A 914,142-nucleotide genomic window follows, 5' to 3' on the forward strand; every position below is an offset into this window, starting at 1 on the left:
TCGGGCCTTCGTAGAAGCAGTCCACCGGACAGACTTCTACGCAGTCGGTGTACTTGCACTTGATGCAGTTGTCGGTGACGACGAAGGTCATTTCTAATTTTCTCCTCAGGCGGCGGCAGCGTTGCCCCTTCACGGTTGGGGTCGCCAGGTTCGGGAGCGATGTCTGCCAGCCAGGCTATTAGCCAGCAGCATCCCAAACCGCGCGAGATTCTAACAGCTTGAAGCCGTTTGCGTTATATCCGGTTCGTCGGTGCTTAGATCCGGTTCTTTAGTGCATAGAGCATTTCGAGTGCACGACGCGGTGTCACGTCATCCAGATCCAGTTTCGCCAACTCATCCAGCACCGGATGCGGGAGGCTGGCAAACATGTCGCTCTGCTGCGGTGTCGCCGGTTTGCCCTTGGCGGCCGGTTTCGGCGCCTCATGCGGCAGCGCGGTATCTTCCAGGCGGCTCAGGTGCTCACGAGCGCGCACGATCACCTCGCTCGGCACGCCGGCCAGCTGTGCGACCGCAAGGCCATAACTCTGGCTCGCCGGCCCCGGCAACACATGGTGCAGGAACACGATGCGTTCGTTGTGCTCGGTAGCGTTGAGGTGCACGTTGGCCACCAGCGGTTCGGCTTCCGGCAAAACGGTCAGTTCGAAATAGTGCGTCGCAAACAGAGTATAGGCGCGCAGCTGCGCCAGACGCTCCGCCGCTGCCCACGCCAGGGACAGACCGTCGAAGGTGCTGGTGCCGCGACCGACTTCGTCCATCAACACCAGGCTGCGCTCGGTGGCATTGTGCAGGATGTTCGCGGTTTCGCTCATTTCCACCATGAAGGTCGAACGCCCGCCAGCGAGGTCGTCGCTGGAACCGATCCGGGTGAAAATCCGGTCCACCAGCGACAGTTCGCAACTGGCCGCCGGCACGAAGCTGCCGATGTGGGCCAGCAGCACGATCAGTGCAGTCTGGCGCATATAGGTGGATTTACCGCCCATGTTCGGGCCGGTGATCACCAGCATGCGGGTGTTGTCGTCCAGGCTCAGGTCGTTGGCCACGAACGGCGTGGTCAGCACTTGCTCGACCACCGGGTGACGACCCTGGGAAATGCGCATGCACGGTTCGCTGACGAAGGTCGGGCAATTCAGGTCGAGATTCAGCGCACGTTCGGCGAGGTTGCTCAGTACGTCCAGTTCGGCCAGCGCGCCAGCGGTGTCCTGCAACGGCGGCAACTGGCTGATCAGATCTTCCAGCAGTGCTTCGTAGAGCATCTTCTCGCGAGCCAGGGCGCGGCTCTTGGCCGACAACGCCTTGTCTTCGAACTCTTTCAGTTCTGGCGTGATGAAGCGCTCGGCACCCTTGAGGGTCTGGCGGCGGATGTAGTCTGCCGGCGCCGACTCGGCCTGCTTGCTCGGCAACTCGATGAAGTAGCCGTGAATGCGGTTGTAGCCGACTTTCAGGTTGGCGAGGCCGGTGCGGGCCTTTTCCCGGGCTTCCAGATCGATCAGGAACTGGCCTGCGTTCTCGCTCAGCGATTGCAGCTCGTCGAGTTCGCTGTCGTAACCGGTTTTCAGCACGCCGCCGTCACGGATGACCGCCGGCGGGTTGTCGATGATGGCCTTTTCCAGCAGCGCCGCCAGTTCCGGGTAGGTGCTGGTGGTGGTCGCCAGGCGTTGCAGGTGCGGTGCTTCCAGATCGGTCATCGCCATTTGCAGTTCAGGCAGCGCACCGAGTGCATCGCGCAGGCGGGCAAGGTCGCGAGGACGGGCATTGCGCAGGCCGATCCGCGCCAGGATCCGCTCGATGTCGCCGATTTCCTTGAGCTGCGGTTGCAGCTTTTCAAAGCGATAGCGGTCGAGCAGGCAGGTGATCGAGGTCTGGCGAGCCAGCAGCACGGTCAGATCCCGCAGCGGACGGTTGAGCCAGCGGGTCAGCAAACGGCTGCCCATGGCGGTCTGGCAACGGTCGACCACCGATTGCAGGGTGTTGTCGCGACCGCCGGCCAGGTTGGTATCGAGTTCGAGGTTGCGGCGGCTGGCGCCGTCCAGCACCACGGTGTCGTCCAGCCGCTCATGGCGCAGGCTGCGCAGATGGGGCAGGGCGGTGCGCTGGGTTTCCTTGGCATACGCCAGCAGGCAACCGGCGGCGCCGATCGCCAGGGTCAGGGTTTCGCAGCCAAAGCCTTTCAGGTCCTGGGTGGAGAATTGCTGACAGAGACTTTTCAGCGCCGAGTCGCGTTCGAAATCCCACGGTGCACGACGACGTACCCCACGGCGTTTTTCCGCCGGCAGATCTTTTGGCCAGTCATCCGGGATCAGCAACTCGACCGGGTTGACCCGCTCAAGCTCCGCCAGCAGGTTCTCCCAGCCCTTGATTTCAAGCACGGTGAAGTTGCCGCTGGTGATGTCCAGCACCGCCAGACCGAACAGGCGCTCGTCGCCCAGCACCGCCGCGATCAGGTTGTCGCGACGCTCATCCAGCAACGCCTCGTCGCTGACCGTACCCGGGGTGATGATCCGCACCACCTGACGTTCCACCGGGCCTTTACTGGTGGCCGGGTCTCCGACCTGCTCGCAGATCACCACCGACTCGCCTAGCTTGACCAGTTTCGCCAGGTAACCTTCCGCCGCGTGATACGGAATCCCGCACATCGGAATCGCCTGACCCGCCGACTGCCCGCGCGCGGTCAGGGTGATGTCCAGCAACTTGGCCGCCTTCTTCGCGTCTTCGTAGAAGATCTCGTAGAAGTCGCCCATGCGGTAGAACATCAGCTGGTCCGGGTGCTGATTCTTCAGGCGCCAGTACTGCTGCATCATCGGGGTGTGGGAGGACAGGTCGGAGACGGCTTTATTCATCGGATTGTCAGGCAACTCGTTCAAAGGTGTGGGGCAAAAGCGCGGCAGTGGCCGGGCATTTCCGCGATGGGCGCAAGGTTACCATGGGCGGTCTGTGGTACGCAGGCATCGCGGCTGGGTGACAGCTATCCGGCTTGAAAAGGTCGACTATGCACGATTTATGCAAATCAGCATTTGTCTTCACGAAAAACTTCAAGCACTATGCGCGTTATGCAAAAACGCAACGTATCTACCGTCTTAAGAGCACTGCTCGACCAGCACGGGATCTCCCCCACGGAGCTCCACCGTCGCACCGGCGTGCCTCAATCCACGCTCTCGCGGATTCTCAGCGGGAAGATCGTCGATCCTTCGGATAAGCACATCTCGAAGATCGCCGAGTACTTTGCCGTGAGCACCGATCAGTTGCGCGGGCGCGCGGATGTTGCGCCCGCCGCCAACGTCGGACGCGACGAGTTGCATTCCGAACTCAAGGACATAAGCCTGTGGGACGACGACACGCCAGTCGATGATGACGAGGTGTCGGTGCCCTTTCTTCGCGAGGTTGAATTGGCTGCTGGATCAGGAAGATTCGTCATCGAAGAGAGCGAACGCTCCAGCCTGCGCTTCGGCAAGCGCAGCCTGCGCCATAACGGTGTGCAGTTCGATCAGGCCAAATGCGTGACGGTACGTGGCAACAGCATGTTGCCGGTACTGCGCGACGGCGCCACGGTCGGCGTTAATGCCGGCAAGTGCGGGATCGGCGACATCATTGATGGCGACCTTTATGCGATCAACCACAACGGTCAATTACGGGTGAAGCAGCTCTATCGTCTGCCTACCGGTATCCGTCTGCGCAGCTTCAATCGCGATGAGCATCCGGACGAGGACTACAGCTTCCAGGATATGCAGGAAGAGCAGATCGTCATCCTCGGGCATGTCTTCTGGTGGGGCATGTACGCCCGATAACGATCCCTCTCTCAGACAAAACCCGCCTCGGCGGGTTTTTTTTCGCCCGAAGAAAACCGGCCAACCCTTGAATGGCGGGGCTTTCATGCGTCCGCGCATTTCTTGTGCATAAATAAATGCATTTACGCATTGACTGTATATGCATCAATGCATATTCTTGCCACCAAGCCGCTCGACAAAGCGGCTGGCAACAACAGCTCTTTAGTTCCACAAGAACAGGCAGCGATGAACCGGCCTCAACGGTTCAGAGGGTTGGCAACTGACCCGGGTGTGCAGCGTAAAGCACCAGAAGCAGTTATCCGGCGGGCAGGGACCGCGGTCGGAAAAACAATTTGAATGGACTCGTACCGCGCCAGTAGCGCCGAAAAGTCAGCTTCCTTCAGAAACACAGGATTGAAGGAAGGCAAAGGAGTGCATTACTGAAAAGCCCGGCGAGTTGCCGGGCTTTTTGGAATGCCTGCCAGATGTCATCGCGAACCTCCTCTGAAAAATAGCAGGCCGAGGAGGTTGGAAAAAACAGCCGGACTATCCGGCAAACAGTCTGTTCAGTCGTCTCGCACTGACAGACATCCACAAACCGGGTTCGCTTCAGAACTGCTTATAAGGAAATTGGAATGAATCGATATGCACTGACACTGACTGCGATGGGTTACACCGTCGTTCTCCAGGTTCTGGACACTGAAGGTGAAGCGCCAGCCGGCCCGGCTGCCGAACCGAGCGCGGGATGGCGGAACATCACCGGTAACGATGCTGTGCAACCGGGGATGAAGATGCAGTGGGGGCCTGCCGGTGAAGAGTATCTCGAGACAACGGCCGCAGAGCAGGAGCAATTCACCAACGGTCGCATGCAACTGCGCTTTGACGAAGCCGCACGCTGGCTGGATTTCAACCCACTGCAATACAAGCTGGATCTGGGAGTTGCCACCCCGGCAGAGGAAGCGGCACTGGTTGCCTACAAGCAGTATTTCATTGCGTTGAGTGAAGTGAAAAACAACGCAGTGTTTCCGCAGATCATTTGGCCGGTTGCTCCTTTCTGATTCGCAGCACCGATCAAATCCCGTTTCCGTGAATGCATTGCTGAAAAGCCCGGCGAGTTGCCGGGCTTTTTGGAATGCCTTCTGGGCAGGAACAGAAATGCCGGGAGACCGGCAATCAAAAGGGATGATGACCATGAAGAAGTACGTGCGTGTTGTGGATGGCAAGGTCGACAACATTTTCGAAACCAACAATCCGATCACCGACGATTTTCCGGCAAGCCAGGTCTGGGTGGATGTCACCGCATTGCCCAAGATCGACTACTCCTGGAACGCGGTAAATACCGATGGAGTCTGGACCTTTACCGACAGCGATATGTGGGGGCAGCCATCGCAGTTGTCCATGCAACTGCGCGCCGAACGATCCCGCCGGTTTGATCGCGTCAACGCCACTCTGGTTGCGACCGCGCTGGAGCAGAAGGTTGAACTGGGCCTGGCGACGCCTGCCGATATCGCGGGGTTGCAGGCCTATAAGCAGTTTTTCGTTGATATGAGCAACGTTAACAAGCAGCCAGGTTATCCGCTGGCAATCACTTGGCCTGAAGTTCCATAAACACCGTTTGATCGTTCGCAAGTGACCGCAGTGCATGACTGAATAGCCCGGCGGATTGCCGGGCTTTTTTTGGAATGCCTGCCAGGTTTCATCACCGCATGCATCTGGATCAACAACAAACCAAGGAGTTAAACCATGAATCTCTATGCACTGGTTGAATACGGCAAAGTCACCCAGCTGAGAGAAAGTGAGGTCATCCCGGACGCACCGGCTTCGCCGACGTCCTTCTGGGTTGATGTCACCGGTAACAGCGAAATTCGTGTGGGTTGGTCGGCGACCTTTAATGAGGTCTGGACATTTACCCCGCCGTCCGACGAAGAACTGCGTAACGAAGCCGAGCAACAGAAATGGCAATTGCTGAATTTTGCCGCCAACTGGCTTCTGCTGAATTCCCTGCAGTTCAAAGTTGACCTCGGCGTCGCTTCGGCCGCGGACGAGGCTCAGCTGCTGGCGCACAAGCAGTATTCGATTGCCGTCAGCGACATCGATAAGCAGCCGGGTTATCCGGCAAATATTGTCTGGCCAGTAGCTCCTTACTGACAGCCTGCGATATCAACTGACCGGATGCGACTGTCCCAGGCGCTCAGCCAGTTAAGTCATCGGGAGCGCATTACTGAAAAGCCCGGGCCCGTCGCCGGGCTTTTTGGAATGCCTGCCTAAAGAGAAAACGATTGAATCCAACACACACCACTCATCCATCACACCAGGAGGCGTGACATGACAAACGAGCAACAAGCGTTGGCGGACATGCCGATCTGGCTGGTCATTCTGCTCGCCCTGGTGGGCGGCGTATCCGGCGAAATGTGGCGCGCTGACAAGGAGGGCGCCCGCGGCTGGGCGTTGATCCGACGTCTCGCGTTGCGTTCCGGGGCCTGCGTTATCTGCGGGGTGTCGGCGATCATGCTGCTGTATGCCGCCGGTATGTCCATCTGGGCCGCGTGCGCGATCGGTTGCTTGACGGCAATGGCCGGCGCCGACGTGGCCATCGGTCTGTATGAACGCTGGGCCGCCAAGCGCATTGGCGTCTGCGAAATCCCGCCCCGCGACTCCCAGTAACCCTTCACTTTCCTGCCTCGTTGCACCTTGTGCGGCGGGACTTCGCGTGGACATCAGAAAAGGAGGTCAAGCATGCCCACACCGATCCAGCAGCCTTCGCAGCTGTTCACGGCGATGGCGACAGCCTTGCGCAACAGCTCCGAGCTGAACGTGCAGGTCGGCAATCACGATGACTTCACGGCTCCCGGCGACAAGGCCTGGGTGTTGATCGACATCGAGCGAAATGCACCGGGGGAGCGCGCCGCCAATGGGCGCATTGCCCATGTGCTGACGCTGTCGCTGCAAGTCATTCCGGCGCGGTCTGCCACGGCGTTTGCGGCGTGCGATTTGATCGCCGCACTGAAGAACCTGGTCACCGACAACCGCTGGGGCCTGCCCGGCGATCAATGCGATCTGCCGATGAATATCGATGGAATGCCGTCATTGCTCATCCGCGCCGATCAGCCGAACAAAGCCTGGACGCTGTCGTTCAACCAGACCCTCTACCTGGGCCCGACCTTGCTGGACGACCCGCTCGGCACACCGAAATTCGCCCGCACCTGGGAAGTCAGCGACATCGACGACCCCGACCAATACACCTCGCTGGAGGCCTGACCGATGTTCGACGCGTTACTGCGAATGCAGCTGGGCCCGATCATTGAACGCCTGGCGGAAATGGAAGCGGAGATCGAAGACCTGCACCGGCGTGCCGAAAGTTATTGCCGTATCGGCATCTGTCAGGAAGTCGATGCCGCCAGTAACACCTGCAAAGTCAGCCACGGTGGATTGCTGACACCCGCCATCAAGTTCTTCAACCCCAGCGCCGGCGCGCAGAGTGAGTCGCGGATCCCGACGGTGGGCGAACAGTGTCTGCTGTTCAACTACGGCAGCGGCGAAAGCGGCGCACAGAGCGTGGCGCTGTTCGGCCTGAACAGTGACCGTTTTCCGCCGACCTCGACGGTCCCGACGTTGACTCGTCGCGTCCATCAGGACGGCAGCGAAAGCGGCTACGACGACGCGACGCACACCCTGCATTGGCAAAACGGTCCGGCCGTCTTCAACGGTTCTCGCGAGTCGCTTGAGCTGAGCATAGGTCCGGCACGGCTGGCGATGACCCCGCAAGCGATCAACCTGCAACTGGGCGCGGTCGGCCTGACCATCGACGCCTCGGGCGTGCATTTCAGCGGCCCGTTGGTGGATCACCAGGGCCGCGTCATCAGCCCCTGAATCAAGAGCTTCCCATGATCGGAATCGATAGAGACAGCGGGGCCACGGTCGACGACTGGCTGCAATTCGTGCAGCGCGCGACCCGGGCCCTGACCACGCCGCTGGGCACCCGGCAAAAACGGCCCTTATACGGTTCGATGATCCCCACGCTGCTGGGGCAAAACCTGGGCGACGACATCCTGTTGCTCGCCCAGAGCCACGCAGCCCAGGCGTTTTACAACCCGCAGAACGGCATAGGCGATTTCCAGCCCGGCGTGATCGTCGCCACCCGGCAGGGCGCGGGATTGCTGTTGCGGTTTGCCGGCACCTGGAAAAACCGCCAACAGACTTTCGAGGTTGTGACATGAGCATGTTGATCCCCGGCCAGAACCAGTTGGCCGAACCCTCCTTGATCAAGGTCGATGCCTTCGAGGATCTGCTCGCCGAGTTCAAGACCTTCGTCATCGAGTACGTCGGCGCACGCTCGCCGCAAAGCGCGGAAAAACTCAAGACCAGTCTGGAAAACGAAAGCGAACTGCTGACCCTCGCGCTTGAGGCTTTTTGCGTCCGCCTGCAAACCCACGAACGCAAATACAACGCCCGGATCAAGCAGATGCTGGCGTGGTGGGCCACCGGCAGCAACCTTGATGCACGGCTGGCGGACATGGGCCTGGAGCGACAGTTGCTCGATCCGGGCGACCCGGCGGCATTCCCGCCGGTACCGGCGATTTACGAGAGCGACGATGACGCCCGGCTGCGCTATTACCTGGCGCCCCATGCGCCGGCGGCAGGTTCGCGGATGCAGTATCGCCGTGAGGTGTTCACCCTCGGTGAACGGCCGGCGGTGAAAGTCGAATCCACCGATGCCGGTGTGGTGAACGTCACTTACACCTTCGATCCGGACGGCCTCGCCGCGCAGGTCAAGGATGGCAATGGTCGCCGCACCGCGCCCGGCGAAGTGCAAGTCACCGTGCTTGCCCGCGAGGGCGACGGTACACCGTCCCCGACGCTGCTCGAAGGTGTACGCCAACACTTTGCCCGGCCCGATGTTTGTCCGGAGACAGACAAGGTCACAGTCAAAGGCGCCGAGATTCAGCGCTACAAAATCCGCGTCGTGGCGAAGATCAATTCCGGCCCGGATTCGGGCCTGACCAAGGTCGCCGCGCAGCAACACTTGCAGGCCTACGCCGACAGCTGCCATCGCCTGGAAGGCCGGGTCGATCCGAGCTGGATCGACTACACGCTGCACAGCGCCGGCGCCGTGCAATTGCAGATTCTTGAACCTCTGGATTCCGTTGTGTGCTCGGCGTTTCAAGCGCCGTACTGCACGGCGGTCGAAGTCGAGGTGCAGACGCTATGACCGATCAGACACCGCGTCCGACCCTGCTGCCGGCCAACAGCTCGGCGCTGGAACGGGCACTCGACATCGGCTTCGGCGCATTGCTTGATCGCGTCGCGCCGCCGTTTCCCGAGCTGATGAACCCGGCCTCGACACCCGTCACGTTCCTGCCGTATCTCGCAGCGGATCGTGGTGTTGCCGAATGGAGCACCGACGCACCGGAAGCGGAAAAGCGCCTGACCGTCGAACTGGCCTGGCCCACCGCGCGCCAGGCCGGCACTCGCAGGGCGCTGGAGAACGCCGCCAAGGGTTTACAGCTCAGGCCGGAAATCCGCGCCTGGTACGAACAGACCCCGCCCGGCGAGCCTTACAGTTTTTCCGTGCGAGCCTTCAGCGAACAACCCTACAGCGAAGAAATCGACGCCCGTCTCGACCGGCGCCTGGCTGATGCCAAGAGCGAGCGGGACGTGCTGTCGGTGTCGGTCGGCCTCAGCGCCTTCGGCAATCACGTCATCGGCGCCGCGACTTTCTGCGGTGAGCTGACCACGGTTTATCCGGTGTTCCTAGAAGGGCTCGAGACATCTGGCGAGGCCTTCATGGCGGCTGCGCTGTACACCGTCGAAACATCCACTATTTATCCTCAGGGGGCCTGAATGGCTGACTATTACACCCTGCTCACCAACGCAGGGATTGCCTACGAAACCGCCTGCAAGGCAGCGGGCGTACCGATCAAGCTGACGCAGATTTCCGTCGGCGACGGCGGCGGCGCGGTCTACAACCCGGCCGCGACGGCTACCGCGCTCAAACGCGAAGTCTGGCGCGGACCGCTCAACGCGCTGTTCCAGGACGAGAAAAATCCGAGCTGGCTGCTCGCCGAAGTCACCATCCCGCCGGACGTCGGTGGCTGGTACGTGCGTGAAGCCGGCCTGTGGACCGACACCGGGATTCTCTACGCGATCGTCAAATACCCGGAGTCGTTCAAGCCGGTGCTGGCCACCTCCGGCTCGGGCAAAGAGTTCTACATCCGCTCGATTTTCGAGACCAGCAATGCCTCGCTGGTGACGCTGCTGATCGACGACACGGTGGTCAAGGCCACTCGCGCCTGGGTCATGAGCTACCTCGCCGAAGAACTCGGCAAACTCGACGGCAAACAATCGGTACGTGTCGCCGCCACCGCCAACGTGGTGTTGAACGGTGCGCAGCAGATCGATGGCGTGGCAGTGATTGCCGGTGACCGCGTGTTGCTGCCGAATCAGACCCTGGCCAAGGACAACGGCCTATGGATCGTCGCCAACGGTAACTGGATTCGGGCGAATGATGCCAACGTCAGCGCCAAGGTCACGCCAGGCCTGACGGTGATGGTGGAAGAGGGCACGCTCAACGGCGATTCGCTGTGGCACCTGACCACCAACGCGCCGATCACGCTCGGCACTACCGCGCTGACATTCAAGATGCTGGCAGGGCGCACCGGGATTGCTGCCGGGACTTACAAGAGTCTGAGCGTCGACGAATATGGCCGTGCGACGGCCGGGTCGAATCCCGACACGTTGTCCGGGTTTGGCATCAAGGATTCGTACACCAAGGCTGAAGTCGAGGCGCTGATTGCCAAGGCATCGGCGTTGCCGGTGGGGTCGATTGTTGCGTTCCCGGTTGACTCGCCACCGCCGGGTTTCCTGGAGCTGGACAACAGCGTCAAGAGCAGCGCGACTTACCCGGACTTGAGCGCCTATCTGGGCGGCAAGTTCAACAAGGGGGATGAGGGTGTCGGGAACTTCCGCTTGCCGGAAGCGCGTGGGGAGTTCTTGCGAGGTTGGGATCATGGGCGGGGTGTGGATGCCGGGCGTGCATCTGGCAGTTCTCAGTCAGACAGTCTCAAGGCTCACTACCATTTCCTTCCGACAGGCTCGGGTGGCGGGCAGGCCACTGATCCGAATGGAGAGATTCCAACTGTTGTATTGAAGGATACAACCACGGATTGGGTATTGCGTACGGAAGGTGACAACCCTGACCTGACCATCGGTCGTGTAAGAACCTACAATTTCGGTGCCGCTACAGAAACCCGCCCCCGCAACATCGCCGTCATGTGGTGCATCAAAGCCTGGAACGCGCCGGTCAATCAGGGAAACATCGACGTAGCGGCACTGGTCAAGGAAGTCTCACGCCTCGGCTCGGCCGTTCCGGTCGGTGCTGTCATGGCGTTCCCGACGGGTATCGTTCCGCCGGGCTTTCTGGAGCTGGATGGCAGTGTGCAGAGCATTGCAACCTATCCGGATCTAGCGGCGTACCTGAGTACAAAATTCAACAAGGGCGATGAGGGCACCGGCAATTTCCGGTTGCCGGAGTCTCGCGGTGAGTTCCTGCGGGGCTGGGATCATGGTCGCGGGACTGATGTCGGTCGAGGGATCGGTAGCTGGCAGGCGGATGACAACAAGGCTCACGCCCACACCTACACCCGGATTCCCGTTTTCGGCAATACCGGTGGCGCCAACGCTGCGGGTATCGTTGCCGACAATGGAACGCAGACAGGCAGTTCCAACTTCGCCAGCTACATGAACACGTCGGGGGCAGTGAGGCGCGACCACGCAACCTCGCCGTCATGTGGTGCATCAAAGCCTGGAACGCGCCGATCAATCAGGGAAACATCGACGTCGCCGCACTGGCCAATGAAGTCGCGCAGCTCAAATCCTCGGTTCCGGTCGGTGCTGTTCTGTCGTTTCCAACGGGTGTCGTTCCTGCCGGTTATCTGGAACTGGATGGCAGCGTGCAGAGCATTGCGACCTATCCGGATCTGGCGGCGTATCTCGGCACAAAGTTCAACAAGGGCGATGAGGGCGCGGGCAACTTCCGCTTGCCGGAGTCTCGCGGTGAGTTTCTGCGCGGCTGGGATCACGGACGTGGAATAGACGCCGGGCGAACTGTCGGCAGCTACCAGGCCGGTACGAAGATCCAGGGTGACAATGCCGAGGCGCCCGCCGTTCAGGGCATTGGCAACTCCGAAGCGATCGATGCCGATCCGGCGCCTGGTTTCAAAGGTGACATCTACTACACGTCCACCGGTGTCACTGCACTCAATACCGGCTCGTACTGGAAAACCGTGCGCCCACGCAACCTAGCCGTCATGTGGTGCATCAAAGCCTGGAACGCACCGGTCAATCAGGGAAGCATTGACGTCGCAGCGCTGGCTCCTCTGGCCCAGCAAGCGACCGAAATCAAGCAAGGAACGGCGAAGGTTGCAACCCAGGAGTTGACCGACACCGGGGCCGACGACACGACAATCGTGACGCCGAAAAAACTTCGTTGGGGATTCCAGATCCTCAAGGCCATCAACGGTTACATCGTTTTCCCGTCCTGGCTCGGTGGATTGATCATTCAGTGGGGCAGGGTCTCCGGAAATGGCGGTACGGACATCGCCACTGCCTTCCCGATCGCTTTTCCAAATGGCATGTACAGCCTGAACGCGACGTTGAACTACACACCAGGGTCGGCAGTGAACGGGTATGTGGATGTCGGTGTGTCAAGTCTCACCTCGTTTTATGGAAAACATACCTTTCCCGGGGTCACGGTCTTTCATTGGGTCGCGGTGGGCAGTTAAGGAGAGATCATGAAATACGCACTGTTTGACGAGAATTCGAACTTGCAAACCTGCCTGATTGAAGGGGTTCACCCGATCCCCGCTTCGGCAGTCAAAGTCGATGACAAGTTGTTTATCAGGTTGACCCAGGAAGCCGACGGCATCTGGCGTCGAGTAGGCGATGAAATTGTCAAAACGCCTTTCCCGCAAGTGACTCCTGATTATGCGCAACGGGTCGCCGACGAGCGCTATGAGCGGGAGGACGCGGTCGTTTCTGTGGAAGGTCTAACTGTTGCAACCTCCCGTGACAGCGCGGGGATGATCTATGGCGCTGGCATCTCGGCGATCCTCGATCCTGATTACCGCTGCAACTTCAAAACGCTCGAGGGTTTCATCGAGATCGGCGCGCAGCAGATTCTCGCGATTGCCAAAGCTGTCAGGGCGCACGTGCAGGCTTGTTTCGACCGCGAACTGGAATTGCTCCAGGCAATCGAGGACGGCACGTACTCCGATGAAATGCTCAAGGAAGGCTGGCCCGATTCCATGCCAGTTTCACCGACCACCGAGCCTCAATAAAACGCCCCGCACCCCGGGGCGTTTTATTGTCCGCCCAACACATTCAACACCCGCCAAGCCCCTCCCTTTGAGGGGCTTTCCCGTTTATGGAGAAACGAAAAATGGCAACCCGCCAAACCTACACCGTGCTCGTTCCATTCCCCACCGGCGGTGGGCACTGGTCGAGCGTCGGCCAGGAACTCGATCTGCTCGACGTCGAGGCCAGTGCGCTGCACAGCGCCGGTCGACTGGAGCTGAAAACACCTACCACCAAGGCCGTGAAGGCCGCTGCCAAGAAGGCTGACTGACTATGGCTGAGGTTCTGAACTTCGAGCACAACGGCATTACCGTCAATGCCACCGAATCCCCCGAGGCCATGGGTGGCCTGGGCGACAACGTCATCGGTCTGGTCGGCACCGCGCCGAAGGCCGATCCGCTGATTCCGCGCAACGCACCGTTTCGCATCAACAGCTTTACCACCCACGCGCTGCTCGATCCGACCGGTTCCGAAGAGGGCACCCTGTACCACGCCGTTTACCAGATCCTCAAAGTGGTCAAGGTGCCGGTGTACGTGGTGATCGTCGAAGCGGGCGCAACCCCGACCGACACCGTCAACGCAGTGATCGGCGGCGTCGAGCCAGTGACCGGCCGCAAGCTCGGTCTGGCGGCACTGGGCAGCGTCCCGGAAGACCTGACCATCATCGGCGCGCCGGGCTTCACCGGCACCAAGGCGGTGGCCAGCGAGTTCGCCTCGTTCGGCAAGCGCATCAAGGCCCGTGTGGTGCTGGACGGCAAGGACGTCTCGGTCGCCGATCAGGTGCTGTACAGCCAGGAACTGGGCGGCGCTGACCTCGGTTTCGACCGTTGCCTGGTGGTGCACAACATGCCGGCCGTGTACTCGAAAGCCGCTAAGAAAAACGTGTTCCTCGCGCCATCCAGTCTGGCGATTGCCGCGCTGGCCAAGGTCAAGCAATGGGAAAGCCCGGGCAACCAGGTGACCTATGCCGAAGACGTGTCGCGGGTCGTTGAGTACAACATCCTCGACACCTCCACCGAAGGCGATCTGCTCAACCGCTACGGCGTCAGCTACTACGCCCGCACCATCCTTGGCGGCTTCTCGCTGCTGGGCAACCGCTCGATCACCGGCAAGTTCATCAGCTACGTCGGTCTGGAAGACGCCATCAGCCGCAAGCTGGTGAAGGCCGGCCAGAAAGCCATGGCGAAGAACCTGACCAAGTCGTTCATGGATCAGGAAGTCAAACGTATCAACGACTGGCTGCAAACCCTGGTCGCCGACGAAACCATTCCCGGCGGCAGCGTGTATCTGCACCCGGAACTCAACAGCGTCGAGAAGTACAAGAACGGCACCTGGTACGTGGTCATCGACTACGGCCGCTACGCGCCGAACGAACACATGGTTTATCAACTCAACGCCCGCGATGAAATCATCGAGCAGTTCCTGGAGGACGTTCTCTAATGTTTACCAACCGCGTAAGACAGGCCATCGCGGCCACCCTGCAAGGCCTGCCGTTGTCGGCGACCGTTGAGGAATTCACTCCGCCGAAGATCGAATTCGATGTGGAAGAGATGCGTGGCGGCCGTTTCATCGTCGAAGAAATGGCCAAGGGCGGCAAAGCGCTCAATGCCAAGTTGACCCTGCAAGGCATGGGCACCGAAGTCATGCTCGCACTGGGTGTGAAGCTGGGCGACGACATCCTGCTGAACGTGCGTGAAGGCGGTCAGGATCAGGATGGCAACACCTGGTTCACCTACCACACCGTCGGCGGCAAGCTGAAATCCCTGGAGGAAACCGCGGTGAAGATGGGTGAAAAACCCAAGACCAACCTGGAGCTCTCCTGCCGCACCTACAACCGCCTTGAAAACGGCGTGCCGGTGATCGACATCGACGTGCGCACCCAGAAGTTCGTGCTCAACGGCGTCGACATCCTCGGTGATGCCCGTCGTGCGGTGCTGATGCCGTAAGCCTCGGCCAAAGGCAATCACAAACCCTGTGGGAGCGGGCAGACCCCGCTCCCACAAGGGACTGCAACACCCCTCAAGAATCACCAAGGAATTCATACATGTCGTGGATGCCACCCAAGCATGACCTGTTGTCGCCGATTACCGGCGACGACGGCTCGCAGATCGAATCGATCCAGCTCAAGCCGCTGTTCTACGCCGCCCAGAAAGAGGCGCTGGAACGCGCAGGCGACGATGAAGACGACCAGTTCTTCGAACTGGCGCTGCTGGCCACCGGCTTGTCGGTCAAGGAACTCGATCAGCTCAAGCGTCCGGACTACGTGACCATCGCGCAGTACGTGCACGAAGTCTCGACCCGTCCGGCGTCGTTCTTTCTCGACCAGGTCGAAGACGCGGAACAGTCCGATGATCCCGATCAGGTGCAACTGCTGTTGCCGCTCGCCGTCACCGGCCGCACCGTGACTTCGCTGAGCCTGGAAATGCCGGCGCTGCGGGCCACCAAAGTGATGAAGAAACTGAAAACGGCCAAGGAACGCGCCGAGTTCATCACCGCCCATTGCACCGGCCTGATGATCCCCGATCTGGCCCTGTTGAGCGTGCCGGACTGGACGCAATTGCAGGTGCGCATCGACGATTTTTTAAACCAGCCGGCGGCCTTCTTTCAGAACGCGACATCGAAGTAATCCTCGATATCGTGCCGCTCATTTACCCGGTAAGTGAGGCGGAAATTCTGGAGTGGGACGCCGAAAAGGCGTTGCGCCGCTACGACATAGCGATCACTCGCCTTGGCGTGAAAAAGGAGTAGAGCGGCATGGCAGATACCAAGTATGCGCCGATGCTCGCCGGCGAGAATGGAAGCATGGCGTTGGGCAACGTCAGCCTGACGGGTGGATCGATAGCACCCGAAAGCCTCGGCACACCGCTGGTGGATTTGAGCCTGGCACTGGCCATGGCCAGTGCCGATATCCGTTTGCTGACCCAGGAACAGGTCAAGCTTCGAGAAGTGCTGGCCGCCCAACAGTCGTTATTCAAGGCTGGCACTGCAGCACCTGCGACGAGCGAGCCGAAGTCCAAACTCAAGGCAGAGGTAGAGCAACGTTCACCGCTCAAGTTCATGCAGGCCTCAATGGCCAACCAAATGGCACTGCTTGAACTCAATCAGATCGTGAAGCTGGACAAGGATCAACTTCGGGCGCTGTCACAAGACACCCAGAAGATGACCAGTGACAAGCAGGTCGCTCCGAGCGGGGCGACTGCTGTGGATCTGCTGAAGGTTCAACTGGCAGCGGCCAGGTCCGGTGTTGGCGAAGGTCTTGAAGGCAAGGCGAAAGCCGACGCTCTGACCGGATTTGCTCGCGACGCCGCCATCAACGCCTCGGCATTCGGTGTTGATGTAAAAACGGCTAGCGAAATGATGCTGGCGTGGCAGTCGGCGATGAAACTTGATCGCACGCAAAGCCAGCGGTTGGCCGATGCGACCAACTTTCTGGGACACAGCGGGCTGGATGCCAAAGCCGCCGACATCGGCTCTGTCGTGCAGAGCTCAGGCGAGAAAGCAATCGCCACAGGGCTCAAGCCGGAAGAGGTCGCCGCATTGGCGGCCGCGTTTCTCAACAGTGGCGTGGACAAGGCCAATGCCGGCGCCGCGTTGAATTCGTTCACATCGGTACTGACCAAGGGTGAGGCTGCGACACAAGAGCAGCGCGCTGCCTGGGCACAGTTGGGCGTTGAAGGCCTGACACCAGAGACCGTGGCCAGCGGAATGCGCACGGACGCCCCGGCGACTATCAATCAGTTATTGGAAGCGCTCAAGGGCAAATCAGACGAGAAAGAGCGGGCGTCACTGACGAAGGCTCTCTTCGGTAACGATGATGCGATCGTTAAATTGCTGAACAAGCCTGAGGACGTGCAGAAGGCGTTTTCTCTGGTTCCTGGCCAGGACCCGAAGTCGGAATCGAAACCAGGGTACGTCGGTTCTGTGGCCAAAACGGCCACGGAGCTGGGTGAGACTTCACAAGGGCGATGGAATGCGCTCGACGGGACTGTGACCCGATTGACCACGGCTCTGGGTGGCTCACTGACCAATCTGTTTGATGGTGTGGTGGTCGGTCTGGACGTTGTAGCCGGTGGAATAAGCAGCTTTGCCGAAGAGCAACCAAAGGCCACGGCAGCCCTGCTCGCACTGGTTGGGGTGATCGCTGTTTCCCGGGGGGCGCAAATCAAGGTTGCGATGGCTTCGGCCATGCGTAATGCAGCAACGAAGCTTCTGGTGACGGCGGGGGCGGGTCCCATCATCGATGTGGTGGATCGTGCAGCCGGCGTTGGACCCGACGGCAAACCTGTTGCTGCTGGATCTACTGATAACGCCTCTGCCAATTCGCCTGAGCAAAAGACGAAAAAGTCGAAGAAGGGAGGGAAGGCAAAGTCCGGTGCGAAGGCGGATGTGAAGTTGGCTGCGAATGTGGATGCGTCGCCTCAGACATGGGGCAGTCGCTTTAAAGACGCGAACAGCGCAGCCAAAGGATTTACCAAGTCCAATGCGCTTTTGACGCTGGTCACCGCGGCTCCCGACGTGCTCAAAGGCATACAGGATGGCGACAACAAAGCGGTCGGCGGAGCAATCGGCTCGGCGGGCGGAAGCCTGGCGGGCGGCTATGCCGGCGCCGTGGCGGGCGCGATGATCGGCAGCTTCGTTCCCATTATCGGCACCGCGATCGGTGGCTTGGTGGGCGGCATCATCGGCAGCACCGCGGGCAGCGTAGGTGGTTCGTGGCTAGGCGAAAAACTTGCCCCCGAATCAGAAAAGGACAAGCTCGCTCCGCCAGCTGAAATCGCCAAGGACCTGTCCGCGGCGCAAATGCAAACACCAACGCCGACTCCGCTATTCACCTACGCCCCTTCAGTTCATGTCAGCGGCAGCGAACTGGTTAGTTCCGAGAAAGTCGGCACGATGCTTTCGCAGGTACTGGAGTCGCACTTCAATTCTCAATTTGTCCCGGGTGTGGCTACCAATGCCCTCGCCACTCGCCGTGATGCAGCCCTGACCGATGGAGTCGCCTGATGAAACAACAAATGGCATTGGGCAGTTTCATCTTCGGCCTGTCCCGGGATTTTGCGTACAGCACGCTGTCGCGAAAATCCGAGGGTGGCTGGACCGAGTTGCAGATCCTCAACAGCAAACCCAGATCCCATCAGACAGGACAGAAGCCTGAAACCCTGACCATCTCCGGCACCTCGATGTACGCCGTGGGGATGGAGCGGCTCGATGAGCTGCGTGCGCTGCAAGCGCTGCGTGCACCGTTGCCGTTGATTGACGGCATCGGTCGCAACTGGGGTTTGTGGCGGATCAACAGCATCGACGAAAACCAGAGCGAGGTCATCGATGACGGCACCGCGATGGTGATCAAGTGGGTCATCGGATTGGCGGAGTTCAACAATGCGTAAGGTACGAAGCGTGGCCGGTGATTCGGTGAATCTTTTGCTGTACCGCGAAACCGGTCGCAGCGATGACAGCGCCGAGGAAGCCCTCTGGACACTCAACCCGACCCTGGCCGAGCACGGCCCGATCCTGCCGGCAGGTGTCTGGGTGACGCTGCCGGAGCTCGACAGCAGACCGGCCGCAATCAAACCGGTTCTGGCCTGGGATTAAGGAGGCTGCATGGCACAGGGATTTACGCCGGCGATCGAAATCTACGGCGCCCACAAGGACCTGCTGAACCAGCGCCTGATCAGTTGGGAACACATCGATGCCGCCGGCATGGAGTCCGATCAACTGACGCTGGTGCTCGACCTGGAAGGCCTTGAAGGCTTGCCGAGCCTGGGCGGAACCATCGGCCTGCAGGTGGGGTATCTGGAGACCGGGCTGGTCGAAAAGGGCCAGTTCAAGATCACTCGACTGACACCGACGCTGTTCCCGCTGCGTCTGACGCTGGTAGCGACCGCCGCGCCTTTCAGCGGCAAGGACGAAACCGGATTCAAGGAACGGCGCACGGCCAGTCATGGCCCCACGACGCTTGGCGGGCTGTTTCGCAAACTGGTTGAGCCGCACGGTTTCTCGCCACGGGTGGATCCCGAACTGGCGCTGATCAGGATTGCTCATGTCGACCAGTCGAACGAAACCGACATGGGCTTCATCACGCGCCTGGCGAAAAAGTACGACGCGGTGGCCAAGCCGTTCAACGACCTCTACGTACTGGCGAAACCGGCGCAGCTCAAAAACCTGTCGGGCCAGGTGATACCCAACGTCATGCTGTCGGTGACCCACAACAATCGGCCGGGCGATCACGCCTTCATCAGCGCCACGCTGGAAGAGACCGCCCGCACCCAGAATCAGGGTTGCAAAGTCTGCTGTTGGGACGCCAATGCCGGCAAACAAGTGGAAGTGAAAACCGGCTCGGCGCCCTACAAGGTCATTCGTCAGAAACAGGCCAGTGTGGAAGAAGCCAAGGCCATCGGCGAAGCCGAAGTGCGCAAGATGCTGCGCGAGAAATACACGCTGAAAGTCACCTGCCCGGGTGATCCGCTACTGGTTGCCGAAGGCCTGCTGGTGCTCGATGACACCTGGCCCGACTTCATGCGCGGTCGCTGGTCGATCGAGAAGGTCACTGCCAGCGGCAAACCCGAAGAAAGCTATCGCTGCCTGATCGAAGCCACCGGCCGGGATCCCGAGGCAAAAACCAAGGACTGATCCCCCGGTCTCACCGCCACACGCATCACTGTGGCCACTCACACATCCTGGAACGCTCCCCATGAAGATCTCCCCGATCCTCACGCAGCTGCGTGCGCAATGCCCAAGCCTTGCCGGCCATATCGCGACAGGTGTCGACCTGGCGCTGCTGCAAGGCGACCCGAATCTGCCGATGCCCTCGGCCCATGTTTTACCGCTGGCCGACGTGGCCAGCGTCAGCACTGCACAGAACTCCCCCAGCCAACAGATCCGCGACCGCTTCGAAATCATCCTGGCACTGAATGCCACGGACGCCACAAAAGCGCTGGATCTGTTGCACGACCTGCGCGCCGAACTGTGGCGCGCGCTGGTGGGTTTCAAACCCGCGAACGACTACAGCGCCATCGTTTATGACGGCGGCGAAACGGTCTCGATCAACAGCAGCCGCGCGTTCTACCGGCTGCGCTTTTTTGCCGAGTTCCAGCTCGGCCGCAATCTGCCAAGTCAGCCTGCGGAGAGTTGGCACGAACGTGAACTGGACGGTTTGTCGTCCTTTACCGGGGCCACCGTGCGGGTCGATGCGATCGACCCGGCCGACCCCAACCTGAAACGCCCGGGCCCTGACGGGCGCGTGGAAATGACTTTCTCTGGAGACGTAACCCCATGAGCAACCGCATCACCGTAGTGCCGGCCGCCGGCCGTGCTGTGCCGGACCCGGAAGCAGGCGATCTGCTGCCACTGGAAGGCCGTGAAGTGCTGGACAGCGCCTGGTGGCGCCGGCGTCTGGCCGACGGCGATATCACCCTCAAAACCGCAACAGCTAAACAAAAGGGAGCCAAATAATGGCGATCGGATTCAGCAACATCCCTGCGGACATTCGTGTACCGCTGTTCTATGCCGAAATGGACAACTCGGCCGCCAATAGCGCGTCCTCGTCCATGCGCCGCCTGATCGTGGCGCAGGTCAACGACAACATCGCTCCGACTGAAGTCGGCAAACTGGTGCTGGTCTCCAGCGTGGCGCTGGCCAAGAGCATTGGCGGCCAGGGTTCGATGCTCGCTTCGATGTACGAGACCTTCCGCAAGGCCGACCCGATCGGTGAGATCTGGTGCCTGCCGCTGCACAACGCCACCGGCGCCATCGCCAAAGGCGTGCTGACTCTGACCGGCACCGCGACTCAGGCGGGCGTGCTCAACCTGTATGTCGGCGGCGTCCGCGTCCAGGCCACCGTGGTCAACGGTGCCACCGCTGCCCAGGCGGCTACCGCCCTGGCACAGAAAATCAACGCCACCGCCGATCTGCCGGTGAGCGCAGCCGCCGCCGAAGGCGTCGTCACTCTGAACGCCAAATGGACCGGCGAGAGCGGCAACGACATCAGCCTGCAATTCAATCGCCTGGGCAAGAGCAACGGCGAAGAAACCCCGGCTGGCCTGACCACCGCCATCACCGTCATGACCGGCGGCGTCGGTGTGCCTGACCAGGTTGAAGCGGTTGCGGCATTGGGCGACGAGCCATTCGAATTCATCGCGCTGCCATGGTCCGACCTGGCCACCCTCAACACCTGGCAAGCGGTGATGGACGACAGCACCGGTCGCTGGTCGTGGGCCAAGCAACTGTTCGGTCACGTCTACAGCGCCAAGCGCGGCACCGTCGGCACTCTGGTGGCAGCCGGTCAGGCTCGCAACGACCAGCACATGACCATTCAGGCGCTGGAACCGGGCGTTCCGCAACCGGTGTGGGTACAAGCTGCCGCACTGGCTGCGCGCACTTCGGTGTTCATCTCCGCCGACGCCAGCCGTCCGACCCAGAGCGGCAGCCTGCCAGGCGTCGATCCGGCTCCGGCGAGCGAGCGTTTCACCCTGACCGAGCGTCAGTCGCTGCTCAACTACGGCATCGCCACCGCGTACTACGAAGGCGGCTACGTGCGCATCCAGCGCTCGATCACCACCTACCAGAAGAACGCTTACGGCCAGGCCGACAACTCGTACCTGGACAGCGAAACCATGCACCAGTCGGCGTTCATCGTGCGTCGCCTGCAAAGCGTGATCACCAGCAAATACGGTCGCCACAAACTGGCCTCCGACGGCACCCGTTTCGGCGCCGGCCAGCCGATTGTCACCCCGGCGACCATTCGCGGCGAGCTGATCGCCCAGTACGCCAAGCTCGAACTCGAAGGCCACGTGGAAAACGCCGAGCTGTTCGCCGAGCACCTGATCGTCGAGCGCGACGTGCAGGACCCGAGCCGCGTGAACGTGCTGTTCCCGCCGGATTACATCAACGGTCTGCGCGTGTTCGCACTGCTCAACCAGTTCCGTCTGCAGTACGACGACGTCGCCTGATCGGCTCGTTTGACACTGTGATTTCAGCCCACCTTGCGTGGGCTTTTTATTTGAAGGGAGTAACACCATGGGTCAACTGATTGCAGGCACCTGCTACGTCAAGGTCGACGGTGCACAACTGACTATCAATGGCGGCTGCGAAGCCCCGCTGATGGCCGTCAAACGCGAAACCGTCGTGCCGGGTTTCTACAAGGAAACCGACATCGCGCCATCGTTCAAGGTGACCGCGCTGCACACCGCCGACTTCCCGCTGAAGAAGCTGATCGAAGGCACCGACATCACCGTCACCTGCGAATTCAGCAACGGCAAAGTCTACGTACTGGCCGGTGCCTACCTGGTCGAAGAACCCGTCTCCAAAGGCGATGACGCCACCATCGAACTGAAATTCGAAGGCATCAAGGGGACCTGGCAATGAGCGGCGCCGTGAAGCTTCAGGTTGCGATCGAAGCTCACGGCGAGCCCCTGACCGAACTCGTCCTGCGCCGTCCGACGGTGCAGGAGGTGCGAGCGATCAAGGCGCTGCCGTACAAGATCGACAAGAGCGAAGAGGTCAGCCTCGACATGGACGTGGCGGCCAAATACATCGCCGTGTGCGCCGGCATTCCGCCGTCGTCGGTCAACCAGCTGGATCTGGCTGACCTCAACGCGCTGAGCTGGGCCGTTGCGAGTTTTTTCATGAGTGCGGCGTCGGAGCCATCACCGACCTGATTTCGGTCGCCTATGACCTGGCCTGGTTCTGGAAGGTTGACCCCGAACAGATGATGGCCAGGCCACTGGATGTGCTTCGCGAATCGCTGGAGCACGCGCAACGGATCAATGCGATGCAGCAGGTGCAGTGATGGCAGAAGAAACCAAAGCTAAAGCGTCGGTGCTGCTTACCGGCATCGACGAACTGTCACCCAAACTCGGCGCCCTGCGAGTGAAGGTCGATGACTTCAAGAAAAACCTCGAACAGACCGGCCTCGGCAAACTCGACATCAGCGGTCTGTTCAAGGGCGGCAGCGTGATTACGCCGTTCGTGGACGGCATCAAATCGGCTGCGGCGTTTCAGGGCAAGCTTGCCGAGGTCAGCGAGGCGGCGAAAACCGTCGACCTGCCGGAAACACCGAAAGCCGCCGCGCAGAACATGAATGTGTTCAGCGCATCCATGGAGAAGGTGTCCGCTGCGGTGGACGCCGCACTGGTGCCGGCGGTGGGCGCATTGGTGGTCGGGCTGGAGCCGATGCTGACCCAGGTCGGCAGCCTGCTGGCCGACAACCCGAAACTGGTCGAAGGGCTGGCGGCGGGGGCCATTGCGTTTTCCGCCATGCAGACCGCCGTCACCGGTATGACTCAGGTGATGGACGTCATGAGCATGGTGCTCAAGACCAACCCGATCATGCTGATCGCCATGGGCATTGCCGTGGCGGCCGGTTTGATCGTGGCCAACTGGACACCGATTTCCGCGTTCTTCACCGGATTGTGGGAGGGCGTGAAAAACGCCGGGGCCAGTGCAATGGCGACGTTGCGCTCGGTGCTCGACTGGCGGCCGCTGGAGGCACTGGCGGCGTTGTGGGAACCGGTCACGGGGTTCTTCTCCGGAATCTGGGACAAAGTTAAGGCAGTGACTGCGCCGGTGATCGACTTCTTCAAGTCGGTTTTCTCGTGGTCGCCCGCAGGCCTGATCCTGGAAAACTGGGGGCCGTTGACCGGTCTGTTTTCGGCGATCTGGGAACTGCTAAAGGCCTTGAGTGTGCCGGTGATGGCGTTCCTCAGAAACCTGTTCGATTTCTCGCCGATGCAGATGATCAACAGTGCATGGGGCGGGGTAGTCCGGTTCTTCGAACCGATGTTCAGCGGCCTGCGAAAAGCCGCGCAAACGGCCAAAGAATTCCTGGTGTCGTTGTTCGACTTCTCGCCGATGCAGATGATCAACAGTGCGTGGGGCGGTGTTGTCGGGTTCTTCGAACCGATGTTCAGCGGCCTGCAAAAAGCCGCGCAACCGGCTAAAGATTTTCTGGTGTCGTTGTTCGACTTCTCTCCCATGCAGATGATCGCCAGCGCCTGGGGCGGTGTTGTTGCGTACTTCCAGCCGGTGTGGACGACGCTGCAATCGGCCGTGCAAAGCACCCGGGATACGTTGCGGGCACTGTTCGATTTTTTCCCGATGGAAATGATCACCAGCGCCTGGGGTGGTGTCGTCGGATTCTTCGAACCGATCTGGACGGCACTGCAAACGTCAGTGCAACAGGTCAAAGGCTTTTTCACCGGTCTGTTCGAGTGGTCGCCGCTGGAGCAGATTGCGCAGTACTGGCAGCCGATCGGTGAGGTTTTCTCGGCGCTGTGGGGTGTTGTGCTGGCGCTGTCCGCGCCGGTCGTGGATTTTTTGCACGGCCTGTTCGAATGGAAACCCCTGGATCAGATCATCGAGAGCTGGGGGCCGATTGTCGGGTGGTTCGGCGAGTTGTGGCAAAAGCTGCAAACCGTCATCGCGCCGATCAAGGAGTTGTTCGACGGTGGCTTCGCCGGGCTGATCGCCAAGGTCACCGGCAAGGTCGAAACCCTGACCGAAGCGCAACGCCAGACCAATGCCGAAGGCAAGGGAGAACTGGCGCCGGCATTTTTCGGTGCCAGTGCGAAACCCGAGGGCGGCAGTGCGTTGCAGGGCGGTTCTTTGCCGCAATCCTCCAGCGCCCTGATCCAGCAAAGCGCCGCCAACAATCGCACACAACTCGAAGGCGGCCTGACGGTCCGCTTCGAAAATGCGCCGGCGGGGCTGCGCACCGATCAACCGCAAACCAATCAACCGGGGCTGGCGCTCAGTTCGCGCATCGGCTATCGCTCGCTCTCCATGGGAGGTTCCAATGAACTGGCGTGACCGTTTGTTGCCGGCATCCTTTCGCGGTGTCGGTTTCTGGATCGACCAGGCGAAAACCCCGGTCGGTCGCAAGGGGCAGTTACACGAATACCCGCAACGCGACCTGCCGTTTTTCGAGGACCTCGGCCAGCAGGCCAAGACCCACGATCTGACGGCGTTCATCATCGGTGCCGATTGCCTGGAGCAGCGCGACAAGCTGCTCCAGGCCCTGGAGCAGGGCAGCGGCGAACTGGTGCATCCGTGGCTGGGGCGCTTGCAGGTCAAGGTCGGCGAATGCGACATGACCCATACCCGCCAGGACGGCGGGATGGTGACCTTCAGTCTGAAGTTCTACCCGGACCGACCGCTGCCGTTTCCGACGGCGACGGTCAGCACGCAGAAAGTCCTGCTGATCAAGGCCGAAGGTCTGCTCGGTTCGGCGGTGGCGCGCTTCGAACAGGCGATGACCCTGATCAAGGCGGCGCGGATCGGCATCGCCAATCTGCGCAACAGCCTCACCGGCGTGTACGACGTGATCAAGGAGCAGCTCAAGCCGCTGATCGCCCAGTACAAGCAGATCACCGAGCTGGTCAGGGCCGTGAAGGAGCTGCCCAAGGAAGTGGCGGCGGAGTTCAAGGGGTTGCTCGGCGATATCAAGGAGCTGAAGGCATTCGCGAAGGAGGGCTACCGTGGCGTGATTGCCGACGTGTCCCAACAGATCGAAGCCATCCGCAAGGCCGATGCGCCGAAAATCACCACCGGCAAGGACACCAATGCCGCCGCGCAAGCGATGGCCAATCTGGTGCAGGACACCCTGATCGTCAAAGCGGCGCAATGGGTGGCCTCAATGCCGGTGGCGTCGACACCGGTGAAGCTCAACTCGACGCCTTCGCTGGATCAGCAGTCGAAGCAGCCGGTCACGCGCCAGGAAGTCCCGGTCACCGATGATCTGCAAGCGCTGCAAAAAGAGTTGAACGAAGCGCTGCAAAAGGCCCAGGACAAGGCCGACCCCGCGCACTATCAAGCCATCGCCGATGTGAAGGAGGCGCTGATCGCGCACCTCAAGGCCGTGGCTTCGTCCGGTGTGCGACTGGTCAGCAAAACTTTCCAGGAAACCTTTCCGGCAGTGGTCGTGGCCTACAAGCAGTTTGGCGACGCCACCCGGGTGACCGAGGTTATTCAGCGCAACGGTCTGTCTCATCCGAGCTTTCCACCCAACGAAGTCAAAGTTTCCAGGGAGTGAGCCATGAGCGAGATGGACAACCGCGTCACGCTGACCGTCAACAACATGGAGTACGGCGGCTGGAAAAGCGTGCAGATCACCGCGGACCTGGAGCGCCAGTTCCGCACCTTCAAGCTCGACATCACCTGGCAATGGCCGGGGCAGACCGTGGATCAGCGGATCAAGGCCGGCGACCCGTGCGAAGTACGGATCGGCAAGGATCTGGTGCTCACCGGTTATGTGTTCAAGGCCCCGATCAGCTATGACGGGCGGCAGATCAGCCTGAGCATCGAAGGCAGTTCCAAGACCCAGGATCTGGTCGATTGTGCGGCGCGAAACATCCCCGGCCAATGGCAGGAGCAGCCGCTGTTGAACATCGTCCAGGCCCTGGCCGGGGAATACACGCAGTTTGTGGTCAACGAGATTCCCGAGACCGCACGCCTGAGCAAACACACCATCGTTCCGGGTGAAACGGTGTTTCAGTCGATCGACCGTCTGCTCTCGCTGTACCGGGTGTTTTCCACCGATGACGCCGAGGGTCGGCTGGTGCTCGCCAAACCGGGCAGCGGCGGCCGCGCCAGCGATGCGCTGGAGCTGGGCAAGAACATTCTGTCGGCCAATGCGCCGATGGATCACAGCCAGGTGTTCTCCGAATACCGGGTGATCGGCCAGCAAAAGGGCAACGACAAGAAGAGCGGGGTAGCGGTCAGCGAGGTTGAATCCAGCGCGACCGACCTGAGCTTCAAGCGTCGTCGCACGACGATCATCAACGAAGGCTCGCAACTGACGTTCGAACTGGCCCAGCAACGGGCCCAGTGGGAAAGCGCCACGCGCATGGGCCGGGCGCTGACCACCACTTATCAGGTACAGGGCTGGCGCCAGTCCAACGGCGATCTGTGGCGGCACAACACGCTGGTGAAGGTCAAGGATCCGGTACTCGGTTTCGATGGCGACATGCTGATTTCCAAAGTGACGTATTCGCTGTCGGCGCAAGGCTCGGTGACCACGCTGCAAGTGGCACCGCCGCATACCTTCGACGCCAATCCGACCCCACCGAAAAAAGCCTGAGCCGGCACCTCCCTCCAAGGAAACCCTATGAGCCTACTGACACGCCTGCTGGCGCGCGGCACTGTCGTGCTCGCCAATTCGGCATCCAAGCTGCAATCGCTGCAAATGCGCCTCACCGCCGGTGAAGTGAACGACGACATGGAGCACTTCGAACCCTACGGTTTCACCAGCCATCCGCTGGCCGGTGCCGAAGGCGTCGTCACGTTTCTCGGCGGCGACCGTTCTCACGCCATCGCTCTGGTGGTCGCCGACCGCCGTTACCGCCTGCAATCGCTGGCGGCTGGCGAGGTGGCGATCTACACCGACGAGGGCGACAAAATTCACTTCAAGCGCGGGCGGATCATCGACATCGAAACCGCCACGCTCAACATTCGCGCCAGCACCGCCGTGAACTTCGAGACGCCGGTGATCAACCAGACCGGCAAGATCGTTTCCAAAGGCGATCAAGTGGCCGGTGGCATCAGCCAGATCAAGCACGTGCACGTTGGCGTGCAGGCGGGCAGTGGCCAGACCGGCGCGCCGGCGGGAGGTCAGTGATGCTTTTCAGTCAGAACCTCCACGCCGCGCTGACCCGTGCGGTGCTGATCAGCCTGTTCACCTGGCGCCGCGCCGCCGACGACGATGCCCTCGACGACGAGGAGCGTTTCGGCTGGTGGGGCGACACCTTTCCCACCGTGGCCGACGATCGTATCGGCTCGCGGCTGTGGCTGCTGCGCCGGGTCAAGCTGACCCGCCAGACCCAGATGGACGCCGAGTTCTATGCCCGCGAAGCCTTGCAATGGCTGATCGACGACGGCCATTGCAGTGCCATCGACATCATCAGCGAACGCCTCGACGCCCAGCGCCTGAACCTGCGCACGGTCCTGACCCTGGCCGACGGCGAACGCCTGGACATCAACCCCGATAACAGTTGGCAGGTGATCTATGCCGTTTGAAACCCCTTCGCTGCCGGTGCTGATCAAGCGCACCCAAAGCGACCTGGCCGGCGATTCGCTGCGCCAGTCCGATGCGCAAGTCCTGGCCCGCACACTCGGCGGCGCCGCTTATGGCCTGTATGGCTACCTCGACTGGATCGCCGAGCAGATCCTGCCCGACACCGCCGACGAGTCGACCCTGGAACGCATCGCCGCGCTGCGCCTGAACCAGCCGCGCAAACCGGCGCAGGTCGCCACCGGCAACGTCAGCTTCAACGCGACGGCGGGCGCGGTGCTGGACGCCGATACGTTGCTGCAGGCGAGTGATGGCCGCACGTTCAAAGTCACTGCCGCGCGCACCACCGTCAATGGCGTCAACAGCACCAGCATCGCCGCGCTGGATGCCGGCAGTCTGGGTAACGCCGAGGCCGGGCTGGCGTTGACGCCGGTGCAGCCGATCGCCGGTGTGGTCAGCAACAGTTTTGTGGTGCTGGCGCCCGGACTGAACGGTGGCGTGGCACGTGAAAGCCTGGAGTCGTTGCGCTCGCGGGTGATCCGTTCCTATCGCGTGATCCCCCACGGCGGTTCCGCCAGCGACTATGAAACCTGGGCGCTGGAAGTGCCGGGCGTGACCCGCGCGTGGTGCCGTGGCGGCTTCCTCGGACCGGGCACCGTCGGCGTGTACATCATGCGCGACGACGATCCGCAACCGGTGCCGAATGCCGATCAACTGGCCGAAGTGCAGGCCTACATCGAACCGCTGCGCCCGGTGACCGCCGAAGTCCATGTACGTCCGCCGGTGCAGAAGCCGGTGACCTATCAGGTGAAGCTGACCCCCGACACCACCGCCGTGCGCGCCGCCGTCGAAACCCAGTTGCGCGATCTGCACAACCGTGAAGCCGACCTGGGCGAGGATCTGTTGATCAGCCATATCCGCGAAGCGATCAGCAGCGCGGCGGGTGAAACCGATCATGTCCTTTCCTCCCCCGTGGCCAACGTGGCCGCCGGTGACAGCGAACTGCTCACCTTCGGGGGTTGCGTATGGCTGCCATAAGAACCGCCGCGCAATACCAGGCGCAATTGCGCGCCTTGCTGCCGAGCGGTCCGGCATGGGATCCGGAGCGCGTGCCGGAGCTTGAGGAAGTGCTGGAAGGCGTCGCCGTCGAGCTCGCCCGCCTCGACGCTCGCGCCGCCGACCTGCTCAACGAGATGGACCCGGCTGGCGTCAGCGAACTGGTGCCGGACTGGGAACAGGTGATGAACCTGCCCGACCCGTGCCTCGGCGCCACACCGCTGTTCGACGACCGTCGCCTCGCTGTGCGCCGCCGCTTGCTGGCGGTCGGCAGCCAGGCCGTCGGCTACTACCTGGAAATCGCCAAAAGCCAGGGTTATCCCAACGCCACCATCACCGAACTCGAAGCCCCGCGCATGGGGCGTTCGCGTTTCGGCGCAGCGCATTGGGGCACTTGGGAAGCGCAGTTCATGTGGACGCTCAACACCGGCGGCCGGCTGTTGCTCGGTCGGCGTTATGGCGCGAGCTACTGGGGCGAGCGCTTCGGCGTGAATCCGGGCTCGGCGCTGGAATGCCTGATCCATCGGGCGGCGCCGGCGCATACCAGGGTGCACATCAACTATGACTAGGGAATAACGCAATGGATTATCCGAAGAGTGTGCCCAGCGCCGGTCTGGTGAATGGGAAATTTGTCGATGAGAACCCGATCAACGGGACACCAGGGTCATTGATTCCTGCTGCGTGGGGTAACGGCGTTACGGAAGAAATCGTCAATGTGATCAAGGCGGCTGCCATCGTGCCCGACGAACAGGATCACAGTCAGCTTCAGCAAGCGATCGCGAAAAGTATCAGCGATAAATTGCCTGTTCAGGCCGCAGAAACCAATGCAGGTGTGATGAAGGTCGCCACGCAGGATCAGGTCGCCGCCGGTGTGGATGACTCGGTGGCTGTTACCCCGAAAAAACTGAAGCTGGGTTTCAGTCTGGTCAATGGCACGTGGGGTGGTTACTTCGCGTTTCCGTTCTGGATGGGCGGCCTGGTCATTCAGTGGGGCTACGTCAACAGCGCAGCGACTGATGTCACCACCACTCTGCCGGTCAGCTTCAACTCTGCCTTTTATGGTCTGACGGTCTCTAACGGATACACCCCGACTTCCGGCTCCATTGGTTATCTCGCGGCGTCACCCAAAGGTCTTTCAGCCATTACGTCCAGAGGCTCCAGCGCTTTTCTGGGTGCCCAATTCATCGCCATCGGCAGATAGGTCTCGCTATGAAAATTTACTGGAGTCCTTCGACTCAAGGCTTTTTCGATTCTCGGGTCAACACGGCCATTCCCAAGGACGCCGTGGAAATATCGCCCGCGCATCGCGACGAGCTGATGGACGGCTGCAGGCGCAATCAAGTGATCGTCTGTCGGGCGAACGGCTTTCCGATTCTGGCCGATGCAGCTCCCATGACGCCGGAAGACTTAGCCAATGCCGAGCGCCATTGGCGCGATGCGCAATTGGTCAAAACAGACCCATTGATCACACGCCATCGCGACGAGTTGGAGACGATGGAAAAGACCACGCTGTCGGCTGAGAACTACACAACGTTGCAGCAGTACCGGCGCGATTTGCGCGATTGGCCTTCTTCCACGCAATTCCCTGCCATTGCCAATCGGCCCGACTGGTCGGTGATCGGCGACACAACGGTGAAGAAAACCCGAGCCAGAAAGACGGTCCGGCAATGATGCGCACGGCGTAAGAGAACAGGAGTCAAGAGAATGGATTATCCAAAGAGCGTCCCCAGCGTCGGCCTGGTCGATGGCCGGTTCGTCGATGAAAATCCTGTGGCGGGAACGCCGGGTTCATTGATTCCGGCGGTGTGGGGCAACAGCGTTACACAAGAAATACTCAACGTGATCAGCGGCGCCGGGCTGACAGCCGCCGAGGCCGATACCGGTCAGCTGCTCAAAGCCATTCAATCGATTGTCGGCAATGCCAGCCCGATGCGCTCGGTAGTAACGCGGCTGACTGCATCCAAGGCACTGACCGACCCGGAGCTGGGCCTGGTGCTGATCGATGGCGGATCCAGTGCCGTGACGGTGACGTTGCCACCGGCAAACGCGGCGCTGGGTGTGCGCGATGTGATTGTTCGTCGCATGGATAACAGCGGCAACCGCCTGATCGTTCAGGCGTCGGGTTCCGACCGTATTCGTTTCCACACTCACCTGTCACCCAGCGGCTATCCGTTTCTGGTGTTGATGGGCGGCGGCGACTGGTGGCATTTGCGCAGTGATGCTTCGGGTAGCTGGTGGCCGGTCGGTCGGTTTGACAACACTCCGCTTGGCCGGCCGTTTTTCGAGACCACCACCTTGCTCAGTCCCGGTGGTTACGGTGCGCTCAATGGTACGGTCATGAAACGTGCCGAGTGGCCCTGGCTGTGGGACCACGCCCAGCTTTCGGGAATGTTGGGCACTGAAGCGGCGCGTGCGGGCAACGAAGGTAAATGGACGTCGGGTGACGGCGCGTCAACCTTCCGTGGCCCTGAAGGGCGAGGCGAGTTTCTGCGGGTTCTGGACGAGGGCAGGGGCGTGGACACCGGCCGTGCCATGGGGGCCTTTCAGGCCGGATCGATTCACTCGTATGCCATGGGCTCCAATGGTGCCGGTGCGGTGGGCGCGTGGTGGTCGGACAGCCTGACCGGCTTCGGTGCCGAGTCTCGTGAAGAGCCGCAATACGTGTCCGGACTGGTCAACGGCGGCCCTGTCTTCCCTGCCAATACAACCTACCAACGAGATGCTGCCAACACTTTGCTGCTGGCGTTCAAGTCCCGCCCTCGCAACATTGCCTATCCCGGCCGTATCAAGCTCATCTGAGGTGCCTATGTTCAATTATCTGTTTGACGGCGCGGGCGTTTTGTCCGGGCCTGTCGAGTTTTTCGTGACCCCAGGCATCGGTATTCAACTGCCCGGCAACGCGGTGGAGTTGTCGTTCGAATTACCCGCGCCTGAAGCCGGTCGTACCTGGGCCCTGATCAACGGTGTACCGCGAGAAGTGATTGACCGGCGCGGTCCGGTTTTTCGCAAGGACGGCGGCGGGCAGCAGATCTGGAGTGAGTTGGGGGAGCTGCCCGAAACCTTGACAACGCAGCCCTGGCCCGGGGAATTCCATGTGTGGCGCGACAACGCATGGCAACTGGATGAGCAAGCCCGTTTGCACAGCGTCAGCCAACAGGTTCTGGAAAAGCGCGACACGCTGCTTCGCGACGCCGTCCTGCGCATTGCTCCGCTGCAATACGCCGAAGACATCGGCGACGCCAGCCACGAAGAGCAACTGCAATTGCTTGAATGGAAGCTCTACAGCGTCGAGCTGAACCGTATAGAAAAGCAGGCCGGTTTCCCCGGCGAAGTCACTTGGCCGGCAGTCCCCGGCGCAGGCGTAACCAACTGATTGCAGCACAGGGAACCGTGCAATGGATTATCCAAACAGTATTCCCGGCGTCGGCCTGGTCAATGGCGGTTTTGTCGATGAAAACCCGGTTGCCGGCACGCCCGGATCGTTGATCCCCGCCGCCTGGGGCAACAGTGTCACGCAAGAAATTCTCAACGCCATCAAGGCCGCCGGACTGACGCCGGACGAGAGCAAAACCAATCAGTTGGCAACGGCCATTGGCGCCCTTGTCGACTTCACCAAACTGAAGAACAACCCGACCACGCTGGCGGGCTACGGCATCACCGATGCAGTGGGAAGGTTGCTGGCGGTCCGGCAGATCGAGACGGTCGGCATCACGGTTTACCGCCCCAACCCCAATGCGAAAAGGATTCGTGTCCGGCTGGTCGGCGCGGGAGGTTCAGGGGGGGGATGTGCACCTGTCGAGGTGAGCACTCTGCGAATTGGCGGAGGCGGTGGCGCCGGTGCCTATGCGGAAGGTCTGTACGAAGTGACAACGGACATGCTCGCCGGCGTGCCGGTCACGCTGGGCGCCGGTGGCGCCTCCCGCACGGTGGCTGGCTTGGCGGGGGGCGGCGCTTCGTTCGGTTCTTTGATGAGTGCTGCCGGTGGCGCTGGCGGATCGGTTCTGGCTGTCGCCGTGGGACCCACGGCGAACGGCTTCGTCCAGGGCGGCCCCGGTGGTCAGGTGGTCACGGGCGGCAATCTGACCAACGCCCGCGGCATGAGCGGTGGGTTCGCGATGTTCAACAACAATTGGGGCGTGCTTTCCGGCACCGGGGGGGCCAGCCCGTTTGATGGCGGTGCGTCGTCCACCGGTGTCAACGGCAATGGCTATGCGGGGGTTCGAGGTTCCGGAGGTGGAGGTACCTGCTCCAACAACACGTCTGTGTCGTTTCTGAGCGGTGCCGGCGGCAACGCTTTCTGTGAAATCTGGGAGTACGCCTAATGGTCATGTATGCACGTATTGAAAACGGTGTTGCGATCGAAGTGATCGACACCGGTGACTACGCGATCGACCAACTCTTCGCGCCTGCTTTTGTCGCTGCGATGGTGCAGGTGCCCGAAGGTGTGAGCGTCGAAATCGGCGTGCCGATGCCCGAGGCGGCTCGCGCTATCGAGCCTTCGCGCGAACCGCAAAGTCCTGTCATCGCTCAACCCCCAATGGTCGAGGACAAGGAGCCTCTGGCGGCAGAGCGAATCTGGCGCCAGTCCGCAATCGCAGCCACTGAATGGCAGGTCACCCGCCATCGCGACGAGCAGGAACTGGGACGCGGAACAACGCTCAAGGCCCAGCACTATCTGGAGCTGCTTGAGTACCGCCAGGCGTTGCGCGACTGGCCTGGTGCCGGCGCATTTCCGTCATCCGTTTCACGGCCATCAGCGCCGCAGTGGTTGGTCGGCCAGATTGGCTGAGGCCCTCACGCAATCCATGTATTCAGATAAGGAGATAAATCTTGGACTACCCCAATAGTGTTCCCAGCGCAGGTCTGGTGAGCGGCAAGTTTGTCGATGAAGACCCGGTCACCGGCAAGCCGGGATCCTTGATCCCGGCCAGCTGGGGCAACGGCATCACTCAGGAGCTGCTGACGGTCATCCAGGCCGCTGGCCTCACGCCGTCCGAGACTCGAACCGATCAAGTATTGACGGCATTGCGCAGCAACAAGCTGTTTGCGACCCCACCGCAGTTCGACAACAGTCAGACGGTCGCCACTACCGCATTCGTGACCCGTAGCGGACTGCAGTATTCGGGGTTTGCTTCGTATGCAGCAGGTGTTGCGCTAACCGCGGCCAACGTCGGTGGAGTCGCCAGCTTTTCCAGTGCGACAGCGATTTCCACGACGTTGCCGGCCACGAGCAACATTGCCCACGGCAGCACCCTTCAGGTGATCAATGCCGGCACCGGCGTTTTGACCATCGCAACGGTCGGCAGCGATGTTATCAAGGCCTCCAATGGCGCTGGCGGGCCGATCGTCCTCGGGCTTGGCGATTGCGCCGAGTTCATCAAGCTCGACAACCAATGGCGGTTGATTGGCGGAACAATGAGTAACCGGTACTCGTCGCTGTTGAGCGGATCCAGCGGCAATAGCGGTTATCAGCGGCATGCGACCGGCAACATCGATCAGTGGGGCATGGCTGTTTCGGATGCAAACGGCGAAATCAGAGTTGTCTTCCCTATTTCCTTCCCCAACGCGTTCAGCTCGATCGTGGCGATTCATTCGGGGGGAGATGGTGCCATGGTCATTCTCACGGGCACTCCGGCTCCGAGCAAACAGGGATGCACTCTGAAAATCCGCAGTTACACCGGTGATGTCTCGCCTAACTGGACTGTCCTCTATCACGCAAAGGGCTATTGAATGAATCCGTTCAACGTTCTGTTCAGCGCCAGCACCCGGGGCGTTTATGTACCGGGTATCAATTCGTCGGACATTCCCGATGACGTCATCGAAATTCCCCAGGCGTACTGGGAATCGCTGCTGCAACAACTGACGGTGTCTGCAAAAGTGATCGGCGTGCGTGCGGACAACGGTTATCCGGTATTGGTCGATCCACCGCCTCCCTCTGCCGAAGTAGCGGCTGACGTAGAACGCCGCTGGCGCACGGCGCAATTGGCCGCGACCGACGGCCTGGTGGCCCGTGACCGCGATGAGCTGGAGGACGGCGGCGGCACCACCCTGACTACCGAGCAATACGCCGAACTGCAAACGTTCCGGCGGGCGTTGCGGGACTGGCCGCAGGCGTCGTTTTTCCCGTTCAGCGAGCATCGCCCGGTAGCGCCGCGCTGGTTGGCCTCGGCACTCTAATGGATCAAGGAAACTGAAATGGATTACCCGAAAAGCGTTCCCGGCATCGGGCTGGTGAACGGCAAGTTCGTCAATGAAGACGTTGTCGGTGGTTTGCCGGGGTCGCTGATTCCTGCGACCTGGGGCAACGGTGTCACCGATGAGCTGTTGAATGTCGTCAAGTCTGCGGGCCTTGAACCGAGCGAAAGCGATGCGACGCAGTTGTTGCAGGCGCTCAGGAAAATAAGCCAGGCCGGTGAGGACAAGCATGCAGCGGATATCGGCGCTGCCAATCTCTACATGGCCAACTACGTGCCCGCCATCACGACGTTGAAGGACGGTCTGGCGCTGCGTTTCACCGCAGGTAATGCCAATACAGGGGCGAGCACATTTGCGCCGAATGGTCTTCTGCCCAAACCGCTTTTGAGTCTGGCACAGAGTGCGTTGCGACCTGCCGAAATTGTCGGTGGCAGCGTGTGCTCGGTGGTGTTCAGCGCAGCACTGGACAGTTGGTTGCTGGTGTATGCCAGCGGTGGCAATGCCACCACTGGCCGATTGTTGGGTGTGCGCACCTTTACCGCGTCTGGCGTCTACGTGCCCAGCGTCGGGATGAAAAATGTGTGGGTCAAGGTCATCGGTGGCGGTGGCGGCAGTGCAGGGATTCCGGCGACCGGTTCCAATCAGATTTCCATGGCGGGTGGTGGTGCTTCGGGTGGTTACGCTGAAGCGTGGCTTGCATCCGCAGCGATTGGCAGCAGTCAGACGGTCACGGTAGGTAGCGGCGGAGCCGGTGGAGCTGTCGCGGAGGGAGGCGGGGGTGGCGGAACCAGCTCCTTCGGTTCGTTGGTTTCTGCTACCGGTGGCGGTGGATCGCCAGGGTTCTCGGCGTTGTCTCTGCCCTCGTTCGGCTTGAATACGGGCGGCTATCCAAGTCTCGCGCCTTCGGGCGGCAATATAGTCAATATGGCGGGAGCCGCAGGCAGTCCGGGCATTTGCGTCAATTTATCGGTGCTTGCAGGGCATGGTGGCAATTCACCATTGGGCAGTGGAGGGTATGGCAGCAGCGCGGCCTCTGCTCTGGCAGCACCGGGCTCCGGATACGGTTCCGGAGGGGGTGGTATCGCTAACGCGAACAACCAGGCAGCCCGCCCCGGTGGTGCTGGCGCGCGAGGCGTCGTGATCATTTACGAGTACGCCTGATGAAAACCTACGCACGCGTTGTTGAAAACACGGTGGTCGAGTTGTTTTCGACCGATGGAAACATGGTCGAGATGTTTCACCCGGATCTGCTCTGGGTCGACATCTCCGACGTAGCGCCCGCGCCACAAATCGACTGGTCGGCAAACTTCGGCACCCTTGGCTGGGTGTTTTCGTCGCCGGAAGAAAGTGCCCCGGAAGGAACCCTGAAAACCCTGGCAAAGAAATGGCTGACCGGTCTTGGCCGTCAGTCGTGATTCAATCGGGACATCCAGGGAGGACCGAGCATTATGCAAATTACTGAAGACAACCTACTCAACATCATGCCCAACGCCCGCCGCCAAGCGGGCGTTTTTGTTTCTGCACTCAACGATGCCATGGCTCGCCATCGCATCGACACACCTAAACGCGTGGCTGCGTTTCTCGCCCAGATCGGACACGAGTCGGGGCAATTGCAGTACGTGCGTGAACTGGGCAACAACCAATACCTGAGCAAGTACGACACCGGTACGCTGGCCTTGCGATTGGGCAACACGCCCGAGGCCGATGGCGACGGGCAGAAGTATCGCGGGCGCGGGCTGATCCAGATTACCGGCCGCGCCAACTATCGCCAGTGCAGCCTCGGGCTGTTCGGTGACGAGCGCTTGCTGGCGCTGCCGGAACTGCTGGAACAACCGCAATGGGCGGCCGAGTCCGCCGCATGGTTCTGGGCGCAGAACGGCCTGAACGCGCTGGCGGATCAGGATCAGTTCAACAGCATTACCCGGCGGATCAACGGCGGGTTGAACGGCTTGCAGGATCGCCTGGAACTTTGGGGGCGGGCGAGGGCGTTGCTATGCCTGCCTTCGGTCTGAGCGTCTGGCGGCTGATCGGCCTGATGCTGCTGGCCGCAGGTTCGGCAGCGCTGGCGTGGCAGTTTCAGGACTGGCGCTACGGCCGCCAACTGGCCGAACAGGCGCGGTTGCACGCCGAAACCCTTAATCAACTGACTCTGACGGCCGCCACCGCGCAACAGGCCGAACAGGACAAGCGTCTGGCCCTGGAGCAACGGCTCGCGGTCAGCGAACAAACCCATTACCGAGCACTGAACGATGCCCAACGTGATCAGGATCGCCTGCGCGATCGTCTTGCCACTGCTGATCTGCGCCTGTCAGTCCTCATCGACGCAGGCGACACTGCCCAAGGTTGCGGTGTGCCAGCCACCTCCAGCGCCGGCGGCGTGGATCATGCAGCCGTACGCGCCCGACTTGACCCGGCGCATGCTCGACGAATTGTCGCCATCACCGGCGAAGGCGACCGTGGACTGATCGCCTTGCAGGCTTGTCAGGCCTATATCAGAGCGCTGGCGCCTGCACATTTTGAATAAGCTTGTGTATTGAAAGCGCAACCGGCTCGTGTACGGTGGTACCCATTCCATCCGATCCGGAGCGCGCCGTGAAAGAAATCACCCAACTGGCGGCCGAACTTGGCCGACGTCTGCAATTGCTCAATGCCCACGTCACTACGGCCGAGTCCTGTACCGGTGGTGGGATTGCCGAAGCCATCACCCGCATTCCTGGGAGTTCGGCGTGGTTCGAAGCGGGTTACGTGACCTACTCCAATCGCCAGAAAACCCAGCAACTGAATGTACCGACGGAGCTGTTCGGCACCGTGGGTGCGGTCAGTCGCGAAGTGGTCGAGGCCATGGTGCGCGGCGCCCAGGAGAAAAGCCTGGCGCGGTTTGCCGTGGCGGTCAGTGGCGTGGCCGGGCCGGACGGTGGTTCGCCGAACAAACCGGTGGGCACCGTATGGCTGGCGTGGGGCGTGGGCGACCAGATTTCCAGTGAGGTCCAGCACTTCGCCGGTAACCGCGACGACGTCCGCCGACAAACGGTGAAGGCCGCGCTAGAGGGCTTGCTGCGACTAGCGGCACGAGAAATCGAAAATCAGGGGTAGGCGATCCGTGAACGCTGTGGAATAATACTGGCTACTTATACAGGTGTTGGCCGTCAGGCCTTATTGATTACGTGAGGACTTTAATGGACGACAACAAGAAGAAAGCCTTGGCTGCGGCCCTGGGTCAGATCGAACGTCAATTCGGCAAGGGTGCCGTAATGCGTATGGGCGATCAGGACCGTCAGGCGATCCCGGCCATTTCCACCGGCTCTCTGGGTCTGGACATCGCACTCGGCATCGGCGGCCTGCCAAAAGGCCGTATCGTTGAAATCTACGGTCCTGAATCTTCCGGTAAAACCACACTGACGCTGTCCGTGATCGCCCAGGCTCAAAAAGCCGGTGCGACCTGCGCCTTCGTCGACGCCGAACACGCCCTCGACCCTGAGTACGCCGGCAAACTGGGCGTCAACGTCGACGACCTGCTGGTTTCCCAGCCGGACACCGGCGAACAGGCCCTGGAAATCACCGACATGCTGGTGCGCTCCAACGCCGTTGACGTGATCATCGTCGACTCCGTGGCCGCTCTGGTGCCAAAGGCTGAAATCGAAGGCGAAATGGGTGACATGCACGTGGGCCTGCAAGCCCGTCTGATGTCCCAGGCGCTGCGTAAAATCACCGGTAACATCAAGAACGCCAACTGCCTGGTGATCTTCATCAACCAGATCCGCATGAAGATCGGCGTGATGTTCGGCAGCCCGGAAACCACCACCGGTGGTAACGCGCTGAAGTTCTACGCCTCGGTTCGTCTCGACATCCGCCGTACCGGCGCGGTGAAGGAAGGCGACGAAGTGGTCGGCAGCGAAACCCGCGTCAAGGTTGTGAAGAACAAGGTCGCTTCGCCGTTCCGTCAGGCCGAGTTCCAGATTCTTTACGGCAAGGGCATCTACCTGAACGGCGAGATGATCGACCTGGGCGTACTGCACGGTTTCGTCGAGAAGTCCGGCGCCTGGTATGCCTACGAAGGCACCAAGATCGGTCAGGGCAAGGCCAACTCGGCCAAGTTCCTGGCGGACAACCCGGAAGTCGCGGCCAAGCTCGAGAAGCAACTGCGTGACAAACTGCTGTCGCCAGCCGTGATCGCCGACTCCAAGGCTTCTGCGGTCAAAGAGACCGAAGACGACCTGGCTGACGCTGACATCTGATTGCACCGATGACAACCGCCGTACTCGATACCCTCGTCGCGGTGCGGCGAACCGCCATGGACCTGCTCGCACGCCGCGAGCATGGTCGAGTCGAGCTGACGCGCAAACTGCGTCAGCGTGGCGCTCCCCCCGAGATGATCGAAACAGCCCTCGACCGTTTGACGGAAGAAGGGCTGCTTTCCGAAGCCCGTTATCTTGAAAGCTTTGTTTCCTATCGCGCCCGTTCCGGTTACGGCCCACTGCGGATTCGCGAAGAACTGAGCCAGCGCGGGTTGCAACGCGCCGATATCGAACTCGCCTTGCGCGAGAGCGGTATCAACTGGCAGGAGCAGCTAACGGACACGTGGCGACGGAAGTTTTCCGGACAGCTTCCCGGCGATGCCAAGGAACGCGCCAGACAAGGTCGATTCCTGGCGTACCGGGGATTTTCGATGGAGATGATCAACCGCTTGTTCAGCGGCAGAGGGATGGACGATTAAATCGCTCCAGCTTCAGCTCAGCTTCATCTGAAAAATAAAAACGGCCCGCTATTTCGATAGCGGGCCGTTTTTTTTTGCCTTCACGTTACCTTCGACGGTTCGCGGGTGCGTTGCGCGGTTTGGGGTTTTGACTGGGCCCAGTTTTCCGGCAGGTTGATGTAGTCCACCAGCTCCCGCAGACGCCCGTGATCCCGGGCATTGAAGGCGAATGCCAGGCGCGTGAGATGACTGAATTGAGCCTCGTCGTGTTCTTCGCCGGCGTAGGCGTGTTGATGGAACTGGTCGCTCAGGCACAGATCGGCAAAGGCTTCCTGCATATGGTCCAGGGCCTGGTCGCTCAATTTGTGGTTCATGCGAATGACAAACTGGCGCTTGAGCCAGCGGCTGGAGTGGAAGTTGCCGTAGAACTGGTTGATCTGCTCCACCGCCTCTTCAACGTTGTAGACCAGGCGCATCAGCTTCAGGTCGGTTGGCAGGATGTAGCGGTTTTCCTCCAGTTGCTGGCGGATGAAGTCCAGCGCGCCTTGCCAGAACGTCCCGCCCGGTGCGTCCAGCAGAACCACCGGCACCAGAGGGCTTTTGCCGGTCTGGATCAATGTCAGCACTTCGAGTGCTTCGTCCAGCGTGCCAAACCCGCCAGGGCACAGCACCAGCGCATCGGCTTCCTTGACGAAGAACAGCTTGCGGGTGAAGAAGAAATGGAACGGCAGCAGGTTGTTGGTGCCGTCCACGGTGGGATTGGCATGTTGTTCGAAGGGCAGGGTGATGTTGAAGCCCAGGCTGTGATCGCGACCGGCCCCTTCATGAGCCGCGGCCATGATTCCGCCGCCGGCACCGGTGATGACCATCATGTTCGAGCGGGCCAGCGATGCCCCGAGCTCCCGAGCCATGGCGTAAAGGGGATGTTCGACCGGGGTGCGAGCCGAACCGAACACTGTGACCTTGCGTCGCCCCTTGAACTGTTCAAGCGTGCGAAACGCCTGCTCCAGTTCGCGCAGGGCTTGCAGGGTGATCTTGGCGTTCCAGCGGTTGTGGTCTTCCTGGGCCATGCGCAGCACGGTCAGGATCATGTCGCGGTAGATGGGGGAATTCGGGCTGTTGGGTGATACCAGGTTGAGTTGTTCTTCGACCTTGCTGATGAGGTCGTGGCCGCTTTCCTGAAAATGACGGCTGAGCAGGTCATTCGGTTGGTAAGGCATGCAACTTCTCCTTCTGCACAGAGCTTTCGGCCCTGACGTGCGGCGTCAGTGCCGCGCTGCAAGAAAACAAACGTCCGACAGCTCCTTTCCTGCCGTTAATAAAATGAACGGGAATACGTTGAATCTAGACCCTCAAAGCATTTTTCGCTCATTGAGCATTGAGCCGCAAAGTCTTTCCTGGCAACTGCTTATTGCTGCTTTGCGAAGTGTTTTCACCGCTCGTCCGATGCCACGTCGAGGGCTGAATGCTCTGATTTACTAAGTTAAAGGCGCCGTACGACAACTTTGCGTCAACGACCGTACGCAAGGTGCACGCTATTCAAGGATTTGCGGGTGGCAAGGAGGCAGGACACATGACCAGAGTGATTCTGGAGATCGATACGCAGCTGTATCGGTTGTTGAAAGCATCGGCCGAGACCAACCATGTGAGTCTCGAAGAGGAGTGCTGCCGACGCCTGGCGGGAGGGGATCGCCGCTCGCGGTACTTGCAGGCCTTGCTGGCCGAATTGCGCGCCGAGGATGAACAGCGGCGCGCCACGTCTCGATGATTACTTCTTCTTCGCTGGAGCCGCTTTCGGGCAATCCGATTCCTGGTAGCTGGCGGAGCCGATCGCCTTGTTGCTTTTCACTTCGGTGAAGTCGTAACGCATGATCGCACCCTTGGCCATCAGCTTGCGGTACGACGGGTTGTTGCAGACCGAGGCGCCCAGCTGGAAATACACGGCTTTGGGATCGGCGCGCATTTTGTCGGCGTGGCTCTTTTGCACGCTCAGGTGATTGACCAGCGTGGTGCCTTCGACGGTGTAGCCCTGATCAAGAATGTCTTCGTTGATCGCCCGTGGCGTGCCGACGCTGCTTTGTGCGGCGACATTGCGCAGCTCTCGGTTCAGATTCTGCTCACTCAGGGATGCAGCCTGAGCGCTGAAGGACGAAGCCAGCAGAATGGCAGCGGTGGGAACGATAAGGCGCAGCATGAAACTCTCCTGGTTCAGTGACTGGTGGTTCGACCAGCCACGTGACTGTGCGTTCAGTGGCGGCGAATTATAGGGGAGCCGGTCGGGAGGGTACAGGCTTGTGCCCGTCGCTCTGTTAAACTGCCGGCCTTTATTGCCCTGCCGAGTGTCGTTCGTGTCGAGTTTTCCTGTCTGCCGGTGCCGCCTGCGATGAATCATGCCCCCAACGCCGTGGCCCGCCTGCGCGACCAGCGCGAGGACGAAGGCATCAAGCCGATCCAGGCCCGTGGTTTTCGCTCTCCGCGTTGCCGCGATTGCCGGGTGATCATCAGCCATTGCCTGTGCGCCTGGCGGCCAACCGTCGATACACGCTCGGGTGTTTGCCTGATCATGACCGGCAAGGAAGTGTTCAAACCCAGCAATACCGGCTGGCTGATCGCCGACATCGTGCGCGACAACCATGCCTTCATCTGGTCGCGGACAGAGCCCGACGAACAACTGCTGGCGCTGCTGAACGACCCGCAATGGCAGCCGTATCTGGTGTTCCCCGGTGAGTACGTCGAACCTTCGCGGGTGACCAACACCGTGGATCTCGATAGCAGCAAGCGTCCGCTGTTCATCCTGCTGGACGCGACCTGGACCGAAGCCCGGAAGATTTTCCGCAAGAGCCCGTATTTCGACCGTTTGCCGATCCTCAGCCTGTTGCCTGACAAGCTGTCGCGCTATCGCCTGCGGCGCTCGACCCGCAGCGAGCACCTATGCACTGCCGAAGTGGCGGCGCTGTGCCTGGAACTGGCCGGCGATTCGGACGCGGCGTCGGCGCTGGATGCCTATTTCGATGTGTTCAGCCAGCATTACCTGGGGGCCAAGCAGCAACTGGAGGTCAACGTGTCGACGCCCGCCCACGCTGAATTGCTGCCCTATATCCGAAACGCGGCGCCAGTACCGGCCTGATCCTGGCCCATACTGCTAAAGCAGTGGCCGTGCGGCTTGACCACCTAGGCTTCGCTGGTCATGCTTGGCGCCGATTGGGGTGCGGCCAAGGTTTGAAACGCCGTTTTTGTTCGTGATTGGCGTTGAACGTGCCCCTGTGGATGCCGCTGCCGGGCGGTATCTGGATTTGCTTTGGTGAGGCCCGAATGCGCGGGCCCGCCATCAAAAACAGGATCATTTGAAAAATGGCCACATACGACATCCTGATTGCCGATGATCACCCTCTTTTTCGTAGCGCACTGCATCAAGCGGTGACGATGGGCCTTGGCCCGGACGTACGCATGGTGGAGGTGGCGAGCATCGCCGAGCTGGAATCCCGCCTGACCGAAAAGGCTGACTGGGATCTGGTGCTGCTGGACCTGAACATGCCGGGCGCTTTCGGGTTTTCCGGGCTGGTGATGCTGCGCGGTCAGTACCCGCAGATTCCGGTGGTGATGGTTTCGGCCCAGGAAGAAGCCTCGGTGATGGTCAAGTCCCGGGAATTCGGCGCCAGTGGCTTCATTCCCAAGTCCAGCGACCTGAGCGTGATTCAGGAAGCGGTGCGCAAAGTGCTGGATGGCGACGTGTTCTGGCCGCCCCAGGCGTTCGAAGCGGTCAGCGTTTCGGATGAAGCCAAAGCCGCCAGCGATGGCCTCGCCAGCCTGACGCCGCAGCAGTTCCGGGTGTTGACCATGGTCTGCGAAGGCTTGCTGAACAAGCAGATCGCCTACGAGCTGAGCGTGTCCGAAGCGACCATCAAGGCCCACGTCACGGCGATTTTTCGCAAGTTGAACGTGCGGACCCGGACCCAGGCAGCTTTACTGCTGCAACAACTTGAGTCAATTCCGAGCCAGTAAGCACTGGCGTCTTCACGCTTTTTTGACTTTCGTTGATCTAGCTTCCCCACTTCCTTTCGGTCGGTTATCTACTTTATGTCACCTTTCAAGGGCCAGACGGGCCTGAAACGCATCCTCAACGCTTCCGGTTACTCGCTGGACGGCTTGCGCGCCGCCTTCACCGGCGAAGCCGCATTCCGCCAATTGGTGCTGCTTAACGTGGTACTGATTCCGCTGACGTTTTTCCTGAATGTCAGCCGGGTCGAGCAGGCGTTGCTGATCGCCGTGTGCCTGCTGGCTTTGATCGTCGAGCTGTTGAATTCGGCGGTGGAGGCGGCCATCGACCGCATCTCGCTGGAGTTGCACCCGCTGTCCAAGAACGCCAAGGACATGGGCAGTGCCGCGCAATTCGTGGCACTGAGCATGATCGCCCTGGTGTGGGCGGTGATTCTGCTTTAAGCGATGCTCGGCAGAACGATCTCGTCGCTGCGCTGCACCCCGGCGGTGAAGGCGCGGCACAGGTCGAGGAATTCGCGCATGGCGGAGGTCTGGTACTTCTGCTTGTGCCAGATGAAGTAGAACTGTCGGGCCAGATCCAGATCCGGCGTCTCCACCGGCACCAGGCTGCCGCGCCGGAAGGCGTCACGCAGCGCCAGACGTGAAATACAGCCAATCCCCAGACCTGATTCCACCGCGCGTTTGATCGCTTCGGTGTGTTCCAGCTCCAGCCGGATGTTCAGCGCACTGCGGTGATGCCGCATCGCCTGATCGAAGGTCAGGCGCGTCCCCGAACCCTGTTCCCGCAAAATCCACGCTTCGTGCGTCAACTCTTCCATGGTCGCGCTGCCGCGCTTGGCCAACGGATGCTGTGGGGCGCAGAACACCACCAGTTCATCCTCGACCCAGCTCTGCACTTCGATGTCCGGGTGGCTGCAATCGCCTTCGATTAGACCCAGATCAATTTCGTAATGAGCCACTTGTTGCACGATATTGGCAGTGTTCTGCACGTGCAGCTTCACCTGGCTTTCGGGGTGGCGCTGCATGAAACCGCCGATCAGCAGAGTCGCCAGGTAATTGCCAATGGTCAGGGTCGCGCCCACTGACAGCGAGCCGAAACCGGATTTGCCGTTGAGCAGGTCTTCGATTTCCTTGGCCTGATCGAGCATGGCCACCGCTTGCGGCAACAACTGTTTGCCGAGGGCGTTGAGGCTCAGGCGTTTACCGGCGCGGTCGAACAGCTGGCAGCTGGACTGGCGCTCCAGTTCGGTGATGGAAGTGCTGGCGGCAGATTGCGACAGGTTGAGCAGACCCGCAGCACGGGACACGCTTTCCTGCTGGGCGACAGCGACGAAGACTTGCAGTTGACGAAGAGTAAATCGCATATCGATATAACCGATAACCCTTATCTTAATAATCCAGTTAACAGATATTGTCGGCGCTATTAGAATGCGATGCAATTGCGCACCGTCGGCATTCTTCAACACGAGCCGGGCAGGCGCAGATCAATCTCCAGGAGTCCCACGTACATGAGCAACATGAACCACGAGCGTGTCCTCAGTGTTCATCACTGGAACGACACTCTGTTCAGCTTCAAGTGCACCCGCGATCCGGGCCTGCGCTTCGAGAACGGTCAGTTCGTGATGATCGGCCTGCAACAGCCAAACGGCCGCCCGCTTATGCGCGCTTACTCGATCGCCAGCCCGAACTGGGAAGAGCATCTCGAGTTCTTCAGCATCAAGGTGCAGGACGGTCCGCTGACCTCCCAGCTGCAGCACCTGAAGGAAGGCGACGAGATCATCATCTCGAAAAAACCGACCGGCACCCTGGTGCTGGACGACCTGAACCCGGGCAAGCACCTGTACCTGCTGAGCACCGGCACCGGTCTGGCGCCGTTCATGAGCGTGATCCAGGACCCGGAAACCTACGAGCGCTTCGAAAAAGTGATCCTGGTTCACGGTGTTCGCTACGTCAACGAAGTCGCCTACCGCGAATTCATCACCGAGCACCTGCCGCAGAACGAGTTCTTCGGCGAAGCGCTGCGTGACAAGCTGATCTACTACCCGACCGTGACTCGCGAGCCGTTCGAGAATCAGGGCCGTCTGACCGACCTGATGCGCAGCGGGAAGCTGTTCAGCGACATCGGCCTGCCACCGATCAACCCGCAGGACGACCGCGCGATGATCTGCGGCAGCCCGAGCATGCTCGACGAGACCAGCGAAGTGCTCGACAGCTTCGGCCTGAAGATCTCGGCGCGTATGCGCGAGCCGGGTGACTACCTGATCGAGCGCGCATTCGTCGAGAAATAATCCTGACGATGCCGACAGAAAAGCCCGCGTTGCCTGAGAAGGCAGCGCGGGCTTTTTCGTTTTTGGAATTCAGTCAGCGGCGGGGATGACTTCCAGGACGCGGATCTGCTCAGGCACAGGGTAATGCCAGCGCACGTCCAGATCCCAGAACTGCGCGCCGTATTCGCGCTCTGGCGCGGGCGTCTGATACGCCGGACGCGGATCCTGGGCCAGGCACTGCTCGATCAATTCGACCAGCGGCTCGGCAAGGCGCTGAGCGTGGGTGTGCGCCTGTTGCAGCGCCGTGTCCGTCCATTGCACGTCGATCAGGTGCGGCGCGGCACTGGCGATGCTGTTGGAGGCGTCAGCAATGATGTCGGCGTACGGCACGTAGGGTTTGATGTCGAGAATCGGCGTGCCATCCAGCAAGTCGATGCCGGAGATGAACAGGCGATTGGCTACGACCTTGTCCAGCTTCACCACCGACTGGCCGATGCCGTTCGGCCGGTGCGTGGCGCGGGTGGCGAACACGCCCATGGACTTGTTGCCACCGAGGCGCGGAGGGCGGACCTTGAGGCGCGGCTTTTCTTCCAGCGCCTGATGGAACAGGAACAGCAGCCAGACATGGCTGACCTGCTCCAGCCCCTGCACCGCGTCACCCTGATCGAACGGTGCCACCAGTTCCAGCACGCCACGGGCGGCGGGGGCCAGTTGCGGCTGGCGCGGGATGGCGAACTTCTCCTTGAAGCAGGAGCGGACGAAGCCGATGGGGGAGACGCTGTAAGTCATGGTGTGCATTCGAAGCGGAGCAGGGCGGGCATGATAACCCGGCAGGCTTCAAGTCTGGTGCTGACAGATCGGGCCTCTTCGCGAGCAGGCTCGCTCCCACAGGGGAACGCATTCCAAATGTGGGAGCGAGCCTGCTCGCGAATGCCGCGCCGCTGATCTACAGACTGAAGCCGCCATCCAGCGGAATGATATTCCCGGTCATGTACGCCCCGGCAGTACTCGCCAGGCTGATCGCCAGTGCCGCCATCTCCTCCTCACGGCCCCAGCGTTTCATCGGGATCAGCGCGGTGTCTTCGGCCAGCGCCTGCTGGTCACTGCCGATGTGCTGGGTCATCTTGCTCGGGAAGCGCCCCGGCGCGATGACGTTGACGTTGATGTGCTGACTCACCAGTTCCCGGGCGAGAATTCGTGACAGCTGATGCAGGGCCGCCTTGCTCGGCCCGTAGGCGTAGGCCTGTTCGCCGAAGGAAGAAATCCCCGCCACCGAACCGATGTTGATGATCCGCGCCGGATTGGCCGCCGACCCGGATTGGCGCAGCAACGGCAGAAACTGCTGGATGCAACTGAACACCGAGGTCACGTTGAGCTGCATGACTTTCTCCCAGCCCTTGACCGGGTAGCTCTCCAGCGGCGCGCCCCAGGTGGTGCCGGCGTTATTCACCAGAATGTCCAGATGAGTGATCTGCTCGCCCAGTCGCGCTGCCAGCTCCTTCACGCCTTCTTCCGTCGCCAGATTCGCCGCCACGCCATGACACGTGCCCAGGGCACTTAGCTCTTCAGCGGTTTGATGACAGGCTTCAGCGTCACGGGAGCAGACGTACACGCGGGCGCCGGCTTCGACAAAGGCCTTGGCGATCATTTTGCCGATACCACGGGTGCCGCCGGTCACCAGGGCGGTGCGGCCTTGCAGGGAGAAATACGGGTGCATGGCGAATCCTGAGGGCTAGGGTTCAGTACACCCTAGTCGCCGGCCGCGAAAAGCGGAGCCACTATTTTTTGAGGGAATGGAGGGCTATGCATGAAAACGGCGACCGAAGTCGCCGTGATCGAATGGGTCAACCGCGAACGCGCAGGGTCAGGCCCTTGAGAAAATTGCGCAGCAACTGATCGCCGCACGGGCGGTAGTTGGTGTGGCCGACCTTGCGGAACAACGCGCTCAGCTCAGGCTTGGATACCGGGAACTCGGCGGCCTTGAGGATCGCGTGCATGTCGTCTTCTTTCAGCTCGAAGGCCACGCGCAGCTTTTTCAGGATGATGTTGTTGGTCACCGGCAGTTCGATCGGCAGCGGCGGACGGCTTTCGTCCTTGCCGCGCTTGAAGATCACCAGACCGTCGAGGAAGTGCGCGATGACTTCGTCCGGGCAGCGCACGAAACCTTCTTCGTCTTCTTCTTTCTTGTCGAGGTACGTCACGACATCGGCAAGCGTGACGTCCAGGCCGCCGAGTTTGATGATCTCGACCACTTTCTTGTCGCTGATATCGAGCATGTAGCGCACGCTGCGCAGAACGTCGTTGTGAACCATGTGTGCAATCCTGATTGTTCGCTGTGGGCACCGAGCGGGACGCGATGCCGGAATGTAGGGTGGCTTGCGAGCCTTAGAATTTCTCTTTACCGGACAGGTAGCGCCACTGGCCGATCGGCACCTTGCCGATGGACACGCCGCCGATGCGGATGCGGCGAATGCCGATCACCTTCAGGCCGACCGCTTCGCAGAACTGGGCGATGATCCCAGGCTGCGGGTTCTTCATGGCGAAGCGCAGGCGGTTTTCGTTCTGCCAACTGGCCTTGACCGGCGGCAGCTCCTTGCCCTTGTGGGTGAGGCCGTGCTGCAGGCGGTTGAGGCCGTGGGCAACCATGTCGCCTTCGACTTCGACCACGTATTCCTGCTCGATCTTGGCCGCGTCGGCGGTGAGCTTGCGCAGTACCTTCCAGTCCTGGGTGAACACCAGCAGGCCGCTGGCCTTGGGTTGCAGGTCGGCGCTGGCGGTCAGGCGCAAGAAATGCCCGCGCAGCGGACGCTTGCCGTAGCGGTGTTCTTCACTGAGGGTTTCGGCGTTCAGCGACTGCATGGCGCTGTCGACATCCATGCCGGCCGGCACGTTGAGCAGGATGGTCACCGGCTCCGGCGCGGTGGCCTTGGCGTCCTTGTCGAGTTCGACCTTTTGGTCGCCGACCTTGAACTGCGGCTCGTCGATGACTTCGCCGTCCACGGTGACCCAGCCGCCCTCGATGAACAGCTCGGCCTCCCGGCGGGAGCAACCGACCAGCTCGATGAGGCGTTTGGAGAGGCGAATCGGGTCAGTCATGACAGGGGCCGTAACGAAAAAGGGGTGGGCATTGTACCTGCCTGGGGCCGGTTAAGCCCGATTGCATTTGCGCCGTGTGGCTTTTAGCCGCGTACCGCGCGCTGCTCCGGTTGTTTCAGACGCATGTGCAACAACGGATACGGCTGGCCCATGCCATCGACTTCCGAGCGGCCGATCACCTCGAACCCTTGCTTGAAGTAAAACCCCAGGGCCTGCGGGTTCTGTTCGTTGACGTCCAGTTCGTCGGCGTTCAGGTGTTCCATCGCGTACTTCAGCAGTTTCTTGCCAAGGCCCTGGCCGCGATGGGCCGGGTCGATGAACAGCATTTCGATCTTGCCCGCCGCGACCCCGGCGAACCCGGTGATGCGCTGATGGCTGTCCCGTGTGCAGATCAGCATCACCGCGTCGAGGTAGCGGGTCAGCACCAGATTCTTCAGCAGCTCGATGTAGGATTCCGGCAGGAAATCATGAGTCGCGCGGACCGAGGCCTCCCAGACCCGGGTCAGTTCCTGATAATCGCTGAGTTTCGGCGTGTGGATGACCGAGTGGTGACGCATGCCCGATAGCCTCTTTGTCATGGATGAGGGAGTCCTTCCCACCCCAAACTCTAGCCGTAAAAAAGCCCCGCATCTCGTAAAAGAGAGCGGGGCTTTCTGTATTTTTCGCGCTTAGATCTGTTCGGCCCAGAGGTCGTATTCGTCGGCGTCGGTCACCTTGCACCAGACCTTGTCGCCCGGCTTGAGGTTGCTGCCGTTGTCGATGAACACGTTGCCGTCGATTTCCGGGGCATCGAAGAAGCAACGGCCGACCGCGCCTTGCTCGTCGACTTCGTCGACCAACACTTCGATTTCACGGCCGATGCGCATTTGCAGGCGCGCCGAGCTGATGGCCTGCTGGTGCGCCATGAAACGCTCCCAGCGATCCTGCTTGACGTCGTCCGGAACGATGTCGAGGTTCAGGTCATTGGCCGGTGCGCCTTCGACCGGCGAGTACTGGAAGCAGCCGACGCGGTCGAGCTGGGCTTCGGTCAGCCAGTCCAGCAGGTACTGGAAGTCTTCTTCGGTTTCGCCGGGGAAGCCGACGATGAAGGTCGAACGGATGATCAGGTCCGGGCAGATTTCGCGCCAGTTCTTGATCCGCGCCAGGGTCTTGTCTTCGAACGCCGGACGTTTCATCGACTTCAGGACTTTCGGGCTGGCGTGCTGGAATGGGATGTCCAGGTACGGCAGGATCTTGCCGGCGGCCATCAGCGGGATCAGTTCGTCGACGTGCGGGTACGGGTAAACGTAGTGCAGACGGACCCAGACGCCGAGGGTGCTCAGCGCTTCGCACAGTTCGGTCATGCGGGTTTTCACCGGCGCGCCGTTCCAGAAACCGGTGCGGTATTTGACGTCAACGCCGTAGGCGCTGGTGTCCTGGGAAATCACCAGCAGTTCCTTCACGCCGGATTTGACCAGACGCTGGGCTTCGTCGAGCACGTCGCCCACCGGACGGCTGACCAGTTTGCCGCGCATCGACGGGATGATGCAGAAGCTGCAGCTGTGGTTGCAGCCTTCGGAAATCTTCAGGTACGCGTAGTGACGCGGGGTCAGCTTGATGCCTTGCGGCGGCACCAGGTCGATCAGCGGGTTGTGATCCTGCTTCGGCGGCACGACTTCGTGCACCGCGTTGACCACTTGTTCGTACTGCTGCGGACCGGTGACGGCCAGCACGCTCGGGTGCACGTCACGGATGTTGCCTTCTTCCACGCCCATGCAGCCGGTCACGATGACCTTGCCGTTTTCCTTGATCGCTTCACCGATGACTTCCAGCGATTCGGCCTTCGCCGAGTCGATGAAGCCGCAGGTGTTGACCACGACCACGTCGGCGTCCTGATAGGTGGACACCACGTCATAGCCTTCCATGCGCAGCTGGGTCAGGATGCGCTCGGAGTCGACCAGTGCTTTCGGGCAACCCAGAGAAACGAAGCCAACCTTTGGATTGGCCGGCGCAGGAGTGGTGGACATGTCTAACCTCGGTGTTTTGTGACGCCGCTTGCCTGATGGCAGAAGCCGACGGACGGGCGCTTGAAGTGCGCCTCTGATCAAAAAGTGCGCAATTCTAGCGACGAGCAGCGCACTTGACCAGCTTTATGCAGGGAAATACGACGAGTGCTGCGCTATGCTTCGCGCCGTTGCGCTTTACTGAATTTTTACAGTCAAGAAAACGTCTGTTACAGGGCGTAAAAACGCGCATGCTGCACACAAAGCATAGTGCTTCATATAAGAAGCCGGTCTGGGAATCAGGAGTGTTGGATGGGTCAGGCAAGTAGTCACGCGGCGGGCGCCGAAGGTTCGGCCACCAAGCCGCTGAGCATGCTGGTCGCGGCGGTCGGGGTAGTTTACGGCGACATCGGCACGAGCCCGTTGTACACCCTCAAAGAAGTGTTTTCCGGCGCTTACGGTGTGCCCGTCAATCACGACGGAGTGCTCGGCATTCTGTCGCTGATTTTCTGGTCGCTGATCTGGGTCGTTTCAATCAAGTACATGATGTTCGTGCTGCGCGCCGACAACCAGGGCGAAGGCGGGATCATGGCGCTTACCGCGCTGGCCCGTCGGGCAGCGGCGGGGCGCAAGCGGTTGCGCACGCTTTTGGTGGTCTGCGGGCTGATCGGCGCGGCGCTGTTCTATGGCGACAGCATGATCACCCCGGCGATTTCCGTGCTCTCGGCCATTGAAGGTCTGGGCCTGGCCTTCGACGGCATCGACCACTGGGTGGTGCCGCTGTCGCTGGTGGTGCTGGTGGCGCTGTTTCTGATCCAGAAGCACGGCACGGCGCGGATCGGCATTCTGTTCGGGCCGATCATGGTCACCTGGTTCCTGGTCCTCGGCGCCCTCGGCGTCTACGGCATCAGCCACACCCCGGAAGTGCTGCACGCGATGAATCCTGTGTGGGCAGTGCGGTTCTTTACCGTTCATCCAGGCATGGGCGTGGCGATCCTCGGCGCCGTGGTGCTGGCACTGACCGGTGCCGAAGCGCTGTACGCCGACATGGGCCACTTCGGCCGCAAGCCGATTGCCCGTGCGTGGTTCCTGTTGGTGCTGCCGGCGCTGGTGCTCAACTACTTCGGTCAGGGCGCCTTGCTGCTGGACAACCCGGAAGCGGCGCGCAACCCGTTCTACCTGCTGGCCCCGAGCTGGGCGCTGATTCCGCTGGTCGGTCTGTCGACCCTGGCCACGGTGATCGCCTCCCAGGCGGTGATTTCCGGCGCGTTCTCCCTGACCCGTCAGGCGATCCAGCTCGGTTACATCCCGCGCATGTACATCCAGCACACCTCGAGCGACGAGCAGGGCCAGATCTACATCGGTGCCGTGAATTGGTCGCTGATGGTCGGCGTGGTCTTGCTGGTGATCGGCTTCGAATCTTCCGGCGCGCTGGCCTCGGCCTACGGCGTGGCCGTGACTGGCACGATGTTGATGACCACGATCCTGGTGTCGGCAGTGATGCTGCTGCTGTGGAAATGGCCACCGATTCTGGCGGTGCCGGTGCTGCTCGGCTTCCTGTTGGTGGACGGCCTGTACTTCGCCGCCAACGTGCCGAAGATCGTGCAGGGCGGTGCCTTCCCGGTGATCGCCGGTATCGCGCTGTTCGTGCTGATGACCACCTGGAAACGTGGCAAGCAACTGCTGGTCGAGCGCCTCGACGAAGGCGCATTGCCGCTGCCGATCTTCATCAGCAGCATCCGCGTCCAGCCACCGCACCGCGTGCAGGGCACCGCCGTGTTCCTCACCGCCCGTTCCGACGCGGTGCCGCACGCGCTGTTGCACAACCTGCTGCACAACCAGGTTCTGCATGAGCAAGTGGTGTTGCTGACCGTCGTCTACGAAGACATCCCGCGCGTCCCGCCATCCCGACGTTTCGAAGTCGAAGCCCACGGCGAAGGCTTCTTCCGGGTGATCCTGCACTTCGGGTTTACCGACGAGCCGGACGTGCCGCAGGCACTGAAGCTGTGCCATCTGGATGATCTGGACTTCAGCCCGATGCGCACCACCTACTTCCTCAGCCGCGAAACGGTCATCGCCTCGAAACTCGAAGGCATGGCCCGTTGGCGTGAAGCGCTGTTTGCGTTCATGTTGAAGAATGCCAACGGGAACCTGCGGTTCTTCAATCTCCCACTGAACCGGGTGATTGAGTTGGGGACGCAGGTGGAGATGTAGGTCCCGCCACAACTGAAAAGCCCCCGTCAGCTTCACGGCTGGCGGGGGCTTTTTCGTTGCTGTGTATCCCGTCGAAAAACAGCGTAATAGGGCGGCAAAGTGCTCAAGCACGAGATTAGGAGTTTGCCTACAAGGTATGCGGACGTCATCTGATATTGCGACACCGGTCAGCGAAACTAAGGTGACGAGCAATTTCAGGGACGGCGGATTTTGTACGGGCGCTACAGCAAGTGAGGCCGAACAAAGGGCTTGACGATCAGATATTTTGAATGAGACAAGTGTCCACGTTTTATGGAATGTGGACACTTGGAGTTTTACGCTTCATGAAGAGTCAAGATATTTTGCTTTTATTCAAGATGGCCAGCCTTCACGCTCAGGAGGAAAACCTCCTTGGTGTAATGGAGTCAGAGTCGAATTCGAACAGGGTTGAGGAGTTGTTGAAGCCTTATGTGGTCAGCCAAATGACCGCAGGTGGGCGGGTGGGGCAGCCATTGGTCACCTACTCCACTGACGGTGAAGATACTGTTTTCCGGCGACAGGATTTCGATTCGGCCTTGAACGATGAGGCAGGATGGGAGGGGTGGTCGGAGCCTGTGGCTGTTCCGCCCCTGACAAGCTGGAGTGAGGGTTACTCGTTGCGTGCGTTGTCTGCTGCTCTCGGGCTAAGCAAAAGCGAGGTTTCAAATTCCATCGCCAGGTGTCGTGAGTCCGGCCTGCTCACCAATGACTATGAGACAGGGCTGGCGAAGGTTAATCGGCGGCAGCTACTGAGCATCACCGAGCACGCTCTGAAATACTTCTTTCCTGTAAAGCCCGGTGCAATGGTTCGCGGTATCCCGACGGGTTTCGCAGCACCGGCACTGTCCAAAAGCATCAAAAGTGCTGGTGGACTGATTCCGGTCTGGCCTGATGCATTTGGAACGGAGCGTGGTCAGGCAATAGAGCCGCTCTACAAGACAGTGCCGGAAGCGGTGAAGAAGGACAGGATTCTTTATCACTATCTTGCGCTTGCTGATGCGATCCGCCTTGGAGGCCCGCGAGAGTGCGGTGTCGCAGTCAACATTCTAAAAGCAGGAATGGGACTGAAATAACATGTCATCAAACGCTGATCACAACTACGAGCTAATAGAGTTTGTCGCCGAAGGCTTGGGAGAGGCGTTTCTCGCTGAGGTTGCCTTTGTCGGAGGTTGCACCACAGCCATGCTGGTAACGGATGCTGTTGTGCTGGACGACATTCGTTTCACCGATGACGTTGACCTGGTGATCGAGCTGGCAGGTATTAGCGCCTGGCAGCAGCTTACCGAACGGTTGGCAGCCAGGAATTTCAAGATTACCGGCGAGGATGAAGTCAACTGTCGTTTCCGCTTCAACGATATCGTCGTTGACGTGATGCCTTCTGATCCCGAAGTTCTCGGATACGCCAACCGCTGGTTTGTAGAGGGGTTGGCACGGGCTGATAAATTTACGTTGCCCAGCGGTACCGTCATCCAGATATTCAAACCGACCTATTTTCTCGCGACAAAACTGGAAGCCTTCAGCGGTCGGGGCGGTGGCGATCCATACCATAAAGATGTCGAAGACATCATTATCTTGATTGATGGACGTCCAGAGCTTTTAGAAGAGGTTCGCCAAGCGGAGTCCGAGCTCAAGGAGTTCATCACGACTGGAGTTCGAGCACTCAGGCGGCTCGGTGGCATCGACTATGTGATTGAAAGCTCGGGCTCGGTACAGGCCAATCCAGGAAGAGGGCAAATCATTCATGGGCGCATGAAAGAACTGGGCAGCGCATGAAATACCACGCCAGATCGGTAACGGGGCGAGCCAGGCAAACCAATCATGACTTTGCTGGAGCGCTCTGTGATGGAGAGAGCGGCGTATTTGTTATCACAGACGGTACTTCGAGGGTTGGCAGTGGCCAGTTGGCTGAATCCTTTGTGGAAGGTGTTTTAGCGATCTGGTCAAAACATTTTGATCAGGGCCTCGATATCACTGAGTACGGAGCGGTTGAACAGGTACTGGTTTCTATGCTGGCCGACCTCCATCCCGTCTTGTTTGCAAGCCAGACAGGCGCCGCTTGTTATGTGGTGGGTGTCGCTGCTCATGGCAAACTCACGCTTGCGTATGAGGGTGATTGTTCATGCGGTGTTGTGACCTCGGCAGGCGCGATCGAATGGATGACGTCGCCGCACTGTAAAGCCAATTGGAGACGTGACCGTTCCCACTTCGAGCTGGCGCAAGATCCCGCTCGGCACCGGGTGACTCGATGCTTGAAGGTGAGTCGCGCGCCGAACCCTGATTTTGTGTTTTATCCATTGGCTTTAAGTGAGCGACTGGTGTTTGCAACCGATGGCTTTTGGGCGGAGCTAACCGAGTCGCAGCAAAGCAGCTTGTTAGCAGAGCCAGATGGCAGCTGTATCGAAGTTGAAGATGACATCACATGGATAGATGTTCAGTTTTAGTCTTGGCATCGATATAAGGTTTGACTGGCAGGAAGTGTTTCAAGTTTGCGTAAAAAAGCCCCCACAACCCTAAGGTTGCGGGGGCTTTTCGTTGGTGCGCTTCAGATCACTCTTCCGCCACCTGCGCCGTGTTCTGACGCTTCTCGATCAAATCCACCAAACGCTTGGCCAGCGCCGGGTAGTTCTCGTCGAAGTGATGGCCGCCAGGCAGTTTCACCGCTTCGCCCACCGCTGTCTTGTCGGTGCAGCCGCTTTCGTCGGTTTCTTCTTCACCATAGATGCACACGACCTTGGCCGGGGGCAGCTTGGCCATTTCCGGGCCGGTGGCGGCTTCTTTGCCGGCGTTGCCGAGCCAGCCTTCGACTTCGATTTCGAAGCTGCCGGTGCGGGCGAAGGCCAGCAGGATGATTGCGTCGACGCGTTGCTGCTCGGTTTCCGGCAGGCGGTTGTAGATGGCCGGGAGGACGTCGGCGCCGAACGAGTAGCCGGTCAGGATGAAGCGCTTGGTGCCCCATTTCTGGCGGTAGTGCTGCATCAGTTCGGTCAGGTCGAGGGCGCTCTGTTCCGGGCTCTTGTGCTGCCAGTAGTAGCGCAGGGTGTCGATGCCGACGACCGGGTAGCCGATCTTGGCCATTTCACCGGCCACGTCGCGGTCCAGATCGCGCCAGCCGCCGTCACCGGACAGGAACAGGGTGACGGTGTCCTTGGCCTGGCCGGCCGGGACTTCCACGACCGGAATCTGCAGGCCGCCGTTGGCCTTGTCGCCGCCGACGAGGATCTTGCGCAGTTCGTTGTTCAGCACTTGCGGCAGGTTGATGTCGTAGTCGCTGATGCTGGTTTCGGCGTTCGGTTGATCGCGCACGAAACCCGCGCTGGTGTCGTCCGGGTTGTCGTTCCACGCCACCAGCCAGTGGCCGTGGGCGGCGGCTTTTGGCAACAGGTGAGTGCAGCCGGGTTTTTCCAGGGCCAGGTCGACGGAGACGGCCTGGGCCTTGTCGTCTTTCTGCTCGGACAACCAGCGCCATGCCAGGACGGCGCCGGGGCCGATACCGCTGACCAGCGTCGCCGGGCCGTTCAGTTCGCGCAGGCCGGCTTGCAGGGCGCGGCTTTGCAGCAGGCAGTCCTTGGGCAGGATCACTTGAACGATCTGCGCCGAAGCGCTGCGGCTCAGGGTGCTCAGTTGCTTGTCGCTGAGTTTCTGGTCGTCGTTGACCGCCACCAGCACCTGCGCCTTGGGCTTGGTGCCGGGGATGACCCGGGTCATGGCGGCGCCATCGGCCGGGGTGAGCTGTTCGAGGGTCGGTTCCGGTGCCGGGCGTTTGAGGTACCAGAAACCGCCACCGGCAATCGCGGCCAGCACCAGCAGTGCGACCAGGATGTACTTCAGGGAGCGTTGAATCATCAGCGTTTCACCAATCCAGTCAAGCCGCCCGCGATCAGGGCAGCAGTGTCGGCCAGCGCCACCAGCGGATCGAGTCCGGCGGGCACGGCCATATAACGGGGTTCCCAGTCAGGCTGGAACTTGTCTTTGAAGCGGCGCAAGCCTTGGAAGTTGTACAGCTGCTCACCACGGCGGAAAACCATCGAGCCCAGACGCTGGGTCAGCGGTGCACCGCGCCGGGGTTGCAACCCCGACAGCGGCACCATGCCCAGGCTGAAGCGCGCGTATCCGTGACTCTTATAGTGTTGAATCAGACCGACCATCATGAATTCCATGGTCAGCTTGGGGGCGTCCGGGTGCGCGCGCATCAGGTCGAGACTGGCCAGGTCATGGCTGTAGGTCTCGAGCAGGTTGGCGAACGCCACCGGGCGGCCTTCGAAGCGAATCACCGCGATGCGGAAATGCTTCAGGTAATCATCGCTGAAACGGCCGAGGGAGAAGCCTTTCTCGCGCACGTTCTTGCCGGTCAGCCAGGCATCGGAAATCACCTTGAGCTCATCCATCGGCGCCTGGCCCGGCTCATGGATCTCCAGCGACAGGCCGTCACGGGTGCCACGGTTCCAGGTGTAGCGCAGGTCCTTCATCTCCTTGCCCTTGGCTTCCAGGTCAAAGCGATGCAGATCGACCCGGGCTTCCTCGCCGAGCTTGATCGCGGTCAGGCCGATGTCCATGTAGTACGGCAGGTTCTCGGCGCGCACTTGATAGAACACAGGCCGGGCGTGATGGATGTCGCACAGGTCGCGGAACTGCCAGATCATCTCGGCCCGTTGCTGGCCGGGGCCGATCGGGTCGTACAGGGCCACCAGACTGCGGCCACGGCGGGCGTACATCAGGAAGGCTTCGTCGTTGGGATGAAACAGCAGCGCCTTGTCGCCGGTCAGGGCCAGGCCGCCGTCCGGTTGCGAGGAGGCCATCAGAATCTTCGAGGCGCGTTCCAGTTCATCGGGTGTCGGCAGATGGATCACCGGGCGAGCGGTGCGCAGCAGCCAGGTCAGGGCGATCACCAGCAGCAACACGGCGGCACCGAGCAGCGAGCGCAGGCCGCGCGGGGCGTCGGCGTCGAGGGTGAACTGCCACCACAGTTGATGGCTGTACGGAACGTCCTGATAAGCGAACAGCAGCAGCCAGGTCGAAGCACCGAGTACGCACAGGCTGGCGACCAGATACAGCGGCGAGAACGGCAGTTCGGTCAGACGGCTCGGGCGGTAGAACGAGCGACGGAATACCCCCAGCAGCGCGGCGGTGAGGGTCATCAGGGTCGCTTCTTCCCAGTCGAAACCCTTGAGCAGCGAGAGCAGGGCGCCCACCAGCAACAGAATGGTGGTCAGCATCCACGCCGCCGACAACCGGCGACGCAGGCCCTGGGCGAGCATCAGGCACAGCACGCCGATCAGGCTGGCGCCAAAGTGCGAAGCGTCGACCAGACGGTGAGGAATCAGAAAGCCGATGTGCTCCAGGCGGGTGTCGATCTCTGGCGTCGCGCCGGAAAACAGCAGCACCACGCCGGACAGGAACACCAGCACTGCGAGAATCGGTGCCGCCAGACCGGACGCCGCACGCATGGTCTGCGATTGAAACAGGCGTTGGCCTTCGTTGATCAGCAACAGCACGCAGGCCACCAGCAACGGCAGCACCACATAGATCAGGCGATACAGGAGCAGGGCGGCAGCCAGTGGAGCGGCACCGAGTTTGTCGGCGAACGCCGCGAGCAGAATCGCTTCGAAGACACCCACACCACCCGGAACGTGACTGAGTACACCGGCCGCCAGCGCCAGCAGATAAACCAGCAGGAAGGCACCGAAGGGCGGCGCTTCCGGCAGCAGCAGATAAAGGACGGTTGCAGCGGCGGCGACGTCGAGGGCGGTGATGACCAGTTGCAGGAACGTCAGGCGGCGACCCGGCAGGCGCAGGGTGCGACGACCGGCTCGGACCAGCAGGTTGTCCGGATAAGGTTGTTCCGGCAGGCGACGGCGATAGATGCCGATGGCCAGAATCGCGCCGAGCAGCAGCACTACGCCGGCAATCGTCCCCAATAAAGTCTCGGACAGCCCCAGTGCCTGTGAGGCGGCGGGCAGGTTGCTCAGGGTCGCAAGTGCAGCCAGCGGCGGCAGGGCGCAGCCCAGTGACAGGCTGGCGAACAGGGTCATGTGCGCGACTTCGGAAGCGCCCAGGCCATGCCGTGCATATAAACGGTAACGCACCGAGCCACCGGACAGCATCGACAGGCCAATGGCATTGCCGATGGCAAACGCGGTGAAACCGCCGAGAGCCAGGGTTTTCGGTGCCAGCGTCACGCGGGCATACCGACTGGCCGACCATTCGTAGCCGAGCAGAATGATGAAGCCGACGACTGTCGCACCGAGGGCGCCGAGCAGGGCCGGTTTCGGCACGTCGAGAATCGAGTCGTGCAGGGCGTCGAGATCGAGTTCGCTGAGCAGATGGCGACAGGCAATCAGCGCGATGGCGAACAGCAGCAACGTGACCGCCAGACCGATCGGTTGCCGGTATTTGCTGATCCGATCCAGCAGGCGCAGACGCTCAGGCTTGATCGGTGGGGTCGCTGTGACGGTGTCTTGTGAATCAGACGAGTTGGCGCGCATCAATCACCTCTTGGATTGTGCGCGACAGGATGGAGGTATCCAGCCAAGTAACCAATCCCTGTAGAAAAAAATAATCACAAAATACTACGCCTCTCACCGGGGATCGGCGAGGGCAGCTCCTGGATTGCAGACGCCTTGCCTGCGACTTCAAGCATAGTCGCAACTTGGCGGGTCTGAAGATCCTGAACGGTTCACTGCACAGTGACAGATCATTGTTGCGAAAGGACTTTTTCCACAGATACAAAAAAGGCCACTCTTTCGAGTAGCCTTTTTTGATGTTTGGTTGCGGGAGCCGGATTTGAACCGACGACCTTCGGGTTATGAGCCCGACGAGCTACCAGACTGCTCCATCCCGCGTCTGTGTGGCGGCATTCTACAGGCGAACGGCGGGGTGTCAACCGATAATCCCGAGAAGGGTCAAATAAGTGTGCAATCGCGGCAAACGGTCGCAGGTGGCTGCTTAAGTTTCGGAATTGAAACGGATTCCTGTTTGCAGAACGCCGTGCATCGTCGTGAAAAACAGACACGCACAAAAAAGGCCAATCTTTCGATTGGCCTTTTCTGATGTTTGGTTGCGGGAGCCGGATTTGAACCGACGACCTTCGGGTTATGAGCCCGACGAGCTACCAGACTGCTCCATCCCGCGTCTGTGTGGCGGCATTCTACAGAGGAACGCCGGGGTGTCAACCTTCAATTTGGATAAAACCTCTTCAGCTTCAATCGGTTAGCGCTGACGGACGGTCTTTTCAGAGGCTGCAGGTCAGGCACAGCAAGGGTTTCAGCTCTATTGGAGGTTGGTTTTCGATTGAGAAAATAAATTCAAAGGTCGTTTCCTACAAACTGAAAAGAACATTCATACCACTGGTGCTATATACAGGTGTCAGTGAGATACTGCCGGTCCGGCTCGCCATGTTTCCTTTTCTGTCATGACTCAGCGAAAAATCATCCACGTCGACTGTGACTGTTTCTACGCCGCCATCGAGATGCGGGATGACCCGAGCCTCGCCGGCAAGCCGTTGGCGGTCGGTGGCTCGGCGGACAGGCGCGGGGTGATCGCCACCTGCAACTATGAGGCGCGTGCATACGGGGTTCGCTCGGCGATGTCCTCTGGACACGCCTTGAAGCTGTGCCCGGACCTGACCATCGTCAAGCCGAGAATGGACGCCTATCGCGAGGCGTCGAAAGAAATTCACACGATCTTCAGCGATTACACCGACCTCATCGAGCCGCTTTCGCTGGACGAGGCGTACCTCGACGTCTCGGACAGCGCGCATTTCGGCGGTAGCGCCACGCGGATCGCCCAGGACATTCGCCGCCGGGTGTCCAATCAGTTGCACATCACCGTCTCCGCCGGCGTGGCGCCGAACAAGTTTCTGGCCAAGATCGCCAGCGACTGGAAAAAGCCCAACGGCTTGTTCGTGATCACCCCGGATCAGGTCGAAGACTTCGTCAGTGGCTTGCCGGTGAGCAAGTTGCACGGGGTGGGCAAGGTCACGGCCGACAAGTTGAGCAAGCTGGGTATCAGTGACTGTCTGCAATTGCGCGACTGGGACAAGCTGGCGCTGGTGCGGGAATTTGGCAGTTTCGGCGAGCGCTTGTGGAGTCTGGCCCGTGGGATCGATGAGCGGTTGGTACATAACGACAGCCGCCGTCAGTCGATCAGTGTCGAAAACACCTACGACGTCGATCTGCCGGATCTGCGCAGTTGTCTCGATAAGCTCCCCGAGCTGCTGGAAACCCTGAAAACCCGCATGGCGCGGATCGACAGCAGCTACCGGCCGGGCAAGCCATTCGTCAAAGTGAAGTTTCACGATTTCACCCAGACCACACTGGAGCAGGCCGGGGCAGGGCGGGATCTGGGCAGTTACCAGTTGATGCTGACGCAGGCGTTCAACCGCGGTGGCAAACCGGTGCGGCTATTGGGAGTGGGCGTGCGGCTGGAGGATTTACGCGGCGGGTTCGAACAAATGGAGTTGTTCGAGCGATAGACGGACAAAAAAATGCCCGAACCAGGTTCGGGCATTTTTTCAGGGGGGTTCAGTTCGGCCCCGGATCCGCCACCAGACGCCCCGCATCCCGGGTCAGGGACTTGAGGAATTCGGCCTGCAACTCAGGATCGTTGCGGGTCAGTTCGATCAGGCTTTGTTCCAGTTCACTGGCTTCTTCTTCCAGACCCAGTTCCGACAGACGCTTCACCCGGTGTACCCACTGGCTCACTTCGTCGTCTTCCAGATCGTCGTAGATCAGCCCGTGAGCCTCCAGCAGCTTGCCGCGCAGGTGAGTGCTGATCGCCAGAGACGAATCGGAATGCACGTCATCCTTGCTGTCTTCGACGCTGATCTGCAGTTTGCCTACATGATTGAGGTCGTTTTCGGCGAACGGGCTGTCCAGCAGGTTCAGACGCAGCACGCCGTTGCGATCGGTGGTCATGTCGAAGGTCTGCTTGCCGGCCTTGACCTGAACCGGGCGCTCGCTCCACGGCAGGCTCGAATACTCCGTGCGCTTGTCGCGCTGGACTTCGTCGATGCCGGCCAGATTCTGTTGCGCGCGACCGTTCGATTGCACGTTCATGAACGGGTTGAGCCCGGCGAAACCGTAGCTGAGCCAGTCCCGTGTCACGCTGTCGGGCAGATTGCCGAGGGCAAACACGTTGACCACGTTCGCACCGACGCCGCCGACCACCGCCACCGCGCCCAGCGGAATCTCGTAGATCTCCCGCCATGGCTGGTAAGGCGTGTAACGGTCGTAATGGCGCGTGACCTCGAATTCTGTGACTTCGAAGGTCTTCTGTTCGTTGATCTTCACGCGCCGTTGCGGCAGCTCAAGCACCTTGGGCTCGCCGACATCGATCTGCAGGCTGTGATCGAGCAGTTTGCGCTCGACACGTTCCTCGTGCTCGCTGCGTTGTGACATGTGATTGGCACAGCCGCTGACCAGCAGGGTGCCGCACAGGGCGGCACCACCGAGGCCTAAGGTGTTTCGCTTGAACATGACGTCTCTATCTGGTTTCAGCGGCGGATACGGGCCTGAAGGAAGGACAGCACGTCGGCAACCGGCAGCGCTTGCGCCTGGCCTTCGGTACGGCTCTTGTATTCCAGGTTGCCTTCGGCGAGGCCGCGGTCGCTGACCACGATCCGGTGCGGAATGCCGATCAGCTCCATGTCCGCGAACTTGATGCCCGGGCTGGTTTTCTTGTCGCGGTCGTCCAGCAGCACTTCGAAGCCGGCCGCGGTCAGTTCCGCGTACAGCTTGTCGGTGGCTTCGCGCACCAGCTCGGTTTCATAGCGCAGCGGCACCAGAGCGATCTGGAACGGCGCCAGAGTGTCGCTCCAGATGATGCCGTTCTCGTCGTTGTTCTGCTCGATGGCGGCAGCCACCACGCGGGAAACACCGATACCGTAGCAACCCATTTCCAGGGTTACCGGCTTGCCGTTCTCGCCCAGCACTTCGCACTTCATCGCCTTGCTGTACTTGTTGCCCAGCTGGAAGATGTGCCCGACTTCGATGCCGCGCTTGATTTCCAGGGTGCCCTTGCCGTCAGGGCTCGGGTCGCCGGCCACGACGTTGCGCAGGTCGGCCACGGTCGGAACCGGCAGATCACGCTCCCAGTTCACGCCGAAGTAGTGCTTGTCGTCGATGTTGGCACCGATGCCGAAGTCGCTCATCAGCTCGACCGAGCGGTCGATGATGATCGGCAGCGGCAGGTTCAGCGGGCCGAGGGAGCCGGCACCGGCGCCGATGGCGTCACGCAGTTCGGCATCGGAGGCCATGACCAGCGGGCTGGCAACGCCTGGCTGGTTGGCAGCCTTGATTTCGTTCAGCTCGTGGTCGCCACGGATGATCAGCGCGATCAGCTTGCCTTCTTCTTCGGCGTGCACGATCAGGGTCTTGATGGTCTTTTCAATCGGCAGATTGAATTTCTCCACCAGGGCCGCGATGGTCTTGGTGTCTGGTGTGTCGACCAGACGCAGCTCTTCGCTTGGCGCGGCGCGCGAGGTTTCACGCGGCACGGCTTCGGCTTTTTCGATGTTCGCCGCGTAATCGGAACCGTTGCTGAAGACGATATCGTCTTCGCCGGACTCGGCCAGCACGTGGAACTCGTGGGAGCCAGCGCCACCGATCGAACCGTTGTCGGCTTCCACCGGACGGAACTTCAGGCCCAGGCGGGTGAAGATGTTGCAGTACGCTTCGTGCATGCGGTCGTAGGTGATCTGCAGCGACGCCTGATCCGCATGGAAGGAGTACGAGTCCTTCATGATGAATTCGCGACCGCGCATCAGGCCGAAGCGTGGACGGATTTCGTCACGGAATTTGGTCTGGATCTGGTACAGGTTGATCGGCAGCTGTTTGTAGCTGCTCAACTCGTTGCGCATCAGATCGGTGATCACTTCTTCGTGGGTCGGGCCCGCGCAGAAATCACGACCGTGGCGGTCTTTGATGCGCAGCAGCTCAGGGCCGTATTCTTCCCAGCGCCCCGATTCCTGCCACAGCTCGGCCGGTTGGGTGCTCGGCATCAACACTTCCAGAGAGCCGGCGGCGTTCATTTCTTCGCGAACGATGGCTTCCACCTTGCGCATCACTCGCAAGCCCATCGGCAGCCAGGTGTACAGGCCCGAGGCGAGTTTGCGGATCATGCCGGCGCGCAGCATCAGCTGATGGCTGATCACGACCGCGTCGGAAGGCGTTTCTTTCTGTGTGGCGAGCAAAAATTGACTGGTGCGCATGGTTGGCCGTTGTCGGTTGCTATGACTGGAAATGACGGAGCAGTGTAACGGCGAGATCCGCCGACGTACAGAAGTGCAACCCCGGCGCGAACCCTCTCGCCGGGTGCGAGATGTCTTACGATTCTTCCGCGACGGAGGTCGGTGCAGGTTCCGGCGTCGGTGTCGGGCCTTCGCGGCGGCTTTCCTGGAACCAGTGCAGGGCGATCAGCACCAGGGTCGGAACACCGAGCAGCGCGGTGATCAGGAAGAAGTTGTGATAGCCGAATTTCTCCACCATGACCCCGGAGTAGCCGCCGATCAGGCGTGGCAGCAGGAGCATGATCGAGCTGAGCAGGGCGTACTGTGTCGCGGAGAACTTCAGGTTGGTCAGGCTCGACAGGTAGGCGACGAACGCCGACGTGGCCAGGCCCGAGCTGAAGTTGTCGAGGGAGATCGTCACCACCAGCATCTGCAGGTTCGGACCCATGTCGGCCAGCATCAGGAACAGCAGGTTGGTGGCCGCCGACGCAGCGCCGCCGATGAGCAGGATCGGCAGGATGCCGAAACGCACGATCAGCAGGCCGCCCATGCCGGCGCCGACGAGGGTCATGATCAGGCCGAAGATCTTGCTGACGCTGGCAATCTGGTCCTTGGTGAAGCCCTGGTCGATGTAGAACACGTTGGCCATCACGCCCATCACCGTGTCGGACATCCGATAGGTGGCGATCAGACCGAGCAACAGCAGCGCCTGCCAGCGGTAGCGCAGGATGAAGTCGTTGACCGGCGTCAGCACTGGCGCCAGACCGCGACGCCCCATGGCCGAGAGGCACAGGCAAGTCAGCGTGGTGTAGAGAATCGCACGCAGGAACGCCCGGTCTTCCAGCAGCAGGTCCAGCGGGCTCATGTCGCCGAACAGCACGCTGGCGAAATCGGTGTTGTAGAGTTGGGTGAACATCGCAGGCACAGACACCAGCAAAATGATCAGCACGAACACCGACATCAACTGATGCATGAAGGTGTAGCGCCCGGCCTGCAACTGGGTGCGCAGCGGCACGGGCGGCTCGCGCATCAGCAGGGTGGTGAGCAGGGCAGGGACCATCAGAGCGCCGAACAGCACGTAGGTGCCGGTCCAGGCGGAGTGCTGGTAGTTGAAGCCGGTGGAGCCGAAGCCCTCGGCGAAGAACAGTGCACCGGCCGTCGCGAGCAGCGCAGCAACCCGATAACCGGACATGTAACTGGCGGCCAGTGCGGCCTGGCGGTTGTCTTCGGCGATTTCCAGTCGATAGGCGTCGACGGCGATATCCTGGGTGGCAGAGGCGAATGCAACGACCACCGCGATAGCGATCAGCCAGGACAGGTGTTTCTGCGGGTCGCAAAAGCCCATGCCGATCAGACCGAGGATCACCAGCGTCTGTGAAAGTACCAGCCACGAACGGCGGCGCCCCAGCTTGCCCAACAACGGCAGGCGCCATTGGTCGAGCAGGGGCGACCAGACCCATTTGAAGGCATAAGCCAGACCGATCAGGCTGGCGTAGCCGATCGTCTCGCGGGCCACACCGGCTTCACGCAGCCAGACCGAAAGTGTCGAGAACACCAGCATGTACGGCAGGCCGGCGGCGAAACCCAGCAACAACAGCACGAGCGTCGAAGGACTGGCATAGGCGGCGAGCGCGGCGCGCCAGGTTTTACGGGGCATGGGCTGAAGTCTGCCTCAAGATTGCGAAAACAAAGCGCGCACTCTAACCGCTGTGCTCTACCGGACGCCAGCCATGGCGCCGAATATCCACACGATTGTTCAGGACGGTGATGCCTTCCATGCGCAATCGTGCCCGCTGTTCGTCCCCGGACGGGCTGCCCGCCGGCAGGCTGATCCGACCGCCGGCGCCGAGTACGCGGTGCCACGGCAGCTTGGTGTCGCCGGGCAATTGGCTCAGGGTCCGGCCGACCCAGCGGGCGGCGCGCCCCAACCCCGCCAGTTCGGCCAACTGACCATAGCTGACGACCTTGCCCTCAGGCACTTGGGCGAGGGTGGAATAGAGTGCCGTGCGTCGGATTTGCGGATCGTTTTCGCAGGCATGCATCGGGTCTGTCACGTGCGCGGTTCCTGAGCTTGATCGCGTTATGTCCTTAAGCGTAATCGGTGGAGGGGCAATTGAGAAATGAACTCAACAGAAATAGCCGGGTCACTCCTTGTCAGGGAATTATTCCTACGGATAATGCCGACCCTTTTTCGCAAACCAGAGTCCCCGATTCGCTTATGTTGTCCAGAACCCTGCTGTGCCTTGCTGTCTTCAGTGCGTCCACACCCTTGCTTGCCGATACCGTCTGGTTGAAGAACGGTGACAAGCTGAGCGGCAAAATCACGCTGTTCGACGGTGGCAAGTTGCTGGTCCAGACCCAGTACGCGGGTGCCGTGACCATCGACTGGAAGCAGGTCAAGACCCTGGAGAGCGATCAGGAGTTGCTGGTCAAGCAGGACGCCTACAACGGCGAGAAGGCCAAGTCGCTGAGCGCCGCCGAAGACGGCAAGGTCACTCTGGCCAACGGCGAAGCGCCGAAAACCGTGGAGCTGGCGAGCATTCAGCAGATTCTCAAGCCCAAACCGGTGGTCGAGGACCTGGTGTGGAAGGGCAATGTCGACCTGGCGTTGGATTATCAGCGTGCGGAAAAGGACACCGACGACTACGACATCGGCTTCAAGACGTCCGCCCGCCATGGTCGCTGGCGGCACACCGCCGAGGGCGAGTACAACCGCGAAGTGCAGGACGACGTGACCACCACCGACAACTGGCGCGCCGAGTACGCACTCGACCGCTTCCTGACGGACAAGTGGTTCTGGCAGGGCCGCCTGAACTACAAGCGCGATCACATCGAAGAGCTGGCGCGCCAGCGCGTGGTCGGTACCGGTCCGGGTTACCAGTTCTGGGATGACGAGCTGGGGGCATTCTCCCTGGGCTCGCTGCTCAACCGCACCGACTACCAGTATCGCGATGGCAGCAAGGACAACTTCTATTCAGTCGCCATGAAGTGGGACTACAACCGCTACCTGATCGGCAAGAAGGTAGAGTTCTTCACCAATGGCGAAGTCGGCAAGCCGCTGTCCGGTGTGGCCGATTATGCGCTGGATGCGGAAATGGGCCTGCGCTACAAGGTCACCGACTGGGCATCCCTCAACCTCAAGGCTGAGCGCGACATCATCAGCGGCACCGAGGATGCGGACTTGAGCAAGACCCGCTACACCGCCGGCTTCGGCGTCGCCTGGTAAGCAACAAAAAAGATCGCAGCCTTCGCAGGCTGCGATCTTTTTTTGTGCCCGGAAAAACAGACGCCCACAAAAAAGCCCCGCTTTTGAGGGCGGGGCCTTTTACTAAAGAAGCTACAAGTTAGATAACTTGTACTTCTTCAGCTTGCATGCCTTTCTGACCGCGGGTAGCGATGAAAGAAACCTGTTGGCCTTCTTTCAGGCTTTTGAAGCCGTCGGATTGGATAGCTTTGAAGTGAACGAACAGGTCGTCACCGGATTGTGGAGTGATGAAGCCGAAGCCTTTTTCATCGTTGAACCACTTAACGGTACCGGTTTGGCGATTAGACATGGTGTAACTCCTTGAACAAAGATAACTGCGACTCAGGAAGAACCCTGGCCGAGACTGAGTGCAAAGAGCAGGAAAAATTCTTGTAGATGGTTGGATCGAAATTCAACATATCGTGTAGAGATTCTCAGTGACACAAGCAGCACAGTGGCGCCACCTTAACCCTTTTTCCGGAACGTGCCAATGCTTCTTGCGAAGGTTTCTCTGTTTTAGGGATCGGCGGTGTGACGGTTCGTCGCCAGGCCGCGTAATTCCTGCACGTTCGGCGAGATTTGCAGCCCGGACTTTGAACCCGGCGGCGCGCCCGGTAAGATGCCGGACAGATTTTTTCCACCTCGCTATTCAGGACACCCGCCATGAGCATCAAATCGGACAAGTGGATTCGCCGCATGGCGCAGGAACACGGCATGATCGAGCCGTTCGTCGAGCGTCAGGTACGTGGCAGCGACGACAGCCGTGTGATCTCCTACGGTGTGTCGAGCTATGGCTACGATGTGCGTTGCACCAATCATTTCAAGGTGTTCACCAACATCAATTCGGCCATCGTCGATCCGAAGAACTTCGACGCCGGCAGCTTCGTCGACGTCCACAGCGACGTCTGCATCATTCCGCCGAACTCCTTCGCCCTGGCCACGACCGTTGAATACTTCCGTATTCCACGCAATGTCCTGACCATCTGCCTGGGCAAGAGCACCTACGCTCGCTGCGGCATCATCGTCAACGTCACCCCGCTCGAGCCCGAGTGGGAAGGCCAGGTGACCCTGGAGTTCTCGAACACCACCAACCTGCCGGCGAAGATCTACGCCAACGAAGGCGTGGCGCAGATGCTGTTCCTCGAATCCGACGAGGAATGCGAAGTCTCCTACAAGGATCGTGCGGGCAAGTACCAGGGCCAGCGTGGCGTGACCCTGCCTCGCACCTGATCCGTCCATCCGGCAGTTACCGGGAATTCTTCGGCGGGTAGACACTCTATGGGGTGTACTGCCCGTTTCGCGAACAGCGGGACGGGCCTTCGCCGAGGAGTGCTCCATGAAGATCGATCCGCAAATCACTGCCGAACTGGCAAGGCTCGAGCCCAATCAGATTGGCGTATTGGCCTGGTCCTTGTTGGCACACCCGCCCATCGCCATGGCTGGCGGAATTCCTCACCAGCCCGATCCCGATACCCCCAACGAAGAACCGACCGAGCCCGGCGAGCCTACGTTGCCGGACAAACCGCCACCTGCGCCCGTCGCTTGATTGAATGCATGGCCCGTCGGCGGAATCCTGAACAGGGCTTCAGCCGACGGGCCATATTTCGTTGTCGCCGATGACAAAGATCCGACAGCTGTCTTCCTTCTCCACCGGATAACCGCCGGTGAAGGCCCCGAACGCCGGCAGCAGGCTGATGCGTTCTCCCAGTCTGAAACACGCCAGACGCAAACGCTGACGTCCCTTGCCGTTCAACCGATAGACCGGGTGGACGTGGCCAGCAAGCACGTGGCGTTCAGCGTGCGGATCGGGTTCGTGCTGCAACGCGAAGGGCCCCAGCAGCATCGGCTCCGGCACCACCCGAATGTTCAGCGACTGCGGCGGATCACCGGCACGTTTATCGTGATTACCGCGAATCAGCGTGATCGGCAGATCGGCATAGCGTGAGCGCCACTCAGCCAAAACACTCAAAGTGCCCGGGGCATGCGAACCCGGCCCGTGCAGAAAGTCCCCAAGAAAGATCAGTTGCCGACACGGCAGTTTCGCCAGCAACTGCTCGATCACGGCGATGTTGCTCGCTGTCGTGCCCTGCGGCACCGGCTGCCCCAGGCGCCGATAAGCGGCAGCCTTGCCGAAATGCACATCGGCAATCAGCAGCGCCTGTTGCGCCGGCCAGTACAGCGCCTTTTCCGGCAGCAACCAGAGGTCTTCGCCTGCCAGACGCACGGGGTAGGGCGTGTTCATCAGGATTGGCCCTTGTCAGCGGTTTTCTCCAGATCGCCGACCATTCGGCGGATCCGGTCGGCGAGTTTTTCCGAGCTCATGCTTTCGCGCATGCGTTCCACCAGCAATGGAAACCCGAGCGGTGTAGGACGTTTGATCAGGTGCAGGTTCAGTTTCATCCGGTTGATTCGCTCCAGTGTCTGTTCCAGTCGACGAATATCCAGTTCTTCTCGTAGTACTTCTTCCCCGGCCTGCGCCAGTAGCAGGTTGTCGGCGTCGTATTGTTTGAACACTTCGAAGAACAGCCCGCTGGAGGCCTGCACCTGACGGGTGCTTTTCGGCGCGCCGGGGTAACCGGCAAACACCAGTCCGGCAATCCGCGCGATTTCCCGAAAGCGCCGCAGCGCCAGCTCCCCCGCGTTGAGGCTGGCCAGCACATCCCTCAATAAATCCTCGGGGCTGAGCAGGGCATCATCCAGTTGCACAGACCAGTCAACGGGCGTAGCGCTGAGCAATTCCAGTCCGTAATCGTTGACCGCAATCGAGAAAGTCACAGGCAGGCGCTGGCTGACCCGCCACGCCAGCAGGCTGGCCAGCCCCAGATGCACCTGACGTCCGGCAAACGGGTAGAGGAAAAGGTGCCAGCCTTCGCGGGATTTCAGCACTTCGGCCAGCAGATTGTTGACGGTCGGCAGGCCCGACCAGCGCATCTGCGTTTCCAGCAATGGTCGCAACGCCTGTATTTCCGGGCCGACAAATTCGCCGTGTGCCACCGCGCTGAATCGGGTGACCACCGCTTCGGCCAATTCATTGGAGAGCGGCATGCGTCCACCATTCCAGCGCGGCACGGCGGCTTTTTTCGCCGTGCTGCGTTTGACGTAGGCGGTCATGTTTTCCACCCGCACCAGTTCCAGCAAGCGCCCGGCGAACAGGAAGCCATCGCCGGGCTTGAGGCGGGCGATAAAGCCTTCTTCAACGCTGCCCAGTTGTTTGCCGCCCCCGCCCTTGCTCCAGAACTTCAAATGGATCGCGGCATCGCTGACGATGGTGCCGATGCTCATGCGATGGCGGCGCGCCAGGCGGGCATCGGGGACGCGCCAGATCCCGTGCTCATCCGGCTCGACCCGGCGGTAATCCGGGTACGCCGTCAGCGACATCCCGCCGTGACGTACGAAAGCCAGCGCCCAGGCCCAGTCCGCGAGCGTCAGGTCACGATAGGCCCAGGCACCACGGACTTCTTCGTACAGCTCATCGGGAACAAAGCCACCGCCCAGGGCCATGCTGACCAGATGCTGCACCAGCACATCCAGCGGTTTGTGCGGTGACAGTCGAGGTTCGATCCGCCGCTGCGCCACGGCATCGCGAGCGGCCGCGGCTTCGATCAGTTCCAGGCTGTGTGTCGGCACCAGGGTGACCCGCGACGTTCTGCCGGGCGCATGGCCCGAGCGTCCGGCACGCTGCATCAGGCGCGCCACGCCTTTGGCCGAACCGATTTGCAGCACCCGCTCAACCGGCAGGAAATCCACCCCCAGATCCAGACTTGAAGTGCAGACCACGGCTTTGAGTTGACCATTCTTCAGCGCTTGCTCGACCCAGTCGCGAGTGTCGCGGGACAGCGAACTGTGGTGTAGCGCGATCAACCCGGCCCAGTCCGGCCGCGCTTCCAGCAACGCCTGATACCAGATTTCCGATTGCGCCCGGGTGTTGGTGAACACCAGGCTGCTGGCGCAGACGTCCAGTTCGGCAACGACCTGCGGCAACATTTTCAGACCGATGTGCCCGGCCCAAGGAAAGCGTTCTATCGCCGGCGGGAGCAGGGTGTCGACCTTGAGCGACTTTTCGCTTTGTCCCTGAATACTGATGCCGCCACCTTGTGGGATCAGCACCTGTTCGGCGTGGGACTGATTGCCCAGCGTCGCGGAAACGCCCCAGACGATCAGCCCCGGATGCCAGCGGCGCAACCGGGCGAGGGCCAGTTGCAATTGCACGCCACGTTTGTTGCCGAGCAATTCGTGCCATTCATCCACCACGACCATGCGCAATGTCGACAGCGCCGTTTGCGCGTCCGCGCGGGCGAGCATCAGGGTCAGGCTCTCCGGGGTGGTAATCAGCGTGGTCGGCAGGCGTCGGTTCTGGCGGGCTCGCTCGCTGCTGCCGGTGTCGCCGGTGCGCAGGCCGACGCTCCAGGGAATCTGCAGATCGTCCAGCGGCGTTTGCAGGGCGCGCGCAGTGTCGGCGGCCAGCGCCCGCATCGGCGTGATCCACAAGACGGTCAGCGGTTCGGCGGGTGGTGGGCGTTTGCGAGTGGTTGCAGCAACAGGCCCGGAGCGGGCAAAGCGATTGAGCGCGGCAAACCACACCGCGTAGGTTTTACCGGCGCCGGTGCTGGCGTGCAGCAGGCCGGATTCGCCACGTTTGACCGCCGCCCACACCTGCTTCTGAAAGGCGAACGGCTTCCAGTCGCGGGCGCTGAACCAGTGTTTGGCGAAGTCGGTGGAAGTGCCCATGCCGGCGACGTGTGCTCTGAAGGTGTTCCTTCAGTGACCGCGCCGGCCGGGCAATAGTTTTACTTGAGATTGCCGCTGAGGAATTGCTTCAGGCGTTCGCTTTTCGGATTGCCCAGCACTTCTTCGGGCGCGCCTTCTTCTTCCACCAGCCCCTGATGCAGGAACAGCACCTGGCTCGAGACCTTGCGCGCAAAGCTCATTTCATGGGTGACCATGATCATGGTCCGGCCTTCTTCGGCCAGGCCCTGAATCACCTTGAGCACTTCGCCGACCAGCTCCGGGTCCAGCGCCGAAGTCGGTTCATCGAACAGCATGACTTCCGGCTCCATCGCCAATGCCCGGGCAATCGCCACCCGTTGCTGCTGACCACCGGAGAGAAACGCCGGGTACTGATCCGCCACTCGTGCCGGCAGACCGACCTTTTCCAGATAACGCCGGGCGCGGTCGTCGGCTTCCTGTTTGCTGCAACCCAGCACCCGGCGCGGGGCCATGGTGATGTTTTCCAGCACGGTCATGTGGCTCCACAGGTTGAAGTGCTGGAACACCATCGCCAGCCGGGTGCGCAGGCGTTGCAGTTCATCGGCGTCGGCGACGTGCATGCCGTGGCGGTCGGTGACCATGCGGATCGCCTGGCCATCGAGGCTCATTGCGCCGTCGTTGGGTTGTTCGAGAAAGTTGATGCAGCGCAAGAAGGTGCTTTTGCCCGAGCCGCTGGCGCCGATCAGGCTGATCACGTCGCCGGTCTTGGCCTTGAGCGAGACGCCTTTGAGCACCTGATGGTCGCCATAGCTTTTGTGCAGGCCTTCAACGGTCAATTTGTACATGGGACAGGCATCCTCAAGGCGAAAGTAGATAGCCGCTGCGATAGGCTTCGGCGCCCGCGACGTGGGCGATCACCATACCGGCGGTGGCCATGCGCCGCAGCGAGCGGGCATAGAGCAGACCGGAAGCGGTGCAATGGACTGGTGTGACCCGGTCGCTGATCGGGTCGATGATTTCGGCGATTTTCTGCCCGGCTTCCAGCCACTGTCCGGGTGTGGCGCTGTAGACCAGCAGGCCGCCGACGGGAGTGGCTACCGGTTCCACGCCGGCCAGCGGTGTGGCGGGATGTGGCAGCGCCGGCAAGGCTTTGGGCTCACCGACGATAGCGCCGAAATGGATCAGGTAATCGATCAGCGCCTGGCAATCGCGACTGGCCAGCGGATGGGTGACATCTCCCTGGCCACGCAATTCGACGGTGACCGAGAAACTGCCCAGCGGAATCTCGAAGTGTTCGCCGAAGCGCTCCTTCAATTGCCACCACAGCAGGGTGAAGCACTCGTCGAACGACTGGCCGCCGGAGTCGGTGGCCAACAGGCTCGCCTGGGATTCGATATAGCGCGCCAGCGGCTCGACCTGCGGCCAGGCCTCGGGCGTGGTGTAGAGGTGAACCACGGATTCGAAATCGCAATGCAGGTCGAGCACCATGTCCGCATCGCAGGCCAGTCGTTGCAGGGTCAGGCGCTGGGATTGCAGTTGGGTCGTGGCGGTGTGGCGGGCGAGGGCGTTGCGCAGGCTGGACCGGATCAGTTCGAGGTTGCGCTGCGGGTCATCGTTTAGTTGCGCTTCGATTTCGTTGCCGATTTCTTCGCTGAGGTCGACGAACCAGCGGTTGAAGTTCTGTCCGCTCTCCAGCTCGTAGCGGCCCAGCGGCACGTCCATCAGCACCTGTTCGAGGCCGACCGGGTTGGCCACCGGCACCAGCACGATTTCGCTGCGCAGGCGCCCGGCGGCTTCCAGCTCCGCCAGACGCTGCTTGAGGTGCCAGGCCACGAGCATGCCGGGCAGTTCGTCGGCATGCAGCGAGGACTGGATGTAAATCTTGCCCTGGGCCTTGTCCGGGCCGAAGTGAAAACTGTGGATCTGTCGTGCGGTCCCCGGCAGCGGGGCCAGCAGGTCATGTATCTGGTGGCGCATCTCAAAAGGGTCCTAGTGGGTCGGGCCGAGGAAGGCCAGCCATCGGCGTTCGGCAAGGCGGAACAGGCCGACCAGCGCAAAGGTGATGGTCAGGTAGATCAGCGCGGCGATGCCGAACGACTGGAAGGTCAGGAAGGTCGCCGAGTTGGCGTCCCGCGCGACTTTCAGGATGTCGGGGATGGTCGCGGTGAAAGCCACGGTGGTCGAGTGCAGCATCAGGATCACTTCGTTGCTGTAGTACGGCAACGAACGGCGCAGCGCCGACGGCATGATCACGTAGGCATACAGCTTCCAGCCGGTCAGGCCGTAGGCCTTGGCCGCTTCGACTTCGCCGTGGTTCATGCTGCGGATGGCCCCGGCGAAAATTTCCGTGGTGTAGGCGCAGGTGTTGAGGGCGAAGGCCAGGATCGTGCAGTTCATCGCATCGCGAAAGAAACTGTCGAGCACCGGTTGCGCGCGCACGGCGGCCAGGCTGTAGATCCCGGTGTAGCAGATCAGCAACTGGATATAGAGCGGCGTGCCACGGAACAGGTAGGTGTAGAACTGCACCGGCCAGCGAATGTAGAAGTGCGGCGACACCCGGGCGATCGACAGCGGTATCGACACGAGGAAACCGAAGAAGATCGAGGCGCTGAGCAGCCACATCGTCATCGCCAGCCCGGTGATGTTCTGGCCGTCGGTATAAAGGAAGGCTTTCCAGTATTCCTGCAGGAGTTCGATCATCGTACGGCCTCCCGGGCACCGGCGGCGTAGCGGCGTTCGAGCCAGCGCAGGATGATGTTCGAGGCACTGGTGATCAGCAGGTAGATCAACGCGGCGAGAACCAGGAAGTAGAACAGTTGATAGGTGCTCTTGCCGGCGTCCTGCGCGGCCTTGACCAGATCGGCCAGGCCGATGATCGAAACCAGCGCGGTGGCCTTGAGCATCACCATCCAGTTGTTGCCGATGCCCGGCAGGGCGAAGCGCATCATTTGCGGGAACACCACGAAACGAAAGCGCTGGCCGCGCTTGAGGCCATAGGCGGTGGCGGCTTCGACCTGACCGCGCGGTACGGCGAGAATCGCCCCGCGAAAGGTTTCAGTGAAGTACGCGCCATAAATGAAGCCCAGGGTCAGGACCCCGGCGCTGAACGGGTCAATCTCGATGTATTCCCATTCCAGGTAATCGGTGAGCGTCGTCAGCCAGGTTTGCAGGCTGTAGAAGATCAGCAGCATCAGCACCAGGTCCGGCACCCCGCGAATCAGCGTGGTGTAGAGCTGGGCGGGCAGGCGCAGCAGTTTGACTTTTGACAGCTTGGCACTGGCGCCGAGCAGGCCGAGCAACACGGCCACCAGCAGCGACAACGCCGACAATTTGATGGTCATCCAGGTGCCTTCCAACAGCAAAGGGCCGAAACCCTTGAGGCTGAAGGCGGAGAGCCCCAGATTTTGTAAGAGGTTTTCGAACATAAATCAGCAACCTGACTGAATGAAAAAGGCGCCCATCGAGGATGGGCGCCGGGGCATTATTTGCCGCTGTACAGATTCAGATCGCCAAAGTGTTTCTTTTGAATCTCGGCGTATTTGCCATCATCGTGTAACGCTTTGATACCTTTATCCAAAAGCGCTTTCAGCTCGGTGTTACCTTTCTTAATACCGACAGCGGTCTTGGCTGGCAGCAAGTGGTTGTCGACCGGCTCGCTGACCGCATAGTCGGCGCCCTGTGGCGACTTCAGAAAGCCCAGTTCAGCCTGCAACATGTCCTGAATGCCCGCATCGAGACGGCCGGAAGTCAGGTCGGAATACACCTGATCCTGATTCTGATAGGCCTGGGTTTTCACACCGGCCTTGTCCAGCACGGCTTTGGCGTAGGCTTCCTGGATGGTGCCTTGCTCGTAGCCGACGGTTTTGCCTTTCAGGGAAGCGACGTCGTCGGTGATGCCCGAACCTTTTTTCGACACGTAGGCCGTCGGGCCGGAGAACAGCTCGCTGGAGAAGTCGATGACTTTTTCGCGGGCCTCGGTAACGGTCATCGACGAGATCACACCGTCGAATTTATTGGCCTTGAGGCCCGGAATCATACCGTCGAAGTCACTTTCGACCCATTTGCACTTGACCTTCAGCTCGGCGCAGATCGCGTTGCCCAGATCGATGTCGAAGCCAACCAGGCTGCCGTCTGCCGCTTTCGACTCGAACGGTGCGTAGGAAGGGTCAACGCCAAACCGCAGTTCTTTGTATTCCTTGGCCAGCGCGGAACCGGCGGCCATGCACAACGCCAGTGCAGAAAGGGTCAGCAATGCTTTTTTCATTATTCAATCCCTAAGAACCAATATGAGCGCTTGTGGCGCGGAATGATTGTTACTGGAGCGCTTACGACTTATAGAAAGTAGCAATTTCCGAACCAGAGTTCCGAACAAGTGTTTTAAAAGGTGTAGGAAGTGCATGCCGGGGCCGGTCAGTGCACGAAAACGGGCGCGCCGGAAAAGCTGCACCAGGTTGGTTCGTGGGAACGATCGGGGTGAGGGGGGAGTATCGGGGGAAAGGGTCAGACCAACAGGTCTTGCAAGGTCGCCAGGCTGTCGGCCTCGTCCACGGTCTTGTCCTGGCGCCAGCGCAGCATGCGCGGGAAGCGCACGGCGATGCCGCTCTTGTGCCGGCGGGAGAGGGCGATGCCTTCGAAGCCCAGTTCGAACACCAGACTCGGTTTCACGCTGCTGACCGGGCCGAACTTTTCGACGGTGGTCTTGCGCACGATGCTGTCGACTTCGCGCATTTCCGCGTCGGTCAGCCCGGAATAGGCCTTGGCGAACGGCACCAGCGCCCGCGCACTGGAGCCGGGCGGGCCGTCCCACACCGCAAAGGTGTAATCGCTGTAGAGACTGGCGCGGCGACCATGCCCGCGCTGGGCGTAGATCAGCACCGCGTCGACGCTGAACGGGTCGACCTTCCATTTCCACCACACGCCCATGTCCTTGGTGCGGCCAACGCCGTACATCGCGTCGCGAGCCTTGAGCATCATGCCTTCAACCCCCAGGCGTCTGGAGGCCTCGCGCTGGCGGGCGAGGTCGAACCAGTCGTCCCCTGTCAGGATCGGCGAAGGCAACAGCACCGGGTTGTTGCAGCGGGCGATGACTTGTTCCAGTTGTTCACGACGCTTGGCTTGGGGCTGGTTGCGCCAGTCTTCGCCCTGCCATTCGAGCAGGTCGTAGGCGAGTACCACCACCGGCGCGTCTTCAAGGATTTTCCGGTCCAGCGACTTGCGGCCGATCCGCTGCTGCAACAGCGCGAAGGGTTGCACCGCCGGGGCTTCTGTCGACTGCGGATCGAAGGCGTCTTCGGTAACAGGGCGCTGGTTCTTCCAGACCACGATCTCGCCATCGATCACCGTGCCGTCGGGCAAACCGTGCACCAGCGTGTCGAGTTCGGGAAATCGCTCGGTGACCAGTTCTTCGCCCCGGGACCAGATCCACAGCTTCCCGTCGCGCTTGACCACTTGCGCGCGGATGCCATCCCACTTCCATTCCACCTGCCAGTTACTGGCCGGCCCGAGCAGTGCGTCGAAGGTCTCCACCGGTTGCGCCAGGGCGTGGGCGAGAAAGAACGGGTAGGGCTGGCCGCCGCGCTGGGCGTGTTCGTCGCTGGATTCAGGGGCGATCAGTTTCAGGTAACTGGCGGCGTTCGGCCGGTTGGACAGGTCGGTGTAACCCACCAGCCGTTGCGCCACGCGTTTGCTGTCCAGCCCGGCCATGGAGGCCAGGGCGCGGGTCACCAGCAGTTTGGACACGCCGACCCGGAAGCTGCCGGTGATCAATTTGATGCACAGCATCAGGCTCGGCCGATCCAGTTGCGCCCACAGCGCGGGCAACTGGTGAGCGAGGTATTCAGGGGTTTCACCGCGCAGGGGCAGCAGTTTGTCTTCGATCCACTCGGCGAGCCCGGCCTCGGAGGTGTGCGGGTGTTCCGGCAGCACCAGCGAGATGGTTTCCGCCAGATCGCCGACTGCTTGATAGCTCTCCTCGAACAGCCATGGCGAAAGCCCGGACATCTCGACCGCGAGTTCTCGCAGGATCCGCACCGGCACCAGTTGCCGAGGCCGCCCGCCGGACAAAAAGTACACCGCCCACGCGGCATCCTGCGGTTGCGCCTGGGCGAAGTAGGTTTGCATGGCCGCCAGTTTGGCGTTGCTGGAGGTGGTGGCGTCGAGTTCGGCGTACAACCCGGCGAAGTCTTTCATGGTTGCACCTCGGCAACGGCGGGCGTGGCGGTGGACAGCTCTTCTTCATCGTCACCGTATTCGGTGTTGAAACCTTGTGCGTCCAGCCCTTTTTCGCGCAGATGACGCACCAGCACGCCAATCGAGCCGTGGGTGACCATGACCCGCTCGGCGCCGGTCTGTTCGATGGCCCACAACAGGCCGGGCCAGTCGGCGTGATCCGAAAGCACGAAACCGCGATCGACCCCGCGCCGCCGGCGGGTGCCGCGCAGGCGCATCCAGCCGCTGGCGAAGCTGTCGCTGTAATCGCCGAAACGGCGCATCCAGCTGCTGCCGCCGGCCGAGGGCGGGGCGATGACCAGCGCCTGGCGCATCATCGGGTCGTTCTTTTTCACATCGCCGGCGTAGAGGGTTGGCGGCAGGTAGACGCCGGCCTCGCGGTACACGCGGTTCAGTGGCTCGACCGCTCCGTGGCTGAGGATCGGCCCGAGGGTTTCGTCGATGCCGTGGAGAATCCGCTGGGCCTTGCCGAACGAATAGCAGAACAGCACGCTGGCCTTGCCGGCCTCGATGTTGGCCTGCCACCACTGATTGATCTCGGCGAACACCTGCGCCTGCGGCTGCCAGCGGTAGATCGGCAGGCCGAAGGTCGATTCGGTGATGAAGGTGTGGCAGCGCACCGGTTCGAACGGCGCGCAGGTGCCGTCGGGTTCGATCTTGTAGCCGCCGGACGCGACCCAGACTTCGCCGCCATATTCCAGCCGCACCTGAGCCGAGCCAAGCACATGGCCGGCGGGATGAAAACTTAAGGTGACGCCGTGGTGGGTCAGGCGCTGGCCGTAGTCGAGGGTTTGCAGGTTGATGTCCGCGCCCAGACGCGCGCGCAGAATCCCTTCGCCGGCGCTGGCAGCCAGGTAATGCTGGTTGCCGCCACGGGCATGATCGCCATGGGCATGGGTGATCACCGAGCGCTCGACGGGCCGCCACGGGTCAATGTAGAAATCCCCGGCGGGGCAGTAGAGGCCTTCGGGGCGGGCGATAACAAGGTCCATGGCGTTACCGGAATGGAGGGACTTGTTAGCTATGAGGTTGGCGCGAAGTCAGAAGTTCTATTGATTTTCTGAACTGTCGCACGATCGTTCCCACGCTCTGCGTGGGAATGCCTCAAGGGACGCTCTGCGTCCAGTGACGCGGAGCGTCACGGGCTGCATTCCCACGCGGACGGTTCGACGCCTCGACGTGGGAACGATCATGGGGGGTTATTTGCCGGGGGTAAGCGTCAACCGCGTCTTGCCATACACCCGGTCAAAGTTCTGCGGCTGCATCGGCAAGCCGATGTACTGGCCCTTGAGCCACGGATCGATGCCGTTCAGGTAGTTCGGGCTCACCGGATTCCCGGATTGCCCCGTCCCGTTCTGCCCCATCAACGGTTCGCTCTGACCGAAATCGACGATGAATCGCATCGACGGCGCACGCGTGGTGTTGAAATCCTGGCCCCAGGCAAACGCTGCGGTGTTCAAGGTGGTGTGGTCGCCGCCCGCCGCGATCGGGCCGCGAACGGTCTGGCCGTTGGCATTCTTCCACTCGTAGCGGTGCAGTTTGCCCCACTGCCAGGCCCGGCGGTCGCCGCTCAATTGGCTGTCGCCGGCGCTGATCGCTGCCGCCAGACTACGGGCGAGGATCGTCGGTTTGTCTTCTTTTTGCGGGGTGCGGGCGTCGTCCCAGAACGGGCTGTCTTCGCGGCCCAGCAAGTGATCGGCCTGGGCAGCGTAGGACAGATCGCCATTGGCGATAAACGCTTTCCACGCCGGGCTGCCTTGCGGGCCGAGCTCGTCGAGGAAGATCTGCTTCATGCTTTCCTGCAGGAACAGCTCGTAGATCGCCGCATCGGCGGAAGTCGGGCTGAGCTTGCCGTCGAAGGCCATCAGACGGGTGTAGGCCTCGCGGGCCTTGCTGCGCTCGGCTTCCGGCAGTGCGTCGATCGCCTGTTTCAGCGGCTGCGCCATGCCCGGTGCCTCGAACATTTTCTTCAGTTTGGCGGCGAAGGTGGTGGTCTGGTCGTACTGCATGGCGATCACGCTGCGACCGTCGTGTTTACTGCTGCCGGCCAGTTCGGCCAGGCGCTCGCCACGCTCCGGCGCCGCCCAGGAATTGGACAGTTGCATGCCGTAGCCGTGAGGGATGACCCGCTGGTTGGCGGTGCCGAGCCAGCCTTGGGCCGGGTCCTGATCGTACGGGTGCAGCATCGGGTCGGCGTAACCGTCCCAGTCATAGCGACCTTCCCAGCCCGGCGACGGCAGCAGACCTTCACCTTCACGGCGATTCGGGAACCGCCCGGTAACTTGCCAGCCAATGTTGCTGGCGTCGGCAAACACCAGATTCAGCGCGATGGCGCGGATTTCCCGGCTGGCGTCGGAGGCGCGCTCAACGTTCTGCGCGCGGCTCAGATCGAAAAACGCATCGAGGGATTTGTCGTCGGTGAAGCTCGGCGTCTGCAAGGCCAGGCCAAAACCCGCGCCCTGAGCGGCAGCCTGGGTGCTGTTGAGCAGCGCGCCATGGCGGGTTTCGTACACCGCTTCGCGAATCGGCCGTTGGCCTTTGACGAAGTAGGTTTCGTTGCGCACCGCAACCGGTTGCCACTTGCCGTTGACCTCGTAGGACAACGTGCTGCCCTGACGACGGATTTTTTCCAGGAACAGGTCCTGGTTATCGCCGAGCACGCTGGTCAGGCTCCACGCCACCTTGCCGTTGAAACCGCCGAGCACCATCGGCAGACCGGCCACGGTCACGCCGGCGGCCTGGTATTTCGGAGCGCGGATCTGCACGAAACTCCACAGCGACGGCGCAGCCAGCGGGCCATGGCTGTCGCTGGCCAGCAGGCTCTTGCCGCTGCGGCTGCGTTGCGGGGCGATGGCCCAGTTGTTCGATGACTGAGTGCCCAGCAGGTTGATGGCGGCCAGTTGTTCGCTGGCGTTGCTCAGCTCCGTCAGCCCCGGAATCTGCCCGTTGAGCTTGATGCCTTGCAGCTTGTCGGCTTCGGCCAGCGGCAGGTTTTCGTCGGGAGCGGACGGGGTCAGCCACGCCAGTTTGTCGTTGGTCACGGTCTGCGCCAGCACCAGCGAAGCGATTTCTTCCGGCAGGTTGGCCGACTGGCTGAAGTTCAGCAGGCAGAAGATCAGCGCCGAATCTTCCGGTTTCCAGTATTCAGGCTTGTAGCCGCTGGAGGCCAGATCACCCGGCAACTTGTCGGCATAGCGGAACAGGTAGGCGTTGACACCCCGCGCATAGACTTCGAAGAAGCGCTTGAGCCGTGGCGACGAAGCCTTGTACAGCTCGCCTGCGCTTTTCTTCAGGTTGACGGCGCGCATGTAGCGGTCGGCGTCGAGCATCGATGCGCCGGACATTTCCGCCAGACGCCCCTGGGCCAACAGGCGCAGGGTGACCATCTGATTGATCCGGTCGCTGGCGTGCACGTAACCGAGTGCGAACAGCGCGTCGTGGAAGCTGTTGCTTTCGATCAGCGGCATGCCCATGGCATTGCGGCGTACCGAAACGTTCTGCGCCAGGCCCTTGAGCGGCTGCACACCGGAGGTCGGCGGGAGGGTGTCCTGGGCGTTCCAGGTCTGACAACCGGTCAGGCTCAGAACACCGGCCACTGCTGCGGCAACGCCGAACCGGGGAAGAAAATGTGAAAGGGCTGGCGAGGCCATGGCAAAGCTCCTGCGGGGGTGTAGAGGCTGGGGGCGCAATAAAGCCGCTACGTTAGTGAGCAGGAGGGGGCCGCGCAAGCGGGGCGAGCGGTTATTTCTTCCCGTTGATCGTTCCCGCGCACGGGAACGATCAGGCCGGGTGACTCAAGCCTTCGGCGGATTGATCTTCTGCACCAGCGCGTAGGCCTTCACGGTCGCCGGGCGATCCTTGATGTGGTTGAACCAGCGCTGCACGTTCGGGAAGTCTGCCAGGTCCTGGCTCTGCCACTTGTGCGAGACGATCCACGGGTAGATCGCCATGTCGGCGATGCTGTATTCGCTGCCGGCGACGAACTCGTTGTTGGCCAGTTGCTTGTCCAGCACCCCGTACAGGCGCGCGGTTTCATCGATGTAGCGCTTGATCGCGTAGGGGATTTTTTCCGGCGCGAACTGGCTGAAATGATGGTTCTGCCCGGCCATCGGCCCCAGCCCGCCCATTTGCCAGAACAGCCATTGCAGCGCCACCTGGCGGCCACGCAGATCCTTGGGCAGGAACTTGCCGGTCTTTTCCGCGAGGTACAGCAGGATCGCCCCGGACTCGAACAGCGACAACGGTTCGCCGCCGTCAGCCGGTTCATGATCGACGATCGCCGGGATGCGGTTGTTCGGTGCGATTTTCAGAAAGTGCGGCTGGAACTGCTCGCCCTGGCTGATATTGATCGGGTGCACGTCGTAGCGCAGGCCCGCTTCTTCGAGGAACAGGGAAATCTTGTGGCCGTTGGGCGTGGTCCAGTAATACAGGTCGATCATGGAAAGCTCCAAATCAGGAAAATGGCTTACATGCGGACAGCAAACGCCGGCTTCAGGTTGTCCTGTGTGCGTTCGATAGCTTGCTTAGTCACAGGAGGTGATGCTCAAGTACGGGAAATTCAATGACCCCGCGTGAGAAAAATCGCCATGGAACTCAAGGCCAGCGCTGCACTGATCATCATCGACCAGCAAAAAGGCATTCTGGAACCGCGTCTGGGGCGGCGGAACAATCCGTCGGCCGAAGAGCGGATTCTCGATTTGCTGAGTTTCTGGCGACGCAGCGGGCGGCCGGTGATCCACGTGCAGCACCTGTCGCGCTCGCCGGATTCGGTGTTCTGGCCCGAGCAGTCAGGCGTGGATTTTCAGGAAAGGTTTTTGCCGCAGGACGGCGAGTGGCTGATCCAGAAACAGGTACCGGATGCGTTTTGTGCGACAGGCCTTGAGGCGAAGTTGCGTGAGGCGGGGATCGGGCAATTGGTCATCGTCGGCGTGGCGACGAACAACTCGGTGGAGTCCACGGCGCGCACGGCAGGCAATCTGGGGTTTGACGCGTGGGTAGCGGAGGATGCGTGCTTTACCTTCGACAAGGCCGACTATTTCGGCACGTTGCGTTCGGCGCAAGAGGTGCATGCGATGTCGCTGGGGAACTTGCACGGGGAGTATGCGACGGTGGTCGGAACCGAGCACATTCTGGCGGCAGGCTGAAAAGCTTCCAGTGAATGGGCAGGCCCCTTCGCGAGCAAGCCCGCTCCCACATTTGCCTGCATTCCGTCAGAAGGAATACGGTCGAATGTGGGAGCGGGCTTGCTCGCGAAGGCGGTATCTCAGGCGAAGAAGATAATTGCCTGAAACATCAAGCGCCGTGGCACTTCTTGAATTTCTTGCCGTTGCCGCATGGGCAAGGGTCGTTGCGGCCAACGTCTTTCAGGGCGTTGCGCACCGGTTCCTGGTGAGCGTGGCCGCAGTTCGGGCCGTGGACATGGCCATGGTCGTGATCATGGTGGTGATGGTCATGATCGTGGTTGCAGTCTGGGCCATGGACATGAGGTTGCTGGGTCATCGGGGTCACTCCGTAATCAAATCGGCGGGGATTATCACGCCATTGCGCGCCAGGTGCACGTAGTGAGCGATGAATAAACCGGTTTCCATCTCGCCTTCCAATCGGTAGGGAATCTGCTGGTGCGGGTTTTTCAGCATTTTCACCACCTCTTTCACCTTCGGCCACAGGTTGGTACGGATCGGCACGTTGTAAAACGCGCTGCTTTTGGGGTTCACCGTGATCCATTGTTCGTGCTCGCCCTCGGCCAGCAACATGTCGGCCAGGTGTATGCGGTATTCCAGGCCGCGCACCGTCAGGTCGCTGTCGTTGGGGTTGTCGATGCGAAAGTGCAGGATGAATTTCTGTTCCAGCAACTTGGCGCGCACCACTTCGACTTTCACCAGGTGAACGGCGGGGTCGCGGGCGTCGTCGGTAAACCATGACGCGCAGCCGCCGAGCCCCAGAAACACGAGCAGTGAGAAGACCTGGAATGTGCGCCAATGACCGAGCATGGTTTAACTCCCTTTGCTGCCCAGTCTAGCTTCAGCTGCCGAAATACCCCGCACAGCATTTCTTGAACTTCTGGCCGCTGGCGCACGGGCAGGCGTCGTTGCGGCCCAGCTTCAGTTGCACGGTCGGGTCGATGAAGTACCAGCGCCCGTTGTTCTGCACGAACGAGGAGCGCTCGCGGTGGCTGTGCTCGCCCTGACCGTCATGCCAGCGCGCGGTGAACGTGACGAACGCGTGTTCCGGCTGGCCGCCGAGCACTTCCGAACTTTCCACGTCCAGACCGAGCCAGGTGCTCTGGGCGCTCCAGTCGCTGATCGATTGGCGATCCAGCCCCGCTTGCTGGGCGGGCAGGGTGGTGGCCACCAGATAATCGATAAGACCCAGCACATAGGCGCTGTAGCGCGAGCGCATCAGGGCTTCGGCGCACGGGGCCGGGTGGCCGGCGTGATAGTGACCGCAGCAGGCATCCAGCAGGTTGCCGCTGCCGCAAGGGCAAATGGCTGTACTCATTGCATTACCACCAGTATTTCCCGAAGTTTTCCGGATTGGCCCAGAACCGCGAGTTGAGCCAGTCGGGGACTTGTTTGTAGTCAAGCAGATCGTAGGTGAACAGGGTCAGCACCTGCTCGTCACGGGCGAAGCGTTCGCTGGCTTGCAGGGCCAGGGAATAAAAATCGGTTTCCTGCCAGCCACTGGCCGGCAGATCCGCCAGCACGGCGATGCGGCTGGCGTTGAGGTTGCGGATCCCGCCCAACAGATTCAGGCCGTCGCGCTTGGGCAAATGTTCCAGGCAATCGACCACCAGCGCCAGGTCGAAACGGCGGGCCGCCAGTTCCGCCGGCAATGCACCGGGCGCGGCGTGCGCGACGCAGGTGTCCGGGTGCGCTTCCTTAAAGGCAGCCAGCGCCGGGAATTCGCTGGCGCCGATCAGCAGCAGACGTGCCGGGGCATAGCGGTCGAGCAGGGCGGCCAATGCCTGCTGCGGCGTGCGGGAAGAAATGGCGACGTTCATCGAAGCTCCTCAATCAGAGCGCCAAGACTAGCCTGCCCGGACGCCAAGGCCTAGATCTCTGTCTCGCGGGTTTGCGGCAAATTCGTCGAAGTCCCGTGAACAGGCGCACAAACAGCAATGGCCTATTGCTGGCGGAGATTAAAACTCCGGTCTTTACTCCCTGAATCGGTTCTAAGCCGATCCCTCAGGAGAAAACTAGATGAGCATAGTTCGGACAGCATTACCCTTGGTTCTGCTAACCAGTGTGTTGACTGGTTGCGCAGGTTTGCAGAAAACCGACTGGCCGACCTGTGCGGCAGTCGGTGGTGTCGTCGGTGCGGGTCTCGGTGCGACCGAAAGCTCCGCATGGGCGGGGTATGGCGCGTTACTCGTCGGCGGTACGGCAGCAGCCTATTGCTGGGTTCACGGTGATGGCGATGAAGACGGCGATGGTGTGCCGGACAGTCGCGACAAGTGCCCGGGCACGCCTAAAGGCGTACAGGTCGATGCTGACGGCTGCCCTCCACCAGCCCCTGCGCCAGTGGTCGAAGAAGCTGTAGTGGTCAAGGAAGAAACCATTGTCATCCGCGATGTTCACTTCCAGTTCGACAAGGCCACGCTGACCCCGGCCGACAAACTGGTCCTGGATAAAGTCGCCACGCGCCTGAAACAGGAAACCAGCACGGCACAACTGACCGTGACCGGCCACACCGACAGCGTCGGCAGCGATGCCTACAACCAGAAACTGTCGGATCGCCGCGCGCACTCGGTGGTCAAGTACCTGGTCGAAAGCGGTGTACCGCAAAGCAGCTTCGTGTCGGTGACCGGTGCCGGTGAAAGCCAGCCGGTGGCAGACAACAAAACTGCGGACGGACGTGCGCTGAACCGTCGTACCGAAATCAAAATCAACCGCTAGCCCCCTCGCATCCGCGGCTTGTGCAGTCGCGGATGCGGGTCTTTACTCCTGTGTAACCGGTATGGGCCGGTGACACAGGAGCTTTAACGATGAGTGTTCTTACAAGGTCCGTCTTGCCGGTTCTGCTGCTGGGCAGCCTGTTGACCGGTTGCGCCACCCACAGCGATGGCACCGCTCCCCTCAATCAACGTACCTGGCCGATCTGCAGCCTTATTGGCGGACTGGTCGGCGGCGGTCTCGGCGCGCTCGAAAGTGGCGGCTGGGCCGGCGGTGGCGCTGCGCTGGGGATCCTCACCGGCGGATTGATCTGCTATGCCCAGGATGGCGATGAAGACGACGACGGCGTGTTCGATCGCCGCGACCGTTGCCCCGATACCCCGGCCAATACCCCGGTCGACCACCGTGGCTGTCCGCTGCCGCAATACCCGGTCACCGAGAAACCGGCCGAACCGGCCCCGCAAACCGAAGTCATCACCCTCAACGATGCCGGCAACGTGCTGTTCGACTTCGACAAGTCCGATCTGAAACCGGCCGCGAAAAGCCAGCTGGACACGCTGATGGACAAACTGCGCAATGCCGATGTGGTGAGCATCAAGGTCATAGGCCACACCGACAGCAAGGGTTCGGATGCCTACAACCAGGCACTTTCGGAACGTCGCGCCAGCAGCGTGGCGGAGTATTTGCTGAGCCAGGGCCTGGCGCCAAACAAACTCACCAGTGAAGGGCGCGGCGAAAGCGAACCGGTCGCCGATAACAACACGGACGAGGGGCGTGCGCAGAACCGTCGGGTGGAACTGCACATCAATCGTTAGGATGAGTCTGTAGTCCGCAGGCTAGAGCTGTCGGTCGATGAACGTCGTCGAACCGGCAGCCATCCGGCGGCGGTCCGGTTTTTTTCATTTTCCCCTCTGGCTTATCCCCTGCAGAAGCCGTTACTGTGCGCCCAAAGAATAATTCGCAACACGGGGGAGCGTATGAAGGTGTTCTGTGGGCTGGGGCGATTGTTGACCCTGCTGTTCTGCTGCGTGGTGCTGGCCAATCAGCTGGTGCCGTTTGTTCATCCGCTGCACCTGCTGGTCAATCTGGCGGGCGGTCTGCTGCTGGCGATCCACGTACTCGAAGTGCTGCTGTGCAACCGCAGTCTCAAGGGGCGTCCGCACCCTTGGCGTGATCGTGGCCGTATCCTGTTGTTCGGCGTATTCCACCTGCAAACCATCCCGGCCCCGGCCGCTCCGGAGGCTTCCCATGCGTAAACTCTGCCTGCTCGCTGCATTCATCAGTCCCCTGGCCTGCGCCCAGGTGGTCAGCGTCGAAACCAACTCGCTGATGCGTCTGCCGAACACCGCCAGCACTCTGCAACTGGAGAAACTGGTGGTCGCCGATTACGGCACTTTGCTGATTCCTTCGAACGTGACCGAACTGAGTGTCGGCGAATTGCAACTGGGCCATGAAGCGCGCATTGCCATCGTGCCGAGCGAACAGGCGCTGGAGATGAAAGTCATCCGCGCTCAACTTGCCGAAGGCAGCCAGATTACCGCCCGTGGCGCACCGGGCACGTACGAAAAAGCCGCCCGCGCCGGGCGCAATCTGAATCTGCAATTCAAGGCGTTGAATGCGCCGAAACTGGTGGTCGATGCCCGTGGCGGCACCGGTGCGCCGGGTTTTGTCGGGCTTGATGGCGCCAACGGTCAGGAGCCGGGTTGCACCTGGGGCCAGGCGGGACACGGTTTTGATGGCAGCAACGGCAGCGACGGTCAGCCGGGTGCACCGGGCGCACTGGTGCGTCTTGAAGTGCCGCGCGAGTTTCCGGCCGAGCTGATCAAGGTCGAAGTCGCCGGCGGTGCCGGTGGCCCGGCCGGTCCTGGCGGCAAGCCGGGGGCGGGTGGCAAGTCCAAGGGCTGCCTGGTCTATCGCGCCGATGGCGGCAAGAGCGGCAAGCCGGGGGCCGACGGGCAGCCGGGGCCTGCGGGTGCGGCGGGGTCTGTCACTGTACAGCGCTTGTAACCGATTGCTCTCACCTTCGTTGATCGTTCCCACGCTCCGCGTGGGAATGCCTCAAGGGACGCTCTGCGTCCAGTGACGCGGAGCGTCACGGGCTGCATTCCCACGCAGAGCGTGGGAACGATCAGGCAAAACGCGCTCGTCAGAACGAGGGGCGCGCAGCAGCCACCGCCACCAGCACCATCCCGACCAGCAGATTGAACCCCACCACCTTGCGAATCCGCCCCAGCACTGCCGCACCCGCCGGCCAGTCCTTCGCCTGCACCGCCGTGCGCAGTTCCGGCAGCATCAACGCCTGAATCCGGATGAACAGCGCGGTCATCACCACATACAGCCCCATCATCACCTGCACATAACGCGGCGCGTTGTCGAAGGCGATGTGTTGCAGGTGCAGCATGCCCACCCCGGTGACCGGCAGCAGAATCACCGCCCCCCACACCCAACGAAAAAAACCTTGAAACACTTCCACCCAGAGCGTCAGGCGCCCGGGGCCGTCCAGTGCCTTCATCGCCGCAGGGCGCAGCACCATCCAGGCGAAAAACATACCGCCGACCCACACCAGCGCGGCCAGTACATGGATGGGGTAAACGAGGCTAAAAGGTGTCATTGGGGTACTCCGTTCTGCGCAGGATCGATTCGCGGGGTATGATAGCCGCCGAACCGAACCACTGAAAATTTATCCAGCGTTTTTTGCGCCCGACACTCAATGATCAGCACTGAACTCAAAACCACGATCCAGGGCGCCTACTCGCGTTTTCTAGAGGCCAAGAGCCTCAAGCCGCGTTACGGCCAACGCCTGATGATCGCTGAAGTCGCCAAGGTCCTCGGGGATATCGACACCGACGACGAAGGCCGGCGCAGTGGCGACCCCGCGATTGTCGCGGTGGAAGCCGGCACCGGTACCGGCAAGACCGTGGCCTACAGCCTGGCGGCGATCCCGACGGCCAAACTGGCCGGCAAACGCTTGGTGATCGCCACCGCCACCGTCGCCCTGCAAGAGCAGATCGTCTACAAGGATTTGCCCGACCTGATGCGCAACAGCGGGCTGAATTTCAGCTTCGCCCTGGCCAAGGGCCGTGGCCGCTACATGTGCCTGTCCAAGCTCGACATGCTGTTGCAGGAAGGCCACGCACAGACCGCCACCGCGCAGCTGTTCGAAGAAGAAGGTTTCAAGATCGAGGTCGATGAGGCCAGCCAGAAGCTGTTCACCAGCATGATCGAGAAGCTTGCCGGCAATAAATGGGACGGCGACCGCGACAGCTGGCCCAACGCGCTGGAAGACGCCGACTGGGCGCGCCTGACCACCGATCACAGCCAGTGCACCAACCGTCATTGCCCGAACTTCGGCCAGTGCGCCTTCTACAAGGCCCGCGAAGGCATGGGCAAGGTCGACGTGATTGTCACCAACCACGACATGGTGCTGGCCGATCTGGCGCTGGGCGGCGGGGCAGTCTTGCCCGATCCGCGCGACACCATCTATGTGTTCGACGAAGGTCATCACCTGCCGGACAAGGCCATCGGCCACTTCGCCCATTACACGCGCCTGCGTTCCACCGCCGACTGGCTGGAAACCACCGCCAAGAACCTCACCAAACTGCTGGCCCAGCACCCGTTGCCGGGCGATCTCGGCAAGCTGATCGAGCAGGTGCCGGAGCTGGCGCGGGAGATCAAGACCCAGCAGCAATTCATGTTCACAGCCTGTGAACAGATAGCCGATTTCAAGCCCGGCGAAGACGTCGAGGGCCGCGAGCGCCCGCGTCATCGCTTCATCGGTGGGGTGATTCCCGAACACATGCGCGAGATGGGCATCGAGCTGAAAAAAGGCTTCTCCCGTCTCAATGATCTGTTTACCCGTCTGACCGACCTGCTAAAGGAAGGCATGGACGGCGAGGTCAACATCGGCATCGCCAGCAATCAGGCCGAAGAGTGGTATCCGCTGTTCGGCAGCCTGTTGTCCCGTGCTTCCGGCAACTGGGAGCTGTGGACCGCGTTCACCGCCGAAGACCCGGAAGACAACCCGCCGATGGCCCGCTGGCTGACGCTGGCCGAAAGCGGTTCGCTGTTCGACATCGAGGTCAACGCCAGCCCGATCCTCGCCGCCGAAACCCTGCGTCGCAGCCTGTGGAACGTGGCCTACGGCTGTCTGGTCACCTCCGCGACCTTGACCGCCCTCGGCACGTTCGACCGCTTCCGCATGCGCGCCGGCCTGCCGAAAAAAGCCGTCACCGCCGTGGTGCCGAGCCCGTTCCATCATGCCGACGCCGGTGTGTTGCGGGTGCCGGACCTGAAAGCCGACCCGCGCGATGCCGCCGCCCACACCGCCGCGATCATCCGCGATCTGCCGGAGCTGGTCGAAGGCTCGCGCGGCAGTCTGGTGCTGTTCTCTTCGCGCAAACAGATGCAGGACGTGTTCGACGGCCTCGACCGCGACTGGCGCAAGCAAGTGTTCATTCAAGGCAACCTGTCGAAACAGGAAACCCTGAACAAGCACAAGGCGCGGGTCGATGGCGGCGATTCCAGCGTGCTGTTCGGCCTCGCCAGTTTTGCTGAAGGCGTGGACTTGCCCGGCGCCTATTGCGAGCATGTGGTGATCGCCAAGATCCCGTTCTCGGTGCCGGACGATCCGGTCGAAGCCGCACTGTCGGAATGGATCGAAGCCCGGGGCGGCAATCCGTTCATGGAGATCTCGGTGCCCGACGCCTCGCTGAAGCTGGTTCAGGCCTGCGGCCGACTGCTGCGTACCGAAGAAGACCGCGGCACCATCACCTTGCTGGATCGGCGGCTGGTCACCCAGCGCTACGGCAAGGCGATCCTCAATGCGTTGCCTCCTTTCCGTCGTGAAATATCCTGAGACATCGGTGGGCAGTTTTGCCCGCCGCGCTGTCTATCTCTCTGCTATCGCTTTTCCATTGGCCCTTGCGGGTCGTTAGGGAGAAATCCGTTCTCATGATTCGTCGTTCGTTGCTTGCCATTTTTGCCCTGGTTTTCGCTGGCCCCTTGCTGGCGGCACCTGCCGGCCAGCAGACCCTGTTCAACTTTGTCCGCCCCGCCGACGTGGTGAAGGTCGCGACCGAAAACGCCGACCTGCCGCAAGCCAACGCCGAGCAGACCCCCGAAGGCGAAGTGCTGCGCCGGGTGACGTTCAACCCGACGGCCCGCCCGACCTTGCGTCTGTCACCGCAGACCGGTGCCTGGGACTGGTCGCAGTCCGGCATGATGAGCCTGCGTATCCAGAGCGCGATGAACTGGGCGGTGACCGTCTACGTACAAATCCAGAGCAACGACGGCAAGACCCTGGTCAGCCGCGTCGATCTGCCGGCCGGCCCGGCGCAGACCTTGCTCGTGCCATTGACCGCAACCTCGCCACTGAGCCAGGGCATGAAAGCCGGGCCGGTGATGCCGATGACGATCGATGGGCAGCGCATCCTGCTGGCGAGCAGCAGCGGTGAGCTGGATCGCAGCCAGGTGGTGTCGGTCAGCCTGTCGATGGATCAGCCGAAAGCCGCGCAAAGTCTGTTGCTCGAGCGCTTTGGCGTGCAGGACGAGGGCGAGGTGATCAAATCCGCCTACGGCAATCTGGTGGATGCCTACGGCCAGTCGACTCGCGGCAAGTGGCCGGAAAAAGTCGCCAATGACGAACAACTGAAATCCGCCGCCGCCAAAGAACAGCAACAACTGAACACCTGGCTGGCCGAGCGCGAAAAGTCCTCGCTGGACAAGTTCGGTGGCTGGAGCAAAGGCCCGGCGTTCAAGGCCAGCGGTTTCTTCCGCACCGAAAAACGTGACGGCCGCTGGTATCTGGTGACGCCCGAGGGCCATCCGTTTTATTCCCTTGGTGTGAACACCGTCAGCCCGGAGGTCAACCAGACCTACGTGGCCGGCCGCGAGTACATGTTCGAATTCCTGCCAAAACCGGGAGAGCCGCTGGCCAGCCATTTCGGCGAAGGCGACAACCGTGGCGGCAACGGTGTCGATCAGGGTCGTGGCTACAACTTCGGTCGCTGGTACGACTTCTACGGCGCCAACCTTCAGCGTCTGTATGGCGAGCCATGCATTCCGGACAGCGGCAACAAGGCCGGAGTGGCCGAAGCCGCCAAGGCTGGCGCCGCAGAAGAAGCCGCGACCAACGCCAGTGCACCGGTAGCCGCCTCCGAACAGCCGAAAGCCGGGGTCGCCGAGTCGGCAGCCACCAGCGGGCAAAGCGTTGCGAAGCCGTGCACGAACACGGTCGACGAGCAAAAGTGGGCCAGCCACACCCTTGATCGTCTGCAAGCCTGGGGCTTCAACACGGTCGGTAACTGGAGCGCGCCTGCCCTCGGTGACGCCGAGCGCATGCCGTACACCTTGCCGCTGTCGATCGTCGGCGATTACACCAGCATCAGCACCGGCACCGACTGGTGGGGCGGCATGCCTGACCCGTTCGATCCGCGCTTCGCCATGGCCACCGAACGCGCCGTGGCGATTGCCGCCCGTGATCATCGCGATGATCCGTGGCTGATCGGCTACTTCGCCGACAACGAGCTGGCTTGGGCCGGCCCCGGTGATGATCCGAAATCCCGTTACGCGCTGGCCTACGGCACCTTGAAAATGACCACCGACGTTCCGGCCAAACGCGCATTCCTCAAGCAGTTGCGCGACAAGTACCGCAATCAGGCGGGGCTGTCGAAGGCCTGGGGCATTGATCTGCCGGCGTGGGAATTGATGGAAGACCCGGGTTTCGAGGCGCCGCTGCCGAATCCGGAGCATCCGGAAATCGAGGCCGACTTCAAATACTTCCAGAAGGTGTTCGCCGACACCTACTTCAAGACCATTTCCGACTCGCTGAAATGGCACGCGCCGAACCAGTTGCTGCTTGGTGGCCGTTTCGCCACCAGCACCCCGGAAGCCGTGGCGTCCTGCGCCCAGTATTGCGACGTGCTGAGCTTCAACATGTACACCCTGCAACCGCAGGACGGTTATGACTTCGCCGCGCTGCGCAACCTCGACAAACCGGTGCTGATCACCGAATTCAACTTCGGCTCCACCGACCGTGGCCCGTTCTGGGGCGGCGTGACTCCGTTGAGCAAGGAAGAAGACCGCGGCCCGGCCTACGCCAACTTCCTCAAACAGGCGCTTAGCGAGCCGTCGATTGTCGGCGTGCACTGGTTCCAGTATCTGGATCAACCGGTGACCGGGCGTCTGCTCGATGGCGAAAACGGCCACTTTGGTCTGGTTGGCGTCACCGATCTGCCGTTCCAGGGTTTTGTCGAAGCCGTGCGCAAGAGCAACCTGGCGACCGTCGATCAGTTGAACAAAGAGGCGCAGAAAGCGGCTGCCGCTGCGGACAAGACCGGCCACGAAGCCGAAGGCGGCCGCAAGGCAGACGCCGGCAAAGGCCCGGGGCAGGGGGCCGGCCACACCGGCGGGCATTCGGGCAACGGTCACTGATCGTTACGAAACCTGAAGACCGCCCGGCCCGCAGCGGTTCCCAAAACCCTCACGGGCTGGAACAATGCGGGCCACTTTGTAGAGCGTTTTCGCGGGGGAGTTGCGGGTGCAGATTCAGGGACATTACGAGCTTCAATTCGAAGCGGTGCGCGAAGCTTTCGCCGCACTGTTCGACGATCCCCAGGAACGCGGCGCCGCGTTGTGCATCCGGGTCGGCGGGGAAACCGTCCTCGACCTCTGGTCCGGCACCGCCGACAAGGACGGCGCCGAGGCCTGGCACAGCGACACCATCGCCAATCTGTTCTCCTGCACCAAGACCTTCACCGCCGTCACCGCGCTGCAACTGGTTGCCGAAGGCAAGTTGCAGCTCGATGCGCCGGTCGCCCGTTACTGGCCGGAATTCGCCGCCGCCGGCAAGGAATCCGTCACCCTGCGCCAACTGCTTTGCCATCAGGCCGGTCTGCCGGCCCTGCGCGAATTGCTGGCGCCGGAAGCGCTGTATGACTGGCAAACCATGGTCGACGCTCTCGCCGCCGAAGCACCGTGGTGGACGCCGGGCACCGGTCATGGCTATGCCGCGATCACCTACGGCTGGCTGATTGGCGAATTGCTGCGGCGTGCCGACGGTCGCGGGCCGGGCGAATCGATTGTGGCGCGGGTCGCCAAACCGCTGGGGCTGGATTTCCATGTCGGTCTGGCCGACGAAGAGTTTCATCGCGTGGCGCACATTGCGCGGGGCAAGGGCAACACCGGCGACGCCGCTGCCCAGCGCCTGCTGCAAGTGACCATGCGCGAGCCGACGGCCATGACCACCCGGGCCTTCACCAATCCGCCGTCGGTGCTCACCAGCACCAACAAACCGGAATGGCGCCGCATGCAGCAACCGGCGGCCAACGGCCACGGCAATGCGCGCAGTCTGGCCGGGTTCTACGCCGGTCTGCTCGACGGCAGCCTGCTGGAAAGCGAAATGCTCGAAGAACTGACCCGCGAACACAGCCTCGGCGAGGACAAGACCTTGCTGACCCGCACCCGTTTCGGTCTCGGTTGCATGCTCGATCAACCCGACGTGCCAAACGCCACTTACGGCCTCGGCCCGCGTGCATTCGGCCATCCGGGTGCGGGCGGTTCCATCGGTTTTGCTGATCCGGAGCACGATGTGGCCTTCGGATTTGTGACAAATACCCTGGGGCCGTACGTCTTGATGGATCCGCGCGCGCAGAAGCTGGCGCGGGTACTAGCCACTTGTCTGTAAAGCATCGCACGAGGCTCCAGGGCCGGAACCTCATGGCGAATTTCGTTTCAAAGCGTCTGTTTATCCGGGCGAAAGTCCTCTGATTGTTCACTACTTCTTTTTGTGGGTTTCCAATGTCGTCCAAACAAACTCTCGCCCTGGCCCTGTGTTTCGCAATCACCGGTTGTGCACAGACTCCGAAGAACGACGCCGATGGCGGCAGCTGGTGGCCGTTCGGTTCTTCCGACAAAGTCGCAGCCAAGGAGCCGGCTCCGGCGCCTGCCCCGTTGAAACCGGCCGCCACCGCGCCGGTTGCCAAGGCCGAGAGCAGCAGTCCGTGGTACTGGCCGTTTGGCTCCGACGACTCGGCGGCCAAGGCTGAGGTGAAGGCTGAAGCCAAACCCGAAGCCAAGCCGGTCGAAGTCGCCAAGGCTGAGGCCGACAAGGGTGGCAAATGGTGGTGGCCGTTTGGCGGCAAGGAGCAGGACACGGCCAAAGTCGTGCCGATGCCCGATCCAAAAGTGACTCAAGCCTGGCTGGATGACTACGAGCCGCGCCTGCGCACCGCGATCAAGGACAGCAACCTGCAACTCGAGCGCCGTGAAAACGTGCTGGTCGTGACCGCGCCGGTGGAAGGCTCGTTCAACCCGGACCGCCCGGCGATGCTGCTGCCAGTGACCCTCGGCCCGTTCACCCGCGTGGCGAAAATCCTCGAAGCCGACCCGAAAACCGCCGTGCTGGTGCTCGGTCACAGTGACACCACCGGCGCCGCTCCGGCCAACGTCAAGTTGAGCCAGGAACGCGCCCAAGCCGTGGCGGCGATCTTCCGCCTCAGCGGTCTGCAGCGTGATCGTCTGATGCTGCGCGGCATGGGTTCCGAAGCCCCGCGTGCTGCCAACGACAGCGTTGAAGGCCGTGCCCTGAACCGTCGTGTCGAACTGCTGGTGACGCCGCAAAACACCATGGTCGCACTGCTGAGCAAATACAACATGCCAGCACCGAAGCCAGTGACCATGGTCGCTGCTCAGGACGTCAAGCCTGCCGCCAAACCGGTGACCCCGGCACCGGCTGCGAAGAAAGCCGCTGTACCGGCCACCAAAAAGGCTCCGGCCAAGAAAGCTGCTGCCAAGGCTCCAGCGAAGAAGGCCCCGGCCAAGGCTCCGGCGAAAAAGACCGCGCCCGCCAAAGCTGCCGCAACCGACAAGAAAGTCGCTGCGACCGATACCACTAAAAAGTGATCCGCTAACGAAAAGGAATGCGCCGTGACCCAGTCTCTGGCAGATATGCGTCGTGATTACACCCGGGACGGCCTGACCGAGGCGCAAGCCCCGGCTGAGCCCTTTGCGTTGTTTCACCAGTGGTTTGCCGAAGCGGTGAAAACCGAACAGGCGCCGGTGGAAGCCAACGCGATGACCCTGGCCACGGTGGATGCGGACGGCCGTCCGCATTGCCGCATTCTGCTGCTCAAGGGGCTGGACGAGCAGGGCTTCACCTTCTTCACCAACTACGAAAGCGCCAAGGGCCAGCATCTGGCGGCGAACCCGTTCGCTGCCATGACGTTCTTCTGGCCGACCCTGGAGCGCCAGGTACGGATCGAAGGGCGGGTGGTGAAGGTCACGCCTGAAGAGTCCGACGCTTACTATCAGGTGCGACCGCTGGGCAGCCGTCTCGGCGCTTGGGCCTCCCCGCAGAGCCGGGTGATCAACGGCCGGGGTGAACTGGAAGACTTGCTCAAGGCCACCGAGCAACGTTTCACCAACACCCAGCCCGATTGCCCGGAACACTGGGGTGGCTACCGCTTGCTCCCCGAGCGCATCGAGTTCTGGCAGGGCCGCGCCAGCCGTCTGCACGATCGCCTCAACTACCGTGTGCAGGGCGCCGACTGGATTCTTGAACGTCTGGCACCGTAAACAGTCTACCGAGCGGGATAGCCTGCCGCAGCGGCCTCAAGCCACTTCGGCAGGTCCCGGCGCTTGATCTTCTGCGCCTGAGCCTGCTTCAGCCGTTCGAGCATGAAGGCGCGTTTGCCTTCATCCTTGCCGGCCAGTGACAGGGCCAGGTCGCGATCCATCCAGCGTTTGATCCGCACATACAGCCACCAGTGGAAGTACAGACCGGCGGCGGTGGTGACGACAATGATGAAGTAATCCATGGAAATCCTTGGGTCGGCGGCGCAGGAAACGGATTTTGGCGCTACTGTTGGGTGAGTTCGCGGGCGCCTGTACCGGGCCTGAATGAAAGCAACTTTATCCGGGCGACGCCGTGACAGGCGTCAAGCTGCGGAGTTTAATGAATACCTGTCCTTTGGAGTTGATGCTATGCGTAAGTCTGTTCTGCTGGTTGCTTCCTTTTCCACGATGGCGATGTTGCTGACCGGCTGCCAGTCGAGCCTGACCGGTGACTCCTACTCCCGTGACGAAGCGCGTCGCGTGCAGACGATTCGCATGGGCACCATCGAATCCCTGCGTCCGGTGAAAATCGAAGGCACCAAGACCCCGATCGGCGGCCTCGCCGGTGCAGCGGTGGGCGGTGTCGGCGGCAGCGCCATCGGCGGCGGCAAAGGCAGCATCGTTGCAGCCGTTATCGGTGCCGTGGCCGGCGGCCTGATCGGTTCGGCCACTGAAGAAGGCCTGACCCGCACTCAAGGCGTTGAAATCACCGTGCGCGAAGACGACGGCAGCATGCGTGCCTATGTGCAGCAAGTGCAGGAGAATGAAGTATTCCGCGTGGGTGAGCGGGTACGGATTTCGACTGTTGGCGGCACCAGCCGCGTTTCGCACTAATCGCGAACAAGCGGTAAAAGAAAACCCCGATCAGGTGACTGGTCGGGGTTTTTGTTTGGTGTTCACCAGTGATCGCGATAGACGAATGCGATTGGGTAGGACGTATCTTTAAAGGCGTGGGTGATTGTTCGACGTGAATAAAGGCCGACATTAAGAGAAGTCGTAGGCTTGTGATCTAGATCAGTTTATCGAGCAGGAACTCTTTAAACCAAGGTGGCTGTACGTCAGATTTGATTTCAATCAGCTCCCCGTCTGTGATCTCTGCAACCTGTGTCAGTCCTTCGCTACCTTCGTCGGAGTTATCAAAGATATAGGCTCTGTTCGAGGTGAGGATTGCATCCGATAGGAGCGCCAGAGACCTCCAATAACGCTTTCGTATCTTTTCAGGAGGAACGTTGTGCCCACCCTGTGATACGCGATAGGCAACCCTGGCGACATTGATTTCCGGGTCGGCTGTTGCAACGTAATAGACGTAAACCCTGTACCCGGATCTCTGGGCTTCGTAGAGCAAATCGACTTTATCTGATGAGGACATGACGGTTTCGAACGTAAAACTGATTTTCTCTTTGATCAGAGAGCGCCGTATGAAGTCGGAAAGAGCGGAGGCTACATAGGAGTCGATCTGAGTATCCGAGAAGCTGAGCCTGTCACCTTCAATCGTAATCGAATCCATTTTTGCCAATGACTCTGGAGCTTTTTTCAGCAGGGCGTGGTTGCGGAAAAAATCGAAAATGTCATTTTTGTGAGATTCGATGCGATAGGTGGTGAAATCAAAATAACCAGTGTCTTTGATTGCACGCTCTATATCATCCGGGTTTATGTAATTTCCCAATAGATGCGCAGGAACCAGCCGATTAAAGGTGCTTTTTCCTGAGCCATTTGGTCCGGCGAATATACGTACCCTCGGTGTGCTCAAGAAACGACCTGTTTAGGCAGTTTGCTGATTTGCAGGCGAGTCCCGCTTTTCAGGTTTCCATAGGTGCCGATCGAGCGCAGTGCAACCGAAGATTTTTCTGTAACTTCAAACAATTGACCATCTTTGGCGACAAGCACAGCAGCCCCATTGGCAAGCGCCATTTTGTAGGCGTTGTTGAACGCTTTCAGGGCAATGTCCGGAATATAAGACTCCTGCACGGCAATCTGACTGTCCGTCATTGGGCGCTTTTCTGCTTTGCGTGACATGGAAGGCTCCGAAAAAACATTCTGAGGTGACGCTGCTGTCAACAGGAGATATAGCACACTTGAAAGGCTCAGGTTAAGCGCTGCGAGCAGCGCCAACGGGAGACTATCAATGCTTTGCAGGGTTCTGGAGCCCAATCATGTGTGTGAATCTTTCATTGAGTCTTGGGCCTTCCAGTGAGAGGCGCGTAATGAGCGTGTTAACTTCCTTGTGTGGATCCTTTTCTGCTCGCCGCCAATGTCACTGCATAACCGATCAATGCCGCAAACACTGAACCTGTGAGAATGCCCATCCGGTCCATCCCGGCGTATTCACTGGCGCCCGGCACGAAGGCGAGGGAGCCGACAAACAGGCTCATGGTGAAACCGATCCCGCAGAGGATCGCCACGCCCAGCACCTGGCCCCAATTGGCGCCTTGGGGCAGGGCGGCGATGCCGGTCTTGACGGCGAGCCAGGTCAGGCCGAACACGCCGATGGTCTTGCCCAGCAGCAGGCCGACGGCGATGCCCATCGGGACGTGGTGGGTGAAGCTTTCGGCGGTCACGCCGGTCAACGACAGGCCGGCGTTGGCGAAGGCGAACAGCGGCAGAATGCCGTAGGCGACCCACGGGTGCAGCGCGTGTTCGAGGGTCAGCAGCGGCGAAGGCTCGGCATTCCTGGTGCGCAGCGGGATACAGAATGCCAGGGTCACGCCGGCCAGCGTCGCGTGGACGCCGCTCTTGAGTACGCAGACCCAGAGGATCAGACCAATGATCATGTACGGCCCGAGCTTGACCACGCCGAGTCGGTTCATCGCCACCAGCGCCGCGATGCACGCCGCCGCCAGGCCCAGCGACAGGGTCGACAGCTCGCCGGAGTAGAAGATTGCAATGATCACGATGGCCCCGAGGTCATCGATGATCGCCAGGGTCATCAGGAACAGCTTCAGCGACACCGGCACTCGCTTGCCGAGCAAGGCCAGCACGCCGAGGGCGAAGGCGATGTCGGTGGCGGTCGGAATCGCCCAGCCGTCGAGGGCGGCCGGATTGTCGCGGTTGAGGAACCAGTAGATCAGCGCCGGCACCAGCATGCCGCCGATGGCCGCCGCGCCGGGCAGGACGATCTGCGACGGTTTCGACAGCTGACCGTCGAGGACTTCGCGCTTCACTTCCAGGCCGATCAGCAGGAAAAACAGCGCCATCAGGCCGTCGTTGATCCACAGCAGCAGGGGCTTGGCGATCTTCAACGCGCCGATCTGCGCCACCACCGGGGTGTCGAGCAGGCCGCTGTACAACCACGACAACGGCGAGTTGTTGATGATTAGAGCCAGGATGGCCGCGGCGATCAGTAACAGACCGCTGGCAGCTTCCAACTGAAAGAAACGCGTGAAAGTGCTACGCAGAGGCAAGGTCGCTCTCCATCGATAAAGTCAAAAGGTGGCACACCCTAACCCGTACCGTTAGTTGTTAAAACAAAAGTTATATTCTTTTTTGTTATATGTGGTTACAGGGCGCCAGGCCGACATGCAGCAGAGCCTAGCAGTTGCCCAAGGGATTGAAGCTCAGCTGTATCTGTCGGTGCCGTGGGATTTTTCCTAAGCTTGGGGGCTGAGCCTGTGAAGGCACTTCTGCCCGATTCAACGAGAACGACAGCCATGAGCGACAACCGACAGTGGGCCCGCGAAGCCATCCGGATCATCGAAGCGGACTTCCAGCGCAGCGCCGACACCCACCTGATCCCCTTGCCGCTGCCGGGGTTCCCAGGCATCGAGTTGTACTTCAAGGACGAGTCCAGTCACCCGACCGGCAGCCTCAAGCATCGGCTGGCCCGCTCGCTGTTTCTCTACGCCTTGTGTAACGGCTGGCTCAAGCCCGGCGCGCCGGTGATCGAGGCGTCCAGCGGATCGACGGCGATTTCCGAGGCGTACTTCGCGCGGATGCTCGGGCTGCCGTTCATTGCGGTGATGCCGGCGACCACCTCCAAGGAAAAAATTGCGCAGATCGCGTTCTACGGTGGCCAGAGTCACCTGGTAGCCGATCCGACCCAGATCTACGCCGAATCCGAACGCCTGGCCCGCGAGCACGACGGTCACTTCATCGACCAGTTCACCTACGCCGAGCGGGCCACCGACTGGCGGGCGAACAACAACATCGCCGAGTCGATCTTCCAGCAGATGCGTTACGAGCAGCACCCGTGCCCGGCCTGGCTGATTTCCAGTCCCGGCACCGGCGGCACCACCGCGACCCTCGGTCGCTACGTGCGTTATCGCCAGCACTGCACCCGCGTGCTGTGCGCCGATGCCGAGCGTTCGGTGTTCTTCGACTTTTACCAGACCGGCGACGCGAGTTTGCGTCTGGACCACGGTTCACGCGTCGAAGGCATCGGCCGGCCGCGGGTAGAAGCGTCGTTCCTGCCGAAGGTAATCGATGCGATGGTCAAGGTGCCGGATGCTTTGTCGCTGGCGGCCATGCATTACCTGGCGCAGCGTCTGGGCCGCCATGTGGGCGGTTCGAGTGGGACCAACCTGATCGGCGCGCTGATGGCGGCCCAGCAGATGAAAGCGGCGGGGGAGTCGGGCTCGATCGTGGCGATCCTGTGCGATGGCGGCGAGCGCTACGCGGACACGTATTACGATCAGGCGTGGCTCAAGGCGCAGGGCTATGAGCTGGATGGATTGATAGCGGCCGTAGCGGCGAGTGCCGAGCAGGGTAAGGCGCTGCCGACCTCGGTTCTGCGCGCCAATATTTGATACACCCGGAACCTAATGTGGGAGCGGGCTTGCTCGCGAATGCTTTGGATCAGTCAACATAATTGTTGAATGTAACACCGCATTCGCGAGCAAGCCCGCTCCCACAATTTTGCGGTGTCAGGCCTCTAGACCGAGAATGTCACGCGCCACGGCTTCTGCGATGCGAATACCATCGACACCCGCCGACAGAATCCCGCCCGCATAACCCGCGCCTTCACCGGCCGGGAACAGGCCTTTGACGTTCATGCTCTGCAGCGTCTCGTTACGCGTGATGCGCAGCGGCGAAGAGGTGCGGGTCTCGATGCCGGTCAGCACCGCATCGTGCAGCGAATAACCGCGAATCTGCTTCTCGAACGCCGGCAGTGCTTCGCGGATCGCTTCGATGGCGAAGTCCGGCAAGGCCAGGGCCAGATCGCCCGGTGCCACGCCCGGTTTGTACGACGGCTCGACTTCGCCCAGTTCGGTCGAAGGAATGTCGTTGATGAAGTCGCCGACCAGTTGCGCCGGCGCCTTGTAGTCGCTGCCGCCGAGGATGAAGGCGTGGGACTCCAGACGTTCCTGCAACTCGATCCCCGCCAGCGGGCCGCCCGGATAATCGACTTCCGGGGTGATGCCGACGACGATGCCGGAGTTGGCGTTGCGCTCGTTACGCGAGTACTGGCTCATGCCGTTGGTGACCACGCGGTTCGGCTCGGAGGTCGCCGCCACCACGGTGCCGCCCGGGCACATGCAGAAGCTGTAGACCGAACGGCCGTTCTTGGCGTGGTGCACCAGTTTGTAGTCGGCGGCTCCCAACTTGGGGTGGCCGGCGTACTTGCCCAGACGCGCACGGTCGATCAGCGATTGCGGGTGCTCGATCCGGAAGCCCACCGAGAACGGCTTGGCTTCCATGAACACGCCACGGCTGTGGAGCATGCGGAAGGTGTCGCGGGCACTGTGGCCGAGGGCCAGGACCACGTGTTTGGAATGCAGGGTTTCGCCGCTGGCCAGCTCGACGCCGACCAGTTGACCGTCTTCGATCAGCACGTCGGTGACGCGCTCCTGGAAGCGTACTTCACCGCCCAGTGCACGGATCTCTTCACGCATGGTCTCGACCATGCCGGTCAGACGGAACGTACCGATGTGCGGTTTGCTGACGTAGAGGATTTCTTCCGGCGCGCCGGCCTTCACGAATTCGTGCAGCACCTTGCGGCCGAGGAATTTCGGGTCCTTGATCTGGCTGTACAGCTTGCCGTCGGAGAACGTGCCCGCGCCGCCTTCGCCGAACTGCACGTTGGACTCGGGATTGAGCACGCTTTTGCGCCACAGGCCCCAGGTGTCCTTGGTGCGCTGGCGCACTTCGGTGCCGCGCTCAAGGATGATCGGCTTGAAGCCCATCTGCGCCAGCAACAGGCCGGCGAAGATCCCGCACGGGCCGAAACCGACCACGATCGGGCGCTGGCTCAGGTCGCTGGGCGCCTGACCGACGAATTTGTAGCTGACATCCGGCGCGACGTTGACGTTACGGTCGTCGGCGAACTTGCCCAGCACTTTGGCCTCGTCGCGCACTTCGAGGTCGATGGTGTAGATGAAGCACAGTTCGGAGGACTTTTTGCGCGCATCGTAGCTGCGCTTGAACAAGGTGAAATCGAGCAGGTCATCGCTGGCAATGCCCAGGCGTTGCACGATGGCAGCGCGCAGGTCTTCGTCGGGATGGTCGATCGGCAGCTTGAGTTCAGTGATTCGTAACATGACAGGATCCGGTTCGCGGGGCGCACAACTGCGCCAGGGCGTTTGAAGGCGGCGATTATAAGCCGCAACGGCCGGATCCCGTGAGGGTAAAACGATCAGTCGTTACGCGAACCGCCGAAATACCCGCAACCACGCTGCACCTTGCCGTCGATACGCAACTCGGCGCTCATGTGCTGCACGCTGCCAGTGCTGCTGTCGATGCAGCGCTGCGGCGCCACCCACAGCTCGATGCGCTGGTTGTTGGCTTCGCTGCTGAGGTTGAAACGGCCGTCGCCCAGTTGCTCTTCGACATAGGGCACGGCGAGCGGTGGCTGGCCTTCGCGGTCGATGACCAGGCCCTTGCCGCTGACTTTTACATTCCATTCCGGGCCATGGCCGGCGGCGCGCAGGATCAGCTGTTTGAAGTTGGGATCGTCGCAGGCGGTGCCGGAGCGTTCGACGCGATAAAGCTGGGTCAGGTCGAGGCGGTCGCCGGCGATCTTCCCGCGCACGTCGGCGAACAGCTTGCCCTGCTGATCGGCCAGGGTGGCGGCCTCTTGCAGGACGCTGGTGCCGCCGATGTCGTTGACCACGTATTGACGCTGCTCGCCGCAGGCCTGGAACACCAGTTTGCCGTCGGCAGCGGTCAGTTGCCCCTGCATCCGCGTCTGGCCGACGTGGGAGGCGCTTTCCCGCGCGCCATCGAACAACTGGCACGCGGCAAACAACGGGAGCAGGGCAACAACGATCAGGGAACGGGCAACACGCATCTTTGGCTCTCCAGACAAGTGTCGCCACGTTACGCAGGCTGACCGTTCATCACAAGGGTTTAGCCCACGTGAAATGTCTGACCTGTCTGCAAGCCTTCGACACTTTTGGCGTAGGCCAATGCCACATCCGCCGCAGGAACCGGCTTGTAGCCACGGAAGTACGGGGCGTAGCTGCCCATGGCTTCGACCAGCACGGTCGGGCTGATCGAGTTCACGCGCAGGCCGCGTGGCAGCTCGATGGCGGCGGCTCGAACGAAGCTGTCGAGCGCGCCGTTGACCAGTGCAGCCGAGGCGCCGCTGCGGATCGGATCGTGGCTGAGCACCCCGGTGGTGAAGGTGAACGATGCGCCGTCGTTGGCGAATTCACGGCCGATCAGCAGCAGATTGACCTGGCCCATCAACTTGTCTTTCAGGCCGAGGGCGAAGCTGTCTTCGGTCATTTCACCCAGCGGGGCGAAGGTCACGTTGCCAGCGGCGCAGACCAGTGCGTCGAACTTGCCGGTCTGTTCGAACAGCTTGCGGATCGATGCGCTGTCGCTGATATCCACCTGGAAATCGCCGCTGCTGCGACCGATACGAATGACTTCATGACGCTGCGACAGCTCTTTGTCCACGGCCGAACCGATGGTACCGCCCGCGCCGATCAACAGAATTTTCATCGTGATTGCCTCAAGTGATTGAACGAGGTTTCAGTCTAGAGTGGTTTTTTCTGCGGATAAGCGCACTAATGGGCAACCTTTGGTTTTCAAATGGAAACAATCCATGAGCGAGATGGATGATCTGGCAGCGTTCGCGGTCTTGATCGAAGCCGGCAGTTTTACCCTGGCGGCGCAACAATTGGGCTGCAGCAAGGGGCAGTTGTCCAAGCGCATCAGCCAGCTGGAGGCACGGTTTTCCATGGTGTTGCTGCAACGCACGACGCGTCGGTTGAGCCTGACGGCGGCCGGTGCGGCGTTGTTGCCACAGGCTCAGGCGCTTGTAGTCCAGGTTGAAAGAGCGCGTCAGGCATTGGCGCGATTGAAGGACGACATGGCCGGCCCGGTGCGTATGACGGTTCCGGTGTCGCTGGGGGAAACTTTCTTCGACGGCCTGCTGCTGGACTTTTCGCAGAAATACCCCGAGGTGCAGATCGAACTGGAGCTGAACAACAGCTACCGCGACCTGTCCCGCGACGGCTTCGATCTGGCGATCCGCACCGAGGTCGCCAATGACGAGCGACTGGTGGCCAAGCCCCTGCTGGCCTGGCAGGAAATGACCTGTGCCAGTCCTGAATATCTGGAGCGCTTTGGCGAACCGCTGACGCCGCAAGCATTGGCCGAACACCGTTGCCTGCTCAACAGTCACTACAGCGGTCGCGAGGAATGGCTTTATCACCAGCAGCACGAGCTGCTGCGGGTGCGGGTGTCGGGACCGTTCGCCAGCAATCATTACAACCTGCTGAAGAAAGCCGCATTGGCCGGCGCCGGGATCGCTCGCCTGCCGTCCTATCTATTGCAGGCGGAATTGGCTGACGGCCGATTGCGCTGGCTCCTTCGGGATTTTCAGACCCGGCGCATGCCGATGTACCTGGTGCATCCGTATCAGGGCGGTCTACCGAAACGTACCCAGGTGCTGGCGGACTACCTGATTGGCTGGTTCAAACTCAGTGGCGAGGCGCTGGACCGGTTGTAGTGCCGGGCGATCAGGTGATCGATCGACACTTTGCCCGGCCCGGTCGCCATCAGGTACAGCAGCACCGCCATCCAGGTGCCGTGGGTCGGGTAGGCATCCGGATACACGAACAGCTGAATGGTCAGGGTCATGCCCAGCAAGGCCAGCGCCGAAAAACGCGTAGCGAAGCCAATCAGAATCAGGATCGGGAAGAAGTGCTCGGCAAACGCCGCCAGATGCGCGGCGATTTCCGGCGACAGCAGCGGCACGTGGTACTCGCTCTTGAACAGCGGAATCGTCGAGTCCGCCAGACGCGGCCAGCCGAGCTCGAAGGTGCCATCGATCAGGTCGACGGCCAGCCCTTCGACCTTGATCTGCCCGGATTTCCAGAACACTGCGGCGATGGAAAATCGCGCGATGAAGGCGATCAGGCTGTGAGGGATTTTTTCCAGCAGCGCGATGGCGCGGGCAACGAGGCTGTTCATGACGACACCTTTGGGTGCAAATGAGTAATGACTTGGCGACTGATCAGCAGGGCGAGGGTCTGGCTGAGGTCGAAGGTCCCAGCGGATTCCAGCGCCTGCGTGAGTGACTGGCCGGCCTTGAGCTGGCGAATGAACTGGCTGGCGCCGCGATCCACGGTGAACACCTCGACTTCCAGTCCATTGCGCAGGATCAACGCGTGTTGGGCGTTATGCAGATCGATCCCGGCCAGCGTCGCGTCGTGCTGATGCGCGGCCCAGATGTCCACTACGGCGAAGCTTGAATCGAGCAGATGCAGCGAAGGGTGCAGGCCGATGCGCAGTTCGTTGAGCGCATCGGCATCTGCGAATACAGCAGCAATCCGCTCCTGACTCACAGGCAACGCATCGGCAGCGTGATAGGCCAGCGTGCGCAAGCGTTCCAGGCTCGCGACATCGGCCAGATAGGGAACGCTCGCAGCAGGTTCGAAGCCGCTGATGAAGTCCGCCAGCCCGCTGCCGTAGTCGCTCATCAACGGACTGTGTGGCGGATGGCTGTGCACGAAAATGCCGGCCATGGCTCGGAAGAATTCGTCCCCCACCAACTGCATGACCACGGGATAACTGTCGGCCAATGCATTGATCAGCGAACCCTGCACGTTGTTGCGGTACACCGCGAAACGGCTGGCCGGGTCGGCACCGTTTGCACTGCACAAACCGTCGGGGCAGGGCAGGTCGGTATCGAGCAACGCTGCGCTGAACGCGGCTTGAGTGCTCACGGCCGACCTCCCGCGCACAGCAACAGCTCATCGGCCTGCTGCGCTTCCGTCAACAGCACGTTGAAGGCCGGCACCTGATTGTCCCGTTCGATCAGCGTCGCCACCGGGCCGACGCGTTCCAGCGCTTGCCGGTACAACGACCAGACCGCTTGATCGATCGGCGCGCCGTGATCGTCGATCAGCAAGCGATCACCGAGGCTGTCGGAGTCTTCGGCAAACCCGGCCAGATGAATCTCGCCCACCGCGTGCAGCGGCAGTGCGTCGAGATAAGCCAGGGGATCGCGCTGATGGTTGATGCACGAGACGTAGACATTGTTCACGTCCAGCAACAGACCGCAGCCAGTGCGCCGGATGACTTCACGGATGAAATCGGCTTCGTCGATGGTCGAGCGCTGGAACGCCAGGTAGGTTGCCGGGTTTTCCAGCAACATCGGACGCTTGAGGGTGTTTTGCACCTGATCGATGTGGTCGCAGACGCGGTTCAGCGTCGGCGTGTCGTACGCCAGGGGCAGCAAGTCATTGAGAAACACCGGGCCGTGGCTCGACCAGGCCAGGTGTTCGGAAAAGGAGTGCGGTTGATAGCGCTCGATCAGCGCCGCCAGGCGTTTGAGGTGCTGGACATCCAGCGGGCCTTCGGCACCGATGGACAGCCCGACGCCATGCAGCGACAGCGGATACGCCTCGCGAATCAATCCCAGAAAATGATGAAACGGGCCGCCGGCCACCATGTAGTTTTCGGCGTGGACTTCGAAGAAACCGATGTCCGGACGTGAATCGAGCACTTCGCTGAAGTGCTCGCTCTTGAGCCCCAGCCCGGCACGGGACGGGAGCCCGGAGAGGGCTGCCCGAGTGCGGCGCAAGGCATGGTCGCAGGATGTGATCATGATCGACACTCGGGCGGCTCCCGGATCAGGACTTGGCTTTGAACGCTTCGAGCTGACCGAAACCGGTCGGCGAGGTTTTGCTTTCGGTGGTGGCGCAGGTGCCTTTTGGAACCAGTTTCCAGGCGTTGGCCTGATGATCCATTTTCGCGGTGCCGGCACAGGTGGTGCCCGCGCCTGCGGCGCAATCGTTCTTGCCTTTCATGGCCACGCCGAAGCATTTTTCCATGTTGTCGTCAGCGGCGTGGGCGGTGGAGACGGCAGCGATGCTCAGAGCAGAACCGAGGGCCAGAACCAGGGCGGTGGCGGACAGGGTGCGGGTAGTAGCAGTCATGATGTTTCTCCGGTTTGAACTTGGGTTTGAACAAGCGATTGCGCTTGCTTGCCCCACTAGAGAAACGACTCGGCGATGCGTTACAGCGATCAATAAAGTTTTTTTGCCGGGCACAAAAAAACGGCCCAGAGGCCGTTTTTTGTTTGAAGCGATCCATCAACCGCCGAGGTATGCCTCGCGCACTTTCGGGTCGGTCAGCAGCGCTTCGCCGGTGCCTTGCATCACCACCCGGCCGTTCTCAAGAACGTACGCACGGTCAGCGATTTTCAGCGCCTGGTTGGCGTTCTGCTCGACCAGGAACACCGTCACACCGTCCTTGCGCAGCTGTTCGATGATGTCGAAGATCTGCTGGATGATGATCGGTGCCAGGCCCAGCGACGGTTCGTCGAGCAACAGCAGTTTCGGCTTGCTCATCAGCGCGCGGCCGATGGCGAGCATTTGCTGTTCGCCGCCGGACATGGTGCCGCCGCGCTGGTTGAAGCGTTCTTTCAGGCGTGGGAAAAGTCCGAGAACCTTGTCCATCTGTTCCTGATAGTCGCCCTTGTCGGTGAAGAATCCGCCCATGGACAGGTTTTCTTCGACGGTCAGACGGGCAAACACCCGACGACCTTCCGGCACTACGGCGATGCTCTTGCGCATGATCTGCGACGAGTCCTGGCCGACCAGTTCCTCACCCATGTAGCGGATGCTGCCGCTGTGGGCCTGCGGCGAACCGCACAGCGTCATCAGCAGCGTGGACTTGCCGGCACCGTTGGCGCCGATCAGAGTCACGATCTCGCCCTGGCGGACTTCGACGTTGACGCTGTGCAGGGCCTGGATCTTGCCGTAGAAGGTGGAAACGTTTTCGAACTGCAGCATTTACGCTTCCCCCAGGTAGGCTTTGATCACTTCAGGATTGTCGCGGATCTGTTCCGGCGTGCCGTCGGCCAGAGGCGTGCCCTGGTTGATCACGACGATGTGGTCGGAAATGCTCATGACCAGTTTCATGTCGTGTTCGATCAGCAGCACGGTCACGTTGTGCTCTTCACGCAGCACGCTGATCAGCGCCTTGAGGTCTTCGGTTTCCTTCGGGTTCAGGCCGGCGGCCGGTTCGTCGAGCATGAGGATCCGCGGACGGGTCATCATGCAGCGGGCGATTTCCAGGCGACGTTGCTGACCGTAGGCCAGGGTGCCGGCGGGGCGGTTGGCGAACTCTTTCAGGTTGACCTTTTCCAGCCAGTACTCGGCGAACTCCATGGCCTCGCGCTCGCTCTTGCGAAACGCCGGGGTCTTGAACAGGCCGGACAGGAAGTTGGTGTTCAGGTGACGGTGCTGGGCGATCAACAGGTTCTCGACCGCCGTCATGTCCTTGAACAACCGCACGTTCTGGAAGGTGCGCACCACGCCTTTGAGGGCGATCTTGTGGCCCGGCAGGCCGTGAATCGGCTCGCCGTCCAGCAGGATGCTGCCGCCCGATGGCTGGTAAAAACCGGTCAGGCAGTTGAACACGGTGGTCTTGCCGGCGCCGTTCGGCCCGATCAGTGCCACCACCTGTTTTTCCTTCACGGTCAGGGCCACGCCGTTGACCGCCAGCAGGCCGCCGAAGCGCATGCTCAGATTTTCGACTTTCAGGATCTCGCGGCTCATTTGCGCAGCTCCATGTGAGGACGTTGCATGGGCAGCAGACCTTGAGGTCGCCAGATCATCATCAGCACCATCAGGGCGCCGAACATCAACATGCGGTACTCACTGAACTCACGCATCATTTCCGGCAGCAGGATCATCACCACGGCCGCGAGAATCACGCCCAGCTGCGAGCCCATGCCACCCAGCACCACGATGGCGAGGATGATCGCCGACTCGATGAAGGTGAACGACTCCGGCGTCACCAGACCCTGACGGGCGGCGAAGAAGCTGCCGGCGAAACCGGCAAATGCCGCGCCGAGGGTGAACGCTGAGAGCTTGATCACGGTCGGGTTGAGGCCCAGCGCACGGCAGGCGATTTCGTCTTCACGCAGCGCTTCCCACGCACGGCCGATCGGCATGCGCAGCAGGCGGTTGATCACGAACAGCGCCGCCAGCGCCAGCAACAGGGCAACCAGGTAGAGGAAGATCACCTTGTTGATCGAGTTGTACTGCAGGCCGAAATATTCGTGGAAGGTTTGCATCCCTTCTGCGGCTTTACGTTCGAAGGTCAGGCCGAAGAACGTCGGTTTCTCGATGTTGCTGATGCCGTTCGGGCCGCCGGTGATGTCGGTCAGGTTACGCAGGAACAGGCGGATGATTTCCCCGAAGCCCAGGGTCACGATCGCCAGGTAGTCGCCGCGCAGACGCAACACCGGGAAGCCGAGCAGGAAGCCGAACGTCGCCGCCATCAGGCCGGCAATCGGCAGGCAGATCCAGAAGCTCAGGCCGTAGTAGTGCGACAGCAGCGCGTAGCTGTAGGCGCCGACGGCGTAGAAGCCGACGTAACCCAGGTCGAGCAGACCGGCCAGACCGACCACGATGTTCAGACCGAGGCCGAGCATCACGTAGATCAGGATCAGCGTCGCGATGTCCACCGCGCCACGGGAGCCGAAGAACGGCCACACCAGCGCACCGATGATCAGCGCGATGATGAAGTAGCGTTGGGTGGTCGGCAGGGTCAGGAAGTTGCTGGCCTTGGCCGGAATCAGCGGCATGCCTGGCGACGAACGCCACGCCTTGCTGATCTGCTGGTTGAACAGCACCCGCAGGAACATCAGCACCGAGCAGATGGCGATGGTCGCCAGAATGGCCGGGCTGGTGTTGTGCACTTCCAGGTTGACACCCACGATGGTCAGTTTCAGACCCAGTACCGGATAGGCCACGGCCCAGACCAGCAAGGCACTGAACAGCGCCTGTTTAAGATTCCTAGTCATACTTTCTCAACCTCCGGACGGCCCAGAATGCCGGTCGGACGGAACAACAGCACCAGAACCAACAAGCCGAAAGCCACGACGTCCTTGTACTGGTCGCCGAAGATATCGGCGCCAAAGGCTTCCGCCACCCCGAGCACCAGCCCGCCGAGCATGGCGCCGGGGATGCTGCCGATCCCGCCCAGTACAGCGGCGGTGAAGGCCTTGAGGCCGACGAGGAAACCGGCGTTCGGGTTGATCACGCCGTATTGCATGCTCAGCAGCACGGCCGCGACGGCCGCCAGCGCAGCACCGATGACGAAGGTCAGGGCGATGATGTTGTTGGTGTTGATGCCCAGCAGGTTGGCCATCTTGATGTCTTCGGCGCAGGCGCGGCAGGCGCGGCCCAGGCGAGAGCGGGAGATGAACAGCGTGAGGCCGAGCATGGCGATCAGGGTCACCACGAACACCACGATTTGCATGTAGGAAATCAGCACTTCATGTGCGCCACCTGGGCCGAAGGCGAAGTTGCCCGGAATCAGGTTGGGGATTGCTTTGTCCTTGGAGTCTTGCGCCAGCAGAACCGTGTTCTGCAGGAAGATCGACATACCGATCGCGGAAATCAGCGGGATCAGACGGTTGCTGCCGCGCAACGGGCGGTAGGCAATGCGTTCGATGCTGTAACCGTAGGAGCTGGTGACGACGATGCTGGCGATGAACGCCACGGTCATCAACAGCGGGACGCTTTCGAGTCCCATCATGGTCAGCCCGGCGATGGCGATGAACGCCACGTAGGAACCGATCATGTACACCTCGCCGTGGGCGAAGTTGATCATTCCAATGATGCCGTAGACCATCGTGTAGCCGATGGCGATCAGGGCATACATGCTGCCAACGTTCAAGCCGTTAACCAGCTGTTGGAAGAAGTGATAGATGTCAGGCATTACAGCGCTCCTAAAAACCTGATACGCATTTCACTGGTGGAGTCATTTTCCCGCCCGGTCCCGTGGATCTTTATCCACTTCGAATCCGGGTTTTGCCAGCGAACCGCTGATGACGGTTTTGAGATTTTCAGGTGGGGAGACTGGCGGATCACGCCAGCGCGGCCCAATACATTCGTAAAACAAAGCCCACGGCACGCCGTGGGCTTTATTGGCAGTCAGTCAGGCAGGGCCTTACTGAGGCGACACTTCGGTTTTAGGTTTGCCGTTGTGCCACTCGTAAACCACGAATTTGAAGTCCTTCAGGTCGCCCTTGGCGTCGTAGCTCAGGTCGCCGGTCGGGGTCTTGAAGGTGCCGGCGTGGATGGCTTCAGCCACCTTGGCAGGGTCTTCGGACTTGGCTGCGGTGATACCTTGGGCAATCAGTTCAACCGCCGAGTAGGCCGGGAACACGAACGGACCGCTCGGGTCTTCTTTCTTGGCCTTGAATGCATCGGCCAGGGCCACGTTGGCCGGATCCTGGTCGAAGGATTTCGGCAGGGTCACCAGCAGGCCTTCGGACGCGTCCTTGGCGATCTGGGTGATCGAGTCGTTACCCACGCCTTCCGGACCCATGAACTTGGCTTTCAGGCCTTTTTCCTGGGCTTGACGCAGGATCAGACCCAGCTCCGGGTGGTAGCCGCCGTAGTAGACGAAGTCGACGTTGGCTTGCTTGAGCTTGGCGATGATCGCGGAGAAGTCCTTGTCGCCGGCGTTGATGCCTTCGAACACGGCAACCTTGGTGCCTTTCTTCTCGAGGGTGGATTTGACGGCGGTGGCGATGCCTTCACCGTACTGCTGCTTGTCGTGCAGCACGCCGACGATTTTCGGCTTCACGTGATCGGCGATGTAGTTACCGGCGGCAGGGCCCTGGGCGCTGTCCAGACCGATGGTGCGGAAGACCATTTTGTAACCACGGTTGGTGATGTCCGGGCTGGTGGCAGCCGGGGTGATCATGATCACACCTTCGTCTTCGTAGATGTCCGAAGCAGGCTGGGTGGAGCTGGAGCACAGGTGACCGACCACGAACTTGACGCCGTCGTTGACGACCTTGTTCGCAACCGCTACCGCTTGTTTAGGATCGCAAGCGTCATCGTATTCAACGGCTTCAAGCTTCTTGCCGTCGACGCCGCCTTTGGCGTTGATCTGCTCGATGGCCATTTTCGCGCCACTGAACTGCATGTCGCCGTACTGGGCTACTGGACCGGTTTTAGGGCCGGCGATACCGATCTTGATGGTGTCAGCTGCGAACGAATGGCTGGCAACCCCGGCCAGAACCATAGCGGCAAACAGTTTGGAAATCTGCTTAGTAGCCTTAGTCATAGTGCTCCACTCTTACTGTTGTATTTTTTTAGAGTCCTGACGCCGTAGCAGCAGAACCGGGACAGATATCTAGGCGATACCCTCCGGAAAAGCCCCCGGCAACTGTACCGGTACAGTGTAGAGCGCCGGTTGTTGGCCTGGGAAGCTGGCGCCAGGGGGCAAAACCTGAGGGTGTCGCTTAAATGAAAGAAAAAGACAGAATTGCGGCGGGACGTTCAGAGGGCTTATACCCCAATCATCAGCATTCCTTGGCGTTCCTGCTCTTTTCGTTCGGTACGGCCTTTTGCAACCGGGTTTTTCTGCCGGACCACCGACGTTATCATTCGCGCCGATTTCTTTTCCGGACAGTCCCATGAATCAAGAACCTAGCACCCTCTATGCCAAGCTGCTTGGTGAAACCGCATCTATTACCTGGAAAGAGCTGGAGCGCTTCTACGCCCAGGGTGCCCTATTGTGGGTCGACGCCGGCCTGGATTTGATCGCGGTCGCCGAGGCCGTGGCGTCGGATCAGGGCGAGAAAGTCGCTGCCTGGCTGGCCGAAGAGAAGGTCGCCAAGCTGTCTGAAACGCGGGCGCTGGATATTTTTGAGCGTGATCCAGAGATGTGGGCGGTGGTGGTCCGGCCGTGGATCCTGGTCCAGGAAAGGGCAGCAGCCTGACGGGTTGCACCTTGTTGGTGCGAGTGCCGGCCGGCAAAAAGTGTGTAGCGGAGTAGCGTGATGGCCGATTGCCGTAGAGAAATGCCACAAGCGTGGGTGGCATAACGGTGACGTAAACGTAACGGGCACAGTTTAGTAAGCAGCCTAACGGCTGCTTAATTGTTTCGGGATGTTGGGAAGGCTGAATAAACCGGGAATTTGAGCGCCTTATCGCGAGCAGGCTCGCTCCCACAGGAAATGCATTCCATTGTGGGAGCGAGCCTGCTCGCGATGGGGGCGCCTCGGTCTGGTGTCAGACCGAGTAAGACTTGCCAGTATGGTTATTCAGCGAGATGACCTTGGTCTTGCCGATCCGGTGACGGTAGATCTCGCGCAGGTACTTGATCGACTTCTTCACGCAATCGCGCGACAGGCGAATGTCGTTGATCGAGACAAACTTATCTTTGTCGTTGATCAGCTCGCGGTACTTCTTCTCGTACATCGGCTTGATCGCGTACCAGTTGGTATCGAGGATCTTCGCCGGGTTCTCGAATTCGTTGAGCAGGTCGTCGATGCGGTCTTCGTCGAATTCTTCGTTGATGATGAAGTCGAGGATCGAGTTGTCCAGGGTCTCGTCGAAACGGTACGGGGTCTTGGCGAAGCAACGCTTGATGAACGCCACGATCAGCGTCAGGAAGTCGTCCGACAGGCACGGGCTCTTGGCGATCAGGGTGGTCAGCGACAGGTTGGCCGAGGCGCCGATCACCAGCGCATAGCGCTTGAGCGTGGTGTTGGGGAACAGGCTGTTGAGGTGGGTCTTCAACCGGTTCAGGTCCATGTACGACAGCTTGTAGTCTTTTGGCAGCGAAACGATCGAGACCACCGACGAGCAGTTCTTGAAGAAGTGCAGGTCATGCAGCGCGGCCGCGTCGTAGCCGGAGTTCTTGTACTGCTCCAGCGACGCGCGATAGCGCTTGGACTCGATCGGCAGCAGGCTGATGCCTTCGATGGCCTGGGTCACCTTGTTGAAGTGCGGCAGGTCGATCGAACGGAAGAACAGGTCGTCGATGTTCAGGCGCTGCGGCTCTTTGTCGAACACCTTGAACTTGTCGCTGCTCGGCGGCGGGGTTTCCGGCACCACGGATTCGGCGTAGGCAATCGCCACCGGGCCGGCCAGACTCATGAACAGGTCGTTGGCGTCCAGGCGAATGGTCTCGCCGATGTCGATGCCGGCGCGACGGAAATAGTTCTGGTCGTAGTCGGTCGTGACCGCCTGGGCCGTCAGAATGTTGAAGATCTGCTGCGAGATGTACTGGTTGGCGTGCTTTTCCATCGCATTGACATCAATGTTCTGGATGTTGCCGTCATCGCTCTCTTCGGCGTAACGCATGATGTCGTTGGAGATCAGCATCATCGCGTTCCATGGGCGGATACGGCCCATGACGCTGGCTTCGCTGCTGTCTTCGTTGGCGAAGTTGTACGAGAAATCCCATTCTTCCGAGAGGTATTTGCACAGCAGGCGACCGGCGTTGATGTGCAGCGCCTCGGACATTTCGCTGCGGTGGTCGGAAATGTTCGGCAGCACGCAGATGCCGCTGGTGAAGATCGGTTCGAACACGAACGAATGACCGCTCTTGCCGTCATGTTCGTCCATCGGCTTGGTGTCGAACGTCTTGTTCATGTACGAGTGCTGCTGGGCCAGACCGAATTCCGAAGCCATGCCCGAACCGGTACCGCCGCCGGCACTGAAGATCGAGAAATACAGCCGCGACTGGTTGGCCTTGATGCCGCAGCTGTCGATCAGGTACGAGTGGATCATTTTCCAGTCAGGGCTGGAGAAACGCTGGGTGTCCTTGTTGAGGATGATCTTCGCCAGGTACTGGCCGAGGATCGGCGCGTTACCGGCGCCACCGGCGTGGACTTCGGACAAGTCCATGATCTTCATCTTGCTGTAGTCGCGCAGGAAACCGCTTTTTTCGCCCTTGCGCGAGAAACGGATGCGTCCGGCGATGTCCTTGTCGAGGTCGCCGAGCATCACCAGCGGTTCCACCAGGAACACCGGTTTGCTGCCCTTGTTCGGTCCGATCCGCAGGTTGGTCTTGATCCACTGGGCCGGGCTGTAGCCCTTGTCGGCCAGGCGACGATCGCTCGATGGACGATCCTCGTTGTTGAATTCGTTGAGGTAGAACTTGCGCGCGTTGTACACCAATTCCGCCACGTCGAGGGCGATGTTGGAGCCACAGCGACCGAGGCCGATCAGGCACACCGACGGGAATTCCTGGTCGTTGTGCTGTTCGTTGTCGCCTTCCAGGTGCGGCGGGCGCGGGAACACCAGGTCACGCAGGCCATCGAGGTTGTCGAGGATGCGGTCGGTATTGGTTTCGGTGAAGTACAGGTATTGCTGGGTGCCCAGCGGGCGCGAGGGTGGCAATGGCTTCATCGGGGCAGGGCTGTTCGCCGCAGGGCTCAGAGTCAGATCGGATACCGCAGTGGCCGGATTGTTTTTAGAAGTCATTGTGCGCCATATACCTGGACTGGTTGGATCAACGACCGCTGTCGTCGAGCCTCACGGAATGGGAATCTCGCGTCTTTTTTCTGCGCGTGTTTTGCCCGTGCGTCAGGGACTTTGCCTGAGTGTCGCGCGGGGGAATCCTTTCCTGATCGATGATGAATCGGCCATTATTCGGCGATCTTTAATCAAAAGGAGGCTAAATGATGTCAACGCGACCTTCGTTGGGGTTTGCCGGAATCGGCCTGATGGGCCTGCCGATGTGCCGCCGCTTGCTGGCCGCCGGTTATCCGCTGACCGTGTGGAACCGCAACCCGGCCAAGTGCGCGCCGCTGGTCGAGGCCGGCGCCCGGCAGGTGGCGAGCCCCGCTGAACTCTGTGGACAGGCTGATGTGGTGATGCTGTGCCTGGCGGACACGGCGGTGGTGCGCGAGGTGGTGTTCGGCCCGGCCGGCGTGGCCGAAGGGGCGAAACCCGGTCAGTTGCTGGTGGATTTTTCCAGCCTCGAACCGACGGCTACCCGTGAGATGGCAGCCGAACTGGCCGGCAAGACAGGCATGGCCTGGCTGGATTCGCCGGTGTCCGGCGGGGTGGTCGGGGCCGAGGCCGGCAGCCTGGCGATCATGGTCGGCGGTGATGCAGCGGATCTTGATCGCGTGCGACCGGTATTGCTCGAACTCGGGCAGCGCGTCACACACATGGGCGGCGTCGGCGCCGGTCAGGTGACCAAGGCCTGCAATCAGATGATCGTCGCCTGCAATGCCTTGGTGATCGCCGAAGTGGTGGCGCTGGCCGAGCAGGCCGGGGTCGATGCCAGCCTGATCGCCGAGGCCTTGGCCGGTGGTTTCGCTGATTCCAAACCGTTGCAGATCCTCGCTCCGCAAATGGCCGAAAGCCGTTTCGAGCCGGTGAAGTGGCACGTGCGCACGCTGCTCAAGGATCTGGATACCGCGGTGAAGTTTTCCCGGGAAACCGGCTCGGCCACGCCGATCAGCGGATTGGCCGCACAACTGATGCGCCTGCATGGGGCACAAGGCTTTTTGCAGAAGGATCCAGCGACACTGGTGCAAATGTACCGCGCGCCAGACTCAGCGGATTGACCGTGTGCGCGTGTTTGCGCTGGTTGATTTCCTCCAGCACCGGGCGCAGTTCCGCCAGTGGCACCGGGCGGCTGAGCAGGTAACCCTGAATGAAGTCGCAGCCCGAGCGCTCCAGGAATTCGTATTGCTCCAGGCTTTCAACGCCTTCGGTAACCACCTGCAAGTGCAGGGTGTGCGCCATGACGATGATCGCCTGGACGATCTCCATGTCGGCGGTGGCCTTGGGAATATCGAGGATGAACGAGCGGTCGACTTTCAGGGTGTTGAGCGGCAGGCGCTTGAGATAGGCCAGCGACGAATAACCGGTGCCGAAGTCGTCGATCGACAGTGACACGCCGAGGGCGCGGATCTGTCGCAACAACACCAGGGTGTTGGCGATGTTGCCCATCAAGGCGTTTTCGGTGACTTCCAGTTCCAGCCGTTCCGGGGCGACCCCGGCGCTGCGCAGGGCATGCTCGATTTCATTGGCCAGTTCTTCCCGGGCCAGATTCAGCGGTGAGCAGTTCCAGGCAATCTTCAGTTCTTCACAGCCATGGCGCGACAGCTCGCCGAGGTCTTCACAGGCTTTGCGCAGGACCCAGTTGTCGAGTTCGGCAATCAGGCCGTTGTTTTCGGCGATGGCAATGAACCGGTCCGGGGTGAGCAGGCCGTGCACCGGGTGCTGCCAGCGGATCAGCGCTTCGAGCTTGGTGACCTTGCCGGTCTTGAGTTCGAAGATCGGCTGGTAATACAGCAGCAGACCGTTCTCCTGACGCAGGGCGTGGCGCAGTTCTTCCTCCAGTTGCAGTTCGAGGCTGGCGCGGTTCTTCAGGTTGGAATCGAAGAAGTGCACGCCGTTGCGTCCTGCACCCTTGGATTGGTACAGCGCCAGATCCGCGTGCTTGAGCAGTTCATCGCAAGTGGAGCCGTCCTCGGGAAACAGGCTGATGCCGATGCTGGTGGTCATCACCATGCGCCGTCCGGCCAGTTCGATCGGCTCCTTCATCTTGACCATGATGCGCTGGGCCAGGTTGCGCGCTTCTTCGCGGTCGCGCAGGCCGATGAGGATGCAGAACTCGTCGCCGCCGAACCGCGCGACCACGTCTTCATGGCTGCGCACCGAGCCTTTGATGTGCTGGGCGATGACCTTGAGCAGTTCGTCACCGGCGTCATGGCCGAGGCTGTCGTTGATGCGTTTGAAGTGGTCGATGTCGAGAAACATCACCGCCAGCATGCCGCCTTCGCTGGATTTCTGGCTGAGTTTTTCAGCGAAGATCTGATTGAAGCCGCGCCGGTTGATCAGGTTGGTCAGGGCGTCGTAGTTGGCCACGTGCTGCAGCGACATGCGCGCCTGATCGAGCTGGCTTAGCAGGGCGTTGACCCGACGCAGATCGTGCTCCTTGTTCTGCAGCTTCTTGTCGGCCAATGCGGCGCTGATGGCGCTGCCGAGAATCAGCAGCGTGATCAGCGCGACGGTGAGGCCCAACTGCAAGTGACCGGTTTGCGACGCCAATGTCGGCAATTGCCCCTCGGGCAGCACCAGTTGCAGCGCCGCCATGCCGGTGAAATGCATGCTGAGGATGCCGGCGCCGAGAATCAGCGCGGCCAGGTATTTGAGCAGCTGGATGTGCAGGCCGCTGCCTTCGCGCAAGTAACCGGCCACCCACAGCGCGGCGAAGCTGGCGCCGATGGCGATAACAATCGATGACACGAACAGGATGGGCTCGTAGTAAGCCGTGGCGGCGGATTCGATGGCGGCCATGCCGACGTAGTGCATGCCGGCGATGCCCAGGCCGATGACGATGGCGGTCTTGAGGTATTGCAGCAGACTCGGCTGCGGATGGCTGAGGGTGTGCATGGCCAGCCAGGACGCCAGTAACGCGATCACCAGGGAAAACAGGGTCACGGGCAGGTCGTACTGGATGTCGATCGGCGCCTGGAACGCCAGCATGCTGATGAAGTGCATGGCCCAGATACCGCCGGCCAGGCAGGTTGCGCCGATCCAGCGCCACAGTCGTTGCGAGCCGGGTTCTTCAGCGTGGACGACCCGTTCGGCCATGTCGAGGGTAGCGAAACTCGCGGCGCAGGCGACCAGATAAGCCACCAGCACCAACAGGGGATTGTGAGTGCAATTGAGGATGACCTGCCCGCTCTCCGGCTGCTCGGCAACAAACTGCAACCCAAGCCACTCCATAGCATGCCCCGTCTCTGAGTACGTCCTTACTGCGTCATCAACGCAGGCGAATGTTTGCAGTATAGAGGCGGTTTTTGGCGTGCAAGCGGTAGTGGCACATTGGCGCTAATGATTTTGGCATGAGCGTCATAGCGTTTGGCGCTAAGCGTTGAAACGCCTGAACTCAGGCGACTTCGTTCCAGTGCGGTTGCAGCGGCGGCAGGCCGAAACGTGCCCGCGCCTTGTCGCAGTCGGTGTTCTGTTCGCCGTTTTCCCACGACGCCTCGAACTCGCGGCAGGGGCTGGAACGCTTGTCGTAGATCGTGCAAGCCACCGACTTTCCGACTTCGCCCTCCAACGCAGTGCAGCGCGGCGCCTTGCGGTCGGTGCCGATCATCGCGACACGGCTGGGCGTGATCTGGGTGACCAGTTCATCGGGTACGGTCCCGCCGGAGGATGCGCATTCACCCCAGAAAAAAGAAACACGAAAATGGGAACAGCAGGCACCGCAATTCAGACACGGACTGACTTCGGACATGGGCGGGGGTATCAAAGGGATTGATCGGCAGGATCCGGACGGATCCGGCGGCCATTCTAGGCTTTGCCACGGCGTTGGGAAGGGGGGCGAGAAAGTATTTTTTCATTGCCGGATTTTTCCGCAAAACCCCGGTTTTAGGGGGATTCGAAGCATTTCAAGGGCTTACGTTTCGTTACACGGCCATGGCCCGTCATCAGGCTGACGAATGATCACAGACAGCCCCGACGAGCGTGACTAGATTGCAGGTTCCGGGCTCGGATGCGTTGGCAGTGAAGCCCTAATAACAATAAAGAGACGGACCCATGCAGAACTCGACCCAAGCGGCGAATGCCTGGCGCATTCTGTTCCTGCTGTTCCTCGCCAACCTGTTCAACTTCTTCGACCGCACCATTCCGGCGATCATCATCGAACCGATCCGCATGGAATGGCACCTCAGCGACTTTCAGTTGGGGATCGTCGGCACGGCGTTCACCCTGGTCTACGCGATTGCCGGCTTACCACTGGGGCGCATGGCCGACACTGGTTCGCGCAGCAAACTGATGGGCTGGGGCCTGGCGACCTGGAGCGCGCTGACGGCGGTCAACGGTCTGGTCGGCAGTTTCTGGAGTTTCCTGCTGGTGCGCATGGGCATCGGCATCGGTGAAGCCAGTTACGCGCCCGCCGCCAACTCGCTGATCGGCGACCTGTTCCCCGCTCACCGCCGGGCCCGGGCCATGGGCATTTTCATGCTCGGCCTGCCGCTGGGGCTGCTGCTGGCCTTCTTCACCATCGGCTGGATGGTCAAGGCGTTCGACAGCTGGCGCGCGCCGTTCTTCATCGCCGCCGTGCCGGGGCTGGTGCTGGCGGTGTTCATGTTCTTCATCAAGGAACCCAAGCGCGGCGCGGCGGAAACCGTGCAGGTGTCCCAGGAGAAAGTCGACAGGCCGATTCGCCGCGTCCTCGCCGTGCCGACCTTCCTGTGGCTGGTGATGGCCGGGCTGTGCTTCAACTTTGCGACCTATGCCTGCAACTCGTTCCTGGTGCCGATGCTGCAGCGTTATTTCCTGATGCCGTTGCAGGAAGCGGCGGTGGCGACCGGGGTGATCGTCGGTGTGACCGGGCTGATCGGTCTGACCCTCGGTGGCTGGATCGCCGACAAGATTCACCAGCGGGTGGCCAACGGGCGACTGCTGTTTGCCGCGTTCAGCCTGATCATCTCGACCCTGTGCACGGCGTGGGCGCTGCATGCCGGGCGCATCGAGATCGGGGTGTTTGTCGCAGTGTTCAGCGTTGGCTGGCTGTTCGCCTACAACTTCTACACCTGCGTGTACACGGCGATTCAGGACGTGGTCGAGCCGCGCCTGCGGGCCACGGCGATGGCGCTGTTCTTTGCCGGTTTGTATTTGCTCGGCGGCGGTCTGGGGCCGGTGGTAGTTGGTGGTTTGTCGGATCACTTCGCCAAGTCGGCGATGGTCTCGGCGGGCGCCGAGCAGATGACCGAAGCGTTCAAGGCCGTCGGGCTGCATGATGCGATGTACCTGATTCCGGTGGCGCTGTTCCTGACCATGGTGTTCCTGTTCCTCGCCTCGCGCTGTTTTGTGCGGGATGCGAAGCGGATGAAGGAAGGGCTGGTTGCGGTGGTTGAGCCAGAGGGCGCAGCGGTGACTGCGTAATCGCCTTCGCGAGCAAGCCCGCTCCCACATTCGACCGCATTTCCTCCTGAAGGAACCGGCTCAACTGTGGGAGCGGGCTTGCTCGCGAAGAGGCAATCAGCCGCGCAGCATTAATATCAGGCAAACAAAAAGGCCCGCATCGCTGCGGGCCTTTTCGTTTTTGGCGATGGAGCAGGGCGGTTTAGCCCGCCACCAGCACCCGGATCGCTTCCAGTCGCAGCGCGGCCTTGTCGAGCATCGCCAGACCCTGTTCACGCTGCTTGCGCAGGGCGTCCAGTTCGCTGTCGCGCACGGTCGGGTTGACCGCCTGCAACGCGGTCAGGCGTGCCAGTTCTTCGTCGGTGTCGGCTGCCAGACGGCGGCGGGCCTCGGCCACGCGCTCGGCGTGACGCGGGGTGATCTTGTCTTCACCGGCGTTGATCCGTGGCGTCAGCTGATCGCGCTGGGCCTGGATGAACTTGTTGGCGCTGGCGCGCGGCACGCTTTCCAGTTGATCGTTGAGGGTTTCGAACGCCACGCGCGACGACAGGTCGTTGCCGTTGGCATCGAGCAGGCAGCGCAGGGCGGCCGGCGGCAAGTAACGGCCCAGTTGCAGCGAGCGCGGGGCAACCACTTCGCTGACGTAGAGCAGTTCCAGTAAAACAGTGCCTGGCTTGAGCGCCTTGTTCTTGATCAGCGCGACGGCGGTGTTGCCCATCGAACCGGACAGCACCAGATCCATGCCGCCCTGCACCATCGGGTGTTCCCAAGTGATGAACTGCATGTCTTCGCGCGACAGCGCCTGGTTGCGGTCGTAGGTGATGGTCACGCCTTCGTCGTCGCCCAGCGGGAAGCTGGCGTCGAGCATCTTCTCGCTCGGCTTGAGGATCAGGGCGTTTTCCGAATGGTCTTCGCTGTCGATGCCGAACGCGTCGAACAGGGTTTCCATGTAGATCGGCAGGGCGAACTGATCGTCCTGTTCGAGGATGTCCTCGACCAGTGCTTCACCTTCGCCGGCGCCGCCGGAGTTGAGTTCCAGCAGACGGTCGCGACCGGTGTGCAGCTCGGCTTCCAGACGCTCGCGCTCGGTGCGCGCCTCGTCGATCAGCGCTTGCCACTCGCCGTCGTCGGCTTCTTCGAGCAGCGGCAGCAGGCGCGGGCCGAACTGATGCTGCAAGGCGTTGCCGGTCGGGCAGGTATTGAGGAACGCGTTCAGGGCTTCGTGATACCACTGGAACAGGCGCTCTTGCGGGCTGGTTTCCAGGTACGGCACGTGCAGTTCGATGATGTGCTTCTGGCCGATCCGGTCGAGACGACCGATCCGTTGTTCCAGCAGGTCCGGGTGCGACGGCAGATCGAACAGCACCAGGTGGTGGGCGAACTGGAAGTTGCGACCTTCACTGCCGATTTCCGAGCAGATCAGCACCTGCGCGCCGAACTCTTCGTCGGCGAAGTAGGCGGCGGCGCGGTCACGCTCGAGGATGTTCATGCCTTCGTGGAACACCGTGGCCGGGATGCCGGAGCGCACTCGCAGAGCGTCTTCCAGGTCCATCGCGGTTTCGGCATGGGCGCAGATCACCAGCACTTTGGTGCGCTTGAGCATTTTCAGCTGGTCGATCAGCCACTCGACGCGCGGGTCGAATTTCCACCAGCGTTCTTCTTCGCTGGCGTCCGGCTGGGCCTGGAAGCTGACTTCCGGGTACAGCTCGGCGTGTTCGCCCAGCGGCAGTTCGAGGTATTCGTCCGGGCACGGCAGCGGGTACGGGTGCAGTTTGCGCTCCGGGAAACCCTGCACGGCGGCGCGGGTGTTACGGAACAGCACGCGGCCGGTGCCGTGGCGGTCGAGCAGTTCACGCACGAGGCGGGCGCTGGCTTCGGTGTCGCCATCGTTGACGGCGGTGAGCAGGGCTTCACCTTCGTTGCCGAGGAAACCGTGGATGGTCTTGTGCGCGGCCGGCGACAGGCGACCCTTGTCCAGCAGCTCCTGAACGGCTTCGGCCACCGGGCGATAGTTTTCGCTCTCGGCGCGGAAGGCGGCCAGGTCATGGAAACGGTTCGGATCGAGCAGGCGCAGACGGGCGAAGTGGCTGTCCTGGCCGAGTTGTTCCGGGGTGGCAGTGAGCAGCAATACGCCGGGAATGACTTCGGCCAGTTGCTCAACCAGCGAGTATTCCGGGCTGACTTTCTCTTCGTGCCACACCAGGTGGTGGGCTTCGTCGACCACCATCAGGTCCCAGCCGGCAGCGAACAGGGCGTCTTGCGCCTTTTCGTCGTCGACCAGCCACTCCAGCGCCACCAGGGCCAGCTGAGTGTCTTCGAACGGGTTGGTGGCATCGCTTTCGATGAAGCGTTCTTCGTCGAACAGCGCGACCTGCAGGTTGAAACGGCGGCGCATTTCCACCAGCCACTGGTGCTGGAGGTTTTCCGGTACGAGGATCAGCACGCGGTTGGCGCGGCCCGACAGCAACTGGCGATGGATCACCAGGCCGGCTTCGATGGTCTTGCCCAGACCTACTTCGTCCGCCAGCAATACGCGCGGCGCGATGCGGTCGGCGACTTCACGGGCAATGTGCAACTGGTGGGCGATCGGTTGTGCGCGCACGCCACCCAGGCCCCAGAGCGAAGACTGCAACTGGCGGCTGGTGTGTTCCAGGGTGTGATAACGCAGGGAGAACCAGGCCAGCGGGTCGATCTGGCCGGCGAACAGACGGTCGCTGGCCAGACGGAACTGAATGAAGTTCGACAGCTGGGTTTCCGGCAGGGTGACCGCTTCGTTCTGCGCGTTGAGGCCGTGATAGACCATCAGGCCGTCGACGTCGTCGACTTGCTGGACAGTCATCTTCCAGCCTTCGAAGTGCGTGATCGAATCGCCGGGCGAGAACCGCACGCGGGTGAGGGGCGCATTCCGTAGCGCGTACTGGCGAGTCTCGCCAGTGGCCGGGTAAAGCACGGTCAACAAGCGGCCGTCCTGTGCCAGAACGGTGCCTAAACCAAGCTCTGCTTCGCTGTCACTGATCCAGCGTTGCCCCGGTTGATACTGCTGCGCCATGCTGCCTGACTCCCACCTTGAAAAAGCGGGCTATCTTAACGGAATGAGGGCCCGAGGCCAAAGGATAAGGAGCCTCGGCCCGGCTTTTAACCGCAATCGGCCAATTGCAGGGAAGATTAGGTCATGCATCGGTTTTACGGGATGTTGCGGCACCCTTGAGTGCCAAACCGGTCACAAGTTTGCGACCGATGGCTCAAGGCACCCCTGGCGCCGCCGATAACCTGCTGACAGGAGACCCTTCATATGCTGCCACCGATGCTCCCCCTGAGCGCCGTGCCGATCACCTCCCAGCAGGATCCGATCCGCCAGCGACCGGACATTCCCCCTGTGGTGCCGGTGCAGGAAAGCTCCAACGAAAGCACCATCGACCTGCAAAAGCGCGATCCGGAAGAGGACGGCTATCTGCTGCGCGAAGAGCAGCGCCGCCAGCAGGAACGCGATCGCCGTCGCCGCGAAGCCGACGACGACCCCGAAGCGCACCTCGCCGTGCCGGGCACCGAACTGAATGCCGACAACACCGTGCCGGTGGCTCCGTTGATGGAAGATCAGCCGCGTCAGGGGCTTTGGGTCGATATCGAAATCTGAGGCCGGGCGGCCAGCTCCGTCAGGTTTTCCAGCAGCACGTCGATCTCCTCTTGCGTGTTCAAATAGCTCACCGCCACCCGCGCAATATTCGTCAGCCCGCGCGCCTGCATGTCCAGCGGCGTGTAGGCCACGCCATTGGCGCCGATGTTGATTCCTCGTTCGGCCAACGTCTGCTTCAGCGCCACACTGTCCCAGCCTTCAAGCGTGAAGGCGATCAGCCCGGATTGTTGATTGGTCGCTCCGAGATCCCGTAGCGTGAGGCCAGGAATCGCCTTCAGGCGTTGGCGCAATCCGTTGCTCAGTTGTTCGATGCGCCGGCGGACGGGGATCGCGCCGAGGCGGTTGTACTCTTCCAGCGCATTGGCCAGCCCGGCCAGTAACGCCAGCGACACTTCACTGGTTTCAAAGCGTCGCGCGTCGTCGCGCAGGGTGAATCTTTTGCCGTCCCACGGCGCCGACAATACATCGCGTTGCACGGGGAGCAGCCGTTGCAGGAATTGCGGCCGAATGTACATCAGCGCCGTGCCGCGCGGCCCGCGCAGGAATTTGCGCCCGGCACCCTTGAGCACGTCGCACTGCAAGTCTTGAACATCGCAAGGCAACTGGCCCAGCGCCTGACCGGCGTCGATGAAATAAGGGATGCCGTGGCGCCGCGCCACACTGCCGATCTGCGCGGCGGGGTTGATCAGGCCGCCGTTGGCCGGCAGCCAGGTCAGGGCGATCAGGCGTACCTGGCTGTCGATCATCTGCGCCAAGGCTTGCGGGTCGACCGCGCCATGGGCGTCACAAGGAATCACTTCGAGCCGCGCGCCGGCCTTCACCGCTTCGGCGATGCACGCCAGATTGCCGGCCCATTCATGGCGCCCCACCAGAATCCGCTCGCCGGGCTGCCACGGCCCCAGCGCGTTGAACGCCTGGCTCCAGGCCGCCGAGCCGCTGCTGGCGAAGGCTATGTCCTCGGGCTGGGCGTTGAACAAGGTGGCGGCCGCGATGCGCGCGCGTTCCTGTACCCGGTTGTTCGCCACTTCCATCGGCCCGCCGAGCGCTTCGCGTTGCAACTGTTCGATCACCGCGTCGAGGGTCGCCTGACTCGGCAACGAGGCGCCGGCGTGGTTGAAGTGGACCACCTGAGCGCAGCCGGGCGTGGCGGCGCGCAGGCGCGAGAGGTCGTCGATGTTCACGGTTTGAGCTCGAAGATCGCGTCGATTTCCACCGCGACGCCGGCCGGCAGGCTCGCCACACCGACCGCGGTGCGCACGTGCCGGCCCTTGTCGCCGAGGGCGTTGACCAGCAGGTTCGAGGCGCCGTTGGCGACGACGCCCTGAGCCTTGAAGTCCGGTGTGGCGGCCACGAAAACCCCGAGGCGCAGGATGCGCACCAGTTTCGACAGGTCATCGCCCAGCGCATGGCTCAACTGGGCGAGCAGGCCCAAGGCAGCCAGTTCAGCGGCGTTGGCCCCTTCTTCGTCGGAGATCGCTTCGCCCAATCGCCCGATGAACGCAGGTTTTCCGTCGAGTAATGGAATCTGCCCGGAGATGAACAGCTGATTCTGGCTGACCACATGGTTGACGTAATTGGCGATCGGCTGGCTCGGTTCGGGCAGGCGCAAGCCGAGTTGTTGAACGCGTTGGCTGAGGGAATCGGTCATGGGAAGTCCTCCTGAGTGAGGGCTTCAGCATGTTGATGCGAGCGAAGGGCGACAAACGGATAGATTTAATCCGACGCATCCAAAAAACTCATGCGTTCGCGGTTTCCTCCAGCCACTCGCAGAAACTTTGCGCAGCCGGAGTTTGTGGGCGTTGCGGGGTGACCAGCCAATAACCGATCTCGCCGAGCATTGGCGGCGTGTCGAAGGCCGGCACCAGCGCGCCTTCCTTGATCCGCCGTTCGATCATTCGCTGGCGACCCATGGCAATGCTCTGACCGGCGACGGCTGCTTCGACGACGATGTTGTAGTCGTGGAGCATGACGCTGGGCACATGAGCCAGATCGATGCCGCTGTGTTGCTGCCAGTCGATCCATTCGAACGGCTGGTGCGACTTGGCCATCAGCAAGGGGCCGTTGTTCACGCCTTTGGCCTTGAAGGCCGGGCTGCAGACTGGCGTCAGGGTTTCGCCCATGAACCGGCGGGCCTGGACTTTCGGCCAGCCGCCCTTGCCGTAGCGGATCGCCAGATCCACCTCGCCGGCGTCGACATCGGCCAGTTGCACGGCGGGCAGCAGCTCGACATGGATGTTCGGGTATTTCGCGTTGAAATCCGCCAGACGCGGCGCCAGCCATAAAGTGGCGAAAGAGGCGAGCAGACCGATGCGCAGGGTGGTGGGGCGCTCGCCGCGCAGGTCGTGGGTGGCGGCGGCGATCGCGGCGAGGGCCGGCTCGATCTGCCGGTAGTATTGTTCGCCGGCGGGTGTCAGATCGATCGCCCGGGTGCGGCGCACGAACAGTCGCTGATCGAGGAATTCTTCGAGTTTGTGCACCTGATGGCTGATCGCGCTTTGGGTCACCGACAGCTCATCGGCAGCCTTGATGAAACTCAAATGGCGGGCCACGGCCTCAAAGGCGCGCAAGGCCATCAGCGGTGGCAGATCCTGATGCAGGGGCACGGCGCAGATCCTTCGGGTTCAGGGCGAGGCGCCGATTGTGCGGGCAAATCCGGTGGGCGGTACATGAATTGTTGTAGCGCGTTTAGGTCAGTGGCTGGTCAGCGCCTGCGTCAGGCCGCATTATTGGCGCAGTCCTGTCGGTGATCCGGCAGTTGTGATTCAGTCCAAGTGATGCACCGAACGCCATGAGCCAAGACGACAAGCTGATCGACCTCAACACCGAACGCGCCAAGCGGGTTCATGACCTCAACGAGAAGCGCCTGAATGAAGTACGCCAGGCTTTCGAGCAGGCCATGCCTTTGGGTAAACCGAAGAAAAAGCCGAAAAACAAACCGAAAAAGCGTTGATCTCCCCTGCATCCGTTGATGCAGGTCAGTTATTTCCCTTCCTTTCCTCCCCATGGTGACCGGCATTGATCCCGGTCAATTCCTGCGCCTGCCTGATTGGTTAACTTAGCTCCATCGCAGCAGAGCAGGGGCCAGGAGGCCAGTCATGTTTTTCGATAACGTGGTGTTTGCCGGGGTCCTGACTGTGGGGCTGATGGTTCTGTTTTTTGCAGGGTTTGGATTTTTTATCTGGAAGGATGCGAATAAGCGCAAGAAGCCTTGATTCTTCCGGGTTTGATGAGCACGCAAGGCATTTTGGGCAACTTCGGTTGCCCTTTTTTTTGTGTATTGGCGGCCTTTGGGCCGACCATGCTTTGGGTGTTTTTTGTGAATATCCGTTTTTGTGGGTGTTGCCGCTTATGGTTCCGCCCTTACGGCGGGTCACTTTGGCAAACGCCCCAAAGTAACCAAAGGGCTTGGCCCCTGCGTTCGGCGCCTCGCTTAGGCTCGGCGTTCCTTCGTTCCGGGATTCATCCGGGGGCATCGCCTACGGTTTGCTTCGCTGCACCTCCTCTCGATGTGTTTGGCTCCGCCAAACGGCGCTACGCGCCCACCCCCGGATAAATCCCTCCACTCAGCCTTCCGATGGGGCCGGCACGTCAAGAGCGGTACTCGAGCTAACGCTCATCGTGGTGAGTGGTGGGAAGCGGAAGCTAACAGCTTGATCGTTCCCACGCTCTGCGTGGGAATGCAGCCCGGGACGCTCCGCGTCCCATTTCTGAAGGCAACAAAAAAGGCGTGATCCTTTCGAATCACGCCTTTTTCATTTCAGCGGTCTATCAGCTACCCAGCGCTTTCGATGCCAGCCAGAACAGGCCGGCCGACAGGGCCACGGTGGCTGGCAGGGTCAGGACCCAGGCCAGCAGGATGGTTTTCACCGTGCCGCCTTGCAGGCCGCTTTTGTTGGCGACCATGGTGCCGGCAACGCCCGAGGAGAGGACGTGGGTGGTGGACACCGGCAGGCTGAAGATGTTGGCCATGCCGATCAGGCTGGCGGTGGTGATCTGGGCCGACATGCCTTGCGAGTAGGTCATGCCTTGTTTGCCGATCTTCTCACCGATGGTCAGTACCACGCGTTTCCAGCCAACCATGGTGCCCAGGCCCAGGGCCAGTGCGACCGCCAGAATTACCCAGAACGGGGCGTATTCGGTGGTGGTGGTCAGGTCTTTGCGCAGTTTGTCCAGGTCAGCCTTTTCACGCGGTGCCAGGCCTGGCAGTTTGCTGACTTTCTTCGCGGTGTCGTCCAGGCAGAGCAGGTAGCGACGCACTTCGATGCGGCTTTCCGAGGACAGCGAGTGGTAGTCCGCTACACCTTTGAGGGTGTCGAGGAGGGCGGCGATGGTCGGTTCGGTCTGTTGCGGGTTGCAACGGAATTTCTCCGGCAGGTCGCCTTCCACGCTTTTGCCCAGGGCCAGGAATTCGCCCAGGGTGTCGGCGTTGCGCTTGTAGAACTGGCTCAGATGCAGGGTCGCATCGCGAGTACGTTCGATCTGGTAGGTGGTGCTGTTCAGGTCGAGTACAAACTGCGCAGGCACGATACCGATCAGTACCAGCATGATCAGGCCGATACCTTTCTGGCCGTCGTTGGAGCCGTGCACGAAGCTCACGGCCATGGCCGAGATCACCAGGACCAGGCGGTTCCAGAACGGTGGGTGCTTCTTGTCGTCGATCTTGCGGCGCTGTTCCGGCGTCTTGTGCATCTTCGACAGCGGGCGCCACCACTTCAGGCCGATCAGCACCAGCGCGGCGATCAGGAATCCGGCCATCGGCGAGAACACCAGCGAGGCGCCGATATCGATCGCTTTCTGCCAGTTGACGCCGTCAGCCAGTGGAATTTCGTTGATCAGGGCGTTGGCCAGGCCGACACCGAGGATCGAACCGATCAGCGTGTGCGAGCTGGAGGCCGGGATACCGAAGTACCAGGTGCCCAGGTTCCAGGCGATCGCGGCGGCGAGCAGCGAGAACACCATTGCCAGACCATGGCCGGTGTTTACGTTGATCAACAGTTCTACCGGCAGCAGGTGCACGATGGCATACGCCACGCCAACGCCGCCCAGCAATACGCCGAGGAAGTTGAACACGCCCGAGAAGAACACCGCCAGGTGAGGCGGCATCGCTTTGGTGTAGATAACAGTGGCTACCGCGTTAGCGGTGTCATGAAATCCATTGATGAACTCGAAGGCGAGGACAAATGTCAGGGCGAGCAGGAGGCTCACAAGCACCCAGGCATCCAGTCCGCTGAATAAATCGATCATGAAGGTTTTCTGACCCGGTCATAAGGGGGCGCGATTATGCCAGAAAAGACTGGAAATCGATCCCCTACCTGCTCATCGGTAAGCGTCTTCGCCAAATTAATTTGTATCAAGGTGCATTACCCAAGCTTTTTACAGGGTTTTGCAAGGTGTTGATTCAATTGAGAAAAATGCGATGCGCCGGCGGATTGGCCGGTTGTCGGGAGGGGGCTGAAACTTGTATGAAATATCTGAGAAACGCGTCTGACATGCTCCAGACCTGTGCAATACAGGGGAGTTGGCCGCTGCCCGCGGGTAGCGGGCGCGCAAGGCATCGTCAGTCCACCGTGCTTGTAGCCCGGTGAGTACGCTTACCCTCGAAAGTCTCAAAGGAAGGCATCAAGGCTCTTCGGCTTTGAGTTCCTCTTCCATTTTTTTCAGTTCTTGCTGGAAGACCTGATCCTGAACGGTAGGGCGTTTACGCCAGGCTTTGCGTTCTGGTTCGGGCTGGGCGGCGTAGGTGGTGACTTCCCCGCCGTAAACTTCCTTGTAACGTTGTTCCTGGCGCTCAAGTTCCGCGCGCAGTTCGTCTTTCGTCACAGTGCTACCTGTATGAGTTGAGATAAATGTCTGGTGAACGCACTGCAACGAATCATTTAACCGGTTCACCAACAAGCGCTCGCCCGGACAGGCAGCGGTGTTGTCGGGAAGACGGTCAGGACTTCCATGTTGCAGGCGGCTACGGCACCAGATTAAAACTGACGCAGCATCAGTTTCCTGTTTCAGCGAGCGCGCTGGCGGTGCATGAGTAATGAGCATCAGGCGCTGGCCGGGGCCGGCGGCGATGGACATCGCGCCAGCGGGTGGCACCGTCGGCAAATAAAAGCGCGGTGTCACTGAGGTGCATTATAGCGGCCGAATCGGGATTGACTATCTTTGCCAAGTTAAAAACGGTTCCGGATGTGTGATTGTTTTGTGACGTGCAACTTTCATCAATAGTTGCATCGTTGTTGCGCAGTGTTTGGTTTCTGGCGCCATTTAGTCGAACAACTAAGGCGCTTAAACCGCACCGGCGTTCCAAGTTCAAATCCGGCCTGCACAGCCCGGCCGAGGAGGCGAGGGCGATTGCGATTATCGGTCGACGGTTCGATAATCGCCCGGTGTTGGCGGTCTGTCGCTTGTGTATCCGCCGGCGAGCCGCTTGTATAGCCGTTGATCCGAACAAGAAAAAAAGGACCTGACATGAACGATCAAATGCGCAATTCCTTCACCTCGGTAGCGCCGCCGATCGTCGCTTCGCCGGCCAAGCGTATCCAGGCCCTGACCGGTGATCCGGATTTCATGACCTCCCTGGCCCGTGGCCTGGCGGTGGTGCAGGCGTTTCAGGAGCGCAAGCGCCACCTGACCATCGCCCAGATCAGCCATCGCACGGAAATTCCCCGCGCCGCCGTGCGCCGTTGCCTGCACACACTGATCAAGCTCGGCTACGCCACCACCGACGGGCGCACTTATTCGCTTCTGCCCAAAGTGCTGACCCTCGGTCACGCCTATCTGTCTTCGACGCCGCTGGCGGTCTCGGCCCAGCCGTACCTCGACCGCATGAGCGAGCAACTGCACGAGGCCTGCAACATGGCCACGCTGGAGGGCGACGACATTCTTTACATCGCCCGATCGGCCACCACTCAGCGTCTGATTTCGGTGGACCTCTCGGTGGGCGGGCGTTTGCCGGCGTACTGCACGTCCATGGGGCGGATCCTGCTGGCAGCGCTGGACGACACGTCGCTGCGCGAATATCTCGACCACGCCGAACTGGTCGCCAAGACCAGCCGCACCATCCACACCCCCGACGCCTTGCTCGAATGTTTGCAGGAAGTGCGGCAGCAGGGCTGGTGCATCGTCGATCAGGAACTGGAACAAGGGCTGCGTTCGATTGCCGTGCCGGTCTATGATGCTTCCGGCCAGGTGGTGGCCGCGCTCAACGTCAGCACCCACGCCGGTCGCGTCAGCCGCACCGAGCTTGAGCAGCGCTTTCTGCCCGGCCTGTTGAGCGCCAGCCGCGACCTCAGTGCGCAGTTGTTTGCCTGATGAAGCTGTTCGATAAACGCACAGAGTTGCGTTTATCGAATTGACGCTAAAACCCCCGGATCATTAATGTCGCGGCAGCGTCATCCGGCGCGAATGTGAATGAGCCCGCCGGATTGTCGACTCCCATAATAATGACAAGAGGCAACTTCCCATGCGCACGTTCCCCGACTGTCGCCGCTCCCGTTCCTGTTGCCGGTATTAGCGCAACGCCTGATTCCTTCCTTATATAGTTGTGACCGTGCCGCTCTCTGGCCGGCCGCCGTTCGACTGCGTTTTCTTGCGTGGAATAAAAATAATGAACCAGCCTCAGTCCGCTGTAGGTCACTGCCTCGACGTGCAGTCCTTCATCAATGCCCAACCGATCTCGCGCTATCAATGGCGAGTGGTGATCCTGTGTTTCCTGATTGTGTTCCTCGATGGCCTCGACACCGCGGCCATGGGTTTTATCGCGCCGGCCCTGTCCCAGGACTGGGGCATCGACCGCGCCAGCCTTGGCCCGGTGATGAGTGCCGCGCTGATCGGCATGGTCTTCGGCGCGCTGGGCTCCGGGCCGTTGGCTGACCGCTTCGGGCGAAAAGTCGTACTGGTCGGCGCGGTTTTTCTGTTCGGTGCTTTCAGCCTGGCTTCGGCCTACGCCACCAACGTCGATCAACTGCTGGTGCTGCGTTTTCTCACCGGCCTGGGGCTGGGCGCCGGCATGCCGAATGCCACCACGCTGCTGTCGGAATACACCCCGGAGCGCAAGAAATCGCTTCTGGTGACCAGCATGTTCTGCGGCTTCAACCTCGGCATGGCCGGCGGTGGATTCATCTCGGCCAAGCTGATCCCTGCATTCGGCTGGCACAGTCTGCTGTTGATCGGCGGGATCCTGCCGCTGATCCTCACCGTGGTGTTGCTGCTCTGGCTGCCGGAATCGGCGCGTTATCTGGTGGTGCGCAATCGCGGCACCGACAAAGTGCGCGAGACTCTCGCGCCCATTGACCCTGCCACCGTCGCTCAGGCCGCGAGTTTCAGCGTGCCGGAACAGAAAACCGTCAAAGCGCGCAATGTGTTCGCGGTGATTTTCTCGGGCACCTACAGCGTCGGCACGTTGCTGCTGTGGCTGACCTACTTCATGGGCCTGGTGATCGTTTACCTGCTGACCAGCTGGCTGCCGACCCTGATGCGTGACAGCGGCGCGAGCATGGAGCAGGCGGCGTTTATCGGCGCGCTGTTCCAGTTCGGCGGGGTGTTGAGCGCGGTCGGCGTAGGCTGGGCGATGGACCGCTTCAATCCGCACAAGGTGATCGGCATTTTCTACCTGCTGGCCGGAGTGTTTGCCTACGCGGTGGGGCAGAGCCTGGGCAACATCACGCTGCTGGCGACGCTGGTGCTGGTGGCGGGCATGTGCGTCAACGGCGCGCAATCGGCGATGCCGTCGCTGGCAGCGCGGTTTTATCCGACGCAGGGCCGGGCGACCGGTGTCTCGTGGATGCTCGGGATCGGCCGGTTCGGCGCGATTCTCGGGGCGTGGATGGGCGCGACCCTGTTGGGCCTGGGGTGGAATTTCGAACAGGTGCTGACAGCGCTGGTGATCCCGGCCGGGCTGGCCACGGCAGCGGTGGTGATCAAGGGCCTGGTCAGTCACGCGGACGCGACCTGATATCCACGTCCATCACTCCCGCACGCGGTGCGGGAGTGATCATTAGGCAGATAACAATCTGTTCGATAAACGAACACTCAGTCGATTATCGGATTGTTTGGCGAAAATCAGCGGCTTAATCTTCAGTGACTCCGGCGCAGAACCTCGCGCCTTTTTATCACTGGCGATTCATTACAAAAACAGGAGCCCGCTCCATGGCTGAGATCCTTTCGCTGCACGACGCGGTGAAGCAATTCGTCAACGACGGTGACACCGTCGCGCTCGAAGGCTTCACTCACCTGATCCCTACGGCGGCGGGTCATGAAATCATTCGTCAGGGCAAGAAAGATCTGACCCTGGTGCGGATGACGCCTGACCTGATCTACGACCAACTGATCGGCGCCGGCTGTGCACGCAAGCTGATCTTCTCCTGGGGCGGCAACCCTGGCGTGGGTTCGCTGCACCGTCTGCGCGACGCGGTCGAGAAGCAATGGCCGCATGCGCTGGAAATCGAAGAACACAGTCACGCCGACCTGGCCAATGCCTACGTCGCCGGCGCCTCCGGCCTGCCATTCGCGGTACTGCGGGCCTACGCCGGTTCCGACCTGCCGAAGGTCAACCCGCTGATCAAATCCGTAACGTGCCCGTTCACCGGTGAAGTGCTGGCGGCGGTGCCGTCGGTGCGTCCGGACGTGACCGTGATCCACGCCCAGAAGGCCGACCGTCAGGGCAACGTGCTGCTGTGGGGCATCCTCGGTGTGCAGAAAGAAGCCGCACTGGCCGCCAAGCGTTGCATCGTCACCGTCGAAGAAATCGTCGACAACCTCAACGCCCCGATGAACGCCTGCGTGCTGCCGACCTGGGCCTTGAGCGCTGTCTGCCACGTACCCGGTGGCGCGCATCCGTCCTACGCCCACGGTTACACCGAGCGTGACAATCGCTTCTATCAGGCGTGGGATCCGATCGCCCGCGACCGTGAGACGTTTACCGCGTGGATCAATGAATACATCCATGGCTGCGCTGACTTCAGCGAGTTCCAGGCCAAGTTGGCCGCTGCTTCGGAGGCCAAGTAATGACTTACACCACCAATGAAATGATGACCGTCGCCGCTGCCCGTCGCCTGAAGAACGGCTCGGTGTGCTTCGTCGGCATCGGCCTGCCGTCGAAAGCCGCCAACCTGGCGCGCCTGACCTCGTCGCCGGACGTGGTGCTGATCTACGAGTCGGGCCCGATCGGCGCGAAACCCAGCGTATTGCCACTGTCTATCGGTGATGGCGAACTGGCGGAAACCGCTGACACCGTCGTGCCGACCGGTGAGATTTTTCGCTACTGGCTGCAGGGCGGACGCATCGACGTCGGTTTCCTCGGCGCAGCCCAGGTCGACCGTTTCGGCAACATCAACACCACCGTGGTCGGCGACTATCACCAGCCGAAAGTGCGTCTGCCGGGTGCCGGTGGCGCGCCGGAGATCGCCGGCTCCGCTAAAAGCGTGCTGATCATCCTTAAACAGTCGGCACGTTCGTTTGTCGACAAGCTCGATTTCATTACTTCGGTCGGACATGGCGAGGGCGGCGATTCGCGCAAACGTCTGGGCCTGCCGGGCGCCGGGCCGGTCGGGATCATCACCGACCTGTGCATCATGGAGCCGGAAGAGGGCACCCATGAATTTGTGGTCACCGCACTGCACCCGGGCGTGACCCGCGAGCAAGTGGTCGCCGCCACAGGTTGGGCGATCCGTTTTGCCGACAGCGTGGCCACGACTGCCGAGCCGACCGAAGTCGAGCTGACCGCGCTGCGCGATCTCGAAGCCCGTACCGCAGCGGCCCACGGCCAGGCACCGGGAGAAGCATGATGCGCGACGTTTATATCTGCGATGCGATCCGTACCCCGATCGGTCGTTTCGGTGGCGGTCTGGCGGCAGTTCGCGCCGACGACCTGGCCGCTGTGCCGATCAAGGCCTTGATGGAGCGCAACCCATCGGTGGACTGGAGCTCTATCGACGAAGTATTCCTCGGCTGCGCCAACCAGGCCGGCGAAGACAATCGCAATGTCGCGCGCATGGCGCTGTTACTGGCCGGTCTGCCGGAGAGCGTTCCGGGTGTCACCCTCAATCGCCTTTGCGCGTCGGGTATGGACGCCATCGGCACGGCGTTCCGCGCCATCGCCAGCGGCGAAATGGAGCTGGCGATTGCCGGCGGTGTCGAGTCGATGTCCCGCGCGCCGTTCGTGATGGGCAAGGCTGATGCGGCGTTTTCGCGCAACATGAAGCTGGAAGACACCACCATCGGCTGGCGTTTCATCAACCCGTTGATGAAGGCCCAGTACGGCGTCGACGCGATGCCGCAGACCGCCGACAACGTCGCCGACGATTACGAAATTTCCCGCGAGGATCAGGACGCTTTCGCCCTGCGCAGTCAGCAACGTACTGCCGCTGCTCAGGCTGCCGGCTACTTCGCCGAGGAAATCGTCGAAGTGCGGATCGCCCACAAGAAGGGTGAAACCGTGGTCAGCCAGGACGAACACCCACGCGCCGACACCACGCTTGAAGCCCTGACCAAACTGAAACCGGTCAACGGCCCGGACAAGACCGTCACCGCCGGCAACGCTTCGGGTGTCAACGACGGTGCCGCCGCGCTGATTCTGGCCTCGGCCGAAGCGGTGAAAAAACACGGTCTGACCGCCCGCGCCAAAGTGCTCGGGATGGCCAGTGCCGGGGTTGCGCCACGGGTGATGGGCATCGGCCCGGTGCCGGCGGTGCGCAAACTCACTGAACGCCTCGGCGTGGCGGTCAGCGATTTCGATGTGATCGAACTCAACGAAGCGTTTGCCAGCCAGGGTCTGGCGGTGCTGCGTGAGCTGGGGCTGGCGGACGACGCGGCCCAGGTCAACCCGAACGGCGGCGCGATTGCCCTCGGTCACCCGTTGGGCATGAGCGGCGCACGTCTGGTGCTGACCGCCCTGCATCAGCTGGAAAAGACCGGTGGCAAGAAAGGTCTGGCGACCATGTGCGTCGGTGTCGGCCAGGGTCTGGCCCTGGCCATCGAACGCGTCTGACGCAAGCCGTGACGAAAAAGAACAGAGGAAAGCGAAATGACTGACAAGCCTGGTTACCGCCGCCCGCAGGAAGGCACCCAGCCGCCGTACCTGCATCCGACCTATCAATCCACCAATCTGCGCTCGCCGTCCAAGCCGTTGGTGTTTCTGCCGCATTCGCTGTCGGAAATCACCGGCCCGACCATCGGCGCCGAGCGAGTGGCCGATACCGACAACGATCTGACCGCCCAGCATCAGGGTGAACCGCTCGGCGAGCGGATCATCATTCACGGGCGTGTGCTCGACGAAGACGGTCTGCCGGTGCCGGGGATTCTGGTGGAGATCTGGCAGGCCAACGCCGCCGGTCGCTACAACCATGCCCGTGACCTGCACGACGCACCGCTGGATCCGAACTTCACCGGCACCGGCCGCACCGTGACCGACGCCGACGGCTGGTATCAGTTCCAGACCATCAAGCCCGGCGCCTATCCGTGGGGCAACCACCACAACGCCTGGCGCCCGGCGCACGTGCATTTCTCGCTGTTCGGGCCGAGCATCCTGACGCGCCTGGTCACGCAAATGTATTTCCCGGGCGACCCGCTGCTGGCCTACGACCCGATCTACAACTGCGTGCCGGACACCTCGGCCAAGGAACGCCTGATCGCCGCTTTCGATCTGGAAAAAACCATTCCGTCCTACGCCCTCGCTTATCGCTGGGACATCGTGCTGCGCGGCCGCGAAGCCACGCCGATGGAGAAATGAGATGACCCTGACTGCGACCACGTCCCACACCGTCGGGCCGTATTACCACATCGGCCTGACCTGGCTGAACCGTGAAAACCTCGCCAACGAACTGACCCTCGGCCAGCGCGTGGCGATCACCGGGCAAGTGGTGGACGGCAACGGCGATGTCGTCAACGACGCCATGCTCGAAGTCTGGCAGGCCAACGCCGCCGGCAAATACGATCACCCGGAAGACGAGCAGGCCAAACCGCTTGATCCGAATTTCGAAGGTTTCGGTCGGGTGCCGGTGGACGCCGAAGGGCGCTTCCGTTTCACCACCATCAAGCCGGGCACGGTCGAAGGCCTGAAAGGCTCGACCCAGGCGCCGCACCTGGTGGTGCTGGTGTTCGCGCGCGGTCTGGTGAAGCACTTGCTGACGCGGATCTACTTCGAAGGCGATCCGGCGAACGTCAACGATCCGCTGCTCGAATGCGTACCGGCCGAACGCCGCGATACGTTGCTGGCGAAGCCGGATGCGGCGGGGGTTTATCAGTGGAATGTGATTCTGCAGGGCACTGATGCGGAAACCGTGTTCTTCGATTATTGAAAGAACACCGATCGTTCCCGCGCAGAGTAGTGATCGTTCCCACGCTCCGCGTGGGAATGCCGCCATGGACGCTCTGCGTCCACTGTGACGCGGAGCGTCACGGTATGCATTCCCACGCAGAGCGTGGGAACGATCTGAGGTCCGTGTTGCTGATCCAATGTGGAACGGGGCTGTTGCAAAGTGTGTCTAGACTCTCACTGTCCCTATCGAGTGAAAAACAATGACAACCCTCACCTCCCATTACACCGGTGAAGAGCGCAGCAAGCGCATCTTCGCCATTGTCGGCGCGTCGTCCGGCAACCTCGTCGAATGGTTCGACTTCTACGTCTACGCCTTCTGCGCGATCTATTTCGCCCCGGCGTTCTTCCCCTCCGACAACCCCACGGTGCAGCTGGTCAACACGGCAGGCGTTTTCGCCGCCGGGTTCCTGATGCGACCGATCGGCGGCTGGATTTTCGGCCGGGTGGCGGACAAGCACGGGCGCAAGAACTCGATGCTGATCTCGATCCTGATGATGTGCTTCGGCTCGTTGCTGATCGCCTGTCTGCCGACCTACAAGGACATCGGCGTCTGGGCGCCGCTGCTGCTGTTGTTCGCGCGTCTGTTGCAAGGCCTGTCGGTGGGCGGTGAGTACGGCACCACCGCGACCTACATGAGCGAAGTCGCGCTCAAGGGCCAGCGCGGGTTCTTCGCCTCGTTCCAGTACGTGACCCTGATCGGCGGGCAACTGCTGGCGGTGCTGCTGGTGGTGATCCTGCAACAGTTCCTCACCGAAGAAGAGTTGCGTGCCTACGGCTGGCGGATTCCGTTCGTGGTCGGTGCGGCCGCCGCGCTGATTTCGCTGTTCCTGCGCCGTTCGCTGAAAGAAACCACCAGCAAGGAAATGCGCGAGAACAAGGACGCCGGCAGCATCCGCGCACTGTTCCGCGACCACAAGGCTGCGTTCATCACCGTGCTCGGCTACACCGCCGGCGGCTCGCTGATTTTCTACACCTTCACCACGTATATGCAGAAGTACCTGGTGAACACCGCCGGCATGCACGCCAAGACCGCCAGCTACATCATGACCGGCGCGCTGTTCCTGTACATGTGCATGCAGCCGCTGTTCGGCATGCTCGCCGACAAGATCGGCCGGCGTAACTCGATGCTCTGGTTTGGCGGCCTCGGCACGCTGTTCACGGTGCCGATCCTGCTCAGCCTGAAAAGTGTCGGCAGCCCGTTCCTGGCCTTTGTGCTGATCACCTTGGCGCTGGCGATCGTCAGTTTCTACACCTCGATCAGCGGTCTGGTGAAAGCCGAGATGTTCCCGCCGGAAGTCCGCGCCCTCGGGGTCGGTCTGGCCTATGCGGTGGCCAACGCGATCTTCGGCGGTTCGGCAGAATACGTCGCGCTGAGCCTCAAGGCCGGCGGGATGGAAAACGCGTTCTACTGGTATGTCACAATCATGATGGCCGTGGCGTTCCTGTTCAGCCTGCGCCTGCCCAAAGAAGCGAAGTATTTGCACCACGACCTTTAAACCGAAGCGCGCGGGCCACACCGGCCCGCGCCGGCAAGGACTGTTTATGACTCAGCGACCGGGCAATCAATTGTTCGATGCCTACTTTACTGCCCGCGATATGCGCGACGTGTTCTGCGATCAGGGCCGGGTGCAGGCGATGCTCGACTTCGAAGCGGCGCTGGCCCGGGCCGAAGCGCGAGTCGGGTTGATTCCGGCGAATGCTGTTGCGTCGATCGAAAACGCCTGCCGCGCCGGGCTGTTTGATTTCGCAGCGCTGGGCGAGGCGATTGCCACGGCCGGCAATTCGGCGATTCCGCTGGTCAAGGCCTTGGGCAAGCAGATTGCCGCGACCGATGCCGAAGCCGAGCGCTACGTGCATCTGGGCGCTACCAGCCAGGACGTGATGGATTCCGGGCTGGTGCTGCAATTGCGTCAGGCGCTTGATCTGATTGAAGGGGAGCTGGCGCAACTGGCCGACGCCCTCGCCATTCAGGCGCAGCGCCACGCCGCGACGCCGCTGGCCGGGCGTACCTGGCTGCAACACGCGACGCCGGTGACGCTCGGCATGAAGATCGCCGGTTGGCTCGGTGCCGTGACTCGCAGCCGTCAACGCCTACGCGAGCTCAAGCCGCGACTGCTGGTGCTGCAATTCGGCGGCGCGTCCGGCACCCTTGCGGCGCTCGGCGAACAGGCATTGCCGATCGCCCATGCACTGGCCGAAGAACTGCAACTGACCCTGCCGGAACAACCATGGCACACCCAGCGTGATCGCATCGTCGAGTTTGGTGCTGTGCTCGGGCTGATCGCCGGCAGCCTCGGCAAATTCGGCCGCGACATCAGTCTGTTGATGCAGACCGAAGCGGCGGAAGTGTTCGAGCCATCGGCGCCGGGCAAGGGCGGTTCCTCGACCATGCCGCACAAGCGCAATCCGGTGGGCGCGGCGGTGTTGATCGGCGCGGCGACCCGCGTGCCGGGGCTGGTCTCGACGCTGTTCAGCGCCATGCCCCAGGAACATGAACGCAGCCTCGGTTTGTGGCACGCCGAATGGGAAACCCTGCCGGAGATCTGCTGCCTGGTGTCGGGCGCGCTGCAACAGGCGCGGCTGCTGGCCGACGGTCTGGAGGTCGATGCCGCGCGCATGGCCCGCAACCTGGAACTGACTCAAGGTCTGGTGCTGGCCGAAGCAGTGAGCATCGTGCTCGCACAACGGGTCGGCCGCGACACCGCGCATCATCTGCTCGAACAATGCTGCAAGCGAGCGGTGGCCGAACAGCGCCACCTGCGTGCGGTCCTCGGTGACGAACCGCAGGTGACCGCCGAACTGAGCGCAACCGAACTGGATCATCTGCTCGATCCCGCCCATTACCTCGGTCAGGCGCAGGTCTGGGTCGAGCGTGCGGTGGCCGAACACAACGCATTGTCTGACTGAAAGGAGAGGGCTGTGGCTTTCGTTCAACTCGCCGATGGCGAACTGCATTACACATTGGAAGGCCCGGTCGATGCGCCGGTGCTGGTGCTGTCGAACTCGCTGGGCACCGACCTGCACATGTGGGACGTGCAGATGCCGGCCTTCACCGAACATTTTCGCGTGCTGCGCTTTGATACGCGCGGGCACGGCCAGTCGCTGGTGACGCCGGGCCCTTACAGCATCGAGCAACTGGGCCGCGACGTGCTGGCGCTGCTGGATGCGCTGCATATCGAGCGCGCGCATTTCTGCGGTCTGTCGATGGGCGGGTTGATCGGCCAGTGGCTGGGGATCAACGCCGGCCAGCGGTTGAACAAACTGATCGTCTGCAACACGGCGGCGAAAATCGGCGATCCGTCGGTGTGGAATCCGCGCATCGAAACCGTGCTGCGCGACGGCCCGGCGGCGATGGTCGCGTTGCGTGATGCATCGATTGCCCGCTGGTTTACTCCGGATTTTTCCGCCGCCAATCCGGCAGCGGCCAAGCAGATCACCGACATGCTGGCCGCGACCAATCCTGAAGGTTACGCCGCCAACTGCGGGGCGGTGCGCGATGCGGATTTCCGTGAGCAGTTGTCGTCGATCAAGGCGCCGCTGCTGGTGATCGCCGGTACCGAAGATGCGGTGACGCCACCGTCCGGCGGGCATTTCATTCAGGAGCATGTGCGCGGCGCCGAGTACGCCGAGTTCTATGCGGCGCACCTTTCCAACGTTCAGGCCGGCGACGCGTTCAGCGACCGCGTGCTGACCTTTTTGCTGGCCGATTGAGGGGATTTCCGTGGACGAGAAACAACGTTACGACGACGGCATGCAAGTGCGCCGCGCGGTGCTCGGCGACGCTCACGTCGATCGCAGCCTGACCACGCTGACCGAGTTCAATTCGGAATTCCAGGAGATGATCACCCGTCACGCCTGGGGCGACATCTGGACCCGCCCGGGCCTGCCACGCCACACCCGCAGCCTGATCACTATCGCCATGCTGATCGGCATGAACCGCGAGGGTGAGCTCAAGTTGCACCTGCGGGCGGCGGCCAACAATGGCGTGAGCCGCGGCGAGATCAAGGAAGTGATCATGCAGAGCGCGATCTACTGCGGGATTCCGGCGGCGAATGCGACGTTTCATCTGGCCGAATCGGTGTGGGATGAGCTGGGTGTCGAATCCCGGGATTGACGGCGACTGAGCGGACGCCATCGCTAGCAGGCTAGCTCCCACAGTGAAATGCGGTCCATTGTGGGAGCTAGCCTGCTAGCGATGGCGGTATTTGCCGCGCCGATTCAAACCTTGGCGACAATGAAAATCCGCTTGAACGCAAACAACGTATGGCCGTTTTTTTCCTGCGGATAATGCGCGTGCACCCGCATCAGGTAGTGGTAAATGAAGCGCGCCTGTTGCTCTGACGTCAGTCCCTGCATCACCGGCCGCAGCGCCGACACCTTCACCCAGTCATAAACCGGCGACTTGCCGTCGACCACCTGCAATTGCTCTGTTTCCCAGATATCCAGCGACCGGGTCAGCGGCGCGAGCAATCGGTAGTAATCCTCCAGCGACAACAACGGGCGCGCGGCCATGCGCTGGCGCAACTGCGCAGTGCCGATGGGGCGACCGCAGGGTCCGGCATCGTCGAGGGTGTCGAGCATCAGCCGGTACCACAGCGCATCGCGCCAGTCCGGCATGTGTGCGGCCAGGCAGCCACCGGGGTTGAGGTGGCGAAGCAATCCCGGCAATAGCGTTCGATGGTCATCGATGAAATGCAGCACGGCCGCGGCGAACAACAGGTCGGCTGGCTTGCGGGGTTTCCAGTGCCGCAGTTCGGCGTGTTGCCAGCGCGCCTTGATCGGCAGACAACGGGCGACCTGAAGCATGTCTTTCGAACTGTCGATGCCTTTGAGAAGCGCCCGGGGCCAGCGATTGGCCAGAACCTTCGTGGCAATCCCGGTGCCGCAACCGAGGTCATAAATGCGTTGAGGATTGTCCAGCTCGACGCGGCCGAGCAGTTCATCGACCGGTTGTTGCCTGAGACGGGAAAACTGCTCGTACGCCCTGGCATCCCAGTCTTTGTCGACGGGAGCGGGGTTGAGTCGGGTGATCATGAGGTCGTCCTCCGGTGATCAGCAGGGTCTTCCGATGACAACCTGGCCAAGTCCTGGGGACCGACATCCACAGATAACGGAAGCGAAGAGGGTGGAGCACCTGAGTCCTTCAGGTGGATCCACTCTACGCGTCGGCTGGCGCCGTGCCATTAATCCTGACGGATGGTGCAGCGCCCTAGAGCAGGCTGATCGGATAGCTGACGATCAGGCGGTTTTCGTCGAACTCGTTGTTGCTGAAGTCACGACGCATGGTCGAGTTGCGCCACCTGACGTTCAGATCCTTGAGCGCACCGCTTTGCACGGTGTAGCCCAGTTCCGATTCGCGGCCCCATTCCTTGCCGTCGGTGATGGTCCCGGTGTGCACGTTGTCGCCGCTGATGTAGCGGTTCATCAGGGTCAGGCCGGGCACGCCGAGGGCGGCGAAGTTGTAGTCGTGGCGCAGTTGCCAGGAACGTTCCTGCGCGTTGTCGTAGCTTGAGTTGTAGCTGTCGTTGGCGAGCGTTCCGCCGCTGGTGCCGTTGACCCGCATCCAGGCGCTGTCGCCGGTGAGTTTTTGCAGGCCGACGTAGAAGGTGTTGCCGCCGTATCGCGCGGAGAACATGCCCGACCAGGTCTTGTTATCGAGGTCGCCGGCGCGGGCACTGCCGTCGTCCTTGCCGTAGAAGAAACCGAGGTTGGCGCCCAGGGTCCAGTCACCGATTGGCTGGCTGTGGATCAGGTTGACGTATTGCTGGCTGTAGATGTCCTTGAGTTCGGCGTTCCACAGACCGATCTGGGTGCGCTTGTCGTTGAACACGTATTCGCCGCCCTGGAAGTTGAAGCGATCGGAGGTGAACGCGGCTTTGCCGGTCATCGACATGTCGCTCATGCTGCTGTCGTCACGGGGGCTGTTGGCGCGGAACTGGCCGCCGTAGAGGGTCAGGCCGTCGATTTCCTTCGAGGTGATCTGGCCGCCGCGAAAGGTCTGCGGCAGCGAGCGGCCGTCGTCCGAACGCAGGATCGGCAGCACCGGCATCCATTCGCCGACCTTCACTTCGGTCTGCGACAGCCTGGCCTTGAACGCCACGTTGGTGCGGCCGAAGGTGTCCGCCGGGCGCCCGTCATGATCCAGCGGCAATGCCTGGGTGCCGCCGGTGCCTTTGCCGCCATCGAGCTTCACCGAGTACAACCCCAGCACATCCATGCCGAACCCGACGGTGCCCTGGGTGAAACCGGACTTGGCGTCGAGGATGAAGTTCTGCGTCCACTCTTCAGCCTTGCCCTGAGCCTTGGTCGGGTTGGTGAAGTTGCGGTTGATGTAGAAGTTGCGCAGGTTCAGGTTGACCTTGGCCCCTTCGATGAAACCGGCTTCTTCAGCCGCAGCGGGCAGCGCGACGCCGGCCAGGGCGAGGGCGATCAGGCCGGGAAGTGCGTAGGGCGCAGGGGACGTTGTCATGGGCTGGGGTCTCTCTTGTTTTTTTGGGCGAACGGGGGCGCTGCGGCCGTTTCTGAGGCGCAGGAATTCAATGGAATCAGGGGGCGAAGCGGCGGCGATCAGCCGGATGGAGCAGGGCGCGGGAGCATGGTGTCGAACCTGTTGTTATTGGTTTTGTGGCTCGAATGGTGCGGGGCGCGGGCGAGGCGATTCAATCGGCGAAAGTGGAATTCGGGCGATTATCGAACGCAAGATTGGCAGGCAACAAAAAGCCCGCCAAATCGGCGGGCTTCTTGTGTTCAGCGGATGATCAGAACAACTTCATCTTCGGCGCTTCTTCCTTGAGCGGTTCGTTCTGCGCGGTCTGCGCATTCCAGCCACCGCCGAGGGCCTTGTACAGGTTGACCGCACTGGTCAGCTGCGCGAGGCGGTCGGTGATCAGCGATTGTTGCGCGCTGAACAGCTGACGCTGGGCATCGAGGAAGGTCAGGTTGCTGTCGACACCGATGCGATAGCGACGCTCGGCCAGGCGGTAGTAATCCTGGTTGGCCTGAACGAAGTCACGCTGGGCTTGCAATTGCTCGGTGTAGGTCTGGCGTGCGGCCAAGCCGTCGGCGACTTCCTGGAAGGCCGTTTGAATGGACTTCTCGTAGTTCGCCACGCCAATGTCCTTCTGGATCTTGGCGTAGTCGAGGCTGGCGCGCAGGCTGCCGGCGTTGAAGATCGGCAGGTTGATCTGCGGCTGGAACAGCCACGTGCCCGAACCGCCCTTGAACAGGCCGGACAGGTCCGGGCTCAGGCTGCCCGCGTTGGCGGTCAGGCTGATGCTCGGGAAGAACGCTGCACGGGCCGCGCCGATGTTGGCGTTGGCCGCCTTCAGGTTGTACTCGGCCTGAAGGATGTCCGGACGACGTTGCAGCAGATCCGACGGCAAGCCGGCCGGCACGTCGGCCAGCAGGTCATCCGACAGCGGTTTGGCCGCTTGCAGGTTGGCCGGCACGCCGGTGCCGAGCAGCAGGGTCAGGCTGTTTTCGTCTTGGGCGACTTGGCGGGTGTAACGCGCCAGTTGTGCCCGGGCGTTTTCAACCGAGGTGCGCGACTGCGCCAGGTCCAGTGCCGAAGCCACACCGACTTCGTTGCTGCGGCTGGTCAGCTTGTAGCTTTCCTCGAAGGCGCCGAGGGTGTCCTGAGTCAGCTTCAGCAGTTCCTTGTCGGCCTGCCAGGTCAGGTAGGCGTTGGCCACGCTGGCCACCAGGCTGATCTGGGTGCTGCGGCGCGCTTCTTCGGTGGCGAAGTATTGTTGCAGCGCTTGTTCGCTCAGGCTGCGAACCCGACCGAACAGGTCGAGTTCGTAGGCGCTGATGCCGACGGTAGCGGAGTAGGAACTGCTGATGGCCGCTTCACCGGTCTGCGACGCACGGGCCGGAACCCGCTGACGGCTGCCGCTGGCATTGGCCGACACGGCCGGGAACAGGTCGGCGCGCTGGATGCGGTATTGAGCCGCATAGGCGTCGATGTTCAGCGCCGCGACACGCAGGTCGCGGTTGTTTTCCAGGGCGACCTGGATCAGCTGCTGCAGGGCAGGGTCATGGAAAAACTGCTTCCAGCCCTGTTCGGCAGCGGCCTGCGCCGGTGCCTGGGCCGGCGAGTACGCCGGGCCCTGCGGGAATTGCGCGGCCACCGGTGCTTCAGGCTGCTGATAATCCGGTATCAGCGAGCAACCGCTCAGCACGAAGGCGGCAACTGCGATGGAGAGTAGCGACTTGCTCATTGGCCAGCCTCTTTAGGAGTTTCTATGGTGTCATCCTTGCCGGCGTTTTTGCGCTGACCCATGGACGACACAGTGACGAAGAACAGTGGAACCCAGAAAATCGCCAGGATCGTTGCGGTGAGCATACCGCCAATCACGCCGGTACCGATCGCGTGTTGACTGCCCGAGCCTGCGCCGGTGGAGATAGCCAACGGTACAACACCGAGGACGAAGGCCAGCGACGTCATGATGATCGGTCGCAGACGCATGCGGCAGGCTTCGATGGCCGCATCGCGCAGACTGCGTCCCTGCTCGTGCAATTCCTTGGCGAACTCGACGATCAGAATGGCGTTTTTAGCCGCAAGACCAATGGTCGTCAACAGACCCACCTGGAAGTACACGTCGTTCGACAGACCGCGCAGGCTGGTGGCCATCAGCGCACCGATGATCCCCAGCGGTACCACGAGCATGACCGCGATCGGAATCGACCAGCTTTCATACAGCGCCGCCAGACACAGGAACACCATCAGCAGCGACAGGGCGTACAGCGCCGGAGCCTGCGAGCCGGACAGTCGTTCTTCGTACGACAGACCGGTCCACGAGATACCCACGCCGGCCGGCAGTTTCTTGGCAATCGCCTCGACTTCGGCCATCGCTTCACCGGTGGAGTAGCCCGGAGCCGGGGCACCGAGGATCTCGACCGCTTCAACGCCGTTGTAACGCGCCAGCTTCGGCGAACCGTAGATCCACTCGCCCTTGGCGAACGCGGAGAACGGAACCATGGTGCCGCTGGCGTTGCGCACGTACCACTTCTTCAGATCTTCCGGGCTCATGCGCGAGTCTGGCCGGCCCTGCACGTACACCTTCTTCACCCGACCACGGTCGATGAAGTCGTTGACGTAGCTACTGCCCAATGCAATCGACAGGGTGTTGTTGATGTCGGAGATGGTGATGCCCAGGGCACTGGCCTTCTCGTCATCGATTTCCAGCTGGAATTGCGGTTCGTCGTTCAGACCGTTCGGACGGACCTGCGTGAGCACCTTGCTCTGCGCGGCCATGCCGAGGAACTGGTTGCGTGCAGCCATCAACTTCTCGTGACCGATACCGGCGCGGTCCTGCAGGAACACGTCGAAACCGGTGGCGTTACCCAGCTCCAGTACGGCCGGCGGGGCGAAGGCGAACACCATCGCATCGCGGAAGCTGAAGAAGTGCTGCTGGGCGCGGGCGGCGAGTTTGAACACGCTGTTGTCGGCGTTACGTTCGTCCCACGGCTTGAGCATGATGAACGCCATACCCGAGCTCTGGCCACGGCCGGCGAAGTTGAAGCCGGTCACGGTGAACACCGAGGCTACTGCGTCGCCTTCACCGCCGTCCTTGGTCGGACGCAGCAAAAATTCACGCATTTCATCCACCACCACCTGAGTGCGCTGGGCACTGGAGCCGGCTGGCGTCTGCACCTGGGCGAACAGAACGCCCTGGTCTTCTTCCGGCAGGAACGCGGTCGGAATGCGGGTGAACAGCCAGATCATGCCGACCACGATCAGCAGGTAGGCCAGCAGGTACGGCGCCTTGCGCGACAGCATGTTGCCGACACCGCGCTCGTAGCTGTTGACGCCACGATCGAAGTTGCGGTTGAACCAGCCGAAGAAACCTTTTTTCGGTGCGCCGTGCTCACCGTGCGGAATTGCCTTGAGCATGGTGGCGCACAGCGCCGGGGTGAAGATCAGCGCGACCAGTACCGACAACGCCATGGCCGACACGATGGTGATCGAGAACTGCTTGTAGATCACACCGGTGGAGCCGCTGAAGAACGCCATTGGCAGCAATACCGCCGACAGAACGAGGGCGATACCAACCAGGGCGCCCTGGATCTGGCCCATGGATTTCTTGGTCGCTTCCTTCGGTGACAAGCCTTCTTCGCTCATCACCCGCTCGACGTTTTCCACCACGACGATGGCGTCGTCCACCAGCAAGCCGATGGCCAGTACCATACCGAACATGGTCAGGGTGTTGATGCTGAAACCGGCCGCCGCGAGGATGCCGAACGTACCGAGCAATACCACCGGCACGGTCATCGTGGTGATGACGGTGGCGCGGAAGTTCTGCAGGAACAGGAACATCACCAGGAACACCAGCGCAATCGCTTCGACCAGGGTGTGAACCACGCCTTTGATCGACTCGGTCACCACCGGCGTGGTGTCGTACGGGAACACCACTTCCATGCCTTGCGGGAAGAACGGCTTGAGGTCGTCAATCGTCTTGCGCAGTGCCTTGGCGGTGTCGAGAGCGTTGGCACCGTTGGCCAGTTTCACCGCCAGACCGGAAGCCGGGCTGCCGTTGAACTGGGCGCTGATCGCATAGTTCTCGCCACCCAGGCCGACGTCGGCGACATCTTTCAGGCGAACCTGCGAGCCGTCCTTGTTGACCTTGAGCAGAATCTCTTTGAACTGCTCGGCGGTCTGCAGACGGGTCTTGCCGATGATCGTGGCGTTCAGTTGCTGGCCCTGCACGGCAGGCAAGCCGCCGAGCTGACCGGACGACACCTGGACGTTCTGCGCCGCAATCGCGGTTTTCACGTCGACCGGGGTCAGGTTGAAGTTGTTCAACTTGGCCGGGTCGAGCCAGATACGCATCGCGTACTGGGCACCGAAGACCTGGAAGTCACCGACACCGGCGGTCCGCGAGATCGGGTCCTGCATGTTCGACACGATGTAGTTGGACAGGTCGTCCTTGGTCATGCTGCCGTCACGCGACACCACACCGATCACCAGCAGGAAGTTCTTCACTGCCTTGGTCACGCGGATACCCTGTTGCTGCACTTCCTGCGGCAGCAGCGGGGTGGCCAGGTTCAGCTTGTTCTGGACCTGGACCTGCGCGGTGTCGGAGTTGGTGCCTTGCTCGAAGGTCGCGGTGATGGTCATGCTGCCGTCGGAGTTACTTTCCGAGGACACATAACGCAGGTTGTCGATACCGTTGAGCTGCTGCTCGATCACTTGCACCACGGTGTCCTGAACCGTCTGTGCCGAAGCACCCGGGTAGGTCACGGAGATGGCAATGGCCGGTGGCGCAATGCTCGGGTACTGGTTGATCGGCAGTTTCAGGATCGAAAGTGCCCCGACCAGCATGATCACCAGGGCAATTACCCAGGCGAAAATCGGACGGTCGATGAAAAATTTTGACATGGATTACTCCCCTTTGCCGCCGGCGGCTTTGTCAGCTGCCTGAGCGGGGGCCGGGTTCTTGTTGCCGACGTTGGTGGCTTCGGTCGCTTTGACCTCAACACCCGGTTTGACGAATTGCAGCCCTTCGGTGATCAGACGATCACCGGCCTTCAGGCCGTCTTCGATCAGCCACTGGCTGCCGACGGTGCGGCTGGCCTTGAGCTGACGCAGTTCGACCTTGTTGTCCGGGCCGACGACCAGCGCGGTCGGGGTGCCTTTGAGGTCGCGGGTCACGCCTTGTTGCGGCGCGAGGATCGCGGCGCTGTTCACACCGGCCTGCAACTGCGCGTGGACGAACATGCCCGGCAGCAGGGTGTGATCCGGGTTCGGGAACACGGCGCGCAGGGTCACGGAACCGGTGGTCTGATCGACCGACACTTCGGAGAATTCCAGCTTACCGTCGAGCTTGTACTGGCTGCCGTCTTCCAGGGTCAGCTTGACCGCAGCGGCGTTGTCGCCGGCCTTCTGCAGACGACCGCTTTCCAGTTCGCGGCGCAGTTCCAGCAACTCGACCGAGGACTGGGTGACGTCGACGTAGATCGGGTCCAGTTGCTGGATCACGGCCATCGCATCGGTCTGGCCGCTGCTGACCAGCGCGCCTTCGGTTACCGAAGAACGGCCGATACGACCGGAGATCGGTGCGTAGACCTTGGTGTAGCGCACGTTGATCTGTGCGGTCTGCAACGACGCTTCCGATTGCAGGCGGTTGGCCACGGCGGTGTCGTATTCCTGACGGCTGACGGCCTGCTCGTCGACCAGTTGCTTGTAGCGGTCGGAGATCGACTTGGTCGAACGCAGGTTGGCTTCGGCGCTTTTCAGGGTCGCTTCATAGACCGACGGATCGATCTGATACAGCTGCTGGCCGGCTTTGACATCGCCGCCTTCCTTGAACAGACGCTTGAGAATGATGCCGTTGACCTGCGGACGAACTTCGGCGATGCGGAACGCACTGGTGCGGCCCGGCAATTCGGAAGTCAGGGTAAAGGCTTGTGGTTGCAGGGTGACGACGCCGACCTGAGGAGGTGGTGCGGCGGGAGCCGCCTCTTCCTTTTTACATCCGCTGAGCAGCGATGCCAGGGCGACGGCAGTGACCAGAGCGGTAACAGCTGGCTTGAATTGCATGAAGATCCTCGGGTCAGGCGCGCAAAAAGCGCACAAGAAGTGTGGAAGGGTAAAAAAGGGTTACCGGGTGGATAAGTAGCTTGCTAAGGAATATACTTACGTTCATGGTTGTTTGTAAACACCTTGGCGTCGTATCCACCCTGTTACAAAAGTCGTCGCAAGGTCTGAAATTGTAGGCCGGGGAGCCGATCCGCGAGAGATCAACCCTTTTTTATTCAGCGGATATTCAGCCATCCCTGAAACATCCTGTTTGAGGTTTTACTGCCATGGTTCGTCGTACCAAAGAGGAAGCTCAGGAAACGCGCAGCCAGATTCTCGAAGCGGCCGAGAAGGCCTTCTATGAGCGGGGCGTGGCCCGCACGACGCTGTCGGACATCGCCACCCTGGCCGGGGTGACGCGCGGTGCCATCTACTGGCACTTCAGCAACAAGGCCGATCTGTTGCAAGCCATGCTCGATACCCTGCATGAGCCGCTGGACGAACTGGCCAAAGCCAGCGAGAGCGAGGACGAACCCGATCCGCTGGGCTGCATGCGCAAATTGCTGATTCATTTGTTTCATCAAGTTGCGCTGGACCCGAAGACCCGGCGTATCAACGAAATTCTGTTTCATAAGTGCGAGTTCACCGATGAAATGTGCGATCTGCGCCAACAGCGCCGGACCGCCAGCCTCGATTGCAATGTGCGGATCGCGCTGACATTGAGTAATGCGGTCAATCGTGGGCAGTTGCCGGCAGACCTCGACACTGCCCGGGCAGCCATCAGCATTCACGCCTATATCGACGGCCTCCTTTATGGATGGCTATTGGCGCCGGACAGCTTCGAACTGTACGCCGAGGCCGAGCGCTGGGTCGATACCGGGCTGGACATGCTGCGCCTGAGCCCCAGCCTGCGCAAATGAAACAAAATTCGTTATTGGATCAGTTTGTGTCAATGACGGAGGAGGGTGAAGATCCCTGTTCACTCGCCCCGCTGCAATGGGATGCTTTTATATACCTCTGCGGCACGGGTTGATATGTAGCGAGCTACGTATTTTGTAGGGATTTTGTGTCGAGCCTGTGAACGAATGTGAGCGGCTCGCCCACCCGGCGATCAATAAAAAGCCCCCGACTCTCGCGAGTCGGGGGCTTTTGTGTTTCTGCGGTGCGGCTTACAGCGTCGGGTAGTCGAGGTAGCCGACCGCGCCTTTGCCGTAGAAGGTTTCCGGGTGCGGTTCGTTCAGCGGCGCATCGGCCTTCAGTCGAGCCGGCAGGTCCGGGTTGGCAATGAACGGGATGCCGAATGCCACCGCGTCAGCCTTGCCCTCGGCCAGCCAGGCGTTGGCGCTGTCCTTGGTGAAGCGTTCGTTGGCGATGTACGCGCCGCCGAAGGCTTCTTTCAGTTGTGGGCCGAGGCTGTCGGCGCCTTCTTTCTCGCGGGAGCAGATGAAGGCGATGCCACGCTTGCCCAGTTCGCGAGCCACGTAGGTGAAGGTTTCGGCCAGGTTGTCGTCGCCCATGTCATGGGAGTCGGCGCGCGGTGCCAGGTGTACGCCGACACGGCCGGCGCCCCAGACTTCGATCGCGGCGTCGGTCACTTCCAGCAGCAGACGGGCACGGTTTTCCAGGGAGCCGCCGTAGATGTCGGTGCGCTGGTTGGTGCTGCTTTGCAGGAACTGGTCGAGCAGGTAACCGTTGGCGCCGTGGATTTCCACGCCGTCGAAACCGGCAGCCTTGGCGTTTTCCGCGCCGACGCGGTAAGCGTCGACGATGTCGGCGATCTCAGCGGTTTCCAGTGCGCGCGGGGTTGGATAGTCGGCCAGCGGGCGAACCAGGCTGACGTGGCCTTTAGGCTGGATGGCGCTCGGTGCAACCGGCGCTTCACCGTTCAGGTACGACGGGTGGGAGACCCGGCCGACGTGCCACAGTTGCAGGACGATCTTGCCGCCGGCCGCGTGAACGGCCTTGGTCACGTTGGTCCAGCCGCGCACTTGATCATTGGACCAGATGCCCGGGGTGTCCGGGTAGCCGACGCCCATCGGGGTCACCGAGGTGGCTTCGCTGAGGATCAGGCCGGCCGAGGCGCGTTGTACGTAGTACTCGGCCATCAGTGCGTTCGGTACGCGGCCTTCGTCGGCGCGGCAGCGGGTCAGCGGCGCCATGATGATGCGGTTGGACAGCTCGAGGTCGCCCAGTTTGATCGGATCGAAAATTGTTGCCATGAGATACAACCCTCGTGAGGTAAGTGAGTGAATCAGTTAGCGGTGGCCAGTTCGGGATTGCCGTTCTGGCGGAATGTGATCAGGGTCACCAGCAGGGCCAGGACCGCGAGTGCTGCGGCAGCAAGAGGCACGCTGGTCAGGCCGTAGCCGTGGGCGATGACGCTGCCGCCGACCCAGGCGCCGAGGGCGTTGCCGACGTTGAAGGCGCCGATGTTCAGGGTCGACACCAGGTTCGGTGCGGCCTGGCCGTAGGTCACGACGTTCACTTGCAGGGCCGGTACGGCGGCGAAACACGCGGTGGCCCAGAGGAACAGGGTGATTTCGGTCGGGATCAGCGCGATGCTGGTCCAGGTCAGGACGGTGGAGGTCACGGCCATGGCGATGAATACGCCGATCAGCGTTGCGGCCAGGCCTTTGTCGGCCAGTTTGCCGCCGATGATGTTGCCGACGGTCAGGCCCAGGCCGATGAGCATCAGGGTCCAGGTCACGCCACGGGGCGAGACACCGGTGACATCGCCCAGCAACGGCGCGACGTAAGTGAACAGAGTGAATACTGAAGCGGCGAACAGCGCGGTCATGCTCAGCGACAGCCAGATGCCGGCGCCCTTGAGCGCGGCCAGTTCGGCGCGCATGTCGAGTTTTTCTTCGTCACGCTTGGCCGGCAGGAAGCGGATCAGGCCGATCAGCGCGATCACCGTCACTGCCCAGAAGGTCGAGCGCCAGCCGGCTTCCTGACCGAGGGCGGTGCCCAGCGGTACACCCAGCACGTTGGCCAGGGTCAGGCCGGTGAACATCAGGGCCACGGCCGAGGCGCGTTTGTTCGGTGCCACCAGGTTGGCCGCGACCACCGAACCGATGCCGAAGAACGCACCGTGGCAGAGGGCTGTAACGACCCGGGCGAACATCAGCACCTCGTAATCAGTGGCGATGGCGCAGAGCAGGTTGCCGATAATGAAGATGCCCATCAGCGTTACCAGTGCAGCCTTGCGCGGCAGTTTTGCAGTGGCCATTGCCATGAACGGTGCACCAATCGCCACGCCCAGGGCGTAGCCGGTCACCAGCCAGCCGGCGCCTGGGATCGACACACCGAGGTCAGCCGCGACATTGGGCAGCAGGCCCATGATGACGAACTCGGTGGTGCCGATGGCGAAGGCGCTCAAGGCGAGTATGAGTAGCGAGAGGGGCATCGTTGGTTCCTTTTGGCTGGCTGACGTTAAGGGTCAGAGCTCTTTGCTGAGGGTGCTGAGGAACGCCTGGATCACGTCCTCATTGCGTTTGAAAAAGTGCCACTGGCCGGCTTTCTGGCTGCTGATCAGTCCTGCCCGTTGCAGGGTGGCCAGGTGGGCGGAGACGGTCGACTGCGACAGGCCGCAGCGTTGATCGATCTGCCCGGCGCAGATGCCGTACTCGTGGTTGTGGATCTGTTCCGGAAACTGGGCTTTCGGGTCTTTCAGCCAGTTGAGGATGTCTCGCCGTACTGGGTGTGCCAGGGCTTTTATTATTTCGTCGAGGTCAATGTTCATGGCTGGGTGCTCGTGATGTGTGTAGCGCTATATCGCGATGAGGCGAACTTTATATCGGTGATTCGCGATACACCAATATGAATTTGATCTGATGACCGCATAAATCGGTATATCGGGTTATAACGATATGTGAGGTGTAAACAAACGCGGGCGCGGTGCTAAGCTGCGCCCATGAACTATCTCGCACATTTACACCTCGGTGGCCAGCGCCCCGGTCAACTGCTCGGCAGTCTGTATGGCGATTTCGTCAAAGGGCGGCTGCAAGGGCAGTTCGACCCGGAGATCGAAGCGGCGATTGCCCTGCATCGACAGATCGACGTGTTCACTGATCGCCATCCATTGGTGGACGCTTCACTGGCGCGGTTTTCCACGACTCGCCGCCGTTACGCGGGCATCGTTCTCGACGTGTTTTTCGACCATTGTCTGGCGCGGGACTGGACGCAATACGCCGACCGGCCGCTCGGCCAATTCACCACCGACGTTTACCGCGTGCTGACCAGCGAGCGGCAATTGCCCGAGCGCCTGGCGAAGATCGCCCCGCACATGGTCGCCAATGACTGGTTGGGTTCGTATCAGGAATTCGAAGTGCTGGAGCAGGTGTTGCGCGGGATCTCCCGGCGCCTGACCCGACCTGAAGAACTGGCGGGGGCGATGGAGGAATTGCGCCGGTTGTACGAACCGTTGAGCGAGGACTTTCGTTTGTTCTACCCACAGCTGCAGGACTTTGCCGGCCGGCAGCTGTAGATAGATGTCGCCGATCAGGCCGCGATCAGATCGCGGGCGTGTTGCGCTTCGACCGGTTTGAGCACATCGCCGAACAAGGCTTTCTGCACCGCTTGCTGCGCCTCGTACGCCAGTGCCGCGCGCTCCCGGCCCTGGCAGACAATCGGCTTGAGCAGATGGATCTCGACATCGCCGCAGTCGTTGCTGAACAGGCGCATCAGGTGCGACAGCAGATCATCGTCACCAATGAACGGCGCCAGCGAATCGATCTTGCCATCGCGCAGATAACGGATCGCCACTGGTTGCAGCTTCACCTCGGAATCAATCGCCGCCGACAGCAGGCGACCGTGAAAGGTACGCAGCGAACGACCATCGGTGGTGGTGCCTTCCGGGAACATCAGCAGCGGATGATCGGTTTGCAGGTGACGGGTCATCTGCTTGCGGATCAGCTGGCTGTCGCCCGAACCGCGACGGATGAACAGGCTGCCGGCCTTCGCCGCCAACCAACCGGCCACCGGCCAGGTGCGCACTTCGGCCTTGGACAGAAACGACAGCGGCGTGAGCATGCCGAGCAGCGGAATGTCGGTCCACGACACATGGTTGCTGACCCACAGCATCGGCTGCTTCGGCAGCTCACCATGCACGGTCACGCGAAAGGGCAGGGCATTGCTCAAACGCGCCATGAAAAACCGCGACCAGCGCTGCCGACGCTCCATCGAATGGGCCAGACCCAGACGCTCGAAAACCCCGAAGACACTGGCCATGCTCAGGCCCAGCGTCACCACCAGCAGCACTCGCGCGATCCGCGCGTACACCCGCAGCCGGCTCATTACACAGCCGCCTTGAAGTGCTTGGCGTAGCGCGGGCAGAGTTCGTCGCGTTTGAGCAGGATGAACACGTCGGCGACCTGGAAGTCTTCGTCCCAGCACGGCTCGCCGCAGATCTTCGCGCCCAGGCGCATGTAGGCCTTGAGCAGCGGTGGCATTTCGGCGATCACGTTCGACGGAATGTCGAGGCTTGGCAGCGGATTCTTCGGTTCGGCGCGCAGGTGTTCGGTGCACAGATAGCGTTCGCGCAGGCGCTGCATGATCGCGTGGGCCTGCACGCCGCCGTCCTGCATCGGGATGCTTGCGCAGCCCATCAGATAGCTGTAGCCGCCCTGATTGAGGACTTCGGCCAGTTCGCCCCAGAGCACGGCGATGGTGCCGCCGTTGCGGTAGGCTGGATCGACGCAGGTGCGACCGATTTCCAGGATCGGGCCTTGCAGACCGGCGAGGCCGTGCAGGCTGAATTCTTCTTCGCTGTAGAACTTGCCCAGGCTGCTGGCGGCGGTGTGATCGAGCAAACGGGTGGTCGCCACCAGGCGGCCGGTGTTCAGGTCACGCACGCCGATGTGGCTGCAGTGAACATCATAGTCATCCATGTCCAGACCCAGCTCCGCGCCGTTCAGCTTGGCGTTGAACTCGCCGCTGAACACGTTGAAGCGCAAGGCCTGGGCTTGCTGCAAGGCCTCGGCGCCGATCAGGCGTTCGGCTTGCAGGCGGCGTTCATTGCCGGTGTCGCTGATGCGGGCGATCTGAGTCATGTGAATCTCCGTACGGGCCTTGAACCCGTCATGGGTTGCAGCCGATCGACTTTCTTTATGCAGCCGTGTTGTGCAAAGTCAGGCTATGTAGCCCCGGTGTCATCGCCATGAATGTTTGGTGATGCTTATATGACAGCCCACGAGGAGCCTCTGATGACCTGGTCGACCCTGCTTGAATGCCGCGAACGCCTGCCTGCTGTTGCCGACCTGGCGGAGGGTTTCGCCACGTTGCTGCATCAACTGGGCAGCGTGACGCCGTTCGAACTGGCGGTGGCGGGAGGGCGGCGGATGGCGACGCCGGGGCTGGCGTTTCTGGTGGGTTATCAGGCGGCGCTGCGCATGCTTTGGCCGAGCGCGCCGCCAAGCCTCGGCGCGTTGTGTGCAACCGAGCAGCGCAGCCTGCGCCCGGCAGACATGCAGACCCGGCTCACGGATCTGCGTCTCACTGGACAAAAGGATTTCGTCACCGCCGGCGATGCGGCGGACTGGCTGCTGATCGCCGCGCGCAGTGAACAACCGGGCGAATCGCCGCGCCTGAGTCTGGCGGTGGTGTACCCCGGCGAACCCGGCGTGCGGGTGGAAAAACTGCCGGCGCTGCCGTTGATGCCGGACATCAGCCATGGTCGGCTGCATCTCGACGATGCGTTGTGCGAGTTGCTCGCGGGGGATGGCTGGGATGCCTACGTCAAACCGTTCCGCACCCTTGAGGACGTTTATGTGCTCAGCGCGATGACCGCGTGGTTATACGGCGTCGGTCAGGACAGCGGCTGGCCGCAGCCGCTGCAATTGCGTTTGCTGGCGCTGTTGGCCGGATGTGCGGAAGTTAGTCGCCAGCCACCGAACAATCCGGCGGGGCATGTGTTGCTCGGCGGATTGTTTGCGCAGTTCGACGGGCTCAAAGCGGAAGTCGATCAGGCACTGCGCGACGGCAATCCTGAGTGGGCGGCGATGTGGCAGCGCGATCAATCGGTCATGCAACTGGCGGCTGGCGCGCGGGCCAAACGACTGGCCAAGGCGTTGGCGGCAAGTCAAAACACATCTGTCATGAACGCCGGCTAGTCTTGTCAGGTTCATCCCCAGAGCCCTCACCATGTTCAAAGGCCTGTCCCTGTTTCTGCTGCTGATCAGCTTCACGGTTCAGGCCGAGCAATGGCCGGGCGAGCAGTGGCCGACCGGCCCGAAAGTCACCGGTCCCGCCGTCGAGGCTTTGGAGGCCTACGCCTTCCCGACCCGCGATGACAACAGCCGCCAAGGCATCCGCACCGACGCCTTGCTGGTGATCCGCGACGGCCAGCTCATCTACGAACGCTACGCCGCCGCGACCACCGCCGACACCCCGCACCTGACCTGGTCGATCAGCAAAAGCCTGATGGCCACGGTGCTCGGCGTGGCGTACGGCGAAGGCCTGTTCAAGCTCGATGATCCGGCCGCGAAGTTTTATCCGGCGCTGGAAAAACACCCGGCCATTACCCTCAAGGATCTGCTGCACTGGGCCTCGGGCATCGACTGGCAGGAAGACTACGAATACGCCCCGCTGAAATCCTCGGTGGTGGCGATGCTCTACACCCGTGGCCACCGCGACATGGCCGCCTTCACCGCCGATCACGACAGCTACGCGCCAGCGGGGCAGGCGTTCCGTTATTCCAGCGGCGACAGCAATCTGTTGGCAGCGGCACTGAAAACCATCGTCGGCCCGCAGCGTTATCCGGACTATCCGTGGACAGCGCTTTTCGATCCCTTGGGCATCCGCCATGCCACCTGGGAAACCGATGCGACGGGCACCTTCGTCGCCTCTTCCTACGCCTATATGACAGCTCGGGATCTGGCGCGAATCGGTCTGCTGATGGAACGGGACGGACGCTGGAACGACCGGCAGTTGTTGCCCAAGGATTGGGTCGCCTTCAACCGCCAACCCTTCGCCGGCTACAAGGCCCATCAGGACGAAGCCGTGCCCGGCGGCCAGTGGTGGCTCAATCGCCCGGCAGACGGCGCGCCTTCTCCGTGGCCCGACGCACCGCCCGACACCTTCGCCGCCCTCGGCCACTGGGGCCAGGCGCTGTACGTGATCCCGAGCGAAAAACTGGTGATCGTGCGCTACGCCGATGACCGCGACGGCAGCTATCGCCACAACGAATTGCTCAAGCGCGTGCTCGGGGCGGTGCGGCCATGAAACTGTTCAAACGCATCCTGCTGGTGCTGTTGATCGTGCTGCTGGGCTGGGGCTGGCACGAGCGCGAAAACCTGTGGGCCTTTCCGGGCATCATCAGCGCCTACACCGCCAAGGAATATTGTTCGTGCCGCTACGTCATGAACAACGACGCCGAGTATTGCCGGGGCTACGTCAAGCAGTGGCTGCCCAGCGAACTGACCGATGACCGCACGCAAAAAATCGTCACCGCCAGCGGCCTGGGACGCAGCAACAGCGCCCAATGGTTAGGCGAACGCCAGGGCTGTCGCCTGCAACCCTGATCCGGTTCCACCCTGTGGAACCACATTCGATTGTCCTCTCGCGTGTCTCGCGGTTATCTGGCGGTGAGCACGACCTGCCGTTCACGTGTCGTGAAACAACACCGAACAACAAGACCGGGAACACCCGCGCGAGGAGAACCGTCATGCCCCGACATCAGCACATTCTGGCCTGGCTCAACGATGTGGCCAGTGACCTGCACGCCACCCGCCAGGACATTCACGCCCACCCTGAACTCGGTTTCGAGGAAAGCCGCACTTCGGCGCTGGTCGCCAGGTCGCTCGAAGACTGGGGCTATGAAGTCCACACCGGCGTCGGCAAGACTGGCGTGGTCGGCGTGCTGCGCAACGGCAGCAGCACACGCAAACTCGGGCTGCGGGCCGACATGGATGCGCTGCCGATCATCGAGAACACCGGCGTCGCCTACAGCAGCCGTCATCAAGGCTGCATGCACGCCTGCGGGCATGACGGGCACACCGCGATGCTGCTCGGCGCGGCACGTTATCTGGCGGCGACCCGTCAGTTCGACGGCACCCTGACGCTGATTTTCCAGCCCGCCGAAGAAGGCCAGGGCGGGGCCGAAGCGATGCTCGCCGACGGCCTGCTCGAACGCTTCCCGTGCGATGCGCTGTTCGGCATGCACAACATGCCGGGTCTGCCGGCGGGGCATCTGGGCTTTCGCGAAGGGCCGATGATGGCTTCGCAGGATCTGCTCACGGTGACCATTGAAGGCGTCGGCGGCCATGGCTCGATGCCGCATCTGGCGGTGGATCCGCTGGTCGCCGCAGCCAGTGTGGTGATGGCTTTGCAAACCGTGGTCGCGCGCAATATCGACGCGCAGCAGGCGGCGGTGGTAACGGTCGGCGCGTTGCAAGCCGGCGAGGCGGCGAACGTGATTCCGCAACAGGCGATCCTGCGGCTGAGCCTGCGTGCACTGAACGCTGAGGTCCGCGTTCAAACACTGGACCGCGTACGTTCGATCATCGAGGCCCAGGCCGAAAGCTTCGGCTGCACCTCGACCATCGAACACCGCCCGGCCTACCCGGTGCTGGTCAACCACGCCGCTGAAACCGAGTTCGCCCGTCAGGTCGGCGTCGAACTGGTCGGCACCGACGCCGTCGATGGCAACACACCCAAGCTGATGGGCAGCGAAGACTTCGCCTGGATGCTCCAGCGCTGCCCCGGCGCCTACCTGTTCATCGGCAACGGCGTGGCGCGGCCGATGGTGCATAACCCGGCGTACGACTTCAACGATGACATCTTGCTGACCGGCGCGGCGTATTGGGGCGCGCTCACCGAGAGCTGGCTCAAGCCGGTCTGATTTCTTCACTTTTTGCTGCCGCTGGAACGCAGGTGCGCACGCGCCTGCGTGGTCAACCAACAGCTTCTGGAGAATCCCCATGCAGACTTCGAACGCAGGCGTTTCGCGCACCCGGCAAGTGGTTGCCGCCGTCATCGGCAACGCCCTGGAATGGTACGACTTCATCGTTTACGGCTTTCTGGCGAGCATCATCGCCCGGCAATTTTTCCCGTCCGACGACGACTACGCCTCGCTGCTGATGGCGCTGGCGACTTTCGGTGTCGGCTTTTTCATGCGCCCGGTGGGCGGCATCCTGCTCGGCATCTACTCCGACCGCAAAGGGCGCAAAGCCGCGATGCAGATGATCATCCGCCTGATGACCGTGTCCATCGCCCTGATCGCGTTCGCGCCGAACTACGCTGCCATCGGCATGGGCGCGCCGTTGCTGATTGTGGTGGCGCGGATGCTTCAGGGTTTCGCCACGGGCGGTGAATACGCCAGCGCCACGGCGTTTCTGGTGGAGAGCGCGCCGGCCCATCGCAAGGGGTTGTACGGTTCGTGGCAACTGGTCGGGCAATGCCTGGCGGTGTTCAGCGGCGCGGCAATGGTGGCGCTGGTCACGCATCTGTTTTCCCCCGAAGCGCTGGACAGCTGGGGCTGGCGGATTCCGTTCGTGCTCGGCCTGTTGATCGGTCCGGTAGGCTTGTGGATTCGCAAGCACATGGAAGAACCGGAAGAATTTCTCGAAGCGCGCAAGAAAGCCAAAGGCGCCGCGCCGGGCCTGTGGCAGGTGCTTCGCGAACATCGCCGCAGCCTGCTGGTGTCGATGGGCCTGGCATGCGGCGCGACGGTGTCGTTCTACGTGGTGCTGGTGAACATGCCGACCTTCGCCCACAAGAACCTCGGCCTGCCGCTGGATCAGGTGTTGCTGGTGCAGATGCTCGCGGTGGGGCTGATGACCGTGGTGATTCCGTTCTCCGGCGCACTGTCGGATCGCCTCGGTCGGCGGCCGGTGCTGATGGCGTTCACCCTGGCGTTTTTCGTCATGGTCTATCCGCTTTATGTGTGGGTCGCGGCGGCGCCGTCGATCGAGCGTTTGCTGGTGATGCAACTGCTGCTGTGCACGGCAATCGGCGGGTTCTTCGGCCCGGCCCCGACCGCATTGGCTGAGCAGTTCCCGATTGAAGTGCGCTCCACCGGCGTGTCGGTGGCCTATAACGTGGCGGTGACGGTGTTCGGTGGTTTCGCGCCGCTGATCGTCACCTGGCTGAGTAAAGTCCTGAACACCCCGGTGGCGCCGTCGTTCTATGTCTTGTTCGCTTGCCTGCTGACCCTGCTCGGTACTTACTGTTTGCAGGAGGCACCACGCGCGAAGAAATCCGTTGCGCTCAACCTGGGAGTGAAACCGTGAGTCCGTTAGCCATTGATCCGATTGTCGCCCTCGACGCCGATGCGCTGTCCCGGGCGATCCATGCCCGCAAGGTGTCGTGCCGCGAGGTGATGTTGGCGTACATGACGCACATCGACCGCTTCAATCCGGCGGTCAACGCGCTGGTCTCGCTGCGCCCGCAGGACGTGCTGCTGAGCGAGGCCGATGAATGCGACCGGCAACTGGATCGCGGCGAATCCCGAGGCTGGATGCATGGTATGCCCCAGGCGATCAAGGACCTGGCGGCCACCGCCGGGCTGCGCACGACCCTCGGCTCGCCGCTGTTCGCCGAGCAAGTGCCGCAGCACGATGCGATCAGCGTGGCGCGGGTGCGCGACTGCGGCGCGATCATCATCGGCAAAAGCAACGTCCCGGAATTCGGCCTCGGCTCGCAGACCTACAACAGCGTGTTCGGCACCACCACCAACGCCTACGATCCGGGCCTGATCGCCGGCGGCAGCAGCGGCGGGGCGGCGGTAGCGCTGGCCCTGCGTCTGCTGCCGGTGGCCGATGGCAGCGACATGATGGGCTCGCTGCGCAACCCGGCGGCGTTCAACAACGTGTTCGGTTTTCGCCCGTCCCAGGGCCGCGTGCCCCATGGCCCGATGCCGGAAGTGTTCGTTCAGCAACTGGCCACCGAAGGGCCGATGGGGCGCACGGTCACCGACGTCGCGCGATTGCTCTCGACCCAGGCCGGCTACGATCCGCGCGTGCCGCTGTCGCTGGCCGATGAACCTCGCGACTTCGGACTGGATCTGCAACAGGACTGCAGCGGTCTGCGCCTCGGCTGGCTCGGCGATTACAACGGCTATCTGCCGATGGACGACGGCGTGTTGAGCCTGTGCGAATCGGCGCTGGCGGATTTCAGTGCGCTGGGTTGTCAGGTCGAGGCCTGTCAGCCGGAGTTTTCCATGGAGCGCCTGTGGCAGACCTGGCTCACCCACCGGCATTTTCTGGTACAGGGCAGCCTCGGCGCGGCCTATGCCGATCCGCAAAAACGGGCGCTGCTCAAGCCCGAAGCACAATGGGAAATCGAGGGCGGTCTGCGTCTGACCGCTGCCGAGGTCTATCAGGCGTCGGTGGCGCGCAGCGAGTGGTATCGCGCGTTGAGCGAGTTGTTCGAGCGTTACGATTTCCTGCTGTTGCCCACCGCCCAAGTGTTCCCTTTTGATGCACAGCAACCGTGGCCGCGAGTCGTCGGCGGGCAAACCATGGACACCTATCACCGCTGGATGGAAGTGGTGATCGGCCCGACCCTGGCGGGGCTGCCGAGCATCAGCGTGCCGGTGGGTTTCAACCCGGTCGGGCTGCCGATGGGCCTGCAAATCATCGGCCCGGCCCAGGCGGATCGGGCGGTGCTGCAACTGGCCTATGCTCATGAGCAACTGACGCGCTGGGTCGAACGGCGACCGCCGGCGTGCCTGCAATCGGCCTGAGCGGCCCGCATCTTGCTGCACGAAGTGATCTTTCATCCGTATCCATGGAGGTCGAACACATGGGCAGCAAGGCAGACACCGGCAGCGTGCGCTCGGTCGAACGGGCGCTGGCCATCGTCGAGTTGCTCGGCGAGCATCAGGCGTTGGGGCTGGAGGAATTGCACTACCTGACGACTCTGCCCAAGGCCACGGTGTCGCGGATGCTCGCGACCTTGCAGGAGCAGGGCTGGGTCTATCGCGGCCTTAGCGACCGCCGCTACCGGTTGTGCGCCAAGCGGCTGTTTGGTGATCGCCAGCAACGCTTCAAGCGCCATCTGGTGGAAAGCGCCGCGCCGATGTTGCTGGAACTCAGCGAGCGCACCGGGCTGGTGGCGGATTTGTCGTGCTTCGACGGCGAACGGGTCGAAGTGATGGAAAGCGCGATCCCGCAGGTGTTGCGCAAGCGCTATCCAACTAACTGCCAGATCGTCGGCCATCACGCGAGCCTGTTCCATTCGGCGATGGGCCGCGCGTGCCTCGGCGAACTCGACAGCCTGGACGTGAAACGTCTGGCCGAACGCGAACAGTTGGCGGATGACGGTGTATTGCAAGCCACCGAGCAAGCCTTGCATCAGGGCTTCGGCCAGCGCACCGAAGGTTACTGGGAATACCCCGTGCGCCTGCCGTTCCTGATTCGCGCGGTGGCGTTGCCGATACGTGCCCAAGGGCGGTTGGTCGGCAGCATGGCGCTGCACTGGCCGATGGATCAGGCGCCGGTGGAGCGGGTGCTGAGCCTGCACCTCAACAGCCTCGCGTCGACCATCGGCGAGGTGCAGCAGGCGTTGGCCTGAGCGTTTGCAGAGACTGACAGTTTGCAATAACGCCACGGCCAGTTAAGGTTCGTGCAGGTTTATCGGCCCCACGAGTCTTCAATGTTCAACCGTTCTCTGTGCAACGCCTTCGCCGGCCTGCTGCTGGGCGCCGCTGCGCTGCCGGCCCAGGCCAACTGGTATCTGGACGGCGAGTCGTCGCGGCTGTCGTTCGTCAGCACGAAAAACGCCAACGTGTCCGAAGTGCAGCGCTTTCTGGTGCTGCACGGCAAGGTCGATCCCGATGGCCGCGCCGTGGTCGAAGTCGAGCTGGACTCGATCAACAGCGGCATCCCGCTGCGTGACGAGCGCATGCGCAAGGAACTGTTCCAGATCGAGCAGTTCCCCGAAGCGACCATCACCACCCAGATTGACCTGCGCCCGATCAACGATCTGGCCCCCGGCGCGCAGCTTGAATTGCGCCTGCCGCTGACCGTCAACCTGCACGGCAAGCAACACGAATATCCCGCCGAACTGCTCGCCACGCGCCTCGATGACCGACGCTTTCAAGTAGTGACCCTGGAGCCGCTGGTGATCAGCGCCGAGGATTTCGATCTGCTGCCGGGCCTGGAAAGCCTGCGCAACATGGCCGGCCTGTCGGCCATCAGTCTGTCGGTGCCGGTGGGTGCGGTGCTGATCTTCACGGCGCGCTGACATGCGCGGCGCGGTGTTTCCGTGGCGTGATGGCAACCGCTTCGAGCTGTTGATCGACGGCCCGCAATTCTTCCCGCGCATGCTCGACGAGATTGCCCGTGCCCGCGAGCAGATCGAACTGGAGCTGTATCTGGTGGAAGCCGGCGCCTGTGCCGAAACCATCGTGCAGGCGCTGGTGCTGGCGGCGGAGCGGGGCGTGCGGGTGCGTTGCCTGTTCGACGATTACGGCAGCCTCGCCTTCACCCTCACGTTGCGCCGGCGGCTGACCGGTGCCGGGGTCGAGCTGCGTTTTTACAACCGGCTGAACTGGCGGCGCTGGGTCGGCAATTTTTATCGCGATCATCGCAAGCTGTTGTTGGTCGACCAGCGTCTGGCGGTGGTCGGCGGCACCGGGGTCACCGATGAATTCTGGACGCCGGGTCACGACACCAGCGAATGGCACGAGGTCATGGTGGAAATCACCGGCCCGCTGGTGCTCGACTGGCAGTTGCTGTTCGACCGCCAATGGATTGCCAACCGCCATCGCCGGGCCTGGAGGCCCAACGCGCATTTCGGCCTTCCGCGACTGCCCCGCGTGCCGGACACGGGCGAGGGCATGGGCCGCGTGGCCTACGCCGATGCCCGTCAGCATCGGGACATTCTGCAATCGTTGTTCCGCGCGCTGAACAGCGGTCAAAAACGCATCTGGCTGGCGACGCCGTACTTTCTGCCGACCTGGAAAATCCGCCGCTCCCTACGCAAGGCCGCCGCCCGTGGCCTCGACGTGCGCCTGCTGCTGACCGGGCCGCGCACCGATCATCCGTCGGTGCGCTATGCGGGGCATCGCTACTACCCGCGCCTGCTCAAGGCCGGAGTAAAAATATACGAATACCAGCCGTGTTTCCTGCACCTGAAAATGGTGCTGGTGGACGATTGGGTGAGCATCGGTTCATGTAATTTCGATCATTGGAATCTGCGCTTCAATCTTGAGGCGAATCTGGAAGCGCTGGATCCGTCATTGACGGCAGCGGTGGCGGCGAGTTTCGAGAAGGACTTCGGCCTGAGTCAGCAGGTGAGTCTGGAAGAATGGCAGCGCCGGCCGTTGTGGCGGCGGGTGAAGCAGCGGATCTGGGGCTGGGTGGATCGGGTGGTGGTCAACTTGCTGGATAGACGCGGCTAGTCGCTGTCCCTGATTGATCGTTCCCACGTCGAGGCGTCGAACCGTCCGCGTGGGAATGCAGCCCGGGACGCTCCGCGTCCCAAAGCGGACGCAGAGCGTCCATTGAGGCATTCCCACGCAGAGCGTGGGAACGATCGGGGCGCCGGATTAAAGCAACTCAAAGCTCTGCTGCGTCACGTCCTGGGAATCCAGGCCGATCTGCACGTTGAACTTGCCAGGCTCGGCCGCGTATTTGAGCTGGGCGTTGTAGAACTTCAGGTCATCTTCGGTGATGGTGAAGTGCACAACCTTCTGCTCGCCAGCCTTGAGCATGATCTTCTGGAAGTTCTTCAGTTCCTTGACCGGACGGATCATCGAACCGGTGACGTCCTGGATATACAGCTGCACCACGGTTTCGCCGTCACGCTTTCCGGTGTTCTTGACCATGACACTGGCGTCGAGCTTGCCGGTGGCGTTCAGGGTGGTCGAGGACAGCGCCATGTCGCTCAGGCTGAAGTTGGTATAGCTCAGGCCGTAACCGAACGGGAACAGCGGGCCTGTCGTGTCATCGAAATACTGCGAGGTGTAGTTGCCCGGTTTGCCCGGCGTGAACGGCCGGCCAATGCTCAGGTGGTTGTAGTAGGTCGGGATCTGGCCCACGGAGCGCGGGAAAGTCACCGGCAGTTTGCCCGACGGGTTGTAGTCGCCGAACAGCACGTCGGCGATGGCGTTGCCGCCCTCGGTGCCGCTGAACCAGGTTTCCAGAATCGCGTCGGCCTGTTCTTTTTCTTCGAGGATGGTCAGCGGACGGCCGTTCATCAGCACCAGCACCAACGGCTTGCCGGTGGCTTTCAGGGCACGGATAAGCTCGCGCTGATTTTCCGGGATGTTCAGGTCGGTGCGGCTCGACGATTCGTGGGACATGCCACGGGATTCACCCACGGCTGCAACCACAATGTCGGCATCCTTGGCGGCTTTCACCGCTTCGTCGATCAACACGTTGGCCGGACGCGGGTCATCGACCACTTCCGGGGCGTCGAAGTTGAGGAAGTTCAGGTAGTCGAGGACTTTCTTGTCGCTGGTGATGTTGGCACCACGGGCGTAGATCAGGTTCGCCTTGTCGCCGATCACATTGCTCATGCCGTCGAACAGGGTCACCGATTGCGCCGGACGACCGGCGGCAGCCCAGCTGCCCATCATGTCGATCGGGGCCTTGGCCAACGGGCCGACCAGCGCGACTTTGGCGGTTTTCTTCAGCGGCAGGGTTTCGTTCTGGTTCTTCAGCAGCACCAGGCTGCGACGCGCCACTTCGCGGGCGTCGGCGCGGTGCAGGCGGCTGTCGGCGTAGGTGTCGGCCGGATCGTCTTCAGCCTTGCCGATGCGCAGGTACGGGTCTTTGAACAGGCCCATGTCGTACTTGGCCGCGAGGACTTCACGCACCGCGTTGTCGATGTCTTTCTGTTCGATCTCGCCGGACTTGAGCAGCCCCGGCAGCTCTTTGCCGTACAGGGTGTCGTTCATGCTCATGTCGATGCCGGCCTTGATCGCCAACTTCGCCGCTTCACGACCGTCGCGGGCCACGCCGTGCTTGATCAGTTCGAAGATTGCGCCGTGGTCGCTGACTGCCAGGCCCTTGAAGCCCCAGTCCTTGCGCAGCAGGTCGTTCATCAGCCAGGTGTTGGCGGTGGCCGGGATGCCGTTGATCGAGTTCAACGCCACCATCACGCCGCCGGCGCCAGCGTCGATGGCCGCGCGGTACGGTGGCAGGTAGTCCTGGTACATCTTCACCGGGCTCATGTCGACGGTGTTGTAGTCGCGACCGCCTTCGACAGCGCCGTACAGGGCGAAATGCTTGACGCTGGCCATGATGCTGTCGGCCGCGCTTGGGGTCTCGCCCTGATAGGCCTTGACCATGACTTTGGCGATGCGCGAGGTCAGGTAGGTGTCTTCACCGAAACCTTCTGAGCTGCGGCCCCAGCGCGGGTCGCGGGAGATGTCGACCATCGGCGCGAAGGTGATGTCGAGGCTGTCGGCGGCAGCTTCTTTAGCAGCGACGCGACCGGACTGGCCGATGGCGTCCATGTCCCAGCTCGAGGCCAGGGCCAGCGGAATCGGGAAAATCGTACGGTGACCGTGGATCACGTCGTACGCGAAAAACATCGGGATCTTCAGGCGGCTGCGCATCGCAGCGTCCTGCATCGGACGGTTTTCCGGGCGGGTGATCGAGTTGAACGTGCCGCCGATGTTGCCGGCGGCGATCTCTTTGCGGATCAGCTCGCGGGGCATTTCCGGGCCGATGCTGATCAGGCGCAACTGGCCGATCTTCTCGTCGAGGGTCATTTGTTTCATCAGGTTACTGATGAACGCATCCTTGTTTTCCAGGGGTACCGGGGTCGTGGCGGCCAGTACTTGATGACTGGCCAGGCTGACGAACAGGCCCAGCAAACACAGCTTCTTCATGAATAGTTTTCTCAAGGGCGCAAACGGCAATGCAATGCCGGCCAGCCAAAATTTAGGGAGCGACTATTGTTGTTCGGGTGTTGACGCAAAAAACGACGCCGAATAAACGCTGCCGGATCGAGCAGCGTGATCGCGCAGGGCCTCTTTTTAGCCCATCGGCCCGCCGCAATCCAGTGGCGCGGGCGATTATGCCCCAAGAGCCGACCGAGAAGGTTTCGCGCTCGAATTTTCATGAAATGTGCAAGGGAGCACCCGTCCGATGAATGTCAGTCCTGTCTACCGCTCGCGTTTGCAGGTCGCCACCTTGCTGGTGCTGGCCACGTTGTTGACCGCTTGCGGCATCAACAACATCCCGACCCTCGACGAACAGGCCAAGGCTGCCTGGGGCCAGGTGCAGAACCAGTACCAGCGGCGCGCCGACCTTATCCCCAATCTGGTGGAAACCGTGAAGGGTTACGCCAAGCACGAGGAAGAAACCCTGACCGCCGTGATCGAGGCCCGGGCAAAGGCGACGTCGATCCAGGTCGATGCCAGCACCCTCGACAACCCGGAAAAGCTCAAGCAGTTCCAGCAGGCCCAGGATCAGCTGACCGGTGCCTTGAGCCGGTTGATGGTGGTGTCCGAACGCTATCCGGACCTGAAGGCCAACCAGAACTTCCTCGCCCTGCAATCGCAACTTGAGGGCACTGAGAACCGCATCGCCGTGGCCCGACGGGATTTCATTCTGGCGGTGCAGAAATACAACACCGAAATCCGCACCTTTCCCGGTCGCCTGTGGCACAGCGTGATGTACAGCGACCTGCCGATCCGCGAGACCTTCGAAGCCACCAGCCCCGGCGCGGACAAGGCCCCGGAAGTGAAGTTCTGACCCGGGGATGCCCATGCGTGTGTTGAAGATGGGCCTGGTGCTGATGCTGTGGCTGTTCGCCGTCAGCGCCCGGGCCGAGTTGACCTTTCCGGCGCTGACCGGGCGGGTGGTGGACGACGCGCAGATGATCGAGCCGTCGGTGCGCGCGCAACTGAGCCAGCAGTTGCAGGCCCACGAACAGGCTACCGGCGAGCAACTGGTGGTCGTGACCTTGCCAAACCTGCAAGGCGCCACCATCGAGGACTACGGCGTCGAACTCGGCCGGCACTGGGGCATCGGTCAGAAGGACAAGAATAACGGTGCCCTGTTGATCGTCGCCCGGGACGAGCGCAAATTGCGCATCGAAGTCGGTTACGGGCTGGAGGATCGCCTGACCGATGCCCAGAGTTCGGTGATCATTCATCAGGTGATCACGCCGTCGTTCAAGACTGGCAATTTCAGCAAGGGCATCAGTGATGGCGTGGCGGCGATGCTGGTGGTGCTGGGCGGCAATCCGCTGGACGAACCGTCCACGGTGTATGAATCGGCCGGCGATCCTGCGGACGATTTCGTCTCGCGGCACCCGGCGTTGTTCGTATTTCTGGTGATGTTGTTCATCCTGACTGTTTTTGTCTGCCAGATGCTCGGTATCCTTCCCGCCGGCCGGGGCGGCTCCGGAGGAGGGGGCGGCTTTGGCGGTGGTGGATTTGGCGGCGGCGGTGGAGGCGGGGGCTTCAGCGGCGGCGGTGGCAGTTTCGGCGGGGGCGGGTCCTCCGGCGGCTGGTGATAACAATAATGAGCAGGCACTTCACGACATGGCATTACTGACTGAACACGAACAACGCAAGGTCGCCGAGGCCATCGCCCGGGTCGAGCGCGACACCGACGCCGAACTGGTGACGGTGCTCGCGGCCCGCGCCGACGACTACGCGTACATCCCGCTGCTGTGGGCCAGCCTGCTGGCGCTGGTGGTGCCGGGGATCGTGCATTACCTGACCGGCTGGCTGACGATGCACAGCTTGTTGCTGGTGCAGTGGGTCAGTTTTGTCGTGCTGTGCCTGGTGTTTCGTCTGCCCAAAGTCACCACTCATCTGATCCCGCGTCATGTCCGCCACTGGCGTGCTTCGAACCTGGCGCGGCGGCAGTTTCTCGAACAGAACCTGCACCACACGGTGGGCAGCACCGGCATGCTGATTTTTGTCTGCGAGGCGGAGCGGTATGTGGAGATTCTGGTGGATGAGGGGATTTCCAAGAAGCTGGATAACAAGAGCTGGGATTCGATTGTTGCGGCGTTTACCGAGCAGGTAAGGCAGGGGCAGACGTTGCAGGGCTTTGTTACCTGCATTGAAGCGTGCGGGGAATTGCTCAAGGTGCATGTGCCGGTTACGCAGGTGAGGAATGAGTTGCCGAATCGGTTGGTGGTGTTGGGATAAGCCGTTCGGGAAATTAGCCGTGCCCTCGAACGCCATCCCCCCTAAACTAGCGCCCATTCCCGATTTGCCCGTCCGAGGCCGTTTTTTCCCATGTCCGTTACCGCTCCCTCCGCATCTGCCAAACCGGCGCCCGATCACCACGCCCGGTTCATCGAGCTGCTGCAAACCAGCCTCGAACAGAACGGCTTCATCAAATTGGTGCTGGCAAAGTACGTCGGCGAAGAAGCGGATCTGCAGCGGATCATCATCAAGCCGGTGACGGTCAAGGCGCAGCCGTGCCTGTCCTTCGTTTATCGCTACAAGACCCGCGATATCACCAAGAACCTGCCGCTGGACGAAGCGGTGACGACGATTGCCGGGCTGCTGCCGTCGGCGTTCAAAAATGCGCATTTGCTGGCGCTGACTGACGAAGCCCAGCTCGAATACAGCAAAAAGGGCAAGAGCTCGCTGTTCATGAGCAAACCTCAGCAATTGCGCGAAGTGCCGTCCGCCGAGCACAACCGCGAGAAAAACCGTTTCCTCGATCTGAACCGCCCGTTCCTCAAGGATCTGGGCGTGACCAACGCCCAGCACGAGCTGATCCCGGCGATGTCGCGCAAGTGGAAGCAGATCAACAAGTTCATCGAAGTGTTCAGCCACGCGCTGACCTCGTCGCCGCTGGCCATGGACAAACCGGTGCGGGTGGCGGATTTCGGTTCGGGCAAGGGTTACCTGACGTTCGCCATCCATGACTATTTGCGCAACACCCTGAAGGCCGAGGGCGAAGTCACCGGCGTCGAGCTGCGTGAAGAGATGGTCAACCTGTGCAACACCGCCGCCGCGAAGCTGGAACACCCGGGGCTGGTGTTCAAATGCGGCGATGTGCGCAGCGTGGCGCCGAGCGAGCTGGACGTGATGATCGCCCTGCACGCCTGCGACATCGCCACCGACTATGCGATCCACACCGGCATCCGCTCCGGCGCCTCGATCATCATGTGCTCGCCGTGCTGCCACAAACAGATCCGCTTGCAGATCCAGAGCCCGGCGCTGCTCAAGCCGATGCTGCAATACGGTCTGCACCTGGGCCAGCAGGCCGAAATGGTCACCGACAGCTTGCGTGCGCTGTTCCTTGAAGCCTGCGGTTACGAGACCAAGGTGTTCGAGTTCATCTCGCTGGACCACACCAACAAGAACAAGATGATCCTCGCCGTGAAGCGCGCCGAGCCGGTGGACCCGACTCAGCTGCTGGTGAAAATCCAGGAATTGAAAGCGTTCTACCAGATCAGCGAGCACTGCCTCGAAACCCTGCTGCTCGCTGACGGCCTGCTGAAGCTCAAGGCTTGAGCTGAACCCCCGCCGGTAACGTGCCCGGTTGAGCCGGGCGCACCGCGGTCTTGCGACCGAGCATCACCGTCGCGATCACCCCACAGGCGAACAGCCAGGTGATCGGCTCCACGTGTTCCCCAAAGAACAGCGCGGAAAACGCGATGGTGAAGAAGATCTGCAACAACTGGATCTGACTGACCCGGGCAATGCCCCCCATGGCCAGCCCGGCGTACCAGGCGAAGAAGCCCAGAAACTGCGAAAACAGCGCGACATAGCCGAAGGCCCACCAGGTTTTTGCCGATACCGCGCCCTCATGCTGCAACGCCAGGTACAGCACCGGGCCGATCAGCAGCGGCGTCGACAGCACCAGCGCCCAGCAGATCACCTGCCAGCCGCCCATCTCCCGGGCCAGACGCCCGCCCTCGGCGTAACCCAGACCGCCCACCGCAATCGCACCCAGCATCAACAGATCCCCGGCCTGAATGCTGCCAGCACCGGTGTACAACGCATAACCCAGCACCAGCGCACTGCCCAACGCGGCGCAGGCCCAAAAGGCTTTCGACGGACGTTCATGGGACAGCCACGCGGCATAAAGCGCCACGCACAGCGGCTGCAAACCGTTGACCAGCGCGCCGTGGGACGCCGGCAACGTCTGCATGGCCCACGCCGACAGCACCGGGAAACCGAGAATCACCCCGGCGATCACCAGGCTCAGGCCTTTGACTTGCTTCCAGGTCGGCCACTTTTCCCGTCGCCACAACAACAGCGCCGCTGCCGGAATCGCCGCGAACAACGCGCGGCCCAGGCCATTGAGCAGCGGGTGCAGTTCCTGCACCACGATGCGGGTGAAGGGCAGGGTAAGGCTGAAAATCACCACGCCGAGCAGGCCGAGGGCCATGCCGGTGTTTTCGCGCGAAGACATGAGGGCAACCAGATTCGAGGGTGGCAAGGAGGTGTCTTCATCTAGCCACAAACCACGGCAATCGGGCTGTTACAGCTGAGCGCAGAGTTATCCATACAGTTTGCGAACGTCATCGCGGTCCTTGAACTACTTTGAATACTCCTGTGCATTCACCAGAGGAGTCCTGTCCATGGCCGCGAAAAAGATTCTGATGCTGGTCGGCGATTACGTCGAAGACTACGAAGTGATGGTGCCGTTCCAGGCCCTGCAAATGGTCGGTCACACCGTGCACGCCGTGTGCCCGGACAAGGCTGCCGGCAAGACCGTGCGCACCGCGATCCATGACTTTGAAGGCGACCAGACCTACAGCGAGAAACCCGGTCACCAGTTCGCCCTGAACTTCGATTTCGCCAAGGTTGATGCCAAGGATTACGATGCACTGCTGGTGCCCGGCGGCCGTGCGCCGGAATACCTGCGGCTGAACGAAAAAGTCCTCGAACTGGTGCGTGCTTTCGACAAGGCCGGCAAGCCGATTGCCGCTGTCTGTCACGGCGCGCAACTGCTGGCGGCAGCGGGGATTCTTGAAGGTCGCGAGTGCAGTGCGTATCCGGCCTGTGCCCCGGAAGTGCGGCTGGCCGGCGGCACCTACATCGACATCCCGGTCACGGACGGCCATGTCCAGGGCAACCTGGCCACCGCGCCCGCCTGGCCGGCGCACCCGAAGTGGCTAGCGGGTTTCCTCGGGTTGCTTGGAACCAAAATCACCCTGTGACACATCGATAAGGAGAAACACCATGTCCGGATGGTATGAGTTGAGCAAAAGCAGCAACGGCCAATTCAAGTTCGTACTGAAAGCGGCGAATGCCGAAACCATTCTGACCAGTGAGCTGTACACCAGCCGCACGGCCGCCGAAAACGGCATTGCCTCGGTGCAGACCAACAGCCCGCTGGATGACCGCTACGAGAAAAAATCGACGAAGGACGGCCACCCCTACTTCAACCTCAAGGCAGCCAATCACCAGATCATCGGCAGCAGCGAATCCTATTCATCGGACGCGGCGTGTGCCAAAGGCATTGCTGCCGTGAAGACCAACGGGCCGACGAAGGTGATCAAGGACAAGACCTTGCCGGTTCTTTGAATCCAGCACAAAAACCTGTGGGAGCGAGCTTGCTCCGGGCGGCGATCCGACGATGACGGTTCATCAGTCGACATCGTTGTCGGATCTAATGGCCTCATCGCGAGCAAGCTCGCTCCCACAAGGGTTGGTGTGTACCTTGAGATCAGCTCAGGCTTTTGAGAATGGCCTGCAACTGATCACGCCCGGCCTCGCTCAGCGGGAACACCGGCAAACGCGGATCACCGACTTCCAGATCGGTCAGTCGCAGACCGGCCTTGATCGTCGCCGGCAACCCGCCTTTGAGGATGAAATCCAGCAGCGGCAACTGGCGGTAGAACAACTCCCGCGCCTTGCCGAGATCCCCCGCCAGTGTGGCTTCATACAAATCCAGGTTGAGCTGCGGAATCAGGTTTGGCGCTGCCGTGCACCAGCCCTTGGCCCCGGCCGCGAACGCTTCCAGCGCCAGCGGGTTGCAGCCGTTGTAGTACGGCACCCGGCCTTCGCCGAGCAGTTGCAGCTTGTGCATGCGCTGGATGTCGCCGGTGCTCTCCTTGACCATGGTCACGTTTTCCACGCCGTTGACGATGCGCAGGATCAGCTCCACCGACATGTCGGTGCCGCTGGTGGCCGGGTTGTTGTAGAGCATGATCGGCACGCCGATGCTGTCGCCGATGGCACGGTAGTGGGCGAGGATTTCCGCTTCGGTCAGCTTCCAGTAGGAGGCCGGCAGCACCATCACTACGTCGGCGCCATGGGCTTCGGCGAAACGGGCGCGGCGTATGGCTTTGGCGGTGGTCAGGTCGGACACGCTGACCACGGTCGGCACGCGTTTGGCCACGTGCTTGATGCTGAACTCGGCGACCTGATCCCACTCCGCATCGCTCAGATAAGCGCCTTCGCCGGTGCTGCCCAGTGGCGCGATGGCGTGGACGCCGCCGGCGATCAGACGGTCGATGGAGCGGCCGAGGGCCGGCAGGTCAGCGCCTTCGCCGTTGGCGCCGAACGGGGTGATGGTGTAGCCGATGATGCCGTGAATGTTGGACATGAGAGTGCTCCGCAAGGATGAGGTGTTCAGTTCAGGCAATCGGCGTGCTGACGCAGGTTCTGCCGGGCGTAGTAGTTGAAGGCCGCGGCGTGACGCTTGGGTTTCGAGACCCAGTCATGCGCCTCGCGACCCAGCTCGGGGATGATCGGTTTGATCGTCCCGGCAGCCATCGCCAGCAACTGCAGTTTGGCGGCACGCTCGATCAGTTGCGCGATGACACAGGCTTCCTCGATGGTCGTGCCGGTCGATAGCTGCCCGTGGTGGGAAAGCAGGATCGCCCGTTTGTCGCCCAACGCCCCGGCAATCAGCTCGCCTTCTTCGTTGCCCACCGGCACACCCGGCCAGCCTTCAAGGAACGCGCAATCGTCGTACAGCGGGCACAGGTCCATGTGGGAAATCTGCAGCGGCACTTCCAGCATCGACAGCGCGGCAATGTGCGTCGGGTGGGTGTGGATGATGCAGTTCACGTCCGGCCGGGCGCGGTACACCCAACTGTGGAAACGGTTGGCCGGGTTGGCCATGCCGTGGCCTTCGAGCACTTCCAGGTCTTCGTTGACCAGCAGCAGATTGCTCGCGGTGATTTCGTCGAAACCCAGCCCCAGTTGCTGAGTGTAGTAAGTGCCCGGCTGCGGGCCACGGGCGGTGATCTGCCCGGCGAGGCCCGAATCGTGGCCGTTCTCGAAGAGGATCCGGCAGGTCAGGGCCAGCTTTTGCCGGTCTGTCCACGTATTATCCGCCAGGCTTTTTTGCATCTGGGTCAGCGCTTGCTTGACCAGTTCGTCTTTGGGTAGTGCTAATGTCTTCGCCATATCCGTGTCCTGTGGTGGTTGCCATGGATGACACTTAAGAGGCTATATGACACTTTGTGTCATTGGCAAGGACAAATCGTCTTTCCTTTGCTGGATTAATCGCTTCGCATGTCTATCCGTTTGAAATTATTAAGAAAAAAACTTGGTGTAACCCTTGAGGCGCTGGCCGAGAAATCCGGCATGACCAAGAGTTACCTGTCGAAGGTCGAGCGCGGGTTGAACACGCCGTCGATTGCCGCCGCGCTGAAACTGGCCAAGGCGCTGAACGTGAAAGTCGAGGAGCTGTTCTCCGAAGACAACGTCAGCCTCGACAGCTACAGCCTGGTGCGCAGCCACGAACGCCAGTCGCTGGCGGCCAACGACCACAGCCCCGGCTACGCGGTGCTGGCTCATCAGGTCAGCGAACGCAGCTTGCTGCCGTTCATCATTTATCCGCCGAGCGAATTCACCGACAAAACCTTCAAGGAGCATTTGGGCGAGGAATTCCTGTTCGTCCACGAAGGCCAGGTCGAAGTGGACTTCGTGAACGAACGGGTGCTGCTGGAGCGGGGCGATGCGCTGCACTTCAATGCGCAGAAACCCCATCGCATCCGCTCAGTGGGCGAGGTGCAGGCGCAGTTGCTGGTGGTGGTGCACAGCAGCGAGGAGTGATCAGACCTCGACCGGCACCGACAGCTTCGAATTCCCTAGCGCATGGCTCTTGGAATCAAAGAACCGCAACTCGACACCCGTGCCTTCGAACACCTTCGCGTAATGGCGCTTCTGATGCTGGATGAACGCCGCGCTGCGCGGGTAGATCGAGATCGCCACGGTCTTCGGTTTCGCCAGACGCAGGGCGCGCACGAGGTGGCTGTCCTGTTCGCCGAGGGCGTGGCCGAAGATGCACAGGTTGTCGCCGTGACCGAGTAACTGGTCGTAGCAGAACGACAGGTAATCGGAGCTGCGGATGGTCTTGAGCTTGTCGGCGCTCGGCCCTTCGTTGACGAACAGCGGAACGTCGTCGAGTGTCTTGATCGTGTTGTTGATCGCGAAACTGCCGAGCAGCGTGCCCTCGGTGGCGGTCAGCTTGCGGGCGGTGCCGTCCTGATTGCGCACCAGGTGCAGGCCGCCGTGCAGGTACAGCAGACGCGGTTTTTCAGTGCTGCTTTCGCACAGATCGAAACTGGCGTCGGGGCCATTGAACAGGTCGTCGATTGCCTCGCCCTGATGTTGCAGCGCCCAGTAATTGAGCAGGTCGTAATTGGTGGTGAACACCGTGCGATAACGCGCCAGTTCACTGTTCAGGGTCGCCAAAGTCGAGGCTTTGATCAGCCGCCACGGGATGTGAACTGCGTGGACGGTGTTGATCAGCGCTTCCTTGATCGCGTAGTAGCGATTGCGCGGCGCGGCCGAGCTGACGGCCAGCGCCTTGTTGACCCGGCTGGTGGTTTTCAGCGCGCCGAGCACCTGCTCGAAGCTGCGCGTCTGCATGGCGTCGAACACGCTCAGTTCCGACGGGCTCAACGGTTTTTCTTCCACCGTGCGGGCGTTTTCGAACAGCGAGTCGTAGCCGAAATCGTCCCACACCGCGCGACTGGCGCCGTTGCCCAGCAGCAGACCGCTGAAGTCGGTGGCGGCGCGCAATGCGTTCCAGTCTTCGAGTGTGGCGTCGACATCCAGAAAATCGGTCATTGCAGGGCACGTCTCAAAACAAAGGGCAGATGGGCGGCGACTTTATCACGAGCGGGCATTGAGCCAGATCAACATCCGCCGTGACCGATCGGTCGATCCTGTGTGTATCCGCCGGATCGCACGAGTCGATTCGGCCCCAGTCAGGAGACGCGCCATGAGCAGCACCTTTTTCATTCCCGCCGTAAACATCATGGGCAGCGGCTGCCTCGACGACGCCATGAACGCGATCCGCAACTACGGTTTTCGCAAGGCGCTGATCGTCACCGACACCGGTCTGGCCAAGGCCGGCGTGGCGACGATGATTGCCGAGAAACTGGCGATGCAGGACATCGATTCAGTGATTTACGACGGCGCCAAACCCAACCCGAGCATCGCCAACGTCGAGGCAGGGCTGGCGCTGCTCAAGGACAGTCGCTGCGATTTTGTGGTGTCCCTTGGCGGCGGCTCGCCCCACGACTGCGCCAAGGGCATCGCGTTGTGCGCCACCAACGGCGGGCAGATCCGCGACTACGAAGGCGTCGATCAATCGGCCAAGCCACAACTGCCGCTGATCGCCATCAACACCACCGCCGGCACGGCCAGCGAGATGACCCGGTTCTGCATCATTACCGACGAAACCCGCCACGTGAAAATGGCCATCGTCGACCGCAACGTCACGCCGCTGCTGTCAGTCAACGACCCGGCGCTGATGGTCGCCATGCCGAAAGGCCTGACTGCCGCCACCGGCATGGACGCACTGACCCACGCGATCGAAGCCTACGTTTCCACCGCCGCCAACCAGATTACCGACGCCTGCGCGCTGAAGGCCATGACCCTGATCAGCAACAACCTGCGCCTGGCCGTTCGCGACGGCAGCGACCTGGCCGCGCGGGAAAACATGGCGTACGCGCAGTTCCTCGCGGGCATGGCGTTCAACAATGCGTCCCTCGGTTATGTGCACGCGATGGCGCACCAGTTGGGCGGTTTCTACGATCTGCCTCACGGCGTGTGCAATGCGGTGTTGTTGCCGCATGTGCAGACGTTCAACGCGCTGGTCTGCGCCGACCGCCTCACTGATGTGGCCCACGCCATGGGCGCCGACATTCGTGGCTTCAGTCCGGAGGAGGGCGCAAAAGCCGCGATTGATGCGATCCGTTGTTTGGCCAGGGACGTCGAGATTCCCGGCGGCCTGCGTGATCTGGGCGCCAAGTGCACCGACATCCCGGTACTCGCCGCCAACGCCCTGAAAGACGCCTGCGGCTTCACCAATCCGCGGGCGGCGGATCAGCGGCAGATCGAGGAGATTTTCCGCAGCGCCTTTTGAGTCCGGATCGCACAACGGCATTGCCTGATCTGCCCTCATCGCGAGCAGGCTCGCTCCCACATTGGAATGCGATTTCCTGTGGGAGCGAGCCTGCTCGCGATGACGGAACTACAGTCACTGACGATTTACGAGTGATCGCTTCATCCCGCCGGTGCCAGGGACTTGGCGGCGGTATCACCAAACTGAATCAGCACCACCCCCGCCATCAACAACACCGCGCCGAACAGGCGCGGCAATGTCAGATGCCTCTCTACCAGCCCGAACAGGCCGAAATGATCCAGCACGATTGACGTGAGCATTTGCCCGGCCAGGGCCAGCGCCAGAAATCCCGAAGCCCCCAGCTTCGGCAGCAATACCACCGCCAATGCGACGAAGCAGACCCCGAACGCGCCGCCGGTCCACATCCACAACGGCAGCTTGCTGGCGAGGGCCAGCGACGGCAATGGCAGGCGCAGGGCGACAATCACCGGCAACAGCACCAGCACGCTCACCACCAGCGAGGTCAGCGTCGCCCACAGCGGATGCCCCAACCCCCGCGCCAGATTGATGTTGATCGCACTCTGAAACGGCACCACCGCCCCGGCGAATACCGCCAACAGCAGCAATCCGACCCACTGCATCGTTCCCATGATCGTTCTCCGGCAAAGGTTTTGCTGGACTCTAGGGTATTCGTCGCGCAGATTTAAATTCTGTTTTGGTATCCGGAACATGCATCGAATGAATGATCTGCGCCGCATCGACCTCAACCTGCTGGTGATCCTCGACGCCTTGCTCGGCGAGCAACACGTGACCCGCGCCGCCGAGCGCCTGCACCTGAGCCAACCGGCAGTCAGCCATGCGTTGGCGCGTCTGCGCGACTTGCTCGGTGATCCGTTGCTGGTGCGTGCAGGTTCGGGGCTGGTGCCCACCGCGCGGGCGCTGGAATTGGCGGCGCCGCTGGCGGAAACTCTGGCTCAGGTGCAATCGCTGCTGGCGCCGAACACCTTCGACCCGGCCAGCGCCCGTCGGACCTTTCGCCTCGCGATGTCGGACTACGGCGCGGCGATCATCCTGCCCGGGCTGATTCGCACGTTGCGCGCGGAAGCACCGGGCATCGACCTGCAAATCAGCCACGCCAGCCGCGAAGGCATGGTCGAAGGCCTGCTCAACGGCGACATTGACCTCGCCGCCGGGGTACTCCCCGAATTGCCCGGCGAACTGCGCAGCACGCCGCTGTTCGAGGAGCGCTACGTCTGCCTCCTGGATCGCCAGAGCCTTCCCGCCGGAGGTGTTCTCGACCTGCCAACCTATCTCTCCCGTCCCCATGTCTTGTTGGAAATGCGCGGCAGCGGCACTCCGGAAATCGAACGCACCCTGACCGCCCTGCGCGAACGCCGCCGCGTCGCCATCAGCCTGCCGCACTGGAGCGTCGCGTCACGCTTCATCAGCGGTACGGATCTGATCTTGACCGTGGCTTCGCGGGCGTTGAATGAGGTGGATGACGAATCGCTGATCGTCGTGCCGCCACCGTTTGAAATTGCGCCGTTCACATTTGTGTCGGCGTGGCACAAACGGCGGGGTGGGGATCAGGCGTTGAACTGGTTGAATCGGCGGATTGAGCAGGGGATAGTGCGCGGCTGAAAAACATCAAGGGGGCGGGGCGTGACAGTGAAGTCTGGGGTCGTTGGTTGGGTGGCGCTGTGTGGGGCGTTGATGGCGGGGCAGGTGCTGGCTGATTGTGTGCCTGCGCCGGTGACCGGTGATCTGGATTTCTCCGTGTGCAAGGAGTGGCCCGCTTATCCGGGGTTGAACATCAGCGCGAATGCGAAATTTGAGCGCAGCTCCGTGCCGGGAGGCGCCGACACGAGCGGCACCTATGATTTCAATTTATCCGTCTTGAAAAGCGACCAAACGAAACCAGTTGCCACTTATCACCAAGCCTCCGCTTTCTTCTCGGGTGGGGTGGCATTGCGAGAGCTCTCACTCGATACCGCGCGTTACAAGCTCACCCCTGAGGTACGGGCGTTTGGCGTTCGCGTGCAATTCACCAATGCCTCTCGCCTCAACCCGCTTGAAGAAACGCACCTCTCTCTTTATGTAAGGCAAGGCGATAAGTTACGTCCTGTACTCAGTCAATTAGTGGTTTATGAGTACGGCGGTGAATGGGACGGTGATTGCGCCGGCGAGCGATATGAGACGACCAGAACGGTAGAAATCGCCAAGACCAGCTCCCATGGTTATGCCGATCTGATCATCAAAACCAAGACGACGGGGACAACCAATGTCGTCGAAGGCAATACTTGTGAAGACAAAATCAGTGTCAGCAGTCCTGAACTGACAACCCTTCACTACGATGGAAAATCCTACGTCTTGCCTAAAGGTTTCAAAGCCATCGAGTGATACAGAGCCAACACGACTTATTTCAAGGAAGAACAATGTTTACACCAACCCGACTTTTCATCGCCCTCGGCTTTCTCGCCATCACCGCTCCAGCCCAGGCCCAGGTTTCCTGCGTCACCAAGGATTACAACGACCAGTCAATGGCACGCTGCAAGGCATGGCCGGCGTTCAAGGATCAGGCGATTGCCCTCAAATCCACCTACGTGCCGGATGCTGGTAGTGACGATGCCGGTGTGTTTGATCTGGATCTGGCGATCATCGATACCAGCAACTGGAAGACGCTGGCGACGTATGCGAAACCCGGTGCCTACAACTCCGATGCCATTCGTTTCACTGATCTGCTGGTCGATACCGCTCGCTATCGGCTGGCCTCGGATGTTCGTGCGTTCGGGCTGCGGTCAAAGTTCTCGCACAATTCAAGTGCCATTCCCTACGAAAAAACCGACCTGACACTCTACGTGCGTGAGGGTAATAAACTGCGCCCGGTACTTGATGGCCTGGTGGTCTACAAGAATAACGGTGAGTGGCTGGAAAACTGTGTGGGTGAAGGTCAGCAAATCCGCCGAACCGTAGAAATAGGCCCGGCCAGCCACAACGGCTATTCCGACCTGATCGTCACCTCAAGCGGCACGGCGATGAAAACCGTCAAGGCCGGCAAGGAATGCGTTTCTCAGGATTCCCCGCTGAAGAAAACCCAAATCACCCTGACCTACGACGGCAAGCAATACATTCTCCCCGAAGACCTCAGAGGTTACTGACCCGATGCTCACCGGCCTCAACCACCTGACCCTCGCCGTCACCGACCTGGACCGCAGCCTCGGGTTCTACCGCGACGTGCTGAAGCTGCGAGTCGAGGCCACGTGGGACGCCGGTGCCTATCTGTCGCTCCCGGGCCTGTGGTTGTGCCTGTCGCTCGATGCGCAACGCCATCCCGAGCCCGCCGCCGACTACACCCACTACGCCTTCAGCCTTGGTGCGGCGGATTTCCCGCTTTTCGTGCAACAGCTTCGCGCCGCCAACGTGCAGGAGTGGCGCGACAACCGCAGCGAAGGCGCGTCGTTCTACTTCCTCGACCCGGACGGGCACAAACTCGAAGCTCACGTCGGCGATCTCGCCTCGCGACTGGCCGCGTGTCGGCAAAAGCCCTATGCGGGGATGCGTTTTTTCAACGAGTCGTGAATATTCACAAACCGCTGGGATAGACTGGCGGCCACGTTTTCCGGGACTTGCAGGTTTTCCATGACTCCATCGTTGCTAATGGCCGTGCTGGCCTCGGGTTTCATCTACGGCATCACGCCGGGGCCGGGTGTGCTGGCGGTGTTCGGCATCGGCGCCGCACGTGGGCGGCGGGCCGGGGCGGGGTTTCTGTGCGGGCATCTGCTGGGCGATGTGATCTGGTGCAGCACCGCGCTGATCGCGATTGTCGGCGCCCGGGAAATCGGCAGCACCGCGTTCGATGTACTCGGCGTACTCAGCGGCCTGTACCTGTTTTGGCTCGGCTGGCGTGCGGTGCGGGCCAAACGCAGCAACGGCGATCAGCCGCAGGGCGCGGCGCGTCAGCCGTTCTGGCACGGCATCCTGTTCGGGCTGACCAACCCCAAGGCTTACCCGGTGGCAGTGGCAACGTTCACTGCGTTGCTGTCGAGCCGCGCCGAACTGCTCAACTGGTCGATGCTGCCGATGCTGATCGCCTTGAGTTTCCTCGGCGGATTACTCGCCTACGCTATCCTCATTGGCATCGTCGGAGCGCGGCAGGTGCGTACCCTGTACCAGCGCCATGAACTGGCGATCACCCGGTTGTGCGGGATCATGTTCATCGGTTTTGCCATCAACGCGCTGGTGCATGCGCTGCCGGGGTTGATGCCGAACAAGGCTTGAAAACAGTCGCTGGGATGCGAGGTCGAGGTCACGGATGGTTGAACAGTGCTGCATTGCCCGGACACCTACGCTGAACCATGGAAAGCCGAAATTCCGCGCCGCTGGCGAGTTACATCGATCTGTTGCTGGACGCCGTTTGCGCGGTCGACAAGCAAGGTCGTTTCGTTTTTGTCAGCGCGGCCTGCGAGCGGATTCTCGGCTACACGCCTGACGAACTGATCGGCCAGTCGATGATCGACTACGTCTACCCGTCGGATCGTGAGCGCACCCTGGCTGCTGCCAGCGACATCATGGGCGGCGAGCCAAAGCACAACTTCGAAAACCGCTACGTGCGCAAGGACGGCAGCGTCGTGCACATCCTGTGGTCGGCGCGCTGGTCGGAGGTCGATCAACTGCGCATCGCCGTGGCCCGTGACATCACCGAACGCAAACTCGCCGAATCCCGGCAGGCGGCGCTGTACGCGATCTCCGAAGCGGCCCATGCGGCGGAGGATCTGCTGGCGCTGTTCAAGCGCATCCACCTGATCATCGGTGAGTGGCTGCCGGCGCTGAATTTCTCGGTGGCGCTGTACGACGAACACTGCGCGCAGCTGAATTTTCCCTATCACGTCGACGATGATGAGTTGCAACCGGAACAACCCGGCACCGTCACCGGACGCCTGTGCGCCGAGGTGATCCGCAGCGGTCAGCCAATCCTCCTGACCCCGGATTGTCCCCACGCGCCGCCGGAGTTCGCCGCGCTGGTGGTCGGCCAGCAATCGCCGTGCTGGCTCGGCGTGCCGCTGAGCTCGAAAGACTGCACCATCGGCGCGCTGATCGTCAAAAGCCTGCCCGGCGGCGAGCGATACACCGAACGCGACAAGGAACTGCTGCAATACGTCTGCGCCCAGGTCGCCACCGCCATCGAACGCCAGCAACTGCACGCCCGCCTGCGACGCATGGCGCAATACGACCAACTGACCCAGTTGCCCAACCGCGAACTGCTGCGCGACCGGCTCAAGGCTGCGCTGAGCCATGCACGTGATCAGTCCGGGCACATGGCGCTGCTGTACGTCGATCTGGATCGCTTCAAGCAGGTCAACGACACCTTTGGTCATGGGGTCGGCGACATGCTGTTGCAGACGGTGGCCAACCGGCTCAAAGGCTGCGTACGCGAAACCGACACGGTGGCGCGGATCGGTGGCGACGAATTTGTGGTGCTGCTGCACAGCGTCCACGCCGCCGACGATGCCGACAGCGTGGCGGAAAAAATCCGGCAGGTACTGGTGCAACCCATGCGCCTGGACGGGCACAACCTGCACATCGAACCGAGCATCGGCGTGGCCCGTTATCCCGAGCATGGTGACGAGGAACAGCAACTGTTCCGTCACGCCGACCAGGCCATGTACACCGCCAAACGCCAGAATCATCGGCGGCTGGACAGCTGATTCGCGGTTCACCGTTCGTCGCGGCGACGGCAACTTTTCTAAACCTTTGGCGGTCAGGAAATTCTCAATCTAGGCGGGCACCTGCTCGCTTACGATCAATGCCAAGAGGTAGAGAATCATGCCTAACTCAAGAAACTCGAACTCGGGAAACTTCGCCAACGATCGAACGAAGGCGTCTGAAGCCGGTCGCAAAGGTGGGAAAACCACCACAACGACTGTCGACAAAGAGCCAAAAACCGACATGGGCCGCAAGCCTGCTCAGAAATCGAAGTAGTCGGCGAAGGTTGTTTTGATTGAGAGGCGGGGGCGCAAGCTCCCGCTTGAATCTGCAAAGAAGGAGGGCGCGACCATGAGCCGGATGGCCACCCGAGTACGCCACATCAGTTTTGTCAGCCTGCTGGGGTTGTTCGCCAGCAGCGCGTTTGCCCAGTCGCCCGCCGACTTCATCAATGAGGCCTCGGCCAAAGGCATGGCCGACATCGAGGCCAGTCGTCTGGCGCACAGCAAGGCCGAGTCCAAAGAGGTCAAGGATTACACCATCCTCGTCATCAACGACCGCACCACCGCCAACCAGCATCTGGCGAAGATCGCCAAGAAACTGGACCTCCCGGTGGCGCCCCGCGAAGAAGTCGCCGACAAGGCCAAGGCGTTGATGCCGGAAGTCAAAGAAGGCGCGAGCTTCGATCAGGCCTACGCCGCCAGTCAGGTCAAAGCCACGGAAGAAGCCATCGAACAGATCCAGCAGGAAGCTCAGACCACCGACGTGCCGGAGATCAAGGCGTTTGCCGACGAGACCCTGCCGAAGTTGCAGAGTCATCTGGAAATGGCTCGGGCACTTCAGGCCAGCCGCTAAATCCGAGGCAAAGAAAACGGCGCTTTTTTAGCGCCGTTTTTTTTGCCTGTCAGCATTCATTCAGATCCTGCTTCGGCTTACTTTTGTCCCCCAGACCTTCCAGGTCAAACACCTCGTTCTCGCCCATCGCCCGGTAATGCCGGCGCAGCGCTTCCAGCTGCTTGAGATCCAGCGACTCCAGCCCGAGCATCGCGTTCTGCGCCTCCTTGTTCACCCGCAGCAGTTCATCGAGTTTCAAATGCAGGATGTCAGTGTCGCGGTTCTGGGTGTTCTGGATCAGGAACACCATCAGGAACGTGATGATCGTGGTCGAGGTGTTGATGATCAGTTGCCAGGTGTCGTTGTAATCGAAAATCGGCCCGCTCAACCCCCAGAGCCCGATCAGAATCAAAGCCCCCATGAACGTCTTGGGGCTGCCGGCCCAGAGCGCCAGTTTCTGCGAGATCTTTGCGAATTTCATGGCCGTGTTCCTTGTTGGGGGGAGCTTGAAATTCAGACATCGGGGGTGGGCGGAAAATTCTACTTACAGTTTTCTGAGTCCCTGTGGGCACGGCCGAAAACAGCGCTCCCTGCGATATCGGACCTACGTAGGGGAAGGCAGATAAACACGATCGCTGTATCGTGACGGCAGCCGCTTTTCCACGTTTCGCCAGAACGTCCACGACAGGAGAACGCAATGACCTGGTCCGCCAAGCAATACGTCACTTTCGAAGATGAACGCACCCGCCCGGCCCGCGACTTGCTGGCCGCGATTCCCACGGTCGAGGCGCGTTCTGTGGTCGATATCGGATGTGGCCCCGGCAACTCGACCGAGTTGTTGGTGGAGCGTTTTCCCGGGGCGAAAGTGCAGGGGCTCGACAGTTCGCCGGACATGATCGATGCCGCGCGCAAGCGTCTGCCGCAGTTGCAGTTCGAGGTGGCGGACATCGATAAATGGGCCGATGAAGGGCCGTTCGATGTGATCTTCGCCAACGCGGTTTTGCAGTGGGTGCCGGATCACGCGACGTTGCTGCCGGCGTTGGCGGGCAAGTTGGCGCAGGGCGGTAGCCTGGCGATTCAGATGCCGGACAACCTCAACGAGCCGTCCCATCGGTTGATGCGTGAAGTGGCTGCCAACGGGCCTTGGGCTAGCAAACTGGCGGGCGCGGCGGGGCAGCGGACCGAGATGGCGGATGCCAGTGCCTATTTTTCGATGCTGCGGCCGCATTGCGCGCGGGTCGATGTGTGGCGCACGACGTATCACCATCAGTTGGCGGGCGGCGCCTCGGGTGTTGTCGAGTGGTTCAAGGGCAGTGGTTTGATTCCGTTCCTCAGTCCGTTGACGGAAGCGGAGCGGGCGGAGTATCTGGCGCACTATCTGGCGGAGGTCGCGAAGGCTTATCCGGCGCTGGCGGATGGTTCGGTGCTGTTGCCGTTTCCACGGTTGTTCATTGTCGCCACACGTTGAAATGAAAAAGGGCCGATTTGATCGGCCCGTTCTTTTGGAGTCAGCGTTGTACCGCGACCAGCATCATCATCGGTCGCTCGCGCTCTTCGGCGAGGGCCGGTTGCGCGGCCACTTCGGCATCGCTCGGGCCCCATTCATTGACGTGTTGAATCGTGAAACCTGCGTCGATCAACGCGTTGAGCAGCGTGCCGACCGTACGATGTTGCTTGATCACGCCGTCGGCCAGCCAGTTGGTCACCCGCTCGCCTTCCATCTGATAACTGTCCAGCGGCCAGCGCTTGTTGCCCTCGCTGTCGATCAGCCAGCCCGGATTGCGCGGCGCAATGAAGATCGGGTGCTCGATGGAAAACACAAAATGCGCACCCGGTTTAAGCGCTGCATGCAGCTTGGCAAACAGCCCCGAGAGATCCTTGATGTAGTGCAGCGCCAGTGAGCTGTAGGCCAGATCGTAAGTGCACGCGGGCAAATCGAGGTGTTCCAGGTCGGCACGTTCGTAGCGGATGTTCGCAGCCGAGGTGGTTTCCTTCGCCCGTTCGAGCATTTTCTCCGAGACATCCAGCCCCAGCACTTCGGCAGCGCCCTGTTCGCTGGCCCAGCGGCAGAACCAGCCGTAGCCGCAGCCCAGATCCACTACCTGCAAACCGTGCAGGGAGGGCAACAAGGCTTTCAGCGCCGGCCATTCCGGCGCGGCATCGAGGCCGCCGATGGAGCGGTTCATCTGGCTGTAGCCCTGGAAAAACTCGGGATCGTCGTAGATGTTCTGGGTCATGGGTTTGCTGCTCTTTTGAATTTGATTTAGGTGGCTCGGAGGCCACGGTTTTGAATCCCTCGAAAGATGATGGCGCGTATTCGTCGATGGCCGCGCAGGGGGAGGGTAGTGGGCGATGGGGAAATGCTAGCGGGTCGTGGCGAGTGTGAGAACCGGGCGAGTGTTGGGGATCTGTAAACGCGGTTTTTCGATTCGGGATGTTTAAAGCGTTGGCCATGTTTACTGAACCTTCCCACAAGGTTTTCAGGTTGTCCGTTGGAAGTGCGGACTCTAGCCTGTGAGGGTCGCTGATGAATCGGCGATCGGGATTGGAACCCCGAGGAGAGTTGGAACGCACAATCATTATTCATGACGTATGCTGCGCACCTTGAATGTGTGCACTCTGTTATGGCGGCTGTGCGCGGGAGACCTTCGGGTCTGCCGGGTTGTCTCTCCCCGGGTTCCAACCTGCGTACAGCTGCCTCCTTTCGCGTGGAACCGAATGGGTCAGCTCCAACCTGTTTTTGGAGAGATGAAATCATGTTCAAGCCAACACCGAATCCACCTGAAGTCGAAACCGACCCAACATCCCCGTACACCTCAGTCGACTCCAGAAAACTCAACGACGCCGCCAACCGCGCCCTCGATCACTACCTCTGCCCCGGCGCCCATGTCATGGGCACGAACAACCAGCCCGACCCGATGTACTTCGCCAACCCGGCCTACGACACCGAATCCCTGTTGGCCAACGCCAGCGAGTCACTGGGCTCGGCATCCGAGATGCTCAACAACTTCGCCGCCAACCTCGACCCCACCCACCGCAGAACCGCGATAGGCATTGCGCAGTTGGTGATGCTGGGGGAGTTGGCGGTGAATCAGGCGCTGGATCATGTTGAGGTGAAGGACTGAATTGCAGCTGTTCTGGCAGGCATAAAAAACCGGTCACGCGACCGGTTTTTAGTTTCATTTCAACCTGGCTGCAAAGCGTCGAGTGTTGTCGAAGTCCGTATCGGGCGAGTATTCGAGTCAGTATTTCAGACGCAATTTTCGTGTGGGTGACAGAGTTCAGCCCAATAAATAGCAAAATATAGTGAAATATAAGGGTGTATAGGGATATCTGCTATACATCGATATATTCGTGTAGAGATAAGCATTTGTGAGGCTTTCATGGATCCATACCGTAATCCATTCGCTCCAGGCGCAGGCAGCAGACCGCCTGAGTTGGCAGGACGCGACGCAATCCTTGAGGCAGCCAGGATTTCATGTGGGCGAGCCATCAACGGACGAAGCACCCGATCCATCATGCTTCTTGGATTGAGAGGTACAGGTAAAACGGTACTGCTGAACGAGATTGGAAAAATTGCGAGGGAAGAGGGGCTCCTCGTTTCAAAGGTAGAGGCTCCGGAGCGTGAAAGTCTTGCACGCCTTCTCTTTCCTGAAATGCGGAAAGTCATGCGCTCACTTTCTGCTGTAGAAGCTGCCAAGCAAATTGCGACCCGTGGACTGAATGGTTTGCGCGGTTTCGCCTCTATTTTCAAGATCGACATCGCAGGCGTGGAGATTGGTGTCGAACCGGAGCCAGGATTCGCTGACAGCGGGGATCTTCAATACGATCTTCCAGACCTTTTTGCCGTGATAGGTCAAGCTGCGCAAGCAGCAGGCAAAGGCTGGATTCTTCTGATTGATGAAGTTCAGTACCTTTCCGAAGCAGATTTATCTGCGCTTATTGTGTCGATCCATCACATGTCTCAAGAAGGGCTGCCGGTACTTCTTGTCGGTGCGGGTCTTCCCCAGGTTGCTCGTTTGGCAGGCGAAGCAAAATCCTATGCAGAGCGGCTTTTTCTATACCCTGCGGTTGATGCGCTTGACCAAGTATCTGCAATTCAAGCAGTGCAGAAGCCAATCGCGGATGAAGAGGCTTCGATCGAACTCGCAGCACTTGGCAATATTGTTGATCGGACGAGAGGGTATCCTTTCTTCCTTCAGGAGTGGGCATCCACTGCTTGGAACAACGCTGAAGGGCCTGAAATCACAGTCGAAGATGTGGACCATTCATACGCGGAGACGCTGGCTTCTCTTGATGCGGGCTTTTTCAGGGTGCGTATTGATCGACTGACAAAGTCGGAAGTGCAGTTCGTGAAGACGATGTCAGAGCTCGGGGATGGCCCCTATGCAATGGCCGATATTGCGAAAGCGATGGGGCGTACACAGTCATCGCTAGGTCCGACTCGTGCCAACATAATCTCTAAAGGAATGATCTACAGCACAGATCACGGCTACTTGAATTTCACCGTCCCACTTTTTGCGGAATATATGCGTCGACAAGGATGAACCGGTCTCAGACGCGAGACTTAGACCAGAATGCGCGACTGATCCCGCGTGAAAGTGGAAACCGCTGGCTGCTTCTAACTCCAACAGTTTGGGGCTTATCTCGGTTTAGTCGGGATAACTCACAATTAAATGGAGTTAGCTGTAGTTGAGGTTACGCGTGCACCATTGTTGAGTGTGTTCTGATTCATTCGGCTTGCTCCAGATCCCAGACACAAAAAACCGGTCATCAAGACCGGTTGGATGCAGGGGGATACTACTGCGGCACCGCGAACACTGCACTGGCACGGGCAACCATTCGATCACCGACATGCAACCCGACAGTGGCAAACGCCAGCTGCCGTCCTTTTTTGGAGTGCTCAACGCGTACCTCGAGCCACTCATTGATCTGCACCGCGCTGAGATAGTCCAGGGTCATACTCGCCGTGATCAATGGCAGGGGAGGGTCGCTGGAGAATGCCATGGCGTAACCCATGCCGACATCCGCCAAAGTCGCCAATACACCGCCATGCAACGTGCCCCGTCCATTGGCATGTCGTGAGTCTGTCCGCAGACCGATTTCAAGTTGCAAGCCACTGCCTCTGGTATAGATCGGGCCAAGCAAGTCGAGCAACGGACTGCTGCGGGTCAGTGGAGTGAAGCCCTCGGGAATAGCAGTGTCGTTCATGGTCGATCCCTGTGCCGGTTGGTTACCAGCCTCTTTGGCCTGGATACGGAGCGTTGCTTATGAGGGTTTAATCCTGACTTCGCCGTCGGAGAAGGATCATACGTATGGGGAATTTGCGGCGATAAGCTGATCAGGGGCAGTGTTGTTTCGACGGTAACGATCTTTGGACTTGCCAAGGAAAACTCAAATCCCAGACACAAAAAAACCGGCCACCAAGGCCAGTTTTTTCTGTTTGCGCATCCCCCGTCAAACCGGCCCTGGCCTCGGCCGCGCAGCAACGTGCCGAACAAGATAAACGCCTCGCGCTCGAGCAGCGCCTGGCATCCAGCGAACAAACCCACTACTGAGCCTTGAGCGATGATCCAACGTGATCAAGGTCGCCTGCGCGACCGCCTTGCCACTGCTGATCTGCGCCTGTCAGTCCTACTCGATGCCACAGCTTCCACCGGCAACTGTGCAGTGCCAGCCACCACCTCCACCAGCGGCGTGGTTCATGGAGGCGTACGAGCCCAACTTGACCCTGCGCATGCTCAAAGAGTTATCGCCATCACCAACGACGGTGACAGGGGACTGATAGCGTTGGCTTCGTGCCAGGATTACGCCAAACATTTATCGGCAATCAAATAAAAAACAGCGGGGCTAAATGTGTCATTCAGCTCCGCTGTTTTAGACGACAGGTTATCGTTTCCACGTTAGGTCCTGTCGGGTCTATCTCATATTTAACCTTTGCGTTCCTTGCTTGATGATTACGCGTTCGCTGACTTCTGAACGGCGACTGCTGTGCTCACCGATACGCTCTCAAACAGTTTCGCATAACCATTTTGGCGGCAGTCGTAATGGAACATGGTCCGCAAGAGCCAGATCTTTCGCCATAGATCATTATCTGGTTGATGCTCAATTACGTTCAGCCCAAGGCTCACCGCTTCACGGATGTCGATTACTGAGCCATGAGAGTGGTAGTGATCGCGGGTAGCCAATTTTCCAATAGTTTCTTCGATTTCGGCAGGAGTTCGCTCGCTCATCATCCCAGTAGAGAGCATGTCTCTGGCGAGCTTTCTGGTTTGATTGCGAGCCGCCGCTGCAAAAGCAACATCTAGAGGGCCGAACGCGGTTGGCTGATTGAGTACAAACTCAACAGGAACGCCGTTGATTGACGGGTCTATTGGGCCAAGTTCTGACTCCACCCCCATGAGAATGGCGCTTCCGCAGAGAGCAAAGACTGTTCCGTTACTTTTTGCTCGACGTGGAACAATCACTCGTAGATCCGGAGCCGCATGGCGCAACAGGGCGCAGATCTTCTCTGCAGCGTCAGTCATGCCACCATTGGTCTCTAAAAGGAGATCTACAGGTTGTCCAGCGCAAGCGGTGAGAAGCTCAGAAAAAAATACGTCGTCACCAGTGTCAATCTGCGCCCCTGACGTTTCGCACTCAGTAAAATAGACGATCAGAGCGCGGCCAGTCTCCTCTTGAATGTCCTTCAAGAGGAGTTGGCGAAGGTATCTGTCTTTGTGAGTCACCCAGAAAAGAGGCGACTGGGGGGGCAAATCTTTACTGCGAGGAAAAGATTCCGGCACGATCACGACGTCCTTGTTCTTGAGCTGGGCTTTGGTCAGCGAAGAAAACACTTTTCCCATCATTCAGACGCTGGCTAGCCTCGGTCAAAGCACGGTAGGGATCGTGCGACTCTTGGAACACCACCTCATCCTTCACAAGGACTTGGTCGTTACGTCCACGCAGACTGGGCTGGTTGCCGGATGGCAACACTCGCGACGCTTGTAGGAATAGAGAATATGTCATAGCAGCTCCTGGGCTGAAAAGCTCACTCCGTGAGTGGTGGGTGGTCGATCCACCAAACCTGTACTTATCCACAGCTTGTTAACAAGCTTGCTCACAACAGTGGCTCGCGATTATCGTCACGTCAAGTTTGATGTCAATTCATTTGTTACGTAGATGATGGCACAGGCCGTGAATCCGTCACTGGCATCCATCGCTATTCGACGGATGGTAAGGAAGCAAGTTCGAAAAAGCCGCATTGAAAAAACGCCTCTCCCTCGCATCAAAAGAGCGTCCAGTTCCCGTGCGTCAACACGTGAGCCGAACGTTGCTCCTGCAGATACCCCTGCAAGTCCTGCCAAGGCTCCCGCTTCTGTGCAGAAAGCAGTTTGAGCCTAACACCTGTATATCCATGCAGTAAAGGTTTTGCTTTTATGTCTTTGCCCATCATCCCTTGGATGGGCGGCAAACGCCGCCTGGCTGACCCCCCTCCTTCTGCTTTTTCCGCCACACGAATGCTATGTTGAAGTCTTTGCTGGCGGTGCCGCGCTGTACTTCATGAAGCCCCAGCCATCGCCGGTCGAAGTCCTCAACGACATCAACGGAGACCTGGTCACGCTTTAACGCGTCGTGCAGAACCACCTCGAAGAATTCGTGCGCCAGTTCAAATGGGCGCTCAGCTCGCGGCAGGTGTTCGAATGGCAGAAAATGACCCGTCCCGAAACCCTCACCGACTTTCAGCGTGCCGCCCGATTCTTCTATCTGCAGCATCATGCCTTCGCCGGCAAGGTCTCCGGTCAGACGTTCGGCACGGCGACGACTGCCCCGGCCATCAACCTGCTGCGGATCGAGGAAAACCTCTCGGCCGCATGGCAGCGCCTGTCCGGCACCTACGTCGAAAACCTCCCTTGGCTTGAATGCGCTGAACGGTACGACCGTGCCCACACCTTCCACTACATGGATCCGCCTTACTGGCAGACCGCTGGTTATGGCGTCGACTTCCCGTTCGAAAACTACGAGCGGATGGCCGACTTCATGAGCCGCTGCAAGGGCAAGGTGATGGTCAGCATCAACGACCATCCGGATATCCGCCGCGTGTTTGCAGGCTTCCATTTCGAGACTCTGGACATCCGCTACACCGCTACTAATCAGCGCCAGGGGAAGGCCGACGTCAGTGGCGAGCTGGTGATCATGAACTGGGAGCCGGCAATGCTGGGCGGCCTGTTCTAGCCCCAGAGCTGCCCGCCTGCATACAAAGTAAGAATAAGAGTAATAAGGTTGACGGTTTTGATGTACGCAACAATCAGCAGTGCATTTATCATTTTAAATACTCGCAGAGGTACGCGCCGTTATTGTGGCGGTGCTTGAGGAATGAGGTTCTCTGTAACTGTTGCTAACAGTAAGGCTAGATAAATAACTGCGTCAATATGTGATGGTGCTGCTTTCCAAAAAAAAGCTCAAACCTCATGTGTCGAGCGAGTGCTGATAGTGTTGTGTTTGTCTGTGGTCCTTGTATATCAAGGCTTTCCGGCTTTTTGGCTCGGTAGTAAAGGGGGCAGGCTAGTGTGAGTTTTTATCAAATCCTATTATTGGAATTGAGTTTGGAAAAGCTATCATAAAATTGGTAGCTAAATCCGATATTAGGAATTGAGATTGAAATAACTATCGTGAATTCGGTAGTTAAATCCGATGTTTGGAGTTGCGATTGAAATAGCTATCGCGAATTCGGTAATTAAATCCGATGTTAGGAATTGAGATTGAAATAGCTATCGTGAATTCGGTAGTTAAATCCGATGTTGGGAATTGAGATTGGAAAGCTATCGTGAATTCGGTAGTTAAATCCGACGTTGGCAATTGAGGTTGGAAAACCAACGTGAAATCGGTAGCTAAATTCGACGTTGGAAACTGAGGTCGGGAAGCTAACGTGGACGCCGTAGTCAAATTCGACGTTGGTAATTGTGCCTGAAAAGCTATCGTGAAAGAGCAAGCTAAATTCAGCGTTGGGAACCGGCGCTCCACATCGGAATTCGAAATCTAGGAAGGGTATCGGGTGTTGGATCGCTATCAGAAAACGTTTGAACGTGCGGCTGTCCGTCCAATAATCAGCCCGCCTGTCCGATATCTCCTGCAAGAATTGACCTCAAGGCTTTCAGAAAGTTAACTGTATATTCGTACAGTATTATGGGGCCGTGCGTCATGAATTACTCAATTCTCGGTCCCATCAGTGAGGGCGGCTCGAAGGTGCCGCTGTGTCTCTTCCGCGTTCCGGCAGGCTTTCCCTCGCCGGCAGCAGATCACATCGAAGCGCAGATCTCGTTGGATGAAGTACTGAACATCCGTGCGCCTAACGGCTACCTGGTATTGCTCGCTGGTGAAAGCATGCAGGGCGCCGGGATCTATGAGGGAGACCTTGCCATCGTCGGTAGATCAATCGAGCCCGCCCACGGCCGCATCGTTATTGCCTTGTTAAACAATGAACCCGTCTGCAAGCGCCTGTGCCTTTGCGGTAGAGAAGTCATCCTGAAGTCGGAGAACCCCAAGTATCCGCCACGCTATGTCCTTGAAGGTGACGAGCTAGCGATCTGGGGTGTGATCACCAGCAGCGTGCGCAGCCATGTCTAGGGCGCTGCCGGTATTCGGCCTGATCGATTGCAACAGCTTTTACGGTAGCTGCGAACGTTTATTCAGACCAGACCTCGCCAAGGTGCCCATCGTGGTGCTGTCGAACAACGACGGCTGCGTCATCGCCCGCAGCTACGACGCCAAGCCCTACGTGAAAATGGGTGAGCCGTATTTCCAGATCAAACACAAACTCAAGCAGCACGGCATCGTGCCGTTCTCCTCGAATTACGCGCTGTACGGCGACATGAGCGAGCGCGTCATGACACTGATCGAGTCGATGGTGCCGGCCGTTGAGGTCTACAGCATCGACGAAGCTTTCGTCGACCTCACCGGCATCAACGACGTGGACGGCCTCGGCTGCAAGATTCGCAGCCAAGTGCTGCGCTGCACGGGCATCCCCGTCGGCGTCGGCATCGCGCACACCAAGACCCTGGCCAAGCTGGCCAACCACACTGCCAAACGCCTGCAGGCGCAAACCGGTGGCGTCGTGAACATCTGCGACCCGGTCAAGCGCGACTGGGTGCTACGCAACACGGACGTGGCCGAGGTCTGGGGAGTGGGGCGGCGCATGAAGCTGCACCTTGATGGAATGGGCATCAAGACTGCGATGGTTCTCGCCAAGGCAGACGCCTGGACGCTACGAAAAAACTTCAGCGTGGTGATCGAGAAAACCGCCCGTGAATTGGCTGGCACCTCATGCTTGGAACTGGACGAGCCGGATGCGCCCAGGCAGGAGATCTGCTGCAGCCGGATGTTCGGCAAGCGCCTCACGGAAATGGCGCCGATCAAGGAAGCCGTCGCCACTTACGTGATGCGCGCCTCGGAAAAGCTGCGTGCCCAGAATTCGCTTTGCAAGAAGATCCGCGTCAGCATTCGCACCGGCATGTTTAATCCGGACGAGGCCAAGTACGCAAGCGGCGTCCTGATCGAGCTGTCATATCCAACCGATGATGTGCGTTTGCTGACTAAGGCCGCCGTCAACGCTGTCGAGCGCGTATTTCGGCCGGGATTCAAATACAGCAAGGCAGAGGTGATGCTCGTCAATCTTTGTCAGCCTGGCGAGTTCACCGAGGATCTATTTGTCACCACGCAATCGGCCGAGGCGACGAGGCTGATGACGGTGCTTGATAAGATCAACGAGAGGTGGGGCAGGGGAACGCTGCGGTCTGCGGGTGTGCCAGTCAACCCCGATTGGGCTATGCGGCGTGAAATGATGAGTCTTAGCTATACCTCTAGGCTCGATCAGGTATGGAGAGTGTAATGTGTATGACGCAACTTATTTAGAATGCCTTGGTGGAAATGGAAACGGGGCCTCATCGCCAGGCATAATGAAATATTTTTCGTCAGGCAGCGCAAAAGGGGGGTGTTTATCCCAATCGACAATTTGAGTTCGATTGCCATCCGGATGGCGTCGTAGGTGCAGAACCCACTGGGACGTGCAATCCCCATGCCCGTTGGTTTCATCGTAATCTGGCATGCCTAAATGGTAATGCCAAAGATCCCAGTGGCGGGCGAACTGCACTTTTTTCAGCCAAAAAGGATCGTCTTTGGGAACGTCCCAAGATGGTTTCAAGCGCCCTTTAAGGTTTTCAAGGCCGTTGACCTGTACATGGTCAATGAAGTGATCAATGTACACGGCATCATTAGCAGCAACGTTCAGATAGATTCGTGCAAAGTGAATGCTTAAGTCTACAACGTGTCCAGCTTGGCTAGTTGTGCTCGAATCCATTCTTTCCGCTCTGCGTGGCTCTGTCCGCGTGGAAGGGTAATACTGCCGCTTTCTATGGCCGAGGTCATACGAGCCAAGTCGAAATTGAACTGAACGGGTTCATTGCGGCGTGTTGTGCTTTCGTGTCTTTGCATTTTGGATGGCCCTGCTGTAGGTCCATGGAGCATCATTTTATTTAGTATTTCATAAGCAAACGTAGCATCGATTTGATGCTTTTTCCGCCATTTGCTTCGATTCTGAGCCGAATATTTCTCGCATCTCGGGATACAGACTACCCAATCCAGTTCCGGCTTGGCTACTGTTTGATCAAAAAAACTGTAACGTCCTTCAATCCAAGAAACGCTAACCAGACACCTTAACGGACACCTCGAAGTAGCTAGGTAAGCTGGAAGCGTTGAAAATAGTGGAGCGGGTGAAGGGAATCGAACCCTCGTTATCAGCTTGGGAAGCTGGAGTAATGCCATTATACGACACCCGCTCAGAGCGGCTGACTTTGTACCAGACTCGGCCACGGATTTGAAGTTTTCTTTGCACGCGAACTACGGAAAGTCCTGAAACAGAGCCGAAATCGGTCAATCGCGGGCAAGCGCTGCGGGCTGGAGGACGGCTGAATCTCAGCCTCGCAGGCTTGCTCGCGACGACACTGTTTCAAATGGCCAATGCATGGTGATCCTGGACGAGCTGGTAACGCGTTCGGCTGGCCTGTTGCGCCGGTTTCAGGAAACCGAGCAGGGCGTTCTGGCTGTCCCGGCAGGCCGACTTGTGTTCCATGTCGAGGAAGTGCCCGGTGGCCTGCAGGGTGGTGAAGGTGCTCTGCGCGACGTGGTTGCCGAACAGTCGGGCGTCTTCGGCGGCGGTGTATTCGTCCCATTCGCCGTTCATGAACAGCACCGGTACGTTGATTTTCTTCGCCGCGTTCAAATAGCACTGACGGTCGCTGTGCAACACGTCATTGATGTGAAAGTGCATCTGCCCGTATTCGTGCTCGGCCAAGCTGCTGACGTGGCGATAGTTGAAGCGCTTGAACAGCGACGGCAGGTGTTTGCCGATGGTGTTGTTGACGAGGTGGCCGACCCGGTCGCCGTCACGTTGGCCGAGGCATTCGACGCCGCGTTCGAGGTAATCAAGCATGTGCGCGTTGATCACCGGGGAGAACGAGCTGATCACGGCTTTTTCGATGCGCCGAGGCTGATGCGCGAGGGCGACCATGGTCGCGGCGCCACCCCAGGAGAACGACAGCACGTGTTCGGCCGCGAAGTGATCGATCAGCTCCAGCAGGATCAGACCTTCGACTTCTTTCGTCAGATGTTTCTCGTGGCGGTTGTGGACTTTCGACTTGCCCGCGTAGGGCTGGTCGTAGCAGACCACGTTGAATTGCGGGTGCAGATTTTTCACGGTTTGTGCAAACGACGCAGTCGTGGCCATCGAGCCGTTGACCAGGATGATGGTCTTTTCTGCGGCGTCTGCGCGATAGATCTCCGTGTAAACCCGATACTGACCCTGTATATCCAGCACAGCGATTTCTGGCCTCATGTCATAAGACTCCTGGCAAGCAAGCGGGTATGCGCGCAAATAGAGATTGCACGAGCTTTGTGACAGGTAGGCATACGCCTGGAATTTTGGAGCCCATGTCGATCCGGAACGGCAGGTCGACGGGTATTGTTATTGGCGGGCAATCTGCCGGCTGAGGCGCAGCCCTTGAGGGCTGTCTACCGGCAAAAAGTTTCTTAGAAGTTATGTGTGACTCATCGGTCACAATTTGGCCGACGTCCTGATTCAAGCAGGGGGATCCGGATCGCGCAAGTGCCGTTGGTAAATTGTTGGACAACTTCTGCTGAGCGGTCGGCTGCTTAGAACAAATGAATCTCTTCGGTGCGCAAAGCGCGGTACTCGCCCGGTTTTAGCGCGTGATCCAGCGGCAGCGGGCCCATTGATTCGCGGTGCAGGCGCAGCACTTTGTTGTTGAAGTGGCCGAACATGCGCTTCACCTGATGGTAGCGACCCTCGACGATGCTCAGCCGCGCCGTTCGTGGGCCGAGCACTTCCAGCTGCGCCGGTTGGGTGGTCAGGTCTTCGAAGGCGAAGTAGATCCCCTCGGCGAACTTGATCGCATATTCCGGGCCGATTTCCTGTTCGGTCTCGACGTAATAGACCTTCGGCAGTTTGGTTTGCGGCTGGGTCAGGCGCCGCGACCAGGTGCCATCGTTGGTGATCAGCATCAGCCCGGTGGTGTTGAAGTCGAGGCGTCCGGCGATGTGCAGGTCGTCCTTGTCCGGCTCGTGGATCAGGTCGAGCACGGTCGGATGCTCGGGATCGCGGGTGGCGCTGACGCAGCCTTGCGGTTTGTACAGCATGAAATAGCGCGCCGGTTTGCCGCTTTGCAGCACTTCGTCGTCGACTTCGACGCGGTTGAATTCCAGGACTTCACTGTGAGGGTCGCTGACGACTTTTCCGTCAATGCGCACGCGCTTTTCCACCAGCAACAGGCGAACCTGTTTGCGGTTGTAGCGGGGCAGGTTACTGAGGAAACGGTCGACACGCATGATCAGGAATCGGCAGGTAGCGGGGCGCGCATCTTACGGGATCTACGGCTTGGCCGCTTGCAGTTGCGCCTCGACCTGAGCGCAACGCGGGCACAGGCAGGACTTGTCGCGCAGTTCCGCCGGCAGGGCTTCGAGTACTGCCGGATCAATGGAAACGCCGTAGCACCAGCAGGCACGGTCGGCGGTGCGCGGGTCGGCCAGGGTGCAGTCGTTGCGGGCGCCGCAGGCCGGGCAGAGGTCAGGTTTGTTCATGAGTGTCAGGCATAGGTCGAGTGAGGCATTTCCACGCAGGTGCGGTTACGGCCGGTCTGTTTGGCCCGGTACATCGCATGATCGGCCCGGGACAGCAGGCTGTGCAAGGTGTCATCCCGTTGCAGGGTGGTGGCGCCGATGCTGACCGTCAGATTCAAGGTGTGACCGTTGTAGGCATATTCATGCTGTTCGACGTGCTGGCGGATCTTCTCGGCAATCTTCTGACCGGTCTCGCCGTCGGTGTCCTTCAGCAGCACGATAAATTCCTCACCGCCCCAACGGCAGACGATGTCGGAATGACGCAGGCAACTTTGCAGGTCCCGGGCGAACCCGATCAGCACCTGATCGCCGGCCATGTGTCCGTAGGTGTCGTTCAAGACCTTGAAGTGATCGAGATCCAGCAGCAGCGCGGTCAGCGGTTTCGGCTCGCGGTGAGCTTCGTGCAGCGCCTGCACGGCGAGCAGGTCGAAGCCACGGCGGTTGGGCAGTTCGGTGAGGCTGTCGAGGGTGGCCTGGGCGTGGATCTTTTCCTGATAACGGCGGATCAAGCGGTTGACCAGCGCCAGCACGATCAGCGTTACCAGCAGGCAGATCATCAGATTGAGGTACAGCGACTGGCGGATTTCGCTGAGTGCGCCGTCTTCGCGTTTATCGACGAACAGGTACCAGTTCAACTCCGGAATAAACCGCACGTTGAGGAAGTGTCCCTGACCGTGGGCGGAATATTCGTAGCTGCCGCTGTGGGGTTTGGGCAACTGGCTGACCAGGCTTTTCATGCTCTCGAGGTCGTTCAGGCTTTTCCCGACTGGCGCCCCCTCCGGCCCGCCCTCGGCGCCCGTCAAGACCAGTCGGCCGAAGGTGTCGACGAAGTAAACGCTGCGTTGATAGCGCTGCTGGTACTTGTCGATCAGCTTAATCACCGCGTCCACCGTCAGCCCTACGCCGGCGGCGCCGATGAAGCGATCGTTGTAGTCATAGACCTTGTAGTTGATGAAGAAGGTCATGTTGTCTTTGTTGGCCAGATCCGGGTCGACGTTGATCTCGTACGGATCCTTCATGTCGCGCACGCGGAAGTACCAGGCGTCGCGTGGCTCGTCGATCTTCACCTGCTTGAGCACGCCCTTGGCGTGGTAGTAGGTGTGGGTGCTGTTGGAAATGAAGAACGCGGTGTAGGCGCCGTAGTGGGTCATGACCTCGTCGAGGTAGCGGGTCATCTGGTCGCTGTCTTTCTCGCCGTTCACCACCCAGTCGCGCATGAAGGTGTCGCGGGACATCATCGATGAAATCAGGATCGGTCTGACGAGGTCTTTCTGGATTTCCGAGTACACCGTGTCGGAAGTCAGCGGCAGTTCGGTGTTGACGATGTTGTCGCGGATCGACGCCCGCGAGGCGTAGTAGCTGAGCAGCGAGGTGGCGAGAAAACCTGCGCCGAGGAGGGCGACCAGAGTCAATACCAGCGAACGTTGGGAGTAAAACGCAGATCTGAGCGGCATTGGCAGTTCCGTCGACGGTGGCCCGATGGCAGCATTCTAGTGAGATGGCCGGGAAAAAACTGCGGGATTTGTGCCTGAAATGACGGGTAATCAGACGCCGCTCTCTCTCACCGACCCTCTCCAGCAGAGAAGGTCGGCGATTTGCCAGGTTTTCGGGTCAGTCGCGGCTGGCGAGGTAGGCGCGCCAGCCACCCAGATGGCTGATGTCGAGCGCACCTTCCAGGCCGTACGGTTCACAGATGAATCCGCTCTCCCAGCGGCCGTCCGCCAGTTGTACCTTGCCCAGCCCGAGGGGTGCCGGGATGCCGGTCAGGAACGAACCGAGCTCGCGGCTTGGCAACTCCCAGACCTCCACCTCGATTGCCACGCCGCCTTCCGCCACGCGCAGCATGCCCGGACGCAGTGGTGGGCCGCCGGCCAGCGCGTAGAGTTTGTAGTCCTTAGAGCTGTGGGTGGCTTCGATCAGGCGGGCGCCGCGTTGCTGCAACTGCCAGTTCAGGGCCAGTCCATCAAGGTGCGCGCCGCAGACCACCAGCCGCGCCCGGTCATTGCGCGCCGGACTCGCCGGTGTCGGCAGCACCAAATTATGCTGGCGCTGCAAGGCGTCCGCCAGGCCCAGCAGATACTGGTCGGTGAACGCCCGGCCAAACAGCGTCACGCCCCACGGCAAACCATTGTCCATGACCGCACTGGGCACGGCGACGGCCGCATAATCCAGCAGGTTCATGAAATTGGTGTAGTAACCCAGTTCGGCGTTGCGCAGCACCGGCTCGGCGTCCAGTTCGGCCAGGGTCACCGGGCGGCCGATGGTGGGCGTGAGCACACAGTCGAGTCCGTCGAGTGCCTGATCGCAAACGGCTTTGAGCGCTTGCAGTCGATACTGCGCACGGAACGCTTGCACGCCCGTCACCGCCGGGGCCTTGGCCAGCACCGCGCGGATCACCGGCAGCACTGCTTCGGGACGCTGTTCCATCAGTTCGCCGGCGATACTGTAACGCTCGGCGACCCACGGCCCTTCGTACAACAACCGCGCAGCTTCGAGGAACGGTGACAGATCCAGTTCGACCGCTTCGCCGCCCAGAGCCTTCAGACGGTCGATGGCGTCGCCGAACAGCAGCGGGCCTTCGGGGCAACCGAAAAACTCAAGATCCTGCGCCCGCGGTACGCCAAACCGGAAGGGTTTGGGAGCACCGAATGCCGAGCCGTCATTCCACGCCGGATTGCTGCGGCTGTATTCATCCCGAGGGTCGAAGCGGGCGGTCAGTGCCAGCAACTGGCTGGCCTCGCGTGCGGTCGCGGTGAAGGTCGTGACGCAGTCCAGCGTGCGGCAGGCCGGCACCACGCCCGCCGTAGAGATCAGGCCTTTGGTGGCTTTGAGTCCCAGCAGATTGTTCAGCGCTGCCGGCACCCGTCCCGAGCCAGCAGTGTCGGTGCCCAGGGCAAAACTGGCGACGCCGAGCGCCACTGCCAGCGAAGAGCCGGCGCTGGAACCACCGGAGGGATATTCCGGCAACACGCTGTTCGGGCAGGCGCCATACGGCGAGCGGCTGCCATTGAGGCCGGTGGCGAACTGGTCGAGGTTGGTCTTGCCCAGCGGAATCGCGCCCAGCGCCAGCAACTGTTCGACAATGGTTGCCGAACGTTCGGGAAGGTAGGCGAATGCGGGGCACGCGGCCGTGGTCGGGACACCGGCGAGGTCGATGTTGTCCTTGATCGCGAACGGCACGCCATACAGCGGCAAACTCTCTGGATCACCGCCGTCGAGGCTGGCGAGGTACGGCTCCAGCTCCTCGACGCTGAGCAGATGAATAAACAGGTGATAGTCGGGATTGAGCGCAGCGGCTTTTTCCCGCAAAGCCAACAGCAATTTGCGCGGTGTGGTCTGGCCGTCGCGGTAGGCCTGGCGCAGGGCATCGAGTTGCAGATTCATGAGGTCATCCTTTGCAAAAATGGGTTCAGTCGAGTTCCAGCACCACGACCCGTTGACCGGCGCGCACCGCCGAACCGGGTTGCACGCGAATCTCCCGGACCACGCCGGGCAGCGGCGCGAGCACGGGGATCTCCATCTTCATCGACTCCAGAATCACCAGCGCATCACCGGCCGCGACGCGACTCCCGACCTCGACCTGGACCTGCCACAGATTGCCGGCAATGTGGCTGTCGACACTCTGCTGACCGCTGGCCAGCGGTGTTTCTTCCTGGCTTTGCGGCACGGCTTCTTCGCTGTCGAAGTGCGCCTGGCCGCTGGCGATCCAGCGTTCGCGCTCGGCGTTGAACGCGGCTTGCTGCTGTAGACGAAAGGCGTGAATGCTCTCGGCTCCGCGGTTGAGAAACCCTTGATAGTCGCCGAGGTTGAGCTGGCTCTGTTCGATGTTCAGGTCGAAACGCCCGAGTGGAAAATCCCGGCGGATGCGCAGCAATTCGTCAGCGCTGACCGGGTAGAAGCGGATCTGGTCGAAGAAGCGCAGCAGCCACGGTTTACCTTCGAACGCGGCCACTTCGCGATAGCGGTTCCACATCTGCAAGGTACGCCCGACGAACTGATAACCGCCCGGGCCTTCCATGCCGTAGACGCACATGTAGGCGCCGCCGATGCCCACCGAGTTCTCGGCGGTCCAGGTGCGCGCCGGGTTGTACTTGGTGGTCACCAGCCGATGGCGCGGGTCGAGCGGCGTGGCGACCGGTGCACCGAGGTAGACGTCGCCGAGGCCCATCACCAGATAGCTCGCATCGAACACCGTGCGTTGCACCTCGTCGAGGTTGGGCAGGTCATTGATGCGGCGGATGAACTCCAGATTGCTCGGGCACCACGGCGCGTCCTTGCGCACGGTGGTCATGTATTTCTCGATCGCCAACTGGCAGGCCGGGTCGTCCCACGACAGGGGCAAGTGGACGATGCGCGACGGCACTTGCAGGTCCTGGGCGGCGCACACCGCATCCCATTCACCGGCGACGATGCCGAGCAGATCGGCCAGCGGCAATTGTTCGGGCTGGTAGTGGATCTGCAAAGAACGAATGCCCGGTGTCAGGTCGATCACGCCGTGCAGGTTTTTGCCTTCCAGCGCCTGCATCAGGGCATGGGCGCGAAAGCGCAGGACCAGATCCAGCTCCGGGGCGCCGATTTCCAGCAGCAGATGGGTATCGCCGGACAGTCGGGCGACCAGTCGCGTGTCCCCCTGACTCAAATCCAGCACCACGGGCGAAACCAATGCCTGTAATGAAGTGGGTGCGATGTCTGGTCGGGCCCCATCGCTGGCAAGCCTGCTCCCACAGGTATCCCATTTGAGGGCGAGATCGCGTGCGGTCTTGAGATCGACCGGCACGAACTGCACTTTGTCCCCGGCCTTGAGCTGACCCAGTTGCCAGAGATCCGCCTCAATCACCGTCACCGGGCAGACAAACCCGCCAAGACTCGGGCCATCCGGGCCGAGGATCACCGGCATGTCGCCGGTGAAGTCCACCGCACCGATGGCGTAGGGGTTGTCGTGGATGTTCGACGGATGCAGCCCGGCCTCGCCGCCGTCGGCGCGCACCCACTCTGGTTTCGGCCCGATCAGGCGCACCCCGGTGCGGCTGGAGTTGAAATGCACTTCCCATTGCGTGGCGAAAAAGGTGCCGATGTAGTTTTCAGTGAAATATTCAGGCGCGCCATGAGGGCCGTAGATGACGCGGATCCGGCGCACGGCAGGTAATTCGCTGACGTGATGGGCGGCTAATGTCTGCCCGGCGCTGCGCTCATTCAGGGCAGCCAGATGCAGCACGTCACCGGCGCGCAAGGCCCGCCCGCCATGACCACCGAACTGACCGAGCGTGAAGGTGCTTTTGCTGCCCAGATAATCCGGCACTTGCACGCCGCCACGCAGGCACAGGTAGCTGCGGGCCCCGGCGCCCGGCAGATTGCCCAGGTGCAATTGACTGCCCGCCGGGATCAGCAGGGCGGTGTTCATCGCCTGCGGCTGGCCGTCGAGCGTCAGGGCAATCGGTGCGCCGGTCACGGCCACCACCGCATCGCAATTGAAGCGCAGCAACGGCCCGCTCATGGTGATTTCCAGCGCCGCCAGGCCTTCATCGTTGCCCAGTAAACGATTGCCCAGACGCAACGCGCGGCTGTCCATCGGCCCCGAGGGTGGCACGCCCACCGCCCAGTAGCCGAGGCGACCGGGGTAATCCTGGACGCTGGTCTGAGTGCCGGCGCTCAGCACTTCAAACGTGTTGGCCCGGTACACCAGGCCTTCCAGGCAACGGGTCCAGGGCTGGCCGCTGGCGAACGGCGTATCGAGCAGAATCTGCCGCAGGTAGTCGCGGTTGGTTTCCACGCCGTACAGCAGGCTGTCGCCGAGGGCCTGGTGCAGATCGGCACGCGCCTGTTCGCGGGTCGGCGCCCAGCAGATGAGCTTGGCGATCATCGGATCGAAGTAGGGCGGGATCTCGCAACCGGCCTCGACCCAGGTGTCGATGCGCAGATGCCGGCCATCGGCGACGGGGAAATCGACCGCTGTCAGCAAGCCGGGGCTGGGCTGGAAATCGTGGCCCGGATCCTCGGCATACAGCCGCGCCTGAATCGCATGCCCCTGCGGTTGCAGGCCTGCGAACAACTCGGCCAGCGGCGGCAAGTCACCGGCCGCCAACTCGATCATCCAGCGCACCAGATCGACGCCCCACACCTGTTCGGTAACGCCGTGTTCGACCTGCAACCGGGTGTTCACTTCGAGAAAATAGAAGCGCTGCGCATCGCTGTCGAAAACGAATTCGACGGTGCCGGCGCTGCGGTAATTCACCGCTTTGGCCAGTTTGATCGCCGCTGCGCACAGCTCATCCGCCATGCCTTCGGGCAGGTTCGGTGCCGGGGTTTCTTCGAGGACTTTCTGATTGCGCCGCTGCACCGAGCAGTCGCGCACACCGAGAGCGATCACCGCGCCGTGGCCGTCGCCGAACACCTGGACTTCCAGATGCCGCGCACGCTGGATGTACTTCTCGATGAACACCCCGGCGTCGCTGAAGTTGTTCTGCCCGAGGCGCTTCACCGCCTCGAACGACTCGCTCAGTTCGCTGGCGTTACGGCACACGCGCATGCCGATGCCACCGCCACCGGCGGTGCTTTTGAGCATCACCGGATAACCGACGTGCGCGCCGGCAATCAGCGCGGCGTCGAGGCTGTCGAGCAGTTCGGTACCTTCGAGCATCGGCACGCCGTGCTGTTTGGCCAGGGCCCGTGCGGTGTGCTTGAGACCGAACACCCGCAGTTGCTCCGGTGTCGGGCCGATGAAGGCAATGCAATGGTTTGCGCAGGCTTCGGCGAACGCGGCGTTTTCCGAGAGGAAGCCGTAGCCGGGGTGGATCGCGGTGGCGCCAGTGGCTTTGGCGATGGCGAGAATCTTGTCCACCGCCAGATAGGTGCTGGCCGCTGCGCCGTCGCCGAGGCTGTGGGCTTGCTCGGCTTGCAGGATGTGCAGACTGGCGGCATCGGCTTCGGAGTACACCGCGACGCCTTCGACGTGCAGTTCACGCAAGGTGCGCAGAATGCGGCAGGCAATCGCGCCACGGTTGGCAATCAGGACTTTTTCGAACATGGAGAAACCCCCGGAGCCCGCGCAGGGTGCGGGCTCGACTGGGAGGCGGGCCGTCCCGCCGTTTTTGTTCAGGCGCCAGGGTCGTCCCCGACGGCGAAATCACTTCACTTTTTCAGGCACTGGCCTGAGCGCGCCTGGCACAGGGCAAACAACCAGCGGCGCAGACGGACGAATTTCAGTTCCATACCAGTAGCTCCGCAGGTGTCGGGTTGTAGGCGTTGCACGGGTTGTTCAGTTGCGGGCAGTTGGAAATCAGCACGATCACGTCCATCTCCGCGCGCAGGTCGACGTATTTGCCGGGGGCGGAAATCCCGTCTTCGAAGGTCAGGCCACCCTCGGCAGTCACCGGCACGTTCATGAAGAAATTGATGTTCGGCCCGATGTCACCTTTGCCCAGGCGTCCGTCGTGGGCGCAGGCGCGCAGGTAGTTGTCGCGGCAGCTGTGCATGTAGCGTTTTTCCAGGGCGTAGCGCACGGTGTTGCTCTCTTGCGCGCAGGCACCGCCAAGGGTGTCGTGGCGGCCGCAGGTGTCGGCAATCAGGGTCAGCATCGGTTTGCCGAGGTTGGAATACAAAACGCTGCCGGTGCTCAGGTAGACGTTGTGTTGTCGGCGCAATGTGCGTTGCACGTCGTAGCGCTCACGGGGATTGGCGGCGCTGTAGAACAAGGTGTCGACCGCCTGATTGCCTTCCAGATCGAGGATGCGCAGGGTCTGGCCGGCCTTGACCTCCATCAGCCAGGGTTCGCCGGCGGGAATGGTGGCGCGGTACACCGCAGCGTCGGGTTGTTTTTGCGAAGTGGCGATAGCAACTGACATGGCGACGATCCTCAGGCGAACAAACGGTCGGTGTTGATAAAGCCGCGCTCGTTCTCCGGGCGCGAGGTACGGCAGTGCTCGGCGACGCTCGGGTCGGCGTTCATCCAGCTCAGCTTCAGCGGTTTGGGGGCGTACTGCGGCGACGGATCCAACGGGTGTTGCAGGGCGGTCAATACAACCAGGGTGTCCATCGGTGCATACAGTTCGATGTAGTCACCGGCCTGCGAATGGCCCTCGACGAAGTGCAAACGCCCGCTGTCATCGACGTTGACCCGGCTGAACAGGTTGAGGGTCATCAGCAGGTCGGACAGGCCCAGCCCCCACTTGCCGAGTTCCACCAGCAGGTTGTCGGTGCCGTTGCGAAAGAAGCCGTTGCGCAGTTCCTGATAGCGGCCCTGACCGTATTTTTCCGTGACTTCCTCGGCGCACAGCACACCGCCGAGGCTGTCGCTCCAGCCGCAGGTATCCGCCGTGATTGCCGCCAGCACGCGGCCCATGTCCGAGTACAGGCAATGGCCGACGGTCAGCTTGGCGGTGTGTTGGCATTTGAGGCTGTCGGGCAGGTTCAGGCGCTCGGTTTTTTCGTTGGCGTTGAGCAAAGTCAAGCTGACGTTGGCCCCACCGCGCAGGTCGGTCAGACGCAGCAGTTGCCCGCGCTTCAAGACGAAGGAGCGGTGGCCGCCGCCGGGCAGGGTTTCTTCGGCAAAGGGTGGAAAAATTCGGGTTGAATCAGTCATGGGAAATTCCTCTCAAGCGGTTCGAAGGGCACTCGCCAGTTGCACCGGCAGGGCGTCGACGGCGGCGCGTTCGGCGCGGCGGTCGCTGTTCAAAGGGATGTCGTAGGTGATGCGTGCGCCATAGGCACCGGGGGCGTGCGGGTCGAGGCGGACCTTGTCGAACACCAGCAGACGGGTGCCGAGGCTGAAACCTTCGGACAGGTCGTGGGTGACCATGAATACCGTCAGTTGCGTCTCGCGCCACAGCTCCAGCAGCAGGGCGTGCATGTCCTTGCGAATGCCCGGATCGAGCGCACCGAACGGTTCGTCGAGCAGCAGCACGCGCGGTTTCATGATCAACGCCTGGGCGATCGCCAGCCGTTGTTGCATGCCGCCGGACAGTTGCGCCGGGTACTTGTCCAGCGCATGGCCGAGGCCGACTTTGTGCAGTAGCGCCGAGGCCTGCTCGCGGGCGTCCTGTTTGGCACTGCCGAACAGACGCCCGAGCAGTGGCGCACGCGGCAGTTCGAGGCCGAGGGCGACGTTGTCCAGCACGCACAGGTGCGGGAACACCGAGTAGCGCTGGAACACCACGCCACGGCTCGCATCCGGCTCGCGCGCCAGTGGCTGACCATCGAGCAGAATCTCGCCGCGACTGGCGGTTTCCTGACCGAGCAGCAGGCGCAGGAAGGTCGACTTGCCACAACCCGAAGCACCGACGAGCGTGCAGAATTCGCCCTCGTTGACGTTGAGGTTCAAGCCTTCGAGCACTACTTGGTCGGCGTATTGCTGCCAGACGTTTTTCACTGTGATGAAGCTCATTTGGCCGCCCCCTCATACCAGGGAAATGCGCGCCGGGTCAGGCGCTTGAGGCCCCAATCCATCAGCCAGGCAAGCAGGGTGATCCACACCACGTACGGCAGGATCACATCCATCGCCAGGTAACGGCGCACGAGGAAAATCCGGTAGCCCAGACCGTCGGTGGAAGCGATGGCTTCGGCGGCGATCAGGAACAGCCACGTCGAGCCGAGCATCAGCCGCAGTGAAATCAGCAGGCGCGGCAACAGTTGTGGCAGAACCACGCGCAGCATCAGGGTCCAGGTCGAAGCGCCGAGGGTCTGCGCCTTGATCAGCAGTTCGACCGGAATGTCCCGCGCGCGCTGTTCCAGATCTCGGGCGAGTGCCGGGGTGATACCGATCACGATCAGCATCACTTTCGACAGCTCGCCGAGGCCGAAGACGATGAACAGGATCGGCAGTATCGCCAGCGGCGGCACCATCGATAACACCGTCAGCATCGGCGACAACGGTGCGCCGAACAGCGGCAGGGTGCCGGCCGCCATGCCCAGGCACAACCCGGCCAGCGCCGCGATGCCGAGGCCGATGGCCAGGCGTCCGAGGCTCGACGCGGTGTCCTGCCAGAGCAGGTATTCGCCGGTGCGACTGTCGGCTTTGAATGCCAGGCGTTTGACCGCATCGCTCATCTGCACCGCGCTGGGCAGCAGTTTGTCGTTGGGGTTTTCCGCCAGGCGCTCCGCCGAGCCCATGAAGTAGGCGAACAGCACAAGGGCGAAGGGCAGGATCACCAGCAGCAGGCGACTCGGTCGATCCGGGTGACGATTGATCAGGCGCATGGCCAAATCCTCCGAGGCTTACAGCTTGGCGTCGGCGGCCAGCTGCACGTAAGTCGGATCGAAACGCAGCTTGAGATTGCCTGTGTCGCCGCTGGTCACGCCGTTGGCGAAGGTCATGCCGACGGCGCTGGTGTCCTTGGCGCCTTCGCCGAGCAAACCGTGCTGGAACGAGAACTCGGCAACTTTGCGCATGGTTTCCGGCAGTTGCTTGCTGGTGGCGAACGCCAGGGCTTCTTTCGGCGTGGCGAACAGTTTGGTGGTGTCCAGTTGCGCCTGGAATCCGGCCAGATCGGTGCCCGAAGCTTTGGCCATGTGCTCAAGTGCGGCTTTGCCGGCGGCGTTTCTGGCGTTCATCAAGTCGACCACTTCGAACCACGCGCCGGTCAGCGCCTTGCCCAGCGCCGGGTTGTCTTTGAGGGTGGCGCTGTTGACCACCATCATGTCCATGATTTCGCCGGGGATCTGGCTGGAGTTGAAGACTTCGGTCACGCCGGGTTTGGCCTTGATGTCCGAGAGCATCGGGTTCCAGGTGGTGACGGCGTTGACCTGCTCGGTGTTGAAGGCGGCGGAAATGTCGGCGTCGGAGGTGTTGACCACTTTCAGGTCTTTTTCGGTCAGGTCGACCGAGTCCAGCGCGCGGGCCAGCAGGTAATGCGAGACCGACAGTTCGACCAGGTTGACGTCCATGCCCTTCAGGTCGGCAACTTTTTTGCCTTCGCCCTTGAGGACGATGCCGTCGTTGCCGTTGGAGAAATCGCTGACGATCAGCGCGGTGCTGTCCACGCCACCGGCGGCCGGGATGGTCAGCGCATCCATGTTGGTCATGGTGCAGCCATCGAACTGACCGGCGGTGTATTGATTGATCGATTCGACGTAGTCGTTGAGCTGGACCACGTCGATCTTGATCCCGTATTTCTTCGCCCATTTATCGACGATGCCCTGGCTGCCGGCGTATTCCCATGGCATCCAGCCGGCGTAGATCGTCCAGCACACGCTGAAATGGTCTTTCTGGGCAGCCTGGGTCTGGCTGCTGAGGAGGGCGGCGAAGGCGGCGGCGAGCAGGGCGGGGAAACGTAGTCGTGACATGGCGGATTCTCCAGTTGATCGTGGGCGGACAGGAAGGCAACGCGGCACCGCGAACGGTGGCTTGTCTCCCGGGCTTTTGTCCCGCCGTGTAACCTCAACTGGAGGTCGCCAACTCTCGGACCAGCCACTCGCAGATGCGAGCCGGAACCCTAGTCAGCCATTGCAAATTGTGGTGCCGCGAACCTGTGATGACTCCTGCACGGGTTTAATAAAGCGAGAGGCGTGCCAAGTCGCGACGAGCCGTCTGCCACGTGGCTTGTGGGTGGAGGGGCTGAGTTGGCGGGTGCGCGCCACGCTTTGTGTTGGTGCGCGCTTGCACCGTGATGCAGCGCGATGGCCGCTGATCCGATGCGCGTTCGGCGTGGGCACTCGGTAGCGGTTCGTCAGTCAAAACTGATGTCAGCCGGTCTGTGCCGACTGCTGTCACAGGTCTTTCAGGAGGCCGCCATGCTGCTCAAGAAAATGCTGCGTCGAGCACTGTTCGCTGCGGTGTTCGGTCTGGGGCTGTCCGGTTGTTACTACTACGCCGGCGGCTACGATGTTTACTCCACGCCCTATTACTATCCCGGCTACTACTCGCCTTATTACTACGGTGGTTATTACGGTCCGCGCTACTACGGCGGCGCCCGCTATTACTACGGCGGCTATGGCTATCGCGGTGGCTACGGACGGGTTTATCACGGCGGCGGATACCACGGTGGGCACCACTAATCAGCGGCTGAATGACGGCATTTCTGCATGAACAAGGTTTCATAAATCACTTGTTTCAAGTTGTTGCAGAAGCGCACCGGATGCCGAAATCGCTGTCAGATATTTCGTCAGTCGCCGAATGAAAGACTGACGCCTGCCAGCGTCGCTGGTGTGGCTACCCGCGGTCCAGGAGGCCGCCATGTATCGCCGAATTCTTCTGTTTACCGTGATGCTTTTTTCCCTTGGCGGATGCGTCCCTTATTCCTACGGAGATGGCTACTACAGCTCAGAGGTCTACACATCGCAGGCACCTTCGTACTACAACAGCGGTGGCACTTATTACAGCGGCGGCAGCACGTATTATTCGGCGCCGCGCTACTACCAGCCAGCGCCACGTTATTACCAACCGGCTCCACGCTATTACTCGGCGCCTCGTTACTACCAACCGGCCCCGCGTTACTACGAGAACCGTCGCTGGCACGGTCATGATCGCGGACGCTGGGACGACCACCGTCGCGGTGGCTGGGATGACCGCCGGGGTCGTGGCAACTACGACCGTCACAGCGGGCGCGGCGATTACAACCGACACGGCAACCGCTGGTAACCCCCCCGCAAAAAAGCGGCGCATTGAGCGCCGCTTTTTTTGTGCCTGTTTTTTTGTGTTGGTGTGGATTGCACCATCTCCTAGGAGGTTCTCGGAACCCTCCTACAGTTTTATTTCTGACCATTTGTTAGCGTTTGTATGCACATGTTGACGTTGAAAAACTTCAATTTCATGGAGGTGTATAAGCGCGGGTTATTGCTCAGATGTGAATCTTCTTATCATTCATCAGAATTTTCCCGGTCAGTTTCGTCATGTGGCGTTGGAAGCATTGCACAGGCGTCTGGGCGTCATTGCAATTGGACGCGATACAGCGCCAGGTATTGCAGGGGTAAAATTATTTCGTTATCGACCCTCAAGGAAGATGATTAATGGCGTTCATAACTATTTGTACAGATATGAAGAGGCTGTTGCGGACGGGCAACAAGTTCAACGAATATTGAAGAGACTCAGCCAGGCAGGCTTTCGGCCTGATGTAGTTCTCGCTCATCCTGGGTGGGGTGAATCGCTATTCGTCAAAGATGTGTATCCCGACGTGCCTCTGGTTCATTTCTGTGAGTACTATTACCGAGCGCGTGAGGCGGACTCTGGTTTCGATCCTGAGTTTCCCTGTGCGATGGATACGTCCTCAAGGCTTAGAATCTTGAATTCGATGCATCTCCTGAATATTGAGCAGTGCGATGCCGGGATTGCACCTACACAATGGCAGCGCGGTCTTTTTCCGAAAATATATCAGTCTAAAATTCGCGTCATTCATGAAGGCATTGTTCAATTTGCCGAATCAGAAAAGGTCGAGTTTGTAACGCTGCCGAGTGGGCGCGTGTTAAGAGCAGGTCAGCCTATCGTGACTTATGTCGCCAGAAACCTCGAGCCGTACCGAGGCTTTCATAGTTTTATGAGATCCATTCCCTATATTCAGGAAAAGTGCCCGAGTGCGCAGGTCATTGTAGTGGGTGGGGATGATGTCAGTTATGGGCGGATGCCCATTGGATACCCGAACTGGCGAAGCAAGATGGTCGCGGAGGTGGATGTTGATATTTCCAATGTTCACTTTGTTGGGAGGTTGCCTTATCAAACATACAGGTCTGTTCTGAGTCTTTCAAAGGCTCACGTGTATTTGACATATCCGTTTGTACTGTCATGGTCTTTATTGGAAGCAATGGCATCTGGCTGTGTTGTCGTAGGTTCAAATACCGCTCCCGTGCAGGAAGTTATCGAAGATGGGATCAGCGGGATACTTGTTGATTTTTTTGACGCTGAAGAAATCGCCACGGCAGTGTGCAGGGTTTTAACGTCTTTCGCTGGTTTTGGATCTATAAAGGATGCGGCGAGGTTGAAGGCAAGCGAATTCGATGTGGTTAAAGGAGTAAGCGGTTACTTTGAAGTGTTTAAGGAGTTGATGAGGTGAGTTGTTTCGAGTGATGTGATTGGTCATTTTAAAATGGAGATTTGAAATGCTTAAGATGTCTCGCAAGGAGGTTTTTCGCCAGTGCAGAAGGGGAGTTAAATATGGCGTGTTATTAGCGATCTGTTATTGGGTCGTTGATTTCTGTATTCGATGGGAGGAGGCCGCAGTAGCGCGGGAGATTTATCAGAAGAAACAAGGGGCGTGCAGCAGGAAGCTGGCGGGTATGGAGCAGGTCCCGATACTTGGCGGCAGCCTGCTGGACCGGACAAAGATTCCCGGGTTCCATTTTGGATCGACATTAAGGAGCGACGGGTCCTGTATTGCCGATCTTCTTTCAGGATCATTCTGGTGGACGGGAGAAGAACTGTTTCCTGTGTATGAAACTCTTGGGGTAGAACCACCCACCAGCTGGACGCATTTCCGGGTTTCCGCCAGGCTTTACACCAGAAGGGATACCACGGAACCGCACAATATGGGCGGGCGGCATGTGGATTGGCCGGATGAGCTGGTTGTAAAGCTGAAGAACTATCCAGGCCTGGAACTTTGGCTTACCGCGCCTCCACCCAGTATCAAAAATGAATTCTCTGTTCGAACTTTTGTTATGCACGACTGGCGCCGGCGTGATGGAACACCACGGAGGATAAATTGTGATGGTTTGAATTCGCCAGAATCTAAAGCTTCTGCAAGAGGTTTGAGTAAAGCATATCTTTTGAAAATGAATAAGGAGCAGCTGGAGAATTTGGAGTTTGGTAGTTTGCGTACGTATTGCACGGTCGGGTTGCACCATTTCGACTTTGCAGGTGGGGATGCTCGTATACATTTGGGTACCGAGGGTTTGCGGGGTGCTCCAGAAGCGCTTAAGGCTGTCAGTGACTATCTTTCACATTCAATTATTACAGGGAAGTAGATATGAGCTACATATTCAGTGATTTGGAAAAGTCGGAAATTTTGCAGGCTGCAAATGTTTGTGAGGGAATGGAATTCAATGTCGAGGAGGAAGAGTATTTTGCGATGGCAGTGGAGGGGCGAAGCTGTGCTGTACTTTACCGCACATTGTCAAATATCCTGGATGAGAAAATTTTAGACGGTTCTGCGTTCGACGAGAACGTAAAGGGCATTTTAAAAGATGCCAAACTCTGGCTCGATGTAGCAATTGATGCAAATGGCGGGGTGGGCGCTTACTCTGCGTTGATCCGAGCCTACACTATGCGGCAGGGGGAGTTGAGGCTAAATAAAAAATTTAGCGATTTCAAGATGCAAAAGTCATCTAATCAGGTGGCTGTCAATTTCATGAATACGCTGATAAAAGGCTCCGTTGAACATGATTTGGCGCCATGGACTGTGCCCTCCATAAGCCAAATTGCAGAAATCGATGCGAGCGCGATTGGTGAAGTACTATTTCGTGATGATATGGGCAACGTTGATACAGCGACCAGTCATAATGCCGGATGGTCTGGAACAATCGGCTTCAGCCTGTTGGGTGGAGAAAAACCATATGAAACTTGGAGGTTGATCTCCGCCGGTGACCCGGATTCCCATATAAAAGGGAATCATGGCCTTGCCAAGTTCAACAGGCTCGATGATCTAAAGAATATTCTGTTTGCCGTGGATTCATACGGTATAGCCTTGCAGGCAGTGATCAAAAACTTCGGGTCGAATATGGTCGAAAGCCTGTTCTCAGTCCTGCCCGAACAGATAAATATCGCCCTTGCCAGTGGCAGCATCAATCCACTGATTCAGCACGTGGTGAACGGTACGCCCATCTCACCCATTGTCAGCCTGATATTGCGATATAACCTGAATGATTTCTTTGACATGCTCAGGCGAACCTACGACGGGAACTCGGCTGCCACGCCTACCACCGACGAAACCTTCGCCTCCAACGCCTACACATTTTTCTCCGCACTTTCTCCGTCTCAATCGCAAAGCATCGTTACCAGAACCATTGGCGAGTATGGCAGTGCCAAGGACTGGGCAACGTTGGCCAGTCAGGCAACGCCAATCGGCGCCGCGTTACGCAATTCCCTCAAGCAGCTAAGTGAAATCGTGATTGAGCGGGCCGACGGTTTTTCCGGACGCGGCCTGGAGCTTTACGACCCCGAAACGGGCGAGGGCTTCATCACTGAACAGTGGCTTGCCGATCGCTCTGAAATGCTGGCCCGGCTGATTTCCCGAACCAATGGATCGTTCGGTCGAAATACTGTCCAGACCTTTTCCTATTCGGATCTGGCTTCTGGCAAACAGGCCCCGATGAATACAGGTGTCTTGAACCCTCTGGTCATGTTTGGTGATGACGGCGGTCGATCATTTGGTGGCGGAACGAATACCGATCATCTTTACGGCGGTGGCGGCAACGATTCCATCAGCGGACTGTCCGGTAATGACTTTATCCAAGGGGCTCGCGGCAATGACTCTTTAACAGGAGGCGATGGCAATGATGCGTTGTACGGTATGGCCGGTGATGATGTGTTGGTGGGTGGCAAGGGCAACGACTCTCTGACTGGCGGGCCGGGTAACGATCGGTATGAGTTCTCCAGCGGAGATGGAATAGACGAAATTTTTGATGCGGACGTTGAGGGCGCGTTGCTGATAAATGGACTTCCGATCCCACCTCTCGAACGCAGTGCTCCGCTCAGCAATATCTGGCTTACGGAGGATCGAGCCATCAGCTTGACGCTCATTGAAGATCAGGCTGAAAACACGCTGAACATTCAATACGGACTGAGTGATCTCATCGTCGTAAAGAACTTCAAGCCGGGGATGCTCGGCATTGATCTTCCTGATTACCAGGACCAGGTGTTCCCCGCTCCCGATCTGGTCCTTCAAGGCGACTGGAAAATTAAAGATAACGACCCCAATGTTCGCGGAGATCAGCCTTCTTACGATGAGTTGGGCAACGCCTTGCTTTTGCCCAATGTTAAACAGAGGAACAAAGCCGACCTGCTTTACGGATCACCGAAAGATGACCTCATCGTTGGTCTTGGCGGGTCTGATCGACTGTTCGGCAAGGACGGCAATGACCGTTTATTCGGTGACAAGCAGTCGACGCTGGAAAATGCCTTTACCGATGCAACAAAGGGAAAGGCCAGCCGTGGCGACTGGCTGGATGGTGGGCAGGGTGATGACCTGCTTGTCGGCACTGCCTCGCGAGACGTGCTGCTCGGCGGCAACGGTCGAGACACGCTGATTGGGGGAGCAGGTGATGACAATTTGTCCGGTGATCAAACAACCGGTGCACATGAGCAAAATTGGACAGTCAAGCGCATCGACGTTCCACTCAGTGATGGCGTCATCAGCATGCGTAGCGTCTTTGACAAATTTTCATTGAATAGTCCCACCGAGGGCGGTGACGACATCCTCTATGGGCAGGGTGGCCGGGATTTTATCAATGGCGGCAGGGGAGGTGACCTGCTCGATGGCGGAAGTGACGACGACACACTGTACGGCGAAGAGGGTAATGACACGCTGGCTGGCGGGAGTGGCGATGACACATTATCGGGAGACAACCTGGATTGGGGTGGCGGTCTCGACAGTCGCCATCATGGCAACGATTTGTTGGCGGGTGGCAGTGGCGATGACTCCCTTGCCGGAAACGGTGGTAGCGACGTGTTGTACGGCGGCAGCGGCAATGATGTTCTGAAAGGTGATGACGAGGTGCTGCGAGGCGTTTCGGGTGATGCCGCAGACTTTTTCGGAAGTGATTTTCTGGATGGCGGTGAGGGAAATGACACCCTTTGGGGCGGCGGTGCCGGTGATTCGCTTTTCGGTGGCGGTGGGAATGACGAATTGGTCGGTGATTACCATGAACACCCGATTCGTTATCACGGTGATGATTATCTCGATGGCGGTGTGGGTGACGACACACTCCGTGGGTTGGGTGGCTCCGACACACTGATAGGCGGATCAGGCGCCGACGCTCTGGATGGCGATGAGCCGAACTTGAAAGCGGGCGGAACCAACGATGACCACATTCAAGGTAATTCAGGAAACGATACGCTCTGGGGAGGTTTGGGCGCCGATACGCTTTTGGGCGGTGCCGATGATGACTTTTTGGTGGGGGACTACGAGCAAACATCCGAAGCAGAACATGGCGCCGATTATCTTGACGGCGGCTCAGGCAACGACACTTTGCTGGGCAGTGGTGGAAACGACACGCTGGTTGGCGGGGAGGGAGTCGATTATTTACGCGGCGGCCCTGGCGATAACGTGTTTGAGGGTGGCGCCGGCAACGATTATCTGGAAGGGATGCAGGGCAACGATGTTTTCTACTTCGGAGTGGGCGATGGACTGGATGTTGTTACCGATACAGGTGGCAACAATGTCGTAAGTTTTGGTGATGGATTTTCTGCGGAGAACTTGCAGGCCGAGATCGTCAATATTGATGTGGGCACGGCGTTGCGGCTGTCGAATGGTATTGGTGACGCGCTTCTGATTCGTCACCATGAAAAGTGGGCAGGTTCGACGTTCAGGTTCAACGATGGCGTGATCCTGAATTTCCAGGATGTAATCAAATTAACGGTGCAACCGGTAGATGTAACGGGTCCGTCTGCGACATTTGCTGCGGTACCCGATCCCGAAAAAAAGCAGGACATTGAGAGTGAGAGCGAAGCAGTCGTCCAGACACTGCCCGATGACTTAGCCGCTTCTACTGAGAGGGAAGGCAGTGAAACGGGTCGTCACACCCGGTGGGATAGCCTTTTTCTTTCGGAACTGAACACAGAGCGCTCAGCGGCCCGGCAGGCATCAGGATTTGCACTGAACGATCAGGGTGTTTGGGTTAGAAGTCATATTGCTACCGACAAAAGTGGCTATGCCATCAGCGCCGAACTGATCCATGAGGACGTTGAAGCCGGAGTCTTTTCCAAAACACCGGAGTGGATGGGGGCGATTGCCGCTGACGCTGTGGTGACTGAAAGGCAGTCAAATTCTGCAACGAAAACCACGTTCAAGTTTGTAAAAACTGAAGCAGCGCAATTACCGAAACAAAAGCCGAAGTACTATCCGTCTGGCTCCAGTTATTCGGGGTTTTCGTTCAATTTGGGCGATGCTGTAGTTGAAGATATAGACCAAACGGGCGCCATTCAGGGGTGGTACGTGTACCCCGCTGGCAGTTTTGAAAATCATGAAACTGTTCGTAAAGCGTTTCGCTGGAGCTCTACTACCCAAACGATCAAACATAAAGTTGTTCATGGTAATGACGCTGGCGGCAGGGTAAATCTCGAAGTGGGAAATCTCTTTCATGGCGGTGCGGGAGATGACTTGGTGGTTACCTATGCTGATTTAGTGCTTGAGTACGGCGGAGTGAACGACAGGATCCCGGGTGCATTTTTATCGGCTGGCGCAGGCAACGACACGCTGCTCGGCTCTGCGGGAGCCGATTATTTGATCAGTGGGCCGGGAGAAGATTGGCTTTACGGCGAAAACGGTCCCGACACTTACATAGTTGAAGCGCATGATGGCGCAACCACCATTATTGTCGACGTGCTTAACCCTGTTTTTTTGCGCCCCGAGGTTGGAGCCTCTGGGTGGCATGAAGAGTTTGCGGGGCTTGATGTTGATACAGTCGTTCTTCCGGAAGAGGCGAAACCAGATAAGTTGAAGCTAACCTGGGGCGCTGTGTTGGTTGAGACGGTAAATATTGAACTCTCACCGGCCCCACTGCGTGGCGCTCATCGTCAACCGCCTCGAGCCCAGATGCTGTACACCACACTCGATATCGAATGGGGCGGAACTCAAAAAGTACGAATCGTTTTGCCCAATCCGAATGACATCGGCGGTTCCGGAATTGAACGAGTGAGGTTTTCTGACGGATCGAGCATAAGTTTTAAAGACCTCGTTAGCCGATTAGGCAATGTCCCCGATATTTATCATCACGGCGTCACTGTTCAGGACGCTACTCAGGTTAAGTCCTTTCGAGAGAACCGTTTTCTACCGCTCGTGGGCGGTCGCGGTAATGACACCCTCAGCGGCACTGGTGAAATAAGAGGGATGCAAGGAGATGATCTGCTCGGCGGTGGCTCAGGCGATGACGTGCTTTACGGTGGGCCGGGCAATGACACCTTGTCCGGTGGCGGGGGCAATGATGTTTATAAATATGATGGGCTTGGGCGAGACCTGGTAATCAATGCCGGCGGCGGAACTGACGGTATAGATTTTTCGGAGGTCGGACTGTCGATTGGTCAACTCAAGTTCCACCGTGAACGGAATGATCTCGTCATCGTAGTGAGTTATGGCATGTCTCCAAAGGTTCGTGTCTCCGAACACTTTTCAGGAGGCGATGCCGCTATCAGCTTCATCAGCGTTCAAGGAGAAGAGGGCGCTGTTAAAAATTACACGGCGAACCAGCTCGCTGAGCTTTTGCACCCTCTACCTCCCTTACGGGATGTAGAGGATATCTTGCCGAGAAATGATGAAGAGGCGTTGCGGGCAATGAAGGAAATAATCGAGTTTTACGAGTTGAATGTTTGATCGCAGATAGTTTCGCAACTGGCTCAAACTTCCCGCGACAGAGCTCAAGAGAGTGCCATCGCGGGCAATGATCAGTTTTAGTATTGCGACAGATCCGCCAACGGATGCCGCCCCTCCCAGACCTTGTGAAAGTGCGCCTCGACCACCGCGTCCGGCACCCGGGCGATGTCCGGCCAGTGCCAGTGCGGTTTGTGATCCTTGTCGATCAGTCGCGCCCGGACCCCTTCGCTGAACTCCGGATGTCGGCAGCAATTGAGGCTCAGGGTGTATTCCATCTGAAAGACTTCGGCCAGCGACAAGTGGCGGGCACGAATGATCTGTTCCCAGACCAGATGCGCGGTCAGTGGCGAGCCTTCACTCATGGTTTTCGCCGCGCGGGCAATCAACAGGTCGCTGCTGTCCCGATGCAGGCTGATGGCTTTCCAGGCGCAGGTCACGTCGCTGACATCCAGCCATTCGTCGATTTGCTGCCGACGCGGCAGCCATTGCGCCTCAGGCATTTGCGCCACGGCTTCCTGCTGCAGCGCCTTGAGCAGGCTGTTGAGCTGCATGGCGGTCTGTTCCTGCCAGTTCAACTGCAACAAGCCGTCGATCAGTTCCTGCTGCTGTTCGTCGAGCAGGAAGCGGTCGGCCAGGTCCAGATCGATCGCATCGCGACCGTTCATGTGTGCGCCGGTCAGGCCGAGGAACAAACCGAGCTTGCCCGGCAGTCGTGACAGAAACCAACTGGCACCGACGTCCGGGTACAGGCCGATGCTGATTTCCGGCATCGCCAGTCGACTGCTCGGCGTGACGATCCGGATGCTCGCGCCTTGCAGAAGGCCCATGCCGCCGCCGAGCACATAGCCATGGCCCCAGCAGATCAACGGTTTCGGGTAGGTGTGCAAGCTGTAGTCCAGACGGTATTCAGCGTTGAAAAACTGTGCGGCCAGCGGCGGCACTTCGCCGGGATGGGCGCGACAGGCTTCCACCAGGCTGCGCACTTCGCCGCCAGCGCAGAAGGCCTTGGCGCCGTTACCGCGCAGCAGCACGCAGACGATTTGCGGATCCTTGGCCCAGGCGTTCAGTTTGTCGCTCAGGGCGTGGATCATCGGCAGGGACAGCGCATTGAGCGACTTTTCGGCATCCAGCGTGGCCACGCCGATGCGCGCGCCGTCGGTGCCGGTGAGTTCTTCGAAGTGCAGATTCATCGTGACCTCGATCGGGAATTTGAACGATCAGTATGATCGCTGTGTGGGAAAGTGCCGGATCTGCGTCAGATCAATTGACAAGCGTGGTCGGCTTTCCTAGGGTTCGCCCCATTGTTTTTGCCGGGTATGACCATGACTGCTGACGACCGTATCAAACTCGAACCGAGCTGGAAGGAGGCACTGCGTGCCGAATTCGACCAGCCTTACATGGCAGAGTTGCGCACTTTTCTGCAGCAGGAGCGGGCAGCCGGCAAGGAAATCTATCCGCCGGGCCCGATGATCTTCAACGCGTTGAATTCGACGCCGCTGGACAAGGTGAAAGTGGTCATCCTCGGCCAGGACCCGTACCACGGCCCGGGCCAGGCCCACGGCTTGTGCTTCTCGGTGCAACCGGGCGTGCCGGCGCCGCCGTCGCTGGTCAACATCTATAAAGAGCTGAAGCGCGACCTGAACATCGACATCCCCAACCACGGCTATCTGCAGAGCTGGGCGGATCAGGGCGTGCTGATGCTCAACACCACCATGACCGTCGAACGCGCCAACGCCAATGCACACAAGGACAAGGGATGGCAGTTCTTCACGGATCGAATCATCGAAGTGGTCAGCCAGCAGCAACCGCATCTGGTGTTCATGCTCTGGGGCGCTCATGCGCAGAGCAAGCAGAAGCTGATCGACGCCACCAAACATCTGGTGCTGACGTCGGTGCATCCGTCACCGCTGTCGGCCTATCGCGGCTTTCTCGGTTGCGGGCATTTCAGCCGCACCAACAAATTCCTCGAGCAGAACGGCGAAGCGCCGATCGAGTGGCGCCTGCCGTCGGTGGTCTGAAACTCAGGGCTGGCAGCTAATCTCGTTCCCATGCTTTGCGTGGGAACGCCTCAATGGACGCTCTGCGTCCGCTTTGGGACGCGGAGCGTCCCAGGCTGCATTCCCACGCAGAGCGTGGGAACGATCAGTAACCGGATCAGGCTTCGGAATTACGGTTCCAGTATTTGAACAACGGTTCCGCCAGAAACAGCACGAACAACAGCCGCATCACCTGCATCGCCGTCACCAGCGGCACCGACAGTTGCAGGGTTTCTGCGGTCAGGCTCATCTCGGCGATCCCGCCGGGCATCATGCCCAAGGTCAGCGAACGCAGATCCAGGTGGGTCAGTGCACTCAGCCCCAACGCCGCCAGTGTCGCGATCAACATGGTCAGCGCCGTGCCGATCAGCGTGCGGCCCATGAACGACGGTGCGCGGCGGAAGAACTGCCGGTTGAAGTGACAACCCAGCCCGCTGCCGATCAGCCACTGGCCGATCTGACTGCCACCGTTGGGCAAACTGATGTGCAGATCCCAGCCGATGCTCACTGCCGCGCTGACCAGCAGCGGGCCGAACAGCCAAGGGTTGGGTTGACGCAGACGTTGCCAGAGCCAGGCGAGCAGGCCACCCGCCGGAAAAAGAATCGCCAGCCAGCGCCAGTCGACGCTGCCAGCGTGTGAAATCGGAGTGCCGTCACCCAGCAGATATTTGAACGCCGCCGGAACACACAACACCACCACCAACACCCGCAGACTCTGCCCGGCCGCGACATGGCTGAGCATCGCGCCGTTGCGGGCGCCGAGGTTGACCATCTCGCCGGAGCCGCCAGGCATGCTGGAGAAAAACGCCGTGGCGCGATCTTCGCCGGTGCGGCGCATCAGCCACACGCCGACCACCGCCGACAGGCTGGTGACCAGCGCGCCGAAGAAGATCAGGCCGAAGTGGCTGAGCACCTGCTCCATCACCAGTGGGGTGAAGTGCAGGCCGATGCCGATACCGACGATCCATTGGCCGCACTTGCGGCCGCCAGGGATTTCAGCCAATTGCCATGGGGTCAGGCAGCGCACCAGGATGATCGCCAGCAACGAGCCGACCATCCACGGCAGCGGCCAGCCGATCTGGCTGGCGATGTAACCGCCAAGCAGACCGACCAGCGGGGTTCCCCACCACTGTTTCAACGAGGAGCGATCAAACATCGGCAATCGCGTTCCGGGCAGCGGAGCGACGGCGCCAGATGCGCAGCAGCGGGAACGCCAGCATCAGCGCGGTCAGCACCCAGACACCGAAGGTGATCGGGCTCGACCAGAGGATGTCCAGCGCACCGTTGGAAATCGACAGCGCCCGGCGCAGGTTCTGCTCCATCAGGCCGCCGAGGATGAAGCCCAGCAGGACTGGCGACAGCGGGAAATCCAGTTTGCGCAGGATGTAGCCGAAGATGCCGATGCCGACCATCAGGAACAGGTCGAACGTGGTCGCGTGCACGGCGTAGACGCCGATCCCGGTAATGATCGCGATCACCGGCACCAATGCCCAGTTCGGCACGGCGAGGATGCGGGTGAAGATGCGGATCATCGGGATGTTCAGGATCACCAGCATGATGTTGGCGATGAACAGCGAGGCGATCAGGCCCCAGACGATGTCCGGCTGTTGCTGGAACAGCAGCGGGCCGGGGGTGATGTTGTACAGCGACAGGGCGCCGATCATCACCGCCGTGGTGCCCGAACCCGGAACACCGAGAGTCAGCATCGGCACCAGCGCGCCGCAAGCGGAGGCGCCGATGGCGGTTTCTGGCGCAGCGAGGCCGCGGGCGTCGCCTTGACCAAACTTGCCGCTGGCACCGGCGATGCGCTTCTCGGTCATGTAGGCCACGGCGCTGGCGAGGGTCGCACCGGCACCCGGCAACACGCCCATGATGAAGCCGAGCAGGCCGCAACGGATGTTCACCACGAACACCGACGCCGCTTCCTTGAAGTTGAACATCATCCGCCCAGTGGCTTTCACCGCTTCCTGGCCACGATGGGTTTTCTCCAGCAGCAGAAGGATTTCGCTGATCGAGAACAGGCCCAGCACCAGCACCACGAACTGAATGCCGTCAGTCAGATGAATGTTGTCGCCGGTGAAGCGGTAGACACCGCTGTTGGCGTCGATGCCGACGCTGGACAGGAACAGACCGATCAACGCCGCGATGAAGGTTTTCAACGGTCGGTCACCGGCCATGCCGCCCAGGCAGACAATCGCGAACACCATCAATACGAAGTATTCCGCCGGCCCGAAGGCTATCGCCCATTTCGCCAGCAGCGGCGCGAACAGCACCATGCCACAGGTGGCGATGAAGGCGCCGATGAACGAGCTCCACGCCGACAACGATAGCGCCACGCCAGCCAGGCCTTTGCGGGCCATCGGGTAACCGTCGAGGGTGGTCATCACGGTGGAGGCTTCGCCCGGAATGTTCAGCAGGATCGAGCTGATCCGGCCGCCGTATTCGCAACCCAGATAAACCGCCGCCAGCAGGATCAGTGCCGACTCCGGCGGCAGGCCGAGGGCGAATGCAATCGGGATCAGCAACGCCACGCCATTGATCGGGCCCAGGCCCGGCAACAACCCGACCACGGTGCCGATCAGCGTGCCGGTCAGGGCTGTGACCAGGTTGTACGGACTCAGCGCGACGCCGAAGCCCTGACCCAAATAACCGAGAGTATCCATATCAGTTCTCCAGAACGTCGAGCAGGCCGAGGGGCAGCGGTACGTCCATCACGCGGTCGAACAGCACGTACAAACCGATCGCCATCAGCGTCGTGACAATGACGCTGGGCACCCAGCGCCCGCCATACAGGCGCGCCATCGGGATGCCGATCAGAATGCTGCTGAGGATGAAGCCCAGCGGTTCGAACAAGCCGGCGAACACCAGCAGCAGGGCGACGCAGATCGAGATCTTGGTCAGGGTTTCGCGATCCAGCGGCGGCTCGTCCTCACTGTGTTTGATGGGCGCCGGACGAAACACCATGTACAGCAGCGCCAGGCCCATCAGGCCCAGCATCAGCAGGGGAATGCCCGAGGGCCGACCGGTTCGTAGGAAAAAGCCGCCTGATACGGCCAGGCCATCAGTGCCAGGCTGGCGCAGACCAGCAACAGCACCGAGGCAAAAATGCGTTGAATAAGCATGGGGAGCTCCTGGGCCACGACCCTGCGAGGCAGGGCCGTGAGCACTAGACAGAGACGATCACTGAATCAGGCCGAACTCTTTGGCCAGCACCTTGTAGTCCGCCACTTGTTTCTTGACGTAGGTGTCCAGCTCGGGACCGGTCATGGCGAACGGGAAGAGTTCACGCTGATCGCGCAGCTTGGCGAAGTCTTCCGAGGCCAGCAGTTTGTCGAAGGAGTCTTTCCACCAGGCGTAGTCTTCGTCGCTGACTTTTGGCCCGAGGTAGAAACCGCGTACCACTGGCCAGACGATGTCGTAGCCCTGTTCGCGGGCGGTCGGGATGTCCTTCATTTCCGGCTCGTCCAGGCGTTTCTCGGCAAACACGGCCAGCAGGCGCATGTCACCGCTCTGGATATGCGGCATGGAGTCGGAGATGTCGGTACTGCCGACCTGGATGTGGCCGCCGAGCAGCGCGGTGGCGATCTCGCCGCCACCTTCGAGGGCGACGTAACGCAGGTCGCGCGGGTTGATCCCGGCGGCTTTGGCGATCAGTGCGGTCTGCATCCAGTCCTGGCTGCCGACGGTGCCGCCGGAACCGATCACCACAGCGCTCGGATCTTTCTTCAGCGCCTGCACGAGATCGTCGAGCGTTTTGTAGGGCGAATCGCTTTTCACGGCGATGGCGCCATAGCTGGTGCCGACCGCTGCCAGCCAGCGCACGTTGGTTTCATCGAACCGACCGAACTTGCCCTGGGCCAGGTTCAGCAACGAACCGCTGGACCACGCCACCAGAGTGCCCGCATCGGCGGGACGCTGCGCCACAACGGCGTTGTACGCCACCGCGCCGACGCCGCCAGGCATATAGGTCACGCGCATCGGTTTGGTCAGCAGTTTTTCGTTGACCAGCGCGCTTTGCGCCAGTTTGCAGGTCAGGTCGAAACCGCCGCCGGGGGAGGCGGGGGCGATGCATTCCGGACGTTTCGGTTCGGCCATCAGTTGGCCGGCGAACAGCACGCAACCGGCGGCGAGGGCGAAACGGCGCAGGGATCGGTTCATGAGTGTCTCCACGGGAGTTGTTGTTTTTGGGGATGTTTCAGGTGCGGCAGTTTCGCGCGCGCAGGCTAACAGGCTCAGACCCGGACGGGTTGAACGCCGTGCAGCCGACGATCGCGCTGACAAGCGAAAACGGGGAAATTCGAGAGGAAGAATGAAACGGGTCAACCTGAAGCTGTGTGGACAGCATGGTGCAGTACCTCGTTATTGTTCTTATTGGCGAAAACGCATCGAGGCGTTTTTCGAGAGCTACGTTTTGAAGCTACGGTGTAAGGACAGACAAAACGGCGAAGGTCGGCAGTCGGGACCCTCGGTGAAGCGACTCTAACGGCCCAACCTTTCGCTAACCTTTCAGTATTCTTTCGCGTGTTTTCGGGCTTCACAGTGGCGGTTGCGGCTGTAAACTCCGCCGCAAAGAATGGCGTCGGCCATCCCTGAATGAGGTAGAGATCCATGCGTGTCCTGCTCGTCGAAGACCATTTGCCGCTGGCCGAAAGCGTCGCCCAGGCGCTCAAGAGCACCGGTCTGACCGTGGACGTCTTGCACGATGGCGTGGCTGCCGATCTGGCCCTGGGCAGCGAGGAATACGCGGTGGCGATCCTCGATGTCGGCCTGCCGCGCATGGACGGTTTCGAAGTGCTGGCGCGCCTGCGGGCCCGGGGCAAGAACCTTCCGGTGCTGATGCTGACCGCTCGCAGCGACGTCAAGGATCGGGTCCATGGGCTCAATCTTGGGGCCGACGATTATCTGGCCAAACCGTTCGAACTCACCGAACTCGAAGCGCGGGTCAAAGCCCTGTTGCGCCGTAGCGTGCTCGGCGGCGAACGCCAGCAGCGTTGCGGTGTGCTGGCCTATGACCTCGACACCCGACGCTTCACACTCGGCGATGAATTGCTGACGCTGACCTCTCGCGAACAGGCAGTGCTCGAAGCGCTGATTGCCCGTCCGGGTCGGGTGATGAGCAAGGAGCAACTGGCTGCGCAGGTGTTCGGCCTAGACGAAGAGGCCAGCCCCGACGCCATCGAAATCTACGTGCATCGCCTGCGCAAGAAACTCGACGGCCATTCAGTGGCCATCGTGACCTTCCGAGGCCTGGGCTATCTGCTGGAAAGCCGCGATGCATAAGCCCAGCAGCCTGCGCTGGCGGTTGCTGTGGAACCTCGCGCTGCTGCTGGTGGTGTTGATGCTCGCCAGCGGATTGAGCGCGTACTGGAACGGTCGCGAAGCTGCCGACACCGCCTACGACCGCACGCTGCTGGCCTCGGCGCGGACCATTGCTGCCGGTCTGTCGCAGCGTGATGGCAGTCTCAGTGCCGACGTGCCGTATGTGGCGCTCGATACCTTTGCCTACGACAGTGCGGGTCGCATCTATTACCAGGTCAACGACATCAACCAGAAGTTGATTTCCGGCTATGAAAATCTGCCCGGCCCACCACCGGGCACCCCGAGAACCGACAGCTATCCCGCCCTGGCGCGCTTTTACGATGCGAAATATCAGGGGCAGAACGTGCGTGTGGTGAGTCTGCTAAAAGCGGTCAGCGAGCCGAACATGAACGGCATGGCGGAAATCCGTGTTGCCGAAACCGACGAGGCGCGCGTCAGCATGGCCCGCAGTCTGGCGGCCGATACCTTGCTGCGACTGGGCATGCTGGCAATTGGCGCGTTGTTGCTGGTGTGGTTTGCGGTGAGTGCGGCGCTGCGGCCGATCGAGCGTTTGCGCACGGCAGTGGAAGAGCGTCAGCCCGATGACCTGCGGCCGTTGCCGCTGGTGGAAGTGCAACACGAGTTGTGGCCGCTGGTGCGGGCGCTCAATCACTTTACCGAACGCCTGCGCGGGCAATTCGAGCGGCAGGCGCAATTCATCGCCGATGCGGCCCATGAACTGCGTACGCCACTGGCGGCGCTCAAGGCGCGACTTGAACTGGGCTTGCGCTCGAACGAACCGCAGACCTGGCGCGACACCTTGGAATCCTCGGCGCAAAGCACGGATCGCCTGACCCATCTGGCCAACCAGTTGCTGTCGCTTGCCCGGGTGGAAAACGGCGCCCGGGCGATCGCCGAGGGCGGTGCGCAGTTGCTCGATCTGAGTCAGTTGGCCCGGAAGCTGGGGATGGCCATGGCGCCGCTGGCCCACGCGCGTGGAGTCGCGCTGGCGCTGGAAGCGGACGAACCGGTGTGGCTGCGCGGCGAGCCGACGTTGCTCAACGAGTTGCTGAGCAATCTGGTGGACAACGCGCTGGCGCACACGCCGCCGGGCGGCAACGTGATTCTGCGGGTCACGGCGCCGGCGGTGCTGGAGGTTGAAGATGATGGGCCGGGCATTCCGCTGGAAGAGCGGGATCGGGTGTTCGAGCGCTTTTACCGGCGCAACCAGCAGGTGGCCGGTTCCGGGCTGGGGCTGGCGATTGTCGGGGAAATCTGCCGCGCGCATCTGGCGCAGATCAGTCTGCACGATGGCGAGCAGGCGGGTTTGAAGGTGCGGGTGAGTTTTGTCGCCGGTTGATCAGTAGAACATCGACCGGGATTCTTCCAGATCGGCGCACAGCGCCTTGTTTTCCGGATCGATGCCGAGCTTGCGGAATGCCGGCACGCTGAACGGATCGATGCGAGCCATCGGGTGATCGGTGTCCTTGTGGCAATACAGGCTGGCCACTTGCACGATGTCGACGTAATCGATCTGCTGCGATTCGCGCTTGAGATCCTGATACAGCCCCGGCAACTCCACCAATCGCTCGGGAAATTCCCAGACCCGCAGCAGCTTGTCGCCGAGCAACGGGTGAATGTGGTCGATCACGTGGTTGAGGCTCACCGGATCGGACAGCAATTCGTAGTGGTCTTCGGCGTAGGTCAGGATCGGCAATACGCCGATTTGATGAACCAGCCCACCGAGCGCGGCCTGATCGGGCTTGAGCTGGGTATAGCGGCGGCACAGGGCGTAGCTGACGCCGGCGATCTCCAGACTCTTGCGCCAGACTTCGCGCATCTTCTGTTCGACCACGTCGGAGCGGGCGTGGAAGATCTGCTCCATCACCAGACCGATCGCCAGGTTGCTGCTGTAATTGACGCCGAGCCGGGTGATGGCGGTGTGCAGGTCGGTGACTTCCTGAGTGGCGCGCAGCAGCGGGCTGTTGACCACTTTGATCAGGCGCGCCGACAGCGCCGTGTCGCGGCCGATCACTTTGCTCAGGTCGCTGACGCTGATATCCGGGTCTTCAGCGGCCTTGCGAATCTGCAGGGCCACTTCCGGTAACGTTGGCAGAACCAGGTCATCGTTATCGATGGCCTCAACCAAATCCTGTTGGACCTTATCCGCCAGCTCACTCATGTCGTTTCTCTAGGGTGTTGCAACAAATGCTGCGATCAACGCTGGATTTCGCGGTCGCGATCCAGTTCGTAAGGCAGGTCGAGCAAGTGCAGCGCCGGACCTTCGGCCGTGCCCAGATGCAAATCGCCTGCGTCGGCAGCTTCGGCCTGCAACACCGCCAGCAGTTCAATATTCTTTTCGGTACGGGCGGCCAGCACCACTTCGCCGATGGAGCTGCCGTGGCTCGGGGCGAACAGCGGGGTTCCCGGCTCCGGCAATTCACTGGCGTCCAGTTGCACGCGGTACAGGCGACGCTTGAGTTTGCCCAGGTACTGCATGCGCGCGACGATTTCCTGGCCGGTGTAGCAGCCTTTCTTGAAGCTCACACCGCCGACAGCTTGCAGGTTGAGCATCTGCGGGATGAACAGCTCGCGGGTGCTCGGCATGACCTGGCCGATACCGGCGCGGATCTGTCCCAGCAGCCATTGATTGAGTTCGCCTTCGGTCAATTGCGCGGACAGCTTGCCTTTGACTGTGTCGGCCTGATCGGCGGGCACCCAAAGTTCGGCACGGTTAGGGGAGACGCGAATCGCGATCAGCCCTTCGTGGCGAGCCACGCTGTCGGTGTCTGCCGGCAGTTCCAGACCCAGGTTGCTCAGGGCAGCATCGCCATGATCCAGACCGAAGCGCACCCAGGAGGCGCTTTCGTCGGTCAGTTTCGATTTGGAGAACACTGCGTACTTCTTCAGATCCGCCAGTTGCGGCTCCAGCAGCTCGCCGGCCATCGCCAGCAGCACGCCGTCGCCATCAAGCACGATGCGGAAACTCGACTGCATCCGGCCTTTCTGCGTGCAACGGGCACCAAGGCTGGCCTGGGTTTCACTCAGGTAATTGATGTTGCAGGTCAGCTGGCCTTGCAGGAATTTGCCGGCATCCGCGCCGCGAACCGCGAGAACGCCTTCATGAGAGAGGGTGCAGAAAAAAGCAGAATCGGCCATGGGTCATCGCAGGGTAAATAGACTGGGGCACATCATAAGGGGGTGGTGTTGAAATGGGTAGTTGATAAAGGATCGGTGGTGCCCGACCAAAGCCGACTGTTCGACCCGCTTCGGGCCTGTATACTTGCGGCCTATTTGAGGAGGGCTCCATGGTCGAACAAGTTGAACTGAATCGCCTCTTTTGGCACAGCCGTCGCGGCATGCTGGAACTCGACGTGTTGCTGGTGCCGTTCGTGAAAGAGGTCTACGCCAATCTGAACGAGGTGGATCGCGCGCTGTATGTCCGCCTGCTCGAGTGCGAGGATCAGGACATGTTCGGCTGGTTCATGGAGCGCAGCGAATCGGAAGATCCCGAGCTGCAACGCATGGTTCGCATGATTCTGGATCGTGTCCAGCCCAAGTAACACGTTCGAATGCCGCTGGCATGCCTCACGGCAGTTGCTGGCGGCGTATCTTCTGGCCCAGGCATTCGCGCTGGGTTCTTTGTTTCTGTTATCGATTCCATTCTGGGCCGGGTTGCTCGGGGCATTCGCGTGTCTCGCCCATGCTGCCTGGGTGTTGCCGCGGCAGATCCTGCTGAGTCATCCCGAGGCATTTTGCGGATTGCGTCGGGACGCCGATGGCTGGCAGCTGTGGAACAAGGCCGATGGTTGGCAAGCGGTGCAATTGCGCCCGGACAGCCTGGCGCTGCCACTGATCGTGGTGCTGCGCTTTCGATTGTGCGGTGAACGGCGGGTCAGGTCGTTCTGTATGCCCCGAGACTCGCAGGCGGCGGATCTGCACCGACGCCTGCGGGTACGCCTCAAGTTCAGCCGACGTAGGTGGGCGGCACCAGAATAGTGTCGAGCGCTTCGGGCAGCAGGTCCGGGTAGTCGAGGGTGTAATGCAGGCCTCGGCTCTCCTTGCGCTCCATGGCCGAGCGGATCATCAGTTCCGCTACCTGCGCCAGGTTGCGCAACTCGATCAGGTCACGGCTGACTTTATAGTTGCTGTAGAACTCGTCGATTTCATCCAGCAGCAAGCGCACGCGATGTTGTGCCCGTTGCAGGCGCTTGTTGGTGCGCACGATGCCCACGTAGTCCCACATGAACCGCCGCAATTCGTCCCAGTTGTGGGCGATGATCACGTCTTCATCGGAATCGGTCACCTGGCTGGCGTCCCAGGCGGGCAGGGCGCGCGGGATGGCGACGTCGGGCAGTTGCTCGAGAATGTCCGCCGCTGCCGAACGGGCGTAGACGAAGCATTCGAGCAGCGAGTTGCTGGCCATGCGGTTGGCGCCGTGCAGGCCGGTGAAGCTGGTTTCGCCGATGGCGTACAGGCCGGGCACGTCGGTGCGGCCCTGTTGATCGACCATCACGCCGCCGCAGGTGTAATGCGCCGCCGGCACGACCGGGATCGATTGTTTGGTGATGTCGATACCGAAGCCGAGGCAGCGCTCGTAGACGGTCGGGAAGTGCGATTTGATGAAGGCTTCGGGTTTGTGGCTGATGTCGAGGTAGACGCAATCGACACCCAGGCGCTTCATTTCATGGTCGATGGCGCGGGCGACGATGTCTCGCGGAGCCAGTTCGGCTCGCGGATCGAAACGCTGCATGAAGCGTTCGCCGTTCGGCAGCTTCAAATGGGCGCCTTCACCACGCAGGGCTTCGGTTACCAGAAAGCTCTTGGCTTGCGGGTGATAAAGGCAGGTGGGGTGGAACTGGTTGAACTCCAGGTTCGCCACCCGGCAGCCCGAACGCCAGGCCATGGCGATGCCATCGCCGCAGGCACCGTCGGGGTTGCTTGTATATAGATAGACTTTCGCGGCGCCGCCGGACGCCAGGATCACGAAGCGTGCGCCGAAGGTATCGACTTCCCCGGTTTTGCGGTTGAGCACATAGGCGCCGAGGCAACGTTCGCCTTCCAGCCCCAACCGGCGCTCGGTGATCAGATCGACCGCTACCCGCTGTTCGAGCAATTCGATGTTCGGGCGTTCTTTGGCCTGGGCCAGCAGGGTCGTGAAGATCGCGGCGCCAGTGGCATCGGCTGCGTGGATGATCCGTCGATGGCTGTGGCCGCCTTCGCGGGTGAGGTGGAATTCGAAACCGCCATCTTCTGTGCCGGACTGTTCGTCACGAGTGAACGGCACGCCCTGGTCGATCAGCCACTGGATCGCTTCCTTGCTGTGCTCGACGGTGAAACGCACGGCGTCTTCATGGCACAGGCCGCCGCCGGCATTGAGGGTGTCATCGACATGGGACTCGACGGTGTCGGTATCATCCAGCACGGCCGCGACGCCACCTTGTGCCCAATAGGTCGAGCCGTTGGCGAGGTCGCCTTTGCTCAGTACGGCGATGCGCAAGTGACCGGGCAGGGTCAGCGCGAGACTCAAACCGGCAGCGCCGCTGCCAATCACCAGAACATCGTGTTGAAACTGTTGGCTCATTTCAGGATTCCGCTCAAAGCGACCCGGGTCGGGGTTGGCGCAGGACAGGCGGATGGGCGAGTCGAGACAGCCACACAGCCCACTAGTATATAGAGGGGTGGGGCGGCACAATAGCCGGGCCGATATGGCATTGTGAAACTACCGTGACGGAAAAATACCGACGCTTTGTCGGATGTTTTTTTCAGCGGTTTTGGGAAAAAGCGACTGTATCGCAGATGAAACACGCTTTTTCCGCTCACGGTTGCACAATGTCGGCGCGGCACGTCTATAAATATTTGGAACTTTTGCCAGAGGCCCAAGATCAATAGACAGTTGCCCGAAACAAGGGACAGTGTCGGCTTCAATGCGGAACCTGCGGTTGGGTTCTTGCCGGCGAGCCGATGACAAGATTATTCGCGCAGCCGGTTCATCCCGCGCTGCGTTTTTCGTGCGTGCCAAATCAGAGCCCGCAGGAAACTTGCTTGGAGGGGGAGAACTTTTGCGAAAAGCCCGAGTCTATGTTTGCAAGTCCGGTCGTTTGGTCATGCAAGCCTCCTCCGAGTTTATCGAGGAGTGTTCATGCTAACCCAGGAAGAGGATCAGCAGCTGGTCGAACGCGTTCAGCGTGGCGACAAGCGAGCTTTCGATCTGCTGGTGCTGAAGTATCAGCACAAAATTCTCGGGTTGATCGTGCGTTTTGTGCACGACACCCATGAAGCCCAGGACGTCGCACAAGAAGCCTTTATCAAGGCGTATCGAGCGCTTGGAAATTTCCGCGGCGACAGTGCGTTTTATACGTGGCTGTACCGCATCGCCATTAACACGGCGAAGAACTATCTGGTTTCACGCGGCCGTCGGCCGCCGGATAGCGATGTAAGTTCCGAGGATGCAGAGTTCTATGACGGCGATCACGGCCTGAAAGATCTCGAGTCACCTGAACGTGCATTGCTGCGGGATGAGATCGAAGGCACCGTCCATCGAACCATTCAGCAACTGCCAGAGGATTTGCGCACGGCGTTAACTTTGCGCGAATTCGATGGTCTGAGTTACGAGGACATCGCGAGCGTCATGCAATGTCCGGTTGGTACCGTGCGCTCCCGGATTTTCCGCGCCCGGGAGGCCATCGATAAAGCCCTGCAGCCGTTGTTGCAGGAAAACTAAAGACAGCGGCGACAGCCAAGAGAGGAACGCCATGAGTCGTGAAGCCCTGCAGGAATCGCTGTCCGCAGTGATGGATAACGAAGCGGACGAACTGGAATTGCGTCGAGTGCTCAATGCACTGGACGACGTTGAAACCCGTGAAACCTGGGCTCGTTACCAGATCGCTCGGGCAGCCATGCACAAGGATCTGTTGCTTCCACGTCTGGATCTCGCTGCGGCGGTTTCAGCTGCGCTGGAAGACGAAGCGACCCCTGCCAAAGTGACACGCGGCCCATGGCGCAGCCTCGGTCGTCTGGCTGTAGCCGCTTCGGTGACCGTTGCTGTACTGGCAGGTGTTCGTCTGTACAACCAGGACGAAATCGCCGGCGTCGAACTCGCTCAGCAATCCAATCAGCCAGTGCTGGCTACCCCTCAGGTCAAAGGCCCGGCGGTATTGGCAGGCTATAATGAGAGTTCGGAAGCTACTGGCCCAATGGCCAATGGCGTACTGCAAGGTCAGCCAGGCTGGCACGATCAGCGTCTGCCAGGTTACCTGCGTCAACATGCTCAACAGGCTGCCTTGAAAGGCACCGAGAGCGCGCTGCCATATGCACGTGCAGCAAGCCTGGAAAACCGTTAAGGGGGATCATGCGCGCCATACCTCTACTTTCGCTTCTGCTCAGCGGCTGGTTCATTGTCCCAGCCCACGCCGACGAGGCTCAGGACTGGTTGACCCGCCTGGGCCAGGCCGAGCAGCAGCAAAGCTTTCACGGCACATTCGTTTACGAGCGTAACGGTAGCTTTTCTACCCACAGCATCTGGCATCGCGTCCAGAATGGCCAGGTCCGAGAGCGTTTGCTTCAGCTCGACGGTTCGGCTCAGGAAGTCGTGCGCATTGATGGACATACTCAATGCGTCAGCGGCACCCTGATTGCGGGTCTGGGGGATTCTCCCAATTCCGCCGCTCGCCCTCTCGATCCCCAAAAGCTGAAGAACTGGTATGAGCTTGCCGTCATTGGCAAGTCGCGCGTGGCCGGGCGTGAAGCGGTGATCGTATCGCTGACGCCGCGTGATCAGCACCGCTACGGTTTCGAACTGCATCTGGACAAGGAAACGGGCCTGCCGCTCAAGTCGCTGCTGCTGAACGACAAGGGGCAGTTGCTTGAGAGATTCCAGTTCACGCGGCTGGATACCTCTGAAGTTCCATCCGATAAAGACCTGCAAGCCAACTCCGATTGCAAGACAGTCACCCTCGACAGCGACAAGGCGTCTGCGGTCAAGACCGCACAGGTCTGGCGTTCCGACTGGCTGCCTCCTGGCTTCGAGCTCACCAGCAGCTCCTCGCACAAGGATCCGGAAACCAAGACCCAGGTCAACAGCCTGATGTATGGCGATGGTCTTGCCCGTTTCTCTGTCTTCCTGGAACCGCTGAACGGCGCAACCGTCACCGATACCCGGACTCAACTGGGCCCGACCGTTGCCGTATCCCGCCGTCTGACAACGCCTCAAGGCGAAATGATGGTGACGGTGGTTGGCGAGATTCCAATCGGGACCGCCGAACGGATTGCCCTGTCGATGCGCAATGATGGCGCTGCAACCAGCAAGCAGTGAGCTGATTCCAGCTATCTCCACTTCGTCGTCGAGACGTGAAATGTTTGCTGAGCATTTTCATTTGCAAAACACCCGAAAATTTTTTATAGGTCAGAGCCTCTCGGCTCTGGCCTTGTTTGTTGTTCCCGGAACAAAAATGCCGGCCTGTGGTTTCCGGTGTTCCTTGCTCCATATCGCTTAACCCTGCTCGTCGTAACGGGAGCTGTATGTCGATACCAAGCTTGAAGTCTTATCTCTCCATTTTCGCCACTGTGCTGGTGCTCGGTCAGGCTGTCCCTGCAGTCCAGGCGGCTGATGCAGCCAGTCCGGCCAACTTGCCGGATTTCACCCAGTTGGTCGAACAGGCCTCGCCTGCGGTGGTGAACATCAGTACCACGCAAAAGCTGCCGGATCGCAAAGTGAACCAGCAGATGCCTGACCTGGAAGGCTTGCCGCCGATGTTGCGCGAGTTCTTCGAACGCGGCATGCCGCCGCAACAGCGTTCTCCGCGTGGTGATCGCCAGCGTGAAGCGCAGTCGTTGGGTTCGGGCTTCATCATTTCGCCGGATGGCTACATCCTGACCAACAACCACGTGATCGCCGATGCCGATGAAATTCTCGTTCGTCTGGCTGATCGCAGTGAAATGAAAGCCAAGCTGATTGGCACCGACCCACGCTCCGACGTGGCGCTGCTGAAAATCGAAGGCAAGGATCTGCCAGTGCTGAAGCTCGGCAAATCCCAAGACCTGAAAGCCGGTCAGTGGGTCGTCGCAATCGGTTCGCCATTCGGCTTTGACCACACCGTGACCCAAGGCATCGTCAGTGCCGTCGGCCGCAGCCTGCCGAACGAAAACTACGTTCCATTCATCCAGACCGACGTGCCGATCAACCCGGGTAACTCCGGTGGCCCGCTGTTCAACCTGAACGGTGAAGTGGTCGGGATCAACTCGCAGATCTACACCCGTTCCGGTGGCTTCATGGGTGTGTCGTTCGCCATTCCGATCGACGTGGCGATGGACGTTTCCAACCAGCTGAAAAGCGGCGGTAAAGTCAGCCGTGGCTGGTTGGGCGTCGTCATCCAGGAAGTGAACAAGGATCTGGCCGAGTCGTTTGGTCTGGACAAACCGGCCGGTGCGCTGGTTGCGCAGATTCAGGATGACGGCCCGGCTGCCAAGGGCGGCCTGCAAGTGGGTGACGTGATCCTGAGCATGAACGGTCAACCGATCGTCATGTCCGCTGACCTGCCACATCTGGTGGGTGCTTTGAAGGCTGGCGCCAAAGCCAATCTCGAAGTGATTCGCGACGGCAAGCGCAAGAATGTCGAGCTGACTGTCGGTGCCATTCCGGACGAAGACAAGGAACTGGATGCCCTGCCGAAATCCGGTGCCGAGACCAACAGCAATCGTCTGGGTGTTTCGGTTGCCGAGCTGAGCGCCGAGCAGAAGAAAACCTACGACCTGAAGGGCGGTGTGGTGATCAAGGAAGTGCAGGACGGTCCTGCGGCCCTGATCGGTCTGCAACCGGGCGACATCATCACCCACCTGAACAACCAGGCCATTGGTTCTTCCAAGGAGTTTGCCGAGATCGCCAAGGCGCTGCCGAAGAACCGTTCGGTGTCGATGCGCGTTCTGCGTCAGGGCCGTGCCAGCTTCATCACCTTCAAACTGGCTGAATGATCCAGTTGTCTAAGAAGTAAAAAGAAACCGCCTCGAAAGAGGCGGTTTTTTTGTGTCCGGAATTTGTCTCGGCGCGGGCTAACCCATCATGTCCTTGACCATGCGCTCTTGCTCCATCAGCTCGCGTTGGCGAGCGTCGATACGAGAGGATAACGGGAAGTTGCTGCCAGCCTTGCGTTTGGCGAAGTCCAGTTGCTGGATCGCCTGGCGGTAATCGCCGACCAGCGCGAAATATTCGGCACGGGCTTGATGCAGGCCGATGATGTTGCCGGACAGTCCGCGAGTTTCTGCGACCTGATACCACACGTCCGGATCGTCCGGACGCGATTTCAACAAGCCTTCCAGCGCCTTCTCTGCATCGGCGGTGCGGTTCTGTTTCAGCAACAGATCGACGCGCACCTGATTCAGCGGGTAATTGCCAGGGTACTGACTGAGCATCCGGTCAACCCGGGACTGGGCATCGGCCAGCTTATTGTTGGTGATGTCCAGATCGACCTGCGCCAGGTTGTAAATGATCTCGTTCGGCGATTTGGCCAGCAGTTGCGTGAGATTCTCCCGTGCTTCATTCAACTGACCGCCCTTGATCTGAGCGATCGCCAGACCGTAACGGGCCACGTCGTTTTTCGGGTTCTCATCCAGTTGCGCGCGGAAACGCTTGGCGCCAAGGCCCGGCGTTTCTTCATAGGTCAACTGCACCCGCGCGCGGATCAGTTGATAGCGCTTGCTGTCTTCAATGCCACCGGGTTTAGCCTGTTCAGCGCGGTTACGGGTGTCGGCGATACGCGATTCGGTGACCGGGTGAGTCAGCAGGAATTCCGGCGGCTTGGCGTCGAAACGATACTGGCGCATCAAACGCTCGAACATGGTCGGCATCGAGCGCGGATCGTAGCCTGCCTTCTCCAGGTTGAGGATGCCGATGCGATCGGCCTCCTGCTCGTTCTGACGCGAGAAGCGCCGTTGCTCCTGGATGGCCGCCGCTTGGGTGCCGGCAATCGCCGCGATGCCAGCGTCGCCCGCGCCGGCAGCGGCGATCACGATGCCGGCCAGCAGCGCCGCCATCATCGGCACCTGCATCCGCTGCGAGGCCTCGACGCCACGGGCGAAGTGGCGTTGGGACAAGTGAGCCAGTTCGTGAGCCAGTACCGAGGCATATTCGCCCTCGGTCTGCGCATTGAGGAACAAGCCGCCGTTGACCCCGACAATCCCGCCCGGTGCCGCGAAGGCGTTGAGTTGCGGGCTGTTGATCAGGATGAATTCAAGACGTCGGTCATTGACCTGGCTGGTTTCCACCAGCTTGTAGACGCTGGACTCGACGTAATCCTTGAGCTGTGGATCGTTGAGCTGCGAAACCTGGCTGCGCAGCAATGCCAGCCAGGCGCGACCCAATTGATATTCCTGTTGTGGCGAGACGATGGCAGAGCTGGCGTCACCGAGTGACGGCAGGTCGTCGGCGAAGCCCGGTGAGGCGAGCAGGCAAGCGAGCGTCAGCAGGGTAGGGCGCAGAAATGTCATGCACAAAGCCTTAGTCGACAAAGACCTTACTGTAGCCGGACACCGGGCCTGCGACCAGATATTCTAGGCAGCCTGACCACCTGATCCGGAGTGACGCATGACCGACGCTGTAGCCCACGACTGTGAACTGGACGCCAGTGGCCTGAATTGTCCGTTGCCGTTGCTCAAGGCCAAAATGGAGCTGAACAAGCTGCCCAGTGGCGCGGTACTCAAGGTGATTGCCACGGATGCCGGCTCGCAACGCGACTTTCGCACCTTTGCCAAATTGGCCGGTCATACGCTGCTGCGTGAAGAAGACGAGGCGGGTGTCTACCGTTACTGGCTGAAAAAAGCCTGAAACCGACCGCGTAAATGACCTAAGGAAAATTGATGTTCAAAGTGTTGCGCGACTGGATTCAGCGCTACTTCTCCGATGAGGAAGCGGTGGTGCTGGCGGTTTTGCTGTTTCTCGCCTTCACCGCGGTGCTGACGCTGGGTGGAATGCTCGCGCCGGTGTTGGCCGGGATGGTGCTGGCGTACCTGATGCAGGGGCTGGTGGTCACGCTCGAACGCTTGCGCGTGCCTGGTGGGGCGGCGGTCGGTCTGGTGTTTGCGGTGTTCATGGGCGTGCTGATGGTGTTCATCGTCGTGGTGCTGCCTTTGCTCTGGCATCAGTTGATCACCCTGTTCAACGAATTGCCGGGGATGCTCGCCAAGTGGCAATCGCTGCTGTTGTTGCTGCCCGAGCGCTATCCGCACCTGGTCTCCGACGAGCAGGTGCTGCAAGCGATCGAAGCAGCGCGGGGCGAGATCGGCAAGTTCGGCCAGTGGGCGCTGACGTTCTCGTTGTCGAGCCTGCCGCTGCTGGTGAACATCATGATCTACCTGGTGCTGGTGCCGATCCTGGTGTTCTTCTTCCTCAAGGATCGGGCAATGATCGGCGAGTGGGTGCGCGGCTATTTGCCGCGTGAGCGGGCGCTGATCACCCGGGTCGCCGAAGAAATGAACCGGCAGATCGCCAACTACATTCGCGGCAAGGTCATCGAGATCGTGATCTGTGGTGGCGTGACTTACATCGCATTCGTCGCGCTGGGACTGAACTACGCGGCGCTGCTGGCCCTGTTGGTCGGCGTGTCGGTGGTGGTGCCGTATGTCGGAGCGGTGGTGGTGACCGTGCCGGTATTGCTGATTGCGCTGTTCCAGTGGGGCTGGAGCGATCAGTTCATCTATCTGATGGCGGTCTACGGAATCATTCAGACTTTGGACGGCAACGTGCTGGTGCCGTTGCTGTTTTCCGAAGCGGTCAATCTGCACCCGGTGGCAATCATCTGCGCGGTGCTGCTGTTCGGCGGGTTGTGGGGATTCTGGGGAGTGTTCTTCGCGATTCCGCTGGCGACGCTGTTCAAGGCTGTGCTCGATGCGTGGCCACGCAAGGAGCCGGTGGTGGCGCCGCTGCTCTAGAAACCGGATTATTTGTTGGCTCTTATGGCCCCTTCGCGAGCAAGCCCGCTCCCACATTAGACCTCGGTCAACTGTGGGAGCGGGCTTGCTCGCGAAGGCGTCAGTGAGATCGACGCAGAAATATCAGGCCTTGTTCAGCGCCTGAGCCGCAACCAACACGGCATCGACATGTCCTGGCACTTTCACACCGCGCCATTCCTGACGCAGTACGCCGTTCTTGTCGATCAGGAACGTGCTGCGATCAACGCCCAGGTATTCCTTGCCGTAGAGCTTCTTCAGCTTGATCACGTCGAACAGCTGGCAGACGGCTTCGTCCTTGTCGCTGATCAGCTCGAACGGAAACTCCTGCTTGCACTTGAAGTTCTCGTGGGACTTCAGGCTGTCGCGAGAGATGCCGAAGATTTCCGTGTTGGCAGCCTTGAATGCCGCGTATTGATCGCGAAAGCCCTGGCCTTCGGTCGTGCAGCCCGGGGTGCTGTCCTTCGGATAGAAGTAGATCACCACTTGCCTGCCCTTGAGGGCCGACAGGCTGACAGTCTGCCCGCTGGTGGCAGGCGCTTCGAAATCCGTAACCGGTTGGTCGATGACAACGGCCATGAAAGCTTCCTTACATTGGGTTCTGTGGGCGCCAGGGTTCGATCAGTGCATCCAGGTTCATGGCGTCGGCGAAATCCAGGAACTGGTCGCGCAGCCAGCTGATCTGGGTGCCGGCGGGCAGGGTCACGGTGAACGTGGCGTTGAGCATGGTGCCGCCGGTCTGCGGTGCCTGATACGTATCGCACGTCAGGTTTTCCAGCTCGACATTGTGATCCATGAAGAACTGGCATAGCTCGTTGATGATGTCCGGGCGGTACGCCGAAGACACGTAAGCCACGTACGGCAGGGCTTGCGGACGGTTTTCCAGGGCGGCGCTGCGCACCACGTTGACGGTGAACGCATGACGCTTGGCCAGCACCGGCAGGCTGCCTTCAAGGCGAGCCAGGGCGTCCCAGCTGCCGGAGACTTCGAGCACCAGCGCGCTGCACTCGCCGTGGCGGGTCAGGCGCGAGGTGACGACCGCACAGCGGTTTTCATGGCTGGCGCGGCACAGGACGTTGGTCAGCTCCATGGGATTGGCGCCGAGGGCACTGATGACAAGGAATTGTTCGCGAACTGTGGGGGTGGACATGCAGCATTCCTAAAGCGATGAGCGGTCGGTAGGGAGAGGGCGTTGATTGCCGGGGCAATGACTGTCCGGAAGGCCCGATTCGTGTGGCGCTACGGCTCCATGAACAAGGAAGCGTACGGCAACGACACTGGAACGGGGCCCGGGAGGCCGAAACGGGAGACTGGAACCCGGCGTACAAGCTGATCAGTACCGATCAAAGTCTGAAGGGTAGCGAAAAGCGGCGCCAAGGGGAATGGCGGCACAGTACTTCGCTTGTGCAAGCATCTTGGCGCCAGTACCATTACCGCTCTCTTTTTCCGGCAGGAGCGGTTTCATGATTGCGGGCAGTATGGTGGCACTGGTCACACCCATGGATGCACAAGGGCGTCTTGACTGGGACAGCCTCAGCAAACTCGTGGACTTCCATCTCAAGAACGGCACCCATGCCATTGTCGCGGTCGGCACCACCGGCGAGTCGGCAACCCTTGATGTAGAAGAACACATCGCCGTCATCAAAGCCGTGGTCAAACAGGTTGCCGGTCGCATTCCGGTGATCGCCGGTACCGGCGCCAACTCGACCCGCGAAGCTGTCGAGCTGACCCGCAATGCCAAAGAAGCCGGCGCCGATGCCTGCCTGCTGGTAGTCCCTTACTACAACAAGCCGACCCAGGAAGGCCTGTACCAGCACTTCAAGCACATCGCCGAAGCGGTCGACATCCCACAGATTCTCTATAACGTTCCTGGCCGCACTTCCTGCGACATGCAGGCCGAGACCGTGATCCGCCTGTCCACCGTGCCGAACATCATCGGCATCAAGGAAGCGACCGGCGACCTGAAGCGCGCCAAGGCGATCATCGACGGCGTGAGCAAGGACTTCATCGTGCTGTCCGGCGATGATCCGACCGCAGTCGAGCTGATCCTGCTGGGCGGCAAGGGCAACATCTCTGTTACCGCCAACGTCGCGCCACGCGAAATGGCCGACCTGTGCGAGGCTGCGCTCAAGGGCGACGCCGAGACCGCACGGGCCATCAACGAAAAACTGATGCCGCTGCACAAGGACCTGTTCATCGAAGCCAACCCGATTCCGGTGAAGTGGGCTTTGGTCGAAATGGGCCTGATGCACCAAGGCATCCGCCTGCCGCTGACCTGGCTGAGCGCTCCTTGTCATGAAACGCTGCGCTCGGCCCTGCGCCAGTGCAACGTCCTGGTTTAATTGAGGAAGTACAACGCATGAAGCGAATGGCCGGACTTTCCGCACTTGCCTTGATTATCTCCAGCACCAGTGGCTGCGGATGGATCTGGGGCCCGGAAGGTTATTTCCGTGACCGTGGTAGCGATTACCTGGAAGCGCAACAGACTGCACCGATGCAACTGCCACCGGACGTCAGCACCTCCAAGCGCCTGGATCCGCTGCTGCCGATCCCGCGCAACGTGGCCGACGACACCGCCAAGGGTGAATACATCGTTCCGCGTCCTCAACCGCTGTCGACCGTTGCCGACGCCAGCGACTACTCGCTGCAGAAGAGCGGTGATTCGCGTTGGGTCATGGCCCAGCACCCACCGGCCGAAGTCTGGCCAGTGGCGGTGCAGTACTTCCAAGACAACGGTTTCCGTCTGGATGAACAGCGCCCGCAAACCGGCGAATTCACCACCACCTGGCAGCATTCCGACGAACTGTCCGCCGCCATGGCCAAGCGCCTGAGCGCCGCCGGCGTCAGCACCGACAGCGAAACCCGCGTGCGGGTACGCATCGAGCCGGGCGTGCAGCGCAACACCAGTGAAGTCTACGTGGTCAGCGCCGAGCGTCCTGCCGGCAGCACCGCCGACGTGGCCTTCACCAACCGTTCGGTCAACACCGGCCTTGACGCTGCGCTGGTCGACGACATGCTCGCGAGCATGAGCCGTACCTCCGAGAAGGGTGGTTCGGTGTCGATGCTGGCTTCGCGTGATTTCGACACCCCGAGCCGTGTCAGCCTGAGCGAAGACGGCAGCGGCAACCCGGTACTGAACGTCGGTACGGACCTGGATCGTGCCTGGTCGAGCGTCGGTCGTGCGCTGGAGCAGGGCGAATGGCGCGTTGAAGACATCAACCGCAGCCTGGGTCTCTACTACATCAACTTGTCCGAAAAGGCCGAGAAGAAAGACGAGAAGCCTGGTTTCTTCAGCAGCCTGTTCGGCAGCGCGCCGACCAAGGAAGAAGTTGAAGCCCTTGCCGAGCGTTATCAGGTTCGCCTGAGCAAGGTCGGCGAGAACGTTCAGGTGACCGTCGAGAAAAACATCAACACCGTTGCGCCGGCCGATGTGGCCCGCAAAGTGTTGAGCGTGATTCAGGACAACCTGGGCTGATCCAATGCGTTTTGCCGTTCTCGGCAGCGGTAGCCAAGGGAACGGCACGCTGATCGCCAGTGCTGATACGTATGTGCTGGTGGATTGTGGTTTTTCCCTGCGGGAAACCGAAAAACGCCTGTTGCGCCTGGGTGTGAACCCGGCGCAACTGAGCGCGATACTCGTAACCCACGAACATGCCGACCACGTGCATGGCGTGGGTTTGCTGTCTCGGCGCTACAATCTGCCTGTCTACCTCAGTCGCGGCACACTGCGCGGGATGCGCAAACCGATTGAACCTGCCGGTTTCGTGACCGGTGGCGAGCAACTGCAGATCGGTGCTCTGAACATCGGGGTCATTGCCGTGGCCCATGATGCGCAGGAACCGACCCAGTACGTATTCAGTGACGGTGAGCGGCGCTTCGGCCTGCTGACTGACCTGGGCTCTTACTGCGAGCGGGTGCTGGACGGCTATCGGGACCTCGATGCGTTGATGATCGAGTCCAACCATTGTCGCGACATGCTGGCCCGTGGTCATTACCCGTACTTTCTCAAGCAGCGGGTGGGCGGCGAGCTGGGACATTTGAACAACCATCAGGCGGCATTCCTGGTGGCCGAGTTGGGCTGGCAAGGCCTGCAACACCTGGTCCTGGCCCATCTGAGCAGCAAGAACAACCTGCCGCAGCTGGCCCGGCAATGTTTTGTCGACACCCTCGGGTGCGACCCGGGCTGGCTGCAACTGGCCGATCAAGATTCAGGGCTCGACTGGCGCCACATCGCCTAGCCCATCTACTTAGCAAGCGGAGCCCATCATGGAAAAACGTGAAGAACTCTACCGCGGCAAAGCCAAATCGGTTTACAAGACCGACGACGCTGACCGCTTGATCCTGCTGTTTCGCAACGACACTTCGGCGTTCGACGGCAAGCGCATCGAGCAGCTCGACCGCAAAGGCATGGTGAACAACAAGTTCAACGCCTTCATCATGCAGAAACTCGAAGCGGCCGGCATTCCGACCCAGTTCGACAAACTGCTGGCCGACAACGAAGTGCTGGTGAAAAAACTCGACATGATCCCGGTCGAGTGCGTCGTGCGTAACTACGCCGCCGGCAGCCTGGTCAAGCGTCTGGGCGTCGAGGAGGGCATGAAGCTCAACCCGTACACCTTCGAACTGTTCCTGAAGGACGACGCCAAGGGCGACCCGTTCATCAACGAATCCCACGTCGTTGCCTTCGGTTGGGGCACCGCCGAGCAACTGGCGCGCATGAAAGAACTGTCGCTGAAGGTCAACGAAGTCCTGAGCAAACTGTTCGACGACGCCGGCCTGCTGCTGGTGGACTTCAAGCTTGAATTCGGCGTGTTCAGCGACGGCTCCATCGTCCTGGGCGACGAGTTCAGCCCGGACGGCTGCCGTCTGTGGGACAAGGACACCAAGAAGAAGATGGACAAGGACCGCTTCCGCCAGGGCCTCGGTGACGTCATCGAAGCCTACGAAGAAGTCGCCAACCGTCTGGGCGTACCGCTTTAATCGACGCAAGCATCTGATAGCACGGAGAAATTTTCGAAAGAGGGTTTGCTTTCGGTAAAAGTGTTGTTATGATGCGCGCCGTTGGAGAGATGCCAGAGTGGCCGAATGGGACGGATTCGAAATCCGTTGTACCTTCACCGGTACCTAGGGTTCGAATCCCTATCTCTCCGCCATTATTGAACAAGACGAAGCCCCTGAAATGGTTGAACATTTCAGGGGCTTTTTCGTTTCTTAGATTTGTCCTAATACAATCAGCGCTAGCGTTCAATAGATTTGCTGACGTAATACGCGATTACCTTACAATCATTCAAAGGATCTGATGATGCGGCTTACTGTATTTGCTATCGCCCCGGTGTTGATATTTTTTGCTGCTACTGTCAGTCAGGCGTCTTCACCCGGAGAGGGAAGCGCAGGTGTGATTCGCTCAGCCGAAGCCCTAACGTATAGACAGCTTCTAGCTCAAGGAGCCGAGTCGATGAGGTATCCGGAGAGCTGCTGCTCGCTCCTTTACAGTCCAGGTACTCCCAAAAGCGAATACCACTTTGAATTGAGTGCTGCGTACTTCGTTCGCGTAGAAGTTGATGCTAAGAAGTTCGCCCCCATCCTGTTTCGTATGTCCTGCCAGAATCGAGGTTTTTTCAACCCGACGACGGAGTGTTCCTCCGACGAGCTGAAAAATAAAGTCGAGGGTGCGCTCAAGGTGAATTACTCACCGTCGCTATATGGTAAGTACAGGGCGAAATGGGTGGCGAAGCAGAATGGACAGATGCTACCAGAGACTACCAAATGGATTGGTCAGGATATCTACAGCTTCAAGCGCGAGAACGGAATAGATACGATAGTGATCGGACCGATAAAAGGGCTTCCGACGTCAATCGGGCTTATGGGATTTGATGAGTTCGTTGTAACCCCGCTTGGCAGAGATCAGTAAGGTAGATAAGGATTCTGATTATGGCGACCGCGAGTCAGCAGACCCCTCCTCCAGAAGCGGTCAGAACATTTCAGATTAAAACCATCCGGCATGTCTTAGGAAAGCTTGAATGGGAGATTGAGCAGCTTCAAAATTCCCAATTCTCGCGAGATGCGAGAGCTGTCGATATCTCCAGCTACTTGGCCATCAATGCAGCAGTTACTGCTTTTCACGCGTGTGAATGGATATGGCATCTCGGCACCCAGAAGCAACGGGATACATTGATGCAAGCGGCACCAGCGACCTCAAAAGCTAAGGGAAAAGCTCGGTTTCAAGTAGGCCTGAAACAAAAGTGCCCTGAGTTTGGGGTTTGCAGGGAAATAGCAAATTCGTTCAAACACCTTACTGATGATGACTTCACTGATAAGACTGTGATGACGGATGTTCCATTGTTCGAGATGTCGATACCTGCTACGGCAGGGACGGCGAGGGCAGGCGATCCTCTTGTTCAATATGGAAAAATTTTGATGGTGCGCTGCCACGGTGTGATTACGCCCGTAGCGCATGTGCTAACTAAAGCGCATGCATTTCTTGAGGAGTTTTTAGCTAAGCCCTAAATCAACATTGCATAGTGCAAGTACAGAGAAGCCCCTGTAGCTGAGAAGCTACGGGGCTTTTTCGTTTCCAATCCGGCGGATTTCGATCCCCCAACTACTTCTGCCCCAAATCCACCACTTCCCAACTATCATCCGGATCAAACCGCTTCATCGCCTTCGCCACTTTCTCCCCATCCGGCCCGAGATCCTTCTGAAACACCTGGCCCTCATGGCTGATCATGAAGCTCATCACCCCGGTGTCGTCATATTTTGCTGGCCACGCGATCAAGGCGAACCCGCGACTCATTTTGTCTCCAATCAGATAGCTGTAAGCGCCGCCCGGTGCTGACGGGCCTTGGGCGTCGAGGATGCGGAAGTGGTAGCCGTGCCAGTCTTCGTCGTTGATGGCCTGGCCGAAGGCGGGGCCGAGGGGGCTGATCTGGTTGGTGTCGTCTTCTGGCCAATAGAGCCCGTCGTGTTTCCCGGGGGAGCTGAAGATTTTCTGTGCGTATTCGAGGGCGCCGTCGCCGTCGCGGTCTTCCGAGGCGTAGTCCATTTGGGCGTCGTGGTAGGCCAGCGCCGATTGCACTGCCGCCAGTTCGTTGCGACCGATGCGGCGGGCGCGAATTTCGACCTGGGCGGCTTTCATGTCGAAGCGCCAACCGGTTTTGTCTTTGATGAGCGGGATGGGCAGCGTCCAATGATCGGGTCCTACGGAGAGCACGGCCTTGCTGTCGCCGGTCTTTTCCAGGGTGTGCTGTTCGCGGTATTGCTGCAGGAAGGCATCGACATCGCTGCGTTGCACGCCTTCACGGGGAATGAAGCTGTGCCATTCCTCGCCCAGCAGTTCGGTCAGGCGTTTTTGGTCGGCGTGTTGCGTACCGAGGGCTTCGACGAAGGCATCAGCGGCTTTTTCCGGGGTTGGAAATACTTGCTGGGCCGAGGCGAAGCTCGACAATGCGAGGCCGGCCGTGAGGGCTAGACAGCCTTTGACAAGAGAATGAATGTTCATCGACGGCCACCTCCTCTCTGACGCATGCCCCCGCCGGATGGCCGGCTGATCTGATGTCCGGCGGCGCGTGAGGTGTTGGGACGTTGCGCGGAAATCTGGCTGGCCCGGCCGCGATCAGCCTGGACGCGGGTCTGTGACGGAGAGCGCGCGCCGGCGAAGGCGTTGTTGCGCGCGCTGCCCGCTGCGGGTCGGGCTTGGGACGCACGGTTGTCACGTTGATTGGCGCCCGGCTGGCGCGCCTCCCGCGTGTTGGCTTGAGCGCGGTCGGCGGCTCTGGGTCTGTCCGCGCCGCCTTGCATGCGATTGCCGACATTGGCGGATTGCGCTTCGCGGACTTGATTGCGAGCTTCCCGATTGCTGGTGGCGGGGCGTTCGAAACCGGCCCTGTCCATCGAACTGCGCGCCCGCTCCCGGGCCTGCGCCCGCTGCGCGTTGTCTCCGCGATAGGCGTCACGCTGAGCCGCACCGTCCAGCTGCCGGCCATACTGCGCGCGGCTGCGGTTGTCACGATAGGGCACGCCATCGCGATGCACGGTGTTGTGCTGCCACTTGTTCTGGTTGTTGGTGATGCGGTTATTGCCGTTGATATTGTTGTAACGGTTCACATCGATGTCGATGTCGTTATTGCCCCAGTCGCAGTCGCCCCACAACGACGCAACGACCGCCACGCCCGTACCGAAAGCCAATCCTGCCACCAGTGCCTGACCCGGGTAGTAAGCGGGTGGCGGCGGGTAATACACCGGCGGCGAGGCCGGATAAGGCCAGGTGCCGTAGGTGGTCGTCGGGTTATAGGTCGGGACGTAGACCACCTGCGGATCGGCGGGCTGAATGATGATGGTCGTGTTGTCGGCCGCCTTGGTTGTCCCGGCAGAGATGGGCGGCGTTACGTTCTGCACTGTCACATTCTGATATTGATTGCTCTGCAGATTGCCCGCCGCCTGGGCCTGACGCCGCAAGCGCTGAACGCCCGCCATGAGTTCGTCAGGCTGGGCCAGAAAGGCATCCCCCAGACGTTGCATCCAGACCGGGTCCTGCCCCAGAGTCGCCAAGACCTGCGGAAACGCCACCAACGCCTGCACGCTCGGATCCCACGTCTGGCTGGCTACCTGCTTGACCGCGTCATCGCCCTTGGCGTCCGGATGAGCCTTGGACCAGGTCACGGCTTCGGCGACTTCTCCCGGATAGGTGGTGGCCATCAGTACTTGAGCAAGCAGTGGGTCGGGATACAGGGCAATCGACGCGAGCATCTGATCGAGCTGTTCCGTGGTAAACACGGCATCTTTGGTCGCAGCGCTGGCAGCTGCCGGGGCCGCAGGCGCATCGGCGGCCTGCAACAAGAGCGGTGCAGCGCTCAAGGCGAGCAGGAGCGACGCGGCACGCAAGAGCGAACTGTGCATGACCTTTTCCCCACATCCAAATGGCAGGTTTGCAACACGCGAGGCATCCACGGCCAACATCGGACGCTGCGCCGTGAAGGAGGATGGTTGGCGATTGGCGTTCCGTCAAAAACTGCACAGGCTTTTTCGAAATAAGCACGTTGTCTGTGACTTACTGCACGTTTCCTTGCGTTTTGCGATAAATGACTAAACTTTCCGGTTCCAGGTCATGCATTGCCAACGAGCCTGGCTGTCGTTCCAACCCGAGAGGTCTGGTCATGGCAAAGGGAAAGAAGAAAGACTCGCCCCGAGAAAAAACTGACGAACATACAAAACTGTCGAACAAGGACTACCTTGCCGAGTTGCGCCGCCTGCATATCGAACTGGTGAAAATGCAGGAATGGGTGAAGGCTGAAGGCATCAAGATTTGCATCATCTTCGAAGGCCGTGACGGTGCGGGCAAGGGTGGCACCATCAAGGCGCTGACCGAGCGGGTCAGCCCGCGAGTCTTTCGCGTCATCGCGTTGCCGGCCCCGACCGATCGCGAGAAGAGCCAGATGTACATGCAGCGCTATCTGCCCCATTTGCCGGCGGCCGGCGAAGTGGTGATCTTCGATCGCAGTTGGTACAACCGGGCCGGCGTCGAGCGGGTGATGGGTTTTTGCACGGACAAACAGGTCGACAAGTTTCTCAAGACCGTGCCGCTTGTGGAGCGCGCAGTCGTCGGTTCGGGAGTGATCCTGCTCAAGTACTGGCTGAATGTCAGCCAGGAAGAACAGACCCGGCGCCTGGAGGCGCGCATTGTCGACGGGCGCAAGATCTGGAAACTGTCGCCGATGGATCTCAAGTCCTACAGTCGCTGGTATGACTACTCCCGGGCACGGGACGACATGATCGAAGCGACCGACACCGATTACGCACCGTGGCTTGTGGCCAACTCGAACGACAAGCGTCGGGCGCGGCTCAATATCATCTCTGACCTGCTCAGTCGCATCCCCTATAAAGAGGTGCCGCGAGAGAAGGTGACATTGCCCAAGCGGCAGAAACCTGGGGGTACAAGGAGTCGGATTATCCGTTCCGGCATATACCTGAGAGATTCTGAGGGGGTACTAGCTCACGCCATTTCCGCTGGCAGTTAAAAGCCTCGTCGTTGAAAAACTACGAGGCTTTTACGTAAATCGGTGCAGGTATCTGGAAAGTTGTTTTAGGCAAAAGAGATAGGGTGGGGGCGAAATCTCGTTTGGTATCGTTTTGGAGCGACGTCAGGCCAGGCTAGCGCATGTCAACTTCACTGAACTTCAGTGTGAGGGATTCATCATTCGAATCATTGAAGACGAGCTTGATAGCAGGTGTTTTGTTCAGCTTGCTATTGCTCTGCTGGAAAATCAGCGTGACCCGAGTAGGGACATTGCGGATTAACTGAAATCTCAGCCAGTAGCGATCTTCCACCTGACCAACCCGAATCGATTCAAACTTTAGTGGGCCTCCTGATTCGTCGAACAGGCGCGTGCTGTCATCAAAGCGGAAGCTGCGGTCCACATTCAAGTTCGTCAAATCGAAGGTGCATGTGGGCAATCTGCCGATATTTTCGCAACCAACAAGCTCAAAACGAACATTGTCCAAAACTTCCATGCGCTTGCCGAGCAGGTTGCTACCTTCGTTCTCTACGATTTTTGCCTGTAGTTTTGCAAACTCGAATGAGGGTTTTGCGTACTCGGTTCCCAAGATGAAGAACCCAAATGACACGCCGGAAATTATGACGAACTGCAAGCAGCCTCTCAGCAGCGGTGTGTAGTTGCGAATTTGCCATCCAATGGAAACTGCACCCAAGAACATGAAGGTGCTGACAAGCAATACCACGTTCTTCCAGCTGATGAAGCTGAACCCGAATACGCTTGGATCTGGCACTACGTAGGTAATCAGTGCCCACATGGCACCTAACAAAACACCGAGCCCGGCCATGCCTCGCGTGATCAGAGATGTGAGCTTCTGGGTACGAGAGAGAGGAACCGGTAAATCCTGATGGGAGAGCAAAGTTACGAACTCCTTGTTTCGTAGCCTGATCATGTGTCCGTGATGGTGAATGTCGGGCCGATTGGAGAAGAATCCCTCGTATCAGGGAATCATGGATTGTGGCAGCTTGCCATTATCCATCTGCAGTGATCCGGGTAAAGCCTGATTCCGCTTGAATTGATCGTAACCGGGATCAACTGATTGCTTTGCGGACGGGCATTTCAATTGAATGCTGCCTATGGGCATAGGCAGCATTTTTACCTCAGATCTCCTTGACCGGGGTCTCTCCCTGTACACCCTTGATCAGCTCGATCACATGCAGACAATCCGCCTTGTTCACATACGATTCGCCGCTGGCGACCGTCTCGTGATTCCCCGCCCTTAATCTCCAGCGCCATTGGCCCTTGCCGGTGCTCGGGGTGCCTTTGGATTGCCTGTAAATCTCGAAATACATTCAGTTCGCTCCATGCGATTTATGTGCGACAACCTGTGTGACGCCTCGACGCAAGCCTAGCGGAGCGCGGATTTTTGGCTATCGGGGATTTGTTTCCAATCGTTCGTGGATGTTTCTGAAAGGCGCGGGCCAGAGCGCAGGAATCGGCCTTTGGATTGGCCGGAACGCCGTCGTTTCACCCTTGCATGACATTTCGGGCTGCTGCTTAATACGGTGCGGCTCATGGCGTCGAACAGCGTTCGGCGACCGACAATCACTATAAAAAAAAGAGCAGTCCATTGACCCATCCGAATGGAACGCAGCACGCGGGCCCGGTGAAGTTGTCGCTGGTGGTTCCCGTGTTCAACGAAGAGGACAGCCTCGACGGTTTTCTCCTGCGCATTCGTCAGGTGTTCGAGGGTGATTCCCGGATCAGCCTCGAACTGGTGTTCGTCAACGACGGCAGTTCCGATACGACGCTGGAACGTCTCCTGAACTGCCAGCAGAGCGACTCACGCATCCGCATCGTTGATCTGAGCCGCAATTTCGGCAAGGAAGCGGCGCTGTCCGCGGGTTTGCAGATCGCCACCGGGCAGATCGTGGTGCCGATCGACGTTGATCTGCAGGACCCGCCCGAGGTCATTCTGCAAATGATCGAGCGCTGGCGCGAAGGTTTTGAAGTGGTGCTTGGCCACCGCATCAGCCGGCGCAGCGACTCCTGGGCCAAGCAGACTTCCGCCAGCTGGTTCTATCGATTGCACAACAGAATTGCCGAACAGTCATTGCCGGAAAACGTCGGCGATTTCCGGCTGATGGATCGCTGCGTGGTCGACGCGCTGCTGACGCTGCCCGAATCCCGACGCTTCATGAAAGGCCTGTTCGCCTGGGTCGGATTTCGCACCACGCAAGTCGAATACGAGCGCCCGGAGCGGGCAGCGGGGCAGACTAAATTCAATGGCTGGCGACTGTGGAATTTTGCGCTGGAAGGCATCACCAGTTTCAGCACCGAGCCGCTGCGGATCTGGACATATCTGGGGGCGATGGTGTCGCTGGTGTCGTTTGCCTTTGCCATGTTCATCGTGGTGCGCACGTTGCTGTACGGTGTCGATCTGCCGGGTTATGCGTCGCTGATGGTGGCCGTGACATTCCTCGGTGGCCTGCAACTGATCGGCATTGGCGTACTCGGTGAATACCTGGGGCGCACTTACATTGAAGCCAAGCGCCGACCGGTCTTTCTGGTACGCCGCGTTTACGATCCCAAGGACTGACCGATGGACCTCAAGGAAACCGACATCCTCGGCGAAAGCATCGGCGAGCATTGGTATTACTGCTCCAAAGCGGCCGCCACCCGGCGCTTGTTGGGTGAAGCGCCGATCAAGCGAATTCTCGATGTCGGTGCCGGTTCAGGTTTCTTTTCCCACCATTTATTGACCCACACGGCGGCGCGCGAAGCGTGGTGCGTGGACATCAGTTACCCGGCCGACTCCAGCGCCACCACCGCCGGAAAACCGGTGCATTACCGTCGTTCCATCGACAGCGTGGACGCGGATCTGGTGTTGCTGATGGATGTGCTGGAACACGTTGATGACGACCTCGGCCTGCTCAAGTCGTACGTCGACAAAGTGCCGTCCGGCAGCCGTTTTTTGATGACCGTGCCGGCGTTCCAGTTCATGTGGAGCGGGCACGATGATTTCCTCGAACACAAACGTCGCTACACCCTGGGGCAATTCGAGGCTCTGGCGGGTAACGCCGGATTGGCGGTAGAGCGGGGCGCCTATTACTTCGGAGCGGTTTTCCCGATTGCGCTGGCATCGCGCCTGATACCCGGCGGCACTCGGGGTTCGGCACCGCGTTCGCAGCTGAAAAAACATCATCCGCTGGTCAATACGCTGCTGAAAACCCTGTGCAGTCTCGAGCTGCCGTTGATGGGCATGAATCGCCTCGCCGGTTTGAGCGTGTTCGTGCTGGCGCGCAAACCGTGACGTCCGCCGAAAAGTCCGCATTGATCCAGCGCGGTCTGCGTTTCGCCGTGACCGGTCTGTTCGTCACCGCGCTGCATGCGCTGGGGGCGGTGCTGTTCATCAACTTCGTCAGCCACCAGCCGCCCCTGGCCAACGGCGTGGCCTTTATCGTCGCGACGGTGGTGTCTTACGTGATCAACACCACCTGGAGTTTTTCAGCCCGACTGCACGGGAAAACCCTGCTGCGTTTCATGCTGGTTTCGGTGGGCGGTTTTCTGTTGGCGATGTTCGTGGCCTGGGCGGCACAGATGGCCGGGCTGCACTATCTCGCCGGAATCGTTGCCGTGGCGCTGACGATTCCGGCATTCACTTTCGTACTGCACAACTTCTGGACATATCGATGACGGATTCACGGGAGCACCCGGCACTTTCCCTGCTGCCATTGTTCTTGGGTGTTCTGGTGTTTTTTCTGGTGGTCGGACCGCAAGCGCTGAACCCGCAGAACATCGCCTGGCTGGAACAGGGCGATCCGGCCACGCATTATCTGGGCTGGGCGTTTTTCCGGCATGGGCCCTGGACATTCCCGCTCGGGCTCAATCCGTCCTACGGCCTGGAACTGGGCAGCGCGATCATTTTTTCCGACTCCAATCCACTGCTCGCGCTGTTGTTCAAGCCGTTCAGTGGCTGGTTGCCGGAGACCTTCCAGTATTTCGGTTTGTGGCTGCTGGCCTGTTGTGTCTTGCAAGCCTGGTTTGGCTGGAGACTGCTGGGGCTGATGACGCCCCATCCCGTGATTCGCCTTCTGGGTGCAGGGTTGCTGGCGTTTTCGCCGGTGATGTTTTTTCGCCTTGTGGGGCACCTTTCCCTGGCGGGCCATTTCCTGATTCTGGCGGCGCTGTACCTGGCGTTGCTGCCGGATCTGCAACGTCGTCGCCTGGCGTGGGGCACGTTGCTGGCGGTGACGGCCTGGGTGCACGCCTACCTGCTGGCCATGGTTGCGCTGATCTGGCTGGCGGACCTGCTGGGCAAGACATTGAGTCGGTCATTGACCCAGGGTCAGGGACTGATCGAGGGCGGCGTTCTTTTCGCGCTGGTGAGCGTGTGTTGCTGGCAGGCCGGTTACTTCAGCATTGCCGATGGCGCGGCATCCGGTGGTTTCGGTTTGTACCGGATGAATCTGCTGTCGCCCGCCGATCCGGCAGGCTGGTCCCGTCTCCTTCCCGGTCTGCCGAAAGAAGAGGGGGATTACGAAGGTTTCAACTACTTTGGCCTGGGTGTTCTGTTGCTGGTGCCGCCGGCTTTTTTTGCCGGGCTGCGAAACCGGCGACTCTTGAAGGATGAATTGCGAGCTCGTCCATGGCTGCTGGTGGCCATGCTCGGTTTATGGCTGTTCGCGCTGTCGAACCGAATAGGCATAGGCACGTTGACGTTCGAGTATCCGCTACCCGACCGAATCATCGCCTTGGCCAGTATTTTTCGCGCCTCGGGTCGGATGTTCTGGCCGGTGTTGTATGCCTGCGTCCTGACCATGATTTTTCTGGTGGTACGCGGTTACCGGCCACGCATCGCCATCGGTCTGCTGGCCGCCGCATTGTTGATCCAGGTGGCCGACACCCGAGATGGCTGGATGGCCACCAGACAGGGAAAAATGCTGGCGCCTTCATCGGTCTGGAGCAGTCCGATGACGGATCCCTTCTGGGCCAGTGCTGCTGCCCGTTATGTCAATGTGCGCAGCCTGATGCCGCAGAATCAGAGCGATCGCTGGCAGATGATCGCCGGTTTCGCAGCGACCCACGGGATGAAAACCGATGCGGTGTATCTGGGACGCATGAGCACTTCGGCGCTGGCGCAAGCACAGCAGAAAGCACGCGCGATGCTCGAGTCGGGGCAGTACGACGCGGACTCTTTGTACCTTCTTGATGACGATGCTCTGGTCGATGCCGCACGGAGCATCAACAGTGAAACCGATCTGCTGACGCGCGTGGACGGGGTGGCGGTGCTGGCGCCGGGCTGGAAACGCTGCGGCGAATGCCTGCAGGTGCCTGATGAAGGGCAACAGATTTTGCTCGCGCCCCTCACTCGCCCAGGGCAAACGCTGACCTTCATTTATCGCAATCGACAACTGGCCAGCGGCTGGTCGAAGCCGGAAAGCTGGGGGACGTGGACAGAAGGGCGACAGGCGAAAATCCAATTGCGGGTGCAGCCGCCGGTGCGTTCGATCGTGATCGACGCGCTGGCTTTCATCTCGCCCGGGCACCCCGGCCAGCGGGTGATCGTCAGCCTGAATGGCCAACAGGTACTGGATACCCGCTTGACGCAGTTTCAAGGCAATCGCCTGGAAATCCCGATCAGCGCCGCGCTCAACCAGCGCCTCGGGAACGATGACCGGCTCGATATCGAATTGCAGCTGCCGGATGCCGTCAGCCCTCGGCAGCTAGGTATCAACGACGATTCGCGGATCATGGGCCTGGGGCTGAAGACGCTGACGGTGCAATGACGCACCGTTTCGATGGACGCCGCCCCCACGGCCTTTCTACACTGCCGCAATCTGGGGATCGGGGGGCAATGGATGAACCGCAATGAACTTCGCAAGGCCGACATCAACCTGATGGTGGTGTTCGAGACCTTGATGCTCGAACGCAACGTGACGCGAGCCGCCGAGAAGCTGTTTCTCGGCCAGCCGACCATCAGCTCGGCGCTCAACCGTTTGCGCACCATGCTTAACGATCCGTTGTTCATCCGCGTCGGCCATCGCATGGAGCCGACCGCCCGCGCCGAAGACATTTATCGCCATCTGAAACCCGCGCTCGACTCGCTGTCGGTGGCGCTCAGCCTGACCCGCGATTTCGATCCCGCCGTCAGCACCATGACCTTTCGCATCGGCCTGTCGGATGACGTCGAATTCGGCCTGCTGCCGCCGCTGTTGCGCGCCCTGCGCCAGGAAGCGCCGAGCGTGGTGTTCGTGGTGCAACACGTCGATTACTGGCGGATTCCCGATCTGCTGGCAGCCGGCGACATCACCGTCGGCATCAGCCAGACCCGCGGCCTGCCGGCCAATGCCAAGCGCAAATTGTTGCGACACATTCAGCCGAGCATCCTGCGCGCCGACAAGTCCGACACGCCGCTGACCCTCGATGAATATTGCGCACGCCCGCACGTGCTGGTTTCCCACACCGCCAATGTCAGTGGCTACGCCGATGAGTGGCTGGCGGACATCGGTCGCACCCGTCAGGTGGTGCTGTCGGTGCCGCAATACAGTTCGTTGCCGGCGCTGCTGGCCGGCACCGACCTGATCGCCAGCCTGCCGGATTACACCGCCGACGCCATGGCCGCTTCCGGGTTCTTGTTCAAGGAGCCGTTTCCGTTCAAGACCCCGACCCTCGACCTGTCGATGGTCTGGCTCAGCCACGTCGACAGTGACCCGGCCGAGCGCTGGTTGCGTTCGCGGCTGGAGCAGTTCATGAGTGAGCGGCCGGTGATGTCGTCGTTGGCGTGAGTCAGGTGTTGCTGTGTTATATGTACGACCTTTCCGCCGAACCACTGGAGCTCCGAGATGCCACACCTGCACCTGGAATACACCGCCAACCTGCCGCAACTGAACGCCGACGTGGCGTTGATCCGGCTCAACAACACGCTGGTTGGTTCCGGTCAGTTCGCGGCGGAGTTCGATATCAAGAGCCGTGCGCTCAAGGTTGACACCTTCAAGGTCGGCACCGCCATGAACGAGCGCGCCTTTGTCGCGGTGAGGCTGGCGCTGCTCAGCGGGCGTTCTCCGGAGATCAAGAAGCAGCTCTCGCAGAGTCTGTTGGCGGTGTTGCAGGATCTGTGCGAATGGCCGGCCGGGGTCGAGGTGCAGTTGAGTGTGGAACTGCTCGACATCGACCGCGAGTCCTACAACAAGACCGCCATCGGCGTGTAAGACTCAGGCCGCCTCAAGCTCCGCGCAGGTCTTGATGACCTGCTCGCGCAGCCAGAGGTTGGCGCTATCCTGATCGAGGTTGTGGCTCCACTGCATGTCGAGGGTGAACCCCGGCAGGCCGTTCGGCGCCTCGCAGTGGTTGAACACGGCGTCGTTGGTCAGCAAACGCTGGATCCGCCGGGGCAGGGTCAGGATGAAATCGGTGCCGGTGATCATCTTCAACGCCGCGCTGTAGCTGTTGGAACGGGCGACGATCTGGCGTTTCTGCGCCTGCCGCGCTAGCCAGCCATCGACCATGTTGGTGGTCGACGTCCACGGTGTCGGGAACACATGCCGGCGTTCGGTGAAAGCTTGCAGACTCAGGCGCGGCTCCAGCGGCGTGGCGCGTTTGTCGAAGACGCAGACCAGGTCATCTTCCAGCAACATCCGTGATTTCAGGTCGGCGTGGCTGCGATGGAAGTGCGGGCCGAAGCAGATCACCAGATCGAGGCTGCCGTCGCGCAATTCTTCGACCGGCACGTCGGTTTCGAACTTGTGCATGTTGACCATCACCGGCAAGTCATCGAAGTCAAAGCGCTTCAACATCCGTGGCAGGATCAGTTGCTCGAAGTATTCCGGGGCGCAGATGTTGAAGGTCACCGGTTGCGCCACCGGATCGAAAGTCGGGGCGCCGGCGTGGCAGAGGTTGATGCTTTCGAGGATTTTCTGCACATGACCGTACATGCTGCTGGCCTTGTAGGTCGGGCGCATGCCGGTGCGGGTGTTGACGAACAAATCGTCTTCGAAGCTGGTGCGCAGTTTTTTCAGGCAGTAACTGACGGTGGACTGGCTGACGAACAGCGCCTCCGACACGTCGGTGACGCTGCTTTGCTCATACACGGCGACAAACACCATGAGATCCTGCATGTCGAGCTTTCTAAGCAAGTTACTGTTCAGCATCCGTTCTGTCTCGCTGTGCTCCTTGCGCCGAATCCGCGCAAACGTGTGCGCATGATCGTAACGGAACGATGGTGCCAGGAGAAAGCCCTGTAGGACTTTTCACGGTCAGTTGTGGGACAGAAAGTTTTAGTAACACGACGTACACAATCAAACCCGGAAAAGGTGGCCAGAAGCCTTTATCCAGACGGGTCGGCCTGCCATTCGCCCGATCAACCCATGTGCCGGGCGTAATATCGTGGGTTGAAGCGCAGCACCATCAGCAGCATGAGCGCCATCACTGCCGTCAGTGACCACCAGGCCCACTCGAAGCTGCCCAGTTGATCGCGAACTGCGCCGGCCATCAGGGGCGATAGTCCGGCAATCAGGTAGCCGATGCCTTGTACGAAGGCTGTGAGCCCGCCGGCACGTTGCGGTTCGTCGAGATGATCGAGGGATACGATCAGGCTCATCGGGAACAGTCCGCCAATGCCTAGTCCGAGCAGGCAGGGCCACAGCAGGCTCAGGTGCTGAGGGCTGAGGATCAGACCCAGAAATCCGGCGATGATCAGGCCGAGCAGGGTGCCGAGCACCAGGCGTCGGTCACGGCTGCGATTGGCGATGGCGGGCACTACCAGCCCGGAAATCACCTCCATGGCGGTCAGAAAACCCAGCATCAGGCCGGCGTTTTGTTCGCTCCAGCCCTTTTCCACGTAGTACGGCGCCAGCCAGGCGAGCACGCAGGTGTAGGACGCAGTGCCGAGACCGAAGAAGATCGCGAGCAGCCAGGCGCGGGAATTCGTGAAGAAGGATTCTTTTCTGATAACAGATCGGGTGACGTCCGGTGACGTAGTTCGGGTTGCCCACCACACAGGAATGGCGAGCAATGCCAAAACTGCCCAGACGGCCAGTCCCGCCCGCCAGTTGCCGGTCTGCATCAGCACCCACGGAGCGAACGAAGCGGCCAGCGCCGCGCCGCCCATGATCGAAGTGACGTAAAGGCCCATGCACAGCGCCACGTTGTCGGGAAACCGCGATTTGATCAGCGCGGGCATCAAGGCCTGGATCAGTGCAATGCCGATCCCGGCCAGCACGGCGCTGGCGATCAATCCGCCCGCCGAATCGAGAAACAGCCGCGACAGCGTCGCCCCGCCAATGATCAACAACGACAGCAGCACCGTGCGCTGTTCACCGAGGCGCTGGCTGACCGCCATGCCGAAAAACATCGCCAGCCCCATCGCCATCACCGGCAGCAGGGTCAGCAACGCTGCGAGACTGAAACTGAGCGCCATATCGCCGCGAATGGCCGAGAGCAAGGGCCCGACCGCCGCCATCGACGGGCGCAGGTTGAGGGCGACCAGGATGATGCCGAGCATCAGCCAGACAGCGGGGCGGGCAGTGGCGCGAACGTTTTCCATCTTCAGACCTTTGAACCAGAGGCGGTCGATTAGGCGGGCAGGCGAGCGGGGCGGCAAATCAGAAAGTCGGGAGCGGTATCGAGAAACTCGATACGGCACCTCGTCGCCCGCGACTGAACCACAGCTGAACCATTCTCAAATACTCCGAAAGTTTCATGGTTATTTCATGGGCCAACTAATCGTTGGCTTCTTTTTCACAAAAAATTGATGGTTGCCTGCTTAAAGTTTGTATTGTCTGAGTCAATGAAATTTTCACAATTGACGACGGCACTTCTTTCAAGGAAATAGCCCCTCGCCATGTTCAAGTTAAAAGCCGTGCGCCCGGAATGGGTGACGTTGTTTGCCAGCGCCTTTCTTTTGATCGGATTCAATTTCGTTCTCTGGCAACACCTGTTCGATATCACCGCTGCGGACGGCAAGGGCATTGCCATGCGCATTGCGTTCGGGGTGATGATCTTCGCGGCGTATAACATTGTGCTGACGTTGCTGGCGTTTCGACCCGTGTTGAAACCCGTGTTGACGTTGTTGTTTATGGTCAGCGCCGGCGTGGCTTATTTCATGAGCCAATACGGTGTAATGATCGATGCCGGCATGTTTAGAAACTTTGCCGAAACCAATGCCACTGAAGTGCGCGATCTGCTGTCTTTGAAGTTGCTGGCTTATATCGTTTTTCTGGGTGTCTTGCCGTCCTGGTTGTTGTGGAAAGTTCCAGTCAACTATCGTCGCTGGCATCGCGAGTTATTAAGTAAAGTTGTGGTAAGTGTCGCGTCGGTCGCGGTCATTGGCGGCGTCGCGCTGGCCAATTATCAAGGGCTGTCGTCGCTGTTTCGCAATCACCACGAAATTCGCCTGATGCTGGTGCCGAGCAACTACATCGGCGCCTCGGCCGGTTATCTGCGTGAGCAGGTGGCTTCAGCGCAGCAACCGTTCGTCACGATCGGCGAAGACGCCCAGCGCAATGCCGCCGTGCAGAACCATCCGCGCAAATCCCTGACGGTGCTGGTGGTGGGGGAAAGTGCCCGGGCGGAAAACTTCGGCATCCTCGGCTATGACCGCGACACCACGCCGAAACTGGACAAGGAAGCCGGCCTGATCGCCTTCACCGATGTGCATTCCTGTGGCACGGAAACCGCCGTGTCGGTGCCGTGCATGTTCTCCAACATGGGCCGCAAGGATTACGACGCCAGCAAGGCGAAGAATGAGGAAGGGCTGCTGGACGTGCTCAAGCGTGCCGGGATCGATGTGATCTGGCGCGACAACCAGTCCGGCTGCAAGGGCACCTGCGATCGCGTCACCTTGCAGGACGTCAGCAATCTGAAAGACCCGGCACTGTGCGCCAACAGCGAATGCCGCGACGAAATCCTGTTGCAAGGCCTGCAAAGCTTCATCGATCACCTGGACAAGGACACCGTGCTGGTCCTGCACCAGATGGGCAGCCACGGCCCGGAATACTTCAAGCGCTATCCCAAGGAATACGAGCGCTTCACCCCGGTGTGTGAAAGCAACGCGCTGAACAATTGCAGCCGTGAAAGCATCGTCAACGGCTACGACAACACGCTGGTGTACACCGACCATGTGCTGTCGAGCCTGATCGATGTGCTGCGCAGCAATCAGGACAAGGTCGATACCGCCATGCTGTACCTGTCCGATCACGGCGAATCCCTGGGCGAGTACAACCTGTTCCTCCACGGCACGCCGTACATGCTGGCGCCGGAGCAGCAGAAACACGTGGCGATGCTGGCGTGGTTCTCCGACAGCTATCAGAAGTCCTACTCGGTCGACACCCATTGCCTGCAAATGAGCCGCGACAAACCGCTGAGCCAAGACAACCTGTTCCACTCGATGCTCGGCCTGCTGGAAGTGCAGAGCAAGGTCTACCAGCCGGATCTGGACATGTTTGCCGGCTGCCGGGGGGCGGTGATCGACGGGGTGCTGGCCAAGGACTGAGCCGGCAGACTCACTCTGTAAGACTATTCTTTCCCTCAGGCAGGAGATTTCATCAAGCTCTTGCCCTGTAAAGGCGCGGAAAGCGCCGGTGGCGATATATACTGCGCGCCATTCTTGAAGGGAGAGCCGTGTGGCCATCGATATTCACTGGATTCGCGACAACGATAGCCTCGCGCAGTTTTGCGCCGAGTGGCAGCAGCTGCCGTTCGTTGCCCTCGACACCGAATTCATGCGGGTCGACACCTTCTACCCGATTGCCGGCCTGTTGCAGGTCGGCGACGGCAAACGCGCCTACCTGATCGACCCGCTGACCATCAACGCCTGGCAACCCTTGGCCGCGTTGCTGGAAAACCCGGCGGTGCTCAAAGTCCTGCACGCCTGCAGCGAAGACCTCGAAGTCCTGCTGCGCCTGACCGGCAGCCTGCCGGCGCCGCTGTTCGACACCCAACTGGCCGCTGCCTACCTGAACCTCGGGTTCTCGATGGGCTATTCGCGTTTGGTGCAGGAAGTGCTCGGCATCGAATTGCCGAAGGGCGAAACCCGTTCCGACTGGTTGCAGCGTCCGTTGTCCGACACGCAAATCAGCTATGCCGCCGAAGACGCCGTGCATCTGGCGGAGGTTTTCGTACAACTGCGTCCGAAACTGTCTGACGACAAATTCGCCTGGGTACTGGAGGATGGCGCCGAACTGGTCGCCAACCTGCGCCGCGAGACCGATCCGTACGAGGTGTATCGCGAGGCCAAACTGGCGTGGAAACTGTCCCGCGCCCAACTGGCCGTGCTGCGTGAGCTGTGCGCCTGGCGTGAACGCGAGGCCCGCGCCCGCGACCTGCCGCGCAACCGCATCGTGCGTGAGCACTCGCTGTGGCCGCTGGCCCGGACCCAACCGGACAACCTGAGCGCGCTGGGCAAGATCGAAGACATGCACCCGCGTACCGTGCGTCAGGACGGCGAGTTTCTGCTTGATCTGATCAAGCGCTCTGGCAGTGTGGGGCCTGATCAATGGCCGCCAGCCGTGCCGGAGCCGTTGCCGATCGAAGCCGCTGCGCTGATCAAACAGCTGCGGGCGCTCGGTCAGGCCGAAGCTGAACGTCTGGGCATCGCGCCGGAACTGATGCTGCGCAAGAAAACCCTCGAAGCGCTGGTCAAAAGCGGCTTCCCCGAGGGCCCTTACCAATTGCCTGATTCGCTGCGTGGCTGGCGCCGCGAATTGATGGGCCAGAAGCTGCTCGACAGCCTGGCCACCGCCGGAGAACAGCCTTGAAACGTATTTGTTCCATTTATCAAAGTTCGAAGAAAAGCGGCATGTACCTTTACGTGCTCAAGAGCGATGCGCTGGAGCGCGTGCCGGAAGGTCTGATGGCGGCGTTCGGCAAGGCCAAGCATTCCTTCGATCTGGTGCTGACCCCCGAGCGCAAGCTGGCCAGCGAAGACATCGCCGTGGTCCTGGAAAACCTCGAAAAGCAGGGCTATCACCTGCAAATGCCACCGGCCGAGGAAGAGTACATCGAGCACTTGCCCGAAGAGTTGCTGCGACGCAACGACCCGGTCTGATCCGCGAGGCCCTGTCCTGGGCCTCTTGTAACCCCTGGAACGGTTTTTACGGCGACGGCTGCCACGAAGTGGACGGCCGCCTGCACGGTTTGCGAAAGGTTTGAAGATGCGCGTTCTGATTGCTGAACACGACCACGCGATATACGCCCGACTGCTGCGTCAGGCGGCTCCGGAGCTTGAAGTGCTGACCAGCGGCGACTCCGCCGAACTGGCGCGCCAGGCCGTCGATTGCCCGGTGTGGCTGGGCCAGCCGGATCTGCTGGCGACCCTGTTGCGTCAGGGCCATCAGCCACAATGGCTGCAATCGACCTGGGCCGGGATCACGCCGCTACTGGCCGACGGCCTGCGCCGGGATTACCGCCTGACTCGGGCGGTCGGCATTTTCGGCCAAGTCATGGCCGAGTACGTGCTGACTTACATGCTCGGCCACGAGCGTGAAGTGCTGGCGCGGCTGGTCAGCCAGGTCGAGCGCAAGTGGGACAACCGCACCGGTCAGAGTCTGGTCGGGCGCAAGGTGCTGATCGTCGGCACCGGTGACATTGGCCAAAGCGTGGCGCAGTTCCTGCTGCCGTTCGGTGTCGAGTTGTACGGCATCGCCAGCAGCGCCCGCGAGCAAGCGCCGTTTGTCGAAGTCGGTTCGATGGCGGATCTGCCACGGCTGGTGGGCGAGGTGGATTATGTGGTCAATCTGCTGCCCAACACCGAGCACACCCACGATATCTACGACGCTGCGCTGTTCAAGCAATTCAAGCCGACCGGTTTGTTCATCAACGCCGGACGCGGTGTGGCGGTGGTCGATGCTGATCTGGTCGAAGCGTTGAAGGAAGGCCATCTGGCGGGCGCGGTGATCGACGTTTGCCGTCAGGAACCGCTGCCGCAACGGCATCCGTTCTGGACCGCATGGGGCTTGCTGCTGACCGGGCACAGCTCGGCGCCGACCTCGCCGCCGATGATGGTGCAGTTGTTTCTGGATAACTTGCGGGCGTATCAGGCGGGTGAAGCGTTGCGCGGGGAAGTGGATTTCGCACGCGGTTACTGACTATAGAGATCGTTCCCACGCTCTGCGTGGGAATGCCTCAAGGGACGCTCCGCGTCGAGTGACGCAGAGCGTCACGGGCTGCATTCCCACGCGGAGCGTGGGAACGATCAAGCGGGGCTTAGAGGGTGAAATCGCCTTCAGCCGCCAGTTCGCTCAGCGGACGACGCGGGCTCGGCGTTTCCCGTGCTTGCAGGTAATCCGCCAGGGTTGCCTTGTCACCCAGCTTGCCCACCGCCACGGCGGCGTGCAGCGCATAACCCTCCGGAATGTTCAGCTCCTTGCGGGTCAGCTCCTGATCGAAGCCGGCCATGCCGTGGGTGTGCCAGCCGCTCAGGCTTGCTTGCAGTGCCAGATGACCCCACGCGGAACCGGTGTCGAAGGTGTGCCACAGTGCCGGCGTTTCCTCGGTCGCACCCGGTGCGGTGAAGGTGGTTTTCGAAATCACGATCACCAGTGCCGAAGCGTGTTGTGCCCAGCTGCGGTTGAATTCATTGAGCAGGCCCAGATAACGCTCCCAGTTCGGGGTGTCGCGACGGGCGTAGAGAAAACGCCACGGCTGCGAGTTGTACGCCGACGGCGCCCAGCGCGCGGCTTCGAAAAAGCTCAGCAGGGTTTCTTCGGAAATCGCTTCGCCGGTGAAGGCGCGGGGCGACCAGCGATCGGTGAACTGCGGGTGAATGGCGTATTCGGCAACGCGAGGGTTGGCACTCATCGAGAGATTCCTTGCTACGTTTGAGGACAGGTTGGAAGCGAAACCCGGCGGGATCAGTTGGGCTGAACGATGGGGTCGTGGCGCAAGCCTGCAGTTCACCGGATGCAACGCGGTCGAGCGTTAATGGCATCCGGCAAAGGCCTGGTGAGACCGGCAAAGCTACTTGGCCGCGCAAAAACTGACAAGCCCCGCACAACCGGTAGTCGCCAGCGCTTGGATCACGGGGCCTTGGGCACTAGACTGGCGGCCTTTTCACCACCTGATGTTGATGCTTGAGCCATGGCCGCCAAAGTCGAACCGTTCTGGATACGCAAAACCCTCGATCAACTCGATCACGAGGAGTGGGAATCGCTGTGCGACGGATGCGGTCTGTGCTGCCTGCAAAAGCTCGAGGATGAAGAAGACAACAGCGTCTATTACACGCGTATCGCCTGCAAACTGCTGGACCTGAAAACCTGCCAGTGCAGCGATTACCCGAACCGCATGAAGTTTGTCCCGGACTGCATCCAGCTCACCCCGGGCCAGGCCGAAGAGTTCAAATGGCTGCCGCCGACCTGCGGTTATCGGCTGGTCAGCGAAGGCAAGGATCTGCCGCTGTGGCATCACCTGGTCTGCGGTGATCGCGACGCGGTGCACCACGAACGGATTTCCCAGTCCGGGCGCATGCTCGCCGAAGGCAGCGTGCCGGAAGACGACTGGGAAGATCACCTGATTTTCCGCGCAGGTTAACGATTGACCAAGGAGCAGGTATGGCGACGGGATTGCGCCGGGCGCTGATCGTCACGTTGCTGGCGCTGAGTGCGCCGGTGTGGGCGGCAAAGAAAGTAGATCTGGATTATCAGGTACGCCTGCTGCCGCAGAGCGATCAGGCCGAAGTGCGCCTGACCCTCGCCAAGGGCGAAGCGGTGCGCAGTCTGGATTTCGATCTGGGCGATGGCAGCCATTACAGCGACTTCAAGGCCGACGGCCAATGGCAACTGACGCCGGGCCAACACGCACGCGGCGTATGGCGCCCGACGGCGGACAAGGCCAGCCTGACCTACCGCGTACGCATCAGCCACGGCCGCAAGAACGGCAGCTTCGACACGCGCATGACCCCGACCTGGGCGCTGATGCGCGGTGAAGAACTGGTACCGCCGGCCAGGCTCGATCAGCAGGACGGCATCGAGCTGGTCGCGCGCCTGCACTTCGAATTGCCCGACGGCTGGAAAAGCGTCGAAACCGCCTGGCCGCGCATCGGCAAGAACAAATTCCGCATCGACAATCCGTCACGCCTGTTCGACCGCCCGACCGGCTGGATGCTCGCCGGCCACCTTGGCAGCCGCCGCACCCGACTGGGGGAAACCGAAGTCACCGTGGCCTCGCCACAAGGGCAGGGTATGCGCCGGATGGATGTGCTGACGCTGCTGACGTTTGTATGGCCGCAGGTGCAGGCGGTGTTTCCGCGCCATCCGAGCAAGCTGTTGATTGTCGGTGCCAACGACCCGATGTGGCGCGGCAGCCTGGCGGCACGGGAGTCGATCTACCTCAACACGCGCTTGCCGCTGGTCAGCGAAAGCGGCAGCAGCGCACTGGTGCGCGAGTTGGCGCAGGTGTTCGGACGGATCAACGACGAGCAGCGCAGCGACTGGATCAGCGAGGGGTTTGCCGAGTATTACGCGATCGAACTGGTGCGCCGTGCCGGGGGGATGAGCGACGAGCGTTATCAGGCGTTACAGGCGAAACTGGCCAAGGACAGCCAGAAGGTCACGACCCTGCGCGGCGAGCAGATCAGCCCGGCGCAGCTATCGAAAGCGGTGCTGTTGTTACAGGAGCTGGACGGCGAGATTCGCCTGAAGACCCGCAACAAGCGCTCGCTGGATGACGTGCTGCGCGGGGCGATGCATCTGGGGACGGTGGACACCAAAGAGTTCGTGCAACTCGCCGAAAGCATTCTCGGCGAGTCGTCCAAAATCCTTGATACCGGGTTGCTTCGGTAGCGGTCAAACCCCGGCTTTCGGCGATTTCACCGAGTCATTGCCGGTCACGGTGGCGGTTTTGGTTGCCGCTTCGGCATTGGCCTTGAGCTTGCTCAGCTCCTCACCGGCGCGCTCGATCTTCGCCCGGACGTTGTTCATGTCCTGACGGCTTTTCTCCAGCAGGCTTTTCACCGAGCTGTGGCCGGTGATGCCGCGGGCCATGGCCACGCCGCCAATCGCCACCTGAATCAACCCGAATACGCCGCCACGGCGCAGGCCCTTGCCGACCATGATCACGCCGCCGGCCAGCGAGCCGATGCGCTCCCAGCCTTCGACGTTCTGCTCGGAACGGCTCTGGAACGGGGTGGATTCGATACGCTCGACGCGTTTGAGCTCGGTCATGATCTTTCTCCAGGCAATGAGTAATCGATAAACAAGCTGACTGCGCAGGCGGTCACCTCGTTCCATCGGATGTGCGGCGTTTCAGCGGAATTTCGGCCCGGAGCGGGTGTTCAGGCCTTTGGCCATGCGGTCGTAGAGCACGACGTTGACCGTGGCGGCGAGGTTCATGCAGCCAGTGGTCGGGATGTACACGACGTCTTCGCACCAGTCGCGGATCTCTTGATCCAGCGAGCCGTCTTCGGGGCCGAAGATGTACAGGGCGCGATCCGGGTGGGTGTATTCCGGCAGCGGGCGGGCGCCGTCTACCAGTTCCACGGCGACCGGGACGCAGTTGAGCGGCAGGATCTTTTTCAGGTCGTCGATGCCGATCAGCGGGATGTCGTAGTGCACGCGCTTGGTGTCGGTGACGAAATCGGCGGCGCGCTCATAGCGCTTGCCGGTGTAGAACACGGTCGACACGCCGTAGCAGCCTGCGGCGCGCATCACCGAACCGACGTTTTCCGGTGATTTGGGGTTATACAAACCAATGCAGCTGTACCGTTTGTCTGCCACGAGCGGGGTGCCTTCGGGAAAAAGAGGGCGATTATACGGGGATTGGGGGAGGGCGGGCAGATTCAGGATCTGCGGTGCTGATCGTTCCCACGCTCTGCGTGGGAACGATCAGAGTTGGGGGATCAGTCTTCTTTTTTCATGAGGCCGGCCAGGGCAGCAAACGGGTTGTGCGTGGCCTTGGCGATTTTCGGCGTACTCAGCGAGCCTTCGCCGAAATACTGCTGGTCGGTGTAGCGCGAGTGCTCGTTGTCGTGGCAGTACAGGCACAGCAGTTCCCAGTTGGAACCGTCCTGCGGGTTGTTGTCGTGGTTGTGGTCGCGGTGGTGCACGGTCAGTTCGCTCAGGCGCTTGCCGGAAAACTCACGGGCGCAGCGGCCGCACACGTGCGGGTACATCTTCAGGGCCTTGTCGCGGTAGCCCATTTCCTTGTCGCGCTGGTTGTCGGCGAGGATGCGATCCAGCTTCGAAGTGTTGGTCGGGGTGGACGAACTCATGGGTTCACCTTTGTAAAAAGACTAATGACGGTTATGAGGCAAGTTTAGCTCAGCCCTTGAGCTTCTCGGCAATCCAGATCGTGTGGCGCGTGCCCTTGTTGCCGTGGGCGAAGACCTGAACTTCCTCGGCCTTGAAACCGGCCTTCTTCAATTTGTCGGAAAACTGCCGGTCGGCGCTGGCCGACCACACCGCCAGCACGCCTTTGGGGCGCATCGCCTTGGCGCACGCGGCCAGGCCTGCGGCGGAATACAGCCAGCTGTTGGCCTTCTGGGTCAGGCCTTCGGGGCCATTGTCGACGTCGAGCATGATCGCGTCGAAACCGTTCGGCTCGCTTTGCAGCACCTTGGCCACGTCTTCCTGACGGATCACCGTGCGCGGATCGAGCAGCGGGCGCCCGGACTTTTCACCGAGCGGGCCGCGATTCCACTCGACCACACCGGGCACCAGCTCGGCGACCACCACTTCGGCGCTCTTGCCCAGATGCTTGAGTGCGGAGGCGAGGGTGAAGCCCATGCCCAGACCGCCGATCAGCACCCGCGAGTTCGGCCGGCCGGCGACCTTGCGGCACGGGATCTCAGCCAGCGCGTCTTCGGAGCCGTGCATGCGGGTGTTCATCAATTGGCCGCCGTCGCCGCCCTGGATCTTGATGACGAAGTCCTCGCCATACTCGAACAGGCACAGGGCGCCACCGTTGTCAGGGATCGGCGTGGTGTCGAGCAGAACGAAACGTTTCATGGAAATCTCTACAGGGGGGGAAGGCAAGCCGGCGCGTTGGGAGTAGCCTGAAGGCAGACTTCAGGCCAACGGAGCCCTTGATGAAGCGCACCATTCTAACGGTCATTACCCTGGCCGCGCTCTCGATAACTGCCGTACAGGCGCAACAGACGATTCCCGTCAGCCCGACACCGCAGCCGGGTTCGCCCGGTACGGCGACGCCAACCCCGTATCCGCAGATCAGCCCGGTGCCGATTCCCAAGGCAGGTCCCGGCAGTGGCGGCCCGCCGCTGGTGCCGATCGAAATGCCCAGCCCGCCGACCAAGGATCAGCCATTGCCGGGCCTCGAACAGAACGACAGCAAACCCAAATCCCCGGGAGGCTAGATCTGCTGGGCGGCGAGTTGACCGTCAGCCATGCGCAGGCGTTTGGACAGGGAAACGGCGAGGGCGCGGATGATCTTGGCGGCGATCTTCGGTGCGTCGTTGAGCATTTTTTCCAGCGAATCCTTGCCGAGGTTGAGCAACTGACAGTTGCTCGCCGCCACGCAAGTCGCCGAGCGGCGCTCGCCGTCGAGCACGGCCATTTCACCGAATGCCCGGCCGCTGCGCAGGGTGGCCATGGTCACGACCTGGCCGTCGCCACCGGTTTTCTGCACGGCCACCTGGCCGGTGTGGATGATGCACATGAAACTACCGGCATCGCCTTCGCGAAAGATCGCTTCGCCTTCAGCCACGGTGCTGATGCTGAAGTAGCCCGAAGCGGCGGCAAAATCCGCCAGTTGCAATTGATCGAACAGGCCGCAGTCCATCAGCCAGTCGCGGATTTCGTTGTTCAGTAGAGTGGGTTCTGACATGTCGTGCGGTCTTTTTGTTGTGTCGGGTGGCAGGCTCGCCACCGGGGGCCGATCTGCTTATCGGCTCCCGGTGCCCGGAATTAAGACCTGACTGACCGGCGGAGTTCCTCAGGCAACGCCCAGAACCTTGAAAACAAATGCATATTCGAGCGCTACGTCACGTAATCCCTGATAACGCCCGCTCATGCCGCCGTGGCCGGCGCCCAGTTCGGTCTTGAGCAGCAATGGATTGTCATCGGTCTTGGTCGCGCGCAACTTCGCCACCCACTTGGCCGCTTCCCAATACTGCACGCGGCTGTCGTTGTAGCCGGCGATCACCAGTGTTGCGGGATAGGCCTGCGCGGTGACGTTTTCGTACGGCGCGTAGGCCTTGATCCGCTCGTAAACCTCCGGCTCTTCCGGATTGCCCCACTCGTCGTACTCAGTGACGGTCAGCGGCAGATCCGGGTCGAGCATGGTGTTGAGCACATCGACGAACGGCACTTCGGCAATCGCCACGCCGAACAGATCCGGACGCTGGTTGAGCACTGCGCCAATCAGCAGTCCACCGGCGCTGCCACCGCTGATCGCCAGTTGTGGCGCGGTGGTAATGCCGTTGAGGATCAGGAATTCGGCGCAGGCAATGAAGTCGCTGAAGGTGTTGTGCTTGTGTTCCTGCTTGCCGGCGCGATACCAGGCTTCGCCCAGCTCGCCGCCGCCCCGCACGTGGGCGATGGCGAACGCCATGCCGCGATCCAGCAGGCTCAGGCGGGCGTGGGAGAACCACGGGTCGAGGCTCGAACCGTAGGCGCCGTAACCGTACAGGTACAGCGGCACCGCTTTGCCGACCATTTCCCGTTTCATCACCAGACTGATCGGCACCTGGGTGCCGTCCGGCGCAGTCGCCCACAGGCGCTGGCTGACGTAGGCGTCGGCGTCGAACGGGCCGAGCACCGGGGTTTCCTTGAGGACGGTCTGTTCGCCGGTGGCGAGGATCAGTTGCCGAACCTGAGCCGGACGATTCAGCGCTTCATAGCGCAGGCGAATGCGGTCGCTTTCGAATTCAAGGCTGTTTTGCACATAGAGGCTGTAGGCCGCGTCCGGTAATTGCACGCGATAAGGCGCCAGACCGTGTGGGCGAACTTCGATGATCGGCAGCCCGCCTTCGCGCAGGCTCAGGGTCAGGGCTTCGGCGTTGAGGGTCACGCCATCGAGCATCACCGAATCGCTGTGCGGAATCAGGTTCTGCCAGTCGGCTTCGCTGGGTGCGATGCCGGTGTCCGGCGCCTGGTACAGGGCGAAGTTGATGCCGTCGCGGTTGGTGCGGATGAACCAGGTCCATTCGCCATCGAGCTTGCCGTGATCGACGTCGTATTCGTGATCCTCGACCCGTGGCGCCAGGCAAGTGAACGGCTGCTGCGGCTGATTGGCGTCCAGCGCCCAGACTTCACTGGTGGTCTTGCTGCCCAGGGACAACAGCAATTGCTGCTCGGAGCTGGCGCGGTAGCAATGCAGGAAGAAACGCCCGTCCGGCTCGTGGAAGACCTCTTCGGCGGCGGTGCCGTCCAGACGATAGCGGAACAGTTTGTGCGGACGATGGGTGTCGTCGAGCACGCCGAAGAACAGCGTGAGGCTGTCATTGGCCCAGGTCATGCTGCCGTCGCAGTCCTGGAATTCCAGTTCGCTGACGCGTTCGCTGGATAATTCCTTCACGAACAGCGTGTAAATCTCGTCGCCCGAGGCATCGACGCTGTAGGCCAGACGCTGGTGATCGGGGCTAATACTGAAGGCACCGAGGGAGAAAAAGCCGCCGTTGGCCAGTGCGTTCGGATCAAGCAGCAATTGTTCGCGGCTTTCATCGAGGGTCAGGCTGTCGTCGGCCGGGCGCGGGCAGCGGTAGTGACGGGCGTATTCGTCACCCGCTGTGGTGCGGGTGTAATACAGGTACGGGCCCCATGGCGAGGGGAGGGACAGATCGGTTTCGAGGATCCGGCCCTTGATCTCTTCGAACAGGGTTTCGCGCAGCTCTGCCTGATCGGCGGTCTGCGCCTGCTGATAGTCGTTTTCAGCCTTGAGGTAGTCGAGCACCGCGTCGGTGTCGCGTTCCTGCAGCCAGGCGTACGGGTCGTGACCGGCGGCCTTGTGGGCAATCGGGGCGCTGATGACGTTGGCGGATACGGGCATGGAAAGCTCTCGAAAATGTAACGGAATAGGGTTTCGCAACCTGTGGGAGCGAGCTTGCTCGCGAAAGCGCAGGCTCAATCAATAATAGTGTTGAATCTGACGGCCTCTTCGCGAGCAAGCTCGCTCCCACAATGTCCGGGGCTGACCGACTGGCATTGGGACAAGCCTGACGTGCGAAAAGTCGTTACTATAAGCGCCTCTTTGCCTGCCTTGCCATGGACACCATGACCGAGAACGACTATCTGATCGCCTGGGGCCTTTACGCCTTTGCCGCCGTGGGCTGCCTGCTGGTGTGGATGCGCATGACCCGCTGGATGTGGCGCTGGCTGCGCGAGCCGCTGCGTGTATTGATGGCGGTGTTGCTGTTCAGCCCGACCATCATTGACCCGGTGAAGGAAAAATTCGCCCCGGCCATCGCCATTACCGCGCTGGATCTGGCGTTCAAGGTCGGCAACAACGCCTGGCGCGCGATTTCCGAATTGCTCATGTACGCCATGATCGCGTTCGGCCTGTACTTGATTTTCGTGCTGATCCGCCTGCCGATCGAGCGCGCCTCCAAGGCCCGCCGAGAGCAGGCTGAAGCCGCCCGCGCAGCGGCCCGGGCCGATGACGAGCGGGACGCCGATCAACCATTCGGCGGCGCGGGCGATGACCGCTACGGTCGCCCGCCGGTGCCGAGCAATCCGCAGCGCATGCGGGTCGAGCCGCGTCTGTAATCACGAGAGTCCGCACATGTGTGAATTACTGGGCATGAGTGCCAACGTGCCGACCGACATCGTGTTCAGCTTCACCGGGCTGATGCAGCGCGGTGGTCGCACCGGCCCGCACCGCGACGGCTGGGGCATTGCCTTCTACGAAGGTCGTGGGCTGCGCCTGTTCCAGGACCCGGCGGCCAGCAGCGAGTCGGAAGTGGCCAATCTGGTGCAGCGCTATCCGATCAAAAGTGAAGTGGTCATCGGTCATATCCGTCAGGCCAACGTCGGCAAGGTCTGCCTGTCCAACACCCACCCGTTCGTCCGCGAACTGTGGGGGCGCAACTGGTGCTTCGCGCACAATGGCCAGCTCGCCGACTTCTCGCCGATCAAGAGTTTCTACCGCCCGGTCGGCGATACCGACAGCGAAGCGGCGTTCTGCGATTTGCTCAACCGCGTACGTGCAGCGTTTCCGGAACCGGTCGATATAGAAGTGCTGCTGCCGGATCTGGTCGCGGCCTGCGCCGAATATCGCAGCAAAGGCGTGTTCAACTGCCTGCTCAGCGACGGCGACTGGCTGTTCTGCTATTGCTCGACCAAACTGGCGCAGATCACCCGACGCGCACCGTTTGGTCCGGCACGGCTCAAGGACGTCGATGTGATTGTCGACTTCCAGGCCGAAACCACGCCCAACGACGTGGTGACGGTGATTGCCACCGAACCTTTGACTGAAAACGAAACCTGGACCCGCTACGAACCGGGCCAATGGAGCCTGTGGCGACGCGGCGAATGCGTAAGCCAGGGCACGACCGAATAAGGATTGCACCCCCATGTTGCTCAGTTATCTACGGCTGGTGTTGTTTGCGGCGGGCCTGTTGATCGGTGTCCAGGTGCCGGGCTTCATCAACGATTACGCCAAGCGGGTCGAAGCGCACCTGATTGAGGCGCAGACCGGTCTGCGCGGCTTCCAGGGCACCGCCGAGCAGTTTTTCAAGGGTGACATCCAGGCACTGGTCGCCCATTACCGTGCCAGCGAAGACCCGGTGTTTCGCAGCGATGCCGACAGCCTGAGCACCTTGCTCAACCGTCAGCTGGCGCTGGACAAGCAATTCCAGGCGATGCAGGGCCCTTGGTACATCCGCTTCCTGCAAGTGGTGCTGGCCGCCGACCCGGACATCCGCAAGGAAACCTGGAATGGCTACAGCTACCAGATCCTGCTGACGCCGGAAGCGATGATCTGGGGGATGAGCGGCGCGCTGCTGTTGTCGTTCGGTCTTGAATGCCTGTTCCGTCTGATCGACTGGGTGGTGCTGGGCGGCAAGCGCCTGCGCCAGAGCCGGCCGATCGAAGACCGGGATGTGCGCGGGCTCTGAGCCTCAACGGATACTCCGCGCTGGGCTTGCGAGGGACGCGGAGCGTCCCGGGCTGCATTCCCACGCAGAGCGTGGGAACGATCAAGGGGCGAGCACGACGTAGTTCTCGCCCACCTTGCGCGCATACCCCTCCAGCACCTGCTGACACAGCGTCACGATCTCCTCGACCCATTCCACACCGACCCGCCACGACACCACCACCTGCAGATTCGGCGGGCGCTGTTCGATGTCGAGCAGGGTCAGTTCGCCCCGCGCCAGCTCCTCGGCCACCAACACTGGCGGCAACGCGCCAATGCCGAACCCGTCGCGCAACAGCCGGGTGATCGCCGACACCGAATTCACACAGTTCAACCGTGGCGCCAGCACGCCCTGGGCCTGCATCAGCGCCAGTATGTCCTGGTGCGGCCGGGAGTTTTTCGAGTAGGTGATGATCCGTTCCTGCGCCAGGTCGGCGAGGCTTTGGTAGTCGCGGTTGTAGATCGAATTGCTGGCGACGATCCAGCCGATGGGGTGGCTGGCCAGCTCCAGGCTGCGCACGCTTTCCTGGCGCACCAGATCGGTTTGCAGGATCAGATCGAGAAAGCCTTTTTGCAGCTGATCGCAGAGGTTCAGCGAGGTATCCGCCACCAGCTCGATTTCTACCCGTGGGTACAGATCGGTCATCTGTGCCACCAACGGGCTGAGCCAGGTGTGGATCACCGTGTCCATCACCCCGATCCGTACCCGGCCGACCTTGCTCGAACGGGTCTCGATCGACTGCTTCAGCGCCTGCATCGTGTCGAGCATCTGCTCGGCATAGTCCAGCACTTTCAAACCTTCGGGCGTCAGGCTGACGCCGCGTGAATCACGCAGAAACAGCTTCACCCCGAGCTCGCCTTCGAGCACCGCGATCCGGCTGGAGATCGAGGCCTGGGTGGTGAACAGCTTGTCGGCGGTCAGGCGAAAACTTTTCAGCCGGGCGACCCAGACGAAGGTTTCGAGAAACTTCAGGTTCATGGCAACAAATTTTTCTTATGTCTTGGGCGGGTTTTTATTCGTTGGACGCGACCGGGTGACGCACCCAAGAATCGACGCATCCGGTTCCCACGATAGGCGTCGTCGGAGCTTCGAACAAGACCAATAAAAGCCTGCGGAGACATGCCATGAGTGCGCCCGACACCCTCGACCTCCCCAAGACTGCGGCCCGTCCCGGCCCGTTCGACTGGTATCGCAACATCAATCAGCAAGAACGCCGGACCTTCTGGAGCTGCAAGATCGGCTACGGTCTGGACGGCATGGACACCCAGATGCTCAGCTTCGTGGTGCCGACCCTGATCGCGATGTGGGGCATCACCACCGGCGAAGCCGGCCTGATTCACACCAGCACCTTGATCGCCTCGGCCATCGGCGGTTGGGTGGCGGGGATTCTCTCCGACCGCATCGGTCGCGTGCGCACCCTGCAATTGACGGTGCTGTGGTTCGCCTTCTTCACTTTCCTTTGCGGCTTCGCCCAAAACTACGAACAACTGCTGATCGCCCGAACCCTGATGGGCTTCGGTTTCGGCGGTGAATGGACCGCCGGCGCCGTGCTGATCGGTGAAGTGATCCGGGCCAAGGACCGCGGTAAAGCGGTGGGCATGGTGCAATCCGGCTGGGCCTTGGGTTGGGGCCTGACGGCGATTCTCTATGCGCTGCTGTTCTCGGTATTGCCACCGGAAGACGCCTGGCGCGCACTGTTCATCCTTGGCATCGTGCCGGCGGTATTCGTGATTTTCGTCCGCCGTCTGGTGAAAGATCCGGAGATCTACCGCGAAGCCAAAGCCAAGCAAACTCCGGACAGTCAGTCGAAGTTCTACGAGATCTTCGCCCCCGGCATGCTCTTCACCACGATTCGCGCCTCGCTGCTGACCACCGGCGCCCTCGGCGGTTACTACGCGATCACCTCCTGGCTGCCGACTTTTCTGAAGAACGAACGCGGCTTGAGCGTACTCGGCACCGGCGGTTATCTGGCGATGGTGATTGTCGGTTCCTACGTCGGTTATGTGATCAGCGCCTATTTGACCGACCTGTTGGGCCGCAAGAAGAACTTCATCCTGTTCGCAGTCGGCTCGTTCACCATCGTTCTGCTCTACACCCAATTGCCGGTCAGCAACGGCGTGATGCTGTGGCTGGGCTTCCCGCTGGGCTTTTTCGCTTCGGGGATTTTCAGTGGCATGGGCGCGTTTCTCACCGAGCTGTTTCCAACCCGGATTCGCGGCTCGGGGCAGGGCTTCTGCTACAACATCGGCCGGGCGCTGGCGGCATTGTTCCCGCTGCTGATCGGGCTGCTCAGCCAGAAAGTGCCACTGAGCGTAGGCATCGGTGCCTTTGCGGCGGTGTCCTACGGCGTAGTGATCCTCGCGGCGTTGAGCCTGCCGGAAACCCGTGGCAAGCAACTGGACGCGCAGTAACTGATAACCTGCGACAACGCCCTACGATAAAAAAAGACAAAAGCTACAGGAGTGTTCACCGTGAGCCGCCTGCTATTGAACTGTGACATCGGCGAGAGCTTCGGCAGCTGGACCATGGGTCTGGACGCGGAAGTCATGCCCTTCATCGATTGCGCCAACATTGCCTGCGGTTTTCACGCCGGCGACCCGGGCATCATGCGCAAGACCGTCAGCCTGGCCCTGAGCCACGGCGTGCAGATCGGCGCGCATCCGGCCTATCAGGATCTGGTCGGGTTCGGCCGTCGCTCCATGGCTTACACCGCCCAGGAACTGCAAGACATCCTGCATTACCAGATCGGCGCCCTCGACGGCATTTGCCGTGCCCAGGGTGGCAAAGTCAGTTACGTCAAACCCCACGGCGCGATGTACAACGACATGATGGCCAACCCGGCGCAGTTGCGGGCGGTGATTCAGGCTGTCGCGGCTTACGACCGCAGTTTGCCGCTGATGCTGATGGCCACCCGCGATAACACGGCAGCCCAGCAACTCGGTGACGAATACGGCGTGACCCTGTGGTTCGAAGCCTTCGCCGATCGCGCCTACGACAGCGCCGGCCGACTGGTTTCGCGACAACTCCCCGGCGCGGTGCACCACGATTCCGAAACCATCATCGGGCAAGCGCTGACCATCGCCCGTGGCGACAACCTCACCGCCAGCGACGGCAGCGCGCTGCATCTGCAAGCCAATACGCTGTGCGTGCACGGTGACAACGCCAGTTCAGTGGCGGCCGTGCAGCGCATTCGTCAGGCCCTGAACGAGCAGAGCGCGCCATGAATCCGCGGGTGGAAGTGGTGGCGCTGGATTGCCTGATGCTGCGCCTGTTCGATGAAATCGCCGAAGCCAACATGCCGTGGATGCTCGCCGCCAGCGAGCGGCTGCGCGCGGTGTTCGGCGCACATCTGATCGATCTGGTGCCGTCGTACACCACGTTGATGGTGCATTACGACCTGACCGCGTTGAACCCGAATCAGGCTCGGGAATTGATCGCCGAAGCCTTGATCGACCTGTCGCCGAATGCGCGCACCGGCGGCCAGTGTCATGTGCTACCGGTGTGGTACGACCTTAGCGTCGGACCGGAATTGAGCCTGCTGTCGCAACGCAGCGGTTTGTCGGTGGAAGAAGTGATCCGCCGTCACAGCGCCCGTGAATATCAGGTGTTCGCGCTCGGATTCGCACCGGGGTTTGCCTTCATGGGCTTGGTGGAAGAAGTCCTGGCAGCACCGCGTCTGAATACGCCACGCAAGAAAGTCGCCGCCGGCAGCGTCGGCATCGCCGAGCGGCAGACAGCGGCGTATCCGGTGGTGTCTCCCGGTGGCTGGAACCTGATCGGCCGCACGCCGGCAAAACTTTTCGACCGTGAACGCGATGGCTACAGCCTCATGCAGCCCGGCGATACCGTGCGTTTCGAAGCGGTGAGCCATGCCGAATTCATCCGTCTCGGCGGTGACGACACGCCTCTGGAGGCCCTGGCATGAGCCGACTGACGATTGAAGCAAGCACGCCGCTGTGCCTGTTGCAGGATGCCGGGCGGTTTGGGGTGCGCCATCTGGGCGTGACCCAGGGCGGCGCGGCGGACTGGCGGTCGATGGCCTGGGCCAACTGGCTGCTGGGCAATGGCCTGGACTTGCCGGTGATCGAAATCACCCTCGGCGGGTTCACAGTGGTGGCTGAAGAAGATTGCTTGCTGGCATTGGCTGGCGCCGATCTTGGCGCGCAGCTCGACGGTGAAGTGCTGGCACCGTGGCGCAGTTTCAAACTGCGCAAAGGACAGACCTTGAAGTTCACCCAGCCGTTGCTCGGGGCTCGGGCCTATCTGGCAGCGCCCGGCGGTTTCAGTGCGCCGAAAGTGCTGGGCAGCAGTGCCACGGTGGTACGCGAGGAGCTCGGTGGCCTCGATGGTTTTGGCTTGCCATTGGCCAAGGGCGCTTCGCTGAGTTATCAGGGCGAAACCTTATTGGTGCGTGAGGTCCCGGCGGAGCATCGACCGGACCTGCGCCTCGACGCGCCGCTCGATCTGGTGTTGGGCGCGCAGATCGGTCAGTTCAGCGGGCAGAGCCTGTTCGATGCATTCAACAGTGCCTGGACGCTGGACAGTCGTGCCGATCGCATGGGTATTCGCCTGCTGGGCACGGCGTTGCAGTATCAGGGCAAACCGATGATCTCCGAAGGCATTCCGCTGGGCGCGGTGCAGGTGCCACCGGACGGACAGCCAATCGTGTTGCTCAATGATCGGCAGACGATTGGCGGTTATCCGCGATTGGGAGCGTTGACGCCGTTGGCGCTGGCCCGGTTGGCACAGTGTCTGCCGGGAGCGAAGGTCAGATTGCGCCCGGTGGTGCAAGAAGTTGCATACCGGGAGCATGTCGAATATCTGAAGCGCTTTTGATTGTTTCCCCCGCCGCTGGCGGGGGAGCCATTGCGGATTACTTGGACAGAAACCGCATCCCTTCTTCCAGCCCGCGCAGGGTCAACGGATACATCTGATCCTCGATCAAGTCCCGCACGATGTTGGTCGACGAGGTGTAGCCCCACGTATCTTTCGGGTACGGATTGATCCAGATGAGCTTCTTGTACTTCTCCATGAAGCGCTGCATCCACACGTAACCCGGCTCTTCATTCCAGTGCTCGACGCTGCCGCCAGCCTGGGTGATTTCATAGGGCGCCATCGCCGCGTCACCGATGAAGATCACTTTGTAGTCGGCGCCGTACTTGTGCAGCAGGTCCTGGGTCGACGTGCGCTCGGAGGTGCGGCGCATGTTGTTCTTCCACACGGATTCATAAATGAAGTTGTGGAAGTAGAAGTACTCCAGATGCTTGAACTCGGTCTTGCAGGCCGAGAACAGTTCCTCGCAGATCTTCACGTGGGCGTCCATCGAGCCGCCGATGTCGAACAGCAGCAACAGCTTCACCGTGTTGCGCCGTTCCGGGCGCATCTGGATGTTCAGCAGGCCGGCGTCCTTGGCGGTGTGGTCGATGGTGCCATCGATATCCAGTTCTTCCGCCGCGCCCTGACGAGCGAATTTGCGCAGGCGGCGCAGGGCGACCTTGATGTTGCGGGTGCCCAGCTCCACGGAGTCGTCGAGGTTCTTGTACTCGCGCTGATCCCAGACTTTCACCGCTTTACCCTGGCGCTTGCCGGCATCGCCGACCCGGATGCCTTCCGGGTTGAAACCGCCGGAACCGAACGGGCTGGTGCCGCCGGTACCGATCCATTTGTTGCCGCCGGCGTGGCGTTCCTTCTGTTCTTCCAGGCGTTTCTTGAACTCTTCGATCAGCTTGTCCAGGCCGCCGAGGGACTGGATCTGCGCGCGTTCCTCGTCGCTCAGCGAGCGTTCGAACTCCTTGCGCAGCCAGTCTTCGGGAATCAGCGCCTGCAAGTGATCGTCGAGCTTTTCCAGGCCATTGAAGTAGGCGCCGAACGCACGGTCGAACTTGTCGAAATGCCGTTCGTCCTTCACCAGAATCGCGCGCGACAAGTAGTAGAACTCGTCCATGTCGGCGAAGGTCACGCGCTGTTTCAGCGCGTTGATCAGGTCGAGCAGCTCGCGCACCGATACCGGCACCTTGGCTGCACGCATTTCATTGAACAGGTTGAGCAACATGGCGTCAGCCTCTTAGCGGGTGCCACGACGGCTCATGAACGCCAGGCGCTCAAGCAGTTGCACGTCCTGTTCGTTCTTCACCAGCGCACCGGCCAGCGGCGGGATGGCTTTGGTCGGATCGCGTTCGCGCAGCACCGCTTCGCCGATGTTGTCGGCCATCAGCAATTTCAGCCAGTCCACCAGCTCGGAGGTCGAAGGCTTCTTCTTCAGGCCCGGCACCTTTCGCACGTCGAAGAACACGTCCAGCGCTTCGCTGACCAGATCCTTTTTGATGTCCGGGTAGTGAACGTCGACGATTTTCTGCAGGGTGGTGCGGTCGGGGAAGGCGATGTAGTGGAAGAAGCAGCGGCGCAGGAAAGCGTCCGGCAGCTCTTTCTCGTTGTTGGAGGTAATGATGATGATCGGACGCTTCTTGGCCTTGATGGTCTCGTCGATCTCGTAAACGTAGAACTCCATCTTGTCGAGTTCTTGCAGCAGGTCGTTGGGGAACTCGATGTCGGCCTTGTCGATTTCGTCGATCAGCAGAATGACGCGTTCTTCAGACTCGAACGCTTCCCAGAGCTTGCCCTTCTTCAGGTAGTTGCGCACGTCGTGGACTTTTTCATTGCCCAGTTGCGAGTCGCGCAGACGGCTGACCGCATCGTACTCGTACAGGCCCTGATGGGCCTTGGTGGTGGACTTGATGTGCCAGGTGATCAGCTTGGCGCCGAACGATTCGGCCAGTTGCTCGGCGAGCATGGTCTTGCCGGTGCCCGGTTCGCCCTTGACCAGCAGCGGCCGCTCCAGGGTGATGGCGGCGTTGACCGCCAGCTTCAGGTCATCGGTGGCGACGTAGGCCTGGGTGCCTTCGAACTTCATCTGCTAATCCTCGAACGGTAACGCCGACCTGAACGGGCAGGGCGGGGGCGAAATAATCGGATGCCCGACTATAACGCGCGGCCCGGTCGACTGTGAACGCAGACGGCTTATTCAGTCTCTGAATGGGGCGTCACATGTTGACTCAGTTTCGGCCGAGAGCGAGTTGAGCAAGTGCGCTAACCCGCATCCGGCTTCGGCCGTTCATACCGGGCATTGAAGGCCTGGATGAATCCGTTACGCAAGATCTGCAAAAACGCTTCGAACGCGCTGATATCTTGCTGGTGCACGTTGCCGCTGAGTTCGACCTTGGTCGCGAACTGGTTCTTGCCCTGGTTTTTCAGCACGGTTTCAGTGCCGCCGACCAGCGCTTCCCAGATCGAGCGGAAGATGCCCTTGTTCTTGTTCTCGACATCCTGCTGCCAGTTGAATACGTCGACGTCGCGCAGCAGCGGTTTGATGTAGCCCTTGAGTTGGCCCTTGTTCGCTGCGGCTTCGATGACCACGTCGCCGTGGCCGGCGTTGAAGTCGAATTTGCCGTAGGCCGAGGCGAAGTCGTTCATGCGTTTGAGTTCGATATCCCGGGCCCGCAGGCGAAATTCGAAGTCTTCGAAGTTGCTCAGCGGGTCGAAGGTGGCTGTGGTTTCGAGCGGCGCATGGCCCAGCAGCAGGGCTTTGCCTTCGAAGCGGGCGTCGCGTTTGCCTTTGGTGTCGACCACGTTGGTCAGGTTGAAGATGCTGGCGTCGACATTCGTCGCATTCATGTTCACCGGTGGTTTTGAGTTGAAGTTGCGAAAGCTGATGCGGCCATCGTTGATCTGAACTTCGTCGAGGGTGATCGGCAGCAGTTTGCCCAACTGCGCGCGCCAGTCGGTGCCCTGACCGGTCTGGGAGTTCTGCTTGTTGGCCCCACCATCGACGAAGTTCACCTGCGGTTTGAAGAACTTCACCTGCGCCACCACCGCATGGTCGTACCACAACGAGTGCCAGCTGACGGACAGGTCGATCAGCGGCGCATCGACGAACGGTACCGGGACCTTGCCGTCGACCTTGACGATTTTCAGGCCGTTGATCTTGTAGGCCCCGCGCCAGAGCGCCAGGTCGACGTCGGTGATCTGGCCGCGGTAGTCGCCCATGTTGGCCAGTTTGTCATTCAGATAGTCACGCACGAGGTAGGGCAGGGCGATGTGCAGGGCGACCAGCAACACCACAACAGTGGCGAGAATCCACAACGGCCAGCGGTAGCGACGCTTCATGGCAGCAAATCCCGAACGGTGTAAAGCGGTTGACTGCTGCCCGCCGCAGACGTTCGGCCCGACTGGACTGAGAAGGGCAACAGGCTTACCTTGGAGAGCTGAATTCAACGCTGCACAAGGACCCAGCCATGAGCCGTATTTTTGCTGACAACGCCCACTCCATCGGCAACACGCCGCTGGTGCAGATCAACCGCATCGCGCCCCGTGGCGTGACCATTCTGGCCAAGATCGAAGGTCGCAACCCGGGCTACTCGGTCAAGTGCCGGATTGGCGCCAACATGATCTGGGACGCCGAAAGCAGCGGCAAACTCAAGCCGGGCATGACCATCGTCGAGCCGACCTCGGGCAACACCGGCATCGGCCTGGCCTTTGTCGCTGCCGCTCGCGGTTACAAACTGCTGCTGACCATGCCGGCCTCGATGAGCATCGAGCGGCGCAAGGTGCTCAAGGCGCTGGGTGCCGAGCTGGTGCTGACCGAGCCTGCCAAGGGCATGAAAGGCGCGATCGAAAAGGCCGCGGAGATCGTCGCCAGCGATGCGGGCAAATATTTCATGCCGGCCCAGTTCGATAACCCGGCCAACCCGGCCATCCACGAAAAAACCACCGGCCCGGAAATCTGGAACGACACCGATGGCGCCATTGATGTGCTGGTCGCAGGCGTCGGCACCGGCGGAACCATTACCGGCGTGTCGCGGTATATCAAGAATACGGCGGGCAAACCGATTCTGTCGGTGGCAGTGGAACCGGTGTCCTCGCCGGTGATTACCCAGGCGCTGGCGGGCGAAGAGATCAAGCCGAGTCCGCACAAGATTCAGGGCATCGGCGCCGGTTTTGTGCCGAAGAACCTTGATCTGTCGATGGTTGACCGGGTCGAGCTGGTGACGGATGACGAGTCCAAGGCCATGGCCCTGCGCCTGATGCAGGAAGAGGGGATCCTGTGCGGGATTTCCTGTGGTGCGGCCATGTCGGTAGCGGTGCGCCTGGCGGAAACTCCGGAAATGCAGGGCAAGACCATCGTCGTGGTGTTGCCGGATTCCGGTGAGCGTTACCTGTCGAGCATGCTCTTCAGCGATCTGTTCACCGATCAGGAGAACCAGCAGTAAGTGGCGTGTTGATTCAGGTCAGCCAAGGTTCAGGATCGTTATGTTAAGAAGTGCTTTGTTGCGCAATCTTTAACACTGAATCCTGAACCGGGCGGGTTTTTCCCGGAGCCGGTAGTGTTTATCATGGCCGGCCGCCATGTCGGGTAAATGACATTGCGCAGTGTTGTCTTTTTTCAAGGAGTTGTTGATGACCTTTCCGTTTGCCGCCAAGGCGTTGGTGTTGTTGCTGTTTCTGGGCAGCACGCTCTATGTGCATTTGCGCGGCAAGGCGCGTTTGCCGGTGCTGCGTCAGTTCGTCAACCATTCGGCGCTGTTCGCTCCGTATAACGCCTTGATGTACCTGTTCTCTGGCGTGCCGTCCAAGCCGTATCTGGATCGCAGCAAGTTTCCGGAACTGGATGTGCTGCGCGATAACTGGGAAACCATTCGCGACGAGGCGATGCACCTGTTCGACGAGGGTTATATTCGCGCCGCCGAGAAGAACAACGACGCCGGTTTCGGCTCGTTCTTCAAGAAAGGCTGGAAGCGTTTCTACCTCAAGTGGTACGACAAACCGCTGCCTTCGGCAGAAACCCTGTGCCCGAAAACCGTGGCGCTGGTCAGTGCCATCCCCAACGTCAAAGGCGCGATGTTCGCGTTGTTGCCGGGCGGCAGCCATTTGAACCCGCACCGCGATCCGTTCGCCGGTTCCCTGCGTTATCACCTCGGTCTGTCGACGCCGAACTCCGACGATTGCCGAATCTTCGTCGACGGTCAGGTCTACGCCTGGCGCGACGGTGAAGACGTGATGTTCGACGAAACCTACGTGCACTGGGTCAAGAACGAAACCGACAAGACCCGCGTCATCTTGTTCTGCGACATCGAGCGTCCGCTGAGCAATCGCCTGATGACTCGCATCAACCGCTTCATCAGCGCCTGGCTGGGCCGTGCCACGGCACCGCAGAACCTCGACGACGAGCGCGTCGGCGGGATCAACCAGGCTTACGCGTGGAGCAAGAACTTCAGCGACAAGTTCAGCGGTGGGGTCAAGCAGTGGAAACGCCGCAATCCAAAGGCCTATCGCGTAATGCGGCCGGTGCTGGCGGTGGTGGTGCTGACGTTGCTGGGGTATTGGCTGTTTGGTTGAGGCTGGATTTCGAAGTAAAAAAAAACCGCTCGTTTGAGCGGTTTTTTGTTTTCAGAATCAGGGACGGCCAGCCAGTAAGCTTGGTTCATCGATAGCGGTGCCGGTTGCAATGATCTGTAAGAGCCGTCGTTGACTGGCTGTCAGAACCGTTGGATCAGATTCACCCCTTATTGCATGCGCTTTTTTCTTTCTGGGGGATTTTTTTATTTCTTTGCGCATATTCCCACCTTGGTTGATCAATATTTGAGCGTTTTTCACAATACTAGGCTCCCTACTGTTTTGACAAGGCGACCCTCGTTATCCAAACCGAAGCCGAGTTGTTCGTAAATTGGTATTGCTCCCTGGAATGGTTCTTGAGCCTCGATCAAGCTACTGCCAATGATGCGGGCGTATTGCTCAATTGCCAGAACGGATAGCGGTGCAACACGGTTCTTCAATGGATGTGTTTCTCTTGGCCGCCCCTCCAGTCGTACGATTCGGATGCGTTGTCGACTTTTATTCGGGTTGGCAAAGCAAAGTCCGCACAGTTCAGATTCAAACCAGATTGCGATATCGAGTGCGAGAGGTTCGCGCGCTTTCCATCCAATGACTTCTTCCCATGAAAAATGCGGGCTCTCCCAACACTCAAAAGCACTCAGTGCCAACGAGTCGATGGGTTCGAAACGTACTTTCGAAAGGTCAAGCGTTGTGGGGCCAGCCATCTCCAGGTCAATCTGGAGTTGAGTCGTGGCAAGGCGGGCAAGCTTCCTGGCTTGCGATTTGTACAACTGATACCGCAGATGATTCCGTTCCCTTGGCATGTGATCTCGCGCATTCCATATCCCCATCAATGGTCGTTGCAATTGCAAACGAGCCTATGCGCCTGCCTCCTGCCTGTCGCTACTGGCCCTTTGTCCAAGTCATTGCAATCCATGTCGCGGGCTGGTTATAGTCGGCGCTCGTGAGTCGTATGACTCACCTTTCAACCCTTCAAAAAAGATCAGCCCAGATGCCTGCATCCCTTATCAACGCGGTAGTCGATTCAGCGGTCAACGCTGGCGTCGTGCCGTGCGGGAATCAGCAGCCTGTGCAGATCAGTCATTACCCTCCACCTGTCAGTAGCACGCCGGTGTGCGCAGTCGTATCACCGCCGGGCGTTGGTGTTTCGGGCTGATCGGCGTTTTCTGCTGACCCCTTTGCCCGCCTGAAAAAACCTACTGAATTTCAGCTTCGGCTGAGTTGGCTATTTGCCTGACTACAGGTGGTATTCATGTTTGTCCTTTCGAAAAAGTCCGCGCTCGCGGCGGCGTCCACGAGCCTGTTCGTTCTGCTGTGGAGCAGCGGGGCGATCTTCTCCAAGTGGGGGCTGGCCCACGCTTCGCCCTTTGCCTTTCTGCTGATCCGTTTTGTGATTGCCTTGTGCGGGCTGGTGCTGCTGGTGCCGTTGCTCAAGTTGAAACTGCCCAAGGGCGGCAGGCCGATGCTGTATGCGATGGCCACTGGCGTGGTGCTGTTGGGGGCCTATCAGATTTTTTATCTACTGGCGCTGGACCTGAAGGTCACGCCCGGCGTGATGGCGACCATCATGGGCGTGCAGCCGATCCTCACGGTGGTGATCATGGAGCGGCAGCGCTCGGCGAGCCGGATGTTTGGTCTGGCGCTGGGATTGGCCGGGTTGATCATGGTGGTTTACCAAGGCATCGGTCTGGCCGGGATGTCGCTGGCGGGGATGCTGTTCGGTCTGCTGGCGTTGGCGAGCATGACCTTCGGCTCGATCATGCAGAAGCGCATCACCGACAATCCCCTCGGCACGCTGCCGGTGCAGTACTTGGCCGGCCTGTTGCTGTGCGGGATTTTCGTGCCGTTCCAGCCGTTTCACTTCGAGCACAGCGCCGGTTTCATCGTGCCGGTGTTGTGGATGGGGCTGGTGGTTTCCGTGCTGGCGACGTTGCTGCTGTATCGACTGATCGCCCGGGGCAATCTGGTGAATGTCACCAGTCTGTTCTATCTGGTGCCGGCCGTGACGGCGGTGATGGACTACCTGATCTTCGGCAATCGCCTGGCGGCGTTGAGCGTGCTGGGGATGCTGTTGATCATCGTCGGTCTGGTGTTCGTGTTCCGTAAATCGGCGTAACCGCCGCGCATGAAAAAAGGCCCGGGAGGAAACTCCCGGGCCTTTGTGCATCTGCCTTTCAGCGGGTGGCGATTTCTGCCGGCTTCACCACTGCGGGTTTCAGCACCAGCCACAGCGCAATCGCGATCAACACCCCGCCATACACGTGCGCCATCGACAGCGGCTCATCGAGAAGCAGCGCCCCCCACAACACGCCGAACGGCGGAATCATGAAGGTCACGGTCATCGACTTCACCGGCCCGATGGAGCTCAGCAGGCGGAAGTAAATGATGTAAGCGAACGCGGTGCAGCCCAGACCCAGGCCCAGCAGCGACAGCCAGACATTCCAGCCACCCCAGCTCACCGGCGGCTGAGTGATGACGCTGTAACCGAACAACGGCAACAGAAACAGGGTCGCACCGAGCATGCTGCCCAGCGCCGACAGACGACTGTCGAGCCCACCGGCCTGATCCAGCCAGCGTCGTGCAAGAAACCCGGCGAAGCCATAGCAAGTGGTTGCGAGCAGGCAGGCAACGGCGCCCATCAGCAGGTGCAGATCGAACGCGACCGGGCCGGCGCGGGTCAGCACGCCCACCCCGAGCAGACCAAGGAACACCCCGGCGAGTTTGGCCAGCGTCAGTTTTTCACTGAAGAACAATCCGCCGATCAACACGCCCATCAACGGCGTGGTGGCGTTGAAGATTGCCGAATAACCGGCCGGCAGCACTTGGGCGGCGACTGAATACAAGGTGGCCGGAACGCCGGAGTTGATCACGCCGAGCATCATCACGGTCTTGAGCTTGCCTTTGAAATCCCAGCTGATGCGCATCAGTCCGAGGATCACCAGCAGGCCGACGGCGGCAATCGAAACGCGGAAGAATCCGGTCGGAACCGTACCGATCGCGGGAGCGATGATGCGCATGAACAGGAAGCTCGCGCCCCAGATGGCGGCCAGCGACAACATGCGGAAAATATCGACAGGGCTCACGGGCCACTCCTTCCTTGATCGGGACGAGAGTGTTGCCGAGGGCCCCGGCGATGGCAACCGCTAATCGGGCGTTTAATTTTCTGATCAGATCACGAAGCGCGTCACCAGTCCGTTCAGGTCGACGGCCAGGCGCGACAGTTCCTGACTGGCGGCAGACGTCTGGGTTGCACCGGCAGCGGTCTGGGTCGACAGATCGCGGATGGTCACCAGGTTTTCATCGACTTCCCGGGCCACCAGCGCCTGTTGCTCGGCGGCGCTGGCGATCACCAGGTTGCGCTGGTTGATCTGCGAAATCGACGCGGTGATTTTCTCCAGTGCTTGGCCGGCACTGTTGGCCCGGCGCAGGGTATGGCTGGCCTGCTCGGCGCTGTTTTGCAAGGCGCCGACGGTGGCACTGGTGCCTTGCTGAATGCTGCTGATCATCAGCTCGATTTCTTCGGTGGAGTTCTGCGTGCGCTGGGCCAGCGAGCGGACCTCGTCGGCAACCACTGCAAACCCACGCCCGGCCTCACCGGCGCGCGCGGCTTCAATCGCAGCGTTCAGGGCGAGCAGGTTGGTCTGCCCGGCGATGCCGCGAATCACTTCCAGCACCTTGCTGATGTCCTGGGCCTGGGTCGCAAGGCCCTCGGCCTGTTCGGATGCGCCCAGCACTGCACTGACCAGTTCCTGAATCGAACTGATGGTCTCGCTGACCTGCACATGTCCGTGCTTGCTGTCCTCGTTCGAGGCTTCGGAGGCTTCGGCGCTGGACACCGCATTGGCGGCCACTTCATCGACTGCCGTGCTCATCTCGGTAACCGCCGTGGCAGCCTGTTCGATCTGGTCGTTCTGCTGTTGCAGGCCGCGGGTACTTTGTTCCATCACCGAGCTCATTTCCTCGGCAGCGGAGGCCAGTTGCTGGGCCGATTCGCTGATGCCGCGAATGGTCGAGCGCAGATTGCCCTGCATCTCGGCCAGCGCCGTGAGCAACTGCGCCGCTTCGTCCTTGCCGTCGCTGTCGATGCGACCGCTGAGGTCTCCCGAAGCGATCCGCCGCGCCACATTCAGCGCCTGATTGATCGGCGCGGTGATGCTGCGGGTCAGCAACCAGGCCAGCAGCAACGTGGCAATCAGGGCGATGACGATGATCGTGGCGACGATCCACAGCGCCTGCTGGTACATCGCCGCCGCGGACTTGGCCGCGACATCCGCGCCTTGCTGATTGAGGCTGATCATTTGCTCCAGGGTCTTGTCGAGCACCGTGCCCTGGGGCGCCAATTCACTGCCCAGGCGGGCGTAGGCTTGTTCGTTTTGTCCGGCATCAAGCTGTTTGATGATCTGGTCGAGGATGCTCAGGTACTTGGCGGTGTCGGCACTCAGGCCTTCCAGCATTGCCCGTTCCTGATCGTTGGCAATCAGGGCCTTGTGATCGTCGAGGCGCTTGAGCAATTCCTGGCGTTGCGCGGTGAGAAGGCCTTTGCTGCGCTCGCGAACGGCAGCCTGAGTACTGGTGATCAGACGCAGGGATTCGAGACGAATGCTGGCGATGTTCGCCGCTGCGTCATGGATACTTTCGATGCTGGGCATCCACGATTCCTCGATCACCGCCGCGCTCTCGCGCAGGGTTTTCATCTGGCCCAGACCGAACAGGCCGACCACCACCAGCAGACTGGCCAGAACGGCAAAACACAAACTGGCGCGCAAACCGATGCGCAGATTCCGGATAGACATCAATGTGCTCCTTGGGCGTTTGGGGAGAGATCGTCCTCGTGAGCCGAGGATCTTGTTGTGAGGCGGGTGATGGCGGGCTGTATATCAAAGTGCCACTATCTTGGTAAGACCGGTCGCTGACGGGAATGGACAGGCATGAACAACTCGGGCAAAAGCGCAGGCTAGAGATGTCGCCGCTGAATTGGATCCGAAACCCACAGAAAACGCGGGCTGGCGCCCAGCGGTGGGGAGAACCGAGGTGGAAGTTTATTGACCGAACGGTCGATTAAAAAAACTTTGATAAAAACTGTGTCGCTGTACAAGCCGCAAGAGGATTTGGCAGAAATTGCGCTTCTCCTGCGCCCGCTTCCGTGGCTAAGCTCAGGCCTTCGAGCACAGATTCTCCAATTCCCGCAGAGGTCTCATCTATGCCGCAGCAATGGCCAGCCACCGACATCGCCCGCCTGATCCTCGATGGCTTTGACGATTACCGCGAGCATTTCCGGCGGATCACCGACGGCGCCCGGGAGCGCTTCGAGCAGGCCCGCTGGCAGGACACGCAAACCGCGTCGGCGGCGCGGATCAACCTCTACGAAGAAAAGGTCGGTGAAACCGTCGCCCGCCTGCGCGAGTATTTCGAGCCGGACACCTTGATGGACGTCACCTGTTGGCCGCTGGTGAAAAGCGCCTACATCAGCATCATCGACCTGCGCTTTGACGATGAGCTGTCCGAAACCTGGTACAACTCGATTTTCTGCGGCCTGTTCAGCCACGACCTGATCAGCGACGGCTGCATGTTCATCCACACCACCCGCCCGAGCCTGCGTCGGGCCCGCGCCGCGCAAACCCGCACCTATAAACCGCAAGGGCAGATCTCGGCCATGCTCGCGAGTATCTTTGCCGATTACCGGTTCAACGAGGCCTACGCCGATCTGCCCGGTGACTTGCATCGCCTGGAAGCACAGCTGCGCGAGAACCTGCCGGACTGGGTGTGCAAGGACCCGGAGCTGAGCGTCGAGCTGTTCTCCTCGGTGCTGTACCGCAACAAGGGCGCGTACCTGGTCGGGCGCATCTACACCAACGACGATCAATGGCCGCTGGTGATTCCACTGCTGCACCGCGAAGGGCGGGGGATTCAGATCGATGCGCTGATCACCGACGAAGCCGATGTGTCGATCATCTTCTCGTTCACCCGTTCGTATTTCATGGTGGATGTGCCGGTGCCGGCGGAATTCATCGGCTTTCTCAAACGCATTTTGCCGGGCAAGCACATCGCCGAGCTGTACACCTCGATCGGTTTCTACAAGCACGGCAAGTCCGAGTTCTACCGCGCCCTGATCAATCATCTGGCCAACACCGACGACCAGTTCATCATGGCGCCGGGCGTGCGCGGCATGGTCATGAGCGTGTTCACGCTGCCGGGTTTCAACACCGTGTTCAAGATCATCAAGGACCGATTCTCCCCGTCGAAAAACGTCGACCGCGCCACGGTGATCGAGAAGTATCGATTGGTGAAAAGCGTCGACCGCGTCGGACGCATGGCCGATACCCAGGAATTCGCCGACTTCCGTTTTCCGTTGAGCAAGTTCGAGCCGGCGTGCCTGGCGGAACTGCTGGAAGTTGCGCCGTCCACGGTGTCGCTGGAAGGCGAAACCGTGCTGATCCGCCACTGCTGGACCGAACGCCGGATGACGCCGCTCAACCTTTACCTGGACAACGCCAATGAGGCCCAGGTGCGTGAAGCGCTGGAGGATTACGGGCTGGCGATCAAGCAACTGGCGGCGGCCAACATTTTCCCCGGCGACATGCTGCTGAAGAACTTCGGCGTCACCCGCCATGGCCGGGTGGTGTTCTACGATTACGACGAGATCTGCTTCCTCACTGAAGCGAATTTCCGCCACATCCCGGCACCGCGCACGCCGGAGGACGAAATGGCCTCCGAACCGTGGTATTCGATCGGGCCGCTGGACGTGTTCCCCGAGGAATTTCCGCCGTTTCTGTTTGCCGATTCGGCGCAGCGCAAACTGTTCGATCAGCTGCATGGCGAGTTGTACAACGCTGATTACTGGAAGGGATTGCAAGAGGCGATTCGGGCGGGGAAAGTCATCGACGTCTTTCCGTATCGGCGAAAGGGCCTCGATAACGAGTGACTTTCTGGAATTGCTGCGCAATTCATCGCGAGCAGGCTCGCTCCCACATTTGATCGCGCTGTGCAGCGGTTTTATGGCCGCTGGAGATTCAGGGTGGGAGCGAGCCTGCTCGCGATCGGCCGCGCAGCGGTCGTAAAATCTGCGACAATCGCGTCCTTGCGCCACTAGACGACCGAATTGCGTACCCGATGACCGACGAATCGCCCTCCATCGACAAACTGCTGAAAAACCTCGATCACGCCATGCTCGCTGACCGCCACCGGCTGCGGCGGCAGTTGCTTGAGCTGCGCAAGAAACCCGACGAGGCCAAGCTGGCCCAGTGGGTGGCGCGCATGCAGGCGTCCTGCGATCAGGTGCTGGCGCGCAAGGCCAGCCTGCCGGTGATCCGTTACGACGACAGCCTGCCGATTGCGGCCAAGCGTGACGAAATCAAAAAGGCCCTGGAAAAGCACCAGGTGCTGATCATCGCCGGCGAAACCGGCTCGGGTAAAACCACTCAGTTGCCGAAAATCTGCCTGGAGATCGGTCGCGGCCAGCATGGTCTGATTGGCCACACCCAGCCTCGTCGGATCGCAGCGCGCAGCGTGGCCAGTCGGGTTGCCGAAGAACTCGGCACGCCGCTGGGCGCGCTGGTCGGTTATCAGGTGCGGTTCGAGGATCAGAGCGATTCGAACACCCTGATCAAACTGATGACCGACGGTATCCTGCTGGCGGAAACCCAGAACGACCGCTACCTCGAACGCTACGACACGATCATCGTCGACGAAGCCCACGAACGCAGCCTCAACATCGACTTCCTGCTCGGTTACCTGAAAACCCTGCTGCCGCGTCGTCCGGACCTGAAAGTCATCATCACTTCGGCGACCATCGATCTGGAGCGTTTCTCCAAACACTTTGACGATGCGCCGATTGTCGAAGTGTCCGGGCGTACCTTTCCGGTGGAAACCTGGTATCGCCCGCTGACGCTTGAGCAGGACGAAGAGGGCAACCGCGTCGAGGACGACCTGACCGTCGATCAGGCGATCCTCGCCACCCTCGATGAAATCGCCGCGTACGAGCGTAGCGAACGCCGCAGCCCCGGCGATGTGCTGGTGTTCCTGCCGGGCGAGCGCGAGATCCGCGACGCCGCCGACATGCTGCGCAAGGCCCAGCTCAAACACACCGAGATCCTGCCGTTGTACGCGCGCCTTTCGCCGGCCGAGCAGCAGCGGATTTTCCAGTCGCATCCGGGCCGTCGTGTGGTGCTGGCGACCAACGTCGCCGAAACCTCGCTGACCGTGCCGGGCATCCGTTACGTGATCGACAGCGGCACTGCGCGCATCAGCCGCTACAGCTACCGCGCCAAGGTCCAGCGGTTGCCGATCGAAGCGATTTCCCAGGCCAGCGCCAACCAGCGTAAAGGTCGCTGCGGCCGGGTCGAGCCGGGTATCTGCGTGCGCTTGTACAGCGAAGAGGATTTCCTCGGTCGCCCGGAATTCACCGATCCGGAAATCCTGCGCACCAACCTTGCGGCGGTAATCCTGCAGATGCTCCATCTGCGCCTCGGCGAGATCACCGATTTCCCGTTCATCGAGCCGCCGGACGGCAAGGCGATCAGCGACGGTTTCAACCTGCTGCAAGAACTCTCGGCGGTGGATCGCAACAGTCAGCTGACCCCGCTCGGCCGCCAGCTGGCGCGCCTGCCGGTGGACCCGCGCATGGGCCGCATGCTGCTGGAAGCGGCCAAACTCGGCAGCCTTCAGGAAGTGCTGATCGTCGCCAGCGCCATGTCGATTCAGGACCCGCGCGAGCGTCCGCCGGAGCGTCAGCAAGCCGCTGACCAGGCGCACGCACAATGGAAGGACGCTGACTCCGACTTCGCCGGGCTGGTCAATCTGTGGCGCGGTTTTGAAGAGCAGCGCCAGGCGCTGACGGCGAGCCCGCTGCGCAACTGGTGCCGCAAGAATTTCCTCAACTATCTGCGTCTGCGCGAGTGGCGTGATTCCCACCGTCAGTTGAGCCTGATCTGCCGCGACTTGCAGCTGAGCCTTAACAAAGAACCGGCGGATTATCCGAAGCTGCACAAAGCGGTGCTGGTCGGCCTGCTCAGCCAGATCGGCCAGAAAACCGAGGACGGCGATTACCTTGGCGCCCGTCAGCGGCGGTTCTGGATTCATCCATCGTCGGGCATCGGCAAGAAGCGCCCGCAGTGGGTGATGACCGCCGAACTGGTGGAAACCACCAAGCTCTACGCGCGGATGGTGGCCAAGATCGACGCCGACTGGATCGAACCGCTGGCCGGGCACCTGATCAAGAAGAACCACTTCGAACCGCACTGGGAGAAGAAGCGCGGCCAGGTCGTCGCGTTCGAACAGATCACCCTGTTCGGCCTGATCGTGGTCGGTCGTCGACCGGTGCACTACGGCCCGGTGGATCCGGTGGTTTCGCGCGAGCTGTTTATCCGCGAAGGCCTGGTGCGTGGCGAGATTCAGTCCCGGGCCAAGTGCCTGACCGCCAACAAGCAATTGCTCGAACAGCTCGACGAACTGGAGGCCAAGGCCCGTCGCCGGGACATTCTGGCCGACGAGGAAACGCTCTACGCGTTCTACGATGCGCGACTGCCGGCGGAGATCCACCAGACCGCGACGTTCGACAGCTGGTACCGCGTCAACAGCCAGAAAGATCCGCAATTGCTGATCATGCGCGAGGAAGACGTACTGGCTCGCGAGGCCAGTGAAGTCACCGCCCAGCATTACCCGGACACGCTGCACATCGGCGATCTGGAACTGGCGCTGAGTTATCACTTCGAACCGAATCACCCGCGCGACGGCGTGACCCTGCGTGTGCCGGCGCCGCTGTTGCCGATGCTGCCGCCGGAGCGCCTGGAGTGGCTGGTGCCGGGGCTGATCGAGGCCAAGTGCATTGCGCTGGTGCGCAACCTGCCCAAGGCCCTGCGCAAGAACTTCGTGCCGGTGCCGGACTTCATCAAGGCCGCGCTGCAGCGCATGACCTTTGCCGAAGGTTCGTTGCCGCAAGCGCTGGGCCGGGAACTGCTGCGCATGACCGGAGCGCGGGTCAGCGATGAGGCGTGGGCGGAAGCGGCGCAGCAGGTTGAAAGTCACCTGCGGATGAACCTGGAAATCGTCGACGGTCAGGGTAAGTTCCTCGGCGAAGGACGGGATCTGGCCGAGCTGACCGCACGTTTCGCCGAAGCCAGCCAGGCTGCTTTGGCCGTGCCGCAGAGCGCGAAAAGCCAGCAGCCGGTGGAGGCCAAGGTCTTCGCGCCGGTGGCGGAAAAGACGCAGCAGAAGATCGCCGGGCTGTCGATGACGGTCTATCCGGCGCTGGTGGAGGAGGGCGGCACGGTCAAGGAAGGGCGCTTCTCGACACCGGCCGAAGCCGAGTTTCAGCATCGCCGCGCCTTGCAACGTTTGTTGATGCAGCAACTGGCCGAGCCGGCGAAGTTCCTGCGCGGCAAGTTGCCGGGCGTGACCGAACTGGGCCTGCTGTATCGCGAACTGGGTCGGGTCGATGCACTGGTCGAAGACATTCTGCTGGCCAGCCTCGACAGCTGCATTCTCGAGGGCGAAGACCCGTTGCCGCGTGACGGCGCAGGGCTGGCGGCACTGGCCGAGCGCAAGCGTGGCAGCTGGACCGAGCACGCCGAGCGAGTGGCGCGTCTGACTCTTGAGATCCTCAAGCTCTGGCACGGCCTGCAAAAACGCTTCAAGGGCAAGATCGACCTGGCTCAGGCGGTGGCGCTCAACGACATCAAGCAGCAGCTCAGTCATCTGGTGTATCCGGGCTTCGTCCGGGAAACGCCGATGCTCTGGCTCAAGGAGTTGCCGCGCTACCTGAAAGCGGTCGAGCAGCGTTTCGAGAAACTGGGCGCGCAGGTGCAGAAGGATCGGGTGTGGAGCGGCGAACTCGCCGGGCTCTGGACGCAATACCAGACCCGCGCCGCCAAACATGCGCAGGAAGGCAAACGCGACCCGCAGCTCGAGCTGTATCGCTGGTGGCTGGAGGAGTATCGGGTTTCGCTGTTCGCCCAGCAGTTGGGGACGAAAGTGCCGATCTCCGACAAGCGCCTGAACAAGCAGTGGAGCCAGGTAGAACAGTGACGCTGATCGTTCCCACACTCCGCGTGGGAATGCCTCCGGGGGCGCTCCGCGTCCAGTGACGCAGAGCGTCACGGGCTGCATTCCCACGCAGGAGCGTGGGAACGATCATTGCGCGTCGATCTTGAGAAAGACGCCAAATGGCCACGGTTATGGCAAACTTCGCCACCATAAATGCCGTTTTCGCGTCCCAGAGCCTTTGCCGGGCCGCGCAACGGAATAAAGCGATGCCAGGTTTTTGCGTCCCTTATACGGGAATGGACCCTTTGCGTGTTGGCACGTCGGTGCCAGCACTTTCTGCCTGAACAGATTAGAGAAACGACCATGCATAACGTCGTCATCAGCGGCACCGGCCTGTACACCCCGGCCAACAGCATCTCCAACGAAGAGCTGGTGCAGTCTTTCAATACCTACGTCGCCCAGTTCAATGCGGACAACGCCGAAGCCATCGCCAGCGGCGAAGTGCAGGCCCTGACCGAGTCCAGCGCCGCGTTCATCGAAAAAGCCTCCGGCATCAAGAGCCGCTTTGTCATGGACAAGGACGGCATCCTCGATCCGCAACGCATGGCACCACGTCTGCCAGAGCGTTCCAACGACGAATGGTCGGTGCTCTGCCAGATGGCCATCGGTGCTGCCGAACAAGCCCTGCAGCGTGCCGGCAAGACTGCCGCTGACATCGACGGCGTGATCGTCGCCTGCTCCAACCTGCAGCGCGCCTATCCGGCCATCGCCATCGAAGTCCAGGAAGCACTGGGCATCCAGGGTTTCGGTTTCGACATGAACGTTGCCTGCTCGTCGGCGACCTTCGGCATCCAGCAAGCGGCCAACACCGTGCAACTGGGCCAGGCCCGGGCGATCCTGATGGTCAACCCGGAAGTCTGCACCGGTCACTTGAACTTCCGTGACCGTGACAGCCACTTCATTTTCGGTGATGCGGCTACTGCGGTGATCATCGAGCGTGCCGATACGGCGACGTCGAAGCACCAGTTCGACGTGGTCAGCACCAAACTGCTGACCAAGTTCTCCAACAACATCCGCAACAACTTCGGCTTCCTCAACCGCGCAGCGGAAGAGGGCATCGGCGCCCGCGACAAACTGTTCGTGCAGGAAGGCCGCAAGGTGTTCAAGGATGTCTGCCCAATGGTCGCCGAGCTGATCGGCGAACATCTGGAAGAGAACAAGCTCAACGTCGGCGACGTGAAGCGCTTCTGGCTGCACCAGGCCAACCTGAGCATGAACCACCTGATCGTGCGCAAGCTGCTGGGCCGCGAAGCCACCGAAGAAGAAGCCCCGGTGATTCTCGACACCTACGCCAACACCAGCTCCGCAGGTTCGGTGATCGCGTTCCACAAATATCAGGACGATCTGGCGGCCGGTTCGCTGGCGGTGTTGAGTTCGTTCGGTGCCGGTTACTCGATTGGTAGCGTGATTCTGCGTAAACGCTAAGTGCGAGTTCATTTCCTCTTAATCGCGCTGACGTTTCCTACATCCGAATCGGCGCGAACGCTGTAATTTTCGAAACTGGCGGCAGGAGAGATCCTGCCGCTATCATTTTCGGAGTCAGGAAAAGGGGATTGATGGATGGCGGTTGACGACACACAACTGCTCGAGCGGTTGTTGGCAGGCGAACAGAAAGCCTTCAAGGAACTGGTCAGCACCTATCAAAGCCCCATGCGCGCGGTGGCCTACGCGATTGTCGGCCAGCGCCATGTCGAAGAAGTGGTGCAGGACGCCTGGCTGTCGGTGGTGCGCAATATCGACCGTTTTGAGGGGCGCTCCAGCCTCAAGACCTGGCTGCTGACCATCACCGCCAACTCGGCCAAGAGCCGCTATAAACTCAATCGTCGCGAAGTGTTGCTGGATGATCTGCCGTCACCGCACGGCACCATCGACGACGATCGTTTTTCTCCCGGCGACGGCCACTGGCTGGTCGCACCCTTCGCCTGGCACCAGGACACGCCCGAAGCGTTGCTGACAGAAGGCGAGCTGCGTGAATGCCTCGAACACACGTTGTTGAGCCTGTCGGAACTGCAAAGCAGCGTTCTGTTGCTGCGCGAGCGCCAGGGTCTGGAGCTGGAGGAGATCTGTAATCTTCTGGAGATCTCGCTCTCCAATGTCCGCGTGCTGCTGCATCGGGCACGTTTGAAGGTCTTCGCGACCGTGGAGCATTTTGAGGAGACGGGAGAATGTTGACCTGCAAGGAGCAAGTGGCGCGATCCAGCGATTATCTCGATGGCCAGTTGAGTTTTCGCGAGAAACTGATGGTGCGTCATCACCTGATGTTCTGCCGCAATTGCCGGCGTTTCATTCGCCAGATGCGTTTGATGCAGGCGACGTTGCGGGCGATGCCGCAAAAGCCTGAAGAGGGCGTGGACGCGTTGGCCGAGCAGTTGGCACAGCTGCGGCGCAATGATCGATCCTGAAAACACAGACTGGCGCGGCCGCAGCGAACGGATGATGGGGATCGCTGCGGTCGCGCCAGTCTGTTGAAGCCTCTTCAAACGATGGAACCGGATGTACAACCCATCGTTTGAAGTCTGTTGCCGGGTTGCTTAGAACTTCGCTTCCGCGTCCAGCTGCAGGGTGTTGGTGTCTGCATCACGCTGGGTACGGCTGGAGAAGTCGGCCTTGGTCAGGAAGTAAGTCGCACCGATGGCGAAGTTCTTGTCGATGTCGTAACCGACCTTGAACTTGTGGCCACGGGAACCGGTGGTGCCGTTGGCGAAGTCCGAATCGGTGAAGGCGCCGACCACCGCGTTGCGCTGCACGTCACGATAGTTGTAGTCGAGGTTCAGGCCGAAGACTTTCGACTTGGCACCCACCAGCCAGGCGGTGTCCTGATCGGTCACTGCATCGTTGTTCTTCACGTACTGACCGTAGAACGACAGCGGCATTGGCAGGCCGCCGATGTCGACCTGGCTGAAGCCTTCGTACAGACGGAATTCGTTGTCTGCCGAGTTGCCGTTGACGGCCAGGGCGCACGGCGTGGAGGTGCCGGTGCAACGGCTGTCTTCGTCGTTCTGGTAGGCGTAGACGCTGCCGCCCAGGGTCAGTTTCAGGTTGTCGGTGATGGTGAAGCGGCTGCCCAGCTGGCCGGCGGTCAGGCGCAGGTCGTGACGGAATTGCACGCCGTCGCCGTCGACGTTGTCCTTGAGGTTGTAGTTACCCAGGCTGCCGAACAGTTCGACGCTGCTGCCCAGTGGATACTTGTAGGTAACGGCCAGACCTTCCGGGTTGATGTCGCTGTCCCAGATCACGTCGCCCATGCTCACCCACGGTTGCAGCATCTTGCCGCCGATGATGTGCAGGTTCTTGATCTGATCCGGGTGGTAGTCGATGTAGCCCAGGTCGAGCCAGATCTGCTTCTTGTCGAAGTAGTTGTCCTGATCCTGGTTGGTCGAACGGGCGTCATCGCCGCCGCCGGTGGCGATACGGATGCCGGTGTCGACTTGCGGGTTGATCTCGGTGTACGCACCCAGACGGGCACGGATGCGCTGGCGATCCTTGTCGCGGCCGCCGTTGTTCGGCTCGCCATCGATCTTGATGGTTTCCTGACGGATACGCACGTCACCCTTGAACTGGGTCTTGGCGGCCCAGGCCAGTTTCTGGTCGAAACTGCTGAGCTCGTTGGTTTTCTTCGCGGTCGCCGCGATTTGCTCGTTGGTCTCTTGCTGCGCCTGCTGCGCGATTTGCTGGGCCTTCTGATCCTTGGCCAGTTCAGTTTGCAGTTCAACGTACTGCGCCTGGGAAATCGAACCGTTAGCCTTGAGCATGTCGAGCAGTTTGGCGTCGACTGCGGCACTGGCCGGAACACTCATGGCCAGCAACAGGCCACCGCACAGGGCCGCCGCAGTTTTCGTGGAAGCAAGACGCATAGCAATCTCCGAAGATGAAGGGGATGGCTGAACCATCCTGGGCACAACCGACGGTTTGACGGTCGGAAAACAGTGTCCGGGGTAGAACCCGGCGCTCTAAAAACAGGCGCCAGTATCGCGATGGTTTATGACAGAGCAGTGGCACGATGATGGCAGGTTGATGACGATACAAAACTGCCGTGAACTATTGATCTAGAGCGCTGTCGCGCAATCGGGCGTGGGCAACGCACGGCCGATCAGCGATACTCGCCGGGCGTTCACGCCCGAAAGTGGAGAGGAAAATGCCGCTGCAACGTCTGCATAAACTGTCGGAAATTCCAGCGTCCGACTGGGATGTTCTGGTCCCGCAAAACCAGCCGTTTCTGCGCCACGCCTTCCTGGCTTCGCTGGAGGACAGCGGCAGCGTCGGCCCGCACACCGGCTGGCAAGCGGAGCATTTGCTGCACGTCGAAGCGGGGCGAGTGATTGCGGCGCTGCCCGGTTATCGCAAGTGGCATTCCTACGGTGAATACGTGTTCGATCACGGCTGGGCCGATGCCTGCGCCCGGGCCGGAATCGATTACTACCCCAAGTTTCTGAGCGCGGTGCCGTTCAGCCCGGTCAGCGGCCCTCGGTTGCTGGCAGCGAATGTCGAAGACGGATTCGAACTGCTCAAGAGCCTGCCGGGGTATCTGGAAATCGAACAGCTCTCCAGCGCCCACATCAACTTCACCGACGCGTTCACCGATGCCGCCATGGCCGAGCAGCCGGGTTGGCTGCAACGCATCGGCTGTCAGTACCACTGGCAGAATCGCGGCTACCGCGACTTTCAGGATTTCCTCGACGTGCTTGCCTCGCGCAAGCGCAAACAGATGCGCAAGGAGCGCGAGCAAGTGGCGGGGCAGGGCTTCGAGTTCGAATGGCTGGAAGGCCGGGAGCTGGACGAGGCCCAGTGGGATTTCGTCTACGCCTGTTACGCCAACACCTACGCGGTACGCCGGCAGGCACCGTACCTGACCCGGGAATTCTTCAGTCTGCTGGCCGAGCGCATGCCGGAATCGATCCGCGTGGTCCTGGCCCGGCAGGGCTCACGGCCGGTGGCGATGGCGTTCAGTCTGGTGGGCGGCGACAGTTTTTACGGGCGCTACTGGGGATGCCTGGCCGAGTTCGACCGGCTGCACTTCGAGACCTGTTTCTATCAGGGCATGGACTATGCGATTGCCAATGGATTTCAGCGTTTCGATGCCGGTGCCCAAGGCGAGCACAAGCTGATTCGCGGCTTCGAACCGGTGATCACCCATTCCTGGCATTACCTGCGTCATCCCGGTTTGAAAGCCGCGGTCAAAGACTTCCTGCACCAGGAACGCGCCGGTGTACTGGCCTATGCCGAAGAGGCAAGAGCAGCCTTGCCCTACCGCCAGGCCTAGATTCCAATGTGGGAGCGAGCTTGCTCGCGAAAGGTTGGTATCAGTCAATATTTGCTGCATTGACACACCGCTTTTCGCGAGCAAGCTCGCTCCCACAGGATGTTAGGTGTCTTCCTTGCCCAGCCAGCGATAGAGCACGCCGCCGACCACCGCACCGAGCAGCGGCGCGACCCAGAACATCCACAACTGGGCGATGGCCCAGCCGCCGACCATCAGCGCCGGGCCGGTGCTGCGGGCCGGGTTGACCGAGGTGTTGGTGACCGGGATCGAGATCAGGTGGATCAGCGTCAGGGCCAGGCCGATGGCGATCGGTGCCAGTCCTGCCGGGGCGCGCTTGTCGGTGGAGCCGAGGATGATCACCACGAACATGGCGGTCATCACCAGTTCGGTGACGAAGCCGGATGCCATCGAGTATTTGCCCGGCGAGTGCTCGCCGTAACCGTTGGAGGCCAGGCCGGCAGCGATGTCGAAACCTTCCTTGCCGCTGGCGATGTGGTAGAGCAGTGCCGCTGCCAGAATCCCGCCGATCACCTGGGCGATGACGTAGGCAGGCAGTTCTTTGGCCGGGAACCGACCGCCGACGACCAGACCGACCGACACGGCCGGGTTGAGGTGACAGCCGCTGATGTGGCCGATGGCAAACGCCATGGTCAGCACCGTCAGACCAAACGCCAGGGCGACCCCCAGCACGCCGATACCCAAAGGTGAAGACGCGGCGATGACCGCACTGCCGCAACCGCCCAACACCAACCAGAACGTACCCAGCAACTCAGTAACTGAACGTTTGAACAGAGACATGAGAGAGTCCTTGATAGACGTGCTATCGAGACTGCATCGAGTGGTGCGTCCCTGCAGACTTACGACAGGTTCCGTTCCGGAGCCTTGGCTCAGTACAGCAGGGATTTTGTGGATTTCCAGCAGGCGATAAAAAACCGCCAGAGCCCGTGGTTGAAGGGCTCTGGCGGTTTTTGTGCTTTACGCAGGATCAGTCGATGCCGACAAACCCTCCGGTCTGGTGCGCCCACAGCCGCGCATACAATCCGCCATGGGCCAGCAGTTCGGCATGGTTGCCGCTTTCAGCAATCTTGCCGTTTTCCAGCACCACCAGCCGGTCCATGCGGGCAATGGTCGAGAGGCGGTGAGCGATGGCGATCACGGTCTTGCCCTGCATCAGGGTTTCCAGGCTTTCCTGAATCGCCGCTTCGACTTCCGAGTCCAGCGCCGAGGTCGCTTCGTCCATGATCAGGATCGGTGCGTCCTTGAGGAGCACCCGCGCAATCGCGATCCGCTGACGCTGACCACCGGATAGCTTCACCCCGCGTTCGCCGACATGCGCGTCGAATCCGGTGCGCCCCTCGGCGTCCGACAGCAGCGGAATGAACTCATCGGCGCGGGCCTTGCGCACCGCTTCCCAGAGCTCGGCGTCAGTGGCGTCGGGCTTGCCGTACAGCAAGTTGTCGCGGATCGAACGGTGCAGCAGCGAGGTGTCCTGAGTGATCATGCCGATCCGCGCGCGCAGGCTTTCCTGGCCGACTTCGGCGATGTTCTGGCCGTCGATCAGGATCCGCCCGCCCTCGACGTCGTACAGGCGCAGCAGCAGGTTGACCAGGGTCGATTTGCCGGCGCCGGACGGGCCGATCAGACCGATTTTCTCGCCCGGTTTGATGGTCAGGTTGAGGTCGCCGATGATGCCTTTCTTCTTGCCGTAGTGAAAATCCACGTGCTCGAAACGCACTTCGCCACGGGCCACGGCCAGCGGTTTGGCCTGTTCGTGATCGGTGACGCTGACCGGTTGCGAGATGGTCTGCAGACCGTCCTGGACCATGCCGATGTTTTCGAAGATGCCGGTGACCACCCACATGATCCAGCCGGACATGTTGACGATGCGGATCACCAGGCCGGTGGCCAAGGCAATCGCGCCGACACTGATCAGCGATTGCGTCCATAGCCACAGGGCCAGCGCCGTGGTGCCGACGATCAGCAGGCCGTTCATGGTGGTGATGGCCACGTCCATGCTGGTGACCACGCGGCCGGCCAGCTGGGCTTTTTCGGTCTGTTCCTGGATCGCTTCGCGGGCGTAGTGCTGTTCGAAGTTGGTGTGGGCGAACAGCTTCAGGGTGGCGATGTTGGTGTAGCCATCGACGATCCGGCCCATCAGCTTCGAGCGCGCGTCGGAGGCCTCCACCGAGCGATCCTTGACCCGAGGCACGAAGTAATAGAGCGCGCCGACGTAGGCCGCGATCCACGTCAGCAGCGGGATCATCAGGCGCCAGTCGGCCTCGGCGAACAGCACCAGCGAACTGATCGCGTAGATCAGCACATGCCACAACGCATCCACCGCTTGCACCGCGGAATCGCGCAGCGAGTTGCCGGTCTGCATGATGCGCTGGGCAATGCGTCCGGCGAAGTCGTTCTGGAAGAAATTCAGGCTCTGCTTGAGCACGTAACTGTGGTTCTGCCAGCGAATCATGCTGGTCATGCTCGGGCTCAGGGTCTGGTGCACCAGCATGTCGTGCAGGGCCAGGAACAGGGGGCGCAGCAGCAATGCCACCACCGCCATCCACGCCAGTTCGACGCCATGCACTTTGAAGAAGTCTGCGTTCGGCGTGCCCTGGGCGAGGTCGATGATGCGGCTCAGGTAACTGAACAGCGCCACTTCGATCAGTGCACCGAACAGGCCGACGATCAACAGGGCGGCGAAACTCGGCCAGACCTGCTTCAGGTAATAGGTATAGAAGGGCAGAACGCGGTCCGGCGGGGATGCCGTCGGGGCATCGCGGAATATGTCGATCAGTTGTTCGAAACGGCGATAGAGCATCAGATAACCGCCCGGAGCACGGGCTCTCCTTTTATCAGTGTGAGCGGCGTGACGTCAGTCAGCACCGCTCGATATGCCCTGTAAAGCTTAGTCGATGCGCTTGGCCGACTTGATGATCACAGGGTCGACCGGCACGTTTTGCATGCCCTGTTTGGTGGTGGTCTGGGAGTTGACGATGATGTCGACCACGTCCATGCCCTTGACCACTTTGGCGAACACCGCGTAACCGGCGTCACGGCCCGGGTCGAGGAAGGCGTTGTCGGCGACGTTGATAAAGAACTGGCTGGTGGCCGAATCCGGGTTGGAAGTACGAGCCATCGACAGGGTGCCACGAACGTTATGCAGACCGTTGCTGGCTTCGTTCTTGATCGGCGCCTTGGTTTCTTTCTGTTGCATCTGCTGGGTGAAGCCGCCGCCCTGGGCCATGAAGCCCGGGATCACGCGGTGGAAAATGGTGTTGGTGTAGAAACCGCTGTCGACGTACTCGAGGAAGTTCTTGGTACTGATCGGCGCCTTGACCGGGTCCAGTTCGATTTCGATCTGGCCGTTGGTGGTGTCCAGCAGCACGTGCGGCGCTTTTGCCGGCGTGGCAGCCATCAGGTTGGCAGCGAACAGCACGGTGCCGGCGGCGAGGGCGAGTTTTTTCAGCATGGGTCAGTGATCCTGAGGGTGATTATCGGCTGTGGCGAGGAACTCCAGCAGCGTTTGATTGAAGCGTTCGGGCTGATCGAGCGGGGTGGCGTGGCGCGAATCGGCGATCACCACCAGCCGCGCATCGGGCAGCAGTCTGACATAGGTTTCTTTCAGCGAAACCGGGGTGTAGTCCCGGTCGGCGCTGACGACGAGGGTTGGACAGGTGACCCGGGAAAGTCGTTCCTGAACCCCCCAGCCAACAATCGCATCGAAGCTGGCGAGATAAGCACGTTTGTCGTTTTTTGCCCAGCGCTCCGCCATTTTCTGACGCAAATCGGCCTGCTCCGGTTTGGGGAACAGCTTGGCGCCAAGGGCTTTGCCGATGGTGGCAAGGCTGAGCAGGCGCATCAGGCTCCAGCGCTTGAACCACTGCCAGTAATCGTCGCGGCTGCGCACTTTGACCTCGGGTGCGCTGTTGACGATGGTCAGGCTCTTGAGCATCTGCGGCTGATCGACGGCGAACTGGAAGCCGATCATGCCGCCCATGGACAGCCCGGCGTAGTGCACCGGGCCGAGCTTCAAATGCTCGATCAGGGCAACGATGTCGGCGCTGAACCCGGCGATGCTGTAGCGCTCGCGGGGCTTGTCGGAGCGGCCGTGACCGCGCACATCCGGGACGATCACCCGGTAATGCGCGGCCAGCGCGGGAATCTGCATTTCCCAGTCCAGGGTGCTGGAGCCCAGACCGTGAACCAGCAGCAACGGATCGCCGTGGCCATATTCCTCGTAGTGCAGGTTGCAACCTTCATGCTCGAAATACGCCATCGGTGAACTCCGTGTCAGGCTTGTTCGGGGGCGGCGAACGGTGCGTCCAGCGGCAGAGTGTCGAAGGTGCGCAGCAGTTCGACGAGGATCTGCGAAGCCGGGCCCAGGGGTTTGTCCTTGTTCGAGTACAGATAGAAGCTCGGATTGCGGCTGCCGCCCTGATCCAACGGTAGCAGCTTGAGCAGGCCTTCTTTCAATTCCCGTTCGATCATGTGCCGTGGCAGCCAGGCGAAGCCCAGGCCGCTGGAGACAAAGTTGGCGGCGGTGGCGAGGCTGCCGACAGTCCAGCGCTGTTCGGCGCCGAGCCAGCCGACGTCCCGGGGTTGCTGGCGGCCGGAGTCGCGGATCACCACTTGCATCTGGGTTTCCAGATCCTGGAAATTCAGCTCGCGGTTCAACCGGTGCAGCGCGTGTTCGGGGTGGGCGACGGCGACGAATTCCACGTCGCTCAATTCCGCGCCGAGGTAACCGGGAATGCTCAGGCCGGTGATGGCCAGGTCGGCCACGCCTTCGAGCAGCACTTCTTCGACGCCCGACAGCACTTCCTCACGCAGACGCACGCGGCAGCCACGGCTTTGCGGCATGAACGCGGTCAGGGCGCGGACGAGGCGGGCGCTGGGGTAGGCGGCGTCGACCACCAGCCGCACTTCGGCTTCCCAACCCTGCTCCATGTGATGGGCGAGGTCTTCCAGCTGGCTGGCCTGTTTCACCAGTTGTCGCGAGCGGCGCAGCAACACGCCGCCGGCTTCGGTCAGCACAGCCTTGCGGCCGTCGATGCGCAACAGCGGCACGCCGAGCTGATCCTGCATGCGGGCGACGGTGTAGCTCACCGACGATTGCGAGCGATGCAGGGCCTCGGCGGCCTGGGCGAATCCGCCGTGGTCGACCACGGCCTGCAACGTTCGCCATTGATCAAGGGTCACGCGGGGCGCTTTCATCAATAGCTCCTCTTGTCCTAAGCTGGCGATCCCTCATGGAGACTGCCGAATGAAAAAATTCTGTTGTGTGTTGCTGGCGCTGCTTCCGCTGACTGCGTTTGCGTACCCGATCGATGTGGAAAAGGACCTCAACGGCCTGAAGATCGACTACAACGCGTTCGACACCGATAACGACATCGGCTCCATCCAGGTCAACAACTACGGCGACGTCGACGCGACCTGCAAGGTGGTGTTCACCAACGGCCCGGAAGCGCCGCGCACCCGCAACATCGAAGTGGCCGCGGGCAAGCATAAGAACGCCACGGCCAAGTTCACCCGGACCATCATCAAGCTGCGCATCAAGCTGAGCTGCACCCCGAAATAGCGTCACGGCCCTGTGGGGGTGGGCTCCCACAGGGTATGGCTTGCATCTAAACGAATTTTTCGATGCTTTGCAGCAATTATTTGCGCTTTCTCATCGATACGACTCTGTTTAACCTTCACTCCATCGACTTACAACATTCTCGGATGGAGGCTACACAACATGTCCCGCGTTCTGATCATCGAAAGCAGCGCCCGCCAGCAAGACTCGGTTTCCCGTCAACTGACCCAGACCTTTATCAGTCAGTGGAAAGCGGCGCATCCGGCCGATCAGATCACCGTACGTGACCTCGCCGTGAACCCGGTGCCGCACCTGGACATCAACCTGCTGGGCGGCTGGATGAAATCCGCCGAGCAGCGCAACGACAGCGAGCAGTCCTCGCTGGACCGTTCCAACGAATTGACCGATGAGTTGCTGGCGGCCGACGTGCTGGTGATGGCTGCGCCGATGTACAACTTCGCGATCCCGAGCACCCTGAAAGCCTGGCTCGACCACGTACTGCGTGCCGGCGTGACCTTCAAGTACACCGAAACCGGCCCGCAAGGCCTGCTCAGCGGCAAGCGTGCCTACGTGCTGACCGCTCGCGGCGGGATCTACGCCGGCGGCCCGGCGGATCATCAGGAACCGTACCTGCGTCAGGTGATGGGTTTCATCGGTATCCACGACGTGACCTTCATCCACGCCGAAGGCATGAACCTGGGCGGCGACTTCCAGGAGAAAGGCCTCAACCAGGCCAACGCCAAACTGTCCCAGGTCGCTTGATATGTTAATCGCCAGATAATCGCCGATTGTTCTAGTGACCTGGCGCAACCCCTTCAAGGCTCTACGCGCATCGAACCTCCCTTTGCACTTGTTGCTCCTGAGTGCTGTAGCCCGATTGAACGCTTTAGCGAGATCGGGCTTTTTTTTGCCTGCGATTTTTGCAACGCAGCACCTCCCCTGTGGGAGCGGGCTTGCTCGCGAAAGCGATGTTTCAATCAAGATTGATATCGCCTGACACACCGCCTTCGCGAGCAAGCCCGCTCCCACATGGATCTGTGTTGTTGGAGGGTTCGCGATCAGAAGCAAAAAACGCTATCGTCGCCGCCATTCGAAATCGAGGCGAGCATGGGCTATCTACTTTTTGTCACGCTGATCCAGGCGTTTTCCTTCAGTCTGATCGGCGAATACCTGGCCGGTCATGTCGACAGCTACTTCGCGGTGCTGGTGCGGGTGGTGCTGGCCGGGCTGGTGTTTATCCCGCTGACCCGCTGGCGTTCGGTGGAACCGGCGTTCATGCGCGGCATGCTGCTGATCGGCGCGTTGCAGTTCGGCGTGACCTACGTCTGCCTGTATTTGAGCTTCCGCGTGCTGACGGTGCCGGAAGTGCTGCTGTTCACCATCCTCACGCCGCTGCATGTGACGCTGATCGAAGACGCGCTCAACCGACGCTTCAATCCGTGGGCGCTGATCGCCGCACTGGTGGCGGTCGCAGGCGCGGCGGTGATCCGCTACGACCGGATCAACCCGGACTTCTTCATGGGCTTTTTGCTGCTGCAACTGGCCAACTTCACCTACGCCGCCGGGCAGGTTCTGTACAAACACCTAGTGGCGAAACACCCGAGCGATCTGCCGCACTACCGGCGTTTCGGTTTCTTCTACCTCGGCGCATTGGCGGTGGCGTTGCCGGCGTTCCTGCTGTTCGGCAAATCCAACTTCCTGCCCGAAGCACCGCTGCAATGGGGCGTGCTGGTGTTCCTCGGTTTGGTCTCGACCGCACTCGGTTTGTACTGGTGGAACAAGGGCGCGTGCCTGGTCAACGGCGGCACCCTGGCGGTGATGAACAACCTGCACGTGCCGGTGGGCTTGCTGCTGAACCTGCTGATCTGGAATCAGCATGAAGAGCTCGGGCGGTTGTTCCTCGGTGGCAGCGTGATCCTGGCGGCGGTGTGGATCAGCCGGTTGGGGATTCGCAGGCCGGCGCCAGTTGCCCCACCAGAAACTCGATAAACGCCCGGGTCTTCTGCGGCACCCGCCGCGCTGACGAATACACCGCGTTGATGGTGATTGCCGGGGCTTGCCATTCGCACAGCACCGGCACCAGTCGCCCGGCGGCCAACGCTTCTTCGACGATGAAGTCCGGCAGCAGCGCAATGCCCATGCCGGCCTCGGCCGCTTGCGCCAGCAGGTCGCCGTTGTTGGCGTGCAACGGCCCGGTGACGTTGACGCGCTGGGTCTCCTTGCCGTTGCACAGTTGCAGGCTGACCCCGCTCTGCAGATAGCCGTAGTTCAAGCATTGATGTGAGCGCAGATCCTGCGGGGTTTGCGGTGTGCCCGCGCGTTCGAGGTAAGCAGGGGAGGCGACCATGATTCTTGGCGCCGGCGCCAGTTGCCGGGCGATCATGGTCGAGTCGGGCAGGCTGGCGATGCGGATCGTCACGTCGAACCCGCCGCGCACCGGATCGACCTGCTGGTCGCTGAGCACCAGTTGCAGCTCGATGTTCGGGTGCTGCTCGTGGAACAGCGGGATCAGCTTGCCCAAGCGCCGCAGGCCGAACGACATCGGTGCGTTGACCCGCAACACTCCGCGCAATTCGCCCACCCCGTCCCGCGCTCGCTGCTCGGCCTCGTCCAGTGCCGCAATCACTTCCCGCGCCGCTTCGAAATACTCGGCACCGGCCTCGGTCAGGTGCAGGCTGCGGGTGGTGCGTTGCAGCAGCTGTACGCCGATGGCTTCTTCCAGCGCCTGAATCTGTTTGCTGACTTTCGAGCGGGGCACGTCCATCGCCCGGGCAGCAGCTGCGAAGCCGTTTTCGCCGACCGTCACCACGAAGGCGCGCATGCATTCGATGCGATCCATGATTGTCCCTTTTTTAGAATCAATGATTCTCGATTTTAGGGAATTGTCCCTTTATCGGCTAGCCCCTAAAGTGACATCCAAGCCGAGACAACAACGCCGCAGACGGCACGCCACTCGACTCACCCATTACCCAATCGAAACTCTGAAACGACATCAAAAGGAACGCGCCATGTCTATCCGTGAACTGCTGAACCCAACCAACTCCGCCCTGATCCTGATCGACCACCAGCCGCAAATGGCTTTCGGCGTGCAGTCGATCGACCGTCAGACCCTGAAGAACAACACCGTCGGCCTGGCCAAGGCTGCCAAGATCTTCAACGTACCGACCATCTACACCTCGGTCGAAACCGAAAGCTTCAGCGGCTACATCTGGCCGGAGCTGCTGGCGGTGCACCCGGAGCAGAAGCCGATCGAGCGCACCTCGATGAACTCCTGGAAGACAAGGCGCTGGTTGACGCCGTGAAGGCCACCGGCCGCAAGAAACTGATCATCGCCGCGCTCTGGACCGAGGTCTGCCTGACCTTCCCGGCGCTGGAAGCCCTGGCTGAAGGCTACGAGGTGTACATCGTTACCGACGCGTCCGGCGGCACTACCAAGGAAGCCCACGACATGTCGGTGCAGCGGATGATTCAGGCCGGCGCAGTGCCGGTGACCTGGCAGCAAGTGCTGCTCGAATACCAGCGTGACTGGGCGCACAAAAACACGTATCAGGCGGTAATGGACCTAGTGCTGGAACACAGCGGCGCGTATGGCATGGGCGTCGATTACGCCTACACCATGGTGCACAAGGCACCGCAGCGGCAGGCCTGATAAATCGGCCGGACAAAAAAAGACGCAACCGGGGTTGCGTCTTTTTTTTGCGTTTGAAGAAAGCGTTACATCAGATGTTTTTCGGCTGCCGGAATATGGCTCGCGCCAAGGACTGCCGGCAATATCCCGGAGCGCAAATCCCCACCACTCGGCTGCTGATACAGGCTCAGGCCAAACTCCGGCAGTACCGCCAGCAGGTAATCGAAAATATCCCCCTGGATCCGCTCGTAATCGGCCCACACCGTGGTCGTGGTAAAGCAGTAGATTTCCAGCGGAATGCCTTGGGCGGTGGTCTGCATCTGGCGGACCATGCAGGTCATGTTCGGCTGGATCTCCGGGTGACTCTTCAAGTAAGCCAAGGCATAAGCGCGGAACGTACCGATGTTGGTCATGCGCCGGCGGTTGGCCGACATCGCCGCGACATTGCCTTGCGCCTCGTTCCAGGCCTTGAGCTCGGCTTTCTTGCGGCCCATGTAGGCGGTCAGCAGGTGCACCTGGGAGAGTTTTTCTTCTTCATCGTCGCGGATGAACCGCACACCGCTGGCGTCGATGAACAGGCTGCGCTTGATCCGTCGCCCGCCGGATTGCTGCATACCGCGCCAGTTTCTGAACGACTCGGACATCAGGCGCCAGGTCGGGATCGAGACGATGGTCTTGTCGAAGTTCTGCACCTTGACCGTGTGCAGGGTGATGTCGACCACGTCGCCATCGGCGCCGACTTGTGGCATTTCGATCCAGTCGCCGACCCGCAGCATGTCGTTGCTGGTCAGTTGCACGCTGGCGACGAACGACAGCAGGGTGTCCTTGTAGACCAACAGGATCACCGCCGACATCGCACCCAGACCGGACAGCAGCAACAGCGGCGAACGGTCGATCAGGGTGGCGACGATGATGATCGCGCCGAACACGTACAGAACCATTTTCGCCAGCTGCACATAACCCTTGATCGAGCGGGTGCGGGCGTGTTCGGTGCGGGCGTAGATGTCCAGAAGCGCATTGAGCAGGGCGCTGACCGACAGCAGCAGGAACAGAATGGTGAATGCCAGTGCGACGTTGCCGAGGAACACCGTGGCGGTCTTGCTCAGCTCCGGCACCAGATGCAGGCCGAACTGGATCACCAGCGAAGGCGTCATCTGCGCCAGACGCTGAAACACCTTGTTATGGCGAAAGTCGTTGATCCAGTGCAGCGCGGGCTGGCGACCGAGCATGCGGCTGGCATGCAGGATCAGGTAGCGTGCCACTCGTCCGAGGACCAGCGCGATCACCAGCAGCAGCACCAAAGCCAGGCCGGCGTGCAGGAGCGGGTGCTGTTCGAGGGCACCCCAGAGGTCTTGGGCGTTGAGCCAGAGCTGTTTGAAATCCATAAGAGAGACGATTCTTCTGTAAGACGCGACGGGCGATTAGAGCATTTAAGACGCTGTGTATTACCGTTGAAGACAAATCGAGCAACAAAAAAGCCACTGATTACGGCGTATTTCATAAAGAAACTCGGCCTGAGCGCTCGAAACCGGTAACCTATGCAGCTGATTTTTTGCATATCTTCGAGGTAGCACCCGTGTTTTCCCAATTCGCCCTGCACGAACGCCTGCTCAAAGCCGTGGCCGAGCTGAAATTTGTCGAGCCAACGCCTGTGCAAGCCGCGGCCATTCCGCTGGCGCTTCAGGGGCGTGACCTGCGGGTGACGGCGCAAACCGGTAGCGGCAAGACCGCCGCTTTCGTCCTGCCGATCCTCAACCGCCTGATCGGCCCGGCCAAGATCCGCGTCAGCATCAAGACCCTGATCCTGCTGCCGACCCGCGAGCTGGCCCAGCAGACCCTGAAGGAAGTCGAGCGCTTTTCGCAGTTCACTTTCATCAAGTCTGGCCTTATCACCGGCGGTGAAGACTTCAAGGTCCAGGCCGCCATGTTGCGCAAGGTGCCGGACATCCTGATCGGTACTCCGGGCCGGATGATCGAGCAACTGAACGCCGGCAACCTCGATTTGAAAGAAGTCGAAGTGCTGGTGCTCGACGAAGCCGACCGCATGCTCGACATGGGTTTTGCCGAAGACGTGCAGCGTCTGGTCGACGAATGCCCGAACCGTCAGCAGACCATGCTGTTCTCCGCCACCACCGGCGGTTCCGGCCTGCGCGAGATGATCGCCAAGGTGCTGAACAACCCTGAGCACTTGCAGCTCAACGCGGTCAGCCAGCTGAACGACACCACCCGTCAGCAGATCATCACCGCCGACCACAACCAGCACAAAGAACAGATCGTGAACTGGCTGCTGGCCAACGAGACCTACCAGAAGGCCATCGTCTTCACCAACACCCGGGCCATGGCCGACCGCATCTACGGTCGCCTCGTTGCCCAGGAATACAAGGCGTTCGTGCTGCACGGCGAAAAAGACCAGAAGGATCGCAAACTGGCGATCGACCGTCTGAAGCAGGGCGGCGTGAAGATCCTGGTGGCCACCGATGTGGCGGCCCGTGGTCTGGACGTTGACGGCCTGGATCTGGTGATCAACTTCGACATGCCACGCAGCGGCGACGAATACGTACACCGCATCGGTCGTACCGGCCGTGCCGGCAACGACGGTCTGGCGATCTCGCTGATCTGCCACGGCGACTGGAACCTGATGTCGAGCATCGAGCGTTATCTGAAGCAGAGCTTCGAGCGCCGCACCATCAAGGAAGTCAAAGGCACCTACGGCGGACCGAAAAAGGTCAAGGCCTCGGGCAAAGCCGTCGGCGTGAAGAAGAAAAAGACCGACGCCAAGGGCGACAAGAAGAAAACCGCCGCCAAGACCCCGACCAAGCGCAAGAGCGCCAACCGTCCGAAGCCGGACGCTCTGGTGAGCAGCGATGGCATGGCCCCGCTGAAACGCCGCAAGCCGGCAGCACCAGCGGCTGAATAAGTCGTTTCAGGCAGGCAAAGAAAAACCCGGACATGGTCCGGGTTTTTTTATCGCCAGGGTTTATCAACTGCCCAGCAGGCCAGTGGTGTCGGCATCAAAGCGCCGCTTGGCCTGATCGGCTGCCGGTTTGAGCTGTGCGAGCAGGGCGGCCTCGCTGTACAGCCCGGTCAGCGCCAGTTCTTTTGGGGTTGGCTCGATCGGGATCAGTACGTCTTCGCCGGCCGCATGCAGCCAGATCGCTACAAGGTGCAGCGCCGACACAAACAGCATCCGCAGCTCAACGGTTTTACCCTTCAGTTGCGGCGATTGCTCCGCCAGCCTCAGCGCATCGACCGTGGCGGCCGCCAGATTGCCATGGTTCAACGAGGCGAACTCGACGTGACCGCGTACTTCGGCCAATTGCGCATCGGCAATCGACACCCCGCCTGAGAACACCAGGTAATGCCAATCGCCCACTCGGGCGTTTTTCAGGCCTTTGCCCTGGCTCAGGTCGTCCAGACTGAGCGAGTAGCCACGATAGGCTTCGCTGAGGCTGATCCCGGCGGGCGCAGCACTGGCGAACTGGCGATTGACGCCAAAACCCTGGGTTTGCAACGCGGCCTGCAGGGCCGGACGCAAAGTCTGTACGCCGTTGGAAGGCGCCTTTGGATAAGTCAGTTGCATGATGTCGCCCCCTGGTTTTTCGCCGTGAAGTAAGTGTGGGTCCAGTTGCCGCCGCCGTTGTAGGAACCGGGGAAGGAACTCAGCGCGCGGGTCGAATAGCCGTAAATCGAGTCCGCAACCAGCACGTAATTGCCGTTGGTGCCGTAGATCGCCAGAAAGTGCGCACCGCCGCCGTACCAGGCGCAACGCAGGCCGATCGGGCGGCCCATGTTGATCTGGTTCTGGATGGCCGACATCTGCAGCGAGCCCGAATTCATGCCGTTGAAACTGCGGGTGATCTTCAGCGCAACGTCCAGATAGCCGTACACGTTGCACGGCCCCGGTTGATTGCAGCAGTTGCGATCCAGCGCGGCGCTGGCAACGGCGCATTGGGTCCAGGACCCGGTGCCGTAATAATTGCCGACCGAGGCGGAAGCGGCGGCCCAGCACCAGTTGGTCTGGGTCTGTTGCTGCATCGTGAAGTTCAGGCTGGCAGCAGCCAGGGCGCGCTGTTGAACAGCTGCCTCGACCTCGACCAGTTGCGGGTCGAGCAGATGTCCGATCAGACATTCGGGCAGGGTGTTGCCGGTGAATGCCGTTGTTTCAGTGGTTAACATTTTTCAATCCTCCATGAATGAAAACAAACGTTCCGCGTTTGCGGGATAACGGTATTACCGAGCGATCGGTGTTCAAGGGTTGCCATCTCCGATGGCCGGTTCCGATCAGGCTCGGGGTAACCCTAGGTGTGAATATGCATTTGTGCAAATAACAAAATGCACTAATGCAAATTTCCGGATAAAAGGAAGCAGGCTTTGGTATCGATCCAGCCTGATCGATGCCAAAGCCTGCCGTTGTCTGAGCGGGTGCTATCCCTCGGTTTTTTTCTCCGCCGACCCCAGCTCTTTCAAGCGCTGATCGATCAACTGACATTTGTCCGGCAGATCGGCGGAGGCAGTGCCCAGGTCCATTTTCTGCAACTCGGCGTTGATCTCTTTGGCCTTGGTCGGGTTTTGCTCGGTGAGCTTCGCGACTTCCTTGGCCAGTTGCTCACGTTTGGCGGTGGCTTCCTCCGGCGTACAGGCCCAAACGGGCAGGGCGCAGGCGAGCGTGGCGGCGAGGGTGAGCTTGAGCAGGGTTTTCATGGGGGCAGGCCTCAGTTCCGGTTAAGGCGGGTTAACCGGTTGAGGGTTCTGGCTAGCGAAAAGTTCACTGCGACTGGCGTTAGGGGGATGCCTTGTTCAAAAGTCGACCTCGGCAATTGAAATGCCTATGCATCGGTTGAATACATCGACAAGAGGATCGTCATCACCGTGGTAGGAGTGAATACATGCCTTGATCCATTCCACTTGATCGACCATCCCCCAGTCGATGAGATAGCCGGCGTTGAAAATGATGTATTCGAACAGGATGCGCTGGGTTCGGCCATTTCCCTCCCTGAACGGATGAGCCACATTTAGGGTGCCATACGAAGCGGCGACTGCTGAAACCAGCTGTTGACGGGAAAACCCTTCAAACCACCCAGCGTCCGCCATTTTCGAAAGTTCTCTAGCGACTTCACGCTCAATGTATTCCGGGCTGCAAAATCGCGTACTGCCTTTACTGATCGCCAGTGTCCGGATTTCGCCGGCCCATGGATAGATCGCTTCAAACAAGGTGCGGTGCACCCGTTTTAAAGTTGCAAGACTGTAGGGAGGAGGAATGAATTCCAAACGCGCAGAGGCGACTTCGTTGATGTAGCGTTCTGCCTCATCCAGGTCTTCGGCATTGCGCAAGTCGAGCAAATTGACAAGAACGTCAGTGCCCGGATAACAATCCGGGGCTTGGTCAGAACCGTATTTATCGTTGCTCAAGCTTTCAAGAGCTGGACCGCTCTCAAGGCAGCGGCCCTGGTGGGAAGTTTGATATCGCCATCAGTCGGAGATGGAACAAAGCCTTCCAGGCGCAGGCTGGCCGCGAAATTGGCTCTGCGTTGCTTCGCGAACCAGGCTTTCTTGGTTTGCAGACTCAGCTTTTCCATATCGGCCTCTTGATGCGGGAATGTGCCAATTATAGTCGAACGAAGCCGTGACGGCTCGTTCGACCTAGCATCGCACATCCTGCGGCACCATTGAACCCGTTCACGCTGACGGGCTACCCATCATGGCAGCAACTGGATTTTGCGGCGCCTTCGTAGCGGTCATGGTGCCGCACCCATTCCATGATCTCATCCTCGTTCCGGCCCTTGGGCGTGAGGTCGAGGTAGTTGTAGGCGCCGACCAGCAGGTCGAGGCCGCGAGCATAGGTTGAGTAGGTGTGGAAAATGTCGCCGTTGTCGGCGCGATAAAACACGCTGAGCCCGGGCATTTCTTCCTCGCCGCTGTCGGTCTTTTCGTAGTTGTACGTAGCCTTGCCTGCTTCGACATCCTCTGCACGGGCGCACACGCCGAAGTCGTAGTTGAAATCGCAGCCGTCCGACGATACCCAGTCGAATGTCCAGCCCATCCGCCGCTTGAACGCCTGGAATTCGGCGAACGGTGCGTGGGACACCGCCACCAGCGCAATGTCGTGATGGGCCAGATGCTGGTTAGCACCATCAATGTGATCGCTGAGGAATGAACAGCCCGGGCAGCCCTCTTCCCAGCCCTTGGCGAACATGAAGTGGTAAACGACGAGTTGGCTGTGTTTGCCGAAAAGATCGGCAAGTTTCAACTCGCCGTTCGGCCCCATGAAGCGGTAATCCTTGTCGACCTTCACCCAGGGCAGGGCGCGGCGTTTGGCGCTGAGGCGGTCGCGTTCCTTGGTGAAGGCCTTTTCATCGGCCAGATGCTGCTTACGGGCGGTGAGCCATTCTTCGCGCGACACCACCGGATGATTCTCAACGTTCATGATGATTTCTCCTGCGGGGGTTGAAACCGTCTGTCTCAGACTAGTCGTTCAACCACCCGGGAAATCGACAGACCGCCGGTCGGTCGGGGCGCCGAATAATCCTGAACGGTAGCGCAGCGCTCCGGTCACAACCTGTGAACGCGCCAAAAAATCACGCGCACCGGAGGTTGAATCAGGATGACGACTTATAACTGGGATTTGATTGAACGCCTGCTGCATGAAGTGCAGAACGGCGCGGGCCACAGCTTTGCGCCACGGTCTTTCGCCGAAGACTATGCGGCGGAAAAAGCGGCGGCGGGCCAGCCGATCGAGAATCTGGATCACCTGAAAACGCTTGCCTGCGACTATGAGCAACTGCTGCTGTTGCGCGGTTACATCCAGCCCCGTGGCGAAGACGAGGGCAGCACCGGCAACAACTTCAGCCTGACCCCGCGCGGATCCAGCCTGTTGAGCCTGATCGACAGCAGCATTCCCGGCAATGATCATCCGCGCGAAGTGCTGGATGATCAGGAAGACGCGCTGGATGAGCTGACGTTCGATGAGGTGGCCTCCAAGGCGCAGATCGCCTGAGGCTTTGCACAAAATGTGGGAGCGAACGTGCTCGCTCCCACATGGGTTTTGCAGTGATCTCAGCTTTTTTGTGCGGCCTTCAGGCACTTCAAATCATTGAAGTCCTTGCGCACTCCCTCGATCTTTTTCAACAGGCGCTGGCGCTGCTGCGGCGTACTGTCGGCCATCAGATCGACGAACAGCGAACGGGCCTGCGCCTCGGTATTGGCGTAGGCCTTTTGGTAATCCGCTGTCCATAACCGATCGCGATTGACCAGAAGCGTCTCGATCCGTTGTGGGAATTCAGGACTGTTGCGTTGCGCCACCGCCGCGCTGAATTGCTTCTGCCAGTGGGCGCGGTTGGCGATCCACTGGGTGTTCTGATCGCCCAGGGCGGTCGACCAGGCCATCACCCGCTGTTCCTGCTTGGCGCTCAACGGGCCGAGCCAGTCGTTGAGACGCTTGTCCATGCGCGCGCCACGTTCGGCAATCTGCTGCGACAGCGGTGGCTTAAGGTATTCCTGCTGGCGCTTTTGCAGGTCTTTGGCAAAGGCGTCGTTCATTTCGGCGACCTGTTTGTCGTCCAGCCCTTGCAGCAACTCAATCGCGGACGGAGTGATTTCCCGCGCGGTTTCGGCGATCGCCTGCTTGGCTTCTTCGGTGCGGGCCTGGAGCGCGGCGTCGGTGACCTGATTGGTCTCGACCATGGTTTGCAGGCGATCCAGCCAGTCGAGATAACCCGGCAGTTGCGTGGTGCAGTGCCAGCTCAGGTGTTCCCTGAGGCGTTCGTTGAACCAGCCTTTCTGCTCGCCGTTCATGTCCAGGTAGTCGCTGAGCGTCCACGGAATGATCACGTCGAGATTGCGATAGGCCAAGCCGACACGGCTGCAGGCGCCGAGGGCGAGGGTCAGGATCAGTAGAACGGCGAGGCGTTTGAACCAGCTAGACATGGGCGAGTCCTTGCGAAAGCCAGCCTTGAGGGTCTGATGCTCATGTGAACGCAGGATGGCCCCGGCAGTTCAGCCAATCAATAGAACGCGCGTTCGGCCTTGAGCGTGACCAGCCCGTCGCACTGACTGTTATGCCCGGAATAGGCCGAGCAATCGCTGCCGCTGAGGCTTGAATTGCTGTAGATCAGGTCGAGGTCGATGCCCATGAACGGCCGGGAAAATTTCACCGACCAATCGGTAAAACTGCTGACATAACCCCCGTCCACCGAGACCGGCGTGTTGAGCTGATGGGTGGTGTATTTCATGCTGATCCCGATGCCGAACGGCTGATTGCCGCCCAGGTCGGCAAACAGGGTGTTGTTCTGTTTATCCGGATCGTTGCTCAGGGCGATGCCGATCCGGCTGCCGAGCAGGGTCAGGCCACCAAACAGTTCCTGGCTGTCGAGGGTGTCGACCTTGGGATAGCTGTAATGGATCATCCCGACTTCGTAGCCGAGGGTTTGATCGAAAGGTTGTTTAAAGCCGACGTAGGAATCGATTTCGAGATTCTTCCCCGGCGTGAGGCCCATGCTCGGTGCGTACTGACCGACATAGAGGCCGCTGTCGTGACTCAGGTCCAGCCCGCCGTGGAACGAGCCGACCGCCGAAGGTTTGACCAGCCCCTGGGCCATGCTGCGGCTGGGCGTGGTGCCGAGCTTGAGGTCGAAGTCGCCGAGTTCACGCTGAAAAATCTGCGCGTGCGCCGCCGGGCTCGCCAGCAGGCCTACAAGCAATAAACAGGAAGATTTGAGCATGCGTCACTCCTTGAGCAGCGAGCGCAGGTGCGACAAACCTGCTGAAACGCTTGATCCAGACGCGTGCAAGGATACCGGCGAATGATCGGCATTGAGGGCCGTTCGTCGATTTCTGCTGTTTTGAATGTTTGATTAAACGTAAGAGAGGTCTTGCGAGGGATCCGGTCCAGACGCTTCGAAGCTCAAAGCGCCTTTGGACAGGTGTGCTGCGGGGGTGTTACTTCTTGCCCAGGCTGATCTGCTTGGACGGGCCGAACGTCTGGCCGCTGACGCCCTTGGCAATTTGCTGGATCTCGCCGCCGGACTTGAGGAATGCCGCGATTTGATCGTTGATCGATTCGCTGGTTTCAACGGCTGGAGCTGGCTTTGCTTTGCTGGTGGATGCTTTTACACGCATGGCGGCCATTAACCTGTAGAAAAGTAACTCGGCCAGGCATCGTACAGGAATAACTTGACAATTGCTTGGTAAATATCCCCCGGAATAACCCAGCGCGCTGGTGGATTATTCTCGATTAATTATTCGAAATATCCCGCTAACCTGCTGTTTTAAATAACAACATTTATTGGATTTGAGGCTGCCAGCCGGCGTCGGGATCAGACGAAAGCCGTCACGCTGGCCTGACGAGTGGCGCGCGTGCGGCGCGAAATCCAGGAAAATCAAGGCCTCCCGCAGATTTTCGGTCAGCCGTCCGATCTGGCGACCGACGAATCCGGCAAAACCGGGTAGAATGCCGCCCACGCAATGAGGGTATTGGAAATGGCTTTAGTCGGGCGTTACAACAGTTTGCAAGTGGTTAAACACACTAACTTCGGTTTATATCTGGACGGCGGTGCCGACGGCGAAATTCTTTTGCCCAACCGTTATATCCCTAAAGATATTCCCAGCGAAGATGAAGACTGGCTCAATGTTTTCATTTATCTGGACAGTGACGACAAACTTATTGCCACCACTGAAAAACCAAAAGTTCAGGTCGGTGAATTTGCCAGTTTGAAAGTTGTTGAAGTCAACAGCATCGGCGTGTTCCTCGACTGGGGCCTGCCGAAGGATCTGCTGCTGCCTTACTCCGAAGAAAAGCGCCAGATGACCGCCGGCGAGTACTGCGTGGTGCACGTCTACCTCGACAAGCACACCCGCCGCATCACCGCGACCGCGCGCCTGGATCGTTATCTGGACAAGACCCCGGCCAACTACAGCGTGGGCCAGGAAGTTGATCTGCTGGTGGCCGAATCCACCGACATGGGTTTCAAGGCCGTCATCAACAACAAGCACTGGGGTCTGATTCACAAGAATGAAATCTTCAAGTTCATGCGTTCCGGCATGCGCGAGAAAGGCTTCATCAAGGAAGTGCGCGCCGACGGCAAGATCAGCCTGAGCCTGCAACCGGTGGGGCAGGAAGCGGCCAGCAGCCTGAACTCGAAGATCCTCGCCAAGTTGCGCGAAAACGATGGCACTCTGGCGGTCAGCGACAAGAGCGATCCGGCACTGATCAGCAGCCTGTTCGGTGTCAGCAAGGGCAACTTCAAGAAGGCCATCGGTTCGTTGTACAAGGAAGGCAAGATCGTCATTCACGCCGATCGCATTGAACTAACCTGAGCCTGACGTGGCCCATGTTGCATGGGCTCACTCGAGGTCGGGCAGATGAAAAAAGCACTGATTGCCTACGTCGCTACGCTGCTGACGTTTCTTCTGCTCGACGGGCTCTGGCTCGGCGTGCTGATGGCGCCGACCTATCGCGAACTGCTCGGTTCGCTGATGCTCGAAAAACCGTTGCTGGTGCCAGCAGCGGTTTTTTATTGCCTGTACGTTTTCGGCTGCGTGGTGTTTGTGGTGCTGCCGTCGCTGACCTGGCAACGCGCCGCCCGCATGGGCGCACTGCTCGGGCTGGTCGCTTATGGCACTTATGACCTGACCAATTGGGCGACATTGCGTGGCTGGTCGGCGCAGGTGTCGCTGATGGATTGGGCCTGGGGGACATTTGCCACGGCGCTGGCCTGTACGGTCGGGTTTTGGGCCGCTCGCCGAAGCTGACGGCAGGCATGACGCAACAGGGCAATTGCATGTCTTTGCCGGGCGGCAATTTCTGTCCGACTGGTTGATAATCCCTGCCATCCTTTTTCGCCCCGGACAAAGAGCCGGGGCTTTGTTTGACCATTGGAAAAACTGCCATGTTGTGTGTGTTAGAGGTGTCGAGGTGAGCGTCAGTCGGCGCAGTGCCGACGGGTTTGCCCTGCAAGTGATGATCGGCCTGTGCCTGATCTGGGGCGTGCAGCAGGTGATGATCAAGTGGGCGGCGACCGACATTGCGCCGGTTATGCAGGCGGCGGGGCGGTCGGGGATTTCCGCGTTGCTGGTAGGACTGCTGATCTGCTGGAAGGGCGGCTGGGATCAGGTCGGCAACACTTGGCGCGGCGGCTTGCTGGCCGGTGCCTTGTTCGGGCTCGAGTTCCTGTTCATCTCCGAAGGCTTGCAGTTGACCACGGCGGCGCACATGTCGGTGTTCCTCTACACCGCGCCGATCTTCACCGCGCTGGGCGTGCATTTTCTGTTGCCGAGCGAGCGTCTGCGGCCGGTGCAATGGCTGGGGATTTTCCTCGCGTTCGTCGGGATTGCCGTGGCGTTTGCCGGCGGCGTGTCGTGGGACAACCTCGACCGCCGGATGTTGATGGGCGATGCCCTCGGCGTGCTGGCCGGTGCCAGTTGGGGCGCGACCACCGTGGTGGTGCGCGCCTCGCGTCTGTCGGAAGCGCCGGTGACCCTGACCCTGTTCTATCAGCTGATCGTCGGTTTCATCGGCCTGTTGCTGATCGCGCTGCTCAGCGGCCAGATCACCCACGTCAGTCTGACCGTCGTGGCCGTGGGCAGCGTGTTGTTCCAGGGGCTGGTGGTGTCGTTCTTCAGTTACCTGACCTGGTTCTGGCTGCTGCGTCGTTATCTGGCGGCCAACCTCGCGGTGTTTTCCTTCATGACGCCGTTGTTCGGCGTCACGTTCGGCGTGGTGCTGCTCGGCGAAGAACTGAGCCTGAACTTCATCATCGGCGCGGTGCTGGTGTTGCTCGGCATCACTTTCGTCAGCGCGGAACAGTGGGTGCGTCGGCGCCTGCGCAAAGCCCTCGGCCAGCCGTAACCGATTTGCACGCCAGACCGCCGGCAATCAGCAGGCCGCTGCCGGCGATCACCAGCGCCGGTTGCAGGCCGCCGCTGAAGTGGCTGCTGACCGCCGCCAGCAACGGCCCGCTGAGCTGACCGACGGCGAAGCATGCGGTGAGCAGGCCGGCGTTGCGCTGGGTGGCGTGGGGCGCCAGTTCCCGGGAGCGTTGCATCACCAATTGCATGCAGGCCAGGAACGGCGTGCCGCACAGGATCACGCCCAATGCCAGGCCGAGGCCGCTGCCCAACAGGCAAGCGAACACCCCGGCAGCCTGCAACCATAGCGTCGCCATCAACCAGTGCCGGGTGGTTTCCGGATCGTGCCGTCGCAAACTCACCAGCAACACGCCAATCGCTGCGCCGAGGCCGAAGCACGGCCAGAACAGATCGGCCTGCCATTGCCCGTGAAACTGCGCGTTGGCCATCTGCGACAGGAACGTGGCCGGGATGATGTAGCCCACGCCATACAAGGCATACACCACCGCCAAACGCCCAATGCCACGATTCGATGAACTTGCCGCAGTCGGTGCGGCCGGCACACCGACGCCCGGTTGCGGCAGGATCCGCACGATTCCCAGCAACATCACCAGCGCCACGGCGGCGTAAATCAGCCACAGGGTGGCGGAAGTCTGCTGCGCCAGATGTGAGAACAGCGCCAACAGCCCAGTCAGAAAAATCCCCAGCCCCGGCCCGGCAAACACCAGCGCTCCCAGACGTGGACGACCCGCCGCCGCAGCCAGCGGCTGACTCAGCGCAGTAATCATCACCAGCACCCAGGCACTCGCCACACCGGTGCCGAAACGCAGCAACAGGTGCGACCAGAACCCGTTGGCCCAGAACGACGCCAGCGTCAGCAACACACACAACCACAGACCGCCATGCAGGCGCCGCTGCACCTGATTGGGCCGACGGGAAAACATCGCATCCACCGCGCCGAGCAGGTAACCGAGGTAGTTGGCTGCCGCAATCAGACCGGCGGCCGTCAGGTCGATCTGCCCTTCGCTGAGCAGGTGCGGCAGTTGCGGGGTGAGGGCGAAACGCCCGATGCCCATGGCCATCATCAGGGCAATGAAACAGGCGGATAAGCGAATCAGCGGCGACATGGTCTGGATTCCGTTGGAGGTTCAGTGACCGTCAGGCTAGGACTGATTGACTTTCTTTAAAATTGAATAATAGTGAGTAACTTGTTCAGTTCAGGAGAAAGGTTGTGGAGTTCAGCCAATTGCGGATCTTCCAGGCCGTGGCGGAGGAGGGCTCGATTACCCGCGCCGCCGAACGTTTGCACCGCGTGCCGTCGAACCTGTCGACCCGGCTCAAACAGCTGGAGGAGCAACTGGGTGTCGAACTGTTCGTCCGTGAGCGTCAGCGTTTGCAGTTGTCGCCTGCGGGAAAAGTCCTGCTGGACTACACCGGCAAACTGTTCGCCCTGCGCGATCAGGCCAGTGCAGCGGTGATGGGCGGGCAACCGGCGGGGGATTTCGTGCTCGGTACGCTGTACAGCACGGCGGCGATCCATTTGCCGGCGCTGCTGGCGCGCTATCACAAGCAATATCCAGCGGTGAATCTTCAGGTGCAGTCCGGGCCCAGCGGTGAATTGCTCGAAGGCCTGCTCACCGGTCGCCTCGACGCCGCGCTGGTGGACGGCCCGCCGCAACTGGCCGGGATCGATGGTGTGCCGCTGTGCAACGAACGGCTGGTGCTGATCAGCGAGGCCGATCACCCGCCGATACGCAGCGCCAGGGATGTCGAAGGGCGGGCGGTATTCACCTTTCGCCATGGCTGCGCCTATCGCGCGCGGCTGGAAGCGTGGTTCGCGCATTATCAGGCGGCGATGGGTCGGGCGATGGAGATCGAGTCCTATCAGGGCATGCTCGCCTGCGTGATTGCCGGCAGCGGCGTGGCGCTGATGTCGGAGTCGATGCTCGCCAGCCTGCCGGGGCGCGAAAGCGTGGCGGTGCACCCGCTGGCCGAGCCTTTTGCCAGTGCGACAACATGGCTCATGTGGCGCCGGGGCATGGTCGGCGCCAACCTCAATGCGTGGATCGAACAGCAGCAGGCGCTCTATCCCGTGGCTGGCGAAGACGTGCGGGAAACGGCTTGAACGAACGGTCAGGGATTTGGATCAATTCAGTAACAGATCATTGCGGATTTGGCCGAGCATTGCGTAGGACTTCGGACTATTATCAGTGCGAAGCGGCCTCAGAATTCCGGACGCTCAGCACCACCCTGAAGGGGGCATGACGATGAAAGAGAAAATTCAAAACTGGCTGCACGATTTGGGTGTTGCCCTCGGCTTGATCGAACCGCCTCTGCAACCGGTCCCGATTCGCACCGATGACGAACAGCGTCGGCGTCAGCCACGTCGGCGGTAATGCCCCGCTTTGAAGGATCAAAGGATTTAAACGACAAAAGATCGCACCCGGCCGTCACTCCATTGGAGTGGCGGCCGGGTGCGATCTTTTGTTTTCAGTGACGCCCGATTTCCATCAGAAACCGGCTCAGGTCATTCGCGGTTTTCGCGGTCTTGAGCATCCGGTCCTCTTCGGCGGTGAAGGCCGTCAGTCCGAATTCATCTTCCAGATGGAAGATCAGATCCTCGATATCCGCTTTTTCCAGCCCCAGTTGCGCGAGGCTGGTGTTGTCGTCGAATTCACGATTTTCCAGCAGGCGCAGGATGAACCGGTGCACGGCAGCACGCACGGCAGCTCTTCTCATGGCAGATCTTTGTGTTGTTAGTCTGACTGAAGTACAGCAGGCCTCAGGCGTGCCGGCGCAACCATTCGTCAATCATCCCGCGCAGATGCTCTCCGGAAAAACTGCCGAAGTGCCCGCCATGCACCGTGCGGATCTTCAACCCCTGCAAACGGCGCAGGCTGGCGGCGTAATCATCGAGGTTGGAATGGTAGGCGTCTTCGATCAACGGCCCGTCGTAAATGATGTCGCCGCTGAACAGTGTCTCCGTGGCCGCTTCGTAGAGGCTGATCCCGCCCGGTGAATGCCCCGGCGTGTGCAGCACCTGCAACGTGCGATTGCCCAGGTCCAGCACATCGCCATCCTCGACAAACCCGGTGGCCGGCGCCGCCTTGACCCGGTATTCGGCGTAGCACAACGGGCAATCCGGGTGCGCTTCGAACATGTCGTCGCCGACGAAGGCCCGGCTCAGATCGTTCTCGCCATCCGGCGCTGCCAGAATGTCCGCCTCGGCGGGATGGACCAGCCGTTCGGCAAATTCGTGATGCCCGGCGATGTGGTCGAAATGGCAATGACTGGCCACCGCCACCAGCGGCCGTTCGGTCAGCCACGGCAGTTGCTCGCGCAGACTCACCAGCCCGGAACCGCTGTCGAGCAGCAGATCCTTGTCCCGCCCCTGAACGTGCCACAGGTTGCAGCGGTAGAACGGGCGGATGAACGGCTCGTGAATCAGCCGAATGCCGTCGCTCAGGGTTTGCACTTCGAACCACTGATCGCGAGAAACAATCTTCATAAGCACTTTCCTTGAGACGAAAAAAACGGGTGTGGCAACCGACGCCACACCCGCCGAAGAAAGCATCAAGTCGTTGTGTTCAGCTTAGATCGCGCTGGCCACCACGTTTGGGCGACGGGAAATCAGGCTGACCACCACAAAGCTCACCAGACCCACAGCCAGGCTGTAGTAGATCGGCGTGTTGGCATCCAGACCATCCTTGAACATGAACAGCAGGGCGGTGGCGAAACCCAGGCCCATGCTGGCGATGGCGCCGGCAGTGGTCGCGCGTTTCCAGAAGATCGCACCGATCAGCGGGATCAGCATGCCGCCCACCAACAGGTTGTAAGCGAGGGTCAGGGCGCTGATCACGTCGTTGACCACCAGCGCGATGCCCAGCACCACGATGCCGGTCAGCAGGGTGAACAGACGGTTCACACCCAGGCTCGACTGTTTGCCGCCACGCAGTTTCGGCAGGAGGTCTTCGGTCAGGGTGGTGGCGGCGGCGAGCAGGCCGGCGCTGGCGGTGGACATCATCGCGGCCAAGGCAGCGGCGATCACCAGACCACGGATACCGTCCGGCAGCGACAGTTTGACGATCGCGGCGAAGGCATTGTTGACGTTGTCCAGATCCGGGATCAGTACGTGCGCCGCCATGCCGATCAGGGCGCAGGCCAGGCCGTAGAGGATGCAGTAGATGCCCGCGAAGCTACCGGCGTACTGAGCGACTTTTTCGTTCTTGACGGTGAACACCCGTTGCCAGATGTCCTGACCGATCAGGATGCCGAAGAAGTAGATCATGAAGTAGGTGATGATCGTGTCCCAGCCGATGGTGGTGAAGCTGAAGGCGGTGGCCGGCAGTTTCAGCACCAGCTCGTCCCAGCCGCCAACGCGGTACAGGCAGATTGGCAACAGGATGAACATCAGGCCGACGGTCTTGATGATGAACTGGACGATGTCGGTCAGGGTCAGCGACCACATGCCGCCGATGGCCGAGTACACCACGACCACGCCACCGCCGAGCAGTACCGAGATCCAGAACGGCAGGCCGAACAGCACTTGCAGCACGGTGCCGATGGCGAGGATCGAGGTCACGCCGATCATCAGTGCGTAGGCCAGCATGATCGCCGCGCTCGCCGAGCGGGCCATCGGGTTGTAGCGTTTTTCCAGGACCTGGGTAACGGTGTAGATCTTCAGTTTCAGCAGCGGCTTGGCCAGGAACAGGTTCAGCGCGACGATGCCGCAACCCAGTGCCGCGCACAGCCAGAAACCGGAAATGCCGTGCACGTAGCCGAGGCGGACGGTGCCGACGGTGGACGCGCCACCGAGAACGGTCGCGGCCATGGTGCCCATGTACAGGCTCGGGCCGAGGTTACGCCCGGCGACCAGGAAGTCCTCGTTGGTCTTGGCCTTGCGCATGCCAAAGTAGCCGAGCAAGAGCATGCCGGCGGCGTAGATGAGGACGACGAATAAATCCAAAGCCATGATGGCGTGTCTCCGATTGTCTTTTTTATGGTGAAACAAAATTGGTTCTATGAGGCTGCCCTTGTGGGAGCGGGCTTGCTCGCGAAGGCGTCGGCACATTCAAAAGTGATGTGACTGACAGATCGCATTCGCGGGCAAGCCCGCTCCCACAGGGTTAATCAGGCGGCCTGACGCAGCGCCGCTTCAGCCGGCGCATGCGCGCCTTTGCTCCGGGGATCCTTCGGGCCGTAGACCAGCGCCGGTTCCGGGAACAGGCTCAGCAGCATCAGGTACATCACCGAGGCCAGACCGAGGGTCACCAGCAGGCTGATGTCGATGCCGCCGGCCAACTCACCGAGTGGACCAACGAACTGCCCCGGCAGGTTGACGAAGCACAGGCCGACCGCTGCGCTCGGGATCCACGCGCCCAGGCCGCGCCAGTTCCAGCCGTGGCTGAACCAGTAGCGTCCGCCTTGTTCGCCGCGAGTGAACACTTGCAGGTCGTCCGGGCAGTAGAAGCCGCGACGCACCACCAGGCCGATGATCATGATCACCATCCACGGAGTGGTGCAGGTGATGATCAGCACGGCGAAGGTCGACACGCTCTGTACCAGGTTCGCCGCGAAGCGCCCGATGAAGATGAAGGCAATCGACAGCACGCCGATCAGCAGCGTCGCCTTCACTCGCGACAGCAGGCGAGGGAACACGCTCGACATGTCCAGCCCGGTGCCATACAGCGAGGTGGTGCCGGTGGACATGCCGCCAATCACTGCAATCAGGCACACCGGCAGGAAGAACCAGCTCGGCGACACCGCCAGCAGACCGCCGACGTAGTTGTTGGCTGCGATGTAGTCCGGTGCCTGGATCGCCACGATGGTCGCGGTGGTCAGGCCGAACAGGAACGGGATGAAGGTGGCGATCTGCGAGAGCACCACCGCCGCCATGATCCGCTGACGCGAGGTTTCACGCGGGATATAGCGGGCCCAGTCGCCGAGGAACGCGCCGAAGGAAATAGGGTTGCTCATGGCCACCAGCGCGGCGCCGATGAACGCGGCCCAGAAGCCCGGCTGGCCGAGGCTGACAGTACCGGCGTAGTGCGAATCGAAAGGACCGGCGAAAGCGAAGATGCCCAGCAGGAACAGCAGGCTTGCGCTCCACACCGCGACCTTGTTCACCCACAGCAGGAAGCGGAAGCCGTAGATGCACACGGTCAGCACCAGAATTGCGAACAGACCGTAGGCCAGGCCCAGGGTCAGGTCGGTTTCCGGCAGGCCGATCAGGCGTTTCGCACCACCGATCAACGCATCTCCCGAACTCCACACCGAGAGCGAGAAGAAGGCGATGGCGGTCAGCAGCGACAGGAACGAACCGACGATCCGCCCGTGCACGCCGAAGTGTGCACCGGACGACACGGCATTGTTGGTGCCGTTGAGCGGGCCGAACAGGCCCATCGGTGCAAGGATCAGCGAGCCAAGCAGCACGCCCGAGACAATCGCCCAGACGCCCGCCTGAAAGGACAGGCCGAACAGCACCGGGAAACTGCCGAGTACGGCGGTGGCAAAGGTGTTCGCGCCGCCAAAGATCATGCGGAACAAATCCACGGGACCGGCGGTGCGTTCGTTGTCCGGGATCTGTTCGACCCCGTGGGTTTCAATCTGCGTAAGGCTTTGGTCTTTGTTGTTGTTATTCATGATCTGCTCCGATCATAAAGGCGCGCTCATCGTGCGTGAGCGTCACCTGTCTTGGCTAAGGGGATGGCAGCCCTTCCGGCATTGCGGACAAATGTTCGTGGCAGGCCAGCCAATGGCCTTGTTGTTCTAGGCTCGACGCTTGTTTTCTGAAAACAATCGTCTCGCGCTCCTGGCTGAAGTGTTGCTCCCCTTGCATGCGCAGCTCGGTGGCCACGTCATGGATGAAAATCGCCACGTCACCCTGCAGGCTGACGAAGGCGTTGCTCGAGGTGCAGGACAGCACCTCGAAGCCATCCTCGGCGCGCCAGCTGTCCCACAACGCCTGATAGGCATCGCGCGACAGCAGGGGCTGTTCGAGGGTGTAGAACACGAAGCTCGCGTCGCTGCTGAATGCACCGAAGTAGGCTTCGCGATCGTTGCGGGCGAAGGCGGACACCAGATCGGCGGCCGCTTTCAGAACCTCATCACGTTCGTTCATGACCCGACCCTCAGCGGTGGACCACGCCTGGCAGTACGCAGAGCATTTCGTACAGCAGATTGGCGGCCAGCAGCGAGGTGTTGCCGGTGGTGTCATAAGCGGGCGAGACTTCTACCAGATCGCAGCCGATCAGGTCGAGGCCCTGGCAGCCGCGAACGATTTCAATCGCCTGAATGGTCGTCAGACCACCGATTTCCGGGGTGCCGGTGCCTGGCGCCCAGGCCGGGTCGATGCCGTCGATGTCAAAACTCAGGTACACCGGGCCGCCACCGACTTTCTCGCGCACTTCGGCCATCAGCGGTGCCAGCGACTTGTGCCAGCACTCTTCGGCCTGCACCACGCGGAAGCCCTGATCGCGGCTCCAGTTGAAGTCGTCAGCGGTGTAACCCTGCGCACGCAGGCCAATCTGCACCACGCGGTCGCAGTCCAGGAGACCTTCTTCGACGGCGCGACGGAAGGTCGTACCGTGGGCGATCTTCTCGCCGAACATGTGATCGTTGACGTCAGCGTGGGCATCGATGTGCACCAGACCGACCTTGCCGTGCTTTTTGTGGATCGCACGCAGGATCGGCAGGGTGATGGTGTGGTCGCCACCCAGGGTCATCGGGATCACGTTGTGCTCGAGGATGTTGTCGTAGGCTTCTTCGATGATGCGCACGGCGTCGAGCAGGTTGAAGGTGTTGATCGCCACGTCACCGATGTCGGCAACCGACAGCGAGTCGAACGGCGCAGCGCCGGTGGCCATGTTGTACGGGCGGATCATTACCGATTCGGTGCGGATGTCGCGCGGCCCGAAGCGGGTGCCGGGGCGCAGCGAAGTACCGATGTCCAGTGGCACGCCAACGAAGGCAGCGTCCAGGCCGGCAGCGGTCGGTACATGGGGGAGTCGGAGCATGGTGGCGATGCCGCCGAAGCGCGGCATTTCGTTGCCGCCCAGTGGTTGGTGAAGAATCTTGTCCACGGGTAGGGCCTCATCGTCTTTGTTTTATTTATGTCGGCGCACCGTATTCGCAAGGTCACGGGCACCGCTGTGGGCCGATTCTGCGAAATGTAGTGCGGCGGAAGAATCGCTACGGGCAAATACTTAGTTCAGAAATTTCTAAACTAATGAGAGGGAGATGGATAGACTTCTCGCTGATCGTTCCCACGTCGAGGCGTCGAACCGTCCGCGTGGGAATGCATCCCGTGACGCTCCGCGTCACAGCCGTGAAGCGGACGCAGAGCGTCCAAGGCGGCATTCCCACGCAGAGCGTGGGAACGATCTATGGGGAACGATCCTTGGAGTAGACATGGCCAACGCTTTACCCGACCTGAAACTTTTGCGCATCTTCGTCAGCGTCGTGCGCCATCAGGGGTTTGCCAACGCGCAGCAGGAACTCAACCTGTCGACCTCGGCGATCAGCACCTACATGAGCCAGCTCGAAGCCGCGCTGGGTCTGGTGCTGTGCCATCGCGGGCGCGGTGGTTTCAGCCTGACCAGCAAGGGCGAGCTGTTCCATCAGGAAACCCTGCGCCTGCTGGCCGAGCTCGAAGGCTTCGAGCAATACGCCGCAGCACTCAAGGGTGAACTGCGTGGCACGCTCAACCTTGGGGTGATCGACTCCACAGTCAGCGACAAGGCCCTGCCGTTCGCCGAAGCCATCGGCGCCTACAGCCAGGAACATCCGGCGGTGCATTTGCATTTGTCGGTGATGAGCCCGTATGAACTGCAACTCGGCGTGCAGGACAACCGACTCGATCTGGCCATTGGCGCGTTCTCCACGCGCATGAGCGGTCTGGTGTACATGCCGCTGTACCGCGAGCAGCACTGGCTGTATTGCAGCAGCCGTCACCCGTTGTTCAACGAACGGCGGATTCCCGAGCAGGTCATCACCCAGCAACGCATGGTCGGACGCGGTTACTGGAGCCAGGCCGAACTGGCGCGTCACGGTTTCAAGCACAGCGCTGCGACCGTGGAAAGTATGGAAGCGCAGCTGATTCTGGTGCTGTCCGGCGCCTACATCGGTTACCTGCCGGAGCACTACGCCCAGGCCTGGGCCGACAAGGGCGATTTGCGGGTGCTGCTGCCGGCGACCTTCGGTTATCAGGCGCCGTTTTCCATGATCATGCGCCGTGGCCGCAGCCGCGAGCCGCTGATCCAGACTTTCCGCGACCTGCTCAAAGCGCAGCTCAATCAGGCATAAGACAATGTCCAGACCCCAATGCCCGCGCTGCCTGCGCCCACAAACCCACTGCCTTTGCCCGCTGATCCCCAGCCTCGACAGCCGCACCCGGGTGTTGCTGTTGCAGCACCCGAGCGAGGTCAATCATGCGCTCAACACGGCACGGCTGGCGGCGCTCGGTTTGAACAATGCCGAGCTGATCGTCGGTGAAGTGTTCGAGGATCTGCCCGCGCTGCTGAACCGACCGGGGTATCGGGCGCGTTTGCTGTTTCCGGCGGAGGATGCGCAGCCGATGCAGGCTTACGCCGCATCGGATGAGCCGCTGTTGCTGGTGGTGCCGGATGGCACGTGGCGCAAGGCGCGCAAGATGCTGCACCTCAATCCGCTGCTGGCGGCGTTGCCACGAGTGACTTTGGCCGAGGGTGGGGTTTCCCGGTATCGGCTGCGCAAGGCACCGGGGCCGGGGGCGTTGTCGACGATCGAGGCGATTGTTCAGGCGTTGCAGACGCTGGAAGCGCCGGTCTCTTTCGAGCCGTTGCTCAAGCCGTTCGAGGCGTTGATTGAAGGGCAGATTGCGGCGATGGGGGAAGAGACTTTCCAGAAGAATCACGGAGGCTGATCGGACTGATACTGATCGCCTGATCGTTCCCACGCTCCGCGTGGGAATGCCGCCCGGGACGCTCCGCGTCCCTTCGCGACGGTGACGCAGAGCGTCACTGGATGCATTCCCACGCAGAGCGTGGGAACGATCAACGTGAGAGCGATCAATCACTAGCGCTCGCGCATCGCCTCGGTCCGGGCCTTCAGCACCGGTTTGAGCAGGTAATCCAGCACGCTTTTCTCCCCGGTAATGATGTCCACCGTCGCCACCATCCCCGGAATGATCAGCAACGGTTTCACATCCCCGCCCAAATGGTTTTTGTCGGTTCGCACCTGGATCAGGTAGAAGCTGTTGCCCTTGTCGTCGGTGATGGTGTCGGCGCCGATCAGCTCAAGCTTGGCGCTGAGTCCGCCGTAGATCGTGTAGTCGTAGGCGCTGAACTTGACCATGGCTTTCTGACCCGGATGCAGGAACGCCACGTCCTGCGGCCGGACCTTGGCTTCGATCAACAGGTTGTCTTCCAGCGGCACGATTTCCACCATGTCGCTGCCCGGCTGCACCACGCCGCCGATGGTGTTGACCTTCATCTGCTTGATCACCCCGCGCACCGGCGAAGTCACAGTGGTGCGGCTGACGCGGTCGTCGATGGCGATGCTCGACGCGGTGATTTTCGACAGGTCGGTGCGTTTCTCGTTCAGCTCTTTGGCCGCTTCGGAGCGGAAGGTCTGTTCCGATTCGTCGATCTTGCTCTTGATCTCGTTGATCGCCGATTCGGCCCGGGGAATGGCGAGCGTCGTGGCATTCAACGAGCCACGAATTTCCACTGCGCTACGGCGTAGACGGAGGATCTCCACAGGCGATACCGCGCCGGTTTTCACCAGCGGTTCCGACATGTTCATTTCCTGTTGCAGCAGCGCCAGGCTCGAACTGTATTGCCCCTGTTTCGACCGAAACTCCGCCAGCTCCTGTGCCTTCTGCCGCAGCTGTTCGCTGAGGGTGCGTTGCTCGCTGGCCAGTCGCCGTTGCCGCTGCTCGTACAGCGAGCGCTCGTCCTCGGCGACTTGCGGGGCCTTGGCGATCACCTCGTCCGAGAGCTTGAACGGCCGGCCTTCGGCTTCGGCGGACAAGCGTTCGACCTGCGCGGTCAGCGCATAACGATCAGCCTCGCTCTCACCCTTGTTCGACAGAAACCGCGTGTCATCCAGACGCAGCAAGGTGTCGCCCTTGCTGACCATTTGCCCTTCACGCACGAAGATCTCGGTGACGATCCCGCCTTCGAGGTTCTGGATCACCTGAACCTTGCTCGACGGAATCGCCTTGCCTTCGCCCATGGTCACTTCCTGAAGCACGGCGAACTTGGCCCAGACCAGCGCGCTGATCAGCAGCGCCGCCGCCAGCCACACGGTGATGCGCGACCAGCGCGGCGAATCCTGCAACGAGGCGCCGGCGGTTTCCGGCATGAATTCGGCTTCGGCGCTTTTACCGAAACTGTCGAAGTAGCCGCGCGGTTTTGAAGAGGAGGAAGCAGACATGGGGCAACTCCTAGACCGCTGCCGAGCCGACCCGGCCCTTGCGCAGTGCATCGATGACCGCTTCTTTCGGACCGTCGGCGACGATCCGGCCGTTGTCCAGTACCAGCAACCTGTCCACCAGGCTCAGCATCGAGGTGCGGTGGGTGACCAGCAGCAAGGTTTTGCCCTGCACCCAGCCGTGCAGCTTCTGGCGCAGGACGTCTTCGCTGCTGTTGTCCATGGCGCTGGTGGGTTCGTCGAGCAGCATGATCGGCGGGTCGAGCAACAGCGCCCGTGCCAGCAACACGGCTTGGCGCTGGCCACCGGAGAGCAGTTGCCCGCGCTCGCCCACCGGCCGGTCGAAGCCTTGCGGGTGCTGGCGGGCGAGCTCGGTGACGCCGGTCAGTTCGGCCACTTCAAGCATCCGTGAATCGCTGATATAGCGGGCGCCGAGGGTCAGGTTGTCACGCAGGCTGCCGGCCAGCAGCGGCAGGTCATGGGCGACGTAACCGATCTGCTGGCGCAGGTCGGCGACATCCAGTTGCCGCAGGTCGAGGCCGTCGAGCAGCAACTGGCCTTCTTCCGGTTCGTAGAAGCCCATCACCAGTCGCGCCAACGTACTTTTGCCCGAGCCGCTGCGGCCGATGATGCCGATCCGCTCGCCGGGTTTGACGCTGAAACTGACGTTGCTCAGGGCCGGCGCATTCTGGCCGTTGTAATGGAAAGTCACGGCGTTGGCGTCCAGCGCGCCTTGCAGTTGCGTGCGTTCCAGTGGCCGTTGTTTACCGTCGCGCTCCTGAGGCAGGGACATCAGCGCGTCGGTGCTTTTCATGGTCAGTTGCGCTTGCTGGTAGCGGGTAATCAACCCGGCGATCTGGCCCAGTGGCGCGAGCACGCGGCTGCCGAGCATGTAACTGGCCACCAGCGCGCCGACACTTAGGTTGCCGGCGATGATGCTGTAGACCCCGGCCACAATCGTCGCCATCCCCGAAAACTGCTGGATGAACAGCGTGCCGTTGGTGGCCAGCGCCGAGAGATTACGGGCGTGGCTGTCGAGGCGGGTGAGGGCGCCATGGGTGCTTTCCCATTTGTGCTGGCGCTCGCTTTCGGCGCTGCACGCCTTGAGGGTTTCCAGGCCGCCGAGGGTTTCGATCAGCAACGCCTGGCGCTCGGCGCCGAGGCTCAGGCTTTTCTGCACGGTGTCGCGCAGGCGGGCCTGAATGATCATCGCGAACACGATCGTGATCGGAAACGCCAGCAGCGGAATCACCACCAGCCAGCCACCGAGCAGGCCGATCACCACCAGCATCAACACCACGAAAGGCAGGTCGATCAGGCTGGTCAGGGTCACGGCGGTGAGAAATTCCCGCAGGCCCTGAAAGTCGTGAATGCTCTGGGCGAATCCGCCGATGGTCGCCGGCCGGGCCTTCATCGACATGCCGGTGATGCGCTCGAATAAAGTCGCGGAAAGGATCACATCGGTTTTCTTGCCGGCGGTGTCCAGTAAGTGCGCGCGCACCACTCGCAGCACCAGTTCGAAACCGGTGCCGATCAACAATCCGATCGACAGCACCCACAGCGTCGACGTGGCCTGATTGGGCACCACGCGGTCGTAGGTCTGCATGACAAACAGCGGCACCATCAGGCCCAGCAGGTTGATCAGGAAACTGGCGAGGATCGCGTCGCTGTACAGCCATTTCGACAGCTTCAGGGTGTCGCGAAACCACGCTTGCACCCGTGGCACCAACGGTGAACGCAGGTCTTCCAGTTCATGCCGTGGCCGGGCGAACAGGGCCTGGCCGCTGTAGTGTTCGGTGAGCTCTTCACGGCTGACCCATTGCTCGCCGCCGTCGGCTTCACTGGGCAGGATCAGCGCCTTGCCGTCTTCGGCAAACCGCCGCAGCACCGCCGTGCGCCCGTTGCCCAACAGCAACAGCACCGGCAGGTTCAGCGGTGAAATGTCTTTGAGTTCCCGGCGCAGCAAGCGCGCCTGCAACCCGGCCCGGGCTGCGGCGCGGGGCAGCAGGTCCAGGCTCAGGCGTTGTTTGTCCAGGGGCAGCCCGGCGCTCAGGCTGGCGCGACTGACCGTCGCGCCATGCAGTTTGCAGAGGATCAACAGACCGTCGAGCAACGGGTCATCGAAACTCAGCCGCGGATCGATCCCGGTGTTACCGGGTTGCATGCTGGTCATATTGATCGCTCCCCTGGCACTACTTCAGTTGATCGTTCCCACGTCGAGGCGTCGAACCGTCCGCGTGGGAATGCCTCTAGGGACGCTCAGCGTCCAGTGACGCGGAGCGTCACGGGCTGCATTCCCACGCAGAGCGTGGGAACGATCAGATCACAGCTTTCGACAGCTCCGGCAGCGTGGTTATTTCAGCTCTGGCAAGCGTGCTTCGTTCTTCACCTCGGTCGCGGCAATCGCATCGGCCGGCAGCACGACCCGCTGTTTGTTTAACAACTGGCCCATGTTCGCCAGCACGCGGTACATCGAATATTCCTCGGTGTAGCGGATTTCGGTGTAGCGACGGTTGGCGTTGTACAGCTCGTTCTCACTGTCGAGCAGGTCGAGCAGGGTGCGCTGGCCGAGGCCGAACTGGTCCTGATACGCGGCGCGCACACGCTTGGTGGTTTCGGCGTATTCGCGGGCGGTCGGGGTCTGTTTCTTGGCGTTGACCATGGCGTTCCAGGCCAGGTGAATGTTCTCGTTGAGCTGGCGCAGGGCGTTGTTGCGGATGTCCATCGCCTGGTTGATCTGGTGCGCGTCGGAGGCCAGTCGTGCCTTGTCGCTGCCGCCACGGAACAGGTTGTAGTTCATCACCACACCGACCCGCCATTCGTTGTCGTGGCCCTCGTCGCCCTGCACGTTGTTGTTGGCGCCGACTGCCGCCTCCGCATCGAAGCGTGGGTAGAACGGCGACTTGGCGACTTCGTACTGGCTCTCGGCCGATTGCACGTCAGCCTGGGCGGATTTCAGGTACGGGTTGTTCTCGACCATGCTCTGCTGGGCTTCGGGCAGGGTGGCGGGCAACTCGCCACGGGTCGATGCGGGGGTTTCCAGTTCATCCGGCATACGCCCGACCACGCTGTAGAAGTTCGACTCGGCGTCGGCCAGATCGACTTCGGCGGTGTCGAGGTTGTTCTGTGCCAGCGCCTTACGGGCGACCGACTGATCGGAGTCGGCGGTGCTGCCCACGCCGCGCTCGGTGCGCAGGCCGATCTGATCGTTGACGCGCAAGTGTGCCTGCAGGTTGTTCCTGGCCAGGGTCACCAGTTCACGGCGCTTGAGCACTTCGAGGTAGACCTCGATGGTGCGCAGGGCCAGGTCCTGGGCGGTGCCTTGCGCGTAATAGGCGCGCGAGTTGGAAACGCCCTTGGTGCGCTCGACTTCGTTGGCAGTGTTGAAACCGTCGAACAGCATCTGCCGCAGACGCAACTCGGACTGGGTGTAATTGAGGATTTCGGTGTGGTGATTACCGAAGGCCCGGGTGTTGGTGTTGTCGGTGTAACCGCGCCCGTAAGCAGCGTTCAGATCCACCGACGGATAGAAGCCGCCCTTGGCGACTTTCACCTGTTCATCAGCTGACAGGCGCGCGTCCACGCGCGAGGCAAGTTCCGGGTGGGTGGCGATGGTGCTCTGGATCGCTTCGGTGAGGTTCATGGCCTGGGCTTGGGAAGTGCAAGCCATGGCCAGCAAAACCGCGCTGCAGAGGGGGGTTAGTACGCGCATGGGTGCATCTCCCTGAGTCCTGATGGTGTTCCGCTGTCGCCAATTTATTGACGATATTTTTAGTAGAAAGCGTTTCATGCCTGTAACAACAGAGCTAAGAACATCCTGAAGCGTAGCTAAGAAAAAATTTTCATATGGGTTATGCCAAAAAAAACTTATGCGGTTCGCCAAATCCAGCACATTGTTCCACTCGAAAGCCTTTGTTTTATGAGCTTTAGGGAGCACAGAAAGGCTTGAGGAAAGTTCCACTCACTTTGCGACATACGGCGAAGTACTGCTAAAGGGGAGGGACGCGTAGCGGCTGATGAGCGACATTTTTTTGTCACTCGGGTGATTCACCACCGTTACGTAGCGTTAGTGGGCCTGCTGCATCGAACAGAGATTCCAAGTGCTTGATGGCGCTGGAGTTTCTGGATTTGCGCAACCTGCGAAACGAACTGTCGAGGTGCGAGCGTCGCCCCGACAACCCGCTTGAGCCATGGGCTGCTTCGCGAACCAGCGCCGACGGTGGTCGGCAGCGGAGGAATGCACATGGCAACGCTCATCGGGATCGTCACTAAAGTCATTGGTCAGGTTTTCGCTCAATCGGCAGACGGCATTCGCCGCCCATTGGTCGAAGGCGATCGGCTGTTTGCAGGGGATCAATTGATCACCGGGGCGGAGGGCGCGGTTGCCGTCCATCTGCAAAATGGCCAGGAGCTGACCCTCGGTCGGGACAGCAGCCTGACCATGACCGGCCAGTTGCTCGCCGATCAGGCCGCCCACGTCAATGCTCCGGAAGCGGTGACCCCGAGCGAGTCGCAACTGACCGACGTCGAACAGATCCAGAAAGCCATTGCCGCCGGCGATGACCCGACCAAAACCGCCGAAGCGACAGCGGCCGGCCCCGGAGCAACCGGTGGCGCGCCAGGTGGCCTGGGCGGCGGCCACAGTTTTGTATTGCTGACCGAAGTGGCGGGCCGGGTCGATCCGGTCATCGGTTTCCCCACCGCCGGTTTCAATGGCATTCCCGAGTTTCCCGAAGAACGCCACAACGCGGTGATCGACAACGGTGACGACACCGCGCCGATCGCTCCACCACCACCGCCAGTCAACAATCCGGTCACACTCACCGGGCTGTCTGTTGCCGGTGGCGAATTGAATCTCAACGAAGCCAATCTGCCCGACGGTTCCGCCGCCAACCCTGGCGCGCTGACCCAGACCGGCAGCTTCACGGTGTCGGCGCCGGACGGCCTGAGCAGCCTGAGCATCGGCGGCATCAACGTGATCGTCGGTGGCGTGCCGATCGGTTTCCCGCAATCGATCACCACACAACTGGGCAACACCCTGACCATCACCGGCTACAACCCGGCCACCGGCACGGTCAGCTACAGCTACACCCTCAACGGCAACGAAACCCACGCGGCGGGCGACGGTGCCAATAACCTCAGCGAACAATTCACCGTGATCGCCGGCGACAGCAATGGCGACACCGCCACCGGCACGCTGGACGTCAACATCACCGACGACGTGCCCAAGGCTGTCGATGACACAAATCCGAACACCGTCTCGGAAACCCTGCTGACCCTGACCGGCAACGTGCTGCCGAACGACACCCAGGGCGCCGACCGGATCCCCGTCGGCCCCAACAGTGGCCCGGTGGTCGGTGGCACCTTCACCGGCACTTACGGCACCCTGGTGCTGAATGCCAACGGCACTTACACCTACACGCTGAACACCAGCGATGCCGACTTCAAAGCCTTGCACGGTGGTGGCAGCGGCACCGAGACCTTCACCTACACCCTGCGCGATGCCGACGGCGACACCAGCACCGCGAACCTCGTTTTGCAGATCCACAACAACGACGACCCGGTGGTCATCAACGGGTTGAACGTCGAGGGCGGTGAACTCACCGTCTACGAGAAAAACCTCGGCGACGGCAGCGCCCCGGATTCGGGAGCCCTGACCCAGAGCGGCACCTTCACCATCACTGCTCTTGATGGCGTCACTACGCTGACCATCGGCGGCATCGCCGTGGTCACCAACGGTGTGGCCGCAGGCTTCCCGCAATCGGTGACCACGCCACTGGGCAGCACGCTGACCATCACCGGCTTCAACGCGGCGACCGGCGTCGTCAGCTACAGCTACACCCTGGTCGACAACGAAGCGCATCCAACCGCCAACGGCGCCAACGTGCTCAACGAGCAGTTCGCCGTGACCGTGGTCGATGACAACGGCACCACCGCCAACGCGACGCTGGACGTGAACATCGTCGACGACCTGCCAAAAGGCGTGGACGACAGCAACACGGGCACCGCTTCGGAGTCCAACCTCACCTTGGGCGGCAACGTCCTGACCAACGACGTGCAAGGCGCCGACCGCGTACCGACCGGGCCGAATGCCGGCCCAATCACCGCAGGCACCTTCACCGGGACTTACGGCACCTTGGTATTGAACGCCAACGGCACATACACCTACACCCTCAACACCAACGATGCAGACTTCAAAAACCTGCACGGCGGCGGCAACGGCACCGAGACCTTCACCTACACCATCACCGATGCCGACGGCGACACCAGCACCGCGAACCTCGTCCTGCAGATCCACAACAACGACGATCCGGTGATCATCAACGGCCTCGACGTGAATGGTGGTGAACTCACCGTCTACGAGAAAAACCTCGGTGACGGCAGCAGCCCTGATGCTCCAGCCCTGACCCAAAGCGGCACCTTCACCATCACAGCTCTCGATGGTGTCACCACCCTGACCATCGGCGGCATTGCCGTGGTCACCAATGGTGTTGCCGCAGGCTTCCCGCAATCCACCGTCACACCACTGGGCAGCACGCTGACGATTACCGGCTTCAACGCGGCAACCGGCGTCGTCAGCTACAGCTACACCCTGGTCGACAACGAAGCGCATCCAACCGCCAACGGCGCCAACGTGCTCAACGAGCAGTTCGCCGTGACCGTGGTCGATGACAACGGCACCACCGCCAACGCGACGCTGGACGTGAACATCGTCGACGACCTGCCAAAAGGCGTGGACGACAGCAACACGGGCACCGCTTCGGAGTCCAACCTCACCTTGGGCGGCAACGTCCTGACCAACGACGTGCAAGGCGCCGACCGCGTACCGACCGGCCCGAATGCCGGCCCAATCACCGCAGGCACCTTCACCGGGACTTACGGCACCTTGGTATTGAACGCCAACGGCACATACACCTACACCCTCAACACCAACGATGCAGACTTCAAAAACCTGCACGGCGGCGGCAACGGCACTGAAACCTTCACCTACACCATCACCGATGCCGACGGCGATACCAGCACCGCCAACCTGGTGCTGAACATCCACAACAACGACGATCAGGTCTACCTCAACGGCCTCGACGTCAACGGCGGTGAACTCACCGTCTACGAGAAAAACCTCAGCGACGGCACCAGCCCCAACACCCCGGCGCTGACCCAAAGCGGCACCTTCACCGTCACCGCCCTCGACGGTCTGCAAACCCTGACCGTGGGCGGCATTGCCGTGATCACCAATGGCGTCGCGGCCGGCTTCCCGCAATCGGCGGTCACCCCGCTGGGCAGCACGCTGACCATCACCGGATACGACCCGGCCACCGGCGTGGTCAGCTACAGCTACACCCTGGTGGATAACGAAACCCATCCGACCGCCAACGGCGCCAACAGCATCACCGAGAACTTCAACGTGGTGGCGACCGATACCGATGGCAGCACCGCCACCGGACAGATCAACGTCAACATCATCGATGACCTGCCGACCGCCAAACCCGACGCGACGTCGGTGCAGGAGGGCGGCACCGTCAGCGGCAACGTGCTGGACAACGACATCGGCGGCGCTGACGGCCCGGCAGCCAGTGGCGCGGTCGTGGGCGTGCGCGCCGGTTCCGACACCTCGACCTCGGCCATCGGCGGCCTCAACAGCAACATCAACGGCACCTACGGCTACCTGACCCTCGACGCCAACGGCAACGCGGTCTATCACAGCAACCCGAATACCGTGAGCGGCCCGGGTGCGGTGGACGTGTTCGTGTACACCGTGCGTGATTCCGACGGTGATGAAAGCACCACCACCATCACCATCGACGTTTCCAACAGCAAGCTGTGCGCGGTCAGCGACACCGACGTCACCGTGTACGAAAAAGCCCTCGACCTGACCAAGGACGGGCAAGACCTGGCCCCTGGCACGGTCACCGGCAGCGATCCGACCAGCACCGGGGAAACCGCGTCCGGCACGCTGGTCGGCTCGGTCACCGGCGCGGTCGGTGCGATCAGCTACGCGCTGGTCGGCAGCGCCACCGGCAACTACGGGCAGATCGTGCTCAACCCCAACGGCACGTACACCTACACCCTGACCTCACCGGCCAGCACCACCCCGCACGCCGATGACGGCGCCAACACCCTGACCGAAACCTTCACCTACCAGGCCACCGATTCGCTGGGCAACGTCGTCACCAGCACCATCGTGGTCAGCATCGTCGATGACGTGCCGAAGGCGATCAACGACAGCAACGCCAGCACCGCGTCGGAAACCCAGTTGACCCTCAACGGCAACGTGCTGACCAACGACGTGCAAGGCGCCGACGTGGTGGCGACCGGCCCGAATGCCGGCCCGATCACCCCCGGCACCTTCACCGGGACTTACGGGACTTTGGTGCTGAACGCCAACGGCACGTACACCTACACGCTGAACACCAACGATGCAGACTTCAAAAACCTGCACGGCGGTGGCAACGGCACCGAGACCTTCACCTACACCCTGACCGATGCCGACGGCGATACCAGCACTGCGAATCTGGTGCTGAACATTCACAACAACGACGATCCGGTGGTCCTCAACGGCCTCGACGTGAATGGCGGCGAGCTGACCGTCTATGAGAAAAACCTCAGCGACGGCACCAGCCCCAACACCCCGGCATTGACCCAGAGCGGCACTTTCACCGTCACCGCGCTCGACGGTCTGCAAACCCTGACCGTGGGCGGCATCGCCGTGATGACCAACGGCGTGGCCGCCGGCTTCCCGCAATCGACCGTCACCCCGCTGGGCAGCACGCTGACCATCACCGGTTACAACCCGACTACCGGCGTGGTGAGTTACAGCTACACCCTGGTCGATAACGAAACCCACCCGAACGCCAACGGCGCCAACAGCATCACCGAGAACTTCAACGTGGTGGCGACGGACACCGACGGCAGCACGGCGACCGGGCAGATCAACGTCAACATCATCGATGACCTGCCGACCGCCAAACCCGACACCGGCTCGGTGGCGGAGGGCGGCACGGTCAACATCAGCGTGCTGGGCAACGATGTCAGCGGCGCAGATGGCGCGGCGATCGTGGTCGGCGTGCGCGCCGGCAGTAACACTGCGACCTCGGCCATCGGTGGCCTCGGCAACAACATCAACGGCAGCTACGGTTACCTGACCCTTGATGCGGCCGGCAACGCGGTCTATCACAGCAACCCGAACTCGGTGAGCCCGCCGGGCGCCACCGACACTTTCACCTACACCATCCGCGACAGTGACGGCGACGAAAGCACCACCACCATCACCGTCAATGTCGCCGACAGCAAACTCGTGGCTTCGACCGATCAGGACGTGACCGTCTACGAAAAAGCCCTCGACCTGACCAAGGACGGGCAAGACCTGGCCCCCGGCACGGTCACCGGCAGCGACCCGGGCAACACCGGCGAAACCTCGACCGGCACATTGGTCGGTTCGGTCAGCGGTGGCAGCGGGGCGATCACCTACACCCTGGTCGGCAGCGCCACCGGGACTTACGGGCAGATCCAGCTCAACGCCGACGGCACCTACACCTACACCCTGACCTCGGCGCCGAAAACCACGCCGAACGCCAACGACGGGCCGAACACCCTGAGCGAAAGTTTCACCTACAAAGCCACCGATGCGCTGGGCAACAGCACCACCAGCACCATCGTGGTCAACATCGTCGACGACGTGCCCAAAGCGGTGACCTCGGATCGTTCGGTGGCGGCGGTGGAGATCGACTCCAACATCCTCATCGTCCTCGACATCTCCGGCAGCATGGCCGACGCCTCCGGCGTGCCGGGCCTGTCGCGGCTGGAACTGGCCAAGCAGGCAATCAGCGCCTTGCTCGACAAGTACGACGATCTGGGTGATGTGAAAGTGCAACTCGTCACCTTCAGCAGCAACGCCACTGACCGCACTTCGGTGTGGGTCGATGTCGCCACGGCCAAGACGATACTGGCCGGCCTCAGCGCGGGCGGCGGCACCAACTACGACGCGGCCGTGGCGACCATGTACAACGCGTTCAACACCTCGGGCAAACTCACCGGGGCGCAGAACGTCGGCTACTTCTTCTCCGACGGCAAACCCAACGAGGGTGACATCGGCACCGCCGACGAAGCGACGCTCAAGGCGTTCCTCGATGCCAACAACATCAAGAACTACGCGATCGGCCTGGGTAGCGGCGTGAGCAACGCCAACCTCGATCCGCTGGCGTACGACGGCATCACCCACACCAACACCAACGCGGTGGTGGTCACTGATCTCAACCAGCTCAACTCGGTGCTGTCCGGCACGGTGCAGGGCGCGCCGGTCACCGGTTCGTTGATCGGCGAGGGCGGCACGTTCGGCGCCGATGGCGGGTTCATCAAATCCATTGTGGTCGACGGCACCACCTACACCTATGACCCGAAAGCCAACGGTGGCCAGGGTTCACTGGTCGCCAGCGGCGGCGCCAACCACGGCACGTTCAACACGGTGAACAACACCCTGAGCATCGCCACCAACAACAGCGGCACCCTGGTGGTCAACCTCGATACCGGCGACTACAGCTACACCTCGCAGAAAACCACCGCCGTGGTGATCACCGAGAACATCGGCTTCACCCTCAGCGACAACGACGGCGACCTTGCCAGCTCGACGCTGACCGTGAAAGTGATCCCCAACGCGCCTCCGGTAGCGGCGGACGATCACATCATCACCAACGTGCTGTCGGGCAACATCGTGGTGCCGGGTGAACTGTTGCTGGCCAACGATACCGACCCGAACGGCGATACGCTCAACGCCACGCCAACCTCGTTCAACACCGGCTGGATCTCCAAATCGGCAGACTTCACCGGCACCGGCGCGATCAGCTTCACCGGCACCAACGCCAACACCGCCGCCAACCAGAACCTGGCCAACGTGCGTAATTCGTTCAGCGCCAACGCCGCGACCATGACCGCCGTGCTGGTGGTCAGCGGCTACCTCGGCGCGGTGACCAACACCAACGCCAACGATGAAGACCGCATCACCGTCAACCTGCGCCAGGGCGAAACCCTCAACCTGGACCACAACCTGGCGGCCGGTCATATCACCATGGAGTACTCGATCAACGGTGGCGCCTACATCGCACTCGCCGACGGCCAGACCCTGACCGCGACGTCCGACGGCGTCTACCAGATCCACATCACCAACATCACCAACACCACGGGCAGCAACGCCAACGCGGCGGAAAACTACCAGCTGACCATGACCCTCAACTACGCCGGGGCCCACGACATCACCCCGGACTACCACGGCACCTACACCGCCAACGACAACCACGGCGGCAGCGACACGGCGAACGTGACCATCAGCTATCAAGACGGCCACACCCTCACTGGCACCTCGGGCGATGACGTACTGGTGGCCGGCACCGGCGACAACATCATCAACGCCGGCGACGGCAACGACGTGCTCACCGCAGGCTCCGGCAACAACGAACTGCACGGCGGCGCCGGCAACGACTTGCTCTACAGCGGCCCGGGCAATGACCTGCTCGACGGCGGAACCGGCATCGACACCGCCAGCTATGCCCACGCGACTGCCGGGGTGACGGTCAACCTCGGCCTGCTCGGTGCGCAAAACACCATTGGCGCCGGGACAGACACCCTGACCGGTATCGAAAACCTCGTCGGCTCGAACTTCAACGACACCCTCACCGGCGACAACAATAACAACGTGATCAACGGCGGCCTGGGCAACGACATCCTCAACGGCGGCGGGGGCGATGACCTGCTGATCGGCGGGATGGGCAACAACACCCTCACCGGCGGACCGGGCGCCGACACCTTCCAGTGGCTCAAGGGCAACAGCGGCCACGACCTCGTCACCGACTTCACCCCCGGCACCGACAAGCTCGACCTGTCGCAACTGCTGCAAGGTGAAAACGGCACGTCGGCGTCACTGGATGACTACCTGCACTTCACCGTCACCGGCAGCGGCGCCTCGGTCATGACCAGCATCGACGTCAGCGCCATGGCCGGCGCCACGCCGAACCAGACCATCGACCTGGCCGGCGTCAACCTGGCGAGCCACTACGGTGTAACGCCGGGGGCGGGTGGGTTGATCGCCAGCGGGCATGACACGGCGACGATCATCAACGGCATGTTGAATGATCATTCGTTGAAGGTGGACACGGTTTGATCTGAACGCTGAAACGACAAAACCCGCCGTCCCGATCAAACGGGACGGCGGGTTTTGTTTTGCGCGTCGATCGCCCCCACCTCGAAACACTTGATCGTTCCCACGCTCCGCGTGGGAATGCCTCAATGGACGCTCTGCGTCCGCTCTTTGGGACGCAGAGCGTCCCGGGCTGCATTCCCACGCAGAGCGTGGGAACGATCAGACGGCGGGTTTTTCTTTGCTCAGGCTACAGCAGGCGCATCAGCCTTCAACTCCAGATTATCCAGCACCCGATTCACCGCCAGCTCACCCAGCATGATCAACTGCGCAATCCCTAACAACACATGCCGGTGCGAGCCATCCACCAGCCCGGCGAAGTCATTGGCCATGGTCTTGGCCGAAGTCAGGGTTTCGCACGCATCGGCCAGCAGTTCTTCGCTGTCGATACCGGGCGCGATGAGGTAGCGGGTGTTGGGTTTGAGCAGCGGTTTTCGGGGGAGGAGGGGATTGAGGTAATGATCGAGCGCGCGCTCGGCGGCTTCGTGGAATTTCTTGGAGTCGAGGGTTTCGTAGGGGGAAGTCGAATCGACTTCGGGCGGGTTTGGCGTTGGTTTGATCATGGTGAAGCTCCTTGAGAAATGGAGCCGTCATCCATCGCTGCTAAACGAAGGGGGTGGCGGCTGAACGCGGGTTAGCAGACCAGGCTCAAGGATCCCGGCGCACCGAAGTGCCCCACGTCAGCCGCCATGACAAAACATTGGCGACACCAACGTGCCTTGAAGTTAACCGGGCTGCTAAACCCGATCGCTGCTTTTCAGCGACCGCCAAACAATAGAACCCGCCCCCAAGGCGCACAAGCCGGCGGATTCTGGCGGATGCGTAGGCAAAGGCGCAAGGTTGCGTGGTCTGACAGATATAACTTTCAACACTATTCAACAAGGATTTGCGAAGGCGCGAAAAGGATAAACCCGCGCTCCCGGTTGATCAGGAAGGCGGGCTTTTCGAACTCGGTGAGTGCTCTAATCAAGATCTTACGGAAAGCGTGTGCCGGATCGATGTAGAGAACGGGAGGTGTGCAATCTTCTGAATCTCTCCCTCGATGAACTCCTGAATATCAATTTGAGGGAACTCTTCAAACATCTCCATGATTGCATGTGCAGTGTCCAGATGCGGGCGAATGGCCTCCTGCCGCATTGCACGCAGTGCTCCATTTTGGGCATCCAGGTTGAAAATGCGCAACGTCTCAAGAGCTCTGCGCCGTGCACGGTCATTCAGATCGGCGCGTGGAATAATGGTGCCATCTTTGACGAAGATTAAAAAATCATCGGGATCGTCTACGTCAGGTTTGATCAGGAGATTGTGATCATACGGGCCGCAGTCATCTTTGAATTTGCCGCAGGCATCTTCCCGATTGCATGAGCCAAACAAGTTGGTCCAGTCGAAAGTGCCCTGTGGGTAACGATCTCTCTGCCGAAAGTGCTCGATGTGAGCACGTTTGAGGTTGCTGATATCTGCGTCGCAGTAGGCGCAACGGGTGTCTTGCATAGCTCGAAGGTGCTCCCATACTTGGTCGCGTTCGGGCTGTGTTGGAGATTGAAGAGTCCATCTATGCACGCCATGTCTGTAGCGGGTAAGACATGGCGGGCTGTCACCTCGAACAAGCTTTCGCATTGGCCGATTCCTTTGTCCTTACTGTTTCGTCAGTTGCTTGCGCTTGAAGGCTTCAAGACGGATCAGTCGATCGCAATCCAGCATATATGGGTGCTGGGTTGTGAAGTGCTTTTCCAGATACGTTCGTAGCTCCAATCCTTCTGCTGTTTCATGCAGATTTTGTTGGATCAAACCCTTGTACAAACTCAGGTTTCGTGCAGGCTCATTGTTGGGTGTCGGGTCGATATCCATGACATGCGCCAGTACCTGGGAGCTAGCTACTCCTTGAGTCTGTTGATCTACATTACTCACAGTGATGCGCCTGATTCCTTCGTCGGATACGGTCTGTAACACTCGGATGCAATGTGCAGGGACTGAGGTGAGGACCTGAGGACTGTGAGTAGTGACGATGAACTGAATTTTGGGGAATGCGTTAAGCAAATCAGGTATTACGGTTTGTTGCCACGCGGGATGAAGGTGCATATCGACTTCGTCGATCAGAACCACGCCCCTTGATTGGTATGATGCGGCGCTTCCAAGGTGGGGGTTCAGCTTTACGCAGCGATAGGCGATATCGGCTGCCAAGGCAACAATGTTGCGGATACCGTCGCTGAGCTGGCTGACTTTCAGCACGCCATGTATTGGGTGTTCCAGCACCAAATCTGCGAATTCACTACTGTAGGCCAGATTTCTCCATCCAGTTTGTGATTCAAGCATCGAGTTAACTGCGTATTGGACTGCTTTAAACCGGATTCAAAAAATCGTCTTTAACATCGAAAGTAGCTTTTCCACGTTCAAGACTGCGAATTTGTTCTTCGCGATAGCTGCGAAAAATTCGTGTGTACCATTTGCTGAACTGTTTGTAATTGGACGCAGGGTCAAGACTGTCCCGATATCCATAGGTTCTGGAAAACTCTGCGTTATCGACGGGATCAGAAGTGGGGGTGTTATCCCTCCACAGGCGACTCGTACCGTAATACGCCAGAACGGGCAGATTGATCGTTTCGCTGACATCCATCAAGACGTTGTGAAAGATCCAGCCTTGTAGAATGCGAGCTCTGTTTTCAAGAGCTCGCGCGCCCGGATCGCTGCGGGTTTTCGTCCCCTTACGGATGCTGATTCGACTGCGCGACCACGAAGTTTCGGTGTCCTGGAAATGAGCATGAGCTGTCAATCGAGCTGGAAGAGAGGGCTCCATTTGATGTGTCTTGACCGGACGTAAAAAAACATCGTCGGGCTGAATGCCGGTCAGGGGAGCGTTACCCAAGTCAAAACCGCGCACAAAGGGCCACAGCGCCACCTTGAGAGCATCAAGCAAACTAGTCTTGCCTTGACCGTTACGCGCAACCAGTAAGGTGAGCTGCGGGTCCAGTTCGAGCGTCAGTGCAGGAAAGCAGCGGTAATTTTCCAGCTCGAGCCTGATCAGTTTCAAAGACTTTCCTCCATGTAGACCGATGCCAGGCTACGGCAGTCGCTGTATTTGCGGGAACCAATTTGGCGCAAATTCTACTGTGAATGAAAACAGGTGAATACCTGTTCGCCATCCCGTAATGCTTCAAGATTTATTCAGGGTCTTCTGCCGCAAGATATAAACCGTCACCAGCACCGCACTGGTCAACATGAACCCCCGCGCCCACACCAGCGGCACCAGGTAGCACGAGAACAGAATGCTCACCCACATCAGCCCGATCGCGTAGACCTTGCCTTTGAGCGGAATGCCGTTGCCGTCGAGGTAGTCGCGGATCCATGGCCCGAGCCGGGGATGCTCGACCAGCCATTGATAGAAACGCGGAGAGCTGCGGGCAAAGCACGCGGCTGCCAGCAGAAGGAAGGGGGTGGTGGGGAGAACAGGCAGGAATATCCCGATCACCCCCAATGCCACGCTCAGCCAGCCGATGGCCAGCAGGATGTAGCGCAACATCAGGGGGCGGTTGCCTATGGGGTTGTCCATAGGCCGGATCTTAGTGGTGACGTGGCTTGAGGATCGCCGGTTTTTCGTCGGGCGCCTGGCACAGCAGGTACAGCGCGGTCAGGGCTTCCGGGATCTGGACGATCATGTCGTCCATCAGGTTGGCGTCCTTGGCGATGTCTTCGAACTCGGGCTGTTCGTCGAACAGGCCCGAACCGACCATGATCGGCAGGAGCATTTCGCTGACTTCTTCTTCGGCGGTTTCGAACCAGGCCGCTTCGCGCAGGAACACGCCTTCCATGAAGCCGATGCACCAGCCGCGCAGTTCGGAATCGTCCGGGTCGTCGCCCAGGTCCAGTTCGCATGGCAGCTCGAATTCTTCATCGGAGGCCAGTTGGCGGGCGATGTGGGCTTTCAGGCCGATCAGCGTGGCTTCGATCTCTTCGCGCTGGGCTTCGCTGCTGTAATGCGGCTCTTCGGCGAACAGGGCGTCGATCCACTCACGATCCGGGACCACGTCGGCGCAGATCGACAGCGCAGTCAGGTAACCGTGAGCGGCCACGTAGTCCAGCGCCTCTTCATGCAGCTCGTCGGCGTCGAGGAAGACTTGCAGGCGGGTTAGTTGCTCGGCGAAGGACATTAAAGGGCTACCTTGGGGGAATAAACAATGCGGGAATTCTAGGCCTTCTTGAGCCCTCAAGCCAGCCGCACGGCAGATTTGCCCGCACAAGCATCTTATCGGCGGTGCCCTTTGCCGGGGAGGGCTCGGGTATACTGCCGCGCTTTGCGATCCCTGCCGGTGTCGCAGCTGATTGTGTACGGCGCGGTGCAATGCGCGCTTACGTTTTGTTTAAAGCAGCCTCGGCTGTCTTGAACCAGCCTGTGCAGGGATGTTTCGGTGGATTTTTGGAGTTTTTATGCTCGAACAGGCTCAACGCGTCCTCAAGGACATCTTCGGCTACGACAGTTTCCGTGGCCGTCAGGGTGCAATCATTGAGCGCGTGGCCAGTGGCGGTGATGCCCTTGTCCTGATGCCGACCGGCGGCGGCAAGTCCCTGTGCTTCCAGGTGCCGGCGCTGCTGCGCGATGGCCTGGCGGTGGTGGTTTCGCCGCTGATCGCTTTGATGGACGATCAGGTCGCCACCCTCGAAGAGCTGGGCGTGGCCGCCGCCGCGTTGAACTCCACACTGAGCGCCGAACAGCAGCGCGACCTCGCCAACCGGATCAAGCGCGGCGAAGTGAAAATGCTGTATCTGGCGCCGGAGCGTCTGGTGCAGCCGCGCATGCTGTCGTTCCTGCAAGGCTTGAACATCGCGCTGTTCGCCATCGACGAAGCGCACTGCGTATCGCAATGGGGCCATGACTTCCGCCCGGAATACCTGCAACTGGGGCAGTTGGCGGAAATGTTCCCCGACGTTCCGCGCATCGCCCTGACCGCCACCGCCGACAAACGCACCCGCGAAGAGATCGTCACCCGCCTGCATTTGCAGAACGCCGAGCGCTTCCTCTCAAGCTTCGACCGGCCGAACATCTTCTACCGCATCGTGCCCAAGGAGCAGCCGCGCAAGCAGTTGCTGGCGTTCCTCGCCGAGCGGCGCAGCGATGCCGGCATCGTCTACTGCCTGTCGCGCAAGAAGGTGGAGGAGGTGGCCGCGTTTCTCACCGAGCAGGGCTTCCCGGCGCTGCCGTATCACGCCGGTCTGCCCAACGATCTGCGCGCCTATCACCAGAAACGCTTCCTCAACGAGGAAGGCCTGATCATGGTCGCCACCGTGGCGTTCGGCATGGGCATCGACAAACCCAACGTGCGCTTCGTCGCTCACCTCGACCTGCCGAAATCCCTTGAGGCGTATTACCAGGAAACCGGACGCGGCGGCCGTGACGGTCTGCCGGCGGACGCGTGGATGGCCTACGGTCTGCAAGACGTGGTGATGCTCAAGCAGATGCTGCAGAACTCCGAGGGCGACGAGCGCCACAAGCGTCTGGAGCAGCACAAGCTCGACGCCATGCTCTCGCTCTGCGAAGAAACCCGCTGCCGCCGTCAGGCGCTGCTGGCGTACTTCGACGAAGACATGCCCGAGCCGTGCGGCCACTGCGACAACTGCACCGACGGTGTACAGACCTGGGATGCCACCGAGCCTGCGCGTCAGGCGCTGTCGGCGATCTACCGCACCGGCCAGCGTTATGGCGTCGGCCATCTGGTGGACGTGCTGCTGGGCAAGGACAACGAAAAGGTCCGCAGCTTCGGCCATCAGCACCTGTCGGTGTACGGCGTCGGCAAGGCGTTGAGCGAGAGCGAATGGCGCTCGCTGTTCCGTCAGCTGGTTGCCCGCGGTCTGGCCGATGTCGATCACGAAGGTTATGGCGGGCTGCGCCTGAGCGACACCTGCCGTCCGCTGCTCAAGGGGGAAGTGAGCCTGGAGCTGCGCCGCGACCTCAAGCCGCAAGTCAGCGCCAAGAGCGGCAGCAAGAGCCCGGCCAGCCAACTCGTGCGCGGCGAAGAGCGCGAACAGTGGGAAGCGTTGCGTGCCCTGCGGCGCAAACTGGCGGAAGAACATGGCGTGCCGCCGTATGTCATCTTCCCCGACTCGACCCTGCTGGAAATGCTCCGCAGCCAGCCGACCTCGCTGGCGGATATGGCACGGGTCAGCGGCGTCGGCGCGCGCAAGCTGGAGCGTTACGGCGAGGCCTTCCTCGAAGTGCTCGGCGGCGAGGCCGAGGCGCCGAAAGTGGTGGCCGACGTGCGCCACGAACTGATCACCCTGGCCCGCGCCGGCATGACGCCGTTGCAGATCTCCGGTCAGTTGCAGTGCTCGGAAAAGAACGTCTACACCATGCTCGCCGAAGCCATCGGCAAGCAGCAGCTGTCGCTCGAGCAAGCGCTGGATTTGCCGGAAGACCTGATGGGGGAAGTCCAGGATGCGTTCCTCGACGGCGAAGGCGAGTTGCCGTCGGTCGCCGAAGTGGCCGAGCTGTTTGCCGGTCGCGTACCGGAGGGCGTGCTTTACTGCGTGCGGGCTGCGCTGCAATCCGAGTTTGAAATGTAAGAGGGCGTTTGTGCCAACCGTTATACGGTTGTAACGATTCAGTACAGGACGCCTCTTGCCTATAGCCAAATGTCATGCTTAGCTGACTAATAATTAGTTTTTCTCTATTTGTTCAGTCTAATCATGAGTGTTTTATGCCGTTAACCGATCAACACCGTTTTGGCATGCAATTGGCCCAGATGTCGCGTGGCTGGCGTGCCGAACTGGATCGCCGGCTGGCCGGTCTGGGCTTGTCCCAGGCACGCTGGCTGGTGCTGCTGCATCTGGCGCGCTTCGAAGAGGCGCCGACCCAGCGGGAGCTGGCGCAAAGCGTCGGCGTCGAAGGGCCGACCCTGGCCCGTCTGCTCGACAGCCTGGAAAGCCAGGGCCTGGTGCAACGCCAGTCCGTGATGGAAGACCGCCGGGCGAAAAAAATCGTGCTGTGCGCACCGGCCCTGCCGCTGATCGAACAGATCGAAACCATCGCCACGCAACTGCGCAAGGAATTGTTCGAAGGCGTCGACGAGGCGGATCTGAAGGTCTGCATGCGGGTTCACGGGCACATTCTGGCCAATCTGGAAAAGTCTTGAGGCACAACCGCGTGCCGTTTTTTTGAGAGATCGCGCTGGGCAGACTATAAGAACTACTGGGCAATATCGTGTTCGTACCGGATGTGCGAACGCATAGAAGTCGGTTTTGCTTATTTAAGGGATGCTCATGCTCGGAAGTCGGCACGTGGTACTGCGTTGCGCCAACTCGCTGTTGGTGGCCGGTGTTCTCACCTGGTCCACCGCGTCATTGGCGCTGGGGCTCGGTGACATCACCGTGCATTCAGCCCTCAATCAGCCGCTCAAGGCTGACATCGCTCTGGTGGATGTCGGGGGCGTCGGCGAAAGCGAACTGGCGGTTCGTCTGGCCTCGGCGGACGAGTTTGGCCGCGCCGGCATCGAGCGCGTGTTCTTTCTCAATGACCTCAAGTTCACTCCGATCCTGCGTGGCAATCGCAACATGATTCGGGTGACGTCCAGCAAACCGGTCAACGAACCCTTTCTGAATTTCCTCGTGCAGCTCGATCAGCCCAATGGCCACCTGCTGCGCGAATACACCGTGCTGATCGATCCGCCGGGTACTCCGGGGATTGTCCCGACTACCGATGAGCCAACTGCGCGTGCGCAATCGTCGGAATTCCCGACCCCCGAGGCGCCGTCCGCAACCACGCCGGCCAAACCTGCTGCGCCGGTGCAGCCGCCGGCTCCGGTCGCCGACGCCCAGGCCGAGCAACTGGCGGCGAGCCTTGTGCAGAACCAGCAACTGCAAAAAACCATCGATGAATTGAACGTGAAGCTTCAGGCCCAGGAAGTGCTGATCGCTGACGGCAAGAAACAGCTCGGTGATTTGCAGGCCCGGCTGATTGAAGTGCAACAGGCGCCGCCGGCACCGGTAGCGCCCGTGGCACCTGCGCCTGCGCCGGTCATTGCCCCGGTCGAGTCTCAGGAGGATTCACTCAACTGGCCGCTGCTTGGCGGACTGCTGCTGGTACTGGGATTGTTGGTGGCAGGGCTGTATGTGCGCCGGCAACGCCAGCAGGCGCAAGGGTCTGAGTCGCCGACACCGTTCCTGCCGGTACGAAACGAACCCCTGGTCGACGACGCCGAACCGATGCAGCCGAGTGCCGTTCACAGTGCGGTCGAACATCGCGAGGAACACGCCAACGGCGATGTGCTGGAAGCGGTCGGTATTTATCTGGCCTACGGACGCTTGGGCGAGGCCGCCGGTTTGTTGCGTGATGCGTTGCAGCGGGAACCGGAGCGCATCGACCTCGGCGTGCAATTGCTTGAAGTGCTGGGGCGGCAGGGCGACACCCCGGCCTATGACGAGCAGGAAAATCGTCTGCGCCAGCTCGGGGTCGAGGATCAGCGCTTGCAGGAGATTCGCGCCCGCTACCCGAAACTGGTCAGCGCCGCGCCTTTGGTGGCGGCGGCCCCGGTGATTGCCGCGCTGCCGATCGAACCCCCTGTGGAGCCGGAACCCGAAGACAATTTCGAACTGAATCTGGATCAACTCTCGATGGCCTCCAGTTGGGATCTTGAGGAAACTCGCCCGGCCACCACAGCACCTGAACAGCCGCCATCAACGCTGGGTTCCGATCTGCAGGTACTGCCACAGGATTTCGAATTGCCGGAAACCCTGGCCGACGACGCCGAAACCGCCGAGCTGGAATGGATCGTCGAACCGGAAACGCAGCCGCTGGATGAGGACTTCCTCAACGAGTTTGGCGATCCCGGCACGTCGCTCTCGCTCGAACCACTGGAGCTACAAGCCCCGGAACCCGAACCCTCAGACACCGCCAACGCCGGCAAACTCGAACAGGCCCAGACCTGCATCGACCACGGCGATATCGACAGCGCCATTGCCTTGCTCAACGAACTGCTCAAGGAAGCCGACGAACCCCTCAGGCAAACGGCGCGCACGCTGTTGGCGGGGATTCGTTGACTGCCGTCAGAAGGTCTGCCCGAGGTTCAGGTACACCGCCTGTTCATCCGCATCGTTCAGGCCATAGCTGAAATTCAACGGCCCCAGCGGCGTATCGAAGCCGATGAACACGCTGGCCGCGTTGATGTAGCCGCTGTCGAACTCATTGTCGTTGTTCCAGGCCCGGCCGCGTTCCAGCGAGGCGCCGGCGTACAGCGGGAAGTCCAGCGGCAGGTAAGAGCGCGGCGTGAGGCGGCGGTAATACACCGCGCGCATCAGACTGACGTTCTGCCCGGAGATCGCGTCCTCGCGGAAACCGGACAATTGCCGGGCGCCGCCGAGCAGGAAACTGGAGGTCACCACGTTGGCATCGTCCAGCGTGCGGCCGTAACGGCCACCCAGAATCAGCGTATCCGGGCCACTGCTCATGGCCTTGTCCAGTTTGAATTCCCACTGCCGGTAGCGCGTGTCGGAACCCAGGCTCGGCTCGAACTGCACCAGCGTCAGGCCAATGTCTTCGCCTTCGTGGGGGTAGTAGACGTTGTCCAGCGAGTCGAAGGAATACTTCAGCGCATAGAACCCTTCGTTGAAGTTTTCGCTCGGCAGATCCTGATCGCCGATCCGCACATCCGCCTTGCCCCAGGCTTCGCCGACGCCGAAACGGACTTCGCCGCTGTTGCCGATCTGCCGGCCAAAGTTGAGGCCGAAGCCATAGCGCTCGACGCGATACTGGGCGATCGGATCGTTGTCCAGAACCGAGTCGACGTTCTGTGCGGCAAACGACGCATAAGGTGCGACGAAGTAGCGAGAGCCCACGTCCAGCGGCTGATAGAACTCGCTGTACAACTCTTGTTTATCGCCGATCTGCGCCCGGGTCAGCCATTCCGCGCCGAGCCGGTTGATGCCGTTCATGCGGTAACTGGCGCCGAGGTTGAAGGCGCTGTCGCCGCGCATGTCGTCCGACAGGTTGAGGCCGACCCGTAGGTAATCCGTTCCGGTGCGTTTGCCGCGCGCGCTGATCACCAGCGTGTGATCCGCGCCTTTGTGCACCACGCGGTATTGCACCTGCTCGAAGTAATCGAGGCCGTACAGGGTGCCCATGTCGGTTTGCAGACGGCCCAGATCCAGCGGCTCGCCGATGTGCTGGCGGATGTAGTAGCGGATCACGTCATCGCCGACTTTCGAGTCGTTCTCGACCTTGATCGCGGTGATGATCGGCGTTCGCTGGCCCGGTGCGCGGGCGGCGTTGAGCTCGGCGTCCTGCGACTGCACGGGTTTGAGGCGCGCGAGGCGCACGTTCAGGGCCTGGGTCGCGCGGTAGCCGGCGTCGATCATCTCCTGGCCGCGACCGAAATCGGTGGCGCCGAAACTCGCCAGTGGCGGCTGGATCAGCACGTCATCGGGATGCAGGGTCGCCAGTTGTTCTTCGGAGTTGCGCCGGGTCATCAGGGTGATCGACTGGTTCAGCACATCGACCACGGTCACCAGTTGCTTGCGATTGCGCAGCGGGGTACCGATGTCGACCACGATGGCCACGTCGACACCCATTTCACGGGCCACATCGAGGGGAATGTTGTCGGTCATGCCGCCATCCACCAGCAATCGGCCGTCGAGTTCGACCGGGGCGAACACCGCCGGGATCGACATGCTGGCGCGGATCACCTGGGGCAGGTGGCCCTTGCGGAACACCACTTTTTCGCCGTTGGCAATGTCGGTGGTGACGGCGCGGAACGGGATCGGCAGCTTGTCGAAATCCCGGGTGTCGCTGGTATGGGCCAGCAGGCTTTCCAGCAGCAGCGCGAGGTTCTGGCCCTGAATCACGCCCAATGGCAGGCCGAGGCTGCCGTCATCGCGAAAGCTCAGTTTCTGTTTCACCAGAAAGTCGCGGTCGTCCTGCTTGCGCCGGAACGGTACGTCTTCACGGGGCGGGGCGTCGGACAGCGCCTGCTGCCAGTCGATGGTCAGGGCGAGCTTTTCCAGCTCGTCGATCTTGTAGCCCGAGGCGTACAGCCCGCCGACCACCGCGCCCATGCTGGTGCCGGCAATCGCATCGATCTTGATGCCTTGTTCTTCCAGGGCCTTGAGCACACCGATGTGCGCCAGGCCACGGGCCGCGCCGCCGGACAGCACCAGGCCGACTTTCGGGCGTGTTGCCTCACTGGCATGGACGCTGACACCAGCGAACAGGGGTAGGAAACCAAGCAACAGGCAGATCAGAAGACGACGCATCGTGAGTCTCGGGGCGAGCGATAAAGCCGGCTATTATAGCGGCGCCCTCTGGCTCAGGAGTTTCAGCGATCATGACCGTCACAAAACCGGAAATCGTCATCACCTATTGCACGCAATGCCAGTGGCTGTTGCGCGCCGCGTGGCTGGCGCAAGAGCTGCTCAGCACCTTCGGCGACGACCTCGGCAAAGTGTCACTGGTGCCGGGCACCGGCGGGATATTCCACATCACCTGCAACGACGTGCAGATCTGGGAACGCAAGGCCGACGGCGGTTTCCCCGAAGCTAAGGTGCTCAAGCAGCGGGTGCGTGACCAGATCGACCCGGACCGCGACCTCGGCCACAACGACCGTACTCAGTGAGAGGCGGCTTCGGCCGCGACGGTCTTCTTGTCGTTGCTGCCTGACATCCGGCTCGACACCACGATGGCGACGATGATCAGCGCACCGCCGATCAGCATGCGCAGGGTCGGATCTTCATCGAACAGCAGCCAGGCCACGGTAATCCCGTACACCGGCTCCATGGCGAACACCACCGCGGCGGTACGCGCCTTGATGACCGCGAGGCTGGCGACGAACAGGCTGTGGGCGACGCCGGTGCAGAACACCCCGAGCAGACCGATCCACAACCAGTCGATGGCCCGCACTTCGCTCAGTTGCGGTGCGGCCACCGGCAGCAGACACAGCGCCACCACCACGTTCTGGCACAGCGCCGCCTGCACCGCCGGGATGCGCCCGGAGCTGGCGCGGTTGGTCAGGGACAACAGGGAAAACAGCAGGCCGGACAGGATCGCCCAGAGCAGGCCGGTGGTCGCGCCGCTGGCCAGATCGAACGCCGGGGTCACCAGCACCAGTCCGACACTGACCAGCACCACCAGCACGATTTCGTTGATGCGGATGCGTTCGCGGAAGATCAGTCCTTCGAGGATCACCGTGAAGGCCGGGAAACTGGCGAAACCCAGGGTCGCAATGGCGACGCCCGCAACCTTGACCGCAATGAAGAAGCTCACCCAGTGCCCGGCCAGCAGCACACCGCTCAGGGCCAGTCGCCGCCAGTCGACGGCTTGCAGTTTCTGCCAGCCACCCTGTTGGGCGAAACGGGCGAAAAACGCCAGGGCCAGCACGGCAAACGCGGCGCGCCCGAACACGATGACGGCGGGCGTTGCGGCCGCGAGTTTGCCGAAGACGCCGGTCAGGCCGAACATCAGTGCGCCGATATGCAGGGCGCCGAGGGCGGTACGGGGAGTCATTGCAGTCCTTTTTCCAAACACGATTACAGGCACACATTGAAGCGTGTAACGGCCGAAAAGTCTGTCGGCAGGCTATCGACTTTTGTCGTCAGCCTCGCGTCGCAATTGTGTAGGAGAGGTGCCGAACTCACGCAGGACGGCGGCCGAAAACGCGCTTTGCGAGTTGTAGCCAACACGGCTGGCCACTTCACCGACGGGCAGCATGGTGTTGCGCAACAGCGCCACGGCTTTGTGCAGACGGCGACTGCGAATGTAGTCCATCGGTGTCTGCCCGCATTCGGCGACGAACCGCGCATGCAGCCGGGCGCTGGACAATCCGGCGACACGCGCCAGATCCGCCACTTGCAGCGGATAGGCCGCGTACTGCTCGATGTGCGCGTCGAGTGCCGCGTAGGGCAGGCGGCGCGCGACGATCTCGGCGGGTGGCACGTGGTTCAGGCTCGCCAGCAACAACACCGCGCCTTGTTGCGCAATCAGCGGGTCGTCCACCGGACTGTTCGCCAGCCAGTTGACCAATTGACCTTGCCCGGCATCCAGCGACAACCGCGCGGCGTTGTCCAGCAGACGACGGCTGGCATCGGCGTGGTCGCCCAGCGAGCGCGCCAGCCATTGCTCGTCCGGCACATCCAGCACCAGACAGCGGCTGCCCTTGGGACTGCCACACGCATGATGCGCGCCGGCGGGGATCACCACGAAGCTCTGCTGCAATACCTGACTGCCACGCCCTTCGACTTCGAAATCCAGCGCGCCAGACAGGCCGAACACCAGTTGCGCGTGATCGTGGCTGTGGACGATCAGGTCGTGGCTGTAATGGCGCAGGGTCAGGATCGGTTGCATGGCGGTCTCCGGGCGAGCCGCCAGTCTACACCGGCGCAGGGGCGACGCGTTTGTCACACGACTGACGCATACCTGTCATGGTCGATTAACCGGGCGCGCGCAGAGTGGCGAAAACATCGCAGAGGGTTGCCCATGACCAGCGCCGAGCTCGCCAGACCCAGCCGTAAACAACGGGTTCGCACCCTGTGGATCTCCGACGTGCACCTGGGCACGCGGGATTGCCAGGCCGAGCATCTGTCGCAATTTCTCAAGGGCTATCACGCCGACAAGATCTACCTGGTCGGTGACATCATCGACGGCTGGAAACTGCGTGGCGGCATGTACTGGCCCCAGGCGCACACCAACGTGATCCGCCGTTTGCTGACCATGAGCAAGCGCGGCACCGAGGTGATTTACGTCACCGGCAACCATGACGAATTCCTGCGCCGCTATTCAAAGCTGATTCTGGGCAATATCCAGTTGGTCGACGAAGCGGTGCACGTCACCGCCGATGGCCGGCATCTGCTGGTGATTCACGGCGACCAGTTCGACGTGATCACCCGCTATCACCGCTGGCTCGCGTTCCTCGGCGATTCGGCCTATGAATTCACCCTGACCCTCAACCGCTGGCTCAATCACTGGCGGGCGAAATACGGTTACGGCTACTGGTCGTTGTCGGCCTATCTCAAGCACAAGGTGAAGACCGCGGTCAGCTTCATCAGCGACTTCGAAGAAGCCATCGCCCACGAATGCGTGAAGCGCGAGTTGCACGGCGTGGTCTGCGGACACATTCACCACGCCGAGATCCGCAAGGTCGGCGAGGTGGATTACCTCAACTGTGGCGATTGGGTGGAGTCATGCACGGCGCTGATCGAGCACTGGGACGGCACGATCGAGCTGTATCGCCTGGCGGATGCGCAGGCGCGGGAAGCGGAATTGAAAGCGGCGAAGGTTGCCGAGCTGGCTTAGGATCTCTGGTGGTTTCGATGGCCTCTTCGCGGGCAAGCCCGCTCCCACAGTGACCGCGTCGCTCATAGATTCTGTGTACGGCGCGAAACCTGTGGGAGCGGGCTTGCCCGCGAAGAGGCCGGTGCAGACAACATCAGGCCGGGCTGTGCTCTTCCATCGCCGCCTTGTAGATCGAGTTTTTCGGCTGGGCGAACAGCCTTTCCATCATCGGCTCGAAGAAGCTCAGCGGCAGGGTGTCGTACTCGGGATCGAACGCTGCCGCGTCATATTTGGCGCAGAACTCCGCGGTCGCCAGAAACTGCGGATGGTCGCTGAATTGCTCGCGCAGGTGCCGATCCATGCCCAGGTGATGGAAGAAGTAGTAGCCCTGGAAGATCCCGTGCTTCTCCACCATCCACAGGTTTTCGGCACTGACGAATGGCTTGAGGATGGCGGCAGCGATGTCCGGGTGATTGTACGAACCGAGGGTGTCGCCGATGTCATGGAGCAGGGCGCAGACCACGTATTCCTCGTCGCGGCCGTCGCGAAAGGCGCGGGTGGCGGTTTGCAGCGAGTGGGTCAGGCGATCCACCGGGAAACCGCCGAAATCGCCTTCGAGCAGTTTCAGGTGGGCCATGATCCGGCCCGGCAACTGACGGGCGTAGGCGCTGAAATCCGCCGCAATGATCGCCCAGTCGTCCTGTGTGCCGTCCTTCATGTGGGTGAAACGGGCAGTGGCATTCATCGGCAGTCCTCTTGGTCGGAATTTCTAGAACGGCACGCGGCCCAGGATCATGTCGCGGTACATGACGAAGTCGCCGAGCAGGCTGTAGAACGGATGCTGGAAGGTGGCCGGGCGGTTTTTCTCGAAAAAGAAATGGCCGACCCAGGCAAAGCTGTAGCCCGCCAGCGGCAGCGCAAGTAAAAGCAGCCAGGCGCCCTTGGCGATGGTCAGGGCGAGAATGAAGATCACCAGCGTCGTGCCGATGAAATGCAGGCGACGGCAGGTGCTGTTGCTGTGCTCGCTGAGGTAATACGGATAGAACTCGGCGAAGCTGTTGAAATGCTTGATGGTTTCCACGACTGCGATCTCTGTGGTTATTGTTCTGATTGCAAGTTGTTCGGCGGGTAGCTTATTTGAGTCTAGAGTGATCAATGGCGTCGGCCAGTGACAATCGGCGCCACTTTACTATCCTTGGGAAATCGGCCGTAGTATGCGGCTCACCATGTCATCCAAGAAAAAACGCCATGAGCGAACGAACGACTTCTGCAAGCTGGGCGATGGGGATTGTCAAAGCACTGGAAATGGACGGCCTGGATTGCCGGGTTTTGTTCAGACAGCTGGGGCTCGACTACGCGGCGCTGGAGGATCCGGACGCACGCTTCCCACAGGATTCCATGACCCGACTCTGGCAACGGGCGGTCGAGCTGTCCGGTAATCCGGCGATCGGCCTGAACATGGGCAAGGTGGTGCGGCCGGCTTCGTTCCATGTTGCGGGCTATGCGCTGATGTCCAGCAATACGCTGGCGGAAGGTTTTCAGCGACTGGTGCGTTATCAGCGGATCATCGCCGAAAGTGCCGACCTGAGTTTTCGCCTGCTCGATGAAGGTTATGCGCTGATCCTGACGGTGCATGGCGATCATCTGCCGCCGACCCGGCAAAGTGCCGAAGCTTCGCTGGCCTGCGCGCTGGCGCTGTGCGGCTGGCTGACCGGGCGCACGCTGCATCCGCGCAAAGTGCTGGTGCAGGGCGATGAGCCGGATGATCTCGAACCCTACAAACAAGCCTTCCATGCACCGCTGGTGTTCAACGCGCCGTACGACGCGCTGATCTTCGAACGCGCCGACATGGAAGCGCCGCTGCCCACCGCCAACGAGGCGATGGCGTTGCTGCACGACCGGTTTGCCGGGGAGTATCTGGCGCGGTTTTCCGAAAGCCGCGTGACGCACAAGGCGCGTCAGGTGTTGTGCCGCTTGCTGCCGCAAGGCGAACCCAAGCGCGATGCGGTGGCGCAGACCCTGCATCTGTCGCAGCGCACCTTGCAACGACGCTTGCAAGAGGAGGGCACCAGTTTTCAGCAGTTGCTCGACGACACTCGCCGCGAACTCGCCGAGCAATACCTGGCGCAGCCGAGCATGACCCTGCTGGAGATTGCCTATCTGCTGGGGTTTGCCGACCCGAGCAATTTCTTCCGCGCCTTCCGCCGCTGGTTCGACACCACGCCCGGCGATTACCGGGCGCGGTTGCTGGAAGCGCCGAACGCGATCAGTGACGCCAGAACGCCGGAATACACAGTACAAACACCGTAATGATCTCCAGTCGGCCGAGCAGCATGCCGAACGACAGAATCCACTTGGCCGCATCCGGCAGGCTGGCGAAGTTGCCGGCCGGGCCGATAGTCTCGCCCAGGCCTGGGCCGACGCCGGACACGGTGCTGGCGGCGCCGGTCAACGCCGTCATCCAGTCCACGCCCAACAGCGACAGCAGCAGGGCGATCACGCAGATGGTGATGGCGAAGAAGAACGAAAAGGTCAGAATCGAACGGACGATCTCTTCGTCGAGGCGGTGACCGTTGTACTTCTGCTTGATCACCGCACGCGGGTGAATCAGCTGGTTAAGGTTGGCCTTGAGCAAAATGTAGGCGACCTGGAAACGGAAGATCTTGATCCCGCCCGCCGTCGACCCGGAACAGCCACCGACGAAGCCCAGATAGAAGAACAGCATCAGCGAGAAGTTGCCCCACAGGCTGTAGTCCCCCAACGCAAACCCCGTGGTAGTGACCACCGACGTCACGTTCAGCGCGACATGGCGCAGCGCGTCCAGCCAATGCAGGTTGGTAGTCCACCAGTACCAGGTGCCGAGCACCAGCCAGGTCGCCAGCAACATGCCGAGCAAACCCTGCACCTGTTGATCCTTGATCAGCGCCCGGCGGTTGCCGCGCAGTGTCGCTACATACAGGGTGAACGGCAGGCTGCCGAGAATCATCACCACCACCGCCACCCAGTGCACCGCCGGTTGCGTCCACTTGGCCAGGGACTGGTCGGAGGTCGAGAACCCGCCGGTGGAAATCGCCGACATCGCGTGGTTGATCGCATCGAACGGGCTCATCCCGGCCCACCAGAACGCGAGGCTGCCGAGAATCGTGATGCCGACGTACGCCGCCACGATCAGCCGCGCCACCATGTGCGAGCGGGGCATGACCTTTTCCGAGCGGTCCGAGGATTCGGTCTGGAACAGGCGCATGCCGCCGATGCGCAGCAGCGGCAGGATCGCCACCGCCATGCCGATGAAGCCGATGCCGCCGATCCAGTGCAGCAGCGAGCGCCACATCAGGATGCCGGGGGACATGTCGTCCAGATGGTTGAGCACGGTCGACCCGGTGGCCGTGATGCCGGACATGCTTTCGAAGAACGAGTCGGTGTAGCTGATGTGCTGAGTCAGCAAAAACGGCAGCGCGGCAAAGATGCACACCACCAGCCAGCTGCTGACGGTCAGCAGGTACATGTCCCGGGGGCGTAGGTGAATGTGTTCCGGGCGACCGGGAATCACCAGCGCGAGGCCGGCGACGAAGGTGATCATGCTCGCCCAGAGGAACGACGGCAGATCGCCGGTGCGCTCGAAAATCACCAGGGTGGCCATGGGCACGACCATGGCGATGGCCAGGGTGATCAGGAAGATGCCGATGATGAAACCAATGATCCGTAAGGTCGGCAACGCCATGAAGTCCGCTCGGGCTGATGTGGGAAGGGCGCCATTCTACCTGCGGTGCAAGGCATGTAAACCGACGCGTCTGGATCACTTGCAGCTAGAATAGCCGGACATTTTTTTCAGGAGGTGGCCGATGCAGGCTCTCGACGCTTTGCTCAACCGTGTTTCCGTTCCACGACTGATCGATCCGGCCCCCACCGCCGAACAGCGCGAAGTGCTGTTTGCCGCCGCGACCCGCGCACCGGATCACGGCCATTTGCAGCCGTATCGCTTCCTGACCGTCGAAGGCGCGGCGCGTGAGCAGATGGGCGAGTTGCTGGCCGAAGCTGCAAAAATGCAGGAAGGCGAAGTCACCGAAGCGATGATCGACAAGGCCCGCAACGGCCCGCTGCGGGCGCCGCTGGTGGTCGTGGTCATCGCCAAATTGCAGGATCACGTCAAATACCCTAAGGCCGAGCAACTGCTGGCGGCGGGCTGTGCGGCGCACGGGATTCTATTGGCGGCTTACGCGCAGGGAATTGGCGCGGTGTGGCGTACGGGTGATCTGGCGTATTCGAAACATGTCGCCAAGGGTTTGGGCCTGACGGATGACGAAGAGGTGATTGCGTTCCTCTACCTCGGCACGCCGCAGAAAGAACCGCGGGTGGCCGAGAAGGTTGATCTGGCGGAGTTTGTCAGTGCCTGGTCGGGTAAAGCCTGACTCCATCAGGGCTGAACAACAGCCCCAGGCTCCAGCGGTAACTCAAGACTGGCCACAAACCCGCCCTGCGGGTGATTGGCCAGCACCAGCGTCCCGCCATGCCGCTCCGCCGCCCGCCGGGCTATCGCCAGCCCCAGGCCATGGCCCGCAGCGGTCTGCCCCGGCGCTCGATAAAACGGTTCGCCCAACTGGCTCAGATGCTCGGCCTGCACCCCCGGCCCATGGTCACGCACGCTGACCACGATCCGCTCACCCTGACGTGACGCCTGCATTTCAATCGACTGCCCCACCGGGTTGAAGCGTTGGGCATTGCGCAGCAGGTTGTCCACGGCGCGTTCGATCATGGTCGGCCAGCCTGTCAGATTGAGCGCCGGCTCGGCCTCCAGACGCACGGTCTGCTCCGGCGAACCGAGTTGCGCGTCCTTTTGCAGGGTGGCGAGCAAGGCATTCAGATCCACGTCTTCGGCGCTGGCGTTGTCGGCATCGACCCTCGCCAACACCAGAATTTCACTGATCAGCGCTTCCAGCCGATCGCACTCGCGAGTCAGGCGCGGCCAGAGCTTTTCCCGTTCTTCCGGACTTGCACGCTCGGCCAGTGCCAGCGCGATGCGCAGTCGGGCCAGCGGTGAACGCAACTCGTGGGACACGTCGCGCAGCAACTGGCGCTGACTGCCGATCAGACTTTGCAGGCGCGCGCCCATGCGGTTGAAGTCGTTGGCCAGCACACCGAACTCATCGCGGCGGTTGGCCAGTTGCGCGAGGCTGTTCTGTTGATAGGTGGTCTGGCCGAGGTCATGCACTGCGCCGCGCAGGCGACTGAGCGGGCGAGTGATGGAAAACGTCACCAGCAGGCTGAACAGGGTCAGCACTACCAACGCAATGCCCAGCGCACTCAACGGCCAGAGCAGGCTTTCGCGGTGCCAGGCGTCGAGTTCCGGGTGCGGGATGCGGTAGATGAAGAGGTAGGTGTCGCCGCTTTTGTCGCTGGTGAATTCGTCGGTCAGGCGACGCCAGGGCAGGCGTCGGTCATCGTTGTTCTGCCGCGCCTCGAAGGCGGCCGCGCGACGGGGGAAGGTGCCGCGTACCACCGGGTCGCCGCTTTCGTTCAGCACTTGCACGTCGATGTGGTATTGGCGCTTGCGCTGTTCGAGGATGTCCTGGGCGGCATCTTCGCCCTGGGCTTCGTAGGTCTGCGTCCACTCCGCGGCCAGGGTGTTGAGGCCCGGATGGCGGCTGAGGATCCACGCGTCCTGGTTGAGCATGTGCCCCAGCAGAATGGAAAGCCCTGCAACCAGAGCGATGGCCAGCCAGAAGCTGGCGAGGATACGCCAGAACAATGAACGCACAGAAAATCCTCAAACAAGCGCAAACCTGTGGGAGCGAGCCTGCTCGCGATAGCGGTGTATCAGACAAGACTGAGCTGTCTGACACTACGCTATCGCGAGCAGGCTCGCTCCCACATTGGGCTGGGTGAAAAAAGACCCGACGGCGTGAACCGTCGGGTCCGAACATTATTGCGCCTTTTGCGGCTGTTGCGCTTTCCAGGCTTTGAACTCGGCCCATTCGGCGCGACGCTCGGCCTGTTTCTTCTGGATCTCGTCGAATTTCTTCTGTTGATCCGGTTTCAACACGGCGCGGACATCGGATTCGGCTTTCTTGTGATTGGCCGCCATCTCGTCCTTCATGGCTTTCTGGTCGGCTGGCGAGAGTTTCTCCAGGTATTTGTCGACCGTCTGCTTACGCTCGTGCATCTGCTCGCCCATGATCTTGCGGATCTGCTCGCGCTGTTCGCGGGACAGGTCCAGCTGGCTGTACGGGCCTTTGCCGTGCATGCCGTGCATCTGACCGCCATGGCGCGGGCCGTCCAGCGGGCCACCCATCGGGCCGCCATCCTGTGGCATGGCCATGGCGACGGTCGGCAGGGCAGCGGCAAACATCAGAGCGATAAGAGTCTTGCGCATGGTGAATCTCCTTTGTCTCGTTCCCGGTACGTTCCGGATGAGTACAGATTACGGAGATCAAGGTCAGCGGCGGTCAGCGCTGTGTAAAGCTTGGGTAAACACGTTTTCGCGCCGACCTGACAAAACTTACAGACGATCAGAGGCTGTAGTAGTAGCCACGGCTGCGCAGGGCGACGATGCGCGGGCGCCCGTCGGGGTGCGGGCCGATCTTTTTGCGCAGGTTGCTGACGTGCATGTCCAGGCTGCGGTCGTACAGCGTCAGCTTGCGGCCGAGGGCGATCTGCGCCAGTTCCTGTTTGTCCAGCGGCTCGCCCGGTTGCTTGAGCAGGGCTTCGAGCAGGCGGCTTTCGGAGACGGTGAGGGTGAATTCCTTTTCGTCGATGCTGACCACGCCGCGCACCGGGCTGAAGCTCAGGTCGCCCAGCTCCAGCTGGGTCGACACGGCGGCCGGATGACTGCGGCGCAGCACGGCGCGCAGGCGGGCGGTCAGTTCGCGCGGATCGCAGGGTTTGGCCAGGTAATCGTCGGCGCCCAGTTCCAGGCCGAGGATCCGGTCCAGCGGTTCGCCCCGGGCCGAGAGCATCAGCACCGGCAGGTCGGCATGATCGCTGCGCAGTTGCTTGAGCAGTTCCAGACCGCTGCCGTCGGGCAGCATCACGTCCAGCACCACGGCCGCCGGCGCGGTTTCGGCCAGCGCCTTGCGGGCGCTCTGACCATCGTGGCAGGCCCGGACCTGAAAGCCTTCCTGGCTCAGCCAGCTACTCAGGAGTTCGCACAACTCCTGGTCATCATCAATCAGTAACAGCTCGCTCATGACTCACTCAATTTAGCCATTGCCGACGTTTTCGGCTTGCTCCACTGGCAAAGATACCGCAGAGCAGCGCCAATAGCGCTACCCCGGCCCCGGTGACGAACCATTGCTGCTGTTCGGTCAGCAGGCGCGGCAGCGGGCTGGCCTGGGCTTCCTTGAGTTGCAGCTTCAGACGCTGGTTCTCCTGGCGCAACCGGGCGAGCTGGGCGCTTTCGCGGGTGTTGTCGGCACTTTGCAGTTGTTTGCTCAGTTCTTCCCGTTGCTGCTCACTGGCCTTCAGGCGCTGCTGTAACTCGGTGATCTGACTGCCGGCGCTCAACGACAGCGGTGTGGAGCTGCCGCCTTCATTGCTTTCTTCACCATGGGCGGGCGCCACGATCGACAACGTGACCAACATCAGACACAACGGACCCTTGCGCATCGCGACTCCTGTTTCCAAATGGATATTGGGCAGGTTGTCGGCCGGCAAACGAGAATAATGAGCGATTGAGAACGCGATGAACCGACAAGGTTCATCGCGTAGGGGTATTGGCGGGGAGGTTACGGCAGGACTTGCTTGAACGGCTTGACGATCACGTTGGCGTAGACGCCGGCGGCGATGTACGGGTCGGCATCGGCCCAGGCTTGCGCCGCGCTCAGGGAGTCGAATTCGGCAACGATCAGGCTGCCGCTGAAACCTGCTGCGCCAGGGTCATTGCTATCGACCGCCGGGTGCGGGCCGGCCAGTACGATGCGGCCTTCGCCCTTGAGCACTTGCAGGCGTTCAAGGTGTGCCGGGCGCGCAGCGAGGCGGGCTTCCAGGGAATTGGCGACGTCGGTGGCAATGATGGCGTAGAGCATGTCAGTCCTCGGTTTTTGGCGTTGTGGTATCGGCGTCGTGCAGGTGACGGGACAGGTAGATGCCCTGAGCGACCAGGAACAGCACGGTCAAGCCCAGGCTGCCGAACACCTTGAAGTCCACCCAGTAGTCCTGGAAGGTGAAGGCGACGAACAGGTTGGCGGCCCCGCAGAACAGGAAGAAACCGATCCAGGCGATGTTCAGTCGGGTCCAGACCGGATCCGGCAGGGCCAGCGCGTGACCCATGATGCGTTTGATCAGCAGGCGGTCACCGATGAAATGGCTGCCGATGAAGGCCAGGGCGAACAGCCAGTTGACCACCGGGGCTTTCCATTTCAGGAAGGTTTCGCTGTGAAAGGCCAGGGTCAGGCTGCCGAACACGAGGCAGGCGACCAGCGTCAGCCACTGGCTCTTCTCCAGATTGCGCTGCTTGATGAAGATCGCGCCGTACACCACCAGGGAGCTGATGATCAGCACGGCGGTTGCACTGTAAATGCCGCCGACCGTCAGTTCATGGCCGGCAACGTCGACGGTGCGTGGATCGAGTTTGTAGACGATGAAGAACAGCAGAAGCGGGATGAAATCGATGAATTGTTTCACAGTGAGAGCCAGAAGCTGGATGTGGCGGCATAATAACAAACATATGGGCGCGCGATAGCGCCAGCTGATTTGAGGTTACACATCCCCGTGAATGTTGATTTGCACTGCCACAGCACGGCCTCCGATGGCGCCCTGGCGCCTGCGGCACTGGTTGCGCGTGCGTTCGAGAACGGCGTGCGAGTCCTGGCCCTGACCGATCACGACACTCTCGAAGGCCTCGCCGAAGCGCGCACGGCCGCCGAGGCGCTGGGCATGCAACTGGTCAACGGCGTCGAGTTGTCCTGCACCTGGGGCGGGGCGACCATTCACGTGCTCGGCTACGGTTTCGACGTCAACGCCGCGCCGTTGGTCGAGGCGATTGCGCAGTTGCACGACGGCCGCTGGCTGCGGTCTGAGGAAATAAGTCGCAAGCTCGCCCTCAAGGGCATGCCGAATGCGCTCGACGGCGCGCGGCAGATCCAGCAGGAACTGGGCGACAGCGGCAACGCGCCGGCCCGCCCGCATTTCGCCGACTGGATGGTGCGTGAAGGTTTTGTAAAGGATCGCGCCGAGGCGTTTCGCAAATGGCTCGGCGCCGGCAAGCTGGGGGACGTCAAGCAACACTGGCCGACCCTCGAAGACACCGTCGGCACGCTGCGCGCCGCCGGTGCCTGGGTCAGTCTGGCGCATCCGTGGCACTACGATTTCACCCGCAGCAAGCGCCGAAAGCTGATTGCCGACTATATTCAAGCAGGCGGGCATGCGATCGAAGTGGTCAACGGCCACCAGCCTGCGGAACAGGTGGGCAGCCTGGCAATCCTTGCCCGTGAGTTCGGTCTGCTGGTCAGCGCCGGCAGTGATTTCCATGGCCCTGGTGGCTGGTCCGAGATCGGCCAGTACCGGCCGGTGCCGGAGGACCTTCCACCCCTGTGGGGTCGGTTCAAACATGACACAATTATTGCCGCCGTCTGAACAGGTAGAGAATGTGAGTCAATTTTTCCAGATTCATCCGGAAAACCCGCAAGCGCGCCTGATCAAACAGGCGGTCGAGATCATCCGCAAGGGCGGGGTGGTGGTCTATCCCACGGACTCTTCCTACGCAATCGGCTGCCAGATCGGCGACAAGAACGGCATCGAGCGCGTTCGACGCCTGCGTCAGCTCGACGAAAAGCACAACTTCGCGCTGATCTGCAGCGATCTGTCGCAACTGGGCAACTACGCCAAGATCGACACCGGGACCTTTCGAATCCTCAAAGCCCACTTGCCGGGACCGTACACCTTCATTCTCAACGCCACGCGTGAAGTACCGCGTCTGTTGCTGCATCCGAAGAAACGCACCATCGGTCTGCGGGTGCCGAGCCATCCGATCGCGTTGGCGCTGCTGGCCGAACTGGGCGAGCCGCTGATGAGCGTGACCCTGATCATGCCGGGCGAAGAAGACCCGTTGAGCGATCCGTATGAAATGCGCCAGTTGCTGGAGCATCAGGTGGACCTGATCATCGATGGCGGCTTTGGCGGTATCAAGGCCTCCACCGTGATCGACCTCACGGGCGACGATCCGGAAGTGATCCGCGTCGGTTGCGGCGATCCTGCGCCATTCATGGTCGAGGCCTGAATGTCCGCAGTGGAAACCGTTGATCCCCAGGCCGGTGCCCAGCAGGAACTGCCGTTTGCCATGGTCTATGGCCAGGCGGTCACGGAAATGCCGCTGGACCTGTACATCCCGCCCGACGCGCTGGAAGTCTTCCTCGAAGCCTTCGAAGGCCCGCTCGACCTGCTGCTGTACCTGATCCGCAAACAGAACATCAACATCCTCGACATCCCGGTGGCGGAAATCACCCGCCAGTACATGGGCTATGTCGAGCTGATGCAGTCGGTGCGTCTGGAACTGGCTGCAGAATACCTGGTGATGGCCGCGATGCTGGCCGAGATCAAGTCGCGGATGCTCCTGCCCCGGGCCGAAACCGTCGAGGACGAAGAAGACGACCCGCGCGCCGAACTGATCCGCCGCCTGCAGGAGTACGAACGGTTCAAGGCTGCCGCCGAAGGCATCGATGGCTTGAGCCGGGTCGGCCGCGACGTGATCGTGCCCAAGCTCGATGCCCCGGAAGCCCGCGCGCGCAAGCTGTTGCCCGATGTGGCGCTGGAAGAAATCCTGATGTCCATGGCCGAAGTGCTGCGCCGGGGCGACATGTTCGAAAGCCATCAGGTCAGCCGCGAGGCGCTGTCCACCCGCGAGCGCATGAGCGACGTGCTGGAGCGGCTCAAGGGCGGCGGGTTTGTGCCGTTCGTCGAGCTGTTCACCGCCGAAGAGGGCAAGCTCGGCGTGGTGGTGACCTTCATGGCGATCCTTGAACTGGTCAAGGAATCCCTGATCGAGCTGGTGCAGAATGAGCCGTTCGCCGCGATCCACGTGCGAGCCCGAGCCGAATAACGAGTCCCGATATGAACCTGACTGAACCCCGCGAGCTGGCGTCCCTGCTTGAAGCCTTTCTGTTGGCCTCGGGAAAGCCGCAATCCCTCGAACGCCTCTATGAACTGTTCGAAGAGGGCGAACGCCCGGAACCGCCGGTCTTCAAGAAAGCCCTGACGCTGCTCGGCAAGTCCTGCGAAGGGCGGGCGTTCGAGCTCAAGGAAGTCGCCTCCGGCTATCGGCTGCAAATCCGCGAGAAGTTCGCGCCGTGGGTCGGTCGTTTGTGGGAAGAGCGCCCGCAGCGCTATTCCCGAGCATTGCTGGAAACCATGGCGCTGATCGCCTATCGCCAGCCGATCACCCGGGGTGAAATCGAGGATGTGCGGGGCGTGGCGGTCAACACCAACATCGTCAAGACGCTGATCGAGCGCGAGTGGATCCGCATCGTCGGTTACCGCGACGTGCCGGGCAAACCGGCGATGTTCGCCACCACCAAGGCGTTTCTCGATCACTTCAACCTGAAGAACCTCGACGACCTGCCGCCGCTGGCCGAGTTGCGCGAGATCGAGGCCGATCCGGTGCTCGACTTCGACGACGCTCCCGTGCCGCCGGGCTTGCAGGAGCTGGCCGACGCCAGCGCCGAGCCGGAAGAACCGAAAGAAGAAACCAGTTTCCACACCCTGCTGCTGGAACTGGACAGCATGGAGGAGGGGATCAAGACCGACTTCGACGACTTGCTGCGTGACGGAGTGGGTGGCGAGTCGATGCCGACCGGGGTTGAGTCCGATCCGCTCGAGCCGCCGGACGAGGTTGAGCCAGAATCTGAATTTGAGCCTGAATTTGAGACTGAATTTGAGTCCGAGTCAGAATTCGAGCCCGAGCCCGAGCAGGAAGACGATGTGCTCGGCGTGGCCGAAGCCCGGGAAAAACTGCTGGCTGCCGTCGCCCGTCTCGAACAGCCCGCTCCGGAACCAGTCGTAGAAGAAGAGCTGAGCGAAGAAGAAGCCGAAGCCCGCGCCCTGGCCGAAGCCATCGAAGCCGAACGCCGCGAGTTCGAGGATTGAGCATGAGCTCGACCAAAGACCCGTGCATCAGCGTCTGCAAGTTCAGCGACGACATCTGTCTGGGCTGCGGCCGCAGCAAGCGCGAGATCCGGGCCTGGAAGAAACTCGACAAGGACGACAAGCGCACCGTACTGGCCGAAGCCGCGCTGCGTCTTATCAAGCTCGGGGCCACCGGTCGGCGGAAAAAGAAATAACCTTGCCCTGATCGACTAGTCTCTGATGCGCGCGCGGCCACATCCGCGTATGATTCGCGACCCTTCGGCGATCCCTTCGCCCGAAAACCCAGATTTCAACGCTTCAGCGGCTCATTCAGCGCCGCTGAACAGACCACACCGGGAGGTGCCCAGATGAGTGACATCAATCAGAAAGACGACCAGGAAATCGGCCCAGCAGGCGAAAAGCTGCAGAAAGTACTCGCCCGTATCGGCGTCGGCTCGCGCCGTGACGTCGAATCCTGGATCGCTGCCGGCCGGATCAAGGTCAATGGCAAAGACGCCACCTTGGGCCTGCGCGTCGACATGCACGACGCCATCACCATTGATGGCAAGGTCATCAAGCGTGAAGAAGCCGCCGAGTCGGTTCGCCGCGTGATCATGTACAACAAACCCGATGGCGAGATCTGCACCCGTGACGACCCGGAAGGCCGTCCGACCGTGTTCGACAAGCTGCCGCGTCCGAAAGAAGGCCGCTGGATCAACATCGGTCGTCTCGACATCAACACCACCGGTCTGCTGATGTTCACCACCGACGGTGAACTGGCCAACCGTCTGATGCACCCGTCCTACGAGATGGACCGTGAGTACGCGGTGCGTGTGCGTGGCGAAGTCGACGACGAAATGATCGAGCGCCTGAAGGCTGGCGTTGTGCTGGAAGACGGCCCGGCGCGTTTCACCGACATTCAACAGGCACCGGGCGGCGAAGGCTTCAACCACTGGTATCACTGCGTGGTGATGGAAGGCCGTAACCGTGAAGTACGTCGTCTGTGGGAATCCCAGGGCCTGGTGGTCAGCCGCCTGAAGCGCGTGCGTTTCGGTCCGGTGTTCCTCAACTCCGACCTGCCGATGGGCCGCTGGCGCGAAATGAGCCAGTACGAAGTCGACGTACTGAGCGCCGAAGTCGGCCTGACCCCGGTGGCGATGCCGCAACTGAATGCCAAGAGCAAAGACAAGCTCGACCGCATGCAGCGCAAGTCGTCGCGTCCGATGGCCCGTACCGAGCGCGTGCGCACCCTGCGTCCGGCCAACGGTGCACCGATTGGCGCCGGTCCGCGTCCGGTCCGCGAGCCGCAGATCGAAGGCGAGCGTCCAGGTCGCAAGCCGGCAGCGCGTCCGGATGGCGAGCGCGGCCCACGCACTCCGCGTCCGGCCAACGGCCGTACCGAGCGGGGCGAAGGTCGCGGTACGCCGGTGGCGGATCGTCCAGTCGACACCAAGCGTCCGTCCAAGCCGGCGCCGAAGCGTCCAGGCATCAAGCTGGCTGACGATGACAAGCCGTCGGGCAAGCGTCGTGGCGCACCGGCCGGTTCCGGCCAGCGTCCGGGTTTCGGTCGCAAGAAGCCGGAATAACGCGGTTGTAAGCTGCGAGCGGCAAGCTTCAAGCTGAAAACAGAAACGCCAACCTCAGGGTTGGCGTTTTTTTTTGGACTTTTTATTTCTATTTTTTGGGCGTGTTTTTCTTGTTTTAAAACAAAAAACTTAACGCCTTTCAAATAGTTAGCCAGCTAACGTCAATTACCGGACGGCGCTTCGATGGGTCTGGAGTGGAAACTTTACGTTACGCACTGTCAGTGAATATTTACGAAAAAGCTGTCGCAGTCCCGTGAATCGGGTGCCTTTGTCAGGCTGTAAGGAAAATCTGCCGGAGCCACGCCCGCCGGGCCTTGCGCAGCGCTCTGGCGCGCTTGTTTCAGCGTCGTTTGGAAGGTGAGATGCGCTGCATGCCTGTCGTGCAGGTGCATAACAAGAAGGAGGCGCAATGAACGCCGTAATCCAATTTCACTTCTCCACGTGGGGCGGATTTTCCATCGTCCACGCCGATGGCCTGCAAAGGCCTGACTCAATTTTTGCAGCCGCCCGGGCCTCCCGGGGTGGACACATGCAATCCCGGCAACCGACACGCTGATCCGGCGAGGTCTGGCAGCAGGGGGTTAGCGGTGTACAATGCGCCGCGTTTTAACTGTGACCCTCTGCGTAATCGCGCAAACCTCAAGGTTTATCCACCTTGTTCACTCCGCCGCGTCACAAGCGTGTCGGGTTCGATTTCGTCACAGATAAAAACAAACAGGTGACGCATGACCGTTGTAAAAAAGCTGAATTCCTGGTGCCTGCGCTGGGGTTTGATCAAGGTTGGCTGAAATCGCAACCTTGCAGCAACGTCTACTGAACATCATCAAACCTTGCGTGAGACCTTTTTCATGAGTGGACAAAACTCGCAATCAGGCGAGCTGAAACGCGGCCTGAAAAATCGCCATATTCAACTGATCGCCCTCGGTGGCGCGATCGGTACCGGATTGTTCCTCGGCTCGGCCGGGGTGCTGAAATCCGCCGGCCCGTCGATGATCCTCGGCTATGCCATCTGCGGCTTCATCGCCTTCATGATCATGCGCCAGCTCGGCGAAATGATCGTCGAAGAGCCGGTGGCCGGTTCCTTCAGTCATTTCGCACACAAATACTGGGGCGGTTTCGCCGGCTTCCTGTCGGGCTGGAACTGCTGGATCCTGTACATCCTGGTGGGCATGTCGGAGCTGACCGCAGTCGGCAAGTACATCCACTACTGGGCGCCGGAGATCCCGAGCTGGGTCACCGCCGCCGCGTTCTTCGTGCTGATCAACGCGATCAACCTGGCCAACGTCAAAGTCTTCGGTGAAGCCGAATTCTGGTTCGCGATCATCAAGGTCGTGGCAATCGTCGGGATGATCGCCCTGGGTAGCTACCTGCTGGTCAGCGGCCATGGCGGCCCGCAGGCTTCGGTCAGCAACCTGTGGTCCCACGGTGGCTTCTTCCCGAACGGCGTGAGCGGTCTGGTGATGGCCATGGCGATCATCATGTTCTCCTTCGGCGGTCTGGAGATGCTCGGTTTCACCGCAGCCGAAGCCGACAAGCCGAAAACCGTGATCCCGAAAGCGATCAACCAGGTGATCTACCGGATCCTGATTTTCTACATCGGCGCACTGGTGATCCTGCTGTCGCTGACCCCATGGGACAGCCTGCTGGAAACCCTCAACGCTTCCGGCGACTCCTACAGCGGCAGCCCGTTCGTGCAGGTGTTCTCGATGCTCGGCAGCAACACCGCTGCGCACATCCTCAACTTCGTGGTCCTGACCGCGGCATTGTCGGTGTACAACAGCGGCACCTACTGCAACAGCCGCATGCTGCTGGGCATGGCCGAGCAGGGCGATGCGCCGAAAGCGCTGGCGAAGATCGACAAGCGCGGCGTGCCGGTGCGTTCGATCCTGGCCTCGGCGGCAGTGACTCTGGTGGCGGTGCTGCTCAACTACCTGATCCCGCAACACGCGCTGGAACTGCTGATGTCGCTGGTGGTTGCAACGCTGGTGATCAACTGGGCGATGATCAGCTTCTCGCACTTCAAGTTCCGCCAGCACATGAACAAGACCCACCAGAAGCCGCTGTTCAAGGCGCTGTGGTACCCGTACGGCAACTACATCTGCCTGGCGTTCGTCCTGTTTATTCTCGGCGTGATGCTGCTGATCCCGGGCATCCAGATCTCGGTGTACGCGATCCCGGTGTGGGTGGTGTTCATGTGGGTCTGCTACGTGATCAAGAACAAGCGCGGTGCACAGCAGGCACTGCACGCGGCGAACGCTGCCAAGTAAGCGTCGCAGCAAAAACAACAAACCCGGCCACGTGCCGGGTTTTTTGTGCTTTCGCGGTATCCTGCGGGTTCTGAATACGGACGCTTTTCCATGCTGGTGATTTCCAACAACGTGCATCTGCCGGATGCCGAGATCGAACTGACGTACATCCGCGCCCAGGGCGCCGGTGGGCAGAACGTCAACAAGGTCTCCAGCGCCGTGCACCTGCGCTTCGACATTCCGGCCTCGTCCTTGCCTGAGTTCTACAAGGAGCGGCTGCTGGCGTTGCGCGACAGTCGCATTACCGGCGACGGCGTGCTGATCATCAAGGCCCAGCAGTACCGCACGCAGGAACAGAATCGCGCCGATGCGCTGGAGCGTTTGACCGAGTTGATTCTCAGCGCTACCAAGGTTGAAAAGAAGCGCCGGCCGACCAAGCCGACGCTGGGTTCAAAGAAGCGTCGGCTCGAGTCGAAAACCAAGCGCGGCAGCATCAAGGCCGGGCGCGGCAAGGTGGATTTCTAGTCTTCGCGGTACTTCGCCGTGTGGCGGTACAGGTAGACGCTCAGTGCCAGGCCGCTCAGCGCGGCGAGGGCGGCGAACAGGAAGATCGAGGCAAAACCGAAGCCCGCCGCAATGGCTCCCGCCAGCGGCCCGGTGATGCCCAGCGACAAGTCGATGAACAACGAATACGCCCCGACCGCCGCACCTCGACTGGAGGCTGGCACCAGGTTTACGGCTTCCACGCCCAGCGCCGGGAACACCAGTGAGAAACCGAAACCGCTCAATGCCGCACCGGCCAATGCCCAGTGCGCGTCCGGCGCGAGCCACAGCAACAGCAGGCCCAGGGTTTCCACCGACAGGCAGGCAATCGCCACACGAAAGCCGCCGAGGCGGTTAATCAAGTTGCCGAACAGCAGCCGCGCACCGATGAAGCTGGCGCCGAACAGGCTCAGGCACAGCACCGCGTTATCCCAGTGCTGCGTGGCGTAATACAGAGTGATGAAGGTGGCGATAGTGCCGAAACCGATCGAGCCCAGCGCCAGTCCGCAGCCGTGCGGGAAGACGCGACCGAGGACATGCATGAACGGCAGACGCTCACCAGCCACAATCGGCGCGGCGGTTTTCGGCCAGGCCAGCAACAGCCCCAGCGTGGCCAGCAACAGAATGCTCACGCCCATGCTCCACAAGCCAAAACGGCTGACCAGCCACACCCCCAGCGGCGCACCGACCGCCAGCGCACCGTAACTGGCGATGCCGTTCCACGAGATGACCTTGGCGGTGTTGGCGGCGCCGACGCGGCCGATGCCCCAGCCGATCGAGCCTGAGCCGACCAGGCTTTCAGCGCTGCCCAGCACCAGACGGCCGACGAACAGGCTGATCAGGCTCAGCAGCGGCAGGTTGGGCGTCCACGCCGAAATCAGCATGAACACACCGCTCAAGCCACAACCGGCCAGACCAATCATCACCGCACGTTTGCTGCCCTTGTTATCGATGATCTTGCCGGCATACGGACGACTGAGCAGCGTGGCGAGGTATTGCACGCTGATCACCAGCCCGGCGATGACCGCGCCGAAGCCCAGGTCGCTGTGCACATAACCTGGCAGCACCGCCAGCGGAATGCCGATGTTCAGGTAGCCGATGAAGGTGAACAGGACGATGGAAACGACTTGCAGCGTGACCGCCAGGGGACGCTGGGGTTCTGGCATAGAGGACGACATGAATTACGATCCACGGGAAGAGCAGAATAGATAGGCTGCTCATGATACCGATGCGGACGCGTCTGGGGCGGGGAAAAGTAAAACTATTTGGCCGGGGCGACCAATTGCGTGGTGACCAGTGCGGCCAGCGCGTTTTCCTCGCTGCCGAAACGGGCGAGCAGGGCGGCCTGTTTCTCGGGCGAGAGACGGCTCCAGATCTCGATCATCTTTTCGGTGGCACCGATCAGGATCTCGGCCTGTTGTTCATCGAATTCTTTGGACATGGCAGCTCAGGTTTCAGGCAGTGTGGAAAGCGCATGTTAGCGCTTTCCACACGGTCTGTACGGCGGGTGTTGCTTACTCTTCGCTGTCGGCCGGACGGCTCTCGGCGGCTTCTTTCGGCTCGGGCTGTTGGGCACCGGCTTGTTGCGTGGTCGTCTGCTCAGTTTCGTGCAGGCTTGGGAAGGGGAGATTCGGAATCTCGTGCATGGTTGCGCTCCTCGCTAAGTCTGTTGATAGATCTGGTAGATCCGCGCTTTCAGAAAGCCTGCGAAGGATACAGCAGGAAAAGTGACAAACAGATTTTTAAATCCATTTGTTTCGACGGGCGGGATTGTCTAGACAAGTGCGACAGGGTGACGCAGCCCTGATCGACCCCGTGTTCCGTGCCTGATCATTCCCACGCTCTGCGTGGGAATGCAGCCCGGGACGCTCTGCGTCCCTGCCGAAGCGGACGCGGAGCGTCCATTGAGGCATTCCCACGCGGAGCGTGGGAACGATCAAGACAAGGGGGAGTTATTTGCAGACGCTGGCGATCGCTTCGGCCAGCAGATCCAGACGTGTCGCATCAATCCCGGCGACGTTGGCCCGGCCCGAGCTGACCATGTACACGCTGTGATGCTCGCGCAGGTTTTTCACCTGTTCCGGCGACAGGCCGGTGTAGGAGAACATCCCGCGTTGCACGCCGATGTGCGCAAAGCGCTCACGCAGACCGTGCGGTTCCAGCGCTTCCACCAGCCCGCTGCGCAATTGGGCGATGCGCAGGCGCATGGCTTCCACTTCGTCGGCCCAGCGGCTTTTCAGCTCCGGGTCGGCGAGGATCGTGGCGACCACAGCCGCGCCGTGATCCGGCGGCGTTGACCACAGGTTACGGGCGATGTGCGCCAGCTGGCTGCGGATATCGATGAGCTTGTCAGCGGTTTTCGCGCTGACGATCAACGCACCGGTGCGGTCGCGGTACAGGCCGAAGTTCTTCGAGTAGGAACTGGTGATCAGCAGCTCGGGCAACTCGGCGGCGAACAGCCGGGTCGACCATGCATCCTGCTCCAGACCGTCGCCAAAGCCCTGGTAGGCAAAGTCGATCAGCGGCAGCAGATTACGGCTGCGCACCACATCCAGCACTCGCTGCCAGTCGTCGTGACTCAGATCGAAACCGGTCGGGTTGTGGCAGCACGCGTGCAGCAGCACCACATCGCCTTTCGGCACTTCATTGAGCACGGCGAGCATCGCGTCGACATCGAGGCGGTTGTCGCTGCCGACGTACGGGTAATGGCTGATCTTGACCCCTGCGGCCGCGAAAATCGTTTCGTGGATCGGCCAGGTCGGGTTGCTCAGCCACACGCCTTTGCCCGGCAGGCATTGCGCGATGAAATCCGCTGCCAGGCGCAGGGCGCCCGTGCCACCCGGGGTCTGGGTGGCGCCGGCGCGTTGCCCGGCGATCAGCGCCGAATCGGCACCGAGCACCAGCTCGTTGATGACCTTGCCGAACAGCGGATTGCCGTGGCCACCGATGTAGGTCTTGGTGTCCTGGCTCTCGACCAGACGCGCCTCGGCGATTTTCACCGCTTCGGGGATCGGCGTCAGGCCCTGGGCATCCTTGTAGACGCCCACGCCGAGGTCGAACTTGCGCGGGTTGGAGTCCTGCGCGTAGGCCTCCATCAGGCCGAGGATCGGGTCGCCGGGCACCCGGCCGATGGCGTCGAAGTGCATTACTTGCGTCCTTCTGCGGTCTTGGCCACTTCGTCAGTGCGCGCGGCCATGATGAAGTCGTTGCGGTGCAGGCCTTTGATCGAGTGGCTCCACCAGGTCACGGTGACTTTACCCCACTCGGTCAGCAGGCCCGGGTGGTGACCTTCGGCCTCGGAGATCTCGCCGACGGCGTTGGTGAAGGCCAGCGCGTGCTTGAAATTCTTGAACAGGAAGACTTTTTCCAGCTGCATGATGCTGTCGCGTACTTCGATGTTCCAGTCAGGGATCTGCTTGATCAGGATCGGCAGTTCTTCATCGCTGACTTGTGGGGCATCGGCGCGGCAGGCTTCGCAATGGGCTTGGTTCAAAGTGGACATGGTGGACTTCCTGAAATCTGAAGGTGTTTTTTTATATTGGCGGTCAGTGTCGCCACGCTAAACCAAAGTGGCGACGACGGACAGACTCACTTGTAAGCAAAAGTCGCGGGTCACGCGGCTTTTGGTTTTGGCGGAAACTTCGGCGCGTGCAAACCCAGCTGCATGCCTTGCTTGACCATGGCCATGATGTCTTCGTGGGCCAGGTCGAACAGGCGCTTGAGGTTCGGCAGGACAAAATACAGCGGTTGCAGAATGTCGATGCGGTAGGGCGTGCGCATCGCTTCCAGCGGATCGAAGGCCTGATGCTCGGGCTCGTCCGACAGCGAATAAACAGTTTCTTTCGGCGAAGACAGGATGCCGCCACCGTAGATGCGTTTGCCTTGCGGGGTGTCGACCAGGCCAAACTCGATGGTCATCCAGTACAGACGCGCCAGATAAACGCGTTCTTCCTTGGTCGCTTGCAGGCCGAGCTTGCCGTAGGTGTGGGTGAATTCGGCGAACCACGGGTTGCTCAGCAGCGGGCAGTGGCCAAAGATCTCGTGGAAAATGTCCGGCTCTTGCAGGTAGTCCAGTTCTTCACGGGTACGAATGAACGTGGCCACCGGAAACTGCTTGCTGGCGAGCAATTCGAAAAAGGTCTGGAAGGGGATTAGCGCCGGGACGCGGGCAACCTGCCAACCGGTGGTCTCGCCGAGCACCTTGTTGATTTCGCCCAGTTGCGGAATGCGGTCGTGGGGCAGACCGAGTTTTTCGATACCGTCCAGGTATTCCTGGCACGCACGACCCTCGATCACTTTCAACTGGCGGGTGATCAGCGTGTTCCACACCGCGTGTTCTTCGGCGGGGTAGTCGATAAAACCTTGCGCATCGGGCTCGCGGGCCACGTATTGCGTCTGCTTCATACTGCTCTCCTGCGAGGGGAATTTCGTTCTTGTTATGTCCTGCGATGGACTGAGAAATACCCCGGAACGTTCGTTGTTGCAGCAGGTTGAAGACTGGTCGAGTAGGAAAAGTCTCTTTAATTCGTAAAGTTTTCGTTACGCTTCGTGCGATAAGTCGTGTTTGCGGTGACTGTCGGGTTTGAAAAGGCCGATGGCTGTCACATAATCTTGACGACTATCTTGCGCGCTGCGCAGAAAATTCCGGCGTCAGACCGCCTCTTCACCTGTTTCGGGCCTTTATATGCGTATCAAAGTCCACTGCCAGAACCGCATCGGCATCCTGCGCGACATTCTCAATCTGCTGGTGGAGTACGGGATCAACGTCGCCCGTGGCGAGGTGGGCGGTGAGCATGGCAACGCGATCTACCTGCATTGCCCGAACCTGATCAACATTCAGTTCCAGGCGTTGCGACCGAAGTTCGAGGCGATTGCCGGGGTGTTCGGCGTCAAGCGGGTCGGGCTGATGCCCAGCGAGCGGCGGCACATGGAGTTGAATGCGCTGCTCGGTGCGCTGGAGTTTCCGGTGCTGTCGATCGACATGGGCGGCTCCATCGTGGCGGCCAACCGTGCGGCGGCGCAGTTGCTCGGGGTGCGGGTGGACGAGGTGCCGGGGATTCCGTTGTCGCGTTACGCCGAAGATTTTGACCTGCCGGAACTGGTGCGCGCCAACAAATCGCGAATCAACGGCATGCGGGTCAAGGTCAAGGGCGACATCTTTCTGGCCGACATCGCGCCGCTGCAATCGGAACACGACGACAGCGAGGCCATGGCCGGTGCCGTGCTCACCCTGCACCGCGCGGACCGGGTCGGCGAGCGCATCTATAACGTGCGCAAACAAGAGTTGCGTGGCTTCGATAGCATCTTCCAGAGCTCGAAAGTGATGGCGGCGGTGGTGCGTGAAGCGCGACGCATGGCGCCGCTGGATGCGCCGTTGTTGATTGAGGGCGAAACCGGCACTGGCAAGGAATTGCTGGCACGGGCCTGCCATTTGGCGAGCCCGCGCGGTCAGTCGCCGTTGATGGCGCTCAACTGCGCGGGACTGCCGGAGTCGATGGCCGAGACCGAACTGTTCGGCTACGGCCCCGGTGCCTTTGAAGGCGCGCGCGCCGAAGGCAAGCTCGGGCTGCTGGAGCTGACGGCGGGCGGCACGCTGTTCCTCGATGGCGTCGGCGAAATGAGCCCGCGCTTGCAGGTGAAATTGCTGCGCTTCCTGCAGGACGGTTGCTTCCGGCGGGTGGGCAGTGATGAAGAGGTTTACCTGGACGTGCGGGTGATCTGCGCAACCCAGGTCGACCTGTCGGAGTTGTGCGCGCGCGGCGAGTTTCGCCAGGATCTGTATCACCGCTTGAACGTGCTGTCGCTGCACATCCCGCCACTGCGCGAATGCCTCGACGGTTTGACGCCGCTGGTGGAACACTTCCTCGATCAGGCCAGCCGGCAGATCGGCTGCCCGTTGCCGAAACTGGCGCCGGCGGCGATGGACCGGCTCAGTCATTACCATTGGCCGGGCAATGTGCGGCAGTTGGAGAACGTGTTGTTCCAGGCGGTTTCGCTGTGCGAAGGCGGCACGGTCAAGGCCGAGCACATTCGCCTGCCGGATTACGGCGTGCGTCAGCCGCTTGGCGATTTCTCCCTCGAAGGCGGGCTGGACGAGATTGTCGGGCGCTTCGAGAAAGCGGTGCTTGAGCGACTGTATTCAGAGCATCCGAGCAGCCGGCAGCTGGGCAAGCGGCTCGGGGTTTCGCACACCACGATTGCCAACAAACTGCGTGAGTATGAAGTCGGCAAGAGCGAGTCTTGACCGGTAGTTGCATCGCTTCTGATGGCCTCATCGCGAGCAAGCTCGCTCCCACAGTGGAAACGCGATCTCTTGTGGGAGCGAGCTTGCTCGCGAAAGCGGTAGTCCGGGCAACCTCCGCATCAGTGTTTGCCGCCAAGCGGCATGACACCGCCGGTTTTTCGACTTCGATACATTTCCCTCATCCTCGCAAAATCCCTCAAGTCCTTTGTTTACCGGGGCCTTGGCCGCCAGAAAAAAGTTGGTCTGCAAATTGCTTATGGCTCAGCAGTACAGCGGTGGGCGGCAAACGTCCGGCATGCAGAGGAAAGAGTGTGGACAAGTACCTTTATGTGGCAATGACCGGCGCCAGCCAGAACGCACTGGCGCAAAAGGCTCATGCCAACAACCTGGCGAACATCTCCACCAACGGTTTTCAGCGCGACCTGGAACAGGCGCGTTCGATGCCGGTGTTCGGTGACAGCTTTCCGGCGCGTGCGTTTGCCATGAGCGAACGGCCCGCCACCGACTTCACGCCGGGCTCGCTGGTGCAGACCGGCCGTGACCTCGACGTGGCCGTGTCGGGCAACGGCTGGATCGCCGTGCAGAACCCTAATGGCGGTGAAAGCTACGTGCGCACCGGCAGCCTCAATATCGACGCCCTTGGCGTATTGCGTGCCGGCAACGGCATGCCGGTCATGGGCAACGGCGGTCCGATCGCCGTGCCGCCGGAGCAGCAGGTGGAAGTCGGTGAAGACGGCACCATCAGCATCCGTGCGATGGGCGAGGGTCCGCGCGTCATGGCCGAAGTCGACCGCATCAAGCTGGTCAACCCGGACATCAAGAACATGAACAAGGGCCTGGACGGTTCGATCTACACCAAGGACGGCCAGCCTGCGCCGGCCGATGCCAACGTCAAACTGGTGTCGGGTTTCCTGGAGTCGAGCAACGTCAATGCCGTGGAAGAAATGACGTCGGTGCTGGCCCTGGCCAAGCAGTTCGAACTGCACGTCAAGATGATGAACACCGCCAAAGACGACGACCAGGCCATGGCTCGGGTCTTGCAGATCAGCTAATTATCAGAACGTCGCGCCGTAAAACAGGCGCACGAGGAGAATCGAATGCTTCCGGCTCTATGGGTTGCCAAAACCGGTCTGTCCGCCCAGGACACCAACCTGACCACCATTTCCAACAACCTGGCGAACGTGTCGACCACGGGTTTCAAACGTGACCGCGCCGAGTTCCAGGACCTGCTGTACCAGATCAAGCGTCAGCCAGGCGCCCAGTCGACCCAGGACAGCGAACTGCCGTCGGGTCTGCAAGTGGGTACCGGTGTGCGCATCGTCGGCACCCAGAAAAACTTCACCGCCGGCAGCCTGCAAACCACCGAGCAGCCGCTGGACATGGCCATCGACGGTCGCGGTTTCTTCCAGATCCTGCAGCCGGACGGCACCACGTCCTACACCCGTGACGGTACTTTCCACCTCGACTCCAACGGCCAGATCGTCAACGCCAGCGGTTTCGCCCTGGAGCCGGCCATCGTCATCCCGAACAACGCCCAGACCTTCACCGTAGGCCGTGACGGCACCGTGTCGATCACCGTGGCCGGCAACGCCGCTTCGCAAGTGATCGGCAACCTGCAAACCGCCGACTTCATCAACCCGGCCGGTCTGCAAGCGGTAGGCAACAACCTGTTCCTGGAAACCGCCGCTTCCGGTGCACCGCAAGTCGGTACTCCGGGCCTGAACGGTTTCGGCACCACCCTGCAGAACACCCTGGAAACCTCCAACGTCAGCACCGTGGAAGAGATGGTCAACATGATCACCACCCAGCGCGCGTACGAGATGAACTCCAAGGTGATCTCCACCGCCGACCAGATGCTCTCGTTCGTAACGCAGAATCTGTAATCAAGTCTATGAGGCGGCCATGAGGTCGCCTGCAACACCGTGAGGTAAGGGTCATGAAGCGCTTTGTATCTGTTGTGGCATTGAGTGGGGTCGTCTCGCTCGCGGGCTGCGTCGCTCCGACGCCCAAACCCAATGATCCTTACTACGCCCCGGTGTTGCCGCGCACACCGTTGCCGTCGGCCGCCAACAACGGCTCGATCTATCAGGCCGGTTTCGAGCAGAACCTGTACAGCGACCGCAAGGCGTTCCGGGTCGGTGACATCATCACCATCACCCTGAACGAGCGGACCCAGGCCAGCAAGAACGCCAACTCGCAGGTGGCCAAGAACAGCAAGACCGGCATCGGTCTGACATCGTTGTTCGGCAGCAGTGCGACCACCAACAACCCGATCGGCAGCAATGACCTGAGCCTGAGCGCCAGCTACGAAGGCGACCGCGCGACCAAAGGTGACAGCAAGGCCGCCCAGGGCAACACCCTGACCGGCTCGATCACCGTGACCGTCGCCGACGTGCTGCCCAACGGCATCATCGCCGTGCGTGGCGAGAAGTGGATGACCCTCAACACCGGTGACGAGCTGGTGCGGATCGCCGGTCTCGTGCGGGCCGATGACATCGCCACCGACAACACCGTGTCCTCGACCCGGGTTGCGGATGCGCGCATCACCTACTCGGGTACCGGTTCGTTCGCCGATGCGAGTCAGCCAGGCTGGTTCGACCGTTTCTTCCTCAGCCCGCTGTTCCCTTTCTAGGTGGCTACGTTGAATCTGAAAAGCTTTATGGTGGCTGCGCTGTTGCTGTCGGCGGCCTTCAATGCACAAGCCGAACGGTTGAAGGACATCGCCAGCATCTCCGGCGTGCGTTCCAACCAGTTGATCGGCTATGGCCTGGTGGTCGGTCTTAACGGCACCGGCGACCAGACCACGCAGACCCCGTTCACCCTGCAGACCTTCAACAACATGCTCTCGCAGTTCGGCATCAAGGTGCCGCCGGGATCGGGCAACGTGCAGCTGAAAAACGTTGCGGCGGTATCGGTGAGTGCCGATCTGCCGGCGTTCGCCAAGCCGGGTCAGCAGGTCGATATCACCGTGTCGTCCATCGGTAACTCCAAGAGCCTGCGCGGCGGCACTCTGTTGCTGACCCCGCTCAAGGGTATCGACGGCAACGTCTACGCCATCGCTCAGGGCAACCTGGTGGTAGGCGGTTTCGACGCTGAAGGTCGTGACGGTTCGAAGATCACCGTCAACGTTCCGTCGGCCGGTCGCATCCCTGGCGGTGCATCGGTCGAGCGTTCGGTGCCGAGCGGTTTCAACCAGGGCAACAGCCTGACGCTGAACCTCAACCGTTCCGACTTCACCACCGCCAAGCGCATCGTCGACAAGATCAACGACATGCTCGGCCCTGGCGTCGCCCAGGCCATCGACGGCGGTTCGATCCGCGTGACCGCGCCGCTCGATCCGAGCCAGCGCGTCGACTACCTGTCGATCCTGGAAAACCTCGAAGTCGATCCGGGTCAGGCGGTGGCGAAAGTCATCATCAACTCGCGTACCGGCACCATCGTCATCGGCCAGAACGTGAAGGTATCGCCAGCCGCCGTGACCCACGGCAGCCTGACCGTGACCATCACCGAAGACCCGATCGTCAGCCAGCCGGGCCCGCTGTCCAACGGCCAGACCGCCGTGGTGCCGCGCTCGCGGGTGAATGCCGAGCAGGAAGCCAAGCCGATGTTCAAGTTCGGCCCGGGCACCACCCTCGACGAGATCGTCCGGGCGGTGAACCAGGTCGGCGCAGCGCCGGGTGACCTGATGGCCATTCTCGAAGCTCTGAAGCAGGCCGGCGCGTTGCAAGCCGACCTGATCGTGATCTGAGGACGGCGACCATGGATATGCGCAAAAGCGGTCTGGTCAGCAGCAGCGATTCGGGTTCGTACTCCGACCTCAATCGCTTGAACCAGCTCAAGGTCGGCGACAAGAACAGCGACGCAAACATGCGCAAGGTCGCGCAGGAATTCGAATCGCTGTTCCTCGGTGAAATGCTCAAGTCGATGCGTTCGGCCACCGAAGCGCTGGGCCAGGACAACCCGCTCAACACGCCGGCCGCCAAGCAGTATCAGGAAATGTACGACCAGCAACTGGCGGTCTCCATGTCCCGCGAGGGCGGGGGTATCGGCCTGGCCGACGTGCTGATGCGCCAGATGTCGAAGAACAAACCGATGGCGCCGGGCGAGGCTGCGGCCGCATCCGCCGCCAAGCAGGAAGAAGCCAAGGCCAAGGCCGCTGCCGTGTCCACGCCGATTGCCGCCGGCACCGTGGCCACCAATGGCCCGTTGTCGCGACTCAATGGCGAGCGTCCGTTGTGGGCGTCGCGCTCGGTGCATGCGCCGAACACCGAGCTGACCCATCGCAATGACATGGAAATGATCAACCAGCGTCGTCTGGCGTTGCCGCCGAAACTGGCGGATCGCTTGCTCGCAGGTCTGGTGCCGTCGGCCACGCCGGCAGCGGCCACTCAACTGCCGCAACGCGCCACGACCGCCGCTGTCACCGGTTCCGGCCCGCTGTACAACGGCGACTGGCTGGACCGCGCCGAGGCGGACAAGGCCTCTGGCGGACAGATGCAGATTTACGGCCGCGCCATGGCGCAGATCCCGTTGGCACCGGCCAAGCGCGCGTTCAGCAACGCCGACCAGTTCGTCAACACCATGCTGCCGATGGCCCAGGAAGCCGCCGCACGCATTGGCGTCGATCCGCGTTATCTGGTGGCTCAGGCTGCACTGGAAACCGGTTGGGGCAAATCGGTCATGCGCGCCCAGGACGGTAGCAGCAGTCACAACCTGTTCGGCATCAAGGCCAGCAGCAACTGGAAGGGCGATTCGGCCCGGGCGATCACCAGCGAATTCCGCAACGGGCAGATGGTCAAGGAGACGGCCGAGTTCCGTTCCTACGCCTCGTACAAGGACAGCTTCCACGATCTGGTGACTTTGCTGCAGAGCAATAATCGCTATCAAGATGTGCTGAAGTCGGCCGATAACCCAGAACAGTTTGTACGCGAATTGCAGAAGGCCGGTTACGCGACCGACCCGAACTACGCGACGAAGATTTCGCAGATTGCCAGGCAGATGACGGTCAATCAGAACTACGCTGCGGCCGGCGTTTCAACGACGCCCTTATAAACACAAGGTAAGGTTTGAATCATGAGTTTGCTCAATATCGGGATGTCGGGGTTGGCCGCGAGTTCGTCCTCTCTGGCTGTGACAGGTAACAACATTGCCAACGTCGACACCGCCGGTTATTCACGCCAGCAAACCGTGCAGGGCACCAAGTCCTCGATTCAGTACGGTAACGTGTTCATCGGTACCGGTACGACCCTCGCCGACGTGCGCCGGGTGTACAACTCCTACCTCGAATCGCAGCTGCACACCGCCACCTCGCTGAGCAGCGAAGCCGCCGCCTATGGCGCACAGGCGACCGCACTGGACGGCTCGCTGTCCGACACCAACACCGGCCTGACCGGCGTGCTGCAGAAGTTCTTTACCTCGATGCAAGGCGTATCGACCTCGGCCACCGACGACACTTCCCGTCAATCGGTGCTGACCGGCGCGCAAGCCCTGACCAGCCGCTTCAACGCCCTGGCCAAGCAGCTCAACGACCAGAACACCACGCTCAACGGCAACCTTGGCGACATGGCGGCCCAGGTCAATAAGCTGGCCACCTCGATTGCCAATCTCAACCAGAAGATCGGCGAGATTTCCACCAGCGGCGGTCAGCCGAACGATCTGCTCGACACCCGTAACGAAGCCGTGCGCCAGCTCTCCCAACTGGTCGGCGCGCAGGTCGTCGAGCGCGGCACCAGCTTCGACGTCTACGTCGGCAGCGGTCAGCCGCTGGTTGTCGGTAACACCACCAACACCCTGAGCACTGTGCCGAGCAAGGATGACCCGTCGCGCATGGGCATCCAGATGGATCGCGGTTCGAGCACCATCGACATCACTTCGGTGATCAGCGGTGGCGAAATCGGCGGTCTGCTGAGCTATCGCAAGGAAGTGCTCGACCCGTCGCTCAACGAACTGGGCCGTGTAGCGCTGGTGATCGCCGATCAGGTCAACCGTCAGCAAGCCCAGGGCATCGACAAGAACGGTGACTTCGGCGCCGCGATTTTCAACAACATCAACAGTGCCGCGCTGATCAGTCAGCGCAGCATTGCCCAGGCGGGCAACAGTGCGGGTTCGGGCAACCTTGACGTCACCATCAAGGACACCGGCCAACTGACCACCAACGATTACCAGGTCACTTTCACCAGCGCGACCAACTACACGGTCAAGCGCTCGGACGGCACCGACATGGGTTCGTTCAGCACCACGACCACGCCGCCTCCGGTGATCGACGGCTTTACTCTGGCCCTCAATGGCGGTGCCCTGAGCGCCGGTGACACCTTCAAGGTGACCCCGACCCGTGGCGCGGCCTCGAGCATCCAGACCGTGCTCACCGACCCGAAGAAAATCGCGGCGGCGGCACCGTTGACCGGCGTTGCCAGTGCCAACAACTCCGGCACTTACACCCAGCCGACGCTGACCGACACCATCGACATCTACAACCCGACTTCCCAGGCCGAGTTGCAGAACGCGCTCAAGTATTCGACCCCGGTCAAACTGGTGTTCGGTGCAGTCGCCAGCGGCAGCCAGTCGTACAACATGGTCGACGCCAAGGGCAACACCATCGGCAGCGGAACCATCGTGCCGAGGCAGGCCAACACCCTGAACCTGAAGATCGGCATGGTCGACTCCACCGGCGCTCCGGTGATGGACACCAGCGTCACGCCGAACGTGCAGAAAACCTTCACCGTGCAGACCACCGTGGGCGCGACGCCGAAAGCCGGCGAAACCTTCACCATGAGCCTGACCGGCGCGGCGTCTTCGGACAACCGCAACGCCCAGGCGCTGGTCGGCCTGCAGACCAAGCAGACCGTGGACACCGGCTCGGGCAGCAAGGGCATCAGCCTGACCGACGCCTACAACAAGCTGGTGACCAACGTCGGTACCAAGGCTGCTCAAAGCAAGTCCGACATTGAAGCCACCACGGCCATTCTGGATCAGGCGCAGGGCGCGCGTGATTCGCTGTCTCAGGTCAACCTGGACGAAGAGACCGGCAACCTGGTCAAGTATCAGCAGTACTACACAGCGTCTTCGCAGATCATCAAAGCTGCGCAGGAAACCTTCGCCACGCTGATCAACAGTCTTTAAGGAGTCGTAATTCATGCGCATTTCCACCGCTCAGTATTACGCGACGCAAGCTGCTCAATATCAGCGCAACTACAGCAAGGCTGTCGCGACCGCGAACGAAGCCAGCAGCCTGCAGCGCATCAACACCGCCGCCGACGATCCGATCGGCGCCGGTCGCTTGCTCAAGCTCGGCCAGCAGGCCGCGATGCTTGATCAGTACAAAGGCAACATCGACACTACCAAGAGCGCGCTGACCGTTCAGGAATCCACACTGAACTCCATCACCACTGCTTTGCAGCGCGCGAAGGAAATCGGTCTGGCCGCCAACAACGGCATCGCCACCGATAAGGACCGTCAGGCTTACGCCGCCGAACTGAGCCAGATCCAGCAACAAGTGCTGGGCCTGATGAACTCCAAGGATGCCAACGGCAACTACCTGTTCTCCGGTTCGAAGACCGACACCGCGCCGTACTCGCAGAACGCCGATGGCACCTACACCTACAACGGTGACCAGACCCAGATCAACCTGGGCATTGGCGACGGCCTGTCGGTGGCCACCAACACCACTGGTTGGGATGCGTTCCAGCAGACCATCAACACCAGCCGCACCCAGACCACAATGACGGCTCCGGCTGTCGATGACGGTCGCGTGGTGCTGACCAACGGTACGATCGGCACCGCCGCCACCTACAACGCCAAGTTTGCGGCCGGTCAGCCTTACACCGTGGACTTCATCAGCAGCACTCAGCTGAAGATCACCGATGCCCTGGGCAACGACGTGACCGCCGAAGCCAGCCAGAACGGTCTGATCAGCAACAGCAACGGCGCGAACCAGACGGTCAGCTTCCGTGGCGTCGACATGAAGTTGAACATCAACCTCAAGGCCGGCGATACCAACCCGGACGCGGTCATTGCCGGTCACAGCTTCCAGTTGTCGGCTTCGCCGGACTCGTTCACCACTTCGCGCAGCCCGGGCAACCCGTCGACCGCAGTCATCACCGGTTCCAGCGTGACCAACCAGGCAGCCTACGACGCGGCTTTCCCGTCGGGTGGCGGCGCAGTCCTGAAGTTCACCAGCGCCACCGCGTTCGACCTGTACGCGGCGCCTGTCACTGCCGACAGCAAGCCGATCTCGTCGGGTACCGTGGCCGGTGGCAACGCCACGGCAGCGGGTGTGACCTTCGCCCTCGGTGGCACACCGGCGGCCGGTGACCAGTTCTCGATCCAGTCCAACAACCACCAGACCCAGAACGTGCTCGACACCCTGGGCCAGATGGTCACGGCGCTGAACACTCCGATCGACGGTGATCCGGTTGCCAAGCAGAAATTCCAGGGTGCCATGGAAGCCGGCCTCGGCAACATCGACAGCGCCGCCAACCAGATCGGCAGCGCGGTGACGTCCATCGGTGCCCGCGGGCAGTCGCTGGATGACCAGAGCACCACCAACGAGAGCCTGCAGCTGGCAAACTCCAACACCCAGGGCACGATCCGTGATTCGGATCCGGCCGAGGTGATGACCCGCCTGACCTTGCAGCAGACCATGCTGCAGGCCTCGCAACTGGCGTTCAGCAAAATCTCTCAGTTGGGCCTGTTCAACAAGATCTGATCCTGAACGGGCGCGCAAGCGCCCGTTTGCTCTGACCGCTCTGTATCAATCGTCTTTTTTTTGCGGTTTCAAAGGGCTCGCTGTTCCGGGCGGGTTCCCGCCGCTTGCGAGTCCGCCGTGAATTCACTTCCCCTTGTCAGCCTCGTCATCCCTGCCTTCAATCCGCGTTTTTTCGAACGGGCCTTGAACAGTGCCGTGAGCCAAAGCTACGGCAATCTCGAGATCATTGTCTGCGACGACAGCCGTGGCGACGAGATCGAAGCGGTTGTCGTATCGACCGTCGAAAGAACCGGGTTTGCCGTGCGCTATGTGCGTAATCCGCACACTCTGGGGATGGTCGGCAACTTCCAGGCGTGCCTGGAACAGGCGCAGGGTGAGTTCATCAAGTTCCTGTGCGACGATGATCAGTTGTTTATCACGTGCATCGAAAGTCAGGCACAAACGCTCATCGATCAGAAAGATGTCAATCTGGTGTTGGCCCAGCGACTGTTCTGGGATGCCGACGATCTGCCGCTGCCTTCGCGTCTGGAAAATACTCCGCTGTCTCCGGTGTCCGGCCTGTTCAAGGGCGAAGACCTGCTGGCCATTTTCGAAAACTTCCCGGTCAATATTCTTGGCGGCTTCAGTAATGCCCTGTTCCGTCGAGCCGATGTGCTGGAGCTGCTGCCGGCCCTGACACAGCCGGGCCATTGTTTTGTCGCTTCCCTGGATTTTGCGTTGTATGTGTGCCTGCTGCGTCGCGCCAACATGGTGGTGTCCAATCACATTCTGAGCGTCGAGCGCCTGTACCCCGAGCGCTTGAGCGCTCAGCAAGCGATGCGCGATGCGACAATGGTCGAACGGCAATGGTTGACCCAGATGCTCAAGGCTCGCAGCGGCGAGTCAGCGCCTGCGCCGGGCTGGGTGCGTTATTTGCCGGTCACCAAGGCGCAGGAGTCGCCTCGGGTCTGGGAAGAGTTGCCGTTGAGCCGGACTCTGGGCACCAAGCAGACGACCCAGGATTGGCACGTCGGTATCGCCAGCGTCAGTTTTGCTCAGTTGTACGCACAATGGCTGGCGTGCCGAAGCCTGACAGAAGGGCAGCGCGAGCTGTTGCCGGAGACGATGGCCAACTGGCCGCGCATTCCGAAGATCGTGCCGGTGATCATCGACGAGCAGGACAGCGTTTCTGCCCTGGAGTTGACGCTTCAATCGCTCGCAGCCCAGGAGTATGTGCCTGAGCTGACCCTCGTATTGTCGGCATCGTGCAGCGAAGCGCAGTTGGATGAGCGTGTCGTGCGCATGCCGCTACAGGATGACTGGCGCCAGCAGCTCAATGAACTGTTGCCGCAACTGGACGGCGCTGACTGGTTCTATCTGCTGCGTGCCGGTGATCGTCTGGTCGTGCCGGCGTTGTTGGTGATGGCTGAGCGCATTGCGCTTTCGCGCACGCTGATGTGTCTGTACAGCGATGAAGGCGGGTTGAGCCAGGGCGAATCCACAGAGCCCGTGTTCAAGCCGGATTTCAACCTGGACCTGATGCGCAGCTATCCGTACGTAGGCAGGGCGCTGGCATTCGAGCGTGAACGCTTCCTGACGCTGGGTGGTTTCGACTCCGCCCTTGGCGAACTGGCGCCGCACGACTTATTGCTGCGCATGGTCGAGAACGACGGTTTGCAGGCGGTCGGCCACATTTCGGAGATTCTGCTGGAGTCGGCATTCGATCTGGCCAAATGGCTGTCGGAGCCGCAACTGGCAGACAACAACGCGCAATTGCTGGAAGCACACCTGCACCGTCTGGGCATCTCGCATGAGATCCGCCGGGGCAGTTCGGCTTTGCTCAATCGGGTGAACTACCACCACGCCAGCCAGCCACTGGTGTCGATTGTCATCGTCAGCAAGGATCAGACGGCGGCGGTTCAGCGTTGTGTCGAGAGTCTGCTGGAGAAAACCATCTACGGCGAGTATGAGTTGTTGCTGGTCGACAACGGCAGCCAGAGCGCCGAGGCGAAGGCCTGGTTTGACGGCATGTCGCAATTGGGCAGCGAGCGGATTCGCGTCCTCGACTGCCCGCTGCAGGACAATGTGGCGGCGGTGCGCAATGTCACGGTCAGCCATGCTCGTGGCGAGTATGTGCTGCTGCTCAATCCGTACAGCGTGATCACCCACGGTGACTGGCTGGCGGAAATGCTCAATCACGCACAGCGCCCGGAAGTCGGCGTGGTGGGTGCCAAGATTTTCAACCCGGATGGCCGGGTGTTGCATGCCGGTCTGATTCTCGGCCTGCAAGGGCCGGCGGGTGTGCCGTTTTACGGCGAGTCGATGCACGCGACGGGTTACATGTACCGGCTGCTGGTCGCACAGGATCTGAGCGCAGTCGGCAGCGATTGCCTGATGGTGCGCAAATCGGTTTTCGATGCGGTCGGCGGGCTGGATGAGCAGAACCTGGCGCAGTCGCTGCACGAGGTCGACCTGTGCCTGCGCGTTGGTCAGGAAGGCTATCTGGTGGTCTGGACACCATTCGCCCAACTGGCACTCGGCGCACAGCCGGTCGTAGCGGCGAGCGACGCTGAAGTGGCGTTGCACAGTCAGGAGCAGGAAGTCTTCTACAAGCGCTGGCTGCCGATTGTGGCGCGCGATCCTGCGTACAACGCCAACCTGTCATTGAACGGGATTGTCGGGTCAAGCTTCCGTCTCGATCCGGGGTTGCGCACGGGCTGGAGCCCGTTTTCGCAGCCGCAGTTGCCGAAAATCCTCGCACTGCCGGTCAACGCATCGGCCATCGGTCACTACCGCGTGACGCAACCGCTGATCGAGCTGGAAGCGGCCGGCCGGGCGCTGGGGCGTATTCACTACAACCTGCCGACGATCATTGAGGTCGAGCGTCAGTCGCCGGACGTGATCATTTTGCAGGGACGATATTCCGAAGGCCCGATCAACGAGATTCCGAGCCTGCAAAAATATTCGAATGCCCGCCGGATCTACGAGCTCGACGATTACGTGATCCATGTTCCCCATCGCAATGCCCACATTCGCAACATGCCGGGCAAGGATGAGATGGAGGCGCTGGTACGTCGTGCGATCGGCATGTGCGACCGGGTCGTGGTGTCCACGGCACCGCTGGGTAATGCGCTGTCGAGCATGCACAACGATATTCGCGTTGTTCCGAACATGTTGGCCAAACACCTGTGGTCAGACCTGCGCAGCCAGCGCCGCACGTCGAAAAAACCGCGGGTCGGCTGGGGTGGCGGCACCAGTCACCACGGTGACCTTGCTGTCATCGCCGATGTGGTTCGCGAATTGGCGAACGAGGTCGACTGGGTGTTCTTCGGCATGTGCCCGGACGATCTGCGTCCGTACATGCATGAGTTCCATGGCGTGATCGGCCTCGACGTGTACCCGGCGAAACTGGCCAGCCTCAACCTCGACCTGGCCCTGGCACCGCTGGAGTTCCATATCTTCAACGACTGCAAGAGCAACCTGCGCCTGCTGGAGTATGGCGCTTGCGGCTACCCGGTCATCTGCACCGACACCGAGGCTTATCGCGGTTATTTGCCTTGCACGCGGATCAAGACCAACTCCACGGATGAGTGGTTGCAAGCGATCCGCATGCACCTGGCCGACCCGGACGCCAGCTATCGCATGGGTGATGAGCTGCGTGAAGTCGTACTGCGCGACTACGTACTGCGCGGCGACAACCTGCGGTACTGGGAAGCGGGCTGGCTGGCGGACTGATCCGCTCGCGCATGACCCTCTGCAAAACAGGCGACTTTCGAGTCGCCTGTTTTTTTGCGCTGCAAAAAACGTATTTGTATCAATCGCGATACTTTTTTTTGTCGGCGCACTCAAGCGTTGGGATTTTTCTGTCGATATCAACAGATTCGCTTAACGAGCGGTGCGCCGCGATCAAGTGCGTTCGCCACGCTGACAGGTACCGGTTCATACAAAGGCAAGGAAGAAACGATGGCAGTCATAAACGGAACAAGCGGCGCGGATACGCTGAACGGTACTTCGGGTGATGATGAGATCAACGGTCTGGCGGGTAATGATCTCATCAGGGGCAGTGCCGGAGCTGACAAGATCGATGGTGGTGATGGAAACGCCGATACCGTCGATTACTCGGCGTCCTCAGCGGCGGTCAATGTAAACCTTGCAGGTCTTGCCAGTACCGGCGGCGATGCCCAGGGCGATACCCTGACCAATATCGAGAAGGTTATCGGTAGCGCATTCAACGACACGTTCACGGCGCAGAAGGGCACGTTCACCTTTGAAGGCGGCGCCGGTAATGACGTCTACATCCTCGACAATGGCGGTACGGTGATCGAGCAGGCAGGTGGTGGCGACGACGAGGTGCGTTCCAGCTTCGGCCAGATCTACCTGAGCGCGAACGTCGAGCGTCTGACCTATACCGGCACCGGGGCATTCGTCGGCTGGGGCAATGCCAGCGACAACATTATTACCGGTGGTGTCGGTAACGATCTGTTCTATGGAGGCGCGGGCGCCGATCAATTTATCGGTGGCGCCGGCATCGATACCGCCAGCTACGGCGACAGTACTGTCGGCGTCAGCATCAACCTGAAAACCGGTGTCAACAGCGGCATCGCGGCGGGCGATACCTACACCGGCATTGAACGAATCCTCGGCTCGAGCGGCAACGATACCTTTGTCGCCGATAGCCGGGTGTTTGCTTTTGACGGCGGCGCCGGTACGGCTGACGTGGTGGATTATTCGACGTCTGCCGAGGCGATCAATGTCGAACTCGTAACCAATGGTACCGGCCGTGCCGGCATCGGTGGTGATGCTCAGGGCGACACCTTGACCGGCATCGAGAAGGTGATCGGCACCGCGTTCAACGACACGTTCAATGTGGCGGGCGGTACCGTGGTCCTGCAAGGCGGTGCGGGTGACGATGTCTACATCATCAACGACACCGTTGTCAGCACGGTGATCGAGCAGGCTGGAGGCGGAAATGACGAAGTCCGTACCAATTATGCAATTCAATACCTGTCGGCCAACGTCGAACGACTGACTTACACCGGAACCGCCAGTTTTTCCGGATTTGGCAACGCCAGCGATAACATCATCACGGGCGGCATCGGCAACGATATTTTCCAGGGCGGCGCCGGCGCGGACCAATTCATCGGTGGTGCGGGCAGAGACACCGTGGACTACACCGACAGCACCGTGGGTGTAACGCTCAACTTCAAGACCGGGGTCAATTCCGGGATCGCAGCGGGGGATACCTACACCGACATCGAGGTGATCAAGGGATCGAGCGTCAATGACATCTTTGTTGCCGACAGCCGGGTGTTTGCTTTTGACGGTAGTGGCGGAGCGGCTGACGTGGTGGATTACTCGACGTCTGCCGAGGCGATCAATGTCGAACTCGTAGCCAGTGGCACCAGTCGTGCCGGCATCGGTGGTGATGCTCAGGGCGATACCTTGACCAGCATCGAGAAGGTGATTGGCACGGCCTTCAACGACACGTTCAACGTCGCGGGCGCGACCGTGACCGTCGAAGGCGGTGCAGGTGACGATGTTTACATCATCAACGGTACGCGGGTCGCCACGGTGATCGAGCAGGCTGGCGGCGGAAATGACGAGGTCCGTACCAATTATGAAGTTCAATACCTGTCGGCCAACGTCGAACGACTGACCTATACCGGAACCGTCAACTTTTCCGGATTTGGCAACGCCAGCGATAACATCATCACGGGCGGCATCGGTAACGATATTTTCCAGGGCGGCGCTGGCGCGGACCAATTCATCGGTGGTGCGGGCAGAGACACCGTGGACTACACCGACAGCACCGTGGGTGTAACGCTCAACTTCAAGACCGGGGTCAATTCCGGGATTGCAGCGGGGGATACCTACACCGACATCGAGGTGATCAAGGGATCGAGCGTCAATGACATCTTTGTTGCCGACAGCCGGGTGTTTGCTTTTGACGGTAGTGACGGGCTGGCAGATGCGGTGGATTATTCAACGTCTGCTGAAGCGATCAACATCGAACTCGTAGCCAGTGGCACCGGCCGTGCCGGCATCGGTGGAGATGCTCAGGGCGACACCTTGACCAACATCGAGAAGGTGATCGGCACAGCGTTCAACGACACGTTCTATGTCGCGGGCGGGACCATGACCCTGGAAGGCGGTGCGGGTGACGATGTTTATTACATCAATGGCACCAATGTCAGCGAGGTGATCGAGAAGGTCGACGGTGGCATTGACGAGGTGCGTACGACATTCGGACAGCAAAGTCTGAGGGCTAACGTCGAAATTCTGACGTATACCGGTACTGGCGCCTTCACGGGCTACGGCAATGCGATCGACAACATCATCACCGGCGGTTCCGGCAACGACACGCTCTATGGCGGTGCCGGTGCCGACCGGTTCATCGGTGGAGCCGGATTCGACACGGTCGGCTACACCGACACCACCATCGGCGTGACCATCAACCTGAAAACCGGGATCCACTCCGGGATTGCAGCCGGTGATACCTACGTCAGCATCGAGGGATTGAGCGGCACGATAGCCGATGACATTTTCATCGCTGACAGCGCAGCCATGGCCTTTGACGGGTTGGCGGGCATGGACATGGTCAGCTACGAGCAATCCGATAGCGCTGTCACCATTGATTTGAAAACCAAGGTCAATGCGGGTGATGCGGCCGGTGATACCTACACCGGAATCGAGTTTTTCCAGGGCAGCAGCTTCAACGACACCCTGTCCGGAACCGCATTCGGTGACAACTTCATCGGTGGCTCCGGTGCGGACCTGATCGATGGGCGTGAAGGGCATGACACCGCCTGGTACATCAACAGCAATGCCGCTGTGAACATCAATCTGCAGACCAACATCAACGAAGGCGCCGATGCTCAAGGTGATGTGCTACTCAATATCGAGCGAGTGATCGGCAGCCAATTCAACGATACGTTGACCGGAAGTTCGGCCGTCGATTTTCTTGAGGGCAACACCGGTAACGACGTGATTTATGGCGGCGACGGTGCCGACTTCATTTATGGAGGCCTGGTTTCCGTGGCCGGGCCGTTAGCCAGTTCGGCACCCAATGCAGGAGCTCAGGCTGACACGCTCTACGGCGGCAATGGCAACGACACGATTCTCACCGCGGCCAACGACACCGGCAGCCGTGCGTATGGCGAAGCGGGCGATGACACCATCACCGTGTTTCATGGCATGGCCGACGGTGGTGAAGGCAATGACAATCTGATACTGAAGTCCGGCGGTTCGGCCTTCGGTGGTGAAGGTGACGATACCTACACAATCGACACTTCGGCATTGGTCACCCTTCAGGACAATGGCACCAGCCGTGGCGACAAGATTGTGCTGTCGTACATTCGCGCTTCGGAACTGCAAGTCGACCGTGTCGGCGATGACCTCTATCTGCACCGTTACAGCGTTTCAGCCGGTCAGACGCCAGACGAGGGCGTGCGCCTGAAGGACTGGTTTGCCGGTTCCGACACCATCGAGCAGATCGTGACAGCCGATAAGCAGACCATCAATCTGCCGGCTAACAGTGATGCGTTCGCGATGTTTGGCTGACCACTGAATCGCACACCTGCAATCGCAATGCGGCTGCAGGTGTGCACTCGGCAGCTGAGGGATCAAACCGGTTTTCAACCACGCAAGGAAGTAGCAGATGTCAGTGATTTATGGAACGAGTGAAGCCGACCTCATGAGCGGCAGTGAAGGCAATGACGAACTCTACGGACTGGAGTCGGATGATCAGATCTGGGGGACCGCGGGGTCCGATCTGCTGGATGGCGGAGAAGGGTTCGATTCGGTGAGTTATCAGGTGATGCCGCAAGGCGTCAGCGTCGATTTCCGCGAGGGACTGGCCACTGTCTCCAAGGCGGGCGGCTCCGTCGATACCCTGGTTGGCATCGAAAAAGTCATCGGCAGCGCCCACGGTGACACCCTCGCCAGTTCGATCGCCGGCGTCACGCTGGCAGGCGATAACGGCGATGATGTGTACATCGTCGGCAGCGAAGGCGTGTCGATTATCGAAGACGAGTACGGCGGTTATGACGAATTGCGCACCAGCGTCAACATCCAGAAGATGGACCCGTTCCTCGACAAGATGACATTCACTGGCACCGGCGACTTCAAGGGTTACGGCAATGCCGGGGCGAACGTGATTATCGCAGGTGCCGGCAATGACATTCTGTGGGGCGGTGACGGTGGCGATCAGTTCTTTGGCGGTGAAGGATTCGACACCGTCAGCTACACCGACAGCCTTGAAGGCGTCAGTATCGAACTCTCCAGCATTTGGGGCGCCACCGGCATTGCATGGGGCGATACCTACTCGAGCATCGAGGCCGTGCAGGGTTCGAACTTCAACGATGTGATCTTCGCGGGCGCAAGCACGATGGTCATGGACGGTGCCGATGGCTTTGACGCCGTCGATTACAGCCCTTCCAACGATGCGGTCAGCATCGAGTTTCGTGATGGCAAGGGCTTCGGTTCCGGCGGTTACGCCGAAGGCGACACCTTTATCAATGTGGAAAAGGTTGTCGGAACGAACCTGGACGATCACTTCACCGCCAACTCCGGTGGCGTGACCTTCGAAGGTGGCTGGGGCAGCGACGTCTACACGATCAACAGCGAGGGTGTGACCATCATCGAGTCAGACTCAGGCATGGGCTATGACGAGCTGTACACCAGCCTGTCGGTCATGAAAATGGACCCGTTCATCGAGAAAATGACCTACACCGGCACGGCCGATTTCACCGGTTATGGCAACGATTCCGACAACCACATCTTCGGCGGCAGCGGCAATGACCTGTTCTACGGTGGCGCCGGACGGGATGTCTTCATCGGTGGCGCGGGAACGGACATCGTCAGCTATGACGACAGCGATACGGGTGTGGTGGTCAACCTGTGGAGGATTGGCCAGAACGGTACAGCTGAAGGGGACATGTATTACGACGTCGAAGGTCTGCAAGGCAGTCGTTTCAACGATGTGATGGATGCCGGCCGCGAGGACGCGATCCTGGAAGGTGGCAACGGCGACGATGTGATCAATGGCAACGATGGCAACGATCACCTCTACGGCGGACTGAAATCAGGTCTCGATGGAGATGCCGCGCAGGCCGACACGCTGTCTGGCGGCTCGGGCGATGATGTTATCGTCAGCGCCGTGAATGACCTGGGTACAGTGGCCCACGGTGATCAGGGCAGTGACACCATCACGGTCCACGACGGCAGTGCCTTTGGTGATGACGGTTATGACGTGCTCACCGGCACCGGCAATAGCTATCTGTTGTCCGGTGGCAGCGGCAACGACGTGCTGAACCTCAATCTCCCGGGGCAATCGGGCACTGGCGGCATCGCACTGGGCGGTATGGGTGACGATACCTACATCGTGAAGACCACCGGGCTGGTATCGATTCAGGACGAGGGCTGGGATATCAATGACACCCTGATCCTGAACACCATTGCCAATATCAGCCAGTTGAACGTCACCCGCATCGGTGATGACGCCTATCTGCATGGCGCCAACGACGGCAGCGTCGGCGTTCCCGACAGCGGCGTGAAACTGCAAGGCTGGTACGCCGAGTCTGCCGGGTATCCCGGGTATGCCGGGTACAACAAAATCGAGCATCTGCAGACCGCTGACGGTCAGGTCTACGACCTGCCGGCCACGATCGATGGGTTCGCGATGTTTGGCTGATCCGCCCGATTGATTGAAGTAGCTTGATGAAGGGATGAGTCCGGCAACGGATTCATCCCTTTTTTCATGCCTGCATTTCCTCGCCGACGCGGTGCTGGCGGAGCTGGCGCGTTTCCTGCAAGTCCCCCTCAAATCGCCATAAAACGAGCGCTCGCGGTCATTCACCTGCGCCCGGACTGGCAAAGGTTCAGCCGCAAAGGCCTGCAGCAGCGAGGCCGAGCCCTGTGACGTAGAAGAGGGGAGACGATGAAGGCAGTTATTTTGGCGGGTGGCCTCGGCACGCGCATCAGTGAAGAGTCGCACCTCAAGCCCAAGCCAATGATCGAGATCGGCGGCAAGCCAATTCTCTGGCACATCATGAAGCAGTATTCCGCCCACGGAATCCACGACTTCGTGATCTGCCTCGGCTACAAGGGCTACGCGATCAAGGACTTCTTCGCCAACTACTTCCTGCACACCTCCGACGTCACGTTCGACATGCGCAACAACCGCATGGACGTGCACCAGAACTACAGCGAGCCGTGGAGCGTCACCCTGATCGACACCGGCGAGGAAACCATGACCGGTGGCCGTCTGCTGCGTGCCGGCCGTTACCTCAAGGATGAAGAGGCGTTCTGCTTCACCTACGGCGACGGCGTCTCCGACATCAACATTGCGCAACTCGTTGACTACCACAAGGGTCACGGCCGTCTGGCGACCGTCACCGCCGTGCAGCCGCCGGGCCGCTACGGCGCCCTTGAGCGCCATGGCGATCAGGTCCTCGGCTTCACCGAAAAACCGCGCGGCGACGGCGGCTGGATCAATGGCGGCTTCTTCGTGCTGTCGCCAAAAGTCCTGTCGTACATCGCCGGTGACGAAACCACCTGGGAAGCGGAGCCCCTGGCTCAGTTGGCCCAGGACGAACAACTCAAAGCCTTCGAACACGAAGGTTTCTGGCATCCAATGGATACCCTGCGCGACAAGAACCATCTCGAAGCACTGTGGCAGAGCGGGGAGGCCCCATGGAAGCAATGGGCCTGAGTCCTGAGTTCTGGCGCGGCAAGCGGGTTCTGGTCACCGGTCACACCGGTTTCAAGGGCAGCTGGCTGACCCTGTGGCTGCAAAGCCTCGGCGCGCAAGTCAGCGGTTTTTCCCTCGATCCGTCGACCGAGCCGAGCCTGTTCGAACTGGCGCGCGTGAGCGAAGGCATCAACGATCAGCGTGGCGACCTGCGTGACCTCGGCGCCTTGCTTGAGATCATCGCTGACACCGAGCCGGAGATCGTCCTGCACTTGGCAGCCCAGCCGCTGGTGCGCGAAGGCTATCGCGATCCGCTCGGCACTTATTCCAGCAACGTCATGGGCACCCTCAATCTGCTCGAAGCGATTCGTCAGGTCGGTTGCGTGCGGGCCTGCGTGCTGGTGACCACCGACAAGGTCTACGCCAACAAGGAATGGCTGTGGCCGTACCGTGAGGACGAAGCCCTCGGTGGCCACGATCCTTACAGCAGCAGCAAGGCGTGCTGCGAGTTGCTGGCGCAGTCTTATGCGGCATCGTTCTTCCCGGCCGACAAGTACGCCGAGCACGGTCTGGCCCTGGCCACCGCGCGCGCCGGCAACGTGTTGGGCGGCGGTGATTTCGCCCCTGAACGACTGATTCCCGATGTCCTGAAAGCCTGGTCGGCCGACGAGCCGGTGACCCTGCGTTACCCGCAAGCCGTGCGCCCGTGGCAACACGCGCTGGAGCCGCTGGCCGGCTACCTGCAACTGGCCGCCGGGCTCTACGAACAAGGCCCGGAATACGCCGGGGCGTGGAACTTCGGCCCGGGTGAAGCGGACATGTGCAGCGTCGGCGAAGTGGTCGAACTGCTCGCCAACCGCTGGCCACAGGCCCGTGGCCTGCGCCTCGAAAAGAGTGACCTGCACGAAGCTGGTCTGCTGCGCCTGGACAGCAGCCGCGCCCGTCAGGTGTTGGGCTGGCAGCCGCGCTGGTCGTTGCAGCAATGCCTGACCCAGACCCTCGACTGGCACCTGGCGTGGCAGAACGGCGACGACATGCGCACCGTGACCCTCGGCCAACTTAACCTGTACCGGGGCGCGTTGTGAGCGAGTTTTCCTTGAAACCGTTGCCGCTGGCCGGGTTGTTCAGCGTCCAGCACAAACGCTTCGAAGACCAGCGCGGGCACTTCGCCCGACTGTTCTGCGAAGGCAGTTTGAAGGCGTTCGGCAGTGAATTTCACATTCGTCAGATCAACCATTCCTGCACCCGCGAAAAGGGCAGCGTGCGTGGCCTGCATTATCAGAATGCCAACGCGCCGGAAGCCAAGTTGATCACCTGCCTGCGCGGTGAAGTGTGGGACGTGGCGGTAGACCTGCGCCCGGATTCCGAAACCTTCCTGCACTGGCACGCCGAGCACCTGAAGGCCGGTGACGGTCGCAGCCTGCTGATTCCGGCCGGCTTCGCTCATGGTTTCCAGACCCTCACCGAAGACGCCGAACTGCTTTACCTGCACAGCGCCGATTACGCGCCGGAGCACGAGGGCGGTCTGTCGGTGAACGATCCACGGCTGGCGATCGCCTGGCCGTTGCCTGTCAATAATTTGTCAGCGCGTGATTCCAGCCATCCCGCGCTCGATCAACACTTTGCTGGAGTGCGTCTATGAACTGCCGTGGGTGCGCCGCACCGCTGAGCCTGCCGCTGATCGACCTCGGCACCTCGCCACCGTCCAACGCCTATGTGCATGCCGATCGGCTGGAGCAGGCCGAACAATGGGTGCCGCTGAAGGTCGCCGTGTGCCAGGAGTGCTGGCTGGTGCAGACCGAGGATTACACCTCTGCCGACAGCCTGTTCGATGCCGAATACGCTTACTTCAGTTCGTTCTCCAGCACCTGGCTGGCCCACGCCGAGCGTTATGTGGCCGAGATGGTCGAGCGCTTCGGCCTGACCGCCGACAGTCGGGTGGTGGAAGTCGCGGCCAACGACGGCTACCTGCTGCAATACGTGGCCGGTCGCGGCATCCAGTGCCTGGGCGTCGAGCCGACCCGCAGCACCGCGCAGGCGGCACGGGAAAAAGGCCTGGAGATCCGTGAACTGTTCTTCGGTCGCGACACCGCCGCCCAGCTGAAAAGCGAAGGCTGGGCCGCCGACCTGATGGCCGCCAACAACGTGCTCGCTCACGTGCCGGACATCAACGATTTCCTCGGTGGTTTCGCCACGCTGCTCAAGTCGACCGGCGTCGCCACCTTCGAATTCCCGCAACTGCTGACGCTGATGGCGGGCGCGCAGTTCGACACGCTGTATCACGAACACTATTCGTACCTGTCCCTGACTGCCGTGCAGACGCTGTGCGAACGCAACGGCCTGGAAGTGTTCGACGTCAGCCAGCTGACCACCCACGGCGGATCGCTGCGGGTGTTCGTCCAGCGCAAGGATGGCGAACGCCGCGCCGTGCAGCCGGCCGTGCAACAGCAGTTGCAGGCCGAGCTCGACGCCGGGGTGAAAACCACCGGGTACTACGCGACGCTGGCGCCGGCTGCCGAACGCATCAAGCATGACCTGCTGCGTTTCCTGTTGCAGGCCAAGGCCGATGGCAAGCGTGTGGTCGGTTACGGCGCCGCTGCCAAAGGCAATACCTTGCTCAACTACGCCGGTGTCAAACCGGATCTGCTGGCCTGGGTCGCCGATGCCAACCCGCACAAGCAGGGCAAGTTCATGCCGGGCAGCCGCATCCCGATTGTCGCGCCGGCGCAGATCGATATCGAGAAGCCGGATTACGTGCTGGTGCTGCCATGGAACCTGCTGCACGAAGTCAGTCAGCAACTGGCCCAGGTGCGTCAGTGGGACGGACGCTTCGTGATCGCCGTGCCTGAGTTGAGCGTGCTGTGAAGGTTCTGGTCACCGGGGCCACGGGTTTCGTCGGTCGGCATCTGGTCGCAGCGTTGCTGGCCCGTGGCTGCACGGTGCGGGCGGTTGCGCGCGACGCGCAGAAAGCCGCGGACATGCCGTGGATCAATGACGTCGAGTTCGTGAGCGCGGATATTCACGCGACGGATCTGGATGTCGCGGCGCTGACCGATTGCGTCGATGCACTCGCGCACCTGGCCTGGCCGGGGTTGCCAAACTATCGGGCGCTGTTCCATTTCGAGCACAACCTGATGGCCGACTATCGCTTCATCAAAGGCGCGGTAGAGGCGGGCGTGAAGCAGGTGCTGGTGACCGGCACCTGCTTCGAATACGGCATGCAGAGCGGCCCGCTGAGCGAACAGAACGACGCGCAGCCGGCCAATCCTTACGGTCTGGCCAAACACACCCTGCACCTGTTTTTGCAGAATCTGCAGCAGGAGCATTCGTTCACCCTGCAATGGGCACGGCTGTTCTACCTGCACGGCGCCGGGCAGAACCCCAACAGTCTGTTGGCGGCGCTGGACCGGGCAATCGATGCCGGCGATGCGACGTTCAACATGTCGGCCGGTGAACAGCTGCGGGACTTCCTGGCGATTGAAACGGCCACCGCGTACCTCGCCGCGATCCTGCACAAACGCGATTTCGACGGCACGATCAACTGCGCCAGCGGCCAGCCGGTTTCGGTGCGGGCGCTGGTCGAACAGCGCGTGCGTGAGCGCGGCGCGACCATCGGCCTGAACCTCGGCCATTACCCGTATCCGACCCACGAACCGCTGGCGTTCTGGGCGGTGACCGAGCGCTTGCAACAGTTATTGGGAGAGCCGCAATGAGGCACGAGTTGTATCGGGTCACCGACCTGCCGGTGCTGCAGAACCGCACCTTTGCCGATCCCGAATCGGCGAAGGCATCGGCCAGCGCCGACATGTTGCTGGTGCAGGATGAGCGCAGCGGTCTGATCTTCAATGCGGCGTTCGACGCCGACAAGCTCAGCTACGACGCCGACTACCAGAACGAACAGGCGCATTCCGGCCAGTTCCAGAAGCACCTGGGCGATGTCGAAGGCATCATTGCCCGGCACTTCAAGGGTCAGGAACTGATCGAAGTCGGCTGCGGCAAAGGCTATTTCCTGGAGCTGCTCAAAGGTCTGGGCTACCGCATCACTGGCATTGATCCGGCCTACGAAGGCGAGAACACCGACGTGATCAAGGCCCCGTTCACCCGAGGCCTGGGCCTTGAGGCGGACGCCATCGTGTTGCGTCATGTGCTGGAACATATTCAGGATCCGCTGAGCTTTCTGGCGGTGATCGCCGAAGCCAATCAGGGCGGCGGGCAGATCTACATCGAAGTGCCGTGCTTCGACTGGATCCTCGAACACCGCGCCTGGTTCGACCTGTTCTACGAGCACGTCAATTACTTCCGCCTCGATGACCTGCGCCGGATGTTCGGCACCGTGCACGAGGCCGGTCACCTGTTCGGCGGCCAGTACCTGTACATCGTCGCTGACCTCGCCACGTTGCGCCTGACCCCGGAACAACCGGTGCCACGCCTGGCCTTGCCGGACGATTTCACCGCCAGCCTCGAGCGCGCGGTGCAGATCATCCAGGGCGCACCCGAGCAGGGTTCGGCGATCTGGGGCGCCTCGTCCAAAGGCGTGATCTATTCGCTGTTCCTGCAACGCGCCGGTGTGGCGGTGGATCGCGTGGTCGATATCAACCCGGCCAAGCAGGGGCGTTACCTGCCCCTGAGTGGCGCCCGGGTGTCCTCGCCGCAAGAGGCGATGGACGCCTTGCCCGAGGGCGCCAACCTGTTTGTGATGAATTCCAATTACCTCGAAGAGATCAAGCGGATGACCGGTGGACGTTACGTCTATCACGCCGTCGACAGCGCTTCGTTCCAGTGACCCTTGAGATTTTGAAAATGACCGACAACAGCATCAACAAAGCTTTTGAAGCCGAATGCCGCGAGCAGATCGCCCAGCAGGGTGACGACCAGAAACTGACGGGCCTGGCCCGCGATTTCTTCAACGAATCGGCCAAGCACAAGTACAGCTACCACTTCTCGTGGATGGGCCGTCCGATCATCCAGCTGCCGCAAGACATGATGGCCATGCAGGAAATCATCTGGCAGGTGAAGCCGGATCTGGTCATCGAGTGCGGCATCGCCCACGGCGGTTCGATCATCTACTACGCCTCCCTGCTGGAACTGCAAGGTCACGGTGAAGTGCTGGGCATCGATCTGGACATTCGTCCGCACAACCGTGAAGCCATCGAAAGCCACCCGATGAGCAAGCGCATCAAGATGATCGAAGGATCGAGCATCGACCCGGCCATCGCTGCCCAGGTCCGCGCGGCTGCCGAAGGCAAGAAAGTCATTCTGGTGCTCGATTCCAACCACACCCACGACCACGTACTCGAAGAGCTGCGCCTCTACGCGCCACTGGTTTCGGTCGACAGCTACTGCGTGGTGATGGACACCGTGGTTGAAGACATGCCGGCCGATTTCTTCCCGGATCGTCCATGGGGTCCGGGCGACAACCCGAAGACCGCCGTGTGGAAATACCTGGAAGAGAACAAGGATTTCGAGATCGACGTTCAGCTGCAGAACAAGCTGCTGATCACCGTGGCGCCGGACGGCTATCTGCGTCGCGTTCGTTAATTCGCAACATCACCAAAGCGTTGTCTCGGCGAGTCGCCGGTTGTGGAGAGAAGTTATGCAAGGCAAGTACAGTTCTGAACTGACGCTACCGCTCAACGAGTTGTTGACCGTAGTGCTGATTACGCACAATCGTCCGGCGTTCCTGCGTCGGGCGGTGAAGTATTACAGCAGCTTGCCCTGCAAAATCATGGTGCTGGACTCCACGGCCGAACGCCCTGAAGGTGACTTTTCCGCGGTCGACTATCACCACGTGCCGCAGTTCGCCTACTGGGGCATGCAGGCCAAACTGGCCTATGGCGTGGAGCAACTGACCACGCCGTATATGGTGCTGGCGGCCGACGACGACTTCATCCTGCACGATTCGCTGACCGAGTCGGTGGGCTTCCTCCAGGCAAATCCCGACTACGGCATGTGCCACGGCTACTGCCTGATGTACCTGTCGATGGCCGGTGATGTGAGCTACTACCGCCGTGACAAGAAAGTCATGGAAGACTACTCGTCCGAGAAGGCTCAGGATCGGGTCATCGATTACATGAGTCAGTACATCCCGCCGTTCTACGCGGTGACCCGTACCGACCTGATGAAGACCTGGCATTCGGCACTGCCGCCAGGCACCAGTTTCCAATGGCAGGAAATCGGCCACGTGTACTTCCTGCTGGCCAGTGCCAAGGCGCGTATCCTGCCGATTCCTTACGTGGTGCGCGAGATCAACTACGGCAACTCCGAGCACAGCACCGAGGTTTACCACTCGCTGACGTACGCCGACGCGAAGTCGGTGGCCGAGCGTGAAGCCTTTGCTGAATTCCTCGCCGGGTTGCCTACTGCGATCCAGGGCCTGGATGCAGAACAGAGCAAAGCGTTTGCCCTGCAAAGTTTCGAAGCCATGGTCGACAGCCTGCAAAGCGGTCGGGCGCTGACGGCGGAACTGATTGTCCAGTCCACCTGGAATCAGGTGCTCAAGGTGCCGGATCGTCGTTTCGGGCCGTTGCAATACGTCGAAATGCCGTTCTATAACCAGGCATTCTTCGATCGTCTGGCGCAGTTCGAATTCATGCTGCACGCGATGCCCGCCGGCCGAGTTCAATTGCAGGGGCTCGAAGGGGTGTGGACGCGTCAGGCGCATCTGCTCCAGGCGCGCAATAACGACACGCAGGACAGTGTGCTCGAGCGTCTGTGGCAGGCCCACGACCTCAATGCCTTCAACCGTACCGTGAACAAGCGTCTGGTGGCGCAACTGGAATTGTCGGGAGAAGACGAAGAAGCGCAAAAAGTGCGTGACTGGATTGCACGGCTCGATGCGCTGACGGTGGAAGATCACCATCGCACGTTCGACGCCATGCAGTCCGGCCGGCTGCTCAAGTGGCTGGATTCGCGTCAACCGCAAGCCGGACAGGTCGAGGCGATTGCCGAGCATCTGGCCGTCAACGGTGGCGGTCAGCAGTTCGGTATTTTCCTGCTGGATCTGGACAACGATATCGACAAGCTGCAAGTCAGCCTCGACAGCTTGCTCGAAGGCCAGTGCAAGACGTTCAGGATCGTTGTGTTCACCACCGGTGAAGCACCGGCGGCCACCACCGCACAGAACACCCTGCATTTTGTCCGCGTGACGCCGGGCAACCTGATCGACAAACTTAACCAGAGCGCCAGTCAGTCGCCATCCGACTGGGTGCTTCTGGCGCAAGCCGGGGACGAGTTCACCGCCAGCGGCCTGTTGCGTGCCAGCCTGGAGCTGATGAACGCCGGTGATTGCCGAGCGGTGTCCACCGACGAAATCCAGCGCGCGGAAAACGGTGCGCTGGTGGACGTGTTCCGTCCGGGCTTCAATCTGGATCTGCTCCTGAGCCTGCCAGCGATGATGGCGCGTCATTGGTTGATTCGTCGCGACGCGCTGGTCGAGGCCGGTGGTTATTCGGCGGACTACAGCAAGGCACTGGAATTCGATCTGCTGCTGCGCATCATCGAGCAGGATGGCCTCAACAGCCTGGCCCACCTTGATGAGCCGCTGCTGATCACTCAGGCACCGGTGCTTGAAGAGAACGCTCACGAGCGTCTGGCACTGTTGCGTCACCTGGGCAATCGTGGCTACAAGGCCAAGGTCACTTCATCCGTGCCGGGCATTTACCAGATCGACTACCACCACAGCGATCGTCCTCTGGTGTCGATCATCGTGCCGGCAGGCGACGATCTGCCGGCCCTGCAACGTTGCCTGGAAGGCGTGCAGTTGCGCACCCGCTATCAAAAATACGAAATCCTGGTCGCCACCACTGGCGCTCAGTCAGCGCAAGTCAACGACTGGCTCGGCACCTATCAGCATCCGAAAGTCCGGGTGCTGCGCGTTGATCAGCCGCTGAGCGCGCCGGCGTTGTACAACGCGGCCAGCCAGCAGGCGCTGGGTGAGTATCTGGTATTGCTCGCGGCCGACGCAGAAGTGGTCAACCCGAACTGGCTCGACTCGTTGCTCAACCACGCTCTGCGTCCGGAAGTCGGCGTAGTCGGCCCGAAACTGGTCGACCGCGACGGCAAGATCAGCCAGGCCGGTCTGATTCTCGGCATGAACGATGGGGTTGGCTCGGCATTCGTCGGCGAAAAACACGACGCCCAGGGTTACCTGTACCGGTTGTCCGTGGATCAGAACTACTCGGCGGTTTCTAATGTGTGCCTGATGGTGCGCAAAGAACTGTTTGATGCTTTGGGCGGTCTGGACGAGAACACATTCACCGAAGGCTTCAGCGATGTCGATCTGTGCCTGAAAGCCGGCCAGGCCGGCTACCTGACCGTCTGGACGCCATCGGTGCAAGTCATCCATCAGGGCGATATCGCCCAGGCTGATCAGGCACTGGCTGCGTTGCAGGAAAAATGGGCGGCGGCGTTCGCCCGGGATCAGGCGTACAACGCGAACCTGAGCCTGACTGGCAAAGGCTTTGTGCTGAACGACAGCGCTTCGCTGAATTGGGCGCAGTTGATCGCCTGAAGCTGGCGTAAAGGGAACAGGACTCAAGACATGTTCAACGGTAAATCGATTTTCATCTCCGGCGGCACCGGCTCGTTCGGGCGCAAATTCATCGCGCGCCTGCTCGAGCAATACCAGCCCAAGCGAGTGGTGGTGTTCTCCCGGGATGAGCTCAAGCAATACGAAATGCAGCAGACGTTCAACGCGCCGTGCATGCGTTACTTCCTCGGTGACGTGCGCGACGCCGATCGTCTGCGTCAGGCCATGCGCGGCATCGATTACGTGGTGCACGCCGCGGCGTTGAAGCAGGTGCCGGCGGCGGAATACAACCCGACTGAATGCATCCGCACCAACGTCAACGGCGCGGAAAACATCATCGCCGCCGCCATCGACAACGGGGTGAAGAAAGTCGTTGCGCTGTCCACCGACAAGGCCGCGAGCCCGATCAACCTGTACGGCGCCACCAAGTTGCTGTCGGACAAGTTGTTCGTCGCGGCCAACAACATTGCCGGCGAACAGCAGACGCGTTTCGCCGTGGTGCGCTACGGCAACGTCGCCGGTTCACGCGGGTCAGTGGTGCCGTTTTTCAGCAAACTGATCGCCGATGGCGCGGCGGAGCTACCGATCACTGACGAGCGCATGACCCGCTTCTGGATCACCCTCGATCACGGCGTGCAGTTCGTGCTCGACAGCTTTGCGCGGATGCACGGCGGCGAAGTGTTCGTGCCGAAGATCCCGTCGATCCGTGTGGTCGATCTGGCTCGCGGCATGGCCGAGCATCTGCCGCACAAGAACGTCGGCATCCGTCCGGGCGAGAAACTGCACGAGCTGATGGTGCCGCTGGACGATGCGCGGATGACCCTGGAATTTGCCGATCACTACACCATCCAGCCGTCGATCCGTTTCACCAGCGTCGACGTGGATTTTGCCGAGGACAAACTCGGTGAGCGTGGTGTGCCGGTCGGCGAAGATTTCGAGTACCGCTCCGACACCAACCCGCACTTCCTCTCGGTGGGGCAGATCGCCGAGCTGCACGCGAAGCTCTCGGTATGATTCCCTACGGTCGGCAGAGCCTCGACCAGACGGACATCGACGCGGTCGTCGAGGTGTTGCAGTCCGACTGGTTGACCCAGGGCCCGACCATCGAACGCTTCGAGCAGGCGATGGCCGAGCGTTGTCAGGCCGACTTCGCCGTGGCGGTGTGCAACGCCACGGCGGCGCTGCACATTGCCTGTCTGGCGGCGGGGCTCGGCGCGGGTGACCGTTTGTGGACCACGCCGAACACCTTTCTCGCGTCGGCCAACTGCGGGCGTTATTGCGGCGCTGACGTGGACTTCGTGGACATCGATCCGCTGACCTGGAACCTTGATGCCGAAGTTCTGGCGAGCAAACTCGATGCTGCCGAGCGCGACGGCACGCTGCCCAAAGTGCTGGTGGCGGTGGCGTTCTCCGGGCAGAGCTGCGACATGCGGCGCATTGCCGAACTGGCCGAGCGCTACAACTTCACGGTGATCGAAGACGCTTCCCACGCGGTCGGCGCAAGCTATGCCGGGCGTCCGGTGGGCTGCGGTGAATTTGCCGCGATGACCGTGTTCAGCTTCCATCCGGTGAAGATCATCACCAGCGGCGAAGGCGGCATGGTGCTGACCAATCGCCCGGAACTGGCCGAGCGTCTGCAACGCCTGCGCAGCCACGGCATGACCCGCGATCCGCAGCAGATGACCGAGCCCAGCCACGGCCCGTGGTACTACCAGCAGGTCGAGCTGGGTTTCAATTACCGGATTACCGATCTGCAAGCCGCGCTGGGCCTGTCGCAGTTGGGCAAACTGGACGAGTTCATCGCCCGTCGCCGGGCGCTGGCCGCGCGTTACCAGCGCTTGCTGGCGTACTTGCCGGTGACTGTGCCGAGCCTCCAGCCGGAGGCCGAATCGGCCTGGCATCTTTATGTGGTGCGTTTGCAGACCGAGCGCATCAGCCTCAGCCACCGTCAGGTGTTCGAAGGCTTGCGTGCCGCCGGTATCGGCGTGAACCTGCACTACATTCCGGTGCATTTGCAGCCGTACTATCGTGACCTGGGTTTCGCCGAGGGTGACTTCCCCGAAGCCGAGCGTTATTACGCCGAAGCGATCAGCCTGCCGCTGTTCCCGTTGCTGAGCGATCAGCAGCAGGACTACGTGGTCGAGCAATTGCGTCGGTTGACCGAATGATTGCCGCCGCGGCGGTGGATGGAAAACGGTAATGCGTGATCTGAGCGAGCAGGAACAATTCTGGCAGGGCGAATTCGGCAACCAGTACGTTGACCGTAACGTCGGCGAGCCACTGGTGGCGGCCAATCTGGCGTTGTTCGCCAAGGCGCTGACCCGGGCCGGGCGAATCGACAGCCTGCTTGAGTTGGGCACCAACGCCGGCAACAACTTGCAGGCGCTGCGTCAGCTGCTGCCGCGCTGCGAGCTGTTCGGGGTCGAGATCAATGCCAGTGCCTGCGCCCAGGCCCGAGCGCTGGAAATTGCGAATATCTGGCACGGTTCGCTGTTCGACTTTCACCGTGAACGCCAATACGACCTGACCCTGAGCAAAGGTGTGCTGATCCATCTGGCGCCGGAGCTATTGGCGACGGCGTATGCACAGTTGTATGAGTTGAGTTCGCGCTACATCCTGATCGCCGAGTACTACAATCCCTCGCCGGTGGAAGTGTCCTATCGCGGCAACAGCGGCAAGCTGTTCAAGCGTGATTTTGCCGGGGAAATGCTTGACCGTTATCCTGATCTGCAACTGCTGGACTACGGCTTCGGTTATCACCGCGATCCGCAGTTTCCGGTCGACGACATCACCTGGTTCCTGCTGGAAAAACGTCCTTGAACAACGTCGCAATCATCCCGGCCCGCGGGGGCAGCAAACGCATCCCGCGCAAGAATCTCAAGCCGTTCGACGGTGTGCCGATGATTGTCCGTTCGATTCGCACGGCCCTCGATTCAGGGTTGTTCGAGCAGGTGGTGGTCAGCACCGACGACGCAGAGATTGCCGACGTGGCGCGGGCCAGCGGTGCTCACGTGCCGTTCATGCGTCCGGCTGAGCTGGCCGATGATTTCACCGGCACTGCGGCGGTGATCGCGCATGCCCTGCAGCAACTGCCGGCCTTCGAATACGCCTGCTGTGTGTACGCTACGGCGCCGCTGTTGCAGGCGCGCTTTCTGCGTCAGGGCTTTGAGTTGCTGGCGCAGCATCCGGACAAGTCCTTTGCATTTTCAGTCACCGATTTCGGCTTTCCGGTGCAGCGCGCCTTGACCCTCGACGGGCAGGGCGCGCTGACAGCGTTGTACCCCGAATTTCGCAACACCCGTTCGCAGGATCTGCCGGCTGCCTTTCAGGATGCCGGCCAGTTCTATTGGGGGCGCCGCGAGGCCTGGCTGGGTGGCGAGGTGCTGTATTCGCCGGCGAGTCTGCCGGTGATCCTGCCCCGGTATCTGGTGCAGGACATCGATACCGTCGAAGACTGGAAGCGCGCCGAGTACCTTTACGCCGCCCTCAGGGCTGGCGGGGAATTGCAATGAGAGTGCTGATCCGCGCCGACGCGTCGCCGACCATCGGCAGCGGCCACATCGCCCGTTGCCTGACACTGGCGCGAGTGCTGCGCACGCAAGGCAGCCATGTCGCGTTCGCCTGCCGTCGTCTGCCGGGGCATCGGCTCGATGCGTTGCAGGCCGAAGGCTTCGAGACCTTCGCGTTGCCGGATCGCTATGCCGGTGAAGACCCGGAGCAGGCCATCGAATCGATGCTGCCGTGGCAGGCGGATATCGATGCGCTGGCGGCGCAGCTGGAAGGGCAGCCCGGATTGGACTGGGTGATCGCCGACCATTACGGCCTCGACCATCACTGGCAAACCGCTGCCCGTCGCTTCGCACCACGGATTGCCGCGGTCGACGATCTGGCGACCCGGCGCTACAGCGTGGATCTGCTGCTCAATCAGAACCTCTCCGGGCTCAGCGAAAACTATCAGCCGCTGTTGCCGGCCGGTTGCCGAACGCTGCTCGGTCCGCGCTTCGCCATGTTGCGTGAAGAGTTCAGTGGCCCGGCCATCGAGATCAAACCGGTGGCGCGCCGGGTGCTGGTGAATTTCGGCGGTTTCGATGCGGCGCGCCAGACTCATCACGCGATGCTGGCGCTGGCGGATATTTCGGCGCTTGAAGTGGATTTTGTCGCCGGTGCCGACAACCCGGCCTGGACAGAGATGCAGGCGCTGGCCGAAACGCGGCCGCACTGGCGCCTGCACAGTTTCGTCAGCGATTTTCATCGGCGCATGACCGAGGCCGACCTGTTTATCGGCGCCGGCGGCGGCACCAGTTGGGAGCGCGCGGCCCTGGGCCTGCCGACGATCTGCATCGCGGTGTCGAACAACCAGCAGGCCAACGGCGAGGTGATGGCGGCGGCCGGCGCGCATGTGTTCATGGGCGCGCGGGAGCAGGTCAGCGTCGAGCAACTGCGCGCTGCCATCGGCTTTGTCGTGGGCAATTTTTATCTACGCCAGAGCCTGGCCGAGCGTTCGCGGCAACTGGTCGACGGACGCGGTGCGCTGCGGGTGGCGACGGCACTGGCCGGCGCGGTGCTCAAGTTGCGTCTGGCGACGCCGGATGACGCGCAGTTGTTGTTCGACGGGCGCAATGCCGAGGCGGTGCGCCGCTGGTCGCTGGACAGCGGGGCGATCGATTGGTCGCAGCACGTTAACTGGCTGGACGCGAGTCTGCGCAATCCTCAGCGGCTGCTGCTGGTGGCCGAGGCGGATGATGGCCCGGTCGGCGTCCTGCGCTACGATTTGCGCGGCTTTGAGGCGGAAGTTTCGCTATATCTGTTCGAGGGGCGTTTCGGTCTCGGCTGGGGCAGGGCGCTGCTGGCGCAGGGTGAGGCCTTTGTGGCTGCGCACTGGCCGCAAATGACCGCCATCACCGCCCAGGTGTTGCCGGCCAATCGGCCCTCGATGAATGTTTTTCGTGACGCCGGGTTCACCCAGAGTGCCTGCGCGTTCACCAAGGTTTTGAAGGAATCCCGTCAATGAGCAGTTTCAATATCGGCAACCGCCAGATCGGTGCCGATGCGCCGCCGTTCATCATCGCTGAAATGAGCGGCAACCATAACCAGTCACTGGACGTCGCCTTGCAGATTGTCGAAGCGGCGGCCAAGGCCGGCGCGCATGCCTTGAAACTGCAAACCTACACCGCCGAAACCATGACCCTGGATCTGGCGGAGGGCGAATTTTTCATCAAGGATCCGAACAGTCTGTGGGCCGGTACCTCGCTCTACGACCTGTATGAAAGGGCCCACACGCCCTGGGAATGGCATGCGCCGATCTTCGCCCGGGCCAGGGAATTGGGCATGCTCGCGTTTTCGACACCGTTCGACGACAGCGCCGTGGACTTCCTTGAAAGCCTCGATGTGCCGGCCTACAAGATCGCCAGTTTCGAGAACACTGATCTGCCGTTGATTCGCCGTGTCGCGGCGACCGGCAAACCGTTGATCATTTCCACCGGCATGGCCAGCATCGCCGAACTCGACGAAACCGTGCGCGCTGCCCGTGAGGCAGGCTGCAAGGATCTGGTGCTGCTTAAATGCACCAGCACCTACCCGGCGACCCCGATCAACAGCAACGTGCGCACGATTCCGCATCTGCGTGAGCTGTTCGGTTGTGAGGTCGGTCTGTCCGATCATTCGATGGGTGTCGGTGTGTCGGTGGCGGCGGTGGCTCTGGGCGCGACGGTGGTGGAAAAACACTTCACCCTCGACCGTTCAGCCGGTGGGGTGGACGCCAGTTTCTCGCTGGAACCGGCGGAACTGGCCAGTCTGGTGATCGAGACCGAGCGTGCCTGGCAGGCCATGGGCCAGGTCCATTACGGCGTGACCGAGGCTGAGCAGAAGTCGCTGGTTTACCGTCGGTCGCTGTACGTCACGGCGGATATGGCGGCCGGTGAACCCTTCACGGCGGCCAATGTGCGCGCCATTCGTCCCGGTCTCGGTCTGCCGCCCAAGCACACCGATGCCGTCCTCGGGCGCCGTGCGCGCCAGCCGATTAAACGCGGTACGCCGCTGGACTGGTCATTGGTCGAATGACCCGATCTGGCACCGATTCGGCAAAATAGCGTGACCTGCGAGTCATAACGCGCATCTTCACTGTATTGTAATGACCGGGGAGATGGCGCCTGGCCCGTTTTCGGTTCCAGTGATAGCCCTTTGCGCTCCCCGTGGCTGCCCGTTGTGGCGGCCGTTTTCTGTTTGTCGGCGCCCCTCGAATCCTTGCGAGCGGTGGTATTGGGCTGTTTATTATTGGGAAGCCGTAATGATTGGCATAAAAAGCATTGCGAGCTACGTTCCTGTAGCCGGCGTGGACAATTACGCACAAGGTGCAAAATTCGAGAAGGATGAAGAATTCATCCTCGGCAAGATCGGTTCGGCCTTCCTCCCACGCAAAGACGCGGAACAGGAAACCTCCGATCTGTGCGTTGAAGCGGCCAATGCGCTGTTTGCCAACAACCCTGAACTGAAACGTGAATCCATCGATGCGCTGATCGTCGTCACCCAGAACGGTGACGAGGAAGGCCTGCCGCACACCGCAGCCATCGTCCAGGACAAGCTCGGGCTGCCGACCAATGTCGCGGCGTTCGATATTTCCCTGGGCTGCTCCGGCTACGTCTACGGCATCTACGCGATCAAAGGCTTCATGGAAGCCGCCGGTTTGAAAAACGGCCTGCTGATCACCGCTGACCCGTATTCGAAAATCGTTGATCCGGAAGATCGCAACACCACCATGCTGTTCGGCGATGCCGCTACTGCCACCTGGATGGGCGAAGACCCGGTCTGGGCGCTGGGCAAGGCCAAGTTCGGTACTGACGGCTCCGGCGCACCGCACTTGAAAGTGACCGATGGCGTGTTCTTCATGAACGGCCGCCAAGTGTTCAACTTCGCTCTGCTCAAAGTCCCGGCGCACTTGCATGAACTGCTCGACGATTCCGGCCTGAAGGCCGATGACATCGATGCCTTCTGCATCCACCAGGGCAGTGCGGCGATTGTCGACGCCGTGGCGCGACGTTTCGAAGGCGAGCCGGAGAAGTTCATCAAGGACATGGTCGAGACCGGTAACACCGTGTCGTCCAGTGTGCCGTTGCTGCTGGAAAAACACGTGATGGATTCCGACTGGAGTCGCATCGCGATCAGTGGTTTCGGCGTCGGTTTGTCATGGGGTTCGGCGATTATTTATCGTCCTTGAGTCCGGTACGAACGACGAATACAAAAACAGCGTTCAAGGGGTAACCTTGAACGCTGTTTTTTTGCCTGAAGGGAGCGCAAGGCACCATGAGTGAGTTTTTCCAAGCTAACGCTGAAGTCTTCGAGCGACGCTGGCCGACGCTGTTCGCACGATTGCTGAACGAAGACAGTTCGGCAATCGAGGCCGAGCTGACGCAAGGGCTGGGCTCGACGCTGAGCATTGGCGGCATTCAGCTCACCAGCCGGCATGACCGTGTCCGCGAAGCGCAAATACAGGCCGCCAGCCTGCCAACGGACAAGCCGCAACTGCATGTCTACGGCACCGGCCTCGGGGATTTGCCCACGGTGTTGCTGGAGCGCGCCGGGCTTGAACGCTTGTATGTGCACATCCTCAATGGCGCGCTGTTCACCCTGGTGTTGCAACTGCTCGATCAGCGTGAGTGGCTGCAGGATCCGCGAGTTGAATTGCTCTACGCCGGCGACCTGCCCGACATCTGCACGCCGTTCTTTGCATTGCCTGCCGAAATGCTGCTGGCCGATGACTTCAACGCAAAGATTCGTGATCGACTGGTCAGCGAAGTGCACCTGAGCTTCAACAATCGCGAGTTCGATCCGCAGTCACCGTTCATTCAGCAGCGCCTGCAGGACTGCCTGCCCGTGTTGCTCGCCGACGATGATGTGGCGACGCTGTTCGGCACCTGCACCGGTCGGGAGATTTATGTGATCGGCACCGGGCCGACGCTGGAGCAGCACTTCGAGCGCCTGGCGGCGATTCGCGAGCGGTCCGGGCGTCCGTTGTTCATTTGTGTCGATACCGCTTACCGGCCACTGCGCGAGCACGGGATCGTGCCCGACTATGTGGTGAGCATCGATCAGCGAATCAGCTTCCGGCACTTGCCTTTCGAGGAGTCCGACGGCATCCCGCTGGTGTACCTGCCCATGAGTGATCCCGAGGTGCTGAGGGCCTGGAAGGGCAAACGTTATGGCGGTTACTCGGCCAGTCCGGTCTATGCGGCATTGCGTGAACAGCACCCGAGGGCGCTGCTGCATGTGGGCGGCAGCGTGATTCATCCGGCCGTGGACCTGGCGGTGAAGATGGGCGCTGCACGGATCACGCTGTTCGGCGCCGATTTTGCCTTCCCGATGAACAAGACCCATGCCGGCTGGAATGACGGTGACCTGGGGCCGTCGGTGAATCAGGCGCGGCACTGGGTGCGTGATGGCCATGGCCAGCGCGTCAGTACCCAGCTCAATTTTCGCGGTTATCTGTGCGTGCTGGAGCGATACATCGCCAGTCAGCCGCAGGTGGCGTTTTTCAACAGCAGCCGCGCGGGCGCGCAGATTGCCGGTACAGCGTTCAATCAGGAGTTCGTGCAATGACTGCGCTGCAAAGCTGGGTAGACGAATGCCAACAGTGCGCCGGGCTGTTTCGGTTGGGACGTGATGTCGAGGCCGCGTTGACCATGGTCGATGTGTTCGAGGGCGCGCAGCAGTCATTGCTGTCGGCCGGTGCGCAGAAGCAGCAGGCCTGGGCGCAGTTGCTCACGCAAATGCTCGAGTGCCAGGAGCGTCAGGACTGGTTGGGGCTTGCCGACTTCATGGAGTACGAGTTGATTCAATTGCTGGAAGAATCGTCCGCCTGACGACGGTCGAAGGCGCTGGCCCGCAGCTTTGCGCCACGGACGGTTTTATGACGTCATTTTTTAGAAGGTGAAGTGCTGCTAAGTCTTTGTTTTCTAGGGGGTGGCAGGGTGATGGCAAAATTTTTCAAAAAAGCCCTCAAGCAACCTGCAAACCCGACGATAACTATTACGAAGGTTCTCTAGGCCATACCCGGCGGTTGCCAGGGCCGGAAGCCGCAGTACCCAACCAACGAGGAATTCGTCATGGCTTTAACAGTAAACACCAACACCACGTCGTTGAACGTTCAGAAAAACCTGAACCGCGCTTCCGACGCTCTGTCGACTTCGATGCAGCGCCTGTCTTCCGGCCTGAAAATCAACAGCGCTAAAGACGACGCCGCTGGCCTGCAGATCTCCAACCGTATGTCTTCCCAGATCCGCGGTAACACCCAGGCAATCCAGAACGCCAACGACGGTATCTCCGTTGCCCAGACCGCTGAAGGCGCTCTGCAGGCTACTACCGACATTCTGCAGCGTATGCGTGAACTGGCTGTTAAAGCACGTAACGGTACCAACGGCACTGCTGACCAGACCGCTACCAACGCTGAATTCGCTCAGATGTCCGACGAGATCACCCGTATCTCGGCTTCGACCAACCTGAACGGCAAAAACCTGCTGGACGGTTCGGCTGGTACTGTGACTCTGCAAGTTGGCGCAAACACCGGTTCGGCTAACCACATCGACCTGGTACTGAGCTCCAAGTTCGACGCCGCCAGTCTGTCGGTAGGTAGCGGTACTGTTGTTCTGACCGGTGCTACTTCGGCTGCCGCCGCTTCGAACATCGACAACGCGATCACTGCAATCGACGCCGCTATCGCTGCAATCGGTGCAACTCGTGCCAGCCTGGGTGCTTCGCAAAACCGTCTGAACAGCACCATCCAGAACTTGCAGAACATCAACGAAAACACCACTGCTGCACAAGGTCGCGTACAAGATACCGACTTCGCCGCAGAGACTGCTAACCTGACCAAGCAGCAAACCCTGCAACAGGCTTCGACCTCTGTTCTGGCTCAAGCCAACCAACTGCCTTCCGCTGTACTGAAGCTGCTTCAGTAATTTCGGAATGAGTTTTAGCGGGGGAGTGCGCTTGCGTGCTCTCTCGCTTTTTACGTTATGAGGTGATGAGCATGGACATGAGCGTCAAGCTTAACGTGTCTTATCCGGCTCCCAAGCCAGCCAATACCGTTACCGACAAGCCGTCGGAAACCAAGCCTCAGACCGTTGATGCTGTTCCTGCCTCGAAAAAGAGCCAGGAAGCAGATGAAACCAAGCTGAAGCTGGCGGTGCAGGAGATCGAGAAGTTCGTTCAGTCGATCAAGCGCAATCTGGAATTCTCGATCGACGAGCATTCCGGCAAGGTCATCGTCAAGGTGATCGCGAGCGAGACGGGCGAGGTCGTACGACAGATCCCCTCCGCAGAAGCCCTCAAGCTGGCAGACAGCCTCGCCAACGCGAGTCACGTGTTGTTCGACGCCAAAGTCTGATAGCTGGCATGAATAGTGTTTGAAGTTCTTTAGACGCAGGCATTGGTCAAAAGACTGGCAATAACCCCAAGGGAGATGCACATGGCAAGTCCAATTTTACCGGGTTCGGGCCTGGGTTCCGGCCTGGACATCGGTGCGATCGTTACTGCGCTGGTCAATGCCGACAAGACGCCGAAACAGACGCAGATCGATAATGCGACTAAAACCAACACGCTGAAGATTTCCGGTATCGGCACGTTGAAGAGTGCGCTGACCGCATTCCAGACGGTGATGACCAACCTGGGCAGCAAGACCAATCCAGCGTTTGCCGGTTACACGGCGACTTCGGGCACTCCGGGCGTTCTAGGGGTCTCTGCGGATAACACCGCGGTCTCGGGTACTTACAGTGTTGTTGTGAATAAACTGGCCACCGGTTCGAAAATAGCCAGTGCATCCTTTGCCGGCGGTGCTGCCAGTGCCATTCCGAGTGGTACCCTGAAAATCAGTCAGAATGGCACTGATTACAATGTCACGATCCCGGCCAATGCCACTTTGCAGAGCACTCGTGACGCCATCAACACGGCTCAGGGCGTCAACGGCATTTCCGCCAACATTGTGACCGACAGCTCGGGCGCTTCGCGTCTGGTGATCAGTTCGAGCAAGACTGGCGCAGGCTCCGATATGAAGGTCAGCGGCATTGCCGGCCTGGAAATCGACGGCACACAGGAAATGGGCACCAGCCCGGCGGCCGGTGCTTCCGGCGCGGTCAACGGCCTCGCTCAGGATGCGTCTCTGACCATCGACGGCTTGGCAGTGACCAGCAAGAGCAACACGGTCACCGGCGCCATCAGTGGTCTGACGATGAACCTGGTAACCGTCAGCCCGGGTACGCCTCCGACACCTGTCACGGTGACTGTCGACGGTAACACCAAGGGTTTGCAGACGTCGGTTCAGGCGTTCGTCGATGCATACAACACCTTGAAAAACACCATTGATACGTTGTCCAAGGCAACGCCGGACGAAGATGGCAAGCTGACCGTTCAGGCGGCGTTCACCGGTGACTCCCTGGCGCGTTCGCTGGTTGCCGATATCCGTGGGCAAATCACGGCCCCGAGTGCTACCGCTGGCAGCCCGATGGCCTATCTGTCGCAGCTGGGTGTCATGACCGACCGCAATACCGGTAACCTGACGTTCGACACGGCCGCGTTCAACAAGGCCATGTCCACGCCAGGCATGAGCGGCAAGGTTCAGGAGATGTTCACCGGGACCAACGACACCAATGGTCTGTTGGCGCGCATGAGCAAGGCGGTGGATCCTTACCTCAAGGCTTCGGCCGATGGCAAGACCACCACCGGTTTGCTGGATCAGCGTCTGACGATCCTGAACGGCAATACGCGTAGCCTTACCGCCCAGCAAACGGCACTGGATATACGCGTTGCCGGCATGACCAAGACGTTGACTGCAAAATACAACGCCATGGACCTGCTGGTAGGACAAATGAAGGCCACAGCGAGCAACATTACTTCGTTCTTCAGCTCGCTGAACGCTCAGCAATCTGCGAAGTAACATGCAAGAGCGACAAAAACCCGGCTACGCTTTCAAGCGTGCGCCGGGTTTTTGTCTTGTGGTCTAAAGTTTTTCGACTCGCTGGCGATACACTGTTCATACGAGTCATTGTGGCAAATGAGGTAGAACATGAATCCGATGTTAGCCCTTCGGCAATACCAGAAAGTAGGTGCGCACGCTCAGACGTCTGAAGCGAGCCCTCATCGTCTGGTGCAAATGCTGATGGAAGGCGGCCTGGACCGTATCGCCCAGGCCAAAGGTGCGATCGAGCGCAAGGATATTCCTGCCAAGTGCACGTCGATCAGCAAGGCCATCGGCATCGTCAGTGGACTGCGCGAAGGTCTGGATCTGGAAAATTCCGCGGATACGCTGGCTGATCTGGACGGTCTTTATATCTACATGATGAAGCGTCTCGCGGAGGCGAACATCAGTAGCGATCCGCGCATTCTTGATGAGGTTGCCGGCTTGCTGAGCACCGTCAAGGAAGGCTGGGACGCAATCGCGCCTGCGCCCGCTCCGCAGTTCTGAGGAGATCACCATGAGTCTTGTATTGCAGCGAATCGAAGAAACCCGAGTAGCGTTGGTCGGCGCCCTGGCCGAGCGCAACTGGGAGGCGATCGGTCAACTGGATCTCGATTGCCGTTCCTGCATGGAAGATGTCTTGAGTGAAGCTTCGGTGGACGAGGTCGCGTTGCGCGATAACCTTGAGGAGTTGCTGCATGTCTACAAGCAGCTGCTTGAAGTCGCCATGGGTGAGCGTCAGGCGATAGTCGACGAGATGTCGCAGATCACCCAAGCGCAGAACGCGGCAAAGGTTTACCATCTGTTTGGTTAATTAACCCTCAGTTAATCCAGACATGTGCGCCATAAATTTGACTGTGCACGGTTTTTTGACTTAACTAGTGGCTGTTTTCAGATTTCAGGCGTCTACAGGCACAAGGTGTCCTGCAAGCGTCTCGCTTGCCCCTCATTTTGGGCATTGAGTTGACTAGGGAAGTTGCTATTGCATGTGGCGTGAAACCAAAATTCTGCTGATCGATGACGATAGCGTCCGCCGCCGCGACCTGGCGGTGATCTTAAATTTTCTTGGCGAAGAAAATTTACCCTGCGGAAGCCATGACTGGCAGCAGGCAGTCGGCTCTTTGTCGTCTAGTCGTGAGGTCATTTGCGTACTGATCGGGACGGTCAATGCTCCTGGTGCGCTTTTGGGCCTGTTAAAGACACTCTCAACCTGGGATGAGTTCCTTCCAGTTTTGCTGATGGGCGATAATTCTTCGGTGGACTTGCCCGAAGACCAACGCCGCCGGGTACTTTCGACTCTCGAAATGCCGCCGAGCTACAGCAAGCTGCTCGACTCCCTGCACCGTGCCCAGGTCTATCGCGAAATGTACGACCAGGCCCGCGAGCGCGGCCGTCATCGCGAACCCAACCTGTTCCGCAGTCTCGTCGGCACCAGCCGTGCGATCCAGCACGTGCGTCAGATGATGCAGCAAGTGGCCGACACCGACGCCAGCGTGCTGATCCTCGGCGAGTCCGGGACCGGCAAGGAAGTGGTTGCGCGCAACCTGCATTACCATTCCAAGCGTCGCGACGCGCCGTTCGTGCCGGTCAACTGTGGGGCGATCCCGGCCGAGTTGCTGGAAAGCGAACTGTTCGGCCACGAGAAGGGTGCCTTCACCGGCGCGATCACCAGCCGTGCCGGCCGCTTCGAGCTGGCCAACGGCGGTACGCTGTTCCTCGACGAAATTGGCGACATGCCGCTGCCGATGCAGGTCAAGCTGCTGCGCGTGCTGCAGGAGCGCACCTTCGAGCGCGTGGGCAGCAACAAGACCCAGAGCGTCGACGTACGCATCATCGCGGCGACCCACAAGAATCTCGAAAGCATGATCGAGATCGGCACCTTCCGCGAAGACCTCTACTATCGCCTGAACGTGTTCCCGATCGAGATGGCGCCGCTGCGTGAGCGCGTCGAAGACATTCCGCTGCTGATGAACGAGCTGATCTCGCGCATGGAGCACGAGAAGCGCGGTTCGATCCGCTTCAACTCCGCCGCGATCATGTCCCTGTGCCGCCACGGCTGGCCGGGCAACGTCCGCGAGCTGGCCAACCTGGTGGAGCGCATGGCGATCATGCATCCGTACGGGGTGATCGGCGTGGTCGAGTTGCCGAAGAAATTCCGCTACGTCGACGACGAAGACGAGCAAATGGTCGACAGCCTGCGCAGCGATCTGGAAGAGCGCGTGGCAATCAACGGCCACACGCCGGACTTCACCGCCAACGCCATGCTGCCGCCGGAAGGTCTGGATCTTAAAGACTACCTCGGTGGTCTGGAGCAGGGCTTGATCCAGCAGGCGCTGGACGACGCCAACGGCATCGTGGCCCGTGCCGCCGAACGCCTGCGCATTCGCCGCACCACGCTGGTGGAGAAGATGCGCAAGTACGGCATGAGCCGTCGTGAAGGAGATGAACAGGCGGATGATTGACGCCTGTTTTTCAACTGCTTCATTTATAAGCGGTTTTTTTTAGGCACGGGTATTGCTACATCCCTCGCAACGTTCCGTTTAACTGACGGTCAGCCAAGCGAGAGAGCACAATGCCCCAAGCCTCCCAGATGTCTTCTGTTCCCGAGTCCTCGGGGCAACTGCCGTCCGTTGAGCAGGCGAGCCGCCAGGGGCTTGAGCAGGCATTCGCCCTGTTCAATCAGATGTCCAGCCAGTTGACCGACTCCTATAGCATGCTCGAAGCCCGGGTCACCGAGCTCAAGGGCGAGCTGGCCGTGGTCAGCGCCCAGCGCATGCAGGAACTGGCGGAAAAAGAACGCCTGGCCAACCGTCTGCAAAACCTCCTTGATCTGTTGCCCGGCGGCGTCATCGTCATCGACGGTCACGGCATTGTGTGCGAGGCCAATCCGGCCGCCATCGATCTGCTGGGCCTGCCTCTGGAAGGCGAGCTGTGGCGCCATGTCATCGCCCGTTGCTTCGCACCCCGTGAAGACGACGGCCACGAAATTTCCTTGAAGAACGGTCGACGCCTGTCGATTGCCACCCGCTCGCTGGATGCCGAGCCGGGGCAGTTGGTGCTGCTCAACGACCTGACTGAAACCCGTCACTTGCAGGATCAGCTGGCGCGCCACGAGCGCCTGTCGTCCCTGGGGCGGATGGTCGCGTCGCTGGCTCATCAGATCCGCACACCGTTGTCCGCCGCGTTGCTGTACGCCAGTCATTTGACCGAGCAGGAACTGCCGGTCGCGACCCAGCAGCGTTTCGCCGGTCGTCTCAAGGAGCGCCTGCACGAGCTCGAGCATCAGGTGCGCGACATGCTGGTGTTCGCCCGCGGCGAGCTGCCGCTGACCGATCGTGTCACGCCGAATGCCTTGATGCAGTCGTTGCAGGCCGCGGCGCTGACCCATGTGCAGGATCTGCCAATCCGCTGGCAGTGCGACAGCCATGTCGGCGAGTTGCTGTGCAATCGCGACACGCTGGTCGGGGCGCTGCTCAATCTGATTGAAAACGCCATTCAGGCGAGTGCCGGCGAGGTGCGTCTGAAGGTGCATTGCTATACCCGCGACAACACCCTGCGTTTGTGTGTCAGTGACAGCGGCAGCGGTATTGATGCGGCGGTGCTGGCGCGGCTGGGCGAGCCGTTTTTCACCACCAAAGTTACCGGGACCGGCCTGGGCCTGACCGTGGTCAAGGCCGTGGCACGTGCGCATCAGGGAGAATTGCAGCTGCGTTCGCGGGTCGGGCGCGGTACGTGCGCGCAGGTCATCCTGCCGTTGTTTTCTGCTGTACAGGGAGCTGAGTGAAGGTCATGGGCATCAAGGTTCTGCTGGTCGAGGATGACCGCTCGTTGCGCGAAGCGCTGGCCGATACGCTTTTGCTGGCCGGTCACGACTATCACGCGGTGGGTTCGGCCGAAGAGGCGCTGAACGCCGTCGAGCGCGAAGCGTTCAGTCTGGTGGTCAGCGACGTCAACATGCCTGGCATGGACGGCCATCAATTGCTCGGCCTGCTGCGCGCGCGGCAACCGCAATTGCCGGTGCTGCTGATGACCGCCCATGGCGCGGTCGAGCGCGCGGTCGATGCCATGCGCCAGGGCGCGGCGGATTATCTGGTCAAGCCGTTCGAGCCCAAGGCTCTGCTGGATCTGGTGGCGCGTCACGCCTTGGGCAGCCTTGGCGCCAGTGACGCCGAAGGGCCGGTCGCGGTCGAGCCGGCCAGTGCTCAATTGCTGGATCTGGCGGCGCGGGTCGCGCGCAGTGATTCCACCGTGCTGATTTCCGGTGAGTCCGGCACCGGCAAGGAAGTGCTGGCGCGCTACATCCACCAGCAATCCCATCGCGCCAGTCAGCCGTTCATTGCGATCAACTGTGCGGCGATCCCCGACAACATGCTCGAAGCCACTCTGTTCGGTCACGAAAAAGGCTCGTTCACCGGCGCCATCGCGGCCCAGGCCGGCAAGTTCGAACAGGCGGACGGCGGCACCATTCTGCTCGATGAAATTTCCGAAATGCCCCTGGGTTTACAAGCCAAGCTGCTGCGGGTGTTGCAGGAGCGGGAAGTGGAACGGGTCGGCGCCCGCAAGCCGATCACTCTCGATATTCGCGTGGTGGCGACCACCAACCGCGACCTGGCCGGTGAAGTGGCGGCGGGGCGGTTCCGTGAGGACCTCTATTATCGTCTGTCGGTCTTTCCGCTGGCCTGGCGTCCGTTGCGCGAGCGCACCGCCGATATCCTGCCGCTGGCCGAGCGTCTGTTGGCCAAACACGTCAATAAAATGAAGCATGCGATGGCGAAGTTTTCGCCCGAGGCGCAAGCGTGCCTGATCGCTTATCCGTGGCCGGGCAACGTGCGCGAGCTGGATAACGCGGTCCAGCGGGCCTTGATTCTGCAGCAGGGCGGGTTGATCCAGCCGCAGGATTTCTGTCTCTCCGGGCCTGCGCTGTTTGCTCCATTGCCGGCGGCAGTGCCGGTTACGCCGGTCATTCGTGAAGTCGAGATCGAGGCGGATTCGGCCGGTGCGCTGGGCGATGACCTGCGTCGCCGCGAGTTCCAGATGATCATCGACACCCTGCGTACCGAGCGCGGCCGACGCAAGGAAGCCGCGGAAAAACTCGGCATCAGCCCGCGCACCCTGCGTTACAAACTGGCGCAAATGCGCGATGCGGGCATGGATGTCGAAGGCTACCTGTTCGCCACCTGACGGGTGGCGCAAACGTTTGAAACGGCTTTTCTGAAAGCGGTGCCCACGAGCTGGCACCGTTGTTGCTAACACCTGAGAACCCGCCGAGTGAGTGTCAAAAAATTGCGGGCCGCCCAAGAGAGTAGACCATGAGCCAAGGTATTGAATTTAATCGGTTGATGATGGACATGAAGGCCATGCAAATGGACGCCATGTCGAAGCCGAAATCGATTGCCGCTGCCCCTGAAGTGGCAGGCAGCAGCTTTTCCGACATGCTCGGTCAGGCCATCAACAAAGTCAGTGATACCCAGCAGGCGTCGACTCAGTTGGCCAACGCATTTGAAATCGGCAAGAGCGGCGTCGATCTGACGGACGTGATGATTGCCTCGCAAAAGGCCAGCGTGTCGTTCCAGGCTCTGACCCAGGTGCGCAACAAGCTGGTTCAGGCTTATCAAGACATCATGCAGATGCCGGTTTAAGGACGAGATTGAGTCATGGCAGAAGCAGTCGCCGATAACGTTCCGGCCAAGGCCACCCCGATAGACGGCAAACCGCCGCTGTTCGGCCTGTCCTTCCTGGAAAACCTCTCCGAGATGACCGTGCTGCGTCAGGTGGGCCTGTTGGTCGGCCTGGCCGCGAGCGTGGCGATTGGCTTTGCCGTGGTGCTGTGGTCGCAGCAACCGGACTACCGGCCTCTGTACGGCAGCCTTGCCGGCATGGACGCCAAGCAGGTCATGGACACCCTGGCCTCCGCCGACATTCCCTACACCGTCGAACCTAATTCCGGCGCCTTGCTGGTCAAGGCCGATGACCTGTCCCGTGCGCGGCTCAAGCTCGCGGCCGCTGGTGTCACTCCCAGCGACGGCAACATCGGTTTTGAAATCCTCGACAAGGAACAGGGTCTGGGCACCAGCCAGTTCATGGAAGCGACCCGTTATCGTCGCGGTCTCGAAGGCGAACTGGCCCGCACCATTTCCAGCCTGAACAACGTCAAGGGCGCGCGCGTTCACCTGGCGATCCCGAAAAGTTCGGTGTTCGTGCGTGACGAACGCAAGCCAAGCGCTTCGGTACTGGTCGAGCTGTACTCCGGTCGTTCGCTGGAGCCAGGCCAGGTCGTTGCCATTATCAATCTGGTGGCAACCTCCGTTCCCGAGCTGAGCAAATCGCAGATCACCGTCGTCGACCAGAAGGGCAACCTGCTGTCGGATCAGGCGGAAAACTCCGAAATGACCATGGCCGGCAAGCAGTTCGACTACAGCCGCCGCATGGAAAGCATGCTCACCCAGCGCGTGCACAACATTCTGCAACCGGTACTGGGCAACGACCGTTACAAGGCTGAAGTATCGGCCGACGTCGATTTCAGTGCCGTCGAATCGACCGCCGAACAGTTCAACCCGGATCAACCGGCCCTGCGCAGCGAACAGTCGGTCAACGAACAACGCACCGCCAGCAATGGCCCGCAAGGTGTGCCGGGTGCCCTGAGCAACCAGCCACCGTCGCCGGCTTCGGCGCCGCAAACCACCGGTGGCGCAGCCGCCCCGGCGAGCATGGTGCAGCCTGGCCAGCCACTGGTTGATGCCAACGGTCAGCAGATCATGGACCCGGCCACCGGCCAGCCGATGCTCGCGCCGTACCCGGCGGACAAGCGTCAACAATCCACCAAGAACTTCGAACTCGACCGTTCCATCAGCCACACCAAACAGCAGCAGGGTCGCCTGAATCGCCTGTCGGTGTCGGTGGTGGTGGACGATCAGGTCAAGATCAACCCGGCCAACGGCGAAACGACCCGTGCACCGTGGAGCGCCGACGAATTGGCGCGCTTCACTCGTCTGGTACAGGACGCCGTCGGCTTCGACGCCAGCCGTGGCGACAGCGTCAGCGTGATCAACATGCCGTTCTCCGCCGAGCGCGGCGAAGTGATCGCCGACATTCCGTTCTACTCCCAGCCATGGTTCTGGGACATCGTCAAACAAGTGCTGGGTGTGCTGTTCATCCTGGTGCTGGTGTTCGGCGTGCTGCGTCCGGTGCTCAACAACATCACCGGTGGCGGCAAAAGCAAGGAGCTGGCCGGCCTGGGCGGCGACATGGAACTCGGTGGCATGGGCGGTCTGGATGGTGAACTGTCCAACGATCGTGTCAGCCTCGGCGGCCCGACCAGCATTCTGCTGCCGAGCCCGAGCGAGGGTTATGACGCTCAGTTGAACGCAATCAAGAGTCTGGTGGCAGAAGACCCGGGTCGTGTGGCCCAGGTCGTGAAAGAGTGGATTAACGCAGATGAGTGATAACCGAGCCGCCGTCGCCAAACTGTCCCGGGTCGATAAAGCCGCGATTCTGCTGCTGTCCCTGGGTTCGACCGATGCCGCACAAGTGCTGCGCCACATGGGCCCCAAAGAGGTTCAGCGAGTCGGCGTGGCCATGGCCCAGATGGGCAACGTCCACCGTGAGCAGGTCGAGCAGGTCATGAGCGAGTTCGTCGACATCGTCGGCGACCAGACCAGCCTGGGCGTCGGCTCCGACGACTACGTGCGCAAAATGCTCACCCAGGCCCTGGGTGAAGACAAGGCCAACGGCCTGATCGACCGCATTCTGCTGGGCGGCAACACCAGTGGCCTCGACAGCCTGAAATGGATGGAGCCGCGCGCCGTTGCCGACGTGATCCGTTACGAGCACCCGCAGATCCAGGCGATCGTGGTCGCGTACCTCGATCCGGATCAGGCCGGTGAAGTGCTGGGCAACTTCGACCACAAGGTGCGTCTGGATATCATCCTGCGCGTCTCGTCGTTGAACACCGTGCAGCCGGCCGCGCTGAAAGAATTGAACCAGATCCTCGAGAAGCAGTTCTCCGGCAACTCGAACGCCTCGCGCACCACCCTGGGCGGTATCAAGCGGGCGGCGGACATCATGAACTTCCTCGACAGCTCGATCGAAGGCCAGCTCATGGACTCGATCCGCGAAGTCGACGAAGACCTGTCCGGTCAGATCGAAGACCTCATGTTCGTGTTCAACAACCTGGCCGATGTCGACGACCGCGGGATCCAGGCGCTGTTGCGCGAAGTGTCCTCCGACGTGCTGGTGCTGGCCCTCAAGGGTTCGGACGAAGGCGTCAAGGAAAAGATCTTCAAAAACATGTCCAAGCGTGCCGCCGAACTGCTGCGCGACGACCTCGAGGCTAAGGGCCCGGTGCGCGTCAGCGACGTGGAGACCGCGCAGAAGGAAATCCTCACCATCGCCCGCCGTATGGCCGAAGCCGGAGAAATCGTGCTCGGTGGCAAGGGCGGCGAGGAAATGATCTAAGCCCATGGACAAGCATGACGACGATGTGACGGACCTGATCCGTGCCCGGGACGTCCGCGGTTTCGAAACCTGGGCAATCCCGAGCTTCGATCCGCCGGCACCGGAACCCGAGCCGGAACCGGAGCCTGAACCGCCGGAAATGGAAGAAGTGCCGCTGGAAGAAGTCCAGCCACTGACTTTGGAAGAACTCGAAAGCATCCGTCAGGAGGCCTACAACGAGGGCTTCGCCATCGGCGAAAAGGAAGGCTTCCACAGCGCTACCCTCAAGGTGCGTCAGGAAGCCGAAGTGGTCCTGACGGCCAAGGTCGACAGCCTTGAGCAACTGATGGGCCACCTGTTCGAGCCCATCGCCGAGCAAGACACCCACATCGAAAAGTCGCTGGTCGACCTCGTGCAGCACATCGCCAAACAGGTGATTCAGCGCGAGCTGGCCATCGACTCGACGCAGATCGAACACGTCATGCGCGACGCCCTCAAGCTGTTGCCGCTGGGCGTGGGCAATGTGCGGCTGTACGTCAATCCACAGGATTTCGAACAGGTCAAAGCCCTGCGCGAACGTCATGAGGAAACCTGGCGCATCGTCGAGGACGAATCCCTGTTGCCGGGCGGTTGCCGGGTCGAGACCGACCACAGCCGGATCGACGCCAGCATCGAAACCCGCGTCAGCCAGGTCATGGCCAAGCTGTTCGACCAGTTGCACGAACAGGCCTTGCACCCGGCCGCGCCGGACCTGAGCCTCGACTTACCGGAGTCGCCAAAACCGGCCCCGGTCGCAGAAGAGCCGCTCGCGGACGCCCCCGATGCGCCTTGAACGCACCAGCTTCGCCAAGCGCCTGAGCACCTACGCCGAGGCCACCGAAATCGCCGGTGCGCCGATTCTCGAAGGGCGCCTGCTGCGCATGGTCGGCCTGACGCTTGAAGCCGAAGGCCTGCGCGCCGCCATGGGCACCCGCTGCATGGTGATCAACGACGACACCTATCACCCGTCCCAGGTTGAAGCCGAAGTCATGGGCTTCTCCGGCAGCAAAGTGTTCCTGATGCCGGTCGGCAGCGTGGCCGGCATTGCCCCGGGCGCCCGCGTGGTGCCGCTGGCCGACACCGGTCGCCTGCCGATGGGCATGAGCATGCTCGGTCGGGTGCTGGACGGCGCCGGGCGTGCACTGGACGGCAAGGGCGGCATGAAGGCCGAAGACTGGGTGCCGATGGACGGCCCGACGATCAACCCGCTCAACCGTGACCCGATCAGCGTGCCGCTGGACGTCGGCATCCGTTGCATCAACGGTTTGTTGACGGTCGGACGTGGTCAGCGTCTGGGTCTGTTCGCCGGTACCGGTGTCGGTAAGTCGGTGTTGCTCGGCATGATGACCCGCTTCACGGAGGCCGACATCATTGTCGTTGGCCTGATCGGTGAGCGGGGTCGAGAAGTTAAGGAATTCATCGAGCACATCCTCGGTGAAGAAGGCCTCAAGCGTTCCGTGGTGGTGGCGTCGCCTGCGGACGATGCGCCGCTGATGCGTCTGCGCGCGGCGATGTACTGCACGCGGATCGCCGAGTATTTCCGCGACAAGGGCAAGAATGTCCTGTTGCTGATGGATTCGCTGACCCGTTTCGCCCAGGCCCAGCGGGAAATCGCCCTGGCCATCGGCGAGCCGCCGGCGACCAAAGGTTATCCGCCGTCGGTATTCGCCAAACTGCCGAAACTGGTGGAGCGCGCCGGTAATGCGGAGAAGGGCGGGGGTTCGATCACCGCGTTTTACACCGTACTGTCCGAAGGTGATGACCAGCAGGATCCGATTGCTGACTCGGCGCGGGGTGTGCTCGACGGGCACATCGTATTGTCCCGGCGGCTGGCCGAGGAAGGTCATTACCCGGCCATCGATATCGAAGCCTCGATCAGCCGGGTGATGCCGGCGGTGGTGTCGCCGGAACACATGCAGCGTGCGCAATACTTCAAGCAGCTGTGGTCGCGCTACCAACAGAGCCGCGACCTGATCAGCGTCGGCGCCTATGTCGCTGGCGGTGATCGCGAGACTGACCTTGCCATCAACCTGCAGCCGCAGTTGGTCAGGTATCTGCGTCAGGGCCTCAACGACAACATCAGCCTGGGTGAAAGCGAAGCGTATCTCGGCACGATTTTCGCCCCGGCGGCCGGCGGGTAACCGGTCATGGCCCTGAGTCGAGCCGCGCGTCTGGCGCCGGTGGTGGACATGGCCGAGAAGGCCGAGAAAACCGCCGTGCAACGCCTGGGTTACTTTCAGGGTCAGGTGAAAGTGGCCGAGAGCAAACTCGCCGACTTGCATGCCTTTCGTCTGGATTACTCCGAGCAGTGGATCGTACGCGGCAGCACGGGCGTTTCCGGGCAATGGTTGCTGGGTTTTCAGGGCTTTCTGGCGCAGCTCGACACCGCTGTCGATCAACAGCGTCAAAGTCTGCAATGGCACCAGAACAATCTGGACAAGGCCCGCGATGCCTGGCAGCAGGCATTCGCCCGGGTCGAAGGTCTGCGCAAGCTTGTACAACGTTATCTGGATGAAGCGCAGCGCGCCGAAGACAAGCGCGAACAGAAGCTGCTGGACGAGTTGTCTCAGCGTTTGCCGCGCCACGAGGTGTTTTGACGGGCAGATCTCGCACAGATCCCGACGCCATCGCGCCTTGCCCATGGCCCCTCCAAGTGCTAAACCTTGTACAAGTTCGTCAATGACAAGGAAGCCAGTACATGTCAGTCGTTACAGAAGTCTCTCCGGACAAGAAAAAACTGACGATTTCGGTCAAGGGGCGATTCGATTTCGCCAAGCATCAGGAATTTCGCCAATCCTACGAAAAAGAGCAGCCCGAATCGGTGATTGTCGACCTCAAAGAGGCGACCTATCTCGACAGTTCGGCGCTCGGCATGCTGCTTCTGCTGCGTGATCATGTCGGCGGTGACGACTCGGAAATCCGCGTGGTCAACAGCAGCTCCGACGTGAAGAAAATCCTCGCCATCTCCAACTTCGACAAACTGTTCGACATCAGTTGACGGCCATGCAGCCGCAAGAGCCGCTGACGATCCTGATTGCCGAAGACAGCGCCGCTGACCGGCTGTTGTTGTCGACCATCGTCCGTCGTCAGGGGCATGAAGTGCTGACGGCCACCCACGGTGCGGAGGCAGTCGAGGCGTTTATCCGGCAAAAGCCGCATCTGGTGCTGATGGATGCCATGATGCCGGTGATGGACGGGTTCGAAGCCGCACGCCAGATCAAGAAGCTGGCGGGTGAAAACCTGGTGCCGATCATCTTCCTCACGTCGCTGACGGAAAGTGAAGCCCTGGCCCGTTGCCTTGAGGCCGGCGGTGACGACTTTCTGGCGAAGCCTTACAACCAGGTGATCCTCGCCGCCAAAATCAAGGCGATGGATCGCTTGCGCCGTTTGCAGGCCACGGTCCTTCAGCAGCGCGACCTGATTGCCAAACACCACGAGTATCTGCTCAACGAGCAACGGGTCGCCAAGGCCGTGTTCGACAAGGTCGCGCATTCCGGCTGCCTGAGCGCACCGAACATCCGTTACCTGCAATCACCCTATGCGCTGTTCAATGGCGATCTGCTGTTGGCCGCGTACACCCCGGCCGGCGACATGCATGTGTTGCTCGGTGACTTCACCGGTCACGGTTTGCCGGCGGCGGTCGGCGCCATGCCGCTGGCCGAGGTGTTCTATGGCATGACCGCCAAGGGTTACGGTCTGGCCGAAACCCTGCGGGAAATGAACGCCAAGCTCAAGCGCATCCTGCCAGTGGACATGTTCTGCTGCGCGACGCTGTTGTGCCTGAGTTTTCAGCGGCGCTCGGTGGAAGTCTGGAACGGCGGCATGCCCGACGGTTATCTGCATTGCCTCGCCACCGGGGAGCGCACACCGCTGGCGGCACGCCACCTGCCGTTGGGGGTGCTCAGCCCGCAGACCTTCGATGACCGCACCGAGGTTCACTCGATGGCGGTGGGCGATCGGGTGTTCCTGCTCTCCGATGGGGTTATCGACACCTGCGATGCCAACGATCAGCTGTTCGGTGTCGAGCGCTTGCACAAGGTGTTCGCCGCCAATCACCAGCCGGATCGGCTGTTCGAGGAAATCGAGCAGGCGTTGCAGGACTTTCGCGGTGAGGCCCGGGACGATGTGAGCATGGTCGAAGTCAGCCTGCTGGAGATGGCGCAGGTCAATCCATCGGCGCCGGTGTATTCCGACAGTGGCCAGTCCTGTCCGCTGGACTGGTCGGTGAGCTTCGAATTTCGCGGTGCCACGCTCAAGCGCTTCAACCCGTTGCCTTATCTGTTGCAGTTGCTGCTTGAGGTGCATGGCTTGCGGGCGCAGAGTGGCGCACTGTACAGCGTGCTGGCCGAGCTTTATTCCAACGCGCTGGAGCATGGCGTGCTGGGACTGGATTCGAGCCTCAAGCGCGATGCGTCGGGTTTCGCCCGTTATTACGAGCAGCGCAATGCGCGTCTCGAGGCCTTGCAGGACGGTTACGTGCGCGTGCATTTGCAAGTGCGGCCGGAAGGCGAGGGCGGTTGTCTGGTGGTGCGGGTCGAAGACAGCGGCAAGGGATTTGATGTCTCGCGCGTGATGGCGCGGCCGCTCGACGGTGTCCGCCTGTCGGGGCGCGGCGTCAGCCTGATCCGGCAATTGGCGCGTAATGCCAGCTGGTCAGACGATGGTCGCAGTGCTCGCGTGGAGTTTTTCTGGGAGGCTCTGGCATAATCCGCGCATTCTTGATCAAGGAGTGAACAAGTGGCTGATACACATGTGGACCACGAGGCGCTAAGCGCGCTGCGGGAAGTGATGGAAGACAGCTATCCGGAACTGCTGGATACGTTCCTCGCCGATTCCGAAAATCGCCTGCGGGAGTTGCAGCAGACTGCCGATGCCGACGCATTGTCTTCCGTAGCGCACAGCTTCAAGGGCAGCAGCAGCAACATGGGCGCGACCCGTCTCGCGGTGTTGTGCCAGGAGCTGGAACAGCATGCCAAAGACAAAAGCCCTTCTGAAATCATCAAACTGGTCGCCGACATCCATAGCGAATTCGCCGATGTGCGGCCCGTTTATGTCGCCGAGCGGCAGCGCTCGCTGACGCACTGATTCTGCCGCCGGGCGGTTTTGTCGGAATTCTGACGAAACTGGCCCGGCACTTGCAGTCATCTATCCCAACTGTACCTACGATCCCAGTGCAGCGGAGACCGTGCCATGCCTGCAAGCCCCAACATTCTTCTTCAGACCGCCGCCCAGGCCAAGGCGCAAGCTGCCTCGGCCAAATCATCGGCAGTGGCCGCAGAGCCCGGGGACAAGGCCTCCAGCTTCGCTCAGGTGTTCGCCGATCAAGGCCCGAACAAGCCCTCGGTGACCGTCGACAATTCGGCAAAACCTGCCCGTGACAAGGTCGCCGACAACAGCGGCAAGAAAGACCTCGGCAAGGATCAGTCTGCCGCCCCGGAGCCGGCGGTTGCCGATAGCGGCAAAGCCTTGCCCGCCGACAAACCGGCGACGGCGGCAGCGGACGACAAGACCGCTACTGATGATGAGACTGCCGATACCGCACCGACTCCTGTTGTCGACACGGCACCGGTGGATCCGGCGCTGATGGCAGCGGTAGAGCCCGTCGTTACCGCACCGGTAGTAGCCACCCCCGTTGTCGAGACCGCCGCGCAACCTGAAACCGACAAGCCAGCCGTGGCGGCATTGCCGGGTATGGTCAAGGATCCGGCGCCGACCACTGATCCTGCTTTCGACCCCGAGGCGGATCCGCTGGATTCGCTGCCTGCCGTGCGCATGGCCATGGAGCAGAGTGGCCACATTTCCGCTTCCAGCCAGTCCCAGCCCAAAGCCACCCCGGCCCAGACTCAGGCTGACGGCGAATTGACCTCGGCGCAGAACTTCGCTGCCGGCATGGCCAGCATGCTCGACGTGCAGGCTGACAAGGACAGCACCAGTCAGGGTGGTGAGAAGGCGTTCAGCGGTCTGATCGATGACGGCCTGAAAGACCTGAAGACCGCCACCAGCGACACCCGCGTGGATGATTTCGCCAACCGTCTGGCGGCGCTGACCCAGGCTGCCACGCCGAAAACCGCCAACGCGGTGCCGGTGAACCAGCCGATTGCCATGCACCAGAACGGCTGGACCGAGGAAGTGGTCAACCGGGTCATGTACCTGTCGAGCAACAACCTGAAGGCGGCTGACATCCAGTTGCAACCGGCCGAGCTGGGGCGTCTGGATATCCGGGTGAACATGGTCCCGGACCAGCAGACCCAGGTGACCTTCATGAGCGCGCACCCGAGCGTGCGTGAAGCCCTCGACGGTCAGATGCACCGCCTGCGCGACATGTTCAACCAGCAAGGCATGGGGCAGGTCGACGTCAACGTGTCCGACCAGAACCGTGGCTGGCAGGGTCAGGGTCAGGGCCAGGAACAGGCGCAACAGGGGCAGGGCGGTCGCACCAGTGCAGCCGGCGGTCGCCTGGATTCGGCCGAAGAAGAGTTGACGCCGGCCGCCGTGGCTGAAGCGGCGGCCACGGCCACTCACGTGATCGGCTCCAGCGCCGTCGACTACTACGCCTGACACTACGCTGTACTCCTGTGGGAGCGGGCTTGCTCGCGAAATCGGTAAGACAAACAACACATCTGTTGAATGTTGAACCGCATTCGCGAGCAAGCCCGCTCCCACATTGGTTTGTGGTGCTCTCCACGATGCTCCGACACTTCTGGCATAACACTTGCTCTTGCCTTGCCGTGCGACTGTGAAAACCCGATTAGTGACGGATTATTGGCATGGCGAAGAGCGAAGCTGCAGCAGTAAAAGACCCCGCAACCAAAGGCAAACTCAAGATGATCATTGCGATCGTGCTCGGGTTGCTGCTGGCCATCGGCGCATCTGTGGGGGCGACCTGGTTCTTCATGCACAGTGCGCAGAGCAAGCCCGAGGCGGCCGCCGAAGCGGCACCGGTCGGCAAGCAACCGGCGATTTTCGAGCCGATGGCGCCGGCCTTCGTGGCCAACTACAACCAGAACGGCCGTCAGCGCTACATGCAGGTGAGCATCACCATGCTGGCGCGCAATCAGGCCGATCTGGAAGCGCTCAAAGTGCACATGCCGGTGATCCGCAACAACCTGGTGATGCTCTTCTCCGGTCAGGATTTCGCCACGCTGGCGACTCCGGTCGGTCAAGAGATGTTGCGCCAGAAGGCCACAGCCAGCGTCCAGGAAGTGGCGCAGAAAGAGCTGGGCAAAGTGGTGATCGAACAGTTGCTTTTCACTAATTTCGTACTGCAGTAGGAACACGACATGGCCGTGCAGGATCTGCTGTCCCAGGATGAAATCGACGCGCTGTTGCATGGCGTCGACGATGGTCTGGTACAGACCGATAACGCTGCCGAACCCGGCAGTGTCAAAAGCTACGACCTGACCAGCCAGGATCGCATCGTCCGTGGACGCATGCCGACTCTGGAAATGATCAACGAGCGTTTTGCCCGCTACACCCGCATCAGCATGTTCAACATGCTGCGCCGCTCGGCGGACGTTGCCGTCGGTGGCGTACAGGTGATGAAGTTCGGCGAATACGTGCACTCGCTGTACGTGCCGACCAGTCTCAATCTGGTCAAGATCAAACCCCTGCGCGGCACCGCGCTGTTCATCCTCGACGCCAAACTGGTGTTCAAGCTGGTGGACAACTTCTTCGGCGGCGACGGCCGTCACGCCAAGATCGAAGGGCGTGAATTCACCCCGACCGAACTGCGCGTGGTGCGCATGGTGCTGGAGCAGGCGTTCGTCGATTTGAAAGAAGCCTGGCAGGCGATCATGGAAGTCAACTTCGAGTACATCAACTCGGAAGTGAACCCGGCCATGGCCAACATCGTCGGCCCGAGCGAAGCGATCGTGGTCTCCACGTTCCACATCGAACTCGACGGCGGTGGCGGCGATCTGCACGTGACCATGCCGTACTCGATGATCGAGCCGGTGCGCGAAATGCTCGACGCCGGTTTCCAGTCGGACCTCGACGACCAGGACGAACGCTGGGTCAACGCCCTGCGCCAGGACGTGCTCGACGTCGACGTGCCGATCGGTGCCACCGTGGCCCGCCGCCAGTTGAAACTGCGCGACATCCTGCACATGCAGCCGGGTGACGTGATTCCGGTCGAGATGCCGGAAGACATGATCATGCGCGCCAACGGCGTGCCGGCCTTCAAGGTCAAGATGGGCTCACACAAAGGCAACCTTGCGTTGCAGGTTATCGAGCCGATCGAGCGCCGCTGAAGCGGCGCCCTCACTCCCTGATTCTTTTACCGGTTTTTTGCCCGCCGAGGACAAATGATGAACGACGATATGAACACCCAGGACGATCAGGCACTGGCCGATGAATGGGCTGCCGCCCTGGAAGAAACCGGTGAAGCCGGGCAGGCCGACATCGACGCGCTGCTGGCCGCCGATGCTGGTGCTTCGAGCTCCAACCGTCTGCCGATGGAAGAGTTCGGCAGCGTGCCGAAAAACAACGACCCGGTGACCCTCGACGGTCCGAATCTGGACGTGATCCTCGACATCCCGGTATCGATCTCGATGGAAGTGGGCAGCACCGACATCAACATTCGCAACCTGCTGCAACTCAACCAGGGTTCGGTGATCGAGCTTGATCGTCTGGCCGGCGAGCCGCTGGACGTACTGGTCAACGGCACCCTGATCGCTCACGGTGAAGTGGTTGTGGTCAACGAAAAGTTCGGCATCCGTCTGACCGACGTGATCAGCCCGAGCGAACGCATCAAGAAGCTGCGCTGAGTGAAAAAGGTTCTGGGGGCTTTGTTCGGTCTGGCGCTGGCCTTGCCGTTCAGCGTGCTGGCGGCCGAGCCGGTGGCGACCACTGCGGCGGCAGCTGCGCCGGCCGTCAACAGCGGCGTGGCGGGTCAACTGACGCAACTGGTGTTGGGCCTGTTGCTGGTGCTGGGCCTGATCTTCTTCCTCGCCTGGCTGTTGCGCCGGGTGCAGCAGGCAGGTCCCGCCGGCAAGGGCCAGGTGATCGAGCTGATCGGTTCCCGCGCGCTCGGGCCGCGTGACCGTCTGATGCTGGTGCAGGTCGGCAACGAGCAGATCCTGCTCGGCCTCAGCCCCGGAACCATCACTGCGTTGCACGTGCTCAAAGAGCCGGTCGAGGTGCCGAGCACCGCCGACAAAGCGACTCCGGAATTTGCCCAGCATCTGTTGAAGATCCTCGGCAAGGATCAGAAGGATAAGAAGTAATGGGTGCGTTGCGCATCGTCTTGACCCTGGCCTTGATGTTGGCCGCGCCGCTGGCATTCGCCGCCGATCCGTTGTCGATCCCGGCGATCACCCTGGGCACCAACGCCGAGGGCGCGCAGGAGTACTCGGTCAGCCTGCAGATCCTGCTGATCATGACGGCGCTGAGCTTCATTCCGGCCGCTGTTATCCTGATGACCAGTTTCACCCGGATCATCATCGTCTTCTCGATCCTGCGTCAGGCCCTGGGCCTGCAGCAGACGCCGTCGAACCAGATCCTCACCGGCATGGCGCTGTTTCTGACGCTGTTCATCATGGCGCCAGTGTTCGATCGCGTGAACAACGATGCCTTGCAGCCGTACCTCGCGGAAAAGCTGACGGCCCAGCAGGCGGTGGAAAAGGCTCAGGTGCCGATCAAGGACTTCATGCTCGCCCAGACCCGCTCCAGCGATCTGGAGCTGTTCATGCGCCTGTCCAAACGCACCGACATCGCCACTCCGGATGCTGCGCCGCTGACGATTCTGGTGCCGGCGTTCGTGACGTCTGAACTGAAGACCGCGTTCCAGATCGGCTTCATGATCTTCATCCCGTTCCTGATCATCGACCTGGTGGTCGCGAGCGTGCTGATGGCGATGGGTATGATGATGCTGTCGCCGCTGATCATTTCCCTGCCGTTCAAAATCATGCTGTTCGTGCTGGTGGATGGTTGGGCGCTGATCATCGGCACCCTGGCCAGCAGTTTCGGAGGTGTATCGCCATGACGCCAGAAGTAGCGGTCGACATCTTTCGCGAAGCCCTGTGGCTGACCACCATGATGGTGGCGATCCTGGTGGTACCGAGTCTGCTGGTGGGCCTACTGGTGTCGATGTTCCAGGCCGCCACCCAGATCAACGAACAGACCCTGAGCTTCCTGCCGCGTCTGCTGGTGATGCTGGTAACGCTGATCGTCGCCGGCCCATGGCTGGTGCAGACGTTCATGGAATACATCACGCAGTTGTACAAAAACATTCCGATGGTCATCGGCTAAGCCATGCAATCGCTGCTTCAGTTGACCGATACCCAGATCAGTACCTGGGTGGCGTCGTTCATGCTGCCGATGTTTCGCGTCGCCTCGATGTTGATGGTGATGCCGGTCTTCGGAACCACGCTGGTGCCCCGGCGGATCCGTCTGTACTTCGCCTTCGCGATCACTGTGGTGATCACGCCCAACCTGCCGGCAATGCCGGCGGTCAGCCCGCTGGATCTCAGCGGTTTGCTGCTGATCGCCGAGCAGATTCTGGTCGGTGCGGTGCTGGGCTTCTCTCTGCAATTGTTCTTTCAGGCCTTCGTGGTGGCGGGGCAGATCGTCGCGATCCAGATGGGCATGGGCTTCGCGTCGATGATCGACCCTACCAACGGCGTGTCGGTGGCGGTGATCGGGCAGTTCTTCACGATGCTGGTGACCTTGCTGTTCCTGTCGATGAACGGGCACCTGGTGGTCTTCGAAGTGCTCACCGAAAGCTTCACCACGCTGCCGGTCGGCGGCGGGTTGATGACCACGCATTACTGGGAGCTGGCGGGCAAACTCGGCTGGGTACTGGGTGCCGCCTTGTTGCTGGTGCTGCCGGCGGTTACTGCGCTGCTGGTGGTCAACATCGCCTTTGGCGTGATGACCCGGGCCGCGCCGCAGCTCAACATTTTCTCCATCGGCTTTCCGCTGACCCTGGTGCTCGGCCTGTTCATCGTTTGGGTCGGGTTGGCGGACATTCTCAATCAGTATCAACCGCTGGCCACCGAGGCCCTGCAGTTTTTACGCGAACTGGCAAAGGCGCGCTGAGTCATGGCTGAGAGCGAAAGCGGTCAGGACAAGACAGAAGACCCCACGGAGAAGCGCAAGAAGGACTCCCGGGAAAAGGGTGAGATTGCGCGCTCCAAGGAGCTCAACACGCTGGCGGTGATGATGGCCGGTGCCGGTGCGCTGTTGGTCTTTGGCGGGATGCTGGCGCAGGATTTGATGGACCTGATGCGCCAGAACTTCACGCTGTCGCGGGAAGTGATCATGGACGAGCGCTCCATGGCGACGTTCCTGATGAACTCCGGGTTGCAGGCATTGCTGGCGATTCAGCCGATCATGATCACCCTGTTGGTGGCCGCTTTCCTCGGGCCGATCGCGTTGGGTGGCTGGTTGTTCGCCGCTGGTTCGCTGGCACCCAAATTCAGCCGGATGAACCCGGCGGCGGGCCTCAAGCGGATGTTCTCGATGAAGGCCGTGATCGAGCTGCTCAAGGCACTGGCCAAGTTTCTCATCACGCTGGGTGTGGCGCTGGTGGTGCTCAATTCGGACATCGACGACCTGCTGCGCATCGCCCACGAACCGCTGGACCGGGCGATCATTCACAGCTTGCAACTGGTGGGCTGGAGCTCGCTGTGGCTGGCGTGCGGATTGATCATCATCGCCGCTGTCGATGTGCCGGTGCAGATCTGGGAGAGCATCAAAAAGCTGAAGATGACCAAGCAGGAAGTGCGCGACGAGCACAAGGACCAGGAAGGTCGGCCGGAGGTCAAGCAACGGATTCGCCAGGTCCAGCGCGAGATGTCGCAACGCCGGATGATGGCGGCGATTCCGGATGCCGACGTGGTCATCACCAACCCGACCCACTACGCCGTGGCGCTCAAGTACGACGCCGAGAAGGGCGGGGCGCCGATGCTGCTGGCCAAGGGCAGCGACTTCCTGGCGCTGAAGATCCGCGAAATCGCCGTGGCCAACAACGTCATGCTTCTCGAATCGCCAGCGCTGGCGCGTTCGATCTATTACTCCACGGAGCTGGAAGAAGAAATCCCCGGCGGCCTGTACCTGGCGGTCGCTCAGGTCCTGGCCTACGTCTACCAGATCCGCCAGCACCGCGCGGGCAAGGGCAAGTTCCCGGAACCGCTCAAGGACGACCTGCCGATCCCGCCGGATCTGCGGCGCGATTCCTGATCGTGATCAAACAAAAAAAAACGCCATCCGGTTGAACCTGATAGCGGTTTTTTTATGCCCGATGAACTGTGTTGCTTGAGAGGCCGCCTTCGCGAGCAAGCTCGCTCCCACAGTGATTTGAGGTGTGCTTATATTTCCCGAACGACGCTAAACCTGTGGGAGCGAGCTTGCTCGCGAAGACGTCAGCCGCCACGACACATCTCTCAAGCCTTTACGCGGAAGTCTGAGATGGCGGTAATTCCAGATTATCCAGCACCCGATTCACTGCCAGCTCCCCGAGCATGATCAGTTGCGCAATCCCCACCAGCGTCCTGCGCTGCGAGGCGGGCATGAGATGGGTGAAGTCATTGACGATGGTTCTGGCGGAGGCCAGGGTTTCGCAGGCATCGACCAGCAGCTCTTCGTTTTTGAAGTCCGCGGTGACGGCATACATTCTGCGGGTTTTGCGTGGTGGCGGCGTGGAGCCGGGCGGGCAGAGATAGTGATCGAGGGCGCGGTCGGCGGCTTCGTGAAGCTTTCTGGAATCGGCGGATTCGTAGGGCGAGGCGGGATCGGTTTCGGGTGGATTGGGTGTTGGTTTGATCATGGTGAAGCTCCTGAGTTATGGAGCCACTCTTCCCCTGTCGCTAAACAAGTAAGGGTGGCAGCTGTACGCAGGTTAGCGAACCGGTCTCAGGCACCCCGGTAGACCCAAAGGTCTCCCGCATACAGCCGCCATAACGTAATTGCGGACGAAGAGTCCCGCAACGAAGCCATGAACGCTGATGCACTGAGATAGTCCGAGTCGCTAAACCCGATCGCTGATTCGTCAGCGACCGATCCACAATAGAACCCGACCCCACAGCGCACAAGCCGGCGGATTCTGGCTTAGCTGTAGGCAACGGCGCAAGGATTCGTAGCCTGTAAGGCGTGTCTGAAGGTGTCTTTTAAACACCAGAGTTTAAAAGACACGTTGTGCTGATTTCTCGGGCCCTTTCGCGAGCAAGCCCGCTCCCACGTTTGGAATGCATTTCCCCTGTAGGAGTGAGCTTGCTGGTAAATAAATACGTCCCCTTTTATCTATTTGGCCTTAGTCAATCGTAATGTGATTTATATAGAAGCCGGCATCGCTAGAAACTTCTGCCGCTCCATTTATCTTAAAGTAAGAAATGTATCTTCCCGTAGGCCCTTTATATTCAAATGCAAGTGGGGCTGGGCTACTGTCGGAGCGATAAGGCAATTGTTTGGTTTCGATCTCGTTACCATTGGGATCAAAAAAGTAATAGTGTTCGGTTTGTGAATATAGATAAGTTCGAGTTTTATGCTTGTCGCAAGGCCTTCCCAGCTGAAGTTGGCTATCGAGCCGCTGGAAAAAACCATGCATCGAATATTTTGGGCGACTGGTCTCTCTTCTATCGCCGTAGAGAGAACTCCTACAGTATTTATTAATACATTTATAATCAGGCCGCTCGGAAGTATTAAAGGTCTATTTTCAATGAAGCGATGATCTGGAGTTTCTTGAAAATTTTCATGTATAGAAACTCCGGTTTTTATGAAGTAAAAGCGTTGCGGAAAGAGCACTGCTTTGGCTCTATCGGTGGAGTTGTCCAGATTGACTGCGAGGTTAGTCGTCAGCTGACTTTCATTCTTAAGTTCTCTGAGCCATTCACCCGGTGCCTCTACCGACAGTCCCTCCGCCGAATCATTAGGTTCTCCCGATCTGACGTGCTTGCTGACGGGATCGCCATTCTTGTTAAGACCTTCATGCCAGACCCAGATCCGTTGCCCTGGTTCGAACAGCGGCCATTTTTGCGCAAGAATCCGGGCGTCGGCCGAGAGGTCTTTAATATCGAGCACAGGGCTCGTATTGTTTCCGATATTCGGTGTCGGAAATCGTGTGTCCCCATTCTCAATCTTCAACACGTTCAAAGGCAGAATCGGCGATTTGCCGATCTGGGCGTTGTTGCGATTCAAGTTCCAGCGCAGTTCGATCCCTTTTCCATGCCGCGCCGCAAGAAACGCCGGGCTCAACACCGTGTTCACCCACTTATTGCTGTTGAACGCCACCAACGGAAACTGCGGCGAGCCCGCTGGTGGATTGACCTCCACCAGCCGTGCCCGATCACCGTCCCGCGCCTGTAGGTGTTCGATGCGTACCGTCACTCCATTCGGATAGGCCAATACATCGATAGGGTTGGCGGCTGGAGCCACCAGAAACGGTGGCAGCAGATCCTCCGGAGTCGCTCCTGTTACGGTGCCGGTCGCCGGTCTGGAATTGCCCACCAGATCGCCGTTCGGCTTGCGCAGTTCGTAAGTCACGATGACGTTGCTACCGGCAAAAATCTTGTTGTTGGGCACTTCAAGAATGCAGGGTTTTTTCTGCCCGAACGGATCCGCTTCGACTTTGCCGTTGACGGTTACCACCACATCAGCGGGTTGCCCCGTGTTTTTCGCTGTGTACGTCGCGATGACTTCATAGCCCGCGACAAAGCGCGGGTCTATCGTCAGGACCACCAGCAGTAGTGGTTTGCCCGCCAGTTTCACCAGATCGATTTCCTCGGCGTTGTCGCCGGGATAATCCTCCATCCGCTCCAGCAGGATCGCCATCGGCAGACGCTTGCCATCCAGGTCCTCATCCACTGTCTGCACCGGCGACCACGGTGCGTCGGGGTCCGGGCCGTTGCCGACCTGGTCGGTGGGGCTGAAGGAGAAATTCAGTTTGTTGTTCTGGCGCTTCGCCTTGTCCATAAAAGCGCGGGTAATGGTGAAACAAATGGTGATGGGGTCTTCGTCACCGGGATTCGGCGGTTGCGGCGCCTGATTCGGATTGACCTTGGGCTTGGGCTCCAGCAGTTCGCCATTGCACTTGAGGGAGATGAGGTCATACGCCCGGCAATAGGGATAGGCCACACACACTTCGGCGCTGACGAAATCCGGGCCGATGCCGTTCTTGATCGCGTCAGGCAGAAGGAGCTTGAGTTCAGAGTGGCCACCGGGATCGGTCAGGCGATCCTTCAGGCCGGGGCGGATGCGGTTATAGAGTATTTCGAGCGGGGGCGTGGACTTCCCTAAATTGCTGCTTCCACGCCTGACCGTGTAGTACAGCATGTTGATCCGATCCGGGTGTAGTCGACCCTTGGGAATGCGCAGTGTGGTACGCGCGTTCGGATCGACGATGGTTTTGCTGTCCAGTGCAGCCTGTTCCCCCTCAAGCCAAGCCTCCATGACGTCGTTGGGATCCATGGTGCCCGACGACGGCGGGTCGACGAGAAGGACAGCGCCTTCTCCATCGGTGATCAGATCATAGGCGACCATGGGCATTCCGATATGTGCACCTTCCACGGGCGTGGTCTGGCCATTGACGCTTGGCGGACGGAGAACCAAAACAGTGTTGTCCGGTGGAGTGGAGACGGTCATGAGTGAGGCTCCTGTGTGGTTGGAACGGTTAGGTGCCATTTAATCGCTGAAATACAGGCCCCACACCTGTCAGATCTGACAGGTGCCGACCAGTGGTGATTTGAACCGGATTCAAAAGCAAAGCATCGCCTTTCAACGGCGATCTTTTCGTCCGCGCAAAAGTTGGAAGGCTTCTTGCAGTAGCCGCCGTGCGCCTGCTTCGGGCGTCAAAAGTTTGCTTTAAAGGAACGGGGAAAACCGGTGGATCGCTCTCAGTTAATCAACAGTGCTCGCTCGAACATTGCCGACCTCAGTCGGGGCAATCTGGGTGTGCCGCTGTTGCTGCTGGTCATGCTGGCGATGATGATGTTGCCGGTGCCGCCGTTCCTGCTCGACGTGTTCTTCACCTTCAACATTGCCCTGTCGATCGTGGTGCTGCTGGTCTGCGTGTACGCCTTGCGGCCGCTGGATTTTGCGGTGTTCCCGACGATCCTCCTGGTGGCGACGCTGTTGCGACTGGCGCTGAACGTGGCGTCGACGCGGGTGGTGATGCTCCACGGTCAGGACGGCCACGCCGCTGCCGGTAAGGTGATCCAGGCCTTCGGTGAGGTGGTGATCGGCGGTAACTACGTGGTTGGTATCGTGGTCTTCGCGATCCTGATGATCATCAACTTCGTCGTGGTGACCAAGGGTGCCGGCCGGATCTCCGAGGTGAGCGCGCGCTTCACCCTCGACGCGATGCCCGGCAAGCAAATGGCGATCGACGCCGACCTCAACGCCGGTCTGATCGATCAGGCGCAGGCCAAGGCCCGCCGTCAGGAAGTGGCCCAGGAGGCAGAGTTCTACGGTTCGATGGACGGTGCCAGCAAGTTCGTGCGCGGTGACGCCATCGCCGGTTTGCTGATTCTGTTCATCAACCTGATCGGCGGCATGGCCGTCGGTATCTTCCAGCACAACATGACGTTCGCCGACGCGGGCAAGGTTTACGCCTTGCTGACCATCGGTGACGGTTTAGTGGCGCAATTGCCATCACTGTTGTTATCTACAGCTGCGGCGATCATGGTGACCCGTGCTTCCGGCTCGGAAGACATGGGCAAGCAGATCAATCGCCAGATGTTCGCCTCGCCCAAAGCGCTGGCGGTGGCTGCCGGTCTGATGGCGGTCATGGGCCTGGTGCCGGGCATGCCGCACTTCTCGTTCCTGAGCATGGCCGCCCTGGCTGCCGGTGGCGCTTACCTGTTCTGGAAGAAGCAGAACGTGGCCAAGGTCGTTGCGCTGGAAGAGGTCAAGCGCCAGCAGGAACTGCTGCCGTCGCCGGCCCGCGCCATGGAAACCAAGGAGCTGGGCTGGGACGACGTGACCCCGATCGACATGATCGGCCTGGAAGTCGGCTACCGCCTGATTCCGTTGGTGGACCGCAACCAGGGCGGGCAATTGCTGGCGCGGATCAAGGGCGTGCGCAAAAAGCTCTCGCAGGATCTGGGCTTCCTGATGCCGACCGTGCACATCCGCGACAACCTCGACCTGGCGCCGAGCGCCTATCGCCTGACCCTGATGGGCGTGATCCTGGCCGAAGCCGAGATCTACCCGGATCGCGAACTGGCGATCAATCCGGGTCAGGTCTACGGCTCGCTCAACGGCATTACCGCCAAAGATCCGGCTTTCGGCCTGGAGGCGGTGTGGATCGAAGTCAGCCAGCGCGCCCAGGCGCAATCGCTCGGTTACACCGTGGTCGATGCCAGTACCGTGGTTGCGACCCACTTGAACCAGATTCTGTACAAGCACTCCAGCGAGCTGATCGGCCACGAAGAAGTGCAGCAATTGATGCAATTGCTGGCCAAGAGCTCGCCGAAACTGGCTGAAGAGCTGGTGCCGGGCGTGGTCACGCTGTCGCAACTGCTCAAGGTGCTGCAAGCGTTGCTGGCCGAACACGTGCCGGTGCGCGATATCCGCAGCATTGCCGAAGCCATCGCCAACAATGCCGCCAAGAGTCAAGATACCGCCGCTTTGGTGGCCGCTGTGCGGGTCGGCGTATCTCGCGCCATCGTCCAAAGCATTGTAGGGACTGAGTCGGAGCTGCCAGTTATCACGCTGGAGCCAAGGTTGGAACAAATATTGCTCAATAGTCTGCAGAAGGCAGGACAAGGCTCGGAAGAGGGCGTTCTGCTGGAGCCGAGCATGGCCGAGAAGCTGCAGCGTTCGCTGATCGAAGCGGCGCAGCGCCAGGAAATGCAAGGTCAGCCGGTGATCCTGTTGGTAGCAGGCCCGGTTCGCGCGATGCTCTCGCGCTTTGGTCGCCTGGCAGTTCCCGGACTGCATGTGCTGGCCTACCAGGAAATTCCGGACAACAAGCAAGTGACCATCGTTGCGACAGTAGGGCCCAACGGCTGAGGTAGTGGTTTATGCAAGTTAAGCGTTTTTTCGCCGCCGATATGCGTCAGGCCATGAAGCTGGTTCGTGATGAGCTGGGCGCTGATGCCGCCATCATTGGCAACCGCCGCATCGCCGGCGGCGTCGAGCTGACGGCGGCGCTCGATTACAAACTGTCGGCGCTGGCCCCGCGTGTTCCGAACATGGAACTCGAGGATGAGCTGCGCAAGACCCAGTCGCGCATCGTTACCGCCCAGGCCGAGCTGAGCCTGCGTGGCGAAGCCGACGGCAACACCAATCGCCAGTTGTTCGCCGGGCTGCCGTTGACGGCCGGCCTGCCGCTGACCGCTGCCGAACCGCTGACCGAGCCGACCTACGAAGCTCCGGCCCGCCCGGCACCGGCGCCTGCAGCGGTTTCCACTGGCGTTGACCCGCGTGCTCTGGACTCGATGCGTTTCGAGCTCAACAGCCTGCGCGAACTGATGGAAGTGCAACTCGGCACTCTGGCCTGGAACCAGCTGCAAGGCAGCCGTCCGGCCCAGGCCAATCTGTATCGTCGTCTGCAACGCATCGGTTTGTCCGGCCCCTTGTCCCGTGATCTGCTGTCGATGATCACCGAGATCGACGAACCGCGTCAGGCCTGGCGCATGCTGCTGGCGCACCTGGCGCGGATGATTGCTGTACCGGAAGTCGAGCCGCTGGAAGAGGGCGGTGTGATTGCCATGGTCGGCCCTGCCGGCATGGGCAAGACCACCACGCTGGCCAAACTGGCCGCCCGTTACGTGCTCAAGTACGGCGCGCAGAACATCGCGCTGGTGAGCATGGACAGTTTCCGTATCGGCGCGCAGGAGCAGCTCAAGACGCTGGGCCGCATCCTCAATGTGTCGGTGACCCACGTCGATCCGGGCCAGTCCCTGGTGCAGGCGCTGGATCCACTGCTGCGCAAACGCGTGGTGCTGATCGACACCGCCGGCCTGCAAGCCAGCGATCCGGCCCTGCGCATGCAGCTGGAAAGTCTGGCCGGTCGTGGCATTCGCTCAAAAAATTATCTGGTCCTGGCAACCACCAGCCAGAAACAGGTTCTAACCGCCGCTTATCACAGTTACAAGCGTTGCGGGCTGGCCGGCTGCATCCTGACTAAACTGGATGAGACGGCCAGCCTTGGCGAAGTGCTGAGTCTGGCGATCAGTCACGAACTGCCGGTCGCCTACCTGACCGATGGGCCGCGTATTCCGGATGATCTGCATCTGCCGCGCCGTCATCAACTGGTCAGCCGCGCCGTCAGTGTGCAAATGCAGGAAGAACCCAGCGAAGAAGCCATGGCTGACATGTTCGCTGATATCTACCACAGTCCGACCAAGCAGGTTGGCTGAGGTAATGAACCGTTTTTGTACCTACATCGATGGTCTGCCATGCATTGTTCCGGTTGTGAACGCGCAGCCAGTAATGTGGCCTCCGTCTATGCAAGACAAGGTAAAGAAATAACATGGGCAGCATGCATCCCGTACAGGTGATCGCGGTGACCGGCGGCAAAGGTGGCGTCGGCAAGACTAATGTGTCAGTGAACTTGTCCCTGGCGCTGGCAGAGCTTGGCCGTCGGGTCATGCTGCTGGACGCCGACCTGGGGCTGGCGAACGTCGACGTTCTGCTGGGCCTCACACCCAAACGCACCCTGGCCGACGTGATCGAAGGCCGCTGCGAGCTGCGCGACGTGCTGTTGCAAGGCCCCGGCGGGATCCGCATCGTGCCGGCCGCTTCCGGCACCCAGAGCATGGTTCACCTGAGCCCGGCCCAGCATGCCGGCCTGATTCAGGCGTTCAGCGACATCGGCGACAATCTCGATGTACTGGTGATCGACACCGCTGCGGGTATTGGTGACTCGGTAGTCAGTTTCGTTCGCGCAGCGCAAGAAGTCTTGCTGGTGGTCTGCGACGAGCCGACCTCGATCACCGACGCCTACGCGCTGATCAAGCTGCTCAACCGCGATTACGGCATGAACCGCTTCCGCGTCCTGGCCAACATGGCCCAGAGCCCGCAGGAAGGTCGCAATCTGTTCGCCAAGTTGACCAAGGTCACGGATCGCTTCCTCGACGTCGCCCTACAATACGTCGGCGCGGTGCCCTACGACGAAAGCGTGCGCAAGGCGGTGCAGAAGCAGCGTGCGGTCTATGAAGCCTTCCCGCGTTCCAAGTGCGCACTGGCGTTCAAGGCGATCGCACAGAAGGTCGACACCTGGCCGCTGCCCGCCAACCCGCGCGGCCACCTCGAATTTTTCGTCGAGCGCCTCGTGCAGCAAACGGCAGGACCTGTGCTATGACCGCCAGCGGTATGAACCTTTACAAAAAGTCGGCGCGTGACGCGCAGTACGAGCTGATCGAGCGTTACGCGCCACTGGTCAAACGCATCGCCTACCACTTGCTGGCGCGATTGCCGGCCAGTGTGCAGGTTGAAGACCTGATCCAGGCCGGGATGATCGGCCTGCTCGAAGTCTCGACCAAATACGACGCCAGCAAGGGCGCCAGTTTTGAAACGTACGCGGGCATCCGGATCCGCGGTGCGATGCTCGATGAAGTCCGTAAGGGGGATTGGGCGCCACGCTCGGTTCACCGCAATACCCGTATGGTCAGCGACGCGATTCGCTCGATTGAAGCTAAAACCGGCCGTGACGCTAAAGATCACGAAGTTGCGGCCGAACTCCAATTGAGTCTCGACGATTACTACGGGATTTTGAACGACACCCTGGGCAGCCGGCTGTTCAGTTTCGACGACCTGTTGCAGGACGGCGAACACGAAGGGCTGCACGAGGATGGCGCCAGTGCTCATCTGGAGCCGTCGCGCGATCTGGAAGACGAACGTTTCCAGGCCGCGCTGGCGGACGCGATTGCCAATTTGCCGGAGCGTGAGCGACTGGTGTTGGCGCTGTACTACGACGAAGAGCTGAACCTCAAGGAGATCGGTGAAGTCCTTGGCGTCAGTGAATCGCGAGTCAGCCAGTTACACAGCCAGTGCGCGGCCCGCTTGCGGGGGCGTTTGGGGGAGTGGCGAGCGCGCTGAAGGCAGTGTGGGGACACTGCGAACGAGGCTGGTGCGGTGGTGAACGGCACCGGTCTTGCTCTGTTGTGCTCCAGACAGTCATCGAGTGTTTTGCCGGATTGATTGAAATGGCGCGTCCAGGTGCTGGGCGCGTTTAAGACTGCTTGGAGGTCGAATTGAACAAAGACATGAAAATCCTCATCGTTGATGACTTCTCAACGATGCGGCGGATCATCAAGAACCTGTTGCGTGATCTCGGGTTCACCAACACCGTTGAAGCCGACGATGGCACCACTGCCATTCCGGTGCTCAACAGCGGCAGCATCGACTTTCTGGTGACCGACTGGAACATGCCCGGCATGACCGGTATCGACCTGCTGCGCCACGTGCGCGCCGATGAAAAGCTCAAGCACCTGCCAGTGCTGATGGTGACCGCTGAAGCCAAGCGCGAGCAGATCATCGAAGCGGCCCAGGCCGGCGTGAACGGCTACGTGGTCAAACCTTTCACGGCTCAGGCGTTGAAAGAAAAAATCGAGAAGATTTTCGAACGCATCGGCTGATGAACGCGCGGGGGAGCTATGGAGCATAACGAATCTTCACAGGGCGATTTTGAGTCGACCCTGAAAAAACACGCGGTCGAACTGGTCGAGAGCCTTGAAAAAGGCAAGTTCGGCGACGCTGTGCAACTGATCCATGAGCTCAATCAGACCCGTGACCGTGGCCTGTACCAGGAAGTGGGCAAGCTCACGCGTGAACTGCACAGTGCGATCGTCAATTTCCAGATCGATCCGCACATGCCGCAGGCCGAGGAAGTGTCGCAAATCACCGACGCTACCGAGCGCCTGGGCTACGTGGTCAAACTGACCGAAGCTGCCGCCAACCGCACCATGGATCTGGTGGAAAGCGCGACCCCTGTGGTCAATGGCCTGGCTGACGAAGCCCAGGCCTTGAGCGCCGATTGGAGCCGCTTCATGCGCCGTGAGGTAGGGGCTGAAGAGTTCCGTGAACTGGCGCGCCGGGTCGACGGTTTTCTGGCACGCAGCAGCGCGGACAACCGCGCGGTGTCGAGCAATCTGAACGACATTCTGCTCGCCCAGGATTACCAGGACCTCACCGGTCAGGTGATCAAGCGCGTGACCCAATTGGTCACCGAAGTCGAAAGCAACCTGCTCAAGCTCGTGCTCATGGCCAGCCAGGTGGACCGCTTTGCGGGCATCGAACATGACCGTGCGGCGATGCTTGCTGAAAAAGATCCACAAAAACATCTCTCGCAGGGTGAAGGTCCGCAGATTCATGCCGATAAACGAGAAGACGTTGTGTCCGGTCAGGACGATGTGGACGATTTGCTATCCAGCCTTGGATTTTGAGTTTTTTTGGGTTTTTAGACCTGTAGGAGCACCCCATTAATGAGCTTCGGCGCCGATGAAGAGATCCTTCAGGATTTCCTGGTTGAGGCCGGCGAGATTCTTGAGCAACTGTCCGAACAACTGGTCGAGCTGGAAAGCCGCCCGGATGACGCAGATCTGCTCAACGCAATTTTTCGCGGTTTCCACACTGTAAAAGGGGGCGCCGGCTTCCTTCAGCTCAACGAGCTGGTGGAGTGCTGTCACATCGCCGAAAACGTGTTCGACATCCTGCGCAAGGGTGAACGACGCGTCGATGCAGAACTGATGGACGTGGTGCTCGAAGCGCTGGACGCGGTGAACAGCATGTTCAGCGAAGTCCGCGATCGCAGCCCGATCACCGCCGCCACCCCGGAACTGCTGGCCGCCCTGGCGCGTCTGGCCGAACCGCAATCGGCGGATGAAGCCCCGGCTTCGCCTGTTGCCGAGATGATCGAAGAACTGGTCGTCGAAGGCGATTCGGGTGACATCACCGATAACGAATTTGAACAGTTGCTGGACTCGCTGAACGCCGTCAAGGCCGAAGCCGAAGCCCCGGCGGCTGCCGCTGCACCTGCTTCCACCGAAGCGGCCAGCGATGAAATCACCGACGCGGAGTTCGAGTCGCTGCTCGACCAGTTGCATGGCAAAGGCCAGTTCGCGGCCGACGCTGTGGCTCCGGCCGCTGCTGCACCGGCTGCTCCGGCGGCGGGCGACAGCTCGGACATCACCGACGACGAATTCGAAGCCTTGCTCGATCAGTTGCACGGCAAGGGCAACTTTGCCGTCGATGCACTGGAATCGGCAATTGCTTCGGTTCCTGCGACGGCTGCTCCGGCAGCGGCTGCGGCCGGTAGCGATCTGATCAGCGATCACGAGTTCGAATCGCTGCTCGACGATCTGCATGGCAAAGGCAAATTCACTGACGTCGCCACCGGTGCCGTCGTGACGGCCGGCAATGCTTCGGCGGTTGCAGCGCCTGCTGCGAAGGCCCCGGCCGCTGCGGCAAAACCTGCTGCAAAAGCGCCTGAGCCGAAAGCCGAACCGGCCAAACCGGCTGCCGCTGCGGCACCGGCTCCGGCCCGTGCACCGGCGACTCCGCCACCGGAAAAACCGGCGAGCGAAGCCGAGACTACCGTGCGTGTGGACACTGCACGTCTCGACGAAATCATGAACATGGTCGGCGAACTGGTGCTGGTGCGTAACCGTCTGGTGCGCCTGGGCCTGAACAGCGGCGACGAGTCGATGCAGAAGGCCGTGTCGAACCTCGACGTGGTCACCGCCGACTTGCAGACCGCCGTCATGAAGACCCGGATGCAGCCGATCAAGAAAGTCTTCGGCCGCTTCCCGCGTCTGGTTCGCGACCTGGCACGCCAGCTCAAGAAAGAGATCAACCTGGAACTGGTGGGCGAAGAGACCGACCTCGACAAGAACCTCGTCGAGGCACTGGCCGACCCGCTGGTCCACTTGGTGCGCAACGCGGTCGACCACGGCATCGAGTCGCCGGAAGAACGTGAAGCTTCGGGCAAGGCCCGTGGCGGCAAGGTAATCCTGGCGGCCGAGCAGGAAGGCGACCACATCCTGCTGTCGATCTCCGACGACGGCAAAGGCATGGACCCGAACGTCCTGCGCGCCATCGCCGTGAAACGCGGTGTGATGGACAAGGATGCCGCCGATCGCCTGAGCGACACCGAGTGCTACAACCTGATTTTCGCCCCGGGTTTCTCGACCAAAACCGAGATCTCCGACGTGTCCGGCCGCGGTGTCGGCATGGACGTGGTGAAGACCAAGATTTCCCAGCTCAACGGTTCGATCAACATCTACTCGACCAAGGGCCAGGGCTCGAAGATCGTCATCAAGGTGCCGCTGACGCTGGCGATCATGCCGACCCTGATGGTGATGCTCGGCAATCAGGCGTTCGCGTTCCCGCTGGTGAACGTCAACGAAATCTTCCACCTCGACCTGTCGACCACCAACGTGGTGGACGGCCAGGAAGTGGTGATCGTGCGGGACAAGGCGCTGCCATTGTTCTACCTCAAGCGCTGGCTGGTCAGCTCCGCCGCTCACGAAGAGCAGCGCGAAGGCCATGTGGTGATCCTTTCGGTGGGCACCCAGCGGATCGGCTTCGTCGTCGATCAACTGGTCGGCCAGGAAGAAGTGGTCATCAAGCCATTGGGCAAGATGCTCCAGGGAACTCCGGGCATGTCCGGCGCCACCATCACCGGTGACGGCCGCATTGCACTGATTCTCGATGTTCCGAGCATGCTCAAGCGTTACGCCGCACGGCGTATTTGAATCCGGGGCGGCGGGGCGACAACGTCCCGCCGCACCTAATGGAGTGTTTATGGCAGTCAAAGTCCTGGTGGTGGACGATTCGGGTTTTTTCCGCCGCCGCGTCTCGGAAATTCTTTCAGCGGATCCGAGCATCCAGGTTGTCGGCACGGCAACCAACGGTAAAGAGGCGATCGATCAGGCCCTGGCCCTCAAGCCGGACGTGATCACCATGGACTACGAGATGCCGATGATGGATGGCATCACGGCCGTGCGGCACATCATGCAGCGCTGCCCGACCCCGGTGTTGATGTTCTCCTCGCTGACGCACGAAGGCGCCCGGGTCACCCTGGATGCGCTGGATGCCGGCGCGGTGGATTTCCTGCCGAAGAATTTCGAAGACATCTCCCGCAATCCGGAGAAGGTCAAGCAACTGCTGTGCGAGAAGGTTCACAGCATCTCGCGCAGCAACCGTCGTTTCAGTGCCTACAGTGCGCCGGCGCCTGCCGCTGCACCTGCACCTGCGCCGACTCCGGCAGCGGCGCCGTCGAGCTTTGGCAGCCACAGTGCTCCGGCCCGTCCGGCACCTGCGCCTGCACCGACTCGCGCGCCAGCGGCCAGCGCTTCGTCGCCGGCCCCGAAACGCAAAAACTACAAGCTCGTGGCGATTGGTACGTCGACCGGTGGCCCGGTTGCCCTGCAACGGGTTCTGACTCAATTGCCGGCCAGCTTCCCGGCGCCGATCGTGCTGATCCAGCACATGCCGGCGGCCTTCACCAAGGCTTTCGCCGAACGTCTGGACAAGCTGTGCCGCATCAGCGTCAAGGAAGCCGAGGATGGCGACATCCTGCGTCCGGGCCTGGCGCTGCTGGCACCGGGTGGCAAGCAGATGATGATCGACGGCCGTGGCGCGGTGAAAATCCTGCCGGGCGACGAGCGTCTGAACTACAAGCCGTGCGTGGACATCACCTTCGGTTCTGCAGCCAAATCCTACAGTGACAAAGTTCTGGCGGTGGTACTGACCGGCATGGGCGCCGACGGCCGCGAAGGTGCACGCCTGCTCAAGCAGGGCGGCAGCACGGTCTGGGCTCAGGACGAAGCCAGTTGTGTGATCTACGGCATGCCGATGGCCATCGTCAAAGCTGACCTCGCCGACGCGGTGTACAGCCTGGACGATATCGGCAAGCACATCGTCGAGGCATGCGTCTGATGGATGTTCTAAGCCTTATCGGGATCATCATGGCGTTCGTCGCCATCATCGGCGGCAACTACCTGGAAGGTGGTCACCTCGGCGCACTGGCCAACGGCCCGGCAGCGCTGATCGTGCTCGGTGGCACCGTCGGTGCCGCGCTGCTGCAATCGCCGATGAGCGCGTTCAAGCGCGCCATGCAGATTCTGGCCTGGATCTTTTTCCCGCCGCGTGTGGACCTGGCCGGCGGCATCGACCGCGTGGTCAACTGGAGCCTCACCGCCCGCAAGGAAGGCCTGCTGGGCCTGGAAGGCGTGGCGGATGCCGAGCCTGACGCCTACTCGCGCAAGGGCCTGCAACTGCTGGTCGACGGCGCCGAGCCGGAAGCGATCCGCAGCATCCTCGAAGTGGATTTCTACACTCAGGAAGCCCGCGACATCGAGGCCGCCAAAGTGTTTGAAAGCATGGGCGGCTACGCGCCGACCATCGGCATCATCGGTGCGGTGATGGGCCTGATCCACGTGATGGGCAACCTGGCCGATCCGTCGCAACTGGGCAACGGTATTGCGGTCGCGTTCGTCGCCACCATCTACGGTGTGGCCAGTGCCAACCTGATCCTGTTGCCGGTTGCAGCCAAGCTCAAGTCAATCGCGTTGCGACAGTCGCGTTATCGCGAAATGTTGTTGGAAGGGATCTTGTCGATCGCTGAAGGTGAAAACCCACGCTCCATCGAGTTGAAGCTTCAGGGCTTCATGGATTAAGGGACTAACCTCATGGCACGTCGTCGCCAGCATGAAGAGCACGTAAACCATGAACGTTGGCTGGTTTCCTACGCCGACTTCATTACCTTGCTCTTTGCCTTTTTCGTGGTGATGTACTCCATCTCGTCGATCAACGAAGGCAAGTACAAGATCATCTCCGAAGCGCTGATCGGGGTCTTCACCGACTCCGACCGCGCGCTCAAGCCGATCCCGATCGGTGAAGAACGACCGAAGACCGTGACCCCGGCCAAGCCGCTGGTCAAGGACGCCGAACAGGTCGACGCCGGCATCGCCGGGGCCAGCGATCCGCTGAAAAGCATCGCCGATGACATCAGCGCCGCGTTCGGCGACCTGATCTCCTCGAACCAGATGACCGTGCGCGGCAACGAGCTGTGGGTCGAGATCGAACTCAACTCCAGCCTGTTGTTCGGCAGCGGTGATGCGATGCCGAGCGACATCGCGTTCAACATCATCGACAAGGTCGCGGCGATCCTCAAACCGTTCGACAACCCGATCCACGTCGAAGGCTTCACCGACGATCAACCGATCCGCACCGCGCAGTATCCGACCAACTGGGAGCTGTCCTCGGCGCGTTCGGCGAGCATCGTGCGCATGCTGGCGATGCAGGGCGTAAACCCTGGCCGCCTGGCGTCGGTGGGCTACGGCGAATTCCAGCCGGTGGCCAACAACGCCACCGCCGAAGGCCGGGCGAAGAACCGTCGTGTGGTGCTGGTGGTGTCGCGCAATCTTGATGTGCGCCGCAGCCTGACCGGCACCGGAACCGCCCATGCGCAACCGGATGCCGCGTTGAAGCGTGCTGGCACACAAACTGCACCGACCCCGGTCAAGACGCCGGGACGCGAGAGTGCCGTCAATTCTCCGTCGCCCGCATTAATACGCTGAACCATGTCTCGGCCGAGTATCCCGGCCGGGAGGAACGATCTGAATGAGAGTCTGGGCAGTCGCCAATCAAAAGGGTGGTGTTGGTAAAACCACTTCTTCCATCGCTTTAGCCGGTTTGCTGGCAGAGGCGGGCAAGCGCGTGGTCGTGGTCGATCTCGACCCGCACGGCTCGATGACCAGCTATTTCGGTTACGACCCCGACAGCCTGGAACACAGCAACTACGACCTGTTTCTGCACAAGGGCAGCGTGCCGCAAGGCCTGCCGGGCCAGTTGTTGCTGTCGACCAGCGATGAACGCATTTCCCTGTTGCCGTCGAGCACTGCGCTGGCCACCCTTGAGCGCCAGTCGCCGGGGCAGAGTGGGCTGGGCCTGGTGATCGCCAAGAGTCTGGCGCAGCTGTGGCAGGACTTCGATTACGCGATCATCGACAGCCCGCCGTTGCTCGGCGTGCTGATGGTCAACGCCCTGGCAGCCAGTCAACAACTGGTGATCCCGGTGCAGACCGAGCACCTGGCCGTCAAAGGCCTGGAGCGTATGGTCAACACCCTCGCGATGATCAACCGCTCGCGCAAACAGGCGCTGCCGTTCAGCATCGTGCCGACCCTGTTCGACCGCCGCACTCAGGCGTCGATGGGCACCTTGCGCGTGCTGCGCGACAAATTCCCCGACGAGATCTGGCAGGGTTACATCCCGGTCGATACCCGTCTGCGCGACGCCAGTCGTGCCGGTGTCACCCCTTCGCAATTCGACGGCAAGAGCCGTGGCGTGCTGGCTTACCGCGCGCTGCTCAAGCATCTGCTGGCGCAGCAACTCGTTCCGCAGGTGGCTTGAGCATGAATCGGCCGATCAAGCTGACGTCGAAGCCGCAACTGGCGCTGCAGTCCTATCTGGACGGCTTGCTGCAGGAAGTGACGGACGAGGTCGAGCAGGAAATTGCAGCTCCGGTCGAGGTGGTCGAGACCGCTGCGGCACTCGATGAATTCCAGGCTGCCGTGCTTGAAGAGCAGGCCCGGGATGCGCAAAAAGCCGCCCGGCCGGTCGCCCCGGTTGCAGCGCCTGCCGCTGTGGTAGCGAAGGCACCTGCGACGTTTATCAAAGAGCCTGAGCCGGTGCGCGTGGTCTCGACCCTGGCACCGCTGCTGCAAACCCAACTTCTGCAAACGCCTCCGGTTCCGGTAGTTCCAGAGCCAGAACCTGAAGCACCTGCGCCAGCTCCGGTCGAACCGACCCTGGTTGCTCCGCTGGTCGAAGTGCATCTGCCGCCCAGCAACACGCCGCCACCGGTGGAAACCGACGGCCGTCCAGCCTGGGCTTCGGAAGCGTTCGAATGCCTGTTGTTCGACGTGGCCGGGCTGACGCTGGCGGTGCCGCTGGTGTGCCTGGGCTCGATCTATTCGCTGGCCGGCCATGAGCTGACGCCGCTGTTCGGTCAGCCGGAATGGTTCCTCGGGATTCTGCCGAGCCAGGCCGGCAACCTGAAGGTGCTGGACACCGCACGCTGGGTCATGCCGGATCGCTACCGCGATGACTTCCGTCAGGGCCTGCAATACGTGATTTCGGTGCAGGGTTACGAGTGGGGCCTGGCGGTGCATCAGGTCAGTCGCTCGTTGCGCCTGGACCCGAATGAAATCAAATGGAGAAGTCACCGGGGTCAGCGGCCATGGCTCGCCGGCACGGTGATTGAACACATGTGCGCCTTGCTTGATGTTTCCGCTCTGGCCGAGTTGATCGCCAGCGGTGGGGCAAAGCACATGTCCGGCAGTAAGCCGAACCACAAACCGACATAACACTTACATAACAGACATGTACCGGCATTCACCGCCGGCACACGAGACACACACCGCCATTGCGGTATTTCGAGGGGCTAGGGTATGAACGACAAGGCTACGGCGGCAAAGGGTTCCGAAGATCCGATCCTGCAATGGGTGACCTTCAAGCTGGACAACGAAACCTACGGCATCAACGTGATGCGCGTTCAGGAAGTCCTGCGCTACACCGAGATCGCTCCGGTTCCGGGTGCGCCAAGCTACGTGCTGGGCATCATCAACCTGCGCGGCAACGTGGTGACGGTGATCGATACCCGTCAGCGCTTCGGCCTGATGAGCGGTGAGATCAGCGACAACACCCGTATCGTCATCATCGAAGCCGACAAGCAAGTCGTTGGCATCATGGTCGACAGCGTGGCTGAAGTGGTTTACCTGCGTCAGTCGGAAATCGAGACCGCACCGAACGTCGGTAACGAAGAGTCGGCCAAGTTCATCCAGGGCGTGTGCAACAAGAACAACGAGTTGCTGATCCTGGTCGAGCTGGACAAGATGATGAGCGAAGAAGAATGGTCGGAACTGGAGAACATCTGATTGATTCTCGAGGTAGCGGTCATTGTCCTGTTCCTGTTCTGGGCAGGCACGCTGGCGATGTTTCTGGCGTACATCAAGGCGCAGCGCGTGATCGCTGCGCAGCAGGCCCAGGGCGATGCGCTGCGTGATCAGCGCATCAAGGACCTGGCCAAGCGTGTCGACGATTACCAGAACGGCAACGTGCGCATGGGCGAAGCCCTGCACGAGCTGCGCTCGGTGGTCGGTCCGATCCCGGACAAACTCGCCCAGCTCGAACAGCGCGATCCTTCCAGCCTGTCATTCGCCCAGGCGGCGAAACTGGTCGGGATGGGCGCGAGCGTCGATGAGCTGACCCAGTCCTGCGGGTTGACCCAGGCTGAGGCGGAGTTGATGCGCAAGCTGCACAAGAACTAGTTGTCACACCGAGATCGTTCCCACGCTCTGCGTGGGAATGCATCTTGGGACGCTCCGCGTTCCGCGTGTGATGGGTGACGCAGAGCCTCACGGGCGGGTGTTCCCACGCAGAGCGTGGGAACAATCAGCGAAAAAAAACGCAGTCATCGATGACTGCGTTTTTTTTTGCCTTCAGTAATCGTCGCCGCGTTCGGTGACGTCCTTCTCGACCATCGGTGCATCCGGGTTGTGTCCCGCCGGGAACTTGCCCTTGAGGTTCCAGGCGAACGCGATGATCTCGGCGATCGTGCGGTACAGCTCTTCGGGGATGCTGTCGCCCAGTTCCATCCGCGCCAGCAACTTCACCAGCTCGGCGTTCTCGTAGATCGGCACTTCACAGTCGCGGGCGATCCGCAGGATTTCTTCGGCCAGTTCTTCGTCGCCCTTGGCGGTGAGGGTCGGGGCGTGGCTGCCGTCGTATTTGAGGGCGATGGCCTGGCGTGGAGCGGTGGTGTCATTCATGCGGTTTCGTCGACCCAGCGGTGTTCGAGGCGGGTTTGGATGCCTTGCGGCGGGGTGCCGAGGTGGCAGTCGATGTCGCCGACGTTCAGCCCGGAATCCAGCAGGCGCTGACGCAGGGCGGTCAGGTTGCTTTCGATCAGGCTCGCGGTGTACGGCCGCTCGGCCCATAGCTGACTGGACAGGCTGCCGCTGATCAATTGCGCCTGAATCTGCATTGGCCCCAGCGGTTCCATGTCGAACGCCAGATCGACGCGCCACAGTTGTTGTTTCGGTTCGCGCTCATCGCGGCGCTGCTCGTTCGCTTCCTGTTTCTCCGGCGCTTCTTCGCGCTGGAACTTGACCTGCAACGGCACGATGTCCTGCATATTGCGCATCGGGATTTCCAGTTGCCAGGTGCTGAGCAGGCGGCCGTCGTCGGTCACGCCGGTCTGTTCCAGACTCGACAGCTGATGACTTTGCAGACGCGACACGGCAGCTGCGGCGAGGCGCAGCAAATGTTCCAGATCGCCTTCACCTTCCAGACTTTGCAGCAGCCGGTCGGGCAGCGGGAAACTGCTCGGCACCGGTTTCGCGCTGACCTGACCGAGCATGCCGAGGGCGTTGCGCACAAAGCTCGGCAATGCCTGGGCCAGCGTGTTGGCGGCGATAATTGCGTTCAGGTTGGTGTTGCCGGGCAGGCCGGGAGTGATTTGGGCGATCAGCTTGAGCAGATCGGCTTTCATGTCCGGGGCCAGCGTCGGGGTCTGCCCGGTCAGCAGTTTGGTTTCGAGGAACACGCCGCTGTTGGCCAGCGCCTGGGCCAGACCTTTTGGAGTGCTGAGTTGTTGCACGTCCGGCAGGTTGGCGAGCAGTTTGTCCACGGCGGCGCGCAAATCCTGGGACGTCTGATCGGTGGCGGGGGGCAGGCTCTGGAGCATTTTCAGCAAGCCGTCGAGCGAGCCCTGACGGCTTTGCTGACTGACCAGTTGCTGGCTGACCGCCAGTTGTTCCTGGCGATTACTCAGCGGCAGGAACTTCAGGGTCTGCGAGTCCTGCACCAGCGCCGACAGCAAGGTGCCGATACGCAACGGTTGCGGGCTGTCGATGCTCAGGGTGCTGCCGCTCAGTGCGGTGTTGAGCAGGCTGACCATCGAGCGGTACACCGTCGGTTGGCCCGGTACCTGCGGCAAGACCTGAGCCGTCAGCACCTTGCCTTGCAGCAGCGTGCCGACCGGCAGTTGCGCGGTGTCGATGCGGGTGAGGGTGGCGACGCTGCTGGCGATGGCCTGTTGCACGGTGATCGCCAGATTGCCCGCCGACGGCTGGGTGATCGCCAGGCTGGTGCCTTGAGGCAGCGGCAGATTGCTGGTCGCCTGCACGGTGGTCTGACGGCCGCTGTCCAGCGTCACCTTGAGCAGTAACTGAAAGGTCTGATCCGCCTGCTTGAGCGACAACACCTCGGCCTTGGCACTCTGGCCGGCGGCAATCAGCCCGTCGACCGGCGTCAGCAACTTCAGCAGCTCACCCACCTGCGGGCGAACGGTCGCCGGGGTGGTGGGCGGGAGCGGGAGGATGTTCATTTCGCCTGTCATACGCGGACACAACCTGAGGAAAATGCACTCTGGAGAGAGGATGGCGACATGTATAATGCCGCCCGTCGTTCCAGGAGTGGCGAAAACATTGCAATTGTTTGACGCAGCTCTCTAGATCGAGCCGTCAATGCATCTATGCTGCAACTCTTTAACGGCCGCGCCAGAGCCGACTTGAACCGTATAAGGCCCGTGAACCCTTGACCAGTCCTGTCCTGCAAACCGTTGCCCTCGCGTGTGAACGTGATCTCAGACTGCTCTTCGACAATCTCGAATTGAGACTGGCCAGTGGCGATATGGTGCAGATCAGCGGCCCCAACGGCAGCGGCAAGACCAGCCTGCTGCGTTTGCTGGCCGGTCTGATGCAGCCGACCGACGGTCAGGTACTGCTCAACGGCAAGCCGCTGGGCGAGCAACGCAGCGAGCTGGCGCGCAACCTGCTGTGGATCGGCCATGCCGCCGGGATCAAGGATCTGCTTACGCCGGAAGAAAACCTCGCCTGGCTCTGCGCCCTGCATCAACCCGCCGAACGCGACGCGATCTGGCAGGCCCTGGCGGCGGTTGGATTGCGCGGTTTTGAGGATGTTCCCTGCCACAGTCTGTCCGCCGGCCAGCAGCGCCGCGTGGCACTGGCGCGGTTGTATCTGGACAGCCCGCCGTTGTGGATTCTCGACGAACCGTTCACCGCGCTGGACAAGCAGGGCGTGGCACAGCTTGAAGAACACCTGGCCGGGCATTGCGAACGGGGAGGGCTGGTGGTGCTCACCACGCACCACACGCTGAGCCGTATGCCGGCCGGTTATCGCGACATCGATCTGGGGAATTGGGCGGTATGAGTGTGTTCGGCCTGCTGGTTGCCCGTGAATCCCGACTGCTGTTCCGCCGCCCGGCGGAGCTGGCCAATCCGCTGATTTTCTTCGCCATCGTCATCGCGCTGTTCCCGCTGGCCGTCGGACCGGAAACTCAAGTATTGCAAAACTTGTCCCCGGGGTTAGTCTGGGTGGCGGCATTATTGTCGGTCCTGCTCTCGCTGGACGGGCTTTTCCGCAGTGATTTCGAAGATGGCTCCCTTGAACAGTGGGTCCTTTCGCCGCACCCCCTGCCACTTCTGGTATTGGCCAAGGTGCTGGCACACTGGCTTTTTTCCGGGCTGGCACTGGTTTTGCTCTCGCCGTTACTGGCGCTGATGCTCGGGTTGCCGGCTGCGTGTCTGCCGGTATTGCTGCTTTCGTTGCTGCTGGGAACACCGGTGCTGAGCTTGCTCGGCGCGGTGGGCGCGGCGCTGACGGTCGGTCTGAAACGCGGTGGCCTGTTGCTGGCGCTGCTGATTCTGCCGTTGTACATCCCGGTGTTGATCCTGGGCAGTGGCGCCTTGCAGGCGGCGTTGCAGGGCATGCCGGCGATTGGTTATCTGTTGTGGCTTGGTAGCCTGACCGCCCTGGCAATAACCCTGACACCCTTTGCAATAGCTGCTGGCCTGAAGATCAGCGTCGGCGAATAATGAGGTCTGGTTAAAATTTAACCAGCAAAGACCCTGAGACTGCTCACACCGATGAGCGGCACCGTGATGGAAACAGTATGAACTGGACCTGGTTTCACAAGCTCGGCTCGCCCAAGTGGTTCTACGGCATCAGCAGCAAGTTGCTGCCGTGGTTGAGCATCGCAGCGTTGTTGCTGATCTCCGTTGGCGTCATCTGGGGCCTGGCCTTCGCGCCGCCGGACTATCAGCAAGGCAACAGCTTTCGCATCATCTATATCCACGTACCCGCCGCGATGCTCGCTCAGTCGATCTACGTGATGCTGGCGGTGTGCGGCGTGGTCGGGCTGGTGTGGAAGATGAAACTGGCCGACGTCGCCCTGCAATGCGCCGCACCGATCGGCGCGTGGATGACCGCCGTGGCGCTGGTCACCGGGGCGATCTGGGGCAAGCCGACCTGGGGTTCGTGGTGGGTTTGGGACGCGCGGCTGACCTCGATGCTGATTCTGCTGTTCCTGTATTTCGGCGTGATCGCGCTGGGCAACGCCATCAGCAACCGCGACAGCGCCGCCAAGGCCTGCGCGGTGCTGGCCATCGTCGGTGTGATCAACATTCCGATCATCAAATACTCGGTGGAGTGGTGGAACACCCTGCACCAGGGCGCGACTTTCACCCTCACCGAAAAACCGGCGATGCCCGTCGAGATGTGGCTGCCGCTGCTGCTGACGGTGCTGGGTTTCTACTGTTTCTTCGGCGCCGTGCTGTTGCTGCGCATGCGCCTTGAAGTGCTCAAGCGCGAAGCCCGCGCCAGTTGGGTGAAAGAAGAAGTGCAGAACAGCCTGGAGGCCGCTCGATGAGTTTCGCGTCATTCGGCGACTTCCTCGCCATGGGCCATCACGGCCTGTATGTCTGGTCGGCCTACGGCATCTGTCTGGCGGTACTGATCCTCAACGTGGTGGCGCCGATCGCGGCCCGCAAGCGTTATCTGCAACAAGAGGCGCGTCGTCTGCGCCGGGAGAACGGCAAGTGAATCCGCTGCGTAAAAAGCGTCTGATCATCATCCTGGCAATTCTGGTCGGGGTCGGCGCTGCCGTCGGCCTGGCTTTGAGCGCCCTGCAGCAGAACATCAACCTGTTTTACACCCCGACCCAGATCGCCAACGGCGAAGCGCCGCAGGACACCCGCATCCGCGCCGGCGGCATGGTCGAGAAGGGCTCGCTGCAGCGCTCGACGGATTCGCTGGACGTCAAATTCGTGGTCACCGACTTCAACAAATCCGTGACCATCACCTATCGCGGGATCCTGCCGGACTTGTTCCGCGAAGGGCAGGGCATCGTCGCGCTCGGCAAGCTCAACGCCGATGGCGTGGTGGTCGCCGATGAAGTACTGGCCAAACACGACGAGAAATACATGCCGCCGGAAGTGACCAAAGCCCTGAAGGACAGCGGCCAATCCGCACCAACCCCTGCGAAGGAGGGTTGATCGATGACATCCAGCATTTTCATTCCCGAGCTCGGCCATCTGGCCATGATTCTGGCGCTGTGTTTCGCGCTGGTGCAGGCCGTGGTGCCGTTGCTCGGTGCCTGGCGCGGCGACCGTCTGTGGATGGGCCTGGCGCAGCCGGCGACGTGGGGGCAGTTCGCATTTCTGCTGTTCGCCTTCGGTTGCCTGACCTACGCCTTCATGACCGACGATTTCTCCGTGGCTTACGTCGCGATGAACTCCAACAGCGCGCTGCCGTGGTACTACAAGTTCAGCGCGGTGTGGGGCGCCCACGAAGGGTCGCTGCTGCTGTGGGCGTTGATCCTCGGCGGCTGGACCTTCGCGGTGTCGGTGTTCTCGCGGCAACTGCCGCAAGTGATGCTCGCTCGCGTACTGGCGGTGATGGGCATGATCAGCACCGGTTTCCTGCTGTTCCTGATTCTTACCTCCAACCCGTTTTCGCGGATCCTGCCGCAGATCCCGGCCGACGGTCGTGACCTCAATCCGTTGCTGCAGGACATCGGTCTGATCGTGCATCCGCCGATGCTGTACATGGGTTACGTCGGTTTCTCCGTGGCCTTCGCGTTCGCCATCGCCGCACTGCTCGGCGGTCGTCTCGATGCGGCGTGGGCACGCTGGTCGCGTCCGTGGACCATCGTCGCGTGGGCCTTCCTCGGCATCGGTATCACCCTCGGTTCGTGGTGGGCTTACTACGAACTCGGCTGGGGCGGTTGGTGGTTCTGGGACCCGGTGGAGAACGCCTCCTTCATGCCATGGCTGGTGGGCACGGCGCTGATTCACTCGCTGGCGGTCACCGAGAAACGTGGCGTGTTCAAGAGCTGGACGGTGTTGCTGGCGATTGCCGCGTTCTCCCTGAGCCTGCTCGGCACCTTCCTCGTGCGTTCCGGCGTGCTGACCTCGGTGCACGCGTTTGCCTCCGATCCCGAGCGCGGCGTGTTTATCCTGATCTTCCTGCTGTTCGTGGTCGGTGGTTCGCTGACCCTGTTCGCGCTGCGTGCGCCAGTGGTCAAGAGCCAGGTCGGCTTCAACCTGTGGTCGCGGGAAACCCTGTTGCTGGGTAACAACCTGGTGTTGGTGGTGGCCGCGTCGATGATCCTGCTCGGCACGCTGTATCCGCTGATTCTCGATGCGATCAGCGGCGCCAAGCTGTCGGTCGGCCCGCCATACTTCAACGCGCTGTTCATTCCGTTGATGGCGCTGTTGATGCTGGTGATGGCGGTCGGCGTGATCGTGCGCTGGAAAGACACCCCGGTGAAATGGCTGGTGAGCATGCTGACCCCGGTGCTGCTGGGCAGCGTTGCGCTGGCGGTGGTGGCCGGTGTCGCTTACGGCGATTTCAACTGGGCGGTGATCGCGACGTTCCTGCTCGCGGCCTGGGTGTTGCTGGCCGGCGTGCGCGACATCTTCGACAAGACCCGCCACAAAGGTCTGATCAAAGGTCTGCCGACCCTGACCCGCAGTTACTGGGGCATGCAGATCGCGCATCTGGGCATCGCCGTCTGCGCGCTGGGCGTGGTGTTGTCGAGCCAGAACAGTGCCGAACGTGACCTGCGCCTGGCGCCGGGCGAGTCGATGGATCTGGCCGGTTATCAGTTCGTGTTCGAGGGTGCCAAGCACTTCGAAGGCCCGAACTTCACCTCCGACAAGGGCACCGTCCGGGTGATCCGCAACGGTCAGGAAGTCAGCGTGCTGCACCCGGAAAAGCGCCTGTACACCGTGCAGAACTCGGTGATGACCGAGGCCGGGATCGACGCCGGTTTCACCCGCGACCTCTACGTCGCCTTGGGCGAACCGTTGGGCGATGGCGCCTGGGCGGTGCGGGTTCACGTCAAACCGTTCGTGCGCTGGATCTGGTTCGGCGGTCTGCTGACCGGTTTCGGTGGTCTGCTGGCGGCGCTGGATCGGCGTTATCGGGTCAAGGTCAAAGCCCGCGTGCGTGAAGCGCTGGGCATGGAAGGAGCCGCTGCATGAGACGTTGGTTGATGCTGGTGCCATTGGCGATTTTCCTGCTGGTGGCCGTATTCCTTTATCGCGGTCTATACCTGGATCCGGCGGAGCTGCCGTCGGCGATGATCAACAAGCCGTTCCCGGAGTTTTCGCTGCCGGCGGTGCAGGGCGACAAGACCCTGACCCGCGCTGACATTCTCGGCAAACCGGCACTGGTCAACGTCTGGGGCACGTGGTGCATTTCCTGCCGGGTCGAGCACCCGGTGCTGAACAAACTCGCCGAGCGCGGCGTGGTGATCTACGGCATCAACTACAAGGACACCAACGCCGATGCGTTGAAGTGGCTGGCCGAGTTCCACAATCCGTATCAACTCGACATCCGCGACGACGAAGGCTCCCTGGGCCTGAACCTCGGTGTCTACGGCGCGCCGGAAACCTTCTTCATCGACGCCAAGGGCATCATCCGCGACAAGTACGTCGGGGTGATCGACGAGCAGGTCTGGCGGGAAAAACTGGCGGCCAAGTATCAGGCGCTGGTCGACGAGGCCAAGCCATGAAGCGCTTTTTAGCTGCCATGGTGCTGGGCTTGAGCCTGGCCGGTGTGGCCCACGCCGCCATCGATACTTACGAGTTCGCCAAAGAAGGCGATCGCGAACGTTTTCGCGAACTGACCAAGGAACTGCGCTGCCCCAAGTGCCAGAACCAGGACATTGCCGACTCCAACGCGCCGATTGCCGCCGACCTGCGCAAAGAGATTTTCCGCATGCTCGGCGAGGGCAAGGACAATCAGCAGATTATCGACTTCATGGTCGACCGCTACGGTGATTTCGTCCGCTACAAACCGGCGCTCAATGCCAAGACCGCTTTGCTATGGTTCGGCCCGGCCGGCCTGTTGCTGGGTGGCTTCGTGGTGATCGCGGTGATCGTCCGCCGCCGTCGCGGGCAGCGCGCCGAGACGCCGCAAACGCTGTCTCCTGAAGAACGTCAGCGCCTCGACCAACTGTTGGATAAAAACCAAGAATGATTGATTTCTGGCTTGCTGCAGGGCTGTTGCTTCTGGTCGCCCTGAGTTTTCTGCTGATCCCCGTCCTGCGTGAGCGTCGCGCCCAGCGTGAAGAGGATCGAACCGCTCTCAACGTCGCGCTGTATCAGGAACGCGTCGCCGAACTGCAATCGCAGCAGGCCGAAGGCGTGCTCGACGCTGCGCAAATGGACAGCGGCCGTGCCGAAGCGGCCCGTGAATTGTTGGCCGATACCGAAGGTGTGGCACCGGCGCGGGTTTCGCGTTTGGGCAAGCCGTTGCCGCTGCTGGCAGCCGTGCTGGTGCCGGTGTTGGGCCTCGGTCTGTATTTGCATTTTGGCGCGAGCGACAAGGTCGAACTGACCCGGGAATTCGCCCAGGCGCCGCAGTCGATGGAAGAGATGACCCAGCGTCTGGAGCGCGCAGTCGCGGCGCAACCGGATTCGGCTGAAGGCGTGTATTTCCTTGGCCGCACCTACATGGCCCAGGATCGTCCGGCGGACGCGGCGAAGATGTTCGAGCGCGCCGTCAATCTCGCCGGTCGACAGCCGGAACTGCTCGGCCAGTGGGCGCAGGCCCAGTACTTTGCCGACAACAAAAAATGGTCGGACAAGGTTCAGGCCCTGACCGATGAAGCACTGAAAGCCGATCCGAAGGAAGTCACCAGCCTCGGCCTGTTGGGCATCGCCGCGTTCGAAGGCGAGCGTTATCAGGAAGCCATCGACTACTGGAACCGTCTGCTGGCGCAACTGCCGCCACAGGACAAATCCCGCGAGGCCCTGCAGGGCGGCATTACCCGCGCCACCGAGAAACTGCAAGCCAGCGGCGGCAAGGTCGCCCAGGCACCGGCGGCGAAGGCGACGGCGTTGTTGAAAGTGCGTGTGGATCTGGCCAGCGAGCTCAGAGCCAAGGTGCAACCGGGTGACAGCGTGTTCATTTTTGCCCGCGCTACCTCGGGCCCGCCGGCACCGCTGGCAGCCAAGCGCCTGACCGTCGCCGATCTGCCGGTGACCGTCGAACTGGGCGATGCCGACGCGATGATGCCGCAATTGAAACTGTCGAACTTCCCCGAAGTCCAACTGGTTGCGCGCATCTCCCGTGCCGGTCAACCGACCGCCGGTGAGTGGGTCGGTCGCAGCGGGCCTCTGGCCAGCAGCACCACCACGCCGCAGACACTGACCATCGACAGCCCGGACAAATAGCCGGAACCAACAGGAAAGCACCGCCATGAACGCCATCGCCCGAATCACAGTCCTCACACTGGCCCTGGGCTTGAGCGCATGTGCGGTGCAACGACCGGAGCCCACCACACGGCTGCCGCCGATCCCGCCGTCACAACCCAGCCCGACCCCGTCGACCACCCCGACGCCAAGCAAACCGGGCATCCCGGCCAAACCCGCCAAACCCGTCCCGCGCACCTCCGCCAGCTTCGCCCCGCCACCGGGCGGCAACAGCCACTGGGACCAGAAACTGGGCGTGTACGTGCTCGACGACCAGACCAACACCTTCTACCGCCAGCGCACCTACTACCGCTGGAACAACGGCTGGAGCCGCTCGATCAGCCCCAACGGCCCGTGGGAAGAAACCAACATCCACGGCGTACCGGCGGGACTGGGCAAGCAGTTCGGGGAGTAATGAAAAACGGCGATCGTTGGATCGCCGTTTTGCTGTGTGGAGTAATGAGCTTTCAAAGAATCGCGTGATAGCCGCTGAGTGCCCGGACCGATTTAATCAGGCCTTGTCGTTGCAGTAGATCAAGAAAGGGTTCGACGTCCATGGCAGGCATTTTCAGCTGCCGACGCTGTTTTTGGGCCGCTGCAACCACTGCTGCCGGATCAAGCCCCAAGAGGTTGTCGACGAACTCGTCCGGATGCTGCGCTTCGATGCCGAAAGGCTCCAGCGCTTTGCAGGGAAAGTCTTTCTGATTGAACGTCACTATCACGCTTGCGCCGCAACGGATGGCCGCTGCCAGAACATGACGATCATCGCAGTCGGGCAAGCTGAGTCCGGCAATCAGGTCTTCATAGTCATGGACACAGGCGTCGGGTATCGCTTGATCCATCAGGCCGGACGTACGATCCAGCTGTTCCATCGTCAGGTCACGGCGGTTCTTCAGCAGATTGCGTTTCCATTCGCAGTGAATCTCCTGGGTCCATCGCGCCCGAAATCGTCCTGAGAGCGCAAGCCACATGAGGAAGTCTCTCAAGGGGGCGGGGTACAAGACGCATGCGTCATATAAAGCGGTGAAAGAGGAATGCCTCACTCGTATCCTGTCCTTAACGCCTGAGCTTGCTCTGCGAGAAGCGCCATTGCCTGCTCGCTGGCGGTGGTGCGCCGGGTCTTATATTCCATCAGATCGGCAAAACGCACACGTCGGTGCTTGCCTGTTTTGTGGTAGGACAACTCGCCGCTTTCCAGCAGTTTTATGAGGTGTGGACGTGAGACGTTGAGGAGGTCGGCGGCTTCCTGGGTCGTCAATTCGGCATGCACCGGTACGACCTGCACCGCGTTGCCGGCTGCCAGTTCCGCCAGAATGTCGATCAGCAAGCGCAGGGCCGAGGTGGGCAGTTCGACGCGATGAGCTTCGTTCTGCTCGTCGAAAATCTGGATGTGCTGAGTCTCGAAATGGGTCGCGAGGTAAGCCGCCAGGGCACGCTGCCCTTCAATGGCGGCTTTTACTTCGCGTTCTACGGGGAGGCTGATGGAGGGATGAATAACGGTCGACATGGCGAGTCCGGCTCAGGAAATGAGGAATGCCGGAACGTTATTCGAAATAAGCGAAAATCGCAATAAACGAAACGAGTATGGAGTTTTATGGTTTTTTCGCCAACAACCCCTGCACATATTCAACGAACGCCCGCGCCTTGACACTGGCCAGCCTACCCGTCGGAAACACCGCCGACAGGTAGTCAAAACATCCTGCAAAACAACCAACGTTGTGTCACAACCTTCCGCAGGCTACTAAAGGTATCTCTAGAGTTACTTTAATGGGCGAGGCAATTTCACAATGCAATACCCAATCTGCATCGAGTGGGGTGACGAGAATACCGCCATCGGGATTCAGATCCCCGATATTCCCGGCGCGGTAACGGCCGGGGATACGTTTGAGGATGCCTACAACGCAGCTGTCGAGATTGCCCACATCATGCTGCAGGAAATCGCGGCGGATGGTGATTCGATTCCGATGCCGACCTCAGCGGCGACCCATCGCAACAACCCGGAGTTCGCGGACATGGGTTGGGGCATGCTCGAGCTGGACATCTCGCCGTACATGGGCAAGACCGAAAAGGTCAATGTGACGTTGCCCGGCTATGTCATCCAGCGGATCGACCGCTACGTGCGTGAGCACAACGTCAAAAGCCGTTCCTCTTTTCTGGCGGATGCCGCCATGGAAAAACTGGTCCGGCATTGAGCCTCGAGCACTGTCGGATCAGTGATCCGACAGTGCTTTCAGATTCTAGGCCGTTGCCAGAACAGGCTTCTGCGAAGCACTCAAGAACCGCACCAGCGCCAGCAGCGGGAACGCACTGCCAACGATCACGATCCACAGCCAGCCGCCATGCTCGTACACCGCACTGGCCACCGACGAGCCGAAGGCGCCGCCGACGAAGATGCTGGTCATGTACAGCGCGTTGAGGCGGCCGCGGCTTTTGGCATCGAGGGAGTAGACCGCGCGCTGGCCGAGCACCATGTTCATCTGCACGCAGAAATCGAGCACCACGCCGGTCACGGCCAGGCCGATCACGCTGTAGGCCGGGTGGATGAAGGCGGGCAGGAAACTCAGGCTGGCGAACAGCATGGCCAGCAGCGAGGCGATGCGGGTGTGGCCGGCGTCGGCCAGGCGTCCGCTGATCGGCGCGGCGATGGCACCGATGGCACCGACCAGGGCGAAGATCGCGATTTCACTTTGGGACAGGCCATGGTTGCGCGCCAGTTCCAGCGGCACGGCGGTCCAGAACAGGCTGAATGTGGCGAACATGCAGGCCTGGTAAAACGCGCGCTGACGCAGCACCGGTTGCTTGCGCAGCAGCGTCCACAACGAACCCAGCAACTGGCCGTAGGAGGCGCTGTGATCCGGCTGGCGTTTGGGCACGGTCAACGCCAGCACCACGCTGATCGCTGCCATCAAGGCTGCGGCGATCATGAACATCGCCCGCCAGCCGAGATGGTCGGCGACCACGCTCGACACCGGACGCGCCAGCAGAATCCCCAGCAGCAGACCGCCCATGATCCCGCCGACCACCCGGCCACGGGATTCCTCCGGTGCCAGATGCGCCGCCAATGGAATCAGCACCTGCACCGACACCGAGCTGAACCCCACCAGCAACGAAATCAGCAGGAACACATTCGGTTGATCGGTAAACGCCGCGCCGAGCAGGCTGGCAATCGCCACCACGGTGGTGATGATCATCAGGCGGCGGTTTTCCAGCAGGTCCGCCAGTGGCACCAGGAAGAACAGGCCCAGCGCATAGCCGATCTGGGTCAGCGACACGATGAAGCTGGCCATGGTGTCGGTCAGGCCGATGTCTGGCGCGATCAGGCCGATGATTGGCTGGGCGTAGTAGATGTTGGCAACGATGGCGCCGCAGCAGAAAGCGAACAGCAGCACCATGCCTCGGGTCATTGCGTGAGTTGTGGCGGTCATAGGGTTTCTCGATCCAGCGAAAAGGAATGCGGTGAGGCTAAGGGACGGGCCGAGCCGGCAGTAGAGGCTTCTGATCGATATCAGTTATTCCGTTGCGGAATAGGTGGCGCCGAACAATCCATTGTTCATCGGCGAACCTTGCGTCCGACCGTTGAGTGGCGATGATACATTCACTTACATCTTGTTCGATAGCGTGCTTATGTTGTGACCGGGTTTGAGCGTTCATCAACGGAGGATTGCGATGTTTCGTCAGTTGCTTCGCCACACCACAACGATTGCCCTGATCAGTCTGCTCGGCGCCGCTGCTGTGCAGGCCGCCGAAGCGCCCGGCATGCGCATGGGCGTGCGCGGCGAAATCACCGGGGTCAGTTCCGACTCGCTCAAGGTTCACGTCAACAGCGGTGAAAACGTGGTGGTCCAGTTGACCCCGGACACCAAGGTCCGCGCGGTTACCCTGGCCAATATCGAAGACATCAAGCCCGGGAGCTACATCGGTTCGGCCGCCATTCCCCAGGAGGATGGCACGCTCAAGGCGCTGGAGGTTCATGTCTTCCCGCCGGAGCTGGCCGGCAGCGGCGACGGCCATCGGCCGTTCGACCTGACCAAGGGCAGCAGCATGACCAACGGCAGCGTCGGCGATTTGGTGGTGAGCAACGGCCGGGTGCTGACCGTCAACTACAAGGGCGGCCAGCAGAAGATCCTGGTGCCGGAGGACGTGCCGATCGTCAACCTGACCCCGGGCGATCGCAGCCTGCTCAAAGTCGGGGTGAAGATCGTTACCTTCGTGACCCAGAGCGTGGACGGCACGCTGACCGCGCAATCGATCTCGGCGGGCAAGGATGGCGTCAAGCCGCCCATGTAGCCGCACACAAAAAAGGCGACCTCTGCAGGTCGCCTTTTTCATGTCAGCTCACGCCTTACTGGCCGCTGTAGATCTGGTCGAAGATCCCGCCATCGTTGAAGTGGGTCTTCTGCACGGTGCGCCAGTCACCGAAGGTCTTCTCGACCGACAGGAAGTCGACTTTCGGGAAACGGTCGGTGTACTTGGCCAGTACCGCCGGGTCACGTGGACGCAGGTAGTTGGCGGCCGCGATTTCCTGACCTTGCGGCGACCACAGGAACTTCAGGTATTCCTCGGCAGCGGCGCGGGAGCCTTTCTTCTCGACCACTTTGTCGACCACCGACACCGGTGGCTCGGCTTCGGCGGAGACGCTTGGGTAGATCACTTCAAACTGGTCGCGGCCGAACTCGCGGGCGATCATTTCGGCTTCGTTTTCGAAGGTCACCAGCACGTCACCGATTTGGTTGGTCATGAACGTGGTGGTGGCGGCGCGGCCACCGGTGTCCAGCACCGGCGCCTGTTTGAACAGCTTGCCGACGAAGTCTTTCGCCTTGTTCTCGTCACCGCCGTTTTTCAGCACGTAGCCCCACGCCGACAGGTAGGTGTAGCGGCCGTTGCCCGAGGTTTTCGGGTTGGGCACGATCACTTGCACGCCATCCTTGAGCAGGTCCGGCCAGTCTTTCAGGGCTTTCGGGTTGCCCTTGCGCACGATGAACACGGTGGCCGAGGTGAACGGCGCGCTGTTGTTCGGCAGACGGGTGACCCAGTCTTTCGGCACCAGTTGACCGTTATCGGCCAGGGCGTTGATGTCGGTGGCCATGTTCATGGTGATGACGTCAGCCGGCAGACCGTCGATGACCGAACGGGCTTGCTTGCTCGAACCGCCGAAAGACATCTGCACAGTGATGTCCTCTTTGTGCTCGGCTTGCCAGTGTTTCTGGAACGCAGCGTTGTAGTCCTTGTAGAAATCGCGCATCACGTCGTAGGAAACGTTGAGCAGGGTCGGTGCGGCCTGAGCCACGCTGCCGAAGGCAAGACCAGCGGCGAGAAGTGAGGCGCCAAAGAGTTTTTTCACTGCGCATTCCTTGTTCTGTAGGGGTGTTTTTTTACAAAGATGAGGCCATTTGCCAGCGACTATAGCGGGGCCCGCATAGTCGTTTAAAGATTAAAAAGAACTTTGCTTATTCCGTTTTCTTGAACAGCGCATTGCCGCAACGGGAGCAGAACGACGCTTCGTGTTCATGGCTGCTTTTCTTGCACACGGGGCAGTCGTGTTGCAGCTGACCGCCGCGCATGGCGGTGGCCAGTTCAGCGGTGAAAATCCCGGTGGGCACGGCGATGATCGAATAACCAGTGATCATCACCAGCGACGAAATCACCTGGCCCAGCACGGTCCTCGGCACGATGTCGCCGTAACCCACGGTGGTCAGGGTCACGATAGCCCAATAGATGCCTTTGGGAATGCTGGTGAAGCCATGTTCCGGGCCTTCGACCACGTACATCAGGGTGCCGAACACCGTGACAAGGGTGCAGACGCTGAGCAGGAATACGAGGATTTTCTGCTTGCTGCCGCGCAGGGCATCGAGCAGGTAATGCGCCTGTTTCAGGTACGGCCCGAGTTTGAGTACGCGGAAGATCCGCAGCATTCGGATCACCCGGATGATCAGCAGGTACTGGGCATCGCTGTAATACAGCGCGAGGATGCCGGGCACGATCGCCAGCAGGTCCACCAGCCCATAGAAACTGAAGGCGTAGCGCAGCGGCTTGGGCGAGCAGTACAGGCGCAGCAAATACTCGCCGAGGAAGATGATCGTGAAGCCCCATTCGATGTACGCCAGCACATTGGCGTAGTTCTGGTGGACTTCATCGATGCTGTCGAGGATCACGATCACCAGACTGGCGAGAATGATCAGCAGCAGGGTCTTGTCGAAACGGCGGCCCGCCACCGTATCGGTCTGGAAAATGATCACGTACAGGCGATCACGCCACGTGTTGTTGCCGTTCATGCATATCGCCTTGGCCATCAATCAGCGCAGCCTAGGTTGATTCTCCCCGTTAGCGCAAGGCGCGACGTTGATCTCCGGTTGGCGCATCAGGCGAATGCCGGTACGCAGCAGCCAGCAGGCAAGAATGAACGGTGCCGTGAGAGTCGCCAGACCCAGGGCATTGAACAGCGGCGTCAGCAGCAGCGCTAGGCCGATGCCGAACAGCGGCAGCCACGGTTGCTGGCGCTGAGCGCTAAAGGCGAGGGCGGCGAGGACGGCGTTGTAACCCCCCAGACCCAGCAGCGCGACCTGGCTGTCATGGTGCAACAGACTGGAACCCAGGCCAATCGCCGAAGCCAGCAGCGCCCAGGCCAATGCCCGGCGATCGGCGATCAGCAAACCGGCGGCGATCAATCCACCGGCCAACGGATGGTCGAGGAACATCACCTGACCGAAGCCTTTCAGGGCGGCACCGAGCAGGTTCACGGTATTCAGTTCAAGCGCCGGAGCCGGCGTCGAAGGCTCGGCGAAACACAGGAACACCCAGCTCAACAATACGAACGGCGCCGTGTAGGCGGGCAGGTATTCGGTGAGGCGTGCGCGTTTGAGCCACTGCTGCGTGATCATCGCGCTCAGTCCGCCGGCCGCCAGAATCAGCGGTGGCAGCATCGGCGACCAGGGGAAATACAGGCTCAGCAACAGGCCGACCAGCACGCCGTTGTAGCTGAACAGTCCGGCCTGACGATCCGCCTTGGCGTAGTTGCGCCGTTGCGCGGTGAGCAAACCGGCGACCGCGCCCAGCAGCGCGCCGGCGAACAGCACCGGCGCGGTGAATAAAATGGCCAGAAGGCACAGGAGTCCACACAGCGGATGGCGCTGGAGGAAGATTTGACTGAAGCCGTTGAGCAAAGCCTCGGCCCAGTCAGGGCAGTGGGTGTTGAAATGATTGGCAGGCATGTCTGGAGAATCTGGGCAGTAGGAAAATCAAAAGGTCTTGCTTGAAGCGGTGGCGAGGGAGCTCGTGCCCGGTGAATGCGGTGTCTCTTGTGGAAACCGTCATGCCGAGCGATGGGAGCACGCCCCCTCGCCACTCAGGTGTTGCTTAAATCAATGTTTCGATCCGCAGCGAATTAGTCGACCCCGGCTGCCCGAACGGCACACCCGCGGTGATCAGCAACGTATCGCCACGCTCGGCCATTCCTTGAGCCTGAGCGATTTCCAGCGCGGTCGAGCACACCTCATCCACTTGACGCAGGCGATCATTGACCACCGAATGAATGCCCCACGCCACGCTCAACCGGCGGGCGGTCTGCAGGTTCGGCGTCAGGTTGAGGATCGGCGCTTTCGGCCGTTCCCGCGCGGCACGCAGACTCGATGCGCCGGACTCGCTGTAGTTGACCAGCACCGCCACCGGCAGCACGTTGCTGATCCGGCGAATCGCGCAGCTGATCGCGTCGGACACGGTCGCTTCGGCTTTCGGGCGGCTGACGTCGAGTTGGGTCTGGTAGTCCGGGCCGTTTTCGACCTGACGGATGATCTTGCTCATCATCTGCACGGCTTCCAGCGGGTACTCGCCGGACGCGGTTTCGGCCGACAGCATCACCGCATCGGCGCCTTCGGCCACGGCGTTGGCGACGTCGGTGACTTCGGCGCGGGTCGGCGCCGGGGAGAAGCGCATCGACTCGAGCATCTGCGTCGCCACCACCACCGGTTTGCCGAGCTGGCGGCAGGTGGTGATGATGTTCTTCTGGATTTGCGGCACGCTCTCGGCCGGCACTTCCACGCCCAGGTCACCGCGAGCCACCATGATCGCGTCGCTCAGTTCGGCGATCTCGCGCAGTTGCTCGACCGCCGACGGCTTCTCGATTTTCGCCATCAGGAACGCCTTGTCGCCGATCAGCGCGCGGGCCTCGATAATGTCTTGCGGACGCTGCACGAACGACAGCGCGACCCAGTCCACACCCAGCTCCAGACCGAAGTTCAGGTCGCGACGATCCTTGGTGGTCAGCGGGCTCAGGTCGAGCACCGCTTGCGGCACGTTCACGCCTTTGCGATCCGACAGTTCGCCGCCATTGAGCACGGTGGTGTCGATCGCGTCGGTGTATTTGGTGACGACTCGCAGGCGCAGTTTGCCGTCATCGAGCAGCAGGTCCATGCCGGCTTCCAGCGCCGCGATGATCTCCGGGTGCGGCAGGTTTACCCGGCGTTCGTCGCCCGGTGTTGCGTCCAGATCGAGGCGGAACGCCTGACCGCGATGCAACTGAACCTTGCCGTCAGCGAACTTGCCGACCCGCAGTTTCGGCCCTTGCAGGTCCATCAGGATCCCGAGCGGGTAGTTGAGCTGGCGCTCGACTTCGCGGATCCACTGATAGCGCTTGGCGTGGTCGGCGTGATCGCCGTGACTGAAGTTGAGGCGGAAGATATTGACCCCGGCCTCGACCAGCTCGCGGATGTCTTCGATGCCGTCGACGGCAGGCCCGAGGGTGGCGAGGATTTTGACCTTTTTATCAGGCGTCATGATTTAGAGCTCTCGAGGATCAGGATGGCGCGGAAGTCGTTGACGTTGGTGCGGGTCGGCTCGGTGACGATCAGCGCATCGAGCGCCTCGAAGTAGCCATAGCCGTTGTTGTTATCCAGCTCGTCGCTGGCGCTCAGGCCCAGGGCGGCGGCGCGGGCGTAGCTGTCCGGGGTCATGATTGCGCCGGCGTTGTCTTCCGAGCCGTCGATGCCGTCGGTGTCACCGGCCAGCGCATAAACGCCGGGCTGGCCCTTCAGGCTGTCGGTGAGGCTGAGGAGGAATTCGGCGTTGCGTCCGCCACGGCCATTGCCGCGCACGGTCACCGTGGTTTCGCCGCCGGAGAGAATCACGCACGGCGCCGCCAGTGGCTGGCCGTGATGGATGATCTGGCGCGCGATGCCGGCGTGGACTTTCGCCACTTCGCGGGATTCGCCTTCCAGATCGCCGAGGATCAGCGTGCTGAAACCGGCCTGACGGCATTTCACCGCCGCCGCATCCAGCGATTGCTGAGGGCGGGCGATCAGCTGGAAGTGACTGCGGGCCAGGCTCGGATCGCCGGGTTTGACGGTTTCCGATTCCGGGCTTTGCAGCCAGGTACGCACGGACGCTGGAATCTCGATGCCGTAGCGCTTGATGATGGCCAGCGCTTCGGCGCTGGTGCTCGGGTCGGCCACGGTCGGGCCGGAGGCGATGACCGTGGCGAGGTCGCCCGGTACATCGGAAATCGCGTAGGTATAAACAGTTGCGGGCCAGCAGGCTTTGCCCAGGCGTCCGCCCTTGATCGCCGAGAGGTGCTTGCGCACGCAGTTCATCTCGCCGATGGTCGCGCCGGATTTGAGCAGGGCTTTGTTGATCGACTGTTTGTCGGCCAGGGTGATGCCTTCGGCCGGCAACGCCAGCAGGGCAGAACCACCACCGGACAACAGGAAGATTACGCGGTCGTCTTCGGTCAGGTTGCTGACCAGTTCCAGCACACGCTTGGCAACGGCCAGACCGGCGGCGTCCGGCACCGGGTGCGCGGCTTCGACCACTTCGATTTTTTCGCACGGGGCGCCGTGACCGTAGCGGGTCACCACAAGGCCCGAGACTTCACCTTCCCAGCAGCGCTCGACCACTTGCGCCATGGCCGCGGCGGCCTTGCCGGCGCCGATGACGATCACGCGACCTGTGCGATCAGCCGGCAGATGAGCTTCGAGGACCTGGTTCGGATGGGCCGCGTCGATGGCTGTGGCAAACAGCTCGCGCAGCAGTTGTTGCGGATCGACCGACATGGCGGGCTCCCGGAATTCTTGTTATTCGAAAGGGCAACTCGGAACCCTGTGGGAGCTAGCCTGCTAGCGATTCAGGCGCTGAGGTCTGGCAGACACTCCGCGTCGATTCCATCGCCAGCAGGCTGGCTCCCACAGGTTTGATGCAGGTTGGGGCAGGGCTTACTTCTTGTCGCGAATCGAGAAGTTGGCCATGTGTTCCAGGCCCTTGATCAGCGCCGAGTGGTCCCAGTTGCTGCCACCGATGGCCGCGCAGGTGCTGAACACTTGCTGGGCGTTGGCGGTGTTCGGCAGGTTGATGTTCAGCTCCTTGGCGCCTTGCAGGGCCAGGTTCAGGTCCTTCTGGTGCAGGCTGATGCGGAAGCCCGGATCGAAGGTGCCTTTGATCATGCGCTCGCCGTGCACTTCGAGGATCTTCGAGGAGGCGAAACCACCCATCAGCGCTTCACGCACCTTGGCCGGATCGGCACCGTTTTTCGAAGCGAACAGCAGGGCTTCGGCCACGGCCTGAATGTTCAGGGCAACGATGATCTGGTTCGCCACCTTGGCGGTCTGACCGTCGCCATTGCCACCAACCAGGGTGATGTTCTTGCCCATGGCCTGGAACAGCGGCAGTGCGCGTTCGAAGGCATCGGCGTCGCCACCGACCATGATGCTCAGGGTCGCGGCCTTGGCGCCGACTTCACCACCGGACACCGGAGCGTCGAGGTACTGCGCGCCTTTCTCGTTGATCTTCGCAGCGAAAGCCTTGGTGGCGGTCGGCGAGATCGAGCTCATGTCGATCACAACCTTGCCTTTGCCGATGCCGGCAGCAACGCCGTCGGCGCGGAACAGCACGTCTTCGACCTGCGGGGTATCCGGCACCATGACGATGATGAATTCGGCTTCCTGGGCCACTTCGCGTGGGTTGGCCAGAGCGACGGCGCCAGCGGCGACCAGGTCGGCAGGGGCAGCGTCGTGGTGCGCCGACAGGAACAGGCTGTGACCGGCTTTCTGCAGGTTCGCCGCCATTGGGTGGCCCATGATGCCGGTGCCGATGAATCCGATTTTAGCCATGAGAAAATCCTCTTGTTTTTGTCTTGCTCAAGCAAATAGGGGGCAGCTCATTGTGGGAGTGAGCTTGCTCACGAATGCGGTGGAACATTCAATATCCGTGTTGACTGAACCACCGCATTCGGGAGCAGGCTCGCTCCCACAGGGTTTTGCATTGTTCTTAAATCGCGTTGTGGGTCTTCAGCCAGCCGAGGCCTGCTTCAGTGGTGGTCAGCGGTTTGTACTCGCAGCCGACCCAGCCCTGATAACCGATGCGATCAAGGTGTTCGAACAGGAAGCGGTAGTTGATCTCGCCAGTGCCCGGCTCGTTGCGGCCCGGGTTGTCGGCCAGCTGCACATGGTTGATCTCGGCCAGGTGCGATTGCAGGGTGCGGGCCAGATCGCCTTCCATGATTTGCATGTGATAGATGTCGTATTGCAGGAACAGATTGGCGCTGCCGACCTGCTCGCGAATCGACAGGGCCTGCGCCGTGTTGTTCAGGTAGAAGCCCGGGATGTCGCGGGTGTTGATCGCTTCCATCACCAGTTTGATACCGACGGCTTGCAACTTGTCGGCGGCGTACTTGAGGTTGGCGACGAAGGTCTTTTCAACGGTGGCATCGTCCACGCCCTGCGGACGGATACCGGCCAGGCAGTTGACCTGGGTGTTGCCCAGAACCTGCGCGTAAGCGATGGCCAGATCGACCCCGGCACGGAACTCTTCGACCCGGTCCGGCAGGCACGCGATACCGCGCTCGCCCTTGGCCCAGTCACCGGCCGGCAGGTTGAACAGCACTTGGGTCAGACCGTTGGCGTCGAGTTTGGCCTTGATTTCGGCAGAGCTGAAATCGTACGGGAACAGGTACTCGACACCGCTGAAGCCAGCCTTGGCGGCGGCGTCGAAACGGGCAAGGAAATCCTGTTCGGTGAACAGCATGGACAGGTTGGCTGCGAAACGCGGCATGGTGGTCTCCCGTTCTAGATTCTCGTTCCCACGCTCTGCGTGGGAATGCCTCTATGGACGCTCTGCGTCCGCTTTGGGACGCAGAGCGTCCCCGGCTGCGTTCCCACGCAGAGCGTGGGAACGATCAAGCAATAGCAATCAATCGAGCAACGAAATCGCCGTAGGCGCATCGTTGCCGACCAGCGCCAGGTCTTCGAATTCGTTGACGGCGTTGATCTCGGTCCCCATGGAGATGTTGGTCACACGCTCCAGAATGATCTCGACGATCACCGGCACCTTGAACTCTTCGATCAGCTGTTCGGCCTTGCGCAGGGCAGGGGCGATGTCAGCCGGTTCGAACACACGCAGCGCTTTACAGCCCAGGCCTTCGGCGACTGCGACGTGGTCGACACCATAACCGTTGAGTTCCGGCGCGTTCAGGTTATCGAAGGACAGCTGCACGCAGTAGTCCATATCGAACCCGCGCTGGGCCTGACGGATCAGCCCCAGGTACGAGTTGTTCACCACGACGTGGATGTACGGCAGTTTGAACTGAGCGCCGACCGCCAGCTCTTCGATCATGAACTGGAAGTCATAGTCCCCCGACAGGGCCACGACTTTACGGTTCGGATCGGCCTTCACCACGCCCAGCGCTGCCGGAATGGTCCAGCCCAACGGGCCGGCCTGGCCACAGTTGATCCAGTGACGCGGCTTGTAGACGTGCAGGAACTGCGCGCCGGCAATCTGCGACAGACCAATGGTGCTGACGTAGCAGGTGTCCTTGCCGAACACCTGGTTCATTTCCTCGTAAACGCGCTGCGGCTTGACCGGCACGTTGTCGAAATGGGTCTTGCGGTGCAGGCTGGCTTTGCGCTGCTGGCAGTCTTGCAGCCAGGCAGAGCGGTTTTTCAGCTTGCCGGCGGCTTGCCATTCACGGGCGACTTCGATGAACACGGTCAGCGCGGCAGCGGCGTCGGAAACGATGCCCAGGTCCGGGGTGAACACGCGGCCGATCTGGGTCGGTTCGATGTCGACGTGAATGAATTTGCGGCCTTCGGTGTAAACGTCGACCGAGCCGGTGTGACGGTTCGCCCAACGGTTGCCGACGCCCAGTACCACGTCGGATTTCAGCATCGTGGCGTTGCCGTAACGGTGCGAAGTCTGCAGACCGACCATGCCGACCATCAGCGGGTGATCGTCCGGAATGGTGCCCCAGCCCATCAGGGTCGGGATCACTGGAATGCCGGTCAGCTCGGCGAACTCGACCAGCAGCTCGCTGGCGTCGGCGTTGATGATGCCGCCGCCGGCCACCAGCAATGGACGCTCGGCCTGATCCAGCATCGCCAGGGCTTTTTCGACTTGCACGCGGGTGGCGCTTGGCTTGGCCAGCGGCAGTGGCTGGTAAGCGTCGATGTCGAATTCGATTTCAGCCATCTGCACGTCGAACGGCAGGTCGATCAGCACCGGGCCTGGGCGGCCGGAGCGCATTTCGTAGAAGGCTTTCTGGAAGGCGTAAGGCACCTGGCCCGGCTCCAGAACGGTGGTCGCCCACTTGGTCACCGGCTTGACGATGCTGGTGATGTCGACGGCCTGGAAGTCTTCCTTGTGCATACGGGCGCGGGGTGCTTGGCCGGTGATGCAGAGGATCGGGATCGAGTCCGCGGAGGCGCTGTACAGACCGGTGACCATGTCGGTACCGGCCGGGCCGGAAGTACCGATGCACACGCCGATGTTGCCGGCCTTGGTGCGGGTGTAGCCCTCGGCCATGTGCGAGGCGCCTTCAACGTGGCGAGCGAGGACGTGATCGATGCCACCGACTTTCTGCAGGGCGGAGTACAGCGGGTTGATTGCAGCGCCCGGAATGCCAAAAGCGGTATCAACCCCTTCACGGCGCATCACCAGAACGGCGGCTTCGATTGCTCTCATTTTGCTCATGGTTTTGTGCCTCTTTACGTTTTGTAATTGTATACAAGTGGCTTTGCGCAGAGTGTATTCACGGCGGACGGCGCAGGTCAATCCATTTTCTCAAGCGCCTGTTTCATTCGTCGGAAGCCTGTTCTGGTGTGGCTTTTCGTCGCATGAGGCGCTTTTCGAGAATTATTGTATACAAAAAAATAATTCATTGTGTTCTATTTGTTGCATCGGGCTGCGGCACAAACGCGCAGCCCAACGACTTTCCCAATAACAAAATGAGGACGGCACCATGAGCGCTTTAACCTTGAAAGTCGCAGTCAAGCTGGTCAACGAAGCCATCAGCGCAGGGCGGGCCATCTCCGCCGCGCCGCTGACCATCGCGGTACTGGATACCGGCGGCCATCTGGTCACCTTGCAACGCGAAGACGGCGCCAGCCTGCTGCGCCCGAACATCGCCATCGGCAAAGCCTGGGGCGCCATCGCCCTGGGCAAGGGCTCACGCCTGCTGGCGCTGGACGCACAACAACGCCCGGCGTTCATCGCCGCACTTAACAGCATGGGGCAGGGCAGCGTCGTGCCGGCACCGGGTGGTGTGCTGATTCGTGATCAGGCGGGGAACGTGCTGGGTGCGATCGGCATCAGCGGCGATCTGTCGGACATCGATGAGCAGGTCGCAATCAAGGCCGTTGAGGCCCTGGACCTGCGGGCGGATGCGGGGGTGGCCGCGTGATTTACGGCGGTTGAACTGACGCCATCGCGAGCAGGCTTACTGCTACAGGTGGTCACAGGTAGACACATTTCTGTGGCCACCTTAAAGCCCCTGTGGGAGCGAGCCTGCTCGCGATGGCTGCCTGGCAGACACAACCTGATAAGGATCTGAACCGCACCCCAGCCTTTTCAGGGCTAGCTTTTTTCATGACTGCAATCATGGAGGAGGCTCATCAATGTCCAATTCACCCGCTTCACACCGCCTAAGGATCGGCCGCTATGCCGAACCTGATCGCATTTATTTGCTCACTTCCAATACTTGCCAGAGAAAACCGTTTTTCAGAGATTTTGCTTTGGGCAGGTTAGTGGCCAATCAGTTTGTCTGCGCGCAGAAACAGGGTCATGTGAACTCTCTGGCTTGGGTGGTTATGCCCGATCACTTTCACTGGCTCGTTGAACTGAAGAGGGGATCGCTCGGTGAATTGATGCAACGAACTAAATCATTCAGTACCAAAGCCGTGAACCAGTCCAATGGCGGAAAAATCAATCTTTGGCAAAAGGGGTTTTATGACCAGGCTCTGCGCCGAGAAGATGACTTGGTGAAAATGGCACGGTATGTCGTGGCTAACCCATTGCGGGCTGGACTGGTGGAAAAGCTGTCTGACTATCCGTTGTGGGATGCCATTTGGGCTCAAGCCAAAATCGAGTCGCCTTCATCGCTAGCAGGCTAGCTCCCACAGGAGAGTTTGCGGATACAGGAGAGTGGGAGCTAGCCTGCTAGCGATGAGGTCGCCGGAGTCTTCAGTCCGGCTCGCAGCCCTTGAGCACCAACCGGATGATGGTTTGTGCTGCCGCTTCATAGTCGGCTTCGTCGAGCTTGTCCTTGCCGGTGACGGCGGAGATTTGCCAGTCGAAGTCGGCGTAGGTCTGGGTTGCGGCCCAGATGCTGAACATCAGGTGGTTGGGGTCGATCGGGGCGATCTGGCCGCGGTCGATCCAGGTCTGGATGCAGTCGATGTTGTGCTTGGCCTGGCCGTTGAGCTGCTCGACCAGGTCGGCGCTCAGGTGCGGGGCGCCGTGCATGATTTCGCTGGCGAACACCTTGGAGGCGAAGGGCAGGTCGCGGGAGATGCGGATCTTCGAGCGGATGTAGCCGCTCAGCACTTCGCTCGGTACGCCGTCCGGGTTGAACGGGGTCGAGGCCTGCAGGATCGGCACGATGATACTTTCCAGCACCTCGCGGTAGAGGTTTTCCTTGGACTTGAAGTAGTAATAGACGTTGGGCTTGGGCAGTCCTGCCTTGGCGGCGATGTCGCTGGTTTTGGTGGCAGCGAAGCCCTTGTCGGCAAACTCTTCACTGGCTGCACGCAGGATCAGTTCTTTGTTGCGCTCGCGGATTGTGCTCATAAACCCGGTGGTTCCTTGCCTGTTCTGGCGGTTGCGCATGGTAGCACCGGCCTCGCGCAGCGCTCAACAATGCCCCGTGTGGCCTGCAGTCGCGGTATGCTGCGCGGCATTATTCACATAAGGAAACAAGATTCATGGCAGGAAGCAGTTTGCTGGTGCTGATCGACGACATCGCTACCGTTCTGGACGACGTTGCGTTGATGACCAAAATGGCTGCCAAGAAGACCGCCGGCGTGCTCGGCGACGACTTGGCGCTCAACGCCCAGCAAGTCTCCGGCGTACGCGCGGAGCGGGAAATCCCGGTGGTCTGGGCGGTGGCCAAGGGCTCGTTCGTCAACAAACTGATCCTGGTGCCGTCGGCGCTGGCGATCAGTGCCTTCGTGCCGTGGCTGGTGACGCCGCTGTTGATGGTCGGTGGCGCCTACCTGTGTTTCGAAGGTTTCGAAAAACTCGCGCACAAGTTTCTGCACAGCAAGGCCGAAGACGAGGTCGAGCATGCGCAACTGGTCGAGGCCGTGGCTGATCCGGCAACCGATCTGGTGGCGTACGAGAAGGACAAGATCAAGGGCGCGATCCGCACCGACTTCATCCTCTCGGCGGAAATCATCGCCATCACCCTCGGCACCGTGGCCGATGCTTCGCTGACCCAGCAAGTGATCGTGATGTCGGGCATCGCCATTGTCATGACCGTGGGTGTTTACGGTCTGGTGGCCGGCATCGTCAAACTCGATGATCTCGGTCTGTGGCTGACCCAGAAGCCTGGGCAGATGGCCAAAAGTATCGGCAACGGCATCCTGCGTGCGGCGCCGTACATGATGAAAAGCCTGTCGGTAATCGGCACCGCAGCGATGTTCCTGGTCGGTGGCGGCATCCTGACCCACGGCGTACCGGTGGTGCATCACTGGATCGAAAGCGTCGGCGCAGCGGCCGGTGGCGCCGGGTTTGTGGTGCCGATGCTGTTGAACGGCGTGGCGGGGATCATCGCGGGTGCGGTGGTGCTGGCGGGCGTGTCCGTGATCGGCAAAGTCTGGAAAGCCCTGAAAGGCTAAATCCTGAGGCAAACAAAAAGGCCATTCGATTCGCATCGAATGGCCTTTTTTGTGGCCGGCGTTTTTACTCGGCGATCTGCAACTTGCGCGACTCGGTGTAGACGTAGCGCACCTTCTCGTACTCGAACGGTGAGTTCAGCTGACCGTAGCGGAAGCTGGTCTGGTAACGCTTGTCGACGCCACGCAGTACCCAGACTTCCGTGTGGTTGGAGCTGACTTCCGAGACATTGAGGAAGTTGATCGCGGACTCGGCGGTATAGTCCACAGCCAGACCTGCGGTATCGCGCAGGTTCGAGGGGCCGAGAATCGGCAGCACGAAGTAAGCGCCGCCCGGTACGCCGTAGAAGCCCAGGGTCTGGCCGAAGTCTTCGTTCTGACGCGGCAGGCCCATGGCGGTGGCCGGATCCCAGAGCCCGGCGATGCCGATGGTGGTGTTGAGCAGCAGGCGCGCGGTGGTTTCCATCGAGCGCTTGCCCTTGAACTGCAACAGGCTGTTGACCAGGTTCGGTACGTCGCCAATGTTGTTGAAGAAGTTGCTCACGCCGGTGCGCACGAAGCTCGGGGTGATGTAGCGGTAGCCATCGACCACCGGCAGGAACACCCATTGGTCGAAGCGGTAGTTGAAGTGGTAGACGCGGCGGTTCCACTCTTCCAGCGGGTCATAGACGTTCAGCGCGCTGAGGGTCGAGCGCTCGAACTCGCGCTGATCCAGCCCCGGGTTGAACTTGAGTTTGGACAGCGGCTCCTTGAAGCCATCGCTGTCGATGACCACCGGTGCATTGGCTTTGCTGTTGTCGGCCTGGGCCATACCTGCACTGAGGAGCGCTGCAATCAGCAGGAGATATTTAGCCACGGAAGAACTCCAGCATGGCGTCGCTGTTGACGCGGTAGTTAAGGTTGCCGCAATGGCCGCCCAGCGGATAAACGGTCAGGCGATCGCCGAAGGTGCGGCGCAGGAAACCGAGGTCGCCCGGGCCGAGGATCACGTCGTCGGCGTTGTGCATGACGGCGATTTTCGGGCTGTCGTGCAGGTAATCCTTCAATGCGTACAGGCTCACCTGATCGATCAGTTGCAGCAGGCTGCCGCCGTCGGTGCGGGCGCGCCACATCGGGATCACCTGTTCGGTGAGGTAGCAGTCGAAATCGCATTGCAGCGCACGCTTGAGGAACGGCGTGAGGCTGGTGCCTTCGGTGATCGGGAATTTCGGCGGGGTGATCAGGCCGCGGCGGTTGATCAGGTCCGAAGTGAATGCGATATCCGCCGCCGAGAAACGGAACGAGGTGCCGATCAGCATCGCCATCTGTTCGTTGCTCAAGTGCTGCTTGGACTGCTGGAAGTCGTAGAGCAGTGCATCGTTGAGGTCGATGTAGCCTTTTTGCTGGAAGTAGCGGGTCAGTTTGCTCAGCACCAGTTCATAGAAGGTGGTGCTGTTGTTGATGCCCTTGACCTCGGTCTGCACCAGTTTGTCGAGGTTGGTGATCGAGGTGTAGAGGTTGACCGGCGGATTGAGCAGCAGGACTTTCTTGAAGTTGAAGCTGCGACGGGTTTCATCCAGGTGGGCCACGAACGCTGCGTCCAGTGCGCCGAGGCTGTAGCCGCTGAGGTAATAGTCGGTGACCGGCAGTTTCGGGTTCTGCGCCCGCACTGCCTGCATCACCCGGTACATGTCTTCGGCGTCTTCCTTGGTCACGCCGGGGGTGGCGAAACGCGAGGCGGCGCTCATGAAGTCGAAGCTGGTCGGCGATGACAGCTGCACCACGTGGTAGCCGGCCTTGTAATAAAGCTTCTTCAGGTATTCGTTGAGCGTGCTGTCGTAGCGCGCGCCAGTGCCGGCGATCAGGAAGATCAGCGGCGCGGCCTTGTCCTGGGTGGCGATGCGGTAAGTGAGTTTTTTCACCGGCCAGAAATTGTCCGGCAGGATGAATTCGCGCTCGGGGCGCAGAGTGACGCTGCGATCGGTCTGATCGATGTCGTCGTCCAGTGGCAGTTCAGGGCGCAAGTCCGGCGGCGTGGTGGCGATGGTCGCCTCGAACGGGTTGGTCAGGGGATAGCCATAGCTGGCGGCGTCGATATCCACCGCCAGCGCGGACGCACTCAGAATAAGGCCGCCAAACAGGGCGGCGAAGCGCAAGGAACGGAGCATGACTAGATCCCTTAGAGGAAGGTGCCGAATGAGGTTCGCAGGCTATGACCACCGGGTTTGCGCCAAAGTGCCATGCCACGGCACCAAACTGACGGAATTCGGAGTAATAGTAGCCGGACGATACACTTTGCACGGAATGAATGACCAGTTAAGAGTTGTTAGCCCTTGCGTATGCGCGGCGGCAGATTAAGCTGGCCGCCGATTTCATCGATTGGAGTGTTCCATGTCCCGCCGCTTGCCCGTGATTCTGTTGCTCGTTCTGTTGCCGTTGTGGCTGGCCGCCAGTTATGGCGCGCGTTATGGCTTCATGGAGGACGCGCAGTGGGTGGGCATCTGCGTGGATGAGGCGAGCCGTTGGGAATGTTCGGTGCGCTCGAACCTGGGCCTGATGATTCATTTCCAGATGCTGGGCTGGGCGGCGATCGCGGCTGCGGTGATCGGTTTTGTCGTGCCGGGACGGGCAGGGTGGTGGCTGGCGGTGCTGGCGCTGGTGTTCGGGTTGCCGGCGCTGGCGTTGTACAACACGACACTGGCGGTGTTTGCGGTGGTGATTGCCGGGTTGCGACTGGTCCGGGAATCCCGCGAGGCCTGATCGTCAGTCATCGCGGGCATTCCCTGTGAATCAGCCCTTGCGAACCCGCAGGCAGCGCCAAAGTGCAGCCACCATCAGCACGCTGACCAGCGCCCAGCCCCACGCCTGCTGATTCTGCAGTCCTTCACGGAACAACTGCGGCGCAATGCCGGCGCCGATGATGAAGGTCAGCAGCGCGATCTCCCGCCGGGCCACGGGCACCGGGCGGCACAGGTAAACCAGCGCCGGCAGGATGAACGCCACGCTCGGAAAACTGCGATAGCGCGGATCGAACACCAACTCGAGCATCATCACCGCAGCGGCGAAACCCGCTGCCGCGACCAACCAGCCGGCCCGTCGCTCGAAAGCGTTGAACGCCCGTTCACGCCAGCCATTGCGGGCGCTCAACGTCAGCGCCGCATGGGCCAGCACCAACAGATTCAGAGCCGTCAGCAACCCGACCCACAGCCATTCGCTGGCAAACCGCGTGGTCACCCGCGCCAGATCACCCCAGGCGCCGATCGAACAGGTGGCGAGGGCGCCGAGCAGCGGCAGGATCAGCGCCGAACGCGTCGTACGAACCCGGCCGCCCAGCAGCAATGTTCCGAGGAAAATCAGCCCGCCGACCGCCAGCCACTGCGACCAGTAGGGTACGTTCGACACTGGCCCGGCCAACACGCCCTTGTCCTGGCGATCCGCATCGAACAGCCCCCAGTAACCGCCGACCGCGCCTTCGCTGCCGCGCTTCCACGGCTGGTCGAACGCTTCGATCAGGTTGTAGCGCCAGCCTTCCTGTTCGGCGAGGGTGACAAAACCACGAATGAACTTGGCCTCGTTGACCCGGCTTGGCAGCGCGGTCTCACGCTGGCGGCCTTCGCTCGGCCAGCCGGTTTCGCCAATCATCACGTCCTTGGGGGCGAACTTGTTGCCGAACACCTGACGCACTTCGGCCACATGATGTAGGGCCGCGTCGATGTTCGACGGATCGTCTTCCCAGTACGGCAATAAGTGAATGGTCAGGAAATCCACCGCCGGCGCGACTTCCGGGTGCTTGAGCCAGAATTCCCAGACATCGGCGTAGGTCACCGGCTGCTTGATGTGGCTCTTGACCTTGTTGATCAGCTTCACCAGCTGGGTCGCGGTGACCTCTTTGCGCAGCAAGGCCTCGTTGCCGACGATTACGGCGCTGACCACGTCCGGGTTGGCATTGGCCGAAGCGATCAGCAGATCGACTTCTTTCTCGGTGTCCACCGGATTGCTGTTGACCCACGCGCCGATCATCAACTTCAAGCCGTGCTTGCGCGCCAGATCTGGCAGCGCTTCGAGGCCGGTCATGGAGTAGGTGCGGATGCATTCGAAGCGGGTGGCGAGCAGGGCGAGGTCGGCGTCCATGCGCTCCGGGCGCAGTTTGAACGGCACGTCGAACGGCGACTGGTCTTTGTCGAACGGGGTGTAGGAGGCGCATTGCAGTTTGTGGGTCGGGGTGGCGACGTCCGGCAGGATCACCGGTTTGCCGAGGCCGTACCAGAAGCCGCACAGGGCAAACAGCCCGAGCAGGCAGGCGAACACATAAGGAAGAAAGGGGAAGCGGGAAGTCGCGGACATGGTCAGGCCGAGTGGCTGCAAAGCGACGCATGTTACCTGCATTTATAAGCAGGTTGGTGGCCCGCACGATTTTGACATGCAAAGTTCGGGCGGATTGTCTGGCGCCAAATATCCGGAGGCAGTTAATGGCTTTCTGATGTCGTTTCTCGTTGCTTCGAGGTCGCTGGCAGAGCAGGTCTTATCGGGCGTCAGGTTGATGATCGAAACCGTCAGTACCCTTATTGATAATCCGGCTGATGTACTAACGAGTTTGCGGTCAGGCGTGATGGGGGCGCTGTGCACCATAACAATACGTTGACGATGCCCGGCATCCGTCGGGCGCAGCATTTCGGGGAAGTAACGATGAAGATGCGACGACTTTTAGGCGCAGGTGCCGCTCTGGTGCTTGCGATGGGCTCCACACTCGCCAGTGCTGAAACCAAGACCCTGAACATCGGTTACGTTGACGGCTGGTCCGACAGCGTCGCGACCACCCACGTGGCGGCCGAAGTGATCAAGCAGAAACTCGGCTACGACGTGAAACTGCAAGCCGTCGCCACCGGCATCATGTGGCAGGGCGTTGCCACCGGCAAACTCGACGCCATGCTCTCGGCCTGGCTGCCCGTGACCCACGGCGACTACTGGACCAAGAACAAGGATCAGGTCGTCGATTACGGCCCGAACTTCAAGGACGCGAAAATCGGTCTGATCGTGCCGGAGTACGTCAAGGCCAAGACCATCGAAGACCTGAAAACCGACGACTCCTTCAAGAAACGCATCGTCGGCATCGACGCCGGTTCAGGCGTGATGCTCAAGACCGATCAGGCGATCAAGGATTACGACCTGACCGGCTATCAACTCAAGGCCAGTTCCGGCGCCGGCATGATTGCCGAGCTGACCCGCGCCGAGAAGAAAAACGAATCCATCGCCGTCACCGGCTGGGTGCCGCACTGGATGTTCGCCAAGTGGAAACTGCGCTTCCTCGACGACCCGAAAGGCGTGTACGGCGCGGCTGAAACCGTGAACAGCATCGGCAGCAAGGAGCTGGCGACCAAGGCGCCGGAAGTGGCCAAGTTCCTGAAGAACTTCCAATGGGCTTCGAAAGACGAAATCGGCGAAGTCATGCTGGCGATTCAGGACGGTGCAAAACCTGACGCAGCGGCCAAGGATTGGGTTTCCAAGCACCCGGAACGTGTTGCCGACTGGACCAAGTGATTTAAGCCGAAGCGTCTAATCTGCGCTTCCCAGGGCCGCCCGACATCACAGTCGGGCGGCCTTTTTTGTTTGCCCACTATTAATAAGCAGCGTTGGCCGTTTTCGGCTTGTCTGGAAATTGGCAAAAACGTCATGGCGTTCTACTACTAAGGTCGTCTGGAACCCGGCTCGCAGCCGCATACAGTGGATATGTTCCAAAAATAAAAATCTGTGCTGCGAGGATAAAAACAATGAACGACAGCATTTACCTCTCTATTCAGAACAGCCCGCGCTTCAAGGAGCTGGTCAAGAAAAGGGAAAGGTTCGCCTGGATACTCTCGGCGATCATGCTCGGGCTCTACTCCGGCTTCATCCTTCTGATCGCGTACGGGCCGCAAGTGCTCGGCACGAAAATCAGTCCCGAATCGTCCATCACCTGGGGCATTCCGATCGGTGTCGGGCTGATTATCTCGGCCTTCATCCTGACCGGCATTTACGTGCGCCGCGCCAATGGCGAGTTCGACGACCTGAACAACGCGATTCTCAAGGAGGCTCAGCAATGATCCGGCGTCTACTGGCTCTTTTGAGCATCGCAGCATTTGCTCCGGCCGTCTGGGCCGCTGACGCCCTGACCGGCGAAGTCCACAAACAACCACTCAACGTTTCCGCGATCGTCATGTTCGTGGCGTTCGTTGGCGCGACCCTGTGCATCACTTACTGGGCGTCCAAGCGCAACAACTCGGCCGCCGACTACTATGCAGCGGGCGGCAAGATCACCGGTTTCCAGAACGGTCTGGCGATCGCCGGTGACTACATGTCGGCGGCGTCCTTCCTGGGTATTTCCGCGCTGGTGTTCACCTCCGGCTACGACGGCCTGATCTACTCGATCGGCTTCCTGGTGGGCTGGCCGATCATTCTGTTTCTGATCGCCGAGCGTCTGCGTAACCTGGGTAAATACACCTTTGCCGACGTGGCGTCCTACCGCCTCGGGCAAACCCAGATCCGCACCCTGTCTGCCTGCGGTTCGCTGGTGGTGGTGGCGTTCTACCTGATCGCGCAAATGGTCGGTGCCGGCAAGTTGATCCAGCTGCTGTTCGGTCTCGACTACCACGTTGCGGTGATTCTGGTCGGTATCCTGATGTGCATGTACGTGCTGTTCGGCGGCATGCTGGCGACCACCTGGGTGCAGATCATCAAGGCGGTGCTGTTGCTGTCCGGTGCCTCGTTCATGGCACTGATGGTGATGAAGCACGTCAACTTCGACTTCAACACCCTGTTCTCCGAAGCCATCAAGGTTCACGCCAAGGGCGAAGCGATCATGAGCCCGGGCGGTCTGGTAAAAGATCCGATCTCGGCGTTCTCCCTCGGTCTGGCGCTGATGTTCGGTACCGCTGGCCTGCCGCACATCCTGATGCGCTTCTTCACTGTCAGCGACGCGAAAGAAGCCCGTAAGAGCGTTCTGTACGCGACCGGTTTCATTGGCTACTTCTACATCCTGACCTTCATCATCGGCTTCGGCGCGATCCTGCTGGTCAGCACCAACCCGGCCTTCAAAGATGCGGCGGGCGCTCTGCTCGGCGGCAACAACATGGCGGCGGTGCACCTGGCCAACGCCGTGGGCGGCAGCGTGTTCCTCGGCTTCATCTCGGCAGTGGCGTTCGCGACCATTCTGGCAGTAGTGGCCGGTCTGACCCTGGCCGGTGCTTCGGCGGTGTCTCACGACCTGTACGCCAGCGTGATCAAGAAGGGCAAGGCCAACGAGAAGGATGAAATCCGCGTTTCGAAGATCACCACCATCGCACTGGGCGTTCTGGCCATCGGCCTGGGCATCCTGTTCGAAAGCCAGAACATTGCGTTCATGGTTGGCCTGGCGTTCTCCATCGCGGCGAGCTGCAACTTCCCGGTGTTGCTGCTTTCGATGTACTGGAAGAAGCTGACCACCCGTGGCGCCATGATTGGCGGCTGGCTGGGTCTGGTGAGTGCGGTGGGGCTGATGATTCTTGGCCCGACCATCTGGGTGCAGATTCTGCATCATGAGAAGGCGATTTTCCCTTACGAGTATCCTGCGTTGTTCTCGATGATCATTGCGTTTATCGGGATCTGGTTCTTCTCGGTTACCGACAAGTCGGCGGCGGCTGAGAACGAGCGTGCGGCGTTCTTCCCGCAGTTTGTGCGTTCGCAGACTGGGTTGGGGGCTAGTGGGGCGGTTTCGCACTGAGGCTTTTAGATTGAATATGTAGGTTGAGTTGAATGGAAATGCCCTGGTCGAGAGATTGGGGCATTTTTTTTGTGGGCGGTTATTGGATGTTCTTGGGGGTTGGGTGTATATCCGTTGCTGCGGTAACGGCTTCTTGGGGTTCCGCCCTTACGGCGGGTCACTTTTGGCAAACGCCCCAAAAGTAACCAAAAGGTCTCTAACCCTGACGTACGGCCCCTCGCTGAGGCTCGGTGTCCCTTCGCTCCGGGATTGATCCGGGGGCATCGCCTACGGTTTGCTTCGCTGCACCTCCTCTCGATGCATGCGGCTGCGCCGCACGGTCGCTGCGCTCCCACCCCCGGATCAATCCCTCCACTCAGCCTGCCGACGGGCCCTGCGATCAAAAGCGGTACTCGAGCTAACGCTCATCGTTTTGAGTGGGGAGGAGCGGGGCGTGTTCGGCTTTGGTTTTGTGGTGGGTTTACCCCTCACCCCAGCCCTCTCCCCTAGGAGAGGGAGCCGATTTTTGTGCTTTTCAAAGCCTGAGTTCGACTCGGCATTGCACGTCGGCGTAGCTCCTGCAAACACCTCGATCAGTTCCCTCTCCCTCCGGGAGTGTATGTACCGGACACATGGTGGACAGGTGTTCGGAGACATGGTGGACACTTTTTAATAGACACATTGCTCATCGCGAAGGAGATGGCCTGTGTCTTGGGAAGAGGTGTCTACCGTGCAGCTTTGTTCAGAATTTGTGCTTTTGGCTCGGCAAGAAGGGGCCAATGTTCGGCAGCTTTGCCGCCGATTCAATATCAGTCCAAGCACTGCCTACAAATGGCTTAGCAGGTTTGAAAAATCAGGGGCTGAGGGGCTGAACAATCGGTCAAGACGACCGAAGACATCACCCAAACGATGTGCTGACGAGGTGGAGAAGCAGATTCTGACCGCGAGTCAGGAGTACGCGGCTTGGGGCGCTCGCAAGCTCAAGCGCGTGTTAGAAGACGAAGGCGCAGTGATGCCGTCTGTCAGTACCGTGCATGCGGTTTTACAGCGTCATTCACGCGTTGATCCAAAGGCCGCTGAGATCAAACCGTTTATCCGCTTCGAGCATGAAGCGCCCAATGATCTTTGGCAGATGGACTTCAAGGGACATATCAGCCTGGCTCAGGGGCGTTGCCATCCGTTGACGGTATTGGACGATCATTCGCGGTTTTCGCTGTGTATCGCGGCCTGCATCAATGAGCAACGTGGAACCGTCCAAGAGCATCTAATCCGGGTCTTTCGGCGTCACGGCCTGCCTCTGCGCATGACGATGGACAACGGTTCACCCTGGGGTGACCAGACGGGCGTTTATACCGCGCTGGAGGTCTGGCTGATGAGCCAGGGCATCAAAGTCGGCCACTCTCGTCCTTACCATCCGCAAACCCAAGGAAAGTTGGAACGCTTCCACCGCAGCCTGAAAAATGAAGTCCTGCGGGACCGGCATTTTATCGATCTCAACGACGCGCAACAGGCATTTGATATCTGGCGTGATATCTACAACCAGAAGCGTCCGCATCAAGCGCTGGACATGCAGGTTCCTTCTACTCGTTACAGCAGCAGCCCACGGGATTATCAGGAGCAACCTGCGGCCCCGGAGTACGACGAGGGTGATGTGGTCAGGAAGGTTCAGGTAAAAGGCGAGATCTACTGGGGGGACCGTGAATACACGGTCGGAAAAGCTTTTTACGGGAGGTCAGTAGCTATCCGGGGGACGACGGAGGACGGCATCCACGATGTCTACTGGAGTAGACATCGTATCGCCCGAATCGACTTGAACTTGCAGATCGTTACGGCAGGTAAGAAGATCTAAAACCGTCCACCATGTCTCCGAACATGTGTCCACCATGTCTCCGGTACATACAGGGAGAGGGCTAGGGTGAGGGGGCTCTTGATCTGGCTTTTGCTCTGGCTCTGGCTCTGGCTCTGGCTTTTGATCTCCAGCCCCTTCGGCAGGCCGAGCGGAGGTGTCCATCAGGGGGTAGGCGCGCAGCGCCGTGCGGCGAAGCCGCATACATCGAGAGGAGGTGCAGCGAAGCAAACCGTAGGCGATGCCCCCTGATGGACACCGTAGAGAGGGAACACTGAGCCTAGGCGAAGTGCCGTACGCCGGGGCCAAGACTTTTTGGTTACTTTTGAGGCGTTTGTCAAAAGTGACTCGCTGTAAGAGCGAAACCGCCAGCGGCAGCTCCCGAAGCAACGGATATGCCCCCAATAAAAAACCGCAAAAACAAAAACGGCCCCCATTCTCATGGAGGCCGTTCCCGGTACAACGCTAAGACGCTATCGCAAGACAGCTCTTATTTGCGGTCTTCCAATTTGGTGATATCCCGCGACTCATAACCCGTGTAAAGCTGGCGCGGACGGCCAATCTTGTACGGGCTGGAGAGCATTTCCTTCCAGTGCGAAATCCAGCCGACAGTACGTGCCAGGGCGAAAATCACAGTGAACATGCTGGTCGGAATGCCGATCGCCTTGAGGATGATCCCCGAGTAGAAGTCGACGTTCGGGTACAGCGAGCGCTCGATGAAGTACGGATCGGTCAGGGCGATCTCTTCCAGGCGCATGGCCAGTTCGAGTTGCGGATCGTTCTGGATGCCCAGTTCCTTCAACACTTCGTCGCAGGTCTGCTTCATTACAGTCGCGCGAGGGTCGCGGTTCTTGTAGACGCGGTGACCGAAGCCCATCAGCTTGAACGGATCGTTCTTGTCCTTGGCCTTGGCGATGAACTTGTCGATGTTCGAAACATCGCCGATTTCATCGAGCATGGTCAGCACGGCTTCGTTCGCACCGCCGTGGGCAGGGCCCCACAGTGCGGCGATGCCGGCGGCGATACAGGCAAACGGGTTGGCACCCGAAGAGCCTGCCAGACGCACGGTGGAGGTCGAAGCGTTCTGCTCGTGGTCGGCGTGGAGGATGAAGATCCGGTCCATGGCCTTGGCGAGTACCGGGCTGATCGGTTTGATCTCGCACGGGGTGTTGAACATCATGTGCAGGAAGTTTTCCGCGTACGACAGGTCGTTGCGCGGGTACATCATGGGTTGGCCCATGGAGTACTTGTAAACCATCGCGGCCAGGGTCGGCATCTTGGCAACCAGGCGGATCGCGGAGATTTCGCGATGCTGCGGGTTATTGATGTCGAGGGAGTCGTGGTAGAAGGCCGAGAGGGCGCCGACTACACCACACATGACGGCCATCGGGTGGGCGTCACGGCGGAAGCCGTTGAAGAAGGTTTTCAGCTGCTCGTGAACCATGGTGTGGTTCTTCACGGTGCCGACGAACTGGGCCTTTTGCTCTGCAGTCGGCAGTTCGCCGTTCAGCAGCAGGTAGCAGGTTTCCAGGTAGTCCGACTTTTCAGCCAGCTGTTCGATCGGGTATCCGCGGTGCAGCAGGATGCCGTTGTCGCCGTCGATATAGGTGATCTTCGATTCGCAGGAAGCGGTCGACATGAAACCGGGGTCGAAAGTGAAGCGGCCCGTGGCCGTCAGGCCCCGAACATCGATAACATCGGGACCAACGGTGCCGGTTAAAATGGGCAGCTCGACGGGGGCTGCGCCCTCGATGATCAACTGCGCTTTTTTGTCAGCCATGTGGCCTCCTATTTATGCTTGAAATCATCAGACAGACCCCCCACGCAGGGCCCGCACCACTATAGTGAGATAAATTCGAATGTCAATTTGCCTAAAGTCTTGCTCCAGAAGGCTTTAACCGTACTTTTTCCTCGAAATTGCCTGCCATTTACGCCTTTTATACGACTTGTGCAATCCGCTATTGGGGGTAGGCGATTGCGTTGTCATTAGTAGCCTAACTGTCTATACTCGGCGACCGACCGCCAAGGGCTTTTGGGCTTGCTTTCATTGGGGGTCGCATCCCTGGGTGGTGGTTACCTGACCAGTGCACTCCCCAACAACTTTGCCCTGATTGTTAGGGGCTCTTCAGTGTGAAAAAAAAGCCGTGAAAAGCCAACGACCTGTAAACCTAGACCTAAGGACCATCAAACTCCCCATCACCGGCGTTACGTCGTTTCTTCACCGTGTTTCCGGCATCATCCTCTTCCTGGGCCTTGGCATCATGCTTTATGCATTGGGCAAATCCCTGGGTTCCGAGGAAGGTTATGTCGAGGTGAAGGCATGCTTGACCAGCCCGCTGGCCAAGTTCGTAGCATGGGGCCTCCTGTCCGCTCTTCTGTATCACCTGGTTGCCGGTGTGCGCCACTTGATCATGGACATGGGCATCGGTGAGACGCTGGAAGGCGGCCGCCTGGGCTCGAAACTGATCATCGCCGTTTCCGTGGTGCTGATCGTTCTGGCAGGAGTTTGGATATGGTAACCAGCGTTACAAACCTTTCGCGTTCGGGCCTCTATGACTGGATGGCACAGCGTGTGTCTGCGGTCGTTCTCGCGGCTTATTTCATCTTCCTGATCGGCTACCTCGTCGCGAACCCGGGCATTGGCTACGACCAATGGCACGGCCTGTTCGCCCACAACGGAATGCGTATCTTCAGTCTGCTGGCACTGGTTGCCCTGGGCGCTCACGCCTGGGTCGGCATGTGGACCATCGCGACCGACTACCTGACGCCAATGGCGCTGGGCAAGTCCGCGACTGCAGTACGTTTCCTTTTCCAGGCAGTATGCGGCGTCGCGATGTTCGCTTACTTCGTCTGGGGTGTGCAGATTCTCTGGGGTATCTGATTCATGGCTAACATTCCAACGATTTCTTTCGACGCCATCATTATTGGTGGCGGCGGTGCCGGCATGCGCGCAGCGCTGCAACTGGCACAGGGCGGTCACAAGACTGCCGTGATCACCAAGGTTTTCCCGACCCGTTCGCACACTGTGTCGGCACAGGGCGGCATCACCTGCGCCATCGCTTCGGCCGACCCGAACGATGACTGGCGCTGGCACATGTACGATACCGTCAAGGGTTCCGACTACATCGGTGACCAGGACGCTATCGAATACATGTGTCAGGAAGGCCCGGCTGCCGTTTTCGAGCTGGACCACATGGGCCTGCCGTTCTCGCGTACCGAGCAAGGCCGTATCTACCAGCGTCCGTTTGGCGGTCAGTCGAAGGATTACGGTAAAGGCGGGCAGGCTGCCCGTACTTGCGCCGCTTCCGACCGTACCGGTCACGCACTGCTGCACACCCTTTATCAGGGCAACCTGAAAGCCGGTACCACGTTCCTGAACGAGTACTACGCTGTCGACCTGGTGAAAAACCAGGAAGGCGAATTCGTTGGTGTGATTGCAATCTGCATCGAAACCGGCGAAACCACCTACATCCGCGCCAAAGCCACCGTACTGGCTACCGGCGGTGCAGGTCGTATCTATGCGTCCACTACCAACGCCCTGATCAACACCGGTGACGGCGTCGGCATGGCTCTGCGTGCTGGCGTGCCGGTACAAGACATCGAAATGTGGCAGTTCCACCCGACCGGCATCGCCGGCGCCGGTGTACTGGTGACCGAAGGTTGCCGTGGTGAAGGTGGTTACCTGATCAACAAGCACGGCGAGCGTTTCATGGAGCGTTATGCTCCGAACGCCAAAGACCTTGCCGGTCGTGACGTTGTTGCCCGTTCGATGGTTAAAGAGATCATCGCCGGCAACGGTTGCGGTCCGAATGGCGACCACGTGATGCTCAAGCTCGACCACCTGGGCGAGGAAGTGCTGCACAGCCGTCTGCCAGGCATCTGCGAACTGTCGAAGACTTTCGCGCACGTTGACCCGGTGGTTGCTCCGGTTCCGGTTGTTCCGACTTGCCACTACATGATGGGCGGCGTTGCCACCAACATTCATGGCCAGGCGATCACCCAGGACGCCGAAGGCGTGGATCAGATCATTCCTGGTCTGTTCGCAGTAGGTGAAGTGGCTTGCGTATCGGTTCACGGTGCCAACCGTCTGGGCGGCAACTCGCTGCTCGACCTGGTGGTATTCGGCCGCGCTGCCGGCCTGCACCTGGAGAAGGCGCTGACCGACGGCATCGAATACGACGACGCTACCGAAGCCGACATCGAAGCTGCCCTGGCGCGTCTGAACGCCCTGAACAACCGTACCGACGGCGAAGACGTCGCTACCCTGCGTCGCGAGCTGCAAAGCTGCATGCAGAACTACTTCGGTGTATTCCGTACCGGCGAATACATGCAGAAGGGTATTGCCCAGCTGGCTGATCTGCGCAAGCGCATCGCGAATGTGAAGATCAACGACAAGTCGCAGGCGTTCAACACTGCACGTATCGAAGCGCTGGAACTGCAAAACCTGCTGGAAGTGGCTGAAGCTACCGCCATCGCTGCCGAAGTACGTAAAGAGTCCCGCGGCGCTCACGCCCGTGAAGACTTCGAAGACCGTGACGACGAAAACTGGCTGTGCCACACCCTGTACTTCCCGGGTGACAAGCGCGTCACCAAGCGTGCCGTGAACTTCTCGCCGAAGACTGTTCCGACTTTCGAACCTAAAGTCCGGACTTATTAAGGGTGACCGCCATGTTGCAAGTCAGTGTTTATCGTTACAACCCTGATCAGGACGCTGCGCCGTTCATGCAGGAATTCCAGGTCGATACCGGTGGTAAAGACCTGATGGTGCTGGACGTGCTGGCCCTGATCAAAGAGCAGGACGAGGGTTTCTCCTATCGTCGCTCCTGCCGTGAAGGCGTCTGCGGCTCCGACGGCATGAACATCAACGGCAAGAACGGCCTGGCGTGCATCACGCCGCTGTCCGCTGTCGTAAAAGGTAACAAGCTGATCGTTCGTCCGCTGCCAGGTTTGCCGGTTATCCGTGACCTGGTTGTCGATATGAGCATCTTCTACAAGCAATACGAGAAGGTTAAGCCATTCCTGCAGAACGACACGCCGGCTCCGGCCATCGAGCGTCTGCAGTCCCCTGAAGAGCGTGAAAAGCTCGACGGTCTGTACGAGTGCATCCTGTGCGCTTGCTGCTCGACCTCTTGCCCGTCCTTCTGGTGGAACCCGGACAAGTTCCTGGGTCCAGCTGCCCTGCTGCAAGCGTACCGCTTCCTGGCAGACAGCCGTGATACCAAGACGTCCGAGCGTCTGGCGTCCCTCGATGACCCGTTCAGCGTCTTCCGCTGCCGGGGCATCATGAACTGCGTCAACGTATGTCCGAAAGGCCTGAACCCGACTAAGGCCATCGGTCACATCCGTAACATGCTGCTTTCGAGCGGCGTGTGATTCAGCTGCTGTAACCGCTGTACCCGCAGAGGGCTTAGGCGCGGGCTTCAACCCGCGCCATGGCTATAACCAGAGCAGCAGCCATAAGCTGCGGCTCTTATTTTGAAGAAATGAGACAAGCAGGGGCATCCGGGCTGGTACCCGGACTATCAGTGTGATCCTAAGTGGCTTGTTTTGGTCGCTGCATTCGGACTTCTGCAAGCTTGCTCGGTGTCGACACCGATGGTGTTCCCCTAACCGAGGGTGACCAAGCATGCAAGAAAGCGTGATGCAGCGCATGTGGAACAGCGCCTACCTTTCAGGTGGAAACGCTGCCTATGTGGAAGAGCTCTACGAGCTCTACCTGCACGACCCTAACGCTGTGCCAGAAGAGTGGCGCACCTACTTTCAGAAGCTGCCTGCCGACGGCAGCTCTGCCACAGATGTTTCGCACTCCACAATTCGCGATCATTTCGTGCTGCTGGCAAAGAACCAGCGCCGCGCCCAACCGGTTTCCGCCGGCAGCGTGAGCAGTGAGCACGAGAAGAAGCAAGTTGAAGTGCTGCGATTGATCCAGGCCTACCGTATGCGTGGCCACCAGGCAGCCCAGCTTGACCCGCTGGGGCTGTGGCAGCGTCCTGCACCTGCAGACCTGTCGATCAATCACTACGGCTTGACCAATGCCGATCTTGATACGACGTTCCGTGCCGGCGACCTGTTCATCGGCAAAGAGGAAGCGAGCCTACGCGAAATTCACGAAGCGTTGCAGCAGACATATTGCCGCACCATCGGCGCTGAATTTACGCACATCACCGATTCCGAGCAGCGCCAGTGGTTCCAGCAGCGTCTGGAAAGCGTGCGTGGCCGTCCGGAATATTCCGCGGACATCAAGAGCCACCTGCTCGAGCGCGTGACTGCCGGTGAAGGCCTGGAAAAATACCTGGGCACCAAATACCCGGGCACCAAGCGTTTCGGTCTGGAAGGCGGCGAAAGCCTGATTCCGATGCTCGACGAACTGATCCAGCGTTCCGGTTCCTACGGCACCAAGGAAGTCGTCATCGGCATGGCCCACCGTGGCCGTCTGAACGTACTGGTCAACACCTTCGGCAAGAACCCGCGCGAGCTGTTCGACGAGTTCGAAGGCAAGAAGAAGGTCGAGTTGGGTTCCGGTGACGTTAAATACCACCAGGGCTTCTCGTCCAACGTAATGACCACCGGCGGTGAAGTTCACCTGGCCATGGCGTTCAACCCGTCCCACCTGGAAATCGTTTCCCCGGTGGTCGAGGGTTCGGTTCGCGCCCGTCAGGATCGTCGCAACGACCCTACCGGTGAGAAGGTTCTGCCGATCTCCATCCACGGTGACGCGGCATTCGCCGGTCAGGGCGTGGTGATGGAAACCTTCCAGATGTCGCAGACCCGCGGTTTCAAGACCGGCGGTACCGTGCACATCGTGATCAACAACCAGGTCGGTTTCACCATCAGCAACCCGCTGGACTCGCGTTCCACCGAGTACGCGACCGACGTTGCGAAAATGATCCAGGCGCCGATCCTCCATGTGAATGGTGATGATCCGGAAGCCGTGTTGTTCGTGACCCAGCTGGCCATCGACTACCGCATGCAGTTCAAGCGTGACGTGGTGATCGACCTGGTCTGCTACCGTCGTCGCGGCCACAACGAGGCCGACGAGCCAAGCGGCACCCAGCCTCTGATGTATCAGCAGATCACAAAGCAGCGCACCACCCGTGAGCTGTACGCTGATCGTCTGACCCAGGCCGGTGTGCTGGACGCAGAGCGTGTTCAGGCGAAAGTCGACGAATACCGCAACGCGCTGGACAACGGTCTGCACGTAGTGAAATCGCTGGTCAAAGAGCCGAACAAAGAGCTGTTCGTGGACTGGCGTCCGTATCTGGGCCACGCCTGGACTGCGCGTCACGACACTCGTTTCGACCTCAAGACCCTGCAGGAACTGTCCGCCAAGCTGCTGGAAATTCCGGAAGGCTTCGTGGTTCAGCGTCAGGTCGCGAAGATCTACGAAGACCGTCAGAAGATGCAAGCCGGCGGCCTGCCGATCAACTGGGGTTACGCCGAAACCATGGCGTACGCGACCCTGGCGTTCGAAGGTCACCCGATCCGCATGACCGGTCAGGACATCGGCCGCGGTACGTTCTCGCACCGTCACGCTGTGCTGCACAACCAGAAAGATGCCGGTACCTACATTCCGCTCAAGCATCTGTATGAAGGTCAGCCACGCTTCGACCTGTACGACTCGTTCCTGTCGGAAGAAGCCGTACTGGCGTTCGAATACGGTTACTCGACCACCACGCCGAACGCGCTGGTGATCTGGGAAGCCCAGTTCGGCGACTTCGCCAACGGTGCGCAGGTCGTTATCGACCAGTTCATCACCAGCGGCGAGCACAAGTGGGGCCGTCTCTGCGGTCTGACCATGCTGCTGCCACACGGCTACGAAGGTCAGGGCCCTGAGCACAGCTCGGCACGTCTTGAGCGTTACCTGCAACTGTGCGCCGAGCACAACATTCAGGTGTGCATGCCGACCACCCCGGCCCAGATCTACCACTTGCTGCGCCGTCAGGTGATTCGCCCGCTGCGCAAGCCATTGGTCGTTCTGACTCCAAAGTCGCTGCTGCGCCACAAGCTGGCCATCTCGACCCTGGAAGATCTGGCCGAAGGTTCGTTCCAGACCGTGATCCCGGAAATCGATGCACTGGACCCGAAAAAGGTCGAGCGCGTTGTTCTGTGCAGCGGCAAGGTCTACTACGACCTGCTGGAAAAACGTCGTGCCGAAGGCCGCGAAGATATCGCCATCGTGCGTATCGAGCAGCTGTACCCGTTCCCTGAGGACGACTTGAAAGAAGTCCTGGCTCCTTACACCAATGCCAAAGCGGCCGTGTGGTGTCAGGAAGAGCCGATGAACCAGGGCGCCTGGTACTGCAGCCAGCACCACCTGCGTCGCAGCATCAGCAACCTCAACAAATCTCTCGTACTCGAGTACGCGGGCCGTGAGGCTTCTGCTGCACCTGCATGTGGTTACGCATCGATGCACGCCGAGCAGCAGGAACAACTGCTGCAAGCCGCGTTTACCGTTTAACGCCTTCGCGCACCTGAAACCGAATTTAAGGAACCACAGATAATGGCTATCGAGATCAAAGCCCCCACTTTCCCGGAATCGGTTGCCGATGGCACCGTTGCCACCTGGCACAAACAACCGGGCGACGCCGTCAAGCGTGACGAACTGATCGTCGACATCGAAACCGACAAAGTCGTACTGGAAGTGCTGGCTACCGCCGACGGCGTGCTGGGCGCAATCGTCAAGGGCGAGGGCGAAACCGTCCTGTCCGACGAAGTGCTGGGCTCCATCGTTGAAGGCGGCGCTGCTGCTGCCGCCCCGGCTGCCGCTGCTGCTCCGGCCGCTGCTGCCGCTGCTCCAGCCGCCGATGGCGAAGACGACCCGATCGCAGCTCCAGCCGCGCGCAAGCTGGCTGAAGAGAACGGCATCAACATCGCTTCCGTTGCCGGCACCGGCAAAGGCGGTCGCGTGACCAAGGAAGACGTGGTTGCAGCCGTTGCTGCCAAGAAAGCCGCTCCGGCTGCCGCGCCTGCCAAGGCTGCTGCTCCGGCCGCCGCCGCTCCTGTGTTCGCCGCTGGCGACCGCATCGAGAAGCGCGTTCCGATGACCCGCGTTCGTGCCACCGTTGCCAAGCGTCTGGTTGAAGCTCAATCGAACATGGCGATGCTGACCACTTTCAACGAAGTCGACATGACCGAAGTCATGGCCCTGCGTTCGAAGTACAAGGACCTGTTCGAGAAGTCCCACAACGGCGTACGCCTGGGCTTCATGTCGTTCTTCGTGAAGGCTGCCACCGAAGCGCTGAAACGCTTCCCGGCTGTCAACGCTTCGATCGACGGCAACGACATCGTTTACCACGGTTATGCCGACATCGGCGTCGCTGTTTCCAGCGACCGTGGCCTGGTGGTTCCGGTTCTGCGTAACGCCGAACACATGAGCCTGGCTGAAATCGAAGGCGGCATCGCCACCTTCGGCAAGAAAGCCCGTGACGGCAAACTGTCGATGGACGAAATGACCGGCGGTACCTTCACCATCACCAACGGTGGTACCTTCGGTTCGATGATGTCGACCCCGATCGTCAACCCGCCGCAGGCAGCGATTCTGGGCATGCACAACATCATCCAGCGTCCGATGGCCATCAACGGTCAGGTCGTGATCCGTCCGATGATGTACCTGGCACTGTCCTACGATCACCGTCTGATCGATGGCAAAGAAGCTGTAACCTTCCTGGTGACCATCAAGAACCTGCTGGAAGATCCGGCTCGTCTGTTGCTGGATATCTGATAGAAGCAGTCACGCGCTGCAAGCTTCAAGCTGCGGGAAAACGCAGCCTGGCTTGCAGCGCGCGGCTTGAAGCTTTTCGCTAAAGAGGATTTTTTGAATGTCGCAGAAATTTGACGTAGTAGTGATCGGTGCGGGCCCTGGCGGCTACGTGGCAGCTATCAAGGCCGCGCAACTCGGCCTGAGCACTGCCTGCATCGAGAAGTACACCGATGCTGAAGGCAAGCAAGCCCTGGGCGGCACCTGCCTGAACGTAGGCTGCATTCCTTCCAAGGCGCTGCTGGACAGCTCCTGGAAATACAAGGAAGCGAAAGAAAGCTTCAACGTCCACGGTATCTCGACCGGCGAAGTCAAAATGGACGTCGCAGCGATGGTTGGCCGCAAGGCTGGCATCGTCAAGAACCTGACCGGCGGTGTTGCCACCCTGTTCAAGGCCAACGGCGTTACTTCGATCCAGGGCCACGGCAAACTGCTGGCCGGCAAGAAAGTCGAAGTCACCAAGCCGGACGGCTCGGTTGAAGTCATCGAAGCCGAAAACGTCATCCTGGCTCCAGGCTCGCGTCCGATCGACATTCCACCGGCTCCGGTCGATCAGAAAGTCATCGTTGATTCGACTGGCGCTCTGGAATTCCAATCCGTACCTAAACGTCTGGGCGTGATCGGCGCTGGCGTGATCGGTCTGGAACTGGGTTCGGTATGGTCGCGTCTGGGCTCCGAAGTGGTTGTTCTGGAAGCACTGGACACCTTCCTGATGGCAGCGGACACCGCTGTTTCCAAGGAAGCGCTGAAAACCCTGACCAAACAGGGTCTGGACATCAAACTGGGCGCTCGCGTAACCGGCTCGAAAGTGAACGGCGACGAAGTCGTTGTGAACTACACCGATGCCAACGGCGAACAGACCATCACTTTCGACAAGCTGATCGTAGCCGTTGGTCGCCGTCCGGTGACCACTGATCTGCTGGCTGCCGACAGCGGCGTGACCCTGGACGAGCGCGGTTTCGTGCACGTTGACGATCACTGCGCCACCACCGTACCGGGCGTTTACGCCATCGGCGACGTGGTTCGCGGCATGATGCTGGCTCACAAGGCCTCGGAAGAGGGCATCATGGTTGTCGAGCGCATCAAGGGCCACAAGGCCCAGATGAACTATGACCTGATCCCTTCGGTTATTTATACTCACCCGGAAATCGCATGGGTCGGTAAAACCGAGCAGGCCTTGAAAGCTGAAGGCGTTGAAGTTAACGTCGGCACCTTCCCGTTCGCAGCATCCGGCCGTGCCATGGCCGCCAACGATACCGGTGGTTTCGTCAAGGTCATCGCCGATGCCAAGACTGACCGCGTATTGGGCGTGCACGTGATTGGCCCGAGCGCTGCAGAACTGGTTCAGCAGGGCGCGATCGGTATGGAATTCGGCACCAGCGCTGAAGACCTGGGCATGATGGTTTTCTCCCATCCGACCCTGTCTGAAGCCTTGCACGAAGCAGCTTTGGCAGTGAATGGCGGCGCCATCCACATTGCCAACCGCAAGAAGCGTTAAGACACAATAAGAAACCACGGCGGTACGGCCCGTCGTGAGCCTTGCGTGCAAGACTCACCGCGGAATGTCCGCTGGACGCAGCCTTGCGTAGCTGCACCGGGTATCCGGAAAGGCTACGCAAGCAGCAGTCACAGGTGGCGCGGCACTCATAAAGAGCGCAGCGCCGAATGCGCAGTACCTAACGAAGACGGTAAAAAGCATGAATCTTCACGAGTATCAGGGTAAGCAGCTGTTCGCTGAATACGGCCTGCCAGTTTCCACTGGTTTCGCAGTAGACACCCCGGAAGCAGCAGCAGAAGCTTGCGACAAAATCGGCGGCAACGAGTGGGTTGTCAAAGCCCAGGTTCACGCCGGTGGTCGCGGTAAAGCGGGCGGCGTCAAGCTGGTTCGCAGCAAAGAAGACGCCAAAGCCTTCGCACAGCAGTGGCTGGGCAAGCGTCTGGTGACTTACCAGACTGACGCCAACGGCCAGCCAGTCACCAAGATCCTGGTTGAATCGTGCACTGATATCGCTAAAGAGCTGTACCTGGGCGCTGTCGTTGACCGTTCGAGCCGTCGTATCGTGTTCATGGCTTCCACCGAAGGTGGCGTGGACATCGAGAAAATCGCTCACGACACTCCAGAAAAAATTCTGAAAGCCACTATCGATCCACTGGTTGGCGCTCAGCCATTCCAGGGTCGCGAGCTGGCATTCCAGCTGGGTCTGGAAGGCAAGCAGGTTGCTCAGTTCGCCAAGATCTTCGTAGGTCTGGCCAAGCTGTTCAAGGATCACGACCTGGCTCTGCTGGAAGTGAACCCGCTGGTGATCAAGGCTGATGGCGATCTGCACTGCCTGGACGCCAAGATCAACATCGACGCCAACGCAATGTACCGTCAGCCTAAGCTGAAGACTTTCCACGATCCGTCGCAGGACGATCCGCGCGAAGCGCACGCTGCCAAGTTCGAACTGAACTACGTAGCGCTGGAAGGCAACATCGGCTGCATGGTGAACGGTGCCGGCCTGGCCATGGGTACCATGGACATCGTCAACCTGCACGGCGGCAAGCCAGCCAACTTCCTCGACGTAGGTGGTGGTGCTACCAAAGAACGCGTAACCGAAGCTTTCAAAATCATTCTGTCCGACAGCAATGTCGCTGCAGTACTGGTTAACATCTTCGGCGGCATCGTTCGTTGCGACATGATTGCCGAAGGCATCATCGGTGCAGTGAAAGAAGTCGGCGTGAAAATCCCGGTTGTTGTTCGTCTTGAAGGCAACAACGCTGAACTGGGCGCTAAAGTACTGGCAGAAAGCGGTTTGAACATCATCGCTGCTACCAGCCTGACCGACGCTGCTCAACAAGTCGTTAAAGCTGCGGAGGGCAAGTAATGAGCGTCCTGATCAATAAAGACACCAAAGTAATCTGCCAGGGCTTCACCGGTGCGCAGGGTACTTTCCACTCCGAACAAGCCATTGCCTACGGCACCAAAATGGTTGGCGGCGTGACTCCAGGCAAAGGTGGCACCACTCACCTGAACCTGCCAGTGTTCAACACCGTGAAAGAAGCTGTAGAAGCCACTGGCGCCACCGCCAGCGTAATCTACGTTCCGGCTCCTTTCTGCAAGGACTCGATCCTGGAAGCTGCTTTCGGCGGCATCAAGCTGATCGTCTGCATCACCGAAGGCATTCCTACCCTGGACATGCTGGACGCTAAAGTTAAGTGCGACGAGCTGGGTGTTACCCTGATCGGCCCTAACTGCCCAGGCGTGATCACCCCAGGCGAATGCAAGATCGGCATCATGCCAGGTCACATTCACTTGCCAGGCAAGGTCGGTATCGTTTCCCGTTCCGGCACCCTGACCTACGAAGCTGTGAAGCAGACTACTGACGCCGGTTTCGGTCAGTCGACTTGCGTCGGCATCGGTGGTGACCCGATCCCGGGTTCGAACTTCATCGACATCCTGAAGCTGTTCCAGGAAGACCCGAAGACCGAAGCGATCGTAATGATCGGCGAGATCGGCGGTTCGGCTGAAGAAGAAGCGGCTGCCTACATCAAGGCACACGTGACCAAGCCGGTTGTTTCCTACATCGCTGGTGTGACTGCTCCTCCGGGCAAGCGCATGGGCCATGCTGGCGCAATCATCTCCGGCGGCAAAGGCACTGCAGACGAGAAGTTCGCTGCTCTGCAAGACGCAGGCGTGAAAACCGTGCGTTCGCTGGCAGACATCGGCAAGGCCCTGGCCGAGCTGACTGGCTGGGAAGTGAAGAAGTAAGCTTCGGCTGACTTCTCTGCTCCAGCAACAAAGGCCACCTTCGGGTGGCCTTTGTCGTTTCTGGCGTTCGGGTGGACGATGGCAATTTATAAGCACTCACCCAATAACATGCAAAAACGCGACACGGAAACGTCGCGTATCGGATAGTTCGCCCTCTAACAGTGCGTTTGTCAGGCAAATTCGTTAGGCTAGCAGCCATTTTTGCGTCTGCCGCCCACAAGGCATGCAACGCGCTAAACGGGTCAGTCTTATACGGATTGACAGCATTTCCCTAACCCCACAGGGAAATCCCCCTCTAAATTCCGATTCAGTAGTGTGGTATTTCCTTAATGAAAGTTTTGAAAGGTCAGGACATCCTGGCACTTGGCTTTATGACATTCGCCCTGTTCGTCGGGGCCGGCAACATCATCTTCCCGCCTATCGTCGGTTTGCAGTCCGGGCCAAACGTCTGGATGGCGGCGCTGGGCTTCCTGATCACGGCGGTCGGTTTGCCGGTGGTCACCGTGGTCGCACTGGCCAAGGTCGGTGGCGCCATGGACGCCCTGAGCAGCCCGATCGGCAAGATCGCTGGCGGCGTACTGGCAGCGGCTTGCTACCTGGCAGTCGGCCCGCTGTTCGCCACCCCGCGTACCGCGACCGTTTCCTTTGAAGTGGGTCTGGCGCCGTTGACCGGCGAGAGCCCGCTGGCACTGTTCCTCTACAGTTCGGTGTACTTCCTGCTGGTGTTCTTCATCTCGCTCTACCCTGGGCGTCTGCTGGACACCGTCGGTCGTTTCCTCGCGCCGCTGAAGATCATCGCCCTGGCCGTGCTCGGCATCGCCGCGTTCGCACTGCCGGCCGGTGATATCGGCGTTGCCACTCCGGAATACGTTGCGGCACCGTTCTCCCAAGGCTTCATCAATGGTTACCTGACCATGGATACCCTGGGCGCACTGGTGTTCGGCATCGTCATCGTCAACGCGATCCGCTCCCGTGGCGTAGAGTCGCCGGCACTGATCACCCGTTACGCGATCATCGCCGGGCTGATTGCCGGCGTCGGTCTGGCGCTGGTGTATGTCAGCCTGTTTCGTCTGGGTTCCGGCAGCCATGAAGTGGCGGCGGGCGCGACCAACGGCGCGGCGGTGCTGCACGCTTACGTGCAACACACCTTCGGTTCGCTGGGCAGTGGCTTCCTCGCTGTGCTGATTTCCCTGGCTTGCCTGGTGACCGCTGTCGGCCTGACCTGCGCCTGTGCCGAATACTTCAGCCGCGTACTGCCGCTGTCGTACAAGACCCTGGTGATCATCCTGGCGGCGTTCTCGCTGCTGGTGTCCAACCTGGGCCTGACCAAGCTGATCGCGTTCTCGATCCCGGTACTGACCGCGATCTACCCGCCGTGCATCGTGCTGGTGGCCCTGAGCTTCTGCGCTGCGTTCTGGCATGAGCAGAGCCGTATCATGGGCCCGGTGATGTTGGTGTCGTTCGTGTTTGGCACCATCGATGCGTTGAAAGGCGCCGGTCTGGCTGACTGGATGCCATCGCAACTGGCCCACCTGCCGCTGAGCGAGCAAGGTCTGGCGTGGCTCGTGCCATGCGTGATGACCCTGGTGGTTGCCGTGGTTTGCGACCGCCTGCTGGGCAAGCGCGCCGAAGCACTCGCCTAAGATTGCCGGGCCGCCACAAGCGGCTGCCGAGCGATTAAACAGAAATGCCCCGTATCAATCGATACGGGGCATTTTTTATGGGCTTCAGGCAGTGTCTTTTTCCCTCGACTAACGTCGAAGGGGAGCCGAAATCTTCATCACAGGGAATTGCATGTCGTTCATCCAAGCCAACCTGATCCATCTGCTGGCCGCGCTCTGGTTTGTCATCTGCTGGGGCGGTTACACCCGTTATGCCACCTGGAAGGCCCGTGACACCGCGTGCCTGGCCAGCGTGCTGCACCTGTACCGCGAAGACTGGATGCGCCGCATGCTGCTGCGCGACAACCGCATCGCCGATGCCAGCGTGATCGGCAACCTTGAGCGCAACGCCTCGTTCTTCGCCTCCAGCACGCTGATTATCCTGGCGGGCATTCTGACCGTGCTTGGCGCGTCCGAGCGCGCGGTGTCGCTGCTGGCGGACATTCCGATGGTGCAACAGGCCTCCCAAGGCATGTCGGAGATCAAGTTGCTGTGCCTGGCGCTGGTGTTCGTTTACGCCTTCTTCACCTTCAGCTGGTGCATGCGCCAATACAATTTCGCCGCCATTCTGGTCGGCTCGGCCCCGATGATCGGTGAGCGGCAAGTCTCGGAGCAGGAGCGCAAGGCGTTCGCCTCACGTGCTGCTCGGGTGATTTCGATGGCGGCCAACCAGTTCAACTTCGGTCTGCGTTCCTATTACTTCGGCATGAGCATGCTGGCGTGGTTCGTCAGCCCGTGGCTGTTCATGTTGATGAGCGCAGGCGTGGTGCTGGTGTTGTATCGCCGGGAGTTTCATTCCGACGTGCTCGATGTAATGGTCTATACCCCTACAGAGGCGCCATTGCCCGAAGCGAACAAAGAGGCTGCTTGATGAGTATTCCGTTCTGGTGTGTGTTTATCAGTGCATTGTTGATCTACGTGGCGCGGATGCCGGTCGGCAAGGCCATGAAAGAGCAGGGTGGTTACAACAACCATCTGCCGCGTCAGCAACAGGCGCAACTCACCGGTTACGGGGCCCGGGCGCTGGCGGCACATCAGAACAGCATCGAAGCCTTCATCCTGTTTGCGGTTGGTGTGCTGATGGCGCATACCACGCAGACGGCGGGATGGCTGATCGATACCTTGGCGATCATCTTCGTGATCTCGCGGATTTTCTATTTGTGGTTTTACCTGGCGGATATTCCCACGCTGCGCAGTCTGGTCTGGTTGGTCGGCTTAGTGTGTTCATTGTTGCTGATGATTAGTCCGACTTTTAGAACTGTTTTGCTCTAAGACCGCATCGGCAAAAAATGACTGGCAAAAGAAAACCCGCACTTGGCGGGTTTTCTTTTTTGCCAGCCAGAAGCGGCTTATTGCTTCTTGGCAGCTTCTTCTTGCGCTGCAGCGTTCGATTCGGCCTGAGCTTTGGCAGCTTCGGCGTTTTCTTTCGCTGCGTCGTTCACTTTATCCTGAGCTTTGTTCATGTCTTGCTGAGCTTGTTCAGCATGTTGGTTGGCATCTTGAGCTTTGTCCTCGGATTTTTTATCGCAGGCAGCGAGACCGAGGGAAGCGGTCAACATCAAGGCAATAGCTAAAGTCTTACGCATGGGGTGTTTCTCCTTATGGAAAATAACTACTGGCCTTAAGAGCTCAGGCCCAAGGCTTAAGTTCCTCATTTCTTTCAGATATATAAGTTTGTTTTGCAATGGAACTTTTGCTGTTCTTTCCACTACTGGGAATGGCGACTAACAAGAGTAATTATCAAATGGCCGAAAACCCCGTTTTTGAGCGTGCGACACGGTTTCTCTCGGCCTTGCGCCACTGTCAGGTACTGGGATTGAAGGTGCACAGCGCAAGTAGCGAAGGCCTGACGGTGGTGCTGCCGTACAGTGCGCAAATCGTTGGCAACCCGCTGACCGGTGTCATCCACGGCGGGGCGATCACGTCGCTGATGGACACCGCGTGCGGCATGTCGACCCTGTGCGTTCTGCCGGAATTCGAAGTCTGCCCGACCCTCGATCTGCGCATCGACTACATGCACGCCGCCGAGCCGCATAAAGATGTGTATGGCTTCGCCCAATGTTATCGGGTCACCACCGATGTGATCTTCGCTCGCGGCTTTGCTTACCAGGATGATCCGGAACAACCGATTGCCCACGTCGTCGGCACCTTCATGCGCATGGGCAAGGGCCTAAAAGGCACCAAAGGCTTTGGTGGCGCGATCAAGGGAGAAAACCCATGAGCGATGATTTCAAGCAGCAACTGCAAGAGGCGCACGAGAAGGGTGACTACGCGCCGCTGCTGAAGCTGATCCCCTATGCCGGACTCATCGGCGTCGAGTGTTCGCGAGTCGGTGATGACTTGCTGTTCAAGCTGCCAGCCAACAAGGACAACATTGGTAACCCTTTATTGCCGGCGATCCACGGCGGGGTGATTGCCGGGTTCATGGAGCTGTCCGCCGCCCTGCACCTGCTGATTTTCACCGGCGCGCCGGGGGTGCCGAAGATTATCGATTTCTCCCTCGATTACCTGCGGGCCGGGCAGTTTCGCGATACGTGGGCCCGGTGTCAGGTCTGCCGTCAGGGCCGGCGGGTGGCCAACGTCGCGGTCACGGCCTGGCAAAGCACCGAAAGCGAACCGATTGCCACCGCCCGCGCGCACTTCAAAATCGATGAGCCCTTGAAATCCTGAAGCACGCCCCCAACTCACAGAACAACCCGCCGCCGACCAGCAAGGTCGCGGCCAATGCCATCTGATTGGAGTTTGATGACCATGAGTGTGGAAACTCAAAAGGAAACCCTGGGCTTCCAGACCGAGGTGAAGCAACTGCTGCACCTCATGATCCATTCGCTGTATTCCAACAAGGAAATTTTCCTTCGCGAATTGATCTCGAACGCCTCTGACGCTGTCGACAAATTGCGCTTCGAAGCCCTGGCCAAGCCTGAGTTGCTCGAAGGTGGCGCTGAACTGAAAATCCGTGTGAGCTTCGACAAGGACGCCAAGACCGTCACCCTCGAAGACAACGGCATCGGCATGAACCGCGACGATGTGATCACCCACCTGGGGACCATCGCCAAGTCCGGCACTGCCGATTTCATGAAAAACCTGTCCGGCGATCAGAAGAAGGATTCGCACCTGATCGGCCAGTTCGGTGTGGGCTTCTACTCGGCCTTCATCGTCGCTGACAAAGTTGACGTGTACAGCCGTCGCGCCGGCACCGCCGCCAGCGAAGGCGTGCACTGGTCGTCGAAAGGCGAGGGCGAGTTCGAAGTCGCCACCATCGACAAGCCGGAGCGCGGCACCCGCATCGTCCTGCACCTGAAATCCGGTGAAGACGAGTTCGCCGATGGCTGGCGTCTGCGCAACATCATCAAGAAGTACTCCGACCACATCGCGCTGCCGATCGAGCTGCCGAAAGAAGTGGCCGTTGCCGAAGGCGAAGAGAAGCCAGAAGCCGAGTGGGAAACCGTCAACCGCGCCAGCGCCCTGTGGACCCGTCCCCGCACTGAAGTGAAGGACGAGGAATACCAGGAGTTCTACAAACACATCGCTCACGACTTCGAAAACCCGCTGTCGTGGAGCCACAACAAGGTCGAAGGCAAGCTCGAGTACAGCTCGCTGCTGTACGTGCCGGCCCGCGCACCGTTCGATCTGTACCAGCGTGAAGCGCCAAAAGGCCTGAAGCTGTACGTGCAGCGCGTGTTCGTGATGGATCAGGCCGAGTCGTTCCTGCCGCTTTACCTGCGCTTCATCAAGGGCGTGGTCGACTCCAACGACCTGTCGCTGAACGTGTCGCGGGAAATCCTGCAGAAAGACCCGATCATCGACTCGATGAAGTCGGCGCTGACCAAGCGCGTGCTGGACATGCTGGAAAAACTGGCGAAGAACGAGCCTGAGCAATACAAGGGCTTCTGGAAAAACTTCGGTCAGGTCATGAAAGAAGGCCCGGCAGAAGATTTCGCCAACAAGGAAAAAATTGCCGGTCTGCTGCGTTTCGCATCGACCAACGGCACCGATGGCGAGCAGATCGTCGGTCTGGCCGAGTACCTGGCGCGCGCCAAGGAAGGTCAGGACAAGATCTACTACCTCACCGGCGAAACCTACGCGCAGGTCAAGAACAGCCCGCACCTGGAAGTCTTCCGCAAGAAAGGCATCGAAGTGCTGCTGTTGACCGACCGTATCGACGAGTGGCTGATGAGCTACCTCAGCGAGTTCGACGGCAAGAGCTTTGTCGACGTCGCGCGCGGTGACCTGGATCTGGGCAACCTGGACTCGGAAGAGGACAAGAAGGCCGCAGAAGAAGTCGCCAAGTCGAAAGAAGGTCTGGTCGAGCGTCTGAAAACCGCACTGGGCGACTCCGTTGCCGAAGTCCGGGTTTCCCATCGCCTGACGGATTCGCCGGCCATTCTGGCCATCGGCGAGCAGGACCTGGGTCTGCAAATGCGTCAGATCCTCGAGGCCAGCGGGCAGAAGGTGCCGGATTCGAAGCCGATCTTCGAATTCAACCCGAGCCACCCGCTGATCGCGAAGCTCGACAACGAAACCAGCGAAGAGCGTTTTGGCGACCTGTCGCACATCCTCTTCGACCAGGCCGCGCTGGCGGCTGGCGACAGCTTGAAAGACCCGGCCGCTTACGTGAGCCGCCTGAACAAGCTGCTGGTCGAGCTGTCCGCTTGATCAAACTGTAGAAAAACCCGCTTCGGCGGGTTTTTTCATTCTGGTGTTCAACCAATCAGGAGTCAGAAATGAGCCAAGTCACTGTACGTTCCGTGGTCTATCAGATTGACGGCCAGCCTTATGAAGGTCGCCTGGCGTTCGACGCCGAGCACAAAGGCGCGCGTCCGGGTCTGTTGATGGCGCCGAACTGGATGGGTGTCAGCGCTGGCGCTGAAGAGATCGCCAAATCGGTGGCGGCCAAGGGTTATGTGGTGCTGATCGCTGACGTGTACGGCCAGGCCGTGCGTCCGCAGAATGCCGATCAGGCCGGTGCGGCAATGATGCCGCTGAAGAATGACCGCGCGCTGCTGCGCAAGCGTATGCAGGCCGCGTTCGAACAATTGCAGAAGCAGGGCGAGGCGGCGGTCGATACCTCGAAACTGGCGGTGTTCGGTTTCTGCTTCGGCGGCTGCTGTGCGCTGGATCTGGCGCGCACCGGTGCGCCGGTGAAAGCGGCAGTGTCGTTCCACGGCACGCTGGATTCGCCGAACCCGGCGGACGCGAAGAACATCAAGGGCTCGGTACTGGTGTTGCACGGTGCTTCCGACCCGCTGGTGCCGAAAGAGCAGTTGCCGGCATTCGAGGACGAGATGAATGCGGCTGGCGTGGACTGGCAGTTGCTGAGCTACGGCGGCGCGGTGCACTCGTTCACCGATCCGCACGCGAATGTGCCGGGCAAGATGATGTACGACGCGAAGACCGCAGGGCGGGCGTTCAAGTCGATGCATGACTTGCTGGAAGAAGTGTTCAAGGCCTGAATCGGCTGAACGCACTCCCACGCCTGGCGTGGGAGTGTTGCTTTACAGCGGTGTCGGTTCGCTGCGCGATTTAGGCAGCTCGATCCGCTCGACTTCCCCCGGCACCGTCGGCCAATCCCCGGCCGCCCACTTGCGCCGCGCCTCATCGATCGCCGCCGGATCGCTCGCGACAAAATTCCAGTTGATCCGCCGTGGCCCATCCAGTGGCGCACCACCGAACAGCACCGCGTGACTATCGCTCTCGGCAAACAGGCTCATCTCTTCCCCGGCCGGCAACACAACCAGTGCATGGGGTTCGACCGCTTCGCCATTAAGCTGCACATCACCACTCAACACATACAGCGCCCGCTCTTCATGTTCGGTCGGGATCAGCAGCGTGGTCGCGGTCTGCATCTTCAGTTCGGCATACAGCGTAGGAGAAAGCACTGGCACCGGTGATTCCAGGCAAAAGCCTGACCCGGCGATCATGCGGATCTGTACGCCGAGGTTATCGCTGACCGGCAAGGTCGAGGCCGGGTGGTGGCTGTAATGCCCCGGGCCTTGTTCGTGATCCTTGGGTGAGGCGAGCCAGATTTGCAGGCCGTGCATCTTGAAGCTTTGTTCCCATAGCGGTTCAGGCGTGCGTTCGACATGAGCGATCGCCGTGCCGGCTGTCATCCAGCTGACATCGCCAGCACTGACCACCTGATCCGACCCCAGGCTGTCCTTGTGCTGGATCTGCCCGTCGAACAAATACGTGAGGGTCGACAGACCGATGTGCGGGTGCTGTCGGATATTCATGCCTTTGCCCGCCGGATAAACCGTTTCGAGCATGTGGTCGAAAAACACGAAAGGCCCGACGCTGCGGCATTTGGCTGACGGCAGCGGGCGCAGAATCGGCTGGCCTTCGACGTCTTCGGCGCGCGGGCGGATGATCAGGGGTTGGGTGTCCATGTTCCATTCCAGGCTGAGCGGGTGATGCGTGGAGCATAACCCGCCGGTGTCGTCGGGGTGATTACTGGCTGTCGAAGCCGACTGGCGCGTGGGTTTCGATGGTGACTTCGCTGGTGGTCATCAGCTTGTGGATCGGGCAGCGATCGGCAACACGCAGCAGCTCTTCGCGCTGGGCATCGGTGAGCACGCCCTTGAGGGTGAGGGTCACGTGCAGCGCGTATTTGCCTTTCTGCTCTTGGCTGTTGTCGCGTTTGACCTCAACGCCGACGCCGGTCAGCGGGATGTCCTTTTTCTTCGCGTACAGCTTCAGGGTCAGAGCCTTGCAGGCGCCGAGAGCGGCGTCGAAGTAATCGTGCGGCTCCGGAGCCGAGCCTTCGCCGCCGGCAGTGGTCGGGACATCGGCAAACAGCTCATGCTCATCGATCTGTACGGTGTGGCGAAAACCTTCGGCGGACACGGTATTGACGGTAACGGTCATGTGAACCTCGCAAGCTGTAGGAAAAGGGATTCGATCAAAAAAGACCTTGCAGGTATAGAGCATTCCCACACAGGCGCGTTCCACTTTCTTGCCGGGTGAACCCTCGTTGCCCGGCGAGGGTCTAGGCTATGCCTGTCTGCCGGAGAATGCTTGTGTCCGTGTTTCGTTTGAGTCTTGCCTGCCTGATGGTTTTCACCGGCGCCGCCAGTGCCCGGGATTACACCTACAGTGACGCGCACCTGCATTACGTGGATTTTTTCCAGGAAACCGCCGGCATGCCGAAATTGCTGACGGCCATGAAGGAAAACTCCATCGAGCACGTGATGATTTCCGGCATTCCCGTGGCGAAGAAATGGCACGAAGACGAGCCGAAGCGTCCGCGCTATTACGCTGGCGATGACGCCGATGCCTATTGGTACAGCGCGACTGACGTGATCGTCGCCGACGCGGTGCAGAAGCTGACACCTGAGCAACGCCAGTACTTTCACCCGTTTCTTTCAGGCTTCAACCCCAACGACAAGAACTCCGCCGCGCACATCCAGCGCATGCTCGATCTGTATCCCGGCTTGTGGCAGGGCATCGGCGAGGTCTTCACCCGTCACGACGACCTCACCGCACTGACCTCCGGCGACACGCCACGCGCCAACAATGAGGCCATGACCCGCATCTATCACCTGGCCGCCGAAAACGATCTGCCGGTGATGCTGCATTCCAACATCACTTCCAAGCGTGAGAAAAATCCGCTGTACCTGAAGGAAATTGAAGAGCCGCTGCGTAATCATCCGCACACCCGGTTTATCTGGGCCCATGCCGGCACCAGTGCTGAAATCCATCGTCATCAGACGCAGCTGGATTTTCTGCTGCCGACCCTCACGCGAATGCTGGAGGCGTACCCGAACCTGTTCATTGATCTGTCGTGGAGCCTGCTGACGCCTTATCTGCTGAACGAAAATGGTCAACCGCGAGCGGAGTGGGTGCAACTGGTGGAGCGCTATCCGGATCGCTTTATGATCGGTTCGGACGTGGTCGGGCGGTTCAACAAACTCGGTAAGGAAATCCACGGCTTCAAGCCGTTTCTCGACGCGTTGCCCGAGGCGGTCGCGAAAAAAGCCGCACGGGACAACTTCCTGGCGATCTTGCCGCGAACAGCGCTCAAGTCCGGCAAACCCGCGCTGAATCGTTAATGCGCCAGGTTCGAAGTATCGAGGCCTTTTGATATCACGTTTTGGTCTTACGCAATTTTCCAAAGGGCCGATACCTTCTAGAGCAACCAGCTGCAGGGTTGATGCAGCGCTTTTGGAAGGAACCAGAGCAATGAGTATCCGTAGTCTCAATATTGCGCCCCGGGCCGGGCTGGGTTTTGGCGTGCTGGCGCTGATGGTGTTTGCCCTTGGGGCGTTCGCCCTGCTGCAGATGTCGAACATGCGCGCGCAGTCCGACGAGGTCGACAACAACTGGCTACCCAGCGTGATGGCGGTGGGCGAGATGAGCCAGGACATGTTGCGCCTGCGTGCGCTGACCATGCGCCTGTTGCTCAATCGCGATCCGCAGGCGCTGGATCAGAATGTGGCCAAGCTCAATGATTTGCGCGGTGTGCTGAGCGAAGCCCAGCAGCGTTACGACATCCTGATCGTATTGCCCGAAGAGCGCGCGCTGTTCGACCGCTTCAAGGTTGCCGAACACAAGTACCTGGAGCTTCAGGCGCAGGTGATGACGTTATCTGCTCAGGGACGAGTGGAGGAGGCCGCCGCCATTCTCAACGGACAGATGAGCCCGTTGGCGGATGAGATTGCAGTGAGCCTGCGTGAGCTGGTCGAGCTGAACAAGCACAACGCCAACCTCGCCACTGAGGCTGCACGGCTGGTGTTCACCAATTCCCGGGTCTGGGTCGGTGTGATGATCGGCATCACCGCGCTGATTACCATCGCCCTAGCGTTGTTGCTGACCCGCAGCATCGTGCTGCCGCTGTCGCAATCGCTCAATGTGGCGGAAGTGGTGGCCGGTGGCGATCTGACGGGGGATATCAGCATTTCCGGCAAAGACGAACCGGCGCGGTTGCTGCACGCGCTCAAGAGCATGCAGCACAACCTGCGCGACACCATCCGCCGAATCTCGGAGTCCTCCAGTCAACTGGCCTCGGCCTCGGAGGAGCTAAGCTGCGTCACCGAAGATGCGACGCGAGGGCTGCACCAGCAGAGTCTGGAAATTGAACAAGCCGCCACGGCGGTCAATCAGATGACCGCCGCCGTGGAAGAGGTGGCGAGCAATGCCATAGCGACCTCCGAGGCTTCCCGTGAGTCTGATCGCATTGCCCAGCATGGTCGCGAGCAGGTGCAGCAGACCGTGTCGTCCATCGAGCTGCTGGCGGACGATGTCACCGCCAATGCCACGCAGGTAGAGGATCTGGCGCAGAAGGTCTACAGCATCAGCAAAGTGCTGGATGTGATCCGCTCGATTGCCGAGCAGACCAATCTGTTGGCGTTGAACGCGGCAATCGAGGCTGCCCGGGCGGGTGATGCCGGACGGGGTTTTGCGGTGGTGGCGGACGAAGTGCGGGCGCTGGCCCATCGCACTCAGCAGTCGACGCAGGAGATCGAGCAGATGATCGGCGGCATTCAGCAGGGCACCGATTCGGCGGTCAGCTCGATGCAGCAGAGCAACGTTCGGGCGCGCTCGACACTGGAGCTGGCGAAGGCGGCTGGCGTGGCGCTGGAAGAAATTGCTTCGGCGTTTACCCTGATCAACGAGCGCAACCTGGTGATCGCCAGTGCGTCGGAAGAGCAGGCGGCCGTAGCACGAGAGGTCGATCGCAATCTAATGAATATCCGTGACCTGGCGATGCAGACGTCTGCCGGTGCCAATCAGACCAGCGCCGCGAGTCAGGAGCTGTCGCGGCTGGCGGTGGACCTGAACAGCATGGTCGCCAAGTTCTCGGTCTGATCAGCGTTCGACAGGCGAAAAAAAGCCCCGCGTTTGCGGGGCTTTTTGATTTTGCGTCGGATCAGCTGCCTTTGACCGTCTTGCCGTTGACCGTGCCGTCGAGGAGCATGATGTTGTACTCCTTGCCGTCGGTTTCGACCTGTTGCAGGCGAACCAGCAGGTAATCCCAGTCCTTGGCGAACCACAGGACGGTGATGCGCTTGCTTTGTGTCGGATCGCGGACGCGCTCGACCTTGATCGCATCGATCTGGCCGGCCTTGGTTTCGACTTTCTCCGAACCCAGCACGCGGAAGTCGTAAGTATCGACTTCACCATCATCGACCACCTGATAGCTCATGCTTTTCTTGCCGGCGGCCACGTCATGCTGCAGCGCCAGTTGATAGGTGGATTTGTCGACCATGCCGCGGTTGAGCGGGATTTTCACCGCGTCGCCGCGGTCGGTGCCGGTCACCAGCTTGTTGGCCCAGTCGAAGTCCAGATCAGCCTTCTTCGCTTTGCCCAGACCACCGCGTTCGAAGTGGTAGGACTGTGGCAGCAGGGTGTCCTTGTCCAGGGTCAGGGTGCTTTCCTCGGACAGGCTGGCAATCATCATCGAAGCCTTGAAGCTGAGCTTCCAGACGCCGTTGGCCTGTTTGGTCAGGCTGCGTTCGGCAGTGCCGCTCATGGGCAGCTGCTTCCAGTCGGCGGTGTAGCTGGCGGAGAACGGTTGAAGGTCTGCCGCCTGGGCAAAAGGCAGGGCGAGCAGAGCGCAAGCGAAGAGCAGGGCGCGACGCATAAAATCTCCTAGTTTCGAATCAAGTGACCGCTGGCCCCGAGTAGCTGGCCATCCAGTAAAGCACCTTGCTCGCCGAGGCTCAGCCGTCCTTCGGCGAACCAGCGTACGGCCATCGGGTAGATCAGGTGTTCCTGAACGTGAACCCGTTGCGCCAGACTTTGCGGCGAATCGTGCAACTCTACCGGTATTACTGCCTGTACGACCAGTGGTCCGCCATCGAGTTCCTCGGTGACGAAGTGCACGGAGCAGCCGTGTTCGGCGTCGCCGGCTTCCAGCGCGCGCTGATGCGTGTGTAACCCTTTGTATTTGGGTAGCAGCGACGGGTGGATGTTGAGCAGGCGACCCTGGTAGTGACGGACGAAGTCAGCGCTGAGAATGCGCATGAAGCCGGCCAGTACCACGAGTTTGGGGTTGAATTCGTCGATCAGTTCGATCAGAGCGGTATCGAAGGCCTCGCGGCCCTCGAATCCCTTGTGATCCAGCGAGCGGGTGGCGATACCCGCGTCACTGGCGCGTTGCAGGCCGTAGGCGTCGGCGCGGTTGGAAATCACCGCAGCGATGCGGACCGGGCTGTCGCCGGTCCGCGTGCTGTCGATCAGGGCCTGCAAGTTACTGCCGGTGCCGGACAACAGCACCACGACATCACAGGTGTTTGGCATCAGTGAGCCTTGAGGTTCTTCAGTTCGACCTGAGCCGCGCCTTCGGCAGCGACAGCGATCTGACCGATGACCCAAGGCTGCTCGCCGGCGTCACGCAGGGTGTTCAGGGCCACTTCAACGTGCTCCTGAGCCACGCAGATCACCATGCCCACGCCGCAGTTCAGCACGCGGTGCATTTCGGTTTCGTCGACGTTGCCTTTCTCTTGCAGCCAGTCGAAGACGGCCGGGCGGTTCCAGCTGGCCACGTCAACCACGGCCTGAGCGCCTTTTGGCAGAACGCGCGGGATGTTGTCGAGCAGGCCGCCACCGGTGATGTGGGCCATGGCTTTGACAGCGCCGGTGTCCTTGATCAGCTTGAGCAACGGCTTCACGTAGATGCGGGTCGGGGCCATCAGCAGTTCGGTCAGCGGTTTGCCGTCGAGCTGAACGGTTTCGATGTCGGCGCCGGACACTTCGATGATCTTGCGGATCAGCGAGTAGCCGTTGGAGTGCGGGCCGGACGATGGCAGGGCGATCAGGGCATCACCGGTGGCGACTTTCGAGCCGTCGATGATTTCGGCTTTTTCCACGACGCCGACGCAGAAGCCGGCCAGGTCGTAGTCTTCGCCTTCGTACATGCCAGGCATTTCAGCGGTTTCGCCGCCGACCAGCGAGCAGCCAGCCAGTTCGCAGCCTGCACCGATACCGGTAACCACGGTGGCAGCCACGTCGACGTTCAGTTTGCCGGTGGCGTAGTAGTCGAGGAAGAACAGCGGCTCTGCGCCGCACACCACCAGATCGTTGACGCACATGGCGACCAGATCCTGGCCGATGCTGTCGTGCTTGTTCAGGTTCAGCGCCAGGCGCAGCTTGGTGCCGACGCCGTCAGTACCGGAAACCAGTACTGGCTGCTTGTAGCCGGCCGGGATTTCGCAGAGGGCGCCGAAACCGCCCAGGCCGCCCATGACTTCCGGGCGCGCAGTGCGCTTGGCGACGCTCTTGATGCGTTCGACCAATGCTTCACCGGCGTCGATGTCTACACCGGCGTCCTTGTAGCTCAGGGAGGGTTGCTTGCTCATGATCCAGGCCTTTAGGGGAGGGGATTCAGGGGTAACGACCGAGTTCAGCGGGAGCGCCGAATCCGACAGGGGCGATTGCCTCACGCGAAGTTCGGGGTGCCCGGCTGTTGCCGGTCTGCGAAGGCGCGCGATTTTATCAGGCTTGAGGGGCAGCGGCCATCCTCACGCCGACGGGCAGGGGCATATCGGTGGAAAAATTTTGCAATTGACGCTGTGGGCGACTTCACGGGTGCCTGTATAAGGAACCGTCTATCGTTAGGACTGTGCAAAAACTTACCGACCGCGTGTGAATGTTTTGCGACGGCCTGTGGTCACAGGCTTGCAGCAACGGTACACGCGGCCTGTTCCAGCCGCTCTTGTCGACGGGAATTCTCCATGCGTTTTTGTAAATGGCTGTTAGTAGGTGGCTTGTCTCTGATCAGCCTGGCGAGCCAGGCCGAAAATCTCAAAGGTCTTTATCAGGTGCGCGAACCGGTCACGGGTCAGTCGCCGGAGGAGCGCGATCGCGCGACCCAGGCTGCGCTGGATACGCTGGTGCTGCGCCTGACCGGCGACCCGAAAGCCCCGCAGAACCCGGGGCTGGCGCCGGTTCGCAAGGATCCGCAGCAGATCATCAGTCAGTTCGGTTTCGATGCGGGGCCGCCGGAAGTGCTGAAAGTCGATTTCGACCCAGGAACCACCGAGCAGGCGTTACGCCGCGCCGGGCTGGCGCTGTGGGGTGCCAATCGGCCCTCGATCCTGAGCTGGTGGCTGAATGATTCGACCGAGGGGGCGAGTCTGGTGGGCGACGGTCAGGCCAGCGCCGCGCCTTTGCGTCGTGCGGCCCAGCACCGTGGTTTGCCGTTGCGCCTGCCGCTGGCGGACTTGAGCGAGCAATTGGTCGCCACGGCGCCGGCGATCGAGGGTGCCGACCCGGCGCCCTTGCGCAATGCTTCCGAACGCTACAACGCTGACGCCTTGCTCGCCGTGCATGCCCGCGAAGACGGCGGGCAATGGCAGGCCAAATGGCAATTGTGGCTGGGCGATAAAAAAGAGGCGGGCAACGTGCAGGGCGCGGATCAGGCCGCCGTGGCCGATGCGGTGATGCTGGCGGTCACTGAACGCCTGGCGCCACGCTTTGTGGCCAAGCCGGGCGCATCCGGCCAGCAGACCCTGGAAGTGCAGGGCATGAATCTGGAGCACTACGCGGCGCTGCTGCGGTTACTCGAACCGTTCGGCGTGCGTCTGCAGAGTGTCGATGCCGATCGCATCCTGTATCGGGTCAACGGCAGTGCCGATCAGTTGCGAGCGCAATTGTCGCTGGCGAAGTTGCAGGAACTGCCGGCCGAGGCGCCGGCTCCGGTCGCTGCGCCTCAGCCTGCGGTCGTCGGGGCGCCGCCAGTTACTGCGCCAACGCCGACACCGGCGGCGCCGTCCTTGCGGTTCCGCTGGTAGTTTTCTTTCTTATATATAAGCAATGGAGTGTTACATGGCCGATACGCGGCGTTGGTTCTGGCTCGGTGGGGTGCTCCTGCTTTGCGCGTTTGTCTGGTTGCTGCATCCGATCCTCACGCCGTTTCTGGTAGCGCTGCTGCTCGCGTATCTGTTCGATCCGCTTGTTGATCGTCTGGAGCGCCTGGGGCTGTCCCGCACCTGGGGTGTGATTACGGTGTTCGCCTTGTTCACCCTGATCGTCACCGCGTTGTTGCTGGTGCTGGTGCCGATGCTCGCCAAGCAATTGCTGCGTCTCTATGAGCTGGCGCCGCAAATGCTCGACTGGTTGCAGCACACCGCCGTGCCATGGGCGCAATCGAAGCTGGGGCTGTCGGATGGCTTCTGGAAGTTCGACAAGGTCAAGGCAGCCATCAGCGAGCATATGGGCCAGACCACCGACATCGTCGGTGTGGTGCTGAGTCAGGCGACGGCCTCGAGCCTGGCGCTGATCGGCTGGCTGGCGAATCTGGTGCTGATCCCGGTGGTGAGCTTTTACCTGCTGCGCGACTGGGACGTGATGATGGCCAAGATCCGTGGCCTGTTGCCCCGTGATCGAGAGGAGCGTGTAGTGGCGCTGGCGGGTGAGTGTCATGAAGTGCTGGGCGCGTTCGTGCGCGGGCAGTTGCTGGTGATGCTGGCGCTGGGCGTGATCTATGCGGCCGGCCTGATGATTGTCGGTCTGGAACTGGGTCTGTTGATCGGTCTGATCGCAGGGCTGGCGGCGATTGTGCCGTACATGGGGTTCGTGATCGGTATTGGCGCGGCGCTGATTGCCGGGTTGTTCCAGTTCGGTGGCGATCTGTATCCGATGATCGGGATCGTCGCAGTGTTCATGGTCGGCCAGGCGCTGGAAGGCATGGTGCTGACGCCGTTGCTGGTGGGGGACCGGATCGGTCTGCACCCGGTGGCGGTGATCTTCGCGATTCTGGCCGGTGGCGAGTTGTTCGGTTTCACCGGTGTGCTGCTGGCATTGCCGGTGGCGGCGGTGATCATGGTGCTGGTGCGGCATGTCCACGATCTGTACAAGGATTCCGACATCTATAGCGGGGTGGATGAGCCGGAGTTGTAATCGTGACGCGCGGGCTGCCCGGTGGATCACCGGGTTGGCCCGTCTCATGCAGGCCGTGGCGCCAAAGAAACTGTCATAAAACCAGCACGTTAACGCAAACCTTTGATTTTGCTTGGGGTCTGTCGCATTGTGCGCTCCGCTTCACGGGTATAAACTTCGCTCACTTTACACAGAGGCCACTAACGGTTCCTTGGGAACTGTTCAGTCAGCATGAAACCGATTCAGCTGCCCCTAGGTGTGCGTCTGCGTGACGACGCCACCTTCATCAACTACTACCCAGGCGCCAATGCCGCTGCACTCGGCTATGTCGAGCGTCTATGCGAAGCCGACGCCGGCTGGACCGAAAGCCTGATCTATCTGTGGGGCAAGCACGGGGTAGGGCGTACGCATCTGTTGCAGGCCGCGTGCCTGCGCTTCGAGCAGATGGGTGAACCGGCGGTGTACCTGCCGCTGGCCGAGTTGATGGATCGCGGCATCGAAATCCTCGACAACCTCGAACAGTACGAACTGGTCTGCCTGGATGACTTGCAGGTGATTGCCGGCAAGGCAGACTGGGAAGAGGCGATGTTTCACCTGTTCAACCGTCTGCGTGACAGCGGGCGGCGTCTGCTGATTGCGGCGTCCACTTCGCCGCGTGAACTGCCGATCAAACTCGCCGACCTGAAATCGCGCCTGACCCTGGCGCTGATCTTCCAGATGCGTCCTCTCTCCGATGAAGACAAATTGCGTGCCCTGCAATTGCGCGCATCCCGTCGCGGTCTGCACCTGACCGATGAAGTCGGGCATTTTATTTTGACTCGCGGTACCCGCAGCATGAGCGCGCTTTTTGATCTGCTCGAGCAGCTCGATCAGGCCTCTTTGCAGGCCCAGCGCAAGCTGACCATTCCCTTCCTGAAAGAAACCCTGGGCTGGTAAAACCGGGGCTTTCAGCCGGTTTCGGCATATTTCAGTCGCCAGAAAACCCGCTTTCCTGTGGGTTGCACAGGCCGCGTCTCGATTCAAATAGGCTTAAGCGCTTAGATGTTAATGAGAAACCGGGAAGTCACAAAAAGATCGATTGAATTTGCAAATGAGGCTGATAGCGGGCATAGTCTCGGCTTCTTTACAACTATCAGCCACGGTCGTGCCCATGCTAAAGCGCTTCGCACCCCTCGTGCCTCTCGCACTCGTCACCCTGTTGTTCGGTTGCGCTGCTCATTCACCTGTTAATCAAGAGCAGCAACAACAGGCTAAAAATTCTGCCACCGCCCAGTCTTCCGTTATTTACCAGGAAGAGCTGGACACCGAAAAAGAACTCGCCGACTTCAACGGCAAGAAGCCTTACCAGCTTCCGGTTCTGGCCGACAGCATCCTCGAACGCGGCATGTCCCTGATCGGTACCCGTTACCGTTTCGGCGGTACCTCTGAAGCCGGTTTCGATTGCAGCGGTTTCATCGGCTACCTGTTCCGCGAAGAAGCCGGCATGAACCTGCCGCGCTCCACCCGCGAAATGATCAACGTTGATGCGCCGCTGGTTTCGCGCAGCAACCTCGAGCCGGGCGACTTGCTGTTCTTCGCCACCAATGGTCGTCGCGGTCGTGTAAGCCACGCCGGGATCTACCTGGGCGACAACCAGTTCATCCATTCCAGCTCTCGTCGCAGCGGCGGTGTTCGCATCGACAGCCTGGGCGACAGCTACTGGAGCAAGACCTTCATCGAAGCCAAACGCGCTTTGGCGAACGCTCCAACCGTGGTTACCGCTCGCAAGTAATCACGCCTTTGTCGCCACGCTCGTGGCGACAAGCGGCCCTTCAGAGGCAATAGACCTAAACTTTACAAGGTGAAGTTAAAGTCTTACTTGAAGTTTGCCGCGTAGCCGCTAGAATCCTGATCTATATTGATGGCAAACCGCCTGCGTCCCAACGCAGGCGGTTTTGTTTTCTGTCGAATCGGCAGTCAAAGCCTCAGCCAGATCAGGATGTTCTGCATATGACGATGTCGGCCCGCTTTGCCTTGATGTTCTTCGCAGCGCTGCTCAGCGGCTGCGCCAGCCGCACTCCGCCGCCTGCGCCGGTGGTTCGCGCTCCGATCGTGTTCGGATCTTCCCAGGCCTTTTCCCCCGCTGCCGAAGACGTGCTGTTCCGCGCGCTCGGGCTGGTGGGCACGCCTTATCGCTGGGGCGGCAATACGCCGGATTCGGGCTTCGATTGCAGTGGCCTGATCGGTTTTGTCTACCGCGATGCCGCCGGCATCAGCCTGCCGCGTTCCACCCGCGAGATGATCGTCATGCAGGCGCCGAATGTCGGCAAGGAAGGGCTGCAAACCGGCGACCTGATCTTCTTCGCCACCAATGGCGGCTCGCAGGTCAGTCATGCGGGGATCTACGTCGGGGAAGGGCGCTTCGTTCATGCGCCGGCCACCGGCGGCACGGTGAAGCTGGACAGCCTGTCGAAAGCGTATTGGCAGAAGGCTTATCTGAGCGCCAAGCGCGTTCTGCAGCCGGAGCATCTGGCGCATAACCCGTAGTTCAGATACATAAAAACCCGTGGGAGCTGAATGGCTCCCACGGGTTTTTTTATGCCTGCAACACACTAGCGGGTCGCTGACACTCGCCACACCTTGTTACCCACATCATCAGCTACCAGCAACCCACCTTGCTGATCGATCACGACGCCGACCGGGCGACCCAAAGCGTTCTCGTCCTTGTCGAGGAATCCGGTCAGCACGTCCACGGGCGTTCCGCTCGGCTTGCCGGCGGCGAAAGGTACAAAGATCACCTTGTAGCCACTGTGCGGTTTGCGGTTCCACGAGCCGTGCTGGCCGATGAATGCGCCTTCCTTGAACTGCGCCGGCAGGCGATTGCCTTCGGCGAAAGTCAGGCCCAGTGATGCGGTATGCGGGCCGACGGCGTAGTCGGGAGCGATGGCCTTGGCCACCATGTCCGGCCGCTGTGGTTCCACGCGCACGTCGATGTGCTGGCCGTAGTAGCTGAACGGCCAGCCATAGAAGCCACCGTCCTTGACCGACGTGATGTAGTCCGGCACCAGATCGCTGCCGATTTCGTCGCGCTCGTTCACGGCAGTCCACAGCGCACCGCTTTGAGGCTCCCAGGCCAGGCCGTTGGGGTTGCGGATGCCCGAGGCGAAGATCCGGTGGTTGCCGGTGGCACGGTCCACTTCCCAGATCGCTGCGCGACCTTCTTCCTGATCGAGGCCGTTTTCGCCGACGTTGCTGTTCGAGCCGACAGTGACGTACAGCTTGCTGCCGTCCTTGCTGGCGATAACGTTTTTAGTCCAGTGGTGGTTGAGCGTGCCGCCCGGCAGATCCACGACCTTGATTGGCTGGCTCTTGATTTCGGTCGCGCCGGGCTCGTAGTTGAAGCGCAGCAGGCGATCGGTATCGGCCACGTACAGATCGTTGCCGACCAGGGTCATGCCGAACGGCGAGTTGAGGTTCTGCAGGAACACCGTCCGGGTTTCGGCCACGCCGTCATGATCGGCGTCGCGCAGCAGGGTAATGCGGTTCGGGCTGGGAACGCCGGCACCGGCACGGCCCATGACTTTCTTCATCACCCAGCCACGAATGCCCTTGCCGTCGTCGGGTTTGGGCGGGGCGTTGGTTTCCGCCACCAGCACGTCGCCATTGGGCAATACGTACAGCCAGCGCGGGTGATCGAGATTCTCGGCAAAGGCTGCCACCTGCGTGCCTGCCGCTGCCGTCGGTTTCGCGCCGGCCGGCCAGCCGATGGCCGGGGCGATGTTCACCGTCGGGATCAGGGTCTTGTTCGGTTCGGGCAATCGGGGAGACGGGCCGGTGCCGTCGGAGACTTGCAGGCTGGAGGATTCACCACAGGCGGCGAGCCCTCCGGCGAGCACGATGACGAAAACGAGCTGGGGCTTGCGCATTGCTGATCTTCCCTATGAATTCATTCTTAATCATAGAGAAGCGCACAAGCCCGATGGTTCAACCCTCAGCCGCGGGCTTCCTTGAACAGCACGGCAATGCCGGGGTGATAGTTGCCGGCCTCGCTGCGCAATTTGCGGTAGGCGTAGGGAAAGTACCAGGCGACGGCGCAGGTGTGTTCCTTTTGCAGGTCGTCGACCATGTCCTGCAACTCTTCCGGGCTGGCGCTGTGCTGGGCCTTTTGCGGGGCGACGAACAGGCAGCCGAGTTTCAGGTCGCTGGCGTAGCTGATGCGCTTGGCGTCGCTGGTGATATCCGCCAGGGCCTGCGTCAGATTCAGGCTGGTGACGCGCGGCCAGCGTTGGGTGGCCTGAATGAAGGCGCGATCTTCAGCGCCAGCCAGGAACAGGTCGGCGCGGGCATTGCGCTCGCCTTCCTCGTTCTGTTTGCGGGTGGCGGTGTCGCGCAGGGTGACCAGTTCGGCCATCCAGGCAGCGGCCGACAGCAGGCCGAGGTTGGCTTTTTCGTCGTGCCAGTAGGGCGTGTCATTGTCGCCGCGCACGGCGTTGTAGCGGTCGATACAGTCAAACCAGCGTTCCAGCACCGGGCGCAGGAATTCCAGCCGCGGATTGCTGATGATCATGCCTTGCATGGTGCTCTCCCTTGTTATTGTGATGTGCTCTCTGCAGTCAAAAAGCATGGCTCTTTGATATCACTCATGACAGTGTGGCACAAGATTGGCGTCAGTTAATTGATCGGCGGCAGTTATTCGCCGCACAAGCCCCTCTTCAATTGACGCTCCACCCCCAACCCTCTAACCTTCGCGGCTTGTTTCAGGTGCTCTGTGGCGCATGTCGACAGAGTGAAACAGGGAAGCCGGTGAGGCGGGTCTTCAAGCGATGAACCCTCACGATCCCGGCGCTGCCCCCGCAACGGTAAATGAGTAAAAGCTGCGTCCGATGCCACTGCCTAAAAGCGGGAAGGCGCGCAGCCAGGCCAACGCCGCTCATGAGCCCGGAGACCGGCCTGATCCATCCAGCGGCATCACGGTGGGCGATGCCAGGCTTGTTGCCGTCTATTCTTGTGCCTGCCCGCCGTTATCCAGCCTCAACGGAGAGCTCCCCCATGACTGATTCCCCCGAACGCGACGAGCGCCACCTGGCGCGCATGCAGCGCAAAAAAGCCGTGATCGACGAACGCATCGCCAATTCGCCAGACGAATGCGGCCTGGTGCTGGTGCTGACCGGCAATGGCAAAGGCAAAAGCAGCTCGGCATTCGGCATGCTCGCTCGCGCCATGGGCCACGGCATGCAGTGCGGCGTGGTGCAGTTCATCAAGGGCCGCAACAGCACCGGCGAAGAGCTGTTTTTCCGCCGTTTCCCCGAGCAAGTGCGTTTTCATGTGATGGGCGAGGGCTTCACCTGGGAAACCCAGGACCGCCAGCGCGACATCGCCGCCGCCGAGGCAGCGTGGGAAGTCTCCCGCGAACTGCTGCGCGATCCATCGATCGGTCTGGTGGTGCTCGATGAACTGAACATCGCGCTCAAGCACGGTTACCTCGATCTGGATCAGGTGCTCAGCGATCTGCAAGCACGTCCGCCGATGCAGCACGTGATCGTCACCGGCCGCGCCGCCAAGCCGGAAATGATCGAGATGGGCGACACCGTCACCGAAATGGGCATGATCAAGCACGCCTTCCAGGCCGGCATCAAAGCGCAGAAAGGCGTCGAACTTTGAATCAACCACGTCACTGCCCGGCGGTACTTATCGCCGCGCCGGCTTCCGGTCAGGGCAAGACCACCGTCACCGCCGCGCTGGCCCGTCTGCATCGCAATCAGGGGCGCAAGGTTCGCGTATTCAAGTGCGGCCCGGACTTTCTCGACCCGATGATCCTCGAGCGCGCCAGCGGTGCGCCGGTCTATCAATTGGACATGTGGATGGTCGGCGAGCAGGAAAGTCGTCGCCTGTTGTGGGAAGCCGCCGCTGAAGCCGATCTGATCCTGATCGAAGGCGTGATGGGGTTGTTCGATGGCACACCGTCGAGCGCCGATCTGGCGCGGCATTTCGGCGTGCCGGTGCTCGGTGTGATCGACGGCACGGCCATGGCCCAGACCTTCGGCGCACTGGCGCTAGGCCTTGCGCGCTATCAGCCGGACTTGCCGTTCGCCGGCGTGCTGGCCAACCGCGTCGGCACCGTGCGTCATGCACAATTGCTGGAAGGCAGCCTCACCGAAGGCCTGCGCTGGTACGGCGCGTTGTCCCGGGAAACCGGAATCGAACTGCCGAGCCGTCATCTCGGACTGGTGCAGGCCAGCGAACTCAATGATCTCGACGTGCGCCTCGACGCCGCCGCCGAAGCATTGGCCGGCACTTGCGAGGTAGCGCTGCCACCGGCTGTGGAATTCGCCGCGCCTGAAATCATTGAGACCGAAAAGCTGCTCGAAGGCGTGCGAATTGCCGTCGCCCGCGACGAAGCCTTCGCCTTTACCTACGGCGCCAGTCTAGATCTGTTGCGGGCGATGGGCGCCGAGTTGAGTTTCTTCTCGCCGATCCGCGATGCGCAATTGCCCGACGCCGACAGTCTGTACCTGCCCGGCGGCTATCCGGAATTGCACCACGTTGCCTTGTCGCAGAACGCCGACATGCTCAATGCGATCCGCGGGCATCACGCCGCCGGCAAACCGCTGCTCGCCGAATGTGGCGGCATGCTTTATCTGCTCGACTCGCTGACCGATGTCGAAGGCACCCGCGCTGATTTGGTCGGCCTGTTGAGTGGTGACGCCGTGATGCAAAAACGCCTCGCCGCACTGGCGCTGCAAGAGGTCGACCTGCCGGAAGGCCTGTTGCGCGGCCACACCTATCACCATTCCCTGACCACCACCGAACTGACGCCGATTGCCCGTGGCCACAGCCCCAACGGCGGGCGCGGCGCGGAAGCGGTGTACCGGGAAGGGCGGATGACCGCCTCGTACGTGCATTTCTATTTCCCGTCGAATCCGTCGGCGATTGCCGCACTGTTGGTGCCATGACCGACAACGCCTTCACTGACGCCGAGCGCGAAGCGGTCTACCGCGCCATCGCCGAACGCCGCGACATGCGCCACTTCAGCGGTGGCGCGGTCGAGCCTGAACTGTTGCGCCGTTTGCTTGAAGCCGCGCACCAGGCGCCGAGTGTCGGCCTGATGCAGCCGTGGCGCTTCATCCGTATCAGCGACCGCGCGCTACGTGGTCAGATCCAGAACCTTGTTGAAGAAGAACGTGTGCGCACCGCCGAAGCCCTCGGCGAGCGCAGTGACGAATTCATGAAGCTTAAGGTCGAAGGCATCAACGACTGCGCCGAAGTGCTGGTTGCCGCGTTGATGGACGATCGCGAGCGGCATATTTTCGGTCGTCGCACGCTGCCGGAAATGGACATGGCGTCGCTGTCCTGCGCAATCCAGAACCTGTGGCTCGCCGCGCGTGCCGAAGGGTTGGGCATGGGCTGGGTGTCGCTGTTCGAGCCGCAGGCGCTGGCCGATCTGCTGAAACTGCCGGCCGGGGCCAAGCCGCTGGCGGTGCTTTGCCTGGGGCCGGTCAAGGAATTCTATCCGGCGCCGATGCTGGTACTCGAAGGGTGGGCGCAGGCGCGTCCGCTCAATGAGCTGCTGTATGAAAATTTTTGGGGAGTGAGTCAATGAGTGTGGCGTTGTTGAGTGTCGCCGCGGTTGCGCTGGATGCGCTGCTGGGTGAACCGAAACGCTGGCATCCGCTGGTGGCGTTCGGCAATTTCGCCGGGCGCATCGAGCAACGTTTCAATAGTGCTGGTCGTGGCTGGCGCAGCCATGGCGTCACGGCGTGGGTGATCGCGGTGCTGCCGCTGACCCTGCTGGCCACGGCGTTTTCCTGGGCGCCTTACGTGGGTTGGATCGTCGAGATTCTTGCGCTGTATTGCGCCCTCGGCATGCGCAGCCTGGGTGAGCACGTCGAGCCGGTGGCCAAGGCGTTGCGCGCCGATGATCTGGAAGAGGCGCGCAAGCGTGTGGGTTATCTGGTCAGCCGCCAGACCGATGAGCTGGACAGCACCGCCGTCGCCCGCGCCGCCACCGAGTCGGTGCTGGAGAACGGCAGCGATGCGGTGTTCGCCGCGCTGTTCTGGTTTGCCGTGGCCGGTGCGCCGGGTGTGGTGCTCTATCGCCTGAGCAATACGCTCGATGCTATGTGGGGTTATCGCAACGAACGCTTTGAGCGATTCGGCTGGGCGGCGGCAAAAATCGACGACGTCCTCAACTACATTCCTGCGCGGCTGGTGGCGTTGACCTACGCGCTGCTGGGCAAGACCCGACTGGCGCTGAAATGCTGGCGCACCCAGGCGCCGAAATGGGACAGCCCGAACGCCGGCCCGGTGATGGCCGCCGGCGCGGGTGCCTTGGGCGTCGAGCTGGGTGGCCCGGCGATTTACCACGGCGAGCTGCACGAGCGTCCGCAACTGGGCGAGGGCGCACCGGCGAATGCCGATTCCATTGATCGCGGCTGGCAATTGGTCCAGCGCGGGGTATGGTTATGGCTGCTGATTCTCTGCGTGGGGGCTGAATTCTATGCTTGAGCACGGTGGCCGGTTGCGCAGGGCAGCGCTCGAATACGGCATCGCGGAAGAAGACTGGCTCGACCTGTCCACGGGCCTGACGCCGTGGCCGTTTCCGGTCCCGGAGATCCCGCTGCGGGCCTGGGCGCGTTTGCCGGAGAACGATGACGGTCTGGAGCAGGCCGCCTGCGATTATTACGGTGCCAGCCAAGTGCTGCCGGTGGCCGGTTCGCAGATGGCCATTCAATTGCTGCCGCGATTGCGTCGCGCCGGCAAGGTCGGCGTGCTGTCGCCGTGTTATGCCGAGCATGCAGAAGCCTGGCGGCGTAGCGGCTATATCGTGCGCGAGGTGCTGGAGCAGGAAGTCGACTTCTTTCTCGACAGCCTCGACGTGCTGGTGGTGGTCAATCCGAACAATCCAACGGGCCTGAATCTGACCCCGGCGCGCCTGCTCGACTGGCATGCGCGGCTGGCCCAGCGCGGCGGCTGGCTGGTGGTCGACGAAGCGTTCATGGACAACACGCCGCAGCTGAGTCTGGCCCCGCATGCGCATCAGGTTGGGTTGATCGTGCTGCGCTCGTTCGGCAAGTTTTTCGGTCTGGCCGGTGTGCGGCTGGGCTTCGTGCTGGCCGAACGCAAGTTGCTCCGGTTGCTGGCCGAACAGGTCGGGCCCTGGGCAGTCAGCGGGCCGACCCGGGTGCTTGGCCAGGCCTGTCTGCGCGACACCGAAGGCCATACCCGCCAGCGGATCCGCAGCGACGAGGCCAGCGAACGGCTGGCTGCGCTGCTTGAGCGCCACGGCTTCAAACCGCAGGGCGGCTGCGCGCTGTTTCAGTGGCTGATCACCGAACAGGCCGCCGCGCTGCACGAATTCATGGCTCGTCGCGGCATTCTCCTGCGCCTGTTCGCGCACAACAGCAGCCTGCGATTCGGCCTGCCCGCCGATGCCGCCGACGAGGCGCGCCTTGAGCAAGCCCTGCAAGCATTCGCCAAGCATTGCTCCATGGAAAAACCAGCATGACCACATTAATGGTGCAGGGCACCACCTCCGACGCCGGCAAAAGTACGCTGGTGACGGCGCTGTGCCGCTGGGCGACCCGTCAGGGCGTTGCCGTGGTGCCGTTCAAACCACAGAACATGGCGCTCAACAGCGCGGTGACTGCCGATGGCGGCGAGATCGGCCGCGCGCAAGCGGTGCAGGCGCAGGCGGCGTTTCTCGAGCCGCACACCGACATGAACCCGGTGCTGCTCAAGCCCAACAGCGACACCGGCGCTCAGGTCATCATCCACGGCCGCGCGGTCACCAGCATGAACGCCGTCGCCTATCACGACTACAAAGCCATCGCCATGCAGGCCGTGCTCGCTTCCCATGAACGCTTGAGCGCCGCGTATCCGCTGGTGATGGTCGAAGGCGCAGGCTCGCCGGCAGAGATCAATCTGCGTGCCGGCGACATCGCCAACATGGGCTTCGCCGAAGCGGTGGATTGCCCGGTGTTGCTGATCGCCGACATCAATCGTGGCGGCGTGTTTGCCCATCTGGTGGGCACGCTGGAACTGCTGTCGCCGAGCGAACAGGCACGGGTCAAAGGCTTCATCATCAACCGTTTTCGCGGTGATATCGCCTTGCTGCAACCGGGCCTCGACTGGCTGGAACAGCGCACCGGCAAACCGGTGGTGGGCGTGCTGCCGTACGTGATGGACTTGCATCTGGAGGCCGAGGACGGCATCGACCAGCGCCAGGCCGACAAGGCCGGGCAAGTCCTGAAAGTGGTGGTGCCGGTGCTGCCGCGCATCAGCAATCACACCGATTTCGATCCGCTGCGGCTGCATCCGCAAGTTGATCTGCAATTCATCGGCCCGGGGCAGGCGATTCCGCCGGCCGATCTGATTATCCTGCCAGGCTCGAAAAGCGTGCGCAGTGACCTGGCGTATCTGCGCGCAAATGGCTGGGAGACCGCCATCCGCCGTCATCTGCGTTACGGCGGTAAATTGCTGGGGATCTGCGGCGGCCTGCAAATGCTCGGCGAGCAAGTGCACGATCCGCTGGGCCTTGAAGGCGCGCCGGGTTCCAGCGCCGGTCTGGGGCTGCTGGCGTTTGAAACACAGCTCGAGGCCGAGAAACAGTTGCGCAATGTGCGCGGACGTCTGGCGCTGGAAGATGCCGAGGTCAGCGGCTATGAAATTCATGCCGGCGTGACGACGGGATCTGCGCTGGAAAATGCTGCCGTGCATCTGGACGACGGTCGTTGCGACGGCGCGCAAAGTCTCGACGGGCAGATTTTCGGCACCTACCTGCATGGCCTGTTCGAATCGCCGGCGGCCAGTGCGGCGCTGTTGCGCTGGGCCGGTCTGAACGATGTGCAGGAGGTGGATTACCACGGCCTGCGCGAACGCGATATCGAGCGGCTGGCGGATCTGGTGGAGAAGCATCTCGATACCGATCTGTTGTGTGAACTCTGTGGCATCCAGGCTGGATGTGATGGCCTCTTCGCGGGCAAGCCCGCTCCCACAGGGGGCTGAGGTGTACTCAAGTGCCATGTCCGGCCGACATCCATTGTGGGAGCGGGCTTGCCCGCGAAGAGGCCAGTTGTCTCAACGAATTTTTTTCAGGATGCCTCCATGCTCCAGTTGATCCTCGGCGGCGCCCGTTCCGGTAAAAGTCGCCTGGCGGAAAAACTCGCCACCGACAGCGCGCTGGCCGTGACGTACATCGCCACCAGCCAGCCGCTGGATGGCGAGATGAATGAACGCGTTGCCCATCACCGCGCCCGTCGTCCCGCCGAATGGGCGTTGATCGAAGAGCCGCTGGAACTGGCCCGTGTCCTGCGCGAAAACGCCGGTCCCGAGCGTTGCCTGTTGGTGGATTGCCTGACGCTGTGGCTGACCAATCTGCTGATGCTCGACGACGCCGAACGCCTCGCCGCCGAACGCGAAGCCCTGCTCGAATGCCTGGCGTCGCTGCCGGGTGAAATCATTTTTGTCAGCAACGAGACCGGAATGGGTGTCGTGCCGCTGGGCGAATTGACTCGCCGCTACGTCGATGAAGCCGGTTGGCTGCATCAAGCTCTGGCCGAGCGTTGTCAGCGAGTCGTCCTGACGGTCGCCGGCCTGCCCCTGACTCTGAAAGGACCTGCGTTATGACTCAAGCCTGGTGGCTGAACCCGTGCAAACCGGTGGATACGGACGCCGTTGAAAACGCCGCGGCGCGTCAGCAGCAATTGACCAAACCCGCCGGCTCTCTCGGGCAGCTCGAATCGGTGGCGGTGCAACTGGCCGGATTGCAGGGCCAGGTCAAGCCGACACTCGATCAGGTCTGGATCGCAATTTTTGCTGGCGATCACGGCGTTGTCGCCGAAGGGGTTTCCGCGTTTCCGCAGGAAGTCACCGGGCAGATGCTGCTGAACTTTGTCAGCGGCGGCGCGGCGATCAGCGTGCTGGCGCGGCAACTCGGTGCGAAGCTGGAAGTGGTGGATCTGGGCACGGTGAACCCGTCGTTGAACCTGCCGGGCGTGCGTCACCTGAACATCGGCCCGGGCACGGCGAATTTCGCCAAGGGCGTGGCGATGACTCAGGCCCAGGGCGAACTCGCCTTGCAGGGCGGCCGCGATAGCGTGCTGCGCGCGAAGGCGGCGGGCGCGCAATTGTTCATCGGCGGTGAAATGGGCATCGGCAACACCACCGCCGCCAGTGCGCTGGCTTGTGCCTTACTGGATTGCCCGGTGGCGCATCTGACCGGTCCGGGCACCGGGTTGAATGCCGAAGGCGTCAGCCACAAGGCGCAGGTGATCGAGCGGGCGCTGGCACTGCATGCGGCGCAACGTGGCGACGCGTTGCAGACCCTGTTCAATCTCGGTGGTTTTGAGATTGCGGCACTGGTCGGCGCGTATCTGGCCTGTGCTCAGGAAGGTGTGGCGGTGCTGGTGGACGGTTTTATCTGCACGGTCGCCGCACTGGTGGCGGTACGCCTGAATCCCGCCTGCCGTGAGTGGCTGCTGTTCGGTCATCGCGGTGCCGAGCCGGGTCATCGACATGTGCTGGAAACTCTTGGCGCAGAACCGCTGCTCGAACTGGGCCTGCGCCTGGGCGAGGGCAGTGGCGCGGCGCTGGCGGTGCCGTTGTTGCGTCTGGCCTGCGACCTGCACGGGCAGATGGCGACCTTCGCCGAAGCCGCGGTGGCGGATCGCCCGGCATGACTTTGCGTCTGGATCTGCTGCGCCACGGTGAAACCGAACTCGGCGGCGGCCTGCGCGGCAGCCTCGACGATGCGCTGACCGAAAAAGGCTGGGCGCAGATGCGCGAGGCGGTGAGCGGGCAGGGGCCGTGGAATCGGCTGGTCAGTTCGCCGTTGCAGCGTTGCGCGCGGTTTGCTGAAGCGTTGAGCGCGCAGCGGGATCTGCCGGTGTCTCTGGACAAGAATCTGCAAGAGCTGCATTTCGGTGCCTGGGAAGGGCAGAGCGCGGCGGCGTTGATGGAGACTGATGCCGAAGCGCTTGGGCTGTTCTGGGCGGATCCGTATGGGTTTACTCCGCCGCAGGGTGAGCCGGTCAGCGATTTTTCGGCACGGGTGCTGGCGGCGGTCATGCGACTGCACGCGGCGTACGCGGGGGAGCGGGTGTTGTTGGTCAGCCACGGCGGCGTCATGCGTCTGCTGCTGGCGCGGGCCCGTGGTTTGCCCCGTGAGCAGTTGCTGAATGTCGAAGTCGGCCACGGCGCGCTGTTTTCGCTGATCGTCGAGGCCGACGGTTCGCTCAGGGAAGTGCTCTGACATGCTGCCCCTGTGGATCGCCCTGCAATTTCTCAGCAGCCTGCCGATTCGTCTGCCGGGCATGCCGGCGCCTGAACAGCTCGGCCGGTCGCTGCTGTTTTATCCGTTGGTGGGCTTGCTGTTCGGCGTGATTCTCTGGGCGCTGAATATCGCATTGGCCGGCGCGCCATTGTTGCTGCAAGCGGCGCTCCTGTTGACGGTGTGGGTGCTGCTCAGCGGCGCGTTGCACCTTGATGGCCTGGCGGACAGCGCCGATGCGTGGCTCGGCGGTTTCGGTGACCGCGAGCGTACGCTGACGATCATGAAGGATCCGCGCAGCGGGCCGATCGCGGTGGTGACGCTGGTACTGGTGTTGCTGCTCAAGTTCGCCGCGTTGCTGGCGTTGATCGAACAACAGCAAGGCCTGGCGTTGATCATCGTGCCGCTGATCGGGCGGGCGGCGCTGCTCGGACTGTTCCTCACCACGACCTATGTCCGGGCTGGTGGATTAGGGCAGGCACTGGCCGATCATCTGCCGCGCAAGACGGGTTGGCAGGTGCTGACGGTGAGTGCAGCGGCGTGTGTGGTCATCGCCGAGTTCAACGCCGTCGTGGCGCTGCTGCTGGCGGTTGTCGTGTTCATCTGGCTACGGCATTTGATGGTGCGGCGATTGGGCGGAACCACCGGTGATACGGCCGGTGCGTTGCTGGAATTGCTGGAGATGTCAGTGCTGGTCGGGCTGGCCTTGTTTTGATAAGTAACTTTGATCGGTAACTTGATTTAACACAGTCGCGGGTATATACACGCATCATGCTTCCTTCTCAGTGTTTGTGCACCAACCTGCGACGCGCCGCGCGTGGCGTCAGCAGGCATTACGACGGCGCTCTCGACGGCTTCGGGATCAACGTTGCCCAGTATTCTTTGCTGTGCAATTTGCAGCGGCTGGATCAGCCGAGCATTTCCGAACTGGCCGAAGCGATGGGCCTGGATCGCAGCACCCTCGGGCGCAATCTGCGGGTGCTGGAAGGCGAGGGCCTGGTGGCGCTGGCCGAGGGCGAGGACATGCGCAACCGCATCGTCCGGCTCACCGAAACCGGTGCACAACGCCTGGCAGCAGCCTTGCCGGCCTGGGAAGCGGCGCAACAGCGGTTAATCGACCGACTGGGCGCCGAGAAGCGTGAAACCTTGCTGCGGCTGTTGGATGAACTGGCCTGAGGGCCGGTTTTTTCCGAATCTAAGCGGGTATATACCCGCGACTGGAGAATAACAATGAGTTCGATGTGGCGTACGTGCGGTTGGGTGTTGCTGGGGAGCGCGCTGATTCTGGCGTTGTCATTGGGCGTGCGGCACGGTTTCGGTTTGTTTCTGTCGCCGATGAGCGCCCAGTTTGGCTGGGGCCGTGAAGTGTTCGCCTTCGCCATCGCCTTGCAGAACCTGATCTGGGGTCTGGCGCAACCGTTTACCGGCGCACTGGCTGACCGCTTCGGCGCGGCAAAAGTGGTGCTGATCGGTGGTGTGCTTTACGCCTTGGGCCTGGTGTTCATGGGCCTGTCGGAAACGGCGCTGGGCCTGTCCCTGAGTGCCGGTTTGCTGATCGGCATCGGTCTGTCCGGCACCTCGTTCTCGGTGATCCTCGGCGTGGTCGGCCGCGCTGTGCCGCCGGAGAAGCGCAGCATGGGCATGGGCATCGCCAGTGCTGCCGGTTCTTTCGGCCAGTTCGCCATGTTGCCGGGCACCCTCGGGCTGATTGGCTGGCTCGGCTGGTCGGCGGCGTTGCTGGTGCTGGGCCTGCTGGTGGCGTTTATCGTGCCATTGGTGAGCATGCTCAAGGACAAACCGCTGCCGGTGCTCGGGCATGAGCAAACCCTGTCCGAAGCGCTGCGTGAGGCCTGCTCGCATTCCGGGTTCTGGCTGCTGGCGTTCGGTTTTTTCGTCTGCGGATTTCAGGTGGTGTTCATTGGCGTGCACCTGCCGGCGTATCTGGTCGATCAGCATTTGCCGGCGAGTGTCGGCACCACGGTGCTGGCGTTGATCGGTCTGTTCAACATCTTCGGTACGTACACCGCCGGTTGGCTCGGGGGGCGGATGTCCAAACCGCGTCTGCTGACCGGGTTGTACCTGCTGCGGGCGGTGGTGATCGTGCTGTTCCTGTGGCTGCCGGTGACGACGACCTCGGCTTATCTGTTCGGCATGGCCATGGGCTTCCTGTGGCTGTCGACGGTGCCGTTGACCAACGGTACGGTGGCGACCTTGTTTGGCGTACGAAACCTGTCCATGCTCGGCGGTATCGTGTTCCTGTTCCATCAGTTGGGTTCGTTCCTCGGTGGCTGGCTGGGCGGGGTGGTGTATGACCGGACGGGGAGTTATGACTTGATCTGGCAAGTGGCGGTTCTCTTGAGCCTGCTGGCGGCCGCGCTGAACTGGCCGGTGCGCGAGCGTCCGGTCGAGCGCCTGCAACCGCGTGCGAGCGCTGCATGAACCGTTTCTGGCCGCAGATCGTCGTCACCGCACTCGGCGCCGCGTTGCTGGCGCTGGTGTGGTGGGGCTGGCATCAGGGCGGGCTGGCGCTGATGCAGTTGGGCATGGGTGCTTGCTAGACCGGCGGGAGGGCGAGTAACGTCGAGGTCTGACGATTGCTCAAGGATGCCCGACATGCTCAAGCGCTGGTGTGCTGTTCCCGCGTTGCTGATGGCGTTGACCGGACTGGCCCAGGCCGCGGACTGTCCGGATCTGTTGCAAGGCTCGTTGCCCAAGTTGCGGGCCAAGGAATCCATCGACCTGTGTCAGCGCTACGCCGACAAACCGCTGGTGGTGATCAACACGGCCAGCTTCTGTGGTTTCGCGCCGCAGTTCGAGGGGCTCGAAGCGCTCAATCAGCGCTACAAGGCCCAGGGCCTGGAAATGCTCGGCGTACCGTCCAATGACTTCAAGCAGGAGTCCAAGGACAGCGCCGAGACCGCCAAGGTCTGCTACGCCAACTACGGCGTGACGTTCACCATGACCGAACCGCAAAAGGTCCGAGGTGACGATGCCACTCACTTGTTCCAGGTGCTGGCCAAGCAGAGCAGCGCACCGAAGTGGAATTTCTACAAATACGTCATCGACCGCCAGGGCAAGGTGATCGCCAACTTCTCCAGCCTGACCAAACCGGATGATCCGGAATTTCTCGCAGCCATCGAGAAAGCCATTGCGTCCCAGCCGCTGAAACCCTGATCGACGCCCATCAAAAAGCCCCGCCTCTGTGAAGAGAGCGGGGCTTTTTAATGGGCGAGGCCTCAAATGGTAAAGAGCTCAGCCTCGCCGTACAGCATCAGAAGCGGTAGGTTGCGCCGACACCGAAGCCGTTTGCCGAGTTTTCATACTGCGAGTTGTAGCTCTGGCCACGATCGTTTTCGTTGCGGATGTTGACCTTCTCTTCCTTCAGGTACGAGTAGGCAACGTCGATGGTCAGGTCTTCAGTCGGGCTCCAGCCGGCACCGATGCTGAAGATGGTCCGGTCGCCGGTCGGGATGCGTGGCGAACGGTCGACGTTGTTGGTCGGCGACTGGTCGAACGTCAGACCGGTACGCAGTACCCATTCCTTGTTCAGCTGGTAGGACGTACCGATGGCGTAAGCCCAAGTGTCATGCCAGTTCTGTTCTTCGGTGATCTCGCCGAACTGGCCAGCCAGCAGCGGCTGAACGCCGGAGTTCTTGACGGTGATCTTTTCCAGCTGGCTCCAGCGGGTCCAGGTGGTACCGGCGTAGACGTTCCAGCGATCGTTGATCGCCTGGGTGACCGAGAGGTCCACGGATTCAGGCGTGGTGATCTTCAGCGAAGCGTCGTACTTCTGGTTCGCACCCAGGCCGATCGCGCCCAGCACACCGTAGTTGACCTTGGTGTTGCCTTCGAGCTTGTAGTCGACTTTCGAGTGATAGGTCAGACCCAGGCGAGTGCTGTCGGTAGCCTGTACCAGCACGCCGATGTTGTAGCCCAGTGCGGTGTCGTCGCCCTTGATCTTGACCTTGCCGTCCGGCGCTGCCTGAGTGATCGACAGGTTGGATTCCAGCGAGCCGTCGATGCGGTTGATGGTCGGACCGAAACCGATCGACACGACATCGTTGAACTTGTAGCTGACGGTTGGCTGGAAGGTGATGATCTTGACTTCTGACTTGCTGCCGAAGTAACGGCCGGCGAAGCCGTTTTCATAGTCGGTTATCAGGCCGAAGGGTACGTACACACCCAGACCGAATGCCCAATGCTCGTCGATCGGCTTGACGTAGTAGCCCATAGGTACGGAGGTGAAGGGCACCATGTCGCCTTTGTTGCTGCCGCCGTTCGGGCTGGAGCTGGCGTCGCTGATATCGGTTTTTGCGTCGAGGAATGCAACGCCACCGGTGACTTGTTCGCGCGTGATGCGCGACATGCCGGCAGGGTTGCCATAAACAGTGCTTGCGTCGTCGGCAGAAGAAGATCGCCCGGCGTACCCAGTCCCCATCCCGCTGATGCTGTGTTCGTTGATGGCAAAGCCAGCTGCGAAGATCTGGGTGGATGCCACGGTTACGGCAAGGCTAAGGGTGGTTTTGAGCATGACTTTTTTCATTATTAGAACTCCTGGTGATCACCGGGGCGAAAATTACCAACATTTTCGTCCCAGCGCTATAGTCCGTATGCCTTGAGTTAGAGCGGTTTTGTAGGACAATCCGACCAGATTCGCTGCTCGTTAGGCGATGTTGCGAAACCGGTGGGTCAGCAAGCGACCTGATTCAGCGGTGAAACACAGGTTTGCCAGGCGCAGGTGAAATCGCGCAGACGACCTTGAGGCTGGAAGGTCTGACGCCAGATGCGCGCCATGCCCAGCAGATCATCCGGCTCGGGGAGGACGGGGTTTTGTTCTTCCACCAGCAGCCAGGCGATGGCCGTGGCGTAACGCAGGTTGACGGTCAGTTCGAGGTGCGGGCCGCTGAGGAAAGCGTGCTGGCTGGCAAGGCCGCGAACCAGGCTGGCGCGTTCCGGATCCAGCGCCAGGTAATGATCCCAGAGGGCCTGGTGACGGTGTTCGGCAATCCGGTACAGGCCGTGGCCACGGCGGTCATGCAGGGCGGAACCGAGGGCGGACTGGCTGGCGGCAATGCCCAGCAGAAGGGATTCGGCAGTTGCGCAGTGGCGTCCCAGGTAGATCAGCGTAGGACGGATCACATAGCGGCACAGTTCGCTGGCAGCGATACCCATAAAACCCTCGGATCTTGTTATCGGGCGGCGAGACCTGAAGGGGAGCTTGGCAGCTGTGGATCGACTCAGGCTCGCCGGAAGCGGATCACGCCGCTTAAGTTGAAGTGTAGTGTCATATTCGCGACGTAAAGGCCTGTTTTTAAAATATTTCCGGCGAGGCGTTATAACCGTTATATCGGTTAGTGATTAGGCAGAAAGTGGCAGAAGTGAAACATCGGGCAATAAAAAGCCCCGCATTCTCAGCGGGGCTTTTGCTTTTGCAGCCATTTCGGCCTCTCAGGCGATCAATGCCTGACGGGTGCGATCAATCACGGCCTGCAGCGGTTCGGCGGTGGAGTATTGATCGGGGTACAGACGCTCGCTGTGGCGGGCGATCCCGTGTTCATTGACCACGGTGAAGCTGAAGCAGCCTTTGCGAGCGGCCATGATCAGGCAGTTCATTGGAGCAAAAGCGTTGGTTAGGGTGCGAATGGCATCCTGAGTCTGGATTTGAGTCGACATAGTTATTAGGTGTTCCTACAAATGACACGGATAAGAACCGTGCAACGTTAAAACGTTCCAGTAACGTCAACCACCATTGGTCGAACGAAGAACCCGACTGGAACAAGGCAGCCAGTTCGAGCGCTATAAAAGTTGGCGCGCTTGGGCTGGCAGGTAGGTACTTAGGAGGACAGGCAACACATCGAGGGCAGAGGTTCTGGGCCCGGGGTGAAGATCCTGATCAATTTGCAGGTTGGTTCGGTCAGAGTAAGTGGTCTTCGCAACACCCTTTGCATTCGATTCAAAGGCTGTGTCGTCGCAAGATTTACCTGGAAACCATCGAGGGGTCGATCCCGCTTTTTTCAGTGAAGGTCTCTGTGAGAGAAACTTGACCGTGGGGGTGTGTTCGACCGGAATTGACTTTCAGCTTGGTACTAACGCCGCGGATACTAACGGAACGAACCGCAGAAGGCAAACCCGATGATCAAAAAAACTCCGGGGACATTGTCCAGGCCCCGAGTCTGCCCCGATCTGGCTCACATCATGACCGTCGGTCGCCACGACATGACCGGCGCTGAAGCTCGGCGCAGGGGCTTATCCCCAGTCCGAATGCCAAAACGACCCGAAAAGGCGCATCGATATAACCGCGTAACAGGTACTTGTGCACATTAGTTGCGCAGACTGTAACGGCGCTGTCATAACGATCCTGACCCCGATGGCTGCCTGCATCGAAAGTTTAAGTCAATGAAAAACATCGCTTTTTTTAACTGGTGAAAAAATCGTCAGTTTGACTGCGAGCCCCATTTCACAAGGCTTTGCGGCGACTGGAGGACGGTTGTCCACTGAGTTATCCACAGCTTCTGTGGATTGTCCCGAGCGCTTGCTCTAGCACGGGCGTGCCGGGTTTTTTTCGACTTTACCTGTGCGAAAAAAAGAGTAGAGTGGCGCGCCTTCCGATCTGTCCCACAGTGCTTTATGAAGTTTCGTTCAGCTCCAGAATCTGTTACCTCCCAACCCCCTCGTGTTACCGCTCCCAAGCGATTTTCCGTGCGCGTGGCCGAATGGCTGCTCGACAGCCCGCGCCTGGGCGACAGCCAGAATGCCAAGCATCTCGCCGGCCGCCTGCTCAAGCAACCGGCCCGGGAAGGGGTGGTCGCCGCGCAAAGTCGTCTCGGTCAGTTGATGTGCCGCGAGTGCGGCAATGCCCGGGATCGCCGGATCGGCCAGGACCTGCTGCGCCAGGCCGCCCGCGCCGGTGACCGCCGCGCGCAACAGGAACTCGGCCTGATCGAAGACTGAGCTGTCCAAGACCTGGCGCCTTGGTTAACCTTCAGGCTTTATCGGATCGGCGGGAATCACTATGGGGATGGACTTGACCAGCATCCTGCTGGGGCTGGCAGGCGCAGCCGTGCCGCTGCTGGCACTGGCCTGGCAACTGCAACGCCGGGCCAGTCAGAACCAGTCTGAAGTCGCGTTGCTCGAGGAGCGGCTGGCCATGGCGCAGATGGCCCAGGACGGCCTCACTGCACAACTTGAAGCCAGCCGCGATGAAATCGCCGACCTCGGCCAGGCCAATGCCGCCAAACAAGCGGATCTCGCGGCCGTGCGCCGGGAAGTCGAACTGTTGCAGATCGAGCGCGATGACGCCCGTGACGCTGCCCACGCCTGGAACCTCGAACGCGCCAACAAGGAAGCTGAATTGCGGCGCCTGGACGCCCAGACGGCTTCGCTGAATGCCGAATTGCGCGAGCAACAGGAAAGCCATCAACAACGCCTGGATGACCTGCAAGGTTCCCGCGACGAGCTGCGCGCCCAGTTCGCCGAACTGGCCGGAAAGATCTTCGATGAGCGCGAACAACGCTTCGCCGAAACCAGCCAGCAACGCCTCGGGCAGTTGCTTGATCCTTTGAAAGAACGCATCCAGTCGTTCGAAAAACGCGTCGAGGAAAGCTATCAGGCCGAAGCCCGCGAGCGCTTCTCGCTGGCCAAGGAACTGGAGCGTTTGCAGCAACTGAACCTGCGCCTCAGCGACGAAGCGACCAACCTGACCCGCGCCCTGAAGGGCCAGAAAACCCAGGGCAACTGGGGCGAACTGATTCTCGAGCGTGTGCTTGAGCACGCCGGGCTGGAGAAGGGCCGCGAGTACCAGACCCAGGTCAATCTCAAGGGCCCGGACGGCGAGCGTTTCCAGCCGGACGTGATCATCTACCTGCCGGGCGACAAGCAAGTGGTGGTCGACTCCAAGGTCAGCCTCACCGCGTATCAGCAGTACGTCGCGGCGGACGACGAGGCCATCGGCCAGATCGCCATGAAGCAGCACGTGCTGTCCCTGCGCAGCCACGTCAAAGGCCTGGCCGGCAAGGATTATAAGCGTCTGGAAGGTTTGCACAGCCTCGATTTTGTCTTGCTGTTCGTGCCCATCGAAGCGGCGTTTTCCGCCGCGTTGCAGGCCGAGCCGACGCTGTTCCAGGAGGCTTTCGACCGCAACATCGTGATCGTCAGCCCGACCACATTGCTGGCGACGCTGCGAGTCATCGACAGCCTGTGGAAGCAGGAACGCCAGAGCCAGAACGCCCGGGAAATCGCCGAGCGTGCCGGTTGGCTGTACGACAAGTTCGTGTTGTTCATTCAGGATCTGGATGAAGTCGGCAATCGTCTACAGCAACTGGACAAAGCCTACAGCGCGGCGCGCAACAAGCTGACGGAAGGGCGGGGCAACCTGGTCAGCCGCAGCGAACAGCTCAAGCTGCTCGGCGCACGAGCCAGCAAAAGCCTGCCGGCGGATCTGCTGGAGCGCGCAATGACCGACGCCGACGGGTTGGTCGAACTGCCTGAATAAGCCGCTCTGCTAGAGCGGCAAATAGCGACTCAACAACGCCCGCAACGCCGCCGGTTTCACCGGTTTGGCCAAGTAATCCAGTCCCGCCGCGTGCACCTGCGCCACCGTTTCCGGATGCCCGTCGGCGCTGATCACTACGCCCGGCACCGGCTCACCCAGCCTTGTGCGCAACCAGGCCATCAGATCGGTGCCGGTTTCGCCGTGATCGAGGTGATAGTCGACCAATGCCAATTGTGGGCGCACGCCGTCGTCGAGCAGCGCCGCACATTCTTCGCGGTTGCGCGCGGTCCAGACCTGACAGCCCCAGCGCGTGAGCAGGCTGTTCATGCCGATCAGAATGCTGTCTTCGTTGTCGATGCACAGCACCTGCGCGCCGCTGTGCAACTTGCCATTGATTTCCACCGCCGCCGGCGCCTGCACGGTCTGCGCTTTGGCCAACGGCACGCGGACACTGAACACGCTGCCGCGCCCCGGCCATGAGCGCACGCGCAAGGTATGGCCGAGCACGCGGCACAGGCCATCGGCGATCGCCAAGCCCAGGCCCAGGCCTTTTTCGGCGCGGGTCTGGTGGCTGTCGAGGCGTTTGAATTCCTCGAAGATCACTTGCTGTTTGTCCTCAGGAATCCCCGGCCCGCGATCCCACACTTCCAGACAGATTTCACCTTTTCGCCGACGCACGCCCAGCAGCACCGGGCCTTTTGCGTAGCGGAACGCGTTGGTGAGGAAGTTCTGCAGAATGCGCCGCAGCAGCTTGATGTCGCTGTCGATGCGCAACTGACTTCCGCGTACCCGGAAACTCAAGCCCTGTTCCTGGGCCAGTGCCTTGAACTCCGCGCCGAGAATATCGAACAACTCATTGACCACGAACGGCTTGCGATCCGGGTTGATCTTGCCGTTTTCCAGGCGGGAAATGTCCAGCAGGTCGCTGATCAGGTCTTCGGCCGAACGCAGCGAACTGTCCAGATGCTGCACCAGTTTCTGCGCTTCGCCGCTCAGGCCGTCGTCCTGATGGGAGAGGGCGGCGGAGAACAGCCGCGCGGCGTTCAGAGGCTGCATCAAGTCGTGGCTGACGGCGGCAAGGAAGCGGGTCTTGGACTGGTTGGCCGCCTCGGCGTTGCTCTTGGCTTCGGTCAACGCGACGTTGAGTTGCGACAGTTCCTGAGTCCGTTCGCTGACCCGTTGCTCCAGCCCTTCGTTGGCTTCGGTCAGGGCCTGTTCGGCTTCGCGGAACGCGGTGATGTCGGTGAAACTCATGACGAAACCGCCGCCGGGCATCGGGTTGCCGATCAGCTCGATCACCCGGCCGTTGGGGAACAGCCGCTCGGAAGTGTGGGCTCGGCCCTGACGCATCCAGTGCAGGCGCCGGGCGACGTGGACCTCCGCTTCGCCGGGGCCGCACAAGCCACGTTCGGCGTTGTGGCGAATGATGTCAGCGATCGGTCGGCCAACGCTGATCAAGCCGTCCGGATAGTTGAACAGCTCCAGATAGCGGCGGTTCCAGGCCACCAGTCTCAGCGACTGGTCGACCACGCTGATGCCCTGGGTAATGTTTTCGATGGCGCCTTGCAGCAGCGCACGGTTGAACTGCAGCACTTCCGACGCTTCGTCGGCGATCCGGACCACGTCCTCCAGCTGCATTTCCCGACCTTCGATGGCGGCTTTTACTACAGCTCGCGTCGAAGAGGCGCCAAGGACACCCGCCAGCAATCGCTCGGTGTGGGCGATCCATTCGCCGTCGGCGTTCTGATTCGGGTTGAAGCCTTTGCCCTGTCGGTAGGCGAAGCGGATGAAACTCTGCCGCGCACGTTCTTCACCGACAAACCGCGCCGCCAGTTGCAGCAAGTCATCAATCTGCACCGCCAGCATCGAGCGCGCGCTCGGACGTGCGCTGATTTCCTGACCGATAAAACGTCCGGCCTGCCAGTGCTCCGACACCCGGGTGCGCGACAGTACCGAGACCCAGGCGAACAACGTGAAGTTGCCCGCCAGCGACAGCACCACACCTTGGGTCAGCGGGGTGATCGGCAGGTTCAGCGGATTGCTGTGCAGCCAGGCGAGGCCGGGGAAACTGTCCAGCGACCAGCCGAGGCTGCGTGCAGCGATCGGCAGGATCAAGGTGTAGAACCACAGAAACGTACCGGCGGCGAGACCGGCGAATACACCACGCCGGTTGGCCTGTTTCCAGTACAGCGCGCCGAGCATCGCCGGGGCCAGTTGAGTGACCGCCGCGAAAGCGATCTGGCCGATGGTCGCCAGGCTCGCGGTCGAGCCGAGCAAGCGGTAGCTGACGTAAGCCAGCAACAGAATCACCACAATGCTGACCCGACGCACCGAGAGCATCCACTGGCGGAACACTTCGAACGGGCGCTCGGCATTGTTGCGGCGCAGCAGCCACGGCAACAGCATGTCGTTGGAGACCATGGTCGACAGCGCCACACTCGCCACGATCACCATGCCGGTGGCCGCCGAAGCGCCGCCGATAAACGCCAGCATCGCCAGTGCCGGATGGGCCTGGGCCAATGGCAGGCTGATAACGAAGGAGTCGGGGATGACCGAGCTGGGCAGCATCATCTGACCGGCCAAGGCGATCGGGACGACAAACAACGCGGCCAGTGCGAGGTAGGCCGGGAACACCCATTTGGCCAGACGCAGATCCTGCGGGTCGATGTTCTCGACCACCGTCACGTGGAACTGCCGGGGCAGGCAGATGATCGCCATCATCGCCACGCCGGTCTGCACCACCATCGACGGCCAGTTGATGGTTTCTTTCCAGTATTCCTCTAGACGCGGCGCGAGCATTGCCTGATTGAACAGGTCGTCGAAACCGTCATACAGCCCATAGGTGACGAAGGCGCCGACGGCAAGGAAGGCGAACAGTTTGACCAGCGACTCGAAAGCAATCGCCAGCACCATGCCCCGGTGGTGCTCGGTGGCATCGAGGTTGCGCGTACCGAAAACGATGGTGAACAGCGCCAGCACCAGCGACACGATCAGCGCGGTGTCCTGGGCGCGGGTGCCCATGGCGTCGGCGCCGGCGCCGATCAGCAAGTTCACGCCGAGGACGATGCCTTTGAGCTGCAAGGCTATATAGGGGAGGACGCCGACCAGACAGATCAGCGCGACGACCACCGCCAACGACTGGGATTTACCGTAGCGGGCGGCAATGAAGTCGGCGATGGAGGTGATGTTCTCCTGTTTGCTGATCATCACCATTTTCTGCAGCACCCACGGTGCACCGAGCAGCAGCAGGATCGGCCCCAGGTAGATCGGCAGGAACGACCACAGTTGTTCGGCGGCCTGGCCGACCGCGCCGAAGAATGTCCAACTGGTGCAATAAACAGCCAGCGAAAGGCTGTACACCCAGGCACGCACCCGTGGCGGCAGCGGTGTGCTGCGACGGTCGCCGTAGAAGGCGATGGCGAACATGATGGCCATATAGGCCAGGGCGACGGCGGCGATCAGCCCGGTGGACAACGACATGGAACACTCCCGACAGAAAACGACCGGACTCGCGCCCGGTCAGACAGTCTCGCACGGGCGCGGCGGTTAGTCAGTGTCGACCAAGGTCGTGGCGCGGCGGGGTGTCGCAGGAACAGAACCGGGCAGTTCTGTGGTCAGTCCGGTTTGAGCGCGATGTCGATCAGCCGGTGCAGTTCTTCGACTTCCAGCGGCGCTGCCGAAAACAGAATGCGGAACACCACCGGGGACACCACCAGATTGATCAGCCGATCCACGCTCGGCGCCGGCTCCTCGGGGTGGCGCTCGATGATGGTCTGCAATTGCGCGCCGATGATCGTCACGCAATAGCCCGGCGTCGCACTCGCCTGCACGTCGCGCATCATATTGCGACCGGGTTCCGAGCTCATTTCGTCGAGATATTGTTCCGCCCACGCGCGGATATCGCTGCGCAGGCTGCCGGTTTCAGCCGGCTCGCTGTCGGGGCGCATGCGGGCGAGGGCGACGTCCGCGAGCAAGGCCGCCAGATCTCCCCAGCGCCGATAAATCGTCGACGGCGTCACCCCGGCGCGCGCCGCGATCTGCGGGACGGTCACCGTCGAGCGCTCCTGTTCTTGCAGAAGAGCGCGGACCGCCGAGTGAATCGACTCCTGCACCCGGGCACTGCGACCGCCGGGGCGTAAACCTTCTTTAATAGCCATGCGGCAGACCTTAACACAAAGAATTTGCTTTAAGCGCAAGCCAAGAGCACACTCCGCAAAAGCAAAAAATTAGCTTTTGCGGAGTGTGCCCATGACCAGCCTTGCTTCCCACCGTTCCAGCCTGTGGTTTCTGGCGATTACCTTACTGAGTTTTCTTGCCGCTTCCACTGCGCCGACGCCGTTGTACCACCTGTATCAGGATCAGCTGTATTTTTCGGCAGCGGTACTGACCCTGATTTTCGGCGTCTACGCCCTCAGTCTTCTGGCCGCGTTGCTGACGGTCGGTTCGCTGTCGGATCACCTGGGACGCAAACCGGTGATCTTCGCCGCCGTGACGCTCAATGCGCTGGCGATGCTGCTGTTTATCTACGCCGACAGCGTGGGCTGGTTGATCGGCGCGCGAGTGCTGCAAGGTTTCGCCACCGGCATGGCCACCGCCGTGTTGAGCGCGACGCTGCTGGACACTGATCGCCAGCAGGGGCCGTTGATCAATAGCGTTGCGCCTTTGCTGGGCATGGCGTTGGGCGGCATGGGTTGCGGCTTGCTGGCCGAGTTCGCTCCGGCGCCGTTGCAGTTGACCTATTGGTTGCTGCTCGCGCTGTTTGTGTTGCAGGGCATTTATGTCTGGCGCCTGCCGGAAAGCGTTTCGCCGCAGGCCGGGGCGTGGGCCTCGTTGCGGCCGACCCTGCATGTGCCGGTTCAGGCGCGTTCGACGCTGTGGCGAGTGTTGCCGTTGAACACCGCGACCTGGGCGCTCGGCGGTTTTTATGCCTCGCTGGCACCGTCGCTGGTGCGCACGGCCACCGGCTCCACCTCCAACCTGATTGGCGGCGCGACCGTGGCGGCACTGACCGTGACCGGTGCGTTGATGATCTTCACGTTGCGCAATCGTCCTGCCTCCCGGGCGCTGCAACTCGGGGCGAGTCTGTTGCCGGCCGGCATTGTGCTGATTCTGTTGGGCGTGCACAGCGCCAGTCTGTCGCTGTTCTTCTTTGGCACGCTAGTGGCCGGTTGTGGCTTTGGCTCGGGTTTTCTCGGTGCGGTGCGCAGCCTGGTGCCGCTGGCATTGCCTCATGAGCGGGCTGGTTTGATGTCGGCGTTTTATGTGCTGAGTTACCTGGCGTTCTGCCTGCCGGCGTTGCTGGCCGGGCACTTCACCCACAGCGTGGGCCTGCTGGCCACCACCGATGTATATGGTGCGGTGCTGATCGTGCTGGCGGTTGGTGCGCTGCTGATGAGTTTCCGGGCGCAAGCGACCAAGACCTGCAGCGCTCCATAACAACTCTGGATTCGGTTAGCCTTGGCCAGGCCATTCTTCTCACGGATCAACGCATGAAGATTATCCGCAGCAAGACCTTCACCGCCGAGCGCGCCTGGGGCGCGCTCGACATCGCCAACATGAACGGCATCACCACGCGCCTGCACTGGACTGATCAGCCGTACAAATGGCACGTCAATGATGGTGAAGAAGTGTTTGTGGTGCTCGACGGTCAGGTGCTCATGCACTACCGCGAAGAGGGCGAGGAGAAACAAGCCTTGCTCGATGTCGGTGACATCTTCTACGCGTCCATCGGCACTGAACACGTCGCTCATCCTCAGGGCGCGGCGCGGATTCTGGTGATCGAAACCGAAGGCAGTGTTTGACTGCATATCTGCAAAACAGATAACAGTTAGAGATATTACCCGTTATATAGATATTCGATTCGGTTCTACCATGAGCTCAACCTCACCTGAGGACAGGAGTTCATGATGATTTGCCCCAACAGCGCCAAACCCGGCATCAAGCCATTCAGTCAGCTTCAGCACCCGCGTGAAGTGATTCGCCAATTCACCCCGAACTGGTTCGCCGCGACCATGGGCACCGGCGTGCTGGCGTTGGCGCTGGCGCAATTGCCGGTGTCCATTCCCGGCCTGCACGCCGTGGCCGAAGGGCTGTGGTTGTTCAACATTCTGTTGTTCGTGCTGTTTACCGCTGCCTACGCCGCGCGCTGGATTCTGTTCTTCGACGAAGCGCGGCGGATCTTCGGCCACTCCACGGTTTCGATGTTCTTCGGCACCATTCCCATGGGTCTGGCGACCATCATCAACGGCTTTCTGCTGTTCGGTCTGCCGCGCTGGGGCGACGGGGTGATTCAGCTGGCCGAGGTGTTGTGGTGGTTGGACGTGGCGATGTCGCTGGCCTGCGGTGTGTTGATTCCCTACATGATGTTTACCCGTCAGGAACACAGCATCGATCAGATGACCGCCGTCTGGCTGCTGCCGGTGGTGGCCGCGGAAGTGGCGGCGGCCAGCGGTGGACTGCTGGCGCCGCATCTCGCCGATGCGCACTCGCAACTGGTGGTGCTGGTGACCAGCTATGTGCTGTGGGCCTTTTCCCTGCCGGTGGCGTTCAGCATCCTGACCATCCTGTTGTTGCGCATGGCCTTGCACAAACTGCCCCACGAAAACATGGCGGCGTCGAGCTGGCTGGCTCTCGGCCCGATCGGGACCGGAGCCTTGGGCATGTTGCTGCTGGGCGGCGATGCCCCGGCGATCTTCGCGGCCAACGGCTTGCCAGGCATCGGCGAGATGGCTTCGGGGCTGGGGCTGGTCGCCGGGATCACGCTGTGGGGTTTCGGTCTGTGGTGGATGTTGATGGCGCTGCTGATCACTTTGCGCTACTTGCGTGACGGCATCCCGTTCAACCTCGGCTGGTGGGGATTTACCTTCCCGCTGGGCGTGTATTCGCTGGCAACCCTGAAACTGGGCAGCACGTTGCACCTGACGTTCTTCAGTGTGGCCGGTTGTGTACTGGTGACGTTGCTGGCGGTGATGTGGCTGATCGTCGGCAAGCGCACGCTGCAAGGTGCGTGGCGCGGCGAGCTGTTTGTTTCACCGTGCATTGCAGGTTTGAAGAAATAACCTGCAAAGATTAGGTAATGTGTGGCCTGGATCGCGGTTCGAGATTCTTATAAGCGTAGCCAGGCCACTCGCTACCTTCTCTTTCCAAAAACAACAGGGTCACACGGAAGATGAGTCACCCCTCACAGTTCAACCTGCTGCGCACCCGGCGCTTCCTGCCGTTCTTCATCACCCAGTCGCTGGGCGCGTTCAACGACAACGTGTTCAAGCAGTCGCTGATCCTCGCCATTCTCTATCGGCTGACCATCGAAGGTGACCGCTCCATCTGGGTCAACCTGTGTGCGCTGCTGTTTATCCTTCCGTTCTTCCTGTTTTCGGCATTGGCCGGACAGTTCGGGGAAAAATTCGCCAAGGACGCGTTGATCCGTCTGATCAAGCTGGCAGAAATCGCCATCATGGCCGTGGGATCCGTCGGCTTCCTGTTCGATCACCTGTCGCTGATGCTGGTGGCGCTGTTCGCCATGGGCACGCACTCGGCGCTGTTCGGGCCGGTGAAATATTCGATCCTGCCGCAGGCATTGCGCGAAGACGAATTGGTCGGCGGTAACGGGCTGGTGGAAATGGGCACGTTCCTGGCGATCCTGGCCGGGACCATCGGCGCCGGGGTGATGATGTCGTCGGCCAATTACGCGCCGGTGGTGTCCGCCGCGATAGTCGGCATCGCCGTGCTGGGTTATCTGGCCAGTCGCAGCATTCCCCGCGCCGCAGCGGCGACCCCTGAAATGCGCCTGAACTGGAACATCTTCAGTCAGTCGTGGGCGACCTTGAAACTCGGCCTGGGGCAGACGCCTGCGGTGTCGCGTTCGATTGTCGGCAACTCGTGGTTCTGGTTCGTCGGGGCGATTTATCTGACGCAGATCCCGGCTTACGCCAAAGAATGGATGCACGGCGACGAAACCGTGGTCACCCTGATTCTTACCGTGTTTTCGGTCGGTATCGCGCTGGGTTCGATGCTGTGCGAAAAGCTATCCGGACGCAAAGTCGAGATCGGCCTGGTGCCGTTTGGCTCGTTCGGCCTGACCGTTTTCGGGCTTTTGCTGTGGTGGCACTCCGGTGGAATTCCAGAAAGCGCTGTTGGCCATAGCTGGACCGAAGTACTGAGTTTCGGCCATGCCTGGGCGGTGTTGCTTGATGTGCTGGGCCTCGGGATCTTCGGCGGTTTCTACATCGTGCCGCTGTACGCGCTGATCCAGTCGCGCACCGCCGAAAACGAGCGGGCGCGGGTGATTGCCGCCAACAACATTCTCAACGCGCTGTTCATGGTGATTTCGGCGATTGTCACCATCGTGTTGTTGAGCGTGGTCAAGCTGTCGATTCCGCAGTTGTTCCTGGTGGTGTCGCTGCTGAACATCGGCGTCAACGCCTACATCTTCAAGATCGTCCCCGAGTTCAGCATGCGTTTCATGATCTGGCTGCTCAGCCATTCCATGTACCGCGTCGAGCATCGCAACCTTGAGGCGATTCCCGATGAGGGCGCGGCGTTGCTGGTGTGCAACCACGTGTCGTTCGTCGATGCCTTGCTGATCGGCGGCGCGGTGCGTAGGCCGATTCGCTTTGTCATGTACTACAAGATCTACAACCTGCCAGTGCTGAACTTTATCTTCCGCACAGCGGGGACGATTCCTATCGCCGGACGCCAGGAAGACATTCAGATCTACGAAAAGGCCTTCACCCGGATTGCCCAGTATCTGAAGGACGGTGAGTTGGTGTGCATCTTCCCGGAAGGCAAGTTGACCGCCGATGGCGAGATCAACGAGTTCAAGGGCGGGCTGACGCGGATTCTCGAGGAGACGCCAGTACCGGTGATTCCGCTGGCGTTGCAGGGGTTGTGGGGGAGTTTCTTCAGTCGCGATCCCGATAAAGGTTTCTTTCACCGGTTGTGGTCGCGGGTGACGCTTGTGGCGGGTTCGCCGGTCGCCGTTGAAGCGGCGAAGCCTGCGGAGTTGCAGGCGTTGGTCGGGGAGTTGCGCGGGACTGTCAGGTAGTTGGTTGGAAAGCCGCCATCCCTGACGGATGGCGGCAACGGCTCAGGCGCTGACCTTGAGCCCGATCAATCCGGTGACGATCAACGCCACACTGGCCAGGCGAATCAACGCCATCGATTCGCCAAACAGGATGATCCCGGCAATCACCGTGCCCACGGCGCCGACGCCAGTCCAGATCGCGTAAGCCGTGCCAAGCGGCAATTCCTTCATCGCAAGGCCCAGCAGGCCAAGGCTGACCGCCATGGCGGCAACGGTGAGAACGGTCGGAAGCGGACGGGTGAAACCGTCGGTGTACTTCAGGCCGACGGCCCAGCCGACTTCGAACAGGCCGGCGAAAAACAGAATGATCCAGGACATGAAAGACCTCCATCGATTGACGGGGCCGTCCCCAGATTGAAAACTCGATTGAGCCGCAGGGTCGTCCCCGCGTGGCGCACATACTACCTAAAATTGTGCGCCGCGCCTTGATCCGGGATCAGTCGGCCGCCTGTTGCGCCAACGTTTCACGGTCTTCTTTTTCGCTCATCCGCCGGAAGTACGTCGAAAGCAGCGCCCCGGAAATGTTGTGCCACACACTGAACAACGCGCTCGGCACCGCCGCCAGCGGCGAGAAGTGCGCACTGGCCAGCGCAGCCCCCAACCCCGAGTTCTGCATGCCGACTTCCAGCGCCAGGGATTTGCGTTGCGGCAGCGGCAGGCCGAACAGGCGTCCGGTGAAATAACCCAGCAGATAACCGAAGCTGTTGTGCAGCATCACCACGGCCATGATCAGCAGGCCGGATTCGGCGATTTTCGCCTGGCTGGCGGCAACCACGGCGGCAACGATGATCACGATGCTGACCACCGACACCAGCGGCAACACTTCCACCGCGTGGCGGACCTTGTCACCGAGCACACGTTGCGCGACCACGCCGAGGATGATCGGCAGCAGCACCACTTGCAGGATCGACCAGAACAACTCCATGAACGAAACCGGCAACCACGCCGAAGCCAACAGCCAGATCAGCGCGGGGGTCAGCAGCGGGGCGAGGAGGGTGGTGACGGCGGCGATGGCCACCGACAGCGCCAGGTCGCCACGGGCCAGCCAGGTCATGACGTTCGATGAGGTGCCGCTCGGGCAGCAACCGACCAGAATCACGCCGACGGCGATTTCCGGCGGCAGATGAAAGATCTGGCAAAGCAACCACGCCATTCCCGGCATGATCACGAAATGCGCGACCACACCCAGGGCCACACGCCACGGATGGCGGGCGACGGCCGCGAAGTCGTCGAGTTTGAGGGTCAGGCCCATGCCGAACATCACCAGCCCGAGCAGCGGCACGATCGCGCCTTTGAGGCCGAGGAACCAGGCCGGTTGCAGGAACGCGATCACCGCGAAAATCAGAACCCAGTAAGCGAAGGTGTTGCCGACAAAACGACTCAGTGCAGCCAGTGCGCGCATGGCCTGTTCCTTATTATGTGAAAACGCCACCGAAGCGGTGGCGTTTGAAGATAACCCAAAGACTGCGCAGAGGCTTAGATACCCTGCGGAGTCTCTTCGCCGCCCAGTGCTTCAACCAGCGCCGGCAGGAAGTCGCCGAACGTCAGCATCATCAGGGTGAAGCTGGCGTCCAGTTGGCCGAGGGCTTCGTCGCCGCCGTCCTGTTCCGCCTGATCCTGCAGCAGATCTTCGAATTTCAGGCGCTTGACGGTCATCTTGTCGTCGAGCATGAACGACAGTTTGTCCTGCCAGGCCAGCGACAGTTGAGTCACCACCTTGCCGGTGCTCAGGTGCAGCTGGATTTCTTCGCTGGTCAGGTCCTGACGCTTGCAACGCACGATGCCGCCATCTTCGTGGGTGTCGCGCAGCTCGCACTCGTCCAGCACGAAGAAGTCCGGGGCGGCTTGCTGGGTGGTGACCCATTCGGTCATCACGGCAGTCGGCGCGGTTTTCACGGTCAGCGGACGAACCGGCAGGGTGCCGATCACTTCACGCAGGGTGGAGAGCAGGTCTTCGGCGCGTTTCGGGCTGGCCGAGTTGACCAGGATCAGACCCTGTTTCGGCGCGATGGCGGCGAAGGTCGACGAGCGGCGAATAAAGGCGCGCGGCAGGAAAGCCTGGATGATTTCATCCTTGATCTGATCGCGTTCCTTCTTATAGACCTTGCGCATCTGCTCGGCTTCGATCTCTTCGACCTTTTCCTTGACCGCGTCGCGCACGACGCTGCCCGGCAGGATGCGTTCTTCTTTACGGGCGGAGATCAGCAGGAAGTCACCGCTGACGTGCACCAGTGGAGCATCTTCGCCTTTGCCGAACGGCGCGACGAAACCGTAGGTGGTCAACTCCTGGCTTGCACATGGACGCGCCAGTTTGGTGGCCAGTGCAGTTTCCAGCGCCTCGGCATCGACAGGCAGGTCTTGGGTCAGGCGATAGATAAGCAGGTTTTTGAACCACATGGGGTGAGTCTCTCCTTTATACAAAGGGGGGCATTATTGTCTTCGCCGGGTCATAGGCCAACCCTTCTCTAAGCCTTTGGAAGGGCTAAGAAAATTAATTAAAAAAGTGCTTGCCAGAGGTTGGGTCGCTCCGTAGAATGCGCGCCACACCGAAGCGAAGGGTGATTAGCTCAGCTGGGAGAGCGTCTGCCTTACAAGCAGAATGTCGGCGGTTCGATCCCGTCATCACCCACCATTCGTTTCAAGTGTTTAGCGCAGCGGTAGTTCAGTCGGTTAGAATACCGGCCTGTCACGCCGGGGGTCGCGGGTTCGAGTCCCGTCCGCTGCGCCATATTCGGTAACCTGGACCACTGAACGCCAGGTCACCACGGAAAAACCCGCCAAGGCGGGTTTTTTTCTGCCTCGAGTTGTACATGCGGGATGTGTCGTTTCACCGGTTTTCGGATTTATTTGAAAAAAACTTCAATTAAATCAACACATTACGAAAATCTGTGGCATAATGCGCCCCGTAACGAAGCGAAGGGTGATTAGCTCAGCTGGGAGAGCGTCTGCCTTACAAGCAGAATGTCGGCGGTTCGATCCCGTCATCACCCACCATTCGTTTCAAGCGTTTCGCGCAGCGGTAGTTCAGTCGGTTAGAATACCGGCCTGTCACGCCGGGGGTCGCGGGTTCGAGTCCCGTCCGCTGCGCCATATTCGGTAATCTGGAACACTGAACGCCAGATCACCACAGAAAGCCCGCCTGGTGCGGGCTTTTTGCTGTCCGGGATTTGGCTTTTGCCGGGCCTGAACATGAGAAAGCGACCTTTAACGGTCGCTTTTTTCGTTTCTGGCGCTGCTATTGCGCCGAGTTGCGACTGTGGCGGTAATCGCTGACCGCTTCATACACCGCTTTGCGCAAGCGGTTGATCCCGCCAATCGGGCGATGAGCGTCGATGCCGAACCAGGGATTGAACGACAGGTTGTCGCATTGCAGGTTCAGCGCCGGGGTGTCGAAGTCCTGCGGGGGCAGGGTGATCCTCGCCACTGTCTGGAATGGGCTGTCCTGTTCGCGCCATTCGATGCTGGTGTCTTCAATCGGCATGTACTTGTTCGCGTCCTGTCGCTGGATCTGCAACACGAAACACGCCGGAATCCGGTCAGTCGACAGCTGTTGATTCAGCGCGCTGCGCAGGAAGTTCGGCAGATCCTGGTTCTGTTTCGGCAAGGTGTAAGCGGGGCAGCGCTCCGGATCCGGCATTACCCGGAACTTGGCATTGGCCTTGCCGAACTTGTAGGGCGATACCGAGAAGTATGTCGTGCGGGTCGGGCTTTCTGGCGGTGGCGATAGGGTCGCCAGTGCAATGAACAGATGCCGGATCTGCCAGCTGCGCGGATCCCACCCCGGAAAAAACGCCATGACCTTCTTGCCGTCAGCCTGCGCCGCCACATTCTGACGATACTCGGCGACATCGCTGACAAAGAAGTTCGGGTGACTGAACATCACGAAATCCTGCTCGTGCAGCCCCTGACGATCACCCAGCAACTGCTTGCCCGGCACATCGAGCAATTTGAGCGCCATGCCTCGGGCATCTCGGATGCTGTCGAATTGCGGATAGGCGTTGCCGTTGGACAGGCGCATCGTCGCTTTCCAGAGCTTGCCCGGTTCGCTGAAGACGCCCTGGCGCAATTCCTGAGCCAGATCCGGCAACACCTGCACGTCGGCCTTCACGCAGCCATGGGCCTTGGCATGGGCATCGCGCAGGTAGCGGGTGCTTTCGCGGTGCTGATCGATGATGCGCACCGCGGTCTGAATCACGTCCTGGGTCATGGCGGCTTCGCCATCTGGTATCTGTTCCAGTACCGACACCGGGCCACGGTGCTGCCAGGCGAACCACGCGGTGGTCAGGGCCCAGCCGATCAGACCGATCACCAGCAGGATCAGCAGGGTTTTGCCCAGTAACCGTCCCAGCCAGAGCCAGAAACGCGCCAGCATCGAAGGTCTTTTGAAGGAATTGAAGATCATGGCAGTTGCGCCTCCAGCGGGCCGCCCAGCACTTTCAGGTATTCCAGCAGCGCCCAGCGCTCTTCTGGCTGCAGCAGTCGGCCAATGACGCCGTTGCCGCGCTCGCCGGCGCGGAATTCGTGGCCGCTGTTGTGGTTGCCGGTGATGCGGGTGTCGAACAGGAAACCGTTGGTGAAGGCTTCGGTGCGGTAGCCCAGATGGCGCGGGTCGTATTCGAAGGTGCCTTTATAGAAGGTGGTGGCGCGCTCGTCCTGAGGCGACAGCAACTGATAAAGGCTCGGCACCGAGCCGTTGTGCAGGAACGGGGCCGTGGCCCATACGCCGGCAAGCGGACGCGCCTTGTAGGCGACTTTTTCGCGAACGCCAATCGGCAGACCGAAGCCGTCGAGCTGTGGTTTCTCGGCAGCGGTGACGCCCGCTTCACGGTACGCACGGTTTTCCACGAAGGCGGTGACGTAAGCCAGTCCCTTGGCCACTGACAGCTGGCTGAGGTCCAGCGGTTCCTTGGGTTTGGGGTGCAACTTCACGTCCATCTGTTCGAGTTCCGCCGGGTTCCATTGCAGGGCGGTCAGGTCGAAACGGTGATTGGCAATGTTGTTGGCGGCGTTCGGGTCGGTGCCGATGACGTCCACCGGGAGCATGTGCAGATGTTGCACCCGGCGCTCGCCTTCCTGGGTCTGACGCGGGACGTGGCATCCGGCGCAATTCTCGGCGAACAGGGCTCGCCCCTTGGCTGCCAAGGGTTTGTCGACGACGCCGAGCACCTCTTCAGGCCAGGCCGGTGGTCGCAGTCTTTGCAGGGTTTCTTCGATCTTGTGCAGATCACGCACACGTACGCTGGAGGCATAGCGCTCATCGCCCTGCAGCGGCTGGCCGTTGGCGTCGAAAAAATTCAGGGTGGCACCGACGCCCAGCGCCTCGCCGATATTGCGCGCCATCGGTTGTTGCGCCGAACCGTTCCACTGCACCCAGTCAAAGGTCCACATGTCCCACAGTTGCGGGTAATCCACCGGGGCGTTGGCCACGCGGTAATTGCTCGGGGAGATCGCATCGCCGAAGGTCGCGTTGGCGATACGCCCGAACGCATCGGTGCGGCCGGGGCCTTCTTCGGTGGGGTAGAGGCCACGATGGGTGTCGTTCCAGGCCACTTTGATGAAGGTGTTCAATGAGCGTTTGAAGTCTTTGCGCAGTTGTTCGTGGCGGGCGTCATAGTCGTTGCCCAGCACCTGGCGAGCGAAGCGCTCGAATTTCCACGGGTTGTAGTAAGTCGAGGTGAGACTGGCGACCAATGCCTGTCCGAAACTGCCACCGCGCAATGTAGGAACGCTGGAAGGCAACACATGCTGGGCCGAGCCACCGTCGATGCGTATTGCCTGGCCATTGAAGTGCAGTTCACCGGTGTGGCAGGCCGCGCAAGTGATGTCGAGATATTGCTCGGAGCTGCCGGGATTCTGATGCCGGGCGAAACCTACCGGCAGATTGCCCGGGTTGTCCGGCGTGGCTTTCTGTTGCGGATCGATCAGAAATCCGAAGCGCGCGAGGTATTCCGGGGAGGCAAAACGTTGCTGCGAGAACGGCAGCTCCAGCGCCTGAAACCATTCGTAACGAAGGCCTTTGACCTGCGTCCCCTGCGGAGTGAAGTAGTAGATCTGGCGCTCTTGCTCAGTCCACTGGTTCAGGTAATGCACCTGTTTTGCGGGTGCGGGGAAGGGCAATCTCGGATTGGCGACATAGTAAAGAACCACCGCCAGAACCAGTCCCAGCAGCACCACGATCAGCGTCAGCACACGGTATAAGAGGCGCAAGATGAACATCCTTGTCGAGTTGTTGCGCTGTTATGCCTGAGCCGAGTCCTGTGCGGCAAGTGGCCATTACGCCAAGTGTTGTGGGAAGCGGCATCAATCGCTGTCGGCGAAAGATGACAGAAGCTTCATCGTGCCTTTCGCCAAATGCTTTTTAATCCCTGAACTTATCGGAAGATTCCTGCTCTCATGCCGGTAGCCATTGGTCGTGGCGGCCTGATAAGCTCGCGGCTTTACTCGATTGCCCTTTCGGCGCATGAACAAGGAAATAGCATGAAACAGCATCGGTTGGCGGCGGCGGTTGCCCTGGTTAGCCTGGTACTCGCGGGTTGTGATTCGCAGACCAGCGTAGAGCTGAAAACCCCGGCGCAAAAAGCTTCCTACGGTATCGGCCTGAACATGGGCAAGAGCCTTGCTCAGGAAGGCATGGATGATCTGGACTCCAAAGCGGTAGCCCAGGGCATCGAAGATGCCGTCGGCAAGAAAGAACAGAAGCTGAAAGATGAAGAACTGGTCGAAGCTTTCGCCGCGCTGCAAAAGCGTGCCGAAGAGCGCATGGCCAAGATGAGCGAAGAGTCGGCAGCCGCCGGCAAGAAATTCCTCGAAGAAAACGGCAAGAAAGCTGGCGTGACCACCACCGCTTCCGGTCTGCAGTACGAAGTGGTCAAGAAAGCCGACGGCCCACAGCCTAAGCCTACCGACGTCGTGACCGTTCACTACACCGGCAAGCTGACCAACGGCACCGTATTCGACAGCTCCGTCGAGCGCGGCAGCCCGATCGATCTGCCGGTCAGCGGTGTGATCCCGGGTTGGGTCGAAGGCCTGCAACTGATGCACGTTGGCGAGAAGTACAAGCTGTACATCCCTAGCGATCTGGCTTACGGCGCACAATCGCCAAGCCCGGCAATCCCGGCCAACTCGGTTCTGGTTTTCGACCTGGAACTGCTGGCCATCAAGGATCCAGCCAAAGAAGACGCCGCCGCCAAGTAATCTGCGCCGGTCTCAACAACAACGCCTCGCTTATGCGGGGCGTTGTTGCATCTGGACGATGGTCAGCGTAAACAGACCGAACCGATGCCGGTCATGGCAGTCCTAGACTTTAAGGTTGCCCGCGCTAGACGCCCGGAGCCGCCAAGTCAATGAAATATTGGGTTTTTTTATGTGAGTAAAAAACGCCCGATCTGAGCGCAGCCCTTATGAAACGGGGCTCTCAGCGCTGAAATGCAGCTCTGTTCACAAGGTTATCCACAATTTGTGTGGATAACATTTCAACGGGAGAAATAAATGAAAGCGCCGTGGAATTTCGCCCGATTCCTGCCTTTGGCCGGACGCTTGCTGGCTCGAGGCCGCTTGCCGACCTTGTTGTTCGCCGTGGCCAGCAAAGGCGCCGCCCAAGGCAATCGCCTCGGCAAACTGAAGGACGATTTGCGTCTGTTGCAGGCACTGTGTCTGGCGTACTGGCGCGGCGAGTACCGTGCGATCAGCGCCAAGGCGATCGTTTCGGTGGTGGCCGGTCTGATGTACTTCCTCAGTCCGGTGGATGCGATCCCGGATTTCATTCCCATGTTCGGCATGCTCGATGACATCGCCGTCCTCGCCTGGCTGATGAAAACCCTCGACGATGAACTGAATGCCTTCCGCCTGTGGCGCCAGCGCCAGGCGCCGGAAAAGCTCAGAGTGGTCGAGCGTTTGCCCGATACGCCCGAGCAACTTCAGCTTCAGGGGCCGAAAAAGTCCTGAATCGCGACAGCCTCGTACACAGATAGATACCCCCCACGACCTTGGCCGCTGTTAGGATTACACTTCTAGGGAAAAGTGCCGACTCGCTAAGTGTTGTTGTCCTACGGGGTAGTCATGGATATTCAGATAATTGCACGCGATGGCGAACCCGAATATGCGGTTCTGCCATGGGCTCAGTATCAGGCTCTACTGAAAGCAGCAGGCATTAACGAAGCACCGTCGCAACCGGCTCCAGCGCCGCTTGCGGCCACCCCGGACCCGATTCTTCCAGGTCTGGATCAGTTACGCAGTTTGCGCGAAGGGAAGGGCATCGCCATCGAGGCGCTGGCCCGCACGGTAGGCATCAGCCCGTCTTACCTGGCCATGATTGAAAGTGGCGAGCGTCTGCCCGACGCCGCGATTCGCCGCAGCCTGGCCTGGGAGTTGACGGTGCCAGGGTGGAGGGAACAATCGTGAGCGTACGCATCAGTCGTCAACATTGGGACGGATTGCTGGGGGAGCTGGATCAGGCGCGCAGGCAGCGCCATCTTTTGACTTATCGAGCCTTGCTTGAACGCCTGCAACTGCCCACGCCGGCCATGCAGACATTGACCGCTGCACTGGAGCATCTCGCAGCACTGGACGCGAAAGCCGAACAACCGTTGCGCAGCTCGCTGGTGATCAGCCAGGGTGCAAGCCGCCTGCCACGCACCGGTTTCTTTGAATGTGTCGAGCGTCTAGGGCGCTTTTCCGGGCCGTCCGACGGTGTTGCCGCCGCCTCCTGGCATGCCTCGGAAGTGGTGCGGGTCTTTGAGTACGAGTACCCGGAATCGGCGGAGGCCTGAGTGTTTTTACGACTCAAGGCGCGGGCAAGTTACTGGCTGGCCCGTAGGCTGTTTCACTGGTCGTGGTTTGTCCGTCAGCCCCGCGGCTGGCGCTGGCTCGAAGGGCAGTTTGCGCGCATGGCCAATCTGGGCGATGTCGGCGCGCAAAGTTTTTACGGGCACATCCTGACGTTTCGCGGGGTTGGTTTGGGCGCACGTGAAGAAGGTGTGCGGTTATTGCGACTGGCGGCGCTGGCCGGGGATGGCAAGGCGGCGTATCAAGTCGGTGTCATCAGTCTTGCAGGTACACCGAGCAAAGCGCCAGATCCTTCGGAAGCCGCTCGCTGGTGGACCATGGCCGCGAAGGCCGGGCATCCGTTGGCGGAGCTCAAGTTGAAAGAGTTGGCCGGCCGGGACGCCTCTCAATAAGCAAATCATCTGTTCCGTGAACGGGGCGTGAGGGACACCTCCCGCCCCGTTTTTGCGTCTGCAGTTCGATAAAAAACAGTTACAGACTTCTCCTACATCCTCTGCCTACTCGCCTGACTTCTTTTCTGATTGATCCCCCGCAAAGTCCCTCGCCTGATTTTTGCGCGAGGGAACGCACATGTTTGACCCGGTTTTTCGTTTCGCCATGCGCATGGAAATGCGCTGATGGATGCCGTCACCCGCATCGAGCAAGAGCTCGACAGCTTCCCCCGCACCCTCGATCTCTATCGCGAACAGCTCAGGCGCTGGCTCAGTCGCTCGGCAGACCGCGTCAGTCATGCGGCCGATCTGCCGTCGCTGATGGGGATGGAGCGGATCATCCGTTTCGGCGAGCACAGCACGGCGGTTGCGACTGACGACTACCGTTTCTCCTCTGCGATCGTGCAATGCCCGGAATCCGGGCCGATGGAGATCGAGAGCAAGTTCGAGTCGGCGTACGACATTCCGTTGGGCGACATCGTTGTCGATGTGGTGGCGGTGGAGGGCGGTGCAGTCGAGTCGGTCACCCTCGATGCTCAGGGCAGGGGACTGTTCACCGGTGAGGCGGGCAAGTTTTATCGGGTGGTGGTGCACGGCGAGGCCAGCGAGCAGCAGGTTGATGCGCTTTTCGAGTCCTACGATGGCCTGACCCGGCAGCTGGATGGCTGGCTGCGCAGCGAGTGGCAGGGTTTCAAGCCGCAGTGGTCGCAGTCGGTGGCCACTGCGGCCGGGAACGGCATGCTGGCCGGGAGCTGGGCGGCGATCGAGGGGGTGTGGGACAGCATCGGGTTGCTGTCGGAGATTCTCAAGGAACCCGGAAAGTTTGCCGAGCGGTTGGGCAGTGGCGCCGCACAGCTGATCGCGCTGGCAGAAACAGCGCCTGAAATGATGGAGAAGCTTCAGTTACTGGTCAGTGACGAGGCGGCGCTGTGTTTGTTGCTGCGTACTGCCAGCCTCTGGCTGGAAATGCTGCCTCCCAATGAGATTGCCGGGAAAACCGCCGAGGCGGTATCGATGGTGGTGGTTCAACTGCTGATCGATGTGTTGATCGGCGTTGTGCTGACCTTTGTCGGTGCCGGGGCGGGGATTGCGTATCTGACCTTGCGTCTGGCGGAGCGTGGCGCTCAGTTGCTGTCGGCAATGGCGCGCCTGGTGAAGGCGATGTTCGGCATCGTCAGCACCTTCATCGGCTACGTGAACCAGTACAAAACCGTCGTCGCACGAGGCATCGCCGCCGGGGTGAAAAAGGGCCGCATGCAACTGCGCTGGGATGCCCGGCGCAATGCTTCCCTGAAAAAAGACGAGCACCACGACGACACGCCGGATCAGGCGAAGAACCCCAATGGTGACAGCGCCGATTGTGCACCGCTGACCTGTACCAATGGGTGTCCGGTGTCGATGGTCACCGGTGAGGAATTGTTGACGCTGACTGACGGTGTGCTCGACGGGCTGCTGCCGTTTGAGTTCAGTCGGTTGTACCGCAATAGCGCGGCCGAGATTGATGTCGGGCTGGGGTTTGGCTGGAGTCATTCGCTGGCGCATCGGCTGGAGGTTGATGGCGCTGCGGTGGTCTGGGTTGACCATGAGAACCGGCGGACGCGGTTTCCGTTGCCGAGCGTTGAGCGGCCGGCGATTCACAACAGCTTGTCGCGGGCGGCGATCTTTCTCGGGGATGAGCCGGAGGAGTTGATCGTTGCGCTGGCGGGTGAGGCGGCGCGGTTTTATCACTTTCGGGCTGGGCGTCTGACGGCTGTTAGCGATGCGTATGGCAATCGTCTGACGGTGCATCGGGATCTTTCCGACCGGGTTCAGCGGCTGGATAACGGGACTGGCCGTTCGCTGCTGTTGCGCTATGAGCGGGCGCATCTGGTCGCGGTCGATTATCAGGTTTTTCGGGAGTCTGCCTGGCGCACCGAGCAGACGCTGGCCAGTTACCGCTTTGATGCTCGCCATCGATTGATCGAGGCGTCCAACGCGGTCGGCGAGACTGAGCGTTACGACTACGACGATCAGCACGTCATCCTGCAACGGCAGTTGAGCGGTGGTGCGAGTTTCTTTTGGGAGTGGGAACGTTCCGGCAAGGCGGCGCGCTGCGTGCGGCATTGGGCGTCGTTTTCGCAGATGGACACGCGCTACGTCTGGGATGACGCCGGCCGTGTCACCGTGCATTACGTCGATGGGACTGAAGAGACTTACGTCCACGACGACACGGCGCGATTGGTGCGTCAGGTCGCGGCGGACGGTGGCGAACAGCTCAAGGCTTACGATTCGGCGGGCCGGCTGGTTGCCGAGCAGGATGCGCTGGGGGCGGTTACCGAGTACCGCTATGACGACGCCGGTCGGCTGATCGCGCTGATTCCGCCGGACGATGCGCCGACGTCCTACGAGTACCGCAACGGTTTCCTGCACAGCCGTTCGCGTGGCGATGCGGTGTGGACGTACCGGCGCAATCCCCAGGGTGACATCACCGAAACGGTCGATCCCGACGGCCATGTCACCCATTACCACTACGACGCGCAGGGGCGGTTGCTGTCGATCCGTTATCCGGATTCGGGTCGGCACGTGTTCGTGTGGAACGACCTCGGACAACTGGTCGAGGAAAGTCTGCCGGACGGTGGGGTTCGGAAGTTTTCCTACGATGCTTTGGGGCGGCGGATTACTTCGCAGGATGAACACGGTGCGGTCACCCATCAGGCGTGGGACGCCGTTGGCCGGCTGATTCAGACGATGCTGCCTACCGGCGCCACCCGCGCCTGGTCTTACAGCGCCTACGGCCAGATCACCGCCGAACGCGATGAACTGGGGCGCATCACCCGTTACGAGTATGACGACGACTTGCACCTGGTCAGCCGGCGGATCAATCCCGACGGCACCCGGCTGCAATACCGCTACGACCATGCGCAGCTGCTGCTGACGGAAATCGAGAACGAGTCCGGCGAAAAGTATCGGCTGGACTACACCCCCACCGGACTGATCCGACAGGAAACCGGCTTCGATGGCCGGCGCACCGCGTACGCCTACGACCGCAACGGTCACCTGCTGGAAAAGACCGAGTTCGGCGATGACGGCTCGACGCTGGTCACCGGCTATCAACGTGATGCTGCTGGGCGTCTGCTGCTCAAAACCCTGCCCGACGGGGTCGAGGTCAGCTACCGCTATGACCGCCTCGGTCGTTTGATCGGCGTCGATGACGGCCAGGATCACCCACTGGCCTTTGAATACGACCTGCAGGACCGGCTGGTGCGCGAGCATCAGGGCTGGGGCACCTTGCGTTACACCTACGATGCCTGCGGCCAGCTCACTCGCATGCGTCTGCCGGACAACAGCAAGCTCGACTACCACTACGCCAAAGGTGGTGCGCTGACCGCGATCGACCTCAACGGCGCCTTGCTCACCCGCCACGTCTACCAGCACGGCCGCGAACAGCAGCGCCAGCAAGGCCTGCTGCTCAGCGAATACGCCTACGACGAACAGGGCCGGTTAAGCGCCCACGCGGTAGGCCATCAGCGCAGCGGACTGTACCGCCGCGACTTTGCCTACAGCGCCAACGGCAACCTCGAACACATCGCCGACACCCGCCACGGCCAACGCAGCTACACGTACGACGCCCTCGACCGGCTGATCCGCGTGCGCCACACCCGCGACGATGTACCGGAAAACTTCGCCCACGACCCGGCCGGCAACCTGCTGATGCAGGACCGTCCGGGCCCGACACAGATCAAAGGCAACCGCCTGTTGATGCAGGGCGACCGCCACTACGACTACGACGCCTTCGGCAACCTGATCCGCGAGCGCCGCGGCCGCGCACAAACCCTCGTCACCGAATACCGCTACGACAGCCAGCACCGCCTGATCGGCCTCACCCGTCCCGACGGCACCAGCGCCACCTACCAATACGACGCCTTCGGCCGCCGCATCCGCAAAACCGTCGACGGCCAGACCACCGAGTTCTTCTGGCAAGGCGACTACCTGATCGCCGAAAGCAGCAAGGAACAGCACCGCAGCTTCATCTACGAACCCGGCACCTTCCGCCCACTGGCCATGCTCGACGGCAAAGGCCCGAAACGCGCCTGCCCGTTCTACTACCAACTCGACCACCTCGGCACTCCGCAGGAACTGACTGACTACAGCGGCGACATCGTCTGGTCAGCCAAATACAGCGCCTACGGCAAGGTCACCTCGCTGGAGCTCGCGACCGAGGACTACCTGAACCAGCCGCTGCGGTTTCAGGGGCAGTACTTCGATGACGAAAGCGGGCTGCATTACAACCGGCACCGGTATTACGACCCGGACGTGGGACGGTACCTGACGCCGGATCCGGTGAAGCTGGCGGGTGGGCTGAACCAGTACCGGTACGTGCCGAATCCGACGGGGTGGGTGGATCCGTTGGGGTTGAGTTGTACTTGTCCGCCGCCGACCCCGCGCCGTTCGATGCGATACGAAGCCGGTCGCGTGGTCGTCGAAGAGGGGGCGCCTCCTCTGCCAAAGATGACAGCACAGGAGCGGCGGGCGAGGATTGATGAGGTAGCTGAGGAAAACGCCAAGCGACGGGTAACTGAATATGAAGACCGTTATGGTATGCACACCGTCAAAAAACATAGCTCTGAAATTCCTGATAGGGCGGTTAAGCAGCGAGCCATCGACGGTACTGATCCTCACACTGGCATCACCCCAACACCGCCCAGAGGAAATCCAAGCTCACAGTTTCATAACTGGCGAATGCATTTGGGTGCATTAAATAAGGCGATGACTAGGGATAAAAATGGCTTAATCAGGCATACGGGAAAGGATCAGAATGATAATCCGATAGTTAGGTTTGAGTTGCCTGGAGCGGGGCGGGGATATAAACCAAATAGGAACGATCCGCAAAATCCGATACTGAATGAGAACATGGACTGGTTTGAAGTTAAGTTTGATGAGATAAACACGCAAGAGCCATTTACAGGCTTCCCGTCGGAGAAAAAATGATGCTGAAAGATCCCTATTTGAATGAGCGCTTCGAACCAAGATTTACTTGGTTTATTGGCGTTTTTGATGTTTATGACCGAGAGGAGACTCGAGGCTTAGAGCTCGGTGTATATAATCCGAATGCTCCTGAGGATAGAGAGATCCTCATCAGGAAGTATTGTCTGAACCTGCCATACCTTTCGTATAGGCATAAGCTGGTTTTGCTTGAGGCCTTAGAAGTAGCGTTAGATGATTCAAATTATGATTTTAGTAGTCTCTTTGAAATTGATGAGTGGGAGACGTCTAGTTGGCCTAGGGAGGAGTGGTATTCATTAAATAGTTCGCGTTGTTTTTTTAGAGAGGTATACCGTTTGGCTAGAGATGTCTGGAGGGAAGACCTTGAACGCGCAGCGAGTGAAGATAGAACCATGTGGTGAGTGCGACTATTAAAATTAAAGTAAACATTGGATGTTGTTGATTTTGTTTGCTGGGTTAGGTCAAGGTAAGTAGTTAGTCGCGTCAATCTACCCAGCCCTGCTTTCACGGGGTACGTGGTCTGGGGCTCAGCGTTGCCCCATTATTTGCGGAGAGTGAAGGTTGGGAGCCGTAAGGCTATCAATCAAATGCACGCTATACCCCGGAACATTCTTCGCATGATGCTTCGCCTGCGAAGCCATCTCCGCCAACTGGCTCGCATCCAGTTGCGCACACGCTTCAGGATGCAAATGCACCACGCCAATGGACAATGACAGCAACGGAAACTCCTGACGAATCCCCTGACGATTCGGTGCAACAAAACAACCAGCTTCAAGGTGCTCAGGGCGATAGAAGCGTCGGCATTGGCTCTGGAAGTCATCAAGCAATTGGTTCAGCCGTTTGCGCCAATCCTCCGGGCCGAGCACCAACAGAAAATCGTCCCCTCCAATATGCCCGACAAAGTCGCGGGACGGGTCGACGCGTTCGTTGAGGCATTGCGCCAGACACAGCAACACCTCATCCCCACGCCCATATCCATAGATATCGTTAAAGGGTTTGAAGCTGTCGATGTCGACATAACAAATGACCGACTCGCGCCCCTGTTGCAATAGTCGGGTGAGGCATTGCTGAATCGGCACATTCCCCGGCAGCAAGGTCAGCGGATTGGCATAGCGGGCCTGCTGGATTTTCAGTTCGGTAATCAGCTTGAGCACGTCAATCACCCGGCCCAGGCCCAGATAGCTGCCGTTGAGGGTGATGATGAAATCTTCTTCGATGCGTTGCCGGGCGCGACTGGTGATCAGGCGGCTGACCTGTTGCAGCGACTGGCTCATTTCCACGGCGAGGAAGTCGTCGTTCATCAGGCGGCTGATCGGTTTGCGGGCGAACAGGTCAGTGGCGAACGGTTTGAGCAGCGCATCGGACAACGAGTGACGATGGACGATGCCGCATGGCTGACCCTGTTCGTCGAGCACCGCCAGTGAGTTCAGGTTGGCCTGACGGCGGAAGGCTTCCAGAACGGTGGCGGTCGGTGTGTCGCGATTCACGGCCGGTTGGTCGTTGAGCAGGGCGCTGAGGTCGCTGCCTTCATCGTTCAATGCAACGGCGCTGCTGTCGTGCTTGGGCATCAAGGCGCGGGCATCGCGCGGCGGGTGTTCCTGAGGGCGGCCGAGCAGATAGCCCTGCACTAGATCCACACCCATCTCGGTCAGTACCGCCAACTCTTCCGGCAATTCGATGCCTTCGGCAATCACCTGAGCTCGGGAGGCCTTGGCGATTTGCAGGATCGATCCGACGAACTCGCGCTTCAACGCGTCCTGATGGATGCCGTCGATGAAGTGCCGGTCAATCTTCACGTAATCCGGTCGCAGTTCCGACCACAGGCGAAGGCTCGAATAACCCGCGCCCAGATCGTCGAGGGCAATCGAAAAACCCATAGCCCGATAGTGATGCAGTGCTGTTTGCAGCAACTGAAAGTCGTCGATCGGCGTCTGTTCGGTGAGTTCGATCACCACCTGGCTCGGCGGAATACCAAAATCCTGAAGCAACTGCAGTGTGCGCCCCGGCTGGTGCGCGGCTTCGAGCAAGGATTCCGGAGAGACGTTGAGAAACAGCTTGCCCGGCAATTGTTGTTCATTGAAACGGCGGCAGGCGCTTTGGCGGCAGGCGATTTCCAGTTCGCTCAAACGCCCGGCCTGGCGGGCCACGGCGAACAGGGCGATGGGGGAGTGCAGCGGGCTGTTGGACGGGCCGCGGGTCAGGGCTTCGTAGCCGAGAATGCGCCGTTCGGAGAGGCAAATGATCGGCTGGAACAGGCTGTGTAATCCGCTTTGAGTCAGGATCGAGCTCAAGGCACTCAGCTGTTCGGTCGTGGTCATGGCAATCTCTGGCGATAAAAAAAGGACTGGGAGCGTTCTCGATGAAGAGAACAGCTCCCAGTCCTTTATTGCACGACAGAATGATGACTGTTTGATGACGATCCGGGGATCGTCAGCATTAAATTGCCATCACCTTACTTCTTTGCGACCTGGTTGCTCAGCTTCAGGTAATCCAGCAGTACGCGCCCGGTCTCGCTCAGGTAGGCATCGTCTTCCGGTTTGACCTTGTCCGGCTCGGCAGCTGCCAGGGCGTCTTCGTCTTCTTTCTTCAGCTCCTTGAGCGGTTCTTCTCCTTTGGCCTTGCGACGGATGTTCTCCATCGCCAGTTGCTTGGCGTCGATGTCGGCGTGCTGGGCACGACGTTCGGCTTCATTGAGGCTGACGGTTTTTTCTTCCAGCAGCTTCTGCGCCAGGGCCAGCTTGTCACGAATGAACACAAACTCCGCGTCCTTGGCGGAACGGCTGTCATGCTCGGATTTCAGCTGGGCCAGGTACGGCTTGAACGGATCGCTCGCCGGTTTGATCGCCGCGCGGATGGTGTCCCACGGCATGGCTTCCGGCAGGGCGCTTTCGCCGATTTCCTTGGTGTCGATGATCGACGGGTAATCGATGTCCGGCAGTACGCCCTGATGCTGGGTGCTCTGACCGGAAACCCGGTAGAACTTGGCCAGGGTCAGTTTCAGTTCGCCATGGTTCAGCGGCTGGATGGTCTGCACGGTGCCTTTGCCGAAGGTCTGGCCACCGATGATCAGCGCGCGATGGTAGTCCTGCATGGCGCCGGCGAAGATCTCCGAAGCCGAGGCGGACAGGCGGTTGACCAGCAGCGCCATCGGGCCTTTGTAGAACGCGCCCGGGTTTTCATCTTCAAGCACATCGACCCGGCCATCGGCGTTACGCACGAGCACGGTAGGGCCCTTGTCGATGAACAGGCTGGTCAGCTCGGTGGCTTCCTGCAGGGAACCGCCGCCGTTGTTGCGCAGGTCGATGACCACGCCGTCGACTTTCTCTTTCTGCAGTTCGGTCAGCAGCTTCTTGACGTCGCGCGTGGTGCTCTTGTAGTCAGGATCGCCGGCACGGAAGGCCTTGAAGTCGAGGTAGAACGCCGGAATCTCGATTACGCCGAGCTTGTAGTCGCGGCCGTCTTGTTTCAGGTTCAGCACGGACTTCTTCACGGCCTGGTCTTCGAGCTTCACCGCTTCACGGGTGATCGGCACGATCTTGCTGGTCTGATCGTTCGGCGCATTGCTGGCCGGGATGACTTCCAGACGCACGACGGTGCCTTTCGGACCACGGATCAGTTTGACCACTTCGTCCAGGCGCCAGCCGACCACGTCGACCATCTCTTTGTTGCCCTGGGCAACGCCGATGATCTTATCGGCCGGAGCAACCTGCTTGGTCTTGTCGGCCGGGCCTGCCGGCACCAGACGCACGACTTTCACCTGGTCGTTGTCGCTCTGCAACACGGCGCCGATGCCCTCGAGGGACAGGCTCATGTTGATGTCGAAGTTCTCCGCATTATCCGGCGACAGATAGTTGGTGTGCGGATCGTAAGACATGGCGAAGGTGTTGATGTACGCCTGGAAGATGTCTTCGGCGCGGGTCTGGTCCAGACGCGCCAGTTGATTCTTGTAGCGCTTGGTCAGGGTTTCCTGGATCTGCTTCGGCTCTTTGCCGGCGATCTTCTGCCGCAGCACTTCGTCCTTGACGCGTTTGCGCCACAGGTCATCGAGTTCGGCGGTGGACTTGAGCCACGGAGCGTCCTTGCGATCGATCAGCAAGGTTTCCTTGGTGGTGAAGTCCATCTTGTCGACGCCTTTGTTCAGCTCGGCAAGGGCGAAGTCCAGACGCGCTTTCACGCGGTCCAGGTAGCGCTTGTAGATGGTGAACCCGGCGTTGAGGTCGCCGCTCTTGAGGAAGTCGTCGAACTGGGTCTTCCACTTGTCGAATTCGGCGATGTCGCTGGCCATGAAGTAGCTGCGCGACGGGTCGAGCAGCTTGATGTAGCTGTCGTAGATGATCACCGAGCGCGCATCGTCGAGCGGCGGCTTGCTGTAGTGGTGACGCTTGAGCAACTCGACGACGTTCAGACTGGCGATCACTTCGTCGCGATCAGGCTGCAACTTGTCCCAGCTGTTGGCTGCGAATGTGGTGCCCGACACCGGCAACAGACCGATACCGATGAAAAGAGCGAGGGCGGTGCTGGGGAGCAGATGCTTCATGCTGATTCGACGCGGGGACAATTGATAACGCATATTAGGCCGTCTTTGAAGTCGCCGGTACCTCTACGCTCTGTACGATAACTGCTGTTCAGCGTTCGTTCAGACCCCAGGGCCGGTCGCATAATGCAAAAAGCCCGGCGCTACAGCTTCGGGCTCAGTCCAGACTCACTATGGAGGCACTGTGAAGGCATTGCAAGGCGTTGAAGGTCAAGTGGCATGGGTTGATGAACCAAGTCCTACATGTGATGTAGGACAAGTTCGCATCCGGGTGGCGGCAGCGGGCCTCAATCGCGCGGATTTATTACAGAAAGCCGGACTTTATCCACCCCCTCCGGGTGCCAGCCAGGTGCTGGGTCTTGAGTGTTCCGGGGTGATCAGCGAGGTCGGCGCAGGTTCGTCCTGGCAGGTCGGTGACCGGGTCTGCGCCTTGCTGGCCGGGGGCGGGATGGCGCAAGAGGTGGTCGTCGACGGACGGCATGTGCTGCCGGTTCCGGAAGGTGTATCGCTGATCGAAGCTGCGGCGTTGCCCGAGGTGTACGCGACCGTCTGGCTGAATGTGTTTCAACTTGCGGCGCTCAAACCGGGTGAGAAAGTTCTTTTGCATGCCGGGGCCAGTGGCATCGGTTCAGCCGCCATTCAACTGTGCAAGGCTTTCGGCAATCCCTGCTGGGTCAGCGTTGGCTCGGCTGAGCGGCTGGCCTACTGCGAATCGCTGGGTGCCCAGGGCGGGGTGGTTCGCACCGACGATCTGGATAGCCTGCGGGATTTCGGGCCGTTCGATGTGATTCTGGATCCGGTGGGCGGCAACTATTCGGCGTTGAACCTCAAGCTGATGGCTCAGGACGGCCGTTGGGTGCTGATCGGCCTGATGGGCGGCCGCGAGGCGAAACTGGATCTGGCCCAGGTGTTGGCCAAGCGCGTGCAACTGCTGGGCTCGACCCTGCGCAGCCGTGACGATCAGTTCAAGGCCGATCTGTTCAGCGATCTGAGCCAGCACGTGTGGCCGCTGTTTTCCGAAGGTCGGCTAAAGCCGCAACTGGCCAAGGCATTCCCGATCAAGGATGCCGAGGCAGCGTTCGCCGAACTGGCGAGCAACACGGTGGCGGGGAAGCTGGTGCTGGTGATCGACGAAAGCCTGAGCTGATCATCGATGCTTGTGGGAGCAGGCTCGCTCCCACAAGACCATCGCTTATTTCCAGAGGTGGATCGGCCAGCCGGACTTCTCGGCCTCTGCAAGCAGCACCGGATCCGGATTGACCACATGCGGGAAATCCACTTTCAGCAGCAGCGGCAGATCATTGCGTGAGTCGGAATAGAAACTCGCGCCCTCAAGGTTTTCCTCTTCGGCATCCAGCCATTCCAGCAAGCGGGTGATCTTGCCTTCGCGGTAGGTCAGGGTGCCCACGGTGTGGCCGCTGTACACGCCATGCGCCACTTCCAGTTCGATGCCCAGCACCTCGTCGATGCCCAGCCGTTCGGCAATCGGTTTGACCAGGTGCGTGCCCGAGGCCGAGATCACCAGAATCCGGTCGCCGGCCTTGCGGTGGGCGGCGATGGTCTTGGTGGCGTCGCTGAAGATGATCGGTTCGATGAAGTCTTCAACCCATGGGCCGACCAGATGCTCGACTTCTTCCGGGGTGCGGCCGATCAGCGGCTCGAGGCTGAAGTCCATGTAATCTTCCATGCGCAACTTGCCATGGCTGTAGGCGTCCATCAGCTCGTTGTTCCTGCGCATGAACGACTCGGGATCGACCCAGCCCAGGCGCCCCATCTGCTCGCTCCAGAGAGTGGCACAGTCGCCGTGGATCAGGGTTTCGTCCAGATCAAAAATTGCCAGGGCCATCAGTTCAGTTCCCTCTTGGGTGTCAGCAAAGTCATCAGGCTACCTCACACAGGGCGGTGGGATCGATGGAAAGTGACAGGCGCTGGCCGTCTGGATGCAGATCCGCCGCCGAACGGTTGAGCACATCCACCACCAGTTCCACGCCCCGGGCTTCGACGCGATAGCGGATCACGTTGCCCAGCAGGCTGTGGCTGCGGATTTGCGCGTCGGGTTCGCCGTTGAGGCTCAGCTCGATGGCCTCCGGGCGAATCGCGATGCGGTGGTTGATCGGCCGCTGCAACAGCTTCGAGGCACTCTCGGCATCCAGCAGGTTGTAGTTGCCGATGAAGCCGGCGGCGAACACGTCGACCGGCGCGGTGTAGAGGGTTTCGGCGTCGCCGCTTTGTACGATCTTTCCCTGATTCATCAGGAAAATCCGGTCAGACATGGTCAGGGCTTCTTCCTGGTCGTGTGTGACGAAGATCGTGGTCAGGCCGAGTTCGCGCTGGATCTGACGGATCTGTTCGCGCAGGTGTTTGCGAATCCGCGCGTCGAGGGCCGACAGCGGTTCATCCAGCAGCAACAGGCGCGGACGGGTGACCAGCGAGCGGGCAAGGGCGACACGCTGACATTGACCGCCGGAGAGCTGATGCGGATAGCGGCTGGCGAAGTCGTTGAGTTCAACCAGTTTCAACACTTCGGCAACCCGCTTGTGGCTGTCGTCGGCATTGACCTTTTGCATGCGCAGGCCGAAGGCGACGTTTTGCTCGACTGTCATGTTGGGGAATAGCGCATAGCTCTGGAACACCATGCCGATCCCGCGTTTCTGCGGGGTGAGCGGCACGATGTCGACGCCATCAAGCAGAATCTTGCCGCCATCCACTGGCGTCAGCCCGGCGATGCAACGCAGCAAGGTGGATTTGCCGCAACCGGACGGGCCGAGCAGGGTGACGAATTCACCCTTCTGGATTTCGCAGTTGATGTCGCTGAACACCGTGGTGCCCGCGTAGTTTTTTTGCAGGTGTTGGACGCTGACATAGCTCATTCGCTTTTGTCCTTGTTCAAGATGTTGGCGACCCAGGTCAGGACCAGCACGAAAAAGAAGTAGGAGATCACCAGCGCACTGGTGAAGTGGCCGCTGCTGTTGCGCATGTTGTTCAGATAAACCTGCAGGGTTTCGTAGCGAGTGCCGACCAGGATGTTGGCGAACACGAATTCACCGAACAGGAAAGAGAACGACAGCAGCAACGCGACCATCAGGCCTTTGCGCAGGTTTGGCAGCACCACCAGGAAGGCCGCCTGAAAAGTGCTGGCGCCGAGCAGTTGGGCGGCGTCCATCAGGTCGCGCAGGTTGATCGCTTGCAGGTTGTTGGTGATTGCCCGGTACATGAACGGCAGCGCCACAGTGAAGTAGCAACCGATCAGGATCCACGGTGTGCCGACCATCGCGAACGGCCCGGAACCGTAGAGCTGCAACAGGCCCACCGACGACACCACCGGCGGCACCGCGAAGGGCAGCAGGATCAGGATGTTCATCAGCGCATCGAGTTTCGGGAAGTGGTAATGCACCACGAACAGCAGCGGCAGGATCAGCACCACCGACAGAATCAGCGCCCCGACGCACACCAGCAGCGACTGGCCGAAGGCGTGCAGGAAGCGCGGATCGCTCCACAACTGGATGTACCACTTGAAGGTGAAACCGCTGGGCAGGATGGTGGCCGACCAACTGCTGGCGATCGAGTAGACCAGCGTGCCCACCAGCGGCAGCAGCAGGATGGCGAACAGCAGATAGACCACGACGCGGTGGTAGACGCCGGCCGGGCCGGATTCAGCGCGAGACATGGTAGCTCCTCTTCAACAGCAGTTGATGCACGACGGTCACCAGGGTCATCAGCGCCACCAGCACCACGGCCAGGGCGCTGGCCAGGTTCGGGTCGAGGGAAATGTCGCCAGAGACCATCGCCGCAATCCGGATCGGCAATACGTTGAAGTTGCCGGTGGTCAGCGCGTAGACCGTGGCGTAAGCGCCGAGGGCGTTGGCGAGCAGGATCACGAAGGTGCCGAGCAGGGCCGGGGTCAGAACCGGCAGGCCAATGTGGCGCCAGAACTGCCAGCCGTCAGCGCCGAGTAGCGCGGCGGATTCGCGCCAGTCTTCACGCAGGGCGTCGAACGCCGGGTACAGCAGCAACACGCCGAGCGGAATCTGGAAGTAGGTGTAGAGGATGATCAACCCGGTTTTCGAGTACAGGTTGAAGTCCTCGATGATCCCGGCCTGCTTCAACATGATGGTGATGCTGCCGTTGAAGCCGAGCAGGATGATGAACGCAAACGCCAGCGGCACGCCGGCGAAGTTGCTGGTCATGTTGGCGAAGGCGTTGACGAAGTTGCGCAGTTTCGAATCGACCCGGCGCAGGGAGTACGCACCCAGCACCGCGATGATGATGCCAAACACACTCGACCAGAAACTGATTTCGAGGCTGTACTGGATCGCCTGCAGATAGAACTTCGAACTGAAGATCTTGCTGAAGTTGGCGAAGCCCCAACCGAACTCTTCCGATTGCAGGCTGTTGATCATCACCCAGATCAGCGGGGCGATTTCGAACACGATAAAGAACAGTGCGAAAGGCACCAGGCACAGGGCCGCCAGCCATTTGCCGCGAGTCATTGAGTTCACTTGAGCAACTCCCTGCACACAGGTTTGTCGTGGGGCACGCCGAGCAGTTCGCAGACGGTGCCGCAGATGTCGGTCTGCTTCGGTGCAGCGTCACTGTTCAGGCTGAAGGCATCACCGAGTACGAACAGCGGCACCTGACGTTCTTCCGGCAGCAGGCCGTTGTGCGAGCGGTCGTTGTTCATGCCGTGGTCGGCGGTCACCAGCACCTGGCAGCCGGCGTCGAGCCAGCCTTGCAGGTAGTCGGCGAGGATGATGTCGGCGCTGCGCGCGCTGTTGCGATATTGCGGGGTGTCGAGGCCGTGCTTGTGCCCTGCGTCGTCAATGTTCATCGGGTGGATCAGCAGAAAATCCGGGGCATGACGCAGGCGCAGGTTTTCGGCGTCGGCGAACAGGTGCGAGTCCGGGTAGTGATCGTTCCAGTAGAAGTGGCCGTGCTGGATCGGTAGCGTCGGGTCATCGGTATGCCGATCCCGTGCTGCCACGAACGGCGAGCGGTTGTAGAGCTCGCTGACCCAGTGGTACGCCGCAGCGGCGGTTTTCAGACCGGCATCGCGGGCGTAGTGATAGATGCTGCGCTGGCTGGACAGGCGCGAGACGTTGTTGTGGACGATGCCGCTGTCGATCGGCGGCACGCCCGTGAGGATGCATTCGTAAAGCGGTCGGGACAGGGCCGGCAGCTCGCACTCCAACTGATAGAGCGCGGCGCGTCCTGCGCCAACGTAAGCCTGCAGATGCCCCATGGCGTGACGCGCAACCTCGTAGTTGAGGCCGTCGAGCACGACAAGGATGACGGTGTGCTTCATAGGGGCAAAAACTCCGCGAAACAATAAATTTCAGATTCAACCCGGATCCCCCTGTGGGAGCGGGCTTGCTCGCGAAAGCGGTGGATCAGTCGAAAAATGATTGACTGACACTCCGCATTCGCGAGCAAGCCCGCTCCCACATTTGGATCTTCAACAGATCATAAAAGGGTGATCAGCCGCTTTATTTCATCTCGACGATGACTTCTTCGTTCCACCTCTGCGGCAGGGCCTTGGAGGTTTTTTCCCACGCATCGGCGTCCTTGATCGGCGTGACCTTCTTGTACTGCTCGTTTGGCAGCAGCTTGGCTTTCACGTCTTCCGGCAGTTGCAGATGCTCGGCGCGGATCGGGCGGGCGTTGCCGCGGGCGAGGTTGGTCTGGCCGGCGTCGCTGAAGATGTATTCGCGGGTCAGCTTGGCGGCGTTCGGGTTCTTCGCGTATTTGTTGATGATGGTGGTGTAGCCGGAAATCACCGAGCCGTCGGACGGGATCAGCACCACGTAGTCATCCGGGTTGGCCATCTTGGCTTTGTAGCTCAGGCCGTTGAAGTCCCATACCACGCCGACTTCGATCTCGCCTTTTTCCATGGTGGCGATGGTCGGGTTGGCCATCGACAGGCGACCCTGCTTGGCGATGTCTGCGAACAGCAGCAGGGCAGGCTGGATATTTTTCTCGTCTCCGCCGTTGGCCAGCGCAGCAGCGAGTACGCCGTTGGCAGCCTGTGCAGCGGTGCTCACGTCACCGATGGAAACCTTGTATTTGCCGCCTTTGAGGTCAGCCCATTTGGTCGGTACTTCGGAGCCGTGCAGCAGCTTCTTGTTGACGATGAAGGCGATGGTGCCGGTGTAGGCCAGTGCCCAGTTGCCATCCTTGTCCTTGGCCCAGTCTGGCACTTGATCCCAGGTGGTCGGCTTGTACGGTTGCACCACGCCTTGCTTGACCGCGATCGGGCCGAAGGCCGCGCCGACGTCGCCGATGTCGGCGGTGGCATTGTCTTTCTCTGCGGCGAACTTGGCGATTTCCTGGGCCGAGCTCATGTCGGTGTCGATGTGTTTCAGGCCGTATTTCTTGGCCAGGTCTTCCCAGGTGCCTTTCCAGTTGGCCCAGTCATCGGGCATGCCGACGCTGTTGACGGCGCCTTCCGCTTTCGCAGCGGCTTCGAGGGTTTTCAGATCATCAGCCGCCATGGCGGCGGTGCACATGGCAATGGTCGAGCCTAACAGTGTTGCCAGGAAAAGCTGTTTCATTCCGAAGCTCCTTGGTCGTGTTCAACGCTGCGATTGCGGTTTGTGTTGGTCTAGGTCAGCAATACCTGAGCCAATGTAGGGGGGCTGGATGACACTTTGATGTCGGCGGATACCAGGGCCGCGTTTTATTTCCCCGGTATCGACGGCTGCCCGCTAAGCGTAGACCACCCGTAAAGTCCCGGTGGGCAAGGGACTTGGCCGATGTATTGCAAGTTGTCAGGGCGACCGTTCGGTAGTTTTGTCATCTCTCGGTCATCTGCACTGCCTAGGCTTGCAACACGACCAAACGGCGCAATAGCTGTGCGGTTTTGCCCCGAAACAGTGCTGGTCTAGTCCAGATAGGTAACGTTGATGCGCGATGAGGCAACAAAAGCGGTGACAGCGATTGGCCAGATACTTCAGGAGCAGCTCGACCATGGGTTGCTGGCGGCGGGGAGCAAGTTGCCGGCCGAGCGCAAGCTCAGTGAGCTGTTCGGTACGACGCGGATTACGGTACGGGAAGCCTTGTTGCAGCTGGAGGCGCAAGGGCAGATTTATCGCGAGGAGCGGCGGGGCTGGTTCGTGTCGCCGCCGCGTCTGGCTTACAACCTGATGCAGCGTAGTCATTTTCACGCGATGGTCAGTGCGCAGGGGCGGGTGCCGTCGACCGAGGTGATTTCGGCGCGCTTGCAGCCGGCGTCAGCGGCGGTGTGTGCGTGGTTGCAGTTGCCGGCGTTGTCGAGCGTGATTCAGATTTGCCGGTCGCGGCGGATCGATGGGCGGCTGGTGTTGTATGTGGAGCATTATCTGAATCCGCAGTTTTTTCCGGGGATTCTGGAGTTTGATTTGAATCAGTCGATTACCGAGCTGTATGCGCGGCATTACGATTTGCATTATGGGCGGGTGCGGTTCGAGATTGTTCCGACGTCGTTGTCGGTGGAGGCGGCGGCGGGGTTACGGGTTTCGGTGGGGAGTCCGGGGTTGAGGATTGCTCGGGTTAATTATGATCAGTTTGGGCGGTTGATTGATTGTGATCTGGAGTTTTGGCGGCATGATGCGATTCACGTAGGTGTGGATGTAGTTTGATTTTTTTGGGTGAATATCCGTTTCTTCGGGTGTTGCGGCTTATGGTTCCGCCCTTACGGCGGGTCACTTTTGGCAAACGCCCCAAAAGTAACCAAAAGGTCTGGGCCCCGGCGTTCGGCACCTCGCTTTGGCTCGGCGTCCCTTCGCTCCGGGATTCATCCGGGGGCATCGCCTACGGTTTGCTTCGCTGCACCTCCTCTCGATGCATGCGGCTGCGCCGCACGGTCGCTGCGCTCCCACCCCCGGATAAATCCCTCCACTCAGCCTTCCGATGGGGCCGGCACGTCAAAAGCGGTACTCGAGCTAACGCTCATCGTGTTGAGTGGTGGGAGTTGGCTTGCCAGCGAAGAGGACTTTGACGGTGGCCCTATTCTTGAGTTTGGCCACCACCGCCTGCGGTGATCACTTGCACATTCATTCTCGGCGTCGCTAGGTCCAGTCCGGCTTCATCCAGGTGTCGTTTGAGCGACAGGTTGAACGCCCGTGAAACTTCCCACTGTTTGATCGGTGCGGTTTTGAATCTTGCGCGCAATATCGCGTTGCCGGATTCGAAGCTTTCCACGCCTTGAAATTCCAGTGGTGACCAGATGTTGCGTCGTTGCAGAGGGTCGGTGCGCATTTTCTGGCCGACGTCGCGCATCAGTTTGATGGCTTCGTCGATGCTCATGTTGAACGGCACGGCCACGCGGAAGATGGCGTAGCCGAATTCGCGGGAGTAGTTTTTGATGCTTTTGATTTCGCTGAACGGGATGGTGTGGACGATGCCGTCGATGTCCCGCAGGCGTACGGTGCGGATGGTCAGGCCTTCGACGGTGCCCAGGTGGCCGCCGACGTCGACGTAGTCGTCGATGGCCAGGGAGTCTTCGATGATGATGAACAGGCCGGTGATCAGATCCGCTACGAGCGACTGGGCGCCGAAGCCGATGGCCAGGCCGATCACGCCGGCACCGGCCAGCAGGGGCGTGACGTTCATGCCCATGTTCGCCAGGGCGACGATCAGGGCGATGATGAAGATCGCCACGAACAGTACGTTGCGGATCAGCGGCATCATGGTTTGCGCGCGCGCGTTGGCCAGGCCTTTGCGGGAGCGGGTGAGGGCGTGGTGGACGGCGGTGTCGCTGAGGATCCAGATCAGCCAGGCGAAGATCAGCGTGCCGATCAGGCTGAACAGTTTGACGCTGACGTCGTGGCCTTCGCCTTCGGTGAAGCCGATCAGCGACATGCCCCAGACCCGCAGGCCGAGTTCGATGAAGGCCAGCCACACCAGCAAATGGGCGAGGGTGTAGAAGAAGCTTTTCAGGCGCTCGGAATACAGCGCGTGGCGTTTCGGCCCGCGTTGGGGTTTGAGGGCGTGGCGGCGGACGAGGCCGTTGATGACCATGCACAACACCAGCAGCACGGTGCAGATCAGCGACTGGCGCAGGGCGGTGCTGGTGTCGCCGGCGGAGACGAAGGTGGCGAACAGGGAGATGCCCACCAGCACCAGCGCCGGGATGTACCAGAAGGTGCCGAGGATTTCGATGGTGTCGCTGAGGGCGCGGCGGGTCAGGCGGCGGGACAGTGGCTGGTTGCGGATCAGGTGGGCGATCGGCCGGCGGAAGCGCAGGATGAACAGGCCGGTCGACAGCGCCGCGAGGACATTGGCAACCGTGGCGGCGGTGTGGGCCAGGTGTACGCCGAGGGCGGCCACCAGTTTTGGATCGCTCAGAGCTTCACCGAAGGCGGCGAAGCTGCCGATCAGCCACAACGGGCGGAAGGCCTGGTGACGCAGGATGTACAGCGCGCGGTGGCGGTGCGGGCCGTCGAGTACGGAGAAGGCGATCACGCAGATCGCCGAGAAACAGGTGCCGACCACCAGCGCGTAAGCCAGCACCATCGCCAGGCTTTTGCCCAGTGACGAGGGTAGTGCGTAGCTCATGTAGACCGTGATCACCAACGCGATCAGCCAGGGGCCGAGCTTGCGCAGGGCGAAGCGCAGCATGTCGAGGGCCCGGGGATTTTGCGGCAGTTCTTCGGTCAGGCCGAAGCGCATGCGTACCCGGTGGCCGAGCCAGATCAGCGCGGCGGCGAGCAGGCTCCAGACCGCGAGGATCACGGCGAAGGCAAAGATGATCGGCAGCCATTCGCTGGCCGGCAGCATCAGGCCTTTCAATTCATCCTGGGCCATGTCGAATTCGGCGGACCAGCGATTGAGCGGGCTGTCGGCGCCGGTGAACTGTTTTTCGAAAGTGGCGAGGGTGCCGCCGATCAGTCCCAGCACACCTTCTTCCGGGCTGGCCTGGGCTTTTTTCGTGGCGTCGCGGAGTTTTTTCAGGTCGCTCAGCAACTGGGCGCGTTGCTTGTCGTTTTCCAGCGACTTGATGACTTCGTCCAGCGACTGGCCAAGCGGTTCCTGAGCTTCGGGCTGAGCCTTGCCGGAGCCCGTGAGCAGTCCCGGCAGACCGGCGGCGTCGGCAGGTGCCGGCGACATCAGGGTCATCAGGCAGATGAGGAGCAGGCAGGGCAGGGCAAAAAGACGAGCGAACACTAGGCGGTCAACCTCGCAAGGGGCGGATCGGGCGAGTGTACGAGCCCGCCAGATTCAATGCGAGCCGGGCGCGGATTTATTCGTTGAGTTTGGCGAGGATCTTGTAGACCACGGTGGCCAGGATCATCAGCATGCCGATCCACATGGCGAACACACCGGCGTTTTTGTCGCGGAAGTTGAAGCCGATGGCCAGCAGAATCATTCCGCACAGGATGGGAATGAGCATGGAGTGGAACGCAGACATCGAGATCATGGCGACAGCCTTGTCGAAGGGAATGATTCAAGTCTAGGTGGGTTTTCGATGGACGGTGCTGATGTGTATCAGAAATGAGCCGGTTCTACAGGCCGGAGGATCGCAGCTCCACGCTGCGATCCCGGCTGTTTCCTACGGCAATTCGCGGCTGGCGTAGAACGCGCTCAGCACTTTGACCAGGTGCGCCAGGTCGTGGCTGCCGCACAGTTCGCGGATCGAGTGCATGGCGAAGGTCGGCAGGCCGATGTCGACCGTGCGCACGCCCAGGTGGCTGGCGGTGATCGGGCCGATGGTCGAGCCGCAGCCCATGTCGCTGCGCACCACGAAGCTTTGCACCGGGACTTCTTCGGCCATGCACAGGTGACGGAAGAAGCCGGCGGTTTCGCTGTTGGTGGCGTAGCGCTGGTTGCTGTTGACCTTGATCACCGGGCCGGCGTTGAGTTTCGGACCGTGGTTGGCGTCGTGTTTCTCGGCGTAGTTCGGGTGTACGCCGTGGGCGTTGTCGGCCGAGACCAGCAGGGATTTCTGGATGGTGCGTACGAATTCGTCGCCTTCCGGCAGCAGACGGCGCAGGGTCTGTTCCAGCATCGGGCCGTCGGCGCCGCAGGCCGAGCAGGAGCCGACTTCTTCGTGGTCGTTGCACACCAGCACGCAGGTTTCTTCGGTGTCGGCGGTCAGCAGGGCTTGCAGGCCGGCGTAGCACGACAGCAGGTTGTCGAGACGCGCGCCGGCGATGAAATCACCGTGCAGGCCGATGACCGCAGCGCTCTGGGTGTCGTAGAAGCTCAGCTCGTAATCCAGCACCACGTCGGCATTGAGGCCGTGTTCGCGAGCCAGTTGATCGGTCAGTACCGCGCGGAAGTCCACGCGCTCGTCACCGGCGAACTGCGCGAGAATCGGCGGCAGTTCGGTCTGGGCATTGATCGGCCAGCCCTGGTTGGCTTCACGGTTGAGGTGAATGGCCAGGTTGGGAATGATCGCGATCGGGGCCTTGAAGTCGATCAGTTGGCTTTCGACCTTGCCGTCGCGGCGGAAGGTGACGCGGCCGGCCAGCGACAGGTCGCGGTCGAACCACGGCGCCAGCAGCGCGCCGCCGTAGACTTCGACGCCGAGCTGCCAGAAACCCTGGCGTTGCAGTTCAGGCTGTGGCTTGACCCGCAGGCACGGGCTGTCGGTGTGGGCGCCGACCAGACGGATGCCGTCGTGCAGCGGCGAGTTGCGGCCCATCTTGATCGCGACGATCGAGGAATCGTTACGGGTGACGTAGTAACGACCGTTGGCTTCGGTGTGCCAGGTTTCGCGCTCGTCGAGTCGCACATAACCGGCGGCCTCCAGGCGTTGAACAAGGCTGGCGGTGGCGTGGAACGGGGTAGGGGAGGCCTTGAGGAAGTCGATCAGGCCTTGGTTCAACTCTTCGCGCATAAGAAGCTCCAGACAGCAATGGGCGGGAGTTTAACGCATCGGCCTGATGCTTGGGACATTGTGGCGCGTCAGAAAGGCGCCGGACATTCGAAGCGCAAACGCTCACCGGATTGAGGGTGCGTGAAGCTGAGCATGCTCGCGTGCAGGCACAAACGAGGCCAGGCGGCGAGGGCTTGTTCATGAGCGTAGAGGCCGTCACCGAGCAACGGATGACCGATCGACAGCATGTGCACGCGCAACTGGTGCGACCGGCCGGTGATCGGCGTGAGCTCGACGCGGCACCAATCGCCACAACGCTCCAGCACGCGCCAGAAGGTCAGGGCGTGTTTGCCGAGTTCGTGATCGACCACGTGACGCGGTTTGGTCGGCGGGTCGTAGCGCAAGGGCAGGTCGATGCTGCCGCTGTCCAGTTCCGGCTGACCCCAGCAGAGCGCAGTGTAGGCTTTCTCTGTTTCACGGTCGTGAAACTGGCGTGACAGTTCGCGATGGGTGTCGGCGTCACGGGCCAGCAGAATGATCCCCGACGTTTCCCAGTCCAGGCGATGGACGATACGCGCTTCCGGATAGCCGTTTTCCTGCAGGCGGGTGATCAGGCAGTCCTTGTTGTCGTCGGCCCGGCCGGGCACGGAGAGCAACAGGGTGGGTTTGTTCACCACCAGAACGGCGGCGTCCTGATGAATGATTTGGACGTTGGACAACGGCATTAAAACAGCCTCGTAACAAATGCCAACGGCGGCTCAGGGCCCCTCCGGTGTCGGAAGGGCCCTGAGCCGCCGTCGTTCCTGCCGGATCGACTCAGCGGTCTGGCAGGGTGATGTTGAGTTCCAGAATCGAGCAGCTGCCCTGGCTCTCCAGTGCCACGTGTACGTCGTCGTTGCCGATGTTGACGTATTTGCGGATCACTTCCACCAGTTCCTTCTGCAAGGATGGCAGGTAGTCAGGGGTGCTGCGCTGGCCGCGTTCATGCGCCACGATGATCTGTAGACGCTCTTTCGCGACCGAGGCGGTACTTGGCTTTTTGTTGGCACGAAAGAAGTCAAAAAGGTTCATTACCTACCTCCAAACAGACGCTCGAAGAATCCCTTCTTCTCGACATTCAGGAACCGGTGTTCTTTTTCCTTGCCCAGCAGGCGATCAACGGTATCGCTGTAGGCCTGGCCGGCGTCGCTCTGATCATCGAGGATCACAGGTACGCCCTGGTTGGAGGCCTTGAGTACGGCCTGGGATTCCGGGATGACGCCCAGCAGGCGTACGGCGAGGATTTCCTTGACGTCTTCGACGCCGAGCATTTCGCCTTTCTCTACGCGCTCCGGGTGGTAGCGGGTGATCAGCAGGTGTTCCTGGATCGGCTCTTCGCCGCGTTCGGCGCGACGGGACTTGCTGGCCAGCAGGCCGAGCATGCGGTCCGAGTCACGTACCGAGGACACTTCCGGGTTGGTCACGACGATCGCTTCGTCAGCGAAGTACATGGCCAGGTGGGCGCCTTTTTCGATACCCGCCGGGGAGTCGCAGACCACGAACTCGAATTGTTCCTTGAGCTCCATCAGGACTTTTTCCACGCCTTCGACGGTCAGTGCGTCTTTGTCGCGGGTCTGGCTGGCGGCCAGTACATAGAGGTTTTCCAGGCGCTTGTCTTTGATCAGGGCCTGTTGCAGGTTGGCTTCGCCGTTGACCACGTTGACGAAGTCATACACCACGCGGCGCTCGCAACCCATGATCAGGTCAAGGTTACGCAAGCCCACGTCGAAGTCGACGATCACTGTTTTGTGGCCGCGCAGAGCGAGGCCGGTACCGATAGCGGCGCTGGTGGTGGTCTTACCCACACCACCCTTGCCGGATGTAACCACGAGAATCTTGGCCAAGGTGTTTCACCCCTAAGGAAGAAGGACTGTTCAGCCCCTGAAAAACATCTCTAGAAAACTACTGCAGTCGGACAGCCTTGGCTGGAATTCGGCTTTTGGCCTTTTTCCTACTTCGTTTGAGCCGTTTTCGCTACGTTTTAGAGATGCTTGGAAAATGCGGCAGTATCCGTTAAAGCCGAATGATGTTCAACACGTCGCCCGACAGGCTGACCTGTACGCCCGAACCCCACATCGGATCGCGACGCAGGTCCTCGGAAACCTTGTAATGGCCTGCGATGGAGATCAGTTCAGCGCTCAATTGCTGACAGAAAATCCGCGCCTTGGTGTCGCCCTTGACCCCGGCCAGCGCACGACCGCGCATCGGGCCGTATACATGGATGTTGCCATCGGCGAGAAGTTCCGCCCCCGGACTGACCGAGGAAACCACCACCAGATCGCCACCTTGCGCATATATCTGTTGGCCACCACGTACTGGCGTGGTGATGACGCGGGTCGGTTTGACGGTTGGCTCCGGCGGCTTTTCCGGCTTCTTCGGGGCGACGGGTTCGGCGCTTTCCAGCGGCCGCTCACGGGCGCCGGATGGCGGCAGCACCGGGATGTCGATGGCGATGGCAGCGGCGATGTCTTCGATGCGGCTGGCGCGGATCGCCAGGGTGCGCAGGCCGTGCTGACGGCACACGCGCATCAGACCCGGCAGGTCGACAGCGCCTTCACTTGGCGGCAGTTTGTCCAGCGCCAGAACCAGCGGCGCGTTGCTGAAGAAATTCGGTGCCTGGGCGACTTTGGCGGCCAATTGCCGATCGAGGCTGTCCAGGTCGTTGCGGGACAGCTCCAGCACTGTAATGGCGAGCATGCTGCCCTTCAGCTGGAACACGGGATCTTGGTCTTTCGGTTCGGTTTGGCTCATGTCGGCATACAACGGCTTGTCACTAAAAGTGCCGAGACTTATAACGAGAACGCCCGCAGGCCGCAAGCCGGGTCGAACGATGTAGAATGCGCGGCCACTGTATTTACGGAAGCTTTAATGGATCGCCCGCGTTTTCGAAAAGCATTTCTTGCCCCACGCTTCTGGCCGCTCTGGTGCGGCCTCGGGCTGTTGTGGCTGATCGTGCAGCTGCCGTATCCGGCCTTGCTGGCCATCGGTCGTTTTCTTGGTGCCTTGATGTATCGCTTCGCCGGCGACCGGCGGCGCATTGCCAAGCGCAATCTGGAACTGTGTTTCCCGGAAAAGTCCGCCGCCGAACGCAAGCGCCTGCTCAAGGAAAACTTTGCCTCCACCGGCATCGCCTTTTTTGAAATGGCGATGAGCTGGTGGTGGTCGCGTCAGCGCCTGGCGAAACTGGCTCACGTCGAAGGTCTTGAGCATTTGCAGAAGGCCCAGCGCGAAGGCAAGGGCGTGATTCTGATGGCGGTGCATTTCACCACCCTGGAAATCGGCGCGGCGCTGCTCGGCCAGCAGCACACCATCGACGGCATGTACCGCGAACACAAGAACCCGCTGTTCGACTTCGTCCAGCGTCAGGGCCGCGAGCGGCACAACCTCGATTCCCTGGCGGTGGAACGTGACGACGTGCGCGGCATGCTCAAATTGCTGCGCGCAGGCCGGGCGATCTGGTACGCGCCGGATCAGGACTATGGCGCCAAGCAAAGCATCTTCGTGCCGCTGTTCGGCATTCAGGCCGCGACCGTCACCGCCACCAGCAAGTTCGCCCGTCTGGGCAAGGCACTGGTGGTGCCGTTCACCCAGGAGCGTCTAGCCGACGGCAGCGGTTATCGTCTGGTGATTCATCCGCCGCTGGAAGGTTTCCCGGGTGAGACCGAAGAAGAAGATTGCATCCGCATCAATCAGTGGGTCGAAGGCGTGTTGCGGGAGTGCCCCGAGCAATACCTGTGGGCACACCGGCGCTTCAAGAGCCGGCCACCGGGCGAGCCGAAGCTGTACGCCAAACGCGGTTGATTTGACCCATCCCCATAAGCACCACGGAGCGTTGCGATGAGCCCAGCTGAACCGGTCACAGGTTTGATTCTTTCCGGCGGCGGGGCTCGGGCGGCGTATCAGGTGGGGGTGCTGGCGGCGATTGCCGAATTGCTGCCATTGGGGGCGGACAATCCGTTTCCGGTGATTGTCGGCACCTCGGCCGGGGCGATCAACGCGGTCAGCCTGGCCAGCGGTGCTACGGATTTTCGCGCGGCCATCGAACGCCTGACGCTGTTCTGGCAAGGCTTTCGCAGCCATCGCGTGTTGCGCAGCGACTGGCCGGGGGTGATCCGCCAGGCCAGCCGTTTCGTCAGTCACAGCCTGTTGGGCATGGGCCGGCAAATGCCGGTGGCGCTGCTCAACAGTTCGCCGCTGCGTCATCTTCTCAACGAAAAACTGCACATGCCCGGCATCGCCGAGTCTATCGCGCGCAAGCAGTTGCATGCGGTGGCAGTGACGGCGTTTGGTTACGAGTCGGGGCAAGCCGTGACTTTCTATCAGGGCGGCGGCACCATCGATTCCTGGCTGCGTCATCGGCGCATCGGTGTGCCGACGCAGTTGTCGGTGGAGCACTTGCTGGCCAGTTCGGCGATCCCGCTGTTGTTCGCGCCGGTGAAGATCGGCGATGAATATTTCGGTGATGGCGCGGTGCGGCAGTCGGCACCGATCAGCCCGGCACTGCACCTGGGCGCGAGTCGGGTGCTGGTGGTGGGCGTCAGCGGCAACCCGCGTGGTTTCGATCCGGCGCAACCGCTGGAACGCACCTACACCGGGCAGCAGCCGACGCTGGCGCAGATCGGCGGGCACATGCTCAACAGTACGTTCATTGATAGCCTGGAAAGCGATATCGAGTTGCTTCAGCGTCTGAACCAGTTCAGTCATCTGATGCCCGAAGGCACGCCGACCCGTGCGCTGGGGGTGGCGCCGGTGGAAGTGCTGGTGATCTCGCCGAGTCAGCCGATCGATGAAATCGCGGCGCGGCATCGCCAGGAACTGCCGGCGGCGTTGCGGTTGTTTCTGCGTGGGCCGGGAGCGACCAAGACGAGCGGGGCAGGGGTATTGAGTTACTTGCTGTTCGAGGCGGGGTATTGCAGCGAATTGATCGACCTCGGGCGGCGCGATGCCCTGGCCAAGCGCGATGAACTGTGCCGGTTTTTGGGGATTAACGAGGCGGTGGCTCCCGCTTGAGATTTGGGGTGCCGCCATTCGCGAGCAAGCCCGCTCCCACATTGGTTTTGTGAACGACACAAACCGAATGTGGGAGCGAGCTTGCTCGCGAAGGCGTCCGTAAGGACGCCGCCGGATCAGAAGTGGAACTTCACCAGGAAGCTGGTCACGTTCTGATTGGTGGTGAAGGCCTTGGTGTCGTCGATACCGTACTTGTCTTTCCAGTAGTCGTATTCAACACCGACGTACAACTGCTTCTCGCCGAAATTCAGCGCCTTGCCCAGGTCGTATTTGACCTGTGGGTTGAAGTGCAGATTGGCGTGGTATTCGCCTCTGCTGTTGACGTCGTTGTCGACCACCCAGTCCATGTAGCCGTCGATCAGGATGTTCGAGTCGCCCACCGGAATGGTGTAGGACCACACTGGTGTGATCTGCCAGACGTTGTCACCAGGACGCGAGCCTTCGGTGTGACGCTGGTAGAAGTTCAGCTGGAAGTAGTCGAAGCCCGGAATGGCCAGGTCGAAGCCCGGGCCGATCAGGTAGGACTCGGTGTCACCCTCGCCGAACTCGTAGGTCATCGCCAGCAGGACGTCCTTGATCGGGCCGAACTCGATCTTCTGGTCGAGCACCTTGCCCAGCGAGATGCGTGGCTGGAACTCGCCGTAGTAGGTGTTCGGACCGTTGTTGAAGTCCTTGTCACCGTTGTAGAAGATCTTGTCGAGGAAGAAGAAGTTGTCCCCGTACTTCCACGCATCGGCGTGCTCGAAGGTCACGGTCTGCTGGATGGCCGGGTTGACCTTGAAGTCTTTGCCATAGAGGTAGGTCAGGCTGTTGTTCTGCCATTGCAGCAGGCCGTCGGCCATGGCCTGACCCCCTGCCAGCAGCGATCCCGCAAGCATCAGGCTGGTGCACATACGTTTCATTCGGTTGCTCCCAAAGTAGGTGTTCCACGTTTATTTTTTTGAGTCGGCGCTCTGGTGTGGCGCCTTTTTTCGTTGCTGCAAAATTCATCCATTCGGTCAGCTTTGATGCTGTTAGCAAGAGCTGAGCCAAGGCTTTTCGAAAAGCAAAAAAACGCCCGTCGGCTGCTGAAAAACAGTCGATTGAGCGTGTTTTCGGGATGCCTCGGTTCTGACCGCGGCCGGGATAAGTTGGCTTTTCGGTCAGGAATTAAATTCGGGCTTTTTTTTAGACCGAATTCAGGAGGCCGCGGAGAATACTGACTCAACGGCCAGGCCTCAAGTGCCCCGCAACAGAGCACCGACGACAGGTAGGGGGCACGGTTGCGGGTCATCTTAGAAGTGCACCTTCACCAGCAGGCTGGCGGTGTTCTGGTTGGTGTCGAAACTGTGGGTGCTTTCGACCCCGTATTTGTTTTTCCAGTAGCTGTATTCGGTGCCGACGTACACCTGCTTTTCACCCCAGCCGAGGGCTTTGCCCAGGTCGTATTTGATCTGCGGGTTGATGTGCAGGTTGGCGTGATAGGTGCCGCGTGAGTTCTGGTCGTTGTCGACCACCCAGTCCAGATAGCCGTCGATCAGCAGGTCGGAATTGCCCACGGGAATGCTGTAGGACCAGCCGGGAGTGATCTGCCAGACGCCGTCGCCGGGGCGCGGCCCTTCGGTCTGGCGGCGATAGAAATTCAGGGTGAAATAGTTGAAACCCGGCACCTTGAGGTCGAAGCCGGGGCCGATCAGATAGGCCTCGCTGTCGCCTTCGCCGTACTCGTAGGTCATGGCCAGCAGCACGTCCTTGATCGGGCCGAACTCCAGCTTCCTGTCGAAGATCTTGCCGAACGACAGGCGCGGGCTGAATTCGCCGTAGAACGCGTGGGGGCCTTTGTTGCGGTCTTCCTGGCCGTTGTAGAAGATCTTGTCGACGAACAGGAAGTTGTCGCCGTACTTCCACTTGTCGGCGTGCTCGAACGTCACCGTCTGCTGGATCGACGGGTTGATCGCGAAGTTCTTGCCGTACAGGTAGCTCAGGCTGTTGGTCTGCCACAGCAATAAATCGCCGGCCATGGCTTGCGATGCGGCCAGCAGGCCGCCGCTCAACAACACGTTGGTTTGAGTCCGGATCATCTGTTGCTCCCTCTTGTTTTTATTGTTTGAGGCAAAGCTGTCGCGAGGGGGCAGGCTTTGGCGAACCCCCTTTTTTACTCTTCGGATCAGTGCGGGTGTGCGTGGCAGTCGTTGATCGCGGCGCGTTCGGCGCCGCCGAGAATGTTGAACAACAGGTTCAGCGTCAGCGCGCTGAGGGTGGCCATGGCGATCCCGCTGTGGGTGATCGGGCTCATCCACAATGGCAGGTGGGCGAAGAACTCCGGGCGCACCACCGGGATCAGGCCCATGCCGATGCTCACGGCTACCAGCAATTGATTGCGGCGGTCGCCGATGTCGGCTTCCTGCAGGATCTTGATGCCGGTCGCCGCCACCATGCCGAACATCGCAATCGCCGCGCCACCCAGCACTGCCGGTGGAATCGACGCCACCAGGAACGCTGCTTTCGGCAACAGGCTCAGGACGATCAGCAGACCGCCGGCGACGATGGTCACCGAGCGGCAGCGCACGCCGGTCATCTGCACCAGGCCGATGTTCTGCGCGAAGGAGGAGTGGGTGAAGGTGTTGAAGAAGCCGGCAACGAACGATGCGCCGGCATCACACAGCAGGCCGCGACGCAGCATGCGCGGGCAGACTTCCTGGCCGGTGATCTTGCCCAGCGCGAGGAACATCCCGGTGGACTCGACGAAGATGATCACCACCACCAGGCACATCGACAGGATCGGTGCCAGTTCGAACTTCGGCATGCCGAAATGCAGCGGGGTGACGAACTGAACCCACGGCGCGTTGGCCATGCCGCTCAGGTCGACCATGCCGATGGCGCCGCAGAGCACGTAGCCCAGGCACATGCCGATCAGCACGGAAATGTTGACCCAGAAACCGCGCATGAAGCGGTGGATCAACAGAATGGTGGTCAGCACCAGTGCGGCGATGGCCAGGTAAATCGGTGAACCGAATTGAGCAGCACCAGCGCCGCCACCGGCCCAGTTCACGGCCACGGGGAACAGCGACAAACCGATCGAGGTGATGACCGTGCCGGTCACCAGAGGCGGGAAGAAGCGTACGACCTTGGACATGAACGGCGCGATGATCATGCCGAAGAACCCGGCGGCGATAGTTGCGCCGAAGATTCCCTGCAGACCGATGCCGGGCATGCCGGCCATGGCGACCATGCTGCCGACGGCGGCGAAACTGGCGCCCATCATCACCGGCATGCGAATGCCCATCGGGCCGATGCCCAGAGATTGCACGATGGTGGCGATGCCAGCGACCAGCAGGTCGGCGTTGATCAGGAAGGCGATTTCTTCACGACTCAGGCCAGCGGCCTGTCCAATGATCAGCGGTACCGCGATGGCGCCGCCGTACATCAGCAGTACATGTTGCAAACCGACCAGGATCAGTTGCAAAAGGGGCAAACGCTGAATGGCGGGTGCGTCGGGGATGCGCGCTTTGGACAGCTCGGACATGCAACACCTCGGATCTTTTTTATTCTTGTGATTAACAGCTGCCGGGTTGCTCACAGCTGTTTCTTTGCATCAGGTAAACCGCGTTGCGGCTAATCGCTGGCAAGCCAGCTCCCACACAGGCAGTGCAAAACCCTGTGGAAGCTGGCTTGCCAGCGATGCTTTTACTGCTTAGTTGGTCTGGGCTCCCTGGGCGATCCATGCACCGATCAGGTCACGTTCCTGCTGGGTCATCTGTGTGATGTTGCCCAGTGGCATGATCTGCGTGGTGATGGCTTGCGCCTGGATCCGTGCCGCGTTCTGGCGGATCTGCTCGGGGGTGTCGAACATCACACCGGCCGGTGCAGCGCTGAACAGCGGGCTGGTCGGTTTGGCCGAATGGCAGACCGCGCAGCGTTCCTGGATCACGTTGTGCACCTTGTCGAACGCAGGACCGGCGTTGGACGCCTGAGCCGGAGCAGCGGCCGGTGCAGCAGGAGCTGCCGGTTGTGCAGCTTCAGCCGGTTTCGCGCCACCACCCAAAGCCGTTTCCGGCAACGGCTGGTACTCGATTTTCGCAGGCGCCTTGGCCACGTCCGGAGCGGTCGACATCGGCGCAGGGCCGGTGACGTACGCCAGACTGATCATGCCTACCGCTGCCACTGGCAGGGTCCAGGCAAACTTGTGGCTGTCGTGACGGGTGTTGAAGTAGTGACGCACCAACACCGCCAACACCGCGATCCCGGCCAGGATCAGCCAGTTGTACTGGCTGCCGTAAGTGCTCGGGAAGTGGTTGCTGATCATGATGAACAGCACCGGCAGGGTGAAGTAGTTGTTGTGACGCGAACGCAGCAGGCCTTTGGCCGGCAGCGCCGGATCCGGCGTGCGGTTCTCGGCGATCGCGGCAACCAGTGCGCGCTGCGCCGGCATGATGATGCGGAACACGTTGCCGACCATGATGGTGCCGATGATCGCGCCGACGTGCAGGTACGCACCACGACCGCTGAACACCTTGCTGAAGCCATACGCCGCGCCGATGATCAGCACGAACAGGATGAAGCCGAGCAGGGCAGGTTTTTTGCCGAGGGGCGAATCGCAGAGGAAGTCGTAGATGAACCAGCCGGCGATCAGCGAACCGATGCCGATGGCCACGCCTTCAGGGCCGGTCAGGCCGCTGCCGGGTGCCACGAGGTAGAGCACGGGGTTGGAGTAGAACACCACGCATAGCAGCGCGATACCCGACATCCAGGTGAAATAGGCTTCCCATTTGAACCAGTGCAGGTTCTCCGGCATCGACGGAGGGGCCAGTTTGTATTTTTCCAGGTGATAGATACCGCCGCCGTGGATCGCCCACAGATCACCGGCAAGACCGGTTTTCGGGTTGACGCGGTTGAGGTTGTTCTCCAGCCAGACGAAGTAGAACGACGCGCCGATCCAGGCCACGCCAGTGATCATGTGAACCCAGCGCACGCTCAGGTTCAGCCATTCCAACAGATGTGCTTCCACAGTCTTTACCTCTCGCCCGTCACTCTTGTTGTCGAGTGATCGGACCTTCTCTTATTGGTGGGGGGCGAGGATCAAACGCTCATCCTCTTTGAAAAAATGCTCATCGCAGTTATTGCCTGTGCCACTGCGATCAACCACCAGGAAGTCATCCCGCTTTTCGATCGTCAGCACCGGGTGGTGCCAGACGCCGCGATGGTAATTGATGCCCTGCCTGCCGTTGGTGACGAAGGCGCGGACCAAGCCTGATACAGGTACATCGCCAAGTGGCGCGACCACGATCAGAAAGGGGTTGCCGAGCAGCGGAATGAAAGCCTGGCTGCCCAGCGGATGGCGTTCCAGCATGCTGACGGTCAGCGGCATGTCTTGCGCGTCGGCGCGGAAGATGCTGATGATCGCGTTGTCCTCAGGCGTAGCGGTTTCGACCGTCGCCAGTTTGTGGAAGCGCATGGTCGAACCGTTGTTGATCATGAAGTGATCGCTGCCGTCGGTTTCGATCACGTCACCGAAAGGGGCGAAGGCTTCTTTGGTCAGCGGTTCAATCGTCAGTGTGCGCATGCTGTTCTTTTCCGAATTCTGTGTTGTTGGTTCTGTTGCTATCGCTGGCAGGCCAGCTCCCACATCTGGAATACATTCCCTTGTGGGAGCCAGCCTGCTGGCGATCGGGTTCAGCGCTTATTTAGCGACCTTGCCCAATACGCGCAGGCGGCTCACACCACCATCCGGGAACACGTTCAGACGGATGTGGGTGATCGGGCCCAGCGCCTTGATCTGCTCGACGAAGGTGTGTTCGGCGTGCATTTCCAGCTTCTGGCTTGGCAGCAGTTCGCGCCAGAACAGCGACTGGGTTTCGATCTGGCTGTCGGTGCCGCCCTTGACGAACGCGCCCTGGATCGAGCAGGTGTCCGGGTAGTTGCCCTTGAAGTGCAGGGTGTCGACGATGATTTTTTCGATCTCGCCCGGGTGGCCCAGCGCGACGATCACCCAGTCATTGCCTGGCGTGCGACGACGTGCGGTTTCCCAGCCGTCGCCCATGTTGATGCCACGGCCCGGGTTGAGGATGTTGCTCATGCGGCCGAAGTGTTCGTCGGAGCAGGCGAGGGCGCGGCCACCGTTGAGGGCTGCAGCCAGGTCGACTTGCTCGTTGTCGCCAACAGCCGACCAGTCGCGGAACGGAATGCCGTACACGCGCAGACGGGCCACGCCGCCATCCGGGTAGATGTTGAAGCGCAGGTGGCTGAATGCCTTGTCGTTGCTGATTTCGTGGTAGTGGTGGCTGTTGCCCTGCAGCTCGACGGCCGACAGCACTTCAGTCCACTGGGTGTTTTCGTCCGGCTCGCCCGACGCCAGGAAGCAGGCTTCCAGCGAGGCCGATGGCGGGAAGTTGCCGGTGAAGAATGAAGTGTCGATGTCCACGCCTTTGATCGAACCCGGTACGCCCAGGCGGATCACCGCGCTGTCGTAGCCTTCGAAGCGCTTGCGGCGGGACTCCCAGCCGTCCATCCACTTGCCGTTGTCATCGAACACGCCCTCCTTCCACACGGCCGGGGTCGGCTGAAACAGACGATTGGCGTCTGCGAACCAGTCATCGGTGACCGAGATGATTTTGGTGCCCAGGCGGGCATCGGCCAGGTTGACGAACTTCTCGAAAGGTACGGCGTAAGCTTTCATTCTTCTTGTCTGCCTTTAAATAAGTGGCTTGGGATGCTTGCAGGGCCCTGGGTGCTCTCCGCGTTTGATGCACTCGGGCCAGGCTTGCTAGAGAGTCAGTAATCGGAACAGGGCGATCTTGTTGATCTCCGCCAGCGCGCATTTGAACTCGGTGTCGACCGGGTTGTGAATGCGCGTTTCGAACGCTGCGAGGATCTGATGCCGGTTGCTGCCTTTTACCGCCATGATGAAGGGAAACTTGAACTTGGCTTTGTAGGCGTCGTTCAGCTCGGTGAAGCGCTGGAACTCTTCGGCCGTGCATTGGTGAATACCGGCGCCAGCCTGTTCATTGGTGCTGGCTTCGGTCAACTCGCCCTGGACGGCAGCTTTGCCGGCCAGGTCCGGGTGAGCGTTGATCAGTGCCAGCTGGCTGGCGTGATCGGCGCTCAACAGGATGTCGCTCATGCGCTGGTGCAGGGTTTCGATCTGGTCGATCGACGCGTCCTGGCCCAGTTCGAAGGCCTTCTCGGCCACCCATGGCGAATGCTCGTAGATGTCGGCGAAGGCTTTGACGAAGGCGTCGCGGCTCAGGGTCGACGGTTTCAGGGTTTGAAAGGTGCTCATTTGGCAGCCCCTTGGTACGGGTGGGTTTCGTGCCAGTGACGCGCGATGTCGACGCGACGGCTGAACCACACCTGTTCATGACTTTTAGCGTATTCGATAAAGCGCTTGAGCGAAGCCAGACGCGCCGGACGGCCCACCAGACGGCAGTGCAGACCGATCGACAGCATCTTCGGTGCTTCGGCGCCTTCGGCATAAAGCACGTCGAACGCATCTTTGAGGTATTCGAAGAAATCGTCGCCCTTGTTGAAACCCTGGACCTGGGTGAAGCGCATGTCGTTGGTGTCCAGGGTGTACGGGATCACCAGGTGCGGCTTGCCGGTCGGGTTGTTCGGTTCCCAGTAGGGCAGGTCGTCGTCGTAGGTGTCGCAGTCGTAGAGGAAACCGCCTTCTTCCATCACCAGGCGACGGGTATTCGGGCCGGTGCGACCGGTGTACCAGCCCAGCGGGCGCTCGCCGGTGAGTTCGGTGAGGATGCGGATCGCTTCGAGCATGTGCTCGCGTTCCTGCGCTTCGTCCATGTACTGGTAGTCGATCCAGCGGTAGCCGTGGCTGCAGATCTCGTGACCGGCCTCGACCATGGCGCGGATTACGTCCGGGTGGCGCTGGGCGGCCATGGCCACAGCGAAGATGGTCAGCGGAATGTCGAATTCCTTGAACAGTTTCAGGATCCGCCAGACGCCGGCACGGCTGCCATACTCGTAAAGCGATTCCATGCTCATGTTGCGCGCGCCTTGCAGAGGCTGGGCCGCGACCATTTCCGAGAGGAAGGCTTCGGATTCTTTGTCGCCGTGCAGAATGTTGCGCTCGCCGCCTTCTTCGTAATTGAGTACGAACGACAGGGCGATCCGGGCATTGCCCGGCCAGTGTGGGTGAGGAGGGTTACTGCCGTAACCGATCAGGTCGCGTGGGTAGTCAGCGCTCACTGCAGTCTTCCTTCTTATTCGTTGACAGATTGTGTGGCGCCCTGAAGTTTGGATGGCAGGCTGGCGTCACAGCGATGGGCTGATTGTATACAACTTTATTCTCAATTTGTAAGCCTGAATTTTCGCATTTTTCACCGGCTGTCATCTTTTGCTGTTAATGGCGTGAACCTGCAAGAAACCTGCCTGACCAGTCAGCTAATGGATTGGGGGTTCAATGAATGCGAGGTTACGAGGCAAATCACCGTGAAATCGAAGGATGGCGGGGGTAGCAGCAAAAATGTCGTTTTTATTGTGTACAATTTTTTTGAAAAGTGTCTTAATCAATCGCTCGCCGCAGCTTTTCGTGCTCCGAAACGGTGCGGTCTCCTTTTCAACTGACTTCGGGAGGCGCGAAGTCTGACTGCTCCACGCAGGCAGGCGCGCAGAATCAATGGGACGTTTGACAACACACGTTTTGGACGCTGCACACGGTTGCCCGGGCAGCTCGATCAAGGTCGAGCTGTACCGCGTTGAAGGTTCGCACCTGGAATTGGTCGCCAGTGCGCTTACCAACAGCGATGGCCGGGTCGATGCGCCGCTGCTGCAAGGCGATGACTACCGTACCGGTGTCTATCAGGTTCAATTCCACGCCGGCGATTACTACCGCGCCCGTGGCGTCCAGTTGCCGGAGCCGGCATTCCTGGACGTGGTCGTGCTGCGGTTCGGCATTTCTGCCGAACAGGATCACTACCACGTACCGTTGCTGATCTCGCCTTACAGCTATTCCACCTATCGGGGCAGCTGACCCCCAAGCAGCTGCCCCTGCCGGGAAGCGACTGCGCATATAGCTTCTTTGGTCTTTCGCCCGCTCACACTGCGGGCTTTTTTTCGCCCGTCGTTCAGCGGAGTGCAATCACAGCCGTGGGTTTGCGTCGCGCACGATAAACACGGTGTCGTCGGCGTTCGCCAGTGTCTGGGGACCGCCTCTGAGCCAGACGACCTTGTTTGCAGCGTTTGCTGCAACAACGGCCGCCGCCGCTGTCGCACCCACCTGAATGTGCAGACGTAGATTGGCACTGCTGTGATCGACATTCAGCGTCTGGTTGATCTTGCGGCCCCGGATGCGATGCAGGCTGATGAAGAACACGTAGTCATGCCCCGTGCGCTTGAACACCAGTGCCGGATACGAGTTGGACGGGCTTGGATCGAACACGGCATAACCGTTGCGGGTCAGCAGGGTGGCCATGAAACGTTTGAGATCCAGCGCCGATTGCGTGGTGTTGGAATACAGCCATTCCTGGCGAAACAGTGCCGGATCGAAATCCAGTCGCTGCAGCGGACCGTCCGATGTCGGCGTCGGCAATTCGATGATGCGAACCGCCCCATTGCCCGACGTCGGGAGAATCGGCAGCATCAGCAGCGGATCGGCCAGTTGCGGACGGGGATGGCGGTTTCCGGTCTGCCAGTCATTGAATGTCTGGCGCAGAAGGGTCAGCCCCGATCCGGTCGCCGTGTCGGAACCATTTGCCAGCACGAACTGGTGAAAGGCGACACTCTCCAGCGAGGTCGTCGATAGCTCCGGAAAGTATTGGCTGATGTATTTCGTCAGTGGACGTTCGAACGGCAGCGTCGGATCGATTTGCCAGTCATGAGCAGGCGGTACCTGGATGGCGCCCCGCGGCTGTTCCTGTGGTTCCATTCTGAGCGTGCGGTCCAGCAAGTCGAAGTCGTAGATCAGATGACTCGGGTTCTTGATGTAGACGATCGGATCGCTCGCATCGCCTCGCGGAATGACTTTGTACTGGATACCGTCGACGCGAATGTCACCGGTGGTGGCATGTTGCGGGTCGATGGCCCAATTGCTCCACGGATCCAGCGTTTCATCGGTGCGCTGACGTTTGGGCGGTACGACCGACGGTTCGTCATCCGGCAATCGGTGACGTGTCATGGACAGCTGCGAGATGTCGGCATCCGGCGCGTTTTGCGCAGGGAGCGGACGCCACACAAGCGTACCCTCAACCCTTTCCAGCAGTGGTCCGGATGCCAGGAGTTCACTGGATAACCGGGCCCTCAACCCATTCTGTGCATCGGGGCCGATCTGCACCGTCCCCCCTTCGACAAGGTCGACGTAGGTATAACGTCCCGCTGTGCGCGTGCCGTCCCGAGGATCGGCAGGCGGCAATCTGTTGACCAGTCCGGGGGCGAGAAAATAGCTGCCGATCGGTCGTTGCGCGGTGACGTTCCGGACATGTGTCTCGGCAGGGAGATCGTAGACTTCGATCATCTGTTGACGGGTAACGGGTGGCACAGGCAATTGCCAGGCCGGGTGGGTCAAGGTCGGATCGATCAGTGTGTCGGGCATCAGTCGAGGCGGCGTTGAAATGTCCGGCGTGGTGTCTCGCACGACAGGCGTGGAATCCGCTGTATCTGTTTTCGTTCGGATAGGACGTTTGGGGCTCATTGATGATCAGCCTTCGCGAAGAATGAAGAGGGTGGGTTGGTCCGGGCTCGGATGTTGAATGCCGCCCACCAGATAATTGACTTTGTCTTGTGCCAGCAGAGCGTTCAGCCTTTGTTGTCCGGTTTCATCGAGTGTCATCCGCGCTGCCGAACTGGTCAGTTCGGAACCCGGCCTGGTATAGCGAGGGATGAAGCCCGGGGAGACCAACGGGAGCTTCAATACGAAAAGCGAATCCAGTCCTTCCCGATGAAAAACCAGCGAGTGTTCCAGCAGCAAGGGATCTGGCGAACTGACGGTGTATCCACTCTTGACCAGGATGTTGTGGAAGAGCTTTTGCAAGCTCGCAGCCCCCGGTGCAGCTGTATATTCACTCCATTGCTGCGAGAATTTCTGCGGATCAAAATCGACTCGCTGCAGGCTCGGCCCGGTTGTCGGGGGCAGCACGATTCTTCCCCCGAAAGTGCCGTCAGAGATGATGGGCTGGACCGGCAGCAACAGCAGTGGATCTGCAAGGTGTCGGGGGGCGGGGATGGCCCTGTCTTGCCAGTGACGGAAGGTCTGGCTCAGCGCCTGCAACCCTTCGCCGTTGATCACTTCGGCGCCGCGGGACTCTCTGAACATGGCCTTGGCCACGGCCCTGGCAGACTGCCCGGACAAGCACTCGAAGGCATCGGCAACATATTGCGTCAGCGGCTTTTCGAATGGCAGTTGATGGTCTGTAAAGCGCCACTGATTGTCCGGGCCGCGAGCTGCCCAGCGCGGTTGCAGTGTGCGATCGTCCACGAGCATCTGTTCGAAGGCATCAAAGCGCTCGGGGTTGAAACGCGGGTGCTTGATGCAGACGATCGATGTGTTGGAGCGAACGATCTGCGGCACGATCGGGTAGTGCAGCCCGTCTATTTCAACCGATTGACCGCCGGTGGGCTTTGTCGGCTGGCCCCAATTTCGCCATGGCTTGTTGGACAGATCCAGAGGCTGGGCAATGGTCGAAGGCTTGTCGGCGAGTGGGTCTGGATCGGTCGACGCGTCATCTTCATCCAGTCGCGGACGCTTGCCCGGATCGGCCTGCGTGTCCGGCTCGTCGACATGTGGGCGGCGTGCCGTGATTGCTTGTCGTTTTTGCCACAGATTCGTGCCCCGGATCCGCTCGACCAGAAAACCGGAGGGCGTCAGTTCGCTGGCCGAGGTCAGTTGAAAGCGTCCGTCAGGGTGCTGATGAACCATGGCGGTGCCTTCGCGCATGTCCACATAGGTTCGCTCCCGGCCGTCACGGCGGATGCCTTGCGAGGACGCGGCTGCCGGGGTCAGCCTGAGGGCCAGATGTGCAGGAATGAATACGGGTGATGTCGGCCTTGGCGAGGCTTCAGGTGCAATGCCTGACGCGTGTGGCGGCTGGCGGGGCAGCATCTCGCTGACTTCGACCGAGGGCTGTCGGTTGCCTGCGTCATGTTCCGTCGTGCGCGGCGAAGAGTGTCCGGTCAGAGTCGGCTCGCCGGTGGGCAGATGCATGCCGGGGCGAATGTTCGAAACGTTATCGAGGTTGACGTGAGGCGTGTCTGTTGAAGGCCTGGGAGGCGACGAACCCGCTGGAGGAATCTGCTTGGGTGGCTTGGCCATTTGAAGTGCTCCGATGTACGACTGATTCAGCTGTGTAAAGCCATGGAGTGATGCTGGCTAAAGGGGGCTGAATGATCGTCAAAGCGCACTTCTGGCGTGCGGTACATAGATCAATCGGTGCAAGCGACTGATGCAAAGCGTTTCCAGCTGAGTCCGTTGCTCCCGAGGGAATCAGTTGTAGTGCGTTTGTCCGGATAAAAGCCAGGCGAAGTGTTTCGCCTTTTTCAGTTTCTCCGGGTAGTCCAGCGAGAGATCGCCCATCAACCTGACGCAATGTTCGCGCAGGAGTTTCAAGGCGTGGTCGCCCAGCGGGGGAGTGTAAGCGAGGCCGATCTGTGCCACTTCTTCGAACAGTTTCAGTTGGTGGGTGCAGTGGTTGGTCGTCTGTAGATCCAGGCGATCAATTTCGCGGGACTTGTCCGCGTCGAGTATCCATTGACGTTGCGCCAGGTGATATCGCAGGGCACCGAGGCTGCCATCTTTCATGGCCATGTTGCGCACAAGTATGTCGTCTTCCGGATATTGCTTCAGTTCGATAGGCAACGGGGTGGAGAGGTCGGTTGGCGGTACGAGAAACCGTGCATCGATCGCTTCGATATAAACCGCTTCGAAGATCAGGTCGACCGCCCAGACAATGCCTTGCGCGGTGATGACGCGAATCTGGTCGATCAGGTCGCCCGTGTTCTGGTATTGCGGCAGGTAAATGATCGTCTGTCCGATCTGTAACCGGTTGTCGACGAGCGTGATCTCGACCGTGCCCAGGCTGGAGGCGTCGAATTCCCACGTCGAGGAAAATGCCAGTTGCTGGCTCGCGGTCGCCAGTGCGCCGGGTGTGGAAATGCGCAATGACATGCCGGGGGTGAGGTGGACGAGGTACTTCGAGCCCTCACCGGTGAGGCTTTCCACGGCAGTCTGGTACGCAGCGGGTTTGAGCATGACGCACTTCTCCCGGCTACCTAGCGCATGTGCCTGGTTGTCGAGCGGTTGCAGGTATTGATGCGTTCCCGCTCTGGGGGAAAGTGGCAGAGGCACGTTGCTGGTCCAATGCATCGGACCGCTTATTTCAAACGTGTCGTTCCAAAAATGACTGTCGGTGACGGCGGGCTGAACAAGCCGATAAGACGCGCCGTCGTTCATGACCAGAATGAACGAGTGATGTGTTGCCAGTTCGGGGGCCTTCAACCGGGGCTTGAGATCGCGCATGCCGGACATGGTCGAAGAGGCAAGATTTTTGATCGCTAGCTGTTTGCTGCCGAAATGCAGGGTCATCCCGCATTCCTTGTACATGATGTAGTTGAAGTGAGTGCCGCGTATGAGGTCGGCGTTGTAATAAGCCTCGACGCGCGTCAGTTCTGTGCTGGCGCAATCAATGTGCAGCGTAGTGACCCTTGTATTACCGGTCGCTGTTACCTGGAAAACCGTCTGGATATTGTTGCGTGACAGCCAGTAGCTCGAACTCCTGTCGTTGGGGACGGTGCACTTCGTATCAAACACGATGACCGGAAGCTGTCGGATTCCCTGTCGCAGGATCACCACTTCCACATCGACCGCTTGCGGCGTTTCGATGCTGGCTGGAAGTTCTGGCACGAGATGAAATCCGTCTTTGGTGATGAAGGTCAGTTTTCCATTCTGTAGCGCTAGTTTGTCCCCGGTTCGCTGGTAGACATTCTTGATCCTGACCACTTTCTTGCTGACGTCGTCGAATTCGAATCCTGATGTGATGACCAACTCCCGGTTTTCGATCTTCCAGCTTTCGATCAGGTCCGATCGCCAGTCCAGTGCAATGATGCTTTCCTCTGCGCCGTCTTCAATAATCGATGCTGCGCCGGGGACATGAGCGATAGCGTAGGCATCCTTGCCTTTGCCGCCATTGGCCGATACGTAATGGCTGAGCAAATAAATCTGGTCCTCGCCGGGGCCTGCATCAATCTCGTCGCGACCACGGGACTTTATGATGTTCGGACCGTCACTACCGATGACTTCATTGGTTGCACCGGCCAGCGTCTCGACGTTTTCGATACTTTGCAGATGACTGTGCAGCCTGTAGGCCTGCTCTTTTGGAGTGGGCGGCTTGACCAGTAGCGACATCTCGCCCTTATGCAAGTCCACTCGGAATCCGTAACGATCTTCGTTGGTTTCCGGGAAGTGTCCCGCCAGTTTCAGCGTGTCGTTACCTGCATCACCTTGCAGTTCGGAAATCAGTGTTTCTTGGGTGCCGGTTTTCAGCAGGTCGGCAGCGCCCTCGAAGATGAACTCGTCGGCTTTCTCGCCACCGTTCAGGGATTTATGGCCGGCAGCGTAATAGAAGCCGTTTGGTTTTTTTTTCACCCCTTGAATAGTGTCGTTACCGCCGCCGATAAACCACAGGATGTCCTTGTCGTCGGCAGAAGTTCCAAGCACTGCTCCGGGAGTGTCTTTGGTAACGCCTGCGCGTGCATCGATGGTGTCGTTGTGATCGTTGATGCGGGGACGCTTGATGGTTTTGTACTTCGGGTTTTGTGCTGTCCACTCATAAGTCGCGACCTGGATGGGTTCGACATCCACCTGGAAACTGCCATTGACGATGGCTTCGGCCTGGTCTTTTAGTGTCTCGTCCAGCAACTTTCGGGCAGTGGCGCGCAGTTGTTGTGAGTGTCGGGCGGCCGACCTGGCGATAAGGTGGCGATCTTCAATGCTTTCATCCGGGCTGATACCCCAGAACGCAAACCAGCCGGTACGCAGACGCTCTTCGGTGGTCAACGTGATGTAGTCGTCAATGTCATCGACCACATTGATCGCCGCCCAGACTCGGGATCCTGCGACCAGCAGTAAGCCGGCGACCAGCCCGATCGGGCCCGCCGAGGAGAATCCGGCCAGTGCCGCTGCACCGAGCAGCACGGTCATGGCCGCGCTGGTGACACTCAACCCGGCATTCACATAGTGATTGATGGATTCTTTGCCGGTTGTCCGGGCTGCCGCCTTGAAACCATCCACCGCAGAAATGATATCGAAGGGCAGCGTCAGGGCGCCGCCGATCAAGCCGCCGCCGCGCCCCAGTTTCAGGGCGAAACTGGTTTTGGCAAAACCCTTGAAGGCACTCTCGCTGGCCTTGAGCATTTGCGTGGCTTTGCGGGCTACCGCGAGATCGATCGCTATCGAAGCAACGTCAGCGCTGAACGCCGAACTGTTGAACACGATGCCATATGAATCCTTGTCTCTGATTGCATCTTGCAGACCGCGCAGACCACTGTAGATCCCGAACGCCTGAAGTCCGATACCCGTGCTGGCCATGGTGCGGCTGGTTGAGCGTTTGACCCAGTTCGGGAGTGGCTCCTGAATATGGGCATGGCGGATGTCGAGTTTTTGCGCTGCGTTCAGAAGTTGTTTCAGCTTGCCCGGATAAGTACCTGGATCGCTCGGGGAATCGAATGAGTCATGCAACAACGGCGGCGCCGTCAGGGGGCGTTGGCTGGCAAGTTCGAAGAGCAGGCTGGGAAGCAGATAATCATCCGCCCCGGTCGTCGTTTTCATCCGCGCTTCAATGACGGCTGGATCAAACTGCAACGCATTGATGAAACGCTTTCCGGGCGTGCGGAAAAACGTGTTCTTGCCGTTCAGGGGTTGCCCGTCAATGGTCGCGCCCAATGTATCCAGGGCTCTACGGGTGATTGAATATCCGCCTATCTGCAGTGGGCCGAATACCTGGTCTACCGTTTTCAGTTGCGCTCTTTTGCGTTTGAGCGCGGGCGGGGTCTGGAGGGAATTGTTGTCGTCATAGTCGATCGTTGACGGTTGCCGTTCATTGCCGACAAGTTGCATGTCGGCAATGTCTACGTCGTTATGTTCGATCGATGACGGGAGGATAAGGGTAGCCATTTGAACATCCTTGTTCTGAAGATGAGGTTGCGCTGTGGCGTCATCTTAGGAAGAGGGTTCAAACGATGTACATCGGCGGGGTGTTGCGGTGTGTTGCGTTTTGGAAACGGAAGTTGCTGCCAGTTTCGATGCATGAATCAAGTGTCGAAACTGGCAGCCAGCTTTGAAATTTGTGAAGCTCAGAAGATTGTCTGCGAGGAATCAGTGCCCGCTGAGCAGCGATGCGGCACCGGCACCGCCGAACAATCCGGCGCTGATGCGGTTGAACCAGCTCTGACCCTTGCCGCTGCGCAGGTAACGCGCTGCACCATGGGCACCGAGGCCGTAGGTCAATTTGCACAGCAGATCGAGCAGCGTCCAGGTGGCGATCATCACCAGCAGTTGCGGCAGGAACGGTTGTTCGGCGCTGAGGAACTGCGGCAGAAACGCGGCGAAAAACAAAATGTCTTTCGGATTGCTTGCGCCCAGCACGAAGGCCCGGCTGAACAATGCACGGAATTTCGGAACCGGTGCAGCCTGAGGTACTTCGGCACCCACCGACGGCTGGCGCGATTGCTGCCAGCTCTGCCAGGCGAGGTAGAACAGGTAGATCGCGCCGACGATCTTCAGGGCGCTGAACAGTTTTTCGGACGCCAGCAGCAAGGCGCCCAGCCCCAGCGCCGAGGCACTGAGCAGGCAGATCGAGGCGAACACGCCACCGAGAAACGCCGGGTACGAACGACGCAGACCGTAATTCAGACTGTTGCTGATCATCAGCAACGACAGTGGCCCCGGAATCAGGATCACCACCAGCGCAGCGCCGCTGAACAGCAGCCAGGTTTCCAGACTCATCACTTGCTCCTTTTTATCGTTATCAAGAATGTGCAAAAGCCCCACCCGGTGGGGTGAGGCTGTTTTGAAGCGTGAACCGCGTAGCGCTTACAGGAAGATGAACTTGGCGATGAAGATCGCGCAGAGCACCCACAGGCTGACGGAGATCTCTTTGTATTTACCGGTGCCGGCCTTCAACGCGACATAGGTAATGAAGCCCAGCGCGATACCGTCGGCGACCGAGAAGGTCAGCGGCATCATGATCGCGGTGACGATCGCCGGAATGCTGTCGGTCGCTTCGTCCCATTCGATGTGCGCCATGCCGCCCATCATCAGCATCGCTACGTAAATCAGCGCGCCGGCGGTGGCATAGGCGGGAATCATGCCGGCCAGCGGTGCAAAGAACATCGCGGCTATAAATAGCACACCCACGGTGACTGCGGTAAGACCAGTCCGACCACCAGCCGCTACACCGGCGGCACTTTCCACGTAACTGGTGACCGGCGGAACACCGACGACCGCTCCGAAAACGCTGGAGGCGGAGTCGGCTTTCATGGCGCGGGAGAGGTTTTCGATGCGCCCGTCAGCGTTCACCAGGTTGGCGCGCTGGGCGACGCCCATCAGGGTGCCGGCGGTGTCGAACATGTGTACGAAGAGGAAGGCAAGCACCACGCTGATCATGCTGACGTTGAATACGCCGGCGACGTTCATGGCCATAAAGGTCGGTGCCAGGCTTGGCGGGGCGGACATGATGCCCTCGTAGTGCACCAGACCAATCCCCCAGCCGGCCAGGGTCACGGTGATGATGCTGATGAGGATCGCGCCGAACACTTTGTGGTAGCTGAGGATCGCGATCATCAGGAAGCAAATGGCGGCGAGCAGTGGGCCGGGTTCACGCAGCGAGCCGAGTTTGATCAGGGTGGCCGGGCTATCGACGACGATGCCGGCGGTTTTCAGGCCGATCAGCCCGAGGAACAGACCTACACCGGCGCCCATCGCATAGCGCAGACTGACCGGAATGCTGTTGAGCAGCCATTCGCGAATCCGCGAAAAGGTCAGGATCATGAACAGCACGCCCGAGACGAACACCGCACCGAGCGCGGTTTCCCAGTTGTAGCCCATGGTGCCGACCACGGTGTAGGTGAAGAACGCGTTGAGGCCCATGCCCGGCGCCAGGCCTACCGGCCAGTTGGCGTAGAGGCCCATCAGCAGGCAGCCCAGCGCGGCGGCGATACAGGTGGCGACGAAGGCTGCACCGTGGTCAATCCCGGCATCGGCCATGATGTTCGGGTTGACGAAAATGATGTAGGCCATGGTGATGAAGGTTGTCAGACCGGCAATCAGCTCGGTCTTCACCGTGGTGCCATGCAAGCTGAGTTTAAAGATGCGCTCCAGCAGGCCATTGCGTAACGGCGGCGAGAGTTCCAGCGTCGATGCTTCGGATTTGCGGCTTTCCACAGCGAGTACTCCTCAAGAGTTTTATTGTTATTTCCAGGACCGGACCCATGAGGGGTGGCAGCGGCCCTTTGAGGCATACGCGAATTTGTTGACCATGCGGTCAGGAACTCGCACGATGTGGATTATGCTTTTGTGTACAAATAAAGCAAATATTGTTTTTGGTTTTGTAGACGAAAATACTGGCGATCAAGCTATATCACTCGTTCGGACGATGTGTTCCCAGTGCCAGATTCACCGCCAGCCAGCCGTTGACCGCCGTTTCGCCCGCTTCGGCAAAGACGCGCTCAAGCAATTTCACCTGCTCGCGGCGCAATGCCTGTTCAAATTTCGCGCCTTCAGCGGTCAGCTCCAGCAGGCGTTTACGCTTGTCGGTCTCGGACGCCACGCTGTCCACCAGATGCATTTCCTGCAATTGCCGCAACGGCATGTTCAGCGCTTGCTTGCTCACTCCGAGCAGCGCGAGCAATTCCTTGACGCTCAGATTCGGATAACGGGCAATGAAAAACACGATGCGTTGATGCACTCGGGACAAGCCGCGACGCTCGAGCATTTCATCGGCCTTGGCGGTGAACGCCTGGTAACCGAAGAAAAATGCTTCCATGGCTTGTTGCTGGCTGGCGCAGTTTTTAAGGTCAAGCATATTGACGTTTCCAGAGAGGGTGTCGTAATTTCAGTCAACAAGTTTGACTCATTTTTCCCATGCCTCGCTAGCGGTGACTTCCATGGCTTTTTCCGAACGTGTCTCGCGCCTCAAAAGTTCTCTGATCCGTGAAATCCTTGCTGCGGCCCAGCGCCCGGAGGTCATGTCATTCGCCGGTGGCTTACCGGCCGAAGCGATGCTGCCGAAGGTCGAGTGGGCCGACATGCCGCTGTCTCTCGGCCAGTACGGCATGAGTGAAGGCGAGCCAGCACTGCGCGAAGCGCTGGCGGCAGAGGCGAGGGCGTTGGGTTTGCCGTGTGAGGCGAGTCAGGTGCTGGTGGTCAGTGGCTCCCAGCAAACCCTCGATCTGGCGGCCAAGCTGTACATCGACAAGGGCACCGAAATCCTGCTTGAAGCACCGACCTATCTGGCGGCCTTACAGATTTTCCAGCTGTTCGGCGCCGATTGCCTGACCGTACCGCTGGAGGCTGACGGCCCGAACCTTGCGCAATTGCGTCAGCGTCTGGAACAGCACCACCCGGCGTTCATCTATTTAATCCCGACCTTCCAGAACCCCTCCGCCGTGCGCTATAGCGAAGCCAAGCGCGAAGCCGTTGCGGCATTGCTCGACGAATTCGGCGTGACCCTGATCGAAGACGAACCCTATCGCGAGCTGACCTTCGACGGCGGCAGCGCCCAGCCAATTGCCGGACGCCTGAAGAAATCCAGCTGGATCTACACCGGCACCGTGTCGAAAACCCTGCTGCCAGGCCTGCGTGTCGGCTACCTGATCGCCAGCCCGGATCTGTTTCCGCATCTGCTCAAACTCAAGCAGTCAGCGGATCTGCACACCAATCGCATCGGCCAGTGGCAAGCATTGCAATGGATCGGCAGTGAGAAATATCAGCAGCACTTGAGTGAATTGCGTGGCTTCTATCGTCAGCGCCGCGATGCCTTTCAAGCAGCGCTGGAAACTCACTTCGGCGATCTGGCGGACTGGAACACGCCGCAGGGCGGGCTGTTTTTCTGGCTGACCCTGAAGCAACCGCTGGACACCCGCACCTTGCTGAACACCGCGCTGGCCAACGATGTGGCGTTCATGCCGGGTGAACCGTTCTTCCCCGAGCCGGATCGCAATCCCGGGCATCTGCGTCTGAACTTCAGTCACATCGACCCGGCCCGACTGGACGAAGGGCTCAAACGTCTGGCGGCGGTGGTGCGCCAGGCTCAGGCCGCGCAGGCGGCATAAAAAACCGGCCATCAGGCCGGTTTTTTTTGGATCAGACTGCGGCGAACCGCTTGTTCAGATACTCGATGATCGTGTTGGACTCGTACATCCAGGTGGTCTGGCCGTTCTCTTCGATGCGCAGGCACGGCACCTTGATCTTGCCACCCTGTTCCAGCAGGGTCTGACGATCCTGCTCGTTGTTTTTCGCGTCCTTCAGGGCCACCGGAACATTCAGGCGACGCAGGCTGCGGCGGGTCTTCACGCAGAACGGGCAGGCGTGGAACTGATACAGGGTCAGGTCCTTCGCGGCGGCGTCAACCTGAGCCTGGGCAGCGGCGGGGCGCTGTTTCTTGCCCGGGCGGGTCAGGAAATCAACGAAGATGATCAGTTGGCCGAGGCCGACACGAAGCGCTTTGACGAACACGTTACAAGCCTCACTGGGACATTGAAGAAGGCGCGCAGCTTACCCGATTTTTCACGGACGAAAAAAAACCGGCGATCAACGCCGGTTTTTTTCTGTCACGCATTACTTGATCAGGCTGAGAAACTCGCTGCGGGTCGCCGCGTTTTCACGGAACTCACCGAGCATCACCGAAGTGATCATCGACGAATTCTGTTTCTCCACACCGCGCATCATCATGCACATGTGCTTGGCCTCGATCACCACGGCCACGCCCAGCGCGCCGGTGACCTGCTGGACCGCATCGGCGATCTGGCGGCTGAGGTTTTCCTGGATCTGCAGGCGGCGGGCGTACATGTCGACGATCCGCGCGACCTTCGACAGGCCCAGCACTTTGCCGCTCGGGATATACGCGACGTGGGCCTTGCCGATGAACGGCAGCAGGTGGTGTTCGCACAACGAGTACAGCTCGATGTCCTTGACCAGCACCATTTCGCTGTTGTCGGAGCTGAACAGGGCACCATTGGTGACCTCTTCGAGCGTCTGTTCATAACCGCGGCAGAGGTACTGCATGGCTTTGGCGGCACGCTTTGGCGTGTCGAGCAGGCCCTCGCGGGAGACGTCCTCGCCCAGTTGGCCGAGAATCGCGGTGTAATTCTGTTCCAGGGACATGAAACTACCTGTGGGGATTTTCGCAAAGGGCAAGGGTACGGTGGCGGACACGACCCTGCAAGTTCGGTGTGACGGGTTTATTCGTCGCGGCCTTCCATCATGGTGCGTTTGAGCATCACATACACGGCGCCGGCGCCGCCATGTTTCGCCTGGCACGAGCAGAAACCGAGCACTTGCGCATGCTGGCGCAGCCAGGTGTTGACGTGGCTTTTGATCATCGGCCGCTTGCCGTCCAGACGCACGGCCTTGCCGTGGGTGACGCGCACGCAGCGGATTTCGAATTTGGTGGCTTCGGCGAGAAACGCCCAAAGAGTTTCGCGGGCCTTTTCGACGCTCATGCCGTGCAGGTCGAGGCTGCCTTCGAACGGGATCTGCCCGACCTTGAGCTTGCGCATCTGGCTTTCCTGCACGCCGTCGCGGGCCCACATCAACTCGTCTTCGGGACCGACGTCGATCACGAACTGATCGGACAGGCCGTCAACGGTAGTGGTGTCGGTGCGCACGGTGGCGGACTGGCGCAGCTTGGCAATTTGTGCGCGGTCTGCCTTGGGTTTGCCGGTGTCGGCGCGGTCGTGCTTGATCGGCTTGACGCCTTGGATCGCACTTTTGAACAGGGAAAAATCGTCGTCTTGCATGTCAGCCTCCGCGAAGGGCGGCCAGTTTACCCAAACAGACACAAAACGGCCCGGCAAAAAGCCAGGCCGTTGATCAATCGTGTTTTTTCATCAGGTGCGGGGACATGTTCAATTCCCGCGATTGCCGTGCGCGACGCCGGCAACGACGCCACAGGGCCACGCCGAAATACAGGAACAGCAGGCCGACTGCGAGAATGATTGCCGAGCCAAGCGGTGTTGCATTCAGATCGCCGAGCGCCGGCGGGCGCCCCAGCAGGCTGGCGGCCCCGGCCATCGCCAGCAGCACGCCGAACGTCGCCAGTATGGCCGCGATCGCCGCGCCGAATCGAAATCGCCAGTTGCTTTGGCCTTTGGGCCGCAAGCGGCGTGCGTCAAATCCATCGGATAACTTCATTCCGACCTTCCTCAATGGGTATCGGCCCTTCGACCGGGAGTTGACCGGGTTGTTCCTGAGGCTAGGGTAATTGAAGCAAATGCGAGGTTTTTGCAGATGAGCGGCGGGCTGAGCCGCTCATTTACGTTCGATCAGATCAGATCCTGGGTCAGCGCGAGGGTGGCGAAGTTGTCGGCCATGATCGCCATTTCCGCTTCCTGCACCTGTTCGGCGCTGAGCACGCGGCCCTTGAACGGCAGATCGCGGGTGGCGCAGGCATCTTCGACGAGGGTGCAGCGGAAACCCAGGTTTTTCGCCGCGCGCACGGTGGTGCTGACGCTGGAGTGACTCATGAAACCGCAGACGATCAGGTCCAGCGAGCCGATGGTTTGCAGGCGATCGTAGAGTTCGGTGCCGTGAAAGGCGCTCGGCAGCAGTTTGCCGATGATGGTTTCATCGCCCTGGGGTTCCAGGCCGGGGATGAACTCGCCGCGTTCGCCCTGCGGGTCGAACAGGCCGCCGACGGTGCCGAGGTGACGCACGTGCACGATCGGCCGGCCGGCTGCGCGGGCGGCGGCAACCAGTTGTTTGATGTTCGCGACAGCCGCGTCCATGCCGCTCAGGGCCAGCGGGCCGCTGAGGTACTCTTTCTGGGCATCGATGATGACCACGGTGGCATGGCTCAACGTGGCCGCTGCGTAACCGCGACCGCTGAGTTGAAACATCGTTTTTGGAACGGACATTCTGGGGCTCCTTCGGGTGGGGCTTTTGCGACATTGTCCTCTGGCTGAGCGGTTCTGTGAATCGCTACCATCGTAGACACCGTCGTTGCTGGCCTGCAGCCTTGTCAAGTTACACGATCTGTTCAATAGCCGAGGGGAAAATCGGAAGAGTCCTACCGTCGCCCCGGAATCTTTCCTGCGTCGTCGCGGCGCGTTTTGGCTGCTAGAATCGCCAGTCGTTTTTTCTGGAGTTCTGCCCCGTGATCACTTCCCGACTTCGTACCCTGCGCGACCACATCCGTTGGGCCGTCAGCCGCTTCCATGGGGAGGATCTGTTTTTCGGCCATGGCACCGACAATGCCTGGGACGAAGCCCGGCAGCTAGTGCTCGGTGCCTTGCACCTGCCATGGGAAATCGCTGACAGCTATCTGGATTGCGCGCTGGAAGACGACGAACTGGTCAATCTTCAGCGCCTGCTCAAGCGTCGCATCGAAGAACGCATTCCGACCGCTTACCTGCTGGGCGAGGCATGGTTCTGCGGCATGTCGTTCATCGTCGATGAGCGCGTGCTGATCCCGCGTTCGCCGATTGGCGAGCTGATCGAAAACCGTTTTGCCCCATGGATCGGCGACGAACCTGCGCGCATTCTCGACCTGTGCACCGGCTCCGGCTGCATCGGCATCGCCTGCGCCTACGAGTTCCAGAACGCCGAAGTGGTGCTGGCGGATCTGTCGTTCGAAGCGCTGGAAGTGGCGAACCAGAACATCGAGCGTCATGGCGTCGATGAGCGTGTGTTCACCGTGCAGGGCGATGGTTTTGATGGTCTGCCGGGTCAACGTTTCGACCTGATCGTGTCGAACCCGCCCTACGTCGATGCGGAAGATTTCGCCGACATGCCGGACGAATACCAGCACGAGCCGGAACTGGGCCTGGCCTGCGGCGATGACGGTTTGAACCTGGTACGCCGGATGCTCGCCGAAGCGGCGGATCATCTGACCGAGAAGGGTTTGCTGATTGTCGAGGTGGGCAACAGCCAGGTGCACGTCGAGGCGCTGTACCCGGAAGTCGATTTTGCCTGGCTGGAGTTCGAGCGCGGCGGGCACGGCGTGTTCATGCTGACCGCCGAACAGTGCCGCGCCCATCAGGCACTGTTCGCTTCCCGCGTCTAAATTGCTCTGATCGTTCCCACGCTCTGCGTGGGAATGCAGCCCGGGACGCTCTGCGTCCCATCCGAGTCAAACGCGGAGTGTGGGAAAGATCAGTCAGCGGTGCGTTGCAATCCAGATCAGCAACCCGGCCTGAAACACCGCAAACGCCACCAGACAAGTAATGGTGAAACGCAACCCGGCGTCTTCGCGCTTGAACTTGCTGACCTTGTCTTCCTGCTTCTTCAGCTTCACTTCCTGCTCGGCCAGATTCTGCTCGGCCTGCTGCAACATCTGCGCAGCTTCAAGAATTTCGACGATCTGCAGCTTTTCGCTGTTCCAGTCGCCCAGCAAATCGCCGACCTGCACTTCCTTGACGCTGCCCTTCAAATGCTGGGCGTCGGCGTAAACCACATCAAAGCCATGCACCCGCAGAAAGTGATCGCGGCGCAGGCGAGTGTCTTCGTTCAGCGCGTCCTTGTTGTTCAAGTCCATGCCGTCGACGGTGTAGGTGGGCCAGCGTTTTTTCGCCCAGTTGATGCCATGGGCAGCCATGAAACGGCCGATGCCACGATTCATCGGTTCGATCTGCAAACCGCTGTCCGGGCCGAAATGCACGCGTTTGGTCGTGTGGTCGACCCACACGTCCAGATGATTCTGTTCTTTACGCACGCGCTGAGCGGGCAACTTGATCGCCATGCGCATCAGGCTGTGTTCTTTGCCGTTGCGCTCGGCGTAACCGAATTCAACGAAGCGCAGCGGCCGCCCGCCGGTGTTGCGGTCGGTCTGCAACGGCGCCAGGCGGAGCATCTTGTGGTGCTCGACGTGGACATCCGCCCATGGCAGCTCGACCGCTGGCGGTGCGTCTTTTTCAGCGGTGGTGTCGGGTGAAGTCTGGGTATCAGTCATAACGGCGAGATCCTGTCCAAGCTGCTTGCCGCCAGCCAGTACGCTGGCGACAAAGGCTTATCGGCCGTTTTCCATAGGACTAGAGGGTAAAAGAGCTCAACGGGTGCGAAGTCCGTCAATAAATTCAAGGACGCGTGTCCCCAGTTCTGCCGCCAGCGGCAAATTCGGGTCCTTGTAGGAGGCCAGTTGCCGCTTCACGTCGTTGGGCACGATGCGCAACACGTGGTTCATGCCTTCGATCAGCGCCAGCTCCGCGTCCGGTTTGGCAGCCTTGAGCAATTTCGCATCATCGACCTGGACCTGGATGTCGTTGCTGCCTTGCACGATCAGCGCCGGCATTTTCAGTTGAGCGAAGGCCGCCGCCGGATCCTGACGGAACAGTGAAATCAGATACGGCTGCACGCTCGGACGGAAAATCACCTGCAACGGCGCCGGCACATTGTCGTCGGTGCGCCCGGCCTTGAGGCTGTCGAGCAGTTCATTGCTGCGCAGCATCAACGGGGGAGGGAGGCTGCGGGCCAGTTGCCGACGCAGCACCTGATCAATCGGTCGGGCCGTGCCGGAAAGCGAGATGACCGCCGCCGCGTCGACCTTTGGCGCCGCGAGGCTGGCAATCAGCGCGCCTTCGCTGTGGCCGAGCAGGATCAACGGGCCGAAGCGCGGATCGGCTTTAAGCTTCTGACCCCAGGCCACGGCGTCCGCCACATAGGCTTCCACCGACAGGTTTCGCTCGTCCGGGGTTGCCGCAAGGCTGGCCGCCACGCCGCGCTTGTCGAAACGCACGCTGGCGACATTGTGTTTGGCCAGCACCCAGGCCAGTCGTTTGAGGCTGTCATTGCGCCCGCCGTCGGGGTTGTTTCCGTCACGATCGGTAGGACCCGAGCCAGAAAGGATCAGGACAACCGGCACGGGGCTGTCGGATTTCGGCAGCAACAGCGAGCCGAAAAGTTCGCCATTGTCGGTAGTCAACGTGACCGGACGTTGCAGGACAGTTGCCTGGACAAAGCCGGTAAACAGGGAAAGGCTCAAGATCAAAACTCGCAGCATCATCACGCCATCATTTGCCAAGGTGCCGGTTGGACTCACCCACACCGCTAAGGTTCGAGGATGAACTACTCGGTTAGCCTGCGTATACTGGCGCGCATCACGAATTTGGGTTCGATTTCACGGAGCGTCCTGCATGTCCGGCAATACCTACGGCAAGCTGTTCACTGTCACCACCGCGGGCGAAAGCCATGGTCCGGCGTTGGTCGCCATTGTCGACGGCTGCCCGCCGGGCCTGGAGATTTCCCTTGAGGACCTGCAACGCGATCTCGACCGTCGCAAGCCGGGCACCAGCCGCCACACCACCCAGCGCCAGGAAGCCGACGAAGTCGAAATCCTCTCCGGCGTGTTCGAGGGCCGCACCACCGGCTGCTCCATCGGCCTGCTGATCCGCAACACCGACCAGAAGTCCAAGGACTACTCGGCGATCAAGGACCTGTTCCGCCCGGCCCACGCCGACTACACCTACCACCACAAATACGGCGAGCGCGATTATCGCGGCGGCGGTCGCAGCTCCGCGCGGGAAACCGCCATGCGCGTCGCGGCCGGCGCCATCGCCAAGAAATACCTGGCCAGCCAGGGCATCGTCATTCGCGGCTACATGAGCCAGCTCGGTCCGATCGAAATCCCGTTCAAGACCTGGGAATCGGTCGAGCAGAACGCCTTCTTCAGCCCGGATCCGGACAAAGTGCCGGAGCTGGAAGCCTACATGGACCAACTGCGTCGCGATCAGGACTCCGTCGGGGCGAAGATCACCGTGGTTGCCGAAGGTGTGATGCCGGGCCTGGGCGAGCCGATCTTCGATCGTCTCGACGCCGAACTGGCCCACGCGCTGATGAGCATCAACGCGGTCAAAGGCGTGGAAATCGGTGCCGGTTTCGCCTGCGTCGCCCAGCGCGGCACCGAACACCGTGACGAGCTGACCCCGGAAGGCTTCCTCAGCAACAACGCGGGTGGCATCCTCGGCGGGATCTCTTCGGGTCAGCCGATCGTCGCGCATCTGGCGTTGAAGCCGACTTCGAGCATCACCACCCCGGGCCGTTCGATCGACATCGACGGCAATCCGGTCGACGTGATCACCAAGGGTCGTCACGATCCGTGCGTCGGCATCCGCGCCACGCCGATTGCCGAGGCGATGATGGCCATCGTGCTGATGGATCACCTGCTGCGTCACCGTGGCCAGAACGCCGATGTGCGCGTGAGCACCCCGGTGCTGGGTCAGCTTTGATGGGTGATCTCAAGGCCGCCGCGGTCTGACCGTGGCGGCGCTTCCGTACTGGCGGCTGTCCAGTTTCTATCTGTTCTATTTCGCCTTGCTCGGTTCGACGGCGCCGTTTCTGGCGCTGTACTTCGATCACCTCGGATTCAGTGCGGCACGCATCGGCGAGCTGGTGGCGATCCCGATGCTGATGCGCTGCGTGGCGCCGAACATCTGGGGCTGGCTCGGCGATTACACCGGCAGACGCCTGGTCATCGTGCGCTTTGGCGCGGTGTGCACGCTGCTGACTTTCTCATTGATTTTCGTCAGCAAGACCTACGCCTGGCTGGCGATGGTCATGGCCTTGCACGCGTTCTTCTGGCACGCGGTGTTGCCGCAGTTTGAAGTCATCACATTGGCGCATTTGCAGGGCCAGACCTCCCGCTACAGTCAGATTCGCCTGTGGGGCTCGATCGGTTTCATCATCACCGTGGTTGCTCTCGGTCGGCTGTTCGAGTGGCTCAGCCTCGACATCTATCCGGCGGCGCTGGTGTTGATCATGGCCGGCATCGTCCTCAGCAGTCTGTGGGTGCCGAACGCGCAGCCACCTCAGGGCAACCGGCCGACAGGCGAGGGCTTTCTCAAGCAGTTGCGCAATCCCGGGGTGCTGGCGTTCTACGGTTGCGTGGCGCTGATGCAGATGAGCCACGGGCCGTATTACACGTTTTTGACGCTGCACCTCGAGCGACTGGGCTACAGCCGTGGCGTGATCGGCATGCTCTGGGCGGTCGGCGTGGTGGCGGAAGTGCTGATGTTCATGGCCATGAGCCGGATCCTCGCGCGTTTTTCCCTGCGGCGGGTGCTGATGGCGAGTTTTCTGCTGGCGGCGCTACGTTGGTTGCTGCTAGGTTCGTTCGCCGAGTTCCTGTGGGTCCTGTTGTTTGCCCAGGTGCTGCACGCGGCGACGTTCGGCAGCTTTCATGCGGCTGCCATCGCGTTCGTGCAACGTAGCTTCGGCGCGCGCCAGCAAGGGCAGGGCCAGGCGTTGTATGCAGCGCTGGCCGGCACCGGTGGTGCGCTCGGCGCGTTGTATTCCGGTTACAGCTGGAATGCCCTCGGCGCGACATTGACCTTTAGTATTGCCAGTCTCGCAGCGCTCGCCGCTGCCGTTATCATTGCCATTCGAATGCAAGAGGACAGGCCATGAGCCTTACCCGTGAACAGCTTGCCCAGCAAATTGTCGACGCCGGGCGTTTTCTTTATGGTCGCGGCTGGTCGCCGGCCACCAGCAGCAATTACTCGACGCGCCTGTCGCCGAGCGAAGCACTGCTGACCGTGTCCGGCAAGCACAAAGGCCAATTGGGCCTGGACGACGTGCTCGCCACCGACCTGTCCGGCAACAGCCTGGAGCCGGGCAAAAAACCGTCTGCCGAAACTCTGTTGCACACCCAGCTCTACAGCTGGCGTCCGGAGATCGGCGCGGTGTTGCACACCCACTCGGTGAACGCCACGGTGCTGTCGCGCCTGACGCCGCAAGACTTCATCGAGTTCGAAGACTACGAACTGCAAAAAGCCTTCAGCGGCATTTCGACCCACGAATCCCGGGTGCGCGTGCCGATCTTCGACAACGATCAGGACATTGCGCGCCTCGCCGCCAAGGTGCAGCCTTGGCTTGAAGCCCATCCCGATTGCGTCGGTTATCTGATTCGCGGCCACGGCCTCTACACCTGGGGCGCGCAGATGAGCGATGCGCTGCGCCAGATCGAGGCCTTTGAATTCCTGTTTGAATGCGAGTTGAAGACCCGCAGCGTCATGAACCGCCAAGGCTGACTTCACCAGAACCAGCCCATTTGCCTGATGAATGCAGTGCCCGACCGGTCTCGAAGAACCGGACGGCAAGGCCGATACCGAGGAATGCCCCATGAGCAGCCTGTCCGTCTATCACGTTTCCAGCCCCGAGATTCCGAACAAGGTGCTGACCCATTTTGAAGACATCGCTTCGACCCTGGCCGAGCAGGGCGTGCGCTTCGACCGCTGGCAAGCCGCCGCGAAGATCCAGCCCGGCGCCAGCCAGGAAGAAGTGATCGGTGCCTATAAAGAACAGATCGATAAACTGATGACCGAGCGCGGTTACATCACGGTCGATGTGATCAGCCTCAACAGCGATCACCCGCAAAAAGCCGAATTGCGCGCCAAGTTCCTCGAAGAACATCGCCATGGTGAAGACGAAGTACGCTTCTTCGTCGCCGGTCGCGGCCTGTTTACCCTGCACATCGACGATTACGTCTACGCCGTGCTGTGCGAAAAAAACGACCTGATTTCGGTGCCGGCCGGCACCAAGCACTGGTTCGATATGGGCGAGAACCCGCACTTCGTGGCGATCCGTCTGTTTAACAACCCCGAAGGCTGGGTCGCCAACTTCACCGGCGAAGACATCGCCGGCCGCTTCCCGCGTCTGGAGGACTGAGTCGATGTCGATCAAGGTCATTCTCACCGACATCGAAGGCACCACCAGCGCGGTGAGTTTTGTGTTCGACGTGCTGTTTCCGTATGCCGCCAAACATCTGCCGGACTTCGTTCGTCAGAACGCTCAGCGCGCGGATGTTGCCGAGCAACTGGATGCCGTGCGCCGCGACAGCAACGAACCGCAGGCTGACGTCGAGCGGGTCGTGGAAATTCTGCTGGACTGGATCGCCGAAGACCGCAAAGCCACGCCGCTGAAAGCGTTGCAAGGCATGGTCTGGGAGCAGGGTTATCAGGCCGGGCAGTTGAAAGGCCATGTTTACCCGGACGCCGTTGAAGCGCTCCAGCGCTGGCATCAGGCCGGTCATCAACTGTTTGTGTATTCGTCCGGTTCGATTCAGGCGCAAAAGCTGATTTTCGGCTGCTCGGAAGCAGGGGATCTGACGCCGCTGTTCAGTGGCTACTTCGACACGACGTCGGGCCCCAAGCGCGAGGCGCAGTCGTACAGCAACATCCAGCAGGCCATCGGGGTCGAACCAGAGGAAATTCTGTTCCTGTCCGACATCGTGCAAGAACTCGATGCCGCCCAGGCTGCTGGCCTGCAAACCTGCGGCCTGGCCCGTGAAGGCGGGGAGTTGGCAGGGCATGTGACCGTCGACAGCTTCACCGGGATTGAGCCGGAAGCGTTCTGAGTTCACACAATCGACGCGCAAAAAAAACAGGCCGTGAAGCGAAAGCTCCACGGCCTGTCTGTTTATACGGTGTTCGAATTACATCGAGTGATAGGTCGGCAGGGCAAAACGCTGCTGGCTTTGCAGCATGCCGATCTGTGGCAGCTCGCTGGCCTGTTCCGCCAGATCACGACGGATCGCGCTGATCGCCCACGACAGTTGATCACCGGTATGCAGTTGCTGATACGTGAGCGCACGCTTGAACACTTTGCCGTCGGCACTCTTCAGCGTCAGCAGGATCCCGCCATCGGGACGGGGCTGGGTGGTGACGGCGAAGTTGGAAAACAGGGAGGTAAATTTTTCTTGGATCAGGTTCATGTCTTTCAGCTCCGTATGCACTTGAATGGCAAGCATGTATAGGGAGTTGCAGCGATTGTGCCAGTATTTGAGTTTTTAAAAATCCTTATAAATCAGTAATTTATAAAATCTGATGATTTTGGCTGTCGTGCAATCTGCATGAATGGCCATCGTGCATCCTGCATTTTGCGGGATCATTGTCGATTCGATTGAACCAATACCCTTGGCTGTAATCATGTGGCGTTTAGTAGTGCCGGGACGGATACAAAACATTGCAAAAACCGCGTGTACAGCCCGCGAAGCCCTGACGTATTTTCGGCCTCGACCCTCGCTCGAGAAGCGCCGGTTGTCTCACCCGATTGCCCGACAATAAAAATCCGGCCTGCACGTCAAGGTCGAACGGGAGCTGCCATGCACCAAGCGCCGAGCGACACGATTACCTGGGGCATGATGCTCCGCAAACTGCCGATGATTGCCAAAGCCATCCCCCGGGTGGTGAAAGGCATGAAGGTGGCCAACGTCACGGATCCGACCCAAACCTGTGGCCTGGGCTGGACATTCGAGCAAGCGACCCTGCGCAATCCCGAGGGCCCCGCGCTGCTGTCGGGCGAGGTGGTGCTGAGTTATTCACAGGTCAACCAGTGGGCCAACCGCATCGCCCACTATCTGATCGGGCAGGGCATCGGCAAGGGCGATGTGGTGGCGGTGTTCATCGAGAACCGTCCGGAACTGCTGGTGACGATTCTGGCGCTGGCCAAAGTCGGCGCCGTCAGCGCGCTGCTCAATACCTCGCAGACCCGCGATACGCTGATCCACAGCATCAATCTGGTGACACCGGCGGCAATTGTCGTCGGTGAAGAATTGCTGCCGGCATTTGCGGCGGTACGCGAGCAAGTGTCGATCCCGGCAGCGCGCGCATGGTTCGTCGCCGATCAGGATACCTTCAGCCATCCGGGCATCGCGCCCGAGGGCTATATCAACCTGATCAGCGCCAGCGCCGACGCCTCGGGCGACAACCCGGCCAGCAGCCGGCAGATTTTCTTCGACGACCCGTGCTTCTACATCTACACCTCCGGCACCACCGGTTTGCCCAAGGCCGGGGTGTTCAAGCACGGACGCTGGATGCGCAGTTCGGCGAGCTTCGGCATGATCGCCCTCGACATGCGCCCGGACGACATCGTCTATTGCACCTTGCCGCTGTACCACGCCACCGGGCTTTGCGTGTGCTGGGGTTCGGCGGTCAATGGCGCGTCGGGTTTCGCGATTCGCCGCAAGTTCAGCGCCCGGCAGTTCTGGAGCGATGTGCGTCGCTATCGCGCAACCACCATCGGTTACGTCGGCGAGTTGTGCCGGTATCTGGTGGATCAGCCGCTCAGTGCCGACGACAGTCGTCATGATGTGCGAAAGATGATCGGCAACGGCCTGCGGCCCGGTGCGTGGGCCGAGTTCAAGACCCGCTTCGGCGTGGATCACATCTGTGAGCTTTACGCCGCCAGCGACGGCAATATCGGCTTCACCAACATCCTCAATTTCGACAACACCATCGGTTTCTCGCTGATGGCCTGGGAACTCGTCGCCTACGACCAGGACAGCGGCGAGCCGATTCGCGGCGAAGACGGATTCATGCGCAAGGTCGGTCGGGGTGAGCGAGGCCTGCTGCTGGCGCGGATCGACGACAAGGCGCCGCTGGACGGCTACACCGATCCGCAGAAAACCGCCAAGGTTGTATTGCAGGACGTGTTCACCAAGGGCGACCGCTTCTTCAACACCGGCGATCTGCTGCGCAATATCGGTTTCGGCCACGCACAGTTTGTCGACCGCCTCGGCGACACCTATCGCTGGAAGGGCGAGAACGTCTCGACCACCGAGGTCGAAAATCTGCTGCTCCAGCATCCGCATATTTCCGAAGCGGTGGCCTATGGCGTGGAAATCCCCAACACCAATGGCCGCGCCGGGATGGCGGCGATCACCCCGGCCGAGTCCCTCGCGACCCTGGATTTCGCCGAGCTGCTGGCTTTCGCCCGCCAGCGCATGCCGGCCTACGCAGTGCCGCTGTTCTTGCGGGTCAAGGTGAAAATGGAAACCACCGGCACCTTCAAATACCAGAAAACCCGCCTGAAAAACGAAGGCTTCGACCCCGGCCAGACGGGGGATGACCCGATTTATGCCTGGCTGCCGGGGACCGAAACCTACGTGCAGGTTACGGATGAAATCCTTGCGGACATCCGGGCAGGCAAGTTCCGTTATTGATATTGGCTATCGGCGGTCTTGGAAAAAAGGGGATGACAGCTATCGCCGCGCTCGGGAAACTATCGGTTTTCCGATTGACCGAAAGTGGAGTTGCCCCATGTCCGACCAAAGCCGTCAGATGACCCCCGAAGAAGCTGCCGAATTCACCGAGCAGGTATTCAACAAGGCGCGCGAGGGCGATGCGGTGATGCTGGATCGCCTGATCACTGCCGGTCTGCCGGTGAACCTGACCAACAGCAAGGGCGACACCCTGCTGATGCTCGCCAGTTACTACGGGCATGTGGACGCGGTGCAAGTGCTGCTCAAGCACAAGGCCGATCCGGAACAACGCAACGGCAACGGCCAGAGCCCGATTGCCGGCGCGGCGTTCAAGGGTGATCTGGCCGTGGTCAAGGCATTGGTTGCTGGCGGGGCGCAGATCGAAGGCGCCTCGTTTGATGGCCGCACGGCGTTGATGATGGCGGCGATGTTCAACCGCGTTGAAATCGTCGACTTCCTGATCGACCAGGGCGCCGATCCGAAAGCCAAGGACGCCAACGGCATCACCGCGCTGGACGCGGCCCGCACCATGGGCGCTGTCGACACTACTGCGCAGCTGGAAAAACTGCTGGGCTGAAGCCGCTGGCCGGAACCCGCTCTGTGGTGAAGGCGAGAATGCGCTATCCTTCGCGCCCTCAAAATTCCCTTCGCCACAGGATCCGCCCCCATGAAAGCCGCACTCGCCGAACTCATCAGCAAAATCAGCTCCGGCTGCATGGGCGACGACGAGATTCAGAAGGTCGCTGACGAAGCGGCACAGGCCTACGCCGATGCCGACGCTTTTCTGACCGCCAACCCGGACATCAACTACGACGACACTTTCCCGATTCCGCTGGGCGAGTGGGTCGTGGTCGGCAGCCTGCCGGAGACCGTGCTGTTCCAGGCTGACACCTACGCCGACCTGTTCGCGCAGATCGTTGCCTCGTTCGGCCCGGGCGTCGAGTTCAACCTCAAGCCCAAGCAACTGGCCAAGACCGAGGCGCTGACCGCGCTCAACCGCATCCAGGTGCAGATGAGCAGCCTGAACAAGGAAAACGGCGGTTACACCCTGATGAACTTCAGCCAGTTGCTCGACGACGAGCTGCAAGTGGTGCTGGTTTACGGCAACGACGTACCGCGCGTGCTGGAACTGTGCGCCGAAGTCGGCATTGCCGCCGCGCCGTCGCTGGAAGCCCTGAAGGTCGCCGTTCACGTCTGAACGCAATAAAAGGGAACCCTGTGCGCGACCGTCTATCCTAAAAGTGCATGCCACTATTCTGGAGCGACACCATGGGTTCCACGTTCAACGGCCTGGTCGGCCTGATCATTCTTGCGCTCGACATCTGGGCGATCATCAATGTGCTGAAAAGCGGCGCCGAGACCGGGATGAAAATCCTCTGGGTGCTGCTCATCATCCTCCTGCCGGTGCTGGGCCTGATCATCTGGGCGATTGCCGGGCCGCGGGGCAATGTGCGGATCTGACCGTTCGCAGCCTGATTGGGTCGGGCCGATGAACTGAGGTTCGACCTGTCATCTTCTGCAACGTAGAATGCGCGCCTTTCCCGGGCAATCGAACCTGACGATTGGCGCCCGCGCATTCATCGGAGCACTTCACCATGACCGTCACCAAGACCAGCGAATACCTGGAAACCCTCTACGAAGGCTACGGCCAGCGTTTTCGCATGGAAAAACTGCTGCACGAAGTGCGCACCGAACACCAGCACCTGGTGATTTTCCAGAACCCGCGCATGGGCCGGGTGATGGCGCTGGACGGCGTGATCCAGACCACCGAAGCCGATGAGTTCATCTACCACGAAATGCTCACCCACGTGCCGATCCTCGCCCACGGCACCGCCAAGCGCGTGCTGATCATCGGCGGCGGCGACGGCGGCATGCTGCGCGAAGTGACCAAGCACGCCAGCGTCGAGCACATCACCATGGTCGAGATCGACGGCACCGTGGTCGACATGTGTAAGGAGTTCCTGCCGAACCACTCCAAGGGCGCCTACGACGATCCACGCCTGAATCTGGTGATCGATGACGGCATGCGTTTCGTCGCGACCACCACTGAAAAGTTCGACGTGATCATTTCCGACTCCACCGACCCGATCGGCCCGGGCGAAGTGCTGTTCTCGGAAAACTTCTACCAGGCCTGCCACCGCTGCCTGAACGAGGGCGGCATCCTCGTGACCCAGAACGGCACGCCGTTCATGCAGATCGAAGAAGTGAAAACCACCGCCGGCCGCCTGCGCAGCCTGTTCCCGGACTGGCACTTCTATCAGGCGGCCGTACCGACCTACATCGGCGGTTCGATGACCTTCGCCTGGGGCTCGACCAACCCGGCCTACCGCAAGCTGAGCCGCGAAGTGCTGCAACAGCGCTTCATCGGCAGCGGCATCGTCACCCGCTACTACAACCCGGAAATCCACATCGGCGCCTTCGCCTTGCCGCAATACGTGCTGCAAGCGGTGAACAAGCCAAGTAACGACTGATCGTTCGCGGGTCAGAAAAAGCCGAGGCCGGTGTGTGAATACACACCGGCCTCGGCTTTTTTCATGTTGCATCGGTGTAAACCTTTTGAACGATCAATCCTGACAAAAGTCGAGATAGGTGTAAGCCCATTTGCGGGTTTGATCGAGGAGGCTCCGATGTCAAAGTGGAAAGTCACTTTCGTGGACGATCATGGTGAAACGATCGACGAAGTCTTCGAGTGCGAGGAATGCCCCAGCCATGAACGGGCAGCCCGCCTCATCAAGGAACGACTCCTGCCAGTCGCCGCCGAGCTTGACCTGAACGATCTGGAAGGGCGCACCGCCGATGCCGGCGTGAAAAGCCTGAAAACCCAGAACAGCATCGAAATCCGCAGCATCACCCCAATCTGAATCTTCATTTTCTTCATGTACCAGGCCTTGGCAGCGGCTCTATCTTGGGGCTACTCTGCAAGCGAGATCAGCGAACGGATCGCTAAGGTCTGGTCTTGTCAGCTACATGCTTGTTTCCCGCCGGCAACGCGGTTGCCGTAAGCACCCGGGCCCGTTGGGCCAGTGCAGGGAATACGGAAAGTCTATCCATCTATGCGAGGGGGACGATTCATGAGCACAGCCTATCAAGAAGACATCAGCAGCAGCGTGCTGCGCCGCATGAAAGAAGGCGGTTTCGATTTTTCCCGATTCCATCCCATCGAGTTCTACGCCATTTTCCCGGACGAGGAGCGGGCGCGCAGGGCGGCAGGCAAATTTCGCGGTGAATCCATCAATGCCCAGGTCAGTGCGCGCGACGACGGCGCCTGGTCTCTGGAATTGAGCAAGGTGATGTACGCAACCTACGACGACATTGGCGATTTCGAGCAGGGCTTTTCGGCGGTGGTCGAGCCCTTGGGCGGCATCATCGAAGGCTGGGGCGTGAAACAGGAGATCCGCAACCGGCACCGTTTGAACTGATCACTCTCGCAACACGTCTAGCTACGGCTGACCTTCGGGTCGGCCGTTGTCGTTTCTGCCGCCCCAAAAGCGCATGGCAAAACCCTGAAACAAGAAACCGGCGCAAAAAAAAGCCACCTGAAAAGGTGGCTGAAAGGGAAGACCGGAAGGAGAGGAAACCGGTCAGGGTTACGGCCGGGAGGGCTGCCGAGGCAAGCCGGATCAGTGGAGCTGCGTACTTCGTCAGCTACGTTTTTGCAGCGGATGCGTGGATTATCCGCAGCGGCCGGCGAGCAGTGAAATCAACTCTGACTATGCTGGTGATAGGCGACGGGACTGCGTCGCAATGAAGCGGGGGCGATCAGGTTGGGGCATTTGCCGCACAGGAATGGTGCGGTGTGTGTGGCGTGAATATCCAACCGATTGAAATCAAAGCGTTTATGCCGATGGCACGGGCCTTGCGAAGGCCTGTATGTCCGGGGTGACAAGGAGTACGGCATGATCCGCACCTATTTTGATGAAATGTACGATGCCGGCGGCCAGGTTCGCCCGCATTATCGGGAGTTTGCCCGCTGGCTGGCCGAAACGCCTGACGAACTGCTGGCCCAGCGGCGACGCGAGGCCGATCTGCTGTTCCATCGTGCCGGGATCACTTTCACGCTCTACGGGGACGAGCAGGGGACAGAACGCCTGATTCCCTTCGACACCATTCCGCGCAGCATTCCCGCCAGCGAGTGGCGGATCGTCGAACGCGGCTGCATCCAGCGGGTCAAGGCGTTGAACATGTTCCTCGCCGACCTTTATCACGAGCAACGCATCATCAAGGCCGGGATCATTCCTGCCGAGCAGGTGCTGGCCAACGAGCAATACCAGTTGGCGATGCAGGGGCTGGATCTGCACCGCGATATCTATTCGCACATCTCCGGCGTCGATCTGGTGCGCGACGGCGACGGCACGTATTACGTGCTCGAGGACAACCTGCGCACACCGAGCGGCGTGAGCTACATGCTCGAAGACCGCAAGATGATGATGCGCCTGTTCCCCGAATTGTTCGCGGCCCAGCGCATCGCCCCGATCGACCATTACCCGAACCTGCTGCTCGACACCCTGAAAAGCTCAAGCCCCATCGACGACCCAAGTGTGGTGGTGCTGACACCGGGACGGTTCAACAGCGCGTTTTTCGAGCATGCGTTTCTCGCCCGGGAAATGGGTGTGGAGCTGGTGGAGGGCGCTGACCTGTTCGTGCGCGACGACAAAGTCTTCATGCGCACCACCGACGGCCCGAAAGCGGTGGACGTGATCTACCGCCGCCTCGACGATGCGTTCCTCGATCCGCTGGCCTTCCGCCCGGATTCGATGCTCGGTGTGCCGGGGCTGTTGTCGTCGTATCGCTCCGGCAACGTGGTGCTGGCCAATGCCATCGGCACCGGCGTCGCGGACGATAAATCGGTGTATCCGTTCGTTACCGAGATGATCCGTTTCTACCTCGACGAAGAGCCGATCCTGAAGAACGTGCCGACCTGGCAATGCCGCAATCCGTCTGAACTTTCCCACGTACTGGCCAATCTTCCGGATCTGGTGGTCAAGGAAACCCAGGGCTCCGGCGGTTACGGAATGCTCGTGGGGCCGGCGGCGACGACCGCGGAAATCGATGCGTTCCGCGAGCGGATCAAGGCCAAGCCCCACGCGTACATCGCGCAACCGACGCTGTCGCTGTCGACCTGTCCGACCTTTGTCGAAAACGGCATTGCGCCGCGCCATATCGACCTGCGCCCGTTCGTATTGTCCGGTCGCGAAACCCGGGTCGTGCCCGGCGGTTTGACCCGTGTCGCCCTGCGTGAAGGCTCTCTGGTGGTGAATTCATCCCAGGGCGGCGGAACCAAGGACACCTGGGTGGTCGAGGATTGAAGGAAGCCTGCCATGTTAAGTAGAACTGCCTCGGATCTGTACTGGATGTCGCGTTACCTGGAGCGGGCGGAAAACCTCGCACGGATGCTCGATGTCAGCTATTCGCTGTCGCTGATGCCGCAGGACGGCCGTGGCGACGGTCTGCACGAACTGGCGATGCCGCTGTTGATCACCGGCACGCTGGACGATTACCTGGAACGCCACGGCGAGTTGCATGCCGAGCGACTGCTGCACTTCTTCGCCCTCGATGCGGCGAATCCGGCGAGCATCTATAGCTGCCTCGGCGCGGCGCGAGCGAGCGCCCACGCGGTGCGCGGGCGAATCACTGCCGACATGTGGGAGAACATCAACGCCACCTGGCTGGAAATTCGCGGGATCGCCAATCAGGGCCTCAGCCGCTACGGCATGAGTCGCTTCTGCGAGTGGATCAAGGAGCGTTCGCACCTGTTCCGGGGTGCGTCCTACGGCACCATCATGCGCAACGACGCGTTTCGTTTCATTCGCCTGGGTACGTTCATCGAGCGGGCGGACAACACCTTGCGCCTGCTCGATGCTCGTTACGAGATGGCCGGCGATCAGGCCGAAGCGGTCAGCGACGGCACCGCTCACGCCTATTACCAGTGGAGTGCGCTGTTGCGGGCGCTGTCATCGTTCGAGGCCTACACCGAGATCTATCGCGATGCGCCGGGCGCCCGGCATGTCGCTGAATTGCTGCTGTTGCGTGCTGACGTGCCGCGTTCGCTGCGGGCCTGTACCGAAGAAATCGACCAGATTCTCGCGCAATTGCCGGGGGCCAACGGTCGTCCTGCGCAACGACTGGCGGCGGAAATGGACGCGCGTCTGCGCTACACCGGCATTCAAGAAATTCTCGAGGAAGGGCTGCACGCCTGGCTCACCGAATTCATCCCGCTGGTGCGCCAGCTGGGCAACGCCATTCACAGTTCCTACCTGGAGGCCGCATGAGACTTTCCATCAGCCACGAGACCACCTATCACTACGAAGATCAGGTGCGCGCGAGCATCCAGTACCTGCGCCTGACACCCCACGACAGCGAGCGTCAGCATGTGCTGAGCTGGCAGCTCGACCTGCCGCGCCCGGTGCGCGCCCAGCTCGATCCGTTCGGCAACATCCTGCATGTGCTGACCATGGACGAGCCCCACGAAGCGATCATCATCGGCGCCCGGGGGCAGGTCGATATCGACGAGTTGCGCGAAGCCGAGCACGAGAGTCAGTCGGCGCTGCCGTTCCTGCGTTTCACCCGGCTGACCGAGGCTGACGAGGCGCTGCGGGCGTTTGCCGAGAAGTCCTGCAAACAGCGCCGGGACCGCAATGCACTGATCGACCTGATGCATGGTTTGAACCAGCACATGACCTACAAACCGGGCGCCACCGAAGTCGATACCAGTGCCGCCGAGGCGTTTGCCGGGCGGGCGGGTGTTTGCCAGGATCATGCCCACGCGTTTCTGGCCTGCGCGCGCAGCCTCGGGGTGCCGTCGCGATATGTGTCGGGCTATCTGTACAGCGAGGATTGCGAGCATCTGGCCAGTCACGCCTGGGCCGAGGCCTGGATCGATGACGCGTGGTACAGCTTTGACGTGACCAATGAACTGGCGCGGCCGGAGCGGCACCTGAAACTGGCAGTGGGTCTGGATTACCTCGATGCCTGCCCAGTGAGGGGCATGCGCCGGGGCGGTGGTTCAGAGCAGATGCACGCGAAAGTGCTGGTGTCGCCGACACCAGCGCCAATCATCTCGGTTCAGCAGCAGTAAGCGGCGTAGTTGGTTTACTTGGCCGGCGTAACCTTGCGCCCGGCCATGTGCTGCAAATACCCGATCAGTTTCTGTAGATCCGCATCCGGCAACACTTCGGCGGAAAACCCCGGCATCTTCGCTTGCGGCCACTGACGCAGACTCTGCGGATCGCGGATATAGCGCTTGAGGAAGTCCGCGCCGAAGTACTCGGTCGGGTTGTAGGGAATATTCAGGTCCGGACCGAACTGCGCATCGCCCGCGCCATTCAGGCGATGGCACGCCAGACAGTTCTTCTGGAACAGCGCAAACCCCTGATTCACCCGGTCATCGGCCTTCAACGCAGGATCCGGCAACAGGGCAGGGAAGCGCTCGGCCACCGGCGCCATGCGCTTGATGCTCGCCACTTCGAACGGCCATTGTTCCGGGCTGATATTGCCGGCCTGCGGATCGGTCCACACCAGATAGAACGGCCCGGCGCTGTGCTTGCCTTCCGACAGCGGCGGCCAGGGCTGCGCCGGATCCTCGATGGCGAGCCAGGCGCGTGAACCCTTGTTGTTCAGTAGCGGTGCGGCGGACAGCTCGGCGGCAAAGCCGTCCAGCGCCACGGCTTGCAGGTGATCGTCCGGTTTGATGCCGGTCAGCAGCGCGGCCATCGGCACGGCGCGATAAGTCATGTCCTTCTTGTAGGACACGTCATTCTTGATCGTGAGGGTTTGTACCTGAGGATGCTTGAGCAACTCGTCGGTCTGCCAGGTGCGGCTGTTCGCGCCCAGCTCCAGGTTCAGCTGCGCGGCAGACAGGGGCATGCTCAGCAGCATGGCCCCGAACAGAATGAGCGTTTTCAAGTGATCGCCGTCCGTGTCGTGGAAGTGCGCAAAGGTTGGCACAGCCACGCTGGCCCGGGTAGCGGGCCAGTCACATTTTCAGTGGCGATAAACAATACCTGCCGCTTGAATCAGCCGATGACCTTGGTCAGGTTCGGCAGAATCAACAACAGCGTCGTGGCGAAAAGAATGAGCCCTGCTTGCCGTACTTTCGGTTGTTTGAACATGGCTTGACCGCCTTTTTTGTTATTTCCTGATGCCTGCCTGCATATCCATGACGGCAAGCGCTGCACTTCCTGTAGCGAACGCCTGTCTCGGCAAAACCCGACGACAACGACGTACATCTTCACCTTAGGGCCCGCGTCACGCTTGGCTTAGATCCATTTCGTATGTATTTGCTACCTGTCGCGATTAAAAAGGCATGAGGCCCATTGCCAGCTTCTTTGCCGCCCGTTTGCTAGACAGCTCGCGCACCTGAACCGGTTAACCAAGACACGGATGACCGTCCGTCTGAGCGTGCGCGTCAACGTCATTGAGCGCTGCGGTCATTGAATCCATGGCCTGCGAAGACAACAGTGACAGCACGAATTTCACTCACCGCACAGGTTCGAGGACGTCATGACCCAAGCTTTGATTTTCGACGCGTTACGCACGCCCCGTGGCAAGGGCAAGGCCGACGGATCGCTGCACAGCGTCAAGCCGGTGAACCTGATGGCCGGGCTGCTGACCGCTTTGCAGGCGCGCACCGCGCTGGACACCAGCCAGGTCGATGACGTGGTGCTCGGTTGTGTCACGCCGATTGGCGATCAGGGCTCGGACATCGCCAAGACCGCCGTGCAGGTGGCCGATTGGGACGTCAGTGTCGCCGGCGTGCAGATCAACCGGTTCTGCGCCTCGGGGCTGGAAGCGGTGAACCTGGGTGCGATGAAAGTGCGCTCCGGGTTCGAAGACCTGGTGGTGGTCGGCGGCGTCGAATCCATGTCCCGTGTGCCGATGGGCAGCGACGGCGGCGCCTGGGCGCTGGATCCGCAAACCAATCTGCACAGCCACTTCACACCACAAGGCGTCGGCGCCGACCTGATCGCCACCCTTGAAGGCTTCAGCCGGCAGGACGTCGATGCCTACGCGCTGCACTCGCAGCAGAAAGCCGCTCGCGCCAGGGCCGACGGTTCGTTCAGCAAGTCGCTGGTGCCGGTGCAGGATCAGAACGGCATCATCCTGCTCGATCACGATGAATTCATTCGCGCCGAGTCGACCCTTGAAGGCCTGGGCAAGCTCAAGCCGAGTTTCGAGATGATCGGCCAGATGGGCTTCGACGCCACGGCGTTGCGGGTCTACAGCCATGTCGAGCGAATCAATCATGTGCACACGCCGGGCAACAGCTCGGGGATTGTCGACGGCGCGGCACTGATGCTGATCGGCTCCGAAGCCAAGGGGCGTGCGTTGGGCCTGCAACCCCGGGCGCGGATTGTCGCCACGGCGGTCACCAGCACCGACCCGACCATCATGCTCACCGGCCCGGCGCCGGCCAGTCGCAAGGCGCTGGCCAAGGCCGGGCTGCGGGTGGAAGACATCGACCTGTTTGAAGTCAACGAGGCGTTCGCCTCGGTGGTGCTGAAGTTCATCAAGGACATGGCCGTCGACCCGGACAAGGTCAACGTCAATGGCGGCTCGATCGCCATGGGCCACCCGCTGGGCGCCACCGGTTGCGCGATTCTCGGCACCTTGCTCGATGAACTGGAAGCCCGGCGCCTGCGCTACGGCCTCGCGACGCTGTGCGTCGGCGGCGGCATGGGCATCGCCACCATCATCGAACGCCTTTGACCCCAAGGAATCCTGTCATGACCCAAGCCATTCGTTACGAAAAAGGCCAGGACGGCATCGTTCTCCTGACCATCGACATGCCGGGCCAGAGCGCCAACACCATGAACGCGGTGTACCGCGAGGCCATGGCCGAAAGCGTCGCCCGATTGCAGGCGGAAAAAGATGACATCGCCGGGGTGATCATCACTTCGGCCAAGAAAACCTTCTTCGCCGGCGGCGACCTGAATGAACTGATCAAGGTCGGCAAGCCCGAAGCCAAGGCGTTCTACGACATGGTGCTGACCCTCAAGGGTCAATTGCGCACTTTGGAAACCCTCGGCAAACCGGTGGTCGCGGCGATCAACGGCGCGGCGCTCGGCGGCGGCTGGGAAATCTGCCTGGCCTGCCACCATCGCGTGGCGCTGGACGATGCGTCGGTGCAGCTCGGTTTGCCGGAAGTGACCCTCGGCCTGTTGCCGGGTGGCGGTGGCGTGGTGCGCATGGTGCGCATGCTGGGCATCGAAAAGGCTTTGCCGTATCTGCTCGAAGGCAAGAAAGTCCGTCCGCAGCAGGCGTTGCAAGCGGGTTTGATCGATGAACTGGCGGCGGATCGCGATGAGCTGCTGGCCAAGGCCCGGGCCTGGATTCTGGCCAATCCTGCGGCCGTGCAGCGTTGGGATGTGAAGGGATATCAGATTCCCGGCGGCACGCCATCCAATCCGAAAGTCGCGCAGATGCTGGCGATTGCGCCGTCGATCCTGCGCACCAAAACCCAGGGCACGTTGCCGGCGCCGGAGAAGATTCTGTGTGCGGCGGTGGAAGGCGCGCAGGTGGATTTCGACACGGCGCACCTGATCGAAACCCGCTACTTCACCGAACTGACCACCGGCCAGATCTCGAAAAACCTGATCGGTACGTTCTGGTTCCAACTCAATGAAATCAATGCCGGCGGTTCGCGGCCGCAGGGTTTTGCGCCTTATGGGACGAAACGCGTGGGCGTCCTCGGCGCCGGCATGATGGGCGCCGGGATCGCCTATGTCAGCGCAGTGGCCGGGATCGACGTGGTGCTCAAGGACATCAACCTTGCGGCTGCGGAAAAGGGCAAGGCGTATTCGGCGGCGCTGCTGGACAAGAAAGTTGCTCGCGGGCAAATGTCTGCGCAGCAGCGTGAAGCGGTGCTGGCGCGTATCCACCCGACCGAAAGCGATGCCGATCTGGCAGGCTGCGATCTGATCATCGAGGCGGTGTTCGAGGATCGTCAACTCAAGGCCAAGGTCTCGGCAGCAGCGCAACAGGTGGTTGGCGCCGACGCGGTGATTGCTTCCAACACGTCGACCTTGCCCATCACTGGCTTGGCGACCGCAGTACCGGATCAAAGCAAGTTCATCGGCCTGCACTTCTTCAGCCCGGTGGAAAAGATGCCGCTGGTGGAAATCATCAAGGGCGCGCAAACCAGCGACGAAACCCTCGCACGCGGGTTCGATTTCGTACTGCAAATCAAGAAAACTCCGATCGTGGTCAACGACAGTCGCGGCTTCTTCACGTCGCGGGTGTTCGGCACCTTCACCAATGAAGGCATTGCGATGCTGGGTGAGGGCGTCAGTGCGCCGATGATCGAGACCGAAGCGCGCAAGGCCGGTATGCCTGTCGGGCCGCTGGCGATCTCTGACGAAGTTTCCCTCAGCCTGATGAGCCATATCCGTCAGCAAACGGCCAAAGACCTTCAAGCAGAAGGGAAACCGCTGATTGAGCACCCGGCGTTCGCCGTGATTGACTTGTTGCTCAACGAATACAAGCGGCCGGGCAAGGCAGCGGGAGGCGGTTTTTATGAGTACCCGGCGGGTGGGCAGAAGCATCTGTGGCCCGAGCTGAAAACCCGTTTCGAGAAAGCCGACGGGCAGATATCGCCGAAGGATGTGCGTGATCGACTGCTGTTCGTGCAGGCCATCGAAACCGTGCGTTGTGTGGAGGAGGGCGTGCTGACGTCGACGGCGGACGCCAACGTCGGCTCGATCTTCGGCATCGGTTTTGCGGCCTGGACGGGCGGTGCGTTGCAGTTCATCAATCAATATGGCGTGAAGGACTTTGTCGCGCGGGCACAGTACCTGGCTGAACAGTACGGCGAGCGTTTCACACCGCCTGCGCTGCTGCTGGAAAAAGCCGCGAAGGGCGAGTTGTTCTAACGGGGCGGGGACGCATTTCGGGGCTTGCCTTGCCGGGTGGTTTCAAGGCAGGCTCTGGGGTGTGCATTATTCCCATCACGTGTCAGGTATTTTTTATGTCGCTACGCATCTGCATTCTGGAAACCGACATCCTGCGTCCGGAACTGGTCGATGAATATCAGGGTTACGGGCAGATGTTCCAGCGCCTGTTCTCGCAACAGCCGATCGCCGCCGAGTTCACGGTGTACAACGTGATGCAGGGCGATTATCCGAGTGATGACCTGACCTTCGATGCGTATCTTGTCACCGGCAGCAAGGCCGACTCGTTCGGTACCGACCCGTGGATCCAGACCCTCAAGCAATACCTGCTGAACCGCTATGAGCGCGGCGACAAACTGCTCGGCGTGTGCTTCGGCCATCAACTGCTGGCGCTGCTGCTGGGCGGCAAGAGCGAGCGCGCCACGCAAGGCTGGGGTGTCGGCATTCACAACTACAAACTGGCGGCCAAGGCACCGTGGATGAGCCCGGTGCGCGAGGAGCTGACGCTGTTGATCAGCCACCAGGATCAGGTGACGGCGCTGCCGGAGAACGCCACGGTGATTGCTTCCAGCGATTTCTGCCCGTTCGCCGCGTACCACATCAACGATCAAGTGCTGTGCTTCCAGGGTCATCCGGAATTCATCCACGACTATTCGCGAGCGCTGCTGGATCTGCGTCAGGAAGCGCTGGGCGAGCAGGTGTATAGCAAGGGCGTGGCCAGCCTGGAGCATCAGCACCACGGCACCACCGTTGCGGAATGGATGATGCGTTTCGTGGCGCACAAGCCGACCGCTGCTTGAATCCAGATGCCCTCGTGTTTTGCACGGGGGCGTTTTTTCTTACAGCCAGCCCGATTTCTTGAAGCTCGCCCACAGGCTCACGCAGCCGACCGTGATAAAGCCCAGCACGCCGAAATAGCCGTAGTGCCAGCTCAGCTCCGGCATGTTCTGGAAGTTCATCCCGTAAATCCCCGCTACCGCCGTCGGGAACGCCAGAATCGCCGCCCATGCCGCGAATTTGCGCTGCACCACGCTTTGCCGTGACGCCTCCAGCAACACGCCGATTTCGATGGTCTGGCTGGCGATGTCGGCCAGGGTGGTCAGATCTTCCATCTGCCGATTCACGTGGATCTGCACGTCGCGAAAGTAAGGGCGCATGTTCTTGTCGATGAAGGGGAAGCTCAGCTTCTGCAGTTCCTCGCTGATTTCCACCATGGGAGCGGCGTAACGGCGCAGGCGCAGGACGTCGCGACGCAGGCCGTGCAGCTTCTGGATGTCGTGTTCATTCAGTGCGCTGCACAACACGTTGCGTTCCAGCTCATCGATCTCGGCATGGATCGCTTCGCCCACCGGCTGATAGTTTTCGATCACGAAATCCAGCAGCGCATACAGTACGAAATCTTCCCCGTGTTCGAGCAACAGCGGCCGCGCCTCACAGCGTTGACGGACATGGGCGTAGGACGCCGAGTGGCCGTTGCGGGCGGTGATGATGTAGCCCTTGCCGGCGAAGATGTGGGTTTCGATGAATTGCAGGATGCCGTGTTCGCGCACCGGCGAGTAGGTGACGATAAACAGCGCGTCGCCGAAGGTTTCCAGTTTCGGCCGGCTGTGCTTTTCCAGGGCATCTTCAATGGCCAGTTCGTGCAGGTTGAACTGGCGTTGCAGGTTGGAGAGTTCCTGGGCGTTCGGCTCTTCGAGGCCGATCCAGACGAAGTGGCCGGTCTTGGCGGCCCAGGCCGCGCCTTCGTCGAGGGAAATATTGGTGACTTTCTTACCGGCGCTGTAAACCGCAGCAGCAACAACTCGACCCATGGTGGTGATTCACTTCTTCTTGGCAGATGGCAGGGGAGACATGGCTTCAGCTTAGCCGTGTCGCTGCTTGAGAGTCAGTGAAATCTGCACAGTTCACCGGGCAAAAGAAAACCCGCACAGGGCGGGCTTCTTTTTCACGCGGCTTGCAGTTGCCGATCCATCGCATCGATGCATTCGCGCATCTGCTCGCGGCACTGGGTGATGAGCATGGGCATGTCGTCCATGGTCAGGCCGGCGGTAGGAATTGCCGGCAGCGAGCGTATGAGGATTTTCCCGCTGTGCCAGCGGTTCAGGCGCATGTGCTTGATGTAGCTGCTGACACACACCGGAACGATCGGCACCCCGGCGGCAATGGCCATCTGGAACGCGCCTTTCTTGAACGGCAGCAATTCCTCACCCAGGTTGCGGGTGCCTTCCGGGAACACCCAGATCGAGGTGTCTTTGTGCTGCAAGGTGTCGGTGGTGGTCAGCATCGACTGGCGCGCCTTGTGCGCGTTCCCACGATCGATCAACACGTTGCCCGCCAGCCAGAACAACTGCCCGAACAGCGGCACCCACTTCAGGCTCTTTTTGCCGATGCACACCGTCCGACGCGGCACCACGTTGCCGAACACGAACAGGTCGTAGTTGGACTGATGGTTGGCGATGATCACGCAGCTGTCGGGCTTGTTCATCAACGGGCCGACCTCGGCCTTCACTCGCAGACGCAAAATACACATCGCTGGCAGTGCATAGAGACGGGCGCACAGGCGACTATTGTCCGGATTGAACGGGCGGCACAGCCCGAGGATCACTCCGAGGATCCCCGCCAGAATAAAGTGCAGGCCCATCAATAACATACGAAACACAAACAGCATTTTTAGGCCCATCGGGACAAAAGGTGGCGCAGTGTACGGATGTGCACTGTTTTCGGCAATTGCCGCTATAGAGTCCGGAGATGGGCGATGTTTAAGCGCATGTTTCCGACTTGTTGGTCAGAGGCGTCCTAGAGCTGCTGCGGAGTTTTCAACGGGGCGTGCAAGAAAAAGCCCGACACGACGGTCGGGCTTTTCTGAAGCGGTGCGAGCCGGGTATCAGCCCAGATGCTCCTGATCCTGGATGATGGCGTTGTCCAGGGTTTCCAGCAGCGCCTTGCGCACTTTCAGCTTGGTGTTTTTGTGTGCGGTCATGTTGATCTTCTTCAACTGACGCGCGGCGGCAAGGGCGGCGCCTTGCAGTTCTTCGGCCGCAACCACTTTATCGAGGAAGCCGGCATCCACCGCGCTTTGCGGATCAAACATCTCGCCGTTGATCACCGAGCGATGGAAGGCCGAACGACGCAGACGATCACGAGCCAGCTCGATGCCGGCGTGGTGCATGGTCATGCCGATCTGCACTTCGTTCAGACCAATGCTGAACGGGCCGTCGACACCGATCCGGTAATCGGCGGACAACAGAATGAACGCGCCCTTGGCCACGGCATGCCCCGGGCAAGCAACGATCACCGGGAACGGGTGCGACAGCAGGCGACGAGCCAGGGTCGAACCGGCGGTCACCAGGGAAACGGCTTCTTTAGGGCCAGCGGTCATCACTTTCAGGTCGTAGCCGCCAGAGAGAATGCCCGGCTGACCGGTGATGATCACAATGGCACGATCCGCCACCGCCTGATCCAGCGCCGCGTTGAAGGCCGCGATCACGTCCGGGGAAATGGCGTTGACCTTGCCGTTGCTCAGGGTCAGGGTCGCGATACCGTCTTCGAGGTGGTAGGCAATCAGGTCGCTCATGGCGCAATTCCTTATAAGAAAGATGGGCAGACGTTACCCACCGTCGCCGGTCAGGTAAAGCACTGTGACTGACCCGCCAGTCACCGTTTACCGGCCGATGCGCTGCAACACGCCCCGCGCCTGACGCCTGCGCACCTATATAGAAGGGCCGCGCCCACCCAAGATTGGCCGGATTGCCATGGCCCCTAGAAGGTGGAAGCGACTTTTTCTCTTAACCGCATGAAAATTCTGAAAAAAAGTTTGCCATCAGAAAAGCTTTCGACTACATTAGCGCGCCTCGACAGACAGAACATGTTTGAAGAGATACGGTGAAGTGTCCGAGTGGCTTAAGGAGCACGCCTGGAAAGTGTGTATACAGGAAACTGTATCGAGAGTTCGAATCTCTCCTTCACCGCCAAATTCGATGTAAACAAAACCCCTGGTTTCGAAAGAAACCAGGGGTTTTGTGCATTCTGGCGTCCGGATTTTTTTGGTCACAGAGATCGGTTCGGCTTCTTTTTGCCAGGGCATTACAATCGCGGTTTTTCTGGCATGTAAAAGGACGACCTCCATGATCATTTCCACCACCCAATCCATCGAAGGCCGGCAGATTACGGCGTATCTGGACATCGTCAGTGCCGAGTCGGTGCAGGGCGTGAATGTGATTCGCGATATGTTCGCGGGCATGCGGGACTTTTTCGGCGGGCGTTCGCAGACACTGGAGCGGGCGTTGAAGGAGGCGCGGGTTCAGGCGACTGACGAGATCAAGGAGCGCGCGCGGGCCTTGCAGGCGGATGCGGTGGTCGGGGTGGATTTCGAGATCAGCATGCCGGCTGGGAAAGGTGGCATGGTTGTGGTGTTTGCGACCGGTACGGCGGTCAAGTTGCGCTGAGGCTTGTGAGCCCATTCAACGGAATGGGCTCGTTGCTGACAATCAGCCCTGTGGTTTGAGCAGGATGGTGCCTTTCGAGTCGTAGGTCAGCGGCGTATCGATCGCGACGAGAGGGGGAGTATCACCCGGTTGAACTGGCTGAACCGGGTCTGGATGGTAGATGACGCCAGGCTGCAACGGACTCGGTCCGGTCGGCTGCTTGATGACGATTTCACCCGAAGCGATCTTTTCCTTGAGTTTCTCCGCCCCGGCCTTGCCGGCGGCGATCTGTTCATCCGTGAGCTTTACAACAGGCAGTGTCGGGAATCCTTTGATTTCCATGTTCTCTCCTTGAGATTCATTGCGTAGGAAAAAGGGCAGCGGCCGGTCGCCGCAAATCTTTAGCCGCGTGGGACCAACGGTTCCTTAATGTGTTTAATTTCCGTAGGCCATTCGTCGGGCTTCGGGTGATCTGAACCACAAGTCCAGGAATGACCGGCTAGTCTCAAAAGCCTTGGAGGTCGATATTTTTTCAGGCAAAAGGGTTTGCCGGTGTCGGCCCGCATTTGAAAAGGGGTGAAGAGATGACTGATCCGTACATCGAAGACGACGGGGCTGAATTTCCATTCAACAATTGCGTGCGCTGTGGCCAGACGGAGTATCAGGCCGGCTTCGGCGAGGACCCGGTGCAGACCGGCAAGATCAAGTCGGCAGCACCCAAGGGGCCTAAAGCAAAATTTCTGCCCAAGGTGACGACACGTTCCAGGAAGTAATCCGGATGCCACACAGCCCCGCCATTGAGCGGGGTTTTTTGTTTCTATTTTTTGAGAAGCGTCCTACAGAAATTGCAGATTCGTCCGGTTTCTTTCACAAACTTTTCACACCCGGCTGAGTAGGGTGAAGCCATCCGTTAGAAAGCAAGTCTCCAGCCCGTCTCCCCAGCGGGCTTTTTTTTGCCCGTCATAAAACCTTTTCCGTATTCGCTGTCCAATCGGCGCCAAGTGCGCTGCAACGCTGGACATTGCCGCGACAACAGCATTCAATCTGCGCCCTTTTTTATTCCTTCTGTTGAGGTTTTTCGTCATGCGTTTAACTCTGCCTGCTCTGGTTCTGGGGCTTCTGGTTGCTCAAGGTGCAATGGCTGGCGACGGTACCGCCGCACTGGGCGGCGGCCTGGGCGGTGCGCTGGGTAACGTGGTTGGCCAGAAAATGGGCGGCAGCACCGGTGCCGCGATTGGTGCTGGTGTAGCGGGTGCTGCCGGCAGCGCATTGGCTGCCAAGAAAGGTGCTCGCACCAAAGCGGCCATCGGCGGCGGCGTCGGCGCGGCAGGTGGTTCGGTGATCGGTAACAGCCTGGGAGGCAAGACTGGCGCCACCATCGGTGCTGGTCTGGGCGGCGCAGCCGGAGGCGCAGTGGGCAGCAATCTGTCCAAGGGTCACAAGCGTCACTGATTGCCAACGCGTGACTGAAAAGGCCCGGCTTTATGCCGGGCTTTTTCGTTGCTGAACGTTTTTCCCGGATACGCCTCCAATACCACATAGCCCCCTCCGCGGGCGTACCGTCCCGACTCGGGACCTGTGAGGTCTGTATGCGATTGACATTATCCGCATTGGTTTTGGGATTGTTCGTGGCCCAAGGCGCCATGGCCGCCGGTGATGGCACGGCCGCCGTGGGTGGTGGATTGGGTGGCGCGCTGGGCAATGTGGTCGGCGGCCAGCTCGGCGGCAGCACCGGTGCTGCGGTGGGTGCTGGTGTTGGTGGTGCGGCCGGCAGCGCGGTCGGCGCGAACAAACGCAATCGCACGGAAGCCGCCATTGGCGGTGGCCTCGGCGCCGCAGGCGGTTCAGTGGTCGGCAACAGCCTCGGCGGCTCTACCGGTTCGACTATCGGCGCAGGGTTGGGCGGCGCAGCGGGTGGTGCGGTCGGCAATAACCTGGGTGACGATGGCGGCAAGTCGCACTCCGGGGGCGGCCACAAGCACAAGAACAAACACAAGAACCGTCATCGTTGAGTGATCGGTTCTACGGAAACCCGGCTTATGCCGGGTTTTTTGTGCCTGCGCGTCATGCGCAGGAACGAATGGCGACCATACTTTTCGAACGTCCTATACGAATGCCATTGACGAGGTGCGCCATGACTCCCGAAACCGAAGGCAAGGAAGAAAAAGGCCCGAGCGGATTGCCGTTTATCAATGATCCGGGGAATGAAGATCCGGGATCGCTGATGGATGATGCGACGGTTCCGCTTTTGGAGGGTGAGGAGGAGCTTGAGTATGAGGATTTTGATGATGATGAGTGATGGGGTGCATGCATCAATTCTCCTGCATTAATTTTCGTCTGTTGTTCGTTTAGATTTTGGTAATCGACTTGGGCACTCTGATCTGAAACTAAATAAAGTAATTGCACATATCTCTTGATAACAAATAGTAAGTCTTGCAAGTAAAAGCTATCGCGATGGAGGTTCGAATGTCAGGTCTTAAGATTATTCATCATGTTTCATGGAATGGAATGCTGGACAGATAAACCGTAGGTTCGCGAAGGCTTATAAAAGCTGTCGTGAAGTATATCGATGAGTCGTCAGAAATGGCCGAAACTCTAAATCGTGACCCAGTATTTTTGATGGTTAATCTCAGGTTTTTGTTTGTAGGTAGATTGTGTAATGCCAAATCCTCTATTTCGCTGCATGTTATTCCTATACGGCAAGCGTTAAATCCCATTTTTTCCCATTTTTTCGGAGGGGTGTCCGGGATTTCAGGTATGTCGAAACCTAAGGTGACGGTCGAGTAATTGTTGTCGATATTTAAGATAAAAAGTTTTATCTCTCCGATGGCTATTGGGGAGCTGAAAATCATGTTGAAAAAAGTGCTTTCTGCTATATCGGTCCAGTGCTTCATGGTTATTTCCTGAAAGGATAGTGCTCGTCTGTATTTTTGACTTTTCCAGTTCTTGGGTTGGCTGCGGGACGTATGTTGAAGTGTGGTCCTTGATCTCCAATTTTCCTAGCGTCGCCGAATTTATGTCCAGCAGAGTGATCTTGCAATATTAGCTTGAAACCATCCTGTCGAGTGTACATGTACTGTCTAGTTCTAATGGGTATGCCGGAGTCGTTCAAGATGCTTTTGCCGTTTATATCGGTCATGTTGATGTAAATAAACTGACCTGGTTTGCCACTGACCTCGTCAAACTGTACGTCTGGCTGTTGACCTTTCGGAATCCCTGCATCAGCTTTTGCCTGTCTGAAAGCGCCGCGTCTGGAAACATCCGGAAGCTCAACCTCACCGAAATCTGAACAAGCAACTGATTTTCCATTTTTGGGCGGACAGTTGGACGTCAACCCCAACGGATCCACCCACCCCGTCGGATTCGGCACGTACCGGTACTGATTCAACCCACCCGCCAGCTTCACCGGATCCGGCGTCAGGTACCGTCCCACGTCCGGGTCGTAATACCGGTGCCGGTTGTAATGCAGCCCGCTTTCGTCATCGAAGTACTGCCCCTGAAAGCGCAGCGGCTGGTTCAGGTAGTCTTCGGTCGCGAGCTCCAGTGAGGTGACTTTGCCGTAGGCGCTGTATTTGGCTGACCAGACGATGTCGCCGCTGTAGTCGGTCAGTTCCTGCGGGGTACCGAGGTGGTCGAGTTGGTAGTAGAACGGGCAGGCGCGTTTCGGGCCTTTGCCGTCGAGCATGGCCAATGGGCGGAAGGTGCCGGGTTCGTAGATGAAGCTGCGGTGCTGTTCTTTGCTGCTTTCGGTGATCAGATGGTCGCCTTGCCAGAAGAACTCGGTGGCCTGGCCGTCGACGGTTTTGCGGATGCGCCGGCCGAAGGCGTCGTACTGATAGGTGGCGCTGGTGCCGTCGGGACGGCTCAGGCCGATCAGGCGGTGCTGGCTGTCGTAGCGGTATTCGGTGACGAGGGTTTGCGCGCGGCCGCGGCGTTCGCGGATCAGGTTGCCGAAGGCGTCGTAGTCGTAATGACGATCGCCCTGCATCAGCAGGCGATTGCCTTTGATCTGTGTCGGGCCTGGACGGTCCTGCATCAGCAGGTTGCCGGCCGGGTCGTGGGCGAAGTTTTCCGGCACATCGTCGCGGGTGTGGCGTACGCGGATCAGCCGGTCGAGGGCGTCGTACGTGTAGTTGCGCTGGCCGTGGCGGGTGTCGGCGATGTGTTCGAGGTTGCCGTTGGCGCTGTAGGCAAAGTCGCGGCGGTACAGTGCACTGCGTTGATGGCCTACGGCGTGGGCGCTTAACCGGCCCTGTTCGTCGTAGGCGTATTCGCTGAGCAGCAGCCCTTGCTGGCGTTGCTGTTCGCGGCCGTTCTGGTAGACGTGGCGAGTGAGCAAGGCGCCGTTGAGGTCCATCGCGGTCAGCACGCCGCCCTTGGCGTAGTGGTAGTCGAGCTTGCTGTTGTCCGGCAGACGCATGCGAGTGAGCTGGCCGCAGGCGTCGTAGGCGTAACGCAAGGTGCCCCAGCCCTGATGCTCGCGCACCAGCCGGTCCTGCAGGTCGTATTCGAAGGCCAGCGGGTGATCCTGGCCGTCATCCACGCCGACCAGTCGACCGAGACGGTCATAGCGGTAGCTGACCTCGACCCCGTCCGGCAGGGTCTTGAGCAGCAATCGCCCGGCGCTGTCGCGCTCATAAGCGGTAACCAGCGTCGAGCCGTCATCGCCGTACTCGATCTTTTCCAGCAGGTGGCCGTTGCGGTCGTAGGCGTAGGCGGTGCGCCGGCCATCGAAGCCGGTTTCCTGTCGGATCAGTCCGGTGGGCGTGTAGTCCAGCCGGTACTTGTCGCCGGACTCGTTCTCGATTTCCGTCAGCAGCAGCTGCGCATGATCGTAGCGGTATTGCAGCCGGGTGCCGTCGGGATTGATCCGCCGGCTGACCAGGTGCAGGTCGTCGTCATACTCGTAGCGGGTGATGCGCCCCAGTTCATCGCGTTCGGCGGTGATCTGGCCGTAGGCGCTGTAGGACCAGGCGCGGGTGGCGCCATTCGGCGAGGTGGTCTGGATCAGCCGGCCAACAGCGTCCCACGCGTGGCGGGTGATGGCACCATGCTCGTCCTGCGCCGTAATCCGCCGCCCCAAAGCGTCGTAGGAAAACTTGCGAACCCCACCGTCCGGCAGACTTTCCTCGACCAACTGGCCCAGGTCGTTCCACACGAACACGTGCCGGCCCGAATCCGGATAACGGATCGACTGCAACCGCCCCTGCGCGTCGTAGTGGTAATGGGTGACGTGGCCGTCCGGATCGACCGCTTCGGTGATGTCACCCTGGGCATTGCGCCGGTACGTCCACACCGCATCGCCACGCGAACGGCTGTGCAGGAAACCATTGCGGTACTCGTAGGACGTCGGCGCATCGTCCGGCGGAATCAGCGCGATCAGCCGTCCGACGTCGTCATAGTGGTACTCGGTAACCGCGCCCAGCGCATCCTGCTCGGCGACCAGCCGGCCCGCCGAATCGTAGGCCTTGAGCTGCTCACCCCCGTCGGCGGCGACCTGACGCACCAACCGCGCCGTGTCGTCGTGGACGTAAGTCTCTTCAGTCCCATCGACGTACTGCACCGTGACACGGCCGGCGTCATCCCAGACGTAACGCGTATCCATCTGCGAAAACGACGCCCAGTGCCGCACGCAGCGCGCCGCCTTGCCGGCCCGTTCCCACTCCCAGAAAAAGCTCGCGCCGCCGCTCAGCTGCCGTTGCAGGATGACGTGCCGGTCGTCGTAGTCGTAACGCTCAGTCTCGCCAACCGCGTTCGACGCCTCGATCAATCGATGGCGAGCATCGAAGCGATAACTGGCCAGCGTCTGCTCGGTACGCCAGGCAGACTCCCGAAAAACCTGATAATCGACCGCGACCAGATGCGCCCGCTCATAGCGCAGCAACAAGGAACGCCCGGCGCCGTTATCAAGGCGCTGAATCCGGTCGGAAAGATCCCGATGCACCGTCAGACGATTGCCGTAGGCATCGCTAACAGCCGTCAGACGCCCAGCCCGAAAGTGATAAAACCGCGCCGCCTCACCCGCCAGCGCAACGATCAACTCCTCCGGCTCATCCCCGAGAAAGATCGCCGCCCGCGACAAGCTGTTGTGAATCGCCGGCCGCTCAACGCTCGGCAACGGAAACCGCGTCCGCCGGTTCTCATGGTCAACCCAGACCACCGCAGCGCCATCAACCTCCAGCCGATGCGCCAGCGAGTGACTCCAGCCAAACCCCAACCCGACATCAATCTCGGCTGCACTGGTGCGGTACAACCGGCTGAACTCAAACGGCAGCAGCCCATCGAGCACGCCGTCAGTCAGCGTCAGCAGCTCCTCACCGGTGACCATCGACACCGGACACCCATTGGTGCAGGTCAGCGGCGCACAATCGGCACTGTCACCGTTGGGATTTTTCGCCTGATCCGAAGCCTCATCCCGAGGCTCATGCCGTTCCATTCGCGTCATGCCGTGGGACTTTTCACGCGCAACGGCCGCCGGATTGGGCACTGTCAGCACCAGCGCATCCCCCGTGCGAACCTCCAGCGGAATGGCCGGTGTCGGCCGCAACGGTGCCGGACCTGCATTGACCATCAGCGGTTTCAAAGCGCTCGCATGCCGGGTCAGGTCAGGCGCCGAGGTCACCGCTGCCAGCCGCAACGCCGAAGCCGCCAGCCATTCCCGCGCACGCGGCGACTTGATCTTGCCCAGTACCTTGGTGCTCAACCGCAGCGGCACACCCATGCCACCCGACACACACATCAGCAGAAAACTGACCAGCAGCTCGGCCCGAACCTCAGCCACTACCTCGGCCAGATACTGCGGCGGCAACATTTTCAGCCAACTGGTAAAGGCCGCCAGATAAATGAACAGCAACGGCTCATCGCCGAGCATCAGCAGGCCATTGGCAATGGCTTCGCTGGACGCCTCGAGCAAGGCATCCAGTTCAGCGCTGGACAGGTACTGCAGAAGCTTTTCGCTGTTGGCCTGCAAATCGGCGAGCAGGGCAAACAGCTGCTTCACGTCATCCCAGACGCCATTCAGCGCGGATTCGAAACCGTGCCAGTCAGCCTCTTGCAGTTGGCCGAAACGCTCCAGGAAGCCGGCACTGGAAAACTCGGTCCATTGCGGGTGGAGCTCGGTCCATTCCGCACGCAACCATTTCTCCAGACCATCGATCAAGCCCTGGTAGGAGGCATACAAGGCTTTAACGTGGTCGGTGGAAACATCGGGAAAGAAGGTGATGCGATAACGCTGGCCCCGGTCGCAATCGTCGACCTTGAGAATGCCGCTGGGGCCGATGGTGTAGCGCAGCGGTTCGCCGAAATCCAGAACACCGTCGACATCGGAAATGACCGGTTCAAGGATCACCGGCGTGTCGCCGATCGGCACAAACCGCGCGGCTTCGAACATGTGCACCAGCGTCAGGGAGCCGGTAGCGGAACACATGGCGACAGAGGAACTGATGGGTTTGCGGCTGGCGACCGGCGCACTGAGCCTGACATCGTTGCCGACCTGGAACACTTGCTCGACACCCAGCGCGGTGCCCGTCCAGAACTGCTCGGCCCAGGCGTCATAGTTGTTGAGACAGAGGCGAAACTCCTTAAACAGCTTTTCGACGTCGGGCTGATCAGGGTTCAGCGCAGCGACCACCAGCAAACCAATGCTGTTGTTCAGTTTCAGGAGTTGGTCAGATGGAAGCATTCGCAGTCACTCGCGCGCATCAGGGGAATGGCGCGAAACTTTGCGGGGGATCAAACAGGAAAGAAGTCAGCCGAGTAGGCGATGTCTGTAGGGCGATTCTCTAAATGTGCGGGAGGGCGTTCGGCGGACAACCGACATTGCCCGTTGCTCAACCTTGGCCGCGCTCGTTATGCTGCTGAACCCTTTAATCAGATCCAAGCAGCGGCGCTACCCGCGCCGCCCGGGATGTCTTTGATAACGGATCCGATGATGAATGCACCGCTGAAGGCGTTCGGCCCGATCAAGGCCGTGATTTTCGATATGGACGGTTTGCTGCTGGACACCGAGGGCATCTACACCGAGGTCACCTCGCTGATTGCCGAGCGTTACGGGCGCACTTTCGACTGGAGCATCAAGCAGAACATCATCGGCCGTGGCGCCGGCGATCTGGCGCGTTATGTGGTTGAAGCGCTGGACCTGCCGATCACTGCCGAAGAATTTCTGGTGATCCGCGAGCCGCTGATGCGCGAGCGTTTTCCCACTGCGCAAGCGATGCCGGGCGCCGAGGAACTGATCCGTCACCTCAAGGCGCACAACATTCCGATTGCGGTCGGCACCAGTTCGTCCCGTCAGTCGTTCGGGCAGAAAACCACGTTGCACCGCGATTGGTTTGCACTGTTCGACTTCATCGTCACCGCTGACGACCCGGAAGTCGGCGCGGCCAAACCGGCGCCGGACATCTTCCTCACCGCCGCGCGCCGCCTGGGTGTATCGCCGGAAGATTGCCTGGTGTTCGAAGACTCTCCATTCGGTGTGACGGCGGCGAAAGCGGCCGGCATGACCGCCATCGCCATTCCCGATGCCGCGATGGCCGATGAAAAGTACGCACACGCCGACGGGATTCTTCGCACATTGAAAGCGTTCACGCCGAGTGCATGCGGATTGCCAGCGCTGGACTGGGCCTGATCAAATCACGAACAAAAAAACGCCGCCCCTCTGTTAAAGGAGGGGCGGCGTTTTTCGTTATCGACTATCTGATCAATCAGGCGCCGAAACCACCATCGATGGTCAGGCTCGCACCAGTGATGTAACCGGCCTCCGGGCTTGCAAGGTAAGCCACGAAGCTGGCGATTTCCTCGGCTTTACCGTAGCGACCCACCGCCATCAGCGGGATCAGGCTGTCCGCGAACTCGCCATGAGCCGGGTTCATGTCGGTGTCGACCGGGCCGGGCTGCACGTTGTTGATGGTGATGCCGCGTGGGCCGAGGTCGCGGGCCAGGCCTTTGGTCAGGCCGACCAGTGCGGACTTGCTCATCGCATACACGCCGCCACCGGCGAAGGGCATGCGGTCGGCGTTGGTGCTGCCGATGTTGATGATGCGCGAGCCTTCGCCCATGTGTTTGGCGGCTTCCTGGCTGGCGATGAACACGCTGCGCACGTTGATTGCCAGGGTCTGGTCGAAGTCTTCCAGTTTGAAGTCTTCCAGCGGCGCGACGGCCAGCACGCCGGCGTTGTTGACCAGGATGTCGAGGCGGCCAAAGGTTTCGACAGTGGCGTTCACCGCGTTGCGGATGGCGCTGGCGTCGGCGCTGTCAGCCTTGATCGCCAGGGCTTTGCCGCCGGTGGCGGTGATGCTGTTTTGCAGTTCCTCAGCCTTGGCGGCGGAGCTGACGTAGGTAAAGGCAACCGCGGCGCCTTCAGCGGCCAGGCGTTTGACGATGGCGGCACCGATGCCGCGAGAGCCGCCTTGAATCAGAGCGACTTTACCGCTGAGGTGTTGAGTGGTCATGTTCGATCTCCAGAAGTTTCAAGGCAGGCTGCCTTGGTGTGGTGTCGAGTATCTGCCCCTCGCCAATAGGCGGGTAGACCGTGGTTGCTATAGTCTGTGTAAACCAAAAGTTTAGAGTGGTGGCCATGGAAACCTTCAGCAGTATCGAATGCTTCGTGCGCAGCGCCGAAGTCGGCAGCTTTGCCGAGGCCGCGCGACGCCTGAGCCTGACGCCGGCCGCCGTGGGTAAGAGTGTGGCGAAACTGGAAGCGCGCCTCGGCGTGAGGCTGTTCCAGCGTAGCACCCGTCGGTTGACCCTGACGGAAGCGGGGCAATTGTTTCTGAGTGAGGTCAGCGGCAGCCTGACCACCATCCAGAACGCTGTGAACAATCTGGCCAGTGCCGGCGGCCAACCGGCCGGTACGCTGAAAGTCAGCATGGGCACGGTGTTCGGCCGTTTGTACATCGTGCCGTTGCTGGGGGAATTCCTGACAAGGTTTCCGGCGATCAACCCGGACTGGCACTTCGATAACCGCCAGGTCGATCTGATCGGCCAAGGTTTCGATGCGGCGATTGGCGGCGGCTTCGAACTGCCCCAGGGCGTAGTGGCGCGCAGGCTGACGCCAGCGCATCGGGTGTTGGTGGCTTCTGCGGATTATCTGGATCGGCACGCGCCGATCAGCGAGCCAGACGACCTCAAGCTGCACGACGGCATCCTGATCCGCTCACCACAGACCGGTCGCGTGCGCTCCTGGCAGTTGACGCATCGCACCCGGCAACACAGCCCGCTGACCCTCAAGGCCCGAATGACCATGAGCGATTCCGAAGCCGCCTGCGCCACGGCGGCGCAGGGGTTGGGGATTGCGTTGGTGAGCATGCCGTTCGCGGTCGGCTACCTGGAGGCGGGGACTTTGCAGCGAGTCTTGCCCGACTGGTACGTCGACGACGGCAACATCTCCATCTATTACGCCGAACACAAATTGCTGCCGGGCAAGACCCGGGCGTTCGTCGATTTCGTCATCGAGCAGTTTTCAACCCTGGGCCTCGCCGAACGGTTCAACGCGCAAAACGTGCTGGCCAGCCGATGATGGTTTTCGGGCGTGGCGTCGCGTAAGTCCGCACCTTGGACGTCGACAGGCCCAGTCGCACCAGCGATTCGGCGATGGTCACGGCCGCTGTGACGCCGTCCACCACCGGCACTCCGGTGCGCTGACGGATCTTCTCGTCGAGTCCGGCCATGCCGCCGCAACCAAGGCAGATCACTTCGGCTTTATCCTGAGTCACCGCCAGTTCCGCCTGATGCACGATGGCTTCCAGAGCGCGCAGCGGTTCATGTTCCAGTTCCAGAACCGCCAGACCACTGGCGCGCACCGAGGCGCAGCGATCCCACAGGCCGGAAAGTTTCAGCCGATCCTCGATCAACGGCACGGTGCGATCCAGCGTGGTGACCACCGAATAGGCGTGGCCAAGAAACATCGCGGTGCTGGCCGCCGCATCGGTGATGTCCACCACTGGCACGTTGAGCAATTCCTGCAAACCTTCGCGACCGTGTTCGCCGTAGCCGGCCTGGATCACCGCGTCGAACGGCTGGTCGTAGGACATCACCCGGTCCATCACGGCGATGGCGGCCAGGTAACTTTCGAAATTGCCCTCGACTGAATCGGCGCCGAAGTGCGGCGTCAGGCCGACAATCTCGGTGCCGGGGGAGGCGACAGCCTGCGCCGAGCGGGCGATGGCCTGGGTGATGGATTCGGTGGTGTTGACGTTGACCACGAGAATTCGCATGGGAAGTCCTTATTACGGTTGGTTCTGCGGCCCCGCGAAGGGCCGCCAAAAGATTCAGTGGCTGACGTTGTCGACGGCGATGGCTTCACCGTCGACATCGGCGTAGTGCGGCTGGCGTTTGGCGATGATCAGGTAGAGCATCCCGGCAATGCCGGCGCCGATCAGCCAGGAGAAGGGCGAAACGCTGTGGAAGCCCGGCACCAGCGCCAGAACGATCGCGATCAGCGCGGCCGGAATGAACGCCGCCACCGCCCGCAGATTGACCCCGCGGCTGTAGTAATACGCGCCGTTCGGGTTTTCGCTGTACAGCTGCGGCACGTGGATCCGGCCTTTGCGGATCAGCCAGTAGTCGACCATGATCACGCCGTACAACGGGCCGAGCAGGGCGCCGAGGCCGGACAGGAAGTACACGATCACCAGCGGGCTGTTGTAGAGGTTCCACGGCAGGATCAGCACCGCAATCGTTGCGCTGATCAGCCCGGCGCGGCGGAAGGTCAGGTATTTCGGCGCCAGGTTGCTGAGTACGAAGGCCGGGGCGACGAAGTTGGCCATGATGTTCACCGCCACGGTGACGATCAGGAACGCCAGGCAACCGAGCACCAGAAAGAACGTGTTGGGGATCGAGGCGATGATCTCGGTCGGGCTTTCGATGATCCGGTTGTTGATCTGAAATTGCGCACCGCACAGCAGGACGGTGATCCCGGCGAACACCAGAATATTGACCGGCAGGCCCCAGAAGTTTCCGATCTTGATCGTCTTGCGGCACGGTGAAGAGCGGGCGAAATCGCAGAAATTGAGGATTAGCGTGCCGTAGATCGCCAGCCACAAGGCGCCGCCGGCAAAGATGTTGCGCCACATCTCGCCGCCGGTCAGCGGTTCGCGGATTGACCAGGCGATGGTCGCGTTGGCCTGGGTGTACATCCACGCGGCGAGGCAGGCGACGGTCAGTAGAATCACCGGCCCGGCGAAGGCTTCGTAGCGGCGGACCATTTCCATGCCGTAGGCGAGGATCGCCAGTTGCACGAACCAGATCGCCACGAAACACACCCAGCCCAGGCTCGACAGGCCGAGGATCGAGTTGTGATCGTAGTCGGCGAAACCGGGATGGATCGCCGTGAGCAACACGCGAAACACCACCGACGCCAGGTACGTCTGAATGCCGAACCAGGCGATGGCGATCACCGCCCGGATCAATGCAGGAATCTGTGCCCCGTGAATGCCGAAACTGATCCGGCTGATTACCGGAAACGGCACGCCGGTTTTCTGCCCCATGTAACCGGACAGGTTCATGAAGAAGTACACCAGCGCCGCGCCGATCCCCAGCGACAGCAGAATCTGCCAGCCACCCAGGCCCAGGGCGTACAGACCGATGGCAAACGAGTAGTTGGCGATGTTGTGCACATCGTTGGTCCACAGGGCAAAGATGCTGTATTTGCCCCAACGCCGTCCTTCGGCCTTGGTCGGCGCGAGGTCACTGTTGTGCAGACGCGGGCTCAGTTGCAGCGGTTCGGCGATGCCATCACCGGGCACGCTGTGGTCGAGGGGTGAAGAGGCGGGCAGATTCAGCGCGATGTTGTTATTGGAGAGACTCGTACGCATTCCGGCAGGCTCCTGATGTTCGGGCCACGATGACTGTGCATGAGCGTTCGGGCTCGGCAGATCTTCGTCGCGGCGGTGAAAACATCACTGGTTACGGGGCATCTGCAGCCTGTACGGGATAGGGCGCTTCAGGCTTGCGGATCGAAAGTGTGGGTTCATGTTTTGCGGTTTTGTATACAAAACATGTATGCATTAAAGCCAGATCTGTGCCAGCCGGCGATCTATGAAAACCACCGCTGATTTCGAAAAGTTATTGAGGCGCGCCAAGTCGTTGAATTACGGGCGATATAAATTGACCGTTCGAGCAGGTATTTATTTTTCGGGAGGGATTTTGGCGGACGCCGGGAGGGAGTGTTTTTGGAGCTTGATGTAACTTTTCAGGGCGCAGAAACGAAAAGTGCACACATAAATGGCACCGATGGTGACATTTGTGTGTACACATTTTTCAAGGCGGGTAGAGAACACTGTGGGAGCTGATTTGCTCCCACGGGGCATCAGGGGTTATGCCTTGCTGATGATATTCCCGGCATGCAAACCGCATTCTTTCTGGGTCGCTTCTTCCCACCACCAGCGACCTTCGCGCTCGTGCTGGTTCGGCAGGACAGGGCGGGTGCACGGTTCGCAGCCGATGCTGATGAAACCGCGCTCATGCAGGCTGTTGTACGGCAGCTCCAGCATGCGGATGTAGCCCCAGATTTCCTCACTGGTCATCTGCGCCAGCGGGTTGAATTTGTACAGGGTGCGCTCCGGGGTGGAGAACGCTGTATCGATTTCCATCACCGCCACGGCGCTGCGGGTGCCAGGGCTCTGGTCGCGGCGCTGGCCGGTGGCCCAGGCTTTGACGCCGGACAGCTTGCGACGCAGCGGCTCGATCTTGCGGATCCCGCAGCATTCACCGTGACCGTCCTTGTAGAAACTGAACAGGCCTTTTTCCTTCACGAACGGTTCAAGTTTCGTGTAGTCCGGCGAGACCAGTTCGATGTCGATCTTGTAGTGCTCGCGTACCTGATCGATGAAGCGATAGGTTTCCGGATGAAGGCGGCCGGTGTCGAGACTGAACACCTTGACGTTCTTGTTCAGCTTCCAGGCCATGTCCACCAGCACCACATCCTCGGCGCCGCTGAAAGATATCCACAGGTCATCGCCGAACTCGGCGAACGCGAGTTTGAGGATGTCCTGCGCGGATTTGTTGGCATAGGTCGTGGCGAGTTCCACGACGTCGAACGTTGGGCTCATCAGGGCGGCTTCCTACAGGTCGGTGGCGCTGGGCGCTCTATATGGCGGCGATGTTAACAAAAAGCAACGCCCGCCGGGGCGGCCTCTGCGTTGCGCGCTCCAGGTCGAGCCGCTAGAGTTCGGGCTCGCTCGACTCAATAAACATTACAAACGGGAGTGTCTTGTGGAAATTGCCTGTCTTGATCTTGAAGGGGTGCTGGTGCCGGAAATCTGGATCGCCTTCGCCGAAAAAACCGGAATCGAATCGCTCAAGGCCACTACCCGGGACATTCCCGACTACGACGTGCTGATGAAGCAGCGCCTGCGCATCCTCGACGAGCATGGTCTGAAGCTTTCGGACATCCAGGAAGTGATCGCCACCCTCAAGCCGCTGGACGGCGCGGTGGAGTTCGTCAACTGGCTGCGCGAGCGGTTTCAGGTGGTGATTCTGTCGGACACGTTCTACGAGTTTTCCCAGCCGCTGATGCGTCAGCTGGGCTTTCCGACCTTGCTTTGCCATCGACTGATTACGGACGACAGCGGGCGGGTGACCAGCTACCAGTTGCGTCAGAAAGATCCGAAACGTCAGTCGGTCCTGGCTTTCAAGGGCTTGTATTACCGGGTGATTGCGGCGGGGGATTCCTACAACGACACCAGCATGCTGGGCGAGGCTGATGCGGGGATTCTGTTCCATGCGCCGGATAACGTGATTCGCGAGTTTCCGCAGTTTCCGGCGGTGCATACGTTCGAAGAGTTGAAGCAGGAATTCCTCAAAGCCTCGAACCGCGACCTGTCCCTGTAATCACCTGATGATCGTTCCCACGCTCTGCGTGGGAATGCAGCCCGGGACGCTCTGCGTCCCAAGAGCGGACGCGGAGCGTCCATTGAGGCATTCCCACGCGGACGGTTCGACGCCTCGACGTGGGAACGATCACCGCAGTCGCCGCGACGTGGGAACGATCAACGGTTAAAGGTTTTGCAGCGTTTCGAGCAGAACCCTGACCTTGGTAATTGACTCCTGATACTCCGCCTGCCAGTCCGAGTCAGCGACGATCCCGCCACCGCCCCAGCAGCACACCTGTCCATCCTTCACCAGCAGACTGCGAATGGCGATGGAACTGTCCATCTCGCCACGCACATCCAGATACAGCAACGAACCGCAATACAACCCACGTCGGGTCGGTTCCAGTTCGTCGATGATCTGCATCGCACGAATCTTCGGCGCACCAGTGATCGAACCACCAGGGAAGCTGCCAGCGATCAGGTCCAGAGCATCGCGATCTTCCGCCAGTTCACCGGTAACGCTGCTGACCAGATGATGCACGTTCGGATAGCTTTCCAGACTGAACAACTCCGGCACCCGCACCGAGCCGATGCGGCAAGTGCGGCCCAGGTCGTTGCGCAGCAGGTCGACGATCATCAGGTTTTCCGCGCGATCCTTCGGGCTGGCCAGCAGTTCGGCGGCGTTCGCCGCGTCTTCGGCCGGGGTCGCGCCACGGGGGCGGGTGCCCTTGATCGGACGGGTTTCCACTTGGCGCTGGCTGACTTTGACGAAACGCTCGGGTGACAGGCTCAGTACCGCGTTGCCGTCAGGCAGGCTTTGGAATCCGGAAAACGGTGTCGGGCACGCTTCACGCAATTTGCAGTAGGCCAGCCATGGATCACCTTGGCACGGTGCGCGGAAACGCTGGGCGAAGTTGACCTGATAGCAGTCGCCGGCCTGGATGTAATGCTGGATGCGTTCGAAGGCCTGACGGTACTTGTCGGCTGAAAGATCTGCCGCCATCGGGCTGTTCAGCTTGAACGGGGTCAGTTCCGTGCCCACCGGTTGGCTGAATACATCGATCAACCGCTGTTTCTCGCTGGCGCTGACCGAGGGGTGGAACACCAGTTGGCTGGTGGCCGATTGGTGGTCACTGATCAACGCCCAGTCGTACAGCCCAAATCGCGCATCGGGCAATTGCAGATCATCCCGGGCCTGACTTGGCAGGTTTTCCAGATGCCGACCGAAGTCGTAGCTCAGGTAGCCGATCAGGCCGCCGGCGAAGGGCAATTCGTACCCGTTGGGCAATTGCGCGTCGCCCAAGCGGGTCAGATTGTCCCGCAGACGTTGCAGGAAATCTTCCCCGCGCTCGTCCGGCAATACCGCCAGTTGTTCCAGCGGCCAGGCACTGAGCAGGTCGTAACGGCCACGGTCGGCACTCGGCCGGCCACTGTCGAGCAGCACGGCGCCGGGCGCATGGCGGACGGCCGCGAAATAGTCGGCTGGGTTGGCGCGGTAGGGCAGCGGGTGTACGGAACAGGTCAACATGGGCGGGGCAGATCGGCCATCGAGGCGGGGTGGGGATTGTAGTCCCCTCCGGGAATTGCTCCTAGAGGGGATGTCGGGGATTGGCAGATTGTCGGCAGGTATCGCGCTTTATCGTTTGATCGTTCCCACGCTCTGCGTGGGAATGCATCCCGTGACGCTCCGCGTCACAGTGGACGCGGAGCGTCCATGGCGGCGTTACCACGCGGAGCGTGGGAACGATCGTCGTGGGCTGTCAGCCCTCGACCGCCGGAATATGCCCGAACAACTCCTGAGCAAACGCCACCCGCTCTTCAACCGACTCCGTCACTCCACGCGCCTTCAGCTCTTCCAGATGCGCTTCCACCGCATGGGTACGCAACGTCAGCCCGCAGTCGTTGGCAATCTGGATATTCAACCCCGGCCGCGCATTCAGTTCCAGAATCAGCGGGCCTTTCTCCTGGTCCAGTACCATGTCCACGCCGATGTAACCCAGGCCACACAGCTCATAGCAACCGGCGGCGAGCTTCATGAAACCGTCCCAGTAGGGCAGTTGCACGCCATCAACCGCGTTGGTGGTGTCCGGGTGTTTGGTGATGATGTTGTTCAGCCAGGTGCCGCGCAAAGTAAGGCCGGTGGCCAGGTCGACGCCGACGCCGATGGCGCCCTGGTGCAGGTTGGCCTTGCCGCCGGATTGACGGGTCGGCAGCCGCAGCATCGCCATCACCGGGTAACCCATCAGCACGATGATGCGGATGTCCGGCACGCCTTCGTAGCTGATGCTTTTGAAGATCTGGTCCGGGGTCACCCGGTATTCGATCAGCGCCCGATCACGGTGGCCGCCCAGCGAATACAGGCCGGTGAGGATGCTGGAGATGTGATGCTCCAGCTCTTCGTGGGCAATGATCTTGCCCGACACCGTGCGATAGCGGCCCTCGAAACGGTCGGCGACCACGATGATGCCGTCGCCGCCGGCGCCTTGGGCCGGCTTGATCACGAAGTCGTTGCGCCCGCCGATGATCTCGCCGAGCTTGTCGATTTCCTTCTCCGTGGAAATCACGCCATACAGTTCCGGCACGTGAATGCCGGCCTTGATCGCGCGTTCCTTGGTGATGATCTTGTCATCGACGATCGGGTACAGGCTGCGCTTGTTGTACTTGAGCACGTAGTCGGCGTTACGCCGATTGATGCCCATGATGCCCCGGGCTTCCAGGGCCTTCCAGGTCTTCCAGAAACCGAACATCAGGCGTCAGCCTTCTTCAGGAAAGCCTTGAAACGCACCAGCTCGGTCAGACGGTAGCCGCGATAGCGACCCATGGCCAGCATGAAGCCCACCAGAATCAGCAGGATCGCCGGGAAGGTGAACACGAAGTACACCAGCTCCGGAACGGTCATGATCAGGTGCGCCAGGGAGGCCGCGAACAGCGTGCCGATCGCCACTTTCATGGCATGGCTGGCGCCGCGTTCTTCCCAGGTGATCGACAGTCGTTCGATGGTCATGGTCAGAATCACCATCGGGAACAGCGCCACCGACAGGCCGCGCTCCAGACCGAGCTTGTGACTGAACAGGCTGATCGCCGCAATCAGCACCACCACGAAGGTCAGCACCACCGACAGGCGCGGCAGCATTTGCAGCTTCAGGTGTTCCAGATAGGAGCGCAGCGATAACCCGAGCGCGGTGATCACGGTAAACAACAGGATGCCGAAGCCCAGTTGCGTCTCGCGGAAGGCCAGGGCGATCAGCACCGGCGTGAACGTGCCGAGGGTCTGCAGGCCGATCAGGTTGCGCAGGATCAGGATCACCAGCACGCCGATCGGGATCATCACCATGATCATGAACGTCTGCTGGGTTTGCAGCGGCAGGCCGTACAGCGAGTATTCGAGGAAGTTGGCGTCGGTGTTTTCGTCGGTCAGCTTGGCCAGACGAATCGCGTTCATCTCGCTGTTGTTCAGGCTGAAGGTCACGTTGGCTTTCTTGCCGCCGTCGACGGTGATCAGGTTTTCATCGCCGCTCCACCACAGCAGGCGGTCGGTCGGCAGGCCTTGCTCGCCGGTTTCCGGGTTGAAGTACAGCCAGTCGGTGCCGTTGAAGCTGCGCAGCCACAGTTCCGGGGTTTGCGGCTGATCGGCGACGAGGCGGATGGTGTGGACCTTTTCCACCGGCACGTGGGCGATGGACAGCAGCAGTTCGACGATTTTGGCTTTGTGCGGCGTCGACGGATCGCCGGCCAGCAGCAGTTTCACGTTGTCGTCGTTGACGTTGTTGACGCGTTTGATCGCTTCGCCAATGAAGGTTTCGACGTCGGCCGAGTGCTGGCGGATCGGCGCGAGCAGGGCTTCGGCGGCAATCTTTTCCGGGCCTTCGATGGCCATGCTGTCGCGGAAGGTCGGGCCTTTGATCTTGGTTTTTTCGGCGGTGTAACGCTTGGTCAGCACCAGACGGTAATAAAGCGTCTGGTTGCCCTTGGCCCGGCGCGCCGACCAGGTGACCTTGCGGTTGCCGTCGACGCGGTTGACCGCCACGCCGTAGTTGTTGGAGATAAAGCTTTCATTGAGGCTGACGTAATCGCGGCTCAGGGGCGGCACGAACATCTGGATCTTGACCGGATCCTTGGTGCTGGCGACGAACTCGACCTTGGCGTCGATGTTCCACAGGTCGTCGGTGGCGTCTTCGGTCACTGGAATGCCGAGCACGAAAATCTGATAGGCCGTAACCGAAACGCCCAGCAGCACCAGGATGGTGATCAGGACTTTCAGGTGGAAGGTTAGAGAACGCATGGAAATTACTCGGCGGTATGAGCGGCGATGGCGCAGGCGGGTTTGCCGGCAGCGTATTTAAGACTGGGATCGACCAGAGCATCGAAGCGTTTCAGCGCCTCGGAGCCGATCAAAAGCGGGTATTGGAACGCACTACGGTCGGTCAGGTTCACTTCGATGCTGCGCATTGCCGAACCCATGCAGATGTCCAGCTCGATCACCGGGCGGGCGGTGTACTTCTTGCCTTCCTCCGGATCGTAGTCGCCGGCGCGGCGCTTGATCTTGCTGACCCGGGCCAGCGGCCGTTCGATCGGGTGCGAATGCGCGGCGTCGATGGCCAGGTAGAAACGTACCCAGGACTCGCCGTTGCGTTTGAAGCGTTTGATGTCGCGGGCGCTCAGCGAGGCGGTTTTCGCCCCGGTGTCGAGTTTCGCCGCCACTTCCAGGTTGATCCCGTCGAGGGCAGCGTATTCGTTGAGGCCGTACACGGTCTTTTCCCCCGCCACGGCGAGGCCGGGCAGGCAAAACAGTGCAAAGAATGTGGGGAAGGGCTTGAGTCTCATAAATCCTGGCGAGCAGCGTTCCGTTCTCGGTTCAGGGCCATGGCATCAGGAAATCCTGTCTGCCCATGCGCCTTCGTGTGCCTATCAGCTTTTTATGACAAGCCGTGCAAGTGACTCGCAAATGCGGGCGGCATTCTAGCACGGTGGTTTTATGGCGCCAGCGCCGGGACCGGTCTATAACCCTTGGGGCTGAGATGAAGGCTTATTAGACGATTGTCGACAATCTGTATTTATCCTTTGACTGGTGCGGGCTGATTCGCTAGTTTTTGCCGCATTGGATTTGAAGGTGTCGACAATATGCTGGATCAACTCGATCCCCCGGTGATCAGCGGCGACGATTCCGAGACGCTCTCGGAAAACGTCTTCCGACGCATCCAGGCGGCCATCGTCAAAGGCGAGATCGCCCCGGGCAGCAAGATCTCCGAGCCGGAACTGGCGCGCACCTACGGCATCAGCCGCGGGCCGCTGCGCGAGGCGATCCACCGGCTGGAAGGCCAGCGCCTGCTGGTGCGCGTACCGCACGTCGGTGCGCGGGTGGTGTCGCTGAGCCACGCCGAATTGCTCGAACTCTACGAAATCCGCGAATCCCTCGAAGGCATGGCCTGCCGTCTGGCGGCCGAACGCATGAGCGTCGAAGAAATCGACGAGCTGCGCCGGGTGCTGGAAACCCACGAACGCGATGCGGCGTTTCAGGCCGGCGTCGGCTACTACCAGCAGGAAGGCGACTTCGACTTTCACTACCGGATCATCCAGGGCAGCGGCAACCGCACCCTCACGCAAATGCTCTGCGGCGAGCTCTATCAACTGGTGCGCATGTACCGCATCCAGTTTTCCACCACGCCCAACCGCCCGCGCCAGGCCTTTGCCGAACACCACCGGATTCTCGATGCCATCGCCGACCGTGACGGCGAGCTCGCGGAATTGTTGATGCGCCGTCACATCGGCGCCTCGAAACGCAACATCGCCCGTCACTACCAGGACGGCGCCGACAATAAGACAGCCACTGAACGAGGTGAGTCATGAGTTCCAACAAGAGCACTCCAGGCCAGCGTTTCCGCGATGCGGTCGCCAGCGAACATCCGCTGCAAGTGGTCGGGGCGATCAACGCCAACCACGCGCTGCTGGCCAAACGCGCCGGTTTCAAGGCGATCTACCTGTCGGGTGGCGGGGTGGCCGCCGGCTCCCTCGGCGTGCCGGACCTGGGCATCACCGGCCTGGATGACGTGCTGACCGACGTGCGCCGCATCACCGACGTCTGCGATCTGCCGCTGCTGGTGGACGTGGACACCGGTTTCGGCGCCTCGGCGTTCAACGTGGCCCGCACCGTCAAGTCGATGATCAAGTTCGGCGCGGCGGCGATTCACATCGAAGACCAGGTCGGCGCCAAGCGCTGCGGCCACCGTCCGAACAAAGAGATCGTGACCCAGCAGGAAATGGTCGACCGCATCAAGGCCGCCGTCGATGCCCGCACCGACGACAGTTTCGTGATCATGGCCCGCACCGATGCGCTGGCCGTTGAGGGCCTGGAATCGGCACTGGATCGCGCCGCCGCGTGCATCGAGGCCGGCGCCGACATGATCTTCCCGGAAGCCATCACGGAACTGGAGATGTACAAGCTGTTCGCCAGCCGCGTGAAAGCGCCGATCCTGGCCAACATCACCGAATTCGGCTCGACGCCGCTGTACACCACCGAGCAACTGGCCGGCGCCGACGTGTCGCTGGTGCTGTACCCGCTGTCGGCGTTCCGCGCGATGAACAAAGCGGCGGAAAACGTCTACACCGCGATCCGCCGCGACGGCACTCAGCAGAATGTCATCGACACCATGCAGACTCGCATGGAGCTCTACGATCGCATCGATTACCACACCTTCGAGCAGAAGCTCGACGCGTTGTTTGCGGCGAAGAAGTAAGCCGCAACCGTACTCCCTAATAAATTCAAGATTGGAGACAACAATGGCCGAAGCAAAAGTACTCAGTGGCGCCGGGCTCCGGGGCCAGGTTGCCGGGCAAACCGCACTGTCCACCGTGGGCCAGGCCGGTGCCGGGCTGACCTATCGCGGCTACGACGTACGCGAACTGGCAGCAGACGCACAATTTGAAGAAGTGGCATACCTGCTGCTCTACGGAGAGCTGCCGACCAAGGCACAGCTCGCCGACTACCAGAACAAACTCAGCAAGCTGCGCGACCTGCCGCAAGCGCTGAAAGAAGTGCTGGAACGCATCCCCGCCGACGCTCACCCGATGGACGTGATGCGCACCGGTTGCTCGTTCCTGGGCAACATCGAGCCGGAGAAAGACTTCTCCGAGCAACGCGACAAGACCGACCGCCTGCTGGCCGCATTCCCGGCGATCATGTGTTACTGGTATCGCTTCAGCCACGACGGCAAACGCATCAACTGCGTGACTGACGAGCAGTCCATCGGCGGTCACTTCCTGCACCTGTTGCACGACAAGAAGCCGAGCGAACTGCACGTCAAAGTGATGAACGTGTCGCTGATCCTCTACGCCGAGCACGAATTCAACGCCTCGACCTTCACTGCTCGGGTGTGCGCTTCGACCCTGTCCGACCTGTATTCCTGCGTCACGGCAGCCATCGGTTCGCTGCGCGGCCCGCTGCACGGCGGCGCCAACGAAGCGGCGATGGAAATGATCGAGCGCTTCTCGTCGCCGGAAGAGGCGATCAAGGGCACCCTCGGCATGCTCGAACGCAAGGACAAGATCATGGGCTTCGGCCACGCGATCTATAAGGACAGCGATCCGCGCAACGAGGTGATCAAGGGCTGGTCGAAAAAGCTCGCCGACGAAGTGGGCGACAAGGTGTTGTTCGCGGTCTCGGAGGCCATCGACAAGACCATGTGGGAGCAAAAGAAACTGTTCCCCAACGCCGACTTCTACCACGCCTCGGCGTACCACTTCATGGGCATCCCGACCAAGCTGTTCACCCCGATCTTCGTCTGCTCGCGCCTGACCGGCTGGGCAGCACACGTGTTCGAACAGCGCGCCAACAACCGCATCATCCGTCCAAGCGCCGAGTACACCGGCGTCGAACAGCGCAAGTTCGTGCCAATCGACCAGCGCTGACCGGGGAGGGCGCCGGCACAGGCGCCCCCTCTTTGAAACTACCGTGACCGAGTCCTGACCGATGAACACAGAATTTCGCAAGAACCTGCCCGGCACGCCGCTGGACTTTTTCGACGTCCGCGCGGCTGTCGATGCGATCCAGCCGGGCAGCTACGACACCCTGCCGTACACCTCTCGCGTGCTGGCGGAAAACCTCGTGCGTCGCTGCGACCCGGCCACGCTCACCGATTCCCTGAAACAACTGATCGAGCGCAAACGCGACCTCGACTTCCCGTGGTTCCCGGCCCGCGTGGTGTGCCACGACATTCTCGGCCAGACCGCGCTGGTGGATCTGGCCGGCCTGCGCGACGCGATTGCCCAGCAGGGCGGCGATCCGGCGCAGGTCAACCCGGTGGTGCCGACGCAACTGATCGTCGACCACTCGCTGGCAGTGGAGGCGGGCGGTTTTGATGCCCAGGCGTTCGAGAAGAACCGCGCCATCGAAGACCGTCGCAACGAAGACCGTTTCCACTTCATCAACTGGACCAAGAAGGCGTTCAAGAACGTCGACGTGATCCCGCCGGGCAACGGCATCATGCACCAGATCAACCTGGAGAAAATGTCTCCGGTGATTCAGGTGCGCGACGGCGTGGCTTTCCCGGATACCTGCGTCGGCACCGACAGCCACACCCCGCACGTCGATGCGCTGGGCGTGATCGCCATCGGCGTCGGTGGGCTTGAAGCCGAAAGCGTGATGCTCGGCCGCGCATCGTGGATGCGCCTGCCGGAAAGCGTCGGCGTCGAACTGACCGGCAAGCTGCAACCGGGCATCACCGCCACCGACATGGTGCTGGCGCTGACCGAATATCTGCGCAAACAGAAAGTGGTCGGCGCGTGGCTGGAGTTCTTCGGCGAAGGTGCTTCCGCGCTGACCCTCGGCGACCGCGCGACCATCTCCAACATGGCCCCGGAGTACGGCGCCACGGCGGCGATGTTCTACATCGACCAGCAGACTATCGATTACCTGAAACTCACCGGTCGCGAAGACCAGCAAGTACAACTGGTCGAGCAATATGCCAAGCAGATCGGTCTGTGGGCTGACAGCCTGAAAGACGCGCAGTACGAGCGCGGACTGACCTTCGATCTGTCCTCGGTGGTGCGCAACATGGCCGGCCCGAGCAACCCGCACGCTCGCGTGGCGGTGGCGGATCTGGCGGCCAAAGGCATCGCCGGTCAGTGGGAAGACGTGCCGGGGCAAATGCCTGACGGCGCGGTGATCATCGCCGCCATCACCAGTTGCACCAACACCAGCAACCCGCGCAACGTGATCGCCGCCGGCCTGCTGGCGCGCAACGCCAACAAGCTCGGGCTGACCCGCAAGCCGTGGGTCAAGTCGTCGCTGGCGCCGGGTTCGAAAACCGTGGCGCTGTACCTCGATGAAGCGGGGCTGACCACGGAGCTGGAGCAACTCGGTTTCGGCGTTGTCGCCTTTGCCTGCACCACCTGCAACGGCATGTCCGGCGCGCTGGATCCGGTAATCCAGCAAGAGATCATCGACCGCGATCTGTACGCCACCGCTGTGCTGTCCGGCAACCGCAACTTCGACGGCCGGATTCACCCCTACGCCAAGCAGGCGTTCCTCGCTTCGCCGCCGCTGGTGGTGGCCTACGCGATTGCTGGCACCATCCGTTTCGATATCGAAAAAGATGTGCTGGGCGTGGTCGACGGCAAGGAAATCCGCCTGAAGGACATCTGGCCGAGCGACGAAGAAATCGACGCGGTGGTGAAATCCTCGGTCAAGCCCGAGCAGTTCCGTCAGGTCTACATCCCGATGTTCGCCATCCATGAAGACACCGGCCCGAAAGTCACGCCGCTGTACGACTGGCGAGAAATGAGCACCTACATCCGCCGTCCGCCGTACTGGGAAGGCGCGCTCGCCGGGGCTCGTCCGCTCAAAGGCATGCGCCCGCTGGCGGTGCTGCCGGACAACATCACCACCGATCACCTGTCGCCGTCGAACGCGATCATGCTCGACAGCGCCGCCGGCGAATACCTGGCGAAAATGGGCCTGCCGGAAGAGGACTTCAACTCTTACGCGACCCACCGTGGCGACCACCTGACCGCGCAGCGCGCAACGTTTGCCAACCCGAAACTGTTCAACGAAATGGTCGTGGAGAACGGCAAGGTCAAACAGGGCTCGCTGGCCCGCGTCGAGCCGGAGGGCCAAGTGATGCGCATGTGGGAAGCCATCGAAACCTACATGGAACGCAAGCAGCCACTGATCATCATCGCCGGCGCCGACTACGGTCAGGGATCGTCCCGTGACTGGGCGGCCAAAGGCGTGCGTCTGGCGGGTGTGGAAGCGATCGCCGCCGAAGGTTTCGAGCGCATTCACCGCACCAACCTGGTGGGCATGGGCGTGTTGCCGCTGGAATTCAAACCGGGCACCGACCGCAAGACGCTGGGTATCGACGGCAGCGAAACCTACGACGTGATCGGCGAGCGCACGCCGCGCGCCGACCTGACGCTGGTAATTCATCGCAAGAACGGCGAGCGCGTCGACGTGCCGGTGACCTGCCGCCTCGACACTGCCGAAGAAGTGTTGATCTACGAGGCCGGCGGCGTGTTGCAGCGCTTCGCTCAGGACTTCCTCGAAGAGTCGGCGGTTGCCGTTTAAATCAACTTATGTGGGCATGGGACTTCAAGTCCAATGCCTTCGTTAAGGAGCACCATGGCTCACGCACCGCAAATAAAGATCCCCGCCACCTACATGCGTGGCGGCACCAGCAAAGGCGTGTTTTTCAGCCTCAAGGATTTGCCCGAAGCCGCGCAGATTCCCGGCCCGACCCGCGATGCTCTGTTGCTGCGGGTAATCGGCAGCCCCGACCCGTACGACAAGCAGATCGACGGCATGGGCGGCGCCACGTCCAGTACCAGCAAAACCGTGATCCTGTCGAAAAGCATCAAGGCCGATCACGACGTCGATTACCTGTTCGGTCAGGTGTCCATCGACAAGCCGTTCGTGGACTGGAGCGGTAACTGCGGCAACCTGTCGGCGGCGGTCGGTTCGTTCGCCATCAGCAACGGTCTGGTGGACGCCAGCCGCATTCCGCACAACGGCGTGGCGGTGGTTCGCGTGTGGCAGGCCAACATCGGCAAGACCATCATCGCCCACGTGCCGATCACCAACGGCGAAGTCCAGGAAACCGGTGATTTCGAACTCGACGGCGTGACCTTCCCGGCTGCCGAAGTCCAGGTCGAATTCATGGATCCGGCGGCGGAAGAAGAGGGCGGCGGGGGCTCGATGTTCCCGACCGGCAACCTGATCGACGAGCTGGAAGTCCCGGGCGTCGGCACGTTCAAGGCGACCATGATCAACGCGGGTATCCCGACGATCTTCGTCAACGCCGAAGACATCGGTTACACCGGCACCGAACTGCAGAGCGCGATCAACAGCGATCCGAAAGCGTTGCAGATGTTTGAGACCATTCGTGCTTATGGCGCGCTGCGCATGGGGCTGATTTCGAATCTGGATGAGGCGGCCAAGCGACAACACACGCCGAAGGTTGCGTTTGTCGCCAAGCCTGCGGATTACGTGGCCTCGAGTGGCAAGGCGATTGGCGCCGGGGATGTGGATTTACTGGTGCGGGCGTTGTCGATGGGCAAGTTGCACCACGCGATGATGGGGACGGCGGCGGTGGCGATTGGCACCGCGGCAGCGATTTCCGGCACTTTGGTGAATCTGGCGGCTGGCGGTGTTGAACGCAATGCTGTGCGGTTCGGGCATCCGTCCGGGACGTTGCGTGTTGGCGCTGAGGCCAGCCTGGAAAACGGTGAGTGGGTTGTGAAGAAAGCGATCATGAGCCGCAGTGCGCGCGTCCTGATGGAGGGCTACGTGCGCATCCCCGGAGATTCTTTCTGACGTAACACAGATCCAAATGTGGGAGCGGGCTTGCTCGCGAAAACGGTGTATCAGGCAACATCAACGCTGGATATGCCGGCCCATTCGCGAGCAAGTCGAATCGTCGCACCGCCGCTCCCACAGGTTCTGTGTTTCAACAATAAGAATGGTTTAAAACCAAGACTCAGCCTGAACCGAGGTCCCATCAACGAACCACTTTGAAGAGTGAATCGAACATGAGCGCCAACGTCGACCTGAAGAACCGCCCCGACTACGACCGTGTCCTGCAGGACATCGCCGATTACGTCCTCACCTGCAAGATCGAATCCGCCGAAGCCCTCGACACCGCCCGCAATTGCCTGATGGACACCCTGGGCTGCGGCCTGCTGGCCCTGCGTTTCCCCGAGTGCACCAAACACCTCGGCCCAATCGTCGAAGGCACCGTCGTCCCATTCGGCGCACGAGTACCTGGCACCTCCTATCGCCTCGACCCCGTAAAAGCCGCGTGGGACATCGGCTGCATCGTGCGCTGGCTCGATTACAACGACACCTGGCTCGCCGCCGAATGGGGGCATCCGTCGGACAACCTCGGCGGTATTCTCGCGGTGGCCGATCACCTGTCGCAAAAGCGCCTGGCGAACGGCGAAGCGCCGCTGACCGTGCGCGACGTACTCGAAGCCATGATCATGGCCCACGAAATCCAGGGCGTGATCGCGCTGGAAAACTCGTTCAATCGCGTAGGCCTCGACCACGTCATCCTGGTGAAAGTCGCCTCTACCGCGGTGACCGCCAAACTGATGGGCGCCAACCGTGAGCAGCTGCTATCAGCGTTGTCCCACGCGTTCGCCGACGGCCAGGCATTGCGCACGTACCGCCATGCGCCAAACGCCGGCTCGCGAAAATCCTGGGCGGCAGGGGATGCATCGAGCCGGGGCGTGCGGCTGGCGGATATCGCGATGCGCGGCGAAATGGGGATTCCCGGCGTCTTGAGTGCCAAACAGTGGGGCTTTTACGACGTATTGTTCAGCCACACCAACAACGATCTGGCGCTCAAGCCCGAAGACAAACGCACCTTCAGTTTCTCGCGGCCGTTCGGCAGTTACGTGATGGAAAACGTGCTGTTCAAGATCAGCTTCCCCGCCGAATTCCACGCGCAAACCGCCTGCGAAGCCGCCGTGACCCTGCACCCGCAGGTGCGCAATCGTCTGCATGAGATCGACCGGATCGTCATCACCACCCACGAATCGGCGATTCGCATCATTTCCAAGGTCGGGCCGCTGGCCAATGCCGCCGACCGCGATCACTGCCTCCAGTACATGACCGCCGTGCCGCTGGCGTTCGGCAATCTGGTGGCCGAGCAGTACGAGGATGATTTCCACAAGGCCCATCCGGTCATCGATGTGCTGCGCGAGAAAATGGTCATCGTCGAGGATCCGCGCTTCACCCGTGAATACCTGGAGGCCGACAAGCGTTCGATTGCCAACGCGGTGCAGGTGTTTTTCAAGGACGGTTCGAGCACGGAAAACGTGGTGGTGGAGTACCCGATCGGACACCGTCGGCGCCGCGCCGAGGGCATTCCATTGCTGGAGGACAAGTTCAGGGCAAATCTGGCCACCCGTTTCACCGGGCAGCGCAGCGGGGAAATTCTTGCGTTGTGCAAGGATCAGGCGCGGCTTGAGGCCACGCCGGTGAACCGGTTTGTCGATTTGTTTGTTATCTGAGAGACCGCGTTATCGTTCTTCGCGGGCAAGCCACGCTCCCACAGGGTTTTATGTCGGATGCAATTTTTGCAAACGCCACCACACTTGTGGGAGCCGGGCTTGCCCGCGAAGGCGTCAGATCAGATACCGCAGAGCTATTTGAAGCGCCGCTCGACGCCTTTTTCCACGAGGATCTTCGCGGAGATTTCTTCAACGGAGAAATGCGTAGAGTTGATGTTCGGGATGTTTTCGCGGCGGAACAGGTTTTCCACCTCGCGCACCTCGAACTCGCACTGGGCGTAGCTCGAATAGCGGCTGTTGGGCTTGCGTTCGTTGCGGATCGCGGTAAGGCGGTCCGGGTCGATGGTCAGGCCGAACAGCTTGTGCTGGTGGGCGCGCAGGGCGGCTGGCAGTTGCAGGCGTTCCATGTCGTCTTCGGTCAGCGGGTAGTTGGCCGCGCGGATGCCGAATTGCATCGCCATGTACAGGCACGTCGGCGTCTTACCACAACGCGACACGCCCACTAGTATCAGGTCGGCCTTGTCGTAATAGTGCGTGCGGGCGCCGTCGTCGTTGTCGAGGGCGAAGTTCACCGCCTCGATCCGCTCCATGTAATTGGAGTTGTGACCGATGGAGTGGGATTTGCCGACGGTGTAGGAAGAATGCTCGGTCAGTTCCTGTTCGAGCGGGGCAAGGAACGTCGAGAAAATGTCGATCATGAAACCATTGGAGGTTGCGAGAATCTCACGAATGTCCTGATTGACGATGGTGTCGAAGATGATCGGCCGGAAACCGTCGGTTTCAGCGGCTTTGTTGATTTGTTGTACCATGGCCCGCGCTTTTTCAACGCTGTCGATGTACGGCCGCGTGAATTTGCTGAAGGTAATGTTTTCGAACTGCGCCAGAAGGCTTTGACCCAGGGTTTCGGCGGTGATGCCGGTGCCATCGGAGATAAAGAAAGCAGATCGTTTCATTTGCACCTTGGGCCTTAAGCTAATGAGTATTTCTGGATATGATAGGCGCGATTTGCCGGCCGCCATTGGCCCGCATTCTCACTTATTTTCCAGGTCCAGGCCATACAGCCGGCCAACGCTCCCCCGAGCCGCCGGTTTCTGAGCTTTTCCAACACAGTTAGTGGAGAGATCACCTTGGTAGAGTACGTAGTTTCCCTCGATAAGCTCGGCAAACACGATGTTGAGCATGTGGGGGGCAAGAACGCATCCCTGGGCGAGATGATCAGTAACCTGGCCGGTGCCGGTGTTTCGGTCCCCGGCGGCTTCGCCACCACGGCGCAAGCCTATCGCGACTTCCTGGAACTGAGCGGTCTGAACGATCAGATCCACAAGGCCCTCGATGCGCTGGACGTCGATGACGTCAATGCCCTGGCCAAGACCGGTGCCCAGATCCGCCAATGGATCATGGAAGCCGAATTCCCTGAAAAACTGAATGCCGAGATCCGCACCGCGTTCGCCGCGCTGTCGGCCGGTAATCCTGACGTGGCCGTGGCCGTGCGTTCCTCCGCCACCGCCGAAGACTTGCCGGACGCTTCGTTCGCCGGTCAGCAGGAAACCTTCCTGAACATCCGTGGCGTGGAAAACGTCATCCGCGCGGCCAAGGAAGTGTTCGCTTCCCTGTTCAACGACCGTGCCATTTCCTACCGCGTGCACCAGGGCTTCGACCACAAGCTGGTCGCCCTGTCGGCCGGCGTGCAGCGCATGGTGCGTTCGGAAACCGGCACCGCCGGCGTGATGTTCACCCTCGATACCGAATCCGGCTTCCGTGACGTGGTGTTCATCACCGGCGCCTACGGCCTGGGCGAAACCGTTGTACAAGGCGCGGTGAACCCGGACGAATTCTATGTCCACAAGGGCACGCTGGCAGCCGGTCGTCCGGCGATCCTGCGCCGCAACCTGGGCAGTAAAGCCATCAAGATGATCTATGGCGACGAGGCCAAGGCCGGTCGTTCCGTGAAAACCGTTGATGTCGACAAGGCCGAGCGCGCGCGTTTCTGCCTGACCGACGCTGAAGTCAGCGAGTTGGCCAAGCAGGCGATGATCATCGAGAAGCACTACGGCTGCCCGATGGACATCGAGTGGGCCAAAGACGGTGACGACGGCAAGCTGTACATCGTGCAGGCCCGTCCGGAAACCGTGAAGAGCCGCACCCAGGCCAACGTCATGGAACGTTACCTGCTGAAAGAAACCGGCACCGTGCTGGTGGAAGGCCGTGCCATTGGCCAGCGCATCGGCGCGGGCAAGGTGCGGATCATCAAGGACGTGTCCGAGATGGACAAAGTCCAGCCGGGCGACGTGCTGGTCTCCGACATGACCGACCCGGACTGGGAACCGGTAATGAAGCGCGCCAGCGCCATCGTCACCAACCGTGGCGGCCGTACCTGCCACGCGGCGATCATCGCCCGTGAGCTGGGTATTCCTGCGGTCGTCGGTTGCGGCAACGCCACCCAACTGCTGAAGGATGGCCAGGGTGTGACCGTGTCCTGCGCCGAAGGCGACACCGGCTACATCTTCGAAGGCGAGCTGGGCTTCGACATCAAGAAGAACTCCGTCGACGCCATGCCGGAGCTGCCGTTCAAGATCATGATGAACGTCGGCAACCCGGACCGCGCCTTCGACTTCGCGCAGCTGCCGAACGCCGGTGTGGGCCTGGCCCGTCTGGAATTCATCATCAACCGCATGATCGGTGTTCACCCGAAAGCGCTGTTGAACTACGACGGCCTGCCGCAGGACATCAAGGAAAGCGTCGACAAGCGCATCGCCGGTTACGACGATCCGGTCGGCTTCTATGTCGAGAAACTGGTTGAAGGCATCAGCACCCTGGCCGCTGCGTTCGCCCCGAAGAAGGTCATCGTGCGTCTGTCGGACTTCAAGTCCAACGAGTACGCCAACCTGATCGGCGGCAAACTGTACGAGCCGGAAGAAGAAAACCCGATGCTGGGCTTCCGTGGCGCTTCGCGTTACATCAGCGAATCGTTCCGTGACTGCTTCGAACTCGAATGCCGTGCGCTGAAACGCGTGCGCAACGAGATGGGCCTGACCAACGTCGAAATCATGGTGCCGTTCGTCCGTACCCTCGGCGAAGCCAGCCAGGTGGTGGATCTGCTCGCCGAAAACGGCCTGGCACGTGGCGACAACGGTCTGCGCGTGATCATGATGTGCGAACTGCCATCCAACGCGATCCTGGCTGAAGAATTCCTCGAATTCTTCGACGGTTTCTCGATCGGTTCCAACGACCTGACTCAGCTGACACTGGGTCTGGACCGTGACTCCGGGATCATCGCGCACCTGTTCGACGAGCGTAATCCGGCGGTCAAGAAGCTGTTGGCCAACGCGATTGCCGCGTGCAACAAGGCCGGCAAATACATCGGCATCTGCGGTCAGGGCCCTTCGGACCACCCGGACCTGGCCAAGTGGCTGATGGAGCAGGGCATTGAAAGTGTGTCGCTGAACCCGGACACCGTGCTGGAAACCTGGTTCTTCCTTGCCGAAGGCCAGGCGGCGGAATAAGCCGTGAATGAAGCCTCGGCCCGTTGAACCGGGTCGGGGCTTTAAGATTGAAGTAGGGCGAGCTCTCCGGATGCCGCCCTTTTTTGTGCAAGAGCATTATGCAAAGCAGCAGCAACCTATTTCCTGTCGCCCTGATCAGCGCCGAACGACGCGGTGATCTGAGCGAAGACGTTTACCGTTTGAAACCGGGCAACAGCCCTGACTGGTCCGTGGAAATCGCGGTAACCCGTCTCGGCATGGCGGATGAGCCGGCGTCGCGCGGCGTGCCGGTGATCTTGCTGCACGGCAGTTTTTCCAACCGGCGCTTCTGGTTTTCGCCGAAGGGCCTTGGCCTGGGCGCGTATCTGACGCGTCTGGGCTTCGATGTGTGGATCCCGGAAATGCGCGGCCACGGTCTGTCCCAGCGCAACGAGGACTACCGCCGCAACCGCGTCGCCGACTATGCCCGTTACGATCTGCCGGCCATTGCCGCGTTCGTGCGTGAGCAGAGCGGGCAGATTCCGCACTGGATCGGCCACTCGCTGGGTGGCATCACGTTGGCGGCTGCGCTGGGCGGCGAATACCTTGGTGAGCCAGCGGTGGCCTCGGCCGCGTTTTTCGGCACCCAGGTCAGTCGCACGTACTGGCCGCTGAAGATTCCGCCGGTGGAGTGGAGCGGGCGCTTCATTCTCAAGCGTTTTGCCCAGTTGTCCGGCTCGCGGCTCAAGCGCGGCCCCGAGGACGAGCCGATCGGCCTGGCGCTGGAAAGCATGCGCTGGTACGGATTGTTCGGCCGTTTCGGCGACAAGGACAAGGATTGGTGGGCAGGCCTTGCCGATGTGCAGATACCGGTGCTGGCAGTGAGCGCGGCGGGGGATCATCAGGATCCGGCCTGGGCGTGCCAGAAGCTGTTCGAACAGATCGGTTCGGAGCACAAGCAGTTCATCAACCTGGGCCGTGAACAGGGTTTCAACGATCAGTTCGGGCATGTCGAGATGCTGGTCAGCAAGGCGGCGCAGGCTGAGGTCTGGCCGCTGGTGGCGCGTTGGCTGGCGGATCAGCACACGCCATTGCTCGGCGAGAAGCCGGATCTGGCGGCAGCGGTCTGAACGCGGCGCCCTGAAAAGGGCATTTCGTTCGAGTCGGCTTGCGGCTAAGATATGACGCATTGGACGGTTCTGGTCATATTTAGTGACTGTTTCGCTATTACGTTTCAGCTTGTGTTCAGGTTCGTTCAGCGACCATGACATGGGCTAAGGTAAACAGCGACCGCCGGAACTCGTTTCAAAAGAGTGCGACATCCTTGATCGTCTTCCTTGTTACAGGAGTTATTCGATGAACCATTACCTTACGCCTGACCTGTGCGACGCCTATCCGGAGCTGGTTCAGGTGCTGGACCCGATGTTCAGCAATTTCGGCGGCCGTGATTCGTTCGGCGGCGAGATCGTGACCATCAAGTGCTTCGAAGACAACTCGCTGGTCAAGGAGCAGGTCGAGCTCAAGGGTAATGGCAAGGTGCTGGTGGTTGATGGTGGCGGTTCCCTGCGTCGCGCGCTGCTGGGTGACATGCTCGCCGAGAAGGCCTCGAAAAACGGTTGGGAAGGGCTGGTCATCTACGGCTGCATCCGTGATGTCGACGTCATCGCCCAGACTGATCTTGGCGTACAGGCCCTGGCCAGCCACCCGATGAAGACCGACAAGCGCGGTATCGGCGACCTCAACGTGCCGGTGACCTTCGCGGGTGTCACTTTCCATCCCGGCCAGTACATCTATGCGGACAACAATGGCGTGATCATCTCGCCAAGCCCGCTGAAAATGCCTGAATAAATCGCGGTAACCACAGGGGTGAGGATGTTCGAGGAAGAAAACGCGCAATGGGGGCTGGTGCATGCCCTGGTGCTGGACGGTAAAGGCGGTGCGCGTTCGATAGCCCGGACTGATCTCGACGATCTGCAACTGCAGGCTCATGAAAGCCTGTGGTTGCACTGGGATCGCAGTCACCCGCAGACCCAGACCTGGCTGCGCAAATCCAGTGGGCTCAACGAGTTCACCTGCGATCTGCTGCTGGAAGAAAACACCCGCCCACGCCTGTTGCCGCTGCCGGATTCCGAGCTGCTGCTGTTTTTGCGCGGGGTCAATCTCAACCCCGGTGCCGAGCCGGAAGACATGGTGTCGGTGCGGATTTTCGCTTCGGCCCAGCGAGTGATTTCCCTGCGCTTGCGTCCATTGCGCGCCACCGACGAGTTGCTGGTGATGCTGGGCGAGGGCAAAGGGCCGAAAACCTCGTCCGAACTGATGCTTTATCTGGCGCAATTCCTCACCAACAAGGTGCAGGATCTGGTGACTTGCCTCTCCGAAGTGGTCGATGAAGAGGAAGAAAAACTGGATGCCGACGAACGGTATACCCCCGAGCATGGCGCCATTTTGCACATCCGTCGCCGGGCTGCCGGACTGAAGCGTTTTCTGGCACCGCAGCGGGATATTTTCGGACAGCTGACGCGGATAAAACTGCCATGGTTCGTCGATGACGATGCCGACTACTGGAACGAATTGAACAACAGCCTGACCCGTTATCTCGAAGAGCTCGAATTGACCCGAGAGCGCGTGGGCCTTGTGCTGGAGGCCGAAGACCGGCGCTTGAGCGTGCGCATGAATCGCACGATGTATCGCTTCGGGATCATCACCTGCATCTTTTTGCCGATGAGTTTTCTGACCGGTCTGCTGGGCATCAATGTCGGCGGCATTCCGTTCGCGAGCAGCCCTTATGGTTTCCTGATCGCCTGCCTGACGGTGCTCGCCCTGGCGTTCGGACAATGGTGGTTGTTCCGCCGTTTGCGCTGGGTATGAAGATGCGCCATGTGACCCGACCAAATTTGCCCGCGTCTTTCACAGACATCACGAGAGGTGCGTATGCACGATCCGTTTGAACAGTCTTTGCGCGACATGCTCAACGCCTCGCCGTCCAGCCGCGACGACGATGCCTGCCTGGGCCGCGTACTCAAAACCGCCAACCGCCAGGTTGGCGCCGGCGATCTGTTCAGCCTGCTGGGCCGCTGGCTGCCCGCGCTGATGATCGCCCTTAATAACGGCTCGGCCCATGTCGCGCCGGTCTCCCGTCTTCGTAAACCTACCGCTCGCACTGCTGATAAGGCTGATTGAATATGGAACTTGATCTCTGGACTCAGAGCCTCGTCACTGCAATGACTGCGTTGTGGACCAAAGTCGCTAACTTCATTCCGAACCTGTTCGGCGCACTGGTTGTGCTGCTGTTGGGTTTTGTCGTGGCCAAGCTGCTGGACACCTTGCTGTCCAAACTGCTGGCGAAACTGGGCCTCGATCGCCTGATGGGCGGCACCGGCCTGACCAAATTGATGTCCCGTGCGGGGCTGCAAGTACCGATCTCGACCCTGATCGGCAAGATCGTCTACTGGTTCGTTCTGCTGATTTTCCTGGTTTCGGCAGCAGAATCCCTTGGACTTGAGCGAGTTTCAGCTACGCTTGACATGCTTGCGCTGTATTTGCCGAAAGTGTTCGGTGCCGCGCTGGTGTTGTTGGTGGGTGTGCTGCTCGCACAACTGGCCAATGGCCTGGTTCGCGGGGCGGCAGAAGGCGTAGGCCTGGACTACGCTTCAGGACTTGGGCGAATTGCCCAGGGCCTGGTGATCATCATCAGCATTTCGGTCGCGATCAGTCAGTTGGAGGTCAAGACCGACCTGCTGAACCATGTGATCGTCATCGTATTGATTACCGTTGGTCTGGCGGTTGCGCTGGCCATGGGTTTGGGAAGCCGGGAAATTGCCGGTCAGATTCTTGCGGGAATCTATGTGCGTGAGTTGTATCAGGTTGGGCAACAAGTGCGTATTGGCGAGGTCGAAGGCCAGATCGAAGAGATCGGCACGGTTAAGACCACATTGCTGACCGATGAGGGTGAGCTAGTCTCTCTCTCCAATCGGATCCTGCTGGAGCAGCATGTGAGTAGCCGCTAACCCGGCAAACCCTGCTAATGTATGCCGCCGCAAAATGCCAGCTGTCGCTGGCTGCGGTGGACATTGACCTGACTGTCGGCACGACTTGTTTTGAATAAAGCCCAAACGCTATCCACGCGCTACGACCCCCGCGAGCTCTCTGATGAGGAGTTGGTCGCGCGCTCGCATACCGAGCTTTTTCACGTGACGCGCGCGTATGAAGAATTGATGCGGCGTTACCAGCGCACATTATTTAACGTTTGTGCGCGATATCTTGGGAACGATCGCGACGCAGACGATGTCTGTCAGGAAGTGATGTTGAAGGTGCTGTACGGCCTGAAGAACTTCGAGGGGAAATCGAAGTTCAAGACGTGGCTATATAGCATCACTTACAACGAATGCATCACGCAGTATCGGAAGGAACGGCGAAAGCGTCGCTTGATGGACGCACTGAGTCTTGACCCCCTCGAGGAAGCGTCCGAAGAAAAGGCGCCGAAACCCGAGGAGAAGGGCGGACTGGATCGCTGGCTGGTGTATGTGAACCCGATTGACCGGGAAATTCTGGTGCTACGATTTGTCGCAGAGCTGGAATTTCAGGAGATCGCAGACATCATGCACATGGGTTTGAGTGCGACAAAAATGCGTTACAAACGCGCTCTTGATAAATTGCGTGAGAAATTTGCAGGCATTGCTGAAACTTAGTTCGGCGCAAATATCTCTTACGTGTAGGCAAGTTCTGATAGACTTGCCGCCGAGTTGTCCCCCGGTTTGCGGGACTGCTTCACAATCACCAGATGGGGATTTAACGGATGAAACTGAAAAACACCTTGGGCTTGGCCATTGGTTCTTTGATTGCCGCCACTTCTTTCGGCGCTCTGGCACAAGGCCAAGGCGCAGTTGAAATCGAAGGCTTCGCAAAGAAAGAACAATTCGACAGCGCTCGTAACTTCAAGAACAACGGCAACCTGTTCGGCGGTTCGATCGGTTACTTCCTGACCGACGACGTTGAACTGCGTCTGGGCTACGACGAAGTGCACAACGTGCGTGCCGACGATGGCAAGAACGTCAAAGGCGCTAACACCGCTCTGGACGCTCTGTACCACTTCAACAACCCAGGCGACATGCTGCGTCCATACGTCTCGGCCGGTTTCTCCGACCAGAGCATCGACCAGAACGGCTCGAACGGTCGTAACCGTTCCACCTTCGCCAACCTGGGCGCTGGTGCCAAGCTGTACTTCACCGACAACTTCTACGCCCGTGCTGGCGTTGAAGCTCAGTACAACATCGACCAGGGCGACACCGAGTGGGCTCCTAGCGTCGGTATCGGTGTGAACTTCGGTGGCGGCTCCAAGCCTGCTGCTGCTCCAGTTCCAGCACCAGCTGAAGTCTGCTCCGACAGCGACAACGACGGCGTTTGCGACAACGTTGACAAGTGCCCGGACACCCCAGCCAACGTAACTGTTGACGCTGATGGCTGCCCTGCAGTTGCTGAAGTTGTTCGTGTTGAGCTGGACGTCAAGTTCGACTTCGACAAGTCGGTTGTGAAGCCAAACAGCTACGGCGACATCAAGAACCTGGCTGACTTCATGAAGCAGTACCCATCCACCACCACTACTGTTGAAGGTCACACTGACAACGTCGGTCCTGACGCTTACAACCAGAAACTGTCCGAGCGTCGTGCAAACGCCGTTAAGCAAGTTCTGACCAACCAGTACGGTGTTGAATCGTCCCGCGTTCAGTCTGTTGGCTACGGCGAAACCCGCCCAGTTGCTGACAACAAAACTGACGCTGGCCGTGCTGTTAACCGTCGCGTAGAAGCGCAGGTTGAAGCTCAAGCTAAGTAATTAGCTGCCGCTCCGAGAAAAGCCCGGCTTAGGCCGGGCTTTTCTTTGCCTGCGATTTGGTGAAATCGGGGATTTTCAGGCCAATCGGTCGGCTGGCCAGTGAATCGAATCGACCTGGGACGCAGCCGCTGCGACGGCACCTATGACCAGAATCGCAGGGCTTTTGAGCTGGAAACCAAGGGCATCGTCTTCCATCGCTGTCAGATTGCTGCGACATTCGCGTTGTTCTGGCAATGAAGCATTCTCGATCATCGCCACCGGCGTATTCGCCGCCATGCCGCCCGCCAGCAGTTGCTCGCGAATCTCGCCGAGCTTCGCCACCCCCATGTAAATCACCAGCGTCGTCCCGCCTTGCGCCAGCGCCCGCCAGTTCAACTGGCTATCGTCCTGGGTATGAGCCGTGACTAGCGTCACGCCTCGGGCCACGCCGCGCAACGTCAGTGGAATATCACACTGGGTCGCGCCGGCCAGTCCGGCGGTGATGCCATTGACCAATTCCACCTCGACCCCGCGCTCGCGCAACCACTGCGCTTCCTCACCCCCACGCCCGAAAATGCACGGATCGCCACCCTTGAGCCGCACCACGCATTTACCCTGACGGGCATAACGCAGCATCAGCCGATGGATGAACGCCTGGGGCGTCGAGCGGCAGCCGCCGCGTTTGCCGACCGCGATAATCCGCGCAGCAGGGCAGTGCTCAAGTACCGCCTCATTGACCAGATCGTCGATCAGCACCACCTCGGCCTCGCGCAAGGCACGCGCCGCTTTGAGCGTCAGCAATTCAGGATCACCGGGGCCCGCGCCCACCAGCCAGACTTTCGCGTTCATGGTGTTTTCCTCTTCAGATGACGGCAACCGGACGCACTTCGGCGGCCAGCAAACGCTTGATTTCCGGGACGCAGGAACCGCATTGCGTGCCGCACCCCAACTTGTTTTTCAAACCCTGTAGATCAAGACCTTCACGAATACCGGCGCAAACCGCGCTGTGGCCGACGTTCTTGCAGTTGCACAGGGTTTTGTCCGCCACAACCTGCGCACCTGCATTGCCCGGCGGCGCACTCATCGGTGCCAGCAGCCAGCGCCGCAGTTGTTCGTCGGCACGACCCTCCAGCCACAGGCCTTGCAACCAGTGTTGGGCAAGGGTTTCACCGGCCAGACGGATCGCGGTGATTCGTCCGTTTTCAATCCGTACCCGTTTGCCGATGGCGCGGCGAGGATCGTCATAAGCCAGCACCGGCCCGTCGATCAGGGCCAGGCACTGGTCGATTTCACGCAGCAATTGCGGCTCCGGCGCCACGGCGCTGGCTGCGCGTATCAGCAGCGCAGGCCGTTCACGTCCGACAAGGCTGAAACTTGCGTAGGAAAACGCCTCACAGAGCGGTCGAAGCGCCTCGAAATGCCGTTGAACATCGCCCTCGATCAGTGCGAACAGTTGCCATGGCAAATCCACCGGTTCTAGCCGCACACCGCTGTGCTTGAGTTCCGGCTGTTTCGACAAAGGATCGAAGGCGGGCAGGGTCAGGCTGTTCACGCCGCCCTTGAGGAAACGATCGCCCCAGTGCATCGGCAGGAACGCCTGGCCCGGACGCACGCTGTCATCGCTGGCGACCGCCACGATCACTGCGCCTCGACGACTTTTCAGATTCACCAGATCCCCCGGCTGCAAGCGGTGACGCCGCAACTCGTCAGGATGCAGACTCAACACTGCTTCGCTGACATGACCGAATAACTGCGCCGCCGTGCCGGTGCGGCTCATACCGTGCCATTGATCACGCAGGCGACCGGTGATCAGGGTCAGGGGAAAACGCGCGTCGCGTTGTTCTTTGGCGGCGCGATAGGGATCGGCAACGAACTGCGCGCGCCCGTTCGGTGTAGGAAAGATTCCGTCGCCATACAGCCGGGCTGTACCTTGGCGGGCACCAGCGGGAAAGGGCCATTGTTGTGGCCCCAGTTCATCAATCAACCCATGGCTGATCCCGGACAAATCCAGATCGCGGCCACGGGTCAGTTGTTTGTACTCGTCAAACAGCTGCGCCGGTTGTTCGAACGCAAACAGCCCCGGCTGCTGCGGGCGCAGACGCTTCTCCAGGCGTTGTGCGAAATCTACGGTGATCGCCCAGTCCGGTCGTGCTTCACCCGGTGCGGCAATGGCCTGGCGGACGTGGGAAATCCGCCGTTCGGAGTTGGTTACCGAGCCTTCCTTCTCGCCCCAACTGGCCGCCGGCAGCAGCAGATCGGCAAACGCTGCGGTTTCGGTGGTGCGAAACGCTTCCTGCAACACCACGAACGGACAGGCTTCCAGCGCGGCGCGGACGGCGTTCTGGTCCGGCATCGATTGTGCGGGGTTGGTGCAGGCAATCCACAACGCCTTGATCTTGCCGTTGCGCACCTGTTCAAACAGTTCGATGGCGCTGAGACCGGTATTTTCCGGCAGTTTATCCACACCCCAATACGCCGCCACTTCAGCGCGGTGCTCTGGATTGGCGACTTCACGGTGACCGGGCAACAGATTGGAAAGGCTGCCGGTTTCGCGCCCGCCCATGGCATTCGGCTGACCGGTCAGGGAGAAAGGTCCTGCACCCGGCCGGCCGATTTGCCCGGTGGCCAGGTGCAGATTGATCAGCGCGCTGTTCTTCGCGCTGCCGGCGGTTGACTGGTTCAGGCCCATGCACCACAGCGACAGAAAACTCGGCGCGGTGCCGATCCATTCGGCGCATTGCTGCAACTGCTCGACGCTGATCCCGCACAGCTGCGAAACCATCGCCGGGGTGTAATCGCGCACCAGGCTTTTCAGCTCGGCGAGGCCTTCGGTGTGGGCCTTGATGAAGTCGCGGTCGATCCAGTCTTCCCACAACAGCAGATGCAAAATCCCATGGAACAAAGCGACATCGGTGCCCGGCAGTATCGCCAGGTGCAGGTCGGCCAGATCGCAGGTGTCGGTGCGCCGTGGGTCTATGACGACGACTTTCATTTGCGGACGGCGGGATTTTGCCTCTTCGAGACGACGAAACAGTACCGGATGGGCGTAGGCCATGTTACTGCCGACGATCACCACGCAATCGCTCAGTTCCAGGTCTTCGTAGCTGCACGGTGGTGCGTCGGCGCCGAGGCTGCGTTTGTAGCCGACCACTGCCGAAGACATGCACAGCCGCGAATTGCTGTCGATGTTGTTGGTGCCGACCAGCGCCCGCGCCAGTTTGTTGAAGGCGTAGTAATCCTCGGTCAGCAATTGCCCGGAGATGTAGAACGCCACGCTGTCCGGGCCGTGTTCGGCGATTGTTTCGGCGAAAACGTTGGTGGCGTGATCCAGCGCGGTGTCCCAGTCGCAGCGACTGCGCGCCAGGCCTTTGCCCAGGCGCAATTCCGGATATAACGCCCGTGCCGCCAGATCGCCGGTCAGGTGCAGGGTCGAGCCTTTGCTGCACAGTTTGCCGAAGTTGGCCGGATGCGCCGGATCGCCACTGACGCCGAGAATGCGCTCGCCGTCATGCTCGATCAGCACGCCGCAGCCGACCCCGCAATAGCAGCAGGTCGAGGCGGTCGTCTGGCGGTTCATCAGACGGCGTCCCGCAGGGCCAGTTGCACGCGGCCGTTCTCGACCCGGGCCGGGTGATGGTGGGCGCAGCCAACATCCGGTGCCTGGGCTTCGCCGGATTGCAGGTCGATCTGCCAGTTGTGCAGCGGGCAGGCGACGCGCTTACCGTAGATCAGGCCTTGGGACAATGGTCCGCCCTTGTGCGGGCATCGGTCATCGAGTGCGAAAACCTCGTCGTCGCTTGTGCGAAAGATCGCGATGTCACCTTTGGGCCCGGCGATGATCCGCGAACCGAGGGCGTTGATCTCTTCCAGGGCACAGATATCGAGCCAGTTCATGCCGGCACCTCCAGGTTTTTCACGGGGATCACGTCGAATTCTTTTTTCAGTTGCGGCTGGGCGAGGCGCTCTTTCCAAGGGTCCTGTTCGAACGACAGGGAGAATTGCAGGCGCTCGTTCAGGGCCTTGCGGCGTTCGGGATCTTCCAGCACGGCTTTCTTGATGTGCTCCATGCCGACCCGTTGCAGGTAGTGCACGGTGCGTTCGAGGTAGAAGGCTTCTTCGCGGTACAGCTGCAGGAACGCGCCGTTGTATTCGCGCACTTCCTCGGCGGTCTTGAGCTTGACGAAGAACTCGGCGACTTCGGTCTTGATCCCGCCGTTGCCACCGATGTACATCTCCCAGCCGGAATCGACGCCGATGATTCCTACGTCCTTGATCCCCGCTTCCGAGCAGTTGCGTGGGCATCCGGAGACCGCCAGCTTCACTTTGTGCGGCGACCACATGTTGAACAGGTCGTGTTCGAGGTCGATGCCCAACTGAGTCGAGTTCTGCGTGCCGAAGCGGCAGAACTCGCTGCCGACGCAGGTTTTCACGGTGCGGATCGATTTGCCGTAGGCGTGGCCGGATGGCATGTCGAGGTCTTTCCACACACCGGGCAGGTCCTGTTTCTTGATCCCCAGCAAGTCGATGCGCTGGCCGCCGGTGACCTTGACCATCGGCACCTGATATTTGTCCGCCACGTCGGCGATCCGCCGCAGTTCCGACGGGTTGGTCACGCCGCCCCACATCCGTGGCACCACCGAATAGGTGCCGTCCTTCTGAATGTTGGCGTGGGCCCGTTCGTTGATCAGGCGCGACTGCGGATCGTCCTTGGCCTCGCCGGGCCAAGTGGAAATCAGGTAGTAGTTTAGGGCCGGGCGGCAGGTAGCGCAGCCGTTCGGGGTGCGCCAGTTGAGGTAGCTCATGGTGCCGGCGATGGTCAGCAGATGCTGTTCGCGAATCGCCTGGCGGATCTGGCCATGGTTGAGGTCGCTGCAACCGCAGATGGCTTTTTCGCTTTTCGGTTTGACGTCGGCTGCACCGCCAACGGTGTTGATCAGGATCTGCTCGACCAGTCCGGCGCAGGAGCCGCAGGAGCTGGCGGCCTTGGTGTGTTTCTTCACTTCGTCGACGCTGAACAGGCCGTGTTCCTGAATCGCCTTGACGATGGTGCCCTTGCACACGCCGTTGCAGCCGCAGACTTCGGCGTTGTCGGCCATGCTCATGGCTTTGTCCTGGCCTTGATGTCCTACATCGCCCAAGGCGTTTTCGCCAAACATCAAGTGATCGCGGATCTCGCCGATGGCGTGATTCTCACGAATCTGCCGGAAATACCAACCGCCATCTGCCGTATCGCCGTACAGACAAGCGCCGACCAGCACGTCATCCTTGATCACCAGTTTTTTGTACACCCCGCCGATCGGGTCGGAGAGGGTGATGGTCTCGGTGCCTTCGCCGCCCATGAAGTCGCCGGCGGAAAACAGGTCGATGCCGGTGACTTTCAATTTGGTCGACGTCACCGAGCCCTGATAGCGGGCGAAACCCAGTTGAGCCAGGTGATTGGCACAGACCTTGGCCTGTTCGAACAGCGGCGCGACAAGGCCGTAGGCGATGCCACGGTGGCTCGCGCACTCGCCGATGGCATAGATGCGCGGGTCGTAGGTTTGCAGGGTGTCGTTGACCAGAATCCCGCGATTGCACGGGATGCCGGCCTTTTCCGCGAGTTCGGTATTGGGGCGGATGCCGGCGGCCATGACCACCAGATCGGCAGGGATGATGTCGCCGTTCTTGAATTGCACCGAGCCGACGCGACCGTTGCCGGCGTCGTGCAGGGCGTGGGTCTGTTCGCACAGGCGAAAGTGCAGGCCACGGGACTCGAGGGCGGTTTGCAGGAGCTGGCCGCTGGTCTTGTCCAGTTGCCGCTCCAGCAGCCATTCACCGAGGTGCACCACGGTGACGTGCATGCCGCGCAGCATCAGGCCGTTGGCGGCTTCGAGGCCGAGCAGGCCGCCGCCGATCACCACGGCGTGCTTGTGGGTTTTTGCGGTGTCGATCATGGCCTGGGTGTCGGCGATGTCGCGGTAACCGATCACGCCCTGCAAGGTGTTGCCGGGGATCGGCAGGATGAACGGGGTCGAGCCGGTGGCGATCAGCAGGCGATCGTATTCGGCCTCGGTGCCGTCTTCGGCGATCACCCGGCGTTTGACCCGGTCGATCTCCACCACTTTGCGGTTGAGCAGCAGTTTGATGTTGTTTTCCAGGTACCAGTCGAGGTCGTTGAGCACGATCTCTTCAAAGGTCTGTTCGCCAGCCAGTACCGGCGACAACAGGATGCGGTTGTAGTTGGTGTGCGGTTCGGCGCCGAAGACCGTGATGTCGTACAGCTCGTTGCTCAGCTTGAGCAGTTCTTCCAGGGTGCGAACCCCGGCCATGCCGTTGCCGATCATCACCAGTTTGAGTTTTTTCATCAGGTTCTCCGGGAGCATCGGGCTTGCCTCTTGTGGGCAGTCAGGCCTTGCTCGACAAAAATGGCGCAAACAAAAAAGGCGTCCCGCCAGTTACCTAGCGAGGACGCCTTTGTCCTTGTCCCGTTCTCTCGGGAAGCCTGGCCTTCGTCGTTGAAGGTCGGGCTTTATGTCAGTTGAAAACGTTAATGCAGTGGTTGTGCCAAGTCGCGGCGGGCCGCGAATTCACTGGGGTAAAGCTGGAATTGGCCAGATGTTCGTTGTGGTTTTTGCACTGAATGGAAGCGGCACGCCCGTTAATGGAGCGCCGCATCAGCCATGAAACAGCAGAAACAGCAGGACCAGATTGCCCAGCAGTGCCAGTAACGCCAGTGTCCGCCAGACCTTCAGCGGCTCACGTTCCAGCAAGGGGCGAGGGCGCACACTCAGGCTGCGGCGCTCACCTTGCTCCAGAATCAGCAACCATTCCTCGGCGGTTTCATAGCGTTGCAAAGGATCGGTCGCCACACCGCGCTCCAGACACTGCGCCAGCCACTCCGGCAGATCCGGGCGATAGCGACCGGCACTCACCGGCACCCCGAAACGCGGGCGCTGGAAGGCTTCGATCTCGCCGTAGGGAAAATGCCCGGTGAGCAAAAAATACAAAGTCACGCCCACCGCATACAGATCCTGTTGTGCGCTGGGTGCTTCACCCTGAAAGGCTTCCGGCGCGATGTAGCTCGGGGTCCCTGGCAAGGTTGACGGTGCGTCCTGCGACAGACCGGGGCAATACGCCAGACCGAAATCCAGCAGACGCAACTCGCCGTCGTCCCCCAGGTGCAAATTTTCCGGTTTGATGTCGCGGTGCAGGATCTGCCGTCGATGCAACAGGCCGACAGCCCGCAGCAGGCGTTCGGCCAGATCCTGCCACTGAGCCAGTGGCAGCGGGCCGCTTTGCTCGAACAACTGAGCCAGGGTCGTCCCCGAGTATTCACGCATCACGTAGTACAAATGCTGACGCTGGCCGGCGCTATGGACTTCAGGGAAGTGCCGCCCGGCGACGCGTTTGAGAAACCATTCCTCCGCCAGCAAGGCCTGACCGGCCTGGGCATCGTCTGCCAGTTGTGCAGGCAGCGTCTTCAAAAGCCAGGTCTGGCCCTGACCATCGAGCACGCGATACAGCAATGATTGCTGGCTCTGACCGACGATCCCTTGCACCTGCCAGCCTTCGAATGCCTGACCCGGTTTCAACGGCGGGGGCAGCGGCCACTGCTGCAAATGAATCAGTGCATCGCCAAGGCTGGCCTCGCCGACAGCATCCACTCGCACCAACAGCGCGCTGGCGTTGTCCTGGCTGCCGGCCAGATGCGCGGCGTTGACCAACGTTTGCGCCGCACTGTGCAGATCCGGCTGATCGCGCAGAATTCCGGCGATGGTGGTATCGCCGAGCGCCGCCCACACGCCATCACTGAGCAGCACGAAACATTCGCCGTCACGCAGTTCGCCATCAAGAAAGTCCAGCACCAGATGCTGATCCAGCCCCAATGCCCGCTTGAGCACATGCTGCATGCCCGGTTGGTCCCAGACGTGATCCTCGCTGATCCGCTGCAAGTTCTCGGCATGCCAGCGATAGACCCGGCAATCACCGACATGCGCCAAGGTAAACCGCCGGCCGCGCAGGACCAGCGCACTGACCGTGGTGAGCAGCGGCTGACCGCCACCGTTGGCCTGCAACCAGCGGTTTTGCGCGAGCAACAGACGATCGAGGGCCTGGGCCACGCTCCAGGTTTCCGGGGTGGCGTAGTAGTCCAGTGCCAGCGCCTGCAAGGTCGAACGCGCGGCCAGCCCGCCATCGGCACACTGGCTGACGCCGTCGGCGATGGCGAACAGAAACCCCTTGCTGGCAGCCAGCGCCGGGGCCGGGGTCACCAGGCGCAAAGCGTCCTGGTTTTCCGCGCGGGGGCCGGTGGCGCTGGCTTCGGCGAAGCTCAGTTGCAGAGCCATTCGGGCCTCAGACCCGGGCAGCGGTCACGGCCGCCGAACCCCAGGTGGTTCTCCAGCGACGTTTGACCCCGTGCAGACCGAACCACGCCAACACGCCAAGGCTGGCGAACAGCCAAAGCGCCAGTTGATAGCTGCCGGTGCTCTGTTTGATCGCGCCCATGCCGGCCGCCAGGGCAAAACCGCCGATGCCGCCGGCCATCCCAATCAGGCCAGTCATCACACCGATCTCGCGACGGAAACGTTGCGGCACCAGTTGGAACACCGCGCCATTACCCGCGCCGAGACCGAGCATGGTGCAGACGAAAAGTGCCAGTGCCGCGTAGGAACTTGGCAGGTTGAAGCCGACCGCTGCGATACAAACTGCGGCCACCGTGTACATCGCCAAAAGCGTGCGAATCCCACCGAAACGATCAGCCAGCGCGCCGCCCAGTGGACGCATCAGGCTGCCGCCGAACACGCAGGCCGCGGTGTAATAACCGGCGGTCACCGGGCTCAGGCCGTATTGATCGTTGAAGTAACCGGGCAGGGCGCTGGCCAGGCCGATGAAGCCGCCGAAGGTCACGCTGTAGAAAAACATGAACCACCAGCTGTCACGGTCGCCCAGGGCCTTGAAGTAGTCGGCCATGGATTTGGCTTTCGGCCGCTCCGGCGCATTTTTCGCCAGCCAGGCGAACAGCACCAGCGTCAGGATCAGCGGAATCAGGGCGAAACCGAATACATTGCTCCAGCCAAACGCCGCCGCGAGTACCGGGGCGATCAGTGCCGCGAACACGGTCCCGGAGTTGCCGGCCCCGGCGATGCCCATCGCCTTGCCCTGATGCTCCGGTGGATACCACTGCGAGGCCAAGGGCAGGGCCACGGCGAACGAGGCGCCGGCCATGCCGAGGAACAGACCGAGCAGCAGGGCCTGTTCGTAACTGTGGATGCCGAGTTTCCAGGCACCGAACAGTGCGCAGATCACGATCACCTGGCCGATCAGCCCGGCGGTCTTCGGCGACAGGCGATCGGCGAGCATGCCCATCGCAAAACGCAGTACCGCGCCGGCCAGAATCGGCGTGGCCACCACGAGACCGCGCTGCTGGGTGGTCAGGTGCAGGTCGGCGGCAATCTGCACCGCCAGCGGGCCGAGCAGGTACCAGACCATGAAGCTCAGGTCGAAATACAGGAAGGCCGCGAACAGGGTCGGGGTGTGGCCGGATTTCCAGAAGCTTTTATTCATCGCGCACCTCAGCTGTAGAGAATCTCGAGAAGGAGTCAGAACCAGCACAGTGGGGCGCCACCACGGCCGCACCACCGGCCCCGGGCTGTGGGGCCAAAACGCAAAAACGCCGCTACCCGGATCGCCGAAAGGGGCGAAGAAGGTGAGCGACGTCTTTGTCGTAGGTGGGGCAACCGCCGTTGGTTACCTGTGGGGATTGCTTAGCGAGATTTGTGCCACATCGATGTGGCTCGTTCCCATGCTCTGCGTGGGAACGCATTCGGTGACGCTCTGCGTCATGCTCTGAAGCGGACGCGGAGCGTCCATGGCTGCATTCCCACGCGGAGCGTGGGAACGATCAAGGCAGGGCAGGGCTTCAGCCAAGCAACTCGCTCATGGCAATGATCTGTTCCGCCACCTGAATCAGTTTCTGCTGGCGGCTCATGGCCTGGCGGCGCATCAGGGTGTAGGCCTCTTCTTCGTTGCAGTCCTTCATTTTCATCAACAAACCCTTGGCCAGTTCGATGCGCTTGCGCTCGGCCAGTTGCTGGTCGCGGGCCTGTAGCTGGGCGCGCAGGGCCTGGTCGCTTTCGAAGCGGGCCATGGCCACGTCGAGAATCGGCTGCAAGCGTTGTGCGTGAATGCCCTCGACGATGTAGGCACTGACCCCGGACTTGATCGCCTGACGCATTACGCCGGGATCGTGCTCGTCGGTGAACATCACGATCGGCCGCGGCTGGTCGCGGCTGACCAGCACCACTTGCTCCATCACATCGCGGCTCGGTGACTCGGTATCGATCAGGATCACGTCCGGACGCACCGTTTCGACGCGCGCCGGCAGGTCGATGGTCAGGCCCGACTCGTCGATCACCTCGAAACCGGCCTCGGTCAGCGCAGCTTTCAGGCGTCCGACTTTTTTTGCGGTGTCGTTGATCAGCAGAATGCGCAGCATGTTCGCGGTCTCCTGTCAGCGGTGGGCGAGAAGGGGCGCGCTGTCGCTCAGCGCGTGGAGCTTGAAGCTCCGGGCATAGGCGGCCGGGTCGCTGCCGTCCCAGATTTTGCCGTCGATCAACTGGCTGCTGCGCATGTCCTTGCCCCAGGCCGCGACGCCCACAGCAGTCGCCGCGTCGCGATAGATCTCCAGTTGCTGCACCTGACGGGCGACGGCGAGGTAATCCGGGTCATCGCGCAGCAAACCCCAACGGCGAAACTGAGTCATGAACCACATGCCATCCGAGAGATACGGCAGGTTCACCGCGCCATCGCCGTGAAAGCGCAGGGCGTGCGGGTCCTGCCAACTGTTGCCGAGGCCATCGTCGTAGTCGCCGAGAAAGCGTGGTTCGATGCAGGAAACCGGGGCGTCGAGGTATTCCGGGGCGCTCAGCAACTGCGCGGTGCTGCGGCGGTTTTCCGGGCTTTCTTCGATGAAACGGCTGGCTTCGAGGATCGCCATCACCAGCGCGCGGGCGGTGTTGGGGTACTGCTCGACGAAGGCGCGAGTGCAGCCGAGGACTTTTTCCGGGTGATCGGGCCAGATGGTCTGGCTGGTGGCCAGCGTGAAACCGAGATCCTGCTGCACGGCGCTGGCCGCCCACGGCTCGCCAACGCAGAGGCCATCGATGCGTCCGGCCTGCAAGTGCGCGACCATTTGCGGCGGCGGCACCACCACGCTGTCGACATCCTGCAACGGATGGATGCCCTGGCTCGCCAGCCAGTAATACAGCCACATGGCATGGGTGCCGGTCGGGAAGGTCTGGGCGAAGGTCAGTTTTGCGCGGGTTTGGTGCACATGGTGGTGCAGCGCTTCAGGACCGGTCACGCCCAGGCCCTGCAAACCGTGGGACAGGTTGAGGCTCTGGCCGTTTTGATTCAGGCCCATCAGCACCGCCATGTCGGTCGACGCGACACCGCCGATGCCCAGATGCACCGCGTAGATCAGGCCGTAAAGGCTGTGGGCGGCATCGAGTTCGCCGCTGACCAGGTTGTCCCGCAGGTTGGCCCAGGAACTCTGGCGCTTGAGATTCAGGGTCAGGCCGTAAGGCTGAGCAAAGCCCTGAGTGGCCGCGACCACCAGCGAGGCGCAGTCGCTCAGGGCCATGAAACCGAGGTTGATCGCGCTTTTTTCCGGGGCATCGCTGCCGTTGACCCAGGCCAGCGGCCCGGCGGAGGTTTGAGTCATGAAAGCCACCCTCAAAAAAAACGTCGTCCCGGGCTTTGCCCGCGCAAAACCGAGAGACGACGCCATTGTCCTTGCCTGCACGCCACCATTGGCCTGCGGGCTGATGTCGAGGAAGGTGCAAGGCATATGCCATGCGCACGGATTTACCCGTGCGCCTCGCGCGGCGGGGCGATGCCCGGCTATAATCGCCGCCTCTTTTCGCCGCCCGAGTCATAGCCGCCCATGTACACCCTGGCCCGTCAGCTGTTGTTCAAACTTTCCCCGGAAACCTCCCACGATCTGTCGCTGGATCTGATCGGCGCGGGCGGGCGTTTGGGCCTCAACGGCTTGCTGTGCAAGGCGCCGGCGTCGCTGCCGGTGAATGTCATGGGCCTGGAGTTCCCGAACCCTGTGGGTCTGGCGGCCGGTCTGGACAAGAACGGCGCGGCCATCGACGGCTTTGCGCAGCTGGGTTTCGGTTTTGTCGAAATCGGCACTGTGACCCCGCGTCCGCAGCCGGGCAACCCGAAACCACGGATTTTCCGCCTGCCGGAAGCCGAGGCGATCATCAACCGCATGGGTTTCAACAACCTCGGTGTGGATAACCTGCTGGCGCGGGTGGCGGCGGCCAAATACAAAGGCGTGCTGGGGATCAACATCGGCAAGAACTTCGACACCCCGGTCGAGCGCGCGGTGGATGATTACCTGATCTGTCTGGACAAGGTCTACGCCCACGCCAGCTACATCACGGTCAACGTCAGCTCGCCGAACACTCCGGGCCTGCGCAGCCTGCAATTCGGTGATTCGCTCAAGCAGTTGCTGGCGGACCTGGCCACGCGCCGCGCCGAGCTGGCTCTGCGCCACGGCAAGCATGTACCGCTGGCAATCAAGATCGCGCCGGACATGACCGACGAAGAAACCGCGCAGGTTGCGCAAGCGCTGATCGAAACCGGGATGGACGCGGTGATCGCCACCAACACCACCCTCAGCCGCGTGGGCGTCGAAGGCATGGAACACGGTGACGAGGCGGGCGGTCTGTCCGGCGCGCCGGTGCGTGAGAAGAGCACCCACACCGTGAAAGTGCTGGCGTCCGAGCTGGGCGGCAAACTGCCGATCATCGCGGCGGGCGGTATCACCGAAGGCAAGCATGCGGCCGAGAAGATCGCTGCCGGCGCGAGCCTGGTGCAGATCTACTCCGGCTTCATCTATAAGGGCCCGGCGCTGATCCGCGAGTCCGTGGACGCGATCGCCGCCAAGCGCTGATCGACGGAAATAAAAGGCAGGCATAAAAAAGGGCTCCTCGAAGGAGCCCCTGGGCCGTAGCCCGCCGTCCGGGAAGGACGTGCATGGTGATCAGTGTGTTGCGAAATCAGATTGTCGTGTCGGAATAAGTGCCCTGTGTCAGCCGACGGCGTGAAGTTCGTTGAGTCTGTGGATTCCCGCAGTGCCGGTCATACCGTCCCAGTTGTCGCCGCGTCCTTCTCGCCAGCCGTTGATCCAGGCTTGACGTACCGACGGTAGAGTAAATGGGCAAAGCTCACGGGATTTGCCACCAACGCCATATTGATATCCGCGCAAAAATGCTCTTTCCAACGGATCACGCTTAAGTCTTCTCATAGGGTGTTTCCCTCACTTGTTGACTGTTTTTGTCGCGTCGACCTCAATTGAGGTCTGGCAGAAAAACTCTGCCGTTGGCGGCTCGCTGCCGGCGTGGCGAGCCAAGGTGTTGACGCCGTTGCGACGTCAACCTGTGTCCAGTTCTAACCAATGAGTCACATCGATGGAATGACCGTTTTGTCATAAGGACGTAACGAAAAAGATGCTATGGCCATAAGTAACCGCGTATTTATCCAGTGTTTGTTGGCCAAACCCCGGTATGATCGGCCCCGCGCTGGATGATGAGGTTAATCCTTTAGTGAGAATGACCCACGTTTGCGCTGGGGTACTATTCGACGAAGGGTTGCTTTGAGTCATTTTGTTGCTTCAACTTTTTTATCTGTCCCGGCATCTAAGCTCTTTTAACCCGAGCAGCGGGGATGGAACGGCACACCTTCGTGCCACGCGGGCGCTCTTGTAGAAAAGCGCCTGATTGAAAACCGGATCGGCAATGCGTTGCCGGTTCATTAGCCAAAGGCTCTGGAAAAACCATGTCCGACCGTTTCGAACTCTTCCTCACTTGCCCCAAAGGCCTTGAAGGCCTGCTCATCGAGGAAGCCGTCGGGCTTGGCCTTGAAGAGGCCCGCGAACACACCTCCGCCGTGCGTGGCATGGCGACCATGGAAACCGCTTATCGCCTGTGCCTCTGGTCGCGTCTGGCCAACCGGGTGCTGCTGGTGCTCAAGCGTTTCCCGATGAAAAACGCCGAAGACCTGTACCACGGCGTACTCGACGTCGACTGGCAGGATCACACGCTGGCCGACGGCACCTTGGCCGTGGAATTCAGCGGCCACGGTTCGGGCATCGACAACACCCACTTCGGCGCCCTGAAGGTCAAGGACGCCATCGTCGACAAACTGCGTACCCCGCAGGGCGACCGCCCAAGCATCGACAAGCTCAACCCGGACCTGCGCATTCACCTGCGCCTGGATCGCGGCGAAGCGATTCTGTCCCTCGACCTCTCCGGCCACAGCCTGCACCAGCGCGGCTACCGCTTGCAGCAGGGCGCTGCGCCGCTGAAGGAAAACCTGGCGGCCGCGATCCTGATCCGTTCCGGCTGGCCGCGCATTGCCGCCGAAGGTGGCGCGCTGGCCGACCCGATGTGCGGTGTCGGCACGTTCCTGGTCGAAGCCGGCATGATCGCCGCCGACATGGCGCCGAACCTGCGTCGTGAGCAGTGGGGCTTCACCGCCTGGCTCGGTCACGTACCGGCGCTGTGGAAAAAACTGCATGAAGAAGCGGTCGAGCGTGCTGCTGCCGGTCTGGCCAAGCCGCCGCTGTGGATTCGTGGTTATGAAGCCGACCCACGCCTTATTCAACCGGGCCGCAACAACGTCGAACGCGCCGGCCTGAGCGAGTGGATCAAGATCTATCAGGGCGAAGTGGCGACCTTCGAGCCGCGTCCGGACCAGAACCAGAAAGGCCTGGTCATCTGCAACCCGCCGTACGGCGAGCGTCTGGGTGATGAAGCCAGCCTGTTGTACCTCTACCAGAACCTTGGCGAGCGTCTGCGTCAGGCCTGCCTGAACTGGGAAGCGGCGGTGTTTACCGGTGCGCCGGATCTGGGCAAGCGCATGGGCATCCGCAGCCACAAACAGTATTCGTTCTGGAACGGCGCGCTGCCGTGCAAGCTGCTGTTGATCAAAGTCCTGCCGGATCAGTTCGTCACCGGCGAGCGCCGCACCCCGGAACAACGTCAGGCCGAGCGCGAGCAAGCCGCCTACGATCAGACGCCGAACGAGCCGCAAGAGCGCAAGTTCAACAAGAACGGCAACCCGATCAAACCGACGCCGGCCCCGGCGCCAGTGATCGAGCAACCGCGCCTGAGCGAAGGCGGGCAGATGTTTGCCAACCGCCTGCAGAAGAACCTCAAGGCGATGGGCAAGTGGGTCAAGCGCGAAGGCATCGACTGCTACCGCGTCTACGATGCGGACATGCCGGAATACGCCATGGCCATCGACCTGTACCACGACTGGGTGCACGTTCAGGAATACGCCGCGCCGAAGTCGATCGACCCGGAAAAAGCCTCGATCCGCATGTTCGACGCGCTGGCGGCCATTCCGCAGGCGCTGAACATCGACAAGAGCCGCGTGGTGGTCAAGCGCCGCGAGCGTCAGAGCGGCACCAAGCAGTACGAGCGTCAGGCGGCCCAGGGCAAGTTCAATGAAGTGACCGAGGGCGGCGTGAAGTTGCTGGTCAACCTCACCGACTACCTCGACACCGGGTTGTTCCTCGATCACCGGCCGATGCGCATGCGGATCCAGAAAGAAGCCGCCGGCAAGCGCTTCCTCAACCTGTTCTGCTACACCGCGACCGCCAGCGTCCACGCGGCCAAGGGCGGCGCGCGCAGCACCACCAGCGTCGACCTGTCGAAAACCTACCTCGACTGGGCGCGCCGCAACCTGTCGCTCAACGGCTTCTCCGACAAGAACCGTCTGGAGCAGGGCGATGTGATGGCGTGGCTGGAGAATTCCCGCGACGAATACGACCTGATCTTCATCGATCCGCCGACATTCTCCAACTCCAAGCGCATGGAAGGCATCTTCGACGTGCAGCGTGACCAGGTGCAGTTGATCGACCTGGCCATGGCCCGTCTGGCAGCGGGCGGGGTGTTGTATTTCTCCAACAACTTCCGCAAGTTCCAGCTCGAAGACAACCTGGCCGAGCGTTACGCGGTCGAGGAAATCACCGCCAGCACCATCGACCCGGATTTCGCCCGCAACGGCAAGATCCACCGCGCCTGGAAAATCACGGCTCGTTGACACTCTGCAAAATTGGATCCACAGAGCCTTGATTTTTAAAGGCTCTTGGATCCGTTCAGAGCTAGCCAAATTAGTGGCTAATAGCTATAACTCACACACGGCCGATGGGGTTTTTCCCGCAGATGCTGACGTAGTGAGTGGCTTTTATGTCGTTGCACCCCGTGCGCCCGAAGATATTGGGTTTTATCAGCGAAGAAGTCTCGGCCTGGCTGGTCGCGCTGCTGGTATTGCTCGCCGGCGGGATTCTCACGGGGCTGCTCGCCTGGGGCACCCTCAATCAGTTTCACAGCCAGTTGCGCCAACGCTTTCAGCTGCTGGCCAACGAGCGCTACAGCCGCATCGAAGAACGTTTTCAGGATCAGGAGCAACGCCTCGACGGCTTGCGCCGGTTCTTCGCCAACTCTGAATCGGTGTCTCGCGCCGAATTCGACGGCTACACCCAACCTTTATTACTGCGCACCCAGGCCTATTCGTTCGCCCTGCGGGTGAGCGGCGCCGAGCGTGCAGCCTTTGAACAGCGGGCGCGGGATGAAGGCCTGAGCACCTTCAGCGTGCGCGAACTCAATGCCCGCGGCGAACTGCAACTGGCTTCGGCCCGCGATGAATACGTAGTGGTGTTGTACAGCCAGACCCAGAGCCGGCTCGGCTCGCCGCTGGGTTACGACTTGCTGGCCCAGCCGCTGCGCCGCACGACCTTGGAGCGCGCCGACCAGATTGGCGGCCTGGCGGTCTCGCAGCCGATGCATCTGGTGGCGATCGAGCCGGCCTACGCGCGCGGCGTGCTGTTGGTCGGGCCGGTGGTGCGTCCCGGCGAGACAAAGTCATTCGGCTACGTGATGGCCGTCATCAGCATGCGTCAGCTGCTGGCGGACGGTTTGCCGGATGCGTTCCATGATTATCTGTCGGTGCGCATTCTTGATCTGTCTACCAACGATCAGCATGAAGTGCTGTTCGAATCGACCAATGAGCCGGCGCCGAGCGATCTGTCCGCTACCCGGCTGGTGCGCATGGCCGATCACGACTATCAGGTGGATATCCTGCCCAGCGAGGCGTTCATGCAAGCCAACCATTCGTCGGTTGGCAGCGTAGTGGTGCTGGGCGGATTGCTCAGTCTGCTGCTGAGCGCGCTGCTTTATGTGCTGGTCAGTCAGCGCCAGCGTGCGTTGCGCATGGTCGAGTTGCGCACTCAGGAACTGCATGAGCGTGAACAGGAACTGCGCGGCACCCACGGCCAGTTGCGCGGGGTGCTCAACGCGGCGACCCAAGTGGCAATCATCGCCACCGACCTGCGCGGGGTGATCAACACCTTCAACCCCGGCGCCGAACAGATGCTCGGTTATATCAGCAGCGAAGTGGTCGGCCACATGACCCTGGAAAACCTGCACTTTCCCCGGGAACTGGTGGCCCGCGCGGCGGAGCTCAGCGCTCGTTATGGCAAAACCATTCCGACCTGTCAGGCGATGCTGGTGGAGGGTGGCGAAGTCGGCGGGCACGAGGCGCGGGAATGGACGCTGGTGCGCAAAGACGGCAGCCACATCCCAGTGAACATGCTGGCCACGCCGGTGCTGGACGAGCAGGGGCTGTGGGTCGGGCATCTGGCGATCTGCATCGACATCACCGAGCGCAAGCGCGTGCATGAAGCGCTGGCCGCGCGGGACGTGTTGTTGAAGAAACTCAGCGCCCACGTTCCCGGCGGGATCTATCAATTCAAGATGGAGTTCGACGGTCGCTTCAGCGTGATCTACGCCAGCGACGGCATCCGCGAGATCTACGAGCTGGAGCCGGACGTGCTGCTGCTCAACGCCGAAGCCATCTTCACCCGCATCCACCCGCAGGACGTCAGCCGCGTGCGCAAGTCGATCCGTGCCTCGGCAGACAACCTCAGCCCGTGGCGCGAGGAATACCGCGTGCAACTGCCCGAGCGCGGCCTGCGCTGGGTTCGCGGCGAGGCGACCCCGGAGGAACTGCCGGGCGGCGGCGTGCTGTGGCACGGTTATATCTCCGACATCTCCGACCTGAAGCGCGTCGAAGAAGAGTTGCGCGCGCTGTCGGTGACCGACGCACTGACCGGCATTCACAACCGGCGCTATTTCCAGGAGCGCCTGACCACCGAAATGGCCCGGGTCAAACGCGGCGGTGGCGAGCTGTCGGTGATCATGCTCGACATCGACCACTTCAAACGGATCAACGATCAGTACGGTCACGCAGCGGGCGACCGCGTGTTGCAGGCGGTCTGCGAGCGCATCGGCCATCGTCTGCGGCGTACCGACGTGTTCTGCCGGTTGGGCGGCGAAGAGTTCATGGTGCTGTGCCCGGACATCGACGGCGATCACGCGCACATGCTGGCCGAAGAGTTATGGCAAAGCCTGCGCAGTGCGCCAATCGATGTGGTGGGGGTGGTGACGGCCAGTTTCGGGATTGCCAGCTGGCGACCCGGGGAGGGCGCGGACGCTTTGTTGCTGCGGGCGGATTCCGGGGTTTATGCGGCGAAACAGGGCGGACGGGATCGGGTCGAGCGGCAGATGAACTGAGTCCCTCTGCCACCTGATCGTTCCCACGCTCTGCGTGGGAATGCCTCCGGGGACGCTCCGCGTCCAGTGACGCAGAGCGTCACGGGCTGTATTCCCACGCGGAGCGTGGGAACAATCAGGTTTTTTTTTTGGGGGGGGGGGGCGGCAGTTTCGGCTGTGATGATTGTTCCCACGCAGAGCGTGGGAACAATCATTTACGGGGATTACAGGACCGAAGCAGTCTGCGGCGTCCGTGGCTGTTTATAAAGATCCAGCAGCACCTGATCCAGCACCGACGACGCGCCGAACGGGGCCTTGTCGTTGAGGATCGCCACCACCGCCCAGGTGTTGCCGTTGACGTCGCGGCTGAAGCCGGCGATTGCCCGCACGGTGTTCAGGGTGCCGGTCTTGACGTGGGCTTCGCCGCGCATCGCGGTGGTCTTCAGGCGTTTGCGCATGGTGCCGTCGGTGCCGGCAATCGGCAGCGAGCTGATGTACTCGGCGGCGTAAGGGCTGTGCCAGGCCGCTTGCAGCATGTTGGCCATTTCACGGGCGCTGACCCGCTCCGAACGCGACAGACCGGAGCCGTTCTCCATCACCAGGTGCGGCGCTGTGATGCCTTTCTTCGCCAGCCACTGCCGCACCACACGTTGCGCGGCTTTGGCGTCATCGCCGTCGGCGTCGTTGCGGAATTTCTGGCCCAGGCTCAGGAACAGTTGCTGAGCCATGGTGTTGTTACTGTACTTGTTGATGTCGCGGATGATTTCCGCCAGATCCGGCGAGAACGCACGGGCCAGCACTTTGGCGCTGCTCGGCGTCGGGGCCAGACGATCCTTGCCCTGGATGCTGCCGCCCAGTTCCTTCCAGATCGCCCGCACGGCGCCGGCGGTGTAGGTCGCGTGATCGAGCAGCGACAGATAAGTCTGCGAGCTGCAGCCTTCGCCCAGCTGGCCGGCCACGGTCACGGTCACGCTGCCATCGGCCTGCGGCACCGGGTTGTAGCGCACGCCGCCGGTGCATTGTTTGGAGTTGAGCGCTTTGACGGTGTTCTCGATGTTGATGCTGGCAATCGGCGGTTCGACCGAGATCAAAACCCGGCCATTGTCATTGCGGGCCACGAAACGCAAGGCCTTGAGGTTGACCAGCAGCGAATCCGGCTTGACCAGGAACGGCTTGTTCTCGTCGTTGCCGTCATCGTTGAATTCCGGCAGCTGTGGCTGCACGAAGAAGCTGCGATCCAGTACCAGATCACCGGTGACCTGGGTCACGCCATTGGCGCGCAGGTCGCGCATCAGCAGCCAGAGTTTTTCCATGTTCAGCTTCGGATCGCCGCCACCCTTGAGGTAGAGGTTGCCGTTGAGGATCCCGCCGTTCAGGTCGCCGTCGGTGTAGAACTCGGTTTTCCACTGATGGTTGGGGCCGAGCATTTCCAGCGCCGCGTAAGTGGTGACCAACTTCATGGTCGAGGCCGGGTTGACCGAGACGTCGGCGTTGTACACGGTCGGCGTGCCCGGGCCGTCCAGCGGCACCATCACCAGCGACAGGGCAGTGGGCTGCAGCTTGCTGGCCTTGAGGGCTTTTTCGACGTTGGGGGTCAGGGCGGTGTTGATGGTGGCAGCGGAGACGGGCAAGGCCAGCGGCAGAAGAAGACCGGCCAGGAGCAGAGGACGCAACGATTTGATCATATGAAATAAAACCCTACAGCCGAGGGGAAAAAAGACGAGGACATGGATGAAAAGGCCCTCAGTGGTCATGAAAGTGTCGGCATTATGCCCCAAGGTGTAACAGCTTGTGCCTTTCGCAAGGGCGCCAATTCGTTATTTTTTTACAGGCGGTCGCACGCACGTCCCAGAGAGTCGGGCAATCGCCGGCTTAAACTGGTAAAGTGCCGGCCGTTATTACTTAAGAGGATTGTTCCAATGGCGACTAACCGTTCCCAGCGTCTGCGCAAAAAACTGTGCGTCGATGAATTTCAAGTTTTGCTAATTAGCAAAAAATAGTCGGTTGGTTGTCAAAAATTCATTGTCCTCTCCGTCCGAGATCCTGCTCCTCTCATGCCGTATCCCTGGCGGCAGTCCCCGGCAAGCTCTCTCTCCTGCCTCTCTCCCATTCTCTTTTAATCCCCTGATTTGACGCCGCGAGATGGCCTTGAGATTTGTGATCGCCCATAAAAAAACCACCTCGAAAGGTGGTCGTTTCACAAGCCAGCAGTTACTCCCTCCGGCTAAGCGCGATCACTGTGCAGCGTTGACCGGCTTCTCGGGGTACCAAGCGTCGAGCAGAGGGCTGACTTCAGCCTTGGTCACTTCGCTACGGCCTTTGAGCCATGCTTCGACAGCTGCGCGTTGCTCTTCGGTAACCGAGCCGCGTTCTGCTTTGCAAACCAGGCCGAAATCATCGCCGCCGACATAGTCCAGGCCATTGGCGTCCATGGCTTCGGTCAGGAAGTCATCAAGGAATGCATCGACTGCCTCATCATCCAGATCTTCCTTAAATTCCAGGTTCAGCTCAAAGCCCAATTCCTGAAACTCGTCCACACAAAGCTTTTTGCGAAGACGACGGGAGCGGTTAGTGGCCATCAAAAAATCCTCTAAGTAATTACGGCGCGCAGTCTATCAGCTAACACGTCCGATTGCCTGCTTTGTCCGATCAGTCGAGCTTCCAAGGCTACGTCCAGCCACACAGGCCTAGAGAGCCCATGGCTCGGAGCCTCATCACCTCCATAGGCCAGTTAATTTGTTTGCCGCGATGATCAACCCCACCTGAGGAAGACGCCCCGCAAACCGTTCCGACGTCCACGGCACGCCGGAAGCAACCTCTACATGTAGAAGCTGTAGCTCACCTGTGGCTTCTCTGAGCTGTCGATGTACTTCATGATGTCTCCGACCTTGTTGGCGCACTCCAAGGTGATTGGGAGGCGTCCGTCGAGCTGGGTGTTGTTCCAGTTCATCTTGGTCAGGCCAAGGATTTCCTTGCACAGGTCTTCCAGTGACGAATCGCTGTCGAACGCCTCGACCCGCAGGGGGCTCGGGATGTACATCCCCGGGTACGTTTTGTAGAAATCCACGATCCCTTTCGTGTAGAGCACACCTTGAGTCTCCGAAAGGCTAAGCAGCGTCCCTCGGGAAGGTGGGTAATTTTTGTCGCTGAAAAGCCGGATATCGGTCGCTGTGATCGATACAAGATCTTTCGTCTTTATGCCCTTGGCCTCTAGCACCCTTGAAAACCCCGCAACCTCGGTAGGCCGGAAACGACTGGACTTGTGGATCACAACGCGCGCGGGCTTTTGCATCAGCGCTTTTTCATATTCCGCCAGTGCGCTGTCTAGCAGCTCATAGGCCTGCGACTCATCCATATAAGGGCGTCTGTCACGCTTATCTAACGATACTGGTGCGCCTCGCAGAATGACGCCATGGCCGAACTCATCGAACACCTGAGCGAGGCTCGTGGAAACCGTCTCACCGTCACGGCTCTTGTAGAATCCGATCCCGATGTAACAGGTCTTGGGCTTGAATTTGTCCTCAACTAGGCGCCAAGGTACAGTCCTGTTGCCCTTGTAATACAGCGCGGTGCAGAAATTCCAGGCTTTGGTGGCTAGGTCTTGCTGATCGATCGAGGGTTTGACGGAAAGAATGGTCTTTTCTCGAACGAGCTGAAGAGGAATACCTAAATGCATGCACCGCGCTTTCAGGAGCCGGCGGAAGTTGTGTTCCAGGTAGGCCTCTAGCGACTCGTTGTCTTTTTCCCCTGTCGCCTTGGTAAGAGAGTCGAAAATGTCATTGGGCACTACGCAGACAATCACATCGATTGAGCGATTCTCGGATAGAAATCGGATCTGCTCATAGTACAATTCAACGCACTTTACTACTCGATCTTCCCGGGCAGTGATTTTCGAAATGTTATTTACTTCAGACTTCTGAAGCGTACGAGTGTACTGAGGGGAGGAAAGGATTTTCGTATAAAAACCGTGGTATTCGTCCACTCCGCCAAATCCTCTGAAGAGGTTAGGGAATTTTGTTTCCTCTTTGCCAACGATGCCACGCTTGCATTTGTCCAGCCATTCATCCAATAAGTCGACGCCTTCACCCCGGCCAACGATGCCGATACGCAATTCGCTACGCCGTAGCTCATCACGTTTGTCGTATACACCTAAAGTTTCGATTCCCGTTCTTGGACATATATGGGCACCGCTTCCAAATTCCAGCATGGGCTCTTTGAGGATCTTAATCTTCATCAGCTAGTTCCTCTTCATAGTCGGCACCTACATGTTCACCGTCTACTAGCTTTTCGTCACAAGTGAGTTCTAGTAACTCGCCAAAAAAACCGTAGCTTGCAGTATCAGTGCTAAGCGAGTCGTCCATCTCGATTGACTTGTTTCCATAATGACTGGGGTAGTCAACAGTCCCTGGCAAAGAAAAATTAGTCGATCGCAAGTAATAGGCCAGGAATCGAACTATGTTCCGTACGCTTTGGTTAAACTCAAGTCTTTTCTGCTTTGACAGTAAGTCCTCATGAAACCGAGACTTTCGACTTCCGTCGTAGGTGTAGAGCCAGCTTGGAACTACTAGTGCAAACCACTGTTGGGCTACCTTAGTGAAACTTAATTCGAAAGATAGGTGAACGTGATGAGCGATACGGGTAGGCTCTTTTTTGGAAAGTATTTTTTCGTAGACCCGGCGGGTTGACTTCTTCTTACCTACCCAGTCTTCTTTGCGACCTTCGTCGTCGGGATGAAAGGGCTTGAAAAAATAAAATTTATCCCGGCGGTCGTACGCGACGTTGTGAGGTTTCAGAGTTTCTCGAACATAGCCAGTCAACAGAAGCTTAAAAATATTGAGATTGTCGTCGATATCTGAGTCTGAAAGATCTCGGCTCTCAAGTGCTTCGATGGTACCGATGTCGACTATGTGTCGTATGCCTGAGTTAGAAACGTCTTCGAATGTGAAAACTCGATTTTCAAAACATACCCAGTTATCGGTATCGGCTCCATTTAGCAGCAGGGCCATCTTGACAAGGCTCTGCTTGGAGCAACTGTTTTTCTTAAAGTTCAGGTGTTCACGAGCCTGTGCCAGCACTGATGCTTCGTTTATCTGCAACTCGGCAACGTATACCGTTTCAGGTGGGGTGACAGCGATCAAGTTTGAGGTCAGGGTGTGCGATTGGTGACCGTCGCTGGCGTTAAAGTCCAGGTAGGCATTGATGTCACCCAGGATCAGCTTGAAGTCGGTCAATACCCGTTCTTGAGCAGGTATACGCAGTCCTGAGACCTTCGAAAGGATGTCGCCAAGATCAATGATGTGGGTCTTTGTATTAAACTCAAAGGCATTGTTTGTGATTTGGTCGATCGCAGCTTGGCTGTAGGAAGCCTGCTTGTTGGTCAGCATCAAGATATACAGTTCATCGAAGGTGTTGTAGAACTGCCTGCTGACGAAGTGGGCCAAGGTTTTCTTCACCTTATCCAGCGACGTGGTCGCCGTCACCTGAAACGCAACCCTGTCGTGATCGTCGCCAAGGTCGATGCCTGGAAAATTCTTCTGCCTTCTGTTTAGGTTAATCAGGTTGGGAAGGTTGTAGGCTGCCTTCAGGATGGGAATCAGCGCATCCTCTAGGGACAGGTTGATATCGAGGCGGCCTTGCTTGGTCGAGAGGTCAACTTGGCTGATGATTCGGCTTACGACATCTCTTAACTCATTCTCAATCTCTAACTGTCTCACTGCTAGACACTTCCCTTCAAACCTAAGCGATAGTGGGGGTGCGACGAGAGCTGAGGACGCTGAGCCATCCCAGGCCGCAGAGGGTGGCATTGTACCACCATGGTTCACGCGTCGGATCAACCGGTTAGCCCGAGTGCCAGGAAGACGCTTATAAAGCCCGTTATGATCTTTCCCGCTACCTGCGGGGCTTTGAGAGGTGGAGAGGAGGGGAATATGTTGCCTGTCCGGCGGCACGCTCGCCTACACGCGAATCATTGGCGCCAAGCTTTGATATGGGGCTAGGCAGCGGTTCGTAAATGCGCCGGAGTGGTTTTGAGTCTTTGTGATGGTCGAATTCGACCGGTATCGCCTGAGGCGGCGGCGCCTTGACGATATTTTGATCCGAGCCGGTTACGTTGGTCTTGATTTTTGGCAATCTAAGGGGCTACTTCCCCCGCTCGACCTAAAGACGACATGTCCCAGGGGAAGGCTCATAAACAAGGATGCCCATAGATGCCCGCGTTGAAAGCCGAAGACTTCGGAGCCATATCTCACAATCCTGGTGCTTCTGATCCCGGGTGGGTGACTCGGGCCGAAGACGCGATGAGGATACTAGGGCAGCTGACTGCTCAGGATGAGGTCGTGCTTTATCTGAGTGGGTCGCAGGCTATCGTTCACGGCGTGCTAGCACCCACCCGTAAGCTTACGCAGGCTAGGGTCAAAGAGCTCCAAAATGCTTCATTTCCGGAAGGGCAGGACACATGGAGTATTTGCCGGGAGATCAGCAGTGACGGTCGTGCAATCCGCCTAGAGCCTCCGCTGGGATCTTGGTCGGACGAGTTTCAAGGGGAGAAGCTGATCTTTCGCCGCGAGTTTAACGGGGTCGACCGGGACAGGGCCGCAATCGAACTCAGCCAGAAGTTGGTTCATAGCCTGGATTTGTACTTTGTAGCGGAGCGCAACAGCTACTGCAGGCTTGATGAGCACGGTGACATTGAAGACGTGATCCGCATCATTCAGCAGCCCCAGGGTAAAGATAATTTCCGTCTGGATTTGGTGACGATCCTGCGGGCTGAACTCGAAAAGTACATGGCAGTGACGAAGCAGAGCTTGGTGATGCGGTTCGATTTCACCAGGCTCGATACCGAGAATTTTTCAGGCTGGAACGGTGTGAAAACGCTGCACTCGGACAGCCGAGACCTCTATTACCATCACGGGCTCTGCCGTGTCGGTAGCTTCTGCAACGGCGTAATGGTGCTCCGGCCTAGTATCACGGTGGCAAGCCTGATCAAGCAGTGGGAAATGGAGGACGACCGCGCTTCGCGCCGGTATGCAGACTTCAAAATCTACGATCGAAAAAACGGTCGGAATGTAGAGACCTCATGCGCCCCGGAGTGCCTGTCGAATTATTTCGAGGATAGCGAGCTCCCGTGGGAGCTTTCGCCCGCGTTCTTCAGAGCAGAGGTGCTCCATTTGTACAAAGCCGACCCTGATAAGTACTCCCTTGAGGACAGGCATATCAGTTGCCGGGGCTCTTGGTACCTCAGGTCTTACGACCAGAACGAGGAGGGTCAGGTGCATGCCTACATCGGCGACTTGGCCAAGCTACCATTCACCGTTCAGCTCTACTGGCAGTCATTCAACGAATGGCCCAAAGGAGCTATATCGAAGCGCGCTCACCAAGCGGACATCAGGGGCTCTTGGGATCTTGATTACGAGCCGGTCGGCGCGTTGAAAAATGCGATCCGGGAACTGGATAGATCGGCCCCAGCATGGTGGAGTCCCAGAGGGCAGGAGCTTGAAGCAGCGGTTCATATCCCAGCCACGGATTCAACCAAGGAGTGGGCAGACGAAATCCTCGCGCTAGACCAGTATCTCGTGGAGGGTTTCCTACTTAAACCATTGCGTGTGATAGCTGACGGCGTTGGTAAACCAGCTCCCTCTAGCTGGGCATCGCTGCGGGTGATCCAGGAAATACTGTGCGGAGTGGGGAATTCCGAGACGCAAGCCAAGGCAATTGTGGTTCCCTTACAGAGGCTTCATGCTTTGAGAACAGAGGTCAGGGGGCATGCAACTGTGCAGAAAAAGCGTGCAGCGGAGTCGGAAGCCCGGGCAAATCACGGATCCCTACGAAATCACTTCGTTTCGTTAGCCGGCGAGTGTGAGCGAGCGTTGGACACCATCCGAGTGGCATTGGGTGCGCTGTGATTCTTGTCTAGCCTTCTAGCTTAGGGCTCTACGGAGCTAGTCAGGTTTCCTGAGCCATATGCGTGTTCTGGGTCGGTAGATCTGCATGTTGACCATCCCAATTCAGTCGTCGGTGTGTGAGCCACTTGCGTCCCACGTATGCCCCCCATATCTGATCAACGTAGGTAATGCGGTTTGGACTTTTGTGGAAGTGGCCGGGGGCCACGGGATGGCTACGTCGCATAGGTAGCCAAGGTTAGTCGGCATGGTGGGGAATCAACGAGATGCGCCCTGGTGGCGCATCGGCGATAGTTTCGGCGGTGCAGGCCACATCAGCACCTGAGAGAGTTGGTCAAAGGAGGCCAACAATTGGCCCCCGTCAGGATCATTTGCCGCGATTGAACGGAACCACTACCCCTAAATCTGGCATTTTATGGGCAACAGTCACGGGGCTGCTGCTCTTGAGCTTGGCCAAGTGCACCACTTGAGCATTTCCACTGAGGTAGCGGATGGGCAAGCCCGTCAGCATCTCGATATCCGTTGCTGCCAGGCCGATGTAAGCGGCAACACCATTCACAGGCAAGACGCCCGAAGAGGCCAGCAGCTCAATGGTACGTTTGAGAAGGCGAGGTTGCTCAGGCGTACGTTCTTCATCGCCCGGTTCTGCTTTTACTCCCCAGCGAGCTGAGCGACGCTTAAACAGCAGGCCCTTTGCATCATCATCGATCACCTTCAATGCCCAAAGGCGCATGACCATTGCAGCCACAGAAACGCCCCAGCGTTGCTTGAGCAGAAGGAGGCTGTCCAGAGTGACCGGGCTCCGGACTTCAGCGGCGAACGTCTCTGCTGGGAGCAGGAAGGCGCCTGCGAACCGGTGGGCCTGGTCTTCCATCATTTTGTGGCGAACGGGGTCAGTCGACCGCTCGATTCCTTTGTGTAGAATCAAGTGGCCGAGCTCGTGAGCCAAGTCGAAACGGCTGCGGAAGCCGTTTTGCTTATCGGCAGAAAGCAGCACGAGCGGACGATTCAACACCTGACTCCACGCAGACAATCCCTCAATGGTCGCGACGCCTGTTTCTTCGCGTACCAAAATCACGCCAGCGCCTTCCACCGCCATGGCCAGGTCAGGTATCGCGCGTCGACCGAGTCCCCAAAGTTCGCGGCATTCATCAGCGGCGTCCTCGATATCGGAACTGGTGATTTGCTCTGGATCCGTGAACGCGCGCTTTGGCAGATTCACATCAGGGAAGTCTACGAACTCACCCAAAGCTAACGCGATGTCTTGAGCCCATTCGAGACGTGCTTCAAGCATCGTACGGGCGCTGGCATGCGCCGATGCATTGCTTCGGAACAGGGGGAGAGAGCACTTCTCAGGTAGCGGGCGGGTGAACCACTCCGGGGCCACGTTGATGACCTGAGAGAGGTTGGCCAGTGCCTCGGCCTCGGGAGACTGCTGCCCGCTTTTCCACTTACTAATCGTGGCAGGGGATACCCCGACCATGCTTGCCAGCGCGACTTGAGAAAGGCCGCGAGCCGCGAGCGCTTGTACTAGCCGCCCCGGCTCAAACCCTGTGATTCCACGACTCATGATTCTGTATCTTGTCCTGTTTCGAGTAGGCCCGTTTCGAGCACACCTGTTTTGAGCTTCGGCATCGCCAAGTCGACTTGCTGAGGTGCTTCGTGGTAGCGGGCGAGAAACTTACTCAAAGGCTCTCGGAAAAGCCAACCCTTCATCTGTGCATCCGGTACCGCGATGTGGATTTCCACTGGGCGTTCCGGCTGATTGGTGAGCGATCCAGTGAAGCACGCAACGAAAAAGAACGTACCGGAGGTGATAGGTTCCGGAGCAAACAGCGATGGTTGCACCAGCTGAGTCATGGCCTGGTTCGCCTCCGTCAGCTGGCGGCGGGTAGCGCTTCGTTTGACGTTGTTCCACAGAGTGGAAGACATATTCACCCGACCGTACTTGAAGATACCGGCATGGCCCAGTACGACTCCGTTGCCTTTGAGAGGCGTATGGACAGCGTCGGCGGCACGTAGCATCTCCTCGAAAGCCTCGTTCATGCGGAAAGCCCTCATCTGTCCCAACGCATTCTTCCGATGATTACTGTCCATGTCCTTCGTATCCAAGTAGGCACGAAGCGCACCTGCCTCAAAGGCATCCTCAGCACCCATGACGATGTTTCGAGGGACGTGATGGATCAATAACTCGGGAATGGTGGGCTGGCGGGTTTTGGTCATGTAGAGGTTCTCGGGTTTCGGATAGCGAGATTATACCCATGAAAAATTTCGTGTAAACGTGGGTTTTGTAGGTTTCTAGATTGTTGAGGCCTTCTCTACCTCCTTAGCGCACGACCTTCACCATAGTGCTCGCGGCTTCAGGTGTCGTGCTCTGTGGAATCATTGAAGGCTTGGAAAGAGCAGTATGGTGGGGAAACTGTTGAGTCGTGGCTCGGTTGATTCACTGGCCGCGTTAGGGGGAAGCAGCCCTAATAGACCAGGCAGCTATTGCTGCCTATCCCAACGAATGTCTCCGCCTGGTTCGCAGATCCGTAACCTAGCAAAGTCAGTGAACCGTGGATTGAGCCCACCGACTTTGCCATCTCGCACTCTGAGCCAATGTTGGCCCCCTGGAATCCGTCCTGGCCAGCAAATCAAACGCTCAGTGCTTCATCCTAGTGACTTGCTTGCTTAGCCAGTACAAGCAGCCCGAGCAATTCGGACTCTTTGTCAGCATGCTGTTCCAATGCGTCGTCCAGGAGCCCAACCATGTCCGTTTTCGCAAGCCGAAGGGAGCCGACGGCAATGGCTGCGGCAAACTCCAGGGCTGCGTCACCGAAGTCCTTATCCCAACGGGAAAACACCTTCACCAGCAGCTCTTTCATCACCTTGCTGAGCTCGGGGCTGGATGAGTAGTCCAGCTCTGCGGGGTGGCATGCCCTGAGCATGCATGCTTGCAAAATCGCTTCGTTGAACCTCAGGAAGCACTCCGGAGCCAGTACGACCGACTCATAACCGTTGGGGCATAGGCGTCGTTCGTGGTCTTTGTGCTCGCGAGCATTTTGGAGCACCGCAGACATGGTGAGGTGCACCATGCTAGGTTCGACTTCGGCATAGCGGCCAGCGATATCGGTTTTGTCTCCAAAAAAAAGGAAGCCTTCCGATAGGCGCAGCGGATTGCCACGTGGTGAAAGCAAAAAGCCGTTAAACGCCGTAGAGGCTGCCTTTCCTGCCAACCCAAGGGCGGGCAGGATGTTGGAGGTGTTTGACAGGTGTCCAAGCCCCAATTCATCGACGCTTAGTTCCGAATTTTGCTCATAGGTCGTGATCAAACGATGCCACGAGTTGTCATTGGAGTCTTCCCCGAGAGGTAGCTTAATCCAGTTGGCAAAACCGTACTCTCTGGGCGTCGAGTTACGTACTAGGAACATCCGCAACTGACTCCAGGACTCGTTCGTCTGCGGAATGCCGATTGGCGAGAGGAAGTGCCTTGGTATGTCCGCTTTGATGTACGAGCGCAGGTCGCGACTGATCTCTCGGAGCACTCCACCATCCCTTGCGACGGTGGAAACGATCACGACACCAGTCGCGTCCTTGCAGTTGTTTTCTTCTAGCTGATGGTAAGGAATCACGGTGATCGATGAACCGTCCGCCAGACGAGTGCGCAGGCGATCCACGACGATTGCCGCCAGAGCCTCGGAAGCCTGATCGTCGGCATGGATAACGTGGCTGACGGTCAGAGGGAACGACCAATCAATTTCTGCGTTCAGCCACTTCCGAAACTCTTCGTGCTCCAGCACCTTAGCGACATCAAGCTGCAGCAGCTTTGTCTTTGCCGCGATCGGGGTGTTAAAGGGGTATATCGAGAAACCAAAGTATTCATGGAACTCAGGCAGGGAGTTCGGGGCATGGGGCCGCCCGATAATGACCGGTCTTGGAGGTTTGGCTTTAGATGAGAAGTTCTCGCCGATGATCTCGATTAGAGTGCCGTCGCTAACTTTCAGATCGGGGAAAGCAACGCCCATGCTGTCGAGCGCGACCATCACCTCGCCAGCTCGTCCATTGGATGTTATGTCGACGATTGTGCTCATTCGATGTGGATCCCACACGGTACTCGCCATCTTCCCTGCCATGCTTCCGGAGGTGGTAGCGGAGATAATGCAGAAATAGGGGTCAGGTGGCGGGTTGATTTTCTCCAGCTCGTCATAGGAGTGGAAGCTGATGATCTCCGCGTCGGAGCGGCACAGGGCTAGGGCGCACTTGACGTAGGCATAGATGCCCATTGTATCGATGTACACCTTGCTGCTGCCTTGCAGCGCCTGTCCGTGGCATAGAGCGATCAGGTAAGCGACGACGTGCAGTTCTGCTTCACCAGAGGCGATTTCTCTTGCCTGGATGAATACCTTGTTCCGTCGCTGGGAAGGATGCTTGAACACGTGCCCAGAGGGTGCTTGGTGGATGGCATTATTTTTTTCGATGAGGCTGTGTACGCCACAGCTCAGAAGGAGCTTCAGATCCACGCTGTAAGGGCCAGTTTGCTGGCTAAGGGCGTGGTGTTGGAACTTAGCTCCATTCCACTCCACAAAGGTGTACTGCTTTACGAAATCGAAGCCTGCTTTCATCCCGCGCTTGAGCATGGCTTGCAGATGCGTATTGGTCGGATCCCAGGCTGTTTTGAAAACCTTGTATTGCTCCATTGAGCCCACGATGTATACACAGTCTGGAAGATTGGCATCACTTTTCAAGGCGGTCTCTACATCCGCATACACATTACCTTCGGTGAGGTGGCAGCGCTTGTAGCAGAGCACAAGGGCCTCAATGGTGCCATGCAACGGGCAGTGTTTTAGGTGCCGCCAGGAGTAGAACCGTTGCATCAATGAGCCCTCAGCGGTACGAGGATAGAGATAACCGCACCTTGTACGGGTGAGAGGCTGTTTTTAGTCCAGTGTTGGAAGTCGAAGAGGTCACGATTTTCGCAAGGCTCAAATGCGTTGAACATCGAAAGTCTTCCCGTGCGGATTCTCATCAGTCCGCCTATTTGTCTCAGCTGCCGTAACACGGACGGCAGCCCCTCTCCTGCTGCTGATTGGGACTTTGAAGTCGATTTGTGCCGTAGGCACTGGATGAGTGCCAATCGTTCCTCTTCGAGAGACATGTCCTGTACGAGCTGCCCGGTATAGCGGCTGACCAAACCAGGCCCCGAGTCAAAAAAACTGACCTCAAATGCCCTGAGGCTCTTCATGCCGGTGTCAGTCCGACCGGCTTCTCCACTCCAGTAGCTCTCAAGCATGGGGTGTCCTGAGAAGTCTTCGGAGTGGAGCGAGTCGTAAAACCGTGTCCATCCCATCATCAGGCCTTCGACATGGGAGAGATACGGTTTGCCGGTGTGGTCTTTTACTGCATGGTCTTGAGTATTTTGGATGAGCTCCGCTGAGAACAATGCCAGTGCATCGATCAACGGTTCAGACAGCGCATACCTGCTCTGTTGCATGGTGCGGTCAACCAGCTTGCGCATAACCGGGGCCATGTCGTCTTTCTCTTTGGCCTTGCCTCGCGAAGAGAACAGCGGCTTCAGGTACTGGATTTTGGAGCCACCAACGCACATGAGATCGACGCATCGCCCCTTGACCAGCTCGTCCAAGTCTTGGGCATCCATCGCTTGCATTCTTTTAGTCGCAAAGGTCAGGACATCTCGGCGATCAATTTCCCTGCTACCAATCCGTATTCCCCTGGACAGCCGGACACCCGCAATCCCTGGTGAGTAATCACAAACGGCCTGCTGCGCATCTATTTCTTGTGCGTTCGGATGAAAATCCAAGTAACCATTTTCAAGCTGCTGGCGCGCGAGTGTAACGACCATCTGCAGTCGGGATGCATCATGCATCGGGCTGTGTCGAGCACCGAGGGTGTCTATAGGGAAGCGAAATATCGTCTCGCTATCGGAGGACTCAATCTGGGAAATGATTTCCTCAATCTCAACCAGGCTCCGGCACTTCCCCACGTGGTTAACAGTTGCCAAGCGATCACCTCAGAGTCGTGGGGTTACTTTTGGGCCGGGAGGCTTGCGAGTAGTTGTTTAATTTGCGGCTCGGGCTTCCAGTAATTGGGGCCCTTTAGAAACTTCCCGTTCTCATCGTAGATAGGCTTGCCATCGGCTCCTAGTTTGCTCTCGTTGCTGTCCATGATCAGCTCCAGGACGGCTTCAAGAGGGATGCCGTACTTCATGGCCTCGGAGCGGCAGTACACGATGACGTCGCCGAGAAGGTCTGCAATCGCGACCTGAACATCGATGGCATCGTCTCCGCGACGAATTTGCTCGGCAATGTCATCGATTTCCGCGACCTCATCGAGCAGTGTCCGCTTGAATTTCAGGAGGCGATCCTCCGCATCCGTGAACAGGTGTGGGGTCTCGTGGATGGGCAGCTTGTACATCTCATTCATTGTCTGGATGCGGTCGCGAAAACTTTTGCTCATTGATCATCTCCGTTGCTGAGGCATTTGCAGCCGACACTACGCTTCTTTTTCAGGGCAAAGCAATCCGCAGCCATGCCCGGCCATGATCGTGACAGGCTCCATCGAGGCCGGCAAAACCCATGGATGCGTTATATAACTAGCTGCCGGCAGGGGGGTGACCCTGCCGCCCCGCACAGAGGCGTAGAGGTACGGCTAGAGTCCAAAATCTCTGCCAAGCTGATCATCCCTCAGCTCGCCTATCGAAGGACGTGACGACGGAGGGGGCTCCAATCTCTCCGTAATGGGAGGTCTGGCCACGAAACAAAACATTCTCACCAAAACCCTCAATGAGCCGGTTTAACTCTTCGACGCTGTTCGCTGCATATTCCTGCAAGCGGCATACCTCCCGATTGCGTTGATATTCGTGATCCCTGTGATCTGCAGCTTATCCCGGAATCAGCAGTGGTGACATCTCGGGGACGGATCTGCTAAGGGTTCAGATCGGCACGATGATCAACTGCGGGCAACACACCTTTTCTCTTCGCCGCCGTGGGCCATCAGCCACTCATCCGGCACTGACCGTCGAAGCGGCTGATTGCATCGCGTGCCGAGCAGTTCACGAAGGCTAAATCGCGGCATATCTGCGGACTAGAGGCTTTGAGCCATTAATATAGTGATAATCTCAGGCTTTTCGCCATGAAGACGTGCCTTGATGCCTGGCACTCTCCAGTATGCAGGGAGCCCTTAGCTAGTGGATTCACCAAAGAACGACTCCAATTCTCCGTCGCTCCAGCCTCGCGCCTCGGCAGAGCGTAAAACCCCGCCACCTGATAGCCATGCGATGCCTGCGAAAGGCCGATTGGTCAGTGGTATCACCAACTTCCTCTTGGACGCCGTGCGTTTTGAACAACGCTCCGCCTGGAAAGCTGGACATCAGATCGGTGTAGCGGAGGGATTCGAATCGGGTCGAGAACATGGGCTGCAGCTCGGACAGGCACAAGGCAGAACTGAGGGACATCTGCAGGGCAAGACAGAGGGCTTGAAAGAGGGCTTTGCTGAAGGCCATAGCGTAGGCCTCGAAGAAGGTAAGCTGATCGTCGAGCTGCGCCCAGGGCTTGGTGAAGAGCCCGGTGCACCAGCCACTAAAGAACCTGCCCTGTTCAAGGATTGGAGGTTTGCCATTACGCCGGAGATGGAAGCCCAGATCCGCCGGGACGTTGCGCATTATCTGCCTGGCCAACCTCCGTCAGATGACCAGTGGAAGATGATTCTGTCGACGACCCCAACCACTGCGGTCGTTGCGGGGGCAGGGTCTGGTAAATCGACAACGATGGTGCTGAGGCTGATCGTTCTCTACCACTATTTGAAGATTGACTTGGCGAGTCTCACGGTCGTCACATTCACGAAGGAATCCAAGCTGGATTTCGCGAAGAAGGTGCGTGAAGTGTTTGACCTGTGGGGGTATGAAGTCAGCGAGAAGAAGTCGCTAGAAATCGTCCGCACGTTCCATTCGCGCATCCTCTCATTCGCTAAGAGCATTGAGGGCTTGGGCGAGGTAAAAGCGTTCGAGTTCTTGGACAAGGATCTCAGCGAAAGGGAGAAGGACGGGTCAGCGCTGAACATGAAGCTGGGCGAAATCCAGCTCGACCTGATGAAGGCCCTCTACCAAGATCTCTACGAAGGAGATGCAACCTTCCGTGGGTTGATCGGGCAGCTGTATCAGCGCTCGCTGCTCCTGGACGAGCTGGACAAGGAACATCCAGATGTCCAAGACCGCAAAGATTGGGCTTGGGCCATGGCGAAGAATGATGGAGCTTTGTGTTCGACGCTTGAAGGCCTCTGGAGCGCTGCCGGGCATTGGCCCATCGACGGCATTGTGCCGACGAACAAGAAAATCCGGTTACTTGGCAAAGACTTCCAGGTCAACGGGTACATCCCCGAGTACAAAACCTATGTGATCCTAGGGGTGGATGATTCAGAGCCGGACGAGCTCAAATTGGATATCCCCTACGGATCGTATTTGCGCAAGCATGTTCGGGACAAACGGACGATTTTCCAGGCTTTCTGTAGCCGCCGAGTTATCTCCCTGAAAAGCTACGAGCAGGCATCACAATCGGTCGACGCACTCTGTGGTCGCGCGATCGCTTGTCCGGCATTTTGGTACAAGGTTCGAGGGGAAATTAGCTCTTCCCACATCATGGAGGCCTTCTACTCCACCGCTTCCTTCATTGAGAACCTTGGCCTGGACGCGGTCAGCGCGGTCAAAAAGATGAGCTTGTATCCCGAGGATCCTGATGCACCATTCTTCCATGCCTTGGGGATTTATTGGGCTGCATTTAATCAGCGGCTGCTGGAAATGAGTCCGCCCATCATGACGTTCAATAGCATGTTCGCGATGTTCAGCGAGCGAGGCTACAAGAATTTCCGGGCAGTACCGGACAGCGTTCTGCGCCCCATGTCGACGCTACTTATCGACGAGTTTCAAGACGTGGGTGCAAACACCATCAGTTGGGTCAGGGCGACTTTCAGCGAGATTGAGCGGCGTGGTTTGAGCGTCAATACATTCGGTGCGCCGGCGCATGCATCGCTGATGGCCGTCGGTGACGACTGGCAAAGCATATATGGGTGGCGAGGCAGCTCTCCGCGTTTCCTGATGGAGTTCGACAAGGAATTCAAATCTCCCGCCCACACTGAAGTGTTCATGCAAGAAAACCATCGTTCGCATCAAATGGTGGTGGACGCTGCCGAGTCGATCGTCAAGAAAACGCCAGGCTTTGAGAACAAACACGGCTTGGCGGTCAACAAAGCGGTGATCGGTAATCAAGTGCCCGTCGCGGTGGGTGAGTTCGATGAAAAGCACCTGGTTGAGATGGTTGAGCATCATTACGACGCAGGTCATACCATCTTGGTGCTTTTCCGTAAGCGCGCCACCGAAAAGGAAGCAGAAAAAGCCTTGGCACATATTCTTCAGCGAGCGCGTGACGAAAAGCAGAAGAAAAGGATCAAGCTGTTGACCTACCACTCATCCAAGGGCCTTCAGGCGGATGCAGTCTTTTTGCTCGGCGATTGTGAGGTTACCAATTCGTCACCCTCAAAGAATGAGTTCTACGCCCAGGCGGGCATGTGCAGCCCTGGCGATCCCTGCGGTTACGATACTGCCCAGCAGCACGAGGCGCTGCGGACGTCATACGTTGCTATCACTCGCGCTGTGACTTATTGCTATTGGAAAATCACTTGGGATGAAAAGGTGCCTGCGTCGGAGAAAGCGAGTCGTCATATCGTTGCCGAGGAGCCGTTCTGGAAGGTCGTAGGTCACAGCCCAGTATCTCGTTCAGATGGAATTAAGCGAAAGGCAGCGAAAGAGCGCTCATCGTGATTAATAGGTGTAACCCTCAATCCCTTTCTCGACGATGATCATTGCCTTGAGACTGACTTCGAGGCTGTAGCCAATAAGCATCATGGCAATTGCGCAATATTGACTCTCACAGACCGCGCGGACGCACAACGGCATCTCTGCAAAGCTTTGCCCCTTTAGAAGCACCACGCCGCCTCAGACATAGCATGCGCTTGAGTCATCCAGAGCACTGGGTTCTTCAACTGTTCGCTCAACGGCGTAACGGACGGATCGATAGGGTAGCCGGCGTATAAACTCGCGGTCTCCCATTTCATCGCACCGAGCGCGCTATGTGCAAAAGGGTCTTGAGCAAAGTTTTCTCTTCCCGGAGGGAGCAAGGTACGTTGTCTAGCCATGTTTCAGGGACGTCCTTTGAGTTTTGATTGGCGTGTTGAGACTCTGGTTGGGAGGTCTTCAGCTGGCACCGACCGTTCCCAAAGAAAGCCCACGGTTGATCGACTCATCCCGAGCCGCCTGGCGGTCTCTGCCTTGCTCAAGCCAATCTCTTTGCACTCCAGCACTTTTTTCAGCTTGATCAGATTCACTGGTCGAGCGGCAGGCCGCTTCACTAGATCAAATCCAGCAAGATGCGCGGCGATGTCAGCATCACTGACGCGTTCTTGGAGAGCGTCCAATTCCTCGGCGGCTTTTGCGAGCAAAGTAGAGGAGGGCGTCTTGTTATGAGTCGAGAGAATTAGTGCCATGAAAGCCAAAGGGCTCATGCCAAGAGCCTCGGCAAGTTCTACAAATTTATCAATAGTGGGGCTGCTTTCGGCGTTCTCGATTTTGCTCAGGTATGTGCGCGATGCTGCATGGGCAAGGTTTTCCTGAGTGAAGCCTAGATTCCCTCGAACTGCTCGAACGACCGCTGCCAGTGCTGGCTTCAACAAGATGATGTCCTCAAAAGAGAGGATGTAGCCATGTTGTCGTGTACAGTTACACGTCATATGATGTATAAAACTGTACTACTGGCTGTCGGTGATTTTGCTTGCACTGGCCGGCGCACCAATCAGCGGCGTGATACGACACGGCTGACTCAGCATGCACAGCCTTGGGTATGGTTTTGCGTACGCAGCGTGACTACGGTTGGAGGCTCACTCAATTCCTCCAATTATTGACTAAATCGCCCCGAGTACTGGGAGCCTACCGGAAGATGGGGCGGCGTAATCGCTCCTCGTTAATTTTACCAATTGTCGAGTACCAAGCAGATGTTCAATTTTGATTGTGCGCGAGACCGACGGATGGCTGAGGATCACCAGGGCGCCTTACAAGGCTTGCCTCCAGAGGTCGTTCGGGCTCAGCACGTCGACTGGTCGGTCGGTGTCGACGCATTCCTTTTCGGCGCCGCGAGAGTGGGGGAGCGCTATGTCGCGCTTGTCTACAACGACCAATCGGGAGTGTCGAAAAACGGTATGACAATCGCGACACCTCCCGTGCGGTGCATCGCCGAGAAGGACGGCTTCAAGCTGGTTCGCAGTGTCGGAGGAGATCATTACGTGATCACAAGCGAGCACGATTGTTGAAGCCTAAAGGCCCCGACGCCAGCAGGAAGCGTTTGATGGGTATTCAGATAGCCGCGCCTTCCGAAAACTAATGCTTTAAGGACGAACAATGGCTGACCTCGAAAAAATAACAGTGACGATCAAAAATTATGACGTTCAAGCGCAAGGCGATCTTGATGCTCTTTACAGTCGAGTGAGACTTGAAGATGTAAATGGAGAAACATTCTATTTCAAACAGGCGGTTGTTCCGAAATACCTGAAAATTCATGGTGCAATGGCGACCGAAACTCCACGAACCTGGTATTTCAAGAGACTGTCGAAAAAGACAATTGTGGTGCTGGCTTTTGAAAACAAAAACGGAAAAGTTGAATACGATCTGGATGACATCCGATTGATCGCTAGATCGACAATATTGAAAGGCGTTGTGTTCTCGCTCGGCTCAATCCCTGCGGCCATTATTGCTGCTACGGCCACATTCGGCCTTGGGTTAGTGATCATTCCTATGGGCCTCTGGTATGGATACAGGAACATCTTCAAGCTACCTGCAATGCTGAGTCGCAAGACACTCCTCAACGATTTTGCGCAGCACGGAATCATAGTTCGTTAATCACCGCGAACGTTAGTTCGACATGCGTTGCGGATGCGTAGTCGAGAGGCCGTTAACTTATGAAACTGACCTCCCCACCTCCCGTCCGACCTTCGCTTGCGAGGCGTAGCCTGGACTTGCAATCTATGGATAAGGTTAACGGACAACTGCGCAGCACCCACTCAACTAACTATGAGTACTTACGTGCTCCCAGGGCGTCGTGATGAGTGATATCTGGCTACGAGAACGAGAACGAAGGAAGGCGCTATGGCAGCTCGCTGAACTGGTACCAGGCGATCAAAGCGCACGAGCGATCCTGGAACGATTGGATGAGCTTGAACGACTTGATCATGAACTTCCATTGAGCGCCTGCCATCTCGACCACGCTGAGTTAGTTCGGCTGCCCAGGGAGGCTCATCCCGTAGGATGCTGGATTATTCGGGAAGCAGATATCCCAGAACCTTGGAGATCCCGCTTCGCGGTGGCTCTGGGGCCAGCAGGTCGCGTGGAGGCAGGATTCTACTGGCATGATTGGACTGATTTTCTAGAGGCTTGGGAGCGCGAAGTGGCGCACGTGGAACAACATCGATTGGCACTCGATGACGAATAACAGCAATTTCCCGGATGCCCACGATGCTACTCCGGTGGGGCAGAGTGGTCTCTTGAACGTGGGAAGCAGGGAATTAGTCCGCAGGAGGAGAATGATGGAGCAGCACGTAAGAACGCTGGGCCGTGACAACCTGTCAGAACTCGAATCTATTGAACGACTAGTAGCGTCAATCGGGTCAGCGGTGTTCGAGGCCGATGTACGTTTTTTATCGAGCCTGCACACCGTCGATACCGAGTCAGCTATCCAATCGATCAGCCGCCTCACCCATCCCTCCCTAATCGGGATGAGCGAGACACCCTTCGGAATTTTCCAACGGCTGTGTGACGACCTAGTGTTACGAACGCCGGCGTTGCTTCAGCGTCCAAGTTATCGATGCAGAAATGGTGATAACACAGCAGTCCCTTTTGAACTCTGGTTGAGCATCGTTCGGCATGCCCGAGAGCATTTTGACCCTGCAGGGTTGGATGCGGAATTCTTGGTCGCGAAGATGCGGGAGGGACTTTCGAGCAAGAGGGCGTTCGATGCCCTTATTGCTTCGAAGCGCCCCAAGTGATGGCAGACATCGACTCCAGGCGATAAGCACTCGGTGCTCGTCACGCCTTCACGCCATGACTACGCCTCTGAGGTTGATCAGGAAAGGTTATCTCTCGCGTTGCAATGGCGTGATGACGATTCCCCAGAGCGCCTCCGCAGCACCTTCTTGAGAAAGCTTCTGGTCGTGTCCGGAAAAGTGGGACATGCCCAGGGTTTTTAAGTACAGGGTCTGATCATCAGCGTTTACCGATAGTGACTCGTTGTAGCTGTTGCCCGCGAACGAATCGCCTTGGCTGTAGTAAATCCCGGCACCCATCTGACCCCCTGTAAACACCGTCCCCCTAGCAACGTCCCGTCCGTCCTTATAGATGACCGCAGAAAAGCGATTGGCGTCGATTCGACGATACACACCTTCATAACCAGGATTACGAGCTTGAAGCTCTTGTAGGGAGTTCTCGAAGTAGCGAGCGATGTATTCGAAGGTGTCCAGCAAGAACTGATCTTTGTCCCGTTGGGTGAAGCTCTTGGCTACTCTAAGGTTACTCGACCGGGGGGCGGTGGCCGGTAGCGAGGAGGGCGGCTGTGGAATAGCTGGCGCCGAGCGCGCGATTTGCGATGAAGGAATGGGCACATCCTTGCGGCATCGTTCTACAGCTTTACGCACTGCCTGCGCTACTTGCAGGAAAGCTACATCGCGGTCAGGCCACAGGGTGACGGGTTTACCATCCTCAGGCGTGGCAAGCAGCTTACCGAACGGAGCATGATGCCAATCACACGCGCGCAAAATCACAGGGATCACGATCGCTTCCTTCGCGGCGTGGCGCTCCATGGCGCGAGCCATCTCGATGTTGTAGCAATAATCAGAGGCGATGAAGTCCGGGCTGACCAAGAGAAGGATGATTTCGTCGCTGTTGATGTGGTTGTCAATGGCTGCATCGATTTCTTGACCAGCGCCGATCCTGCGGTCATGCCAAGTGTCGATAACGCCTTGGCGCTTGAGCATCGATAGCTGTTTTTCCAGCTGATCACGAAGCACCTCATCGGCATGGCAGTATGAAAAAAAAACGCTTGGCAAGATCGGCGCTCCATGGATGGTGATGGCTTAGATCTTAGGGGCTGTCCGATGCCGAAGTACAGGCCAAAGCATTGGGAATCGATAACTCCCGTGACGCCTGATGAGCCTACGGAAGCAGCGATACCATAAGTTCCTGAATAACCTACGCGGTCGGAAGTGTGGAGGTTCACGCCGAATCTCTTTCAAAAGATAGCTGCCGTCGCTTGCGAAGAACCCTGGGAAACTGTTCCGCAGCAGGTTCGGCAGAAGCAACGTTAAACCCATTCATCCAACGTTGGCCACAGGCGCGAGGTGCTCGTGTCTGAAACCCTAGACCCCATCCACAGCAGTGGTGGCAGATGCCAGCAACTCTGGGTGTCTCCAGGCGCTGGGGGACAGTGTGCCTTTGATCTGGGCGCAGGTTATAGATACTGCGGGGCAGCGCTTAGCCTACCGCCATTTGTCTGCTCAGGGGGCACCGGACTACTCGAATTGATTGACAGGTGAGGCTCAGATCCAAATACTGACCGAAGGGTATGCAAAACAGTCTTTCGGGTATGTTCCATATTGGAGCTCCGTGAAGCCGATTGCGGGACATACCGGCACTGGCAACCACGAGGTACACGCTGTGGATAAATATGTTGGACTAGATGTGATCATCATCGGAGGGGGAGCGGTTGGAATTTGCTCCGCCTACTTCCTGCAAAAGGCCGGTATGCGAGTCACCTTGATTGAGCAATCGAAGGTGGGCATCAAAGGGCCTCGTACTCCCTTCGTTGATTGCATCGGCGGCGGTGATCAGAGTTCAGAACTGGCCAAACGCGGGAGCGAGCTGGTGTTACCCCTGTTCGAGGATCTTGGCTATAACATGCGCCTGGTGAGTCGGTTCTGCTTCATCTCTCAGTCGACGATCACGGCCCACAGCGTGCGTAAAGGCACCTTGGGTAATGAGTTGTCGATGCATGAAATGCTGATGGACTTGAGGAACGTCGTGAACGATCGCGGTGGGCGAATTTTTGAACAGCTCGAAGTAACCGAGCTCATCATGGCAGGCGATAAAGTCGTCGGTGCATCGACCTCAGCTGGCCAGTTCCTGGCAGACGAAACCATTGTTGCTGCGGGTGCCCTCAGTTCGAGATTCGAGGGATGCCTGAACCTTGATTTAGGGCTTAAAGAAGAGCGCGTCGCTGCTGGCGATGATTTGGTGGATGTGCCTTTTACACCTTTCGGGAAACCCTACGTGGGACGGCCCGAAGGGATAGATGGAGCAATTGTAGCCGTCGGACATGACGTAGACGCGATCTGCGCCTTAGGTGTGGGGCAGATCGTCGCAGAATTGGTTTCCTCTCCAAGCATGGGAGCAGGATTCACATTGAAGAAAGGGATCACAGCGCGAGATATACCTTGGGCTGGGGTCTGACTAGGGGCAATGCGCTTCATATTTTGAATCATAACTTTATGTGTTGAATCTCGCCTCCAGCGCGCTCGGCCCTGGTGGCGAGCTTTAACTAGCAGTACCGCTTTTAGTTCGCGCAATTATAATTAGCGAGTAAGCTCAAAGTTCTCTTCTGGTAAAGAATAAATTTCCTCAAATTCAAGGGGTCGTTCAAAAGGACTGTGATCCAATGTTCCTTGTTCATGTGGTGCCCCGGATAAATGCCACGTTTTTTTCTTAAAGATCCTATGCGGGTTCAGCACGAGCGCGGCTTCAGTAGATCAAATCAAAGTATGATCTTGGTAATCGATACTCTGCCGATTACGGTATTGTCTAACCTGAGACAAAAATTCCGGGGCTAATAGCGTAATGAAAATTTTAGCCTAGATAATTATTCAAGTTAGCTCCCGATTGGGTCGCCTCTCAACATATAACGTAGCTTAGGTGGGTACGACGCTGGCTGTGTTGCTCTGCGTGAGTTCGTCGAAACGAGTGGCTATTTTTCGGCGGTTTCGATTTTCCACCCTCTGTTCAATGGTCTTCAGTGCTACCGATGTCTACGGCGATGACACGCATGGCATCGTTGGGTCTTGCGCTGTATTTCGTGCCCCGCAGGGAGCCCACAGAAGGGTCTGAGAAGCTCTCGCCCACCAGTGAGATCTGCGTGTCATCGCTCCTCGAATTGTCGCGGGGGGGCAGAACGCTGTGCCTGCCTAATAGTGCTACCGAGCGGGGGAGGGAAACAAAACCCATTAATCATTTTTACGTACCCGCTGGACAAAAAAAAGTACCTGGAATACAGTCGAGTTATCGGGCCGTCTTGGTGAATGGCACGGGCAACATTCCATAGGAACCAGCAATGACTACAGAAAAACGGTATTGGAGCACCTCGGTTAGCGACGTCGAGGAGTCCGCTGTCTACATCCGGGGCTATGACCTAGGCGATTTAATCGGCAAGCTGAGCTTCGCGTCGGCAACTTATCTGCTGATCCGTGGACGCCTACCGAATGCCGGCGAGTCCAGGATGATCGATGGCATCCTGTGCTCGGTTTTGGATTACGCGTTGAAGAAGCCTGGTACTGCTGCTGCACGCTTCTGCGTTTCCAGCAACCCGAGTATGGTCGCAGGCTTGGCCACTGCAGTTTTGTCCGCTGGTGAGTATTCGCTGGCCCCTGATCAAACCGGCAATTTCCTCAACGCTACCTTCTCCCCAGACGCGATGGACTTCGAAGCTTCGGCCAATACCTTGGTGGAGGGTATGCGTGCGCGCAAAGAGCGTGTACCGGGTTTGGGCCACCCAGTCTTCCGATATACCGACCCGCGTGCCCAGCAACTCAAGGCCCTGGCTGTCGAAACAGGCGTATGGGGTGACATCTGCGAATGGTATGAGGCGGTGCACAAGGCCTTTACCACACAAGCCAACAAGCCCGAAATTGTTATCAACGAAGTCGGCATGATGGGTGCGATTTTGGCTCAGATGGGCTTTACCCCGGCAGAGATGACTGGCCTCGCGGTGATCTCCACGATGCCAGGTGTGGTCGCACACATTTCTGAGGAACTGCAGAGCAAGGTTCGCATTCGCGCAATCAGCGACAGTGAGGTCGACTACGCTCGCGACCGCCGGAACTTTGCAGAAGATCTGAAAAAAAGCGGGTTTTAAGCTGTACTGCTGCCGCTCCCACAGGCGGCAGCATTTCACAGAAACTTCTTCGATATGTACGACAGCAACATGTTGTACGAGATTGGTGGTATCAATATGGGAAGTCTTGCCAGCTCGTTCGCCACCAATGCCAATATTGAAAGCGGCTCGTGCAAGTCGGTTGCTGTACGGCGCACCGCATTGGAATTATTTGCGACTAAAGGGTTTCAGTCTGTCAGCCTTCGGCAACTTGCCGATGCTGTGGGAATCCAGGCCGGGTCTTTGTACAACCACATCGAGAGCAAACAATCTCTTTTGTTTGACTTCATTGAGGAGCTCGACTCACTGTTGTTGCATGCGGTCACAAAGGAACTAAAAAGTCGCCGCAATGCTATTAGTGCGCTCGAATCCTTCGTCAAAACATACATGACCATCGCACTTGAAAATCGCTCGCTTTATATCGTGTCGAGACGTGAAACTTGCAATCTGCTTGTTGAGCAGCAGGCGGATATCAACCGAATTCGAGTTCGAGTTGTCGAGCTGTTGTCTGGCGTTATCGCTTTAGGTCGAATGAGGGGCGTTTTTCATGCCCAAGATGACGGCATGACCGCAGGGACGATTTGCGCCACCTTGGATGGCGCGCTCACCAAGGAGTGGGGAAGCGACGTTTGCGTCGCCTCTCTGGTCAAGCAGATCCAGAAGTTCGTGCTTCAAGCTGTTTTGAGCAAGCAATAGTTCGCGCGAGCGAAGCTTTGCTGAAGCTCAAGTTCCCTCGGTTAATTCATAAAGCTAGGTGAGACGATGAAAAATAAAAGCATCAAAGGTCTGCTGGGCATGGGCGCTTCGGTTCTAGCTCTAGCCATTTCGGCTTCTGTGGTGGCGGAGGAGTGCAAGCCACTGCATACCTTCAAAACCATCCAGCCTGGCGAGCTGACAGTGACCTCGGTAGTGTTGCCGCCGTTTGCTTATGATGACCAGGCCCGTCGGTTCAGCGGCGTGGACGGGGAAATTGTTCAGCAGATCGCAAAGGACAACTGCCTGAAGGTTAATCACATCGTCACCGATTCAGCCGCTTCGATTCAGTACGTCGTGGCGTCTCGATCAGACATCTCCGTCGGCGCTTGGTATCGCACCTTCGAGCGTTCGAAAGTCATGGGCATCTCCGACCCCGTCTACTTGGAGCAGACCGCCATCTACTCGCGTGATGGCGCCGATACCTTTGATCAGCTAACGAATCGCAAGGTTGGTACTGTGACTGGCTACCTTTGGGTGCCGGAGCTGAAGAAACTTTACGGTAACAAGCTGTCGCTCTATCCGAACGCTGTGGCGCTTTCTCAGGATCTGAACAGTGGTCGCATCGACGCTGCGGTCAACACCTATGCAATCGGCGCTGAAAGTCAGAAGAAGGGCGGTGTCGGCAAAGACATTCAGATCAAGGTCGCGAAGCCGGACGAGAAGGTGAAGTCTTCAGTATATCCGGCACAAACGGCGTTTATTTACAGCAAGAGCAATCCTGACCTGGGCGCCGCGATTAACGTAACCATCAAGGACTTGCGTGAGTCGGGCAAGCTGGCGAGCCTACTAACCGACCACGGCCTGCGAGCAGATGGCGCGGACGTCGGAGAGCCCCGTTACGCAGATCAGTAAATGTGTTGAAACAAAAAGCGCCTCTTGTGAGGCGCTTTTTTATTTCCGATAACCGCCGGCCATCATGTCTACGTATGTCTCTGCAATCTCATGGGCACTCAACTTGCCGTTCTCGTCGAACCAGGTGTGCAGCCAGTTACACATGCCCATGAACCCGCTCACCGCGATGTGCGTGGGCACTGGCTTGAAAAAGCCTTCATCCACGCCCTGCTGGTAAACGCCCTCGATCATCTTGTCGTATTCACGCTTACGCTTGCGAATAAGCAGGCGCTGCGGCTCTTCAAGCTCGCTTTCGTCGCGAAAGTAGATTGCCGTCCAATCCTTACGCTGCATCACATTGAGAGCGTGCTGGCACAAGATCTTCTTGAGGGTTTCTTCTGTCGGCAGGCGTTCCTGCAAAATTCCTACGATCGTGTCTTCGTAGCACTGGTGCATGCGGTTGAAGATTTGCCACAAGATCTCATTTTTGTTTTTGAAATAGTAGTAAACGACCGATTTGGTATAGCCCAGGCTGGCAGCAACATCATTAATAGTGATGGCGCGGAACCCTTTCTCAGCGAATAAGGTGGCGGCAGAAGCGAGAATCTCGTCCTGGACGTAGGCTTGTTTTTTTTGCTTAAGTTGGTCGCGCAAATCGACAGTATTCAAGGTAACCACCTGGATAAAGGTTAAAGATAGCTAGGCAGTTAGATTCTGCTCACGGCTGCTTCTTTAATGGCACTCGGTATGGCCTTGGAAGTCCGCTGCTCCAAATCGAAATAGACCGACGTCATTTGGATTTCTGCGCAGAGCTCAGCTTTGGCGCTGTACATCTGATGACGAGTGACAATGGAGGAGTTGCCGACTTTCTCAACTGTGCTTGCCACCTTAAACAGGTCACCGACCCTCAATTCAGCTCTGTAATCAATCTCGTAACGAACATCTGCCCAACCTTCCTTGCGCTCAAAGCGCCAGTCGGCGTTATAGCCCAACGAGTGGATCAGGTGCCAGAAGGCTTGATCGAAGGCGGCCACATAGTACTGCACAGTCATATGTCCCATTGCATCCGTTTGCGCAGGGTAAACAACACCTCGGTACGTGATTTCCATTCAGTCATCCAATCGGTACTGGCATGCGATAGAGAGCGACTGAAGTAGTTCTTCACGCTCCTCGGATGTACATTGTCAGTTTTATAGACCAGTACGTCAAATTTTTTATCTTGCTAGTCTGGTATGGGCTAAGCGGCGTTAGAATCGCTTTTGCGCACGCAGTGTGCCAGATGTCTGGGCAAAATAGCCGGTAGGGAAGGGCGGGGAAATGCGGCAGAAGAGCAGAGAGTAGGATAGGGTTCAAGCCCCCCCTCCGCCAAGCAGAGGGGGATTCGCCACAGTAGTCACTAGATTTCGCTGAGAATGACCTGCGCAGCATTATGGCCAGGAACACCCGTGACACCGCCGCCGGGGTGTGTCGATGCACCACATTGATACAGCCCAGCGATCGGCGAGCGGTAGTCCGCGTAGTGGGCGATAGGCCGGCGGAAGAAGATCTGGTCGATGCTCAGTTCACCGTGGTGAACGTGTCCGTCTGGAAGGTCGAACATTGCCTCTAGGTCGGAGGGTACCAGAACCTGTTTGTGCAGTACGAGTTCACGGAAACCTGGTGCGTAGCGTTCTATCTGGTTGACCACGATGTTGAACAACTCTTCTTTCGTGGTCTCGTCCCAAGGCCGGCCATCTCGAAGCGCGTAAGGCACATGACCGCCCAGTAGGCTCATGGTGTGTTTGCCTTCAGGGGCTGCTGTTGGGTCGAATACGCTTGGGGTCAGAATCCACATATAGGGATGCTTAGCCATCTCACCGTGCTGAGCCGACTCAAAGGCAGTTTGCAGTTCTTCAAGGTTCTCGGCAATCGTGATAGAACCAGGAGTCTGGTTGTCTGAAGCTTTCAGGCCCTGCCACTTGGGCAGGCCGGACAACGCCATATTGATCTTGAATGTGCTCGCTTTGGTGCGAATACGTTTCACGGCATCAATGACTGCTGGCGGCAGATCCTGAGGTTTGAGCAGACGCAAGAACAGGGTTTTCGCATTCGCATTGCTGACGACAGACTTGGCGTGAATAACCTCACCGCTTTCGAGGCGTACCCCAGCCGCACGTTTGTCTTTGACAACGATCTCTTTCACGGGAGCACTGCAGCGGATGGTAACACCATGATCCAAGCATGCTTGCTTGATCGCATTGACCAGAGCACCCATACCGCCCTTAACCAGCCCCCCTGGGCCTGCCTTGGTGGTACCGTCACGAAGGTAAGGACGAGCGAGCACGTAGGCGGTGCCAGGAACCATCGGGCCGATGTTGCCGCCGCTGCCAGAGGTATAGCACCCAAACATTGTGAGCACTTGAGGGCTTTCGAACCATCGGCGGAGGAAGTCGTGGCAGCTCAGTGTCAGCAGATCCCAGATGTCGTAGAACATCGGGCCTGCCGCTTTCATACGCCACAGAAGCGCGGCAGACTTAGTCAGGTCTTTCACCTTGCCCGTCGCGATATCAATAGGCACCTCAAACAGCAGCTTGCGAAGATGGCCCACGAGTTTCTTCATGTGCTCTACATAGGCCGGATAGACGTCCGCATCTTTGTCAGAGTACCGGCGGATTTCGGCACACATCCGGTCAACGTCCGACCAGTGGGTAACGACTGAGCCATCTTGGAATGGATGGATGCCGGGAGGGGTCGGAATCACTTCGACGCCGTATTTGAGCAGGTCAAGGTCAAGCATGATTTTGGGCTGCATCAACGACATCCAATAGGATGCAACCGAAAGGTGGAAGCCTGGCCACAGTTCTTCTGTAAGAGCTGCTCCACCTACGATGTTACGCCTTTCGACCACACAGACCTTTTTCCCAGCCTTGGCTAGGTACGCAGCGCATACCAGGCCGTTATGGCCGGCGCCGACAATTACAGCATCAAATTGAGACATTCTGGCCGCTCGCTTATTTACTTCGGTTGACGTGGTACTACTGCGAAGCCATCGATTTCGATCAAAACGGCTGGGTCGTAGAGCATCGGTACGGTGACCAGGGCGCTGGCCGGTGGGCAGGCCTCGTTCACGTATGAGTTTCGCACTTTCTTGAAGATAGGAAGCATCGATGGCTCGAAGTGCGCGACGTACGTAGTGAGCTTCGCGACTGCTTCAAAGCCCACGCCGGCTTCGGCGAGGGTTGCCTTGAGGTTTTCAAATACCGCGCGTACCTGAGCTTCGAAGTCGCCCCCGACAACGTCGCCGTTGATATCGGTTGGGCAATGGCCGCTCAAAAAAAGAATTTCCCCTTCGCCCGAAAGGGTGGCGGTGGATACGCCTGGGAAGCCTGCGCCCACGTTTACTGCCTTGATCATCCGTTGCTCCTCACATCATTGTTTTGAATTGGAGGTGTGAGTCACCTCTGATTGTTCCAGTCATACTAAAAAACTGACCGATGGGTATAATCTATACAACAGACCGGCACGGTGCAAGAGGCGAGTCAGCAGATTCACCCTGCACTGATCTGGCGCGGGGCGTCGCTAATTGGTGCGCTCTGAGCCTTTCTGAGTACGGGTACGCAAGGGCGTATCCAGACGATCGTGACCTATTGACACGTCGCAAGATTCAATCATACTGACTCAACGGTCTAATTTTTATTACGGCTGGTATGTTTTTTCCGAAAGCTCCGTTCAAAGCGGGGCCATAACAACAGCGGAGCTTTTCCTATGGGTGTTCGCGTCAATTTCATCAACCCCTTCGGTACGCCGGCCTACAACGGGTTGATCTCTGAAACCCTCACGCCGTACCTCAACCAGGGGAACGAGCTCGTGGTCACCAATACCGAAAACGTTCCTGAGAACTGCGACTGGTGGTACCCCAAGCACCTCGTCGAAGAAGAGCTTTTCGAGTGTGTGATCCAAGCTGAGAAAGATGGCTTCGATGCCGTGATCATCGGTTGCTGCAACGACCCAGGCGTTCGCGCAGCTCGTGAGCTGGTGGACATTCCCGTAATCGGGCCGCTTGAGGCAGCGATGCAGCACGTAGGATATTTTGGCTACGACTATCTGCTCGTGACCGATCACCGGAAGTCGGCGGCTTATATGACCGACCTTGTGAAGATCTACGGTGCTGAGCAGAAGTGCCGCGATGTCCGTTACATCGACTGGCATATCACCGACATGATCAAAGACCTGGAAGGCGTCGCACGTGACGCACTTTCGGCGTCCGAAAAAGCCCGTGAGGTTGGAGGCGTGGAAGCGGTCATCTTGGCCTGCACCATCATCTCTGCAGCTACAGAGAAATGGCTGCTCAGCAATGGCCAGTACCGCGACCCCACCATCCTCAATCCCAACACCTTCGCGCTGAAAATGGCGGAATCTCTCGGCCTGCTGAAGCAAATGGGTGCTTACGGCATCAGCCGCATCGGTTACTACGAGCAAATGACCCAGAAGCGCCCAGAAGAGTTTGCTGAGGTTCGTGAGCGCTTCGGGCGCCGTCAGCGCTTCGCTAAATAATTCTGTTTGAAGGGCTGCGTCCTTCGACTCAGCCCCATGATGTGGAGATACCTATGTTTGACCTCAAAGGCCGCGTAGCGGTCATCACAGGCGGCGAGTCCGGTATTGGCTTGGCGCTTTCCAAGACATTTGCCGCTGCTGGTGTGAAAACGGTTATCGGCGGGATTCTCGCCGAGCGCGGTGAAACCGTTGCCCGCGAACTGGCGGAGACTGGCGCCGAAGTCCGGTTCGTCAAGGTAGACGTCCGTAATCAGGCGGACGTTGAAGCGCTGGTACAGAGCGCAGTCGACCAGTATGGCCGCATCGACATTATCGTAAACAATGCCGGCGTTTTCGACGGGATGGCTGACGTCGAGGAGACCACCGAGAACCTCTGGGATCACATGGTCGATATCAACCTCAAAGGCACCTTCTTTGGATGCCAAGCCGCGATCAAACACATGGTCAAGCAGAACTACGGGCGGATCATCAACACCTCGTCCATTGGCGGGCTGATTGGCGGCGCAGACGGCGCGTCCTATACCGCTTCGAAATTTGGTGTCGTGGGTCTGACCCGTCAGATCAGCAATACCCACGCTAAGCACAACATCACAGTCAACGCTGTCTGTCCTGGGGCGATCGACACGGATGTGCGTGGCAACTCGGCTGCGATAGTTAGCTCCGCTGCAGAATTCATGAATCGTGGGGTCGGTGCGAATCCTGAGTGGATCAGCCGAATCATTCCGGCGCAGCGCAAAGGTACTGCACAAGAGATCGCGAACCTCATTTATTTCCTGGCCACTGAAGAGGCGAGCTACATCACTGGCCAAGCTATTGCCGCAGACGGAGGGTGGACTGCATGAGCCAATTCAATGACTTCAACGACGTCGAGAAAGAGATTCTCGAAACCGTCCGTAAGTACATCGCCAAGGAAGTTCGGCCCAACGTCCAACAGCTTGAACTGAGCAAGACGTTCCCGGCAGAGATGCTCGCTGCGATGAAGGAAATGGGCCTGTTCGGTCTGGCCATTCCGGAAGAGTACGGTGGATACCAGCTGCGTTTGCCGGTCTTCGCTGCCGTGATGGAAACCATCGCTGCTGGTTGGACAACCTTGGCTGCCTTCATCAACAGCCATTGCACTGTGGCGTATGCGATCAGCAAGCACGGTACCGAAGAGCAAAAGCGTCAGTATCTGCCTTTGATGGCGACCGGTGAGCACCGTGGCGCTCTATGCCTGACCGAGCCTGCAGCGGGCTCAGACCTTCAGTCGATCACCACAGTTGCGTCGTCTGATGAATCCGACTTCGTGATCAACGGCACCAAGATTTTCGTAACCAACGGTGAGCGTGCCACGCTGTTGCTGACGTTGGCTCGTACAAGCGTGGACGCTGAAACTGGTCGTCCACGCTCCAGCTTGTTCCTGGTCGAAAAAGCTTTCCCTGGTGTTACCGTGGAAAGCGAATTCCACAAGATGGCCTATACCCAGGTCGACACCGTGGAGATCCTGCTCTCCAAGGTCAAAGTTCCTGCGACTGCGGTCGTCGGTGGTAAAACCGGTCTGGGTATGCGCCACCTGCTGGACTCGCTCGAAGTCGGTCGTATTGCCATCGCTGCCAGTGCCGTCGGTCTGGCCGCCAATGCCCTTGCCGAAGCCAAGCGTTATGCAAGCGAGCGCAGTTCGTTCGGCGTGACCATCGACCAGCATCAGGCCGTCCAGCTTCGTATGGCGGACATGGCTACCAAACTGGTCGCCGCTCGCCTGATGACAGCAGAAGCTGCTCGTGCGAAGGAAGCAGGTCATCGCGCTGACATGCTGTCGGGTATGGCCAAGCTCCTGGCCAGTGAGTCGGCTAAAGAAATTTGTGAGGACGCGCTGCGTATTCACGGCGGCTACGGCTATATCAACGAATTCCCTGTTGAGCGCCTGTACCGTGAGGCCCCGCTCTACATCGTAGGTGAAGGTACCAACGATATTCAAAAGATCGTTATCGCCCGTCGCATCATCGACGGTAGCGAAGTGGACGCTCTGGGGCTGCCAGCATGACCACGACCGTCTGCTTGACCTTCGACTTCGATGGCGTAGCCATCTGGCTTAGCACCTTCAAGCAAGTGTCGCCTACACCGCTGTCGCGGGGTGAATACGGCGCGAATGTGGGTATGCCGAGGCTCCTGGATGTTCTGAAACGTCGTGAGGTGCCGGCCACCTTCTTCGTGCCAGCGCACACTGCAACCTCCTATCCAGACTTGGTGAAGCAGGTTGTAGCGGACGGTCACGAAGTCGCGTGCCACGGATTCTTGCATGAGTCCCCGGTGAACCTTGAGCTCGCCGAGGAGCGTGAGCTTTTGGCCAAGAGCATCAAGGTATTGCAAGACGTCACTGGGGTGCGTCCCCAAGGTTATCGCTCGCCTGCGTGGGACTTGAGCCCGAACACCATTCCTTTGCTGGAAGAGTTCGGACTTCGTTACGACAGCAGCATGATGTCTAACGACTTTGAACTGTTCTATGCACGTACTGATGATGTCCTTACCGAAGAAGGTTTCACAAAAGGCCCCGAAAGTTCGGTGGTCGAGTTCCCTGTTGCTTGGGAACTTGATGACTATCCGTACTTCCAGTTCATGGTGAAGCCGATGAACACCGGCAATCGCCTGCCTGCGGATGTATACAAGTACTGGGCTGCCGAGTTTGATGCCGCACGCGCTCAAAACGGTGTGTTCACTTTGACTTGCCATCCGGAAATTATTGGGCGCGGCCCACGTATCAAGATGTTGGAAGAATTGATCGAGTACATGCAGAGCTTCGATGATGTTGTGTTCTCGACCATGATCAACGCTGTACCCCTGATTAATAAATAAACGCTGGAGATAATCATGACTGCTGCTGTTAAACAAGAAGCTGGTATCGGCCAAAACGCTCTCTACTTCGACGAGCTGTATGAAGGTCAAGAGTGGAACTCCCCACGTCGCACGATCACCGAAGCTGACATCGTGATGTTTGCAGCACTCACCGGTGACCATAACCCGGTGCACACTGACGAGGAGTTCGCCAAGAACACCGTATTCGGCGGTCGCATCCTGCATGGCCCAGCTGGTTTCGCTATCGCAACCGGTTTGGAAAGCCGTCTCGGCATTAAAGAAGGCACTGCAATTGCGTTCCTCGGTATGACCTGGGATCTGCGCGGCCCGATCAAGATCGGCGACACTATCCATGTCAATCAGAAGGTTGGCTCCAAGCGCGAAACCAAAAAGCCAGGCGTGGGTATTGTGAACTTCCAGGTGGCTTTGGTGAACCAGCGCGGCGAGTCGGTTCAAGAAGGCGAGTGGAAGGTCATGATGCACTGCAAACCAGAGTAACTGGTTTGGCCGCCCGCTAACGTACTATTTTTGAGGTTTTGCAAGATGATCGTAGGTTTTGTTGAAGAGCACGCTACTGAGCGAAGCGACAGTGTGGCTTTGCGGTTTGATAACAAAGTGCTCAGTTATAGTGCGTTGGCGCGCGAAATTGATCGAGCTGTTGTCCTGTTGAAAAACGCAGGCGTCAGTGCTGACACCACCATCGCGGTTTACTGCGAGAACAATATTGAGATCATGGTGTTGTACTACGCCATGTCGAAGATGGGCGGAACATTCGTCCCGATTAATGCGGTGCTCAGTGCAGCTGAAGTCAGCTACATCCTTGGCCACGCAGATGTGAAATTCTTATTCACTGACAAAAAGCTGCACGAGAATGCCGTTACGGCAGTCAGTGATACAGCCTGCAGTCTGATTGAAGTCAGTGAATTTTTCAGCAATACCATCGCTGGTAGTGAAGAGGTCGAGCAAGTTGAGGCGATCAAGAACGACTTTCTGATCATCTACACCTCGGGCTCCACTGGGGTACCCAAAGCGGTTCTCTACAGTCAGCCGGCTGAGGTGGCAGGCAACGCTTCCCTGATCGATATGTGGTATGTCACGCCAAGTGACAAGCTGCTGGTCGCACTCCCGCTGGGCTTCCTTTACGGACTATCGACCGCAGCCTCTATGGCGCTGCAGGCCGGGTGCGAAACCATCATCCAGCGTCGGTTCCACCCGCGCGAAGCCCTTGAGGCCATCGTTGAGCACGGTGTCACCGTGTTCCAGGGTGTGCCGACCATGTTCTCCATGATGCTGGAGTATGCAGATCAGAACGGCCTGGACTTCGACTTGTCCTCCATGCGTGCTGTCATCTCGGCGGGCGCTCCATTGGCAAGCGACCTGCGTGCCCGTTTTAAGAGCAAGTTCGGTGTCGAGATCCAGGACTATTACGCACTCACTGAGGTGCGACCGGTATTTGGCAAATTTTCCGGAGACAGCACCCCAGTGCCTGCTGGCGCGATCGGCAAAGCAAGCCCATGCGTCTTGATCAAGATTGTTGACGGTGATGGCCAAGAGGTTGGCCCAGGCGTGACTGGCGAAATTCTGGTGCGCGCTCCAGCTACCACCTCAGGCTATTACAAAGCGCCTGAAGTGAGCGCTGCGGCCTTTGTCGGCGGTTTCTTCCGCACCGGCGATCTTGGGCATGTGGATGCTCAAGGCTTCTATTACCTGACTGGCCGGATCAAGGACATCATCATCAAAGGTGGCGCCAACATCGCCCCGGCTGAGGTGGAGGAGGCGCTGCTGTCTCACCCACAAGTCGTCCAGGCTTCTGTGATCGGCGTTCCAGACCAGAAGTTCGGCGAGCTGCCTGTTGCGTACCTCGTCGCTGCTCAAGGGACTCAACCTAAGCCAGAAGATCTGGCCGAATACTGCCGTTTGATGCTGGCTGAATTCAAAGTGCCAAGTGAATTCATTGCGCTGGCAGAAATGCCTCTTGGAAGCACCGGCAAGATTGACAAAAAAGCACTGCTGAAGCTGTGGAAGGAGAAAGCACATGTCTGACAATTTGAAGGTATCCGTTTCAGTATTCCGCATTCAGCACTACCAGCAGTTTGCGCAATTTGCCGAGCACGTTGAGCGCTTCGTTGTGGATGCCAAGGGTGCAGGCAGCCGCGTACTGGTTCTACCCGAGTTTCTGGCAATGGGCTTGCTATGGACTCATGGCACCGCTGCCGAGATCGACAACTCCAAGGTGTCGGACTTCTACCGTGAAGTGTTCAGCCCGATGCTCCCGGAATTCCAGCGTCTGATGTCTGCTTTGGCGAAGAAACACGACATCTACCTGGTGGGCGGCACTTTCTGGCATGAGGAAGATGGTAAGGGCCTCAACAGCGCCTTTGTTTTCAGTCCCGATGGCTCTCAGTTGCGTCAGGACAAGATTCACCTGACCCGTGGTGAGCGCGCCATCAAGAGCACAGGTGGCGAAACCCTGTCAGCGTTCGAGATCGATGGCGTGAAATGCGGTTTGTTCGTCTGTTATGACGTGCAGTACCCGGAGCTCACTCAAGCATTGGTGGCTGAAGGCATCGAAGTCCTGTTCGTGCCAACCCTGACGGAGAAACGCGGTGCTTGGCGCAGCTGGTATAGCGCACACGCCAGGGCCCTGGAAAACCAAATCTTTGTCTGCGTCTCGCCACTCGTAGGCAATCTGGGCATTCCAAACGACTATCCAGTTAGCGGGACGGGTGAAGCATTCATCGCTTGCCCGATCGACAACCGGATGAATGTCGAGGACGGTACCTACGCGGTTTCCGATTTCAGCGAGGGGGAGGAGGGGTTGATCCATGCAGACCTCAACCTCGGCAATCTGCGACTGTCCAGGGAGCGTGGAGAGGTTCGGCACCTGAAAGACCGCCGGCCTGAACTTTATAAAAGTTTTCGAGCTAATTAATTGTTAGCGCGCGGGGCAGGTATGCCCCGCATTAAAGATAAGAAAATAACCCCGCTGTAACCTCGAACAGGGATTGTATTTAGCAATGCTGCCGTGATGTGCCTCGACTTCAGTTCAGGCATAGATATTCAGTTAATAAGACAGAGAAAAAATGACTAAAGTCGCGCAGATAAAAGATATGAATCGCCGAGAAAGCGCCTCGCCTATCCTGACTGTTCAAGGCTTAGGTAAGTCCTTCGGTTCCGTTCGAGTGCTCCATGACGTTGATTTCTCGATGGCATCAGGCGAAGTGGTGGCGATCATTGGCCCTAGTGGTTCGGGTAAAAGCACATTTTTGCGATGCATTAACCAGCTTGAACCGCCAACCGAAGGCACCATCTGCATTGGTGGGCAGACGATCGATGCTAGCAAAGGGGCCACGAAGCAACAGCTGGCCTTTCTGAACCGAAAGCTCGGGATGGTCTTCCAGTCTTTCAATCTCTTTCCTCACCTTACCGTTCTGGAAAACGTGAGCTTGGCCCAGCGCCGCGTGCTGAAACGCAGCGCCAAGGAAGCTGACGAGCGTTCCATGCAACTCCTGACACGGGTAGGCCTGGCCTCGAAAGCCAACATGTACCCCTCTCGGTGCTCCGGTGGCCAACAGCAGCGGATTGCGATTTCGCGCGCCTTGGCGCTCGATCCTGAAGTCATGCTCTTCGATGAGCCGACCTCTGCGCTCGACCCCGAAGTTGGTTTGGAAGTACTCGCGGTCATGCGTGAGCTGGCCAACGAGGGGATGACCATGATTGTGGTGACGCATGAAATGCGCTTCGCTGAAAACGTCTCCGATCGTGTGGTTGTAATGGCTGATGGCGGCATCATCGAGCAAGGGCGCAGCGCCGATGTCATGCGTAATCCCCAGCACCCACGGGTACAACAGTTTCTGACCGCCGTGAGGGATCGGTGATGGAAACAAGTCAAATTCTGGCGTCGATGCTCGCCGCCTTGCCTTGGACGATTGCCCTCACCGCCGGGTCGTTTCTGGTGGGAGCAATCTTGGGGATCCCGATTTGCGCGATGAGGATCTCCAAGCACAAGACCATTCGAAGTATCGCCATCGCGATCATTCTGACATTGCGCTCAATTCCGCCAATTGTTTGGCTGTTCTTTATTTTCTTCGCATTCAGCCAGTATGTGATTCAGCTAAGCCCATTTGTGGCAGCGATCATTGGTTTGGCACTGATCACATCCGCCAACATGGCCGAGATCTATCGTGGAGCGTTGAGTGCAGTACCGAAAGGGCAGTACGAAGCTACCAAGGTGCTGGGGTTAAGCACCTGGCAGAAGTATGTCCACGTGATTGTTCCCCAAGTAGTCCGGATCTCGGTTCCAGCGGCGAGTACCTATTGTATCGGCTTGCTGAAAGACACCGCCATCGCTTCCACCATCGGTGTGTCTGAACTGGCTCAGGTCGCAAACCATATCTCTCAGGAGACATTCCGAGGCCTGAGTGTGTACGCCATCGCTGGCTTACTGTACTTCGCTGTGAGCATTTTGATGGCCGTGTTGTCGCGACAGCTTGATATTCACCTTCGTGCAAAGGTTGAACGGTAATGGAGCTCATTGACCGCTGGATTGAGTGGTTCCCGCAACTTATGGATGGCTACTGGCTTAGCCTGCAGGTCACCGCCATTAGCCTAGTGATAGGGATTCCGTTGGGGTTGTTATTCGCTCTGTGGGTAGGATCGAAAAAACGGCTTAACCGTGTACTCGCGCTCATCTTCATCGAGGTAGGGCGCGGTGGGCCGGTGCTGATATTGCTTCAGTTTTTTTACTTCGGACTGCCTAGCACTGGCCTCACGTTGTCTTCTTTCACTGCCTCAATCCTTGCGCTGGCTTGGAGCACCGGTTCGTACACCAGTGAAATCATTCGAGGGGGATTGGGGGCAGTGCCTCAGGGGCAAAAAGAGGCTGCTCGCACCCTAGGGCTAAGCAGCTGGGATGCATTGAAGATCATTATCTTGCCTCAAGGATTGAGGATTGCCCTCCCGCCACTACTCGGCTTCTCTCTGGTGATCCTGCAAACTACATCGTTGTGCTTCACTATTGCTCTGCCCGAGCTTGTCGGCGTCGCCAATGACATTGGTTCTGCAACCTTCGAATATATGTCGGTATTGTTGTTAACCGGACTGATGTATGCAGCGGTATGCATACCGGCGACCATTTTCGTGGGGCGTTATGAAAAGCATTTATCTCGGTACGAAAGTGCCTGATAAATAGCGGCTGATGAGGTTGATTAACAAAAATATTAGTTGTTATTGTTAGTTTGCATCACTGCTGCGTTGGCATATTAGCTTGGGGTTTTTGCCCGCCTTATGTACCAGCATATAGGTCAGGCTCATTTTGCCGTTGCTAGTCTCTATCTTCGTTTTAGGGCTCCTGCGTTAGTATTTATTAGCGTAGGTAGCCCGTTTTTTTTTGAACGGAATTTTCAGATGCATTTATTTTCCGAAAGCATATCTTAACTTTTTAACAGAACGCATCGAACCTGAACAACTACCGAACAGAGAACGTGAAGTCCTGCAAGCAGCCTCTCCCTTTTCGAGAGCTCGGTTATACCTCGGTTAGTCTGCTCCAAAATAGAGTGCGTCACACATGATGGTCACTGTTACCTTTTGACTTCTAAATAGAGCTTCGGTTTGAAGTCGTAAAAAATTCGCTGCCGAGATCGTACGGCCTCCTTGGAATGGATCAGACCCTGTGTGTCCGATTCAAAGATAAGCCTTGATGTCACTACAGTTGTACCGCAGTAGTCAAAAATTCCATGATCAATTTGCACTATCATAGCTTCTGCATAGCCATTTCGTTGACAGGTTCCTTTATCAGCGCCGCCAACACCGACTAGGTGAACGCGCAGCCGGTGAAGCTTCTTCACTAGCTTGCCATCGAAGCCGTACGCCTCTACACCCAGGTTCAGTTTCTTCCTGTGCGCCGGCGGGTTAATCACCCCTTGGGGCTGATGACCTTCTCCAGGCTCGGCATCGTCAGTGGGCTGGGCTTCCTAATGGCCGGCCTTGCATTGGTGTCATTTGGATTGGTACGCATCACCCCGATTGTTACGTGACTCGTGCTTGACCTGGTGTCTCCAAAGGTGGTCGGGGTGGCCATCGGGGTTTTCAAGACTTGTCGCCAAATTGGCACCTGTTTCGGTAGAGCGATTTTCTTTACCGCACAAGACGCTGAAGGTGCCCCAGTAATGATTCCCTTGCTCTGGCTCACCATTGGAGGTCATGGCGGCGGGTGCAACATATCTGGTGAGCAGGGGCAAGCGAGAGCAAACCGTAAAATTAGGGCCCGCTAGAGCCCTTGGGTTCTAAGATTTGAATTGCTCGGCCAGGCTGAACTGAAGTTCTGCTTGGGAGCTGAGGTGGTCGCTGATCGCCGCCGTCTCTGTGGCACTGACACTCAACTCATCAGTGACCTGCCGGATGTTCGTGATGTTGCGATTAACGTCCTCTGCGACGGCGCTTTGTTCTTCAGCGGCAGCAGCAATCTGGAGGTTCATCTCGCTGATCACAGAGATAGCTTCACTGATGGTTCCAAATGAGCGCGCCGTCGCCTGGATCGTCTCATGACTCATTTCGGCCTTGCTATAGCTGCTTTGCATGGAGTTGACCACGCCCTCAGTACCGGATTGCAGGCGTTCAATCACCTCTCGGATCTGCTCAATGGATTCTTGAGTGCGCATGGCCAAGTTCCGTACTTCATCCGCCACGACAGCAAAGCCTCTCCCACTTTCTCCTGCACGTGCCGCCTCGATCGCGGCATTGAGTGCGAGGAGATTGGTCTGCTGGGCGATGCTTCTGATGACCTCCAGAACGCTTCCGATCTCTTCGCTATTTTCTGACAACGACCGTGCTTCTGTCATCGCGGCAGACAGGGTCTCCACCAGTCCGGTAATGTCTTGCGTACTGCGCGCGATCGCTTGCAGGCCATTCTTCGCAGACTCATCTGCACCCTGCGCTGCATTTGCTGCTCTGGCTGCGCTGGCCGCCACTTCATGTGCCGTGGCGCTCATCTCCTGGGAAGCTGTGGCAACCTGTTCGATTTCCCGCAGCTGTGACTGCATACCCATGCTGGTCTCTTTGGCTATTTGATTTGACCGGCTCGCAGTAGAGCGTGTCTCTACGGTGGCAGATCGGATCTTCTGAATGGTGGGCTGCAACTTGTCCAGGAACAGGTTGAACCAGCGCACCAGCTCACCCAGCTCGTTTTTACTGGTGTAATGCAAACGCTTGGTAAGATCTCCCTCGCCTTCAGCAATGTCTTTCAGCATGGCCGCTACACCGCTCATAGGCTTTGTGAGACCTGCTGCGATGAACCACATGGCCACGGCTCCGATTAGGGCAGCGATCACCGCAATAAATGTCGAAAATACCGTAGAGGCTTGCTGAAGATCGGACTGGGCTTTTTTCAGTGCGAGTGAGTCAGCGCTGGCTACCTCATTCGGGAGTTCTACACTGATCTTCCAGGGAGCAGTGCTGCTCATCTCCAGATCTTTGGTGACCTTCAGTGGCCCGGTTTGTGTGGGATTAGAGGTGTTGGGGCTTGAATTAGTGAGGATCTGCGTTTTCTTGCCAATCGACTTAGGATCAGCGCTGTTTGCCGCGATTAGTCCCTGACCAGTGGTGATGACTAGGTTCCCCTTTCCATCGTATAACTGGCGTTTAGCTTCTTCGGCGATTGCCTGCAACGACGAGAGGGATACATCGATACCAGCGACTCCGATGACCTTCCCGTCGATGATGATCGGCGTCGAAATACTGGTCATCAAAATTTTTGTACCGGAATCGGAACCGTAGAACGGCTCTAGGACACAGGTATCTCTATTCGTGTCTGGGCAGGTCATGTAGTAGTTAGCTGGATAACCGGATTCGCCGACGGTAGAGTCTTTCAAGCTCTCTTCTTTTGTGGCCAGGTTTACAGATCGCCCATCAGGCCTCACCCAATAGCTGGAAAATCTGCCTGCTTCGTTGGATCCCGCTGCCAACTCGTTGACGAAGCTGCTGTCCTCACCTAGTTGATTGGGATACATGATGATCCAGAGCCCCAAAATACTAGGTTGGGCCTCGAAAAGCTCCTTTAGCAGAATGTTCTGTTCTAAGCGGATTTTACGTGCATCAGCTCCGTTGATAATGAGTGCTTTCATAGAGGCGGTCTGGTGAGCAAGAAACTCTACGAGGTCGATCTGGCTATTGAAAGTGCCTCTAATCCTCTGTGTCTGCTCGGCGGACTTTGAGTCCAAGACTTGTTGGATGTTCTGAGAGATTATCTTGTTGCTACTGCGGTAGATCAGTTCGTTGTTTTCGGAGTTTTTTAATATACCTATGGAAGTGATTAGACTTATGACAACCAAAATGATTGTTAGAGAAGCTAGGGTGATCTTAGTTTTGATTGCAAGGTTGTGAAACATCTGGTTCTGGCCCCTGTGTTTGTTATTTTAGAACGGCAGTTGATTCTTCGAATGGGTGTAAGAATCATCAGTGCGCGGCCAACCTAGCGCGCACGAGTGACTATTTTTTTTGTTATAGGTCTATCGTCTGTGCCCTATGGGTGTGAATGCGATCTAGTGCCTGACGCATAATTCTTCAGCTTCGTCTTGAAGTGACAACCATTGCTCTTCAAGTTCTCCAATGAGCTTGCCAATGTTTTGCAACTCCAACGCGATTGCCTGGACTTCTGTGTAGGGCAGCATGGGGCATAGCCGACTTTCTGCCTGATCTTTGTTCTCCAGTGCCCGAGTCAGCCTTTGCTCTACTTCTTTCAATTCACGGTCGATGCTTTTTAAGCGCTTCGAGCCTGAGACGTGAGGTTGGTTTGTAGTTTTCGCGTGCGTTTCGGCAACGCGAAGCTCGCCCCGTCTAGCCTCAGCGTTACGTTTGGACTCATCAAAGAGGTAGCGTTGATAGTCTTCGAGATCACCCTCGAAAGGAGTTACGTCTCCTCGACCTACCAGCCAGAATTCATCGCAGACAGCGCGAAGCAATGCACGGTCGTGGCTTACAAGCATTACGCTTCCCTCGAATTGGTTAAGTGCGAGGGAGAGAGCTTCACGAGTGGCAAGATCCAAGTGGTTGGTCGGCTCATCGAGTAGCAACAGGTTTGGCTTCTGCCAGACGATCATGCAAAGCACGAGACGTGCTTTTTCGCCACCACTCAGTGTCCCAACGGTTTGGGTCACCATATCTGCGGTGATGTTGAATGTGCCCAGGAAATTCCGCAGCTCCTGATCCCTGGCGCTCTGGCCGGTTTGCCCTGATTTGCGCGCCAGCTCCAGCATATGGTTGAGAGGAGTCTGCTCAGGATCCAAGACGTCCAATTCTTGCTGGGCAAAATAGCCAACCGTCAGCCCTTTTCCCTCTGTGATAGATCCAGCAAGGGGTTCCAGGTCACGCGCGATGGACTTGATGAAAGTCGATTTGCCTTGGCCGTTCGCACCTAAGACCCCAATCCGCTGGCCTGCCAGTATGGTTTTGCGGACATGACGTAGAACTCTACGATCAGGGCCTCCATCGGACTTCCGATAGCCGAAGTCGGCGTCGTCAATCGCGATCATGGGGTTTGGAAGATGGTCGGGCTCTTTGAATGTGAACGTGAACTCGGCGTCAGCGACTACGGCGCTAATTTTTTCAATGCGTTCCAACGCCTTGATACGGCTCTGAGCTTGCCGGGCTTTGGTTGCTTTGTAGCGGAATCGATCAATATACTTTTGCAGATGGTGCATTTTTTCCTGCTGCTTTTCATGGGCGGCTTGTTGCTGCTCAAGCTTCTGCGCGCGTAGGAGTTCGAAAGCGCTGTAGTTACCGCTGTAGCGGTTAAGTTGCGCATGCTCAAGATGGATGGTGACCTGGGTGATCGCATCCAGGAACTCACGATCGTGGCTGATCACCAGCAGTGTGCCTTCATATTTCTTGAGCCATGCCTCAAGCCAAACCAGAGCATCAAGATCCAGATGGTTGGTGGGTTCGTCCAAGAGCAGTAAATCGGATGGGCTCATGAGCGCCCTGGCCAGCTGTAGTCTCATTCGCCAGCCACCGGAAAAACTATTCACTGGCTTTTCAAGGTCGCTTAGTTTGAAGCCAAGGCCCTGGATGAGGGATTGAGCTCGAGAGGTTGCATCATGGTCGCCGGCATCAGCCAAGTCGCTGTAGGCCTGTGCGATAGCCATTCCGTCATCGCAAGCGGTCGCACGCTCCACCTCCACTCTCGCATGCATAAGGACGGTATCTCCTTGGAGCACAAAGTCTGTCGCACTATCCGAGGTCTCCGGCATGTGCTGGTCAACCTGAGCAATACGCCACTGGCGGGGTAGGTCGACCTCGCCGGCTTCCTCATGAAGCGTGCCGCATACCAGCGCAAACAGTGTTGATTTCCCCGTCCCGTTCCTTCCGACAAGAGAAGCTTTCTCACCGGCATTAACCGTCACGGTGGCGTCCTGCAGAAGCACCTTGGTGCCTAATCTCAGTTCAATGTTCTTCAGAGAAATCATGTGAGCGCCTGACTGCGATAGAAGGATCGGCGTGGCTGCATGAGGTGTTAGCGCGTACCGATGAGTCAGAAAACTATACCATCAGGTTTTAAAATATGCATGACGGGTTCATGAACTCGACCTGTGCATGAAGCGAGGTGCCATCGCAACCGGCACGGATGGGCCGAAACCGCTGCAACTGGGACTTTGGGAAATTTCCGACGCTTGAAATCCCACAGCGAGCATGTTGGTTTGGTATCAAACCCGTTAGCCGTTACATCTCCAGTTGCCAGCTGCGAACTTTGAGGAGGACATGCAAGGGCCACCCTCTATGGCCAGGCGGCTTAGTTAGTCCGAATCGACTGCGAGAGTTTCGCCAACGTGTGAGGGAATGTGCCGCGCCTAGATACCTAGGCGCGGTGTGCACCGAGGCATGCAGTGCTCTTGCTATGCGCCCTGGATCGAAGCAATTGTGGGCTTTGGACTGTGGGCGGCGATTAAGAAACTTGGGCGAACATCATGGCGTAGAGGAGGGGGAGGGCAAAAAATGCCCTCCCATTCAGTTCAAAACGACTTTTCGACGCCGAAAATAACCGTGCTTGAGCAAATGTCGTCGTAACCATTGAAGCTCATGCACTCTTTTCGGGAGAGATCTGTATCACCGTACGCGGCAGACCATACGAAGCCATAGAGTGGTTTGCTAACCTTGGCTAGCCATAAATTATAACTGTCGCGAGTTTGCCCGCTGCCATTAACAAAAACTGGATCTTTGTAATCAACCTTTCCGTAAGTGAGGTCTAACTTGATCTCATGGGGGAGATTGGCGGTATAGCCTGCAAAACTGTAAAGGTAGCTTTGATCATCAAAAAGATCGTCTGAGTAATATCCCCCTGCATTGAAGCCGTATGCGGTTAGTTTCGCATAATACTCAGAGTAATTTGAGAGGGATTGCTTGGGATATTCATATTTGTAGTAGGCTAGATCTAAGGAAATATCATCTGATATTTGCCAGAAGTAGCCCGCGTAATAGTCGATTTCTTGTCGCGTCTTGCTGCCGTTGCCGAAGTCCACATTTGAAGACCATACGCCCGCATACAGACCGCTTGAATGGATAAGCGTGGCAGACGCCTGCAGCGCAGGGTCTCCTTTGGTCTGCGACATGCCTCGTGACCAATAATCGCTGAATACGCCAGCCGTCAGTGCGACCGAAAAATCGTTGTTCAATTGAACGGCACTAACAAGGCTTGGGGAGAAGCTAAAAATCGAAGCTGCGAGAGTGCCAAATTTGGTCTTCACGTTTTATCCTTTTATTTTTGTTGGCAAATTTTAATTGTTCGGTGCTGCTCGCGTAGCAAAGCATCCTAAACACTAAATGAACACTTGGTATAAAAAAGTCATACCCGGTAGTCAGTGTTTTGGGCGTGCGTTTACTGGTGCTCGTTCTTAAAGCAGTTGAGGATTACTAGTAATAAGAAATTGGCTCGGCGTTGGCCACGTATGTCCTGTCGTTGAGGAGAAGCGGCAAGCTACTCCCTTCAGTCCAGGACGATCGCTCTCCAGCCGGTTGCCGAAACGGGCTCGCCTGTCCCCAAATATACGGGGTTTAAAGACCCTACTGGTGCATTGGCCGTATTGGATACCACTACACGTCCCTCGTGATTGCAGAGCAGGCACTCTCGGGCTATGCGCGAAAGCGGGGTTGCCACGATTTTTTCGAAATCACTTAAACGGATGTCAGCAGCGCTTACCCCGAGAAATCGCTCTTGCACGACGATAGGTATTGCTAACGTAATGATGTGTTTATCGAAATCAACATACGGCCCCACAATTGCTGGGCGCCGCTGGAACTTGGGGATCACCATCCAGTCAGCATTTGGGTACTCATAGAAATTTCCGCGCCATGGGTACCTAATATTCGAGTCGTCATGGATGATTCCATCCGAGTCGATCTCAATCCAGTTCAGCCAGAACGGCGAATCTTCAATTACACCCTCATCAAGGACGATGCCCAAGGCATATGCATAGACTTCTAGGCTGGTCAGCGAGCGAACCATGTCCGGGCGAATTTTTGACAGCCCCGATTCACTGATGCCTTTCTTAGTATTCTTCGAACTCGAAACCAAGAGTTCAAACCGACTTGCAAGTTTTTCCAACTCAACGAAAGTTGAATCAAAAACAGCACTGGCTGAGTCTATCAACGGCTGCAACATTATGCGGTCTCTAACTTTTCGCCTAAGATTACCTCTGTGCCTCCGGCAATCAGCTCCAATCTTAAGCGTACGAGATTGTCAAAAGACACGCGAGTCCGTGACCGTGCCACGTTCCCGGCTTCGATGCCTTCACCTTGGGTGACTTTCTCAAGAACCTCTCCGACAGTGGCAGCGCACAGATCGGTATATTCTTGTTCCTCATGGGCCAGGGCCAGTAACCATCCGAAATCTTCGTAGACCTGTAGTGCTGCAGCGCTCAGTCGAACCGACTGGGCTACAGATGCAAGCTCGACGTCAAATCGAGCATGGGCTCGGCAGGCTGTCAAAGCATCCTTGGCATCAGCGATCCTAGATTGATACTCAACGAGCCGAGCGATGTTCGACGGTGAAGCTCTAGTAGCGGCGAGCTCTGCAGACTCCCCCAAAAGCATCGCTTTCCAGTCTGCCAAGTCCCTGAGTGTCACAGCTGATAGCTCTCGCAGCCGAGTAGTAGCTTTACCCCTCACGAGCTTTGACGCGTGGTTAACAAACGTTCCACCACCTCTGCCTGGCTTCGTATCAACCATACCTTCTGCCCGAAGCTGAGCTAGTGCTTCTCTTAACGTGAAGGCTGTCACATGTAGCTCTTTGGCGAGCAGCGCTTCTTTAGGGAGCATCTCGCCATGCTGAAGAAACCCGAGATCGATGGCCGTGCGCAATCGCGCTACCACGGATTCAACGCCGAACGTCTGCTCTGAGCGCAGAGCAAACATCGTCAGGCGTTGGGGATGGTTTACACCACTGATCATTGAGTCCTCATAGGAATGCATTGGAACCGGTTTCCTATTCTACCTAACTCAAGCTCCGGGTCGACGCTAACGATCAGAACCAGGGCCGGGCATGAAACGAGCGCCGGCCAGGGTTGTAAAGGTTAAGCGCCGTAGCCAACGATTGCTTTGATTTCCAAGTACTCTGTGAGGGCGTGCGGCCCTCCTTCTCGACCGTTCCCAGACTGCTTATAGCCGCCGAACGGAGCCATCACGTCCCAATCCGGATAGTTTACAAACACCGAACCTGCCCGCAGTTGTTTCGCTACGGAGTTGGCCTTTGCTTTGTCGTTGGATTGCACGTATGCCGCCAGACCGTAGAGACCGGAGTTGGCGAACTCGATGGCCTGTTTCTCGGTATCGTAGGACGAGATCACCAGCACGGGGCCGAAAATTTCTTCACGAACAATCGCCATGTCTGAAGTTACGTCTGCAAAGACTGTCGGCTTAGCATAGAAGCCGACCTGCAGATGGTCAGGGCGACCCAGGCCGCCGGCGACCAGGCGGGCGCCTTCTTTTACACCAGATTCGATCAGCGTCTGGACTTTATCGAACTGCATGCGGCTGGCAAGCGGGCCGTACTGGGTTGCAGGGTCGCTTGGAAGACCAACCACGGCTTCATTCGCGACCTTAGCTGCGATCGTTAAGGCCCGTTCGTAGTGTTCAGCAGGAACGAGCATATGGGTAGGAGCGTCGCAGGATTGCCCGCTGTTGCTGAGGCATATGGCGACACCTGTGGAAACAGCCTGCTCCAAGTCTGCTTCGCGCAGAATGATGTTTGCAGATTTTCCGCCAAGCTCCTGGGTCACTCGCTTTACAGTGTCTGCAGCCGATTTGGCCACCTGAATGCCTGCGCGGGTGGAACCTGTGAAGGACACCATGTGAATATCCGGGTGGCGGGAAATGGCGTCTCCTACCGTTGGCCCATCGCCGTTTACCAGATTGAATACCCCTGCAGGGACGCCGGCCTGGTCAAGGATCTCGGCGAAGATGATGGCATCGAGAGGAGCAATCTCACTGGGCTTGAGCACGACAGTGCAACCGGCGGCGATCGCAGGGATTACTTTGCAGATGATTTGGTTGAGAGGCCAGTTCCACGGTGTAACCAGTCCCACCACCCCGATAGCCTCTTTAAGGATCTGCGTGGTGCCTAGCGATTCCTCGAATTTATACGTGCGGAGGATATCGATCATCGCTTCTACGTGAGCGATGCAAGTAAAGGTTTGTGCTTCGCGAGCAAACGTGATCGGCGCGCCCATTTCACGGCTGATGACCTGGGCAATGTCCTCACGACGCGCCTCCAAACCGCGTCGAATGCCATCCAGCAAGCTAATTCGCTGCTCGACAGTAGTCTTGGAGAACGTATCGAATGCTTCCGAAGCTGCTTGGACGGCGAGATCCACGTCTTCTTTTGTGCCCATCGCGATTTCGGCGAATGCTTCCTCTGTCGCGGGATCAATCACTGCGAGTAGCGAGGGGGTGGGCGACGCAGGTGCTACCCACTGCCCGCCGATGAAGAATGTCGAGTACTTCTGCATGTTGCTTAACTTCCATTCCTAGGTGGCGTTGTTGGGCTGCAGTCGATCGCAGCCCGCTGCGACGGGTCAGATCTCCTGACGTCCTATCGCTCTGTAAACCAGTGGCGAGGAGCGTTTTAGCCAGAGGGCATAGACGCAGCCGAACATCAGAGACCCGAAGAGAAATGCCAGTAAGATCATGGCTACGCTTTCGCTACCTGTGAGCAAACCGATGTTCTCGGTCGCTAACCAGGCGGTCGTTGATAGACCGACTAGTGCAAGCGCTGGAGCTACCTTGGTCTTCATCGCACTCACTCCTTTCGGGGTCTTGATGAAGAACACGATGACCGCGACCGAGGTCAGGATCTGGAGGATCAGCAGTGTATAACCGGCGATGCCGACGAGTGAGGCATAACCCGAGTAGGGCTCTACACCTGAATAAATGGCGGCGAGCAGACTGGCTACAGTAATGACAGCAACCATTCCCGAGGCGCGATATGGCGAATCATGAGATGGGTGCACCGTGCTCAGTGATTTGAACAAAACGCCGTCAACGCTTAGGGAGTAGATGTATCGAGCGAGGATGTTGTGGATCGCGAGTACGCAGGCGAAGATGCTGGTGCAGACCAGCGTGTGGACGATGCTGACCCCTACGTTCCCCAAGTAGGCCTCAACGACAGCCATGCCGGCATTGGATGGATCGTTGATCGACTTATCTAGAGCTGCTTCCGGCCCCCATCCCAAGATGAAACACAGGGTAGCTGAGGCGAACATCACCGACATGGCAATAATCGAAATGTAGGTGGCCCGGGGAATGGTGACTTCCGGGTTGCGGGCCTCCTCACGAAAGATAGCAGTGGCTTCGAAACCTGCGAAGCACGTAACACCGAAGAGTACTGCCAAGCCAATCGAGCCGGAGGTCAGTGCTTCCGGGGTCAGCCACGACATTGATAAGCCGTTGGCTCCTCCGTCTTGGAACACGGCGGCTTCCCAGACAAAGGTGATGATCACTTCGCAAACGAGGGCCAAGGACAAAAGCTTTGCGGAAAGCGATATGCGGAAGTGGCCGAGCACCGCCACGATGGCCGCAAACCCGAGCGACCACTGCCACCAAGGCAGCTTCTCCAGACCGATCCACGAGAGTGAGATGGTCGAGAACGTCACCCCGACATAGAGATATGCCCCAATCAGCATGAACGTGTAAGCCAAGATGGCCATGAAAGCACTGCCTAGACCTAGAGAACGACCCAGACCAGCAGTGATATACGCGTAATACGCTCCTGCATTGGGCACGTGCCGGGCCATCGTTGTGAAGCCGACGGCGAAGAGAAGCATCAAACAGCCCGCCGCCAAGTAAGTGAGGGGGGCGCCTAGACCGTTGCCCACGCCAATAATCACAGGGATCAACCCAATAATGATGGTCAGGGGGGCGTTGTAGGCCAGCACGGTGAACACGATATCGAACGTGCCGAGATTGCCGCGCAGGCGCTGCGCTGATTCGAGCTGTCGAGGGGCTGTCATGGTAAGCCCTGCAGGTTCTGAATAACTCATAGATTTTATCCCCGTCTATGCTGAGGTGCCGCCAAGGTAAGTTTGGACTTGATGCAAGTGCGGACGCCGTACCGCTGGGTCAGCCAGTCTGAGCATTCGTTTGCGTAAGTAAATTCAGCCGTAGAGGCTGCCTGGGCAGAAAGGGAAGGAGAGCATTGGAAGAGCAGCGCTCGACCTGCTGGGTCAGGCTGCTTGCAGAGCCTGTTTTTCTTATTTTCGATTCGCAGTGTTGGACGTCCCTGACCGACTCTTCGCGCACATCACAGCAGCCATGATTCGCCTCAGATTCTCCCGCATAGATGGGGTTTTCGGCTGGCACCACTGCGACACGTCCGATGATGTTGATCGTTGTCATTTTCATGCCTCTTATTTTTGTGAGCCGCAGGCAACGCTGGGCTGCCTTTAAATCTACGTCCACAAATATTTTTAGACAAGCGCTTTTTTGCTTGGTAGTTTGAAGAGGCGGTCAGGCAATCCTGAATCGTGGCATGTCAGACAGGATCCTGGCCAAAACGGTGCAATTTCACCGGTTTTCGCGCAATTTTGGCGCGCCTTGGAGAGGCCCTTTGTCACGGCCCGCATGGCGGTTCCGTAAAAGGTACCGAATTTTCGTCAAATACCGATGCAGCTCGGCGAGCTTCAGGGCGCAAATTGCTGATGTGTGTTGCCGATCTGGCAGTTGAAAAATCGAATAAAAAGGTGAGCGAAATGAGTGCAGTGAAGGGTGGCGGGTACGACTACATCATCGTAGGCGCCGGCTCGGCGGGTTGTGTTGTGGCGAACCGTCTAAGTGAAGATCCCAACGTCAAGGTGCTGGTCATCGAGGCGGGTGGGCCTGATCGGAAATGGGATTTCCGCATTCAAATGCCAGCTGCTCTTACGTATCCGCTGGTGGGGAAAACTTACAACTGGCAGTTCCTAACTGAGCCGGTGCCTGAGCTTCGCAACCGCCGCGTACCCTACTTCAGGGGGAAAGTGTTGGGCGGCTCATCGACCATCAACGGTATGGTCTACATCCGTGGTAACGCGATGGACTTCGATAACTGGGCTTCGGATCCAGAGCTCGCTCACTGGTCGTACGCTCACTGCCTTCCATATTTCAAAAAGTCTGAAACTTACGATCAGGGCGAAAGCGAGTATCGGGGTGGCTCTGGCCCACTTCATGTGACCAAGGGATTTGGCGCGAGCCCGCTTTATCAGGTGTTCCTTGAGGCGGCCCAGGAAGCAGGGCATGCTCACGTCAATGATCAGAACGCGTATCGCCAGGAAGGCTTCGGGCGTATGGATATGACCGTTCACAATGGGGTAAGGGAGAGTGCAGCTCGTGCGTATCTTCACCCAGCGATGAAGCGCCCGAACCTGACGGTTATCACAGGGGCGCTGGTGCGACGCGTGGTATTTGAAGGAGATAAAGCCGTTGGCATTGCTCTGCGCAGTGAAAATAACGAACAGGTGATTCGTTGTGATCGCGAGGTAATCTTGTCTGCGGGCGCCATCCAATCGCCTCAGTTGCTTATGCTGTCTGGCGTAGGGCCAGAGGACGAGCTCAAAAAACACGGCATTTCGGTGGTGTGCAATTTACCTGGTGTAGGCCGGAACCTCGGTGATCATATCGAATACATCGTGGCCTACGACTGTCTTAAGCCCGTGTCGTATTACAAGGAGTTGAAGCTACATAGGCAAGCGGCCATTGGTGCTGAGTGGCTTGCGAAGCACACTGGCTTGGGTGCTTCGAACTTCTTCGAGGCGGGGGGCTTCTTGCGCTCCACTCCCGATAAGCCTTGGCCGGATGTTCAGTGCCACTTTGTTGGGGTTGCTGCAGAGTACAGCGGGCGGATGGCTGCTGAAGGCCACAGCTACCAGGTGCACCTTGGCCCGCAACGGCCAATGAGCCGAGGATGGCTCAATCTTGCCTCCGCTAATCCTGAGGATGCGCCTCTGATTCAGCCCAACTGGTTGACCCATGAGCAGGATTGGATCGATTCAAGGAACGCCATTCGCTCGACCATCGAAATCATGGAGCAGGATGCCTTCAAACCGTATCGCGGGAAGATGCTGAAACCGCTCAAAACCGCGATGCATGACGAGGGCCTTAATGACTTCATCCGCGACCATGCAGAAAGTGGTTATCACTTCTGCGGTACCTGCAAGATGGGGAGCGGCAGTGATGCGGTTGTCGACGGGCAGCTTCGCGTTAAGGGGGTTCGCGGCTTGAGAGTGGTCGATGCGTCGGTGATGCCTGAGGTGACTAACGGCAATACCAATGCTCCAACCATCATGATCGCCGAAAAAGCCGCAGATATGATTCTGGGACGCCAACTCCCACCCTCCAATGCAAAATTTTATAAAGCAGAGCCCGAGCACGCTTGATTCAAAAGGGGGCCTAAGCCCCCTTATCTTAAGCGTCGACATCATCATGTACATACCCCGGTGGCCCTTCACATGGACGTGAAGCTCAGCGTCTTCTGGTGCTATCTACCAGATTGGTGAGGTCGCATCAGGGAGAGGCGCTTGATACTCTTGGATGACCTGATCAGTCATGGGCAGCATGCGTCTAAAGGTTGGCCAGGCTGGAGTCATGGTGCTCTTCCTGGCTGCATGACCTTCCGTGATCACAGAACAGACCAGGCTCGCACGATGATGGCGAGCTCGGAAGTGCGAGGTGGCGTGTGCAAAATTTAGATGCGGTGTGGCAGAAAGCTGAGCAAGTTTTTGGCGACAGGGCCAAAGCCTCAGCATGGCTGTCGACGCCTAGTCAGTTATTCGGTGGCGAGGCACCTATCGACTTCGTGAAAGACCAGGAAGGCTTGGAACGGGTGATCGAGGTGCTGACTCAGATCGAGCATGGGTTTGCTTGTTGAAAGCTCTGTTCACTGCAGGTGGGGAAGGACTGATCACCCGCCAATTTGGGGGCTACTTGGCTCAGGTCGAGTGCTTGGCACTGACTGCTGTTAGGACATACAGTAGTCCCCTAAGGCCGTCAGTTGGCGACAAGTTGGGGGATCATTATGAAGGTGTTCGTGAGCTCCGTGGTTGGAGGGTTTGAGCAGTACCGGGCTGCAGCTAGGAAGGCGATCACACTGCTGGGGCACACGCCAGTGATGTGCGAGGAATTCGGTGCACGTCCTTACTCTTCGCAGCATGCGTGCATGACTGAGATCGACCAAGCTGATGTCGTGGTACTGATCCTTGGCGCGAATTTCGGCTACGAAACTGTCACTGGTGAGTCAGTCACTCAACAGGAGTTTCGGCGAGCGAAGACGACCGGCAAGCCTATCCTGGCTTTTCTCCAAACAGTGGAGATGGAAGAGCGCCAGAGAGCGTTTTCTCGGGAAGTCTCCGACTACCTCGATGGCCTGTTCCGGCTGACATTCTCTGATCAGCATGAGCTATCAGACGGGATCGTTCAGGGCCTGAATCAACTCTCCGTGGATCGTAAGGCCATCTCGGAGCAGGAGTTCGTACAGCTCTTGCAGCAGAAAGATGGCAATGGCCGGCGGGTTGGCTATGACCACGAAGCTCGCCTGGAGGTAGCGTTCTTGCCTCAGCCTGAAACCCTCGGCACGTTGCGCGCCGCCCATGCTCAACACGATCCATTCTTCCTCAAGCTGTGCCAGGCTGGGCTTGGCTCGATCAAAGGCGGCTACAAGGACTTCGATAGCGCCTATCAGACGGGAATTGATACCCCGGATGTGAAGTGGCGGCACCATGAGAGTGGGTTGTGCTGGTTGTCTATTTCACTGGCCAACGCTTCGGCGTCGCGAGGCATCATGGACTCGTATTACCTATCGCCATCCAGGGTCAGAGCAGGTGCTGAAGCTGCATTCGGGTTGCTGTGCGATGGGAAGAGTGGGTGGTTCCAGATCAGCCTGACTGGGGTTGACCACAAGCTCTTGGCTGAGCCTCCGGCTTCATCTTCCAACAGCGTTTCGTTGCCGTTCCGATCTGAGCAGAAGCTGGAAGAGCGGAGCTTGTTGATTCCTGCCACGCCGGCGGCGTACCGCCATTGGTTGGACGAGGTGATGTTCAGGTTTGAGCGCAAAATGTCCATGTGAACGTTGATATGGGCCGGTGAATGGACACGGGCATATAAGGCAGGCCGTCTGGATTATTCATCGTGGGACGCGGGCGGTCGCGTCGATACCACCACCAAGCAGAGCTTCGCCGCTCACTACCCTGTAAACCTTTTTTTTGATGTGTAAACCGCGTTGGTTAATAGGTCAAAAATTTAGTTTACAGGCCGAGGTCGAGGGCGATTTGATGGAGAAGGAAGACCAACCGAATGCTCATTTTTCTTCGTCAGTACTGTGCATACCAGAGGTTGGGGCTATATCAATTATCAATGCCCCTCGGGGGCAGACGCCTGGGCAGGTCACACTCCGCCGAACTGACGCACCTGATGTCAGGCGCAGGTCGGGCATGGCTTTGGCTATCAATAGATGGCCGCAAGCATTGATGCAGGCTGACTACAGTTGCGACCAAAGCTTGAAGTCTATGGATTCGCTGGGCACACCGAAATCGATGAGGCACGCTGCTTTGCTCGGGTTCTCGTCGAGCGACCTAACCGCCACTGTCCAACGCGGGCGAGCCTGCAAGGCTTCAACGAGCGTCAGGAAATACGCCTCATCCACCTTGGAAAGGGAATGGCCGAGGACGACGACCTGAGTGATCGATTTCAGTCCTTCGAAGTAAGGCTTTTGCTGCTCGATGATCTTGGCGCTCGGTTTGAAAGTCTTCTCGAAATAGTCATCCAGAATGCCCATCGCCTCCGCAAACCGGGTATCAGTGTTCTCGTCCACCCCGTCTTGGAGCGACGAGCGATCAGCGACTGCCCGTGCATGACCAAGCACCAGATCAGAGCTTTCGTCTTCGCCCTCACCATGGATGTGCAGAATGTTCTCTGGAGCAATGTCGTACAGTTTCGTCAGCGTGCTGGTGTAGTTGAATGTCAGGTAGGCCGCATCCTTGTCCAGGGAGGTCAGCAGTAGGGGCACCTGATCGCGGTCAGGCATCGGGATGGATCTGATCCAGTTCGCAAAGTGTTGGTGCAACCCAGCCGACAAACCGGTCGCGACCTTCTCCACTTCGTACTGAAAGTCGTGATGGCCAGCATCGCTCCAATCCTCAGCCGAGTAGGGAACGAGGAAGCCCTCCAGTTCGGTGACAATGCCCTCGGTGTCCAGGTCGGCAAGCGAAAGTTCAAGCTCCGCCCAGTCGTCGTCGATGGCGATGTAGCTTTCGACCCAGTCGTACACCTCCCGATCCACCTGTTCCAAGTAGTTCTTGAATCGCCAATATTCGGTGGGAAGGCCATGGTGAAGATCAAAGCCGTTGCCAATGATGTAAAGGGTCTGACTGGTCATGAGGGTTCCTGATGCATGCGGACGTTGGCTTGTGCGGCGCCGTCTTTGTCGTGAAAAGGTCATTGATCGATTTTGGAAACCTGAGCCTTCAGAACTAGGTTCAAGGTCAATCTGCGCTTAGTGAGGGTTTTGAAGCGTCCCTCCCTGGGCGATTTCTCGGGTGCGGTACTGGAAGGTTTCCACATGCCCAACACAACGATTTCATCGTCCTTCTCAATGCCTTTGAGCCAGGCCGGATCTTTGGCCCAAATGCTCACCTCAAGGCCGACGCCATTTTCCGAGTCTTCAGGATCGCCCCGGAATTTGTTCATTTGCAGATTGATGACGTTCTTGGACTTGTCACCCCTGATTTCAGTCCTGACGCTGCTCACGGCGCCCTGAATCGCAATGGGGTGTTGTACGACGTTGTGCGACACCGCGTAATACGCCTCTGCGTGGCGCTCAGCCTCGAAATAGAACTGATTCCAGGCGACCTTCACATTGCCTTCAAACACCAGCTCCAGGTGCTGTTCGATGTCCTGGTCGTTGTCACAGAGCGCGCGAAGCTTGAGGGCTCGCTTGGCAGAGTTGATGTAGGCGGGAAGAAGGTTTGGGTTATGGGTGTAAGTCCGACCCGCTGTGGCCCGGGTGCCTCCATCGTCCGCGAAGTTACGGCCACCTGTTTCCAAGGCTTCTTTGATCATCACCAGCCGCATGCGGTATCGATTGTGCTGGATGCTCTCGATCAGATCTTCGGAGGTACTGGCAATGTCGTTAATTTCCTCGTCCACCCCGAAACGACAATTCGCGGCATGAGCACCTTTGGGATAGAGACGAAAATAACCTTGGACGAAAACAGATTTGTCATACATTTCCCGGGTGTACGGTGGGTTATGAGCGACTGGGGTGCCGCATTTGCATTGCAAAGGCTCAGCGCCGGTGCCCTTGGTGTAGGTATCTGCTTCCCAGCGATCACCGTTCTGGTCGAAGGCGTGATCCATCTTGATACCCATAAAACTCCCTTATCTCAACGTTGGTTCAAATCATCCTATCGAGCATGAAACCCGCTTGGCCGCCTTGGCGACGACGTGATAACGAGGTCACGACGATGTGGTGACGTCTTTGTGCCAGGCGATACGGCTGAGCTTTGGTGCCACGGGCAGCTCTAGCGAGGCTGCCTGGCTATGGGCCACCAGTGTACTGATCGGGGAGGGGGCTGCAAACCTACTCAGATACAGCCGCTACTCATCTTCATAGAGTCGTGTCGGGGGCGTGTAGTTGAGGCGGGTGGGCTGTAGTGCGGGATGATCTTGGGCTGTTGATGGAATGTGATGACCGTGGCTTTGGTCGATCGAAGGCCCAGTGACATGCTGCCATGAGCTTTGGATATGAGATTTGCGAGGGATATGCGGCTTGCAAGGGATATGAGGTTTGCGAGCGGCCTGGGGCTTTGACCTGATCTCCACACGCGAGGCCCTAGAGCGGATACAGGTCAATCAGTCGGATATCCTGGCCAGGCACACCCGCTCACCCGCTCACCCGCTGGTGGATCCGCGATTGCTCCAGATGGAAAGTCCACCTGAAAGCCAGCCGGAATTGACCAAAGTATTGTGCCCAGGTTAGCGGTCGGTCATGCAGCCTCCAGTGCGCGATCCATAGCGCTCGACAAAGCCTCCTCACGCTCAATGTAGTCTTCTTTGGTGAGCTTCCCTTTCTTGAAGTCCTCCAAAAGCCGTTTCCTACGCTTTTCGAAGCTCTCGTATGCCCTTGCCATATCGACATTTCGAATGATCTGCTCGTATTTGGATTTCTTTCTGAAGGCTGCGTCAACGTAATCCAGCAAGCTTTCCAATGTCGCGTGTCCGGTTTTGGCCATGGCGCGTTCTGCCAACATCTTGTTGGTCATCAGCGTTTGCCTAAACGAATTGGGGCTGAGTGCCTCGGTCTCGGCAATTAGCTGGGCGACGATGTGCGTACAATAGGCGTGTCTGAAGAGATGCGCGCATGCCTGCTCCTCAATACCCGCTGCACGGCGAATATTCGAGAACTCCGTCGTGATGGTGTCGATCCCAAGAGGCCGACCACCTCGCTCAGTGACAAACAGGAAGTCGTGATCCGGAATTCCTTTGAAGCGTTTCATGATCGAGCGCCGATCAATACGGATGTAGTCCATCAGCTCGTCGATCAATAGCGGGCTGAGCTCAAGCTCCCGTGTCACACCTGTTCTTCCCTTCTTCAGGGTCTGGACATGAACCACCGGCATCTTGGCCTTGCTGGCTGCAATCACCTGAGACACTGTAATCGGCTGGACTTCGGCCCGACGGGCGCCCATCTCTTCAAACAATGAGATCATCACATGCCGGCGGCGGCAGAGAAATTCTGATGTGGACATCTCGTCAATAGTGTTCCTGAGCTTTTCGACCGTGGCTTCACCGATAGGGCTACGACTCTTTCTCGCACCCGGCGTCCTGAATGACCTATGGTGAACGCTTGAGTGTTTATAACTTTTACCATTCCGATAACTTGTCGAGTCCACCATTTCAACCGCAATGGTTCCTCCGACGCCCACAAAATTGTGAATACCGTGCATTTCTCCTACGTGGGCAAGAAAGCTCAAACATCTACGTCCGATATCTGTGATAGTTCGCTCATTCCGCTTGCGCTTGGCGGGATTGTTTTTCCAAGTTTCCTTGCGAAGGCCGTATATGAAATGGCAAAAATCGTCGTCAGATAGCGCGATGAAGTTCAAGCGATTGTAGTAGCAGAATCTGATTAAATGACTCAACTGGCCAGCGTACTGTCCAAACGTGCCTCCTTTGGTTCCTGACCTCGACGGGCCATGCCCCCCACGGCCAGACTGCATGCGTAACTGGATCATATAGGCATTGGCTTGTAGGCAAGGCGAACCGTCGGGCCAGGACATGAACGAAATCATGTTGCCGTTCACGGTCTGTAGCGTGTCATTCGACATATAGTCATAAAGCCTCAGCTTAGGGATGGGCGTGAACAGCTGAGACGATTCCGGGTAGTTAACGATTCGTTTTGCCATTGGGCACCACCTGCAAATGCTTATGCATGGATAGAATTGTCACATCGTCGAATGGGGCGGGATTAATGCTCAAAATCTTTATTATTCGATCGATGGCTTTCTGAGTTTTAGACTGGCGCAGGCCCGCGTTGGTCATACTTAAGAGACTAATCAGGTCTCTGCGATTAACCTCCAACGCCTGTACCAACACCATATTGACAGCGTGAAGAGAAGCGACAGACTCTTCGAGATCAGCAATCTGATCCTCCAAGCCGTTGAGTGATCGCTTCTTTGGTTCTGCCTGTTTATCATTGACGCCGAGGATAGCCTGTTGAGCATGCACCCTCAGCTTGTCCAAGAGTGCAAAATCCCGATCAGGCCCATTGTCGGAAAGCCTCTTTTTGAGGGTATTCAAACTGATAGGCTGGATACGCAACGGCTTACCCTGAATCTCCGACTCCATGTCCAGGGTGCACAGGTTGCCCTGGCTTTTGAGCGCTTCAATAATTCGCTCGTTGCCAACGTAGCTGGCGGGCGTGCGGGCTATTTCGTAAAGAAGGGCAAAAATACCTTCGATGGATCGGTCGATTAGCTCGCGTTTGCTCAATGTAGTCATTTCTTTCTCCCCGACACATCTACTAGGTACAGCGGTGCCGTAATCTGCTTATCTCACCAGTCTTGTCCCTGGCTGGCTGGTCATGTCAACAGTAGGGCGGATTACTGATTGTCTCGATAACTGTTCCGCCCAACTGTTGACCCTCCACTTAGCTGACGATGAAAAGAACCTTCATGGCCTGGCCGCTCTCGTCGTTGAAGAAGTGAGGCTCGATTCGGGCTTTTCCCTCTTCGAGCATGGCCTGCAGATAGTCCTCAATCCTCTTTTCATCCACGAGTTTGAACGACGTTGTGCCAAACTCGGCAGCCAGCAGCTCCTGCAGCGTTTGGTAGTTTTCAAGGCGGTCATTTTTCGCCAAATCCGTGAAATAACGTGCGCCCGCTGCCCGTATGTCGCCGGGCTCCAAGCATTCGGTCAAATAGTGCCAGACATGCTCGATGTCTCGGTGGCCTAGCATCCAACGCAGCGTATCCAGCTCGCCGAAGCTGTTCGTGTAGAAAAACATGATCGCGAAAAAGCGTCGCAGTTGATGCTGGCGCACGTAGTAGCGTTGCCCCTCGGCGTTGAGGTCGCTTTCGAAGTAATCGCAAGCAAAATCAAGGTGGCGGTTGTAAAGGTAAATCGTGCAGTCCTGCAAACCCGAGAATCCCATCGAGGAAGGGGTAGCGAACAGATCAGTCATGTCATCGATAACGCCAAAGCGCTTGAGAAGCCTTTGGAAGCGACGCAGCTCTTCGATCATCTCCACCGCAATGGCATCGATGGGCCGTGACTCCCGTTGCCGGATGCCCAGGGCACGACGTGACGATTTAGCGAGGTTGAACATGAGCCAGGATTTGCTCGCGTCGAGGCACTTCGAGGCATCCAGTGTCAGCAGTTCGTCGACACGCCGAGCCATGATTGTCCCTACAGTCAGCTGAACACTGCCTAGGTATACGTATACCAGCTCAAGCAATCCTCGATTCGCCCGTAAGCTCTGGAAGTACTTATCTCGGCTGGATTTGCGTATCAGGCTTGGCTTGGAAAGACGATTGCTCGAAAGGCCCAGACGTCTCACGCCTAGGTCGACGAGCTCCGGGCCGATGATCTGCTGTAGCTCCGCATCAGTTAAGTGCGACATGGGCTTGTTCTCTCGCTGACAGTGAGCCGCCACGCGAATGAAGCCGTTCAGGATCTTCCTGCCGTGCTCCACGTGAAATTCCATGCTCTTGCGAAAAAGCTTCAGCAGGTTTGCTGAGGGAACACTTCTGAAGCGTGCGGGAGTACTCAGCTGTGGCACGTAATCGGCGATTTGATCGATATCGGTCGGAGAGGGCAGGCCCAACGTACTGAGGACGGCGCTGCCAACCAAGGTGTAGCGGTAGTTGTTATAAGTGGTGGTGCTAAGCGTTACAGCCTCCCCGGTCGTCACACGAACGCCCGGAAATTCACGCTTATACGCTTGTTCGTGGGGATAAAACGCCAATACCTCCAGCGCAGATTTCGGGGTCTGGCGGCCTCGAAGCGTACCCGTATAGATACGACCCGAAATCGCTTTTGAGCTGGCCCTGTATCCTTGATTGGAGTTGCCGTAATACATGCCCTCGTGCATGAGCGCCGCACGCAGGCGTGGAATGTCAGACGCAGCAACATCGATTCGCATGTCTTCCGCACTGTCGTCGCTCACCACCAGCATGCTCGGATATTTCGCATACATTGCATGCTCCACCGACTTGGTGAGCTTGCTGAGTTCAGCCACGCAAAACGCCGATGCGCGCTCGCGCCATGCGTAGATGGACTCCTCAGACCACGGAGACTTGGACAGGTTGTTCAGGATGCCCTTGAGGCTATCGCGATCAAGGTCGCCCAAGCCGAAATCCACTAAACCTAGATCCTTCGCGTTGATCAACAGGTAGTCGATCAGCTTCAGGGTGTACGAGATCTTCACCGTCATACTCTGCGGGGCCAACGAGGAGAACTCCTGGTTGACACCGTTGGCGCCGATAATCAACAGATGCTTGAGTGACCGTAACAGCACATCATTCTCAGGATCGGTCAGTGCACTGTCGTTCCACAGCACGACTGACCAATCGAGCTCCATCGCCTTTTCAGAAGCGGCCTGAATCTTCCATACAGGCTCATCGAAATCGCTGTGCAGCCAGGGCGCGGTGGTATGAGGGGCAACAGTCCCTTCCGGATCGTCTTCATGATCCATATCGTCCAGAAATTCGTATCCCGTCCTTTGCAGGATGATTGCTGCATTGGCACGCTGGTTGGACGGTTGATGGTCTTTGGAGATTTGCTGGTCTTTAGAGATTTGAGCTTGGTTGGAGGTGTTACGACCAGTGCGCAGGGACATAGATCAAAGCCTCCATCTTTCTTGGGTCAACGAGCTTCATTGCTGCTACCAGGTATTTCTTGAGTTCAGCTCTGCGGCCACCGAGAATTTCAGTTTTGATCTTGTCTGCTAGGGACGCCCAGTACTCGGCCTTACCACACACGCGGGCGCGATCAAGGGACGCCGAAACGGCGGCCTCCAGGGAGAGCAGCGACGCGAGAAACGGAACCCCAACCGAGAGTATGGCCTCGCTCTTCTCTACCTGTTCAACCTGTGCTTTACGCTCGGGATCTGCGGCCTGGGAGGGGATTTCTTTGATTCGATGGTTTTCCAGGAAGGTGTCGAGTTCGTCCATGGTCGCGAACTGAGTAACACGGAATAAGTAAGGGCTATCCTTCATCGCCTCGCATACGAGCGCTTTCTGGAAGACCCTGATCCAGCGCGCTTTGATAAACGCGAGCAGGGCATCAGGAAGATAGTGGCTCAGCAAGTCCGGATAGTAGCGCTCATGCCCCAGAGCTTTGGACATTTTATCGGTGCTCTTTGTCTGAAGAAACACCTCCACAGCTCGCGACGCCCTGATACTTTTGAGGCGAATCCTCTTGATGAATTCGACCAACTCCCCCTCTGGTAGGTCGCTGTGAGGACTAAATTCCTTGATCAACCGCTCACGGAGCCCGCTAACACCTTCGAACTCGCTTTCATTCCAGCCAGGAATGCCCGCAATCTTAAAGGGTTTGAAGGCTCTCCCGGTTGTGAGGAACAAGTACCTCCACGCGTCGTCATTATCTGCGCGGAGGCCGCGACGAGGCAGGGCGGTGAAGTTAATGATATCCGTCACGATAGTATACGTATAATCATTTAGCTCAATGATTTGTTCTCGAACTTCAGGTTGTTTTCGATCTTTATAGCCAATCAGTAGGCGGTTTTCCTTATCGAAACCAGTTAGTTGGCCGTGAGCGTTGTAAAGCTCAAAGCTCTTCAGGAATTCGGTAGTGATTTCCGGGTGCTCAAGCACAAGCAAACACTGTAACGGGAGGAGGCTGTGAGCGGTGGGGAAGCCGAAAGTATGGGCGAGCTCTATAGCGCCGAAGTTTTCGCCGGTTTGGTAGTTGTAAATTTTGCAAAGGTATTCTTGGCGTACCGTGGATGCAGTATCTTCCAGCGTGGTGCAAATATCGGCTAGGCTATAATTTTTATAGGCGTAATCAGCGTGTGGCCGCATAATAGGCTGGCCTTCCTGAGCAAGCGAGATTCGACGTGTATACCGAGCTTTAAGATCTTCATATTGCGCAGCTGCCCACCCACGGACTGTGGCCACGTCTCGTTTGATATGAAAAAACAAAATCTCTACAGCTTCCGCATCAGTGACATGCAGCGGAATGTCGGTAAGAAGTTTTTCTTGAACGAGCATTCCATTGTCATGTTGCTTGGTTTTAGTCTCTGACGGATGTTTTTTTAGCGGCGGCGGACGTTTGATTGGTGCTGTCAAAGTACACCAAATATTAGTCTTGCAGAGACATTCTTCAACCGAATTTAGGAATTTTCCCCAGTTTTTGATTTGAACCTTGCCGTCTTTATTTGCCTTTTTTGCGGCGGTAAAATAAGCGTGAGTGAATGCAGCCATAAAACTTCTTACGCCTGATTCATTCTGGAATTTATGCAGTGGCCAGCTAGAATGATGTTTGCTCAAATAGTCAAACATATGATTCCATTCTACGCTGAATGAGTTGGTTCGATCGAGATAGTGATTCTGGAGCTCAGCATCAATTGATCTAATAAATTCGTGGCCGTATGGAATCACTAGCTGAGCCAGGCGCGGGTATACATTGTCCCTACCGTCTAGTTTACCTTTAAGGTACCAGCCCTCCCAGTACCAACGTTTATCATCACTGGCTGATGCGATCGCATGACAGATTGCAGGATCTGGATGGTATTGAGCGAAGTCCCACTCGACAGGATGAAAGTCAGGGTACTTCTTTCTCGCAGCATTCAGTGCGTAGTAGATCTTCCGGCAGGGCTTGCGCCCAGCTTTTATTGACAGGTCGATCAGCTCCTTCCCCGCAACAGCTTTCGTGAAGCCCTGCATGATTGTCTCGATCGCTGGGCTTCGTAGTGTCTCCATCGTGATCCGCTGGTCAGTCAGGTCGCAGTAGCCTTCCAGCAAGCTCAGATCGAGAGAAATCGTGTAGCTCTTCTTAGAGTTCTTCATCGTGCTGCGTACCATTTCCTGGCCTTCGAGGATTACCTCCACTACTGCGGCATCGATGGCGTTGAAAGGGTGATTTCGGATGGCGAGGATGTTTTTGATAATCGTCATTTTCTGTTATCGTACAAAACAGGGTGAAAGGCCCGGTACAGAGCGGCTAGGACGATAATGACATGCCACGCTAAATAGTCAAATGAAGGAGCTGGGTTTCGAACTGAACCTGGGCTTCAAAGAAGACCTGTCCGAAGAAGCCATTGACGCTTTCCTCGAAGCATTCATCAAAGAAGCCATGGAAGCCAACGGTCTGGGCTATGTCGGCGGCGACGACTTCGGTCTGGTTTGCCTGCAGAAGCGTGGTTCGGTCTCCGAAGAGCAGCGCGCTGCTGTTGAAGCCTGGCTGAAAACCCGCTCCGAGCTGACTTCTACTGAAATCAGCCCGCTGCTGGACGTTTGGTATCCGGAAAAGCCGATCAACGCGGCCAAGTGATACTGAAAAAAACGGCGACCTGAGGGTCGCCGTTTTTTTATGCCTGCTTTTTAACGAGGCCTCAGGCCTTGCGCCAGTTGAGGATCAGCAAGGTCAACACCCCCGCGACAATCCCCCAGAACGCCGAACCGATGGAAAACAGCGTCAGCCCCGACGCCGTGACCATGAAGGTGATCAGCGCCGCTTCCCGTTCCTTCACCTCGGTCATGGCGATGCTCAAGCCGTTGATGATCGAGCCGAACAGCGCCAAAGCAGCAATCGACAGCACCAGCTCCTTCGGCAGCGCGGCAAACAGTGCCGCCAGCGTGGCGCCGAACACCCCGGCAATCCCGTAAAAAATCCCGCACCACACCGCAGCGGTGTAGCGTTTGTTGCGATCCTCATGGGCATGCGGCCCGGTGCAGATCGCCGCGCTGATCGCTGCGAGGTTGATGCCGTGGGAACCGAACGGCGCCAGCAGCAGGGAAGCGATGCCGGTAGAGGTGATCAGCGGCGAGGCCGGGACGTTGTAGCCGTCGGCCCGCAGCACGGCGATACCGGGCATGTTCTGCGAGGTCATCGCTACGACAAACAGCGGAATGCCGATGCTGATGGTCGCGGCCAGGGAAAAGTGCGGCGTGGTCCAGACCGGTGTCGCCACTTCCAGATGAAAGCCGCTGAAGTCCAGCAGCCCCATGAAGCCCGACAGCGCGGTGCCGATCAGCAGCGCGGCGAGCACGGCATAGCGTGGCGACCGGCGTTTGACGATGAGATAAGTGAAGAACATCCCCAGCACCAGACCGGTGCGGTGTTGCGCGGCGACGAAAATTTCGCTGCCGATCTTGAACAGAATCCCCGCCAGCAGCGCGGCGGCGAGGGAGGCCGGGATCTTTTTCACCAGCCGTTCGAAGCTGCCGGTCAAGCCGCAGATCGTCACCAGCACTGCACAGGTAATGTAGGCGCCGATGGCCTCGCCGTAGGTAACGCCGCCAAGACTGGTGATCAACAGCGCTGCGCCGGGCGTCGACCAGGCAATCGTGATCGGCGTGCGATAACGCAGGGACAGGCCGATCGAACACACCGCCATGCCGATGGAAATCGCCCAGATCCACGACGAAATCTGCCCGCTGGTCAGGCCCGCTGCTTGCCCTGCCTGGAACATCAGCACCAGCGAACTGGTGTAGCCGGTCATCATCGCGATGAACCCGGCGACGATGGCGGAGGGCGATGTGTCCGCCAGCGGGCGCAGTCGGGTGTGGGTAATTTCGTTCATGACAGCGGTATTCCTTGTACCAATGAAGATATTTGCTGCTACGCGAAACCCTTGTGGGAGCGAGCTTGCTCGCGATGGCGGCGGAACAGTCGACATTGGAGTTGAATGTCCAACCGCTATCGCGAGCAAGCTCGCTCCCACAGGAATCGCGGATTCTGCGATCAAGCCTAAACTCAAACGTAACGGAGCGTTGCAATACAGCCGAAGCCACAAACAGCCGTACAGTCGTGTTGCCACCTTCCATTGTGTACAATCGCGCTGTTTTTTACGCGATACTTGCCAGCGACCCACTGTGCCGTATTACAGTCACGGTCAATTCGCCGCAGTTCTTCCCGACTCGAGTGCCCATGAACGAACAGTTGCAACCCCTCAAGAAACAACCGCGAGCAGGCAAAGCCGGCCGCAGCGGAACCCAGGACGATATTGTCTATGCGCATATCTTCGAGGCCATCCTCGAACAGCGTCTGGCGCCCGGCACAAAGTTGAGCGAAGAAGCGCTGGGGGAAATTTTCGGGGTCAGCCGCACCATCATTCGCCGCGCGCTCTCGCGTCTGGCCCATGAAGGCGTGGTGCTGTTGCGGCCGAACCGTGGCGCGGTCGTCGCCAGCCCGAGCGTCGAAGAGGCGCGTCAGGTGTTCCTCGCCCGACGTCTGGTGGAACGCGCGATCACCGAGCTGGCAGTGCAACACGCCACCGCCGAGCAGATCGCCGAACTGCGCCAGATGGTCAACGACGAACGCGACAGCTTCTCCCGTGGCGATCGCGGTGCCGGCATCCGTCTCTCGGGCGAATTCCACCTGAAACTGGCCGAGGCAGCGAAGAACGCGCCGTTGATCAGCTTCCAGCGCAGCCTGGTTTCGCAGACGTCGCTGATCATTGCCCAATATGAAAGCGGCAACCGCTCGCACTGTTCCTACGACGAGCACACTCAGCTGATCGACGCCATCGAAGCGCGCAACGGCGAGCTGGCAGTGGACCTGATGATGCATCACATGGATCACATCGACAGCAAGCTCAACCTCGACGAGGAAAGCGCGTCCGACGATCTGCATGCGGTGTTCTCGCATCTGTTGCAGACCAAGAAGCCGGGGCGGCCGGCGGTCAAGCTCTGAGTCAGACCGCGTCGACCCCAATCGCTGGCTTGCCAGCGATAGCAATCTGACAAGCAATAAAAATCCCCCGGACTGCAAAGTACCGGGGGATTATTTTGTCCGTCTGATCCTGATCGTCTGATCGTTCCCACGCTCTGCGTGGTAACGCCTCTGGGGACGCTCCGCGTCCAGTGACGCGGAGCGTCACGGGCTGCATTCCCACGCAGAGCGTGGGAACGATCAGCACGGGGGCGATCAGTGTCGGAGAGTTAGCGCTGGTGTACCAGCGCACCTGCTGCATAGGTCTGAGCCACCGTGCGGTCATCGCCCAGGGTCATCAGCACGAACAGTGTCTCGGCAATGTTGTTGGCCTGCTTCAAGCGATAGCTCAGCAGCGGCGTGGCGTTGTAGTCCAGCACCAGGAAGTCGGCGTCGGAGCCCGGTTGCAGGTTGCCGATCCTGTCTTCCAGACGCAGTGCCCGCGCACCGCCGAGGGTGGCGAGGTACAGCGACTTGAACGGGCTCAGGCGCGCACCTTGCAGCTGCATCACCTTGTAGGCTTCGTTCAGGGTTTGCAGCAGCGAGAAACTGGTGCCGCCGCCGACGTCAGTCCCGAGGCCGACGTTCAGCTTGTGCTTTTCGGCCATTGGCAGGTTGAACAGGCCGCTGCCGAGGAAGAAGTTCGAGGTCGGGCAGAACGCGACCGCCGAGCCGGTCTCCGCCAGACGCGCGCATTCGTCGTCGCACAGGTGCACGCCGTGGGCAAACACCGAGCGCTCGCCGAGCAATTGATAGTGATCGTAGACGTCGAGGTAGCCTTTGTGCTCCGGGAACAGCTCCTTGACCCACTCGACTTCCTTGAGGTTTTCGCTGATGTGGGTCTGCATGTACAGATCCGGGTATTCGCTGAGCAACTGGCCGGCGAGGGTCAGCTGTTCCGGGGTGCTGGTCGGGGCGAAACGCGGGGTGACTGCATAGTGCAGACGACCCTTGCCGTGCCAGCGCTCGATCAGCGCCTTGCTGTCGACGTAGCTCGATTCCGGGGTGTCGGTGAGGTAGTCCGGCGCGTTGCGGTCCATCATCACCTTGCCGGCGATCATCCGCAGATCCAGCTTCTCGGCGGCTTCGAAGAACGAGTTCACCGATTGCGGGTGCACGCTGCCGAACACCAGTGCGGTGGTGGTGCCGTTGCGCAGCAGTTCCTTGATGAAAATGTCCGCCACTTCATCGGCGTGGGCCTTGTCGGCGAACTGGCTTTCGCACGGGAAGGTGTAGGTGTTCAGCCAGTCCAGCAGTTGCTCGCCGTAGGCGCCGACCATGCCGGTCTGCGGCAAGTGGATGTGGGTGTCGATGAAGCCCGGGGTGATCAGCGCATCCTTGTGATGCGTGATCTCGATGTCCGCCGGCAGGGTCGGCAGCAGTTCGCTGGCGTGGCCGAGGGCGCTGATCTTGCCGTCATCGACCACCAGCAGGCCGTCCTCGAAATACTCGTAGGAGGCTTCGATGCCGACCTCGGCAGGGTCGGCGATGCTGTGCAGGATGGCGGCGCGGTAGGCTTTGCGAGTCAGAGGCATGAGGGTTCTCTAATCAGTTTGAGGCTTTGAGTGAGGCGGCCTGACTGCGGCGTGACACCGGCAGCAGTTTGGCAATCGGTTCGGCACTGGCGGTGTGCTGGCCGAAATTGGCGTTATAGGTGGCGATGATTTCGCCGGCGATGGAGATGGCGATTTCCACAGGCAACTTGCCTTTGACTTCGCCGATGCCCATCGGGCAGCGCATGCGTTGCACGACACTGGCGTCGAAACCACGATCACGCAAACGGTGTTCGAACTTGGCCCGTTTGGTTTTCGAGCCGATCAGGCCGAACCAGGTGAAGTCGTTACGCTTGAGGATCGCGGCGGTAAGTTCCAGATCCAGCTGATGGTTGTGGGTCATGACGATGCAGTAGCTGCCGGCGGGCAGGTCGTCGATCTCATCCACAGGTTCCTCGGCGACGATTTTGCGCACGCCGTGGGGAATCTGCTCGGGGAATTCCTCTTCCCGGGAATCGATCCAGCGCACCCGGCAGGGCAGGCTGGCGAGCAAGGGTACCAGTGCGCGACCGACATGGCCGGCGCCGAACACGGCAATCTGCGCCTGCACCTGGCCCATCGGTTCGAACAACAGCACCGTGGCGCCGCCGCAGCACTGGCCGAGGCTGGCGCCGAGGCTGAAGCGCTCCAGATGAGTGTCCTGCTTGCCGCTGGCGAGCATCTCGCGGGCGATCTGCATGGCTTTGTATTCCAGATGCCCGCCACCGATGGTGTCGAACGTCTGGCGGGCGCTGACGACCATTTTCGAGCCGGCATTGCGCGGCGTCGAGCCGAGCTCTTCGATGATCGTCACCAGAACGCAGGGTTCGCCCTGGTTCTGCAGGTCGGCGAGGGCGTCGATCCAGTTGTACATATCTCACCTCTCAGATCGTTCCCACGCTCTGCGTGGGAATGCATCACTGGACGCTCCGCGTCCGCTGTTCAGGATGCGACGCAGAGCGTCGCCGGCTGCATTCCCACGCAGAGCGTGGGAACGATCATCAAACGACCTCGGTTTCAGCTTCTACGGCTTTCACCGCCTTGAGCTGGCGCATCTGCTCGCAGCCCCACAACACCCGCTCCGGGGTCGCCGGCGCGTCGATCTTCGGTTGATGCCTGTAGTCGCCGAGGCTGGCCACCGCATCCTTGATCGCGCACCACGCGGCGATGCCGAGCATGAACGGCGGCTCACCCACAGCCTTGGAATGGAACACCGTGTCTTCCGGGTTCTTGCGGTTTTCCACCAGTTTCACTCGCAGGTCCAGCGGCATGTCCGCCACGGCCGGGATCTTGTAGCTGGCCGGGCCGTTGGTCATCAGCTTGCCCTTGTTGTTCCACACCAGTTCTTCCATGGTCAGCCAGCCCATGCCCTGGACGAAGCCACCCTCGACCTGACCGATGTCGATGGCCGGGTTCAGCGAGGCGCCGACGTCGTGGAGGATGTCGGTACGGAGCATCTTGTACTCGCCGGTCAGGGTGTCGACGATCACTTCGCAGCACGCCGCGCCGAAGGCGAAGTAGTAGAACGGCCGACCACGGGCCTGGCTGCGGTCGTAGTAGATTTTCGGGGTCTTGTAGAACCCGGTACTCGACAGCGACACCTGATTGAAATACGCCAGCTGGATCAGCGCTTCGAAGGTCAGGATATGGTCACGAACGCGCACGTGGCCGTTGTGGAATTCCACGTCCTCTTCGCTGACCTTGTAGTGCCGCGCGGCGAATTCGACCAGTCGCTGCTTGATGATCTCGGCAGCGTTCTGCGCGGCTTTGCCGTTCAGGTCGGCGCCGCTGGAGGCCGCGGTTGGCGAGGTGTTCGGCACCTTGTCGGTGTTGGTCGCAGTGATCTGCACGCGGTCCATTTCCACCTGGAACACTTCGGCCACGACCTGCGCGACTTTGGTGTTCAGGCCCTGGCCCATTTCCGTGCCGCCGTGGTTCAGGTGAATGCTGCCGTCGGTGTAGACGTGCACCAAGGCACCGGCCTGGTTGAGGAAGCTGGCAGTGAAGGAAATGCCGAATTTTACCGGGGTCAGCGCCAGGCCTTTTTTCAGGATCGGGCTGTTGGCGTTGTAGCGACGGATCGCTTCGCGGCGCTCGGCGTACTGGCTGCTTTCTTCCAGTTCGGCGGTCATCTCTTCGAGCATGTTGTGCTCGACGGTCTGGTAGTAATGGGTGACGTTGCGCTCGGTCTTGCCGTAATAGTTGGCCTTGCGCACGGCCAGCGGATCGAGGTTGAGGTGACGGGCGATGGCGTCCATCACTTCTTCGATCGCGACCATCCCTTGCGGGCCGCCGAAACCACGGTACGCAGTGTTCGACGCGGTGTTGGTCTTGCAGCGGTGACCGTTGATGGTCGCATCGCCGAGGTAGTACGAGTTGTCCGAGTGGAACATCGCCCGGTCAACGATCGAGGCCGACAGGTCAGGCGAGCAACCGCAGTTACCGGCCAGATCCATCGCGATGCCGTGCAGGCGCCCTGTGCTGTCGAAGCCAACGTCGTACTCGACGTAGAACGGGTGACGCTTGCCGGTCATCAGCATGTCTTCGACCCGTGGCAGACGCATCTTGGTCGGTTGGCCGGTGAGGTGCGCGATCACCGCACACAGGCAGGCCGGGCTCGCAGCCTGGGTTTCCTTGCCGCCGAAACCACCGCCCATGCGGCGCATGTCGACCACGATCTTGTTCATCGAAACGTCGAGGACTTCGGCCACCAGTTTCTGCACTTCGGTGGGGTTCTGCGTCGAGCAGTAGACGATCATGCCGCCGTCTTCGGTCGGCATCACCGAGGAGATCTGCGTCTCCAGATAGAAGTGTTCCTGGCCGCCGATGTGCAGCGTGCCCTGAATGCGATGCTCGGCCGTGGCCAGAGCCGTGGTCGAATCGCCGCGCTGATGGGTGTGGCTGTCGAGCACGAAGTGGCGCTTGCGCAGGGCTTCGACCACGTCCAGCACCGGCTCCAGATCTTCGTATTCGATGATCGCGGCCATGGCGGCCTTGCGTGCGGTTTCCAGATCTTTCGCGGCCACGGCCAGCACCGGTTGACCGACGAACTGCACGTCATCGATGGCCAGCAGCGGATCGCCCGGCAGCAGCGGGCCGATGTCTTTCAGGCCCGGCACGTCTTCGTGGGTGATGGCGATGCGCACGCCTTCGAAGGCGTAGCAGGGCTTGGTGTCGATGCTGATGATTTTCGCGTGGGCGCGATCCGACAGCCGCGCGTAAACGTGCAACTGGTTGGGGAATTCCAGGCGGTCATCGATGTACTGCGCTTCACCGGACACATGCTTGGCGGCGCTGTCGTGCTTGACGCTACGGCCGACACCGGTGGTCAGGTCCTTGGCGAACAATTCAGCCAGTTCAGCTTGCGTTTTCTCTACGCCGTGATGGTTAGACATAAGCGGTCACCCGAGTCTCGATGTGCGGTGTTTGCAGTTCGATGAAGTATTTGCGCAGCAGGTTCTGCGCGCTGAGCAGGCGGTATTCCTTGCTGGCGCGGAAGTCCGAGAGCGGGGTGAAATCCTCGCCCAGCGCGGTGCAGGCGCGTTCGACCACCGCGTTGTTGAACGGCTGACCGATCAGCACGGCTTCACAATGAGCGGCGCGTTTCGGGATCGCGGCCATGCCACCGAAGGCGACGCGGGCGTCGGTGATCACGCCGTTCTCGAGACGCAGATTGAAGGCGGCGCAGACGGCAGAAATGTCATCGTCCAGACGCTTGGAGACTTTGTAGGCGCGGAAACGCTGCTCGGCCGTGGCACGAGGCACGATGATTTTTTCGATGAACTCGCTTTCCTGACGCGCGGTGACCCGGTAATCGATGAAGTAATCCTCGAGGGCCAGCGTGCGGCGGGTCTCGCCCTTGCACAGCACGATCTGCGCGCCGAGGGCGATCAGCAGCGGTGGCGAGTCGCCGATCGGCGAAGCGTTGCCGATGTTGCCGCCCAAAGTGCCCTGGTTGCGGATCTGCAGGGAGGCGAAGCGGTGCAGCAGCTCGCCGAAGTCCGGGTACTCGGCGTTCAGCGCTTCGTAGCAGTCGGAGAGGGCAGTCGCAGCGCCGATTTCAATGCGATCCTCGAAGTGCTCGATGCGTTTCATTTCGGCGACGTTGCCGACGTAGATCATCACCGGCAACGTGCGGTGGAACTGAGTGACTTCCAGCGCCAGATCGGTGCCGCCGGCCAGCAGGCGGGCTTGTGGATAAGCGTCGTAGAGATCGGCCAGATCGGCCACGGTCAGCGGCACCAGGCAGCGTTTGTCGCCGCTGTTGAGTTCGCCGATCGACGTCGGGGCAATGGCTTTGAGGCGGGAGATGGTTTCCGCTTCACGGGCGTCGAACTGATCCGGTTGCTTGCCGCAGCAGGATTGCTCGGCGGCGGCCAGGATCGGCCGGTAGCCGGTGCAGCGGCAGAGGTTGCCGGCCAGCGCTTCGTGGGCCTTGGCCTGATCCGGTGCATCGCTGTTCTTTTGCAGGGCGAACAGCGACATCACGAAACCGGGGGTGCAGAAACCGCACTGCGAACCGTGGCACTCGACCATGGCTTTCTGCACGCTGTGCAGTTCGCCCTTGTGCTTGAGGTCTTCAACGCTGATTAATTGCTTGCCGTGCAGGGACGATACGAACGTCAGGCACGAGTTGAGGCTGCGATAGCGAATGTGCTCGCGGCCATCGTCATCCGTCTGCAACTCGCCGACCACCACCGTACAGGCGCCGCAGTCACCGCTGGCGCAGCCTTCTTTGGTGCCGGATTTGCCCACGTGTTCGCGCAGGTAGTTGAGCACAGTCAGGTTCGGGTCCAGGGCGTGCTCGCTACGGAGTTCCTGGTTAAGTAAAAACTGGATCACGGAAGGCCTCGCAGACTCATTATTGTTGTTGAGCGACTTGAGCCGAATTTAGCAGGTCTGACTTTTCGGTCAATGGTTTTCTGACTTAAAGGTCAGGAAAAACCGTTTTGTCGCTCAACCACGTGTCTCTTCAGTATTGACCCTCATTGGATCAAGCGCTTTTTTGCGGGATTCGTGCCAAAAACCGCTGTGCGGGCACTCCGCCATGACCGCGCATTGCGCTACACTGCGCCGCTTGTGCAGATCGAAGAGTTTGAAGGACAACCATGACGTTCAAGGCGCCGGACAGCCTCGCCGAGCAAATCGCTCACCACCTCGCCGAACGGATCATTCGCGGCGAAATGAAGCCGGGAGAGCGTATCCAGGAACAGAAGGTCACGCTGGCGCTGAACGTCAGCCGCGGCTCGGTCCGCGAAGCCTTGCTGATCCTCGAGCGCCGTCACCTGATCGCGATCCTGCCGCGCCGCGGCGCCCATGTCACCGAGCTTACGGCGCACAAGGTGCAGAGTCTGTGCACGCTGATGAGCGAGCTGTACATCCTGCTCGGCAACGCGGTGGCCAATGGCTGGCAAGTCCAGTCCGACATGGCGCCGTTCGTGCAGATCCAGCAGCGCCTGACCGCCAGCTACGAGCGTCAGGACATCCGCACCTTCGTTGACGACAGCTTCAACGTGATGCGCGCCGCGTACCCGTTCGCCAACAACCCGTACCTGCAAGAAACGGTGGAAAACCTGCAACCGGCCATGAGCCGCGCGTACTTCCTTGCACTGGAACAGCGCAAGGCCGAGATGAGCGAGTTCCTCGAACTGTTCGAACGCCTGCTCGCCGCCGTCCTCGCCCGTGACCTGCCGCAGATCCGCATCGTGCTGACGGCTTACGCCCAGCGCAGCTGCGATCTGGTGGTGTCCGCCCTGACGGTTGCCTGACCTTGCGGCTCAAGTGCATCAAGCTGGCGGGGTTCAAATCCTTCGTCGATCCGACCACGGTGAACTTCCCCAGTAACATGGCGGCAGTCGTCGGGCCGAACGGTTGCGGCAAGTCGAACATCATCGACGCCGTGCGCTGGGTAATGGGCGAAAGCTCAGCCAAGAACCTGCGTGGCGAGTCGATGACCGACGTCATCTTCAACGGCTCGACCAGCCGCAAACCGGTGAGCCAGGCGAGCATCGAACTGGTGTTCGACAACTCCGACGGCACGCTGCTGGGCGAGTGGGCCGCTTATGCGGAGATTTCGATCCGCCGCAAAGTGACCCGCGACAGCCAGACGACTTATTACCTCAACGGCGCCAAATGCCGTCGTCGCGACATCACCGACATCTTCCTCGGCACCGGCCTCGGGCCGCGTAGCTACTCGATCATCGAGCAGGGAATGATCTCCAAGCTGATCGAGTCCAAGCCTGAAGACCTGCGTAACTTCATCGAAGAAGCCGCCGGTATCTCCAAGTACAAGGAGCGCCGGCGCGAGACCGAAAACCGCATTCGCCGCACCCACGAAAACCTTGCCCGTCTGACTGACCTGCGCGAAGAGCTCGAGCGTCAGCTCGAACGCCTGCACCGTCAGGCCGAGGCCGCCAAGAAGTATCAGGAATACAAAGCCGAAGAACGCCAGCTCAAGGCGCAGCTGTCGGCCCTGCGCTGGCAGGATCTGAACGATCAGGTCGGTCAGCGCGAATCGATCATCGGCAACCAGGAAATCAGCTTCGAAGCGCTGGTCGCCGAGCAACGCAACGCCGACGCGGCCATTGAACGCCTGCGCGACGGTCACCATGACCTGTCCGAGCGCTTCAATCTGGTGCAGGGGCGCTTCTATTCGGTCGGCGGCGACATCGCCCGGGTCGAGCAGAGTATCCAGCACGGCCAGCAGCGTCTGCGCCAATTGCAGGACGATCTGAAAGAAGCCGAACGCGCACGCCTCGAAACCGAATCGCACCTGGGCCACGACCGCACCTTACTGCTGACTCTCGGCGAAGAGCTCGATCAACTGACGCCCGAGCAGGAAATCACCAACGCCGCGGCCGAAGAAGCCGCCGCTGCGCTGGAAGACTCCGAAACCGTCATGCACGGCTGGCAGGAACAGTGGGACGCCTTCAACCTGACTGCCGCCGAACCCCGTCGTCAGGCCGAAGTGCAGCAGTCGCGCATCCAGCAGCTGGAAACCAGCATGGAGCGTCTGGCCGATCGGCAAAAGCGTCTGGGCGAAGAGCGGGCACTACTCTCGGCCGATCCGGAAGACGCGGCGATCATGGAGCTCAGCGAACAGCTCGCCGAGTCCGAAGCGACCCTTGAAGATTTGCAGACCAGCGAAGAAGCCCAGGTCGAAAAGCTCGAGCAACTGCGCCAGGAATTGCAGCAAGCATTGACTGCGCAGCAACAGGCGCAGGGCGATTTGCAGCGCCTCAATGGCCGACTCGCATCCCTCGAAGCCTTGCAGCAGGCCGCGCTCGATCCGGGCACCGGCACCGCCGAATGGCTGAAGGAACACAACCTCACCGAGCGTCCGCGTCTGGCCGAAGGCCTGAAGGTCGAGGCCGGTTGGGAGCTGGCGGTGGAAACCGTGCTCGGCGCCGACCTGCAAGCGGTGCTGGTGGATGATTTCGACGGCTTCGATCTGTCCGGTTTCGCCCAGGGCGATCTGCGTTTGCTCAGCCCCGGCAATGACGGCGTGCGCGTGGCTGGCAGCCTGCTGGACAAGGTCGAGGCGCAGGTCGATTTGTCGCCCTGGCTCGCTCAGGTCAAACCGGTCGACAGCCTTGAACAGGCACTGGCCCTGCGCGGCCAACTGGCTGCCGGGCAGAGCCTGATCAGCCGCGACGGTTACTGGGTCGGCCGGCATTTCCTGCGGGTGCGCCGCGCCAGCGAAGCCGAAAGCGGCATGCTTGCGCGCGGCCAGGAAATCGAGTCGCTGCATGCGGAACGCGAAGAGCGCGAAGCCACGGTCGAGGCCATGGAAACCCGTTTGCAGACCCTGCGAGCGCAACAGCGTCAGCAGGAAAACGGTCGCGAACATTTGCGTCGCTTGCTGCAAGACGAAGCCCGTCAGCAAGGTGAATTGAAAGCCCAGTTGTCCGCCGGCAAAGCCAAGGCCGAGCAGTTGAACCTGCGTCGCACCCGCCTCGACGAAGAACTGGTCGAGCTCGCCGAGCAGCGCGAACTGGAACACGAAAACATCGGCGAAGCGCGGATCCAGTTGCAGGACGCCCTCGACGCCATGGCCCTCGACACCGAGCAGCGCGAATTGCTGCTGGCCCAGCGCGACAGCCTGCGCGAACGGCTGGATCGGGTGCGTCAGGAAGCCCGCCAGCACAAGGACCACGCCCATCAATTGGCCGTGCGTCTGGGTTCGCTGCGTGCACAACATGATTCGACGCGTCAGGCCCTTGAACGTCTGGAAATGCAGGCCGAGCGCCTCACCGAAAAGCGTGAACAGCTCAGCCTGAATCTGGAGGAGGGCGAGGCGCCGCTGGAAGAGCTGCGTCTGAAACTCGAAGAGTTGCTCGACAAGCGCATGAGCGTCGACGACGAACTCAAGACCGCCCAGATCGCTCTGGAAGACGCCGACCGCGAACTGCGCGACGCGGAAAAACGCCGGACCCAGGCCGAGCAGCAATCGCAATTGATCCGTGGCCAGCTCGAACAGCAACGCATGGAATGGCAGGCCCTGACCGTGCGCCGCAAGGCCCTGCAGGATCAACTGCTGGAAGACGGCTACGATCTGCACGGCGTGCTCAACACCCTGACCGCCGAGGCCAGCGAGAAGGCTGCCGAAGAAGAACTTGAACGCATCGCCGCGCGCATTCAGCGTCTGGGCGCGATCAACCTCGCGGCGATCGATGAATACACGCAACAATCCGAGCGTAAACGTTATCTGGATGCCCAGGACGCCGATCTGGTCGAAGCCCTCGAGACTCTGGAAAACGTCATCCGCAAGATCGACAAGGAAACCCGTAACCGTTTCAAAGATACCTTTGATCAGATCAATGGCGGTTTACAGGCGCTTTTCCCGAAAGTTTTCGGTGGTGGACGCGCGTATTTGGAACTGACGGGCGAAGATCTACTCGATACAGGGGTGACGATCATGGCGCAGCCGCCCGGGAAGAAGAACAGCACCATCCATTTGCTCTCCGGCGGCGAAAAAGCCCTGACGGCACTGGCACTGGTTTTTGCGATCTTCAAGTTGAATCCGGCGCCGTTCTGCATGCTCGATGAGGTTGACGCACCACTGGATGACGCTAACGTTGGACGCTACGCACGATTGGTCAAAGAGATGTCGCAGACCGTGCAGTTCATCTATATCACCCACAACAAGATCGCCATGGAAATGGCTGACCAGTTGATGGGCGTGACGATGCACGAGCCGGGTTGTTCGCGACTGGTAGCCGTGGATGTCGAGGAGGCGATGGCGATGGTGGATGCCTGAGCCGGCGCTGTCGGAAAAGGTATTTGTAGTCTGTAGGACATATTTACCGGCTTCGACTTGCTGGCCAATCGACATAATCGCGCAAGCCAATGAGACAGACGGTGTAAAGTTGTCTTTGGTCGTGCTAGTTTAATGTCAATTTTTCGTATACGTGGGCAAAACGCCTGTCAGAACATAGAGTTGGCGCCACGTTTTAAAGCGGTTTGCACAGTGTAAACCCCTTATTTTTCAGCATTTTTTATAGAGGCACGGGATTACATGGAAATCGGTCTGCGCGAGTGGCTGATCGTCATCGGCATCATTGTGATAGCCGGTATTCTTTTCGATGGCTGGCGCCGTATGCGCGGCGGCAAGGGAAAACTGAAATTCCGTCTTGACCGAAGTCTGTCCAACCTGCCGGACGAGGACACCAGCGCCGAGCTGTTGGGCCCGGCCCGCGTGCTGGATACCCATAAAGAGCCGCAACTGGACGAACACGATCTGCCATCGGTGAGCATGCCGGCCCGCGAAGCACGCGAGCCTCGCGAATCCGGTTCCAAGCGTGGCAAGCGTGGCAGCAACGGTCCGGCCCAGGGCGATTTGAACCTCGATCTGGATCTGGACGGCGGCCCGAGCTTCAGCAGTCGCGACGATGATTTCGTCGAGCCTGCCACCAAATCGTCGGCGGCAGTGGCCGATAAGGATCAGCCGCAAGCCGAAGAAGTGCTGGTCATCAGCGTGATCTGCCGCGATCCGGCTGGCTTCAAGGGCCCGGCACTGCTGCAGAACATTCTGGAAAGCGGTCTGCGTTTCGGCGAGATGGATATTTTCCACCGTCACGAAAGCATGGCCGGCAACGGTGAAGTGCTGTTCTCCATGGCCAACGCGGTCAAGCCGGGTATCTTCGATCTGGACGACATCGACCATTTCAGCACCCCGGCGGTGAGCTTCTTCCTCGGCCTGCCAGGCCCGCGTCATCCGAAGCAGGCCTTCGACGTGATGGTGGCGGCAGCCCGCAAGCTGTCCCAGGAACTGAACGGCGAGTTGAAAGATGACCAGCGCAGTGTCCTGACCGCGCAGACCATCGAGCACTACCGTCAGCGCATCGTTGAATTCGAACGTCGCGCCCTGACCCAGAAGCGTTGATTGAAAAGGTTGCCTCGCAATAAAGGGGCAATCGGCAAAATAGATTGAGCAGCCTCGGCTGCTCTTTTGCTTTATGAGAGAACACCCATGACTGCCGCCGAAACCCGCATTCTAGAGCTGCGTGCTGAACTCGATCAGCACAACTACCGTTACCACGTTCTCGATGAGCCGAGCATTCCGGATGCCGAGTACGACCGGTTGTTCCACGAGCTCAAGGCGCTGGAAGCGGCCAACCCGGAACTGATCACCAGCGACTCGCCGACCCAGCGCGTCGGCAGCGTGGCGCTGACCGCGTTCACCCAGATGCGTCACGAAGTGCCGATGCTCAGCCTCGGCAACGCCTTCGAAGAAACCGACATGCGCGAGTTCGACCGCCGCGTGACCGAAGGTCTGGACCTGCCGGCCGGTGACCTGTTCGGCGGTGGCGCGGCGGTGGAATACAGCTGCGAGCCGAAACTCGATGGTCTGGCGGTCAGTCTGTTGTATCAGGACGGCGTGCTGGTGCGCGGCGCCACCCGCGGCGACGGCACCACTGGTGAAGACATCAGCGTCAACGTGCGCACCGTGCGCAACATCCCGCTGAAGCTGCACGGCACGGGCTGGCCGGCGACGCTGGAAGTGCGCGGCGAAGTGTTCATGTCCAAGGCCGGTTTCGAACGCCTCAACGCCTCGCAACTGGAAGTCGGCGGCAAGACCTTCGCCAACCCGCGCAACGCCGCCGCCGGCAGCCTGCGACAGCTGGATTCGAAGATCACCGCCAACCGTCCGCTGGAATTCTGCTGCTACGGCATCGGTCAGGTCTCCCACGATATTTCCGACACCCACATCGGCAACCTCAAGCAACTGCAAGCGTGGGGCATGCCGATCAGCCACGAATTGAAACTGGCCAAGGGTATCGGCGAATGCCTGGATTACTACCGCGATATCGGCGAACGCCGTAACTCGCTGGCCTATGAAATCGACGGTGTGGTGTTCAAGGTCAACAGCATTGCCGACCAGCGCGAACTGGGCTTTCGCGCCCGGGAACCGCGCTGGGCCATCGCTCACAAATTCCCGGCCATGGAAGAACTCACCGAACTGCTCGACGTGGAATTCCAGGTCGGTCGCACCGGCGCCGTCACCCCTGTGGCGCGGCTGAAACCGGTCAAGGTCGCCGGCGTCACCGTGGCCAATGCGACGCTGCACAACATGGACGAAGTCGCCCGACTGGGTCTGATGATCGGCGACACAGTGATCATTCGCCGCGCCGGTGACGTGATCCCGCAAGTGGTGCAAGTGGTCATGGAGCGTCGCCCTGAAGACGCGCGGCCGGTGCAGATTCCCGAGAGCTGCCCGGTTTGCGGATCCCACGTCGAGCGCACGCAACTTGTCAAGCGCAGCAAGGGCAAGGAAACCATCAGCGAAGGCGCGGTGTATCGCTGCGTTGGCCGACTGGCCTGCGGTGCGCAGCTCAAGCAGGCGATCATTCACTTCGTCTCCCGTCGGGCGATGGACATCGAAGGCCTTGGCGACAAGAGCGTCGAGCAACTGGTGGACGAAGGTCTGGTCAGTTCGCCGGCTGATCTTTATGCGCTGAAGTTCGAGGACATTGTTGATCTCGAAGGCTTCGCCGAGGTGTCGAGCAACAAATTGCTGGCTGCGATTGAAGACAGCAAGAAACCGGGCCTGGCGCGCTTCATCTATGCGCTGGGCATTCCGGATGTCGGCGAGGAGACCGCCAAGGTGCTGGCGCGTTCGCTGGGGTCGCTGGAGCGTGTTCAGCAAGCCTTGCCGCAGGTGCTGACGTACTTGCCGGACATCGGCCTGGAAGTGGCGCACGAGATTCACAGCTTCTTCGAAGATGCGCACAACCAGCAGGTGATCACCGAGCTGCTGGGCCACGGTTTGCAGATTCAGGATCAGGGCGAGCTGGGCGCCGAGTTTGCCGCGAGCACCACGCTGGGTGGCTTCCTCGACAAGCTGCACATTCCTTCGGTCGGGCCGGGTGGCGCGCAGAAGCTGGCGGACAAGTTCGAATCGCTGGAAGGGGTGATGAACGCGGACTGGCTGGACATGCGCCAGGCATTGCCGGAGAAGCAGGCCAACTCGGTTCGCGAGTTTTTCGCCTTGCCCGAGCATCGTCAACTGGCTGAAGACGCCGAGAAGCAACTGCGCGATTTCGGCATGCACTGGCAGAGCGAAAAGAAAGTCGTCGAAGGCCTGCCGTTGGCTGGCGAAACCTGGGTGCTGACCGGCAAGGTCGAGCTGATGAGCCGCGATGTCGCCAAAGAACACCTGGAAAGCCTCGGCGCCAAGGTCGCCGGCTCCGTGTCGGCCAAGACCCATTGCGTGGTCGCCGGGCCGGGCGCGGGGTCGAAACTGACAAAGGCCAACGAACTGGGCGTGAAAGTGATGGATGAAGAGGCGTTTATCGCGTTCCTGAAAGGGCACGGTATCAGCGCCTGACTGATCGACAGGTGATCGTTCCCACGCTCCGCGTGGGAATGCCACCCCGGACGCTCCGCGTCCGCTGTGACGCAGAGCGTCACGGTATGCATTCCCACGCAGAGCGTGGGAACGATCTTTGGGCGGGAATGATCTAGTCTTGGCAAGCCCAAGGGAGAGATCGCCATGTACCGCTTTTTCGAGCAGCTCAGTTCCCGCATCGTCGCGCCGTTCATGGGCGAATCCTCGCGCAACAGCAAAATCTGGCCGTGCCGCTGCGGCCAGTCGCTGTTCTTTCGCAACAGCCAGTGCCTGGCCTGCAACGCGGCGCTGGGTTATCAACCTGAACACAGTCGCTTGACCTCGCTGCAACCGGGGCCGCAAGAGGGCACCTGGACGCTGGACGCCGACCCCGAAGCCGGGCTGTTCCGACGTTGTGCCAACCTCGACACCCCGGCGGCCTGCAACTGGCTGCTGCCCGCCAACGATCACGACACCCTGTGCGCGGCCTGCGATCTGAATCGCACCATTCCCGATCTGTCTGTCCCGGAAAACCCCGAACGCTGGCGCAAGGTGGAAATCGCCAAGCGGCGGCTGGTGGCGCAACTGATCAGCCTCGGCCTGCCGGTCGTCCCGAAAACCGTCGACGAAGCCACCGGCCTGGCCTTCGATTTCATCGGCGTCGATCTGCAAGGCAACGCACCGATGACCGGCCACGCCAACGGCCTGATCACCCTCGACATCGAAGAAGCCGACGACGCCCACCGCGAGCAGGTCCGAGCGCAGATGCACGAACCCTATCGCACATTGCTCGGGCACTTTCGCCATGAGGTCGGGCACTACTACTGGGATCGCCTGATCGACAACGGTCCGTGGCTCGGTTCATTCCGCAACCTGTTCGGCGATGAACGCGCCAGTTATGCCGAAGCGCTGGAGCGGCATTATCAACAGGGCGCACCGGCGGACTGGTCGCAGCACTACGTCAGCGCCTACGCCACCATGCACCCGTGGGAAGACTGGGCGGAAACCTGGGCGCATTACCTGCACATGATGGACGCGGTGGATACGGCGCTGGGTTTCGGCATGAGTGCCCGGGAGATGGACCTGGATTACCAGCCGTTTCCGTCGAGCACACTGTACGATCCCGAGCATCCCGGGGGCGCGGCGTTCCTGTCGTTCGTCAACGCATGGATCGAACTGGCCGGCATGCTCAACGAACTGTCCCGCAGCATGGGCCAGCCGGATTTCTATCCGTTCGTGCTACCGCCGGCGGCGATCGCCAAGCTGCACTTCATTCATCTGGTGATCCAGCAAGAGGGCGGCCGCGCGGACGAGGTGCTTCAGGCGCAATAGCAAGTGCTTGAAGCCCTTCATATTTTTAATCTGCAACCAGCGGTTGTAACTTCGTCTCAGATAGGTACAATGGCGCGGCTCGCCGACAGGCGAGTGTCGTTATGGTGACCCTATCGGTCCCCCCGCAACGATTACCCGTGAACCTGGTCAGAGCCGGAAGGCAGCAGCCACAGCGGGAACATTGTGTGCCGGGGTGTGGCTGGTAGGGTTACCACCTTAACGAACATCGAACGCGTCGACTGAACTGCATGGGTTTTGCCCACTGCGGTTTTTTTATGCCTGCGATTTGTCGGTTCGTACCCAAACCTCCTGCTCTCGAGTGCGCCGACACGGGTAATCATTTCCCCTGCAATCGCGCATACTCGCAGCCACCGAATTAAATGAAGAGTCTGGCCAGGATCGACCTTGCAAGGTCTGCGCCCTGGTCGCGAGGTTTTATGCTCCCGGAACATTCCGATCTATCCAGCCCTGTGTTCTTGCCCGTCACGGATGAAACCTGCGCGAACCTGTTGCAGGCGGGTGGGGCCAAAACCCTCGAAAGCCTGACCGATCCGGAATTGGCGGCAGTGCTGGTCATCCAGAATCTGGTGCAGACGAAAGAGCAGGATCTCGGCGCCGTGGCGGCCGAGAAGATTCTGGCCAAGCTGTTGGCGTGGGCTGTCGATACTCGTCAGGCAACGACCGCGGGCCTGCTGTCCGAAGCCCAGCGACTGTTCGACCCGCGCAAACTGTATTTCGGCCTGAAGGTCCTGAACCCTCTGAACCTGCGTTTTCTGTTGGCTGAAGAAATATCGGCACGCGACTACTTGTTGCCCGACGGCCAGTGGGATTTCGAATACAAAGTCCGGCGCCATCGCAGTCATGACCCGTTCAGCCAGCCGATAGTGACGCCCCGTTACCGCGAGCGCTGGTTGAGCCCGGCGCAGGACAAACTGGTCAGGACCTTCCGCGCCAACCTGGACGAAGACCTGCACGTTCAAGGTTACGCGGGTATCGGCAAGAGCCATCTGCTGGTCGCTTTGCTGGAACATCTGCGCCCGGAAAAGACCCTGTTGCTGGCGCGCACCCCGGCCAAACTGGAAGTTCTTCGCCAGCGCATGGTGGGGCCGAGCGAGAAGAAGGCCGGCAAGACCTTCCTGGCGTTTGCGCAGTCGCTGATGCTCGGGCGCAGGCCTCAGGAGGAGGCAGGGCGAATCCCGACCCGTCAGGCGCTGGCGCAGGAACTGAATATCTTCGGTTTTCGCCACCACGACGGGCAGGCGACCCTTGAACTCTGCCTCAAAGTGATCGAACGCTACTGCCGCTTCCGCGATCACACCTTTTCGGCGAAGCATCTGCCGCATTTCAACCAGCCGCTCTCCAGCGTCGACGCTCAGGTGTTGCTGGAGTATTCGAGCCGGGTGTGGGGCTACCTCGAGCTCAACCCGGCGTGGGGCAGCCAGACCGGTTTCGAAGCGCTGCTGATGATCAAGCGCGCCTGCATCGCCGGCTGCGTGGTGCCCGCGCGCTACACGCACGTGCTGATCGACGAGAGCCAGGACATTCCCGGATCGCTGTTGCAGATCATCGAACGCGGTCGTCAGGTGCTGATCACCCTCGGCGACGAGTACCAGCAGGCCAGCGGCGTGCCGGTCAAACGGCACCGTGAGGTTCGCCAAAGCGATATCAGCTATTCCGTGCGTTCGGGTCGCAACGTCGAACGGCTGGTCAACCCGCTGATCGCCCGGCATTCGCAGAAGGGCAAGATTCCGTTCGAAGGCGCCAGCGATGCTGATGTCGTCATCAAGGAATACCCGGAAGGTTTCGTGCCGTCCGAGGGTTGCGTAGTGCTGACGGCATCGCCGTGGGACAGCATGATCTGGGCCATCCACCTGCACGATTCCAACTGCAAGTTCAGATTCCCGGACAAGCGAACCCAGGATGAGCTCAAGCATTTCATGGCCACCGCCATCGAACTGTTCAAACCTGATTTCTATCGTTCCGAATTCAGCGAAAACGGCGTGCATCCGTACTTCAGCGACCTGCCTGACTGGCAAGCCGTGTGCGATGCCAATCAGTTCGACGAGTCGTTTCTGCGGGTCAAGGCCAAGCTGGAAAGCGGCTTCATGATTGCCGACCTGACACGCCTGAACCGAATGATCGACAACGCCGGCAATGGCTGCCTGCTGATGCTCGCGGAAGAGGCGGGGGGCATGGAGTTCGACAAGGTCCTGCTGACACCGGGGTTGCTGACCAACGAGAAATTCAAGGATGCCTACGCGTTCGACCAGCGGATCTGCGCCGTGTACATCGCCATCTCCCGCGCCAGGCTGAAGCTATACGTGCCGTACGATGTGGTGGCGTGGGTCGAGTATCACGAGTACCAGCAGTTTCGTGATACGGCGGGGCATTGAGGGGCTGCCTCACGGTTCGCCGCCCGCGCTGCCGGTATACAACCGAATAATGTCATCAATCTCCCCCGACATTTTCATTCGCAGCAACGTCCTCAATATCCGCTGCACCGGCACATTCGGATCGTTGCGCACATAGCAGCCGACTTTCTGCTCCTGCAAGACTGCCACCGCTTGCAGTTGCTGCCCCGGCAGCAGGCGCTGGTTGAACCAGTCCAGGGTCCATTGATTGCTCACGGCGTAGCGGTAGCGGCCGGCCAGCAGTTTGTCGAGCACTTGTTCCTGATTGCGTGCGTCTTCGCGCCATAGTCGATCGGCGTCGAATATCGGTTGCAGCGTGGGATAGCTGTAGCCGAGCACGGTGCCGATCGACTGGCGGGGCAGGTGGGCCGGATCGGCGTTGGGCGGTTGGTCCTGACGGCTGATCAGCAGGTCGCGCTGGAAGAACAGCGGGAGGCTCCAGATGTAATCGCCGGACAGGTTCGGCAACCACGATTGTGCGGCATAGCAGCGCACGTCGACTTCGCCGTGTTCCATGGCGTTCTGCACGCGGGCGCGGGGCAGGACGTGAAATTGCGCCGGCACGCCAACCTGGGTCGCGAGGCTGAGCATCATGTCGTAGAGGATGCCCTGGGTCGGGCGGCCGCGTTCGATCTGCACCATCGGCATTGCCCAGCTGTCGGCAACCACGAAGCGCAGCGGCGGTGGCGACGCCATCGCGCTCAGGCTCAATCCCAGTAATGCCCCCACGGCCCACCGCATAAACGCTCCGGTAATTCCCGATCCCGAGCCGACAAAAGCCCTCGCTCATGCAGCTTAGCCAGAATAGACGAGCACACCGGATGCAATTTTGGCCTTGCTCCGCTAGCATTAGCCGCTTCTGCTTCCTTTGCCGCGACGGTTTTCGATGAGTTATCAGGTTCTTGCACGTAAATGGCGTCCGCGCTCGTTCCGCGAAATGGTCGGCCAGACCCATGTGCTCAAGGCTCTGATCAATGCCTTGGACAGCCAGCGCCTGCACCACGCCTACCTCTTCACCGGTACGCGGGGCGTCGGCAAGACCACGATTGCGCGGATCATCGCCAAATGCCTGAACTGTGAAACAGGTATCACTTCAAGCCCCTGCGGCGAGTGTTCGGTGTGCCGCGAGATCGATGAAGGCCGTTTCGTCGACCTGATCGAGATCGACGCCGCGAGCCGGACCAAGGTCGAGGACACCCGCGAGCTGCTCGACAACGTGCAGTACGCCCCGAGCCGCGGGCGCTTCAAGGTCTACCTGATCGACGAAGTGCACATGCTCTCCAGCCATTCCTTCAATGCGCTGCTGAAAACCCTCGAAGAGCCGCCGCCCTACGTCAAGTTCATCCTGGCGACCACCGACCCGCAGAAACTTCCGGCAACGATTTTGTCGCGATGCCTGCAGTTCTCCCTGAAGAACATGACCCCTGAGCGAGTGGTCGAGCATTTGACCCACGTTCTGGGCGCCGAAAACGTCCCGTTCGAAGACGACGCCCTGTGGCTGCTCGGCCGCGCGGCCGACGGTTCGATGCGTGACGCCATGAGCCTGACCGACCAGGCCATCGCCTTCGGTGAAGGCAAGGTGCTGGCTGCCGATGTGCGGGCGATGCTCGGTACGCTGGATCACGGCCAGGTCTACGACGTGCTGCATGCGCTGATCGAAGGCGACGCCAAGGCGTTGCTCGAAGCCGTGCGTCATCTGGCCGAACAGGGGCCGGACTGGAACGGCGTGCTTTCGGAAATTCTCAACGTGCTGCACCGCGTTGCCATCGCCCAGGCCTTGCCGGAAGGTGTCGACAACGGCCACGGCGACCGTGACCGGGTGTTGGCACTGGCCCAGGCCTTGCCGGCCGAAGATGTGCAGTTCTATTACCAGATGGGCCTGATCGGACGCCGCGACTTGCCGTTGGCGCCGGACCCGCGAGGCGGTTTCGAAATGGTGCTGCTGCGGATGCTGGCCTTCCGGCCGGCAGACACGGCGGACGCCCCGAGGCAACCGCTAAAGCCAGTGGGGATCAGCCAGGCCACGGTTGATTCCGCAAACTCAGTGGCTGCCGCGCCGAAACCTGCGCCGGTAGTTGCTGCGGCTGTTGCGCCCGCGCCAGCGCCGGTGGTTGCACCTGCGCCGGCTCCCGAGCCTGCACCGGTTGCCCCGGTGATTGCGCCGGAACCCGTTCCTGAGCCTGAGCCCGAGCCGGTCGCCGTTGAAGAAGTCGTCGACCTGCCGTGGAACGACCCGGTAGAACCGGCGCCTGTGCAGCAGCCAGCCGTCGAACCGGTGCTGGAAACAACCGCCGAACAACCTGATTTGCCACCGATGCCGCTGCCGACCCCGGACAGCGTCGTGCCGGACGCCCCGGAGTGGGCCGCCGCGCCGATCCCCGAGCCGTCGGTGGCCGACGTCGATGCCGCCACGCCGGGCATGGACATGGACGACGAGCCGCCGCTCGACGAGGACTACATCGAGCCGGACATGGATTCGGCCTACAGTTACCTCGACGATCTGGCCAGCGAACACGCCGCAGAACCGGCCCCGGAGCCCGAGCCGGAACCTGCCGCCGCACCGGCCACCGGTCTGGCCCTGCAATGGCTGGAGCTGTTCCCGCAACTGCCGATCTCCGGCATGACCGGCAGCATCGCCGCCAACTGCACGCTGATCGCGGTCGATGGCGACAACTGGCTGATGCACCTGGACCCGGCCCACAGCGCCTTGTTCAACGCCACCCAGCAGCGTCGTCTGAACGATGCGCTGAACCAGTTCCACGGGCGCACGCTGACCCTGACCATCGAGCTGATCAAGCCCGAGCAGGAAACCCCGGCCCAGGCCGCGTCCCGGCGCCGTGCCAACCGTCAGCGCGAGGCGGAGGAATCGATCCACGGCGATCCGTTCATCCAGCAGATGGTGCAGCAGTTCGGTGCGGTCGTGCGACACGATACTATTGAACCTGTCGACGCCCTGGTCAGTCAGGGCTAATAACTGAGGGCGTCCGGCCTGTCTGGCCGGGCGCTGTTTTGATCCAAGTACTTTTGAGGTGATTCCCATGATGAAAGGTGGCATGGCCGGCCTGATGAAGCAGGCGCAGCAGATGCAGGAAAAAATGGCCAAGATGCAGGAAGAACTGGCCAACGCCGAAGTCACCGGCAAAGCCGGTGGCGATCTGGTCACCGTGGTGATGACTGGTCGTCATGACGTGAAGAAAGTCAGCATCGACCCGAGCGTACTGCCGGGCCTGGACGAAGACGACCGTGAAGTGGTCGAGGATCTGGTGGCTGCAGCCGTCAACGCCGCTGTGCGTCAGATCGAAGCCAACAGCCAGGCGAAAATGGGCAGCATGACCGCTGGCATGAACCTGCCGGCCGGTATGAAACTACCGTTCTGATTCGCCTTTGCGGGTTGGATGAGCTACAAAAAATGCCAGGCATCGCGCCTGGCATTTTTTTTGGCCCTTTGATCGTTCCCACGCTCTGCGTGGGAATGCAGCCGGGACGCTCCGCGTCCCAAATCCAACGCCGTACACGGAACGTCCGTTAAGCTATTCCCGCGTGGACAGATCGAGACCTCGACCGAACAACGATCATCAAGCGGAACGCACCATGCCCACCAAGGTCTGCTCCCTATACCGCCGAATTCATCATTCAAAGGAGACGCTGACATGTCCGACTCTCTGACCCTCAATCAACGCTTCGTGCTGGCCTCGCGGCCGGTAGGTGCGCCAACGCCCGAGAACTTCCGTCTGGAGCGCGAGGCGCTGCCGGACCTTGAAGACGGCCAAGTGTTGCTCAAGACCCTGTACCTGTCGCTCGATCCCTACATGCGCGGGCGCATGAGTGACGCGCCGTCCTACGCGGCACCGGTACAAATCGGCGAGGTGATGACCGGCGGGGCTGTCAGCCGGGTCGAACAGTCGCGTCATCCGAAATTCCACCCTGGCGATCTGGTGGTCGGTGCCACCGGTTGGCAAAGCCACAGCATCAGCGATGGCCGCAACATCATCCCGATCCCGTCCGGCCTGCCGAGCCCGTCGATGGCGCTCGGCGTACTGGGCATGCCCGGCATGACCGCGTACATGGGTTTGATGGACATCGGCCAGCCAAAAGAAGGGGAGACCCTGGTGGTCGCCGCCGCTTCCGGTGCAGTGGGCTCGGTGGTCGGCCAGGTCGCCAAGATTAAAGGCCTGCGCGCCGTCGGCGTGGCCGGTGGTGCGGAAAAATGCAAATACGTGGTCGAGGAACTGGGCTTCGACGCCTGCATCGATCACAAGGCCCCAGACTTCGCCGAGCAACTGGCTAAGGCCTGCCCCAATGGCATCGACATCTATTACGAAAACGTCGGTGGCCATGTCTTCGATGCGGTCGTGCCGCTGCTCAATCCCAAGGCGCGGATCCCGCTGTGCGGCCTGATCGCCGGCTACAACGCCTCGGAAGCGCCGAAAGGCCCGGATCGCCTGCCTGCACTACAGCGCACCTTGCTGACCAAGCGCGTACGGATTCAGGGCTTCATCGTGTTCGACGACTACGGCGACCGTCAGCCGGAATTCATCAGCGCCATGGTGCCGTGGGTGCGCGACGGCAAGGTGAAATTCCGCGAGGACGTGGTCGAGGGCCTGGAGCAGGCGCCGCAAGCGTTTATCGGGCTGCTGGAGGGGCGCAACTTCGGCAAACTGGTGGTGAAGGTCGCCCAGGACTGAGGATTTGACGCTGGCCGGAGGCGCGGGTATAAACCGCGTCTCGTTGTTTTGTCGGACTTTTTCCCCATGAGCTTCAGCCCTTTGATTCGCCAACTGATCGACGCCCTGCGAACTTTGCCGGGCGTGGGTCAGAAAACTGCCCAGCGTATGGCGTTGCAGTTGCTCGAACGTGACCGCAGCGGCGGTACGCGTCTGGCCCAGGCCTTGAGCCAGGCCATGGAAGGGGTCGGACACTGCCGCCAGTGCCGCACGCTGACCGAAGACGATCTGTGCCCGCAATGCGCCGACACCCGTCGCGACGACACGCTGCTGTGCGTGGTGGAAGGGCCGATGGACGTCTACGCGGTCGAACAGACCGGATTCCGTGGTCGCTATTTCGTGCTCAAGGGGCATCTCTCGCCGCTGGACGGCCTGGGCCCGGAAGCCATCGGCATTCCGCAGTTGATGGCGCGGATCGAAGAGGCGGGCACCTTCACCGAAGTCATCCTCGCCACCAACCCGACCGTGGAAGGCGAAGCGACGGCGCACTACATCGCTCAGTTGCTGCAGAACAAAGGCCTGATCGCCTCGCGCATCGCCCACGGCGTACCGTTGGGCGGCGAACTGGAGCTGGTGGACGGCGGCACGCTGGCTCACTCGTTTGCCGGGCGCAAGCCGATTTCCCTCTGAGCCACACAATCCTGTTGAAAACCAAGCAAGCGCTCGGTTAAGTTCGGCGAACCCTTCCATGGAGTTCGCCGATGCCCGCCTTCCAGGAATACTTCGACCCCAGCCATCAAATGGTCCGCGACAGCGTCAGACGTTTCGTCGAACGCGAGATCCTGCCGGACATCGATGCGTGGGAAGAAGCCGAAAGCTTTCCCCGTGAGCTGTACCTCAAGGCCGGTGCGGCCGGCATTCTCGGCATCGGTTACCCCGAAGCGCTGGGCGGCAGTCACGAAGGTGATCTGTTCGCCAAGATCGCCGCCAGCGAAGAACTGATGCGTTGCGGCTCCGGCGGGCTGGTAGCCGGGCTCGGCTCGCTCGATATCGGTTTGCCGCCGATCGTCAAATGGGCCCGACCCGAAGTGCGTGACCGTGTCGTCCCTCAAGTGCTCAGCGGCGAGAAAATCAGCGCATTGGCCGTTACCGAACCGGGCGGTGGCTCCGACGTCGCCAACCTGCAGACCCGCGCCGTACGCGATGGCGATCATTACCGGGTCAGCGGCAGCAAAACCTTTATCACCAGTGGCGTACGCGCCGACTACTACACCGTCGCGGTGCGTACCGGTGCGCCCGGTTTTGGCGGTATCAGTCTGCTGCTGATCGAGAGGGGCACGCCGGGTTTCACCGTCGGCCGGCAACTGAAGAAAATGGGCTGGTGGGCGTCGGACACGGCTGAATTGTTCTTCGACGATTGCCGGGTGCCTGTGGGAAATCTGATCGGCGCTGAAAACATGGGATTCGCCTGCATCATGGGTAACTTCCAGAGCGAACGTCTGGCCTTGGCGCTGATGGCCAACATGACCGCGCAACTGGCGCTGGAAGAAAGCCTGAAGTGGGCGAAGGAGCGTGAAGCGTTCGGCAAACCCATCGGCAAGTTCCAGGTGATCAAGCATCGCCTCGCGGAAATGGCCACGGCGCTGGAAGTCTCGCGGGAGTTCACCTACCGGCAGGCGGCGAAAATGGCGGCGGGGCAGAGCGTGATCAAGGAGATTTCCATGGCCAAGAACTTCGCCACGGACACCTCGGACCGCATCACCAACGAGGCGGTGCAGATTCTTGGCGGGCTGGGTTATATGCGCGAAAGCCTGGTGGAGCGGCTGTATCGGGATAACCGCATCTTGTCGATTGGCGGCGGGACGCGGGAAGTGATGAACGAGATCATCAGCAAACAGATGGGGCTTTAGATTTTTTGGTGACGCTGGTGGCCCTTTCGCGAGCAAGCCCGCTCCCACATTCGATCGTGCTCCATCAGGGGAATGCGGTCGAATGTGGGAGCGGGCTTGCTCGCGAAGGCGTAACGGCAGGCGCCGCTTACTTGTCAGTCAACGCAAACTGCGTCAGGCAGAACGTCGGAATCCCCATGTCCTCAAGACGCTGCGAACCACCCAGCTCCGGCAGATCAATGATCGCCGCCGCTTCATGAACGCGGGCGCCCATGCGGCGGATCAGGTTGGCCGCTGCGATCAACGTGCCGCCGGTGGCGATCAGGTCATCGAACATCACCACCGAATCGCCTTCACACAGGCTGTCGGCGTGCACTTCGAGGAACGCTTCGCCGTACTCGGTCGCGTAACCTTCAGCCAGCACGTCCGCCGGCAGTTTGCCTTGCTTGCGGAACAGCACCAGCGGCTTGTTCAGCTGATAGGCCAGCACCGAACCGATCAGGAAACCGCGCGCATCCATCGCACCGATATGGGTGAAGTCGGCTTCCACATAGCGGTGGGCGAAGCTGTCCATCACCAGGCGCAGGGCCTTGGGCGACTGGAACAGCGGGGTGATGTCGCGAAAGATCACGCCCGGTTTCGGGAAGTCGATCACGGGGCGGATCAGGGATTTGATGTCGAAGGAGTCGAAGACCATCGTCGAGGTGTCCTGGCAGGGCTGCAAACGGCGCAGTATACCCGCGGCTGAAACGATACGCTCGGCCGCGGGTCGAGATCAGACTTCGAGCGAGCCGCCGGCCAGGGCGCAGAGCTGGATCGGGTCGAGGATATGGATTTCCTTGCCTTCGGCGGCGATCAGTTCGTTCTGCTGGAAGCGGGTGAAGACCCGGGACACGGTTTCCACCGCCAGCCCCAGATAGTTGCCGATTTCATTGCGCGACATGCTCAGGCGGAACTGGTTGGCCGAGAAGCCGCGAGCGCGGAAACGCGCAGACAGGTTGACCAGGAAGGTGGCGATGCGCTCGTCGGCGGTCTTCTTCGACAGCAGCAACATCATCTGCTGGTCGTCGCGGATTTCGCGGCTCATCACGCGCATCAACTGACGGCGCAGCTGCGGCAATTGCAGGGCCAGTTCGTCGAGGCGTTCGAATGGAATCTCGCAGACCGAAGTGGTTTCCAGCGCCTGGGCGGAAACCGGGTGTTTCTCGGTGTCCATGCCGGACAGCCCGACCAGTTCGCTCGGCAGGTGGAAGCCGGTCAGTTGTTCTTCGCCGGTGTCGCTCAGGCTGAAGGTCTTGAGGGCGCCGGAGCGTACTGCATAAACGGAATCGAAGGTGTCGCCCTGGCGGAACAGGAACTCACCCTTTTTCAACGGGCGGCCACGTTTAACGATTTCGTCCAGCGCATCCATGTCTTCCAGATTCAGCGAAAGTGGCAGGCAGAGAGGGGCCAGGCTGCAATCCTTGCAATTAGCCTGGTTGTGAGCGCGCAGTTTAACTGGCTCGGACATTTCTTAAATCCTTGTGGGAAAACACACATAAGGCGTAAGGGTAACCCAGCGGAGGACATTCAGGCCAGTCTGTGGCGAGATTGCCCCCACGGCATAAAGCCGCAGGGATGACGGCCGATAAACAGGTATCTGACGGCATGCAAGGAACCGCTTCGATGACTGCTATAGGTACGCTGACCCCCGGTAACAGTGGTGTTGCGTCGTTGCTGGAAAGTGCTGAAACCTCCGTTGACGATGAGTCCGGCACAGACGCGGCATCGTTGGGAAGCCCGACCTTGGTCGAGGGCGTCAAAGTGTCGCTGTCCGGTGCCGCCATTGCTAAATCCGCTGGTGTCGGCGGGAAAAACAGCGATATCGATGAAAGCGGCTTGCCGGAAAACGTCCAGCAATTGCTGAAGATGATTCGCAAGTTTCGCCAGCAGATCGCCGAGAAGAACGCCCAGATCAACGCACTGATGGCCAACAAGACCCTTTCCAACGAAGAGCGATTCGCCAAGATCGCTGCCCTCAAAGGCGCCATCTCCGCCCTCAACAACGGTCTGATCACCGCCAATCTGTCCCTGACCAAAGTCATCGACCAATCGGGCCTGACCGCAGACCAGAACCTGAAAACCAACGCGCTGCTGATGAAGAGCTAAATCACCCGCGAAAAACGCTGGCGGTTCTGCTGTTCCAGATACGCGTCGAACACCATGCACACCGAACGCACCAGCAGGCGCCCGGCCGGTAGCACGGTGATGCGCTCGCGATCCAGTTCGATCAGCCCGTCCTGCGCCATGCCCTGCAATTGTGGCCAGAGCGCGCCGAAGTAACCCTGAAAATCGATGTTGAAGCTGCGCTCGATCTCGGCGAAGTCCAGGCTGAAATTGCAGATCAGTTGCTGGATCACCGCGCGGCGCAAGCGATCGTCAGCGTTGCACACCAAACCCCGGCTGGTGGCCAGTTGCGCGCCGGCGAGGGTGTTCTGGTAGTGATTGAGGTCGCTGCTGTTCTGGCAGTACAGATCACCAATCTGGCTGATCGCCGACACGCCCAGACCGATCAGGTCGCAATGACCGTGGGTGGTGTAACCCTGGAAATTGCGTTGCAAGGTCGATTCTTCCTGAGCAATCGCCAGTTCATCGTCGGGCAGGGCGAAATGGTCCATGCCGATGTAGCGGTAGCCGGCGGCGGTCAGTTGTTCGATGGTGCGTTGCAGCATTTCCAGCTTCTGCGCCGGGCTCGGCAGTTCGTTGCCGTTGATCCGCCGCTGCGGCATGAAGCGTTCCGGCAGGTGCGCGTAGTTGAACACCGACAGCCGGTCCGGTTGCAGGCTGATAACTTCCTCGACGGTGCGGGCGAAGTTGTCCGGAGTCTGCTTGGGCAGGCCGTAGATCAGGTCGATGTTGATCGAGCGAAATTGCAGGGTGCGTGCCGCGTCGATCACCGCACGGGTTTCTTCCAGGCTTTGCAGGCGATTGACCGCCCGTTGTACTGCCGGGTCGAGATCCTGCAGGCCGATGCTGACCCGGTTGAAGCCTAATTCGCGCAGCAGGCCCATGGTCGACCAGTCGGCTTCGCGCGGGTCGATCTCGATGCCGTAGTCGCCGGAGTCATCGTCCAGCAAATTGAAATGCTTGCGCAGGTGCGCCATCAACTGGCGCAACTCATCGTGGCTAAGAAAGGTCGGCGTGCCGCCGCCGAAGTGCAGTTGCTCGACTTTCTGCGCCGGGTCGAGGTGGCAGGCGATCAGCTGGATTTCCTGCTCAAGCCGTTGCAGATAGGGCAACGCGCGGCCGCGATCCTTGGTGATGACCTTGTTGCAGGCGCAGTAGTAGCAGATGTTCGCGCAGAACGGCACGTGCACGTACAGCGACAACGGGCGCAGAGCCTTGCGGCTGTCGCGCAGGGCGTGAAACAGGTCGAAGGTGCCGACCTGACTGTGAAATTGCACGGCCGTCGGGTACGAGGTGTAGCGCGGCCCCGCCAGGTCGTAGCGGCGGATCAAATCGGTGTCCCAACGAATGGCGTCGAGCATGCGGGCATTCCCCCGGATAGGCTGGCAGTGTGCCGAGTCTAGGGGAGGGCGCGGTGGGGCATCTTGATTTGCATCAACGGGATCAGTGGCCCATCAGCCAGTGCTGGTGCGGCCCCGGCAGGGTCCAGATACCGAACAGGATCACCAGCAGACCGCCGGCCATGCGCACGCTGCGTTTGCGCAACAGTGCCGTGACCCGCTCGGCCGCGAGGCCGGTTGCCAGCAACACCGGCCAGGTACCGAGCCCGAAGGCGAGCATCAGCAACGCGCTGTCCAGTGCATTGCCCTGACTGGCCGACCACAACAACGTGCTGTAAACCAGCCCGCACGGCAGCCATCCCCACAGCGCGCCGAGCAGCAAAGCCCGGGGCAGGCTCGAAACCGGCAGCAGGCGATTGGCGACTGGCTGGATGTAACGCCACAGTCCGCGACCGAGGCTTTCGATGCGGGTCAGGCCGCTCCACCAGCCCGCCAGATACAGGCCCATGGCGATCAGCAGCAACCCGGCGAGCACGCGCATGAACAGCGCAGCAGGACTGTTGGCCACCGCCCATCCCGCCAGCCCGATCAGCAATCCGGCCGTGGCATAGCTGAGAATCCGCCCGAGGTTATAGGCCAGCAACAATCGAAAGCGTCGGCTGCGTTGTTCCTTGGGAATCGCCAGGGTCAGCGCGCCCATCAAGCCGCCGCACATGCCCAGGCAATGCCCGCCGCCGAGCAGGCCAAGAATCAACGCAGACACCAGCAGTGGCGCCAGTTCAAGCATGGGGTGGCGCCTTGTCGTCCGGTTTGGCGGGGTTGGCTTCGTCTACCGCAGCGGTGTGGTTCGGGTCCTGGTCGTCGAACAGGATGCTGTGGGCCGGGCCGTCGAGGTCGTCGTACTGGCCGCTGTCCACCGCCCAGAAGAAGATGTAGACGGCGATGGCCACGATCAGCAGCGCGGCCGGAATCATCACGTAGAGAGCTGGCATCTGTACTCCATGCCCGCGCGGCTCAGGCCGGCAGCGGGCGGGTTTCTGACGTGGGGTTGACGGCCGGCGCGCTCGGCAGGCGAGTCAGGCGCAGGGCGTTGAGCACCACGGTCAGCGAACTGATCGACATGCCGACGGCGGCCCACACCGGAGTGATCCAGCCGAGGGCGGCGAACGGCAACATGAGGCCATTGTACAGCGCGGCCCACAACAGGTTCTCGATGATCACCCGACGTGTGCGGCGGGCCAGCGTGAAGGCTTGTACCAAGGCGTCGAGGCGGTTGGACAGCAACACCGCATCGGCACTGGTTTTCGCCAGATCGGTGGCCGAGCCCATGGCCACGCTGATGTCCGCAGCGGCCAGCACTGGAACGTCATTGACGCCGTCACCGAGCATCAACACCTTGCGGCCGTCCTTGTGCAGTTGTTGCAACACTTGCAGCTTGTCGTCCGGACGCAGACCGCCACGGGCCTCATCGATACCCAGTTCGGCGGCGACGCTGGCGACCATCGGCGAACTGTCGCCCGACAGCAACAGCGTGCGCCAGCCGCGCGCCTTGCACGCCGCGAGCAGGGCCGGGGCGTCGTCGCGCAGGCGGTCGTCGAGGGCGAACCAGGCCAGCGGCCCTTGACTGTCACCGAGCAGCAGCCATTGACCCGGCTCCTTCGGCATCGATGGCACCGGCGCGCCGCCGAGATCACAGACAAAATCCGCCTGACCGATGCGCAAGCGCTGTTCGCCAACCAACCCTTCAAGCCCCAGCCCCGGCGTACTGTGGACATCTTCGGCAGCCAGCGGCGCGCGACCGAAGGCGCGGGCGATCGGGTGTTCGGAACGGTTTTCCAGGGCGGCGGCCAGACTCAGGCACTGATCGCTGTCGAGGGCGCCGAGCGGTCGGATCGAGCGCAGCACCAGTCGGCCTTCAGTGAGGGTGCCGGTCTTGTCGAAGATCACCGTGTCGATCTGGTTCAGGCCTTCCAGCACATGGCCACGGGTTAGCAGCAGGCCGAGTTTGTGCAGGGTGCCGGTGGCGGCGGTGAGCGCGGTCGGCGTCGCCAGCGACAGCGCGCACGGGCAAGTTGCGACCAGCATGGCGAGGACGATCCAGAACGCTCGCGACGAGTCCAGCTCCCACCACAGCAGACCGATTGCGGCCGCCGCGATCAGCGACAGCAACAAAAACCATTGCGCGGCGCGGTCGGCGATTTCCGCCAGTCGTGGTTTTTCCGCCTGGGCGCGATCCAGCAGGCGAACAATGGCCGACAGTCGCGTGTCCTGGCCGAGCGCCTGCACCTCGACGGTCAGCGCACCTTCCACGTTCAGCGTGCCGGCGGTGACGGCGTCGCCCTTGGCGCGCGGTTGCGGGAGGTATTCGCCGGTCAGTACCGACTCATCGATGCTCGACTGGCCATCGAGGATCTTGCCGTCCGCCGGCAGCACCGAACCCGGTTGCACCAGCACGCGATCACCGAGGCGCAGTTCGCTGAGCAGGATGCGTTCACTTTGGCCGGCGTCGTCGAGGCGCAGGCACGAAGCGGGCAGCAGATTGACCAGTTGCGCAGTGGCAGCGGCGGTGCGCTCGCGGGCGCGGCGTTCGAGGTAACGCCCGGCGAGCAGGAACAGCGCGAACATGCCTACCGCGTCGAAGTACAGCTCGCCGACCCCGGTGATCGAAGTCCAGATCCCGGCGACATACGCCGCACCGATCGCCAGCGACACCGAAACGTCCATGGTCAGATGACGGGTGCGCAAGTCGCGCATGGCGCCTTTGAAAAACGGTGCGCAGCTGTAGAACACGATCGGCGTGGTGAGGAACAGCGCGACCCAGCGCAGGATCGTGTGCAGCTCCGGGCTGAGGTCGATGTTGAATTCCGGCCAGGTCGCCATGGTCGCCATCATCGCCTGAAACCACAGCAGCCCGGCCACACCAAGCTGACGCAGGGCGAGGCGGTTTTCGCTGGCCAGTTGTTCGCTGGCGCGGTCGGCCTGATACGGGTGCGCGGCGTAGCCGATGTGGCGCAGTTCGCCGAGGATCTGGCTCAGCGGCAACTGAGTGTCTGCCCAGCGCACATGCAGGCGATGGTTGGACAGGTTCAGTCGCACCTCGGCCACGGCGGGCAGGGTGCGCAGGTGTTTCTCGATCAACCAGCCGCACGCGGCGCAACTGATGCCTTCCATCAGCAGCGTGGTTTCGGCCAGTTCACCTTCGTGGCGCACGAAAGGTTGCTGCACGTCGGCGCGGTCGTACAGCTCAAGTTCATCGACCAGTTGCACCGGCAGCGCTTCGGGGTTGGCCGAGGCTTCGCTGCGATGCTGGTAATAGCTTTCCAGCCCGCCGGCGACGATGGCTTCGGCCACCGCCTGACAGCCGGGGCAGCAGAACTCGCGGGATTCCCCGAGCACGACGGCGGTGAAGCGGCTGCCCGACGGAACGGGCAGGGCGCAGTGGTAGCAGGGGATTGGAATGGTCATGAGGCGTTCCGATGATCGTTCCCACGCTCCGCGTGGGAATGCCTCCCTGGACGCTCCGCGTCCGCTTCGGCTGGGACGCCGAGCGTCCCTGGCTGCGTGCCCACGCGGAGCGTGGGAACGATCAGTGTAAGGCTTATTTTTTCAGGTCTTCGGCGCCTTGCAGCGGCTCATCACCCAGCAACAAATCCTTGTCATGGCTGACCAGCTCTTCCTCGAACATCCGCCAAACGTGATCGTCCTGAGTGCCCAGCAATTCAACAAAGCGCCGGCCTTCGATCTTGTCACTCAACTGGCCAATGTAGCGGCCCGTTTCAGTCTCGCTGCGGGCCAGGACGATCTTGCGATCCTTCTCCGGCTGGGTCGGCGAGATCAGGTTCAGTTCCAGGGTTTTCGGCTGGCTGTCGCCGCTCAGGCGCAGGTCGACTTCGCCGGTCACATCATCCAGGTGCACGGCAGCGCGCATCTTCAGGGTTTGCGCCAGCAGTTCGCGATCCAGCGAACGGTTGATGCCTTTGCCGGCCTCGTAGTAGTTGTCGTTGACCAGGTTGTCCGGGTTGTTCACCGCGATGGTCACCATGGACAGCGTCAGGGTCACCGAACAGGCCAGAATCCCGATGATGATCCATGGCCAAAGGTGCTTGTACCAGGGACTTGCGGCGTTTGCTGCGGGCATGTTCAGTTCTCTCAACGATTTTGTGGGCCGATGAACCGGCTCTTGGCTTCTACATGGACGCTGTCGTCATCGGCATCCTTGAGGATGAATTTCACCTCGTTGGTGCTCGATGGCAATTGTTCAGGCGCACTCGACAACTCGACCGGCATGCTGAAGATTTCCCCGGCAGGCACCTTGATCTCGCGTTTGCCTTGCAGGCGCAGATCCGGCAAACCGGCGGCTTCCAGCACGTAGGTGTGGTCGCGCTGATCCTTGTTCATGATCTTCAGGCTGTAGACGTTTTCGATCCGGCCTTCGGCGTTTTCACGGTACAGCACGCGGTCCTTGCTGACGTCGAAACCCACCAGCGAACGCATGAAAAACGCGGTGACCAACAGGCTGATCATCGCCAGCAGCACCACGGCGTAGCCGATCAGACGTGGCCGCAGTTTATGGGTTTTCTGCCCGGACAAGTTGTGTTCGGTGGTGTAGCTGATCAGTCCGCGCGGGTAATCCATCTTGTCCATGATGCTGTCACAGGCGTCGATGCACGCGGCGCAGCCGATGCACTCGATCTGCAGGCCGTCGCGGATGTCGATGCCGGTCGGGCAGACCTGAACGCACATGGTGCAATCGATGCAGTCGCCCAGGCCCTGAGCCTTGTAGTCGACGCCTTTCTTGCGCGGGCCACGGCTTTCACCGCGACGCGGGTCGTAGGAAACGATCAGCGTGTCTTTGTCGAACATCACGCTCTGGAAGCGCGCATACGGACACATGTAGATGCACACCTGCTCACGCAGCCAGCCGGCGTTGCCGTAGGTGGCGAGGGTGAAGAAACCGACCCAGAAATACGACCAGCCATCGGCTTGCCCGGTGAAGAATTCGAACACCAGTTCGCGGATCGGCGAGAAGTAGCCGACGAAGGTCATGCCGGTGACGAAACCGATCAGCAGCCACAGCGCGTGCTTGGCGAATTTGCGCAGGAACTTGTTGGCGCTCATCGGCGCCTTGTCGAGCTTTATGCGCTGATTGCGGTCGCCTTCGGTGACCTTTTCGCACCACATGAAAATCCATGTCCACACGCTTTGCGGGCAGGTGTACCCGCACCAGACCCGACCGGCATACACGGTGATGAAGAACAGGCCGAACGCCGCAATGATCAGCAGCCCGGAAAGCAGAATGAAGTCCTGCGGCCAGAACGTGGCGCCGAAAATGAAGAACTTGCGCTCCGGCAGGTTCCACCACACGGCCTGATGGCCGCCCCAGTTCAGCCAGACCGTACCGAAATACAGCAGGAACAGCGCCGCGCCGCCCATCATCCGCAGATTGCGGAACAGGCCGGTGAAAGCTCGGGTGTAGATTTTTTCTCGAGAGGCGTAAAGGTCGACGCTGTTGTTCGCGTTCTTGCTGGGTGGCGTGACGTCGTGTACCGGAATCTGGTTGCTCATCATTGCATCCCACGGCAGTGGAAAAATGCCTCGGTCGATACGTGCCGGCCGGGGTCAAAAAGGGGTGTTGCGGTGGCGCAATGATACGCCTGTCATGCCGACGAACGGGTGCGACCTTTGGTCGCGTTGGGGAAAAATCATGAATGGTGTAGCGAATGTAACAAAGCATGATGCAGATCAATTGACTATAGACGATAGGTGCTGCTGACAGCGCGACGGCGATGCTGTGGAAGTGCAGGCATTGCCGCCGCTTTCATCAGTCGGTCAAGGTAACCGGCCGCCACCGAGGCTATCGATCCCGCCGGTACTGCGCTTTCTGTCGGCAGTGGCTTCGCTCACTAGGGAGCGTTTTTGCCGACTCAGGCTGTCGCCGTTGGCCGCATCATTTTGTGGCGTCTGTTCACCCGTTTGAGTCGGCTGATCAGTATCCTGATTCTGATGTTGCTCTTTCATCGTTTAGCTTCCTTGCAAGATGAGTCGTGGGGTAGTCAGCACATCGGCTGCAGCAGGACGTTATCGCTTGCCAGCCAATGTGCCCATCGAATTTCAGTTGCGAGATGTGAAGCTGCGATGTGGTTTTTTTAGCCCCACAGATTGATCTGCGTGGCCGAAAACCGGTTCTTTCTTGGCCGGTTTCCAGTCGTCAAGATTAGACAGGTCTTGTTGAAGTATAGAAATTCTGGTTTCTGTTGTTGTGTTTGAAATAAGTTTATTTAATTGCCTGCGTGATCTGCTTTGAAAAGCACTATTTGATGGAATATGTTTGCGTCTGGCGATATTCGGTCGCTAGTTATTATTCAAGTTAAATGGAGTTTCGAGGCTATGGCTTTTAATGGAGTTGTAAAATTTCTGCTGGGTGTCTGTTTATTCTCTTCTGTTACTTTGGCTCATGCCGTTGAGGGCGCTCCACGGCATATGGTGTTCGCGTCCGACACGCAATATCCCTGGACTGACAAGACCGACAGTAGAGAGCCGGAATCCGATGCGGACTTCGAAAAACGTGCCAAGTGGCTGGTGGACAGCCAGTTGGGCAGTATCGCTGCGTTTCGAAACGCCCATGGAGGGCAGGCGGCAATCCCGTTGATGATCAACGGTGACATTACTGCTTTTGGCCATGGCTGGCAGCGGTCCTATATGAAATCGGCCCTGGAAAAATACTTCAAGGGTGATTACCTGTACGGCTTGGGTAATCATGATTACGAAAATAATGTGGATGACTGTTTCAGTAATAGTTGTGCGGCGGGTAGCATTGTCGAGTTCAACGAATATCATAAGGGGAAGGTGGATAACTTTGACCTCGAGGTCACTGGGGCTTTTCTGGATATTCGTTATTCGGGCAGTCTCGCGTACTCGAAAAATGTCGGAGACGTTCATTTGGTACAACTCAATAATGAGCCCACCTACACTACGAAGATTGCTCATGCGTTGAATCCGACAACTTTCAATATCACCAGCGCTCTGGACTGGCTTGAAACGGATTTAAGGCTTGCGCGGGTATCGGGTTACGCCATCATCATCAACATGCACAAGTGGGATGACTGGCAGGGGGACTGGCAACAGCAACAGCGCTTTCAGGACATGATCGAGAAGTATGAGGTCACCGCCATCTTTGCCGGTCATTACCATACGCAAGGTGGTGGCAGGCGCTGGATGGGCAAGGTGCCGATGTTTCTCAGCGGCGCAACGTCCCAGCAGACGTACCTGACAGCTAGCTTTTCGGATGATCGCAAGCTACTGCATGTCAACCTGGTCGAGAACAATGATTGGCAAAAGCCGCATTTCGTGCACACGGTTCTGGTGAAATCCCTCTGGGCCAGTCGCCCATAAGCAACGGCCCCGCCAATTCTCATTGGCGGGGCCGTTTCATTTTCGGGCATGGCTTTTATTCGGTAAGGCGAATGCCTCAGTCCCATGGATTGATGACGTCAACGCCGCTGGATGCAAAGTCACCGGTGTTGCGAGTGACCACTGTCAACCCATGAACCAGCGCCGTTGCCGCGATCAGGGCATCGCTTTCATTCGCCTGATCCGGCACATGAATGCGCGCGCAGCGCAGGGCGACAGCGGCATCGACCGGCAGGATTCGCGCATCGAAGGCCGGCATCACGTGGCGCTTGAGCCAGGTGCGCAGAATCTTTCCCTGAGCCGGATCACGGCGCTCCATGCGTAGGACGCCGGTCTCCAGTTCCTTCAAGGTAATGGCCGAGATAAACATGCGAGGGGCAATGATCGTTTTGGCCCAGGCGACAACGTTCTTGTCGGCCTGGGGTTTGCGCAGTTCGGAAATCACATTGGTGTCGAGCAAATACATTCAGGACAGATCCACAGGGCGGTGAGTGATCACGGCACGCTCGGTTTCGAACTCGATGTCTGCCGCTTCAGGCATGACCAGCAGATCGACGATGCTCGCGTTGAGGCCGGTGAGTTTTTCGTACTCCTCAATGCTTAGCAGTACATGGGCGGGCTTGCCACGATCCGTGATGATCACCGGCCCATTGCGCGCGGCTTTTTTGGCACTGCTTGTGTCCTGATTGAATTCGCGGCTGGAAATGGTGGTGATGGCCATCATTGCGACCTCTCCTGAAGAAGATATGTAGCAACGTTACTACTGCGACCGGCGTCTCACAACCGGGAAGGCCTGACGAGCCTGACCGCTGGTCGGCCATTCAAAGGGCAGAAACAAAACGGCCCCGCCAATTCTCATTGGCGGGGCCGTTTTTTGCTTCAAGCGTTGGCCTTACTGGGCCTCGGCTTCCGCTGGTTTTTCACCGTGGGACAGGCTGTAGACGTACGCCGCCAGCAGGTGAACCTTGTCGTTGCCTTGCAGTTGTTCCTGGGCAGGCATCTGGCCCTGACGGCCGTAACGGATGGTCTGCTGCAGTTGGGCGAAGCTCGAACCGTAGATGAACGCGGCCGGGTGGGTCAGGTCAGGTGCGCCCATGGCTGGCGTACCTTTGCCCGCCGGGCCGTGGCACGCCACGCAGTTGGCGGCGAACAGTTTCTGGCCGTTGGCCGGATCTGCCTTGGTGCCTTCCGGCAGCTTGCGGCCATCCAGGTTGGTCAGCACGAATGCGGCTACATCGGCCACGCCTTGCTCGCCGATCACTTCTGCCCAGGCCGGCATCACCGCGTGACGACCGCCCATGATGGTGGTCTTGATGGTTTCCGGCTCGCCGCCCCAGCGCCAGTCGGCGTCGGTCAGGTTAGGGAAACCATAAGCGCCCTTGGCGTCGGAACCGTGGCAGACCGAGCAGTTGGAGGCGAACAGACGGCCACCCATCTTCAGGGCTTGCGGATCCTTGGCGACTTCTTCGATCGGCATGGCGGCGAACTTGGCGAAGATCGGACCGAACTTGGCGTCCGAACGGGCCATTTCCTTTTCCCACTCGTGAACGCCGGTCCAGCCGGTCTGGCCGTTGGCGAACGCGGTCTGCTTCTCGGTATCGAGGTAGTTGTAACCCGGCAGCAGGCCTTTCCAGTTGCCCAGGCCCGGGTACAGCACCAGATAACCCAGAGCGAACACGATGGTGCCCACGAACAGCATGAACCACCATTTCGGCAGCGGGTTGTCGTACTCCTCGATCCCGTCGAAGGAGTGGCCGACCGTCTCGTCGGTCTGCTCGGTGCGCTGGCCCTTGCGGGTCGACAACAACAGCCAGGTCAGGGAAAAGATCGTACCGAGACTGAGGACTGTGACGTACAGACTCCAGAATGTAGTCATTCTTTGTTACTCCTAGAAGCTTGCTCGACGTGCTTGATGGCTTCGGGATCATCCGCGAAGGGCAGCAAGGTCGCGTCTTCAAACTCCGACTTGCGCTTGGGGCTGAACACCCACAACGCCAGGCCGATGAAGGCAACCATCACGACAACGGTGCCCAGGCCTCGAATCATCCCGATATCCATTAAGAATCACCGTTTGCTTTTGATGATGGTGCCCAGGCCTTGCAGATAGGCCACCAGCGCGTCCATTTCGGTTTTGCCCTTCACGGCATCTTTTGCACCGGCGATGTCTTCGTCGGTGTAAGGGACGCCGAGCGTGCGCAACACTTCCATTTTCTTGGCCGTGTCTTTGCCATCGAGCTTGTTTTCTACGAGGAACGGGTAGGCCGGCATTTTCGACTCGGGGACGACGTTGCGCGGGTTGTACAAGTGCGCACGCTGCCAGTCATCGGAGTAACGACCGCCGACGCGGGCCAGGTCCGGACCGGTACGCTTGGAACCCCACAGGAACGGGTGATCCCAGACGCTTTCACCGGCGACCGAGTAGTGGCCGTAGCGTTCGGTTTCGGCACGGAACGGACGGATCATCTGCGAGTGGCAGCCGACACATCCGTTGGCGATGTAAACGTCGCGGCCTTCCAGTTCAAGGGCGGTGCGCGGCTTCATGCCTTCGACCGGCTTGTTGGTGACGTCCTGGAAAAACAGCGGAACGATTTGGGTCAGACCACCGACGCTGACGGCGATGACCATGAAGAAAGCCAGCAGGCCAATGTTCTTCTCGACGGCTTCATGCTTCATCAGTGAGCTCCAACTACGGCAATCTTGGCGGCGGCTTCGGCTTCAGCCGGGTTCGAGGCGCGAACGGTGCGCCATACGTTGTAAGCCATCAGCAGCATGCCGCTGGCGAAGAACGCACCGCCCAGGGCGCGGACGATGAAACCAGGGTGGCTGGCCTGCAGCGCTTCGACGAACGAGTAGGTGAGGGTGCCGTCATCGTTGATTGCACGCCACATCAGGCCCTGGGTGATGCCGTTGACCCACATCGAAGCGATGTACAGAACGGTACCGATGGTTGCGAGCCAGAAGTGCGCGTTGATCAGGCCGGTGCTGTGCATCTGCGCACGGCCGAACAGTTTCGGGATCATGTGGTAGATCGCGCCGATCGAGATCATCGCTACCCAGCCGAGCGCGCCGGCGTGTACGTGGCCGATGGTCCAGTCGGTGTAGTGCGAGAGCGAGTTGACGGTCTTGATCGCCATCATCGGACCTTCGAAGGTCGACATGCCGTAGAACGCCAGCGATACCACGAGGAAGCGCAGGATCGGGTCGGTGCGCAGCTTATGCCAGGCGCCCGACAGGGTCATCATGCCGTTGATCATGCCGCCCCAGCTCGGTGCCAGCAGGATGATCGACATCGCCATGCCCAGCGATTGTGCCCAATCCGGCAGCGCGGTGTAGTGCAGGTGGTGCGGGCCGGCCCAGATGTACAGGGTGATCAGTGCCCAGAAGTGCACGATCGACAGACGATACGAGTAAATCGGACGTTCGGCCTGTTTCGGCACGAAGTAGTACATCATCCCCAGGAAACCGGTGGTCAGGAAGAAGCCCACGGCGTTGTGGCCGTACCACCACTGGATCATCGCGTCGGTGGCGCCCGAGTAAGCCGAGTAGGACTTGAACAGGCTGACCGGCAGCGACATGTGGTTGACGATGTGCAGCATCGCGGTCACCACGATGAACGCACCGTAGAACCAGTTACCGACATAGATGTGCTTGGTCTTGCGCTTGGTGATGGTGCCGAAGAACACCAAACCGTAGGTGACCCAGACAATGGCCAGCAGAATGGCGAGGGGCCATTCCAGTTCCGCGTATTCCTTGGTGGTGGTGTAACCCAGCGGCAAGGTAATGATCGCGCCGACGATCACCGCCTGCCATCCCCAGAAGGTGAAGGCCGCGAGGCTGTCGGAAATCAGTCGCGTCTGGCAGGTTCGCTGCACGACATAGTAGGAAGTGGCAAACAGTGCACAACCACCGAAGGCGAAAATCACCAGGTTTGTGTGCAACGGGCGCAGGCGTCCAAAGCTCGTCCACGGCAGACCGAAATTCAACTCCGGCCAGACCAGTTGCGAGGCGATGAAGACACCGAGCCCCATGCCAAGGATCCCCCAGACCACCGTCATGATGGCGAACTGGCGGACTACCTTATAGTTATAAGCAGTCGGACTGATTGCTGTGCTCATTCTAAGGTTCCACGGTTTGGGTGTTTTATTAGGATTAAAATCGGCCGCAAGTATGTAGAAAGCAGGGGGTCAATGCAACGCGCCATGACCTGCGTCAATGCTTTCCAACGCTGATTCTGCGGCCTTTCCATGCGCCGCGTAAGGACAAAATTGCCCTCGGGCAAAATGTCGCAGCGGACGAAAAAAGCGAGGGGTCCCGGTCGGATGTAACGGGGTGTGTTCGAACGCTAGGTTCGGGTGACGGACGGTAATTGGCACGACAGCCGGTATCTACCGGCCTTTGCGGCCATGTCAGTCAGCCGATTCGTTCAACGCCTCGCTCGGGGTCGACCTGGAACCGGCACGGGCCAGTCCGCATCGAGCAAGCGTAGACCCGAATCCGGGTAACCGAAAGGAGAGGGGGTGAAGGGGTGCGACAATGCGTCGCAAAGGGACTGGAAACTGCCGCACTGGAAACGTGCGGCAGTCTTGTGCGCAATGATTACTTTTTATTGTCCTCAGTAATCAGTTTTTCTGTATTCAATCCATTGCTCAGGCTGTACACATAAGCGGCCAGCAATTGCACTTTATCGTTGCCCAACAGCTCGTTCTGAGCGGGCATGTGGCCTTGACGGCCATGGCGAATGGTCTGCTCGAGCTGGGTCAGGCTGGTGCCGTAGATGAAACCGGCCGGGTGCGTCAGGTTCGGCGCGCCCATGGCTTCGGTGCCCTGGCCGTTTGCCCCGTGACAGGCGACGCACATCGTGCTGAACGCTTGCTGCCCGGCTTGCAGGTCGGCCTTGTTGTCCGCCGCCAGTGGCAGGCCGGCCAGTTCGTGACGCACGTAAGCCGCGACGTTTTTCACCCCGGCCTCACCCAGCGCTTCGCCCCACGCCGGCATCGCCGCCATCCGGCCACCCATGATGGTGGTCTTGATCGTTTCGGCGCTGCCGCCCCAACGCCAGTCCTTGTCGGCGAGGTTAGGGAAACCGAACGCGCCTTTGGCGTCCGAGCCGTGGCACACCGAGCAGTTGGAGGCGAACAGACGGCCGCCCATTTTCAGCGCCTGCGGATCCTTCGCCACTTCTTCCACCGGCATCGCGGCGAATTTGGCGAAGATCGGCCCGAACTTGGCGTCAGCCTTGCTCATTTCCTTTTCCCACTCGTGGACGCCGGTCCAGCCGTCTTCGTAGCCGGGCAGGATGCCTTTCCAGTTGCCCAGGCCCGGGTAAAGGATCAGATAGCCCACGGAAAACACCAGCGTGCCGGCGAACAGCATGAACCACCACTGCGGCAGCGGGTTGTCGTACTCCTCGATGCCGTCGAAGCTGTGGCCCATGGTCTGGTCGACGCTGCCCTTGGTTTCGCCCCGACGGGTGCCGACCAGCAGCCAGGTCAGGCCGATCAGGCTGCCGATGGTCAGTACGCAGATCCACGTACTCCAGAAGGTGGTCATGGCCGGGTACTCCTTGTTTCATTAACTTGGGTAGTGTCGGGTTGTGGCTCGTCGGCAAACGGCAGCAGGCGCGCTTCGGCGAATTCCGGCGTGCGCTTGCGGTTGAACACCCAGAGGGTCAGGCCGACGAAGGCCACGAACACCACGACCGTGCCGAGGCCTCGTATGAGGCCCGCGCTCATTTCAATGACCATGGCTCACCTCTTGCTCTTGATCGCAGTGCCGAGCACTTGCAGGTAGGAGACGAGGGCGTCCATTTCGGTCTTGCCCTTGAGGCTGGCCACCGCGCCGCTGATGTCGTCATCGGTATACGGCACGCCGAGGGTGCGCATGACCTTGAGCTTGGTCTCGGTGTGGCTGCTGTCGACCGGTTGGGTGACCAGCCATGGGTAGGCCGGCATTTTCGATTCCGGTACGACGTTGCGCGGGTTGTACAAGTGCGCACGGTGCCAGTCATCCGAGTAACGCGCGCCGACCCGGGCCAGGTCCGGACCGGTACGTTTCGAGCCCCACAGGAACGGGTGATCCCACACGCTCTCGCCCGCCACCGAGTAGTGGCCGTAGCGTTCGGTTTCAGCGCGGAACGGGCGGATCATCTGCGAGTGGCAACCGACGCAGCCTTCGCGGATGTAGATGTCGCGGCCTTCCAGTTGCAGTGCGGTGTAGGGCTTCATGCCTTCCACCGGTTTGTTGGTCACGTCCTGGAAGAACAGCGGGACGATCTGGGTCAGGCCGCCGATGCTCACGGCAAACACCATCAGCAGCATTAGCAGGCCGACGTTCTTTTCAATCGTTTCGTGTTTCATGGCGGACTCCTCAGGCCATCTGCGCGGCAGCAACGACGTCAGCAGGCTGCGAGGCCCGCACGGTGCGCCAGGTGTTGTAAGCCATCAGGAACATGCCGCTGAGGAAGATCGCCCCGCCAATCAGCCGCACGACGAAGCCTGGGTGGCTGGCCACCAGGGTTTCGACGAAGGAGTAGGTCAGCGTGCCGTCCTCGTTCACCGCACGCCACATCAGGCCTTGTGCAATGCCGTTGACCCACATCGATGCGATGTAGAGCACGGTGCCGATGGTCGCGAGCCAGAAGTGCGCGTTGATCAGGCCGATGCTGTGCATCTGCTCTTTGCCGAAGATTTTCGGGATCATGTGATACAGCGCGCCGATGGAAATCATCGCCACCCAGCCGAGCGCGCCGGCGTGTACGTGGCCGATGGTCCAGTCGGTGTAGTGGGAGAGGGCGTTTACAGTCTTGATCGCCATCATCGGACCTTCGAAGGTCGACATGCCGTAGAACGCCAGCGACACCACGAGGAAGCGCAGGATCGGGTCGCTGCGCAACTTATGCCAGGCACCCGATAGGGTCATCATGCCGTTGATCATGCCGCCCCAGCTCGGCGCCAGCAGAACCAGCGACATCACCATGCCCAGCGACTGCGCCCAATCCGGCAGGGCGGTGTAGTGCAAGTGGTGCGGGCCGGCCCAGATGTACAGAGTGATCAGCGCCCAGAAGTGCACGATCGACAGGCGATACGAATACACCGGGCGTTCGGCCTGCTTCGGCACGAAGTAGTACATCATCCCGAGGAAACCGGCGGTGAGGAAAAAGCCTACGGCGTTGTGGCCGTACCACCATTGCACCATCGCGTCGGTTGCACCGGCGTACACCGAGTAGGACTTGGTGAAGCTCACCGGCAATTCAAGGTTGTTGACGATGTGCAGAATCGCCACGGTGATGATGAACCCGCCGAAGAACCAGTTGCCCACATAAATGTGCTTGGTCTTGCGCTGCATGATCGTGCCGAAGAACACGATCGCGTAGGCGACCCAGACGATGGTGATCAGGATGTCGATCGGCCATTCCAGCTCGGCGTATTCCTTGGAGCTGGTGTAACCCAGTGGCAGGCTGATGGCTGCCAGCAGGATCACCAGTTGCCAGCCCCAGAAGCAGAAGGCGGCGATTTTTGGCGCAAACAATTGCGTCTGGCAGGTGCGCTGCACCGAGTAGAACGAACTGGCGAACAAGGCACAGCCGCCGAACGCGAAGATCACCGCGTTGGTGTGCAGCGGGCGCAGGCGTCCGAAGCTGGTCCACGGCAGGTTGAAGTTGAGTTCGGGCCAGACCAATTGAGCCGCGAGAAAAACCCCGAGCCCCATGCCGACGATGCCCCACACCACCGTCATAATGGCGAATTGGCGGACCACCTTGTAGTTGTAGGCGGTACTGATAGAAGTGTTCATGGTTCCCCATCCACGGTTCAGCCGAAGTGAGCGCGCGCAGAAAACGCCGCGAATCCTTCGCCTGGAGTTATAGGCAGACTAAAAGCGAGGCAAGCATGGACAAACAGCACAAGGCCAGTATTGACGGGGATCAATGGGCGCAGTGCCTGCGGGATCGTGGGTGGCTTTGGGATGCGGCCAGTGGTGAGGCTTCGGCGACGCTCATTCTCGCGCATGGGGCGGGGGCGCCGATGGACAGTGAGTGGATGACGGATGTGGCTGGGCGCCTTGCTGGGCTTGGGGTGAATGTGTTGCGGTTTGAGTTTCCTTATATGGCGCAGCGGCGGGTTGATGGGGTTAAGCGACCGCCGAATCCTGCGCCGAAGTTGCTCGAATGTTGGCGTGAGGTTTATGGCTTGGTGCGACTTCATGTCGCTGGGGTTTTGGCGGTTGGCGGGAAGTCGATGGGGGGGCGGATGGCCAGTCTTTTGGCGGACGAGTTGGGTGCGGATGCGCTGGTTTGTCTGGGTTATCCGTTTTATGCAGTGGGTAAGCCTGAGAAGCCACGGGTTGAGCATCTGGCTGGGCTAAAGACTCGGACGTTGATTGTGCAAGGCGAGCGCGATGCTCTTGGCAATCGGGACGCTGTCGAAGCTTACGATCTATCGCCGAGTATCGAGGTGTTTTGGCTGGCTGCGGGGGATCATGATTTGAAGCCGCTCAAGGTTTCCGGGTTTACGCATGAGCAGCATTTGGCTGCCGCCGCGCAGAAAGTGGCTGCGTTTCTCAAGCACTGATCGAGATTTTTGAACCGCATGAAGATCGGCTCCCTTTCCCCCTCGCCCCCCTGGGGGATAGGGCTGGGGTGAGGGGGTAGATCTTGAACGCGACACACTTTTCGATCTGTGTGCATATCCGTTGCTGCGGTCAAGCCCACCTAGGGTTTCGCCCTTACGGCGACTCACTTTTTTGACAAACGCCTCAAAAAAGTAAGCAAAAAAAGGCTTGCTCCTACGTCCGGCCCGCTCGCTAAAGCTCGGGGTTCCTTCGTTCCGGGATTCATCCGGGGGGCATCGCCTACGGTTTGCTTCGCTGCACCTCCTCTCGATGTGTTTGGCTTCGCCAAACGGTCGCTGCGCTCCCACCCCCGGACGAATCCCTCCACTCAGCCTTCCGACGTCGCCCGTGGATCAAGATCAAAAGCGGTACTCGAGCTAACGCTCATCGTGTTGAGTGGTGAGAAGCGGATGCGAGCTGCTTTCGTTTTCTGTGGGAGCCAGCCTGCTGGCGATGGCGGCCTGACAGCCGACCAGTTTTTACAGACTGCATGCAATCCCTGTGGGAGCGGGCTTGCTCGCGAAAGCGGTCTGCCAGAGCACAGCAAAGGAACAGTCAAACATCCGGCTTTTTGGCGCATAAACGTAATTCTGCAAGCACGTTTAAAGTACACGAACCGTTACGCCATAAGGGCTACAACACCTTGCGTCGTTGCCTACGCGTACGCCAGAATCCGCCGGCTTACGCGGCTATGGGGCGGGCTATATCGTTTCCCTGTCACTGAAAAACAGTGATCGGGTTTGGTAGCCCGTTTCTTGACAGCCGTGTGGTGTCCCTTATGCAGTCTCATTTTTGGGGCTGAGTTTTATATGGTGGCCATGCGTGGGGCTCCTTCGGGGGCGCCGGGGGTTTCTCTGTCTTGACCGGTCTACCAACCCACGTATGGCCGCCACCCTTCGTTTGGTAGCGAAAGTGACGGCTCTTCAATTCTTTCAAGATAGAGAGTCCGTATGTTCAAAATTACGCCAAACCCGCCAGAAACCGATTCAATCCCCTACGACGCCGCACTCGAAGCCGAAAACATAAAATCGGCAACCGAGCGGGCGATCAATCATTACCTCGATCCTGGGGCGCAGAAGACATCCAAGCCATCGCGCAAGCCCGGCAAGATCTATCTGGTCAATCCAACGATGGATGACGAAACGCTGCTGGTCGAAGCATGCGAAACGCTGTCATCGGCCAGTGACATGGCCCGGGATCTCGGCAACACCGTCGATCCGTCGCAGCGCAAGGCGATGCAGATTCTGCAGCAGGTCATCATGCTGAGTGAGCTGCTGGTCAATCGTGTGCTGGATAACCATCACGTCTCGCGGTAGTTGTCGCCCCGGTGAGGGGCTTGTTCCCTCACTGCCTGGCAGCCGTCTATAAAAATCCTCAAGCGACTCTTTCCGGAGTTCCAGCTGATGTCCAAGACCGTCATTCCACCGTTAGAAGATCCGGTGTCCCCGTACGAATTTCCCGATTCAAGAAAACTCCACGACGCGGCCGAACGCGCCCTCGACTATTACCTGACACCCGCAGCCCAAATCATGGCCACGCCCTACAGCCCAAACGACATGTTCATGGTCAACCCGCAAACCGACACGGAGTCCTTGCTGGCCAACGCCTGCGAGTCCCTCGCGTCAGCCACGGTCATGCTCGGTGACTTTGCCGGCCTGCTGGAAGGGCCGAACCGCAAGACCCTGTTGGGTATTGCGCAAGTGGTGATGTTGGGCGAGTTGGCGGTGAATCAGGCGCTGGATAACCTCGTGCCGAAGGAGTAAACGGCACAAAAAACCGGAAGTGTTTGGCTTCCGGTTTTTTTATCGATATCAAAAGGTCACAGCCTGCCAGTGATCACAAATTTATCGAATGCTTTTTGCCCATCACGTGCCGCTCGCCGCACATCAAGGAATGTCAGTTCAGCCCGGACTTCCTTTCTTACAGGTTTGTCGGTCGTGACCATCGGATTCTGCGTAGGGGATGTATTCATGCTGGTTAGCTCGTGTGAATAGGTTCGGACGACAAAGTAGAGCCGGGCTTCATTGCGTGCCAGTCAGTTGGGTCTGATTCAGTTGTAGGCACTGTCCGCGTTTTTTGAATGAGATTTTCGTCAGCAGGCCGGGCCTTTTCGCGGGCAAGCCCGCTCCCACAAGGATGGTGGTGTTGCGAGATTTCGTGGCCAATGCGAAACCCTGTGGGAGTGGGCTTGCCCACGAAGAGGGCGGTGCTGGCTACGTCCATTTCAAACAGGCAATAAAAAACCCGGAAGCTTTCGCTGTCCGGGGTTTTTTTATTGCCAGAACAATCAGCGGTTAAACCGCTCCACCAACGAATACTGCGTGTTGGCAGTCTTGGTCAGCTCTTCACTCAGCAGCGCCGAGTTATGCGCCTGTTCCGAGGTCTGGTCCGCCAGTTCCGAGATGTTGCTGATGTTGCGGCTGATTTCTTCAGCCACGGCACTTTGCTCTTCGGTCGCGGCGGCGATCTGGGTGGTCATGTCGGTGATGTTGGCCACCGCTTCGCTGATGCCCACCAGGGCCTGGTCTGCTTCCAATACCCGCGCCACACCTTCTTCCGCCTGACGATGGCCGGCTTCCATGGTTTGTACGGCGCTGGATGCGGTCTGTTGCAGCTTGGCGATCAGGGCGTGGATCTGGCCGGTGGATTCGCTGGTGCGTTGCGCCAGTTGGCGGACTTCGTCGGCGACCACGGCAAAACCACGGCCCATTTCGCCGGCACGCGCTGCTTCGATCGCGGCGTTGAGGGCGAGCAGGTTGGTCTGGTCGGCGATGCCTTTGATGACGTCGACCACGCCGCCGATTTCGTCGCTGTCCTTGGCCAGTTGGGTCACGGTCAGGCCGGTTTCGCCGACGACGACCGACAGGCGCTGGATGGCTTCGCGGGTTTCCCCGGCAATGTCGCGGCCGCGGCCGGTCAGGCGGTTGGCTTCCTGAGTGGCGTCGGCGGTGCGTTGTACGTGGCTGGCCACTTCTTGCGTGGTGGCGGCCATCTGGTTGACGGCGGTGGCGACCTGTTCGGTTTCCACGCGCTGACGTTCCAGACCGCTGGAGCTGTTGTGCGCCAGGGCGTCGGACTGTTTGGCCTGATCGGTCAGGTGCTCGGCGGTGTCCTGCAGACGGGTCAGGCAGGTTTTCAGGCGGGCTTCCTGGCTGAGGATCGACATCTCCAGACGGGCCTGTGGGCCACGGCTGTCGGTGTACATCTGCGCGATCAGCGGGTCGGAGGTGGTCTGCTCGGCCAGACGTAGCAGGCGTTTGAGCCCGCGTTGTTGCCATTGCAGGCCCAACAGGCCCAGCGGCACCGACAGACCGGCGGCGAGGGCGAAGCCCCACTGCGAGTTCAGGGTGGCGCCGATCATGAAGCTCAGCTGGCTGACCAGAATGAACGGCAGCCAGTCCTGCAGCACCGGCAGCCATTTGTCAGTTTGAGGGATCGCCGACTTGCCCTGGTTGATGCGTTGGTAGAGCGCTTCGGCACGGCGGATCTGTTCGGCGGACGGCTTGACCCGCACCGACTCGTAACCGACCACCTGATTGCCATCGAACACCGGCGTTACATAGGCGTTCACCCAGTAATGATCACCGGTCTTGCAGCGATTCTTGACAATGCCCATCCATGGCAAGCCTTGTTTCAGTGTGCCCCACATGTGCGAAAACACCGCAGCCGGGACGTCGGGGTGACGAACCAGGTTGTGCGGCGCACGGATCAGTTCCTCACGCGAAAACCCGCTGATTTCGACGAAAGCGTCGTTGCAGTAGGTGATCACGCCCTTGGCGTCGGTTGTGGAAATCAACCGTTGCTGAGCCGGGAAAGTCCGTTCGCGTTGTGTAATGGGCTGGTTGTTACGCATGGTTTTTCAATCCGCAAGGCTTTGAAAGGTTGTCGGCGGGGTCGGCCATTTATTGAAATTTTTTTTCATTTATAAGTACGGCGTCGCAAAACCGACCTTGCTTCAACCCGCGAGCATCGGATAGGTGAACAGGCCGAAGTGCAGCAGGTTCAGGCCAAAGTGCGTGGCGATCGCCGCACCGAGCCCGCCAAAACGGTAGGCCAGACCATAGCCGACACCCGCCAGGCTCGCCAGCAACACCCATTGCCAGCCGGCGCCCACATGCACCAGGCCGAACAGCAGGGACGCGAGCAGCAGCGCGAGGTTTTCGCCGTAGGGCAGGTGTTTGAAACGCCGGCTCAGGCCGCCCTGGATATAGCCGCGAAACAGCGCTTCTTCGACCAGCGTCACCAGCAGCAGATTGTTCAGCACCCACAGCCACGCCTGATCCGGCCATTTCGGCGCCCAGGTGATCATGCCCAGCAACACCGCGCCGCCCAATGCGAGGATTACGCTCAGCGTCAGTGCCAGCGCGGTGGCGTACACCGTCAGGCGCAATGAGCGTCGCGCGACGATCCATGGGCAGACCAGTAGCAGCCAGAAGCCAATCAGTGGTTTGTCGAGATTCAGGTACATCGAGAACGGCACGGCGTTGTCGGTGAAGCGCTGCGGCTCGATGGCCCGGCCGCTGTAGAAGCCCGGCAGCCAGTGCAGGGCCAGCGCCAGAGCCAACACGATAAACAGGCCATGGCCGAGATAACGCCCGACCGGCACGGTTTGCTGGCGCACGGCGTAACCGGCGAAAACCAGCAGTGCAATGGAGATCAGCGCCAGCCAGCCGAGCTGGCCGAAACTCAGCGCCAATCCGTAACCAAGGCTGAGAAGCCCGAGATAGAGCCATGGCAGAGCTGTCATGGAAAGTCCTTGTGCACGATTTGTGGACAGGCTTTCTACACGGGTGGGGGCGAGGGGACAAGTGAAGGTGTGGCGAGAAACCGGGACAACAACAAAGCCATTGGCCAAACACAAATCCCAATGTGGGAGCGGGCTTGCTCGCGAAGGCGAAGTAACATTCAGCAAATCTGTTAGCTGACACACCGCATTCGTCGGATCGCCGCCCGGAGCAAGCCCGCTCCCACAGGGGATTTATATTCCACCAGGGATTTTGTGTTTGGCTGAAGGATCAGCGCAGGTTGAGTTTCACCGCCGCGCGCTCGGTGATTTCCGTGCGCAACTTCAGCGAAGGCGCTGCACGCTTGCGGGCTTCTTCAACAACAGCACTCGGCGCCGTCTCCGGGCTGCCCGAATCAAACGGCGGCGCCGGCGCATATTCCAGCTGCAACTGCACCAGTTGCGCCGTATCGACACCGACCAGTTCTTGCGCCAGCGTGAGGGCAAAATCGATCCCCGCCGTGATGCCGCCCCCGGTAAACAGATTGCCGTCACGCACCACCCGATCCTTCACCGCAATCGCTCCCAATGTCGGCAGCAAATCGTGATAAGCCCAATGCGTGGTCGCCCGCTTACCCTGCAACAAACCCGCCGCCCCAAGCACCAGCGAACCCGTGCACACCGACGTCACGTACCGCGCCTGCGCCGCTTGCGACTTGATGAACGCCAGCGTCTGCTCATCCTCCATCAACGGCCCGACCCCGGCGCCGCCGGGAATGCAGATAACATCCAGATCCGGGCAGTCCTCGAAGGTGGTGGTCGGTTTCAGCACCAGCCCGGTGCTGGCGGTGACCGGCACCAGATCCTTCCAGATCAGGTGCACCTGCACGTCCGGCAACGAGGCCAGCACGTCATACGGGCCGGTCAGGTCGAGTTGCTGCACCTGGGGAAACAACAGAAAACCGATCTGCAACGCCATGATTCTTCTCCGTGAAAAGGGGTGGACGGCTTCACTGTAGGCGCGTAGGTTTTGGCGCATACGCCAATCAGCCCACGAATTACGCCAAATGCCGAAAACCATCCACGTCCTCGCGTTCGCCAATGTGCAATTGCTCGATGTCACCGGGCCGTTGCAGGTCTTCGCCTCGGCCAACGACATCGCCCGCCAGCAGGGTTTGCCTGCGCCCTATGCGCCAACGGTGATTGCCAGCGGTGGCGGGGCGGTCAACTCTTCCGCCGGGTTGGCGATGCTGGCCGAGCCGCTGCCGGAACAGCCCAGCGACACGCTGATCATCGCCGGCGGCTGGGGCGTTTACGCCGCTGCCGAAGATGTCGAATTGGTGGGTTGGGTGCGTGAACACGCAAATGACTGCCGGCGTGTGGCTTCGGTCTGTACGGGCGCATTTCTACTGGCGGCCAGCGGCTGGCTCGACGGTCGCCGGGTCGTCACCCATTGGACCCGCTGCGAACAACTGGCGCAGCAACACCCGCAATTGCAGGTCGAGCCCAATCCGATCTTCATCAACGACGGCCCGGTCTGGACCTCGGCAGGCGTCACCGCCGGCATCGACCTGGCGCTGGCCATGGTCGAAGACGATCTCGGTCGCGACATGGCCCTGGACGTCGCCCGGCAACTGGTGGTGTTCCTCAAGCGCCCGGGCGGGCAGTCGCAATTCAGCGTGACGCTGTCACTGCAAAAACAGGGCAACCGCTTCGATGATCTGCACGCGTGGATTGCCGAACACCTGACCTGCGATCTGGGTATTCCAACCCTCGCCGAACAGGCCGGCATGAGCGAACGCAGTTTCGTGCGCCACTACCGCGCCGACACCGGCCAGACCCCGGCCCGGGCGATTGAACTGATTCGCGTTGAAACCGCCCGCCGGTTGTTGAGCGATACCGGTTTGCCAATCAAACGGGTCGCGGCCAATTGTGGATTTGGCAGTGAAGAGACGTTAAGACGCAGCTTCCTGCGGGCCATGGGTGTGACGCCGCAGGCTTATCGGGAGCGGTTTTCGGTCAGCGCTGGAGCAGATCCAGTAATGCCTTGAGCGTCTCGCCCGGCGCTTCCTCGGGAATGTTATGCCCGACTCCCGCCAGCACTCGCCGCTCGTAAACCCCGGTGAAGTGAGGTGCATCTTCATCCTCCACCGGCGCTGGACCGACGCCATCATCCGCACCGCACAGCGAAATCGTCGGAACGCCGATCGCCGGTTGTTTCTCCAGCGCCTGCTCCATCCCTTCCCGCGCCGGATCGCCCGGCGCATACATGTAGCGATGGCGGTAGGAGTGAATCACCACCTCGACGAAATCCCGGTTGTCGAAGGCCGATGCACTCAGCGGATAACGCTCGGCGTTCCGCGCCCAGGTCGGCGACCACAACTGCCACAGCAACTCGCACAGTGCCCGACGATTCTGCGTCAACCCTTCAACGCCACGGGGTGTGTGAAAGTAATACTGATACCAGTAGCGATGCTCGCTTTGCGGATCCAGCGGCTGGACCGAATTCGGAATGTCTTGCAGGTTGTAGCCATCGCCCGTCACCAAACCGCGCACCCTCTCGGGGAACAACGCCGCAACGATGCAAGCCGCCCGACCGCCCCAGTCGTAACCGCACAAAGTCGCTTGCTCGATGCCCAGTGCATCCATCAGGTCCAGCAGATCCTGCGCCAACGCCGCTTGCTGGCCGGAGCGCAGCGTGTCCGGGCTGTTGAAACGGGTCGGGCCGTAACCACGCAGGTACGGCACGATCACCCGGTAACCCTTGGCGGCGAGGTGCGGGGCGATTTCATCGTAGGCGCGGGGAGAGTAGGGGAAGCCGTGAAGGAGGATGACCGGCGTGCCATTTTCCGGGCCGTGATGCTCATACGCGATGGTCAGGCTTTCAGTCTTGCAAAACTGCATCACGGCTTGGGTCATCTCACTCTCCCGTTATCCGAATAGCACCTTCTGCCAATGGTCTTCGCTGATGATGGCAATCGGCACGCCACTGTCGCGAAGCTCAACGGCTTTCTTGATCTTGGTGCCGTAGCTGCTGTGAAGCCATTGATCATTACCGATGCTGCCCACCACCAGATAATGAATCTTTTTGCTGACCGAGCCGCCGATCAGTCCACCGCGCTCGACAATCAGCGCTTCACAGTTCTTGCGGGGGCCGTAGGCCATAACGCCAGTGAACAGAAAGACACGATCAGCGCAGCTCAATGCCGGAGCAGGGTTGTCCAGAGGCAGAGAGGTTGAGGCAACGAAGGGTTGCTGTACGCCGACTGGAAGACCTGCGAACTGGTGAAGCATTTCCAGCAGTTCGGCTGACTCTTCTGCATCAAGAACGCCGTCACTGAGCATGTCGGCGAGACGCTTATAAAGGATGTTGACGACCGGATCATTCAGATGGATCAAGTGCGATTCGATCCAGTTTTTGAGAAATTCGGCTTCCTGCTGATTGATCTTGCCGTCTGCTGCAAGCCCGGCGGCGATTCCAGTCAGCGCGTCGACGGAGCGACGGTCGATTCGGGCCTGATGAAAGAAACTGCTGTTCTGAAACTCCTGATGCAGATCGACCATTGCGCTTCTCCTTAAGCTTCAGCTTCCGCCACCTGATTGAGATACTTGCTGCGATCCGGCGTAAACGTCACCACCATTTTCGTCCGCGAGCAGGTCATGACCCGTTCGGCACTCAGATCAATATCCAGATCTTCCCCACGCAAACCCTGCCACTGGGCCAGGTATTTCAGTGATCCGTATTTTTCATTCTTCTTCAGGCTGCGACTGACCCCGCCTTTCCAGCCCAGCACCGGTAGTTCATCGGCGATGCAGCGTTGAGCGAGGTCGGGGAAGCGGGTGGCGCGCTGGCGGCCGATTTCCCAGCATTTGATCAGGCCCTTGTCGGCGGCGTCCCACAGTTCATCGCGCTTGAGGCCGGTGCGCAGTGGGGTGTCGATCTGGCGGTGGATGCGTTGGCTCATTCTGGTTCCTTGAATCGGGTTTTTATTGGACAGCTCCGCTGTGCCCGTTGCGGTGGATGGTAGGGGGGGATGTAACAGCTGGCAACAAGGTATTTCGGGGTGTAAGTGCGAGTTGCGGGCCAAGCGTTACACGGGGTTGGCAGGTTTCTGTAGGCCGTGCCATCAACCAGTTGTATCGAAAGGAATCGATTGTGTGGGCGAGCCCTTCAACTACAAGGCTCGGGGGTGTTTACCGCTCGTAGGTAGCCTTCCTACAAGCGGCGATTGAAGTTGAGATCTTTCCTACAGGCTCTGGCGAAGATGGATGACTACGGCTGCCAGTAATTCTTCTCCCCACTCAACTTGCGATCCAGAAAACTCGCTGCACTGATCAGTGCCAGATGCGTCAGCGCCTGTGGTGTGTTGCCCAGATGCCGGCCACGGTTGTCGAATTCCTCCGCGTACAGCCCCAACGGATTGGCGTAACGCAGCAGTTGTTCGAATTCCAGGTGAGCCTTTTCCACTTGTCCGGCGCGGGCAAGACATTCCACGTACCAGAACGAGCACGCGGCGAAGGCGCCTTCAGTGCCGGACAAACCGTCGATACCCGCATCATCGTTGCGATAGCGGTAAACCATGCCGTCGCGCACCAGATGTTTTTCGATGGCTTCCAGCGTCGCCAGCCATTTCGGATCCTTGGCGCTGACAAAACGCACCAACGGCATCAGCAACATCGAGCCATCCAGAGCAGTGCCGCCCTGGTATTGCACAAAATGCCCGCGCTCTTCGTTCCAGAAGTTGTCCCAGATGTCGGCGTGGATTGCCTGACGAGTCTGGTCCCAGCGGGCAAAGGGCGCCGGCAGCGAGCGTTTCGAGGCCAGGCGGATGGCGCGGTCCAGCGCCACCCAGCACATCAGTCGCGAGTGCAGGAAGTGATGTTGCTCACCGCGCATTTCCCAGATGCCTACGTCCTTGGTCTGCCAGGTCTCACAGACCTGATCGACCACTTCCATCACGTGTTTCCAGCCTTCGTGGGAAATCGCGTCGCCGTATTTGTTGACCAGATAAACGGCGTCCATCAGTTCGCCGAAGATATCCAGTTGAATCTGGTCGTAGGCGCCATTGCCGATCCGCACCGGTTTCGCGCCGCCGTGGCCGGACAAATGCGTGAGTTCGGTTTCCGGCAGTTCCTGGCGGCCGTCGATGGCGTAGAGGATGTTCAGTTTCATCGACTGGCCGCTGCAATCGCTGACCCGCCCGCGCAGCCAGCGCATGTAGCCGTTGGCTTCGTCGACAAAGCCCAGGCGCATGAAGGCGTAGACGGTGAAGGAGGCGTCGCGGATCCAGGTGTAGCGATAGTCCCAGTTGCGTTCGCCGCCGGGTGTTTCCGGCAGGCCGAAGGTGGCGGCGGCGAGGATTGCGCCGTGCTGGCGTGAGGTCAGCAACTTCAGAGCGAGGGCCGAGCGGTTGACCATTTCGCGCCAGCGACCGCGATAGTTGGACTGGCCGATCCAGTCGCGCCAGAACTTCAGCGTGCGTTCGATGCACAGCTGCGCGGCGCCTTCGGCGAACCGCGGATCGTCGCTGGCGCCGAGCATGAAGGCCGCCGTTTGATTCTGCTTGAGAGTGAATTGCCCGACTGCCGCTTCGTTATCGACGCTCAAGGTTTGATCCGAGGCCAGCCGCAATGTCGGCTGCCCGCGGGCGCTGAACAGCACATCCTTTTCATCGATGAGGGCGTGGGTTTCAGCACGAGCGTAGTCATGCCGAACGGCGCAGCGCAGGTGAAGCGTCGCCTGCCCGCTGACTACCCGCACCCGACGCATCAACAGTGGTAAGGCGTCGTCGTTGTCGCCAATCGGCAGCAAATCGGTGATTTCCACCACGGCGTGGTCGCTGAGCCAGCGGGTTTGCAGGACATTGGTATCGGGCAGGTAAATCTGTTCGCGCCGGGCATCGGGCAGGTCCGGCGCGAGCTGAAAAATCCCGGCATCGGGGGTATCGAGCAGCGAACAGAAGATCGACGGGCTGTCGAACTCCGGCCAGCAGAAGAAATCCACGCTGCCCTTGTCATTGATCAGCGCGGCGCTGCGCATGTCGCCAATGATGCCGTGGGCGTCGATGGGGCTTTGTCGTTCGGGATGATGCTCAGCCATTGCCACGGAGCTCCGGATAGAGGCTCATGCCGCCGTCGATGAACAGGGTGGTGCCGACGATGTAGTCGGAGGCATCGGAGGCGAGAAACACCACCGCGTTGGCCACGTCCTCGACATCGCCGATACGCCCGTAAGGGATGAGTTTGAGCAGGGCTTGCCCGGCGTCGCCTTCGGTGGCGTCCTTATTGATGGCCGTGCGGATTGCCCCCGGTGCGATGCCGTTGATGCGGATTCGCTGATGGCTGACTTCCTGAGCGAGGGTCTGCATCAACTGATCGACGCCGCCCTTGGAGGCTGCGTAATTGACGTGGCCGGCCCAGGGAATGCGCTGGTGCACCGAGCTCATGTGGATGATCTTGCCGGCGGCCCGGGACACGCCTTCGCGCACGCCCTGGCGGTTGAAGATCCGCAGCGCGGCGCGGGCGCAGAGGAACTGGCCGGTGAGGTTGACGCCGATCACCGCGTTCCAGTCGGCCAGCGACATATCCACAGCCGCCGCGTCTTTTTGCAGGCCGGAATTGGCCACCAGAATGTCCAGCGTGCCGAAGGTGTCGAGCGTGTGCTGGAACAGTCGCTCTACGTCTTCTTCCTTCGAGACATCCGCGCCAATGGCGATGGCCTGTCCACCGTCGGCGACAATCTGCCGGGCCAGCGCTTCGGCCGGCTCGGCCTGACGGTTGTAGTTGATGACCACGGCAGCACCGGCAGCGGCCAGGGCTTTGGCGGCACCGTGGCCGATACCGGAACTGGCGCCGGTGACGAGCGCTACTTGGCGGGCGAGGGAAATCTGCATGCGGGGTCGCGCCTTGGGTTGAGGGCTTATTTAGCTGACTGATGGGCGGCGGCGAGAGTTCATCCGCGTACATGAAATCATCGACAGGTTTCTCTTGGGCGCTCCCGAGTCCGCATGGGACGCGGAGCGTCCCGGGCTGCATTCCCACGCGGAGCGTGGGAACGATCAAATCAACGCGGCAGCGATGGCCTTGCGGGCATTGGGGACTTCACATTCCACCAACAATTGCGCGCTTCCCCGGCCGTCAGGCTTTGTGGCAACTTGGCCGCCCCTGATGAGGCTGCATCCGATGGCAAACCCTTACCGCGAACTGTTCAACGCCCCCGGCGCCCGAGCTTTTGTGATTGCCGCGATGATCGCGCGCATGCCGATTTCCATGACCGGCATCGGCGTGATCACCATGCTCTCGCAATTGACCGGCGGCTATGCGTTGGCGGGCGGGGTGGCGGCGACGTTTGCGCTGGCCACGGCGTTTTGCGCTCCGCAGGTGTCACGGCTGGTGGACCGTTTCGGCCAGGGGCGAGTGCTGCCGGTGGCGGCGCTGATCGGCGGGGGCGCGCTGCTGATGTTGCTGCTGTGCACCCGTTTGCAGGCGCCGACCTGGACCCTGTTTGTCTGCGCGGCGCTGGCCGGTTGCATGCCGAGCATGTCGGCGATGGCGCGGGCGCGCTGGACCGAAATCTATCGCGGCCAGCCGCAGTTGCAGACCGCTTATGCGCTGGAGTCGGTGCTCGACGAAGTCTGCTTTATCGTCGGCCCGCCGCTGTCGGTAGGCTTGTGCGTCGGTGTGTTTCCCGAGGCTGGGCCGCTGGCGGCGCTGTTGATGTTGGCGATCGGCGTCACAGCGTTCGTCGCCCAGCGCAGCACCGAGCCGCCGGTGCATCCTCACGAATCAGAGCATCAAGGCTCGATCATTCGTTCGACCGACGTGCAATGGCTGTTGGCGTTGATGCTCGCCATGGGCGTGATTGTCGGCGTGGTGGATGTGGTCAGCGTCGCGTTCGCCCAGCAGCAGGGCCAGCCGGCGGCGGCGAGCATCGTGCTGTCGGTGTATGCCATCGGTTCCTGCCTGGCCGGCATTGCGTTTGGCGCGATGCGCTCGAAACTGCCGTTGCCGCGCCTGTTTCTCTACGGCGGTCTGGCGACAGCGGTGACCACTTTGCCGTTGTTGCTGGCGAGCAATATTTTCGGGTTGGCCGTCGCGGTGTTCATCGCCGGGCTGTTCTTCTCGCCGACCCTGATCGTGGCGATGGCGTTGATCGAGCGCATCGTGCCGCCGGCCAAACTCACCGAAGGCCTGACCTGGCTGGTGACCGGCCTGAGCATCGGCGTGGCCATCGGCGCCGCCGGTTCCGGCGCACTGGTGGATGCGTTCGGCGCCCGCAGCGGCTTCTGGCTGGCGATTGCCGCCGGGGCGGTGGTGCTGGGCTCGGCGGTGCAGAGCTTTCGTCACCTCAAATAATGCCGGTTACCAGCCCCGGCCCGAGTTCACCCAGAAGTTGACCGACAGCGACGTCGAGACCGACTCCACCTGATGGAACCAGCCTTCGGGCAGGAACAGCAGATCCCCGGCCTCTAGGGTCACGCGCAGGAACGTCACGTCGCGTGCGGCGGGGAAGCGCTCATAGTCCGGCGCATCCGGGTTGAAATCGCAGCCGTCCAGCCCACCTTCCGGCGCAGTGGACCAGGTGCCCAGCGCTTCGCGATGGTGGGGCGCAGCGAGGGTGAATTTCTTCTGGCCCCAGACCTGGGCGAACAGGTTGTCGGAGTCGTCGCGGTGCAGCGGCGTCAGCGTGCCCTTGGGGCCGATCCAGATCCGTGGCGGGATGAACAGCGAGCCATCGAAGTAGGGCGGGTATTTGATCTGCTGCATCAGCGCGGCCGGCAGGATGTTGTTGCCCATGTAGGCCGGAGGCTCGCCGTCCGCGCCCTTGACCGCCGGGCTCTCCAGCGAAGCGATGAAGTCGGCCATCGAAGTGGAGCGGAAATCCCGTTCGGTGGAGAAGGTTTTCTTCACGTAGTCGCCGTGGCGGGTGATGCCTTGCAGTTCGGCGAAATGCACCAGTGATTCTTCGCGGCTGAGCTTGAACAGCGGCCAGTCGTGCAAGGCGTTGCTGATAACCACCGGCGTGCCGAAGGGCAGGTAGCGCTCCTCGAATTCCTGGACTGACAACTCGCTGCGCGGCCGGCGCTCGACGACGGTCTGCACCGGTCGCGCGGCGGTGATGGCTTCACTGGGGCGCGGCGGCGTCGGGTAGCGCTTGTTCATGTCGACCTTTTGCGCCGGCGCACCACCGTGGCGGGCGTGGTCGATGATCTGCGGCAACATCGTCGCCAGGCCCATGTTGCCGCCGATCTTCAGCCGCCCGCTGGCGAACAGTTCTTCGACGTTGGCGGTGCCGCTCATGATCCCGGCGAAATCGTTCGGCGCCACTTCAATGGTCACGTCCGGGTTCGGGTGTCGACCGGCCTCGGTCCGGGTGCTGGCCTTGACCTCGGACCAGCACGCCAGCTGTGGACCCAGCACGAATTGGAAAACGCCTTCGATGCCGACGGCACCGGCATTGGCGAACAGCTTGCCCAGGATGGTCTGCAGGTCCACGGTGAATCCTCGTTGTTGTTTTGGCCTGAACGGTTAACGAGGGTTTGTAGGGGAAATTTAGCCACCGCCGACTAATTCTCCGGGTCGTTGATCCGTACCCTCTTGAAGAGACATTTTTTCGAGGGAAGCGTGGTGACCAAGTTGACCCTGCTGTGCCTGCCGTACTCCGGCGCCAGTGCCATGGTCTACAGCCGCTGGCGGCCAAAGCTGCCGCAATGGCTGCAACTGCAACCGGTGGAGCTGCCGGGGCGCGGCGCACGGTTCGACGAACCGCTGCACACCGACATGCGCGTACTGGCGATGCAACTGGCCAGGGAATTGCGCCCGACGCTCAAGACCCCTTATGCGTTGTTCGGCCACAGTCTGGGCGCGCTGATGGCCTGCGAAATCGCCCATGCACTGCGGGCGCTGGGCTGCCCGGAACCGGTGGCGCTGTTCGCCTCGGGCACCGCTGCGCCGACCATGCGCGCCGATTACGACCGCGGTTTTGCCGACCCCAAGACCGACGCCGAGCTGATCGACCAGTTGCGCACGCTCAACGGCACCAGCGAGGAAGTGCTGGCCAACGAAGAGTTGATGAGCCTGACCCTGCCGATCCTGCGCGCGGATTTCCTGCTCTGTGGCAAGTTCCAGCCGTTGCAGCGCCCGCTGCTCAAATGCCCGGTGCATGTGCTCGGCGGCAAGGCCGACAAGGCCACCACCGAGCAATTGATCGGCTGGAGCAAGGAAACCTCGGGCAGTTTCTCGGTGGACATGCTGGCCGGCGGGCACTTCTTCATTCATGAGCACGAAGCCCGGGTGCTCAAGGTGATCAAGGATCAACTTGAGGTGCATCACCGGCGCCACGCGCTGGCCGTCTCGGCCTGAGGCTTTACCTGTGGGAGCGAGCTCGCTCCCACAAGGGTATTTGGAAAACCAGAAAATCCGCGCTTTACCTCCCCTCTGACACTTCTTCTCAATCGCTAATTTTTCCGGTCTGCATTCGTTTTATAGGGACGACGTGCCTTTGTGCTGCCTGCCTACTGATCCGGATGCCAAGAAATGAATGCAGAAGACTCCTTGAAACTCGCTCGCCGGTTTATCGGGTTGCCCCTGGAAAAGCGCCAGATGTTCCTGGCTGCCCTGGCGAAAGAAGGGGTGGATTTTTCCCGGTTCCCGATTCCCGCAGGCGTCGAGGCCGAGGATCGGCAGGCGCTGTCTTATGCCCAGCAACGTATGTGGTTCCTCTGGCATCTGGACCCGCAGAGCGGCGCCTACAACCTGCCGGCGGCGGTGCGCCTGACCGGTCGCCTGAATCAGGCCGCGCTGGAGCAAGCCTTCGCCAGCCTCATCGAGCGTCACGAAACCCTGCGCACGGTGTTCCAGCAGCAGCCTGACGACAGCCTGCTGCAAGTGCCGCTGCAACAACCGCTGGACATCCAGCGCATCGATCTCAGCTATTTGCCCGCCGCCGAACGTGAAGCCCGAGTAGCCGCCGCTGCGCAGGAGCAATCGCTGCTGCCGTTCGACCTGGCCAACGGCCCGCTGCTGCGGGTGCGCCTGTTGCAACTGGCCGAGCAGGAACATGTGCTGCTGCTGACCCTGCACCACATCGTCTCCGATGGCTGGTCGATGAATGTGTTGATCGACGAGTTCTGCCGCTTCTATGACGCCCACGATCAGGGCCGCGCTGCCGAACTGCCGCCGCTGGCGGTGCAATACAGCGACTACGCCCTGTGGCAGCGCCGCTGGCTGGAAGCCGGCGAACAGCAGCGTCAACTCGACTACTGGCTGGCGCAGATGGGCGACGAACACCCGGTGCTGGAGTTGCCGGTGGATCACCCGCGTCCGGTGCTGCCGAGCAATCAGGGCCAGCGTCTGGAAAGCGTGGTGGACGCTGCACTGGTCGAGCAATTGCGCGGCGTCGCCCGTCAGCACGGCGTGACGCTGTTCATGCTGTTGCTCGGTACCTTCAATATTCTGCTGCACCGTTACACCGGTCAGACCGACCTGCGCGTCGGCGTGCCGATCGCCAACCGCAACCGCCGGGAAATCGAAGGGCTGATCGGCTTCTTCGTTAACACTCAGGTGCTGCGCGTCGAGCTGGACGGCCAGACCTCGATCGCCGATCTGCTGCGTGACCTCAAGGAAACCGCTCTCGGCGCCCAGGCCCATCAGGACTTGCCGTTCGAGCGTCTGGTCGAGGCGCTGAAACTGGAGCGCAGCCTCAGCTACAACCCGCTGTTCCAGGTGATGTACAACCACCAGCCGGAAGTCGCTGATGTCACCACGCTCAAGGTCGGCAGCGGTCTGGAGCTGGGCGTCATCGAGTGGGAAAGCCGCAGCACCCAGTTTGACCTGAGCCTGGATACCTACGAGAAGGGCGGGCAACTGCACGCGGCGTTCACCTACGCCACGGATCTGTTCGAGCCTGAAACCATCGAGCGCATGGCGCGCCACTGGACGAACTTGCTGCGCAGCCTCGTCAGCGATCCGCAGCAGCGTGTCGGTGACATCGCGCTGCTGGAAACGACCGAGCTGGAACAACTGACTCAGAAGTGGGGCCGCCACGATACCCAGTGGCCGAGCGAGCGCCCGGTGCATCAACTGTTCGAAGCTCAGGCTGAACTGACACCCGATGCCGTCGCGCTGATTTTCGACGGCCAGCGATTGACTTACGCCCAGCTCAACGCCCGGGCCAATCGCCTGGCGCGCACGCTGCTGGCGCAAGGTGTAGGCCCGGACGTGCTGGTGGGCGTGGCGGTGGATCGTGGATTGGAACTGATCGTCGCGATTCTCGCCGTGCTCAAGGCCGGTGGCGCGTATGTGCCGCTGGATCCGCAATACCCGCGTGATCGCCTGTTGTGCATGATCGAAGACAGCGGCAGCCGTTTGCTGCTGACCCAAAGCCATTTGCTCGACCGTTTGCCGGTGCCGCAGAACGTCCAGAGTCTGTGCCTGGATCAGGCCGAAGTCAGGGCCCACACCGACGAAAGCAACCCGCAACGCACCGTGTGGGCTGACAACCTGGCCTACGTGATGTTCACCTCCGGCTCCACCGGTCGCCCGAAAGGCGTCGGCATCAGCCACGGTGCCCTGAGCAAACACGCGTTCGCCTCGCAGCATTACTACGACCTGAGCGCCGCCGATTGCGCGCTGCAATTTGCGACCTTCAACTTCGATGCCTTCGGCGAGCAGCTGTTCGGCCCGCTGACCTGCGGCGCCTCGGTGGTGCTGCGCGGTAACGAAGTGTGGGACAGCGAAACCCTGTACCGGAACATTGTTGAACACGGCATCACGGTCATGGACCTGACCACCGCTTACTGGAACATGATCGCCAAGGAATTCGCCGCCGCCGGCCCGCGTGATTACGCGGCGCTGCGTCAGGTGCACAGCGGCGGTGAAGCGATGCCGCCGGAAGGCGTGCAGGCCTGGCGTCAGGCCGGGCTGGAACACGTCAAATTGCTCAACACCTACGGCCCGACCGAAGCCACCGTCACAGCGACCACCCTCGATTGCAGCGACTACGTGTTCGGTCGTCAGCCGTTGCCGCTGACCCTGCCGATCGGCCAGCCGCTGCCGGGCCGTCACACTTATCTGCTGGATGCTGACGGCCAACCGACCCCGGTCGGTGTGGTCGGTGAACTGTTGATCGGTGGTGAATTGCTCGCACGCGGTTACTTCCAGCGCGCCGATCTGACTGCCGAACGCTTCATTCCCGATCCGTTTTCCACCAGCGGCGCGCGCCTGTACCGCACCGGCGACCTGGCGCGTTACAACGCCCTCGGCCAGATCGAATACGTCGGCCGCGTTGACCATCAAGTGAAGATCCGTGGTTTCCGTATCGAGCTGGGCGAAGTCGAAGCGCGCCTGCTGGAACTGAACGACGTCAGCGAAGCCGTGGTGCTGGCGGTGCAGGGCGGCAGCAGCCTGCAACTGGTGGCCTACGTGGTGCCGAAGCAGGCATCGGTGGTTGCAGCGAACGCCGATGAGCAAGGCACGGCGCGTGAAGCGATCAAGGCGCAGCTCAAGGACAGCCTGCCGGACTACATGGTGCCGACGCAGCTGTTGTTCCTCGCCGAACTGCCCCTGAGCCCGAACGGCAAACTGGACCGCAAGGCCCTGCCAGCGCCGGACGCCAGCCAGATGCAGCAGGCGTTCGTCGCGCCGCGCAGCGAGCTGGAACAGAAAATCGCCGGCATCTGGCAGGACGTGCTCAAGCTCGAACAGGTCGGCCTCACCGATAACTTCTTCGAGCTGGGCGGCGACTCGATCATCTCGATTCAGGTGGTCAGCCGCTCGCGTCAGGCCGGGATTCATTTCAGCCCCCGCGACCTGTTCCAGCACCAGACCGTGCAAGGTCTGGCCAGCGTGGCGCAGCAGGGCAGCGGTGGCGTAAGCATCGATCAGGGCCCGGTCACCGGCGAGCTGCCGTTGCTGCCGATCCAGCAAGTGTTCTTCGAAGACCCGATTCCCCAGCGCCACCACTGGAACCAGGCGGTGCTGCTGCGCAGCCATCAAACCCTGAACGCCGAGGCACTGTTGCAAGCGCTGAACGCGTTGATCGCGCATCACGACGGCCTGCGTTCGCGCTTCGTCGAAAGCGCCGAAGGCTGGCGTGGCGAAGTCGCGCCAATTGCGCACGATCCGGAACTGTTGTGGACCGCCGACAAGCTGGCCGACAGCGAACTGCAAGCGCTGTACGCCAAGGCCCAGCAAAGCCTGAACCTGCAAAACGGCCCGCTGCTGCGCGCGGTGCTGGCGACCGTCGCCGATGGCAGTCAGCGTCTGCTGCTGGCGGTGCATCACCTGGTGGTGGACGGTGTTTCGTGGCGGATTCTGCTGGAAGACCTGCAACTGGCTTATCAACAGGCTGCGCAAAAAACCGCCATCAAGCTGCCGGCGAAAACCAGCGCCTACAAGGCCTGGGGCGAGCATCTGCAAGCCTATGCCGCGACCGAAGCGCTGCAGGCCGAACTCGGATTCTGGAAGCAACAACTCGATGGCGCGGCACTGGATCTGCCCTGCGACAACCCGCAAGGCAGTCTGCAAAGTCGTCACGCCCTGGTGCTGCACAGCCGCCTCGACAAGACTTTCACCCAGCAATTGCTGCAACAGGCCCCGGCGGCTTACCGCACGCAGGTCAACGATCTGTTGCTGACCGCGCTGGCGCGAGTCATCAGCCGCTGGACCGGCCACGCCGACACCCTGATTCAGCTGGAAGGCCACGGCCGCGAAGACCTGTTCGACGACGTCGACCTGACCCGCACCGTCGGCTGGTTCACCAGCCTGTTCCCGGTGCGCCTGACCCCGGCGGATTCCGTCGCGGCAGCGATCAAGCAGATCAAGGAACAACTGCGCGCCATTCCGAACAAAGGCATCGGTTTCGGTGTGCTGCGCCATCTCGGCGACGCGTCCACCCAGGCCAGCCTCAAGGCGCTGGCGATGCCGCGTATCACCTTCAACTACCTCGGCCAGTTCGACGGCAGCTTCGATGCCGAGGACGGTGCGCTGTTCAGCCCGGCCGGTGAAAGCGCCGGGCTCGAGCAAAGCCTCGACGCGCCGCTGGACAACTGGCTGGGCGTCGAAGGCCAGGTCTACGACGGCGAACTGGATCTGCGCTGGACCTTCAGCTGCGAGCAGTTCAACGAGGCGACCATTGCCCGTCTGGCTGAAGACTACGAGCGTGAACTGCAAGCGTTGATCAGCCATTGCTGCGACGCGGATTCGATGGGCGTGACGCCGTCGGACTTCCCTCTGGCGCATATCGATCAGGCGCAACTGGACGCGATCCCGGTGCCGGCCGCCGGCATCGAAGACATCTATCCGCTGTCGCCGATGCAGCAGGGCATGCTGTTCCACACCTTGTACGAACAGGGCACCGGCACTTACATCAACCAGTTGTGCGTCGATGTCGAGGGCCTCGATCCCGAGCGTTTCCGCGCGGCGTGGCAAGCGACCATGGACGCTCACGACATTCTGCGCAGCGGCTTTATCTGGCAGGGCGAATTGCAGGAACAACTGCAAATCATCCATCGCCAACTGGCGCTGCCGTACACGCTGCTCGACTGGCGCGAGCGCAGCGACATCGCCCAAGCCCTCAAGGATTTCACCTCCGCCGATCTGGCCGAAGGTTTCGACCTGACCCAGGCCGGGCTGCTGCGCGTGACCCTGATTCGCATCAGCGACCAGCGTCATCACCTGATCTTCACCAACCATCACATCCTGATGGACGGCTGGAGCAGCGCGCAGATGCTCGGCGAAGTCCTGCAACGTTACGCCGGCCAGCAACCACCGCGTCCGGTCAGCCGCTACTCGGATTACATCCAGTGGCTGCAACGTCAGGACGCGGCGGTCAGCGAAGCGTTCTGGCTGCAACAACTGGCGGATTTCCACGAGCCGACCGTGCTGGCGCAGGCCGCTGCTGGCGGTGGCGAGGTGCGCAGTGAAGTCGGTCATCTGCTCAAGCACTACGACCTCGATGCGTCGCGCACCCGTCGTTTGAATGCGTTTGCCCGTGAGCAGAAAGTCACCGTCAACACCCTGGTGCAAGCCGCGTGGCTGTTGCTGTTGCAGCGCTACACCGGCAGCGCCTGCGTGGCGTTCGGCACCACCGTGGCCGGGCGTCCGGCGGAACTGGTGGGGATCGAGCAGCAGGTCGGTCTGTTCATCAACACCTTGCCGGTGATCGCCGGCAGTCGTCCGGACCAGACCGTGGCCGCGTGGCTGGCGGCGGTGCAGGCGCAGAACCTGTCGCTGCGCGAGTTCGAACACACGCCGCTGGCGAGCATTCAGCGCTGGGCCGGGCAGGGCGGCGAGTCGCTGTTCGACACGCTGCTGGTGTTCGAGAACTTCCCGATTTCCGAAGCGCTGCAACACGGCACCGCCCAGGGCGTGGTGTTCGGCGAAGTCGCCAACCAGGATCAGACCCACTATCCGCTGACCCTCGGCGTGACGCTGGGCGAAACCCTGGCGCTGCACATGAGCTTCGACCAGGCGCATTTCAGCGTCGCCACCGTCGAACGCCTGAGCGCGCAGTTGCTGCATCTGCTGGAACAGTTCGCCGAATCCGCCGAACGTCGTCTCGGTGAAATCGCTTTTGCCACGGCCGACGAACACGCGCGGCAACAGGCGCAGAACCATCCGCAGGCGTACCCGACCGATATCGCCGTGCACCAGCGCTACGCCCGCTTGGCCGCGCAGCAACCGGATCGCACGGCGGTCATCTTCGATGGCAAGCATTACAGCTACGGCGAACTGGATGCCCGGGCCAACCGTCTGGCCCATGAACTGGTGGCCCGTGGCGTGCGCGCCGAAGTGCGGGTCGGCGTGGCGATGCCGCGCGGCGAAGGCCTGATCGTTGCCTTGCTGGCGGTGCTCAAGGCCGGCGGCGCCTATGTGCCGCTGGACACCAGCTACCCGCGCGAGCGTCTGGCGTACCTGATGCAAGATTCCGGGCTGGCGCTGCTGCTGACCGATTCCCGCGTGTCGGCGCAACTGCCGATCGACGACGCCATGAGCGTGCTGGAACTGGATCGCCTCGACCTCAGCGGCCATTCGGCGCAGGCGCCGTTGGTGACGATCGATCCGGACAATCTGGCCTACGTGATTTACACCTCCGGTTCCACCGGCAATCCGAAAGGCGTCAGCGTCACCCACGGGCCGCTGGCGATGCACTGCCTGGCCATCGGTGAGCGCTATGAAATGCGCGACAGCGATTGCGAATTCCACTTCATGTCGTTCGCCTTCGACGGCGCCCATGAGCGTTGGCTGACCAGCCTGACCCACGGTGGCTCGCTGCTGATCCGCGACGACAGCCTGTGGACGCCGGAGCAAACCTACAACGCCATGATCGAGCACGGCGTGACGGTGGTCGCGTTCCCGCCGGTGTACCTGCAACAACTGGCCGAGCACGCCGAACGCGTGGGCAATCCGCCGAAGGTGCGGATCTACTGCTTCGGCGGCGATGCGGTGCCGAACGCGAGTTTCGAGCGAGTCAAACGCGCGCTGAATCCGGAGTACATCATCAACGGCTACGGCCCGACCGAAACGGTAGTCACGCCGCTGATCTGGAAGGCCGGTCGCGATGTGCCGTGCGGCGCCGCCTATGCGCCGATCGGCAGCCGCATCGGCGACCGCAGCGCCTACGTGCTAGACGCCGATCTGAACCTGTTGCCGCAAGGCATGGCCGGCGAGCTGTATCTGGGTGGCAGAGGCGTGGCCCGTGGTTACCTGAATCGTCCGGCGATGACTGCCGAGCGCTTTGTCGCGGATCCGTTCAGCGAAAGCGGTGGCGTGCTGTACCGCACCGGCGACCTGGTGCGCCAGCGCGCCGACGGCACTTTCGACTACCTGGAGCGCATCGACAACCAGGTGAAGATCCGTGGTTTCCGTATCGAACTGGGCGAGATCGAAGCCAGCCTGCAAGCCCTCGACGGCGTGCGCGAAGCGGTGGTCGTGGCCCAGGAAAGCGCTGGCAGCAAACGGCTGGTGGCGTACGTGGTCGGCGACTCGCAACAGGCGGATTTCGCCGAGCAACTGCGGGCGCAACTCAAGGCCAGCTTGCCGGCGCACATGGTCCCGGCTTACGTGCTGACCCTCGAGCGCATGCCGCTGACGCCGAATGGCAAACTCGATCGCAAGAACCTGCCGAAGCCTGACGTCAGTCAGTTGCAGCAAACCTACGTGGCACCGCAAAGCGCATTGGAGCAGCAACTGGCGACGATCTGGCAGGACGTGCTCAAGCTGGAACGCGTCGGCCTGACCGACAACTTCTTCGAGCTGGGCGGCGATTCGATCATTTCGATCCAGGTGGTCAGCCGCGCCCGTCAGGCCGGTTTGCGCTTCACCCCGAAAGACCTGTTCCAGCACCAGACCATTCAGGCGTTGGCGAATGTGGTGCAGACCGGCGAGCCGGTGCAGCAGATCGATCAGCAACCGGTGACCGGTGAGACCGCGTTGTTGCCGATTCATCAGTGGTTCTTCGCTCAGCCGATTCCCGACCGTCATCACTGGAACCAGTCGGTGATGCTCAAGACGGCTCAGCCGTTGGATGCTGTTGTGCTTGAGCAGGCACTGAATGCGCTGGTCGTGCATCACGACAGCCTGCGCCTGGACTTTGCCGAGCAAACGCAGGGCTGGACGGCGCAGTACCGTGACGTCGAAACCCAGGCCGGTGAAACCGTGCTGTGGCAAGTCGAGGTCGCCGATCTGGCGGCGCTTGAGGTGCTGGGCAATCAGGCCCAGCGCAGCCTGCAACTGAGCGGCGGTTCGCTGATCCGTGCGGTGCTGGCGAATCTGGCCGATGGCAGCCAGCGCCTGCTGCTGGTGGTTCATCACCTGGTGGTGGATGGCGTGTCGTGGCGGATTCTGTTCGAAGACCTGCAAAGCGCTTATCGGCAGATCCAGTCGGGGGCGGCGGTGCAACTGCCAGCCAAGACCAGCGCCGTGAAAGCCTGGACCGAAGCGTTGCAGGACTACGCCGGCAGCGCGCCGCTGCAAGCCGAACTGGGCTTCTGGCAGCAACAGCTGCAAGGCGCGTCGAATGCGTTGCCGTGCGACAACCCTCAGGGTGGCCAGCAACATTGCCAGGCGCTGGCGATCCGCACGCCGCTGGACAAGACCCTGACCCGTCAACTGCTGCAAGAGGCCCCGGCGGCCTATCGCACGCAGGTTAACGATCTGCTGCTGACCGCCCTGGCGCGGGTGATGGTGCGCTGGACCGGTGACGACAATGTGCTGGTGCAACTGGAAGGGCACGGTCGTGAAGACCTGTTCGACCACGTCGACCTGACCCGCACCGTGGGCTGGTTCACCAGCCTGTTCCCGGCAAAACTGACCCCGACCGCCGACCTCGGCGCCTCGCTGAAACAGATCAAGGAACAGCTGCGGGCGATCCCGAACAAAGGCATCGGTTTCGGTGCGCTGGCGCACCTGGGCGATGATCACGCCCGGGCCACGCTGCAAGCGCTGCCGACGCCGCGCCTGACCTTCAACTATCTGGGCCAGTTCGACGGCAGTTTCGATGCCGGCGATGAAGCGCTGTTCGTGCCGACCAGCGAATCCGGCGGCGAAGAAGTGAATATGCAAGGCCCGCTGGGCAGCCCGCTGGCCCTCGACGGCAAGGTGTTCAACGGCGAGCTGGACCTGAGCTGGACCTTCAGCCGCGAGATGTTCGAACCGGCGACCATCCAGCGTCTGGCCGACGATTACCTGCAAGAACTGACCGCGCTGATCGCCCATTGCTGCGACAGCGCCAACCGTGGCGTGACCCCGTCGGACTTCCCGCTGGCGACCCTGACCCAGGCCCAGCTCGACGTGCTGGCGCCGCAGCCACAGACCATCGACGACATCTACCCGCTGTCGCCGATGCAGCAGGGCATGCTGTTCCACACCTTGCTCGAACACGGCAACGGCGACTACATCAACCAGATGCGTCTGGACGTCGATGGCGTCGACCCGCAGCGTTTCCGCGCGGCGTGGCAAGCGGTGGTGGATGCTCACGACATCCTGCGCACCGGTTTCGTCTGGCAGGGCGATCTGGAGCAACCGGTGCAAGTGGTGCAGCGCCAGCTCGACGTGCCGTTCCGCGTACTCGACTGGAATGGCCAGACCGACCTGGATGCCGCGCTGAAAAAACTCGCCGATGAAGAGCGTGCCCAAGGCCTCGACCTGACCCGCGCACCGTTGCTGCGTCTGGTGCTGGTGCGCATCGCTGAAAACCGTCATCACCTGATCTACACCAACCATCACATCCTGATGGACGGCTGGAGCAGCGCGCAGTTGCTCGGCGAAGTGTTGCAGCATTACAGCGGCGAAGCGGTGCCGCGTCCGACCGGGCGCTACCGCGATTACATCGCCTGGCTGCAGCGTCAGGACGCTGCGACCGCCGAAGCCTACTGGCTGGCGGCGCTGGGCAATCTGCAGGAGCCGACGCGTCTGGCCGATGCCATCGCGCGGCCGAGTGCCGGTTTGCCGAGCGTCGGTTATGGCGATCATTTCCAGGTGCTGGACGCCGGCCTGACTCAGCGTCTGGGCGAGTTTGCCCGGGCCTCGAAAGTCACCGTCAACACCCTGGTGCAAGCCGCGTGGCTGCTGCTGTTGCAGCGCTACACCGGCAAGGATTGCGTGGCGTTCGGCGCCACCGTCGCCGGGCGTCCGGCGGACCTGCCGGGGGCCGAGCAGCAGGTCGGTCTGTTCATCAACACCTTGCCGGTGATCGCCGCGCCACAAGCGCAGCAGAGTCTGGCCAGTTGGTTGCAAGGTGTGCAGGCGCAGAACCTTGCACTGCGCGAGTTCGAACACACGCCGCTGGCGCAGATCCAGCGCTGGGCCGGGCAGGGCGGTGACGCGCTGTTCGACAGCCTGATGGTGTTCGAGAACTACCCGATTGCCGAAGCGCTGGAGCAAGGCGCGCCGCAGGGCTTGCGATTCGGTCCGGTGGAGAACCACGAGCAGACCAACTACCCGCTGACCCTGCTGGTGCATCTGGGCGCCGAACTGTCGGTGCACTTCAGCTATCAGCGCGACCGTTTTGCCGACGTCGGCGTGGCGCAACTGGGCGCGCATTTGCAGCGCTTGCTTGAGCAGATGACCGAGGCGGGCGAGCGTTCGCTCAGCCAATTGCACCTGATCGAGACGGCGCCGGTTCACACCGATTTCGTCACCGAACTGTGCGTCCACCAGCGCATTGCCCGTCAGGTCGCCGCGAGCCCGGATGCGCTGGCCGTGACCTTCGCCGACACGCAACTGACCTACGCCGAACTGGACGCCCGGGCCAACCGCATAGCGCACAAGTTGATCGAACTCGGCGTCGGCCCGGAAGTGCGGGTGGGCGTGGCGTTGCCGCGTTCCGAGCAGTTGCTGATTGCACTGCTGGCGGTGCTCAAGGCCGGTGGCGCCTACGTGCCGCTGGACCCGGATTACCCGGCCGACCGCGTGGCCTACATGCTCGAAGACAGCCGTGCGCGAGTGTTGCTGACCGAACAGGAACTGGCGGCAACACTGACCGTGCCGTCCGACACGCAAGTGTTGCTGCTGGATCAGGTTGAGCTGGGCGGCTACCCAGCTCATGCGCCGCAAACCGCCGTGACCCCGGACAACCTCGCCTACGTGATCTACACCTCCGGTTCCACCGGCAAGCCGAAAGGCGTGGCGATTGCCCATCGCAACGTCATGGCGCTGATCGACTGGTCGGCCAAGGTCTACCGCCGCGAAGACATTCAAGGCGTGCTGGCCTCGACCTCGGTGTGTTTCGACCTGTCGGTGTGGGAGCTGTTTGTGACCCTGGCCAACGGCGGCTCGCTGATCATCGCCCGCAACGCGCTGGAACTGCCGCAACTGTCGGCGCGGGATCAGGTGCGCCTGATCAACACCGTGCCGTCGGCAATCAACGCGTTGCAGCGCGCCGGGCAGATTCCGCCGGGCGTGCGGATCATCAACCTGGCGGGCGAACCGCTCAAGCAAGGGCTGGTGGACGCGCTTTATCAGCAGTCGACGGTTGAGCATGTCTACGACCTGTACGGCCCGTCGGAAGACACCACTTACTCGACCTGGACCCGCCGCACCGCCGGTGGTCAGGCACGCATCGGTCGGGCGCTGGATCACTCCGCCAGTCACTTGCTCGATGCCGATCTGCAAGCGGTGCCGCACGGCGTGTCGGCCGAGCTGTACCTGTCCGGTGCCGGTGTCACGCGCGGTTACCTGGGCAAAGCAGCGATGACCGCCGAGAAGTTCGTGCCCAATCCGTTCGCCCGCAACGGCGAGCGTCTCTACCGCACCGGCGACCTGATTCGTCAGCGCGAAGACGGCGAGTTGGAGTACATGGGCCGGATCGACCATCAGGTGAAAATCCGTGGTTTCCGTATCGAACTCGGCGAAATCGAAGCGCGTCTGCTGGCGCAACCGGGCATCAGCGAGGCAGCCGTGCTGGCCGTAGAGGCCGAGGGTGGCGCGCAACTGGTGGCCTACGTGGTCGCTCCACAACTGGACGTGTACGACGGTGAAGCGCAGCGCCAACTGCGCGACGGACTAAAGACTGGCCTCAAGTCTTCGTTACCTGACTACATGATTCCCGCGCACCTGCTGTTCCTTGAGCAGTTGCCCCTGACCCCCAACGGCAAGCTCGACCGCAAGGCGCTGCCGGCGGTGGATGCCAGCCAGATGCAGGCCGCGTATGTCGCGCCGCAATCGGAGCTTGAGCAACAGGTCGCGGCAATCTGGCAGCAAGTGCTCACCGTGGAACGCATCGGTCTGAACGATCACTTCTTCGAACTCGGCGGGCACTCGCTGCTGGCGGTCAATGTCGTGTCGCGCATCGCCCTGGAACTGGGCCTGACGCTGACGCCGCAACTGCTATTCCAGCACCCCGTCCTGAGCGACTTTGTCGCTCACCTCAATACAGGAGGCGGGGCAATCAACGAACAGAAACTGAACAAGCTGGAAGCCCTGCTTGACGATATGGAGGAGTTCTGATGGACACGAGTGTTGCTTTGAGGATTGCCAAGCGCTTTATCACTCTGCCGCTGGACAAACGTAAGCTCTACCTGGAAAAGATGCTCGAAGAGGGCGTCTCGCCGGCCAACCTGCCGATTCCGGAAACTCGCTCAAGCTTCGAGGCGATCCCGCTGTCCTACGCCCAGGAACGCCAGTTGTTCCTGTGGCAGATGGACCCGCACAGCACCGCCTATCACATTCCCAGCGCCCTGCGGTTGAAGGGCCGGCTGGATGTCGCGGCGCTGGAGCGCAGTTTCAACGCCGTGGTTGCCCGCCACGAAAGCCTGCGCACCACGTTCGTCGAGCAGGGTGAAACCTTCTGCCAGAAGGTTCACGCGCAGATGCCGCTGAGCATCACGGTCGAAACGCTGGCGCCCGGTCAGGACGCCGACGCTGCGATCAAGACTTTCGTCGATCAGGAAACCGCGCGCCCGTTCAATCTGCAACAGGGCCCGTTGCTGCGGGTGTCGTTGCTCAAGGTCGGTGAAGACGATTACGTGCTGGCGCTGATCCAGCACCACATCATCTCCGATGGCTGGTCGATGCAAGTGCTGGTCGGCGAACTGATCAAGCATTACGCCGCCGACACTAGCGGTCAGTCCCTGAGCCTGCCGCCGCTGGACGTGCAATACGCCGACTACGCGATCTGGCAGCGTCACTGGCTGGAGGCGGGCGAGCGTGAGCGACAACTGAAATACTGGATCGACACCCTCGGCGGCGAACAGCCGGTGCTGGAGTTGCCGATCGATCATCCGCGCCCGGCGGTGCAAAGCTTCCGTGGCGCGCGCCTCGATCTGAACCTGCCGACCGCACTGGGCGATGCCCTCAAACAACTGGCCCAGCGCGAAGGCGCGAGTCTGTTCATGGTGCTGCTGGCGTCGTTCCAGGCCTTGCTGCACCGCTACAGCGGCCAGTCGCAGATCCGCGTCGGCGTACCGACCGCCAACCGCAACCGGGTGGAAACCGAAGGCCTGATCGGCTTCTTCGTCAACACCCAGGTGCTGAGCGCGGACGTCCACGGGCAACTGCCGTTCAATCAATTGCTGGCTCAGGTCAAGCAATCGGCGATGGCGGCCCAAGCGCACCAGGACCTGCCGTTCGAGCAACTGATCGAAGCCCTGCAACCGGAACGCAGCCTGAGCCACAGCCCGGTGTTTCAGGTGATGTACAACCACCAGGCGGTCAACGACCAGACCCAGCGTCAGAGCCAGGTGCAACTGCCGCAACTGAGCGTCGAGGACATCGTCTGGGAGGGCCGCACCGCGCAGTTCGACCTGACCCTCGGCACCTACGAATCCAGCGAAGGTGTGGCGGCGGAACTGACTTACGCCACCGACCTGTTCAAACCGCAAACCATCGAGCGTCTGGCACGCCACTGGCTGAACCTGCTGCACGGCATCGTCGCCGCGCCGAACCAGCGTGTCGGCGAACTGCCGCTGCTGGAAACCACCGAACATCAAGTGCTGTTGCAGGACTGGAAACGCGTGGTCGATCACGCAGCGCCAGCGCCATGTGTGCAGCAACGCATCGCCTTGCAGGCCGAGAAAACGCCTGACGCCACCGCGCTGATCATCGGCGAGGACGTGTTGACTTACGGCGAGTTGAACGCCCGCGCCAACCAGCTCGCGCACAAGCTGATCGAGCTGGGCGTCGGCCCGGATCGACTGGTCGGCATCGCGGTCGAGCGCAGCGTCGAAATGATCGTTGGCCTGCTGGCGATCCTCAAGGCCGGCGGCGCCTACGTGCCGCTGGACCCGGCGTATCCGGAAGATCGTCTGGCCTACATGATCGAGGACAGCGGCATCGAATTGCTGCTGACTCAAGCGCACTTGCAGACGCTGCTGCCGATCCCGGCCGGCCTTGCCACGGTGTTGCTGGATCAACCGCAGGACTGGCTCGCGGCGTACCCGACCACCGCGCCTGACGTGGCCGTGAACGGCGAGCATCTGGCCTACACGATTTACACCTCCGGCTCGACCGGCAAGCCTAAAGGCGTGATGGTCCGCCACGCAGCCCTGAGCAACTTCGTCGCGAGCATGGTCGAGCAACCGGGCATCGCTGCGGCGGATCGCATGCTGTCGCTGACCACCTTCTCGTTCGATATTTTCGGCCTGGAAATCTACGGCCCGCTGCTGGCCGGCGCCGCCGTGGTGCTGACCGGCAAGGACGTGCATCAGGATCCGCAAGCGGTGCTCGAACTGATCGCCCGCCACGGCGTGACCATGCTGCAAGCCACGCCCTCGACCTGGCGCATGCTGCTGGACAACGAACACGCTGCGATTCTCGACGGCCGCACGTTCCTGTGTGGCGGTGAAGCGCTGCCCCAGGAACTGGCGCAACGCATGCTGGCGCGCTCGCCGCAGGTCTGGAACCTTTACGGCCCGACCGAAACCACGATCTGGTCGGCGCTGCATCCGCTGAGCGTGGACAACAGCCGTCCGTTCCTCGGCAAACCGATCGACAACACCGCGCTGTACATCCTCGGCAGTGATCTGGAACTCAATCCGCTCGGCGCGCCGGGCGAGCTGCTGATCGGTGGCGATGGCCTGGCGCGGGGTTACTTCCAGCGACCTGCGCTGACCGCCGAACGCTTTGTGCCGGATCCGTTCTCGACCACCGGCGAGCGTCTGTATCGCACCGGCGACCTGACCCGTTACCGCGCCGAAGGCGTGATCGAATACATCGGGCGGATCGACCATCAGGTGAAAATCCGTGGTTTCCGCATCGAACTGGGCGAAATCGAAGCGCGCCTGCTGGCGCTCGACAGCGTGCGCGAAACCGTTGTCGTCGCTCAGGACGGCCCGACCGGCCCGCAGCTGGTGGGCTACGTGGTGCCAGCGTCCGGTGAAGTGCTGGATGCCGACGGTGAAGCCGCGTTGCGCGCTGCGCTCAAGTCCAGCCTCAAGGCTGAGTTGCCGGAATACATGGTGCCGGCGCACTTGCTGTTCCTCGCGCAACTGCCGCTGACCCCCAACGGCAAAGTCGACCGCAAGGCCTTGCCGGCGCCCGACGCCAGCCAGTTGCAGTCGATCTACATCGCGCCGCAGACCGCCACCCAGCACACCGTCGCCGAAATCTGGCAAGCGGTGCTGAAACTGGAGCAGGTGGGGCTGGGCGACAACTTCTTCGAGCTCGGCGGCCATTCGCTGCTGGTAACCCAGGTCGTTTCCCGAGTGCGTCAGGCGCTCAACGTGCAGGTGCCGCTGCGCACCTTGTTCGAACACAGCACGCTGGTGGATTTCGTCGCCGCCCTCGGCGTCGAGCAGGCACATCAAGAGCCGCCGATTGTGGCGTTGCCGCGTCTGCAACCGCTGACGCTGTCCTACGCTCAGGAACGTCAGTGGTTCCTCTGGCAACTGGAGCCGACCAGCACCGCCTACCACGTGCCGGCCGCACTGCGCCTGCGCGGTGAACTGGACCTGCCGGCGTTGCAGCGCAGCTTCGATGCGCTGATCGCCCGCCACGAATCCCTGCGTACCTGCTTTGTCGAAGAGCAGGGCCAGACCCTGCAAGTGATCCAGGCTCAGGCAGCGCTGGACATCGCTGTCGAAACCATCGATCGCGAGCTGGACGATTCCGCGCTGCAAGCCTTGGTCGCTGCCGAAACCCTGCACCTGTTCGATTTGCAGAAAGGCCCGCTGCTGCGGGTCAAACTGCTGCGCCTCGCAGCCGATGACCACGCACTGATCATCACCTTGCACCACATCGTGTCCGATGGCTGGTCGATGGGCATCATGGTCAACGAGCTGGTGGCGTTGTATGCCGCGCACAGCGAAGGCAAGACTGCGCAATTGCCGGCATTGCCGGTGCAGTACGCCGACTACGCCGTGTGGCAGCGCCAGTGGATGGACGCCGGTGAGCGCGAGCGTCAACTGAGTTACTGGACCGCGCAACTGGGCGACGGCGACCAGCCGTTGCTGGAGCTGCCGACCGACCGTCCGCGTCCGCCGGAGCAAAGCTACCGTGGCGCGCGTCAGGACATCCCGCTGAGCGCCGAACTGGCCGCCGGCCTCAAGCAGGTCGCACAACGGGAAAACGTCACCCTGTTCGCGCTGCTGCTGGCGTCGTTCCAGACCCTGCTGCACCGCTACAGCGGCCAGGCCGACATTCGTGTCGGCGTACCGGTGGCCAACCGTAACCGGGTCGAGACCGAAGGCCTGATTGGCTTCTTCGTCAACACTCAAGTGCTGAAGGCCGAGTTCGACAGCCAGCAGACCTTCCGCAGCCTGCTGCAGCAAGTGAAAAACACCGTGCTCGGCGCCCAGGCCCACCAGGATCTGCCGTTCGAGCAACTGGTCGATGCGCTGCAACCAGAACGCAGCCTGAGCCACAGTCCGCTGTTCCAGGTGCTGCACAACCACCAGAGCCAGGCCCGTCAGGCCGAAGGCGCCACGCGTCTGTCGAAGATCGAGATCGAAGGCCTGAGCTGGGTCTCGCACACCGCGCAGTTCGACCTGACCCTCGACACGTTCGAATCGGCGGACAACGTCTGGGCCGAACTGACTTACGCCACCGACCTGTTCGACGCGGTCACCATGGAACGTCTGGCGCAGCACTGGACCCATCTGCTGCACGGCATCGTCGCCGATTGCGCCCAGCGCATCGCCGAGCTGCCGTTGCATGACGCGGCTGAACGTCAGGCAACGCTGTTGCAATGGAACCCGGCCGTGGCCGATTTCCCGAGCGAGGCGTGCCTGCATCAACTGATCGAGGCGCAGGCTGCGCGTGCGCCGCAAGCGGTGGCCGTGACTTACGGCGAGAAGGCCCTGAGCTACGGCGAGCTCAACAGCCGCGCCAACCAGTTGGCCCACAAGTTGATTGCCAGCGGTGTCGGGCCGGACGTACGCGTCGGTCTGGCGGTGGAGCGCAGCCTGGAAATGCTCGTCGGCCTTCTAGCGATCCTCAAGGCCGGCGGCGCCTATGTGCCGCTTGATCCGACCTATCCGGAAGATCGTCTGGCCTACATGATCGGCGACAGCGGCATCGCTTTGCTGCTGACCCAGAGTCATCTGCTCGGCCGTCTGCCGGTGCCGGATTCGGTGCGCAGCGTGATGCTCGATCAGGAACGCGACGGCCTCGAAGGCTACAGCGACAGCAACCCGCAGGTGTCCATGAGCCCGGACAACCTGGCTTACGTGATCTACACCTCCGGTTCCACCGGTCAGCCGAAAGGCACCTTGCTCGCCCATCACAACGTGCTGCGCCTGTTCAAGGCCACCGATGCCTGGTTCGATTTCGGTCCGCAGGATGTCTGGAGCCTGTTCCATTCCTACGCGTTCGACTTCTCGGTCTGGGAAATCTTCGGCGCGCTGCTGTACGGCGGCAAACTGGTGGTGGTGCCTTACGAGACCAGCCGTTCACCGGAAGATTTCTACGCCTTGCTGTGCCGTGAAGGGATCACCGTCCTCAACCAGACGCCGTCGGCATTCAAGCAACTGATGCAAGTGGCGTGCGCCCCGGAACATGCGGCGGCGCAACCGGCCCTGCGTTACGTGGTGTTCGGCGGCGAGGCGCTGGAGGTCAAGAGCCTGCGCCCATGGTTCGAGCGCTTCGGCGATCAGGCCCCGCAACTGATCAACATGTACGGCATCACCGAAACCACGGTCCACGTGACCTACCGGCCGATCTCGCTGGCCGACCTGCAACGCGATGCCAGCAGCCCGATCGGCGAGCCGATTCCGGACTTGTCCTGGTACTTGCTCGACGGCGACCTGAACCCGGTGGCCAAGGGTTGCATCGGCGAGCTGTACGTCGGTCGTGCCGGTCTGGCCCGGGGTTATCTGAACCGTCCGGACCTGACCACGCTGCGCTTCATTCCCGATCCGTTTGCCGCCGATGGCGGTCGTCTGTACCGCACCGGTGACCTTGCGCGCTACCGCGCCGACGGCGTGATCGAATACATCGGCCGGATCGACTATCAGGTGAAGATTCGCGGCTTCCGCATCGAACTCGGCGAGATCGAAGCGCAGCTGCTCGAACAGTCCGCCGTGCGTCAGGCCGTGGTGTTGGCGCAACCGGGCCTCAGTGGTCAGCAACTGGTGGCGTACCTGGTGCCGAGCGACGCTGCATTGCTCGATGCCGACGCTGCCGAACAGGGCCTGTGGCGTGACAGTGTGCGGGCCGCGCTCAAGGAAAACCTGCCGGATCACATGATCCCGGCGCACCTGTTGCTGCTCGAACAATTGCCGCTGACCGCCAACGGAAAACTCAACCGCAGTGCCTTGCCGTCGCCGGATGCGAGTCAGGCGCAGCAGGCGTATCAGGCACCGCAAAGCGAACTGGAACAGCGTCTGGCCGAGATCTGGCAGGACGTGCTGAAGCTGCCGCAAGTCGGTCTGAACGACAATTTCTTCGAGCTGGGCGGCGATTCGATCATCTCGATTCAAGTGGTCAGCCGCGCCCGTCAGGCCGGTATCCGTCTGAATCCCAAAGACCTGTTTCAGCACCAGACCGTGCAGCGTCTGGCGCTGGTCGCGCAGATCGGCGACAGCGAGTCGACCATCGATCAGCAACCGGTCACCGGCCCGGCGTTGCTGCTGCCGATCCAGCAACATTTCTTTGAGGACGAAATCCCCGAGCGTCACCACTGGAACCAGTCGGTGCTGCTCAAACCGCGTCAGCCGCTGGTGGCCGAAAAGGTCGAGCAAGCGTTGCGCGCGCTGGTCATCCATCACGATGCCTTGCGCCTGAGTTTCAGCCAGCAGGGCAACGTCTGGCAGGCCGAACATCTGGCGGTCGACGCCTTGTCGCAAGACCTGCTTTGGCAGGAAACCATTGCCGACATCGCGGATCTTGAAGCTTTGGGCAACCGCGCCCAGCGCAGCCTCGACCTGCAAAACGGCCCGTTGCTGCGTGCGGTGCTGGCGAATCTGGCCGATGGCAGCCAACGCCTGTTGCTGGTGATTCATCACCTGGCGGTGGACGGCGTGTCGTGGCGGATTCTGCTGGAAGACCTGCAAACCGCGTATCAGCAAGCCAGCAACGGGCAGGCCCTGAGCCTGCCGGCCAAGACCAGTGCCTTCAAGGACTGGAGCGAACACTTGCAGCGCTACGCCAACAGCCCGGCGTTGCAGGAAGAACTGGCCTACTGGCAGGCGTGCCTGAGCGACGTCAGCACCGATCTACCGTGCAAGCGTCTCGATGCCGGCCAGCAGAATCGTCTGGCGCAAACCGTGCAGACTCGCCTCAGCGCGGAGCTGACCCGGCAACTGCTGCAAGAAGCCCCGGCGGCCTATCGCACCCAGGTCAACGATTTGCTGCTGACCGCGCTGGCCCGGGTGATCGGGCGCTGGAGCGGGCAGCCGTCGACGCTGATTCAATTGGAAGGGCATGGTCGCGAAGAGCTGTTCGACGGCGTCGACCTGACCCGTACCGTGGGCTGGTTCACCAGCCTGTTCCCGGTGCGCCTGACCCCGGCCGAAGGCGCGGGCGATTCGATCAAGCGGATCAAGGAACAACTGCGCTCGATCCCGAACAAGGGCATCGGTTTCGGTGCGCTGCGTCACCTCGGTGATGCCGACGCGCAAAGCAGCCTGAAGGCGTTGCCGACCCCGCGCATTACCTTCAACTACCTCGGTCAGTTCGACGGCAGCTTCGAAGCCGATGACGGCGCGCTGTTCGCGCCGGCGCCGGACAACGCTGGTATGGAGCAAAGCCCGGATGCGCCGCTGGGCAACTGGCTGACCCTCAACGGTCAGGTGTATGGCGGTGAGTTGAGCGTCGGCTGGACCTTCAGCGAAGAACGTTTCGACAGCGCCACCATTGAAGCGCTGGCCCGCGACTACGCCGATGAACTCGCCGCGCTGATTGGCCACTGCCTGACGCCGGGCGTGGAAGGCCTGACCCCGTCGGACTTCCCGCTGGCGGGTCTGAGCCAGGCTCAGCTCGACGGTTTGCCGACTGCGCCGCGTCTGGTCGAAGACATTTATCCACTGTCGCCGATGCAGCAAGGCATGTTGTTCCACACCCTCTACGCGCAGCAGTCGGGCGATTACATCAACCAGATGTGCGTGGCCGTGGATGGTTTGCAGGTCGAGCGTTTCCGCGAGGCCTGGCAAGCGGCGATGGACAGCCATGACGTGCTGCGCAGCGGTTTCGTCTGGGAAGGTGATCTGCCCCATGCGCTGCAAGTGGTGCACAAGGGGTTGCAGGTGCCGTTCAGCGTGCTCGACTGGCGTGAGCGCAGCGACCTGGAACAGGCCCTGAGCGAGCTGGAACGTGCGCAGCGTCAGCAGGGTTTTGACCTGCACGCGGCCCCGTTGCTGCGGTTGGTGGTGGTGCGGGTGGCAGCCGAGCGCTTCCATCTGATTTACACCTCGCACCACATTCTGATGGACGGCTGGAGCAACTCGCAGTTGCTCGGCGAAGTCCTGCAGCGCTACCACGGCCAGGCGCCGGTGAGCGGGGCCGGGCGCTATCGCGATTACATCCAGTGGCTGGCGCAGCAGGACGCGCAGGTCACGGAGCACTTCTGGAAGGGCCAACTGGCCGATTTCGACATGCCGACCTATCTGGCCGATGCGGTGCCGCACAGCGCGGACAGCTCGGTGGCAGGCCAGGGCGAGCACCTGCTCACGCTCGACACTGGCGCGACCGCTGAACTCAACCGTTTTGCCCGCGTGCAAAAGGTCACGGTCAACACCCTGGTGCAGGCCGCGTGGCTGTTGCTGTTGCAGCGCTACACCGGGCAGGACACGGTCGCGTTCGGCGCCACGGTCTCGGGTCGTCCGGCGCAGTTGAGCGGCGTCGAAGGCCAGATCGGCCTGTTCATCAACACCTTGCCGATCATCGCCAGCCCCCGTGCCGAACAGCCGTTGTCGCAATGGCTGCAACAGGTGCAGGCGCAGAATCTGTTGCTGCGCGAGCAGGAACACACGCCGCTGTTCGACATTCAGCGCTGGGCCGGGCAGAGCGGGGAGGCGTTGTTCGACAACATTCTGGTGTTCGAGAACTACCCGATTGCCGAAGCCTTGCAACAGGCCGCATCGGATGATCTGCGCTTCGGCGAGGTCGACCGCTACGAGCAGACCAACTATCCGCTGACGTTGATGGTCAACCTCGACCAGCAGCTGACCGTGCACTTCAGCTATCAGCGCACAAGCTTCGCCGCCGAGACCGTGGTCAAACTGGCCGCGCAGCTGCAACACCTGCTGACGCGCCTCGACCTCAGCGCCGAAGGCTGCCTGGGCGAATGGAACCTGCTGGAAGCGGCGGACGAGCAACGGATCGTGCATGACTGGAATCCGGTGGAGGCCAATGCCCTCGAAGCGCTGTGCATCCACCAGGCCATCCAGCGTCAGGTGGCTGCCCAGCCGGACGCGCGGGCCGTGACCTTCGGTCATCAGTCGTTCACCTATGCCGACATCGACACCCGGGCCAATCGTCTGGCTCACCGTTTGATCGATTGCGGGGTCGGCCCGGAAGTGCGGGTCGGCGTGGCCATGCAGCGTTCCGATCAACTGTTGGTGGCGCTGCTGGCGGTGCTCAAGGCCGGCGGCACCTACGTGCCACTGGACCCTGATTACCCGGCGGATCGGGTCGCTTACATGCTCGAAGACAGCCGCGCCCGGGTGCTGCTGACTGAAACCGAGGTGGCCGCGATTCTGACGGTCGGTGGCGATACGCAAGTGTTGCTTCTGGATCAACTCGACCTGTCGGCCAACAGTGCGATTGCGCCGGTCACGGACGTGCGCGCGGACAATCTCGCTTACGTGATCTACACCTCCGGTTCCACCGGCAAGCCGAAGGGTGTTTCGATCACCCACAGCAACGTGATGGCGCTGAGCGACTGGTCGAAGAACACCTACAGCCGCGATGACATTCAAGGCGTGCTGGCTTCGACCTCGGTCTGTTTCGACCTGTCGGTGTGGGAGCTGTTTGTCACCCTGGCCAACGGCGGCTCGCTGATCATCGCCCGCAATGCGCTGGAACTGCCGCAACTGCCGGCCCGCGATCAGGTGCGTCTGATCAATACCGTGCCGTCGGCGATCAATGCCTTGCAGGACGGCGGCGACATTCCGGCGGGTGTGCGGCTCATCAATCTGTGCGGCGAAGCGCTGAAGCAGAATCTGGTGGACCTGCTTTACAAACAGGCGAGCATCGAAGACGTCATCGACCTGTACGGCCCGTCGGAAGACACCGTTTATTCCACCTGGACCCGTCGTGAGGCGGGTGGCACGGCCAACATCGGCCGGGCGATGGCGCGCACCGCGAGTTACGTGCTGGGCGGCGATCTGCAACCGGCGCCACTGGGCGTGTCGGCCGAGCTTTACCTGGCCGGTGCCGGCCTCAGCCGAGGCTATCTGGGCCGGGCGGCGATGACCGCCGAGAAGTTTGTGCCCAACCCGTTCGCCGGCCATGGCGAGCGCATGTACCGCACCGGCGACCTGACCCGTTATCAGGCCGACGGCACCTTGCAGTACGTCGGGCGTATCGACCATCAGGTGAAGGTGCGCGGTTTCCGTATCGAGCTGGGCGAAATCGAGGCCCGTCTGTTGCAGATCGAGCGCGTCAGCCAGGCACTGGTGGTGGCGCAACCGATCGCTTCCAGCCATCAACTGGTGGCGTACGTGGTGATGGACGATGCGGCGGTGGCGAACGCCGATGCTGCCGCGCAAACCTTGCTGCGCGAAGACTTGAAGACGCAGCTCAAGGCGAACCTGCCGGACTACATGATCCCGGCGCACCTGTTGTTCCTCGCCAGCCTGCCGCTGACACCGAACGGCAAGATCGATCGCAAGGCCTTGCCGGGCGTCGAGAGTGTGGTTTCGGCCGGAGACTTCGTGGCGCCGGTCGGTGAGCTGGAACAGCAGATCGCAGCGATCTGGCAGAACGTGCTGGAGCTCGATCAGGTAAGCCGCGAAGACCACTTCTTCGAGCTGGGCGGGCACTCTTTGCTGGCCACTCAGGCAGTGTCGCGCTTGCGTCAGTTGACCACCGGTACGCTGGGTCTGCGGGATCTGTTCAACCATCCGCGCCTCAAGGATCTGGCGGCGTGGATGAGTCAGGCCCAGGCGCCGACGGCTGCCGACGCTGGCAGCCAGGCCTTGCCGCTCAAGGCCTTTGGCGCCAAGTCGACGGCACCGTTGTCGCTGGTGCAGCGCCGCTTGTGGGTCGCCGAGCAGTTGTCCGGCGGCAGTTCGGCGTACGGCATGCCGCTGGCCTTGCGCTTGCGCGGCGAGCTGTCGACCGAGCGGTTCATCAGCAGCTTCGCCGAAGTGGTGCGCCGTCATGAGGTGCTGCGTACCGCGTATTCTCAGGACGATGAAGGTGATCCGATCGCCTTGATCGCCGAGCAGGTCGACGTCGATTTCCCGGTGCTCGATCTGTCCGGTCTGTCGCGCAGTGCCCAGGAAGAACAAGTGGCGCAGGCGGTGCTGGACAACGCGCACACGCCGATCGACCTGGAGCAGGCGCCGCTGTGGCGCGGGCGCATCCTGCACCTCTCGCCGACCGAGCATGTGCTGCTGTTCTCGATGCACCACATCATCTCCGACGGCTGGTCGATGGGCGTGCTGGTCAACGAGCTGGTGCAAATCTACGAGCTGAGCAAGGCGGGCGACCACACGCCGTTGCCGGCGCTGGACGTGCAGTACTCCGACTTCGCCCTGTGGCAACAGGAACTGGAGCGCGCAGGCGTTCTCGGTCAGCAGGCGGCTTACTGGAAAGACCGGCTCGACGGTTACAGCGGGCAGCTGAACCTGCCACTGGACAAGCCGCGCGGGGCGGTGGCGTCGTACGACGGCGATGCCGTGCAGTTCCGTCTGCCGGCGGATCTGAGCCAGGGCTTGCGCAAGGTCTCCACCGACGCCGGGGTGACGCTGTACAGCACGCTGCTGGCGTCGTTCCAGGTGCTGTTGCATCAGTTCAGCGGCGGTGACGATGTGCTGGTCGGCGCGGACGTTGCCGGGCGTGAGCAGCCGGCGCTGGAACGTCTGATCGGCTTCTTCGTCAACGTGTTGCCGCTGCGTTCGCGCTTCGAGGCGCACAGCGCGTTCTCGGACTTCCTGGCCCGCACGCAGGACAACCTGCTCGGTGCGCTGGAGCATCAGGACCTGCCGCTGGACATGATCGTCGAAAGCTGTGGCGTGCCGCGTCACAAGGGCATGAACCCGCTGGTGCAGGTCTTGTTCGTGATGAACAACCTGCCGGGGCGCACGCAATCGATGGGTGGCTTGAGCGTTGAACCGCTGGCGGCGTTGCAGACCCATTCTAAATTCGACATGGCATTGTTCGTTGACGAAGAAGAAGGGCAATTGCTGGGTAATTGGCAATTCGCCACAACCTTGTTCGGACACGAGCGCATTCAGTACCTGGTGAAGGCCTGGATAGCCCTGTTGGAACAGATCGTCGCTGATCAGGACATTCAATTGGGAGCTATCAGCATGCCAGTCGACAATTTCGCAGTGGCCGCCAAACCCGCTGCGCCCGGACCCAAGGCCGACAAACTGGGCAGGTTCCTCAAGCGCGGCGCCGCCCCGGTGGCCAAGGTTCGCCCGGCCCCGGTACGCGAATCGCTGATCGCGGCACCCCAGCCGTTCCCGCTGCTGGTGGAGCCGAACGAGCCGCAACTGGACTTGATCGAATGGATCAAGAACAACCGGCCGCTGATCGAAGAAAAACTCGCCACCCACGCCGGCATCCTGTTCCGTGGTTTCGAACTCGATGGCATTCAGGGTTTCGAAGCGTTCGCCGAAGCGATTCAACCGGGCCTGTACGGCCAGTACGGCGACCTGCCGAAGAAGGAGGGCGGCAAGAACACTTACCGCTCAACGCCGTACCCGGAACGCAAGATGATCCTGTTCCACAACGAGAGCTCCCACCAGGACCGCTGGCCGCGCAAGCAGATGTTCTATTGCGAGGTGGCTGCACCGGTGGGCGGTGCGACGCCGGTGGTGGATTGCCGGTTGATGTACGAAAAACTGCCGGCCGACCTGCGTGACAAGTTCGAGTCCAAGGGCCTGCTGTACGTGCGCACGTTCACCGACAACCTCGATGTGTCGTGGCAGCACTTCTTCAAGACCGAAGACCGCGCCGAAGTCGAAGCCCGTTGCCGGGCCGGCGGCATCGAGTGGCGCTGGCTGGAGAACAACGAACTGCAAACCCGCACACCGGGGCCGGCGATCATTCGTCACCCGATCACGGGCGCCAAGTCGTTCTTCAATCAGGTGCAGTTGCACCACATCTACTGGCTGGAGCCGGATGTGCGTGAGGACCTGTTGTCGATGTTCGGGCCCGAGCGCATGCCGCGTCACGTGTACTACGGCGACGGTACCCCGATCGAAGACGAAGTGATGCAGCGCATCGGCGATCTGTACGAGGAGTGCGCCGTACGTTTCGACTGGCAGAAAGGCGACGCGATCCTGCTCGACAACATGCTCGTGGCCCATGCCCGTGATCCGTTCGAGGGGCCGCGCAAGATTGTCGTGGCGATGGGCGACATGTACGACCACAGCAGTCTTGAACGTGCGCCGGCCGCCGGGCAAACCGCCCCGGGCGCAGTGAACACCGAGGAAACCGGAGCATGAACGAGGTCATGATGGACACGCAGGAAAGCGGATTCGCCCTGACGCCCGAGCAGCAGGCGCTGCTGGAGCAACTGTCGAACACGGCGACCTGCGGTGAGGCATTGCGCTGGTTGAGTGTGACCCTGGAGGGCGACCTCGATCCGCAAAGCCTGCAGGCCGCTTTCGATACGCTGCTGGCGCAACAGCCGATGTTGCTGGCGCAATTGAACAAGGTCGCCGGTTTCCATGGCTTGCGCCAGAGCGCGATCCCGGCCGTCCGTTTTCCGCTGACGATTCAGGCAACCGAGCAGGGTGTCGAGGACGTTCAGGCGCAGATCGAAGAGTCGATGGGCCGTGCTTTTGTGGTCGGCGAATCGGCGGGTGTCCAGGCGATGCTTTATCGACTGGCGCCGCAGCAATGGCAGTGCCTGATCGGTATCGCTCGCCACAGCGCCGATGCGCAATCGCTGAATCTGCTGCTGGAGCAGGTGCAGCAAGCCTACGCCGGTGCCGAGTCTGCCGAAGATGAGGCGCCGGGCGAGTTCAGCCAGTACCTGGAATGGCGCAGCGAAGTGGTGCTCGACGAAGACGCGACCACGGCGCGGGCTTATTGGCAGCAACTGCTGCAAGGTGCCCAGGTCGACATCGCCACGCCCTGGCTGGCCGCCCGCAGTGCAAGTCAGGCAACGGCCGGCGCCGACTCGCGCCTGTCACTGACGCTGCAACCGGCGCAACGCGCAGGTTTGCAGGCCCTGGCCGAGCAGCTCGGCCAGCCCGTCGCAACGCTGTTGCAAGGTGCCTGGTGGGTGTTGCTGGGCCGCTTGAGCGGGCTTGAGCAGGTGCTGGTCGGTGTACGCCACGACAGCCGCAGCGACTATGAATACTTCGCCAGCGCCGTAGGTGTTTTCGAGAAAACCTTGCCGCTGTCGGTGTCGTTGCCGGCCGGCGCAGCCTTCAGCGACTGGCTGGTGGAACTGGCCGCAGGCCTCGAAGAACACCGCACCTGGCAGGAATACTGGACCCCGGATCTGGCTCCCGACGCGGCGCGCCCGGCCTACGGCTTTACGCTTGGCCAGGCCGGTCGCAGCGGCAACAGCGGCGGTTTGCGCTGGACGGTGTCGGATGCCTTGCCGGTGCAGCCCGATGCCTTTGAATGCTTGTTGCAGGTGCAACTGGACGACGCACAGCAACCGGCGGCGGTGGAACTGCGGTACGCGAACTCGCGTTATTCGCCGGCAGCCGCGAGCGTGGTGCTGGAGCAGTTCGGCGTTCTGCTGGATTCGATCCTCGCCGCCCCGCACACCCCGCTGGCGCAGCTCAACCTGCTTGGTCATGCCGAAGAGCAGCGTTTGCTGGCCATCAATCCGTCTGCGCAGCCATTGGCCGACAGCCGTTTTCTGCCGCAGCGCATCGCCGATCTGATGCTGCGCACCCCGGATGCGATTGCCCTGACCGACGCCGGACAGTCATTGAGCTACGGCCAGTTGCAAGTTCGCGTGGACAGCGTTGCGCAAGGTCTCAAGGCGCAGGGGCTGGGTGAGGGCTCGATCATTGCGCTGGCGCTGCCGCGCTCGGCGGATCTGGTGATCGCCATGCTGGCGAGCTGGCGCATCGGCGCGGCCTATCTGCCGCTGGATGTGCAATGGCCGCAGGCACGTCAGGCCTTGATGCTGGAACAGGCCGGCGCCGCACTGTTGCTGACCGACGCCGCGCATCTGCCGGCCTGGCAGGGGCAGCCGCACAAGGCGTTGACGCTGGCAGATGTCAGCCAGTCGAGTGCAGCATTGCCGGCGCTCGCCACCCAAGGCCACGACATCGCGTATGTGCTGTTTACCTCCGGCTCCACCGGTGTGCCGAAAGGCGTGGTGATCGAGCATCGGCAATTGCTGAACTACACGGCTCAGGCCAGTCAGGCCCTGGGGCTGGAACAGTGCCGCAACGTCGGTTTCAGTTCGACGGTGGCGGCGGACCTGGGCAACACCGCGTTGTTCGGTGCGTTGTTCAACGGGGCCACGCTGCACGTTGCCAGCGATGAGCAGATGCAGGACGGCGCGCTGTTCGCCGAGTACCTGCAACAGCAGCAGATCGACTGCCTGAAGATCGTGCCGTCGCACCTCGCCGCGCTGCTCGACAGCGAGCGGGCAACCTTGCCGCGCACCCTGGTGCTCGGCGGCGAGCCGATTGCCCCGACCCTGATCGAGCGCATTGCGCGGTTGCGCAGCGACTGCCGGGTGTTCAACCACTACGGTCCTACCGAAGCGACGGTCGGGGTCATGGTTCATCCGCTGGATCTGCACGGCGCTGCCGGCGATTGTTCGGCGCTGACTCAGGTGTTGGGCAACAACCAGGTTTACGTGCTGGACGCGCAGTTGCGTCTGGCGCCGGCCGGTGTGCTGGGCGAGTTGTACCTGGGTGGTGCGCAGTTGTGCCGTGGCTACCTGAATGCCGAAGCTGATGAGCAGACGTTCATTCAGAGCCCGTTTGATCCGGCGCAGCGTCTGTATCGCAGCGGCGACCTGGCGCGCTATCGCGTGGACGGCGGCATTCAGTTGCACGGTCGGCGCGATCAGCAGGTCAAGGTGCGTGGCTTCCGCATTGAACTGGCGGAGATCGAAGCCGAGCTGCTGCGTCTGGCGCCGGTGGCCGAAGCGCTGGTGCTGCCGGCCGCGTCCGCCGAGCAGGGATTGCTGGCCTTTGTCGTCGCGCATCAGGGCCTGTCGGCGGGTTTGCTGGACGCTGCACGCGCCGAACTGAGCGCACGTCTGCCCGGCGTGATGGTGCCGCAGCATCTGCAATTGATCGACCGTTTCCCACGGTTGGCCAACGGCAAGATCGACCGCAAGGCATTGCAGCAGCTGGCGGGCAGGGCGGCGGATGACGAAGGTGTCGCGCCGCGCGATGCACTCGAGCAATTGCTGGCCTCGCGCATGGCGCAGTTGCTCGGGCTCGAGCGGCTGGGCGTTGATCGCGATTTCTTTGCCGCCGGTGGCCATTCGTTGCTGGTGATCAAGCTGGTGGCCGGGATTCGCAAGTTGCTGCAGTGCGAAGTTCATCCGGGGCTGGTCTTCGATCATCCGACCGTGGCGTCGTTGGCCATGGCGTTGCGGGCGGTGGAAAGCACCCCGGGCCAGTTGGAGAAAATGGCCCAGGTACGCCTGCGCATGGACGCGATGAGCCCCGAGGAAAAGGCCCGCCTGGCCGAGCAGGCGCGGCAGCTGCAAGCCGCCAAGGCTGCGCAAGGCAGCTGACATGGCATGAAACAAAAGGCCGTCGCCCAACAGCGTCGGCCTTTTTTTTAACTTTTTGCGCTAATGATAAATAAACTCATTCCGGTTTTTTGGAGGTGCTGCGTCTTACTAAGGTATGTGGGCAAATCGGGTCGGGCAGGGCAGCCAGGTCACCGGATTTGTTCAGCGAAAAATTTCGCCGTTGTCCAGCCAGATGACCGTGCCCGGGGAGGGGCCGGTCGACCGCGCACTGACAGATCGCCCGAGGGCCATCGAGTGCGCGGCTCACTTGTGCAGACAGCGGCGGGCCCTTCGGCCCAATGGATTTCCACTTCTACCAATAATAGAGAGCACGATGTCAGCAATTCATGAGTTGAAACCTCTGTTCAAGGCACTCGTCATGTCCCGCGGGCTGCGTTCGCGCCGAGTGTTGACCGGTCTGGGGCTGGTCTGCGTATTGCCGCTCAGCGCTCAAGTGATGGCTGAAGACGTCAGCATCAATATCCCGGCGCAATCGCTGCCACAGGCATTGCAGGCGTTCGGTCAGCAGACCAACCAGCAAGTGATCTACAACGCTGACGACATGGCCGGACTCAAGAGCCACGCGGTCAGCGGCAAGATGAGCCCGCAGGCGGCCATCGCCGAATTGCTCCGCGGCACCGGCGTGCGTTACAGCATCGAGGGCAACACCCTGATGCTGGTGCGCGGCACGGCCACACAGGGCCTGGAACTGGGCGCGACCAACATCAGTGCGCAACAGGTCGGGGCAACCACCGAAGGCAGCAACTCGTACACCTCCAACGCCGTCACGATCGGCAAGGGCACTCACACCCTCAAGGAAATTCCGCAGTCGGTCACCGTGATGACCCGCAAGCAGATGGACGATCAGGACCTGGTCGACCTCAAGGACGCGCTGAACCAGACCACCGGCATCGTCGGCCTGCAGGGCGTCGGCAAGGGCATCATCATCTCTTCGCGCGGTTTCCAGATCGACGACTGGCAGTACGACGGCGTGCCGATTCCACGTAACAACTACTCGCTGGGCAACTGGGCGACCCAGGACCTGATCTTCTTCGACCGTCTGGAAATCCTGCGCGGCGCATCCGGCCTGTTGCAAGGGACCGGCAGTCCTGGCGGTGCCATCAACCTGGTGCGCAAACGCGGTCAGGCGGCACCGACCGTGAGCATCACCGGCAAGGCCGGCTCGTGGGATCACTACGGCCTGCAACTGGACGCGGGCGGCCCGCTGAACCAGGCCGGCACTATCCGTGGCCGTCTCGTTGCCGATGAAGACCAGAGCGATTCCTTCGTCGACTACGAATGGAGCAAGACCCACTCGCTGTACGGCTCGCTGGACTTCGACCTGAGTGACGACACCACCCTGGGCCTGGCGGTCAGCCGCACCGAGGCCGAGTCGCGTCCGATGATCCGTGGCCTGCCGCGTTACGCCGACGGCAGAATGCCGGACGTTTCGCGTTCGACCTACGGCGGTGCCAAATGGAACCACTCGCAGATCAACGTCACCACCCTTTACGCTGACCTCGAACACCGTTTCAACGACGACTGGGCGTTCAAGGTCGGTGCCGTGCAGATGACCGAAACCAACGAGTCGAAAAGCCAGCGTCTGCAAAGCTCCGGTGCCGGTCTCAAGCCTGACGGCAGCGGTATTCAGTACGCCGATTTCATCACCGACTTCGACTCCACCAAGGTCGGTCTCGACATGAACCTCACCGGCAAGTTCGAAGCCTTGTCGATGCAGCAGGAAGTCATGATCGGCGGCAACTACTCCCAGCTGGAGACGGATGACCAGCTCGCCCGTACCTTCAACAACAACGCCACCGACACGATCTTCAACGTCAATAACGATCGTCCGGATATCAGCTACGACAGTCTGCTCAACACCGCCGGCGGCCGTGCCACCGACAGCAAGTACGATATTCGTCAGAAAGGTCTGTACGGCACCTGGCGCGTCAAACCGGTCGACGACCTGACGCTGGTGCTGGGTTCGCGCGTCAGCTGGTATGACTACAGCTACAAGTCCAAGAACCGTGCTGCCTTCAGCGATGAATACGTCGCTGCCGACCCGAGCAAAACCAACGAAACCGGTGAAGTCACCCCTTACGCCGGTATCGTCTACGACCTGAGTCGCGAGTGGGCGGTGTATGCCAGCTACACCGACGTGTTCCAGCCGCAGACCGTGCGCGATGCCAACGGCACGATGCTCAAGCCGATCATCGGCAGCAACTACGAAATCGGCCTCAAGGGCGAGCTGATGGACGGCCGGGTTAACACCTCCCTGGCGCTGTTCCGCTACGACCAGAAAAACCGTGCGGTCGATGATGTTTCCGGCGGCATGGAATGTGACGGCTGGTACTGCTCCACGGCGGCGGGCAAAGTGCGCAGCCAGGGTCTGGACGCCGAGATCAGTGGTGCTGTGACCGACAACCTGCAACTGTTTGCCGGTTACACCTACAACACCACCAAGTACCTCGACGATCCTGACATGGAAGGTCGCACGTTCAGCACCTGGACACCGAAACACATGCTGCGTGTGTGGGGCAACTACCAGTTCACCGGTGATTTGAACCGTCTGAGCACCGGGCTTGGTTTCACCACTCAAAACCACACCCTGGGCTACGAAGGCTCTTACGAGGTGGCGGGTTACACCGTGTGGAACGGCCGTGTCGCTTACCAGCTGACACCGGAGATCAGCCTGGCGGTCAACGCGAATAACCTGTTCGACAAGAAGTACGTCAACGCGGCGTACAACCAGCTCAGTGGTAACAACAACTTCGGTGACCCACGCAACGTGATGTTCTCCGTGAAGTACACCCCGCAGTTCTGATGCACTGACGGGACACCGAACCGGCCCACGCTCCTGAACAAGGAGGGTGGGCCGGTTTTTTTTGCCCGGAGTTTCTCGCCGGCACCTTGTTGAAACAACGCACACCCGAACAAAACAGCAGGCATGAAAAAACGCAGAGGCCGAGACGTCTGCGTTTTTTGAGTGTTGCCGAAGGATCAGTCCCGCGTCACGCCCTCGCAGGCGAGGAGCACGGATTCAAACGAGTCCAGCAGGCTTTCGCCATAGATCATGCTGCGGTGCGGCAAGGGTGAATGGACGGAACCTTGCAACTGTCCGCTGAGGTTGTACTGGCGCAGCACCTGCTCCGAGTGCAGCACTTGCTCCAGGGTCTTGTGCTGCAACGACCACCAGCAGCTGGCCTTGACCTTGAGAGTTGGCAGCGAGAACGCATCGAAACTCTTGACCAGCCGCTCGTGGATGTCGAACGCCTGGGCGTTCATGATTTCCTGCTTGATGGCCTCCAGGGTGGCGATCATTTCCTGTTCGTCGGTGGCGGCCTGCTGGCTGGCCCACTGATAAAAGGCCTTGAGGCTGGTTGTCGGGTTCTCGGCGATGTAACGCGCCGCCGGCTCTTCCAGATGGGCAAACATCAGGCTGAACATTTCCACGGCAACGGACAGTTCGTTGTCTGCGCTCAGGTACTCGGGGTTGTCTTCCTCCAGAGGTTTGCGTGGCAGATCCGCAGGGAAGATGCTTTCCGGCAGGGTGGTGTCGACCAGACCCAGAAACGTCACCTGTTTGCCCTGGCGCTCCAGTGCTGCAGCCACGTCCATGGCGATCGCGCCACCCAGCGACCAGCCCATCAGGCGGTAAAGGCCGTCGGGGTGCTTTTCGACAATCTGTTCGGTGTATTCGGCAATCATCTCGGGCCAGGTCTGGGTGCTGGCGTCCTTGTCGGCGAAGCCTTTGTGCATGATGCCGAAGGTGCGAGCGTGCTTGCTCAGACGCTTGGCCAGCGGCTGATAACAGAAGACGATGCCGCCGCTCGGGTGCAGGCAGAACAGCGGTGTGGCGGTTGAGGTGGCGCCGGTCAGCTCGACCACGCATTGCACCTGCTGTTGATGTTCCATGCCGATGAACCGGGCCAGCACTTCGACCGTGGGATGCGCGAGCATTTGTTGCAGGGCCAGTTTGATCCCCAGGCGTGTGTTCAAGGCGGAAATGAACTGAATGGCCAGAATCGAATGGCCGCCCAGCTCGAAGAAATTGTCGTCCAGGCTCACGCGCTCGACGTGCAGCGCCTCTTGCCAGAGTTCGGCCAGCGCTGTTTCTAGGGGCGTTTGCGGCGCACGAAACGGCCGCTGCGTCTGATGCAGATCGGGTAGTGGCAGGGCCTTGCGATCCAGTTTGCCGTTGGGGCTCAGTGGCAATGCACTCAGCACCACCAGGTGAGCAGGGACCATGTAGCCGGGCAGACGGTTTTTCAGTTCTGCCTTGAGGGCTTCGCGCAGTTCGTCCTCTGATTGCTCGCTTGCATGCGGCACTACATAGCCGATCAACTGCGTACCGGTCGCGCCTTCGTGGGCGACGACCACGGCTTCACGTACGGCTGGCCATTGCAGCAGGCAGGACTCGATTTCGCCGAGCTCGATGCGGAAACCGCGGATTTTCACCTGGTGGTCGAGGCGCCCGACATATTCGATCACGCCGTCGGCGCCATAGCGGGCCAGATCGCCGGTGCGATAGAGGCGTCCGCCCCGGTTGCTGAACGGGTCCGGGATGAAGCGTTCGGCGGTCAGCTCCGGTCGATTGAAATAGCCCCGCGCGAGCAGGTCGCCGGCAATCATCAGTTCGCCCACGGTGCCGACGGGCACCGGCTGACCGCCGCTGTCGAGCAGGTACACGGCACGACCGGCCAGCGGTCGACCAATCGGCATGGCTTTGGGCAGGGGCGTGCGCCCGGTGACGTAGTCGCTGCAATCGAGCAGCGTGGAGTCGACGGTCGCTTCCGTCGGGCCGTAGACATTGAGCAGACGCACGTGACCGAGACCGGCCTGGCCCCAGGCCGCGACCGCTTCCGGTGGCATGGCTTCGCCGCCGACCACCACCTGACGCAGCGATCCGTAGTCCCGTGGGCCGGCGGCCGCGAAGTCCTTGGCCAGCAAGTTCCAGTACGTCGTGGTCAGTTCGCTGACGGTGAATTTTTTCTCCAGCAACTGCTGATACCAGGTTTCGCTGTCCCAGATGTCCTGCCCGCGCAGCACCACCGAAGCGCCGCAAATCAGCGCCGGGTAGAGCTGATCGACAAACGCATCGAAATTGAACGTGCCGTACTGCAGCAAGCGGTCGGCAGGCGTCAGACCGTGGAACTCCCGACCGATTTGCGCGTGACGGGCCAGTGCGCCGTGAGTGATGCCCACGCCTTTCGGGCGACCGGTGGAGCCCGAGGTGAACATCACGTACGCCAGATTGCTGGCGAAGGTGCGGCAGGGCGGGTTGTCGACAGGTCGGTCATCGAGAGGATCAACCTCATCGACGCACATCACCTTGACCGACGGCGGCGATGGCAGTCGCTCAAGCAGCGAATCCTGCGTCAGCAATACATCCAGGCCGCTGTCTTCGATCATCCAGGTCAGGCGTTCCTGCGGGTAGTCGGGGTCGAGCGGGACATAGACACCGCCGGCCTTGAGCACCGCCAGCAGGCTGATGATCATGTGCGCCGAGCGCTCGACGGCGATGCCCACGCGGACTTCCGGGCCGACGGCGCAGGCGATCAGGGTGTTCGCCAGTCGATTGGCCGCCGAATTGAGCCGGGCATAACTCACGTGCAGGTCATTGACGATCAGTGCCACCGCGTCCGGTGTGGCCAGCGCCTGACGCTCGAACAACTGGTGCACGCCTTCGTCGGGCAAGGCCGAGGCGGGCGGGTTCCATTGTTCGAGCTGCACGCGGCGTTCATCGCGGCTCAGCAGCGGCAGTTCGCTCAGCGCGCGGCGCGGATCTTCGGTGATCGCGTGCAGCAGGTTCTGCCAGTGACCGGCCAGCCGTTCGAGGGTCGCGGGGGTGTACAGGTCGCGGCTGTATTCGAGGCTGGCGTCGATGCGCTCCAGCGAATAGGCGATGTCCAGCGACAGGTCGAATTTGGCCTGGGTCGTGTCCGCCGGAAGGAAGTCCAGCGCCAGGTCGCCCAACATCAGCGGACCCTCGCCGGAGGCCTCGGTGCGCCAGTTGAACAGCGTTTGAAACAACGGATTGATCTGTCCGTTCGCCCGCAGTTGCAGGTCGTCGAAGCTCAGTTCCAGCGGGTAGTCGGCATGATCCAGCGCGGCGAGGGTTTCGCGGCGCAGGCGCTGGAGAAAATCCTGGCACGGCAGCTGTGGATCGATGCGTACGCGGTAGACCTGGGCGCTGACAAAAAAGCCCACCAGCTCTTGGGTTTCGCTGCGATTGCGGCTCGCATTCGGCACGCCGACCGTGAAGTCCTGCTGGTTGCTGTAGCGGCTCAGCAGCAATTGCCAGGCGCCGAGCGCCACCACAAACGGCGTCAGTCCCGACTGTTGGCAGAAGCGGTTCAAATTCTGTGTCAGCGCCGTCGGCAGGCTGAAGTCGTGTTTGCCGGCCGGGTGGGTCTGCTGTTCGTGGCGAGGAAAGTCGGTCGGCAGTTCCAGCGGTGGCAGGGTCTGCCCGAGGTAGTTGCGCCAATAGTCGGCACTGGCGGCACACGCGGCGCTGTCGAGGTATTCGCCGCGTTGCCAGTTGGCGTAGTCGGCGTACTGGATGGCCGGTCGGCGCAGCGGCGACGGATCGCCCGCCACGACCTGTTCGTAGGCCTGCATCAGGTCCTGCATGAGAATGGCGTTGGACCAGGCATCGGAGGCGATGTGGTGCATGTTCATCAACAGCAGGTGTTCGTCGTCGGCGGTCTGCAGCAGCGTCGCGCGCATCAGCGGCGCGGTTTTCAGATCGAAGGGCAGACCGGCCTCGACGGCGATGCGTCGGGCAAGTTCGGGGTCGCGTGTTTCGGCGCTCAGGTGGCGCAGGTCTTCGAAGGCCAGTTTGAGTGTCGCGTGTTCATCGACGACCTGCATCGCCACGCCGTCGATCTCGACGATCGCGCTGCGCAGCACGTCGTGACGTGCGATGACTTTGTTCAGCGCCGCTTGCAGATGCCGGGCTTGCACAACGCCGTTCAGGCGCACGGCACGGGGCAGGTTGTAGGCGGCACTGTCGGGCGTCAGCTGTTGCACGAACCACAAGCGTTGCTGGGCGAAGGAGAGCGGCGCCGGCACTGGGTGAGGGCGGGCCGGGAGGCCTTGAAGTTGCACGCCGGCATCAGCCATCAGCAGCGCCAGCACTTCATCATCGAGTAAGTCGTTCATCGGTCTCTCGTGGTTGGCAGCGCCGTGGTCGCTGACGGCGTTGCCGACAGTCGGGTCCACGGCGATAAACATTCAGGTAGAAGGCCGACAGCGCACAGGCGCTGTCGGCTGAAAGGGCGCTTTCGCTCAGGCGGTTTCGAGGGGCTTTTTGTGGGTGACGACGCGGCCACCCTCCATGCGCACCAGTTGATCGGCGACGTCGAAATAGCGGTCGTCGTGGGAGATCACGATGATGGTTTTGCCCATCTGTTTCAGTTCCGGCAGCAACTCGGTGTAGAAGATCCGCCGGAATGCCGGGTCCTGGTCGGCGGCCCATTCGTCGAACACCAGCACCGGACGTTCCTCCAGCCAGGCGTTGATCAGGGCCAGACGCTTGCGCTGGCCGGTGGACAGATCGGTGGTGCTGAACACGCCGTCCTGAATGCTCACCTTGTGCGCGATTTCCAGGCGCTCCAGATAACGGCCGGCATCGGCAGGAACCTGTTGATCGCCCTGTACCAGCTCATCGAACAGGTAGTAGTCGGCAAAAATCGTGGTGAACAGCTGGCGGTAGTCATCGCGGGCCCGGGCATCGACCACCTGACCGTTGAGCAGGACTTCACCGCGCTGTGGCGCATACAGCCCCAGCAGCAGTTTGATCAGGGTGGTCTTGCCGCCGCCGTTCTCGCCGACGATGAACACGATGTCGCCCTGAGCGATGTTCAGATTGACCGGGCCCAGTTCGAAGGCGGCGCTGCCTTTGACCGGTGGAAAGGCGTAATGCACGTTGTGCATTTGCAGCTGCTGGACCGGGGTTTTGCTCACCGGCGCGGATTCGCTCAACAGCAAGTGCGGCTCCGGCGAGGAAAATTGCTCGGCCAGATCGTTGATGCGCTTGAACGCGATGTTCGCGCGGCTGATCACCGGCAGGGTGGTGATCAGGTATTCCAGCGGGCCTTTCATGTACAGCAGCACCAGCACGAAACCGCTGAGCACCGCTTTGTCAGTGCCCAGCCACAAGGACTGGAGCGCCAGCACCAGGCCGATGACCACGAAAAACAGCATCGAGCCGAACGTCTTGGCCATCACGAAAATGTTGACCGAACGAATGTGGGTCCGGCAGATGAAATCGGCGGTGCCTTCGATGCGCTGGCTGAACATGCGCTGGCGACGCGGCCGATGAATGCGCAACTCCTTGGCGCCGGCGGCAATCGCGCTGTAGTGCTTTTGCAGTTCATCCTCGGCTTCGCGAGCGGTTTCGAAGCCTTTGATGCCTTTGTTGCGGGCGACGTATTGCACCGCGATGCCGACCACCAGGGCCACCAGCAACAGGATGAACATCGGCAGCGACAGGAACGCCAGATAGCCCAGGCAACCGAGCGTCACGGTAAAGGCGATGGCCAGCGGCGCGAAGGAAAAGGCGAAATCGCTGACCGTGTCGACGTCGTGGGTCAGCACCGGAATCAGGCGGTGGCTGCGGAACCGTTCAATTTGTTCGATGGGCGCCAGCAGGACCTTTTCACCCAGGGATTTACGCAGCCCGGCAATGATGTGCTGGCCGACGTGGTTGGTGCCGATGTCCGACAGAATCGAGGTCAACAGGGCAAAGGCGCAGAGGCCGGCAAACGTCGCCAATACCGTGGCCGAAGGGCTGCCGGCGCCGTTCAGGGCTTTGTTGATGGTCGCCAGCAGGACGGTGACGCTGACGCCACCGAGCATGCCGAGCAGGATCGACAGCGCCACGACGACCCGGTAAGGCTTGAGCAGGCCGAGGACTTCACTGATGGCTCCGCGCGATTTTGTGGTCATGGAGGTTTCCGCTTTTGGTGCCGGTCAAGGCATTGGTTCAAGGGTAGGGCTGGTTAAAAGACGAAACCCGCGGGCAGCGATTTAGCCGCCCGCGGGTTTATCGAGGACTCAAGCGACGAGCGAGCGGCGGGTGCCGCTGCGGTGCTCGCGGTTAGAGGTCGCGCGCCACGCGAAAACCGATCCAGTCGCCACGCTCGGTCGGCACCAGCGCATTGCGGTTGCCGGAGCGGGAGAACACCGGCGCTTCGCCCCAGTCGTTGCCGCGAATGCGCTTGAACTGGCACTTGCCGGTCTCCCACGCACTGCCGTCACTCGGCGCGCCTTCGTAGTTTTCGTTGTAGCAATCGGCGGTCCATTCGTAGACGTTGCCGTGCATGTCGTACACACCGAAGGCGTTGGGCGGGAAGCTGCCGGCCGGCGCGGTGAAGTTGTAGCCATCGGCCGCACCGTAGGTATTGGCGTGCTTGGCGATGCTGTATTCCTTGCCCTCATCGAACGGGAAGGGGAACGGCCCGGTGGTGCCGCCACGGGCGGCGTATTCGCGCAGGGACTCACTGACCAGGCGGTACTGCTTGCCGGTCTTTTTCGACAGCCAGGCCACGTAGGCGTTGGCCTCGGCGAAGTCCATGCACACTGCCGGGTGCTTGTCGGTGTACTGCTTGCGCGGGTCGCTGCCGGCGTAATCCGGGATCCCGGCCTTGCACGCGCGGCCCGGGCGGGTATCGCCGTCGGGCATGACGTAACCGGTGTCCTTGAGGTAGGCAAACCATTCGCCCTTGAGCACCTGGAAACGGCTGATTGCCAGCGGTTTGGCGAACGTCACCGGGTGCATCGGGCCTTCGTCGGGCTCGCGGCCGACTTCGTCTTCAGGCGTGCCCATGGTGAACGTGCCGGTGGGCAGCACGACCATTTCCGGACAGTCCTTGCAGTCCTTGAACACCTTGCCCGGTGCCGGTGGGGTGGCAGCCTGGGCGGTGGTCGGCAGCAGGCAGGCGGCGAGGGCGGCGAGCGTCAGCGCCGACAGGCTTTTCAAGGCAAAACGAGGCAGTTCACTGTTCATTTCGAGTCTCGTCAAAAGGAAAAAGGTTCGGCTCACAGCGCCTGATCCAGCACGGCCAGCAGGCGGTCGATCTGGGCTTCATCGTTGAGCAGGCCCGGCGCGGTGCGGATCACTGGCCCGACATCGCGCTCGACGGCGTCAGCCACGACTTTGTTGGCCATCAGGTGCGCGGCGATCTTGTCGCTGTTCTTGCCAGTGACCCGGAAGAAGGTGAAGCCGGCGGAAAACTCAGGGCTCAACGGCGTGACCAGCTCAATCTGCGGGCGTTGCAGCAGGCGTTTTTTCAGGTAGCTGTTGAGTTCATGAATGCGCGCCTGCACGTCGGCCTTGCCCAGTTGCAGGTGCAACTTGAACGCCTCGGTCAGCGCCCAGCGGTGTTCGAAAGCGTGATAACCGCCAGGGGTCATGGTGGTGGAGAAGTGCTCGGCCTCGGAAAAGGTCGGAATGATCGGCGTAACGTATTTCACTTCCGGCGTACGGCTGACCACGATCCCGGTGCCGCGCGGGCCGAACATCCACTTGTGGGTGCCGGCGATGAAGAAGTCGCAGTTCATGGCCGGGAAGCTCAGGTCTTCCACGCCGAAACCGTGCACGCCGTCCACCACGTAGATGATGCGGTCGGCTTCGCTGCGCCCGCGGTTGTGTTTGTCGACCAGCGCACCGATTTCGGCGAGCGGCAGTTTCACGCCGCTGCCCGAATGCACCCAGCACATGCCCAGCACGCGGGTTTCGGGGCGGATGGCACGATCGATGCTGGTCAGGATTTCATCTTTGCTGATCCGGTAAGGATCCTTGAACAGACGGATCTTGCGCACCTTGGTGCCGTCACGCTGGGTGCGCAGCTCGAGGATGGTGTGCGTTGCGTAATGCTCGTGGGCCGTGGTGAGGATTTCCTGATCGGCGCGTACCTGCACGCCACCGTAAATCATCGCCAGGCCTTCGGTGGTGCTGCCGGTGAGCGCAATCTGCCGGGCATCGGCCTGCACGTATTGGCCGGCCAGCACGCGCACGGCTTCCTCGCGTTTTTCGGTGACACCGTGGTCCCAGTCCATCGCCAGCCCGGGGTTCTTGTCGAGGGCGGCGCGGTGCATTTCGATCGCCTCGCGCACCGGGCGCGGGTGGGTGGTGATCAGGAAGTTGGAGAAGTGCAGCCACGCCGGATCCTGATCGAACAATTGCTGCAACTGCGCCCACTTGTTGCGTGGCAGCGGGGCGGCGGCGGTCGAAGCGCTGGCGATGTTCGGCAGGCTCGCGCCCAATGGCAATGCGGCGGCGAGGATCCCGGCCTGCTTGAGAAAGTCACGACGGTTGCTCATGGCTTGGCGGCTTCCCGGGCAGTGGCCAGTGCCGGTTTGGCGGATTTCTCCACCTGGTCCCAGACCCGCAGGAAGTTGCCGCCCCAGAGCTTGGCGATATCGGCTTCGGTGTAACCGCGCGACAGCAGTTCAGCGGTCACGTTGCGGATTTCGCCGACGTTTTCCCAGCCTTTGACGCCGCCACCTTCGTTGAAGTCCGAGCTGATGCCGACGTGGTCGATACCGATCTTTCTGACCGTGTAATCGATGGCGTCGCCCAGGTCCTTGAGGCTGGCTTTCGGCTCTTCTTCGAGGATCGCGTAGAGCTGGCCGGCGTATTCGCCGAATTTCTGCTCCGACCACGCCGAGATGATCGGATCGCCCGGCATCAGGGCCACGGCCAGGTTCGGCAACGGCGGCAGATCGTAGCGTTTGCGCAGTTCATTCAGCTTGTCCTGAGTGCCCTGGGTCAGTGGGCGCAGGTATTGCGAGAAGCCGACGATCTGCACCACGCCGCCGCTGTTCTTGATCAGCTGCATTTCCTTGTCGCTGAGGTTGCGCGGGATATCGACCATGGCGCGCGGCGCCGAGTGCGACGCCACCAGCGGGGTGCGGCTCAGTTGCGCGACTTGCTCCAGGGCCTTGGTCGACATCTGCGACACGTCGATGATCACGCCCAGGTCGTTCAGGCGTTTCACCGCTTGCTTGCCCAGGTTCGAAAGACCGTCGAGGGCGTCCGGCGAATCATTGAAGAACGGCAGCGGGCGCGACGAGTCGGCCCAGTCGTTGTTGCCGATGTAGCTGAAGCCGAACATGCGCATGCCGCGCGCGGTCCACAGGTCCAGCAGGTTCAGGTCGTGGCCCAGCGGGTAGGCGTTGAGCATGCTGATGAAGATCGCGAACTTGCCTTCGCCGTGCAGGCGCCGGAAGTCGTCGGCGGTGTAGGCGATGCCGACCTGGTTGGGGAAGTCGCGGACCATGCCGGAAATGATCTTGTAGCGGATTTCCTGCTGGTTGCGCGCCTCGTCGACGAAGCCGGCGGTGGGTTTGTGCGGGGCATTGGCGCCGTTCCAGATTTCCGGCCAGCCGAAGATCGTCAGTGCCGCGCCGGACAGGCGTCCGCGATTGGCCTTGACCAGGTCGAACTGGTCGCTGCCGTCCTTGTCGACTTCGTGGCCGGTGGTGCCGAAGTTCTGGGTGATGGTGATGTGGCTGTCGAACGAGAGCATGTGTTCGTGCAGCTCTTCGGCCTGCTGCATGACTTTGCGAGGGTAGCCGGGATTGTCCTTGAACCAGATATCCCAGACCGCGAAACCGGCACCGGCGCTGATCGCCAGGGCCAGCGGCAGGCCGATGTAAAGAGCCTTTTTCGAACGTGGTTTTGTCATTGCCATCTCAGTCAGGTTCGCCGTCGAGGTGCAGGCACAGAGGCCTTTGCTATCTGGGAAGAACGAGCGGGCGCGGGAGAAAATTAGTCCGCCCCGAGGGCGCTTAAATTTGTTCGCTCAGCAAACGTTCTAGCTTGGATAAAGCCTGCTTCAGGGCTGAACACAGGTAGGGCAATGAGGATTTCTCGACGATGGTTCATGGCAGGCCTGGCGCTGACCGGCGCTGCCGTACCTGCAGCTTATTTCGGGCATCGCGAATGGACGAAGCCCGACCCGACGATCACCCCCGGTGAGGCGTCTTTCGATGTCGCCGACGTGGCCGGGCAACGCTTGGCGAATGCGTTGCGCGGGGTCTGGAAGATCCGTTTCGTTGGGCGTGACGCGGGCCTGGACGGCTTGCCGGCCCAGGGCCTGGAAGTGTTCATCGACATCGGTCAGAAAGGCCGGGGCGTGTGCGGTTTTCTCGACACGTCGGAGCGTCTGCGCTCTGCCGACACACCTCGTTACCGAATACTCGGCGATCTTGCCGGGGCCGAGGCTTCGAAGCTCAGCTGGCGCCTGCTGGGCACCGGCGGCAGCGTCGACTACGAACTGAACATGATCCTCGACGAGGTCTGGGCGGATTTCGGCAACGCCGGCAGCGGCACCCTCAGTGGCAGTGTCCAGCGCCTCGATCGCGCGCTGGCCTTGCCGGCGCAGGATCACCGCTTCATCGCGGTCAAATGCCTGTTTCCCGAAGCCCGCCAGCGCACACCGCTGAATGCGCCTTTGCTGGCCTGGCTGGTGTCACCCGAGCATCGGCTGTTCCACCAGGTGTGGCACGCGACGCGGGACAAATGGCACACCCTGTCCGAGGACAAACGCAACGCCATACGCGGCCTCGGCTGGCAGCCCGGCCCCCGCGATCAGGAGCGTGACGCCCGGGGCAAGCGCAAGGACCGCAACGGTTCAGGCATCGATTTCTTTTTCATGCACCGGCACATGCTCGGGACGGCGCGTTCGCTGCAGGATCTGCCGTCGTGGGAGTTCTTCCCGCTGCCGCAGCCGGAACTGGTGCGCGACCGTCAGGGTTTTGCCCGCTATTTCGATAATCACGACGGCACCGCGCTGCCGCCGACGTGGCTGGCCGATGGCGACGATGAATTCAGCCAGTGGGTCAGCGACATCAAGACCGCCGAGACCTATCAGAGCAACTTCGAGGTCTGGGAGTCGCAGTACCGCGATCCACAGTATCTGTCGAAGATGACCCTCGGTCAGTTCGGCTCCGAAGTCGAACTGGGGCTGCACGACTGGCTGCACATGCGCTGGGCTTCGGTGCCGCGCGATCCGTCCAACGGTCAGCCGGTGCCGCTGGCCCGGGATCTGGACGATTTTGCCGCACGCTGGTTCGCCCCGGAAAACGACTTCCTCGGCGATCCGTTTTCATCTCACGTGAACCCGGTGTTCTGGCATTTCCACGGCTGGATCGACGACCGCGTGGAAGACTGGTTCCGCGCCCACGAGCGTTTCCATCCGGGCCAGGTCACGCGGCTTGAAGTCAATGGTGTGAAATGGTTTGCGCCTGGGCGCTGGGTCGAAGTCGCTGACCCATGGCTCGGCCCGACCACCCACGGTTGCAGCACCACGCCGGGGTTGCAGGTCGGCAAGTCGGTCGAGATGGATCCGGAAGTCATGAAGCTTGCGCTGCGAATCGTGTTCGGTTCGGATGAGAAGAAGCTGGAAGGGTTGTTCCGGCGAGTGCCGAAGCGGCCGTGGTATGCGCGCAATCTGAAGGCCAAAACCGACGCGGTCTGAGGACCGCGTTGTCGTTAGCCGGATCGCCCTATGTAGCAAACTCGCTCCCAAAGTGATCGTGTCCATTCAGATGGAATGCGGTCACTGTGGGAGCGAGCTTGCTCGCGAAAGCGGTCTTGAGTCCGCTGCGATTACAGCGCCTGCCACCCACCGCCCAGTGCCTTGTACAGCCCGATACTCGCCTGCAATCGCGACAGCCGCAGTTGCACATTCAGATCCTGCGCCGCATACAGCGTGCGCTGGGTTTCCAGTACCGTCAGCAAGTCTTCGGCGCCGGCCTCATAGCGGCTCTGAGCGATGTCGAACGCGGTCTGCGCCTGATTCAACTCTTCACTTTGCCACTGCCGCTGCGCGTCGAGCCCGCGAATGCTGTTCAGGGCTTTTTCGACGTCGGCGAAACCGTTGATGATGGCGGCGCGATAGGTTTCCAGCAGTTCTTCCTGACGGGCCCTGGCCTTGTCGCGCTCGGCGCTCAGTCGCCCGTTGTTGAAGACGGGCGCGAGCAGTCCGGCGGTGAGGTTGTAGAACGGGCTGCGGATAATGTCGTCGAACTGGTTGGCGCCGGAGCCGAGCTGGGCAGACAGGGTCACGCTCGGCAGCATGGCGGCGCGGGCGACCTTGACGTCGGCTTCGGCCGCCGCCAGTTGCGCCTCGGCGCGGGCGATGTCCGGACGGTGGCTGAGCAGGTCGCTGGGCACACCGGCGGTGATGGTCGGCCATTGCAGTTGGTCGAACGGCTCCGCGCCGGTTTGCAGATCCTGCACCGGCCGGCCGAGCAGGGCGGCGAGGCTGATCAAAGCGTCCTGGGCCTGTTGTTGCACCAGCGGCAATTGCCGTTGTTGCGCGGCCACCAGGCTTTTCTGCTGGGCCAGTTCCAGCGCGGTGGCCGAGCCTGAATCGAAGCGGGTCTGCACCAGCTTCAGCACGTTCTGCGCGTTCGCCAGGTTCAGCTCGGCGATACGACTTTGCTCGCGCAGGGACAAGGCCTGCGCATAGGTGTTGGCCACGCCGCTGAGCAAGGTCAGTTCCACGGTCGCCCGATCGAACTCGCTGGCTTGCAGGGCAAACTGTGCACTGTCGCGGGAGGCGCGTTTGCCGCCCCAGAAATCGATTTCGTAAGTAGCGGTCAGGCTGGCGTCGAAATAATCCACCGCCTTGTTGCTGTTGTCGGCGTCGAGCTGGCTGTAGCCGTTACCGCGCAGCAATTTTTGCCGATTGGCATTGGCCCCGGCTTTCACTTCAGGCAACTGCGAGCCGCCGGCAATCACGGTGCCGGCCTGGGCCTGACGTACCCGCGCCATGGCGGCCGCGAGGTCGAAACTGCCGAGGCGGGCCTGTTCGATCAGGCGGTCGAGTTCGGGGCTGCCGAACTGCTTCCACCATTGCGGATCGATGCGGGCGACGCTGGCGCCGTGGGGCGATTGCCAGGTCGCCGGTGGCTGCAAGCCGCTGTCGGGACGCTGGACGGGATTGCCGCAGGCGCTGAGCATCAGGCACACGGTCAACAGGCTGAGGCGCGATTTCATAGATCGATCATTCACTGGTAAGGGCCGTCACCGGGTCGAGTCGGGCGGCTTTGCGGGCCGGCATGAAGCCGAAGACAACACCGGTCACAAGGGCGCAGCCAAAGGCACCGAGCACCGCCATCAAGGAAAACGCCACGGCGACTTCGCTGAGGATCAGCACGCCGCCGACGATCAGTGCCAGGGCGATGCCGGCGATCCCGCCGACCACCGACAACATCACTGCTTCGGTGAGGAACTGGCGCAGGATGTCGCGCTGACGGGCACCGGTAGCCATACGAATACCGATTTCGCGGGTGCGTTCGCGCACGGTCATCAGCATGATGTTCATCACGCCGATCCCGCCCACCAGCAGCGAAATCGCGGCAATCGAGCCGAGCATCAGCGACAGGGTGTTTTGCGTGCGGGCTTCGGCCTGGATCATCGCGGCGTTGTTGGTCAGTTCGAAATCCTTCTTGCCGTTGTGCAGGCGCAGCATCAGTTGCTCGATCGCGTGTTCGGCTTCCTTGACCTTGCGCGCATCGGCGGCGGCGATCGCCACGTATTCCGGATTGCGTGTGCCGAACAAACGGACGCTGGCGGCGGAGTAGGGCACTGCGATGCGGTTGTCGCTGTCGGAGTCGCCGGAGCTGGCGCCTTTTTCCGCCAGCACGCCGACCACCTGGAAGGGCACGTTCTCGATCAGGATGTATTGGCCGATGGGGTTGGCGACATCCTTGAGCAATTTGGTGCGAACCTTGTGGCCGATCACTGCGACCGCTGCGGCATTGCGTTCATCGGCCTCGGTGAAATAACTGCCCTGCACCACGGGCCAGTTGAAGATCGCCGGGAAGTTGGTGTCGTTGCCGCCGACGTAACTCAAGTAGTCGGCATTGCCGAACCGCACACCGGCTTCGGCGCCGTTGACCGGCATGATTCGCATGACCTGCGGCAGGCTGGCCAGTGCCGCCACGTCATCGAGGGTGACGATGCCTGGCGGTGTGCGCGGGTTGGGTGACGAGCCGCTGAGGTAAATGATGTTCGAGCCGAAGGCGCCCATTTGCGCCATGACCTGGCGCTTGCTGCCTTCGCCGACCGCGAGCATCACCACCACCGAGGCCACGCCAATGATGATCCCCAACAGGGTCAGCGCGGTGCGGAAGCGGTTGATCCACATCACTCGCCAGGCGGCGTGCAGTGCGTCGATCAGTTCGCCTTTCCAGGCGCCTGTCGCTTCGGCGCCTTCAGTCAGGCGCTTGCGCAGATCCACGGCTTGCAAGGCGCCGGGGTTGGCGCTGGTCTGGGCCTCGGGGTTATGGCGGGCGCTGTCGCTGACGATCAGGCCGTCGCTGATTTCGATGATGCGTTTGGCTCGCGCGGCCACTTCGCGGTCGTGGGTGATCAGAATGACCACGTGGCCCTGGCTCGCCAGTTCGTCGAGCAGCGCCATGACTTCCTTGCCGCTGTGGCTGTCGAGGGCGCCGGTGGGCTCGTCGGCAAGAATGATGTGGCCGCCGTTCATCAAGGCCCGGGCAATCGACACCCGTTGTTGCTGGCCGCCGGAAAGTTGATGCGGACGGTTGCCGGTGCGCGAGGCCAAGCCGAGGCGGTCGAGCAGGGCGGCGGCACGAGCATGGCGCTCGGCGGCGGGTGTGCCGGCGTAGATCGCCGGCATCTCGACGTTTTCCTGGGCCGAGCCGGACGGAATCAGGTGATAACCCTGGAACACGAAACCAAAGGCCTCGCGGCGTAGCCAGGCCAGTTCGTCGGTGTCCAGGCCAGCGACGTTTTCCCCGGCGAAGCGGTACTCGCCGGTGGTCGGCCGGTCGAGGCAGCCGAGAATGTTCATCAGCGTCGACTTGCCGGAGCCGGAGGCGCCGACGATCGCCACGAATTCGCCGGCGTGGATCGACAGGTCGATACCGCGCAGGACATGAACCTCGGGCGCGTCGCCGCCGCCGTAGGATTTGCGGATGTCCTGCAGGTCGATCAGAGGCGTTTGCATTCAACCTCCGCTGCCGGTGGCCGGGCCGATCACCAAATGATCGCCCTCGTTGAGGCCTTCGAGAATCTGCACTTTCAAGCGGTCGCTGATGCCGGTGCGCACTTCGCGGGTTTCGATCTTGCCGTTGGCGGCGATCACCTGCGCGGTCTGCAGGTTGGCGGTGGTGCTGCCCTGCAGCGCGGCAACCGGTGCGGTAAGCACGTTTTGCGCCTGGTGGGCGACGAAGAAGACTTGCGTGGTCATTTCCGCCATCAGCGCGTTGTCGGCGTTGTCGACGTCCAGCAACACGGTGTACAGCACCACGCGGGCACTCCCGCTTTTGCTGGTGCTGGCGGGGCTGCCGCCACCCTGGCTGGTCTGGTCCAGCGGCTTGGGCGGCACCGGCAGGATCTGCCGCACGGTGCTGCTCCAGCGCCGGTTGCCGCCGCTGAGGGTGGTGAAGTAGGCGGTCATGCCCGGTTTGACGTGGCCGATGTCGGCTTCTGAAACCTCGGCCCATACCGTCATCGGCGACAGTTTGGCGATACGCAGGATCAGTGGCGTCTGCTGCTGGGCGTTGAGGGTCTGGCCTTCACGCGCATCGAGGGCGACCACCGTGCCGGCCATCGGCGCGTAGATGCGGGTGTAGCCGAGTTCGGCCTGGTCGCTGCGCAGGCTGGCTTCGGCCTGACGGATCTGGGCCTGGAACATGTCGATGCGCGCCTGAGTGGCTTTCAGTTCGGCGCGGGCGGTCTGCACGTCTTCTTCGCGGGTCGCGCCGCCGGCGGCGAGATTCTGCTGGCGTTGATATTTCTGTTGCGCCAGTTCGTGCTGGGCTTTTTGCTCCTGCAATTGGGCCTTGAGGTTTTCGATGGAGAAACGCCCGGCGTCGAGTTTGGCTTTTTGCGTGGACGGGTCGATTTCCACCAGCAACTGGCCTTCCTTGACCACGTCACCGACCTCGACGTGGATTTTCTGGATCTGCCCCGACGCCTGGGCGCCGACGTCCACATAGCGGCGCGGCTGCAGCGTGCCCAGCGCGGTGACGCTGCTTTCGATGTCGCCACGGCTGACGGAGACGGTGGCGAACTGATCGCGACCGGGCGGCAGGACTTGCCACGCCGCAACGGCAATCACGGGGATCAGGCAAAGAGCGATGAGCAGGGCGCGTCGGGCGGGGCGGGGACGTTTCATGCGGGGTTCCGGCCAGTGTGAATCGGCCCGTCATCCGGCGGGCACCGCAAGCGGGCACGGCCGAATGCTGTCGCAGGGCACGACAGACACGGGAGGGCTGTTGGTTAAACGAGAGAAGGGGCGGCGAATTTAAGCGCTGAAAAACGCGGTAACAGGTATAGGCGAGAACAATTTGTCGGGCAAACCGAAACAGCGCTTTAAATCTATATGAGAATTACTATAAATTACGCACCTGAAATTGCCACTACCGTGCCACTGCCTGTTTCGACAGTCGCGGATCTGGCTCAAGGATCGAAACCGCACGCTGCGGCGGGGAATCATGTTGGAAAACTACTATCGCGAGTTGGTGTGTTTCCTGAACGCCAGGCTCGGCAACCGTCAGGTGGCCGAAGACGTGGTGCATGACGCTTATCTGCGGGTGCTGGAGCGATCCAGCGAAACGCCGATCGAGCAGCCTCGGGCATTTCTCTATCGCACCGCACTCAATCTGGTGATCGACGACCATCGGCGCAATGCCCTGCGTCAGGTCGAATCGCTGGAAGTGCTCGACAGCGAAGAGCGCTACTTCACCCCGTCCCCCCACAACACCTTCGATCACGGCCAGCGACTGGAGATGCTCCAGCGTGCCCTGGCTGAACTTTCGCCGCTGTGTCGCGAAAGTTTTCTGTTGCGCAAGATCGAAGGTCTGTCGCATCCCGAGATTGCCGAACACCTAGGGATTTCCAAGGCTCTGGTGGAAAAGCACATCGTCAACGCCATGAAGCATTGCCGCCTGCGCATCAAACAATGGGACGCCCATTGAGCCGTCGTCGTTAAATTTTATTTCACTGTCCTCGTTCCTACTCAACAGACGATCTGCTGTCCTGCTCAAGGCCGGTCAGGTCACTCAGGCTTTTCGTCCAGAGGACACTGGAAATGACACAGGCAATTGCATCGCCCATCGTTCACGACCTGATCGGCGTCGGTTTCGGCCCTTCGAACCTGGCGCTGGCCATCGCTCTGCAAGAGCGCGGCCCGATCCAGGGGGAACTGGATGTTCTGTTTCTCGACAAACAACCCAACTACAGCTGGCACGGCAACACCCTGTCGACCCAGAGCGAGTTGCAGATTTCCTTCCTCAAGGATCTGGTGACCCTGCGCAATCCGACCAGCCCGTACTCGTTCGTCAACTACCTCAAGCACCACGGTCGTCTGGTGGACTTCATCAACCTCGGCACCTTCTACCCGTGCCGCATGGAGTACAACGACTACCTGCGCTGGGTGGCTGCGCAGTTCACCGAGCAAAGCCGTTACGGCGAAGAAGTGCTGACCATCGAGCCGGTGCTGCACAACCATCAGGTCGAAGCGCTGCGGGTGATTTCCCGTGGTACGGACGGTCAGCAGTTCGTGCGTACTGCGCGTTCGGTGGTGGTCAGCGCCGGCGGCACGCCGCGCATTCCCGAGGCCTTCAAGGCGCTGAAAGGCGACGGTCGGGTGTTCCATCACTCGCAGTACCTGGCCGAGATGGCCAAGCAGCCGTGCATCAACAACCAGCCGATGAGCATTGCAATCATCGGTGGCGGCCAGAGCGCGGCGGAAGCCTTCATCGACCTGAACGACTCGTTCCCGTCGGTGCAGGTCGACATGATCCTGCGTGGCTCGGCCCTGAAGCCGGCGGACGACAGCCCGTTCGTCAACGAAGTGTTCTCGCCGGAATTCACCGACCTGATCTTCCAGCAGAACAGCAGCGAGCGTGAACGTCTGGTCAACGAGTACCACAACACCAACTACTCGGTGGTCGACATCGACCTGATCGAGCGCATCTACGGCATCTTCTATCGCCAGAAGGTTTCCGGTGTCGCACGCCATGCGTTCCGCACCCTGACCACGGTCGAGAAAGCCACCGCCACCGAACGCGGTATCGAACTGACCGTGCGCAACAACGCCACCGGCGAAGTCACCGTGCGTGCCTACGACGCGGTCGTGCTGGCCACCGGTTACGAGCGTCAGATGCACCGCAAACTGCTGGCGCCGCTGGAAGAGTACCTGGGCGACTTCGAGGTCGATCGCAATTACCGCCTGATCACCGACGAGCGCTGCAAGGCCGGTCTGTACATGCAGGGCTTCTGCCAGGCCAGCCACGGTCTGAGCGATACGCTGCTGTCGATCCTGCCGATCCGCGCGGACGAGATTGCCGGCTCGCTGTATGAGCATGGCAAGAACCGTGGGCACAGCCGTTCGGTGATGGATCTGTTGTTGGCGACTGCCAGCTAAACCAGACCGTTGATCGTTCCCACGCTCTGCGTGGGAATGCTTCAAGGGACGCTCTGCGTTCCAATGGGACGCAGAGCGTCCCCGGCTGCATTCCCACGCAGAGCGTGGGAACGATCTCGGCGATCTCGGGGGCAATCCTGAACCCTTCCTGAACACCCGCCACATTCCCCGACACACTTCCTTTTGCGGGTTTACTCTCCAGACATCGGGGCGTAAGCTTCGCGCGTTTTCATCAATAGCGGAGACCCACAGTGGGTACTTGTTCGAGTGACAGTTGTCGGCCGGTCCTTGTAACCGGCAGATTCTCGGCAAGATAACGCGCATTCCTTTGTGCCGTTGTCTCGCCGAACAGCGAGCAGCGGCATCCCGATCATGACCGGTCCCGGTCATGTCCCGACGTCCTTCTCATCGACACTGAAAAGCCTGTGAAGTCGACTTCATCGTCGTCATTGCAGCCCTATCGACACGCCTGTCTTTTCTGACCGGCGCGCCACGCCTTGCCGTGCCGGTTTTCCGGTGCCCAGGACGAGGACGTACCTGCTCGACGGTTTCCCGGCTGACCATAGGGGCAACAGCCATGAAACTTACGCTCAAGGAATTTTTCGCAGGCTTCCTGCGGACCCGCCACATCGCCCGGCACTTCCGTCGCCTGGCCTTGCTGGAAACCCTCAGCGACACCACGGTCAGCCGTGAAGTGCCGCCGACTCTCGCCAATACACTGGTGGACGCCGCCCATTGCGACAGCGGCGTGCTGCTGTCGAACCTCGGCACTCACACCGACGGCCTCACCGATTTCGAAGTCGATGTGCTGCGTGCGCAGCATGGCCTCAACGAAGTCGAACACGAGCAACCGCTGCCGTGGTGGACCCACCTGTGGCACTGCTACAAAAACCCGTTCAACCTGCTGCTGACCTTGCTTGCGGTGATCTCGTGGCTGACCGAAGACCTCAAGGCCGCCATCGTGATTTTCTCGATGGTGGTGCTGTCGACGCTGCTGCGCTTCTGGCAGGAAAGCAAATCCAACCAGGCCGCCGACGCGCTCAAAGCGATGGTCAGCAACACCGCCACGGTGCTGCGCCGGGATGCGCCGCGCGCTGAATTGCCGATCAAGCAATTGGTGCCCGGCGATCTGATCGTGCTGTCGGCCGGCGACATGATTCCTGCCGATTGCCGGGTGCTCAGCGCCAAGGACCTGTTCGTCAGCCAGGCGGCGATGACCGGCGAATCGATGCCGGTGGAAAAATTCCCGCGTCAGGCCGATCGCGACACGCGCAATCCGCTGGAACTCGACAACATCCTGTTCATGGGCACCAACGTGGTGTCCGGTACGGCGGTGGCGGTGATTCTCACCACCGGCAACAGCACCTATTTCGGTGCGCTGGCGCAGCGGGTCGGGGCGACTGATCGCGCGGTGACTTCGTTTCAGCAAGGCGTGAACAAAGTCAGCTGGCTGCTGATCCGCTTCATGTTCGTCATGGCGCCGCTGGTGTTGTTCATCAACGGTTTCACCAAGGGCGACTGGACCGAAGCACTGCTGTTCGCGCTGTCGATTGCCGTGGGCCTGACCCCGGAAATGCTGCCGATGATCGTCACCTCGACGCTGGCCAAGGGCGCGGTGTTCCTGTCGCGCAAGAAAGTCATCGTCAAACGTCTGGATGCGATCCAGAACTTCGGCGCCATGGACGTGCTGTGCACCGACAAGACCGGCACTTTGACCCAGGACAAGATCTTCCTGGCGCGTAACGTCGACGTTTGGGGCGAAGACTCCGATGACGTGCTGGAAATGGCTTACCTCAACAGCTACTACCAGACCGGCCTGAAAAACCTGCTTGATGTGGCGGTGCTGGAACACGTGGAAATCCACCGTGAGCTGAAGGTCGGCACGGCGTTTCGCAAGGTCGACGAGATCCCGTTCGACTTCAATCGTCGGCGCATGTCGGTGGTCGTCGAAGGGCGCGGCCAGCCGCATCAACTGATCTGCAAAGGCGCGGTTGAAGAAGTGCTGGCGGTGTGCAGCCGGGTTCGTCACGGTGAAGTCGACGAAGCCTTGAGCGATGAATTGCTGGCGAAAATCCGTCAGGTCACCGCAGCATTCAACGCTGAAGGCTTGCGCGTGGTCGCGGTGGCGGCACGGTCGATGCCTGAAGGACGCGACACTTACAGCCTGGGCGACGAGCAGGAACTGACGCTGATCGGTTATGTGGCGTTCCTCGATCCACCGAAGGAAAGCACCGCACCAGCGCTGAAGGCCTTGGCCGAACACGGCGTGGCCGTGAAAGTGCTGACCGGCGACAACGAGCTGGTGACCGCCAAGATCTGCCGCGAAGTGGGCCTGGCCCAGCAAGGCCTGCTGATGGGCAACGACATCGAACGCATGAGCGACGCGGAACTGGCGGTGGCGGTGGAAACCACCAACGTGTTCGCCAAGCTGACGCCGTCGCACAAGGAACGCATCGTGCGCATCCTCAAGGGCAACGGTCACGTGGTCGGGTTCATGGGCGACGGCATCAACGACGCCCCGGCGCTGCGCACCGCAGACATCGGGATTTCCGTGGACAGCGCGGTGGACATCGCCAAGGAAGCGGCCGACATCATCCTGCTGGAAAAGAGCCTGATGGTGCTGGAGGAGGGCGTGCTGGAAGGGCGCCGGACCTTCGCCAACATGCTCAAGTACATCAAGATGACCGCCAGCTCGAACTTCGGCAACGTGTTCTCGGTGCTGGTGGCCAGCGCGTTCATTCCGTTCCTGCCGATGCTGCCGATGCACCTGCTGGTGCAGAACCTGCTGTATGACATTTCGCAGATCGCGATCCCGTTCGACAACGTCGACGACGAGATGCTGAAACAGCCGCAACGCTGGCAGCCAGGGGACGTCGGGCGCTTCATGCTGTTCTTCGGCCCGATCAGTTCGATCTTCGACATCACAACGTTCGCCTTGATGTGGTACGTGTTCGATGCCAACACCCCGGATCACCAGACCCTGTTCCAGTCCGGCTGGTTCGTGGTGGGGCTGCTGACCCAGACGCTGATCGTGCACATGATCCGCACGCCGAAGATTCCGTTCCTGCAAAGCCGCGCGGCCATGCCGTTGCTGGTGATGACCGGAATCATCATGGCCGTGGGCATCTTCCTGCCGATGGGGCCGCTGGCGCACTACTTCAAATTGCAGGCACTGCCGTCGATGTACTTCGTGTTCCTGCCGGTGATCCTGCTGGCGTACATGGCGCTGACTCAAGCCGTCAAAGGCTTCTACATCCGCCGGTTCGGCTGGCAGTAACAGGCAAGAATTCCCCCCTTGTGGGAGCAAGGGGGGCGGTTTCAAGGAGTTCGACATGCAAGCGATCAACAATCTCAACCTCACCTCATTGCTCGACACTTTGGTCAGCCTCAGCGCGGCGTTCATCCTCGGCGGCCTGATCGGCTTCGAACGCCAATACCGGCAACGCACGGCGGGCTTGCGCACCAATGTTCTGGTGGCGGTCGGCGCGGCGATTTTCGTCGACATGGCCAACCGTCTCGCCGGTGCCGAAGGCGCGGTCCGGGTGGTCGCGTATGTGGTTTCCGGCATCGGTTTTCTCGGTGCCGGCGTGATCATGCGCGAAGAAGGCAACGTGCGCGGGCTCAACACCGCGGCCACGCTCTGGACCTCGGCGGCCGTTGGTGCCTGCGCCGGTGCCGACCTGCTGGCCGAAGCGGTGCTGGGCACTTTGTTCGTGCTCGCCGCCAATACCTTGCTGCGGCCGATCGTCAACAACATCAACCGTCAGCCGCTGGACGTGGTCTCGGCGGAAGTCACCAACATCGTCTACGTCATCGCCCGGCGTTCGCAGCAGACCGCCGTGTTCGCCTTGCTTGAAGCCGAGCTCGAACGCAGCAACTACCCGGCCAGTGACGTCGATGTGCACGCCTTCGGGGCCGATGAAATCGAGATCGAAGCGACGCTGGCGACCACTTCGGTGGACGGCGATGAGCTGGATGCACTGGTGAAGCGGATTTCCACTTCAAGCCTGGTGGTGCAGGCGTTCTGGAGTCCGAGCACGACGGAGTAACTTTTTTAATCCGGATGAGTGACGGTTTTTTTCGGAAAAGTCCTACAGAGCGTATCCCGATGCTTGGGTAGTCTTGCCGTCACTTCAAGCGAATACCCGGACTTTCACATTGACCGACAAAACCCTGCGCATTCTGATCGCCGACTTGCAGCATTTTCACCGGATGAAGATCGAGCGGATGTTCAACGGCCTCGATTACTACCGTATTGCACCAGTGCAGAACCTTGCCGAACTGCTGACGCTGGTCGATTACGGCGGTCAGCCGTTCGATGTCCTGGTGATCAATGCCGAACTGGCGGCCGGAATGGCGGATCTTCGCGGTTTTCTGTTTGATCATCCGCAAATCCGGCGGGCGCTGGTCTATGGTGAGCCGGTGGACTCCTCCGGTGTTCCCGGGCATTTCGGGGCAAAGATCATCACCAGCCCTGCGCCTTTGCCTTCAATCCGCGCCATCGAACAGTTGATGACCTCGGTCGAGGCTTCGTTCGGGCGCCCATCGCGTGTTCGATCACAGATCGGTCTGGCGCACAACTGTCAGATCTGACAGGTGATTCAGCGTGCACAGCGTGCAACAGTAGTAGCGCAGCTACCAATAGTCCCGTTCATGCAAGATCGGTGGCGCCATGTCAGGTATTCGCCCCGGGAGTGGTCATGGGTTCAGCATTGATTGTTGATGATCACCCAGTGGTGGTGGGTGCCGTTCGTATGGTTCTGGAGTCCGCAGGTTACGAACCGATCCATGTGACTGGCAAAGGTGTCGATGTGGTGTCGATGCTACGTGAACACGCGCCGGAGCTGGTCGTGCTCGACTTGAAACTCGATGGCTTCGGCGGCCTGGAGGTGTTGGCGCGCATCAGGGCCATCGGGCTGGTCTGCAAAGTGTTGATCTTCACCGCGGCCGACCCTGAACACTATCTGATGCGTTGCCGGCGTGCGGGGGCGATGGCTTTTGTCGCCAAATCCGCCTCGATGCAGCATTTGCAAAATGCAATCAAGGCCGTCCGTTCGGGTTATACCTACTTTCCCGAAATGCCTGTGGTCAATGCCGGGCAATCCGAAGCGCACCGCGATGAGCGAGAGTTGATTGCACTTCTGTCCACCCGCGAAATGGAGATCATGCTGAAGCTGGCCAGAGGTGAATCCAACAAGCATATTGCTCTGAAGATGAACCTCAGTCACAAAACCATCAGCACCTACAAGACCCGCTTGATGCTGAAACTCGGGGTAAGCTCGCTGGTGGTGTTGCGAGAGTTTGTCCAACGCAACGGCCTGTTTCCATAGGCCGCCCCATGATGTGTCTTCTGCGGTTGGTTTCTCTGTCGATACTGATGCTTGCAAGCCTGGTGCACGCGACCGAGGCGCAACGGCTGGAAATCGTCTCCCGCACCCGCCTTGAGGGTGTGCAGATTCAACTGGATGAGCAGGATCGGCAGTGGCTCCGTGCGCATCCGGTATTGCGCATCGGTGCCTCCTGGCCGGATTACCCGCCCTTCGAGCTGACCCGCAAGCGTCATGAACAGGAAGGCCTTACGGCCGATTACGCCAACGCAATTGCACAGATTTTGAACATAGCCGTTGAAGTCTGGTGCTATTCCGACCGCGCAAGCGCCATGGCTGCGCTCAAGGCCGGTGAGGTAGACCTGCTGGGCACGTCGAACAAGTTCGAAGAAGCTGATTCCGACCTCATGCTGTCCCGTGCCTACGCCGAGGATCAGCCGATGTGGGTGACTCGGATCGACGAACCGTTGCCTGGCGATCTGGCTGGCAAACGCATCGCCATGGTGGACGACTACCTGCCAGCCTCGACCATCCAGGAGGCTTACCCGCAAGCCTCCCTGCAGCGTTACAGGTCGATTTTCGATGCCCTCGGCGCCGTGGCGTACGGCACGGATGCGGTTTACGTTGGCGACTTCATCAGCGCCAGCTATCTGCTCAACACGATCTTTCACAACGACCTGCAACTGGCCGGGCCTTCGGGCCTTGACGCCAACCCGTTCGGCTTTGCCCTGGCCCGCAGCAATACGCGTTTGAAAGGTCTGGTCGACAAAGCCCTGCTGGCCATTCCCATGGAACAGCGCCTGGCCATCGAGCTGCGCTGGAGCGCCGGTCGCGCGGACGTGGCTGCGCAGTCGCAGGTGAGCCTGAGCGACAGCGAGCAACAATGGCTGGATCAGCATCCGGTGGTGCGGGTCGGCGCTATCGATGATTTTGCACCGCTGACATTCTTTGACGCTGATGGCCGTTTCAGTGGGCTGGCCGCCCAATTGCTCAACCTGATCAGTCAGCGCAGTGGCCTGACATTCGAGGTGGTGCGCGGTCGGTCGCTGGATCGTCAGGTCGAGCAACTCAAAAGCGGTGCGCTGGATCTGTTGCCGGTGTTGACACCGAGCCGCGAGCGCGAAACCAAAATGCTGTTCACCCGATCGTACGTCAACAGCCCCTTTGTGCTGATTGCCGATTCAAAGGCACACGCGCCGCGCAGCCTTGAAGACATGGCGGGCAAACGTCTGGCGCTTTATGGCGGTAATCCGTTGCGCGATTATCTGCTGGAGAACGTGCCGCAGATCAGCCTGATCGAGTTGCCAAGCCCGGCCGACGGCACGCAGGCGCTGCTCGACGGCAAGGCCGATGCGACATTGAGCTCGTTGCTGGTGGCGCGCTACCAGATCGATCACCAATACCGCGATCGCTTGCGGATTGTCTCCACGCTGGGCGATTTGCCGGCCCGGGTTGCCATGGCGACAGCGCTCGACGCCCCGCAGTTGCAATCGATTCTGAACAAGGCACTGCTGAGCATCGCCCCCCAGGACATTGACGGTCTGGTCGCGCGTTGGAGTCGTAACGTGGTGCTGCAAGACAGCTATTGGCAGCGTCATCAAACGCAAATACTGCGCGGGTTTGCAGTGGCGGCAGGGCTGTTGCTGTTGGCGTTGGGCTGGATCGGCTTTCAGCGTCGGCAGATCCGCCAGCGCCAGCAATGGCTTGGGCAGTTGCAGGAGGCCAAGGACGCAGCCGATGAAGCCAATCGCGCCAAGAGCACCTTTCTGGCGACCATGAGCCATGAAATCCGCACACCGATGAACGCCCTGATCGGCATGCTCGAACTCGCCCTCAAACGTGCCGATGAAGGCGTGACCGATCGCCAGGCGATCGAGGTGGCGTCCAGCGCGGGGCAGCAACTGCTGGCATTGATCGGCGATATTCTCGACATCGCACGCATCGAGTCCGGGCATCTGTCGCTGGGCCCCGAGCGCGTCAATCTGCATGAAGTGGTGGCGTCGGTGTGTCGGATTTTCGAAGGCCTGGCCCGGCAGAAACAATTGTTGTGGCATGTAGAAATGGATGAGCGCAGCAACGTCGTGGTGATGCTCGATCCCCTGCGGTTCAAACAAGTGCTGTCGAACCTGCTGAGCAATGCAATCAAGTTCACCGAGGACGGCGAGGTGAGCCTGCGCCTGCGCGTGTTCGGCGAACAGGACGGGCTGATTGAAGTGGGCGTGGCCATTGAAGACAGTGGCCGGGGGATCAGCGCCGAGGATCAGCAGCGGTTGTTCAGACCGTTTGTGCAGGTCGGCGATCATCAGTCTGTGGCGCATGGCGGTTCTGGCCTGGGGCTGGTGATCAGCCGCAATCTGTGCCGGATGATGGGCGGCGATTTGTGGATGACCAGCGAACCGGGCAGGGGCACTCAGGTCATGCTGCGAATGGAACTGCCGGTGCTGGCGCCGCTGGTGCAAGAGGCTGTACCGGTGCCAGCGGCGACGATGGTTAATTCGCTGAACGTGCTGGTGGTGGATGACCATCCGGTGAATCGCCTGCTGCTGTGTCGGCAGTTGAGTGAGCTCGGGCATCGTGCCGTTGACGCCGGTGGCGGTGAGGAGGGGCTGGCGCTTTGGCGCGGGCACGCCTTCGATGCACTGATCACTGACTGCAACATGCCGGGGCTCAACGGTTACGAGCTGACGCGCGCGGTACGTCAGGAAGAAGCCGCGACGGGTAGAGCGCCCTGTCTGATCCTCGGATTTACCGCCAATGCGCAGATGGAAGAGAAGCAGCGATGCCGGGCAGCCGGGATGGACGATTGTCTGTTCAAACCGGTTCTGCTGCGTGAATTGAGCCAGGCCCTGATGGCCGCAACATCCGAAGGCGCGCAGATCGAAAGCGTGGATGATCCGGCAGTGGCCGAGTTCGATCTGAGCGCACTGTTGCAACTGGCAGGCGCGGACAACCCGCTGATCGGGCAATTGCGTGAGGAAGTACTGAGTAGTCTGCGCATCGACCTGAAGCGTCTGGAGGAATCGGGCCGTAAAAGTGATCGCGCAGATTTACGTGATCTGGCGCATCACGTCACAGGCGGGGCGCACATGATCGGTGCCGAGCGCGTGGTCTCGGCGTGCCGGGTACTCGAACAGGCTTGCCGTGACGATGAGCCCGAAGCGGCATTGACGACCGCCATCGAGTTGCTGCGCGTGGCCATGCACGACCTCGCGCAGCAGCTTCAGGCTTGAGCGGTCAGTCCCACTGCGGCGCGATGCCTTTGGGGCTGGTCAGGCGATGGCCGCGATCCAGCGTGGCGATCAGCGCCATGTCGGCGTCGCTCAGGGTCAGCGCTGTGGCGCCGAGGTTGCCTTGCAGGTTGGCGCGTTTGGTCGACGACGGAATCACCGCGTAACCCGATTGCATCGCCCACGCCAGAGTGACCTGCGCCGGGGTGGCGTGCAGACGCTCGGCGATCTGCACGATCAGCGGATCCTTCAGCACTTCGCCATAGGCCAGGGTCATGTACGACGTGATCTGAATGCCCTGACTTTGCGCGAACTCGACGACCTTGCGGTTTTGCAGGTACGGGTGCAGCTCGATCTGGTTGGTGGCGATGTTTTCCGCGCCGACCGCAGCAATCGCCTGTTTCATCAAGTCGATGGTGAAGTTGGATACGCCGATCTGCCGGGTCAGGCCCAGGCGTTTGGCTTCCAGCAGCGCGCCCATGAATTCTTCGACCGGCACCTGATCTTCCGGCGATGGCCAGTGGATCAGCGTCAGGTCGAGGTAGTCGGTCTGCAGTTTTTGCAGGCTCTCTTTGAGGCTTTCAATCAGCCGGTCTTTGGCGAAGTTGGCGATCCAGATCTTGCTGGTGATGAACAGTTCTTCACGGGCGATGCCGCTGGCAGCGATGGCCTCGCCAACGTCGGCTTCGTTTTCGTAGATCTGCGCGGTGTCGATGACCCGGTAACCGAGCTCAAGGGCAGTGCTCACCGAATCGATGACCACCTGGCCTTGCAGGCGAAACGTACCAAGACCGAAAGCGGGAACAGACATGCAGAGACTCCAGGGTTGCAGTGGGAATGGGCAGGAGTATCCGCGTCTGATTCCTCGGGAAAAACCGCTGTCGGGGCAAAGTACTGTTGACTGGAAGTCACGAATCACCGCGATCGGTATCGTTCCATCAGTAGAACGATGAGGACGGTTTTGGCTGACTAGTACTAAATACGTGGCGAATTTATGATCGGTCCATGATCAATCTGATTGCGGAGTCCACCATGAAAAACCTGATCGGTATCTACACCAGCCCTCGCGGCCACTGGGTCGGCGATGGGTTTCCGGTGCGTACCCTGTTTTCCTACGACAATTTGGGCAAGCACATCAGCCCGTTCCTGCTGCTGGATCACGCCGGGCCCGCGCAATTCACCCCGACCACCGCACGCCGTGGCGTGGGTCAGCATCCGCACCGTGGCTTCGAGACCGTGACCATCGTTTACGAAGGCGAAGTGCAGCACCGCGATTCCACCGGCAGCGGCGGCACCATCGGCCCGGGCGATGTGCAGTGGATGACGGCGGCTTCCGGAATCCTGCATGAAGAATTCCACTCGGAAAACTTCGCCCGAACCGGCGGCAACCTGGAAATGGTGCAGTTGTGGGTGAATCTGCCGGCCAAGGACAAAATGGCCGAGCCGGGGTACCAGACCATTCTGGACAGTGATATCCCGCAAATTGCGCTCAAGGACGGTGCCGGCAGCCTGCGTCTGATCGCCGGTGAGTTCGACGGCCACAAGGGCCCGTCCCGCACGTTCACGCCTATCGATGTCTGGGATCTGCGGCTGAACAGCGGCAAGTTGCTCTCGCTCGATCTGCACGAAGGCCGCAACACCGCACTGGTGGTGTTAAAGGGTTCGGTACAGATCAACGGTGTGGAGTCGATGCGCGAAGGGCAACTGGCGCTGTTCGAGCGTGATGGCGATCGCATCACCCTCGAAGCCAGCCAGGACGCGGTGGTGTTGCTGCTCAGCGGCGAGCCGATCAACGAGCCGATCGTCGGCCACGGCCCGTTCGTGATGAACACCGAGCAGGAAATCCATCAGGCCTTCGCCGACTTCCAGTCCGGCCGCTTGGGCCAGATGCACGGCTGAAAAAAACCGGCAGGCGCCACGTGCGCCTGCCGGTTTTTTTTGAGCGCGTGCAGTGGCGCTCATCCCGCCAAATCAATTCCTCCTACACTGAGCCCAATCTGTGCGATCTTCTCGCGACTGGCCCCTGTCGGAGTTGTTTGATGCTGTCTCTGCTCACCGATCATCCGTTGTTTTGCGCCTTGATCCTGATCCTCATCGATCTCGGACTGTGGCGTTTGATCAGCTCCCACGGCAGTGCGTGGAAACTGTTGGTGCGGGTGCTGATTTTTGCCCTGTTCAGCATTCTGCTGTTCAACGAAGGGCTCAACCCGATGGAGCCTGCGCCGTGGGCCGACAATGTGCCGTTGCACCTGGCGGCGACCGGTTTGCAGATCGGCTGGTGGCTGTTCGGCGCGCGTACTCTGACGGTGCTGATCGGCGCGGTGATGATGCAGCGGGTCGGGCACACCGGGCGGTTGTTGCAGGATCTGCTGGGTGCGGTGATCTTCCTGATCGCCATTATCGCGGCGCTGGCCTACGTGCTGGATCTGCCGGTCAAGGGCGTGCTGGCAACGTCCGGGGCGTTGGCGATCATCGTCGGTCTGGCGTTGCAGAGCACCTTGAGCGACGTGTTTTCCGGGATCGTGCTCAACACCACCAAGCCCTATCAACTGGATGACTGGATCTCCATCGACGGCACCGAAGGGCGGGTCACCGACATCGACTGGCGCGCCACGCGCCTGCAAACCAGTCAGGGCAGCATGGCGGTGATTCCCAACTCGCTGGCGGCCAAGGCCAAGATCATCAACTTCAGCCGGCCGAGCAATATGTTCGGGGTTGCCGTCAGCGTGCAGGTCAGCCCCCATGCGCGGCCCAGTTCGGTGATCGATGCCCTGGAGCGGGCGATGCAGGGCTGTCGCCAATTGCTGGATAGCCCCGCGCCGAGTGTCGCACTGAAGAGCTCCAGCAGCGCCGGCGCCGAATATGAAATCAGCGGGTTTGTCGCCTCAATGAGCGAAAAACGTGTGGTGCGCAATCAGCTGTTCGACCTGGCGTACCGGCATCTGCAGGCGTCCGGGGTCAATCTGCTGTCGAGCGATGAGCCGGGCGTGGCGAGCAACCTCTCGCGGCCACGGGCGCTGCTCGACAGTTCGCCGATTTTCTCCACCCTGCGTCAGGAGGAGAAGGAAACCTTCAGCCAGAACATGACCCTGCAGACCTTCCGTGCCGGCGAGATGATTCTTGCGGGCGGCGAGGTCAGCGATCATCTGTTCATCATCGAGTCCGGCGTGGTCTCGGTGACGCTCAAGCGCCACGGCACGCCATTCGAGTCCGGGCGGATGGGGCCTGGCGAAGTGATTGGCGAGGCGGGGATTCTGTCCGATACGTCATTGCCGGCCGACTTCTCCGCCAAGACCTTCTGCGCGCTGTACCGCATCGAGAAGTCTTATCTCAAGCCGTGCCTGGATGCCCGTCACGACATCAACGACGCGATGCAGGCGCTGCTCGATTTCCGCCTGCACAAGGCGCAATCCCTGACGGAAGAAACGCCGGTGGCGCTGCCGAAGAAAGGTTTCCTGCAATGGCTGCGCAATCGCGTCTGACTGTTCAGCGCAGGCCGTAATCCGCCAGTTTGCGTTCCAGGTTCAGGCGCACTTGCGGCCATTCGTCATCGATGATGCTGAAGCGCACCGAGTTGCGCTTGCGGCCGTCCGGCATGATGCGTTCGTGGCGGACGATGCCTTCCTGTTGCGCGCTGAGGCGCAGGATCGCGTTGCGCGACTTCTGGTTGTTTTCGTCGGTGGTGAACTGCACCCGCACACAATCGAGCACCTCGAAGGCGTGGCGCAGCATCAGGTACTTGGCCTCGGTGTTGACGAAGGTTTTCTGAAAGCGTGCCGAAATCCAGCTGCTGCCGATCTCCAGCTTGCGGTTGAGCGGGTCGATCTTCCAGAACCGGGTCGAGCCGATCACTTCGCCGGTTTCCTTCAGCACGATGACAAACGGCATGACCGTCCCAGCCTCACGGCCGTCGAGGGGCTTTTTCAGGTAAGCGTCGACGGTGGTGGCCGAGGGGACCACGGTGACCGTGAGATTCCACAGTTCACCGTCGGCGGCAGCATGGAGCAGGGCGTCGGCGTCGGTGTATTGAAGCGGGCGCAGGATGATTCCCTGGCCTTGCAGCGTGGTTTGCATGTGGGGATTCTCGGCGGTTCAGGCGAGGGCCTATTACGCCGTACGGGAAGGATCCGACGCAACCGTCGCGGTCGGCGGATGTCACAGTTTTTATCGGTCAATGGCAGGAAACCGGACGATGAAAAAAATGCGCATTGCCACGTTCAACGTCAACGGCCTGCGGGCCCGACTGCCGAACCTGCTGGAATGGCTCAGGCGCGAGCAGCCGGACATCGTCTGCTTGCAGGAGCTGAAACTGGTGGACAGCGCATTTCCTGCCGCCGATCTGGAGGCCGCCGGTTATGGCGCCATCTGGCACGGTCAGGCGTCATGGAACGGCGTGGCGATTCTTGCCCGCGATGCGCAACCGCTGGAGAGCCGGCGCGGTCTGCCCGGCGATCCTGACGACAAACACAGCCGCTACCTCGAAGCGGCGGTGCACGGGGTGTTGGTGGGGTGCCTGTACCTGCCCAATGGCAATCCGCAGCCGGGGCCGAAATTCGACTACAAACTGGCCTGGTTCGAGCGTCTGATCAAATACGCCCAGGATCTGCAAAGCAGCGACCACCCGGTGGTGCTGGCCGGCGATTACAACGTGGTGCCCACCGATCTGGATATCTACAACACCCGTTCGTGGCTCAAGGATGCGCTGTTGCAACCGCAAAGCCGCGAGTGCTATCAGCGCCTGCTGGATCAGGGCTGGACCGATTCGTTGCGGCATTTGTATCCCGAAGATCGCCTCTATACGTTCTGGGATTATTTTCGCCAGCACTGGCAGAAGAACTCCGGGCTGCGGATCGACCATCTGCTGCTCAATCCGACGCTGAGCCCTTATCTGCACGAGGCCGGTGTGGATGCCTGGGTGCGCAACGAACCGCATGCCAGCGACCACGCGCCGACGTGGATTCGCATCGATTCGCGTAAAAGACGCTAGCAGGTGATTGGTTAATTCAATTGTCGATTCGATGCCCGGATCCCGTATACATGGCGACCATCGGCGGAACGATCCGCGCCCCCATGCAAAAGGACCCAGCCATGAGCGAGCCACGCCTGACGAATCTGCAACAGTACCTGCAACGCCTGGGATTCGATGCGCCCCCGGCACCGACTCTTGAAACCCTGCGCCTGTTGCAGCTGCGCCATACCGGCGCCTTTCCATTCGAAAACCTGTCGACGCTCAGTGGCGAACCCGTCCTGATCGATCTGCCCTCCATCGAACGCAAGGTCTTGAATGACGCCCGGGGCGGTTACTGCTACGAGCTGAACAATCTGTTTCTGGCGTTGCTGCTGGAACTGGGGTTCGATGCTCGTGGCATCAGCGGGCGAGTGGTCATGAATCAGCCCGAGGGCAGCTGGACGGCGCGCACCCACCGCTTGAGCCTGGTGACGATTGACGGCGTGCGCTACATCACCGACGTCGGCTTCGGCGGCATGGTGCCGACCGCGCCGCTGGTGCTCGATACCGACGCCGAGCAATCCACGCCGCACGAACCGTATCGGATCGAAGTGCAGGCCGATGGCTACATGCTGCGGGCCAGGGTTGCTGGAGAATGGCGGCCGATGTACCTGTTCGACCTGCAACGCCAGGAAGACATCGATTACACCCTCGGCAACTGGTACGTCTCGACTCACCCGGACTCACCATTTGCCCAGCGCCTGATGGTCGCGCGTACGGGCGACGGCTGGCGGCGTACGTTGAACAACGGCAGTTTCGCGATCCACCGCATCGGCGCCGAGAGCGAGCGGCGTGAAGTGACGGATGTCGATGAACTGATCGAATTGCTGGAACGGGAATTCGGCCTGCGCTTGCCGCACCAGCCCGGTGCACGTCTGGCGCTGGCGCGCTTGATTCAGCCGGTTTGAAACCTAAGGTTTTGCCTCCGGCTCCAGCACCCGCCGGATCTCGTTCACGGCCGCCGACAGTTTTTTCTCAAGGCTCTTGAGGTCGGTGGCGGTGATGCCTTGCTTGAATTGCCCGCTGGAATGCTCGAGTTCCTCGGTTGCACCACGGCTGTTAAGCAATGCGTGGCGCAGGGTGTTGTTGATTACCGTCTGATAGCCAAACCCTTCCTCTTCGGCGACCGTACGTGCCGCTTCGATGACCGCATCATCAAGCATGATGGTGATGCGCGTTTTACCCTTGTTGGACGCCAATGCGCCGCGTTTTCCCTGAGAAAAGTCGTATTCGTCTTTCATGGGTCAAACCTCCAGAAAATATTCGCGACGTTCACTCGGTGTAGCGATACGTGCGGAAATGATTCGAACCAAATTCGGCTCCCGATAGCTGTACACGACGACCAGCAAACGTCCCTTGCCGTCGTTGCCGAGATTGATCCAGCGTTGTTCGTCATGGTCGTTATCCTCAATCGTCAATGCTCGCTCATCGTGGAAGACCGGTTCGGCCTCGGCGAGGCTGATCCCTCTGTGCTTGAGTTTGTTGGCAGCATTCTTGCTTTTGTCGAACTGAATCTTGAATGACTTCATTATGCATACTTTATATGTATAAAAAAGGGTGCGGCCGCGCCGTCGGTCGCCATGAACACTTCAGCCTAGGCGGATAAAACGTGGACTCGATTGGGGATGTGTTGCCGGATTTGTGGGGGATGAAAGCAGCGGGATAGAAGGTTGGGTGGCTAGCTAACCATTATGTGACTGATAAGTTGTATACAAGTCTATGGACATTTGTCGTGACTCTTGCATACAGTGTGCGCATAACAAAAACCAGGGAACTCCCCCACCATGAAAACGCCCCATGTTTCACACCAACGGCCCGAGGACGAGAATCTCGGGGTCGGCGCGAATATGGCTTACGGCCTGCAACACGTTCTGACCATGTATGGCGGTATCGTCGCGGTGCCACTGATCATCGGTCAGGCCGCCGGGCTTTCGCCGGCGGACATCGGTCTGTTGATTGCTGCTTCATTGTTTGCGGGGGGGCTGGCCACGTTGCTGCAAACCCTGGGTTTACCGTTTTTCGGCTGTCAGTTGCCGCTGGTACAGGGCGTGTCGTTCTCCGGCGTTGCTACGATGGTGGCGATTGTCAGCAGTGGCGGGGAGGGCGGCTTCCAGTCGGTGCTCGGCGCGGTGATTGCGGCGTCGCTGATCGGCTTGCTGATCACGCCGGTGTTCTCGCGAATCACCAAGTTCTTCCCGCCACTGGTCACCGGCATTGTGATCACCACCATCGGCCTGACGCTGATGCCGGTGGCCGCACGCTGGGCCATGGGCGGCAACAGCCACGCGCCTGACTTCGGCAGCATGCAGAACATCGGTCTGGCGGCGGTCACGCTGGTGCTGGTACTTCTGTTGAGCAAGGTCGGCAGTTCCACCATCTCGCGTCTGTCGATCCTGTTGGCCATGGTGATCGGCACGGTGTTGGCGGTGTTCCTCGGCATGGCAGATTTCTCCAATGTCACCCAGGGCCCGATGTTCGGCTTCCCGACGCCGTTCCATTTCGGCATGCCCACCTTCCACTTCGCTGCGATCCTGTCGATGTGCATCGTGGTCATGGTGACCTTGGTCGAAACCTCGGCGGACATCCTGGCGGTCGGTGAAATCATCGGCACCAAGGTCGATTCCAAACGTCTGGGCAACGGTCTGCGGGCGGACATGCTGTCGAGCATGTTTGCGCCGATCTTCGGGTCGTTCACTCAGAGCGCCTTCGCCCAGAACGTCGGGCTGGTGGCGGTGACCGGGATCAAGAGCCGATATGTGGTGGCGACCGGCGGTATCTTTCTGGTGATCCTCGGCCTGCTGCCGTTCATGGGCCGGGTCATCGCAGCCGTGCCGACGTCGGTACTCGGCGGCGCCGGTATCGTGCTGTTCGGCACCGTGGCGGCGAGCGGGATCCGCACGCTGTCCAAGGTCGATTACCGCAACAACGTCAACCTGATCATCGTCGCCACCTCGATCGGCTTCGGCATGATCCCGATTGCTGCGCCAAACTTCTACGATCACTTCCCGAGCTGGTTCGCGACCATTTTCCACTCGGGCATCAGTTCGTCGGCGATCATGGCGATCCTGCTGAACCTGGCGTTCAACCACTTTACGGCGGGTAACTCGGATCAGCAGTCGGTGTTTGCGGCGGCAGAAGAGCGGACCCTGCGTTATCGCGATCTGGCAGCGTTGCGTGAAGGCGACTACTTCAGCGACGGCAAGCTGCATGACTGCGACGGCAACGAAGTGCCGGTGATCGATCCGGATGCGGATCACGGTCATGGCGCACCGAAGGCACATGCCAAGAGCAGCGAGCACGTCTGACCGCTGTAGCTGAATGAAAAAGGGCCGATCAGTTGCGAAACTGATCGGCCCTTTTTCTATGGCGCCGCTTTTTTCAGCGCCCACAAAAAAGCCCCTGAATCTTTCGATTCAGGGGCTCTGTATTTGGCTCCACAACCTGGACTCGAACCAGGGACCCAGTGATTAACAGTCACTTGCTCTACCAACTGAGCTATTGCGGAATTGGTGCGTATGTTACTGATTTAAAAAGACTAGTCAAGCGCCACTTGTAAATTTGTTGGAAAAGTCAGGACGAGCGGCGATCTATCGGCGATTGGCGGTTACCAGAACCGTAGCAGAGGTCTACCATGGCCGCCCGGAAGTGGTCACACGCGCTGCCGGCCATTCGCCGAAAAGGTACGCGCCATGAATAGATCCATCCTCACCCGTCGTCCTGTCGAGGTGTTCGCATGAGCACCGCACAAATCAGCCTGCCCAAAGGCGTCGGCCCACACGCCGAAAAGCTTTTCGACGCGATCACTCAGGCCGCCACGGCTGAAGAGCTGAACCGCGCAGGCGGCAAGGCCGAAGGATTTGTCCTCGGCCTGGAAAGCACCAAGGCCATCAAGAGCCAGATCGCCGAATCGCTCTACGTCGTTTATGACGATGCGGCGACTCAGCGTGCAGCGGAACTGACTTAACCGCCGAACGTGAAGGTGCCGAGCATCAGTTTGGCGTAGAGCATCGTCGCGCCCAGTTGCACCAGCCACAGCGCCAGCCCGCCGAGAAACACCCCGGCCGCGACTTGCAGCACCAGATTATTTCCGCGCTTGGCCGGGGCGCGGGGGATGAAGTCATCCAGATCGTCGCGGTCGGCGCGCAGGTCATCATTTTTCATGTCGTCTCTCTGAAATATCGTTTGGGTGCAGTCTAGAGGGTATGGCGGCTTTTCTTCAGACAAATAAAAACGGGAAGCCCGAAGGCTTCCCGTTTTCAGTGCAGCGCCGGATCAGATGACCTGAACGATGGCGTCTGTCACGGCTTCGATGTTGCTCTGGTTCAGCGCGGCGACGCAGATGCGGCCGGTGTCCAGGGCGTAGATGCCGAACTCGTTGCGCAGGCGGTGAACCTGTTCGGTGGTCAGGCCGGAGTAGGAGAACATGCCGCGCTGACGGCCGACGAAGCTGAAGTCACGCTGCGGGGCTTTCTTCGCCAGCAGAGCAACCATCTGCTCGCGCATGCCACGAATGCGCAGGCGCATTTCAGCCAGTTCGTCTTCCCACTGCGCGCGCAGCTCCGGGCTGTTCAGCACGGCGGCGACGACGCTTGCACCGTGGGTCGGCGGGTTGGAGTAGTTGGTGCGGATCACGCGTTTGACTTGCGACAGGACGCGGGCGCTTTCTTCTTTCGATTCGCTGATGATCGACAGGGCGCCGACGCGCTCGCCGTACAGCGAGAACGACTTGGAGAACGAGCTCGACACGAAGAAGGTCAGGCCGGATTCAGCGAACAGACGCACGGCAGCGGCGTCTTCGGCGATGCCGTCACCGAAACCCTGGTAAGCCATGTCGAGGAACGGCACGTGACCTTTGGCCTTGACCGCTTCCAGCACGTTGTTCCAGTCCGCCGGGCTCAGGTCGACGCCGGTCGGGTTGTGGCAGCAGGCGTGCAGCACGACGATCGAGCCATTCGGCAGGGCGTTCAGGTCTTCCAGCAGGCCGGCGCGGTTCACGTCGTGGGTGGCGGCGTCGTAGTAACGGTAGTTCTGCACCGGGAAACCGGCGGTTTCGAACAGCGCGCGGTGGTTTTCCCAGCTCGGGTCGCTGATCGCCACAACGGCATTGGGCAGCAGTTGCTTGAGGAAGTCGGCACCGATTTTCAGTGCGCCGGTACCGCCGACGGCCTGAGTGGTGACAACGCGGCCAGCGGCCAGCAGTGGCGAATCGTTGCCGAACAGCAGTTTTTGCACGGCCTGGTCGTAGGCCGCGATGCCGTCGATTGGCAGGTAGCCGCGCGAGGCGTGCTGAGCAGCGCGAATGGTTTCGGCTTCGATGACGGCGCGCAGGAGTGGAATTCGCCCCTCTTCGTTGCAGTACACACCCACCCCGAGGTTGACCTTATTGGTCCGGGTATCGGCGTTGAATGCTTCGTTGAGGCCCAGGATTGGATCGCGGGGTGCCATTTCGACAGCGGAGAACAGGCTCATTTTTGCGGCAGCTCTAATGGAGAGTGGAGGGACGTGTGGCGCTCCAGCCGAATGCACTAGAGCGGTGCACAAACGGGGAGCTAGTATAGAGGCCATCATCGATCAATGGCGACAGGCGAATCGGCTTTTAAGGTAAGTTTTTCCGATTATTTCTCGACCGTTAGTCGAATGAACCTGTCGGAGACTTTACCGGATGTAGGACGTTTGCCTTGAAAGGCGAGGCAATCGGCTCCACATTCAGCACAATCTTCGTTTTTCCTTGCGCGACATCGGTCGTTTGCGGTCTTTCTCGTGGTGCTGCGGTTTGCCCGCAGCGGCGCGATTCCAGAGGTGTTTATGTCTGAATTCCAGCTCGTCACCCGTTTCGACCCCGCCGGCGATCAACCCGAAGCCATTCGCCAGATGGTCGAAGGCATCGAAGCCGGGCTGGCGCACCAGACACTGCTCGGGGTGACCGGGTCGGGCAAGACCTTCAGCATCGCCAACGTGATCGCCCAGGTGCAGCGCCCGACCCTGGTGCTGGCGCCAAACAAGACCCTGGCCGCGCAGTTGTACGGCGAGTTCAAGTCGTTCTTCCCGAACAACGCTGTCGAGTACTTCGTTTCCTACTACGACTACTACCAGCCCGAAGCCTACGTGCCGTCGTCCGACACCTTCATCGAGAAGGATGCGTCGATCAACGACCATATCGAACAGATGCGTCTGTCGGCGACCAAGGCATTGCTCGAGCGCAAGGACGCGATCATCGTCACCACGGTGTCGTGCATCTACGGTCTGGGCAGCCCGGAAACCTATCTGAAAATGGTCTTGCACGTCGATCGCGGCGACAAGCTCGACCAGCGTGCGCTGGTGCGGCGCCTGGCCGACCTGCAATACACCCGCAACGACATGGATTTCGCCCGTGCGACCTTCCGGGTGCGCGGCGATGTGATCGACATCTACCCGGCGGAATCCGACCTCGAAGCGATCCGTATCGAGCTGTTCGATGACGAAGTGGAGAGCATTTCCGCGTTCGACCCGCTGACCGGCGAAGTCATCCGCAAGCTGCCGCGCTTCACCTTCTACCCGAAGAGTCACTACGTGACGCCCCGGGAAACCTTGCTCGACGCCATCGAGGGGATCAAGGTCGAGTTGCAGGAGCGCCTCGAATACCTGCGCAACAACAACAAACTGGTCGAAGCCCAGCGTCTGGAGCAGCGCACCCGGTTCGACCTGGAGATGATCCTCGAGCTCGGCTACTGCAACGGCATCGAAAACTACTCGCGCTATCTGTCGGGCCGTCCGGCTGGCGCAGCGCCGCCGACGCTCTACGATTACCTGCCGGCCGACGCCTTGCTGGTGATCGATGAGTCTCACGTCAGCGTGCCGCAAGTCGGCGCGATGTATAAGGGCGACCGTTCGCGCAAGGAAACCCTCGTGGAATACGGCTTCCGCCTGCCGTCGGCGCTGGACAACCGGCCGATGCGCTTCGACGAGTGGGAAGGGGTGAGCCCACAGACGATTTTCGTCTCGGCCACGCCCGGCAACTACGAAGCCGAACACGCCGGGCGGGTGATCGAGCAGGTGGTGCGCCCGACCGGTCTGGTCGACCCGCAGGTTGAAGTGCGTCCGGCACTGACCCAGGTCGACGATCTATTGTCGGAAATCACCAAACGTGTGGCGGTGGAGGAGCGGGTGCTGGTCACCACGCTGACCAAGCGCATGGCCGAAGACTTGACCGATTACCTGGCCGATCACGGCGTGCGCGTGCGTTATCTGCACTCGGACATCGACACCGTCGAGCGGGTCGAGATCATCCGCGACCTGCGTTTGGGCACGTTCGATGTGCTGGTGGGGATCAACCTGCTGCGTGAAGGTCTGGACATGCCGGAAGTCTCGCTGGTGGCGATTCTCGACGCGGACAAGGAAGGCTTCCTGCGTTCCGAGCGTTCGCTGATCCAGACCATCGGCCGCGCGGCGCGTAACCTCAATGGCCGGGCGATTCTCTACGCGGATCGCATCACCGGTTCGATGGAGCGGGCGATTGGCGAAACCGAGCGCCGTCGCGACAAGCAGATCGCCTTTAACCTGGCCAACGGCATCACGCCGAAGGGCGTTTTCAAGGACGTCGCCGACATCATGGAAGGCGCCACCGTGCCCGGTTCGCGCAGCAAGAAGCGCAAAGGCATGGCCAAGGCCGCCGAGGAAAACGCCAAGTACGAAGCCGAATTGCGCTCGCCGAGCGAGATCACCAAGCGCATTCGCCAACTGGAAGAGAAGATGTACCAGTTGGCCCGCGACCTGGAATTCGAAGCGGCAGCACAGATGCGCGACGAAATCGCCAAGCTGCGTGAGCGTTTGTTGGCCGTTTAACAGATCGTTCCCACGCTCCGCGTGGGAATGCAGCCCTGGACGCTCTGCGTCCGCTCAAGGTTAATGCGCCTCGCCGGCCTTCAGTCCGGCGGGCAGTTTCTTGGTCAGCAAAATCGCCAACATGCTGATCCCCAGCGCAATCCCGACAAAGTGAAACGCATCGTTGTAGGCCATGATCAGCGCCTGCTGATGCACGATCTCGCTCAACTTGCCCAACGCCGCCGTGTCATTGCCGAACCGATCGGTCATCGACGCCAGGCGTTCGGCCACCTGCGGGTTGGTCGGCACCACAGCTTCGCGCAGGTAATCGAAGTAGGTTTTGGTGCGCGCATCCAGCAGCGTCGCGAGCAGGGCGATGCCGATGGCGCCACCGAGGTTGCGCAGGATGTTGAACAGGCTTGATGCTGAGCCCGCGTCCTGCGGCAGGATGTACGCCGTGGCGATCAGCGAGATGGTCACCATGATCAGCGGCTGGCCCAGCGCCCGGATAATCTGGATCTGATTGAACTGCGGCCCGGCGAAATCAGGGTTGAGCACCCCGGATGAAAAACTCGCCAGCCCGAACAGGCCGAAACCGATCGTGCACAGCCATTTTGGCGAGACGAATTTCATCAGCTTCGGCACCAGCGGAATCAGGAACAGCTGCGGCACGCCCATCCACATGATCACTTCGCCGATCTGCAGGGCGTTGTAATTCTGGATCTGCGCCAGGTACAGCGGCAGCAGATAGATCGAACCGTACAGCCCGACGCCCATGCCGAGACTTGAAATACTCGACAGCCCGAAGTTGCGATTGCGCAGGATGCCGAGGTTGATCAGCGGATTGGGCTTGGAAATCTGCACGATCACGAAGGTGATCAGACTCAGCAGGGCGATGCTGCCCAGCGTCACGATCAGGCTCGATTCCAGCCAGTCCTTGCGATGGCCTTCCTCAAGAAAAACCTGCAGGCAACCGAGGCCGACGCCCAGCGTGAGAATGCCGGTGTAGTCAGTACTTTTCAGCAACTCCCAATGCGCTTCTTTCTTCTCCAGCCCGTACATCAGCCCGGCGATCATGATCAGCCCCGGCGGGATGTTGATATAGAAGATGTACTCCCAGCCCCAGTTTTCCGTGAGCCAGCCGCCGAGGGTCGGGCCGATGGACGGGGCAAAGGTGGCGGTCATGGCGAACATCGCCATGCCTTTGGCGCGGTGATGTTCGGGGAGTTTGATCAGGGTCAGGGTGAACGCCAGCGGGATCAGCGCGCCGCCGGTGAAGCCTTGCATGGCGCGAAAGACGATCATGCTCTCCAGGCTCCAGGCCATCGAGCACAGCAACGAAGAAATCAGAAACCCCAGCGACACCCAGACCGCCAGCCGCCGGGCCGACAGCAGCTGCACCAGCCAGGCGGTCAGCGGAATCATGATGATTTCCGCCACCAGATAAGAGGTGGAAATCCACGAGCCTTCTTCCAGGGTCGCCGACAGGGCGCCCTGAATATCCTTGAGCGACGAGTTGGTGATCTGGATGTCGAGCACCGCCATGAAGGCGCCGAGCATTACGCTCATCACCGCTATCCAGTCCCGCCGGGTCGGTTCGCCGACCGGGCGGATCAGCGAATCACCGGCCATTGTCAGGGGCGTCTTTGATGTTCACGGTGGCGGTGACGGACATGCCCGGACGGATCTTGCCGTGCAGCGGGTTATCGGCCTTGAACGTCAGTTTCACCGGAATCCGCTGCACGACCTTGGTGAAGTTGCCGGTGGCGTTGTCCGGCGGCAACAGGCTGAATTGCGCGCCGGAGGCGGCGAACAGGCTGTCGACCCGGGCTTCGATCGGCGTATCGCCATAGGCATCGAAAAGCAGCTCGGCCTTCTGGCCCGGCTGCATGTGGCCGATCTGGGTTTCCTTGAAGTTGGCCTGTACCCAGATGTCTTCGTCCGGAACGATCGACAAAAGATAGGCGCCGGCCTGTACCACTTGACCATTACGGGCGGCGCGCTGGCCGATCAAACCGCTGATCGGCGCGTGGATTTCGCTGCGGGTCAGGTTCAGTTCGGCCTGGGCGAGGTCGGCGCGGGCGTTGGCGATCTGCGCATCGAGGCGTTTGATTTCGGCGGTCAGCGCGTTGACCTGCTGGCGCTGACTCTGGGCATCGGCCTGGGCCTTGGCCACTTGCGAGCGGGCGATGTGGGCGTCGGCGGAGAGGGTAGTGACCCGTTCCTCGGAGACGTAGCCGGGTTTACGCAGGGTTTCTGCCCGCGACAAATCCACCTGCGAGCGGCCGAGCGTCGCCTGGGTAGTGGCGACCTGCGCGTCGCTGGCGGCGATCAGGCTGGCTTGCTGGGTCAGTTTGCTTTGGGCTTGCAGGCGTTCGGCTTCGCGAGTGGCGAGGGCGGCGTTGGCGCGATCGACGGCGAGGCGGAAGTCGTCGCCTTCGAGACGGATCAGCAACTGGCCTTTTTCCACGTGCTGGTTGTCCTGCACCAGGACTTCGTCGATGCGTGCGCTCAACTGGCTCGACACGCGGGTGATTTCACCCTGGACATAGGCGTTGTCGGTGCTTTCATAAAAGCGTCCCTTGAAAAACCAATGAGCAAAAAAGCCCCCGGCTATCAGCAGGACGAGCAGCAGGAAAATGAACAGGCGACGCTTGAGTTGGGCAGGCATGGGCAAACTGTAGTCGAGGAATTGTAAGGAAAGTTATCAGCAGGCGAATCTGGCATACAGCCGATGAACGGTAAATGCCGTCTGTTGATATTCGGCCATTCACCGCGGCCAACGGGCGTTACAGACGCAACCTTGGCTTAAATGCCCTGCCCGCTGGAGCGGGGCGGGTGTCGCCTGTTACCATTCGCCGCTTGATCGTTCTTTGCTTTTCATTCTTTTCGAGACATGCCATGACCACCGTCCGCACTCGCATCGCGCCATCGCCTACCGGGGATCCCCACGTAGGTACCGCTTACATCGCACTGTTCAACTACTGCTTTGCCAAGCAGCACGGCGGTGAGTTCATCCTGCGGATCGAAGACACCGATCAGTTGCGTTCGACCCGCGAGTCCGAACAGCAGATCTTCGACGCCCTGCGCTGGCTGGGCATCGACTGGAGCGAAGGCCCGGACGTCGGCGGCCCGCACGGTCCTTACCGTCAGAGCGAGCGCGGCGACATCTACCAGAAGTACTGCCAGCAACTGGTCGACATGGGCCACGCCTTCCCGTGCTTCTGCACCGCCGAAGAGCTGGACCAGATGCGCGCCGAGCAAATGGCCCGCGGCGAAACCCCGCGTTACGACGGCCGTGCACTGCTGCTGTCCAAGGAAGAAGTCGCCCGTCGACTGGCTGCCGGCGAGCCGCACGTGATCCGCATGAAAGTGCCGAGCGAAGGCGTCTGCGTGGTGCCGGACATGCTGCGTGGCGACGTCGAGATCCCGTGGGATCGCATGGACATGCAAGTGCTGATGAAGACCGACGGCCTGCCGACGTACTTCCTGGCCAACGTGGTCGACGATCACCTGATGGGCATCACCCACGTGCTGCGCGGCGAAGAATGGTTGCCGTCGGCGCCGAAACTGATCCTGCTTTATGAGTACTTCGGCTGGGAACAACCGGAGCTGTGCTACATGCCGCTGCTGCGTAACCCGGACAAGAGCAAGCTGTCCAAGCGCAAGAACCCGACCTCGGTGACGTTCTACGAGCGCATGGGTTTCATGCCTGAGGCGATGCTCAACTACCTGGGCCGCATGGGCTGGTCGATGCCGGATGAGCGCGAGAAGTTCTCGCTGCAGGAAATGGTCGACAACTTCGATCTCAAGCGTGTGTCGCTGGGTGGGCCGATTTTCGATATCGAGAAGCTGTCGTGGCTCAACGGCCAGTGGCTGCGTGATCTGCCGGTGGAAGAGTTCGCCGCTCGCGTACAGAAGTGGGCGTTCAATTCCGAATACATGATGAAGATCGCGCCGCACGTTCAGGGCCGCGTTGAGACTTTCAGTCAGGTCGCACCGTTGGCCGGGTTCTTCTTCGCCGGTGGCGTGAATCCGGATGCCAAGCTGTTCGAATCGAAAAAGCTCTCGGGCGATCAGGTTCGTCAGTTGATGCAACTGATCCTGTGGAAGCTGGAAAGTCTGCGTCAGTGGGAGAAGGACAGCATCACCGCGACGATTCAGGCGGTGGTCGAATCCCTCGAGCTGAAGCTGCGTGATGCGATGCCGCTGATGTTTGCCGCGATCACCGGGCAGGCGAGTTCGGTGTCGGTGCTCGATGCGATGGAAATCCTCGGGCCGGACCTGACCCGTTTCCGTCTGCGCCAGGCGATTGACCTGCTGGGCGGCGTGTCGAAGAAAGAAAACAAAGAGTGGGAAAAGCTGTTGGGCGCCATCGCCTGATTGCGTTTGACTCTGCAGGACGCGCCGAAGGTCAGGATCTTTTGATCCTGTCCTTCGGTGTTTTCCCCCGAATTTACGGGGGGAGGGCGGTAAGTGATTGTAATGCCGACAAAAAATTTTGAAATTTTTCAAAAATAAGTTTGACAGCCTTTCGATACGCCCTTAAGATTCGCCCCGTCCTCAGCGATGACATCAACGATGAGGGGCTATAGCTCAGCTGGGAGAGCGCTTGCATGGCATGCAAGAGGTCGACGGTTCGATCCCGTCTAGCTCCACCAATTTACACTTCGAAGCCTGGCCACACTGGCTTCGAAACGATCAACACTCAGCGTTGATCAGTTGTATAGAAGGGTTTGCGTCCCCTTCGTCTAGTGGCCTAGGACACCGCCCTTTCACGGCGGTAACAGGGGTTCGAGTCCCCTAGGGGACGCCAGTTTTACAGAAGCGATGTTGCAAGATGTCGCTCCGCCGAGAGGCGAAAAATCCGGGGCTATAGCTCAGCTGGGAGAGCGCCTGCATGGCATGCAGGAGGTCAGCGGTTCGATCCCGCTTAGCTCCACCAATTTACAGTTCAAGGTCTGGCCACACCGGCCTTGAATCGATCAGTACTCAGCGCTGATCAGTTGTATAGAAGGTTTGTGTCCCCTTCGTCTAGTGGCCTAGGACACCGCCCTTTCACGGCGGTAACAGGGGTTCGAGTCCCCTAGGGGACGCCACGATTACCCGCTCTGCGGGATTTTATAAGGGTCATTCAATTATTGAATGGCCCTTTTGTTTGTCTGGCGTTTGGCCAAATCCTCTTTTTCCTTAACACTGTGCTTCAGACCAGCGGTCACGCGTGTGACTTGCGGAATATTATTATGAGAATAATATTGCTATCGTAATATTCGGAGGCGACGATGAACGACAAGAAAGCTCAAACCCGCGAACGCATTCTCAAGGCCGCCAGTGCTGCACTGATCCAGCGCGGTCCGGCTGAACCGAGCGTGGGCGAAGTGATGGGGGCGGCCGGCCTGACCGTCGGTGGCTTCTACGCACACTTCGAAAGCAAGGACGCCATGATGCTTGAGGCGTTCAAGCAATTGCTCGGTCGCCGTCGCGACCTGATTGCCGACATGGACAGCGAGCTGACCGGTGAAGAGCGCCGCGCCCTGGTGGCTGCGTTCTACCTGTCGCGCAAGCATCGCGATTCCAGCGATTCGGCCTGCCCGATTCCAGCCTCCATCGGCGAGCTTGGGCGGTTGCCGGAAGAATTCCGCATAGCGCTGAACGAGCACCTGGAACTGATGATTGCGCAGTTGGCTTCAAGCCCTGAAGACATCGATAAAGCGTTGGCCGACGTGGCCCTGATGGTAGGTGGTCTGGCGCTCTCAAGGGCGTTGGGACCTGGTGATTTATCCGATCGATTGCTGCGCGCCGCCAAGTCGGCGGTGCGTTGACCTGAAGGCTACAAGCCCGGGGAGAGAGCGATGAGCACGTTGAAGTGGGTTCGCGGCGTTAATGGCACCTTGGGCTGGTTCGCACCGAAACTGGTGGCGAGCAAAATGCGGTTGGCGTTCATGACGCCGCGCGCGAATAAACCGAGGGACTGGGAATTGCCGCTGCTGGCGAAATCCGAACGCATCACCTTGCGCTTCGGTCTTTCGGCCCTGCGCTGGGGGCAAGGCCCGACTGTTTTGCTGATGCACGGCTGGGAAGGGCGGCCCACCCAGTTTGCCGCGTTGATCACCGCGCTGGTTGAAGCGGGTTACACCGTTGTCGCGCTTGATGGCCCGGCCCACGGTCGCTCTCCGGGGCGTGAAGCCAATGTGGTGCTGTTCGCCCGGGCGATGCTTGAAGCTGCTGCCGAATTGCCTCCGTTGCAGGCTGTCATCGGTCACTCCATGGGCGGCGCCAGCGCCATGCTGGCTGTGCAATTAGGATTGCGCACCGAAACCCTCGTGAGCATTGCCGCTCCGGCGCGGATTCTCGGGGTGTTGCACGGGTTTGCCCGTTATGTCGGCATGCCGCCCAGAGCTCGCTCGGCGTTCATTCGGCAAGTCGAGCAGGACGTCGGGATGCGCGCCGCCACCCTTGATGTCGCGCACTATCAACTGGATATGCCAGGCCTGATCGTGCATGCCGAAGACGACACCTTCGTCTCGGTCAAGGAATCCCAGCTTATCCACGAATCCTGGTTCGACAGCCGACTGCTGCGCCTCGAAGCCGGCGGTCACCAGCGCGTACTGGCCGACCCACGGGTGATTGATGGCGTGTTATCACTGCTGGCCGGGCGCAGCCTTCAGGCGCGGCAATCGGCGTAGCCATCCGTTACACTGCCCCGGTTGAATCATTTGACCGGGAGTAGGGCATGGGCTGGGATCGGGCAACGCCGTTTACCATTGATCTGCAAGTGGGCGCCGAGGACATCGACGGGCTGGGCCACGCGAACAACGCGGTCTACGTGACCTGGCTCGAGCGCTGCGCCTGGCGCCACTCGCAGCGCCTGGGTCTGGATCTGGTCGAGTATCGGCGTCTGGATCGGGCAATGGCCGTTGTGCGCCACGAAATCGATTACCTGGCCGCCGCCTACGAAGGCGACGAGCTGCAATTGGCGACGTGGATCGTTGATTGGGATCAGCGTCTGAAAATGACCCGTCACTTCCAGTTGATTCGCCCCAGCGACAACGCCACGCTGCTGCGCGCCCAGACCACCTTCGTCTGCATCGAACTGTCCACCGGCAGGCCCAAGCGCATGCCCGCCGAGTTCATCGAAGGCTACGGCCCGGCCATACAGACGGCGGACATGGGTTTAACCCGCGAAACCCAGTAAACTGCCGCACGTTTTTCCTTGAGTGTGTGTTTCCCATGCAAATTGCTCTGGCGCCGATGGAAGGGTTGGTCGACGACATCCTGCGCGATGTCCTGACCCGTGTTGGCGGTATTGACTGGTGCGTGACCGAGTTCATTCGGGTCAACGATCAGTTGCTGACCCCGGCCTATTTCCACAAGTTCGGCCCTGAACTGCTCAACGGTGCGCGCACCGCTTCCGGCGTGCCACTGCGCGTGCAGTTGCTGGGTTCCGACCCGGTGTGCCTGGCGGAAAACGCTGCGCTGGCCTGCGAGCTCGGTTCTGAAGTCATCGACCTGAACTTCGGCTGCCCGGCCAAGACCGTCAACAAATCCCGTGGTGGTGCGGTGCTGCTCAAGGAACCTGAACTGCTCAACCAGATCGTCGAGCATGTCCGTCGCGCTGTGCCCGCACACATTCCGGTTACCGCCAAGATGCGCCTGGGTTTCGACAGCCCGGACGGCTCGCTGGTCTGCGCCACGGCGCTGGCCGAGGGCGGTGCCGAGCACATCGTGGTTCACGCCCGGACCAAGGTCGACGGCTACAAGCCGCCGGCGCATTGGGAGTGGATTCCGCGTGTGCAGGACGTGGTCAAGGTGCCAGTGTTCGCCAACGGTGACATCTGGAGCGTCGAAGACTGGCGCCGCTGCCGGGAAATCAGCGGCGTGGAAGACATCATGCTCGGTCGCGGTCTGGTGTCGCGCCCGGATCTGGCCAAACAGATCGCCGCCGCCCGTGCCGGCGAGGAAGTCGTCGAGATGACCTGGGCCGAACTGATGCCGCTGATCCAGGACTTCTGGCTGCAGGCCAAAGCGCAGATGACGCCACGTCAATCGCCGGGCCGTTTGAAGCAATGGCTGGCCATGTTGACCCGCAATTATCCCGAAGCCGTCGAGCTGTTTACCGTGCTGCGCCGGGAGACCGAGCCGGATCAGGTCTCGCGTTTGCTGGGTTTGCCGGTCGCCGAAGCCGCCTGAAAAAATCTTCAAACGATCTCTTGAAAACAAATCGCAGGTCCCTATCTAAGGGTTACGCGATGCCGAATTCGGGTTGCGGAGACAAAAAACCTTGCTGATTGTTTTCAGGAGATTTGAACCATGAGTACCGCATTTTCCCTCGCTCCACTGTTCCGTTCCTCGGTGGGTTTCGACCGTTTCAACGACCTGTTCGAAACCGCCCTGCGCAACGAGCCAGGCAGCACCTATCCGCCTTACAACGTTGAAAAACACGGTGACGATCAATACCGCATCGTCGTGGCGGCGGCCGGTTTCCAGGAAGAAGACCTGGACCTGCAAGTCGAGAAAGGTGTGCTGACCATCAGTGGCGGCAAGCGTGATGCCAACGAAGGCGTCACTTTCCTGCACCAGGGCATCGCCCAGCGTGCATTCAAGTTGTCGTTCCGCCTGGCCGATCACATCGAGATCAAGGCCGCTGGCCTGAGCAACGGTCTGTTGAGCATCGACCTGTTGCGCGTGATCCCGGAAGAGGCGAAAGCCAAGCGCATCCCGATCAATGGGGCGCAGAAGCCGGCTCTGCAATAAGCCGACCGAGAAGAAGGGCGCCGAAAGGCGCCCTTTTTTGTGCCTGTCATTCCAGCAATCCCTTCAGCCCCTCCAGCGGCAACGGCCGACTGTGCAGATAACCCTGATACAAATGGCAGCCCAACCCTTGCAGGAAGGCCAGCTGTTCCGGGGTTTCCACGCCTTCGGCGATCACTTCCAGTTCCAGACTGCGGGCCATGGCGACGATGGCGCGGATGATTTCGGCGTCGTTGGGGTCGGTGGTGGCGTCGCGGATGAACGATTGATCGATCTTCAGTGTATCCACCGGCAATCGTTTCAAATAGGTCAGCGATGAATAACCGGTGCCGAAATCGTCCATGGCAAAACTCACGCCGAGTTTTTTCAGGCGACGCATTTTGCTGATGGTGTCTTCCAGGTTCTGAATGACGATGCCTTCCGTGATTTCCAGTTTCAGCAAGGAGCAGGGCAGGCCGTGGCTGCTCATGCTGCGCTCGATGCGCTCGACGAAGTCGTTCTGGCGGAACTGCCGAGGGCTGATGTTGACGCACAGACTGAAGGCCAGGGGATCGATCAGCTTTTCGGCGATCAACTGCTTGAAGGCTTCGCACGCTTCATCGAGGATCCAGGTGCCGACCTCCAGAATCAGCCCGCTGTCCTCCAGGACCTTGATGAATTCGGTGGGCGATTGCGCGCCGAGTTCCGGGTGATTCCAGCGCACCAGGGCTTCGGCGCCGATGATGCGGTTGTCCTGGGCGTCGATCTGCGGTTGGTAATGCACGTCGAATTCGCCCCGGGACAGCGCCAGGCGCAAGTCGGTCTCCATACGCAGACGTTCGCTGGCCGCTTTCTGCATGGTGTTGTGATACATCTGCGTGGTGTTGCGCCCGGAATCCTTGGCGCGGTACAGCGCGATGTCGGCGCGTTTGAGCAGGTCGGTCGGGGTCGAGCCGTGATCGGGAATCAGCGCCACGCCGATGCTCGGTGTCACTTGCAGGCGCTGGCCGTCAAGGAACATCGGCTCCGACAGCAACTCGCGAATGGTGTCGGCCAACTCGCGTACTTGCGCGCTGACTTCGTTGCGCGTCCCCTCCAGACCGCTGAGCAACACCACGAACTCATCGCCACCGAGCCGCGCAACCGTGTCTTCCATGCGCACGCTGGCCTCAAGCCGTGCGGTGATGATTTTCAGCACCGTGTCGCCGACCGGGTGACCCAGCGAGTCGTTGATGTGCTTGAAGTGATCCAGATCGAGAAACAGCAGCGCACCGCGCAAATTGTGGCGCTTGAGCAGGGCGATCTGCTGGCTCAGGCGGTCCATCAACAGTGCGCGGTTGGGCAGGTTGGTCAGCGGGTCGTGATAGGCCAGGTGGCGGATCTGCGCTTCGGCGTTCTTCAGCAGGCTGACGTCCCGTGCGGTCAGCAACAGGCACGCGGTTTCGTTGAGGGTGATCGGCTCGACCGAGACTTCCACCGTCAGGATCTCGCCGCGCTTGTTGCGCCCGAGCATTTCCTGATGATGTACGCGGCCCTTGATCTGTAGCTCGGCGAGCAGTGCCGAACGCTGTTTTTCTTCGGCCCAGATGCCGACCTGATACGCGGTTTTGCCCACCACTTCGTCGGCGCGATAGCCGGTGAGGCGGCAGAAACCGTCGTTGACCTCCAGATAGCGCCCGGTGTCGCGCTCGGTGATGGTGATCGCGTCGGGGCTGGAGTGAAACGCCTTGGCGAATTTCTCTTCGCTGGCCTTGAGCGCCGCTTCCGAGCGCTGTTGCTGGGTAATGTCGCGCAGCGTGGTGACAATGCACGGCTGGTTGCCGACGCTGATCTGGCGGCTGGAAATCACGCAGGTCAGCGACTGACCGTCCTTGTGCTGGACGATGATCGCGACATTGCTCAGGCCCTGTTCGCGGATCACCCGTTCGATGCGTTGCAGGCTTTTCGCCGAGGCGTCCCATAGACCGATTTCTTCGGCGGTATGGCCGATCACATCGCTGGCGCTCCAGCCGAAGGTCTGGGAAAAACTGGAGTTGATCTCGATGAATTCCCCGGTTTCCTGGCGCGTCACGCAGATCGGGTCGGGACTGACCTGGAACAGCGTGGCGAATTTCTCTTCCGAAGCCACCAGCCGTTGTTCGCGTTCGACCTGATCGGTGATGTCCAGAAGAGTACCGGCCATCCGCAGCGGCACGCCGTTGTCGTCACGATAGAGGCGGGCGCGGCTTTCCAGATAACGCGAGCTGCCGTCCGGCAGTTGCACGCGGTAAGTCAGCTGATAATTGCCGGCCGGGCCTTCGCGCAGGCTGCGATAGGCATCGCGCATGCTGTCGCGCTCTTCGCCGGGGACGCCCTCGAAAAATTCTTCGAACGATTCATGGAACGGTTTCGGCTCCAGGCCGTGTAATTGCGCAGCGCGGGCCGAGCCGTAGAGCATGCCGCTGGGAATGTGCCAGTCCCAGGTGCCGAGCTGCGCCGAATCCAGCGCCAGGTCGAGGCGTTCCTGGCTGTCTTTCAGGGCATGTTCGGCGGCTTTGCGCTCGGTGGTGTCGAGGAAGGTGCTGAGCAGGTACGGCTGGCCTTCGAGTTCGACCTTTTGCGCACTGAGGATGCCGTCGTGGATCTGGCCGTTGCTGGCGCGGAACTGCACCTCCATGCTGATCAGTTCGCCCTTGGCCTTGGTCTTCTTGACCAGCTCCGCCCGTTGCTCGGGATGCACCCACAGGCCCAGTTCCAGGGTGGTGCGACCGATGGCGCTCTGCACCGGCCAGCCGAACAGACTTTCGAAATACTGGTTGGCCTCGCTGATCAGGCCGTCTTCCTGACGGGTCAGCAGCACCATGTTCGGGCACAGGTGAAACAGCGTGGCGAAACGTTTTTCGGAGCTGCTGAGGGCCTGTTCCCGTTGCCGCTGGTGGGTGATTTCGCGGATCACCCCGATCATTCGGGGCCGGCCGTGTTTGTCCGGCAGCAGGCTGCCGTTGATTTCCAGCCAGTGCAGGCTGCCGTCGGGCCAGCGGATGCGGTGGTGCATCGCCTGTTCCAGCGGCGCGCCGGCAATCACCGCGTGAAAGGCGCGGATGGTTTTCGCCCGGTCTTCCGGCGGCAGCAGGTCGAGGTATTCCAGGTCTTCGGGCAGCGGTTGCCGCGGGTCGAAGCCGAACAAGGCCTGAGTGCCCCGCGACCAGCTGATCTGCCCGCGCTCGATGTCCCAATACCAGGCGCCGAGGCGGGCGCCGTTGAGCGCCGCGAGCAATTGCGGCGCGCTCTCCCAGCTCTGCTCGGAACGCCGTGGATCAATGGCCTGAATACGCGGCATCGGCGGAATACGGTCAACAGATTTCGGCATTGTCGAGAAGCCTTGAGCTGATGTGGGCGTTTGGCACAGGGACGGCAGCTCTATAGGAGTAGCACAAGTTAGCCGAGAGTCCCTGGCAGATCGATTTGAGCGTCCAGCAGGGCCATAAACGCCCGTGCAGCATTCGACAGCGTCCTTTCAGTGTGCAGGATATAGCCTAGCTGGCGACTGAGCTGTATGCCCGGCAAAGGTATGCGCGCCACCTGTTCATCGAGCATCGTGCGCGGCAAAACGCTCCATGCCAGGCCGATCGACACCATCATCTTGATGGTTTCCAGGTAGTTGGTGCTCATGGCGATGTTCGGCGTCAGGCCCTGAGCCTCGAACAATCGCTGCACAATATGGTGAGTAAAGGTGTTGCCGCCGGGGAAAACCGCCGGATGACCGGCAATGTCCGCCAATGTGACGGCGCCATTGCTGATCAATGAATGTTCCGGGGCGACTACGAAATCCAGCGGGTCATCCCAGACCGGCGTGGCTTTGACCAGCGTATGCGGCTCCGGCGCCAGGGTGATGACCGCCAGCTCAGCGCGGCCATGGAGAATTTCCTCGTAGGCCACTTCCGAATCGAGGAACTGAATATCCAGCGCCACCTGTGGGTAGCGGCGGGTGTATTCCCTCAATAAGGGTGGCAAGCGGTGCAGACCGATGTGGTGACTGGTGGCCAGGGTCAGGCGGCCCGTGACTTCGCCGGTCAGGTTGGTCAGGGCGCGGCGCGTGTCGTCCAGCACGTTGAGAATCTGATAAGCCCTTGGCAGCAGGGCCCGACCGGCCTCGGTCAGGCCCACTTCACGACCGAGCCGGTCGAACAGCCGCACATTCAATTGCTGCTCCAGCCCGGCGATGCGTTTGCTGATCGCCGGTTGCGTCAGGTGCAGCCGTTCGCCGGCGCCGGAGAAGCTTCCGGTCTCGGCAATCGCGATAAAAGCATTGAGGTTGGCCAGGTCCATGTTCGTATTCCAGTTGGTTATCCAAAGCATAAAAAATATGAATTTGAGTTATTTAATCTAACCCCATAGGATCGGCCTCACAAGCCAAAGGGTTATTGATAAGCCCAGGGCATAGAAACAAGCTGATGAGGAACCGTCTGATGGCCGGCAAAACGCTCTACGACAAGCTCTGGGATTCGCATTTGGTCAAGCAGCGCGACGATGGCTCGGCGCTGATCTATATCGATCGTCACATCATCCACGAAGTGACCTCGCCGCAAGCCTTCGAAGGCCTGCGTCTGGCCGGGCGCAAGCCGTGGCGCATCGATGCCAACATCGCCACCCCGGACCACAACGTCCCGACCACCCCGGAGCGCAAGGGCGGCATCGAAGCCATTGCCGACCAGGTCTCGCGTTTGCAGGTTCAGACCCTCGACGACAACTGCGATGAATACGGCATCGTCGAATTCAAGATGAACGACGTGCGTCAGGGCATCGTTCACGTGATCAGCCCGGAGCAGGGCGCGACCTTGCCGGGCATGACCGTGGTCTGCGGCGACTCGCACACCTCGACCCACGGCGCGTTCGGCGCCTTGGCTCACGGTATCGGCACTTCCGAGGTCGAGCACGTGCTCGCCACCCAGTGCCTGGTCGCCAAGAAAATGAAGAACATGCTGGTGCGCGTCGAAGGCCAGTTGCCGTTCGGCGTGACCGCCAAGGACATCGTCCTCGCGGTGATCGGCAAGATCGGCACTGCCGGCGGTAACGGCCATGCCATTGAGTTCGCCGGCAGCGCGATTCGCGATTTGTCGATCGAAGGCCGCATGACCATCTGCAACATGTCCATCGAAGCCGGCGCCCGCGTGGGCCTGGTGGCGGCGGACCAGAAGACTGTGGATTACGTCAACGGTCGTCCGTTCGCACCGAAAGGCGCCGAGTGGGATCTGGCTGTCGAGTCCTGGAAAGACCTGGTGTCCGACGCCGACGCGCATTTCGACACCGTGGTCGAGCTCGACGCCGCGCAGATCAAGCCGCAAGTTAGCTGGGGCACTTCGCCGGAAATGGTGCTGGCCGTTGATCAGAACGTGCCGGACCCGGCCAAGGAAATGGATCTGGTCAAGCGCGACTCGATCGTCCGTGCCTTGAAATACATGGGTTTGACCGCCAATCAGGCGATCACTGACATTCAGCTCGACCGCGTATTCATCGGTTCCTGCACCAACTCGCGGATCGAAGACTTGCGTGCTGCCGCTGTGATCGCCAAGGGCCGCAAGGTCGCTTCGACCATCAAGCAGGCCATCGTGGTGCCGGGCTCGGGTCTGGTGAAGGCGCAGGCTGAAGCCGAAGGTCTGGACAAGATCTTCCTCGAAGCCGGTTTCGAATGGCGCGAGCCGGGTTGCTCGATGTGTCTGGCGATGAACCCGGACCGTTTGGAGTCCGGCGAGCATTGCGCCTCGACCTCCAACCGTAACTTCGAAGGCCGTCAGGGCGCCGGTGGCCGTACCCACCTCGTCAGCCCGGCCATGGCCGCTGCGGCGGCGGTGAACGGTCGTTTCATCGACGTTCGTGAATTGATCTAAAGGAGCGCAGCATGAAAGCTTTTACCCAGCACACTGGTCTCGTCGCGCCTCTGGATCGTGCCAACGTCGACACTGACCAGATCATTCCGAAGCAGTTTCTGAAGTCGATCAAGCGCACCGGTTTCGGCCCGAACCTGTTCGACGAGTGGCGTTACCTCGATGTGGGTCAGCCGTATCAGGACAACTCCAAGCGTCCGCTGAACAAGGAATTCGTGCTCAACGCCGAGCGTTATCAGGGCGCCAGCGTGTTGCTGGCCCGCGAGAACTTCGGTTGCGGCTCCAGCCGTGAGCACGCGCCGTGGGCGCTGGAAGAATACGGTTTCCGCAGCATCATCGCGCCGAGCTATGCCGACATTTTCTTCAACAACAGCTTCAAGAACGGTTTGCTGCCGATCATCTTGAGCGATGCTGAAGTCGACGAACTGTTCAAGCAAGTCGAGGCCGCGCCGGGTTATCAGTTGCAGATCGATCTGCACGAGCAGACCGTGACCAGCCCGAACGGCAAGGTCTACCGCTTCGAGATCGACGCGTTCCGCAAGCATTGCCTGCTCAACGGTCTGGACGATATCGGCCTGACCTTGCAGGACGGCGATGCGATTGCCGCGTTCGAAGCCAAGCATCGCGCGAGCCAGCCGTGGTTGTTCCGCGACGCGTGAGATTGATGTAGTCAGGGCTGGCCCCTTCGCGAGCAAGCTCGCTCCCACATTTGAAATGCATTCCCTTGTGGGAGCGAGCTTGCTCGCGAAGGGGCAGTTCAAACAACACAGCTATCAGGATGTGACCATGACCAGCACCGCCCACAGTCAGGTTGTACAAAAGCAATTCGGTGAACAGGCCGCCGCCTACCTG

817 protein-coding genes, 14 tRNA genes, 1 other RNA gene, 7 pseudogenes and 2 riboswitches (2 of these 841 running past the window's edge) are annotated in these 914,142 nt (G+C 60.4%); of the genes and pseudogenes, 478 read left to right on the top strand and 361 right to left on the bottom strand.

Annotated elements, in window-relative coordinates; translation table 11 throughout:
- Positions 1–91, bottom strand: the 5' portion of a protein-coding gene (gene fdxA / locus LOY31_RS05800; RefSeq protein ID WP_007908827.1) for a ferredoxin FdxA. Its footprint begins 233 nt before the window's first position; the window shows 91 of its 324 coding nt (coding positions 1–91); its start codon is at positions 89–91; its stop codon lies beyond the left edge, outside the window.
- 163 nt (positions 92–254) lie between these two features.
- Positions 255–2,837 (bottom strand): DNA mismatch repair protein MutS, encoded by a 2,583-nt coding sequence (gene mutS, locus LOY31_RS05805; protein WP_258712962.1) that lies wholly within the window; start codon positions 2,835–2,837, stop codon positions 255–257.
- A gap of 210 nt (positions 2,838–3,047) precedes the next feature.
- On the opposite strand from mutS, the gene LOY31_RS05810 reads away from it, so the two are divergent.
- The 48 genes from LOY31_RS05810 (at position 3,048) to recX (ending at position 40,081) form a co-directional block, all read left to right on the top strand.
- Positions 3,048–3,782 (top strand): XRE family transcriptional regulator, encoded by a 735-nt coding sequence (locus LOY31_RS05810; protein ID WP_085605233.1) that lies wholly within the window; start codon positions 3,048–3,050, stop codon positions 3,780–3,782.
- A gap of 614 nt (positions 3,783–4,396) precedes the next feature.
- On the top strand, positions 4,397–4,819 hold the full coding sequence (locus LOY31_RS05815; RefSeq protein WP_085605235.1) for a tail fiber assembly protein: 423 nt from the start codon (positions 4,397–4,399) through the stop codon (positions 4,817–4,819).
- A gap of 133 nt (positions 4,820–4,952) precedes the next feature.
- Positions 4,953–5,369: a tail fiber assembly protein gene (locus LOY31_RS05820; RefSeq protein WP_221532909.1), complete on the top strand. Its 417-nt coding sequence runs from the start codon at positions 4,953–4,955 to the stop codon at positions 5,367–5,369.
- 135 nt (positions 5,370–5,504) lie between these two features.
- A complete protein-coding gene (locus LOY31_RS05825; protein ID WP_221532908.1) occupies positions 5,505–5,909 on the top strand; it encodes a tail fiber assembly protein in 405 nt (134 codons plus the stop codon).
- Positions 5,910–6,086: 177 nt separating this feature from the next.
- Positions 6,087–6,425 carry a phage holin family protein gene (locus tag LOY31_RS05830; protein WP_064593815.1) on the top strand — a complete coding sequence of 113 codons (339 nt, stop codon included), beginning with the start codon at positions 6,087–6,089 and terminating at the stop codon, positions 6,423–6,425.
- 72 nt (positions 6,426–6,497) lie between these two features.
- Positions 6,498–7,019 carry a hypothetical protein gene (locus LOY31_RS05835; RefSeq protein WP_221532907.1) on the top strand — a complete coding sequence of 174 codons (522 nt, stop codon included), beginning with the start codon at positions 6,498–6,500 and terminating at the stop codon, positions 7,017–7,019.
- Positions 7,020–7,022: 3 nt separating this feature from the next.
- Positions 7,023–7,631 carry a phage baseplate assembly protein V gene (locus tag LOY31_RS05840; protein WP_221532906.1) on the top strand — a complete coding sequence of 203 codons (609 nt, stop codon included), beginning with the start codon at positions 7,023–7,025 and terminating at the stop codon, positions 7,629–7,631.
- Positions 7,632–7,645: 14 nt separating this feature from the next.
- The gene (locus LOY31_RS05845) at positions 7,646–7,978 is read left to right on the top strand and encodes a phage baseplate protein (RefSeq protein WP_221532905.1); all 333 of its coding nucleotides are present in this window, start codon (positions 7,646–7,648) and stop codon (positions 7,976–7,978) included.
- Complete coding sequence (locus LOY31_RS05850; RefSeq protein ID WP_085605253.1) at positions 7,975–8,970, top strand: baseplate J/gp47 family protein; 996 nt, start codon at positions 7,975–7,977, stop codon at positions 8,968–8,970. Before LOY31_RS05845 ends, LOY31_RS05850 begins: the two co-directional genes overlap by 4 nt.
- Positions 8,967–9,602, top strand: coding sequence for a phage tail protein I (locus LOY31_RS05855; RefSeq protein ID WP_221532904.1), 636 nt, complete (start codon positions 8,967–8,969; stop codon positions 9,600–9,602). Before LOY31_RS05850 ends, LOY31_RS05855 begins: the two co-directional genes overlap by 4 nt.
- Positions 9,603–11,852 carry a phage tail protein gene (locus LOY31_RS05860; RefSeq protein WP_408980463.1) on the top strand — a complete coding sequence of 750 codons (2,250 nt, stop codon included), beginning with the start codon at positions 9,603–9,605 and terminating at the stop codon, positions 11,850–11,852.
- A 98-nt stretch (positions 11,853–11,950) separates the two neighbouring features.
- On the top strand, positions 11,951–12,541 hold the full coding sequence (locus tag LOY31_RS29445) for a gp53-like domain-containing protein (RefSeq protein WP_408980472.1): 591 nt from the start codon (positions 11,951–11,953) through the stop codon (positions 12,539–12,541).
- Positions 12,542–12,550: 9 nt separating this feature from the next.
- Positions 12,551–13,096 carry a DUF4376 domain-containing protein gene (locus tag LOY31_RS05865; protein WP_221532903.1) on the top strand — a complete coding sequence of 182 codons (546 nt, stop codon included), beginning with the start codon at positions 12,551–12,553 and terminating at the stop codon, positions 13,094–13,096.
- Positions 13,097–13,197: 101 nt separating this feature from the next.
- On the top strand, positions 13,198–13,383 hold the full coding sequence (locus LOY31_RS05870; RefSeq protein WP_039771239.1) for a hypothetical protein: 186 nt from the start codon (positions 13,198–13,200) through the stop codon (positions 13,381–13,383).
- A gap of 2 nt (positions 13,384–13,385) precedes the next feature.
- Entirely contained in the window at positions 13,386–14,552 is a 1,167-nt protein-coding gene (locus LOY31_RS05875) for a phage tail protein (RefSeq protein ID WP_115076745.1), read from the top strand.
- Positions 14,552–15,058 (top strand): phage major tail tube protein, encoded by a 507-nt coding sequence (locus tag LOY31_RS05880; RefSeq protein ID WP_007954868.1) that lies wholly within the window; start codon positions 14,552–14,554, stop codon positions 15,056–15,058. Before LOY31_RS05875 ends, LOY31_RS05880 begins: the two co-directional genes overlap by 1 nt.
- A gap of 98 nt (positions 15,059–15,156) precedes the next feature.
- Positions 15,157–15,738 carry a phage tail assembly protein gene (locus LOY31_RS05885; RefSeq protein ID WP_221532902.1) on the top strand — a complete coding sequence of 194 codons (582 nt, stop codon included), beginning with the start codon at positions 15,157–15,159 and terminating at the stop codon, positions 15,736–15,738.
- A gap of 128 nt (positions 15,739–15,866) precedes the next feature.
- Entirely contained in the window at positions 15,867–18,116 is a 2,250-nt protein-coding gene (locus LOY31_RS05890) for a phage tail tape measure protein (RefSeq protein ID WP_221532901.1), read from the top strand.
- Positions 18,116–18,499, top strand: coding sequence for a phage tail protein (locus LOY31_RS05895; protein WP_258712963.1), 384 nt, complete (start codon positions 18,116–18,118; stop codon positions 18,497–18,499). Before LOY31_RS05890 ends, LOY31_RS05895 begins: the two co-directional genes overlap by 1 nt.
- On the top strand, positions 18,492–18,704 hold the full coding sequence (locus LOY31_RS05900) for a tail protein X (RefSeq protein WP_085605268.1): 213 nt from the start codon (positions 18,492–18,494) through the stop codon (positions 18,702–18,704). The genes LOY31_RS05895 and LOY31_RS05900 overlap by 8 nt, the downstream gene beginning before the upstream one ends.
- A 9-nt stretch (positions 18,705–18,713) precedes the next feature.
- Entirely contained in the window at positions 18,714–19,742 is a 1,029-nt protein-coding gene (locus LOY31_RS05905) for a phage late control D family protein (protein WP_258712964.1), read from the top strand.
- Positions 19,743–19,803: 61 nt separating this feature from the next.
- A complete protein-coding gene (locus LOY31_RS05910) occupies positions 19,804–20,388 on the top strand; it encodes a hypothetical protein (protein WP_258712965.1) in 585 nt (194 codons plus the stop codon).
- Positions 20,385–20,564: a DUF2635 domain-containing protein gene (locus LOY31_RS05915; protein ID WP_007954893.1), complete on the top strand. Its 180-nt coding sequence runs from the start codon at positions 20,385–20,387 to the stop codon at positions 20,562–20,564. Before LOY31_RS05910 ends, LOY31_RS05915 begins: the two co-directional genes overlap by 4 nt.
- Entirely contained in the window at positions 20,564–22,060 is a 1,497-nt protein-coding gene (locus LOY31_RS05920; RefSeq protein WP_258712966.1) for a phage tail sheath subtilisin-like domain-containing protein, read from the top strand. The genes LOY31_RS05915 and LOY31_RS05920 overlap by 1 nt, the downstream gene beginning before the upstream one ends.
- Positions 22,061–22,127: 67 nt before the next feature.
- Complete coding sequence (locus LOY31_RS05925; RefSeq protein WP_007908779.1) at positions 22,128–22,475, top strand: phage tail tube protein; 348 nt, start codon at positions 22,128–22,130, stop codon at positions 22,473–22,475.
- A complete protein-coding gene (locus LOY31_RS05930) occupies positions 22,472–22,768 on the top strand; it encodes a phage tail assembly protein (RefSeq protein ID WP_003222226.1) in 297 nt (98 codons plus the stop codon). Before LOY31_RS05925 ends, LOY31_RS05930 begins: the two co-directional genes overlap by 4 nt.
- A gap of 130 nt (positions 22,769–22,898) precedes the next feature.
- Positions 22,899–24,917, top strand: a complete 2,019-nt coding sequence (locus LOY31_RS05935; protein ID WP_258712967.1) for a phage tail protein — start codon at positions 22,899–22,901, stop codon at positions 24,915–24,917.
- A complete protein-coding gene (locus LOY31_RS05940) occupies positions 24,904–26,139 on the top strand; it encodes a DNA circularization protein (RefSeq protein ID WP_258712968.1) in 1,236 nt (411 codons plus the stop codon). Before LOY31_RS05935 ends, LOY31_RS05940 begins: the two co-directional genes overlap by 14 nt.
- Before the next feature lie 3 nt (positions 26,140–26,142).
- Positions 26,143–27,186: a phage baseplate assembly protein gene (locus LOY31_RS05945; protein ID WP_258712969.1), complete on the top strand. Its 1,044-nt coding sequence runs from the start codon at positions 26,143–26,145 to the stop codon at positions 27,184–27,186.
- Positions 27,187–27,213: 27 nt separating this feature from the next.
- Complete coding sequence (locus tag LOY31_RS05950) at positions 27,214–27,723, top strand: phage baseplate assembly protein V (RefSeq protein ID WP_011332728.1); 510 nt, start codon at positions 27,214–27,216, stop codon at positions 27,721–27,723.
- Positions 27,723–28,121, top strand: coding sequence for a phage GP46 family protein (locus tag LOY31_RS05955; RefSeq protein WP_007954906.1), 399 nt, complete (start codon positions 27,723–27,725; stop codon positions 28,119–28,121). The genes LOY31_RS05950 and LOY31_RS05955 overlap by 1 nt, the downstream gene beginning before the upstream one ends.
- Positions 28,111–29,154 (top strand): baseplate J/gp47 family protein, encoded by a 1,044-nt coding sequence (locus LOY31_RS05960; RefSeq protein ID WP_258712970.1) that lies wholly within the window; start codon positions 28,111–28,113, stop codon positions 29,152–29,154. Before LOY31_RS05955 ends, LOY31_RS05960 begins: the two co-directional genes overlap by 11 nt.
- Positions 29,142–29,741, top strand: coding sequence for a YmfQ family protein (locus tag LOY31_RS05965; protein WP_258712971.1), 600 nt, complete (start codon positions 29,142–29,144; stop codon positions 29,739–29,741). The genes LOY31_RS05960 and LOY31_RS05965 overlap by 13 nt, the downstream gene beginning before the upstream one ends.
- Before the next feature lie 11 nt (positions 29,742–29,752).
- Positions 29,753–30,373, top strand: a complete 621-nt coding sequence (locus tag LOY31_RS05970) for a hypothetical protein (RefSeq protein ID WP_258712972.1) — start codon at positions 29,753–29,755, stop codon at positions 30,371–30,373.
- An 8-nt stretch (positions 30,374–30,381) separates the two neighbouring features.
- The gene (locus tag LOY31_RS05975; RefSeq protein ID WP_221532895.1) at positions 30,382–30,843 is read left to right on the top strand and encodes a phage tail assembly chaperone; all 462 of its coding nucleotides are present in this window, start codon (positions 30,382–30,384) and stop codon (positions 30,841–30,843) included.
- 33 nt (positions 30,844–30,876) lie between these two features.
- Positions 30,877–31,971: a phage tail protein gene (locus LOY31_RS05980; RefSeq protein ID WP_221532894.1), complete on the top strand. Its 1,095-nt coding sequence runs from the start codon at positions 30,877–30,879 to the stop codon at positions 31,969–31,971.
- A 7-nt stretch (positions 31,972–31,978) separates the two neighbouring features.
- Positions 31,979–32,545, top strand: a complete 567-nt coding sequence (locus LOY31_RS05985; RefSeq protein WP_221532893.1) for a tail fiber assembly protein — start codon at positions 31,979–31,981, stop codon at positions 32,543–32,545.
- A 22-nt stretch (positions 32,546–32,567) separates the two neighbouring features.
- The gene (locus tag LOY31_RS05990; RefSeq protein WP_221532892.1) at positions 32,568–33,494 is read left to right on the top strand and encodes a hypothetical protein; all 927 of its coding nucleotides are present in this window, start codon (positions 32,568–32,570) and stop codon (positions 33,492–33,494) included.
- The gene (locus tag LOY31_RS05995) at positions 33,494–33,961 is read left to right on the top strand and encodes a phage tail assembly chaperone (protein WP_221532891.1); all 468 of its coding nucleotides are present in this window, start codon (positions 33,494–33,496) and stop codon (positions 33,959–33,961) included. Before LOY31_RS05990 ends, LOY31_RS05995 begins: the two co-directional genes overlap by 1 nt.
- A 41-nt stretch (positions 33,962–34,002) precedes the next feature.
- The gene (locus LOY31_RS06000; protein ID WP_221532890.1) at positions 34,003–34,902 is read left to right on the top strand and encodes a phage tail protein; all 900 of its coding nucleotides are present in this window, start codon (positions 34,003–34,005) and stop codon (positions 34,900–34,902) included.
- Positions 34,903–35,349 (top strand): phage tail assembly chaperone, encoded by a 447-nt coding sequence (locus LOY31_RS06005; RefSeq protein ID WP_221532889.1) that lies wholly within the window; start codon positions 34,903–34,905, stop codon positions 35,347–35,349.
- An 18-nt stretch (positions 35,350–35,367) separates the two neighbouring features.
- Positions 35,368–36,528: a hypothetical protein gene (locus tag LOY31_RS29375; RefSeq protein WP_221532888.1), complete on the top strand. Its 1,161-nt coding sequence runs from the start codon at positions 35,368–35,370 to the stop codon at positions 36,526–36,528.
- Entirely contained in the window at positions 36,528–36,782 is a 255-nt protein-coding gene (locus tag LOY31_RS06015) for a hypothetical protein (RefSeq protein ID WP_221532887.1), read from the top strand. Before LOY31_RS29375 ends, LOY31_RS06015 begins: the two co-directional genes overlap by 1 nt.
- Positions 36,783–36,815: 33 nt before the next feature.
- Complete coding sequence (locus LOY31_RS06020; protein ID WP_258712973.1) at positions 36,816–37,379, top strand: glycoside hydrolase family 19 protein; 564 nt, start codon at positions 36,816–36,818, stop codon at positions 37,377–37,379.
- Positions 37,361–37,891: a lysis system i-spanin subunit Rz gene (locus LOY31_RS06025; protein ID WP_221532885.1), complete on the top strand. Its 531-nt coding sequence runs from the start codon at positions 37,361–37,363 to the stop codon at positions 37,889–37,891. Before LOY31_RS06020 ends, LOY31_RS06025 begins: the two co-directional genes overlap by 19 nt.
- Positions 37,892–37,959: 68 nt before the next feature.
- Entirely contained in the window at positions 37,960–38,460 is a 501-nt protein-coding gene (locus LOY31_RS06030; RefSeq protein WP_221532884.1) for a CinA family protein, read from the top strand.
- 83 nt (positions 38,461–38,543) lie between these two features.
- Entirely contained in the window at positions 38,544–39,602 is a 1,059-nt protein-coding gene (gene recA, locus LOY31_RS06035) for a recombinase RecA (RefSeq protein WP_003222269.1), read from the top strand.
- 8 nt (positions 39,603–39,610) lie between these two features.
- Positions 39,611–40,081, top strand: a complete 471-nt coding sequence (gene recX, locus LOY31_RS06040) for a recombination regulator RecX (RefSeq protein ID WP_085605307.1) — start codon at positions 39,611–39,613, stop codon at positions 40,079–40,081.
- Between the two features lie 80 nt (positions 40,082–40,161).
- On the opposite strand, the gene LOY31_RS06045 is transcribed toward recX, so the two are convergent.
- Positions 40,162–41,280: a TIGR00730 family Rossman fold protein gene (locus tag LOY31_RS06045; RefSeq protein ID WP_115076770.1), complete on the bottom strand. Its 1,119-nt coding sequence runs from the start codon at positions 41,278–41,280 to the stop codon at positions 40,162–40,164.
- Positions 41,281–41,633: 353 nt separating this feature from the next.
- Between LOY31_RS06045 and LOY31_RS06050 the strand changes: the two genes are divergently transcribed.
- Complete coding sequence (locus LOY31_RS06050; protein WP_007954932.1) at positions 41,634–41,828, top strand: hypothetical protein; 195 nt, start codon at positions 41,634–41,636, stop codon at positions 41,826–41,828.
- On the opposite strand, the gene LOY31_RS06055 is transcribed toward LOY31_RS06050, so the two are convergent.
- Positions 41,829–42,254 carry a PA3611 family quorum-sensing-regulated virulence factor gene (locus LOY31_RS06055; RefSeq protein WP_064593873.1) on the bottom strand — a complete coding sequence of 142 codons (426 nt, stop codon included), beginning with the start codon at positions 42,252–42,254 and terminating at the stop codon, positions 41,829–41,831.
- A 189-nt stretch (positions 42,255–42,443) separates the two neighbouring features.
- On the opposite strand from LOY31_RS06055, the gene LOY31_RS06060 reads away from it, so the two are divergent.
- The 3 genes from LOY31_RS06060 to LOY31_RS06070 all read left to right on the top strand — a co-directional run bounded on the left by LOY31_RS06060 (position 42,444) and on the right by LOY31_RS06070 (position 44,500).
- Positions 42,444–43,187, top strand: a complete 744-nt coding sequence (locus LOY31_RS06060; protein ID WP_085605309.1) for a tRNA-uridine aminocarboxypropyltransferase — start codon at positions 42,444–42,446, stop codon at positions 43,185–43,187.
- A 224-nt stretch (positions 43,188–43,411) separates the two neighbouring features.
- Positions 43,412–44,062, top strand: a complete 651-nt coding sequence (gene erdR / locus LOY31_RS06065; protein WP_102686582.1) for a response regulator transcription factor ErdR — start codon at positions 43,412–43,414, stop codon at positions 44,060–44,062.
- A 75-nt stretch (positions 44,063–44,137) separates the two neighbouring features.
- Entirely contained in the window at positions 44,138–44,500 is a 363-nt protein-coding gene (locus tag LOY31_RS06070; protein ID WP_003222276.1) for a diacylglycerol kinase, read from the top strand.
- Here the strand turns inward: LOY31_RS06070 and LOY31_RS06075 are convergent.
- Entirely contained in the window at positions 44,497–45,423 is a 927-nt protein-coding gene (locus tag LOY31_RS06075; RefSeq protein WP_007954941.1) for a LysR family transcriptional regulator, read from the bottom strand. The two genes, LOY31_RS06070 and LOY31_RS06075, sit on opposite strands and share 4 nt — an antisense overlap.
- A 144-nt stretch (positions 45,424–45,567) precedes the next feature.
- On the opposite strand from LOY31_RS06075, the gene fpr reads away from it, so the two are divergent.
- Positions 45,568–46,347, top strand: a complete 780-nt coding sequence (gene fpr / locus LOY31_RS06080) for a ferredoxin-NADP reductase (protein ID WP_007908723.1) — start codon at positions 45,568–45,570, stop codon at positions 46,345–46,347.
- A gap of 69 nt (positions 46,348–46,416) precedes the next feature.
- On the opposite strand, the gene tsaA is transcribed toward fpr, so the two are convergent.
- The 6 genes from tsaA to rimO form a co-directional block, all read right to left on the bottom strand.
- Complete coding sequence (gene tsaA, locus LOY31_RS06085; protein WP_371915878.1) at positions 46,417–47,115, bottom strand: tRNA (N6-threonylcarbamoyladenosine(37)-N6)-methyltransferase TrmO; 699 nt, start codon at positions 47,113–47,115, stop codon at positions 46,417–46,419.
- 157 nt (positions 47,116–47,272) lie between these two features.
- Positions 47,273–48,043 carry an SDR family oxidoreductase gene (locus LOY31_RS06090; RefSeq protein WP_007954945.1) on the bottom strand — a complete coding sequence of 257 codons (771 nt, stop codon included), beginning with the start codon at positions 48,041–48,043 and terminating at the stop codon, positions 47,273–47,275.
- A gap of 127 nt (positions 48,044–48,170) precedes the next feature.
- Positions 48,171–48,638: a DUF1456 family protein gene (locus LOY31_RS06095; protein ID WP_007954948.1), complete on the bottom strand. Its 468-nt coding sequence runs from the start codon at positions 48,636–48,638 to the stop codon at positions 48,171–48,173.
- Between the two features lie 73 nt (positions 48,639–48,711).
- Positions 48,712–49,422 (bottom strand): rRNA pseudouridine synthase, encoded by a 711-nt coding sequence (locus LOY31_RS06100; protein ID WP_221532883.1) that lies wholly within the window; start codon positions 49,420–49,422, stop codon positions 48,712–48,714.
- An 83-nt stretch (positions 49,423–49,505) separates the two neighbouring features.
- Positions 49,506–49,979 (bottom strand): GNAT family N-acetyltransferase, encoded by a 474-nt coding sequence (locus tag LOY31_RS06105; protein WP_041475157.1) that lies wholly within the window; start codon positions 49,977–49,979, stop codon positions 49,506–49,508.
- Between the two features lie 111 nt (positions 49,980–50,090).
- The gene (rimO, locus tag LOY31_RS06110) at positions 50,091–51,428 is read right to left on the bottom strand and encodes a 30S ribosomal protein S12 methylthiotransferase RimO (RefSeq protein WP_007954955.1); all 1,338 of its coding nucleotides are present in this window, start codon (positions 51,426–51,428) and stop codon (positions 50,091–50,093) included.
- A 348-nt stretch (positions 51,429–51,776) separates the two neighbouring features.
- On the opposite strand from rimO, the gene LOY31_RS06115 reads away from it, so the two are divergent.
- From LOY31_RS06115 to LOY31_RS06130, 4 genes are all read left to right on the top strand, one after another.
- Complete coding sequence (locus tag LOY31_RS06115) at positions 51,777–53,618, top strand: potassium transporter Kup (protein ID WP_371915879.1); 1,842 nt, start codon at positions 51,777–51,779, stop codon at positions 53,616–53,618.
- 323 nt (positions 53,619–53,941) lie between these two features.
- Positions 53,942–54,709 (top strand): MarR family transcriptional regulator, encoded by a 768-nt coding sequence (locus LOY31_RS06120; RefSeq protein ID WP_085605319.1) that lies wholly within the window; start codon positions 53,942–53,944, stop codon positions 54,707–54,709.
- 1 nt (position 54,710) lies between these two features.
- A complete protein-coding gene (locus LOY31_RS06125; RefSeq protein WP_221532882.1) occupies positions 54,711–55,409 on the top strand; it encodes a hypothetical protein in 699 nt (232 codons plus the stop codon).
- Entirely contained in the window at positions 55,406–56,077 is a 672-nt protein-coding gene (locus LOY31_RS06130; protein WP_085605323.1) for a PP2C family serine/threonine-protein phosphatase, read from the top strand. The genes LOY31_RS06125 and LOY31_RS06130 overlap by 4 nt, the downstream gene beginning before the upstream one ends.
- A gap of 106 nt (positions 56,078–56,183) precedes the next feature.
- On the opposite strand, the gene LOY31_RS06135 is transcribed toward LOY31_RS06130, so the two are convergent.
- The 4 genes from LOY31_RS06135 to LOY31_RS06150 all read right to left on the bottom strand — a co-directional run bounded on the left by LOY31_RS06135 (position 56,184) and on the right by LOY31_RS06150 (position 60,764).
- Positions 56,184–57,479: a virulence factor family protein gene (locus LOY31_RS06135; RefSeq protein WP_064593891.1), complete on the bottom strand. Its 1,296-nt coding sequence runs from the start codon at positions 57,477–57,479 to the stop codon at positions 56,184–56,186.
- Positions 57,479–60,118, bottom strand: coding sequence for a bifunctional lysylphosphatidylglycerol flippase/synthetase MprF (gene mprF, locus LOY31_RS06140; protein WP_221532880.1), 2,640 nt, complete (start codon positions 60,116–60,118; stop codon positions 57,479–57,481). Before mprF ends, LOY31_RS06135 begins: the two co-directional genes overlap by 1 nt.
- A gap of 280 nt (positions 60,119–60,398) precedes the next feature.
- Positions 60,399–60,475: transfer RNA gene (locus tag LOY31_RS06145), tRNA-Met, on the bottom strand.
- Positions 60,476–60,687: 212 nt separating this feature from the next.
- Positions 60,688–60,764, bottom strand: a tRNA-Met gene (locus tag LOY31_RS06150).
- Positions 60,765–61,044: 280 nt separating this feature from the next.
- On the opposite strand from LOY31_RS06150, the gene dinB reads away from it, so the two are divergent.
- Positions 61,045–62,106 (top strand): DNA polymerase IV, encoded by a 1,062-nt coding sequence (dinB, locus tag LOY31_RS06155; protein ID WP_221532879.1) that lies wholly within the window; start codon positions 61,045–61,047, stop codon positions 62,104–62,106.
- A gap of 49 nt (positions 62,107–62,155) precedes the next feature.
- On the opposite strand, the gene LOY31_RS06160 is transcribed toward dinB, so the two are convergent.
- The 4 genes from LOY31_RS06160 to LOY31_RS06175 form a co-directional block, all read right to left on the bottom strand.
- Positions 62,156–63,109 carry a hypothetical protein gene (locus LOY31_RS06160; protein WP_007954977.1) on the bottom strand — a complete coding sequence of 318 codons (954 nt, stop codon included), beginning with the start codon at positions 63,107–63,109 and terminating at the stop codon, positions 62,156–62,158.
- 17 nt (positions 63,110–63,126) lie between these two features.
- Positions 63,127–64,842, bottom strand: a complete 1,716-nt coding sequence (locus LOY31_RS06165; RefSeq protein ID WP_115076782.1) for a proline--tRNA ligase — start codon at positions 64,840–64,842, stop codon at positions 63,127–63,129.
- A 115-nt stretch (positions 64,843–64,957) separates the two neighbouring features.
- Complete coding sequence (locus LOY31_RS06170) at positions 64,958–66,517, bottom strand: AmpG family muropeptide MFS transporter (protein WP_085605327.1); 1,560 nt, start codon at positions 66,515–66,517, stop codon at positions 64,958–64,960.
- A gap of 43 nt (positions 66,518–66,560) precedes the next feature.
- On the bottom strand, positions 66,561–66,902 hold the full coding sequence (locus LOY31_RS06175; protein WP_011332761.1) for an MGMT family protein: 342 nt from the start codon (positions 66,900–66,902) through the stop codon (positions 66,561–66,563).
- Between the two features lie 176 nt (positions 66,903–67,078).
- Here LOY31_RS06175 and LOY31_RS06180 point away from each other — a divergent pair, with 176 nt between their 5' ends.
- The gene (locus tag LOY31_RS06180) at positions 67,079–68,086 is read left to right on the top strand and encodes a DUF481 domain-containing protein (RefSeq protein WP_007954986.1); all 1,008 of its coding nucleotides are present in this window, start codon (positions 67,079–67,081) and stop codon (positions 68,084–68,086) included.
- Positions 68,087–68,204: 118 nt separating this feature from the next.
- Here the strand turns inward: LOY31_RS06180 and LOY31_RS06185 are convergent, their stop codons facing one another.
- Positions 68,205–68,414, bottom strand: a complete 210-nt coding sequence (locus LOY31_RS06185) for a cold-shock protein (RefSeq protein WP_002554837.1) — start codon at positions 68,412–68,414, stop codon at positions 68,205–68,207.
- A 353-nt stretch (positions 68,415–68,767) separates the two neighbouring features.
- Here LOY31_RS06185 and dcd point away from each other — a divergent pair, with 353 nt between their 5' ends.
- Together dcd and LOY31_RS06195 are read left to right on the top strand one after the other, a co-directional pair.
- The gene (gene dcd, locus LOY31_RS06190) at positions 68,768–69,334 is read left to right on the top strand and encodes a dCTP deaminase (RefSeq protein ID WP_007954988.1); all 567 of its coding nucleotides are present in this window, start codon (positions 68,768–68,770) and stop codon (positions 69,332–69,334) included.
- A gap of 106 nt (positions 69,335–69,440) precedes the next feature.
- A complete protein-coding gene (locus LOY31_RS06195) occupies positions 69,441–69,650 on the top strand; it encodes a hypothetical protein (RefSeq protein ID WP_085605329.1) in 210 nt (69 codons plus the stop codon).
- A gap of 39 nt (positions 69,651–69,689) precedes the next feature.
- Here LOY31_RS06195 and pdeM read toward each other — a convergent pair whose 3' ends face one another.
- The 11 genes from pdeM to LOY31_RS06250 form a co-directional block, all read right to left on the bottom strand.
- On the bottom strand, positions 69,690–70,346 hold the full coding sequence (pdeM, locus tag LOY31_RS06200) for a ligase-associated DNA damage response endonuclease PdeM (protein WP_085605331.1): 657 nt from the start codon (positions 70,344–70,346) through the stop codon (positions 69,690–69,692).
- Entirely contained in the window at positions 70,346–72,832 is a 2,487-nt protein-coding gene (locus LOY31_RS06205; RefSeq protein ID WP_221532878.1) for a ligase-associated DNA damage response DEXH box helicase, read from the bottom strand. The genes pdeM and LOY31_RS06205 overlap by 1 nt, the downstream gene beginning before the upstream one ends.
- Before the next feature lie 59 nt (positions 72,833–72,891).
- Positions 72,892–73,656 (bottom strand): ABC transporter ATP-binding protein, encoded by a 765-nt coding sequence (locus LOY31_RS06210; protein WP_007954993.1) that lies wholly within the window; start codon positions 73,654–73,656, stop codon positions 72,892–72,894.
- 13 nt (positions 73,657–73,669) lie between these two features.
- Complete coding sequence (locus LOY31_RS06215; RefSeq protein WP_221532877.1) at positions 73,670–74,788, bottom strand: succinylglutamate desuccinylase/aspartoacylase family protein; 1,119 nt, start codon at positions 74,786–74,788, stop codon at positions 73,670–73,672.
- 12 nt (positions 74,789–74,800) lie between these two features.
- Positions 74,801–75,511 (bottom strand): ABC transporter permease, encoded by a 711-nt coding sequence (locus LOY31_RS06220; protein ID WP_007954996.1) that lies wholly within the window; start codon positions 75,509–75,511, stop codon positions 74,801–74,803.
- A complete protein-coding gene (locus LOY31_RS06225) occupies positions 75,508–76,236 on the bottom strand; it encodes an ABC transporter permease (protein WP_007955000.1) in 729 nt (242 codons plus the stop codon). The genes LOY31_RS06220 and LOY31_RS06225 overlap by 4 nt, the downstream gene beginning before the upstream one ends.
- A 56-nt stretch (positions 76,237–76,292) precedes the next feature.
- Positions 76,293–77,075 (bottom strand): transporter substrate-binding domain-containing protein, encoded by a 783-nt coding sequence (locus LOY31_RS06230; protein ID WP_007955002.1) that lies wholly within the window; start codon positions 77,073–77,075, stop codon positions 76,293–76,295.
- Between the two features lie 236 nt (positions 77,076–77,311).
- On the bottom strand, positions 77,312–79,000 hold the full coding sequence (locus LOY31_RS06235; RefSeq protein WP_258712974.1) for an ATP-dependent DNA ligase: 1,689 nt from the start codon (positions 78,998–79,000) through the stop codon (positions 77,312–77,314).
- The gene (locus tag LOY31_RS06240) at positions 78,997–80,031 is read right to left on the bottom strand and encodes a ligase-associated DNA damage response exonuclease (RefSeq protein WP_258712975.1); all 1,035 of its coding nucleotides are present in this window, start codon (positions 80,029–80,031) and stop codon (positions 78,997–78,999) included. The genes LOY31_RS06235 and LOY31_RS06240 overlap by 4 nt, the downstream gene beginning before the upstream one ends.
- A gap of 207 nt (positions 80,032–80,238) precedes the next feature.
- Positions 80,239–82,689, bottom strand: coding sequence for a penicillin acylase family protein (locus tag LOY31_RS06245; RefSeq protein ID WP_258712976.1), 2,451 nt, complete (start codon positions 82,687–82,689; stop codon positions 80,239–80,241).
- Positions 82,690–82,833: 144 nt separating this feature from the next.
- Positions 82,834–83,478 carry a glutathione binding-like protein gene (locus LOY31_RS06250; protein WP_258712977.1) on the bottom strand — a complete coding sequence of 215 codons (645 nt, stop codon included), beginning with the start codon at positions 83,476–83,478 and terminating at the stop codon, positions 82,834–82,836.
- 147 nt (positions 83,479–83,625) lie between these two features.
- Between LOY31_RS06250 and LOY31_RS06255 the strand changes: the two genes are divergently transcribed.
- On the top strand, positions 83,626–84,183 hold the full coding sequence (locus LOY31_RS06255; RefSeq protein WP_085605347.1) for a cysteine hydrolase family protein: 558 nt from the start codon (positions 83,626–83,628) through the stop codon (positions 84,181–84,183).
- Between the two features lie 148 nt (positions 84,184–84,331).
- Here LOY31_RS06255 and LOY31_RS06260 read toward each other — a convergent pair whose 3' ends face one another.
- The 4 genes from LOY31_RS06260 to LOY31_RS06275 are packed head-to-tail and all read right to left on the bottom strand — an operon-like array spanning position 84,332 to position 86,039.
- Entirely contained in the window at positions 84,332–84,538 is a 207-nt protein-coding gene (locus LOY31_RS06260; RefSeq protein WP_007955014.1) for an SEC-C metal-binding domain-containing protein, read from the bottom strand.
- Between the two features lie 5 nt (positions 84,539–84,543).
- The gene (locus LOY31_RS06265) at positions 84,544–85,029 is read right to left on the bottom strand and encodes an LEA type 2 family protein (RefSeq protein WP_258712978.1); all 486 of its coding nucleotides are present in this window, start codon (positions 85,027–85,029) and stop codon (positions 84,544–84,546) included.
- A 31-nt stretch (positions 85,030–85,060) separates the two neighbouring features.
- Complete coding sequence (locus LOY31_RS06270) at positions 85,061–85,537, bottom strand: YchJ family protein (RefSeq protein ID WP_221532873.1); 477 nt, start codon at positions 85,535–85,537, stop codon at positions 85,061–85,063.
- 4 nt (positions 85,538–85,541) lie between these two features.
- Complete coding sequence (locus LOY31_RS06275) at positions 85,542–86,039, bottom strand: DUF6231 family protein (protein ID WP_011332778.1); 498 nt, start codon at positions 86,037–86,039, stop codon at positions 85,542–85,544.
- A 199-nt stretch (positions 86,040–86,238) separates the two neighbouring features.
- On the opposite strand from LOY31_RS06275, the gene LOY31_RS06280 reads away from it, so the two are divergent.
- From LOY31_RS06280 to LOY31_RS06295, 4 genes are all read left to right on the top strand, one after another.
- The gene (locus LOY31_RS06280) at positions 86,239–86,934 is read left to right on the top strand and encodes an OmpA family protein (RefSeq protein WP_007951999.1); all 696 of its coding nucleotides are present in this window, start codon (positions 86,239–86,241) and stop codon (positions 86,932–86,934) included.
- 89 nt (positions 86,935–87,023) lie between these two features.
- Positions 87,024–87,746, top strand: coding sequence for an OmpA family protein (locus tag LOY31_RS06285; protein WP_007952001.1), 723 nt, complete (start codon positions 87,024–87,026; stop codon positions 87,744–87,746).
- Positions 87,747–87,908: 162 nt separating this feature from the next.
- Positions 87,909–88,187 carry a DUF1145 domain-containing protein gene (locus LOY31_RS06290; protein WP_039771353.1) on the top strand — a complete coding sequence of 93 codons (279 nt, stop codon included), beginning with the start codon at positions 87,909–87,911 and terminating at the stop codon, positions 88,185–88,187.
- Positions 88,180–88,938 carry a hypothetical protein gene (locus LOY31_RS06295; protein WP_007952004.1) on the top strand — a complete coding sequence of 253 codons (759 nt, stop codon included), beginning with the start codon at positions 88,180–88,182 and terminating at the stop codon, positions 88,936–88,938. Before LOY31_RS06290 ends, LOY31_RS06295 begins: the two co-directional genes overlap by 8 nt.
- A gap of 139 nt (positions 88,939–89,077) precedes the next feature.
- Here LOY31_RS06295 and LOY31_RS06300 read toward each other — a convergent pair whose 3' ends face one another.
- Positions 89,078–89,542: a CopD family protein gene (locus LOY31_RS06300; RefSeq protein ID WP_085697421.1), complete on the bottom strand. Its 465-nt coding sequence runs from the start codon at positions 89,540–89,542 to the stop codon at positions 89,078–89,080.
- A gap of 99 nt (positions 89,543–89,641) precedes the next feature.
- On the opposite strand from LOY31_RS06300, the gene dinG reads away from it, so the two are divergent.
- The 5 genes from dinG (at position 89,642) to pdxH (ending at position 97,503) form a co-directional block, all read left to right on the top strand.
- A complete protein-coding gene (gene dinG, locus LOY31_RS06305; protein ID WP_085605353.1) occupies positions 89,642–91,786 on the top strand; it encodes an ATP-dependent DNA helicase DinG in 2,145 nt (714 codons plus the stop codon).
- A 95-nt stretch (positions 91,787–91,881) separates the two neighbouring features.
- Positions 91,882–94,362, top strand: a complete 2,481-nt coding sequence (locus LOY31_RS06310) for a beta-galactosidase (RefSeq protein WP_258712979.1) — start codon at positions 91,882–91,884, stop codon at positions 94,360–94,362.
- A 106-nt stretch (positions 94,363–94,468) separates the two neighbouring features.
- Positions 94,469–95,614 (top strand): EstA family serine hydrolase, encoded by a 1,146-nt coding sequence (locus LOY31_RS06315; protein WP_007959136.1) that lies wholly within the window; start codon positions 94,469–94,471, stop codon positions 95,612–95,614.
- A gap of 113 nt (positions 95,615–95,727) precedes the next feature.
- Entirely contained in the window at positions 95,728–96,831 is a 1,104-nt protein-coding gene (locus LOY31_RS06320) for an OmpA family protein (RefSeq protein ID WP_085605356.1), read from the top strand.
- A 24-nt stretch (positions 96,832–96,855) separates the two neighbouring features.
- Entirely contained in the window at positions 96,856–97,503 is a 648-nt protein-coding gene (gene pdxH, locus LOY31_RS06325) for a pyridoxamine 5'-phosphate oxidase (RefSeq protein WP_085605358.1), read from the top strand.
- Between the two features lie 5 nt (positions 97,504–97,508).
- Here the strand turns inward: pdxH and LOY31_RS06330 are convergent, their stop codons facing one another.
- Positions 97,509–97,745, bottom strand: coding sequence for a hypothetical protein (locus LOY31_RS06330; RefSeq protein WP_007959143.1), 237 nt, complete (start codon positions 97,743–97,745; stop codon positions 97,509–97,511).
- A 166-nt stretch (positions 97,746–97,911) separates the two neighbouring features.
- Here LOY31_RS06330 and LOY31_RS06335 point away from each other — a divergent pair, with 166 nt between their 5' ends.
- Complete coding sequence (locus LOY31_RS06335; protein WP_007918566.1) at positions 97,912–98,376, top strand: glycine zipper 2TM domain-containing protein; 465 nt, start codon at positions 97,912–97,914, stop codon at positions 98,374–98,376.
- 175 nt (positions 98,377–98,551) lie between these two features.
- On the opposite strand, the gene LOY31_RS06340 is transcribed toward LOY31_RS06335, so the two are convergent.
- The 3 genes from LOY31_RS06340 to nhaA all read right to left on the bottom strand — a co-directional run bounded on the left by LOY31_RS06340 (position 98,552) and on the right by nhaA (position 100,943).
- Positions 98,552–99,292 carry a zeta toxin family protein gene (locus tag LOY31_RS06340; protein ID WP_085605360.1) on the bottom strand — a complete coding sequence of 247 codons (741 nt, stop codon included), beginning with the start codon at positions 99,290–99,292 and terminating at the stop codon, positions 98,552–98,554.
- The gene (locus tag LOY31_RS06345) at positions 99,289–99,558 is read right to left on the bottom strand and encodes a hypothetical protein (RefSeq protein WP_085605362.1); all 270 of its coding nucleotides are present in this window, start codon (positions 99,556–99,558) and stop codon (positions 99,289–99,291) included. The genes LOY31_RS06340 and LOY31_RS06345 overlap by 4 nt, the downstream gene beginning before the upstream one ends.
- Before the next feature lie 197 nt (positions 99,559–99,755).
- Entirely contained in the window at positions 99,756–100,943 is a 1,188-nt protein-coding gene (gene nhaA / locus LOY31_RS06350; RefSeq protein WP_085605364.1) for a Na+/H+ antiporter NhaA, read from the bottom strand.
- Between the two features lie 246 nt (positions 100,944–101,189).
- Between nhaA and LOY31_RS06355 the strand changes: the two genes are divergently transcribed.
- Positions 101,190–102,284 (top strand): PLP-dependent cysteine synthase family protein, encoded by a 1,095-nt coding sequence (locus LOY31_RS06355; protein ID WP_085605366.1) that lies wholly within the window; start codon positions 101,190–101,192, stop codon positions 102,282–102,284.
- A gap of 117 nt (positions 102,285–102,401) precedes the next feature.
- On the opposite strand, the gene LOY31_RS06360 is transcribed toward LOY31_RS06355, so the two are convergent.
- The 3 genes from LOY31_RS06360 to LOY31_RS06370 all read right to left on the bottom strand — a co-directional run bounded on the left by LOY31_RS06360 (position 102,402) and on the right by LOY31_RS06370 (position 105,423).
- On the bottom strand, positions 102,402–104,015 hold the full coding sequence (locus tag LOY31_RS06360) for an NAD(P)/FAD-dependent oxidoreductase (protein WP_258712980.1): 1,614 nt from the start codon (positions 104,013–104,015) through the stop codon (positions 102,402–102,404).
- Between the two features lie 95 nt (positions 104,016–104,110).
- A complete protein-coding gene (locus LOY31_RS06365) occupies positions 104,111–104,764 on the bottom strand; it encodes a COG3650 family protein (RefSeq protein WP_085605370.1) in 654 nt (217 codons plus the stop codon).
- 59 nt (positions 104,765–104,823) lie between these two features.
- The gene (locus tag LOY31_RS06370; RefSeq protein ID WP_007959150.1) at positions 104,824–105,423 is read right to left on the bottom strand and encodes a short chain dehydrogenase; all 600 of its coding nucleotides are present in this window, start codon (positions 105,421–105,423) and stop codon (positions 104,824–104,826) included.
- A gap of 103 nt (positions 105,424–105,526) precedes the next feature.
- Here LOY31_RS06370 and LOY31_RS06375 point away from each other — a divergent pair, with 103 nt between their 5' ends.
- Positions 105,527–106,435, top strand: coding sequence for a LysR family transcriptional regulator (locus tag LOY31_RS06375; protein WP_085605372.1), 909 nt, complete (start codon positions 105,527–105,529; stop codon positions 106,433–106,435).
- Here LOY31_RS06375 and LOY31_RS06380 read toward each other — a convergent pair.
- The 9 genes from LOY31_RS06380 to LOY31_RS06420 form a co-directional block, all read right to left on the bottom strand.
- The gene (locus LOY31_RS06380; protein ID WP_085605374.1) at positions 106,384–106,899 is read right to left on the bottom strand and encodes a DoxX family protein; all 516 of its coding nucleotides are present in this window, start codon (positions 106,897–106,899) and stop codon (positions 106,384–106,386) included. The two genes, LOY31_RS06375 and LOY31_RS06380, sit on opposite strands and share 52 nt — an antisense overlap.
- Positions 106,896–107,654, bottom strand: a complete 759-nt coding sequence (locus tag LOY31_RS06385; protein WP_085605376.1) for a DUF2063 domain-containing protein — start codon at positions 107,652–107,654, stop codon at positions 106,896–106,898. Before LOY31_RS06385 ends, LOY31_RS06380 begins: the two co-directional genes overlap by 4 nt.
- Positions 107,651–108,538 carry a DUF692 domain-containing protein gene (locus LOY31_RS06390; protein ID WP_258712981.1) on the bottom strand — a complete coding sequence of 296 codons (888 nt, stop codon included), beginning with the start codon at positions 108,536–108,538 and terminating at the stop codon, positions 107,651–107,653. Before LOY31_RS06390 ends, LOY31_RS06385 begins: the two co-directional genes overlap by 4 nt.
- A gap of 25 nt (positions 108,539–108,563) precedes the next feature.
- Positions 108,564–108,869 (bottom strand): DUF2282 domain-containing protein, encoded by a 306-nt coding sequence (locus LOY31_RS06395; protein WP_007959157.1) that lies wholly within the window; start codon positions 108,867–108,869, stop codon positions 108,564–108,566.
- 156 nt (positions 108,870–109,025) lie between these two features.
- Positions 109,026–109,727 carry an ABC transporter ATP-binding protein gene (locus tag LOY31_RS06400; protein ID WP_003222380.1) on the bottom strand — a complete coding sequence of 234 codons (702 nt, stop codon included), beginning with the start codon at positions 109,725–109,727 and terminating at the stop codon, positions 109,026–109,028.
- Positions 109,728–110,495 (bottom strand): high-affinity branched-chain amino acid ABC transporter ATP-binding protein LivG, encoded by a 768-nt coding sequence (gene livG, locus LOY31_RS06405; RefSeq protein WP_007959160.1) that lies wholly within the window; start codon positions 110,493–110,495, stop codon positions 109,728–109,730.
- The gene (locus LOY31_RS06410) at positions 110,492–111,748 is read right to left on the bottom strand and encodes a high-affinity branched-chain amino acid ABC transporter permease LivM (protein WP_007959162.1); all 1,257 of its coding nucleotides are present in this window, start codon (positions 111,746–111,748) and stop codon (positions 110,492–110,494) included. The genes livG and LOY31_RS06410 overlap by 4 nt, the downstream gene beginning before the upstream one ends.
- Complete coding sequence (livH, locus tag LOY31_RS06415) at positions 111,745–112,668, bottom strand: high-affinity branched-chain amino acid ABC transporter permease LivH (RefSeq protein ID WP_007959165.1); 924 nt, start codon at positions 112,666–112,668, stop codon at positions 111,745–111,747. Before livH ends, LOY31_RS06410 begins: the two co-directional genes overlap by 4 nt.
- Positions 112,669–112,899: 231 nt before the next feature.
- Positions 112,900–114,027 (bottom strand): branched-chain amino acid ABC transporter substrate-binding protein, encoded by a 1,128-nt coding sequence (locus LOY31_RS06420; RefSeq protein ID WP_007959167.1) that lies wholly within the window; start codon positions 114,025–114,027, stop codon positions 112,900–112,902.
- Positions 114,028–114,379: 352 nt separating this feature from the next.
- Between LOY31_RS06420 and LOY31_RS06425 the strand changes: the two genes are divergently transcribed.
- Positions 114,380–114,685, top strand: a complete 306-nt coding sequence (locus LOY31_RS06425; protein WP_258712982.1) for a DUF2288 domain-containing protein — start codon at positions 114,380–114,382, stop codon at positions 114,683–114,685.
- A gap of 292 nt (positions 114,686–114,977) precedes the next feature.
- Here the strand turns inward: LOY31_RS06425 and LOY31_RS06430 are convergent, their stop codons facing one another.
- The gene (locus tag LOY31_RS06430) at positions 114,978–117,179 is read right to left on the bottom strand and encodes a hypothetical protein (RefSeq protein ID WP_258712983.1); all 2,202 of its coding nucleotides are present in this window, start codon (positions 117,177–117,179) and stop codon (positions 114,978–114,980) included.
- 197 nt (positions 117,180–117,376) lie between these two features.
- On the opposite strand from LOY31_RS06430, the gene LOY31_RS06435 reads away from it, so the two are divergent.
- A complete protein-coding gene (locus LOY31_RS06435) occupies positions 117,377–118,273 on the top strand; it encodes an NAD(P)-dependent oxidoreductase (RefSeq protein WP_258712984.1) in 897 nt (298 codons plus the stop codon).
- Here the strand turns inward: LOY31_RS06435 and LOY31_RS06440 are convergent.
- Together LOY31_RS06440 and LOY31_RS06445 are read right to left on the bottom strand one after the other, a co-directional pair.
- The gene (locus LOY31_RS06440; RefSeq protein WP_258712985.1) at positions 118,164–120,446 is read right to left on the bottom strand and encodes a bifunctional diguanylate cyclase/phosphodiesterase; all 2,283 of its coding nucleotides are present in this window, start codon (positions 120,444–120,446) and stop codon (positions 118,164–118,166) included. The genes LOY31_RS06435 and LOY31_RS06440 overlap by 110 nt on opposite strands.
- A 163-nt stretch (positions 120,447–120,609) precedes the next feature.
- Entirely contained in the window at positions 120,610–120,963 is a 354-nt protein-coding gene (locus tag LOY31_RS06445) for a YkgJ family cysteine cluster protein (protein ID WP_007959180.1), read from the bottom strand.
- Positions 120,964–121,265: 302 nt separating this feature from the next.
- Between LOY31_RS06445 and LOY31_RS06450 the strand changes: the two genes are divergently transcribed.
- Positions 121,266–122,615 (top strand): MFS transporter, encoded by a 1,350-nt coding sequence (locus LOY31_RS06450; RefSeq protein WP_258712986.1) that lies wholly within the window; start codon positions 121,266–121,268, stop codon positions 122,613–122,615.
- A 181-nt stretch (positions 122,616–122,796) separates the two neighbouring features.
- Here the strand turns inward: LOY31_RS06450 and rapA are convergent, their stop codons facing one another.
- Positions 122,797–125,643 carry an RNA polymerase-associated protein RapA gene (gene rapA, locus LOY31_RS06455; protein WP_258712987.1) on the bottom strand — a complete coding sequence of 949 codons (2,847 nt, stop codon included), beginning with the start codon at positions 125,641–125,643 and terminating at the stop codon, positions 122,797–122,799.
- A gap of 243 nt (positions 125,644–125,886) precedes the next feature.
- Between rapA and LOY31_RS06460 the strand changes: the two genes are divergently transcribed.
- Positions 125,887–126,228, top strand: coding sequence for a hypothetical protein (locus tag LOY31_RS06460; protein WP_007959194.1), 342 nt, complete (start codon positions 125,887–125,889; stop codon positions 126,226–126,228).
- Here the strand turns inward: LOY31_RS06460 and LOY31_RS06465 are convergent.
- From LOY31_RS06465 to LOY31_RS06475, 3 genes are all read right to left on the bottom strand, one after another.
- Entirely contained in the window at positions 126,198–127,409 is a 1,212-nt protein-coding gene (locus LOY31_RS06465) for an aminotransferase class V-fold PLP-dependent enzyme (RefSeq protein ID WP_258712988.1), read from the bottom strand. The genes LOY31_RS06460 and LOY31_RS06465 overlap by 31 nt on opposite strands.
- The gene (locus tag LOY31_RS06470) at positions 127,406–127,876 is read right to left on the bottom strand and encodes a RidA family protein (protein WP_074691428.1); all 471 of its coding nucleotides are present in this window, start codon (positions 127,874–127,876) and stop codon (positions 127,406–127,408) included. Before LOY31_RS06470 ends, LOY31_RS06465 begins: the two co-directional genes overlap by 4 nt.
- Before the next feature lie 88 nt (positions 127,877–127,964).
- Positions 127,965–128,831 carry a LysR substrate-binding domain-containing protein gene (locus LOY31_RS06475; RefSeq protein ID WP_258712989.1) on the bottom strand — a complete coding sequence of 289 codons (867 nt, stop codon included), beginning with the start codon at positions 128,829–128,831 and terminating at the stop codon, positions 127,965–127,967.
- A gap of 185 nt (positions 128,832–129,016) precedes the next feature.
- On the opposite strand from LOY31_RS06475, the gene LOY31_RS06480 reads away from it, so the two are divergent.
- Both LOY31_RS06480 and ccoM read left to right on the top strand, forming a co-directional pair.
- Positions 129,017–129,178 carry a hypothetical protein gene (locus tag LOY31_RS06480; protein WP_007959203.1) on the top strand — a complete coding sequence of 54 codons (162 nt, stop codon included), beginning with the start codon at positions 129,017–129,019 and terminating at the stop codon, positions 129,176–129,178.
- A 145-nt stretch (positions 129,179–129,323) separates the two neighbouring features.
- The gene (gene ccoM, locus LOY31_RS29380; RefSeq protein ID WP_007959205.1) at positions 129,324–129,440 is read left to right on the top strand and encodes a cytochrome c oxidase subunit CcoM; all 117 of its coding nucleotides are present in this window, start codon (positions 129,324–129,326) and stop codon (positions 129,438–129,440) included.
- A 556-nt stretch (positions 129,441–129,996) separates the two neighbouring features.
- On the opposite strand, the gene LOY31_RS06485 is transcribed toward ccoM, so the two are convergent.
- Together LOY31_RS06485 and LOY31_RS06490 are read right to left on the bottom strand one after the other, a co-directional pair.
- Entirely contained in the window at positions 129,997–131,472 is a 1,476-nt protein-coding gene (locus LOY31_RS06485; protein ID WP_007957824.1) for an inorganic phosphate transporter, read from the bottom strand.
- Between the two features lie 375 nt (positions 131,473–131,847).
- Positions 131,848–132,048 (bottom strand): hypothetical protein, encoded by a 201-nt coding sequence (locus LOY31_RS06490; RefSeq protein WP_007957826.1) that lies wholly within the window; start codon positions 132,046–132,048, stop codon positions 131,848–131,850.
- Positions 132,049–132,690: 642 nt separating this feature from the next.
- On the opposite strand from LOY31_RS06490, the gene pcaR reads away from it, so the two are divergent.
- The 11 genes from pcaR (at position 132,691) to pcaC (ending at position 143,651) form a co-directional block, all read left to right on the top strand.
- A complete protein-coding gene (pcaR, locus tag LOY31_RS06495; protein ID WP_007917109.1) occupies positions 132,691–133,533 on the top strand; it encodes a pca regulon transcriptional regulator PcaR in 843 nt (280 codons plus the stop codon).
- A gap of 295 nt (positions 133,534–133,828) precedes the next feature.
- On the top strand, positions 133,829–135,175 hold the full coding sequence (locus tag LOY31_RS06500; RefSeq protein WP_127797145.1) for an MFS transporter: 1,347 nt from the start codon (positions 133,829–133,831) through the stop codon (positions 135,173–135,175).
- Positions 135,176–135,369: 194 nt separating this feature from the next.
- Entirely contained in the window at positions 135,370–136,227 is an 858-nt protein-coding gene (locus LOY31_RS06505; RefSeq protein WP_003222404.1) for a CoA transferase subunit A, read from the top strand.
- Positions 136,227–137,006 (top strand): CoA-transferase subunit beta, encoded by a 780-nt coding sequence (locus LOY31_RS06510; protein ID WP_007957829.1) that lies wholly within the window; start codon positions 136,227–136,229, stop codon positions 137,004–137,006. Before LOY31_RS06505 ends, LOY31_RS06510 begins: the two co-directional genes overlap by 1 nt.
- Complete coding sequence (pcaF, locus tag LOY31_RS06515) at positions 137,003–138,208, top strand: 3-oxoadipyl-CoA thiolase (protein WP_258712990.1); 1,206 nt, start codon at positions 137,003–137,005, stop codon at positions 138,206–138,208. Before LOY31_RS06510 ends, pcaF begins: the two co-directional genes overlap by 4 nt.
- 36 nt (positions 138,209–138,244) lie before the next feature.
- Positions 138,245–138,949 (top strand): protocatechuate 3,4-dioxygenase subunit beta, encoded by a 705-nt coding sequence (gene pcaH, locus LOY31_RS06520; RefSeq protein WP_011332820.1) that lies wholly within the window; start codon positions 138,245–138,247, stop codon positions 138,947–138,949.
- Between the two features lies 1 nt (position 138,950).
- A complete protein-coding gene (gene pcaG / locus LOY31_RS06525) occupies positions 138,951–139,517 on the top strand; it encodes a protocatechuate 3,4-dioxygenase subunit alpha (RefSeq protein WP_039771428.1) in 567 nt (188 codons plus the stop codon).
- A 220-nt stretch (positions 139,518–139,737) separates the two neighbouring features.
- Positions 139,738–141,033: an MFS family transporter gene (locus LOY31_RS06530; protein ID WP_258712991.1), complete on the top strand. Its 1,296-nt coding sequence runs from the start codon at positions 139,738–139,740 to the stop codon at positions 141,031–141,033.
- Between the two features lie 46 nt (positions 141,034–141,079).
- Positions 141,080–142,444 (top strand): 3-carboxy-cis,cis-muconate cycloisomerase, encoded by a 1,365-nt coding sequence (locus LOY31_RS06535; RefSeq protein WP_258712992.1) that lies wholly within the window; start codon positions 141,080–141,082, stop codon positions 142,442–142,444.
- 12 nt (positions 142,445–142,456) lie between these two features.
- Positions 142,457–143,248, top strand: a complete 792-nt coding sequence (gene pcaD / locus LOY31_RS06540) for a 3-oxoadipate enol-lactonase (RefSeq protein WP_085605411.1) — start codon at positions 142,457–142,459, stop codon at positions 143,246–143,248.
- Between the two features lie 10 nt (positions 143,249–143,258).
- On the top strand, positions 143,259–143,651 hold the full coding sequence (gene pcaC, locus LOY31_RS06545; protein WP_007957838.1) for a 4-carboxymuconolactone decarboxylase: 393 nt from the start codon (positions 143,259–143,261) through the stop codon (positions 143,649–143,651).
- Between the two features lie 104 nt (positions 143,652–143,755).
- Here pcaC and LOY31_RS06550 read toward each other — a convergent pair whose 3' ends face one another.
- The 5 genes from LOY31_RS06550 to emhA all read right to left on the bottom strand — a co-directional run bounded on the left by LOY31_RS06550 (position 143,756) and on the right by emhA (position 152,078).
- Positions 143,756–144,571 (bottom strand): methyltransferase domain-containing protein, encoded by an 816-nt coding sequence (locus LOY31_RS06550; protein WP_258712993.1) that lies wholly within the window; start codon positions 144,569–144,571, stop codon positions 143,756–143,758.
- Positions 144,572–144,746: 175 nt separating this feature from the next.
- Positions 144,747–146,006, bottom strand: coding sequence for an OprD family porin (locus LOY31_RS06555; RefSeq protein ID WP_258712994.1), 1,260 nt, complete (start codon positions 146,004–146,006; stop codon positions 144,747–144,749).
- Positions 146,007–146,295: 289 nt separating this feature from the next.
- Positions 146,296–147,756 (bottom strand): efflux RND transporter outer membrane subunit EmhC, encoded by a 1,461-nt coding sequence (emhC, locus tag LOY31_RS06560; protein ID WP_258712995.1) that lies wholly within the window; start codon positions 147,754–147,756, stop codon positions 146,296–146,298.
- Entirely contained in the window at positions 147,753–150,917 is a 3,165-nt protein-coding gene (gene emhB / locus LOY31_RS06565) for an efflux RND transporter permease subunit EmhB (RefSeq protein WP_258712996.1), read from the bottom strand. Before emhB ends, emhC begins: the two co-directional genes overlap by 4 nt.
- 3 nt (positions 150,918–150,920) lie before the next feature.
- Positions 150,921–152,078: an efflux RND transporter periplasmic adaptor subunit EmhA gene (emhA, locus tag LOY31_RS06570; RefSeq protein WP_007957848.1), complete on the bottom strand. Its 1,158-nt coding sequence runs from the start codon at positions 152,076–152,078 to the stop codon at positions 150,921–150,923.
- Between the two features lie 266 nt (positions 152,079–152,344).
- On the opposite strand from emhA, the gene emhR reads away from it, so the two are divergent.
- Positions 152,345–152,977: an efflux system transcriptional repressor EmhR gene (emhR, locus tag LOY31_RS06575; RefSeq protein ID WP_007957850.1), complete on the top strand. Its 633-nt coding sequence runs from the start codon at positions 152,345–152,347 to the stop codon at positions 152,975–152,977.
- Between the two features lie 249 nt (positions 152,978–153,226).
- Here emhR and LOY31_RS06580 read toward each other — a convergent pair whose 3' ends face one another.
- From LOY31_RS06580 to LOY31_RS06590, 3 genes are read right to left on the bottom strand one after another with little or no spacing between them, the layout of a single operon-like run.
- A complete protein-coding gene (locus LOY31_RS06580; protein WP_007957862.1) occupies positions 153,227–154,276 on the bottom strand; it encodes an alkene reductase in 1,050 nt (349 codons plus the stop codon).
- Between the two features lie 32 nt (positions 154,277–154,308).
- Entirely contained in the window at positions 154,309–155,463 is a 1,155-nt protein-coding gene (locus LOY31_RS06585) for an MFS transporter (RefSeq protein ID WP_258712997.1), read from the bottom strand.
- Positions 155,464–155,496: 33 nt separating this feature from the next.
- Complete coding sequence (locus tag LOY31_RS06590) at positions 155,497–155,799, bottom strand: helix-turn-helix transcriptional regulator (protein ID WP_007957866.1); 303 nt, start codon at positions 155,797–155,799, stop codon at positions 155,497–155,499.
- A 171-nt stretch (positions 155,800–155,970) separates the two neighbouring features.
- On the opposite strand from LOY31_RS06590, the gene LOY31_RS06595 reads away from it, so the two are divergent.
- The gene (locus LOY31_RS06595) at positions 155,971–156,543 is read left to right on the top strand and encodes an ACP phosphodiesterase (RefSeq protein ID WP_085605423.1); all 573 of its coding nucleotides are present in this window, start codon (positions 155,971–155,973) and stop codon (positions 156,541–156,543) included.
- A gap of 14 nt (positions 156,544–156,557) precedes the next feature.
- Here the strand turns inward: LOY31_RS06595 and LOY31_RS06600 are convergent, their stop codons facing one another.
- On the bottom strand, positions 156,558–157,352 hold the full coding sequence (locus LOY31_RS06600) for a 1-acyl-sn-glycerol-3-phosphate acyltransferase (protein WP_221532847.1): 795 nt from the start codon (positions 157,350–157,352) through the stop codon (positions 156,558–156,560).
- Positions 157,352–158,107 carry an L-ornithine N(alpha)-acyltransferase gene (gene olsB, locus LOY31_RS06605; RefSeq protein ID WP_007957877.1) on the bottom strand — a complete coding sequence of 252 codons (756 nt, stop codon included), beginning with the start codon at positions 158,105–158,107 and terminating at the stop codon, positions 157,352–157,354. The genes LOY31_RS06600 and olsB overlap by 1 nt, the downstream gene beginning before the upstream one ends.
- A gap of 153 nt (positions 158,108–158,260) precedes the next feature.
- Here olsB and LOY31_RS06610 point away from each other — a divergent pair, with 153 nt between their 5' ends.
- The 9 genes from LOY31_RS06610 to LOY31_RS06650 all read left to right on the top strand — a co-directional run bounded on the left by LOY31_RS06610 (position 158,261) and on the right by LOY31_RS06650 (position 167,400).
- Positions 158,261–159,166, top strand: coding sequence for an acyl-CoA dehydrogenase family protein (locus tag LOY31_RS06610; RefSeq protein WP_221532846.1), 906 nt, complete (start codon positions 158,261–158,263; stop codon positions 159,164–159,166).
- Positions 159,167–159,197: 31 nt separating this feature from the next.
- Entirely contained in the window at positions 159,198–160,277 is a 1,080-nt protein-coding gene (locus tag LOY31_RS06615) for a serine hydrolase (RefSeq protein ID WP_258712998.1), read from the top strand.
- A complete protein-coding gene (locus LOY31_RS06620) occupies positions 160,274–160,576 on the top strand; it encodes an amidase (RefSeq protein WP_085605431.1) in 303 nt (100 codons plus the stop codon). Before LOY31_RS06615 ends, LOY31_RS06620 begins: the two co-directional genes overlap by 4 nt.
- 143 nt (positions 160,577–160,719) lie before the next feature.
- Entirely contained in the window at positions 160,720–161,895 is a 1,176-nt protein-coding gene (locus LOY31_RS06625; protein ID WP_258712999.1) for a M20 aminoacylase family protein, read from the top strand.
- 79 nt (positions 161,896–161,974) lie between these two features.
- Positions 161,975–163,285 carry a citrate-proton symporter gene (locus tag LOY31_RS06630; RefSeq protein WP_258713000.1) on the top strand — a complete coding sequence of 437 codons (1,311 nt, stop codon included), beginning with the start codon at positions 161,975–161,977 and terminating at the stop codon, positions 163,283–163,285.
- Positions 163,282–164,739 (top strand): amidase, encoded by a 1,458-nt coding sequence (locus LOY31_RS06635; RefSeq protein WP_258713001.1) that lies wholly within the window; start codon positions 163,282–163,284, stop codon positions 164,737–164,739. Before LOY31_RS06630 ends, LOY31_RS06635 begins: the two co-directional genes overlap by 4 nt.
- 59 nt (positions 164,740–164,798) lie before the next feature.
- Positions 164,799–165,569: an IclR family transcriptional regulator gene (locus tag LOY31_RS06640; protein ID WP_258713002.1), complete on the top strand. Its 771-nt coding sequence runs from the start codon at positions 164,799–164,801 to the stop codon at positions 165,567–165,569.
- 81 nt (positions 165,570–165,650) lie between these two features.
- Entirely contained in the window at positions 165,651–166,241 is a 591-nt protein-coding gene (locus tag LOY31_RS06645) for a YceI family protein (RefSeq protein WP_085605441.1), read from the top strand.
- A 1-nt stretch (position 166,242) separates the two neighbouring features.
- On the top strand, positions 166,243–167,400 hold the full coding sequence (locus tag LOY31_RS06650; RefSeq protein ID WP_007957893.1) for a phosphatidylserine/phosphatidylglycerophosphate/cardiolipin synthase family protein: 1,158 nt from the start codon (positions 166,243–166,245) through the stop codon (positions 167,398–167,400).
- A gap of 147 nt (positions 167,401–167,547) precedes the next feature.
- Here the strand turns inward: LOY31_RS06650 and bglX are convergent, their stop codons facing one another.
- On the bottom strand, positions 167,548–169,839 hold the full coding sequence (bglX, locus tag LOY31_RS06655) for a beta-glucosidase BglX (RefSeq protein WP_258713003.1): 2,292 nt from the start codon (positions 169,837–169,839) through the stop codon (positions 167,548–167,550).
- Between the two features lie 259 nt (positions 169,840–170,098).
- Between bglX and LOY31_RS06660 the strand changes: the two genes are divergently transcribed.
- The 4 genes from LOY31_RS06660 (at position 170,099) to LOY31_RS06675 (ending at position 173,442) form a co-directional block, all read left to right on the top strand.
- A complete protein-coding gene (locus LOY31_RS06660) occupies positions 170,099–170,707 on the top strand; it encodes a LemA family protein (RefSeq protein ID WP_007957897.1) in 609 nt (202 codons plus the stop codon).
- Positions 170,708–170,720: 13 nt separating this feature from the next.
- Complete coding sequence (locus LOY31_RS06665) at positions 170,721–171,473, top strand: YgcG family protein (protein ID WP_085605446.1); 753 nt, start codon at positions 170,721–170,723, stop codon at positions 171,471–171,473.
- 28 nt (positions 171,474–171,501) lie between these two features.
- On the top strand, positions 171,502–172,119 hold the full coding sequence (locus tag LOY31_RS06670; RefSeq protein WP_085605448.1) for a TPM domain-containing protein: 618 nt from the start codon (positions 171,502–171,504) through the stop codon (positions 172,117–172,119).
- 90 nt (positions 172,120–172,209) lie between these two features.
- Positions 172,210–173,442, top strand: a complete 1,233-nt coding sequence (locus tag LOY31_RS06675) for an SAM-dependent methyltransferase (protein WP_085605450.1) — start codon at positions 172,210–172,212, stop codon at positions 173,440–173,442.
- On the opposite strand, the gene LOY31_RS06680 is transcribed toward LOY31_RS06675, so the two are convergent.
- The gene (locus LOY31_RS06680; protein WP_085605452.1) at positions 173,432–174,346 is read right to left on the bottom strand and encodes a DMT family transporter; all 915 of its coding nucleotides are present in this window, start codon (positions 174,344–174,346) and stop codon (positions 173,432–173,434) included. The two genes, LOY31_RS06675 and LOY31_RS06680, sit on opposite strands and share 11 nt — an antisense overlap.
- 169 nt (positions 174,347–174,515) lie before the next feature.
- Between LOY31_RS06680 and LOY31_RS06685 the strand changes: the two genes are divergently transcribed.
- The gene (locus LOY31_RS06685) at positions 174,516–175,097 is read left to right on the top strand and encodes a DJ-1/PfpI family protein (protein WP_007957909.1); all 582 of its coding nucleotides are present in this window, start codon (positions 174,516–174,518) and stop codon (positions 175,095–175,097) included.
- Between the two features lie 22 nt (positions 175,098–175,119).
- Positions 175,120–175,464 carry a YegP family protein gene (locus LOY31_RS06690; protein ID WP_221535288.1) on the top strand — a complete coding sequence of 115 codons (345 nt, stop codon included), beginning with the start codon at positions 175,120–175,122 and terminating at the stop codon, positions 175,462–175,464.
- A 142-nt stretch (positions 175,465–175,606) separates the two neighbouring features.
- Here LOY31_RS06690 and LOY31_RS06695 read toward each other — a convergent pair whose 3' ends face one another.
- Together LOY31_RS06695 and LOY31_RS06700 are read right to left on the bottom strand one after the other, a co-directional pair.
- The gene (locus LOY31_RS06695) at positions 175,607–176,488 is read right to left on the bottom strand and encodes a dihydrodipicolinate synthase family protein (protein WP_258713004.1); all 882 of its coding nucleotides are present in this window, start codon (positions 176,486–176,488) and stop codon (positions 175,607–175,609) included.
- Positions 176,489–176,514: 26 nt separating this feature from the next.
- Complete coding sequence (locus tag LOY31_RS06700; RefSeq protein WP_007957912.1) at positions 176,515–177,297, bottom strand: aldolase; 783 nt, start codon at positions 177,295–177,297, stop codon at positions 176,515–176,517.
- Positions 177,298–177,405: 108 nt separating this feature from the next.
- On the opposite strand from LOY31_RS06700, the gene LOY31_RS06705 reads away from it, so the two are divergent.
- Positions 177,406–177,948, top strand: a complete 543-nt coding sequence (locus LOY31_RS06705) for a helix-turn-helix domain-containing protein (protein WP_007957913.1) — start codon at positions 177,406–177,408, stop codon at positions 177,946–177,948.
- Here the strand turns inward: LOY31_RS06705 and LOY31_RS06710 are convergent, their stop codons facing one another.
- On the bottom strand, positions 177,949–178,968 hold the full coding sequence (locus LOY31_RS06710; protein ID WP_258713005.1) for a DUF4917 family protein: 1,020 nt from the start codon (positions 178,966–178,968) through the stop codon (positions 177,949–177,951).
- A 154-nt stretch (positions 178,969–179,122) separates the two neighbouring features.
- Here LOY31_RS06710 and yiaY point away from each other — a divergent pair, with 154 nt between their 5' ends.
- A complete protein-coding gene (gene yiaY, locus LOY31_RS06715) occupies positions 179,123–180,271 on the top strand; it encodes an L-threonine dehydrogenase (protein WP_258713006.1) in 1,149 nt (382 codons plus the stop codon).
- Between the two features lie 140 nt (positions 180,272–180,411).
- On the opposite strand, the gene LOY31_RS06720 is transcribed toward yiaY, so the two are convergent.
- Positions 180,412–180,900 carry a DMT family transporter gene (locus LOY31_RS06720; protein WP_258713007.1) on the bottom strand — a complete coding sequence of 163 codons (489 nt, stop codon included), beginning with the start codon at positions 180,898–180,900 and terminating at the stop codon, positions 180,412–180,414.
- A gap of 79 nt (positions 180,901–180,979) precedes the next feature.
- Between LOY31_RS06720 and LOY31_RS06725 the strand changes: the two genes are divergently transcribed.
- The 8 genes from LOY31_RS06725 (at position 180,980) to LOY31_RS06760 (ending at position 186,808) form a co-directional block, all read left to right on the top strand.
- Positions 180,980–181,891 (top strand): LysR family transcriptional regulator, encoded by a 912-nt coding sequence (locus LOY31_RS06725; protein WP_258713008.1) that lies wholly within the window; start codon positions 180,980–180,982, stop codon positions 181,889–181,891.
- A gap of 21 nt (positions 181,892–181,912) precedes the next feature.
- On the top strand, positions 181,913–182,650 hold the full coding sequence (locus tag LOY31_RS06730; RefSeq protein ID WP_085605469.1) for a hypothetical protein: 738 nt from the start codon (positions 181,913–181,915) through the stop codon (positions 182,648–182,650).
- Positions 182,651–182,685: 35 nt separating this feature from the next.
- Positions 182,686–183,408 carry a hypothetical protein gene (locus LOY31_RS06735; RefSeq protein ID WP_258713009.1) on the top strand — a complete coding sequence of 241 codons (723 nt, stop codon included), beginning with the start codon at positions 182,686–182,688 and terminating at the stop codon, positions 183,406–183,408.
- A gap of 4 nt (positions 183,409–183,412) precedes the next feature.
- A complete protein-coding gene (fos, locus tag LOY31_RS06740; RefSeq protein WP_258713010.1) occupies positions 183,413–183,829 on the top strand; it encodes a fosfomycin resistance glutathione transferase in 417 nt (138 codons plus the stop codon).
- A gap of 60 nt (positions 183,830–183,889) precedes the next feature.
- Positions 183,890–184,528, top strand: coding sequence for a LysE family translocator (locus tag LOY31_RS06745; protein ID WP_039772730.1), 639 nt, complete (start codon positions 183,890–183,892; stop codon positions 184,526–184,528).
- A 77-nt stretch (positions 184,529–184,605) separates the two neighbouring features.
- A complete protein-coding gene (locus tag LOY31_RS06750) occupies positions 184,606–185,955 on the top strand; it encodes a bifunctional diguanylate cyclase/phosphodiesterase (RefSeq protein ID WP_258713011.1) in 1,350 nt (449 codons plus the stop codon).
- Between the two features lie 118 nt (positions 185,956–186,073).
- A complete protein-coding gene (locus LOY31_RS06755; RefSeq protein WP_077045875.1) occupies positions 186,074–186,229 on the top strand; it encodes a KGG domain-containing protein in 156 nt (51 codons plus the stop codon).
- A 75-nt stretch (positions 186,230–186,304) separates the two neighbouring features.
- Complete coding sequence (locus tag LOY31_RS06760) at positions 186,305–186,808, top strand: DUF4142 domain-containing protein (RefSeq protein WP_207985292.1); 504 nt, start codon at positions 186,305–186,307, stop codon at positions 186,806–186,808.
- A gap of 49 nt (positions 186,809–186,857) precedes the next feature.
- Here the strand turns inward: LOY31_RS06760 and LOY31_RS06765 are convergent, their stop codons facing one another.
- Complete coding sequence (locus LOY31_RS06765; RefSeq protein WP_039772727.1) at positions 186,858–187,268, bottom strand: low affinity iron permease family protein; 411 nt, start codon at positions 187,266–187,268, stop codon at positions 186,858–186,860.
- A gap of 216 nt (positions 187,269–187,484) precedes the next feature.
- On the opposite strand from LOY31_RS06765, the gene tam reads away from it, so the two are divergent.
- Positions 187,485–188,255 carry a trans-aconitate 2-methyltransferase gene (gene tam / locus LOY31_RS06770; protein WP_085605481.1) on the top strand — a complete coding sequence of 257 codons (771 nt, stop codon included), beginning with the start codon at positions 187,485–187,487 and terminating at the stop codon, positions 188,253–188,255.
- A 40-nt stretch (positions 188,256–188,295) separates the two neighbouring features.
- On the opposite strand, the gene LOY31_RS06775 is transcribed toward tam, so the two are convergent.
- On the bottom strand, positions 188,296–189,024 hold the full coding sequence (locus LOY31_RS06775) for a bifunctional 2-polyprenyl-6-hydroxyphenol methylase/3-demethylubiquinol 3-O-methyltransferase UbiG (RefSeq protein ID WP_258713012.1): 729 nt from the start codon (positions 189,022–189,024) through the stop codon (positions 188,296–188,298).
- Positions 189,025–189,543: 519 nt separating this feature from the next.
- Here LOY31_RS06775 and LOY31_RS06780 point away from each other — a divergent pair.
- A complete protein-coding gene (locus tag LOY31_RS06780; RefSeq protein ID WP_258713013.1) occupies positions 189,544–189,912 on the top strand; it encodes a DUF6124 family protein in 369 nt (122 codons plus the stop codon).
- Positions 189,913–190,170: 258 nt separating this feature from the next.
- Positions 190,171–191,334: an ATP-binding protein gene (locus tag LOY31_RS06785; protein WP_085605488.1), complete on the top strand. Its 1,164-nt coding sequence runs from the start codon at positions 190,171–190,173 to the stop codon at positions 191,332–191,334.
- Between the two features lie 253 nt (positions 191,335–191,587).
- On the opposite strand, the gene LOY31_RS06790 is transcribed toward LOY31_RS06785, so the two are convergent.
- Complete coding sequence (locus LOY31_RS06790; RefSeq protein WP_039772722.1) at positions 191,588–191,998, bottom strand: PaaI family thioesterase; 411 nt, start codon at positions 191,996–191,998, stop codon at positions 191,588–191,590.
- A gap of 257 nt (positions 191,999–192,255) precedes the next feature.
- On the opposite strand from LOY31_RS06790, the pseudogene LOY31_RS06795 reads away from it, so the two are divergent.
- Positions 192,256–192,625: pseudogene (locus LOY31_RS06795) on the top strand (lysis protein); the annotation flags it as partial.
- A 119-nt stretch (positions 192,626–192,744) separates the two neighbouring features.
- Here LOY31_RS06795 and LOY31_RS06800 read toward each other — a convergent pair.
- Positions 192,745–193,623 (bottom strand): SDH family Clp fold serine proteinase, encoded by an 879-nt coding sequence (locus LOY31_RS06800; RefSeq protein WP_258713014.1) that lies wholly within the window; start codon positions 193,621–193,623, stop codon positions 192,745–192,747.
- A gap of 582 nt (positions 193,624–194,205) precedes the next feature.
- On the opposite strand from LOY31_RS06800, the pseudogene LOY31_RS06805 reads away from it, so the two are divergent.
- The 3 genes and pseudogenes from LOY31_RS06805 to umuC all read left to right on the top strand — a co-directional run bounded on the left by LOY31_RS06805 (position 194,206) and on the right by umuC (position 197,654).
- A pseudogene (locus LOY31_RS06805) lies at positions 194,206–195,001 on the top strand (DNA adenine methylase).
- Positions 195,002–195,967: 966 nt separating this feature from the next.
- The gene (locus LOY31_RS06810) at positions 195,968–196,393 is read left to right on the top strand and encodes a LexA family transcriptional regulator (protein ID WP_258713015.1); all 426 of its coding nucleotides are present in this window, start codon (positions 195,968–195,970) and stop codon (positions 196,391–196,393) included.
- On the top strand, positions 196,386–197,654 hold the full coding sequence (gene umuC, locus LOY31_RS06815) for a translesion error-prone DNA polymerase V subunit UmuC (protein WP_258713016.1): 1,269 nt from the start codon (positions 196,386–196,388) through the stop codon (positions 197,652–197,654). Before LOY31_RS06810 ends, umuC begins: the two co-directional genes overlap by 8 nt.
- A gap of 15 nt (positions 197,655–197,669) precedes the next feature.
- Here umuC and LOY31_RS06820 read toward each other — a convergent pair whose 3' ends face one another.
- The 13 genes from LOY31_RS06820 to LOY31_RS06880 all read right to left on the bottom strand — a co-directional run bounded on the left by LOY31_RS06820 (position 197,670) and on the right by LOY31_RS06880 (position 212,233).
- Positions 197,670–198,122: a hypothetical protein gene (locus LOY31_RS06820; RefSeq protein ID WP_258713017.1), complete on the bottom strand. Its 453-nt coding sequence runs from the start codon at positions 198,120–198,122 to the stop codon at positions 197,670–197,672.
- Between the two features lie 404 nt (positions 198,123–198,526).
- Positions 198,527–198,600: transfer RNA gene (locus LOY31_RS06825), tRNA-Gly, on the bottom strand.
- A 170-nt stretch (positions 198,601–198,770) separates the two neighbouring features.
- The gene (locus LOY31_RS06830; RefSeq protein ID WP_258713018.1) at positions 198,771–199,655 is read right to left on the bottom strand and encodes an alpha/beta fold hydrolase; all 885 of its coding nucleotides are present in this window, start codon (positions 199,653–199,655) and stop codon (positions 198,771–198,773) included.
- A gap of 317 nt (positions 199,656–199,972) precedes the next feature.
- On the bottom strand, positions 199,973–200,665 hold the full coding sequence (locus tag LOY31_RS06835) for a pseudouridine synthase (RefSeq protein WP_258713019.1): 693 nt from the start codon (positions 200,663–200,665) through the stop codon (positions 199,973–199,975).
- 42 nt (positions 200,666–200,707) lie between these two features.
- Positions 200,708–200,917, bottom strand: coding sequence for a cysteine-rich CWC family protein (locus LOY31_RS06840; protein ID WP_258713020.1), 210 nt, complete (start codon positions 200,915–200,917; stop codon positions 200,708–200,710).
- A gap of 5 nt (positions 200,918–200,922) precedes the next feature.
- On the bottom strand, positions 200,923–202,410 hold the full coding sequence (locus LOY31_RS06845; protein WP_085605500.1) for a sensor domain-containing diguanylate cyclase: 1,488 nt from the start codon (positions 202,408–202,410) through the stop codon (positions 200,923–200,925).
- A 157-nt stretch (positions 202,411–202,567) separates the two neighbouring features.
- Positions 202,568–204,340 carry an allophanate hydrolase gene (atzF, locus tag LOY31_RS06850; RefSeq protein WP_258713021.1) on the bottom strand — a complete coding sequence of 591 codons (1,773 nt, stop codon included), beginning with the start codon at positions 204,338–204,340 and terminating at the stop codon, positions 202,568–202,570.
- Between the two features lie 25 nt (positions 204,341–204,365).
- The gene (gene uca, locus LOY31_RS06855) at positions 204,366–207,980 is read right to left on the bottom strand and encodes an urea carboxylase (protein ID WP_258713022.1); all 3,615 of its coding nucleotides are present in this window, start codon (positions 207,978–207,980) and stop codon (positions 204,366–204,368) included.
- A 175-nt stretch (positions 207,981–208,155) separates the two neighbouring features.
- Positions 208,156–208,797: an urea amidolyase associated protein UAAP2 gene (locus LOY31_RS06860; protein ID WP_258713023.1), complete on the bottom strand. Its 642-nt coding sequence runs from the start codon at positions 208,795–208,797 to the stop codon at positions 208,156–208,158.
- An 11-nt stretch (positions 208,798–208,808) separates the two neighbouring features.
- On the bottom strand, positions 208,809–209,534 hold the full coding sequence (locus tag LOY31_RS06865) for an urea amidolyase associated protein UAAP1 (protein ID WP_007957964.1): 726 nt from the start codon (positions 209,532–209,534) through the stop codon (positions 208,809–208,811).
- A gap of 12 nt (positions 209,535–209,546) precedes the next feature.
- Positions 209,547–210,335 (bottom strand): ABC transporter ATP-binding protein, encoded by a 789-nt coding sequence (locus tag LOY31_RS06870; protein ID WP_258713024.1) that lies wholly within the window; start codon positions 210,333–210,335, stop codon positions 209,547–209,549.
- Positions 210,332–211,147 (bottom strand): ABC transporter permease, encoded by an 816-nt coding sequence (locus LOY31_RS06875; protein WP_258713025.1) that lies wholly within the window; start codon positions 211,145–211,147, stop codon positions 210,332–210,334. Before LOY31_RS06875 ends, LOY31_RS06870 begins: the two co-directional genes overlap by 4 nt.
- 18 nt (positions 211,148–211,165) lie before the next feature.
- Complete coding sequence (locus LOY31_RS06880) at positions 211,166–212,233, bottom strand: putative urea ABC transporter substrate-binding protein (protein WP_258713026.1); 1,068 nt, start codon at positions 212,231–212,233, stop codon at positions 211,166–211,168.
- A gap of 63 nt (positions 212,234–212,296) precedes the next feature.
- Positions 212,297–212,397: riboswitch (guanidine-I (ykkC/yxkD leader) on the bottom strand.
- A 283-nt stretch (positions 212,398–212,680) separates the two neighbouring features.
- On the opposite strand from LOY31_RS06880, the gene LOY31_RS06885 reads away from it, so the two are divergent.
- From LOY31_RS06885 to LOY31_RS29385, 5 genes are all read left to right on the top strand, one after another.
- Positions 212,681–212,944 (top strand): hypothetical protein, encoded by a 264-nt coding sequence (locus tag LOY31_RS06885; protein ID WP_258713027.1) that lies wholly within the window; start codon positions 212,681–212,683, stop codon positions 212,942–212,944.
- 178 nt (positions 212,945–213,122) lie between these two features.
- Entirely contained in the window at positions 213,123–213,527 is a 405-nt protein-coding gene (locus tag LOY31_RS06890; RefSeq protein ID WP_007957969.1) for a hypothetical protein, read from the top strand.
- A 205-nt stretch (positions 213,528–213,732) separates the two neighbouring features.
- On the top strand, positions 213,733–214,932 hold the full coding sequence (locus LOY31_RS06895) for a glycosyltransferase family 4 protein (RefSeq protein WP_258713028.1): 1,200 nt from the start codon (positions 213,733–213,735) through the stop codon (positions 214,930–214,932).
- Between the two features lie 46 nt (positions 214,933–214,978).
- The gene (locus LOY31_RS06900; RefSeq protein WP_085605520.1) at positions 214,979–215,839 is read left to right on the top strand and encodes a hypothetical protein; all 861 of its coding nucleotides are present in this window, start codon (positions 214,979–214,981) and stop codon (positions 215,837–215,839) included.
- Between the two features lie 2 nt (positions 215,840–215,841).
- Positions 215,842–221,400 carry a calcium-binding protein gene (locus LOY31_RS29385; RefSeq protein ID WP_309475636.1) on the top strand — a complete coding sequence of 1,853 codons (5,559 nt, stop codon included), beginning with the start codon at positions 215,842–215,844 and terminating at the stop codon, positions 221,398–221,400.
- A 77-nt stretch (positions 221,401–221,477) separates the two neighbouring features.
- Here LOY31_RS29385 and LOY31_RS06915 read toward each other — a convergent pair whose 3' ends face one another.
- Entirely contained in the window at positions 221,478–222,590 is a 1,113-nt protein-coding gene (locus LOY31_RS06915) for an enoyl-CoA hydratase/isomerase family protein (RefSeq protein ID WP_085605524.1), read from the bottom strand.
- A gap of 132 nt (positions 222,591–222,722) precedes the next feature.
- On the opposite strand from LOY31_RS06915, the gene ung reads away from it, so the two are divergent.
- A complete protein-coding gene (gene ung / locus LOY31_RS06920; protein ID WP_085605867.1) occupies positions 222,723–223,418 on the top strand; it encodes a uracil-DNA glycosylase in 696 nt (231 codons plus the stop codon).
- Between the two features lie 136 nt (positions 223,419–223,554).
- Here ung and LOY31_RS06925 read toward each other — a convergent pair whose 3' ends face one another.
- The 4 genes and pseudogenes from LOY31_RS06925 to LOY31_RS06940 all read right to left on the bottom strand — a co-directional run bounded on the left by LOY31_RS06925 (position 223,555) and on the right by LOY31_RS06940 (position 227,594).
- Positions 223,555–224,592 carry an AbrB family transcriptional regulator gene (locus tag LOY31_RS06925; protein WP_085605526.1) on the bottom strand — a complete coding sequence of 346 codons (1,038 nt, stop codon included), beginning with the start codon at positions 224,590–224,592 and terminating at the stop codon, positions 223,555–223,557.
- Entirely contained in the window at positions 224,585–226,099 is a 1,515-nt protein-coding gene (locus tag LOY31_RS06930; RefSeq protein ID WP_007957974.1) for a tripartite tricarboxylate transporter permease, read from the bottom strand. The genes LOY31_RS06925 and LOY31_RS06930 overlap by 8 nt, the downstream gene beginning before the upstream one ends.
- A gap of 1 nt (position 226,100) precedes the next feature.
- A pseudogene (locus tag LOY31_RS06935) lies at positions 226,101–226,558 on the bottom strand (tripartite tricarboxylate transporter TctB family protein).
- Positions 226,559–226,616: 58 nt separating this feature from the next.
- On the bottom strand, positions 226,617–227,594 hold the full coding sequence (locus LOY31_RS06940) for a tripartite tricarboxylate transporter substrate binding protein (RefSeq protein ID WP_221535251.1): 978 nt from the start codon (positions 227,592–227,594) through the stop codon (positions 226,617–226,619).
- Between the two features lie 450 nt (positions 227,595–228,044).
- Between LOY31_RS06940 and LOY31_RS06945 the strand changes: the two genes are divergently transcribed.
- Positions 228,045–228,716, top strand: a complete 672-nt coding sequence (locus LOY31_RS06945; RefSeq protein WP_007957980.1) for a response regulator — start codon at positions 228,045–228,047, stop codon at positions 228,714–228,716.
- Positions 228,709–230,094 (top strand): sensor histidine kinase, encoded by a 1,386-nt coding sequence (locus LOY31_RS06950; protein ID WP_258713029.1) that lies wholly within the window; start codon positions 228,709–228,711, stop codon positions 230,092–230,094. The genes LOY31_RS06945 and LOY31_RS06950 overlap by 8 nt, the downstream gene beginning before the upstream one ends.
- Here LOY31_RS06950 and LOY31_RS06955 read toward each other — a convergent pair whose 3' ends face one another.
- Positions 230,095–230,916, bottom strand: coding sequence for an HDOD domain-containing protein (locus LOY31_RS06955; protein ID WP_085605533.1), 822 nt, complete (start codon positions 230,914–230,916; stop codon positions 230,095–230,097).
- Positions 230,917–230,951: 35 nt separating this feature from the next.
- A complete protein-coding gene (locus tag LOY31_RS06960; RefSeq protein ID WP_258713030.1) occupies positions 230,952–231,893 on the bottom strand; it encodes a folate-binding protein YgfZ in 942 nt (313 codons plus the stop codon).
- A gap of 149 nt (positions 231,894–232,042) precedes the next feature.
- On the opposite strand from LOY31_RS06960, the gene LOY31_RS06965 reads away from it, so the two are divergent.
- Together LOY31_RS06965 and LOY31_RS06970 are read left to right on the top strand one after the other, a co-directional pair.
- Positions 232,043–232,297 (top strand): succinate dehydrogenase assembly factor 2, encoded by a 255-nt coding sequence (locus tag LOY31_RS06965; RefSeq protein WP_007957989.1) that lies wholly within the window; start codon positions 232,043–232,045, stop codon positions 232,295–232,297.
- Entirely contained in the window at positions 232,281–232,733 is a 453-nt protein-coding gene (locus LOY31_RS06970) for a protein YgfX (RefSeq protein ID WP_085605537.1), read from the top strand. Before LOY31_RS06965 ends, LOY31_RS06970 begins: the two co-directional genes overlap by 17 nt.
- Here LOY31_RS06970 and nadB read toward each other — a convergent pair.
- Positions 232,702–234,318, bottom strand: coding sequence for an L-aspartate oxidase (gene nadB, locus LOY31_RS06975; RefSeq protein WP_258713031.1), 1,617 nt, complete (start codon positions 234,316–234,318; stop codon positions 232,702–232,704). The two genes, LOY31_RS06970 and nadB, sit on opposite strands and share 32 nt — an antisense overlap.
- 558 nt (positions 234,319–234,876) lie before the next feature.
- Between nadB and rpoE the strand changes: the two genes are divergently transcribed.
- From rpoE to LOY31_RS06995, 4 genes are all read left to right on the top strand, one after another.
- Positions 234,877–235,458: an RNA polymerase sigma factor RpoE gene (gene rpoE, locus LOY31_RS06980; RefSeq protein WP_003172477.1), complete on the top strand. Its 582-nt coding sequence runs from the start codon at positions 234,877–234,879 to the stop codon at positions 235,456–235,458.
- 31 nt (positions 235,459–235,489) lie between these two features.
- Entirely contained in the window at positions 235,490–236,077 is a 588-nt protein-coding gene (locus LOY31_RS06985) for a sigma-E factor negative regulatory protein (protein ID WP_085747223.1), read from the top strand.
- An 8-nt stretch (positions 236,078–236,085) separates the two neighbouring features.
- The gene (locus LOY31_RS06990) at positions 236,086–237,048 is read left to right on the top strand and encodes a MucB/RseB C-terminal domain-containing protein (RefSeq protein ID WP_258713032.1); all 963 of its coding nucleotides are present in this window, start codon (positions 236,086–236,088) and stop codon (positions 237,046–237,048) included.
- Positions 237,049–237,254: 206 nt separating this feature from the next.
- Positions 237,255–238,703 carry a DegQ family serine endoprotease gene (locus LOY31_RS06995; protein WP_007958003.1) on the top strand — a complete coding sequence of 483 codons (1,449 nt, stop codon included), beginning with the start codon at positions 237,255–237,257 and terminating at the stop codon, positions 238,701–238,703.
- A 78-nt stretch (positions 238,704–238,781) separates the two neighbouring features.
- Here the strand turns inward: LOY31_RS06995 and LOY31_RS07000 are convergent, their stop codons facing one another.
- The gene (locus LOY31_RS07000; RefSeq protein WP_007958006.1) at positions 238,782–240,215 is read right to left on the bottom strand and encodes a M48 family metalloprotease; all 1,434 of its coding nucleotides are present in this window, start codon (positions 240,213–240,215) and stop codon (positions 238,782–238,784) included.
- A gap of 97 nt (positions 240,216–240,312) precedes the next feature.
- On the opposite strand from LOY31_RS07000, the gene LOY31_RS07005 reads away from it, so the two are divergent.
- Positions 240,313–240,552, top strand: a complete 240-nt coding sequence (locus LOY31_RS07005) for a sulfurtransferase TusA family protein (RefSeq protein WP_007958011.1) — start codon at positions 240,313–240,315, stop codon at positions 240,550–240,552.
- A 32-nt stretch (positions 240,553–240,584) separates the two neighbouring features.
- Positions 240,585–241,655, top strand: coding sequence for an AI-2E family transporter (locus LOY31_RS07010; RefSeq protein WP_258713033.1), 1,071 nt, complete (start codon positions 240,585–240,587; stop codon positions 241,653–241,655).
- A gap of 123 nt (positions 241,656–241,778) precedes the next feature.
- Here LOY31_RS07010 and LOY31_RS07015 read toward each other — a convergent pair whose 3' ends face one another.
- Together LOY31_RS07015 and LOY31_RS07020 are read right to left on the bottom strand one after the other, a co-directional pair.
- Entirely contained in the window at positions 241,779–242,252 is a 474-nt protein-coding gene (locus tag LOY31_RS07015) for a peroxiredoxin (RefSeq protein ID WP_258713034.1), read from the bottom strand.
- A 10-nt stretch (positions 242,253–242,262) separates the two neighbouring features.
- A complete protein-coding gene (locus LOY31_RS07020; protein WP_007958014.1) occupies positions 242,263–242,823 on the bottom strand; it encodes a glycine cleavage system protein R in 561 nt (186 codons plus the stop codon).
- Between the two features lie 313 nt (positions 242,824–243,136).
- Between LOY31_RS07020 and dapA the strand changes: the two genes are divergently transcribed.
- From dapA to LOY31_RS07055, 7 genes are all read left to right on the top strand, one after another.
- The gene (dapA, locus tag LOY31_RS07025; RefSeq protein WP_007958015.1) at positions 243,137–244,015 is read left to right on the top strand and encodes a 4-hydroxy-tetrahydrodipicolinate synthase; all 879 of its coding nucleotides are present in this window, start codon (positions 243,137–243,139) and stop codon (positions 244,013–244,015) included.
- 17 nt (positions 244,016–244,032) lie between these two features.
- Positions 244,033–245,148 carry an outer membrane protein assembly factor BamC gene (gene bamC / locus LOY31_RS07030; RefSeq protein ID WP_258713035.1) on the top strand — a complete coding sequence of 372 codons (1,116 nt, stop codon included), beginning with the start codon at positions 244,033–244,035 and terminating at the stop codon, positions 245,146–245,148.
- A 4-nt stretch (positions 245,149–245,152) separates the two neighbouring features.
- Positions 245,153–245,911, top strand: coding sequence for an MBL fold metallo-hydrolase (locus tag LOY31_RS07035; RefSeq protein ID WP_258713036.1), 759 nt, complete (start codon positions 245,153–245,155; stop codon positions 245,909–245,911).
- Between the two features lie 28 nt (positions 245,912–245,939).
- Positions 245,940–246,653: a phosphoribosylaminoimidazolesuccinocarboxamide synthase gene (purC, locus tag LOY31_RS07040; protein WP_007958019.1), complete on the top strand. Its 714-nt coding sequence runs from the start codon at positions 245,940–245,942 to the stop codon at positions 246,651–246,653.
- A gap of 83 nt (positions 246,654–246,736) precedes the next feature.
- Positions 246,737–246,826: transfer RNA gene (locus LOY31_RS07045), tRNA-Ser, on the top strand.
- A gap of 149 nt (positions 246,827–246,975) precedes the next feature.
- Complete coding sequence (locus LOY31_RS07050; protein ID WP_221535248.1) at positions 246,976–247,584, top strand: hypothetical protein; 609 nt, start codon at positions 246,976–246,978, stop codon at positions 247,582–247,584.
- 20 nt (positions 247,585–247,604) lie between these two features.
- Positions 247,605–248,180 (top strand): hypothetical protein, encoded by a 576-nt coding sequence (locus tag LOY31_RS07055; protein WP_221535247.1) that lies wholly within the window; start codon positions 247,605–247,607, stop codon positions 248,178–248,180.
- Between the two features lie 94 nt (positions 248,181–248,274).
- Here LOY31_RS07055 and LOY31_RS07060 read toward each other — a convergent pair whose 3' ends face one another.
- Together LOY31_RS07060 and LOY31_RS07065 are read right to left on the bottom strand one after the other, a co-directional pair.
- The gene (locus LOY31_RS07060) at positions 248,275–249,171 is read right to left on the bottom strand and encodes a DUF2950 domain-containing protein (protein WP_221535246.1); all 897 of its coding nucleotides are present in this window, start codon (positions 249,169–249,171) and stop codon (positions 248,275–248,277) included.
- The gene (locus tag LOY31_RS07065; RefSeq protein ID WP_258713037.1) at positions 249,168–250,568 is read right to left on the bottom strand and encodes a DUF3300 domain-containing protein; all 1,401 of its coding nucleotides are present in this window, start codon (positions 250,566–250,568) and stop codon (positions 249,168–249,170) included. The genes LOY31_RS07060 and LOY31_RS07065 overlap by 4 nt, the downstream gene beginning before the upstream one ends.
- 257 nt (positions 250,569–250,825) lie before the next feature.
- On the opposite strand from LOY31_RS07065, the pseudogene ppk2 reads away from it, so the two are divergent.
- Positions 250,826–251,649 (top strand): annotated as a pseudogene (ppk2, locus tag LOY31_RS07070) (polyphosphate kinase 2).
- Positions 251,650–251,819: 170 nt separating this feature from the next.
- Here ppk2 and LOY31_RS07075 read toward each other — a convergent pair.
- Positions 251,820–252,581, bottom strand: a complete 762-nt coding sequence (locus tag LOY31_RS07075; RefSeq protein ID WP_085605572.1) for a hypothetical protein — start codon at positions 252,579–252,581, stop codon at positions 251,820–251,822.
- Positions 252,582–252,822: 241 nt separating this feature from the next.
- Positions 252,823–253,014, bottom strand: coding sequence for a DUF1508 domain-containing protein (locus LOY31_RS07080; RefSeq protein ID WP_007958030.1), 192 nt, complete (start codon positions 253,012–253,014; stop codon positions 252,823–252,825).
- 278 nt (positions 253,015–253,292) lie between these two features.
- On the opposite strand from LOY31_RS07080, the gene LOY31_RS07085 reads away from it, so the two are divergent.
- The 6 genes from LOY31_RS07085 to LOY31_RS07110 all read left to right on the top strand — a co-directional run bounded on the left by LOY31_RS07085 (position 253,293) and on the right by LOY31_RS07110 (position 258,873).
- Complete coding sequence (locus tag LOY31_RS07085; protein ID WP_258713038.1) at positions 253,293–254,261, top strand: glycosyltransferase family 2 protein; 969 nt, start codon at positions 253,293–253,295, stop codon at positions 254,259–254,261.
- Positions 254,262–254,264: 3 nt separating this feature from the next.
- Complete coding sequence (locus LOY31_RS07090; RefSeq protein ID WP_258713039.1) at positions 254,265–254,975, top strand: bifunctional 2-polyprenyl-6-hydroxyphenol methylase/3-demethylubiquinol 3-O-methyltransferase UbiG; 711 nt, start codon at positions 254,265–254,267, stop codon at positions 254,973–254,975.
- A complete protein-coding gene (locus LOY31_RS07095; protein ID WP_258713040.1) occupies positions 254,972–255,358 on the top strand; it encodes a GtrA family protein in 387 nt (128 codons plus the stop codon). The genes LOY31_RS07090 and LOY31_RS07095 overlap by 4 nt, the downstream gene beginning before the upstream one ends.
- Entirely contained in the window at positions 255,355–257,451 is a 2,097-nt protein-coding gene (locus LOY31_RS07100; RefSeq protein WP_258713041.1) for a DUF6311 domain-containing protein, read from the top strand. The genes LOY31_RS07095 and LOY31_RS07100 overlap by 4 nt, the downstream gene beginning before the upstream one ends.
- A gap of 72 nt (positions 257,452–257,523) precedes the next feature.
- Positions 257,524–258,450 (top strand): LysR substrate-binding domain-containing protein, encoded by a 927-nt coding sequence (locus tag LOY31_RS07105; protein ID WP_045121852.1) that lies wholly within the window; start codon positions 257,524–257,526, stop codon positions 258,448–258,450.
- 57 nt (positions 258,451–258,507) lie between these two features.
- Positions 258,508–258,873 carry a 5-carboxymethyl-2-hydroxymuconate Delta-isomerase gene (locus LOY31_RS07110; protein WP_258713042.1) on the top strand — a complete coding sequence of 122 codons (366 nt, stop codon included), beginning with the start codon at positions 258,508–258,510 and terminating at the stop codon, positions 258,871–258,873.
- A 3-nt stretch (positions 258,874–258,876) separates the two neighbouring features.
- Here the strand turns inward: LOY31_RS07110 and LOY31_RS07115 are convergent, their stop codons facing one another.
- The gene (locus LOY31_RS07115) at positions 258,877–259,812 is read right to left on the bottom strand and encodes a LysR family transcriptional regulator (RefSeq protein WP_258713043.1); all 936 of its coding nucleotides are present in this window, start codon (positions 259,810–259,812) and stop codon (positions 258,877–258,879) included.
- A gap of 209 nt (positions 259,813–260,021) precedes the next feature.
- Positions 260,022–261,206, bottom strand: coding sequence for a cyanate transporter (locus LOY31_RS07120; protein ID WP_258713044.1), 1,185 nt, complete (start codon positions 261,204–261,206; stop codon positions 260,022–260,024).
- Positions 261,207–261,503: 297 nt separating this feature from the next.
- On the opposite strand from LOY31_RS07120, the gene LOY31_RS07125 reads away from it, so the two are divergent.
- The 4 genes from LOY31_RS07125 (at position 261,504) to LOY31_RS07140 (ending at position 265,746) form a co-directional block, all read left to right on the top strand.
- Positions 261,504–263,153 (top strand): phosphoethanolamine transferase, encoded by a 1,650-nt coding sequence (locus tag LOY31_RS07125; RefSeq protein ID WP_258713045.1) that lies wholly within the window; start codon positions 261,504–261,506, stop codon positions 263,151–263,153.
- Positions 263,154–263,283: 130 nt separating this feature from the next.
- Positions 263,284–264,417 (top strand): ribonuclease D, encoded by a 1,134-nt coding sequence (gene rnd, locus LOY31_RS07130; RefSeq protein WP_007958043.1) that lies wholly within the window; start codon positions 263,284–263,286, stop codon positions 264,415–264,417.
- A complete protein-coding gene (locus LOY31_RS07135; protein ID WP_007958052.1) occupies positions 264,414–264,707 on the top strand; it encodes a YcgL domain-containing protein in 294 nt (97 codons plus the stop codon). The genes rnd and LOY31_RS07135 overlap by 4 nt, the downstream gene beginning before the upstream one ends.
- A gap of 106 nt (positions 264,708–264,813) precedes the next feature.
- Positions 264,814–265,746 carry a D-2-hydroxyacid dehydrogenase gene (locus LOY31_RS07140; protein WP_085605590.1) on the top strand — a complete coding sequence of 311 codons (933 nt, stop codon included), beginning with the start codon at positions 264,814–264,816 and terminating at the stop codon, positions 265,744–265,746.
- A gap of 118 nt (positions 265,747–265,864) precedes the next feature.
- Here the strand turns inward: LOY31_RS07140 and LOY31_RS07145 are convergent, their stop codons facing one another.
- Positions 265,865–266,458 (bottom strand): nitroreductase family protein, encoded by a 594-nt coding sequence (locus LOY31_RS07145; protein WP_085605592.1) that lies wholly within the window; start codon positions 266,456–266,458, stop codon positions 265,865–265,867.
- Positions 266,459–266,737: 279 nt separating this feature from the next.
- On the opposite strand from LOY31_RS07145, the gene LOY31_RS07150 reads away from it, so the two are divergent.
- Positions 266,738–267,187, top strand: coding sequence for a YcgN family cysteine cluster protein (locus LOY31_RS07150; RefSeq protein WP_007958058.1), 450 nt, complete (start codon positions 266,738–266,740; stop codon positions 267,185–267,187).
- A gap of 20 nt (positions 267,188–267,207) precedes the next feature.
- On the top strand, positions 267,208–268,437 hold the full coding sequence (locus LOY31_RS07155; protein WP_258713046.1) for a hypothetical protein: 1,230 nt from the start codon (positions 267,208–267,210) through the stop codon (positions 268,435–268,437).
- Between the two features lie 3 nt (positions 268,438–268,440).
- Here LOY31_RS07155 and LOY31_RS07160 read toward each other — a convergent pair whose 3' ends face one another.
- The 4 genes from LOY31_RS07160 to LOY31_RS07175 all read right to left on the bottom strand — a co-directional run bounded on the left by LOY31_RS07160 (position 268,441) and on the right by LOY31_RS07175 (position 270,600).
- Entirely contained in the window at positions 268,441–268,818 is a 378-nt protein-coding gene (locus LOY31_RS07160; protein ID WP_007958064.1) for a DUF2892 domain-containing protein, read from the bottom strand.
- An 81-nt stretch (positions 268,819–268,899) separates the two neighbouring features.
- Positions 268,900–269,370, bottom strand: a complete 471-nt coding sequence (locus LOY31_RS07165; protein WP_007958066.1) for an RNA methyltransferase — start codon at positions 269,368–269,370, stop codon at positions 268,900–268,902.
- A gap of 122 nt (positions 269,371–269,492) precedes the next feature.
- Positions 269,493–269,864: a YajD family HNH nuclease gene (locus tag LOY31_RS07170; protein ID WP_007944009.1), complete on the bottom strand. Its 372-nt coding sequence runs from the start codon at positions 269,862–269,864 to the stop codon at positions 269,493–269,495.
- 49 nt (positions 269,865–269,913) lie between these two features.
- Positions 269,914–270,600, bottom strand: a complete 687-nt coding sequence (locus LOY31_RS07175) for a hypothetical protein (protein ID WP_011332930.1) — start codon at positions 270,598–270,600, stop codon at positions 269,914–269,916.
- Between the two features lie 80 nt (positions 270,601–270,680).
- Here LOY31_RS07175 and LOY31_RS07180 point away from each other — a divergent pair, with 80 nt between their 5' ends.
- On the top strand, positions 270,681–270,965 hold the full coding sequence (locus LOY31_RS07180) for a hypothetical protein (protein WP_039772629.1): 285 nt from the start codon (positions 270,681–270,683) through the stop codon (positions 270,963–270,965).
- Here LOY31_RS07180 and LOY31_RS07185 read toward each other — a convergent pair.
- Together LOY31_RS07185 and LOY31_RS07190 are read right to left on the bottom strand one after the other, a co-directional pair.
- Entirely contained in the window at positions 270,962–271,435 is a 474-nt protein-coding gene (locus LOY31_RS07185; protein WP_007956482.1) for a cyclic nucleotide-binding domain-containing protein, read from the bottom strand. The two genes, LOY31_RS07180 and LOY31_RS07185, sit on opposite strands and share 4 nt — an antisense overlap.
- Positions 271,436–271,543: 108 nt before the next feature.
- On the bottom strand, positions 271,544–273,598 hold the full coding sequence (locus LOY31_RS07190) for a S9 family peptidase (protein WP_258713047.1): 2,055 nt from the start codon (positions 273,596–273,598) through the stop codon (positions 271,544–271,546).
- A 215-nt stretch (positions 273,599–273,813) separates the two neighbouring features.
- Here LOY31_RS07190 and LOY31_RS07195 point away from each other — a divergent pair, with 215 nt between their 5' ends.
- Genes LOY31_RS07195 through LOY31_RS07205 form a run of 3 tightly spaced genes read left to right on the top strand, consistent with a single transcriptional unit; the run spans position 273,814 to position 275,663 of the window.
- Positions 273,814–274,314: a hypothetical protein gene (locus tag LOY31_RS07195; RefSeq protein WP_039772625.1), complete on the top strand. Its 501-nt coding sequence runs from the start codon at positions 273,814–273,816 to the stop codon at positions 274,312–274,314.
- Positions 274,315–274,330: 16 nt separating this feature from the next.
- The gene (locus LOY31_RS07200) at positions 274,331–275,107 is read left to right on the top strand and encodes a class II glutamine amidotransferase (protein WP_011332933.1); all 777 of its coding nucleotides are present in this window, start codon (positions 274,331–274,333) and stop codon (positions 275,105–275,107) included.
- A gap of 13 nt (positions 275,108–275,120) precedes the next feature.
- Positions 275,121–275,663, top strand: coding sequence for a DUF2937 family protein (locus LOY31_RS07205; RefSeq protein WP_007956487.1), 543 nt, complete (start codon positions 275,121–275,123; stop codon positions 275,661–275,663).
- 81 nt (positions 275,664–275,744) lie between these two features.
- On the opposite strand, the gene LOY31_RS07210 is transcribed toward LOY31_RS07205, so the two are convergent.
- Positions 275,745–276,659, bottom strand: a complete 915-nt coding sequence (locus tag LOY31_RS07210) for a LysR family transcriptional regulator (RefSeq protein WP_221533392.1) — start codon at positions 276,657–276,659, stop codon at positions 275,745–275,747.
- Positions 276,660–276,805: 146 nt separating this feature from the next.
- Here LOY31_RS07210 and LOY31_RS07215 point away from each other — a divergent pair, with 146 nt between their 5' ends.
- Genes LOY31_RS07215 through LOY31_RS07230 form a run of 4 tightly spaced genes read left to right on the top strand, consistent with a single transcriptional unit; the run spans position 276,806 to position 280,517 of the window.
- A complete protein-coding gene (locus tag LOY31_RS07215) occupies positions 276,806–278,092 on the top strand; it encodes an MFS transporter (protein ID WP_127797217.1) in 1,287 nt (428 codons plus the stop codon).
- Positions 278,093–278,152: 60 nt separating this feature from the next.
- Positions 278,153–278,905, top strand: coding sequence for a 5-oxoprolinase subunit PxpA (locus LOY31_RS07220; RefSeq protein WP_085605606.1), 753 nt, complete (start codon positions 278,153–278,155; stop codon positions 278,903–278,905).
- Positions 278,902–279,606, top strand: coding sequence for a 5-oxoprolinase subunit PxpB (gene pxpB, locus LOY31_RS07225; protein WP_258713048.1), 705 nt, complete (start codon positions 278,902–278,904; stop codon positions 279,604–279,606). Before LOY31_RS07220 ends, pxpB begins: the two co-directional genes overlap by 4 nt.
- The gene (locus LOY31_RS07230; RefSeq protein ID WP_258713049.1) at positions 279,603–280,517 is read left to right on the top strand and encodes a biotin-dependent carboxyltransferase family protein; all 915 of its coding nucleotides are present in this window, start codon (positions 279,603–279,605) and stop codon (positions 280,515–280,517) included. The genes pxpB and LOY31_RS07230 overlap by 4 nt, the downstream gene beginning before the upstream one ends.
- 37 nt (positions 280,518–280,554) lie before the next feature.
- Here LOY31_RS07230 and LOY31_RS07235 read toward each other — a convergent pair whose 3' ends face one another.
- The 3 genes from LOY31_RS07235 to LOY31_RS07245 form a co-directional block, all read right to left on the bottom strand.
- On the bottom strand, positions 280,555–281,733 hold the full coding sequence (locus LOY31_RS07235; RefSeq protein WP_016771218.1) for a VWA domain-containing protein: 1,179 nt from the start codon (positions 281,731–281,733) through the stop codon (positions 280,555–280,557).
- A gap of 12 nt (positions 281,734–281,745) precedes the next feature.
- Positions 281,746–282,591: a MoxR family ATPase gene (locus LOY31_RS07240; protein WP_007911294.1), complete on the bottom strand. Its 846-nt coding sequence runs from the start codon at positions 282,589–282,591 to the stop codon at positions 281,746–281,748.
- A 176-nt stretch (positions 282,592–282,767) separates the two neighbouring features.
- Positions 282,768–283,844: a DUF748 domain-containing protein gene (locus tag LOY31_RS07245; RefSeq protein ID WP_258713050.1), complete on the bottom strand. Its 1,077-nt coding sequence runs from the start codon at positions 283,842–283,844 to the stop codon at positions 282,768–282,770.
- Positions 283,845–283,972: 128 nt separating this feature from the next.
- On the opposite strand from LOY31_RS07245, the gene cysK reads away from it, so the two are divergent.
- Positions 283,973–284,947: a cysteine synthase A gene (gene cysK / locus LOY31_RS07250; RefSeq protein ID WP_007956517.1), complete on the top strand. Its 975-nt coding sequence runs from the start codon at positions 283,973–283,975 to the stop codon at positions 284,945–284,947.
- Positions 284,948–285,134: 187 nt separating this feature from the next.
- Entirely contained in the window at positions 285,135–286,073 is a 939-nt protein-coding gene (locus LOY31_RS07255) for an aspartyl/asparaginyl beta-hydroxylase domain-containing protein (protein WP_085605615.1), read from the top strand.
- Between the two features lie 57 nt (positions 286,074–286,130).
- On the opposite strand, the gene LOY31_RS07260 is transcribed toward LOY31_RS07255, so the two are convergent.
- The gene (locus LOY31_RS07260) at positions 286,131–286,331 is read right to left on the bottom strand and encodes a hypothetical protein (RefSeq protein ID WP_085605617.1); all 201 of its coding nucleotides are present in this window, start codon (positions 286,329–286,331) and stop codon (positions 286,131–286,133) included.
- Positions 286,328–286,873: a hypothetical protein gene (locus tag LOY31_RS07265; RefSeq protein WP_039772608.1), complete on the bottom strand. Its 546-nt coding sequence runs from the start codon at positions 286,871–286,873 to the stop codon at positions 286,328–286,330. The genes LOY31_RS07260 and LOY31_RS07265 overlap by 4 nt, the downstream gene beginning before the upstream one ends.
- 449 nt (positions 286,874–287,322) lie before the next feature.
- Between LOY31_RS07265 and LOY31_RS07270 the strand changes: the two genes are divergently transcribed.
- Positions 287,323–288,186 (top strand): DMT family transporter, encoded by an 864-nt coding sequence (locus LOY31_RS07270; RefSeq protein ID WP_221533387.1) that lies wholly within the window; start codon positions 287,323–287,325, stop codon positions 288,184–288,186.
- 58 nt (positions 288,187–288,244) lie between these two features.
- Here LOY31_RS07270 and LOY31_RS07275 read toward each other — a convergent pair whose 3' ends face one another.
- Together LOY31_RS07275 and LOY31_RS07280 are read right to left on the bottom strand one after the other, a co-directional pair.
- Positions 288,245–289,153: a DMT family transporter gene (locus LOY31_RS07275; RefSeq protein ID WP_221533386.1), complete on the bottom strand. Its 909-nt coding sequence runs from the start codon at positions 289,151–289,153 to the stop codon at positions 288,245–288,247.
- 84 nt (positions 289,154–289,237) lie between these two features.
- Positions 289,238–290,863: a methyl-accepting chemotaxis protein gene (locus LOY31_RS07280; protein WP_258713051.1), complete on the bottom strand. Its 1,626-nt coding sequence runs from the start codon at positions 290,861–290,863 to the stop codon at positions 289,238–289,240.
- A gap of 407 nt (positions 290,864–291,270) precedes the next feature.
- On the opposite strand from LOY31_RS07280, the gene aceK reads away from it, so the two are divergent.
- The 5 genes from aceK to LOY31_RS07305 all read left to right on the top strand — a co-directional run bounded on the left by aceK (position 291,271) and on the right by LOY31_RS07305 (position 299,512).
- Positions 291,271–292,992 (top strand): bifunctional isocitrate dehydrogenase kinase/phosphatase, encoded by a 1,722-nt coding sequence (gene aceK / locus LOY31_RS07285; protein ID WP_085605627.1) that lies wholly within the window; start codon positions 291,271–291,273, stop codon positions 292,990–292,992.
- Between the two features lie 188 nt (positions 292,993–293,180).
- Positions 293,181–297,092, top strand: coding sequence for an ATP-dependent RNA helicase HrpA (gene hrpA, locus LOY31_RS07290; protein ID WP_221533384.1), 3,912 nt, complete (start codon positions 293,181–293,183; stop codon positions 297,090–297,092).
- A 321-nt stretch (positions 297,093–297,413) separates the two neighbouring features.
- Positions 297,414–298,535, top strand: a complete 1,122-nt coding sequence (locus tag LOY31_RS07295) for a beta-ketoacyl-ACP synthase III (protein ID WP_007956533.1) — start codon at positions 297,414–297,416, stop codon at positions 298,533–298,535.
- Positions 298,536–298,670: 135 nt separating this feature from the next.
- On the top strand, positions 298,671–299,282 hold the full coding sequence (locus LOY31_RS07300; protein ID WP_221533383.1) for an RNA polymerase sigma factor: 612 nt from the start codon (positions 298,671–298,673) through the stop codon (positions 299,280–299,282).
- Positions 299,276–299,512, top strand: a complete 237-nt coding sequence (locus tag LOY31_RS07305) for an anti-sigma factor (RefSeq protein ID WP_127797229.1) — start codon at positions 299,276–299,278, stop codon at positions 299,510–299,512. Before LOY31_RS07300 ends, LOY31_RS07305 begins: the two co-directional genes overlap by 7 nt.
- Positions 299,513–299,641: 129 nt before the next feature.
- Here the strand turns inward: LOY31_RS07305 and LOY31_RS07310 are convergent, their stop codons facing one another.
- A complete protein-coding gene (locus LOY31_RS07310) occupies positions 299,642–300,964 on the bottom strand; it encodes a putative porin (RefSeq protein WP_007956537.1) in 1,323 nt (440 codons plus the stop codon).
- A 281-nt stretch (positions 300,965–301,245) separates the two neighbouring features.
- On the opposite strand from LOY31_RS07310, the gene LOY31_RS07315 reads away from it, so the two are divergent.
- The gene (locus LOY31_RS07315) at positions 301,246–302,370 is read left to right on the top strand and encodes a GNAT family N-acetyltransferase (protein WP_258713052.1); all 1,125 of its coding nucleotides are present in this window, start codon (positions 301,246–301,248) and stop codon (positions 302,368–302,370) included.
- 102 nt (positions 302,371–302,472) lie between these two features.
- Here LOY31_RS07315 and aqpZ read toward each other — a convergent pair whose 3' ends face one another.
- The 5 genes from aqpZ to LOY31_RS07340 form a co-directional block, all read right to left on the bottom strand.
- On the bottom strand, positions 302,473–303,168 hold the full coding sequence (gene aqpZ, locus LOY31_RS07320; RefSeq protein ID WP_221533382.1) for an aquaporin Z: 696 nt from the start codon (positions 303,166–303,168) through the stop codon (positions 302,473–302,475).
- A 187-nt stretch (positions 303,169–303,355) separates the two neighbouring features.
- Positions 303,356–305,188: an ABC transporter ATP-binding protein gene (locus tag LOY31_RS07325; RefSeq protein WP_221533381.1), complete on the bottom strand. Its 1,833-nt coding sequence runs from the start codon at positions 305,186–305,188 to the stop codon at positions 303,356–303,358.
- A gap of 87 nt (positions 305,189–305,275) precedes the next feature.
- On the bottom strand, positions 305,276–305,839 hold the full coding sequence (locus tag LOY31_RS07330; protein ID WP_007956541.1) for a peptidylprolyl isomerase A: 564 nt from the start codon (positions 305,837–305,839) through the stop codon (positions 305,276–305,278).
- A gap of 3 nt (positions 305,840–305,842) precedes the next feature.
- Positions 305,843–306,646: an alpha/beta fold hydrolase gene (locus tag LOY31_RS07335; protein WP_007956542.1), complete on the bottom strand. Its 804-nt coding sequence runs from the start codon at positions 306,644–306,646 to the stop codon at positions 305,843–305,845.
- A gap of 14 nt (positions 306,647–306,660) precedes the next feature.
- A complete protein-coding gene (locus LOY31_RS07340) occupies positions 306,661–307,584 on the bottom strand; it encodes a LysR family transcriptional regulator (protein ID WP_007956543.1) in 924 nt (307 codons plus the stop codon).
- A 49-nt stretch (positions 307,585–307,633) separates the two neighbouring features.
- Here LOY31_RS07340 and LOY31_RS07345 point away from each other — a divergent pair, with 49 nt between their 5' ends.
- The 3 genes from LOY31_RS07345 to LOY31_RS07355 all read left to right on the top strand — a co-directional run bounded on the left by LOY31_RS07345 (position 307,634) and on the right by LOY31_RS07355 (position 309,934).
- Entirely contained in the window at positions 307,634–307,948 is a 315-nt protein-coding gene (locus tag LOY31_RS07345) for a hypothetical protein (RefSeq protein WP_011332961.1), read from the top strand.
- Positions 307,949–308,107: 159 nt separating this feature from the next.
- Complete coding sequence (locus tag LOY31_RS07350) at positions 308,108–308,707, top strand: FMN-dependent NADH-azoreductase (protein ID WP_007956545.1); 600 nt, start codon at positions 308,108–308,110, stop codon at positions 308,705–308,707.
- Positions 308,708–309,052: 345 nt separating this feature from the next.
- Complete coding sequence (locus LOY31_RS07355) at positions 309,053–309,934, top strand: carboxylate/amino acid/amine transporter (RefSeq protein ID WP_085605643.1); 882 nt, start codon at positions 309,053–309,055, stop codon at positions 309,932–309,934.
- Here the strand turns inward: LOY31_RS07355 and LOY31_RS07360 are convergent.
- Positions 309,879–310,784, bottom strand: a complete 906-nt coding sequence (locus tag LOY31_RS07360; RefSeq protein WP_085605645.1) for a LysR family transcriptional regulator — start codon at positions 310,782–310,784, stop codon at positions 309,879–309,881. The two genes, LOY31_RS07355 and LOY31_RS07360, sit on opposite strands and share 56 nt — an antisense overlap.
- A 169-nt stretch (positions 310,785–310,953) precedes the next feature.
- Here LOY31_RS07360 and LOY31_RS07365 point away from each other — a divergent pair.
- A pseudogene (locus LOY31_RS07365) lies at positions 310,954–311,594 on the top strand (hydrolase).
- 65 nt (positions 311,595–311,659) lie between these two features.
- Here LOY31_RS07365 and LOY31_RS07370 read toward each other — a convergent pair.
- A complete protein-coding gene (locus tag LOY31_RS07370; protein ID WP_221533379.1) occupies positions 311,660–312,958 on the bottom strand; it encodes a mechanosensitive ion channel family protein in 1,299 nt (432 codons plus the stop codon).
- 191 nt (positions 312,959–313,149) lie between these two features.
- Here LOY31_RS07370 and LOY31_RS07375 point away from each other — a divergent pair, with 191 nt between their 5' ends.
- Positions 313,150–314,490, top strand: coding sequence for a DEAD/DEAH box helicase (locus tag LOY31_RS07375; RefSeq protein ID WP_085605653.1), 1,341 nt, complete (start codon positions 313,150–313,152; stop codon positions 314,488–314,490).
- A 63-nt stretch (positions 314,491–314,553) separates the two neighbouring features.
- On the opposite strand, the gene LOY31_RS07380 is transcribed toward LOY31_RS07375, so the two are convergent.
- The 6 genes from LOY31_RS07380 to LOY31_RS07405 all read right to left on the bottom strand — a co-directional run bounded on the left by LOY31_RS07380 (position 314,554) and on the right by LOY31_RS07405 (position 317,997).
- Positions 314,554–315,153, bottom strand: coding sequence for a hypothetical protein (locus LOY31_RS07380; protein ID WP_221533378.1), 600 nt, complete (start codon positions 315,151–315,153; stop codon positions 314,554–314,556).
- The gene (locus LOY31_RS07385; RefSeq protein WP_179692320.1) at positions 315,144–315,749 is read right to left on the bottom strand and encodes a papain-like cysteine protease family protein; all 606 of its coding nucleotides are present in this window, start codon (positions 315,747–315,749) and stop codon (positions 315,144–315,146) included. The genes LOY31_RS07380 and LOY31_RS07385 overlap by 10 nt, the downstream gene beginning before the upstream one ends.
- 249 nt (positions 315,750–315,998) lie before the next feature.
- The gene (locus tag LOY31_RS07390; protein WP_007956561.1) at positions 315,999–316,274 is read right to left on the bottom strand and encodes a hypothetical protein; all 276 of its coding nucleotides are present in this window, start codon (positions 316,272–316,274) and stop codon (positions 315,999–316,001) included.
- A 96-nt stretch (positions 316,275–316,370) separates the two neighbouring features.
- Positions 316,371–316,982, bottom strand: coding sequence for a Fic family protein (locus tag LOY31_RS07395; protein ID WP_221533377.1), 612 nt, complete (start codon positions 316,980–316,982; stop codon positions 316,371–316,373).
- The gene (locus tag LOY31_RS07400) at positions 316,979–317,149 is read right to left on the bottom strand and encodes a YhfG family protein (protein WP_007956564.1); all 171 of its coding nucleotides are present in this window, start codon (positions 317,147–317,149) and stop codon (positions 316,979–316,981) included. The genes LOY31_RS07395 and LOY31_RS07400 overlap by 4 nt, the downstream gene beginning before the upstream one ends.
- Positions 317,150–317,262: 113 nt before the next feature.
- Positions 317,263–317,997, bottom strand: coding sequence for a thioredoxin family protein (locus LOY31_RS07405; protein WP_221533376.1), 735 nt, complete (start codon positions 317,995–317,997; stop codon positions 317,263–317,265).
- Between the two features lie 177 nt (positions 317,998–318,174).
- Between LOY31_RS07405 and LOY31_RS07410 the strand changes: the two genes are divergently transcribed.
- Complete coding sequence (locus tag LOY31_RS07410) at positions 318,175–318,567, top strand: transcriptional regulator (RefSeq protein ID WP_102686001.1); 393 nt, start codon at positions 318,175–318,177, stop codon at positions 318,565–318,567.
- A gap of 59 nt (positions 318,568–318,626) precedes the next feature.
- Here LOY31_RS07410 and LOY31_RS07415 read toward each other — a convergent pair whose 3' ends face one another.
- The 3 genes from LOY31_RS07415 to LOY31_RS07425 form a co-directional block, all read right to left on the bottom strand.
- Positions 318,627–319,496, bottom strand: coding sequence for a DUF6279 family lipoprotein (locus LOY31_RS07415; RefSeq protein ID WP_258713053.1), 870 nt, complete (start codon positions 319,494–319,496; stop codon positions 318,627–318,629).
- 77 nt (positions 319,497–319,573) lie between these two features.
- Positions 319,574–320,290: a TorF family putative porin gene (locus LOY31_RS07420; protein WP_007956569.1), complete on the bottom strand. Its 717-nt coding sequence runs from the start codon at positions 320,288–320,290 to the stop codon at positions 319,574–319,576.
- Between the two features lie 217 nt (positions 320,291–320,507).
- Positions 320,508–320,696, bottom strand: coding sequence for a hypothetical protein (locus LOY31_RS07425; protein WP_016985943.1), 189 nt, complete (start codon positions 320,694–320,696; stop codon positions 320,508–320,510).
- Positions 320,697–321,047: 351 nt separating this feature from the next.
- On the opposite strand from LOY31_RS07425, the gene LOY31_RS07430 reads away from it, so the two are divergent.
- From LOY31_RS07430 to LOY31_RS07440, 3 genes are all read left to right on the top strand, one after another.
- Complete coding sequence (locus LOY31_RS07430; protein ID WP_127797242.1) at positions 321,048–321,884, top strand: S1 RNA-binding domain-containing protein; 837 nt, start codon at positions 321,048–321,050, stop codon at positions 321,882–321,884.
- A gap of 45 nt (positions 321,885–321,929) precedes the next feature.
- Positions 321,930–322,319, top strand: a complete 390-nt coding sequence (locus tag LOY31_RS07435; RefSeq protein WP_085605668.1) for a DUF2177 family protein — start codon at positions 321,930–321,932, stop codon at positions 322,317–322,319.
- 163 nt (positions 322,320–322,482) lie between these two features.
- Positions 322,483–323,415, top strand: coding sequence for a DMT family transporter (locus LOY31_RS07440; protein ID WP_221533374.1), 933 nt, complete (start codon positions 322,483–322,485; stop codon positions 323,413–323,415).
- Here LOY31_RS07440 and LOY31_RS07445 read toward each other — a convergent pair.
- The gene (locus LOY31_RS07445) at positions 323,360–324,541 is read right to left on the bottom strand and encodes an MFS transporter (RefSeq protein ID WP_221533373.1); all 1,182 of its coding nucleotides are present in this window, start codon (positions 324,539–324,541) and stop codon (positions 323,360–323,362) included. The two genes, LOY31_RS07440 and LOY31_RS07445, sit on opposite strands and share 56 nt — an antisense overlap.
- A 104-nt stretch (positions 324,542–324,645) precedes the next feature.
- Between LOY31_RS07445 and ptrR the strand changes: the two genes are divergently transcribed.
- Positions 324,646–325,539, top strand: a complete 894-nt coding sequence (gene ptrR, locus LOY31_RS07450) for a putrescine utilization regulator PtrR (RefSeq protein WP_007956575.1) — start codon at positions 324,646–324,648, stop codon at positions 325,537–325,539.
- Positions 325,540–325,681: 142 nt separating this feature from the next.
- Entirely contained in the window at positions 325,682–325,810 is a 129-nt protein-coding gene (locus tag LOY31_RS07455; protein ID WP_003184145.1) for a PA1414 family protein, read from the top strand.
- Between the two features lie 94 nt (positions 325,811–325,904).
- Here LOY31_RS07455 and LOY31_RS07460 read toward each other — a convergent pair whose 3' ends face one another.
- From LOY31_RS07460 to speB, 6 genes are all read right to left on the bottom strand, one after another.
- Positions 325,905–326,153, bottom strand: a complete 249-nt coding sequence (locus tag LOY31_RS07460) for a hypothetical protein (protein WP_007956577.1) — start codon at positions 326,151–326,153, stop codon at positions 325,905–325,907.
- Between the two features lie 43 nt (positions 326,154–326,196).
- A complete protein-coding gene (locus tag LOY31_RS07465) occupies positions 326,197–326,922 on the bottom strand; it encodes an MBL fold metallo-hydrolase (RefSeq protein ID WP_221533372.1) in 726 nt (241 codons plus the stop codon).
- 84 nt (positions 326,923–327,006) lie between these two features.
- Entirely contained in the window at positions 327,007–328,386 is a 1,380-nt protein-coding gene (locus tag LOY31_RS07470; RefSeq protein ID WP_221533371.1) for a sodium:solute symporter, read from the bottom strand.
- Between the two features lie 158 nt (positions 328,387–328,544).
- The gene (locus LOY31_RS07475) at positions 328,545–330,056 is read right to left on the bottom strand and encodes a cytosine permease (protein WP_007956582.1); all 1,512 of its coding nucleotides are present in this window, start codon (positions 330,054–330,056) and stop codon (positions 328,545–328,547) included.
- Between the two features lie 55 nt (positions 330,057–330,111).
- Positions 330,112–330,534, bottom strand: coding sequence for a nuclear transport factor 2 family protein (locus LOY31_RS07480; RefSeq protein WP_221533370.1), 423 nt, complete (start codon positions 330,532–330,534; stop codon positions 330,112–330,114).
- A gap of 10 nt (positions 330,535–330,544) precedes the next feature.
- Positions 330,545–331,495: an agmatinase gene (gene speB / locus LOY31_RS07485; RefSeq protein ID WP_003222717.1), complete on the bottom strand. Its 951-nt coding sequence runs from the start codon at positions 331,493–331,495 to the stop codon at positions 330,545–330,547.
- 328 nt (positions 331,496–331,823) lie between these two features.
- Here speB and LOY31_RS07490 point away from each other — a divergent pair, with 328 nt between their 5' ends.
- Together LOY31_RS07490 and LOY31_RS07495 are read left to right on the top strand one after the other, a co-directional pair.
- A complete protein-coding gene (locus LOY31_RS07490) occupies positions 331,824–332,717 on the top strand; it encodes a LysR family transcriptional regulator (RefSeq protein ID WP_007956593.1) in 894 nt (297 codons plus the stop codon).
- Between the two features lie 4 nt (positions 332,718–332,721).
- On the top strand, positions 332,722–333,315 hold the full coding sequence (locus tag LOY31_RS07495; RefSeq protein ID WP_127797250.1) for a tRNA-uridine aminocarboxypropyltransferase: 594 nt from the start codon (positions 332,722–332,724) through the stop codon (positions 333,313–333,315).
- A 152-nt stretch (positions 333,316–333,467) separates the two neighbouring features.
- Here the strand turns inward: LOY31_RS07495 and LOY31_RS07500 are convergent, their stop codons facing one another.
- The 3 genes from LOY31_RS07500 to LOY31_RS07510 form a co-directional block, all read right to left on the bottom strand.
- Positions 333,468–334,829 carry an HlyD family type I secretion periplasmic adaptor subunit gene (locus LOY31_RS07500; protein ID WP_085605682.1) on the bottom strand — a complete coding sequence of 454 codons (1,362 nt, stop codon included), beginning with the start codon at positions 334,827–334,829 and terminating at the stop codon, positions 333,468–333,470.
- Between the two features lie 10 nt (positions 334,830–334,839).
- Entirely contained in the window at positions 334,840–336,999 is a 2,160-nt protein-coding gene (locus LOY31_RS07505) for a type I secretion system permease/ATPase (protein WP_007956599.1), read from the bottom strand.
- Between the two features lie 180 nt (positions 337,000–337,179).
- On the bottom strand, positions 337,180–338,538 hold the full coding sequence (locus LOY31_RS07510) for a TolC family outer membrane protein (protein WP_258713054.1): 1,359 nt from the start codon (positions 338,536–338,538) through the stop codon (positions 337,180–337,182).
- Between the two features lie 531 nt (positions 338,539–339,069).
- Here LOY31_RS07510 and LOY31_RS07515 point away from each other — a divergent pair.
- Positions 339,070–346,977 carry a retention module-containing protein gene (locus LOY31_RS07515; protein WP_258713055.1) on the top strand — a complete coding sequence of 2,636 codons (7,908 nt, stop codon included), beginning with the start codon at positions 339,070–339,072 and terminating at the stop codon, positions 346,975–346,977.
- Positions 346,978–347,198: 221 nt separating this feature from the next.
- On the opposite strand, the gene LOY31_RS07520 is transcribed toward LOY31_RS07515, so the two are convergent.
- The 6 genes from LOY31_RS07520 to LOY31_RS07545 form a co-directional block, all read right to left on the bottom strand.
- Complete coding sequence (locus LOY31_RS07520; RefSeq protein ID WP_258713056.1) at positions 347,199–347,576, bottom strand: DUF6124 family protein; 378 nt, start codon at positions 347,574–347,576, stop codon at positions 347,199–347,201.
- A gap of 403 nt (positions 347,577–347,979) precedes the next feature.
- Complete coding sequence (ptuB, locus tag LOY31_RS07525; protein ID WP_221533365.1) at positions 347,980–348,627, bottom strand: retron Ec78 anti-phage system effector HNH endonuclease PtuB; 648 nt, start codon at positions 348,625–348,627, stop codon at positions 347,980–347,982.
- An 18-nt stretch (positions 348,628–348,645) separates the two neighbouring features.
- Positions 348,646–349,323: an AAA family ATPase gene (locus LOY31_RS07530; protein ID WP_258713057.1), complete on the bottom strand. Its 678-nt coding sequence runs from the start codon at positions 349,321–349,323 to the stop codon at positions 348,646–348,648.
- A gap of 25 nt (positions 349,324–349,348) precedes the next feature.
- The gene (locus LOY31_RS07535) at positions 349,349–350,038 is read right to left on the bottom strand and encodes an AAA family ATPase (RefSeq protein ID WP_258713058.1); all 690 of its coding nucleotides are present in this window, start codon (positions 350,036–350,038) and stop codon (positions 349,349–349,351) included.
- Positions 350,039–350,161: 123 nt separating this feature from the next.
- Positions 350,162–350,557 carry a YbaN family protein gene (locus tag LOY31_RS07540; RefSeq protein WP_221533363.1) on the bottom strand — a complete coding sequence of 132 codons (396 nt, stop codon included), beginning with the start codon at positions 350,555–350,557 and terminating at the stop codon, positions 350,162–350,164.
- Positions 350,558–350,567: 10 nt separating this feature from the next.
- Positions 350,568–351,155, bottom strand: coding sequence for a YecA family protein (locus LOY31_RS07545; protein ID WP_007958400.1), 588 nt, complete (start codon positions 351,153–351,155; stop codon positions 350,568–350,570).
- Between the two features lie 277 nt (positions 351,156–351,432).
- On the opposite strand from LOY31_RS07545, the gene recQ reads away from it, so the two are divergent.
- The 3 genes from recQ (at position 351,433) to LOY31_RS07560 (ending at position 356,034) form a co-directional block, all read left to right on the top strand.
- Positions 351,433–353,562 (top strand): DNA helicase RecQ, encoded by a 2,130-nt coding sequence (gene recQ, locus LOY31_RS07550; protein WP_007958398.1) that lies wholly within the window; start codon positions 351,433–351,435, stop codon positions 353,560–353,562.
- A 134-nt stretch (positions 353,563–353,696) separates the two neighbouring features.
- Positions 353,697–354,131: a MarR family transcriptional regulator gene (locus LOY31_RS07555; protein ID WP_039765478.1), complete on the top strand. Its 435-nt coding sequence runs from the start codon at positions 353,697–353,699 to the stop codon at positions 354,129–354,131.
- A 127-nt stretch (positions 354,132–354,258) separates the two neighbouring features.
- Positions 354,259–356,034: a FimV/HubP family polar landmark protein gene (locus LOY31_RS07560; protein ID WP_258713059.1), complete on the top strand. Its 1,776-nt coding sequence runs from the start codon at positions 354,259–354,261 to the stop codon at positions 356,032–356,034.
- A 6-nt stretch (positions 356,035–356,040) separates the two neighbouring features.
- On the opposite strand, the gene LOY31_RS07565 is transcribed toward LOY31_RS07560, so the two are convergent.
- The gene (locus tag LOY31_RS07565) at positions 356,041–358,242 is read right to left on the bottom strand and encodes a patatin-like phospholipase family protein (RefSeq protein ID WP_085605695.1); all 2,202 of its coding nucleotides are present in this window, start codon (positions 358,240–358,242) and stop codon (positions 356,041–356,043) included.
- 71 nt (positions 358,243–358,313) lie between these two features.
- Between LOY31_RS07565 and LOY31_RS07570 the strand changes: the two genes are divergently transcribed.
- On the top strand, positions 358,314–358,601 hold the full coding sequence (locus LOY31_RS07570) for a SelT/SelW/SelH family protein (RefSeq protein WP_011332993.1): 288 nt from the start codon (positions 358,314–358,316) through the stop codon (positions 358,599–358,601).
- Here LOY31_RS07570 and LOY31_RS07575 read toward each other — a convergent pair.
- Positions 358,595–359,488 carry a DMT family transporter gene (locus LOY31_RS07575; RefSeq protein WP_085605699.1) on the bottom strand — a complete coding sequence of 298 codons (894 nt, stop codon included), beginning with the start codon at positions 359,486–359,488 and terminating at the stop codon, positions 358,595–358,597. The genes LOY31_RS07570 and LOY31_RS07575 overlap by 7 nt on opposite strands.
- A gap of 72 nt (positions 359,489–359,560) precedes the next feature.
- Positions 359,561–360,325, bottom strand: coding sequence for an AraC family transcriptional regulator (locus tag LOY31_RS07580; RefSeq protein WP_258713060.1), 765 nt, complete (start codon positions 360,323–360,325; stop codon positions 359,561–359,563).
- A gap of 132 nt (positions 360,326–360,457) precedes the next feature.
- On the opposite strand from LOY31_RS07580, the gene LOY31_RS07585 reads away from it, so the two are divergent.
- Positions 360,458–361,273 (top strand): UDP-2,3-diacylglucosamine diphosphatase, encoded by an 816-nt coding sequence (locus LOY31_RS07585; RefSeq protein WP_007958385.1) that lies wholly within the window; start codon positions 360,458–360,460, stop codon positions 361,271–361,273.
- Positions 361,274–361,406: 133 nt separating this feature from the next.
- Here LOY31_RS07585 and LOY31_RS07590 read toward each other — a convergent pair whose 3' ends face one another.
- On the bottom strand, positions 361,407–361,997 hold the full coding sequence (locus LOY31_RS07590; RefSeq protein ID WP_085605701.1) for an HD domain-containing protein: 591 nt from the start codon (positions 361,995–361,997) through the stop codon (positions 361,407–361,409).
- A gap of 24 nt (positions 361,998–362,021) precedes the next feature.
- Positions 362,022–362,333: a DUF962 domain-containing protein gene (locus LOY31_RS07595; RefSeq protein WP_127797264.1), complete on the bottom strand. Its 312-nt coding sequence runs from the start codon at positions 362,331–362,333 to the stop codon at positions 362,022–362,024.
- 167 nt (positions 362,334–362,500) lie between these two features.
- Between LOY31_RS07595 and LOY31_RS07600 the strand changes: the two genes are divergently transcribed.
- On the top strand, positions 362,501–363,562 hold the full coding sequence (locus LOY31_RS07600; RefSeq protein WP_218191705.1) for an AraC family transcriptional regulator: 1,062 nt from the start codon (positions 362,501–362,503) through the stop codon (positions 363,560–363,562).
- Here LOY31_RS07600 and LOY31_RS07605 read toward each other — a convergent pair.
- Entirely contained in the window at positions 363,519–364,973 is a 1,455-nt protein-coding gene (locus LOY31_RS07605) for a TrkH family potassium uptake protein (RefSeq protein WP_007958377.1), read from the bottom strand. The two genes, LOY31_RS07600 and LOY31_RS07605, sit on opposite strands and share 44 nt — an antisense overlap.
- A gap of 121 nt (positions 364,974–365,094) precedes the next feature.
- On the opposite strand from LOY31_RS07605, the gene LOY31_RS07610 reads away from it, so the two are divergent.
- Complete coding sequence (locus LOY31_RS07610; protein WP_085605707.1) at positions 365,095–365,661, top strand: nitroreductase family protein; 567 nt, start codon at positions 365,095–365,097, stop codon at positions 365,659–365,661.
- 5 nt (positions 365,662–365,666) lie between these two features.
- Here the strand turns inward: LOY31_RS07610 and LOY31_RS07615 are convergent, their stop codons facing one another.
- The 6 genes from LOY31_RS07615 to LOY31_RS07640 all read right to left on the bottom strand — a co-directional run bounded on the left by LOY31_RS07615 (position 365,667) and on the right by LOY31_RS07640 (position 369,871).
- Complete coding sequence (locus LOY31_RS07615) at positions 365,667–367,007, bottom strand: HAMP domain-containing sensor histidine kinase (RefSeq protein ID WP_085605709.1); 1,341 nt, start codon at positions 367,005–367,007, stop codon at positions 365,667–365,669.
- 165 nt (positions 367,008–367,172) lie between these two features.
- Positions 367,173–367,622 carry a Spy/CpxP family protein refolding chaperone gene (locus LOY31_RS07620; RefSeq protein WP_085605711.1) on the bottom strand — a complete coding sequence of 150 codons (450 nt, stop codon included), beginning with the start codon at positions 367,620–367,622 and terminating at the stop codon, positions 367,173–367,175.
- Positions 367,623–367,758: 136 nt separating this feature from the next.
- Positions 367,759–368,436 (bottom strand): response regulator transcription factor, encoded by a 678-nt coding sequence (locus tag LOY31_RS07625; protein WP_007958370.1) that lies wholly within the window; start codon positions 368,434–368,436, stop codon positions 367,759–367,761.
- Positions 368,437–368,443: 7 nt separating this feature from the next.
- Positions 368,444–368,854, bottom strand: coding sequence for a translation initiation factor 2 (locus LOY31_RS07630; protein WP_085605713.1), 411 nt, complete (start codon positions 368,852–368,854; stop codon positions 368,444–368,446).
- Between the two features lie 119 nt (positions 368,855–368,973).
- Positions 368,974–369,273 carry a YciI family protein gene (locus LOY31_RS07635; protein WP_011333002.1) on the bottom strand — a complete coding sequence of 100 codons (300 nt, stop codon included), beginning with the start codon at positions 369,271–369,273 and terminating at the stop codon, positions 368,974–368,976.
- Between the two features lies 1 nt (position 369,274).
- The gene (locus LOY31_RS07640; RefSeq protein WP_085605715.1) at positions 369,275–369,871 is read right to left on the bottom strand and encodes a septation protein A; all 597 of its coding nucleotides are present in this window, start codon (positions 369,869–369,871) and stop codon (positions 369,275–369,277) included.
- 87 nt (positions 369,872–369,958) lie between these two features.
- On the opposite strand from LOY31_RS07640, the gene LOY31_RS07645 reads away from it, so the two are divergent.
- The 8 genes from LOY31_RS07645 (at position 369,959) to arfB (ending at position 377,663) form a co-directional block, all read left to right on the top strand.
- Positions 369,959–370,822: a PHP domain-containing protein gene (locus LOY31_RS07645; protein WP_258713061.1), complete on the top strand. Its 864-nt coding sequence runs from the start codon at positions 369,959–369,961 to the stop codon at positions 370,820–370,822.
- Between the two features lie 13 nt (positions 370,823–370,835).
- Positions 370,836–371,465 (top strand): L-threonylcarbamoyladenylate synthase, encoded by a 630-nt coding sequence (locus tag LOY31_RS07650; RefSeq protein ID WP_045121866.1) that lies wholly within the window; start codon positions 370,836–370,838, stop codon positions 371,463–371,465.
- Positions 371,466–371,585: 120 nt separating this feature from the next.
- The gene (locus LOY31_RS07655) at positions 371,586–372,284 is read left to right on the top strand and encodes a ScpA family protein (RefSeq protein WP_170844946.1); all 699 of its coding nucleotides are present in this window, start codon (positions 371,586–371,588) and stop codon (positions 372,282–372,284) included.
- A gap of 11 nt (positions 372,285–372,295) precedes the next feature.
- Positions 372,296–373,327 (top strand): SMC-Scp complex subunit ScpB, encoded by a 1,032-nt coding sequence (gene scpB / locus LOY31_RS07660; protein ID WP_258713062.1) that lies wholly within the window; start codon positions 372,296–372,298, stop codon positions 373,325–373,327.
- Positions 373,328–373,329: 2 nt separating this feature from the next.
- The gene (locus tag LOY31_RS07665; RefSeq protein ID WP_007958358.1) at positions 373,330–373,521 is read left to right on the top strand and encodes a DUF1289 domain-containing protein; all 192 of its coding nucleotides are present in this window, start codon (positions 373,330–373,332) and stop codon (positions 373,519–373,521) included.
- Between the two features lie 153 nt (positions 373,522–373,674).
- A complete protein-coding gene (gene rluB, locus LOY31_RS07670; RefSeq protein WP_085605721.1) occupies positions 373,675–374,892 on the top strand; it encodes a 23S rRNA pseudouridine(2605) synthase RluB in 1,218 nt (405 codons plus the stop codon).
- 848 nt (positions 374,893–375,740) lie between these two features.
- Positions 375,741–377,159: an amino acid permease gene (locus LOY31_RS07675; protein WP_085605723.1), complete on the top strand. Its 1,419-nt coding sequence runs from the start codon at positions 375,741–375,743 to the stop codon at positions 377,157–377,159.
- A 90-nt stretch (positions 377,160–377,249) separates the two neighbouring features.
- Positions 377,250–377,663 (top strand): alternative ribosome rescue aminoacyl-tRNA hydrolase ArfB, encoded by a 414-nt coding sequence (gene arfB, locus LOY31_RS07680; protein WP_011333010.1) that lies wholly within the window; start codon positions 377,250–377,252, stop codon positions 377,661–377,663.
- Here arfB and LOY31_RS07685 read toward each other — a convergent pair.
- From LOY31_RS07685 to phhA, 6 genes are all read right to left on the bottom strand, one after another.
- Positions 377,660–378,847, bottom strand: coding sequence for an MFS transporter (locus tag LOY31_RS07685; RefSeq protein ID WP_162831796.1), 1,188 nt, complete (start codon positions 378,845–378,847; stop codon positions 377,660–377,662). The two genes, arfB and LOY31_RS07685, sit on opposite strands and share 4 nt — an antisense overlap.
- A 95-nt stretch (positions 378,848–378,942) precedes the next feature.
- Complete coding sequence (locus LOY31_RS07690) at positions 378,943–379,122, bottom strand: hypothetical protein (RefSeq protein ID WP_007958348.1); 180 nt, start codon at positions 379,120–379,122, stop codon at positions 378,943–378,945.
- Positions 379,123–379,195: 73 nt separating this feature from the next.
- Complete coding sequence (locus LOY31_RS07695; protein WP_007958347.1) at positions 379,196–379,327, bottom strand: hypothetical protein; 132 nt, start codon at positions 379,325–379,327, stop codon at positions 379,196–379,198.
- Between the two features lie 306 nt (positions 379,328–379,633).
- Entirely contained in the window at positions 379,634–380,827 is a 1,194-nt protein-coding gene (locus tag LOY31_RS07700) for an amino acid aminotransferase (RefSeq protein ID WP_258713063.1), read from the bottom strand.
- Complete coding sequence (locus tag LOY31_RS07705) at positions 380,827–381,183, bottom strand: 4a-hydroxytetrahydrobiopterin dehydratase (protein ID WP_003222798.1); 357 nt, start codon at positions 381,181–381,183, stop codon at positions 380,827–380,829. The genes LOY31_RS07700 and LOY31_RS07705 overlap by 1 nt, the downstream gene beginning before the upstream one ends.
- A 110-nt stretch (positions 381,184–381,293) precedes the next feature.
- Complete coding sequence (phhA, locus tag LOY31_RS07710; RefSeq protein ID WP_258713064.1) at positions 381,294–382,085, bottom strand: phenylalanine 4-monooxygenase; 792 nt, start codon at positions 382,083–382,085, stop codon at positions 381,294–381,296.
- A 280-nt stretch (positions 382,086–382,365) separates the two neighbouring features.
- On the opposite strand from phhA, the gene LOY31_RS07715 reads away from it, so the two are divergent.
- From LOY31_RS07715 to flhB, 54 genes are all read left to right on the top strand, one after another.
- Positions 382,366–383,925, top strand: a complete 1,560-nt coding sequence (locus LOY31_RS07715) for a sigma-54-dependent transcriptional regulator (protein ID WP_085605727.1) — start codon at positions 382,366–382,368, stop codon at positions 383,923–383,925.
- 311 nt (positions 383,926–384,236) lie between these two features.
- Complete coding sequence (locus tag LOY31_RS07720; protein WP_007958343.1) at positions 384,237–384,977, top strand: flagellar basal body rod protein FlgF; 741 nt, start codon at positions 384,237–384,239, stop codon at positions 384,975–384,977.
- Positions 384,978–385,022: 45 nt separating this feature from the next.
- Positions 385,023–385,808 (top strand): flagellar basal-body rod protein FlgG, encoded by a 786-nt coding sequence (gene flgG / locus LOY31_RS07725; protein ID WP_007958342.1) that lies wholly within the window; start codon positions 385,023–385,025, stop codon positions 385,806–385,808.
- A gap of 53 nt (positions 385,809–385,861) precedes the next feature.
- Positions 385,862–386,557, top strand: coding sequence for a flagellar basal body L-ring protein FlgH (gene flgH / locus LOY31_RS07730; protein WP_085605729.1), 696 nt, complete (start codon positions 385,862–385,864; stop codon positions 386,555–386,557).
- A 27-nt stretch (positions 386,558–386,584) separates the two neighbouring features.
- Complete coding sequence (locus LOY31_RS07735; RefSeq protein ID WP_045121865.1) at positions 386,585–387,673, top strand: flagellar basal body P-ring protein FlgI; 1,089 nt, start codon at positions 386,585–386,587, stop codon at positions 387,671–387,673.
- Between the two features lie 11 nt (positions 387,674–387,684).
- Complete coding sequence (gene flgJ / locus LOY31_RS07740; protein ID WP_258713065.1) at positions 387,685–388,977, top strand: flagellar assembly peptidoglycan hydrolase FlgJ; 1,293 nt, start codon at positions 387,685–387,687, stop codon at positions 388,975–388,977.
- A 21-nt stretch (positions 388,978–388,998) separates the two neighbouring features.
- Positions 388,999–391,044, top strand: a complete 2,046-nt coding sequence (flgK, locus tag LOY31_RS07745) for a flagellar hook-associated protein FlgK (RefSeq protein WP_258713066.1) — start codon at positions 388,999–389,001, stop codon at positions 391,042–391,044.
- Positions 391,045–391,057: 13 nt separating this feature from the next.
- Positions 391,058–392,629, top strand: coding sequence for a flagellar hook-associated protein 3 (locus LOY31_RS07750; RefSeq protein ID WP_221533354.1), 1,572 nt, complete (start codon positions 391,058–391,060; stop codon positions 392,627–392,629).
- A 117-nt stretch (positions 392,630–392,746) separates the two neighbouring features.
- The gene (locus tag LOY31_RS07755; protein WP_258713067.1) at positions 392,747–396,343 is read left to right on the top strand and encodes a glycosyltransferase; all 3,597 of its coding nucleotides are present in this window, start codon (positions 392,747–392,749) and stop codon (positions 396,341–396,343) included.
- Positions 396,344–396,571: 228 nt separating this feature from the next.
- Positions 396,572–400,168 carry a calcium-binding protein gene (locus LOY31_RS07760; protein WP_258713068.1) on the top strand — a complete coding sequence of 1,199 codons (3,597 nt, stop codon included), beginning with the start codon at positions 396,572–396,574 and terminating at the stop codon, positions 400,166–400,168.
- A 97-nt stretch (positions 400,169–400,265) separates the two neighbouring features.
- Entirely contained in the window at positions 400,266–402,299 is a 2,034-nt protein-coding gene (locus LOY31_RS07765; protein ID WP_258713069.1) for a calcium-binding protein, read from the top strand.
- A gap of 246 nt (positions 402,300–402,545) precedes the next feature.
- Positions 402,546–403,319, top strand: a complete 774-nt coding sequence (gene rfbF / locus LOY31_RS07770) for a glucose-1-phosphate cytidylyltransferase (RefSeq protein ID WP_085605742.1) — start codon at positions 402,546–402,548, stop codon at positions 403,317–403,319.
- Entirely contained in the window at positions 403,301–404,383 is a 1,083-nt protein-coding gene (gene rfbG, locus LOY31_RS07775; protein WP_258713070.1) for a CDP-glucose 4,6-dehydratase, read from the top strand. Before rfbF ends, rfbG begins: the two co-directional genes overlap by 19 nt.
- Entirely contained in the window at positions 404,380–404,940 is a 561-nt protein-coding gene (gene rfbC / locus LOY31_RS07780) for a dTDP-4-dehydrorhamnose 3,5-epimerase (RefSeq protein ID WP_007958330.1), read from the top strand. Before rfbG ends, rfbC begins: the two co-directional genes overlap by 4 nt.
- Positions 404,937–406,163 carry a class I SAM-dependent methyltransferase gene (locus LOY31_RS07785; protein WP_258713071.1) on the top strand — a complete coding sequence of 409 codons (1,227 nt, stop codon included), beginning with the start codon at positions 404,937–404,939 and terminating at the stop codon, positions 406,161–406,163. Before rfbC ends, LOY31_RS07785 begins: the two co-directional genes overlap by 4 nt.
- Positions 406,160–407,011 carry an NAD(P)-dependent oxidoreductase gene (locus LOY31_RS07790; protein ID WP_258713072.1) on the top strand — a complete coding sequence of 284 codons (852 nt, stop codon included), beginning with the start codon at positions 406,160–406,162 and terminating at the stop codon, positions 407,009–407,011. The genes LOY31_RS07785 and LOY31_RS07790 overlap by 4 nt, the downstream gene beginning before the upstream one ends.
- Positions 407,008–408,081 carry a class I SAM-dependent methyltransferase gene (locus LOY31_RS07795; protein WP_258713073.1) on the top strand — a complete coding sequence of 358 codons (1,074 nt, stop codon included), beginning with the start codon at positions 407,008–407,010 and terminating at the stop codon, positions 408,079–408,081. The genes LOY31_RS07790 and LOY31_RS07795 overlap by 4 nt, the downstream gene beginning before the upstream one ends.
- Positions 408,082–408,098: 17 nt before the next feature.
- Entirely contained in the window at positions 408,099–408,836 is a 738-nt protein-coding gene (locus tag LOY31_RS07800) for a cephalosporin hydroxylase family protein (protein WP_007958324.1), read from the top strand.
- 55 nt (positions 408,837–408,891) lie between these two features.
- A complete protein-coding gene (locus tag LOY31_RS07805) occupies positions 408,892–411,807 on the top strand; it encodes a TIGR00180 family glycosyltransferase (RefSeq protein WP_258713074.1) in 2,916 nt (971 codons plus the stop codon).
- A gap of 30 nt (positions 411,808–411,837) precedes the next feature.
- The gene (gene pseB / locus LOY31_RS07810) at positions 411,838–412,839 is read left to right on the top strand and encodes a UDP-N-acetylglucosamine 4,6-dehydratase (inverting) (protein WP_258713075.1); all 1,002 of its coding nucleotides are present in this window, start codon (positions 411,838–411,840) and stop codon (positions 412,837–412,839) included.
- Positions 412,836–413,993, top strand: coding sequence for a UDP-4-amino-4,6-dideoxy-N-acetyl-beta-L-altrosamine transaminase (gene pseC, locus LOY31_RS07815; protein WP_258713076.1), 1,158 nt, complete (start codon positions 412,836–412,838; stop codon positions 413,991–413,993). The genes pseB and pseC overlap by 4 nt, the downstream gene beginning before the upstream one ends.
- 31 nt (positions 413,994–414,024) lie before the next feature.
- Complete coding sequence (locus LOY31_RS07820; RefSeq protein ID WP_085605760.1) at positions 414,025–414,645, top strand: pseudaminic acid biosynthesis-associated methylase; 621 nt, start codon at positions 414,025–414,027, stop codon at positions 414,643–414,645.
- Entirely contained in the window at positions 414,642–415,337 is a 696-nt protein-coding gene (pseF, locus tag LOY31_RS07825) for a pseudaminic acid cytidylyltransferase (protein WP_258713077.1), read from the top strand. Before LOY31_RS07820 ends, pseF begins: the two co-directional genes overlap by 4 nt.
- A complete protein-coding gene (pseG, locus tag LOY31_RS07830; RefSeq protein ID WP_258713078.1) occupies positions 415,334–416,836 on the top strand; it encodes a UDP-2,4-diacetamido-2,4,6-trideoxy-beta-L-altropyranose hydrolase in 1,503 nt (500 codons plus the stop codon). The genes pseF and pseG overlap by 4 nt, the downstream gene beginning before the upstream one ends.
- A complete protein-coding gene (gene pseI / locus LOY31_RS07835; protein WP_221533343.1) occupies positions 416,833–417,885 on the top strand; it encodes a pseudaminic acid synthase in 1,053 nt (350 codons plus the stop codon). Before pseG ends, pseI begins: the two co-directional genes overlap by 4 nt.
- Before the next feature lie 226 nt (positions 417,886–418,111).
- On the top strand, positions 418,112–419,038 hold the full coding sequence (locus tag LOY31_RS07840) for a ketoacyl-ACP synthase III (protein ID WP_007958310.1): 927 nt from the start codon (positions 418,112–418,114) through the stop codon (positions 419,036–419,038).
- 86 nt (positions 419,039–419,124) lie between these two features.
- A complete protein-coding gene (locus LOY31_RS07845; protein WP_085605768.1) occupies positions 419,125–420,417 on the top strand; it encodes a motility associated factor glycosyltransferase family protein in 1,293 nt (430 codons plus the stop codon).
- Complete coding sequence (locus LOY31_RS07850) at positions 420,414–420,680, top strand: hypothetical protein (RefSeq protein WP_258713079.1); 267 nt, start codon at positions 420,414–420,416, stop codon at positions 420,678–420,680. The genes LOY31_RS07845 and LOY31_RS07850 overlap by 4 nt, the downstream gene beginning before the upstream one ends.
- A 243-nt stretch (positions 420,681–420,923) precedes the next feature.
- Positions 420,924–421,775: a flagellin domain-containing protein gene (locus LOY31_RS07855; protein ID WP_085605772.1), complete on the top strand. Its 852-nt coding sequence runs from the start codon at positions 420,924–420,926 to the stop codon at positions 421,773–421,775.
- A gap of 71 nt (positions 421,776–421,846) precedes the next feature.
- Positions 421,847–422,203, top strand: a complete 357-nt coding sequence (locus tag LOY31_RS07860; RefSeq protein WP_085605774.1) for a flagellar protein FlaG — start codon at positions 421,847–421,849, stop codon at positions 422,201–422,203.
- 81 nt (positions 422,204–422,284) lie between these two features.
- The gene (gene fliD / locus LOY31_RS07865; protein WP_258713080.1) at positions 422,285–423,748 is read left to right on the top strand and encodes a flagellar filament capping protein FliD; all 1,464 of its coding nucleotides are present in this window, start codon (positions 422,285–422,287) and stop codon (positions 423,746–423,748) included.
- A gap of 129 nt (positions 423,749–423,877) precedes the next feature.
- Complete coding sequence (gene fliS, locus LOY31_RS07870) at positions 423,878–424,276, top strand: flagellar export chaperone FliS (RefSeq protein WP_007958302.1); 399 nt, start codon at positions 423,878–423,880, stop codon at positions 424,274–424,276.
- Positions 424,277–424,286: 10 nt separating this feature from the next.
- On the top strand, positions 424,287–424,583 hold the full coding sequence (locus tag LOY31_RS07875) for a hypothetical protein (protein ID WP_039765621.1): 297 nt from the start codon (positions 424,287–424,289) through the stop codon (positions 424,581–424,583).
- A 172-nt stretch (positions 424,584–424,755) separates the two neighbouring features.
- On the top strand, positions 424,756–426,231 hold the full coding sequence (locus LOY31_RS07880) for a sigma-54 dependent transcriptional regulator (RefSeq protein WP_003222863.1): 1,476 nt from the start codon (positions 424,756–424,758) through the stop codon (positions 426,229–426,231).
- A 110-nt stretch (positions 426,232–426,341) separates the two neighbouring features.
- Complete coding sequence (locus LOY31_RS07885; protein WP_085605780.1) at positions 426,342–427,553, top strand: ATP-binding protein; 1,212 nt, start codon at positions 426,342–426,344, stop codon at positions 427,551–427,553.
- 5 nt (positions 427,554–427,558) lie between these two features.
- Positions 427,559–428,950, top strand: a complete 1,392-nt coding sequence (locus LOY31_RS07890; protein ID WP_085605782.1) for a sigma-54 dependent transcriptional regulator — start codon at positions 427,559–427,561, stop codon at positions 428,948–428,950.
- A gap of 128 nt (positions 428,951–429,078) precedes the next feature.
- On the top strand, positions 429,079–429,408 hold the full coding sequence (gene fliE / locus LOY31_RS07895) for a flagellar hook-basal body complex protein FliE (protein WP_007958292.1): 330 nt from the start codon (positions 429,079–429,081) through the stop codon (positions 429,406–429,408).
- A 15-nt stretch (positions 429,409–429,423) separates the two neighbouring features.
- On the top strand, positions 429,424–431,211 hold the full coding sequence (fliF, locus tag LOY31_RS07900) for a flagellar basal-body MS-ring/collar protein FliF (protein WP_007958290.1): 1,788 nt from the start codon (positions 429,424–429,426) through the stop codon (positions 431,209–431,211).
- Entirely contained in the window at positions 431,204–432,223 is a 1,020-nt protein-coding gene (gene fliG, locus LOY31_RS07905) for a flagellar motor switch protein FliG (RefSeq protein ID WP_007958288.1), read from the top strand. Before fliF ends, fliG begins: the two co-directional genes overlap by 8 nt.
- Positions 432,224–432,227: 4 nt before the next feature.
- Positions 432,228–433,034 carry a flagellar assembly protein FliH gene (gene fliH / locus LOY31_RS07910; protein ID WP_258713081.1) on the top strand — a complete coding sequence of 269 codons (807 nt, stop codon included), beginning with the start codon at positions 432,228–432,230 and terminating at the stop codon, positions 433,032–433,034.
- Positions 433,024–434,382 carry a flagellar protein export ATPase FliI gene (fliI, locus tag LOY31_RS07915; protein ID WP_085605786.1) on the top strand — a complete coding sequence of 453 codons (1,359 nt, stop codon included), beginning with the start codon at positions 433,024–433,026 and terminating at the stop codon, positions 434,380–434,382. Before fliH ends, fliI begins: the two co-directional genes overlap by 11 nt.
- 6 nt (positions 434,383–434,388) lie before the next feature.
- Positions 434,389–434,838 (top strand): flagellar export protein FliJ, encoded by a 450-nt coding sequence (fliJ, locus tag LOY31_RS07920; protein ID WP_085605789.1) that lies wholly within the window; start codon positions 434,389–434,391, stop codon positions 434,836–434,838.
- 101 nt (positions 434,839–434,939) lie between these two features.
- The gene (locus LOY31_RS07925) at positions 434,940–435,239 is read left to right on the top strand and encodes an STAS domain-containing protein (protein ID WP_007951938.1); all 300 of its coding nucleotides are present in this window, start codon (positions 434,940–434,942) and stop codon (positions 435,237–435,239) included.
- A gap of 5 nt (positions 435,240–435,244) precedes the next feature.
- On the top strand, positions 435,245–436,948 hold the full coding sequence (locus tag LOY31_RS07930) for a fused response regulator/phosphatase (protein WP_258713082.1): 1,704 nt from the start codon (positions 435,245–435,247) through the stop codon (positions 436,946–436,948).
- A gap of 30 nt (positions 436,949–436,978) precedes the next feature.
- Entirely contained in the window at positions 436,979–437,326 is a 348-nt protein-coding gene (locus tag LOY31_RS07935; RefSeq protein WP_007951942.1) for an Hpt domain-containing protein, read from the top strand.
- 105 nt (positions 437,327–437,431) lie between these two features.
- Positions 437,432–438,799 carry a flagellar hook-length control protein FliK gene (locus tag LOY31_RS07940; protein ID WP_258713083.1) on the top strand — a complete coding sequence of 456 codons (1,368 nt, stop codon included), beginning with the start codon at positions 437,432–437,434 and terminating at the stop codon, positions 438,797–438,799.
- 209 nt (positions 438,800–439,008) lie between these two features.
- Positions 439,009–439,512 carry a flagellar basal body-associated protein FliL gene (gene fliL / locus LOY31_RS07945; RefSeq protein ID WP_007951946.1) on the top strand — a complete coding sequence of 168 codons (504 nt, stop codon included), beginning with the start codon at positions 439,009–439,011 and terminating at the stop codon, positions 439,510–439,512.
- Positions 439,513–439,521: 9 nt separating this feature from the next.
- Positions 439,522–440,490: a flagellar motor switch protein FliM gene (gene fliM / locus LOY31_RS07950; protein ID WP_003222890.1), complete on the top strand. Its 969-nt coding sequence runs from the start codon at positions 439,522–439,524 to the stop codon at positions 440,488–440,490.
- A gap of 57 nt (positions 440,491–440,547) precedes the next feature.
- Complete coding sequence (fliN, locus tag LOY31_RS07955; protein ID WP_007951948.1) at positions 440,548–441,006, top strand: flagellar motor switch protein FliN; 459 nt, start codon at positions 440,548–440,550, stop codon at positions 441,004–441,006.
- Positions 441,007–441,465 (top strand): flagellar biosynthetic protein FliO, encoded by a 459-nt coding sequence (gene fliO, locus LOY31_RS07960; protein WP_007951949.1) that lies wholly within the window; start codon positions 441,007–441,009, stop codon positions 441,463–441,465. It begins immediately after the preceding gene.
- The gene (gene fliP, locus LOY31_RS07965) at positions 441,465–442,223 is read left to right on the top strand and encodes a flagellar type III secretion system pore protein FliP (RefSeq protein ID WP_039765605.1); all 759 of its coding nucleotides are present in this window, start codon (positions 441,465–441,467) and stop codon (positions 442,221–442,223) included. The genes fliO and fliP overlap by 1 nt, the downstream gene beginning before the upstream one ends.
- On the top strand, positions 442,220–442,489 hold the full coding sequence (gene fliQ, locus LOY31_RS07970; protein ID WP_007951951.1) for a flagellar biosynthesis protein FliQ: 270 nt from the start codon (positions 442,220–442,222) through the stop codon (positions 442,487–442,489). The genes fliP and fliQ overlap by 4 nt, the downstream gene beginning before the upstream one ends.
- A gap of 3 nt (positions 442,490–442,492) precedes the next feature.
- Positions 442,493–443,278 carry a flagellar biosynthetic protein FliR gene (fliR, locus tag LOY31_RS07975; RefSeq protein WP_007951952.1) on the top strand — a complete coding sequence of 262 codons (786 nt, stop codon included), beginning with the start codon at positions 442,493–442,495 and terminating at the stop codon, positions 443,276–443,278.
- Positions 443,279–443,281: 3 nt separating this feature from the next.
- Entirely contained in the window at positions 443,282–444,421 is a 1,140-nt protein-coding gene (flhB, locus tag LOY31_RS07980; protein WP_258713084.1) for a flagellar biosynthesis protein FlhB, read from the top strand.
- 211 nt (positions 444,422–444,632) lie between these two features.
- Here flhB and LOY31_RS07985 read toward each other — a convergent pair whose 3' ends face one another.
- Positions 444,633–445,007 carry a DUF6124 family protein gene (locus LOY31_RS07985; protein ID WP_258713085.1) on the bottom strand — a complete coding sequence of 125 codons (375 nt, stop codon included), beginning with the start codon at positions 445,005–445,007 and terminating at the stop codon, positions 444,633–444,635.
- A gap of 545 nt (positions 445,008–445,552) precedes the next feature.
- The gene (locus LOY31_RS07990; protein WP_258713086.1) at positions 445,553–447,817 is read right to left on the bottom strand and encodes a hypothetical protein; all 2,265 of its coding nucleotides are present in this window, start codon (positions 447,815–447,817) and stop codon (positions 445,553–445,555) included.
- A 240-nt stretch (positions 447,818–448,057) separates the two neighbouring features.
- Here LOY31_RS07990 and flhA point away from each other — a divergent pair, with 240 nt between their 5' ends.
- The 14 genes from flhA to LOY31_RS08060 all read left to right on the top strand — a co-directional run bounded on the left by flhA (position 448,058) and on the right by LOY31_RS08060 (position 462,456).
- Positions 448,058–450,187: a flagellar biosynthesis protein FlhA gene (flhA, locus tag LOY31_RS07995; RefSeq protein WP_007951956.1), complete on the top strand. Its 2,130-nt coding sequence runs from the start codon at positions 448,058–448,060 to the stop codon at positions 450,185–450,187.
- A gap of 11 nt (positions 450,188–450,198) precedes the next feature.
- Positions 450,199–451,539 carry a flagellar biosynthesis protein FlhF gene (gene flhF, locus LOY31_RS08000; protein ID WP_258713087.1) on the top strand — a complete coding sequence of 447 codons (1,341 nt, stop codon included), beginning with the start codon at positions 450,199–450,201 and terminating at the stop codon, positions 451,537–451,539.
- A gap of 113 nt (positions 451,540–451,652) precedes the next feature.
- Positions 451,653–452,483: a flagellar synthesis regulator FleN gene (gene fleN / locus LOY31_RS08005; RefSeq protein ID WP_003222917.1), complete on the top strand. Its 831-nt coding sequence runs from the start codon at positions 451,653–451,655 to the stop codon at positions 452,481–452,483.
- Positions 452,480–453,220, top strand: coding sequence for an RNA polymerase sigma factor FliA (gene fliA, locus LOY31_RS08010; RefSeq protein ID WP_007951959.1), 741 nt, complete (start codon positions 452,480–452,482; stop codon positions 453,218–453,220). Before fleN ends, fliA begins: the two co-directional genes overlap by 4 nt.
- Positions 453,221–453,387: 167 nt before the next feature.
- Positions 453,388–453,759, top strand: coding sequence for a chemotaxis response regulator CheY (locus LOY31_RS08015; protein WP_003183998.1), 372 nt, complete (start codon positions 453,388–453,390; stop codon positions 453,757–453,759).
- 18 nt (positions 453,760–453,777) lie between these two features.
- Positions 453,778–454,566: a protein phosphatase CheZ gene (locus LOY31_RS08020; RefSeq protein ID WP_085605803.1), complete on the top strand. Its 789-nt coding sequence runs from the start codon at positions 453,778–453,780 to the stop codon at positions 454,564–454,566.
- Between the two features lie 39 nt (positions 454,567–454,605).
- Positions 454,606–456,876, top strand: coding sequence for a chemotaxis protein CheA (locus tag LOY31_RS08025; RefSeq protein WP_085605806.1), 2,271 nt, complete (start codon positions 454,606–454,608; stop codon positions 456,874–456,876).
- A 49-nt stretch (positions 456,877–456,925) separates the two neighbouring features.
- Complete coding sequence (locus tag LOY31_RS08030; protein ID WP_085605808.1) at positions 456,926–458,062, top strand: chemotaxis response regulator protein-glutamate methylesterase; 1,137 nt, start codon at positions 456,926–456,928, stop codon at positions 458,060–458,062.
- A complete protein-coding gene (locus LOY31_RS08035; protein ID WP_085605871.1) occupies positions 458,062–458,802 on the top strand; it encodes a flagellar motor protein in 741 nt (246 codons plus the stop codon). Before LOY31_RS08030 ends, LOY31_RS08035 begins: the two co-directional genes overlap by 1 nt.
- Positions 458,803–458,814: 12 nt before the next feature.
- A complete protein-coding gene (motD, locus tag LOY31_RS08040; protein ID WP_011333075.1) occupies positions 458,815–459,705 on the top strand; it encodes a flagellar motor protein MotD in 891 nt (296 codons plus the stop codon).
- A 43-nt stretch (positions 459,706–459,748) separates the two neighbouring features.
- Positions 459,749–460,537, top strand: coding sequence for a ParA family protein (locus LOY31_RS08045; RefSeq protein ID WP_007959220.1), 789 nt, complete (start codon positions 459,749–459,751; stop codon positions 460,535–460,537).
- Between the two features lie 2 nt (positions 460,538–460,539).
- Entirely contained in the window at positions 460,540–461,493 is a 954-nt protein-coding gene (locus tag LOY31_RS08050) for a CheW domain-containing protein (RefSeq protein ID WP_258713088.1), read from the top strand.
- 84 nt (positions 461,494–461,577) lie between these two features.
- Positions 461,578–462,063, top strand: a complete 486-nt coding sequence (locus LOY31_RS08055) for a chemotaxis protein CheW (RefSeq protein ID WP_007959223.1) — start codon at positions 461,578–461,580, stop codon at positions 462,061–462,063.
- On the top strand, positions 462,064–462,456 hold the full coding sequence (locus LOY31_RS08060) for a DUF2802 domain-containing protein (RefSeq protein ID WP_085605812.1): 393 nt from the start codon (positions 462,064–462,066) through the stop codon (positions 462,454–462,456).
- Between the two features lie 171 nt (positions 462,457–462,627).
- On the opposite strand, the gene LOY31_RS08065 is transcribed toward LOY31_RS08060, so the two are convergent.
- Complete coding sequence (locus tag LOY31_RS08065) at positions 462,628–462,957, bottom strand: EscU/YscU/HrcU family type III secretion system export apparatus switch protein (protein WP_007959228.1); 330 nt, start codon at positions 462,955–462,957, stop codon at positions 462,628–462,630.
- Positions 462,954–464,528 (bottom strand): flagellar hook-length control protein FliK, encoded by a 1,575-nt coding sequence (locus LOY31_RS08070; protein ID WP_258713089.1) that lies wholly within the window; start codon positions 464,526–464,528, stop codon positions 462,954–462,956. The genes LOY31_RS08065 and LOY31_RS08070 overlap by 4 nt, the downstream gene beginning before the upstream one ends.
- A gap of 197 nt (positions 464,529–464,725) precedes the next feature.
- On the opposite strand from LOY31_RS08070, the gene ccmA reads away from it, so the two are divergent.
- The 10 genes from ccmA (at position 464,726) to LOY31_RS08120 (ending at position 472,108) form a co-directional block, all read left to right on the top strand.
- Positions 464,726–465,361 (top strand): cytochrome c biogenesis heme-transporting ATPase CcmA, encoded by a 636-nt coding sequence (gene ccmA / locus LOY31_RS08075; protein ID WP_007959232.1) that lies wholly within the window; start codon positions 464,726–464,728, stop codon positions 465,359–465,361.
- Entirely contained in the window at positions 465,358–466,026 is a 669-nt protein-coding gene (ccmB, locus tag LOY31_RS08080) for a heme exporter protein CcmB (protein WP_007959235.1), read from the top strand. The genes ccmA and ccmB overlap by 4 nt, the downstream gene beginning before the upstream one ends.
- A 77-nt stretch (positions 466,027–466,103) precedes the next feature.
- Entirely contained in the window at positions 466,104–466,859 is a 756-nt protein-coding gene (locus tag LOY31_RS08085; protein ID WP_007959237.1) for a heme ABC transporter permease, read from the top strand.
- On the top strand, positions 466,856–467,032 hold the full coding sequence (gene ccmD, locus LOY31_RS08090; protein ID WP_003222944.1) for a heme exporter protein CcmD: 177 nt from the start codon (positions 466,856–466,858) through the stop codon (positions 467,030–467,032). Before LOY31_RS08085 ends, ccmD begins: the two co-directional genes overlap by 4 nt.
- Positions 467,029–467,484: a cytochrome c maturation protein CcmE gene (ccmE, locus tag LOY31_RS08095; protein WP_011333086.1), complete on the top strand. Its 456-nt coding sequence runs from the start codon at positions 467,029–467,031 to the stop codon at positions 467,482–467,484. Before ccmD ends, ccmE begins: the two co-directional genes overlap by 4 nt.
- A gap of 3 nt (positions 467,485–467,487) precedes the next feature.
- A complete protein-coding gene (locus LOY31_RS08100) occupies positions 467,488–469,476 on the top strand; it encodes a heme lyase CcmF/NrfE family subunit (RefSeq protein ID WP_258713090.1) in 1,989 nt (662 codons plus the stop codon).
- Entirely contained in the window at positions 469,473–470,009 is a 537-nt protein-coding gene (locus LOY31_RS08105) for a DsbE family thiol:disulfide interchange protein (protein ID WP_085611514.1), read from the top strand. Before LOY31_RS08100 ends, LOY31_RS08105 begins: the two co-directional genes overlap by 4 nt.
- The gene (locus tag LOY31_RS08110; RefSeq protein ID WP_221534220.1) at positions 470,006–470,476 is read left to right on the top strand and encodes a cytochrome c-type biogenesis protein; all 471 of its coding nucleotides are present in this window, start codon (positions 470,006–470,008) and stop codon (positions 470,474–470,476) included. The genes LOY31_RS08105 and LOY31_RS08110 overlap by 4 nt, the downstream gene beginning before the upstream one ends.
- Positions 470,473–471,675: a c-type cytochrome biogenesis protein CcmI gene (gene ccmI, locus LOY31_RS08115; RefSeq protein ID WP_221534219.1), complete on the top strand. Its 1,203-nt coding sequence runs from the start codon at positions 470,473–470,475 to the stop codon at positions 471,673–471,675. Before LOY31_RS08110 ends, ccmI begins: the two co-directional genes overlap by 4 nt.
- 25 nt (positions 471,676–471,700) lie before the next feature.
- Positions 471,701–472,108 carry a hypothetical protein gene (locus tag LOY31_RS08120; protein WP_085605822.1) on the top strand — a complete coding sequence of 136 codons (408 nt, stop codon included), beginning with the start codon at positions 471,701–471,703 and terminating at the stop codon, positions 472,106–472,108.
- A 52-nt stretch (positions 472,109–472,160) separates the two neighbouring features.
- On the opposite strand, the gene LOY31_RS08125 is transcribed toward LOY31_RS08120, so the two are convergent.
- The 3 genes and pseudogenes from LOY31_RS08125 to LOY31_RS08135 all read right to left on the bottom strand — a co-directional run.
- Positions 472,161–472,736: a PIN domain-containing protein gene (locus tag LOY31_RS08125; RefSeq protein ID WP_221534218.1), complete on the bottom strand. Its 576-nt coding sequence runs from the start codon at positions 472,734–472,736 to the stop codon at positions 472,161–472,163.
- Complete coding sequence (locus LOY31_RS08130; RefSeq protein ID WP_221534216.1) at positions 472,733–473,200, bottom strand: helix-turn-helix domain-containing protein; 468 nt, start codon at positions 473,198–473,200, stop codon at positions 472,733–472,735. Before LOY31_RS08130 ends, LOY31_RS08125 begins: the two co-directional genes overlap by 4 nt.
- 85 nt (positions 473,201–473,285) lie before the next feature.
- Positions 473,286–473,378, bottom strand: a pseudogene (locus tag LOY31_RS08135) (LysR family transcriptional regulator); the annotation flags it as partial.
- A gap of 102 nt (positions 473,379–473,480) precedes the next feature.
- On the opposite strand from LOY31_RS08135, the gene LOY31_RS08140 reads away from it, so the two are divergent.
- The gene (locus tag LOY31_RS08140) at positions 473,481–473,885 is read left to right on the top strand and encodes a type II toxin-antitoxin system HicB family antitoxin (protein ID WP_085666700.1); all 405 of its coding nucleotides are present in this window, start codon (positions 473,481–473,483) and stop codon (positions 473,883–473,885) included.
- Positions 473,886–473,930: 45 nt separating this feature from the next.
- Here the strand turns inward: LOY31_RS08140 and LOY31_RS08145 are convergent, their stop codons facing one another.
- Entirely contained in the window at positions 473,931–475,118 is a 1,188-nt protein-coding gene (locus tag LOY31_RS08145) for an MFS transporter (protein ID WP_258713091.1), read from the bottom strand.
- Positions 475,119–475,359: 241 nt separating this feature from the next.
- Between LOY31_RS08145 and LOY31_RS08150 the strand changes: the two genes are divergently transcribed.
- Positions 475,360–475,980, top strand: coding sequence for a DUF5666 domain-containing protein (locus tag LOY31_RS08150; protein WP_258713092.1), 621 nt, complete (start codon positions 475,360–475,362; stop codon positions 475,978–475,980).
- Between the two features lie 55 nt (positions 475,981–476,035).
- Here LOY31_RS08150 and LOY31_RS08155 read toward each other — a convergent pair whose 3' ends face one another.
- The 8 genes from LOY31_RS08155 to gcl all read right to left on the bottom strand — a co-directional run bounded on the left by LOY31_RS08155 (position 476,036) and on the right by gcl (position 485,640).
- Positions 476,036–477,034 carry a sulfate ABC transporter substrate-binding protein gene (locus LOY31_RS08155; RefSeq protein ID WP_221534212.1) on the bottom strand — a complete coding sequence of 333 codons (999 nt, stop codon included), beginning with the start codon at positions 477,032–477,034 and terminating at the stop codon, positions 476,036–476,038.
- 106 nt (positions 477,035–477,140) lie between these two features.
- Complete coding sequence (locus LOY31_RS08160; RefSeq protein WP_258713093.1) at positions 477,141–477,965, bottom strand: ion transporter; 825 nt, start codon at positions 477,963–477,965, stop codon at positions 477,141–477,143.
- A 21-nt stretch (positions 477,966–477,986) separates the two neighbouring features.
- Positions 477,987–478,901, bottom strand: coding sequence for an urea transporter (locus LOY31_RS08165; protein WP_258713094.1), 915 nt, complete (start codon positions 478,899–478,901; stop codon positions 477,987–477,989).
- 145 nt (positions 478,902–479,046) lie between these two features.
- Entirely contained in the window at positions 479,047–480,462 is a 1,416-nt protein-coding gene (gene pyk, locus LOY31_RS08170) for a pyruvate kinase (protein WP_258713095.1), read from the bottom strand.
- The gene (locus LOY31_RS08175) at positions 480,459–481,733 is read right to left on the bottom strand and encodes a glycerate kinase (protein WP_085605834.1); all 1,275 of its coding nucleotides are present in this window, start codon (positions 481,731–481,733) and stop codon (positions 480,459–480,461) included. The genes pyk and LOY31_RS08175 overlap by 4 nt, the downstream gene beginning before the upstream one ends.
- A gap of 159 nt (positions 481,734–481,892) precedes the next feature.
- Positions 481,893–482,786 carry a 2-hydroxy-3-oxopropionate reductase gene (locus LOY31_RS08180; RefSeq protein ID WP_085605836.1) on the bottom strand — a complete coding sequence of 298 codons (894 nt, stop codon included), beginning with the start codon at positions 482,784–482,786 and terminating at the stop codon, positions 481,893–481,895.
- A 157-nt stretch (positions 482,787–482,943) separates the two neighbouring features.
- Positions 482,944–483,726: a hydroxypyruvate isomerase gene (hyi, locus tag LOY31_RS08185; protein ID WP_007959286.1), complete on the bottom strand. Its 783-nt coding sequence runs from the start codon at positions 483,724–483,726 to the stop codon at positions 482,944–482,946.
- A 138-nt stretch (positions 483,727–483,864) separates the two neighbouring features.
- Entirely contained in the window at positions 483,865–485,640 is a 1,776-nt protein-coding gene (gcl, locus tag LOY31_RS08190; protein WP_179692228.1) for a glyoxylate carboligase, read from the bottom strand.
- A 268-nt stretch (positions 485,641–485,908) separates the two neighbouring features.
- Between gcl and LOY31_RS08195 the strand changes: the two genes are divergently transcribed.
- Positions 485,909–486,349: a heme-binding protein gene (locus tag LOY31_RS08195; protein ID WP_007959289.1), complete on the top strand. Its 441-nt coding sequence runs from the start codon at positions 485,909–485,911 to the stop codon at positions 486,347–486,349.
- A gap of 214 nt (positions 486,350–486,563) precedes the next feature.
- Positions 486,564–487,058, top strand: coding sequence for an REP-associated tyrosine transposase (locus LOY31_RS08200; RefSeq protein ID WP_085605843.1), 495 nt, complete (start codon positions 486,564–486,566; stop codon positions 487,056–487,058).
- A gap of 70 nt (positions 487,059–487,128) precedes the next feature.
- Here the strand turns inward: LOY31_RS08200 and LOY31_RS08205 are convergent, their stop codons facing one another.
- Positions 487,129–487,734: a TetR/AcrR family transcriptional regulator gene (locus LOY31_RS08205; RefSeq protein WP_007959290.1), complete on the bottom strand. Its 606-nt coding sequence runs from the start codon at positions 487,732–487,734 to the stop codon at positions 487,129–487,131.
- A gap of 134 nt (positions 487,735–487,868) precedes the next feature.
- On the opposite strand from LOY31_RS08205, the gene LOY31_RS08210 reads away from it, so the two are divergent.
- Positions 487,869–488,783: a DUF808 domain-containing protein gene (locus tag LOY31_RS08210; protein WP_085605845.1), complete on the top strand. Its 915-nt coding sequence runs from the start codon at positions 487,869–487,871 to the stop codon at positions 488,781–488,783.
- Between the two features lie 64 nt (positions 488,784–488,847).
- Here the strand turns inward: LOY31_RS08210 and LOY31_RS08215 are convergent, their stop codons facing one another.
- Positions 488,848–489,636 carry a VacJ family lipoprotein gene (locus LOY31_RS08215; RefSeq protein ID WP_258713096.1) on the bottom strand — a complete coding sequence of 263 codons (789 nt, stop codon included), beginning with the start codon at positions 489,634–489,636 and terminating at the stop codon, positions 488,848–488,850.
- The gene (locus LOY31_RS08220; protein WP_007959293.1) at positions 489,629–490,927 is read right to left on the bottom strand and encodes a serine protein kinase PrkA; all 1,299 of its coding nucleotides are present in this window, start codon (positions 490,925–490,927) and stop codon (positions 489,629–489,631) included. Before LOY31_RS08220 ends, LOY31_RS08215 begins: the two co-directional genes overlap by 8 nt.
- A 223-nt stretch (positions 490,928–491,150) precedes the next feature.
- Between LOY31_RS08220 and LOY31_RS08225 the strand changes: the two genes are divergently transcribed.
- Positions 491,151–491,519 carry a hypothetical protein gene (locus LOY31_RS08225; RefSeq protein WP_085605850.1) on the top strand — a complete coding sequence of 123 codons (369 nt, stop codon included), beginning with the start codon at positions 491,151–491,153 and terminating at the stop codon, positions 491,517–491,519.
- 30 nt (positions 491,520–491,549) lie between these two features.
- On the opposite strand, the gene LOY31_RS08230 is transcribed toward LOY31_RS08225, so the two are convergent.
- A complete protein-coding gene (locus LOY31_RS08230; protein WP_258713097.1) occupies positions 491,550–493,145 on the bottom strand; it encodes a beta (1-6) glucans synthase in 1,596 nt (531 codons plus the stop codon).
- A 300-nt stretch (positions 493,146–493,445) separates the two neighbouring features.
- Here LOY31_RS08230 and LOY31_RS08235 point away from each other — a divergent pair, with 300 nt between their 5' ends.
- The 4 genes from LOY31_RS08235 to LOY31_RS08250 all read left to right on the top strand — a co-directional run bounded on the left by LOY31_RS08235 (position 493,446) and on the right by LOY31_RS08250 (position 498,322).
- On the top strand, positions 493,446–494,297 hold the full coding sequence (locus tag LOY31_RS08235) for a glycine betaine ABC transporter substrate-binding protein (protein ID WP_221534203.1): 852 nt from the start codon (positions 493,446–493,448) through the stop codon (positions 494,295–494,297).
- Positions 494,298–494,527: 230 nt separating this feature from the next.
- Entirely contained in the window at positions 494,528–494,839 is a 312-nt protein-coding gene (locus LOY31_RS08240) for a DUF485 domain-containing protein (RefSeq protein WP_007959307.1), read from the top strand.
- The gene (locus LOY31_RS08245; RefSeq protein ID WP_064594474.1) at positions 494,836–496,494 is read left to right on the top strand and encodes a cation acetate symporter; all 1,659 of its coding nucleotides are present in this window, start codon (positions 494,836–494,838) and stop codon (positions 496,492–496,494) included. Before LOY31_RS08240 ends, LOY31_RS08245 begins: the two co-directional genes overlap by 4 nt.
- Positions 496,495–497,179: 685 nt before the next feature.
- Positions 497,180–498,322: an IS481 family transposase gene (locus LOY31_RS08250; RefSeq protein WP_408980464.1), complete on the top strand. Its 1,143-nt coding sequence runs from the start codon at positions 497,180–497,182 to the stop codon at positions 498,320–498,322.
- 487 nt (positions 498,323–498,809) lie between these two features.
- Here the strand turns inward: LOY31_RS08250 and gltA are convergent, their stop codons facing one another.
- The gene (gene gltA / locus LOY31_RS08255; protein WP_007959044.1) at positions 498,810–500,099 is read right to left on the bottom strand and encodes a citrate synthase; all 1,290 of its coding nucleotides are present in this window, start codon (positions 500,097–500,099) and stop codon (positions 498,810–498,812) included.
- Between the two features lie 364 nt (positions 500,100–500,463).
- Between gltA and sdhC the strand changes: the two genes are divergently transcribed.
- From sdhC to LOY31_RS08315, 12 genes are all read left to right on the top strand, one after another.
- Positions 500,464–500,838: a succinate dehydrogenase, cytochrome b556 subunit gene (sdhC, locus tag LOY31_RS08260; protein ID WP_011333113.1), complete on the top strand. Its 375-nt coding sequence runs from the start codon at positions 500,464–500,466 to the stop codon at positions 500,836–500,838.
- Positions 500,832–501,200 (top strand): succinate dehydrogenase, hydrophobic membrane anchor protein, encoded by a 369-nt coding sequence (sdhD, locus tag LOY31_RS08265; protein ID WP_007959040.1) that lies wholly within the window; start codon positions 500,832–500,834, stop codon positions 501,198–501,200. The genes sdhC and sdhD overlap by 7 nt, the downstream gene beginning before the upstream one ends.
- Positions 501,201–501,203: 3 nt before the next feature.
- Positions 501,204–502,976, top strand: coding sequence for a succinate dehydrogenase flavoprotein subunit (gene sdhA, locus LOY31_RS08270; protein WP_007959037.1), 1,773 nt, complete (start codon positions 501,204–501,206; stop codon positions 502,974–502,976).
- 11 nt (positions 502,977–502,987) lie between these two features.
- Positions 502,988–503,692 carry a succinate dehydrogenase iron-sulfur subunit gene (locus tag LOY31_RS08275; RefSeq protein WP_007959035.1) on the top strand — a complete coding sequence of 235 codons (705 nt, stop codon included), beginning with the start codon at positions 502,988–502,990 and terminating at the stop codon, positions 503,690–503,692.
- A gap of 253 nt (positions 503,693–503,945) precedes the next feature.
- Entirely contained in the window at positions 503,946–506,777 is a 2,832-nt protein-coding gene (locus LOY31_RS08280) for a 2-oxoglutarate dehydrogenase E1 component (RefSeq protein ID WP_085608856.1), read from the top strand.
- 42 nt (positions 506,778–506,819) lie between these two features.
- Positions 506,820–508,040 carry a 2-oxoglutarate dehydrogenase complex dihydrolipoyllysine-residue succinyltransferase gene (gene odhB, locus LOY31_RS08285; protein WP_007959031.1) on the top strand — a complete coding sequence of 407 codons (1,221 nt, stop codon included), beginning with the start codon at positions 506,820–506,822 and terminating at the stop codon, positions 508,038–508,040.
- 97 nt (positions 508,041–508,137) lie between these two features.
- Positions 508,138–509,574, top strand: coding sequence for a dihydrolipoyl dehydrogenase (gene lpdA / locus LOY31_RS08290; RefSeq protein ID WP_007959030.1), 1,437 nt, complete (start codon positions 508,138–508,140; stop codon positions 509,572–509,574).
- A gap of 199 nt (positions 509,575–509,773) precedes the next feature.
- Entirely contained in the window at positions 509,774–510,940 is a 1,167-nt protein-coding gene (sucC, locus tag LOY31_RS08295; RefSeq protein WP_007959029.1) for an ADP-forming succinate--CoA ligase subunit beta, read from the top strand.
- On the top strand, positions 510,940–511,824 hold the full coding sequence (gene sucD / locus LOY31_RS08300) for a succinate--CoA ligase subunit alpha (protein ID WP_007959025.1): 885 nt from the start codon (positions 510,940–510,942) through the stop codon (positions 511,822–511,824). Before sucC ends, sucD begins: the two co-directional genes overlap by 1 nt.
- A 329-nt stretch (positions 511,825–512,153) precedes the next feature.
- Positions 512,154–513,467, top strand: coding sequence for a branched-chain amino acid transport system II carrier protein (gene brnQ, locus LOY31_RS08305; RefSeq protein ID WP_007959023.1), 1,314 nt, complete (start codon positions 512,154–512,156; stop codon positions 513,465–513,467).
- 151 nt (positions 513,468–513,618) lie between these two features.
- Complete coding sequence (locus LOY31_RS08310) at positions 513,619–514,356, top strand: DUF599 domain-containing protein (RefSeq protein WP_085608854.1); 738 nt, start codon at positions 513,619–513,621, stop codon at positions 514,354–514,356.
- Complete coding sequence (locus LOY31_RS08315) at positions 514,356–514,757, top strand: MAPEG family protein (RefSeq protein WP_127797328.1); 402 nt, start codon at positions 514,356–514,358, stop codon at positions 514,755–514,757. The genes LOY31_RS08310 and LOY31_RS08315 overlap by 1 nt, the downstream gene beginning before the upstream one ends.
- 77 nt (positions 514,758–514,834) lie before the next feature.
- Here LOY31_RS08315 and LOY31_RS08320 read toward each other — a convergent pair whose 3' ends face one another.
- Positions 514,835–515,071, bottom strand: a complete 237-nt coding sequence (locus LOY31_RS08320; protein ID WP_007959016.1) for a hypothetical protein — start codon at positions 515,069–515,071, stop codon at positions 514,835–514,837.
- A gap of 158 nt (positions 515,072–515,229) precedes the next feature.
- Here LOY31_RS08320 and LOY31_RS08325 point away from each other — a divergent pair, with 158 nt between their 5' ends.
- The 4 genes from LOY31_RS08325 to LOY31_RS08340 all read left to right on the top strand — a co-directional run bounded on the left by LOY31_RS08325 (position 515,230) and on the right by LOY31_RS08340 (position 518,938).
- Positions 515,230–515,706 carry a PaaI family thioesterase gene (locus tag LOY31_RS08325; protein WP_085608852.1) on the top strand — a complete coding sequence of 159 codons (477 nt, stop codon included), beginning with the start codon at positions 515,230–515,232 and terminating at the stop codon, positions 515,704–515,706.
- On the top strand, positions 515,703–516,155 hold the full coding sequence (locus tag LOY31_RS08330) for a PaaI family thioesterase (protein WP_007959014.1): 453 nt from the start codon (positions 515,703–515,705) through the stop codon (positions 516,153–516,155). The genes LOY31_RS08325 and LOY31_RS08330 overlap by 4 nt, the downstream gene beginning before the upstream one ends.
- Positions 516,156–516,236: 81 nt before the next feature.
- Positions 516,237–518,141 carry a molecular chaperone HtpG gene (gene htpG / locus LOY31_RS08335; protein ID WP_221534197.1) on the top strand — a complete coding sequence of 635 codons (1,905 nt, stop codon included), beginning with the start codon at positions 516,237–516,239 and terminating at the stop codon, positions 518,139–518,141.
- Positions 518,142–518,209: 68 nt separating this feature from the next.
- The gene (locus tag LOY31_RS08340) at positions 518,210–518,938 is read left to right on the top strand and encodes a dienelactone hydrolase family protein (RefSeq protein ID WP_258713098.1); all 729 of its coding nucleotides are present in this window, start codon (positions 518,210–518,212) and stop codon (positions 518,936–518,938) included.
- 42 nt (positions 518,939–518,980) lie between these two features.
- Here LOY31_RS08340 and LOY31_RS08345 read toward each other — a convergent pair whose 3' ends face one another.
- Together LOY31_RS08345 and LOY31_RS08350 are read right to left on the bottom strand one after the other, a co-directional pair.
- Complete coding sequence (locus LOY31_RS08345) at positions 518,981–519,871, bottom strand: pirin family protein (protein WP_221534196.1); 891 nt, start codon at positions 519,869–519,871, stop codon at positions 518,981–518,983.
- A gap of 61 nt (positions 519,872–519,932) precedes the next feature.
- Positions 519,933–520,349: an OsmC family protein gene (locus LOY31_RS08350; RefSeq protein ID WP_007959010.1), complete on the bottom strand. Its 417-nt coding sequence runs from the start codon at positions 520,347–520,349 to the stop codon at positions 519,933–519,935.
- Between the two features lie 128 nt (positions 520,350–520,477).
- Here LOY31_RS08350 and LOY31_RS08355 point away from each other — a divergent pair, with 128 nt between their 5' ends.
- Both LOY31_RS08355 and LOY31_RS08360 read left to right on the top strand, forming a co-directional pair.
- Positions 520,478–521,533 carry an amidohydrolase family protein gene (locus LOY31_RS08355; protein WP_408980465.1) on the top strand — a complete coding sequence of 352 codons (1,056 nt, stop codon included), beginning with the start codon at positions 520,478–520,480 and terminating at the stop codon, positions 521,531–521,533.
- A gap of 130 nt (positions 521,534–521,663) precedes the next feature.
- Positions 521,664–523,289, top strand: a complete 1,626-nt coding sequence (locus LOY31_RS08360) for a methyl-accepting chemotaxis protein (protein WP_258713100.1) — start codon at positions 521,664–521,666, stop codon at positions 523,287–523,289.
- A gap of 61 nt (positions 523,290–523,350) precedes the next feature.
- Here LOY31_RS08360 and LOY31_RS08365 read toward each other — a convergent pair whose 3' ends face one another.
- From LOY31_RS08365 to purM, 3 genes are read right to left on the bottom strand one after another with little or no spacing between them, the layout of a single operon-like run.
- Positions 523,351–524,064 (bottom strand): DUF3108 domain-containing protein, encoded by a 714-nt coding sequence (locus tag LOY31_RS08365; protein ID WP_007950391.1) that lies wholly within the window; start codon positions 524,062–524,064, stop codon positions 523,351–523,353.
- An 8-nt stretch (positions 524,065–524,072) separates the two neighbouring features.
- Positions 524,073–524,723 (bottom strand): phosphoribosylglycinamide formyltransferase, encoded by a 651-nt coding sequence (gene purN / locus LOY31_RS08370; protein ID WP_007950392.1) that lies wholly within the window; start codon positions 524,721–524,723, stop codon positions 524,073–524,075.
- On the bottom strand, positions 524,723–525,781 hold the full coding sequence (gene purM / locus LOY31_RS08375) for a phosphoribosylformylglycinamidine cyclo-ligase (protein ID WP_007950393.1): 1,059 nt from the start codon (positions 525,779–525,781) through the stop codon (positions 524,723–524,725). The genes purN and purM overlap by 1 nt, the downstream gene beginning before the upstream one ends.
- A gap of 375 nt (positions 525,782–526,156) precedes the next feature.
- On the opposite strand from purM, the gene LOY31_RS08380 reads away from it, so the two are divergent.
- The 5 genes from LOY31_RS08380 (at position 526,157) to LOY31_RS08400 (ending at position 530,828) form a co-directional block, all read left to right on the top strand.
- The gene (locus tag LOY31_RS08380) at positions 526,157–527,215 is read left to right on the top strand and encodes a DUF2066 domain-containing protein (RefSeq protein ID WP_258713101.1); all 1,059 of its coding nucleotides are present in this window, start codon (positions 526,157–526,159) and stop codon (positions 527,213–527,215) included.
- Positions 527,216–527,249: 34 nt separating this feature from the next.
- Positions 527,250–528,323 carry an AI-2E family transporter gene (locus LOY31_RS08385; protein WP_007950395.1) on the top strand — a complete coding sequence of 358 codons (1,074 nt, stop codon included), beginning with the start codon at positions 527,250–527,252 and terminating at the stop codon, positions 528,321–528,323.
- Positions 528,324–528,533: 210 nt separating this feature from the next.
- Complete coding sequence (gene hda / locus LOY31_RS08390) at positions 528,534–529,238, top strand: DnaA regulatory inactivator Hda (protein ID WP_007950396.1); 705 nt, start codon at positions 528,534–528,536, stop codon at positions 529,236–529,238.
- 214 nt (positions 529,239–529,452) lie between these two features.
- Positions 529,453–530,073, top strand: coding sequence for a C40 family peptidase (locus tag LOY31_RS08395; protein ID WP_007950397.1), 621 nt, complete (start codon positions 529,453–529,455; stop codon positions 530,071–530,073).
- A gap of 218 nt (positions 530,074–530,291) precedes the next feature.
- Positions 530,292–530,828: a C40 family peptidase gene (locus tag LOY31_RS08400; RefSeq protein ID WP_007950398.1), complete on the top strand. Its 537-nt coding sequence runs from the start codon at positions 530,292–530,294 to the stop codon at positions 530,826–530,828.
- Positions 530,829–530,893: 65 nt separating this feature from the next.
- On the opposite strand, the gene LOY31_RS08405 is transcribed toward LOY31_RS08400, so the two are convergent.
- Together LOY31_RS08405 and LOY31_RS08410 are read right to left on the bottom strand one after the other, a co-directional pair.
- Positions 530,894–532,207, bottom strand: coding sequence for a sorbosone dehydrogenase family protein (locus tag LOY31_RS08405; protein WP_221534192.1), 1,314 nt, complete (start codon positions 532,205–532,207; stop codon positions 530,894–530,896).
- Positions 532,208–532,272: 65 nt separating this feature from the next.
- Positions 532,273–532,857: a hypothetical protein gene (locus tag LOY31_RS08410; protein WP_007950400.1), complete on the bottom strand. Its 585-nt coding sequence runs from the start codon at positions 532,855–532,857 to the stop codon at positions 532,273–532,275.
- Positions 532,858–533,023: 166 nt separating this feature from the next.
- Positions 533,024–533,250, top strand: a riboswitch (cobalamin riboswitch).
- Positions 533,251–533,330: 80 nt separating this feature from the next.
- On the opposite strand from LOY31_RS08410, the gene cobO reads away from it, so the two are divergent.
- The 14 genes from cobO to LOY31_RS08480 all read left to right on the top strand — a co-directional run bounded on the left by cobO (position 533,331) and on the right by LOY31_RS08480 (position 544,722).
- Positions 533,331–533,942: a cob(I)yrinic acid a,c-diamide adenosyltransferase gene (gene cobO / locus LOY31_RS08415; RefSeq protein ID WP_007950401.1), complete on the top strand. Its 612-nt coding sequence runs from the start codon at positions 533,331–533,333 to the stop codon at positions 533,940–533,942.
- Positions 533,939–535,234, top strand: coding sequence for a cobyrinate a,c-diamide synthase (locus LOY31_RS08420; protein WP_258713102.1), 1,296 nt, complete (start codon positions 533,939–533,941; stop codon positions 535,232–535,234). The genes cobO and LOY31_RS08420 overlap by 4 nt, the downstream gene beginning before the upstream one ends.
- Complete coding sequence (gene bluB / locus LOY31_RS08425) at positions 535,231–535,881, top strand: 5,6-dimethylbenzimidazole synthase (RefSeq protein ID WP_085608843.1); 651 nt, start codon at positions 535,231–535,233, stop codon at positions 535,879–535,881. The genes LOY31_RS08420 and bluB overlap by 4 nt, the downstream gene beginning before the upstream one ends.
- Positions 535,878–536,786, top strand: a complete 909-nt coding sequence (gene cbiB / locus LOY31_RS08430; protein WP_258713103.1) for an adenosylcobinamide-phosphate synthase CbiB — start codon at positions 535,878–535,880, stop codon at positions 536,784–536,786. Before bluB ends, cbiB begins: the two co-directional genes overlap by 4 nt.
- On the top strand, positions 536,779–537,786 hold the full coding sequence (gene cobD / locus LOY31_RS08435) for a threonine-phosphate decarboxylase CobD (RefSeq protein WP_258713104.1): 1,008 nt from the start codon (positions 536,779–536,781) through the stop codon (positions 537,784–537,786). Before cbiB ends, cobD begins: the two co-directional genes overlap by 8 nt.
- On the top strand, positions 537,783–539,285 hold the full coding sequence (locus tag LOY31_RS08440; RefSeq protein WP_258713105.1) for a cobyric acid synthase: 1,503 nt from the start codon (positions 537,783–537,785) through the stop codon (positions 539,283–539,285). Before cobD ends, LOY31_RS08440 begins: the two co-directional genes overlap by 4 nt.
- A gap of 99 nt (positions 539,286–539,384) precedes the next feature.
- Positions 539,385–539,906, top strand: a complete 522-nt coding sequence (gene cobU / locus LOY31_RS08445; RefSeq protein WP_085655475.1) for a bifunctional adenosylcobinamide kinase/adenosylcobinamide-phosphate guanylyltransferase — start codon at positions 539,385–539,387, stop codon at positions 539,904–539,906.
- On the top strand, positions 539,903–540,958 hold the full coding sequence (gene cobT, locus LOY31_RS08450; RefSeq protein WP_258713106.1) for a nicotinate-nucleotide--dimethylbenzimidazole phosphoribosyltransferase: 1,056 nt from the start codon (positions 539,903–539,905) through the stop codon (positions 540,956–540,958). Before cobU ends, cobT begins: the two co-directional genes overlap by 4 nt.
- A complete protein-coding gene (gene cobC / locus LOY31_RS08455) occupies positions 540,955–541,530 on the top strand; it encodes an alpha-ribazole phosphatase family protein (RefSeq protein WP_221534181.1) in 576 nt (191 codons plus the stop codon). The genes cobT and cobC overlap by 4 nt, the downstream gene beginning before the upstream one ends.
- A 1-nt stretch (position 541,531) precedes the next feature.
- On the top strand, positions 541,532–542,263 hold the full coding sequence (locus tag LOY31_RS08460) for an adenosylcobinamide-GDP ribazoletransferase (protein WP_258713107.1): 732 nt from the start codon (positions 541,532–541,534) through the stop codon (positions 542,261–542,263).
- 56 nt (positions 542,264–542,319) lie between these two features.
- Positions 542,320–542,724 carry a MarR family winged helix-turn-helix transcriptional regulator gene (locus LOY31_RS08465; protein ID WP_007950413.1) on the top strand — a complete coding sequence of 135 codons (405 nt, stop codon included), beginning with the start codon at positions 542,320–542,322 and terminating at the stop codon, positions 542,722–542,724.
- A gap of 54 nt (positions 542,725–542,778) precedes the next feature.
- A complete protein-coding gene (locus tag LOY31_RS08470; protein WP_221534177.1) occupies positions 542,779–543,987 on the top strand; it encodes an MFS transporter in 1,209 nt (402 codons plus the stop codon).
- On the top strand, positions 543,984–544,106 hold the full coding sequence (locus LOY31_RS08475; RefSeq protein ID WP_007950415.1) for a hypothetical protein: 123 nt from the start codon (positions 543,984–543,986) through the stop codon (positions 544,104–544,106). Before LOY31_RS08470 ends, LOY31_RS08475 begins: the two co-directional genes overlap by 4 nt.
- A 55-nt stretch (positions 544,107–544,161) precedes the next feature.
- Positions 544,162–544,722, top strand: a complete 561-nt coding sequence (locus LOY31_RS08480) for a glutathione peroxidase (protein ID WP_039769833.1) — start codon at positions 544,162–544,164, stop codon at positions 544,720–544,722.
- A gap of 97 nt (positions 544,723–544,819) precedes the next feature.
- Here the strand turns inward: LOY31_RS08480 and LOY31_RS08485 are convergent, their stop codons facing one another.
- From LOY31_RS08485 to LOY31_RS08495, 3 genes are all read right to left on the bottom strand, one after another.
- On the bottom strand, positions 544,820–546,091 hold the full coding sequence (locus LOY31_RS08485) for an OmpP1/FadL family transporter (RefSeq protein ID WP_064594534.1): 1,272 nt from the start codon (positions 546,089–546,091) through the stop codon (positions 544,820–544,822).
- Between the two features lie 146 nt (positions 546,092–546,237).
- The gene (locus tag LOY31_RS08490) at positions 546,238–546,720 is read right to left on the bottom strand and encodes a hypothetical protein (protein ID WP_007950418.1); all 483 of its coding nucleotides are present in this window, start codon (positions 546,718–546,720) and stop codon (positions 546,238–546,240) included.
- Between the two features lie 276 nt (positions 546,721–546,996).
- On the bottom strand, positions 546,997–547,221 hold the full coding sequence (locus LOY31_RS08495) for a hypothetical protein (RefSeq protein ID WP_258713108.1): 225 nt from the start codon (positions 547,219–547,221) through the stop codon (positions 546,997–546,999).
- 954 nt (positions 547,222–548,175) lie between these two features.
- Here LOY31_RS08495 and LOY31_RS08500 point away from each other — a divergent pair.
- A complete protein-coding gene (locus tag LOY31_RS08500) occupies positions 548,176–548,499 on the top strand; it encodes a hypothetical protein (RefSeq protein WP_081493545.1) in 324 nt (107 codons plus the stop codon).
- Between the two features lie 175 nt (positions 548,500–548,674).
- On the top strand, positions 548,675–550,039 hold the full coding sequence (gene rmuC / locus LOY31_RS08505) for a DNA recombination protein RmuC (protein ID WP_258713588.1): 1,365 nt from the start codon (positions 548,675–548,677) through the stop codon (positions 550,037–550,039).
- Positions 550,040–550,048: 9 nt separating this feature from the next.
- Here rmuC and LOY31_RS08510 read toward each other — a convergent pair whose 3' ends face one another.
- On the bottom strand, positions 550,049–553,519 hold the full coding sequence (locus LOY31_RS08510; RefSeq protein ID WP_258713109.1) for a hybrid sensor histidine kinase/response regulator: 3,471 nt from the start codon (positions 553,517–553,519) through the stop codon (positions 550,049–550,051).
- Between the two features lie 134 nt (positions 553,520–553,653).
- On the bottom strand, positions 553,654–554,196 hold the full coding sequence (locus tag LOY31_RS08515) for a TetR/AcrR family transcriptional regulator (RefSeq protein WP_134825943.1): 543 nt from the start codon (positions 554,194–554,196) through the stop codon (positions 553,654–553,656).
- A gap of 91 nt (positions 554,197–554,287) precedes the next feature.
- Here LOY31_RS08515 and LOY31_RS08520 point away from each other — a divergent pair, with 91 nt between their 5' ends.
- From LOY31_RS08520 to LOY31_RS08535, 4 genes are all read left to right on the top strand, one after another.
- Entirely contained in the window at positions 554,288–555,475 is a 1,188-nt protein-coding gene (locus LOY31_RS08520; protein WP_258713110.1) for an MFS transporter, read from the top strand.
- A gap of 53 nt (positions 555,476–555,528) precedes the next feature.
- On the top strand, positions 555,529–555,840 hold the full coding sequence (locus tag LOY31_RS08525) for a cupin (protein WP_127797353.1): 312 nt from the start codon (positions 555,529–555,531) through the stop codon (positions 555,838–555,840).
- A 105-nt stretch (positions 555,841–555,945) separates the two neighbouring features.
- Positions 555,946–557,097 carry a TDT family transporter gene (locus LOY31_RS08530; RefSeq protein WP_085608829.1) on the top strand — a complete coding sequence of 384 codons (1,152 nt, stop codon included), beginning with the start codon at positions 555,946–555,948 and terminating at the stop codon, positions 557,095–557,097.
- A 110-nt stretch (positions 557,098–557,207) separates the two neighbouring features.
- Complete coding sequence (locus tag LOY31_RS08535) at positions 557,208–559,082, top strand: MFS transporter (RefSeq protein WP_258713111.1); 1,875 nt, start codon at positions 557,208–557,210, stop codon at positions 559,080–559,082.
- A 42-nt stretch (positions 559,083–559,124) separates the two neighbouring features.
- Here LOY31_RS08535 and sugE read toward each other — a convergent pair whose 3' ends face one another.
- The 3 genes from sugE to rdgC form a co-directional block, all read right to left on the bottom strand.
- Positions 559,125–559,439, bottom strand: a complete 315-nt coding sequence (sugE, locus tag LOY31_RS08540; protein WP_039769847.1) for a quaternary ammonium compound efflux SMR transporter SugE — start codon at positions 559,437–559,439, stop codon at positions 559,125–559,127.
- A 118-nt stretch (positions 559,440–559,557) separates the two neighbouring features.
- A complete protein-coding gene (locus tag LOY31_RS08545; protein ID WP_085608827.1) occupies positions 559,558–560,523 on the bottom strand; it encodes a bile acid:sodium symporter family protein in 966 nt (321 codons plus the stop codon).
- 74 nt (positions 560,524–560,597) lie between these two features.
- The gene (gene rdgC, locus LOY31_RS08550; RefSeq protein WP_007950430.1) at positions 560,598–561,518 is read right to left on the bottom strand and encodes a recombination-associated protein RdgC; all 921 of its coding nucleotides are present in this window, start codon (positions 561,516–561,518) and stop codon (positions 560,598–560,600) included.
- 159 nt (positions 561,519–561,677) lie between these two features.
- Here rdgC and LOY31_RS08555 point away from each other — a divergent pair.
- The 4 genes from LOY31_RS08555 to LOY31_RS08570 all read left to right on the top strand — a co-directional run bounded on the left by LOY31_RS08555 (position 561,678) and on the right by LOY31_RS08570 (position 562,211).
- Positions 561,678–561,753 (top strand) — tRNA-Val (locus tag LOY31_RS08555).
- Positions 561,754–561,772: 19 nt separating this feature from the next.
- Positions 561,773–561,849: transfer RNA gene (locus LOY31_RS08560), tRNA-Asp, on the top strand.
- 190 nt (positions 561,850–562,039) lie between these two features.
- Positions 562,040–562,115, top strand: a tRNA-Val gene (locus tag LOY31_RS08565).
- 19 nt (positions 562,116–562,134) lie between these two features.
- A tRNA-Asp gene (locus LOY31_RS08570) sits at positions 562,135–562,211 on the top strand.
- Positions 562,212–562,356: 145 nt separating this feature from the next.
- Here LOY31_RS08570 and LOY31_RS08575 read toward each other — a convergent pair.
- Together LOY31_RS08575 and LOY31_RS08580 are read right to left on the bottom strand one after the other, a co-directional pair.
- Positions 562,357–563,493 carry a catalase family protein gene (locus LOY31_RS08575; protein WP_221534232.1) on the bottom strand — a complete coding sequence of 379 codons (1,137 nt, stop codon included), beginning with the start codon at positions 563,491–563,493 and terminating at the stop codon, positions 562,357–562,359.
- Between the two features lie 26 nt (positions 563,494–563,519).
- On the bottom strand, positions 563,520–565,328 hold the full coding sequence (locus LOY31_RS08580; protein ID WP_221534165.1) for a di-heme-cytochrome C peroxidase: 1,809 nt from the start codon (positions 565,326–565,328) through the stop codon (positions 563,520–563,522).
- Positions 565,329–565,598: 270 nt separating this feature from the next.
- Between LOY31_RS08580 and LOY31_RS08585 the strand changes: the two genes are divergently transcribed.
- The 7 genes from LOY31_RS08585 (at position 565,599) to LOY31_RS08615 (ending at position 573,720) form a co-directional block, all read left to right on the top strand.
- Entirely contained in the window at positions 565,599–566,315 is a 717-nt protein-coding gene (locus LOY31_RS08585; protein WP_007950433.1) for an FKBP-type peptidyl-prolyl cis-trans isomerase, read from the top strand.
- A 294-nt stretch (positions 566,316–566,609) separates the two neighbouring features.
- The gene (locus LOY31_RS08590) at positions 566,610–567,065 is read left to right on the top strand and encodes a YkvA family protein (RefSeq protein WP_007950434.1); all 456 of its coding nucleotides are present in this window, start codon (positions 566,610–566,612) and stop codon (positions 567,063–567,065) included.
- Between the two features lie 114 nt (positions 567,066–567,179).
- Entirely contained in the window at positions 567,180–567,521 is a 342-nt protein-coding gene (locus tag LOY31_RS08595) for a helix-turn-helix transcriptional regulator (RefSeq protein ID WP_007950435.1), read from the top strand.
- Positions 567,518–567,889, top strand: coding sequence for a hypothetical protein (locus tag LOY31_RS08600; RefSeq protein ID WP_003223109.1), 372 nt, complete (start codon positions 567,518–567,520; stop codon positions 567,887–567,889). The genes LOY31_RS08595 and LOY31_RS08600 overlap by 4 nt, the downstream gene beginning before the upstream one ends.
- Positions 567,890–568,297, top strand: coding sequence for an SEL1-like repeat protein (locus LOY31_RS08605; protein ID WP_085608825.1), 408 nt, complete (start codon positions 567,890–567,892; stop codon positions 568,295–568,297).
- Between the two features lie 225 nt (positions 568,298–568,522).
- Positions 568,523–573,304, top strand: a complete 4,782-nt coding sequence (locus LOY31_RS08610; RefSeq protein WP_221534163.1) for an RHS repeat-associated core domain-containing protein — start codon at positions 568,523–568,525, stop codon at positions 573,302–573,304.
- Positions 573,301–573,720, top strand: coding sequence for a hypothetical protein (locus LOY31_RS08615; RefSeq protein WP_221534161.1), 420 nt, complete (start codon positions 573,301–573,303; stop codon positions 573,718–573,720). The genes LOY31_RS08610 and LOY31_RS08615 overlap by 4 nt, the downstream gene beginning before the upstream one ends.
- A 126-nt stretch (positions 573,721–573,846) precedes the next feature.
- On the opposite strand, the gene LOY31_RS08620 is transcribed toward LOY31_RS08615, so the two are convergent.
- Both LOY31_RS08620 and LOY31_RS08625 read right to left on the bottom strand, forming a co-directional pair.
- Positions 573,847–575,637 (bottom strand): bifunctional diguanylate cyclase/phosphodiesterase, encoded by a 1,791-nt coding sequence (locus tag LOY31_RS08620; protein WP_115077082.1) that lies wholly within the window; start codon positions 575,635–575,637, stop codon positions 573,847–573,849.
- A gap of 134 nt (positions 575,638–575,771) precedes the next feature.
- Positions 575,772–577,856 (bottom strand): carboxy terminal-processing peptidase, encoded by a 2,085-nt coding sequence (locus tag LOY31_RS08625; RefSeq protein ID WP_221534157.1) that lies wholly within the window; start codon positions 577,854–577,856, stop codon positions 575,772–575,774.
- 181 nt (positions 577,857–578,037) lie between these two features.
- On the opposite strand from LOY31_RS08625, the gene LOY31_RS08630 reads away from it, so the two are divergent.
- Entirely contained in the window at positions 578,038–579,000 is a 963-nt protein-coding gene (locus tag LOY31_RS08630) for a zinc-binding dehydrogenase (RefSeq protein ID WP_221534155.1), read from the top strand.
- A 45-nt stretch (positions 579,001–579,045) separates the two neighbouring features.
- Here the strand turns inward: LOY31_RS08630 and LOY31_RS08635 are convergent, their stop codons facing one another.
- The 6 genes from LOY31_RS08635 to LOY31_RS08660 all read right to left on the bottom strand — a co-directional run bounded on the left by LOY31_RS08635 (position 579,046) and on the right by LOY31_RS08660 (position 584,401).
- Positions 579,046–579,699, bottom strand: a complete 654-nt coding sequence (locus tag LOY31_RS08635) for an HAD family phosphatase (RefSeq protein ID WP_221534153.1) — start codon at positions 579,697–579,699, stop codon at positions 579,046–579,048.
- Between the two features lie 34 nt (positions 579,700–579,733).
- Positions 579,734–580,723 carry an ABC transporter ATP-binding protein gene (locus LOY31_RS08640; protein WP_007960200.1) on the bottom strand — a complete coding sequence of 330 codons (990 nt, stop codon included), beginning with the start codon at positions 580,721–580,723 and terminating at the stop codon, positions 579,734–579,736.
- On the bottom strand, positions 580,720–581,520 hold the full coding sequence (locus LOY31_RS08645) for an ABC transporter permease (protein ID WP_096822924.1): 801 nt from the start codon (positions 581,518–581,520) through the stop codon (positions 580,720–580,722). Before LOY31_RS08645 ends, LOY31_RS08640 begins: the two co-directional genes overlap by 4 nt.
- Positions 581,507–582,343 (bottom strand): ABC transporter permease subunit, encoded by an 837-nt coding sequence (locus LOY31_RS08650; protein ID WP_162130491.1) that lies wholly within the window; start codon positions 582,341–582,343, stop codon positions 581,507–581,509. Before LOY31_RS08650 ends, LOY31_RS08645 begins: the two co-directional genes overlap by 14 nt.
- A 5-nt stretch (positions 582,344–582,348) precedes the next feature.
- The gene (locus LOY31_RS08655; RefSeq protein WP_221534151.1) at positions 582,349–583,155 is read right to left on the bottom strand and encodes an alkaline phosphatase family protein; all 807 of its coding nucleotides are present in this window, start codon (positions 583,153–583,155) and stop codon (positions 582,349–582,351) included.
- Positions 583,156–583,336: 181 nt separating this feature from the next.
- A complete protein-coding gene (locus LOY31_RS08660; protein WP_221534149.1) occupies positions 583,337–584,401 on the bottom strand; it encodes an ABC transporter substrate-binding protein in 1,065 nt (354 codons plus the stop codon).
- 351 nt (positions 584,402–584,752) lie between these two features.
- Here LOY31_RS08660 and LOY31_RS08665 point away from each other — a divergent pair, with 351 nt between their 5' ends.
- Positions 584,753–585,466: a UTRA domain-containing protein gene (locus tag LOY31_RS08665; RefSeq protein ID WP_007960207.1), complete on the top strand. Its 714-nt coding sequence runs from the start codon at positions 584,753–584,755 to the stop codon at positions 585,464–585,466.
- Between the two features lie 367 nt (positions 585,467–585,833).
- Here LOY31_RS08665 and LOY31_RS08670 read toward each other — a convergent pair whose 3' ends face one another.
- From LOY31_RS08670 to minC, 7 genes are all read right to left on the bottom strand, one after another.
- Positions 585,834–587,993: a mechanosensitive ion channel family protein gene (locus LOY31_RS08670; RefSeq protein ID WP_221534147.1), complete on the bottom strand. Its 2,160-nt coding sequence runs from the start codon at positions 587,991–587,993 to the stop codon at positions 585,834–585,836.
- A gap of 76 nt (positions 587,994–588,069) precedes the next feature.
- Positions 588,070–588,246, bottom strand: coding sequence for a hypothetical protein (locus LOY31_RS08675; RefSeq protein WP_007960078.1), 177 nt, complete (start codon positions 588,244–588,246; stop codon positions 588,070–588,072).
- A 132-nt stretch (positions 588,247–588,378) separates the two neighbouring features.
- On the bottom strand, positions 588,379–589,668 hold the full coding sequence (locus LOY31_RS08680) for a M18 family aminopeptidase (protein ID WP_085608813.1): 1,290 nt from the start codon (positions 589,666–589,668) through the stop codon (positions 588,379–588,381).
- A gap of 68 nt (positions 589,669–589,736) precedes the next feature.
- The gene (locus tag LOY31_RS08685; protein WP_007960072.1) at positions 589,737–590,372 is read right to left on the bottom strand and encodes an RluA family pseudouridine synthase; all 636 of its coding nucleotides are present in this window, start codon (positions 590,370–590,372) and stop codon (positions 589,737–589,739) included.
- Positions 590,373–590,463: 91 nt separating this feature from the next.
- Positions 590,464–590,718 carry a cell division topological specificity factor MinE gene (minE, locus tag LOY31_RS08690; protein WP_007960071.1) on the bottom strand — a complete coding sequence of 85 codons (255 nt, stop codon included), beginning with the start codon at positions 590,716–590,718 and terminating at the stop codon, positions 590,464–590,466.
- Positions 590,718–591,530 (bottom strand): septum site-determining protein MinD, encoded by an 813-nt coding sequence (gene minD / locus LOY31_RS08695; RefSeq protein ID WP_007960065.1) that lies wholly within the window; start codon positions 591,528–591,530, stop codon positions 590,718–590,720. The genes minE and minD overlap by 1 nt, the downstream gene beginning before the upstream one ends.
- Before the next feature lie 169 nt (positions 591,531–591,699).
- Positions 591,700–592,437: a septum site-determining protein MinC gene (gene minC / locus LOY31_RS08700; protein WP_011333183.1), complete on the bottom strand. Its 738-nt coding sequence runs from the start codon at positions 592,435–592,437 to the stop codon at positions 591,700–591,702.
- Positions 592,438–592,554: 117 nt separating this feature from the next.
- Between minC and LOY31_RS08705 the strand changes: the two genes are divergently transcribed.
- Both LOY31_RS08705 and LOY31_RS08710 read left to right on the top strand, forming a co-directional pair.
- Positions 592,555–593,487: a lipid A biosynthesis lauroyl acyltransferase gene (locus LOY31_RS08705; RefSeq protein ID WP_007960061.1), complete on the top strand. Its 933-nt coding sequence runs from the start codon at positions 592,555–592,557 to the stop codon at positions 593,485–593,487.
- Positions 593,488–593,523: 36 nt separating this feature from the next.
- Positions 593,524–594,696 (top strand): patatin-like phospholipase family protein, encoded by a 1,173-nt coding sequence (locus LOY31_RS08710; RefSeq protein WP_085608812.1) that lies wholly within the window; start codon positions 593,524–593,526, stop codon positions 594,694–594,696.
- A gap of 116 nt (positions 594,697–594,812) precedes the next feature.
- On the opposite strand, the gene LOY31_RS08715 is transcribed toward LOY31_RS08710, so the two are convergent.
- The 8 genes from LOY31_RS08715 to puuE form a co-directional block, all read right to left on the bottom strand.
- Positions 594,813–595,598: an outer membrane protein OmpK gene (locus tag LOY31_RS08715; protein WP_007960057.1), complete on the bottom strand. Its 786-nt coding sequence runs from the start codon at positions 595,596–595,598 to the stop codon at positions 594,813–594,815.
- Between the two features lie 372 nt (positions 595,599–595,970).
- Positions 595,971–596,756 (bottom strand): outer membrane protein OmpK, encoded by a 786-nt coding sequence (locus tag LOY31_RS08720; RefSeq protein ID WP_011333187.1) that lies wholly within the window; start codon positions 596,754–596,756, stop codon positions 595,971–595,973.
- An 86-nt stretch (positions 596,757–596,842) separates the two neighbouring features.
- Complete coding sequence (locus LOY31_RS08725; protein WP_221532949.1) at positions 596,843–598,201, bottom strand: nucleobase:cation symporter-2 family protein; 1,359 nt, start codon at positions 598,199–598,201, stop codon at positions 596,843–596,845.
- Between the two features lie 168 nt (positions 598,202–598,369).
- Complete coding sequence (locus LOY31_RS08730) at positions 598,370–599,683, bottom strand: urate hydroxylase PuuD (RefSeq protein WP_064378710.1); 1,314 nt, start codon at positions 599,681–599,683, stop codon at positions 598,370–598,372.
- 51 nt (positions 599,684–599,734) lie between these two features.
- Positions 599,735–600,238, bottom strand: coding sequence for an ureidoglycolate lyase (locus LOY31_RS08735; protein ID WP_027613342.1), 504 nt, complete (start codon positions 600,236–600,238; stop codon positions 599,735–599,737).
- Between the two features lie 117 nt (positions 600,239–600,355).
- Positions 600,356–601,351 (bottom strand): allantoicase, encoded by a 996-nt coding sequence (alc, locus tag LOY31_RS08740; protein ID WP_007960036.1) that lies wholly within the window; start codon positions 601,349–601,351, stop codon positions 600,356–600,358.
- Positions 601,352–601,438: 87 nt separating this feature from the next.
- Positions 601,439–601,954, bottom strand: coding sequence for a 2-oxo-4-hydroxy-4-carboxy-5-ureidoimidazoline decarboxylase (uraD, locus tag LOY31_RS08745; RefSeq protein ID WP_221532950.1), 516 nt, complete (start codon positions 601,952–601,954; stop codon positions 601,439–601,441).
- Positions 601,951–602,877: an allantoinase PuuE gene (gene puuE, locus LOY31_RS08750; RefSeq protein ID WP_007960032.1), complete on the bottom strand. Its 927-nt coding sequence runs from the start codon at positions 602,875–602,877 to the stop codon at positions 601,951–601,953. The genes uraD and puuE overlap by 4 nt, the downstream gene beginning before the upstream one ends.
- Positions 602,878–603,307: 430 nt before the next feature.
- Between puuE and uraH the strand changes: the two genes are divergently transcribed.
- Positions 603,308–603,661: a hydroxyisourate hydrolase gene (gene uraH / locus LOY31_RS08755; protein ID WP_011333195.1), complete on the top strand. Its 354-nt coding sequence runs from the start codon at positions 603,308–603,310 to the stop codon at positions 603,659–603,661.
- A gap of 108 nt (positions 603,662–603,769) precedes the next feature.
- On the opposite strand, the gene LOY31_RS08760 is transcribed toward uraH, so the two are convergent.
- The 6 genes from LOY31_RS08760 to LOY31_RS08785 all read right to left on the bottom strand — a co-directional run bounded on the left by LOY31_RS08760 (position 603,770) and on the right by LOY31_RS08785 (position 613,697).
- Positions 603,770–605,317, bottom strand: a complete 1,548-nt coding sequence (locus tag LOY31_RS08760) for a hypothetical protein (RefSeq protein WP_221532951.1) — start codon at positions 605,315–605,317, stop codon at positions 603,770–603,772.
- A 6-nt stretch (positions 605,318–605,323) separates the two neighbouring features.
- Positions 605,324–606,934 (bottom strand): hypothetical protein, encoded by a 1,611-nt coding sequence (locus LOY31_RS08765; protein ID WP_221532952.1) that lies wholly within the window; start codon positions 606,932–606,934, stop codon positions 605,324–605,326.
- A gap of 171 nt (positions 606,935–607,105) precedes the next feature.
- Complete coding sequence (locus LOY31_RS08770) at positions 607,106–610,789, bottom strand: calcium-binding protein (protein ID WP_258713112.1); 3,684 nt, start codon at positions 610,787–610,789, stop codon at positions 607,106–607,108.
- 201 nt (positions 610,790–610,990) lie between these two features.
- Positions 610,991–611,620, bottom strand: a complete 630-nt coding sequence (locus LOY31_RS08775; RefSeq protein WP_007960020.1) for a LysE family translocator — start codon at positions 611,618–611,620, stop codon at positions 610,991–610,993.
- An 87-nt stretch (positions 611,621–611,707) separates the two neighbouring features.
- Complete coding sequence (locus tag LOY31_RS08780) at positions 611,708–613,057, bottom strand: NCS2 family permease (protein WP_007960018.1); 1,350 nt, start codon at positions 613,055–613,057, stop codon at positions 611,708–611,710.
- Between the two features lie 196 nt (positions 613,058–613,253).
- Entirely contained in the window at positions 613,254–613,697 is a 444-nt protein-coding gene (locus LOY31_RS08785) for a MarR family winged helix-turn-helix transcriptional regulator (protein WP_258713113.1), read from the bottom strand.
- A gap of 82 nt (positions 613,698–613,779) precedes the next feature.
- Between LOY31_RS08785 and LOY31_RS08790 the strand changes: the two genes are divergently transcribed.
- Positions 613,780–614,946 carry a PLP-dependent aminotransferase family protein gene (locus LOY31_RS08790; protein WP_221532955.1) on the top strand — a complete coding sequence of 389 codons (1,167 nt, stop codon included), beginning with the start codon at positions 613,780–613,782 and terminating at the stop codon, positions 614,944–614,946.
- A gap of 31 nt (positions 614,947–614,977) precedes the next feature.
- On the opposite strand, the gene LOY31_RS08795 is transcribed toward LOY31_RS08790, so the two are convergent.
- From LOY31_RS08795 to LOY31_RS08815, 5 genes are all read right to left on the bottom strand, one after another.
- Positions 614,978–615,349: a glutathione S-transferase N-terminal domain-containing protein gene (locus LOY31_RS08795; protein WP_007960011.1), complete on the bottom strand. Its 372-nt coding sequence runs from the start codon at positions 615,347–615,349 to the stop codon at positions 614,978–614,980.
- Positions 615,350–615,451: 102 nt separating this feature from the next.
- Positions 615,452–615,997 carry a GTP cyclohydrolase I FolE gene (gene folE, locus LOY31_RS08800; protein WP_003204506.1) on the bottom strand — a complete coding sequence of 182 codons (546 nt, stop codon included), beginning with the start codon at positions 615,995–615,997 and terminating at the stop codon, positions 615,452–615,454.
- Positions 615,998–616,074: 77 nt separating this feature from the next.
- Positions 616,075–616,632, bottom strand: a complete 558-nt coding sequence (locus LOY31_RS08805) for a Smr/MutS family protein (RefSeq protein ID WP_085690493.1) — start codon at positions 616,630–616,632, stop codon at positions 616,075–616,077.
- Positions 616,633–616,705: 73 nt separating this feature from the next.
- Positions 616,706–617,026: a hypothetical protein gene (locus LOY31_RS08810; protein WP_007960009.1), complete on the bottom strand. Its 321-nt coding sequence runs from the start codon at positions 617,024–617,026 to the stop codon at positions 616,706–616,708.
- Positions 617,027–617,157: 131 nt separating this feature from the next.
- The gene (locus LOY31_RS08815; protein ID WP_011333204.1) at positions 617,158–617,748 is read right to left on the bottom strand and encodes a cysteine hydrolase family protein; all 591 of its coding nucleotides are present in this window, start codon (positions 617,746–617,748) and stop codon (positions 617,158–617,160) included.
- Between the two features lie 239 nt (positions 617,749–617,987).
- On the opposite strand from LOY31_RS08815, the gene prmB reads away from it, so the two are divergent.
- Positions 617,988–618,896, top strand: coding sequence for a 50S ribosomal protein L3 N(5)-glutamine methyltransferase (gene prmB / locus LOY31_RS08820; protein ID WP_007960007.1), 909 nt, complete (start codon positions 617,988–617,990; stop codon positions 618,894–618,896).
- A 93-nt stretch (positions 618,897–618,989) separates the two neighbouring features.
- Here prmB and LOY31_RS08825 read toward each other — a convergent pair whose 3' ends face one another.
- Positions 618,990–619,781 (bottom strand): hypothetical protein, encoded by a 792-nt coding sequence (locus tag LOY31_RS08825; RefSeq protein ID WP_258713114.1) that lies wholly within the window; start codon positions 619,779–619,781, stop codon positions 618,990–618,992.
- Between the two features lie 96 nt (positions 619,782–619,877).
- The gene (locus tag LOY31_RS08830) at positions 619,878–620,831 is read right to left on the bottom strand and encodes an alpha/beta hydrolase (RefSeq protein WP_221532956.1); all 954 of its coding nucleotides are present in this window, start codon (positions 620,829–620,831) and stop codon (positions 619,878–619,880) included.
- A 130-nt stretch (positions 620,832–620,961) separates the two neighbouring features.
- Here LOY31_RS08830 and aroC point away from each other — a divergent pair, with 130 nt between their 5' ends.
- The 5 genes from aroC to mtnC all read left to right on the top strand — a co-directional run bounded on the left by aroC (position 620,962) and on the right by mtnC (position 625,178).
- Entirely contained in the window at positions 620,962–622,053 is a 1,092-nt protein-coding gene (gene aroC / locus LOY31_RS08835; protein ID WP_011333207.1) for a chorismate synthase, read from the top strand.
- A gap of 31 nt (positions 622,054–622,084) precedes the next feature.
- Positions 622,085–623,230 (top strand): MFS transporter, encoded by a 1,146-nt coding sequence (locus tag LOY31_RS08840; RefSeq protein ID WP_221532957.1) that lies wholly within the window; start codon positions 622,085–622,087, stop codon positions 623,228–623,230.
- Complete coding sequence (locus LOY31_RS08845) at positions 623,227–623,853, top strand: methylthioribulose 1-phosphate dehydratase (protein WP_221532958.1); 627 nt, start codon at positions 623,227–623,229, stop codon at positions 623,851–623,853. The genes LOY31_RS08840 and LOY31_RS08845 overlap by 4 nt, the downstream gene beginning before the upstream one ends.
- A gap of 91 nt (positions 623,854–623,944) precedes the next feature.
- Positions 623,945–624,490 carry an acireductone dioxygenase gene (locus tag LOY31_RS08850; RefSeq protein ID WP_039770173.1) on the top strand — a complete coding sequence of 182 codons (546 nt, stop codon included), beginning with the start codon at positions 623,945–623,947 and terminating at the stop codon, positions 624,488–624,490.
- A 4-nt stretch (positions 624,491–624,494) separates the two neighbouring features.
- Positions 624,495–625,178 (top strand): acireductone synthase, encoded by a 684-nt coding sequence (gene mtnC, locus LOY31_RS08855; RefSeq protein ID WP_258713115.1) that lies wholly within the window; start codon positions 624,495–624,497, stop codon positions 625,176–625,178.
- Positions 625,179–625,256: 78 nt separating this feature from the next.
- Here mtnC and LOY31_RS08860 read toward each other — a convergent pair whose 3' ends face one another.
- A complete protein-coding gene (locus LOY31_RS08860; RefSeq protein WP_039769924.1) occupies positions 625,257–625,535 on the bottom strand; it encodes a DUF3509 domain-containing protein in 279 nt (92 codons plus the stop codon).
- A gap of 390 nt (positions 625,536–625,925) precedes the next feature.
- On the opposite strand from LOY31_RS08860, the gene LOY31_RS08865 reads away from it, so the two are divergent.
- The 10 genes from LOY31_RS08865 (at position 625,926) to LOY31_RS08910 (ending at position 634,878) form a co-directional block, all read left to right on the top strand.
- Positions 625,926–627,764: a long-chain-acyl-CoA synthetase gene (locus tag LOY31_RS08865; RefSeq protein WP_258713116.1), complete on the top strand. Its 1,839-nt coding sequence runs from the start codon at positions 625,926–625,928 to the stop codon at positions 627,762–627,764.
- Positions 627,765–627,861: 97 nt separating this feature from the next.
- Positions 627,862–628,380, top strand: a complete 519-nt coding sequence (locus tag LOY31_RS08870) for an ankyrin repeat domain-containing protein (protein WP_085608799.1) — start codon at positions 627,862–627,864, stop codon at positions 628,378–628,380.
- Positions 628,381–628,470: 90 nt separating this feature from the next.
- The gene (locus tag LOY31_RS08875; RefSeq protein WP_129973348.1) at positions 628,471–629,001 is read left to right on the top strand and encodes a hypothetical protein; all 531 of its coding nucleotides are present in this window, start codon (positions 628,471–628,473) and stop codon (positions 628,999–629,001) included.
- A gap of 71 nt (positions 629,002–629,072) precedes the next feature.
- Entirely contained in the window at positions 629,073–629,264 is a 192-nt protein-coding gene (locus tag LOY31_RS08880) for a PLDc N-terminal domain-containing protein (protein ID WP_007959984.1), read from the top strand.
- Positions 629,265–629,398: 134 nt separating this feature from the next.
- Positions 629,399–630,274 carry a polyamine aminopropyltransferase gene (gene speE / locus LOY31_RS08885; RefSeq protein WP_007959983.1) on the top strand — a complete coding sequence of 292 codons (876 nt, stop codon included), beginning with the start codon at positions 629,399–629,401 and terminating at the stop codon, positions 630,272–630,274.
- Between the two features lie 156 nt (positions 630,275–630,430).
- Positions 630,431–630,664, top strand: coding sequence for a hypothetical protein (locus LOY31_RS08890; protein ID WP_007959980.1), 234 nt, complete (start codon positions 630,431–630,433; stop codon positions 630,662–630,664).
- A 210-nt stretch (positions 630,665–630,874) separates the two neighbouring features.
- Complete coding sequence (locus tag LOY31_RS08895) at positions 630,875–631,222, top strand: ribonuclease E inhibitor RraB (protein WP_007959978.1); 348 nt, start codon at positions 630,875–630,877, stop codon at positions 631,220–631,222.
- A gap of 477 nt (positions 631,223–631,699) precedes the next feature.
- Positions 631,700–633,109, top strand: coding sequence for a circularly permuted type 2 ATP-grasp protein (locus tag LOY31_RS08900; RefSeq protein WP_085690507.1), 1,410 nt, complete (start codon positions 631,700–631,702; stop codon positions 633,107–633,109).
- Between the two features lie 12 nt (positions 633,110–633,121).
- Positions 633,122–634,072, top strand: coding sequence for an alpha-E domain-containing protein (locus LOY31_RS08905; RefSeq protein ID WP_007959974.1), 951 nt, complete (start codon positions 633,122–633,124; stop codon positions 634,070–634,072).
- Positions 634,069–634,878 (top strand): transglutaminase family protein, encoded by an 810-nt coding sequence (locus LOY31_RS08910; protein ID WP_007959971.1) that lies wholly within the window; start codon positions 634,069–634,071, stop codon positions 634,876–634,878. Before LOY31_RS08905 ends, LOY31_RS08910 begins: the two co-directional genes overlap by 4 nt.
- 14 nt (positions 634,879–634,892) lie before the next feature.
- Here the strand turns inward: LOY31_RS08910 and LOY31_RS08915 are convergent, their stop codons facing one another.
- Complete coding sequence (locus tag LOY31_RS08915; protein ID WP_221533022.1) at positions 634,893–635,678, bottom strand: cytochrome c; 786 nt, start codon at positions 635,676–635,678, stop codon at positions 634,893–634,895.
- A gap of 624 nt (positions 635,679–636,302) precedes the next feature.
- Between LOY31_RS08915 and LOY31_RS08920 the strand changes: the two genes are divergently transcribed.
- The 3 genes from LOY31_RS08920 to LOY31_RS08930 all read left to right on the top strand — a co-directional run bounded on the left by LOY31_RS08920 (position 636,303) and on the right by LOY31_RS08930 (position 640,488).
- On the top strand, positions 636,303–637,508 hold the full coding sequence (locus LOY31_RS08920; RefSeq protein ID WP_258713117.1) for an acetyl-CoA C-acetyltransferase: 1,206 nt from the start codon (positions 636,303–636,305) through the stop codon (positions 637,506–637,508).
- Positions 637,509–637,525: 17 nt separating this feature from the next.
- Positions 637,526–639,670 (top strand): 3-hydroxyacyl-CoA dehydrogenase NAD-binding domain-containing protein, encoded by a 2,145-nt coding sequence (locus LOY31_RS08925; protein ID WP_258713118.1) that lies wholly within the window; start codon positions 637,526–637,528, stop codon positions 639,668–639,670.
- Between the two features lie 95 nt (positions 639,671–639,765).
- Positions 639,766–640,488: an amidotransferase gene (locus LOY31_RS08930; RefSeq protein WP_085608794.1), complete on the top strand. Its 723-nt coding sequence runs from the start codon at positions 639,766–639,768 to the stop codon at positions 640,486–640,488.
- Positions 640,489–640,527: 39 nt separating this feature from the next.
- Here the strand turns inward: LOY31_RS08930 and LOY31_RS08935 are convergent, their stop codons facing one another.
- From LOY31_RS08935 to LOY31_RS08945, 3 genes are all read right to left on the bottom strand, one after another.
- Positions 640,528–641,499 carry a magnesium and cobalt transport protein CorA gene (locus LOY31_RS08935; RefSeq protein WP_258713119.1) on the bottom strand — a complete coding sequence of 324 codons (972 nt, stop codon included), beginning with the start codon at positions 641,497–641,499 and terminating at the stop codon, positions 640,528–640,530.
- Between the two features lie 134 nt (positions 641,500–641,633).
- Positions 641,634–642,356 carry a 1-acylglycerol-3-phosphate O-acyltransferase gene (locus LOY31_RS08940; RefSeq protein WP_179692160.1) on the bottom strand — a complete coding sequence of 241 codons (723 nt, stop codon included), beginning with the start codon at positions 642,354–642,356 and terminating at the stop codon, positions 641,634–641,636.
- A 216-nt stretch (positions 642,357–642,572) separates the two neighbouring features.
- Positions 642,573–643,262 (bottom strand): crotonase/enoyl-CoA hydratase family protein, encoded by a 690-nt coding sequence (locus LOY31_RS08945; RefSeq protein WP_011333225.1) that lies wholly within the window; start codon positions 643,260–643,262, stop codon positions 642,573–642,575.
- 307 nt (positions 643,263–643,569) lie between these two features.
- Here LOY31_RS08945 and LOY31_RS08950 point away from each other — a divergent pair.
- Together LOY31_RS08950 and LOY31_RS08955 are read left to right on the top strand one after the other, a co-directional pair.
- Positions 643,570–643,659, top strand: a tRNA-Ser gene (locus LOY31_RS08950).
- A 153-nt stretch (positions 643,660–643,812) separates the two neighbouring features.
- Positions 643,813–644,133: a YbjQ family protein gene (locus LOY31_RS08955; RefSeq protein WP_064594651.1), complete on the top strand. Its 321-nt coding sequence runs from the start codon at positions 643,813–643,815 to the stop codon at positions 644,131–644,133.
- Between the two features lie 42 nt (positions 644,134–644,175).
- Here LOY31_RS08955 and LOY31_RS08960 read toward each other — a convergent pair whose 3' ends face one another.
- A complete protein-coding gene (locus LOY31_RS08960) occupies positions 644,176–644,454 on the bottom strand; it encodes a hypothetical protein (RefSeq protein WP_064594653.1) in 279 nt (92 codons plus the stop codon).
- Between the two features lie 242 nt (positions 644,455–644,696).
- On the opposite strand from LOY31_RS08960, the gene LOY31_RS08965 reads away from it, so the two are divergent.
- From LOY31_RS08965 to LOY31_RS08980, 4 genes are all read left to right on the top strand, one after another.
- Entirely contained in the window at positions 644,697–644,885 is a 189-nt protein-coding gene (locus LOY31_RS08965; RefSeq protein ID WP_007952174.1) for a hypothetical protein, read from the top strand.
- Positions 644,886–645,195: 310 nt separating this feature from the next.
- The gene (locus LOY31_RS08970; RefSeq protein ID WP_039769955.1) at positions 645,196–645,564 is read left to right on the top strand and encodes a glycine zipper domain-containing protein; all 369 of its coding nucleotides are present in this window, start codon (positions 645,196–645,198) and stop codon (positions 645,562–645,564) included.
- A gap of 137 nt (positions 645,565–645,701) precedes the next feature.
- Complete coding sequence (locus LOY31_RS08975) at positions 645,702–646,124, top strand: glycine zipper domain-containing protein (RefSeq protein WP_007952177.1); 423 nt, start codon at positions 645,702–645,704, stop codon at positions 646,122–646,124.
- Positions 646,125–646,246: 122 nt separating this feature from the next.
- Positions 646,247–646,411 carry a hypothetical protein gene (locus LOY31_RS08980; RefSeq protein WP_007952178.1) on the top strand — a complete coding sequence of 55 codons (165 nt, stop codon included), beginning with the start codon at positions 646,247–646,249 and terminating at the stop codon, positions 646,409–646,411.
- A 190-nt stretch (positions 646,412–646,601) separates the two neighbouring features.
- Here the strand turns inward: LOY31_RS08980 and LOY31_RS08985 are convergent, their stop codons facing one another.
- Both LOY31_RS08985 and LOY31_RS08990 read right to left on the bottom strand, forming a co-directional pair.
- A complete protein-coding gene (locus tag LOY31_RS08985; protein WP_221532962.1) occupies positions 646,602–647,006 on the bottom strand; it encodes an Imm50 family immunity protein in 405 nt (134 codons plus the stop codon).
- Between the two features lie 2 nt (positions 647,007–647,008).
- Entirely contained in the window at positions 647,009–651,793 is a 4,785-nt protein-coding gene (locus LOY31_RS08990) for an RHS repeat-associated core domain-containing protein (RefSeq protein ID WP_258713120.1), read from the bottom strand.
- Between the two features lie 249 nt (positions 651,794–652,042).
- Here LOY31_RS08990 and LOY31_RS08995 point away from each other — a divergent pair, with 249 nt between their 5' ends.
- Entirely contained in the window at positions 652,043–652,738 is a 696-nt protein-coding gene (locus LOY31_RS08995) for an HAD-IA family hydrolase (protein ID WP_085609055.1), read from the top strand.
- A gap of 76 nt (positions 652,739–652,814) precedes the next feature.
- Here LOY31_RS08995 and LOY31_RS09000 read toward each other — a convergent pair whose 3' ends face one another.
- On the bottom strand, positions 652,815–653,561 hold the full coding sequence (locus LOY31_RS09000) for a 3-oxoacyl-ACP reductase family protein (protein WP_085609054.1): 747 nt from the start codon (positions 653,559–653,561) through the stop codon (positions 652,815–652,817).
- 125 nt (positions 653,562–653,686) lie between these two features.
- On the opposite strand from LOY31_RS09000, the gene LOY31_RS09005 reads away from it, so the two are divergent.
- Entirely contained in the window at positions 653,687–654,628 is a 942-nt protein-coding gene (locus LOY31_RS09005; RefSeq protein ID WP_258713121.1) for a LysR family transcriptional regulator, read from the top strand.
- Here the strand turns inward: LOY31_RS09005 and LOY31_RS09010 are convergent.
- The 3 genes from LOY31_RS09010 to LOY31_RS09020 form a co-directional block, all read right to left on the bottom strand.
- A complete protein-coding gene (locus LOY31_RS09010) occupies positions 654,597–655,325 on the bottom strand; it encodes an aspartate/glutamate racemase family protein (protein WP_258713122.1) in 729 nt (242 codons plus the stop codon). The two genes, LOY31_RS09005 and LOY31_RS09010, sit on opposite strands and share 32 nt — an antisense overlap.
- Before the next feature lie 54 nt (positions 655,326–655,379).
- The gene (locus tag LOY31_RS09015) at positions 655,380–656,924 is read right to left on the bottom strand and encodes an NCS1 family nucleobase:cation symporter-1 (protein WP_258713123.1); all 1,545 of its coding nucleotides are present in this window, start codon (positions 656,922–656,924) and stop codon (positions 655,380–655,382) included.
- A 501-nt stretch (positions 656,925–657,425) separates the two neighbouring features.
- Positions 657,426–658,160, bottom strand: coding sequence for a phosphoadenylyl-sulfate reductase (locus LOY31_RS09020; protein WP_007960132.1), 735 nt, complete (start codon positions 658,158–658,160; stop codon positions 657,426–657,428).
- Between the two features lie 163 nt (positions 658,161–658,323).
- Between LOY31_RS09020 and thrH the strand changes: the two genes are divergently transcribed.
- Positions 658,324–658,941, top strand: coding sequence for a bifunctional phosphoserine phosphatase/homoserine phosphotransferase ThrH (gene thrH, locus LOY31_RS09025; protein WP_102718911.1), 618 nt, complete (start codon positions 658,324–658,326; stop codon positions 658,939–658,941).
- A gap of 165 nt (positions 658,942–659,106) precedes the next feature.
- Here thrH and pabB read toward each other — a convergent pair whose 3' ends face one another.
- The 4 genes from pabB to LOY31_RS09045 all read right to left on the bottom strand — a co-directional run bounded on the left by pabB (position 659,107) and on the right by LOY31_RS09045 (position 663,746).
- Positions 659,107–660,450: an aminodeoxychorismate synthase component I gene (gene pabB, locus LOY31_RS09030; RefSeq protein WP_258713124.1), complete on the bottom strand. Its 1,344-nt coding sequence runs from the start codon at positions 660,448–660,450 to the stop codon at positions 659,107–659,109.
- A gap of 232 nt (positions 660,451–660,682) precedes the next feature.
- The gene (locus LOY31_RS09035; protein ID WP_007951965.1) at positions 660,683–661,669 is read right to left on the bottom strand and encodes an alpha-L-glutamate ligase-like protein; all 987 of its coding nucleotides are present in this window, start codon (positions 661,667–661,669) and stop codon (positions 660,683–660,685) included.
- On the bottom strand, positions 661,669–663,204 hold the full coding sequence (locus LOY31_RS09040) for an inactive transglutaminase family protein (protein WP_007951967.1): 1,536 nt from the start codon (positions 663,202–663,204) through the stop codon (positions 661,669–661,671). Before LOY31_RS09040 ends, LOY31_RS09035 begins: the two co-directional genes overlap by 1 nt.
- Before the next feature lie 5 nt (positions 663,205–663,209).
- Complete coding sequence (locus tag LOY31_RS09045) at positions 663,210–663,746, bottom strand: ATP-dependent zinc protease (protein ID WP_007951970.1); 537 nt, start codon at positions 663,744–663,746, stop codon at positions 663,210–663,212.
- A gap of 300 nt (positions 663,747–664,046) precedes the next feature.
- Here LOY31_RS09045 and LOY31_RS09050 point away from each other — a divergent pair, with 300 nt between their 5' ends.
- The 6 genes from LOY31_RS09050 to prpD all read left to right on the top strand — a co-directional run bounded on the left by LOY31_RS09050 (position 664,047) and on the right by prpD (position 672,428).
- Positions 664,047–664,769: a GntR family transcriptional regulator gene (locus tag LOY31_RS09050; protein WP_169432611.1), complete on the top strand. Its 723-nt coding sequence runs from the start codon at positions 664,047–664,049 to the stop codon at positions 664,767–664,769.
- Positions 664,766–665,656: a methylisocitrate lyase gene (prpB, locus tag LOY31_RS09055; protein WP_007951973.1), complete on the top strand. Its 891-nt coding sequence runs from the start codon at positions 664,766–664,768 to the stop codon at positions 665,654–665,656. Before LOY31_RS09050 ends, prpB begins: the two co-directional genes overlap by 4 nt.
- Before the next feature lie 43 nt (positions 665,657–665,699).
- Positions 665,700–666,827 carry a 2-methylcitrate synthase gene (prpC, locus tag LOY31_RS09060; RefSeq protein WP_085609048.1) on the top strand — a complete coding sequence of 376 codons (1,128 nt, stop codon included), beginning with the start codon at positions 665,700–665,702 and terminating at the stop codon, positions 666,825–666,827.
- 61 nt (positions 666,828–666,888) lie between these two features.
- Positions 666,889–669,483 carry a Fe/S-dependent 2-methylisocitrate dehydratase AcnD gene (gene acnD, locus LOY31_RS09065; RefSeq protein WP_258713125.1) on the top strand — a complete coding sequence of 865 codons (2,595 nt, stop codon included), beginning with the start codon at positions 666,889–666,891 and terminating at the stop codon, positions 669,481–669,483.
- 54 nt (positions 669,484–669,537) lie between these two features.
- Positions 669,538–670,728 carry a 2-methylaconitate cis-trans isomerase PrpF gene (gene prpF, locus LOY31_RS09070; RefSeq protein WP_221532969.1) on the top strand — a complete coding sequence of 397 codons (1,191 nt, stop codon included), beginning with the start codon at positions 669,538–669,540 and terminating at the stop codon, positions 670,726–670,728.
- Between the two features lie 215 nt (positions 670,729–670,943).
- Positions 670,944–672,428, top strand: coding sequence for a 2-methylcitrate dehydratase (gene prpD / locus LOY31_RS09075; RefSeq protein ID WP_258713126.1), 1,485 nt, complete (start codon positions 670,944–670,946; stop codon positions 672,426–672,428).
- Between the two features lie 134 nt (positions 672,429–672,562).
- On the opposite strand, the gene LOY31_RS09080 is transcribed toward prpD, so the two are convergent.
- The gene (locus LOY31_RS09080) at positions 672,563–673,381 is read right to left on the bottom strand and encodes a pyruvate, water dikinase regulatory protein (RefSeq protein ID WP_007951980.1); all 819 of its coding nucleotides are present in this window, start codon (positions 673,379–673,381) and stop codon (positions 672,563–672,565) included.
- Positions 673,382–673,555: 174 nt separating this feature from the next.
- Here LOY31_RS09080 and ppsA point away from each other — a divergent pair, with 174 nt between their 5' ends.
- From ppsA to LOY31_RS09120, 8 genes are all read left to right on the top strand, one after another.
- The gene (gene ppsA, locus LOY31_RS09085) at positions 673,556–675,931 is read left to right on the top strand and encodes a phosphoenolpyruvate synthase (RefSeq protein ID WP_258713127.1); all 2,376 of its coding nucleotides are present in this window, start codon (positions 673,556–673,558) and stop codon (positions 675,929–675,931) included.
- Between the two features lie 98 nt (positions 675,932–676,029).
- Positions 676,030–677,019, top strand: a complete 990-nt coding sequence (locus LOY31_RS09090) for an alpha/beta fold hydrolase (RefSeq protein WP_085609042.1) — start codon at positions 676,030–676,032, stop codon at positions 677,017–677,019.
- Positions 677,020–677,245: 226 nt separating this feature from the next.
- Positions 677,246–677,737: a ribonuclease E activity regulator RraA gene (gene rraA, locus LOY31_RS09095; RefSeq protein ID WP_007951984.1), complete on the top strand. Its 492-nt coding sequence runs from the start codon at positions 677,246–677,248 to the stop codon at positions 677,735–677,737.
- Between the two features lie 24 nt (positions 677,738–677,761).
- Positions 677,762–678,757 (top strand): zinc transporter ZntB, encoded by a 996-nt coding sequence (locus LOY31_RS09100; protein ID WP_007951985.1) that lies wholly within the window; start codon positions 677,762–677,764, stop codon positions 678,755–678,757.
- Positions 678,758–678,820: 63 nt separating this feature from the next.
- Positions 678,821–679,069 (top strand): hypothetical protein, encoded by a 249-nt coding sequence (locus tag LOY31_RS09105; protein WP_007951986.1) that lies wholly within the window; start codon positions 678,821–678,823, stop codon positions 679,067–679,069.
- 2 nt (positions 679,070–679,071) lie between these two features.
- A complete protein-coding gene (locus tag LOY31_RS09110; protein ID WP_007951987.1) occupies positions 679,072–679,896 on the top strand; it encodes a mechanosensitive ion channel family protein in 825 nt (274 codons plus the stop codon).
- Between the two features lie 90 nt (positions 679,897–679,986).
- Positions 679,987–680,577, top strand: coding sequence for an RNA polymerase sigma factor SigX (gene sigX, locus LOY31_RS09115; protein ID WP_011333251.1), 591 nt, complete (start codon positions 679,987–679,989; stop codon positions 680,575–680,577).
- Between the two features lie 107 nt (positions 680,578–680,684).
- Positions 680,685–681,719, top strand: coding sequence for an OmpA family protein (locus tag LOY31_RS09120; protein ID WP_007951988.1), 1,035 nt, complete (start codon positions 680,685–680,687; stop codon positions 681,717–681,719).
- 75 nt (positions 681,720–681,794) lie between these two features.
- Here LOY31_RS09120 and cobA read toward each other — a convergent pair whose 3' ends face one another.
- The 8 genes from cobA to LOY31_RS09160 all read right to left on the bottom strand — a co-directional run bounded on the left by cobA (position 681,795) and on the right by LOY31_RS09160 (position 693,399).
- Positions 681,795–682,547 (bottom strand): uroporphyrinogen-III C-methyltransferase, encoded by a 753-nt coding sequence (gene cobA / locus LOY31_RS09125; protein WP_221532973.1) that lies wholly within the window; start codon positions 682,545–682,547, stop codon positions 681,795–681,797.
- A 13-nt stretch (positions 682,548–682,560) separates the two neighbouring features.
- On the bottom strand, positions 682,561–685,275 hold the full coding sequence (locus LOY31_RS09130) for a nitrate reductase (protein ID WP_258713128.1): 2,715 nt from the start codon (positions 685,273–685,275) through the stop codon (positions 682,561–682,563).
- Positions 685,275–685,592 (bottom strand): nitrite reductase small subunit NirD, encoded by a 318-nt coding sequence (gene nirD, locus LOY31_RS09135; protein WP_007951992.1) that lies wholly within the window; start codon positions 685,590–685,592, stop codon positions 685,275–685,277. Before nirD ends, LOY31_RS09130 begins: the two co-directional genes overlap by 1 nt.
- Positions 685,589–688,042 carry a nitrite reductase large subunit NirB gene (gene nirB, locus LOY31_RS09140; RefSeq protein WP_039770178.1) on the bottom strand — a complete coding sequence of 818 codons (2,454 nt, stop codon included), beginning with the start codon at positions 688,040–688,042 and terminating at the stop codon, positions 685,589–685,591. Before nirB ends, nirD begins: the two co-directional genes overlap by 4 nt.
- 309 nt (positions 688,043–688,351) lie before the next feature.
- The gene (locus LOY31_RS09145; RefSeq protein WP_258713129.1) at positions 688,352–690,022 is read right to left on the bottom strand and encodes a bifunctional protein-serine/threonine kinase/phosphatase; all 1,671 of its coding nucleotides are present in this window, start codon (positions 690,020–690,022) and stop codon (positions 688,352–688,354) included.
- 7 nt (positions 690,023–690,029) lie between these two features.
- On the bottom strand, positions 690,030–691,241 hold the full coding sequence (locus LOY31_RS09150) for a NarK/NasA family nitrate transporter (RefSeq protein WP_007952035.1): 1,212 nt from the start codon (positions 691,239–691,241) through the stop codon (positions 690,030–690,032).
- Positions 691,242–691,596: 355 nt separating this feature from the next.
- Entirely contained in the window at positions 691,597–692,172 is a 576-nt protein-coding gene (locus LOY31_RS09155) for an ANTAR domain-containing response regulator (protein WP_007916390.1), read from the bottom strand.
- Positions 692,173–692,187: 15 nt separating this feature from the next.
- Positions 692,188–693,399 carry a CmpA/NrtA family ABC transporter substrate-binding protein gene (locus tag LOY31_RS09160; RefSeq protein WP_221532976.1) on the bottom strand — a complete coding sequence of 404 codons (1,212 nt, stop codon included), beginning with the start codon at positions 693,397–693,399 and terminating at the stop codon, positions 692,188–692,190.
- 222 nt (positions 693,400–693,621) lie between these two features.
- Here LOY31_RS09160 and LOY31_RS09165 point away from each other — a divergent pair, with 222 nt between their 5' ends.
- Complete coding sequence (locus tag LOY31_RS09165; RefSeq protein ID WP_221532977.1) at positions 693,622–694,641, top strand: quinone-dependent dihydroorotate dehydrogenase; 1,020 nt, start codon at positions 693,622–693,624, stop codon at positions 694,639–694,641.
- A gap of 138 nt (positions 694,642–694,779) precedes the next feature.
- On the opposite strand, the gene rmf is transcribed toward LOY31_RS09165, so the two are convergent.
- On the bottom strand, positions 694,780–694,995 hold the full coding sequence (gene rmf, locus LOY31_RS09170; protein ID WP_003223300.1) for a ribosome modulation factor: 216 nt from the start codon (positions 694,993–694,995) through the stop codon (positions 694,780–694,782).
- Positions 694,996–695,525: 530 nt separating this feature from the next.
- Between rmf and rlmKL the strand changes: the two genes are divergently transcribed.
- Together rlmKL and LOY31_RS09180 are read left to right on the top strand one after the other, a co-directional pair.
- On the top strand, positions 695,526–697,796 hold the full coding sequence (gene rlmKL, locus LOY31_RS09175; RefSeq protein WP_258713130.1) for a bifunctional 23S rRNA (guanine(2069)-N(7))-methyltransferase RlmK/23S rRNA (guanine(2445)-N(2))-methyltransferase RlmL: 2,271 nt from the start codon (positions 695,526–695,528) through the stop codon (positions 697,794–697,796).
- A gap of 146 nt (positions 697,797–697,942) precedes the next feature.
- Positions 697,943–700,327 carry a diguanylate cyclase gene (locus LOY31_RS09180; RefSeq protein ID WP_258713131.1) on the top strand — a complete coding sequence of 795 codons (2,385 nt, stop codon included), beginning with the start codon at positions 697,943–697,945 and terminating at the stop codon, positions 700,325–700,327.
- A gap of 203 nt (positions 700,328–700,530) precedes the next feature.
- On the opposite strand, the gene dacB is transcribed toward LOY31_RS09180, so the two are convergent.
- From dacB to LOY31_RS09200, 4 genes are all read right to left on the bottom strand, one after another.
- Complete coding sequence (dacB, locus tag LOY31_RS09185) at positions 700,531–701,991, bottom strand: D-alanyl-D-alanine carboxypeptidase/D-alanyl-D-alanine-endopeptidase (protein WP_039770010.1); 1,461 nt, start codon at positions 701,989–701,991, stop codon at positions 700,531–700,533.
- Positions 701,992–702,540: 549 nt separating this feature from the next.
- Positions 702,541–702,885: a YggL family protein gene (locus LOY31_RS09190; protein WP_042571952.1), complete on the bottom strand. Its 345-nt coding sequence runs from the start codon at positions 702,883–702,885 to the stop codon at positions 702,541–702,543.
- Between the two features lie 239 nt (positions 702,886–703,124).
- Positions 703,125–704,540 carry a hypothetical protein gene (locus LOY31_RS09195; RefSeq protein ID WP_042571951.1) on the bottom strand — a complete coding sequence of 472 codons (1,416 nt, stop codon included), beginning with the start codon at positions 704,538–704,540 and terminating at the stop codon, positions 703,125–703,127.
- Positions 704,530–706,020: an SMEK domain-containing protein gene (locus tag LOY31_RS09200; RefSeq protein ID WP_042571950.1), complete on the bottom strand. Its 1,491-nt coding sequence runs from the start codon at positions 706,018–706,020 to the stop codon at positions 704,530–704,532. Before LOY31_RS09200 ends, LOY31_RS09195 begins: the two co-directional genes overlap by 11 nt.
- A 492-nt stretch (positions 706,021–706,512) precedes the next feature.
- On the opposite strand from LOY31_RS09200, the gene LOY31_RS09205 reads away from it, so the two are divergent.
- The gene (locus LOY31_RS09205) at positions 706,513–708,207 is read left to right on the top strand and encodes a hypothetical protein (protein ID WP_042571949.1); all 1,695 of its coding nucleotides are present in this window, start codon (positions 706,513–706,515) and stop codon (positions 708,205–708,207) included.
- Between the two features lie 364 nt (positions 708,208–708,571).
- On the opposite strand, the gene LOY31_RS09210 is transcribed toward LOY31_RS09205, so the two are convergent.
- Positions 708,572–709,774 carry an XRE family transcriptional regulator gene (locus LOY31_RS09210; RefSeq protein ID WP_258713132.1) on the bottom strand — a complete coding sequence of 401 codons (1,203 nt, stop codon included), beginning with the start codon at positions 709,772–709,774 and terminating at the stop codon, positions 708,572–708,574.
- A complete protein-coding gene (locus LOY31_RS09215; protein ID WP_042571947.1) occupies positions 709,771–710,427 on the bottom strand; it encodes a hypothetical protein in 657 nt (218 codons plus the stop codon). The genes LOY31_RS09210 and LOY31_RS09215 overlap by 4 nt, the downstream gene beginning before the upstream one ends.
- Before the next feature lie 153 nt (positions 710,428–710,580).
- Between LOY31_RS09215 and LOY31_RS29450 the strand changes: the two genes are divergently transcribed.
- Positions 710,581–710,646, top strand: a complete 66-nt coding sequence (locus LOY31_RS29450) for a hypothetical protein (RefSeq protein WP_408980473.1) — start codon at positions 710,581–710,583, stop codon at positions 710,644–710,646.
- 215 nt (positions 710,647–710,861) lie between these two features.
- Here LOY31_RS29450 and LOY31_RS09220 read toward each other — a convergent pair whose 3' ends face one another.
- From LOY31_RS09220 to LOY31_RS09230, 3 genes are read right to left on the bottom strand one after another with little or no spacing between them, the layout of a single operon-like run.
- Positions 710,862–713,060: a hypothetical protein gene (locus LOY31_RS09220; RefSeq protein WP_258713133.1), complete on the bottom strand. Its 2,199-nt coding sequence runs from the start codon at positions 713,058–713,060 to the stop codon at positions 710,862–710,864.
- Complete coding sequence (locus LOY31_RS09225) at positions 713,060–714,205, bottom strand: hypothetical protein (protein ID WP_025260488.1); 1,146 nt, start codon at positions 714,203–714,205, stop codon at positions 713,060–713,062. Before LOY31_RS09225 ends, LOY31_RS09220 begins: the two co-directional genes overlap by 1 nt.
- Positions 714,206–714,228: 23 nt before the next feature.
- Complete coding sequence (locus tag LOY31_RS09230; protein ID WP_025260487.1) at positions 714,229–714,660, bottom strand: pyrophosphatase; 432 nt, start codon at positions 714,658–714,660, stop codon at positions 714,229–714,231.
- 730 nt (positions 714,661–715,390) lie between these two features.
- Here LOY31_RS09230 and LOY31_RS09235 point away from each other — a divergent pair.
- Complete coding sequence (locus tag LOY31_RS09235) at positions 715,391–718,015, top strand: UvrD-helicase domain-containing protein (RefSeq protein ID WP_156149814.1); 2,625 nt, start codon at positions 715,391–715,393, stop codon at positions 718,013–718,015.
- Between the two features lie 377 nt (positions 718,016–718,392).
- Here LOY31_RS09235 and LOY31_RS09240 read toward each other — a convergent pair whose 3' ends face one another.
- Positions 718,393–718,923 carry a helix-turn-helix domain-containing protein gene (locus LOY31_RS09240; RefSeq protein ID WP_231621435.1) on the bottom strand — a complete coding sequence of 177 codons (531 nt, stop codon included), beginning with the start codon at positions 718,921–718,923 and terminating at the stop codon, positions 718,393–718,395.
- Positions 718,924–719,274: 351 nt separating this feature from the next.
- On the opposite strand from LOY31_RS09240, the gene LOY31_RS09245 reads away from it, so the two are divergent.
- The 4 genes from LOY31_RS09245 to LOY31_RS09260 all read left to right on the top strand — a co-directional run bounded on the left by LOY31_RS09245 (position 719,275) and on the right by LOY31_RS09260 (position 721,284).
- Positions 719,275–719,556, top strand: coding sequence for a hypothetical protein (locus LOY31_RS09245; RefSeq protein ID WP_082054449.1), 282 nt, complete (start codon positions 719,275–719,277; stop codon positions 719,554–719,556).
- A gap of 88 nt (positions 719,557–719,644) precedes the next feature.
- Positions 719,645–720,142: a hypothetical protein gene (locus tag LOY31_RS09250; RefSeq protein WP_258713134.1), complete on the top strand. Its 498-nt coding sequence runs from the start codon at positions 719,645–719,647 to the stop codon at positions 720,140–720,142.
- A gap of 202 nt (positions 720,143–720,344) precedes the next feature.
- Complete coding sequence (locus LOY31_RS09255) at positions 720,345–720,731, top strand: hypothetical protein (RefSeq protein WP_156149813.1); 387 nt, start codon at positions 720,345–720,347, stop codon at positions 720,729–720,731.
- 94 nt (positions 720,732–720,825) lie between these two features.
- Positions 720,826–721,284, top strand: a complete 459-nt coding sequence (locus LOY31_RS09260) for a hypothetical protein (protein WP_042571943.1) — start codon at positions 720,826–720,828, stop codon at positions 721,282–721,284.
- Positions 721,285–721,371: 87 nt separating this feature from the next.
- On the opposite strand, the gene LOY31_RS09265 is transcribed toward LOY31_RS09260, so the two are convergent.
- The gene (locus LOY31_RS09265) at positions 721,372–722,340 is read right to left on the bottom strand and encodes a toll/interleukin-1 receptor domain-containing protein (RefSeq protein WP_042571942.1); all 969 of its coding nucleotides are present in this window, start codon (positions 722,338–722,340) and stop codon (positions 721,372–721,374) included.
- A 556-nt stretch (positions 722,341–722,896) separates the two neighbouring features.
- Between LOY31_RS09265 and LOY31_RS09270 the strand changes: the two genes are divergently transcribed.
- The 4 genes from LOY31_RS09270 (at position 722,897) to LOY31_RS09285 (ending at position 727,040) form a co-directional block, all read left to right on the top strand.
- Positions 722,897–723,739, top strand: coding sequence for an FAD-dependent oxidoreductase (locus LOY31_RS09270; protein WP_042571941.1), 843 nt, complete (start codon positions 722,897–722,899; stop codon positions 723,737–723,739).
- 874 nt (positions 723,740–724,613) lie between these two features.
- Complete coding sequence (locus LOY31_RS09275) at positions 724,614–725,414, top strand: citryl-CoA lyase (RefSeq protein ID WP_042571940.1); 801 nt, start codon at positions 724,614–724,616, stop codon at positions 725,412–725,414.
- Between the two features lie 54 nt (positions 725,415–725,468).
- Positions 725,469–726,128 (top strand): TetR/AcrR family transcriptional regulator, encoded by a 660-nt coding sequence (locus LOY31_RS09280; RefSeq protein WP_258713135.1) that lies wholly within the window; start codon positions 725,469–725,471, stop codon positions 726,126–726,128.
- Between the two features lie 66 nt (positions 726,129–726,194).
- Positions 726,195–727,040 carry an ABC transporter substrate-binding protein gene (locus LOY31_RS09285; RefSeq protein WP_042571939.1) on the top strand — a complete coding sequence of 282 codons (846 nt, stop codon included), beginning with the start codon at positions 726,195–726,197 and terminating at the stop codon, positions 727,038–727,040.
- Between the two features lie 39 nt (positions 727,041–727,079).
- Here the strand turns inward: LOY31_RS09285 and LOY31_RS09290 are convergent, their stop codons facing one another.
- From LOY31_RS09290 to LOY31_RS09305, 4 genes are all read right to left on the bottom strand, one after another.
- Entirely contained in the window at positions 727,080–727,688 is a 609-nt protein-coding gene (locus LOY31_RS09290; RefSeq protein WP_244976356.1) for a TetR/AcrR family transcriptional regulator, read from the bottom strand.
- Positions 727,689–727,726: 38 nt separating this feature from the next.
- A complete protein-coding gene (locus tag LOY31_RS09295) occupies positions 727,727–728,128 on the bottom strand; it encodes a thioesterase family protein (protein WP_042571937.1) in 402 nt (133 codons plus the stop codon).
- 287 nt (positions 728,129–728,415) lie between these two features.
- Positions 728,416–729,996 (bottom strand): NAD(P)/FAD-dependent oxidoreductase, encoded by a 1,581-nt coding sequence (locus LOY31_RS09300; protein ID WP_042571936.1) that lies wholly within the window; start codon positions 729,994–729,996, stop codon positions 728,416–728,418.
- A 17-nt stretch (positions 729,997–730,013) separates the two neighbouring features.
- The gene (locus LOY31_RS09305) at positions 730,014–730,412 is read right to left on the bottom strand and encodes a RidA family protein (protein ID WP_042571935.1); all 399 of its coding nucleotides are present in this window, start codon (positions 730,410–730,412) and stop codon (positions 730,014–730,016) included.
- A 351-nt stretch (positions 730,413–730,763) separates the two neighbouring features.
- On the opposite strand from LOY31_RS09305, the gene LOY31_RS09310 reads away from it, so the two are divergent.
- From LOY31_RS09310 to LOY31_RS09355, 10 genes are all read left to right on the top strand, one after another.
- Positions 730,764–731,552 carry an aspartate/glutamate racemase family protein gene (locus tag LOY31_RS09310; RefSeq protein ID WP_042571934.1) on the top strand — a complete coding sequence of 263 codons (789 nt, stop codon included), beginning with the start codon at positions 730,764–730,766 and terminating at the stop codon, positions 731,550–731,552.
- Between the two features lie 53 nt (positions 731,553–731,605).
- Positions 731,606–732,394: an SDR family NAD(P)-dependent oxidoreductase gene (locus LOY31_RS09315; RefSeq protein ID WP_042571933.1), complete on the top strand. Its 789-nt coding sequence runs from the start codon at positions 731,606–731,608 to the stop codon at positions 732,392–732,394.
- Positions 732,391–733,575 carry an acyl-CoA dehydrogenase family protein gene (locus LOY31_RS09320; RefSeq protein WP_042571932.1) on the top strand — a complete coding sequence of 395 codons (1,185 nt, stop codon included), beginning with the start codon at positions 732,391–732,393 and terminating at the stop codon, positions 733,573–733,575. Before LOY31_RS09315 ends, LOY31_RS09320 begins: the two co-directional genes overlap by 4 nt.
- On the top strand, positions 733,572–734,384 hold the full coding sequence (locus LOY31_RS09325) for a polysaccharide deacetylase (protein ID WP_042571931.1): 813 nt from the start codon (positions 733,572–733,574) through the stop codon (positions 734,382–734,384). The genes LOY31_RS09320 and LOY31_RS09325 overlap by 4 nt, the downstream gene beginning before the upstream one ends.
- 15 nt (positions 734,385–734,399) lie before the next feature.
- On the top strand, positions 734,400–734,882 hold the full coding sequence (locus LOY31_RS09330) for a MaoC/PaaZ C-terminal domain-containing protein (RefSeq protein ID WP_042571930.1): 483 nt from the start codon (positions 734,400–734,402) through the stop codon (positions 734,880–734,882).
- Positions 734,883–734,927: 45 nt separating this feature from the next.
- Positions 734,928–736,427: a class I adenylate-forming enzyme family protein gene (locus tag LOY31_RS09335; RefSeq protein WP_042571929.1), complete on the top strand. Its 1,500-nt coding sequence runs from the start codon at positions 734,928–734,930 to the stop codon at positions 736,425–736,427.
- Positions 736,420–737,316, top strand: coding sequence for a nitrilase-related carbon-nitrogen hydrolase (locus LOY31_RS09340; RefSeq protein WP_042571928.1), 897 nt, complete (start codon positions 736,420–736,422; stop codon positions 737,314–737,316). Before LOY31_RS09335 ends, LOY31_RS09340 begins: the two co-directional genes overlap by 8 nt.
- A 178-nt stretch (positions 737,317–737,494) precedes the next feature.
- Positions 737,495–738,262 (top strand): amino acid ABC transporter ATP-binding protein, encoded by a 768-nt coding sequence (locus LOY31_RS09345; protein ID WP_222943491.1) that lies wholly within the window; start codon positions 737,495–737,497, stop codon positions 738,260–738,262.
- On the top strand, positions 738,262–738,909 hold the full coding sequence (locus LOY31_RS09350) for an amino acid ABC transporter permease (protein WP_042571926.1): 648 nt from the start codon (positions 738,262–738,264) through the stop codon (positions 738,907–738,909). The genes LOY31_RS09345 and LOY31_RS09350 overlap by 1 nt, the downstream gene beginning before the upstream one ends.
- On the top strand, positions 738,909–739,568 hold the full coding sequence (locus tag LOY31_RS09355; protein WP_042571925.1) for an amino acid ABC transporter permease: 660 nt from the start codon (positions 738,909–738,911) through the stop codon (positions 739,566–739,568). Before LOY31_RS09350 ends, LOY31_RS09355 begins: the two co-directional genes overlap by 1 nt.
- A gap of 1,100 nt (positions 739,569–740,668) precedes the next feature.
- Here LOY31_RS09355 and LOY31_RS29455 read toward each other — a convergent pair.
- From LOY31_RS29455 to LOY31_RS09400, 9 genes and pseudogenes are all read right to left on the bottom strand, one after another.
- On the bottom strand, positions 740,669–741,430 hold the full coding sequence (locus tag LOY31_RS29455) for a methyl-accepting chemotaxis protein (RefSeq protein ID WP_408980474.1): 762 nt from the start codon (positions 741,428–741,430) through the stop codon (positions 740,669–740,671).
- Positions 741,431–741,574: 144 nt separating this feature from the next.
- Positions 741,575–742,768, bottom strand: a pseudogene (locus LOY31_RS29460) (cache domain-containing protein); the annotation flags it as partial.
- A gap of 153 nt (positions 742,769–742,921) precedes the next feature.
- Positions 742,922–744,844: an ABC-F family ATP-binding cassette domain-containing protein gene (locus LOY31_RS09370; protein WP_042571923.1), complete on the bottom strand. Its 1,923-nt coding sequence runs from the start codon at positions 744,842–744,844 to the stop codon at positions 742,922–742,924.
- Between the two features lie 543 nt (positions 744,845–745,387).
- Positions 745,388–746,119 carry a TorF family putative porin gene (locus LOY31_RS09375; protein WP_082054447.1) on the bottom strand — a complete coding sequence of 244 codons (732 nt, stop codon included), beginning with the start codon at positions 746,117–746,119 and terminating at the stop codon, positions 745,388–745,390.
- A gap of 239 nt (positions 746,120–746,358) precedes the next feature.
- On the bottom strand, positions 746,359–747,033 hold the full coding sequence (locus LOY31_RS09380; protein ID WP_042571922.1) for a PDC sensor domain-containing protein: 675 nt from the start codon (positions 747,031–747,033) through the stop codon (positions 746,359–746,361).
- Positions 747,033–747,821, bottom strand: a complete 789-nt coding sequence (locus LOY31_RS09385) for a FadR/GntR family transcriptional regulator (protein WP_052489912.1) — start codon at positions 747,819–747,821, stop codon at positions 747,033–747,035. Before LOY31_RS09385 ends, LOY31_RS09380 begins: the two co-directional genes overlap by 1 nt.
- A gap of 122 nt (positions 747,822–747,943) precedes the next feature.
- Positions 747,944–749,377 carry an aldehyde dehydrogenase family protein gene (locus LOY31_RS09390; RefSeq protein WP_042571921.1) on the bottom strand — a complete coding sequence of 478 codons (1,434 nt, stop codon included), beginning with the start codon at positions 749,375–749,377 and terminating at the stop codon, positions 747,944–747,946.
- Between the two features lie 66 nt (positions 749,378–749,443).
- Positions 749,444–750,907 carry an APC family permease gene (locus LOY31_RS09395; protein WP_231621434.1) on the bottom strand — a complete coding sequence of 488 codons (1,464 nt, stop codon included), beginning with the start codon at positions 750,905–750,907 and terminating at the stop codon, positions 749,444–749,446.
- Positions 750,908–750,986: 79 nt separating this feature from the next.
- Positions 750,987–751,262, bottom strand: coding sequence for a hypothetical protein (locus LOY31_RS09400; protein ID WP_156149812.1), 276 nt, complete (start codon positions 751,260–751,262; stop codon positions 750,987–750,989).
- A 353-nt stretch (positions 751,263–751,615) separates the two neighbouring features.
- Here LOY31_RS09400 and LOY31_RS09405 point away from each other — a divergent pair, with 353 nt between their 5' ends.
- From LOY31_RS09405 to LOY31_RS09415, 3 genes are all read left to right on the top strand, one after another.
- Positions 751,616–753,277 (top strand): choline dehydrogenase, encoded by a 1,662-nt coding sequence (locus tag LOY31_RS09405; protein WP_042571919.1) that lies wholly within the window; start codon positions 751,616–751,618, stop codon positions 753,275–753,277.
- 299 nt (positions 753,278–753,576) lie between these two features.
- A complete protein-coding gene (locus LOY31_RS09410; protein WP_258713137.1) occupies positions 753,577–753,768 on the top strand; it encodes an MbcA/ParS/Xre antitoxin family protein in 192 nt (63 codons plus the stop codon).
- Between the two features lie 147 nt (positions 753,769–753,915).
- Entirely contained in the window at positions 753,916–754,962 is a 1,047-nt protein-coding gene (locus LOY31_RS09415; protein WP_258713138.1) for a DUF4062 domain-containing protein, read from the top strand.
- Positions 754,963–755,373: 411 nt separating this feature from the next.
- Here LOY31_RS09415 and LOY31_RS09420 read toward each other — a convergent pair whose 3' ends face one another.
- The 6 genes from LOY31_RS09420 to LOY31_RS09445 form a co-directional block, all read right to left on the bottom strand.
- Positions 755,374–756,270: a bacteriophage abortive infection AbiH family protein gene (locus tag LOY31_RS09420; RefSeq protein ID WP_042571917.1), complete on the bottom strand. Its 897-nt coding sequence runs from the start codon at positions 756,268–756,270 to the stop codon at positions 755,374–755,376.
- A gap of 59 nt (positions 756,271–756,329) precedes the next feature.
- On the bottom strand, positions 756,330–757,262 hold the full coding sequence (locus LOY31_RS09425; protein WP_052489904.1) for a hypothetical protein: 933 nt from the start codon (positions 757,260–757,262) through the stop codon (positions 756,330–756,332).
- 617 nt (positions 757,263–757,879) lie between these two features.
- Complete coding sequence (locus LOY31_RS09430; RefSeq protein ID WP_042571916.1) at positions 757,880–759,298, bottom strand: site-specific integrase; 1,419 nt, start codon at positions 759,296–759,298, stop codon at positions 757,880–757,882.
- Positions 759,279–759,893: a hypothetical protein gene (locus tag LOY31_RS09435; RefSeq protein ID WP_042571915.1), complete on the bottom strand. Its 615-nt coding sequence runs from the start codon at positions 759,891–759,893 to the stop codon at positions 759,279–759,281. Before LOY31_RS09435 ends, LOY31_RS09430 begins: the two co-directional genes overlap by 20 nt.
- A gap of 148 nt (positions 759,894–760,041) precedes the next feature.
- Positions 760,042–762,231: an integrase gene (locus LOY31_RS09440; protein ID WP_231621433.1), complete on the bottom strand. Its 2,190-nt coding sequence runs from the start codon at positions 762,229–762,231 to the stop codon at positions 760,042–760,044.
- Positions 762,209–764,530 (bottom strand): hypothetical protein, encoded by a 2,322-nt coding sequence (locus LOY31_RS09445; protein ID WP_042571914.1) that lies wholly within the window; start codon positions 764,528–764,530, stop codon positions 762,209–762,211. The genes LOY31_RS09440 and LOY31_RS09445 overlap by 23 nt, the downstream gene beginning before the upstream one ends.
- 82 nt (positions 764,531–764,612) lie before the next feature.
- Between LOY31_RS09445 and LOY31_RS09450 the strand changes: the two genes are divergently transcribed.
- Positions 764,613–764,906, top strand: a complete 294-nt coding sequence (locus tag LOY31_RS09450) for a 50S ribosome-binding protein YggL (protein WP_258713139.1) — start codon at positions 764,613–764,615, stop codon at positions 764,904–764,906.
- A 61-nt stretch (positions 764,907–764,967) separates the two neighbouring features.
- Here LOY31_RS09450 and LOY31_RS09455 read toward each other — a convergent pair whose 3' ends face one another.
- Positions 764,968–766,158, bottom strand: a complete 1,191-nt coding sequence (locus tag LOY31_RS09455; protein ID WP_258713140.1) for a benzoate/H(+) symporter BenE family transporter — start codon at positions 766,156–766,158, stop codon at positions 764,968–764,970.
- Between the two features lie 347 nt (positions 766,159–766,505).
- Between LOY31_RS09455 and LOY31_RS09460 the strand changes: the two genes are divergently transcribed.
- A complete protein-coding gene (locus LOY31_RS09460; protein ID WP_007952027.1) occupies positions 766,506–767,270 on the top strand; it encodes a GntR family transcriptional regulator in 765 nt (254 codons plus the stop codon).
- Between the two features lie 248 nt (positions 767,271–767,518).
- Here LOY31_RS09460 and guaD read toward each other — a convergent pair whose 3' ends face one another.
- From guaD to xdhA, 4 genes are all read right to left on the bottom strand, one after another.
- Complete coding sequence (gene guaD, locus LOY31_RS09465) at positions 767,519–768,823, bottom strand: guanine deaminase (protein WP_258713141.1); 1,305 nt, start codon at positions 768,821–768,823, stop codon at positions 767,519–767,521.
- Positions 768,824–768,836: 13 nt separating this feature from the next.
- Positions 768,837–769,694 carry a xanthine dehydrogenase accessory protein XdhC gene (gene xdhC, locus LOY31_RS09470; protein WP_258713142.1) on the bottom strand — a complete coding sequence of 286 codons (858 nt, stop codon included), beginning with the start codon at positions 769,692–769,694 and terminating at the stop codon, positions 768,837–768,839.
- A 127-nt stretch (positions 769,695–769,821) separates the two neighbouring features.
- The gene (gene xdhB / locus LOY31_RS09475; protein ID WP_258713143.1) at positions 769,822–772,215 is read right to left on the bottom strand and encodes a xanthine dehydrogenase molybdopterin binding subunit; all 2,394 of its coding nucleotides are present in this window, start codon (positions 772,213–772,215) and stop codon (positions 769,822–769,824) included.
- Entirely contained in the window at positions 772,208–773,662 is a 1,455-nt protein-coding gene (gene xdhA / locus LOY31_RS09480; protein ID WP_258713144.1) for a xanthine dehydrogenase small subunit, read from the bottom strand. The genes xdhB and xdhA overlap by 8 nt, the downstream gene beginning before the upstream one ends.
- Before the next feature lie 266 nt (positions 773,663–773,928).
- Between xdhA and LOY31_RS09485 the strand changes: the two genes are divergently transcribed.
- The 7 genes from LOY31_RS09485 (at position 773,929) to LOY31_RS09515 (ending at position 785,374) form a co-directional block, all read left to right on the top strand.
- Positions 773,929–774,588, top strand: coding sequence for a GntR family transcriptional regulator (locus tag LOY31_RS09485; RefSeq protein ID WP_007952019.1), 660 nt, complete (start codon positions 773,929–773,931; stop codon positions 774,586–774,588).
- A gap of 2 nt (positions 774,589–774,590) precedes the next feature.
- The gene (smc, locus tag LOY31_RS09490; RefSeq protein WP_258713145.1) at positions 774,591–778,079 is read left to right on the top strand and encodes a chromosome segregation protein SMC; all 3,489 of its coding nucleotides are present in this window, start codon (positions 774,591–774,593) and stop codon (positions 778,077–778,079) included.
- A 258-nt stretch (positions 778,080–778,337) separates the two neighbouring features.
- Entirely contained in the window at positions 778,338–779,204 is an 867-nt protein-coding gene (zipA, locus tag LOY31_RS09495) for a cell division protein ZipA (RefSeq protein WP_007951644.1), read from the top strand.
- 87 nt (positions 779,205–779,291) lie between these two features.
- Positions 779,292–781,649: an NAD-dependent DNA ligase LigA gene (ligA, locus tag LOY31_RS09500; RefSeq protein ID WP_258713146.1), complete on the top strand. Its 2,358-nt coding sequence runs from the start codon at positions 779,292–779,294 to the stop codon at positions 781,647–781,649.
- Between the two features lie 165 nt (positions 781,650–781,814).
- Positions 781,815–782,981, top strand: a complete 1,167-nt coding sequence (locus LOY31_RS09505) for a putative zinc-binding metallopeptidase (protein ID WP_221532985.1) — start codon at positions 781,815–781,817, stop codon at positions 782,979–782,981.
- A 111-nt stretch (positions 782,982–783,092) separates the two neighbouring features.
- Positions 783,093–783,189, top strand: an RNA gene (gene ffs, locus LOY31_RS09510) — signal recognition particle sRNA small type.
- Positions 783,190–783,418: 229 nt separating this feature from the next.
- The gene (locus LOY31_RS09515) at positions 783,419–785,374 is read left to right on the top strand and encodes a hypothetical protein (protein ID WP_258713147.1); all 1,956 of its coding nucleotides are present in this window, start codon (positions 783,419–783,421) and stop codon (positions 785,372–785,374) included.
- A gap of 9 nt (positions 785,375–785,383) precedes the next feature.
- On the opposite strand, the gene LOY31_RS09520 is transcribed toward LOY31_RS09515, so the two are convergent.
- Positions 785,384–786,133: an ABC transporter substrate-binding protein gene (locus LOY31_RS09520; protein WP_258713148.1), complete on the bottom strand. Its 750-nt coding sequence runs from the start codon at positions 786,131–786,133 to the stop codon at positions 785,384–785,386.
- Between the two features lie 145 nt (positions 786,134–786,278).
- On the opposite strand from LOY31_RS09520, the gene dnaX reads away from it, so the two are divergent.
- The 5 genes from dnaX to LOY31_RS09545 all read left to right on the top strand — a co-directional run bounded on the left by dnaX (position 786,279) and on the right by LOY31_RS09545 (position 791,966).
- Entirely contained in the window at positions 786,279–788,363 is a 2,085-nt protein-coding gene (gene dnaX, locus LOY31_RS09525; protein ID WP_127797422.1) for a DNA polymerase III subunit gamma/tau, read from the top strand.
- Between the two features lie 67 nt (positions 788,364–788,430).
- Entirely contained in the window at positions 788,431–788,769 is a 339-nt protein-coding gene (locus tag LOY31_RS09530) for a YbaB/EbfC family nucleoid-associated protein (protein ID WP_007951650.1), read from the top strand.
- Between the two features lie 273 nt (positions 788,770–789,042).
- Entirely contained in the window at positions 789,043–790,077 is a 1,035-nt protein-coding gene (locus tag LOY31_RS09535) for an NADP-dependent oxidoreductase (protein WP_221532988.1), read from the top strand.
- Positions 790,078–790,143: 66 nt separating this feature from the next.
- The gene (gene recR, locus LOY31_RS09540) at positions 790,144–790,746 is read left to right on the top strand and encodes a recombination mediator RecR (RefSeq protein WP_007951652.1); all 603 of its coding nucleotides are present in this window, start codon (positions 790,144–790,146) and stop codon (positions 790,744–790,746) included.
- 71 nt (positions 790,747–790,817) lie between these two features.
- The gene (locus tag LOY31_RS09545) at positions 790,818–791,966 is read left to right on the top strand and encodes an acyl-CoA dehydrogenase family protein (protein WP_085609020.1); all 1,149 of its coding nucleotides are present in this window, start codon (positions 790,818–790,820) and stop codon (positions 791,964–791,966) included.
- Positions 791,967–792,093: 127 nt separating this feature from the next.
- Here LOY31_RS09545 and LOY31_RS09550 read toward each other — a convergent pair whose 3' ends face one another.
- Both LOY31_RS09550 and fnr read right to left on the bottom strand, forming a co-directional pair.
- Positions 792,094–792,642 carry an adenine phosphoribosyltransferase gene (locus tag LOY31_RS09550; RefSeq protein ID WP_003223345.1) on the bottom strand — a complete coding sequence of 183 codons (549 nt, stop codon included), beginning with the start codon at positions 792,640–792,642 and terminating at the stop codon, positions 792,094–792,096.
- 78 nt (positions 792,643–792,720) lie between these two features.
- Positions 792,721–793,455 carry a fumarate/nitrate reduction transcriptional regulator Fnr gene (fnr, locus tag LOY31_RS09555; RefSeq protein WP_007951654.1) on the bottom strand — a complete coding sequence of 245 codons (735 nt, stop codon included), beginning with the start codon at positions 793,453–793,455 and terminating at the stop codon, positions 792,721–792,723.
- Positions 793,456–793,610: 155 nt separating this feature from the next.
- Between fnr and LOY31_RS09560 the strand changes: the two genes are divergently transcribed.
- Positions 793,611–794,093: a hypothetical protein gene (locus LOY31_RS09560; RefSeq protein WP_258713149.1), complete on the top strand. Its 483-nt coding sequence runs from the start codon at positions 793,611–793,613 to the stop codon at positions 794,091–794,093.
- Here LOY31_RS09560 and hemN read toward each other — a convergent pair.
- The 7 genes from hemN to LOY31_RS09595 all read right to left on the bottom strand — a co-directional run bounded on the left by hemN (position 794,090) and on the right by LOY31_RS09595 (position 801,469).
- Complete coding sequence (gene hemN, locus LOY31_RS09565; protein ID WP_011333280.1) at positions 794,090–795,472, bottom strand: oxygen-independent coproporphyrinogen III oxidase; 1,383 nt, start codon at positions 795,470–795,472, stop codon at positions 794,090–794,092. The genes LOY31_RS09560 and hemN overlap by 4 nt on opposite strands.
- 82 nt (positions 795,473–795,554) lie before the next feature.
- Positions 795,555–796,238, bottom strand: coding sequence for a sulfite exporter TauE/SafE family protein (locus LOY31_RS09570; RefSeq protein ID WP_039770036.1), 684 nt, complete (start codon positions 796,236–796,238; stop codon positions 795,555–795,557).
- Positions 796,231–796,443 carry a cbb3-type cytochrome oxidase assembly protein CcoS gene (ccoS, locus tag LOY31_RS09575; RefSeq protein WP_007951659.1) on the bottom strand — a complete coding sequence of 71 codons (213 nt, stop codon included), beginning with the start codon at positions 796,441–796,443 and terminating at the stop codon, positions 796,231–796,233. The genes LOY31_RS09570 and ccoS overlap by 8 nt, the downstream gene beginning before the upstream one ends.
- A 22-nt stretch (positions 796,444–796,465) precedes the next feature.
- Complete coding sequence (locus LOY31_RS09580) at positions 796,466–798,916, bottom strand: heavy metal translocating P-type ATPase (protein WP_258713150.1); 2,451 nt, start codon at positions 798,914–798,916, stop codon at positions 796,466–796,468.
- A gap of 133 nt (positions 798,917–799,049) precedes the next feature.
- Positions 799,050–799,589, bottom strand: a complete 540-nt coding sequence (locus tag LOY31_RS09585) for a FixH family protein (protein WP_007951661.1) — start codon at positions 799,587–799,589, stop codon at positions 799,050–799,052.
- A gap of 11 nt (positions 799,590–799,600) precedes the next feature.
- On the bottom strand, positions 799,601–801,016 hold the full coding sequence (ccoG, locus tag LOY31_RS09590) for a cytochrome c oxidase accessory protein CcoG (protein WP_007951662.1): 1,416 nt from the start codon (positions 801,014–801,016) through the stop codon (positions 799,601–799,603).
- A gap of 264 nt (positions 801,017–801,280) precedes the next feature.
- Positions 801,281–801,469, bottom strand: a complete 189-nt coding sequence (locus tag LOY31_RS09595; protein ID WP_085609015.1) for a hypothetical protein — start codon at positions 801,467–801,469, stop codon at positions 801,281–801,283.
- A gap of 369 nt (positions 801,470–801,838) precedes the next feature.
- Here LOY31_RS09595 and LOY31_RS09600 point away from each other — a divergent pair, with 369 nt between their 5' ends.
- Positions 801,839–802,843, top strand: coding sequence for a metallophosphoesterase (locus tag LOY31_RS09600; protein ID WP_258713151.1), 1,005 nt, complete (start codon positions 801,839–801,841; stop codon positions 802,841–802,843).
- Between the two features lie 76 nt (positions 802,844–802,919).
- Here LOY31_RS09600 and LOY31_RS09605 read toward each other — a convergent pair whose 3' ends face one another.
- From LOY31_RS09605 to ccoN (LOY31_RS09650), 10 genes are all read right to left on the bottom strand, one after another.
- Complete coding sequence (locus tag LOY31_RS09605; protein WP_127797431.1) at positions 802,920–803,327, bottom strand: type II toxin-antitoxin system VapC family toxin; 408 nt, start codon at positions 803,325–803,327, stop codon at positions 802,920–802,922.
- On the bottom strand, positions 803,328–803,582 hold the full coding sequence (locus tag LOY31_RS09610; protein ID WP_039770179.1) for a type II toxin-antitoxin system Phd/YefM family antitoxin: 255 nt from the start codon (positions 803,580–803,582) through the stop codon (positions 803,328–803,330).
- 171 nt (positions 803,583–803,753) lie between these two features.
- Positions 803,754–804,737 (bottom strand): cytochrome-c oxidase, cbb3-type subunit III, encoded by a 984-nt coding sequence (gene ccoP, locus LOY31_RS09615; RefSeq protein ID WP_102717707.1) that lies wholly within the window; start codon positions 804,735–804,737, stop codon positions 803,754–803,756.
- Positions 804,734–804,919, bottom strand: a complete 186-nt coding sequence (locus tag LOY31_RS09620) for a CcoQ/FixQ family Cbb3-type cytochrome c oxidase assembly chaperone (RefSeq protein ID WP_003175465.1) — start codon at positions 804,917–804,919, stop codon at positions 804,734–804,736. The genes ccoP (LOY31_RS09615) and LOY31_RS09620 overlap by 4 nt, the downstream gene beginning before the upstream one ends.
- A gap of 6 nt (positions 804,920–804,925) precedes the next feature.
- Positions 804,926–805,534: a cytochrome-c oxidase, cbb3-type subunit II gene (gene ccoO / locus LOY31_RS09625; RefSeq protein ID WP_007905434.1), complete on the bottom strand. Its 609-nt coding sequence runs from the start codon at positions 805,532–805,534 to the stop codon at positions 804,926–804,928.
- On the bottom strand, positions 805,534–806,976 hold the full coding sequence (gene ccoN, locus LOY31_RS09630) for a cytochrome-c oxidase, cbb3-type subunit I (RefSeq protein ID WP_007960352.1): 1,443 nt from the start codon (positions 806,974–806,976) through the stop codon (positions 805,534–805,536). Before ccoN (LOY31_RS09630) ends, ccoO (LOY31_RS09625) begins: the two co-directional genes overlap by 1 nt.
- Before the next feature lie 481 nt (positions 806,977–807,457).
- Positions 807,458–808,411 (bottom strand): cytochrome-c oxidase, cbb3-type subunit III, encoded by a 954-nt coding sequence (gene ccoP / locus LOY31_RS09635; RefSeq protein ID WP_007960353.1) that lies wholly within the window; start codon positions 808,409–808,411, stop codon positions 807,458–807,460.
- Positions 808,408–808,605: a cbb3-type cytochrome c oxidase subunit 3 gene (locus LOY31_RS09640; protein ID WP_085613303.1), complete on the bottom strand. Its 198-nt coding sequence runs from the start codon at positions 808,603–808,605 to the stop codon at positions 808,408–808,410. Before LOY31_RS09640 ends, ccoP (LOY31_RS09635) begins: the two co-directional genes overlap by 4 nt.
- Positions 808,606–808,608: 3 nt before the next feature.
- Positions 808,609–809,217, bottom strand: a complete 609-nt coding sequence (gene ccoO, locus LOY31_RS09645; RefSeq protein WP_007960355.1) for a cytochrome-c oxidase, cbb3-type subunit II — start codon at positions 809,215–809,217, stop codon at positions 808,609–808,611.
- A gap of 10 nt (positions 809,218–809,227) precedes the next feature.
- The gene (ccoN, locus tag LOY31_RS09650; RefSeq protein ID WP_085609009.1) at positions 809,228–810,652 is read right to left on the bottom strand and encodes a cytochrome-c oxidase, cbb3-type subunit I; all 1,425 of its coding nucleotides are present in this window, start codon (positions 810,650–810,652) and stop codon (positions 809,228–809,230) included.
- Positions 810,653–810,747: 95 nt separating this feature from the next.
- On the opposite strand from ccoN (LOY31_RS09650), the gene LOY31_RS09655 reads away from it, so the two are divergent.
- The 3 genes from LOY31_RS09655 (at position 810,748) to LOY31_RS09665 (ending at position 813,231) form a co-directional block, all read left to right on the top strand.
- Complete coding sequence (locus LOY31_RS09655; protein WP_221532993.1) at positions 810,748–811,428, top strand: alpha/beta family hydrolase; 681 nt, start codon at positions 810,748–810,750, stop codon at positions 811,426–811,428.
- Between the two features lie 990 nt (positions 811,429–812,418).
- Positions 812,419–812,784, top strand: coding sequence for a DUF6124 family protein (locus tag LOY31_RS09660; RefSeq protein WP_221532994.1), 366 nt, complete (start codon positions 812,419–812,421; stop codon positions 812,782–812,784).
- A gap of 87 nt (positions 812,785–812,871) precedes the next feature.
- Positions 812,872–813,231, top strand: a complete 360-nt coding sequence (locus LOY31_RS09665) for a DUF6124 family protein (protein WP_221532995.1) — start codon at positions 812,872–812,874, stop codon at positions 813,229–813,231.
- A gap of 524 nt (positions 813,232–813,755) precedes the next feature.
- Here LOY31_RS09665 and LOY31_RS09670 read toward each other — a convergent pair.
- The 3 genes from LOY31_RS09670 to inhA all read right to left on the bottom strand — a co-directional run bounded on the left by LOY31_RS09670 (position 813,756) and on the right by inhA (position 817,170).
- Positions 813,756–815,321, bottom strand: coding sequence for a PAS domain-containing methyl-accepting chemotaxis protein (locus LOY31_RS09670; RefSeq protein ID WP_258713152.1), 1,566 nt, complete (start codon positions 815,319–815,321; stop codon positions 813,756–813,758).
- Positions 815,322–815,423: 102 nt separating this feature from the next.
- A complete protein-coding gene (locus tag LOY31_RS09675; RefSeq protein ID WP_258713153.1) occupies positions 815,424–816,215 on the bottom strand; it encodes a CPBP family intramembrane glutamic endopeptidase in 792 nt (263 codons plus the stop codon).
- Positions 816,216–816,483: 268 nt separating this feature from the next.
- The gene (inhA, locus tag LOY31_RS09680; protein ID WP_258713154.1) at positions 816,484–817,170 is read right to left on the bottom strand and encodes an isonitrile hydratase; all 687 of its coding nucleotides are present in this window, start codon (positions 817,168–817,170) and stop codon (positions 816,484–816,486) included.
- An 88-nt stretch (positions 817,171–817,258) separates the two neighbouring features.
- Here inhA and LOY31_RS09685 point away from each other — a divergent pair, with 88 nt between their 5' ends.
- Positions 817,259–818,242, top strand: coding sequence for a GlxA family transcriptional regulator (locus LOY31_RS09685; protein WP_085607944.1), 984 nt, complete (start codon positions 817,259–817,261; stop codon positions 818,240–818,242).
- Here the strand turns inward: LOY31_RS09685 and LOY31_RS09690 are convergent.
- The 5 genes from LOY31_RS09690 to LOY31_RS09710 form a co-directional block, all read right to left on the bottom strand.
- Positions 818,211–819,110: an alpha/beta fold hydrolase gene (locus LOY31_RS09690; protein WP_258713155.1), complete on the bottom strand. Its 900-nt coding sequence runs from the start codon at positions 819,108–819,110 to the stop codon at positions 818,211–818,213. The two genes, LOY31_RS09685 and LOY31_RS09690, sit on opposite strands and share 32 nt — an antisense overlap.
- A gap of 12 nt (positions 819,111–819,122) precedes the next feature.
- A complete protein-coding gene (locus LOY31_RS09695) occupies positions 819,123–819,755 on the bottom strand; it encodes a BRCT domain-containing protein (RefSeq protein WP_258713156.1) in 633 nt (210 codons plus the stop codon).
- An 11-nt stretch (positions 819,756–819,766) separates the two neighbouring features.
- Complete coding sequence (locus tag LOY31_RS09700; RefSeq protein ID WP_085607937.1) at positions 819,767–820,156, bottom strand: hypothetical protein; 390 nt, start codon at positions 820,154–820,156, stop codon at positions 819,767–819,769.
- Between the two features lie 308 nt (positions 820,157–820,464).
- Entirely contained in the window at positions 820,465–822,291 is a 1,827-nt protein-coding gene (locus LOY31_RS09705) for a glycoside hydrolase family 15 protein (protein WP_258713157.1), read from the bottom strand.
- Complete coding sequence (locus LOY31_RS09710) at positions 822,284–823,084, bottom strand: SDR family oxidoreductase (RefSeq protein ID WP_258713158.1); 801 nt, start codon at positions 823,082–823,084, stop codon at positions 822,284–822,286. The genes LOY31_RS09705 and LOY31_RS09710 overlap by 8 nt, the downstream gene beginning before the upstream one ends.
- A 289-nt stretch (positions 823,085–823,373) precedes the next feature.
- Between LOY31_RS09710 and LOY31_RS09715 the strand changes: the two genes are divergently transcribed.
- A complete protein-coding gene (locus tag LOY31_RS09715) occupies positions 823,374–824,546 on the top strand; it encodes an MFS transporter (RefSeq protein WP_240870287.1) in 1,173 nt (390 codons plus the stop codon).
- 6 nt (positions 824,547–824,552) lie between these two features.
- Here LOY31_RS09715 and LOY31_RS09720 read toward each other — a convergent pair whose 3' ends face one another.
- Positions 824,553–825,686, bottom strand: a complete 1,134-nt coding sequence (locus LOY31_RS09720; RefSeq protein WP_258713159.1) for a cupin-like domain-containing protein — start codon at positions 825,684–825,686, stop codon at positions 824,553–824,555.
- Positions 825,687–825,815: 129 nt separating this feature from the next.
- Between LOY31_RS09720 and LOY31_RS09725 the strand changes: the two genes are divergently transcribed.
- The 5 genes from LOY31_RS09725 (at position 825,816) to LOY31_RS09745 (ending at position 858,736) form a co-directional block, all read left to right on the top strand.
- Positions 825,816–826,553 carry a thioesterase II family protein gene (locus LOY31_RS09725; RefSeq protein ID WP_085607927.1) on the top strand — a complete coding sequence of 246 codons (738 nt, stop codon included), beginning with the start codon at positions 825,816–825,818 and terminating at the stop codon, positions 826,551–826,553.
- A 174-nt stretch (positions 826,554–826,727) separates the two neighbouring features.
- A complete protein-coding gene (locus LOY31_RS09730) occupies positions 826,728–839,138 on the top strand; it encodes a non-ribosomal peptide synthetase (RefSeq protein WP_258713160.1) in 12,411 nt (4,136 codons plus the stop codon).
- Positions 839,138–852,685: a non-ribosomal peptide synthase/polyketide synthase gene (locus tag LOY31_RS09735; protein WP_258713161.1), complete on the top strand. Its 13,548-nt coding sequence runs from the start codon at positions 839,138–839,140 to the stop codon at positions 852,683–852,685. The genes LOY31_RS09730 and LOY31_RS09735 overlap by 1 nt, the downstream gene beginning before the upstream one ends.
- Positions 852,682–855,912 (top strand): amino acid adenylation domain-containing protein, encoded by a 3,231-nt coding sequence (locus LOY31_RS09740; protein WP_258713162.1) that lies wholly within the window; start codon positions 852,682–852,684, stop codon positions 855,910–855,912. Before LOY31_RS09735 ends, LOY31_RS09740 begins: the two co-directional genes overlap by 4 nt.
- Positions 855,913–856,246: 334 nt before the next feature.
- Positions 856,247–858,736, top strand: a complete 2,490-nt coding sequence (locus tag LOY31_RS09745; protein ID WP_221533016.1) for a TonB-dependent siderophore receptor — start codon at positions 856,247–856,249, stop codon at positions 858,734–858,736.
- 176 nt (positions 858,737–858,912) lie between these two features.
- Here the strand turns inward: LOY31_RS09745 and LOY31_RS09750 are convergent, their stop codons facing one another.
- The 5 genes from LOY31_RS09750 to pvdM form a co-directional block, all read right to left on the bottom strand.
- Positions 858,913–863,076, bottom strand: a complete 4,164-nt coding sequence (locus tag LOY31_RS09750) for an amino acid adenylation domain-containing protein (protein ID WP_258713163.1) — start codon at positions 863,074–863,076, stop codon at positions 858,913–858,915.
- A 126-nt stretch (positions 863,077–863,202) separates the two neighbouring features.
- Positions 863,203–864,864: a cyclic peptide export ABC transporter gene (locus tag LOY31_RS09755; protein ID WP_258713164.1), complete on the bottom strand. Its 1,662-nt coding sequence runs from the start codon at positions 864,862–864,864 to the stop codon at positions 863,203–863,205.
- Positions 864,865–865,015: 151 nt separating this feature from the next.
- The gene (locus LOY31_RS09760) at positions 865,016–865,924 is read right to left on the bottom strand and encodes a formylglycine-generating enzyme family protein (RefSeq protein WP_127797451.1); all 909 of its coding nucleotides are present in this window, start codon (positions 865,922–865,924) and stop codon (positions 865,016–865,018) included.
- Positions 865,925–865,956: 32 nt separating this feature from the next.
- Positions 865,957–867,240, bottom strand: a complete 1,284-nt coding sequence (locus LOY31_RS09765) for an aminotransferase class V-fold PLP-dependent enzyme (protein ID WP_258713165.1) — start codon at positions 867,238–867,240, stop codon at positions 865,957–865,959.
- On the bottom strand, positions 867,237–868,607 hold the full coding sequence (gene pvdM / locus LOY31_RS09770) for a pyoverdine-tailoring dipeptidase-like protein PvdM (protein ID WP_258713166.1): 1,371 nt from the start codon (positions 868,605–868,607) through the stop codon (positions 867,237–867,239). Before pvdM ends, LOY31_RS09765 begins: the two co-directional genes overlap by 4 nt.
- Positions 868,608–868,781: 174 nt before the next feature.
- On the opposite strand from pvdM, the gene LOY31_RS09775 reads away from it, so the two are divergent.
- Positions 868,782–870,401: a PvdJ/PvdD/PvdP-like protein gene (locus LOY31_RS09775; RefSeq protein WP_258713167.1), complete on the top strand. Its 1,620-nt coding sequence runs from the start codon at positions 868,782–868,784 to the stop codon at positions 870,399–870,401.
- 131 nt (positions 870,402–870,532) lie between these two features.
- Here LOY31_RS09775 and LOY31_RS09780 read toward each other — a convergent pair whose 3' ends face one another.
- Genes LOY31_RS09780 through LOY31_RS09790 form a run of 3 tightly spaced genes read right to left on the bottom strand, consistent with a single transcriptional unit; the run spans position 870,533 to position 875,081 of the window.
- Positions 870,533–871,927: an efflux transporter outer membrane subunit gene (locus tag LOY31_RS09780; protein WP_258713168.1), complete on the bottom strand. Its 1,395-nt coding sequence runs from the start codon at positions 871,925–871,927 to the stop codon at positions 870,533–870,535.
- Between the two features lie 7 nt (positions 871,928–871,934).
- Positions 871,935–873,908 (bottom strand): MacB family efflux pump subunit, encoded by a 1,974-nt coding sequence (locus LOY31_RS09785; protein ID WP_127797455.1) that lies wholly within the window; start codon positions 873,906–873,908, stop codon positions 871,935–871,937.
- Positions 873,909–875,081, bottom strand: coding sequence for an efflux RND transporter periplasmic adaptor subunit (locus tag LOY31_RS09790; RefSeq protein WP_007956378.1), 1,173 nt, complete (start codon positions 875,079–875,081; stop codon positions 873,909–873,911). It abuts the gene before it with no gap.
- Positions 875,082–875,400: 319 nt separating this feature from the next.
- Between LOY31_RS09790 and LOY31_RS09795 the strand changes: the two genes are divergently transcribed.
- From LOY31_RS09795 to LOY31_RS09825, 7 genes are all read left to right on the top strand, one after another.
- On the top strand, positions 875,401–875,883 hold the full coding sequence (locus LOY31_RS09795) for a sigma-70 family RNA polymerase sigma factor (RefSeq protein ID WP_007956380.1): 483 nt from the start codon (positions 875,401–875,403) through the stop codon (positions 875,881–875,883).
- Between the two features lie 113 nt (positions 875,884–875,996).
- Entirely contained in the window at positions 875,997–877,334 is a 1,338-nt protein-coding gene (locus tag LOY31_RS09800) for a lysine N(6)-hydroxylase/L-ornithine N(5)-oxygenase family protein (RefSeq protein ID WP_221534641.1), read from the top strand.
- A gap of 577 nt (positions 877,335–877,911) precedes the next feature.
- Complete coding sequence (gene mgtA, locus LOY31_RS09805; RefSeq protein WP_007956391.1) at positions 877,912–880,611, top strand: magnesium-translocating P-type ATPase; 2,700 nt, start codon at positions 877,912–877,914, stop codon at positions 880,609–880,611.
- A gap of 55 nt (positions 880,612–880,666) precedes the next feature.
- Positions 880,667–881,383 (top strand): MgtC/SapB family protein, encoded by a 717-nt coding sequence (locus LOY31_RS09810; RefSeq protein ID WP_085607898.1) that lies wholly within the window; start codon positions 880,667–880,669, stop codon positions 881,381–881,383.
- A 109-nt stretch (positions 881,384–881,492) separates the two neighbouring features.
- Entirely contained in the window at positions 881,493–881,927 is a 435-nt protein-coding gene (locus LOY31_RS09815) for a hypothetical protein (protein WP_007956400.1), read from the top strand.
- 107 nt (positions 881,928–882,034) lie between these two features.
- On the top strand, positions 882,035–882,664 hold the full coding sequence (locus LOY31_RS09820) for a response regulator transcription factor (protein WP_085607897.1): 630 nt from the start codon (positions 882,035–882,037) through the stop codon (positions 882,662–882,664).
- Between the two features lie 8 nt (positions 882,665–882,672).
- Positions 882,673–885,891, top strand: coding sequence for an ATP-binding protein (locus LOY31_RS09825; protein ID WP_221534640.1), 3,219 nt, complete (start codon positions 882,673–882,675; stop codon positions 885,889–885,891).
- A gap of 4 nt (positions 885,892–885,895) precedes the next feature.
- Here LOY31_RS09825 and dkgB read toward each other — a convergent pair whose 3' ends face one another.
- Positions 885,896–886,699, bottom strand: coding sequence for a 2,5-didehydrogluconate reductase DkgB (gene dkgB, locus LOY31_RS09830; protein ID WP_085607893.1), 804 nt, complete (start codon positions 886,697–886,699; stop codon positions 885,896–885,898).
- 221 nt (positions 886,700–886,920) lie between these two features.
- Here dkgB and LOY31_RS09835 point away from each other — a divergent pair, with 221 nt between their 5' ends.
- Both LOY31_RS09835 and LOY31_RS09840 read left to right on the top strand, forming a co-directional pair.
- The gene (locus LOY31_RS09835; protein ID WP_258713589.1) at positions 886,921–887,787 is read left to right on the top strand and encodes a pirin family protein; all 867 of its coding nucleotides are present in this window, start codon (positions 886,921–886,923) and stop codon (positions 887,785–887,787) included.
- Between the two features lie 140 nt (positions 887,788–887,927).
- Positions 887,928–889,370, top strand: coding sequence for a mechanosensitive ion channel family protein (locus LOY31_RS09840; RefSeq protein ID WP_221534639.1), 1,443 nt, complete (start codon positions 887,928–887,930; stop codon positions 889,368–889,370).
- A 4-nt stretch (positions 889,371–889,374) separates the two neighbouring features.
- On the opposite strand, the gene LOY31_RS09845 is transcribed toward LOY31_RS09840, so the two are convergent.
- Entirely contained in the window at positions 889,375–889,962 is a 588-nt protein-coding gene (locus tag LOY31_RS09845) for a GNAT family N-acetyltransferase (protein ID WP_258713169.1), read from the bottom strand.
- A gap of 118 nt (positions 889,963–890,080) precedes the next feature.
- Between LOY31_RS09845 and LOY31_RS09850 the strand changes: the two genes are divergently transcribed.
- Together LOY31_RS09850 and LOY31_RS09855 are read left to right on the top strand one after the other, a co-directional pair.
- Entirely contained in the window at positions 890,081–890,875 is a 795-nt protein-coding gene (locus LOY31_RS09850; RefSeq protein ID WP_221534634.1) for an exodeoxyribonuclease III, read from the top strand.
- Between the two features lie 101 nt (positions 890,876–890,976).
- Positions 890,977–891,804 carry an arylamine N-acetyltransferase gene (locus LOY31_RS09855; RefSeq protein WP_258713170.1) on the top strand — a complete coding sequence of 276 codons (828 nt, stop codon included), beginning with the start codon at positions 890,977–890,979 and terminating at the stop codon, positions 891,802–891,804.
- Between the two features lie 3 nt (positions 891,805–891,807).
- On the opposite strand, the gene LOY31_RS09860 is transcribed toward LOY31_RS09855, so the two are convergent.
- Together LOY31_RS09860 and LOY31_RS09865 are read right to left on the bottom strand one after the other, a co-directional pair.
- Positions 891,808–892,137 (bottom strand): BrnA antitoxin family protein, encoded by a 330-nt coding sequence (locus LOY31_RS09860; RefSeq protein ID WP_085607883.1) that lies wholly within the window; start codon positions 892,135–892,137, stop codon positions 891,808–891,810.
- A gap of 3 nt (positions 892,138–892,140) precedes the next feature.
- A complete protein-coding gene (locus LOY31_RS09865) occupies positions 892,141–892,425 on the bottom strand; it encodes a BrnT family toxin (protein WP_258713171.1) in 285 nt (94 codons plus the stop codon).
- Between the two features lie 255 nt (positions 892,426–892,680).
- Between LOY31_RS09865 and LOY31_RS09870 the strand changes: the two genes are divergently transcribed.
- Entirely contained in the window at positions 892,681–894,201 is a 1,521-nt protein-coding gene (locus tag LOY31_RS09870; RefSeq protein WP_007956419.1) for a nucleobase:cation symporter-2 family protein, read from the top strand.
- A gap of 124 nt (positions 894,202–894,325) precedes the next feature.
- Here LOY31_RS09870 and LOY31_RS09875 read toward each other — a convergent pair.
- Positions 894,326–894,401, bottom strand: a tRNA-Asn gene (locus LOY31_RS09875).
- Between the two features lie 228 nt (positions 894,402–894,629).
- Between LOY31_RS09875 and LOY31_RS09880 the strand changes: the two genes are divergently transcribed.
- The gene (locus tag LOY31_RS09880; RefSeq protein ID WP_258713172.1) at positions 894,630–894,860 is read left to right on the top strand and encodes a hypothetical protein; all 231 of its coding nucleotides are present in this window, start codon (positions 894,630–894,632) and stop codon (positions 894,858–894,860) included.
- Here LOY31_RS09880 and LOY31_RS09885 read toward each other — a convergent pair.
- Together LOY31_RS09885 and LOY31_RS09890 are read right to left on the bottom strand one after the other, a co-directional pair.
- Positions 894,857–895,057: a hypothetical protein gene (locus tag LOY31_RS09885; protein WP_007956421.1), complete on the bottom strand. Its 201-nt coding sequence runs from the start codon at positions 895,055–895,057 to the stop codon at positions 894,857–894,859. The genes LOY31_RS09880 and LOY31_RS09885 overlap by 4 nt on opposite strands.
- A gap of 111 nt (positions 895,058–895,168) precedes the next feature.
- Entirely contained in the window at positions 895,169–896,365 is a 1,197-nt protein-coding gene (locus LOY31_RS09890; protein ID WP_085607881.1) for an amino acid aminotransferase, read from the bottom strand.
- Positions 896,366–896,701: 336 nt separating this feature from the next.
- Here LOY31_RS09890 and uvrB point away from each other — a divergent pair, with 336 nt between their 5' ends.
- Positions 896,702–898,717, top strand: coding sequence for an excinuclease ABC subunit UvrB (gene uvrB, locus LOY31_RS09895; protein WP_007956424.1), 2,016 nt, complete (start codon positions 896,702–896,704; stop codon positions 898,715–898,717).
- A gap of 60 nt (positions 898,718–898,777) precedes the next feature.
- Here the strand turns inward: uvrB and LOY31_RS09900 are convergent, their stop codons facing one another.
- The gene (locus LOY31_RS09900) at positions 898,778–900,268 is read right to left on the bottom strand and encodes an MDR family MFS transporter (protein ID WP_258713590.1); all 1,491 of its coding nucleotides are present in this window, start codon (positions 900,266–900,268) and stop codon (positions 898,778–898,780) included.
- A 49-nt stretch (positions 900,269–900,317) separates the two neighbouring features.
- A complete protein-coding gene (locus LOY31_RS09905) occupies positions 900,318–901,367 on the bottom strand; it encodes an HlyD family secretion protein (RefSeq protein WP_085607876.1) in 1,050 nt (349 codons plus the stop codon).
- A 230-nt stretch (positions 901,368–901,597) separates the two neighbouring features.
- Here LOY31_RS09905 and gltX point away from each other — a divergent pair, with 230 nt between their 5' ends.
- The 10 genes from gltX to LOY31_RS09955 all read left to right on the top strand — a co-directional run bounded on the left by gltX (position 901,598) and on the right by LOY31_RS09955 (position 907,450).
- Positions 901,598–903,079, top strand: a complete 1,482-nt coding sequence (gene gltX / locus LOY31_RS09910) for a glutamate--tRNA ligase (protein WP_007956429.1) — start codon at positions 901,598–901,600, stop codon at positions 903,077–903,079.
- A gap of 202 nt (positions 903,080–903,281) precedes the next feature.
- Positions 903,282–903,357, top strand: a tRNA-Ala gene (locus LOY31_RS09915).
- 79 nt (positions 903,358–903,436) lie between these two features.
- Positions 903,437–903,512 (top strand) — tRNA-Glu (locus LOY31_RS09920).
- Positions 903,513–903,565: 53 nt separating this feature from the next.
- Positions 903,566–903,641: transfer RNA gene (locus LOY31_RS09925), tRNA-Ala, on the top strand.
- Positions 903,642–903,719: 78 nt separating this feature from the next.
- Positions 903,720–903,795, top strand: a tRNA-Glu gene (locus tag LOY31_RS09930).
- Between the two features lie 183 nt (positions 903,796–903,978).
- Positions 903,979–904,518, top strand: coding sequence for a TetR/AcrR family transcriptional regulator (locus tag LOY31_RS09935; protein ID WP_007956432.1), 540 nt, complete (start codon positions 903,979–903,981; stop codon positions 904,516–904,518).
- 30 nt (positions 904,519–904,548) lie between these two features.
- The gene (locus LOY31_RS09940; RefSeq protein ID WP_258713173.1) at positions 904,549–905,382 is read left to right on the top strand and encodes an alpha/beta fold hydrolase; all 834 of its coding nucleotides are present in this window, start codon (positions 904,549–904,551) and stop codon (positions 905,380–905,382) included.
- Positions 905,383–905,429: 47 nt separating this feature from the next.
- Positions 905,430–905,891: a thioesterase family protein gene (locus LOY31_RS09945; protein WP_011333342.1), complete on the top strand. Its 462-nt coding sequence runs from the start codon at positions 905,430–905,432 to the stop codon at positions 905,889–905,891.
- Positions 905,892–905,926: 35 nt separating this feature from the next.
- Positions 905,927–906,886, top strand: a complete 960-nt coding sequence (locus LOY31_RS09950; RefSeq protein ID WP_127797474.1) for a tRNA-dihydrouridine synthase — start codon at positions 905,927–905,929, stop codon at positions 906,884–906,886.
- A gap of 120 nt (positions 906,887–907,006) precedes the next feature.
- Positions 907,007–907,450, top strand: coding sequence for an Hsp20 family protein (locus LOY31_RS09955; RefSeq protein WP_258713174.1), 444 nt, complete (start codon positions 907,007–907,009; stop codon positions 907,448–907,450).
- A gap of 46 nt (positions 907,451–907,496) precedes the next feature.
- Here the strand turns inward: LOY31_RS09955 and LOY31_RS09960 are convergent, their stop codons facing one another.
- Together LOY31_RS09960 and LOY31_RS09965 are read right to left on the bottom strand one after the other, a co-directional pair.
- Complete coding sequence (locus tag LOY31_RS09960; protein WP_258713175.1) at positions 907,497–910,775, bottom strand: bifunctional diguanylate cyclase/phosphodiesterase; 3,279 nt, start codon at positions 910,773–910,775, stop codon at positions 907,497–907,499.
- A 68-nt stretch (positions 910,776–910,843) separates the two neighbouring features.
- Positions 910,844–911,734: a LysR family transcriptional regulator gene (locus LOY31_RS09965; RefSeq protein WP_007956444.1), complete on the bottom strand. Its 891-nt coding sequence runs from the start codon at positions 911,732–911,734 to the stop codon at positions 910,844–910,846.
- A gap of 140 nt (positions 911,735–911,874) precedes the next feature.
- Here LOY31_RS09965 and leuC point away from each other — a divergent pair, with 140 nt between their 5' ends.
- The 3 genes from leuC to LOY31_RS09980 form a co-directional block, all read left to right on the top strand.
- Positions 911,875–913,293, top strand: a complete 1,419-nt coding sequence (gene leuC / locus LOY31_RS09970; RefSeq protein ID WP_007956445.1) for a 3-isopropylmalate dehydratase large subunit — start codon at positions 911,875–911,877, stop codon at positions 913,291–913,293.
- 11 nt (positions 913,294–913,304) lie between these two features.
- The gene (gene leuD / locus LOY31_RS09975; RefSeq protein ID WP_007956446.1) at positions 913,305–913,949 is read left to right on the top strand and encodes a 3-isopropylmalate dehydratase small subunit; all 645 of its coding nucleotides are present in this window, start codon (positions 913,305–913,307) and stop codon (positions 913,947–913,949) included.
- 127 nt (positions 913,950–914,076) lie between these two features.
- Positions 914,077–914,142 carry the start of a class I SAM-dependent methyltransferase gene (locus LOY31_RS09980; protein ID WP_258713176.1) on the top strand. The gene runs 699 nt beyond the window's last position, so 66 of the gene's 765 nt are visible here — the first part of the coding sequence; the start codon lies at positions 914,077–914,079; the stop codon falls past the right edge of the window.

The organism is Pseudomonas sp. B21-021 (genome assembly GCF_024749205.1).
GTDB classification, from domain to species: Bacteria; Pseudomonadota; Gammaproteobacteria; order Pseudomonadales; family Pseudomonadaceae; genus Aquipseudomonas; species Aquipseudomonas paraglycinae.

What these genes read in the sequence shown, in the direction of transcription:
- mutS (WP_258712962.1), bottom strand. Translation starts at nt 2,837, where the DNA reads ATGAATAAAGCCGTCTCCGACCTGTCCTCCCACACCCCGATGATGCAG.
- LOY31_RS05810 (WP_085605233.1), top strand. Translation starts at nt 3,048, where the DNA reads ATGCAAAAACGCAACGTATCTACCGTCTTAAGAGCACTGCTCGACCAG.
- LOY31_RS05815 (WP_085605235.1), top strand. Translation starts at nt 4,397, where the DNA reads ATGAATCGATATGCACTGACACTGACTGCGATGGGTTACACCGTCGTT.
- LOY31_RS05820 (WP_221532909.1), top strand. Translation starts at nt 4,953, where the DNA reads ATGAAGAAGTACGTGCGTGTTGTGGATGGCAAGGTCGACAACATTTTC.
- LOY31_RS05825 (WP_221532908.1), top strand. Translation starts at nt 5,505, where the DNA reads ATGAATCTCTATGCACTGGTTGAATACGGCAAAGTCACCCAGCTGAGA.
- LOY31_RS05830 (WP_064593815.1), top strand. Translation starts at nt 6,087, where the DNA reads ATGACAAACGAGCAACAAGCGTTGGCGGACATGCCGATCTGGCTGGTC.
- LOY31_RS05835 (WP_221532907.1), top strand. Translation starts at nt 6,498, where the DNA reads ATGCCCACACCGATCCAGCAGCCTTCGCAGCTGTTCACGGCGATGGCG.
- LOY31_RS05840 (WP_221532906.1), top strand. Translation starts at nt 7,023, where the DNA reads ATGTTCGACGCGTTACTGCGAATGCAGCTGGGCCCGATCATTGAACGC.
- LOY31_RS05845 (WP_221532905.1), top strand. Translation starts at nt 7,646, where the DNA reads ATGATCGGAATCGATAGAGACAGCGGGGCCACGGTCGACGACTGGCTG.
- LOY31_RS05850 (WP_085605253.1), top strand. Translation starts at nt 7,975, where the DNA reads ATGAGCATGTTGATCCCCGGCCAGAACCAGTTGGCCGAACCCTCCTTG.
- LOY31_RS05855 (WP_221532904.1), top strand. Translation starts at nt 8,967, where the DNA reads ATGACCGATCAGACACCGCGTCCGACCCTGCTGCCGGCCAACAGCTCG.
- LOY31_RS05860 (WP_408980463.1), top strand. Translation starts at nt 9,603, where the DNA reads ATGGCTGACTATTACACCCTGCTCACCAACGCAGGGATTGCCTACGAA.
- LOY31_RS05865 (WP_221532903.1), top strand. Translation starts at nt 12,551, where the DNA reads ATGAAATACGCACTGTTTGACGAGAATTCGAACTTGCAAACCTGCCTG.
- LOY31_RS05870 (WP_039771239.1), top strand. Translation starts at nt 13,198, where the DNA reads ATGGCAACCCGCCAAACCTACACCGTGCTCGTTCCATTCCCCACCGGC.
- LOY31_RS05875 (WP_115076745.1), top strand. Translation starts at nt 13,386, where the DNA reads ATGGCTGAGGTTCTGAACTTCGAGCACAACGGCATTACCGTCAATGCC.
- LOY31_RS05880 (WP_007954868.1), top strand. Translation starts at nt 14,552, where the DNA reads ATGTTTACCAACCGCGTAAGACAGGCCATCGCGGCCACCCTGCAAGGC.
- LOY31_RS05885 (WP_221532902.1), top strand. Translation starts at nt 15,157, where the DNA reads ATGTCGTGGATGCCACCCAAGCATGACCTGTTGTCGCCGATTACCGGC.
- LOY31_RS05890 (WP_221532901.1), top strand. Translation starts at nt 15,867, where the DNA reads ATGGCAGATACCAAGTATGCGCCGATGCTCGCCGGCGAGAATGGAAGC.
- LOY31_RS05895 (WP_258712963.1), top strand. Translation starts at nt 18,116, where the DNA reads ATGAAACAACAAATGGCATTGGGCAGTTTCATCTTCGGCCTGTCCCGG.
- LOY31_RS05900 (WP_085605268.1), top strand. Translation starts at nt 18,492, where the DNA reads ATGCGTAAGGTACGAAGCGTGGCCGGTGATTCGGTGAATCTTTTGCTG.
- LOY31_RS05905 (WP_258712964.1), top strand. Translation starts at nt 18,714, where the DNA reads ATGGCACAGGGATTTACGCCGGCGATCGAAATCTACGGCGCCCACAAG.
- LOY31_RS05910 (WP_258712965.1), top strand. Translation starts at nt 19,804, where the DNA reads ATGAAGATCTCCCCGATCCTCACGCAGCTGCGTGCGCAATGCCCAAGC.
- LOY31_RS05915 (WP_007954893.1), top strand. Translation starts at nt 20,385, where the DNA reads ATGAGCAACCGCATCACCGTAGTGCCGGCCGCCGGCCGTGCTGTGCCG.
- LOY31_RS05920 (WP_258712966.1), top strand. Translation starts at nt 20,564, where the DNA reads ATGGCGATCGGATTCAGCAACATCCCTGCGGACATTCGTGTACCGCTG.
- LOY31_RS05925 (WP_007908779.1), top strand. Translation starts at nt 22,128, where the DNA reads ATGGGTCAACTGATTGCAGGCACCTGCTACGTCAAGGTCGACGGTGCA.
- LOY31_RS05930 (WP_003222226.1), top strand. Translation starts at nt 22,472, where the DNA reads ATGAGCGGCGCCGTGAAGCTTCAGGTTGCGATCGAAGCTCACGGCGAG.
- LOY31_RS05935 (WP_258712967.1), top strand. Translation starts at nt 22,899, where the DNA reads ATGGCAGAAGAAACCAAAGCTAAAGCGTCGGTGCTGCTTACCGGCATC.
- LOY31_RS05940 (WP_258712968.1), top strand. Translation starts at nt 24,904, where the DNA reads ATGAACTGGCGTGACCGTTTGTTGCCGGCATCCTTTCGCGGTGTCGGT.
- LOY31_RS05945 (WP_258712969.1), top strand. Translation starts at nt 26,143, where the DNA reads ATGAGCGAGATGGACAACCGCGTCACGCTGACCGTCAACAACATGGAG.
- LOY31_RS05950 (WP_011332728.1), top strand. Translation starts at nt 27,214, where the DNA reads ATGAGCCTACTGACACGCCTGCTGGCGCGCGGCACTGTCGTGCTCGCC.
- LOY31_RS05955 (WP_007954906.1), top strand. Translation starts at nt 27,723, where the DNA reads ATGCTTTTCAGTCAGAACCTCCACGCCGCGCTGACCCGTGCGGTGCTG.
- LOY31_RS05960 (WP_258712970.1), top strand. Translation starts at nt 28,111, where the DNA reads ATGCCGTTTGAAACCCCTTCGCTGCCGGTGCTGATCAAGCGCACCCAA.
- LOY31_RS05965 (WP_258712971.1), top strand. Translation starts at nt 29,142, where the DNA reads ATGGCTGCCATAAGAACCGCCGCGCAATACCAGGCGCAATTGCGCGCC.
- LOY31_RS05970 (WP_258712972.1), top strand. Translation starts at nt 29,753, where the DNA reads ATGGATTATCCGAAGAGTGTGCCCAGCGCCGGTCTGGTGAATGGGAAA.
- LOY31_RS05975 (WP_221532895.1), top strand. Translation starts at nt 30,382, where the DNA reads ATGAAAATTTACTGGAGTCCTTCGACTCAAGGCTTTTTCGATTCTCGG.
- LOY31_RS05980 (WP_221532894.1), top strand. Translation starts at nt 30,877, where the DNA reads ATGGATTATCCAAAGAGCGTCCCCAGCGTCGGCCTGGTCGATGGCCGG.
- LOY31_RS05985 (WP_221532893.1), top strand. Translation starts at nt 31,979, where the DNA reads ATGTTCAATTATCTGTTTGACGGCGCGGGCGTTTTGTCCGGGCCTGTC.
- LOY31_RS05990 (WP_221532892.1), top strand. Translation starts at nt 32,568, where the DNA reads ATGGATTATCCAAACAGTATTCCCGGCGTCGGCCTGGTCAATGGCGGT.
- LOY31_RS05995 (WP_221532891.1), top strand. Translation starts at nt 33,494, where the DNA reads ATGGTCATGTATGCACGTATTGAAAACGGTGTTGCGATCGAAGTGATC.
- LOY31_RS06005 (WP_221532889.1), top strand. Translation starts at nt 34,903, where the DNA reads ATGAATCCGTTCAACGTTCTGTTCAGCGCCAGCACCCGGGGCGTTTAT.
- LOY31_RS29375 (WP_221532888.1), top strand. Translation starts at nt 35,368, where the DNA reads ATGGATTACCCGAAAAGCGTTCCCGGCATCGGGCTGGTGAACGGCAAG.
- LOY31_RS06015 (WP_221532887.1), top strand. Translation starts at nt 36,528, where the DNA reads ATGAAAACCTACGCACGCGTTGTTGAAAACACGGTGGTCGAGTTGTTT.
- LOY31_RS06020 (WP_258712973.1), top strand. Translation starts at nt 36,816, where the DNA reads ATGCAAATTACTGAAGACAACCTACTCAACATCATGCCCAACGCCCGC.
- LOY31_RS06025 (WP_221532885.1), top strand. Translation starts at nt 37,361, where the DNA reads ATGCCTGCCTTCGGTCTGAGCGTCTGGCGGCTGATCGGCCTGATGCTG.
- recA (WP_003222269.1), top strand. Translation starts at nt 38,544, where the DNA reads ATGGACGACAACAAGAAGAAAGCCTTGGCTGCGGCCCTGGGTCAGATC.
- recX (WP_085605307.1), top strand. Translation starts at nt 39,611, where the DNA reads ATGACAACCGCCGTACTCGATACCCTCGTCGCGGTGCGGCGAACCGCC.
- LOY31_RS06045 (WP_115076770.1), bottom strand. Translation starts at nt 41,280, where the DNA reads ATGCCTTACCAACCGAATGACCTGCTCAGCCGTCATTTTCAGGAAAGC.
- LOY31_RS06050 (WP_007954932.1), top strand. Translation starts at nt 41,634, where the DNA reads ATGACCAGAGTGATTCTGGAGATCGATACGCAGCTGTATCGGTTGTTG.
- LOY31_RS06055 (WP_064593873.1), bottom strand. Translation starts at nt 42,254, where the DNA reads ATGCTGCGCCTTATCGTTCCCACCGCTGCCATTCTGCTGGCTTCGTCC.
- LOY31_RS06060 (WP_085605309.1), top strand. Translation starts at nt 42,444, where the DNA reads ATGAATCATGCCCCCAACGCCGTGGCCCGCCTGCGCGACCAGCGCGAG.
- erdR (WP_102686582.1), top strand. Translation starts at nt 43,412, where the DNA reads ATGGCCACATACGACATCCTGATTGCCGATGATCACCCTCTTTTTCGT.
- LOY31_RS06070 (WP_003222276.1), top strand. Translation starts at nt 44,138, where the DNA reads ATGTCACCTTTCAAGGGCCAGACGGGCCTGAAACGCATCCTCAACGCT.
- LOY31_RS06075 (WP_007954941.1), bottom strand. Translation starts at nt 45,423, where the DNA reads ATGCGATTTACTCTTCGTCAACTGCAAGTCTTCGTCGCTGTCGCCCAG.
- fpr (WP_007908723.1), top strand. Translation starts at nt 45,568, where the DNA reads ATGAGCAACATGAACCACGAGCGTGTCCTCAGTGTTCATCACTGGAAC.
- tsaA (WP_371915878.1), bottom strand. Translation starts at nt 47,115, where the DNA reads ATGACTTACAGCGTCTCCCCCATCGGCTTCGTCCGCTCCTGCTTCAAG.
- LOY31_RS06090 (WP_007954945.1), bottom strand. Translation starts at nt 48,043, where the DNA reads ATGCACCCGTATTTCTCCCTGCAAGGCCGCACCGCCCTGGTGACCGGC.
- LOY31_RS06095 (WP_007954948.1), bottom strand. Translation starts at nt 48,638, where the DNA reads ATGGTTCACAACGACGTTCTGCGCAGCGTGCGCTACATGCTCGATATC.
- LOY31_RS06100 (WP_221532883.1), bottom strand. Translation starts at nt 49,422, where the DNA reads ATGACTGACCCGATTCGCCTCTCCAAACGCCTCATCGAGCTGGTCGGT.
- LOY31_RS06105 (WP_041475157.1), bottom strand. Translation starts at nt 49,979, where the DNA reads ATGCGTCACCACTCGGTCATCCACACGCCGAAACTCAGCGATTATCAG.
- rimO (WP_007954955.1), bottom strand. Translation starts at nt 51,428, where the DNA reads ATGTCCACCACTCCTGCGCCGGCCAATCCAAAGGTTGGCTTCGTTTCT.
- LOY31_RS06115 (WP_371915879.1), top strand. Translation starts at nt 51,777, where the DNA reads ATGCTGGTCGCGGCGGTCGGGGTAGTTTACGGCGACATCGGCACGAGC.
- LOY31_RS06120 (WP_085605319.1), top strand. Translation starts at nt 53,942, where the DNA reads ATGAAGAGTCAAGATATTTTGCTTTTATTCAAGATGGCCAGCCTTCAC.
- LOY31_RS06125 (WP_221532882.1), top strand. Translation starts at nt 54,711, where the DNA reads ATGTCATCAAACGCTGATCACAACTACGAGCTAATAGAGTTTGTCGCC.
- LOY31_RS06130 (WP_085605323.1), top strand. Translation starts at nt 55,406, where the DNA reads ATGAAATACCACGCCAGATCGGTAACGGGGCGAGCCAGGCAAACCAAT.
- LOY31_RS06135 (WP_064593891.1), bottom strand. Translation starts at nt 57,479, where the DNA reads ATGATTCAACGCTCCCTGAAGTACATCCTGGTCGCACTGCTGGTGCTG.
- mprF (WP_221532880.1), bottom strand. Translation starts at nt 60,118, where the DNA reads ATGCGCGCCAACTCGTCTGATTCACAAGACACCGTCACAGCGACCCCA.
- dinB (WP_221532879.1), top strand. Translation starts at nt 61,045, where the DNA reads ATGACTCAGCGAAAAATCATCCACGTCGACTGTGACTGTTTCTACGCC.
- LOY31_RS06160 (WP_007954977.1), bottom strand. Translation starts at nt 63,109, where the DNA reads ATGTTCAAGCGAAACACCTTAGGCCTCGGTGGTGCCGCCCTGTGCGGC.
- LOY31_RS06165 (WP_115076782.1), bottom strand. Translation starts at nt 64,842, where the DNA reads ATGCGCACCAGTCAATTTTTGCTCGCCACACAGAAAGAAACGCCTTCC.
- LOY31_RS06170 (WP_085605327.1), bottom strand. Translation starts at nt 66,517, where the DNA reads ATGCCCCGTAAAACCTGGCGCGCCGCGCTCGCCGCCTATGCCAGTCCT.
- LOY31_RS06175 (WP_011332761.1), bottom strand. Translation starts at nt 66,902, where the DNA reads ATGCATGCCTGCGAAAACGATCCGCAAATCCGACGCACGGCACTCTAT.
- LOY31_RS06180 (WP_007954986.1), top strand. Translation starts at nt 67,079, where the DNA reads ATGTTGTCCAGAACCCTGCTGTGCCTTGCTGTCTTCAGTGCGTCCACA.
- LOY31_RS06185 (WP_002554837.1), bottom strand. Translation starts at nt 68,414, where the DNA reads ATGTCTAATCGCCAAACCGGTACCGTTAAGTGGTTCAACGATGAAAAA.
- dcd (WP_007954988.1), top strand. Translation starts at nt 68,768, where the DNA reads ATGAGCATCAAATCGGACAAGTGGATTCGCCGCATGGCGCAGGAACAC.
- LOY31_RS06195 (WP_085605329.1), top strand. Translation starts at nt 69,441, where the DNA reads ATGAAGATCGATCCGCAAATCACTGCCGAACTGGCAAGGCTCGAGCCC.
- pdeM (WP_085605331.1), bottom strand. Translation starts at nt 70,346, where the DNA reads ATGAACACGCCCTACCCCGTGCGTCTGGCAGGCGAAGACCTCTGGTTG.
- LOY31_RS06205 (WP_221532878.1), bottom strand. Translation starts at nt 72,832, where the DNA reads ATGGGCACTTCCACCGACTTCGCCAAACACTGGTTCAGCGCCCGCGAC.
- LOY31_RS06210 (WP_007954993.1), bottom strand. Translation starts at nt 73,656, where the DNA reads ATGTACAAATTGACCGTTGAAGGCCTGCACAAAAGCTATGGCGACCAT.
- LOY31_RS06215 (WP_221532877.1), bottom strand. Translation starts at nt 74,788, where the DNA reads ATGCGCCACCAGATACATGACCTGCTGGCCCCGCTGCCGGGGACCGCA.
- LOY31_RS06220 (WP_007954996.1), bottom strand. Translation starts at nt 75,511, where the DNA reads ATGATCGAACTCCTGCAGGAATACTGGAAAGCCTTCCTTTATACCGAC.
- LOY31_RS06225 (WP_007955000.1), bottom strand. Translation starts at nt 76,236, where the DNA reads ATGTTCGAAAACCTCTTACAAAATCTGGGGCTCTCCGCCTTCAGCCTC.
- LOY31_RS06230 (WP_007955002.1), bottom strand. Translation starts at nt 77,075, where the DNA reads ATGAAAAAAGCATTGCTGACCCTTTCTGCACTGGCGTTGTGCATGGCC.
- LOY31_RS06235 (WP_258712974.1), bottom strand. Translation starts at nt 79,000, where the DNA reads ATGAAAGACTTCGCCGGGTTGTACGCCGAACTCGACGCCACCACCTCC.
- LOY31_RS06240 (WP_258712975.1), bottom strand. Translation starts at nt 80,031, where the DNA reads ATGGACCTTGTTATCGCCCGCCCCGAAGGCCTCTACTGCCCCGCCGGG.
- LOY31_RS06245 (WP_258712976.1), bottom strand. Translation starts at nt 82,689, where the DNA reads ATGGCCTCGCCAGCCCTTTCACATTTTCTTCCCCGGTTCGGCGTTGCC.
- LOY31_RS06250 (WP_258712977.1), bottom strand. Translation starts at nt 83,478, where the DNA reads ATGATCGACCTGTATTACTGGACCACGCCCAACGGCCACAAGATTTCC.
- LOY31_RS06255 (WP_085605347.1), top strand. Translation starts at nt 83,626, where the DNA reads ATGGAACTCAAGGCCAGCGCTGCACTGATCATCATCGACCAGCAAAAA.
- LOY31_RS06260 (WP_007955014.1), bottom strand. Translation starts at nt 84,538, where the DNA reads ATGACCCAGCAACCTCATGTCCATGGCCCAGACTGCAACCACGATCAT.
- LOY31_RS06265 (WP_258712978.1), bottom strand. Translation starts at nt 85,029, where the DNA reads ATGCTCGGTCATTGGCGCACATTCCAGGTCTTCTCACTGCTCGTGTTT.
- LOY31_RS06270 (WP_221532873.1), bottom strand. Translation starts at nt 85,537, where the DNA reads ATGAGTACAGCCATTTGCCCTTGCGGCAGCGGCAACCTGCTGGATGCC.
- LOY31_RS06275 (WP_011332778.1), bottom strand. Translation starts at nt 86,039, where the DNA reads ATGAACGTCGCCATTTCTTCCCGCACGCCGCAGCAGGCATTGGCCGCC.
- LOY31_RS06280 (WP_007951999.1), top strand. Translation starts at nt 86,239, where the DNA reads ATGAGCATAGTTCGGACAGCATTACCCTTGGTTCTGCTAACCAGTGTG.
- LOY31_RS06285 (WP_007952001.1), top strand. Translation starts at nt 87,024, where the DNA reads ATGAGTGTTCTTACAAGGTCCGTCTTGCCGGTTCTGCTGCTGGGCAGC.
- LOY31_RS06290 (WP_039771353.1), top strand. Translation starts at nt 87,909, where the DNA reads ATGAAGGTGTTCTGTGGGCTGGGGCGATTGTTGACCCTGCTGTTCTGC.
- LOY31_RS06295 (WP_007952004.1), top strand. Translation starts at nt 88,180, where the DNA reads ATGCGTAAACTCTGCCTGCTCGCTGCATTCATCAGTCCCCTGGCCTGC.
- LOY31_RS06300 (WP_085697421.1), bottom strand. Translation starts at nt 89,542, where the DNA reads ATGACACCTTTTAGCCTCGTTTACCCCATCCATGTACTGGCCGCGCTG.
- dinG (WP_085605353.1), top strand. Translation starts at nt 89,642, where the DNA reads ATGATCAGCACTGAACTCAAAACCACGATCCAGGGCGCCTACTCGCGT.
- LOY31_RS06310 (WP_258712979.1), top strand. Translation starts at nt 91,882, where the DNA reads ATGATTCGTCGTTCGTTGCTTGCCATTTTTGCCCTGGTTTTCGCTGGC.
- LOY31_RS06320 (WP_085605356.1), top strand. Translation starts at nt 95,728, where the DNA reads ATGTCGTCCAAACAAACTCTCGCCCTGGCCCTGTGTTTCGCAATCACC.
- LOY31_RS06330 (WP_007959143.1), bottom strand. Translation starts at nt 97,745, where the DNA reads ATGGATTACTTCATCATTGTCGTCACCACCGCCGCCGGTCTGTACTTC.
- LOY31_RS06335 (WP_007918566.1), top strand. Translation starts at nt 97,912, where the DNA reads ATGCGTAAGTCTGTTCTGCTGGTTGCTTCCTTTTCCACGATGGCGATG.
- LOY31_RS06345 (WP_085605362.1), bottom strand. Translation starts at nt 99,558, where the DNA reads ATGTCACGCAAAGCAGAAAAGCGCCCAATGACGGACAGTCAGATTGCC.
- LOY31_RS06355 (WP_085605366.1), top strand. Translation starts at nt 101,190, where the DNA reads ATGAGCGACAACCGACAGTGGGCCCGCGAAGCCATCCGGATCATCGAA.
- LOY31_RS06360 (WP_258712980.1), bottom strand. Translation starts at nt 104,015, where the DNA reads ATGTTACGAATCACTGAACTCAAGCTGCCGATCGACCATCCCGACGAA.
- LOY31_RS06365 (WP_085605370.1), bottom strand. Translation starts at nt 104,764, where the DNA reads ATGCGTGTTGCCCGTTCCCTGATCGTTGTTGCCCTGCTCCCGTTGTTT.
- LOY31_RS06370 (WP_007959150.1), bottom strand. Translation starts at nt 105,423, where the DNA reads ATGAAAATTCTGTTGATCGGCGCGGGCGGTACCATCGGTTCGGCCGTG.
- LOY31_RS06375 (WP_085605372.1), top strand. Translation starts at nt 105,527, where the DNA reads ATGAGCGAGATGGATGATCTGGCAGCGTTCGCGGTCTTGATCGAAGCC.
- LOY31_RS06380 (WP_085605374.1), bottom strand. Translation starts at nt 106,899, where the DNA reads ATGAACAGCCTCGTTGCCCGCGCCATCGCGCTGCTGGAAAAAATCCCT.
- LOY31_RS06390 (WP_258712981.1), bottom strand. Translation starts at nt 108,538, where the DNA reads ATGATCACATCCTGCGACCATGCCTTGCGCCGCACTCGGGCAGCCCTC.
- LOY31_RS06395 (WP_007959157.1), bottom strand. Translation starts at nt 108,869, where the DNA reads ATGACTGCTACTACCCGCACCCTGTCCGCCACCGCCCTGGTTCTGGCC.
- LOY31_RS06400 (WP_003222380.1), bottom strand. Translation starts at nt 109,727, where the DNA reads ATGCTGCAGTTCGAAAACGTTTCCACCTTCTACGGCAAGATCCAGGCC.
- livG (WP_007959160.1), bottom strand. Translation starts at nt 110,495, where the DNA reads ATGAGCCGCGAGATCCTGAAAGTCGAAAATCTGAGCATGCGCTTCGGC.
- LOY31_RS06410 (WP_007959162.1), bottom strand. Translation starts at nt 111,748, where the DNA reads ATGACTAGGAATCTTAAACAGGCGCTGTTCAGTGCCTTGCTGGTCTGG.
- livH (WP_007959165.1), bottom strand. Translation starts at nt 112,668, where the DNA reads ATGCCTGACATCTATCACTTCTTCCAACAGCTGGTTAACGGCTTGAAC.
- LOY31_RS06420 (WP_007959167.1), bottom strand. Translation starts at nt 114,027, where the DNA reads ATGACTAAGGCTACTAAGCAGATTTCCAAACTGTTTGCCGCTATGGTT.
- LOY31_RS06425 (WP_258712982.1), top strand. Translation starts at nt 114,380, where the DNA reads ATGAATCAAGAACCTAGCACCCTCTATGCCAAGCTGCTTGGTGAAACC.
- LOY31_RS06430 (WP_258712983.1), bottom strand. Translation starts at nt 117,179, where the DNA reads ATGACTTCTAAAAACAATCCGGCCACTGCGGTATCCGATCTGACTCTG.
- LOY31_RS06435 (WP_258712984.1), top strand. Translation starts at nt 117,377, where the DNA reads ATGATGTCAACGCGACCTTCGTTGGGGTTTGCCGGAATCGGCCTGATG.
- LOY31_RS06440 (WP_258712985.1), bottom strand. Translation starts at nt 120,446, where the DNA reads ATGGAGTGGCTTGGGTTGCAGTTTGTTGCCGAGCAGCCGGAGAGCGGG.
- LOY31_RS06445 (WP_007959180.1), bottom strand. Translation starts at nt 120,963, where the DNA reads ATGTCCGAAGTCAGTCCGTGTCTGAATTGCGGTGCCTGCTGTTCCCAT.
- LOY31_RS06450 (WP_258712986.1), top strand. Translation starts at nt 121,266, where the DNA reads ATGCAGAACTCGACCCAAGCGGCGAATGCCTGGCGCATTCTGTTCCTG.
- rapA (WP_258712987.1), bottom strand. Translation starts at nt 125,643, where the DNA reads ATGGCGCAGCAGTATCAACCGGGGCAACGCTGGATCAGTGACAGCGAA.
- LOY31_RS06460 (WP_007959194.1), top strand. Translation starts at nt 125,887, where the DNA reads ATGCTGCCACCGATGCTCCCCCTGAGCGCCGTGCCGATCACCTCCCAG.
- LOY31_RS06470 (WP_074691428.1), bottom strand. Translation starts at nt 127,876, where the DNA reads ATGACCGATTCCCTCAGCCAACGCGTTCAACAACTCGGCTTGCGCCTG.
- LOY31_RS06480 (WP_007959203.1), top strand. Translation starts at nt 129,017, where the DNA reads ATGAGCCAAGACGACAAGCTGATCGACCTCAACACCGAACGCGCCAAG.
- ccoM (WP_007959205.1), top strand. Translation starts at nt 129,324, where the DNA reads ATGTTTTTCGATAACGTGGTGTTTGCCGGGGTCCTGACTGTGGGGCTG.
- LOY31_RS06485 (WP_007957824.1), bottom strand. Translation starts at nt 131,472, where the DNA reads ATGATCGATTTATTCAGCGGACTGGATGCCTGGGTGCTTGTGAGCCTC.
- pcaR (WP_007917109.1), top strand. Translation starts at nt 132,691, where the DNA reads ATGAACGATCAAATGCGCAATTCCTTCACCTCGGTAGCGCCGCCGATC.
- LOY31_RS06500 (WP_127797145.1), top strand. Translation starts at nt 133,829, where the DNA reads ATGAACCAGCCTCAGTCCGCTGTAGGTCACTGCCTCGACGTGCAGTCC.
- LOY31_RS06505 (WP_003222404.1), top strand. Translation starts at nt 135,370, where the DNA reads ATGGCTGAGATCCTTTCGCTGCACGACGCGGTGAAGCAATTCGTCAAC.
- LOY31_RS06510 (WP_007957829.1), top strand. Translation starts at nt 136,227, where the DNA reads ATGACTTACACCACCAATGAAATGATGACCGTCGCCGCTGCCCGTCGC.
- pcaF (WP_258712990.1), top strand. Translation starts at nt 137,003, where the DNA reads ATGATGCGCGACGTTTATATCTGCGATGCGATCCGTACCCCGATCGGT.
- pcaH (WP_011332820.1), top strand. Translation starts at nt 138,245, where the DNA reads ATGACTGACAAGCCTGGTTACCGCCGCCCGCAGGAAGGCACCCAGCCG.
- pcaG (WP_039771428.1), top strand. Translation starts at nt 138,951, where the DNA reads ATGACCCTGACTGCGACCACGTCCCACACCGTCGGGCCGTATTACCAC.
- LOY31_RS06530 (WP_258712991.1), top strand. Translation starts at nt 139,738, where the DNA reads ATGACAACCCTCACCTCCCATTACACCGGTGAAGAGCGCAGCAAGCGC.
- LOY31_RS06535 (WP_258712992.1), top strand. Translation starts at nt 141,080, where the DNA reads ATGACTCAGCGACCGGGCAATCAATTGTTCGATGCCTACTTTACTGCC.
- LOY31_RS06550 (WP_258712993.1), bottom strand. Translation starts at nt 144,571, where the DNA reads ATGATCACCCGACTCAACCCCGCTCCCGTCGACAAAGACTGGGATGCC.
- LOY31_RS06555 (WP_258712994.1), bottom strand. Translation starts at nt 146,006, where the DNA reads ATGACAACGTCCCCTGCGCCCTACGCACTTCCCGGCCTGATCGCCCTC.
- emhC (WP_258712995.1), bottom strand. Translation starts at nt 147,756, where the DNA reads ATGAGCAAGTCGCTACTCTCCATCGCAGTTGCCGCCTTCGTGCTGAGC.
- emhB (WP_258712996.1), bottom strand. Translation starts at nt 150,917, where the DNA reads ATGTCAAAATTTTTCATCGACCGTCCGATTTTCGCCTGGGTAATTGCC.
- emhA (WP_007957848.1), bottom strand. Translation starts at nt 152,078, where the DNA reads ATGCAATTCAAGCCAGCTGTTACCGCTCTGGTCACTGCCGTCGCCCTG.
- emhR (WP_007957850.1), top strand. Translation starts at nt 152,345, where the DNA reads ATGGTTCGTCGTACCAAAGAGGAAGCTCAGGAAACGCGCAGCCAGATT.
- LOY31_RS06580 (WP_007957862.1), bottom strand. Translation starts at nt 154,276, where the DNA reads ATGGCAACAATTTTCGATCCGATCAAACTGGGCGACCTCGAGCTGTCC.
- LOY31_RS06585 (WP_258712997.1), bottom strand. Translation starts at nt 155,463, where the DNA reads ATGCCCCTCTCGCTACTCATACTCGCCTTGAGCGCCTTCGCCATCGGC.
- LOY31_RS06590 (WP_007957866.1), bottom strand. Translation starts at nt 155,799, where the DNA reads ATGAACATTGACCTCGACGAAATAATAAAAGCCCTGGCACACCCAGTA.
- LOY31_RS06595 (WP_085605423.1), top strand. Translation starts at nt 155,971, where the DNA reads ATGAACTATCTCGCACATTTACACCTCGGTGGCCAGCGCCCCGGTCAA.
- LOY31_RS06600 (WP_221532847.1), bottom strand. Translation starts at nt 157,352, where the DNA reads ATGAGCCGGCTGCGGGTGTACGCGCGGATCGCGCGAGTGCTGCTGGTG.
- olsB (WP_007957877.1), bottom strand. Translation starts at nt 158,107, where the DNA reads ATGACTCAGATCGCCCGCATCAGCGACACCGGCAATGAACGCCGCCTG.
- LOY31_RS06610 (WP_221532846.1), top strand. Translation starts at nt 158,261, where the DNA reads ATGACCTGGTCGACCCTGCTTGAATGCCGCGAACGCCTGCCTGCTGTT.
- LOY31_RS06615 (WP_258712998.1), top strand. Translation starts at nt 159,198, where the DNA reads ATGTTCAAAGGCCTGTCCCTGTTTCTGCTGCTGATCAGCTTCACGGTT.
- LOY31_RS06620 (WP_085605431.1), top strand. Translation starts at nt 160,274, where the DNA reads ATGAAACTGTTCAAACGCATCCTGCTGGTGCTGTTGATCGTGCTGCTG.
- LOY31_RS06625 (WP_258712999.1), top strand. Translation starts at nt 160,720, where the DNA reads ATGCCCCGACATCAGCACATTCTGGCCTGGCTCAACGATGTGGCCAGT.
- LOY31_RS06630 (WP_258713000.1), top strand. Translation starts at nt 161,975, where the DNA reads ATGCAGACTTCGAACGCAGGCGTTTCGCGCACCCGGCAAGTGGTTGCC.
- LOY31_RS06640 (WP_258713002.1), top strand. Translation starts at nt 164,799, where the DNA reads ATGGGCAGCAAGGCAGACACCGGCAGCGTGCGCTCGGTCGAACGGGCG.
- LOY31_RS06645 (WP_085605441.1), top strand. Translation starts at nt 165,651, where the DNA reads ATGTTCAACCGTTCTCTGTGCAACGCCTTCGCCGGCCTGCTGCTGGGC.
- LOY31_RS06650 (WP_007957893.1), top strand. Translation starts at nt 166,243, where the DNA reads ATGCGCGGCGCGGTGTTTCCGTGGCGTGATGGCAACCGCTTCGAGCTG.
- bglX (WP_258713003.1), bottom strand. Translation starts at nt 169,839, where the DNA reads ATGAAGAAGCTGTGTTTGCTGGGCCTGTTCGTCAGCCTGGCCAGTCAT.
- LOY31_RS06660 (WP_007957897.1), top strand. Translation starts at nt 170,099, where the DNA reads ATGAATGTCAGTCCTGTCTACCGCTCGCGTTTGCAGGTCGCCACCTTG.
- LOY31_RS06665 (WP_085605446.1), top strand. Translation starts at nt 170,721, where the DNA reads ATGCGTGTGTTGAAGATGGGCCTGGTGCTGATGCTGTGGCTGTTCGCC.
- LOY31_RS06670 (WP_085605448.1), top strand. Translation starts at nt 171,502, where the DNA reads ATGGCATTACTGACTGAACACGAACAACGCAAGGTCGCCGAGGCCATC.
- LOY31_RS06675 (WP_085605450.1), top strand. Translation starts at nt 172,210, where the DNA reads ATGTCCGTTACCGCTCCCTCCGCATCTGCCAAACCGGCGCCCGATCAC.
- LOY31_RS06680 (WP_085605452.1), bottom strand. Translation starts at nt 174,346, where the DNA reads ATGTCTTCGCGCGAAAACACCGGCATGGCCCTCGGCCTGCTCGGCGTG.
- LOY31_RS06685 (WP_007957909.1), top strand. Translation starts at nt 174,516, where the DNA reads ATGGCCGCGAAAAAGATTCTGATGCTGGTCGGCGATTACGTCGAAGAC.
- LOY31_RS06690 (WP_221535288.1), top strand. Translation starts at nt 175,120, where the DNA reads ATGTCCGGATGGTATGAGTTGAGCAAAAGCAGCAACGGCCAATTCAAG.
- LOY31_RS06695 (WP_258713004.1), bottom strand. Translation starts at nt 176,488, where the DNA reads ATGTCCAACATTCACGGCATCATCGGCTACACCATCACCCCGTTCGGC.
- LOY31_RS06700 (WP_007957912.1), bottom strand. Translation starts at nt 177,297, where the DNA reads ATGGCGAAGACATTAGCACTACCCAAAGACGAACTGGTCAAGCAAGCG.
- LOY31_RS06705 (WP_007957913.1), top strand. Translation starts at nt 177,406, where the DNA reads ATGTCTATCCGTTTGAAATTATTAAGAAAAAAACTTGGTGTAACCCTT.
- LOY31_RS06710 (WP_258713005.1), bottom strand. Translation starts at nt 178,968, where the DNA reads ATGACCGATTTTCTGGATGTCGACGCCACACTCGAAGACTGGAACGCA.
- yiaY (WP_258713006.1), top strand. Translation starts at nt 179,123, where the DNA reads ATGAGCAGCACCTTTTTCATTCCCGCCGTAAACATCATGGGCAGCGGC.
- LOY31_RS06720 (WP_258713007.1), bottom strand. Translation starts at nt 180,900, where the DNA reads ATGGGAACGATGCAGTGGGTCGGATTGCTGCTGTTGGCGGTATTCGCC.
- LOY31_RS06725 (WP_258713008.1), top strand. Translation starts at nt 180,980, where the DNA reads ATGCATCGAATGAATGATCTGCGCCGCATCGACCTCAACCTGCTGGTG.
- LOY31_RS06735 (WP_258713009.1), top strand. Translation starts at nt 182,686, where the DNA reads ATGTTTACACCAACCCGACTTTTCATCGCCCTCGGCTTTCTCGCCATC.
- fos (WP_258713010.1), top strand. Translation starts at nt 183,413, where the DNA reads ATGCTCACCGGCCTCAACCACCTGACCCTCGCCGTCACCGACCTGGAC.
- LOY31_RS06745 (WP_039772730.1), top strand. Translation starts at nt 183,890, where the DNA reads ATGACTCCATCGTTGCTAATGGCCGTGCTGGCCTCGGGTTTCATCTAC.
- LOY31_RS06750 (WP_258713011.1), top strand. Translation starts at nt 184,606, where the DNA reads ATGGAAAGCCGAAATTCCGCGCCGCTGGCGAGTTACATCGATCTGTTG.
- LOY31_RS06755 (WP_077045875.1), top strand. Translation starts at nt 186,074, where the DNA reads ATGCCTAACTCAAGAAACTCGAACTCGGGAAACTTCGCCAACGATCGA.
- LOY31_RS06760 (WP_207985292.1), top strand. Translation starts at nt 186,305, where the DNA reads ATGAGCCGGATGGCCACCCGAGTACGCCACATCAGTTTTGTCAGCCTG.
- LOY31_RS06765 (WP_039772727.1), bottom strand. Translation starts at nt 187,268, where the DNA reads ATGAAATTCGCAAAGATCTCGCAGAAACTGGCGCTCTGGGCCGGCAGC.
- tam (WP_085605481.1), top strand. Translation starts at nt 187,485, where the DNA reads ATGACCTGGTCCGCCAAGCAATACGTCACTTTCGAAGATGAACGCACC.
- LOY31_RS06775 (WP_258713012.1), bottom strand. Translation starts at nt 189,024, where the DNA reads ATGACCCAGAACATCTACGACGATCCCGAGTTTTTCCAGGGCTACAGC.
- LOY31_RS06780 (WP_258713013.1), top strand. Translation starts at nt 189,544, where the DNA reads ATGTTCAAGCCAACACCGAATCCACCTGAAGTCGAAACCGACCCAACA.
- LOY31_RS06785 (WP_085605488.1), top strand. Translation starts at nt 190,171, where the DNA reads ATGGATCCATACCGTAATCCATTCGCTCCAGGCGCAGGCAGCAGACCG.
- LOY31_RS06790 (WP_039772722.1), bottom strand. Translation starts at nt 191,998, where the DNA reads ATGAACGACACTGCTATTCCCGAGGGCTTCACTCCACTGACCCGCAGC.
- LOY31_RS06810 (WP_258713015.1), top strand. Translation starts at nt 195,968, where the DNA reads ATGAATTACTCAATTCTCGGTCCCATCAGTGAGGGCGGCTCGAAGGTG.
- umuC (WP_258713016.1), top strand. Translation starts at nt 196,386, where the DNA reads ATGTCTAGGGCGCTGCCGGTATTCGGCCTGATCGATTGCAACAGCTTT.
- LOY31_RS06820 (WP_258713017.1), bottom strand. Translation starts at nt 198,122, where the DNA reads ATGGATTCGAGCACAACTAGCCAAGCTGGACACGTTGTAGACTTAAGC.
- LOY31_RS06830 (WP_258713018.1), bottom strand. Translation starts at nt 199,655, where the DNA reads ATGAGGCCAGAAATCGCTGTGCTGGATATACAGGGTCAGTATCGGGTT.
- LOY31_RS06835 (WP_258713019.1), bottom strand. Translation starts at nt 200,665, where the DNA reads ATGCGTGTCGACCGTTTCCTCAGTAACCTGCCCCGCTACAACCGCAAA.
- LOY31_RS06840 (WP_258713020.1), bottom strand. Translation starts at nt 200,917, where the DNA reads ATGAACAAACCTGACCTCTGCCCGGCCTGCGGCGCCCGCAACGACTGC.
- LOY31_RS06845 (WP_085605500.1), bottom strand. Translation starts at nt 202,410, where the DNA reads ATGCCGCTCAGATCTGCGTTTTACTCCCAACGTTCGCTGGTATTGACT.
- atzF (WP_258713021.1), bottom strand. Translation starts at nt 204,340, where the DNA reads ATGAATCTGCAACTCGATGCCCTGCGCCAGGCCTACCGCGACGGCCAG.
- uca (WP_258713022.1), bottom strand. Translation starts at nt 207,980, where the DNA reads ATGTTCGAAAAAGTCCTGATTGCCAACCGTGGCGCGATTGCCTGCCGC.
- LOY31_RS06860 (WP_258713023.1), bottom strand. Translation starts at nt 208,797, where the DNA reads ATGTCAGTTGCTATCGCCACTTCGCAAAAACAACCCGACGCTGCGGTG.
- LOY31_RS06865 (WP_007957964.1), bottom strand. Translation starts at nt 209,534, where the DNA reads ATGACTGATTCAACCCGAATTTTTCCACCCTTTGCCGAAGAAACCCTG.
- LOY31_RS06870 (WP_258713024.1), bottom strand. Translation starts at nt 210,335, where the DNA reads ATGAGCTTCATCACAGTGAAAAACGTCTGGCAGCAATACGCCGACCAA.
- LOY31_RS06875 (WP_258713025.1), bottom strand. Translation starts at nt 211,147, where the DNA reads ATGCGCCTGATCAATCGTCACCCGGATCGACCGAGTCGCCTGCTGCTG.
- LOY31_RS06880 (WP_258713026.1), bottom strand. Translation starts at nt 212,233, where the DNA reads ATGTCACGACTACGTTTCCCCGCCCTGCTCGCCGCCGCCTTCGCCGCC.
- LOY31_RS06885 (WP_258713027.1), top strand. Translation starts at nt 212,681, where the DNA reads ATGCTGCTCAAGAAAATGCTGCGTCGAGCACTGTTCGCTGCGGTGTTC.
- LOY31_RS06890 (WP_007957969.1), top strand. Translation starts at nt 213,123, where the DNA reads ATGTATCGCCGAATTCTTCTGTTTACCGTGATGCTTTTTTCCCTTGGC.
- LOY31_RS06900 (WP_085605520.1), top strand. Translation starts at nt 214,979, where the DNA reads ATGCTTAAGATGTCTCGCAAGGAGGTTTTTCGCCAGTGCAGAAGGGGA.
- LOY31_RS29385 (WP_309475636.1), top strand. Translation starts at nt 215,842, where the DNA reads ATGAGCTACATATTCAGTGATTTGGAAAAGTCGGAAATTTTGCAGGCT.
- LOY31_RS06915 (WP_085605524.1), bottom strand. Translation starts at nt 222,590, where the DNA reads ATGAATCTGCACTTCGAAGAACTCACCGGCACCGACGGCGCGCGCATC.
- ung (WP_085605867.1), top strand. Translation starts at nt 222,723, where the DNA reads ATGACTGCTGACGACCGTATCAAACTCGAACCGAGCTGGAAGGAGGCA.
- LOY31_RS06925 (WP_085605526.1), bottom strand. Translation starts at nt 224,592, where the DNA reads ATGTTTGATCGCTCCTCGTTGAAACAGTGGTGGGGAACCCCGCTGGTC.
- LOY31_RS06930 (WP_007957974.1), bottom strand. Translation starts at nt 226,099, where the DNA reads ATGGATACTCTCGGTTATTTGGGTCAGGGCTTCGGCGTCGCGCTGAGT.
- LOY31_RS06940 (WP_221535251.1), bottom strand. Translation starts at nt 227,594, where the DNA reads ATGAACCGATCCCTGCGCCGTTTCGCCCTCGCCGCCGGTTGCGTGCTG.
- LOY31_RS06945 (WP_007957980.1), top strand. Translation starts at nt 228,045, where the DNA reads ATGCGTGTCCTGCTCGTCGAAGACCATTTGCCGCTGGCCGAAAGCGTC.
- LOY31_RS06950 (WP_258713029.1), top strand. Translation starts at nt 228,709, where the DNA reads ATGCATAAGCCCAGCAGCCTGCGCTGGCGGTTGCTGTGGAACCTCGCG.
- LOY31_RS06955 (WP_085605533.1), bottom strand. Translation starts at nt 230,916, where the DNA reads ATGAGTGAGCTGGCGGATAAGGTCCAACAGGATTTGGTTGAGGCCATC.
- LOY31_RS06960 (WP_258713030.1), bottom strand. Translation starts at nt 231,893, where the DNA reads ATGGCCGATTCTGCTTTTTTCTGCACCCTCTCTCATGAAGGCGTTCTC.
- LOY31_RS06965 (WP_007957989.1), top strand. Translation starts at nt 232,043, where the DNA reads ATGGTCGAACAAGTTGAACTGAATCGCCTCTTTTGGCACAGCCGTCGC.
- nadB (WP_258713031.1), bottom strand. Translation starts at nt 234,318, where the DNA reads ATGAGCCAACAGTTTCAACACGATGTTCTGGTGATTGGCAGCGGCGCT.
- rpoE (WP_003172477.1), top strand. Translation starts at nt 234,877, where the DNA reads ATGCTAACCCAGGAAGAGGATCAGCAGCTGGTCGAACGCGTTCAGCGT.
- LOY31_RS06985 (WP_085747223.1), top strand. Translation starts at nt 235,490, where the DNA reads ATGAGTCGTGAAGCCCTGCAGGAATCGCTGTCCGCAGTGATGGATAAC.
- LOY31_RS06990 (WP_258713032.1), top strand. Translation starts at nt 236,086, where the DNA reads ATGCGCGCCATACCTCTACTTTCGCTTCTGCTCAGCGGCTGGTTCATT.
- LOY31_RS06995 (WP_007958003.1), top strand. Translation starts at nt 237,255, where the DNA reads ATGTCGATACCAAGCTTGAAGTCTTATCTCTCCATTTTCGCCACTGTG.
- LOY31_RS07000 (WP_007958006.1), bottom strand. Translation starts at nt 240,215, where the DNA reads ATGACATTTCTGCGCCCTACCCTGCTGACGCTCGCTTGCCTGCTCGCC.
- LOY31_RS07005 (WP_007958011.1), top strand. Translation starts at nt 240,313, where the DNA reads ATGACCGACGCTGTAGCCCACGACTGTGAACTGGACGCCAGTGGCCTG.
- LOY31_RS07010 (WP_258713033.1), top strand. Translation starts at nt 240,585, where the DNA reads ATGTTCAAAGTGTTGCGCGACTGGATTCAGCGCTACTTCTCCGATGAG.
- LOY31_RS07015 (WP_258713034.1), bottom strand. Translation starts at nt 242,252, where the DNA reads ATGGCCGTTGTCATCGACCAACCGGTTACGGATTTCGAAGCGCCTGCC.
- LOY31_RS07020 (WP_007958014.1), bottom strand. Translation starts at nt 242,823, where the DNA reads ATGTCCACCCCCACAGTTCGCGAACAATTCCTTGTCATCAGTGCCCTC.
- dapA (WP_007958015.1), top strand. Translation starts at nt 243,137, where the DNA reads ATGATTGCGGGCAGTATGGTGGCACTGGTCACACCCATGGATGCACAA.
- bamC (WP_258713035.1), top strand. Translation starts at nt 244,033, where the DNA reads ATGAAGCGAATGGCCGGACTTTCCGCACTTGCCTTGATTATCTCCAGC.
- LOY31_RS07035 (WP_258713036.1), top strand. Translation starts at nt 245,153, where the DNA reads ATGCGTTTTGCCGTTCTCGGCAGCGGTAGCCAAGGGAACGGCACGCTG.
- purC (WP_007958019.1), top strand. Translation starts at nt 245,940, where the DNA reads ATGGAAAAACGTGAAGAACTCTACCGCGGCAAAGCCAAATCGGTTTAC.
- LOY31_RS07050 (WP_221535248.1), top strand. Translation starts at nt 246,976, where the DNA reads ATGCGGCTTACTGTATTTGCTATCGCCCCGGTGTTGATATTTTTTGCT.
- LOY31_RS07055 (WP_221535247.1), top strand. Translation starts at nt 247,605, where the DNA reads ATGGCGACCGCGAGTCAGCAGACCCCTCCTCCAGAAGCGGTCAGAACA.
- LOY31_RS07060 (WP_221535246.1), bottom strand. Translation starts at nt 249,171, where the DNA reads ATGAACATTCATTCTCTTGTCAAAGGCTGTCTAGCCCTCACGGCCGGC.
- LOY31_RS07065 (WP_258713037.1), bottom strand. Translation starts at nt 250,568, where the DNA reads ATGCACAGTTCGCTCTTGCGTGCCGCGTCGCTCCTGCTCGCCTTGAGC.
- LOY31_RS07080 (WP_007958030.1), bottom strand. Translation starts at nt 253,014, where the DNA reads ATGTATTTCGAGATTTACAGGCAATCCAAAGGCACCCCGAGCACCGGC.
- LOY31_RS07090 (WP_258713039.1), top strand. Translation starts at nt 254,265, where the DNA reads ATGGACCTCAAGGAAACCGACATCCTCGGCGAAAGCATCGGCGAGCAT.
- LOY31_RS07100 (WP_258713041.1), top strand. Translation starts at nt 255,355, where the DNA reads ATGACGGATTCACGGGAGCACCCGGCACTTTCCCTGCTGCCATTGTTC.
- LOY31_RS07105 (WP_045121852.1), top strand. Translation starts at nt 257,524, where the DNA reads ATGAACCGCAATGAACTTCGCAAGGCCGACATCAACCTGATGGTGGTG.
- LOY31_RS07110 (WP_258713042.1), top strand. Translation starts at nt 258,508, where the DNA reads ATGCCACACCTGCACCTGGAATACACCGCCAACCTGCCGCAACTGAAC.
- LOY31_RS07115 (WP_258713043.1), bottom strand. Translation starts at nt 259,812, where the DNA reads ATGCTGAACAGTAACTTGCTTAGAAAGCTCGACATGCAGGATCTCATG.
- LOY31_RS07120 (WP_258713044.1), bottom strand. Translation starts at nt 261,206, where the DNA reads ATGGAAAACGTTCGCGCCACTGCCCGCCCCGCTGTCTGGCTGATGCTC.
- LOY31_RS07125 (WP_258713045.1), top strand. Translation starts at nt 261,504, where the DNA reads ATGTTCAAGTTAAAAGCCGTGCGCCCGGAATGGGTGACGTTGTTTGCC.
- LOY31_RS07140 (WP_085605590.1), top strand. Translation starts at nt 264,814, where the DNA reads ATGCGCGTTCTGATTGCTGAACACGACCACGCGATATACGCCCGACTG.
- LOY31_RS07145 (WP_085605592.1), bottom strand. Translation starts at nt 266,458, where the DNA reads ATGAGTGCCAACCCTCGCGTTGCCGAATACGCCATTCACCCGCAGTTC.
- LOY31_RS07150 (WP_007958058.1), top strand. Translation starts at nt 266,738, where the DNA reads ATGGCCGCCAAAGTCGAACCGTTCTGGATACGCAAAACCCTCGATCAA.
- LOY31_RS07155 (WP_258713046.1), top strand. Translation starts at nt 267,208, where the DNA reads ATGGCGACGGGATTGCGCCGGGCGCTGATCGTCACGTTGCTGGCGCTG.
- LOY31_RS07160 (WP_007958064.1), bottom strand. Translation starts at nt 268,818, where the DNA reads ATGACCGAGCTCAAACGCGTCGAGCGTATCGAATCCACCCCGTTCCAG.
- LOY31_RS07170 (WP_007944009.1), bottom strand. Translation starts at nt 269,864, where the DNA reads ATGAGTTCGTCCACCCCGACCAACACTTCGAAGCTGGATCGCATCCTC.
- LOY31_RS07175 (WP_011332930.1), bottom strand. Translation starts at nt 270,600, where the DNA reads ATGAAACGTTTCGTTCTGCTCGACACCACGCCGATCCCTGACAACGGT.
- LOY31_RS07180 (WP_039772629.1), top strand. Translation starts at nt 270,681, where the DNA reads ATGAAGCGCACCATTCTAACGGTCATTACCCTGGCCGCGCTCTCGATA.
- LOY31_RS07185 (WP_007956482.1), bottom strand. Translation starts at nt 271,435, where the DNA reads ATGTCAGAACCCACTCTACTGAACAACGAAATCCGCGACTGGCTGATG.
- LOY31_RS07190 (WP_258713047.1), bottom strand. Translation starts at nt 273,598, where the DNA reads ATGCCCGTATCCGCCAACGTCATCAGCGCCCCGATTGCCCACAAGGCC.
- LOY31_RS07195 (WP_039772625.1), top strand. Translation starts at nt 273,814, where the DNA reads ATGGACACCATGACCGAGAACGACTATCTGATCGCCTGGGGCCTTTAC.
- LOY31_RS07200 (WP_011332933.1), top strand. Translation starts at nt 274,331, where the DNA reads ATGTGTGAATTACTGGGCATGAGTGCCAACGTGCCGACCGACATCGTG.
- LOY31_RS07205 (WP_007956487.1), top strand. Translation starts at nt 275,121, where the DNA reads ATGTTGCTCAGTTATCTACGGCTGGTGTTGTTTGCGGCGGGCCTGTTG.
- LOY31_RS07210 (WP_221533392.1), bottom strand. Translation starts at nt 276,659, where the DNA reads ATGAACCTGAAGTTTCTCGAAACCTTCGTCTGGGTCGCCCGGCTGAAA.
- LOY31_RS07215 (WP_127797217.1), top strand. Translation starts at nt 276,806, where the DNA reads ATGAGTGCGCCCGACACCCTCGACCTCCCCAAGACTGCGGCCCGTCCC.
- pxpB (WP_258713048.1), top strand. Translation starts at nt 278,902, where the DNA reads ATGAATCCGCGGGTGGAAGTGGTGGCGCTGGATTGCCTGATGCTGCGC.
- LOY31_RS07230 (WP_258713049.1), top strand. Translation starts at nt 279,603, where the DNA reads ATGAGCCGACTGACGATTGAAGCAAGCACGCCGCTGTGCCTGTTGCAG.
- LOY31_RS07235 (WP_016771218.1), bottom strand. Translation starts at nt 281,733, where the DNA reads ATGTTGCTCAACCTGTTCAATGAAATGCGTGCAGCCAAGGTGCCGGTA.
- LOY31_RS07240 (WP_007911294.1), bottom strand. Translation starts at nt 282,591, where the DNA reads ATGAAGTTCGAAGGCACCCAGGCCTACGTCGCCACCGATGACCTGAAG.
- LOY31_RS07245 (WP_258713050.1), bottom strand. Translation starts at nt 283,844, where the DNA reads ATGAAGCGTCGCTACCGCTGGCCGTTGTGGATTCTCGCCACTGTTGTG.
- cysK (WP_007956517.1), top strand. Translation starts at nt 283,973, where the DNA reads ATGAGCCGTATTTTTGCTGACAACGCCCACTCCATCGGCAACACGCCG.
- LOY31_RS07255 (WP_085605615.1), top strand. Translation starts at nt 285,135, where the DNA reads ATGACCTTTCCGTTTGCCGCCAAGGCGTTGGTGTTGTTGCTGTTTCTG.
- LOY31_RS07265 (WP_039772608.1), bottom strand. Translation starts at nt 286,873, where the DNA reads ATGCCAAGGGAACGGAATCATCTGCGGTATCAGTTGTACAAATCGCAA.
- LOY31_RS07270 (WP_221533387.1), top strand. Translation starts at nt 287,323, where the DNA reads ATGTTTGTCCTTTCGAAAAAGTCCGCGCTCGCGGCGGCGTCCACGAGC.
- LOY31_RS07280 (WP_258713051.1), bottom strand. Translation starts at nt 290,863, where the DNA reads ATGTCTATCCGGAATCTGCGCATCGGTTTGCGCGCCAGTTTGTGTTTT.
- aceK (WP_085605627.1), top strand. Translation starts at nt 291,271, where the DNA reads ATGCCGCAGCAATGGCCAGCCACCGACATCGCCCGCCTGATCCTCGAT.
- hrpA (WP_221533384.1), top strand. Translation starts at nt 293,181, where the DNA reads ATGACCGACGAATCGCCCTCCATCGACAAACTGCTGAAAAACCTCGAT.
- LOY31_RS07295 (WP_007956533.1), top strand. Translation starts at nt 297,414, where the DNA reads ATGCATAACGTCGTCATCAGCGGCACCGGCCTGTACACCCCGGCCAAC.
- LOY31_RS07300 (WP_221533383.1), top strand. Translation starts at nt 298,671, where the DNA reads ATGGCGGTTGACGACACACAACTGCTCGAGCGGTTGTTGGCAGGCGAA.
- LOY31_RS07305 (WP_127797229.1), top strand. Translation starts at nt 299,276, where the DNA reads ATGTTGACCTGCAAGGAGCAAGTGGCGCGATCCAGCGATTATCTCGAT.
- LOY31_RS07310 (WP_007956537.1), bottom strand. Translation starts at nt 300,964, where the DNA reads ATGCGTCTTGCTTCCACGAAAACTGCGGCGGCCCTGTGCGGTGGCCTG.
- LOY31_RS07315 (WP_258713052.1), top strand. Translation starts at nt 301,246, where the DNA reads ATGCCGCTGCAACGTCTGCATAAACTGTCGGAAATTCCAGCGTCCGAC.
- aqpZ (WP_221533382.1), bottom strand. Translation starts at nt 303,168, where the DNA reads ATGTCTCTGTTCAAACGTTCAGTTACTGAGTTGCTGGGTACGTTCTGG.
- LOY31_RS07325 (WP_221533381.1), bottom strand. Translation starts at nt 305,188, where the DNA reads ATGCTCTATCGCCGTTTCGAACAACTGATCGACATATTCCGCGATGCC.
- LOY31_RS07330 (WP_007956541.1), bottom strand. Translation starts at nt 305,839, where the DNA reads ATGCTGAAAAAACTCGCCCTCGCCGCCGGCACCGTGCTGTTCGCTGCC.
- LOY31_RS07335 (WP_007956542.1), bottom strand. Translation starts at nt 306,646, where the DNA reads ATGGCGTATTTCGAGCATGAAGGTTGCAACCTGCACTACGAGGAATAT.
- LOY31_RS07340 (WP_007956543.1), bottom strand. Translation starts at nt 307,584, where the DNA reads ATGAAAGCGCCCCGCGTGACCCTTGATCAATGGCGAACGTTGCAGGCC.
- LOY31_RS07345 (WP_011332961.1), top strand. Translation starts at nt 307,634, where the DNA reads ATGAAAAAATTCTGTTGTGTGTTGCTGGCGCTGCTTCCGCTGACTGCG.
- LOY31_RS07350 (WP_007956545.1), top strand. Translation starts at nt 308,108, where the DNA reads ATGTCCCGCGTTCTGATCATCGAAAGCAGCGCCCGCCAGCAAGACTCG.
- LOY31_RS07355 (WP_085605643.1), top strand. Translation starts at nt 309,053, where the DNA reads ATGGGCTATCTACTTTTTGTCACGCTGATCCAGGCGTTTTCCTTCAGT.
- LOY31_RS07360 (WP_085605645.1), bottom strand. Translation starts at nt 310,784, where the DNA reads ATGGATCGCATCGAATGCATGCGCGCCTTCGTGGTGACGGTCGGCGAA.
- LOY31_RS07370 (WP_221533379.1), bottom strand. Translation starts at nt 312,958, where the DNA reads ATGGATTTCAAACAGCTCTGGCTCAACGCCCAAGACCTCTGGGGTGCC.
- LOY31_RS07380 (WP_221533378.1), bottom strand. Translation starts at nt 315,153, where the DNA reads ATGCAACTGACTTATCCAAAGGCGCCTTCCAACGGCGTACAGACTTTG.
- LOY31_RS07385 (WP_179692320.1), bottom strand. Translation starts at nt 315,749, where the DNA reads ATGTTAACCACTGAAACAACGGCATTCACCGGCAACACCCTGCCCGAA.
- LOY31_RS07390 (WP_007956561.1), bottom strand. Translation starts at nt 316,274, where the DNA reads ATGAAAACCCTGCTCAAGCTCACCCTCGCCGCCACGCTCGCCTGCGCC.
- LOY31_RS07400 (WP_007956564.1), bottom strand. Translation starts at nt 317,149, where the DNA reads ATGGAAAAGCTGAGTCTGCAAACCAAGAAAGCCTGGTTCGCGAAGCAA.
- LOY31_RS07405 (WP_221533376.1), bottom strand. Translation starts at nt 317,997, where the DNA reads ATGAACGTTGAGAATCATCCGGTGGTGTCGCGCGAAGAATGGCTCACC.
- LOY31_RS07410 (WP_102686001.1), top strand. Translation starts at nt 318,175, where the DNA reads ATGACGACTTATAACTGGGATTTGATTGAACGCCTGCTGCATGAAGTG.
- LOY31_RS07415 (WP_258713053.1), bottom strand. Translation starts at nt 319,496, where the DNA reads ATGTCTAGCTGGTTCAAACGCCTCGCCGTTCTACTGATCCTGACCCTC.
- LOY31_RS07420 (WP_007956569.1), bottom strand. Translation starts at nt 320,290, where the DNA reads ATGCTCAAATCTTCCTGTTTATTGCTTGTAGGCCTGCTGGCGAGCCCG.
- LOY31_RS07425 (WP_016985943.1), bottom strand. Translation starts at nt 320,696, where the DNA reads ATGGCCGCCATGCGTGTAAAAGCATCCACCAGCAAAGCAAAGCCAGCT.
- LOY31_RS07430 (WP_127797242.1), top strand. Translation starts at nt 321,048, where the DNA reads ATGGCTTTAGTCGGGCGTTACAACAGTTTGCAAGTGGTTAAACACACT.
- LOY31_RS07435 (WP_085605668.1), top strand. Translation starts at nt 321,930, where the DNA reads ATGAAAAAAGCACTGATTGCCTACGTCGCTACGCTGCTGACGTTTCTT.
- LOY31_RS07445 (WP_221533373.1), bottom strand. Translation starts at nt 324,541, where the DNA reads ATGTCGCCGCTGATTCGCTTATCCGCCTGTTTCATTGCCCTGATGATG.
- LOY31_RS07455 (WP_003184145.1), top strand. Translation starts at nt 325,682, where the DNA reads ATGAAAGAGAAAATTCAAAACTGGCTGCACGATTTGGGTGTTGCCCTC.
- LOY31_RS07460 (WP_007956577.1), bottom strand. Translation starts at nt 326,153, where the DNA reads ATGAGAAGAGCTGCCGTGCGTGCTGCCGTGCACCGGTTCATCCTGCGC.
- LOY31_RS07465 (WP_221533372.1), bottom strand. Translation starts at nt 326,922, where the DNA reads ATGAAGATTGTTTCTCGCGATCAGTGGTTCGAAGTGCAAACCCTGAGC.
- LOY31_RS07470 (WP_221533371.1), bottom strand. Translation starts at nt 328,386, where the DNA reads ATGGCTTTGGATTTATTCGTCGTCCTCATCTACGCCGCCGGCATGCTC.
- LOY31_RS07475 (WP_007956582.1), bottom strand. Translation starts at nt 330,056, where the DNA reads ATGAATAACAACAACAAAGACCAAAGCCTTACGCAGATTGAAACCCAC.
- LOY31_RS07480 (WP_221533370.1), bottom strand. Translation starts at nt 330,534, where the DNA reads ATGAACGAACGTGATGAGGTTCTGAAAGCGGCCGCCGATCTGGTGTCC.
- LOY31_RS07490 (WP_007956593.1), top strand. Translation starts at nt 331,824, where the DNA reads ATGGCCAACGCTTTACCCGACCTGAAACTTTTGCGCATCTTCGTCAGC.
- LOY31_RS07495 (WP_127797250.1), top strand. Translation starts at nt 332,722, where the DNA reads ATGTCCAGACCCCAATGCCCGCGCTGCCTGCGCCCACAAACCCACTGC.
- LOY31_RS07500 (WP_085605682.1), bottom strand. Translation starts at nt 334,829, where the DNA reads ATGTCTGCTTCCTCCTCTTCAAAACCGCGCGGCTACTTCGACAGTTTC.
- LOY31_RS07505 (WP_007956599.1), bottom strand. Translation starts at nt 336,999, where the DNA reads ATGACCAGCATGCAACCCGGTAACACCGGGATCGATCCGCGGCTGAGT.
- LOY31_RS07510 (WP_258713054.1), bottom strand. Translation starts at nt 338,538, where the DNA reads ATGCGCGTACTAACCCCCCTCTGCAGCGCGGTTTTGCTGGCCATGGCT.
- LOY31_RS07515 (WP_258713055.1), top strand. Translation starts at nt 339,070, where the DNA reads ATGGCAACGCTCATCGGGATCGTCACTAAAGTCATTGGTCAGGTTTTC.
- LOY31_RS07520 (WP_258713056.1), bottom strand. Translation starts at nt 347,576, where the DNA reads ATGATCAAACCAACGCCAAACCCGCCCGAAGTCGATTCGACTTCCCCC.
- ptuB (WP_221533365.1), bottom strand. Translation starts at nt 348,627, where the DNA reads ATGCGAAAGCTTGTTCGAGGTGACAGCCCGCCATGTCTTACCCGCTAC.
- LOY31_RS07530 (WP_258713057.1), bottom strand. Translation starts at nt 349,323, where the DNA reads ATGCTTGAATCACAAACTGGATGGAGAAATCTGGCCTACAGTAGTGAA.
- LOY31_RS07540 (WP_221533363.1), bottom strand. Translation starts at nt 350,557, where the DNA reads ATGGACAACCCCATAGGCAACCGCCCCCTGATGTTGCGCTACATCCTG.
- LOY31_RS07545 (WP_007958400.1), bottom strand. Translation starts at nt 351,155, where the DNA reads ATGTCCTTCGCCGAGCAACTAACCCGCCTGCAAGTCTTCCTCGACGCC.
- recQ (WP_007958398.1), top strand. Translation starts at nt 351,433, where the DNA reads ATGCTCGAACAGGCTCAACGCGTCCTCAAGGACATCTTCGGCTACGAC.
- LOY31_RS07555 (WP_039765478.1), top strand. Translation starts at nt 353,697, where the DNA reads ATGCCGTTAACCGATCAACACCGTTTTGGCATGCAATTGGCCCAGATG.
- LOY31_RS07560 (WP_258713059.1), top strand. Translation starts at nt 354,259, where the DNA reads ATGCTCGGAAGTCGGCACGTGGTACTGCGTTGCGCCAACTCGCTGTTG.
- LOY31_RS07565 (WP_085605695.1), bottom strand. Translation starts at nt 358,242, where the DNA reads ATGCGTCGTCTTCTGATCTGCCTGTTGCTTGGTTTCCTACCCCTGTTC.
- LOY31_RS07570 (WP_011332993.1), top strand. Translation starts at nt 358,314, where the DNA reads ATGACCGTCACAAAACCGGAAATCGTCATCACCTATTGCACGCAATGC.
- LOY31_RS07575 (WP_085605699.1), bottom strand. Translation starts at nt 359,488, where the DNA reads ATGACTCCCCGTACCGCCCTCGGCGCCCTGCATATCGGCGCACTGATG.
- LOY31_RS07580 (WP_258713060.1), bottom strand. Translation starts at nt 360,325, where the DNA reads ATGCAACCGATCCTGACCCTGCGCCATTACAGCCACGACCTGATCGTC.
- LOY31_RS07585 (WP_007958385.1), top strand. Translation starts at nt 360,458, where the DNA reads ATGACCAGCGCCGAGCTCGCCAGACCCAGCCGTAAACAACGGGTTCGC.
- LOY31_RS07590 (WP_085605701.1), bottom strand. Translation starts at nt 361,997, where the DNA reads ATGAATGCCACTGCCCGTTTCACCCACATGAAGGACGGCACACAGGAC.
- LOY31_RS07600 (WP_218191705.1), top strand. Translation starts at nt 362,501, where the DNA reads ATGAGCGAACGAACGACTTCTGCAAGCTGGGCGATGGGGATTGTCAAA.
- LOY31_RS07605 (WP_007958377.1), bottom strand. Translation starts at nt 364,973, where the DNA reads ATGGCGTTGCCGACCTTACGGATCATTGGTTTCATCATCGGCATCTTC.
- LOY31_RS07610 (WP_085605707.1), top strand. Translation starts at nt 365,095, where the DNA reads ATGCAGGCTCTCGACGCTTTGCTCAACCGTGTTTCCGTTCCACGACTG.
- LOY31_RS07620 (WP_085605711.1), bottom strand. Translation starts at nt 367,622, where the DNA reads ATGCGCAAGACTCTTATCGCTCTGATGTTTGCCGCTGCCCTGCCGACC.
- LOY31_RS07625 (WP_007958370.1), bottom strand. Translation starts at nt 368,436, where the DNA reads ATGAGCGAGCTGTTACTGATTGATGATGACCAGGAGTTGTGCGAACTC.
- LOY31_RS07630 (WP_085605713.1), bottom strand. Translation starts at nt 368,854, where the DNA reads ATGCGCAAGGGTCCGTTGTGTCTGATGTTGGTCACGTTGTCGATCGTG.
- LOY31_RS07635 (WP_011333002.1), bottom strand. Translation starts at nt 369,273, where the DNA reads ATGCTCTACGCCATCATTGCCACCGACGTCGCCAATTCCCTGGAAGCC.
- scpB (WP_258713062.1), top strand. Translation starts at nt 372,296, where the DNA reads ATGAACCTGACTGAACCCCGCGAGCTGGCGTCCCTGCTTGAAGCCTTT.
- LOY31_RS07665 (WP_007958358.1), top strand. Translation starts at nt 373,330, where the DNA reads ATGAGCTCGACCAAAGACCCGTGCATCAGCGTCTGCAAGTTCAGCGAC.
- rluB (WP_085605721.1), top strand. Translation starts at nt 373,675, where the DNA reads ATGAGTGACATCAATCAGAAAGACGACCAGGAAATCGGCCCAGCAGGC.
- LOY31_RS07675 (WP_085605723.1), top strand. Translation starts at nt 375,741, where the DNA reads ATGAGTGGACAAAACTCGCAATCAGGCGAGCTGAAACGCGGCCTGAAA.
- arfB (WP_011333010.1), top strand. Translation starts at nt 377,250, where the DNA reads ATGCTGGTGATTTCCAACAACGTGCATCTGCCGGATGCCGAGATCGAA.
- LOY31_RS07685 (WP_162831796.1), bottom strand. Translation starts at nt 378,847, where the DNA reads ATGCCAGAACCCCAGCGTCCCCTGGCGGTCACGCTGCAAGTCGTTTCC.
- LOY31_RS07690 (WP_007958348.1), bottom strand. Translation starts at nt 379,122, where the DNA reads ATGTCCAAAGAATTCGATGAACAACAGGCCGAGATCCTGATCGGTGCC.
- LOY31_RS07695 (WP_007958347.1), bottom strand. Translation starts at nt 379,327, where the DNA reads ATGCACGAGATTCCGAATCTCCCCTTCCCAAGCCTGCACGAAACTGAG.
- LOY31_RS07700 (WP_258713063.1), bottom strand. Translation starts at nt 380,827, where the DNA reads ATGCACTTCGACGCCATCGGCCGGGTGCCCGGCGACCCGATCCTCGGC.
- LOY31_RS07705 (WP_003222798.1), bottom strand. Translation starts at nt 381,183, where the DNA reads ATGTCCACTTTGAACCAAGCCCATTGCGAAGCCTGCCGCGCCGATGCC.
- phhA (WP_258713064.1), bottom strand. Translation starts at nt 382,085, where the DNA reads ATGAAGCAGACGCAATACGTGGCCCGCGAGCCCGATGCGCAAGGTTTT.
- LOY31_RS07715 (WP_085605727.1), top strand. Translation starts at nt 382,366, where the DNA reads ATGCGTATCAAAGTCCACTGCCAGAACCGCATCGGCATCCTGCGCGAC.
- flgG (WP_007958342.1), top strand. Translation starts at nt 385,023, where the DNA reads ATGCTTCCGGCTCTATGGGTTGCCAAAACCGGTCTGTCCGCCCAGGAC.
- flgH (WP_085605729.1), top strand. Translation starts at nt 385,862, where the DNA reads ATGAAGCGCTTTGTATCTGTTGTGGCATTGAGTGGGGTCGTCTCGCTC.
- LOY31_RS07735 (WP_045121865.1), top strand. Translation starts at nt 386,585, where the DNA reads ATGGTGGCTGCGCTGTTGCTGTCGGCGGCCTTCAATGCACAAGCCGAA.
- flgJ (WP_258713065.1), top strand. Translation starts at nt 387,685, where the DNA reads ATGGATATGCGCAAAAGCGGTCTGGTCAGCAGCAGCGATTCGGGTTCG.
- flgK (WP_258713066.1), top strand. Translation starts at nt 388,999, where the DNA reads ATGAGTTTGCTCAATATCGGGATGTCGGGGTTGGCCGCGAGTTCGTCC.
- LOY31_RS07750 (WP_221533354.1), top strand. Translation starts at nt 391,058, where the DNA reads ATGCGCATTTCCACCGCTCAGTATTACGCGACGCAAGCTGCTCAATAT.
- LOY31_RS07760 (WP_258713068.1), top strand. Translation starts at nt 396,572, where the DNA reads ATGGCAGTCATAAACGGAACAAGCGGCGCGGATACGCTGAACGGTACT.
- LOY31_RS07765 (WP_258713069.1), top strand. Translation starts at nt 400,266, where the DNA reads ATGTCAGTGATTTATGGAACGAGTGAAGCCGACCTCATGAGCGGCAGT.
- rfbF (WP_085605742.1), top strand. Translation starts at nt 402,546, where the DNA reads ATGAAGGCAGTTATTTTGGCGGGTGGCCTCGGCACGCGCATCAGTGAA.
- rfbG (WP_258713070.1), top strand. Translation starts at nt 403,301, where the DNA reads ATGGAAGCAATGGGCCTGAGTCCTGAGTTCTGGCGCGGCAAGCGGGTT.
- LOY31_RS07785 (WP_258713071.1), top strand. Translation starts at nt 404,937, where the DNA reads ATGAACTGCCGTGGGTGCGCCGCACCGCTGAGCCTGCCGCTGATCGAC.
- LOY31_RS07795 (WP_258713073.1), top strand. Translation starts at nt 407,008, where the DNA reads ATGAGGCACGAGTTGTATCGGGTCACCGACCTGCCGGTGCTGCAGAAC.
- LOY31_RS07800 (WP_007958324.1), top strand. Translation starts at nt 408,099, where the DNA reads ATGACCGACAACAGCATCAACAAAGCTTTTGAAGCCGAATGCCGCGAG.
- LOY31_RS07805 (WP_258713074.1), top strand. Translation starts at nt 408,892, where the DNA reads ATGCAAGGCAAGTACAGTTCTGAACTGACGCTACCGCTCAACGAGTTG.
- pseB (WP_258713075.1), top strand. Translation starts at nt 411,838, where the DNA reads ATGTTCAACGGTAAATCGATTTTCATCTCCGGCGGCACCGGCTCGTTC.
- pseC (WP_258713076.1), top strand. Translation starts at nt 412,836, where the DNA reads ATGATTCCCTACGGTCGGCAGAGCCTCGACCAGACGGACATCGACGCG.
- LOY31_RS07820 (WP_085605760.1), top strand. Translation starts at nt 414,025, where the DNA reads ATGCGTGATCTGAGCGAGCAGGAACAATTCTGGCAGGGCGAATTCGGC.
- pseG (WP_258713078.1), top strand. Translation starts at nt 415,334, where the DNA reads ATGAGAGTGCTGATCCGCGCCGACGCGTCGCCGACCATCGGCAGCGGC.
- pseI (WP_221533343.1), top strand. Translation starts at nt 416,833, where the DNA reads ATGAGCAGTTTCAATATCGGCAACCGCCAGATCGGTGCCGATGCGCCG.
- LOY31_RS07840 (WP_007958310.1), top strand. Translation starts at nt 418,112, where the DNA reads ATGATTGGCATAAAAAGCATTGCGAGCTACGTTCCTGTAGCCGGCGTG.
- LOY31_RS07845 (WP_085605768.1), top strand. Translation starts at nt 419,125, where the DNA reads ATGAGTGAGTTTTTCCAAGCTAACGCTGAAGTCTTCGAGCGACGCTGG.
- LOY31_RS07850 (WP_258713079.1), top strand. Translation starts at nt 420,414, where the DNA reads ATGACTGCGCTGCAAAGCTGGGTAGACGAATGCCAACAGTGCGCCGGG.
- LOY31_RS07855 (WP_085605772.1), top strand. Translation starts at nt 420,924, where the DNA reads ATGGCTTTAACAGTAAACACCAACACCACGTCGTTGAACGTTCAGAAA.
- LOY31_RS07860 (WP_085605774.1), top strand. Translation starts at nt 421,847, where the DNA reads ATGGACATGAGCGTCAAGCTTAACGTGTCTTATCCGGCTCCCAAGCCA.
- fliD (WP_258713080.1), top strand. Translation starts at nt 422,285, where the DNA reads ATGGCAAGTCCAATTTTACCGGGTTCGGGCCTGGGTTCCGGCCTGGAC.
- fliS (WP_007958302.1), top strand. Translation starts at nt 423,878, where the DNA reads ATGAATCCGATGTTAGCCCTTCGGCAATACCAGAAAGTAGGTGCGCAC.
- LOY31_RS07875 (WP_039765621.1), top strand. Translation starts at nt 424,287, where the DNA reads ATGAGTCTTGTATTGCAGCGAATCGAAGAAACCCGAGTAGCGTTGGTC.
- LOY31_RS07880 (WP_003222863.1), top strand. Translation starts at nt 424,756, where the DNA reads ATGTGGCGTGAAACCAAAATTCTGCTGATCGATGACGATAGCGTCCGC.
- LOY31_RS07885 (WP_085605780.1), top strand. Translation starts at nt 426,342, where the DNA reads ATGCCCCAAGCCTCCCAGATGTCTTCTGTTCCCGAGTCCTCGGGGCAA.
- LOY31_RS07890 (WP_085605782.1), top strand. Translation starts at nt 427,559, where the DNA reads ATGGGCATCAAGGTTCTGCTGGTCGAGGATGACCGCTCGTTGCGCGAA.
- fliE (WP_007958292.1), top strand. Translation starts at nt 429,079, where the DNA reads ATGAGCCAAGGTATTGAATTTAATCGGTTGATGATGGACATGAAGGCC.
- fliF (WP_007958290.1), top strand. Translation starts at nt 429,424, where the DNA reads ATGGCAGAAGCAGTCGCCGATAACGTTCCGGCCAAGGCCACCCCGATA.
- fliG (WP_007958288.1), top strand. Translation starts at nt 431,204, where the DNA reads ATGAGTGATAACCGAGCCGCCGTCGCCAAACTGTCCCGGGTCGATAAA.
- fliH (WP_258713081.1), top strand. Translation starts at nt 432,228, where the DNA reads ATGGACAAGCATGACGACGATGTGACGGACCTGATCCGTGCCCGGGAC.
- fliI (WP_085605786.1), top strand. Translation starts at nt 433,024, where the DNA reads ATGCGCCTTGAACGCACCAGCTTCGCCAAGCGCCTGAGCACCTACGCC.
- fliJ (WP_085605789.1), top strand. Translation starts at nt 434,389, where the DNA reads ATGGCCCTGAGTCGAGCCGCGCGTCTGGCGCCGGTGGTGGACATGGCC.
- LOY31_RS07925 (WP_007951938.1), top strand. Translation starts at nt 434,940, where the DNA reads ATGTCAGTCGTTACAGAAGTCTCTCCGGACAAGAAAAAACTGACGATT.
- LOY31_RS07930 (WP_258713082.1), top strand. Translation starts at nt 435,245, where the DNA reads ATGCAGCCGCAAGAGCCGCTGACGATCCTGATTGCCGAAGACAGCGCC.
- LOY31_RS07940 (WP_258713083.1), top strand. Translation starts at nt 437,432, where the DNA reads ATGCCTGCAAGCCCCAACATTCTTCTTCAGACCGCCGCCCAGGCCAAG.
- fliL (WP_007951946.1), top strand. Translation starts at nt 439,009, where the DNA reads ATGGCGAAGAGCGAAGCTGCAGCAGTAAAAGACCCCGCAACCAAAGGC.
- fliM (WP_003222890.1), top strand. Translation starts at nt 439,522, where the DNA reads ATGGCCGTGCAGGATCTGCTGTCCCAGGATGAAATCGACGCGCTGTTG.
- fliN (WP_007951948.1), top strand. Translation starts at nt 440,548, where the DNA reads ATGAACGACGATATGAACACCCAGGACGATCAGGCACTGGCCGATGAA.
- fliP (WP_039765605.1), top strand. Translation starts at nt 441,465, where the DNA reads ATGGGTGCGTTGCGCATCGTCTTGACCCTGGCCTTGATGTTGGCCGCG.
- fliQ (WP_007951951.1), top strand. Translation starts at nt 442,220, where the DNA reads ATGACGCCAGAAGTAGCGGTCGACATCTTTCGCGAAGCCCTGTGGCTG.
- fliR (WP_007951952.1), top strand. Translation starts at nt 442,493, where the DNA reads ATGCAATCGCTGCTTCAGTTGACCGATACCCAGATCAGTACCTGGGTG.
- flhB (WP_258713084.1), top strand. Translation starts at nt 443,282, where the DNA reads ATGGCTGAGAGCGAAAGCGGTCAGGACAAGACAGAAGACCCCACGGAG.
- LOY31_RS07985 (WP_258713085.1), bottom strand. Translation starts at nt 445,007, where the DNA reads ATGATCAAACCAACACCCAATCCACCCGAAACCGATCCCGCCTCGCCC.
- LOY31_RS07990 (WP_258713086.1), bottom strand. Translation starts at nt 447,817, where the DNA reads ATGACCGTCTCCACTCCACCGGACAACACTGTTTTGGTTCTCCGTCCG.
- flhF (WP_258713087.1), top strand. Translation starts at nt 450,199, where the DNA reads ATGCAAGTTAAGCGTTTTTTCGCCGCCGATATGCGTCAGGCCATGAAG.
- fleN (WP_003222917.1), top strand. Translation starts at nt 451,653, where the DNA reads ATGGGCAGCATGCATCCCGTACAGGTGATCGCGGTGACCGGCGGCAAA.
- fliA (WP_007951959.1), top strand. Translation starts at nt 452,480, where the DNA reads ATGACCGCCAGCGGTATGAACCTTTACAAAAAGTCGGCGCGTGACGCG.
- LOY31_RS08015 (WP_003183998.1), top strand. Translation starts at nt 453,388, where the DNA reads ATGAAAATCCTCATCGTTGATGACTTCTCAACGATGCGGCGGATCATC.
- LOY31_RS08020 (WP_085605803.1), top strand. Translation starts at nt 453,778, where the DNA reads ATGGAGCATAACGAATCTTCACAGGGCGATTTTGAGTCGACCCTGAAA.
- LOY31_RS08025 (WP_085605806.1), top strand. Translation starts at nt 454,606, where the DNA reads ATGAGCTTCGGCGCCGATGAAGAGATCCTTCAGGATTTCCTGGTTGAG.
- LOY31_RS08030 (WP_085605808.1), top strand. Translation starts at nt 456,926, where the DNA reads ATGGCAGTCAAAGTCCTGGTGGTGGACGATTCGGGTTTTTTCCGCCGC.
- LOY31_RS08035 (WP_085605871.1), top strand. Translation starts at nt 458,062, where the DNA reads ATGGATGTTCTAAGCCTTATCGGGATCATCATGGCGTTCGTCGCCATC.
- motD (WP_011333075.1), top strand. Translation starts at nt 458,815, where the DNA reads ATGGCACGTCGTCGCCAGCATGAAGAGCACGTAAACCATGAACGTTGG.
- LOY31_RS08045 (WP_007959220.1), top strand. Translation starts at nt 459,749, where the DNA reads ATGAGAGTCTGGGCAGTCGCCAATCAAAAGGGTGGTGTTGGTAAAACC.
- LOY31_RS08050 (WP_258713088.1), top strand. Translation starts at nt 460,540, where the DNA reads ATGAATCGGCCGATCAAGCTGACGTCGAAGCCGCAACTGGCGCTGCAG.
- LOY31_RS08055 (WP_007959223.1), top strand. Translation starts at nt 461,578, where the DNA reads ATGAACGACAAGGCTACGGCGGCAAAGGGTTCCGAAGATCCGATCCTG.
- LOY31_RS08065 (WP_007959228.1), bottom strand. Translation starts at nt 462,957, where the DNA reads ATGAATGACACCACCGCTCCACGCCAGGCCATCGCCCTCAAATACGAC.
- LOY31_RS08070 (WP_258713089.1), bottom strand. Translation starts at nt 464,528, where the DNA reads ATGACAGGCGAAATGAACATCCTCCCGCTCCCGCCCACCACCCCGGCG.
- ccmB (WP_007959235.1), top strand. Translation starts at nt 465,358, where the DNA reads ATGAGTGTGTTCGGCCTGCTGGTTGCCCGTGAATCCCGACTGCTGTTC.
- LOY31_RS08085 (WP_007959237.1), top strand. Translation starts at nt 466,104, where the DNA reads ATGAACTGGACCTGGTTTCACAAGCTCGGCTCGCCCAAGTGGTTCTAC.
- ccmD (WP_003222944.1), top strand. Translation starts at nt 466,856, where the DNA reads ATGAGTTTCGCGTCATTCGGCGACTTCCTCGCCATGGGCCATCACGGC.
- LOY31_RS08100 (WP_258713090.1), top strand. Translation starts at nt 467,488, where the DNA reads ATGACATCCAGCATTTTCATTCCCGAGCTCGGCCATCTGGCCATGATT.
- LOY31_RS08105 (WP_085611514.1), top strand. Translation starts at nt 469,473, where the DNA reads ATGAGACGTTGGTTGATGCTGGTGCCATTGGCGATTTTCCTGCTGGTG.
- LOY31_RS08110 (WP_221534220.1), top strand. Translation starts at nt 470,006, where the DNA reads ATGAAGCGCTTTTTAGCTGCCATGGTGCTGGGCTTGAGCCTGGCCGGT.
- ccmI (WP_221534219.1), top strand. Translation starts at nt 470,473, where the DNA reads ATGATTGATTTCTGGCTTGCTGCAGGGCTGTTGCTTCTGGTCGCCCTG.
- LOY31_RS08120 (WP_085605822.1), top strand. Translation starts at nt 471,701, where the DNA reads ATGAACGCCATCGCCCGAATCACAGTCCTCACACTGGCCCTGGGCTTG.
- LOY31_RS08130 (WP_221534216.1), bottom strand. Translation starts at nt 473,200, where the DNA reads ATGTCGACCGTTATTCATCCCTCCATCAGCCTCCCCGTAGAACGCGAA.
- LOY31_RS08140 (WP_085666700.1), top strand. Translation starts at nt 473,481, where the DNA reads ATGCAATACCCAATCTGCATCGAGTGGGGTGACGAGAATACCGCCATC.
- LOY31_RS08145 (WP_258713091.1), bottom strand. Translation starts at nt 475,118, where the DNA reads ATGACCGCCACAACTCACGCAATGACCCGAGGCATGGTGCTGCTGTTC.
- LOY31_RS08150 (WP_258713092.1), top strand. Translation starts at nt 475,360, where the DNA reads ATGTTTCGTCAGTTGCTTCGCCACACCACAACGATTGCCCTGATCAGT.
- LOY31_RS08160 (WP_258713093.1), bottom strand. Translation starts at nt 477,965, where the DNA reads ATGAACGGCAACAACACGTGGCGTGATCGCCTGTACGTGATCATTTTC.
- LOY31_RS08165 (WP_258713094.1), bottom strand. Translation starts at nt 478,901, where the DNA reads ATGCCTGCCAATCATTTCAACACCCACTGCCCTGACTGGGCCGAGGCT.
- pyk (WP_258713095.1), bottom strand. Translation starts at nt 480,462, where the DNA reads ATGACGCCTGATAAAAAGGTCAAAATCCTCGCCACCCTCGGGCCTGCC.
- LOY31_RS08175 (WP_085605834.1), bottom strand. Translation starts at nt 481,733, where the DNA reads ATGTCGGTCGATCCGCAACAACTGCTGCGCGAGCTGTTTGCCACAGCC.
- LOY31_RS08180 (WP_085605836.1), bottom strand. Translation starts at nt 482,786, where the DNA reads ATGGCTAAAATCGGATTCATCGGCACCGGCATCATGGGCCACCCAATG.
- hyi (WP_007959286.1), bottom strand. Translation starts at nt 483,726, where the DNA reads ATGCCGCGTTTCGCAGCCAACCTGTCCATGCTGTTCACCGAACAGGAT.
- gcl (WP_179692228.1), bottom strand. Translation starts at nt 485,640, where the DNA reads ATGAGCAAAATGAGAGCAATCGAAGCCGCCGTTCTGGTGATGCGCCGT.
- LOY31_RS08195 (WP_007959289.1), top strand. Translation starts at nt 485,909, where the DNA reads ATGAGCGCTTTAACCTTGAAAGTCGCAGTCAAGCTGGTCAACGAAGCC.
- LOY31_RS08200 (WP_085605843.1), top strand. Translation starts at nt 486,564, where the DNA reads ATGTCCAATTCACCCGCTTCACACCGCCTAAGGATCGGCCGCTATGCC.
- LOY31_RS08205 (WP_007959290.1), bottom strand. Translation starts at nt 487,734, where the DNA reads ATGAGCACAATCCGCGAGCGCAACAAAGAACTGATCCTGCGTGCAGCC.
- LOY31_RS08210 (WP_085605845.1), top strand. Translation starts at nt 487,869, where the DNA reads ATGGCAGGAAGCAGTTTGCTGGTGCTGATCGACGACATCGCTACCGTT.
- LOY31_RS08220 (WP_007959293.1), bottom strand. Translation starts at nt 490,927, where the DNA reads ATGCTCCGTTCCTTGCGCTTCGCCGCCCTGTTTGGCGGCCTTATTCTG.
- LOY31_RS08225 (WP_085605850.1), top strand. Translation starts at nt 491,151, where the DNA reads ATGTCCCGCCGCTTGCCCGTGATTCTGTTGCTCGTTCTGTTGCCGTTG.
- LOY31_RS08230 (WP_258713097.1), bottom strand. Translation starts at nt 493,145, where the DNA reads ATGCAGGTAACATGCGTCGCTTTGCAGCCACTCGGCCTGACCATGTCC.
- LOY31_RS08235 (WP_221534203.1), top strand. Translation starts at nt 493,446, where the DNA reads ATGAAGATGCGACGACTTTTAGGCGCAGGTGCCGCTCTGGTGCTTGCG.
- LOY31_RS08240 (WP_007959307.1), top strand. Translation starts at nt 494,528, where the DNA reads ATGAACGACAGCATTTACCTCTCTATTCAGAACAGCCCGCGCTTCAAG.
- LOY31_RS08245 (WP_064594474.1), top strand. Translation starts at nt 494,836, where the DNA reads ATGATCCGGCGTCTACTGGCTCTTTTGAGCATCGCAGCATTTGCTCCG.
- gltA (WP_007959044.1), bottom strand. Translation starts at nt 500,099, where the DNA reads ATGGCTGACAAAAAAGCGCAGTTGATCATCGAGGGCGCAGCCCCCGTC.
- sdhD (WP_007959040.1), top strand. Translation starts at nt 500,832, where the DNA reads ATGGTAACCAGCGTTACAAACCTTTCGCGTTCGGGCCTCTATGACTGG.
- sdhA (WP_007959037.1), top strand. Translation starts at nt 501,204, where the DNA reads ATGGCTAACATTCCAACGATTTCTTTCGACGCCATCATTATTGGTGGC.
- LOY31_RS08275 (WP_007959035.1), top strand. Translation starts at nt 502,988, where the DNA reads ATGTTGCAAGTCAGTGTTTATCGTTACAACCCTGATCAGGACGCTGCG.
- LOY31_RS08280 (WP_085608856.1), top strand. Translation starts at nt 503,946, where the DNA reads ATGCAAGAAAGCGTGATGCAGCGCATGTGGAACAGCGCCTACCTTTCA.
- odhB (WP_007959031.1), top strand. Translation starts at nt 506,820, where the DNA reads ATGGCTATCGAGATCAAAGCCCCCACTTTCCCGGAATCGGTTGCCGAT.
- lpdA (WP_007959030.1), top strand. Translation starts at nt 508,138, where the DNA reads ATGTCGCAGAAATTTGACGTAGTAGTGATCGGTGCGGGCCCTGGCGGC.
- sucC (WP_007959029.1), top strand. Translation starts at nt 509,774, where the DNA reads ATGAATCTTCACGAGTATCAGGGTAAGCAGCTGTTCGCTGAATACGGC.
- sucD (WP_007959025.1), top strand. Translation starts at nt 510,940, where the DNA reads ATGAGCGTCCTGATCAATAAAGACACCAAAGTAATCTGCCAGGGCTTC.
- brnQ (WP_007959023.1), top strand. Translation starts at nt 512,154, where the DNA reads ATGAAAGTTTTGAAAGGTCAGGACATCCTGGCACTTGGCTTTATGACA.
- LOY31_RS08310 (WP_085608854.1), top strand. Translation starts at nt 513,619, where the DNA reads ATGTCGTTCATCCAAGCCAACCTGATCCATCTGCTGGCCGCGCTCTGG.
- LOY31_RS08315 (WP_127797328.1), top strand. Translation starts at nt 514,356, where the DNA reads ATGAGTATTCCGTTCTGGTGTGTGTTTATCAGTGCATTGTTGATCTAC.
- LOY31_RS08320 (WP_007959016.1), bottom strand. Translation starts at nt 515,071, where the DNA reads ATGCGTAAGACTTTAGCTATTGCCTTGATGTTGACCGCTTCCCTCGGT.
- LOY31_RS08325 (WP_085608852.1), top strand. Translation starts at nt 515,230, where the DNA reads ATGGCCGAAAACCCCGTTTTTGAGCGTGCGACACGGTTTCTCTCGGCC.
- LOY31_RS08330 (WP_007959014.1), top strand. Translation starts at nt 515,703, where the DNA reads ATGAGCGATGATTTCAAGCAGCAACTGCAAGAGGCGCACGAGAAGGGT.
- htpG (WP_221534197.1), top strand. Translation starts at nt 516,237, where the DNA reads ATGAGTGTGGAAACTCAAAAGGAAACCCTGGGCTTCCAGACCGAGGTG.
- LOY31_RS08340 (WP_258713098.1), top strand. Translation starts at nt 518,210, where the DNA reads ATGAGCCAAGTCACTGTACGTTCCGTGGTCTATCAGATTGACGGCCAG.
- LOY31_RS08345 (WP_221534196.1), bottom strand. Translation starts at nt 519,871, where the DNA reads ATGGACACCCAACCCCTGATCATCCGCCCGCGCGCCGAAGACGTCGAA.
- LOY31_RS08350 (WP_007959010.1), bottom strand. Translation starts at nt 520,349, where the DNA reads ATGACCGTTACCGTCAATACCGTGTCCGCCGAAGGTTTTCGCCACACC.
- LOY31_RS08355 (WP_408980465.1), top strand. Translation starts at nt 520,478, where the DNA reads ATGCCTGTCTGCCGGAGAATGCTTGTGTCCGTGTTTCGTTTGAGTCTT.
- LOY31_RS08360 (WP_258713100.1), top strand. Translation starts at nt 521,664, where the DNA reads ATGAGTATCCGTAGTCTCAATATTGCGCCCCGGGCCGGGCTGGGTTTT.
- LOY31_RS08365 (WP_007950391.1), bottom strand. Translation starts at nt 524,064, where the DNA reads ATGCGTCGCGCCCTGCTCTTCGCTTGCGCTCTGCTCGCCCTGCCTTTT.
- purN (WP_007950392.1), bottom strand. Translation starts at nt 524,723, where the DNA reads ATGCCAAACACCTGTGATGTCGTGGTGCTGTTGTCCGGCACCGGCAGT.
- purM (WP_007950393.1), bottom strand. Translation starts at nt 525,781, where the DNA reads ATGAGCAAGCAACCCTCCCTGAGCTACAAGGACGCCGGTGTAGACATC.
- LOY31_RS08380 (WP_258713101.1), top strand. Translation starts at nt 526,157, where the DNA reads ATGCGTTTTTGTAAATGGCTGTTAGTAGGTGGCTTGTCTCTGATCAGC.
- LOY31_RS08385 (WP_007950395.1), top strand. Translation starts at nt 527,250, where the DNA reads ATGGCCGATACGCGGCGTTGGTTCTGGCTCGGTGGGGTGCTCCTGCTT.
- hda (WP_007950396.1), top strand. Translation starts at nt 528,534, where the DNA reads ATGAAACCGATTCAGCTGCCCCTAGGTGTGCGTCTGCGTGACGACGCC.
- LOY31_RS08395 (WP_007950397.1), top strand. Translation starts at nt 529,453, where the DNA reads ATGCTAAAGCGCTTCGCACCCCTCGTGCCTCTCGCACTCGTCACCCTG.
- LOY31_RS08400 (WP_007950398.1), top strand. Translation starts at nt 530,292, where the DNA reads ATGACGATGTCGGCCCGCTTTGCCTTGATGTTCTTCGCAGCGCTGCTC.
- LOY31_RS08405 (WP_221534192.1), bottom strand. Translation starts at nt 532,207, where the DNA reads ATGCGCAAGCCCCAGCTCGTTTTCGTCATCGTGCTCGCCGGAGGGCTC.
- LOY31_RS08410 (WP_007950400.1), bottom strand. Translation starts at nt 532,857, where the DNA reads ATGCAAGGCATGATCATCAGCAATCCGCGGCTGGAATTCCTGCGCCCG.
- cobO (WP_007950401.1), top strand. Translation starts at nt 533,331, where the DNA reads ATGACTGATTCCCCCGAACGCGACGAGCGCCACCTGGCGCGCATGCAG.
- bluB (WP_085608843.1), top strand. Translation starts at nt 535,231, where the DNA reads ATGACCGACAACGCCTTCACTGACGCCGAGCGCGAAGCGGTCTACCGC.
- cbiB (WP_258713103.1), top strand. Translation starts at nt 535,878, where the DNA reads ATGAGTGTGGCGTTGTTGAGTGTCGCCGCGGTTGCGCTGGATGCGCTG.
- cobD (WP_258713104.1), top strand. Translation starts at nt 536,779, where the DNA reads ATGCTTGAGCACGGTGGCCGGTTGCGCAGGGCAGCGCTCGAATACGGC.
- LOY31_RS08440 (WP_258713105.1), top strand. Translation starts at nt 537,783, where the DNA reads ATGACCACATTAATGGTGCAGGGCACCACCTCCGACGCCGGCAAAAGT.
- cobU (WP_085655475.1), top strand. Translation starts at nt 539,385, where the DNA reads ATGCTCCAGTTGATCCTCGGCGGCGCCCGTTCCGGTAAAAGTCGCCTG.
- cobT (WP_258713106.1), top strand. Translation starts at nt 539,903, where the DNA reads ATGACTCAAGCCTGGTGGCTGAACCCGTGCAAACCGGTGGATACGGAC.
- cobC (WP_221534181.1), top strand. Translation starts at nt 540,955, where the DNA reads ATGACTTTGCGTCTGGATCTGCTGCGCCACGGTGAAACCGAACTCGGC.
- LOY31_RS08460 (WP_258713107.1), top strand. Translation starts at nt 541,532, where the DNA reads ATGCTGCCCCTGTGGATCGCCCTGCAATTTCTCAGCAGCCTGCCGATT.
- LOY31_RS08465 (WP_007950413.1), top strand. Translation starts at nt 542,320, where the DNA reads ATGCTTCCTTCTCAGTGTTTGTGCACCAACCTGCGACGCGCCGCGCGT.
- LOY31_RS08470 (WP_221534177.1), top strand. Translation starts at nt 542,779, where the DNA reads ATGAGTTCGATGTGGCGTACGTGCGGTTGGGTGTTGCTGGGGAGCGCG.
- LOY31_RS08475 (WP_007950415.1), top strand. Translation starts at nt 543,984, where the DNA reads ATGAACCGTTTCTGGCCGCAGATCGTCGTCACCGCACTCGGCGCCGCG.
- LOY31_RS08480 (WP_039769833.1), top strand. Translation starts at nt 544,162, where the DNA reads ATGCTCAAGCGCTGGTGTGCTGTTCCCGCGTTGCTGATGGCGTTGACC.
- LOY31_RS08485 (WP_064594534.1), bottom strand. Translation starts at nt 546,091, where the DNA reads ATGAAAAAAGTCATGCTCAAAACCACCCTTAGCCTTGCCGTAACCGTG.
- LOY31_RS08490 (WP_007950418.1), bottom strand. Translation starts at nt 546,720, where the DNA reads ATGGGTATCGCTGCCAGCGAACTGTGCCGCTATGTGATCCGTCCTACG.
- LOY31_RS08495 (WP_258713108.1), bottom strand. Translation starts at nt 547,221, where the DNA reads ATGTCGACTCAAATCCAGACTCAGGATGCCATTCGCACCCTAACCAAC.
- LOY31_RS08500 (WP_081493545.1), top strand. Translation starts at nt 548,176, where the DNA reads ATGAAGTTTCGTTCAGCTCCAGAATCTGTTACCTCCCAACCCCCTCGT.
- LOY31_RS08510 (WP_258713109.1), bottom strand. Translation starts at nt 553,519, where the DNA reads ATGTCGTTGTCCACCGGGCTGATCGCCGCCGTCGCCCTGGCCTATATG.
- LOY31_RS08515 (WP_134825943.1), bottom strand. Translation starts at nt 554,196, where the DNA reads ATGGCTATTAAAGAAGGTTTACGCCCCGGCGGTCGCAGTGCCCGGGTG.
- LOY31_RS08520 (WP_258713110.1), top strand. Translation starts at nt 554,288, where the DNA reads ATGACCAGCCTTGCTTCCCACCGTTCCAGCCTGTGGTTTCTGGCGATT.
- LOY31_RS08525 (WP_127797353.1), top strand. Translation starts at nt 555,529, where the DNA reads ATGAAGATTATCCGCAGCAAGACCTTCACCGCCGAGCGCGCCTGGGGC.
- LOY31_RS08530 (WP_085608829.1), top strand. Translation starts at nt 555,946, where the DNA reads ATGATTTGCCCCAACAGCGCCAAACCCGGCATCAAGCCATTCAGTCAG.
- LOY31_RS08535 (WP_258713111.1), top strand. Translation starts at nt 557,208, where the DNA reads ATGAGTCACCCCTCACAGTTCAACCTGCTGCGCACCCGGCGCTTCCTG.
- sugE (WP_039769847.1), bottom strand. Translation starts at nt 559,439, where the DNA reads ATGTCCTGGATCATTCTGTTTTTCGCCGGCCTGTTCGAAGTCGGCTGG.
- LOY31_RS08545 (WP_085608827.1), bottom strand. Translation starts at nt 560,523, where the DNA reads ATGCGCGCACTGGCTGCACTGAGTCGTTTTGTCGGCAACACCTTCGCT.
- rdgC (WP_007950430.1), bottom strand. Translation starts at nt 561,518, where the DNA reads ATGTGGTTCAAAAACCTGCTTATCTATCGCCTGACCCAAGACCTGCCT.
- LOY31_RS08575 (WP_221534232.1), bottom strand. Translation starts at nt 563,493, where the DNA reads ATGCTGGCGCGTTTCTGGCTCTGGCTGGGACGGTTACTGGGCAAAACC.
- LOY31_RS08585 (WP_007950433.1), top strand. Translation starts at nt 565,599, where the DNA reads ATGAAACAGCATCGGTTGGCGGCGGCGGTTGCCCTGGTTAGCCTGGTA.
- LOY31_RS08590 (WP_007950434.1), top strand. Translation starts at nt 566,610, where the DNA reads ATGAAAGCGCCGTGGAATTTCGCCCGATTCCTGCCTTTGGCCGGACGC.
- LOY31_RS08595 (WP_007950435.1), top strand. Translation starts at nt 567,180, where the DNA reads ATGGATATTCAGATAATTGCACGCGATGGCGAACCCGAATATGCGGTT.
- LOY31_RS08610 (WP_221534163.1), top strand. Translation starts at nt 568,523, where the DNA reads ATGGATGCCGTCACCCGCATCGAGCAAGAGCTCGACAGCTTCCCCCGC.
- LOY31_RS08615 (WP_221534161.1), top strand. Translation starts at nt 573,301, where the DNA reads ATGATGCTGAAAGATCCCTATTTGAATGAGCGCTTCGAACCAAGATTT.
- LOY31_RS08620 (WP_115077082.1), bottom strand. Translation starts at nt 575,637, where the DNA reads ATGACCACGACCGAACAGCTGAGTGCCTTGAGCTCGATCCTGACTCAA.
- LOY31_RS08625 (WP_221534157.1), bottom strand. Translation starts at nt 577,856, where the DNA reads ATGAAGCATCTGCTCCCCAGCACCGCCCTCGCTCTTTTCATCGGTATC.
- LOY31_RS08635 (WP_221534153.1), bottom strand. Translation starts at nt 579,699, where the DNA reads ATGGCCCTGGCAATTTTTGATCTGGACGAAACCCTGATCCACGGCGAC.
- LOY31_RS08640 (WP_007960200.1), bottom strand. Translation starts at nt 580,723, where the DNA reads ATGAGCTATGTCAGCGTCCAACACCTGCAAAAAAACTACGCGGGCACC.
- LOY31_RS08645 (WP_096822924.1), bottom strand. Translation starts at nt 581,520, where the DNA reads ATGTCTCGCGCTGAATCCGGCCCGGCCGGCGTCTACCACCGCGTCGTG.
- LOY31_RS08650 (WP_162130491.1), bottom strand. Translation starts at nt 582,343, where the DNA reads ATGACTCGCGGCAAATGGCTGGCGGCCCTGTGCCTGGTGCCTTTCGCA.
- LOY31_RS08655 (WP_221534151.1), bottom strand. Translation starts at nt 583,155, where the DNA reads ATGAAGCACACCGTCATCCTTGTCGTGCTCGACGGCCTCAACTACGAG.
- LOY31_RS08660 (WP_221534149.1), bottom strand. Translation starts at nt 584,401, where the DNA reads ATGAAACAGCTTTTCCTGGCAACACTGTTAGGCTCGACCATTGCCATG.
- LOY31_RS08665 (WP_007960207.1), top strand. Translation starts at nt 584,753, where the DNA reads ATGCGCGATGAGGCAACAAAAGCGGTGACAGCGATTGGCCAGATACTT.
- LOY31_RS08675 (WP_007960078.1), bottom strand. Translation starts at nt 588,246, where the DNA reads ATGATCTCGATGTCTGCGTTCCACTCCATGCTCATTCCCATCCTGTGC.
- LOY31_RS08680 (WP_085608813.1), bottom strand. Translation starts at nt 589,668, where the DNA reads ATGCGCGAAGAGTTGAACCAAGGCCTGATCGACTTCCTCAAGGCCTCC.
- LOY31_RS08685 (WP_007960072.1), bottom strand. Translation starts at nt 590,372, where the DNA reads ATGCCGTTGTCCAACGTCCAAATCATTCATCAGGACGCCGCCGTTCTG.
- minE (WP_007960071.1), bottom strand. Translation starts at nt 590,718, where the DNA reads ATGAACCTTTTTGACTTCTTTCGTGCCAACAAAAAGCCAAGTACCGCC.
- minC (WP_011333183.1), bottom strand. Translation starts at nt 592,437, where the DNA reads ATGAGCCAAACCGAACCGAAAGACCAAGATCCCGTGTTCCAGCTGAAG.
- LOY31_RS08705 (WP_007960061.1), top strand. Translation starts at nt 592,555, where the DNA reads ATGGATCGCCCGCGTTTTCGAAAAGCATTTCTTGCCCCACGCTTCTGG.
- LOY31_RS08710 (WP_085608812.1), top strand. Translation starts at nt 593,524, where the DNA reads ATGAGCCCAGCTGAACCGGTCACAGGTTTGATTCTTTCCGGCGGCGGG.
- LOY31_RS08715 (WP_007960057.1), bottom strand. Translation starts at nt 595,598, where the DNA reads ATGAAACGTATGTGCACCAGCCTGATGCTTGCGGGATCGCTGCTGGCA.
- LOY31_RS08720 (WP_011333187.1), bottom strand. Translation starts at nt 596,756, where the DNA reads ATGATCCGGACTCAAACCAACGTGTTGTTGAGCGGCGGCCTGCTGGCC.
- LOY31_RS08725 (WP_221532949.1), bottom strand. Translation starts at nt 598,201, where the DNA reads ATGTCCGAGCTGTCCAAAGCGCGCATCCCCGACGCACCCGCCATTCAG.
- LOY31_RS08735 (WP_027613342.1), bottom strand. Translation starts at nt 600,238, where the DNA reads ATGCGCACACTGACGATTGAACCGCTGACCAAAGAAGCCTTCGCCCCT.
- alc (WP_007960036.1), bottom strand. Translation starts at nt 601,351, where the DNA reads ATGAAAGCTTACGCCGTACCTTTCGAGAAGTTCGTCAACCTGGCCGAT.
- uraD (WP_221532950.1), bottom strand. Translation starts at nt 601,954, where the DNA reads ATGAGCACCTTTCAAACCCTGAAACCGTCGACCCTGAGCCGCGACGCC.
- uraH (WP_011333195.1), top strand. Translation starts at nt 603,308, where the DNA reads ATGGGACGTTTGACAACACACGTTTTGGACGCTGCACACGGTTGCCCG.
- LOY31_RS08760 (WP_221532951.1), bottom strand. Translation starts at nt 605,317, where the DNA reads ATGAGCCCCAAACGTCCTATCCGAACGAAAACAGATACAGCGGATTCC.
- LOY31_RS08765 (WP_221532952.1), bottom strand. Translation starts at nt 606,934, where the DNA reads ATGGCCAAGCCACCCAAGCAGATTCCTCCAGCGGGTTCGTCGCCTCCC.
- LOY31_RS08770 (WP_258713112.1), bottom strand. Translation starts at nt 610,789, where the DNA reads ATGGCTACCCTTATCCTCCCGTCATCGATCGAACATAACGACGTAGAC.
- LOY31_RS08775 (WP_007960020.1), bottom strand. Translation starts at nt 611,620, where the DNA reads ATGAGTCTGGAAACCTGGCTGCTGTTCAGCGGCGCTGCGCTGGTGGTG.
- LOY31_RS08785 (WP_258713113.1), bottom strand. Translation starts at nt 613,697, where the DNA reads ATGCTTGACCTTAAAAACTGCGCCAGCCAGCAACAAGCCATGGAAGCA.
- LOY31_RS08790 (WP_221532955.1), top strand. Translation starts at nt 613,780, where the DNA reads ATGGCTTTTTCCGAACGTGTCTCGCGCCTCAAAAGTTCTCTGATCCGT.
- folE (WP_003204506.1), bottom strand. Translation starts at nt 615,997, where the DNA reads ATGTCCCTGGAACAGAATTACACCGCGATTCTCGGCCAACTGGGCGAG.
- LOY31_RS08805 (WP_085690493.1), bottom strand. Translation starts at nt 616,632, where the DNA reads ATGCAAGACGACGATTTTTCCCTGTTCAAAAGTGCGATCCAAGGCGTC.
- LOY31_RS08810 (WP_007960009.1), bottom strand. Translation starts at nt 617,026, where the DNA reads ATGAAGTTATCCGATGGATTTGACGCACGCCGCTTGCGGCCCAAAGGC.
- LOY31_RS08815 (WP_011333204.1), bottom strand. Translation starts at nt 617,748, where the DNA reads ATGTCCGTTCCAAAAACGATGTTTCAACTCAGCGGTCGCGGTTACGCA.
- LOY31_RS08825 (WP_258713114.1), bottom strand. Translation starts at nt 619,781, where the DNA reads ATGACTGATACCCAGACTTCACCCGACACCACCGCTGAAAAAGACGCA.
- LOY31_RS08830 (WP_221532956.1), bottom strand. Translation starts at nt 620,831, where the DNA reads ATGATGCTGCGAGTTTTGATCTTGAGCCTTTCCCTGTTTACCGGCTTT.
- aroC (WP_011333207.1), top strand. Translation starts at nt 620,962, where the DNA reads ATGTCCGGCAATACCTACGGCAAGCTGTTCACTGTCACCACCGCGGGC.
- LOY31_RS08845 (WP_221532958.1), top strand. Translation starts at nt 623,227, where the DNA reads ATGAGCCTTACCCGTGAACAGCTTGCCCAGCAAATTGTCGACGCCGGG.
- LOY31_RS08850 (WP_039770173.1), top strand. Translation starts at nt 623,945, where the DNA reads ATGAGCAGCCTGTCCGTCTATCACGTTTCCAGCCCCGAGATTCCGAAC.
- mtnC (WP_258713115.1), top strand. Translation starts at nt 624,495, where the DNA reads ATGTCGATCAAGGTCATTCTCACCGACATCGAAGGCACCACCAGCGCG.
- LOY31_RS08860 (WP_039769924.1), bottom strand. Translation starts at nt 625,535, where the DNA reads ATGAACCTGATCCAAGAAAAATTTACCTCCCTGTTTTCCAACTTCGCC.
- LOY31_RS08865 (WP_258713116.1), top strand. Translation starts at nt 625,926, where the DNA reads ATGCACCAAGCGCCGAGCGACACGATTACCTGGGGCATGATGCTCCGC.
- LOY31_RS08870 (WP_085608799.1), top strand. Translation starts at nt 627,862, where the DNA reads ATGTCCGACCAAAGCCGTCAGATGACCCCCGAAGAAGCTGCCGAATTC.
- LOY31_RS08875 (WP_129973348.1), top strand. Translation starts at nt 628,471, where the DNA reads ATGAAAGCCGCACTCGCCGAACTCATCAGCAAAATCAGCTCCGGCTGC.
- LOY31_RS08880 (WP_007959984.1), top strand. Translation starts at nt 629,073, where the DNA reads ATGGGTTCCACGTTCAACGGCCTGGTCGGCCTGATCATTCTTGCGCTC.
- speE (WP_007959983.1), top strand. Translation starts at nt 629,399, where the DNA reads ATGACCGTCACCAAGACCAGCGAATACCTGGAAACCCTCTACGAAGGC.
- LOY31_RS08890 (WP_007959980.1), top strand. Translation starts at nt 630,431, where the DNA reads ATGTCAAAGTGGAAAGTCACTTTCGTGGACGATCATGGTGAAACGATC.
- LOY31_RS08895 (WP_007959978.1), top strand. Translation starts at nt 630,875, where the DNA reads ATGAGCACAGCCTATCAAGAAGACATCAGCAGCAGCGTGCTGCGCCGC.
- LOY31_RS08900 (WP_085690507.1), top strand. Translation starts at nt 631,700, where the DNA reads ATGATCCGCACCTATTTTGATGAAATGTACGATGCCGGCGGCCAGGTT.
- LOY31_RS08905 (WP_007959974.1), top strand. Translation starts at nt 633,122, where the DNA reads ATGTTAAGTAGAACTGCCTCGGATCTGTACTGGATGTCGCGTTACCTG.
- LOY31_RS08910 (WP_007959971.1), top strand. Translation starts at nt 634,069, where the DNA reads ATGAGACTTTCCATCAGCCACGAGACCACCTATCACTACGAAGATCAG.
- LOY31_RS08915 (WP_221533022.1), bottom strand. Translation starts at nt 635,678, where the DNA reads ATGCTGCTGAGCATGCCCCTGTCTGCCGCGCAGCTGAACCTGGAGCTG.
- LOY31_RS08920 (WP_258713117.1), top strand. Translation starts at nt 636,303, where the DNA reads ATGACCCAAGCTTTGATTTTCGACGCGTTACGCACGCCCCGTGGCAAG.
- LOY31_RS08925 (WP_258713118.1), top strand. Translation starts at nt 637,526, where the DNA reads ATGACCCAAGCCATTCGTTACGAAAAAGGCCAGGACGGCATCGTTCTC.
- LOY31_RS08930 (WP_085608794.1), top strand. Translation starts at nt 639,766, where the DNA reads ATGTCGCTACGCATCTGCATTCTGGAAACCGACATCCTGCGTCCGGAA.
- LOY31_RS08935 (WP_258713119.1), bottom strand. Translation starts at nt 641,499, where the DNA reads ATGGGTCGAGTTGTTGCTGCTGCGGTTTACAGCGCCGGTAAGAAAGTC.
- LOY31_RS08940 (WP_179692160.1), bottom strand. Translation starts at nt 642,356, where the DNA reads ATGCTGTTTGTGTTTCGTATGTTATTGATGGGCCTGCACTTTATTCTG.
- LOY31_RS08945 (WP_011333225.1), bottom strand. Translation starts at nt 643,262, where the DNA reads ATGAGCGACCTGATTGCCTACCACCTCGAAGACGGTATCGCGACCCTG.
- LOY31_RS08955 (WP_064594651.1), top strand. Translation starts at nt 643,813, where the DNA reads ATGATCATTTCCACCACCCAATCCATCGAAGGCCGGCAGATTACGGCG.
- LOY31_RS08960 (WP_064594653.1), bottom strand. Translation starts at nt 644,454, where the DNA reads ATGGAAATCAAAGGATTCCCGACACTGCCTGTTGTAAAGCTCACGGAT.
- LOY31_RS08965 (WP_007952174.1), top strand. Translation starts at nt 644,697, where the DNA reads ATGACTGATCCGTACATCGAAGACGACGGGGCTGAATTTCCATTCAAC.
- LOY31_RS08970 (WP_039769955.1), top strand. Translation starts at nt 645,196, where the DNA reads ATGCGTTTAACTCTGCCTGCTCTGGTTCTGGGGCTTCTGGTTGCTCAA.
- LOY31_RS08975 (WP_007952177.1), top strand. Translation starts at nt 645,702, where the DNA reads ATGCGATTGACATTATCCGCATTGGTTTTGGGATTGTTCGTGGCCCAA.
- LOY31_RS08980 (WP_007952178.1), top strand. Translation starts at nt 646,247, where the DNA reads ATGACTCCCGAAACCGAAGGCAAGGAAGAAAAAGGCCCGAGCGGATTG.
- LOY31_RS08985 (WP_221532962.1), bottom strand. Translation starts at nt 647,006, where the DNA reads ATGAAGCACTGGACCGATATAGCAGAAAGCACTTTTTTCAACATGATT.
- LOY31_RS08990 (WP_258713120.1), bottom strand. Translation starts at nt 651,793, where the DNA reads ATGCTTCCATCTGACCAACTCCTGAAACTGAACAACAGCATTGGTTTG.
- LOY31_RS08995 (WP_085609055.1), top strand. Translation starts at nt 652,043, where the DNA reads ATGAATGCACCGCTGAAGGCGTTCGGCCCGATCAAGGCCGTGATTTTC.
- LOY31_RS09000 (WP_085609054.1), bottom strand. Translation starts at nt 653,561, where the DNA reads ATGACCACTCAACACCTCAGCGGTAAAGTCGCTCTGATTCAAGGCGGC.
- LOY31_RS09005 (WP_258713121.1), top strand. Translation starts at nt 653,687, where the DNA reads ATGGAAACCTTCAGCAGTATCGAATGCTTCGTGCGCAGCGCCGAAGTC.
- LOY31_RS09010 (WP_258713122.1), bottom strand. Translation starts at nt 655,325, where the DNA reads ATGCGAATTCTCGTGGTCAACGTCAACACCACCGAATCCATCACCCAG.
- LOY31_RS09015 (WP_258713123.1), bottom strand. Translation starts at nt 656,924, where the DNA reads ATGCGTACGAGTCTCTCCAATAACAACATCGCGCTGAATCTGCCCGCC.
- LOY31_RS09020 (WP_007960132.1), bottom strand. Translation starts at nt 658,160, where the DNA reads ATGAGCCCAACGTTCGACGTCGTGGAACTCGCCACGACCTATGCCAAC.
- pabB (WP_258713124.1), bottom strand. Translation starts at nt 660,450, where the DNA reads ATGTTGACCTGTTCCGTACACCCGCTGCCCTACCGCGCCAACCCAGCC.
- LOY31_RS09035 (WP_007951965.1), bottom strand. Translation starts at nt 661,669, where the DNA reads ATGTTCGGTTTCTGGAAGACCTGGAAGGCCCTGGAAGCCCGGGGCATC.
- LOY31_RS09040 (WP_007951967.1), bottom strand. Translation starts at nt 663,204, where the DNA reads ATGCGTTCTCTAACCTTCCACCTGAAAGTCCTGATCACCATCCTGGTG.
- LOY31_RS09045 (WP_007951970.1), bottom strand. Translation starts at nt 663,746, where the DNA reads ATGAGACTCAAGCCCTTCCCCACATTCTTTGCACTGTTTTGCCTGCCC.
- prpB (WP_007951973.1), top strand. Translation starts at nt 664,766, where the DNA reads ATGAGTTCCAACAAGAGCACTCCAGGCCAGCGTTTCCGCGATGCGGTC.
- prpC (WP_085609048.1), top strand. Translation starts at nt 665,700, where the DNA reads ATGGCCGAAGCAAAAGTACTCAGTGGCGCCGGGCTCCGGGGCCAGGTT.
- acnD (WP_258713125.1), top strand. Translation starts at nt 666,889, where the DNA reads ATGAACACAGAATTTCGCAAGAACCTGCCCGGCACGCCGCTGGACTTT.
- prpF (WP_221532969.1), top strand. Translation starts at nt 669,538, where the DNA reads ATGGCTCACGCACCGCAAATAAAGATCCCCGCCACCTACATGCGTGGC.
- prpD (WP_258713126.1), top strand. Translation starts at nt 670,944, where the DNA reads ATGAGCGCCAACGTCGACCTGAAGAACCGCCCCGACTACGACCGTGTC.
- LOY31_RS09080 (WP_007951980.1), bottom strand. Translation starts at nt 673,381, where the DNA reads ATGAAACGATCTGCTTTCTTTATCTCCGATGGCACCGGCATCACCGCC.
- LOY31_RS09090 (WP_085609042.1), top strand. Translation starts at nt 676,030, where the DNA reads ATGCAAAGCAGCAGCAACCTATTTCCTGTCGCCCTGATCAGCGCCGAA.
- rraA (WP_007951984.1), top strand. Translation starts at nt 677,246, where the DNA reads ATGAACCATTACCTTACGCCTGACCTGTGCGACGCCTATCCGGAGCTG.
- LOY31_RS09100 (WP_007951985.1), top strand. Translation starts at nt 677,762, where the DNA reads ATGTTCGAGGAAGAAAACGCGCAATGGGGGCTGGTGCATGCCCTGGTG.
- LOY31_RS09105 (WP_007951986.1), top strand. Translation starts at nt 678,821, where the DNA reads ATGCACGATCCGTTTGAACAGTCTTTGCGCGACATGCTCAACGCCTCG.
- LOY31_RS09110 (WP_007951987.1), top strand. Translation starts at nt 679,072, where the DNA reads ATGGAACTTGATCTCTGGACTCAGAGCCTCGTCACTGCAATGACTGCG.
- LOY31_RS09120 (WP_007951988.1), top strand. Translation starts at nt 680,685, where the DNA reads ATGAAACTGAAAAACACCTTGGGCTTGGCCATTGGTTCTTTGATTGCC.
- cobA (WP_221532973.1), bottom strand. Translation starts at nt 682,547, where the DNA reads ATGAACGCGAAAGTCTGGCTGGTGGGCGCGGGCCCCGGTGATCCTGAA.
- LOY31_RS09130 (WP_258713128.1), bottom strand. Translation starts at nt 685,275, where the DNA reads ATGAACCGCCAGACGACCGCCTCGACCTGCTGCTATTGCGGGGTCGGC.
- nirD (WP_007951992.1), bottom strand. Translation starts at nt 685,592, where the DNA reads ATGAACTGGCTCGATATCTGTGCCCTGGAAGAGATCAACGCCCTCGGT.
- nirB (WP_039770178.1), bottom strand. Translation starts at nt 688,042, where the DNA reads ATGAAAAAACTCAAACTGGTGATGATCGGCAACGGCATGGCCGGGGTT.
- LOY31_RS09145 (WP_258713129.1), bottom strand. Translation starts at nt 690,022, where the DNA reads ATGGCTCTGCAACTGAGCTTCGCCGAAGCCAGCGCCACCGGCCCCCGC.
- LOY31_RS09150 (WP_007952035.1), bottom strand. Translation starts at nt 691,241, where the DNA reads ATGAATAAAAGCTTCTGGAAATCCGGCCACACCCCGACCCTGTTCGCG.
- LOY31_RS09155 (WP_007916390.1), bottom strand. Translation starts at nt 692,172, where the DNA reads ATGCTGCGCATTCTGCTGATCAACGACACCGCAAAAAAAGTCGGACGC.
- LOY31_RS09160 (WP_221532976.1), bottom strand. Translation starts at nt 693,399, where the DNA reads ATGACTCAAACCTCCGCCGGGCCGCTGGCCTGGGTCAACGGCAGCGAT.
- LOY31_RS09165 (WP_221532977.1), top strand. Translation starts at nt 693,622, where the DNA reads ATGTACACCCTGGCCCGTCAGCTGTTGTTCAAACTTTCCCCGGAAACC.
- rmf (WP_003223300.1), bottom strand. Translation starts at nt 694,995, where the DNA reads ATGAGAAGACTTAAGCGTGATCCGTTGGAAAGAGCATTTTTGCGCGGA.
- rlmKL (WP_258713130.1), top strand. Translation starts at nt 695,526, where the DNA reads ATGTCCGACCGTTTCGAACTCTTCCTCACTTGCCCCAAAGGCCTTGAA.
- LOY31_RS09180 (WP_258713131.1), top strand. Translation starts at nt 697,943, where the DNA reads ATGTCGTTGCACCCCGTGCGCCCGAAGATATTGGGTTTTATCAGCGAA.
- dacB (WP_039770010.1), bottom strand. Translation starts at nt 701,991, where the DNA reads ATGATCAAATCGTTGCGTCCTCTGCTCCTGGCCGGTCTTCTTCTGCCG.
- LOY31_RS09190 (WP_042571952.1), bottom strand. Translation starts at nt 702,885, where the DNA reads ATGGCCACTAACCGCTCCCGTCGTCTTCGCAAAAAGCTTTGTGTGGAC.
- LOY31_RS09195 (WP_042571951.1), bottom strand. Translation starts at nt 704,540, where the DNA reads ATGAAGATTAAGATCCTCAAAGAGCCCATGCTGGAATTTGGAAGCGGT.
- LOY31_RS09205 (WP_042571949.1), top strand. Translation starts at nt 706,513, where the DNA reads ATGCCCGCGTTGAAAGCCGAAGACTTCGGAGCCATATCTCACAATCCT.
- LOY31_RS09210 (WP_258713132.1), bottom strand. Translation starts at nt 709,774, where the DNA reads ATGAGTCGTGGAATCACAGGGTTTGAGCCGGGGCGGCTAGTACAAGCG.
- LOY31_RS09215 (WP_042571947.1), bottom strand. Translation starts at nt 710,427, where the DNA reads ATGACCAAAACCCGCCAGCCCACCATTCCCGAGTTATTGATCCATCAC.
- LOY31_RS09220 (WP_258713133.1), bottom strand. Translation starts at nt 713,060, where the DNA reads ATGCAACGGTTCTACTCCTGGCGGCACCTAAAACACTGCCCGTTGCAT.
- LOY31_RS09230 (WP_025260487.1), bottom strand. Translation starts at nt 714,660, where the DNA reads ATGAGCAAAAGTTTTCGCGACCGCATCCAGACAATGAATGAGATGTAC.
- LOY31_RS09245 (WP_082054449.1), top strand. Translation starts at nt 719,275, where the DNA reads ATGGCTGAGGATCACCAGGGCGCCTTACAAGGCTTGCCTCCAGAGGTC.
- LOY31_RS09250 (WP_258713134.1), top strand. Translation starts at nt 719,645, where the DNA reads ATGGCTGACCTCGAAAAAATAACAGTGACGATCAAAAATTATGACGTT.
- LOY31_RS09255 (WP_156149813.1), top strand. Translation starts at nt 720,345, where the DNA reads ATGAGTGATATCTGGCTACGAGAACGAGAACGAAGGAAGGCGCTATGG.
- LOY31_RS09260 (WP_042571943.1), top strand. Translation starts at nt 720,826, where the DNA reads ATGGAGCAGCACGTAAGAACGCTGGGCCGTGACAACCTGTCAGAACTC.
- LOY31_RS09275 (WP_042571940.1), top strand. Translation starts at nt 724,614, where the DNA reads ATGACTACAGAAAAACGGTATTGGAGCACCTCGGTTAGCGACGTCGAG.
- LOY31_RS09280 (WP_258713135.1), top strand. Translation starts at nt 725,469, where the DNA reads ATGTACGACAGCAACATGTTGTACGAGATTGGTGGTATCAATATGGGA.
- LOY31_RS09285 (WP_042571939.1), top strand. Translation starts at nt 726,195, where the DNA reads ATGAAAAATAAAAGCATCAAAGGTCTGCTGGGCATGGGCGCTTCGGTT.
- LOY31_RS09295 (WP_042571937.1), bottom strand. Translation starts at nt 728,128, where the DNA reads ATGGAAATCACGTACCGAGGTGTTGTTTACCCTGCGCAAACGGATGCA.
- LOY31_RS09300 (WP_042571936.1), bottom strand. Translation starts at nt 729,996, where the DNA reads ATGTCTCAATTTGATGCTGTAATTGTCGGCGCCGGCCATAACGGCCTG.
- LOY31_RS09305 (WP_042571935.1), bottom strand. Translation starts at nt 730,412, where the DNA reads ATGATCAAGGCAGTAAACGTGGGCGCAGGCTTCCCAGGCGTATCCACC.
- LOY31_RS09310 (WP_042571934.1), top strand. Translation starts at nt 730,764, where the DNA reads ATGGGTGTTCGCGTCAATTTCATCAACCCCTTCGGTACGCCGGCCTAC.
- LOY31_RS09315 (WP_042571933.1), top strand. Translation starts at nt 731,606, where the DNA reads ATGTTTGACCTCAAAGGCCGCGTAGCGGTCATCACAGGCGGCGAGTCC.
- LOY31_RS09320 (WP_042571932.1), top strand. Translation starts at nt 732,391, where the DNA reads ATGAGCCAATTCAATGACTTCAACGACGTCGAGAAAGAGATTCTCGAA.
- LOY31_RS09325 (WP_042571931.1), top strand. Translation starts at nt 733,572, where the DNA reads ATGACCACGACCGTCTGCTTGACCTTCGACTTCGATGGCGTAGCCATC.
- LOY31_RS09330 (WP_042571930.1), top strand. Translation starts at nt 734,400, where the DNA reads ATGACTGCTGCTGTTAAACAAGAAGCTGGTATCGGCCAAAACGCTCTC.
- LOY31_RS09335 (WP_042571929.1), top strand. Translation starts at nt 734,928, where the DNA reads ATGATCGTAGGTTTTGTTGAAGAGCACGCTACTGAGCGAAGCGACAGT.
- LOY31_RS09340 (WP_042571928.1), top strand. Translation starts at nt 736,420, where the DNA reads ATGTCTGACAATTTGAAGGTATCCGTTTCAGTATTCCGCATTCAGCAC.
- LOY31_RS09345 (WP_222943491.1), top strand. Translation starts at nt 737,495, where the DNA reads ATGAATCGCCGAGAAAGCGCCTCGCCTATCCTGACTGTTCAAGGCTTA.
- LOY31_RS09350 (WP_042571926.1), top strand. Translation starts at nt 738,262, where the DNA reads ATGGAAACAAGTCAAATTCTGGCGTCGATGCTCGCCGCCTTGCCTTGG.
- LOY31_RS09355 (WP_042571925.1), top strand. Translation starts at nt 738,909, where the DNA reads ATGGAGCTCATTGACCGCTGGATTGAGTGGTTCCCGCAACTTATGGAT.
- LOY31_RS29455 (WP_408980474.1), bottom strand. Translation starts at nt 741,430, where the DNA reads ATGGGTATGCAGTCACAGCTGCGGGAAATCGAACAGGTTGCCACAGCT.
- LOY31_RS09370 (WP_042571923.1), bottom strand. Translation starts at nt 744,844, where the DNA reads ATGATTTCTCTGAAGAACATTGAACTGAGATTAGGCACCAAGGTGCTT.
- LOY31_RS09380 (WP_042571922.1), bottom strand. Translation starts at nt 747,033, where the DNA reads ATGTTGCAGCCGTTGATAGACTCAGCCAGTGCTGTTTTTGATTCAACT.
- LOY31_RS09385 (WP_052489912.1), bottom strand. Translation starts at nt 747,821, where the DNA reads ATGATCAGTGGTGTAAACCATCCCCAACGCCTGACGATGTTTGCTCTG.
- LOY31_RS09390 (WP_042571921.1), bottom strand. Translation starts at nt 749,377, where the DNA reads ATGCAGAAGTACTCGACATTCTTCATCGGCGGGCAGTGGGTAGCACCT.
- LOY31_RS09395 (WP_231621434.1), bottom strand. Translation starts at nt 750,907, where the DNA reads ATGAGTTATTCAGAACCTGCAGGGCTTACCATGACAGCCCCTCGACAG.
- LOY31_RS09400 (WP_156149812.1), bottom strand. Translation starts at nt 751,262, where the DNA reads ATGACAACGATCAACATCATCGGACGTGTCGCAGTGGTGCCAGCCGAA.
- LOY31_RS09405 (WP_042571919.1), top strand. Translation starts at nt 751,616, where the DNA reads ATGAGTGCAGTGAAGGGTGGCGGGTACGACTACATCATCGTAGGCGCC.
- LOY31_RS09415 (WP_258713138.1), top strand. Translation starts at nt 753,916, where the DNA reads ATGAAGGTGTTCGTGAGCTCCGTGGTTGGAGGGTTTGAGCAGTACCGG.
- LOY31_RS09420 (WP_042571917.1), bottom strand. Translation starts at nt 756,270, where the DNA reads ATGACCAGTCAGACCCTTTACATCATTGGCAACGGCTTTGATCTTCAC.
- LOY31_RS09425 (WP_052489904.1), bottom strand. Translation starts at nt 757,262, where the DNA reads ATGGGTATCAAGATGGATCACGCCTTCGACCAGAACGGTGATCGCTGG.
- LOY31_RS09430 (WP_042571916.1), bottom strand. Translation starts at nt 759,298, where the DNA reads ATGGCAAAACGAATCGTTAACTACCCGGAATCGTCTCAGCTGTTCACG.
- LOY31_RS09435 (WP_042571915.1), bottom strand. Translation starts at nt 759,893, where the DNA reads ATGACTACATTGAGCAAACGCGAGCTAATCGACCGATCCATCGAAGGT.
- LOY31_RS09440 (WP_231621433.1), bottom strand. Translation starts at nt 762,231, where the DNA reads ATGTCCCTGCGCACTGGTCGTAACACCTCCAACCAAGCTCAAATCTCT.
- LOY31_RS09445 (WP_042571914.1), bottom strand. Translation starts at nt 764,530, where the DNA reads ATGACGATTATCAAAAACATCCTCGCCATCCGAAATCACCCTTTCAAC.
- LOY31_RS09450 (WP_258713139.1), top strand. Translation starts at nt 764,613, where the DNA reads ATGAAGGAGCTGGGTTTCGAACTGAACCTGGGCTTCAAAGAAGACCTG.
- LOY31_RS09455 (WP_258713140.1), bottom strand. Translation starts at nt 766,158, where the DNA reads ATGAACGAAATTACCCACACCCGACTGCGCCCGCTGGCGGACACATCG.
- LOY31_RS09460 (WP_007952027.1), top strand. Translation starts at nt 766,506, where the DNA reads ATGAACGAACAGTTGCAACCCCTCAAGAAACAACCGCGAGCAGGCAAA.
- guaD (WP_258713141.1), bottom strand. Translation starts at nt 768,823, where the DNA reads ATGCCTCTGACTCGCAAAGCCTACCGCGCCGCCATCCTGCACAGCATC.
- xdhC (WP_258713142.1), bottom strand. Translation starts at nt 769,694, where the DNA reads ATGTACAACTGGATCGACGCCCTCGCCGACCTGCAGAACCAGGGCGAA.
- xdhB (WP_258713143.1), bottom strand. Translation starts at nt 772,215, where the DNA reads ATGTCTAACCATCACGGCGTAGAGAAAACGCAAGCTGAACTGGCTGAA.
- LOY31_RS09485 (WP_007952019.1), top strand. Translation starts at nt 773,929, where the DNA reads ATGACGTTCAAGGCGCCGGACAGCCTCGCCGAGCAAATCGCTCACCAC.
- zipA (WP_007951644.1), top strand. Translation starts at nt 778,338, where the DNA reads ATGGAAATCGGTCTGCGCGAGTGGCTGATCGTCATCGGCATCATTGTG.
- ligA (WP_258713146.1), top strand. Translation starts at nt 779,292, where the DNA reads ATGACTGCCGCCGAAACCCGCATTCTAGAGCTGCGTGCTGAACTCGAT.
- LOY31_RS09505 (WP_221532985.1), top strand. Translation starts at nt 781,815, where the DNA reads ATGTACCGCTTTTTCGAGCAGCTCAGTTCCCGCATCGTCGCGCCGTTC.
- LOY31_RS09515 (WP_258713147.1), top strand. Translation starts at nt 783,419, where the DNA reads ATGCTCCCGGAACATTCCGATCTATCCAGCCCTGTGTTCTTGCCCGTC.
- LOY31_RS09520 (WP_258713148.1), bottom strand. Translation starts at nt 786,133, where the DNA reads ATGCGGTGGGCCGTGGGGGCATTACTGGGATTGAGCCTGAGCGCGATG.
- dnaX (WP_127797422.1), top strand. Translation starts at nt 786,279, where the DNA reads ATGAGTTATCAGGTTCTTGCACGTAAATGGCGTCCGCGCTCGTTCCGC.
- LOY31_RS09530 (WP_007951650.1), top strand. Translation starts at nt 788,431, where the DNA reads ATGATGAAAGGTGGCATGGCCGGCCTGATGAAGCAGGCGCAGCAGATG.
- LOY31_RS09535 (WP_221532988.1), top strand. Translation starts at nt 789,043, where the DNA reads ATGTCCGACTCTCTGACCCTCAATCAACGCTTCGTGCTGGCCTCGCGG.
- recR (WP_007951652.1), top strand. Translation starts at nt 790,144, where the DNA reads ATGAGCTTCAGCCCTTTGATTCGCCAACTGATCGACGCCCTGCGAACT.
- LOY31_RS09545 (WP_085609020.1), top strand. Translation starts at nt 790,818, where the DNA reads ATGCCCGCCTTCCAGGAATACTTCGACCCCAGCCATCAAATGGTCCGC.
- LOY31_RS09550 (WP_003223345.1), bottom strand. Translation starts at nt 792,642, where the DNA reads ATGGTCTTCGACTCCTTCGACATCAAATCCCTGATCCGCCCCGTGATC.
- fnr (WP_007951654.1), bottom strand. Translation starts at nt 793,455, where the DNA reads ATGTCCGAGCCAGTTAAACTGCGCGCTCACAACCAGGCTAATTGCAAG.
- LOY31_RS09560 (WP_258713149.1), top strand. Translation starts at nt 793,611, where the DNA reads ATGACTGCTATAGGTACGCTGACCCCCGGTAACAGTGGTGTTGCGTCG.
- hemN (WP_011333280.1), bottom strand. Translation starts at nt 795,472, where the DNA reads ATGCTCGACGCCATTCGTTGGGACACCGATTTGATCCGCCGCTACGAC.
- LOY31_RS09570 (WP_039770036.1), bottom strand. Translation starts at nt 796,238, where the DNA reads ATGCTTGAACTGGCGCCACTGCTGGTGTCTGCGTTGATTCTTGGCCTG.
- ccoS (WP_007951659.1), bottom strand. Translation starts at nt 796,443, where the DNA reads ATGCCAGCTCTCTACGTGATGATTCCGGCCGCGCTGCTGATCGTGGCC.
- LOY31_RS09580 (WP_258713150.1), bottom strand. Translation starts at nt 798,916, where the DNA reads ATGACCATTCCAATCCCCTGCTACCACTGCGCCCTGCCCGTTCCGTCG.
- LOY31_RS09585 (WP_007951661.1), bottom strand. Translation starts at nt 799,589, where the DNA reads ATGCCCGCAGCAAACGCCGCAAGTCCCTGGTACAAGCACCTTTGGCCA.
- ccoG (WP_007951662.1), bottom strand. Translation starts at nt 801,016, where the DNA reads ATGAGCAACCAGATTCCGGTACACGACGTCACGCCACCCAGCAAGAAC.
- LOY31_RS09595 (WP_085609015.1), bottom strand. Translation starts at nt 801,469, where the DNA reads ATGAAAGAGCAACATCAGAATCAGGATACTGATCAGCCGACTCAAACG.
- LOY31_RS09600 (WP_258713151.1), top strand. Translation starts at nt 801,839, where the DNA reads ATGGCTTTTAATGGAGTTGTAAAATTTCTGCTGGGTGTCTGTTTATTC.
- LOY31_RS09605 (WP_127797431.1), bottom strand. Translation starts at nt 803,327, where the DNA reads ATGTATTTGCTCGACACCAATGTGATTTCCGAACTGCGCAAACCCCAG.
- LOY31_RS09610 (WP_039770179.1), bottom strand. Translation starts at nt 803,582, where the DNA reads ATGGCCATCACCACCATTTCCAGCCGCGAATTCAATCAGGACACAAGC.
- ccoP (WP_102717707.1), bottom strand. Translation starts at nt 804,737, where the DNA reads ATGACTACATTCTGGAGTCTGTACGTCACAGTCCTCAGTCTCGGTACG.
- LOY31_RS09620 (WP_003175465.1), bottom strand. Translation starts at nt 804,919, where the DNA reads ATGGATATCGGGATGATTCGAGGCCTGGGCACCGTTGTCGTGATGGTT.
- ccoO (WP_007905434.1), bottom strand. Translation starts at nt 805,534, where the DNA reads ATGAAGCATGAAGCCGTCGAGAAGAACATTGGCCTGCTGGCTTTCTTC.
- ccoN (WP_007960352.1), bottom strand. Translation starts at nt 806,976, where the DNA reads ATGAGCACAGCAATCAGTCCGACTGCTTATAACTATAAGGTAGTCCGC.
- ccoP (WP_007960353.1), bottom strand. Translation starts at nt 808,411, where the DNA reads ATGACCACCTTCTGGAGTACGTGGATCTGCGTACTGACCATCGGCAGC.
- LOY31_RS09640 (WP_085613303.1), bottom strand. Translation starts at nt 808,605, where the DNA reads ATGGTCATTGAAATGAGCGCGGGCCTCATACGAGGCCTCGGCACGGTC.
- ccoO (WP_007960355.1), bottom strand. Translation starts at nt 809,217, where the DNA reads ATGAAACACGAAACGATTGAAAAGAACGTCGGCCTGCTAATGCTGCTG.
- ccoN (WP_085609009.1), bottom strand. Translation starts at nt 810,652, where the DNA reads ATGAACACTTCTATCAGTACCGCCTACAACTACAAGGTGGTCCGCCAA.
- LOY31_RS09655 (WP_221532993.1), top strand. Translation starts at nt 810,748, where the DNA reads ATGGACAAACAGCACAAGGCCAGTATTGACGGGGATCAATGGGCGCAG.
- LOY31_RS09660 (WP_221532994.1), top strand. Translation starts at nt 812,419, where the DNA reads ATGTTCAAAATTACGCCAAACCCGCCAGAAACCGATTCAATCCCCTAC.
- LOY31_RS09665 (WP_221532995.1), top strand. Translation starts at nt 812,872, where the DNA reads ATGTCCAAGACCGTCATTCCACCGTTAGAAGATCCGGTGTCCCCGTAC.
- LOY31_RS09670 (WP_258713152.1), bottom strand. Translation starts at nt 815,321, where the DNA reads ATGCGTAACAACCAGCCCATTACACAACGCGAACGGACTTTCCCGGCT.
- LOY31_RS09675 (WP_258713153.1), bottom strand. Translation starts at nt 816,215, where the DNA reads ATGACAGCTCTGCCATGGCTCTATCTCGGGCTTCTCAGCCTTGGTTAC.
- inhA (WP_258713154.1), bottom strand. Translation starts at nt 817,170, where the DNA reads ATGGCGTTGCAGATCGGTTTTCTGTTGTTTCCCCAGGTGCAGCAACTC.
- LOY31_RS09685 (WP_085607944.1), top strand. Translation starts at nt 817,259, where the DNA reads ATGCCGAAAACCATCCACGTCCTCGCGTTCGCCAATGTGCAATTGCTC.
- LOY31_RS09690 (WP_258713155.1), bottom strand. Translation starts at nt 819,110, where the DNA reads ATGACCCAAGCCGTGATGCAGTTTTGCAAGACTGAAAGCCTGACCATC.
- LOY31_RS09695 (WP_258713156.1), bottom strand. Translation starts at nt 819,755, where the DNA reads ATGGTCGATCTGCATCAGGAGTTTCAGAACAGCAGTTTCTTTCATCAG.
- LOY31_RS09700 (WP_085607937.1), bottom strand. Translation starts at nt 820,156, where the DNA reads ATGAGCCAACGCATCCACCGCCAGATCGACACCCCACTGCGCACCGGC.
- LOY31_RS09705 (WP_258713157.1), bottom strand. Translation starts at nt 822,291, where the DNA reads ATGGCTGAGCATCATCCCGAACGACAAAGCCCCATCGACGCCCACGGC.
- LOY31_RS09710 (WP_258713158.1), bottom strand. Translation starts at nt 823,084, where the DNA reads ATGCAGATTTCCCTCGCCCGCCAAGTAGCGCTCGTCACCGGCGCCAGT.
- LOY31_RS09715 (WP_240870287.1), top strand. Translation starts at nt 823,374, where the DNA reads ATGGCAAACCCTTACCGCGAACTGTTCAACGCCCCCGGCGCCCGAGCT.
- LOY31_RS09730 (WP_258713160.1), top strand. Translation starts at nt 826,728, where the DNA reads ATGAATGCAGAAGACTCCTTGAAACTCGCTCGCCGGTTTATCGGGTTG.
- LOY31_RS09735 (WP_258713161.1), top strand. Translation starts at nt 839,138, where the DNA reads ATGGACACGAGTGTTGCTTTGAGGATTGCCAAGCGCTTTATCACTCTG.
- LOY31_RS09740 (WP_258713162.1), top strand. Translation starts at nt 852,682, where the DNA reads ATGAACGAGGTCATGATGGACACGCAGGAAAGCGGATTCGCCCTGACG.
- LOY31_RS09745 (WP_221533016.1), top strand. Translation starts at nt 856,247, where the DNA reads ATGTCAGCAATTCATGAGTTGAAACCTCTGTTCAAGGCACTCGTCATG.
- LOY31_RS09750 (WP_258713163.1), bottom strand. Translation starts at nt 863,076, where the DNA reads ATGAACGACTTACTCGATGATGAAGTGCTGGCGCTGCTGATGGCTGAT.
- LOY31_RS09755 (WP_258713164.1), bottom strand. Translation starts at nt 864,864, where the DNA reads ATGACCACAAAATCGCGCGGAGCCATCAGTGAAGTCCTCGGCCTGCTC.
- LOY31_RS09760 (WP_127797451.1), bottom strand. Translation starts at nt 865,924, where the DNA reads ATGAACAGTGAACTGCCTCGTTTTGCCTTGAAAAGCCTGTCGGCGCTG.
- LOY31_RS09765 (WP_258713165.1), bottom strand. Translation starts at nt 867,240, where the DNA reads ATGAGCAACCGTCGTGACTTTCTCAAGCAGGCCGGGATCCTCGCCGCC.
- pvdM (WP_258713166.1), bottom strand. Translation starts at nt 868,607, where the DNA reads ATGACAAAACCACGTTCGAAAAAGGCTCTTTACATCGGCCTGCCGCTG.
- LOY31_RS09775 (WP_258713167.1), top strand. Translation starts at nt 868,782, where the DNA reads ATGAGGATTTCTCGACGATGGTTCATGGCAGGCCTGGCGCTGACCGGC.
- LOY31_RS09780 (WP_258713168.1), bottom strand. Translation starts at nt 871,927, where the DNA reads ATGAAATCGCGCCTCAGCCTGTTGACCGTGTGCCTGATGCTCAGCGCC.
- LOY31_RS09785 (WP_127797455.1), bottom strand. Translation starts at nt 873,908, where the DNA reads ATGCAAACGCCTCTGATCGACCTGCAGGACATCCGCAAATCCTACGGC.
- LOY31_RS09790 (WP_007956378.1), bottom strand. Translation starts at nt 875,081, where the DNA reads ATGAAACGTCCCCGCCCCGCCCGACGCGCCCTGCTCATCGCTCTTTGC.
- LOY31_RS09795 (WP_007956380.1), top strand. Translation starts at nt 875,401, where the DNA reads ATGTTGGAAAACTACTATCGCGAGTTGGTGTGTTTCCTGAACGCCAGG.
- LOY31_RS09800 (WP_221534641.1), top strand. Translation starts at nt 875,997, where the DNA reads ATGACACAGGCAATTGCATCGCCCATCGTTCACGACCTGATCGGCGTC.
- mgtA (WP_007956391.1), top strand. Translation starts at nt 877,912, where the DNA reads ATGAAACTTACGCTCAAGGAATTTTTCGCAGGCTTCCTGCGGACCCGC.
- LOY31_RS09810 (WP_085607898.1), top strand. Translation starts at nt 880,667, where the DNA reads ATGCAAGCGATCAACAATCTCAACCTCACCTCATTGCTCGACACTTTG.
- LOY31_RS09820 (WP_085607897.1), top strand. Translation starts at nt 882,035, where the DNA reads ATGGGTTCAGCATTGATTGTTGATGATCACCCAGTGGTGGTGGGTGCC.
- LOY31_RS09825 (WP_221534640.1), top strand. Translation starts at nt 882,673, where the DNA reads ATGATGTGTCTTCTGCGGTTGGTTTCTCTGTCGATACTGATGCTTGCA.
- dkgB (WP_085607893.1), bottom strand. Translation starts at nt 886,699, where the DNA reads ATGTCTGTTCCCGCTTTCGGTCTTGGTACGTTTCGCCTGCAAGGCCAG.
- LOY31_RS09835 (WP_258713589.1), top strand. Translation starts at nt 886,921, where the DNA reads ATGAAAAACCTGATCGGTATCTACACCAGCCCTCGCGGCCACTGGGTC.
- LOY31_RS09840 (WP_221534639.1), top strand. Translation starts at nt 887,928, where the DNA reads ATGCTGTCTCTGCTCACCGATCATCCGTTGTTTTGCGCCTTGATCCTG.
- LOY31_RS09845 (WP_258713169.1), bottom strand. Translation starts at nt 889,962, where the DNA reads ATGCAAACCACGCTGCAAGGCCAGGGAATCATCCTGCGCCCGCTTCAA.
- LOY31_RS09850 (WP_221534634.1), top strand. Translation starts at nt 890,081, where the DNA reads ATGAAAAAAATGCGCATTGCCACGTTCAACGTCAACGGCCTGCGGGCC.
- LOY31_RS09855 (WP_258713170.1), top strand. Translation starts at nt 890,977, where the DNA reads ATGAGCGAGCCACGCCTGACGAATCTGCAACAGTACCTGCAACGCCTG.
- LOY31_RS09860 (WP_085607883.1), bottom strand. Translation starts at nt 892,137, where the DNA reads ATGAAAGACGAATACGACTTTTCTCAGGGAAAACGCGGCGCATTGGCG.
- LOY31_RS09865 (WP_258713171.1), bottom strand. Translation starts at nt 892,425, where the DNA reads ATGAAGTCATTCAAGATTCAGTTCGACAAAAGCAAGAATGCTGCCAAC.
- LOY31_RS09870 (WP_007956419.1), top strand. Translation starts at nt 892,681, where the DNA reads ATGAAAACGCCCCATGTTTCACACCAACGGCCCGAGGACGAGAATCTC.
- LOY31_RS09880 (WP_258713172.1), top strand. Translation starts at nt 894,630, where the DNA reads ATGAGCACCGCACAAATCAGCCTGCCCAAAGGCGTCGGCCCACACGCC.
- LOY31_RS09885 (WP_007956421.1), bottom strand. Translation starts at nt 895,057, where the DNA reads ATGAAAAATGATGACCTGCGCGCCGACCGCGACGATCTGGATGACTTC.
- LOY31_RS09890 (WP_085607881.1), bottom strand. Translation starts at nt 896,365, where the DNA reads ATGAGCCTGTTCTCCGCTGTCGAAATGGCACCCCGCGATCCAATCCTG.
- uvrB (WP_007956424.1), top strand. Translation starts at nt 896,702, where the DNA reads ATGTCTGAATTCCAGCTCGTCACCCGTTTCGACCCCGCCGGCGATCAA.
- LOY31_RS09905 (WP_085607876.1), bottom strand. Translation starts at nt 901,367, where the DNA reads ATGCCTGCCCAACTCAAGCGTCGCCTGTTCATTTTCCTGCTGCTCGTC.
- gltX (WP_007956429.1), top strand. Translation starts at nt 901,598, where the DNA reads ATGACCACCGTCCGCACTCGCATCGCGCCATCGCCTACCGGGGATCCC.
- LOY31_RS09935 (WP_007956432.1), top strand. Translation starts at nt 903,979, where the DNA reads ATGAACGACAAGAAAGCTCAAACCCGCGAACGCATTCTCAAGGCCGCC.
- LOY31_RS09940 (WP_258713173.1), top strand. Translation starts at nt 904,549, where the DNA reads ATGAGCACGTTGAAGTGGGTTCGCGGCGTTAATGGCACCTTGGGCTGG.
- LOY31_RS09945 (WP_011333342.1), top strand. Translation starts at nt 905,430, where the DNA reads ATGGGCTGGGATCGGGCAACGCCGTTTACCATTGATCTGCAAGTGGGC.
- LOY31_RS09950 (WP_127797474.1), top strand. Translation starts at nt 905,927, where the DNA reads ATGCAAATTGCTCTGGCGCCGATGGAAGGGTTGGTCGACGACATCCTG.
- LOY31_RS09955 (WP_258713174.1), top strand. Translation starts at nt 907,007, where the DNA reads ATGAGTACCGCATTTTCCCTCGCTCCACTGTTCCGTTCCTCGGTGGGT.
- LOY31_RS09960 (WP_258713175.1), bottom strand. Translation starts at nt 910,775, where the DNA reads ATGCCGAAATCTGTTGACCGTATTCCGCCGATGCCGCGTATTCAGGCC.
- LOY31_RS09965 (WP_007956444.1), bottom strand. Translation starts at nt 911,734, where the DNA reads ATGGACCTGGCCAACCTCAATGCTTTTATCGCGATTGCCGAGACCGGA.
- leuC (WP_007956445.1), top strand. Translation starts at nt 911,875, where the DNA reads ATGGCCGGCAAAACGCTCTACGACAAGCTCTGGGATTCGCATTTGGTC.
- leuD (WP_007956446.1), top strand. Translation starts at nt 913,305, where the DNA reads ATGAAAGCTTTTACCCAGCACACTGGTCTCGTCGCGCCTCTGGATCGT.